This is a genomic window from Flavobacterium sp. AC105 (assembly GCF_979258495.1).
Genome location: NZ_OZ409860.1, coordinates 1,384,116 through 2,306,861 on the forward strand (window position 1 = coordinate 1,384,116; position 922,746 = coordinate 2,306,861).

704 protein-coding genes, 14 tRNA genes, 3 rRNA genes, 3 other RNA genes and 5 pseudogenes (2 of these 729 running past the window's edge) are annotated in these 922,746 nt (G+C 33.9%); 340 read left to right on the forward strand and 389 right to left on the reverse strand.

The features are described 5' to 3' along the window. Positions 1-1,590 carry the 5' portion of a PAS domain-containing sensor histidine kinase gene (locus ACZ0AH_RS06250; protein ID WP_463474957.1) on the reverse strand. Its footprint begins 120 nt before the window's first position, so 1,590 of the gene's 1,710 nt are visible here — the first part of the coding sequence; the start codon lies at positions 1,588-1,590; its stop codon lies beyond the left edge, outside the window. 168 nt (positions 1,591-1,758) lie between these two features. On the opposite strand from ACZ0AH_RS06250, the gene typA reads away from it, so the two are divergent. Then, positions 1,759-3,555, forward strand: a complete 1,797-nt coding sequence (gene typA / locus ACZ0AH_RS06255) for a translational GTPase TypA (protein ID WP_192187487.1) — start codon at positions 1,759-1,761, stop codon at positions 3,553-3,555. Between the two features lie 130 nt (positions 3,556-3,685). On the opposite strand, the gene ACZ0AH_RS06260 is transcribed toward typA, so the two are convergent. The 5 genes from ACZ0AH_RS06260 to ACZ0AH_RS06280 are packed head-to-tail and all read right to left on the reverse strand — an operon-like array spanning position 3,686 to position 10,625. Further along, the gene (locus ACZ0AH_RS06260; RefSeq protein ID WP_463474958.1) at positions 3,686-6,022 is read right to left on the reverse strand and encodes a T9SS type B sorting domain-containing protein; all 2,337 of its coding nucleotides are present in this window, start codon (positions 6,020-6,022) and stop codon (positions 3,686-3,688) included. After that, a complete protein-coding gene (locus ACZ0AH_RS06265; RefSeq protein ID WP_463474959.1) occupies positions 5,994-6,470 on the reverse strand; it encodes a hypothetical protein in 477 nt (158 codons plus the stop codon). The genes ACZ0AH_RS06260 and ACZ0AH_RS06265 overlap by 29 nt, the downstream gene beginning before the upstream one ends. 57 nt (positions 6,471-6,527) lie before the next feature. Further along, a complete protein-coding gene (locus ACZ0AH_RS06270) occupies positions 6,528-8,858 on the reverse strand; it encodes a choice-of-anchor L domain-containing protein (protein ID WP_463474960.1) in 2,331 nt (776 codons plus the stop codon). Between the two features lie 15 nt (positions 8,859-8,873). After that, on the reverse strand, positions 8,874-9,710 hold the full coding sequence (locus ACZ0AH_RS06275) for an ABC transporter permease (protein WP_463474961.1): 837 nt from the start codon (positions 9,708-9,710) through the stop codon (positions 8,874-8,876). 3 nt (positions 9,711-9,713) lie between these two features. Further along, complete coding sequence (locus ACZ0AH_RS06280) at positions 9,714-10,625, reverse strand: ABC transporter ATP-binding protein (protein WP_463474962.1); 912 nt, start codon at positions 10,623-10,625, stop codon at positions 9,714-9,716. A 107-nt stretch (positions 10,626-10,732) separates the two neighbouring features. Between ACZ0AH_RS06280 and ACZ0AH_RS06285 the strand changes: the two genes are divergently transcribed. Together ACZ0AH_RS06285 and ACZ0AH_RS06290 are read left to right on the forward strand one after the other, a co-directional pair. Beyond that, entirely contained in the window at positions 10,733-11,785 is a 1,053-nt protein-coding gene (locus ACZ0AH_RS06285) for a hypothetical protein (protein ID WP_463474963.1), read from the forward strand. 110 nt (positions 11,786-11,895) lie between these two features. After that, the gene (locus ACZ0AH_RS06290) at positions 11,896-12,756 is read left to right on the forward strand and encodes a hypothetical protein (protein WP_463474964.1); all 861 of its coding nucleotides are present in this window, start codon (positions 11,896-11,898) and stop codon (positions 12,754-12,756) included. Positions 12,757-12,912: 156 nt separating this feature from the next. On the opposite strand, the gene ACZ0AH_RS06295 is transcribed toward ACZ0AH_RS06290, so the two are convergent. After that, positions 12,913-16,650, reverse strand: a complete 3,738-nt coding sequence (locus tag ACZ0AH_RS06295) for a metallophosphoesterase (RefSeq protein ID WP_463474965.1) — start codon at positions 16,648-16,650, stop codon at positions 12,913-12,915. A 29-nt stretch (positions 16,651-16,679) separates the two neighbouring features. Here ACZ0AH_RS06295 and ACZ0AH_RS06300 point away from each other — a divergent pair, with 29 nt between their 5' ends. After that, positions 16,680-17,861, forward strand: a complete 1,182-nt coding sequence (locus tag ACZ0AH_RS06300; protein ID WP_463474966.1) for a Pycsar system effector family protein — start codon at positions 16,680-16,682, stop codon at positions 17,859-17,861. Positions 17,862-17,885: 24 nt separating this feature from the next. Here the strand turns inward: ACZ0AH_RS06300 and ACZ0AH_RS06305 are convergent, their stop codons facing one another. Beyond that, a complete protein-coding gene (locus tag ACZ0AH_RS06305) occupies positions 17,886-20,255 on the reverse strand; it encodes a GAF domain-containing protein (RefSeq protein WP_463474967.1) in 2,370 nt (789 codons plus the stop codon). A gap of 229 nt (positions 20,256-20,484) precedes the next feature. Between ACZ0AH_RS06305 and ACZ0AH_RS06310 the strand changes: the two genes are divergently transcribed. Both ACZ0AH_RS06310 and ACZ0AH_RS06315 read left to right on the forward strand, forming a co-directional pair. Next, positions 20,485-21,237 (forward strand): glucose 1-dehydrogenase, encoded by a 753-nt coding sequence (locus ACZ0AH_RS06310; protein WP_463474968.1) that lies wholly within the window; start codon positions 20,485-20,487, stop codon positions 21,235-21,237. Between the two features lie 71 nt (positions 21,238-21,308). Next, the gene (locus ACZ0AH_RS06315; protein WP_463474969.1) at positions 21,309-21,890 is read left to right on the forward strand and encodes a TetR/AcrR family transcriptional regulator; all 582 of its coding nucleotides are present in this window, start codon (positions 21,309-21,311) and stop codon (positions 21,888-21,890) included. Positions 21,891-21,977: 87 nt separating this feature from the next. Here ACZ0AH_RS06315 and ACZ0AH_RS06320 read toward each other — a convergent pair whose 3' ends face one another. The 8 genes from ACZ0AH_RS06320 to ACZ0AH_RS06355 form a co-directional block, all read right to left on the reverse strand. Further along, positions 21,978-23,036 carry a nucleoid-associated protein gene (locus tag ACZ0AH_RS06320; RefSeq protein ID WP_463474970.1) on the reverse strand — a complete coding sequence of 353 codons (1,059 nt, stop codon included), beginning with the start codon at positions 23,034-23,036 and terminating at the stop codon, positions 21,978-21,980. A gap of 44 nt (positions 23,037-23,080) precedes the next feature. Further along, a complete protein-coding gene (locus ACZ0AH_RS06325) occupies positions 23,081-23,440 on the reverse strand; it encodes a four helix bundle protein (protein WP_463474971.1) in 360 nt (119 codons plus the stop codon). A 91-nt stretch (positions 23,441-23,531) separates the two neighbouring features. Next, positions 23,532-24,071 (reverse strand): IS1096 element passenger TnpR family protein, encoded by a 540-nt coding sequence (locus ACZ0AH_RS06330; RefSeq protein ID WP_463474972.1) that lies wholly within the window; start codon positions 24,069-24,071, stop codon positions 23,532-23,534. Positions 24,072-24,270: 199 nt separating this feature from the next. After that, complete coding sequence (locus ACZ0AH_RS06335; protein ID WP_463474973.1) at positions 24,271-24,870, reverse strand: HPP family protein; 600 nt, start codon at positions 24,868-24,870, stop codon at positions 24,271-24,273. Between the two features lie 76 nt (positions 24,871-24,946). Next, positions 24,947-26,251, reverse strand: coding sequence for a chloride channel protein (locus ACZ0AH_RS06340; protein ID WP_463474974.1), 1,305 nt, complete (start codon positions 26,249-26,251; stop codon positions 24,947-24,949). Between the two features lie 320 nt (positions 26,252-26,571). Next, positions 26,572-26,961: an SMU1112c/YaeR family gloxylase I-like metalloprotein gene (gloA2, locus tag ACZ0AH_RS06345; RefSeq protein ID WP_463474975.1), complete on the reverse strand. Its 390-nt coding sequence runs from the start codon at positions 26,959-26,961 to the stop codon at positions 26,572-26,574. Between the two features lie 3 nt (positions 26,962-26,964). Continuing rightward, positions 26,965-27,537, reverse strand: coding sequence for a sugar O-acetyltransferase (locus ACZ0AH_RS06350; protein WP_463478090.1), 573 nt, complete (start codon positions 27,535-27,537; stop codon positions 26,965-26,967). A gap of 5 nt (positions 27,538-27,542) precedes the next feature. Then, positions 27,543-28,001, reverse strand: a complete 459-nt coding sequence (locus ACZ0AH_RS06355) for a DinB family protein (RefSeq protein ID WP_463474976.1) — start codon at positions 27,999-28,001, stop codon at positions 27,543-27,545. 226 nt (positions 28,002-28,227) lie between these two features. On the opposite strand from ACZ0AH_RS06355, the gene ACZ0AH_RS06360 reads away from it, so the two are divergent. The 10 genes from ACZ0AH_RS06360 (at position 28,228) to ACZ0AH_RS06405 (ending at position 35,662) form a co-directional block, all read left to right on the forward strand. Then, positions 28,228-30,393, forward strand: coding sequence for a TonB-dependent receptor (locus ACZ0AH_RS06360; protein ID WP_463478091.1), 2,166 nt, complete (start codon positions 28,228-28,230; stop codon positions 30,391-30,393). A 341-nt stretch (positions 30,394-30,734) separates the two neighbouring features. Further along, positions 30,735-31,142, forward strand: coding sequence for a DUF2141 domain-containing protein (locus tag ACZ0AH_RS06365; RefSeq protein ID WP_463474977.1), 408 nt, complete (start codon positions 30,735-30,737; stop codon positions 31,140-31,142). A gap of 50 nt (positions 31,143-31,192) precedes the next feature. Then, on the forward strand, positions 31,193-31,816 hold the full coding sequence (locus ACZ0AH_RS06370) for a hypothetical protein (RefSeq protein WP_463474978.1): 624 nt from the start codon (positions 31,193-31,195) through the stop codon (positions 31,814-31,816). 20 nt (positions 31,817-31,836) lie between these two features. Next, complete coding sequence (locus ACZ0AH_RS06375; protein ID WP_463474979.1) at positions 31,837-33,198, forward strand: histidine kinase; 1,362 nt, start codon at positions 31,837-31,839, stop codon at positions 33,196-33,198. A 2-nt stretch (positions 33,199-33,200) separates the two neighbouring features. Further along, positions 33,201-33,527 (forward strand): 2TM domain-containing protein, encoded by a 327-nt coding sequence (locus ACZ0AH_RS06380; RefSeq protein ID WP_463474980.1) that lies wholly within the window; start codon positions 33,201-33,203, stop codon positions 33,525-33,527. A gap of 2 nt (positions 33,528-33,529) precedes the next feature. Continuing rightward, the gene (locus tag ACZ0AH_RS06385) at positions 33,530-33,832 is read left to right on the forward strand and encodes a 2TM domain-containing protein (protein WP_463474981.1); all 303 of its coding nucleotides are present in this window, start codon (positions 33,530-33,532) and stop codon (positions 33,830-33,832) included. Positions 33,833-33,897: 65 nt separating this feature from the next. After that, positions 33,898-34,164: a 2TM domain-containing protein gene (locus ACZ0AH_RS06390; RefSeq protein ID WP_463474982.1), complete on the forward strand. Its 267-nt coding sequence runs from the start codon at positions 33,898-33,900 to the stop codon at positions 34,162-34,164. 2 nt (positions 34,165-34,166) lie between these two features. Then, a complete protein-coding gene (locus tag ACZ0AH_RS06395) occupies positions 34,167-34,472 on the forward strand; it encodes a 2TM domain-containing protein (protein WP_463474983.1) in 306 nt (101 codons plus the stop codon). A 15-nt stretch (positions 34,473-34,487) separates the two neighbouring features. Then, the gene (locus ACZ0AH_RS06400) at positions 34,488-34,856 is read left to right on the forward strand and encodes a 2TM domain-containing protein (protein WP_463474984.1); all 369 of its coding nucleotides are present in this window, start codon (positions 34,488-34,490) and stop codon (positions 34,854-34,856) included. Positions 34,857-34,894: 38 nt separating this feature from the next. Then, positions 34,895-35,662 (forward strand): LytR/AlgR family response regulator transcription factor, encoded by a 768-nt coding sequence (locus tag ACZ0AH_RS06405; RefSeq protein ID WP_463474985.1) that lies wholly within the window; start codon positions 34,895-34,897, stop codon positions 35,660-35,662. Here ACZ0AH_RS06405 and ACZ0AH_RS06410 read toward each other — a convergent pair whose 3' ends face one another. The 5 genes from ACZ0AH_RS06410 to ACZ0AH_RS06430 form a co-directional block, all read right to left on the reverse strand. Further along, complete coding sequence (locus tag ACZ0AH_RS06410) at positions 35,663-36,184, reverse strand: hypothetical protein (protein ID WP_463474986.1); 522 nt, start codon at positions 36,182-36,184, stop codon at positions 35,663-35,665. It abuts the gene before it with no gap. Then, a complete protein-coding gene (locus tag ACZ0AH_RS06415) occupies positions 36,181-37,206 on the reverse strand; it encodes a COX15/CtaA family protein (protein ID WP_463474987.1) in 1,026 nt (341 codons plus the stop codon). The genes ACZ0AH_RS06410 and ACZ0AH_RS06415 overlap by 4 nt, the downstream gene beginning before the upstream one ends. Before the next feature lie 334 nt (positions 37,207-37,540). After that, positions 37,541-37,849 carry a hypothetical protein gene (locus tag ACZ0AH_RS06420; RefSeq protein WP_463474988.1) on the reverse strand — a complete coding sequence of 103 codons (309 nt, stop codon included), beginning with the start codon at positions 37,847-37,849 and terminating at the stop codon, positions 37,541-37,543. Between the two features lie 53 nt (positions 37,850-37,902). Next, complete coding sequence (locus tag ACZ0AH_RS06425) at positions 37,903-39,330, reverse strand: CCA tRNA nucleotidyltransferase (protein WP_463474989.1); 1,428 nt, start codon at positions 39,328-39,330, stop codon at positions 37,903-37,905. A gap of 14 nt (positions 39,331-39,344) precedes the next feature. Beyond that, the gene (locus ACZ0AH_RS06430) at positions 39,345-39,719 is read right to left on the reverse strand and encodes a GxxExxY protein (RefSeq protein ID WP_463474990.1); all 375 of its coding nucleotides are present in this window, start codon (positions 39,717-39,719) and stop codon (positions 39,345-39,347) included. Positions 39,720-40,125: 406 nt separating this feature from the next. Here ACZ0AH_RS06430 and yaaA point away from each other — a divergent pair, with 406 nt between their 5' ends. Further along, positions 40,126-40,884, forward strand: a complete 759-nt coding sequence (gene yaaA / locus ACZ0AH_RS06435; RefSeq protein WP_463474991.1) for a peroxide stress protein YaaA — start codon at positions 40,126-40,128, stop codon at positions 40,882-40,884. A 392-nt stretch (positions 40,885-41,276) separates the two neighbouring features. On the opposite strand, the gene ACZ0AH_RS06440 is transcribed toward yaaA, so the two are convergent. From ACZ0AH_RS06440 to ACZ0AH_RS06570, 27 genes are all read right to left on the reverse strand, one after another. After that, positions 41,277-42,866, reverse strand: coding sequence for an MDR family MFS transporter (locus ACZ0AH_RS06440; protein WP_463474992.1), 1,590 nt, complete (start codon positions 42,864-42,866; stop codon positions 41,277-41,279). A gap of 4 nt (positions 42,867-42,870) precedes the next feature. After that, positions 42,871-43,950: an HlyD family secretion protein gene (locus ACZ0AH_RS06445; RefSeq protein ID WP_463474993.1), complete on the reverse strand. Its 1,080-nt coding sequence runs from the start codon at positions 43,948-43,950 to the stop codon at positions 42,871-42,873. A 12-nt stretch (positions 43,951-43,962) separates the two neighbouring features. Further along, complete coding sequence (locus tag ACZ0AH_RS06450; protein ID WP_463474994.1) at positions 43,963-45,282, reverse strand: TolC family protein; 1,320 nt, start codon at positions 45,280-45,282, stop codon at positions 43,963-43,965. Then, on the reverse strand, positions 45,272-45,901 hold the full coding sequence (locus tag ACZ0AH_RS06455) for a TetR/AcrR family transcriptional regulator (protein WP_463474995.1): 630 nt from the start codon (positions 45,899-45,901) through the stop codon (positions 45,272-45,274). The genes ACZ0AH_RS06450 and ACZ0AH_RS06455 overlap by 11 nt, the downstream gene beginning before the upstream one ends. A 138-nt stretch (positions 45,902-46,039) precedes the next feature. Then, positions 46,040-46,357, reverse strand: a complete 318-nt coding sequence (locus ACZ0AH_RS06460) for a type II toxin-antitoxin system RelE/ParE family toxin (RefSeq protein ID WP_463474996.1) — start codon at positions 46,355-46,357, stop codon at positions 46,040-46,042. Continuing rightward, on the reverse strand, positions 46,348-46,590 hold the full coding sequence (locus ACZ0AH_RS06465) for a hypothetical protein (protein ID WP_463474997.1): 243 nt from the start codon (positions 46,588-46,590) through the stop codon (positions 46,348-46,350). Before ACZ0AH_RS06465 ends, ACZ0AH_RS06460 begins: the two co-directional genes overlap by 10 nt. Before the next feature lie 48 nt (positions 46,591-46,638). After that, positions 46,639-47,400 (reverse strand): tryptophan synthase subunit alpha, encoded by a 762-nt coding sequence (gene trpA, locus ACZ0AH_RS06470; RefSeq protein ID WP_463474998.1) that lies wholly within the window; start codon positions 47,398-47,400, stop codon positions 46,639-46,641. A 158-nt stretch (positions 47,401-47,558) separates the two neighbouring features. After that, entirely contained in the window at positions 47,559-48,296 is a 738-nt protein-coding gene (locus ACZ0AH_RS06475; RefSeq protein ID WP_463474999.1) for a carbon-nitrogen hydrolase family protein, read from the reverse strand. A gap of 50 nt (positions 48,297-48,346) precedes the next feature. Continuing rightward, a complete protein-coding gene (locus ACZ0AH_RS06480; protein ID WP_463475000.1) occupies positions 48,347-48,664 on the reverse strand; it encodes a gamma-glutamylcyclotransferase family protein in 318 nt (105 codons plus the stop codon). A 157-nt stretch (positions 48,665-48,821) separates the two neighbouring features. Further along, positions 48,822-50,003 carry a tryptophan synthase subunit beta gene (gene trpB / locus ACZ0AH_RS06485; protein WP_073395348.1) on the reverse strand — a complete coding sequence of 394 codons (1,182 nt, stop codon included), beginning with the start codon at positions 50,001-50,003 and terminating at the stop codon, positions 48,822-48,824. A gap of 12 nt (positions 50,004-50,015) precedes the next feature. Beyond that, positions 50,016-50,648 carry a phosphoribosylanthranilate isomerase gene (locus ACZ0AH_RS06490; protein ID WP_463475001.1) on the reverse strand — a complete coding sequence of 211 codons (633 nt, stop codon included), beginning with the start codon at positions 50,646-50,648 and terminating at the stop codon, positions 50,016-50,018. 139 nt (positions 50,649-50,787) lie between these two features. Continuing rightward, positions 50,788-51,573, reverse strand: coding sequence for an indole-3-glycerol phosphate synthase TrpC (gene trpC / locus ACZ0AH_RS06495; RefSeq protein ID WP_463475002.1), 786 nt, complete (start codon positions 51,571-51,573; stop codon positions 50,788-50,790). 85 nt (positions 51,574-51,658) lie between these two features. Then, positions 51,659-52,651: an anthranilate phosphoribosyltransferase gene (gene trpD, locus ACZ0AH_RS06500; protein ID WP_463475003.1), complete on the reverse strand. Its 993-nt coding sequence runs from the start codon at positions 52,649-52,651 to the stop codon at positions 51,659-51,661. Positions 52,652-52,727: 76 nt separating this feature from the next. Next, complete coding sequence (locus ACZ0AH_RS06505; RefSeq protein ID WP_127339513.1) at positions 52,728-53,294, reverse strand: anthranilate synthase component II; 567 nt, start codon at positions 53,292-53,294, stop codon at positions 52,728-52,730. Positions 53,295-53,379: 85 nt separating this feature from the next. Beyond that, positions 53,380-53,829, reverse strand: coding sequence for a hypothetical protein (locus ACZ0AH_RS06510; protein ID WP_463475004.1), 450 nt, complete (start codon positions 53,827-53,829; stop codon positions 53,380-53,382). A gap of 206 nt (positions 53,830-54,035) precedes the next feature. Then, positions 54,036-55,436: an anthranilate synthase component I family protein gene (locus ACZ0AH_RS06515; protein WP_463475005.1), complete on the reverse strand. Its 1,401-nt coding sequence runs from the start codon at positions 55,434-55,436 to the stop codon at positions 54,036-54,038. Between the two features lie 321 nt (positions 55,437-55,757). Beyond that, positions 55,758-57,038, reverse strand: a complete 1,281-nt coding sequence (locus tag ACZ0AH_RS06520) for a hypothetical protein (protein ID WP_463475006.1) — start codon at positions 57,036-57,038, stop codon at positions 55,758-55,760. A gap of 206 nt (positions 57,039-57,244) precedes the next feature. After that, positions 57,245-57,811: a YceI family protein gene (locus ACZ0AH_RS06525; RefSeq protein ID WP_463475007.1), complete on the reverse strand. Its 567-nt coding sequence runs from the start codon at positions 57,809-57,811 to the stop codon at positions 57,245-57,247. Positions 57,812-57,843: 32 nt separating this feature from the next. Beyond that, positions 57,844-58,476: an NAD(P)H-dependent oxidoreductase gene (locus ACZ0AH_RS06530; protein ID WP_463475008.1), complete on the reverse strand. Its 633-nt coding sequence runs from the start codon at positions 58,474-58,476 to the stop codon at positions 57,844-57,846. Positions 58,477-58,481: 5 nt separating this feature from the next. Next, positions 58,482-58,943, reverse strand: a complete 462-nt coding sequence (locus ACZ0AH_RS06535; RefSeq protein ID WP_463475009.1) for a MarR family winged helix-turn-helix transcriptional regulator — start codon at positions 58,941-58,943, stop codon at positions 58,482-58,484. Positions 58,944-59,367: 424 nt separating this feature from the next. After that, on the reverse strand, positions 59,368-60,099 hold the full coding sequence (locus tag ACZ0AH_RS06540) for an MIP/aquaporin family protein (protein WP_463475010.1): 732 nt from the start codon (positions 60,097-60,099) through the stop codon (positions 59,368-59,370). 17 nt (positions 60,100-60,116) lie between these two features. After that, positions 60,117-61,613, reverse strand: coding sequence for a glycerol kinase GlpK (glpK, locus tag ACZ0AH_RS06545; protein WP_463475011.1), 1,497 nt, complete (start codon positions 61,611-61,613; stop codon positions 60,117-60,119). Positions 61,614-61,637: 24 nt separating this feature from the next. Continuing rightward, a complete protein-coding gene (locus ACZ0AH_RS06550; protein WP_463475012.1) occupies positions 61,638-63,215 on the reverse strand; it encodes a glycerol-3-phosphate dehydrogenase/oxidase in 1,578 nt (525 codons plus the stop codon). Between the two features lie 191 nt (positions 63,216-63,406). Further along, positions 63,407-63,925 carry a GNAT family N-acetyltransferase gene (locus ACZ0AH_RS06555; protein ID WP_463475013.1) on the reverse strand — a complete coding sequence of 173 codons (519 nt, stop codon included), beginning with the start codon at positions 63,923-63,925 and terminating at the stop codon, positions 63,407-63,409. A 3-nt stretch (positions 63,926-63,928) separates the two neighbouring features. Then, on the reverse strand, positions 63,929-64,408 hold the full coding sequence (locus tag ACZ0AH_RS06560; protein ID WP_463475014.1) for a DUF6691 family protein: 480 nt from the start codon (positions 64,406-64,408) through the stop codon (positions 63,929-63,931). Between the two features lie 28 nt (positions 64,409-64,436). Beyond that, positions 64,437-65,000: a YeeE/YedE family protein gene (locus ACZ0AH_RS06565; RefSeq protein ID WP_463478092.1), complete on the reverse strand. Its 564-nt coding sequence runs from the start codon at positions 64,998-65,000 to the stop codon at positions 64,437-64,439. Between the two features lie 203 nt (positions 65,001-65,203). Then, a complete protein-coding gene (locus ACZ0AH_RS06570) occupies positions 65,204-66,622 on the reverse strand; it encodes an MBL fold metallo-hydrolase (RefSeq protein WP_463475015.1) in 1,419 nt (472 codons plus the stop codon). 231 nt (positions 66,623-66,853) lie between these two features. On the opposite strand from ACZ0AH_RS06570, the gene ACZ0AH_RS06575 reads away from it, so the two are divergent. The 7 genes from ACZ0AH_RS06575 (at position 66,854) to ACZ0AH_RS06605 (ending at position 73,054) form a co-directional block, all read left to right on the forward strand. After that, positions 66,854-67,444 carry an HD domain-containing protein gene (locus ACZ0AH_RS06575; RefSeq protein ID WP_463475016.1) on the forward strand — a complete coding sequence of 197 codons (591 nt, stop codon included), beginning with the start codon at positions 66,854-66,856 and terminating at the stop codon, positions 67,442-67,444. 367 nt (positions 67,445-67,811) lie between these two features. After that, positions 67,812-69,158, forward strand: a complete 1,347-nt coding sequence (locus ACZ0AH_RS06580) for a cytochrome ubiquinol oxidase subunit I (RefSeq protein ID WP_463475017.1) — start codon at positions 67,812-67,814, stop codon at positions 69,156-69,158. A 2-nt stretch (positions 69,159-69,160) separates the two neighbouring features. After that, on the forward strand, positions 69,161-70,237 hold the full coding sequence (gene cydB / locus ACZ0AH_RS06585; protein WP_463475018.1) for a cytochrome d ubiquinol oxidase subunit II: 1,077 nt from the start codon (positions 69,161-69,163) through the stop codon (positions 70,235-70,237). Positions 70,238-70,643: 406 nt separating this feature from the next. After that, the gene (locus ACZ0AH_RS06590; protein WP_463475019.1) at positions 70,644-71,093 is read left to right on the forward strand and encodes a Panacea domain-containing protein; all 450 of its coding nucleotides are present in this window, start codon (positions 70,644-70,646) and stop codon (positions 71,091-71,093) included. Continuing rightward, positions 71,093-71,524, forward strand: a complete 432-nt coding sequence (locus ACZ0AH_RS06595) for a hypothetical protein (RefSeq protein ID WP_463475020.1) — start codon at positions 71,093-71,095, stop codon at positions 71,522-71,524. Before ACZ0AH_RS06590 ends, ACZ0AH_RS06595 begins: the two co-directional genes overlap by 1 nt. A gap of 81 nt (positions 71,525-71,605) precedes the next feature. Further along, positions 71,606-72,196, forward strand: coding sequence for a Crp/Fnr family transcriptional regulator (locus tag ACZ0AH_RS06600; RefSeq protein ID WP_463475021.1), 591 nt, complete (start codon positions 71,606-71,608; stop codon positions 72,194-72,196). A gap of 99 nt (positions 72,197-72,295) precedes the next feature. Next, positions 72,296-73,054: a glucose 1-dehydrogenase gene (locus ACZ0AH_RS06605; protein ID WP_463475022.1), complete on the forward strand. Its 759-nt coding sequence runs from the start codon at positions 72,296-72,298 to the stop codon at positions 73,052-73,054. A 192-nt stretch (positions 73,055-73,246) separates the two neighbouring features. Here the strand turns inward: ACZ0AH_RS06605 and ACZ0AH_RS06610 are convergent, their stop codons facing one another. Both ACZ0AH_RS06610 and ACZ0AH_RS06615 read right to left on the reverse strand, forming a co-directional pair. Then, the gene (locus ACZ0AH_RS06610) at positions 73,247-74,032 is read right to left on the reverse strand and encodes a sulfite exporter TauE/SafE family protein (protein WP_463475023.1); all 786 of its coding nucleotides are present in this window, start codon (positions 74,030-74,032) and stop codon (positions 73,247-73,249) included. A gap of 295 nt (positions 74,033-74,327) precedes the next feature. Continuing rightward, on the reverse strand, positions 74,328-74,954 hold the full coding sequence (locus tag ACZ0AH_RS06615; protein WP_463475024.1) for a Crp/Fnr family transcriptional regulator: 627 nt from the start codon (positions 74,952-74,954) through the stop codon (positions 74,328-74,330). Between the two features lie 550 nt (positions 74,955-75,504). Between ACZ0AH_RS06615 and ACZ0AH_RS06620 the strand changes: the two genes are divergently transcribed. From ACZ0AH_RS06620 to ACZ0AH_RS06635, 4 genes are all read left to right on the forward strand, one after another. Then, positions 75,505-75,816 carry a rhodanese-like domain-containing protein gene (locus ACZ0AH_RS06620; RefSeq protein WP_463475025.1) on the forward strand — a complete coding sequence of 104 codons (312 nt, stop codon included), beginning with the start codon at positions 75,505-75,507 and terminating at the stop codon, positions 75,814-75,816. A 75-nt stretch (positions 75,817-75,891) separates the two neighbouring features. After that, the gene (locus ACZ0AH_RS06625) at positions 75,892-77,472 is read left to right on the forward strand and encodes an NADP-dependent glyceraldehyde-3-phosphate dehydrogenase (protein WP_463475026.1); all 1,581 of its coding nucleotides are present in this window, start codon (positions 75,892-75,894) and stop codon (positions 77,470-77,472) included. Between the two features lie 258 nt (positions 77,473-77,730). Further along, a complete protein-coding gene (locus ACZ0AH_RS06630) occupies positions 77,731-79,602 on the forward strand; it encodes a M1 family metallopeptidase (protein ID WP_463475027.1) in 1,872 nt (623 codons plus the stop codon). 114 nt (positions 79,603-79,716) lie between these two features. After that, positions 79,717-80,109 carry an ACT domain-containing protein gene (locus ACZ0AH_RS06635; RefSeq protein ID WP_463475028.1) on the forward strand — a complete coding sequence of 131 codons (393 nt, stop codon included), beginning with the start codon at positions 79,717-79,719 and terminating at the stop codon, positions 80,107-80,109. Between the two features lie 87 nt (positions 80,110-80,196). Here ACZ0AH_RS06635 and ACZ0AH_RS06640 read toward each other — a convergent pair whose 3' ends face one another. Further along, on the reverse strand, positions 80,197-80,760 hold the full coding sequence (locus ACZ0AH_RS06640; protein ID WP_463475029.1) for a hypothetical protein: 564 nt from the start codon (positions 80,758-80,760) through the stop codon (positions 80,197-80,199). A gap of 179 nt (positions 80,761-80,939) precedes the next feature. On the opposite strand from ACZ0AH_RS06640, the gene ACZ0AH_RS06645 reads away from it, so the two are divergent. From ACZ0AH_RS06645 to ACZ0AH_RS06670, 6 genes are all read left to right on the forward strand, one after another. After that, positions 80,940-81,344: a GNAT family N-acetyltransferase gene (locus ACZ0AH_RS06645; RefSeq protein WP_463475030.1), complete on the forward strand. Its 405-nt coding sequence runs from the start codon at positions 80,940-80,942 to the stop codon at positions 81,342-81,344. Positions 81,345-81,603: 259 nt separating this feature from the next. Next, entirely contained in the window at positions 81,604-81,981 is a 378-nt protein-coding gene (locus ACZ0AH_RS06650; protein ID WP_463475031.1) for a hypothetical protein, read from the forward strand. A 175-nt stretch (positions 81,982-82,156) separates the two neighbouring features. Beyond that, positions 82,157-83,239: an efflux RND transporter periplasmic adaptor subunit gene (locus ACZ0AH_RS06655; protein WP_463475032.1), complete on the forward strand. Its 1,083-nt coding sequence runs from the start codon at positions 82,157-82,159 to the stop codon at positions 83,237-83,239. Between the two features lie 107 nt (positions 83,240-83,346). Beyond that, the gene (locus tag ACZ0AH_RS06660) at positions 83,347-86,514 is read left to right on the forward strand and encodes an efflux RND transporter permease subunit (RefSeq protein ID WP_463475033.1); all 3,168 of its coding nucleotides are present in this window, start codon (positions 83,347-83,349) and stop codon (positions 86,512-86,514) included. Beyond that, a complete protein-coding gene (locus tag ACZ0AH_RS06665) occupies positions 86,507-87,955 on the forward strand; it encodes a TolC family protein (RefSeq protein WP_463478093.1) in 1,449 nt (482 codons plus the stop codon). The genes ACZ0AH_RS06660 and ACZ0AH_RS06665 overlap by 8 nt, the downstream gene beginning before the upstream one ends. A 112-nt stretch (positions 87,956-88,067) precedes the next feature. Further along, positions 88,068-88,220: a hypothetical protein gene (locus ACZ0AH_RS06670; RefSeq protein ID WP_463475034.1), complete on the forward strand. Its 153-nt coding sequence runs from the start codon at positions 88,068-88,070 to the stop codon at positions 88,218-88,220. Positions 88,221-88,280: 60 nt separating this feature from the next. Here the strand turns inward: ACZ0AH_RS06670 and ACZ0AH_RS06675 are convergent, their stop codons facing one another. Beyond that, the gene (locus tag ACZ0AH_RS06675; protein ID WP_463475035.1) at positions 88,281-89,762 is read right to left on the reverse strand and encodes a tetratricopeptide repeat-containing sensor histidine kinase; all 1,482 of its coding nucleotides are present in this window, start codon (positions 89,760-89,762) and stop codon (positions 88,281-88,283) included. 302 nt (positions 89,763-90,064) lie between these two features. Continuing rightward, positions 90,065-90,238: a hypothetical protein gene (locus tag ACZ0AH_RS06680; protein ID WP_463475036.1), complete on the reverse strand. Its 174-nt coding sequence runs from the start codon at positions 90,236-90,238 to the stop codon at positions 90,065-90,067. Between the two features lie 730 nt (positions 90,239-90,968). Here ACZ0AH_RS06680 and ACZ0AH_RS06685 point away from each other — a divergent pair. The 3 genes from ACZ0AH_RS06685 to ACZ0AH_RS06695 all read left to right on the forward strand — a co-directional run bounded on the left by ACZ0AH_RS06685 (position 90,969) and on the right by ACZ0AH_RS06695 (position 93,926). Then, positions 90,969-91,604, forward strand: coding sequence for a hypothetical protein (locus tag ACZ0AH_RS06685; RefSeq protein WP_463475037.1), 636 nt, complete (start codon positions 90,969-90,971; stop codon positions 91,602-91,604). A 366-nt stretch (positions 91,605-91,970) separates the two neighbouring features. Then, positions 91,971-92,732, forward strand: coding sequence for a DUF6597 domain-containing transcriptional factor (locus ACZ0AH_RS06690; RefSeq protein WP_463475038.1), 762 nt, complete (start codon positions 91,971-91,973; stop codon positions 92,730-92,732). Between the two features lie 30 nt (positions 92,733-92,762). Beyond that, entirely contained in the window at positions 92,763-93,926 is a 1,164-nt protein-coding gene (locus ACZ0AH_RS06695) for an FAD-dependent oxidoreductase (RefSeq protein ID WP_463475039.1), read from the forward strand. A 201-nt stretch (positions 93,927-94,127) separates the two neighbouring features. On the opposite strand, the gene ACZ0AH_RS06700 is transcribed toward ACZ0AH_RS06695, so the two are convergent. The 22 genes from ACZ0AH_RS06700 to ACZ0AH_RS06805 form a co-directional block, all read right to left on the reverse strand. Continuing rightward, entirely contained in the window at positions 94,128-94,292 is a 165-nt protein-coding gene (locus ACZ0AH_RS06700) for a hypothetical protein (RefSeq protein WP_463475040.1), read from the reverse strand. A gap of 62 nt (positions 94,293-94,354) precedes the next feature. Next, on the reverse strand, positions 94,355-95,707 hold the full coding sequence (locus tag ACZ0AH_RS06705; RefSeq protein WP_463475041.1) for a GH1 family beta-glucosidase: 1,353 nt from the start codon (positions 95,705-95,707) through the stop codon (positions 94,355-94,357). Between the two features lie 294 nt (positions 95,708-96,001). Continuing rightward, positions 96,002-96,922 (reverse strand): urea transporter, encoded by a 921-nt coding sequence (locus tag ACZ0AH_RS06710; protein WP_463475042.1) that lies wholly within the window; start codon positions 96,920-96,922, stop codon positions 96,002-96,004. A 26-nt stretch (positions 96,923-96,948) separates the two neighbouring features. Continuing rightward, on the reverse strand, positions 96,949-97,647 hold the full coding sequence (locus tag ACZ0AH_RS06715) for an urease accessory protein UreH domain-containing protein (protein WP_463475043.1): 699 nt from the start codon (positions 97,645-97,647) through the stop codon (positions 96,949-96,951). Further along, a complete protein-coding gene (locus ACZ0AH_RS06720; RefSeq protein WP_463475044.1) occupies positions 97,644-98,444 on the reverse strand; it encodes an urease accessory protein UreD in 801 nt (266 codons plus the stop codon). Before ACZ0AH_RS06720 ends, ACZ0AH_RS06715 begins: the two co-directional genes overlap by 4 nt. After that, a complete protein-coding gene (gene ureG, locus ACZ0AH_RS06725; protein WP_463475045.1) occupies positions 98,444-99,082 on the reverse strand; it encodes an urease accessory protein UreG in 639 nt (212 codons plus the stop codon). The genes ACZ0AH_RS06720 and ureG overlap by 1 nt, the downstream gene beginning before the upstream one ends. 24 nt (positions 99,083-99,106) lie before the next feature. Continuing rightward, positions 99,107-99,796 (reverse strand): urease accessory protein UreF, encoded by a 690-nt coding sequence (locus ACZ0AH_RS06730; RefSeq protein ID WP_463475046.1) that lies wholly within the window; start codon positions 99,794-99,796, stop codon positions 99,107-99,109. Continuing rightward, positions 99,789-100,295 carry an urease accessory protein UreE gene (gene ureE, locus ACZ0AH_RS06735; RefSeq protein ID WP_463475047.1) on the reverse strand — a complete coding sequence of 169 codons (507 nt, stop codon included), beginning with the start codon at positions 100,293-100,295 and terminating at the stop codon, positions 99,789-99,791. Before ureE ends, ACZ0AH_RS06730 begins: the two co-directional genes overlap by 8 nt. 43 nt (positions 100,296-100,338) lie before the next feature. Then, on the reverse strand, positions 100,339-102,054 hold the full coding sequence (gene ureC, locus ACZ0AH_RS06740; protein ID WP_463475048.1) for an urease subunit alpha: 1,716 nt from the start codon (positions 102,052-102,054) through the stop codon (positions 100,339-100,341). Continuing rightward, entirely contained in the window at positions 102,051-102,425 is a 375-nt protein-coding gene (ureB, locus tag ACZ0AH_RS06745; protein ID WP_463475049.1) for an urease subunit beta, read from the reverse strand. Before ureB ends, ureC begins: the two co-directional genes overlap by 4 nt. A gap of 16 nt (positions 102,426-102,441) precedes the next feature. Next, the gene (ureA, locus tag ACZ0AH_RS06750) at positions 102,442-102,744 is read right to left on the reverse strand and encodes an urease subunit gamma (protein WP_463475050.1); all 303 of its coding nucleotides are present in this window, start codon (positions 102,742-102,744) and stop codon (positions 102,442-102,444) included. Positions 102,745-103,449: 705 nt separating this feature from the next. Continuing rightward, positions 103,450-103,659: a hypothetical protein gene (locus ACZ0AH_RS06755; RefSeq protein WP_463475051.1), complete on the reverse strand. Its 210-nt coding sequence runs from the start codon at positions 103,657-103,659 to the stop codon at positions 103,450-103,452. Positions 103,660-103,683: 24 nt separating this feature from the next. After that, on the reverse strand, positions 103,684-104,100 hold the full coding sequence (locus tag ACZ0AH_RS06760) for a hypothetical protein (protein ID WP_463475052.1): 417 nt from the start codon (positions 104,098-104,100) through the stop codon (positions 103,684-103,686). Between the two features lie 195 nt (positions 104,101-104,295). Next, on the reverse strand, positions 104,296-104,505 hold the full coding sequence (locus ACZ0AH_RS06765) for a TM2 domain-containing protein (RefSeq protein ID WP_463475053.1): 210 nt from the start codon (positions 104,503-104,505) through the stop codon (positions 104,296-104,298). 3 nt (positions 104,506-104,508) lie between these two features. Further along, complete coding sequence (locus ACZ0AH_RS06770) at positions 104,509-105,111, reverse strand: PH domain-containing protein (RefSeq protein WP_463475054.1); 603 nt, start codon at positions 105,109-105,111, stop codon at positions 104,509-104,511. A 198-nt stretch (positions 105,112-105,309) separates the two neighbouring features. Beyond that, positions 105,310-105,567: an excalibur calcium-binding domain-containing protein gene (locus ACZ0AH_RS06775; protein WP_463475055.1), complete on the reverse strand. Its 258-nt coding sequence runs from the start codon at positions 105,565-105,567 to the stop codon at positions 105,310-105,312. A gap of 13 nt (positions 105,568-105,580) precedes the next feature. Next, positions 105,581-105,802: a DUF4236 domain-containing protein gene (locus tag ACZ0AH_RS06780; protein WP_463475056.1), complete on the reverse strand. Its 222-nt coding sequence runs from the start codon at positions 105,800-105,802 to the stop codon at positions 105,581-105,583. Positions 105,803-105,806: 4 nt separating this feature from the next. Beyond that, positions 105,807-106,013, reverse strand: a complete 207-nt coding sequence (locus tag ACZ0AH_RS06785; RefSeq protein WP_463475057.1) for a hypothetical protein — start codon at positions 106,011-106,013, stop codon at positions 105,807-105,809. An 81-nt stretch (positions 106,014-106,094) separates the two neighbouring features. Then, complete coding sequence (locus ACZ0AH_RS06790) at positions 106,095-106,253, reverse strand: hypothetical protein (protein WP_463475058.1); 159 nt, start codon at positions 106,251-106,253, stop codon at positions 106,095-106,097. 152 nt (positions 106,254-106,405) lie between these two features. After that, positions 106,406-107,074: a response regulator transcription factor gene (locus tag ACZ0AH_RS06795; RefSeq protein WP_463475059.1), complete on the reverse strand. Its 669-nt coding sequence runs from the start codon at positions 107,072-107,074 to the stop codon at positions 106,406-106,408. Between the two features lie 7 nt (positions 107,075-107,081). Beyond that, the gene (locus tag ACZ0AH_RS06800; protein ID WP_463475060.1) at positions 107,082-108,545 is read right to left on the reverse strand and encodes a tetratricopeptide repeat-containing sensor histidine kinase; all 1,464 of its coding nucleotides are present in this window, start codon (positions 108,543-108,545) and stop codon (positions 107,082-107,084) included. 290 nt (positions 108,546-108,835) lie between these two features. Next, positions 108,836-109,030: a hypothetical protein gene (locus ACZ0AH_RS06805; RefSeq protein WP_463475061.1), complete on the reverse strand. Its 195-nt coding sequence runs from the start codon at positions 109,028-109,030 to the stop codon at positions 108,836-108,838. Between the two features lie 334 nt (positions 109,031-109,364). Between ACZ0AH_RS06805 and ACZ0AH_RS06810 the strand changes: the two genes are divergently transcribed. Continuing rightward, positions 109,365-110,402 (forward strand): hypothetical protein, encoded by a 1,038-nt coding sequence (locus ACZ0AH_RS06810; protein WP_463475062.1) that lies wholly within the window; start codon positions 109,365-109,367, stop codon positions 110,400-110,402. A 219-nt stretch (positions 110,403-110,621) separates the two neighbouring features. Beyond that, complete coding sequence (locus ACZ0AH_RS06815; protein ID WP_463475063.1) at positions 110,622-110,981, forward strand: lipocalin family protein; 360 nt, start codon at positions 110,622-110,624, stop codon at positions 110,979-110,981. Positions 110,982-111,058: 77 nt separating this feature from the next. Here ACZ0AH_RS06815 and ACZ0AH_RS06820 read toward each other — a convergent pair whose 3' ends face one another. From ACZ0AH_RS06820 to ACZ0AH_RS06855, 8 genes are all read right to left on the reverse strand, one after another. Next, the gene (locus ACZ0AH_RS06820; protein ID WP_463475064.1) at positions 111,059-115,468 is read right to left on the reverse strand and encodes a PAS domain-containing sensor histidine kinase; all 4,410 of its coding nucleotides are present in this window, start codon (positions 115,466-115,468) and stop codon (positions 111,059-111,061) included. A 15-nt stretch (positions 115,469-115,483) separates the two neighbouring features. Next, positions 115,484-115,933 carry a response regulator gene (locus ACZ0AH_RS06825; RefSeq protein WP_463475065.1) on the reverse strand — a complete coding sequence of 150 codons (450 nt, stop codon included), beginning with the start codon at positions 115,931-115,933 and terminating at the stop codon, positions 115,484-115,486. A gap of 282 nt (positions 115,934-116,215) precedes the next feature. Further along, on the reverse strand, positions 116,216-116,974 hold the full coding sequence (locus ACZ0AH_RS06830) for a LytR/AlgR family response regulator transcription factor (RefSeq protein WP_463475066.1): 759 nt from the start codon (positions 116,972-116,974) through the stop codon (positions 116,216-116,218). A 58-nt stretch (positions 116,975-117,032) separates the two neighbouring features. After that, positions 117,033-118,352, reverse strand: coding sequence for a RagB/SusD family nutrient uptake outer membrane protein (locus tag ACZ0AH_RS06835; RefSeq protein ID WP_463475067.1), 1,320 nt, complete (start codon positions 118,350-118,352; stop codon positions 117,033-117,035). Between the two features lie 11 nt (positions 118,353-118,363). After that, positions 118,364-121,705 (reverse strand): SusC/RagA family TonB-linked outer membrane protein, encoded by a 3,342-nt coding sequence (locus ACZ0AH_RS06840; RefSeq protein ID WP_463475068.1) that lies wholly within the window; start codon positions 121,703-121,705, stop codon positions 118,364-118,366. A gap of 27 nt (positions 121,706-121,732) precedes the next feature. Next, the gene (locus ACZ0AH_RS06845; RefSeq protein ID WP_463475069.1) at positions 121,733-124,321 is read right to left on the reverse strand and encodes a zinc-dependent metalloprotease; all 2,589 of its coding nucleotides are present in this window, start codon (positions 124,319-124,321) and stop codon (positions 121,733-121,735) included. Between the two features lie 106 nt (positions 124,322-124,427). Beyond that, on the reverse strand, positions 124,428-125,990 hold the full coding sequence (locus ACZ0AH_RS06850; RefSeq protein WP_463475070.1) for a histidine kinase: 1,563 nt from the start codon (positions 125,988-125,990) through the stop codon (positions 124,428-124,430). Positions 125,991-126,476: 486 nt separating this feature from the next. Beyond that, entirely contained in the window at positions 126,477-127,031 is a 555-nt protein-coding gene (locus tag ACZ0AH_RS06855) for a GNAT family N-acetyltransferase (protein ID WP_463475071.1), read from the reverse strand. Between the two features lie 126 nt (positions 127,032-127,157). On the opposite strand from ACZ0AH_RS06855, the gene ACZ0AH_RS06860 reads away from it, so the two are divergent. Both ACZ0AH_RS06860 and ACZ0AH_RS06865 read left to right on the forward strand, forming a co-directional pair. Then, on the forward strand, positions 127,158-132,368 hold the full coding sequence (locus tag ACZ0AH_RS06860; protein WP_463475072.1) for an HYR domain-containing protein: 5,211 nt from the start codon (positions 127,158-127,160) through the stop codon (positions 132,366-132,368). 3 nt (positions 132,369-132,371) lie between these two features. Continuing rightward, positions 132,372-133,286 (forward strand): PorP/SprF family type IX secretion system membrane protein, encoded by a 915-nt coding sequence (locus ACZ0AH_RS06865; protein ID WP_463475073.1) that lies wholly within the window; start codon positions 132,372-132,374, stop codon positions 133,284-133,286. A gap of 3 nt (positions 133,287-133,289) precedes the next feature. On the opposite strand, the gene ACZ0AH_RS06870 is transcribed toward ACZ0AH_RS06865, so the two are convergent. Together ACZ0AH_RS06870 and ACZ0AH_RS06875 are read right to left on the reverse strand one after the other, a co-directional pair. Beyond that, the gene (locus ACZ0AH_RS06870; protein WP_463475074.1) at positions 133,290-133,931 is read right to left on the reverse strand and encodes a response regulator; all 642 of its coding nucleotides are present in this window, start codon (positions 133,929-133,931) and stop codon (positions 133,290-133,292) included. A gap of 25 nt (positions 133,932-133,956) precedes the next feature. Beyond that, positions 133,957-136,170: a tetratricopeptide repeat-containing sensor histidine kinase gene (locus ACZ0AH_RS06875; RefSeq protein ID WP_463475075.1), complete on the reverse strand. Its 2,214-nt coding sequence runs from the start codon at positions 136,168-136,170 to the stop codon at positions 133,957-133,959. A 607-nt stretch (positions 136,171-136,777) separates the two neighbouring features. Between ACZ0AH_RS06875 and ACZ0AH_RS06880 the strand changes: the two genes are divergently transcribed. Further along, positions 136,778-137,398, forward strand: coding sequence for an outer membrane beta-barrel protein (locus tag ACZ0AH_RS06880; protein WP_463475076.1), 621 nt, complete (start codon positions 136,778-136,780; stop codon positions 137,396-137,398). A 46-nt stretch (positions 137,399-137,444) separates the two neighbouring features. Beyond that, on the forward strand, positions 137,445-137,927 hold the full coding sequence (locus tag ACZ0AH_RS06885; RefSeq protein WP_463475077.1) for a hypothetical protein: 483 nt from the start codon (positions 137,445-137,447) through the stop codon (positions 137,925-137,927). A 43-nt stretch (positions 137,928-137,970) separates the two neighbouring features. On the opposite strand, the gene ACZ0AH_RS06890 is transcribed toward ACZ0AH_RS06885, so the two are convergent. The 7 genes from ACZ0AH_RS06890 to ACZ0AH_RS06920 form a co-directional block, all read right to left on the reverse strand. After that, positions 137,971-140,355 carry a mechanosensitive ion channel family protein gene (locus ACZ0AH_RS06890; RefSeq protein WP_463475078.1) on the reverse strand — a complete coding sequence of 795 codons (2,385 nt, stop codon included), beginning with the start codon at positions 140,353-140,355 and terminating at the stop codon, positions 137,971-137,973. A 247-nt stretch (positions 140,356-140,602) separates the two neighbouring features. Beyond that, complete coding sequence (locus ACZ0AH_RS06895; protein WP_463475079.1) at positions 140,603-141,175, reverse strand: phospholipid scramblase-related protein; 573 nt, start codon at positions 141,173-141,175, stop codon at positions 140,603-140,605. A gap of 365 nt (positions 141,176-141,540) precedes the next feature. Further along, positions 141,541-141,774: a hypothetical protein gene (locus ACZ0AH_RS06900; protein WP_463475080.1), complete on the reverse strand. Its 234-nt coding sequence runs from the start codon at positions 141,772-141,774 to the stop codon at positions 141,541-141,543. A 184-nt stretch (positions 141,775-141,958) separates the two neighbouring features. Continuing rightward, on the reverse strand, positions 141,959-142,159 hold the full coding sequence (locus ACZ0AH_RS06905) for a hypothetical protein (protein WP_463475081.1): 201 nt from the start codon (positions 142,157-142,159) through the stop codon (positions 141,959-141,961). Between the two features lie 122 nt (positions 142,160-142,281). Further along, positions 142,282-142,998, reverse strand: a complete 717-nt coding sequence (locus tag ACZ0AH_RS06910; protein WP_463475082.1) for a DUF3164 family protein — start codon at positions 142,996-142,998, stop codon at positions 142,282-142,284. Positions 142,999-143,023: 25 nt separating this feature from the next. Further along, complete coding sequence (locus ACZ0AH_RS06915) at positions 143,024-143,299, reverse strand: hypothetical protein (RefSeq protein WP_463475083.1); 276 nt, start codon at positions 143,297-143,299, stop codon at positions 143,024-143,026. Further along, positions 143,296-143,430 carry a hypothetical protein gene (locus ACZ0AH_RS06920; protein WP_463475084.1) on the reverse strand — a complete coding sequence of 45 codons (135 nt, stop codon included), beginning with the start codon at positions 143,428-143,430 and terminating at the stop codon, positions 143,296-143,298. The genes ACZ0AH_RS06915 and ACZ0AH_RS06920 overlap by 4 nt, the downstream gene beginning before the upstream one ends. A gap of 208 nt (positions 143,431-143,638) precedes the next feature. On the opposite strand from ACZ0AH_RS06920, the gene ACZ0AH_RS06925 reads away from it, so the two are divergent. The 9 genes from ACZ0AH_RS06925 to ACZ0AH_RS06965 all read left to right on the forward strand — a co-directional run bounded on the left by ACZ0AH_RS06925 (position 143,639) and on the right by ACZ0AH_RS06965 (position 163,954). Next, the gene (locus ACZ0AH_RS06925; RefSeq protein WP_463475085.1) at positions 143,639-144,322 is read left to right on the forward strand and encodes a S24 family peptidase; all 684 of its coding nucleotides are present in this window, start codon (positions 143,639-143,641) and stop codon (positions 144,320-144,322) included. 510 nt (positions 144,323-144,832) lie between these two features. Continuing rightward, positions 144,833-145,216 carry a response regulator gene (locus ACZ0AH_RS06930; protein WP_463475086.1) on the forward strand — a complete coding sequence of 128 codons (384 nt, stop codon included), beginning with the start codon at positions 144,833-144,835 and terminating at the stop codon, positions 145,214-145,216. A gap of 99 nt (positions 145,217-145,315) precedes the next feature. Further along, complete coding sequence (locus ACZ0AH_RS06935) at positions 145,316-146,758, forward strand: ATP-binding protein (protein WP_463475087.1); 1,443 nt, start codon at positions 145,316-145,318, stop codon at positions 146,756-146,758. 2 nt (positions 146,759-146,760) lie between these two features. Further along, positions 146,761-147,192, forward strand: coding sequence for a response regulator (locus ACZ0AH_RS06940; protein WP_463475088.1), 432 nt, complete (start codon positions 146,761-146,763; stop codon positions 147,190-147,192). 76 nt (positions 147,193-147,268) lie between these two features. Continuing rightward, a complete protein-coding gene (locus ACZ0AH_RS06945) occupies positions 147,269-153,628 on the forward strand; it encodes a HAMP domain-containing protein (RefSeq protein ID WP_463475089.1) in 6,360 nt (2,119 codons plus the stop codon). A gap of 15 nt (positions 153,629-153,643) precedes the next feature. After that, positions 153,644-154,879: a sensor histidine kinase gene (locus ACZ0AH_RS06950; protein WP_463475090.1), complete on the forward strand. Its 1,236-nt coding sequence runs from the start codon at positions 153,644-153,646 to the stop codon at positions 154,877-154,879. 220 nt (positions 154,880-155,099) lie between these two features. After that, positions 155,100-156,710, forward strand: a complete 1,611-nt coding sequence (locus ACZ0AH_RS06955) for a tetratricopeptide repeat protein (protein WP_463475091.1) — start codon at positions 155,100-155,102, stop codon at positions 156,708-156,710. Between the two features lie 405 nt (positions 156,711-157,115). Next, positions 157,116-163,250 (forward strand): M4 family metallopeptidase, encoded by a 6,135-nt coding sequence (locus ACZ0AH_RS06960; protein ID WP_463475092.1) that lies wholly within the window; start codon positions 157,116-157,118, stop codon positions 163,248-163,250. 65 nt (positions 163,251-163,315) lie between these two features. Next, positions 163,316-163,954: a porin family protein gene (locus ACZ0AH_RS06965; protein WP_463475093.1), complete on the forward strand. Its 639-nt coding sequence runs from the start codon at positions 163,316-163,318 to the stop codon at positions 163,952-163,954. Positions 163,955-164,020: 66 nt separating this feature from the next. Here ACZ0AH_RS06965 and ACZ0AH_RS06970 read toward each other — a convergent pair. The 7 genes and pseudogenes from ACZ0AH_RS06970 to ACZ0AH_RS07000 all read right to left on the reverse strand — a co-directional run bounded on the left by ACZ0AH_RS06970 (position 164,021) and on the right by ACZ0AH_RS07000 (position 175,888). Then, positions 164,021-165,628 (reverse strand): annotated as a pseudogene (locus tag ACZ0AH_RS06970) (class I SAM-dependent methyltransferase). A 286-nt stretch (positions 165,629-165,914) separates the two neighbouring features. Continuing rightward, complete coding sequence (locus tag ACZ0AH_RS06975; protein ID WP_463475094.1) at positions 165,915-166,475, reverse strand: hypothetical protein; 561 nt, start codon at positions 166,473-166,475, stop codon at positions 165,915-165,917. Between the two features lie 2 nt (positions 166,476-166,477). Then, positions 166,478-170,035, reverse strand: coding sequence for an RHS repeat-associated core domain-containing protein (locus ACZ0AH_RS06980; protein ID WP_463475095.1), 3,558 nt, complete (start codon positions 170,033-170,035; stop codon positions 166,478-166,480). Further along, positions 169,965-170,276 carry a DUF6443 domain-containing protein gene (locus ACZ0AH_RS06985; protein WP_463475096.1) on the reverse strand — a complete coding sequence of 104 codons (312 nt, stop codon included), beginning with the start codon at positions 170,274-170,276 and terminating at the stop codon, positions 169,965-169,967. The genes ACZ0AH_RS06980 and ACZ0AH_RS06985 overlap by 71 nt, the downstream gene beginning before the upstream one ends. 15 nt (positions 170,277-170,291) lie before the next feature. Continuing rightward, positions 170,292-173,873, reverse strand: a complete 3,582-nt coding sequence (locus ACZ0AH_RS06990) for a hypothetical protein (RefSeq protein ID WP_463475097.1) — start codon at positions 173,871-173,873, stop codon at positions 170,292-170,294. 348 nt (positions 173,874-174,221) lie between these two features. Then, positions 174,222-174,618: a transfer-messenger RNA gene (gene ssrA / locus ACZ0AH_RS06995) on the reverse strand. A gap of 67 nt (positions 174,619-174,685) precedes the next feature. Next, a complete protein-coding gene (locus ACZ0AH_RS07000; protein ID WP_463475098.1) occupies positions 174,686-175,888 on the reverse strand; it encodes a serine hydrolase domain-containing protein in 1,203 nt (400 codons plus the stop codon). A 239-nt stretch (positions 175,889-176,127) separates the two neighbouring features. Between ACZ0AH_RS07000 and ACZ0AH_RS07005 the strand changes: the two genes are divergently transcribed. Further along, positions 176,128-177,330: an NAD(P)-dependent oxidoreductase gene (locus ACZ0AH_RS07005; protein WP_463475099.1), complete on the forward strand. Its 1,203-nt coding sequence runs from the start codon at positions 176,128-176,130 to the stop codon at positions 177,328-177,330. 127 nt (positions 177,331-177,457) lie between these two features. On the opposite strand, the gene fumC is transcribed toward ACZ0AH_RS07005, so the two are convergent. Then, the gene (fumC, locus tag ACZ0AH_RS07010; protein WP_463475100.1) at positions 177,458-178,843 is read right to left on the reverse strand and encodes a class II fumarate hydratase; all 1,386 of its coding nucleotides are present in this window, start codon (positions 178,841-178,843) and stop codon (positions 177,458-177,460) included. A 395-nt stretch (positions 178,844-179,238) separates the two neighbouring features. Between fumC and ACZ0AH_RS07015 the strand changes: the two genes are divergently transcribed. Beyond that, positions 179,239-179,409: a hypothetical protein gene (locus ACZ0AH_RS07015; RefSeq protein ID WP_041515998.1), complete on the forward strand. Its 171-nt coding sequence runs from the start codon at positions 179,239-179,241 to the stop codon at positions 179,407-179,409. Between the two features lie 157 nt (positions 179,410-179,566). Here the strand turns inward: ACZ0AH_RS07015 and ACZ0AH_RS07020 are convergent, their stop codons facing one another. Together ACZ0AH_RS07020 and ACZ0AH_RS07025 are read right to left on the reverse strand one after the other, a co-directional pair. Continuing rightward, positions 179,567-182,017: a TonB-dependent receptor gene (locus ACZ0AH_RS07020; RefSeq protein WP_463475101.1), complete on the reverse strand. Its 2,451-nt coding sequence runs from the start codon at positions 182,015-182,017 to the stop codon at positions 179,567-179,569. Positions 182,018-182,109: 92 nt separating this feature from the next. After that, a complete protein-coding gene (locus ACZ0AH_RS07025; protein ID WP_463475102.1) occupies positions 182,110-182,454 on the reverse strand; it encodes an arsenate reductase family protein in 345 nt (114 codons plus the stop codon). A gap of 143 nt (positions 182,455-182,597) precedes the next feature. On the opposite strand from ACZ0AH_RS07025, the gene ACZ0AH_RS07030 reads away from it, so the two are divergent. Both ACZ0AH_RS07030 and ACZ0AH_RS07035 read left to right on the forward strand, forming a co-directional pair. Further along, entirely contained in the window at positions 182,598-183,530 is a 933-nt protein-coding gene (locus ACZ0AH_RS07030) for a lysostaphin resistance A-like protein (protein ID WP_463475103.1), read from the forward strand. Positions 183,531-183,537: 7 nt separating this feature from the next. After that, positions 183,538-184,578, forward strand: a complete 1,041-nt coding sequence (locus ACZ0AH_RS07035) for an AMP-binding protein (protein WP_463475104.1) — start codon at positions 183,538-183,540, stop codon at positions 184,576-184,578. Between the two features lie 457 nt (positions 184,579-185,035). Here ACZ0AH_RS07035 and ACZ0AH_RS07040 read toward each other — a convergent pair whose 3' ends face one another. The 3 genes from ACZ0AH_RS07040 to ACZ0AH_RS07050 form a co-directional block, all read right to left on the reverse strand. Then, positions 185,036-186,265: an RsmB/NOP family class I SAM-dependent RNA methyltransferase gene (locus ACZ0AH_RS07040; RefSeq protein ID WP_463475105.1), complete on the reverse strand. Its 1,230-nt coding sequence runs from the start codon at positions 186,263-186,265 to the stop codon at positions 185,036-185,038. A gap of 148 nt (positions 186,266-186,413) precedes the next feature. Beyond that, positions 186,414-188,387, reverse strand: coding sequence for a KUP/HAK/KT family potassium transporter (locus tag ACZ0AH_RS07045; protein ID WP_463475106.1), 1,974 nt, complete (start codon positions 188,385-188,387; stop codon positions 186,414-186,416). 134 nt (positions 188,388-188,521) lie between these two features. After that, entirely contained in the window at positions 188,522-189,847 is a 1,326-nt protein-coding gene (locus tag ACZ0AH_RS07050) for a hypothetical protein (protein WP_463475107.1), read from the reverse strand. A gap of 120 nt (positions 189,848-189,967) precedes the next feature. Between ACZ0AH_RS07050 and ACZ0AH_RS07055 the strand changes: the two genes are divergently transcribed. Continuing rightward, the gene (locus ACZ0AH_RS07055) at positions 189,968-191,029 is read left to right on the forward strand and encodes a WD40/YVTN/BNR-like repeat-containing protein (protein ID WP_463475108.1); all 1,062 of its coding nucleotides are present in this window, start codon (positions 189,968-189,970) and stop codon (positions 191,027-191,029) included. An 83-nt stretch (positions 191,030-191,112) separates the two neighbouring features. On the opposite strand, the gene ACZ0AH_RS07060 is transcribed toward ACZ0AH_RS07055, so the two are convergent. From ACZ0AH_RS07060 to ACZ0AH_RS07080, 5 genes are all read right to left on the reverse strand, one after another. Beyond that, the gene (locus ACZ0AH_RS07060; protein WP_463475109.1) at positions 191,113-191,571 is read right to left on the reverse strand and encodes a sensor of ECF-type sigma factor; all 459 of its coding nucleotides are present in this window, start codon (positions 191,569-191,571) and stop codon (positions 191,113-191,115) included. Positions 191,572-191,587: 16 nt separating this feature from the next. Further along, positions 191,588-192,016, reverse strand: coding sequence for a hypothetical protein (locus tag ACZ0AH_RS07065; RefSeq protein WP_463475110.1), 429 nt, complete (start codon positions 192,014-192,016; stop codon positions 191,588-191,590). A 33-nt stretch (positions 192,017-192,049) separates the two neighbouring features. Further along, positions 192,050-192,592, reverse strand: coding sequence for an RNA polymerase sigma factor (locus tag ACZ0AH_RS07070; RefSeq protein ID WP_463475111.1), 543 nt, complete (start codon positions 192,590-192,592; stop codon positions 192,050-192,052). A gap of 62 nt (positions 192,593-192,654) precedes the next feature. Further along, the gene (locus tag ACZ0AH_RS07075) at positions 192,655-193,869 is read right to left on the reverse strand and encodes an SRPBCC family protein (RefSeq protein WP_463475112.1); all 1,215 of its coding nucleotides are present in this window, start codon (positions 193,867-193,869) and stop codon (positions 192,655-192,657) included. Positions 193,870-194,057: 188 nt separating this feature from the next. Then, positions 194,058-194,246 carry a hypothetical protein gene (locus ACZ0AH_RS07080; protein WP_463475113.1) on the reverse strand — a complete coding sequence of 63 codons (189 nt, stop codon included), beginning with the start codon at positions 194,244-194,246 and terminating at the stop codon, positions 194,058-194,060. Between the two features lie 153 nt (positions 194,247-194,399). Here ACZ0AH_RS07080 and ACZ0AH_RS07085 point away from each other — a divergent pair, with 153 nt between their 5' ends. After that, positions 194,400-194,780, forward strand: a complete 381-nt coding sequence (locus tag ACZ0AH_RS07085; RefSeq protein WP_463475114.1) for a pyrophosphohydrolase domain-containing protein — start codon at positions 194,400-194,402, stop codon at positions 194,778-194,780. Positions 194,781-195,049: 269 nt separating this feature from the next. Here the strand turns inward: ACZ0AH_RS07085 and ACZ0AH_RS07090 are convergent, their stop codons facing one another. Beyond that, positions 195,050-196,120 (reverse strand): branched-chain amino acid aminotransferase, encoded by a 1,071-nt coding sequence (locus ACZ0AH_RS07090; RefSeq protein WP_463475115.1) that lies wholly within the window; start codon positions 196,118-196,120, stop codon positions 195,050-195,052. A 308-nt stretch (positions 196,121-196,428) separates the two neighbouring features. Here ACZ0AH_RS07090 and mnmC2 point away from each other — a divergent pair, with 308 nt between their 5' ends. Next, on the forward strand, positions 196,429-197,094 hold the full coding sequence (mnmC2, locus tag ACZ0AH_RS07095) for a tRNA (5-methylaminomethyl-2-thiouridine)(34)-methyltransferase MnmC2 (RefSeq protein ID WP_463475116.1): 666 nt from the start codon (positions 196,429-196,431) through the stop codon (positions 197,092-197,094). A gap of 166 nt (positions 197,095-197,260) precedes the next feature. Further along, complete coding sequence (locus ACZ0AH_RS07100; RefSeq protein ID WP_134149487.1) at positions 197,261-197,458, forward strand: hypothetical protein; 198 nt, start codon at positions 197,261-197,263, stop codon at positions 197,456-197,458. Positions 197,459-197,490: 32 nt separating this feature from the next. On the opposite strand, the gene ACZ0AH_RS07105 is transcribed toward ACZ0AH_RS07100, so the two are convergent. After that, a complete protein-coding gene (locus ACZ0AH_RS07105) occupies positions 197,491-198,432 on the reverse strand; it encodes a LysR substrate-binding domain-containing protein (RefSeq protein ID WP_463475117.1) in 942 nt (313 codons plus the stop codon). Positions 198,433-198,540: 108 nt separating this feature from the next. On the opposite strand from ACZ0AH_RS07105, the gene ACZ0AH_RS07110 reads away from it, so the two are divergent. The 4 genes from ACZ0AH_RS07110 to can all read left to right on the forward strand — a co-directional run bounded on the left by ACZ0AH_RS07110 (position 198,541) and on the right by can (position 201,942). After that, entirely contained in the window at positions 198,541-199,020 is a 480-nt protein-coding gene (locus ACZ0AH_RS07110; protein WP_463475118.1) for a Dps family protein, read from the forward strand. Between the two features lie 203 nt (positions 199,021-199,223). Continuing rightward, positions 199,224-199,439, forward strand: a complete 216-nt coding sequence (locus ACZ0AH_RS07115) for a hypothetical protein (protein ID WP_463475119.1) — start codon at positions 199,224-199,226, stop codon at positions 199,437-199,439. Positions 199,440-199,521: 82 nt separating this feature from the next. Continuing rightward, complete coding sequence (locus ACZ0AH_RS07120) at positions 199,522-201,171, forward strand: SulP family inorganic anion transporter (protein WP_463475120.1); 1,650 nt, start codon at positions 199,522-199,524, stop codon at positions 201,169-201,171. Positions 201,172-201,303: 132 nt separating this feature from the next. Further along, complete coding sequence (gene can, locus ACZ0AH_RS07125; RefSeq protein ID WP_463475121.1) at positions 201,304-201,942, forward strand: carbonate dehydratase; 639 nt, start codon at positions 201,304-201,306, stop codon at positions 201,940-201,942. Between the two features lie 33 nt (positions 201,943-201,975). Here the strand turns inward: can and ACZ0AH_RS07130 are convergent, their stop codons facing one another. Together ACZ0AH_RS07130 and ACZ0AH_RS07135 are read right to left on the reverse strand one after the other, a co-directional pair. Then, entirely contained in the window at positions 201,976-203,178 is a 1,203-nt protein-coding gene (locus ACZ0AH_RS07130; protein WP_463475122.1) for an LETM1-related biofilm-associated protein, read from the reverse strand. A gap of 105 nt (positions 203,179-203,283) precedes the next feature. Continuing rightward, positions 203,284-203,811, reverse strand: a complete 528-nt coding sequence (locus tag ACZ0AH_RS07135) for a superoxide dismutase family protein (protein ID WP_463475123.1) — start codon at positions 203,809-203,811, stop codon at positions 203,284-203,286. 212 nt (positions 203,812-204,023) lie between these two features. On the opposite strand from ACZ0AH_RS07135, the gene ACZ0AH_RS07140 reads away from it, so the two are divergent. The 4 genes from ACZ0AH_RS07140 to ACZ0AH_RS07155 are packed head-to-tail and all read left to right on the forward strand — an operon-like array spanning position 204,024 to position 205,948. Then, entirely contained in the window at positions 204,024-204,320 is a 297-nt protein-coding gene (locus ACZ0AH_RS07140) for an META domain-containing protein (protein ID WP_463475124.1), read from the forward strand. A gap of 5 nt (positions 204,321-204,325) precedes the next feature. Continuing rightward, positions 204,326-204,457: a hypothetical protein gene (locus ACZ0AH_RS07145; RefSeq protein ID WP_463475125.1), complete on the forward strand. Its 132-nt coding sequence runs from the start codon at positions 204,326-204,328 to the stop codon at positions 204,455-204,457. Between the two features lie 33 nt (positions 204,458-204,490). After that, entirely contained in the window at positions 204,491-205,012 is a 522-nt protein-coding gene (locus ACZ0AH_RS07150; RefSeq protein WP_463475126.1) for a DUF4251 domain-containing protein, read from the forward strand. A gap of 42 nt (positions 205,013-205,054) precedes the next feature. After that, entirely contained in the window at positions 205,055-205,948 is an 894-nt protein-coding gene (locus ACZ0AH_RS07155) for a transporter (protein WP_463475127.1), read from the forward strand. A 153-nt stretch (positions 205,949-206,101) separates the two neighbouring features. Here the strand turns inward: ACZ0AH_RS07155 and ACZ0AH_RS07160 are convergent, their stop codons facing one another. The 8 genes from ACZ0AH_RS07160 to ACZ0AH_RS07195 form a co-directional block, all read right to left on the reverse strand. After that, the gene (locus tag ACZ0AH_RS07160) at positions 206,102-207,157 is read right to left on the reverse strand and encodes a glycoside hydrolase family 18 protein (RefSeq protein WP_463475128.1); all 1,056 of its coding nucleotides are present in this window, start codon (positions 207,155-207,157) and stop codon (positions 206,102-206,104) included. Positions 207,158-207,471: 314 nt separating this feature from the next. After that, positions 207,472-209,277, reverse strand: a complete 1,806-nt coding sequence (locus tag ACZ0AH_RS07165) for an acyl-CoA dehydrogenase family protein (protein WP_463475129.1) — start codon at positions 209,275-209,277, stop codon at positions 207,472-207,474. Positions 209,278-209,308: 31 nt separating this feature from the next. Next, the gene (locus ACZ0AH_RS07170; RefSeq protein ID WP_463475130.1) at positions 209,309-209,674 is read right to left on the reverse strand and encodes a four helix bundle protein; all 366 of its coding nucleotides are present in this window, start codon (positions 209,672-209,674) and stop codon (positions 209,309-209,311) included. A 131-nt stretch (positions 209,675-209,805) separates the two neighbouring features. Continuing rightward, a complete protein-coding gene (locus tag ACZ0AH_RS07175; RefSeq protein WP_463475131.1) occupies positions 209,806-210,987 on the reverse strand; it encodes an acetyl-CoA C-acyltransferase in 1,182 nt (393 codons plus the stop codon). A 101-nt stretch (positions 210,988-211,088) separates the two neighbouring features. Beyond that, positions 211,089-213,479, reverse strand: a complete 2,391-nt coding sequence (locus ACZ0AH_RS07180; RefSeq protein ID WP_463475132.1) for a 3-hydroxyacyl-CoA dehydrogenase/enoyl-CoA hydratase family protein — start codon at positions 213,477-213,479, stop codon at positions 211,089-211,091. Between the two features lie 52 nt (positions 213,480-213,531). Continuing rightward, positions 213,532-213,990, reverse strand: coding sequence for a MarR family winged helix-turn-helix transcriptional regulator (locus ACZ0AH_RS07185; protein WP_463475133.1), 459 nt, complete (start codon positions 213,988-213,990; stop codon positions 213,532-213,534). Between the two features lie 221 nt (positions 213,991-214,211). Beyond that, a complete protein-coding gene (locus ACZ0AH_RS07190) occupies positions 214,212-215,249 on the reverse strand; it encodes a helix-turn-helix transcriptional regulator (RefSeq protein ID WP_463475134.1) in 1,038 nt (345 codons plus the stop codon). A 145-nt stretch (positions 215,250-215,394) separates the two neighbouring features. Next, positions 215,395-216,015 carry an HD domain-containing protein gene (locus tag ACZ0AH_RS07195; protein ID WP_463475135.1) on the reverse strand — a complete coding sequence of 207 codons (621 nt, stop codon included), beginning with the start codon at positions 216,013-216,015 and terminating at the stop codon, positions 215,395-215,397. 418 nt (positions 216,016-216,433) lie between these two features. On the opposite strand from ACZ0AH_RS07195, the gene ACZ0AH_RS07200 reads away from it, so the two are divergent. The 8 genes from ACZ0AH_RS07200 to ACZ0AH_RS07235 all read left to right on the forward strand — a co-directional run bounded on the left by ACZ0AH_RS07200 (position 216,434) and on the right by ACZ0AH_RS07235 (position 224,267). Beyond that, positions 216,434-217,075 carry an AbiV family abortive infection protein gene (locus tag ACZ0AH_RS07200; RefSeq protein ID WP_463475136.1) on the forward strand — a complete coding sequence of 214 codons (642 nt, stop codon included), beginning with the start codon at positions 216,434-216,436 and terminating at the stop codon, positions 217,073-217,075. Between the two features lie 88 nt (positions 217,076-217,163). After that, positions 217,164-217,493 carry a hypothetical protein gene (locus tag ACZ0AH_RS07205; RefSeq protein ID WP_463475137.1) on the forward strand — a complete coding sequence of 110 codons (330 nt, stop codon included), beginning with the start codon at positions 217,164-217,166 and terminating at the stop codon, positions 217,491-217,493. Then, positions 217,468-217,737: a hypothetical protein gene (locus tag ACZ0AH_RS07210; RefSeq protein ID WP_463475138.1), complete on the forward strand. Its 270-nt coding sequence runs from the start codon at positions 217,468-217,470 to the stop codon at positions 217,735-217,737. The genes ACZ0AH_RS07205 and ACZ0AH_RS07210 overlap by 26 nt, the downstream gene beginning before the upstream one ends. 43 nt (positions 217,738-217,780) lie before the next feature. After that, positions 217,781-219,202, forward strand: coding sequence for an RtcB family protein (locus tag ACZ0AH_RS07215; protein WP_463475139.1), 1,422 nt, complete (start codon positions 217,781-217,783; stop codon positions 219,200-219,202). A gap of 323 nt (positions 219,203-219,525) precedes the next feature. Then, positions 219,526-220,326: a TatD family hydrolase gene (locus ACZ0AH_RS07220; protein WP_463475140.1), complete on the forward strand. Its 801-nt coding sequence runs from the start codon at positions 219,526-219,528 to the stop codon at positions 220,324-220,326. Between the two features lie 143 nt (positions 220,327-220,469). Next, the gene (locus tag ACZ0AH_RS07225) at positions 220,470-221,216 is read left to right on the forward strand and encodes a nucleotidyltransferase domain-containing protein (RefSeq protein WP_463475141.1); all 747 of its coding nucleotides are present in this window, start codon (positions 220,470-220,472) and stop codon (positions 221,214-221,216) included. 7 nt (positions 221,217-221,223) lie between these two features. Next, entirely contained in the window at positions 221,224-223,212 is a 1,989-nt protein-coding gene (locus tag ACZ0AH_RS07230) for an AAA family ATPase (protein WP_463475142.1), read from the forward strand. Further along, positions 223,209-224,267 carry a nucleotidyltransferase domain-containing protein gene (locus ACZ0AH_RS07235; protein WP_463475143.1) on the forward strand — a complete coding sequence of 353 codons (1,059 nt, stop codon included), beginning with the start codon at positions 223,209-223,211 and terminating at the stop codon, positions 224,265-224,267. The genes ACZ0AH_RS07230 and ACZ0AH_RS07235 overlap by 4 nt, the downstream gene beginning before the upstream one ends. A 59-nt stretch (positions 224,268-224,326) precedes the next feature. On the opposite strand, the gene ACZ0AH_RS07240 is transcribed toward ACZ0AH_RS07235, so the two are convergent. Further along, entirely contained in the window at positions 224,327-224,725 is a 399-nt protein-coding gene (locus tag ACZ0AH_RS07240; RefSeq protein WP_463475144.1) for a helix-turn-helix domain-containing protein, read from the reverse strand. A 270-nt stretch (positions 224,726-224,995) separates the two neighbouring features. Between ACZ0AH_RS07240 and ACZ0AH_RS07245 the strand changes: the two genes are divergently transcribed. The 3 genes from ACZ0AH_RS07245 to ACZ0AH_RS07255 all read left to right on the forward strand — a co-directional run bounded on the left by ACZ0AH_RS07245 (position 224,996) and on the right by ACZ0AH_RS07255 (position 230,954). Further along, positions 224,996-225,430 carry a hypothetical protein gene (locus tag ACZ0AH_RS07245; RefSeq protein WP_463475145.1) on the forward strand — a complete coding sequence of 145 codons (435 nt, stop codon included), beginning with the start codon at positions 224,996-224,998 and terminating at the stop codon, positions 225,428-225,430. A gap of 178 nt (positions 225,431-225,608) precedes the next feature. Then, complete coding sequence (locus tag ACZ0AH_RS07250; RefSeq protein WP_463475146.1) at positions 225,609-230,678, forward strand: DUF5724 domain-containing protein; 5,070 nt, start codon at positions 225,609-225,611, stop codon at positions 230,676-230,678. Positions 230,679-230,807: 129 nt separating this feature from the next. Further along, complete coding sequence (locus ACZ0AH_RS07255; protein ID WP_463475147.1) at positions 230,808-230,954, forward strand: hypothetical protein; 147 nt, start codon at positions 230,808-230,810, stop codon at positions 230,952-230,954. Positions 230,955-230,958: 4 nt separating this feature from the next. Here the strand turns inward: ACZ0AH_RS07255 and ACZ0AH_RS07260 are convergent, their stop codons facing one another. Next, on the reverse strand, positions 230,959-231,834 hold the full coding sequence (locus tag ACZ0AH_RS07260) for a hypothetical protein (protein ID WP_463475148.1): 876 nt from the start codon (positions 231,832-231,834) through the stop codon (positions 230,959-230,961). An 835-nt stretch (positions 231,835-232,669) separates the two neighbouring features. Between ACZ0AH_RS07260 and ACZ0AH_RS07265 the strand changes: the two genes are divergently transcribed. The 6 genes from ACZ0AH_RS07265 (at position 232,670) to ACZ0AH_RS07290 (ending at position 237,108) form a co-directional block, all read left to right on the forward strand. Further along, positions 232,670-232,742 (forward strand) — tRNA-Asn (locus ACZ0AH_RS07265). Between the two features lie 149 nt (positions 232,743-232,891). Further along, a tRNA-Leu gene (locus tag ACZ0AH_RS07270) sits at positions 232,892-232,965 on the forward strand. A 54-nt stretch (positions 232,966-233,019) separates the two neighbouring features. Next, a complete protein-coding gene (locus tag ACZ0AH_RS07275; RefSeq protein WP_463475149.1) occupies positions 233,020-233,805 on the forward strand; it encodes a hypothetical protein in 786 nt (261 codons plus the stop codon). An 802-nt stretch (positions 233,806-234,607) separates the two neighbouring features. Next, on the forward strand, positions 234,608-235,705 hold the full coding sequence (locus ACZ0AH_RS07280) for a slipin family protein (RefSeq protein WP_463475150.1): 1,098 nt from the start codon (positions 234,608-234,610) through the stop codon (positions 235,703-235,705). A gap of 320 nt (positions 235,706-236,025) precedes the next feature. Continuing rightward, positions 236,026-236,529: a hypothetical protein gene (locus tag ACZ0AH_RS07285; RefSeq protein WP_463475151.1), complete on the forward strand. Its 504-nt coding sequence runs from the start codon at positions 236,026-236,028 to the stop codon at positions 236,527-236,529. Between the two features lie 33 nt (positions 236,530-236,562). Then, entirely contained in the window at positions 236,563-237,108 is a 546-nt protein-coding gene (locus tag ACZ0AH_RS07290; RefSeq protein ID WP_463475152.1) for a 3'-5' exonuclease, read from the forward strand. A gap of 59 nt (positions 237,109-237,167) precedes the next feature. On the opposite strand, the gene ACZ0AH_RS07295 is transcribed toward ACZ0AH_RS07290, so the two are convergent. The 6 genes from ACZ0AH_RS07295 to ACZ0AH_RS07320 form a co-directional block, all read right to left on the reverse strand. Next, positions 237,168-238,946: an AMP-dependent synthetase/ligase gene (locus tag ACZ0AH_RS07295; protein WP_463475153.1), complete on the reverse strand. Its 1,779-nt coding sequence runs from the start codon at positions 238,944-238,946 to the stop codon at positions 237,168-237,170. Positions 238,947-239,127: 181 nt separating this feature from the next. Further along, positions 239,128-239,544, reverse strand: coding sequence for a hypothetical protein (locus ACZ0AH_RS07300; RefSeq protein ID WP_463475154.1), 417 nt, complete (start codon positions 239,542-239,544; stop codon positions 239,128-239,130). 138 nt (positions 239,545-239,682) lie between these two features. Next, positions 239,683-242,088, reverse strand: a complete 2,406-nt coding sequence (locus tag ACZ0AH_RS07305; RefSeq protein WP_463475155.1) for a TonB-dependent receptor domain-containing protein — start codon at positions 242,086-242,088, stop codon at positions 239,683-239,685. Between the two features lie 612 nt (positions 242,089-242,700). Further along, positions 242,701-246,372 (reverse strand): phosphoribosylformylglycinamidine synthase, encoded by a 3,672-nt coding sequence (purL, locus tag ACZ0AH_RS07310; RefSeq protein ID WP_463475156.1) that lies wholly within the window; start codon positions 246,370-246,372, stop codon positions 242,701-242,703. 285 nt (positions 246,373-246,657) lie between these two features. Continuing rightward, a complete protein-coding gene (locus ACZ0AH_RS07315) occupies positions 246,658-248,517 on the reverse strand; it encodes an endonuclease (protein ID WP_463475157.1) in 1,860 nt (619 codons plus the stop codon). 413 nt (positions 248,518-248,930) lie between these two features. After that, on the reverse strand, positions 248,931-250,451 hold the full coding sequence (locus ACZ0AH_RS07320) for a hypothetical protein (RefSeq protein ID WP_463475158.1): 1,521 nt from the start codon (positions 250,449-250,451) through the stop codon (positions 248,931-248,933). 246 nt (positions 250,452-250,697) lie between these two features. On the opposite strand from ACZ0AH_RS07320, the gene ACZ0AH_RS07325 reads away from it, so the two are divergent. The 4 genes from ACZ0AH_RS07325 to ACZ0AH_RS07340 all read left to right on the forward strand — a co-directional run bounded on the left by ACZ0AH_RS07325 (position 250,698) and on the right by ACZ0AH_RS07340 (position 253,166). Beyond that, on the forward strand, positions 250,698-251,126 hold the full coding sequence (locus ACZ0AH_RS07325) for a PaaI family thioesterase (protein ID WP_463475159.1): 429 nt from the start codon (positions 250,698-250,700) through the stop codon (positions 251,124-251,126). 2 nt (positions 251,127-251,128) lie between these two features. Then, positions 251,129-252,208, forward strand: a complete 1,080-nt coding sequence (locus ACZ0AH_RS07330) for a chorismate-binding protein (protein WP_463475160.1) — start codon at positions 251,129-251,131, stop codon at positions 252,206-252,208. 102 nt (positions 252,209-252,310) lie between these two features. Next, complete coding sequence (bshB1, locus tag ACZ0AH_RS07335) at positions 252,311-253,027, forward strand: bacillithiol biosynthesis deacetylase BshB1 (protein WP_463475161.1); 717 nt, start codon at positions 252,311-252,313, stop codon at positions 253,025-253,027. A gap of 65 nt (positions 253,028-253,092) precedes the next feature. Beyond that, positions 253,093-253,166 (forward strand) — tRNA-His (locus ACZ0AH_RS07340). A gap of 133 nt (positions 253,167-253,299) precedes the next feature. On the opposite strand, the gene ACZ0AH_RS07345 is transcribed toward ACZ0AH_RS07340, so the two are convergent. From ACZ0AH_RS07345 to ACZ0AH_RS07395, 11 genes are all read right to left on the reverse strand, one after another. Next, positions 253,300-254,283 carry an ISAon1 family transposase gene (locus ACZ0AH_RS07345; RefSeq protein ID WP_463478089.1) on the reverse strand — a complete coding sequence of 328 codons (984 nt, stop codon included), beginning with the start codon at positions 254,281-254,283 and terminating at the stop codon, positions 253,300-253,302. Further along, the gene (locus ACZ0AH_RS07350; protein WP_463474809.1) at positions 254,276-254,626 is read right to left on the reverse strand and encodes an ISAon1 family transposase N-terminal region protein; all 351 of its coding nucleotides are present in this window, start codon (positions 254,624-254,626) and stop codon (positions 254,276-254,278) included. Before ACZ0AH_RS07350 ends, ACZ0AH_RS07345 begins: the two co-directional genes overlap by 8 nt. Positions 254,627-254,946: 320 nt before the next feature. Continuing rightward, positions 254,947-255,795: a KPN_02809 family neutral zinc metallopeptidase gene (ypfJ, locus tag ACZ0AH_RS07355; protein ID WP_463475162.1), complete on the reverse strand. Its 849-nt coding sequence runs from the start codon at positions 255,793-255,795 to the stop codon at positions 254,947-254,949. A gap of 92 nt (positions 255,796-255,887) precedes the next feature. Beyond that, complete coding sequence (locus ACZ0AH_RS07360) at positions 255,888-259,940, reverse strand: PAS domain S-box protein (protein WP_463475163.1); 4,053 nt, start codon at positions 259,938-259,940, stop codon at positions 255,888-255,890. An 89-nt stretch (positions 259,941-260,029) separates the two neighbouring features. Beyond that, positions 260,030-260,845 (reverse strand): hypothetical protein, encoded by an 816-nt coding sequence (locus ACZ0AH_RS07365; protein WP_463475164.1) that lies wholly within the window; start codon positions 260,843-260,845, stop codon positions 260,030-260,032. 122 nt (positions 260,846-260,967) lie between these two features. Continuing rightward, positions 260,968-262,296 (reverse strand): aldehyde dehydrogenase, encoded by a 1,329-nt coding sequence (locus ACZ0AH_RS07370; RefSeq protein ID WP_463475165.1) that lies wholly within the window; start codon positions 262,294-262,296, stop codon positions 260,968-260,970. Positions 262,297-262,371: 75 nt separating this feature from the next. After that, positions 262,372-263,061, reverse strand: a complete 690-nt coding sequence (locus tag ACZ0AH_RS07375; RefSeq protein ID WP_463475166.1) for an RluA family pseudouridine synthase — start codon at positions 263,059-263,061, stop codon at positions 262,372-262,374. Positions 263,062-263,105: 44 nt separating this feature from the next. Beyond that, on the reverse strand, positions 263,106-263,456 hold the full coding sequence (locus ACZ0AH_RS07380; RefSeq protein ID WP_463475167.1) for a four helix bundle protein: 351 nt from the start codon (positions 263,454-263,456) through the stop codon (positions 263,106-263,108). Positions 263,457-263,522: 66 nt separating this feature from the next. Further along, positions 263,523-264,341, reverse strand: a complete 819-nt coding sequence (gene panB / locus ACZ0AH_RS07385) for a 3-methyl-2-oxobutanoate hydroxymethyltransferase (RefSeq protein ID WP_463475168.1) — start codon at positions 264,339-264,341, stop codon at positions 263,523-263,525. A 49-nt stretch (positions 264,342-264,390) separates the two neighbouring features. Continuing rightward, positions 264,391-265,584, reverse strand: a complete 1,194-nt coding sequence (locus tag ACZ0AH_RS07390) for an SH3 domain-containing protein (protein ID WP_463475169.1) — start codon at positions 265,582-265,584, stop codon at positions 264,391-264,393. Positions 265,585-265,689: 105 nt separating this feature from the next. Next, a complete protein-coding gene (locus tag ACZ0AH_RS07395; protein ID WP_463475170.1) occupies positions 265,690-267,117 on the reverse strand; it encodes an L-serine ammonia-lyase in 1,428 nt (475 codons plus the stop codon). A 320-nt stretch (positions 267,118-267,437) separates the two neighbouring features. Between ACZ0AH_RS07395 and ACZ0AH_RS07400 the strand changes: the two genes are divergently transcribed. The 3 genes from ACZ0AH_RS07400 to ACZ0AH_RS07410 all read left to right on the forward strand — a co-directional run bounded on the left by ACZ0AH_RS07400 (position 267,438) and on the right by ACZ0AH_RS07410 (position 270,762). Then, complete coding sequence (locus ACZ0AH_RS07400) at positions 267,438-269,585, forward strand: cation:proton antiporter (protein WP_463475171.1); 2,148 nt, start codon at positions 267,438-267,440, stop codon at positions 269,583-269,585. A gap of 214 nt (positions 269,586-269,799) precedes the next feature. Beyond that, the gene (locus ACZ0AH_RS07405) at positions 269,800-270,366 is read left to right on the forward strand and encodes a hypothetical protein (RefSeq protein ID WP_463475172.1); all 567 of its coding nucleotides are present in this window, start codon (positions 269,800-269,802) and stop codon (positions 270,364-270,366) included. Positions 270,367-270,384: 18 nt separating this feature from the next. Continuing rightward, a complete protein-coding gene (locus ACZ0AH_RS07410) occupies positions 270,385-270,762 on the forward strand; it encodes a VOC family protein (RefSeq protein WP_463475173.1) in 378 nt (125 codons plus the stop codon). Positions 270,763-270,877: 115 nt separating this feature from the next. On the opposite strand, the gene ACZ0AH_RS07415 is transcribed toward ACZ0AH_RS07410, so the two are convergent. From ACZ0AH_RS07415 to ACZ0AH_RS07545, 27 genes are all read right to left on the reverse strand, one after another. Next, positions 270,878-271,558, reverse strand: coding sequence for a 2'-5' RNA ligase family protein (locus ACZ0AH_RS07415; RefSeq protein ID WP_463475174.1), 681 nt, complete (start codon positions 271,556-271,558; stop codon positions 270,878-270,880). An 8-nt stretch (positions 271,559-271,566) separates the two neighbouring features. After that, complete coding sequence (locus tag ACZ0AH_RS07420; RefSeq protein ID WP_463475175.1) at positions 271,567-272,466, reverse strand: TlpA family protein disulfide reductase; 900 nt, start codon at positions 272,464-272,466, stop codon at positions 271,567-271,569. 66 nt (positions 272,467-272,532) lie between these two features. Next, complete coding sequence (locus tag ACZ0AH_RS07425; RefSeq protein ID WP_463475176.1) at positions 272,533-272,901, reverse strand: iron chaperone; 369 nt, start codon at positions 272,899-272,901, stop codon at positions 272,533-272,535. 89 nt (positions 272,902-272,990) lie between these two features. Then, on the reverse strand, positions 272,991-273,458 hold the full coding sequence (locus ACZ0AH_RS07430; RefSeq protein ID WP_463475177.1) for an SRPBCC family protein: 468 nt from the start codon (positions 273,456-273,458) through the stop codon (positions 272,991-272,993). A gap of 168 nt (positions 273,459-273,626) precedes the next feature. Next, positions 273,627-274,313: a porin family protein gene (locus ACZ0AH_RS07435; RefSeq protein ID WP_463475178.1), complete on the reverse strand. Its 687-nt coding sequence runs from the start codon at positions 274,311-274,313 to the stop codon at positions 273,627-273,629. Between the two features lie 129 nt (positions 274,314-274,442). Next, a complete protein-coding gene (locus ACZ0AH_RS07440) occupies positions 274,443-275,636 on the reverse strand; it encodes a porin family protein (RefSeq protein WP_463475179.1) in 1,194 nt (397 codons plus the stop codon). 82 nt (positions 275,637-275,718) lie between these two features. Next, positions 275,719-276,300 (reverse strand): LOG family protein, encoded by a 582-nt coding sequence (locus tag ACZ0AH_RS07445; RefSeq protein WP_463475180.1) that lies wholly within the window; start codon positions 276,298-276,300, stop codon positions 275,719-275,721. Positions 276,301-276,397: 97 nt separating this feature from the next. Beyond that, positions 276,398-276,931 carry a GNAT family N-acetyltransferase gene (locus tag ACZ0AH_RS07450; protein WP_463475181.1) on the reverse strand — a complete coding sequence of 178 codons (534 nt, stop codon included), beginning with the start codon at positions 276,929-276,931 and terminating at the stop codon, positions 276,398-276,400. 231 nt (positions 276,932-277,162) lie between these two features. Then, on the reverse strand, positions 277,163-278,338 hold the full coding sequence (locus ACZ0AH_RS07455) for a lactonase family protein (RefSeq protein WP_463475182.1): 1,176 nt from the start codon (positions 278,336-278,338) through the stop codon (positions 277,163-277,165). A 380-nt stretch (positions 278,339-278,718) separates the two neighbouring features. Then, positions 278,719-279,822, reverse strand: coding sequence for an MBL fold metallo-hydrolase (locus ACZ0AH_RS07460; RefSeq protein WP_463475183.1), 1,104 nt, complete (start codon positions 279,820-279,822; stop codon positions 278,719-278,721). A gap of 4 nt (positions 279,823-279,826) precedes the next feature. Continuing rightward, positions 279,827-280,252, reverse strand: a complete 426-nt coding sequence (locus tag ACZ0AH_RS07465) for a DUF1801 domain-containing protein (RefSeq protein WP_463475184.1) — start codon at positions 280,250-280,252, stop codon at positions 279,827-279,829. A 6-nt stretch (positions 280,253-280,258) separates the two neighbouring features. Then, positions 280,259-281,305 (reverse strand): serine hydrolase domain-containing protein, encoded by a 1,047-nt coding sequence (locus ACZ0AH_RS07470; RefSeq protein WP_463475185.1) that lies wholly within the window; start codon positions 281,303-281,305, stop codon positions 280,259-280,261. Between the two features lie 97 nt (positions 281,306-281,402). Continuing rightward, on the reverse strand, positions 281,403-281,771 hold the full coding sequence (locus tag ACZ0AH_RS07475; RefSeq protein ID WP_463475186.1) for a nuclear transport factor 2 family protein: 369 nt from the start codon (positions 281,769-281,771) through the stop codon (positions 281,403-281,405). A 188-nt stretch (positions 281,772-281,959) separates the two neighbouring features. Beyond that, a complete protein-coding gene (locus ACZ0AH_RS07480; protein WP_463475187.1) occupies positions 281,960-282,388 on the reverse strand; it encodes a hypothetical protein in 429 nt (142 codons plus the stop codon). A gap of 141 nt (positions 282,389-282,529) precedes the next feature. Next, on the reverse strand, positions 282,530-283,318 hold the full coding sequence (locus tag ACZ0AH_RS07485) for a helix-turn-helix domain-containing protein (protein WP_463475188.1): 789 nt from the start codon (positions 283,316-283,318) through the stop codon (positions 282,530-282,532). Between the two features lie 27 nt (positions 283,319-283,345). After that, a complete protein-coding gene (locus ACZ0AH_RS07490) occupies positions 283,346-284,260 on the reverse strand; it encodes a helix-turn-helix domain-containing protein (RefSeq protein WP_463475189.1) in 915 nt (304 codons plus the stop codon). A 12-nt stretch (positions 284,261-284,272) separates the two neighbouring features. After that, complete coding sequence (locus tag ACZ0AH_RS07495; RefSeq protein ID WP_463475190.1) at positions 284,273-285,169, reverse strand: NmrA family NAD(P)-binding protein; 897 nt, start codon at positions 285,167-285,169, stop codon at positions 284,273-284,275. 96 nt (positions 285,170-285,265) lie between these two features. After that, complete coding sequence (locus tag ACZ0AH_RS07500; RefSeq protein WP_463475191.1) at positions 285,266-285,751, reverse strand: SRPBCC family protein; 486 nt, start codon at positions 285,749-285,751, stop codon at positions 285,266-285,268. A 314-nt stretch (positions 285,752-286,065) separates the two neighbouring features. Next, a complete protein-coding gene (locus tag ACZ0AH_RS07505) occupies positions 286,066-286,272 on the reverse strand; it encodes a helix-turn-helix domain-containing protein (RefSeq protein WP_463475192.1) in 207 nt (68 codons plus the stop codon). 3 nt (positions 286,273-286,275) lie between these two features. Beyond that, on the reverse strand, positions 286,276-286,815 hold the full coding sequence (locus tag ACZ0AH_RS07510) for a DUF2975 domain-containing protein (protein ID WP_463475193.1): 540 nt from the start codon (positions 286,813-286,815) through the stop codon (positions 286,276-286,278). A 324-nt stretch (positions 286,816-287,139) separates the two neighbouring features. Beyond that, positions 287,140-287,730 (reverse strand): hypothetical protein, encoded by a 591-nt coding sequence (locus ACZ0AH_RS07515; protein WP_463475194.1) that lies wholly within the window; start codon positions 287,728-287,730, stop codon positions 287,140-287,142. A gap of 43 nt (positions 287,731-287,773) precedes the next feature. Next, the gene (locus tag ACZ0AH_RS07520) at positions 287,774-288,445 is read right to left on the reverse strand and encodes a DUF2625 domain-containing protein (RefSeq protein ID WP_463475195.1); all 672 of its coding nucleotides are present in this window, start codon (positions 288,443-288,445) and stop codon (positions 287,774-287,776) included. A 116-nt stretch (positions 288,446-288,561) separates the two neighbouring features. Next, a complete protein-coding gene (locus ACZ0AH_RS07525) occupies positions 288,562-288,993 on the reverse strand; it encodes a GNAT family N-acetyltransferase (RefSeq protein ID WP_463475196.1) in 432 nt (143 codons plus the stop codon). Positions 288,994-289,011: 18 nt separating this feature from the next. After that, positions 289,012-289,692, reverse strand: a complete 681-nt coding sequence (locus ACZ0AH_RS07530; protein ID WP_463475197.1) for a DUF4919 domain-containing protein — start codon at positions 289,690-289,692, stop codon at positions 289,012-289,014. Positions 289,693-289,748: 56 nt separating this feature from the next. Beyond that, complete coding sequence (locus ACZ0AH_RS07535; RefSeq protein ID WP_463475198.1) at positions 289,749-290,450, reverse strand: lysostaphin resistance A-like protein; 702 nt, start codon at positions 290,448-290,450, stop codon at positions 289,749-289,751. Between the two features lie 523 nt (positions 290,451-290,973). After that, positions 290,974-291,873, reverse strand: a complete 900-nt coding sequence (locus ACZ0AH_RS07540; RefSeq protein ID WP_463475199.1) for an arginase family protein — start codon at positions 291,871-291,873, stop codon at positions 290,974-290,976. Positions 291,874-291,946: 73 nt separating this feature from the next. Further along, positions 291,947-292,129 carry a SymE family type I addiction module toxin gene (locus ACZ0AH_RS07545; RefSeq protein ID WP_463475200.1) on the reverse strand — a complete coding sequence of 61 codons (183 nt, stop codon included), beginning with the start codon at positions 292,127-292,129 and terminating at the stop codon, positions 291,947-291,949. 94 nt (positions 292,130-292,223) lie between these two features. On the opposite strand from ACZ0AH_RS07545, the gene ACZ0AH_RS07550 reads away from it, so the two are divergent. After that, complete coding sequence (locus tag ACZ0AH_RS07550; protein ID WP_463475201.1) at positions 292,224-292,439, forward strand: helix-turn-helix domain-containing protein; 216 nt, start codon at positions 292,224-292,226, stop codon at positions 292,437-292,439. Between the two features lie 31 nt (positions 292,440-292,470). On the opposite strand, the gene ACZ0AH_RS07555 is transcribed toward ACZ0AH_RS07550, so the two are convergent. From ACZ0AH_RS07555 to truA, 5 genes are all read right to left on the reverse strand, one after another. After that, positions 292,471-292,962, reverse strand: a complete 492-nt coding sequence (locus tag ACZ0AH_RS07555; RefSeq protein ID WP_463475202.1) for a TPM domain-containing protein — start codon at positions 292,960-292,962, stop codon at positions 292,471-292,473. Positions 292,963-293,207: 245 nt separating this feature from the next. After that, the gene (gene lpdA / locus ACZ0AH_RS07560; RefSeq protein WP_056250254.1) at positions 293,208-294,596 is read right to left on the reverse strand and encodes a dihydrolipoyl dehydrogenase; all 1,389 of its coding nucleotides are present in this window, start codon (positions 294,594-294,596) and stop codon (positions 293,208-293,210) included. A gap of 441 nt (positions 294,597-295,037) precedes the next feature. Next, positions 295,038-295,622: an HNH endonuclease gene (locus ACZ0AH_RS07565; protein ID WP_463475203.1), complete on the reverse strand. Its 585-nt coding sequence runs from the start codon at positions 295,620-295,622 to the stop codon at positions 295,038-295,040. 143 nt (positions 295,623-295,765) lie between these two features. Continuing rightward, entirely contained in the window at positions 295,766-297,520 is a 1,755-nt protein-coding gene (locus ACZ0AH_RS07570; RefSeq protein ID WP_463475204.1) for an ABC transporter ATP-binding protein, read from the reverse strand. A gap of 71 nt (positions 297,521-297,591) precedes the next feature. After that, entirely contained in the window at positions 297,592-298,326 is a 735-nt protein-coding gene (truA, locus tag ACZ0AH_RS07575) for a tRNA pseudouridine(38-40) synthase TruA (RefSeq protein ID WP_463475205.1), read from the reverse strand. A gap of 459 nt (positions 298,327-298,785) precedes the next feature. On the opposite strand from truA, the gene ACZ0AH_RS07580 reads away from it, so the two are divergent. Together ACZ0AH_RS07580 and ACZ0AH_RS07585 are read left to right on the forward strand one after the other, a co-directional pair. Beyond that, positions 298,786-300,702 carry an SPFH domain-containing protein gene (locus ACZ0AH_RS07580; protein WP_463475206.1) on the forward strand — a complete coding sequence of 639 codons (1,917 nt, stop codon included), beginning with the start codon at positions 298,786-298,788 and terminating at the stop codon, positions 300,700-300,702. Positions 300,703-300,933: 231 nt separating this feature from the next. Then, a complete protein-coding gene (locus ACZ0AH_RS07585; RefSeq protein ID WP_463475207.1) occupies positions 300,934-301,428 on the forward strand; it encodes a metallophosphoesterase family protein in 495 nt (164 codons plus the stop codon). A 1-nt stretch (position 301,429) separates the two neighbouring features. On the opposite strand, the gene ACZ0AH_RS07590 is transcribed toward ACZ0AH_RS07585, so the two are convergent. The 3 genes from ACZ0AH_RS07590 to ACZ0AH_RS07600 form a co-directional block, all read right to left on the reverse strand. Continuing rightward, complete coding sequence (locus ACZ0AH_RS07590) at positions 301,430-302,347, reverse strand: sensor histidine kinase (RefSeq protein ID WP_463475208.1); 918 nt, start codon at positions 302,345-302,347, stop codon at positions 301,430-301,432. Between the two features lie 48 nt (positions 302,348-302,395). Next, the gene (locus ACZ0AH_RS07595) at positions 302,396-303,058 is read right to left on the reverse strand and encodes a response regulator (protein WP_463475209.1); all 663 of its coding nucleotides are present in this window, start codon (positions 303,056-303,058) and stop codon (positions 302,396-302,398) included. Between the two features lie 170 nt (positions 303,059-303,228). Next, positions 303,229-303,636 carry a DUF4293 domain-containing protein gene (locus ACZ0AH_RS07600; RefSeq protein ID WP_463475210.1) on the reverse strand — a complete coding sequence of 136 codons (408 nt, stop codon included), beginning with the start codon at positions 303,634-303,636 and terminating at the stop codon, positions 303,229-303,231. A 183-nt stretch (positions 303,637-303,819) separates the two neighbouring features. Between ACZ0AH_RS07600 and rho the strand changes: the two genes are divergently transcribed. Continuing rightward, positions 303,820-305,754: a transcription termination factor Rho gene (rho, locus tag ACZ0AH_RS07605; RefSeq protein ID WP_463475211.1), complete on the forward strand. Its 1,935-nt coding sequence runs from the start codon at positions 303,820-303,822 to the stop codon at positions 305,752-305,754. A gap of 350 nt (positions 305,755-306,104) precedes the next feature. On the opposite strand, the gene ACZ0AH_RS07610 is transcribed toward rho, so the two are convergent. The 4 genes from ACZ0AH_RS07610 to ACZ0AH_RS07625 form a co-directional block, all read right to left on the reverse strand. Beyond that, positions 306,105-307,121 (reverse strand): M28 family peptidase, encoded by a 1,017-nt coding sequence (locus tag ACZ0AH_RS07610; RefSeq protein ID WP_463475212.1) that lies wholly within the window; start codon positions 307,119-307,121, stop codon positions 306,105-306,107. Between the two features lie 7 nt (positions 307,122-307,128). Further along, positions 307,129-308,100, reverse strand: a complete 972-nt coding sequence (locus ACZ0AH_RS07615; protein ID WP_463475213.1) for a DUF3667 domain-containing protein — start codon at positions 308,098-308,100, stop codon at positions 307,129-307,131. A 699-nt stretch (positions 308,101-308,799) separates the two neighbouring features. Then, a complete protein-coding gene (locus ACZ0AH_RS07620) occupies positions 308,800-309,573 on the reverse strand; it encodes a dienelactone hydrolase family protein (protein WP_463475214.1) in 774 nt (257 codons plus the stop codon). Between the two features lie 132 nt (positions 309,574-309,705). Beyond that, positions 309,706-310,158, reverse strand: coding sequence for an Lrp/AsnC family transcriptional regulator (locus ACZ0AH_RS07625; protein WP_463475215.1), 453 nt, complete (start codon positions 310,156-310,158; stop codon positions 309,706-309,708). A 193-nt stretch (positions 310,159-310,351) separates the two neighbouring features. Here ACZ0AH_RS07625 and rocD point away from each other — a divergent pair, with 193 nt between their 5' ends. Beyond that, entirely contained in the window at positions 310,352-311,605 is a 1,254-nt protein-coding gene (gene rocD / locus ACZ0AH_RS07630) for an ornithine--oxo-acid transaminase (RefSeq protein ID WP_463475216.1), read from the forward strand. Between the two features lie 208 nt (positions 311,606-311,813). On the opposite strand, the gene cysK is transcribed toward rocD, so the two are convergent. From cysK to nrfH, 14 genes and pseudogenes are all read right to left on the reverse strand, one after another. Next, on the reverse strand, positions 311,814-312,734 hold the full coding sequence (cysK, locus tag ACZ0AH_RS07635; protein ID WP_463475217.1) for a cysteine synthase A: 921 nt from the start codon (positions 312,732-312,734) through the stop codon (positions 311,814-311,816). 209 nt (positions 312,735-312,943) lie between these two features. After that, positions 312,944-314,206, reverse strand: a complete 1,263-nt coding sequence (locus ACZ0AH_RS07640) for a YeiH family protein (RefSeq protein ID WP_463475218.1) — start codon at positions 314,204-314,206, stop codon at positions 312,944-312,946. A 149-nt stretch (positions 314,207-314,355) separates the two neighbouring features. Next, on the reverse strand, positions 314,356-315,972 hold the full coding sequence (locus tag ACZ0AH_RS07645) for a sulfatase-like hydrolase/transferase (RefSeq protein WP_463475219.1): 1,617 nt from the start codon (positions 315,970-315,972) through the stop codon (positions 314,356-314,358). A 236-nt stretch (positions 315,973-316,208) separates the two neighbouring features. After that, entirely contained in the window at positions 316,209-316,928 is a 720-nt protein-coding gene (locus ACZ0AH_RS07650; protein ID WP_463475220.1) for a thioredoxin domain-containing protein, read from the reverse strand. A 5-nt stretch (positions 316,929-316,933) separates the two neighbouring features. Further along, positions 316,934-317,998, reverse strand: coding sequence for a sterol desaturase family protein (locus ACZ0AH_RS07655; protein WP_463475221.1), 1,065 nt, complete (start codon positions 317,996-317,998; stop codon positions 316,934-316,936). A gap of 408 nt (positions 317,999-318,406) precedes the next feature. Continuing rightward, positions 318,407-320,332, reverse strand: coding sequence for an arylsulfatase (locus ACZ0AH_RS07660; protein WP_463475222.1), 1,926 nt, complete (start codon positions 320,330-320,332; stop codon positions 318,407-318,409). Between the two features lie 61 nt (positions 320,333-320,393). Beyond that, positions 320,394-322,289, reverse strand: a complete 1,896-nt coding sequence (locus tag ACZ0AH_RS07665) for an arylsulfatase (protein ID WP_463475223.1) — start codon at positions 322,287-322,289, stop codon at positions 320,394-320,396. 228 nt (positions 322,290-322,517) lie between these two features. Continuing rightward, positions 322,518-324,086 (reverse strand): arylsulfatase, encoded by a 1,569-nt coding sequence (locus ACZ0AH_RS07670; protein ID WP_463475224.1) that lies wholly within the window; start codon positions 324,084-324,086, stop codon positions 322,518-322,520. A 27-nt stretch (positions 324,087-324,113) separates the two neighbouring features. Then, complete coding sequence (locus tag ACZ0AH_RS07675) at positions 324,114-325,592, reverse strand: RagB/SusD family nutrient uptake outer membrane protein (protein WP_463475225.1); 1,479 nt, start codon at positions 325,590-325,592, stop codon at positions 324,114-324,116. A gap of 16 nt (positions 325,593-325,608) precedes the next feature. Then, complete coding sequence (locus ACZ0AH_RS07680; protein WP_463475226.1) at positions 325,609-328,740, reverse strand: SusC/RagA family TonB-linked outer membrane protein; 3,132 nt, start codon at positions 328,738-328,740, stop codon at positions 325,609-325,611. Between the two features lie 925 nt (positions 328,741-329,665). Beyond that, the gene (locus ACZ0AH_RS07685; RefSeq protein WP_463475227.1) at positions 329,666-330,469 is read right to left on the reverse strand and encodes a cytochrome c biogenesis protein; all 804 of its coding nucleotides are present in this window, start codon (positions 330,467-330,469) and stop codon (positions 329,666-329,668) included. A 57-nt stretch (positions 330,470-330,526) separates the two neighbouring features. Then, positions 330,527-331,771 carry a cytochrome c biogenesis ResB family protein gene (locus tag ACZ0AH_RS07690; RefSeq protein ID WP_463475228.1) on the reverse strand — a complete coding sequence of 415 codons (1,245 nt, stop codon included), beginning with the start codon at positions 331,769-331,771 and terminating at the stop codon, positions 330,527-330,529. Positions 331,772-331,855: 84 nt separating this feature from the next. Next, positions 331,856-333,347, reverse strand: a pseudogene (gene nrfA, locus ACZ0AH_RS07695) (ammonia-forming cytochrome c nitrite reductase). A gap of 53 nt (positions 333,348-333,400) precedes the next feature. After that, positions 333,401-334,021: a cytochrome c nitrite reductase small subunit gene (gene nrfH / locus ACZ0AH_RS07700; RefSeq protein ID WP_463475229.1), complete on the reverse strand. Its 621-nt coding sequence runs from the start codon at positions 334,019-334,021 to the stop codon at positions 333,401-333,403. Between the two features lie 466 nt (positions 334,022-334,487). Here nrfH and ACZ0AH_RS07705 point away from each other — a divergent pair, with 466 nt between their 5' ends. From ACZ0AH_RS07705 to ACZ0AH_RS07790, 18 genes are all read left to right on the forward strand, one after another. Continuing rightward, complete coding sequence (locus tag ACZ0AH_RS07705; protein ID WP_463475230.1) at positions 334,488-335,963, forward strand: MFS transporter; 1,476 nt, start codon at positions 334,488-334,490, stop codon at positions 335,961-335,963. 17 nt (positions 335,964-335,980) lie between these two features. Next, positions 335,981-337,573 (forward strand): magnesium transporter MgtE N-terminal domain-containing protein, encoded by a 1,593-nt coding sequence (locus ACZ0AH_RS07710; protein WP_463475231.1) that lies wholly within the window; start codon positions 335,981-335,983, stop codon positions 337,571-337,573. A 25-nt stretch (positions 337,574-337,598) separates the two neighbouring features. Next, positions 337,599-338,651, forward strand: a complete 1,053-nt coding sequence (locus tag ACZ0AH_RS07715; RefSeq protein WP_463475232.1) for an MFS transporter — start codon at positions 337,599-337,601, stop codon at positions 338,649-338,651. A gap of 142 nt (positions 338,652-338,793) precedes the next feature. Further along, a complete protein-coding gene (locus ACZ0AH_RS07720) occupies positions 338,794-341,010 on the forward strand; it encodes a molybdopterin oxidoreductase family protein (protein WP_463475233.1) in 2,217 nt (738 codons plus the stop codon). Between the two features lie 19 nt (positions 341,011-341,029). Beyond that, on the forward strand, positions 341,030-341,599 hold the full coding sequence (locus ACZ0AH_RS07725) for a 4Fe-4S dicluster domain-containing protein (protein WP_115846498.1): 570 nt from the start codon (positions 341,030-341,032) through the stop codon (positions 341,597-341,599). Positions 341,600-341,610: 11 nt separating this feature from the next. Beyond that, positions 341,611-342,123: a QcrA and Rieske domain-containing protein gene (locus ACZ0AH_RS07730; RefSeq protein WP_463475234.1), complete on the forward strand. Its 513-nt coding sequence runs from the start codon at positions 341,611-341,613 to the stop codon at positions 342,121-342,123. A gap of 21 nt (positions 342,124-342,144) precedes the next feature. Then, positions 342,145-342,393, forward strand: coding sequence for a DUF6755 family protein (locus tag ACZ0AH_RS07735; RefSeq protein ID WP_463475235.1), 249 nt, complete (start codon positions 342,145-342,147; stop codon positions 342,391-342,393). Between the two features lie 179 nt (positions 342,394-342,572). After that, positions 342,573-343,745, forward strand: coding sequence for a molybdopterin molybdotransferase MoeA (locus ACZ0AH_RS07740; RefSeq protein ID WP_463475236.1), 1,173 nt, complete (start codon positions 342,573-342,575; stop codon positions 343,743-343,745). Between the two features lie 103 nt (positions 343,746-343,848). Beyond that, complete coding sequence (locus ACZ0AH_RS07745) at positions 343,849-344,256, forward strand: hypothetical protein (RefSeq protein ID WP_463475237.1); 408 nt, start codon at positions 343,849-343,851, stop codon at positions 344,254-344,256. Positions 344,257-344,266: 10 nt separating this feature from the next. After that, complete coding sequence (locus ACZ0AH_RS07750; RefSeq protein WP_463475238.1) at positions 344,267-345,013, forward strand: sulfite exporter TauE/SafE family protein; 747 nt, start codon at positions 344,267-344,269, stop codon at positions 345,011-345,013. A 189-nt stretch (positions 345,014-345,202) separates the two neighbouring features. After that, positions 345,203-345,775, forward strand: a complete 573-nt coding sequence (locus tag ACZ0AH_RS07755; RefSeq protein WP_463475239.1) for a molybdenum cofactor guanylyltransferase — start codon at positions 345,203-345,205, stop codon at positions 345,773-345,775. A gap of 4 nt (positions 345,776-345,779) precedes the next feature. After that, positions 345,780-346,571, forward strand: a complete 792-nt coding sequence (gene cobA, locus ACZ0AH_RS07760) for a uroporphyrinogen-III C-methyltransferase (protein WP_463475240.1) — start codon at positions 345,780-345,782, stop codon at positions 346,569-346,571. Beyond that, positions 346,571-346,807, forward strand: a complete 237-nt coding sequence (locus tag ACZ0AH_RS07765; protein WP_463475241.1) for a MoaD/ThiS family protein — start codon at positions 346,571-346,573, stop codon at positions 346,805-346,807. Before cobA ends, ACZ0AH_RS07765 begins: the two co-directional genes overlap by 1 nt. 11 nt (positions 346,808-346,818) lie before the next feature. Beyond that, positions 346,819-347,901 (forward strand): molybdopterin-synthase adenylyltransferase MoeB, encoded by a 1,083-nt coding sequence (moeB, locus tag ACZ0AH_RS07770; RefSeq protein ID WP_463475242.1) that lies wholly within the window; start codon positions 346,819-346,821, stop codon positions 347,899-347,901. Between the two features lie 177 nt (positions 347,902-348,078). After that, positions 348,079-348,510 carry a molybdenum cofactor biosynthesis protein MoaE gene (locus tag ACZ0AH_RS07775; RefSeq protein ID WP_463475243.1) on the forward strand — a complete coding sequence of 144 codons (432 nt, stop codon included), beginning with the start codon at positions 348,079-348,081 and terminating at the stop codon, positions 348,508-348,510. 9 nt (positions 348,511-348,519) lie between these two features. Then, complete coding sequence (moaCB, locus tag ACZ0AH_RS07780) at positions 348,520-349,434, forward strand: bifunctional molybdenum cofactor biosynthesis protein MoaC/MoaB (RefSeq protein WP_463475244.1); 915 nt, start codon at positions 348,520-348,522, stop codon at positions 349,432-349,434. After that, positions 349,421-350,428: a GTP 3',8-cyclase MoaA gene (moaA, locus tag ACZ0AH_RS07785; protein ID WP_463475245.1), complete on the forward strand. Its 1,008-nt coding sequence runs from the start codon at positions 349,421-349,423 to the stop codon at positions 350,426-350,428. The genes moaCB and moaA overlap by 14 nt, the downstream gene beginning before the upstream one ends. 616 nt (positions 350,429-351,044) lie before the next feature. Continuing rightward, positions 351,045-352,019, forward strand: coding sequence for an IS110 family RNA-guided transposase (locus tag ACZ0AH_RS07790; protein WP_463475246.1), 975 nt, complete (start codon positions 351,045-351,047; stop codon positions 352,017-352,019). A gap of 59 nt (positions 352,020-352,078) precedes the next feature. Here ACZ0AH_RS07790 and ACZ0AH_RS07795 read toward each other — a convergent pair whose 3' ends face one another. The 15 genes from ACZ0AH_RS07795 to nirB form a co-directional block, all read right to left on the reverse strand. Next, positions 352,079-352,684, reverse strand: a complete 606-nt coding sequence (locus tag ACZ0AH_RS07795) for a hypothetical protein (RefSeq protein ID WP_463475247.1) — start codon at positions 352,682-352,684, stop codon at positions 352,079-352,081. Between the two features lie 319 nt (positions 352,685-353,003). Then, positions 353,004-354,434 carry a rubredoxin gene (locus ACZ0AH_RS07800; RefSeq protein WP_463475248.1) on the reverse strand — a complete coding sequence of 477 codons (1,431 nt, stop codon included), beginning with the start codon at positions 354,432-354,434 and terminating at the stop codon, positions 353,004-353,006. A 328-nt stretch (positions 354,435-354,762) separates the two neighbouring features. After that, positions 354,763-358,281, reverse strand: a complete 3,519-nt coding sequence (locus ACZ0AH_RS07805) for a molybdopterin-dependent oxidoreductase (RefSeq protein ID WP_463475249.1) — start codon at positions 358,279-358,281, stop codon at positions 354,763-354,765. A 578-nt stretch (positions 358,282-358,859) separates the two neighbouring features. Then, the gene (locus ACZ0AH_RS07810) at positions 358,860-359,483 is read right to left on the reverse strand and encodes a class I SAM-dependent methyltransferase (RefSeq protein WP_463475250.1); all 624 of its coding nucleotides are present in this window, start codon (positions 359,481-359,483) and stop codon (positions 358,860-358,862) included. Between the two features lie 2 nt (positions 359,484-359,485). Further along, positions 359,486-360,199, reverse strand: a complete 714-nt coding sequence (locus tag ACZ0AH_RS07815) for an exonuclease/endonuclease/phosphatase family protein (RefSeq protein ID WP_463475251.1) — start codon at positions 360,197-360,199, stop codon at positions 359,486-359,488. Between the two features lie 45 nt (positions 360,200-360,244). Beyond that, positions 360,245-360,844 carry a hypothetical protein gene (locus ACZ0AH_RS07820; protein WP_463475252.1) on the reverse strand — a complete coding sequence of 200 codons (600 nt, stop codon included), beginning with the start codon at positions 360,842-360,844 and terminating at the stop codon, positions 360,245-360,247. 42 nt (positions 360,845-360,886) lie between these two features. Then, positions 360,887-361,252, reverse strand: a complete 366-nt coding sequence (locus tag ACZ0AH_RS07825) for a hypothetical protein (protein WP_463475253.1) — start codon at positions 361,250-361,252, stop codon at positions 360,887-360,889. Positions 361,253-361,389: 137 nt separating this feature from the next. Further along, positions 361,390-362,649 (reverse strand): alginate export family protein, encoded by a 1,260-nt coding sequence (locus ACZ0AH_RS07830; RefSeq protein WP_463475254.1) that lies wholly within the window; start codon positions 362,647-362,649, stop codon positions 361,390-361,392. Positions 362,650-362,751: 102 nt separating this feature from the next. Beyond that, positions 362,752-364,230: an MFS transporter gene (locus ACZ0AH_RS07835; RefSeq protein WP_463475255.1), complete on the reverse strand. Its 1,479-nt coding sequence runs from the start codon at positions 364,228-364,230 to the stop codon at positions 362,752-362,754. 201 nt (positions 364,231-364,431) lie between these two features. Further along, positions 364,432-364,842: a hypothetical protein gene (locus tag ACZ0AH_RS07840; protein ID WP_463475256.1), complete on the reverse strand. Its 411-nt coding sequence runs from the start codon at positions 364,840-364,842 to the stop codon at positions 364,432-364,434. A gap of 7 nt (positions 364,843-364,849) precedes the next feature. Further along, the gene (locus ACZ0AH_RS07845) at positions 364,850-365,509 is read right to left on the reverse strand and encodes a response regulator (protein WP_463478094.1); all 660 of its coding nucleotides are present in this window, start codon (positions 365,507-365,509) and stop codon (positions 364,850-364,852) included. Positions 365,510-365,932: 423 nt separating this feature from the next. Next, positions 365,933-367,741, reverse strand: a complete 1,809-nt coding sequence (locus ACZ0AH_RS07850; protein WP_463475257.1) for a sensor histidine kinase — start codon at positions 367,739-367,741, stop codon at positions 365,933-365,935. A gap of 11 nt (positions 367,742-367,752) precedes the next feature. Then, positions 367,753-368,337 carry a DUF4202 domain-containing protein gene (locus ACZ0AH_RS07855; protein ID WP_463475258.1) on the reverse strand — a complete coding sequence of 195 codons (585 nt, stop codon included), beginning with the start codon at positions 368,335-368,337 and terminating at the stop codon, positions 367,753-367,755. Positions 368,338-368,608: 271 nt separating this feature from the next. Then, complete coding sequence (nirD, locus tag ACZ0AH_RS07860) at positions 368,609-368,986, reverse strand: nitrite reductase small subunit NirD (RefSeq protein WP_463475259.1); 378 nt, start codon at positions 368,984-368,986, stop codon at positions 368,609-368,611. A gap of 238 nt (positions 368,987-369,224) precedes the next feature. Continuing rightward, a complete protein-coding gene (nirB, locus tag ACZ0AH_RS07865) occupies positions 369,225-371,738 on the reverse strand; it encodes a nitrite reductase large subunit NirB (RefSeq protein ID WP_463475260.1) in 2,514 nt (837 codons plus the stop codon). Between the two features lie 269 nt (positions 371,739-372,007). On the opposite strand from nirB, the gene ACZ0AH_RS07870 reads away from it, so the two are divergent. Beyond that, positions 372,008-372,787, forward strand: coding sequence for an META domain-containing protein (locus ACZ0AH_RS07870; protein WP_463475261.1), 780 nt, complete (start codon positions 372,008-372,010; stop codon positions 372,785-372,787). A 113-nt stretch (positions 372,788-372,900) separates the two neighbouring features. Next, on the forward strand, positions 372,901-373,332 hold the full coding sequence (locus ACZ0AH_RS07875) for an META domain-containing protein (protein WP_463475262.1): 432 nt from the start codon (positions 372,901-372,903) through the stop codon (positions 373,330-373,332). A 116-nt stretch (positions 373,333-373,448) separates the two neighbouring features. On the opposite strand, the gene ACZ0AH_RS07880 is transcribed toward ACZ0AH_RS07875, so the two are convergent. Together ACZ0AH_RS07880 and ACZ0AH_RS07885 are read right to left on the reverse strand one after the other, a co-directional pair. After that, positions 373,449-374,729 (reverse strand): DUF2130 domain-containing protein, encoded by a 1,281-nt coding sequence (locus ACZ0AH_RS07880; protein WP_463475263.1) that lies wholly within the window; start codon positions 374,727-374,729, stop codon positions 373,449-373,451. A 168-nt stretch (positions 374,730-374,897) separates the two neighbouring features. Then, on the reverse strand, positions 374,898-375,776 hold the full coding sequence (locus ACZ0AH_RS07885; RefSeq protein ID WP_463475264.1) for a LysR family transcriptional regulator: 879 nt from the start codon (positions 375,774-375,776) through the stop codon (positions 374,898-374,900). A gap of 251 nt (positions 375,777-376,027) precedes the next feature. Here ACZ0AH_RS07885 and ACZ0AH_RS07890 point away from each other — a divergent pair, with 251 nt between their 5' ends. After that, complete coding sequence (locus ACZ0AH_RS07890) at positions 376,028-376,735, forward strand: class I SAM-dependent methyltransferase (protein WP_463475265.1); 708 nt, start codon at positions 376,028-376,030, stop codon at positions 376,733-376,735. A 97-nt stretch (positions 376,736-376,832) separates the two neighbouring features. Here the strand turns inward: ACZ0AH_RS07890 and ACZ0AH_RS07895 are convergent, their stop codons facing one another. The 4 genes from ACZ0AH_RS07895 to ACZ0AH_RS07910 form a co-directional block, all read right to left on the reverse strand. Continuing rightward, a complete protein-coding gene (locus tag ACZ0AH_RS07895; RefSeq protein ID WP_463475266.1) occupies positions 376,833-377,813 on the reverse strand; it encodes a zinc-dependent alcohol dehydrogenase family protein in 981 nt (326 codons plus the stop codon). A gap of 16 nt (positions 377,814-377,829) precedes the next feature. Next, the gene (locus ACZ0AH_RS07900; protein ID WP_463475267.1) at positions 377,830-378,108 is read right to left on the reverse strand and encodes a putative quinol monooxygenase; all 279 of its coding nucleotides are present in this window, start codon (positions 378,106-378,108) and stop codon (positions 377,830-377,832) included. A 19-nt stretch (positions 378,109-378,127) separates the two neighbouring features. Next, positions 378,128-378,730 carry an NAD(P)H-dependent oxidoreductase gene (locus tag ACZ0AH_RS07905; RefSeq protein WP_463475268.1) on the reverse strand — a complete coding sequence of 201 codons (603 nt, stop codon included), beginning with the start codon at positions 378,728-378,730 and terminating at the stop codon, positions 378,128-378,130. 405 nt (positions 378,731-379,135) lie between these two features. Beyond that, complete coding sequence (locus ACZ0AH_RS07910) at positions 379,136-380,122, reverse strand: aldo/keto reductase (RefSeq protein WP_463475269.1); 987 nt, start codon at positions 380,120-380,122, stop codon at positions 379,136-379,138. A gap of 119 nt (positions 380,123-380,241) precedes the next feature. On the opposite strand from ACZ0AH_RS07910, the gene ACZ0AH_RS07915 reads away from it, so the two are divergent. Continuing rightward, positions 380,242-381,087, forward strand: a complete 846-nt coding sequence (locus ACZ0AH_RS07915; RefSeq protein ID WP_463475270.1) for an AraC family transcriptional regulator — start codon at positions 380,242-380,244, stop codon at positions 381,085-381,087. Between the two features lie 122 nt (positions 381,088-381,209). Here the strand turns inward: ACZ0AH_RS07915 and ACZ0AH_RS07920 are convergent, their stop codons facing one another. The 4 genes from ACZ0AH_RS07920 to ACZ0AH_RS07935 form a co-directional block, all read right to left on the reverse strand. Further along, entirely contained in the window at positions 381,210-381,677 is a 468-nt protein-coding gene (locus tag ACZ0AH_RS07920; protein WP_463475271.1) for an RES family NAD+ phosphorylase, read from the reverse strand. After that, complete coding sequence (gene parS, locus ACZ0AH_RS07925) at positions 381,677-382,177, reverse strand: type II RES/Xre toxin-antitoxin system antitoxin (protein ID WP_463475272.1); 501 nt, start codon at positions 382,175-382,177, stop codon at positions 381,677-381,679. The genes ACZ0AH_RS07920 and parS overlap by 1 nt, the downstream gene beginning before the upstream one ends. A gap of 85 nt (positions 382,178-382,262) precedes the next feature. Further along, the gene (locus tag ACZ0AH_RS07930) at positions 382,263-383,024 is read right to left on the reverse strand and encodes a C40 family peptidase (protein ID WP_463475273.1); all 762 of its coding nucleotides are present in this window, start codon (positions 383,022-383,024) and stop codon (positions 382,263-382,265) included. Positions 383,025-383,093: 69 nt separating this feature from the next. After that, positions 383,094-384,272, reverse strand: coding sequence for an acetyl-CoA C-acyltransferase (locus ACZ0AH_RS07935; RefSeq protein ID WP_463475274.1), 1,179 nt, complete (start codon positions 384,270-384,272; stop codon positions 383,094-383,096). A gap of 248 nt (positions 384,273-384,520) precedes the next feature. Here ACZ0AH_RS07935 and ACZ0AH_RS07940 point away from each other — a divergent pair. The 8 genes from ACZ0AH_RS07940 (at position 384,521) to ACZ0AH_RS07975 (ending at position 386,631) form a co-directional block, all read left to right on the forward strand. After that, positions 384,521-384,604, forward strand: a tRNA-Ser gene (locus ACZ0AH_RS07940). An 80-nt stretch (positions 384,605-384,684) separates the two neighbouring features. Next, a tRNA-Pro gene (locus ACZ0AH_RS07945) sits at positions 384,685-384,759 on the forward strand. A gap of 113 nt (positions 384,760-384,872) precedes the next feature. After that, positions 384,873-384,946 (forward strand) — tRNA-Arg (locus ACZ0AH_RS07950). A gap of 49 nt (positions 384,947-384,995) precedes the next feature. After that, a tRNA-Lys gene (locus tag ACZ0AH_RS07955) sits at positions 384,996-385,071 on the forward strand. A 50-nt stretch (positions 385,072-385,121) separates the two neighbouring features. Continuing rightward, positions 385,122-385,197: transfer RNA gene (locus ACZ0AH_RS07960), tRNA-Lys, on the forward strand. Positions 385,198-385,247: 50 nt separating this feature from the next. Further along, positions 385,248-385,323, forward strand: a tRNA-Lys gene (locus ACZ0AH_RS07965). Positions 385,324-385,366: 43 nt separating this feature from the next. Next, complete coding sequence (locus ACZ0AH_RS07970) at positions 385,367-385,624, forward strand: GIY-YIG nuclease family protein (RefSeq protein ID WP_463475275.1); 258 nt, start codon at positions 385,367-385,369, stop codon at positions 385,622-385,624. Between the two features lie 215 nt (positions 385,625-385,839). Then, positions 385,840-386,631, forward strand: coding sequence for a Fic family protein (locus ACZ0AH_RS07975; protein ID WP_463475276.1), 792 nt, complete (start codon positions 385,840-385,842; stop codon positions 386,629-386,631). A gap of 101 nt (positions 386,632-386,732) precedes the next feature. Here ACZ0AH_RS07975 and ACZ0AH_RS07980 read toward each other — a convergent pair whose 3' ends face one another. Further along, on the reverse strand, positions 386,733-388,034 hold the full coding sequence (locus ACZ0AH_RS07980) for a hypothetical protein (RefSeq protein ID WP_463475277.1): 1,302 nt from the start codon (positions 388,032-388,034) through the stop codon (positions 386,733-386,735). Between the two features lie 535 nt (positions 388,035-388,569). Here ACZ0AH_RS07980 and ACZ0AH_RS07985 point away from each other — a divergent pair. The 3 genes from ACZ0AH_RS07985 (at position 388,570) to ACZ0AH_RS07995 (ending at position 390,931) form a co-directional block, all read left to right on the forward strand. Further along, positions 388,570-389,160 carry a Crp/Fnr family transcriptional regulator gene (locus ACZ0AH_RS07985; RefSeq protein ID WP_463475278.1) on the forward strand — a complete coding sequence of 197 codons (591 nt, stop codon included), beginning with the start codon at positions 388,570-388,572 and terminating at the stop codon, positions 389,158-389,160. Between the two features lie 126 nt (positions 389,161-389,286). Further along, positions 389,287-389,835, forward strand: coding sequence for a carboxymuconolactone decarboxylase family protein (locus tag ACZ0AH_RS07990; RefSeq protein WP_463475279.1), 549 nt, complete (start codon positions 389,287-389,289; stop codon positions 389,833-389,835). 274 nt (positions 389,836-390,109) lie between these two features. Continuing rightward, the gene (locus ACZ0AH_RS07995) at positions 390,110-390,931 is read left to right on the forward strand and encodes a phospholipase A (protein ID WP_463475280.1); all 822 of its coding nucleotides are present in this window, start codon (positions 390,110-390,112) and stop codon (positions 390,929-390,931) included. A gap of 75 nt (positions 390,932-391,006) precedes the next feature. Here ACZ0AH_RS07995 and ACZ0AH_RS08000 read toward each other — a convergent pair whose 3' ends face one another. Next, the gene (locus ACZ0AH_RS08000; protein ID WP_463475281.1) at positions 391,007-395,269 is read right to left on the reverse strand and encodes an alpha-L-fucosidase; all 4,263 of its coding nucleotides are present in this window, start codon (positions 395,267-395,269) and stop codon (positions 391,007-391,009) included. A 626-nt stretch (positions 395,270-395,895) separates the two neighbouring features. On the opposite strand from ACZ0AH_RS08000, the gene ACZ0AH_RS08005 reads away from it, so the two are divergent. Next, positions 395,896-396,393 carry a GNAT family N-acetyltransferase gene (locus tag ACZ0AH_RS08005; RefSeq protein WP_463475282.1) on the forward strand — a complete coding sequence of 166 codons (498 nt, stop codon included), beginning with the start codon at positions 395,896-395,898 and terminating at the stop codon, positions 396,391-396,393. Positions 396,394-396,447: 54 nt separating this feature from the next. Here the strand turns inward: ACZ0AH_RS08005 and ACZ0AH_RS08010 are convergent, their stop codons facing one another. From ACZ0AH_RS08010 to ACZ0AH_RS08040, 7 genes are all read right to left on the reverse strand, one after another. Beyond that, on the reverse strand, positions 396,448-396,909 hold the full coding sequence (locus ACZ0AH_RS08010; protein ID WP_463475283.1) for a GNAT family N-acetyltransferase: 462 nt from the start codon (positions 396,907-396,909) through the stop codon (positions 396,448-396,450). Beyond that, entirely contained in the window at positions 396,899-398,329 is a 1,431-nt protein-coding gene (locus tag ACZ0AH_RS08015; protein ID WP_463475284.1) for a TolC family protein, read from the reverse strand. Before ACZ0AH_RS08015 ends, ACZ0AH_RS08010 begins: the two co-directional genes overlap by 11 nt. Positions 398,330-398,435: 106 nt before the next feature. Continuing rightward, positions 398,436-398,846 (reverse strand): hypothetical protein, encoded by a 411-nt coding sequence (locus tag ACZ0AH_RS08020; RefSeq protein ID WP_463475285.1) that lies wholly within the window; start codon positions 398,844-398,846, stop codon positions 398,436-398,438. A 70-nt stretch (positions 398,847-398,916) separates the two neighbouring features. Beyond that, positions 398,917-399,327 (reverse strand): hypothetical protein, encoded by a 411-nt coding sequence (locus ACZ0AH_RS08025; protein ID WP_463475286.1) that lies wholly within the window; start codon positions 399,325-399,327, stop codon positions 398,917-398,919. A 500-nt stretch (positions 399,328-399,827) separates the two neighbouring features. After that, positions 399,828-400,238 carry a hypothetical protein gene (locus ACZ0AH_RS08030; protein WP_463475287.1) on the reverse strand — a complete coding sequence of 137 codons (411 nt, stop codon included), beginning with the start codon at positions 400,236-400,238 and terminating at the stop codon, positions 399,828-399,830. Between the two features lie 70 nt (positions 400,239-400,308). Then, positions 400,309-400,719: a hypothetical protein gene (locus ACZ0AH_RS08035; protein WP_463475288.1), complete on the reverse strand. Its 411-nt coding sequence runs from the start codon at positions 400,717-400,719 to the stop codon at positions 400,309-400,311. Positions 400,720-400,729: 10 nt separating this feature from the next. Then, positions 400,730-401,494 (reverse strand): hypothetical protein, encoded by a 765-nt coding sequence (locus ACZ0AH_RS08040; protein ID WP_463475289.1) that lies wholly within the window; start codon positions 401,492-401,494, stop codon positions 400,730-400,732. Positions 401,495-401,756: 262 nt separating this feature from the next. Between ACZ0AH_RS08040 and ACZ0AH_RS08045 the strand changes: the two genes are divergently transcribed. The 3 genes from ACZ0AH_RS08045 to ACZ0AH_RS08055 are packed head-to-tail and all read left to right on the forward strand — an operon-like array spanning position 401,757 to position 406,795. Then, complete coding sequence (locus tag ACZ0AH_RS08045; protein WP_463475290.1) at positions 401,757-403,346, forward strand: hypothetical protein; 1,590 nt, start codon at positions 401,757-401,759, stop codon at positions 403,344-403,346. Beyond that, positions 403,339-405,519, forward strand: coding sequence for a peptidase domain-containing ABC transporter (locus tag ACZ0AH_RS08050; protein WP_463475291.1), 2,181 nt, complete (start codon positions 403,339-403,341; stop codon positions 405,517-405,519). The genes ACZ0AH_RS08045 and ACZ0AH_RS08050 overlap by 8 nt, the downstream gene beginning before the upstream one ends. Next, entirely contained in the window at positions 405,512-406,795 is a 1,284-nt protein-coding gene (locus ACZ0AH_RS08055; RefSeq protein ID WP_463475292.1) for an HlyD family efflux transporter periplasmic adaptor subunit, read from the forward strand. The genes ACZ0AH_RS08050 and ACZ0AH_RS08055 overlap by 8 nt, the downstream gene beginning before the upstream one ends. A gap of 90 nt (positions 406,796-406,885) precedes the next feature. On the opposite strand, the gene ACZ0AH_RS08060 is transcribed toward ACZ0AH_RS08055, so the two are convergent. Beyond that, a complete protein-coding gene (locus tag ACZ0AH_RS08060) occupies positions 406,886-407,662 on the reverse strand; it encodes a ThuA domain-containing protein (protein ID WP_463475293.1) in 777 nt (258 codons plus the stop codon). A gap of 6 nt (positions 407,663-407,668) precedes the next feature. Beyond that, positions 407,669-409,438 (reverse strand): glycoside hydrolase family 9 protein, encoded by a 1,770-nt coding sequence (locus ACZ0AH_RS08065; protein WP_463475294.1) that lies wholly within the window; start codon positions 409,436-409,438, stop codon positions 407,669-407,671. A gap of 671 nt (positions 409,439-410,109) precedes the next feature. On the opposite strand from ACZ0AH_RS08065, the gene ACZ0AH_RS08070 reads away from it, so the two are divergent. The 3 genes from ACZ0AH_RS08070 to ACZ0AH_RS08080 all read left to right on the forward strand — a co-directional run bounded on the left by ACZ0AH_RS08070 (position 410,110) and on the right by ACZ0AH_RS08080 (position 419,434). Beyond that, complete coding sequence (locus tag ACZ0AH_RS08070) at positions 410,110-417,273, forward strand: T9SS sorting signal type C domain-containing protein (RefSeq protein ID WP_463475295.1); 7,164 nt, start codon at positions 410,110-410,112, stop codon at positions 417,271-417,273. Between the two features lie 361 nt (positions 417,274-417,634). Beyond that, the gene (locus tag ACZ0AH_RS08075; RefSeq protein WP_463475296.1) at positions 417,635-418,507 is read left to right on the forward strand and encodes a fatty acid desaturase family protein; all 873 of its coding nucleotides are present in this window, start codon (positions 417,635-417,637) and stop codon (positions 418,505-418,507) included. A gap of 261 nt (positions 418,508-418,768) precedes the next feature. Beyond that, a complete protein-coding gene (locus ACZ0AH_RS08080; protein ID WP_463475297.1) occupies positions 418,769-419,434 on the forward strand; it encodes a M15 family metallopeptidase in 666 nt (221 codons plus the stop codon). Here the strand turns inward: ACZ0AH_RS08080 and ACZ0AH_RS08085 are convergent, their stop codons facing one another. The 8 genes from ACZ0AH_RS08085 to tsaD all read right to left on the reverse strand — a co-directional run bounded on the left by ACZ0AH_RS08085 (position 419,435) and on the right by tsaD (position 426,839). Next, positions 419,435-420,001, reverse strand: coding sequence for a hypothetical protein (locus ACZ0AH_RS08085; protein ID WP_463475298.1), 567 nt, complete (start codon positions 419,999-420,001; stop codon positions 419,435-419,437). It abuts the gene before it with no gap. A 2-nt stretch (positions 420,002-420,003) separates the two neighbouring features. Further along, on the reverse strand, positions 420,004-421,185 hold the full coding sequence (locus tag ACZ0AH_RS08090; protein WP_463475299.1) for a THUMP-like domain-containing protein: 1,182 nt from the start codon (positions 421,183-421,185) through the stop codon (positions 420,004-420,006). 3 nt (positions 421,186-421,188) lie between these two features. Continuing rightward, positions 421,189-422,280, reverse strand: coding sequence for an AI-2E family transporter (locus tag ACZ0AH_RS08095; RefSeq protein WP_463475300.1), 1,092 nt, complete (start codon positions 422,278-422,280; stop codon positions 421,189-421,191). Between the two features lie 109 nt (positions 422,281-422,389). Continuing rightward, complete coding sequence (locus ACZ0AH_RS08100) at positions 422,390-423,340, reverse strand: zinc metalloprotease (protein WP_463475301.1); 951 nt, start codon at positions 423,338-423,340, stop codon at positions 422,390-422,392. 158 nt (positions 423,341-423,498) lie between these two features. Continuing rightward, complete coding sequence (locus ACZ0AH_RS08105; protein WP_463475302.1) at positions 423,499-423,993, reverse strand: TrmH family RNA methyltransferase; 495 nt, start codon at positions 423,991-423,993, stop codon at positions 423,499-423,501. Between the two features lie 185 nt (positions 423,994-424,178). After that, complete coding sequence (locus ACZ0AH_RS08110; RefSeq protein ID WP_463475303.1) at positions 424,179-424,817, reverse strand: DUF4159 domain-containing protein; 639 nt, start codon at positions 424,815-424,817, stop codon at positions 424,179-424,181. A 283-nt stretch (positions 424,818-425,100) separates the two neighbouring features. Beyond that, positions 425,101-425,814 carry a 16S rRNA (uracil(1498)-N(3))-methyltransferase gene (locus tag ACZ0AH_RS08115; protein WP_463475304.1) on the reverse strand — a complete coding sequence of 238 codons (714 nt, stop codon included), beginning with the start codon at positions 425,812-425,814 and terminating at the stop codon, positions 425,101-425,103. 2 nt (positions 425,815-425,816) lie between these two features. Continuing rightward, positions 425,817-426,839, reverse strand: a complete 1,023-nt coding sequence (tsaD, locus tag ACZ0AH_RS08120) for a tRNA (adenosine(37)-N6)-threonylcarbamoyltransferase complex transferase subunit TsaD (protein WP_463475305.1) — start codon at positions 426,837-426,839, stop codon at positions 425,817-425,819. A gap of 229 nt (positions 426,840-427,068) precedes the next feature. Here tsaD and ACZ0AH_RS08125 point away from each other — a divergent pair, with 229 nt between their 5' ends. The 6 genes from ACZ0AH_RS08125 (at position 427,069) to ACZ0AH_RS08150 (ending at position 435,881) form a co-directional block, all read left to right on the forward strand. Beyond that, positions 427,069-431,535 (forward strand): translocation/assembly module TamB domain-containing protein, encoded by a 4,467-nt coding sequence (locus ACZ0AH_RS08125; protein WP_463475306.1) that lies wholly within the window; start codon positions 427,069-427,071, stop codon positions 431,533-431,535. 309 nt (positions 431,536-431,844) lie between these two features. Continuing rightward, a complete protein-coding gene (pfkA, locus tag ACZ0AH_RS08130) occupies positions 431,845-432,831 on the forward strand; it encodes a 6-phosphofructokinase (protein ID WP_463475307.1) in 987 nt (328 codons plus the stop codon). Positions 432,832-432,926: 95 nt separating this feature from the next. Beyond that, positions 432,927-433,931, forward strand: coding sequence for a type I glyceraldehyde-3-phosphate dehydrogenase (gene gap / locus ACZ0AH_RS08135; protein ID WP_029273106.1), 1,005 nt, complete (start codon positions 432,927-432,929; stop codon positions 433,929-433,931). Between the two features lie 130 nt (positions 433,932-434,061). Next, positions 434,062-434,913 carry an N-acetylglucosamine kinase gene (locus ACZ0AH_RS08140; RefSeq protein WP_463475308.1) on the forward strand — a complete coding sequence of 284 codons (852 nt, stop codon included), beginning with the start codon at positions 434,062-434,064 and terminating at the stop codon, positions 434,911-434,913. 8 nt (positions 434,914-434,921) lie between these two features. Beyond that, complete coding sequence (locus ACZ0AH_RS08145; RefSeq protein WP_056249823.1) at positions 434,922-435,296, forward strand: methylglyoxal synthase; 375 nt, start codon at positions 434,922-434,924, stop codon at positions 435,294-435,296. A gap of 210 nt (positions 435,297-435,506) precedes the next feature. Then, on the forward strand, positions 435,507-435,881 hold the full coding sequence (locus ACZ0AH_RS08150) for a methylglyoxal synthase (RefSeq protein WP_463478095.1): 375 nt from the start codon (positions 435,507-435,509) through the stop codon (positions 435,879-435,881). On the opposite strand, the gene ACZ0AH_RS08155 is transcribed toward ACZ0AH_RS08150, so the two are convergent. Continuing rightward, on the reverse strand, positions 435,862-436,242 hold the full coding sequence (locus ACZ0AH_RS08155; protein ID WP_463475309.1) for a RidA family protein: 381 nt from the start codon (positions 436,240-436,242) through the stop codon (positions 435,862-435,864). The genes ACZ0AH_RS08150 and ACZ0AH_RS08155 overlap by 20 nt on opposite strands. 27 nt (positions 436,243-436,269) lie before the next feature. Continuing rightward, positions 436,270-438,969, reverse strand: coding sequence for a putative LPS assembly protein LptD (locus tag ACZ0AH_RS08160; protein ID WP_463475310.1), 2,700 nt, complete (start codon positions 438,967-438,969; stop codon positions 436,270-436,272). A gap of 82 nt (positions 438,970-439,051) precedes the next feature. Here ACZ0AH_RS08160 and ACZ0AH_RS08165 point away from each other — a divergent pair, with 82 nt between their 5' ends. The 7 genes from ACZ0AH_RS08165 to ACZ0AH_RS08195 all read left to right on the forward strand — a co-directional run bounded on the left by ACZ0AH_RS08165 (position 439,052) and on the right by ACZ0AH_RS08195 (position 446,436). After that, positions 439,052-440,167: an N-acetylmuramoyl-L-alanine amidase family protein gene (locus ACZ0AH_RS08165; protein WP_463475311.1), complete on the forward strand. Its 1,116-nt coding sequence runs from the start codon at positions 439,052-439,054 to the stop codon at positions 440,165-440,167. Between the two features lie 50 nt (positions 440,168-440,217). Further along, complete coding sequence (locus tag ACZ0AH_RS08170) at positions 440,218-441,183, forward strand: MlaD family protein (RefSeq protein WP_463475312.1); 966 nt, start codon at positions 440,218-440,220, stop codon at positions 441,181-441,183. Positions 441,184-441,188: 5 nt separating this feature from the next. After that, a complete protein-coding gene (locus tag ACZ0AH_RS08175; protein WP_463475313.1) occupies positions 441,189-442,526 on the forward strand; it encodes a 4Fe-4S dicluster domain-containing protein in 1,338 nt (445 codons plus the stop codon). 135 nt (positions 442,527-442,661) lie between these two features. Next, positions 442,662-443,453 carry a (Fe-S)-binding protein gene (locus tag ACZ0AH_RS08180; RefSeq protein ID WP_463475314.1) on the forward strand — a complete coding sequence of 264 codons (792 nt, stop codon included), beginning with the start codon at positions 442,662-442,664 and terminating at the stop codon, positions 443,451-443,453. A 99-nt stretch (positions 443,454-443,552) separates the two neighbouring features. Next, complete coding sequence (locus tag ACZ0AH_RS08185; protein ID WP_463478096.1) at positions 443,553-444,035, forward strand: ABC transporter ATPase; 483 nt, start codon at positions 443,553-443,555, stop codon at positions 444,033-444,035. An 813-nt stretch (positions 444,036-444,848) separates the two neighbouring features. Next, complete coding sequence (bshA, locus tag ACZ0AH_RS08190) at positions 444,849-445,994, forward strand: N-acetyl-alpha-D-glucosaminyl L-malate synthase BshA (RefSeq protein ID WP_463475315.1); 1,146 nt, start codon at positions 444,849-444,851, stop codon at positions 445,992-445,994. A 19-nt stretch (positions 445,995-446,013) separates the two neighbouring features. Then, positions 446,014-446,436, forward strand: coding sequence for a protease complex subunit PrcB family protein (locus tag ACZ0AH_RS08195; protein WP_463475316.1), 423 nt, complete (start codon positions 446,014-446,016; stop codon positions 446,434-446,436). 214 nt (positions 446,437-446,650) lie between these two features. Here ACZ0AH_RS08195 and ACZ0AH_RS08200 read toward each other — a convergent pair whose 3' ends face one another. Together ACZ0AH_RS08200 and ACZ0AH_RS08205 are read right to left on the reverse strand one after the other, a co-directional pair. After that, positions 446,651-447,148: a hypothetical protein gene (locus tag ACZ0AH_RS08200; RefSeq protein ID WP_463475317.1), complete on the reverse strand. Its 498-nt coding sequence runs from the start codon at positions 447,146-447,148 to the stop codon at positions 446,651-446,653. 150 nt (positions 447,149-447,298) lie between these two features. Beyond that, positions 447,299-448,123 (reverse strand): UDP-2,3-diacylglucosamine diphosphatase, encoded by an 825-nt coding sequence (locus tag ACZ0AH_RS08205; protein WP_463475318.1) that lies wholly within the window; start codon positions 448,121-448,123, stop codon positions 447,299-447,301. 188 nt (positions 448,124-448,311) lie between these two features. On the opposite strand from ACZ0AH_RS08205, the gene aroC reads away from it, so the two are divergent. The 3 genes from aroC to ACZ0AH_RS08220 all read left to right on the forward strand — a co-directional run bounded on the left by aroC (position 448,312) and on the right by ACZ0AH_RS08220 (position 453,019). After that, positions 448,312-449,370, forward strand: a complete 1,059-nt coding sequence (gene aroC, locus ACZ0AH_RS08210; protein WP_056194335.1) for a chorismate synthase — start codon at positions 448,312-448,314, stop codon at positions 449,368-449,370. 54 nt (positions 449,371-449,424) lie between these two features. Beyond that, complete coding sequence (locus ACZ0AH_RS08215) at positions 449,425-450,702, forward strand: dicarboxylate/amino acid:cation symporter (RefSeq protein ID WP_463475319.1); 1,278 nt, start codon at positions 449,425-449,427, stop codon at positions 450,700-450,702. A gap of 202 nt (positions 450,703-450,904) precedes the next feature. Continuing rightward, positions 450,905-453,019 (forward strand): response regulator, encoded by a 2,115-nt coding sequence (locus ACZ0AH_RS08220; RefSeq protein ID WP_463475320.1) that lies wholly within the window; start codon positions 450,905-450,907, stop codon positions 453,017-453,019. A gap of 10 nt (positions 453,020-453,029) precedes the next feature. Here the strand turns inward: ACZ0AH_RS08220 and ACZ0AH_RS08225 are convergent, their stop codons facing one another. Together ACZ0AH_RS08225 and ACZ0AH_RS08230 are read right to left on the reverse strand one after the other, a co-directional pair. After that, positions 453,030-454,280 (reverse strand): DEAD/DEAH box helicase, encoded by a 1,251-nt coding sequence (locus tag ACZ0AH_RS08225; RefSeq protein WP_463475321.1) that lies wholly within the window; start codon positions 454,278-454,280, stop codon positions 453,030-453,032. Positions 454,281-454,413: 133 nt separating this feature from the next. Further along, on the reverse strand, positions 454,414-455,451 hold the full coding sequence (locus ACZ0AH_RS08230) for a formimidoylglutamase (RefSeq protein WP_463475322.1): 1,038 nt from the start codon (positions 455,449-455,451) through the stop codon (positions 454,414-454,416). Positions 455,452-455,548: 97 nt separating this feature from the next. Here ACZ0AH_RS08230 and ACZ0AH_RS08235 point away from each other — a divergent pair, with 97 nt between their 5' ends. Further along, positions 455,549-456,427, forward strand: coding sequence for a hypothetical protein (locus ACZ0AH_RS08235; RefSeq protein ID WP_463475323.1), 879 nt, complete (start codon positions 455,549-455,551; stop codon positions 456,425-456,427). Between the two features lie 606 nt (positions 456,428-457,033). Here the strand turns inward: ACZ0AH_RS08235 and hutI are convergent. Beyond that, positions 457,034-458,272: an imidazolonepropionase gene (gene hutI, locus ACZ0AH_RS08240; RefSeq protein WP_463475324.1), complete on the reverse strand. Its 1,239-nt coding sequence runs from the start codon at positions 458,270-458,272 to the stop codon at positions 457,034-457,036. A gap of 126 nt (positions 458,273-458,398) precedes the next feature. Beyond that, positions 458,399-459,448, reverse strand: a complete 1,050-nt coding sequence (locus ACZ0AH_RS08245) for a glutaminyl-peptide cyclotransferase (RefSeq protein WP_463475325.1) — start codon at positions 459,446-459,448, stop codon at positions 458,399-458,401. An 88-nt stretch (positions 459,449-459,536) separates the two neighbouring features. On the opposite strand from ACZ0AH_RS08245, the gene ffs reads away from it, so the two are divergent. The 3 genes from ffs (at position 459,537) to ACZ0AH_RS08260 (ending at position 461,308) form a co-directional block, all read left to right on the forward strand. Next, positions 459,537-459,634, forward strand: an RNA gene (gene ffs, locus ACZ0AH_RS08250) — signal recognition particle sRNA small type. A 376-nt stretch (positions 459,635-460,010) separates the two neighbouring features. After that, positions 460,011-460,388 carry a hypothetical protein gene (locus tag ACZ0AH_RS08255; RefSeq protein ID WP_463475326.1) on the forward strand — a complete coding sequence of 126 codons (378 nt, stop codon included), beginning with the start codon at positions 460,011-460,013 and terminating at the stop codon, positions 460,386-460,388. Positions 460,389-460,504: 116 nt separating this feature from the next. After that, on the forward strand, positions 460,505-461,308 hold the full coding sequence (locus ACZ0AH_RS08260; protein WP_463475327.1) for an SDR family oxidoreductase: 804 nt from the start codon (positions 460,505-460,507) through the stop codon (positions 461,306-461,308). A 90-nt stretch (positions 461,309-461,398) separates the two neighbouring features. On the opposite strand, the gene ACZ0AH_RS08265 is transcribed toward ACZ0AH_RS08260, so the two are convergent. Next, positions 461,399-462,715 (reverse strand): GAF domain-containing sensor histidine kinase, encoded by a 1,317-nt coding sequence (locus ACZ0AH_RS08265; protein WP_463475328.1) that lies wholly within the window; start codon positions 462,713-462,715, stop codon positions 461,399-461,401. 249 nt (positions 462,716-462,964) lie between these two features. On the opposite strand from ACZ0AH_RS08265, the gene fsa reads away from it, so the two are divergent. Further along, complete coding sequence (gene fsa / locus ACZ0AH_RS08270) at positions 462,965-463,621, forward strand: fructose-6-phosphate aldolase (protein WP_056249767.1); 657 nt, start codon at positions 462,965-462,967, stop codon at positions 463,619-463,621. 87 nt (positions 463,622-463,708) lie between these two features. Then, entirely contained in the window at positions 463,709-464,203 is a 495-nt protein-coding gene (locus ACZ0AH_RS08275; protein ID WP_463475329.1) for a hypothetical protein, read from the forward strand. 92 nt (positions 464,204-464,295) lie between these two features. Here the strand turns inward: ACZ0AH_RS08275 and ACZ0AH_RS08280 are convergent, their stop codons facing one another. From ACZ0AH_RS08280 to ACZ0AH_RS08290, 3 genes are all read right to left on the reverse strand, one after another. After that, positions 464,296-465,765, reverse strand: a complete 1,470-nt coding sequence (locus ACZ0AH_RS08280) for an MFS transporter (RefSeq protein WP_463475330.1) — start codon at positions 465,763-465,765, stop codon at positions 464,296-464,298. A 169-nt stretch (positions 465,766-465,934) separates the two neighbouring features. After that, positions 465,935-466,636, reverse strand: coding sequence for a LytR/AlgR family response regulator transcription factor (locus ACZ0AH_RS08285; RefSeq protein ID WP_463475331.1), 702 nt, complete (start codon positions 466,634-466,636; stop codon positions 465,935-465,937). Continuing rightward, positions 466,626-467,678: a sensor histidine kinase gene (locus ACZ0AH_RS08290; protein ID WP_463475332.1), complete on the reverse strand. Its 1,053-nt coding sequence runs from the start codon at positions 467,676-467,678 to the stop codon at positions 466,626-466,628. Before ACZ0AH_RS08290 ends, ACZ0AH_RS08285 begins: the two co-directional genes overlap by 11 nt. 269 nt (positions 467,679-467,947) lie before the next feature. On the opposite strand from ACZ0AH_RS08290, the gene ACZ0AH_RS08295 reads away from it, so the two are divergent. The 10 genes from ACZ0AH_RS08295 (at position 467,948) to ACZ0AH_RS08340 (ending at position 491,691) form a co-directional block, all read left to right on the forward strand. Beyond that, complete coding sequence (locus ACZ0AH_RS08295; RefSeq protein WP_463475333.1) at positions 467,948-471,136, forward strand: SusC/RagA family TonB-linked outer membrane protein; 3,189 nt, start codon at positions 467,948-467,950, stop codon at positions 471,134-471,136. 11 nt (positions 471,137-471,147) lie between these two features. Continuing rightward, positions 471,148-472,668, forward strand: a complete 1,521-nt coding sequence (locus ACZ0AH_RS08300; RefSeq protein WP_463475334.1) for a SusD/RagB family nutrient-binding outer membrane lipoprotein — start codon at positions 471,148-471,150, stop codon at positions 472,666-472,668. A gap of 88 nt (positions 472,669-472,756) precedes the next feature. After that, entirely contained in the window at positions 472,757-473,785 is a 1,029-nt protein-coding gene (locus ACZ0AH_RS08305) for a glycosyl hydrolase family 18 protein (protein WP_463475335.1), read from the forward strand. Positions 473,786-474,131: 346 nt separating this feature from the next. Further along, on the forward strand, positions 474,132-477,152 hold the full coding sequence (locus tag ACZ0AH_RS08310) for a SusC/RagA family TonB-linked outer membrane protein (protein WP_463475336.1): 3,021 nt from the start codon (positions 474,132-474,134) through the stop codon (positions 477,150-477,152). A 12-nt stretch (positions 477,153-477,164) separates the two neighbouring features. Beyond that, entirely contained in the window at positions 477,165-478,757 is a 1,593-nt protein-coding gene (locus tag ACZ0AH_RS08315) for a RagB/SusD family nutrient uptake outer membrane protein (RefSeq protein WP_463475337.1), read from the forward strand. Between the two features lie 113 nt (positions 478,758-478,870). Continuing rightward, a complete protein-coding gene (gene nagB / locus ACZ0AH_RS08320) occupies positions 478,871-480,808 on the forward strand; it encodes a glucosamine-6-phosphate deaminase (protein ID WP_463475338.1) in 1,938 nt (645 codons plus the stop codon). 156 nt (positions 480,809-480,964) lie between these two features. Next, complete coding sequence (locus ACZ0AH_RS08325) at positions 480,965-483,031, forward strand: beta-N-acetylhexosaminidase (protein WP_463475339.1); 2,067 nt, start codon at positions 480,965-480,967, stop codon at positions 483,029-483,031. A gap of 495 nt (positions 483,032-483,526) precedes the next feature. Beyond that, complete coding sequence (gene chiA / locus ACZ0AH_RS08330) at positions 483,527-488,263, forward strand: T9SS-translocated chitinase ChiA (RefSeq protein ID WP_463475340.1); 4,737 nt, start codon at positions 483,527-483,529, stop codon at positions 488,261-488,263. A 661-nt stretch (positions 488,264-488,924) separates the two neighbouring features. After that, the gene (locus ACZ0AH_RS08335) at positions 488,925-489,695 is read left to right on the forward strand and encodes a TlpA family protein disulfide reductase (protein WP_463475341.1); all 771 of its coding nucleotides are present in this window, start codon (positions 488,925-488,927) and stop codon (positions 489,693-489,695) included. A gap of 376 nt (positions 489,696-490,071) precedes the next feature. Then, positions 490,072-491,691 carry an ABC-F family ATP-binding cassette domain-containing protein gene (locus ACZ0AH_RS08340; RefSeq protein WP_463475342.1) on the forward strand — a complete coding sequence of 540 codons (1,620 nt, stop codon included), beginning with the start codon at positions 490,072-490,074 and terminating at the stop codon, positions 491,689-491,691. 61 nt (positions 491,692-491,752) lie between these two features. Here ACZ0AH_RS08340 and ACZ0AH_RS08345 read toward each other — a convergent pair whose 3' ends face one another. The 4 genes from ACZ0AH_RS08345 to ACZ0AH_RS08360 all read right to left on the reverse strand — a co-directional run bounded on the left by ACZ0AH_RS08345 (position 491,753) and on the right by ACZ0AH_RS08360 (position 494,091). Then, positions 491,753-491,926 (reverse strand): hypothetical protein, encoded by a 174-nt coding sequence (locus ACZ0AH_RS08345; protein ID WP_463475343.1) that lies wholly within the window; start codon positions 491,924-491,926, stop codon positions 491,753-491,755. Between the two features lie 418 nt (positions 491,927-492,344). Next, the gene (locus ACZ0AH_RS08350) at positions 492,345-492,743 is read right to left on the reverse strand and encodes a VOC family protein (RefSeq protein WP_463475344.1); all 399 of its coding nucleotides are present in this window, start codon (positions 492,741-492,743) and stop codon (positions 492,345-492,347) included. A gap of 21 nt (positions 492,744-492,764) precedes the next feature. After that, complete coding sequence (locus tag ACZ0AH_RS08355; protein ID WP_463475345.1) at positions 492,765-493,358, reverse strand: dihydrofolate reductase family protein; 594 nt, start codon at positions 493,356-493,358, stop codon at positions 492,765-492,767. A gap of 325 nt (positions 493,359-493,683) precedes the next feature. Next, the gene (locus ACZ0AH_RS08360) at positions 493,684-494,091 is read right to left on the reverse strand and encodes a hypothetical protein (RefSeq protein ID WP_463475346.1); all 408 of its coding nucleotides are present in this window, start codon (positions 494,089-494,091) and stop codon (positions 493,684-493,686) included. 236 nt (positions 494,092-494,327) lie between these two features. Between ACZ0AH_RS08360 and pyrR the strand changes: the two genes are divergently transcribed. The 13 genes from pyrR to ACZ0AH_RS08425 all read left to right on the forward strand — a co-directional run bounded on the left by pyrR (position 494,328) and on the right by ACZ0AH_RS08425 (position 505,625). Next, positions 494,328-494,867, forward strand: coding sequence for a bifunctional pyr operon transcriptional regulator/uracil phosphoribosyltransferase PyrR (gene pyrR / locus ACZ0AH_RS08365; protein ID WP_463475347.1), 540 nt, complete (start codon positions 494,328-494,330; stop codon positions 494,865-494,867). Between the two features lie 31 nt (positions 494,868-494,898). Further along, on the forward strand, positions 494,899-495,540 hold the full coding sequence (locus tag ACZ0AH_RS08370) for a DUF6891 domain-containing protein (protein WP_463475348.1): 642 nt from the start codon (positions 494,899-494,901) through the stop codon (positions 495,538-495,540). Positions 495,541-495,624: 84 nt separating this feature from the next. Next, positions 495,625-496,551 (forward strand): aspartate carbamoyltransferase catalytic subunit, encoded by a 927-nt coding sequence (locus ACZ0AH_RS08375; RefSeq protein WP_463475349.1) that lies wholly within the window; start codon positions 495,625-495,627, stop codon positions 496,549-496,551. A 192-nt stretch (positions 496,552-496,743) separates the two neighbouring features. Continuing rightward, positions 496,744-497,076: a ribonuclease Z gene (locus ACZ0AH_RS08380; RefSeq protein ID WP_463475350.1), complete on the forward strand. Its 333-nt coding sequence runs from the start codon at positions 496,744-496,746 to the stop codon at positions 497,074-497,076. A gap of 126 nt (positions 497,077-497,202) precedes the next feature. Continuing rightward, positions 497,203-498,111, forward strand: a complete 909-nt coding sequence (locus ACZ0AH_RS08385) for a ribonuclease Z (RefSeq protein WP_463475351.1) — start codon at positions 497,203-497,205, stop codon at positions 498,109-498,111. A 102-nt stretch (positions 498,112-498,213) separates the two neighbouring features. Beyond that, complete coding sequence (gene pdxH / locus ACZ0AH_RS08390) at positions 498,214-498,858, forward strand: pyridoxamine 5'-phosphate oxidase (protein ID WP_463475352.1); 645 nt, start codon at positions 498,214-498,216, stop codon at positions 498,856-498,858. A 167-nt stretch (positions 498,859-499,025) separates the two neighbouring features. Beyond that, on the forward strand, positions 499,026-499,535 hold the full coding sequence (locus tag ACZ0AH_RS08395; protein WP_463475353.1) for a CAP domain-containing protein: 510 nt from the start codon (positions 499,026-499,028) through the stop codon (positions 499,533-499,535). 334 nt (positions 499,536-499,869) lie between these two features. Beyond that, positions 499,870-500,355, forward strand: coding sequence for a SixA phosphatase family protein (locus ACZ0AH_RS08400; protein ID WP_463475354.1), 486 nt, complete (start codon positions 499,870-499,872; stop codon positions 500,353-500,355). 5 nt (positions 500,356-500,360) lie between these two features. Then, positions 500,361-502,442: a polyphosphate kinase 1 gene (ppk1, locus tag ACZ0AH_RS08405; protein ID WP_463475355.1), complete on the forward strand. Its 2,082-nt coding sequence runs from the start codon at positions 500,361-500,363 to the stop codon at positions 502,440-502,442. 29 nt (positions 502,443-502,471) lie between these two features. After that, complete coding sequence (locus tag ACZ0AH_RS08410; RefSeq protein ID WP_463475356.1) at positions 502,472-503,362, forward strand: Ppx/GppA phosphatase family protein; 891 nt, start codon at positions 502,472-502,474, stop codon at positions 503,360-503,362. 127 nt (positions 503,363-503,489) lie between these two features. Next, positions 503,490-504,071, forward strand: a complete 582-nt coding sequence (locus ACZ0AH_RS08415) for a TMEM175 family protein (RefSeq protein ID WP_463475357.1) — start codon at positions 503,490-503,492, stop codon at positions 504,069-504,071. Positions 504,072-504,429: 358 nt separating this feature from the next. After that, on the forward strand, positions 504,430-504,990 hold the full coding sequence (locus tag ACZ0AH_RS08420) for a Crp/Fnr family transcriptional regulator (RefSeq protein ID WP_463475358.1): 561 nt from the start codon (positions 504,430-504,432) through the stop codon (positions 504,988-504,990). 56 nt (positions 504,991-505,046) lie between these two features. Further along, positions 505,047-505,625: an NAD(P)H-dependent oxidoreductase gene (locus tag ACZ0AH_RS08425; protein ID WP_463475359.1), complete on the forward strand. Its 579-nt coding sequence runs from the start codon at positions 505,047-505,049 to the stop codon at positions 505,623-505,625. A 109-nt stretch (positions 505,626-505,734) separates the two neighbouring features. Here ACZ0AH_RS08425 and ACZ0AH_RS08430 read toward each other — a convergent pair whose 3' ends face one another. The 3 genes from ACZ0AH_RS08430 to ACZ0AH_RS08440 form a co-directional block, all read right to left on the reverse strand. After that, complete coding sequence (locus ACZ0AH_RS08430; protein ID WP_463475360.1) at positions 505,735-506,307, reverse strand: DNA polymerase III subunit gamma/tau; 573 nt, start codon at positions 506,305-506,307, stop codon at positions 505,735-505,737. A 95-nt stretch (positions 506,308-506,402) separates the two neighbouring features. Next, entirely contained in the window at positions 506,403-507,488 is a 1,086-nt protein-coding gene (gene dnaX, locus ACZ0AH_RS08435) for a DNA polymerase III subunit gamma/tau (RefSeq protein WP_463475361.1), read from the reverse strand. Between the two features lie 629 nt (positions 507,489-508,117). After that, positions 508,118-508,345, reverse strand: a complete 228-nt coding sequence (locus ACZ0AH_RS08440; protein WP_463475362.1) for a hypothetical protein — start codon at positions 508,343-508,345, stop codon at positions 508,118-508,120. 260 nt (positions 508,346-508,605) lie between these two features. Between ACZ0AH_RS08440 and ACZ0AH_RS08445 the strand changes: the two genes are divergently transcribed. From ACZ0AH_RS08445 to ACZ0AH_RS08455, 3 genes are all read left to right on the forward strand, one after another. Continuing rightward, a complete protein-coding gene (locus ACZ0AH_RS08445) occupies positions 508,606-509,091 on the forward strand; it encodes a cupin domain-containing protein (RefSeq protein ID WP_463475363.1) in 486 nt (161 codons plus the stop codon). A gap of 190 nt (positions 509,092-509,281) precedes the next feature. After that, a complete protein-coding gene (locus ACZ0AH_RS08450; protein ID WP_463475364.1) occupies positions 509,282-509,758 on the forward strand; it encodes a BON domain-containing protein in 477 nt (158 codons plus the stop codon). A gap of 6 nt (positions 509,759-509,764) precedes the next feature. Then, positions 509,765-510,136, forward strand: coding sequence for a LysM peptidoglycan-binding domain-containing protein (locus ACZ0AH_RS08455; protein ID WP_463475365.1), 372 nt, complete (start codon positions 509,765-509,767; stop codon positions 510,134-510,136). A 332-nt stretch (positions 510,137-510,468) separates the two neighbouring features. On the opposite strand, the gene ACZ0AH_RS08460 is transcribed toward ACZ0AH_RS08455, so the two are convergent. Beyond that, a complete protein-coding gene (locus tag ACZ0AH_RS08460) occupies positions 510,469-510,762 on the reverse strand; it encodes an SH3 domain-containing protein (RefSeq protein WP_463475366.1) in 294 nt (97 codons plus the stop codon). A 124-nt stretch (positions 510,763-510,886) separates the two neighbouring features. Between ACZ0AH_RS08460 and rnpB the strand changes: the two genes are divergently transcribed. The 3 genes from rnpB (at position 510,887) to ACZ0AH_RS08475 (ending at position 513,567) form a co-directional block, all read left to right on the forward strand. Continuing rightward, positions 510,887-511,213, forward strand: an RNA gene (gene rnpB / locus ACZ0AH_RS08465) — RNase P RNA component class A. Between the two features lie 30 nt (positions 511,214-511,243). Then, entirely contained in the window at positions 511,244-512,485 is a 1,242-nt protein-coding gene (locus ACZ0AH_RS08470) for a cation:dicarboxylate symporter family transporter (RefSeq protein ID WP_463475367.1), read from the forward strand. Between the two features lie 164 nt (positions 512,486-512,649). Further along, the gene (locus ACZ0AH_RS08475) at positions 512,650-513,567 is read left to right on the forward strand and encodes a ketopantoate reductase family protein (protein ID WP_463475368.1); all 918 of its coding nucleotides are present in this window, start codon (positions 512,650-512,652) and stop codon (positions 513,565-513,567) included. A gap of 1 nt (position 513,568) precedes the next feature. Here ACZ0AH_RS08475 and ACZ0AH_RS08480 read toward each other — a convergent pair whose 3' ends face one another. Next, positions 513,569-513,763: a hypothetical protein gene (locus ACZ0AH_RS08480; RefSeq protein ID WP_074663588.1), complete on the reverse strand. Its 195-nt coding sequence runs from the start codon at positions 513,761-513,763 to the stop codon at positions 513,569-513,571. Between the two features lie 277 nt (positions 513,764-514,040). Here ACZ0AH_RS08480 and ACZ0AH_RS08485 point away from each other — a divergent pair, with 277 nt between their 5' ends. Beyond that, positions 514,041-514,463, forward strand: coding sequence for a hypothetical protein (locus ACZ0AH_RS08485; RefSeq protein ID WP_463475369.1), 423 nt, complete (start codon positions 514,041-514,043; stop codon positions 514,461-514,463). 29 nt (positions 514,464-514,492) lie between these two features. Here ACZ0AH_RS08485 and ACZ0AH_RS08490 read toward each other — a convergent pair whose 3' ends face one another. Together ACZ0AH_RS08490 and ACZ0AH_RS08495 are read right to left on the reverse strand one after the other, a co-directional pair. Then, on the reverse strand, positions 514,493-515,182 hold the full coding sequence (locus ACZ0AH_RS08490; protein WP_463475370.1) for a response regulator transcription factor: 690 nt from the start codon (positions 515,180-515,182) through the stop codon (positions 514,493-514,495). 10 nt (positions 515,183-515,192) lie between these two features. Beyond that, positions 515,193-516,551: a sensor histidine kinase gene (locus tag ACZ0AH_RS08495; protein WP_463475371.1), complete on the reverse strand. Its 1,359-nt coding sequence runs from the start codon at positions 516,549-516,551 to the stop codon at positions 515,193-515,195. Positions 516,552-516,849: 298 nt separating this feature from the next. On the opposite strand from ACZ0AH_RS08495, the gene ACZ0AH_RS08500 reads away from it, so the two are divergent. Continuing rightward, positions 516,850-518,964 carry a TonB-dependent receptor domain-containing protein gene (locus ACZ0AH_RS08500; RefSeq protein ID WP_463475372.1) on the forward strand — a complete coding sequence of 705 codons (2,115 nt, stop codon included), beginning with the start codon at positions 516,850-516,852 and terminating at the stop codon, positions 518,962-518,964. Between the two features lie 121 nt (positions 518,965-519,085). Here ACZ0AH_RS08500 and ACZ0AH_RS08505 read toward each other — a convergent pair whose 3' ends face one another. Together ACZ0AH_RS08505 and ACZ0AH_RS08510 are read right to left on the reverse strand one after the other, a co-directional pair. Then, on the reverse strand, positions 519,086-519,688 hold the full coding sequence (locus ACZ0AH_RS08505; protein WP_463475373.1) for an RsmD family RNA methyltransferase: 603 nt from the start codon (positions 519,686-519,688) through the stop codon (positions 519,086-519,088). Next, complete coding sequence (locus tag ACZ0AH_RS08510) at positions 519,685-520,506, reverse strand: DUF3822 family protein (protein WP_463475374.1); 822 nt, start codon at positions 520,504-520,506, stop codon at positions 519,685-519,687. The genes ACZ0AH_RS08505 and ACZ0AH_RS08510 overlap by 4 nt, the downstream gene beginning before the upstream one ends. Positions 520,507-520,836: 330 nt before the next feature. Between ACZ0AH_RS08510 and ACZ0AH_RS08515 the strand changes: the two genes are divergently transcribed. From ACZ0AH_RS08515 to kdsB, 3 genes are all read left to right on the forward strand, one after another. After that, positions 520,837-522,261, forward strand: a complete 1,425-nt coding sequence (locus tag ACZ0AH_RS08515) for an ATP-dependent DNA helicase (RefSeq protein WP_463475375.1) — start codon at positions 520,837-520,839, stop codon at positions 522,259-522,261. Between the two features lie 74 nt (positions 522,262-522,335). After that, on the forward strand, positions 522,336-523,166 hold the full coding sequence (ygiD, locus tag ACZ0AH_RS08520; RefSeq protein ID WP_463475376.1) for a 4,5-DOPA-extradiol-dioxygenase: 831 nt from the start codon (positions 522,336-522,338) through the stop codon (positions 523,164-523,166). Positions 523,167-523,314: 148 nt separating this feature from the next. Next, a complete protein-coding gene (gene kdsB, locus ACZ0AH_RS08525; RefSeq protein WP_463475377.1) occupies positions 523,315-524,049 on the forward strand; it encodes a 3-deoxy-manno-octulosonate cytidylyltransferase in 735 nt (244 codons plus the stop codon). A gap of 231 nt (positions 524,050-524,280) precedes the next feature. On the opposite strand, the gene ACZ0AH_RS08530 is transcribed toward kdsB, so the two are convergent. The 9 genes from ACZ0AH_RS08530 to ACZ0AH_RS08570 form a co-directional block, all read right to left on the reverse strand. Beyond that, positions 524,281-526,692 (reverse strand): alpha-ketoacid dehydrogenase subunit alpha/beta, encoded by a 2,412-nt coding sequence (locus ACZ0AH_RS08530; protein ID WP_463475378.1) that lies wholly within the window; start codon positions 526,690-526,692, stop codon positions 524,281-524,283. Between the two features lie 188 nt (positions 526,693-526,880). Next, a complete protein-coding gene (locus tag ACZ0AH_RS08535) occupies positions 526,881-529,631 on the reverse strand; it encodes a gluzincin family metallopeptidase (protein ID WP_463478097.1) in 2,751 nt (916 codons plus the stop codon). 302 nt (positions 529,632-529,933) lie between these two features. After that, positions 529,934-530,662: an LOG family protein gene (locus tag ACZ0AH_RS08540; RefSeq protein WP_463475379.1), complete on the reverse strand. Its 729-nt coding sequence runs from the start codon at positions 530,660-530,662 to the stop codon at positions 529,934-529,936. Between the two features lie 233 nt (positions 530,663-530,895). After that, positions 530,896-531,255: a cupin domain-containing protein gene (locus ACZ0AH_RS08545; RefSeq protein ID WP_463475380.1), complete on the reverse strand. Its 360-nt coding sequence runs from the start codon at positions 531,253-531,255 to the stop codon at positions 530,896-530,898. 569 nt (positions 531,256-531,824) lie between these two features. Beyond that, positions 531,825-534,656, reverse strand: a complete 2,832-nt coding sequence (uvrA, locus tag ACZ0AH_RS08550) for an excinuclease ABC subunit UvrA (protein WP_463475381.1) — start codon at positions 534,654-534,656, stop codon at positions 531,825-531,827. A gap of 100 nt (positions 534,657-534,756) precedes the next feature. Further along, on the reverse strand, positions 534,757-535,710 hold the full coding sequence (locus ACZ0AH_RS08555) for a Fic family protein (protein ID WP_463475382.1): 954 nt from the start codon (positions 535,708-535,710) through the stop codon (positions 534,757-534,759). A 59-nt stretch (positions 535,711-535,769) separates the two neighbouring features. Further along, positions 535,770-537,554, reverse strand: a complete 1,785-nt coding sequence (locus ACZ0AH_RS08560) for a chloride channel protein (protein ID WP_463475383.1) — start codon at positions 537,552-537,554, stop codon at positions 535,770-535,772. Positions 537,555-537,638: 84 nt separating this feature from the next. Continuing rightward, positions 537,639-539,321 carry a gamma-glutamyltransferase gene (ggt, locus tag ACZ0AH_RS08565; RefSeq protein WP_463475384.1) on the reverse strand — a complete coding sequence of 561 codons (1,683 nt, stop codon included), beginning with the start codon at positions 539,319-539,321 and terminating at the stop codon, positions 537,639-537,641. A gap of 39 nt (positions 539,322-539,360) precedes the next feature. Beyond that, positions 539,361-539,945 (reverse strand): acyl carrier protein phosphodiesterase, encoded by a 585-nt coding sequence (locus tag ACZ0AH_RS08570; protein ID WP_463475385.1) that lies wholly within the window; start codon positions 539,943-539,945, stop codon positions 539,361-539,363. Between the two features lie 341 nt (positions 539,946-540,286). Here ACZ0AH_RS08570 and glmM point away from each other — a divergent pair, with 341 nt between their 5' ends. Beyond that, on the forward strand, positions 540,287-541,675 hold the full coding sequence (gene glmM / locus ACZ0AH_RS08575) for a phosphoglucosamine mutase (protein WP_463475386.1): 1,389 nt from the start codon (positions 540,287-540,289) through the stop codon (positions 541,673-541,675). Between the two features lie 74 nt (positions 541,676-541,749). Here glmM and ACZ0AH_RS08580 read toward each other — a convergent pair whose 3' ends face one another. Next, entirely contained in the window at positions 541,750-543,237 is a 1,488-nt protein-coding gene (locus ACZ0AH_RS08580) for a glycosyl hydrolase (RefSeq protein ID WP_463475387.1), read from the reverse strand. A gap of 227 nt (positions 543,238-543,464) precedes the next feature. Further along, complete coding sequence (locus ACZ0AH_RS08585; RefSeq protein ID WP_463475388.1) at positions 543,465-544,340, reverse strand: lysophospholipid acyltransferase family protein; 876 nt, start codon at positions 544,338-544,340, stop codon at positions 543,465-543,467. Between the two features lie 112 nt (positions 544,341-544,452). On the opposite strand from ACZ0AH_RS08585, the gene ACZ0AH_RS08590 reads away from it, so the two are divergent. The 10 genes from ACZ0AH_RS08590 (at position 544,453) to ACZ0AH_RS08635 (ending at position 555,013) form a co-directional block, all read left to right on the forward strand. Then, complete coding sequence (locus ACZ0AH_RS08590) at positions 544,453-545,091, forward strand: rhomboid family intramembrane serine protease (protein ID WP_463475389.1); 639 nt, start codon at positions 544,453-544,455, stop codon at positions 545,089-545,091. A gap of 52 nt (positions 545,092-545,143) precedes the next feature. Then, positions 545,144-545,836: an SIMPL domain-containing protein gene (locus ACZ0AH_RS08595; protein WP_463475390.1), complete on the forward strand. Its 693-nt coding sequence runs from the start codon at positions 545,144-545,146 to the stop codon at positions 545,834-545,836. A gap of 386 nt (positions 545,837-546,222) precedes the next feature. After that, the gene (locus tag ACZ0AH_RS08600) at positions 546,223-548,913 is read left to right on the forward strand and encodes a glycoside hydrolase family 2 TIM barrel-domain containing protein (protein WP_463475391.1); all 2,691 of its coding nucleotides are present in this window, start codon (positions 546,223-546,225) and stop codon (positions 548,911-548,913) included. A 547-nt stretch (positions 548,914-549,460) separates the two neighbouring features. Next, positions 549,461-550,974 (forward strand): 16S ribosomal RNA (locus tag ACZ0AH_RS08605). 124 nt (positions 550,975-551,098) lie between these two features. After that, positions 551,099-551,172, forward strand: a tRNA-Ile gene (locus tag ACZ0AH_RS08610). Between the two features lie 163 nt (positions 551,173-551,335). Further along, positions 551,336-551,409: transfer RNA gene (locus ACZ0AH_RS08615), tRNA-Ala, on the forward strand. 181 nt (positions 551,410-551,590) lie between these two features. Beyond that, positions 551,591-554,476, forward strand: a 23S ribosomal RNA gene (locus ACZ0AH_RS08620). A 187-nt stretch (positions 554,477-554,663) separates the two neighbouring features. Continuing rightward, positions 554,664-554,773, forward strand: a 5S ribosomal RNA gene (gene rrf / locus ACZ0AH_RS08625). Together the 16S, 23S and 5S rRNA genes with 4 tRNA genes alongside form the textbook arrangement of a ribosomal RNA operon. A 73-nt stretch (positions 554,774-554,846) precedes the next feature. Beyond that, positions 554,847-554,919: transfer RNA gene (locus ACZ0AH_RS08630), tRNA-Phe, on the forward strand. A gap of 8 nt (positions 554,920-554,927) precedes the next feature. Continuing rightward, a tRNA-Leu gene (locus ACZ0AH_RS08635) sits at positions 554,928-555,013 on the forward strand. A gap of 357 nt (positions 555,014-555,370) precedes the next feature. Here ACZ0AH_RS08635 and ACZ0AH_RS08640 read toward each other — a convergent pair. The 11 genes and pseudogenes from ACZ0AH_RS08640 to ACZ0AH_RS08690 form a co-directional block, all read right to left on the reverse strand. Next, positions 555,371-557,605, reverse strand: a pseudogene (locus ACZ0AH_RS08640) (glycosyltransferase). Between the two features lie 31 nt (positions 557,606-557,636). Further along, the gene (locus ACZ0AH_RS08645; protein WP_463475392.1) at positions 557,637-558,260 is read right to left on the reverse strand and encodes a phage tail protein; all 624 of its coding nucleotides are present in this window, start codon (positions 558,258-558,260) and stop codon (positions 557,637-557,639) included. Then, positions 558,253-561,165, reverse strand: coding sequence for a hypothetical protein (locus ACZ0AH_RS08650; RefSeq protein ID WP_463475393.1), 2,913 nt, complete (start codon positions 561,163-561,165; stop codon positions 558,253-558,255). The genes ACZ0AH_RS08645 and ACZ0AH_RS08650 overlap by 8 nt, the downstream gene beginning before the upstream one ends. Before the next feature lie 329 nt (positions 561,166-561,494). After that, positions 561,495-562,229, reverse strand: a complete 735-nt coding sequence (locus ACZ0AH_RS08655) for a hypothetical protein (RefSeq protein ID WP_463475394.1) — start codon at positions 562,227-562,229, stop codon at positions 561,495-561,497. Positions 562,230-562,309: 80 nt separating this feature from the next. Further along, entirely contained in the window at positions 562,310-562,981 is a 672-nt protein-coding gene (locus tag ACZ0AH_RS08660) for a hypothetical protein (protein ID WP_463475395.1), read from the reverse strand. A 75-nt stretch (positions 562,982-563,056) separates the two neighbouring features. Further along, a complete protein-coding gene (locus ACZ0AH_RS08665; protein ID WP_463475396.1) occupies positions 563,057-563,653 on the reverse strand; it encodes a hypothetical protein in 597 nt (198 codons plus the stop codon). Between the two features lie 16 nt (positions 563,654-563,669). After that, positions 563,670-564,146: a hypothetical protein gene (locus ACZ0AH_RS08670; protein WP_463475397.1), complete on the reverse strand. Its 477-nt coding sequence runs from the start codon at positions 564,144-564,146 to the stop codon at positions 563,670-563,672. Between the two features lie 108 nt (positions 564,147-564,254). After that, positions 564,255-564,875, reverse strand: a complete 621-nt coding sequence (locus tag ACZ0AH_RS08675) for a hypothetical protein (protein ID WP_463475398.1) — start codon at positions 564,873-564,875, stop codon at positions 564,255-564,257. Between the two features lie 315 nt (positions 564,876-565,190). Then, positions 565,191-565,415: a hypothetical protein gene (locus ACZ0AH_RS08680; protein WP_463475399.1), complete on the reverse strand. Its 225-nt coding sequence runs from the start codon at positions 565,413-565,415 to the stop codon at positions 565,191-565,193. A gap of 366 nt (positions 565,416-565,781) precedes the next feature. Next, entirely contained in the window at positions 565,782-566,147 is a 366-nt protein-coding gene (locus tag ACZ0AH_RS08685; RefSeq protein WP_463475400.1) for a helix-turn-helix domain-containing protein, read from the reverse strand. After that, positions 566,123-566,488: a helix-turn-helix domain-containing protein gene (locus ACZ0AH_RS08690; protein ID WP_463475401.1), complete on the reverse strand. Its 366-nt coding sequence runs from the start codon at positions 566,486-566,488 to the stop codon at positions 566,123-566,125. Before ACZ0AH_RS08690 ends, ACZ0AH_RS08685 begins: the two co-directional genes overlap by 25 nt. A gap of 1,110 nt (positions 566,489-567,598) precedes the next feature. Between ACZ0AH_RS08690 and ACZ0AH_RS08695 the strand changes: the two genes are divergently transcribed. The 22 genes from ACZ0AH_RS08695 (at position 567,599) to ACZ0AH_RS08800 (ending at position 613,581) form a co-directional block, all read left to right on the forward strand. Beyond that, positions 567,599-568,102: a UpxY family transcription antiterminator gene (locus tag ACZ0AH_RS08695; protein ID WP_463475402.1), complete on the forward strand. Its 504-nt coding sequence runs from the start codon at positions 567,599-567,601 to the stop codon at positions 568,100-568,102. Between the two features lie 431 nt (positions 568,103-568,533). Beyond that, on the forward strand, positions 568,534-570,624 hold the full coding sequence (locus tag ACZ0AH_RS08700; RefSeq protein ID WP_463475403.1) for an aminotransferase class I/II-fold pyridoxal phosphate-dependent enzyme: 2,091 nt from the start codon (positions 568,534-568,536) through the stop codon (positions 570,622-570,624). An 11-nt stretch (positions 570,625-570,635) separates the two neighbouring features. After that, positions 570,636-571,736: a 4-hydroxyphenylpyruvate dioxygenase family protein gene (locus ACZ0AH_RS08705; protein WP_463475404.1), complete on the forward strand. Its 1,101-nt coding sequence runs from the start codon at positions 570,636-570,638 to the stop codon at positions 571,734-571,736. 82 nt (positions 571,737-571,818) lie between these two features. Then, positions 571,819-575,178, forward strand: a complete 3,360-nt coding sequence (locus tag ACZ0AH_RS08710) for a non-ribosomal peptide synthetase (protein ID WP_463475405.1) — start codon at positions 571,819-571,821, stop codon at positions 575,176-575,178. 24 nt (positions 575,179-575,202) lie between these two features. Further along, a complete protein-coding gene (locus ACZ0AH_RS08715) occupies positions 575,203-576,771 on the forward strand; it encodes a condensation domain-containing protein (protein ID WP_463475406.1) in 1,569 nt (522 codons plus the stop codon). Between the two features lie 70 nt (positions 576,772-576,841). Continuing rightward, the gene (locus ACZ0AH_RS08720; protein WP_463475407.1) at positions 576,842-577,966 is read left to right on the forward strand and encodes a glycosyltransferase family 2 protein; all 1,125 of its coding nucleotides are present in this window, start codon (positions 576,842-576,844) and stop codon (positions 577,964-577,966) included. A gap of 276 nt (positions 577,967-578,242) precedes the next feature. Then, positions 578,243-580,267: an AMP-binding protein gene (locus ACZ0AH_RS08725; RefSeq protein ID WP_463475408.1), complete on the forward strand. Its 2,025-nt coding sequence runs from the start codon at positions 578,243-578,245 to the stop codon at positions 580,265-580,267. Beyond that, positions 580,264-586,848: an amino acid adenylation domain-containing protein gene (locus tag ACZ0AH_RS08730; protein ID WP_463475409.1), complete on the forward strand. Its 6,585-nt coding sequence runs from the start codon at positions 580,264-580,266 to the stop codon at positions 586,846-586,848. The genes ACZ0AH_RS08725 and ACZ0AH_RS08730 overlap by 4 nt, the downstream gene beginning before the upstream one ends. Continuing rightward, positions 586,848-590,213 carry a non-ribosomal peptide synthetase gene (locus tag ACZ0AH_RS08735; protein WP_463475410.1) on the forward strand — a complete coding sequence of 1,122 codons (3,366 nt, stop codon included), beginning with the start codon at positions 586,848-586,850 and terminating at the stop codon, positions 590,211-590,213. The genes ACZ0AH_RS08730 and ACZ0AH_RS08735 overlap by 1 nt, the downstream gene beginning before the upstream one ends. 10 nt (positions 590,214-590,223) lie before the next feature. Further along, complete coding sequence (locus ACZ0AH_RS08740; RefSeq protein ID WP_463475411.1) at positions 590,224-591,195, forward strand: TauD/TfdA family dioxygenase; 972 nt, start codon at positions 590,224-590,226, stop codon at positions 591,193-591,195. An 81-nt stretch (positions 591,196-591,276) separates the two neighbouring features. Beyond that, a complete protein-coding gene (locus ACZ0AH_RS08745) occupies positions 591,277-594,669 on the forward strand; it encodes a non-ribosomal peptide synthetase (RefSeq protein ID WP_463475412.1) in 3,393 nt (1,130 codons plus the stop codon). 1 nt (position 594,670) lies between these two features. Next, positions 594,671-597,760: a type I polyketide synthase gene (locus ACZ0AH_RS08750; RefSeq protein WP_463475413.1), complete on the forward strand. Its 3,090-nt coding sequence runs from the start codon at positions 594,671-594,673 to the stop codon at positions 597,758-597,760. A gap of 58 nt (positions 597,761-597,818) precedes the next feature. After that, the gene (locus ACZ0AH_RS08755) at positions 597,819-599,531 is read left to right on the forward strand and encodes an ABC transporter ATP-binding protein (protein WP_463475414.1); all 1,713 of its coding nucleotides are present in this window, start codon (positions 597,819-597,821) and stop codon (positions 599,529-599,531) included. After that, on the forward strand, positions 599,521-601,284 hold the full coding sequence (locus tag ACZ0AH_RS08760; protein WP_463475415.1) for an ABC transporter ATP-binding protein: 1,764 nt from the start codon (positions 599,521-599,523) through the stop codon (positions 601,282-601,284). Before ACZ0AH_RS08755 ends, ACZ0AH_RS08760 begins: the two co-directional genes overlap by 11 nt. A 22-nt stretch (positions 601,285-601,306) precedes the next feature. Further along, on the forward strand, positions 601,307-602,296 hold the full coding sequence (locus ACZ0AH_RS08765; RefSeq protein ID WP_463475416.1) for a hypothetical protein: 990 nt from the start codon (positions 601,307-601,309) through the stop codon (positions 602,294-602,296). A gap of 33 nt (positions 602,297-602,329) precedes the next feature. Continuing rightward, a complete protein-coding gene (locus ACZ0AH_RS08770; protein WP_463475417.1) occupies positions 602,330-604,372 on the forward strand; it encodes a prolyl oligopeptidase family serine peptidase in 2,043 nt (680 codons plus the stop codon). 111 nt (positions 604,373-604,483) lie between these two features. Continuing rightward, positions 604,484-606,904, forward strand: coding sequence for a TonB-dependent receptor (locus ACZ0AH_RS08775; protein ID WP_463475418.1), 2,421 nt, complete (start codon positions 604,484-604,486; stop codon positions 606,902-606,904). Between the two features lie 984 nt (positions 606,905-607,888). Then, positions 607,889-608,635 (forward strand): hypothetical protein, encoded by a 747-nt coding sequence (locus tag ACZ0AH_RS08780; RefSeq protein ID WP_463475419.1) that lies wholly within the window; start codon positions 607,889-607,891, stop codon positions 608,633-608,635. Between the two features lie 100 nt (positions 608,636-608,735). Continuing rightward, entirely contained in the window at positions 608,736-610,139 is a 1,404-nt protein-coding gene (locus ACZ0AH_RS08785; protein ID WP_463475420.1) for an FAD-binding oxidoreductase, read from the forward strand. A 244-nt stretch (positions 610,140-610,383) separates the two neighbouring features. Next, positions 610,384-612,009 (forward strand): signal peptidase I, encoded by a 1,626-nt coding sequence (gene lepB, locus ACZ0AH_RS08790; protein ID WP_463475421.1) that lies wholly within the window; start codon positions 610,384-610,386, stop codon positions 612,007-612,009. Between the two features lie 174 nt (positions 612,010-612,183). Beyond that, positions 612,184-612,906 (forward strand): thioesterase II family protein, encoded by a 723-nt coding sequence (locus tag ACZ0AH_RS08795; protein ID WP_463475422.1) that lies wholly within the window; start codon positions 612,184-612,186, stop codon positions 612,904-612,906. A gap of 30 nt (positions 612,907-612,936) precedes the next feature. Then, a complete protein-coding gene (locus ACZ0AH_RS08800; protein ID WP_463475423.1) occupies positions 612,937-613,581 on the forward strand; it encodes a 4'-phosphopantetheinyl transferase family protein in 645 nt (214 codons plus the stop codon). A 125-nt stretch (positions 613,582-613,706) separates the two neighbouring features. Here the strand turns inward: ACZ0AH_RS08800 and ACZ0AH_RS08805 are convergent, their stop codons facing one another. From ACZ0AH_RS08805 to ACZ0AH_RS08830, 6 genes are all read right to left on the reverse strand, one after another. Continuing rightward, on the reverse strand, positions 613,707-614,633 hold the full coding sequence (locus tag ACZ0AH_RS08805) for a glycoside hydrolase family 16 protein (protein WP_463475424.1): 927 nt from the start codon (positions 614,631-614,633) through the stop codon (positions 613,707-613,709). Positions 614,634-614,691: 58 nt separating this feature from the next. Next, positions 614,692-616,083, reverse strand: coding sequence for an endo-1,4-beta-xylanase (locus tag ACZ0AH_RS08810; RefSeq protein WP_463475425.1), 1,392 nt, complete (start codon positions 616,081-616,083; stop codon positions 614,692-614,694). Positions 616,084-616,222: 139 nt separating this feature from the next. Then, positions 616,223-617,326: a hypothetical protein gene (locus ACZ0AH_RS08815; protein ID WP_463475426.1), complete on the reverse strand. Its 1,104-nt coding sequence runs from the start codon at positions 617,324-617,326 to the stop codon at positions 616,223-616,225. An 8-nt stretch (positions 617,327-617,334) separates the two neighbouring features. Then, entirely contained in the window at positions 617,335-618,858 is a 1,524-nt protein-coding gene (locus ACZ0AH_RS08820; RefSeq protein WP_463475427.1) for a RagB/SusD family nutrient uptake outer membrane protein, read from the reverse strand. A 62-nt stretch (positions 618,859-618,920) separates the two neighbouring features. Further along, complete coding sequence (locus ACZ0AH_RS08825) at positions 618,921-622,025, reverse strand: SusC/RagA family TonB-linked outer membrane protein (RefSeq protein WP_463475428.1); 3,105 nt, start codon at positions 622,023-622,025, stop codon at positions 618,921-618,923. A 440-nt stretch (positions 622,026-622,465) separates the two neighbouring features. Further along, complete coding sequence (locus ACZ0AH_RS08830) at positions 622,466-626,617, reverse strand: hybrid sensor histidine kinase/response regulator (protein ID WP_463475429.1); 4,152 nt, start codon at positions 626,615-626,617, stop codon at positions 622,466-622,468. 507 nt (positions 626,618-627,124) lie between these two features. Here ACZ0AH_RS08830 and ACZ0AH_RS08835 point away from each other — a divergent pair. From ACZ0AH_RS08835 to ACZ0AH_RS08885, 11 genes are all read left to right on the forward strand, one after another. Next, on the forward strand, positions 627,125-627,901 hold the full coding sequence (locus ACZ0AH_RS08835; protein ID WP_463475430.1) for an SDR family oxidoreductase: 777 nt from the start codon (positions 627,125-627,127) through the stop codon (positions 627,899-627,901). Positions 627,902-628,157: 256 nt separating this feature from the next. Then, the gene (locus ACZ0AH_RS08840; RefSeq protein ID WP_463475431.1) at positions 628,158-630,407 is read left to right on the forward strand and encodes a tetratricopeptide repeat-containing sensor histidine kinase; all 2,250 of its coding nucleotides are present in this window, start codon (positions 628,158-628,160) and stop codon (positions 630,405-630,407) included. A gap of 14 nt (positions 630,408-630,421) precedes the next feature. After that, positions 630,422-632,371, forward strand: a complete 1,950-nt coding sequence (locus ACZ0AH_RS08845; RefSeq protein ID WP_463475432.1) for a sigma 54-interacting transcriptional regulator — start codon at positions 630,422-630,424, stop codon at positions 632,369-632,371. A gap of 382 nt (positions 632,372-632,753) precedes the next feature. Then, positions 632,754-633,551, forward strand: coding sequence for an alpha/beta hydrolase (locus ACZ0AH_RS08850; protein WP_463475433.1), 798 nt, complete (start codon positions 632,754-632,756; stop codon positions 633,549-633,551). 37 nt (positions 633,552-633,588) lie between these two features. Next, positions 633,589-634,608: an alpha/beta fold hydrolase gene (locus ACZ0AH_RS08855; protein ID WP_463475434.1), complete on the forward strand. Its 1,020-nt coding sequence runs from the start codon at positions 633,589-633,591 to the stop codon at positions 634,606-634,608. Positions 634,609-634,858: 250 nt separating this feature from the next. Next, positions 634,859-636,628, forward strand: coding sequence for an amidohydrolase (locus tag ACZ0AH_RS08860; RefSeq protein WP_463475435.1), 1,770 nt, complete (start codon positions 634,859-634,861; stop codon positions 636,626-636,628). Between the two features lie 32 nt (positions 636,629-636,660). Further along, complete coding sequence (locus ACZ0AH_RS08865) at positions 636,661-637,680, forward strand: MBL fold metallo-hydrolase (protein WP_463475436.1); 1,020 nt, start codon at positions 636,661-636,663, stop codon at positions 637,678-637,680. Positions 637,681-637,717: 37 nt separating this feature from the next. Beyond that, positions 637,718-639,091: an alginate export family protein gene (locus ACZ0AH_RS08870; RefSeq protein ID WP_463475437.1), complete on the forward strand. Its 1,374-nt coding sequence runs from the start codon at positions 637,718-637,720 to the stop codon at positions 639,089-639,091. A gap of 35 nt (positions 639,092-639,126) precedes the next feature. After that, positions 639,127-639,627: a nuclear transport factor 2 family protein gene (locus ACZ0AH_RS08875; RefSeq protein ID WP_463475438.1), complete on the forward strand. Its 501-nt coding sequence runs from the start codon at positions 639,127-639,129 to the stop codon at positions 639,625-639,627. Between the two features lie 10 nt (positions 639,628-639,637). Then, positions 639,638-640,594 carry a polysaccharide deacetylase family protein gene (locus tag ACZ0AH_RS08880; protein ID WP_463475439.1) on the forward strand — a complete coding sequence of 319 codons (957 nt, stop codon included), beginning with the start codon at positions 639,638-639,640 and terminating at the stop codon, positions 640,592-640,594. 76 nt (positions 640,595-640,670) lie between these two features. Beyond that, positions 640,671-641,777: an alkene reductase gene (locus tag ACZ0AH_RS08885; RefSeq protein ID WP_463475440.1), complete on the forward strand. Its 1,107-nt coding sequence runs from the start codon at positions 640,671-640,673 to the stop codon at positions 641,775-641,777. Positions 641,778-641,933: 156 nt separating this feature from the next. Here ACZ0AH_RS08885 and ACZ0AH_RS08890 read toward each other — a convergent pair whose 3' ends face one another. From ACZ0AH_RS08890 to ACZ0AH_RS08905, 4 genes are all read right to left on the reverse strand, one after another. Beyond that, a complete protein-coding gene (locus ACZ0AH_RS08890) occupies positions 641,934-643,451 on the reverse strand; it encodes a DEAD/DEAH box helicase (RefSeq protein ID WP_463475441.1) in 1,518 nt (505 codons plus the stop codon). Between the two features lie 75 nt (positions 643,452-643,526). Then, the gene (locus ACZ0AH_RS08895) at positions 643,527-643,715 is read right to left on the reverse strand and encodes a hypothetical protein (protein ID WP_463475442.1); all 189 of its coding nucleotides are present in this window, start codon (positions 643,713-643,715) and stop codon (positions 643,527-643,529) included. A gap of 118 nt (positions 643,716-643,833) precedes the next feature. Beyond that, a complete protein-coding gene (locus tag ACZ0AH_RS08900) occupies positions 643,834-644,736 on the reverse strand; it encodes a magnesium transporter CorA family protein (RefSeq protein ID WP_463475443.1) in 903 nt (300 codons plus the stop codon). A 79-nt stretch (positions 644,737-644,815) separates the two neighbouring features. Continuing rightward, the gene (locus ACZ0AH_RS08905) at positions 644,816-645,337 is read right to left on the reverse strand and encodes a DUF421 domain-containing protein (protein ID WP_463475444.1); all 522 of its coding nucleotides are present in this window, start codon (positions 645,335-645,337) and stop codon (positions 644,816-644,818) included. 277 nt (positions 645,338-645,614) lie between these two features. Here ACZ0AH_RS08905 and ACZ0AH_RS08910 point away from each other — a divergent pair, with 277 nt between their 5' ends. After that, complete coding sequence (locus tag ACZ0AH_RS08910; protein ID WP_463475445.1) at positions 645,615-646,637, forward strand: LLM class flavin-dependent oxidoreductase; 1,023 nt, start codon at positions 645,615-645,617, stop codon at positions 646,635-646,637. Between the two features lie 100 nt (positions 646,638-646,737). Here ACZ0AH_RS08910 and ACZ0AH_RS08915 read toward each other — a convergent pair whose 3' ends face one another. From ACZ0AH_RS08915 to ACZ0AH_RS08980, 14 genes are all read right to left on the reverse strand, one after another. Further along, positions 646,738-648,111 (reverse strand): nucleotide pyrophosphatase/phosphodiesterase family protein, encoded by a 1,374-nt coding sequence (locus tag ACZ0AH_RS08915; protein ID WP_463475446.1) that lies wholly within the window; start codon positions 648,109-648,111, stop codon positions 646,738-646,740. Positions 648,112-648,138: 27 nt separating this feature from the next. Further along, positions 648,139-649,395, reverse strand: a complete 1,257-nt coding sequence (eboE, locus tag ACZ0AH_RS08920) for a metabolite traffic protein EboE (protein ID WP_463475447.1) — start codon at positions 649,393-649,395, stop codon at positions 648,139-648,141. Beyond that, positions 649,389-650,561 (reverse strand): 3-dehydroquinate synthase, encoded by a 1,173-nt coding sequence (locus ACZ0AH_RS08925; RefSeq protein WP_463475448.1) that lies wholly within the window; start codon positions 650,559-650,561, stop codon positions 649,389-649,391. Before ACZ0AH_RS08925 ends, eboE begins: the two co-directional genes overlap by 7 nt. Before the next feature lie 15 nt (positions 650,562-650,576). Next, positions 650,577-651,473 carry a UbiA-like protein EboC gene (gene eboC, locus ACZ0AH_RS08930; protein WP_463475449.1) on the reverse strand — a complete coding sequence of 299 codons (897 nt, stop codon included), beginning with the start codon at positions 651,471-651,473 and terminating at the stop codon, positions 650,577-650,579. Continuing rightward, the gene (locus tag ACZ0AH_RS08935) at positions 651,473-652,381 is read right to left on the reverse strand and encodes a TatD family hydrolase (RefSeq protein WP_463475450.1); all 909 of its coding nucleotides are present in this window, start codon (positions 652,379-652,381) and stop codon (positions 651,473-651,475) included. The genes eboC and ACZ0AH_RS08935 overlap by 1 nt, the downstream gene beginning before the upstream one ends. A 3-nt stretch (positions 652,382-652,384) precedes the next feature. Next, positions 652,385-653,248: an EboA domain-containing protein gene (locus tag ACZ0AH_RS08940; RefSeq protein WP_463475451.1), complete on the reverse strand. Its 864-nt coding sequence runs from the start codon at positions 653,246-653,248 to the stop codon at positions 652,385-652,387. A 204-nt stretch (positions 653,249-653,452) separates the two neighbouring features. Continuing rightward, complete coding sequence (locus ACZ0AH_RS08945) at positions 653,453-654,502, reverse strand: ferritin-like domain-containing protein (RefSeq protein WP_463475452.1); 1,050 nt, start codon at positions 654,500-654,502, stop codon at positions 653,453-653,455. A 24-nt stretch (positions 654,503-654,526) separates the two neighbouring features. After that, a complete protein-coding gene (locus tag ACZ0AH_RS08950) occupies positions 654,527-656,281 on the reverse strand; it encodes a hypothetical protein (RefSeq protein ID WP_463475453.1) in 1,755 nt (584 codons plus the stop codon). A gap of 417 nt (positions 656,282-656,698) precedes the next feature. After that, positions 656,699-657,454 carry a phosphatase PAP2 family protein gene (locus ACZ0AH_RS08955; RefSeq protein WP_463475454.1) on the reverse strand — a complete coding sequence of 252 codons (756 nt, stop codon included), beginning with the start codon at positions 657,452-657,454 and terminating at the stop codon, positions 656,699-656,701. 536 nt (positions 657,455-657,990) lie between these two features. Beyond that, on the reverse strand, positions 657,991-659,514 hold the full coding sequence (locus ACZ0AH_RS08960; protein WP_463475455.1) for a hypothetical protein: 1,524 nt from the start codon (positions 659,512-659,514) through the stop codon (positions 657,991-657,993). A gap of 65 nt (positions 659,515-659,579) precedes the next feature. Further along, a complete protein-coding gene (locus ACZ0AH_RS08965) occupies positions 659,580-661,397 on the reverse strand; it encodes a T9SS type A sorting domain-containing protein (protein WP_463475456.1) in 1,818 nt (605 codons plus the stop codon). Positions 661,398-662,224: 827 nt separating this feature from the next. After that, positions 662,225-662,632 carry a response regulator gene (locus ACZ0AH_RS08970; RefSeq protein WP_463475457.1) on the reverse strand — a complete coding sequence of 136 codons (408 nt, stop codon included), beginning with the start codon at positions 662,630-662,632 and terminating at the stop codon, positions 662,225-662,227. Continuing rightward, complete coding sequence (locus tag ACZ0AH_RS08975) at positions 662,629-665,283, reverse strand: PAS domain-containing sensor histidine kinase (RefSeq protein ID WP_463475458.1); 2,655 nt, start codon at positions 665,281-665,283, stop codon at positions 662,629-662,631. The genes ACZ0AH_RS08970 and ACZ0AH_RS08975 overlap by 4 nt, the downstream gene beginning before the upstream one ends. A 52-nt stretch (positions 665,284-665,335) precedes the next feature. Continuing rightward, the gene (locus ACZ0AH_RS08980) at positions 665,336-666,097 is read right to left on the reverse strand and encodes a LytR/AlgR family response regulator transcription factor (protein WP_463475459.1); all 762 of its coding nucleotides are present in this window, start codon (positions 666,095-666,097) and stop codon (positions 665,336-665,338) included. A gap of 365 nt (positions 666,098-666,462) precedes the next feature. On the opposite strand from ACZ0AH_RS08980, the gene ACZ0AH_RS08985 reads away from it, so the two are divergent. Together ACZ0AH_RS08985 and ACZ0AH_RS08990 are read left to right on the forward strand one after the other, a co-directional pair. Continuing rightward, entirely contained in the window at positions 666,463-666,684 is a 222-nt protein-coding gene (locus ACZ0AH_RS08985) for a winged helix-turn-helix transcriptional regulator (protein ID WP_463478098.1), read from the forward strand. 150 nt (positions 666,685-666,834) lie between these two features. Next, positions 666,835-667,341: a response regulator gene (locus ACZ0AH_RS08990; protein WP_463475460.1), complete on the forward strand. Its 507-nt coding sequence runs from the start codon at positions 666,835-666,837 to the stop codon at positions 667,339-667,341. 98 nt (positions 667,342-667,439) lie between these two features. Here the strand turns inward: ACZ0AH_RS08990 and ACZ0AH_RS08995 are convergent, their stop codons facing one another. From ACZ0AH_RS08995 to ACZ0AH_RS09030, 8 genes and pseudogenes are all read right to left on the reverse strand, one after another. Next, on the reverse strand, positions 667,440-669,434 hold the full coding sequence (locus tag ACZ0AH_RS08995) for an ATP-binding protein (protein WP_463475461.1): 1,995 nt from the start codon (positions 669,432-669,434) through the stop codon (positions 667,440-667,442). Between the two features lie 562 nt (positions 669,435-669,996). Then, positions 669,997-670,782, reverse strand: coding sequence for a GLPGLI family protein (locus ACZ0AH_RS09000; protein ID WP_463475462.1), 786 nt, complete (start codon positions 670,780-670,782; stop codon positions 669,997-669,999). 4 nt (positions 670,783-670,786) lie between these two features. Beyond that, positions 670,787-673,585, reverse strand: a complete 2,799-nt coding sequence (locus ACZ0AH_RS09005; protein WP_463475463.1) for an outer membrane beta-barrel family protein — start codon at positions 673,583-673,585, stop codon at positions 670,787-670,789. 461 nt (positions 673,586-674,046) lie between these two features. Beyond that, positions 674,047-674,130: transfer RNA gene (locus tag ACZ0AH_RS09010), tRNA-Tyr, on the reverse strand. Between the two features lie 185 nt (positions 674,131-674,315). Beyond that, positions 674,316-674,702, reverse strand: a pseudogene (locus tag ACZ0AH_RS09015) (peroxiredoxin family protein); the annotation flags it as partial. Positions 674,703-674,720: 18 nt separating this feature from the next. After that, entirely contained in the window at positions 674,721-675,482 is a 762-nt protein-coding gene (locus ACZ0AH_RS09020) for a DUF4369 domain-containing protein (protein ID WP_463475464.1), read from the reverse strand. 259 nt (positions 675,483-675,741) lie between these two features. Next, on the reverse strand, positions 675,742-676,182 hold the full coding sequence (locus tag ACZ0AH_RS09025) for a KTSC domain-containing protein (RefSeq protein ID WP_463475465.1): 441 nt from the start codon (positions 676,180-676,182) through the stop codon (positions 675,742-675,744). A 752-nt stretch (positions 676,183-676,934) separates the two neighbouring features. Continuing rightward, positions 676,935-677,186, reverse strand: coding sequence for a hypothetical protein (locus ACZ0AH_RS09030; protein ID WP_463475466.1), 252 nt, complete (start codon positions 677,184-677,186; stop codon positions 676,935-676,937). Between the two features lie 87 nt (positions 677,187-677,273). On the opposite strand from ACZ0AH_RS09030, the gene ACZ0AH_RS09035 reads away from it, so the two are divergent. The 11 genes from ACZ0AH_RS09035 to ACZ0AH_RS09085 all read left to right on the forward strand — a co-directional run bounded on the left by ACZ0AH_RS09035 (position 677,274) and on the right by ACZ0AH_RS09085 (position 687,893). Next, positions 677,274-677,816 (forward strand): hypothetical protein, encoded by a 543-nt coding sequence (locus ACZ0AH_RS09035; protein WP_463475467.1) that lies wholly within the window; start codon positions 677,274-677,276, stop codon positions 677,814-677,816. Beyond that, a complete protein-coding gene (locus ACZ0AH_RS09040; protein WP_089075917.1) occupies positions 677,816-677,962 on the forward strand; it encodes a hypothetical protein in 147 nt (48 codons plus the stop codon). Before ACZ0AH_RS09035 ends, ACZ0AH_RS09040 begins: the two co-directional genes overlap by 1 nt. 90 nt (positions 677,963-678,052) lie before the next feature. After that, entirely contained in the window at positions 678,053-678,280 is a 228-nt protein-coding gene (locus ACZ0AH_RS09045; protein WP_463475468.1) for a hypothetical protein, read from the forward strand. Then, positions 678,270-678,650 (forward strand): YchJ family protein, encoded by a 381-nt coding sequence (locus tag ACZ0AH_RS09050; protein ID WP_463475469.1) that lies wholly within the window; start codon positions 678,270-678,272, stop codon positions 678,648-678,650. Before ACZ0AH_RS09045 ends, ACZ0AH_RS09050 begins: the two co-directional genes overlap by 11 nt. A 106-nt stretch (positions 678,651-678,756) precedes the next feature. After that, a complete protein-coding gene (locus ACZ0AH_RS09055) occupies positions 678,757-679,875 on the forward strand; it encodes a vWA domain-containing protein (protein WP_463475470.1) in 1,119 nt (372 codons plus the stop codon). A 156-nt stretch (positions 679,876-680,031) separates the two neighbouring features. Next, positions 680,032-681,495 (forward strand): AAA family ATPase, encoded by a 1,464-nt coding sequence (locus ACZ0AH_RS09060; RefSeq protein ID WP_463475471.1) that lies wholly within the window; start codon positions 680,032-680,034, stop codon positions 681,493-681,495. Positions 681,496-682,104: 609 nt separating this feature from the next. Beyond that, positions 682,105-682,698 (forward strand): 2OG-Fe(II) oxygenase, encoded by a 594-nt coding sequence (locus tag ACZ0AH_RS09065; protein WP_463475472.1) that lies wholly within the window; start codon positions 682,105-682,107, stop codon positions 682,696-682,698. A gap of 77 nt (positions 682,699-682,775) precedes the next feature. After that, entirely contained in the window at positions 682,776-683,768 is a 993-nt protein-coding gene (locus ACZ0AH_RS09070; RefSeq protein ID WP_463475473.1) for a hypothetical protein, read from the forward strand. A gap of 166 nt (positions 683,769-683,934) precedes the next feature. Continuing rightward, the gene (locus ACZ0AH_RS09075) at positions 683,935-684,789 is read left to right on the forward strand and encodes an EamA family transporter (protein WP_463475474.1); all 855 of its coding nucleotides are present in this window, start codon (positions 683,935-683,937) and stop codon (positions 684,787-684,789) included. Positions 684,790-685,254: 465 nt separating this feature from the next. Next, on the forward strand, positions 685,255-686,541 hold the full coding sequence (locus tag ACZ0AH_RS09080; protein ID WP_463475475.1) for a Glu/Leu/Phe/Val family dehydrogenase: 1,287 nt from the start codon (positions 685,255-685,257) through the stop codon (positions 686,539-686,541). 131 nt (positions 686,542-686,672) lie between these two features. Further along, positions 686,673-687,893 (forward strand): sterol desaturase family protein, encoded by a 1,221-nt coding sequence (locus ACZ0AH_RS09085; protein ID WP_463475476.1) that lies wholly within the window; start codon positions 686,673-686,675, stop codon positions 687,891-687,893. Between the two features lie 285 nt (positions 687,894-688,178). Here the strand turns inward: ACZ0AH_RS09085 and ACZ0AH_RS09090 are convergent, their stop codons facing one another. Continuing rightward, the gene (locus ACZ0AH_RS09090) at positions 688,179-689,777 is read right to left on the reverse strand and encodes a DUF6377 domain-containing protein (RefSeq protein WP_463475477.1); all 1,599 of its coding nucleotides are present in this window, start codon (positions 689,775-689,777) and stop codon (positions 688,179-688,181) included. A 480-nt stretch (positions 689,778-690,257) separates the two neighbouring features. Here ACZ0AH_RS09090 and ACZ0AH_RS09095 point away from each other — a divergent pair, with 480 nt between their 5' ends. From ACZ0AH_RS09095 to ACZ0AH_RS09120, 6 genes are all read left to right on the forward strand, one after another. Then, on the forward strand, positions 690,258-690,782 hold the full coding sequence (locus tag ACZ0AH_RS09095) for a DUF5004 domain-containing protein (RefSeq protein ID WP_463475478.1): 525 nt from the start codon (positions 690,258-690,260) through the stop codon (positions 690,780-690,782). An 8-nt stretch (positions 690,783-690,790) separates the two neighbouring features. Beyond that, positions 690,791-691,873, forward strand: coding sequence for an antibiotic biosynthesis monooxygenase family protein (locus ACZ0AH_RS09100; RefSeq protein ID WP_463475479.1), 1,083 nt, complete (start codon positions 690,791-690,793; stop codon positions 691,871-691,873). Between the two features lie 123 nt (positions 691,874-691,996). Next, entirely contained in the window at positions 691,997-694,999 is a 3,003-nt protein-coding gene (locus tag ACZ0AH_RS09105) for a SusC/RagA family TonB-linked outer membrane protein (protein ID WP_463475480.1), read from the forward strand. Positions 695,000-695,023: 24 nt separating this feature from the next. Next, positions 695,024-696,535, forward strand: coding sequence for a RagB/SusD family nutrient uptake outer membrane protein (locus ACZ0AH_RS09110; protein WP_463475481.1), 1,512 nt, complete (start codon positions 695,024-695,026; stop codon positions 696,533-696,535). Between the two features lie 404 nt (positions 696,536-696,939). After that, positions 696,940-698,184: a glycoside hydrolase family 71/99-like protein gene (locus ACZ0AH_RS09115; RefSeq protein ID WP_463475482.1), complete on the forward strand. Its 1,245-nt coding sequence runs from the start codon at positions 696,940-696,942 to the stop codon at positions 698,182-698,184. A 25-nt stretch (positions 698,185-698,209) separates the two neighbouring features. Then, positions 698,210-700,234: a glycoside hydrolase family 97 protein gene (locus ACZ0AH_RS09120; protein WP_463475483.1), complete on the forward strand. Its 2,025-nt coding sequence runs from the start codon at positions 698,210-698,212 to the stop codon at positions 700,232-700,234. Between the two features lie 424 nt (positions 700,235-700,658). On the opposite strand, the gene ACZ0AH_RS09125 is transcribed toward ACZ0AH_RS09120, so the two are convergent. Further along, complete coding sequence (locus tag ACZ0AH_RS09125; protein ID WP_463475484.1) at positions 700,659-701,576, reverse strand: hypothetical protein; 918 nt, start codon at positions 701,574-701,576, stop codon at positions 700,659-700,661. Between the two features lie 173 nt (positions 701,577-701,749). Here ACZ0AH_RS09125 and ACZ0AH_RS09130 point away from each other — a divergent pair, with 173 nt between their 5' ends. Together ACZ0AH_RS09130 and ACZ0AH_RS09135 are read left to right on the forward strand one after the other, a co-directional pair. Beyond that, positions 701,750-702,214 carry a MarR family winged helix-turn-helix transcriptional regulator gene (locus ACZ0AH_RS09130; RefSeq protein WP_463475485.1) on the forward strand — a complete coding sequence of 155 codons (465 nt, stop codon included), beginning with the start codon at positions 701,750-701,752 and terminating at the stop codon, positions 702,212-702,214. 233 nt (positions 702,215-702,447) lie between these two features. After that, positions 702,448-703,866: an MATE family efflux transporter gene (locus tag ACZ0AH_RS09135; protein ID WP_463475486.1), complete on the forward strand. Its 1,419-nt coding sequence runs from the start codon at positions 702,448-702,450 to the stop codon at positions 703,864-703,866. 405 nt (positions 703,867-704,271) lie between these two features. On the opposite strand, the gene ACZ0AH_RS09140 is transcribed toward ACZ0AH_RS09135, so the two are convergent. Together ACZ0AH_RS09140 and ACZ0AH_RS09145 are read right to left on the reverse strand one after the other, a co-directional pair. Continuing rightward, the gene (locus ACZ0AH_RS09140; RefSeq protein WP_463475487.1) at positions 704,272-704,706 is read right to left on the reverse strand and encodes a DUF6526 family protein; all 435 of its coding nucleotides are present in this window, start codon (positions 704,704-704,706) and stop codon (positions 704,272-704,274) included. 389 nt (positions 704,707-705,095) lie between these two features. Next, positions 705,096-705,578, reverse strand: coding sequence for a DNA-deoxyinosine glycosylase (locus ACZ0AH_RS09145; RefSeq protein WP_463475488.1), 483 nt, complete (start codon positions 705,576-705,578; stop codon positions 705,096-705,098). A 201-nt stretch (positions 705,579-705,779) separates the two neighbouring features. On the opposite strand from ACZ0AH_RS09145, the gene ACZ0AH_RS09150 reads away from it, so the two are divergent. Then, the gene (locus ACZ0AH_RS09150; RefSeq protein ID WP_463475489.1) at positions 705,780-706,802 is read left to right on the forward strand and encodes a helix-turn-helix domain-containing protein; all 1,023 of its coding nucleotides are present in this window, start codon (positions 705,780-705,782) and stop codon (positions 706,800-706,802) included. Positions 706,803-707,235: 433 nt separating this feature from the next. On the opposite strand, the gene ACZ0AH_RS09155 is transcribed toward ACZ0AH_RS09150, so the two are convergent. The 8 genes from ACZ0AH_RS09155 to ACZ0AH_RS09190 all read right to left on the reverse strand — a co-directional run bounded on the left by ACZ0AH_RS09155 (position 707,236) and on the right by ACZ0AH_RS09190 (position 717,817). Next, a complete protein-coding gene (locus ACZ0AH_RS09155) occupies positions 707,236-708,390 on the reverse strand; it encodes an NAD(P)/FAD-dependent oxidoreductase (RefSeq protein WP_463475490.1) in 1,155 nt (384 codons plus the stop codon). 41 nt (positions 708,391-708,431) lie between these two features. Next, complete coding sequence (locus tag ACZ0AH_RS09160) at positions 708,432-708,920, reverse strand: low affinity iron permease family protein (RefSeq protein ID WP_463475491.1); 489 nt, start codon at positions 708,918-708,920, stop codon at positions 708,432-708,434. Positions 708,921-708,927: 7 nt separating this feature from the next. After that, entirely contained in the window at positions 708,928-711,750 is a 2,823-nt protein-coding gene (locus ACZ0AH_RS09165) for an AsmA family protein (RefSeq protein WP_463475492.1), read from the reverse strand. Positions 711,751-711,768: 18 nt separating this feature from the next. Then, positions 711,769-712,590, reverse strand: coding sequence for an MlaD family protein (locus ACZ0AH_RS09170; protein WP_463475493.1), 822 nt, complete (start codon positions 712,588-712,590; stop codon positions 711,769-711,771). A gap of 27 nt (positions 712,591-712,617) precedes the next feature. Further along, on the reverse strand, positions 712,618-713,397 hold the full coding sequence (locus ACZ0AH_RS09175) for an ABC transporter ATP-binding protein (RefSeq protein WP_463475494.1): 780 nt from the start codon (positions 713,395-713,397) through the stop codon (positions 712,618-712,620). A 1-nt stretch (position 713,398) separates the two neighbouring features. Continuing rightward, complete coding sequence (locus tag ACZ0AH_RS09180; protein WP_463475495.1) at positions 713,399-714,157, reverse strand: MlaE family ABC transporter permease; 759 nt, start codon at positions 714,155-714,157, stop codon at positions 713,399-713,401. Between the two features lie 314 nt (positions 714,158-714,471). Further along, the gene (locus tag ACZ0AH_RS09185; protein WP_463475496.1) at positions 714,472-716,742 is read right to left on the reverse strand and encodes a glycosyltransferase; all 2,271 of its coding nucleotides are present in this window, start codon (positions 716,740-716,742) and stop codon (positions 714,472-714,474) included. After that, entirely contained in the window at positions 716,723-717,817 is a 1,095-nt protein-coding gene (locus ACZ0AH_RS09190) for a glycoside hydrolase family 130 protein (protein ID WP_463475497.1), read from the reverse strand. The genes ACZ0AH_RS09185 and ACZ0AH_RS09190 overlap by 20 nt, the downstream gene beginning before the upstream one ends. A 263-nt stretch (positions 717,818-718,080) precedes the next feature. On the opposite strand from ACZ0AH_RS09190, the gene ACZ0AH_RS09195 reads away from it, so the two are divergent. Next, positions 718,081-718,242 (forward strand): DUF1328 family protein, encoded by a 162-nt coding sequence (locus ACZ0AH_RS09195; RefSeq protein ID WP_463475498.1) that lies wholly within the window; start codon positions 718,081-718,083, stop codon positions 718,240-718,242. A gap of 77 nt (positions 718,243-718,319) precedes the next feature. On the opposite strand, the gene ACZ0AH_RS09200 is transcribed toward ACZ0AH_RS09195, so the two are convergent. The 12 genes from ACZ0AH_RS09200 to ACZ0AH_RS09255 all read right to left on the reverse strand — a co-directional run bounded on the left by ACZ0AH_RS09200 (position 718,320) and on the right by ACZ0AH_RS09255 (position 730,378). Continuing rightward, positions 718,320-718,841 (reverse strand): DinB family protein, encoded by a 522-nt coding sequence (locus ACZ0AH_RS09200; RefSeq protein ID WP_463475499.1) that lies wholly within the window; start codon positions 718,839-718,841, stop codon positions 718,320-718,322. 21 nt (positions 718,842-718,862) lie between these two features. Next, on the reverse strand, positions 718,863-719,240 hold the full coding sequence (locus ACZ0AH_RS09205) for a VOC family protein (RefSeq protein WP_463475500.1): 378 nt from the start codon (positions 719,238-719,240) through the stop codon (positions 718,863-718,865). A 45-nt stretch (positions 719,241-719,285) separates the two neighbouring features. Further along, a complete protein-coding gene (locus ACZ0AH_RS09210) occupies positions 719,286-719,495 on the reverse strand; it encodes a hypothetical protein (protein ID WP_463475501.1) in 210 nt (69 codons plus the stop codon). A gap of 12 nt (positions 719,496-719,507) precedes the next feature. Next, positions 719,508-719,888: a DoxX family protein gene (locus tag ACZ0AH_RS09215; protein ID WP_463475502.1), complete on the reverse strand. Its 381-nt coding sequence runs from the start codon at positions 719,886-719,888 to the stop codon at positions 719,508-719,510. Positions 719,889-720,373: 485 nt separating this feature from the next. After that, the gene (locus tag ACZ0AH_RS09220) at positions 720,374-721,792 is read right to left on the reverse strand and encodes a TolC family protein (RefSeq protein ID WP_463475503.1); all 1,419 of its coding nucleotides are present in this window, start codon (positions 721,790-721,792) and stop codon (positions 720,374-720,376) included. Between the two features lie 130 nt (positions 721,793-721,922). After that, positions 721,923-725,093 carry an efflux RND transporter permease subunit gene (locus tag ACZ0AH_RS09225; protein WP_463475504.1) on the reverse strand — a complete coding sequence of 1,057 codons (3,171 nt, stop codon included), beginning with the start codon at positions 725,091-725,093 and terminating at the stop codon, positions 721,923-721,925. 11 nt (positions 725,094-725,104) lie between these two features. After that, entirely contained in the window at positions 725,105-726,247 is a 1,143-nt protein-coding gene (locus ACZ0AH_RS09230; protein WP_463475505.1) for an efflux RND transporter periplasmic adaptor subunit, read from the reverse strand. A 318-nt stretch (positions 726,248-726,565) separates the two neighbouring features. Further along, a complete protein-coding gene (locus ACZ0AH_RS09235; RefSeq protein ID WP_115846104.1) occupies positions 726,566-727,159 on the reverse strand; it encodes a TetR/AcrR family transcriptional regulator in 594 nt (197 codons plus the stop codon). Positions 727,160-728,223: 1,064 nt separating this feature from the next. Further along, positions 728,224-728,652, reverse strand: a complete 429-nt coding sequence (locus ACZ0AH_RS09240) for a VOC family protein (protein WP_463475506.1) — start codon at positions 728,650-728,652, stop codon at positions 728,224-728,226. 35 nt (positions 728,653-728,687) lie between these two features. Further along, complete coding sequence (locus tag ACZ0AH_RS09245) at positions 728,688-729,188, reverse strand: SRPBCC family protein (RefSeq protein ID WP_463475507.1); 501 nt, start codon at positions 729,186-729,188, stop codon at positions 728,688-728,690. Continuing rightward, positions 729,185-729,505 carry an ArsR/SmtB family transcription factor gene (locus ACZ0AH_RS09250; RefSeq protein ID WP_463475508.1) on the reverse strand — a complete coding sequence of 107 codons (321 nt, stop codon included), beginning with the start codon at positions 729,503-729,505 and terminating at the stop codon, positions 729,185-729,187. Before ACZ0AH_RS09250 ends, ACZ0AH_RS09245 begins: the two co-directional genes overlap by 4 nt. A gap of 321 nt (positions 729,506-729,826) precedes the next feature. After that, positions 729,827-730,378 (reverse strand): hypothetical protein, encoded by a 552-nt coding sequence (locus tag ACZ0AH_RS09255; RefSeq protein ID WP_463475509.1) that lies wholly within the window; start codon positions 730,376-730,378, stop codon positions 729,827-729,829. A 505-nt stretch (positions 730,379-730,883) separates the two neighbouring features. On the opposite strand from ACZ0AH_RS09255, the gene ACZ0AH_RS09260 reads away from it, so the two are divergent. Continuing rightward, positions 730,884-731,117 (forward strand): hypothetical protein, encoded by a 234-nt coding sequence (locus ACZ0AH_RS09260; protein WP_463475510.1) that lies wholly within the window; start codon positions 730,884-730,886, stop codon positions 731,115-731,117. 134 nt (positions 731,118-731,251) lie between these two features. Here ACZ0AH_RS09260 and ACZ0AH_RS09265 read toward each other — a convergent pair whose 3' ends face one another. Further along, a complete protein-coding gene (locus tag ACZ0AH_RS09265; protein ID WP_463475511.1) occupies positions 731,252-732,025 on the reverse strand; it encodes a hypothetical protein in 774 nt (257 codons plus the stop codon). Between the two features lie 71 nt (positions 732,026-732,096). Beyond that, on the reverse strand, positions 732,097-732,630 hold the full coding sequence (locus ACZ0AH_RS09270) for a hypothetical protein (protein WP_463475512.1): 534 nt from the start codon (positions 732,628-732,630) through the stop codon (positions 732,097-732,099). Between the two features lie 605 nt (positions 732,631-733,235). Between ACZ0AH_RS09270 and ACZ0AH_RS09275 the strand changes: the two genes are divergently transcribed. Then, a complete protein-coding gene (locus ACZ0AH_RS09275) occupies positions 733,236-733,784 on the forward strand; it encodes a type 1 glutamine amidotransferase domain-containing protein (protein WP_463478099.1) in 549 nt (182 codons plus the stop codon). Positions 733,785-734,072: 288 nt separating this feature from the next. Here the strand turns inward: ACZ0AH_RS09275 and ACZ0AH_RS09280 are convergent, their stop codons facing one another. The 6 genes from ACZ0AH_RS09280 to ACZ0AH_RS09305 all read right to left on the reverse strand — a co-directional run bounded on the left by ACZ0AH_RS09280 (position 734,073) and on the right by ACZ0AH_RS09305 (position 742,538). Next, positions 734,073-734,993 carry a macro domain-containing protein gene (locus ACZ0AH_RS09280; protein WP_463475513.1) on the reverse strand — a complete coding sequence of 307 codons (921 nt, stop codon included), beginning with the start codon at positions 734,991-734,993 and terminating at the stop codon, positions 734,073-734,075. Between the two features lie 2 nt (positions 734,994-734,995). After that, the gene (locus ACZ0AH_RS09285; RefSeq protein WP_463475514.1) at positions 734,996-735,493 is read right to left on the reverse strand and encodes a TIR domain-containing protein; all 498 of its coding nucleotides are present in this window, start codon (positions 735,491-735,493) and stop codon (positions 734,996-734,998) included. Between the two features lie 15 nt (positions 735,494-735,508). Then, positions 735,509-736,480: a DUF4062 domain-containing protein gene (locus tag ACZ0AH_RS09290; RefSeq protein WP_463475515.1), complete on the reverse strand. Its 972-nt coding sequence runs from the start codon at positions 736,478-736,480 to the stop codon at positions 735,509-735,511. Between the two features lie 296 nt (positions 736,481-736,776). Then, positions 736,777-737,871 (reverse strand): efflux RND transporter periplasmic adaptor subunit, encoded by a 1,095-nt coding sequence (locus tag ACZ0AH_RS09295; protein WP_463475516.1) that lies wholly within the window; start codon positions 737,869-737,871, stop codon positions 736,777-736,779. Continuing rightward, a complete protein-coding gene (locus tag ACZ0AH_RS09300; protein WP_463475517.1) occupies positions 737,858-741,145 on the reverse strand; it encodes an efflux RND transporter permease subunit in 3,288 nt (1,095 codons plus the stop codon). Before ACZ0AH_RS09300 ends, ACZ0AH_RS09295 begins: the two co-directional genes overlap by 14 nt. Positions 741,146-741,155: 10 nt before the next feature. Beyond that, a complete protein-coding gene (locus ACZ0AH_RS09305) occupies positions 741,156-742,538 on the reverse strand; it encodes a TolC family protein (RefSeq protein ID WP_463475518.1) in 1,383 nt (460 codons plus the stop codon). A 165-nt stretch (positions 742,539-742,703) separates the two neighbouring features. Here ACZ0AH_RS09305 and ACZ0AH_RS09310 point away from each other — a divergent pair, with 165 nt between their 5' ends. The 3 genes from ACZ0AH_RS09310 to ACZ0AH_RS09320 all read left to right on the forward strand — a co-directional run bounded on the left by ACZ0AH_RS09310 (position 742,704) and on the right by ACZ0AH_RS09320 (position 745,002). Beyond that, the gene (locus ACZ0AH_RS09310) at positions 742,704-743,744 is read left to right on the forward strand and encodes a sensor histidine kinase (protein WP_463475519.1); all 1,041 of its coding nucleotides are present in this window, start codon (positions 742,704-742,706) and stop codon (positions 743,742-743,744) included. Continuing rightward, positions 743,741-744,439 (forward strand): LytR/AlgR family response regulator transcription factor, encoded by a 699-nt coding sequence (locus ACZ0AH_RS09315; protein WP_463475520.1) that lies wholly within the window; start codon positions 743,741-743,743, stop codon positions 744,437-744,439. Before ACZ0AH_RS09310 ends, ACZ0AH_RS09315 begins: the two co-directional genes overlap by 4 nt. 89 nt (positions 744,440-744,528) lie before the next feature. Further along, entirely contained in the window at positions 744,529-745,002 is a 474-nt protein-coding gene (locus ACZ0AH_RS09320; protein ID WP_463475521.1) for a hypothetical protein, read from the forward strand. A gap of 442 nt (positions 745,003-745,444) precedes the next feature. Here the strand turns inward: ACZ0AH_RS09320 and ACZ0AH_RS09325 are convergent, their stop codons facing one another. From ACZ0AH_RS09325 to ACZ0AH_RS09365, 9 genes are all read right to left on the reverse strand, one after another. Next, positions 745,445-746,161, reverse strand: coding sequence for a DUF4386 domain-containing protein (locus tag ACZ0AH_RS09325; protein ID WP_463475522.1), 717 nt, complete (start codon positions 746,159-746,161; stop codon positions 745,445-745,447). A 157-nt stretch (positions 746,162-746,318) separates the two neighbouring features. Then, on the reverse strand, positions 746,319-747,083 hold the full coding sequence (locus tag ACZ0AH_RS09330; protein ID WP_463475523.1) for an SDR family oxidoreductase: 765 nt from the start codon (positions 747,081-747,083) through the stop codon (positions 746,319-746,321). 142 nt (positions 747,084-747,225) lie between these two features. Continuing rightward, on the reverse strand, positions 747,226-747,951 hold the full coding sequence (locus ACZ0AH_RS09335; RefSeq protein ID WP_463475524.1) for an SDR family oxidoreductase: 726 nt from the start codon (positions 747,949-747,951) through the stop codon (positions 747,226-747,228). Between the two features lie 467 nt (positions 747,952-748,418). Further along, positions 748,419-749,342: a helix-turn-helix domain-containing protein gene (locus ACZ0AH_RS09340; protein ID WP_463475525.1), complete on the reverse strand. Its 924-nt coding sequence runs from the start codon at positions 749,340-749,342 to the stop codon at positions 748,419-748,421. A 319-nt stretch (positions 749,343-749,661) separates the two neighbouring features. Next, complete coding sequence (locus ACZ0AH_RS09345) at positions 749,662-750,222, reverse strand: 2'-5' RNA ligase family protein (RefSeq protein WP_463475526.1); 561 nt, start codon at positions 750,220-750,222, stop codon at positions 749,662-749,664. A 15-nt stretch (positions 750,223-750,237) separates the two neighbouring features. Continuing rightward, a complete protein-coding gene (locus ACZ0AH_RS09350; protein ID WP_463475527.1) occupies positions 750,238-752,499 on the reverse strand; it encodes a CocE/NonD family hydrolase in 2,262 nt (753 codons plus the stop codon). Between the two features lie 231 nt (positions 752,500-752,730). Next, complete coding sequence (locus tag ACZ0AH_RS09355) at positions 752,731-753,420, reverse strand: hydrolase (protein ID WP_463475528.1); 690 nt, start codon at positions 753,418-753,420, stop codon at positions 752,731-752,733. Between the two features lie 221 nt (positions 753,421-753,641). Then, complete coding sequence (locus tag ACZ0AH_RS09360) at positions 753,642-753,956, reverse strand: hypothetical protein (RefSeq protein WP_463475529.1); 315 nt, start codon at positions 753,954-753,956, stop codon at positions 753,642-753,644. Between the two features lie 606 nt (positions 753,957-754,562). Continuing rightward, complete coding sequence (locus ACZ0AH_RS09365) at positions 754,563-755,495, reverse strand: alpha/beta hydrolase (protein ID WP_463475530.1); 933 nt, start codon at positions 755,493-755,495, stop codon at positions 754,563-754,565. Between the two features lie 423 nt (positions 755,496-755,918). On the opposite strand from ACZ0AH_RS09365, the gene ACZ0AH_RS09370 reads away from it, so the two are divergent. From ACZ0AH_RS09370 to ACZ0AH_RS09405, 8 genes are all read left to right on the forward strand, one after another. Beyond that, positions 755,919-757,388, forward strand: coding sequence for an MFS transporter (locus tag ACZ0AH_RS09370; protein WP_463475531.1), 1,470 nt, complete (start codon positions 755,919-755,921; stop codon positions 757,386-757,388). Between the two features lie 87 nt (positions 757,389-757,475). Continuing rightward, positions 757,476-758,315 carry a 5-dehydro-4-deoxy-D-glucuronate isomerase gene (gene kduI, locus ACZ0AH_RS09375; RefSeq protein ID WP_463475532.1) on the forward strand — a complete coding sequence of 280 codons (840 nt, stop codon included), beginning with the start codon at positions 757,476-757,478 and terminating at the stop codon, positions 758,313-758,315. A gap of 4 nt (positions 758,316-758,319) precedes the next feature. Beyond that, entirely contained in the window at positions 758,320-759,111 is a 792-nt protein-coding gene (locus ACZ0AH_RS09380) for a gluconate 5-dehydrogenase (protein WP_463475533.1), read from the forward strand. A gap of 22 nt (positions 759,112-759,133) precedes the next feature. Next, entirely contained in the window at positions 759,134-760,540 is a 1,407-nt protein-coding gene (gene uxaC / locus ACZ0AH_RS09385; protein WP_463475534.1) for a glucuronate isomerase, read from the forward strand. Between the two features lie 90 nt (positions 760,541-760,630). Beyond that, positions 760,631-761,653 (forward strand): PfkB family carbohydrate kinase, encoded by a 1,023-nt coding sequence (locus ACZ0AH_RS09390; RefSeq protein ID WP_463475535.1) that lies wholly within the window; start codon positions 760,631-760,633, stop codon positions 761,651-761,653. A gap of 10 nt (positions 761,654-761,663) precedes the next feature. Further along, positions 761,664-762,335 (forward strand): bifunctional 4-hydroxy-2-oxoglutarate aldolase/2-dehydro-3-deoxy-phosphogluconate aldolase, encoded by a 672-nt coding sequence (locus tag ACZ0AH_RS09395; protein WP_463475536.1) that lies wholly within the window; start codon positions 761,664-761,666, stop codon positions 762,333-762,335. Positions 762,336-762,552: 217 nt separating this feature from the next. Next, positions 762,553-764,019: a tagaturonate reductase gene (locus ACZ0AH_RS09400; protein WP_463475537.1), complete on the forward strand. Its 1,467-nt coding sequence runs from the start codon at positions 762,553-762,555 to the stop codon at positions 764,017-764,019. A gap of 2 nt (positions 764,020-764,021) precedes the next feature. Continuing rightward, positions 764,022-765,641: a UxaA family hydrolase gene (locus tag ACZ0AH_RS09405; protein ID WP_463475538.1), complete on the forward strand. Its 1,620-nt coding sequence runs from the start codon at positions 764,022-764,024 to the stop codon at positions 765,639-765,641. A gap of 227 nt (positions 765,642-765,868) precedes the next feature. Here the strand turns inward: ACZ0AH_RS09405 and ACZ0AH_RS09410 are convergent. Next, positions 765,869-766,896 (reverse strand): annotated as a pseudogene (locus ACZ0AH_RS09410) (LacI family DNA-binding transcriptional regulator). A 288-nt stretch (positions 766,897-767,184) separates the two neighbouring features. Here ACZ0AH_RS09410 and ACZ0AH_RS09415 point away from each other — a divergent pair. From ACZ0AH_RS09415 to ACZ0AH_RS09500, 18 genes are all read left to right on the forward strand, one after another. Further along, positions 767,185-768,624, forward strand: a complete 1,440-nt coding sequence (locus ACZ0AH_RS09415) for a glycoside hydrolase family 28 protein (protein ID WP_463475539.1) — start codon at positions 767,185-767,187, stop codon at positions 768,622-768,624. 34 nt (positions 768,625-768,658) lie between these two features. Continuing rightward, the gene (locus ACZ0AH_RS09420; protein ID WP_463475540.1) at positions 768,659-771,832 is read left to right on the forward strand and encodes a SusC/RagA family TonB-linked outer membrane protein; all 3,174 of its coding nucleotides are present in this window, start codon (positions 768,659-768,661) and stop codon (positions 771,830-771,832) included. 10 nt (positions 771,833-771,842) lie between these two features. After that, complete coding sequence (locus ACZ0AH_RS09425) at positions 771,843-773,528, forward strand: RagB/SusD family nutrient uptake outer membrane protein (RefSeq protein WP_463475541.1); 1,686 nt, start codon at positions 771,843-771,845, stop codon at positions 773,526-773,528. 99 nt (positions 773,529-773,627) lie between these two features. Further along, positions 773,628-774,563, forward strand: a complete 936-nt coding sequence (locus ACZ0AH_RS09430; RefSeq protein WP_463475542.1) for an alpha/beta hydrolase fold domain-containing protein — start codon at positions 773,628-773,630, stop codon at positions 774,561-774,563. 10 nt (positions 774,564-774,573) lie between these two features. Continuing rightward, complete coding sequence (locus tag ACZ0AH_RS09435) at positions 774,574-775,542, forward strand: DUF4861 family protein (RefSeq protein WP_463475543.1); 969 nt, start codon at positions 774,574-774,576, stop codon at positions 775,540-775,542. Between the two features lie 412 nt (positions 775,543-775,954). Beyond that, the gene (locus ACZ0AH_RS09440; RefSeq protein ID WP_463475544.1) at positions 775,955-777,163 is read left to right on the forward strand and encodes a glycoside hydrolase family 88/105 protein; all 1,209 of its coding nucleotides are present in this window, start codon (positions 775,955-775,957) and stop codon (positions 777,161-777,163) included. Positions 777,164-777,180: 17 nt separating this feature from the next. Continuing rightward, entirely contained in the window at positions 777,181-778,401 is a 1,221-nt protein-coding gene (locus tag ACZ0AH_RS09445) for a glycoside hydrolase family 88/105 protein (RefSeq protein ID WP_463475545.1), read from the forward strand. Between the two features lie 382 nt (positions 778,402-778,783). Next, the gene (locus ACZ0AH_RS09450) at positions 778,784-780,382 is read left to right on the forward strand and encodes a glycoside hydrolase family 43 protein (protein ID WP_463475546.1); all 1,599 of its coding nucleotides are present in this window, start codon (positions 778,784-778,786) and stop codon (positions 780,380-780,382) included. 8 nt (positions 780,383-780,390) lie between these two features. Continuing rightward, the gene (gene pelA / locus ACZ0AH_RS09455) at positions 780,391-781,515 is read left to right on the forward strand and encodes a pectate lyase (protein ID WP_463475547.1); all 1,125 of its coding nucleotides are present in this window, start codon (positions 780,391-780,393) and stop codon (positions 781,513-781,515) included. Next, the gene (locus ACZ0AH_RS09460) at positions 781,515-782,399 is read left to right on the forward strand and encodes a pectinesterase family protein (RefSeq protein WP_463478100.1); all 885 of its coding nucleotides are present in this window, start codon (positions 781,515-781,517) and stop codon (positions 782,397-782,399) included. The genes pelA and ACZ0AH_RS09460 overlap by 1 nt, the downstream gene beginning before the upstream one ends. Positions 782,400-782,527: 128 nt before the next feature. After that, positions 782,528-783,877 (forward strand): glycoside hydrolase family 28 protein, encoded by a 1,350-nt coding sequence (locus ACZ0AH_RS09465; RefSeq protein ID WP_463475548.1) that lies wholly within the window; start codon positions 782,528-782,530, stop codon positions 783,875-783,877. Positions 783,878-784,032: 155 nt separating this feature from the next. Continuing rightward, entirely contained in the window at positions 784,033-784,773 is a 741-nt protein-coding gene (locus tag ACZ0AH_RS09470; protein WP_463475549.1) for a rhamnogalacturonan acetylesterase, read from the forward strand. A gap of 416 nt (positions 784,774-785,189) precedes the next feature. Then, entirely contained in the window at positions 785,190-787,688 is a 2,499-nt protein-coding gene (locus ACZ0AH_RS09475) for a hypothetical protein (RefSeq protein WP_463475550.1), read from the forward strand. A 465-nt stretch (positions 787,689-788,153) separates the two neighbouring features. Further along, positions 788,154-791,615, forward strand: coding sequence for a hypothetical protein (locus ACZ0AH_RS09480; protein WP_463475551.1), 3,462 nt, complete (start codon positions 788,154-788,156; stop codon positions 791,613-791,615). A 76-nt stretch (positions 791,616-791,691) separates the two neighbouring features. Next, complete coding sequence (locus tag ACZ0AH_RS09485; RefSeq protein ID WP_463475552.1) at positions 791,692-794,109, forward strand: hypothetical protein; 2,418 nt, start codon at positions 791,692-791,694, stop codon at positions 794,107-794,109. Between the two features lie 757 nt (positions 794,110-794,866). Beyond that, complete coding sequence (locus ACZ0AH_RS09490; RefSeq protein WP_463475553.1) at positions 794,867-796,144, forward strand: gliding motility-associated C-terminal domain-containing protein; 1,278 nt, start codon at positions 794,867-794,869, stop codon at positions 796,142-796,144. A 27-nt stretch (positions 796,145-796,171) separates the two neighbouring features. Then, positions 796,172-797,089 carry a PorP/SprF family type IX secretion system membrane protein gene (locus tag ACZ0AH_RS09495; RefSeq protein ID WP_463475554.1) on the forward strand — a complete coding sequence of 306 codons (918 nt, stop codon included), beginning with the start codon at positions 796,172-796,174 and terminating at the stop codon, positions 797,087-797,089. Positions 797,090-797,110: 21 nt separating this feature from the next. Further along, positions 797,111-799,072, forward strand: a complete 1,962-nt coding sequence (locus ACZ0AH_RS09500) for an OmpA family protein (RefSeq protein ID WP_463475555.1) — start codon at positions 797,111-797,113, stop codon at positions 799,070-799,072. Between the two features lie 281 nt (positions 799,073-799,353). Here ACZ0AH_RS09500 and ACZ0AH_RS09505 read toward each other — a convergent pair whose 3' ends face one another. The 4 genes from ACZ0AH_RS09505 to ACZ0AH_RS09520 form a co-directional block, all read right to left on the reverse strand. Beyond that, a complete protein-coding gene (locus ACZ0AH_RS09505; RefSeq protein WP_463475556.1) occupies positions 799,354-800,385 on the reverse strand; it encodes a helix-turn-helix domain-containing protein in 1,032 nt (343 codons plus the stop codon). A 17-nt stretch (positions 800,386-800,402) separates the two neighbouring features. Continuing rightward, positions 800,403-801,383, reverse strand: coding sequence for a helix-turn-helix transcriptional regulator (locus ACZ0AH_RS09510; RefSeq protein ID WP_463475557.1), 981 nt, complete (start codon positions 801,381-801,383; stop codon positions 800,403-800,405). Between the two features lie 376 nt (positions 801,384-801,759). Beyond that, positions 801,760-803,085: a sigma-54-dependent transcriptional regulator gene (locus ACZ0AH_RS09515; RefSeq protein ID WP_463475558.1), complete on the reverse strand. Its 1,326-nt coding sequence runs from the start codon at positions 803,083-803,085 to the stop codon at positions 801,760-801,762. A gap of 6 nt (positions 803,086-803,091) precedes the next feature. Further along, positions 803,092-804,183 (reverse strand): sensor histidine kinase, encoded by a 1,092-nt coding sequence (locus ACZ0AH_RS09520; protein ID WP_463475559.1) that lies wholly within the window; start codon positions 804,181-804,183, stop codon positions 803,092-803,094. A gap of 529 nt (positions 804,184-804,712) precedes the next feature. Here ACZ0AH_RS09520 and ACZ0AH_RS09525 point away from each other — a divergent pair. From ACZ0AH_RS09525 to ACZ0AH_RS09620, 20 genes are all read left to right on the forward strand, one after another. Further along, positions 804,713-805,255, forward strand: coding sequence for a YcxB family protein (locus ACZ0AH_RS09525; RefSeq protein WP_463475560.1), 543 nt, complete (start codon positions 804,713-804,715; stop codon positions 805,253-805,255). A gap of 363 nt (positions 805,256-805,618) precedes the next feature. Beyond that, positions 805,619-806,200, forward strand: a complete 582-nt coding sequence (locus ACZ0AH_RS09530) for a phospholipid scramblase-related protein (protein WP_463475561.1) — start codon at positions 805,619-805,621, stop codon at positions 806,198-806,200. Positions 806,201-806,366: 166 nt separating this feature from the next. Beyond that, positions 806,367-806,816, forward strand: a complete 450-nt coding sequence (locus ACZ0AH_RS09535) for a hypothetical protein (protein WP_463475562.1) — start codon at positions 806,367-806,369, stop codon at positions 806,814-806,816. A 461-nt stretch (positions 806,817-807,277) separates the two neighbouring features. Beyond that, the gene (locus ACZ0AH_RS09540) at positions 807,278-807,454 is read left to right on the forward strand and encodes a histone H1 (protein WP_463475563.1); all 177 of its coding nucleotides are present in this window, start codon (positions 807,278-807,280) and stop codon (positions 807,452-807,454) included. 452 nt (positions 807,455-807,906) lie between these two features. Continuing rightward, positions 807,907-810,462 carry an adenosylcobalamin-dependent ribonucleoside-diphosphate reductase gene (locus ACZ0AH_RS09545; RefSeq protein ID WP_463475564.1) on the forward strand — a complete coding sequence of 852 codons (2,556 nt, stop codon included), beginning with the start codon at positions 807,907-807,909 and terminating at the stop codon, positions 810,460-810,462. A gap of 250 nt (positions 810,463-810,712) precedes the next feature. After that, positions 810,713-814,762, forward strand: coding sequence for a two-component regulator propeller domain-containing protein (locus ACZ0AH_RS09550; RefSeq protein ID WP_463475565.1), 4,050 nt, complete (start codon positions 810,713-810,715; stop codon positions 814,760-814,762). A gap of 836 nt (positions 814,763-815,598) precedes the next feature. Then, a complete protein-coding gene (locus ACZ0AH_RS09555) occupies positions 815,599-816,996 on the forward strand; it encodes a hypothetical protein (RefSeq protein ID WP_463475566.1) in 1,398 nt (465 codons plus the stop codon). 45 nt (positions 816,997-817,041) lie between these two features. Then, a complete protein-coding gene (locus ACZ0AH_RS09560; protein WP_463475567.1) occupies positions 817,042-820,053 on the forward strand; it encodes a SusC/RagA family TonB-linked outer membrane protein in 3,012 nt (1,003 codons plus the stop codon). 11 nt (positions 820,054-820,064) lie between these two features. Continuing rightward, positions 820,065-821,666: a RagB/SusD family nutrient uptake outer membrane protein gene (locus ACZ0AH_RS09565; RefSeq protein WP_463475568.1), complete on the forward strand. Its 1,602-nt coding sequence runs from the start codon at positions 820,065-820,067 to the stop codon at positions 821,664-821,666. A gap of 1 nt (position 821,667) precedes the next feature. Continuing rightward, positions 821,668-823,305 carry a glycoside hydrolase gene (locus ACZ0AH_RS09570; RefSeq protein ID WP_463475569.1) on the forward strand — a complete coding sequence of 546 codons (1,638 nt, stop codon included), beginning with the start codon at positions 821,668-821,670 and terminating at the stop codon, positions 823,303-823,305. 280 nt (positions 823,306-823,585) lie between these two features. Continuing rightward, the gene (locus ACZ0AH_RS09575; RefSeq protein WP_463475570.1) at positions 823,586-825,172 is read left to right on the forward strand and encodes a glycoside hydrolase; all 1,587 of its coding nucleotides are present in this window, start codon (positions 823,586-823,588) and stop codon (positions 825,170-825,172) included. A gap of 163 nt (positions 825,173-825,335) precedes the next feature. Beyond that, the gene (locus tag ACZ0AH_RS09580; protein ID WP_463475571.1) at positions 825,336-827,759 is read left to right on the forward strand and encodes a sugar-binding domain-containing protein; all 2,424 of its coding nucleotides are present in this window, start codon (positions 825,336-825,338) and stop codon (positions 827,757-827,759) included. A gap of 363 nt (positions 827,760-828,122) precedes the next feature. Then, positions 828,123-829,493, forward strand: a complete 1,371-nt coding sequence (locus tag ACZ0AH_RS09585; RefSeq protein WP_463475572.1) for a glycoside hydrolase family 27 protein — start codon at positions 828,123-828,125, stop codon at positions 829,491-829,493. Beyond that, a complete protein-coding gene (locus ACZ0AH_RS09590; protein ID WP_463475573.1) occupies positions 829,493-831,424 on the forward strand; it encodes a family 43 glycosylhydrolase in 1,932 nt (643 codons plus the stop codon). The genes ACZ0AH_RS09585 and ACZ0AH_RS09590 overlap by 1 nt, the downstream gene beginning before the upstream one ends. Positions 831,425-832,015: 591 nt before the next feature. Then, a complete protein-coding gene (locus ACZ0AH_RS09595) occupies positions 832,016-833,932 on the forward strand; it encodes an autotransporter outer membrane beta-barrel domain-containing protein (RefSeq protein WP_463475574.1) in 1,917 nt (638 codons plus the stop codon). A gap of 5 nt (positions 833,933-833,937) precedes the next feature. After that, positions 833,938-837,135 carry a beta strand repeat-containing protein gene (locus tag ACZ0AH_RS09600; protein WP_463475575.1) on the forward strand — a complete coding sequence of 1,066 codons (3,198 nt, stop codon included), beginning with the start codon at positions 833,938-833,940 and terminating at the stop codon, positions 837,133-837,135. Between the two features lie 86 nt (positions 837,136-837,221). Next, the gene (locus ACZ0AH_RS09605; RefSeq protein ID WP_463475576.1) at positions 837,222-839,624 is read left to right on the forward strand and encodes a hypothetical protein; all 2,403 of its coding nucleotides are present in this window, start codon (positions 837,222-837,224) and stop codon (positions 839,622-839,624) included. A gap of 126 nt (positions 839,625-839,750) precedes the next feature. Beyond that, positions 839,751-841,001 carry a gliding motility-associated C-terminal domain-containing protein gene (locus ACZ0AH_RS09610; protein WP_463475577.1) on the forward strand — a complete coding sequence of 417 codons (1,251 nt, stop codon included), beginning with the start codon at positions 839,751-839,753 and terminating at the stop codon, positions 840,999-841,001. 9 nt (positions 841,002-841,010) lie between these two features. Continuing rightward, positions 841,011-841,925 carry a PorP/SprF family type IX secretion system membrane protein gene (locus ACZ0AH_RS09615; protein ID WP_463475578.1) on the forward strand — a complete coding sequence of 305 codons (915 nt, stop codon included), beginning with the start codon at positions 841,011-841,013 and terminating at the stop codon, positions 841,923-841,925. A gap of 21 nt (positions 841,926-841,946) precedes the next feature. Next, positions 841,947-843,917, forward strand: a complete 1,971-nt coding sequence (locus ACZ0AH_RS09620; RefSeq protein ID WP_463475579.1) for an OmpA family protein — start codon at positions 841,947-841,949, stop codon at positions 843,915-843,917. Between the two features lie 111 nt (positions 843,918-844,028). Here the strand turns inward: ACZ0AH_RS09620 and ACZ0AH_RS09625 are convergent, their stop codons facing one another. Beyond that, the gene (locus ACZ0AH_RS09625; protein ID WP_463475580.1) at positions 844,029-844,358 is read right to left on the reverse strand and encodes a YegP family protein; all 330 of its coding nucleotides are present in this window, start codon (positions 844,356-844,358) and stop codon (positions 844,029-844,031) included. A 257-nt stretch (positions 844,359-844,615) separates the two neighbouring features. On the opposite strand from ACZ0AH_RS09625, the gene ACZ0AH_RS09630 reads away from it, so the two are divergent. The 3 genes from ACZ0AH_RS09630 to ACZ0AH_RS09640 all read left to right on the forward strand — a co-directional run bounded on the left by ACZ0AH_RS09630 (position 844,616) and on the right by ACZ0AH_RS09640 (position 846,950). Further along, positions 844,616-845,101 carry a copper resistance protein NlpE gene (locus ACZ0AH_RS09630; RefSeq protein WP_463475581.1) on the forward strand — a complete coding sequence of 162 codons (486 nt, stop codon included), beginning with the start codon at positions 844,616-844,618 and terminating at the stop codon, positions 845,099-845,101. A 117-nt stretch (positions 845,102-845,218) separates the two neighbouring features. After that, positions 845,219-846,340 carry an XdhC family protein gene (locus ACZ0AH_RS09635; protein ID WP_463475582.1) on the forward strand — a complete coding sequence of 374 codons (1,122 nt, stop codon included), beginning with the start codon at positions 845,219-845,221 and terminating at the stop codon, positions 846,338-846,340. Between the two features lie 16 nt (positions 846,341-846,356). After that, positions 846,357-846,950 carry a nucleotidyltransferase family protein gene (locus tag ACZ0AH_RS09640; protein ID WP_463475583.1) on the forward strand — a complete coding sequence of 198 codons (594 nt, stop codon included), beginning with the start codon at positions 846,357-846,359 and terminating at the stop codon, positions 846,948-846,950. Positions 846,951-847,197: 247 nt separating this feature from the next. On the opposite strand, the gene ACZ0AH_RS09645 is transcribed toward ACZ0AH_RS09640, so the two are convergent. After that, on the reverse strand, positions 847,198-848,334 hold the full coding sequence (locus ACZ0AH_RS09645; protein ID WP_463475584.1) for a cysteine desulfurase family protein: 1,137 nt from the start codon (positions 848,332-848,334) through the stop codon (positions 847,198-847,200). A gap of 176 nt (positions 848,335-848,510) precedes the next feature. Between ACZ0AH_RS09645 and ACZ0AH_RS09650 the strand changes: the two genes are divergently transcribed. Genes ACZ0AH_RS09650 through ACZ0AH_RS09660 form a run of 3 tightly spaced genes read left to right on the forward strand, consistent with a single transcriptional unit; the run spans position 848,511 to position 852,345 of the window. After that, on the forward strand, positions 848,511-849,149 hold the full coding sequence (locus ACZ0AH_RS09650; protein WP_463475585.1) for a (2Fe-2S)-binding protein: 639 nt from the start codon (positions 848,511-848,513) through the stop codon (positions 849,147-849,149). Further along, a complete protein-coding gene (locus ACZ0AH_RS09655; RefSeq protein WP_463475586.1) occupies positions 849,146-850,126 on the forward strand; it encodes an FAD binding domain-containing protein in 981 nt (326 codons plus the stop codon). The genes ACZ0AH_RS09650 and ACZ0AH_RS09655 overlap by 4 nt, the downstream gene beginning before the upstream one ends. Positions 850,127-850,134: 8 nt before the next feature. Continuing rightward, a complete protein-coding gene (locus ACZ0AH_RS09660) occupies positions 850,135-852,345 on the forward strand; it encodes a xanthine dehydrogenase family protein molybdopterin-binding subunit (protein WP_463475587.1) in 2,211 nt (736 codons plus the stop codon). A 946-nt stretch (positions 852,346-853,291) separates the two neighbouring features. Here ACZ0AH_RS09660 and ACZ0AH_RS09665 read toward each other — a convergent pair. The 14 genes from ACZ0AH_RS09665 to ACZ0AH_RS09730 all read right to left on the reverse strand — a co-directional run bounded on the left by ACZ0AH_RS09665 (position 853,292) and on the right by ACZ0AH_RS09730 (position 875,643). Beyond that, a complete protein-coding gene (locus ACZ0AH_RS09665) occupies positions 853,292-854,686 on the reverse strand; it encodes a serine hydrolase domain-containing protein (protein WP_463475588.1) in 1,395 nt (464 codons plus the stop codon). 116 nt (positions 854,687-854,802) lie between these two features. Next, a complete protein-coding gene (locus ACZ0AH_RS09670) occupies positions 854,803-855,363 on the reverse strand; it encodes a DUF2911 domain-containing protein (RefSeq protein ID WP_463475589.1) in 561 nt (186 codons plus the stop codon). Positions 855,364-855,426: 63 nt separating this feature from the next. Further along, positions 855,427-857,247, reverse strand: a complete 1,821-nt coding sequence (locus ACZ0AH_RS09675; protein WP_463475590.1) for a glycoside hydrolase family 2 protein — start codon at positions 857,245-857,247, stop codon at positions 855,427-855,429. 659 nt (positions 857,248-857,906) lie between these two features. Then, the gene (locus ACZ0AH_RS09680) at positions 857,907-860,237 is read right to left on the reverse strand and encodes a glycoside hydrolase family 2 protein (protein ID WP_463475591.1); all 2,331 of its coding nucleotides are present in this window, start codon (positions 860,235-860,237) and stop codon (positions 857,907-857,909) included. Positions 860,238-860,427: 190 nt separating this feature from the next. After that, positions 860,428-861,600 (reverse strand): glycoside hydrolase family 88 protein, encoded by a 1,173-nt coding sequence (locus ACZ0AH_RS09685; protein WP_463475592.1) that lies wholly within the window; start codon positions 861,598-861,600, stop codon positions 860,428-860,430. Positions 861,601-861,976: 376 nt separating this feature from the next. Next, entirely contained in the window at positions 861,977-866,083 is a 4,107-nt protein-coding gene (locus ACZ0AH_RS09690; protein ID WP_463475593.1) for a two-component regulator propeller domain-containing protein, read from the reverse strand. A gap of 262 nt (positions 866,084-866,345) precedes the next feature. Continuing rightward, entirely contained in the window at positions 866,346-867,986 is a 1,641-nt protein-coding gene (locus ACZ0AH_RS09695) for a DUF4955 domain-containing protein (RefSeq protein ID WP_463475594.1), read from the reverse strand. Positions 867,987-868,150: 164 nt separating this feature from the next. After that, the gene (locus ACZ0AH_RS09700; protein WP_463475595.1) at positions 868,151-869,524 is read right to left on the reverse strand and encodes an MFS transporter; all 1,374 of its coding nucleotides are present in this window, start codon (positions 869,522-869,524) and stop codon (positions 868,151-868,153) included. 99 nt (positions 869,525-869,623) lie between these two features. Further along, complete coding sequence (uxaC, locus tag ACZ0AH_RS09705) at positions 869,624-871,036, reverse strand: glucuronate isomerase (protein ID WP_463475596.1); 1,413 nt, start codon at positions 871,034-871,036, stop codon at positions 869,624-869,626. 155 nt (positions 871,037-871,191) lie between these two features. Continuing rightward, complete coding sequence (gene uxuA / locus ACZ0AH_RS09710; protein ID WP_463475597.1) at positions 871,192-872,376, reverse strand: mannonate dehydratase; 1,185 nt, start codon at positions 872,374-872,376, stop codon at positions 871,192-871,194. A gap of 152 nt (positions 872,377-872,528) precedes the next feature. Then, positions 872,529-873,341, reverse strand: coding sequence for an SDR family oxidoreductase (locus ACZ0AH_RS09715; RefSeq protein WP_463475598.1), 813 nt, complete (start codon positions 873,339-873,341; stop codon positions 872,529-872,531). Between the two features lie 8 nt (positions 873,342-873,349). Beyond that, on the reverse strand, positions 873,350-874,018 hold the full coding sequence (locus tag ACZ0AH_RS09720) for a beta/alpha barrel domain-containing protein (protein ID WP_463475599.1): 669 nt from the start codon (positions 874,016-874,018) through the stop codon (positions 873,350-873,352). A gap of 5 nt (positions 874,019-874,023) precedes the next feature. Continuing rightward, positions 874,024-874,473, reverse strand: a complete 450-nt coding sequence (locus ACZ0AH_RS09725) for a NanQ anomerase/TabA/YiaL family protein (RefSeq protein ID WP_463475600.1) — start codon at positions 874,471-874,473, stop codon at positions 874,024-874,026. Positions 874,474-874,635: 162 nt separating this feature from the next. Next, positions 874,636-875,643, reverse strand: coding sequence for a PfkB family carbohydrate kinase (locus ACZ0AH_RS09730; RefSeq protein WP_463475601.1), 1,008 nt, complete (start codon positions 875,641-875,643; stop codon positions 874,636-874,638). A 151-nt stretch (positions 875,644-875,794) separates the two neighbouring features. On the opposite strand from ACZ0AH_RS09730, the gene ACZ0AH_RS09735 reads away from it, so the two are divergent. Further along, positions 875,795-876,805 carry a LacI family DNA-binding transcriptional regulator gene (locus ACZ0AH_RS09735; RefSeq protein ID WP_463478101.1) on the forward strand — a complete coding sequence of 337 codons (1,011 nt, stop codon included), beginning with the start codon at positions 875,795-875,797 and terminating at the stop codon, positions 876,803-876,805. A 208-nt stretch (positions 876,806-877,013) separates the two neighbouring features. Here ACZ0AH_RS09735 and ACZ0AH_RS09740 read toward each other — a convergent pair whose 3' ends face one another. From ACZ0AH_RS09740 to kduI (ACZ0AH_RS09750), 3 genes are read right to left on the reverse strand one after another with little or no spacing between them, the layout of a single operon-like run. Then, complete coding sequence (locus ACZ0AH_RS09740; protein ID WP_463475602.1) at positions 877,014-878,183, reverse strand: DUF4861 family protein; 1,170 nt, start codon at positions 878,181-878,183, stop codon at positions 877,014-877,016. 11 nt (positions 878,184-878,194) lie between these two features. Then, positions 878,195-878,986, reverse strand: coding sequence for a gluconate 5-dehydrogenase (locus ACZ0AH_RS09745; RefSeq protein WP_463475603.1), 792 nt, complete (start codon positions 878,984-878,986; stop codon positions 878,195-878,197). Between the two features lie 4 nt (positions 878,987-878,990). After that, positions 878,991-879,830: a 5-dehydro-4-deoxy-D-glucuronate isomerase gene (kduI, locus tag ACZ0AH_RS09750; RefSeq protein WP_463475604.1), complete on the reverse strand. Its 840-nt coding sequence runs from the start codon at positions 879,828-879,830 to the stop codon at positions 878,991-878,993. Between the two features lie 185 nt (positions 879,831-880,015). On the opposite strand from kduI (ACZ0AH_RS09750), the gene ACZ0AH_RS09755 reads away from it, so the two are divergent. The 8 genes from ACZ0AH_RS09755 (at position 880,016) to ACZ0AH_RS09790 (ending at position 899,312) form a co-directional block, all read left to right on the forward strand. Then, positions 880,016-880,480: an NUDIX hydrolase gene (locus ACZ0AH_RS09755; RefSeq protein ID WP_463475605.1), complete on the forward strand. Its 465-nt coding sequence runs from the start codon at positions 880,016-880,018 to the stop codon at positions 880,478-880,480. 80 nt (positions 880,481-880,560) lie between these two features. Beyond that, positions 880,561-881,187 carry an HAD family hydrolase gene (locus ACZ0AH_RS09760; protein WP_463475606.1) on the forward strand — a complete coding sequence of 209 codons (627 nt, stop codon included), beginning with the start codon at positions 880,561-880,563 and terminating at the stop codon, positions 881,185-881,187. A gap of 558 nt (positions 881,188-881,745) precedes the next feature. Further along, positions 881,746-884,673 carry a triple tyrosine motif-containing protein gene (locus ACZ0AH_RS09765; RefSeq protein WP_463475607.1) on the forward strand — a complete coding sequence of 976 codons (2,928 nt, stop codon included), beginning with the start codon at positions 881,746-881,748 and terminating at the stop codon, positions 884,671-884,673. A 619-nt stretch (positions 884,674-885,292) separates the two neighbouring features. Continuing rightward, positions 885,293-889,183 carry a family 16 glycosylhydrolase gene (locus tag ACZ0AH_RS09770; RefSeq protein ID WP_463475608.1) on the forward strand — a complete coding sequence of 1,297 codons (3,891 nt, stop codon included), beginning with the start codon at positions 885,293-885,295 and terminating at the stop codon, positions 889,181-889,183. Between the two features lie 123 nt (positions 889,184-889,306). Continuing rightward, on the forward strand, positions 889,307-891,976 hold the full coding sequence (locus ACZ0AH_RS09775) for a beta-1,3-glucanase family protein (RefSeq protein ID WP_463475609.1): 2,670 nt from the start codon (positions 889,307-889,309) through the stop codon (positions 891,974-891,976). Between the two features lie 197 nt (positions 891,977-892,173). Next, on the forward strand, positions 892,174-893,811 hold the full coding sequence (locus ACZ0AH_RS09780; RefSeq protein ID WP_463475610.1) for a glycosyl hydrolase family 18 protein: 1,638 nt from the start codon (positions 892,174-892,176) through the stop codon (positions 893,809-893,811). 378 nt (positions 893,812-894,189) lie between these two features. Next, entirely contained in the window at positions 894,190-897,051 is a 2,862-nt protein-coding gene (locus ACZ0AH_RS09785; protein ID WP_463475611.1) for an RICIN domain-containing protein, read from the forward strand. Between the two features lie 317 nt (positions 897,052-897,368). Next, complete coding sequence (locus ACZ0AH_RS09790; protein WP_463475612.1) at positions 897,369-899,312, forward strand: metallophosphoesterase; 1,944 nt, start codon at positions 897,369-897,371, stop codon at positions 899,310-899,312. 349 nt (positions 899,313-899,661) lie between these two features. Here the strand turns inward: ACZ0AH_RS09790 and ACZ0AH_RS09795 are convergent, their stop codons facing one another. After that, positions 899,662-900,723: a phosphatidylinositol-specific phospholipase C1-like protein gene (locus tag ACZ0AH_RS09795; protein ID WP_463475613.1), complete on the reverse strand. Its 1,062-nt coding sequence runs from the start codon at positions 900,721-900,723 to the stop codon at positions 899,662-899,664. 269 nt (positions 900,724-900,992) lie between these two features. Between ACZ0AH_RS09795 and ACZ0AH_RS09800 the strand changes: the two genes are divergently transcribed. The 6 genes from ACZ0AH_RS09800 to ACZ0AH_RS09825 all read left to right on the forward strand — a co-directional run bounded on the left by ACZ0AH_RS09800 (position 900,993) and on the right by ACZ0AH_RS09825 (position 908,905). Next, entirely contained in the window at positions 900,993-901,517 is a 525-nt protein-coding gene (locus ACZ0AH_RS09800) for an RNA polymerase sigma-70 factor (RefSeq protein ID WP_463475614.1), read from the forward strand. A gap of 83 nt (positions 901,518-901,600) precedes the next feature. Further along, positions 901,601-902,524, forward strand: a complete 924-nt coding sequence (locus tag ACZ0AH_RS09805; RefSeq protein WP_463475615.1) for a FecR family protein — start codon at positions 901,601-901,603, stop codon at positions 902,522-902,524. A 72-nt stretch (positions 902,525-902,596) separates the two neighbouring features. Then, positions 902,597-905,881 (forward strand): SusC/RagA family TonB-linked outer membrane protein, encoded by a 3,285-nt coding sequence (locus tag ACZ0AH_RS09810; protein WP_463475616.1) that lies wholly within the window; start codon positions 902,597-902,599, stop codon positions 905,879-905,881. A gap of 5 nt (positions 905,882-905,886) precedes the next feature. Beyond that, complete coding sequence (locus tag ACZ0AH_RS09815) at positions 905,887-907,656, forward strand: RagB/SusD family nutrient uptake outer membrane protein (protein ID WP_463475617.1); 1,770 nt, start codon at positions 905,887-905,889, stop codon at positions 907,654-907,656. A gap of 350 nt (positions 907,657-908,006) precedes the next feature. Continuing rightward, the gene (locus ACZ0AH_RS09820) at positions 908,007-908,381 is read left to right on the forward strand and encodes a SpoIIAA family protein (protein ID WP_463475618.1); all 375 of its coding nucleotides are present in this window, start codon (positions 908,007-908,009) and stop codon (positions 908,379-908,381) included. A 125-nt stretch (positions 908,382-908,506) separates the two neighbouring features. After that, positions 908,507-908,905 carry a hypothetical protein gene (locus ACZ0AH_RS09825; protein WP_463475619.1) on the forward strand — a complete coding sequence of 133 codons (399 nt, stop codon included), beginning with the start codon at positions 908,507-908,509 and terminating at the stop codon, positions 908,903-908,905. A gap of 80 nt (positions 908,906-908,985) precedes the next feature. Here the strand turns inward: ACZ0AH_RS09825 and ACZ0AH_RS09830 are convergent, their stop codons facing one another. The 4 genes from ACZ0AH_RS09830 to ACZ0AH_RS09845 all read right to left on the reverse strand — a co-directional run bounded on the left by ACZ0AH_RS09830 (position 908,986) and on the right by ACZ0AH_RS09845 (position 910,454). After that, positions 908,986-909,264, reverse strand: coding sequence for a PrgI family protein (locus ACZ0AH_RS09830; protein ID WP_463475620.1), 279 nt, complete (start codon positions 909,262-909,264; stop codon positions 908,986-908,988). A 31-nt stretch (positions 909,265-909,295) separates the two neighbouring features. Further along, positions 909,296-909,694 (reverse strand): hypothetical protein, encoded by a 399-nt coding sequence (locus ACZ0AH_RS09835; protein WP_463475621.1) that lies wholly within the window; start codon positions 909,692-909,694, stop codon positions 909,296-909,298. A gap of 208 nt (positions 909,695-909,902) precedes the next feature. Continuing rightward, complete coding sequence (locus ACZ0AH_RS09840; protein WP_463475622.1) at positions 909,903-910,283, reverse strand: hypothetical protein; 381 nt, start codon at positions 910,281-910,283, stop codon at positions 909,903-909,905. 21 nt (positions 910,284-910,304) lie between these two features. Beyond that, entirely contained in the window at positions 910,305-910,454 is a 150-nt protein-coding gene (locus ACZ0AH_RS09845) for a hypothetical protein (RefSeq protein WP_463475623.1), read from the reverse strand. 319 nt (positions 910,455-910,773) lie between these two features. Here ACZ0AH_RS09845 and ACZ0AH_RS09850 point away from each other — a divergent pair, with 319 nt between their 5' ends. The 3 genes from ACZ0AH_RS09850 (at position 910,774) to ACZ0AH_RS09860 (ending at position 913,181) form a co-directional block, all read left to right on the forward strand. After that, positions 910,774-911,430 (forward strand): DUF6766 family protein, encoded by a 657-nt coding sequence (locus tag ACZ0AH_RS09850; RefSeq protein ID WP_463475624.1) that lies wholly within the window; start codon positions 910,774-910,776, stop codon positions 911,428-911,430. 27 nt (positions 911,431-911,457) lie between these two features. Next, complete coding sequence (locus ACZ0AH_RS09855) at positions 911,458-911,937, forward strand: CinA family protein (protein WP_463475625.1); 480 nt, start codon at positions 911,458-911,460, stop codon at positions 911,935-911,937. An 857-nt stretch (positions 911,938-912,794) separates the two neighbouring features. Next, positions 912,795-913,181, forward strand: a complete 387-nt coding sequence (locus ACZ0AH_RS09860) for a helix-turn-helix transcriptional regulator (RefSeq protein ID WP_463475626.1) — start codon at positions 912,795-912,797, stop codon at positions 913,179-913,181. Between the two features lie 95 nt (positions 913,182-913,276). On the opposite strand, the gene ACZ0AH_RS09865 is transcribed toward ACZ0AH_RS09860, so the two are convergent. Together ACZ0AH_RS09865 and ACZ0AH_RS09870 are read right to left on the reverse strand one after the other, a co-directional pair. Then, a complete protein-coding gene (locus ACZ0AH_RS09865; protein WP_463475627.1) occupies positions 913,277-915,211 on the reverse strand; it encodes a DUF262 domain-containing protein in 1,935 nt (644 codons plus the stop codon). Continuing rightward, positions 915,211-916,593: a DUF262 domain-containing protein gene (locus tag ACZ0AH_RS09870; protein ID WP_463475628.1), complete on the reverse strand. Its 1,383-nt coding sequence runs from the start codon at positions 916,591-916,593 to the stop codon at positions 915,211-915,213. Before ACZ0AH_RS09870 ends, ACZ0AH_RS09865 begins: the two co-directional genes overlap by 1 nt. A 323-nt stretch (positions 916,594-916,916) precedes the next feature. On the opposite strand from ACZ0AH_RS09870, the gene ACZ0AH_RS09875 reads away from it, so the two are divergent. The 4 genes from ACZ0AH_RS09875 to ACZ0AH_RS09890 form a co-directional block, all read left to right on the forward strand. Then, positions 916,917-917,396, forward strand: a complete 480-nt coding sequence (locus ACZ0AH_RS09875; RefSeq protein ID WP_463475629.1) for a TlpA disulfide reductase family protein — start codon at positions 916,917-916,919, stop codon at positions 917,394-917,396. 3 nt (positions 917,397-917,399) lie between these two features. After that, entirely contained in the window at positions 917,400-918,014 is a 615-nt protein-coding gene (locus ACZ0AH_RS09880; protein WP_463475630.1) for a thioredoxin family protein, read from the forward strand. A 481-nt stretch (positions 918,015-918,495) separates the two neighbouring features. Continuing rightward, positions 918,496-921,666, forward strand: a complete 3,171-nt coding sequence (locus ACZ0AH_RS09885) for a SusC/RagA family TonB-linked outer membrane protein (protein WP_463475631.1) — start codon at positions 918,496-918,498, stop codon at positions 921,664-921,666. A gap of 37 nt (positions 921,667-921,703) precedes the next feature. Next, on the forward strand, positions 921,704-922,746 hold the 5' portion of the coding sequence (locus ACZ0AH_RS09890) for a RagB/SusD family nutrient uptake outer membrane protein (protein WP_463475632.1). It continues 754 nt past the right edge of the window; only the first 1,043 of its 1,797 coding nucleotides appear in the window; the start codon lies at positions 921,704-921,706; the stop codon falls past the right edge of the window.

Consider the following 922,746-nt stretch of genomic DNA (forward strand, 5'->3'; position numbering starts at 1 on the left):
CGGGTAATTATGAAATCTTTGATATAATCCGAAAACTTTATCCCGATTTCTTTCTAAATCAATTCCTATCCCGTTGTCTTTGAACGTTAAGATTGCTTTATGATCTATTTGTTCTGCTGTAATAGATATTTTTAGCTTTCTATTTTCCGATTTGTATTTTATGGAATTAGTGAGCAAATTAAGTAAAATACTTTCAATATAAGCTTTGTTTGTGTTTAATAATGGAACCTTATCAAATTTAAGTTTAATAATTGGTTTGTGTAATTCGATTTGAAAAGACAATTGACTGAAAACATTTTCAAATACTTCTTTTAAGGAAACCTCTTCTTTTTGCATTGAAGGATTGTCCTTGATGATGATAACTTTTACTAAATCATTGATTGTTTCATTTAATAAATGTGTGGATTTGTTGAAGCCTGCCAGAATTTCTTCCAGCTCGGAATTTTCAAAGGGAATGTCTTCAATAAGATTTAAAAGTCCGATTAAATTAGATAATGGGGCTCTTAAATTATGTGATGTAATGTATGAAAATTGCTTTAAATCTTTATTATTCTGTGTTAATTCACGTATAAGATGTTCTTTTTCTGTTTCTAATTTTTTCTCGTCAGTTATATCTCTCTGAATAGAAATCCAGTGCGAAATAATCCCTTCGTTATTAAAAATAGGAATCATAGAAAACCGAACCCAATATTCTTCTTTATTTTTGGTATATGTAATGGTTTCTATTAAACATTCTTCTTCGTTTTTTATAGCCCGCAACAATTTTTTTAATTCTTCGGAGTCAGATTTCGGACCTTTAAAAATATTAGGCGATTTTCCGATTATTTCATTGGATAAATATCCTGACATTTGTGAAAATGCCGGATTGACGTATACTATTTTCGGAATTCTGCGATTTGCTGAATTGGCTTCTGTAATTAATATGGAATCTTTAGATTGTGTAATTACGGTTTCTAATAGTTTTAATCGCTGTTCTTCTTCTTTTTGTTTGGTAATATCCTGAATCGCTCCGATCATTCTGATAGCTCTTCCGTTTTCATCTTTTAATAGAAAACCTCTGTCCAAAACATATTTGTAAGTTCCGTCAGCACATCTAAAACGATATTGATCCTGCCATTTTTCTGTTTTTTGCTCTATAAAAGAGTATAGTTTAATAGACATTCTGATGCTGTCTTCGGGGTGAATTTTGTCAAACCACCATTTTGAAGTTTTTCCAACTTCTGCTGGATTGTAACCAAAAATAACTTCAATTCCTTTGTTCCAATTAATGCTGTCTTCCTGAATTTTCCAATCCCAAATTGTATCACTTGTTGCTTTTGCTACAATGTCATATTTTTCGTTCGATTCTTTGATTTCTTCATTTGTCTCTTTTAATTTTTCGAAAACTGCCGCATTTTTGCTTTCGTTTTTAGAGAGTATATATCTGAAAACGAAGCCTGTAGTTAGGATAAAAAAGATGTCTTTTATGAAAAAAAGGTAAAAATATTCTGCTTTGGAAAAGTAAGTAGTAAGTAATTTATGACAAGCTGCTGCCATAAATAACGATATGATAACGTAAACTAGAGTAATTTGGAGAGTTTTACTTTTCATTACTCAAATATAGTTAAATTAACTATAATTAAACAATAACAAAAGTTCATTTTAGACTTAAATTTACACTGTTTTTGATGAACTAATTACTTGTCTATACGCAAACTATCGCAGAAACGTTTTTTATATCAAAATAAAGTGTACCTTTGCACCCATTAAAAATCACAGATGGAATCTATTAGAAACATTGCAATTATTGCCCACGTCGATCACGGTAAAACCACTTTGGTTGATAAAATTATGTATCACTGTCAATTATTTCGTGACAACGAAAATACAGGTGATTTAATTCTTGATAATAACGATTTAGAGCGTGAGAGAGGTATTACTATTACTTCAAAGAACGTATCAGTTCAATATAAAGGAACAAAAATCAATATTATTGACACTCCTGGCCACGCCGATTTTGGTGGTGAAGTAGAACGTGTATTAAACATGGCCGATGGTGTATGTTTGCTAGTTGATGCTTTTGAAGGTCCAATGCCACAAACGCGTTTTGTATTACAAAAAGCTATTGATTTAGGTCTTAAACCTTGTGTAGTTATCAATAAAGTTGATAAAGAAAACTGTACTCCTGAAGAAGTTCATGAAAAAGTTTTTGACTTAATGTTTGAATTAGGCGCTACTGAAGAACAATTGGATTTTCCAACTGTTTACGGTTCTGCTAAAAACAACTGGATGTCTGATGATTGGAGAAACCAAACAGATAACATCGAGCCTTTATTAGACATGGTAATCAAAAACGTACCAGCTCCTAAAGTATCTGAAGGAACTCCTCAAATGTTGATTACATCTTTAGATTTCTCTGCATTTACAGGTCGTATCGCTATTGGTCGTCTTGAAAGAGGTGTATTAAATGAAGGAATGCCAATTTCTTTGGTAAAAAGAGACGGTAAAATTATAAAATCACGTATTAAAGAATTACATACTTTTGAAGGTTTAGGCCGTAAAAAAGTACAACAAGTAATTGCTGGGGATATTTGTGCTATTATTGGAGTTGAAGGTTTTGAAATTGGAGATACTATCGCCGATTCTGAAAATCCTGAAGCTTTACAAACTATCGCAATTGATGAGCCAACAATGAGTATGTTGTTCACCATTAACGATTCACCTTTCTTTGGTAAAGAAGGTAAATTTGTAACTTCTCGTCATATTAGAGAAAGATTGACAAAAGAATTAGAGAAAAACTTAGCGATGAAGTTAGGTGAAACTGATTCTGCTGATAAATTCATGGTTTTTGGTCGTGGAGTACTTCACTTATCTGTTCTTATTGAAACAATGAGAAGAGAAGGGTATGAATTACAAATTGGTCAGCCACAAGTTATCATCAAAGAAATTGATGGTAAAAAATGTGAGCCAATTGAAGAATTGACAATCGATTTACCAGAAAACCTTTCAGGTAGAGCAGTTGAATTCGTTACAATGCGTAAAGGAGAAATGCTTTCTATGGAAACTAAAGGAGAGCGTATGATTGTGAAATTTAATATTCCATCTCGTGGAATTATTGGATTGCGTAACCAATTACTTACTGCAACAGCTGGTGAGGCTATTATGGCACACCGTTTTATTGGGTATGAGCCTTACAAAGGAGAAATTGCCGGACGTAACAAAGGTTCATTGATTTCTATGGAAAAAGGAAAAGCTATTCCTTATTCTATCGATAAATTGCAAGATCGTGGTAAGTTTTTTGTTGAACCAAATGCTGAAATTTACGAAGGTCAGGTAATTGGAGAAAACTCTCGTGCTGATGATATGTGTGTAAACGTAACTAAAGAGAAAAAACAATCTAACGTTCGTTCTTCTGGAAATGATGAAAAAGCAAGAATCATTCCACCAATTATTTTCTCTCTTGAAGAAGCTTTAGAGTACATTCAAAAAGATGAATATGTAGAGGTTACGCCAAAATCTATTCGTTTGAGAAAAATCTATTTGACAGAAACTGATAGAAAAAGATTTAAAATCTAATACGTTTTAAATTTAAATATAGAAATCCCAAATTCCAATTAAGGAGTTTGGGATTTTTTTTGATTAAAAAGTTTTTGGAATTTAATCAAATATTGGAATTTGGAATTTTTAGGGTTGGAATTTCTTTAGTTTATCTTTTCAAACTAAAATGACCTTTTGCTTCACGTCCGTCTTCCAGTTTAATGGTAAACCAATAATCTGAAGCTGGCATAGGTTGTCCGGTATAGTTTCCATCCCAGCCTTGGTCAAAAGGAGATAATTGTTTTAATAATTTTCCGTAACGGTCATAAATATAAATAAGTGCATTTTTATAAATAAGATCATTTATTCCGATGAAATTCCAATAATCGTTATAACCGTCATTATTAGGCGTGAAATATTTTGGAGCATTTAAAACGGCGAAACTTTTAGTTATTCTTCCGCAGCCCTTTATGTTTTCAATAATTAATTCATGAAAACCTCCGGGAACATTTTCAAAGATTCCGGAATTTTGAAATTCACTATAGGTTCCATTCTGAAAGTGAATCCTGTATTGGTAATCTTCAGGATTTTGTACGTCTACAATTACTTCATTTAAAGTATTTAAATCGTTTATTTCTATGTGGTTTATTACAGCGGTGCGAGATAATTTTACAGGATGATCTGAAGTCGCTTTACATCCGGATTTGTTTTCGATCGTAAGCGTATAATTTCCTTCTTGGCTAACTGTAATAGTTGGACTTGTAGCGCCATTTGACCATAAATAAGTATAATCATTAATTTGAGATAACGGAAGATTGGATTCTAAAACGACTGCTGTATTTGCTCCGGATTCGCAAATCACTTTTTGCTGTGCATTTATTAAAACTGGAACCGGATCAACTACAAGTTCAAATTTTCCGGTTCCATAACAGCCATCGCTATTTTCAGCTCTTATAAATACTGTTTTAGCATTTGTAGTTATGGTATTTTTGATTTCATTTAATGATAATGAAGCGTCATTTTCACTATTGTAAAAAAATAATTTAACGTCAGAAGGCAAGTTCAATTGAGTTTTGATAAGCTGTTTTTTTTCTTCCAAATCAAATTCGGCTTTTCCATCTCCTAAATCGCATTTATGAAGATCTTCCGGTAAGATTGAAACACTCGGATTGGCTTGCAGAATTATCGTTGCAATACTATAACAAGATGAATTTTGCTGACTTATTTTGGCATAAAGCACTTCTTTAGGAACTGTATTTTTGTAAATAGGATTTAAAGAAAGTGTATTATCAATATCGGATTCAGCTTCATTTTGGGTATGATAATAAAATACTTCATAATCATTATGTCCTAAAGTAATCGCTTCGTTTGCAGCAGAAAGATTAAAAGTAGCCAATCCGTCTAAAGAATTGCTGTCCTGCGTATCACATTGAATTAATTTATAAGGTGTTGTAATTACAGCTGGTTTATCGAAAATAGTTATTGTCCTTTCTAATGGTTCTCTATTTTCTCCGTTTACTGTTTTTATTAATGTTACCTTATAATCTCCGGCTGCTGCATAGGTGTGATGAGCGTCTTTATTTGTAGAAGTACTTCCGTCCCCAAAGTTCCACAATACACTATCTATTGTTTCTTTAGAATTAATGTAAAAATGTGTTGATTCGCCTAAACAATTAAATTCATAATCAAAAGTATATAGAAATAAAGAAGTGATAAAAGGCGGAAGTCCGAGTTTTGAAGTTCCAGCTTTCAGATCAATTTTGTTTTGAATAAAATTACAATTAGTCCCATCAGCTTCGGGATTATTAATTACAGATAACTTGCTGACATTGTTTTCTGTAAGTGAATAACCTGATCTGTAAATTTTTTCATCAATGGCAAGCTGAAGCGCTCCTGCAACATAATTAGAAGAATTTATGGTTTGCCTTGAGTTGACAACATCGGTTTTTTTTAAGTCAAATTGTATCAAGCTGCTTCCTTGAGCGGTTCCAATTGCATTGTAGGTGTTGTACGTCATGTAGAGTTTTGCTGATTTTGCAGAAAATTCTATTCCGTACGGATCAATATTATTATAAAGAAGAGTTTCATTGCTTAAAACACCAGTATTAGTGTCAAAATTATAAAGGTATACATTTCCGGTATTTCGTTTGATCTGGCCATTTGCATTCAGCTCATTTGAAGTTTTTGTAGACATATTGGCGATTGCAATTTTTTTTCCGTTAGGAGATGCTTTTAAATATCCAATTGCATTAGCATTGTACCCACCCAACGACATGTCCTGTGCAGTTATGGTTTTAATAGGATTTTGATCAACGCCAGTTGTACTTATTTTAAAACTATAGAAAGTATTTCTGAAATGCGTTACAACCCAAAACGAAAGCCCATCACTATGTTGTACAGCAGTAATTTTTTCTGAGCATTTGAATTTTACATCTTCTGCATTATTTACATCATAAGTAATAAGAGGAATGTTTTTTTCAGAAGAAACGATATCTCCCAGACCCATTGTTTAATCTTATATCAACTAAAGAATAATTTAAGCCGCTATTTGGAGGATCTTCATCATTTGTTGGGTTAGTATCTACGTTTGCAGGATTGGGTTCGTCTACCGTAAAAATGTAATATAAATTTGGATCTTTTGGTTTTGGAACTATAATAGCAGATTGTGTACTTGATCGATGTCCCAAAAGTCCGGTTCCGTTGGGCATTATCTGGTGGCTTTTATCATAAACAAGTGAACCATCCGTATAAAAAAGCAGGTTTCCGTTTTTATCAGAAATGGTAGCGCAGCCTTCGTTAGTAAATAATTTTCCGTTGGTTAAGGCAACGGGACTTCCGGAATTAAAATCTAATCCTGCTCCATAACCAAAATACCAAATTGCAGCTTCTTTTTGTGCAGAAACCGGAATTGCATATAGCATGGAAATGAATAATAATAACCGAATAGATTTCATATATCTCTCCTTAAATCAAATATATAAAACGCGAAATATATGAATCAAAACATTATTTTATCTCTTTATACTAAAGTGACCTTTAATGGTTTGTCCGTCTTCTAAAATAAAAGTAAACCAATAATCGTCTGAAGGTAATTGCTGACCGTTAAATAATCCGTTCCAGCCTGGACTATTTTGATCCATTTGTTTTAATAATTTTCCATAACGATCAAAGATGCTCACTTTGTAAGGAGGAAGCTGGTCGAAATCTTTTACAGCCCATAAATCATTATATCCATCTCCGTTTGGCGTAAAAAATCTTGGGTAATCTAAAACATATACAATCAATACGTTTGATATTCCGCATCCGTTTTTATCTCTTGCAACAGCATTATAAATACCCGGATTTACTCTGATAAATAATGGATCATCCTGAAAAACCATTCCGTCTAACGAAAATTCATAATCTCCGGAACCTGTATATTCTATTAAAACTGAATTATCGACTCCAGAAAAATCTTTTATCGCAACATTCGTTATCGTGGCCGGTTCAGATAAAATTGCTTTGAAATTTTTAGTTTTCCCGCAGCCATTTGCATCTTTTACAGTTACAGAATAATCTCCGGCATCCGTAATTTCAATATGATTTTCTGTACTTCCCGTACTCCATAAATAACTGCTGAAAGTTGTGGCAACGGCCAATGTAATTTGCGAACCTTTGCATATAATTTTAGATTCATCTTCAAAATTAGGCGGATCAAAAGTATTTACAACAAGCGGAACAGGTGTAATATCATAACAATCAGGTCCGTTAATCGCGCGGGCATAAATGGTTTGATTAGATGCAGTTGTATTTTTAAAAATATTTGATAGCTGATTGGTTTCAAGCAAAGCATCATTGGCAGTTGCATAATAATTAACAACCAATCCGTTTGGCAAACCTGCAAGAACTTGCGGACTAACCTGCGCATCAAGATCAAATTGATAAAAACCATCTTGCTTGTCATCGCCATCACAAGTTGCAACCGGAGTTTGATCCGGAATTGTTTCAGGTGAAATTTGCAATGTTACTTCGGCAATTTTATAACAGCCATATTTGTTTTCCAGTCGGGCAAAAACAATTTGGTTTGCTGTTTTGTTAGTATATTTTTCCGGATTTATAATTTGGTTTGTCTTTGCCTGAGCATTTGCTAATGATTCGTAATAACCACTGTTTGTAATATCAGTTGCATTATTTTTTACAATATCATCAACCTTAGTTAAATTAAAAATGCTAATTCCGTCGGTATTATCATCACATTGAAATAATGAAGTATTAGTAGATAAAATTTCTGCAGCAAATTCAATTTTAATTTCTCCTTTTAAAACACAAATTGCAGGCGAAAGTGTGCATTCTACGCTATAAGTTCCAGATTCTGTCGGGCTGTATGACGGACTGTGTTCAGCAGGGAGCAAAACGCCATCTTTATACCATTTGTACAAATAAGTTGGTGATAAATTGGTGTTTAAAGTTACGGGTTCTCCAAAACATGCGGGATCATTATTTAAAGCTGTCTGGTCGGGGCCAAAATCAATTTTAGAAGAGAAACTTCCTGCCTGTAGAAAAACTGCCGAATCATAATATCTGTTTTTATCATCAGCAATAACAAGCTTAATGTGGTATTTTTTTCCTGCAACTACATCTGTTTGGGCATTCATTACAATCGTCTGGCCGGCATAATTTACAGGACTGAATAAGTTGTTTAAGCCTTCAAAGTATTGTTCGTTTACAGCTGGACAACCTTCATAAGGATCTCCGTTAAGACCAATATTTGGCTCAATTTTAGGGTGAACATTTGTAGACGAAACAGGAGTAGTTGTATCTGGTAATATTGCTAAATTTTTATAAGGCTGATCTGTTCCGGCTTCTTTAATTAAAAAAGCAAATCCATCTGAATATTGACAAGGATAAAAATATTGATATTCATTAGATGCAAAAATATAATTGAAACTCAAAAAATCCGTCAACGGAACAAAATCGAATTCTAATGCCGTAGCGTTTATCGAATTAATTCCCAATCCCTGATTCAGGTCGATATCACCTTTCCAGTTTGGATCTCCGCCTCCGGGATCGCTCACATAAGGACCAACTGCATTTGTACTTGTTGAAGTTGTGAGTATAATTCCTTCGGAAAAAGGAAAATTACTTGTCCCGGAATTAAAATAAGCATAGCTATTTTTTCCGGGAGTAAAATCATCTCCTGTTCCGGTTATATTTGTTATAGAAACACAAGAACTGTTAACTAATACATCTTCAACAAGCTGCTTTGGTGTTTTTTGATCGTCGATACTTATAAACTGTGCATTTACCCTGATAGATAAACAACAGATAAATACGAAGAGTAAAAAACTTTTAGAATAATTCATAGTATAACAAATATACTACAAATCTCTATTTTTTAATAATTTATAAGAAAAGTAAATAAACAAAAATGTCCATACTAAAACAATCAGAATTGAGAGGTAATGTACGCCATAATCTTTAGTGTTTTCAACGCCTATTTGAGTTCCGATACTTCTTATTACAGATAATCTTGAAAAAGGTTCAATGATTAAATTTGACATTGATTCTAACGGAAAAAATTGCATAATAGAACTTGCCGTATTGCTGTCCGGAAAAATTTTAAAAGTCAAAAGCCCTTTGATAATTCCTTCTGCTATACTCCAGACCAAAAGAAATCCAAGAGCAAAAGCAGAGCGTTTTACTAAAATTCCCAAAAATAAACAGAAAGAGAAAAAGCCGGTTAACTTTACAAAAAAGGCCAAAAGATAATCTAAATCAGTAAAAATAATTCCAACTTCAGTATAAGATGAAAAGGATAATCCTAAAATCAAACTCATTACAAAAACGAAAATAGTAGAGCAAAATGCAAAAAGCACAACGGTTAAAAATTTGGATAAAATGAATTCTTTCTTGCTTAAACCATCAATTAAGTTTTGTTTTAAAGTACCATAACTATACTCATTTGCCATCATCGAAACAATAACAATTGCGAGGAAAAATTTTAACCAGGCCGCTACATAAGTATTAAAATGCCAGATAAACGGAAAGTTAAAGATTCCCATTTCAGCAAGATGAAATTTAAAAACGCCCAAATCAAATTTTATCGAAGCAATTAAAGCAATAAACGAAAGTAAAATGAAATACGTTAAAGTAAGGATACGACTGGCTTTATTTTTCCAGATTTTTTGTAATTCTATAGATATAAGTCTGTTCATGGTTTAGTTTGTTTGGGTAGTAGCGTTTTTGGTTAATTCTAAAAATTGTGCTTCCAGGCTATTTTTGCGTTTTACTAAATGGCTCAAAGCAATATTTTTAGAAAATAAATAAAGATTTAATTCTGAAGCTGATATATCTGATTTTAAATACACCAGAATTTTTCCGTCTTCCTCAGCAATTCGATCCACGTTTGGATGATCCTGCAAAGCTGCTTTTAAAGCTAAACTATCATTTGACTGAAGTTCGAAGAAACCTTCATTTGCTGACATACCATCAACTGAACCTGAATATAAAATTTCGCCTTTTCTTAAAACAATTACATGCGAACATACTTTTTCGACTTCATCCAATAAATGTGATGCCAATAAAATAGTAGTTCCCTGTGAAGCAATTTTTCTGATAATATCACGAATCTGGTGAATTCCCTGCGGATCCAAACCATTTGTTGGTTCATCTAAAATTAAAATTTCGGGATCATTCAAAAGTGCAGATGCAATCGCCAGACGTTGTTTCATTCCTAACGAAAAAGTACTAAACTTACTGTCTTTCCTTTCGGTTAAACCCACTAAATCCAGTTTTTCTTCAATTTTAGAATAATTGATGTTCTTTATTTTGCAAACCAATTTCAAATTTTCTTCCGCCGTCATGTACGGATAAAAGTTTGGTCTTTCTATAATAGCACCTACTTTTTTCAAAGCTTCGTGTGTTTCAATTTTTCCGTCAAACCAGCGATAATTGCCCGAAGTTCGGTTTACGACATTCAAAACAATTCCCAAAGTGGTTGATTTACCGCTTCCGTTTGGACCTAAAATTCCATAAACGCGGCCTTTTTGTATGTCAAAAGATACATTTTTTAAGGCTTGAATACGCCCGTATCGTTTGTGTAAATTCTCAATAGTAAGTATGGTTTCCAAATTTATTTCGGTTTTAGTTTTTTAGTAAGACGATTCAATCTGTTTATTGTTACGCTAAATTCAAACTTTAAATGAATTGACGTAAATTTGCATTAAAGATATTCAAAATGAGCGAACCTTTAATGGTGTTAAAAAAACCTTCTTATCCTTTAACACAATCTCTTTTAAGTTATTTAGAACGATACGAACGAATTTCGAAAGTATCGGTGTTCTATGACGACTTATTGCGTTTTTCCGGTTCTATAAATGTATATGATAAAAATGAAACCGATACCTTATGGATCAGGGTTTATTATAGCGAATTTGAAAGAAATGAAATCGATTTAAACCTGAAAAGAATTTATTCGCTTTTGCATTCTGATGGAAATAGCGAGATTATCCAGTTCTTAAATATCGACGCAATTGATTATTGTACTTTCGGAAATTCAAAACCTTTCCGAATAAAAGTCCGAAATATTCTCAATGACAATTACGTTCATTTTTATATTAAAAAAGCCGACGCTTCCCGCATTTACGGTTTAGAATTAGAAGATATTCTTTCGCCGGATAAAATCAACTTTTTGGTCTATAAAGACACGCTAATCGAAGAACATATAATCGGGATTCCGGGCGATGTTTTTATGGATACTTTATTGGATGGTTGTACCGAAATGGAAAAATCGCAGATTGCAAAAGAGTTTGTCAAATTCAACGAACGCTGTATGATCAGGCTTTTGGGCGATATGCGCGCGTATAATTATGTAATTGTTCCCATTCATGATTTTGATCAGGTAGTGTATAAAATTCGTCCAATAGATTTTGATCAGCAATGTTATGAAGGAAATTTTAAAGTTTATCGTCCGCAGTTTTTCAAGGAAAATTATCCAATGATAAAATTGATCAAAGACAAGTTAGAAGAAAGATCGATTATTCAGTACAAAGATGAAGAAAGAGCAATTTTGGCAAAACGTATTCATTCTGCAGAAAACAGGATCAAAAAATTATTGAATATAATGTGTCACGATACCATTTCGACAGATGAACATCTGAGTCAGCTAAAAATGGAATTATACCGTTATACAAATGATATGAAATTTAAAAATGCAAAATCAATGGGACATATCATGTTTGCAGCTTTTGAATTTATCACACGCAATTTTAAAAACACGAATTTAATTTGAGTATTTTTCACCATATAAGTTATATAAGATAATTTAAGACACGTGTTTAATGGACTTATATATGACTTATATAGTGAAAAGAATAAGCTTAAATATTTAATTATTATCTTATGAAAAAGTCTTTTTTAATAGCAGTTTCTATCGTTTTATTAGCTTGTCAGCAACAAAGTAATTCAGATTTTAAAACGCTTTATTCGCTTCCTAAAAAGTTAAAAGAAGTTTCGGGAATTACCTATTTTCCGGATTCTAAATTGGTTTATACTTTAGAAGACAGCGGCAATAAAAATGCAATATATGCTTTAAATTCAGATGGGAAATTAGATAAAACCATCACAATCACCAATGCAACAAACGTAGATTGGGAAGATATTACAAAAGATAAAAAAGGAAATATTTACATTGGAGATTTTGGAAATAACGCCAACGAACGTAAAGATTTGTGTATTTATAAAGTAAATAAAAATCAGCTGAATAAAGATTTGGCTGTAGCCGAATATAAAATTTCGTTTTCATATCCGGAACAAACCGAATTTCCTCCAAAGAAAAAAGAACTATTTTATGATGTTGAAGGTTTCTTCGAACATGGAAATTACTTTTACCTCTTTACCAAAAACAGAAGTAAAAATTTTGACGGAACCGTTTTTATCTACAAAATCCTAAATGCGCCGGGAACTCAAAAAGCAACCAAAATAGGAGAATTTAAAACCTGTAATAACTACAATCATTGTGTTTTAACAAGTGCAACAATTAGTCCTGACGGAAAAAAAGTAGTGTTGTTAAGTCACGATAAAATTGTTTTATTTAAAGATTTCAAAGGCGATTTATTCCATAAAGGCACTCAAACCGAAATCAAACTGGATAATTTCACGCAAAAAGAAGCCATCGTTTTCAAAGACAACAACACCTTGCTTATCGCCGACGAAAAAACAAACAAAGTAGGAGGCAAGATGTACGAGTTTAAACTTAAATAAGTTGCTAAGTTGATGAGATACTAAGAAAAAAATTAGCCACGAATTCACGAATTTCTATTACAAATGATTCGTGAATTCGTGGCTAAAAAACTTTATTACTTAAACCTTAAGAGCTAAAAAATTAGATACTTAGCAACTCAGAATCTTAGTAGCTTTCTAAAAACTATATGCCGCTCCAAATATTAATCTTCCTTCTTCATCAGGCGATTTAAAATAAGAGATTCTTGCTGTCAAAACATTTATTGCATTTAACCAAAGTCCGCCGCCATAATCCTGATGCCATTTTTTAGAGCTTTCGCCGTCAAGCCAGATTCTTCCATAATCAAAACCACCCAGAATTCCATAAGTTAACGGAGCAACTGTTTTTCTTATCTTTCCAATAGTAAATCGCAAATCAGTACTTTGAGAATAATATGAATTTCCTAAAAAGCGTTCGTTTCTGTAACCACGTAAATCAGTATCTCCGCCTAAAGTTGCACCATGATAAAAATCAAAATTATTATTTAAGACCGCTTTTCCTTTTAAAAGAGTAGCTAATACTAATTTTCCGTTATGATCAATTTTATGCGTAAATCCTAAAAGACTTTCAATAATAGGGAAATTCTGTTTTGTTTCATTTAAATTCGTCAGCCAGGTTGCCGAAACCATAAAAGCCATTCCTAGATTGGGTTTTGCAGCAAAATCCGCATTTTTAAAAAGATATTTCACTTTCAAACCCCCATAATTCTGACTATCAAAAACATTCGGGTTTACGATATTTGGTGTGTCAATATACCTATTTTCAGTTTCTTCAACAGTCAATCTTTGATAAACAGGCTGCATACTAAATTCGCTTCCGTATCGTCCAACGTGTCTGATTGCTCCTGAAACATTAAATTTTCTGATGCGAACACGATTATAATCCATTCCCAGATCTTTATCATTATTTTGAGTTTCATTTCCATATCCAAAATAATTCATAGCAAAATTTGGGGTTGTGTAAAGAGATTCGACATCAATAACCCATTTACCAAGCAAACCCGGAAAATGAGCTGCATAATTAAATTCTAAACCACCAGTAGCAAAATAGTAAAAAGCATTTACAACATGTCTTTGCGTATACGGATTCTGTTTGAAATTGTTAACGGTATAATTAAGATTTATTCCAACTTTGACACCATCATCAGGATTATAACCAATATTTGGCAATCCTGAAATTACATTATATTTTGGTTTTTCATAATTGTATAAGTTAACATCATAATCATCAGTTAACTGAGTTCCGGTTTTAGAATCAAGATTATACGTGTTCTTTTTTGATTTGAAATCGTATACAATAACCCTTTTTCCGTTTTCAATATTATAGGTATCATTGTTTTGACCGCCGATCAAACGGATTTTTATGCTGGATTTTTCTTCTCCAATTACCTGAAAAACGTCAGCATCATCCAAACCATAAATCCATAAATTTGCAGTTTTATCGTCTTTAACTGTTTTGGTATATACTAATTCGTCACCATCATTTTTAATTCGGAACACCTGAATCTCAATACTTTTTTTGGCATTGTGATTAATAACAAATTTGTCTTTTTTATCCGTTCCGGCAATCATAACCGTATGGCTTAAAACATCAAAATAGGTTGAAGCATACTTTTGAAGGTCTTTTTTTCTGTTTTTTAATTTTCGTTTAATATCTTCAATTGTTTCATCCTGAACTTCTTTTGGTAAACTTTTAAAAGCATTATCAATGTCAGCATCAGATAAATTTTCCTGAATATATTTTGCCTGAGCAATCCAGTCTTTTTCTTCGGCAGTTCTCAAAAAAGCCAAATCCATAGGATAAGGTTCTCTGTTGAGCCATTTTACGTTGTCAATTTTATTTTTGAAAGTTCGCATATGACGAAGCGCCGGAATATTCATTAACAGCGAAAGCAAAGTTCCGTCATATTTGGCAAAAGCCTGATCGCGATCACGGGGAATTGGCTTATAAATAACCTTATCACCTTTTTTATATTCTCCCCAACGCCATTGATCGCTGTGCCTGTCCCAATCGCCAATAAGCATATCAAACAAACGGGCTTTCATATATTCTTTTTCATCAACTGAATATTTCTCGTCTTTATGAAGGTTTTTCATCATGTCATCCGTACTGATAATATTGCCCGGATTTCCAAAGTCTTTACCATCTAAATGATTGTCTGCCGGTCTTTCTTCAACCATATATAATTCATCGCCATAACCAGCGTTGAATTCTTTTAAACCATTTTGTTTCGGAATATAATATAAAACTGGATTCGTATGCGCGATTCCCAATTTATCAGACATACTGCCAATTGCAAACGGTGTATAAGGGTGAGAAGTGGTGTAAAAATCAAGCAGGAAATTTTCGGCATAAGTGTCTTCAAATTCATTTACAACATATTGATCTTTAAAAGCAACAGATTGTAAAAATACAGTGGCACTTTTTTTCATGGCACGCATTACGTATTCTCTTCCTTTAGGATCAGACATACGCAACGAAACAGATTGATGTCCGCCGCCTTCACGAATTGGGGTCAAACCGCCCATTAAAGTGTCTAAAGTTGCCGTTCTGGCTTCTATTGGCAAACTATAATATTTTCTGTAATGATTTCCGAATAAGAATTTATGGAAAATACTTTTTTGGGTCATTTTTGGAGAATAAATAGAGGTTGTTACGGTTGCCGGAAATTTATTCGACTCGCCTGCTGCCCAGTTAATCTCTTTGGCTTTTATGATTTCATGTTCAAAAAGACGTTTTTCATGATTGTTTTCATTTCCAAAAAAGTTCACTTTTGCATCTCCGCTTTTAAATAAAGTCAAGGTTGCATAACCATTTCCTCCATAAGAGAATTCATTTGGATTTATTGCTCTCGCAGCTTCGGATTTTGAACCTGCTCCGCTAATAATTTGGTTGATATTTTCTTTGTTGACATATTGCAGATTATGGTCGTGTCCGGAAACTACGATAACATTTTTCTGCTTTTGCAGGAGTGTCTTTATTCTCTTGGCATAAATAGTATATTGCTTATTTTGAAGATCCTGGGGGCTGACTCCGGAAGTCTTTCGAAGTAAATTAATAAAAGAACCAATAAAAGGAAGCGGAATTTTATTCTCTAACGGAAATAATTGTTTCTCTAAAGAAAATTGTCCACCATGGGTTCCGTTGCTCATCAATGGATGATGAATGGCAATAACAACTGTTTTTTCCTGATTTTTATTTAAAAGATTTTCCAGTTGATCAAAGAAATCTTCTCTTGTTTTAATGTCACAATCATCATTTATTGTGGGATGATTGTCCCAGTCTTCCAGAAACCATTCACTGTCAATTGCAATTAAAGTGGCCGTACTATCAATTTTTACATCTTCAATAGCGCAACCCTTTCGGGGTAAAAAGGCTTTTTTGTCATTCAGATATTTAGTTACAAAACTCGCCTGACGTTCCAGACCGGGAATTCCGTTATACCAATCGTGATTTCCGGGAATTACAATTGTTTTTCCTTTAAATCCTTCCGTTAATTTTAGTTGATTTTTAAGTTTTGTTTCGGCCAAAGTTTTTTCGGCAGAATTATCATTAGCAGGAAAACCTTTCGGATAAATATTGTCTCCTAAAAATAATAAAGTAGATTTTTTGTTTGCCTTTTTTAGTTTTTGATGTAATAATTCGAGCGTTTGCTGTGCTTGTTCTTCATCAGCATTTCCGGCATCTCCAACTAAAAAAATAGTATGCGCAATTTTTATAGTATCCGTAGCGTTTTCTGTTTCGATTGCGCTCACATTTTTTCCGTACTGCGCTTTATGCGTCGCACAGGAATTAAATACAAGCAATATGGTAATTACTAAAGAATAGTTTTTAATCTTAGTAATAATAGAATGATTATCCAAAAACAATTTCATAATTTAGTGGTGTATAAAAAATATTCTTTATGAATCTAATAGAAAAATCCGAAGATTTCGTCAGTAATTTACTCAAAGATAAACTTTCTAATTTATATTCTTACCATAATTTTAACCATACTTTAACTGTAGTAAATGCAGTAAAAGAGCTTTGCAAAAAAGAAGAAGTTAAAGGAGAAGAAAAAGAAATGCTTTTAGTAGCCGCGTGGTTTCATGACACAGGATATATTGAAGGTTACGAAAATCATGAACATGAAAGTGTTAAAATCGCCAGTACCTTTTTGAAAGAAAATGAACAGTCAGATGAATTTATTTCAACAGTTTCGAGTTTGATTTTGGCCACTGTTAAAGAATATATTCCTAAAACTCATTTAGAGAAAATTATTAAAGATGCAGATTTTGCCCATTTAATGGGAGCTGAATATGCAACGACTTGCGAATTATTACGTATTGAATTAAAAAATACATGGAATCTGGATTTTTCTAATGCCGAATGGGCAAAAGAAAATTTGAATTTTTTAATGAATAAACACCGATTCTATACCGATTATGCGTTGAAAAAATGGCAGCCTCTTAAAGAAAAAAACTTACTAGCCGTGCAAAAGAAAATTCAAAAACAAGACAAAAAAGAAGCTGATAAAATCGAAAAAGAAAACCAAAAGAAAGATAAAATCGAAAAACCGGATCGTGGCGTTGACACCTTATTTCGTGTTACATTAGGAAATCATACACGCTTAAGCGGAATTGCAGATAGCAAAGCCAATATTTTATTGTCAGTAAATGCGATTATTATTTCGATTGCACTTTCGTCGATTATTCCAAAATTAGATAGTCCAAAAAATGCACATTTGGTTATTCCAACATTTATCATGTTGATTTCTAGTGTGACTACGATTATTTTTGCCATACTTTCGACACGACCAAAAGTAACAACGGGTACTTTTACACGAGAAGATATTGAAGCAAAAAAAATAAATTTATTGTTTTTTGGAAATTTCTACAAAATGCCTTTGAAAGAATATGATTGGGCAATGAACGAAATGATGAAAGATCGTGATTATTTGTATTCAACCATGATAAAGGATTTGTATTATCTGGGATTGGTTTTGCAGCGTAAATATAATTTGCTGCGTATTGCCTATAACCTTTTTATGGCAGGTCTTATTATTACAGTAATTGCATTTGTAATCGCTTTTAAAACGATTCAATAACTACTTATAAATGAGCTCAACAAATTAGTTGAGCTCATCTAATAAATCCTGATACGTAATTTTTGGCGCTACCGGATTGGCATTGTTATTTATCACTTTTACACGAATGGCTCTTAAGCCAGAAACGCCCTGAAGATCTTCAACCTCAAATTGTTCGATAGAAGGTTCCAGGATTTTCTTGTGCTGTAAATATTTGATATATTTCAGATATTCCGTTTCTTCACTATTTTGAGAATAAACAATCGTAATTTTTTCTTTCTCGGTAATTCGGTCTTTTGTACCTTTTATATTCGATTTGTCAATACGTTTTTTTACAACTTCATATCTTGCATTATAAGTTCCGTCAACATCAAAACGTTTTTCATCCATTCTAAAACGAATAGAAAGCGGTGCACTAAATACTAAAATCAGCGAAGTCACATCTAACTCATACGGAAGCGATTCCTTAAGCTGGTGATGTTCTAATTCCATTTCGCATAAAGTCTGCAATTGCCACAAGCGCAAGTTGTGCAAATACATAATATCAAATGGTTTAGTTGGCGCTATCGAAGCTCCTATATATAAATTATGCTCAACACCATCAGTTTTAAAGCGCTCGTAATAATGCGGATAAATTTGCTGTGCCTCCTGCTGTTTTTTATCTAAAACCGAAGCCAGTTTTTTATTGATAATAGACATTGCATTATCAAATTTCTTTCTTTCCTGATAAAATAATCCTGTTTTTTCGTCCAGGCTTTCAAAATACAATTCCTCTAATTGTTCATTTTTGGCATTGCCTTTCGTATTCTTTAAAATAGGATGAATTTCTTCTTCAATATAATGCTGAATATGCTGTTCAGTATCTGCTTTTAGCGGAAAATCCAATTCATTTCGAAGCGATTCCAATTCAAATTTTCGTTGTTCCAGAAGTACTAAATTAGAATTAGGTTTCTGGTTGTCAAAAATATTCAAAAGTGCTGTAAGCTGATTTTTCAAGTCAATCTTAACGGTTTCATTTCTATGTTCAGATGAACCTTTAATGTCGATTTGTCCATACAGCGGAAATACATTTTTAAAGACAATTTCCTTAAAAATATAATCTTTTGTATGATTCATGTTTTGAAAATAGTTTTGAGATTCTTTTCTGAATTTCCAATAAACACTTGGGTGAATTGTAGTGTATTCACGCTGGATAATAGCTTCAATCTGATGCTGCATATCTGTATTATAACGATCAATTGTATCGGTTAAATACGGTAAAACCAACTCCAGTTTTGTTGCGTTTATGGTATTTAAAGCTCTTGCATCTTCAGAAACTAATTCGACAACGCCCAGTAAATGCCCGTCTTTTATAACAGGAGCAAAAACGCAGCTCTTAATACCTTGTCTTAATAAATGTTCGCCAAGTTTTTTATTGGGAAATTCTTCGATAAATTTTTCAACATTCGAAATGACAAGAGGTTCTTTTTTATCTAGTAATTTTTCAAAAGTGCATCCAAAAAAAGCATTTTTACAATCTACTTCCTGATCTTTTGAAAGGAGAAAACTTTGAAGCTGATTGTCGAATTTTACAGGTCTGATGAATTTTTCTTCTTCCGAATTATAGATGATAAAGCCAACTTTTAAATTTGGAATTTTAAATATTGATTTAAAAATGCCTGATATAATTTCGTTAGTCGCAACCGTTTTTGTATCCGGTTTAAGCAAATTACTTTTTAGGTTTGAAATAGCACTTTCAGTCGTTGCATCAAATAAGGAAACAATTCCGAAACCTTTTAAAATCCAGCTTCCTTTTGGGAATTTTGATTTCCAGAGTTCAATATCACCATAATTATCCATCAACAAATCAATATCGTCCTGGGTCAATTCTATGGCATTTTCTGTTGGAATAATTTCCATGAAATCAGCATTATACAAAATTCGATAATGTTTTTCTACACCATCTTCATCCGGAATATCATAGAAAAAAGGTTTGTTAAAATCTATTTTCTGTTTGTAATAAACACCTAAAATCAGACAACAGTTATTAACATAGAATTGGTGATCGTCAAAATCACGAATTTCCATATCAAATTCAGATCCGGCGTTACTTAAAATTTTCTTGAAACGTTCTGTATAATTGAAAGATAAATTCTGAAAGGGAATTGTAACAGCTTTTATCTCGTTGTTTGTTAAGGCAGTAGGGAATAAATCAGCCAATAAATATTTTATTAAAGCTTCATTATTTTCAATAATAGCATAATCCTGAATTCCCGTTCTTAGCTCAGGAAGCTGCTCAATTTGTTTTAATATGGCTTTGGCGTAGTTCGCGCGATAATCAACATTGGATAAAGCAATTTCTTCAAAAGATTCAATTAGTTTATGAAATGAGATTATGGTTTTAAAAGGACTTTCGTTGTACAAATGAATATCCATCTGAATTTGTTTTTAGGCTACAAAATTAAGCAAATATTAAGAATGTTAGCTAATTTATTATTTCTTTCGTTTATGATTATATAAAGGTTATCCCATATAAATAGGCCGTTCTGAAATTTCTTTTTTATTTTAACTAAATATTAACATCAATAATAACGGAACGATCGTTCCGTTATTATATCTTTGTACCATAATAATTGAATAATCAATAATTTAAAAACAAATAAAAATGAAAAATTTAGAAAACAAAGTAGCTATAGTAACAGGTGGAAATAGCGGAATTGGGTATGCAGCTGCAGCTGAATTAGCAGCAAAAGGTGCAAAAGTAATTATAACAGGAAGAAACAAAGAAGCTTTGGCTCAGGCCGAAAAAGAGTTAAATGTTACCGGAATCGTATCAGACCAATCTGATTTAAAATCAATTGATAGTTTGGTTGAACAAGTAAAAGCACAATTCGGTAAAGTTGACATTTTATTCTTAAATGCCGGAATTGCTTCATTTGCTCCGGTAGAATCAGCTTCAGAAGAACATTACGACAGCATTATGAACGTGAATGTAAAAGGAGTTTATTTTACAGTTCAAAAAGTATTGCCAATCTTAAATGATGGTGGATCTATTATTTTCAATACTTCAATCAACGCTCACGTAGGTATGCCAAATTCAAGTGTTTATGCCTCAAGTAAAGCTGCGGTTTTATCTTTAAACAAAGTTTTTGCTACAGAATTAGCACCAAGAAAAATCAGAGTAAATGCCGTTTCTCCAGGACCAGTAGAAACTCCGCTTTACGGAAAATTAGGTTTGCAAAAAGAAGAAGTTGAAGGCTTTGGAGCAATTTTAGGAGAAAAAATCCTGTTGAAACGTTTTGGACAAGCTTCAGAAATTGCTAAAACTGTTGGTTTCTTAGCTTCAGATGATGCGTCATTTATTACAGGAGCAGAAATTGTTGTAGACGGTGGACTTACTGTTAATGCAGTAGTATAATTTTTTTCCTGAATTCAGGAACGATTATTCCGTATTTTTGTATCTTTGCAAAGTAATTTAATTTAAAAGTCATGGCTAGAACAAAAGAATTTAATGAAGATCAGGCTTTAGACAAAGCGATAGAGATATTTTGGCACAAAGGTTATAATGGCACTTCTGCACAGGATTTGGTAACGCATTTGGGTTTAAGCCGTTCTAGTTTGTATGATACTTTTGGAGATAAACAGAAACTTTTTACGCAGTCTTTGCATCGTTATCAAAAAAATGCGCAGGAACAAATAGTTGAACTTTTTGAAAAGTCCCAGAACATAAAAGAAACCTTGCAGGTTATTTTTAAACAAGCAGTTATTGAAAGTTTGGAGGATCGAATTACGAAAGGCTGTTTTATGGTAAATTCGTCTGTTGAACTTGCGATGCATGATGAAGAGATTGCGAAAATTGTAAAAAACAACAGCCAGATTATGGAAGAGATTTTTACAAGCGCCGTTGAAAAAGGTCAGGCCGCCGGACATATTTCTAAAACTACTGATGCGAGAGTTTTAGCCCGATTTATCTTTAATAATTATTCTGGAATTCGGGTTTTAGCCCGAACCGGAGAAAGAGATAAACAGGTTTACGATGATATTCTCAAAGCATTGTTTTCTATATTATAAATTGGAAAACGGCTAAATTAAAAAAAGGCAATTACATTTGTAATTGCCTTTTTTTGTTTTAAGTAAGTAATAGAAAATGAATAACTTTTAGCTTTTTTCTTCTTTATTGAAATAAACTAAATAGTAATACATTTGTTTTTCTTCATCCCAGCCTTTTTCAACAAATTTTTCTGCACTTTCAGGATTGATGAAATCCATTTTAATCTGAATATGTGTATCAAGATTAATAACGTTTTTAATCGATTTTCTGGCGTCAGAAACTGCTGCGTTTGCAATAGGGAATGAGGTTACATCTTCGATGCTGTATTTTTCTCCTTTATCAACTTTATAGTTTTTGAATTCAGGAATTAAGTCTGGATTGTCTAATACTTCGTTTAGGAAATTTTGCTCTTCGAACTGATCGTTTTTTGCGAAATAATTCACAGATCTGTTCATAAACATTACTTCTTCTTTTTTATCTTCTGCAGGTAAAACAACATCTTTCGCGAAGTTTTGACAGAATTTCAGGTATTTTTTAGTGATGAAGTTTTCATCTTCAAAAGCATCTACAGATAAAAAGTGCTCTAACCAATAACGCGCATCATAACGGTTACTGTCTACGGTTAGAATTTTATATCCTTCGTCTTTTTTATAATTAAAAATCAAACAGCCTTTATCTAATTTACTCAGGTTGATTCCTTGTTGCAGGATCATTTCAAGGTTGCTGTTTTTTTCTTCAAACTGTAAAAAGTCAGCTTGTAACTCACTTTTAAAAATTCCGATAGCGTCAACAACATTATTGTCGATACTTAAATTTGTTAAATACGTTACATAAACCTCTCCGTTTTTAATATGCGGATGATTCGATTGTTCGAATAAATGTGTGGTAATTTTTTTCGAAATCTCCTGTAATTTACTCGGATTGTCAAAAATCTCCGTAGCATATTTAAACATGTCGTTGTAATCCAAATCGACTTCGTGCGCAAACTGATAATAGTTTTCTTCTTTTTCTCTAAAAGGCTTAAAAAAGTACTCTTTTATCAAAGGCACAATTTCATCATTCAAATTAAAAGGCTGTTCCGATAAAAAAATCGCTTCGTTTCGGCTCTTGTTTCCTACGCGGTGTATCGCAAGCGTCTCGATGTGGGTGTTAAATAGGTTGATCATATTTTGAGTTACTGAGATTCTAAGTCTCTAAGATTCTAAGTTTTCTAAATAGTGTCCTTTAATTTTTTAATAAATGACACTAACATTCTTTCGATCTCTCGACTATCCTCGTATAAATTGTTAAATTCTTCTTCTTTTATGTAAGTAATATTTTTTGCAATTTCAAGCTGAGTCTGCATTTCAAATATTGACCCCATCGAAATATATAAAAATCGTAAAAAATCTTTAGTGCTTTCTCTTCCGGCTCCTTCTGCAATATTACTTGGAATAGAAACTGAACTTCGCCTTATTTGAGAAGTTAATCCAAACATTTCTTCTTTTGGAAAAGTGCTTGTTGCTTTGTAAATTTTGGTGACTAATGAAATTGATTTCTGCCAAACTAAGATTTTTCTATAATGACTCATTTTTTATTTTTAAATTATTTTTAAAAATAAGAAAATTCTTTCATTATAAAAAACTCAGCATCTTAGAGACTTAGTATCTCAGAAACTTAGATCAATTCCAATTCTCTTCAAACCCATAATCTTCAAAGCTGTCATCGCCTTCAAACATGTCAAGATCTTCTTCGTCTAAGTCGTCTTCAAATTCTCCGTAGATATCGTCGTGCATATCTGCTTCAAAGCTTTTTTCTCCGGCTTCATCAGGCATTTCTCCGTGAGAAAATAGCGTTTCAGGATATGGAGCGCCTGCAATTTGATCTTCAATCGCAGCCAATTCAACTAAGAAAGTCCACATATTGATGAAATCATATACGTAGATAATTTTAGTATTTTGCTCATCTAAGAGATCAGATAATTTATAATCGCTCATGGTTCTTTGTTCTCCGGGAACATCGCCAGTATCAAAAAGTGCAATTTCATCTTCCTGATTCCAAGTTTCATCGCAGGTATAAAACGAAGCTACTTCCATTCCGTCAAAACCAAAAGCGTTGAAGATAGCATTGTGTAAATCTTCAAGCGTATCGTCTTCAAGAATTGCAATGTCTCTAAAAATATCTTCTTCGGCGTCTAGAATTACTCTAAATTTATAAACCATAATCTTTGTATTATTTGAAAAGTCAAAGGTAAAATATAAAAAATGAAATACGAATCACGAATTGCGATTTGTTGAAAAGATTTTTTAGTTGTCAGGTTGAGCACATTCCGATTGTCAGGCTGAGCGGAGTCGAAGCCCACGTTCCAATTGTAGCGCCCTTCGACTCCGCTCAGGGTGACACCTGTATTTGATTTAAAATTTATCTACCAACCAAACGTTTTCGAATCTTATGATAACGTTTGTGATAAGAACTATGACTTGGATAACTTCGACTGGAGGTCATATTGTTAAAAATCAAAGCCGTAAGGAGCAAAATCAATGTGCCAATTAAAACAGGAGAAATCACATACATATAACCCAGTGCTTTTATTTTTTCAGTTCCAATAATCGCGATCAAAGCGGTTGCGCCTCCGGGAGGATGCAGTGTTTTTGTAATTTGCATGGAAATAATAGCCAGCGAAACGGCGAGGGGAGCAGCAATCCAGATAATGTCCGGTACGAGCTTATGAACCGTAACGCCAATAAAAGCCGAAATAACATGTCCGCCAACTAAATTTCGCGGTTGTGAAAACGGACTTTGAATGATTCCGTAAACCAAAACACTTGAAGCGCCAAAAGAACCAATTAAATAAACCGCATCGTTTCCTGAAAAGTGAATCGATTGAACGTAAGCCAAAACTCCAATTCCAACAAATGATCCTATAAAAGACCAAAAATGTTCCTTAAAATCGATTAAAGTTTCCTTATAAAGAATATAGCGTGTTTTGCGGTAGCTTCTTTTTAATTTTTGAGTGGGCATTTTGTGGTATTATTTTATTTTTTGCTACAGATTAATGATTAATAATCGGTGATAATCTGTGTCAAAATTATATTTTTTACTTTACTAAACCTTGTGAATAAGAATATACCGTGTAAGGATAAATCATTTTTGCCGTATATTTTGAGATTAGGCAAACGACAAGAATCGGTAAAAATAAAGTATAATCGTTTGTTAATCCGCAAACTAAAAATATAGCTGTAAAAGGCGCATGAATACTGGCGCTTAGAACCGCTGCCATTCCGATAATCATAAAATTAACCGGAATTACATTTACATGAAAAAAAGTATTTAAAATCGAAGCCACTAATAATCCTAAAAACGCTCCGATAAAAAGACTCGGAGCAAAAACACCGCCGTCGCCTCCGGAAGCTAATGTTATGGATGTTACGATAGGTTTTAAAAGCAGGATTCCAATAAAAGTCAATGCTAAAGTTAGCGTTAACGGAATCTCTGATGAATTACTAAAAATTCCTTTTATAGCATGATATCCTTCTCCATATAACTGTGGAAAAATAAATAAGGAAACACTTAAAACAGTTGATCCAATTAATATTTTATAATAATGAGTTCCGATTTTTCCAAATTGAGATTTGAAAAATAATACGCAGCGTGTTAAATAAACAGAATTTATTCCGGCAAGAATTCCTAAAAGAATAAAATACGGAATCGCTTTTAAATGCCAGGTTGTAACGGAAACCGTAAATAAAGGTTCTTCTTTTAAAATAGAAAGTAAACCAAAAGCAACAGAAACGGCAATTACATTCGAAATGATAAATGCACGCGTCACTTTTCGTGAAATAACTTCAAGGGCAAATAAAATTCCGGCAATTGGAGAACTGAATAAAGCCGTAACTCCGGCCGCAACTCCCGCACAAATTAATTCGGTTTTGTACTGACGAAATACATTTTCTTTTTGCTGTGCAACAGAACCAATTGTAGCAGTTGCAACAACGGTAGAAACTTCGATTCCGGTTGAACCTCCAAAAACTACAGTTATTAATCCGTTGATAAAGTGAGATGGAATTTTATAAGCAGGCAGATTTTTTGAAGTCGATTTTGTACTTTCAAAAACTTCCTTAATTCCTTTATTTTCTTTTTTCTTAAAAAGATATTGTCTGAGGAAATATATTACGGATAAACCAAAAACCGGAAAAAGAATATAAAAAAGAGGATTTACCGAAACCTCGTGAAAGAAGATTTCCTCGTAATATTCAGTGATTTTTTTTAATGAAATTCCGAGAAAGGCAGATAAAAAGCCAATTAAAATGGAAACAATAACTAATTTTCGGAAGGTAATAAATTGATGATTCTTTTTGATTTGCGCCGTTTTTTTCATCAGAAGTAAATTTGTAAATCGCATTTTTTTATGCGGATTACAAAATTAGAGAATCAAATTCGGTTTTTAATAAAAAAGAATCATTAAAATGTGTTAAAATCATAAAAACAAGAAAATTCTTTCGATTTGCTTTTTTGAATTTTTTTTTTAGAGAGATACGGATAAAACGATCGCAAAGATTCTGATTTTTGTCATTTCGAGTCACGAGAAATCGCACTAGAATTTCGTAAAGTAAATCGCCAATCTTTGTCGATTTGCGCGTGTGATTTCTCCTCTGTCGAAATGACAAACAGTGGGTTTTGTCATTAAAATAAAAAAAAACTTAGTGCCTTTGCGGCAAAAAATTATCTTTCATAAAACTCAATGGGCAACAAATCCGGATCTGCGATAAATGTAAACCGTTTCCCGGTAGTTTCATCAATTCGAATGGGTTCAGATTCTACATTTTTAGAATCTAAAAAAGCAATAGTTTCATCAAGATTAATGACTTCAAAAGCCAAATGACGCAATCCGGCAGCTTCAGGTCTTGAAGGACGTTTTGGTGGATCTGGAAATGAGAATAATTCGATAATATAATTTCCGTTTAAAGCCAAATCAAGTTTGTATGATTGGCGTTCTTCACGATAGATTTCCCTCACAATCGTCAAACCTAAAACTTCGGTATAAAAAGTTTTAGATTTTTGATAATCAGAACATAAAATGGCAATATGGTGAACTTTATTTAAGGTAAGCATTGTTTATTTTGATTCAGGTTCCTGATTTAATTTTCTAATAACTTTTGCCGGATTTCCAACAGCCAATGAATTATCCGGAATATCTTTTGTTACAACAGATCCGGCACCAATAACGCAGCCTTTTCCAATCGTTACACCCGGACAAATCACAGAATTTCCGCCAATCCAGCAACCGTCTCCAATTGTAACAGGATACGCATTTTCGAGTGTTTTTCGTAATTCAGCGTCAAGCGGATGTGATGCTGTATAAATTTGAACATTTGGCGCAATAAATACATTTGACCCAATATTTACGGGCGCACAATCCAGAACAACACAATTGACATTAAAATAAACATTTTCTCCGCAATTAATATTGTAGCCGTAATCACAATGAAACGGAGGTTCTATGTAAAAACCTGGTCCCGTATTTGGAATTAATTCTTTTAAAATTTCTTTTGCTTTTTTGGTTACTCTATATTCTTTTACATTCAGGCTATGCAAAAGATTTTTTGCAGTTCGGCGCCCTTTTACCAATTCCGGATCAAAAGCATTGTAATATTCGCCCGAAATCATTTTTTCTTTTTCTGTCATGATTCTATTTAAAGCAGCTTTTTCAAAATAACAATTTGCCCCAAATGATAAACATCATGCTGAATAATGCCATGAATATCTTCATAAAAATTATGATTGTTATTTGGATCTATTTTTTCGAAACCGGAATCATCAAAATCACTCAAAAATGTGCTCCATTGTTCCTGGGATTTTGCAAGACTTTGCAGCGATTGTTCCCATGATGGTTCAGATGAATCTAATATTGGTACAAAATAATTGTGATCCGGAGTTGTAATGATTTCTCCCTGAACACGTCTTAAAATATTTCTTCTCCATTGTATCAGGTGATTGACAATTTCCCAAATTGTATTTAAATTTGGATTAATTTTTTTATAAGCCTGAGCTGCAGTAACATCTTTTAAAGTATCTGCTAAGGTAACCTCAAGCCACGGATTTCCATTGTAAATGGATTGATATAAATTTGAAACTCTTTTACTTTCTGACATAATTAATAGTTTTTTGCAATTTATAGCTAAGATACAAATAAGTCAATTACAACTCATCCCCGAAATTCTACAATTGGGTTATTTAATATTTTTTAACTAAAACTGTTAAAATATATTTGTCTCATCAAAATCAAATATCATGAAATGGCCAACTGAAAATCTGCGAAAGCAAACCAACATAAAAGGCGATAACATACATGACCAAAACCAAATAAAATCAACAGGTATGACAACCAAATTACTTTTTACACTTAGCTTTTTGTTTTTAACAACTGCATTTTTTGCTCAAAATACCATTTCAGGAAAAGTTGTGGATCAAAAAGGCAAACCGGTTCCGGGCGCTAATATTTACATAGACGGAACTTACGACGGAGCGACAAGTTCTGAAACAGGAGAATTTTCTTTTGAAACAACAGCTGCAGGAAATCAAACTTTAATTGTTAGTTTTTTACTTTATGAAACTTTCAAAACAGAAATTGATGTTACCAATTATAAAGATCAAACTGTTAAATTAAGAGAAAACGTAAATGCTCTTGATGCCGTTGTAATTACTGCCGGAACATTAGAATCCGGAGATAAAGCAAGAGTTTCGGTTTTAAAACCATTAGATATTGTTACAACAGCCGGTTCAGCCGGAAATATTATTGCAGCATTGCAAACTTTGCCGGGAACACAAACTGTGGGCGAAGATGGGCGTTTATTTGTTCGTGGAGGTGAAGCAAGCGAAACGCAGACTTTTGTTGACGGACTTCGTGTGGCGCAGCCTTATGGCGCAACAACAAATAATTTGCCAACCCGAAGCAGATTTTCGCCTTTCTTATTTAGCGGAATCGCTTTTTCTACCGGAGGATATTCTGCTGAATATGGAGAAGCGTTGTCAAGTGTTTTATTGTTGAATACACAAGATGAACCGGATCAAAACAAAACAGATATTGCTTTAATGACAGTTGGTTTAGGAGTTGGAAATACTCAAAAATGGAAAAAAAGCTCTTTTAGTATCAATACCAATTATATTAATCTTGCGCCTTATCAGGCTGTAATTCCTCAAAATGTAGACTGGAATAATCCTTATCAATCTTTGGGCGGAGAGGCTGTTTACAGATATCATTTTGAAAGAGGGATTTTTAAATTATATGCTGCTTTCGATTCAGAAAAATTCGATTTAAATCAGAAAAATGTAAATTTTGTTGATCCGATAAGAACTGATTTAAACAATAATAATTTTTATTTCAACGGTTCATACAAAGGAGATTTTGGAACGGGCTGGCAAATTACGTCAGGAGTGAGTTACGGTTACAGTAAAAACAAAATCAAATACGATATTAATGATGTTGATTCGAATGAAAATGCAGCACAATTGAAATTGAAGTTGAGAAAAAACATCTCAAATTACTTTAAACTATCTTTTGGAGCCGATTATTTTATCACAAAATACAATGAGAATTTCGATGATAATATTTCTGTTAAAGTTGCAAATGGCTACAATTCTAATATTGCCGCTTTTTATACAGAAGCAGATATTTTATTCTCAAAAAACCTGGCGATGAAAGTTGGTGCCAGACTTTCAAACAATAGTTTATTAAACGAAACGAATCTTGCGCCAAGAGCGTCTATCGCTTATAAAGTTTCTAAAACAAGTCAGTTTTCATTTGCTTACGGAGACTTTTCTCAAACTCCGGTTGTTGATTACATCAAATATTCAAAATACCATCAGTTTGAAAGCGAAAAAGCGCAGCATTACATTTTAAACTATCAATTTACAAAACCAGGCCAGACTTTTAGAGCTGAGGCTTATTATAAAGATTACAGCGATTTAGTTCAATATAATACAAAAGATATTCAGTACAATTCGGTTTTCAATAATAACGGTTCAGGTTATGCAAAAGGATTAGATTTATTTTGGAGAGACAGCAATTTATATAAAAACTTAGAATATTGGATTTCCTATTCTTATATCGATTCTGAAAGACAATACAAGAATTTTCCAAACATGGCAACACCAAGTTTTGTAGCCAATCATAATTTGTCTATCGTAACTAAATATTTTATTACAGACTGGAAATCCCAAATAGGTTTTACAAATAGTTATAGTTCAGGCCGTCCGTACAATGATCCCAACCAAACGCAATTCATGAACGGAAAAACAAAATCATATAATAGTTTGAGTTTTAACTGGGCGTATTTATTAACCACACAAAAAATCTTGTATTTCTCAGTTTCAAATGTATTAGGAAGTCAGAATGTCTTTGGTTACGATTATGCAAAATTACCTGACGCAAACGGAGTTTATAATAGACAACCCGTTGTACCAACTGCAGACAGATTCTTTTTCGTAGGTTTCTTCTGGACGATTAGTCAAAACAAAAATGAGAATCAGTTGAAAAATTTATAGTCTCTAAGTTGCTGAGATTCTGAGTTACTAAGAGAAAAAAACTTAGAAACTTGCAACTCAGAATCATAGAAGCTTTAAAAGAAACAATTCAGTCATCAAAATCAACAACTCAGTATCATTTAGTTTTAAAACAATAAAAACAGACATACTTTTGAAGTATAAAATTAGAAGGCAGTAAGTCGCTATCCCGAAGCTTCGGGACTAAGTTACTAAGAAAAAAACTTAGAAACTTAGTTACTCAGAAACTTAGAAACTTCAAAAAAAACAACAGAGTTTTAATCATCAACAAAAAACTTAGAATCTTAGCAACTCAGAACCTTAGTAACTTAAAAAGAAAAACCATGACCAAAATTATTACCATAACCACATTATTTATTTGCAGTCTGCTGTCTGCTCAAAATGTAAATCTTACTGTTTCGGTTTCAGGCTTAAAAAACAATACGGGAATCGTAAAAGTAGGCTTGTACAATTCAGATGAAACATTTCTTAAAACCACTTTTAAAAGTGTTACTTCAGAAATTAAAAACAACGAAGCTACCGTAACATTTGTTGGTATTCCTGCCGGAGAATATGCAATTTCGACGTATCACGATGAAAACAATAACGGAAAACTGGATAGAAATGCAATGGGAATACCTGCTGAAGATTATGCCGCTTCAAACAATGCAAAAGGATTTATGGGGCCTCCTGCCTATAAAGATGCTAAATTTGTTATTAGCAAAGATTCAAAAATTGAAATTATATTATAAATAATAACTAACAACTTAAATTAAAAACAACCATTTAAATTACTTATAAAATGAAAAAAATTATCACATTGATCGCCTTATTTGTAGTAGTAATAAGCTCTGCACAAACACAATTTGAACAAGGAATGACAAAAGCTTTCGGACTTTGGAAAGAAGGAAAAAATACAGAAGCTTCGGCTTTGTTTGAAAGAATTGCAGCAGCAGAAAAAACAAGTTATTTGCCTAATTATTATATAGCCTTAATGAACACTACAGCTGCTTTTACTGAAAAAGATAAAACAAAAATCGATTTGTTATTGACAAAAGCGCAGGATGCATTGGATATCGAATTAATAAAAGATCAAAATAATGCCGAGTTATATGCCATGCAGGCTTTGATTTACACGGCTTGGGTAGTTGCAGATCCAATGACAAACGGAATGAAATACTCGGCTAAAGTGATGGAAGCTTACGCAAAAGGAAAAGCGATTGATCCAAATAACCCAAGAATTGTTTTTGGCGAAGCTGATTATCAAATTGGAGGTGCAAAATGGTCAGGTGTTGATACAAAACCACTTTGTGCGCAAGTTGATAAAGCTGTTGAACTTTTTGCTACTTTTAAACCAGCAACACCTTTTTCTCCAAAATGGGGATTAGAAAGAGCTTTGGAAACTCAAAAAAATTGTAAAAAATAATTAATTAAACCTACGCATAAATGAAAGATCATAGAAATGTATATTCAGATTTAAAAAGTGGAACGATTGTCTCATTCAAAATTTCTATGATTTTTACCGTAATATTTTCAGCCTGTTTAGGTGATGATTTAAATATTCGAAACGTTCTGATTACTTTTTTTATAAGCTGTCTTTATTCTTTTGGAGTAGGTTTTGGAAACGGGTATATCAATGTTCTTTTAGATAAAAAATGGGATTGGTTAGAGCAGACAAACCTAAGAGTTTATTACGGAATCATGGTTACTGTGATGTACACGGTTCCGGTGGTTTTAGGTATAAACTATTACATTTATGTTGTGCTGCAAAATATGTCTTTAGATAAATTTTTTAGCGAAAGAATGATTTGGGTACACCTGTTTTACATTATTTTGTCTTTAGGAGTTTCGACTTTTATGCAGGCCAGAAGTTTTATGGTGAAATGGAAGCAGGCATCAAAATTCGAAATAACACAGCAAAAGATTATTGCAGGAACGGCAAGTGCCAAATTCGAAAGTTTAAAAAATCAGATTGACCCGCATTTTCTCTTTAATAGTTTAAATGTTTTAAGTTCTTTAATCGAAGAAAATCCGGATAATGCACAACGTTTTACGACTTCTTTATCAAAAATTTACCGTTACGTTTTAGAACAAAAAGACAAAGAACTGGTTTCGGTTGAAGATGAATTATCGTTTGCAAAAACGTATATGAATTTACTGAAAATGCGTTTTGAGAATAGTTTGTTTTACGAATTGCCTACAACGAATATAAATCCGGATGCAAAAGTGGTTCCGTTATCATTGCAGCTTTTACTTGAAAATACGGTAAAACATAATGTGGTAAGTGAGCAAAAACCTTTGCATATCAGAATTTTTATTGATGGAGATTATTTAGCCATTCAGAATGATTTTCAAAAGAAAGAAGTTTTACAGGACAGGCAAGGGGTTGGTTTACAGAATATTGTAAATAGATACGGCATTATCACCAACAGAAAAGTTTTGATAGAACAGAATGAACAAAATTTTACGGTTAAGATTCCAATTTTAACAAAACAAATTACAGTTATGGAAACAAATGCAGATTACAGCGACGAAAATAAAGCCTATTTCAGAGCTAAAAAAAGAGTTGAAGAACTAAAAGGATTTTACGCAAACGTAATTTCATATTGTTGTATAATTCCGTGTTTAATTTTTGTAAATTTAACCTATTCTCCTGGATTTCAATGGTTTTGGTTTTCGGCTTTAGGTTGGGGATTTGGAGTTACGATGCACGCTTTTAAGGTGTTTGGATACAGCTCTGATTGGGAAGAGCGAAAAATAAGAGAGATTCTGGAGAAAGAGAATAATAACAAACAAACCTGGAAATAGTCATGGAAACAAATTGTCACACTAATCAGGAAAGATTCGAGTTTCAACAAATTTTCAACAGAAAAATAATTAAACTCAGATCATTTTGCATTCATGCATTTATATATCTTATAGCATTAAATGTCTTTATTCTGAAAGAATATTTTGGATTTAATTTTGATTTTCTTCCAATCGGAAACCTAAGTTATGCGATGATAATCTGGAGTTGTGTATTTTTCTTTTCTGCGATCGATTTAATTGTTTCTTATACCATTTTTGGAAGAGAATGGGAGGAACGTAAACTAAAAAGCATCTTAGAGAAAAGACAGCAAAAACAAAAATGGGTTTAACTATGGAAAAAGATTATTCTAATGCAGAACGCCTTTATCAAGCTCAAAAAAAAGTCGAAGAAATTAAAAAGTTTTATCATCATTTGACGGTTTATCTTCTTTGTAATCCTATTGTAATAGCGGTAAATCTGATGACTTCGCCGGGTTATTTGTATTTTTGGTATTCGTTGCTGGGTTGGGGAATTCCGGTTGTTTTACATGGACTAAAAGCTTTTGATTGTTTTCCGTTTTTAAATAAAGAATGGGAAAAAAGAAAACTGGATGAGATTTTAGAAAAGGAAAATAATAAACAAACCTGGATTTAATTATAGAAACAAATTTAAATAATGATCATGAAGAGTTTGAACTTCAGCAAATAGCAGGTAAAAAAGTGGTTAAGTTAAAATCGTTTTATACACATTTGTTCATCTATATTGTTGGATTAATTATTTTTATCTTAAAACAATATTTTGGAGTTCCTTTAAATTTCTTTCCGTTCAAATATTTAAATTATTTTGTAATGGGAGTCTGGACAATCGCTTTTTTAGTTTCTGCGATGGATATATTCGCTTCTTTTAAAATTTTTGGAGAGGAGTGGGAAGAACGTAAGCTGAAAAGCATCTTAGAGAGAAAAGAAAAAAAACAAAAATGGGAGTAATCATGGAAATAAATTATAACGAAGAGGATAGATATTACCTTGCAAAAAAGAAGGTGGAAAATATTAAAGGCTTTTACGGAAACCTTACTGCTTTTATTGGTGTAAACATCATTTTGATTATCATTAATTTGTGGACATCTCCACAATATTTATGGTTTTTCTGGCCACTATTGTGGTGGGGAGTTGGAGTCGTTTTTCATGGATTAAAAGTTTTTGAAGTATTTCCGGTTTTAGGAAAAGGCTGGGAAGAAAGAAAAATCAAAGAAATCATGGAAAAAGAGAAAGCAAGTAAAAACAAATGGCAATAATTAATTCAATATAAAATGGGACGATTTAGAAGACGCATGTACGAAGAATATGCACACGAATTTAGTACAGATGAAAGCTATAATATAGCATACAGAAAAGTAAAAAAAATAAAAGGGTTTTATTCGCATTTGAAGGTTTATATCATTGTGAATGCTATTATCATTATTTCAAGTGTAAATAGAATTTATATTGGAAATCACTTCGAAATAAGAGGTTTTAATAATTGGGAAATTTATTCTACAGCATTTTATTGGGGTATTGCGTTAGCCATTCATGCATTTACGGTTTTTGGGCCTGATATCTTTTTCAATAAAGATTGGGAAGAAAAGAAAATTCAAAAATATATGGAGAAAGAAAGCTCTAATAAAAATAAATGGGAGTAACTTTAAATTATTTTTTTTCAATTTTTTCATTGTACTAAATGACCACATTAATTATAGAAGACGAAAAACCTGCAGCAAGATTGTTGCAGCGCAAACTCGAAAAGTTAGCTATTCCCGTAGAAACCATGCTGCATTCTGTAGAAGAATCAGTGCATTGGTTTACAAATAATGAACATCCGGATTTGATATTTTTGGATATTCAGTTATCAGACGGTTTATCGTTTGAAATATTTGAAAAAATTGATATTAAAAGCGCTATTATTTTCACAACAGCTTATGATGAATATGCGTTAAAAGCTTTTAAACTCAATAGCATCGATTATCTTCTAAAACCTATTGATGAAGATGATTTAGAAATAGCGGTTACTAAATTTAAAACGCGTTTACCAAAGGTAAGTTCAGAAAATCAGAATCTGCAGCTGGATTTTGAGCAAATTCGCAAAATGCTTTCAAATCCTTTTGAGAAGAATTATAAAAAGCGATTTACAGTTAAAATCGGACAGCATTTAAAAGTGATTACTACTGACGAAATAGAATGTTTTTATAGTGAAAACAAAGGAACTTACATTCATACTTTCGAGAACAGAAACTATTTAATAGACTCGACTTTAGAAATTTTGGAGCAGGAATTAGACATGAAAGATTTTTTCCGCGTAAGCAGAAAATTTATTGTCCCGCTTCAGGCGATAAAAGAAATCCAGGTTTACACCAATTCACGTCTAAAAGTTATTTTACCTACTTATAAAGAAGATGAGGTAATTGTAAGCCGAGAAAAAGTGCAGGATTTTAAAGCGTGGCTGGGATAATTATTTTTCTTTAGTTGAAGTGATTTCTAAAGCCCCTAATTTCCATTTCTGGTTAATTTTTTGAGAATCTACAGGTTTTATAAAAGATATCGAAGCAATTTTTTTTACATCTTCATTAATTGTAGAAATGTTGATATACTTAACAAGTTCATCATAAGGCAGATTTTTACTTTCTGCCTTACTTCCAAAAATACCAATTTTAGATAAATATTCAGCTGATGGAATCTCTTTCTTTAAAGGAGAATTTTCAATATTATTTTGATAAAATGTTTCCAGAATGAATTTTTTGGTAGCTATAATAACCACTCCTGAATTTGAACCAAATTTTTGTAAAATCTCAGCACGACTCCCTTTATACACATATATAAACATATCATTTTTATTGATAAGTTTCAATGTGTTTTCTGCGTGATCCATGTATCCAATGTTTTTTGCATTCAAAATCACTAATGGATTCTCTTTGGTTTGAGCAGAAATCAAACATGCAAAAAGAACTGAAAACAAAAAAAAGATTTTTTTCATAGATTAGTTAACTTGGTTTTTTTAGCCTCTAAAATCATATAAAACTGAATTCCGAATAGAATAGAAGCTAATACCAAATGTATCGCCTGGCTTCCTATTGGAAAATCAAAATAAGCCATTGCTATTCCGGTTACAATTTCAATTGCAATAATGAAAAGTACCCAATTTATTTTTGAAAATCCTAATCCAAATTTTTTGTTTTTAACGTATAAATACAAATTCACAAGCAAAACTACAATAGAAAATGAGCGGTGTATATAAAAGACAATTGAAGGATTTTGCAGCCAAAGAATGCTTTCAGTCAAACCGTTTTTTACTTGTTCATCAACAAACTGACGTACTTGTGTACCAATCGCCACTTGAATTAAAGTCAATAAAAGCGAAAATAAAAGCACTTTTTTGAAGGTTGAATTATAAACCACTTCGGCTACTTTTGGTCTGGCCAATTGAATGATGTATAAAATTACAGCAACAATTACCAAAGCCATAACCATGTGAACGGTTATTTTAATAGGATTCAGTACAGAGTAAACCACTTTTGCACCTAACCAGGCCTGAAAGCCCATCATAAAGACAACCAACCAGGAAAGTAAGGTGATTTTTTTGTTTTGTTTCCAAAATTTGAATGAGGCAATTGCCATGGCAAAACAAGCCAGTCCGGCTAAAGCACCACACAATCGGTTAATATATTCAATCCAGGTATGCAACGGATTAAAAATTGCATAATCGTGTTTGGTATATTTTTCCCAATGCGAATCATCAAAAGTCGTTTGCGTGGTAAAATTATCTTTCGCAACCAAAAGCGTCTCATCTTTGATGATAACTTGTCCTTTTTCAAAAACACGATTTGGTTCCCATGTTAATTCTTTTAATTCTGTTGGCGGAATATAATATCCAAAGCATTTTGGCCAATCCGGGCAACCCATTCCAGAACCAGTCATACGGACCAAAGCTCCGGCAACAATTACTAAATAAACTAAAACTAATGCTGTTTTTGCGATTGTAGGGAAATATTTTTTCATTCTTTTTTTGAGTGACTAAGATCCTAAGTTGCTGAGGTTCTAAGTTTATTAATTTATTTGATTGGAAAATTTTCAGGGTTTTGTCTCGTATCCCAAATGTCCAGAACAACAATTTCAGTTTTCGTAATTTGGTAAATCAATTCAAAATGACTCGCAATTTTAAGTCTGACATTAGAATTATTTGATTCAATAGAACTTTCTGGAAATTTCACAATTTGTTTTAGTGATTCTTGAAATAAAACGTTTAATTTTCTACTATAGGATGTTGATTTATTTCTTTGGTTCCAATACAAAAAAATAGCGTATTTCGATTCTTTTGCAAATGAAGTCCAGACTATTTTTCTTGTTCTTTGAACCATTGTTCTAATTCAATTTGAGCGTCTTCATTAGAAATATATTCTCCATTTTTATATTGTTCTAGCGCTATGTTTATTTTCTTTTGTTCAGCTTCAGAAAAAATTCTAATATTCTTAGTCTTTGATTTTTTATATTCCACAACTGGGTCATTAACTAAAGATAAATTTTCTTCTGAATCAGCATAATTATTTTGATCTAATACTGCTTTGATTTTTAGTAACAAATCAATATTATTCGTTTCCATTATCTTTTTTATCAAATCTAATTTGAGTTCGGCGACATTCATAACTTCTAATTTTTATAAAATTAAATAAAATCCGTTGTGTTTCTGTCAAGGTTTTAAACTTTAACTAACCCCATTTTTGCCGCTCTTTTGATTACAAAGTCATAAGCAGCCTGATACTCATTCGGAATATCACCTTCTAAAATGGCTTCTTTTACGGCTTCTTTCAAAACGCCAATTTCTCTTGAAGGTTTTAAATCGAACATTTCCATTATTTCTTCTCCGGTAATTGGCGGTTGAAAATTACGAACATGATCACGCTCTTCAACTTCAACAATTTTCTTGCGAACGATTTCAAAGTTTTTGTGGTATTTTTTAAACTTCGACGGATTTTTGGTAGTAATATCAGCTTCACATAAAGTCATTAAATTCTCAACATCTTCTCCGGCATCAAAAACCAAACGACGAACAGCGCTATCGGTCACAATATCGTCAGACAAAACAATAGGACGTGAACTCATAACAACCATTTTTTGCACAAATTTCATTTTGTGATTTAATGGCATATGCAAACGTTCGAATATTTTTTTAGCCATTTTTCCACCTAAAAATTCATGTCCGTGAAACGTCCAGCCTTGTTTTTTATTGAAACGTTTTGTTGGCGCTTTTCCAATATCGTGCAACAAAGCCGACCAGCGCAACCAAACATCATCTGTATTCGGGCAAATATTATCCACAACCTCTAAAGTGTGATAAAAATTGTTTTTATGGGTGTGACCTTCGATTTCTTCAACCTGATTTAAAGCTGTTAATTCAGGAAGAATAATGTCTAAAAGCCCGGTTTGATACAAAAGTAAAAACCCTATAGAAGGTTTATCAGTTGAAAGGATTTTGTTTAATTCATCAACAATTCTTTCACCGGAAATGATTTTGATTCTTTCGGCATTTTTAGTAATTGCATCAAGCGAATTTTTCTCAATTTCAAATCCTAACTGATTGGCAAAACGAATCGCACGAAGCATTCGCAACGGATCATCGGAATACGTAATACTCGGATCTAAAGGTGTTTTTATTGTTTTGTTTTCCAAATCAGCCAATCCGTTAAAAGGATCAGAAAGATCTCCGAAAGTTTTTTCGTTTAATGAAAAAGCCAGAGCATTAATGGTAAAATCACGACGATTTTGATCATCTTCCAGCGTTCCGTTTTCTACAATGGGATTTCTGCTTTCAAAATTATAAGACTCTTTTCTGGCGCCAACAAATTCAATATCAGTATCTTCAAAACGCAGCATTGCAGTTCCGTACGTTTTAAAAACTTGTACTTTTGGTTTTTTTGGAAGTAATTCAGAAACCTTCAAAGCTAATTCGATTCCACTGCCAACGGCAACAACATCAATGTCTTTTTTAGAACCCCGGTTTAAAAGCAAATCACGAACAAAGCCGCCAATTACGTAACTGTCAACGTTAAGTTCCTGAGATGCTTTCGAAATTACTCCGAAGATTTTATGTTGTAAAGCTGTTTTATAGTTTGTTTGTATAGCCACGAATTGATGAATTTTTATAAAATAATACGTTTATGTTCAAGTGAGATAGAATTAAAGTTTGCTAAAATTGCCAGATGCGTTTTAGAAACTTTTAAATAATTTAGACATTGTGAAATGTGTTTAGGATGTAGAAAATCACTTGATTTTATTTCAAGTATAATTTTATCAAACAAAACAAAATCAGCGTAAAACTTGTGATTCAAAATTATGTCTTTGTAATTTACTAAATATTCTTTTTCTCGTTCAAATGGAATATTTGCTTTTCTAAATTCATATTCTAAAGCGTCTTTATAAACGATTTCAGAAAAACCTCCACCTAAATTTCTATGAACATCAAATAAAATTCCCATTATTTGATAACTTCCCAGTTGATATAATATTTTTGTCATGATCTAAATTTTTTCGCCACGAATTCACGATTTTTTTTAATTAATTTTAAAAAGTTAATTCGTGAATTCGTGGCTAATATTAGAATACAACTTCCAATTTTATATTGAAATGTTTTTGGAATTTTATAGCTGCAAATTTACAACATAGAAAATGCCTTTTATAATGTAAAGACCACTTTTTTATAGAAATTGAAAATTTAAGCATGGAATTTTGTCAAAGTAGAAAGTGCAACCCCAAATTGCACAAATTCCCACAAATTATATTTGAAAACTTAAAAATAGAAATTTGCGAGAATTTGTGCAATTTGTGGTTAAAAAACATTTATAGCATTATCAAACAAATCAATTGCAATCATATATTTTTAAAATTTCAATTTGTATTTTTGAATTATATAAAAACGCACAAATGAAAATTGTTATATCGCCTGCAAAGTCTTTAAACTTCGAAAAAGAATTACCTACTACTCAATATACTGAACCCTCTTTTTTAAAAGAAGCCCGCGTGGTTCACAAAGTTTTAAAACCGAAAAAGCCGGCTGAATTGTCAGAATTAATGTCGATTTCAGATAAGTTAGCTGATTTAAACTGGGAACGCAATCAGAAATGGAAAACACCTTTTAATCCTGAAAATGCACGTCCGGCAGTTTATACTTTTGATGGCGATGTTTATACAGGTTTGGATGCATATACAATTCCGCTTGAAAAATTAGACGCATTACAGGATAAATTAAGAATATTATCCGGACTTTACGGCATTTTGAAACCATTGGATTTAATGCAGGCTTATCGTCTGGAAATGGGAACGAAATTACCTGTTGGAGATTATAAAAATCTTCACGAATTTTGGAAACCAACGGTTACTAAAACTTTAAATAAAGAATTGACAAAAGGCGAATTATTCGTGAATTTGGCAAGTAATGAATATTTCTCGGCAGTTGATGTAAAAGCTTTAAAAGTTCCTGTGATAACCCCGGATTTTAAAGATTATAAAGATGGAAAATTAAAAATGATTAGTTTCTTCGCTAAAAGAGCGAGAGGAATGATGGTGCGTTATATAATCGATACAAATGCTGAAACCATTGATGATTTAAAAGGTTTCAATTATGATGGATATCATTTTGATGCGAATCTTTCTAAAGGAAATCATTTGGTTTTTACAAGATAGTTTTTTTGAGGGACAAAGGTTCAGAGGTTTTTAGGAAGCTGCTAAGAATCTAAGCTACTAAGTTGCTAAGTTTTATTTGAGAGCCGTAGACTCGGATCATATTGTAGGGAGGGATTTTAATCCCTTCTTTTGAGGGACAAAGGTTCAAAGTTGCAAAGGTTCAGAGGTTTTTAGGAAGCTGCTAAGAATCTAAGTTACTAAGTTGCTAAGTTTTACTTGAGAGTCGTAGACTCGGATCATATTGTAGGGAGGGATTTTAATCCCTTCTTTTGAGGGATAAAGATTGTAGGTTGAAATTTTAATTCCTTCAAATTATATCAAAATATTATAAAAAATAAAAAAGCCGGGTTAAATAAATAACTCGGCTTTTTCGTATTATAAATCAATTATTATTAATGCATTGCATCAGCAGGATTAATCTTGTTTTTTCCTTTTTTAATGAAAAGGATAATCGGTATACAACATAAAAACATTATTCCTAAATACATGAAAATATCCATGTATGACAGTACTGTACTTTGTTTTAAAACAGCATAATCTAAAGCCTGATATGCTTTTTTAAGGGCAACATCGGCGCTATATCCTTTTGCCATAAACGCTCTTTGCATTCCTGCAATACGCTGTTGAACATCAAATTTTGCAGGATCTAAATTGTTGATCAGATTTACTCTGTGTTCCTGACTAAAACGAGTGATAAAAGTGGTAATGATTGCAATACCAAATGATCCTCCTAATTGTCTCATCATTCCGGTAAAAGCAGCACCTTCACCAATATGTTTTCCTTTTAAGGTAGAAAGTGAAAGTGTTGTAATAGGTACAAAAAGTAATCCTAAACCAATTCCTCTTAAAATCAAAGGCCAATACATATGTTCAACTCCGGTGTCAGGCGTCATACGGGTCTGCATCATAAAAGTAAAGAAGAAGAAAACTAAAAATCCAACTCCTACCATATAACCTTGCGGAACTCCTTTTTGAATCATATTACCAACAAATGGCATCATGATCGCTGTTGTAATCGAACCCGGAATCAATAATAATCCGGCATCAGTTGCTGTCCATCCTAAAATAGATTGCGTGTAAATTGGGATAATTAATGTTGATCCGTATAATCCAAAACCAAGAATAAAACACATAATGGTTCCAATTCTTAAATTTCCATCTTTTAAAACACTTAAATTTACAATTGGGTATTTATAAGTAAGCTCTCTCCAAATAAATAATATTAATCCAAGAACTGTAACAACACTTAAGGTTACAATAAGCGAATCATTAAACCAATCGTCTTGTTGTCCGTGTTCCAGAACGAATTGAAGCGATCCAATAAAAGAAGCTAATAATATAATTCCCCACCAGTCGACCTGATTTGCTTTTAATTTTTCTCCGTATTTTGGACTTCTTACAAAAGTAAGCGCCAGAATAGTTGCAATAATTCCCAACGGAATATTGATGTAAAATATATAAGGCCACGAATAATTATCTACCAAATATCCTCCCAATGGCGGACCTAAAGTTGGACCAACAATTACACCCATTCCGTAAATAGCCTGCGCCATTCCACGTTTGGCAATAGGATAACTTTCGGTAATAATAGTCTGGGCGGTCACAAGCAAAGCTCCTCCACCCATACCTTGTACGAACCTAAAAGCAACTAGTTCCCAAATATTACTGGCATTTCCGCACAAAAAGGAACAGACAGTAAATATTATGATAGAGGCCACAAAATAATTACGTCTTCCAAATTGCTGTGATAGCCAACTCGTCATCGGTATTACAATAACATTCGCAATAGCGTATGCTGTAATTACCCAAGCCACATCAGTCAAAGTAGCACCAAGACTACCTCTCATGTCTGTTAGAGCTACGTTTACAATTGTCGTATCTACAATTTCCAGCAAGGCACAAAGTACCGCCGTAATCGTGATTATGACACGTCTGTATCCGTATTCTACTAAATCGTCGTCTGCTTGTACTGCTGTTGCCATTATTTTATTTTAAATGTACATCTACATCAACATTCATTCCTGGTCTAAGTAATTTTACTTTTTCCGGATCGTTTGATTCATCTAAACTAATTTTTACCGGTAATCTCTGAATTGTTTTTACGAAGTTTCCAGTCGCGTTATCAGGAGGTAATAATGAAAAACGAGATCCTGTTGCTGGTGAAAATGAAGTTAAAGTTCCTTTGAACTCATAGTTTGGATACGCATCAACTTTAAGGGTAACTTTTTGTCCAACAATCATTTTATTTAATTGCGTTTCTTTAAAGTTAGCAACAACCCAAGCTTCAGTATTATTGATGATATAAAACAAAGACTGACCTGGCTGAACCAATTGTCCCGGCTGAATATCAACTTTAGAAACCTGACCGTCAATTGCAGCTGTTACTACAGTATACGTAAGATTTAATTTAGCAACATCAAGCATCGTTTTTGCTCTTTTGATGTTAGCAGCAGCAACTTCAGTTTGTTTGTCAGAAACTTTAGATTTAGATTCAATTACTGATTTTTGGTAAGAACTTGCTCTTTGTTGTTGTTCTAAAACACGAACCTGGTTTTCAGCTTCATCTTTTGCAGTTTGAGCCTGTTCAAATTGTTGTTTTGTAATTGTATGGGTTTTGTACAAATTATTGTAACGGTTGAAATCGTTTGTAAGCTGTCTCAATCTAATTTTTGCACTTTCGATAGAACCACCTGCAGATCTCATGTTTGCATCAGAAACCGAGATGCTTGCATTTGCACTTCCAATATCAGCTTTTGCAGCTTCGTATTGACCTTCAGATCCTAATAAAGCAGCATTAGCTTCATCAATTTTTAGTTGATAATCTCTTTTATCGATAGTAAATAAAGTATCTCCTTTTTTTACAAAATCATTATCTTTTACATACACTTTGCTAATATATCCGGATACTCTCGGGATAATTGGATTCATTTTTTTCTCTATCTGAGCATCATCTGTTTCTTCGTGCGCTAAAGAGTGCATGTATTTTGTTATTCCGTAAGTTCCGCCCACTAAAATCAATACGGTTAGTATAATGATGAATTTAGTATTTGTTTTTTTCTTTTCCATGAGAGCTATCGATTATATTTTAGAAAGATTGAATGATTGAGATAATTGTCCTGATACTGAAAGTAATTCGTAATATTTTTGAATAATAGTTGCTTTAGACACAGCAGTATTAATTTTGGCACTTAGTTGTTCAACATCGGCTTCAACCAAATCATTGGTATCCGCTAAACCATTGTCGAACTTATCTTTTACAAGTCTGTAATTTTCAGCAGCTTGTTGAAGTGCTTCGTCATAAACAACGCTTTGATTGATTGCCAGGTCATAATCTTCAATAGATTTTTGAACCTCAACTTTAATACGATCTGTCATTACGGCTTCTGTATTTTTAACTTCCATAGCTCTGCTTTCAGCTTCTCTTACATGGGCGCTGTTTTTGTAAATTCCAGAGATATCATACGTTAAACCTAATCCAAAATTCATGGCGTATTTTACCGTTATAATGTCTTTAAGATCTAAAGCAGTATAACCGCCAAGTAATGCTAATGTAGGATAGTAGGCTGCTTTTGCAACTTTAATATTTGCTTCTGAAGCTTTTTGTTGAAGACGAATTGCCTCTAAATCTTTTCTGTTTTCAAGTGCTAACAAATCAGATGTTGGTGCATTACTGGTTTTTAAATTAAAGAAATCCTCTTCATTAACCTGAAGTTTTGTACCTGGATCCAGCTTAAGCAAAGTAGTTAGATAAAAGTTGATATTATTAAGGTTATTAGTAGCTTCATCAATATTCAATTGTGTTTTTGAAACTAATAATTGTGACTTTAATAAATCATTTCTCGGGATAATTCCGTTTTTCTCTAATTCTGTAAAATCAGTAACACGCTGTTTAGCGCTTTTTTGATTTTCATTTAAAACATCCAAAGTTTTTTGAGCTTTGTATAGTGCTGTATAATAAGTAATAACTCTTAATGCAACATCTTCTTTTGTTTTAGCAGCATTTGCATTTTCAGCCTCATATAAATTACTATATGCGTCAATGCTATTTTGAATTTTAAATCCTGCAAAAATTGGTAAGCTTAAATTTGCCATTCCAAGCATTGCCCTGTCCGGAGATGCAAGAGATGAACTTTCACCCTGATTTGGCATATCAATCGATGCTTTTGTAAGGCGCTGATATTGACCAGATACTTTAATGTCAGGATATTGATTGTTTTTTACCGTTTGTAATTCGTACTTTTTTGTGTTTACCCTAGTACTGGCAAGTGTAACTTCGTTACTTTTTTCCCAGGCCATTTTCACGGCTTCGTCTAAGGTTAAACTTGTTTTTTCTTGTGCTTCTATTGAAGATATTCCGATAAAGAAAACTCCAAAGAGCATTAATTGACTAATTTTCATAAACAAGTAGCGCTTTTATAGTTTGTTGAATGTGCTTTGTAAGACTGGTTTGAACGTAATCATTGTATAACTTTTCTGTGTTTAAGTTAAGAAGTTCCTCAAAAAAAGGTTTGTTCATATGAAAGTGAAAGAATGTACCCATTATCGTTGGTGTTATTAGCGGAATAATTACATCTTTTCTAAAAACGCCCTTGGCTTGACCTTCCTGAATTATAGTTTCTACAGATTTTAAATTTCCTTTTTTAAGTTCTGTGAAAGCAAGCAAGTTTTGTTCTCTGTTTTTTGAAGTAAGCTCAAAATGCAAAATTCTGTAAATCCCTCTGTTACAATTGATTCTGTTAATGTAAATTTCGATTAATTTATTGACTTTATCAAGAGGTTCAAGATTTTCCTTTAATAAATTATCTAATTGAAGTTTAATGTCAGAAGTTTTGTAAATAATTAAGGCTTCCAGCAAACGTTCCTTAGATCCAAAATAATACGAAACCATTGCAATATTTATTTTTGCATGTTTTGAGATATCCCGTATCGATGTACCTTCGAATCCTTTCTCTGAAAATAGCTTTTCAGCAACTTCAAGAATCTGGATTTTTTTATCGTTTAATTCGATGTTTGACATGGTATTGTTTCTAATCGGATACAAAATTAAACAAGTGTTTAAATTAAACAGTTGTTTAATTTTATTTTAACATAATATTAACAGAAAACCATGTAGTGGTTTTATGCATATTATATTCCTAAGTAATTACAAATGCTATTATTTTCCCAGAGTAAGTTTTTGTGGATTTTGTCTTGTATCAAAAATATTTGAAACATATACAATCTGTCTTTGTTCGTCTATCCAGTAGATTATTTTATATTTTTTGAAAATTAAATATCTAAAATCTTCAGCTTTTTTTGACAGAAGTTCTTCTTTTTGTCCACCGTAAGCATTGAATTCCAAAGAAAATGAAATATCGATTATTCCATTTACTAAAGTTTGAGCAACTTTAATTCCTGCCTTAAATTTGTAGTATTCAAAAATGTCATTAAGTTTATCTTCAGCCAATTGTGTCCAATAAACTGTTAATCCCATTTTTTAATTTTAGATTGTAAGTCTTTTGCAGATATAATGCGGCCATTTTTAGCGTCATCAAGAGATTGATCAATTTCCTTATTAAATTGATCAATACTCATTGATTTCATTTCCTGGTCCAATAATTCAACTTTTTGTTTGTGAAGTATTGTTTCAAGATGAGTAACTATTTCTTCACTTTCAAGTCTTAGAAATTCCTGAACGAAAGATATTTTGCGAGCTTCTAAATCCATGATAATTGATTTTATTCAAATGTACAAAATAATTGTAAAAGTTTTTGTCTATCGAATCTCTCCAACAAAATCACTAATTTTTCCAGAACCATTTTCGCTTAAATGCTTAATAAAAGCGCTTCCGATAATAGCGCCTTTTGCAAATTTAGTTGCCTGATTAAAAGTTTCTTTATTTGAAATTCCGAAACCAACAATTTGAGGATTTTTCAAATTCATGTTTCCAATTCTTTCGAAATAGCTTTCCTGCGTATTTCCAAAACCAGATTGAGAACCTGTAACACTTGCAGAACTTACCATATAAATAAATCCGTTTGAAACGCTGTCGATAAAGCGAATACGCTCATCCGAAGTTTGTGGTGTAATTAAGAAAACGTTGATTAATCCGTATTTTTCGAAAATTGCCTTGTATTCTTCAGCATAAACGTCAACTGGTAAATCCGGAATAATTAATCCGTCAATTCCAATTTCAGCACATTTTTTACAAAATTCTTCAACTCCATATTGTAACATCGGATTAAAATATCCCATAATAATCAACGGAATTTTTACGCTTTCGCGGATGTTCTTCAGCTGATCAAAAAGAATTTGAGTCGTCATTCCGTTATGAAGCGCTTGTGTAGAACTAGCCTGAATCGTTGGTCCATCGGCCAAAGGATCGCTAAAAGGCAAACCAATTTCTATTAAATCAACGCCATTTTTTTCTAAATCCTGTATGATTTGAACCGTATCGCTTAAGTTAGGATATCCAGCCGAAAAATAAATAGAAAGTATCTTTTTATCTTCTTGTAATTTTTGAGTTATTCTGTTCATTTCGTTTATTTTTTTCCCCTAACAGGTTTCAAAAACCTGTTAGGTATTTTACTTTAGTATTTATTTTTTCTCCTGCAAGGTTTTCAAAACCTTGTAGGTGTTTTTTGTTTCCTATTTAATATATCTACAAGGTTTTGAAAACCTTGCAGGAACCTTTGCTAATTGAGAAGAACCCGACTTATCCAATTATCATTTTGCTTTTCTACAATTAACAATCCGGAATCTGAATCATTCATTTGCGCAACCAATTCACCTTTAGTATTCCAAAAAGCGCTTTGTCCAGCCGAAGGCGATCCCCAGGATTCTCCACTAAAATTCGACATCAAAACATTCATTTTGTGTTTTTGGGAATAACTTTGCAGATTTCTATAAGCATTCGGAATTCCGTTTGGCGAAAAGAAAATACTGGCGATATAAACATCAGTTTCTTTTTTGCTGGCATTTTCCGGATGCAGCGGATTATCAATATCAGCACAAATGGCAAATGAAATCTTTTGGTCTTCAATCGTAATCATCGGATTATAATCGAAAGAAGAAGAGAAAAATTCATCTTCTCCTTCATGTAAAAATTGCTTCGTATATATTGAAACCGAATTATCAGGAAAAATTACAAATTCTCCAATAAATAATTCAGAACCAATTTCAATTGGCGCTCCGGCAACAATAATAATATTATTTTCTACAGCCAGCTTTTTTAAATGATCCAATCTTGAATCGTCTTTTTTGAAAGCTAATTTTTGAGCATATTCTCTTTCATAACCCGTAATTGACATTTCAGGAAATGCGATTAATTGCGCTCCATTTTGCGCAGCCAAATTGATATAATGATAATGATCTAATAAATTAGTTTCAATATCTCCTCGTTTTGGTTTTGTTTGTGCTGCTGCTAAAATCATTTTTTATATTTTGTTCTGCAAGGTTTTCAAAGTCTTGCGGGATTGTGATATTAACTTTCAATATAAACCCATGCAGCGGTTCCGGATTTCAACGTGACCTGAACTCTTTTGTAAGCATTAGATTCGAATATATCTACTTTTGCTAAATCTGAAGGAGAAATAGTAAAAGCAACACCATGTATAGGATCCGAAGAATCGGCGCTGGGTACAGCTACAACATAATCTGCCATTCCAAATTCTTCTTCAATTTGGAGGCTTTTTAGTTTATAACCCAAAAGCTGATCTGGAGTTCCGGTTAGAACTTTGTTGAAAAGCTGCATTTGAATTTGTTTTGATCTTAATGTTCCGTATGAGAATAACTTTTCCATAATTACTATTTTTCTCGTTGTTTGTTTTTTGCGTTAGGGATAGGAGCGGTATCTCCCGATTAACAAAAACTACGGCTAAAAAGCCTTGTTTTTCTAAATCGGAAATATAGCGGATAGCCCGTACGCCACGGCGGATAACGCCCAAATTAATCTTATATTATAATTTAAAATAATCAATATAATTGTCTAAATCTTTGTCGCCACGACCAGAAAGACTGATTACCACAATATCCGTAGGTTTAAATTTCTTTTGATCTAAAACCGCAAAAGCATGCGCGCTTTCGATCGCCGGAATAATTCCTTCTAATTTGGTAAGCTGCAAACCGGCATTCATCGCATCGTCATCTGTTACAGAGAAGAATTCGCCGCGACCTGTTTGCGCCAAATGTGCATGCATTGGACCAACTCCGGGATAATCTAAACCTGCAGAAATTGAATAGGGCTCTGTAATTTGTCCGTCTGGAGTTTGCATCAAAAGGGTTTTGCAACCGTGAATAACTCCAACTTTTCCTAACTTACTGGTTGCTGCACTGTGACCGCTATCGACGCCTTTTCCGGCCGCTTCAACGGCAATAATGCCAACTTCAGGTTCATGTAAAAAGTGGTAATACGTTCCTGCAGCGTTACTTCCGCCACCAATACAAGCGACAACATAATCAGGATTTTCACGCCCTTCTTTTTCTTTTAACTGCCATTTTATTTCCTCAGAAATGACACTTTGAAAACGCGTCACCATATCCGGATAAGGATGCGGACCAATCGCCGATCCAATAATATAATGTGTATCAACCGGATTGTTGATCCAATCGCGAATCGCTTCGTTTGTAGCATCTTTTAAAGTTCGTGAACCCGAAAGTGCCGGACGAACCTCAGCGCCTAACATTTTCATACGGGCCACGTTTGGTGCCTGACGTGCAATGTCAATTTCGCCCATATAAACGATACATTGCAATCCCATTAAGGCACAAACTGTAGCGGTTGCAACGCCATGTTGACCCGCTCCGGTTTCGGCAATAATGCGTTTTTTACCCAGACGCTTGGCAACTAATATCTGTCCAATTGTATTGTTTACTTTGTGTGCACCGGTATGGTTTAAGTCTTCTCTTTTTAGATAAACTTTTGTATTGTATTTTTCTGATAAACGCTTTGCAAAATAAAGCGGACTCGGACGCCCAACGTAATCTTTTAGCAATTGATCAAATTCTGCTTTAAAATCCGGTTCGCTGGTGATTTTTAAATAATTCTGGCGTAATTCTTCTACATTTGGATACAGCATTTCCGGAATATATGCTCCTCCAAATTCTCCGTAATATCCTTTTTCGTTGACGTTAAAATTCATTTTATTCCAATTTTAAAAGTTGGCAACATCAAATTTTCGTTTGAAATTGCTAAATAGATTTTTGTTTTTTAGCCCCGGTTCGATTTCAAATTTACTATTTATATCGACAGCATAAATAGGAAGATTTGTTTTTGAAATTTCTTCGATCGCTTTTAATTCATTTATTCCGATTCCACCGCTCAAAAAGAACGGCTTTTTCGAATTGTATTTTTTTAATATAGTCCAGTCAAAAGTAGTTCCGTTTCCGCCGGGTAATTTTCCTTTGGTATCAAACATAAAGTAATCACAAACTGGTTCGAAAGGTTTTATGATTTCGAAATCAAAATTCTCATCGGCAGAAAATACTTTGATGATTTCGATTTTCTTTGGCAATTGTTTTTTTAATGCTGATAAAAATTCAACAGATTCATTTCCGTGTAACTGAACAGCTTGTAAATTGTATTTTACAACTTTTTCAAGAATTTCGTCCTGACTTTGATTGACAAAAACGCCCACTTTTTTGATTGTTTCTATCAGTTCCGGAATTTCTCCGTTAAAATATCGAGCGGATTTCTCCCAGAAAATAAATCCCATATAATCGGGTAGGAGTGCACCTACCTCAAGGATATTATCTGGATATTTCATGCCGCATATTTTGAGTTTCATTTTTTTGTTGTTTTTGCCACGAAGGCGCTAAGACACTAAGTTTTTTTATTTTTTGCCACGAAGGCTCAAAGGCGCAAAGTTTTTTTTCGCCACGAATTCACGAATTTATTTATTATCATTCGTGAATTCGTGGCTATTTTTATACGCTCAAATTTTTAATAAATTCTGTCGCTGCTTTTCCGGCGTTATCAGTTTTCATGAAGTTTTCTCCAATTAAGAATCCATTGTAACCGTAAGGTCTAAGCTCAGAAATGGCTTCTATTGACGAAATGCCACTTTCAGAAACTTTTACAAAATCATCCGGAATTTTTGATGCCAGTTGTTTGCTGAAATCCAGGCTAACTTCAAAAGTTTTTAGGTTTCTGTTATTCACACCAATCATGTCTAAACTCGGCATAATCGATTTTTCTAATTCTTCTTGGTTGTGAACTTCCAATAGCACTTCTAAACCTAATTTCTTTGCAAATTCAGATAATGATTTGATTTCTTCGCGGGTCAAAACCGCTGCAATCAATAAAATCAAATCGGCTCCAAAAGCTTTGGCTTCCAGAATTTGGTATTCATCAACAATAAATTCTTTTCGCAAAAGCGGAATATTTACACTTGCTCTTGCTAAAAGTAAATCGTCAAGAGAACCTCCAAAATATTTCCCGTCTGTTAAAACTGAAATTCCGCAAGCGCCTGCATTTTCATATCCTTTTACCACTTCCTCAACTGTAAAACTGTGATTAATAACCGATTTTGAAGGCGAACGACGTTTGTGTTCTGCAATAATTCCGGTTGAGCTTGTTCTCAATTTTTGACTTAAAGAAATTGTTTCTCTTCCAAAAAACACTGAACTTTCCAATTGCGAAACCGGAATAATCGATTTTTTAAGAACGACTTCTCTTTGTTTATCAAATATTATTTTATCTAAAATATTCATCTTATTTTGTTTCAGGTTTCAAGTTTCAGGTTTCACGTTCCAACTAACTTGAAACTTGAAACCTGAAACAAAAGAAACTATTTTTTTACTTACTTAATTCTTGTAATGTCTGTAATGCTTTTAATCCTTTTCCAGACAATAAGCTTTCTTTTGCTAATTCAAAACCTTCTAAAGGCGAACATTTTGTAACCGTTGCAATTGCCATTGCGGCATTGGCTAAAACGACATTGTTTTGCGCTTCAGTTCCTTTTCCTGAAAGAATATTGATAAACATATCTGCCGATTCTTCGATGGTTTTTCCGCCTTCGATTTCCGTTTGCGATAAAAGACGAACGCCAAAATCTGAAGGGTTTAACATACCTTCCATGTGTGATGTTATTGTTTTGGTTGGTCCGGTTAAAGAGATTTCATCATATCCGTCAAGCGAATGTAAGATGGTAAAATTGATATCGGTATTTTGATATAAATAAGCATACATTCTGGCTAATTCTAAATTGAAAACACCAACCAATTGATTTTTTGGGAAAGATGGATTTACCATTGGCCCCAACATATTAAAGAATGTTTTTACGGCCAATTCTTTTCGTATTGGTCCAACGTTTTTCATTGCAGGGTGAAATAGGGGAGCGTGCAAAACACAGATTCCGGCTTTGTCGATACATTTCTCTAAAAACCCAGGATCATTACTGAATTTAATTCCCATTTTTTCCATCACGTTGCTTGATCCTGAAATGGATGAAACGCCGTAATTTCCGTGTTTTGCGACTTTTATTCCCGCTCCGGCTGATATAAACGATGCCAAAGTTGAGATATTGAAAGTGTCTTTTCCGTCACCACCCGTTCCGCATAAATCGATCGTATTGTAAGCCGATAAATCAACGCGAATGCATAATTCTAATAATGCTTCGCGAAAACCCGAAAGCTCTTCAATCGTAATACTGCGCATCATAAACACGGTCAAAAATGCCGAAATCTGACTTGGATTATAACTTCCGCTTGAGATATTAATCAATACGTTTTTGGCTTCTTCTTTTGAAAGCACTTCGTGATTGATTAATTTATTTAATATAGTTTTCATTTTTTTTAAGATTCTAAGTTGCTAAGATTCTGAGATGCTAAGTTTTTTTACTGAGACTGTAAACTGAGACTGAATACTAACTTTTAATCCAATTTTCCAAAATCAATTTTCCTTTTGGAGTCAAAACACTTTCCGGATGAAACTGAACGCCTCTTACATCAAAAGTTTTGTGTCTTAGTGACATAATTTGTCCGTTTTCGTCGATTGAAGTTGCTTCAAGAACTTCCGGTAAATTCGCATCTACAACCCACGAATGATATCTTCCAACTTCAAATTCATTTCCTAAACCTTCAAACAAAATTTCGTCTGAAACTACTGTTTTTACGTTTGTGGCAACGCCGTGATATACTTTATCAAGGTTAGAAAGTGTTCCGCCAAAAACTTCTCCAATTGCTTGTTGTCCTAAACAAACTCCAAGAATGCTTTTTGTTGGTGCGTATTTCTGAATTACAGCTTTTAATAAACCAGCTTCATCCGGAATTCCTGGCCCTGGAGAAAGTAATATTTTATCGAAAGAAGCGATTTCGTCAATATCAAATTCGTCGTTTCTGTAAACCGTAACTTCACAGTTTAAATCTTCTAAATAGTGCACTAAATTATAAGTAAAACTATCGTAATTGTCTATAACTAATATTTTTTTCATTTTTTTGAGGTGCTAAGTTGCTAAGGTTCTGAGTTACTAAGTTTTTGATCTGTGACTGAAAACTGCAACTGAAAACTGATTATTTCTATTTTTCTCGAACGTATTTTTCTGTAATGATTCGGTCGATTCCTAATTTTTCTACTTTTTCGATTCCTTTTTGAGTTAACGTGTCATTTTTGATTTTCACGGTAAACTCAAATTTTCCATTTTCCCATTGGCGGTTGTTGAAGTATTCCAGATTTTCGGTGTAAATACTATCCTTTAAAGTATATTTTCCGCCTCCGCCAAAAAATACGACGGATGTGCTGTCTTTCCCGTTATTTAAATCATGATTGAAAAAAGCAAAATGAGTGTCATTTATAATTTTAATCATTTTCGTTTTTGGATTAAAAGTCGAGAACGTCGAATCTTTTTGAGTCGTTTCTACAGATATTAGACGCCAGGTTCCTGTTAACGGAAGTACGTTTGATTCTTTCTTTGTTTCGCATGAAGCGAATAATAAAATTGCAATCAAAAAGGGAATTATATTTCTCATAATTTTTTGGTTTATGTTTTTATGGTTTGTTTCTGGTTATGCCAATCTTTGTCCCAACTGTTGAAACCGTTGGCTATGTTTATATGGCATTCCTTTTATATTTGCTTTTCAAACATTGCCCGAGGTTTCAACCCCGGGAGATATATTGCTAATCATGCTGTGTCCCAGTCACTGCGACTGAATACTAAAAAGCTGAATACTGATTACTAAATTTTCTCCGCCATTTCCAACGCTGTATTCAAGGCTCTTAATTTGTTATACACTTCCTGCATTTCGCTTTCTTCGTCTGAGCTGGCAACGATTCCGGCGCCGGCCTGGCAATGCAACTGGTGATTTTTGCTCAGGAAAGTTCGGATCATAATAGCGTGATTAAAGTTGCCTGCGAAATCCATGAAACCAATTGCGCCTCCGTAAAAATTACGATTTGTTTTTTCGTAATCTTCAATCAATTGCATGGCTCTGTGTTTTGGTGCGCCGCTCAAAGTTCCTGCCGGAAAAGTATCTGCAACAACCTGCATTGTAGTTGCTTTTTCATGCAAATGTCCCGTAACTTTAGAAACTAAGTGAATGACGTGCGAGAAAAACTGAACTTCTCTGTATTTCTCTACGTTTACATCATGTCCGTTTCGGCTTAAATCATTTCTGGCCAAATCAACTAGCATTACGTGTTCGCTGTTTTCTTTTTTATCTTCTGATAGTTCTTTGGCTAAAAGTGCATCGCGTTCGTCATTTCCTGTTCTTTTAAAAGTTCCAGCGATGGGGTGAATTTCGGCTTTTCTGTTTTTTACGATAATTTGTGCTTCGGGCGAAGACCCAAATATTTTGAAATCTCCATAATCAAAAAAGAATAAATACGGAGATGGATTTATGCTTCTTAAAGCGCGATAAACGTTGAATTCATCACCTTTAAAACCTTGTGTAAAACGACGTGATAAAACCAATTGAAAAACGTCTCCACGGAAACAATGTTTTTTAGCTAAAGCCACATTGTGCTTAAATTCATCATCAGTTAAGTTAGAAAAACCTTCGCCTTCTTTGGTGAATTTGTATGATGCAATATTTCTGGATTGTAATAATTGTTCGATTTCCGAAATATTATTTCTTCCATCAACACTATGACAAAAAATGTATGCTTCGTTTTTAAAGTGATTAATGGCGATTATGTTTTGGTAAACGGCATAAAAAACATCGGGAATAGAAGTTGCATTGTCTTTTTTGGCTATTGATACTTTCTCGAAATAACGAACAGCATCATAAGATATGTATCCGAATAAACCGTTGTTGATGAATTTAAAGTCATTTTTTTCTGATTTAAACTGACTTGAAAATTCCTGAATTACTTCCGGAATATTAGTCGAAGCATCAATATTGATTTGCTGGGTTGTTCCGTCAGGAAAAGTTTTAGAAATGATTTCGTTTTCGATTTTAATTGTTGCAATCGGATTACAGCAGATATACGAGAAACTGTTATCATTTCCGTGATAATCACTACTTTCCAACAATAAACTATTTGGGAATTTATCTCTGATCTTAAAGTAAATACTGACCGGCGTAATCGTGTCTGCCAGAATCTGTTTGTAATGTGTGTTGAGTATAAAAGGTTTCAAAGTATGTTGTTTTTAATTTTTAATATATTTTTTCAATTGAGTTTTGACCAAAAAAAAAGGCTTGTCGTGATGACAAGCCTTTTATATTTATAGTTTTGAAAATACCATAGGAAGCTTAGTTCACGACGTTTGACGTAAATTCTTCCACCACCAAGTATTGTTCATTAATGTTTTCATATTTGCAAAAGCTGTTTTTTTATTTTCTTTTGATGTGACAAATATATAAATGTAATTTGGATTACGATACATAAAATTTCAAAAAAATCTTTTCTTAATTTGGAATTTTGTTAAATTTCAACAGAATAGATTGATTTTAAAAACTTAATTTCCAATTGCCAAAGTATTGTTTTGGTTCATTCTAAAGTCAGGATTTCCTTTGATATTAGGCATTGTAAACAATTCACTGTTTTTAAGTTTTGTATAGCTTAAAAAGAATGAAGGATCTCCATAATATTTATCAATTGCCGGATTTCCACCGCCGGATTCGCTTATAATTCCTCCATTACAATTGTTTATTACCAGATTTTTGAGTGTAATTTTAGACAAATTAACTTCTCCGTCACCAATATTTGACTCTAATAAAACAAAAGGGGTAAAACCGGAAACAATACTATTTGTTAAACTAAAAAATGTATTTTCTCTCACATAAACAGATTCTCTTACAAGTCCCTGATTGTTTTCTTCAAGATTAACTAAGGTAATATTGCTGGCATTTATTTTGGTTAATTTTTTGGTCATATCTGTATTTGAAATTTTGTCATATGAGTCAACTTCAAAACATCTTGAACCCGAAATATCAGATGAAAATGGATGACGAATCGCAATACTATTGCTGATATTACATTGAACTCCTTGTGTAAAATCGAAATCATCATCAGTAGTTCTGTAAGATATTAAGTTATTCATAATTAAATCTCCGCCATAACTTTCGAAAGAATCATCATTCGAAAAACTAATCTGAATACTGTTTAATTCGGTTTTTCTCCCAACTCCGGCCAATGAAAGTCCGTTAAGTTCTTTAAGTGAACTTAGTTTTCGCCCGGCATATTCAATGCGAACATATTTTAAAATTCCTGAATTATCTTCTGCATCCTGACCTCCATAATGATTTAAAGCTGGATCAAGATCAAACGGAAGTGTATGTATGCCGCCCATCGTATTTATCGGAGCTTTTCCAAGAATAATAATTCCGCCCCAATCGCCAGGTTTTCTGTCTAAAATATCTTTATTCGAAGTAAAAACAATTGGATCTGTTTCCAGGCCTTCAGCTACAATTTTTGCACCATTTGTAATAACAAGAGTTCCGCAGGTTTTATCATCTCCGCGAATAACGGTTCCCGGCTCAATTGTTAAAACGGCATTATTAGTAACGTACACAATACCAACTAATTGATACGTATTGCGTTTGGTTAGTCTCATATCTTTGTCAATCGTTCCTGCAATGATGTTTGTAGCTTCGCTATATTCAGTATTGGCTGGTTTAAAATTGGTCCAGTTGTTCATCCAGTTTGTGTTGCCAATAATTCCCTTTGACGGTTGTTGTGCTTGTAGAAGAAAAGTGCTAAATAGCGTAACAATTGCAATACGTATTTGTGTTTTCATAGCTATAATTGTGATTTCTAATTTTGTTCTTTTTTTAATTACCCCAAAATTAGAAGCCGAATGTTAATCAAAAACCTATATGTTATTACGAAAGTGTTACGTAAATATTAAGAATGTTATTTTTTTGAAAATAATGCAAAAAGAAACCCCAATAGTCTTCAACCATTGGGGTTTTTCTTATTAAGAACTAGTAAGTCTAAGAAATATTAGAATTTTAAAGCTATTGCTAATTCGAAATCATCATTGATAGTTTTGTCTCCTAAGTTTTCGAAAAAGTTACCAGAGTTGTATTTGATATCGTATTTAGTTCTGTCTACTTTGAAAGCTGTTGTAGCAGTGTTTCCAGCTACAGTAATATCAAAAGTTACCGGATTAGTAATTCCTTTTATAGTTAAATCAGCAGTTACAGTGTAAACGTCAGCTGATTTTGCTCCGATAGTTTTGAAAACTAATTTTGCAGTTGGGAATTTTTCAGTACTGAAGAAATCTGGTGATTTCAAGTGACCGTTTAATTTTCCTTGGTATTCTCCAGTTAAATCTGTAGAAGTTAATGAAGTCATGTCAACTGTGAAACTACCACCAGTTAATTTTTTTCCTTTGAAAACTACCGCTCCGTCTTTAAAGTTTACAGTTCCAGAGTGTTCTCCAGTTACTTTTTTTCCTACCCATTTGATAGTACTTGCTTTTGCGTCGATTTTTTTAGTTTGAGCATTTACTGAAATACTAGCCGCTGCTACGAATAATGCTATTGCAATTGTTTTTAAATTTTTCATGTTGTTTAAAATTGATTTTGGATTAATAATAATTATATAGTGATAAATAATTCTTCGTGAGATTTTCTAACTTTTTTGTAATGTTGCGTTTCGTCTTCGCTATGTCTGTAACCAACAGTAGCAATAACAGTTGCGTTTAAACCTAATTTGTCAAAACCTAAGATTTCATTGAATGCAGCAGCATTAAATCCTTCCATTGGAGTTGCATCGATTTTTAATTCAGAAGCAGCGCTTAATAAAAATCCTAAAGCAATATAAGTTTGTTTTGCTGTCCAGATATTTTTATGATCGTCTGATAAGTTAGCGATTGTACCTTTCATCATATCGCTGAATCCGCCTAATGCCTCAGCAGGAACGCCTCTTGTTTCGCTGATATTTTTGATGTAAGCATCTACAGCTTCAGGACCAACATTTAAATCATTTGCAAAAATGAATAATTGTGATGCATCTGTAATTTGAGTTTGTCCGTAAGCAGCAGCTTTTAATTGCTCTCTGATTTCAGGATTCTCTACGATAACAACTTTATAAGGCTGTAATCCGTATGATGAAGCACTTAATCTAACCGCTTCTTTTAATGTATTTAAATCTTCTGAAGATACTTTTTTGGTTGCATCAAATTTTTTGGTTGCATATCTCCAGTTCAATTTTTCTAATAATGTACTCATAAAAATTAATTTTGTTGGGTTCGGTATTTTTCTAATAACTGATTTAATAATTCTAATTCTTCCGGGCTTATATTCTTAGCAAACAAACGCTCGTGTTCATCTACTTTCGGGTCTAATTCTTTTAATACGTCTAACCCTTTTTGGGTGATTGAGACTTCGATTTTACGTCTATTGCCAGGGCAAACATTTCTGGTAACAAAATCCTTCAATAATAATTTGTCTACTAATCGGGTTGTATTACTTGTTTTTGCAAGCATGCGTTCTTGTATGACACACATATTAGCAGGTTTTCCTTTTTGTCCTCTTAGTATACGTAACACATTATATTGTTCTCCGGATAAGTCATACGGTTTCATCAACTCGCTGAAATGATCCTGAATTACGTTCTGCGTGTACATGATATTCAGAATAACTTTTTTCGCATTATCCATCTTAACTGTACTTTTTATAACCTCTTCAATTGTCATAGTCGTAAGTGTATAATTTGTATATACAAATGTATAACTTTTAATAGTTGTATATACAAATGTTAGGTTAATTTTTTGTTAATTGAAATCATGCGTTATTATAACTATATAAATCCGATATAGTTGGTATAAAAATACTATAATTTCTTTGATTTAAAATATTGTTTTTATGATATTTAACTATAGTTTAAATCCAAATTATGTTTGCTTAAATTGAAAGACTTAAAAAAGTTGATAAAATAATCCTGAATTTTTAAGTTCTGTAATTCCACGAAAGTTTGTTTGCGTGAGTGATAGGAGTACTCCGCCACTGAGCGATAGCCCGACAGCATCCTGATAAGAGGGCGAATAACCGTAACGTAAATTTGACCTTTTATCAGGATGGTGGCACGCCCAGAAAATAAGGTTTTTTTTTAATATCAAATTAATTAATGGCTAAGTATAATGCAGCTGCTAAACCTGCTCCAATTATTGGCCCCAAAACAGGAATCCACGCATATTGCCAATTGCTGCTTCCTTTTATAGGTAAAATAGCATGCATGATTCTTGGCCCTAAATCTCTTGCGGGATTAATAGCATATCCGGTTGTGCCTCCTAATGATAAGCCAATTACCCAAACTACTATTGCAACCGGAAGTGCCCCTATGGTTCCTAAACCTATTATTGCATGTGTATCTGATGCTAGTGTAAGGCTTGGACCTGCAATATAAAAGACAGAAAAAATTAAGACGAAAGATGCAATTACTTCACTTATAAGGTTTGAAACATTATTTTTGATTGCCGGACTTGTAGAAAAACAGGCGAGTTTCGCTCCTTCATCTTCTGTTGCGGCAAAATGGTCTTTATAAGACAACCATACTAAAAAAGCGCCTAACATTGCCCCAATCATTTCACCTAATATATAAGTGGGAACTAAATCCCAACTAAATTTACCAATAAAAGCCAAGCCAAGCGTAACAATTGGATTTAAATGTGCGCCACTAATTGGCCCCGCAACAGTTACACCTGCAAAAACGGCAAACGCCCAAGCCGAACAAATGACCATCCAGCCTGAATTATTTCCTTTAGTGTCTTTAAGAACAACATTTGCAACAACGCCATTTCCTAATAACATCATGATCATTGTGCCTAGAATTTCTGCTGTAAAAGGAGTCATATTTTTAGGGTTTTATATTATTCTTCAATCCAGTCTGATGCGCGTCCAACAGCTTTATCCCAGTTTTTTACAAGTTTGGCCACTTCTTCTTTTTCCATTTCAGGCGAAAATATTCTATCGATTGACCATTGTTCATTCAATTCGTCTATATTTTCCCAATATCCAACAGCAAGTCCGGCTAAATAGGCAGCTCCCAAAGCTGTTGTTTCTAATGTTTTTGGCCGCGTAACTTTGGTACCAAAAATATCCGATTGAAATTGCAGCAATAAATTGTTATTTGCAGCGCCACCGTCTACTCTTAGTTCAATTCCTTTATGTCCAAAATCAGCTTCCATTGCTTTAATTAAGTCATTTACCTGATACGCAATTCCTTCTAAAGTTGCTCTGGCGATATGCCCATTTGTAGTTCCTCTGGTTATTCCAACTATTGCGCCTCTGGCATATTGATCCCAATGTGGCGCTCCTAAACCGGTTAGGGCAGGTACAAAATAAACGCCACCGTTGTCAGGAACTGTAGACGCTAAAGTCTCGATTTCTTCTGATGAATTAATCATTTTTGCCCCGTCCCTTAGCCATTGTACAGCGGCGCCTCCAACAAAAACGCTGCCTTCTAAAGCGTAAGTTGTTTTTCCGTTGATCTTCCAGGCAATCGTCGTTAATAAGTTATTTGTGGAAAGAATAGGTTTTTCGCCGGTATTCATTAACATAAAACAACCTGTTCCGTACGTGTTTTTTACCATTCCCGAAGTGGTGCATAATTGACCAAAAAGTGCCGCTTGCTGATCTCCGGCAACTCCGGCAATCGGAATTTTTGTTGAAAACAGAGTAGTAGAGGTTTCGCCATAAATTTCACTGCTTTGTTTTACTTCCGGCAACATTGCCCGCGGAATATCAAACAATTCTAATAATTCATTATCCCATTCTAAAGTATGAATGTTGAATAATAAAGTTCTGCTGGCGTTAGAAACATCGGTCATAAATAACTTACTGCGCGTCAGTTTCCAGATTAACCACGTATCAACAGTTCCAAAACAAAGTTTTCCCTGTTCTGCTTTTTCACGTGCTCCTGATACATTGTCGAGAATCCATTTGACTTTTGTTCCGGAGAAATAAGCATCCAGAATTAAGCCTGTTTTGTTCTGAATCATTTCGGCATGACCCTGAGCTTTTAATTCATCACAATATTTTGCAGTTCTGCGATCCTGCCAGACAATTGCATTATAAATAGGTTCGCTGGTTTCTCTGTCCCAGACAATAGTTGTTTCGCGCTGATTCGTTATCCCGATTGCGGCAACTTCTCTGCCTGAGATTCCCACTTTTGCGATTACTTCTGCAGCTACGCTTATTTGAGAAGACCAGATTTCGTTTGGGTCGTGTTCAACCCATCCCGGTTTTGGAAAAATTTGTTTAAACGGTTTTTGAGAAATGCTTACAATTTCGCCACTATGATTAAAGACAATAGCCCTGGAGGAAGTTGTTCCCTGATCTAATGCCAATATTAATTTATTTTGCATACCTATATTATGTATTAATAAAGTTTATCTGAATTCTGATAAAAGAAATCCTTTTGAAATATCTTTAAAATGTGCAATTTCTTTGTTTATCCAGGCTTCGTCATGTCCCAATTCCTGAGCCAGTAATCGGGCTACTTTTTCAGAAGATTCGATTGCAGCTCTCGCATCCAGGAATAATAAACGAACACGTCTGGCTAAAATATCATCAACTGTTCTGGCCATTTCATATCGAATCGCCCAAACAACTTCGGCCATTGTAAATTCGTGATTTGGATGCAGTTTTTCGTTTAATCCTATTTCGTTTCGCTGCAATTCGGTAATATGCGGAATATCCGAACCATAAATATATAAGTGGTTTTCTCGGTCTAAAGTAGTTGTAATTTTATTTCCATGAATGGAAAGATGCTCTGTATTGCACTCTTTATTAGATAGTTTGCCTATTTTGATTGCTTTGTCGATAATATCTTCAGAAATTTTTCTGTATGTTGTCCATTTTCCTCCGGTAATAGTGATTAAGCCCGTTTCAGAAACAATAATTTTATGGCTTCTGGAAACTTCTTTGGTACTTTTTCCTTCTTCTTTTGGAGCTGCCAAAGGGCGCAAACCTGCATAAACAGATAAAACATCGGCTCTGGTTGGTTTTTTTGCTAAAAAGCGTTGCGCAGTTTGCAATACAAATTCAATTTCACTTTCCAGTGCAATAGGTTCTAAACTGTGTTTTCTGATTAAGGTATCTGTCGTTCCCACAACAATGCGATTGTGCCACGGAACAGCAAATAAAACCCTTCCGTCACTGGTTTTCGGAACCATTAAAGCGTGATCTCCGGGTAAAAAAGATCGATCAAACACAAGGTGAATTCCCTGGCTCGGAACGATATATTTTTTGTAAACTTTATCGTTTAATTTCATTATCGCATTTGTAAAAACTCCGGTTGCATTAATAATTGCAGATCCTTTTATGTCATATCTGTCGCCGGTTTCATGATCGATTGCCTGAACACCAATAACCTGGTTTTTATCATTTTTTAATAAGTTTACGACTTTTGAATAATTTAAAATACAAGCTCCTTTTTCTACTGCTGTCTGAGCAATATTAATCGCCAGACGTGAATCATCAAATTGTCCGTCGTGATAAATAACGCCGCTTACTAAATCTTTTTGTTCAACGGCAGGAAGCATTTCGATCGTTTTTTTCTTCGAAATGTATTTTGAACTTCCTAAACTTAAACGTCCGGATAATAAATCATAAATCTTCAATCCGATGGTATAAAACGAACCACCCCACCAATTGTAATTGGGAATTACAAAAGATTGATTTTTTACTAAATGACCGGCATTTTTTGCCATTAAACCTCTTTCTTTCAAAGCTTCCCTAACCAAATGAATGTCTCCTTGTTCTAAATAGCGCACGCCGCCGTGAACAAGTTTGGTGCTTCTGCTTGAGGTTCCTTTTGCAAAATCTACGGCTTCAACTAAAATTGTTTTGTAGCCTCTGCTTACGGCATCGAGAGCAGTTCCAAGACCGCTTGCTCCGCCGCCTATTACAATTACGTCCCATTTTTCAGTATTTTTTAATTTCAATAATTGTTCGGAACGTTTCATATTGTAAGTTTTATTTTTGTAAGATTTATTATCTACTAGTAAACTTAATGAAACAAAATGAAACCAATATGCCAGAATAAGTTTTTTTGTATTAGAATTAAAACTAAAACAAAAACCCGACAGATTTTTTTTAAATCTGTCGGGTTTAATATTGTACTTAAAATATTTATGAATCAGTTTGTTTTATAATTTCAAACCAACTTTTTTTCAAATGCTTTTCGTGCGGATCCTCTAAAATATACTTCGCCACAATAAGTATAATTTAATCGGTCCAAAATTTTCAACATCGGAACATTGTCAAAATTGGTGTCTACTTTGATGCTGTATATAGTATTTTGGACTGCTAAATCCTCTATGTTTTCAAAAAGTTTTGTAGCAATGCCTTTTCCTTTTGCAGATTTAGAAACAGCCACACGATGTACAACAACATAATCGCCATTAGTGAGCCATTTGCCTTCTATATCTTCATAAGCAGGTTCTATATCAAAAATGATGGCGGCATAACATAAAATAGTTTCGTTTTCTGTAAGTACGTATCCACAACCATTATTTATATCATTTTCAATTGAAGTTTCGTTGGGATAACCGTCTTGCCATTGTTTGCTTCCTTCCAATCGTCTTTGTTCAATAGCGTCTTGTAAAATTTCCCAAATTTGAGGCACTTCTGAAAGATTTGCTTTTCGCAATATTAATTCTGCAGTTGTATTCATTTTTTAATGAGGCAATTTATCTTTAATTAAACCATAAAACCAGGTTCCTAAAATAGCACTTAATAAGGTAACTACAATTACCGTAACTCCAGTTCCAATTTGAGCAAAAAGTGGTCCGGGACAAGCGCCGGTAATGGCCCAGCCAAAACCAAACAGCAATCCGCCATAAATTTGTCCTTTACTGAAAACTTTAGGCTGAATTTCGATTTTTTCGCCCTGAATGGTTTTTATATTGAATCTTTTAATGATCTGAATCGAAATTATTCCAACCACGACAGCGCTTCCAATTACGCCATACATAAAGAAAGATTGTAACTGAAACATTTCCTGAATACGAAACCAACTGATGATTTCGGCCTTTACAAATACAATTCCAAAAAAGATTCCAACCAAAAGATATTTTAAGTTTGAGAATCCCGAATCTTTCAATTGGCTTCCGTTGATTCCTTCTGTATCTGTATTTTTATTTTCTAAATTATTCATTTTTGAAATTTTAAAGTGAAAGAATGCCTTAAAGAGCAAGAATATATGGAAGAATTAAATTGGCCATAATAAAACCGCCAATCATAAAACAGATTGTTGCGACTAATGAAGGCCATTGTAAATTTGAAATTCCCATAATCGCATGACCGCTCGTACATCCGCCGGCATAACGTGTCCCGAAACCAACTAAAAATCCTCCAACTACAATCATGATAAATCCACGAAGCGTTAATAAACTTTGCCACGAAAAAAGCTCTTTTGGCAATAATCCGGAATGATCGGTGATTCCGTAAGACGCTAATTGTTGGGAGAGCTGAGGCGTAATTTCAACCGGATTTGGATTTGCTAAAAAGTAAGCCGCAATAATTCCGCCAAGGAAAATCCCAAAAACGAAGAATAAATTCCAGCTTTCTTTTTTCCAGTCGTATTTAAAAAACGAAATGTTCGCAGGAATACACATCGCACAAATATGTCGCAATGACGAACTAATCCCAAAAGATTTATTTCCGATAATCAACAAAATTGGAACAGTCAATCCAATCAACGGACCCGCAATATACCAAGGCCAAGGTTCTTTTATAATTTCTATTATATTCATATTTTACTTTAAAAATTAGATTTTTATTTTTTTCCACCATTAAGATATTAAGTGAATTAAGATGCAGCAACTTAATGAAGCTTGATAAAGAAAGATTAAGAATAACTTACTTAATAAACCTAATGGTGAAAAATTTATGTTTAATATTTTAAGGTACACTTACTTAATAAACTTAATATCTTAATGGTAAAATAAAATTAAGCTTTCAGCACCTTGCTTTGGCAAACGAAATCAGATTTTGGAATATTCGTTTTTGCAATGGCTCCAAAACCGCCGTCAATTTCGGTAAAATTTCTGAAACCACGCGCTTGTAAAATCGAAGCTGCAATCATACTGCGATATCCGCCGGCGCAATGCAAATAAAAATGCTCATTTGCGTTAATATCTTTTACCCAGTCATTAATATAAGCAAGCGGTTTGCTGTAAGCATCATCAATATGTTCCGCTTCATATTCCGTTTCTTTGCGGACATCAATAATTTTATCTTCTTCAATTTTAAATTCTGAAGCAAATTGTTCAGCCGAAATTCGGTTTACCGTATCAACTTCAAAACCAGCTTTTTCCCAGGCTTCAAAACCACCTTCAAGATGGCCAATAATCGAATCAAAACCTACACGGCTTAAACGTGTTACGGTTTCTTCTTCAAGACCAACTTCTGTAACCAGTATAATAGGCTGTTTTACATCGGCAACTAAAGTTCCAACCCACGGCGCAAAATCACCATTGATACCTATATTAATAGATTGCGGAATAAATCCTTTATAAAAATCGCTACTTTTTCTGGTATCTAAAATTAAAGCACCGGTTTCTTCTGCAACAGCCTCAAATTCTTCCACTTTAATTGCTTTCATTCCGTTATTCAAAACCGATTCAAAACTTTCGTAACCGCCTTTATTCATTGCCACATTCATACTAAAATAAGCAGGCGGAGGCAATAATCCGTCTGTAACTTCTTCAATAAATTCAGCTTCGGTCATGTTTGAACGCAAAGCATAATTCGTCGCTTTTTGATTTCCAATTGTCGAAACCGTTTCCTTGCTCATATTTTTTCCGCAAGCGCTTCCTGCTCCGTGTGCAGGATAAACGATAACATCATCAGCAAGCGTCATGATTTTATTTCTTAAAGAATGAAATAAAATCCCGGCCAATTGATCTTGTGTCATTGCGGCGGCTTTTTGAGCTAAATCAGGACGGCCAACATCACCAATAAATAAAGTATCTCCGGAGAAAATAGCATGATCTTTTCCGTTTTCGTCAATCAATAAATACGTTGTACTTTCCATTGTGTGTCCCGGAGTATGCAACGCTTTTATAGTGATATTTCCAATTTTGAATTCTTGTCCGTCTTTCGCCGAAATACAATCGAATTCGCAAGCTGCATTTGGTCCGTAAACAATTGGCGCCTGAGTTTCTTTGCTCAAATCGATGTGACCGGAAACAAAATCAGCGTGAAAATGTGTTTCAAAAATATATTTCAATTTAACCTGATCGCGTTCTAAACGATCCAGATAAGGCTGAATTTCACGAAGCGGATCGATAATTGCCGCTTCACCGTCTGATGTTATATAATAAGCACCTTGCGCAAGGCATCCGGTGTAAATTTGTTCAATTTTCATGATATGAAATCTAAAATAATGTTGCACAAAGGTAACTTTGTTTTTTGGGAAATTAAGTGACTATTGTTACAGAAATTTGTTTTTGAATGAAAAAAACAAAGATTTCAATATAAGTTATATAAGTAAATATTAGTTTAAAAGTATTGCGCATAAACTTAAAATGAACTTGTATAAATTAATATGGTAGAAAAAAAATCTGTGTAATTTTACAACTTTACAAAAATCATTGATATGAACACAGAAGATTTATTAAATCAAATTGCTTTTATAAAAGAAATTGATAAAGTAAAATACATTCAGCGCAAAACGAAGCTGTTTAATAGCGACCGAAATGAAAACGATGCAGAACACAGTTGGCATTTGGCTTTAATGGCGATTGTTTTAGCTGAACATTCAAATGAGCCAATTGATGTTTTGAAAGTGGTAAAAATGGTTTTGATACATGATATTGTAGAAATCGACGCCGGAGATGTCTTTATATATGATACGCAAAAAAGTCACGATAATACCGATGAGGAACGATTGGCGGCGAATCGTATTTTTGGTTTATTGCCTAAAAAACAAGCCGAAGAATTAATTGCCATTTGGGAAGAATTTGAAGCCGGAGAAACCAACGAAGCAAAATTCGCAAAATCGATGGACAGATTAGAACCGTTGTTGCAAAATACATCGAACAACGGAGGAACCTGGAAAGAGTTTGGCGTAAACTATAAAAAAGTCTACGAAAAAAAGAGCGTGATAAAAGAAGGTTCTAAAACAATATGGAATTACGCCGAAGGATTAATAAACGAAAGCGTAGAAAAAGGAATTTTGAAAAAATGATTAAACATAGCCCACAGTTTCAACCGTGGGAAACGTATGGTGATTATGCATGAGTTCCCGCGGTTGAAACCGCGGGCTATGTTTTAAATAAGCATATGTACACAATCTTGTCATTTCGACGAAGGAGAAATCCTCGCAAGTAACTCCGCAATGAGAATTCAATCTTTGTCGAGCTTCTCGCGAGGATTTCTCCTTCGTCGAAATGACAAACTTTGGCAAAACTGTCACAACCAATAAATATGAATTTTTATTTTTCAAATTGTTGAAAAGTTTAACAAATACTGGCGGATAAACTTTTTTTATTGGTCGGAATTTCGGGTTTTAATGGGTAAATTTGTGGGACTTCATAAAACCAAATACCACTATAATGGAAGAAATGCTTTTTTATGACCGAATGCAATTCGCCTTCACAATTACCTTTCACTATCTTTTTCCGCAACTTACAATGGGTCTTTCTTTGATCATTGTTTATTTTAAATGGAAATACCTCAAAACTAAAGACGAACAATACAATCACGCGACGCATTTCTGGATGAAAATTTTTGCCCTGAATTTTGCAATGGGCGTTGTAACCGGAATTCCAATGGAGTTTCAGTTTGGGACCAACTGGGCGAAATTCTCTGAATTAACCGGCGGAATTATCGGTCAGACTTTAGCAATGGAAGGCATGTTTTCCTTCTTTTTAGAATCTTCTTTTTTGGGAATATTTTTATTTGGAGAAAAAATCCTCGGACATAAATGGCATTTTGTTACCGGATTACTAATCTGCATTGGTTCCTGGGCAAGCGGCTATTTAATAATTGCGACACATTCGTGGATGCAAAATCCGGTTGGATATGAAATTTTGGAGAACGGAAAATTTGTGCTCACGAATTTTAAAGCTTTGTTTCTGAATCCGTGGTTATGGCCTTCATATTTGCACAATCAGGCGGCATCTTTGGTGACAAGTTCTTTTGTTGTGGCGGGAATTGGTGCTTTTTATATTTTGAGTCAGAAGAATGTTTCTTTCGGGCGATTATTTCTTAAAACCGGAGTAATCTTCGGATTGATTTCGAGTATTATTGTGGCAGTTCCAACGGGAGATTTACTGGCGAAAAATGTCGTAAAATACCAACCGGTAACTTTTGCGGGAATGGAAGGAATTTTTCATACCGAGCAAAAAGGTTCTGAAATTGTTTTAATTGGTCAGCCCGATGTAAAAGACAAAAAACTGGACAATAAAATCGCAGTTCCTAATATTTTGAGTTTCCTGACTTACGGAAATTGGAATCAGGAAATCAAAGGTTTAGATCAATTTGAAGAAGATCTTCATCCAACGAATATTTCAGGTTTGTATTATGCCTATCATATTATGGTAGGACTCGGAACGCTTTTTATAGGATTGATGCTTTTTGCCCTTTTTCAATTAATCAGAGGGAAATTATACGAAACAAAATGGATTTTATGGTCGCTGATGTTTATGATGCCGTTTCCGTATATCGCCAATACAACAGGCTGGTACACGGCCGAATTAGGCAGACAACCGTGGCTCGTTTATAATTTATTACGAACCACAGCAGGAGCTTCGCCAACGGTTTCATCAGGAAATACCTTGTTTACTTTACTCGGATTTATAGGATTGTATCTTTTGCTTGGCATGTTGTTTTTGCTTTTAATTGGAAAAATTATCAATAAAGGACCTCATCATGTGGAACTTTCAACAGAAAAAATATAAGTATGGAATTTTTTTGGTACATAGTTTTAATGGGAATTCTGGCCGTTTATATTGTATTGGACGGTTATGATTTTGGAGCAGGAATTATTCATTTATTTTTAGCTAAAACAGAAAAAGATAAAAAAGCAATTACAAACGCAATTGGCCCGTTTTGGGATGCTAACGAAGTTTGGATTATTGCGGCGGGTGGTGTTTTGTTTTTTGCTTTCCCCACTTTATATGCCTCTTCTTTCAGCGGATTTTATTTGCCTTTAATTATGATTTTATGGCTTTTGATTTTTCGTGCGATTGGTTTAGAAATGCGCGGACAGGTACATCATCCCATGTGGGAAGCGATTTGGGATAAAGCTTTTGGAATTGCAAGTTTGCTTTTGGCTTTGTTCTTCGGAATTGCTTTGGGAAATATTGTTCGCGGTGTAAATCTCGGAATGGTGACAAATGGTGTTTCTACACAGGAAGCACATTTTTTCTTTTTGCCTTTATGGAACCCAACTTTTAGTCCGAAAGCAAATGAATTGGGTATTATCGATTGGTTTACGATTTTCCTCGGAATTGTAAGTGTTGTTGCTTTAACGATTCACGGCGCGAATTGGATTATTTATAAGACAAATTCATCTCTAAATCCGAAACTTAAAAATGTAGTTTTTAAACTGAATATTGTTTTATTGGTTTTGGTTTGTATTTCGTTGCAAATCTGGCATTTTATTGAACCTCAACCGTTTCATAATTTTGTCGAAAACCCAATTCTTTGGTTTTTTCCGTTAATGACTTTTGTGGGTATTTTGGGATTGTTCAAAGTGCGTTCGTATCAAAAAGACGGAATGGGATTTTTATTTTCAACTTTATTTCTTGTTGGAGGTTTTGCTTCAACAGCTGTTTCTATTTTTCCGAATGTTTTGCCTTCGACCAATAATGTCAATCCTTCCTTAACGATTTACAACACTGCCGCCGGAGAATATGGATTAAACGCCGGAATGAACTGGTTTTTTATCGCTTTGTTTTTGGTAATTGTTTACTTTATTATTCAATATCGCGTTTTTAGCGGTAAAATGGATGATATTGGGTATGGGGAACATTAATTTTTTTCGCCACGAATTACACAAATTTTCACGAATTTTTTAAACAGAATCTGAGTTGGAAATTTACTTTTATTAGTGAGGTTGTTTCGTTCCTCGCAACGACACACACTGAGTCTTGGCGAGGAACGAAGCAATCTCACTTAATATTTCTCTTATATAAAAAGTACCAAAGATTTCTAATTTAGCCAAGTTTGCGTTAGGGATAGAAGCGGTATCCTTTTTGGTGGCTTTTTCTGCCACAAAAAAGATATAGCGGATGCCCGTTCGCCGCGGCGAAAAAGTTTTGAATTATTATTTTTATATTAAGAAATTCTGATATATTTTTTGATAATATCCCTGCAAATATTGTAATTGATTTAGTTTTTATTAATTTTGTTAGAAGTAAGAACAATTTAAACTTAATTATATGTACAATTGTTTTGATATTGCAAAGTATTTTATAGACTTAGCTAAAGAAGAAGGTCAGGGACTTGATCCTATGAAATTGCTAAAGCTGACTTATATTTCGCATGGCTGGTATTTGGGAATTACAGGAAATCCTCTTTTCGATAATCAGGTTCAGGCATGGAAATACGGTTCGGTTATTCCGGATTTATATTACGCAATACGAATGTTTGGGAAAGATAATGTCGATCCTTTTCTGTTAAGTATCTCTGCTAAAAATCCGATTAAGGAAGAAGATAAAGAGTTCTTAAAGAAAATTTGGGACAATTATAAAAATTTATCCGGATTGCAACTCTCTGCCATAACTCACGAAGAAGGAAGCCCGTGGTCGCAAACCTGGGACGGAACCTATAATACTGTAATTGAAAACAGTATTATAAAAGATTACTACAAAGAAAAATTGAAAAAGTAATGGAAAAGAGTTTAGCAGAAAAATTAACCGATAGCGCTTTGGACGACGATATAAACAATGTTCCCGTTGATGTAACCCAAGAGGCAGAAAAGGAAGATCATTTGATGAAACCTTATGATCCTAAAAGCCATTCGGAATATATTGAGCTAAAACGCTTTGAAATTGAACAGGCAAATGAAAGCTCAGAACGAAAGTTAAGGCAGGAAAATGCCAAAAAGGCTTTTATTTTTTCGTCAAGATGGGCCATTTTTATTGCTATTGTAATTCTTTTGCATGGTTTTGGCGCTTCGTACAAATTCTATATTTTAACGCAAACAGAGTTTTTATTCGTAGTTGGAACTTTAACGACCTCTATTTTTGCTTTTTATACGTTGGTTTTAAGGTATTTATTTTATAGAAAACCAAGTCCTAAAAACGTTGAAAAGAAATAGATTTCTAACTTTTCTTTTGGGATATAACCTCGATTTTTTTCTGCTTTCATAAGTAAACCTCTATTCTAATTTTAAAACTTCATGGAAGACCTGACTTCATTTGTTGAAAATATTAATCAAAAAGTCATTTTATTACCGGACGAACTGGAGGTTTTATTGTCTGAATTTAAAGGGAGAAAAGTAAAGAAAAGACAATTTATTGTACAGCCTGAATTTGTAAACAAACATAGAACTTATGTGCTTGAAGGCGCTTTTCGTTCTTATGTGGTTGATGAAAAAGGCAGCGAACATACGATTCAGTTTGCGATTGAAGACTGGTGGATTGCAGATTATAATAGTTATGTTTACCAAACTCCGGCGACTATGTTTATTGTTGCATTGGAAGATAGCGTAATATTACAAATAAATTATGAAGCAGAGCAGAAACTCAAATCGTCTGGGTATAATTTTGAAAAGCTGTTTCGCTTAATGGCCGAAAAATCGGCTGCATTTTATTCTCGCCGCATCATCGCAATGCTGACACAAAATGCAGAAGAACGCTATAATGAGTTCCTCGAAAAATTTCCAAAAGTTGCGCAGCGCTTGCCACAATACGCCCTTGCGTCTTACCTGAATATGACTACAGAGTTTTTATCGAAAATACGTAATGAAAAAGTGAAGAAGAAAAGTTGAAGTAGTTCAACCTTTTTTCCTAATGTACTTCAACTTTTCATCCTGCCTTTATATCCAACTTTGCCTTATCAATTAACAGAATTTAATTAATAAAAAAAGATGGAAAATTTAGGAAAATTAAACGGTAAAGTAGCTTTAATAACTGGTGCATCAAAAGGTATTGGTGCAGGAATCGCAAAAGCATATGCAAATCAGGGTGCAACAGTAATCATTAATTACGCAAGCAGCAAGGAAGGTGCTGATAAAGTGGTTGCAGAAATTACAAGCAACGGCGGAAAAGCGATTGCCATACAAGGTAATGTTGAAAAAGCAGCTGATGTAAAACGTATTTTTGAAGAGATTGCTAAAACATTTGGCAAACTTGATATATTGGTGAACAACGCCGGTGTTTATAGCTTTGCAGGTATTGAAGATATCACGGAAGAGTCTTTTCATCATATGTTTAGTATTAACGTATTAGGAAGCATTTTGACAATTCAGCAAGCGGTGAAATTATTTGGCGATAAAGGCGGTGCAATTATTAATACCGGCTCGATCGTATCAACGCTTGATATGCCAACTGCATTGGTTTACACACAAACCAAATATGCAATTGATGCCATGACTCGTATTCTTGCCAAAGAACTTGGGCCTAAAAATATACGTATCAACTCTATTAATCCTGGATTAATTGAAACTGAAGGTTCTCACAGTTCGGGTGTTATGAATGGGGATGCCGAAAAATGGCATGTTTCTGAAACTCCGCTTGGGCGTGCAGGTCAACCTAATGATATTGCAAAAGTGGCTGTATTTCTTGCTTCTGATGATTCTTATTGGATTACTGGCGAAACTGTAGCTGTTTCTGGTGGACAACGTTAATTAAACTTTAGTTTATAAAAACTACAAAATTCAATGGCGGGATTATTCCTGTCATTGAATTTTTTGTTATTTTTTAGCTGTAGTTTTCATCTTTGTCAAAGTTCAAAACTTTGACAAAGATTACTTAACAAGTAAAACTAAAATTAAATTTTTAAATTTCAACGGCAACAAATCTGCGATAAACAAATTATTTTAAAACAAAACTTCTTTAGCAATTATATAAATCCCCATTACGAGAACAAACCAGCCAAAAATGGGTTTTAGTTTCGTTCCGTCGATTTTTTTAGAAAGCTGGCTTCCTAGTAACATTCCCAGAAGTGCCATTCCGGAAACGCCTAATAAAAAGGGGTAATCTATAGGAGTTCCGATGTATAAATCGCCTCCAAAACCTATCGAAGAATTTATACTAATGATTAATAAAGATGTCCCTACAGCTTGTTTCATAGGTAATTTGGCAAAAAAGAGCAGGGCAGGAATAATTAGAAAACCTCCGCCAGCACCCAAAAATCCTGTTATGATTCCCACAATAAAACCGATTATACTTAATTGTATATAATTAGTTTCGGCACCTTTTATTTCGGGTTGGTTTTTTCGAATCATTGAGATTGCTGCTGTAATCATCAAAACTGAAAAGATAATCATAATCAGAAAATCTTTTGAAACGGAATAAGATGCAATTGAAAATAAAGTCGCCGCAATTTGAGGGAAAATAACTTCGCGGATAATCAAAATCGAAATCACAGAAGGAATCGCAAAATACAATGCTGATTTTAGTTTGAGATTTCCCATTTTATAATGATTGTAACTTCCAAGCATGGCGGTTAATCCCACTATAAATAAAGAATAAGAAGTTGCCTGTTCCGGATTTACTTTAAATAAATACACCAAAATAGGAATCGTCAATATCGATCCGCCACCGCCAATTAAGCCAAGCGAGATTCCGATAATGATTGAAGCAAAATAACCTAAATATTCCATTGTATTTCTTTTTAGGCAAAGGTGGTTTGTTAAAAAGAAATGTACAGTAACATTTATCACATAAGGGATTTTTTGACTGCGGATTTTTTTTGCCCACGGATTTGGCGGATGAAACGGGTTTTCACAGATTTTTTCTTCTTTCCTTGATTTGGAAGTCCTGGCTTGTCACATCGAGCGGAGTTGAGATGCGTTGCGGGTTCTCTCCCGAAGCCTCGGGACGCTCGAACTGACAATAGTTTATAAAAAATAAACCAGCGAAAACCCGTTTCATCCGTAAAATCCGTGGGCTAATATTTTACTTTAATAATTCAATTTGGTTGCGGTTTAGTTTAACCAAACCTCTTTGTTCCATTTTTTTGAGTAATCTCGAAACGACTTCTCTTGAAGTATTTAATTCGGTTGCGATTTCCTGATGCGACAAATTAACTTCGGTACAGCCACAGGCATCAGAATGTCTTTTTAGATAAAATTCCAAGCGTTCATCCATAGAACGGAAAGCGATATTATCAACCACTTCCAGGACTTCTTCAAAACGGCTTCGGTAGGTTTCTATTACAAATTCATACCACGTTCTGTGTTCCATCATCCATTTATCCATCATTTGAAGTGGAATCATCATAACAGAAACATCTTCGACAACTTTTGCCATGATTTGGCTTTTCTCACTTTTTGCTGTACAAATCATCGAAATAGCGCAGGCTTGTCCGGGTTGCAGATAATACATTAAAAATTCGCCGCCATCTTCGCCTTCGCGATAGATTTTGATTTTTCCCTTGGTAATCAAAACGGTGTTTTTAATGTATTGTCCAGTTCGCATTAAAATGGTTCCGGCTTCAAAATCCTGCAGGCTTCCGTTTTCTTCGATTGTGGCAATAAGTTCGCTGGAGAAATTAGGAAAGATGTTTTGTAATGAATTTTGCATTGGATTTATTTTTAAACATAAAAAGTTTTTCTACCATTAAGAGATTAAGAAAAATTAAGTTTTACTGCTTAATGAAACTTAATCTCTTAATGGTAAAATTTTTAAATTCCATGTTGATTTTTTTTTTTGCCACAAATTGCACAAATTTTCGCTATTAAAGGATGTTCATTTTGTTGTGATTTTTTCAAATATAAAAATCCTTAAAATCATTTAATGTGTGGCAGTAAAAAAATAATTTGTGAAAATTTGTGTAATTCGTGGCTACCTTTATTTTATCAAAAAGACTTTAAAAACTATAATTTATTGCAAAGATAGCAGATTGAAATGGTTTAAATTGTCAGAAAACTATTTTAAGATGCATTTTATGCAAATGAAAAAATCCTATTTTCGATCGAGTTTATAGACTATATTTTTGAAAATAGTGAGTAAATTTGTATTTCACTGATTATAATACTTTCTCTAAAACGTTTTCTGAGAATAATAATCGAAATCGCATTTGGCACGTTTTTAATTAATAGAAACGTCGTAATTTTACAAAAACACATTTATTATGAATTTATCACAAGAAGATTGGGTTAATCAGCTTGCTGCTGACGAGAATGCAGTTATACTGGACGTAAGAACTGAAGACGAATTTAATGACGGTTATATCGAGAATGCCGTAAATATTGATATTCATAAAGGACAAGGTTTTATTTATGAAATTGAAGAATTAGACAAAAATAAAAACTATTATGTGTATTGCCGTTCTGGAGCCAGAAGTGCCAAAGCATGTCAGATTATGAATGAGTTAGGGATTGAAAATGCCTATAATCTGCTGGGTGGAATTCTGGATTGGGAAGGCGAAACCGTAAATCCATAAAAGAACAAGAAGAGGCAGAAATAGCCTCTTTTTTCTTTAAAAAGCTATTAATAACCAAACTATAAATACCAGATTATGAGTTTAATACCCGAAGAATATCAGATTAAAACCCTTATAAACCAAGACACTTATCTTGTTAACGGAGAATTAAAACAATGGACAGGGCAAACCACACCTGTGTTTTCGACAATTTCATCTACAGAAAAATACACACCAACTTTATTAGGATCGATTCCGTTTATGGCTGAGAAAGAAGCTGCAGAAGTGGTTGAAGCTGCCAATGCGGCTTATAATAAAGGACAGGGATTATGGCCAACTATGAAAGTGGTTGATCGTATTAAATGCATGGAAAATTTTGTAAAACAAATGAAAGAAACCCGCGAGGAAGTGGTTAAACTTTTGATGTGGGAAATTGGAAAAAACCTTGGTGATTCGCAAAAAGAATTTGACAGAACTGTAGAATATATTCATGATACAATTGATAGTTACAAAGAATTAAACGGTCGCAGTTCGCATTTTGAAAAAGTTCAGGGTGTAAATGCTATGATTCGCCGTGGACCTCTTGGAGTTGTTTTGTGTCTTGGACCTTACAATTATCCTCTAAACGAAACTTTCTCCTTATTGATTCCCGCTTTAATTATGGGTAATACCGTAATTTTTAAACCTGCTAAACATGGTGTTTTATGTATTTCACCATTATTAGAAGCTTTTAGAAGCAGTTTTCCTAAAGGAGTTATCAATATTGTTTACGGAAGAGGCCGCGAAGTTGCTTCTCCGATCATGAAATCAGGAAAAATTGATGTTCTGGCATTAATCGGAAACAGTAAATCTGCGATTGCATTGCAGGATCAGCATCCAAATAAAAACAGATTGCGTTTGATTTTAGGTTTAGAAGCTAAAAACCCGGCGATTATTTTACCGGATGCCGATTTAGATTTGACTATTCAGGAATGTATTGCGGGAAGTTTGTCTTTTAACGGACAACGTTGTACGGCTTTAAAAGTATTATATGTTCATGAATCTATCGTTGAAGAATTCAACAAACGTTTTGCTGAAAAAGTAGACGGATTAGTTTTTGGAAATCCTTGGGAAAAAGGAGTTTCTTTAACACCGCTTCCTGAAAGTGAAAAACCAGCTTATATTCAGGGATTAATTGATGATGCTAAAGGTAAAGGAGCAAAAGTATTAAACGAAAAAGGAGGAAAACATACTGAGAATTATATTTTTCCGGCTGTTTTATATCCTGTAAATAAAGAGATGCGTGTGTATCATGAAGAACAATTTGGACCAGTTGTGCCAATTATTTCTTTTAAGGATATCAATGAACCTCTTGAAGATATGGCCGAATCAAACTACGGACAACAAGTAAGTTTGTTCGGGAAAGATATTAAAACTTTGGCGCCGCTTATTGATGCTTTAGTAAATTTAGTTTGCAGGGTAAACCTGAACAGTTCATGCCAGAGAGGTCCGGATGCGTTCCCGTTTACAGGCCGTAAAGATTCTGCAGTAGGAACTTTAAGTATTCCGGATGCTTTGCGTTCATTCTCAATTCGTACGTTCGTGGCTTCAAAAGATATCGATTATAATAATGAAATTCTGCAAGAGCTATTAAATAGCAAAGAATCGAATTTTATAAATACCGATTATATTTTGTAATTCCGAGGTTATATATTAATTGTAGATACCGTCTTTGTTCTTTTAGAATTAGGCGGTTTTTATTTTTCTTTAAGGTTCTGAGTTGCTGAGAATCTAAATCTCTAAGTTTTTATTTTTGAAGTTTATTTTAAAACTTCCATAAAACATTCTTCGTTTATAGTCAAAAAAATATAATTTTATAAAGAATTGTAACATTAAAGAGAAAAACACTTCTAATATGATAAATCATATTAAATCATCAAAATCATAAAACGACTTATGGAAAAAAAACTATTCCAAATTGTATTAATCAGTTTCGTGTTTTTAGCACAAAATAGCTTTGCACAGGAACTTTATATGCCCAGAAATATAAAGGAAGCTTACGCGAAAGGAACGCGCTCGATGGACGGAAAACCAGGAAAAAACTACTGGCAGAATCACGGGACATATTCGATGGAAATTTCGGTAGATCCTAAAACAAGGGTTGTAAGCGGAACTGAAACTATTGTCTATGAAAATAATAGTAAGGATTCATTGCGAAACATGGCTATTCGTTTTGTAAACAATGTACACAAACCATCTTCGTCAAGAGCCGGATCTGTAAGTAATGATTTTTTGAGTGATGGTTTAACAATAACGTCCTTAAAAATCGATGGTGAAGTTTATAAAGAAGATGCCAGAAAATGGGGAACGGTTGGTAATGTAAAAATGAAAAAGCCAATGCCGCCAAATTCAAAAATTACTTTAAATATCGATTGGAGTTATCCTTTATCTAAAGAAAGTGAAAGAGAAGGCCAGATAGACGAAACCACTTTTTATGTGGCGTACAGTTACCCAAGAGTTTCGGTTTTTGATGACTATAATAAATGGGACAGATTGCCTCACACAAATCGTTTAGAATTTTATAATGACTTTAATGATTATACTTTTTCAGTAAAAGTGCCGAAAAATTATGTGGTTTTTGCAACCGGAGATTTATTAAACCCCGATGATGTTTTAAATCCTGAATTTTCAGACCGATTAAAAAAATCATATACTACAAACGAAATTTTGCATATCGCAAACTTAGACGAATTGAAAAAAGGTGCGGTTACGAAACAAAATGACTGGAATACCTGGAAGTTTGAAGCCAAACATATTTCTGATGTTTGTTTTGGATTAAGCGACCATTATATATGGGATGCGAGCAGTGTTGTAGTCGATAAAAAAACAAACCGACGCGCGAGTGTTCAGGCGGCTTATGATATTTCCGGAACTGATTTTGTAAATTCGGTAAAAAACAATCAATATGCATTAGATTACTTTTCGAACAATTGGCCGGGAGTTCCGTACCCGTTTTCTAAAATGACCGCTTTTCAGGGTTTTGCAGATATGGAATATCCAATGATGTGTAACGATTCGCAAATGGGTGATCCTGTTTTTGCACAATTGGTTCAGGATCACGAAGTCGCGCATACGTATTTTCCTTTTTATATGGGAATAAATGAAACGCGTTACGCTTTTATGGATGAAGGATGGGCAACTACTTTCGAATATTTTATCGGAATTGCGGAACATGGTAAAGAAGCTGCTGATAAATTTTATAAAGATTTCAGAGTAAAAGATTATATCAACGATCCATCAACAGAAGAAGATCAGCCTATAATCTCTATGTCATCTCAGGTTGCTGATGCAGGTTACGGAAATAATTCATACGGAAAAGCGTCACTTTCGTACATTGCATTAAAAGATTTGCTTGGAGATGATTTATTCAAAAAAGCATTACACGCTTATATGGACAATTGGAATGGAAAACACCCAATTCCGTGGGATTATTTTAATTCGTTTAATACAGCAACAGGAAAAAATCTGAATTGGTATTTTAATAACTGGTTTTTTACGAATAACTACATAGATCTTTCGGTTAAAAATGTGGCCAAAAACACTGTTTCTGTAGAAAATGTTGGCGGATTTGCAATTCCGTTTGATGTGAATATTGTTTACGCAGATAATTCAACCGAAACCATACATGAGACTCCGGCAATTTGGCAAGCGAATCAAAAATCAGCTACAATTGCTTTAAAAAGTAAAAAACAAATCAAGCAAATCACTTTGGATGGAGGTATTTTTATGGATGCCACACCAAAAAATAATACTTGGTCAGTTCAGTAAAAAAAACAAATATTTAAACCGTCTTTTTCTATTGAGAAAGACGGTTTTTTTTTATATAATTTTCAAAATATATTAGAACATCTTTTAAAATAATTCACATAAAATAATTTTAAAATGTCAGGAGAAAAAGATTTGGAGATTTTGCTCAAAAGCATGAAACCGGAACACAATCCGGGAGATTATGTTTTTTGCAAAATAGAAAAGCTGGGTGATGTAAATTTAGATGAAATCGAAATGGTTTTTAAAGAAAAGGAAGCGATTACGTTAATTCTAAAAAAGGAAGTGGCAGATCAGTTAAAACTGCAATATTCTGTAATAATGTCCTGGATTACACTTTCTGTTCATTCTTCATTAGAAGCCATTGGTTTAACAGCGGCATTTTCAAAAGCACTTTCGCAGAACGGAATTAGTTGTAATGTTGTGGCAGCTTATTATCACGACCATATTTTTGTGCATACAAAAGACACAGAAAAAGCAATGTTGATTTTGAATGCGTTTTCGGATTAGCCTGAAAATATTATATTTTTGCCACAGATTTCAAAGATTCAAACAGATTTTATAATCATTGAATCTTTAAAATCTGTGGCATATTTTTTATAAGAATTTAAATCCAACCGAGAAATTAGAAACGGCTGTTTTTACACTTCTTCCGGAAGGATCAAGATCCGTAATTCCTGCCAGGTATCTGTAATCTATAGTAAGTTTCCACAAATCGACGCCAACTCCGCCCAGAATACTGCTGTTGTTTAGTTCGATATCAATATAATTCAGACCGTTATTTGCCTTAATATCCGAATAATTTTTCCAGTTGTATCCGGCAAAAATGCGTACGTTGCCAAGTTTTCCCAGCGGAATAACCTTGAAACCGGCAATCAGAGTAGCGTCTGTTCCGGACAGCTTATATTCAGTGTCTCCAATTCCGGTTTGAGAAACATTAAATTTTGACTGTGCATATCCAAATTCTCCCTGAGCATAGAATAGTAATAAATTTAGTCTTGCAAAACCGGCAAAACCCACGCCTGTTCCTGAGCTTTTTGAACTAAAATCATCAGTCAAAGGTGAGGTTATGTTATAAGAAAACTGAGGTCCAAACTGTATCAATTGTGCAAAACCATTTACACTAATACACAAAAAAGCGGCTAAGATGAGTTTTTTCATAAGTGGATTTATTTATTTTTAGATACTATAAAAATAATTATTATTAATTAGATTCGAACGATTTATCTTATTTTATTTAACGCATGTTTTTGATAATGAGTAAAATGCGTTTTTAGGTATTCTATATAATATCATTATAAAATGCAGTAAATTTGAAATTCCAAAAAAATAGTAATACAATGGAAATTAGAGCAATCAAACCTTCGCAAACCTGGCAAATCAGACATGAAGTAATGTGGCCGGATCAGCCTTTTGAATTCGTGCAGCTAGAAGAGGATAATTCAGGATTGCATTTTGGGGTTTTTGATCATGAAAAATTAGTTTCAATAGTTTCGTGTTTTATTACAAATGATGAAATGCAATTTAGAAAATTAGCCACCTTAGAAGAATTTCAGGGAAAAGGAATTGCATCAGAACTATTAAAATACATTTTGAAGCTGGCAAAAGAGAAAGATTTAAAAAAAGTCTGGTGTAATGCCAGAAGCAATAAAAAATCATTCTATGAAAAATTTGGAATGGCCGATACGCATAAAAAATTTACAAAAGCAGGAAAGGAATTTACCATTATGGAAATTTTGCTATAAAAATAACAATGAAATTTATTGAATAAAATATACAGCCTCAATTATTTGCGATTTTAATGGTTTTTGTTCTGTTTTGAGATTAGTCTTAAACTGATTCTGATTTGAAGGAGTTTTTTTATGATTTTTTCGCATTAAAAAATAATATTTTAGTAAAATTGGTGCCTAAAAAAAGAATTAAAACGTTTTCGTATTTTTTTAATGTTAAACCTTATTAAAAATTCTTTTTTTGTTTCGATACTTTGATTACTTTCGCACCCAAATGAGAAAGTTAACAGTATTTTTAGTATTCATGAATTTCCTTCTGTTTGGCGGAGGGCAATATCTTAATGCGGGTACACCTCAAAACTTTCATCAACATACACTTGAGAAAAAGCACCGTGTAAAATTCACGAATCAGGATCAGGGATCTTCCATTATCGAAGATGCTGATTTAGATCTTGAAGAAGAATACCTTGGAAGCGATAATCTTGGACTTTCGAATAAATTTTTTGCAGCAAATTACAGTTTACTTGATAACTGGTACCTGAAATTCTCAGATCAGGTTGTTGTAAATGATTACAATCGTTTTAAAATCTACGTGCCATTCTGTGGCCAGTCAAATCCTATCTATATTACTCAACGAGTTTTAAGAATTTGATTTTATACTATACATCCGGTTACCTCAGTTGTGATCTGCATATCTTGTTGATGTATATTTTTTCTACCTCTTCTTATATGGAATTTTAGTTCTGACTAAGGCTGCCTGATGCATTTTTTCATCTAAAGGAATCACTGTATTCCAAGCATTCAATCGCTTAATTTCCAATAAAATCATGAAAAGAATTATCTTGTTCACAGGCTTATTTGCCCTTGTGTGCCTTACTAGTTGTACAACTAAAAAAGAAGAAAAAGAAGAAGTGGAAAAATTTACGGTTACTAATCCGGTAAAAATTGACACATCATTTACAAAACAATATGTTTCGCAGATTAAATCTGTTCGAAATATCGAAATCCGTGCCCAGGAAAAAGGGTTTTTACAAAACATTTATGTCGATGAAGGACAGTTTGTAAAAAAAGGTCAGCTGTTGTTCAGAATTATGCCAAATATGTATCAGGCAGAATTGCTTAAAGCTCAAGCTGAACAAAAATCAGTAGAAATCGAATTGCAAAATTCTAAATTACTTGCTGATAAAAATATCGTTTCTAAAAACGAATTAAGTGTGGCTCAGGCAAAATTGCAATCTGCAAAAGCTGAGGTTGCATTAGCAAAACTTCATTTATCATTTACAGAGATCAGAGCTCCGTTTGACGGAACAATCGATAGAATTCCATTAAAATTAGGAAGTCTTATTGACGAAGGCGAATTATTGACAAGTCTTTCAGACAACAGTCAAATGTTTGCTTATTTCAATGTATCTGAACCTGAATATCTTCAATACCAAACAGATATAAAAGATCGTGCTGAGAACAAAGTAAGTTTAATGTTAGCGAATGGCGAACTTTTTAAAGAAAAAGGAAATGTTGAAGTTATAGAAAGTGAGTTTAACAACGAAACAGGAAATATCGCTTTTAGAGCAAGATTCCCTAATTCAGGCAAATTACTTAGAAACGGTGAAACAGGACAAGTTCAAATGTTGGTGCCGCTTAGAAATGCTATTGTGATCCCACAAAAAGCGACTTACGAAATTCAGGATAAAAAATACGTTTTTGTGGTTGATAAAAACAGTAAAGTAACTTCAAAAGAAATTACTATTACTGGCGAAATCCCTGATTTATACGTAGTAAGCAGCGGACTTACTGAAACGGATAAAATTTTACTTGAAGGAGTTCAGAAAGTAAAAGAAAATGACAAGATTAAATATGACTTCCAGGCTCCTCAAACGGTAATTAATCATTTGCGCGTAAAAGCTGAATAGTTTTGTTTTCAATGGTTTCAAGTTTCAGGTTTCAAGTTTTGCACTGAACCTGAAACTTGAAACACTTTTAAACTGTTAATTAGTTTAATCATTAAAAAAATATAAAAATGTTTAATAAATTTATTCAAAGACCTGTATTGTCGATAGTAATATCGCTGATCATTGTCTTTTTAGGGGTATTGTCGGTATTAAATTTACCTATTACCCAGTTCCCTTCCATTTCACCTCCAATGGTAAACGTTACGGCGGATTATCCTGGATCGAATGGAGAATTAATGATCAAATCTGTTGTTATTCCTTTAGAAAGAGCTCTTAACGGGGTTCCCGGGATGAAATATATGACTTCTGATGCCGGAAATGATGGTGAAGCAAGTATTCAGGTAGTATTTAATTTAGGTACAGATCCTAACCAGGCTGCGATTAACGTTCAAAACCGTGTGGCTTCGGTTACTAATAAACTACCTCCATTGGTAGTTAGAGAAGGTGTTAAGATTACGCGTGAGGTTCCGAGTATGCTGATGTACGTGAATCTTTATAGTACGGATAAAAATACCGACATGAAGTTCTTGTACAACTATGCTGATATCAACGTATTATCTGAGTTAAAAAGGGTAAATGGTATTGGATCAGGAGACATCTTAGGAACTCGTGAATATGCGATGCGTATCTGGTTGAAACCGGATCGTATGTTAGCGTATAAAATTTCTGCTGATGAGGTAATGGAAGCATTATCAAGTCAGAGTTTGGAAGCTTCGCCTGGTAAAACAGGAGAAAGTTCCGGTAAACGTTCTCAGGCATTTGAATATGTATTGAAATATTCAGGACGTTTTACAACCAAAGAACAATATGAGAACATTGTAGTAAAATCAAACAGTAACGGAGAACTTTTACGTTTGAAAGATATTGCCAAAGTTGAATTTGGAAGCTCGATGTATGATATCTATTCTAATTTGAATGGAAAACCTTCTGCAGCGATTGTATTAAAACAATCTTTTGGATCTAATGCAAATCAGGTTATTGAAGACGTAAAAGCCAAATTAGAAAAAATAAAGCAAAAATTCCCAAAAGGAATGGATTACGAAATCTCATATGACGTTTCTAAATTCTTAGATGCTTCTATCGAAAAAGTAATTCACACCTTGATCGAAGCCTTTATTTTGGTTGGTTTAGTAGTATTCCTTTTCTTAGGAGACTGGCGTTCAACGATTATCCCGGCAATTGCGGTACCGGTTTCCTTAATTGGAACATTTATATTCATGACATTCTTCGATATTTCGTTGAACTTAATTACGTTGTTTGCTTTGGTTTTGGCAATTGGGGTCGTCGTCGATGATGCGATTGTAGTTATCGAAGCCGTTCACGCCAAGATGGAGGAAGAACATCTCTCGCCACTTAAAGCGACTAAAAAAGCGATGCATGAAATTGCAGGAGCTATTGTTGCAATTACATTCTTAATGGCTGCGGTATTTATTCCGGTTGCTTTTATGTCTGGTCCGGTTGGGGTGTTTTACAGACAGTTCTCGATCACGATGGCAACAGCAATTATCCTTTCAGGTATTGTGGCATTGACTTTAACGCCGGCACTTTGTGCAATGATGTTAAAAAACAATCACAGTAAACCTAAAAAGAGAACGCCTGTAAATGTATTCATAGATGGTTTTAACAACAAGTTTAACCTTGCACAAGGTAAATACCAAAATGTATTAGGTAAAATTGTAAACAGAAGAGCTGTTACTATTATTGCACTTCTTGCATTTTGTGCCGGAACATGGCTGATTAGTAGTACCGTTCCTTCCGGGTTTATCCCGAATGAGGATCAGGGTATGTTTTATGCTATTATCCAGACACCTCCGGGTTCATCATTAGAGCGTACAAATAATATTGCAGAGAAATTGCAAAAAATAGCTGAAACGATTGACGGAGTAAAATCGGTTTCTTCATTAGCTGGTTATGAAATTTTGACAGAAGGTACAGGATCAAACTCAGGAACTTGTTTGATCAATTTAAAAGACTGGAATGATCGTAAAGAATCTGTACAGGAAGTTATGACAGAACTGGAAGAAAAATCGAAAGATATTCCAGGTGCAAATATTGAGTTTTTCCAACCGCCGGCAGTTCCTGGATATGGAGCAGCAGGAGGATTTGAGCTTCGTTTACTGGACAAAACAGGTTCAGGAGATTTCAAAAAAATGGAAGCTGTTAACAAAGAATTTGTTGAGGAATTGAACAAACGTCCGGAATTATCTAACGTATTTAGTTTCTTTAGTGCGAGTTTCCCTCAATACATGATGAAAGTAGATAATGACTTGGCGCAGCAAAAAGGAGTTTCTATCGAAAATGCGATGAATACTTTATCAACTCTTGTGGGTAGTAACTACGAAATCAGTTTCATTAAATACGGAATTAACTATAAAGTAATCGTTCAGGCTTCGCCGGAATATCGTGCACAACCGGATGATATCTTAAAACTTTACGTGAAAAATGACCGTGATGAAATGGTCCCTTTTTCTGCCTTTATGAAATTAGAAAAAGTATACGGTCTTTCAGAAATTACAAGACACAATATGTATACTTCTACTGAGATTAGTGGAGGACCTGCTGTAGGATATAGTTCTGGTACGGCGATTAAGGTGATTCAGGAAGTAGCAGAGAAAAAATTACCTAGAGGATATGATATTGACTGGGCAGGTATTTCTGCCGATGAGGTTGCTCAGGGTAATCAGGCAATTTGGGTATTCTTAATCTGTTTAGGATTCGTTTACTTGGTATTAGCTGCTCAATACGAAAGTTTTATTTTGCCATTATCAGTAATTCTTTCTCTACCGGCGGGTATTTTTGGAGCTTTCCTTTTATTAAAAATAACTGGATTAGAAAACAACATTTACGCTCAGGTTGCCATGGTAATGCTTATTGGTTTACTGGGTAAAAATGCCGTACTGATTGTAGAGTTTGCGATACAGCGACATGCAGCGGGCAAAACAGTTCTTGAAGCAGCGATGGAAGGAGCTAAAGCGAGGTTCCGTCCTATTTTGATGACTTCATTTGCGTTTATTGCGGGATTATTACCGTTAGCGTTTGCATCTGGTCCTGGTAAAATTGGTAACAGAACCATTGGTACTGCGGCCGCTGGAGGTATGCTTATCGGAACTATTTGTGGTGTATTTGTGATTCCTGGATTGTATTATATATTCGGTAAAATTGCAGAGAGACACAAATTGGTGAAAAATGAAGAAGAAAATCCATTAACAGAAGAAATTGATGACAACCATGTATAAATTCAAAGCCTATCAATATGGCATTGCATTAGGTATATGTCTTACGGTTGCAGGGTGTAAAGCCCCTGCGCCTGAGGCAGCACCTACTACAAGTACGCCAGTTCCTGAGTCGTTTGGTACAACAGCCCAAACTCAGGATTCAAACAATACATCGACTTTACAATGGAAAGATTATTTTAAAGATCAAAACCTTGTAGACCTGATTGATGTTGCGTTAAAAAACAATCAGGAATTAAACATCACTTTGCAGGAAATTGAAATTGCAAAGAATGATATCCGTGTTAAAAAAGGACTTTTATTGCCAACTGTTGGTGTTCGCGCCGGAGCCGGAGTAGAAAAAGTAGGTAGATATACAAGCCAGGGTGCCGGTGACGCTACTACAGAAATTAAACCTGGAATAGAAACACCTGATCCGCTTGGAGATTTTACCATTTCTGCCTATGCAAATTGGGAAGTAGATATCTGGAAAAAATTACGCAATTCTAAAAAAGCGGCATTAAACAGATATTTAGCTAGTGTTGAAGGTAAAAACTTTGTAATTACAAATCTTATTGCTGAAGTTGCTGATTCTTATTATGAATTATTGGCTTTGGATACGCAGCTAGATATTATCAATCAAACGATAAAATTACAGTCAAACGCATTAGAAATTGTAAAAATCCAAAAGCAGGCTGCAAGAGCTACAGAACTTGGAGTTAAGAAGTTTGAAGCTGAAGTTTTAACTTCAAAAAGCATGGAGTTTGATATTCGTCAGCAAATAAAAGAAACAGAGAATAAAATCAACTTTTTGTTAGGACGTTATCCACAGGAAATCAAAAGAACAGAAAGCAGCAATTTCTTAAGCTTATTGCCGGCTGCTGTAAATTCAGGAATTCCTTCTCAATTATTGACAAATCGTCCTGATGTTAAACAAGCTGAACTAGAATTGGTAGCAGCAAAATTAGATGTAAAAGTGGCTCGTGCCGAGTTTTATCCGTCACTTGATATTTCTGCTGCGGTAGGAGTACAAGCATTTAAACCAAGTTACTTATTTACGTTTCCTGAATCAATTTTGTATTCGTTAGCAGGAGATCTTGCTGCGCCATTGATAAACAGAAATGCAATTAAAGCAGAATTTGCGAGTGCAAATGCAAGACAGCTTCAGGCATTGTATAATTATGATCGTACGGTTTTGAATGCTTATTTAGAAGTATCAAATCAACTATCTAAGATCGAAAATTTACAAAAAGGATATGATCTTAAATCGCAGCAAGTTGATGCTTTAAATACTTCAATTGATGTTTCTAATGATTTGTTTAAATCAGCAAGAGTAGATTATTTTGAAGTTTTAATGACACAACGTGATGCATTAGAAGCTAAATTAGAATTGGTAGACACTAAAAAAGAACAATTAAATGCTGCGGTCCATGTTTATAGAGACTTAGGCGGCGGTTGGAAATAATATTGCCTGTTAATTTGTAGATAAAAGCCTTTCGGAAGTAAAATTCTGAAAGGCTTTTTTATTTGTTAGACCAGACATATTTTAAAAACTACAAGTCAAATTGAACAATGTTATGAAAGAAAGATTTTTAAAAGATAAAATTTCTTTTGAAAATGAGTTTCCTAGCCCTGATGGGAGGGAAAATCCTTTTGTGCCGGTGTTCGGCATAAAAGATTGGAAGGAACAGCAGGAAACAGCTCCTGAAAAATTGAACGCAAATAGCTAAAAAAAATTATAGATTAAAGAATTCAAAGTTCACAAAGCCTTGTTACGTTTTAATTTCTGTTTATTTAGGTATAGATATTTTTACTCTAAAACCTTTATCCGGTTCTGTATCAAAATCAATAGTTCCTTTGACAACCTCAATACGGCTTTCCATGTTTTTGAGGCCGTTTTTTACAATCTTGGTTTTTTCGCAGCCTTTACCGTTATCCGTATAGTTTATGAAGATTGATTTTTGGTCATTTTCAAATTTTACAAGCACTAGATTTGCCTGACTGTGTTTCTTCATATTCACCATTAATTCCTGTAAAATGCGACTAATCGTGATCTTTTTTATATCCTCCACAATTTCCCAGTTTATATTTTCCAGATTAGTAGCAATGATATTTCTTTCGCGGGCATTATACGCCGAAAGCATTTCTTTTATGCTATTGGTAAAATCTATTCCTGTCTCAATTCTATTATTTTCTCTTGAAATCCCCCTCACACGTCCGTAAATATCATCTAATTTTTGAAGCAGATTCTCTTTGGTACTTTCATTAGATAATGCCTCAGATTCGGCAAAAGCAATCACATGAAATACGTCGTTTGCCAACTCATCGTGGATTTTTTTAGCAATTCGGGTTTCAGTATTATACGAAGTCTTAAATTCTATAGCTTTATTTTTATTTTTATAATACCGCATTAGAATAGCTATTAAAACAACTAAAAAAACAAAAATAATCAGGAATACAACTCGCAGGTATTTGGCTTTTTGAAGTGCTAATAGGTTTTCGGTTTTTTCTAAACGAAGTTTTCCATTTTCATCTTTTTCTTTTTTAGAATCGTATTTAATTTTGGCAAACTTGTTTTTAAAGTTATTTCTAATCTTTATAATGCTGTCATTTAGTGTAAAATACTTTTGCACATATTTGCTGTCCTGCGGGCTGTGATTATTAGAAATTAGAATTTGCAGTGCTTCTAATCTTTCGTCAACACTATTTAATTTTGTGGCTGTATTGTAAGCAGCAAGAGCATGTTCATCTGATTTTTGAAGGTCTTTTTTAGCATAATAATCAGCAAGATGCAGATAACTTTCAATGCTTCCGTAAGTATCTTTAATTTTGTGTCTTAATTGGAGCGCTTCATTCATTAAATCCAATCCTTTTTCATCCAATCCATTTTTAAAATAAGCATAACCTAAGTTATCTTGAAATCGGGATTTATTAGTTTCTTTAGCTTTCTCCTTCAATATTTTTTTACTTGCAGGAGATTCTAAAAGAAATTCTAAAAGAGTGATTGCTTTATGATATTTCTTTTGTTGTATATAAACAGCCGCAATATTGTTTAAAGGACTTTGTTTCTCATCAAGATCTTTAGATTCATTAACTGATTTTGTATAGTAAAAAATGGCATCATTGTAAAGAGAAAGTTCTTTGTCAGCAATGCCTAATATATTATTTATACAGCTAGAATAATTTTTGTTTTTTTTAGTATACGGCAATGCTTCGGTAACTGTTTCCTTACTGCCATAGTAGTCTCCGTTGATTTGCTGAATTGACGCCATTTGAATGAGTATATATCCAATATTGGCACTGTCTTTTAAAGTCTCAAAAAGCAGTTTTGATTTATTAAACTTATAAAAGGCAGTATTTAAGTTTTGCTTTTGAAAATTTTCATCTGCTTTATCTCGTAAACTAAGTGCCTCTTTTCGTATAGATTCGGTTTTAGGATTTATAGCTTTTTTTTCTTTGCAGGAAAAAAGGAAAATAAAGATAATAAAATAAAAAAACGGGGACCGTAACATATAAGTTTACTTTCCCCGAAAATAGTAATAAATTAGATAATAAAACATATAATTTATTAAGGTTATGGTTTTATTGGGTGATTTTTGTCATCACCTGGTCCATCAGGATTTTCTCCCGTTGCGAAACCGTCAGTTTTTTCTGTTTTCTTTTTTGGTTTGGTTTCGTACTCGTCTGGAGTACAAGAAAATAGCGTGAACAATAACGTGAAAGTTATAAAAAGTAATATTTTTTTCATTTTGATTTGATTTAAAAATTAGACATGAGTATTGCTGTCCGGAGTTTTCCAGAGCTTGTTAATGGCAATACCAAATTGATTTTTTGGGGAAGTAAGTGTGTAGAACCGTAAGACGTTATTTACACTTCCCGATTAAACTCGGTCTTACGGTTTTTTCACACTGTTAATTAAAACTAGTTTTATACTCTTTTCTCAATCTTAAGATAAGGTGTGAACTAATTCTTTGGCAAAGTAAAGGCGCTTTCAAGCCTTTGTTGATAGGGGATTCCCAGAATTCCCGCGTTTTCCTGAGATTCCCGGGAATTCCTTAAAACAAAATACAATGCGCAATAAATTTTAGTTTTTTTAGACATGTTACTTGAATGTAAACCAATCTGACCTTATTCTAATAGAGGAAAAAAATCCTAAAAAGGTTGTCTTGGACTAGTAAAAAAAAGATGAAATTGCTGTCCGGAATTTGTTATTTGCACTTACTAAAATTGATTTTTTGGGAAGTAAATCGTGTAGAACCGTAAGACGTTATTTACACTTCCCGAATAATCTCGGTCTTACGGTTTTTCACAATGTTAATTAGAACTAGTTTTATACTTTTGTCCTGATCTGAAGTTAAAGCGCTAACTAATTTCTATGTTTCATTAAAGGCATTTTGAAACCTTTTTTTAAATAAGATTCCATTAATTCCTCACGTTTTACAGAGATTCTCAGGAATTCCGTTTAAAAATAAAATACCATGCATAGCAATTCATTAGAAGAATATAAAAAGGCGATTAAAATTAAATATGAGATTGAAAAAGAAGGAGAATATTTTGATTATTTGTATAGTCCTTCTCGCGGAAAACTCCGCGATTTGTGCTGGCTTATTTTCGAAAATAACCAAACTAAAGATGATTTAAATGTTTTTAGAAATTTGTTTTGTTTAGATTTTGATTATACCAAAAAGAATAAGTTCAAGGAGCAAAAAGATAAGTTTAGGCCTATTGAGACCTTTTTTAAGGGCGAAACAGATCCTTTGAATATTGATGCAATAAATCTTGCAGCAGTAATGGTTGATTTTCAACCGCGCCCTTTTAAAAAGTTTAATGAAAAGTGTAGAATTGAAGAAGCCAAACAGCTTGAAAGTGCTGATAAAATTATGGCAGTTGTTGAAAGTGAAAAAGAAGTCATAGAAGCAGAGGGTTTTGTGAAAAATGAAAATGAAGAGTCAGAAGAGCATCCTAAAAAAGGAAATCTTTTTTTTAATTTTGGAAGTATATTTTCTAAGAAAATGGCTCAGGCAATATATCCGCGAAAAATAATTACGATAGGAATTGGAGCTGTCGCTTTGGTATCTTCAGCCTGTTTATATCTGCTGAAGAAAAAAGATTAGAAAAAAGATTTTCTAAATGAAGTGTAGAAGCATTTTGAAGAATAAAATGCAGGAAGAAATAATAATTTTTTAAGAAGTAATTCAAGGCTCTAAATAGTTTGTTTTTCGGCATATATTGGCTGTTATTTATACTATAAAGATAAGCAAAATTATTCGTTAAACCTAGTAAACACAAGGGGAATTACTGTTTTTTTTAGTTTTTTATCACATTTTTTTTTTGGAATTTATTCCCTTGTTCATTATTAATTTTTAAAGCAATAAAACTCATTTTTTATTGGTAATGTTACGTCTCATAAAATTGGTTATTTTTATAAAGCAAAAGAATAAATCCTAATGCAAACCCCAGTTTCCTTAATCGACTAAAATTTGACAGCAAATAATGATATAATACGTAAAATAATAAAACCCGAACCAGGACTTTCTGATTTTGTAGAAAATTTTTGGATGCTTGAGAATACGTTAGATTCAGCACATGAAATTGTTGTTTTGCCTAATGGAAGGTTTGATATTGTATTTTTTTATTCGCCGGAACAGTCCTTTCATATCATGCGAATGGGTTTGGAAACCGAACCTGCACAAACTGCTCTTCCTCCAAAAGCATTAGTGTTTGCAATTAGTTTCAAACTTCTTGCGATTGAATATTTGTTAGATCTAAAAGCCGCTTCTATACTAAATACCGCTGATCCCTTACCAAAGGATTTTTGGGGCATTACAAAAGACGACTTAAATGATTTTGAAAGGTTTTGCGAGAAAGTTTCAGCCAAAATGATTTCGCTAATCAAGCCGGATATCGATCCTAGAAAGCAAAAATTATTTGAATTGATTTATGCCTCAAATGGTGCGATGTCTGTAACTGAATTATCCGAAAAAGTATTTTGGAGCAGCCGACAAATCAATCGCTATTTTAATGATCATTTTGGAATTTCTCTAAAGGGATATTGCAGTATTGTGCGATTCAAAGAATCATTGGAACATATTAAAGAAGGAAAACTTTTCCCGGAACTTAATTTTACAGATCAAAATCATTTTATTAAAGAAGTAAAAAGACTTTCAGGAGTGGTGCCAAAAGAATTATTTAAAGATAAAAACGACCGATTTCTACTATTCCATCCCGAGCCAAAGAAATAGTTTTGCAGTGATAAAACTAATTCTAAAGATATGTTACTACAAAATAAAAAAATAGCCATCGTAGGAGGTGGTCCCGGCGGATTAACACTGGCGCGTCTTTTGCAACTTAAAGGTACAGACGTAAAAGTTTATGAAAGAGATGAGAACAGAAATGTAAGATTACAAGGTGCAACGCTTGACCTGCATTACGAATCCGGATTAAAAGCAATTGAAGCAGCGGGATTGATGGAGGCTTTTAAAGCAAATTACAGACCGGATAATGATCGATACCGCGTTGTGGATGAAAACGGGACTGTTTTTCATGATGACCATGATAAGGATTCAACGGGAGATTTTGGAGATAAACACTTCAGACCTGAAATTGATCGCGGACCTCTGAGGGATATTTTGCTGGATGCTTTGCAACCGGATACTGTTGTTTGGGACAGTCATATTATTTCGCTTGAAAACAAGGAAAATGTTTGGGAAATTATTTTTAAAAACGGGAGCACTGCAACTGCTGATATTGTAATTGGGGCTGATGGCGCAAATTCAAAAATTCGTCCTTTTGTTACTCCAATCAAGTCTGTTTACTCTGGTGTTACTTATTTAGTATGTAATATTCCTGATTCTGAAAAGAATGCTCCAAAATTGCATGAGTTGGTAAAAGGTGGGAAAATATCGGCTATGGCCCATTCTCAAACGTTATTTTTAAGTGCAAAAGGTGATGGCAGTCTGGATTTTTATATTGGCTGGAAAGCTGCTGAAAATTGGGCGGCAGAAAGCGGGATTGATTTTAAAAATAACAAACAGGTTTTAGAATGGTTTAAAAAAGAATTTACAGATTGGGATTCTATGTGGCTGGAATTGTTTGATTACGAACAGACTGATTTTGTTGTAAGACCTTTAAATGGTATGCCGCCACATCAATATTGGGAAACACAGTCTAGTATAACATTGCTTGGTGACGCAGCCCATTTATTGCCTCCAAATGGGGAAGGGGTAAATTCAGCAATGCTCGATGCTTTAGATTTAAGTGAAAATTTAACCAACGGAAAGTTTACGGATATAAAATCAGCAATAGGTGATTATGAAAAGGTGATGTTCGAAAAATTTGCTGATGAATGTAAAGAAACGGCTGAAATGATGAATTGGATGTATTCTCCGGACGGACTAAAAATAATGGTAGAATTGTTTCATCAAATGCCAAATTAAATAGAATATTCCAACAAAAAAGCCTTTCAGAATCTTGGTTCTGAAAGGCTTTTTTGTTTTAATTTTTAAGATATAAGGTTTGTCGGAACTTAGACTTCTTATGAAAACGGGTGTCCTAGCCCAGACAGAAGCGGCATCCTTTGCTTGCCTTCTTTAGGCAAGGAAAGATATAGTGTATGGCTGGAATAGCTCCTGAAAAAACTATAAATTGTGATCGTTATTGATTTCTACCTCATCCGGTTCGGGAGAGAAATTTAATTCTTCTTCTATTTTTTTACGGTCTTTTTTGTTTTGCCTGATCAGGAAAATAACTAAAAAAGTAACGGCAATAACCACTACAGCCAATATAATTGAGTTGATATCCATAAAATTAGTTTTTAAAATTATTAGATGCTCTTAATTTTTATTCCGGCATTTTCTTTACTGATTTACGATAAAAAATCGCGGAACCACAATCCGGAATGTTTTATTGTTCTTTTCTGAGTTTCAAAGTCAACATGAATTAACCCGAATCTGGCATTATAACCTTCGGCCCATTCAAAGTTATCCGTTAAACTCCAGACAAAATAGCCATCAACATTTAAACCATCGTGTTTGGCTTTTAGAATTTGCTCTAAATGATCCTGAATGTAATGTGTACGTTTAATATCATAAACTTTTCCGTTTGAAACAGTATCCGGAAAAGCAGCGCCATTTTCGGTTATAATGAGTTTTTTTATCGTTTTATATGCATTGAATTTTTTAAGAACATGATAAAGAGCGGGCGGATAAACTTCCCAGCCCATTTCGGTAGCAATCACGTTTCTTTTTTCGGCACTTATTAATTCGGCACCGATATACGGAATTAATAACGATGATTTTACTACTTCTCTCGTATAACATTGAAGACCAATAAAATCAAAGTCAAAATCAAGATTGTTGAGGTCATCTTCCAGAATATAATTATTGAGTTTTTTCAGGACCGGAAGATCATTTTGAGGATAACCAAGACCTAAAATGGGTTCTATAAAAGTTCTGTTTAATAAAGTATCGACACGTTTTGCAGCATCAATATCTTTTTGATTTTCAGAAAAAGGCTCAATGTGTGTACAGGAAAAAGTAGTACCAATATTGGCTTCAGGAACTTTACTTCTAAGAATTTTTGCACCTGCAGCAGTAGCTAAAGTTACATGATGCATGGCTTTAAGATAATTGGTAATCCCTTTTTTTCCGGGAGCATGAACACCAAGAAAATATCCGGCTCCTGTAAAAACGGAAGGTTCGTTTATAACCATCCAGTTTTTTACACGATCTCCAAAATGTTGTGCACATATGTCAACATATTCAGAAAACCACGCAACAGATTCACGATTGGTCCAGCCGCCTTTTACTTCCAGATCATGAGGTAAATCCCAATGATAGAGTGTAATCCAGGGCTGTATTTCGGAAGCCAATAAAGAATCGATGATTTTGTTGTAATAATCTATTCCGGCCTGATTTACAGGATGAATTCCTGTAGGCATAATTCGCGTCCAACTGATCGAAAACCTAAAATTTGGAATGTTTAATTCGCTAATTAAGTTGATATCATTTTGGTATGAATTATAAAAATCACAAGCCGTTAGCGCATGATGGCCATTTTTTATTTTTCCCTTTTGGGAAGTAAAAACGTCCCAGATAGAAGAACCTTTTCCGTCGGCATCATGAGCTCCTTCAATTTGAAAAGCGGCGGTTGAAACACCCCACAAGAAATCGTCTCCAAATTGGTCTTTATGCAAAAATGAGTTCTCAACTTTATTCATTCAATTATACTTTCCTTTTTTAAAAAATTCGATTTATTAATGAAGGAAAGAAGATTGCATGGCTCTTAGAAAAAGCCATTCTTTGAATGAAACCAGAAAATTTAGATTAAAGAATTTCATAACATTTAGTTTTAATCAAATTAATAAAACTAATATGAATTAACCGTAATGTAAACATTATGAAAATGTTAAGTGTTTTTTTATTTCGGATTATACAACTGAAAGCCTGAAATAGGAGTGGTTTATTTAAACAAAAAAACCGCTCAGAATGATCTAAACGGTTTGATGGGGAGATTATAATTTAATAAGGTTTTGTACTTTTAATGAGATTTCTTTTTTTCTGATTTTTAACGGCAAAACCAGGCAAGTTGCCAAAACAAACGGAAAAGTGAAAACGCCGCCTGCATTTTGAAGAATTGTGATATTAGAGTTTACAAGATAAATATTGATTATTACACAGATTATTACTGATATAAGAACCAAAATTCCGTCTATTTTTTTACTTCCTGCAAAAGCGATTGCACACAATACAGCATTAAAACTAAATAATCCCATAGTAATCTGGTTTATAGGTTCGTGTACGTGAAAAGAAACTGCTGCGCTAATAGCCGAGCCTACAAGCCCGTATAAAGCCGCTATAGGAGAACTGATATAAACACCAATAAAAAAGAGAATTCCTGCCCACATATTTGCCTGAAAAATAACTTCGCCAAAACCATTGGTTTCTGAGGTAAAACTATCAATATTCGATAAATCAGGAACAGAGATAAAAGCGTCAGAAGGAGGAATATTCGAAAAATGATGTAATATGGTTACCAATATCCAGCTTACAAGAATAAAAGGAAAAGTAAAAACAGGAATGCTTCTTTTGATGAAAAAATGCTGAAGTATTGCTGCTGCAATTGATCCCAAAACGACAAATAACCAAACTATAAGTTCATCTCTGAATAAGAAAATTAAAGCAACGCCTACTAATGCCGGACTGAATCCGTATAAGCCTATGCTGGTTTCGTTTTTATCATATTTTAAAACTTTGGCAGTAAGTGTTCCTGTTAAAGATGCGAGAAGCACAGCAATTCCCATAGGTATTGATCCGAGGAAAATACCGATGGTAAAAAATATGCCTGTTAAAATGTTTTCCTGCAGCATTATTTGTCCAATACCTTTGAAAACCTCAGCTATAACAGGAAATTTGGATTCTATTATTTTATTCATTTTTTTCTTTTTAATATTAATTTAAATTACCAGCCTAAAAAGACCATTCCGAAAGCACAGGTTGTAATTACAAAACCACCAATTGCATTAGAATAGCGTTCCAGTTTTTCGGTTTTGATAAGGCTATAACCATAACGCCCCAGAATTACCATAAGCAACATTGTTAATACCGTAGATAAGGCAAAAACAGTAATTAGTACCGTAATTTCTGTCACAGATCGATGTGTTCCTGAGAAGAATAATAACGGAATCAAAGGTTCGCTTGGACCCATTACAAAAATGGCAAAAAGAACCAGAGGTGTTACTTTTACTCTTTTGTCCGGCATTACAATTTCGCCATGTCTGTGTTCAAAAACGTAAACATCTTCACCTAAAACATCAAAGTGTTTATGAGGTTTATTTTTATAAGCCTGCCAAATACCATATCCCAAATAAATAAGACCAAAAATAAGCAATGCCCAACCGGAAATATTGCCGCGTAAATCCTGAAACCAACTTATTTTATTCATTTGCCAGCCTAAAAAAACGGCCAGAAGTCCCAATACTACTGAACTTAAAATATGACCAAAACCGCAAACTATTGTCAGTATATAGGTTTTAAAAGCCGACCATTTTCTGGAACGTGATAACACAATAAAAGGCAAATAATGATCTGGTCCTGACATGGTATGTATAGAACTGATAGAAATGGCGGTGAGCGATAAAGCCCATAATGTTTCTGTCATGCTAAAATATTTTCAGGTTTATAACTCCATATTTTTTCTTGTATTTCCTGAAAGCAGTTGAATATTTTTTCGCCTTCATTGCCTAATACACGTACAACAAATCCATCATTTTGTAAAGAAGAAATTCCAAATTCCAGTTCGCCTTGTTCTTTCATCATTTCAAAAATTTCTTCTACAAATTGATCTGTTTTTATGTTTTTTGTATTCAGATATACCAAAGTGCCCTGATGCGTAAATTCTTCCAGACAGCCTATAGAATCCAACGTAATAGTTTGTGGACGCAATACTATATTGTCTTTAAAAATTAGTTTGTTTTTATAGAAGACTTCAGTTTTATTTTGAAAATGAGAATATTTAAAAACTTCGCCGTGATGTTTTCTTCCACAGGTAATTATTTCTCCCAGCATCAAACTGCAACCGTCTTCAATATTAATGGTGTTTGTACTTATAAATGTTGAGTTTTCATGTGGTACAATTGGATGTGGTACATAAAAAAAAGAACTGTTTTTTTCCAATTTTACGTCAAGTTCCTGCGTTGCAGAATCATCCATATTAAACAAGCGCTGGTAGGATTGTGACAACAATTGTAAACGCGCATTTTCTTCTACCATAACATCTATAAAGTAACGATCACCATTTAAAATGCCTGGAGACGAACTGGTTATCATAAGATACGCACCGCCATCTTTTTTTAATTGCCCAACAGGAACAACCCGAAAAGGAGGTGATACAAAAACATCTTTCATATATGAATTTCCTTCCCGGCAGCCCGCGGTAATATGTAGTTTAGAATCCATTATCTGTATAACTTTGGCTCTCTGATATCTTGTAAAAGCGCGTATTTTTTAATCCAGCCAATGATACTTTCCAATCCTTCATCTGTTTTAAGATTGCTGAATATAAATGGTTTTCCCTGACGCATTCTGCGGGCATCTTCTTCCATTACTTTTAAACTTGCACCAACCATAGGAGCGAGGTCAATTTTATTAATCAGTAAAAGGTCAGAACGTGTAATTCCGGGACCGCCTTTTCTGGGGATTTTTTCGCCTCCTGAAACATCAATAACAAAAATGGTTACATCGGCTAAATCCGGACTAAAAGTTGCCGAAAGGTTATCGCCGCCACTTTCGATCAGAATAAGTTCGATATCCGGGAAACGTTTTGCCAATTCATCTACTGCTTCAAGATTCATACTTGCATCTTCGCGAATTGCGGTATGCGGACATCCGCCAGTTTCTACACCAATAATTTTTTCTCTTGGCAAAAGACTGTTTTTGGTCATGAATTCGGCATCTTCTTTAGTGTAAATATCATTTGTAATTACACCCAGATCATAATCATTCATCATTGCTCTGGAAAGTCTTTCCAGAAGTGCTGTTTTGCCAGATCCTACGGGACCTGCAACGCCTATTTTTATATATTTTCTTTCTTCCATTTTACGTGTGATATTGTTACTGGTTTAAGACATATAAAGTCTTGAATATAATCTTTCGTGCTGCATGGCTCTTATATCAAAAGCAATACTGCACATTCCGATGAGGTTTTTGTCTAAACAAAGAGTTTCTTCTACTAATTCGGCTATTTTCGGCTGAAAACGGAACATCATATCCTGACCGTCTAATTGACTTAACGGAACCAGTTTTACGCTGTTGGTTATCATTCCGATGCAGCTGTTGTAGAAAAAAGCAAATAAGGCTTCTTCAAGCGGAATCTCCATCAGGCAGGCATACATACCAAACGCAATTGCATAATGACCGGTTGCATCGCCTTTTTGAATGCTTTGTTCATATTGTAAAGCCAAATCAAATTCCTTGTGTCGTCGGAAAATTTTAATGAAACGCAACCCTAATTTTTGGCTCGCATCACGCATTTCTCTCGGAGATTTTAGCGCAGTACATTCATGATCCAAAAGAGTTAGGGCCTGCAAATCATTATTTAATGTTTTTTCGTAAGCCAATCGCATAAATGAAGCATCATTGAATTTGATGTTGTATCTAAGCATATTTTCAATGAAAACTTCTGCCGAAGCTGTATCTTTTACTTTATTGTTTTGTACGTACGTTTCCAATCCGTTAGAATGTGAAAATCCGCCAATTGGTAATGTAGGATCGGCAATATGCAATAAACTGCCTAAGAATTTGTTAGTCATTTTTAGAAGCGATATTTATAATTTTATTGAATAAAGAAACACTTCCAGCATGACCGTGAGGTTCTACATTTGATTTTAATAAATTGAGCAACTGATGTTCTTCTTTTGAAGGTTCATAACCTGCAGCTTCCAACCATCGAAACATTGGCATTTCAAAAGGCATCAAAACTTTATCTTTCTGAATAAAAAGCGGCATGTGTTTGTTTCCAATTTCATAACAAACAGTTCCCATTTGCAACATTGTTTTTGGTGCTATAACTATTGCTTCACAAGGTTTGATTTGTACAAAAATTGCTTTTTCGTTATCCAGATAGAGAATGTCGCCATCATGCAGTCTTTGTCCTTCTTTTAAGAATTTTATAGACAAATCAGTACCATTATTAGTGGTTTTTCGCTGAATGCGTTTTGTAGCTTCATACCATTCGATTTCTAATATATCTAGCTTTAATTTATCTAATGATTGCTGGGTGGTATTACCTAATATTTCTTTAATAAGCATTTGATCACTTTTTTAACGTTAAAAATGTTTCGGGTTAAAATCTTTAGAACATGAAGTACAATTGAGCCAAAGGCAGTTTGTCAGCAGGTTCGCAGGTAATATGCTCTCCATCAACAAATACTTTATAATTCTCCGGATTTACATCAATATTTGGTGTTGCACTATTGTGAATCATATCTTCTTTAGAAATGTTTCGACAATTTTTAACCGGAAGGACCATTTTTTGTAAACCATATTCTTTTACGATTCCTTTGTCTAAAGAAGCCTGAGATACAAAAGTGGCACAAGTAGCATATTTAGCTTTTCCGTGAGAACCAAACATTGGTCTGTAAATAATAGGCTGAGGTGTTGGAATAGAAGCATTTGGATCTCCCATTTTTGCTGCAGCAATAAAACCTCCTTTATAAATTATTTCTGGTTTTACACCAAATAATGCTGGTTTCCAAAGTACAAAATCGGCAATTTTACCAACTTCAATAGAACCCACATAATCAGAAATTCCGTGTGCAATTGCAGGATTAATAGTGTATTTAGCAACATATCTTTTTACACGGAAATTATCATTTTCGGTATCAGTTTCTAAATATCCTCTTTGAGCGCGCATTTTGCTGGCTGTCTGCCAGGTTCTTGTCACCACTTCACCAACACGTCCCATCGCTTGAGAATCTGAACTCATGATACTAAAAACACCCATATCCTGCAAAATATCTTCTGCAGCAATAGTTTCCGGACGAATTCTGGAATCGGCGAAAGCAACATCCTCAGGAATATTTTTACTTAAGTGATGGCAAACCATCAGCATATCCATGTGTTCGTCTATGGTATTTTTGGTAAAAGGTCTTGTAGGGTTTGTAGATGCCGGTAAAACATTTTTATACATTGCTGCTTTAATAATGTCCGGTGCATGTCCGCCTCCGGCACCTTCCGTATGAAAAGTATGGATAACCCTTCCGTTTATCGCCGCCATAGTATCTTCTAAGAAACCAGCTTCGTTTAAAGTATCTGTGTGAATCGCAACCTGTACATCATATTTATCTGCTACAGTAAGCGAAGCATCAATAACTGCAGGAGTTGCGCCCCAGTCTTCGTGAATTTTTAAACCTAAAGCCCCAGCTTCAATTTGTTCTATTAATGGTGCTTCAGTCGAGCAGTTTCCTTTACCAAAAAATCCTAAATTCATTGGATATTCTTCTGCAGCCTGCAGCATTTTTTCAAGGTTCCATTTTCCCGGAGTAATGGTTGTGGCATTGGTTCCGTCATTTGGTCCCGTTCCTCCGCCAATCATCGTAGTAATACCGCTATACAATGCAGTATCGATTTGTTGTGGCGAAATAAAGTGAATATGCGTATCAATTCCACCAGCGGTCAAAATGTAACCGTTACCGCCATGAAGTTCTGTAGAAGCTCCAATAATTAAATTAGGGTCTACGCCATCCATAATATCAGGATTTCCGGCTTTACCAATTCCTACGATTTTACCATCGCGAACACCAATATCCGCTTTTACAATTCCCCAGTGATCAATAATGACAACTCCTGTAATACAAAGGTCTAAACAATTTTCGTCACGTGTAATTGTGGTCGATTGTCCCATACCGTCACGAACTGTTTTTCCTCCTCCAAAAATTACCTCATCGCCATATGTGGCATAATCTTTTTCAATTTCGATAATTAAATCGGTGTCTGCTAATCTAATTTTATCTCCCGTTGTTGGTCCGGTTAAATTCGCATATTTATCTCTGCTTATGTTTAGGCTCATTTTGTTGTAGTTTTAAAATTTAGTTTATCAGCTAATTTCAAGGCTGCCTCTTTCACTTTTGCTGAATTGGCATCACCGTTTACAAGATTATTAATTCCGATAATTTTGCGCGTACCTCCAATTTTTACAAGAGTAACTTCCTTTGCTTCACCTGGTTCAAAACGCACGGCTGTTCCGGCAGGAATATTCAAGCGCATGCAAAATGCTTTTTCGCGGTTAAATTCTACAGCTTTGTTTACTTCAAAAAAATGAAAATGAGATCCTACCTGTATAGGTCTGTCTCCGGTATTAATCACTTTTACGGTTGTAGTTTCACGACCTTCATTTAAGATGATATCGCCTTCTTTTATAAATCTTTCTCCTGGTATCATTTTTTGTTTTTTAAGATTAACGAATCGGATTATGAACAGTTACCAGTTTTGTACCATCTGGAAAAGTAGCTTCTACCTGAATGTCATGAATCATCTCAGGAACACCAGACATTACATCATCTCGCGTTAGTACTTTGGCGCCGCTTTGCATAAGGTCGGCTACGCTATTGCCATCTCTGGCACCTTCCATAACATATGCGGTAATAATTGCAATTGTTTCTGGGTAATTCAGTTTTAGTCCGCGTGCTTTTCTTTTTAAAGCGACCTCGGATGCTAAAAACACGAGTAATTTCTCGGTTTCTCTAGGAGTTAAGTGCATATTCTTGTTTTTTAAATTGATAAACGAGTACAATGATTCTCATCAGATGTTACATACATCTAATGCAGAAAAAAAATAGGATGAGTATTATTTTAGCGCCTGATATCCTGATATTTCAGGAATAACGGCACACTAAATTGCATTCGGCTTTGACAATCTTTAAGAAATAGAGATTGATTGTCAACTGAATTAATTGGGCAGATAAATATTTTGAAAGTACTGATACAAATATTTTCCATTTCGATATCGTCAATGGAGAATGTTGAATCAGTATTATATTGTATTGTAGAAAAAGTTTTTTGAGTAATAATTTCCTTTTTGGAATTCTGAAGTAGTGGAATCGAAGTAGGAGAACTTGCGAATAAAGGAGCGCTTAGAAAGAGTAGATATATACAAGAGAAGAATAAGACAAATTTTGCCTTACCCTCTAATTTATAGAAATCTCTTATGCTGTACTTCATATTGTTGTAAATAATAGATTACAAAAATAATATATTTGAAGTATTCAATAATAAATTACGCAATAAAATTTTGTTAAAAAATATTTTTCTGTATGAAATATCTAGTTTATAATATCTTACATTGTAAGAAAAACCTATTGATACTAGAATTGTTTAATTTTAAAACGTTTGAATTAGGTGTAGATTTTTTAACTATCTAATATTTTGCCTGCTTTCTTTTATTTAAAGTTTATGGCAATTATAGTTAATCTTCCCATCCACAAAGTGTTAAGCCGTAGTTTTGAGCTTTTAAAACAGACATTTTAACAATTTCATGACTGCAGCCTTTTAATCCGCGGCAGTTTTCATTGTAATGGTATTTTTTTGCGCCCGTTGCACCACAGACAAAAACTTTTTTTTCCTGAAAATGAAAAGAAGTAAAGAATATAAAAGTGAAGATTAGTATGTGTTTCATTTGAATAAATTTGTGTTGATTTGGTTACTTAACAATTAAGAAATATTCATTTCCTTTTAAGTCAAGTGCCTTAAGTTTTCCGTAAGCGATCCATTCTGTTTTGATTTCGAGCTCAGGAATTGAATCTGTGATTAAGATTCCTGCACCGTATTTACCTTCGACATTAATGTTTCCAAAAACAGAATCGCCTTTGATATTCACGCCTTTCACATCATAATTATATTCGTAATGACCGGAATTTCCCGTCCGGTATTCATAATGATATGTTTTATTGACATGGTATGTTTTTGCTTCTTCAGGAGTAATAATTTTTCGGTCATCTGCGGTAATTGCTGCTTTGTAAAAAGTATTTATTTGTGGTGGAGCCGGAGTTGCAGCTTTTTCACAGGAAAATAAGAAGATTACAAAAAAGGAAAATAAAATAGAGTAGTTTTTTAACATAGGCTTTGTGGTTTTTGGATAAACTAAAAAATGCGGTTTGAAAATTATATGATTTTAAAGTTGTGATAAATCTAATTAGAATAACCCTCTCTAAAATGCGTAGATACACCTGATTTATTTATAAAATACCATCAGTCTGTAAGAGAGAGACTGATGGTATTTTTCTGTTTAATATGCCTTTTCATTTGAAATTATTTAAAAGCCATTATTATATTTTACATTAAAAGCATGATCAGACATAAATAAAAGGCCAAAAAACTGAAAAAAGGCTAATATGGAAGGAATAAATGTCCAACAAAATAGTAAGTAAAGTATACCTTGTCCTGATTGTCCTAAATAGAATTTGTGGATTCCGATTCCTCCTAAAAAAAGTGTCAAAATTGCTGCAGTTAGTTTGCTTTTCATAATTTACATTTTAGATAAAATTTCTGTTTTTTTTGTGTCAAACTCTACTTGCGAAATAATTTCGCTTTCTAATAATTTTTTTAGTTTTTGAAGTGTTTCTAATGGATCTTCTTTTTGTTCTATGGTTTGAGGAGATGAAAGTCCGGCATTTACTATAATTCCTCCTCCGGCAATTGCTCTTTTGTTTTCAAGATCATGTTCACGTCTGTAAGCAACCATTTCTTCTTCTTTTTGCTGAGCAAATTGGTATAGTTTTCGGGCTTGAGCCTTTGGTAAATAATCAAGCATATTCATAGTTCCTTTAATGGTTTTCATAGAAAAAGTTGCTCCCATAATACCTTCTTTCATATGACAATCTAAGATGTCTTTCCAGGCGTAATCCTGAAAATCCATTGATAATCCTAAATTTCTTGGTCTGCAGAAAATGATTCTTTTGTTTGTTAAAGCGATACAGTCCGGAGATAAATTTAGAGCCGGTTTTTTTTGTACGGCTATATATTCTACTTGTTCGCCTGAAGTAAGCAATCCGTTTACTTTTACTAATAGCTTTTCAACTGCTTTTGGATCTTGTTCTTCGTTCAGGAATTTTTTTAAATCGTTTATCATAATGGTTTGTTTTTATTCGGTTTCGTAAGTGCAACAGTTTCTAGTAATTCTTTTTCAAATTGGTAAATATCATCAATAGAGGAGATTGCTATTATTTGTTATTGCTGAACTATTCGATAACTTTCTAATCTTTGCTAGTTTGTAATGATTTTGTTGTAATCTTGAAGGGATAATTATAGTTACCACCTTTTATATTATTTATTTTAAAGATTCACATGCTTTTCCGTTACCATCGCCATCTAGTTTTTTGTAGCATGTTTTGTTACTGTCATAAGCAGCTTGTGCTTGTGCCTGAGTTGTAAAATCAGCACAAGTTTTTGTTGGACAATTTGAAGTTGATGTATTACTTGTTACATCTAATATATCAGATGATTCTGAAGATTCTGAACAAGAAATTATTACTCCTAATATTATTAAGACCAAAAAAAGTCCTGTATATTTTATTCTATTTTCCATGATTAGTAATTTTTTATATTATATAAATTATAAATGTTGTTATTCCTGTAATGACGAACAAGAGCAAACATCCACTATTTTGATATCCTACTCCGGATATGCCTGTTTTTACCGAATAGCCATTTTTGCCAAATGTTCCCATCTTTGTTCTTAAACTCGGAGAAATCCCGGATTTACTAATGTTTAATCCGAGTCCTCCTCCAAGTTTTATTCTTTTTTGAAATCGAAAGCCCATGATTTTAGGACGTATGACAGGCGTTGCAACAAGTTTTACAACCATTAGATTGTGAATAGGTTTTTTTGGCTTCTGTAACTGCAGGTGCACAGCTTGAAAACTCTCCTAAATATTTTCTATTTGCTAAAGTTGGCAAATATTGACAATCTTCGGTGTGAACTTCATGATCTCCGTTTGATTGTTTGTTTTGATTTACATAATACTTTTTCATGATTTTTGGTTTTAATTGTTTAATTGTAGTTACTTGAAACTTCTTTTGGCATTTTTATGCCAAAAGAAGCATGAAATTTATTTACCTTCTTTTTTTATAGTGGTTACCGGTACTTGAATTTTTATACTTTCCTCCTTTATGAGAACTACCTTTTCCACTTTTGTAATGACCACTTTGGGCTTCAATACTCCCTCCTAAAACCAGGAAGAATAAACTAAACAAAACGACTAATTTTTTCATAATTTTAATTTTAAATTGATTTATAAGTCAAACTTAAACCTATTTAAAACCAGTATTTTACGGAAATCCATAATCTGTAAATTTTTTAAATTTCAGCAATAAAAAAAGCTCCAAAAGGAGCTTTAAAAATTAATAATAACGTATGATGAGGTTTAAATAATGCCCATATCTTTGGTAATAGAAACCAGATGAATGGTGTTATTTGCTTTGAAAAAGTCTTTTAGTTTAGAGAGTCTTTTTTCCATTGCGCTTTTGCTATTCGGTTTTATACCCAAGTCTTTAAACATTTGTATAATTTCATCTTGCGGAGTTCCCGATGATAAATGCTTTAAAATTTTAATGTCCAGATCGTCTAGTTCGAAATTGTTTTTTTCCTGAAGTGCAGAAGCAATTTCGTGCGAAATAAATTTTTGATCTGAAGTTGAAATAATATGAATTGCTTTCTTTAGATCTTCAATGCTGTTTCGGCCTTTTAATACAAAACCGTCAATATCTGAATGGTCAAATAAAGATTTAATACGAAAGCTTTTATCTTCGACAGAATACGCTATGATTTTAATATTGGGCTGAAGTTGACGAACTTTTTCGATAAGTTCATCACCATTCGTAATTTTTATTTCACGATGGTCTTTTTTAAAAGACAGATCACTAATTAGTAAGTCATACGGTTCATTGTCCTGAATGGCTTTTCGTATTTTTAGAAAGGCATCATCACAATATTTTGCGTGTTGAAAATTTACAATATCTAAATCTTTTAAGGTTTGCTCGATTCCTAGATTTATATCATCAAGATCTTCAGCAATTATTACTTTTTTAAACATACGGCTCTTATTTAGGCAGAGTTATTTTTACTTTAAAACCTTTATCTGGTTCTGTATCAAAAGTAATAGTTCCTTTTATGGCTAGAATACGGTTTTCCATATTTTGCAGACCATTTTTAATAATTTTATTTTTATCACATCCTTTTCCAGTATCTGCGTAGTCTATAAACAACTTTTTTTGATTACTTTCGAACTTGAAAGAAACAACCGGTGCCTGACTATGTTTTGCCATATTGACCATTAATTCCTGTAAAACTCTATAGATAGTAACTTTTTTTATATCGTCGATTCCGTCCCAATTTATTTTCTCCATATTTCTCGTAATAACATTGGTTTCATTGTTATTATAAGTAGCAAGCATTTGTTTGATATTATTGGAGAAATTTTCTCCCGTATCAATATCATTATTTTCACGTGAAATTCCGCGGACGCGAGAATAAATAGCATCCAGTTTTTGAATCAGATTTTCCTTAACCTCATCTTTTGTTAAAGATTGCGTTTGTGTAAAAGTCATCGCATGAAAAACGTCATTGGCTAATTCATCATGAATATTTTTGGCAATTCGTGTTTCGGTATCATAAGCCGTTTTTATTTTTTCGACCCTGTTTTTATTTCGATAATATTTTCTACCATAAATTAGAATACTAAAAAGAATAATAACTCCAAGAACAGAAAAAGTTCTTTGGTATTTTGCCTCCTGTAATGATAATAGATTTTCGACTTTTTCTAAACGAAGTTTCTGATTCTCGTCTTTTTCTTTTTTAGAATCGTATTTAATCTTGGCAAATTTATTTTTGAAGTTGTTTCGGATGCTGATAATACTGTCATTAATCAAAATATATTTTTGAGCGTATTTTGTTCCTGAACCATTAGATATTAAAAAAGACAATGCTTTTAAACGTTCGTCAACACTATTAAAATTAGTTGCTGTTTCGTAAGCCTTTTTAGCATATTGATTTGATTTTTGAATATCAGTTTCGGAGTAAAATTCAGCTAAATGAAGATAACTGCCTACACAGCCGTAATCGTCATTGATTTGTTTCCTTAATTGTAAACCCTCATTTAAAAATTGAAGGCCTTTTTCTTTTATTCCTTTTTTAAAATAAGCAAAACCAAGATTGTCAATAACTCTCGATTTGCTTTTTATAGAAGATATTTTATCATCAAAAACCTTTTTATTTAAAATAGTTTCCAAAGTTTTAATTGCGTCGTCGTATTTCTTTTGTTTGATGTAAACAACGGCAATATTATTTAATGGAGATTGTGCTGAAATTGAATCTGTAACACCTTTGAGTGCCTGATTGTAATAATAAATAGCATCATTATAAAGAGAAAGTTCTTTATCAGCAATTCCGAATAAATTATTAACTGCGGCAGAATAATTATAGTCTTTTTTTGTGTAAGGAAGTGCCTCTGTTAAAGTCTCCTTACTTCCGTAATAATCGCCGTTTATTTGCTGAATGTTAGCCATTTGAATTGTATTGAAGACAATATCAGAGCTGTCTTTAATAGTTTCAAATATTATTTTAGATTTATTGAAGTAATAAAAAGCGCTGTTATAGTTGCTTTTTTTGAAATGATCTATTGCTTTTTGCTGTAATATATTAGCATATTCTTTAGGCTTATCTGACTTGACAGGGCCAGGCTTTTTTTCTTGGCAAGAGAAAAAGGCAAGAAAAACAAATAAGCAAAAAAACGGGGATCGTAACATATATTTACTTTCCCCGAATTTAGTAATTAATTGAATACTCCAAATTTTATTTACGGTTTTTTTGGCGGAGGATTAACCGGGATCGGATCATCGTCCGGACCATCTGCATACGTAGTGGTTGTGGAATCCTTTTTGACCTCGTTTGTTGTTTTACCTTTATTAGATGTTTCAAAATCGTCAGCTGTACAAGAAAAAATTGTCAGACTCAATAGCGCGCACGCTCCCAATGTAAATAGTGTTTTCATTTTTTTGTGATTTAAAGATTTTTACTAAAGGGCATTGCCGTTCAAAAAGGTTCTGAACTTTGTTATGCAATACCCAAATTGCTTTGGGAAGTGAAGTGCGTAGATCAGTAAGAGTTTATTTATACTTCCCAGATAAACTTGTCTTACGGATTTCCGTACTTTTAAATGAACCAGTTTTGTACATTTGTTCTAATCGCGAAGTAGAACAAGAACTGATTTGTTGAAGCAAAGTAACGACGCTAATACACCAGTGTTGATAAGGAATTCCGGGAATTCCTGCAATGTTTAAGCCTTCCTGAAGATTCTTAATAATTCCTAAAAATTCCCACAGCCTATGTCAAACTTTACTATTGAAGATTATAAAGAAGCTATCAGAGCTAAATATGAAAAGGATATAAATAATCCACTTTCTGATAGTTTGACATCACTTGGGCAAGCTTATTTGAGAGATTTTTGCTGGCAAAAATTTGAAGGAGGTTTGAGTGAAGATGATTTGAAGATTTTTGCGTCTTTTTTTGGATTTGAGTTTAATCCTGTCAAAAGAAATTTATTTAGAGATAGTACCGATAAGTTTAAACCTATTGGAACTTTTTTAAGAAAGCAAACAGATTTAGCAAGTATAGAGGCAGTTAATTTAACAGCCATCCTGGTTGATTTTCAGCATAGACCTTTCAGAAAATTCAGAGAAAAAGGAGTTATTGCTTATTTACAACATCCTGAAGGTTCTAAAATTCCTGAGCCATTTGCAGTAAAATATGAAAATGAGGTAAAAGTTAAAGAAGACGAGAAAGATAATGTTAGTCCTGCCCCAAAAGCTTTTGTGGGTAATCTAAAGGCAGAAATACAAATTGGCGGTTCATTAGATATAAAAGAAGAGGAAGAAAATAAAAATTTGAAACATGTAGAAGTTATGACTATAGTTTCACAACCTCCATCAATAAATTCAACCAAAAAAAATATTTGGGAAACGATCTTAGATTATCTGTCTAAATTAAAGAACGCTGCAATTGCGATGCTACTGATTTTTAGTTTAATCAGTACCGTAATTTATTTCGCTTTTTTTAAGAACGATTGTATGCAGTGGTCAGAAGATCATTATGAGATTGTAGATTGTTCAACAAAAGATGATGGAAACTTAAATGAGATAATTCCATTAGATGAAGAACTTTTAGATTTTAGAAAATTAAAGGCTTGCGATACCACTATTTGTTTTAGAAAGGATGGTGAAGCTTTTATTTGGTATACCAAAACGCCAAACGGAGGAATAGACTTTTTTAATAGTCATGGCAGACATCCTGAATATAACAGACCGCTAAGACCAGTTTCACGCTATATATTTGATAAGTATCTAAAAGGTAAACCATGTAAGTAAGATTCTTAAATCTTATTCTTTTAAATGTATTTGTAAATAATAATTTACATAAATCAAAAATTATGTAAATGATGCCGAATATTATATAACAACATTCAACGACGTTCGATATAATTTTGGGATATAAATATTTACAAACATTTTTAAAAGAAATCAAACATGAAAACGAAACGTATATTATTCGGACTATTATTATGCATTGGATTAGGATTATTTGCTATGTCATGTAGCAGTGATGATAACGATGGAGAAACATTAATTCCGCTAGAAGGCAAATGGGATGTAAGCAAAGTGGGTACAGTTATAGGTGGAGTAGAAACTCTTGGTGATGCACCACAAAATCAAAGCGGATGCCGTAAAGATTATCTTGATCTTAAACTAGACAATACAGCAGAAGTAGGGGATTATACTGTTGATTGTGCTTTAGCAACACACTCAGGAATTTATTCAAGATCTCATAATGACTTAACTATTGTAATTGATGGTATTACTCAAACTAGTGATATTATGAATCTTACTAATAAAGAATTGAAATTAAAAGATAAAGCTACTGGTATAATTACTGTTTATACAAGATAATTTGCCTTAGGATTTTAACCCATAAAAAAAGGGAAATCAGTTTAAACTGATTTCCCTTTTTTGTTTTGTTTTTATAATTATTTCACCGGAATATAAATATCAAATGTGGCTCCTTTATTTTGTTCGCCGCTTGCTGTGATAATTCCGTTATGGTTTTCTACGATCTTTTTAACAATGGCAAGACCAATTCCGGTTCCGTTATATTGATCCCGTCCGTGAAGGCGTTGAAAAACTTCGAATATTTTTTTGTTGTACTGAGATTCAAAACCAATTCCGTTGTCCGAAATACTAATATGACAATAATCTACATCATCAGATAATGTTTCATTTTTAAGGTCTTTTCCATTTTCTATTATGCTGTTAATTTTAATTACAGTAGGAACTTCCGGATTAGAGAACTTAAGTGAATTGCTCACCAAATTGTATAATAATTGTCTGAATTGAAACGGAATGATACTAACTTCACATGTCTTATTACTTTCGATAACAGCATGTTTTAGTTCGAGTTCTTCTTTTAAATCATCTTTTACTTCATTAATAATCTTATAAAGATCTGTTTTTTCAAACACTCTTTCCTGAACATTTGTTCTGGAATAGGAGAGTAGGTCATTAATCAAAGTTTGCATGCGTTGTGCCGCATTTTGCATGCGTTTGAATTTATCTTTTCCAATATCTGATAAATTATCCGATTCTCTTTCTATAATCTGTGTGGCAAAAGTTTGGATTTTTCTTAAAGGTTCCTGTAAATCGTGGCTTGAAATATAGGCAAAAGACTGAAGCTCCTTGTTCATTTGCTCGAGCTCTAAATTTTTCTGTTCGAGTTCTAAGGCATTTTGTTTCAATTTATCTTCGGCTTTCTTTTTTTCGCTCAGGTCATGCGTCATTTTTGAAAATCCGATTACCTGATTTTTTTTGTTATGAACGGCTGTAATTACAACACTGGCCCAAAAAGGAGTTCCATCTTTGCGAACGCGCCAGCCTTCCTGCAGTGCTTTTCCTTTTTGAATAGCAACATTGAGTAGTTTTTGCGGAAGACCGCCTTTTCGATCTGATTCTGTATAAAATATAGAAAAACTCTTTCCTACAATTTCGTCTGCTTTGTAACCTTTTATTTTTTCGGCACCAATATTCCAGTTTTCGACTATACCTTCATGATTCAGATATAAAATGGCATAATCCTGAACTTCTTCGACCATTAAATGATAGCGTTCTTCACTTTTTCTAAGCGACTCATTGATTAAGATTAACTCTTTTGTTCGAGCGGCAACCTGTTGTTCGAGTTCATGCGTAAAAGCTTTTTCGGTATGAATATCAGTAAAAGCGCCAACCCATTTAACGATTTTATTTTCTTTATTATAAACAGGTTCTCCAATTACGGCGTGCCATCTGTAATTGCCATCTTTTCTTCGAACACGCACATCACATCTGTACGGATCTCCGGTTGCAAGACTGTGGCTCCAGATTCTGATATTTTCTTCATAATCATCGGGATGAATCATGGCTTTCCATTCTTCTTCTCCGGCTGGGTTTATGCCTGTATATTCAGACCATTTACCGGATGCGAATAAGGCTTTGCCTTTTTCATCGGTTTCCCAGATTAACTGCGGAATACTTTCGGTTAAGGAACGGAATCTTTTTTCGCTTTCCTCTATTTTTTTTCTGGTTTCAACTTTTTCGGTTACATCAATAATTGTCATTTTTATTCCTGAAATGCTGTTATCTGCTTCACGCATTGGGGCATATTCAAAATCGATATAAAAATGATGTTGGCCATTGTTATCGTCTAAATATAAAATTGATTCGGATTCAGAATGTACATCTCCGGTTGTATAAACTTCATTTAAGAGTTTTGCATATTTTTGTTTTGTGAGTTCCGGAAATACTTCAAAAAGTTTTTTGCCCTGAACTTCGCTTTCTTTTTTTCGCCATATATTTTTCAGAAGTGCGACATTGGCAATTTCGATTACCATATCCTTGCCTTTTAAAATGGCTTTTGGTACAGGAGATTCCATAACTAGGGTACGGAATCTTTTTTCACTTTCTTCCAGTTCCTGCTGATGATTTTTCTCATCTGTAATATCTCTGACAGTGCCTAATAATTTTTCGGCGTTTCCTTCTGAGTCATAAAAAACTTTTCCTTTGGCTTCAACCCAGTGAATAGACTGATCTTCCCAAATTACTCTGGCTTCATAATACAAATATCCTCTGGTAATTGATTCTGCCAGAGCATTTTCTCTAACATGCATGTCGTCAGGATGAACATGACTAATTAATTGTTCGTGGTTTAAGTGTACCTCATCTTTGCGTCCGGTAACAATTTCTATATATCTTTTAGAATATTTAAGTTCTTTTATTTTTACATTTAGTTCCCAGGTCCCTAGTTCGCTGGCTTCTACAATAATATTCAGCCTTTCTTCGTTTTGTTCTGTTTTTTTTCTGGCTTCAACTTTTTCACTTACTTCTGTAGCGGTTACGATGATACCTGAAATTTCTCCATTTTCTTCTTTTAATGGATGATAAAGAAAATCAAAATAACTGATTTCCTGTTTGCCATATCGGTTTAACGGAACCGGGACTTCATTTCCATGAAAAGGGATTCCGGTAGTAAATACACCATGCAACAGCGGATTTACGGTTTCTTCAACTTCTGGTAAAGAATCAAATAATGGTCTGCCAATAAAAGTATTTTCTTCGCGATCAACTAGTTTTAAATAAGCTTCATTGGCCATTTCGACCATATAATTCGGACCGCGTAAAATGGTAATTCCAACAGGCGCCTGCTTAACCGTATTACGGAAACGTTTATCTGCTTCTTCGATTTTTTGTCTTGCTTTTACCTGAGGCGTATTATCAAGTACCCAAATGGCGATTTTTGTAACTTTTCCTTCAATATTTTTAAGAGGTGCGTAAACAAAAGTTACATATATTTTTTCTTCCTTACCATGTCTAATGAGGGTCATTTCGACTTCATTAGCATAATACGGAATACCAGTTTCTACTACTTTTAAAAGTGGCTCTTCATAATATGATTTTACCTCAGCAAAAGTGTCCCAATAATATTTTCCGGCAATTTCTTCATAAGGTTTTCCGGCGACTTCAATAAAGCTTTCATTTACAATTTCGCTTACTAAAGTTTTGGCATCCAAAACGCAAATGCCAATAGGAGACTGCAAAACCATACTGCGTAAGTTCAGTTCGCTTTCTTCAACTCTTTTCTTGGCGATATTAAGGTCAGTCAGGTCGACCCCTGTATTCATTACGCCATATATTGCGCCTTTTGTATCAAATAATGGTGTTAAACTGTAATTGAAATAAAACGTTTTTACTATTCCGTCGACAGTTAAATCAAGCGGAGTATTTTTAGTATGAAAAGATTGTCCGGTTTCGAGAACGGTATTAATTTGTTCAAAAACAAGCTGATTATCCAATTCCGGCAATACATCTTTGAATGACTTATTGATGACATCGCTGCCTTTTCCCCAAATTTTAATAATAGATTCGTTGGCAAGTTCCACAATCATTTCTTTACCAACATAAACAGCAATCGGAAAAGGGGCATTTTCAACCAATTCCCTAACTTTTTGCTCGCTTTCTTCAATTTTAGAACGCGATATTACTTGCGGGGTTACTTCTATGGCAATTGCAACAACGCCAGAAATAGTTCCGTCAGCATCTGTAAGGGCTTGGTAGACAAAGTTGATGTATGTAATTTCTGTTTTTCCATCCCGTGGTAACCCGACCGGGAGTTCATTGGCAGTAAATTTTTCACCGGTTTTATAAACGTTATCCAGTAAAATTTCAAGATTTTGATTTCGTGCTTCGGGTAAACCTTCAAAAATAGGTTTGTTGATTACTTTTTCGGCAGTTGTTCCCCATAACTGAATCATCTGATCGTTTGCAATTTCGACGATATGATTTTCACCTCTAAACACACACATGGCCACTGGCGCCTGCATGATATTGTTTATAAATCGGGCGTTACTTTCTTTTAAGGCTTCGGTTGCTTTTTTCTTTTGGGTCGTTTCAATTACGGTAACCAAAATTCCGCCAACATTTCCATTTTCATCTATAATTGGACTGTAAGAGAAATCAAAATAACATTCTTCATCAAATCCGTTTCTGTTTAAAACAACCATAAAGTCAGGAAAACTAACGGCTTTTCCTTTCATTACGCCGTCAAACATAGGGCCAATTGTATCCCAAATTTCAGCGAATGTTTCTGTAGAGCTAATCCCTAAAGCCTGAGGATGTTTGGTTGAACCCAGAATTGGCCGGAAGGCATCATTGTATAATTGGGTAAAATCATTGCCCCAGCAAATATACATTCCAAATGGATTATGCAGCATTACGGCAACCATAGTACGGAGGCTTTGTGGCCAGGTGTTCGGATTTCCCAAAGATGTTTTGCTCCAATCTTTAGATCGTATTAAGTCACCCATTTCTCCACCGCCCATCAGGAAATAATGTTCCTTATTTATACTGCCCATTCTAAAAAAAAAGATTTAAGGTTGAAGAATAAATTGCGCTCTTGCCGGTTGCTTAAAATTATTTTCGGATGCTATGTTAAGTGCATTTCCGATTACTTTTTTTAATTTAGAAAAATCGCCAGGTTTGCGAATGTAATAAGTTGCGCCTTTTTCATACATTAAATCTACAATCTCCAAATCGAGAGAAGTCGAAAAAATAATTATAGGGAGATTTTTGAGTTCGTCAATTTCCTTAATTTCTGTAAGGCATTCATAACCGTTTTTGCGCGGCATATTCAGGTCAAGAAAAAGAACATCAGGCAAATCGCCTGAAGTATCATCTAATAAAACATCCATTAATTCTACTCCGTCATTTACCGTTACAAGAGATACAGGAAGCGATAATTCGTCAAGCGCTTCTTTAAAAAAAGCACAATCATCTTCATCATCATCTGCCAGTAAGAGATTGTATTGTTGTTTGTTCATTTCGAGTATTATAAAAATTTAATTTGATTTTTAAGTCGGTATTTCTTTGTTTTTGGAATCGAATTTGTCTCAAAAAATAGATTAATTTCTGCTAAGATAGGACTAATTTCATAATCAAAAATATTTTCATAAAATTAACTATTTCTAATAATGATTTATATTGTTGTGAGAAGATATTTTTTTCCCAGCGATTCACATCAAAGAAATAAGTTTTAAAAAATGAATAAGGTATTAAATACACTTATTTTCAGTCTTTTTTAAAAAGGAAAAATAATTTAAGATTTAAGAATCGAGCCAGTTCTTAAAATTATTAATTTCTTTTTTACTTAAAATTATGGGTTCACTATCCGGAATAGAAACATTTAAAAGCAATTCTATTTTTTGACTGGAATGTTTAATGATTTGCTGAATATGATTTCTATTGATGATATATTTTCGGTTTACTTTAAAAAAAAGAACCGGATCCAGTTTATTGATTAAGTCTTTGAGATTGCTATTGTATAAAAAACTGTTTCCCGAATTGTTGTAAAGAAAAAGGTGTTTTCCCGTGGCAAAAAAATAGGTAATTGCCGTATCGTGTATCGAAATTAGTTTGTCTCTGTGACTTACTAAAAAATGGTGCTGAATGTTGTTTTGATTTTCAATTTCAACAAGCGATTCAATGATTGGGTTAGGATTAAAAGTTTCTTTTATGTTTTTATATTTAGCCAAAGCTTCTAATAATTCTTCTTCTTCATAAGGTTTAAGAAGGTAATCGATCGTAAAATGCCTGAAAACTTTTACGGCATACGAGTCGTAAGCGGTTATAAAAATAACGGGACATGAAATTGTCGTTTCTTCAAAAATGTCCAGACTTTTTCCGTCGCCCAAATGAATATCCATAAAAGCAAGATCTACCGTATTTATCTTAAAAAAAGCAACGGCATCTTTTACAGATTTTAAAACTGTTATTTCATTTATAGAAATTATGGCTTGTTGTTCCAGAATTGATTTCAAATAACTTGAAGCAAGATGTTCATCTTCAATAATGACAATTTTCATTTCCTAATTTTTCTGCAAAGTTAAAAAAAAAGCTCCGTTAAAAACGGAGCTTTTGAATTTACAAATCAGGATTATTTAATCGTGCTTCTTGAGGAAATGGCAGCGTATAACGCGGATCATTTTCTATCAGAGTATAATTTTCTCCATTAAAGGTATGGGTGATTTGTTTTTGAGTCGTTCTTTTTAAATCAAACCAACGGTGACCTTCAACCGCAAACTCTCTTTGTCTTTCCTGAGCAATAAAATCAAGAAGCTGAGTTTGGTTCATGGCATTAACTGTTATGCTTAATTGTATATAACCTGTTGAAGTGTATCTGTTTTTTACAAAATCCAAAACTGTTGTTCTAGCTGTTTGAAGATCGTTCAATTGTACTGATGCTTCTGCTTTTGTTAAATACAATTCAGCTGTTCTGAAGGTACATTTTTGAGCGATATCACCACCTTTTCTAAATCTGAACCTGCTTCCGCTTGCCTGATAATACAAAGCAAAACGTAAATCGTTTGTTTTATCATAAGCCCCTGTTAAAGTTGTTGAAGCATATGATGTTCCTTTTATAATATTGATAAAAGGATCTTCAAGCGCTAAAATAGATTCCGGCCCATTATAAAGGTTAGGCAAAGCAGCTGTAGTGTTTAAGTTGATTAAAGCATTTTTGTATGTCATTGCTTTATCTGCAGCTTCAACAGCTTTAGCCCATTCTTTTCTGTAAAGGAAAATACGGGATTCCATAGCATATAAAGAAGCCTTAGAAAAACGGTAATTAATACCTGTTGTCTGAATGTCTAAATTCAATAATTTTCTAGCCTCTTCGTTATCAGATAAAATCTGATCATAAATAACAGCAACACTTTGAGGCACATAAGCCTGCTCTAAATCTATTTTTAAAGCCAATGGAACACCTTTGTCTGTTGCAGCTGTTGCAGCATTATAAGATTTACTGAATATGTTCAATAAATCAAAGTAAGTCAAGGCTCTTAGCGCATAAGCTTCTCCAAGTAATTGGTCTTTCTCTGCAGAAGGCGCTAACTTTTGGCTTGCTTCATTGATCACTACATTCGTATAAAAAATCCTGTTGTATAAAGCAGCATAAGGAAAACTGTTTGTCGTTTTATCAGGATTGATATCGTTCCAGATATAATGATCTTTATAGAAAGTGGCATTATCATTAAATTCATCAAGAATCAATTCGTCTGCTCTTACAGCAGACAATGCTTTATGGATTGCAGTAATAGAATATGCTTTTGTCATTACGGCTCTGTAATCTTCCAAAGTTTCCGGAATTACTTTACCCACTGGCTTAACATCAAGATAATTATCGCAGCTTATAGTAGTAATCGCTACGCTGGCAAAGAATACGTATTTTAATATATTTTTCATTTTGAATCAGATTAAAAAGTTAGGTTACATCCTAAAGAAATTGATCTTGGGATTGGTTGTGCATAGATATTTCCGTAAGTTTCAGGGTCAAAGTAACCTTTATAATCAGAGCTGACTACGAATAGGTTTCTACCTTCAATACTAAATCTGATGTTATCCATAAACAAACTGTTTATAGCTTTTTTAGGCAAAGTATATCCAAAACGAATACTGCTCACACGCATAAAACTCATTTCATGAACCCATGTATCTAAGTAATTGTACATTGGAATTTGATTTCCTCCAGAATACCATTGGTAAGCCATCCATGAATCTCCTGTTCCTGAAGTTTCACTAGTAATTCCAGGTATGTGTGAACCTGTATTAGTAGGTGACCATACATTAAGTGCATCAGTAGTATAGTTTTGACCACGATCTAATTGTGTACCATTGAAAGTAGGTTTTTCAACGACAGTTTGTTTAATATTGAAAGTGGCTGCAATTGTAAGATCAAAATTATGAACTTTGAATGTATTGGTGAAACCACCAGTAAATTTAGGATCTAAGTCTCCTACATAAGTAAACAAATCTCTTGTTTCAGCATCTGTAAGTTTTGATTGAGACAGAACTCCCGGGAAAAAATCTGCGTAGGGGTCAAAAAGGGCAAAAAAGGTTTGTGAGTTTACAGTTTCTCCTTTTTTATTTACAAATAAAGGATAACCATTTTCATCAATTCCTGCAGTTTTTAATGCGAATACCGCATTTACCGGAAGTCCTTCTCTAGAAGGTAAATAACTGTTTGATCTTGTTTGAATACGATCAACATTACTCTTATTATGAGCAAAATTAATAGTGGTATTCCACTTAAAGTTTGGGTGGTCAATGTTTCTGCTTGAAATAGCAAATTCATATCCTTTATTCGTTACCTGCGCCCAGTTAGCATTTGTAAATTCAAATCCGTTTTCAACAGGAAGCGATTGTAAACCAATTAAATCAGTACTTTTTCTTCCGTAAACATCAGTTACAATGTTAATTCGATTGTTGAATAAACCAAGATCCAGTCCAAGGTTAGTATTGGTCGTTTTTTCCCATCTCAATTTATCATTAGGAGGAGACGTTACATTGATAACAGGCTCTGTTTGTCCTGGTAAAATAACAGTTGTTTGGTTTGTACCAACTACATACGGAGAAGTATTTTTGTCGATATTTCCTTGTAAACCGTAAGAAGCACGTAATCTTAAATTAGAAATTACGGTGTTGTCTTTTAAGAAATCTTCCTGAGAAATTAACCATGAACCAGAAGCAGCCCATAATGGCAAGTATTTGTATTTAGGGTCTGCACCAAATAAATCTGATCCGTCATAACGAACACTTCCAAAGAAAGTATATTTTCTGTTGTAAGTATAAGATGCTGTTGCAAAGAATGATGCAAATGCATTTTCGTTTTCATTCTTTAAATATGTTCTATAGTTTATGTCAGCTGCATAGCTTGGAGTTGGAAAAACAATTTGAGTTGTAGTCAATGTTTTCGGGTCAAAACCAAAACCTTTTGTATTAATAGCAGTGCTTTTGTTTTTTCTTAATTCATTACCAACCATAAATTCCAACTCATGTTTTCCGCCAAGAGTAGTGCTATAGTTTAGCAAAGTTTTTATATTATATTGAAAAAAGTCTGTGTTTGAATTTTGAATAATTCCGCCGGCAGGAAGGAAATAATTATAAGTTCCGTTTGCAAATACACTTGTTTTTTCTCTTTCTTTTCTTGTAAAGTAAGTGTCTTTACCAGCATATTTTTCAGAAGAATTGTTATCAAACTGTAAACCAATTTGAGTACTTGCTTTTAAGCCTTTCGTAATACTATAATCAACATCAAGTAATGCTTTTACTGATCTTGTTAGTAGTTCGTAATTTGTATTTTCTCTTTCTTCCAGGAAATTAAAAGGAACGTAGGTAGTTCCATTTCCGTATCCTTTGATATCTTTATCATAATTGTAGCTTCCATCAGCATTGAATGGAGTCAGGTATGGGTTTACGTTTCTTGAATAGTTAGCAGGATTTGTAAAACCATCTGTATCTGAGATATAAGTAGTTTTCTTGCTTTGCGTACCAAAAATTCCAACACCAACATGTAATTTATCCGTTACATCAAAGTTGTTTTTTAAGGTAAGGTTGTATCTGTCAAAACCAGTTCCTACAGTAGCACCTTCTTCATTATAAGCTCCAAGAGAGAAATAGTAATCAGATCTTTCTCCACCACCGGATAAGCTCAAACCATATTGTGTGTTAAAAGCAGTTCTATACAATAAATCACCCCAATTGGTATTATTGTTTCTTAAAGCATTGATTGAGTTTTGTGTTGTAGGACTTAGAGATGAAAAACCTCCTGCTCTAAAAGCATCTAATTCATTAGATTGGTTTAAAATACGGGAAATTTCTCCAGCAGTATCTCTGTAAGTCAAATCTTCTCTTGAAGCCAGCGAAAGTTCAAAATCTACTTTTTGAGAAGAATTCATAAGGTTTAATTTAGAAAAATCAGGTTTTTGAGTCACAAAAGTATTAACGTTAAAGTCTACTTTCATGTTTCCTTTTCTTCCTTTTTTAGTTGTTACCACAATAACACCATTTGCAGCTCTTGCTCCGTAAATTGCCGTAGCAGCAGCATCTTTTAATATGGTAATATCTTTGATATCATCAGGGTTTAATCCTGCGATAGAAAAATTACTTAATACATCTATATTGTCTTTGTCATAGTTTTGAGGAACATCATTTCCTTCAAGAGGCAAACCATCTAAAACCCATAACGGATCCTGTGCACCATTAAGAGATGCAGTACCACGAATTCTGATTTTTGAGATTGTTCCCGGAGCTCCCGTTTGTTGCGTTACCGCTACACCCGCAACCTGACCAATTAACATTTGATCCAAACTCGCAACACCGGCTTGTTGAATATCAGCCATGTTTACTTGTGCAACAGAAGAAGTTAATTTTCTGCTTTCGATCTTTTGGTAACCCGTTACAACGATCTCTTTTAATTCTGCTACGTTAGATTTTAAAGAAATAGTATACTCTTTTTGATTCGTAATTTCAATTGTATAAGGCTCATAACCCATATAGGTTACTCTTAAACTTTTCATGTTACTGTTGATTTTAAATTCAAACGTACCATCAAAATCAGTAACAGTTCCCAGACTGGAACTCTGGATAACTCCTTTTTGTTGGGTATTGTTTGATACAGCGCTATTTTCGAGATAAACAGTTACCCCTGGAATAGGTAAACCGTCTTTACTGTCAATTACTTTCCCTGTAATAGTCCTTTCCTGCGCATACCCGGATAAGGTAAGAAGGAAACTCAGCATGTAAAATAAATTTTTCATTAGGTGTGTTTGGGTTTGGTTAAAATTCTATAATGTGTTGTTTAATGCTCTTTCAATACGCTGAATCAAATCAAAATAATGATTTCTGGTTTCTTGATTTCCAATACTTCTCTTTGATTTCAAAAGTTGCAGAATTTGGTTTAATTCGCCTTTTTTATCAGAGGTAACTTCAGAAACTCTTTTTAAAGAAGATTGGTTAATGTTGCGTGCCATTTTTGATTCATCAAGATAATCGCATAAATGCGGCATGCTTAAATTTTCCTGAATGTCAATACTTTTTTTAGGTTCCGTTTTTTCAAAAAGTTTATTGGTTGAAACAATCAATACATCAACATAATTTTTCTGAGTCATACGCTCCATTATAGTAAGCGATTTATTTTGTATAGTTGAAGCAAAAATGTTCTGACGGATCGTTTGGAATAATTGTGTTACCGTAAAAATATTTTCCTTAGTTTCATTACGCTGGTATAATTCATTTTCGGTAATTCGCAGTAAACGATCATCGCTTAACATGCTGTATAAAATACCATATTGTAATTCTCTTGCCAATGTATAAGGCGTGTATTCATAAGGTCCAAGAGGAGAATCTTTCAACGGATTTGTTTTATCCAGGATTGGGTTAAAAAACAACCATTCCGGAAGTTTAATACTATTGTTTAATAAGTACGAAACCGCTCTTTTTTGAATCGCAGCCGGAACCGGAACATAACTTTGTTTGTTATCGCCGTGAACCGTAGTATTCAAATAAATACCGCCAAGATTGCTTAAAACATGATAATTGTAAAGATTCCATTGACCAATTGCAGCAATATAAAGTTTACCCGTTTCATAATACGATTCGTCTTTATCATACGTCCAGTCCAGAATATTGCTAACTACTTTCTTTAAGTTTTTAAGACCATATTCACTGGCTTTCATAGCATCATCACCCAAATCTTCAGATTGTGAACGCGGATCTATTGCAGCGTCTGCGGCTTGTTGTTCTCCGTAAAAATAAACAGGATCGTCCTGGTGTTTGGTAATCAGGCTGTTTAATGCCGTGTGTTCTTCAGTTTCATTAGGATACCATCTGTAACCCCATTCGATAGCATATTTGTCATATTCACCAATTTTTGGTGTAATGGCTTCTACGTGATCTTCCGGCTGAGCGATATAATTGTAGCGCGCATAATCCATAATAGAAGGAGCTGTTCCGCCCATTTTTGCCGTAAAGGCCGCAGATCGAAGCGATTCTACAGGATAGGCAAATGATGCTCCCATATTGTGTTTCAAACCAAAAGTATGTCCAACTTCGTGAGACGATACAAAACGAATCGCTTCGCCCATATGTTCGTCGCTAAATTTGTTTCCTCTGGCTTTTGGGTCAATTGCACCAGTCTGAATACGCATCCAGCTGTGCAAAGAGGTCATCACATTATGCCACCAGATAATATCTGATTCAATGATTTCACCACTTCTTGGATCTACAACTGCAGGTCCCATAGCATTTGATTTTTGTGATGCTACATAAGTAATAACAGAATAACGTACGTCGTCGATATCAAAATCGGTATCTTCAGCCGTAGGTTCTTTTGCAATAACAGCATTTTTAAATCCTGCTCTTTCAAAAGCGACCTGCCAGTCACGAACGCCTTCCATTATATAGGAGCGCCATTGTTTAGGTGTCGATGGATCGATGTAGTAAACAATGGGTTTCTTAGGCTCTACTAATTCGCCATTTTTATATTTTTCAAGGTCTTCTTTTTTAGGTTCTAATCTCCAGCGTGTGATTAGTTCTTTTTCACGCAATGCTTGCTGATCATCGCTAAAATACCAGTGGTCTTCAGAGAAATAACCAACACGTTTGTCTGCAAAACGAGGCTGCATAGGCACTTTATCCAATAAAATAATATTGCTCGTCACGCCAAGAGTAACCGATAAAGCAGGTCCGCCCTCGCTTACAGAAGTAGTAAGTTGTGATTTTATGACAATATTTTTTGGAAATGTTTTCACACTTTCTATATACGAAAGCTCTGATTTTACAGATCCGCCTAATCCAACATTGTTTAAAACATCATTGAAACTCTTTTGTTTTCCGTCAAAAACTTTATTTGCCTTGATTACGATCGAAGTCGAATCATTGTTTTTTGTTTCAATATCAAAAACTTCTATAATAGATTCCGAAAAATTAGCATTTACCGAAGCTGTTATAGCGTCTCCAACAGGGGATGAAACATTAGGCACAGATGATTTGACCCAAACCTTTTTTGCAACAAGATCTTTATGAAAAGTAATAATTTTGTTTTCGTAGTTCATTCCTCTGTTAAGCCCTTGCTCGTTAACAGGCATAGGAACGCTTGAAATTTTATTAACCACCAAAAATTCTCTTTGAAATAAAGAATCGTTGATTTCTAAATATAAATCAGTTTTAACTTGTATGGTATTGAATAATCCTTTTTTGAAAACTCCTTGTTTAATAAGATCTGCGTATTTTTTTCCTTTTGGGGCTTTCAGCGAATCTTTAACTTCTTCAGTTTTGTCTTTTTTGTTTTTTTGAGAAACCATTACATTGCTGCTACATAATAGTGTCAATATAAAGATGGTTTTTAGGGTTCTCAACAATGCCTTTTTCCCCATTTAAAGTTAAGTTTAAGTTAATTTTAGGCTAAAATTATAATGTCGACATTGTTAAAAAAAACAAAAAGGAGTGAGTGGCTTTTTTTTGGGAGTGAATGTTTTATTTTTATCCGATTAATGGTAAAATGCAAGTAAAATCTCCGTCTTTTTTGAAGGTTTGAAAGTCTTTTTTAGAATAGTAATTGTAGATACTTTCCAAGTATTTATGACCAAATTTAGATTCTTTCCCGAAGTTGGGCTTTTCGTTTAAGTTATTGGTAATGATTACCGCATTTTCCTTGATATCGATTGTGATTTTCAACGGATTTTCTTCAGAAGCAATATTGTGTTTGATGGCGTTTTCTACCGCAATCTGAAAAGAAAGATAAGGCACTTTTTTAGCCAGGATGTTTTCGTCTTCTATATGAATAGTAAAAACAAATTCTTCTGTAAATCTGGTTTGCTGCAAAAAGATATATTTCTCTATAAAAAGCAATTCTTCCTGAACCGTAACAATATTTTGAGATGGCGGATTAATCAGATAACGATAAATTTTAGAAAGGTTCAAAGTAAATTTGCGCGCAACACCTGTATTGCCTTCAATCAGCATATAAAGTGAATTCAGGGAATTAAATAAAAAGTGCGGATTTATCTGTTCCTTTAATTGCTGCAGCTGAATTAATGCTTTCTCTTTATTGATTTTTTCATTCTCTAAAAGAAGATTATTTTTTTCCTGTGACAAAATTGCTTTTTCACGGAAGTTTCTTCGGGTAAAAAGCGTAAAAAAATAAAAGAAAATCAGCAGGATTCCTGTTGTAATCAGATAAATTAAAGAAGCATATTTTTTTACGGCAACAACATCTTCATTCGCAATTTCTTTTGCAAAATTGACACAAATGTACCAGTTTGTTCCTTTTACATTCAGTCGTTTCGTATATCGAACAATGTCTAATTTTAAATATTCCGAAAGCGCAATTCTTCGGCTAAAACCATCTTTGATTGAAAAAGTCGTATCACGTGCAGGAAAATTAGAAATTTTGAAAATATTTTTTTTCAGCAGTTTTATTTCCGGGTGATAAATAATGGTTCCCTTTTTATCAAATACAAAAGCATAATTAGGCGCTTTTTGATCAATCGTCGAAAAATAAGATTGAAGTGATTGCAGGTCAATATCATATCCGTACCGAACTATTGTGCCATTTGCAGCAGTACATTTAAAATAGATACGCCAAAAGAAATTCTGATGATCCTCAACAATAGTATTAAATTGATTATGCTCGCCGTTTTTGGCAATAAAATCTTTTATCGAAGATTCTAAATTTGAACCTGTTTTAGAAGTAGTAAATTCTATTTTCTGATTATTGATCTGAAACCAATTATTTTTAACCAAACTATCATTGGCATGAATTGTACTTAAAACTTTTAAATTATCAGATAAATTTTTAGAAGTACTCATTTCGATAACGCGCGAGATTTCTTGCTGCGTGCCTAAGAATCGCGAAAATTCCTGTGCTATAACTTCCTGCTTTTTTAGAAATCCACGTTGTGTACTTTCGGCATTTGATTTTTCGGTAATCTGCGTAATCAATCCGCTTAAAATATAAATAGAAAGCAAAGTCAGAACAATAAAGACAATTCCTAAAATAAAGAAGTTCCGACCAGAAAAAGTATTTTTAAAAGTAAAGTTCAAAGATGTTTTTTAAATAATAAGGCAGACCTTATTGCAATGTGGCATTTATTTTTTCGTGTGCAAATATAGAACTTTTTGTCTGATAGGTTTTTAATTTTTACAACGGATTAAAATCCGTTGCTACAAAATAAACCGTTCCTCCGGAACTTTAGAGAGAGCCTTAGGCTCGAAACATATTGTAGCGACGGATTTTAATCCGTTGAAATGCAATACGACACAAATAAAGTTCCGTAGGAACGATATAATATTTAGATTAATAACCACAATATTGTCATTTCGACGGAGGAGAAATCGCACACGAAACTCCGTAAAGAATGTCGTCAATCTTTGTCGATCTGCTAGTGCGATTTCTCCTCCGTCGAAATGACAAAAATGTGCATTTTTAAAGGATTAATCCGTTAACGTAATACGACCAAAAAAAATCAAGCTCCAAATTTCACGTCCAGTATAAACCTGAAACCTGAAACCTGAAACTAAAAAAACAAATCAACCTATCTGAAGATGTTCCATATTCTTCCCTGCCAAAGTTTTTTCTCCAACAATTTTAAAAGCTGATTTCAGATATAATTTCTTTGCATTCGGATTATTTTCTTCAACCAATAAACCTAAAGTCTGATGATTTTTGCTCACAAATTCTTCAATTAGGAACTGGAGTATTTTAGAACCAATTCCTTTTCCCTGATGTTTCGGATTTACACCTAAAGAATCAATATAAAATTCTCCGGCTTGCGTTTCATCTTCGGGATTAAAATCCGGATTAAAACGAGTTCGGATATATTCAATAATCGGATTTCTTAATTCATGAAATTTGGCTCCGTCATAAACGGCAGCAACTCCCAGAATTTCATTTTCTTCTTCGACTACAAAACAATTCTGATACGAATACTGATTGTTTTCACTTTCGACAAAATGCAATAAAAATGCACTTATTATTTTATGATCTCTTTTATTAATGAATTTATAAAGAATCTCCTCCATCGCCAATAATAGGAGAGGGGCAATAAATGGAGAATCGGCCTGAATTGCTTTTCTAATAATCATAGTCACCTTTTTGAGGTACAAAATTACATCATTTTCAAAACTAAAATCACTATTTATAGTGATGTGTACAATTAAGGAGAGATATAGTTTTGCGGCTTATAATAGTGTAAAATATAGTATGTCTTGATGAGAAAAAATAAAACTGTATTCGAAAAAATAAATAAGTTCCAGATTATAATAGCCGTATTCCTATTTGGCGGAATATTGATTTCTTTTGGGCAAAATGGCTGTCCGCAGGTTCCGAAGTCCATTTTAGACGGGGCGAATGGCTTTTCTATTCAAGGAAAATTAAATAATGATGATCTGGGGTATACTACAAAAAGTGCCGGCGATATCAATCACGACGGAATTCCTGATATTATGATTGGAGCTCCGGGCGTTGATTTTGGCGGACTTGAAGATGTAGGTGAAATTTATATCATTTTTGGAGGATCGGAGTTTTCATTTGAAACTTTTGATATTTCAACCTTAAACGGAACGAATGGTTTTGTAATTCGCGGTTCTGTTGCCGGCGAAAAATTAGGTGCAAAGCTGGATACAGCCGGCGATTTTAATAAAGATGGTATCGATGACATTATAGCAGCAGAAAATTATGACGAGACCGGAATGGGGGGCGCTTTTGTCTTTTTTGGCGCTAATAGTTTTCAGGCACTTTATAACAGAACCGCTATTGATAACTCAAAAGGGTTCTTTATTACCTGTAATTCAGAGGTGAGGACCTATGTCAGAGATGTAAGTTTTGCCGGCGATGTTAATCACGACGGAACAGCTGATATTATTATCACAGAATATTATCAGGCTTTTGCTCACTATTATATTGTTTTTGGGAACAGCGGTATTGCGAGTTTAAACACCTCATCCTTAAATGGTACAAATGGTTTTCATATTTCAGGATATTCCTTGTCGTGGGCGATTGCAGGTTCTATTGGCCGTAATGCGGGAGATATAAACCATGACGGAATTGATGATTTGATATTAGGAAGCCCGTCTTTTCACGACGGAATAAGTTCTAACCAGGGAAGAGTGACTATCGTATTTGGAAAAAGTTCTGGTTTTCCGGCTTTATTTAAACTAGACAATCTGACCGCGGCAGAAGGATCTGTAATAACAAATACAATTCCGCAATCTCAATTAGGAAAGTCAATTGCTGCGGCAGGAGATTTTAACAGTGATGGCATCGATGATATTATAGTAGGAGCTCCTAATAAAGACCTTAACGGAATTTACGGCGCGGGTGAAGCTTATGTTATTTTTGGGAGTAATTCATTTCCGGCTGCTTTATCAGTAGAAAATTTAACAGCCAATACCGGTGTAATTTTTCAGGGAACTAAATACAACGAACAATTAGGGTTTTCTGTTGCAGGCTTAAAAGATATAAACCATGATAACAAAGATGATATCGCAATTTCGTCAAGAGAAGGAATTGCAAATAATGGCGCTTTGTTTATTGTATTTGGAGGAAAAACAGCTAAAGGAATTGTAAAAGAAAACACGATTTTAAATAAAATTGGATATCAGGTTTTTAATAATTACGTAGGTTACAGTTCTCAGATTTTTGCAAATGATGCAGCAGGAATTGGAGATTTCAATAACGATGGAACTAACGATTTTATATTTGGGTCTATCAGACAGGAATATTATTGGGATAAAGGAAATGCTTATATTTTTTATGGAGAAAAAACAGATCGTGTAGATGCTGTTGCACCAACAATAGAATGTCCGTCTAATCAGGAGTTGTATGCTAATTCTTTATTGCCCAATTATGTTTCTTATCTGCCTAATTTAATTGATAATTGTACGTATGTCAATACTTTTGATCTTGTATTTACTCAGACTCCGCCAGAAGGAACTGTATTTAAAGCAGACACCAACGTAACGATTTCTGTTACCGATGTATCCGGAAATAAAAGTTCGTGTACTTTTTTGGTAAAATTAAAAACACCTCCGCCAGCGATTACATGCAAAACATTCCATACTTCTTTAGAAGACTTAAATGGTGCAAATGGCTTTACAATTTATGGGGAAACAGGACAAATAGAAACAGGGTTCAATGTCAATAAAGCCGGAGATATAAATGGCGATGGAATAGCTGATTTTATTGTAAGTGCAGTTGGACGTTCCATAAGTTTTTCGGGCGCTTTTGAAAATGTGGTTGACCTCGTAAAAGGAAGCGTGTATGTAATTTATGGTAAAAGTTCAGGATTTCCTCCAATTGTTTATTTAGGAAACCTAAATGGCACTAATGGTTTTGTGGTTCGTGATGATATTGATTTAACAAGAGACGATAAAACAGGTTATAAAGTAGCTGCGGCAGGAGATTTAAATGGTGACGGAGTAGATGATTTTATGCTGAGTGCAACACAAAGTAAACATGTTAATTATAATGAAGGCGCCGTGTATGTTATCTTCGGAAAAAAGGGAGGTCTTGGGTCAAAATTTTTATTATCAGGTTTAAACGGAACTAATGGCTTTACATTTTACGGAACTGTTTATTATGAAAATGTAGGGACAAGCATTGATAATATTGGAGATTTTAATCACGATGGTTTCGATGATATTGCAATTTCCGGATCAGGTGAAGTAGAAAAAGCCTATATCATTTATGGAAAAAACGGATCTTTTCCAGCCTTACTATTGGCCACAGATTTAAACGGAACCAATGGTGCTGTAATTACAAGTAATCCGACCGTTGATAAAATTGGCAAGACTATAGCAGGTTTAGGAGATATTAATGGCGATGGAATTCCTGACATTGTTGTGGCTACTTATGAAGGAGATAAAAGATATGTTATTTACGGACGTTCAGGTTTTCCCGATGTCTTTAATGTAACAGCGCTAAACGGAAGCAATGGTTTCGTGGTAGAAAATTCAGCAGAAACATTAAGATATACCGATGTTAATAAAATAGGCGATATCAATCATGATGGCTTAAATGATATTGTGTTCAATAAAAGACATATCCTTTTTGGCGCTGCAAATATACCGGCAGCAGTAGATTTAAAAAATCTAAACGGCACAAATGGTTTTGTAATTTCAAATGCCAGTTCAGATACTAAATTTGGTGGTATTGGAGATTTTAATAAAGACGGAATTGATGATTACGTTTTCATAGCCAGCGGCTCAGAAGCTTATGTCTTGTATGGTAAAACTACCTGGACAAGTCCTGTAAACCTCTACCTTTTAAAACCTAATGAAGCACAGGTATTTAGTTTTAATTATGCTTACTATACCGCAATTAGTTTTGCCGGAGATATTAATAATGATGGTTTTGATGATGTCGTTGTAGGAAACAGTCAGTTTTTTAGTCCTTTTTTGCCTTACAAAGTAAATCAGGACCCGGGTAAATCATATCTTATATTCGGAAGGGCAATTGTATTGGATACTGAAGTTCCCGTCATATTAAACTGCCAGGGAAATAAAATTTTAGGTGTTGGAAGCGAAATTCCGGATTATAAATCAGAGACATTTGTACAGGATAATTGCGATGACAATCCTGTAATAACGCAAAGTCCGTTGCCGGGAACCATTTTCACAGGAGGAATTCAAACCATAACACTAACAGTTACAGATGCCAGCACTAATTTTAAAACGTGCACTTTTACTATCTCAGATGGTATCGACAAACAGCCGCCTGTTTTAACCTGTCCGGCAAATCAACAATTGGCCTGTGGGGAAACAGTTCCGGATTATATTCCGTTATTAACCGTAACGGATGATATGGATACGAATGTAGAACTCACCCAAAATCCAATTGCAGGAACAGCATTTTATGACGGAATGCAAATTACTTTCACCGCAAAAGATGATGCAGGACATGAAACTACATGCAGTATTGTTATCAATGCTTCAGGAGCAGATACAAAGCCGCCAACATTTACTTGTCCAACCAACGTAAAGTTATATTGCGGAGATTTGATTCCTAATTATGCGCTTGATCCAATGATGAATCTTTCGGATAATTGTAGTGATAATATCAGTGCCGAAATGACACCGCCGGAAGGCACGCCTTTCTATGACGGAATTCCAATACATATTAAATACACTGATGAATCAGGAAATTCAGCCGAATGTAATTTCGTAATACATTTAGCATCGCCAGATTTTGAGGATCCGGTAATGAATTGTATCGGAGATCAGACTTTAGCATGCGGGGAAAAAATTCCGGATTATACAACTTTATTTACAGCAACAGATAATTGTGGTGCTACGCCCGTAATTACACAAAATCCTGTTGCAGGAAGTGTTTTTACAGATGGCATGACTGTAACCGTAACAGCTACAGATGCAGCGACTAATTATACAAATTGCAGTTTTACAGTCCACACTTCCGTGGATGCAACTCCGCCAACGATAACTTGTATCGGAGATCAGAATTTGTTGGCAGGAACGTCACTTCCGGATTATACTTCGATGATTACTGGGCTGGATAATTGCGATAAAAATTTAACAATTTCACAAACTCCAAGCCCCGGCGCTTTTGTTTCTGACGGAATGATTGTTGTCATGAGCACATCAGACAATAGCGGAAATGAAGTTAATTGTTCCTTTGTAATTCATGTTGTTACAGACAATCAGGCGCCGGTTTTTAGCTGCCTTGATAACCAGTTGCTTTCTTGTAATACAACCGTAATTCCGGATTATACAACGATGATTTCGGCAACAGATAATACAGATCCAAATCCTCTAATTACGCAAAATCCGGTTGCAGGCACGGCTTATCAGGACGGAATGACTATTACAATAAAAGCATCAGATAAAAATAATAATACCAAAAGCTGTAGTTTTCAATTAAACACAAATCCTGTCATAGTTGATGCCGGAAGTGACGAACAAATCATCGAAGGTCAGTTTGTGCAGCTTGATGCAATTGCTTTAGAAACAGGAACGTATCAATGGAATCCTTCTGTTGGATTAAGCAATACACAAATATCCAATCCAAAAGCAAATCCGGCCGAAACAACAACCTATACCGTAATTTTTAAAAATGAAGAAGGCTGCGAAACCGAAGATTCTGTCACAATTACCGTAATTCCGCTAGATGAAGACGAAACAAAATATGGTTTTTCTCCCAATAATGATGGCATAAATGACTTTTGGGAAATAGATGATATCACCCAATATCCAAAAAACAAAGTTTCGATTTACAACCGTTGGGGCGATTTAGTTTATCAGACACAAGGCTATAATAATTCAACCAATGTTTTTGCCGGAATAGCCAACAAAAACAAAGGATTAGGCGCAGATGTACTTCCGGAAGGAACTTACTTTTTTGAGATAAATGTAGATCAGCCTCATCATTTTAAAAAACTCAGGGGATACCTTGTTTTAAAACGTTAATTCATGAAAAATAAAATAAAATTTCTCCTGACTTTCCTAATTATCATTTTTTTAGAAAGCGCTTATGGACAGCAGACTCCGGTTTTTTCCAATTATAATTACAATACAGTTCTCATAAATCCGGCATATGCAGGATATTATACAGATACTGATCTGGCGCTCACAACAAGCGGTTATTTTAATTCAATCGACGGAAGTCCAAAAAATATTGATATTTCAGTAAATACATTAACCGGATCAGAGAAGGTAGGATTAGCTGCAGGATTATCTCATGATGAAATTGGAGTAAGCAATACAACCCATTTTTTCACTTCGTATTCGTATAAAATTTATCTGAATTCTGATTATAAAAAGAAAAACAGCCTCAAGTACAATCCCAATATTATTTCGTTGGGAGTTACTGCAGGAGCCATGATTTATGATGAAAATTTAACCGAATTAGGCTTAGAAAACGATCCCGAATTTCAGGAAAACATCCATAGTTTTACACCTACTTTTGGAGTTGGTTTTTTATATAACCGGGACGCAATTACCGTTGGGCTTTCGGCGCCTAATTTGCTGAGCGGAACTTTTAATTCCAAAAACAATACTAATTTAGAAAATGTGTATTACGGTTATTTGGGATATCGATTTTTTTCCGGTGATTTAGAAGATGTGATTATCAACCCAAGTTTTTTACTAAAATATGTAGAGGGAGCGCCGTTTCAGGCCGATATAAATCTTTTGGTAAACTATAAAAACAAACTGGAATTTGGCGGAGGATATCGTTCCTCAAACACTTTGAATGTTTTAGCAGGATTTCATTTATCACAGAATTTCAGGGTTATTTGCACCTATAACAAATCATTTGATAATGTAGTAATTCCGGATACTTTCGGATTGGTTTTAAATTATCGATTTGGTAACGGATTCGAATAAAAATCAATCGACCAAACCATTTTCAACCGCATATTTTACAAGCCCCGCCGTATTTTTAGCATTCAGTTTAGACAATAAATTACGGCGATGCGTGTTGACAGTATTCAAGCTAATAAAAGTTTTTTCGGCAATTTCAGCCGTATTATATTCATGTGCAATCAGGACCAGAATCTCTTTTTCTCGAGAACTCAATTCCGTTAAATTCGAAACCTGTTTTTCAATTTTCAAACTGTTCGAAAGATGTTTTTCTTCCGTTTCTTCAGAGAAATAATTTTCGTCATCTGCAATTGTTGTAATGGCTTTTAATAACTCTGATTTCTCAGCATTTTTAAGCAAATAACCATTAACACCAATTCGGATTAATCTCGAAATAATACTCGCATTACTGTGCGTACTTACGATTAGTATTTTTACATCGGGATATTCTTTTTTCAGGATTTTGCTCAGTTCGATACCATCCATTTCTGGCATACTGATATCTAAAATAACCAAATCAACACTTTCCTTTTTGATTATTTCCAAAGCTTCAATTCCGTTAACAGCTTTGCCCACAATGTTTATTTCAGGTTCCTGTTCCAAAAGCGAAACAATTCCTTGCAGAAACATCGTGTGGTCATCGGCGATAAGCAGGTTTATTTTCTTCATTTTAAAATACTTTTTTCAGTTCCGTTTAACTGTTTAATGGATCGAGTTGATTTTTTATCTGAATCCCTTTTACAGGATTTCTTTTTGAATTTGAACCCAATTCTACCGGAATTTCAATATTGGCAATTGTGCCTCTTTTTGGTTTCGAATCAATCAGAAAAGTTCCGTTTAATTTGCTGATTCGCGCTTCTAAATTAATAAAACCAATTCCTTTAGCATAATTTTCCGGATTAAATCCGATGCCGTTATCCTCAAATAAAACATTCAGATCATCTTTGATAAGATTAAGTTGTATCTCAATTTCAGAAGCTTTTGCGTGTTTGATCGTATTGGTTAATAATTCCTGGATAATCTTAAAAACTTCAACCTGAATGTCTTCATTCATCGCATCAATATCTTTCTTCGGAAAAGTAAGAAATGAAATTTTCAGCTTGCTCGCAGCACTTATATTATTCAGATAAGATTCTAAAACTTCGCAGAATTTATTGTGACTAAATTTCTTCGGAATCAAAGTATGAGATAAGTTTCGGACTTGCTGATACGTTTCATCCAATTGCAGGTTAATCTTCTCCATATTAGAAAATTGACCGTCGGAAAGATGATTTAATTGAAGTTTTATAGCCGCCAGATTTCCGCCAATACTATCGTGTAATTCCTGCGAAATACGTTCACGTTCCTTATCTTGCCCGCTAATCGAGGCTTTAATCATTTTTAATTCCTGTTCTTTCAAAATGCCATCAATTTTTTGAGAACTAATTTCGGCTTGTTTGGTATTTAATAACCGCTGCGCTTTTAAACGTTTATAATATTGAAATAAAAGCCCGAAAATTGGAATCAGAAGAATCAAAAACGCAATAATGGTAAACAATTTGGTTTTCTTTTGCTGATTGATTTCCAATGCTTTTAGTTGCTGATCTTTTTTAAGCAAAGAAATCTCGTTTCGTTTTTTATCAGATGAATTCTGAAAAAATAAGATCGTGTTTTCGTTTATCTTCTTTGAAATTTCCTCCTGAAGGCGCATGTTTTTTATGGCTTCGGTTTGGTTTTCCAGCGTTAGTTTTTTAGCAGCATTTTCAAATTGCAAAACTTCAATTTCTTTTTCTTTTTGAGCTGTTTTATACTTTATTTCGAGTTCGTTGATTTCTTTTCGATTTTGTAAATGCGTAATAGAATCTTCTATTTGATAATATTTATTGGTATAATTATAAGCATTTTTATAATCATCCTGAGCGATAGAAATTTCTTTAAGTGCTTTAAAAATAACACTTTGTTCCTGCAATAATCCTAATTTTAAAGCATCTTCAAGACCAGATAAATAAATACTTTTTGCAGTATCGTATTTTTGGAGTTCAAAATATATTTTCCCCGTACTCAGTCTCGCAATCAATGCAATTTGATTGTATTCGTTTGCATCCGCTATTTTTATGGCATCGTTATAAAGTTTTAAAGCTTCTCCTTTTTTGTTTTGCGCTTCAAAATTTCCCGCCAGACTAATGGCAATTATCGCCCTGCAATTGCTGTTATTTTGCTGCTGACATAAAATATTTGCCTTATTAAGATATTGATTAGAAAGATCATATTCTTTTTCTGTCGAATAAATATCTCCAATATTGATGTAACTTCCGTAAATAATTTCAGGATCTTCCTTGTATTCCAGGCATTGTTTAAAAAGTTTCAAAGCATTTTTGTAATCGCCCAATTCACTATAAATTAAGGCTAAGCCATGAGTATGCGTATAAAAAAGGTTTTTTTCGTTGTATTTCTGAGAAACTTCAATGCCTTTAAGATGCCATTTTTTACTTTCTTGTAATAATCCTCTTTTTTTATAATTGGTAGCAAGTAAATTATAACCCAACGAAAAAAGTCGGTTTTTTAGGGAATCATTTACAACAGTATTAAACTTTAGCGCCTGATTGGTATAATAAATCGAAGAATCTATCACGGCCCTTTTATTAAAATAATAAGCCAATAATAAATCGGCGCAAGCCTTAGAGCGATTATTTTTGGTCGATTCAAGAATAGAATGTGCTTTTGAATATGCTTTTTTTTCGTCGCCTTTGTTGTATAAAGCATAAAGCGCGGCAATGGTTTTCTCGTCCCGAATTTCACTTGGATTTCGGGAAACAAAAGACTTCTTTTTATTTTCAATCTGCGCCTGCAGAATAAATGATAAAAAAAAGAACATTAAGACATGAAGCCTTTTAAAACAGATTGCCATAAAATTTAGTTTCGTACTCAAATATTAAAATTAAGAAATAGTTAAAGTCTTGTAAATTTGGGATTTATAAGATTAAAGCGAAAAAGAATGAAGGCTTAAAAGTACTATAAAACGATTAAAAAAAGGTGATTTAAATTAAATTTTTGAACTTAATTGTGATATTTTTTATTGCCAAAAAAAAGGGAAATATTAATTAAATATTTCCCTTTTTAGTTTTAATTATATTCGATAATGGAAGATTTGTTGAGTTTAATAATTCGTATTTTTTTATTGGTATTATCCGATAAAAGAATGCGATTGTCAAGTTGCGCGATGCATACAATTGTCTCAAAAGGATTTACTATCCATCAGCCTGAATAAAATTATAGTAAATGTTTGGGCCAAAGATTAAAGTCCTTAAACTGCTGCTGTTTGAGGACTTTTTTAGTTTTTGAACTATAGTTTTGGTTTCAAATTATAATTTGAAACCATTAAGCGTCAATAGTTTCGGCTTATAAATGCTATAATTTATAGTTTTGAGGGAATTAAAAAGAGAATTCAATATTATAGACATCAATACAAACAAATTATTGATGTCTTGATGCGGTAACTCTGAAACCCTATTGCAAATCAATTAAAACTTAAAATTATGAAAAAGTATCCTTTATTATTTGTTGTTTTTTTCTTTTCGCTGGCAGTTTCTGCCCAAAGCTCAAAATCATTTTTACTTAATTTATATGGAGGTTATACCTTTTCAGACAAAGTAGAATATGATAATGCATATGGTTATGTAGAAGATGGCTTTGAATACGGAGCAGGTTTGGAATATTTTTTTATGGAAAATAGTTCTGTAGAATTAAAATATAACAGACTGGATACAAAATTACCACTTTACGGACCATTAGGAGCCCAAATCAATGCTGGAGATGATAAAGGAGCGGTAAATTATATTTTGGGAAATTATAATTATTATTTCGGATCGAGTTCACAAAAAGCATTGCCATTTCTGGGAGCTGGTGTAGGAGTATCAATTCTTGAAACTCCACAAAGCGGGAACGGAACTTATTTTGCCTGGGAAATAAAAGCTGGTGTAAAAATAAAAACCAATTCGCCGGTATCAATTAATCTGCATGCGTATTTACAATCAATGTCGGCTGCGGTTGGTGATGATTATTATTGGACTTATTATGGGTTAGTTGGAGTAACAGATTATGTGTCAACGTATCAATTTGGTTTGGGTGCTTCTATAAGTTATGATTTTAGTAAATAAACAAGAGCTTTTAAAATTAATTTTCTATTCAACTAAAAATTAAAACATGAAAAAAATAATTCTATTACTGATTTTTACAGCAACAAATTTATTTGCTCAATCCAGTACAAAAGATGAAGTTGCACTTATTCAGGATCTTTACGGAAAATCTAAAACAGATTTGGTACGGGAATATATGAATTTATCAGAACCACAGGCTTCTGCTTTCCAAAAAGTATACGATCAATATGAAATTGACAGAAAAGCGCTTAGCCAGAAAAAAATACAATTAATAAATGATTACGGAAATAGCTATGCAACGCTCGATGACGCAAAAGCTGCCGAATTAGCAGAAGCAAATCTGAAAAATAATATAGATTCAGATAAGTTATTATCTAAAACTTATGGTAAGGCTAAAAAAGCAATTGGTGCCCGAAATGCGGCCAAATTTATTCAGTTAGAACAATATTTGCAAGTCGCAATAAGAAGCGAAATTCAGGATGCGATTCCTTTTATCGACGAAATTGATAAAACAAAAATCAGCAAATAATAAAAAAGCGATAATTTTATAGTTATCGCTTTTTTTAATTTTTCTATGAAGAGAAAGTTAAACCTTTTGCTTTAAAATTACTAAAAAGCTCCTGACGTGCCATACTCACCGTTTCTTCTGTACGATAAATGCTGCACCAGAATTTGATTAGCAGTTTGTATTTTCCGTCGGAAATTGCACTGTAATAAATCTGCGAAGCTTTATCGTTGTTTACTAACGAAAGATTTTCAAGCGTTTCATTTACAAGCGTATTAATCTCATTTGGCGAAACATCTCCTTCAACTTCAAAAGTTATTTCTACTAGTTTAAAGTTATCTGTATACGTCCAGTTTGTAATATTTTGAGATAATAAATTCCCATTCGGAATAATGATTTCGGCACCATTTGGCGCATTGATTTTAGTAGTACGAAGCCCCATTGATTTTACACGGCCGGATTGGGAACTAATTTCAATAACATCTCCAATTTGTATCGGTTTATCAAAAATTAAAATAATTCCGGAAACAAAATTGTTTACAACACTTTGCAGACCAAGTCCAACACCAACTCCCAAAGCACCTAAAAGAATACTCAATTTGTCCAGAGGCATTCCGGAAGCCGTAACAGCAAGAAGATATCCAACAATTAAAACAATTAATCGTGTTATAAGTAATTTAGAATGTTGTCTTTTATTGATATTTTCTTCGTTTTCATCCTCTATTTCTCCAAAAAAGTATGCCACATAATTTTGCAGTAAATGCGCTATCCAGATGATAATAAAAAACAGAGCAATATTACCAAGTGTAAAAGTAATGCTGCCAATAGTATTAGGATGAGTAAGTAATGAACTCAAAGAATTGCGAAGCGATTCCCAAATATTCAGGTTAGAAGCAATAACAACCAGCCACATATAACTAATCACGATTATGAAAGGTTTTTTGAGGGTCTCTGATAAACTTTCGTGATCAAAAATCTTTTCGATATCGCGTTTAATTCGGGTTGTGTAAATCTGTAAAAGAACAACTTCTAAGATAATTTTTAATAATACACTAAGCGCAACAATTTGCGTAAGGGATATAAAAGCAGTCAGACTCAGCATGTTTGAAAGTGAAACTCTTCCAAAAAGATTATAAAGTATGGCTAAACCATTAAATCCGATAAAAATAATATTCGCCCATTTAAAAAAAGCTTGTATATAAAGCTGATCTTTTATGCTTTTTATTTGGCGTAAACCATAATAAACACCCAAAATATTTATCGCAATAAAAGCACAACGCTGCAGGAATCCTACGCTAACAAACAAATCAATGAAACAAAGCGCAAAGAATAGTGCTAAAAGAATAATCCAGTTGCGCATTGCAATTTTTGACCATTTATCCTTGAAAAGAAAAGTCAAAACACCCAATAAAATAAGCTGCAGAAATTCTAAAAACAATGCCGGAGCATACAAATTGCTCACAACGGCAACATTAAGACCAATTACGATTACAGGTAATATTACGCCTCTGTTAAGATATTTGAAATTAAAAAGAGAAAGGTTTTCAAAATGACCATTATCTTTTAAGTACTTTATATTGCGCGAAATATACCACGCCAAAAGGCCCATAAAAAAGAGCAAAGTGATTAATCCGCCCGCTCTGTAACTCAAATAATAAGCAGCAACACTTTCTTCAATTTGTACTTTTGCTTTAATATTATGATCGGCTGTTTTTGGAGCGATAGAATCATTAATGCTCCATAAAGAAGGATATTCTTTTTTAAGCATGCTAATTCCGGATTTCTCCAGATTATCTTCTACGGCAAGCAACGCGTTTGAGACAGCAATTTTTCTTTCTACCGTTAATCGTTTTTTATTATTTAAAATGCCCTGATTTTTGGTCATCAGACTATCTGTGCTTAAATATCTCGATTTAAGATTCGCAAATTCTTTCTTGAATTGTTTACGGCGAATTGTATCTCTTAAAAGAGTTATTAAAGTTTTGTCTTTGCGTAAATCAATAACCCTTTTTTTAATTTTTTCAAGATTCAGGTTTCGGGAATTAATAGCAACGTTTTGATCATCAAGTTCTTGTTGAATCTCTTTTAAAACAATACGATACATTTGCTGATTACGCACATTAGGATTTGCCCCTTTTAAACTGGCCAGAATTAAGTCCAGTTTGCTTTGCGTTCTTTTAATTTCGCCAAAAAGATGATGTGAACTTCCGTCAAAATCAGTATCGTTATAGGCAGATTCCATAACCTCTCCGGCTTTTTCAATAGCCATTAAATAATCACTGTCGGTTGCGGTTGTATCGTTAAATAATCTTCCTGCACTTTCTTTTTTTATCGGTTTTGTTTGTTGGCAATAATTGAATTGCGCCAATAAAAGCGACAAAAATAAAGGGAGCAGATAACCAAATTTTCTTTGCAAAATCATAATGTAAATAGCGTATTTAGGGAATTCCAAATTTAATTTTTTTTATAATACTTTCGATTATGAAGAATTAAATTTAAAGTAAAGATATTTTTTAAAGTGATTCCTGATTTCACGTTTTAAAGAATCCAAATGCAAATTTACATCAATTATAATTTTGTAGTATTATTTTTATAATGAAATATGCTTTTTTAATTTGAAAATTTGTGAATAAAAAAACCTGTAAAATCAGCGATCTTACAGGTTTTATATAGATTATTAGAATAAATTATCTGATGTCCTAATTCAAAAACAGCATATTTATAATAATTGCGCTAGACAAAATCGCAATTTTTTCTTCATTATTCGAATAATTATTCATGAGGCTAACATTATAGCTATTGGCAGATCTAACAGCATTTTTCATAGATCCGGTCCATTTTTGGTCAATTGAGCCAATTTGGTTTTCTAAAGAATCGTTAATAATGAAATTAGATTTTTTCCAAACATCACATATTTCAGCAATAACTTCATTTGATGCGTTTAGAATTTTGAATTCAGGCTTAAAAAAAGTGGACTTCTGATTAATCGCACCTACTTTTTTTCCTGAAGCGTCTTGTACTATAATTTCAGGGCGCAAAATACCTTTTCTGGATATTAAAGCTTCTAAACCGCCATTGGCACTTCTAATTTCGACCGAAAAAGGAAGCAATGTTTTAGTAATGGTAAATCGCAGCACTTTTTGAACAATGCTCAGTTTTTGTTTAATTCTGCCAATGCGTTCCCGCTTGTCATTATATACATTATAGTGCTCCTGAAAACTATTTTTTTTGTCAACAAAATAGTTGTTTGTTTCAAAGAAATCTGAAATCATAATTTAGTTCTAATATGTTATTAAAAATAAGGATTAGGGGGCATTCAAAAGTAGATATTATGTCATAAAAAAGAACTAAGTATTAATACCTGATTATTTAAAGATAAAAATAAAATTTCAAGTAAAACAGCTCAGTTTTGTATTACATTCTTTTAATTTTAAGAAAATAATTACAATTTGTTTAATCAAATTAAAATAACAGCTACTCTTTAAGATTGAATATTCAATAGTATTTACCCTTGAATAAAAAAGCCTGTAAACTCAGGTTTATAGGCTTTTTTACAGGATTTATGGAATCAAAATGGAATACCATATTCCTAAATAATAATGTTGATGATTAATAAATTATGGAGTTAAATCTTCTTCTAAGATTTAATCATTTGCTCTTCGATTTTTTTAAGTTCCGAAGTTACAGATGTACAAAGAATTTCATACAAAGTTGTTCGTGATATTGGATAAACAGGATATACATATTTGCGCCAGACAACCGTTGTAGGAATGTCTTCTGTTTTATGTTTTTGATATAAATCTTTGATAAGTTTATAACGTAATAATTTATTTTTTTGAACTCCGAGGCTTCTGTTGGTTGATATAGACATGATGATATGGGATAAATATGATGGATAAATAAAGATGGAAAAGAGGAAAAAAGTATGTTTTTTAAATAGTATAATGTTATTTAGACGAGGCAAAAAATGCCCGTTTTCTGGTTCCTGTTATTAATCGAATAAAACAGGAACCATCGGGATCTGTATGTTTATGAGCTGATGTTCTGAAAGTGAATTAACCTTTGTAAGTAGCTTGGGTATGCTTTTTAAATCTTGGATTTTTAATAACAATATTTTCATATTGATTAAAAGCCTGGCGCTCCTTTGATGATAAATCATTCTGGCAATTCCAGTTTCCAAGCGTATCCTTAAATACCTTATGATCGTTTACTTCATAACTTTCATGATCCGTTATTGGTTTTATTCTTACGCTCATTTTTGTACTGTTTAAAGGTTGTGTTTATTTTAAAATTAAGCCATTCCTGAAATATAATAATTGGCTTTAAATTGGTAGCAATTAGCAAAATAGCCAAAAGCACCGATGCGTAAATGTCATTATTAGGCTGCATGTATCTGTTCATTTTGCTGGTTAAAGAAATTAAAAGCATATCCGTGTAAAAAATCAACTGATGACATCGATAACGGAATATTAGTTTTGGTTCCGTTTTCATTAATCAAACAAGCTTCAATAAACCAGCTCGAGCGTACAGGTTTAAAAGATGAAGCAATAATTTCGACACCATCAGTAAACTCTTCATTGTTGAATTCCTTGGTTAGTTTTTGCAATTCCAGAACTCTTGAGCCTTTTAGGTTTCCTTTTGCATCTTTTTTAAGAAGATTAAAAACAATTTTAACCAGCGAAGCCGTTTCTTTGCTTGTAGAAAGCGATGCAATATAATTCTGAACTTTTTCAATTCCAATAGTTACAGTATCATCCCAACCTTCATTAATGCGATATCCAATTGTAATTTCTTCCTTTTCATTAGAAAAAGTGTGCGACATTTGTTTCTCTTTAAAACCATAAACCTGATTTTTTAAATCCAGGATAGTTTCAAAAAGCTGAAATGTTTCGGTCTTTACATTACTAATCATTTCAGAAGTTTTGTGCAGTTTTAAAAGTGCTTTCGGAATTGTTTCTGCTACAAGTTTTTTGTACGCATCTCTTTCTTCATTTTTTTTATTTTCTATTCGCGTCAGCGCTTCTTTTAATTGTTGTGCCGAAAATTGAGATAAATCAATAGTTTTTGGGTGGATATTTGTAACTGTTGCGTTCATAATTTTTGTGGTTTTAAAGTTTTTATTAGGCTACTTCGGTTAATTCTTTTAATGGATCTTCGTAATAAGGTTTAAAATTCAGCAAAAGTGCAAGTCTTGAAACCTCTTTTATTTTGTTTTCGATTATTGATGAAACCGGTCTTGGTGAAGCCGTTTCGTCCTCCAGAATGTGCATCCATTGAAAACGTTCCTGATTAATGCAGATTCTTTCTCCTGCTGTGAATGTTCTTGTTTTTTCAGAACAAAATTGCAATGCAAAATATAATAAGGCAATGCGTTCTTCGATTTGTTTTTTACTCATGATTTCTTTTCTAAAATGGTTCTTAAATTTTTTATATCAGACTCTATTAAATTTCTTTCGGCACTGTTTGGATTTTCAATCAGCCAGTTTTCCAGTTCCCGGATTTTTTCTTCAATTTGATCAGTTTTCATTTTATATGATTAGGATTAATATGTGGTTTTTGTTTTAATGTGTCTTCTCAGTTTGTAGTTATTTTTACCTGTTTTTAGGTTAATATATTACTACATTGAATTTTGTGTCGAAATATTTGACTTTGTTGCTTTTATTTCTTTACTTTGCAAATATAATGTAAAATAATACATCAAAACAAATAATTAACGTAAAAAATTACATCTTCTTATGGGTTCAACAGAAAGAATGAAAGAATACCTTGATTATAAAGGGATTACGAAGTATAAGTTCTGTAATGATTTAGGGTTTTCTAATAAGTTTTTAGATAATAGCAGTAATATGGGTACGGACAAGGCGTGTAAAATATTAAACTATTATCCAGAGGTTAATTCCGAGTGGTTACTGACGGGAAACGGACCAATGTTAAAAGAAAACACAACTGATATTGTTATTATGAATAATGACCGAAAAACGATGGACTCCCTGCATTTAAGCCAGGAAATACCATTATACGATTTAGAAGCTGTTGCCGGCTTAAAAGAATTATTTAGCAGCGGAAAACCGCAAAGAATTCTGGATACCATTAAAATTCCAAACCTGCCAAAATGCGACGGGGCAATTTCTGTAACCGGAGATAGTATGTATCCGTTGCTTAAATCCGGAGATATAATTTTGTATAAGGAAACAGAATTTGAAAATATCTTTTTTGGAGAAATGTATCTGCTAAGTGTAAAATTGAATGACTGGGAAGAATATATTACAGTAAAATATGTGCAGAAATCAGATCAGGGCAAAGAATTTGTAAAACTCGTAAGTCAGAATTCACATCACCAGCCAAAAGATATTCATATCTCAAAAATTTCTGCTTTGGCACTTATCAAAGCAAGTATTCGTATCAATACTATGATGTAAATTTATTTGATTTAAAAAATCTAACATAACCCCTGAATTATCGGGGGTTTATGTTTTTATAAAGCTCCTTTATTCAAGTATTCCATAATTCAAATACTGTTTAATCTGAAAATATTTCAAAACCAAAATGCAAATCCACATGTGAATTTTATAAATTTTGCCGAATATTATATAAGAAACTAAAAATTATAAAACATAATATTTGCTGGCGCACGGAACGCTCAGGTTTTTTGTAATTTTTAATTGTTATTGCTTATTTGATTGGTATTTGACAATAATAATGATTTTTTGTTCTTTTGATATGTGAATTTCAATTTGAATTTCTAATATGTTACTAATTAAAATGGTATATTTGATAGTGACATTAAAGTCTATTTTTTAAAACTATTAGTCTTTAAATTATTTAATAAAATATCCTTGTAAAGTCAAGATTCCTTAAAGAATTGATTATGAGAAGTTTTAAACTGGGAAATTATCATTTAAGCACCGAAGAATTATAAAATAAGCAAAATGACTTTTAAGAATATACTACAAATTGATGATGATTCTGATGATTGCGAATTATTTATGGAAGCATTAGAAGCTGTTTCTACAGCTGCTTATACGGCCATTTATAATCCGGTCGAAGCCTTGCGTAAACTGATGAAAAGAGAAATTGAACCCGATGTTATTTTTCTTGATTTAAATATGCCCATTATGTCAGGACTTGAATTTTTAACAGAAATTAAAAAAGAGGATAAATTGAAAGAGATTCCTGTTATTATTTTTTCGACTTCACAGCTCGACGATATCATTCGCGAAGCAAAAGCTCATGGTGCGCAGGATTTTATTTCAAAACCAAATAACTTTAATGACTTAAAGAAAATTTTAAGTCAATATACTTTTGCATATTAAATGTATTGCGGGCTATAATTTTTCAGATTTATCTATTATCCGAAAAGATTTTTTATAAATATAATTACGCAATATGAAATGGATGTTTAATTTAAGTAAATGAAATTATCTACTCAAATACTTGTAGCATTTACTTTGGTAATATTGTTGTCTGTTGCAGACTCATATACAAATTATATGTTGTCGAATAAGGTATATCGCAATACACAGTTTCTTGCCAGATCCGAAGAAATTATCCGTAATTCTAATAAAACCCATAAAGCAATTATCGAAATGCAGAGCGCTTTTCGGGGTTATCTCCTTACAGACGACCATACTTTTCTGGCTTCTTATTTTAAAGGAATCAATTATGTTCCGATTTTAATCAAAGAGGAGCAAATCCGAATTGGCGATGATAATGTACAGCGATCCATTTTAGATTCTATTAATATACTTCACAGCAATTGGCTTAAATATTCAGAAGAATTAATAAAAACAAGAAAAGATAAACCTCGATTGTATCAGAATCTTTTTGAAAATTCTTTGAAAAAGCATGTTGGAAAAAAAATCAATGATGAAATAGCCAGCAAATTTTTAAGGTTTGACAGAATCGAGTATAAAATGCGAAAACACCATACTGATGCCTTGCTTACCTCTTTGAAATACGCACGTACTTTTTCGGCAATATTTCTCACAATGACTGTTATAGTAGGTGTTTTGAGTACGATATTTATTATGTTCATTACCAACAGAAGAATTACATCTATGGTGCGTCTGGCCGAAAATATTTCGAAAGGAAATTTCACAAAAGTAAAAGATACCCGTAATGATGAACTCACAGCATTAACAGTTTCGCTTAACACCATGTCGAGCAAATTAGATAAAAACATTCATGAACTCAAGAATAGAAATGACGAATTAAACAAGTTTGCTTATGTGGTTTCGCACGATCTTAAAGCGCCAATACGAGGCATTCATAATGTAGTAAGCTGGATTGAAGAAGATCATGAAGACGAACTTTCGCCACAGCTAAAAAAATATCTTGCGATTATTCCGCAAAAAACCAGGCGAATGGAAGCCCTTATAAATGGTTTATTGGATTATGCGAGATTGAATCTGAAGGCTTCTCCGGAAAATATTAATACAAACGCATTGGTTCGCGAAATTGCAGATTCAATTGTTCCCCGGAACTTCAGATTGGAAATTGGCAATCTTCCGGATTTATATACAGAACGTATAAAACTCGAACAGGTTTTTGCCAATTTAATCAGCAATGCCGTAAAATATACACCAGTCGGGAATGGCATAATTCAGATTAGCTGTAGAACATTCCCGTCATTTTATGAGTTTTCTGTAAAAGATACCGGAATCGGAATCGCAGTTGAATACCATCAAAAGATATTTGAAATATTTCAGACACTTCGCGAACAAAACGAACAGGAAAGTACGGGAGTTGGACTGGCAATTGTAAAAAAAATAATTGATGACCGGGATGAAAGTATAATTGTTAAATCTGAATTGGGCAAAGGCGCCGAATTCATTTTTACATGGAGAAATAGTTAAGAATGAAAAAACCAACCATTTTACTAGTAGAAGACGATGAGCTCGACATTATTAGTGTGGAGCGATCTTTAAAAAAAATAGAAAGCGAATACGAGCTTCATACCGCTTATAATGGTATTGAAGCTTTAAGGATTTTAAGGGATCCGCACGTTAATTTGGTGCCGGATGTTATTCTTTTAGATTTGAATATGCCAAAAATGAACGGAATAGAGTTTTTGAAAATCATGCGGGAAGACAAAGACCTAAAACATTTAAGAGTTTTTATCATGACCACTTCATCAGAAGGAAATGACAGATTAGAAGCCGAACAATTAGGAATATCAGGCTATATTATAAAACCGCTGAATTATACTGAAAATACAAAAAGACCAGATTCTATGGATGCTTTTGTTCAGTTTCATTTGCGGAAAATATTGCTTGATGAAAATACATAAAGCGTTTCTCTTTCGCTAAAAAAGATAAAAAATAAAATGTCAGATTTTTTTAATCATTCGATAAAGAATTGGGAATATGAAAAAAATAAAAGAAATAAAAACGGCTGAAACTGAAGCGATCCTTGCGCTTCCGATAGTTGCAGCAGAAAATCCGTCAAGATCCAAAAGAAAAAAAGCTGATGCAGAAGAATCTATTTTAAGTGATGCCGAATTTCTAAAGATTTTGCTAAAGGTTAAAAACGGAAATTTTACACAGCGTTTTCCAACGGATCAGAATGGTATAAAAAGATCAATCTGCGACACATTAAACGAAATTATTGATCTCAACGAACGTATGGTTTTTGAGTTTCAAAAAGTAGGGAAAAGCATTGGTAAACAAGGAAAACTGACCAATAGGGTAGCCCTGGATGGTGCAAGAGGATCGTGGAGTTCTTGTGTTGACTCTGTTAATACATTAATTTCGGATCTGGTGCATCCAACAATTGAAATTGCGCACGTAATTACATCGGTTGCAAAAGGAAATCTATCACAGGAAATGCCGCTTTCTATTGAAGGAAACCCACTTCAGGGAGAGTTTTTGAGAATTGCAAAAGAGGTAAACGGAATGGTAAAACAGCTGAATTTGTTTTCTATGGAGGTTACCCGTGTAGCGCGTGAGGTAGGTACAGAAGGTAAATTGGGAGGTCAGGCAAAAGTGCGAGGCGTTGGTGGTGTTTGGAAAGATTTGACCGACTCTGTAAATAAAATGGCATCGAATTTAACAGGCCAGGTTCGTAATATTGCCGATGTAACTACGGCGGTAGCAAAAGGAGATTTATCTAAAAAAATTACCGTTGACGTAAAAGGAGAAATCCTGGAGCTAAAAAATACCATTAATACGATGGTGGATCAGCTGAATTCATTTTCATCTGAGGTTACCCGTGTGGCGCGTGAGGTTGGAACAGAAGGAAAACTGGGAGGTCAGGCGCAGGTAAAAGGTGTTGGGGGAACCTGGAAAGATTTAACAGATTCGGTGAACCAGATGGCATCGAATTTAACGGGTCAGGTACGTAATATTGCCGATGTAACAACGGCGGTAGCAAAAGGAGATTTATCTAAAAAAATTACCGTTGACGTAAAAGGAGAAATCCTGGAGCTGAAAAATACCATTAATACGATGGTGGATCAGCTAAACTCTTTTTCTTCGGAAGTTACGCGTGTGGCCGTTGAGGTAGGATCTGAAGGAAAACTGGGAGGTCAGGCGAGAGTACGAGGTGTAGGTGGAGTTTGGAAAGATTTGACCGATTCCGTAAATCAAATGGCATCGAATTTAACAGGTCAGGTGCGTAATATTGCCGAGGTTACAACAGCCGTGGCAAAAGGCGATTTATCTAAAAAAATTACAGTAAACGTTGCAGGAGAAATCCTCGAACTTAAAAATACGATTAATACCATGGTGGATCAGCTGAACTCCTTTGGTGCCGAGGTAACTCGTGTGGCGCGTGAGGTAGGTTCAGAAGGAAAACTGGGAGGTCAGGCAAAAGTAAAAGGTGTTGGAGGAACCTGGAAAGATTTAACCGATTCCGTGAACCAGATGGCATCGAATTTAACGGGTCAGGTACGTAATATTGCCGAGGTAACAACCGCGGTAGCAAATGGAGATTTGTCTAAAAAGATTACGGCTGTAGCCGAAGGAGAAATTCTTGAGCTAAAGAAAACCATTAATACGATGGTGGATCAGCTGAACTCATTTTCATCTGAGGTAACGCGTGTAGCACTTGAAGTTGGAACAGAAGGAAAATTGGGAGGTCAGGCAAAAGTAAAAGGTGTTGGAGGAACCTGGAAAGATTTAACGGATTCGGTTAACCAAATGGCATCGAATTTAACCGGTCAGGTACGTAATATTGCCGAGGTAACAACGGCAGTAGCAAAAGGAGATTTATCGCGCCAGATTACAGTAGATACAAAAGGAGAAATCCTGGAACTTAAAAACACCATTAATACGATGGTGGGACAGCTGAACTCTTTTGCATCCGAGGTAACTCGTGTGGCGCGTGAGGTTGGTACCGAAGGAAAACTGGGAGGTCAGGCGCAGGTAGAAGGTGTTGGAGGAACCTGGAAAGATTTAACAGATTCGGTTAACCAGATGGCTTCTAACTTAACCGGACAAGTACGTAATATTGCCGAAGTTACAACGGCGGTAGCAAAAGGCGATTTATCGCTCCAGATTACCGTTGACGTAAAAGGAGAAATTTTAGAGTTAAAAAATACGATTAATACGATGGTGGATCAGCTTCGAGGTTTTGCCTCGGAGGTAACAAGGGTTTCCCGAGAAGTTGGAACAGAAGGAAAACTGGGAGGTCAGGCGAATGTACCGGGAGTTGCAGGAACTTGGAAAGATTTAACAGATTCCGTTAATCAGATGGCAGGTAACTTAACCGCTCAGGTACGTAATATTGCCGATGTGGCGATTGCGGTAGCAAATGGCGATATGTCCCGAAAAATTACTGTTGACGTTCGCGGAGAAATTCTTCAATTAAAAGAAACCCTGAATACGATGGTGGACCAGCTTCGTGAATTTGCATCTGAAGTAACTCGTGTGGCGCGTGAGGTTGGTACCGAAGGAAAATTGGGAGGTCAGGCAAATGTACCGGGAGTTGCCGGAACGTGGAAAGATTTAACAGATTCAGTTAATCAAATGGCGGGTAATTTAACGACGCAGGTACGTAATATTGCCGAGGTGACGATTGCCGTTGCAAACGGGGATATGTCCAAGAAAATTACTGCCGACGTTCGTGGAGAAATCCTTCAATTGAAAGAAACTGTAAATACAATGGTGGATCAGCTTCGTGCCTTCGCATCAGAGGTAACTCGTGTGGCGCGTGAGGTGGGTACAGACGGAAAACTGGGCGGACAAGCATTCGTTCCCGGAGTTGCGGGAACCTGGAAAGATTTAACGGATTCGGTGAATCAAATGGCATCAAACCTGACGGATCAGGTACGTAATATTGCCGAGGTAACAAAAGCCGTGGCAAATGGTGACCTTTCGAAACCAATTACGGTTGACGTAAAAGGGGAAATTCTGGATTTGAAAAACACCTTTAATACAATGGTGGAACAGCTGAATTCGTTCGCATCCGAGGTAACTCGTGTGGCGCGTGAGGTTGGTACCGAAGGAAAACTGGGAGGACAATCTGAAGTAAAAGGTGTTGCCGGAACCTGGAAAGATTTAACCGATTCGGTTAACCTGATGGCTTCGAATTTAACGTCGCAGGTTCGTGGAATCGCAAAAGTTGTAACATCCGTAGCAAAAGGAAATCTAAAACAAAAATTATCGATTGATGCCAAAGGGGAAGTTGCCCAATTAACAGATACAATCAACGAAATGATTGATACGCTGGCAACCTTCTCTGATCAGGTAACAACGGTGGCGCGTGAGGTTGGAGCAGAAGGAAAACTGGGAGGTCAGGCAAACGTTCCGGGAGCATCTGGAACGTGGAAAAACTTGACTGAAAACGTAAATCAGCTTGCGGCGAATTTAACGACGCAGGTACGTGCGATTTCTGAGGTGGCTTCGGCGGTAACGCAGGGAGATTTAACGCGAACTATTGGTGTTGAAGCAAAAGGTGAGGTTGAAGCCTTGAAAGATACCATCAACCAGATGATTTCGAACCTGAAAGCAACAACTTTAAGAAATCAGGAACAAGACTGGCTGAAATCAAATTTGGCTAAATTTACCCAAATGCTTCAGGGACAAAAAGAATTGAATTCGGTTACAAAAAAAATACTTTCTGAGCTTGCAACGGTTGTAACGGCGCAACACGGACTTTTTTATATATTACAGGAAGATGAGCAGTTTATGGATTCGAAATTGAATCTGATCGCTTCTTACGCTTATATCAAAAGAAAAAATTCGCCAACGCAATATGCAATGGGAGAAGGACTTATTGGACAAGTTGCTGTAGAAAAAGAAAGAATTTTGCTAAGTAATGTTCCTAAAGATTATATCAGGATTAATTCAGGTTTGGGAGATGCCAAACCAAAAGATGTGATCATTTTACCGGTACTTTTTGAAGGACAATTGAAAGCGGTTATTGAATTGGCTTCTTTAGATACTTTCAGTCAGACGCACTTGGATTTCCTTGAAGGATTAACAGAAAGTATCGGAATTGTATTGAATACGATCGAATCGAATTCAAGAACTGAGGAATTATTGGTACAATCACAATCGTTGGCAGGAGAGTTAAAAAGTCAGCAGGAAGTTTTGAAAAATACGAATGAGGAATTAGAAGAAAAAGCATTCTTATTAGCGAATCAAAAAGAAGAAGTGGAACTTAAAAACCAGGAAGTTGAGGTTGCGAGAAAAGCTTTGGAAGAAAAAGCAGATCAGTTGACTTTAACCTCAAAATATAAATCGGAATTCCTGGCGAATATGTCGCATGAGTTGAGAACTCCGCTGAACAGTTTGCAGATTTTGGCTAATGAATTAATTGCCAATCGCGATGGAAATCTATCCGAACAACAAATTCAATTTGCTAAAACGATCAATTCCTGCGGGGATGACTTAATTCAGCTGATTAATGATATTCTGGATCTTTCTAAAATTGAATCCGGTTATATTTCTGTTGAATACAATCCGATTAGTTTTGCAGAAATCAGCCGATTTGTTGAGTCTACTTTCAATCCAATTTCGGCAGCAAAACATCTTCGTTTCAAAATTGAGATGGATGAAAATCTTCCGGAACTTATGGAAACGGATTCCCAAAGGCTGAATCAAATTCTGAAAAACTTGTTGTCGAATTCTTTTAAATTTACAGAAAAAGGAGAAGTTTTATTTAAAATATATAAAGCAGATAACAATTGGAAAACCAAAAATAACAATCTTGAAATGGCTGAAGCCGTTGTTGCTTTTGAAATTTCGGATACAGGAATTGGTATCTCAAAAGAAAAACAAAATATTATATTCGAAGCTTTCCAACAGGCCGAAGGTTCAACGAGCCGTAAATATGGCGGAACAGGATTGGGATTATCAATTAGCCGCGGTCTCTCTGATTTATTAGGAGGAAGTATCGAATTGGAAAGTGAAACCAATATAGGAAGTAAATTTACACTCTTCCTTCCTTTACAATATGTTGATATTTCGAGTATTGAGAATATTGAGATAACGGAAGAAATAGATGTAAAAGGAAAAATAAGATCATTGCCTGCCGAGAAATTTAACAGATCTGATATCGATTTGTTCTTTGTTGACGAAGTTGGCGATGACAGAACAGATATTAAACCGGAAGATAAAGTCTTGCTGATTGCTGAGGATAATCTGATTTTTGCCAAAATTATGCTGGACCAGGCCCATCTTCATGATATTAAAGCCATCGTAACGACAAAAGGAAATGATGTAATTGATTTTATAAATCAGTTTCATCCGCACGCCATTACAATGGATCTTAATATGCCGGATACAAGCGGCTGGAAAATTCTGGACCGATTAAAAACTGATTTTAATTTACGTCATATTCCGGTTTATATTATTTCCGGTGAAGACGAGAGAAATAAGGGATTAAAACGTGGTGCAAGAAACTTTTTGCTTAAACCCGTAAAAAATGAATCTTTGACTTCTTTATTCAATGATATTCATGATTTTAAAAATAAAAAAGCCAAAAATCTTTTAATTGTCGATGATAATGAATCTGATTTAAATAGAATTTTAGAAGCAGTAAATGGTTCTGATATTCGTGTTTTTACCGCTTCAAACGCTCAGGAAGCTGTTACATTACTTCGTGAAAATTCATTCGATTGTATTATCTTAGACCTCGTACTTCCGGATGCAGACGGTCTTGATCTTTTGAGTGATCTCGAAAACAGTATTACAGGTCAGGAAACGGCGCTTATTATACATTCGGCAGGAGATGTGAACAAAAAACAACGAGCCAGATTAAATAGATTTGCACATAGTATTATTACCAAATCTTTAAACTCTCTTGATGAATTGGTCGATCAGACGGCTCTTTTTATGCACAGGGTTCATAAAGAACTTCCTGATGAAATGAAAGAAAGAATTGAATCGTTTTATTTGCAGGAAGATGTATTGCTGGGTAAAAAAGTATTGCTGGTAGATGATGATGTTCGAAATTTATTTGCACTTACAACTGCTTTAGAACGTTATGGTTTAAATGTTATTAGTGCAGAAAGTGGTCAGGAAGCAATTAATTTATTAAATTCAGATAAAGATATTGACATTGTTTTGATGGATATTATGATGCCGGAAATGGATGGGTATGAAACCATGAAAAATATTAGAAGCGATGCTAAACATAAAGACCTTACTATCATTGCAGTTACGGCAAAAGCAATGAAGGGGGACAGACAGCGTTGTATAGAATCAGGAGCATCTGATTATATGACAAAACCTGTAAATGTGGAACAATTATCGTCCTTAATGCGTGTTTGGCTAAAATAATAATTTGAATATTCGATGGAAAAGAAAATTGTAGAGCATCCTATTAAAATTTTACTTGTTGATGACAAAAAAGAAAATTTGTTATCATTACAAGTCATTTTAGCTGATCGCGGTTATCAATTTGTTGAAGCGTCTTCCGGAAAAGATGCACTTAGAATTTTGTTAAAAAACCAGGATTTTGCCATCATTTTAATGGATGTGCAAATGCCGATGATGGATGGTTTTGAAACAGCCGAATTGATTCGCCAAAGTGATAAACTAAAACATGTTCCAATTATTTTCCTGACAGCCAATATGAATACGACTGAATATATCTTTAAAGGATATCAGTCCGGAGCCGTAGATTATATGATTAAGCCTTTGTCTAGAGAAATTTTGCAGGCCAAAGTTTTGGTTTTTACAGAGCTTTACAAAAAAAATGTTGAATTGCGTATTAAGGAAGAAGAAACAAATGCATTAAACGAGATTATTTTGAAAACCAATGCGACATTGGCGTCTCAATATGCGGCAATCGAAAAACACGCAGAAGAACTCAAAAACAAAAATAAAGAACTTGATGCCTTCACGTATATTTCAAGCCATGATCTTCAGGAACCTTTGCGTAAAATACAAACTTATGCGAATTTATTATTGACAAATGAATATGCGAATTTATCTGAAGACGGAAAACAGAAATTTGACAGAATATTATATTCGACCAAAAGAATGCGGGAACTTATAAACAGTCTTCTGACATTTTCACGCACCAATATTATTGACAGAAAGTTTGAAAATACTGATTTGAACCTGATTGTTGCTGATGTAAAAGAGGCTCTAAAGGAAAATATTCTGGAAAAAAATGTGGTAATCGAGACAAATTTTCATGGAACGATAAATATTATTCCTTTTCAGTTTATACAGCTTATGGAGAATCTGGTGAGCAACTCTATTAAATTTGCCAAAAAAGAAGAACCGCTGCATATTGCTATCAGCAGCCGGATTGCAGATGAAAAAGAATTAGAGAAAGAAAAATTATCCGGCAAAGATAAATACTGTCATATTTGTTTTTACGACAATGGAATAGGTTTTGAATCACAATATAATGAAAAAATATTCGGTGTATTTCAAAAATTACACGGAAGGGATGTTTACGAAGGAACCGGAATTGGTCTTGCTATTGTCAAAAAAATCGTTGAAAATCATAATGGTTCTATTACCGCTTCAAGCGAACCCATGCAGGGAGCAAAATTCAATATTTATCTTCCATTGTAGATTAATTTCAAAAAAGAATAAATTATACAGAACCTGTAAATTAATGATTTACAGGTTTTTTTATGGAAGTTGATACTATGAATATACTTTAAACGCGAAATATCAGTTTTAAGAGTAATCATTTCAAATTTAACACTAATTGACACTTCTCTTTTGGTGGTTATGTATTATAAATCCTTGTTTTTTGCATAAATTTGACGTTTTTCTTAGATTATTCATTATGATGACGCGATTATTATCCTTATTCTTTCTTATTCTTTCTTTTAGCACGCATGCGCAGTCAACAAAAGAACTGATTGATAGTTTTAATAGTATAAACGATCATCAGAAAAAAGTTGACCTGTGCCGTGAAATTGCCCTGCGATTACAAAAAACCGATTGGGACAGAGCCATAAAATACATTGAATTAGCTGAAGCCGAAGCAAAAAAAACAAAAGATTCAGAACTTACTTTGGCTCAGGTTTACATTACAACAGGCAAAATGTACAATTCAAAAGATGTATTGGATATTGCTTTAAAATATTATTTAAAGGGGTATGATATATATAAAAATAACGGAAACATTGATGAAGTAGCCAAATTAGAAAACAATCTGGCGATTATTTATGCTGTAGGAAACAACAAAGAAAAAGCATTACAATATTTCTTGAATGTATATCAATACCAACAATCTAAAAATGATCCTGTAAAGCTTATAAAAATATTAAACAATATCGGCACGCTATATCTAAAGAAAAATTTAGATTCTTCCTTATACTATTATCAAAAGGCTTATGTGATAAATAAGACTATAAATAACAATGACTTAAAGGTCAATGTTTGTACTAATTTAGCACGCGCGTATGCGTTAAAAAAAGAGAATAAAAATGCCGACTATTATTTTGATCAAGCTTTTTCTTTAGTAAATAAAGGCGTTAATAATATAGTAGAAGCATTTGTCTATGAGTCTTTTTCTGAATATAATTTAAAAGAAAAAAAGTACGATGCCGTAATTGTAAATGCGAAAAAGGCATTAGAATTATGCAAAGAGAATGTCTATAGTTATTCAGGTTTAAATTTGAACAAAATACTGTATCAGGTATATGTTAGGAAACAGGATTATAAAAATGCAGTTTATTATTTTGAAAAATATAATACCATCAACGACAGTATAAATGTCGAAGAAAAAGCGGTAAACATAGAAAGAATAAAACTGGAACAGGATTATAAAGTTCGGACCCAAATAAAAACACTTCTTGAACAAAAGAAACGATTTAAGTACTATGTAGTTGGATTAATTCTGGTTGTAGGTATATTGATCCTAATTATTTTAGTTATAAAATACCGAAATAAAAATATTAAAAATCAGCTGGAACAAGAGAAATTAAAAACAAAAATGCAGGATTTGAAAGAGAACCTGAAAGCGAAAAACATGGTTCTGATAGGAAAAGCAATGTCAGAAATACATCGTACAGATAGTATTAGTGAAATCCTGACAGACCTTAAACAAATTAAACTCAAAACCATAAATAAAGAAATGCAGCAGGCTATTGATATAGTTTTAAAGCGTCTCGAAAAGAATTTGAATACCGATATCTGGCAAGAATTTGAAATAAGTTTTGAGCAGGTTCATCAATCCTTTTTTGATAAATTAAAAACTGATTATCCTTCGCTTACTCCAAAAGACCGCCGACTTTGTGCACTGTTATATTTGGACTTAACGACAAAAGAAATTTCTCAAATTACCGGTCAATCTTTTAAAGCAATCGAAAATGCACGAACCAGACTTCGCAAAAAATTCGATTTGACCAATGAAAAAGTAAATCTCTCCACTTATCTCAATACATTTTAACTGAAATAAATTTAAAAAATAAACCAAACTAATCACCTGATTTTGTTTGGTTTATTTTTTTTTGAGTGGTTTCTAAGTGGCATTTTTTTGCTTCAGAGTGTTTTTTGAATACTCCTTTTTTTTAAAAACAGATACCTCCATTCTACATTTACCAAGTCGATGTAAATAAATTAAAATGGACAGGAAGAAGAAAATTAAATCTCCTAAAAGTTTGGAAGAGCTTTTGGAAGAAACAAAAACAAAAAAGAAAATCCTCTTAAAGATTCTGCAAAAAATAACAAAAGATAATCCTGAAAATCAACCTCCGAATTGATTTTTAGAAAATGCTTTTATGGCTTTTGCTATAACCATGAAAGCACAATTATAAACCAGAAAACCATAATATTAATTTTAAATTTAAAAGAAATGAATCAAATTTACTTCAAAACCAAGTATTTGTTTGTTTTGTTAGGTTTCTTTGTCTGTTCCGTCGGAATGGCTCAGTCACCTTTTCAAAACATAAAACCGACTGGTGCGAAAATGGCAATAGAATCGCCAGTCGCCAGTCAGACAAAAGATCAAGTTTCTAAGAAAACGAACGATCCAAATTTCAATCAGAATAATGCTGTCAATAATCTTTTTACTCAGAAAGAAGAAAAGGTAAGCGGCAAAGCGCTTTCTGCGGCAGAAAGTGATGCAGTAACCAAACAATTACAGCAAAGCCAGCAATTGTCCGGACAAAAACAAATTACCGCTGAGAAAACAAACCCGCAAGATTCGGTTAGTACAAAAGTGAGATCTTTTGCCAAATCTTCAAACTTAACGGCGAAAAATATATTCGAAGTCAAAAAAGGAGATTTTGAGTTATCTCAATCAGATAAAATGCAATTGAAATCAATTTCTGACAATCATGGCAGAACGCTGGCTACTTATCAGCAAATGCATAATGGTGTTCCTGTTGAAGGCGCAATTTATAAGGTTAGAGAAAATAAAACAAAGATTGATGCTTTTGGTTATACAGCTAAAAAACTTTCTGTAAGCAGTACTTATAAAATAAATGCTGCAGCAGGTTTAGAATATGCACTTAAAAAAGTAAATGCGAAACAATATATTTGGGAAAGTAAAAAATTAGGTGCTTTACTGGATAAAAAAATAAGTGCAAAACCACAAGGTGAATTGGTATATGTTGGTCCTAATTTTTCTTCTGAATTAAAGGAATATTACCTAGCATGGAAATATGATATTTTTGCGACCAATCCGCAATCGAGCCAGACGATTTATGTAGATGCAAATACGGGAAAAATAATTCTTACGATCAACCTAAGCAGCGATGCTGATTTTACAGGACAAAGTTTGGGTAAAGGTAAATCAAGATATTCCGGCGAAGTAAGTTTTAATACCAAACAATATGCTGACGGATTTAGATTAGAAGGATTACAGGGGAAATACAATGTTCCTATGTATACGATGAACATGAATCATGCGGATCAGGCGTCTGATGAAGTAATTACTGATTTTATTGATGAAGATAATATTTGGAATGATTTACACAATCAAAGTCATGATGAGGTTGCTATGGATATCCATTGGGGTATGCAAAAAACTATAGAATATTATGGCGAAAAATTTAACCGAAATAGTATCGATGACAAAGGAATGACAATTATTGGCCTGGCGCATTTAGGCACTAATGTCGAGAATGCTTCATGGACAGGTGGCTGGGCACAATTTGGAGACGGTTACGATACACCTTATGTTGGTTTAGGAATTACGGCGCATGAATTAACGCACGGTGTAACACGTTTTACTGCAGGTTTAATTTACCAGGGAGAATCAGGTGCTATGAATGAATCTTTCAGTGATATCTTTGGTGTATCTGTTGAATTTTATGTTGGAAAAGACAAGAAAGATGATATTTGGATGCTGGGTAATGAATTGTACACACACGGCAGTATGAGAAATATGTCTAACCCAAAAGCACAGGGTCAGCCTGATACTTACGGCGGGGTGAATTGGGCAAATCCGGCAAACGTTAGTAACGATAATGGTGGTGTACACATGAACAGCGGAATCACAAATTATTGGTATTACCTTTTAAGTGAAGGCGGCCAGGGAGTAAATGATCTTAACAATAGTTATGATGTCAAAGCTATTGGTCTTGCTAAGGCAGAGAAAATTGCCTATATAACACTTACAGAATATTTATCTCCTTCTTCAAACTTTAGCGATATGCGTCAGGCCACTTTAATGGTTGCCGAAGATTTGTACGGATTAGGCTCTGAAGAATACAAACAAGTTACTAATGCCTGGTATGCAATTGGTGTTGGAGCTGCTTATGCAGATAAACAAATCTCTATTGTTTCAGTTGAAAAACCAGTCGCTAATTGTGGTTCCCTAAAAGGAGATGAGCCTTTTTATATTAACATTAAAAACACAGGAACTACTGTAATTAAAGCAAAAGAAATCTTAAATTACAAATTAAGATTAATGACATTAGGATTTGGCGGAAGATATAATGTACAGTACACCAACAATGGTAATATTAGTTTCGACAAGGATTTGGCAGTTGGTGAAGAAACCACTATAAAAATTCAGGATAAATTTCCTTATATCATAAGCGCAACTACAGTAAATTATGTAGAAGTTAAACTTGATTTTAAACCTGTAACTGAGTTTGGGCCAAAAGACGGAATCTCTTTTGTTTCAAATTTAATAGTTCCTCCGGCGCAAAAAGATTTTGATCTTAAGGTTGTTGAATTAAATCTTCCGGCATATACAGGAGAAGCATTATCTGCAAGTCATCCATTAGCGGTTACTATTTATAATTTGGGCTGTCAGGATATATCAGCAGGATCTCAGTTAAAAGTAGGATATCGAAATACGCTTTCAGGAAATGATACGATCTGGAAAGATATTACACTGGATGCAGCTTTTAAAGGAAACTCACAAATGACAATCCCTTTAGATAATATCGATTTATCTGTAGTTGGTTTGCATAATTATGAAGCTTTTGTGACCTACGCTCAAGACCCGATAACAACTAATAACAGTATTATAAATTCTGTTTATAATGGGGTTGTAACTCAATTTCCATACTATCAGGATTTCGAAGGAACACCGGGAGGCTGGTATTCAAGATCAATACTTACAAATAAAAAATTTGTATGGCAGCAGACCCCTTCTATCTCATTCAGAGATACAAAATCGAAATATTTATGGGGAACTGTAACTTTTGGAGATACTGAAAAAATACCTGCAAATGCTGATTTTACATTAGAATCGCCAATATTTGATTTTACTAATATTGCTTCTCCATATGTTGAGTTTGATATGATTCATTTGTTTTCTGGAGGATACGACGGTTTAATCGTTGAATATTCTGAAGATAAAGGTCAAAATTGGAAAAAAGTTACCGGTATCGATTATCCTTACACATTGCATTACAATGATTTATTATCCGGACCATGGTTTAGTGGTGTTAATAACATTACGGATAAAAAACCATATGCAATGCGCTTAAATGAACTTTCGGGTAAAAAAGTTGCTATTCGTTTTCGTGTAGTCACAAGCGAAACCATCAGTAACTTTTTAGGTGCTTTTGTAGACAATATTCGTGTAAGTAATGCACCTTACGATTTACAAGTTACAGATGTAAAAGTAGACGCTGGCACTTGTACTATTAACAATGACAACATAACTATAAATGCTAAGATCATTAATAATTTCGTTACAACTAATGAAAAAGTTAATGTTACAGTAAAAATTCTTGATAATGCAAAAAATGAAGTTTTTTCGAAAAATGAAAAAGCATCATTAGTATTTACTAAATATGGAGATACTTTAACGTATTCTGTTCCAAATATCAATCTAAAAAGTATTGGTAAAAATACAGTAACGATTTCTGTTTTTCCTGAAGATATGACTCAGGATACCAGACCGGAAAATAATTCGGTAACATTGGGCTACGATAATTGGAATAATGAAGATATGAAAGTATCAGTGCTTCCATACACAATGGATTTTGAAGATGCATCTCAATATAAAGGATGGAGAACAACTGAAAACCAAAATAGCGCAGGCTGGCTATACGGAACAAGTAAGGATTTAGGATCGCCGGGATGGTTTTTAGAAGGTCATGAACATTTTATGGCCAGTAATGACGACAAATGCAATTGCGACGCATCAAATGATATGTTAATTTCTCCAGTATTTGATTTGAGTAATTATAAAGAAGCACACTTAACATTTGATGGTTTTGGAGACGGACAAAGAGTTTCTGACGGTTATGTAAAAGTAAGTACTGATGGAGGTAAAACCTGGGAACAGGTATTTAAAATGTCTTATATCACAAATTGGGTAGAATATCATGTGAACTTAACACCTTACGCAGGAAAACCTTGTGTTCTTGTAGCGTTTGTGCATGATGATAATGGATTGTTTGCCAATGGTTTTGCGGTAGATAATATTAAAATTAAAGATACAGCAGATTATTTACAGCTGTCTAATTTAAGTGTAGCCGAAAATGTATATGAAGACGCACCGTCCCACCAATTTTTTATAAGTGCAAAGAATTTTTCTTATGCTACCGTTAGTAAAGCTACGATTGAGTATCAAATTTCACAAAATGGCAAAGCTATTGGTGAACCAGTTGTGTTAGAAAGAAAAGATCAGATTTTTCAATATCAAACTATCGTTTATACAATAGATGGTCTTCCAAAATTAGCAGCTGGAGATTATGAAATTAATGTAAAAGTATCTATAAACGGACAGCCAAAAACTCAGATAGAAAGCCTTAAAGGAACTTTTAAAGTTATTGCGAAACCGTTACAGTTAGATGCAGAAACTTTTTCGGCTGTCACTCCGGGTTCAATATTTGGATCAAAAGGATTTGTTTCAAACCAAAGTGATCAAAATTATCCTTGGAGGGCTGTTGCTAAACCTGATAATACCAATTTAGGTCTTCCTAAAAAAGATCATACAGGAGATGCTTCTGCAACGATGCTTTACAACCAGCTTGAATATTCTGCAGTTTACGGAGAATTAGTTTCTCCAGTCTATAAACTATCTGCAAATGCAACTGCTTTAGAGTTTTATTATGGACTTGAAAGCAATTACAACAATGCTTTTATTGTAGATATTAAAACTGTTGGAGGCGAATGGAATGAAATCTGGAGAGCTTCTAAACAAGGAGCTTATGTAGACAAAGAATGGCAAAAAGGCGTTGTAAACGTAAGTAAATATGAAGGAAAATCTGTTATGTTTAGATTTAGACATGCAAAAGCGAGCGGATATTCTTATATGGTTTTAGATGATTTAAAAGTAATTAATGAGCCTGTTTTAGATGTATCTGTGCAAATAGTATCGCCAAAAGATATATGCGGCGGTTCTGAAGTTAAAGTGAAATTGACAAATGAAGGACAAATTGCAATTGCAGCAAAAGCAGTTCAGTTAGATTTAGCATATCTCAACACACTTGAAAATATTTCAGAAGTTGTTGAAGCCGGAATTCCTGTGGGTGAAAGCATCGAATATACTTTCAAAAAACAACCTAAACTGGACGTAAGCGGTGACTCTCATGTATTTAGTGTAAATGCGAAACTGGAAAACGATTTTATTCCGATAAACAACGAAATTAAAAATTATATCTATCAGGACGTTTCAGCAGATTTTAAAATATTTGACAGTTCAGCAATTCATGGATATGCCGGTAAAAGTTTATACATAGATGCTGCTACTAATTTTACAGCTAAAAAATTAGACGTTGCTTCATACAAATGGAGTACAGGCGAAGTTTCTAATGCTATCGAAATAAACAAAGCAGGAGATTATACGGTAACAATAGTAACAGAAAACGGATGTACACTTACAGAAAAGATCACAGCAACATTTGATACTTTCGAATCGGATCTGGCAAGCGGAGATCTTTGTGGTCCTGAAGTTGTTTTAAATCCTGGAAGCTATACATCTTACGAATGGTTTGATGGTTCAACCGAGCCAACTTATACGACAACAGAAAGTGGTGATTATTTTGTAACGGTTTATAATGAAAACGGAATTGGTAAAACTTTTAGTACTACAATTTCAATTCTTGAAAACAATATTGTGCCGGAAATTAAAGTAGTAGGTGATAAGAAATTAACCGCTTCAGCAGATGCAGTTTCATACCAATGGTTTTTAAATGAAAGACCAATACCAAATGCAACTGAAAAATCGATCATTACAATTTGGGAAGGAAATTACAGTCTTCAGATAACTAATAATAATGGATGTAACAGTATTTCAGCGCCATTTAATTCAAAAGGTATGCTTGTTGGAAAAATTACAAATCCATTTAGAGTATTCCCTAATCCGGCTGTTGATAATGTAAACATCTTCCTGGCAGACAAAATTGAAGGAGCAGCACAAATTAATATTTACGCCATAGACGGTAAATCAGTGTGGAGTAAAACGTATGCAAGTATGCCGTCAAGTATTAATCTAAGCGGATTAACTCCAGGTGTTTATGTTTTAGACTGTACCATACAGAACAAAAAATATACTGCGAAGGTTATTAAGAAATAACAAATTACAGATAGAATATGGTAACTCTTTTTTGAGAGTTACCATTCTTAAAACAAATAAATATTATGAAAAAATATACGCTAATACTATGCACATTCTTTTTAGGTGCAGCTTGTATGGCCCAGACTCAAAAAGTTAAAGTGGGTGTAAAAGCAGGTTTAAATATTGCCAGTTTAACTTTTGATGAAAGTGAACTAAACTCATCAAACAAAACAGGATTTACGGCAGGGGTAATGGTAGAAATTCCAATGGCTAAAAACTTTTCGCTTCAACCTGAATTATTGTACAACCAGCAAGGATCAAAAAGTTCTTTTTCTGATGCGGATGTAACAAATTCAAATTACAAAAGCACTATAGACCTGAATTACTTAAACATTCCTGTAATGCTAAAATATTATGTATTAAAAGGATTAAGTGTTCAAGCCGGGCCTCAAATAGGAATACTCCTAAAGGCTAATAATAAATATCAGGATAATTTTTTAGGATACGAAAACCGCGAAACCTTTAATTTAAAAGAGTATTCAACGGGTATCGATACTTCTGTAAATTTTGGATTGGGGTACCAATTTGATAACAAATTCTATGCAGATGCAAGATATAATATTTCTTATTCTAATGTTTTCAAAGAAAGCGATGTAAGTCATTTCATTAATAATGATATGAAGAACAGAGTTTTTCAAATCACGATTGGTTATTTTTTTTAAATAGATTAGTACTTTTTCATGTTTTTAAAACCACTCTCGCAAGGAGTGGTTTTTTTGTGGGTTAATTTACTTTCCTTTTAATAAATTGATACTTACCGTAGCAATATCAGCATCTGGAAATCGTCTCAAAATGGCCGGATCCGGAAACAATCCTGCTTCTGCGGCAATAGTATTAAAGACATCTATTTCAACAATATATTGATCCGAAAAACCATGAGTAGCAACATAAGCTGTTGCGGCAGTTTTCCCCAGATTTTGAGCTGTAAGTTTTGGATTTACGGTATGTAATTCAATCAAAAGCAAGCCAAATTTAGAAACATAAGGTGACCATTTCTGTAAATGCTCTAACAGATTATCTTCTACCAGATTGTTGCTGATTCTTTTTCCTCTATGAGCAAACGCACCGGTTGAGGTACTGATTCTGTCTTTGTTGATGTGTTTCGGTTCTTCCCAAATTCGATTATGATCTAAAAAAGTCCTCACGTTAAGCAAATCTTTCAGGTTGATATTGTAATTTTCTTTCAAGTCATCCGAAAGTACATCTGGGCGTCCAATATCTCCCCAAATAACCTTTGCCCAAATGTCTGCCTTTATGAGATTGGCTCTGGTTACTTTTAAAGCAGCCTGATTATAATCGGCTCCAACCAAAAACAAAGGATATTCATTGAGCAATTTTCCTCTTAAGGTTTGCCTGTCGATTACTTCAAAAATATGCTGTAGGAAAGCGCCGTTACCACACCCCATATCCAGAATTCCCTTCGGCTGTTCTTCAATGGGCAGGTTAAAAAGCCTGATGATAATTTCATCTACCACTTTAAAATAAGTGTCGTGCGCACCGCCGCTTCCCCATACATTCATTTCGCGATCAACATGAATTTCGTTTTCGCCATCGGCAACCATTCTTAAAACGGCCGGATCACCAAAAATAAGTTCTTCAATTTTGGCAAAAGTTGGCAAATAAGAAACGGTAACTCCATACGCACTGGCTCTTTTGGCATAAAACAAACCCTACTTCGGTAAATTGATAATTGTCGTTTTTCTTCAGGAACCATCCAAGGTGCACAAAGAAACCTAATATTTTTTTGAAGTTTTCAGGAGATTTATGAAACTCTTCAGGTTTGAAAGAAGTCTCCATAAAATATTTATGAAACATGCCATTCATGGCCAAACGAACAATAGTTGGCCCAATCAAATAGCCTTCTATATGCTTTAAAATCTGATTTTGAATAGTATTGGTCAGATTATCTTCTGACGGTTCAATTCCGTAATTTTTTTTATATTTTTCAAAAATAACGTTGAGTTTTTCAAATGGAGCCTTATCAAAAAGACGCGGATGAAATTGAGTAGAAAACTGAAGCAACTCAACCACATCTTCATATAGATAAAACAATGAAAATGCAATTTCTGTGTTTTCGTTTACTGAAATCGTAATTTCCTGCTTACCGTTATTGACCTCGTAATCTAAAAAGCCCTGAGAAGCCAAAATCCTCAAACCAACATTCAGATAACTTTCGTTTGCTTTAAATGTGGATGTAAGCTCTGCTAATTGTACTTGCTTTTTACTTAATATAAACTCTGAAACTCCTTTTTTCTTCAATGCTATCGCTACTGGCGCAACAGCTAAGCCGTCAAGATGTCTAAAATGGAACTTGGGAGTTGTGATTTATCTGTCATAGGAAATTAATAGGGGTTTATTCAAAAATAGTGATTTTTTGAATTAAGTTTATATTGAGAGTATGGTTTGTATATCGTAAATTTTCCCGCTGGTTAAAAGGTGATTTATAAAAAAATCCTGTAAAGCAAATCGTTTACAGGATATTTTGTAGAGTTGAGAGTTGTAGAATAGAATACTTAAGTACTATTGTGAATGTTAAATTATTTGTGTATCCTTTATAATTTCTTTTTAAATAGATTCTAAATATAAAATCCTGTGTGACTAACTCTGAAATAATAAATAGATTTATTTACAGACCTCTTCATTGAGAAAAAACTCGTAGCATATGTTACGGTCTATGTCTAAAATTTGATAAAATTCATATTTATTAATTTGACCAGACCAATTACTAGGTTGAGATTTGATTAATAATATATTTTTTTTACGATAAAAACGTGCATTTTTATAATCACACATAAAATCATCAAACTCAAATGATGTGCTGTCTTTAATAAAAATTCTTTTTATTTTACTCTGTTTATCATTAAAAATAAGTTTTCGTTGTTGTTTGTATTTATCTAGATTTTCAAATTGATAGGAAAAAAGTATTTTATTTGAATCTATTTTGAATCCATATGTTAAACTGTCTATATTTGATATGTTAATTTGTTTTGGATTAATTTTAGAAAAATATTTTGCATTTACTAAATCACAATAATTTATTCCCAAAATAACATTATTAAAATCAGAAACAATTGTATCTATTTTGTTTGAGTATATTGGAGTTGAACGATTTTTTTTAGTTTTGTTTCCACATGATGATAGTAATGTAGTACAAAATACCACGCATAAAATAAATTTTTTCATAATTATAATGGTTTATTTCCGTTCCAGTTAGATATTCTTGGATTTCCTTTTACATCAATGAACTGTGCCATCCGATATTGTTTAGTTAATGTTGAAAAGGTTGTGTTTCCAGCAGTCCCTGTTGATTTGTATTTATATTCCCATGTACCTCTTCCTACAGTCCCATTAACCATATTATCTCCTTGTTTCCATATATCATGAGAAGAGTCTGTAAATTTATAACCAGGTAAATATCTTGCACGATAGCCTCCATTACCTGTTACTTTAATACTGCTTCCTGTTTTAGGATTATTATCAAAGTCGAAACCATCCCAGAAATATGCCCCATTAGAATAATCTTTTGTTGTTGTAAATCCTAAGATAACTCCTTTATTTGCATTTTGTTTTCTAGTAGAGCTGGCAGTTGGATCTGAGTAATCTTTTAAACCTTCTTCTGAGGCACCATATATACCTTTTTTATAACTTGCCTGGTCGGCAATTGAAGTGTTTTCAGCTAGTGCTCTATTTTTTAAAACTGAAAATATTCCTGCGGATTCTTCCCACTTACTTGACCCTTCAGCATATAATGTTGCAGCCAAATGTGTAAATGTATCTATATCAATAGAATTACCTGCAGAATCCTTAAGTTCTGTTGCATTTTTAACCTCGGTTTTTCCATTACCAATTGCTTTGTAGTTTCCTTCTTTTACGGTATATACTTTTTTATCATCAATTCGGTCGCTACCTAACCAACTCCCTTCTTCTGAAAAATAATCTCCTTCTAGTAATCCAGTTGGATCATTAAAATTCACAGGATTATTGAACGAATAGCGATATGGTGACAAATCTTTAACTGACTCCGCCAGTGGATCTATATTCATCCATCTACCCAGAGTGGCATCGTAATTTCGTGCCCCATAATCATACATATTAAGCCCTAATTCATTTTGAAACTCTTTACCGTTGTATTTATATTTTAATGCATCATTACTAGATGGGGAAACATTATTATATCCCATTTGCTTAAGACCAAATGGATAATAATTATTTTCTTCTTCAATTTGTAATGTTGGAGTTGTCGCTGAACCAACATTTTTATAACTTAAACGCACATTTCCTAAATGATCTTTGTACTGATAAACATATTTATAATAACTTCCAGAGGGTTCAACATATCCTTCTGAAGTTGGGAAAAATTTAAGTATTGAATTATTATATTGGTAACCATCTAAATAATCTGTTGTGACAGAAGGTAAACCAGTTTCATTCACAATTTTCTGTACTTTTTGTCCAGAAGCATTGTAAATATATACAATATTTCCAGTAGTTGCAAAAGTTATTTGTGTTGGTAAATTGAGATGATTGTAGGTAATAGCAGTAATGTTTTTGTTATTGTCTTTGGTCATATTACCATTAGCATCATAGCTATAATCATCTGCTGTATTTGTGGCACTATCTGTAAAGCCTAATGCCTTATAGGTAATAGATGCATTGTCTACAACTTTTGCTAATTGGTTACTATTATTGTTATTTAGATAACTGAATGCCAAATTATCAATTTGGTTGGCAGAAGTATCATTATTTCCGTTACGAATAATGGAGATTATATTTCCATTCTTATCATATGTCAAGTTTTCATCATAAGCATTATTTACAGTACCATTGCGTTGAAAAAGACTACTTTTTAATCTATTAAGTCTGTCGTATATATAACCATATCCACGTACTATTGGTGTTGTTTCGGAAGTACTTGTCCAAAAAGATTCAGCAATATTACCATTATATAATGCGTTAACGCCAGAAATACTTGGAGTTGTGTAATTTATTTTAAATGCAAATAAATCTTTTGGATCAGAACCTTGAGAAAGGGCAGAAATATTGTTAATTCCAGTTATCCATCCTCTAATATTATACGTATAATCAATTTTTTGAGTAGGTGCCGTTATAGTATTTCCTATTTTTTTAGAAATTAATTTTCCTAATTCATCATAGGTATTATTAGCTATAAGTTCAATAGTTCCACTATTAATTTGATGTGTTTGTGATATTACCCTATCTTGTTCGGAGTAAGTAAACATATCTTTTGTTATTAATTCAATATCTGTAGATAATCTTTTATGTTTTGTTATACTATATTGTAATTGACCAGAAAAGGTATCTATTTTACTGTCAGTATAAGTATAGCCCCCAAGAAAATTCTGCGAGTAAGTACGAATAGGTCGTGCATTAAGATCATATAAAGTATAAGATAGCTCGTTTCTATATACTGTACTGGATTCTAAAATTCTTGTCCAAATCCCTGTAGGCAGGTCTCTAGGTTTTATGGTGGCATTATAATAAACATATTGAGTGCCATCTGCAATAGCAGTTGGAATTGTAGGTGATCCCGGAAAATTATAGTCATCAAAATAATTTACTGAAAGTACATGATAATTTGATATAGGCCATGATAAATTTGTATAACGAAATGCTACTCCAGTTGTAGGAGGTACAATATTATTGGTTGCATTGTCTATCTTAGTTTCACTAAAATTGGACGAAAATCCATTTTGAGTGTCTTGCAAAGTTTTTCTAGCTATACTATTGACCGTTGTCGATGGTAGCCAAGCTGAAATTATAATACGATTAAAACCATCGTATTTATTTATTGACCATCCTGTAGAAGCTATATCTGTAAATGGTGATAGAGAAGGCCCTGTTGCAACTGGTCGATCAAGCTTGTCGTAAACAATAAACTCCCATTGTTTACCGGGAATTTTTTTTTCGACTAATCTATTCCGATAATCATATTTATATTGGTAGCATAAATTATCTAAGACACTTTGATTATTATTATCAATCGCGGCAGTAAAAGTGCTACCAGATTGTGCATTGAAGCCAGTTGTTAGTGTTATTGAATTGCTTGCGGTAAGATTTAAATTGCTTCCTGAAGATACAACTGCAGCTGATGTAATATTACTTTGCAGGTTGTTTGCAGTTATAAGGTCATTGGCTTTAGGAGGAATAACATAAGTTAAATTGCCGTAAGAATCGTATACGTAATAAGTGTCGTGTTTTACTGCACCATCATAGGTTCTTTTGAGGATAATTTGGCCTTTTTTATTTTTAAATTCAACTGTACTTCCATAGATTTCAATTGTCTCATTAATATTTTCGTCAAATGTTATTGTTTTATATAAAACATTAGGAGAGTAGTACATAGATGTAGGTGAATTTACTAGAGTAATGTCATATAGACCTAAAGCAGGATTCCATGTAGTAACCACTTTATACAACAATACTTCGTTGCTAATATTGGTGTGGTATTGATTTTCTATACTGTGATCAGAATAACCCTGTGAAATCTGCCAATTCTCTCCTGGGGCGCCTTGCTTAAATATTCTGTTAAGAGCAGATTTCTCAATCATTTTTTCGCTGTATGGATAAGCTGTATTTTCGAAATTTGGATTTCCTGTCGTAGAGATATTTGTGGTTGAATAGAAAGAAAGTGTATTTGCTTGCCCAGCTGGATCAAAACCGAGAACCATTATCAATGCTTCTATAAGGTAAATATTCTTTGTTAATTCTCCCGTATGAATCATATTCAATATGTTTGATAATATTCTTTCCTGTTGAAGAGGCTTGATTTTCAATTTGTTGAATAGGACGGCCCAATCCGTCAAAATAAATTATACTTTGATCAGCCTGAAGTTTTGTTGGTGAGACAATACTAACATTCGTTGCCGTTTTATATTTTTTAGTTGTTGTATAATTCTCCGTTTGTGTTTGTCCAATAACAATAAATCCCGAAAGCAAAACGAATAGTATTAATATTTTTTTCATATTTTCTGTCTTTACTTATTGCTTGTAGTTGTATTGATACTCATTTAAAATATTTCCATTCTGATCTTTTATCCATTTTAGTCTATTGGCACTGTCGTAGACAAAAGTTGTTTTCTTTCTTTTAGGATCAATCATTGTACTTACACCTATTAGCGGAATATAAGTATAGGTTGATATCATTGCTCCCACAAGGGCCGGATCATTTCTAAGATTGTCAAAAGCAGTTAGTAAAGTAGCTTCTGTACCTGAATCAGAAGCAGTCTGAATAGCACTAATTAAAGAAGGTGGTATAGAGCTATAATTAATATTTTCTAATTTTACAACAGGCTGTGTTTTATTGTACCCCCAGATGTAACAGATTTTTGCATCATCCTTTTTAGATACTTCTGTTGGATTTGCATAATTATCATAATTATGAAAAATAACTCTTTCTTCTAAGTCCGAAACAATTCCTGATTTTGCAAACATTATTTTATCAGGGACATATGTAGTTTGACTATAACTATTGATGTTTTCTGTTGTTATTGTTTTAAAGATTTTCTTTTCTAATGATAATAGGGTACTATTCAACTTCGTTTTAGTTTGAATAACAGGAGTAATGAGGTTTTTATTTAACATTCCAATATACATATTGTCGCCGGGCTGATTAAAGTCATAAGAATATTTAAATTCTTTTTCTTCGATATCTCCTTCTGAATTCGTTTCCAAACTTTTCGAAAGTTGCCCGTATGAGTCATAAAGGAAAGTTTTTATAGTAGCAACTTCGTTTCCTAAATTTGATGTTCCAAAAAAAGAGGAATCTGTAGATGAATTTAATTGTGATTTTTCATGAGCAATTATTGGATAAGCTCCAATATTAAAAATAACATCTGTGGCATTCCAGCAATGTGATGGATCAATGTGTAAAATTTTGCTCAAAGCAGATCTGCTTGCATAAAAACAAATATTATTAATTACAGGAGAATAATTATTAGAAACTTGTCGTACAGTTTGACCTCCGTCATTAAGGAAAACTTCTTTAGTATTAAGTCCATTATCTAAAGAGGCAATAACAGGAGGCAATGTAACATTGCTTGAATAATAAATTGCAGTGCCTGATCCTAATGATGAAATATCAGGATTATTTGAAAAGTATGAAATAATTTTTCCATTAGTTGGAATTACGGGACCTGAAATATAATCTTTAGATATTGATGTTTCGGTAACTTTATCGTAGCCAACAAAATTACCACTTGCATTTGTTGATAAGGTGGCTATATTGCTGCTGTAAAATGTATATTTGTCACCAGTAAAGCCATCTAAAAAGCATTCATTTGGATTGGGCATAGGAGTCATATGATCATTAACATATCTGGATTTATTGGCAAAAATAAATGGAGTCATTAATTTTCCTCCTTCATAATCGAATACTTTTCGTTGTGCCAAAATACCTGTACTAGAATAATTTAGTAGAGATTTTATCCTTAAACCGGCTCCATAAGAAATAGTATTGGTTAAACTTTTATATTCTCTAAAAGCAAAGGTAAAAGTAGCCTGGCTTGAATTAGTAGTTCCATTATATGAGCCGCAACTTCCACGAACTTCAAAGAAAGCAATACCTTCAGAAAGGTTAAAAGTTAAATTAGTGACTAATTTTTCTTCTGGATCCGTGGATAATTTTCGTACAAATGTACTTTCTATGGGGTCGTAGTACTGATTGTAAAGAGTTGGATTACTAGGTGTTCCATCAATAAAATCCAAATCAACCGCAAGAACATAGTATAATCCATAACTGTTAAGATGTGAGTTTAAAGTTGTATTATTTTTTATGTAAGGCAGTAAGTTTTTGTTAAAGTGCTTTACTTCCAAATAGCAATCTAAATAAGCATTAGGGTTTACTGGTAAACAACCTCTTGTACTTAATATTCCACTGCCCTTAAAAATGGTATTTCCTCCTTCAATAATTTGGACTGAAGTGGAAGTTGGAAATTGATTTTGTACGGAGGATATTTGAATAGATTTACTTTGTCCTTGATTTATGTCAGGAGTAATATAATTGTCAAAAGAATTTAATTCATAAGTAAATTCAGAACTTCCACCAGTTGGGTATTTTATTTTTTTTAAAACAGCAGATTTGGTAGTTTCTAAATTTGACACTTTTGAGTTCCCTGCAAAGGTTATTAAATTTGGATTATCTCTTTGAATGTTAAATGAATAAAAATCAGGAAAAATAGAAACATTTGACATATATCCATTATAATATCCCCAATAGTCAGTAGCTAATGATGTTTTTTTAGGTAGTGAAATCACTTCATTGTATTCGAATAAATAAGGAGGTTGCCCAGTCTCTGTTACAGAGTTTAATTTCAATCTTGTTGTAAGTTCATTTGCTGTTTTATTAAAATTCACGTTGGTATCGTATTGGAGATAACTATCTAAATTAGTTCCATTTGTGTTTCCAATAAAATAGCTGTAATCAAATAAAACTGAATTTATAGTTGTTCCGTTTGGAGCTGCGACCTCTATTTTGTCTAGTTTCTTAGCTCCAACCTGATCAGTTCTATCTGATGCAAAAAAACGTATTAAACCACCATTATATACTATGGAACTCAAATAGGATTGTTTAGAACTGGTAGCCATAACAGATTGGGTAATATCGAAAGTTTTTAGGCCTTGAAATACTGTTGAATACGAATCAGCATTAAGCTGTGTGACTTGTTTTGAAACACTTGGATATCCTTTTATATCTCCGGTTAAGATATAATTATAAGTAATTATGTCTCCTAAATTTGTTATTATTTGGCTAATTTGGTAAGTCCTAAAAGCTTTTTCTTCTGTATATCTTAACTCTAATCCTGAGGCTCCGCCATACAGTTCACTTCCAGATTGATTTACAATATAGTTTCCTTCTTCTTTAAGACTAAATATAAATTTATGACCATCAGGAACTGTAATTATAAAATCTGTAGGAAAAGAATTTGTTATTGCATAATTATAGTTTGCACTTTGAATTTTAATGTTTTTATCAGAAAGACAGATAAATTTTTCATTAACCCAGTCTAATATGAAAGTACCTGAATAACCCGCTATACTGAATTTAAAAATATCAGGCTCATTGTCCCTTGTAGAATAGTTGGGATCTACTTTTGGATAAGATGCAAAAACTCCTATTGTTGATTGATTAGGTGTTGCTTCTAAGTAAAATTGAGAACAAGTACCAATTGCACTTTGTGGAATATTGGGCTGCATTTGTAAAAAATTTAAAATATTCCGATTTCTGTATCGCCCAAAATCATCGGTACCATTTACAATTTGAGTAACGCTTCCGCCGCCTTGAAGTGTCCATCCTAATCCCGTCCAACCTGCTTCTTCATTTATTTTAAAACCATTAGAGTGATATGTTAAATTTATTGGAATTTCTAATCCTTGTGCTTTTATAGTATGTATTGGGATCGCTATTTCGGGAATTCCAGTATACTTTCCAACAGGAATATCACCATATTTTAAAAATTCATACGCTTTTGGATTAGTAGGTATTACATTTGGAAGTAATGTACTAGGATTAAATTGACCATAAAAAAAAGCAGGGAAAAACAAAAGAAATAAAAATTGTTTCATTTTTAAAGATTTAATTAAGACAATATTAGTAAAATATTTTATGTTAATAATATATCGTCTAAAAAATTAGGATATCAGTTTTAATAAGAGAAATTTGGTTTATAAAAGTATCAAAGATTTAATATTTCTTGCGAAATGTCTAATAAATCAATTTAGCAACATACGTACTTCATTAATTTAAAACTTAATTCATTACTTTGGTTTTATATTGAACTAAAATTTTATTTGTAACTATAAATAATAGTATAATTGGAAAAATGAAATTTAGAAAGAGAACTCTCTAAAATTTTGATTTACAGGGTTTTTGGCATAAAAAAAAGCCTGTAAACAATAAGTTTACAGGCTTTTTTGTGGAGTCGCCGGGAATCGAACCCGGGTCCAAACAAGCAACTAAAGAGCTTTCTACGCGTTTATTTCCTGATTGGATTTTCGATGTTAAGCTAGGTCAGGAACAACCACTCAACACTTATCTTCTTAATTTCGAAATCCAGCCGAAGTTCATGGAAATCTAGGTCTATTTTTACGGTTCCCCTGTACTGACCGCCACAAACCAAGGCTTTCAAGGAGAATCCAGCTTCCCTATCTGATAGGGACGTGGCTTAATCTTACTATAATTCGGATTATGCAGCTAAAGCGTAGTTATTTTCGCCGTGTAAAATTGTAAGATCTTATATTTACGAGCAAGGTCTCAATGCTCGACGTGCTTACTTTTCAATTCGACTTGCTGTCAAAACCAGTCGACCCCAAAAATGAGTTTGCAAATTTATACTATTTGAAGTTAGTTTAGCAATAAATTTCACAGAAAAATAACATTATTCTTCATCTTTAAAATTAAACGGATAATCACCAAAAATTGGCGCCAGTTTACGCACCGCATAAGTGTTTCGGGTCATTTTATTAGATAAGGCAATAATAGTAACATGCTCTTTCATCAACGGAATATAAGATGAGGTATTACCGTGCCACCAACCGTTATGGAAGTAAAAATTCTGACCAGAATCCCAATTGATCATTCTGATTCCAAGACCATAATTTTTCTCGCCTTTTCGTTCATTGCTATATCCGGTATAAACTTGTTTTAAAAGAGCAGGTTTTAAAAAATCAGAAGAGTTTCTCGCTCTGTCAAATTTTAAAAGATCGCGTACAGTCGAAAAGACATTTTTGTCTCCATAAACATTGTCCAGATAATCAAAACCAATTTCGGCACCATTTCCTTTATAGGAAGGAACAATAGTTTTTCGGTCTTTATCATCGTCAAAAATATACGTATGTGTCATTCCCAAAGGCTTGAAAATCATTTGAGACATGGCGTCTTTATATTTCAAACCGGTAATTTTTTCGATGATAAGTGCCAGCATAGCATAATTGGTATTGCAATAACTGAAACGTGTTCCGGGTGTTGATTCCAATCCAATGTTTTTTGTTGCCAGGATTTCTAAAATATCCTTATTTGTAAGTTGATTGTGTCTGTCCCAAACCGATTTATCTCTGTCTGTAAAATAAGCATAATTACGCATTCCCGTACGATGGCTTAAAAGCATTCTAACCGTACAAGCATCATACGGAAATGTTTTCAGGATAGTGTTTACCTTTTGATCTAAATCAATTTTGCCTGCATTTACAAGTTTTAGAACAGCCGTTGCCGTTAGAACTTTACTAACCGAGGCAATTTGTACAGGAGTTTCTGCAGTTATTTTAGTTCCTTCGTTTTTATTGGCATAACCATTATATCTTTCAAAAATAATCTGACCGTTTCTGGCGACCAAAAAACTTCCGTTCATGCTATTATTGGGCCAGTTTTTATTGTAAAAGTGATTTATTCTTCCGGTTACAGAGTTTATGTAAGCTTGTGTAAGTCTCTTTTCAGGACCTAACGGTTTCATTTTTGGTAAAGTATCTTCGACTGTTGAAGTATTGTCAGTGCTTATCTTTTTATCTTTTCCGCACGAACCTAAAACCAGGATTAGGAAAAGTATTTGTGGTATATTTGCTTTTTTAAGGAAATTCATTTGCATCGTTCTTTAAAACAAATATATCGATTTCAATATTTATGTTTTGCCATTTTTGATGGATTAAAAAGGTTGCTTTAACAAAGTTTTAACTCTTTTTTTATTTATTTCATTGTTAACCAGTATTTAACGGTTTGTAAACATTCTAAATTGTAATTCAACAACAAAATTTTAACGAAATTTGTTATATTTGAAACAAATAAGATGTAAAAAGTTATATTAATAATTGCTTTAAACCTATTTAGATGAAATTTGGAATTATAAAAGAAAGAAAAAACCCACCAGATCGCAGAGTTGTTTTTGCTCCTGATGCATTGGCAAAACTGAAACAACTTTATCATGAAGCAATAGTTGAAGTTGAAAGTTCAGACATCAGAATATTTTCAGATATACAATACCAAAGTATGGGTTTAACTGTAACGGATGATCTTTCTGATTGTGATGTTTTATTTGGTGTAAAAGAAGTTCCTGTTGAAAATCTAATTCCGAATAAAGGGTATTTCTTTTTTTCTCATACGATCAAAAAACAACCGTATAACAGAAAATTACTTCAGGCAATTTTAGAAAAGAATATCGATTTATACGATCACGAAACTATTGTTGACGCCCAGGATCGTCGTTTGATTGGTTTTGGAAAATATGCCGGAATGGTTGGCGTTTATAACGGAATTCGTGCTTTCGGAATAAAATTCGAATTGTTTAAATTGCCAAAAGCAGAAACTCTTTCCGGAAAAGACGCTTTAATCATGCATTTGAAACGCATTACAATTCCAGCTTTAAAATTTGTAATTACCGGAACCGGAAAGGTTGGGAGCGGAGCCAAAGAAATTCTGGACGCTATAAAAGTAAAAGAAATTACAGTTGATAATTACCTGACTAAAAATTACACTCAGGCCGTTTATGTGCAGTTGGATGTTTTAGAATATAATAAGCGAATTGACGGGCAAGTTCTTGATTTTAAAGATTTTGTAGCGCATCCGGATGCGTATGTTTCAGATTTTGAAAAGTTTACTAAAGTTACAGATATTTATTTTGCAGGTCATTTTTATGCAAATGGAGCTCCAATGATTTTAACGCGCGAAATGCTGAATGCAAGTAATTGTAAGCTAAAAGTAATTGCTGATATTTCGTGTGATGTAAACGGACCAATTGCATGCACGTTGCGTTCGTCGACAATTGAAGAACCTATTTATGGTTATTTTCCTTTAGAAGATAAAGAAGTAGATGTTTTTCATCCCGCAGCTGTGGTGGTAATGGCGGTTGATAATTTGCCATGCGAAATCCCGAAAGATGCAAGCGAAGGTTTTGGAGAACAATTTATGGAACACGTAATCCCGGCTTTCTTTAACGGAGATAAAGACGGAATTCTAAAACGTGCAAAAATCACCGAAAACGGAAAATTAACCCCCAGATTTGCATACCTGCAAGATTATGTAGACGGGAAATAATTGTTAATTATAAATTATTAGTTATAAATTGTTAATCGAAAAAGAGCTTTCTAAAATTTAGAAAGCTCTTTTTATAATAATGCAGCTAAATAATTAACCATTAACCATTAATAATTAACAATTAAAACTATACCATTTCCTCCGGTTTTACCCAGGCATCAAAATCTTCCGGAGTTACATAACCCAGACGAACAGCTTCATCTTTTAATGTTGTTCCGTTTTTATGTGCGGTTTGCGCAATTTCGGCGGCTTTGTAGTAGCCAATTTTTGTGTTTAAAGCTGTAACAAGCATTAATGAATTATCTACTAATTCTTTGATTCTTTTGTAGTTTGGTTCGATTCCCTGAGCGCAATGTTCGTCGAATGAAACACAAGCATCACCTAACAATCTAGCCGATTGTAGAAAGTTTGCAGCCATAACCGGTTTAAAAACATTTAATTCATAATGTCCTTGCATGCCGCCAACAGCAATTGCCATATCATTTCCAATAACTTGTGCGCAAACCATTGTTAGCGCTTCACATTGTGTTGGATTTACTTTTCCGGGCATGATAGAAGATCCTGGTTCGTTTTCCGGAATATGGATTTCGCCAATTCCAGAGCGTGGTCCGGAAGCCAACATTCGGATATCGTTTGCGATTTTGTTTAAAGAAACAGCCAATTGTTTTAGAGCTCCGTGTGTTTCTACAATCGCATCGTGTGCGGCTAAAGCTTCAAATTTATTCTCAGCAGTTACAAACGGAAGATTGGTGAATTTTGCAATATATTCGGCTACTTTTACGTCGTAACCTTTTGGTGTATTTAGTCCGGTTCCTACGGCAGTTCCGCCTAAAGCAATTTCCGAAAGATGTGCTAAAGTATTTTTAAGCGCTTTTAGTCCAAAAGATAATTGAGCGGCATAACCTGAAATTTCCTGTCCTAAAGTTAGCGGAGTTGCATCCATAAGATGTGTTCGGCCAATTTTTACAACATCTTTGAATTCATTTGCTTTTGCAACTAAAGTAGCGTGTAATTTTTCAACTCCCGGAATTGTCGTTTCTATAACAACTTTATAAGCTGCAATATGCATCGCAGTTGGAAAAGTATCATTTGATGATTGCGATTTGTTTACATCATCATTTGCTTTTATAAACGGTTCGCCTTCGCCAATATTAAAGCCTTTTAGAACTTGTGCACGATTGGCCACAACTTCGTTCACGTTCATATTACTTTGAGTACCTGAACCTGTTTGCCAGATTACCAAAGGAAATTCATCTTTTAATTGTCCAGCCAAAATCTCATCGCAAACTGCTGCAATTGCATCTCTTTTTTCAGCAGGTAAAACACCCAAATCAGCGTTTGCATAGGCAGCTGCTTTTTTTAGATAAGCAAAACCTTCTATGATTTCTTCCGGCATAGATGCCGATGGTCCGATTTTGAAATTGTTTCTTGAACGTTCTGTTTGAGCACCCCAATATTTATCAGCCGGGACTTGTACTTCGCCCATGGTGTCTTTTTCTATTCTGTATTTCATTTGTTGTATGTAAAAAGTTATATGTAATTTGTGAAATGTTGTGGTAAATGGAACGCGGATGACGCTGATTTACTTCGTAAAAACGCTGATTAAAACGGATTTTTTATTTTGATGATTGATATTTCTTATGAAATTATTGTCATAGCCCTGATAGGAGCGGTATCCTTTTGTGGTGGGGTTCAACACAAAAGATATAGCGGACAGCAGGATTCAGCTCCTGAAAACACTCATATTCTTCTGATTTAGATAGTTAAATAATAATCGTAAAAAATCCTTATTTAAAATGAGTTTAAATATACGGATTATTGTGATTTTACGAAAATTGATTTGGTTTTTATTGCTAAGGAAAAATATAAAACTTACATTTGTCCTTACATTCAAAAATTCCGGAAAACATGTTTGAATTTTCACAGTACTTAGGTTTTTTACTTTTCTTGACCATACTAACTATAGGGTTTTGGTTGATGTTTTTCTTAGTTGGTTTCGTTTCTTATTGGGTTACGGGAGCAAGCTGGGAAATGATCAAAGAGAAAAGAGCAAAAAAGAAACAAGAACAATCAATTTAATTATAAATTGACTTCATAAAAAAAGGACCCGTTTTACGAGTCCTTTTTTTTATGCTAAAAATGTAAATTCAAATTTCAATAAAAAAATTCCAAATTCCAATTTTGTAAAAGTTACTAATTAGAATTTGGAATTTTAAATATTGAGTTTTAGCTTATATTATCCAGGAAAATCTCCTCCGCCATCACCGCCACCATCATTTTTAGGTGCTGCGTTTTTCTCTCTTTCATTTTTGGCTTTGTTGAAACGGTACGTAAACGATAAATTGAATTGACGTTTACGGAATTGCATTTCACCGTATGAGGTTTGATCTTCAAGATAGGTATAGGATCTCATGATTCTTGAATTGAAAACATCACTAATATTGAATGCAATCGTTCCTTTGTCTTTTAATACGTCTTTGCTAAAAGCAGTATTCATACCAAACTGGCCTAAGTTTTTACCTTGTGCCGTTTTTTGTTCACCATTATACATTCCGCTTAATTGCCAGTCTATCTTGTATGGTAAAGTTACTTTTGAACTAATTCTTGCAAACCAAGTATTGGCTTGATTGTCAAGATTTTGTGTTACAGATTGACCGTTGTTATCTATATATGTATTTTCTCCGGTTGTTTTTACGTTATAAAGATTGAAGTTACTGTTTAATCTCCACCATTTAAACGGTGTGTAATTTAATGTAAATTCGAAACCAAATTTTTGCTCTTTTCCTAAGTTAATAGGTCGGCTTAAGATAACAGGAATTCCGTTTACTTCGTCACCTGTAGGAGATCGAACAAAGCTGAAAACATCTTTAGTATCTTCAAAATAAGCTGATGTGTTAAATGTTACTTTGTCCCAACGTTTGATATATCCAATGTCATATTTGTCTGTTAAAGAAGGATCTAAATCCGGATTTCCCTGAAAAATATTAACGTTACTGGAGTAATTTGTTGCAGGGTTCATGAAACGGCCTCTTGGTCTTGATAAACGCTTGCTGTAACTTGCTGTAAAGTTACTTTGATCTGAAATTTCATAACTAATAAAAGCACTTGGAAACAAGTTGTTGTATTTTTTAGTATTGAAATCGTTGGTGTCTAATAAGTTAACGTGGATATTTGTGTCTTCCCAACGCAATCCGAATAAATAAGAAAATTTATTTACCTTGAAACCATATTGGGTGTAAAGTGCATTAATATTTTCTTTGTATTCTAAGGTATTTGATAAATTTGGATCTGGCTGACCTGCATTATCAGTTATTACATAGTCATTGTTCAGATCGCCAAAACTTCCTTTGTATCCTGCTTCAAACTGACTTCCTTCACCTAATGGTAAAACATAATCAGCCTGAACTTGAATTTGTTTCTGAACCTGATTGTTTAATGTGCTATTAAAGTTTGGTGATGCGTCAATGATACTATTACTGTCGTCTGTATTTCTCGAAATCGATAAATCGGCAGTAAGTTTGTGCCCTTTATCGTTGAAGTTTTTGATTAAATTCGAAGTATATTCAACGTTTTCACTTCCGGTATCTCCTGTGTTTAATCGATAAGAAGATCCTGTGAAAGCATGAAGCGCATCAAAATTATTATAATTGATTAAGTCTCTTGTATCACCGGTACTTTTTTGGTAATTGATGGCATTTGTCCAAAAAGTATTTGGTGCAACCGTCCATTCGATTCCGGCTCTTCCGTTAAATCCGTCTGAAGTTCTTTTGGTATCACGATCTTCATCCAGATAATTTTTAACAGATCCGTCCGGATTAAAATATTCTGAGTTTGTTAAACCGCCACCTTCACTTGTTCTGTAGTTGTATCCCGCAGTGGTGAAATAGTTCAGTTTTTCAGTTTTATAATTCAAGTTTGCACTTAAACCGTATGTTTCAGGAATTCCTGTCGAAGCGATAAAAGTTCCGTTTAAACCTTGATTTTTTCCTTTTTTAAGAATAATATTGATTAATCCTGAACCTCCTTCTGCATCATAACGTGCTGATGGATTTGTAATAACTTCAACTTTATCAATTGCATCTGCCGGAAGCTGGCGTAAAGCCTCGGCAACATTTATAGCGTTTGAAGGACGTCCGTCAATTAAAATTCGGATATTATCACTTCCTCTTAAACTAACATTTCCTTCTGTATCAACAGAAACCGATGGTACATTATCAAGAACGTCACTTACAGTTCCGCCTTTTACCATCATATCCTGACCAACATTATATACTTTTTTATCTAGTTTTATTTCTACAGTCGATTTTTCTGCGCGAACTACAACTTCATTTAATTGTGCCGCATCTTCAGATAAATTAACTGAACCTAAATTGGTATCGCCTTCAATACTTTTTCCTTTGATTTCAGTTGCCTTAAAAGAGATAAATTCAACCTTAATGTCATAAGTTCCCGGAGCAACAGCAACTTCGAACTCTCCTTTTGGGTTCGTTATTCCGCCCGCAATAACTTTTGTGTCATTAGGAGCCATGATTGAAATTGTTGCATATTCAAGCGGTTGTTTGCTTACTTTTTCGAAAACTTTTCCGGTAACTTTTACTTTGTTCTTACCAGCTGGCGGTTGTTGCGCATAATTGTAAAAACTCGTAAAAAGGAATACAAGTAATACAGCAAATTTGATTTTTTTCATTGTCTTTTGGTATCTTTTTCTTTTAGACCACAAATGTACCTTTTGGTTTAAAGAGAGAAATCACAAAAAAATGTTAATTCGTCACTTTATAATCAATCTAAAAAAGAAGCAACCAAGTCCATATCTCTTCCTATTATTGCTTTTCCGTCTTTTACAACGATTGGGCGTTCTATTAAAATTGGATTATCAACCATTGCCTGAATAATTTCTGCATCGCTGGGTGTTTTTCCTTTATAATTTTCAATCCATATTTTTTCTTTGATTCTTATCAATTGAATGGGCTGTATATTTAGTTTTTTAAGTAAAACTTTTAATTCATCAAACGTTGGTGTTTCTGTTAAATACGGTATTATCTCATATTTCTGATTGGTCTGATCTATAAATGCAAGACAGGTTCTTGATTTTCCGCAACGTGGATTATGGTAGATTTGTATCATTTTGCTATATTTAATGTGTTTAAAAGAAGTTAAGTTAAAAATTAGGTATTTTTGCCATACCAAAAATAAGATTTACTTATTAAATTTATGTCTTTAAAAGGATCTTTAAAAAGATTATTATTTCTCATTTAAAATTTTAATATATGTTTTTAGAACAAGGATTTAAGCCCGAAAATAAATTTTGGAAATATCTTTTAGGATCAGTTTTTATTATAATTGCGTCATTTGTGGGCCAAATTCCTTTATCTGCGGCGGTCCTTTATAAAAGCTTTGTGGATAAAAAACCTTTTCCAACTACTGACAGGGCTGTAATGAATATGTTTGAACCAAATATGACTTTGTTTTTAGTAATGATTTCTTTTGCTTTTGCCTTTGCAGGAGTTTATTTTGTTGTAAAATATCTCCACAATCAAACCCTTTTATCCGTTACAACATCCCGAAATAAAATAGATTGGAGCCGGATACTATTTTCATTTATTCTGTGGTCTGTGTTTTCATTATTGAGTTTTTTGGCTGTTTATCTAAAATCAGCAGAAAATTTTGTGTGGAATTTTAAATTAGTTCCCTTCTTAATTTTATTTGTTTTAGGTGCAATTTTAATTCCGATACAAACCAGCACAGAAGAGTATGTTTTTAGGGGTTATCTCATGCAGGGATTTGCCAATCTAGCCCGTAACAAATGGTTTCCGCTCATGATGACTTCTGTTATATTTGGATCCATGCATATTTTTAATCCCGAAGTTGCCAAAATGGGTTATGTAATTATGATTTATTATATAGGAACAGGTTTGTTTTTAGGTGTAATTACACTTATGGATGAAGGAATGGAATTGGCTTTGGGTTTTCATGCCGCGAATAATTTAGTAGGCGCTTTATTGGTTACTTCAGATTGGTCTGTTTTTCAAACACATTCTATTTTTAAAGATATGTCTGAACCTTCCGCAGGCTTAGATGTCATTTTACCGATTGTCGTTATTTATCCTATTTTGCTTTTTATTTTTGCAAAAAAGTACAATTGGACCAATTGGAAAGAGAGATTAACGGGTAATATTACTCTTTTAGAATCATCAAATTAATACTGTCATGTTAGAATTAACACATAAAAATGTTCATAATTATTTTAAATTAAACGGTTATCATTTAAGCGGTGATGACTTGCGTAGAATAGGATATAGCTACATCAAAGAAGGGGACGTTTACGAACGTGCAATTGGCGAATTTTTGCTGGATTGGTTTGATGATAAAGAATTCATCGAAATGACTACTTCCGGAACAACAGGACTTCCTAAATTGGTCAGATTAGAAAAACGCGCCATGATTCAGTCAGCATTGGCAACGGGAGATTTCTTCGGATTAGAACCTGGAAATAAAACTTTACTGTGTTTGCCAACTCAATTTATAGCGGGAAAAATGATGCTTGTTCGCAGTCTGATTTTAGGTTTGGATATTGATGTAGTTTCTCCAAGTTTAGAACCTTTGGCGTTTAATACCACTCAATATGATTTTGTTGCGATGGTTCCGTTGCAGGTTCAAAAATCTATTGAAGGTTTAAAAAATGTAAAAAAGTTAATTATTGGCGGCGCAAAATTAGATGCAGCACTTGAAGAGCAGTTGTTGCCCTTGAAAACCGAAATCTATGAAACTTACGGCATGACCGAAACGATTACGCATATTGCTGCTAAAAAGCTTGGAGAGAAGGTTTTCTCGGTTTTGCCGAATGTAACAATAAGCAAAGATAATCGTGATTGTTTAGTGATTTCTGTTCCGACAATTTCTCAAGAACCCATTGTTACCAATGATTTGGTTGAAATTATAAGAGAAGACCAATTTATTTTTTTAGGAAGAATCGATAATGTAATTAATAGTGGAGGAGTGAAGTTGATTCCTGAACAAATAGAAGCAAAGCTAATTGGAAAAATTGAAGCAAGGTTTTTTGTAACGGGAATCCCGGATTCTGTTTTAGGCGAAAAATTAATTTTAGTTATTGAAGGCGAAAAACAAGAATTTGCCCCTGATTTTTTTGATGTTTTAGGAAAATACGAAAAACCAAAAGAAATTGTTTTTGTTCCGAAGTTTAAAGAGAACGAGAACGGGAAGCTTTTGCGTAAGCCGAGTTTGGTTTAAGAAATCCCAATATAAAAAATTCCAAATTCCAATTTTATAGTTGGGATTTGGAATTTTTAATTTGATGCTTTTTACAGTGTGTAGTCCCTACGGGACATTTTTTCTGCGTGCTAATTCTTTTCTACCGACATTTAACTCCTAGCGGAGTATTTTAATCATAGCATGACCAGTCTCTTTTTGCCAATATTAATCTCTACAAAATATTTCTTTAGAATTTAAATACTCTACGAGATACTTTTTTAGAATCTTAACGATGTGCTTTAACATTAATGTCATTAACCATACATTTATAAGTTACTCCGTTAGGAGTTAAATGTCGGTAGAAAAACAAAAAATAAACAGCAAAAATGTCCCGTAGGGACTATACATCTATGGTTAAAGATAATCCCAAAAATAAAAATTCCAAACCCCAACTGTAAATTGGAATTTGGAATTTTAAAAAATTTTGAATTTATTTTTACTCAGCTAAGGCTGCATTTTTTCTTTCTAACAACGCCATATAAAATCCGTCGAAACCAGACTCAGAAGCTAAAATTTTACGATCTTTTATAAAATTAAATTGTTTTCCTATTTCTGTTTTCAGGAATTTTTCTACTTGTTCCTGATTTTCTGATGGCAAAACAGAACACGTTGCGTAAACTAATTTTCCGCCTGGTTTTACAATTTTAGAATAGCTTTCTAAAACTTCAGCCTGAACTTTACGAATATTATCAATAAACTCAGGTTTTAATTTCCATTTGGCGTCAGGATTTCTCTTAAGAACTCCTAAACCGCTACAAGGTGCATCAATTAAAACACGATCTGCTTTTTCGTGTAATTTTTTGATCACTTTTGTTGTGTCAATAATTCTGTATTCAATATTAAAAGCGCCATTTCTTTTCGCTCTTAATTTTAATTGTTTCAGTTTGCTTTCGTATAAATCCATTGCAATCAATTGTCCTTTGTTTTCCATCAAAGAAGCAATATGCAATGTTTTTCCTCCGGCTCCGGCACAAGTATCAACAACACGCATTCCTGGTTTTACATCAAGAAAACCGGCAACCAATTGTGAATTTGCGTCCTGAACCTCAAAAAGTCCTTGTTTAAAAGCGTCTGTCAAAAATACATTTGCTCTTTCTTTTAAAACTAAAGCTTCAGGTTGATCTTTTAAATATTCTGTTTCGATATTTAAATCCATCAAAGTGTTTCTCAGACTTTCTTTAGTTCCTTTAAGAGTATTGGTTCTTAAAATAACTTTTGCGGGTTGGTTTTGAGCTGCAATTTCTGTAGACCAAACTTTTTCTCCAAGTTCTTTTACCCCCAATTCATCCATCCAGTCTGGAATAGATTCCTTTAAAGCTCTAATTTTTGAAAGCTCATCAAAACGGCCTTTTATTTTTCTTTCAGGAGTTCCTTCCAATTGTCTCCAATCCGGAATAGGATATCCTCTTAAAACTGCCCAAACTGCGAACATTCTCCATAAATTGTCTCTGTCAAAAGGTTCTTTTACTTCGGCAATTTCAGCATATAATCTTTTCCAACGAACAATTTCGTATATCGTTTCAGCAACAAACTTCCTGTCAGAACTTCCCCAACGTTTGTCTTTTTTTAAGGCTCTAGCTACCACTTTGTCTGCATATTCTCCTTCATTGAAAATTGCATTTAAAGAATCGATGGTAGTATAAACTAAATTTCTGTGTAATCTCATTTTAAATATTTGAGTTGCAAAGGTACTATTAATTGATTGAAAGTTAAATTTTTAATTCTGGATTGTTGTTTTAACTTTTATTTTAAAAAGAAAAAAACACTCTGATAAAGTTTAAAAGAGTGTTTTTCTGAAATATTTTCTAAATGATTTATTTTATAATTCGGGTTAATCCGATGTTTTCCGGAGCGTGAAGCACCATTGGGAATTTCTCTATTTTAACCGAACTGCTGTCTAAACCAAAAGCTCTTTCTTCGGATAAACTCAGTTTCTTGATGAAGAAATAAGAGTTCATGATGATGTTTTCGTGCCATCTTAAATCATTATCATTCGATAAAAACTTCTCAGACAATACAAATTTGAAATCGCCAATAATATTGTTTTTGTTCAAAGATTCGTAACGGCTTGTAATATCTACTTCGCCACGTTTTACCATATCACGAATTACTTCTCTAAACATTAAATTGATTTTTGTAGGTTCTCTAAATCCTAAATTAAAATCGATTCTGTAAATATCATCTTTCGCAATCTCGGTAACTTTATATTGGGTTTTATAAGGTTCCGTAAGAATGTTTACGTGTACAAACCAATAAATATCAGCCCTTTTTGGACGTTTTTGTAAAATTGAATAAATTACTTTTTCCTCTAATTCATCAACACGGTTTGCATTCGTCATATAAACCAAATGCGTTGCGTATTTCGGGATTGATAAATCTTCGCTCAACTCCATTAATACCTTTTTGTAATCGTCGATTTTGATGATTTTAGTATAACTTTTATTAATTTTCTTAGCCAAATACCAGATTGTCATGATCGAAATCAAGATCATGGCGATGATTAAGGTTACATAACCACCTTCGGCAAATTTGGTAATATTAGCAAAAAGGAAACTGAATTCAATTACTAAATAAATAGTGATCAGCGGCACCATAAAATATAGTTTTACCCTTTTCATTATCAAATAATAATTCAATAAAATCGTTGTCATGATCATACATAAAATAATAGCAAGACCATATGCATGCTCCATATTTCCTGATTTCTGGAAGTGTAAAACGATTCCAACACAACCAAAGAATAATAACCAGTTTATGGACGGAATGTATAATTGTCCTTTTACTTCTGTAGGATATTTGATTTTTACTTTTGGCCAGAAATTCAGTCGCATTGCTTCATTTATCAAAGTAAACGAACCGCTAATAAGCGCCTGAGATGCAATTACAGCGGCTAAAGTTGCCACTACAATTCCGAAAGGTAAAAACCAATGCGGCATGATTAAGTAAAACGGATTTCCGTTTTCTCCGCCTAATTGCTGTAATGTACTTCCTTCATGGTGAATTAAATACGCTGCCTGACCAAAGTAATTTAATACTAAAGTCGTTTTTACAAAAATCCAGCTAATTCTAATGTTTTTTCTCCCACAGTGACCCATGTCAGAATACAAAGCTTCAGCTCCGGTTGTACAAAGAAATACAAATCCCAGAACAAAGAAACCATCAGGATGTATAGAAAGTAAATGGTAAGCGTAGTAAGGATTAATAGCTTTTATAACCTCAGGATGATTCAAAATCTGAATGCCTCCTAAAGTTCCTAACATAGCAAACCAAATTAGCATCATTGGAGCGAAAAACTTACCAACGAGCTTAGTTCCAAATTGTTGAATAGTGAATAAAACAAATAGAATCCCGATAACAATATAAACAATTGTCTCTGTTTCCATTGTAGGATAGAAAGCCCTGATTCCTTCAACTGCAGATGATATCGAAATTGGCGGTGTTATGATTCCATCGGCAAGCAAAGCACTTCCCCCAATAATGGCGGGCACAATGAGCCACTGAATTTTAGTTTTTTTGACCAGTGCGTACAAAGCAAAAATTCCACCTTCGCCATGATTATCGGCACTTAAAGTAATAAGTACGTATTTTATTGTAGTTTGTAATGTCAATGTCCAGAAGACACAAGATATTCCTCCTAAAACAATGTCTGCATTGATTGCATAATCGCCAAGTATGGCTTTCATTACATATAATGGAGAAGTACCAATATCTCCGTAAATAATTCCCAATGTTATCAATAAACCTCCTATAGACAACTTACTATGTAAGTTTTTATGCGATGCGCTCATGTATGTTTTTATAAAAGACGGTTGCAAATTTACTGTTTTAAAACAAATTAGAAGCAATTATAATTAAAAAGATAAAAAAAAGCACAATCGTCAAATTGTGCTTTTGATTTATATTCAGAAATGCGAATTTAATATTACCCTCTTCTTCCGCCTCCGCTTCTTGAACCGCCACCACTTTCTCTTTGAGGCTGACTGGCTCTTTGTTCCTGGCTTACTCTTGGAGCCTCAGAGCGTTGCGTGTTTTGAGGTCTTGCCTGAGGAGCAGATCTGTTTTCAGAATAGCTTCTTGGAGATTCAGTTCGTTGAGGTGCTGAAGCTCTGTTTGTATTCATATTATTTTGAGAACTTACTCTTGGAGCGCTATTAGCGTTATTATCATTATAGCTTCTTCTAGGTTCTGTTCTTTGTGTATTATTACTACTATTATCAACTCTTACAGGCGTATTTACTCTTGAAGGATTTGTGCTGTTGTCAGAATAGTTTCTTCTTGGTTCAGTTCTTGGAGTATTATCTGTTCTTGAAGGAATATTTACCGGAGCAGCATTATTATCTCTTGATGTTACACGATTTGTATTGCTGTTTCTGTCAATATTAGTTCTGTTATCAGTATAGTTTCTGTTTGAATTTCTGTTATCCGGAGTAGCAACTCTTCCTGGATTTGATCTGTTTGTGTTGTTTCCGTTATACGTATTTTGTCCTCTGTTTGCTTCTCTGCTCGCAATACGTCTTTGATCTAAATCATATCTGTTGCTTACATTAGCATGTCTTTGAGAAAAACCATAATTAGGATTTAATCTTTCGTATCCGTAAGTACGTCTTGAAGCATAAATCGCAGGAGCTCTGTAACTTCTTCTAGTATTAACATAATTATAATGATTGTTTACGTTGATACAAACATTTATGTTATTTCTGTATCTGTAAACCGGATAAGGTCTCCAGGCTGCGTAATAAGTTGGGTACACATTCCAGCCCCATGTAGAATAATAAGGTCTGTAATTAGTAACCCAAAACGAAGTGTAAATTACCGGAGCTACACTATAAACTGGCTCGTAAATATAGTTGTCACCATATAAATAAGAATTACCTACAACCTGAACACTAACCTGATTAGAATTGTCTCTCTCAACATCAATTGTGGCAACGTCCTGATACACATCACGATCAAGAACTGCCTGAATAATTACAACGTGCGTTCTGTCTTCAACAGATTCTATTACACGTAAATAATCAACTTCGTCGTCATTATTTAAATCAAGATTAGATATTTGATATTTTGGATCGTTCAAACGTCTTTCAAAATCCTGAAGGTTTGCTGATTCTCCAAACATGGATGCAACAGCTCTTAAATCCAGGTTATCGCTTATATCTGAATTTTTTGCGTATACTGTAGTTTGGCTTTGCGCTTTACAAGAAGTAAAAGCTACTGCTATGATGGCTATTAAAAATAATTTAGTTTTCATTTTAAATCATATTAAGATTATTATTTTGATGATATCCAATTACTGTGCCAGAAAAAAAAAGAAAACTTAAATATTGTGTTATAATAATTGTATTTTAGCAACGAATAAATTTTAAACTATATGAAAAAAGTAATTTTATTTTGTTGTGCATTTATTTTATTTATGTCCTTTAAAACATTGAATAATAATGATAAAAAGGCGTTTTATGGTGGTTTTACATCCCTGAAAATAGATACTTTATTTCAAGATGAAATTAGCATTCGAGCTATCTCGATTGACAAAAATAAGGTTTGGTACGGAGCAGATAATTCCCGTTTTGGATACTATGATTTTGAGAAAAACGAAAAATTTGAAGAACATATTTATCGTGATACTTTAAAAATAGAATTCAGAAGTATCGCACAAAATTCAAAAAATATCTTTTTATTAAGTGCCGGAAATCCTGCACTGCTTTATGAGGTTTCGAAAAAAGATCATAAAGTGAAATTGGTTTATAAAGAAATTAATCCAAAAATATTTTACGATAGCATGCAATTCTGGAACGATGATGAAGGAATCGCAATTGGAGATCCAACTGAAGATACTTTTTCTATTATTGTAACTCGTGATGGAGGAGAAAGCTGGACGAAATTATTATCGGATAAATTGCCTACAAATTCTAAAGGCGAAGCAGCTTTTGCGGCCAGTAATACCAATATTATCATAAAAGGAAATGATACCTGGTTAGTTTCTGGCGGAAAAAAAGCGCGTGTTTTTTATTCTCCTGATAAAGGAAAAACATGGAAAGTCGTTGAAACTCCAATTGTTCAGGGAAAAACAATGACCGGTATTTTTACTGCGGATTTTTACGATTCTAAACACGGATTTATTGCCGGTGGAGATTATGAATTTCCAAACAAAAAAACAGATAATAAAGCTTTTACTGTAGACGGAGGAAAAACCTGGTCGTTAATAGGACAAAGTATGGGTTTTGGCTACGCATCTTGTGTACAATATGTTCCGGGTGGAAATGGTAAAGAAATTGTTTGTGTTGGTTCAGAAGGGATTCAATATTCTCAAAATGGCGGAGAAAACTGGACGCAATTATCTACAGATTCAAAACTTTTTACACTTCGTTTTGTTAATAGAAATACTGCAATTGCTGCAGGTCATAATAAAGTTGTAAGGCTTCGATTTAAATAGCCTAAAATAACAAGAACCCTAAAATAATAAAGTAAGTATTATTATATTAGGGTTCTTGTCGCTGTTGTTTCTTCTTGTGCAAATTAGTTTTTGCCCGCTTTATCTCTATATTGTTTTAATAATTTTCGATTAAAATCATCTTCTGATTTTTTAAGCTTTAATATTTTCTTTGCAGAAAGTATCTTCTTTAAACTTGCCGAATATTTTTCGCGTAAGAGATATAATTCCTTATCTGTGTTTTCTATCTGTGACAATAGCGCAGCAGCATCTTTTTCAGAAAGAGAGTTGATATTATCATCATCCAGTCTTCCTAAATATGCTTTCATTTTATCATGACGCAATTCAAATTGTTTATCGTCGTAAGCATTATAAATTGGCCAGAATTTCTCAGCTTCTGTCGAAGTAAGTTCAAGTTCTGTAGTTAAAAAAGAAACTTTGTAAGCTTTAATTTTTTCACGTTTTTCATCGTTTTTATCATTTTGTGCATAAAATGAAAAACTAACTAAAAACAGAAGTATCGGAAGTATATTTTTGATTTTCATCTTTTATATTTTTTATTTATTCTGAAATTAAATTTTCAATATTAGGGTTTGAAGATAAAATGTCTTCAAGCGTTTCCTGCTCTAATGCAACATTTTTATTAAGCTTGTCAATATCTTTAGCATCTAATTCTTTAATCAAATCATATTGATTCAAATTGGACTGATACGCTAAATAAGTTTCCAGAGTAGCTTCATCAAGTTCTTTTGATGTTGCGTTATAATTGTTTACTACAGGAATCATCAATCCAATAAAAATTACCGCTGCAGCAATCATTGCAAGCACTTTTTTACGTTTGAAAAGCGGAATCACTTTTACGTCTTTTTTGCTTACTTCTTCCTCGTTAATTTGCTGTAAAACTTTTGCCGAAAGGGTATCAAAATAATTTTCCGGAGTTTTGAATCCAGTTGAAATTTTCGGTTCGTTTTCTAATTTAAATGCTTTCATAATGTCTATAAGATATGTTTTTTTACAAAAGGTTTAATTTGAGGTAACATATAATTCAATTTTTTTTACGGCATGATGATAAGATGCCTTTAAAGCTCCTACAGAAGTACCCAGAATTTCTGCAATTTCTTCGTATTTCAATTCTTCAAAATACTTCATTTTAAAAACCAATTGTTGCTTTTCCGGCAATGTTACAATGGCTTTTTGAAGTTTTATCTGAATTTCATCTCCGTCAAAATAAACATCGGCTTTTAAATTGTCGATGGTTTTATTTTGTAAAGCTTCTGATGTTAATCCTTTTAGTTTTGCTTTTTGATTTAAAAACGTCAAAGCTTCATTTGTCGCAATACGATACATCCATGAGAAAAGTTTACTTTCTCCTTTAAAGTTTTTAAGGTACTGAAACACTTTCACAAAAGTGTTCTGCAAAACATCATCTGCATCATCATGGTTCAAAACAATGTTTCGAATATGAGAATACAATGGCCTTTGATAATCGGACAAGAGTTTTTGAAACGCTGTGTTTTGCGTTTTAGGATCTAATAATTGCTTTATAAATTCCTTCTCGTCTGTCAAATTTTTTGATTTATCTTATTAGAATGAATTTTAACCAAAAGGTTTAATCGGCCTTGAAGTTTTTAGAATTCAGACTGCTCTTCATCCGTTTTTGCCGGAGGAGGAGTTGCGGCAGGTTTTGGTGTTGCCGGCTTACGCGTTACAGGTTTTGTTGGCGTTGTTGCTGCCGGTGTTGTAGGTGTTGTGGTTGTTGTTTCTGTATCAGTTCCGGTTTCAGTTTCAGGACTGTAAGCAGGTGTTTTTACAACAGGAACAATTTTAGGTTTTACCGGAAAATAAATTTCGGTCATTAGTTTCGACGGGCTTTTTACGTCTAATTTGCTAATAGTTAAAATCTCAAGGTGAGACCAGCTTAATTCCGGAATAATTTTTTCATTGTTTATATAAGCAGTTGTTTTTGCAATTGCTTGATTAAGATGTGTATAATCGCCCGTTAAGGTAGTTTTTACCGCATCAAAACTGTTTAGTTTTCCGCCTAAAATATCACTTCCTGGACTGGTTGTGATCTCTTTTGTTGTTGGTAAACAAATAGAAATTTTTGCCAATCCGGTTGCAGTATCATAAGTATGATAGATAATAAAAGGTTTTCCGTTGGTTCCTAAACCGTTCGTTTCGCTAAAATGAATTAATTTCGGAATTACAACTCTTGCGTTTTTGTTTACTTTTTCAATTTCGCTTGTAAAAGTTTGTTTGATATACGGCGTCTCTATTTTCTTTACAACTCCATTTACTTTTACGGCAAACGTTCTTGTTTCGTAATCTAAATTTTTGTCGATGTTAGCAAGGCTTTTTTCATAAATAGTTCCTATAACTTTGTCAGATCCGCCATTTAATGCCGTATAAATTTTAAATAGAAAACTCATTGTACCTTTTGCTTTCCAGGTAACTTTTGTTTTTCCTGCCAAAGTATCTTTAAAAGTCCAGTTTACATCAGCATCTGTGCCATTAAATTTCATTTTTTGTACAATGCTTTCTCCTTCTTTTGTTTTTAGTGTAATTGCATTTCCAGTTACGTCAGTTCCAGCCCAATAGTAGGATGCACCGTTGCCAATTGTTTTGCTTGGAAATGTCATTTTTATCGAAGGATCTTCAATAGACCAGGATTCAAAATCTTCATAATTTCTAAAATCATTTACATAAGCATATACGGTAGCTTTTGGCGAATTGATTACTTTACTTCTTTCTAATGAAAAAATCCCTTTTTGGGTAGCAACAAAAACTGTAAGAGCAACTAAGCTTAATAACGCTAATAGAAATAAATATTTTAGAATCTTCATTGGTGTAGGTTGTTTGGTGTCGTAAAGTTATAAATTTTATTACTAGTCGCACTAATAGTGAAAAATAAACTAGGATTTTAAATTATATTCTGATCAAAATCACATTCAGACAGAACGATTTTGAAGACATTTAATTGTAAAATTTCAAAATTTATTTTATATTTTAAATATAGAAATAAATTATCGAATTACCTTTTAAAAAAGAATTTGATCATAAATAAAATGGCAATAAAAAGCAAGAACACAATTAATACCTTATAATTTCCTTTGTAGAAAACTTTATGAAGTGCCAGATCTTTTCGATAAGCAAATATCATAACGATTACAAATGCAATAAAAAAACAGAGTGCGAATATTAATTGTCCTTGACTAAACATAGTTTGAAATTATTTTTGACAAATTTAGAGAATTGTATACGAATAGTTGCTAATTTGGCATTTCATTTCATCAAATAAAATCCTGAAATTGCAATCATGCAAAATTTAAGATGCATTACGATTTTATATTTTAAGTAAAAAACAAATCTATATATGAAAAAACAACTTGACGCGGTGACCGAATTTCATACTGCCTTTAAAATTGGGCATAGTCAAACTCCAATTTCTGATTTAGGAGGAACCAAAAACTTACTTCGTTATAATTTAATGAAAGAAGAAAATGAGGAATATCTTGAAGCGGTTCAGAACAATGATTTAGTTGAAATTGCTGACGCTCTTGGAGATATGATGTATATTTTGTGCGGAACAATTATCGAGCATGGTTTGCAGGATAAAATTGAGGCTGTTTTTGATGAAATTCAGCGTAGTAATATGAGTAAACTTGGCGAAGACGGACAGCCAATTTACAGAGAAGATGGCAAAGTAATGAAAGGTCCGAATTATTTTAAACCCGATTTTTCTAAGCTTTTGTAAAATAAATTGTTGCCACAGATTAAAGGATTAAAAAGATTTTTTCACGCAGATTTGGCAGATTTATTCTTATTTTATGTCATTTCGACGAAGGAGACATCTCCGCAAGTAACTCCGTAATCTAAATCGTCAATCTTTGTCGGGCTTCTCGCGGAGATTCCTCGTTCCTCGGAATGACAATATTGTGTTTAAATGTTTTATAAACGATAAAAATAACAACCCCGACAAATTTTTAAAATCTGTCGGGGTTTTATATTCAAAACGTCTTTTGATTATTGAACTTTAACCGTCCATCCAAAAGTATCTTCAGAAAGTTTATTTTGAAGATTTGTTAGTTTTTCTTTTAAAAGAGCAGCGTATGAATTCTCGATTGGAGCCATTTCATAATAAACATCCTGATAAGAGAATCCTTTGATAACGCTGATTACAGCTGCAGTCCCAGCTCCGAAGATTTCTTTTAACGATCCGTTTTTAGCAGCTTCAACCAATTCTGAAACAATAACCGGACGAACTTCTACATTAAGACCTTCTTTTTCTGCCATTGCAATCAAACTTTTTCTGGTAATACCATCTAAAATTCTTTCGCTTGTTGGAGCAGTTAGTAAAGTATCATTAATTCTAAAGAAAACGTTCATTGTTCCCGCTTCTTCCAGTTTAGTGTGCGTTGCATCATCTGTCCAGATAACTTGCTGGAAACCATCTTTATTAGCTAAATTAGTTGGGTAAAACTGTGCAGCATAGTTTCCGGCCGCTTTTGCAGCTCCAATTCCACCATTTGCAGCTCTGCTATAATGTTCAGCAATGATTACTTTTACTTCACCGGCATAATAAGATTGTGCAGGAGAAAGTAAAATCATGAATTTATATTCGTCAGAAGGATTTGCAACAACACCAGCGCCGGTTGCAATCATAAACGGACGGATGTACATACTGCTTCCGTTTCCTTTTTGAATCCATTCCTGATCAATTTTCAATAATTCATTTAAACCATCCATAAAAATAGCTTCAGGAACTTCCGGCATTGCCATACGAACAGCTGAGTTATTAAAACGTTTAAAGTTTTCGTCAGGTCTAAACAACCAAACATCATCATTGGCATCTTTATAAGCTTTCATTCCTTCAAAAATAGCTTGTCCGTAGTGAAAGACTTTTGAAGAAGGATCCATTAAAATTGGAGCATAAGGCTTAACGACAGGATTTTGCCACTCTCCATTTTTAAAATCACATTCGAATAAATGGTCTGTAAAAACAGCACCAAAGCTTAAGTTTTGAAAGTCAACTCCGCTTATTTTTGACGAAGTAGCTTTTCTGATTTCAATTTTGCTTGTTTGAGTTGTACTCATAATAATGTAAGGTTTTTATGTAATTCTCATTTCGATAGAAAAAATCTAAAGTAATGATATGGTGTAAAATAGAATTTATTGAATGCAAAATTAAGTAAAAATATATAATTTCCTTACTAAAACTGCATTATTTACTGCCTTTAACTGAGATTTATTTATCTTATAATAAACTTAAAAAATTGGGTAAGTTTTATAAAGAATTTATGAAAAAAGTGTCGATTTTTAAGGCTTTACGCATTTGTTTTGATTAATTTTGACTCATAAAACGGACTGAAAACCAATAAAATCGCATTATAAATTCCTAAAAAGTGAAAAGAGAAATAATTACAACGCTAGATGGCTCAACAACAATTCATTTGCAGGAATGGGATGAATGTTATCATTCTAAACATGGCGCAATACAGGAAGCGAAACATGTGTTTATCAAAAACGGACTTTCATTGTTTGAAAATAAACCGGTTAGTATTCTCGAAATTGGGTTTGGAACAGGTTTAAATGCTTTTATTACTTTTTTGGAAGCAAAGCAAAAACAGCAAGTTATTGATTATGTTGGTGTAGAAGCATATCCGGTAAATGCCGAAGAAGTTTTAGCCATGAATTACGTGACTGAGCTGGATGCATTGGAATTTGATAACATTTTTGAAAAAATGCATAAATGTGAATGGAATCAAAAGGTTGAAATTTGCGAAGCTTTTTCGTTAACCAAAAGGAAACAATTTTTTGATGAAATAAACGATTTTGAAATTTTTGATTTGATTTACTTTGACGCCTTCGGATATCGGGTGCAGCCGGAATTGTGGAGCACCGAGATTTTCAGGAAAATGTATAATAGTTTAAAACCAAATGGTGTTTTAGTAACATATGCAGCGCGCGGAGTGGTTAAAAGAAGTATGATCGAAGTTGGATTTACCGTTGAAAAATTAGCTGGCCCGCCGGGAAAACGAGAAATGTTTAGAGCCTTTAAAAATGTTTAATTGGGTTATCTAGAATAATTCTAGATTGGTTTATATGTATTAAGAAAACGGTTTCGTTGATAAATTTTTAAAAAAAATAAGTTAAAATGAATGTGTATGAATGATATTTGTTTACATTTGTTGCGAGTTTAAAAATATAGATAACCCCCCAAAATCTTATTTTATTATGTCAAAAATGATGTTTGATTACACGAAATCAATACTTGAGAGAGTAAGTTTCGATCCGATACTTTTCTGTAAAGAACTAGAAAAAGCTATCAGAACACTGTTACCGTACGAAATGGAACAATTGCAAGAATGGTTATTAAATTTCATTATTGAAAAACCAGAATTAAAACAAAGTTTACTACTGATTAAAGTATAAAAAAAGGAGCCAAATTGGCTCCTTTTTTATTTCTATTTCTTCGAGAGTGGACTAACGATTTGAACATTCTGAAAAACAATTGCTCCTTTTACAACTCCGGCAATAGTAGATCGCAATGCGTCAATGATTTGCATTTTTAATTCGCTTTTAGGGTAAATTAAACTTACCTCACGAGCAGGTTTTGGTTCCTTAAAGTTACGTAGTTTCAGTTTATCGGAATCTTTTAAGTCTAAGGTGTGCAAGTACGGAAGTAACGTTGTACCCAAACCTTCGTCTGCCAATTTTATAAGAGTTTCAAAACTTCCGCTTTGAATCTGGAAATTATTTTGGTCGATGTCAGTACCATTTTTGCATAAATTCAAAATCCCGTCTCTAAAACAATGTCCGTCTTGCAAAAGCAGGATTTCATTTATATTTAAATCCGAAACTTCAATTTCTTCTTTCTGGAAACTGGCGTGATGTTCCGGGATATAAGCCACAAAAGGTTCAAAGTACAAAACGATTTCTTTTATTTTTTCATCTTCAAGAGGCGTTGCAGCAATTGCAGCATCAAGATGTCCATTTTTTAATTTTATAATAATCTCATCCGTATTCAGCTCTTCAATTAAGAGTTTTACTTTTGGGTATTTTTTGATGAAATTGTTTAAAAACATTGGTAAAAGCGTTGGCATAATGGTTGGGATAATTCCCAATCGAAATTCTCCACCAATAAAACCTTTTTGCTGTTCTACAATATCTTTAATTCTGTCGGCTTCATTTACGATGTTTTTGGCCTGATTTACAATTTTTTGACCAATATCTGTAAGCTGGATGGGTTTTTTACTTCTGTCGAAAATCAAAATATTAAGTTCTTCTTCAATTTTTTGAATTTGCATACTTAAAGTTGGCTGAGTCACAAAACATTTTTCGGCAGCGAGAGTAAAATTTTTATGTTCGGCAACGGCTAATACATATTGTAGTTGAGTAATCGTCATTTTGATAGTATTTTTTGATACAAAAATAAGAAAATATAACTTTTTTTTATATAAATTTTCAAGAAGTTACTTTAAATTTGTAGTAAACTTACTGTAAAATACAAAAGCATGAAAACAAATATTTTAGGATTACCTGTAAAAGAGTCAGAATTATTAGTAAAAGAATTAAACATTTTATTATCCAATTTTCAGGTTTATTATCAAAATTTAAGAGGAATACATTGGAATATTCGTGGGAAACGTTTCTTTGATTTACACGTAAAATTTGAAGAATTATACACCGATTCTCAATTAAAAATTGATATGATTGCCGAAAGGGTTTTAACAATAGGAGGAACTCCGTTACACACTTTTGAAGATTATATTAAAAACAACAAATTAGCGGTTGGAAAAAATATTTCAAACGACGAAAAAGCAGTTCAGTTAATTGTACATTCTTTATCAGATTTATTAAAAATTGAAAGAGAAATCCTTAATAAGTCTGGAGAAATTAATGACGAAGGGACAAATTCTATGATGAGTGATTTTATCGCTGAACAGGAAAAAACCATCTGGATGATGAATGCATGGCTTGAAGAGACGTTGTAATATCTTGTATATAAATAAATTATGAAAACCGAATGATGCTTTGTATCATTCGGTTTTTTTATGAATGTTAAATTTCTATAAAATTTTTAGCCTCCACGCTTTGATTTTATTTCTTTAACACTATTTTTGCCCCAATGAAATTAATCGCTCGCATATTATTATTCATATTCATTGCCTTCTTATCAACGCCAACTATTGTGACGATGATAAAGAAAAGCAGTGATACGTCTATGTTTTTCAGTTTTTCTGAAGAAGAGCATTCTCATAAAGAACTTAAAGCTGCAGTATATCCATCAATATTCGAACATGAAGTATTGATTCCTGTTTATATTGAGAAAAAAACGATAGTATCTGAAAATATTGTAAAATTAGACAATATTTCTCCGAGCATTTTTGCTCCACCTCCCAACTTGGCATAATACTTCCGATTATTTTGAATTACACTGCATTTTTAAATAAATGTGGTAAATCTTTAATGAATAATTTTTTTAGTATTGTGTTATGACAAAAAAAATCAATCTTTTTGCCAACCTTAAATCTGATTTTGCGTCAGGTTTAGTGGTTTTCTTGGTGGCTCTTCCATTGTGTTTAGGTATTGCAATGGCTTCTGGAGCGCCGTTATTTTCTGGGATTATCGCGGGCGTTATTGGTGGTATTGTGGTAGGTTATTTAAGCCAGTCACACATTAGCGTTTCGGGACCAGCAGCTGGGTTAACAGCTATTATTTTGACTGCTATTACTGATTTAGGCGCTTTTGATGTGTTTTTAATGTCTGTTTTTATTGCTGGATTAATTCAATTAGCATTAGGATTTTTAAAAGCCGGAAGTATCTCAAATTATTTTCCAACTAATGTTATTGAAGGAATGTTAGCCGGTATCGGAATCATTATTATCTTAAAACAATTGCCTCACGCTTTTGGTTATGATGCTGATTTTGAAGGCGATCAGGCTTTTATTCAAAACGACGGAAGCAATTCATTTTCGTTTTTGTTTGATGTTTTAAATCACATTCAATTAGGATCAGTAGTAGTTTCGCTTGTATCATTCGTAATCTTGATTTCCTGGGATAAAGTTTCTTTTTTAAAGAAATTAAAGTTAGTTCCTGGTGCGCTTGTTGCGGTTATTGCCGGAATTGTTTTGAATGAAATTTTTATTTCATCAGGAAGTTCACTGGCAATTGCAAAAGAACATTTGGTTTCTTTGCCGGTTCCAAAATCTTTCGAAGAATTTAAAGCGATTATTATCACACCAAATTTTTCTGCTGTGAGTAATCCAAAGGTTTGGGTTATTGGGATTACTATTGCCATCGTTGCTTCTATTGAAACACTTTTATGTATTGAAGCTTCGGATAGAATGGATGTTCAAAAACGTTACACGGATACGAATGTTGAGCTTAGAGCACAAGGAATTGGTAATATTGTGAGTTCACTTTTAGGTGGTTTACCAATGACATCTGTAGTTGTAAGATCTTCTGCGAATAATAATGCAGGTGCAAAATCTAAAATGTCTGCTATTATTCATGGTGTACTTTTAATGGTAAGTGTATTAAGTGTTCCGTTTATTTTAAATAAAATTCCGTTAGCGACTTTAGCAACTGTTTTGATTTTGGTTGGATATAAATTAGCAAAACCAGCAACATTCAAACATTTCTGGCATCAGGGAAAATATCAGTTTATTCCGTTTATTGCGACTTTAGTTTTTGTAGTAGCTACAGATTTACTGAAAGGTGTTGCACTTGGAATTATAATAAGTGTTATTTTTGTATTGCGAGGAAACTTAAAAAGAGCGTATAGCTTTAAAAAAGAACAATACGAAGACGGAGATGTTATTCATATCGATTTGGCGCAAGAAGTTTCATTTTTGAACAAAGCTGCAATTAAATTGACATTGAATGAAATTCCTGAAAACTCTAAAGTAATCATCAATGCGCACGATACGGAATATATTGCTCATGATGTTTTAGATTTAATTCGTGAATTTAAAGAAACTCGTGCAATTGATGAAAATATCAAAGTAAAACTAAAAGGATTCAAAAAAGCATATGAACTTGAAAATTCTCCGGAAATAAACAATCATGTTTCAATTGAGCATTATTATGATGTAGCTAAAAGAGCATTGGTTAAAAAGGAAGTCATAAAAGAAAAATTTTAAAGTAAATAAAAAATTGTGAAATATTAAGGTATTTCTTACCCTTAAAAAGATCTGATTTTAGATAACTTTACAAGAGTTTTTAAAATAGATAAAAAGGACATTAGAAATATCTTCAAAAAAATAAATAAAAAAATGAGAGAGTTTTATAATCAGTTATTAGAAAACAATAAGGAGTGGGTTGAAAAATCATTAGCATTAGACCCAAATTATTTTGCAGATTTGGCTAAAGGGCAAACGCCGCCATTATTATGGATTGGATGTTCTGACAGTCGTGTTCCTGCAAACGAAATTATCGGAGCTAAACCAGGTGAGGTTTTTGTACATCGTAATATTGCAAATATGGTTGTACACTCAGACATGAATATGTTGAGTGTTCTGGATTATGCAGTAAATGTTCTAAAAGTAAAACATGTTATTGTTTGCGGACATTACGGTTGCGGTGGTGTAAAAGCTGCAATGGGAAATCAATCTGTAGGAATTATCGATAACTGGATTCGTCACATTAAAGATGAATATCGTTTACACGATAAATACCTAAACTCTATTGAAGATGAAACAGAACGTTTTAATGCTTTTGTTGAGGTTAATGCTAAAGAACAAGTTTACAACTTAGCTAAAACTTCAATCGTACAAGGAGCATGGAAAAACGGTCAGGATTTAATGCTTCACGGATGGGTTTACGGATTAAATTCAGGATTTGTCACAGATCTTAATGTAAATATCGCATCAAATGAAGAATTAGATGAAGTTTATCAGCTAAGTAATCTATAAAAATTAAAAATCGCCTCAAAAAGGCGATTTTTTTTATTCGTTTTCGTCGAGGTTTTCATTAAAAGCAGACGGTAACATAGTTGGTATAAACTTAATTAAGATAGGCAATAACAAACTTCCGCCGGGAAGTAAAAAAATAGTCAGTGACGGAATCGTTTTACAGATATCTAAAAGCTGTTTTTTTACTTTTTTCTTTTCTTTCGCATCCAGATCTCTTGTTGTAGAATATGCCAACAAGACCATTAATTCTTTGCTCTGAACAATTTCCTTAACTAATCTGTTTTTGTTCCTTACAATCAGTTTTACAACGCTGTGCGTCATTTGATCGTAAAAATGTTTTACAGGATTAGAATAATTAAAGTACGGAATCTTCTTTTTATGAGTGGTAATAAAAGTATTTGTGGTATCTATGCTTGTAGTCACAAAATCATCAGAAACGCCCATCATAGAGCCCAATGAATACAAAAAGTAAGCTTCTTCATTTTCTACAACACCATCGCTCCATAAAGCCATTCCGGCCATATCGATTAAATAATATTGCTCAAGTTTATTGCTAAAATAATCTAAATGTAAAGTCTCTAAAGTATCCACTGTAACTTTAGAAAATTTAGAATATCGTATAGAAGCTTCAAAAAGCTTGATTAATAAATCATCATGCTGCGATTTTGCCGTTTTAGTTTTTAAAGCTAAACCCACAATTCCTAAAACGGTTTCTTCAATGCGTTTTAAATATTTTTCGGGAATTGCACCATGCACTAAATATTGTCTGAAAGCTAAAACATCAATAAACAATAAAGCATTCGTTACCAAATGCGAAAAGTTTTTGCTAATAATACTATCATTAGTCTGAACGCGCTGATCGATTATATTTTCTAAGGATAGGGAAGGAGTATCTTTTGGAAGTAAAATTTTAAATAAATTAAATCCCTCAGGATTCATTGCATTATAAAATTTCAAGGCTTCAGTTATGAAATGATTCGGTTCAAAATCTCTTCTTTCTAAGCAAAAAACATTATATAAAGTGTTTAATAAGGCAGCTTTAGAAATTTCGGTTTTAAACCAGCCTTTTATCGGAATAGGAATTTGAGAATCAATTTTTATGATGTGCCCGTAAATAAAACCAGTTTCTCTAACTTTATTATAAAACGAGTCCGTAGTTTCAAAAGGAATCGCTTCTGAAAACTTTTGTTCGCTAAAAAACTTATCTATCCAACCTGGTGCCGAAGGGTTAATCATTAACTTTAGTTTGAGGCTACAAAGCTATATCTTTTTCTTGTTTTAGGGTTAGTTTTAAAATGAAATAACCACTAGATTTGTGAAAAAATAGTGGTTATTGTGTTTTTACTTGATAATCCCTGCACAAGCGACCCTGCCACCAGCATTTCCGGTAGGTTGTGTAGTAAAATCATCTGTTCCCTGATGTACAATTAGGCCTTTTCCTAAAATATCTTTGGTTGCATCTCCACAGCCAATACACCATTCGTCAGTTGTTAATGTTATAGTTCCGTTACCTTTTGCATCAGCGGTAAAGTTTCCGATATCGCCTTTGTGATATTCTGCAGAACCCCATTTTCCGTGTTTTTTAAAGGTTGGATTCCAGTGTCCGCCAGCAGAACTTCCGTCAGCAGCGCTACAATCTGATTTTTCGTGAATGTGAATAGCATGAACTCCAGGTTGTAAACCAGCCACTTTTGCAACAAAAGTTACTTTGCCATTTTTTTCTGTAAAAGTTGCAGTTCCGCTTACCGTACTATTACTTTTTGGCTCTAAAGTTACAGTCAGGGTTTTAGCATCATTTGATTTGTTATTAGTCTTACAACCAATAATTAAGGCTGTAATTATAGCGAGGGAAACAATTATTTTTTTCATATTTTAAGGCATTTAAATTAAAGATTAAGTAAATTTAACATAAAATTCCGACATTGATTAAAGCTAAAAGTTAAAAAAATCTAAAACTATTGGTCACTATTTAATGAAATATTCAATTGTGAACTAAAAATTATTCCTTAATTTCGTATACGCCCGACTTAAAAGTTTAAAAATAAGTGTTCATTATTTTTTTTAATTTAATATTTAAAATTATGATAAAGAATGTTTTAACTTTAGTTTTTTTGAGTGTTTTCCTGATTTCATGCAAATGTTCTAAAATTCCAAAAGGCGATGCGGTTTCTAAACTTGAAGGAATCTGGGAACTTAATTATATTACCGGTCCACGAATTGCTTTTGATGGTTTATATCCAAATAAAAAGCCAACAATAATTTTTGATTTAAAAGAAAACCGTCTTTCAGGAAATAATAGCTGTAATTCTTATACAGGGAAATTGAGTATAACAGACAATAAAATTGATTTTACCCAACCATTGGCAGTCACCAAATGATGTGTATGGATGCGCAAGGCGAACAAATTTATATGAGCACTTTGCAAAAAATAACTTCATATGATATTACGGATGATGGTAAAACCCTGAATTTTATTTCCGGAGATGTTGCCATGATGCGGTTTACGAAAAAATAGCAGCTATATTTTAACCCTATAAATATATGTTTTATGAAAACGAAACAATTCATTTTAGTAGTGTTATTGTGCTTTTTAAGTTTTCCGGTTTTTGCACAGGAAAAGACCAGGAAAGAATTAAAAGCAGAAAAAGAATTACAGGAACAGAAAGAAACTGAAGCTCTGGTGGAGTCTAAAATTTTTGTTTTTGAAGCACAAAAAGCCACACCACAAGCCGGCAGACTTATTCATTTAGATTATAACACTTATTTTTTAAAATTCAATCCAGAAAAAACGACTTGTGATTTACCTTTTTTTGGACGTGGATATAATGTAGCGTATGGAGGCGATGGCGGAATTAAATTTGAAGGTATTCCTGAAAATATTGTAATTCAAAAAAATAAAAAAAATTATAAAATAAAAGCTACCGTAAAAGGCAAGGATGATGTTTATGATCTTTTTCTTTCTGTTTTTTTTGATGGAGGAGCAACACTTTCTATCAATAGTAATAACAGAGCGCCCATTTCATATGATGGGGTAATTAGTGCTCCAAAAGCCGAAGAAAGTAATAAATAAAAAATTTAAGTTTTGATTATTTACGCCTGAACCCTTCTGTCTATGATTAAAAAATATCAATTATTCGCTGTATTTTTTCTAACGAGTTTATCAATTTTTAGTCAGGATTTAGAACCTCGGGTTTACGCTAATGTTCCTAAAAACTTAAATGTTCTAGGATTTGGATATGCTTATATGGACGGAAACGTACTCACAGATCCTTCTTTACCTATTTCTGATTTTACAATTCAAAGCCACAATTTAGCAGCTACTTATGTTAGAACATTTGGTCTTTCGAACAAATTGGCCCGTGTTCAGGTTGCATTACCTTACACTTTTATGGATGGATCTGCAAATATAAATGGTGAAAATTTAACAGGTTCCCGAACTGGTTTTGGAGATACAAAAGTACGTTTTGGGATAAATCTACTGGGTTCTCCGGCTCTTGATAAATCAGAATTTAGAAATTTTGAACAAAAAACAATTTTAGGGATCAGTTTCGTAACCTCAATTCCGACCGGTAAATATTATGATGATAAAAAAATCAATATCGGAACCAATCGCTGGGCTTTTAAACCTGAAATAGGAGTTTCAAAACGCTTTGCCCGTATGTATGCTGAGGTTTATGGAGGCATTTGGTTTTATACCAACAATACGGATTATTTAGATAAAAAATTAGAACAAAAGCCAACTTATAGTTTACAGGCTCATGCGAGTTATTATTTTAAAAACAGCATGTGGATTGGTTTTAATACAAATTGGTTTTTTGGCGGGAAAACAATTATAGACGGGATTTCTGATAATAGTGAAATTGATAACTGGAGAGTAGGAGGAACATTTTCGACACCAATTGCTAAAGGGCAGTCTCTTAGATTTCAGTATCATATAGGAGCTTATACCAATAACGGATTGAATTATTATGCGCTGACAGGTTCTTATCAATATTCATTTTTTTAGAGTGTATTTGCAAACTACCATGCGCAACGAGATTCAAAATTCAATTACGTTTATTGGAGAATTAGATAAAACAAAAGTTCAAATGAATTAATTTATTTTCTAATAGAAAAACGGCAGTTTTAAATAGCTGCCGTTTTTTTGATCTAAGCGATTTTATTTAGAAGTTTTTACTTCATATATTGCATTTACCATTCCGTTACGAGGCGTATCCTGCACAAGTTCCCAGAACATAATTCCCCCTAATTTTTTAGATTTTGCATATTCTGCTTTTGCTTTTATTGAAGTCAAATCATCTCCGGTTGCAAATAGTTTTTCCTTTTCATTATACCAATAAGGCGCTTTTGCTTTATCATCCCAAAAATATTTCCAGCCATTTGCTTCTGTATAAGTATTCTCAAAATTTTTAAAATGAACCCCCTGAATGTGCTCTCCGGCCTGATATAAACCGTTATTTACATTTTCTACATTTTTCCATGTTCGGGTATAAAACGCACCGCCAATAATTAATTTTTCAGACGGAACACCTTGGTTTAATAAATAAGTAACCGCTCTGTCCGTTGATTCTTCATTAGGATTTGTACTATATAAAGGCGCGTGATGTCCGGTAATTTTAGAATATCCGTTTACTAAATCATAACTCATAATATTGATGCGATTTACTAATGGCGCTACAGTTTTCCAGTCGATAGATTCGTCTAAATATTTTTGAAAACCTCCTGCAGCAAAACTCAATTCGTATTTTTTCCCTAAAGTAGAACGCAATATTTTGATCAATTCGGTAAAATTAGGTTTATCAGAAGCTTGAAATAAATGTCCGGGCAATCCCTCAATTGCAGGATATTCCCAATCTAAATCTAAACCATCAACTTTAAAATATTTGCTCACTTCTTTTACTGATTTAGCAAAAGCTAATCTTCCTTCGGCAGTCGAAAATGCAGCAGAACAAGTTTCACAACCTCCCCATCCGCCAAGCGAAAGAACAATTTTAAGCTGAGGATTTGTAGCTTTTAAAGAGACTAAATGTTTAATAGTTATCGAATCTTTAGGCGAATCTACGCTTAGTTTTCCATCTTTTAAATGACAAAAACTAAAGATAATTTGATCTAATTTGTTTACTTCAAAATCATTTATCACTTTATCATCCCCCGTATAATACGCTATGATATTAATTTTTTTTTTTGAGCGAATGTATTTGTGATAAACAAGCATAGAGAAAATAAGATAATAAGGTTAAATTGTTTCATCGTATATTTTTTTAATTTTAGAATGTTAAATATAAAACATTAAGATTAAAGATTTGCTATCAATTTTGTAACATAAACTTAATTTTAATAAAGATTTGTGAAATGATCTCGCAAATCGTTGTAGAGGCGCACACTAGTGCGTCTACACAACAAGAAGCACTGCTGTGCGCCTCTACATCATATGATGAAAAAAATATTCAGATGGTAAAAAAAATAAACCCGCACTGTTTCGGATTAGTGCGGGTTTAAACAAATTAAAAGCTAAAAACTATTTTTATATTAGAAGCAGTATTCGTTTTCTGCAACTAATTTATTGGTAATTGTTTCTCTCAATGCCACTACGTTTGGCAAGTTGGTGTATTTTGTAAAACGTTTTAATCCCATTAACATCATACGTTGTTCGTCACCTTCAGCAAAAGAAGCGATTCCTTCTTTTCCTCTTAAGTTTACGATATCTACCGCTTTGTATAAGTATAATTTTGCCATTGCAATTTGCTCTTGTACTTTAGCTTCACCTTGATTTTTGGCTAATTTCTCTGTTCTAAGGATTGTACTTTCAGCCATATAGATTTCGATTAAGATATCAGAAGCCGCCATTAATAACTGTTGGTGAGAATCTAAATCCGGTCCGTATTTTTGAACAGCACTTCCGGCAACCATTAAGAAAACTTTCTTAAGGTTCGCGATAATTCCTTTTTCTTCAGCAAATAATTCAGAAAAATCAGGAGTATCAAAAGATGGAATTCCCATTAATTCTTCCTGAACTTTCATTGCAGGTCCTAATAAATCAACATGTCCTTTCATAGCTTTTTTGATCAACATACCTACAGAAAGCATTCTGTTGATTTCATTTGTTCCTTCGTAAATACGAGCGATACGGGCATCTCTCCAGGCACTTTCCATCGGAGTATCTTCAGAGAATCCCATTCCACCAAAAATCTGAATTCCTTCGTCAGCACAAGATTGTACATCTTCAGAAACTGCTACTTTCAAAATAGAACATTCGATAGCATATTCTTCAACACCTTTTAATTCAGCTTCCTGGTGCGAAGTTCCTTCTTCCTCACGAGCAGCAATTCTGTCTTCGATATCTTTTGCAGCACGGTAAGAAGCACTTTCTCCAGCGTATGCATTAGTTGCCATTTCAGCTAATTTAGAACGGATCGCTCCAAAAGATGAAATAGGAGTATTAAACTGAATTCTTTCGTTAGCATATTTAACCGCATTTGTAGTAACTCTACGTTGAGCATCTAAACACGCCGCAGCCAGTTTAATACGACCAACGTTCAAGGCATTCATTGCAATTTTGAAACCGTTTCCTCTTTCAGACAACATGTTTTCAACAGGAACTTTTGTATCGTTGAAGAAAACCTGACGCGTAGAAGAAGCACGGATTCCTAATTTATGCTCTTCTTCATTCATAGAAATTCCGTTTGACGGATCGTTTTCTACGATGAAACCTGTAATGTTTTTATCATCTCCAATACGGGCAAAAACGATGAAAACGCTGCAGAAACCTGCATTTGAAATCCACATTTTTTGCCCTGTAATTTTGTAATGTGTTCCATCTTCAGATAAAACAGCTTTCGTTTTTCCTGAGTTCGCATCAGATCCTGCACCTGGTTCTGTTAAGCAATAAGCTCCAAACCATTCTCCGGAAGCCAATTTCGGAACGTATTTTTTCTTTTGTTCTTCAGATCCATAAAGTGTAATTGGCATAGTTCCAATTCCGGTATGTGCACCAAAAGCAGTTGAGAAAGATCCTGTAGCGCCAGAAATGTAATCGCAAACTAACATTGTAGATACGAATCCCATTCCTAATCCGCCGTATTCTTCAGGAACCGCAACTCCAAGAAGTCCCAGTTCACCAGCTTTACGCATAGATGATTCTGTATACGCATAATCTTTTTTCTCAAAACGATCTTTATGCGCCCATAATTCTTTGTCAACGAACTCTTTTACAGAGTCACGCATCATTAATTGCTCTTCCGAAAAATCTTCTGGTGTAAAGACATCTTCGCATTTTGTTTCTTTAACTAAAAACTGACCACCACGGGTTACGTTTTTTTCGATTGTATCTGCCATTTTGTTTTTGTTTAGATAAAAGATGAAAGAATCAAGAAGAAAGATTTTTGTCTAACTTACTTATGAAACCAGTGGTCATCTTTTGAAATTCAATTATTTTGTTTTCTATTTCTTCAGTTTTTTCTTTTGATAAATAGTCGTTCTGAAATGCTATCAATAACTGTGTTTGCAGTTCAAATGAAGAACCTAAACTAATATTCAAATAATGTTGAAAATGTTTATTTCCTCTATTTGAACCTTCTGCAATATTTGATGGCATTGAAACTGAGCATCGATTCATTTGACTAGATAAGCTGTAAGTTTCTAATTTTGGAAAAGTGGAAGTCAGTTTATAAATATCATTTGTAATATTCATTGCTAAAATCCAAATTTTCAAATTCTTAAAATTGTGTCTCATGTTTTTGAGCCAAGATAAGAAAATGAGTACAGTAAAAGTAAGTTTTATACTACTATTTAAAAATCTTTACTCTTCTCTCATTCTTTCAAAAAAAAACATCTTTCCTCTTGCTTCTTTGCTCTTTCCTCTCTTTACAAGACCTCGTAAATCCCCGCACTTCCTTGTCCAGTTCCCACACACATAGAAACAATTCCGTATTTATTGCCTCTGCGTTTCATCTCGTCAAATAACTGAACAGAAAGTTTAGCACCAGTACATCCCAGAGGGTGCCCTAAAGCGATTGCTCCACCGTTTACGTTTACGATATCAGGATTTAAACCTAGTTCGCGAATTACAGCCAAAGACTGAGAAGCAAAAGCCTCGTTTAATTCCACCAAGTCAATATCTTTCAATTCTAAACCAGCTTGTTTCAATGCTTTCGGAATTGCTTTTACAGGACCAATACCCATAATTCTTGGCTCAACTCCCGAAGAAGCAAAGTTTACCAAACGTGCAATTGGCTCAAGATTTAATTCTTTCACCATGTCTTCACTCATAATCAAAACAAAAGCAGCTCCGTCACTCATTTGCGAAGAGTTTCCGGCAGTTACACTTCCGTCAGCAGCAAAAACCGGTCTTAAACCTGCTAGGGCAGCAACAGAAGTTCCGGCACGTGGACCTTCGTCTTGTTTTACAACGTATGATTTAGTTTCTTTTTTTCCATTTTCATTGATGAAAGTCTGATCAACAGTAATCGGAACGATTTGTTTGTCGAATTTACCTTCAGCCTGAGCTTTCAAAGCTTTCATGTGAGAGTTGTAAGCAAACTCATCCTGATCTTCTCTCGAGATTTTATATTGGTTCGCCACCGCTTCAGCAGTCAAACCCATTCCCCAGTAGTAATCTTCGTGACCAGCAGCAGCAACTTTATAATCCGGAGTTGGTTTGTAACCTCCCATCGGAATAAAACTCATACTTTCGGCTCCACCAGCGATAATACAATCTGCCATTCCAGATTGGATTTTTGCAGTTGCCATTCCGATAGTTTCTAATCCGGATGCGCAATAACGGTTAACCGTAACTCCAGGAACATCTTCAACTTTTAATCCCATAAGAGAGATCAAACGTCCAACGTTTAGTCCCTGTTCTGCTTCCGGCATGGCATTTCCTACCATAACGTCATCAATAAGTTTTTTGTCGAAATCAGGCAGTTCATCCATCATAAACTGAATCGTTTCTGCTGCTAATTCGTCAGGTCTTTTAAATCTAAAAACCCCTTTTGGTGCTTTTCCTACCGCAGTACGGTAAGCTTTTACTATATATGCTGTTTTCATTTGTTTTGTTTTTTAAGATTTATTAGAAGAAAGAGGCAAGAGGCAAGACAAAAGACAAAACTAGTTTTGAAGTCTTGCTTCTTGCATCTTTGCTCTATTTTCTAATTACGAAGTGGTTTTCCTTTAGTTAACATATATTGAATTCTCTCCAAAGTCTTTCTTTCTGTACATAAACTCAAGAAAGCTTCACGTTCGATATCTAATAAATATTGTTCAGATACTAAAGTCGCTTCAGATAAATCACCACCAGCCATTACGTAAGCCAGTTTATTAGCGATTTTTTTATCGTGCTCAGAAATATACTTTCCAGCTTCCATTTGATCCGTTCCCACTAAGAACATTCCAAGTGCTTGTTTACCTAAAACCTTAACATCAGTTCTTCTGATAGGCTGCGTATAACCCGCTTCTGCCATTAACAAAGCATGTTTCTTAGCTTCAGCAATCTGACGATCTTTGTTTACTACGATAACATCTTTTCCATGTTGAAGAAGTCCGGTGTCGAAAGCTTCGTAACCAGAAGTCGAAACTTTTGCCATAGCTATTGTTAGGAAATATTCTTGAAGAACGTTCAATTCCACATCGTTTTTGCGGAATAAATCTGAAGCTCTCAAAGCCATTTCTTTAGATCCACCACCACCAGGAAGTACACCAACACCAAATTCAACCAATCCCATATAAGTTTCTGCGGCAGCAACCACTTTATCAGCGTGTAAGCTCATTTCGCATCCACCGCCAAAAGTCATTCCGTGAGGCGCAACCACAACCGGAATAGAAGAATAACGAACGCGCATCATCGTGTCCTGAAACATTTTGATCGCCATATTCAACTCATCATATTCCTGCTCAACTGCCATCATGAAAATCATTCCGATATTAGCTCCAACAGAGAAATTCGCTGCCTGGTTACCAATAACTAAACCTTGATATTCTTTTTCAGATAAGTCGATTGCTTTATTGATAGCAGCAAGTACATCGCCACCAATAGTATTCATTTTAGATTGGAATTCTAAGTTCAAAATTCCGTCTCCTAAATCTTGTATAATTGCTCCACTATTACTCCAAACTTTTTTGCTTTCGCGAATGTTGTTCAGGATAATGAATGAATCTTGTCCAGGAACTTTTACTTGAGATTTTGTTGGAATGTTATAGAAATAAGTTGCTCCTTCTTTTACAGAGTAGAAACTTTCGCTTCCGGAAGCTAACATTTCTGTAACCCATGCAGCTGGTTCAAGACCTTCTGCTTTCATGATTTCGATTCCGTTGGCAACACCAATCGCGTCCCAAATTTCGAATGGACCATTTTCCCATCCAAAACCGGCTTTCATCGCATCATCAATTTTGTATAATTCGTCTGAGATTTCAGGAATTCTGTTTGACACATAAGCAAACATTCCGGCGAAACTCTTACGGTAAAATTCACCCGCTTTGTCTTTTCCTTTCACCAAAACTTTAAAACGATTGATTGGTTTATCGATAGTTTTGGTAAGTTCAAGCGTAGCAAAATTTGCTTTTTTAGCAGCGCGGTATTCTAATGTATCTAAGTCTAAAGACAAAATGTCTTTATCTACTTTTTTATAAAAACCCTGACCAGTTTTGCTTCCTAGCCAATTGTTTTCCATCATTTTTGTAACAAATTCCGGAAGTTTAAACAATTCGTGTTGTTCGTCAGTTGGGCAGTTTTCATAAATACCGTTGGCAACGTGTACCAAAGTATCCAAACCAACAACGTCAACCGTACGGAAAGTAGCCGATTTTGGACGACCAATTACCGGACCAGTCAATTTATCTACTTCTTCAATCGTTAATCCCATTTCTTTTACCAAGTGGAATAAACTCTGAATACCGTAAATACCAATTCTGTTTCCAATAAACGCCGGAGTATCTTTAGCAACAACCGAAGTTTTTCCTAAAAATTTAGAACCATATTCGTTTAAGAAATCCAATACTTCAGTTGAGGTTTTCGGACCAGGAATAATTTCAAATAATTTTAAGTAACGCGCAGGGTTAAAAAAGTGAGTTCCGCAGAAGTGTTGTTGAAAATCTTCGCTTCTACCTTCGCTCATAAAATGAATTGGAATACCAGAAGTGTTTGAAGTAACCAAAGTTCCCGGTTTACGGAATTTCTCGATTTGCTCGAATACCAGTTTTTTGATATCCAAACGTTCAACCACAACTTCAATAATCCAGTCAACATTGGCAATTTTAGCCATATCATCAGTCGTATTTCCAGTCGTAATTCGGCTAGCAAATTTCTGACTGTAAATAGGAGACGGTTTCGATTTTAATGAATTCGCTAAGTGCTCGTTTACCACTCGGTTGCGAACAGCTTTACTTTCAAGCGTTAATCCTTTTTTAGCTTCAGCTTCTGTCAACTCGCGAGGAACGATGTCAAGTAATAAAACTTCAACACCAATATTGGCAAAATGACAAGCTATTCCTGAACCCATAATTCCGGATCCAATTACAGCAACTTTTTTAATTGTGCGTTTCATATTTGTTAATATTTGTTTTTTTGTTTTTAGAAATTGATTATCTTAATTAAGATTATTCGTTTCCTGTTTTTTCTGTTTGATTAAATATGTTTTTGTCCTGAATCAATTCATTTATAATTTCAGAAACTTCGATAAAATGTTTCATCTTTTCGTCAGAAACATGTTTTCGAACCGTTTCATTAAATTTCAGAACCGTATTTTTTGATAAATCTCTTTTTTCTTTTCCAAATTCGGTCAGGTAAATTAAAACGCCGCGACCATCAGTTGGGTTTTTTTTGCGAACAATCAAACCCTTGTCTTCCATAGATTTTAGTGTTCTGGTAAGGCTTGTAGCTTCCATTCCCATTCTTGGTCCAAGAGCTGTCGATGGAGTTCCTTCCTCCTTATCAATACTCAAAAGTGCAAATCCCGTCGCCATAGTGGCATCGTACTTCGCAGCTTCCTCGTTATACATTCTTGATACGGCTTGCCATGTAGCTCTCAAAATATAATCTATTGTTTTGTCTTTCATATGTAACTATATCGATTTCAAATATAATCAAAAAATACTATGCATGCATATAATTCTTGAATATTTTTTTGGTTAATAAAAAAATATCTCTGATTTAGAGTGGTTTATGGTTAAATTTTAATTGAAATATACTATTCTTTTTTGTGATTTTAACAAATTTAATGCTGTAAAAATTCATTTATAGTTTTAAAGCGGCTTTTTATTCTACATTTTATAAAAAATTATGATTTTAATTCAGTAATATCCTCAGGTTCATATCTGGAAATTGCTTTTTGAAGTATTTTTTTCATTCTGTTACGCAAATTTTCCGGTCTGATAATTTCAATTCCGTCACCAAAACCCAATAAAATACGTTCCATTTCATAATTGGGCGAAATAAATAAATGCACAATAATACTCTTATCGTCATTTTCCTTAATGAGCCGCTGCGACGGATGCAAAGGTTTTGTAAGTACATAAGGAGCATTTACGGCATCAATCCACAACTCAATTCTTCTGGGATTTAAACCCAGATTTACCGTCACGCCAATTACATTTTTATAAAAAGAATCGGCATCAAAATCCTCGTCTATATAAGGAAGGTTAAAGTCATAATCGATCGCCATAATTCGGTCAAGGGCCAAATTTGTAATTGGCTGCGAATCTTTTTTCTTTCCAACCAAAAACCATCGGTTATTAAACTCCTTCAAAATAAAAGGATGAAAATGAAATTTAGTTTCTTCTCTCGATTTAAACGATTTATAAGTAATTACAAGTACTACCTTTTTGATAATCGCCTGATAAATTTCATCTAAATAATGCAAACCTTTTAGATTTTCGTTTTTATCCAGATAAATAACCGGTTTTGTATGCGATTTCTCCGAATAGATTTTATCCTCCAAACGCTGCAAAATATCCGATACATCGCTAAATAAAGAAAAATCCTTAAACTGTTTCAACATCGAAACCGTTTCTGTCAAAACATTCATATCCGTTTCCGTCAGCGGAATATCCGTTATCGAAAATTCGTCATCTTCATATTTATAATACTTTTTATCATACACAACTATTGGCGCATTATAACCCAGTTTTTCACTTCGCATCAACTGAATATCCATCTGAATCGTTCGTTTGCTAATTGGGTTTTCGCGGCCTTCATATTCAAACAAAGCTTCAGAACAACATTCGATCAAATCTTCCAAAGTCCATTGCCGGTATTTATTCTGTAGACATTTGTCTATTGTTTTGTACCTAATTAAGGCGTTCTTGTTTTGAGACATGTTTCTTAGTTTTTCTCACAAAACTTTAGAGTTTTTCACGCAGATTTTTTAAGATTTAAGCAGATAAAGCAGATTATATTTTAATTCAAATTTGCTTAAATCTGTGTGAAACAAAACTTTGCGTCTTAGCGACTTTGCGAGATTATTATTTGGTTTCTAAAATTCTTATTTCTTTCTCAATATTAATCCTCGCTTTCTCTTCATATAATTTTCTAAATTCATTCGTTTGAAAAATAAATTCATGCTCCAGAAAATGTTTCAGGGCTTTTGCGCGTCCGGGTTTATAGAGAAAATCAGGATAAATGCGGTATTCTTTCCTAATTTGTTCAAAATAAATTTGATACTCGTTCCAATCACGTGCGAGAATTTTTAAATCAAAATCAATAAGCCAGTTAATGTCTTCAATTTCATTGTGTTGATGCAATTGCGTAGCACAAATCATATCAAAAACCAACTTCGAATTCAGATTTGTTTCTTTCGGAAGAATTTTAACTGCATATTCAGCACTTTTGAGTTCATTATCTTTTTTGCTGCTTACATATATGTAGTCGTGATAAAATATCGAATACAAAACCTCATTTGGGAATTGAAGTTTGTCAAAAAACATTTCAAAACATTCAATCATATCCTTTATATGGGTAAGATTATGATAATGTCTTGATTTTTTGGAATATGCCTTTTCTAAATCAAACCAATTTTTTTCAATTGCTTTTTCGTCAAAGCCAATATTGGCAAGTAATTCGGTGAATTTTTCTTTTAAATGCATGTTTTTTTTTAATTTGAAAAAGCTCCTGAGGAGTTTAATATTTATGGACATTTATACGTTATAGTAGTTTAGCTCCATCAGAGCGATATTTCGGTTTTTATCTTTATCAATAAAATATGTCACCCGATGGGGCTTTTTTGCAATGCGTTTAAAAAACTATAAATATGCCGTCCCTAAAGGGACTTAAATGATAATTGATAATCATAATTTACTCAAATATAGAATTCTTTTTTTACTGCGCAAAATAACTGCGTAGTGGTTTTGGAATCTTTGCTCAGGAAATAAAAACAAATTGTACTTCTAAAAAATAAACTATTGAAAAAGTATATTAGTATTAACCACGAAGTTGTGATGCAATTATTAATAATTAAATTTAAACGACGAATCTTATAATCGCATTTGTAGTTTTTTTAAACTCATGATTAAATCAAAACCTATGACACTTAATAAGGATAAATATTTTCAAGCTATTGAAAAAGCTTTTAATAATGCTGAAGAATTAATTGAAGAAGCTGAGATTCTCGCAAAACATAATAAGAATGCTCGAGCTTATACACTTTTTCAACTTTCTATTGAAGAAATAGGAAAAGCATTTTTAACATTTCAATTTGTCTTAAATGGTAATATAGAAGATATTGAAGAGACAAAAAACTTTTTTAAAGATTTTAGAAGTCATACCGTCAAAACTAAAACTTCTCAAGATATCGATTTTATGTTTGCTTTACAAATTGAGAAAAGTTCCTATTCGAAAAAATTGATTGAAGAATTTATATTTGATAGAGTTGATGTTGCTGTTTCTAATGATTATAAAAATTATAGTCTCTATACTTCTTATAAATATGGAGAATTTTATAAACCATCTAAAATTATTACTATAGAAATGTTAGATAAGATTTCTAAACATGCCAAATTTCGACTACAAGTTGGAAAACCATTTATAAAACTTGGTATTGATAATTATGATATTCTTTTCGAAACTCGTGGCAGTTTAGATGAACAAGAAGCATCTATTCAAACTCAAAAAAAGATAGAAGAACTTCTAAATTCAAAATTTGATTAAAAAATTTTCATTGAGCTTTGAATAAATATATCTACGCAAAATAACTGCGCAGTAGTATTTGAATCTTTGAAAAAATAAATTGATAAATATGAGAAATTCAGAATTTGAAATCCATCCTTTTGATGAAGCTTTCTACATTGAATCTTTATTAAAAAAAACGCATTCAATTTTAAATGATGCTAAATCATTGAATAATTTTTGGATGAAGAGAAACTATCATTGTAAAAATGACAATATGATTCTAGATTTATTTGAGAATATTATTCTTGATGCAGGAGGAATTTCTCGATTTTTTTGGCCTTCAAAGAATCACGGACATTATAAAATTAGAGCAGAAAAGCTTCGTGAAGTTTATCATATTAATGATTCAAGTGTTTTAAAAAACCGAGAACATGCGAAATCATATCGAACATTTTGATGAGAAATTAGATGATTTTTTAAAAGAATTTTCTACATGGAAAGTAATGCGAAAATATGTGGGACCATTCATTCTTGTAGACGATAATAGAATATTTTTTAGAGCATATTTTTATGATAAGGATATTTTTAAGATGTTTAATATAGAATATGAAATGGAACCAATTATAGATGAAATTAGAAGAATTCATAAGATTTTATTACAACAGCAACAAAATAATGGTCGGTTTTTAATAACTAAATAGCCGTAAAAAACCTATGAACCTCTGCCTCTTAAAAACAAAAACCATGAATACACAAATAAACGGTACAGATATAATTGCATTAGGATTCCCGGAAGGAAAAACAATCGGGATTGCATTAAAAATAAACAGCAAAAGACACGGGTTGAAACGTGATGAAATGATTGCCAATTTCAAAAAAGTTTTGGGAACACCTGAAAATTATATAGACGACGCTATTTTTAGCAAACTCGCAATCGCTTTGATCGAAAAAGCAAACGAAAAACCGGAAGATTTCATTGCTTTAAACCAAAATCCAAATGCGTATTCAGCGTACGGATTAGAATATATTGAAGACGGAGCCAGAAAACAAATGGAAGTTGCCATGAAACTTCCTGTTACCGTTGCCGGATCTTTAATGCCAGATGCGCATCAAGGTTACGGATTGCCAATTGGCGGTGTTTTAGCCACCAAAAACGCCATTATTCCGTATGGTGTTGGAGTTGATATTGGGTGTCGAATGGCGTTGTCGGTTTATGATATTGCGGAGGATTTTTACTTTGAAAACGAAGCCAAATTCAAAAGAGAATTAATTGCCCATTCAATTTTTGGAGCCGGACATGGTTTTCACGGACAATACAAATCAGATCACGCGGTTTTAGAAAACGATGCTTTTAACATGACGCCGTTTGTGAAGAATTTAAAAGATAAAGCCTGGTCACAATTGGGATCTTCGGGTGGAGGAAATCACTTTGTAGAATTCGGAATCATGGAATTTGCCAAAGATGATGCGGTTTTGAATATCCCGAAAGGGAAATATGTCGCTTTGTTAACACATTCCGGTTCACGCGGAATGGGTGCCACAATTGCCGGACATTATACCAAAATGGCAAAAGATGTTTGTAAACTTCCGGAAGTTGCTAAAAATTTAGCTTATTTGGATATGAACTCACAATTGGGTCAGGAATATTGGATGGCGATGAATTTGGCGGGAGATTACGCTTCGGCTTGTCATGAAATTATCCATAACAAAATGGAAAAAGCTTTGGGTGCTACAATTTTAGCCAAAGTCGAAAACCACCATAATTTTGCCTGGAAAGAAATCTGGAACGGCGAAGAAGTGATCGTGCATAGAAAAGGCGCAACTCCAGCCGGAAAAGGCGTGATGGGAATCATTCCGGGAAGTATGACCGCGCCGGGATTTTTGGTGAGAGGAAAAGGCGAGGAGAACGCCATTAATTCGGCTTCGCACGGGGCAGGAAGACAAATGAGCCGAACTAAAGCCATAAAAAGCATTACTAAAACCGAAATGCAATCCATCCTTAAAGATCACGGCGTTACGCTTATTGGTGCAGGACTTGACGAAGCACCAATGGCCTACAAAGACATTAATCAGGTTATGGAAGCCCAACAAGATTTGGTTGATGTCGTAGCGAAGTTCACCCCAAAATTAGTGAGAATGGCGGATGACGGGAGTAGAGAAGATTAGGTTTTTTGAAGGTTCAGAGAGGCAGAGGAACAAAGGTTCAAAGAAAAAAACTTTGCGACTCTGCTCTTGATAGTCATCCGGAGTCTCAGAGCATCCTCATTTTATGTCATTTCGACGGAGGAGAAATCACACTCGAGACTCGACAAAGTGGACGGAATTACTAGTGCGATTTCTCCTCCGTCGAAATGACAAACTTTGTGTAAAAAACTTTGCGCCTTAGCGCCTTCGTGGCAAAAACAAAAAACAAATAATAATAAAAGGTTCCAAAGAGGAAAAAACTTAGCATCTCAGAATCTTAGAACCTTAGCAACTTTAAAAAAAATATGAATACATACATAGACATAGGAATTAATTTAACCAATAAACAATTCCAAAACGACATAGACGATGTCGTACAAAACGCTTTAGATGCCGACGTATCGCAAATGATACTAACCGGAACAAGCGTAAGAAACAGTGAAGAATCTGCCCGAATAGCAAAAGAATATCCCGGAATATTATATGCTACAGCCGGAATTCATCCGCATGATGCGAAGGGTTTTGATGCGCAGAGTATTTCGAAACTACGCAATTTACTAAAACAGAAACACGTAGTTTCGGTAGGTGAGTGCGGACTCGATTTTGATCGTGATTTTTCGCCCAGAAATATTCAGGAAACGTGTTACAAAGCCCAATTAGAATTGGCGATCGAAGTACAGAAACCTCTGTTTTTGCACGAAAGAGCTGCTTTTACAAAGTTTATGGACATTACAAAAGACTATTTGCCACAATTGCCAAAAGCCGTTGTGCATTGTTTTACCGGAACTTTGCAGGAAGCCAAAACCTATCTCGATAACGGATTTTATCTCGGTTTTACCGGAGCAATATCCGACAGCAAACGTTTTGATCATTTAAAAGAAGTGATTCAGTACGTGCCGCTTGACCGAATGATGATCGAAACCGATGCGCCATTCATGCTCCCAAAAAACACCCCAAACAATCTCCTGAAAAAATACCACGAACGCCGTTGCGAACCTGCTTTTCTGCCTTTTGTGGCTGCAACTGTTGCTCAGTTTAAAGGAGTTTCGGGGATTGTGGTTGCGGAGGAAACTACTAGGAATGCCAAGAGCTTTTTTGGGATTTAGCGTTTTTGCCACGAAAACACAAAGGCACAAACTAAAAAAACTTTGTGTCTTAGCGCCTTAGCGGCAAAAAAAAGTAGGCTTTTAAATCAGGTGTTTTTACTGGGTTTAAAAGGCTTTTTGTTTATTTACATTTGAAAACAATCATGAAAGAAAAAATACTAGAAAAATTAAAAGAAATAGAGAACGGTAAAAATGTAGAAATACTTTTTGCTGTAGAATCAGGAAGCCGTGCCTGGGGATTTGCTTCTCCGGACAGCGATTACGATATTCGTTTTATATACAAACACAAACCAGAATATTATTTATCCCTTTGGGAAAAACCAGACGTAATAGAATTCATGACCGAAGACGATCTTGACGGTTCCGGTTGGGACTTACGGAAATCCGTAAAGTTATTAGCAAAATCTAACGCACCTTTGATCGAGTGGTTGTTTTCGCCAATAGTATATTTCAAAAATGATGATTTTGCAAAACAAATGCAGGACTTAGCCGTAGAATGTTTCTCGCCAATAGCTGTTTTACATCACTATTTAGGAACGACAAAGAATTTTATGGATGTCTGCGAAATGGAAGAAGTAAAACTAAAAAGTTATTTCTACGCCTTACGCACCGCATTAGCCGGAAAATGGATTATAGAAAATAATACTTTTCCGCCTGTTGCTTTTGCCGATTTATTGCCAATTGCACCACAAAACCTACAAAAAAAATTAGTAGAATTACAAGCAATAAAAGCCAACCAAGACGAAAAGTATTTACACCCAAAAGAAACTTTAATAACTGATTTTTTATTGGAAACAATACAATTTAATCAGGAAAATGCGAGTAAATTGGGGAATGGGAAGAAATTGAATGAGAAGTTGGATTTGTTTTTTAGGAATATGATAAAATAATTATGCTATGAGAAAAGGTTACGATTTAATTTTTCCACTAAGTGATAAATTCAATGATTATTTTTTAAATGAAGAAATGGAGCCATTGACTTTTCTTCCAAATTTCAGTGACATAAATATTATTGTGGGAGCTAATAATAGTGGTAAAAGTAGATTCATTAGAAGTTTAATGAGTTATGGAAAATTTAATGCAGTAAATGATTTAAATGCTCTTAGAATTCATGAAAATAAATACAATAACACCATTATTGAAGTAAACAAAACAATTGATACTTTAATTAATTCATTAGAACACAGAGCTCGTACTACAATTTATGCTAGTGGAGGAACTCCGGATCGAGATAAAGCAGAAATACTGAAGAAAAATGTATTAGATATGCTCGAAGAAGATGCGCTTAAGGATTTTTTATTAATTATAAATCAAAATAAAAAAAAACTTGAGAATATTCATTTCTTAGGAATAACAAATTTATATTTAAGTTCTTTTAGAGAGATTGATGAATCATTTTTAAAAGTTTATAATGTAAAACGATGTTTTATTCCAACTTTAAGAACTGCTCATTCGTTATTTAATTTTAAAATTGATAAACACGCTAAAATTGAGGAAGATATTTATTTAGATACTCTTGATTACTACTACGATTTAAAAGGAAAAAATCTTGAGGTTTTTACAGGGATTCATCTATATAAAGAAATTTTAAATACAAGAAATTCTAGAAGAGAAATAAGGAATAAGTTTGATCAATTTGAAGACTTCATTCGTTTAAACTTTTTTAATGGAAAAAAGATTGATATTGTTGCTGAGTTTGACAAAGATGAAAGTCTTAAAGGGAATAATAATTTAGAAATAATTAGTGTTCATATAGAAGGAGAAAAAGAAACACGATCATTATATGAATTGGGAGATGGAATTCAGGCATTAATAATTTTAATGTATAAGATTTTTATGGCGGAAGATAATTCATTTATGTTTATCGATGAGCCAGAATTGAATCTTCATCCAGGAATGCAACGATTATTTCTAGAACAGATAACTAATAATGAAGATTTAAAAAAGAAAAATTTATCATACATAATTACCACTCATTCAAATCATTTTTTGGATTTGACAATTGAAAAAGATAATGTTTCTATTTATTCATTTTCTCTTAGAAACAATGAATTAAACGATCAACAATTTACTATAAAAAATGTAAATGGAGGAGATAATTCATTGCTAAAAGAATTAGGTGTAAATAATTCTTCAGTTTTCATGGCAAATTGTAGCATTTGGGTAGAAGGAATATCTGATCGTAATTATATAAAAGCATTTTTAAAATCATATTGTGATTCAATTGAAAAATCTTATCCGAAAGAAGATATAGATTTTGCATTTTTTGAATATGCAGGATCAAATATTGACCATTATATTTTTGATGAGAAAGTAGAAAAAGAAGACATAGAAATAGTTTTAAAAGATATCAAAGCCTTAGCAATTAGTAATAGAATATTTCTTTTAGCAGATTCTGATGCGTCTAAACAAAGTAGTAAAAAAGGTATAAGATTAAAGGAACTCGAAGATGTAAAAACAGAGAATTTTATTCCCAGAATTATATGGAACATAAGAGAGATTGAGAACCTTTTAACTAATGATATTTGGAAAGAAATTCTAATAGATTTTTGTAATAAAACATTAGTAAAATCACATGAAATTGAAATTTTATCTAAAATAGAAGAAGCATTATCCGAAATTGATTATTCAAAATTTTCGAAAAAGTATATCGGTGAATTTCTTGAAGAAATAAGAAATAAAATGAATAAGATTTCATCAAGTTTTATACTTAATCAATCTGCTTATGAAGTTAAGTCAGATGGCTCTTTTGGAACCATAATTAATAAAAGAGAATTAAGTGAGTTAGTTTTTAATAAAAAATTTTCATGGGAAGTTTTATCTAAAAATAAAGAAATTGAAACTCTAACCATTGAAATTTATAATTTCATCATACAAAAACAATGACCATCCAAAACCTTAAATCCCAAAACCTAATTCTTTTCGAAGTTATTTCGGGAAGTAAATCTTTTGGGTTAAATACGCCAACTTCGGATACTGATATAAAAGGCGTTTATTATCTGCCAAAAGAAAAGTTCTTTGGATTGGATTATATTCCGCAAATAAGTAATGAATCCAATGATGAGGTTTATTACGAAATTGGTCGTTTTATAGAATTGTTGCTTAAAAATAATCCTAATATTCTGGAGGTTTTGGCTTCGCCGGAAGATTGTATTTTGTACAAACATCCGTTAATGGAGTATTTGAAACTGGAAGATTTTCTATCTAAACTCTGCAAAGATTCTTTTGCCGGTTATGCCGTAACGCAAATCAAAAAGGCAAGAGGTTTAAACAAAAAAATTGTAAACCCAATGCCAAAGGAAAAGAAAAGCCTTTTGGATTTTTGTTATGTTTTAAAAGGTTATGAAACCATTGCTACAAACAGTTTCTTAGCAGAAAATAATTTGAATCAGGAACAATGCGGTTTGGTGAATTTGCCAAATTCAAAAGGAATGTTTGCGTTGTTTTATGATGAGGATAGAACTTTAGGTTATAAAGGAATTATTCAAAAAGAAAGCTCCAATGAAGTTTCACTTTCATCAATTCCTAAAAACGAAAAGTTAATTGGTTATTTGTCTTGCAACCAAGACGGCTATTCTAAATATTGCAAAGAATACACAGAATATTGGAGTTGGATTGATAAACGAAACGAAGATCGGTACAATACGAATCAGCAGCATGGAAAAAATTACGACAGCAAAAACATGATGCACACGATCAGACTTTTGCAAACAGCAGAACAAATTTTGTCAACCGGAAAATTAAATATTCGAGTTACAAACCGCGAAGAATTATTATATATAAAAGCAGGAAATAAAGAATACGATGATTTGCTCGAAATGGCAGATAATTTAATTGCTTCAATCGAAAATCATTACGAAACTTCAACTTTACCTGAAAAACCAGATGAAGAAAAAGTAATTCAAACTTTAATCAAAATTAGAGAAGAGTTGTATCAATAAAAAAATGCGCAAATAACTTTGCGCATTTTATATATAAAAAATTCTCTTCTCAAGAATTATTATTTCCCTTTCAACAACTTCTCTAAATACTCAACCTTTTCTCTTTCAGCCAAAACCAAACGTTCATAAAGCTCAACAACTTTATCAAGAGGATTGAAAGTACATTGATTATTAGTGTTATTTAAATAACCATTATTAGCACTATTATCATAGAAATTATTAAAGAAATTAAAAACAGATTCTTCCGAAAAGTTTTCAATAGCTTCTACAGTAACTCCCAGAACTTTTGCAATTTCTACAAGTCTTTTAGTGTCAACTTCCTCGCTTCCTTCAATTCCTGAAACTGTTTGTTGACTTATTCCAATAGCTTCTGCAAGCGCTTCCTGTTTCATACCACGAAGCTCTCTCATTCGGCTAATATTTCTGCCAATGTGTTTTGGTTTTATTGCTGTGCTCATAATTCAAAGGTATTTAAAATTTTTCAAAAAAATAGTGATCCGTAAAAAACACGATTTGTTTGATAAAATACTATTCCGTTGTTTTTTAGGCGGAGTAAATATATGCTTTTTCTTACTTAAAATAGAATGTTACTTTTTTTCAAAACAAATCAAGAACTATCTTTATCATAAAGTTCTTAAAATAATTTTTTAACAATTAAATAAGCGATCTCAGTATAATCTTATTTTTTAATTTATTATTTTACAGAATCAAATAAATACCACTAAAAAATGAATATAAGTATATCCGTCAAGCAGTTAGGAAAAAAGCATCCCATACTTCAGGAAAAAATAATCAGTTTAGATACTTCTGCTTCCCGAATTTCGGTTCGTACTTTTTTAGAATTAATAGTAAAACATCAGATAGCCCTTTTTGATTCTTCTTCATTTGAGTGGGAAGATCAGGACACGATTCATCTTCCAAAAGAAAATTACCTTCCCATTTTAACCGATACCGGAAAAGTAGGTTTTGGAGCCGTATACAATCACAATAAAGTAAATGTTGCCGTCGCACAGGAAAACGCCATCGTCGCTTTTCAAGACGGTTTGTATGCCCTTTTCTACGGCGATGACCAACTCGAATCTCTAACCGAAGAAATCGATTTGTCTCAAAATAAATCTATCACTTTTATAAGACTGACGTTTTTGGCCGGGAGTTACTGGTAAGTCAATTAAAATTTGGAATTAAAAATTAATGTCAATTTCAATTTCAAAATTCAATTTCAATTGCAATGTCAATATCAATTTCAATTTTAATATCAAAAATCAATTTTATAAAGTAGAGAATAATCTAAAATCTACATTCTAAAATCTACAATATAAAACGCTCTAAAATCTAAGATATATGATAGAAGAACATCTGAAAAGTAAAATAATAGAAAATCCAATTAAGAGATTTAAAAAGGAACTGGAGGAAATTGTGAACAGCAATCTGGTTTCGAAATTATTATTAAAAACAAAGATTAAAAAAGAAGTGGCTGAGTTTGGTGTGGAACTTTTAAAACTCAAAGACAATTATTATAGTACCTATATTTCTCTGGGGTCAAAAGAATGTACTGTATTCGAAAAATGGGTAAACGGAGAAATGTGGGAAGATAAAAATTACTACGATCTTTTGGTTTACTTTTTTGGCGAAGAAAATGCGGTTTACGTAAAAGAAGCCTGGAACAGACTGCCTCAAAAAATGTATCAAAGCGGTTATACGAGACGTTCTTTCAGGGCTCCAAATAATAAAAAATATTTACTTGTCAATCAGGTCAATTTTCTGCGTTCGCTCTTAAACGGTCCGCAGCTTTACAGTTATCAGGACAGTAATACGTTTCATTATGATTTGAGTATCGAAGATCAAATTCGTTTTGATACCGAGATTCAAAATTCGAATAATCAGTTTATGATCTGGTCGGCGGCGATAGATTTGAACAAAGAAAATCTGTTTCCCCTTTTTGAAGATATTATTTTCAACAAAGACCCAAGAGGAAAAGTATCGCGAAACATTATCAAAGCACTTTTAAACAGTGAGAAAAAAGTAAGCTGGGAACTGGTAGAAAAACTATTGCTGGCCGCACAGCGTCAGGAAGGTTTACGCCAGACCGTTCTGGAAGCTTTGGACGAAACGAGTATTGGCGCTTTGCACTATATGATAAACGTGATTATTGAGCATAAATTAACCCGTTTTTCATCAGTTGTGCGCGGTATCGATACCTGGACCGGTCTGGGGTGGGAATCAGAAAAAGAAACTACAGTTCGCAATATCATCAATCTGGCGTCGGGTTATTTTGCAAATCCGGAAACGATAGCGAGTGGTATTCAAAGCAAAAATAATAACGAAGTCTATATGGCGCTTTGGGTTCAGGGCGTTTTTGATATCGAAAAAACTGTTCCGTACCTACATGAATTATTAGAAAAAGGTTCGATCGAAAAGAAATCCCTGGCCTTGAAATTCGCCGGAGAAACAAACGATCCGTATATCGAAATGCCGTTGTATTTTAAAGCGCTCGATGATGAAAATCTACAGGTTTTGGCATTTGCACTTCCGAGATTAAATGCTTTGCTTGAGGCCAATGCCAAATCGAGATATTATACTGAAAATGAAGATTATCCTAATTTCTTCCATAAAGTCTACAATCTATCACAGACGATAACCGAAAAAGAAAAAACCTTTGAAGGAAAGGTGTTTTCGTGGCTAAATGCCAAGTTCGAAAGAGATGCATTGTATTCGGCAACGATAAATTTAATTGGGGATAACAGCGAAAGATTAGAAATTATCCTGAATCATTTTGAAGGTTTTGCGCTAAATTTAAGAGAAAAACTTACGAGAGAAATTTTGGGCGAATACTATTGTTATTCTTTTTACAGCCTAAAAAACGATGGTAAAAAAGAGAAAAAAGAACCAACAGATTTTCAGCGAAATTTTGCGCTTCGCATCTTAAAAGACAGGGGAGAATCTTTGGTGTCTTCTGCAATCAATACTTTAAATGATTTGATTTTAACTGAGGAGGAACTGGCTATTTTTCAGGATTTGTACAAGCGTAAAAATGCTACTTTAAAGAAAAACCTAACTGCCATTTTACTCAAACAGGAAGATCAAAAAATAACTTCGTTTGTAGAAAATACGTTAGAAAAAGGCGATTTAGAACAGCGTATGTCGGTTTTGGATTTAATGCTTCAATTGCAGAAAAATGCCAAACTAACCGATAAGGTAAATGACTGGGTTGCGGTTTATTCGGCCCGACCGAAAATTACCGAAAAAGAAACCAAATTTATTGAGCAGCTGGAGCCTTCACAAAAGAAAAATATTCTAAGCGCAGAAAACGGATTTGGTTTTTATACCCCAAATGAAGTTTCGCCTTATGCGCTGCCACAAGTTCAGGAAAATTCGCTGTATGCTAAATCGGTTAAAGAGCACCAATACGGTTTTTCAAAATCGATGTCTCATATACAAGCTGAGATTTCTAAATTGTATAAATTATATGAGGAAAATAGAAATTACGAATACGAAATTGAAAACTACGACAACAGCAAATCGACTGTTTTACTGGCCAATAGTTTTAGGCCTGTAAAAAACCTTAAAGACGACAAAAATCCTGAAATCGCTGCCACAAATTATCCTTTGTATGAAGTTTGGTCGGGCTGGTTTGAAAATTCAGGTTTAGCCGAAAGAGATTTGTTTTTAATAACGCTGATAAGCAATTGCGACCGAAAAATTTGGCGTGACTTTCTGGAAAAGTATGTATTTTATTTTAAAGAATTACTGCCGCACCAAAACAAAAGAGGTTACGATTGGGATAATGCTATTTTGCAGATTTTAAATGCTTTACAGCTTAAATATGCGTTTCAGGAAAAAGCTGATTTCCTGATTGACGCCTGCAGTACTTTGTATGCAGCTCTTCCGGAATCTGTTTTAGAGTTTGAATACAAGCCTTCAAAAGATGAATATTACTATAACTCAGATAATGGAAACGGCTGGCAGAATCAGGGCTTTTTTGATATTTATCTGAACAAAATCAATTTACTGGATTTAACCAAAGAACAAAATGCCAAAGTCTGGAATTTACACCGATGGAGACAGCAAAACGGATTAGAAAGAAATATTGCTTTGACCAAACCACCAATTCACTTGTATTGCGTTGCTTTTGAGCAAAATTTAATTACCGAAGGAGAATTGTATGAAGGTATTTTAGAAAGTGACAGGATTTCTGTTATAACGGGCGAAACCAAAAATTACAGACATTTTGGAAGCGAAGAATTAACCAAAAGATTTCCGTTTTTGGTTCCTATGATTGATAAAATCCGCGAAACATTTTTGGATATAGAAGTAAAAAGAGGCGACTCAAATACTTCGGTTACACATTTAGTGCAAAGTTTCCAGAAGATATTCGGCATCAATCGTTTGGTCGAAATGCTTACAGCACTTGGCAAAGCAAGTTTGTACAAAGGCTATATTTATTCGTGGAGTTATACTGAATTAACGAAGCAAAAATTGTTTAGTTATTTATTAAAAAGATGTTATTCGCTGGATACTGACACGCAGGAAATTTTTAACGATGCGATTAAAAAAGCCAAAATCTCTGAAGAAAGATTGATTCAGGCTGCTATTTATGCACCGCAATGGCAAAAGTTTATCAGTAATTATTTGAACTGGAAAGGTCTTGACGAAGGAATATGGTGGTTTCATGCGCACACAAAAACAGCAACTTACAGCGCCGTAAATTCGGAACTGGAAAGTGAAATGGCGAAATTTTCATCTATAGATTTGCAGGATTTTAAAGACGGAGCGGTGGATAAAAACTGGTTCGTATCGGCTTACAAACAATTAGGAAAAGCCAAATGGGAAATGCTGTATGAAGCTGCAAAATATGTAACCGACGGAAACGGACACCGCCGTGCCAGATTATATGCCGACACGATTACCGGTGATTTGAAAATCAGGGAAGTAACTGCCAAAGTAAAAGACAAACGCGATCAGGATTATCTGCGCGTATACGGATTAGTGCCTTTGAGTAAAACAGGTCCTGAAAAAGATATTTTGGCGCGCTATGAATATTTACAGCAGTTTAAAAAAGAAAGCAAAGAATTTGGTTCGATGAAACAGGCGAGCGAAGCTTTAGCCATTCGTGTGGCGTTAGAAAACTTAGCCAGAAATGCAGGTTATCCGGATCCCGTTCGTTTGACGTGGGCGATGGAAACAAAACAGATTCAGAACATTTTATCAAAAGAAACCGAAGTTAAACTGGATGATGTAACCATTAGTCTGGTGATCAATAAAGAAGGAAAAGCTGATTTGGTGACTTTTAAAGAAGATAAAGAATTAAAAGCGATTCCGGCAAAATATAAAAAAGACAAAGCGATTCTGGAATTAACGAATTACAGAAAAACCATGCGCGAACAATGGACGCGTTCGAGAAAAGGTCTGGAAGAAAGTATGATTCGCGGCGATGAATTTTTGTATGCCGAAATGCAAAATCTTTTTGAACATCCAATTATTTCAAAACATCTTGAAAAATTGGTTTTCATCTCCAACGATGATAAAATTGGTTTTTTTATTGAAGGAAATCTGGTAACTGCTTTAGGTGAAGTAATTTCACTAAACGAAAAACAGACTTTTAGAATTGCACATTGTTACGATTTGCATAAAAACAGTGTTTGGACAGATTACCAAAGCTATTGTTTTGATAACAAATTACAGCAGCCTTTTAAACAGGTTTTCAGAGAATTATATGTTCCAACTCCGGATGAATTAAAAGAAAAATCAATTTCAAGAAGATACGCCGGACATCAGGTACAGCCCAACCAAACTTTGGCTTTATTAAAAACCAGAGGCTGGAAAGTAGATTATGAAGAAGGATTACAGAAAGTTTTTCATAAAGAAGGCTATCAGGTAAAAATGTATGCGATGGCAGACTGGTTTTCGCCCGCAGATGTCGAAAGCCCAACATTAGAAACTATTGAATTTCATTCGTTAAAAGATTATAAAAACATTGCCTTTGAAGATTTAAATCCGAGGATTTTTTCTGAAGTAATGCGAGACATTGATTTGGTGGTAAGCGTTGCTCACGTTGGCGGTGTTGATCCTGAAGCGAGTCATTCTTCTATCGAAATGAGAGCCGTTCTGTTAAGAGAAACATTGCGATTGTTCAAAATCAATAATGTAGAGATCAAACAAAATTATGCCATTGTAAAAGGAAAAATGGGCGAGTACAGCATTCATTTAGGAAGTGCGGTCGTACATCAGCTTCCGGGGAAATATTTATCTGTTTTGCCAATTCACTCACAGCACAGAGGCCGTTTGTTCCTTCCATTTGCAGATGATGATCCAAAATCGGCAGAGGTAATGTCCAAAGTTTTATTGTTTGCAAAAGATGATGAAATCCAGGATCCAACGATTTTAAGTCAGATTGATAAGGTTTTTGTATAAAAACATGATTTAAATTCTATAAAAAAAAACGGCTGTCGATTAAGATAGCCGTTTTTTCTTACTTTAATTATATAGTGAATAAATAGTAACTGTAAATCTTTATGTTTGCATTTATAAAGTTCATGAAAAATGAACTACAAAATATCATTTCAGGAAAGAGCCAAGTTAGGCATGGAAATTCTATCCAAACAATCTCCGGTTACCTTAGAAAAAGCTAGAGCAGAGGCAGAACGTTTAAGTGAAGCAAGCAAATCAAAAGTGAAGAAACAGCGTTAAATGATTAATATTTAATCACATTTTCAACAGGTTTTGGCCCGCTTACATCAGTTTCTTTAGTTTTTACAAACTTCAAATAAATAAAATACTCCACAAACGGAATAATCAGAAACAATAAGAAAAACAACAATTCATGTTTCAGGATTTCTTTAAAAAAATATCCTAATACAGATTCTAATTTACGTCCCATTTCAGATTGAATGGAAAGTTCAATTCGTTGAGGTTCGATTTGATCTAACTTTTGCAACAGCGATTTGAAAGTAGCGTAATCAATATTTTTTACGTTTTTCATGTCGGCTTTATTGTCAACCACTTTCATAAAACCATATACGCAGGCACTATACACTTCCGATTCATATTTTTGAAGCAAATACGAAGTCGACGAATTCTTAAAGTTATCGACAGCAGCAAATCCGCTATTTTTCTGTTTGATATAAATCGCCAATGCTTCGGTCAAAGATTTACTTACATCTTCAGAAGAATGAGATAAAGTTTGAAGTGTATGCAAAAAATCTTTTTTCTCTTTTTCGGATGAAAATGTCGTGCCAATCGTTTTCGCATAAATATTGGCAGTTATGTTTTTGTTTTCTGACTTCAAAACAGAATGTGCGCCATAAAAAAGCCCAATTACAGCTGAGAAATACAGAAAAACGATCATAAAATACGGAATCCAGAGTTTGGCAAACCAATTGTAATATTTCTGGTCACGGAAGAAAATATTTTTTCGGTACAGAAATACATTAAAAACAATTCCGAGAATAAATCCCAGGACAATAAATAAAACGATCCAGAATATAAACCAACCCATATTAGGTAAGATAAATTGTTTTGAAAATTCCCAAATTTCTGACCAATTAATACTGTCGATATATTCTTTCATGTGTAGATTTAAGTGCCATAAAAATAATCAAAACTTTGATTTAAACTAAATCCAATGCAAGTTTTCTTTAACTAAATTTTAACAAATGGGTTTTGAATTAAAAAAATAAGCTACATTTGCCCTCAAAATAAAAATAAAAACATGTACATGCACCTGTCAGCAATAAAAAATAGCGAACGTTTAGTGGGATTTTTTCCAACTAACGGTTCAGGATGTAATATGTATTTTATGGAATAGAAGTGTAAATTGTAGTTTCAACTCAACATAAAAATATAAAAGCGTCCTAATTGGGGCGCTTTTTTGTTTTAATGCGCACTTCGACTTCGCTCAGTGTGACAAAAGAGAAGCTTAAAATGATAATAATTAACCTTTAAATAAAAATAATTAAAAAAATAATTGACAAAATGTTTAATGATTAAACCAAATATTGAAATATAATCTTGAAAAGTAATCTGATGAGAGACAGTCATTTGATCCAAAAGGAAATCGGCACAAGTAGGCGGACAGGACTTTTATGCTTTTTATTTGAATATAACTATTTGATTATCAGTAAAATAATTTTAAAAATAATTTGGATAATTGATTTTTTCGACATTATCTTTGCCCCAGAAAATTTCGATAGAGAATTTCAAACAACAACGATTTCAAAATATAATACAATATATAAAATGGCTTTTAATAAAAACATAAACAACGAACAACTGCTAAACCCGAGTTCAGATCTTGGACGTTTAACAATACAGGTGCATGAACGCAGGCAATAGGATAGTTATATCGTATTAAATCTCATGAAGCACCTTTAACCGGGTGCTTTTTTTTATGCCCAAAAATAAATGATTTCGTATCTCAATTGGCAGAGCGATTGACTGTTAATCAATAGGTTGAAGGTTCGATTCCTTCCTAAATCGCTCGTTCTCTAGAAGGAACTGGCTCGTATGAGCCGCTTGTTTTTATGCCACGAAGGCGCGAAGGCACAAATATTTTTTTATAGGAAAGTCGCAAAGAAAAAAATAAAACTTAGTGTCTTTGTGCCTTCGTGGCAAGACAAGTAAAACAGGCAGGAATGGCGCAATTGGTAGACGCGGCTGACTTAGAATCAGTATTTTGAGAGTTCGAGTCTCTCTTCCTGTACAAATTAGAATTCGATTTAAACAAAAATGAAGTTTAATTATAAAAATGAAGATTATGAAACAAGATTACAACCGAATTGCTCTTGTAGGAATAGAACAAGAAGAATATGACATTATAAAAGCAAATTATTCAGGACATATTATCTGGCATCAATCTATTCCGAAAATCGTTGTGAAAGATGAGGTTCTTTATATGGAAAAATCAAACGGAATAGGAATGTTGCCCGTAGACAAAGTCGTTTATTACGGAATTTATGACAATGATTTTGATTTTATTTCCGGCTTAGCGATCTGGCGAGGAGCTTGTTATCCTAATGCTGCTGCGATGCTTGACTGCCGATTTAAAATTCCGTGTCTGGTAAAAGCTTTATCGCTTTCAAGATTTAGTGCTCCCCGCGGATTTATAAGTGCAGGTGCTTCTGTAAATGTTACCGAAGATAGTGTTGCAAAATGGGGAAACTGGCATTGTGGAGAAAACAAACATCGTTTTACAGGTGAATGGGAAAGTGAATTTACAGCAACTACAGAACCTTATTATGAAGGCGAAGCAGTTCGTATTATGATGATTGGCGATGTTTATTGGCAAATCAAGCTTGAAGGTGATTCATGGTTAAAGTCGATTCACCCTGATGATGCCGGTTTTATGGAAGTTGATCCTGAGTTACTTGCAGATACTTTACATATTAAAAACACTCTGCAAATGGATATGATCGGGAATGATTATATCGTTGCAAAAGATGGAACTAAATATCTGTTAGAAGTCAATCATATTCCTAACATTACGCGATTTGAAGAAGTTCGACAAGTCTATTTATCGACAGTAATAGAATGGATAAATTAAAATATTATGCTGCGCAAAATCACTGCGCAGTATGATTTGAATATTTGCTCAGGAAATAAAACAAGTTCTTTTATAAACTGAATTTCATCAAAGGAAACTTTGATTTACAATATCAAACAAGTCCTGTTGCGTGTTTCTGTATAGCACCATTGTAGGGAACTTTCCGCAAAAGCGTATTATGTTTTTCTATGCAACTTGATTTGGAGGTTTTGGAAAGTTAGCCAAAAAACTATCCACCAATCTATGTGTCATGGGTTCGACTCCCATTCGCAGCAATGCGATAGCTCAGTTCGGTTAGAGCAATAGAAATTCTGCAGGTTCGAATCCTGCATCGATTTTTTGGATCGATTGGATGAATGGTAAGTCAACAGACTGAAAATCTGTACTTGAGAGACCATCACTCTTAAAAAGATGACCAGGAAAAAACTGATATGTCTTTGTCAGTGAAAGAAGGGTTTGAAAATCCAAAATTTCACACTCATGATAAAACCAGTGCGAACAGAAATGTATTTTGAAATACTCTTTTTCTTTTCGGTTTGATTGTTTGAGTGCTTTTTTTAGAATTTAGAAGCACTTTTTCAAAATAGAACTATAAACAATTAGAGTAAACAAACCACAAACTATTCGTCCGTTTTTCTCAGAGGAGAAAGGCAAGGAGGTTTTTTTATTTAGAAAGAGAGAATATAGAATATAGAATAGAGAGGATAGAGTAAAGAGAATAATAGACTTTAGAATATAGGTTTTTCAACGGTTTCATTACTTGAAACCTGAAACAAAGAAAAACCTGAAACAAAAATAAATTATGATAAAAAGAATTAATATCGAAGCGTACCAAGTGGGCTTGGTCTTCGAAAACGGAAAATTAGTTAAAGTATTACAAGAAGGTTTACACTGGATTTTGGGTAACAAAAATGTGATCTTATATAACATGACTGCAGCATTTAATGCGCCATTTGAGTTGAATATTTTATTGGAAAATGAAGTATTGGCCTCAATGTTAGAAATTGTTGAAGTAGCCGATAACGAGATTGTTTTGCAATTTGTAAACGGGAATTTCAAAGGAACTTTAACTTCGGGAAGATATGCTTTCTGGAAAGGAATTGTAAAAAATGAATTCACAAAAGTGGATCTTTCTAAAATTGAAATCACAGAGAATATTCCAACAAACTTATTGGAACACAACAATTTGAAATACTATGTAAGAAAGTACATTGTGTCAAGCAACGATAAAGCCTTGTTGTTTGTGAACGGAACTTTCGTAAAAGAATTAAAATCCGGAACACATTATTTTTGGAACAACTCCATTACGATCGAAGTTAAAACGGCTGATGCAAGACAACAACAAGTAGAGATTTCTGGTCAGGAATTGTTGACCAAAGATAAAGCAGGATTAAGAATCAATTTCTTTGTGAGATACCAAATTGTTGATATTATGAAAGCTGTGGTTGATAACAAAGATTTTGAAAAACAATTGTATGTAGCGATGCAATTAGCTTTAAGAGCTTTTGTTGGCGGATTGACTCTAGATGAATTATTGGTAAAAAAAGATTCCATTGCCGAAGCTATTTTAGCCGAAGTAACAGCCAAAATCAGTGATTTGGGTTTGGCTATTTCTGATGCCGGAATTCGTGACGTAATCTTACCAGGTGATATGAAAGAAATCATGAATCAGGTTTTGGTTGCCGAGAAAAAAGCGCAAGCCAACAGCATTATGCGAAGAGAAGAAACCGCTGCAACAAGAAGTTTATTGAACACAGCAAAGCTGATGGAAGAAAACGAAATGTTGTGGAAATTGAAAGAGATGGAATACGTGGAGAAAATCGCCGATAAAATTGGAGAAATCACAATTTCAGGAAGCGGAAACGTCATCAGTCAATTAAAGGAAATCTTTGTAAAATAAAAACCATTAGCAGTAAATGTTGAAGGGTTTAATTAAAAAATAAAATTTAAATATGAATCAAGAAATATTATTTATGTCTGATCAGGATTTTGGTCAGACCAATATAATGCAGTTTAATGAGCATCTGTTTGTCACAATTAAAAAAATGGATTTGGAACTCGTTAAACAACGGAATCAAAAGGTAAATTCTGGAAATAAGGTTATCATTTAGTTGATATTTCTCTTAAAAGTGAAAGTGCTTAAAAGCTTTGCAGATAAGGGATTCCCAGAATTCCCGAGTTTTCCTAAGATTCCAATGGATTCCCAAAAGAAAATATATCATGCGTAGTAACACATTAAAAGAATATAAAAAAGCGATCAGAAATAAATATGAGATAGAGAGAGAACGAGAATATTTTGACTATTTGTACAGTCCTTCTCGTGGAAAACTAAGAGATTTTTGTTGGCTTATCTTCGAGGATAACCCAACTCAGGATGACTTAAAAGTTTTTAGAAATTTGTTTTCTATAGATTTTGATCATACAAAAAAGAAAAAGTTCAAGGAACAAAAAGACAAGTTCAGACCTATTGAAACTTTTTTTAAAGGTGAAACAGATCCATCGAATATTGATGCGATCAATATGGCAGCAATTCTGGTTGATTTTGAGCCGCGTCCTTTTAAAAAGTTTAACGAAATGTGCAGGCTTGAAGAGGCTAAACAAATTGGAACTATCGATAAACCTAAGAAAGCTAAGAAAGAAAAAGAAGTCATAGATATTTTAAAATGGCGGAAACGTTACAAATCTATCGGAAGAAATCTTCGTGAGATAATGGCTCTTTTTTAGAAAGAGAATTATAAAATATTTAAAAAGTAAAAAATGAAAACAACAGATAAAATTATTATTATCGATTTAGAAGCCACATGTTGGCAAAATGCTGTCCCGCAAGGTCAGGAAAATGAAATTATAGAAATCGGATTAGCGGTTTTGGATTCGGAAACTGGTGAGATTACTCAAAATCAGGGAATATTGATAAAACCACAGCGATCGAGCGTAAGTTCGTTTTGTACAGAACTCACAACGATTACCCAGGATTTACTGGCTAAAAACGGAATACCTTTTGAAGAAGCAATCGAGAAATTAGCTGCCGAATACAATCCTGATTTATATACCTGGGCAAGTTACGGTCAGTATGATCTTAATATGCTTAAAAAGCAATGTAAATCATTCGGAATTCGGTATCCAATGGGCGACGAACATATTAATATTAAAACCTGGTTTGGAGAAAAGTTTGGTCTGGTAAAACCAACCGGAATGAACGGAGCTTTGCATTTGCTGGATATTCCGCTGGAAGGAACACATCACCGCGGAATTGATGATGCAAAAAATATTGCCAAAATTTTAAATTGGTGTTTGCGCAATTAAAAAAGGCTGTCCTTAGAGAACAGCCTTTTTCGTTTTTTGGTTATATTATTTTGATTTATTTAATTCTGACCATATATTTTAACATAAAGATCTTTATAGATTTCTTTAATAATCTTACGTTTCAATTTTAAAGTTGGAGTCAATTGTCCGCCATCGATAGACCAAACATCCGGAGTTAATTCAAAACGTTTGATTTGTTCCCAGTGTCCAAATTTTTTATTGATTTCCTCAATTTCACTGTCGATACGTTTTTTAACTTCTTCGTTTTCAACGATTTCTTTGTTTGAGCTTCCTAAAGTGATTTTATGAATTTTTGCCCATTCTTTTACAAATTCAAAATTGGGCTGAATAAAAGCCGCTGGCATTTTTTCTCCTTCACCAATAACCATGATTTGCTCAATAAAACGAGATTGTTTCATGGCGTTTTCAATAAGCTGAGGTGCAATATATTTTCCGCCTGAAGTTTTGAACATTTCTTTTTTACGATCGGTAATTTTCAGGAAACCTTCGCTGTCAATTTCGCCAATATCTCCCGTGTGGAAATATCCGTCCTGCAAAGCTTCGGCAGTTTTTTCAGGATCTTTAAAATAACCCAACATTACGTTTGGTCCTTTGCAAAGAATTTCTCCGTCCTGCGCAATTTTTATTTCAACGTTGCGAATTATTTTTCCAACAGTTCCAATCTTGAAGCCTTTGTTTCTCTGATCGTTAACGGCAATTACCGGAGATGTTTCAGATAAACCGTAACCTTCCATAACCGGAATTTCGGCAGCAGCAAAAACTCTCGTTAAACGTGGTTGAAGTGCCGCACTTCCTGAAACCATTAATTCTAAATTTCCTCCCAAACCTTCTTTCCATTTGCTGAAAATAAGTTTTCTGGCAATTTTTAACTGAAACTCATACCAAAAGCCATTGGCTCCGTATGGTTCGTATTTTAAACCTAAATCAATAGCCCAGAAAAATAGTTTTTTCTTGATGCCGGTTAATTCAGTTCCTTTAGCATAAATTTTATCGTAAACTTTTTCTAAAAGTCTCGGAACAGCCGTAATAACAGTTGGTTGAACTTCTTTTAAGTTATCACTAATCTTATCAATCGATTCGCCAAAATAAACCGAAACACCATAATATTGATAGATATACAAAATCATTCTTTCAAAAATATGGCAAATAGGCAAGAAGCTTAAAGCCGTACTTTTTCCCGGATGAAACGGAATTCTTGGTGCGCTGTCCAAAACATTCGACACAATATTTTTGTGCGATAACATAACGCCTTTAGGTTTTCCAGTAGTTCCAGAAGTATAAATTATAGTAGCGAGATCATCCGTGTGAATGCTGTCTTTTCTGGCTTCAACTTCATTCTGATTGCTTTCGTCTTCACCAAGCGTCAATAAATCAGTCCAGTGTTTACAGCCGGCAATTTCGTTAAACGAATAAACCTCTTTTAAAGTTGGTACATTCGCTTTTATAGCGTTTACTTTTTGAAGTACTTCATCATCAGATACAAAGCAATAAATACTTCCGCTATGGTTTAATATATATTCGTAATCTTCTTCGGCAATTGTTGGATAAATAGGCACATTTTGTGCACCGGTTTGCAAAATACCAATATCCATGATATTCCACTCCGTACGATTATTTGATGTGATTAATGCAATCTTATCATCTTTCTGAACGCCCAGACGTAATAATGCTCTCGAAACAGCATTTGCTTTTGCAATATATTCCTGGCTAGATGTTTTTTCCCAGATTCCATTTTTTTTAGTTGCTAAGGCAACCGGAAGGTTATAAGTTTCTTGTTGATAATAGGGAAAATCAAAAAGACGTGTGATTGAAACCATGTTTAATATATTGAATTTTACCGCAAATTAAATAAAAAATAGGTATGATTTTTAATTTTATCGAATTTTATGGGAAAAATTATAGGTACTGGCGAAAATCAACGAAAACGTTTTCTTTTTTGTAGTAATTTTTCGAAAAACTAAGAAATTATTTAAAAGATGCTTGTTTTTTCAAGATCATTTAATCTTCATATTCTTTTATTCTTTCGCCCATAATAAACATTTTTTTCTTGTTGAAATGGATCGAAAGCTGCACAAAAATCCAGTCATCTTCAGTATCTGGTTTGTACCAAAGTGTATAAGTTGCGCTGTTGAAACCTTCCTTAAAAACAGGAATTCCTTCTTCCGTACATTCAAGTCCCCAGGTTATATTTTTTTTGGTTAAATCTTCAGATTGAAAAATTCCGGTTCCGTTTGCGTTTAATTGTACAATTGGTTCGCCTTTTCCTTCAAAAAGGTAAACTCCCAAAATAGGATAACCAATAGTTGTAGTGATAAAATGATCGTGAATTTTATAGGTAATTCGGTCAACTTTAACTTGTGAATGTGCCAGGGCAACAAAAAATAAGGCAAAAAGAACTGCTTTTAAAGGTTTCATTCTATGTAGGTTTAATTGTTTTTGGGACTGCTGTAAAAAAAAAATCAGTGGCAGAATTTTTTTTGCGAATATACTTCAAATTTCAATAGAAAATTGAATCCAAATTACAAGAATGAGTTTTTTTATTTACATCGAAAATTACTCAGTAGAAAACTGGTTTTCTAATAATTTTTCTTTAAAATCAGATTTAAAAGTATAAGCAAACGTAAGCATCAAAGCCCGGGTATCTGATTTGTTCGTTCTATTATTGTTAAATAATAAAGTATTGTTTTTGTAACCGCTTTCGAGTGTGTTAAACATATCGGTGACAACCAAACCTAAACGCGCATTTCCTTTTCCGAGTTTTTGCTGAAAACCCATGTCAACATTATAAATCTGAATTCTTTTTCCTTGCGGAGTTGCCAGCGCCGAATTATAATTTCCGATAATCTGAAGTTTTCCGCCTTTCCAGGGAACAAAATTATTGATGATTTTTCCGTACCAGCTAAAAGCATTGCTCACAATATCTTCTCCCAGATTTGATGCGTTTATATTTTGCTGAAAAACCGTAACGCTGATATTTGCATCATAAAAACCAATTGGTTTCAGGCTAAAAACTGTTTCCAAACCATAAGTAATCGTACTCCCAATATTTTTTGGCATCAATAAAACAACTCCATTGTCTTGAAGTTCTGAGTATTGCCTTATCGTATTTGTTGCATTTCTGTAGAAAGCATTAGTCGAAAAAGAGTATTGATCCCAATCTTTGTTGTAACTCATTTCGGCAATATGGATAATTTCGGGTTTCAAATACGGATTTCCACTATGCGGATTCAAAGCATCGGTAATATCCATAAACGGATTCAAATCATCTAAATCCGGACGGTTAATACGTTTGCTATATCCAATTTTTACAGATTCATCCGGTTTTAAATTCAATTGTAAAGATGCCGATGGAAAAAGTTTTAAATAATCATTATTAAAGCGATCACTATTATTTTGTGTTGCTCCATTGTTAGAAACATTTTCTGCGCGCAATCCTAAATTGTATTTCCATTTCGGATTTTCAGCATCACCTATAAAAGAATTCAGCAAACCGTAAAAAGCATTTATTTGTTCATTATATCTAAAAGAATTACTAGATAATGGATTTACAATATATTCGCCATTTGTCATATCGGCGCTTTCAAAATCAGAATTAAAAAATCGAAACGTTCCTTTATAACCCGTTTCTACAATAGATTTTTCCGACACCGGAAAAGCATAATTTACAATTGCATTCGATATATTCTCGTGCTCATAATTATGTGTTCTTTGTAAAAAAACAGTACCAATTTGTTCCTGATATTGATCGTAATTATACGTATCAATATCGGTGTTTTCTTTATGTTTATTGAAAGAAGAAGTAATGCTTGCGTTTAGGCTTTTTCGATCATCAGAAAATTTCCGATCGTAATTAAAAGCCAATTCGCCCACTTTTGAACGTTCTAATTCTAAAGAATGCCTCGTATTATCAGAGTAAAACTGATTTGTATTTGTATTTACCTGCGTATATAAAGTTTCGTCATTATCCTGAGTTTCCAGATTTCCTAAAGCTTCAAGCGAAAAACTATTTTTATCATTTGGAGAAAAATCAATATTCAGTTTCAAATTCTGCAAACCTTCGGTACGTTCATCATTTCTCTTTTGATTAATAAAATGTTCATCATCAATAAAATAGTTCGTTCGTTCAGCATTTATTTTCTTGGTTCTGCCGGCAAAACGATTGTCATATCCCAAGCCAAAATTCCATTTTTCAGTTTTATGATTTAAAAGGACAGAACTATTTAGCCTTCCTTTTGCACCAAAACCAGTTCCTAAAACCACAGCGCCATTCGTATCGCTTTGATTATTTTTTTTAAGTTTGATATTTATAATACCACTTTCGGCATTCGCATCATATTTCGCCGTTGGATTACTGATAACCTCAATACTTTCGATGCTGCTCGCCGCAATTTGATCCATATTGTTAATCGCGGAATTTTTTCCGTTAATTAAAATCATAGGCGATTTACCTCTCAAAGTAATTCCGCCTTCAGCATCAACAGCAACAGTCGGGATACTTTTTAGCATATCTGTAGCCGTTCCTCCGGATTGCGAAATATTAGAAACGGCATTAAAAATAAAACCTTCGTCTGTTTTCTGAATTTGTTTTTTTGCCGAGTTTACAACAACGGTATTCAATAAATTGGTATCATTTTGCAAAATAATAGTTCCGATAGAAATTAAAGAACCATCAAATTTTACTTTTTGAATATTAGTTTTAAATCCAATTAATCTGAATTGCAAAAGATAATCGCCAGAAGATACATTCTCTAAAGAAAAATTTCCCAAAGCATCTGTCACTGTATAATTAGCCACTTTTGTAGAATCGGCTGCATTTTTTAAAATAACATCCACAAATTCTACAGGAAGTTTTCCGTCAGAAATGTTTCCTTTTATAGAAGAAATTTTTTGGCCAAAAGAAAATTGACTTATTATAAATAAGATAAAAATAAGTAACAGGTTTTGCTTGCAATTTTTCATAAGGCAAAGATATTTATCCCAATAAATACGCTTGCTTAAACTGTCTTAAGATACTATTAAATTAATCTTAGATAGTATTAAAGATGTTTTTTGATGAATCTACTGCAGCAAAAAAAGGGTGTTTTTCCCCTATTGAAAACAGGAAATACCCCTATAAAATTCAATTCTGGATAGAATACTTTTGTTTGGTTAGGATGCGTAAGCAGTATTTAAATAAAATAAAAACGTTTCTTTTTTAGTAATATGGACTGGTGTGGAACCGGATTCCAAAGTTGTTGGACATGTTTTTGGAAAAAACCGCCTTCATTATGTGATAGCTTTTGCCACAGCTTGTAGAAATAAAAATGCCTCGACTTAGGGATAGCGTCGGGGCATTTTTTTATTGTAAAAACTCAGAATTTTAATTGTTGGGTTTTCCTGCAAGGTTTTTCAAAACCTTGTAGGTATTTGATATAAAGAATATACTTGACGCACCTACAAGGTTTCGAAAACCTTGCAGGAGTTTACTAAAATAAAAAATCTGTGCAAATCGGTTTAACCCGTAAAATCCGTGAGCTATTTAAACAAAAAAACGCCCGATAAATTCGAGCGCTTTTGGTAAAAATATATTTTTTAGTTTTTCTCAATCCATTTTCTGGCGTTGATAAAAGCTTCGTGCCAAGGTGTAAACTCGTCATTTCTGTCTTTTGGATAATGCGCCCAGTTCCATTGAAAAGTCGAACGCTCAATATGAGGCATCGTAACCAAATGTCTTCCGGTTTTGTCGCACATCATCGCTACATCGTAATGCGAACCATTTGGGTTTGCAGGATATCCTTCATAAGCGTATTTCGAAACAATGTTGTAGTTTTCTTCACCCATTGGTAAATTGAATTTTCCTTCACCGTGCGAAACCCAAACTCCCAAAGTAGTTCCGGCCAATGTCGATAACATAACCGAATTATTTTCCTGAATTTTTACAGAAGTAAAAATACTTTCGTGTTTTTGACTGTCATTATGAAGCATTTTTCCGTGAACTTCATGCTCCGGATTAATAACTTCCAATTCCATAAACAATTGGCAACCGTTACAGATTCCAACCGATAAAGTATCTTCTCTTTTAAAGAAATTATCCAAAGCCGTTTTTGCTTTTTCGTTGTATAAGAAAGCTCCGGCCCAGCCTTTTGCAGAACCTAAAACATCTGAGTTAGAGAATCCTCCAACAGCACCAATAAACTGAATGTCTTCAAGCGTTTCACGACCCGAAATTAAATCGGTCATATGAACGTCTTTTACATCAAAACCTGCCAAATACATTGCATTTGCCATTTCGCGCTCAGAATTACTTCCTTTTTCACGAATAATAGCCGCTTTTGGACGAGGTTTTGAAGCATCGATTTCTGGTTTTTTTCCTGTAAAGTGTGCCGGAAAAGTATATTCTAAAACCTGATTTTTATAGTTTTCAAAACGTGCTTTTGCTGTTCCGTTTTTAGATTGTTTTTGATCTAATAAATAAGAAGTTTCAAACCAAACATCTCTGTATGTAGGAATGTCTAAAGTCCAAAGTCCAAGGTCTAAAGTCTCCGTAGTCGTCGCTTTTCCTAATTTGAAGAACTCTATATTATTAGCTTTTAATTTAGCTTCAACAGCTGCATCTTCTTTTGCCTGAAATACAATTCCGATGTTTTCAGCAAAAAGGATTTTCAATAAATCTTTTTCTTCAAAAGCAGAGAAATCAATTTTTGCTCCAAGATTTACATCAGCAAAACACAATTCTAATAAAGTAGTAATCAATCCACCGCTTCCGATATCGTGACCTGCTAAAATTTGGTTTTCACCGATTAATTCCTGAATCGTATTAAAAGCATTTTTAAAGAATGAAGCGTCTTTTATAGTAGAAGTTTCGTTTCCGATTGTGTTTCTGATTTGTGCAAAAGAAGAACCTCCTAATTTGAAATCATCCTGAGACAAATTGATATAATAAATAGAATCTCCATTTTTCTGTAAAACAGGTTCAACTACTTTTCTAATATCTGTACAGTTTCCTCCGGCAGAAATAATAACCGTTCCCGGGGCAATTACTTCGTCGTTTGGATATTTTTGTTTCATCGAAAGTGAATCTTTTCCTGTCGGAATATTGATTCCCAATTCTATTGCAAAATCTGAACAGCCTTCAACCGCAGCATATAAACGAGCGTCTTCACCTTCGTTTTTACAAGCCCACATCCAGTTGGCAGAAAGTGAAATTCCTTTCAAACCATCTTTAATTGGTGCCCAAATAATGTTTGATAATGATTCTGCGATGGCATTTCTGCTACCTGCAACCGGATCAATCAAAGCTGCAATAGGAGCGTGTCCAATAGAAGTTGCGATTCCTTCTTTACCTAAATAATCCAGCGCCATAACGCCAACATTATTCAAAGGCAATTGCAAAGGTCCTGCATTTTGTTGTTTGGCTACTTTTCCACCAACACAACGGTCTACTTTATTGGTTAACCAGTCTTTTGAGGCAACCGCTTCAAGACGTAAAACATCTTGTAAATATTTCTCGAAATCTGCCTTGTCATAAGAAACATCAGCATATTTTCTATCGATCGTTTTATCGGTCATAACCGTTTTTGGAGAACTTCCGAAGAAATCTTCCAAAGCATAATCCATCGGTTTTGAACCATTTGATTTGGATTCGAAAGTAAAACGGTGATCTCCCGTTACATCTCCAACCTGATACATTGGCGAACGCTCTCTGTCGGCGATTCTTTGCAAAATATCAATATCTTTTTGACCAATAACCAATCCCATTCTTTCCTGAGATTCGTTACCAATAATTTCTTTTGCAGAAAGCGTAGGATCCCCAACAGGCAATTTATCCAAATCGATTAATCCCCCAGTTTCTTCCACTAGTTCCGAAAGACAGTTTAAGTGTCCTCCAGCTCCGTGATCGTGAATAGAAACAATTGGATTGTGATCGCTTTCTACCAAACCACGAATCGCGTTTGCAGCACGTTTTTGCATTTCCGGATTCGAACGCTGAATCGCATTTAATTCAATTCCTGAACCAAAAGCTCCGGTATCTGCAGATGAAACCGCAGCTCCACCCATTCCGATTCTATAATTTTCTCCACCAAGAATTACGATTTTATCGCCTTCTTGTGGTTTCTTTTTGATTGCCTGATCTAATTTTCCGTAACCAATTCCGCCCGCTTGCATGATTACTTTATCGTAACCAATTTTGCGGTCGTTTTCTGAATGTTCGAAAGTTAAAACTGAACCTGTAATTAACGGCTGACCGAATTTATTTCCGAAATCAGAAGCTCCGTTTGAAGCTTTGATCAAAATGTCCATTGGAGTTTGGTACAGCCATTTTCTTTCTTCCATTGCGTTTTCCCATGTCCTGTCATCCTGAGCGGAGTCGAAGGATTTCAAACGAGAGTATGAAGTCATATAAACTGCAGTTCCTGCTAATGGCAATGAACCTTGTCCGCCTGCTAAACGGTCACGAATTTCTCCTCCAGAACCTGTTGCAGCTCCGTTGAAAGGCTCAACCGTTGTTGGAAAATTGTGTGTTTCTGCTTTTAAAGATAAAACCGAATCAAATTCTTTTATCTCGTAATAATCTGGTTTGTCAGCAGTTTTTGGTGCAAACTGCTGCACTTTTGGTCCTTTTACAAAAGCAACGTTGTCTTTGTAAGCCGACACGATATCGTTAGGATTTTCCTGTGATGTTTTTTTGATTAATTTGAAAAGAGAAGTTTCTTTTTCTTCGCCGTCAATAACAAAAGTTCCGTTGAAAATTTTGTGACGACAATGTTCTGAATTCGCTTGCGAGAAAGCAAAAATCTCAGAATCAGTTAATTTTCTTCCTAATTTTACAGCAAGATTATCTAAGTAATCTACTTCTTCCTGGCTTAAAGCCAAACCTTCTACTTTATTGTATGTTGCAATATCATCGATTTCCAAAATTGGTTCTGGCTGAACGTTGATCGTGAAAATCTCCTGATCTAATTGATTGAATTTTTGTGAAAGCATCGGATCAAAATCAATGAAATCTTCCGTTGCCGGGTGAAATTCTTCAATTCTGATAATGCCCGGAATACCCATATTCTGAGTAATTTCTACAGCATTTGTACTCCATGGTGTGATCATTGTGGCACGTGGACCAACAAAAAAATCCGACAGTGCGGATTTCTCGATCTTATTGGAGTTGGCAAAAAGCCAGTTTAGTTTTGAAATGTCTTGAGCCGAAATTTCGTTTTGCGTTTGTACGGCAAAAACAGTTTTGCTTTGGTTTTCAAAGAAATGGATCATTGTGATGTGTAGTTTGTTGTATTGAAGTGCAAATTTAGTGTAAATAAATAGTAAGCGCAAATTTGAAAACAAACTCTTTTAAACTTTTTGCCACCAAGGCGTGAAGGCGCAAAGTTTTTTTGTTTCACGCAGATTTGGCAGATTAATTTACTTGAATTGTCTTTAAATCTGCGTGATTTTTTTATTCAGTCTTTTATCTGCTCAATTTGCCAAATCTGTGAGAGGATTAATTAAAACAAAAAAAGCGGCAAATTTGCCGCTTTTAAATTAACTAAGAATTCGTTCTTAATTGATTATGATCTTTTTACTAAAAGTTTCAGAATCTTTATTAATACGAACAATGTAGATGCCTTTCGGCAAGTTATTTATCGTAGATAATGAATCTATAGTATTTGGTTTCTCAAATACTTTTTGACCTAATATTGAAATTATCTCGATAGAATATGATGTGTTATTGTTGTTAAAATAAATTGTAAAAGTTCCGTTAGAAGGATTTGGATATAAAACCATTCCTTGTAATTCGGCAGAAACTTCTTCTGTTTCAACAGTTGTAACTTGTGCACGTTTAGCACCTAAGTTAGAGCAGGTATCAGTTGCATAAGAATCCCATTGCGAACTTAAATTGAATGTTGTAGTTGGAGAAGTTACTGTTGATTTTCGTCTTAAAGTAACATCAATAGCAAAGTTGCCAGTTCCGCCGCTAAAAGTTCCTATAATATCAATCAAAACGCCATTTTTGAATAAACCTACAGCGTCATTTCCGTTAAAAGTCAATTCAGTTGCAGTTGTCGAAATGTTTGCAGAACCTGTAGCATAACAGCTTAAAGATATTGAACTGTTTACGATCGTAAATTTGCTTCCGCTTGATAATGTTCCGCTTAAAGCCAAACCAGTGCTCCAGGATCCTGCGCCGTTAGTTTGTTTTTTGATGGTATAAGCAGATAAACTCACAGAATTTCCTGTATTATTGGCAATTTCCAATGCCTTGTTATTTCCGGAACCTTCAATATATTCAGAGAAAAGTAAGTCGGTTGCAGTTCCGCCAGTTCCGCTGCTGTTTGTCGTTACGGCAATTGTACTGCTTGACGCAGAAACATTTCCGGCAGCGTCTTTTGCTTTTACATAAATAGAATAACTTGTCGAAGCTGTTAAACCTGTAATCGTTGCAGTTGTTCCTGAAACTGTAGTTTTTAAAACGCTATTCGCATAAACATCATAACCTGTAACACCAACATTATCTGTAGAAGCGGTCCATGCAACTGTAACAGATGTCGAAGTTTTAGATGTCGAAGCTAAACTTGTAGGTGTAGTTGGTGCCTGAGTATCTCCGGAAGGAGCAGTACCTCCCCAAATTTGATTTATATATTCCGGATGATCGATATACGGATTTCTGTTATTTTGACGCGCATAAATGGCATTGTTTCTTGCAATTTCTCTTGCACTTACAGGATCCTGAGCATTCCAGGCTAAGAGCATATTTAAGAAAGCAGTTGTAAAAACTTTATTGCTTGAGCCATCAAACATAGCATATGAATAGCCGGAAACGGTGTTTTCGTAACGGGTTGCAAAATAAAAATACATACGGGCAATATCTCCTTTAAAAGCATTAACAGGTTCAAAAACAGTTCCTGAATATCCGGATACGCCACTTGATCCTAATTTGCTTCCGTTTTGAGACGTATAAGTTGCTGAAGCTACAGTTCCGTGTGGATAATTAGAACGCATTCCGTTTACTTTTCCATCAGTTGGCGTAATAAAATGTGCATCGGCAACCATTGGAGATTGTTCATTAAAAACCGATTGCGGGATAATATGTTCTCTGTTATAGCAATCACCTTCTACAGAATAATTCCCGCATCTTTGTGTGCTTCCTGTACTATAATTGTAAGGATCTGTTCCGGATGGATTTTCAGAATACATGTCTAAAACTGTTCCGTCATTTTCATAAAAATTATCAACATCAGAGGTTTGATAAGTCGTGTACAAACCTGCATATCCATTATCGGTATGACCTTTAATAATGTTGTACAATTGTGTTTTTAAGTTGTAACCTGTTCCGGTTGCAGTATTGTAATAACCAGAAGGAATTTGACCAAAACTGACCGTGAAAACGAGCAATAATAAAAATGAGTAGTTTTTCTTCATAAAAGTTTTTTTAAATTTGGTTTGGTAATAAATTGATTCTAAGAATCTTAATTTGTTGATTGTACCAAATCTACTACTTTTATGAATACGCTGCGTTAAGCGATGTTTAAATTTAGATATATTTTCTTACGGGTGTTTTTTTGGTTGCTACGAAGGGGCTAAGGCACTATTTTTTTGAACCATATAAGTAATATAAGTTCATTTTAGAAAATTAATATCGCAAAGTCGTCAAGTTTTTCTACAATCTTGTCATTTCGAGGAACGAGAAATCTTCGAGAGAAGCTCGACAAAGACTAGCGATTTTGCATGCGGAGTTACTTACGAAGATTTCTCGTTCCTCCAAATGACAAACAGTACGATTAATAATTACTTAAAAAAACTTCGCGTCTTAGCGCCTTGGTGGCAAAAAAAAATTACTTAGACTTAGGAAATGCAGCACTCTGATAAGCGCCTAAATCTGGCGGTGAAGTTCTTGTTGCCCCAATAATATCTATCGGAATTATATACGCCTGATTCCCTTTCGCGAAAGCGGCAGAAGTATTATCAATATTGAATTGATTTAGATTCACATTATAAAACTTCGGGTTTTCATTTAGAATTATGTTATTATAATGTACCGGATCTGATTTGAACTGATAATCAGGATTTGTGCTTGAACTGCTAAATCTTAATAGACAATTGTTTAGTTGATATACAAAAGCAGCATTTGTGTTTTTATCCAAATTAAATGCGTTGGTATTCGATCCGTAAATAATACAATTGTTAAAAGTTGCCTGAGTCAAAGGATTGGTTTCCGGAGTTTTGCCTGCCAAACTATTACTTAAATTAACGGCAAATGGCGAACTGCCTTGCCAGTTGTTATAGAAAGTAGCGTGTGTAAAACTGTAATTTCCGCCATATACGCACGATAAACTTGCTAATCCTGCATAATTAATGACCAGGTTTTCACCGTTAATTCGGGCATTTTGAGCCAGGATTCCGTATTGTGCGCAGTTGTAAATTTGTGTATTTTTTATTTCAAAAGTAGTGTTGTCCTGATTTTGTATGTCTAAACCAATTATGGCATTTTTTAATGTTAAATGATTTATAGAATTATTCGTACTTCCTTCAGCCAGAATAATAGAATTCCATTGTCCGGGAATATCATCGTAAAGAGATTCTAAACGGTCGCCTTCAAAAACAACTTCGTTTTCGAGTTCTTTTGTTGTCGAAATAGTTCCGTTAATGTGAAGTGAAGCGTTTTTATCAACAAAAAGTCCTGAATTTGCGTGGAAATACACGCGTGAACCTGCTTCAAAAGTGACGGTTTTATTTTCAGGAACTCCGGCGTATCCGTAAATTACATATGGTTTATCCTTGTTGAAAATCAATTCATTTCCGTTTACAGCGTCATTTTCATCCAAATAAAAACCATCAACCGGTTTGCCGTCGATCTGGATTTTTTCTTTGCTTCCGTCAGGATTTTGTTTTGGATATAAAAAAACGGCATCCTGAATTAAAGTTACCAATGCAACTTGCTGCAGATTGGCACCGCTGTCAAACTGAATTTCATCGGTATATAAAAAATCTGTTGGGTTTGCATCTGTAATATCTGCCGTAGTTTCTATAAAAATATACAAACTGTCTTTCGCCAAAAGCATTACATTGTTGAAAATCTTACCATTATTACCATTCATTCCGTCAACGGTCATTCGGTATTTTGAATTTAAACCTTTTTTAAATTGAACTGTCGGAATCGAAATATCATTTTTACTTCTGTTATATACCTTAAGCTGATACGTACTTGAACCAATATTTTTAAAAACAGTATCTAAATAAACAGTGTCTTTTGAAAACTTTAAATCTCCGGAACTGGCAACGGTATCAAAATCTGTTCGACATGAACTGAATGCTAAAAGTAAACCTATAATGAAGAGAGTAAAGTAATGACGCATTTGATATGTTTTTATTTTTTTGCCACACATTAAAGGGTTAAAATGATTTTCTGCGCAATGCGAAAAAAATAATAATCTGTGATAATCTGTGAATCCCGATAGCTATCGGGAGTGGCAAATATTTTTATCGTTTTGTAAAAATAGCAAAAAACTTACATGTTTTACAGATGATTTTAATATTAGAAATCTATTTTCTAATTTGTATCTCATCTTTTCTTTAATTTTACGATTTTAAATTCCATTTTAATGAATTACACAAAAGAGCAAATTTTAGAGCGTTGCAACCAGTTTTCTAAAAACACACTAATGGAAACGCTAAAAATAGAATATATAGATGCTGGCGAAGATTTTTTAACTGCAAAAATGCCAGTAAATCCGTCAGTTCACCAACCCTTGGGATTATTGCACGGCGGAGCTTCTGTAGCTTTGGCAGAAAGTGTAGGAAGTGCCGCTTCGTTTTTTTTCATCAATCCGAAAGAACAAGAAGTACGCGGAATAGAAATTTCGGCCAATCATTTAAAAAGCATTCGCGAAGGTTTCGTTTTTGGAACTGCGCGTATCATTCATAAAGGAAGAAGTATTCATCTATGGGAAATTAAAATTACAGATGAAGCCGGAAACCTGATTTCACTTTGCAAACTGACCAACATGGTTTTAGATAAAAAAGTAATTTAATTATGAATGACTTTTTTTCTACCATAAGAAAACATCAGGAGCTAAATTTGCCTTTTGTAATCTATTCTAAACCTAATTCGTCGAGTATTTTTGCAATTTTACAGCAAAATGATACTTTGTATACGGTTACTGATTACAGCGAAAAAGGCTTTGTTTTTGCTTCTTTTGATGAAAAACAATTGATTTTAATTCCTGAAAAAGAATCAAAAATTATAAGTGCAGAACAGACTAAAGTCAATTTTGATTTTAATGAAATTGAAGATGCGAGTTTTGATCCTGAAGCTAAAAGGCAATATGAGGATTTAGTCGAAAAAGGAATTGAAGCCATTAAAAACGAAGAATTCAAAAAAGTAGTTTTATCCAGAAACGAAGAAATTGAGTTGGCCGAATTTGATTTTATTACCACTTTTCAGCGTTTGATTCATTTGTATCCAACGACTTTTTCATACTGTTTTTTTCATCCTGAAATTGGACTTTGGATGGGCGCAACGCCTGAACAATTGCTCAAAGCAAACGGAAATGCTTTTGAAACTACGGCTTTGGCAGGAACTCAAAAAGCAAATTTAGAAGCTGAAATTATTTGGCAGCAAAAAGAAAAAGACGAACAGCAATACGTAACTGATTTTATTGTAAAAAGATTGCGTGAAGTTGCATCATCTGTTATAATTACGGATCCTTACAGCATAAAAGCAGGATCAATCTGGCATATTAAAACGGATATTTCCGGAGTTTTAAATGATAATTCGACGCTTGAAGAAGTAATCGATACGCTGCATCCAACGCCGGCAGTTTGCGGTTTGCCTAAAAAGAAAGCCAAAGCTTTTATTATAGAAAACGAAAACTACGACAGAACTTTTTATACCGGTTTTCTGGGCGAATTAAACAGCAGTTTTGCATCAAAATGGGAGAGCTCTGATTTATTTGTAAATTTACGAAGCATGCAAATTCAGAATAAAAAAGCCATTTTGTACATGGGCTGCGGAATCACCAAAGAAAGCATTCCGGAAAAAGAGTGGGAGGAAAGCGTGAATAAATCCATGACAATGAAAAGAGTTTTGAATATAAAAAAGAGTGGCTGTTAGAAGTATTCAGTCGCAGTCACAGTTTTCAGATAAACTGAGACTGAAAACTGAGACTGAAAACTGCGACTAAACCTGAAACCTGAAACAAAACAAACAAAAAAAATGAAATTAGATATATTAGCATTTGGCGCACATCCGGACGATGTTGAATTGGGTTGTGCGGGAACTATTTTAAAAGAAGTTTCCCTTGGGAAAAAAGTCGGAATTGTTGATTTAACCCGAGGTGAATTAGGAACGCGCGGTTCTGCAGAAATCAGAGATGAAGAAGCAAAAGATGCCGCAAAGATTTTAGGCGTTTTAGTTCGGGAGAATTTAGCGATGCGCGATGGTTTTTTTGCCAATGACGAAAAACATCAATTAGAAGTCATCAAAATGATCCGAAAATACAAACCCGAAATTGTATTGTGCAATGCAATCGACGACCGTCATATCGATCACGGAAAAGGGAGCAAATTAGTATCTGATGCTTGCTTTTTATCAGGATTAATGAAAATTGAAACGGCTGTTGATGGAGAGAAACAAGAAGCCTGGAGACCAAAAGTGGTGTATCATTATATTCAATGGAAAAATATTGAACCGGATTTCGTTGTAGACATTACTGGTTTTGTAGATAAAAAAGTAGAAGCTATTACGGCGTATAAAACACAATTTTATGACCCGGATTCAAAAGAACCAGCAACACCAATTACGAGTAAAAACTTCCTAGAAAGCTTAAATTACAGAGCGCAGGACTTAGGAAGACTGGTTGGAGTAGATTTTGCAGAAGGTTTTACTGTCGAAAGGTGTTTGGCAGTCAATAGCTTAGAAAATTTGATGTAATTTTTTCATTTTTTTCTTTGTAGAAGTAAACCTTTGTTATATATTTGCAACCGCTAAGCAAAATGGTGGTTGTAGCTCAGCTGGTTAGAGTAGCGGTTTGTGGTGCCGCGGGTCGCCGGTTCGAACCCGGTCAGCCACCCAGAAATTTAAAGCCTTGAAGAAATTCAAGGCTTTTTTTGTGGATATATTTTAAATTCCAATTTTTTTAAAAATCCAAATCTCAAATGATTTCGAATTCGTTATTTAAACGGATCAGGTTCAAAAGTTGGGGATTAGGCAAAAAGATTAGATAATCTGAATAAGAAGAAATCTATATTTCTGACTCCTCTAAATTGGGATCTAAAAGCTTTAATTTTTGCATTAAAAGATTCTGCTGAAGCATTTGTACTTCTGTTGTCAAAATAGTTTAAGATTGACTGGTAATTAAAAGTTATGGTATTGAGTAAAATATTAAAGTTTTTAAAACCTGATTCCTCTACGTTTTTGTACCAATGCGCCAGTTTGGTCATGGCAATATGCTTGTCATTATTGTTGTTATAAATCCCTCGAAGTTGTTGACTTAGATTATATGCCTGCTTTATATCAGGATATAATTCAAATACCATTTTTGCTCTTTCTTTTTGACTATCAGTCCATTTTTCCCGAGATTTATAAAGTAGATACCTGCTTCTTGCTAATAACTGTTTTACAGAATCTCCGTTGGGTAATAGCTCTTGAATGTATGTTTTGTTTTCTGATTTTGCCTGCAGGATCAATTGATTCTCAAAATCCATGGCTTCCCATCGATGTTTGATCCTGATTTCTTGTAATGCTTCCAAAGCTAATTTTTGAACATGAAACCTATCGGTCACCTGTATCGCTTTTGGGAAACATCTTTTTGAGATCAGTTTCATAGAATTAGCCATATCGAGTGTTATTTCTTTTACCGAAGCTCTCTTTTTATAGTCAATTTTGCTGATATGCTCTATTACCTGATCTGCTTTAGTTCCAGAGATAATAGCCACTAAAGAACCTTTCCTGCCTTTGAATTTCTTGTTGGTGACAATAGTATAAAGTTCTCCTTGAGACAAAGCTACTTCGTCAATCGATAAATGCGACCCCATATTTTCAGGATAAATAATCCATTGGTGGGCATGTTTGCGTGAAATCCAGGTACTAAAAGAACTCAGATGTTTTTTATATTGTCTTTGAAGTTTTTTACCGTTGACTCCAAAAAAGCCTCCAATGGTATTACAATCTGTAGCACTCTTATCGATTAATTTCTTTTAAAAAAGTCGCAAACTCCTGAGTCATGCGTGTTCCTTTGGCTACTAAAGCCCAATCTCTTTTAATAATCTCTGCAGTGCTTTTGTTAGTCCAGCGACGTCTTTTGATGTGCAAATAGACCAACTTACCTCTTAAAGGAAAATCCTGAATGGTAACTTCGTCCAAAAAACCTTTGGATACCAATTCAACAGATGCAAATTCTTTTGGAATAGTAGATTTCTCTTCAAAATACAAATGCAGATTTTCTTCCGAATTTTTAAATGAGGTTAGGTTAAAGTTTTCAATTAAAAACTCAGGCAATATTAATTTCAGCAGTTCTATATACGATTCCAATTCTAAACTATTTTTTTACAAATATCCGAATTCTTAATTAGTTCTCCCCAGGTTTTGTTCTTGATCCATTTAAACTATAGCCCACGGTTTCAACCGTGGGTACACAATATTATTCACAATATATATCACGATGCGTATCCCAAGGTTGAAACCTTGGGCAATGTTTAGTTTGTGAGATAAATGATGAAATAGATTATAGATATTAAAGCTTAATATTTTAAGTTTCAATTGGGCTAATTTGGAATTTATTTTTGTAAAACAAAAAAAGCATGACGATTAAGTCATGCCAATTCATTTGGTTGTTATATTTGGTTTAAGTATTATCTAATTTCCGCAAAAGTATCTCCTTGTTTAATATCTCCGGTTTTAAAACCTTTTTTAAACCAGTACATTCTTTGTTCTGATGTGCCGTGCGTAAAAGAATCCGGAACAACATGACCTTGCATTTTACTCTGAATAGCGTCATCGCCAACAGCATTTGCAGCGCTTAAAGCTTCGTCGATATCACCAACATCCAGATTTTTTTCATTATAATGTGCCCATACTCCGGCATAAAAATCGGCTTGTAATTCTAATGCTACCGAAAGCTTATTCGCTTCGGCTTCGCTTTTTCCTTCTTGCGCTTCGTGCATTTTGTTTGAAGTTCCTAACAAAGTCTGCACGTGATGGCCAATTTCATGCGCGATAACATATGCAATGGCAAAGTCTCCACCTTTGGCACCAAATTTCGTTTTTAATTCCTCAAAGAAACCTAAATCCATATAAACTTTTTGATCGCCCGGGCAATAAAACGGTCCCGAAGCAGACGATGCGCCGCCACAATTAGTTTCAACAGAACCTTTGAAAAGGACCAATTTTGGATTTTTATACGTCATTCCGTTATCAGAGAATATTTTGCTCCAAATGTCTTCATTATCCGCTAAGATAACTTTGACAAATTGCCCCATTTCTTCATCTTCCTTGCTTAAAGGAACTGTGGTTTCCTGAGTTTGTTGTCCGCCCTGAACTTGTTGTAAAGCAGATCCAACCATTTGTCCGGTTTCACCTCCAAAAACATTTAATAACAAAATAATTACACCAATAACCCCGCCTCCAAGAGCTACTTTTCCACCAGAAACACCTCTTCTGTCTTCTACATTATCACTTTGTCTTCTGCCTAGCCACTTCATATTTATACTGTATTTTAGTTTATTTAGATTTTTCTTGTACGAATTTATATATTTTTTAGGAAATACACCTTACAGATTAGATTTAGTTTTTACTATTTTAACCATTTGGCCAAAGTTTCTTCTACAGTTCCTTTCATAATAGGTTTCGAAATATAATCATCCATTCCCGCAGAAATGCATTTGTTTCTTTCCTCTTTTTCGGCTCCGGCGGTTACCGCAATTATAGGAATCTCTCGGCCTGAAATCGTATTTCTGATTGCTTTAGTAGTCTCATAACCATTCATAATAGGCATTTGGATATCCATAAAAACAAGGTCGGGATTAATATTTTCGAACTGTTTTACGGCCTCATATCCATTTTCACATTCGTAGATGTAGGCGCTGTTGTATAAATTTTTGATAATGGTTTTCAAAAGCAGCATGTTAACTTTATTGTCTTCTACGATTAAAAAAGTGATGTTTTTACTGTTTGGTTTCAAATCATGAAGGCATGAATCTGAAATTATACTGTTTAATTCAGCATTGTATTTTTCATTAATACTCTGATTGCTGGTTTTTAAATTCAAATCAAAATAAAACTTACTTCCAATATCTATTTTGCTTTCCAGCTGTAATCGGCTTTCCATCAAAGCAAGTAATTGATTAGAAATAGTTAAACCCAAACCGGTTCCTCCAAATTTTCTCGTTGTAGAACTATCTTCTTGTGAAAAAGCTTTAAAAATTTTCTTCTGATTTTTGTCAAGAATCCCAATTCCGGTATCAATAACCGAAAAACGGATGATGCAATCGTTATTTTTGAATTTTTCCAAAACAGAAACATTCAGTTTTATAGAACCTTCATTTGTGAATTTTACAGCATTTGAAAGTAAATTGATCAAAATTTGTTTGATTCTCACAATATCTGTCCAAATGTATTTGGGAACATCAGGATCTACATTAAGTTCCAGTTCAAGATTTTTTTGGTTGGATTCATAAACAATCAAATCAAAAACCTGACCGAGTACTTTTTTGATATCATATAAATCGATGAAGAGTTCCAGTTTTCCGGCTTCAATTTTAGAAAAATCAAGAATATCATTTATAATTTCAAGCAGCGAATGTGCCGATTGATTAATTGTAGTCATGTATTTTTCCTGAATTTCTTCAAGTTCCGTTTTCATCAATAAATGGGTAAAACCAATAATTCCGTTCAAAGGCGTTCTGATTTCATGCGACATATTAGCCAAAAAGTCAGATTTTGATTTATTGGCGGCTTCGGCTAATTGTTTGGCTTTTATGGCGTCTTCGGTTTCTTTTTTATTGGTAATGTCAAAATAAATTCCACCAACAAATTCAATTTCATTGTCTCTTTTTATAACATCGCCAAACTCTTCTACCCAAATATATTCGCCGGTTTTTCGTTTAATTTGGTAAACATTATGCAGCGGAATTCCGTTTTGCAAATTATCAACCTGATTGTTGATTACATCGTCTCTGTCGTCCGGATGAATAAGGGATAAAAAGGATAAATTGTTTTCAATAAATTCAGATTTTGAATATCCTGTTAAGTTTAAAATCTCGTCGCTCAGGAATATTTTGGTCGAAAAAGCATCAAATTTTGATAAATAAACCGTTCCGGGAATATTATTGGCTATTAATTTGAATTTTTCCTCACTTTCAAGAATTTTATTTTCATTTCGGTTTCTTTCCAATGCCGAAGAAATGTTATTAGCAAGAACCTGAAAGATATAGATTTCTTCTTCAGACCATCTTTTTTCGTTTGTACAATCATCAAAACCAATAAATCCGGTAAAAATATCATTGATATATATAGGCAGAATCAAAATCGATTTAATTTCGTTATCCACCAATAATTGCTTAAAAAAAGTATCTTCGAGTTTACGTGTCAGCGTGTTTACTATTTTTTTATTTTGTGCCGCTTCGTAAATTTCTTTCAAGTCATCTTCTGTAAGCTGTCTTAAATTGGTTATCTGATGTGGAATCCCGTTTCTGGACCATTTGTATTTTTGACTGGAAGTATTGGTCGTAAAATCTCTTTCGTAATAAAAAATATGATCTACTTTTGACGCTTTTCCAATCAAATCATACGTTTCCTGAAACATTTCGTGAGTCGTTTTACTCAGCAAAAACTTCTCTGTACAAAGAGAAAGTGCATATAATAACTGACTTTTAAATTCTAATTTTCGTTCTGTTTCCAGTCGCATTTGCGATGAAATAGCCAGCGAAATAACATCCGAAATAGTTCTGGCATAATTGATATCCTCGTTATCCCAATCTCTTTTTGCCTCGGTACTTTCAAAACAAACCACACCAGCCAATTGTCCGTTTAAAAATATCGGAACATCGAGCATTGATTTAATATGGTTTTTAGTAAAATAAAGCTTTTGAAATTCAGAAGTTTCTAATTTATTAAAAACATCCGGAGCGTTTATAATTGCTTTGTTTTTTAAAGTTTCAAAATAAATGGGATAAGATTCTTTATCAAGAATATTTTTATCGCTTAAATTTTGATTATCAATACTGTAAAGGTTTTTGCAAGTAATTAAATCTTTATAATATTTCCAGAAACTTACGCGATTTGTTTTACTGACTGTTGCAGCTTCTTCGAGAATTAAGTCAATTACCGTATCTAAATTATCGTATTTGCTAAAATCGGTAGTTGATAATTTTTTTGTGGAATTATTATAAGATTCAATTTTTTCGAGACGCCTTTTCTTCTCGTTTTCAATGTTTTTAATTTCGGTAATATCCCGCGCAATACCTGCAAAACCTATGGTTTCTCCCAAATCATTTTTGCGGACAATTACTTTTTGTGAAATCCAGACTTCTTCGCCATTTTTCTTTAGGACCGGGATTTCAATTGTTGGAAAATTATTTTCGTTGAGGTTTAGGTTTTCATAAAAATCAACGGCACTTTTTATATAATGTTCATGTATAAAATTAGAATAATGCTGTAAAATTATTTCGTTTTCAGAATATCCTAAAATAGAATATGCAAACTCATTTATGAAAGTAAAATAACCTTCAGAATTAATTTCGAATATAATATCAGTTGCGGTCTGAATCAGGTTTTTATATTGGTCCTGAACAATAACCTGCTCGGTAACGTCCTGGCCAATACTGATTATCAGGTCTTCAGAGAATTTTTTGTCTTTCCACTGAATGTATTTGTATTCGCCGTTTTTGCTTTTTAATTTTCGGGTATAAATTTTATTTTCCTCGTGATTTATCGGATAAATATTTTCATTTATCTCATTGCCTCTTGTCAGTTTCCAAAAATTCAATCCCATAACTTCTTCGGGCTGATAACCTAAAATAGCCGTTATGGTTTCACTGCAAAATAATATTTCACCTTTTTGATCTGTTGCAATAGTCAGCGAATTTCCTTTATGGACAATTTCACTGGCAAACCTGAAATTATCCCGATTGTTTAATAAAACGGCATATTTTACCTGATTAATGATGAAAATCAGAATGCAAAAATTGATTAATAAAATAGAAGATTTTATCGGAATTAAATGAAAAAAAATGGTTAAGATTAGAAAAGTAAATACTAACCCAACAAAAAGCCAGTAAATTTTTATTGGTTTTAAAATGTTGTAAGAGAAGAAAAAAGCAATTAAAAAAGCAATTACAGGAACAACATCATTGTGAAGATAAACTATATTGTAGCTAATATGACCAATATAAAGAAAGAATGAAAAAATAAAAAATTGCTGAATTTTATTTCTTAAACATTTTATTTTATCAGTTATTAAATAAGCAATCAGGATTAAAAAGCCAATGGAAACGTTTATAACTAATAAACTTTTGGGTCTTATTCTAAAAATTTCATTGATGATTTCGATTACAATAATTGCAATACCAAAGAATAAAATATAGAGTTGATATTCTCTGTTTGCAGTTTCTGCTTCTCGTTTTTTCTCTATGAAATTGCCAATTTTGGCCTTTATCCGAAAGAATTGATAAATCAATAAAGCTAAAAAACCAAAGAGGGATAATCCTAAAATAATGAGTTTAGGATTGTTATAAAAAATAATTTCAGAGTTGAAAACGTACCAGTTTGTTATAATTGATTTCAGGGTATTGCCAAAATTGGCAATTCCTGAAATCAATGTATTGAAAAAACTATAGTTTTCTACCATAGAATTTGTGGTATTTGGGTTTAGTGTATAGCCTTTTTGAAAATTCTAAAAGAGTAGGTTAAGCTCTTTTTTGTTTAGAATTTTCTGTTTTATTCTAAATCCGATTGTCCGATTGAATCAATCGAATCTTCTTGTTCTTCTTCTTCGGTAAAAATTGAAAAATAAGTTGAATATGTCATTGATGTATTAAAAACAAATGTGAAAAGCACTCCGATACAACAGCCTACTAAACCTACCATAGAGCCAATAAAACCAACAATCAATAAACCGAAAATTATTAAGGGGTTTTTACTAATAACGATTAAGCTTGATTTTAACGCATCTAATGCTTTTAGATTTCCAAAAATCACTAGTGGAATAGCTAAATAAGTTAAGTAAGATATGATAAGATTGGTAGCTAAAGAACTAAAAACTATAATTCTTGGATCCCCGGCAATATAACTTTGTGTTACATGCGAAATTGCGCCACCTACAATTGCAATGGTAAAACCAACTATAAATAGTTGAGAGAAATGATGCGTTTTATAATAAGTAAAAATCGTAGAAACATTAAACTCTTCGTCTCTGTCAGCGCAATGTGCCATTTTAAGAAATCCGGCACCAAATGGCGTAAATAAAGCGGTTATACCAGCAACGCCAACTGTAGAAATCAAAAGTTCTAAATAACTTTGTTTTTGATTATCTAAACTTTCAAAAAAATCCGGGGTTAAATTTGCAACTCCATAATAAGCAGCAAGTATTCCAAATAATCCAACTGCAAAGACAATTGAAAAGACTAATATAATAAGCCCGGAGTAAAGCGCAATTTTTTTGTAGTTTTCGAAAGCGTAATTAAAAGTGGAACCAAAATCAATAGTATAGCCATTTTTTTTGATGTCCTCAATTTGGTCAAGTGTAGATTTCATTTTAAAGGTAAAAAATTATTTATATTCTTGTAAGTTATGATAACGAATGTGACGTAAATATAATATTTTTAATCAATTCCGCATGAAAATCTACAAAACATTACGAAATTGTTTTTACATTCTTACATCCAGTCTAATAGGCGTTTAATTGAAGCGAGTTTGTCTTTGTAAGGCGCGTATCGCATAGGCAGGTCAAGCCAGTTTGCTTTTTTTACGACAGCTTTATGGTGCGAAAATACATCAAAGCTCAATTGGCCGTGATAAGCGCCAATTCCGCTATGACCAACACCGCCAAAAGGCAATCTTTTATTTGAAAAATGTACCACTGTATCATTAATGCAACCGCCTCCAAAAGAGTAAGTTGCAATTAGTTTTTTTGCAAACGAATTATTTTCGCTAAAAACATAAAATGCAAGAGGTTTCTCATAACGGCTGATTACATTTTGAATATCAGCTTCTGTTTCATACGTTAGAATTGGCAATATCGGACCAAAAATCTCTTCTTTCATTACAGGGCTATCCAATGCGGGTTCTTCTATTAAAGTTGGCGAGATATAAAGCGTGTCTGCATCTGTTTCTGCTCCAAAAATTACTTTTTCGCGTTCAATCATACTGTCTAACCGAACCCAATTTTTGGTATTTATGATTCGGGCAAAATCAGGGGATTTCTCCATTTTTTTGCCGTAAGCCTTGATAATTTCTTCCATAAGGAAAGAAACAAAATTGACTTTCATGTTTTTCTGAATCAAAATATAATCCGGCGCAATACACGTTTGTCCCGCATTTATAAATTTTCCCCAGACAATTCGTTTGGCGGCCAGTTTTAAATTGGCAGTTTCATCAATCACACACGGATTTTTCCCGCCTAATTCAAGCGTAACCGGCGTTAGGTTTTCGGCTGCAGCCTTAGCGACAATTTTTCCAACAGCAACACTTCCTGTAAAGAAAATATAATCCCAGCGTTGTGCCAATAATTTATTTGAGACTTCTACACCGCCTTCAAAAACTTCGACATGACTGACATGAAATGTTTTTGCAATGATTTTTGCGATTATGGCTGATGTATTTGGCGTAAGTTCTGATGGTTTTAAAACAACACGGTTTCCGGCGGCAACAGCAGAAATCAAAGGACATAATGCCAATTGAAAAGGATAATTCCAAGGCGCAATTACCAAAACATTTCCGTAAGGTTCTTTGTAAATATAATCAGTAGAAGGAAAGTTAAGCAAGGATGGAAAAACGCGTTTTGGTTTTGCCCATTTATTGAGATTTTTAATAGTGTCTTTCAGGTCTGAAATCACATAATTTGTTTCTGTTAATACAGCTTCAAATTCTGGCTTTTTAAAATCATCGTATAGGGCTTTTACAATTAAATCTTCGCTTTTTTGTATGTTATACAGCAATTTCTTGAGCGTTTCTTTTCTGTATCCGATGTCGTTTTTATAGTCCATTTTATGATTGCATTGTTTTTTTCTCTATGCAAGTTAAATGATAAAATTTAAAAAAATAACAATTTAATCATAAAATCATAGCGCATTCCAGATGGTTTCGTCAGGAGTAGGCGCAACGATCGTCATGTTTTCTTTTGAAACTGGATGTATAAAAACTAATTTTCTGGCATGAAGATGAATTCCGCCATCAGGATTACTTCGGTCAAAACCATATTTTAAATCCCCTTTTATAGGCGATCCAATCGCAGCTAATTGTGCACGAATTTGATGATGGCGGCCGGTATGTAAATTGATTTCAAGCGCTACATAATTCTGAAGTTCTTTAAAAACAGTATAATCTAAACTTGCCAGTTTACTGTCCGGAACTTCTTTTAAATGTGCTTTCGAGGTATTATTTTTTTCGTTTCTTTTTAAGTAATGAACCAATTTGGCAGTTATTTCCTGAGGTTTATTCTTCACAACTGCCCAATAAGTTTTCTGTGTTTCACGATTGCTGAACATTTCGTTCATACGTGTTAATGCTTTACTTGTCCGGGCAAAAACAACAATTCCGGTTGTAGGTCGGTCTAAACGATGAATCACACCCAAAAATACGTCGCCAGGTTTATTGTATTTGTCTTTTATGTACTCTTTTACAACATCAGATAAAGGTTTATCACCCGTTTTATCGCCCTGCACAATATCGCCTACGCGTTTGTTAACCACAATGATATGATTGTCTTCGTGCAACACCTGTAGATTGTTTTTATTAGAAAGTACTTTCAAAATCGATTTTTAGATTATTGGATTTTTAGATTATCGACTTTGCCTTAAATCAAAGTCGACCTAAATTTTGATGTCATTTTTACAATTCTATCAAGATTAAAACATAATTCGTCTAATTTTATTTGAGTTATATAACCTAAATCAAATGAAATTAATAACTGAGTCTCAATTTCGAAGATAGAACCTATTGCTATTTCAAGAAATCTCGAAAAATCTTTGTTACTGCTTCGGGAACATCCTTCAGCAATATTTGAAGGTACAGATACAGAAGCACGACGAAGTTGATTAGTTAGACCGAATTTTTCTGAATCAGGAAAATTTGATGTAATATTATAAATTTCAGAGCAGAATTTTCTACTTGATTTCCAAATTTCCAAATCCTTAAATCTGTGCATTATAAATTTCGTTTAATTTAATTAATAGTCCTTTCGAACAATCTAACAATCGAAAAATCCAGCAATCTAGTACTGTTCGCTGGAATTCGGAAAATCACTCGACTTAACATCAGCAACATATTGACCAATTGCCGAAGTCATTTCCTGATAAAGATTTAGGTAACGACGTAAAAAACGCGGACTAAATTCGTTGTTCATTCCTAACATGTCATGAATAACCAAAACTTGTCCGTCGACACCGCCTCCGGCACCAATTCCGATAACAGGAATCGAAATGCTTTTGGCAACTTGCTCTGCTAAATGAGCAGGGATTTTTTCGAGAACAACCGCAAAACAGCCTATCTTTTCTAGTAATTTAGCATCTTCAATTAGTTTTTCGGCTTCCTGATCTTCTTTTGCGCGAACGCTGTAAGTCCCGAATTTATAGATAGATTGAGGCGTTAAGCCCAAATGTCCCATAACCGGAATTCCTGCGTTTAATATTTTTTTGATTGATTCTTTTATTTCTTTTCCTCCTTCAAGTTTTACGGCGTGACCACCGCTTTCTTTCATGATTCTGATTGCTGAACGCAAAGCTTCTTTTGGGTCAGATTGGTAACTTCCAAAAGGTAAATCAACAACAACCAAAGCTCTTTCGATAGCACGAACTACAGACGAAGCATGGTAAATCATTTGATCTAAAGTAATTGGCAACGTCGTTTCGTGACCCGCCATAACATTTGATGCTGAATCGCCCACTAAAATCACATCGATTCCGGCGGTATCAACAATTTTTGCCATTGTATAATCGTAAGCCGTAAGCATAGAGATTTTTTCTCCGTTGCTTTTCATTTCGATTAATGACTTTGTTGTGATTCTTTTATAATCTTTTTTTGCTACTGACATTTTGTTTTTTTTTGAAGGTGTAAAAGTATTGAATAATTATAGATTGAAATCAGCAATAGAAGAATATTTCAATAGTAAATAACTTTCCGTCTTTGAATTCGATCTTAAATTCGCTGTCTTCTAATTGAATAGAGTAAGAGTGCGGCGCTTTTATAGAAGCACTAATATAAGCGCCGTATTTTTCGATAAAGGCTTTTTCTGATACTGAATTATCCAGTACTGAATTTGCATTAAAAATAAGTTTGTTGTTTTCGTTTATAAAAACCTTGGTTATTTCGGCCTGATTTTGTTTTTCATTTACAGAAGCTTCCAAATCCGGATAATAATAGAAATTATCACTTAAATAAACACCGCATTCATCGCTTATGGTTCCTTTTTTTGCAGGTTTTCCGAATGTTTTTACCAAATCTTTTTGAGTAAGATATAAGGATTTGGTTTTAATACCTTTTAACAAAAATTCAGCTTTTTTGGTAAAAGCTATAATCTCTTCTGTTTTTTTGTGTTTGGATAACCCTTTGGCTATAGCCATATTTAACTCAGTATCAGCAAGAAGTTTAGGATCGTTTAATTGTTTTACAACTTCGTAATATTTTTGGTATGCCGGAGCTAAAGTTGTGTTTTCGCTATTCCACGCCAATTCTACAAGTCGTTCACCAGCCGTTTTGCGTTCTGTAATATTAGTAACATCGAGTTTATCAAAATCTTTTAAAAGTGTATTAAAATTAGGTCTTTTGCCAACAAATTTTCTTAATGTAAATATTGATTCATCGCTAAAATGCCCGCCAATATTTACCCATTCGTCCTGATTTTTAGGAATATAATTAATTGAGACAGGATCACCTGTATTTAATATTCCTTTTATTTTCGAATTTTTATCCGGTTGCGCCCTGGCTTTTAAACCGGCAACTAGAACAAAAAGATGATTTCCGCCGTAATAATTATCGCCGCCTTCCAGAATTGGATTTTCGCTGTCTATGGTTTTTACATCTTTAAAATTTAATCTTTCGGCGATAAATTTCTCCGGAACATAACCTTCTGATAAATTATCTGCTTTTACTTTATACCAGCCGTTTTTGTTTTCGGACAACAATTGAACTTCGGCACCATATTTAAAATAACCCAAAAAATCTGAAGTATTTGCTGCTGTATACAAACGTGTATCCGAATTAATGAAATAACGTTCCTGCGAATGCAATAAAACCGTGCAAAACAAAATTGCAATTATGAAGTGGTATTTTTTCATGGAGTAGATTTTTGTTTGCCACGAATTTCACGAATTTTTGCTTGTGCAAAGTGAAGCTAAAATATTAATTAGTGAAAATTAGTGAAATTCGTGGCAAAAATATTTTTAGCAATCCGCCATATTTACAGCAATTGCCAAACCGCCTTCTGAGGTTTCTTTGTATTTTGAGTTCATGTCTTTTGCGGTTTGCCACATCGTGTTGATCACTTTATCTAACGGAACTTTTGCGTTTTTAGAATCCGTTTCAAGCGCTAATTCTGCAGCATTTATGGCTTTTATGGCGCCCATCGTATTACGTTCAATACACGGAATCTGAACCAAACCGCCAATTGGGTCGCAGGTTAATCCAAGATGATGTTCCATTGCAATTTCCGCAGCCATTAAAACCTGAGCAGGAGTTCCGCCCATTAATTCGCAAAGCGCCGCCGCAGCCATTGATGATGATACACCAATTTCGGCCTGACAACCGCCCATTGCGGCAGAAATAGTAGATCCTTTTTTGAAAATACTACCAATTTCTCCGGCAACCATCAAAAATTGTTTGATTTCTTTTTCGCCTGCATTATGGTTTTCAATCACCAGATAATACATTAAAACTGCTGGAATTACACCAGCACTTCCGTTTGTTGGCGCAGTAACCACGCGGCCTAACGATGCGTTTACTTCATTCACGGCAAGTGCAAAACAGCTTACCCATTTTAAGATTTGGCGAAATTTAACTTCGGTTTTTCTAATTTCTTCCAGCCAGCCTTGTGGTTCTGAATAATTAGCCAAACCAATTAAATTCTGATGCATATCAAAAGCCCTTCTGCGAACGTTTAATCCGCCCGGAAGAATTCCTCCCGTGTGACAGCCAATGTACATACATTCTAACATCGTGTTCCAGATGCGCATTAATTCCGAATGAATTTCAGCTTCCGGACGCATTGATTTTTCGTTTTCATAAACAATTTCCGAGATGGATTTGTTTTCTGAAATTGTATAATTTAAAAGCTCAACCGCATTTTGAATCGGAAAGGGAAAAGCACATTTTATAACCTCTTTTATTTTTGCATTTGTACGTTCTTCCTTAACCACAAAACCACCTCCAATAGAATAAAAAGTAGATTCGTATTCAGAATCATCTTCTTTGTATGCCGTAAATTTTAATCCATTTGCATGGAAAGGAAGAAACTCTTTATTGAAAACAATATCCTGCAGGAAATAAAACGGAATGGTATATTGATTCGCCAAAACAATTTCGTTATTGGTTTCGATTGTTTTGATGATTCCCGCAATATTTTCAACCGGAATATATTCAGGATCCTGGCCGCTTAAACCCAACATTACAGACAAATCTGTTGCGTGGCCTTTTCCGGTCAAGGAAAGAGATCCGTATAAATCAACTTTTACACGTTTGATCTGGTCTAAAATAGATTCGTCTTTTAACTCTTCTAAAAAACGTTCTGCGGCTCTCCAGGGACCCAAAGTGTGCGAGCTTGAAGGGCCAACACCAATTTTAAGCATATCAAAAACAGAGATACATTCTTCCATTGTGTAAATTTTATTAAGACAAAGATAATTGAATAATGCAAAGAAGTTTTATTTTGATTTAGAAATCTTGCGGTTTTGTTAAAAAAAATATTAAATTTTAATAATTTGACAATGAAGTAAATTTAATTGCTTAATATAGACCTTTCGTAAAAAGTTCGTGCTTTTTTAGGTATTTTTGTAATGAAACAAGTCCTAAAATAAACCCGATTTTTAAGGTATAAAAATCGAAGTAAACCACAACTTCTAGTAATTCATTTTAATGCAGAAACGTCTTTTTTACGATGAAATTAAAATACCACAATGAAGATTAAAATTACAATATGATAGAATTTTTCAAGCATTTCATACAAGAATTCGAATTACCGCTTAGCAACCCAGTATTGATTTTTTCTTTGATACTTTTCATTATTCTGTTGTCGCCTATTTTACTAAAAAAAATAAATATTCCCGGAATTATTGGTTTGATTATTTCGGGCGTAATCATTGGTCCACACGGACTTAATATTCTTGCCAAAAACTCGGCTGTTGATTTATTCTCCACAATCGGACTTTTATATATTATGTTTATTGCCGGTTTAGAACTCGATATGAATGAGTTTAAAGCCAATAGAAACAAAAGTTTATTGTTTGGATTTTTTACTTTTATTTTCCCGCTTTCAATAGGATTCCCGGTTTGTTTCTATTTACTAAAATATGATTTCAACGCCAGTTTTCTAACCGCAAGCATGTTTGCAACGCACACTTTGGTAGCTTATCCAATTGTGAGCAAACTTGGAATTGCAAAAAATCAGGCTGTTGCCATAACTGTTGGAGGAACTATTTTAACAGATACTGCCGTTTTAATAATTTTGGCCATAATTATGGGAAGCAGTCAGGGAAACCTGAATCAGGCTTTTTGGATAAAACTTGGCGTTTCATTGGTTATTTTTTCAGCCATTATGTTTTTAGTAATACCAAGAATTGCCAAATGGTTTTTTAAGAAACTGGAAAGTGAAAAACACGCCCATTATATCTTTGTACTTTCAGTCGTTTTCTTTGCAGCGTTTTTGGCAGAAGTAGCCGGAGTAGAACCCATTATTGGCGCATTCGTTGCCGGTTTGGCATTAAATCCCTTAATTCCGCAATCATCTGCTTTGATGAACAGGATTGAGTTTATTGGGAATTCATTGTTTATTCCGTTTTTCCTGATTTCTGTTGGAATGCTGGTTGATATCAGTGTCATTTTAAGCGGACCAACAGCATTAATTGTGGCCGGAACTTTGAGTGTCGTGGCTATTTTTGGAAAATGGATTGCCGCCTTTTTTACTCAAATCGTTTTTAAATATACAAAGACCGAAAGACAGCTTATTTTTGGATTAAGCAGTGCGCACGCAGCCGCAACTCTGGCCGTTATATTGGTTGGATTTAAAGCGAAGATCCTGGACGAAAATATATTAAACGGAACTATTATCTTAATCTTAATTACGTGTATTGTAGCTTCGTTTGCGACAGAAAAAGCAGCGAAGAAAATTGCAATCTGCGAAGAAGAAATCTCGCATGAAGATGCCAGTCACGATCAGATTTTAGAAGAACATATCTTAATTCCGCTGGCAAAAACTTCTGCAACAGCAAGTTTATTAGATTTTGCCCTTTTGATAAAAGACAAAAAATCAGCCAATCCAGTAACTTTATTAACGATTGTTCCCAATAATGATCAGGCGGAAATTAATATTTTGAAGTATCGAAAAGCCGTTGATAAATTCGTAATCCAAGGTTCAGCATCCGAAGTAAAAATAAATACAATTGCCAGAATAGATCATAATCCGGCAAGCGGAATTGCAAGAACTTCTAAAGAAATCATGTCTGATATTGTGATTGTAGGATGGCCAAGAAAAACCGGTTTCCTGGATAAAATATTTGGAGAAAATGTAGATTCTATTATCAATAATGTAGACAAAAGTTTATTTATCTGCAGGTTTCAAAAAACATTTATAGAAGAAAAAAGACTAGTATTTATTTGTCCGCCTTTTTCTGAAAGAGGTTTTGGATTTCAGCTTTTACTACAGAAAATCTGCCGTTTATCACAAGAATTAAGCATTCCGATTGTAATTTATGCGGAATATAAAACGCATCAGGCGATTCAGGAAGTGGCCAATAAATTAAAACTGAATGCGAAATTAGGTTTTAAAAGTATCCTGGATTGGGATGATTTTGAATCAATCTCAGATGAAATTAAACCAACTGATTTAATTGTTTTCAATTTATCCAGAAAAGGTTCAGTTTCGTATCAATCAATCTTTGATAAACTGCCTCAAAAATTTGATAAGTCATTTGATGAGAACAACTTGATTTTGGTTTATCCGCAAGATGACCGTAAAGTAACTTCTATGGATGCTTACGAAGATTTTACCGCAACGCCATTAACAAAAGGTCTTGAAGCCATTGAACAGATTGGTCGTGGTTTGGGAAGTATTTTGAAGAAGGGATAAAGAGATAAAATATCAGATATTTAGATTGCGACAAACCGGACAGGTTTTTAAAACCTGTCGGGTTTAATACACACAAAAGAAGAAGCTAGTGTTTAAAAATCTTGTTAGTGTGGCTGCTTCCTGCCTCGCAATGACTTTGCGTGGGTCTTTGCGAGGCAGGAAGCAATCTCATATCGTTTTCTAAAAGAGATTTTAAAGTTTTATATTGAAAATTATGAAAGAAAAAATACTTTTATGTTTCTTATTTTTTTCATTTACCTGTTTTTCTCAAACAGTTAAATTGACTGGTAAACTAATTTTGAAAGATACTGAGAATTATAAAAAGGTTGTTGAAAATACATATATAATTCTAAAAACCAGCACTAAGACAGATACCGTAAAAGTTGATTCTGATTTAAGATTTGCATTCGAAGATGTAAAAATAGAAAGAATACAAATATTTATTTCGCCAAGGAGTTATCCTGTTAATACTTCTTATCTAATCAACTTAAAAGAGAAGGAAATTAATAACATAGAAATTCCATATTCATCAGTTTGTCCATATGGAAAAGATAAAGATAATTATTGCCCAGTTTGTCATAAAAATGACCAAGTAATTCCAATCGTTTATGGATTTTTAGCAAAAATAAATTACAGGGATAAAAATGGAAATCCTACAGATAAAAATGGAAAGATAATTTCTAAAGAAGAGAGCGAAAAGGTAAAATATAAATCTGGTGGCTGCGTGGTTTCTGATTGTCAGCCTAATTGGTTTTGTCAGACAGATCAAACTGAATTTTAGTCATTTAACTCAAGAAATATGAATCACAAAGCCGTATCAATCAGACCCTTTATTGGAGCTAAAGATTTTGAAATTTCCAGAAGTTTCTACAGAGACTTAGGTTTTGAAGAAGGCGTTTTAGATCCGAAATTTTCTGTTTTTAAAACGGGAGAATTAGCCTTTTATCTTCAGGATTATTATGATAAAAGCTGGAATGAAAATACCATGATTTTTCTTGAAGTCGATGATGTTGATTATTATTACGATCAGTTATTGGCTTTAAACTTAACAGAAAAATATGGTGTAAAACTAACGCCAACGCGCCATTTAGACTGGGGAAGCGAATGTTTTCTGCACGATCCGTCCGGTGTTTTATGGCATTTTGGGAACTTCTCAGGCAAAGAATATAAAAAATAGTTTGCCACGAATTTGCACGAATTTTTTTCTTCAAATTAGTTTGAAAATCCAGCCGATTAATTAGTGAAAATTAGTGAAATTTGTGGCAAAAAAACAATAAATTCTTTGCGGAAATCTACAATATAAAATCTGCAAGATGTATCGTGTTTTCTTTCCTCTGATACCAATCATTATGTACCAATTCGATATTTTCTACCGCAAATTCTCCAAAATTATAATCACGGAATTGCTCTGTAATGGCTATTAATTTTTTCGGATTTTGAAGTTTATGCTGAAATCTTACAACGGTTGAATGCGCGGTCGAAATCGCATAACGACTATCTATACTTTGCTGTAAAGTCGATTTTTTGAAATTTTCACGAAGTTTATCGCGTAAAACATTAAGCGTTTCATCTGACGGAAATCCCTGAATCATTATTGCTGAAGTTGAAGCTGTAACGCCTCGAAATTCGATTTTGATTTTACTCAAATTTTCCAGACTTTTTTGAATGATTTCGATATAATCTTCAACCGAAATCTGATCTAAACTAAAACCCTCGTAACACGAAATAATAGACAATACAGTAATGTGAATATCAGAATCAGCATAATAATATTGTTCAGGATCAATTGCTTTTAATTCGGCTAAAAACTGCTGAATATTAGCTTTAATTGTTTCGCTTGGGCGGATGAGAATTGTAATTCCGAATCGTGAATCGGATTCATTTTTTAAATCAGGATCTAATTTGTAGTTTCCTGCTAAAATAACTGCTGCAGATTTTTTATAAAGCTGATTGTAATGTTCTTGTAAATTCATTTTAAAAATTATTCAGCTTCAAATATTAATCTTATAAGCTGTTGTAAGTCACGTTTATTATTTTCTCCGCTGCCTTTCCATTTGCCAATAATAAACCCGTTTTTGTCTATTAAAACCTTATGGGGAATGCCGTTTACGAAATAGTCAGTGTCAATTGTACTCTTGTTTTCCAGGAGAGAAAGATGTTTCCAGGATTCGATTTTTTCTTTTACAATAGCATTTTTCCAAATATCTGATTTTTCATCTTTTGTAATACTTATGATTTCAAATCCTTGTTTGTGGTATTTTTTGTATAGTTCTTTTATATAAGGCAGTTCTTCTCTGCAAGGTGCGCACCAGCTTGCCCAAAAATCTATTAATACATATTTTTTTCCTTTAAAATCATCAAGGGAAACAGTTTTACCGTTGATATCTTTTAACTTAAAACCCGGTGCAATACTTCCTACTTTGCTTTGATTGAAATACTTTAGTTTTTCAGCCATTTCCTTTCCTTTTTCAGAATTTTGGATTTCAGGAGAGAAATTTAAGTATACTTCCACGAAAGTGTCATAAAAATTCATACCAACAAAACGATTTACATTTCCTCGGATTAATTGTAAAGCGAGCAATGAATTTGGATGTTTTCTGGCAAAATCAAAATCAAGTTTTAACTCATTAATTCCATTTTGATCTTTCGTATTTTCTAAAGTATCTAAACGAAGTATTAATTGATTTTTAATAATCGTATCTTTTTCAATCTCAATTTTTGAATACGTTTCTTTACTTAATTTTACAATAGAATCCTGAATTGCTTTGGTTGGTTTATGCAGTTCAATGATTTCTTTTTCTATTGCAGCTTCATCTTGTGCAAGAACAAACTGACTCGTAAAAAGTGTAATTATAAATAAGAAGAAGTAGAGGTTTTTCATAAAAGGATTTATATTCAGATTAGATAATAGTTTCCCGAATATAAGAACGAAAATCTAAAGTATTTGTTATTTCTTTTTGGGTTTTTCCAGATTTTCTTTTACCCTGAATTTTACAATTTTGGTAATTAAATCATAAGGTATTGGTTTATCCAAAGGAAATTGTACGGAACCTTTTCCGGATTTATATTGAGAAAGTTCTTCCTGAAAAGCTTCATGTCCGCTTGGTAAAGCATACAAACCAATATGATTTTTGAAAGCAGCAAAATAAACCACGATCCCGTTTTGTTCAAACGCCGGCATCGAATAACTGATTTTTTCCTTCGCATCCGGAGCTGCTTTTTGGATGGTCATTCTAATTTTTTCCAGGATTTCCTGTACTTCATTTGGAAATGTGCCAATATATTCGTCGATGTTTGCGGGTTTCTTTGTTTCCATATGATTTTTTGTTTTTTTAGTTTCAGGTTTCAAGTTTCAGGTTTCCGCGACGAACTTGAAACTAAAAAAACTTGAAACCTGAAACTTTTTTATGCAATTCCTTTGGGAAAACGATCTAAAACTAAATTCAGCAAAATACGATGTTCGAGATATGCTTTTGCGCCGGCTAAAACCAGCGTAAAACCTTCGGTTGAATTGCGAACCTGATCGATTATTTTGTCTGGATCGCCTTTTAAACCAGAATTGGTAATGCTTACAAAAGTTTCATTTTCGTCAAGCGGAGTAAAAACCCATTCGACTAAAGTAGTTTCATCAGGATTTCCCCATTCGATTACAATCTTTTTATTTTCCTGCAAAACATGCGTTGTAACCGTCAATGAAAAACCATACATTTCCCATGTCCATTCGGTTGTTTTGTCTTGTTCTAATTTTCCGGAGCCTTTTGTAAACCAAAATTTACTCGTGATTTCCGGATCAATAAAAGCCTGAAAAACTTCTGAAACAGGTTTCCTAATCAGCATTTCGGCTTTTGCGAATTTGTTATTTTCTGTTTTCATTTTTTGATTTGTGAAAGGGTTGTGTTTAATTATAAGTTATGAGTTATGAATTATGAGTTGTAAGATATAAAAAGTGCTTAATTTCTCGGAATGATAAAACTGGCATATAAACCTGAAGCAAGTTTTTCCGACCTCTAATTTAAGAAAATAGTACTTTAAATTAAAATTTTAATTAAATGTATATCCAGCTATCAAATTAATAGCGTTTGTTTTTATAGTATAATCAAATAAGCTGCTAGATTTAGCAATGTTTGCCAAACCTAAGTTTTCTCTTAATTCAACATAAATTTGATGATTTCCATTTAGTTTAAACTCTTTTCCAATTCCTGCTGAAATACCATAATCTAATGATTTTCTATATTTTGTATTGTCTTCATCATCAGTATTTAAACCTGGAATGTCATCTTTTGCGTCTAATTTTGTTCCGGATTTAAGCAGATAACCTAAATAAGGCCCGCCATTTATGTAAAAACTTTTATCCTTGCCGAAATTATATTTTAGCATAATTGGAAGCATAATATAATTTAGATATGTTGTAGTTTTAAATGTATAATTGCCGTTAATTAATATTGGTGATTCTGAGGTTTCCCATAACTCTATAGTAGTATTTCCAATCTGAGTTTTTCTTTCGTAATTAAGATCAGCCTTTATCGATAGATTTTCTTTTATTTGATATTGAAAAGAGACACCAAATAAATAAGCAAAACCAGGATTATCATCTGTATAAGACTCATAACCTCTGAAGTTGGAATAGTTTAATCCGGCTTGTACTCCAAATTTAATCTTTGAATCCTGTGCTGACGTTTTAAATGTAACAAGGGCAAGTGCAATCAATAAAAAAGTAATTTTGTTCATGTTTTGGATTTAAATGTTTTGTGTCAAATATATAATTACTCTTTTCATAAAAAGACATTGATAATCAAAAAAAAATCCAGACAATTGGTATTTGTCTGGATTTGTGAATGTTAAAAATTATTATTATTATTAGAATATCGAATATCCAAAAATCAACGAAATAGTATTGTATTTTGAATACCAGGTATTATAAGAGTTGTATAAATCCTTGCCAATTCCCATTCTTAATTCAATAGAATATTTGTTTTTAAAATTATATCCTGCACCAAAATCTAGACTTCCTCCTGATTTTAATTTTACATTATTAGTTAAAGTAGTTTTATAATAAGAATCTGAGTTAATCACCTTATCAATTACATATTGGCCATTTATGAATATTTTTGAAGTATTGTTTAGGAAAAAATAATGTCTGATACCAATAGGAAATTCAATAGAGCTATAATCTACCTTTGAAGTCATCGCACCCTGAACTTTTTCTGATTTATAGGATTGGTACGTTGGCTCGACTATAATTGCCCATTTATTTTTGTTAAAAGGTAAAATAAATTCAGCTTCAACACCAATTCTAAAGCCTGTTTTACTTCCAAAATCAGTATTATAAGATGGCATAAATTCATTTGTAACAGAAAAACTAGATGTTTTAATACCAGGTCTTATAGATAAATTAAACAGATCTTTCTTTTGTTTAATGTCGTAATTTACTGATTCTGAGTTACTGCATTGATTGTATTTTGTAAAAATATTGATCAGGTCAGATTTTTTATATTCAAGGTATTTAAGGTTTTGATTTGTAATAGCATCACATTGAAGTGCCATATAAATTTGTTGTCTGAACTGATTATTGTCTGCTATTTCAGTTTCAGAAACCTTATAGGTTTTAAATATCAATTGTGTAATTGGATCTGTTTCAGTTTTATAAAAGAATTTATATAAATCTCCGTTTTGATATTCATATAAAGATGCTTTTCCCTGAACTAATACTTTTAAAAATAACTTTTCTTCAGTAAATTTTGCATTTTTATTATAATCCATTTCACTTAAAACGTTTCTGAAATCGTCGATGTTTACAGTTTGTTTTTCGTATCTTGAAACATTGTAGATTTCAAATTCTTTTACATTTAAAATTGTTGCTTTTTGCGTCTGGTCTTGTTCGTCTAATTTGTATTCAAATTCAGTTGGGTTAATTCGCCAGTCCAGATTTTTAATCAGGCATTCGGTTTTTTTATTGTTATTGTCAATGAAATATCCTTTTTCAAAAACAATTTGGGAATAAGAATTAAGGGTTAAAAAAATAAAAAGAATTAGTAATAGTGATTTTTTCATTAGGGTTAGATAGATTGAATTTTTAAGTTTTTTTTGTAAATATATATAAATATTTATGTTAAAAAATTAAATTTCAATAAACCTATACTTTCTTCTTATCAACCCATTTGCCAATAGTTGGCGCTACGTAATTCCTCATTTGATGCAATAAATCATCGATATTATCACTTACCAAAAGCATTTTCTGATTCACATCTTTTAGTAAACCTTTCTCTACCATAACTTTAGTCAATTCTATAAGAGAGTCATAAAACCCATTGATATTTAAAATCGCGATTGGTTTTTTATGCAAGCCTAATTGTGCCCAGGTGAGCATTTCAAAAAGTTCTTCAAGAGTGCCAAAACCACCCGGAAGTGCAATAACGCCATCACATAAATCGTTCATTTTGGTTTTTCTTTCGTGCATGCTTTCTACCAAAATTAATTCGGTTAAACCGAGATGTGCAATTTCTTTCGATCTTAAAAAATTAGGCAGAACGCCAATTGCTTTTCCGCCAGCATTTAAAACGCCATCCGCAACAGCGCCCATTAAACCAACGTTTGCGCCGCCGTAAACCAATTCTATATTTTGTTTTGCCAGGGTTTGCCCCAATAAAATAGCTTGGTCATTATAAATTTCTTCGGTACCAAAACTTGATCCGCAAAAAACGGTTATTCTTTTCATTGTTTTTTTAGTTAAATGTTATTCGTTAAATGTAAAATTGTGATAAAGTTTAAATCAAATAAATATATTTAAACTTAAAACCTACAACTTCTAGTATTTAATTTTTTACTTTCTTTAATTCATATTCAAAATGCGGAATATCGACTCCATTACTGGTAACATTCATTTCGCCTATTTTTACAGCTCCGAGCTTTTCTACAGCTTTTTGTGAACGGATATTTTCTGCACCAATATGAAAAATAACCGAATCGACATGTTCAAAAGCATAATCCATCAGCAATTTTTTAGTCGATTTATTATACGGACCGCCCCAGAATTTTCGGGAAATAAAAGTATAGCCAATTGCAATACTGGATTGTTCCGGTTTGTAATCGTAAAATCGGGTATTGCCCATAATTTCATTCGTCTTTTTATCTAAAATCAAAAAAGAACTTTTCGAGTTTATGGCAGCATCAAAAAAAGTTTTGAAAACGTCTTTTTTATAGCGGTCCTTCATAGGATGCTGTTCCCAAATCAAAGGATCTGAAGCTATTTGATACAATTCTTCAAAATCACTTTCCTGTAACGGAATTAATTTTGTCACGTCGTCTTCTAATACTTCAGGCTGTAAATTGAATGCTGAGTTTGTCATTTTTTTAGCGTTTTTATGTTTTGTTTGCTATGTCTTTTTGCCACGAATTTCACAAATAAACGCGAATTAAAATAAAACATGGGGATTTTCATCTATGAATCAAAGTTTGTCATTTCATCAATCAGGATGACAAAGATTGCGAATGAAAATTAAAGAAAAAAATCCGTTTTAATCCGTGTTTTTGCGAAGTAAATCTGTGTCATCCGTGTTCCGTATTTACTATAACAATTATCAAATACGCTTAATCTGAACACAGGAAACATTCTCCATTTTAACTTCTTTTCCGGTTTTTTTAAGCAATCCTGTTTTTGAATTTCTTTTAAAAACAACCACATTTCCTGTATTTACATTTGTTGCAATCAGGAATTTTCCACTTTCATCGATGGCAAAAATTCTCGGATGTTTTCCTAAAGTCGATTGATAACCAACGTTTTTTAAAAGCCCATTTTCATCAATAGAAAAAATAGCGATATTATTTTCTTTTCCTCTGTTTGTCGCATATAGAAATTTTCCGTCAGGCGAAATATGAATATCTGAACTCTCAAAACCTTCCGTAATTTTATCCGGATGTGTATTGATGCGCTGAATTTTGGTTAAAACACCATTTTCATATTGATACACACTTATCGCTCCGGCCATTTCTTCGATACAATACCCGAATTTTTGGTTTGGATGAAAAGTAAAATGTCTGGGTCCCGCTTCTAAATCTGTTTTGGTAAAAGGATGATCCGTTTCTATTAAAGGCTGCTTTTGAGTTGCAGCAAAACGATAACAGCGTATTTTATCGGCACCTAAATCCGGCATAAACAAATAATCATTTTGCGGAGAAAATACGGTCGAATGAACATGAGATCTTGTTTGCCTTTCTTTATTGATGCTTCCATCCAGATATTGAAAATTCTGAGCAATCGAATCTATTTTTCCATTTTCTAAAAGCGGATGAACCGAAACACTTCCTTCTGTATAATTCCCATTTACAAGCCATTTTCCGCGTTTATGAACCGAGACATAAACCGGATTTTCACCGCCGCTTTTTTGTTTATTTAAAAAAGTCAGTGTTTTATTTTCAGGATTAAATTCAAAACTGCTCACATTTCCGTCATTTGGTGTTTTGGTTTCTGTACAAGCGTATAAAAATTTCCCGTTTGGCGATAAAGTCAAATACGACGGATTAACAACATTTGTTGCCGAAGCTACTTTGCTCAGTTTTCCGTTTATCGTGTCTAATTGATAAATCCGGATAGATTCTGCCGTTTTATCCCTGTTGTAAGATCCCAGAAAGACATAGGTGTTTTGAGCAAACAAATTTAAAGTTAACAGAAGCGTAATCGCTAAGAAGTGGTTTTTTAGTTTCAATTTAATTTGGTTTTTTGTTTCAGGTTTTTCTTTGGTTCTTCTTTGTTTCAAGTTTCATGTTTCAGGTTGTCCCCAATTTTGTCATTTCGACGTAAGGAGAAATCGCACTGGAAATTCCGCAAAAAAAGCGTCAATCTTATTTATTTACAAAGATTTGTCGTTCCTCAAAATGACAAAAAATGGCTATACTTTGCGTTGCAAGGGATTAAAATCCCTTGCTACAAAATAAATCATTCCTCCGGAATTTTATAAGAGTTCCGGCGGAACGTATCATATTTTAGGGATGGATTTTAATCCATCCTTCGCAACGAGATTTTTTGATATAATTTCTCCTTGAGTCGAAACGACAAACTAAACGTATTTTTCAAATTTCAGTCATAATTTAAAGTCTATAATCTAAAATCTGCAATCTAAAATCTGCAATCTAAAATTTATTTAACCCCTTTCCACCATTGTTTAAACTCTTGTTTTTCATTTTTCAATTCAACTAATTCACCAATCATTGGCGTAATCAGCGGAATTGGATTTTCTGAAGCAGCATTTAATTCGGTTACTTTTATCAAAGGTTCATCCCAGGAATGGAGCGCTAATGAAAATTTAGACGAATGAACCGGAAATACTCTTTTTGTATTTAAATCTTTCATGGCTTTTATAACATCTTCCGGCAAATTATGAATGTATTTCCACGCCGGATTATATTGGCCATTATCGATAAGCGCAATATCAAAAGGACCGTATTTTTTGCCAATTTCTGCAAAATGAGAATCGTAACCACTATCGCCGCCCAAATACATTTTGAAGTCTTTGGTTGCTAAAACAAAAGACGTCCAAAGCGTGTTGCAGCGCTTAAAACTTCTGCCCGAAAAATGTCTTGACGGAGTGGTATAAAGCGTCAAATTCTGGTCAAGTTCTATTTTTTCATGCCAGTCTTTTTCGATAATATGCTGAACTGGAAATCCCCAGAATTCAAAATGGGAACCAACGCCAAGAGGGCAAATTATTGTATTGACTTTTGGTTTTAATTTTAAAATAGTTTTATAATCCAAATGGTCGTAATGATCGTGGGTAATCAACAAATAATCAATTTCAGGAAGATCGTCAACGGTATAAATATCAGTTCCTTTGAAGGCTTTTGTTGTGCCGGCAATAGGTGAGGCGTTTCCGCTAAAAACGGGATCTATTAAAAAACGTTTTCCTTTAAGCTGAATAAAATACGAAGAGTGTCCAAACCAAACCAGAATATCCTGGTCTTTGGAAAGGTCAGGCAAATTGGTTTTTATGGACGGAATGCTATCAGTCGGAATTTTTCTGTCTACTTTTTTAAATAGAAATTCAGAAATTACATTAAAGTAACCGTAACCTTCTGCGAGTTCCGGGGTAAAATTTTCGTTTTCGAATCTTCCGTTTTTATATTGAGGCGATTTTTGAATTAAGGCTAATCTTTCTCCGGAAGGTTTTTTTCCGAATCTTGGATCTTGTAAAAAGACATAAAATGCAATGGCGAAAAGAACAATTATTAGTAAGGTTGTGATCATTATTTTAGTTTGGGGGATATAATTTATTTAAGTGTTCTACAGAAATTAAAATCATTTTCTTTAGGATTTCGACATCAATATCTGCTAATTTTTTAATGTAAATACAGCCTTTTGAAGCTTTATGTTTTCCGAATTTCGAAAGCAATTCTTCTTTTCTTTCGGCTGCTGCATAGGCATAAAGTGAGATGGCAGCTTTTCTTGGCGAAAAACCAACAAGCGGTGCATCGCCTTCGTGTCCGCTGGGATATTTGTAATGATAACTTCCGAAACCAATAATACTTGGCCCCCACATTTTGGGTTCAAAACCGGTAACTTCCTGCATTATTTTGATGAGTTCAAAAGCATCATTTCGTTTTGTTTCATCCTCAACCGTATTATTGATAAAATCAATAACGCTGCTTTCTGTTTCGGTGGTTTTATTTTTTGGCATTGTATGTTATTTTTGATCCAATACTTTACTTTTAAAGAGAATTTCCTTGATTTTAATCTCAGATAAATAGAATAAATCAGGATTGTCATTCATTTGATTTTCCAGAACAATTAAACTGATATCTTTTTCAGGGAAATACAAATTTACTGAAGAAAATCCATCGCCAAGACCCGTATGACCAATATATTTTATGGGTTCTTTATCGATAATTCTGATTCCATATCCATAACCTACTTTTTCTTTCCCAAAAACATTGTGCTGCGCCAGAATATTATATTGGGTCATTAATTTATACGATTCAGGTTTAAGGATTTTTCCTTTATGGAGATTGTTATTCCAGATTGCTAAATCATTTACGGTCGAAATAATTCCGTCAGCGCCCAAACTTTCATCATTAATCTGACTATTTTTCATTGGATCTAAAACGTCATTTTTATTGATATATCCTGTTGCCAGATTTTGCCTTTTACTTTTAGAATAACAAAAAGTGTTTTTCATCTCCAGTTTTTTGAAAAGCGCATTTGCCATTTGGCTATAACTTTTTTTAGAAGAGAATTCGACAATTTTTGCAAGAAGATTATAACTTATATTTCCATATTTAAAATCGGTTCCGGGTTTAAAAGCAAGTGGTTTTTGCAAATCAACAATTCCATGTGTATGATTCAATAACTGATGAATTGTTACAGAATCTGTCCAGCTTTGAGTAAGTTCAGGTAAATATTTTTTAATAGGATCCTGCAAATTAATTTTACCTTTTTCTACTTCTAACAAAATCAAAACGGCCGCAATTTGTTTACTATTCGACATGATTTCGAATTGTGTATTAATTGTTAAAGGTTTTTTGTTTTTGAAATTTGCAAAACCCTGAGCTTTCGAATAAAGCTTTTTTTCATTTTGAGTAATTAAAATAGTTCCGTTAAATTTTGGTTCAATACTATTTATTAAGCTATCAATTTGACCAGAATAATTGTCTTTGTTTTGAGCGAAAGAATTGAAATTAGAAAATATAAAAATAAAGAAAAGTAAAAAGGTTATTCTGGAAGTAAGGTTCATTGGTTTTTTTAATTTTTTTGTTTCAAGTTTCAGTCTCAATGATAAGCTTGTGCTGTATACTGAGACTTAAAACGGTATGCTGCGACTGAAAACTAACCTAAAACATTCCATTTTCATTAAGAGGTTCTTTCGGAATTGCTTGTCCTAAATCCCAAAGCTCTACAATTTTATCTTCTTTAAATTTAAGGATATGAACTACAGCAAAACCAATATCGGTTGGAGTTTGTTTTAAATGCGAATGTACGGCGACCAGATTTCCATCTTCGAGAATATGGTGAATTTTAAAAACTTTATTGGGATTCGTTCTTGTAGATTCTTCCATGGCGAGCATCAAAGTATCTGAATCGCCTTTAAAATAGGCGTTATGATGTTTGAATTTTTCACTAACATGAAGTCGGAATGCTTCATGGGAATGCCCGTTTGCGGCGAGTTTCAAAAAGTCCTGAGCGATTTCTTTCTTAGTCATGATTTTAAAATTTAAAAGCTAACTAAGTTATGAAATTTAACAGTATCATTACACGTAAAAAACTCCCGAATTTTGAAATATATTTATAAATCTTCTGATTTTATTTTGGTAAGATCAATACCTGATTTTTCAAATTCTTTTTCGTCTAAATCGGTATGATTTCTCGCCCATCTTTCAAATTATTGAAACTAGATGAGTACTTTTTTCTTCTTTTTAGAGCATAATTTTATAGCCAGATACGCCATCGGAATATAAGCAAAAACCAGATCAATAATTGTAAACCAAAGGGGAGAAGGCAATGTATAAGTATTCACGATTCCGCCCAATAAAAAGAAAGCACCAATGATTAAACCCAGTTTTGTTTTATGATTCGAAGCTATTAAAACCGTTGTTACAGCTCCTGCAAAAGTTCCAATTGCATGTGCCAGAAACGGAAAAATAAAATGTTTTGGCTCAAATAAATGCATGGTCGTTTTTAATCCTTCCATAGTTGTAACATCAGCACCGTTTGGCGGCGGAATAACGGAACTGCTCATTAAAATAATAGCCATATTGACAACACTTCCAACAAAAAGGCCAATTATTACAGCCAGTGTATTCTTTAAAATCGGATTCATAAATCTAAGTTTTATTCCTACGAATTTAGGAAAAATTATAGCTCTTTGATGAAAGGATTTTTAATTTGAGTAAAATCTTTTTTTAATTTAAAAGATCAATACAATTTAAGATTCTATAAAAACTAAATTGTTACTGATGCACTATTTCTTTGTTTTTCGTGCAAATGCTGCCGGAGTTGTGCCGCTGTAACGCTTAAATTCCCGACTGAGGTGCGATTGATCTGTATAGCCCAATTCATCAGCCAAACCTGCAATATTGGTATTAGGGTCAAGCAATAATTGATTCCGAACCTGTTCAAAACGCATTAAACCCGAAACATCTTTGACACTATAGCCAGAGGATTGTTTGAAATTTCTCTCCAGCGTACGTACCGTTGCATGTGCCGCTGCGGCGATCTCACTGACTGGGATAATTCCGTTTGCTTCTCTCATGGCAGTTCCTGCTTTAGATAATATATTATGAGCAGCAACATTTGATTTTGTATTTAGAAAAAATTGTTTTATTAGATCAATTGCTTCTTCTATTTTTTTGGCATCAATTGATTCATTCAATTTAGATTGAAGATGCACAATAGGATGATCAAATTCTTGTACGCCATTTTTGCCGGAAGGAAGTTCGAGTAAATCAAATACGGTCCAGGGAAAACATCTTATGCCAATTATTTCTAAGGTATTGTTTGAGTCAAAAATTGCCGGCTGATTGAGTAATCCTATGACAAAAGGTGATGGTAATGGCTGTAAAACGTCGTTATAAGAAATGCTGAGATGACTTTTAAAATAAAAAATAATTTCGGCGTAACCATCCGGAATTACCTCGAAACTGGATTCTTGTTCCTGCGCGTTTTTTTTGTTGTACCAAAAACATTTTATAGCATCCTGCAGTTCTTGCGGAGGATCAAATTCCTGATGGTACATTTTGAAAGAAGACATAATTACAGCGTTTGAATATCAAATATATTAATTAAAAGACTGCCTGAATTCCAGAGGCGAAACATTTGTTTTCGTTTTAAATAATTTACTAAAGGATTGATGATGCTCAAAACCCAGTTCAAACGCGATTTCGCTTATGGATAAATCTGTGGTCGAAAGCTTTTCTTTTGCCTTTTCAATCAGTTTATCGTGAATGTGCTGTTGCGTACTTTGACCAGTAAGCATTTTCAATAATCCGCTTAAATAACTGGGAGAAACATTTAAACTTTCGGCAATATGCTGAACCGTTGGCAAACCTTTTTTCGAAAGGAAATCACTGCTGAAATACTCATCAAGTAAATTTTCTAAACGTGCCAGAATTTGATGATTGCTGATTTTTCTGGTGATAAACTGGCGGTTGTAAAAACGTTCAGAATAGGTAAGCAGCAATTCAATTTGGGCAATAATCACATCCTGACTGAATTTATCAATATTCGATTGATATTCGTTTTGGATATTTTTTATGATATTAATAATCATTTTTTCTTCTTTATCCGAAAGATGCAGCGCTTCATGAACCGAATAGCCAAAATACTCGTATTGTTTTATTTTTTTGGCAAGCGGTGTATTCCACAAAAAATCAGGATGGACCAATAAGGACCATCCTGTATGCTGTAATTCTGCATTTCCTTCTATAGAAAAAACCTGACCTGGCGCAATAAATAGCAAAACACCTTCTTTAAAATCATATTCCTGCTGACCATAACGCATGGTTGCATTAGCATGTCGTTTTAATGCAATTGAGTAAAAATCAAGCATCAAACTTTTAGGTTCATTTTCGTTGAGGTGTTTAAGATCTTCAAAATTATAAACACTCACTAAAGGATGTTCCGGTTTAGGCAAATCTCTAAATTCATGAAATTCGCTGATACTTTTTATTCTATGTGGTTGCTGATTTGCCATAGTCTAAGGTACTTATTTTTGGTTGTAAACAGCCGCAAATTCTTTTGCATAATCTGCCAGTTTTGTTTTTCCCATTTCAGCAGGTTTATTTTGCAAATAATCTTCGCCTAATGAACCGTTGTAAAGTCCGGCGTACATTTCGACCAAACCTTCAGCAATTTTTGGCTGCATTCCAACATTTATTAAACCATCCAGCGTTTCCTGATCGGTTGTTAAAATCCATTTTAAATCCGGATTTCCAATTGCTTCGCCTAAAATCTTGGCAGTTTCGTGGCCCGTTAATTCTTCGCTTGCTACATAACGAATTTTTCTTCCGTCAAGCGGAGTTACTATTTCTTCTGCAATAGCTTCTGCGATATCATTTGGAGAAACCCACGGAATCATTTTATCCGCACCATAATTAGCAGCAATAAAACCGCGATTTTTTATAACCGGAATGTAAGCCAGCAAATTATAGAAAAAAGAAGTTGGACGCATATACGTAATTCCAACATTTGGCAATGTGTTCAAGACATCTTCGATCTCACGATAACGCAAAATAATTCCCGAATTTTGTTTTAAATGCGCTCCAATACTGCTTAAAAACACCACACGTTTTACGCCTGATTTAGTAATTGCTTCGGCATAATTATTTCCAATTTTACGCGTAAAAGCGTCCAAATCAAGATTAGGATCAAAGTAGTTTGCTCTCGGAATCATGCAATAAACAGCATCTGCGCCTGTAAAAGCCGTTGCAAGAAATGCTACATCTTCAACAGATCCAATCGCTGCTTTAGCGCCTAATTTTTCAATTGTACCTTGTTTTTCGGCATCGCTGGTAATTACGGTAACCTGATGTCCTTTTTGCACTAACTCAGTAGTTAATGGTTTGCTGATGTTCCCTAAAGAACCTGTAATTATAATTTTCATCGTTCTATTTATTTGTTGATACAAAGTTGCGCAACAACAAACGAATAGCTTTAGCCAAATCTACTTTCGTCTTAGTCTAAAAATAGTTTTTGAATGTTATTTTTGGCTTAGTTTCTTTTCATTTTCTGTTTGGGGTTTGTCTTTGCCATTTGACGTTCCTTTGCCTGTGGTAATGAGGTTTTTTAGGCTTTTCTGAATATAAGTTGTCCACGCATCTTTGCAAATATCAAAACATTCATAATCCGGAACCAAACCATAATGTGTAAAACGAAGTTCGGTTTTTCCGTCTTTTTCAGAAATTTCAAAAGTTGGTTTTGTTCCCGTCCATTCGGTTTCATCTTCCGTAAATTTAAAGTAGTTTTTTTCAACCAGCCAAACCACTTTCTGATTCGGAATTACTTCAATCAGCTTTATTTTGCAGCGGTGAACATCTTCATAATGATAATCAAATTCATCGTTCAGTTTTGCTGTATTTCCTTCAATTTCTTCTGACCACCAGCCACGAACATTCGTAACGGCATTAAAAACTTCTTCAGGAGATTGATCGACTAGTATGGTTGTGGTAAAATCTGATGCACTCATTTTATTTGAATTTAGAAATTAATATAACAAATATACTTTCTAATAATCAATAACTTAGGATGTTTAAAAGACAATTTTAAGGGCTGAATGAGACAGGTTTTTTTGATTTTAGACTTTAGATTCTTGGAATCATGATTTGGATTTCACCCAATCTTGTCATTTCGAACGAAAGGAGAAATCGCACTGGAAATTCCGTAAAGAAAAGCCAATCTTTGTCGACTTCCGGATGTGATTTCTCTCTTCGTTCGAAATGATAAAAAAATACGTCATTGCTTGGAACGAAGCAGCTATATTCTAAATCCTAAACCTTTATATTATTCTTTTACAAATTCCAGAATATCTCCGGGCTGGCAATCCAGAACTTTACAAATAGCCTCAAGCGTACTAAACCGAACTGCCTTTGCTTTGCCTGTTTTTAAAATCGAAAGATTCGACAACGTCAGGTCAACCTTCTCCGAAAGTTCGTTTAATGACATTTTTCTTTTCGCCATCATCACATCTAAGTTTACTATTATTGGCATGTTTTATATGGTTAATTCGTTTTCATTTTGTAATTGAATGCCTCTCGCAAAAAGCTGAGAAATAAAATACAAGATCAAGGCAAAGAATAAAAAAGCATCTCCAAGTCCAATATGCTCCATAATATTTGGAAGAGGTATTTTCAGCGCAATAAATTTTTCAGAATAAGATACTACTACTTTACTGAAAATTCCAATAATCAAAGCAAATGCACTCATCTTTTTAATTAATTTGCCAATAGTTTCGTGAAAAGGACTAACCATATTTATTTTCATGAAAATTTGAATTAAGGTATAAAACAGCAATGCTTCAAAAATCGTAATTACGATAATACAGAAAACCATTATGGTATAATCTACATAATCATAGGCTTTTAGTTGCGATAAGTCTAAACCTATTGCTAAATTTTTTGCTGCAATTTCCGGATAATACATCGTTATAAAATAAGACACTAAAAGTGATCCCGCTTTTAAACAAGCTCCAATAAAAGTAATCCATGAAACAACGTTCAGGGTTTTCAAAATGAGGGTTGAATTTGTTGACATAATATTTTGGTTTTAAATATATACAAGACAAATGTAAATAAATTTATTGATAAACGATAAATTTTTATTTAAAAGTAAAAAATATTTGTCTTTTAAAAGTTTTTAGCTTTTTAAAAATGTATTTAAATCCAATGAAAATAAGGAAAGTTTGAGTTTTTATTTGAGCAGAAAAAAAGATATCACTTCCATTTTTACTGTGTGGGCATAAGTATAAAAAACAAACACGAATTTTACGAATTTCCACAAATCAATGGTCAACGTAGATGGTGAAATTAACTTCACGGACAATTGTGGTAATTAATGAAATTCGTGTTTAAAATTGATTTATTTAGTTTCGGTTTTCAACAGCTTTCTTCCTTCAATAATCATTCTGGTACCGTAAGAAATGGTAGCAATTGCACATCCTAAACTTACCACGACATTTGCCAGATTTACAGTTGTCGTTTTCTGAGTTATTAAATAAAGACCAAGAATCGCAAATAAACAAGTCCAGGTGCCCATATAATAATCAAAAGTACGGTTGAATATTTTGGCTAACGGAAAAAAGTGCAAACCAACAACCAAAGCAAAAAACGGAATAAACAATTCGTCGTGATTCATGTTCATCAAAATATTTTTGGCAAGCAAGATTCCTAAACCTTCTAAACCAAAGATGATCATAAACCATTTTTCTTTGCTTTTTTCTTCGGCAGTTTTTTCGATTGTAGTTTCCGGTAATGTTTTTTGAACTTTTGTAAACGTAAAATAGAAATATAAAAAGCTCGCAATGATTAATCCTAAAAGGATTCCAATAATTTTTAAATCTCTGTTTTCCAGATAATACTCGGCGATAAAAGTCCAGATTGCGGTGTTGATAATCATAAAAAATAAACCTCCAATAGGTTTGTCAATGTCTTTTTTTGTTAATGAATTCATGTGGGGAATGTTTGATTTTAAGGGATTATTTGATTTTATTGTTTCATTTATCAAGTTGTTTTCTAAAATCAATATTTAAAGTATATTGTTCTTCAACTAGAATTGCTTTTCTAGATGATTTCTCAATGTTTTTACCTTCTTTTGTCCACAAAAAAGGGACAAAGTTAAAAACCTGATCGCCGCTTAATGTAGAGATATCTTCTTTCCAGTTTTTCCATCTGAAATCTGCGTAGAACTTATTAATATCGCCATTAAAACAAAAGGTTAGAAATTCAGTATAAGTTAAGTCAAGATGTTCATATTCTAAACTATCCGGCGCAAAATAATAAATCTTTCCTAAATCATTTCCCAGTGCACCACCATTTAAGATGAAAAAGCCACCAATTGCATCATCCGCTATTAGTAAAAAGGAAGCAGGTTGTCCAAATTCTTTATATGATTTGTTTAGATTCCAATCGGGTAATGTTCTTTTTAGCTTATCATTTCCAGATCCTAGAATTCTAATCCAACCATTATCGATTAAAATTCCGCCAGTCATATAAACAATTGCGCCCATTGGAGAACGTGTTGTTACCTGAGTATTATATAAAGCTTCTTTAGCTTTTTGATTATCGACAGAAAGAATTTCAACTTTATTTGTCGCAGAATCAATCCATTCTTTTACGTAAGGCCAACCGGAATCATTCTCGTTTATTAATTCATTAATTGGACGCATTTTATTTTGTGAAAATGTTGATAGAGTTAAAAAAGATAAAAGCAGTGTTAAGGTTTTTTTCATATTGTATTTCGTAATTAAACGAATGGGAGGATACTTATTTTGCGAAATTAATACTAATTTATCATTTCTAACAACTCAAACAAGATATAATCCCCATGCTCTGATAAACCTCTTTCTTTCTCAACAAAGCCTTTTCGTTTATAAAAATCAACGGCTTTTGTGTTTTTCTCCAGACATTTTAAAGAAATAGGAAGATTAGTTTGCTGAATCGCTGCTTTTAATAATTGCGTTCCAATGCCTTTATGCTGAAATTGTTGATCAATATACAAATGATGAATGAATTTGTTGGGCATCCAGATTGAAATAAATCCAATAGGAATCTCATTCTCAAGCGCAACCAAAATCGATTCTCCTTGTGTATCTTTTTCAAAATCTTTCAGGCGGAATTCGGATGGTTTGAGCCACGAAAAAGTTGCCCGTCTTTCTTTTAGGTATAATTTTCTTAAAGAATCATAGTCACTATTTCTAACTGGAATGATTTTCATCTGAAGTAAATCAATTTTCTATTTCAGGGATTTTGATTCGTTTTCGAGCATTTTTTCGATATTAAAATAAATGCCGTCAACATTATATTTGCCTTTTTCGAAGCTCAGATAATCACAATTTCCCACTAAAGACTGCGATTTAGATTCGACTTCGAAAACATTCAAAAGCATATATTCATGCTCAACCATTATGACATGAAATCCGGTTTCGCACTTTTTTCCGTCACCCGAAGATAAAATGGCATTCAGGATACTATGAAATTTCAAAGAAGCCGCATCAGCAGATTTGTCATCTCCTTTTAGGTGATAAACATAACCCAGAAAATTCAATTGTTTCAAATCAAACGGAAAATCGCTCAAAGAATGATTGGCAAGTTTTATGATTTCGTCATAATCTGTCTCTTCAAGTTCTTCTTTACCATAAAATTCGCGAAGTTTTTCTTCGTCAGGAGATTTCCAAAAAGCATTGTATTTGGGCTGAAAAACATAACCAAGATACAAATGCTGATACTCTTCGTTGGTTAAAAGCGTATCATTACTTACATATCTTTCCATTAATTTTGGATAATAATACGAAGATTTTTTGTCCTGAATTTCTTTTTCAATTGCTTTATAATCAGGAATTTTAAAAGTATTTTCTTGTGCAAAAGCTGTTGACGTTATTACGAATACAACTAAGATTAAAATTTTTCTAATCATGACTCAGGATTTAGTTTGAATGAAACTAAAGTACAATTAAAAATTAATAATTTCTCTTATTCATTTGCTTGTTCTGGAATATCACCCGTATTATATTTTCTCAAATAGAAATAAGTCAAAATGGGCAATCCAATTATTTGAAGAATAAAGAATACCAAAGATAAAATTCCTTCTAACTTTTTATCACTGTCAATAATTAAATATTGATGTCCTAATGGTCCTTTTGAAAACACAATAGTATTGATAAGATTCCAACCCAAATGCAACCCGATTGGGAGATAGAGCGATTTTGTTTTGGCATAAGCAAAAGCAAACATAAGTCCCCAAATTCCGGTCATAAAAAATACGATTGCCATTTGTACCGGATTTCCCAACGCTCCAAATGTAAACCAGTGATAAATCCCGAAAGCTGCTGCAGAAGCAATACAAGCCCATTTGATTCCGAATTTTTTAATGGCAATATAAAGTAAAGCACCTCTAAAAAGAAGCTCTTCAAACAGAACAGAACTTAAAACCCACCAGGAACTTTTTAAAAATTGTTCGGTTTTAAAATCGTTATTTACAAGATAATGCGTGTTTGATAAACTTGAAGTTGAAACATAATATAAAACACAAAAAAGCGAAGCCATAATAAAACCATACAGAAAATTGAAAGCTCGGTTTTGCGTTAATTTAAAACCTAAAACGGATAAATTGGATCTGTCAAACCACAAAAGTAATAGCCAGGAAATGATAAGTTCAACAAGAATTCCGATCATAATTTTGTTTTAAAGCGTCTAAAATAATTATTCTTTTTCAATTGTGATAATCCATTTCTTATTCTTTTGCGATGTCTATATAAGTTATTTAGAGCCAGAATGTTTTTTTTAAAATAAGAAAAATTAAATAAAAAACAGTTATTCTTATAAAAATGGGTTTGCGTTAGGAATAGCAGTCAATGTCATTAAGTTAAGCTTTTTAGAATAAAATTAATCTCGCAAAGGCGATAAGACGCAAAGTTTAAACACAATATTGTCATTTCGACGCAGGAGAAATCTCCGCAAGAAGCTCTACAAAGATTGGATTTGCTTTGCGGAGTTAGTTGCGGAGATTTCTCCTGAGTCGAAATGACAAATCTTTGCGATTTTGCGCGAGATTTATTCACCATAACATTATTGATTTTCTCTTAACATAATGGCGTTGAGATAGCAGTGGAAAGCCCACAACCTGACGAAGGAAGTGCAAGGATTTGCAGCGAATAGCCAGATTAGAGGCAGCGAAACATGCCCAAATAAAAACTATTTATCTTCGAAATGAGTTAAAAGTCGTGGTGATATTAGTGACAAAATCTTTTGTGTATTGTCCTGTAGGATCTAAATCAGGATCGAGAATTGTGATTTCTAATCCGCTAAGTTTTTCACTTTGAAACAAATAGGAGGTAAGTTCATTAAATTCTTCATACGTAAGACCGTCCGGCGTTCGGCTGTCTACGCACGGCATTATGAAATCGTTTAAAACATCGACGTCGATATGAAGCCAGAATCCGTCAAGATTTTTGGTTTCAACGCTTGAAAGAAATGATTTTATGCGATTTGAAATGCCTTGTTTTCGTAATGCAGCGAGACTGATATAAGTAGCGGTAGAATTCCTGATTTCGTTTTCGTATTCATCGTCATATTCGCGATTGCCTACACACCAAAGATTTTCTTCTTTGATATAAGGAGATAAATTGAGAATATTAGTAAGTTTTTCGTGTCCGTTTCCGGTAACTATGGATGCTGCCATTCCGCCAACGCCGCCGGTTGAGGATAAAGAAACGTCCATGAAATCAGTGTGACCGTCGAGGTAAAATAATCCGTAATTGCCTTTTTGTTTTAGCGCCATTGCCGGACCTAAAAGTATGCTGCAATCGCCTCCAAGTATAAACGGAAATTTGTTTTGTGTCAATAAATTATTGATTAAATAAGCTTGTTCCCTCGCATATTCGACTAACGAATTTGCGTTTAAAATATTGGTTTCTGGATCTTTACGATTAGAATATTTGGGTGCATCAAGTCGTATTGTATCTTTAGGATTGATTGCTTTATGCAAATTGTGTTTCCATAACCAGTCAGGCAATCGTTTTACGCCTGGTTCTTTTCCGGGTTGAGGTTCTTTTAAACCTAAGTTTGATGGAAATTCAACAACGTATATTTCTTTCATGACTTTTTATTTAGCCATAAAGTTATTAAAATATATGTTTTAGTTTTTGTTGAATGAAAAAATAAGATTATTTCTATTCTTTTTCAATTGTGATTGTCAGCCTGTTTATCTCTTGTTCTATGTTTATCATTTGCCCTTCTTTGAATCCCAGTTTATTAAGCCATTTGCCTTGAAGTTTAATTACCGGAATCGTTGTGTTTTTATAAGCTCTGGCTTCGTGTTTTGTATGAATTTTTAGTTTTCTTGAGTTTTTCATTTGTCGTATAATTGTATGACAAATATACAAACAAAAAACATTTGTCATATTTTTGTATGACAAAGTTATCAACAAATAGTCCGACATTTGTTTTATGACACGGGATATTCTAAAAAAGAAAATTGGTCAACGAATTGTTGAACTTCGAGAGAAAAAAGGTTGGAGCCAGTCTGACTTAGCAAGAGCATGTAAAAAAGACCGCCAATCTATTGAAAAAATCGAAAACGGAAAAGTTAACTCGACAATTTATACTTTACATGAAATTGCAATTGCTTTAGAAACTTCTTTGTCAAAGTTGGTTGATGTTTAATATTATTTTTCTTAATCTGCATTTTCTTTTTTTATTCCAGTTTTTTTATAAGCTGGCGCGTACCTTGCTGTAAACCTTTGTAATAGTCACCTTTTTTTAATTCGGGAACGACATAAGTCGCTATAATATCCTTCATTTCCTGATCGCTCATTTTAGAGCGGATTCGATCAATTCCCTGAACCTGAATTTGTCTTAATTTCTTGCTGACTACAATTAAAATTGTGGTATCGATATTTAATTTAGAAACTAAATATTTATCCAAATCCAATGAATAATCGGTTAAATCTGTATATGGCGTTATAGAAGATGTGGTTACAACCAAAATTTTATTTTTGGTTTTTGTTTCGTTTGCTTTCAAAAATTCGTTTAAATCCTTAATTTGACTTGGCGTAAGGATTTTTTCGAAATCATTTACATAATCGTATGATTTTGCAAAAATAGTCGAAGCCTCAGTTTTTGTTTGTGCAAATAGGTTATGAGATAAAAAAAGAGAAATGGCGAAAAAGAATACTATTTTTTTCATGGAAGATTTGTTTGGGAACTGCAAAATTAGTGCTTTATTATTAAAAATCAGTTTCGGGATTGTTACAATAAATCAATATTTATTTTTATAGAAATTTATGTGAATTGATCGAAGACGCACAGCTGTGCGCCTCTACGTATATTACCAGAAAAGGCAAAATAGGCTAAAACAAAAAAAATCCGACTTGCTTTCACAAATCGGATTTTTCAAATTGAAAATTATATGTAACCGTAAAACGGTTTGTATTACAAGTGAATTACTTCGCCATAAGCATCCGCAACAGCTTCCATAACAGCCTCGCTCATTGTTGGGTGAGGGTGAATAGATTTAAGGATTTCGTGACCTGTAGTTTCAAGTTTACGAGCTACAACTGCTTCAGCAATCATATCTGTAACTCCTGCACCAATCATGTGGCATCCTAACCATTCTCCGTATTTTGCGTCGAAGATTACTTTTACGAATCCGTCAGCAGCACCGGCAGCTTTTGCTTTTCCTGATGCTGAGAATGGGAATTTACCAATTTTTAATTCGTATCCTTTTTCTTTAGCTTGTTTTTCTGTTAAACCTACAGAAGCGATTTCTGGAGTTGCGTAAGTACAACCCGGAACGTTTCCGTAATCGATTGGATCTACGTGTAAACCAGCAATTTTTTCCACACAGTTAATTCCTTCGGCAGATGCTACGTGAGCCAAAGCTTGTCCAGGAGTAACATCTCCAATTGCGTAGTAACCAGGAATATTAGTTGCGTTGTAAGCGTTTACCAAGATTTTATCTCTGTCAACAGCGATTCCAACTTCTTCTAAACCTATGTTTTCAATATTAGTTTTGATTCCAACTGCCGAAAGTACGATGTCAGCTTCAAGAATTTCTTCTCCTTTTGCTGTTTTTACAGTTGCTTTTACGCCAGTTCCGGTAGTATCAATTTTCTCAACAGAAGAGTTGGTCATTATTTTTACACCCGCTTTTTTCATAGAACGCTCCATTTGTTTAGAGATATCTTCGTCTTCAACAGGAACAATGTTTGGCATAAATTCTACAATAGTAACATCAGTTCCCATTGAGTTGTAGAAATGTGCAAATTCAACTCCAATCGCTCCAGAACCTACAATAATCATAGATTTTGGCTGAGTTGGCAATGTCATTGCCTGACGGTAACCAATAACTTTTACACCATCTTGTGGCAAGTTTGGCAACTCACGAGAGCGAGCTCCTGTTGCAATGATAATGTGATCAGCGCTATATTCAGTTACTTTATTATCTTTATCAGTAACGTCAAGTTTTTTACCTGGTTTTAGTTTTCCAAAACCTTCAATAACGTCAATTTTGTTTTTTTTCATTAAGAACTGAACTCCTTTGCTCATTCCGTCAGCAACATTCCGGCTGCGTTGAACTACTGCAGGGAAATCCTTATCAAATTCAGAAACCTTTAATCCGTAATCAGAAGCGTGTTTTAAATAATCAAAAACCTGAGCTGATTTTAGTAATGCTTTTGTTGGGATACATCCCCAGTTTAAACATACACCACCAAGGTTTTCTTTTTCAACTACAGCTACTTTAAAGCCTAATTGTGAAGCTCTAATAGCTGTTACATATCCGCCAGGACCACTTCCTAAAACAATAACGTCGTATTTCATTTTTTTGGTTTTTAGTATTTATTTCCGAAAATGAAGTTTATAATTCCGAAACTCATTTGTCGATTTTATTCTTTGTTCTTTGTGCTTGCGAATTTAAGGATTTATTTTAAAAAACACTTTAAAATTTATTTTTACCCACACTGATTTTGACCTTTTCACAGAAATCGGGCGAATTGTGAATTGTAAATTGTGAATTATTGATCGGAATTTGGGTTTGAGAAATTAAAAATTAAAATTGCGTGCTGTCATAAAAAACGAAGTCGAAGAACTTTCGTATAGAAAAATTCTTCGACTTCGGTTCAGGGTAATACTGAATAAGTTTTGTCAGGCTGAGCGGAGTCGAAGCTAATTTAAGTTAAAAAGCTCTTCGACTCCGCTCAGAGTGACAATCAATAACAATTAACAATTAACACTTAACAATTAATAATTAACCATTAACAATTAAACTTTAACGTGTCCCCAGTTTTCACCGCTGGCAATACGTCTGATTTGCATTTCGCTTACGCCGAATTGTTTGGCAATCATTTTAAGGCGTGTTTTTTGTTCTGGTCTTGCAAGGATTTTCTTGATTAACATTACCTTGGTAGTAGTTAATTTTCGACCGTCAGCTTTTAAGTTGTGTTCAATCAGGTTCTTTTTCGCCTGAATCACGCGTGGACTTTTGCGGCTGTGTGCCATCATTTCGGCTTTTGTAGCCCAGCGTAAATTGCTGATGTCATCATTGCTTCTGTTATAATCCATATGAAGCACATAAGTTTGTTCTTCAGATTGTTTTGGAATAAAATATTCAGCAACTAATTTGTATAGAAACAAGTATTTGTTAACGATTTTGTCGTCTTTTTTAACCTTAAATCTAAAAGTTGGATAACCATCGCTTAAACCTCCTTTTAAAAGTCGGCCATTTTCTATTTCGTCAGTAAAACTAATTAATCGACCTCTGTTTGAGATCGCATATCTAAGTTGTAATGAGGCATTTATTTCTATTTCTTTGAATTTTTCGTCTGGATAAAATCTGTTTTGTGGCATTTTCTTTTGCATTTGAATTATACATTCTCAAATATAAATAATTCAAAAATCAAAGCAGTTATATAATTTCCCTCAGATATTACATTTATGATTCCTATAACGCTAATTTAACTTTTTTAAGAGCTTTTTTAGCATTTGAAATTTCAATTAGCGACAGAAAATTGCGAATCGTATAAATTCTTGTAATATCCGTTGGTTTTATTGAGCAATTCCTGATGCGATCCCTGTTCTACAATCAAACCTTTATCCATAACCACAATTTTATCGGCGTTTACAATTGTTGCCAATCTATGTGCAATAATGATCGAAGTTCTTCCTTTTGTAATCGTTTCGGTAGCACGCTGGATTAATTCTTCAGAATACGTATCTATCGAAGAAGTCGCTTCATCCAAAATCAAAATACTAGGATTGCTCACGTATGAACGCAAAAAGGCGATTAATTGTCTTTGTCCTGATGAAAGCATTACACCGCGTTCTTTTACATCAAAATCATAATTATCCGGCAAACTCATAATAAAATCGTGAACGCCAATTTTTTTGGCAGCATTCAAAACTTGTTCGCGCGTAATTTCAGGATTGTTCAAAGTGATGTTATTATATATAGTATCAGCAAACAAAAATACATCCTGCAAAACCACCGCAATTTGTTTTCGTAACGAAGCCAACGTATAATTCTCAATATTATGACCGTCGATAAAAATGGTTCCGCTATTTATTTCGTAAAAACGATTCAGTAAATTAATAATAGTCGATTTTCCGGCTCCGGTAGAACCCACAATTGCAATCGTTTGCCCTGAAGCCACAGATAAATCAATTCCCTTAATGACTTCTTCTTCCGGAATATAACTAAAACGAACAGCAGAAAATTCAATGCTTCCGTCAAAAATAGGCGCTTCCAGCGTTCCCGTGTCCTGAATATGATCTTCTGTATCGATAATATCAAAAACACGATTTGCGGCAATCATTCCCAATTGCATCTCGTTGAATTTATCTGCAATCTGACGCAACGGATTAAATAACATCCCGATAAACATCGTATAAGAAAATAAATCTCCAAAAGTCGTAAAATGATCTCCGTTCAGGATTTTAAATCCGCCGTAAACCACTACTAAACCTAAAGTAATAGACGAAATAATATCCGCAATCGGAAAAAAGATCGAGTTATAAAGAATGGTCTTAATCCACGCTACTCTATGTTTGTCATTAATTACCCTGAAATTTTCGGCTTCGATTTTCTCACGATTAAAAAGCTGAACGATTTTCATTCCCGTAACACGTTCCTGAACAAACGAGTTCATATTTGCAATCTGCGTACGAACTTCTTCAAAAGCAACCTGCATTTTACGCTGAAAGATTCGGGTAATAAAAACCAAAATTGGCATTGCAACCACCACAATCCAGGTCAGTTTCCAGTTCATGTAAAACATAAAAATCAGCACCACCAGCATTTTCATCAAATCGCTTATAATCATAAACAATCCCTGACTGAAAATACGGGCAATCGACTCAATGTCCGAAACCGATCTGGTAACCAATTGCCCAACCGGAACCAAATCAAAATATTTCATTCTGAAACTCAAAATATGCTTAAAAAGTTTCGTTCTGATATCCTTTACAATATCCTGTCCGAGCCAGTTTGCCCAAAACACAAAGTAAAACTGAGAGAAAACTTCACATAAAAGAACCACGCCCATTAATATAATGTACATCAGCAAACCATGCTTGTCGTGCGTCTTGATATAGCCGTCGACCGTTTCCTTTAATAAATAAGGGCGAAGTGCTGCAAAAACCGACAAGGAAATTGCAAAAATAATAACGCCATAATAGCGCCATTTATAAGGTTTGGTATATTTTAAAATTCGTTTGAATAATCCGGTATCAAATGCTTTTGCTTTCATTATATTTTTTCTATGCTTTAAGCTTTAGGCTTCAGGCAATAGGCTTACTGCTTATAGCCTACAGCTTATAGCTATATGTAATCGTAATCAATTTCGGTTAAATATAATCCATGTGCCGGAACCGAAAATCCGGCTTTTTCTCTGCTTTTACTGGCAATGATATTTTCAACATCAGTCAGAGAAATTTTATGCAATCCTACATTTACCAAAGTTCCCACAATGGCACGAACCATATTTCGCAAAAAACGATTGGCCGAAATGGTAAAAATCAGTTTGTTATTTTCTTGTTTCCAATACGCCTCAAAAATCGTGCAATCAAATGTGTTTACATCTGTATTTACTTTAGAAAAACATTGAAAATCGGTATGATTCAGTAATATTTTCGCCGCTTCATTCATCAAAGCTACGTCTAATTTTTGGTTAAAATACCAGCTCAATTCTTCCGTAAACGGATTTTTAACAGTATTGATGTGATATTCGTACGTTCTTTTCGTAGCATCAAATCGGCAATGCGCATTATCAGAAACCAATATAATATCAAAAATCGCGATGTCTTTTGGTAAATACGAATTCAGTTTGTGTATTAAATTCGGAACGTCAAGCGGTGATTCAACATCAAAATGACCATACATTTCACTTGCATGAACACCAGTATCCGTTCGTCCGGCGCCCATTACATTTATAGGAGCATTCAATAAAACCGAAAGTGCTTTGTTTAAAGTTTCCTGAACAGAAGAGGCGTTGGGCTGAAATTGCCAGCCATGATAATGTGTTCCGTTATATGCAAATTGAATAAAATATCTCAAGGTAAAGGTTCATAGGTTCTGAGGTGCAAAGGTACAAAGGTTTTTTTTAAAAGTTGCTAAGGTTCTTAGTTGCTAAGAAGCTAAGTTTTTTTTAAGATGCTAAGGTTCTGAGGCGCTAAGGTTCTAAGTTTTTTACTGTTTTTTATTGTAGAGATGCACAACAGTGCTTCTAACATTAGATGAATAAATATTAAAAGAGATTTTTTTAAATCTCTAAAAAGAAAACTTAGAAGCTTTGCATCTTAGCAACTCAGAACCTTAGCTAAAAACTGTTAACGTCCAAAATACCAATCATAGTTTACCCGGCAAAAAATCGTGTCAGAAATTGACAATTCCAACGATTTAACCGAAGGCTTTTTTTAACATAATTTAAGAAAAATTGGCAAAAGTTAATTTTTAAAATATTTCATTTTAACAGAATGTATTTCTCTTATGTTTGTAGCCTAAATATCAAAAACTATGAATGAAATTACTTCTTATTGGTGGATCATTTTAATCTTATTTTCTATCATTTTTTACAAGTTTATTTTACGTGTTTTCTTCGGAATGGTAATGGTTCCGGAAGATAAAATTGGTTTGGTAACCAAAAAATTCGTTTTGTTTGGAACCGACAGGTCGCTGCCTGATGGTCGTATTATTGCGACAAAAGGGGAGGCAGGTTATCAGGCAAAAACGCTTGCTCCGGGTTTATACTGGGGAATGTGGATCTGGCAATATTCTATTGATATGTCTGGATTTACAGTTATTCCGGAAGGAAAAATTGGATTGGTTTTAAGTAAGGACGGACAGGAAATCCCAACCGGACGAATCTTAGCCCGAAAAGTAGACAGTGATAACTTTCAGGATGCTACTTTTTTCTTAGACAATGGTGGACAAAAAGGACGTCAAACTGCTTTTATTACCACAGGTTCGTATCGTATTAATACATTCTTGTTCGAAATTGTAATTGCAGATCAAATCAAGATTTACGAAAATATGATTGGTATCGTAACCGCTCTTGACGGAGAACCAATTCCGCAAGGACAAATTGCCGGTAAATTCGTAGAAGGTCACAATAACTTTCAGGATTTCGATAAGTTTCTAGACACTGGTGGAAACCGTGGTTTACAGCCTCAGGTGATGTTGGCAGGTTCGTACTATATTAATACATGGGGAATTTTGATCGAACAAAACCCAATGACAGATGTGCCTATTGGATATGTTGGTGTTGTGATTTCGTATATTGGAGATGACGGACAAGACGTTACCGGAGATACTTTCAAACACGGAAATATTGTTTCAAAAGGACAACGTGGTGTTTGGATGGAACCGCTGGGACCTGGAAAATATGCTTTGAATAAATATACAACGAAACTTGAAGCAGTTCCAACAACGAACTTAGTGCTAAACTGGGCAAATGCCAGAAGCGAATCGCATAATTTAGATAAAAACTTATCTACGATTACCGTTCGTTCAAAAGATGGTTTCCCTTTTAATCTGGATGTGGCGCAAATTATCCACGTTCCGGCAAACGAAGCGCCAAAAGTAATTGCCCGTTTTGGAAGCATGAACAACTTAGTTTCTCAGGTTTTAGAACCTACAATTGGTAACTATTTCAGAAACTCGGCTCAGGATAGCGATGTTATTTCGTTTTTAAGTACGAGAAAAGAACGTCAGGAATCGGCTAAAAATCATATTAAGTTAGTCTTGGATGAGTATAATGTAAATGCTGTCGATACTTTGATTGGAGATATCGTTCCGCCAGATTCATTGATGAAAACCTTAACGGATAGAAAGTTAGCAGAAGAAGAGCAAAAAACGTATCAAACCCAAAGAATGGCGCAAGAACAACGTCAGGGAATGGAGAAAGAAACTGCAATTGCCGATATGCAAAAAGAAATCGTTCGTGCTTCGCAAAGTGTAGAGATTGCGCAACGTACCGCAGATGCAACCGTTAAGAAAGCAGAAGGTGATGCAACCAGTTTAAAACTGAATGTAAACGCTGAAGCGGAAGCAACAAAAATGCGCGCCAATGCAGAAGCCGAAGCTACAAAAGCAAGAGCAGGAGCACAGGCAGAAGCAACAAAACTAAATGCAAGTGCCGAAGCAGAAAGAATCTCGAAAACAGGTTTGGCCGAAGCAGAGAAAATTATGGCAATTGGTAAATCGACTGCTGAATCGTACCAACTTCAAGTTAGCGCAATGGGCGGTGATAATTTTACCCGATATAAAGTAACCGAGGAAATTGGTAAAGGAAACATCAAAGTAATTCCTGATGTTTTAATTTCAGGAAACGGCGGATCTGATGGTTCTATCAGCGGTTTATTAGGTTTAAAACTAATGGAAATGATGGATACCAAAGATTCTAAAGATGGTAAAAATCCTAAAAAACAGTAATTATTGTAAAACGTTTGGTGTAAAATGTTTGATGTAAAATTTTATACGTGAAATGTAAACATCGTATAATCTAGAGACGCACAGCAGTGCGTCTAACATCAAGTTTAAAATCCGATTTGTGAAAGCAAATCGGATTTTTTTATAAAAAAAACTTAGCATCTTAGCAACTCAGAACCTTAGCACCTTAAAAAAACTCAGTACCTTAGCAACTTAGAATCTTAGTTACTTAGAATGAAAAAAATCCTCCTCCTTTCCGATACACACAGTCATATTGACGATACTATTTTAAAATATGTAAATCAGGCTGATGAAGTTTGGCATGCAGGAGATATTGGCGATTTGCATGTTACAGATACCATCAAAAAGTTAAAACCTTTGCGTTGCGTGTACGGAAATATAGATGACGCACAGGCAAGATTAGAATTCCCTTTGCACAATAGGTTTTTATGCGAAAATGTTTCTGTTTGGATTACGCATATTGGCGGTTATCCGGGAAAATACAATCCGGCAATTAGAGAAGAAATGGCTTTGAACCCGCCTAAGTTATTCATTTGCGGACATTCGCATATTCTGAAAGTTATTTTCGATAAAAAGAATAATTTATTGCACATGAATCCCGGAGCTGCAGGAAAAAGCGGATTCCATCAGGTACGAACCATGTTGCGATTTGTAATTGATGATGATAAAATAAAAGATTTGGAAATTATCGAAATAGGGAAGAAGTAAATTAATGGGGCAACGGCACTTTTATTTTAATCGAAGTTCCTTCATTTTCTTTTGAAACAATCGAGATATTTCCTTTGTATTTTTTAATTCTGGCTCTAATTCGGTTTAAACCAAAACCTTCATTTTCATTTTTTTTCTCCGCTTTAAAACCTTTTCCGTTATCCTGAATTGCGATGATAAATTGATTGTTGTTTTCGGATAATGAAATTTGGGCTTTTGATGCACCGCTATGTTTTATAATGTTATTGAATAGTTCTGAGACAATGAAATAAAGCTTCATTTCGAATTTTTCAACATATCTTTTTTCAGTCGAAACGGTACTTGAAAATTCAAAATGAATACTGGAATTGGAGTTTCTTTCGCATAAATCTTCCAAAGCATAAATTAAACCAAAACGAACCAAAAGAGTAGGAACGAGATCATGCGACATATCACGCAGGAGATCATGCGCTTCTGCAAGAATGGCTTTGGCTTTCTGAATTTCTTCAGATTTTATATTGTTTTGTGTCGTATAGGTATTCAAATGCAAGCCCACAGAAGAAAGCAAGGAATTGATATTGTCGTGTAGAAACGATGCAATTTTTTTGCGTTCAATTTCCTGAGTATCGATTCCGGCATTAATAACGTCAAGTAATATTTTTTGCTTAGTATCTTTTCGTTTTATTTTTTGCTTCAATTTATTATTCTGATAAAAGAAATAGAACAGAAAAAACAATATCACAACAAGAACAACAGACAGGCTAACGACTTTTTTATTTCTTAATTTTTCCAGTTTTCGTCCTTCAGAAGGAGTGCCTTTTTTTGAACTTTCGACAGCATTAATTTGAGATTCATTTAATGGTATATTTTCCTGGCTAAAAACAGGGTTCCCGTTTAGAGAAGTATAAAAAAGAAGTATTAAAATTCGAATAATATACATAAATCCACAAGAGATATTAAAAACAGATTTTACTTTTTAAACGCAAACTTAAGGATTAATCAAATTGTTTTTTAGCGCATATTTTACAAGGCCAATGGTGTTTTTGGTCTGAAGTTTTTTCATGATGTTTTTCCGGTGTGTTTCAACAGTATTTGTGCTGATAAAAAGCTGTTCGCTTATTTCTTTTCCGCTATATTCTAAACAAATTAAGGTGATAATTTCTAATTCCCGCGCACTTAAAATTTGATTTTCTACGTAAAGGTTTTTATTTAGTTTTGGATTGTTTTGGGTAAAACTATTAAAAATTTTCTCTCTTACCGAATCACAAAAATATTCCTGATCCTGATAAACCGCATCAATTGCTTCGATGATATTTTCGCCGGCACATTTTTTTGTGAGATAGCCTTTAGCGCCTAATTTCATTACTTCTTTTATAATTTTTAAATCATCATAACTGGATAAAATAATAACTTTGCAGGGAAATTGTTTTTCGCTAAATTCTTTTAATACTTCAATACCGTCTTTTTTGGGCATGCTGATATCCAAAACTAAAATATCGGCATTATTTTGAATAACATCATCATAAATAGTAGTGCCATCAAGAGAATTTCCTACCACTTCAAAGTTCGCAACTGTTTGTAGTAAATTGGTCAAACCATCAATTAGAACCTGATGATCGTCTGCAAGATGTATTCTTATTTTAGGTGTCATAATTGATTCAAAATGGGAAGAGAGTCAAATTTATGAAAAAAATATCTTACAAAAGTTGCTTTTTAAATTTATTTGGAGGAAGGTTTTGAAATTAAATTTAGATTACCCACAAAAAAACCCGAATCGTAAAATTCGGGTTCTCTTCGCACAAAAAACTTAAGTTTATAGGTTTATCTCAAACGATCTACAGATTTTACGAGATCTTCATCCTTCTTGATGGCCTTATTAGCTAAAACTAATAATACGATAGCAACAATTGGCAGAAACATCCCAATACCTTTCTCAGAAACAGCTGTTTCTCCAGATAAATTTAGAGAACGATATACAAACAATCCTAATAAAATTAAATTTAATATTATGTTCAGCCTGTTCATCACAAACTGATTTTGTCTTTTTTTGTATGAAATAATGCTCACAATAGTCAGCATTGTGCTTAGACCTAATAAAATGGTGTATAATTGGTCCTGCATAAAATAAAATGCCTTACCGTTTAATGTCCAAAGTGGAATAAAAAACATTAAAACTCCTGTCACTATAAAGGCAAGAAGTAAATATATGGTCTGAATTCGTTGTATCATGATCTAAAATTGTTTTACAAAAATATATTTTCTTTTTTTAAAATACTATTGTATGATTAAATTTTATTCGTATTATTGCATCATAATACCGTAAGCACTTCATACTGCGGTCAATCGAAAAAAAATATCTACCTATTCTTTTTACAGTATTTCCGTTAAAATAATTAAATTCATAGAACATTCATGTTTGATATTTCTGCATTAAAAGAAATGAAGCTTTCTGAGCTTCAAGAAATAGCTAAGTTAGCTAAAACTATAAAGTTTAATGGCGTTAAAAAAGAGACTCTGATCAGTCAGATTTTAGCACATCAAGAAGCGACTGTTGCGCCGCCGGCTAATGCTGTGGCAGAAGCGGTTGACGATGATAAACCGAAAAGAGCCAGAATAGTTCCTGCTAAAAAAGCAGCCATTTCAAAAAATGCCCCTGTTTTAGAATTTGATAAAGTAGAGGAAGCTCCTGAAAAAGTGGAAACTCCTGTGGCTGCAAAACCAACTTCAAAAGCTCCCGCAGCTCCAAAAGTTCAGGCAAAAATTCAGGCAGCCCGAAAAGAACAGGATGCTGTGAAAAATGAAGAAACTGAAAAAATCGAGGAAACTCCTGAAAATACTGAAGCAGAGAAAAAAGGACCGAAAATCGTAAAATTTAATAAATCAGCTTACGAGAAAAAAGTCGCTCTGCAAAAAGAAAAAGAAGTCGTAAAAGAAGCAGCTTCAGAAGAATCCGGAGAAAATACTCCGACACCAATTGCTGAAAAAACAGAACAGACTGCTCCGGTAAAAAAGATAAACCCGAATCAGAATAAGGTTCAGAATCCTAACCAGAATCAGATTCAGAATCCTAACCAGAATCCAAATCAAAACCAGAATCCAAATCAAAACCAGAATCCGAATCAAAACCCAAATCAAAACGGGAACGGGAACGGAAATGGAAATGGGAATAACGGAAATCAAAACCCAAACCATAAAAATAAAAAGAGTAATTTCAGAGATTCAGATTTTGAATTTGACGGAATTATAGAAAGTGAAGGTGTTCTTGAAATGATGCCTGACGGATACGGATTCTTACGTTCATCAGATTATAATTATTTAGCCTCTCCGGATGATATTTATTTATCAACGTCACAAATCAGATTATTTGGTCTTAAAACTGGAGATACTGTAAAAGGAGTGGTTCGCCCTCCAAAAGAAGGCGAGAAATTTTTCCCTTTAGTTCGTGTGCTTAAAATTAATGGCCACGATCCTCAAGTTGTTCGCGACAGAGTTTCTTTTGAGCACTTGACACCGGTTTTTCCTTCTGAAAAATTCAAATTAGCCGAAAAAGGCAGTTCTATATCAACTCGTATTATCGATTTATTTTCTCCAATAGGAAAAGGACAACGTGGAATGATCGTTGCTCAGCCTAAAACGGGTAAAACAATGTTATTAAAAGACATTGCAAATGCAATTGCGGCCAATCATCCTGAAGTTTATCTTATTGTTCTTTTGATCGATGAGCGTCCTGAAGAGGTTACTGATATGCAACGCAGCGTGCGTGGAGAAGTTATCGCTTCTACTTTTGACCGTGAACCGCAAGAACACGTGAAAATTGCGAATATTGTTCTTGAAAAAGCAAAACGTTTGGTAGAATGCGGACACGATGTAGTGATTCTTTTAGATTCGATTACACGTTTGGCAAGAGCTTATAATACCGTTCAGCCAGCATCAGGAAAAGTATTGAGTGGTGGTGTTGATGCAAATGCATTACAAAAACCAAAACGTTTCTTTGGAGCGGCAAGAAATGTAGAAAACGGAGGTTCGTTAAGTATCATCGCAACTGCATTGACTGAAACTGGTTCTAAAATGGATGAGGTGATCTTTGAAGAATTTAAAGGAACCGGTAACATGGAACTTCAATTGGATCGTAAAATCGCAAACAAACGTATTTTCCCTGCAATCGATCTTACGTCTTCAAGTACACGTCGTGACGATTTATTATTAGACGAAAAAACATTACAAAGAATGTGGATCATGCGTAAATATCTATCAGATATGAACCCTGTAGAATCTATGGATTTTGTAAACGACCGTTTCAAGAAAACAAGAAACAACGAAGAGTTTTTGATTTCTATGAATGATTAAGAAAAGGTACAAAGGTTCAGAGGTGCAAAGGTTCTGAGGTTTTCTTTTGGAATCTAGAAATATAAAAAAAGGGATGAGTTTTAAAACTCATCCCTTTTTTTGTTTTTATCATTGTTTCACAATAATGCTATTGTTGACGGCATTTACGCAATCTTGTCATTCCGAGGAACGAGGAATCTTCGTTAGTAATTCCACACAGATTGAAGCTTCTTGCGTAGATTCCTCGTTCCTCGGAATGACAAGATTGAGAGATGTAGACTTTAGTCTATAAAAAAACTTAGAACCTTAGCAACTCAGAACCTCAGTCCCTTTAAAAACCTTTGCCCCTTTGTCCCTCTGAACCTTTGAACCTATTTTTTATCCACTACCGGACGATTTTCTCTATTCGCTAAATCCCAGGCAACAACAAAGGCAAGCTGCGTTCTTTTTGTTAAAGCGTCGTATTCGATTTTTTGAGGTTCGTCGCCTTTTCCGTGGTAATCTTCGTGAACTCCGTTAAAGAAGAAAACAGCTGGAATTCCGTGTTTTGCGAAGTTATAGTGATCAGAACGTTCGTAAAAATGATTTGGATCTTTTGGATCATTAAATTTAAAATCTAAATCTAATTTGGTGTATTTATCATTTTGCGCTACAACAGCATTGTGCAAATCTGTAGATAATCTGTCAGCTCCAATAACGTAAACGTAGTTGTTTGTTTTAGCATGTTCTACATCGCGGCGGCCAATCATATCAATATTAATATCGGTTATAGTATTGGCAATTGGAAACAACGGATTTTCAGAATAATAACGAGAACCGTGCAAACCGTGCTCTTCGCCCGTTACGTGAAGGAATAAAATGGAACGTTTTGGGCCATGACCTTGTTTTTTGGCTTTCGCAAAAGCTTTCGCAATTTCCATAACCGCAACTGTTCCTGAACCATCATCATCCGCTCCGTTGTAAATGTCTCCATTTTTGATGCCTACGTGATCGTAATGCGCTGAAATGACCAAGACTTCATCCGGTTTTTCAGAACCTTCTATGTACGCCCATATATTCTCTGAATCAGGTAAATTTTCATTACGTTTTGCGTTTAAAAAAGCAGCAGGAATATGTTGGTAATAATCTGTTGCTCCTTTTGGGAATGAAACGCCATTCTTTTTGTATTGTTCGATCATATAAAGACCCGCTTTTTTCTGTCCTTTTGACCCCGTTTCGCGGCCTTCCATTTCGTCAGAAGCTACAACATAAAGCATTTTTTTTAGATCTTTTTCAGTAATAGATTTTACGTATTTGGTTGGATCTGCGTTGTTTTTTGCAGCACCGTCCTTTGTAGTAGAACATGAAAACGCTGATGCAATTAATAATACAAGTAAGGTTTTTTTCATTTTATAATTAGTGTAAATTGATGAATATGTAAAATACATAGAAAATAAGTAAAAGTAGGATAAAAAAGGAGTTTATAAAAAACAGGATTACACTTTTAACAAATGAAACGATTCTGCTTTCTCCATAAAAACGGTGATGCGCCGGATAAAAATAATAACACATCCATATTATTCCAACAAAATTGATAAGTCCGGATATGTAACTAAGCGGACTATCTTCCCCAAATAAACCAAAGATTCTGTTGACAATAAATAAAATGAGGAATATCAAAAGTAAAAACGAAAAATAATGAAGCGTAAAAATCCCGTGATCAAAATAATACCATTTCTTTTTGTTGTGGAAAATCCATAAAAAGAAGGCAAAAAACGGCATTATGATAAACAGGATTTTAGGAATATTATGCAAAAAAGATTCGATGAATTTTTCGACAATTTCCCTTTTGGTATTTTTTTCTGTAACGTGTACCACTTTTTCGTAAGCCCAATATCCAAAATCAGAATATTTGTCTTTTTCGTTTCCATACTTCTGAATCGAGTCAATTTCTTTCATCGACTTCAATTCAAAGTGGGTATTCTGATCGAATTTCTTAATTTTTCCTTTGCTGTTTGCAACAATTTGTGAATTAAGTTCTTTTTCGCTCTTATCGAGTTTGTCATCTATGGTACTGGGAAATAGGGCAATTAAAAGAAAAGTAATAAAACTGATAAAAATATAAAGACGAACAGGCGCCAAATACGATAATCTTCGGCCTGAAAGGTATTCTTTGGTTAAAGTAGACGGTTTAAAAAGTAAATTTTTAATTGTTTTCCAAAAAGCATTTTCATAATGCGTCAGATCTTCAAAAAAATGAATAAACAAGTGATGAAATGTTTTTCGGCTGTCTGTATTTTCCTGTCCGCAATTGGGACAAAATTTTTGTTCAACAACATGTCTGCAGTTTAAGCAGGTTTTGTCTTTTCTAATCGGACTATGTGACATCGGTTATTTAAGTTGATTTGGTTATGTTTTTTTTGCCCACGAATGACGCGGATTTAAACGGGTTTGCACTGGTTTTTTTGCTGCTGATTTTTATTAGTATCAGCGTAAATCTGTTTAAATCCGCGTCATTTGCTTGCTATTTTTTTTGCCACAAATTCCACAAATTGGCACAAATTTTTTAAAATTATTATCTGCTTAAATCTGTTTAAATCTGCGTCATTTGCTTGCTATTTTTTTGCCACAAATTCCACAAATTTGCACAAATTTTTTAAAATTATTATCTGTGTAAATCTGTTTAAATCTGCGTCATCCGTGGGCTGTTTTTTGCCACAAATTCCGCAAATTGGCACAAATTTTTTAAAATTGTTATCTGCTTAAATCTGTTTAAATCTGCGTCATTTGCTTGCTATTTTTTTGCCACAAATTCCACAAATTGGCACAAATTTTTTAAAATTATTATCTGCGTAAATCTGTTTAAATCTGCGTCATCCGCGTGCTGTTTTTTGCCACAAATACCACAAATTCGCACAAATTTTTTAAAATTGTTATCTGCTTAAATCTGTTTAAATCCGCGTCATTTGCTTGCTATTTTTTTGCCACAAATTCCACAAATTCCACAAATTAGCACAAATTTTTTAAAATTATTATCAGCGTAAATCTGTTTAAATCCGCGTCATCCGCGTGCCATTTCTCAAAGCATTATTTTTTCAACACTTCATTTAAAAAAAGCTGTAAATGCTCAAATGATCTTTTTGCAGCAACCGGATTATAAGCCGCTCCTTTAGAATTATCGCTTCCGGCTTCCGGATTTGTAAACGAGTGAACTGCATTTGCATAATAAATCATTTGCCAATCGGCTTTTGAATCGCGCATTTCTTGCTGAAAAGCGGTAATTTCTTCCTTAGATTCAAATGGATCATCGGCACCATGGCAAACTAAAACTTTGGCAGTAATTGGTTCAACAGGACGGGTTGCATCTTTGCCTAAACCTCCGTGAAATGACGCAACACCTTTTACATTCAAATGTCCGCGGGCAGCTTCAAGAACTCCGGTTCCTCCAAAACAATATCCTATTGCAACGATATTGTCTGCATTTGCACCGGATTTTATTAATTCCTGCAATGCGGCATTAATTCTTTTTTGATAAACAGCAAAATTAGTTTTGTAATATCCCGCTAATTTTCCTGATTCGGTTGTGTTTTTAGGATAATTTCCTTCTCCATAAATGTCAGCGATGAAAACCGTATAACCTAATTTAGATAAATCTGCAGCAATATCTTTAGAAGCCTTATCAATTCCGAGCCAGGCTGGCAAAAGTAAAATTCCCGGATTATTACTGCTTTTTTTCGCAGCTTTTATCGATAAACCATTTAATACCTGATCGCCGTCAGCGTATTTTACAGGTTTTAATTGTGCATTTATAGTGTTAGATAACAATATAGCAGCAAAAAGAAGTAGAGCAGAATTTTTCATGATTTCACAATTTTTAACAAATATCAGAAATATTATGTTACAAAAAAACCTCAAAAGCCATTTCTTCTGAGGTTTGTAACATTTAGTTTAGTGAATAATTAATCTGCTGAAATTTAATTATCCTGGATGTTTTTATAAAGAAATATTTCGTTTAAAAGCACAGCCCAATTCTATCATCGAATCTGTTTTTGCAATTCCGGGAATATTATCGATTTTTTCATATAAAATCTTACGCATATGTTCGTGGTTTTTTGCCGTAATTTTCAGGTAAAGCGTAAAAGATCCGGTTACAAAATAGCATTCTGTAATTTCAGGAATTTCTTTTAAAGCTTCTATAATTCTTTCTGAATCTGAATCTTTATTAAGCGTAATTCCGGTAAAAGAAGCCCAATCGTACCCAATTTGCTTTTCGTTTAAAATAGGTTTGATTCCGGTAATAATGCCTTGTTCAAATAAACGATTGATGCGTTGATGAACCATTGTATTCGAAATTTTCAAATTAGAGGCAATTGTCGAAAATGCGATTCTTCCGTCTTTCTCTAATTCTTTGATAATTTTTACGTCAAACTCATCTAAAATATCCATGCGTTTATTTTTTAATTTCTGTAAAGATAAAAATAAGTCTGGTTTTATTTTATAAAGTTAAATTTAAAATGACTTTTAATTCAGTTAAAATAAGTGATATTTTATTTTTAAATCTTGTTTACGAGTTAAATTTTATATTTTTTCTTTTTAAATAAAAAATTTTCATATTTTTGTCTCAATAAAATAAATTATCATGGCACATAATCAAGAAGTACTTTCATCAAAATCTGAGGTTTTGATCGAAAAAGAAAACAAATACGGAGCTCATAATTATCATCCGCTTCCGGTTGTTTTAGAAAGAGGAGAAGGCGTATATGTCTGGGATGTTGACGGAAAAAAGTATTATGATTTTTTATCTGCTTATTCTGCTGTTAATCAAGGGCATTGTCATCCAAAAATTGTTAAAGCAATGACCGATCAGGCACAAAAACTGACTTTGACTTCTCGTGCTTTTTACAATGATAAATTAGGAAACTACGAAGAATTTGTAACCAATTATTTTGGTTTTGATAAAGTATTACCCATGAATACAGGTGCAGAAGCGGTTGAAACAGCTTTGAAACTTTGTAGAAAATGGGCGTATGAAGTAAAAGGAATTCACGAAAACCTGGCACAGATTATTGTTTGTGAAAATAATTTTCATGGAAGAACAACGACAATTATCTCTTTCTCAAATGATGAAACTGCGCGTAAAAGCTTCGGTCCTTTTACAGAAGGATTTATAAAAATAGAATACGATAATCTTGAAGCTCTTGAAAAAGTTTTAGAATCATCAAAAAATATAGCAGGATTTTTGGTTGAACCAATTCAGGGTGAAGCCGGAGTTTATGTTCCATCAGAAGGATATTTGGCGAAAGCAAAAGCATTGTGCGAAAAACATAATGTATTGTTTATTGCAGATGAGGTTCAGACCGGAATTGCGCGCACCGGAAAATTATTAGCCGTTCATCACGAAAATGTACAGCCGGATATTTTGATTTTAGGAAAAGCAATTTCTGGCGGCGTTTACCCGGTTTCGGCAGTTTTGGCAAATAATGAAATCATGAATGTAATTAAACCAGGTCAACACGGATCTACATTTGGTGGAAATCCTGTTGCGGCGGCTGTTGCAATTGCGGCTCTTGAAGTGGTAAAAGACGAAAATCTAGCCGAAAACGCAGAACGTTTAGGAATCATTTTGAGAAAAGGTTTAAACGAAATAAAAGAACGTAACAACTTAATTACTTTAGTAAGAGGAAAAGGTTTATTGAACGCGATTGTAATTAATTGTGGAGAAGATTCTGATTTAGCCTGGGAAATCTGCCTAAGATTCAGAGACAACGGATTATTGGCAAAACCAACTCACGGAAACAAAATTCGTTTAGCACCGCCATTGGTAATGACAGAAGAACAAATTCAGGAATGTCTTGAAATTATCGAGAAATCTTTGAACGATTTTAGAGATTAATTATTTAGTGCATTTACAATAGCTATGTTTCTATGTGTTGAAAAATATAAAGCAAACTTACTTATCTTTATTATATAAAAAGGCGACTGTATAAAAACAATCGCCTTCGGGTTATTATTACTTAAAATATCAAAAAAAGTAACTATCTCTTAGCGCCAATGTGTAAAGCATTGGCTCTTTTTTTATTTTTAAACTTCACTTAATTGTATTAAGAAAAGAAATCAAATAATTCTTCGACTGAAAGATATCGTTCTCCCGTATCATAATTAAAAGTCAGGATTACGGCATCATTTGGTATATTTTTCAGCTTTTTTGAAACCCCTGCAAGAGCTGCTCCAGTTGAAATTCCACCAAAAATTCCTTCTTCTTTTGTTAGTCTTTTTGCAAAATTAAAAGCGTCATTTTTTTCGACCGTAATGATTTCATCCACATATTCCCGATTAAAAACTTCCGGAATAAATCCTGCGCCAATTCCCTGTAAAGGATGCGGGGCCGGAATTCCGCCACTTAAAACCGGTGATAAAGCAGGTTCTACGGCAATGGTTTTTAGATTTGGGAAATGTTGTTTTAATATTTTAGAAACTCCGGTAATATGTCCGCCAGTTCCAACGCCTGTAATCAGATAATCGATTCCGTCAGGAAAATCAGCCAGAATTTCCTGCGCCGTTGTTCTTTCGTGAACTTCGACATTGGCCGGATTTGTAAACTGCGATGGTAAAAACGAGTTTTTTATTGTTGCCGCTAATTCTTTTGCTTTTTCAACCGCGCCCGAAGTTCCTTTTTCTCTTGGCGTCAAAACATATTCGGCACCATACGCTTCGATGATTTTTCGACGTTCTACACTCATCGACTCCGGCATTACAATAATCACTTTATAACCTTTTACGGCAGCGACCAACGAAAGTCCGATTCCGGTATTGCCCGAAGTGGGTTCTATAATAATAGAATCCGGATTTAAAAGCCCTTTTTTCTCGGCATCTTCAATCATTGCCAGCGCAATTCGGTCTTTGATGCTCGAACCCGGATTTGATTTTTCGAGTTTAATCCAAACTTCGTGCTCTTTAAAGAGTTTGTTCAGTTTAATGTGAGGCGTGTTGCCAATCGTTTCCAGAATGTTTTGGTATTTCATATTTGATATTTTTATTTTGGTTTTATATCGAATAAAAATAGATGAGTGTGATTTCTCCTTTTATCGAAATTACAATATTGTGTTTAAACTTTGCGTCTTTGCGCGATTAATTAAAATTATTAGAATCTTTTTAATCTGTAACTAAAAAGAACTTATATCACTTATATGGTAAAAAAACTTTGTGCCTCTGCGCAGTTGCGCGATTAATTTTATTTCCCAAATAATAAAAAAGCAATAATCAAAGTAATAATAACATTGAATAATTGAGCGATTAAAAAAGCATACAAAGGCTTTTTGCTGTTGTTACGCAACAAATCTTTAAAGTTAGTTTCCAGACCAATACTTGTAAAAGCCAATGCAAACCAAATGCCCTGAAGATTCTTGAGACTATCTTTAACTTCATCCCGAACTTCAGGAGTTATCAGAAAAGAAAATACCAATGAAGCCACAATAAAACCAATAACAAACTTAGGAAAACGTTCCCAAATTATGCCCAAAGTTGGTTTTGATGCTTTGGCTTCCGCCGAATTATTATGCGTATATGTCCAATAAACGGAAATTGCAAAAGCTGCCATTCCTAACAATACATTTTGAGAGAATTTTACAATTGTGCTAATTTTTAAAGCCGTTTCGCCAACCAAAGAACCAGACGCGACAACCGCTCCGGATGTATCGATACTTCCGCCTACCCATGCTCCGGTTACTTCTTCCGGAAAATTGAAATATTTGGCAATAATAGGCATGAAAATCATCATTGGAATCGCCGTTACCAAAACCATCGAAATCACATAAGATAATTTTTTAGAATCGCCTTTGATCGCTCCCGAAGTAGCAATTGCTGCAGAAACTCCACAAATCGAAACCGCGCTCGAAATCATCATGGTCAATTCGTCATCGACTTTTAGTTTTTTACACAGCCAGAAAGCAAAATACCAAACCGATAAAACCACAACCAAAGCCTGAATTAATCCCAAAGAACCTGCTTTTAGAATATCCGAAAAAATGACGCTGGTTCCCAATAAAACCAATCCAATTTTTACAAATACTTCTGTAGAAAGTGCCGTACGAAACCAGTCCGGAAGTTTAAAAAAATTACCAATTGCCAAACCAATAATCAAACTGAAAATAACGGCTTCGAGATTAAGTCCTTTTATCGTTGTATTGCCCGCAATTGTCAAGGCAAGAATGGTCAAAATATAGACTATCGGGAAACCGAGAAGAAAATTTTTAACCGATTTTCCGATTAAAAAAGCGCCAATAGCTCCGATAGAAATGAGATAAACAAATTGTAATAAAATTATTTTTAGGTTTCCGAAATCAAACACATCTTTTAGTAAATCTGTTCCGTTTGACCATTTGAATATTGGAACTTCAGGAAGAAAGATAAAGAGCGAAATCCCGATTATTAAAAATCCCAGAATTACGACCGTCCAATCTTCGTGAATGGTAATTTGTTTTGTTTTGGCTGACATTGTGAAGGTTGTTTATAAAATTGGTTTTGTTTTTCTGCAAGGTTTCCAAAACCTTGTAGGTATGAATTTGTAATCTATAGAAAGACTTAAAAAAATAAAACCTACAAGGTTTTGAAAACCTTGCAGGTTGGGAAATATTCAATTCGAATTTATAGATCAACAAAATATTTTTGTTTGCCAAAATCGAATTCATAATGCGTTAAATTTGGCCATAAAGGTTTTACCAAACCTTTTTCCCAGTTTTGCAAAGCAAGATGTAATTCTTTTACTTTAGCCGGATTTTTTTGAGCCAGATCTGTTGTTTCAGACTTATCGTTTGCCAGATTATAAAGCCATTCTTCGTGTGTTTTTCCGCTGATGATTAATTTCCAATCACCGCTTCTGATTGCTTTTGCATCGCCGGAACGCCAGTACAACGTTTTGTGTGCTTCCTTATTTTTATTAACTGTACTTACAAGATCTACACCATCGTAAATTCGGTCTTTTGGCAAATCTGAATGAATTGCAGCCACAACGGTACTAAAAATATCCAATGTACTTACCGGAGTTTTATAAATGGTATGTGGTTTGATTTTTCCTTTCCATGACAATGCAAACGGAACATTAATCCCGCCTTCAAAATGAGAAAATTTTCCGCCTTTAAGAGGCGCATTTGTTGTTGCAAAAGTATAATCGGCACCACCATTATCGCTGGCAAAAAAGATAAGCGTATTATTTTCCAGACCTTCTTTTTTAACTTTGGCCCTGATTCTTCCAATGGCATCGTCAAGAGCGCTGATCATAGCAAAATACACACGTTTGTTTTCGTCTTTAACATTCGGAAAACGATCGTAATATTTTTTTCGAACCTGAAAAGGCGTATGTGGCGCATTAAACGGAACATACAATAAGAAAGGTTTGTTTTTATTTTTATCGATAAAAGCTTCAGCTTCATCAGCAAATGTTTCGGTTAAATAGGCTTTGTTGTGAATGATCGTTGTATCACGCCGAATTTGTCCAATGCCGACACGGCCATTTCCCCAAATCATTTTATCGGTAAAATCTTTGTGATGGTGGTTGATAATATCCGGATTATCATCTTCCGGAGTATATAGCGAAAATGCCTGATAGAACCCGTAATGATAATCGAAACCACGATCTAAAGGAAAAAATCCTTTGTTGTGCCCAAGATGCCATTTTCCGATAATTGCCGTTGCATAACCTTCTCTTTTGGCCAGATCTGCAAATGTAATTTCAGATTGTGGCAAACCTTGTGTGGCTATAGACGCTTCATTTGGATAATTTATTTTTGGATTTAATCTCCAATTATTGGTATTCATCAAATATTTAAAACCATAATATTCCAAGTTATTTTTTGGATATCGGTCTCCGGGTTGAAATTCATGTCCAAAACGTTCCTGATAACGGCCTGTAATCAGTCCGGCTCTTGAAGGCGAACATATAGAAGCCGATACATAAGCATCTTCAAATGTTACTCCTGAAGCTGCCAAAGAATCAATTTGTGGTGTTGGTGTAGATTTTCCTCCGTATAAGGAAATATCATATTTTCCTAAATCATCCGCAAGAAGAATGATAATATTTGGTTTTTTGAATGAGGAGTCTGTTCGGACTTTTTCAGCCAGAAATTCTTTTTTTCCTTCGAGTAATTTTGCGTTCGGTTTTAGTAAAGTTCCGTCTGTATTGATGGGAAAGAATAAAAATAAAGCTATTATAAAAAGTACAACAACTATAGAAAGGATAATCTTTTTTGTTTTTGATAATGCCATAGTTTTGATTTTGATGTTTGAGAATAATGTTTTTAACCACAATCTTTGACAAAGATTTAAGCTCAGTTCTTACCCGCATTTTTGTCATTCGTAATATTGTGGTTAAAAAATAAACCTACAAGGTTTTGAAAACCTTGCAGGAACCTAAAACTTTGACAAAGCTTATTTAAGGTTAAAAATAGCCATAGATTTTAGAAAAAATCTGCCAAATCTGCGTGAAAAAAACTTAAAATTAATTATTTTGAAGCTAAAGCCACATCAACATCATTTTTCAAATTGCCTAAACCGTCTTTTTTGAAAACAATTTTTCCGTCTTTGTATAAAATCAAGGTTGGGAAAACTTTTACTGTTTTTAAATCGGCGATTACTTGCGGACTGTCTTCCAGATCAATTTCTACGATTTTAAGATTGCTTCCGTATTGGGCTTTGATGGTTTCTAAAACTGGTTTAACTTTCTTGCACGCACCGCAATAAATAGAACCAATATCAACCAAAACATCTTTGTTTTCAGCAATGATTTTTTTGTATTCGGCTAAAGTTAATTTGCTTTTTGTATTGGCATAAAACGGTTTTCCGTTTCCAATCCAGTTCGCAATTCCGCCTTCTAAACTGTATGCTTTCTTAAAGCCTTTTTTTAGTAAATCATCTGCCAGCCAAACGCTTCTTCCTGCACCGATAGAGTAGGTGAAAACCGGTTTTGTTTTGTCTAATTTTGCTATTTGAGCAGCATAATCTTTAGATTCCAGATTAAAATTTACCGCATCATTAATATGGTTCAGTGCAAATTCTTCAGGACCTCTGGCATCTATTATCTGTGGTTTCTTTTCGTTTTGAATTTTAGCATAATACACCTCTAATGAAATTGTATTTGAACTTTTTTCCTGTGAAAAACCAATTATAGATAAAAACAGTATTACGATGGTAATACTGTTTTTGATTGTTCTTTTTTTCTTCATCACTTTTAAGATTGTGCCTGTTCGTAATAAACCGGGCTTGGGGTAACATTCTCTACCGGCTTTACTTTTAGAGGAAACGATACAACACCTTCGGCAAGCGGGCTTCCTTCTTTTTTAGATTTGAATATCGGCCATAAAAATTGTGCGTACCATTCTTCTTGTTTGTATGATTTTGTTCCGTATGATTCTGGGAATTTACGCGTGATTAAACCAGTTCCGAAGATAACATCCCAGATAAAAAACATGTTTCCAAAGTTTCCTTTAAAGTGTCCAACACCGTCACCGCTTGTATCAGCATGATGTGCGTGATGTGTTGCAGGAGTAGAAATTAAACGTTCTAAAACCCACGCAATTGGATGTAAAACTTTGTATTTGTAAAACGGTTTGTCCCACGCAAGGCTTGAATGCGCTCCCAAAGTGATAAAACTTTTAACAACCAAAACGAATAAAGCAGGTAATCCTAAACCTAAATAGGTTAGAGTTGCTGTTAAGTAAATTTGAGAAAAGAAAACCGTATAAATAAAGTTTTGTCTGGATGCCATCGCCATTCCCATATATGGAGCCGAGTGGTGTGTTCTGTGAAATCTCCATAAAAATGGTACCTGATGGTGCAAACGGTGGTACCAGTATTGCGTTAAATCATCGGCAATTGCGATCAGGAAAAATCCTCCCCAAAACGGAACCCATGAAAGTGAATTAGCAAGATTCGGGATTAAATAGGGTAAAGCTGTTAAGCTGAAAAAAGCAATTACAGGTGGTAAAAGCAATTTTGGCGCAAGAAAACAAATGATATCAATTTTGCGTTCCTGACCTGTCCATTGATCGTCGTATAAACCAGCACCAAATTCGATAACGCCAAGAATAAGCATAAAAGCGGTTAATCCCCAGGTTCTGATGTGCTCGAATGCGGGTTTCGAAAATTCTAAAAATGATGGTAACGAAATGTGCGATTCTGCAACAACACCATTTGTTAGTTTAAAATAAAGGAAAATTGCCAATACAGGCAAACTATATATTAATAAACTGATAGTTAAATCTCTTGTTAGTTTTTCTTTTTGAACTATTGCCATGATTTCTTATTTTAATAAATTATTAATTATTGCTAAACCTCCCGCCAATATTGCTAGCGGAACTAAAAAACAATCGCTCCCACGATGATTTTTTTGCCTATTATTTCATAGTCTACTCGTTTCATGATTTCTTTTTATGTGTTGTTGTATATTTTTAATTCTTTAACGTGTTCTGATAGCTATATTTAAGCTAATAAAATGTAAAAATAAAAATAAAACTTCTAATTCTATAGATTTAGTCGAGTTTTATTTAATTGTTTTAAAAAAAATGTTATAATCCTCATCTTATTTTGATTCTGCAAGGTTTTCAAAACCTTTACTATGATTTTAATTTATAAGGCTAAAATAACTTTGCTGTAGATTTTAAACCTACAAGGTTTTGGAAACCTTGCAGGTTGAGAATCAATATTAGTTAGAACTTCCTGCGCTTCCTGGTTTAGAAGCTTGCTTAACCAAATCCTGAAGCGTTTTTCCTTTGTCTGCTCCTAAATTGTGTATTCTTCTGTTGTACACATCTTGCCAGTCGATAAGCGGATAAACGTTGTTTTCTTTGGCTTGTTCATCAAACAATTTTTTAAGCTCGGCTAATTTTTCAGGATATTTTTTAGCCAGATTGTTACGCTCGTTGAAATCTTCGTTTAGGTTGTATAATTCCCAAACATCAGTATCAAAATTGCTTGCGACAGGTTTTTCATCTTTACCCAATGATTTTTTTACAGCAAATGAATCTGGTAAATGTGCTGCTCCGGCTTTCCATCCATCTTTGTAGATTGCTCTGTTTCCAAAAATATAATAGTATTGAACTTTGTGCGAAGATTCCGCTTTAGCGTCATTTAGCGAAGCATATAAAGATGAACCCTGAATAATATCCTGTTTTATATTTTTGATATATTCCGGAGCTTTGATTCCGGCAATGTCTAAAGTTGTTGGCAATAAATCGGTTACATGGCTGTATTGATTTCTGATTCCGCCTTTTTCTTTAATTCCTTTTGGATAAAAAACAATCAACGGATTGTGTGTTCCTCCTTCAGATTGTGCGTCTTGTTTCCAGTTTTTGAAAGGTACATTTGTAGCCTGTGCCCATCCTAACGGATAATTGGTATTCAGCCCTTTTGCGGTTCCAATTTCGTCAATATTTGCTAAGTTTTTCTTTAGGTTTTCATCATCAGAAGTTCCTTGAGAGAATAAACTTTGGTTAATTGTTCCTTCGGTAGTTCCTTCTTTACTGGCTCCGTTGTCTCCAATTGCTACAAAAATTACAGTATTATCTAACTGATTGCTTTCTTTTAGATAATTTACCACTCTTCCAACTTCATAATCGGTATACGTCAGGAATCCTGCGTAAACTTCCATAAAACGAGCATACACTTTCTTTTGATCCGGAGTCAGTTTTTTCCAGTCTGTAATTAACGGATTGCGTTCCGGTAAAACGGCATTTGCGGGAATTACACCCAATTTCTTTTGGTTTGCAATTACTTTTTCGCGGTACGCATCCCAGCCTTCATCAAATTTTCCTTTGTATGGATCGCTCCATTTTTTAGCTACCTGATGCGGTGCGTGCGCTGCTCCCGGTGCATAATACAAGAAAAATGGTTTTCCAGGTGCGGCTTTTTGTTGTTTTTGAATATAACTAATGGCTTTATCGGTAATTAATTCGTTTAAGTGACGCCCGTCTGGCGTAATATGAACCTGATCTTCCACTAAATCAGGATTGTACTGATCGGTTTGCGAACCTAAGAAACCATAGAAATGATCGAAACCTTTTCCGGTTGGCCATCTGTCAAATGGTCCTGCATCTGTAGCATCTTCATCCGGCGTTACACCATATTTACCAACGGCAAAAGTGTTGTAACCGTTTTCACGTAAAATCTCGGCAATTGTTCCTTTATCAGCTGGAATTTTTCCGTCCCAACCTGGGAAACCTGCAGATAAAATAGTGTGGGAGAAACCGCTAACATGCACTCTTCCTGAATTTCTTCCGGTTAATAAAGCCGCACGTGTTGGCGCGCAAATAGCCGTTGTATGAAAGTTGGTATAGCGTAAACCGTTATTAGCCAAAGCATCAAAAGTAGGTGTTTCGATCAAACCTCCAAAAGCGCTTGAAGCTCCAAATCCTACATCATCTAATAAAATCCAAACCACGTTTGGTGCGCCAGCCGGAGCTTTTACAGGTTCTGGCCAATATTCTTTAGAATCGGCTAATGTTTTTCCGATTACGCCTTTGAATTCCTCTGGTTTATCTTGTGCAAAGCCCAATTGTACAATAAGCAATGCAGTAATCAAAAGTCCCTTTTGTGGGCTTTTGATTTTTTGGTTAAGTTTAAATTTTTTCATTATTTCTTTTTTAAAATATTTTGGTTGTTCTATGGATTTAGTATGATTTTTAGCTAAAATTTTATTTGTTTGCTTTGGTCAATAATTCCTGAGCAGATTTGCCTTCGGTGGCTGGTGTTTTGTGTATTTTTCTGAGGTAAACATCTTGCCAGTCTATCAAAGGATAGAGGTTATTTTTCCTGGCCTGAACATCAAATAGTTTTTTTAGTTCGGCTAGTTTTTCAGGGTATTTTTTAGCCAGATCTTTTCTTTCGTTGAAGTCTTCGTTGATGTTGTACAATTCCCAAACATCTTTGTCAAAATCACTTGGCGGAAGATTGGTTTTGTTATTCAAAGCTTCTTTTACTTCAATTGAATTGGGATGATGTGCCGCAGCGGCTTTCCAACCGTCATTATAAATGGCTCTTGATCCAAAAATGTAATAATGCTGAATTTTATGTGCTGATATTGCTTTTGCATCATTCAAAGAATTATAAAACGAATATCCCTGAATAGTATCTTGCTTAATTTCTCTAATAGATTCAGGTGCTTTAACTCCCAAAATATCAAGCGTTGTAGGCAAAATATCAATTACATGGCTGTATTGCGTTCTGATTCCGGGTGTTTTGATCCCTTTTGGATAATAAACAATTAACGGATTGTGTGTTCCTCCTTCAGAATTGGCGTCTTGTTTCCAATATTTAAAAGGTGTATTTGTTGCCTGCGCCCAACCTAACGGATAATTTCCATAAGTTTGAGGAGTTCCAATTTCACCAATTCGGTTTAAGTTATTTTGGAAAACTTTTTCTTCTGTATCACCATTTACATACGTTAGTCTGTCAACAGTACCTTGAAGCGTTCCTTCTTTACTGGCTCCGTTATCACCAATTAAAACAAAAACAACAGTATTTTCTAATTGATTGCTTTCTTTTAAATAATTAACCAATCTTCCTATTTCATAATCTGTATAAGTCAAATATCCGGCGTATACTTCCATGAATTTTGAATAGACTTTCTTTTGATCCGGTGTTAATTTTTTCCAATCGGCGATAAGCGAATTGCGTTCCGGCAAAACAGCATCAGCAGGAACAACTCCTAACTTCTTTTGATTGGCCAGTGTTTTTTCGCGGTAAGCATCCCAGCCATCATCAAATTTTCCTTTATACGGATCACTCCATTTTTGAGCTACCTGATGAGGTGCGTGAACGGCTGCCGGAGAATAGTATAAAAAGAATGGTTTTCCCGGTGCTGCTTTTTGCTGTTTTTGAATATAGTTAATCGCTTTATCGGTAATTTGTTCGCTAAGATGTCTTCCGTCAGGCGTAATATGCGCTTGATCTTCAATTAAATCCGGTTTGTACTGATCTGTTGCTGAGCCTAAGAATCCGAAGAAATGTTCAAATCCTTTTCCGGTTGGCCAATGGTCAAAAGGTCCGGCATCTGTAGCTTCTTCATCAGGCGTTACGCCATATTTACCTACGCCAAAAGTATTGTATCCTTTGTCGCGTAAAATTTCGGCAACGGTTCCGTTTTTAGAAGGCAATCTTCCGTCCCAACCCGGAAATCCTGCAGACATTATCGTGTGCGAAAATCCTCCAACATGCACTTTATGAGAATTGCTTCCGGTCAATAAAGCCGAACGGGTAGGGGCGCAAATGGCTGTTGTATGAAAATTGGTATACCGTAATCCGTTATTCGCCAAACTTTCTAAAACAGGCGTTTCAATCAAACCTCCAAAAGCGCTCGAAGCTCCATATCCTACATCATCCAAAATAATCCAAACCACATTTGGAGCGCCTTTAGGAGCTGTAACCGGTTCCGGCCAATATTCTTTAGAATCGGCTAATGTTTTACCTATAACTCCTTTAAATTCTTCCGGTTTTGTTTGTGCAAAACCCAATTGCGCAAGAAGTAACGCAGAAATTAAAAGTCCTTTTTGCGGACTTTTGATTGCAATGTTATTTTTAAACTTTTTCATTAGATTAAATTTTTAGTTATTTAATGCGTAATACTGTTTAATTCTGCTATTTTAACTCGTTAAGTGTAATGTTTAAACAAATAGAAACATAGACTCTGGCTTCTGCAAAAAGGCGTTTCACTTAGTTTAAATGCACATAGTTGACTATGTGAAAGAAATGTATTTCTTTTTGCATTCTTTTTAGATATAAAATCTATGTTTCTATGTTTAAATATTATACCCAGCGAGTTATTTTATTTTATTCCAATCTTCGACACCTACTTTTGCTGACCATTGCTGATGTAATTCAATCAGGGATTGGAGTAATTTGGGTTCTTGTTTTGCTACGTTTTTTGTTTCCGTTCTGTCAGTTGCAAGATTGTACAATTCCCAAGGCTGATTGTTTTCGGCTACAGCCTTCCATTCTCCTTTTCGTATTGCTTTACTGCCTTCATGTTCCCAAAACAAAGCTTCATGTGCCTCAGATTGTTGTCCTTCAAATTCCTTTTTTAAACTAATACCTTCTAAGGGCGTTAGTTTTTTTCCCTGAAAAGAATCCGGATATTGAAAACCGGCATACTCTAAAAGAGTCGGAAAAATATCAATCACATGACTTATCCTATTGCTTACTGTTCCTGCCTTAATATGCTTTGGATAATAAGCAATAAAAGCGGAAGCAATACCGCCTTCGTGCGTGTTCTTTTTGAATAATTGAAAAGGCGTATTGCTCACATTTCCCCACGGACTTTCGTAACTATCGATTGACGCAGCTGAACCTGGTGTTCCATTTTTTTGTGTCACATAATTCCAGTTTTTCACATCATCGGCACTTCCTCCATTATCCGAAAGAAAAAGAACGATTGTATTATCTTCTTCTCCCAAAGCCTTTACTTTCTGCAGGATTTCTCCAATTCCGGCATCCATTCGGTCAATCATAGCAGCGTAAATTGCCATTCGGGTATCCCATTTATCTTTTTCTTCGGTACTTAGTTTTTCCCAATCCGGCACTTTTTCAAAACGATTGGATAAATCCCAGTTTTTATCAATGATGCCTAGTTCTTTCAATTTTTTAAAACGGCTTGCTCTCAATTTATCCCAGCCTTCGAGGTATTTGCCTTTGTATTTTGCAATATCTTCCGGCAATGCCTGAATGGGCCAATGCGGCGCATTATAAGCCACATAAAGGAAAAAAGGCTTTTGCTGATTTCTTTGTTTTTCTAAAGAATGAAGCGCAAAATTGGTTATTTCCTGAGTCAGATAAGTAGAGCTATCCTTGCGAATAATTTCTTTATCTCCTTTCAAAAAAGTAACTTTTCTACCGTCGTTGTACAAAGGTTCTGAGTTGAAATAACTGCTTCCGTTATTTTGTAACGTAAAAGAATCATCAAACCCTCTATTCACCGCCCAGGCTGATGGTACAAGACCAACGTGCCATTTTCCGGAAACAATCGTGTTGTATCCTGCCTGTTTGAGTGCTTGCCCAATCGTGATACAATGCTCGTTTAAAAATCCCTGATAGGCCGGAAATCCTTTGTCCTGAACCATATCACCAACTCCTGCCTGATGCGGATACAAACCCGTGAGCAATGAAGCGCGGGAAGGACAGCAACGCCCGGCATTGTAAAACTGCTTTATAATAAGCCCGTTTTTAGCGAGCTTATCTAAGTTTGGCGTTTTAATTTCTGAGCCAAAAGCACCAATATCTGAGAAACCTAAATCATCGGCCAAAATGACGATGATATTAGGTTGCTTTTTCTGTGCCAATAGCTGAAATTGTGCAACAAGCAAAAGGGCAAGAATGAACCGTTTTTTAATCATTTTATTTATTTGGGTGTAAGCCTTTTATTAATTGCCGTATCCTGGATTTTGTGGTAAACCAACCGGGTCAATATTTCTTTCGCTTTGCGGAATCGGATATAAGTTATTACGTTCTGAAACCGAGTTTTTAGCCGTTACTTTTTTCACTTCGGTTACCAAAGTTCCCCAACGTACCAAGTCAAACCAGCGTTGCCCTTCCTGAACAAACTCTTTTTTGCGCTCTTCCTGAATGGCCGCTCTAAAAGTAACCTGAGTTAATCCTGATAAATCTACTGATGCATCCGGCGTTGCGATTGGTTTTGCAAAAGCTCTTCTTCTTACCTGATTGATCAATTCGTAAGCTTCCGGCGTTGGCGCTCCCTGCTCATTTATCGCTTCTGCTAAAGACAATAAAATATCTGCATAACGAATGATCGGGAAATTGATCGACACGTTTCCTGGTGTTGCTAAATTGTTCAGGTCAAGATATTTGCTGAAAATTGGTTTGGGAAAAGTATAAAGCGTTCCGGTTGTTGGAGTCAATAATTGTTTTTTATAACTAACATCTCTTCGAACATCTCCCGGAGCATAAATATCATAAAATAAAGCTACGTCAGAGATAATATCTGCTGGTTCTGTAGCCGTAAATCCTGTGAATGAAGTGCCTTGAAAATTATTTCCGCTTGATCCGTTTCCGGCTTGATTTGGCTCAAATTGTACAGAGAAAATATGTTCTTTTCCGTTCTTTTTTGTTTTAGTAAAAATATCCTGAAAGTTTTCAAACAATGCATAACCGTAACCACCATTAATAACTTCTCTTGCTTTTAAGATTGCATTTGGCCAATCTTTTCGGGTCAGATAAACTTTTGCCAAAATTGCTTTTGCGGCTCCGGATGTAGCACGTCCGGCATCAGCGGCACCATAAGTTGCAGGCAGGTTTTCGGCAGCATTTAAGTCTGAAATAATTTGTGTATATACTTCATCAACAGTTGCTCTGTTGGCTTTCAAACTTTCTAATTCAATAGAAGTAGGTTCGTGTAAAACAATTGGAACTCCGCCCCAGAGACGAACTGCCTGGAAATACAATAATGCTCTGATGAATTTTGCTTCGTTGATTAATCTGGTTTTCACCGTTTCGTTACCGGTTACTTTCGGAATATTATCAATAGAAACATTGGCTCTGTTTATTCCAGTGTAAATTTGGCGCCAAGCTACCTGAACACGGTCATTAGTGGCATCGTGAGTCAAACTGCTCAAGGCTCTTACCTGAGGATTAGTTGCCGAAACTCCTGCCGATGCATAATCAGATCCCATATCGGTAAGGAAATATAAATTTCTTCCGAATAAACTTTGTTCTCCCGGATCTAAACTCAAAGAAGCATATACGGCATTTACACTCGCAGTTGCATCGTCTTGCGTGTTAAAAAAATTGTCTTCGGTTACAAAAGAGGTTGGTGTTACCTCTAAGTCTGCGCACGATGAAAATAAACCGGCGCTTAGTATGATTGTTATTATAATCTTTTTCATTGTATGTATTTTTTACTTAGAAAGTTACGTTCAGGCCAGAAATGAATGTTCTTGCATTTGGATAAGAACCAAAATCAATTCCCGGGTATAAGTTATTTTGTTCATAAGAGCTTACCTCTGGATCAAATCCGGTGTATTTGGTCCATGTAATCAGATTTTCGGCTGATACATAGAATTTGATACTTTTTGTTCCCAGTTTTTTAGAAACACTTTTAGGTAAAGTATATCCAAGCGTGATCAGTTTTAATCTTAAGAAAGAAGCATCTTCTACATAACGCTCAGAAACAATTCCCAGAGGAGAACTTGATGCTCTTGGGATTTCGTTGCTTGGATTTGTTGGTGTCCAGCGGTCGTTAAGAGTTGACGCAGCGTTTGTACCAAGTGTAGAAATTTCTAATTGTTGGTTCAAAGCATTGAATATTTTTCCGCCATAAGATCCCTGGAAAGAAAAGTTCAAATCAAAATCATGATACGAAATCGTGTTGCTGAAACTTCCAACAAATTTTGGCTGAGAACTTCCAAGATTTCCTTTGTCAAGTGCTGTAATTACACCGTCTCCGTTCGTATCAACATATTTTCTGTCCCCAACTTTAGTATTGGCCAAACTGTTTATTTTTGGCTGTGTATTCACTTCTTCCTGCGTCTGGAAAATACCTGCGGTTCTGTATCCCCAGAAAGTTCCTAATGGCAATCCTACTTTTACAGTTACGGGCTGTTGCTGCAATAAAGATCCGTTTGGAACTACCGGAAAAAACTGATCAACTCCATTTCCTATCGAAACTACTTTGTTTTTATTGGCAGAGAAAACAAAATTAGAATTCCAGGAGAAGTTTTCTGTTTTTACATTTTCTGTATTCAAGCCAATCTCAATACCTTTATTTTCAACACCTCCAATATTCTGAAGAACAGAAGCATATCCTGAAGTAAGCGGAACCGGAACGCTTATAAGCAAATCGTTTGTTTTTTTGTAATACACATCAAATACAAAATTTATTTTTCTGTCTAATAATGATAAGTCTAAACCAACATTATATTGATTGGTTTTTTCCCATTTCAAATCCGGATTTGACAATCGGGTAGGAGCTAATCCTGTGTATAATGTTCCTCCAAAAGAATAGTTTACAGAACCCATTTGCGCTAAAGAAAGGTAATTGCCAATTTCCTGGTTTCCTGTTGTTCCAGCCGTAATTCTAAGTTTAGCTTCGGTTACACCTTTTATGTTATTCGCAAATTCTTCATCTGTAATATTCCATGAAAAACCTGCTGATGGAAAATAACCCCAAAGTGATTTTGAACCAAATCGTGAAGAACCATCCGCACGTCCGGAAAGTGTAAAGTTGTATTTTCCTTTATATGAATAGTTTACTCTTGTTAACCATGATTTTAAAACGCTTTCGAATGCATCGCTATACGGTTTTACTGCAACACCATCCTGCAAAGCGTTATATTCATTGGCATCATTCACAAAAGTTTGTGCACCGGCATTTACGACTTCACCTTTAGTATATTGAAGTGTGTATCCTCCTAAAACAGAGAACTTATGATCGTCTCCAAAATTAGTGTTGTAGTTCAACGTGTTTTCATCTAAAACTGAACTTACAATTCTGTCCCCAACGGATGCCAAACCTTTAGTTCCGGCGCCGTTTGTTGTATTTGCCGGAGCATAATAGTTTTGTTTTGTATTGATAACATCGCCGCTGACAGCAACTTTAGCCACTAATTTTTTAGTGATTTTATATTCACCAAATAAGCTGGTTAAAATTCTGTTCAGTTTGGTTTCGTTGATTGTATTTACCAAATCATTAATAGGGTTTGGAACAAAACCATTAACCGAAGTTGCGTAAGGGTTATTGGTTACATTATAACTTCCGTCAGGATTTTTAATAGGAACTACCGGAGCTATTAATAAAGCACTAACAATTGGGTTTGGCTGTCTTCCGGAACTTGCGCCGCCATTTGTACCAATACCATTTGTTGTGGAGTTGCTGTAGTTGACATTTACACCAAATTTAAAAGCTTCTGAATAGTTTCTTTCATAATTGGCACGAAGCGAAATACGTTTGAAATCAGACCCGATTAAAACTCCTTGCTGATCAAAATATCCTGCAGAAACGGCATATCTGGAACGATCATCTCCGCCAGAAAAGGTCAATTGATGATTTTGTACCGGAGCAGCAGTTCTAAAAAGCGCATCCTGCCAGTCATAACTTCCGGAAGTTTTAAAAGCTTCTATCTGAGCTGCAGTAAAAGAAGGCGCCTGTCCAATACTTGCCTGCACATCGTTGCGCAAACTTGCCCATTGCGAAGCATTCATTATATTCAGCTTTTTTGAAACGGATTGTACGCCAAAATAACCCTGGTACGAAATATTATCTTGCCCTTTAACACCTTTTTTAGTCGTAATAATGACAACACCATTTGCACCACGAGATCCGTAGATTGCAGTTGCCGAAGCATCTTTTAATACTTCGATAGATTCAATATCACCCGGATTAATGGTAGAAAGTACGTTGGTAGTTGCACCTCCAAAAGATACACCTGCAGTACTATTATTATTGTCATTGTAAATCAAAACACCGTCTACTACATAAAGCGGTTCGTTTCCGGCTGTGATTGAGTTTCCTCCTCTAATACGAACGCTTGAAGATGCTCCCGGACGTCCGGAACTTTGTGTAACTACCACTCCGGCAACAGCACCTCTTAATAAATTATCTGCAGATGAGGTTACCTGAGATAAATTAGCTTTAGGAACAGAGGCTACAGAACCTGTAATGTCTTTTCTCTTTTGAGAACCGTAACCTACAACTACAAGTTCGTCTAATTCCTGACGTTCTTCTTTTAAGTTAATCGTAATTGGATTTTTATCAACTACGATTTCTGCTTTTTTATATCCAATGTAACTTATTATTAAAGTATATGGAAATTTTTGTCCGGTTTGAAAATAAAATTTTCCTTCTGCGTCAGTCTGAACTCCGTGAGTAGTACCTTTAATTACTACAGAAGCTCCAATAATGGGTTGATTGGTAACATCATCTACAACTGTTCCGTCCAGTTTCGATTGTATAAGCGGTGTGGTATTTTGGGCATTAATTCCTGCCGATAATAACAGGAGAAAAAGCAATGAGTATATGTTTAATATTTTTTTCATTTCTTTGTATTGGTTTTAAGTAATTAACAAGGCGCCCTGAAAGTTGAATTTTCAACTCTCTAATGGTGTTCTTGATTTAGTGATAAATGTTCTTTAAGCCTCGCCATTTCTGTTGCCGCAGAAATGGCTTTTTTTATTTACAGCAATAGGTTTGCATCTTTTTCATTTTAGTTTTATTTTAGTTATTAGTCATTTTTTAATTTACAGGTATAGTTTTAAGTATCTTGTTTAATACAAATAATGCATTAAACAGACTTTTGTTAATTTCAATATTAAGTAATTGGTGTATTTATAAGAGATTCGATTTTTAAATCTGATGTGTTAAATAAGAAAATCAGATGACGAATAAATTGTGGTGGGAATTAGCAACAGAAACACATATAACATAAAGTGTTATAAGTATAGTTTTCAGAAAGAATGTTATACGATATGCTTGCGGTTGTTTTCAAAATTTAGTTTTTTTGGTTTCAAATACTATTTTAAACTCTACTAATCCTATAGACAAAGTTAATTTTAATATAATAAAATCCAAAAATTTGTTTAAGTTTTTTTTTAAATGATGCATTTTGAGTTTTTCAGATCATTAATTTATGTATTTAAAATATTGATATACAGATAATTGTTTTGTTTTTGAGTAATAAATCAAATGTTAAAAATATTTTTAAATGAAGGGATAAAATGTAGTATTTTATACTTGTTTTCATTGGTTTCAACTACTTGTTAATTATAAAATAAGGATAAAAACGTCTAGTAAACACCAATTTAGCATTTAAATGAAGTTTTTATGGATAGAAAAAAATCGATTTTAAATTTGATTTGAAGAAATTAACACGCGAAAAGAAGACGATTTTTTTTTTAATCAGAAACAAAAAAAAGGAACTGCATCCTTATCATGAAGTTCCTTTTAAATTTAATTTAAATTAATTTACGTATTCGAATAAGTATGAACACTTTGTGCTGCAGAAGGCATATAATTGACACCAAACCAACAAAGTAATAATATTATAAATGCCAATGCTAGAGTTATTAAAACCGGCTTAATGCTATCCGGATAACGGTAACGCATGTGTATGTAAATTAAATATCCTAACCAGGTAAGCATCGCCCAGGTTTCTTTAGGATCCCAGGTCCAGTAATGTCCCCAGGCTTCTTTTGCCCATAAAGCACCAAATAATAAACCTAGCGAAAGAAAACCAAAACCAACATATACTAAATTATTTGCCAGTTCTAAAACTGTATCTCTATAAGTTCCTGTGTAATATTTATATAATCCGTAACATGCTACAATCGATGAGACGGCAAGCAAAGCATACGAAAATATGTAAACCAGAACATGAGGTACAAACCAGATACTTTGCAAAGCAGGCATTAATGCTTTGTTATAAGTATCAGGATTAAAATAATTGATGATTAAAAATACGCCTGCCATGACTAAACTATAGTTCAATAGCCATTTGTATTTCCATCTTGCATAGGTTATTATACCAATAACGGGTAAAAATACCGCATACCAAAGTCTGGTTTCACCAAGAGTCCGCATAGGAGGCCGACCTAAATGCTGCCATAAATTATAAGTAAATACAATCATGGATAAAGCTCCAAATGTGGCAAATAGGAGTGCAGGATATGTTTTTTCACGAGTACCTTTCAGCAATTGAAAAAACATACAGATTGCCCAGGACATAATGGCTGCAATAGCGTAATTAGGAAAATAGATCCAATAATTCATTTCAAAAAACTTTTATTTTTTATGATTTCAATATTCTTTTTATTCCGAAAAATGGTTTTAAACGACAGTTCCTTTTCCTTTAAAAATCAGGTAAAAAGAACCCATTATCATCATGAAAATTCCGCAGTAAACAACAGGAAGCCAAGGATCACGAACCAATTCTATGACGCTTAATTTAGACCATTTTCCAAACTTTTCATCATAACTTAATTGATATACTTTCCATCCGTTTACCTGATAGGGTTTATTGACCTCTATGACTGTTTTGTCGTTTTTACCATCTTTAACAAAAACATTTACATGCGAACTGTATTTCTTTGCTTCTGGCTGTAACATTACAATTGCTTCCTTTTTATTTAATTGTAAATACGAATATTCAGTTGCAAAACTTCCACAGCTAATCCATGCAGTTGTATCTATTGTTGCCGATTTTACTTCGACCAAGGCAGCAGGTGCAGCGCCTTCTTCATTTACCTGAAAATACCCATTACCTGTAAATTTGCTGTTTTCGAGATAATGAATGATTTTAATTTTATACCCTTTATAATCATAACTATCGCCTTTACTAATCATTCTTAATGCATTTACGCCTTTGGTTTCAATGCTGTTATTTGTGATATCGGCAAAGGCAAGTTTCGGGGCAAAAGTTTCCATATCAAAGCTTGTCAACTCAAAAGCAATTGGCATTTGTATACTAGTTCCTTTTTCATTTTCAGCACCCCAAACCAATTGATTTTCGTATAAATTCATTGTATAACGCTGCAAATCACCGCTGCCTAAAATTCCCGCAGTCATCGCAATAAAAAGTCCAAGATGATTGAGAATAAATCCCCAGTTTTTCCATTGCCATGGAAACATTCTATTGAGTGTTGCAAGACCAAGCGTAATCAGAAAATACAATTGTGCGATAATAAACGGCCAACTCGACAATACAAACGAAAACCCGAATAAATCCGGTTTTATGCCTTCAACAAAATTTTGCTGGGGCAGTGTTCCCATAATAACAGCCTGTATCAAAACCAAAACAATGGCACTAACTGACGCCGGTACAGATCTCAGCCATTTTACCCACGGATCCGTTCTGCTGGTAAAATGCAATAAAAGCAACATGACAATAAATACTGCCCCAATAGTATAATTTGCAGGAGCGCTAATCGCTTTAATACTTGTTCGTGTAACTATTTGCAATAAATAACCAGTTAGTAATAATCCTAAAGCAATTATAAAGGATTCTTTATAATCCCACGGATATTGCCAAAGTTTCCTTTTCGTTTTATCTTTCTCTAAATTTACGACTCTCATTCTGACTAGTTTAAAACGTATAACTTAAAAGAGGGTTTCATAAAGTTATTCAAAACCTGTAAGAACCCTCTCGAAAGTCATTTGTTATTGTTGAGCTGAATACAGCAATCCTTTTTTCTTGGCTTCTTCTAACCATTTTGGTAAAACCGTTTTTTTGAATTCGGCTTTATTGGCTTTTTCTTTGTCCATATCCAGACCAATGAATTTTTGCGCTTTTTCTTTGGTCGAAATATCAGGATACTGCATAGGAGCAGTTTGTCCTAATGAAGCCAATACTTTGCTCAGACCAATTCTGGCTTCGGCAGCTTTGTTTAAACCATTGGTGATAACTCTTGCAGTTTCCAGCGGAGCATGAAAAGATCCTCCATGAGATGCCGCAGTAAAATCCCAGCGCCATTGCGACTGGCGAATTAATTGCAGGATATTTTTCATTTGAGCTTCTGTTGCTCCTTTTTCCCAGGCTAATTTTGCTTCTAAATGCGCTTTCACCAATTGATCTTCCAGCTCAATGCGAATCTGATGAATCTTCTGCTGACGTTCATTTACATTCGCAACCAGCGTTTTTTCTTCTTCACGATGGCAAACCTGACATGAATTTGCTACGTTATTAAGCGGAGATTGTATTTTATGGTCGGTAAATTTTTGTCCGCCTTCACTTTTATACGGCATATGGCAATCGGCACACGAAACACCTCTTTGTCCGTGAATTCCCATTTGGTGAATTTCATAATCCGGATGTTGTGCCTTTAAAATTGGTGCTTTACTCAATGCATGCGTAAAATCAGAAAAGGCAATAGCATCATAATATTTCTCCATATCTTCAACGGTCATTCCATTTTTCCATGGAAATTTTACTTTCGCTGCGCCTTCAACAGATTTCTTATCAAAATAATATTCCACGTGACATTGCGCGCAAACTAATGATCTCATTTCGTTGTGAGTAGCTTTGGTAATATCTTTCCCTTGTTCTTTAAAAGCTTCAATTAAAGCCGGACGTGTAATTTTGAGGTTCATAGTTTTAGAATCGTGGCAATCTGCACATCCAATTGGGTTTACAATATCTGATCCTAAAGCCGCCCAGGTTTGTTTGTAAAATTCATCTATACCCAATTTGTCCATCATACGGGGCACATCCGGAGATTTACAAACCCAGCAGCTCGAAGGCTGAGGTCCGTCTTGTGGGCCTTTTGGAGATCCGGTTCTTAACGTATTCTGAATATCTTCGATAGCATAAAAATGTCCGTCGACCCTGATTATAATCTTTAGAAAAAGCATAACCGGCCCAAAGTATCACCATTCTGGGATCTTCATGAAGCATATCCCTCATTTTTCCACCGCCATACATACTCGAAAAAGTAGTATCGGCAGTTTGATAATACGTTTGAAATTCTCGGGGATAATTTGCGCCCCAAACTTCATTTTTTGATTCAAATTCGCCAACAGGAGCCAGGACTCTATTTACAAATAAAGCTTCTGTACGACGCTCCATTACACTATTGACCAATAAGCCCAGCATAAATACAACTAGCATTGTAATACCAAACATGAACCATCCTAACCAGGGTTTGCGTTTTATAATTTCTTTTAGTGGTGCCATAATATCTGTATTTAAAAAATTTGGTTTGAGTTTTATTTTGTTTTAATCGATTTCTTTGCTTTTGCAATCTCAATACTATCCGTTTGTTTTTTTAGCCATTCCGGAACAGGGGATTCTAATAGCGGAACTCTCGCATTTGGTACTGATGATAAACTGTTTACCCTGCCATGCGGAACTTCGCGATGACAATCCCAGCATAATTTGCCTTCACCATGTTTTTTGCTTTCAAGCGTAATTCCGGTTGTATTCACATTTGCATTTAGATCTCCGTGACAGCGCTGACAGTTTTTCTGAACTACATCTGTTCCGGCTTCTTTAATATGAATGACTTGTGGTTCAGCCCGCCATGTAAAAACAGTTGCATGATAAATACCATCTTTCGCCTTAAAAAAGTATTTGTTAAAAGGATTATTATGAGGCACATGACAATCATTGCAATTTGTAACCCTTGCGTGCGAGCTATTTTGCCAGGTTGCATAAAACGGAGTCATGACGTGACAGTTTACGCAGGTTTTAGGTTCATCAGAGAGATAGGAAACCGCATTTGATACATATAATAAATAAGCAAATAATCCCATCCCAATTCCTATTGCTACAATAACAAAGGGTACCCATTTTCGCGGCGGCAATAAGTAATTTAGAATCTTTATCATAACGATATCCTTTAATTGTTACTTCAAATTTATAGAGCAAATTCTTAGTTTTTTATGATAATTATCATTGACGATTTTTAATTCCAAAAGTTATAAATACATTTTTTCTTATATAATTTTATATATATGTAAGATTATTAAGTAATTATACTTTATTTGAAATAGTTTTTATTACTTTTATGTAAAATATTTATTGTTAAATTTATTTAATAACAAATATTTTACTTTATACTTCTTTATCTGCCTCTCACATTCAAAAGAACTCAGTCAGCCATAAGTTTTTAATATTTTTCTCATCATTGAAATTAGATTTGAGTGAAATCAAAAATCAAAAAGGCAATATTTCCTATTATGACAATTATCAGTTTTTGTAAGAATATAATTATTCAATTTTGTAATTAATCGAGGAAGTCACTTTCTATTAGAAAAAACTAATGTCTAAAAAGTGACGTAAAAAAGGATAAGTATGAGTAGTCTGTCACAATCTCACAAAATTTTATTTTTAAACACATTGGCCTTTACCATTTGTTTTGCGTGCTGGACATTAAATGGTGTTTTGGTTACCTATTTAGTAGATAAGGGAATATTCAACTGGACAGTTGTCGAGACAGGCTGGTTATTAGGAATTCCTATTTTATCAGGTTCCATATTCAGACTTCCTATAGGAATATTAACAGATAAATATGGCGGTAAAATCGTTTTTTCAATATTATTATTACTGTGTTCCGTTCCTCTTTTTCTTCTTCCGTTTGCGGACTCATTTTGGAGTTTTGCCGTCTTAAGTTTTCTTTTTGGATTAGTAGGAACCAGTTTCGCTGTCGGAATTGGTTATACTTCTGTCTGGTACCCACAAAATTGGCAGGGAAGGGCTTTAGGAATTTTCGGAATGGGAAATGCCGGTGCTGCGATAACTACTTTTATTGCACCTACATTATTAAATCATTTATCAGAAAAAGATCCCGTTAACGGCTGGAAAATGTTGCCTGTTATTTATGCTGTTGTTTTAGTTGTTATCGGGATACTTTTTATTGTTTTTGCTAAAAATAAAACCAATCCCGGAGTTTCAAAAACAATGAAAGAATTGATGTCTCCGCTTAAAAACATTCGAGTTTGGCGTTTTGGCGCGTACTATTTTTTAGTATTTGGTTTTTTTGTGGCGTATTCACAATGGCTTCTTCCCAATTTCATGAATGTATATCATACTTCACTCGTAATGGGCGGAATGTTTGCAACGATGTTCAGTTTGCCTTCCGGAATAATCAGGGCTTTTGGAGGTTACTTATCAGATAAATTCGGAGCCAGAAAAGTAATGTATTGGGTTTTAGGTTCATCAATCGTTATTAGTTTTTTATTGATGTTTCCAAAAATGGAAATTTTTACCGCTGGTCCTGGAGTTTTGGCCACTAATAATGGGGTTGTCACCGAAGTTTCTGCAGCTGCCATAACCATAAACGGAAAAGAACATAAAATTACTCAAAAAGAAGTTTCAGAAAATCATGAAACAGCCATTTTTCCTGTAAAAAACTCCTGGCAGGAAATTGTTGTAAAACAAAATCAGGAAGTTAAAAAGAAGGAATTATTAGCGCAGGGAATTACGCAAATCAAGTTTAGCGCCAACCTTTGGGTGTATGTAATTCTGGTAATCCTTATAGGAATTTCATGGGGAATTGGAAAAGCCGCGGTTTATAAACACATTCCGGAATATTTTCCCAATGAAGTTGGAGTTGTGGGCGGAATGGTTGGTTTAATAGGCGGTTTAGGCGGATTTGTCGGGCCCATTATCTTTGGTTATCTCCTTAATTATACCGGACTCTGGACGAGTTCCTGGATCTTCATTTTTGCAGTATCTGTACTTTGTTTGTTATGGATGCACCGAACAATCATAAATGTAATGCGAACCAAATCACCAAATTTTACCAGACACATAGAAGACAATCATTAAAAATTAAATAAATACATATGAAAACTTGGTTAGACAAATGGGAACCCGAAGATGAAGAATTTTGGAATTCTGCCGGAAGTAAAATTGCATGGAGAACTTTAACAATAACAACAATTACATTATTGCTGTCATTTGCCTCTTGGTTTATGATGAGCGTTATAGCGGTTAAATTGCCCGGATTGGGATTTAATTTTTCTAAAGATCAGCTTTTTTGGTTAACCGCAATTCCGGGATTGGCAGCAGGATTTTTAAGAATAATTCACACTTTTATATTACCCATTTTTGGTACAAGACACGTTGTATCTTTTGCCACGCTTATAAAATTAATTCCCGTAATCGGAATTGGTTTTGCAGTAATGGATGTAAATACACCATTTTGGGTCTTTGCAGTTTTAGCCTTTACAACCGGTTTTGGCGGCGGGGATTTCTCCTCTTACATGCCAAGTACAAGTTTGTTTTTCCCGAAAAGGTTAAAAGGAACTGCTCTTGGAATTCAGGCCGGAATAGGAAATTTTGGTGTTTCGGTAGCACAATTTGTTACACCGCTTATTATTAGTGTCGGAATTTATGGTGCAGCATCCGTATTTACAAGCATAAATCCCAAAGAAACAATAACAGTTTTTCAGAATTCAACTATCGAAAAACAAAAAGAAGTTTTTGCTGCTTTAGATGCCGAAGTACAAACCAAAATATTATCAAACGTAAAGAAAAATGTAATTGATTCCGTAAGTGCGTCGATTCATTCAAATGATAAAGTGCTTCTTTTTACTTCGTTACCCCTAAAAGCGAAAGCAAAAGCCATTGCAAATGCAAATCCAAAACTCGCAGAAAAAATATTAAACAATATAAAACCGGATAATACAGCAGTTAAAAATACCGAAATCTACTTGCAGTCAGCAGCATTTTGGTTTGTTCCTTTCCTGTTATTATTATCAGTTATAAGCTGGTTCTATTTAAGAAGTATTCCTATGAAAGCTTCTATAAAAGAACAAATGGACATCTTCTCTAATAAACATACCTGGTATTGCACCATAACCTATATCATGACTTTTGGAACATTTGCAGGTTTATCAGCCGCTTTTCCTTTAATGATTAAATTTTTATACGGAGATTTTCATAATGCGCCCGATCCTTTAGTTTATGCTTTTTACGGACCGTTAATTGGCTCAGCCAGTAGAATTATTTTTGGATTTGTAGCCGACAAAGTTGGTGGGGCAATCCTTACTACAATTACAGGTTTAGGAATTTTGGCCGGATCAATTATTCTGGTAACCGAAGGATTAGTAGCACCAACAAGCATGGATCAGTTTCCGCTGTTTGTAGCCGTTATTCTGGGAATGTTCTTCTTTACAGGAATCGGAAACGCAGGAACCTTTAGACAATACCCAATTATTTTTGCCGAAAATCAACGACAGGCAGCCGGAGTTATTGGCTGGACAGCAGCAATTGCAGCTTTTGGACCTTTTATCTTTTCTAAATTAATTGGAAATAATTTATCTGCGAATGGCACCGTAGATCAGTTTTTTATAGGCGTTGCTGTTTTTGCAGTCTTGGCTACAGCCATCAATTGGTGGTTTTATAATCGTAAAGGTTGTGAGAAACCAAGTTAAGAGCAGTCATTAAATTTAATTAAAGATGAAAAATAAAACCTTTAATACCAAAGCTTTACTTGTAGCAACCCTGGTTTCTGCATTAACGATAGTATTAGTTTTTTACGGATCTAGGCAGCTGCAAAATTTTGATGCAGCGCTTGTTACTTATTTATTCGGAACCATATTTGCGTTCTTCGGAATCGTGTATCGATACTCAGTTTGGCTGCAAAGACCGCCCACATGGATGTATTTCAAACGTAGTATTACCTTTCTGTTTACCGGAAAAATCGTTTCGCATATATGGTTTATGGGAAAAGAATCAGTAGAAAACATTGTAGTTCAAAAGTTCATTTATCCAAGAAGCAAATACCGTTGGGCTGCCCATTTTTGTATTGCCTTAGGATGTTTATCCGCATTTGCCATAACAATTCCGCTTACGTTTGGATGGATACATTTTACACTCGCTCCGGATTCTATTTCAATTTACGAAGCCCATTTTTTTGGTTTCAAAATGATGGATTTTAAAATAAACTCATTTTTGGCTTTTTTAATATTTCATGCCCTAAACTGGTCTTCGTGGTTGGTAATTTTCGGATCCGTTTATTATTTAAGAAGACGATTAACAAATCCGGGATTAATAGCAACGCAATCTTTTGAAGGAGATTTGTTGCCGCTTATTTTATTGATAGCAATCTCAGTAACAGGATTATGTCTGACCTATTCCTATCAGTTTATGAAAGGATTTGCCTATGATTTCCTTGCTGTAATTCATGCCGTAACCGTAATCATGTTTTTGATTTGGATTCCGTTTGGAAAATTCTTCCATATCATTCAGCGTCCGGCACAAATTGGAGCACATATTTACAAAAAAGAAGGAATGAAAAAAGGAATGGCAGTTTGTCCGCATACAGGAGAAGAATTTGCAACAAAACTTCATATCAACGATTTAAAAATTGTAACCAAACAATTAGGTTTTAATTTCACACATAAAGACGGAACCTCACATCTGGATTTAAGCCCCGAAGGCAAAAGATCACGTTTGGCTCTGGCACATTTAAAAGCAAGATTAGCAAATGGCGGAAAGCTGTTTGGATAAGGAATAAGAGTTTAAAGTTTCATGTTTCATGTTTCAAGTTATTATAGTTTGTCTATAAACTAAAGTTTACACGCGAAGTAAAAACCTGAAACTTGAAACAAAAAAAACTTGAAACAAAAGAAAAGAAAAACAAAAAGAAAAAATGGCAAAATTACCCGTATCAACCGAAAAGATTATAGAAGATTTTGGTCCGCATTTAAATTATGCGCCAAAAGATGGTTACGAAGGTAGAGATGAACCAGATGAAGTCGTAAAAACACATTGTTGTTTTTGCGGCATGCAATGTGGAATTCAGTTATTAGTAAAAGAAAATAAAGTAGTAGGTTTTGAACCCTGGATGGAATTTCCTTTTAATGAAGGACGCCTTTGTCCAAAAGGAGTTCAGCGCTATTTACAAAATAATCATCCGGATAGAATTTTAAATCCTTTAAAAAGAGTAGAAGGTAAAGGTTTCGAAAAAACAACCTGGGACGAAGCAATGGATAAAACTGTTTCTGAAATAAAAAGAATTCAGGAAAAATACGGCAAACATGCTTTTTCTATGTTATCAGGAGTTTCACTTACGAACGAAAAAAGTTATTTAGTGGGAAAATTTGCCCGTGTGGCATTAAAAACCAGAAATCTTGATTACAACGGAAGACTTTGCATGGTAAGCGCCGGAGCAGGAAATAAAAAAGCTTTTGGTTTAGATCGTGCCTCAAACAATTATTCGGATTTAGAATATGCTGAGGTAATTATTGTTGCCGGAGCTAATATTAGTGAAACTTTTCCAACACTAACACATTGGATTTGGAAAGCCAGAGATCGCGGTGCAAAATTAATTGTGATAGATCCAAGAATGATTCCGTTGGCCAGAACCGCAGATGTTCATTTAGATGTAAAACCCGGAACAGATTCTGCATTATATGGCGCAATGCTAAAATATTTAGTCGATCATGATATGCTCGATCACGATTTTATAGACAATTATACATCTGGTTTTCAGGAGACAATTGATGCCGTAAAAGACTATACTTTAGAATGGGCAGAAGAAGTGACCGGAATTGAAAAAAATAAAATCAAAGAAGCTGCAGAATTATGGGGCAAAGCCAAAACAAGCTTTTTGCTTCACGCACGCGGAATCGAACATCACTCAAAAGGTGTTGATAATGTAGTAGGCTGTATCAATCTTGTTCTGGCAACCGGAAGAATTGGACGACCATATTGCGGATACGGAACCATAACCGGACAAGGAAACGGTCAGGGTGGAAGAGAACACGGACATAAATGTGACCAGTTACCGGGAAATAGAGATATTGAAAATCCGGAACACCGCAAATATATTTCGGGAGTTTGGGGAATTGATGAAAAGGATTTACCCGGAAAAGGACTGACGGCTTATGAAATTATTGAAGCCATTCATAGAGGAGAAATAAAAGGATTACTTTCGATTTGTTTTAATCCCTTGGTTTCGTTACCGAATAGTAATTACGTAAGATCAGCACTTGAAAAATTAGAGTTTTATGTCTGTATCGATTTCTTTATGAATGAAACTGCCCGTCATGCGGATATTATTCTGGCGGGTTCTTTACAGGAAGAAGAAGAAGGAACAACAACATCTGCAGAAGGACGCGTTATCCGGATTCGTCAGGCTGTAACGCCTCCCGGAGATGCCAGAACAGATACTTCAATAATACTAGAAATTGCAAAAAGATTAGGCGAAGAAGATAAATTCACCTATGAAAACAGTGAAGCGATTTTTAATGAACTTCGCATCGCTTCTAAAGGCGGAACTGCCGATTATTTTGGAATATCCTATAAAAAAGTAGAAGATAATATGGGCGTTTTTTGGCCTTGTCCAACAGACGATCATCCGGGAACTCCAAGATTATGGGAAGACAAAGTATTTGCAACTCCAGACAAGAAAGCGCATTTTAATCCGGCTCCGTATAAACTTCCTGGTGAAGTTACAGATGATAAATATCCAATAACATTAACAACAGGACGTGTGGTTTCTCAATATTTAAGCGGAACCCAAACCAGACGAATTGGTAAACTGGTCGATCAGTTTCCTGAACCATTATTAGAAATTCATCCTGAACTTGCCGCTAAATATAATATCAAACAACGCGAATTAGTTAGGGTTGTAACCCGAAGAGGAGAAGGCGTTTTTCCGGCGAATATTGTTGAGACGATCCGGAAAGACACCGTATTTATTCCGTACCATTGGCCCGGAGCCAAATCCGTAAATCTGTTAACGCCCGGAACATTAGATCCAATTTCAAAAATACCTGAATTTAAAGTTTGCGCCTGTTTATTAGATCCGTTAGGAGAAATTGCACCGCCATCTAAGGAATCAGATGCATATGCAAGTGTTTAATCTATAAAAAAATGACAATATGAACTTGACTAATTTTAATAGAAATGAAGAGTTTTTTGTAGATCTGCAACGCTGTATTGGCTGTAAAGCCTGTGAAATGGCTTGTGCAGAATGCGAAACCAACGGGCAGGAATCGCTGATTAGCGTAAATTATGTGGAACGTTCATCGACAATTCAAACCACTGTGCAGGTTTGTATGCATTGCGAAGATCCGGTTTGTGCTAATGTTTGCCCTGCCGATGCAATTTCGCAAGACGAATTTGGCGTGGTTCATACCGCAAATACCGAAAGATGTATTGGCTGCTCAAACTGTGTAATGGCGTGCCCGTTTGGGGTTCCTAAAAAAATGGAAGAATATGATTTGATGATGAAATGCACCATGTGTTATGACAGAACCAGCGTTGGTAAAAAGCCAATGTGCGCAACAGTTTGTCCCAGCGGAGCTTTATTTTATGGCACAAGAGAACAAATTGAAGAAATGAGACCAAACAGTTCACCAATTAATACTTTTATTTTCGGACAGGAAACCGTAAAAACGAAAGTAAATATTATGATGCCAAAAGGCAGTAATGAATTAAGAATATATTAAATCCGGAATCGATGTCAAAAGAAGATAATTTAAATCAAAACTGGAAAAAAGATTTCCCGATAAAAAAACAAGAATCAACACAAGTCAGCCGACGTGATTTTGCTAAATTCCTGACTTTTGTTTCGGGAGGATTAATGGTCGGGAGTGGCTTTGTTGCTGCAAAAGCTTATTTATTGCCAAAAGAAGGTGTTCAGGGCGAGCATTTTATTTGTAATAAAGAAGAAATTCCGGTAGGAGGAACAAGAGGTTTTGTAATTGAAGGAAGCAAAATCCCGTATATTTTAATACATCTCGAAAGTGGGGATTTCAGGGCATACGAACAAAAATGCACCCATTTATCCTGTTCTGTTTTTTATAAACCCGGAACCGGAATTATCCATTGTCCGTGTCACGAAGGATCATTTGATGCCATGACCGGAGACGTAATTGCCGGGCCGCCGCCAAGAGCATTGCCCCAGTTAGAAGTGTTTTTTAAAGATGATGCCGTTTTTGTAAAAGCGATAATTCCGGAAAAAGAAAGTTAGAATAATTTTAAATCAATTGCTATGAGTACTTTTAGAAGAAGCCAGAACCGGGCAAATCCCAATAAGCTGAATAACATACTTTCGACACTTATTTTTATCTTAATATTAAACGTCAGTATTCAAATTTGGCTGTTATATGCTTCCTTAAATAATGCACTGGATAATAACAAAGAAATATTATTGCCCGCTTTTATTGCATCTGCTATTTTGTTTTTTATTGGTTTTTCGTGGCTATATTATTTGCCTCAGGGAAATTTCAGAAAGAAATAATTTGAGATTTCTCAATTTAAATATCCTGTAAAAGCTATTTGATTATTTTTTCTGAAAGAATTAAAAGAATTAAGCTTAAATTTATAATCTTTTAAAATTTTAGATTACCAATGATTTAAACTACGTAAAAATACTTATATTTGTAATAAGTATTTTTTGCGGCATATAAAATAGCAAACATGATCCAGGTTGAACAAGCATTATCAATTATTGCAGAGAATAGCACAAAAATGCCAATTCAAAAAATAGCCATTAGTAAGGCACTAGGCTGCGTTTTGGCAGAAACGGTTTATTCCCCAATCAACATGCCGCCTTTTCGCCAATCGGCCATGGATGGTTATGCTTTTATTCACAGCGAAAAACATCAATATGATGTAATAAGCATTTCACAAGCCGGAGATCATTCTGATATAAAACTGAAAGAGAATGAAGCAGTTCGCATTTTTACAGGTGCTTTTGTACCAAATGATGCTGATACTGTGGTGATGCAGGAACATGTAATGGCAAATGAAAAATCGATTCTTATTACCAGAATGCCGGAACAGTTTACAAATGTTAGGGCAAAAGGCCAGCAAATTCAAAAAGAAGAAATAGTTTTTGAAGCAAATACTCTAATTACACCAGCGGCAATTGGATTTTTGGCCTGTTTGGGAATTACAGAAATTGAAGTATATAAAAAGCCAAAAGTTGCCATTTTAGTTACGGGAAATGAATTAGTAAAACCAGGCAGGAAATTACCAAAAGGAAAAATTTACGAAAGTAATTCGGTAATGTTGCAGGCAGCGCTTCAAACCCTCGGAATTAAAAAAACGAAGGTTTTCAAAGTAAAAGACAATCTTAAAGCAACCAAAAAAGCGTTAAAAGAAATTCTAAAGAAACATGATATCGTTTTAATTTCGGGTGGAATTTCTGTTGGAGATTATGATTTTGTAAAAGAAGCGCTGCTGGCTAATGGAGTTGAAGAATTATTTTATAAAATCAATCAAAAACCAGGTAAACCAATGTTCTTTGGATCAAAAAATGAAACTCTGGTTTTTGCTTTGCCGGGAAATCCAGCATCATCATTAGCTAATTTTTATATTTACGTTTATCCTGCGATCAAGAACAAAATGGGATTTGCAGATACACATTTGCCAAAAATAGTCCGAAAATTAAATTCAGTATTTACCAATACAACCGGAAAAACACTATTTTTAAAAGCATTATATGACGAAACAAATGTTACGATTTTAGAAGGACAAAGCTCAGCAATGCTAAATACTTTTGCCATAGCAAATAGTTTATTAATTGTTCCGAATGATAAAGAGACTTTAAAAAAAGGAGAACAAGTAACGTTGTTGCCAATAAATTAGAATTAGATAATTTGAAAATTAGATAATTAGATAATTGAAAAATAAATACTGAAATGCAGTATGTAAATTTAAACACACAGCATAACATGAAACCAAATAAAAAATGAATTATAAAACAGGAAAAGCAAAATCACTGGAGGATATTACTTTAGATGATGTGTTAAGAAATCCAATTTGGGAATGGGCAATAGATGAAGAAGATAATGAAGAACAAGATGAAACATGGCAAAGACCAATTATTGATACTGATAACGTGACAAGAGAAATGTTTAATCCAACAATTACTCTTAAAATAAAAGGTTCTGAAATCTATGGAAGTGCAGAATATGATGTAGAGTCGGATAGCCTTAACGCAATTTCAATTTGGAAAGATAATCAATGGATAGTTTTAAGTGAATTGGAAAATAAAGAGCCTATAGTTTTTATTTCAATTCCCAAAATAGATGGAAATGAAAATGTGGAGTTTTTATGTACTGACTTTTTAAATGAAATAGGAATAAGAATCGAATAATAAACTAGAAATGAATTTACTTACCTCCGAAAACATCTTATTATTCAGCTTTGCTTTAATCGTAATTGCTTTTTTATATTCAAGTGTTGGGCACGGTGGGGCATCGGGATATTTAGCTTTGATGACGATTTTTGCTTTTCCGGTTGCGATTATGAAACCGTCGGCTTTGTTGTTGAATTTATTTGTTTCGAGTATTTCGTTTTTGTTTTATTACAGACAGAATTATTTTAAACCAAAGTTGTTTTATCCGTTTGCAATTGCATCGGTTCCTGCGGCTTTTATTGGTGGATTTATAACTTTAGATAATGCGATTTATAAAATTATTTTAGGCGCTGTATTGGTTTTTGCAGCGTTAAGATTGTTTGGAATATTTAATTTTAAAGAAAAAGAAGCAGTTCAGATAAAGTTGCCTTTTGCATTAGCGATCGGTTTTATCATCGGATTATTGTCTGGAATGTTAGGTATTGGCGGCGGAATTATTCTAAGTCCTATTTTATTATTTTTAGGATGGGCATCAATAAAAGAATCGGCTGCAATATCAAGTTTATTTATTTTTGTGAATTCATTTGCAGGAATGCTGGGTTTCTTTTTGGGAGGAAAAACAATCCCGGCAGAAAGTTTTTATTTGGTTCCGATTGCCGTTGTAGGCGGCGTTTTAGGCGGATTTTACGGAAGCGGTTATTTTTCGAATAAAACATTAAAAATGGTTTTGGGAGCTGTAATTTTAATGGCAAGTATAAAATTGATTTTTCCGTAAATTAAAAAAATGCTTAACAATGCGTCCCAAGGTTGAAACCTTGGCCATGATTGAAAATGAGTATAAAAACGATGCTATATAAAACATAGCCAACGGTTTCAACCGTTGGAGTGTGGAGTAAAACCTGAAACAAAGAAAACCTGAAACAAAGAAAACCTGAAACAAAGAAAACCTGAAACAAAAAAAATCATGAAAGCACTAACAGTTTTTATTCTTTGCGGAGGAAAAAGTTCCCGAATGCAGTCAGAGAAAGGACTAGTTCTGTTTCAGAATAAACCATTTATTGAACATATTATAAAGGCAATTTTGCCTGTAACAGGTAAAATAAAATTAATAACGGCCAATAAAGAATATGATTATCTGCCTTATGATAAAATTCCGGATACGATTACAGATAAAGGACCTTTGGGCGGAATTTATACGGCTTTGACAAATTCTGAAACCGAATTTAATTTGATTTTGAGTTGTGATATTCCATTAATTTCAACCGAATTATTATCGGAATTAATTTCGAAACACAATCAGGAAGCTGAAATTACGATTTTTGCCACAGAAAGCAGAATGCATCCGTTAATCGGAATTTATTCTAAAAAAATAGTTTCTGTTATCAAAGAAGCAATTGATAAAGATGAGTTAAAAGTAATGGATTTAATAGCGAAAATTCCGCATCAAATCATTACGATAGAAGAAAGTGAAAACTTTTATTTAAGCAATATTAATTCGGTTGACGAATTAAACGACCTGAATATCAATTTAAGTTAATACTATGAAAGACTTAAAAACCCCAAGATTGACAATTGTAGGCGCTGGTCCCGGAGATGTTGAATTGATTACATTAAAGGCAATCAAGGCTTTAGAAAATGCCGATGTTGTTTTGTACGACGCATTAGTCAATGAAGAATTGTTACAATATGCGACAAAAGCAGAAATTGTTTTTGTAGGCAAACGTTTAGGATGCCATGCGTATACGCAGGATCAGATAAACGAATTGATTGTTTCAATGGCAAATCGCTACGGACATGTTGTGCGTTTAAAAGGCGGTGATCCTTTTATTTTTGGAAGAGGAAGTGAAGAGATTGAATACGTTGAAAAATTTGGTTTAGAAACCGAAATTGTTCCGGGAATTTCATCCGCTTTAGGCGTTCCGGCTTCGGTTGGAATTAGTTTAACGCAGCGCCAGATTGCCGAAAGTTTTTGGGTAATTACAGGAACAACTTCTAATCACGAATTGTCTAAAGATGTTCGTTTGGCTTCAAAATCAGCCGCGACGGTAGTTGTCTTAATGGGAATGCATAAATTAGATGAAATTATTTCGATTTATAAAGAAAACAGAACAGACGATTTACCAATTGCAATCATCCAAAACGGAACAAAAAATACAGAACAAAAAGTGGTTGGTACTATAAGTACAATTGCTAAATTAGTAGCTGAAAATAAGATTTCGTCTCCGGCAATTATTGTGATTGGAGAAGTAGTAAAAAATACGTCAAGATTAACGTCTTATTTTCAGGAACATTTTGAAGATGAGTTTATTTTTCAGAATTTAAATTTAAAATAATGATTGAAATAAAATATTTTGGAGCTGTCGCCGAGAAAACAAAATGTGCTTTCGAAAAAGTGTCCTATTCTGATATTTCCCTGCAGGAATTATTGCGGAATTTAGAAGAAAAATACCAATTCGAATCGCTTTCATTTAGTGTGGCAATCAACCAGAAAATAGTACCAAAAGCAACAGATTACAAGTTAGAAACAAGTGATATTGTCGCTTTATTGCCTCCTTTTGCCGGAGGATAAAAATAAAATTCATGAATACAACAGAACGTTATAACCGACAAATGATTCTTTCGGAAATTGGAGAATCCGGACAGCAAAAACTAACAAAAGCCAAGGTTTTAATTATCGGCGCTGGCGGTTTAGGTTCTGCTGTATTGCCTTATCTGGCTGCGGCTGGCGTTGGTGAAATCGGAATTGTAGATGATGATGTGATTGAGATTTCAAATTTGCATCGGCAGGTAATTTATAAAAGTTCAGCTGTAGGTAAATACAAAGCAGAGGAAGCTAAACTGATAATTTCTGAATTAAATCCTCTTGTAAAAGTAAATACAATTACGGAAAAATTATCAGCAAAAAATGCAATTTCGTTATTTGAAAACTACGATATAATTGTTGATGCAACAGATAATATTGCCATAAAATATCTCATAAACGACGCTTGTATAATTACAAATAAACCAATGGTTTATGGATCTATTTTTAGATTTCAGGGTCAGGTTTCAGTTTTTAATTATCAAAACGGACCAACTTACAGCTGTTTGTTTCCCGATGAAAATACTCAATCTTTAAGTTGCGAAGATGCAGGAGTTATCGGAATTTCAGTTGGAATAATCGGAATGCTTCAGGCAAACGAAGTCATCAAAATGATTCTGGAAATAGGAGAGGTGTTAAGTGGTAAAATACTGGTTTATAATGTTTTAAATAATGAACAGCAAAAGTATGATTTTGAGAAGAATACAACTGTTTCAATAAATAAAGAGATATTTGAGAAAAAGTATAATAATACTGAAAATCAAATTGAAGAAATTAAGGCAGAAGAAATTTTAAATAAAATAGATTCTGATGAGGTTCTTTTTTTGGATGTCAGGAATGAAGATGAACTTCCGAAAATTAATTTCAAAAATGGAATTCAGATTCCGTTAACGGATTTAGAAAACGAAATAGAAATAGAAAAATTAGATAAAAACCAAATGATTTATGTTTTTTGTCAATCCGGAATCAGAAGCAAAATTGGAGTTGAATTACTTCAGAAAAAAGAATTCAAAAAGGTAAAAAGTATAACCGGCGGAGCTTTGGCAATGAAACAGTTATTAAAAGAAAAAATAAAAATATAGCCACAGATTTCACAGATTACAATGATTTTTTTCTGCCAATAATTACACAAATTTTCACGAATTAATTATCATTTTTAAATTAGTGTAAATTTGTGTAATTCGTGGCAAACAAATCGATATCAAACTTTTAAAAATCATTTTAATCTTTTAATCTGTGGCAAAAAAAATAAAAAATCAATGAGTAAAAATGTATTTGTAGAAGGACCAATTTCTCCTGAATTTATAGCCGAATCTATTGCCAAACACCAGTCAAAACACACGATTGGTGCACACAATATTTTTCTGGGACAGGTTCGTGCCGATGTTATTCATGATAATACAGTTGTCGCGATCGATTATTCGGCTTATACCGATATGGCGAACGAAGCTTTGCATGCGATTCGGGAAAAAGCATTCGCTAAATTTGATTTGACTTGTATGCATATTTATCACAGTTTAGGAATTGTAAAAGCAGGTGAAATTTGCCTGTTTGTATTTGTTTCGGCGACGCGGCGTAAACAAGTTTATGAAGCAACAGAAGCCATTGTCAACTGGATAAAAACAGATGTGCCCATTTTTGGTAAAGAAATGTTTGAAAACGATACATTCACCTGGAAACAAAATACCTAACAAAATATAATGGTAGATATTACGCATAAAATAAGCACTTTAAGAGCTGCAACAGCAACAGCCATTGTCAAAGTTAGTAAACAAGAGACGATTGATGCCGTGGTGAATAATTTAGTTCCGAAAGGAAATGTATTTGAAATGGCAAAAACAGCCGGATTATTTGCGGTTAAAAACACGCATTTATCAATTCCGGATTGTCATCCAATTCCAATTGAATTTACTTCTGTAGAATACAAAATTGAAGGTTTGACAATTGAGATTATTTTTAATGTAAAAACCGTTTACAAAACCGGAGTTGAGGTCGAGGCCATGCACGGAGCTTCAATTGTAGCGTTGACGATGTACGATATGTTGAAACCGATTGACAAGGAAATCGAAATTTCGACCATTAAATTAGTGAATAAAGAAGGCGGAAAATCTTCTTTCAAAAATAAATTTCCAAACACAATTAAAGCTGCTGTTTTTGTGTGTTCAGATTCGATTTTTGCAGGCGAAAAAGAAGATCGTTCCGGAAAAATCATTGTTGAAAAATTAACTTCTTACGGAGTTGAAACTTCACATTATGAAATTATTCCTGATGAAATTGACATTATTCAGGAAAAAACGAGGGCTTTCGCCGAAGAAAATCAGTTGGTTATTTTTACCGGAGGAACCGGATTATCACCAAGAGATGTTACGCCCGAAGCTTTGTCGCCATTGCTGGAAAGCAGAATTCCGGGAATCGAAGAAGCTATTCGGAATTACGGACAACAAAGAATGCCGTACGCCATGTTATCAAGAACCGTTGCAGGAACATTAGGAAAAAGTCTGGTTTTGGCTTTGCCGGGATCAACAAACGGAGCCAGAGAATCTATGGATGCTGTTTTTCCGCATGTAATGCACGTTTTTCATATTTTAAAAGGAAAAAATCATGATACCCTCTAAAACCATTTTAACGGATGATTTTGGGCGAAAACACAATTATTTGCGTATTTCGTTACTGGAGAAATGCAATTTGCGTTGTACATATTGCATGCCTGCAGACGGAATTGCGCTGTCTCCAAAAGCCAGCTTAATGACGGCCGAAGAGATTTTTGCATTAGCTGAGACTTTCGTAGAAAATGGTGTGGATAAAATTAGATTAACAGGCGGAGAACCTTTATTAAGAAAAGATTTTCCGGAGATTATTTCGAAATTATCAACTTTAAATATTTCACTTTCAATTACTACAAACGGAATTTTAATTGATCGTCATATCGATGTTTTAAAGCAGTCAAATATTAAAAAAATCAATTTGAGTTTAGATACTCTGGTGGCATCTAAATTTCATTCGATAACACTTAGAAATCAGTTTGAAAAAGTAGTTGATAATCTGCATTTGCTTTTAGAGCATGATTTTACGGTAAAAGTAAATGTTGTTTTGATGAAAGGTTTTAATGATAATGAAATTATAGATTTTATTAAATTAACCCGATTGTTACCCATTTCAGTTAGGTTTATTGAGTTTATGCCTTTTGCCGGAAACGAGTGGGACAGAAGCAAAATGGTTTCGCAAAAAGAGATTTTATCGCAATTAAAAACTTCTTTTTCATCTGAAGAAATTCAGAAATTAGAAGACGAAAAAAACTTCACGGCCAGAACGTATAAAATAAAAGGTTTTAAGGGAGATTTCGGAATCATCAGTTCGATTACAAATCCGTTTTGTGATGGCTGCAACAGAATCCGCCTGACGGCAAACGGTAAAATTAAAAATTGCCTTTTCTCGAATGCTGAAACTGATTTGCTCACGCCTTTAAGAAATGGTGAATCAATCACGAATTTGATTTCAGAATCTATCAAAAATAAAAAGAAAGTTCGGGCCGGAATGGTTACCATCGAAGAAATGGATGATCCGGCACTTCACTTTGATAATCGCAGTATGATTGCCATTGGGGGATAGCACTTCGGCTTCGCTCAGGATGACATACTTGTTGTCTGGCTGAGCGAAGTCGAAGCCTTTGCACAATCAAAGATAATTGCCCACAATCTTATCATTGCGAGGAACGAAGCAATCTCATTTGCTATGATTAAATGTTTTTGGAAGGTGTAGTCGCTATGCGACAAATTTGCGGTATACATTGTTTTTTTCTACCGACATTTAACCTCTACGAGGTATACCTCCTGGGGTTTATAATTAGTAAAAGTAAATGTATTTTTTTTTTTAACATTTAAATATCTGCAAATACTCCGTTAGGAGTTAAATGTCGGTAGAAAATAATATCAAACCAGCGTAAATATCCCGTAGGGATTACACAGAAGTTATAGAATAATTTAGTGAGATTGCTTCGTTCCTCCTTTAGATTTGTTTTTTTGAAAATTGACTAAATTTATGATTGAGAAAGGAAGCCAAAGTACACTATTCGTTCCTCCGAGCTTGTGACTCATTTTGCGATTAAGACTTTCGCTTCCTCTTCATCAAAGACTCAGATAGAAATTTGGGCTAGAGACCCGTTATTAAGGAGTTGAGCTTATGATGAATTTCTCAAATCATTTTGTTAAATCGTAAAAACAAAGTTATGAAAAACATTATTATTGGCATCGACATTAGCAGTAAGACTTTAGATATCTGCATTAAAGAAGAGGTTGTAAGTTATTTTTCTATTGAAAATAAAGCTTCGGTTATTAAGCGCTTTTTAAAAAAGTACACGGCAGATAATGTAATTCTGGCAATGGAAAATACGGGTAGATATAATTGGAATCTATATGAAGTACTTGAAAACCTTAACTTTAAAGTTTATGTAATATCTCCTTTGCATCTTAAAAAGAGCATTGGTCTTACAAGAGGCAAAAATGATAAAATTGATTCACTTCGTATCTGCAATTTTATCGAAAAAAATTATCAGGAAATGACACAATGGAAGCCTTGTCCTGAATCAATTAAAAAGATAAAAATACTACTGACAGAAAGAGCTTTAAGAATAAAAATGAAAAAGCAATTAACTGTTCAGCAATATGATTATAAATTAATGAAAACCATTAGCCTGGATAAGCAATTATTAAGCTTAAATATGAAACTTATTAAAAGTATAGAAGTCCAAATTAAGATTATAGAAGCCGATATTGAGAAAATTATAACTAGTGATGAAAAACTTAACAAACAGCAAAAACTGATAAAATCAGTTCCTGGAGTAGGTAAGATTTTATCATGGACATTACTATCAAAAACAGAAGGATTTACAACTATAAAAGATCCAAGAAAAATGGCTTGCTATAGTGGTGTTGTACCTTTTGATTTTCAATCCGGAACATCTTTAAAAAGAAGACCCGGAGTATCCATGCTGGCAGATAAAGCATTAAAAGCTATTCTTCATATGGCAGCAATGAGTGCAATACGATTAGATAATGACTTACGGGTGTACTATAAAAGAAAAGTTGCAGAAGGAAAAAATAAAATGAGTGTTTTAAATGCTGTTAGAAACAAAATAATACATCGAGTTTTTGCGGTAATAAAAAACCAAACCTTTTATCAAAAAGATTTGGTTTTATCATAGAAATCGCAAAGACCAGCGCATAAAAAAAGGTTCAACTATAAGTCAAACCTTCCTTAATATTATTTTTTCTTTTTAGCTTTTGCCTTTTTTTGAGACTTTGCTTTCTTTTTTGCTATTTTTTTAGCTTTTGCCTTGTCCTTAGCTTTTTTCGCTTTTTCTTTTTTCTTAGCAGCAGCTTTTTGTTTTGCTTTTTTAGCTTTTTCTTTCTTTTTGTCGTTTTTAGCTTTTTCTTTTTTCTTAGCTAATTTCTTTTTCTCTTTGTCCTTGTCTTTGTCTTTCACTTTTTTGGCTTTTTTATTGGATTTATCTTTAGGAGCTTTCTCAGCTTTAACTACTTTAGTTGTATCTTCTTCTTTAGGTTCAGTAACAATAGCATTATTAACTGGAGTTTTTTGTTCTTCTGGTTTAGCAGCCGGAGTCAATACTTTTTTTGCAACAGGTTTTCTAACCGGTGGTTTTGGGCTGGTTGTTGGTGCTGTAGGTGCTTTTGCAGCAGGTTTTGCAGTAGTTGCAGCAGTTGGTGTTGCTTTTACCGGTGCTTTACGAACAGGTACTTTTGTCGCAGGTGTATTTGCAGCTTTTGTATTTTCTGTAGCTGGCTGAACATTTTCAGTTTTTGGTGAATCAATTTTCTCCGGATTGGTTTCTTCGGTCTTGTTTTCCATATTAAATGTGCTTTTAGATGAGATATCTTTTACAGTGTAACTAAATTGTTAACTTATAGTTAAGTAAAGATAATCATAAAACAAGTCTCCCAATGTTAAGTTTTTATACACAATTTAAGGTTAAACTGTTTATTTTTAACATATTAAGTTTTTACCGGATTTTAAAAATTGAAATCTCTTAACAATTCCACCGACGAAAAAATGGGATTGATAGTAATAATTATTGCCTGTTTTTTAATGCATTAAAAAATAAATACAAAAAAAGCTTCATAATTCTAGTCCGCATATTGTAACATCAGGCTAAGTGAAGTAGAAGTTATTAATTTGCTGCAATTTCCAGAACCTTAAAGTTGCTTTTTGGTGCTTCACACAAAGAGCAACAATAACTTTCAGGTAAATCAGTGAATGAAATGCCTTTTGGAATTCCCTGATTTTCATCTCCATATTCAGACTTATAAAGTGTTAAACATTCCTGACATTGGTAAATATCCAATTGCGTTTTTTCTTTTTTCTGTGGATTTTCTATCGCTTCCGGAATAGAATTTCCGAGTTCTTCGAAATATTTTCGACTTAATTCAATCAATATTGTTGGCAATTCCAGTTTGTCAATATCCTGAGAATTAACTAAATATTCTCTTGTATTTGGATCAAAATTCTTTGCAAACAAAACATTATAAGTATCCCTGATTTTGATAGATTCCAGATCTTTCGGCAAATCATTTTTTTCAACAACAATCGACGTAAAATAATGTCCGTCGCGATTGTACTCAGATATTCCAAAAGTTAGTCCGTAAGTGCTAATATCAAATTGATCCAGCGTTCGGACCAAAAAAGTTTTAAGATTCAAAGCCCATTCCATTGCAACCGGTAAATGCCAGTTTAATTCCAATAAAGAATGTCGTACATTAATTCCTTTTTTGCCAAGGAATTTTTCCCATTCCAGTTTTCGATCCTTCGGAATTCCTTTTATAATAAATGATTTCCAGGGCGTTATACATATTTTTCCAATTTTGCAGTCAAAACACAAATCGCACATTTCCTTCAGGAAATCTAAATTGTACAGATTATTTCTCCAGTATAAACCCAGCCAATATTGATCAATTCCCATTCGGTTCATCCCTTCATAATACGGAAATGGATAAAACGGAATATTCAAAGGCTTGTCAATCGTTCTGTTATTGGTGTCTAAAGCATCACTAACCAGACTAAAAATCATGTCAATTCCATAGGATTCTTCGGCTGCGATTTTCTCGATTTCATAATAAAAAGCAGCAATATCCCAGCTATAAATCAAAACCGGATACACTTCCATGCGTTCCCATTTTGGCAAACGAATGTACAAATACCAATAATCTTCATGTTCTGAAGCAATAAAATTTAAATGCCCCGTAAACAACGGAACCAATTGTTGCTTAGGATCGTTAATGTTGACTTTCAGTTTTGGCTGTTCTTTAAACTGCTCTAAAATATATAAAAATTTGTTTCCCGTAAGCCAATTGGTATTTCTGAAAATATCAGTTGAAACATAAGAAGAAACGATATTATTACCGCTTTTTTCATTAGGAAAAACAAAATGATGTTTACCAATTTTTTCTTTATCTAAAGATTTTAACCCTTTCGGGAAAATAATATCCTGTCTGGAACCAAATGAAATCGAATCTAAACCCTGATCCATTGCCATATTGACCACTTCTCGAAGTTCTCCCGGCGAAATAACGCCTCCTTTTACTATTAATCTTGTTAGTTCCATTCTCTATTTTTGTTTCAAGTTTCAGGTTTGTTTTGTTTGCTTCGCCTTTTCGGCTTTCAGCCTCGGGTCAGGTTATTGGATTGTGTTCGTTTAACCGCAAAGTTCACAAAGTTTTTTCGCAAAGTTTCGCAAAGATTTTTTTAAGTTTTGTTTAATAGGTAGTCAAAGTTCACAAAGCTTGAGCAATTTTTTTAAGTATAGCTTTGCGAACTTTTTTCGATAGAAAACAACTTTACAAATCCAGACCTTTGCGAAACTTTGCGAAAAAACTTTGCGAACTTTGCGGTAAAAAATTTATGCTCAAAGTAAAGTAACCTAAAACAAAATTTTAAACCTTACACTTCGCTAAAATCTCTTTTACCTCTGTTTTACAACTTCCGCAACCTAATCCTGCGCCCGTATTTTTACATAAATCAGTAAAATCATTCACACCGCTTTTAATCGCTTCTTCTATATTTCCAGCTCCAACCTGACTGCAGGAACAAACTAATTTCCCTAGAACAGGTTTTGCATTCGAGCTTCCTCGTAATAATGTATTTCGTTTATCTGATAATTCGATTTTGCTTTCGATCATGGTTTTAAACTCGGCAAACTCATTTTTATCTCCCATTAAAATCGCTCCAACAAGCAAATCATCTTTCACAATACATTTTTTGTAATACCGTTTTTTCAAGTCGGCAAAAACAATTTCCTCGTATGAATCATCGTTTTCAGGAATAGTAAGATCGCCAATACTGCACAAATTAATATCTTCCAGTTTTAGGATATTCATCAAAATAGAACCTTTGTAATAACTGCTAATATCTCCAGCCAAAAAGTTAGCCAGAATATTTGCCTGTTCTTCCGCGGCAGAAGTGATTCCGAATAATTTGTTTTCGAATTCGGCTATTTCTCCAATAGCATAAATATCAGGATTCGAGGATTGCAAATATTGATTTACTTTTACGCCACGACCGCAGGAAAGTCCCGTTTCGCGTGCAATTTCAATATTCGGAATTGTTCCAATCGTATACACAATAGCATTTGCCGTGATAATTCGGCCGCTTTTAAGAGCGATTTCCAGTTCATTAGGATTATCGGTTTCAAAAACAGTACTTACTTCATTATCAAAATAAATCTGAATATCACGAAGCTGAACTTCTTCTGCCAATAATTTACTCGAAATTCGGTCTAATTGACGTTCCATCAAACGAGAAGCCCTTTGAATAATGGTCGTTTTTACTTTTTTATGTTTTAAGGCAGCAGCCAATTCCAAACCTAATAAACCGCCGCCAATAATGACAACGTGTTGTTCTTCATGAGGTAGATTCGTGCTGTCAAGATGTTTTTTTAAACGATCGGCATCTTCTTTTCGTCTTACCGTAAAACGGCCCGGAAGATGAAGCTGTGCGTTTTCCGGCACAAACGGACGGCTTCCGGTTGCCATTATTAAGGAATCGTAAGTATGAATTTCGCCCAGACTATCTGTAATTGTTTTTTCTTTTGCATTTATTTTATCAATTGCAACGCCGGCTTTCATGGTAATTTTCAGCTTATTTAAAGTTTCGCCATCTTTCACTTTTAATAATTGTTCCCATGTAAATTCACCCGTCATATATTCCGGAAGCAAAACGCGATTGTAAAACGGATTTACTTCATTCGAAAAAACAATAATTTCATCTGTCGAATTAAACTCCCGATAATTTTGAATAAACCTAAAAGAGGCTGCTCCTGCACCAATAATGGCAATTTTCTGAAAAGGTTTTACATATTTGGTAATCGCAACTGTTGTGTATTTAAAATCAGGCTCTTTAGAAACCGGATCGACAACCGTGTTGGTTAAATTATTGGTTCTGTTTAAATCATTTTCGAGTTGTTTTCCCCAATGCATCGGCAGAAAAACTACTTTTTCTTTGATAGAATCTGTGACTTTTGCTTTTACCCGAACTTCTCCGTTTTTACTCGAAACAACAATAATATCACCATTTTTAATATCATTTTTATAAGCATCAATTGGGTTTATTTCTAAAACCGGACTTGGCGTATGTGTCATTAATCTCGATACTTTTCCGGTTTTGGTCATTGTGTGCCATTGATCGCGAACCCTTCCTGTTGTTAAGATAAAAGGAAATTGCGGACTAGGCTGTTCTGATGTATTTTCAATAGCTGTTGGTAAATTGAAGATTGCTTTTTGCGAAGGCGTATAAAATTTTTTATCCGTAAAAAGGCGAGGAGTTCCCGGATGTCCGTAATCAGGAACAGGCCACTGAAAAGTGCCTTCGGTTTTTAAGCGATGATAATTTAAGAACGAAATATCAATATTGGTATTTTTGGTCAGTGCACAATGCTCTTTGTAAATCTCTTCGGCATTATTGAAATTGAAACCGTTGAAATTCATTTTTTTTGCAAAGCGAATTAAAATTTCAATATCCGGAAGTGCTTCTCCAGGCGCATTGATTCCTTTTGGTAAATACGAAATCCGACGTTCAGAATTGGTCATCGTTCCTTCTTTTTCTAACCAACCGGCGGCTGGTAATAATAAATCGGCGTATTTTGAAGTATCCGCATTATGCGAAATATCCTGAACAACAACAAATTTGGCATTTTGCAATGCTTTTTCGATCCTGCGGGAATCCGGTAAACTTACCATTGGATTGGTACAGATAATCCAGACCGCTTTCATTTTTCCAGATTCCAGAGCTTCAAACATTTCGGTTGCCGTTAAACCCGGTTTATCTGAGATTTCATTAACGCCCCAAAAGTCTGCAACCTCTTTACGATGTTCCGGATTTGCAATGTCTTTGTGAGCCGCCAAAAGTGTCGCCATTCCGCCAACTTCGCGTCCGCCCATTGCGTTGGGTTGTCCGGTTAATGAAAATGGTCCCGAACCCGGTTTTCCGATTTGTCCTGTTAATAAAGATAAATTCAGTAAAGCCGTATTTTTATCAACGCCAACAGCACTTTGATTTAATCCCATTGCCCAAAGCGAAATAAATCCTTTGGCTTTGCCAATAATATCAGCGGCAAGCTTAATATCGTTTACCGAAATACCACAAAGTTTAGAAGCTTTTTCGAAAGATGTGCTTAAAACTAAATCTTTATATTGTTTGAAATTTTCGGCATTATTTTTTACAAAATCATGATCTACGTAGCCTTTTTCAATAATGCGTTTGGCAATCGCATGATATAAAATAATATCAGATCCTGGAAGAATCTGCAAATGCAAATCGGCGAAAGCAGCCGTATCGGTTCGTCTTGGATCGACGACAATGATTTTTATTTTGGGATTTTTCTCTTTATGCTTCTCAATTCTTCTGAATAAAATAGGATGGCACCAAGCCGGATTTGCACCTGTAATCAGGAAAGTATCCGCCAATTCGATATCGTCATAAGCTATTGGAACAGAGTCTTCTCCAAAAGTCTTTTTATATCCCACAACGGCAGAACTCATACAAAGTCTGGAATTGGTATCAATATTATTGGTTTTCAAAAAACCTTTTACGAGTTTATTGACCAGATAATATTCCTCGGTCAAACATTGACCTGAAATATAAAAACCTACGCTATCCGGACCATGTTTTTTGATGATAGAAGTAAAAACGGCTGCCGCGCGATCAAGTGCAGTATCCCAACTTACACGCTCGAGCGGATAAGATTTACTGCCGCGCATTTCAGGATATAAAATTCGGTCAGAAGTATCATTGACTACGTAATGCAAATTCATTCCTTTAGAACACAACATTCCTTTGTTGACCGGATGATCTTTGTCGCCCGTTACCATCACACCGTTTTTAGCATCATTAGTTACGATAATTCCGCAGCCAACGCCACAATACGAACAGGTAGTTTTGATTTTGGTATTTTGCATTACAACTCGTTTTTGAATACTATTTATGAATTTACTTAGCAATTAAATAATTCACGTATATTGGTGTAAACAAAAATAAGTATTTTTACGTATAAATACGTAATTTTTGAAATTTTATTTTGGATATAATAGCAATAGAGATATTTAGATGCAGATCGTAGAAATGCTCCGTATGTTGAAAAGTAATACTTAAGCATACTTATTTGTTATTTCAATTTCTATGATAAAACATTTTTTCAGGAGCTAATCCCGCTATCCGTTTCAATCTTTTATTTTTTTAAAGAAAAAAATAAAAGGATTTCCACTTCTATCGGGGCTAGGGCACTCGTTTTCATAAGAATGTTTTCGTCTGGTTTGTCATTTCGACGAAGGAGAAATCTCCGAGAGAAGCTCGCCAAAGATTGAACTTCGTTGCAGAGCTACTTGCGGAGATTTCTCCTTCGTCGAAATGACATAAAATGAGAAAAAACTTGGCTTTAGAAGTTTCGCGATTACGATTTTGCCAAGAAAAAAATTGTACAAAAAAGCTTAACTTAATGACATTTGCGCCGTGCGTCTCCACTTAATTGTGAGGTAATTTATTTTTTCTTTCCAACAAATCGAATCACAGAACCTTTTCCGTTATGGAATAAACCTTCGTTCAATTCGATTTCTTTTTCTTCTAACTGAATGATTTCATAATTAGGAAAATCTGCCTGAATTTCTTCAATAGAAAATAAGGATTCAATATCTTTTGGCCCGCCAACTTTATCGTTTATGGCCAGATATTCTAAGTGTTTTTTGCTAAAAGCTTCGAAAATAATGATTCCGTCTGGGCGCAAATAAGTTTCTAATGTTTTGTGAATTGCCGATTTGATTTCCGCAGGAAAATGAGCGTAAATCAATGCAATAACATCAAATTGTTCGGCATGATAATTTAGGGTTTCTAATTCTCCAACCTGATAATCAATTGAAACATTATGTGCTTCGGCAAGTTTTAAGGCTTTGTTTTTTCCTTCTTCACTAATGTCAAAAGCAGCAACTTTCCAGCCTAATTTTGCGGCAAAAACAGCGTTTCGACCTTCGCCTTCGGCAGGAAAAAGAATCGTTCCGGGGTTTAGTTTTTCTATTTGTTCTTTAAAATAATTGTTGGGTTCTTCGCCATAAGCAAATTCTTCATTGCTGTAGCGGTCGTTCCACCTTTCGGTCCAGTTGTTGTTCATTGTTATATATTAAAATTAATTATTAAAGGTTTGTGGTCGCTGTGCAAAGTCCAATCCTGATAACTTCCCACTTCGACACTTTCTAATGTTTCTATAAAATCATTCGAAGCAAAACAATAATCAAGATGATAAGGCTTGTTTTCGTGACGATACAAGTACAAAGTTGGATGCTGTTCTTTGCCCTGAATTTGGTTGTAGTATTTATGATAGGTACTGTAGATCTTTTTAGATTCGAGTCGGGTTACAACCGTTGAGTGATTTCCTTCGCGACGTGGTTTGTCCCAAATCGTATTGCTGTTGAAATCTCCAATTAAAATCGTTTTGTCTTCTTTAATTAGATTTTCATAATAATTAATCGCTTTCCAGACTTGGGTAACATATTGTCCGTCTTTATCCTGGGGATTATTTGCCCAGATTGCAAATAAGGTAAAATCGATTTTTCCGCCAGTTACTTCAATTGGCAAAATATTTTTGAAGTTTGGATTATGACATTCGAGCAATCGAAATCTGTAGTCGCTGTATGAAAAAACACCAAGACCTTTGTGCGGGTTTGTGCCGTGCCAAAGAATATCTGCCGGCACTTTTGTTTGACTTAAAAATTTTAGTTTTTCGGGATTTTCACACTCAGAAATTACAGCAATATCAGGATTGTAAGCCAGAATAAATTCGGCTTTTTTTCTGAATGCCATGTTGCAATTCCAAGCGATGATTTTCATTGAAAGAAGTTTTAAACAAAATTTTTATACCTGATTTAGGCGTAATTAAATTTTGTTTAAAGTTACTTTCATTTTTTTAATTTCTGCATTCCAGAGATTAGTATATTTTTCTTTATTATTTTCTAATTGAGTTTTTAATTTTAGGCATAAATTCAATTGAATATCATATTTTTCCGGATTTTCAGATTTCCGAAAAAAGGCAAAATCATTTTCGTTATAATAATCTGTTGCCGTTTTTACTACAGAAATAAAATTGTCAATGTCAGTTTTCAAATACATATTCACTGGTTCGCCCAGAACTTTTTTAAGCGAAGCAAATACTGCAATGTCATTGCCTTCCTGATAATCCGGATTTGCCGAATTGTAATATTTGTATCGCATTAAACCCAAAAAATATAAAAAAGAAGCTTCATTAAATTTAGATTTTTCTAAATAAGCTGTTGCCCTTTCAAAGTATTTTGAAGGATGTTGTTCATCAAGTTTTTTTACTTCTTCAAAAACCTCTTTATCAATATCCAAAATATGTCCGCTTTTTTTCAGGGAATCAGAAGTTTTGTAAATTTCTCTGTACAAATTTAATTGATCTTGCGAATAAGAATTTGTGCAAAGAAAAAACAGAAATAATAAAGCTATAATTTTGGACATGATATTTAGGCTTGCGAAGCATTAAATTTGCAGCTTTTTATCTTAACCTACAAATTTTGTTTTACCGCTAGTGATGTCAACTTCTGCAAAGTTGTGTTTGCCAATAACGATAAGAAGTTTATCGGTATTATAACCTACATATCTTATTTGCGCTTCTCCAACTTTTGGTTTTCCGCAAACGGAAATGACATTGGTTTGCCATTTTAATTTATTGTTTTTGTAGGCTGATACTGTTTGTAAGTCATTTTCTACATAGTAAATAATGTTACTTTTTTTGATTCCTCTTTTTTGTGTTTTCGCAAAATTTATTTCTGAATTTTTTGAAATTAGGTCATCATTGTATTTTTGGGCAATACCAGATTGAGTAACAATGAAAGTTAACATTGATAGTTTTAAAAATTGTTTCATATGGATAGAATTGGGGTTCGTATTCGATTCAAATATAACTAATTAAAGTATAAAACAAGTTTTTAGTAAGTAAAAAAAAATTACCCTTTTCCGAAATAGGAAAAGGGTAAAATATAAGGGTGAAATTTGAAGATAAACTATTTTTTCCAGCTAAAAATTCTAGGATTTACAGAAATCATTAACCAGGCCCAATTGTTCGTGTGGCCGGCATCTCCGGTTTTTATAAATTCCAAGGTTTTAGAGCCAAACATTTGAGAATATCCTCCGGTAAGTGTAATGTCTTTTTTGAAGTTATATCCGGCGCTAAAATCAACCTCAGTTCCTAAATACGAATCAAGTTTTTCGTTAAGAGGCGTAACAACATCAGCAGCAGCTAGAAATACATGCGGAATCAAAGCAAATTGCCATTTGTTTACATTGTAATTCAGTTTTAAGAAAGCGTCTTGCAAACCAACGCTGTTTAAATGATTTCCAACATAAAAATAATCCATATAACCATTAAAGCCATGATTGGTCCCAAAAATTGGATTGAATGATTTAATAACCGTGCTTCCGTCATTTGTAGCTTTTCCTGATAGAAATTCATAACCTAAACCAGCTTTAAAAGAGTCATTTATAGCATATCCAAAGTTTAATGCCGCATTCCAGGCGCTAACTTGTCTGTCTGTACTTTTTCCGGTTTGACCGTATAAACTTAAATTACTGTCGATTTTTCCAGTTTTATAAGTTAAGTAAGTCCCAAAAGTTTGTTTGTAATCTACTAATAATTTTGCATCGGCATTTGCATATTCATAACCCGTATTGAGTACTAATAAACTTGCGCCTAATTTATCAAAAGTGGTATGATACCAGGCGTATTGCATCGCTTTGTAATTGGCTACAGTATAAGGTGTCTGAAAAGTATTTTCGGCAGTTGAATTGTAAGCAGCACCCAAATCTAACTGATGATTTTCTGGATGAAAAGAGACCATCAAAGCGTCGTGACTTTGCCCTTGCTGCGCCCAGTCCATTTCGCCCATAATACGCTGATTATCGTACGAAAGCACCTGACGCCCCATTCTCGCACTCCATTCTTTGGTTAAATTATATTGTGCCCACGCTTCAAAAACAGCAACACCGTTTTTGTCTGCAACTGTCGCTGTAGGAACATCGCCCCAGGTTCTGGTATTTTGAAAAGTTAATTTTACGGTTAACTCATCTTGTTTATAATTAAAATTCAAACGGGAACGCTGCGATATTTGAGAAGTTCCTTCCTGACCTTCCGGCAAAAGGGTTTTGTAACCATTTCTATATTCAAAACGTGGCCTGATTTGTAAATTTACGTCTAGCTCCTGCGCTTCAACGTGAACACTGATTATTCCTAAAAGTAATAAAGCAATTAGTTTAATTTTTTTCATAACTGGTTTGTTTAATATGGCGCAAATTTAAATCAATAAAAGGTTTTAATTTGTGATAAAAATCATACAATTTTAAGATTTTTTTAATCATTTTGTGTTATATTACTGTCTATCAATTACTTTAGATAAAATGGGCTGCTTTTCATTCATGATTTTTGTTATGGTATAATGCATCCAAATCAAACAAATAGCCGAAAACACTAAGATAAAGATCCAGGAACTGGACCAGATTCCGGTTGCGGTAAGCAGATAACTAAAAATAATTGGTCCAAAAAAACCGCCCAATCCGCCAATCATTCCAACCATTCCGCCAACAACGCCAACATCTTTAGGGAAATATTCCGGAATATGTTTGTAAACCGCTGCTTTTCCAATTCCCCATGAGATTCCAATTAGAATTACTAAAACCAGAAAAACCCACATATTGGCATCAAATTTAATGACAGTAATTCCTTTAGCTAAAAGTTCTTTTTTCTTAACCGATTGATTTTCATTAACTACAACTTGCTGCCAGGAAGTTTTGGTTGGGAAAATAGCGCTTTGAGATTCGTTATCTTTTTTTTGTGCAATAGGAAAATTAGTTTCTCCAATTTTAATACTTTTATCAGAAACAGCAGTTATAGTTCCTTTTTTTGAAGCCAAAACTCCGGGTCCGGTTGTCGTGATTTCCATTTTCGGAATCATTAATAATGCGCTTAAAATAACAGAAGAACTCAAAACCCAATACATTACTTTTCGTGCGCCAAATTTATCAGATAAATAACCGCCAAAAGCACGAATAACGCCAGAAGGTAAACTAAATAAAGTGGCAAACAATCCGCCCATAACCAGACTGGTTTGATAAACGTTCATGAAATTCGGCAAAAGCCATTGTGAATACGCCACAAAACATCCGAAAACGAGGAAATAATAAGCTCCAAATCGCCAGACGCGGGCACATTTTAAAGATTGAAGCATTTCTGAAACTGTTCTGGTATCGTTTTCTAATTTTTTATTTTTGGCAAAAATTAAAAACGCAAGACCAATAATAACCAAAGCAACAGCATAAATTACAGGAAGTATTTTCCAGCCATTTTGTGGATCATCTACAGAAAAATGATTTAGTAAAGAAGGAGCTAAAAAAGTAGTTATTGCAGCTCCGGCATTTCCCATTCCGAAAATTCCCAAAGCACGTCCCTGCCATTCTTTTGGATACCAAATTGAAGTATATCCAATTCCGACAGCAAAACTTGTTCCGACCATTCCAAACAAAAAACTTAAGATTGCAAACGTTACAAAGCTATCAGCGTAAGGCAATAAGAATAACGGAATAGAAGAGAGGAGGAGTAAAAGTGAAAAAACGTATTTCCCGCCAAATTTATCGGTTAAAATTCCAATTGGCAAACGCATAATTGAACCTGTTAAAATAGGAATTCCTAATAACCAGCCCACTTGCACAACGCTCCAATTGAAAATACCATTGTCAACCAAAAAGGTTACCAATACACCGTTCAATGTCCAACAAGCAAAACATACGGTGAAGGCCAAAGTATTCAAAAATAAAATCTTGTGTGATTGCGATAAAGAGTTTGTATTTTCCATAAGTACTTAGATTTGTTTTACCAAATGTAAATACTTATAAGTATTAATACGTAATTTAATTCTAAGTATTTTTATTTACCTAAGTAGATTTACCAACATCACAAAATTGATTCTCTATTTTATGAAAATACTATTTTTAAAAGGTTCTTTTTATCTTTTAAACAGAATAAAGATATTCTAAAACGTTTACTAAATATTAATTTACTCATTTATAATTGCCCAAGTAGTCTTTAAAACTGTTTTGTCATAGTCTAATGGCGGAATAACTTCTTTAGCTTCATTAGTTTTATCATATTTAGAAGGCAACATTACATCAAATGAAGGGGTTGAATTTGGAATTATTTTTATAATTTGATTAATGGTATAAGTTTTAGAATTACATAAGTTAAGAACACGGAAAATACCTCCATCTTCAGTCTTTACTATTGTAATTGATGCAAAAGCGAATGTACCGCAAAGAGTAGCTGTAGGTATGTGATCAATTACCGAGACGGTTGTTTCTTGTTTTAAAGTGAAGTATTTCCAGTTTTTTCTATCGGAAGAATAATTTTGAGAATATATTTTAAAGGTAAAAATAAAAATTATTAGAGTAAACTTTATTAACTTTTTCATGAAGCATTTACAAAAGTGAATATTCAGTCGCTTTGTTCGAAAGTTCCATTAAGTTCTTCACTTTTAGCTTTTTCATCAGGTTAAAACGGTGCACTTCGGCAGTACGTTTGCTGATTTCAAGCGCTTCGGCGATTTCTTTGTTGCCTTTTCCGGATAACAAAAGCGTCAGGATTTCCTTTTCTCTTTTGGTAATCATCATTTCTTCGCCTAAATTTTGTTTAGGTTCTAATGAAGTTGAGTTATTGGTTAACTGACTAATTAATATCGAAGAAATATCACCGCTAAAATACTTTCCGCCAGCAGCGACAGTATGCAAAGCTTTCAGGAATTCTTCTTTGCTGGAACCTTTTAGTAAATAACCATCGGCTCCGGCTTTTATAGATTTCAATACATATTCTTCCGATTCATGCATCGAAAGCATGATAATCTTTACGTTATTATTTTCGTTTCTAAGGTTTTCTACTACTTCGATACCCGTTAAGTTAGGCATACGAATATCTACTATAAGTAAATCAGGTTTGCTCGCAGCGACCACTTCAAGAGCATCTGCGCCATCAATAGCTTCGCCCACAACCTCAATGTTTGCTTCGTTTTCCAGTAAAGATTTTATTCCATCTCTTACAAATACATGATCATCAGCCAGAACAACTCGAATACTATTACTCATCATTTACTTAATTTTAATTCTCAACTTTTACGTATATTCATCTATAAAGATGTCGCTAAGATACGTAATTTTTGAATTAGAGAATATGTCAATTTGATAATTAGATAATGTAATGATGAGAAAATGTAACAATTCGTTAATGTGTTAATTAGAAAATGAGTTTAATTAGATAATGTGGCAATTAGATAATTAGAAAATTGCCTGTAGACTTTTGTCTATTTTCTAAATAATTTCATCGTGTTTTTGTCATCTCTACGCAGGAGAGATCTCACTAGCAGCTCGACAAAGATTGGCAACATTTTGTGCGGGACTTCGACTTCGCTCAGTCTGACAAGATTGTGTAAACCTTTGTCAAAGTTTCAAACTTTGACAAAGGTCTGCGTGTAAATTATCTAATTGGCACATTATCTAATTATCTAATTTTCAGATCGGAATATTAAAAGTAATCCTCGTTCCTTCACCCGGAATCGATTTAATAAAAACGCGTCCGTTAATGTATTGAATTCTTTCCTTCATGAATAAAAGTCCCATTCCGGATTCGCTGTTGCGTTTTTTATCTACCGCATTTACATCAAAACCTTTCCCGTTATCATCAATAATAATACTTAGTAAAGTTTCGCTATGAGAAAGCTGCACAATGATATGCGATGATTCAGCGTATTTTATGGCGTTGTTAATCGCTTCCTGCGTAAGTCGATAAATATTGATTTCGATTAAAGAGTCTAAACGCTGATTGAAATCGGTTTTATTATAAAACAGAATTTCTTTTCCGGTAAGTTTAGAAAGTTCCTGCGTAAGTTTCGAAAGAGAAGAAACAATGCCGTGATCGCTCAATTCCGGAGGCATCAGGTTAAAAGTTGCCGTGCGAACACCTTTGATAATATCAAGCGATAATTTCTTTAAATATTCTATTTTTTGAGCCGATTTTTCTTTGTCTTCTAAGTTGATGCTTTCTAGGCTAAATTTTAATCCGGTAAGCATTTGACCGATTCCGTCATGAATTTCCTTGGCGATTCTGTTTTGTTCGTTTTCCTGATTTTCAACAATTTTGCTTGAAATAATCTTCTGTTGATTGATTTTTTCCGTGCTGTTTTCAATATTCAAACGTTCGACTTCGCGCTGTGCTTTTTTGCGTTCCGTAATATTAAAACAAACAACTAAAAGTTCCAGTTCGTCTTTTTTAATCGTTACCGGAACCATTGATAAATCGAGCCAAATCGTTTGTGATTCTTTATTGATAATTTTAATTTCGCCTTGCCAGCCGCTTCGCTGTTTCTCAAAAATAATACGATCAATATTAAGCTGTTCTTTTTCATCAGTCGTTAAAACTTCCGAGAATTTTTTATGGGATGAAAACTTGGTGTAATTAATGAGTTTTGCAAATTTTTCTCCAATATGAATAATCGAACCATCGGGCGCAATACGGCAATAAAGCAGCGTATTTTCCATGGCATAATTCAGAGATTTTAATTCTTTTACAGAGTTTTCCTTGATTTCGCTGATAATTTCAGTATCGTAAGCCAGTTTTAAAGCCTTCTTTTCAGAAGATAAAAGCTTGGTAATCAATGTTTCGATTTTTTTGCTCGTAGGTTTAAAAATGAAGAAAAATTCCAAAAGCAAAACAAATAAAGTAAAAGCAAAAATCCAATATTCTATCTTGCGCTGTTCCGTAACCTTTTCATGCGCTTCAAGATCATATTGCGTTACAATTTGATTCATTTTCGAAAGAAAAACACCTTCATTTTTTAGAATTGTTTGTATCAGTTTTTGATTTTCGGATACATTATTTTTCTGTTCTAGATTCAACAGAAATAAATCGGTTGCTTTTACAATTGAAGTAAAACTTGGTTTTATATCCGAATATAATCGAGATAAAGTTTCGCTTTTTTCTTTTGGAAAAGCCAAACTATCGCTGCCATTTTCTAAAGCATTCTGATTGGTTTTCCAAAGTGCCAAAACATTTTTTAAATGAGAAATTTCATGTTTTTGAGCCGTATCAGCAACATAATTCAAAATCAAAACTTCTTTGACGATTTTCTGGCTCAGCATTCTTTGCTTCCCGGAAATATTGATAATTTTAGAATCGCTTAATTGCTGATTTAGATTGTATTGAACTAAAATCTGACTTACAATTATAGTTAGGGCAATAGTAAGAAGTGCAAAAAAATACAGACGGCGTAAATTTTTGAACGTGATTTTATCTGCAGCTTCCTGATTGCTTTTTTTTATCATAAAAAATCAAATTACAATCCCAAAGATGCTTTTATTAAGTTTAAATTTTCTTCAGAATAGTTGATTTTTAAAGCTTCCTGATGTCCTTTTTCAGACATTTTGTCCCAGGTTTTTTTGATGATATTTTTTAGTTTTTCGTCATCGTGTTTGTGCACAAAAGGATCTAAATAATATTCTAAAAATACCAGACAAATTACATCTTCCAGTAATTGAGTTTCGGCATCTTTTTTCAGTAATTTCTTTTCGATTAAAAAAGAAACACGATCTATAAATTCGGGAGAATATCCGGCTTTTTCTAAGATTTCGGCAGTAGTTGCAGCGTGAAATTTTTTAAGTTCTTCTCTCCATCTCAAATAACCCACACGATCCATTGGGTAGGATTCGCGAGCGACTTTCCATCGGCAAATATGTTGTGCTTTCGAAGCAATCTGTATTTCTTCTGAAGCTTCAGGTTCAAATTGCATCAACCTTTCGTACATCCTGTTAGAATACAATAATTCCTTCGGATATTCGATATTTTGATCAATTTCGATATTCGGATCCTGAGCATTTTCGGCATCAATCCACTCGCTTGCTTTTTGAAAAGGTGTTGTCATTGTTGGTAAGATAATAGATTTTCAAATATACAGAATTAACTCGTTACTGTAATATCTTCAAACGATAAGAATACATTATTGATATACGTTGTTATTTTTTTTTCACGCCGATTTTGCAGATTGAGCAGATTTTTTTTTGAAGAAATTTATAAATAATCAATGTAGATTATTTTATTTTTTAAATCTGCTCAATCTGCAAAATCTGCGTGAAACATTTTTTTAATTCTATAATCTTTGGCAAAAAAATATTTGTATCAAAGCGTCAGTTAGATTAATCGACAAACCCAACAAAAACTTCATTTTCAATAACTTTAATCGGGTACGTCGCAATTTTAAAATCGTCGCCATTTAAGTTAGAGCCATCAACAAGCGAAAAAGTTTTCTTATGCATCGGGCACGCAATTTTCGGAATATCATCTGTAGATCCTGTCATTCCTCTTGCCAAAACCATTTCCATTTTATGCGGACAAGCATTCTGACAAGCATACCATTCGTTGCGGCGTGCAAAATTAAAAATCGCAATTTGTTTGTTTTTGTATTTGATGCAGCCGCCGCGATTCGTTGGAAAATCTTCTGTTTTTCCGGCTTTAAACCAAATTGTTGCATCGTTTGGATGCACAGTTTCGTATTGATTTAATATTTCTTCCATTTGACTTAAATTTTAGTTTCCTGTTTCTTATCCCTCTTTTTACAATCAAGAGAGTTTGATGGCGCAGTAAAAAAGAGGGTAAGAGAACAGCAAACGTTTGTGATATTTTTTTCTTTTTTTTGGAGCTGATTATTTAATTAAAAATTAAAAATCTTTGAAAGCTATGTGTGTTATACTAAGTGAATATCAACTTCTATAAGCTATGTTTCTATGTGTTTAAAAAAATATTTATAAAGTTTTATGACCAGGCTTTTGGCGCTTTTTGATCTCGTAACGGAACAAAAACAACATTATCATCTTTCTCGTCAGAATTTACAAAATGATTGAAGCGTTTTAACAATCTTGGTTTTTCCAGAACCTGTTTCCATTCACATTCAAAAGTATTGACCAAAGTCTGCATTTCAGCTTCTAAGGTTTCGCAAATTCCTAAACTATCTTCAATAATTACTTCTTTCAGATAATCTAAACCTCCATCGAGTTTTTCTAACCAGGTTGCAGTTCGAACCAGTGGACCAGCAGTACGGATATAATACATTAAAAAGCGATCCAAATATTTAATAACCGTTTCTTTATCAATTTTTTCAGCCAGTAAAACAGCGTGTTTTGGGTTTGCACCACCGTTTCCGGCGATGTATAAATTCCATCCGCCTTCAACTGCGATTAATCCGAAATCTTTTCCGCGGGCTTCAGCGCATTCGCGAATGCAGGCCGAAACACCACCTTTTAATTTATGCGGAGAACGAATTCCTTTGTATCTGTTTTCAAGTTGAATGGCAAATCCGGCGCTGTCATCCATTCCGTAACGACACCACGCATTTCCGACACAGCTTTTTACGGCACGAAGCGATTTTCCGTAAGCGTGACCACTTTCAAAACCATTGTCAATTAATATTTTCCATATTTTTGGTAAATCACTCAAATGCGCTCCGAATAAATCGACACGTTGAGCGCCTGTAATTTTAGTATATAAATCAAATTGTTTGGCAACTTCTCCAATTACGATTAATTTTTCGGCAGTAATTTCTCCGCCGGCAACTCTTGGCACAACAGAATACGTTCCGTTTCGTTGAATGTTAGCCAAAAATCTGTCGTTTGTATCTTGCGTTGTAACATGCTTATTTGCAGTATCATTATAAATACTGGAGAAAATCGAAGCCACAACAGGTTTGCAAACTTCGCAGCCGTCGCCTTTGCCGTGATGATCAATAACTTCGTAAAAATTCTCATATTTATTGATTTTCACCAAATCAAATAATTCCTGACGCGTATAACTAAAATGCTCGCAAATAACATCTTTTACTTCTTTTCCTAATGATTTTTGTGTGGCTTTTACCAAATCAGAAACCATTGGTTTACAGCCTCCACAACCCGAAGTTGCTTTGGTATGTTTGACAACATCCGAAAAATTAGAACAGGTTTCATCTAAAAGCGAACAGCAAATTGCGCCTTTAGTCACATTTTCGCAAGAACAAATTACGGCAGTGTCTGGTAAATCCATCACACTTCCTAAGCTTGAACCTTCAGAACCGTCGCGTGAACCTAAAATTAAATCTTCGGGATTTTTTGGCAAAGCCATAGCGTTGCTGTAAATCTGAAATAGAGAATTATAATCACTTGAATCTCCCACTAAAATTCCGCCTAATAAAGTTTTGGAATCTTTAGTAACGTTGATTCTTTTATAAATTCCGCTTAATTTATTCTCGTAAATAATTGCCGTTACATCATTATTTTCCACAAAAGGATCACCAAAACTCGCTACTTCAACACCAATTAATTTCAACTGCGTCGACATATCGATGGTCTCTCTCATGGTTTTTGTCCCCTTTAAGATTTGCTCTGCGGCAACATCGGCCATTTCGTAACCCGGCGCAACAAGTCCGTAAATATTTTGGTTATAAAGCGCTACTTCCCCAATCGCAAAAATATAAGGATCAGACGTTTGCATTTGATTGTTTACCACAACACCGCCTCGCAAGCCAACTTCAAGTCCGGAAACACGAGCAAGTTCGTCACGAGGTTTAATTCCGGCAGAAATAACCAACATGTCCACTTTTAACAATTCGTCATCTGCAAACATCATTCCCGTAATGCATTCATTTCCGTCGATATATTGTGTGGCTTTGTTTAAGTGAATACGAATGTTTAATTCCTCTATTTTAGATTGCAGCATATCGCTCGCGCCTTTGTCTAATTGTCTCGGCATCAAACGCGGAGCAAATTCTACCACATGCGGATTTAATCCTAAATCACGAACAGCTTTTGCCGCTTCAAGACCTAATAATCCTCCGCCTAAAACCGCCGCTTCAGTCGCGCCTTTTTGTTTTATTTTTTTGGCGTAGGCCATAATTGCATCCAAATCTTCAATAGTTCTGTAAACAAAAACACCTTCTTTTTCTACACCGTCAATTGGCGGTACAAAAGCCGAAGATCCAGTTGCCAAAACTAAGTAATCGTAAGTATGTGTTTTTTCTAAATGTGTATGTATTGTCTTTTCTTCGCGATTAATATCTGTAATTAATTCAGAAGTATTGAGCGTAATATTGTTTTCTGCGTACCATTCACTGGTCGATAGCGATAAATCGTCTGCTGTTTTTCCTCCAAAATATTCACTTAAATGAACCCTGTCGTAAGCGCGCCTTGGTTCTTCACCAAAAACGGTAATCTGATACTTTTCCTGTCCTGATTTTGCAATGAATTTTTCGCAAAATTTATAACCAACCATGCCGTTTCCAACTACTATTACTCTAATCATGATTTCTTTAATTAAGTATTACTACGCAAATATAAGTATTTATACTTATAAAAATACGTATTCATATTGTTTTTTTAAGTATGATATCTTTGAAATAATTACGTATTTTGTCGTAATCTTTTACGTAGTGTGCGTTTCAAGCGAATTATTGTAATAGAAATTATTTAAAATTTGAAAACATTCTAAATAAGAATTTCAAAAAATTGTCGTAAATTCATAAGAATTTTATATATGTTTTACGATAAATAATTATTCTTAATACAATCGTTATGAAAAATACACTTTCGGTTTTCCTAATACTTTTATTGTTGGTTGGTTGTAAATCTATGACCGGTAAAACTTCGGATGCAAAAACTACTTCTGAATATGGAACTCAGGAAGATGAGATGAAATATTATTTTAAAGCGACTGGGAATGAGCCTTTTTGGGCAATAAAAATGGGAATTGATGAAATTATTTTCACTTCTTTAATTCCGGGAAAAGAAAAACTTATATTTCCTTCTGTTGAAGCTGTAAAAGCAATGGATGCCAATGTAAAAATGTACAAAGTAAGCAATGAAAATTCGACGGCAACCATTACAATCCAGCAGTTGGATTGTCAGGATTCGATGTCTGGCGTGATTTCTCCTTATAAAGTTACGGTCGAAATTAAAAACAACTCCGAATTAGAAACCAAAAAGCTAAGCGGCTGCGGAAAATATAATACAGATTACCGTTTACATGATATATGGGTTTTGGAAGAATTAAATGGCTTTAAAGTTTTTGTAACCGATTTTCAAAGAGAATTACCAAGAATCGAAATTAATTCTGCAGAAAATAAATTTATGGGATTTGGCGGCTGTAATGCTATCAGCGGCTCTATTTTTTATGAGAAAGATTTGCTTCGTTTCTCAAAAGTTATTTCTACACTGATGGCCTGCGCACCGGGAAATAAGGAAGGTGAATTTACAAAAGCACTTCAAAGCGTCACAACATATTCTATAGGAGACAATAGATTAATATTATCAAATCCGTCAGGGAAATTGTTGGTTTTTAGGAAAGTAGATTAACTTTTATGCCTTAAAAAATGTCTTAAAATGGTTTAAAAATAATTTTTGATTGTAATCGAAGATATAATGTAAAAATAAATTTGCAACATAAAACTTACAAATTTAATTATTACATGAAAAGGATTTTAATGTTATTTATCGCTGTGTCTTTAACTTACGGATGTAAATCTGCGAAAGATGCAAATTCTGTAGTTGATTCAAAATCAATTGAAAAGAAATTACAGCAAACCTGGATTTTAAGTGAGTTGAACGGAAAGAGAGTTGTTGAAATTGATTTTCAGAAATACGTTCCAAATGTTGCAATAACAGCGTCAACTTTTACAGGTTTTGCAGGATGCAACGCTATTAAAGGCAATTTACTTTCGAAAGGATCAGGACAAATTCAGTTTTTGAATGTTACTTCTGAAGGAAAAAAATGTGAACCTTCAAAAAAAGAAGATGAGTTTATGAAGTTGTTAAAAACGACTACAGAATATTCGATTTCTGGTAATACGCTTTTACTTTCAAATCAGTTTGGACCAACAATGGTTTTAAAAAAGAACTAAAAATCAAAGGCTTCGTTTAATTGCGAAGCCTTTTTTTGTGAATGACAAAAATCCGCTCAATCTGCGTTTTCGCATAGCGGAATCCGCGTCATCCGCGTCCCATTTTCATGTACTAATTATAACAGTTCTTTCGGTTCATCTTCTTGTTTATCCTCAATAAAATCAAGTTCGAGAGCCCGAACAGTCTGAACCGCATTTCCGGCAATACCACGAATCGAACCGTACATTCCTAACGTATTATGAACTACTTTTTCAATTTGTTTTTCACGCTGTTTCCAGATTCTTTGCATCGCTCTTTTTTCGGCATCAAGATCGCCTTGCATTTGTGTGAAGCCTTCAACAATGCCTTCAATTTGTAAACGAAATTCATTACTGGTCAAAAAATCATACAACATCGACATTTTATCGCCTTTGTTTTCCTGTGCCTGAACCGCCTGACTCACCTGAATTAAGGATTGACGTAAAACGGCACTCAAACCTTTAAATTCTTCATAAGTACAAATCCAGATGCCGTCGCGCATTCCCATTCGGTCCATTCCGGCGGGCATTACTTCGGTTACCAAAACACCAATATTGGCTCTTTTGGTTCTGATATCGTTTTTGAATTTCTCAATCCACGCAGGTTGAAACGCTTTTGTACGTTTGCTTTCGTAATAAATCGAACCGCAATTTTGAAGTTCACGTGTATTTACAATCTGAAGGCAATCGGCACCATTTGCGCCTTTTTTGACTTCATCAATACTATCAAGTGGGAAATTATTGGCCAGCCATTCTTCAATCGCTAATTCCATTACTTCGCCTTGCAATTGCATAGAACCTTGTTCCTGCTTGCGTTTCATTTCTTCGATCAGCTTTTTTTGATCGTCAGATTGTTTTTGGTATTCTTTTATTTTAAGCTCGTTTTTTTCTTCTTCCTGTTTACGGATTTTATCACGTTCCAGAATCAAAGTCTCATTAAGCTGTTTTTGGGCCTGAGCTTCAATTGCTTCTTTCATTTCCAGTTTTTCACGTTGGAGTTTCGCAATTTCGCCTGTCATTTTATTAAGCTCACGAAGTTTTTCTGATTTTTCGGAAAGTTCTTTTTCCATTAATGTTAAACGATCTTTATTTTCTTCGTCGAGTTTGGTTTTTACTTTTTCGGTAATTTCTTTTTCGGCTACTTTTTTCTCACGTTCTAAACGTTCGGCAAAAAGTTCATTTTCCTGTTTCTTTTTGGCTTCAAAATCAGCTTTTGCTTTTTCGAATTGCTCGTTTTTAAGTTCCAATTCTTTGGCTTGTGCAGTTGCCTTTTGCTGAAATTCTTTACGGATACTATCTTCCAATTGATGTTTTAAAATATCATTTACATCGATTGTAGTTCCACAATTTGGACACTGAATTGAAGATTGCTCCGCCATTTTATTGATTTTTTTATATAATATAACAATCCGCTAAGGTATTTAAAAGTTGGTTCTGGTAAGGAATTTAGGTGTGATAAATTGTAACTTTTTTTCAGCCACGAATTCACGAATTTTTATTTTTTAAAATCTATGCGTAAACTAAAAAAGAAATTCGTGAATTCGTGTCTATCCTTTTTTTAACAAAAATTCAACGGCTGATTTTGTTATTTCAGAATCATCTTCTTTTGAAGTAATTAAAGAAACATCTGTATATAAATTAACTTTTTTTAATTCGATAAAACCTATTTCCGGATCCTGATTATTCTTGGTAATATTAGATGGAACAATCGAAATCCCCAATCCGTTTTTAACTAATTGTACAATAGAATTAATATTGTTCGATTCATGAACCACTTTCGGCGTAAAGCCATAAAAAGCACAAAGTTCCAGTAAAACCTCATGATAATGTGGCGCGTAATCTTTATTGAAAAATACAAAGGTTTCGTCTTTTAAATTCGGAATTTCCTTTTCAGAATTAATTTGGATTAAACGCTTATTATAAACAACTGAAAATCCATCCTGAAACCACAATTGCGATTTTATTTTTGGAGATTTTATAGGTGAACGAATAATGCCCAACTCAATTTTCCCTTGTTCCAGAGCAGCGATTTGTTTGGTTGTGGAAACTTCAAAGAGTTTGAAATTAACGTACGGGAATTGTTCTTTCAGGTGTTTTATTAATTCTGAAATTGTACTGGAATATATAGAACTGATATACGCAATCCGGAATTCGCCGGAAGTATTCTCTGCAATTTTTTTCGTTTTGATGGAAATGCGTTCCAGATTCTGAAAAAGATCTTTTACTTCTTTTTCAAAATATTTTCCGGCTTCGGTAAGTTCGACTTTTTTATTGTTTCTAATAAATAGACGCGCCTGGATTTCCTCTTCAAGTTCGATAATTTGTCGGCTTAAAGGCGGTTGCGAAATAAATAGTTTTTCAGCAGCTTTGGTAAAGTTTAATTCTTCGGCTACAGCCAAAAAATATTTCAAGTGGCGTAATTCCATAAATACCTATAAAGTATTAATAATTGACAAAATAAGTATTTTTGAAGTATATATGAAAGAGATACTTTTGAAAAAAAAATGTTTCACGCAGATTTGGCAGATTGAGCAGATTTTTTTTTATTAATTATTTTTAGCAACAGATTAAAAGATTAAAATGATTTTTAAATTTATATATTTTTATTTTATATCCTAAACTGAAAAATATCTGCTCAATCTGCCAAATCTGCGTGAAAACCTAAAACAAAAAAGTTATGAAAAAATCAACTATTGCAGAAATCAGAGAACGTTTTGATAATGATGTCGAACGATTCTCCAATTTAGAAACCGGACAAGTGGCAACGATCGATGCCACTATTTCTTTAGAATTAATTACTGAAGCTTCTAAAAGAATTGTCCCGAATGCCAAAAATGTCCTGGATATTGGCTGTGGTGCAGGGAATTATACTTTAAAAATGCTTTCGAAAGTTCCGGATTTGAATTGTACTTTGGTCGATTTGAGTTTGCCAATGTTAGATCGTGCTTTTGAAAGGGTTTCTAACGAAACGAACGGAAAAGCAGAAGTAAAGCAAGGCGATATTCGAGAAGTCGATTTGCCGGAAAATCATTTTGATATTATTTTGGCTGGAGCCGTTTTACACCATTTGAGAGATGACCAGGATTGGGAAACAACGTTTACTAAAATATTTAAATTATTAAAACCAGGAGGCTGTTTTATGATTTCGGATTTGATTACACAAGACACGGAATTATTAAATGAATATACGTGGCAGCGTTATGGCGATTATTTGGAAGGAATTGGCGGAGCCGAATATCGCCAGAAAGTTTTGGATTATGTAGAAAAAGAAGACACGCCCAGATCGATGAATTACCAATTGGATTTGATGAAGAAAGTTGGTTTTACAAGTGTCGAAATTTTACATAAGAATATGTGTTTCGGCGCATTTGGCGGAATTAAGTAGAAGAAATTTTGCCACGAATTTCACGAATTTACACTAATTTTAAAGCATCAAGAGTAAATAAATTCGTGTTGATTCGTGAATTCGTGGCAAAAAAAACTTAAACAATATCAACAACAATTTTTCCAATTGCAGAACCGTCGCTTACGGCTTTATGTGCTTCCATAGCGTTGTCTAAATTGAATTTTCTAGGATCGATAATTGGTTTTAATTTTCCTTCTTCGATTAATTTTGTGGTTTCTTTTAGGATATCTCCGTGATGTTTTCGGTTTTCATTACCAATCATTGGATGCAGAACAAAAACACCATGCAAACTTGCAGAACGCAATGAGCTTGTTGCCAAAGCATGCGTCCCGAACGCATAACAACTTGCAATTTGACCGTAATGACGAATCGCTTTAAACGAATCGTCAAGAGATTGACCGCCAACGGTATCGTAAATAATATCAAAACCGTTTCCGTTTGTATATTTGTTTACATAATCTTCTACGGTTTCGGTTTTATAATCAATTGGCGTTGCTCCAAATCCTTTTACAATTTCTGCTTTTTGAGAAGAAACGGTTGCATAAACATCGGCACCAAAAATTTTAGCAAGCTGAACGACCATGTGACCAACGCCACCGGCTCCGGCATGTACCAAAACTTTGTCGCCTTTTTGTACTTTCGCTCTGTCAATCAAACCTTCCCAAGCGGTCAATAATACTAGCGGAACTGCTGCAGCTTCTTTCATGGTTAGGTTTTTTGGCTTTATGGCCAATAAATCAGCGTCAACGGCGGTGTATTCGGCTAAAGTTCCCTGAACGCCAAGTACGCCTCCGGCAAGTCCGTAGACTTCATCGCCAACTTTAAATTCTGTTACGCCTTCGCCAATTTCTTCGATAACGCCGGCAAGATCAGTTCCTAAAATGGCTGGCAAAACTGGTGATGCATAAGGCGAAAGTCCTAATCTGATTTTGTTATCGATTGGGTTAACGCCGCTTGCGTGTATTTTTACTAAAACTTCTCCTTTTTTTGGAGTTGGTTTTGCTGTTTCTGTGGTTACAAAATCAGATTCGTATGTATTTGTGAAAAGTGCTTTCATATCTTTTAATTATTTATTATGCTATTTGAACGGTTTTGTAAACCTGAATTGGTGCTGCAACTAAACTTTCGCTTTTAGCGATAAAGTCTAATAAATAAGGCTGATTGTTATGAATATCAAGTCCTGGCTGATCTTGCCATTCTTCCCAAATAATAAACACATTTTCAGAATGATGAAGGTCGTAACGTACGCAAGCTGCTTCTTTTCTGGTTTCGGTAACCAAATGATTTAACATGCTTTGCAGTTGTTCTGTATTTTCGGTTTTGCTTTTAAATAATGCTGTAATTGAGATCATAATTGTGAAAAGTTAAAGGTTAGAAGTTAAAAGTTTTTTCTAAGTGTTTGGTGTAATTTTCTTTAAAGATGTCAATGTTTTCGGCGGTTGCACCTTTTTCAACGTCGTGAAAGTGGAAACTGTCTAATTTTTCCATACCTGTAAATTTATTCATTTTATGAAAGCCAAACATCGCTCCGTCATCTACAGATGTTTCTTCGAAGAATTCTCCAGGAAGTGTAAAAGCTGTTGCAGGCGCATTCCAACTTGTGGTAAGCATGTATTTACGTCCGTGTAATTGTCCGCCGGTTCCGTAATTAATGTCGGGATTTGTTCTTGTTCTTCCGTCGCTTTTGTAAATTCCTTTGTTGTGTCCGGCTGTAAAAACGTCGTCGATGTATTTTTTGAAAAGATTAGGCAATTGAAACCACCAAACTGGCGTGTGATAAACGACAACATCTGCCCAAACGAATTTTTCGACTTCTTCGTCAAGATCAAAATCTTGTTTGATGTCGGTTGTTTTAATCTCGAATTGCTTGGTGTTGGTTAAGTACTCGATGGTCCAGTCGGTAACGGTTTGGTTGAATTTTCCGCCTGAATGTGCGAAATTTTGACTTCCGTTGATGATAAATATTTTCTTCATTTTTCTTGTTTTCTTATGAATTCGTGAGTGTGAGGGATAGAAGTGGAAATCCTTTTGTGCCGGTCCCGAGGCTTCGGGAGGCATAAAAGATATAGCCGAAAGCTCGATTCGCCGCGGCGAACACACTCTAATTATTTTTATTGTTGAGTAATCCTTAAACACATAGAAAATAGGTTTGGAAGCTAGTTTCTGATATCAGTTCTCAAAGATTGTCATTCCGAGGAACGAGGAATCTTCACAAGTAACTCCGCATAGTGAATTGCCAATCTTTGTAGAGTTTCTCGCGAAGATTCCTCGTTCCTCGGAATGACAATATTCTACAAACTATGTTTGTTAATGCTAGTGAAACGCCTTTTTTAAGTACTATTGGCTATGTTTCTATGTGTTTAAATTTTTAAAATGCGATTATTTTACTTTCGCAATTGCCTGATTAACAAAATCTAATTCAGAAAGTGATAAATCAAAATCCATTGCTTTTGCGTTTGAAATGGCTTGCTCTGCGTTTCTGGCTCCGGCTAAAACGATGGTGATTCCTTTTTGTAAAGTCGTCCAGCGTAATACCAATTGTGAAATCGAAATGTTTTTTGCGTTTGCCAAAGAACTCAATTCTTCGACTAAAGTTTTTACTTTTTGAAGGTCGAACTGACCAAAATAACCATTTCTGTGATCGTTGTCTTTTAGTTTACTGTCTGTAAAATATTTCCCGGTTAATAAACCTCTTTCCATCGGACTGTAAGCGATAATTCCGATGTTTTCTGCGATTGTCAATGGAATTAAATCGGTTTCAATATTACGGTTCAGCATACTATACGGAACCTGATTTGATGCTAATTTGATTGTTTTTTGTGCTTCCAGAATTTGTGAAACACTATAATTGCTAACTCCTGCTGCTCTGATTTTTCCTTGTTTTATTAAGGTTTCCAATGCCTCCATAGTTTCGTGAATTGGAGTAGTGGAGTCTGGCCAGTGAATTTGCAATAAATCGATATAATCGGTTTGCAGACGTTGTAAACTGTCTTCTACTTCTTTGATAATGTTGCTTTTTGAAGCGTATTTGTAAACTGGTATTTCTTTTCCGTTTTCTTCTGCATTAAAGAAGAATTCTCCTTTTCCGTTATTGCTTCCGTCCCAAACTAAACCAAATTTTGTCAATAATTGTACTTTTGAACGATCTTGAGTTTTTAAAGCTTCGCCAATCATTTCTTCGCTTAAACCAAATCCGTAAAAAGGAGCGGTGTCGATTGTGGTAACGCCGTTGTCGATTGAAGCATGAATGGATGCGATTGAATCTGCTTTTTCGTTTCCGCCCCACATGTTTCCGCCAATGGCAAATGCGCCGTATGTAATAGTTGATAATTGAAGTTCGCTATTGCCTAATTTTCTATATTCCATAATGTTGTATTTTAAATCTTAAATTTCACTTGGCAAAATTATACCATTTTTATGATTGATAAATGGTATATATTTGTCTTTTTTATGTAAATTTGCATCTTTAAATAAATATTTGTGTTATGAAAAAAGAAAATTTATACGAGCCGTTTACCGTTTCTTTTGAAACTCTGGATGAATATCCGGATGTTGGAGATCGTCATAATTTTTTTGAATTGGTTTATATTTTGGGCGGAACCGGAAGACAATGTATCAATAAAAATATTTTTGAATATGATGCGGGACATATGTTTTTATTAACGCCTGAGGATTGTCATAATTTTACAATTGAAACTAAAACAGAATTCTTCTTTTTGAGATTTAATGATATTTATTTGAAGAATTCGAGTTTGCAAAATGAAAATATTCAGCGTTTAGAATATATTCTTCAAAATGCCAATCATCAGCCGGGCTGTATTTTGAAGAATCAAGCTGATAAATGTTTGGTAAAAGTAATGGTGGAAGCAATTATTCGCGAACATCAGGATAAGGATGTTTATAATAAAGAGTTGATTCAGCAATTGGTAAATACACTAATTATTGTCGTTGCGAGAAATATTGCGAAGTATTTACCGGAGCAGGTCAATATTAGTACCGAAGCGAAAGCGATGGATATTTTGCAATATATCCAGAATAATATTTATTATCCGGAAAGAATTAAAGCGGAATCACTTAGTGAGTATTTTGGAATTTCGAATACGTATTTAGGTCGTTATTTTAAGAAACATGCTAACGAAACGATGCAGCAATATATTAGCAATTATAAAACGAAACTGATTGAACATCGTTTGCAGTTTAGTGATAAACGTATTAATGAAATTGCGTATGAATTTGGCTTTACGGATGAAAGCCACTTTAATAAATTTTTTAAGAAACAGAGAGGGAATAGTCCTTCGGAATTTAGAAAAGTGATACGTGTTAGTGCGTGATGAATTGGCACGCGGATGACGCAGATTCGCAAGCGAAAACACGGATTATCGCGGATTTTTTGTCATTGATTGCGCAGATTAATTTTTTTTTAATCTGTATTAATTTGTGAATTCGTGTTTATCTATTGTTTTAATCTGGAATCAAATATCATTCTTTTAGTGCTTAAAATCTTAATTTTTAAAGCATCTTCATGATTTGGGTTGATTAAATAATTGAATTCTTGCGGTACAATACTACTTGGGACTTTTAATATGGCAGCTTCGTTATAATATACAAAATCATCACCAATAGTCTGTGTGATTAAAGAAGGTGGTTTTGAGTTCCAGACCTCGGGTAAGTCTTCTAAATTTACTTCCTGAATTATAATGTCATCGGGGATTTCGATTTCTACATAAAAACGGTCCAAAGGTAAATCTTCGCTTAAATCTAGGTGTACCGAAACTTCAAGCGTTGCCAAAGCTCTGCTGTCAGCGGTATAAACTATTCGGGTGTTGAGGCTATTCCAGCGATAACCTTCGGTCATTGATGCGCCAATTCCAGTTAGGGTAGTGGGTAGGTATTTTTCTCGTTCTATCCTGAATACTATCATTACGCCAGATTTCCGAATTCTAAACGGTTCAGGCTAAATTTTACTTCATTTATACCTGTCATAGTATCAAGCATGTTTTCAGGAGTATTTCCGCCAATAGAAAGGTTGGGTTTTTTTAACCATCTCTGAAATTTTTCTTCTTCGTTGTTAAAAACTTCCAAGCCGTAATCTATTAATTCATTGATCAGAATTACTAATTCGCTATCTCGGCTATCCAGTAATAAATGCTCGCTTTTTTTCTTATTGTAAGTAGTTTGAGGAATACCTACAATTGCCAAAACTGATTTTACAGGATTGTTTAATCGGCGGCTAATTTCTTCAATTGAATCATAAGGAATACCGGATCTGATAACTCCCACGCGTTCTAGTTTATTGCTCCAGCTGTATTCTTTTCCACCAGAATATAGCGTAGATTTTCTAATTGATATGACTTTTCCAGATGCATTTTGAATGCTTCTTTTAGTATCAAAAGGTGCTGTTTTTTGTGCTACTTTTTTCATAAGGCAACTGATTTGCTGTAAATGTACAACAATTTCGCTGTTTATCAAAAAGTTAAAAGAAAATACTATTGCTTAACGATTGAAATTAAATTATCTTCTTGATAACACGTAGTTTATGAGTGTGTTTATTGAGTTCGGGATTGTAAATTCCTAAGTGGTCTAAACGGTCAATACGTACTTTTCCACTTGCGTGGATGATGTAATTATTGTCCATAATAATTCCCACGTGGATGATGTTTCCTTCGTCGTTATCAAAAAAGGCCAAATCTCCGGCTTCGCTTTCTTCAATAAAGCTTAAAGGTTCTCCGTCAAGTGCTTGCTGAGATGCGTCACGATGTATTTTGTAGCCATTTAGTTTATAAACCATTTGGGTAAAGCCCGAACAATCGATTCCAAAAGGAGTTTTTCCGCCCCAAAGATAGGGCGCATTTAAATACATAAAAGCAGTATTTATTAAAGCGCTTTTGGGTTTTATACCGCTGGTTTTTGTTCCTTCAAAATCAAAATTTGAAGTGTTGATTTCGCTGTTGTTCAAAAAAGATAATGATGCGCCAAGCGGAATTGGTAATAATAAATTATTTGATGATGTGATATAATCAATCAAATCAGCATTAAGAATAATGGCTTCTTTGCTTAATTGGTTATAATTTGCTTCTGAAATTACCTGATATTGTTTGGAATCTACCCAGCCTTCATAATCATCAAACTGAATTTTTATTCGAGCCCATTGATTTTGGCGTTCTAATATTTCGATGTGTTCGCCAAACAAAAGTTGTGTAACGATTTCACTTCTGTCACTTGGCTCAGATCGAACGGGTACTATGGCTAGATTGCAAATTCCGAACATTTAAGGTAATTTATAAGTTGAAAATTAGGAGTTATTTTTTTCAGAAACAACTCCTAATTTAATATTTATTTAAGCTCTTTCGATAACAATTGCAGATGCTCCGCCACCGCCATTGCAAATTGCAGCAGCTCCGGTTTTTGCATTATTTTGTTCTAAAACATTCAGTAAAGTTACAATGATTCTGGCTCCGGAACATCCAAGAGGATGACCTAATGAAACAGCGCCACCGTTTACGTTTACTTTATCGTTATCTAATTTAAGGATTTTTGAATTGGCTAATCCAACAACAGCAAATGCTTCGTTGAATTCGAAATAATCAACATCGCCAATTGCAATTCCTGCTTTGTCTAAAGCTTTTGGTAAAGCTTTTGCCGGGCTTGTTGTAAACCATTTCGGTTCCTGTGCTGCATCTGCGTAACCTTTTATGTAGGCAAGAGGTTTTAATCCTAAAGCGATTGCTTTTTCTTCAGACATTAAAACTAAAGCTGCAGCTCCGTCATTAATAGTAGATGCGTTTGCAGCAGTCACTGTTCCGTCTTTTGTGAAAACAGCACTTAATGAAGGAATTTTATCTAATTTTACATTAGTATATTCTTCATCTTTTGAAACAATAATTGGTTCGCCACGTCTTTGCGGTACTTCGACAGGAACAATTTCGTTGTCGAATTTTCCGGAATCCCAAGCTTTTGCGCTTCTTTCATAAGACTGAATAGCAAAATTATCCTGTTCTTCACGACTGATGTTGTATTCAGATGCACATAAATCAGCGCAAACTCCCATTGCGTTGTTATCGTAAGCATCTGTCAAACCGTCTTTTTGCATTCCGTCGAGCATAGTTGCGGGACCAAATTTAGTTCCGTTACGCATTTGTACGTAATGCGGAATCAAACTCATGTTTTCCATTCCTCCGGCAACGACAATTTCTGCGTCACCACAAGCGATTGCTTGTGCGGCAAACATTACAGCTTTCATTCCTGAGGCACAAACTTTGTTTACGGTAGTAGCAGCAACTTCTTCAGATAAGCCGGCAAAAAGTGCCGCCTGACGTGCCGGTGCTTGTCCAACTCCAGCCTGAACGACGTTGCCCATGAAAACTTCATCAACTAATTTTGGATCCAGGTTAATTTTTTGAAGTGCGCCTTTAATCGCGGCAGCACCTAATTTTGGTGCGGGTACGGTAGATAACCCTCCCATGAAACTTCCGATAGGTGTTCTAACGGCAGAAACGATAACAACTCTTTTGTTCATTTTCTGTATTATTAGTTAATGTAGCAAATTTACTCTTTATTTAAATAAATTCAAATTTTGAGCCAATTTGTATCAGTTTCACTGGAATTTAAATTTAATATGATTTTTTTGTTAATTCTATTCGTTTGATTGTGAAGCGGTTTAAAAAAAAGATTGAAAAAAGATTAAAAAAAGCGCAGAAATAGTTGTGAGATATGGAATGTTGTCTTACATTTGCAACCGCAAAACAGAACACGTTTCTTGAGCTTGGAGAGGTGCCAGAGCGGTAATGGAGCAGATTGCTAATCTGTCGACGGGTAACCGTCGCCAGGGTTCGAGTCCCTGTCTCTCCGCTTAATAATTTGCTTTTTGGGTTTTGAATAGCATAATATGTGTCCCGACTGAAGATAGGGAATAGCACAAATGAAATCTTCGGGGTGTAGCGTAGCCCGGTTATCGCGCCTGCTTTGGGAGCAGGAGGCCGCAGGTTCGAATCCTGCCACCCCGACTAAAACTTTTCCATAAGTTTAAAAAGAAATGGACGCATAGCTCAGCTGGATAGAGCATCCCGATTGTAAATCGGGACGGTCAGAAGGTTAAGTTGTAAAGTTAAAGAAAAATGGACGCATAGCTCAGCTGGATAGAGCACCTGCCTTCTAAGCAGGCGGTCGAAGGTTCGAATCCTTCTGCGTTCACACTAAAAGCCACTCAATCGAGTGGCTTTTTGTTTTAGATTGGTTTTTAGTGCGTATAGCTCAGCTGGATTGAGCATCCCGATTTTTAATCGGGACGGTCGAAGGTTCGAATCCTTCTGCGTTCACACTAAAAGCCACTCAATCGAGTGACTTTTTTGTTTTAGATTGGTTTTTAGTGCGTATAGCTCAACTGGATTGAGCATCCCGATTTTTAATCGGGACGGTCGAAGGTTCGAATCCTTCTGCGTTCACACTAAAAGCCACTCAATCGAGTGGCTTTTTTGTTTTAGATTGGTTTTTAGTGCGTATAGTTCAGCTGGATTGAGCATCCCGATTTTTAATCGGGACGGTCGAAGGTTCGAATCCTTCTGCGTTCACACTAAAAGCCACTCAATTGTTTTTTATTCAATTTAAAATTTAATGAATTACTTCTATATTTTATATTCAAATACATTAAATCAATATTATATTGGTCATACAGGTGAAGGTTTAGAGGAACGATTACGCAAACATTTATCAAATCATTCTGGATTTACGGGAAAAGCAAAAGATTGGTTTGTAATTTATTTTGAAGAATTTGAATCTAAATCACTAGCCTATAAACGTGAACTGGAAGTAAAGAAATGGAAAAGCAGATTAAAAGTTGAAAAATTGATAAATAATAAAGCATACTCATAGCTCAGCTGGATTGAGCATTCCGATTTTTAATCGGGACGGTCGAAGGTTCGAATCCTTCTGCGTTCACACTAAAAGCCACTAATCGAATGGCTTTTTTGTTTTGTAGAATCTAATAAATTCCCATATTTATTAGCTTGACTCCATTTTTTAGACAACTTATTTTATTTAATTGATTTTAGAATTGTATTTTTATACCGCACTTTAAAATCATTTTAATGGAATCTCTAATAGTAAAATATAAAAGTCTAGGAATTAGCGATGTATTGCATTATGAGAAATTCAATTTAATTTCAATAAGTCATCATTCTACAAAAATAGAAGGATCAACTTTAACAGAATTAGAAACTCAAATTCTGCTTGATGATGGTTTGACTCCAAAAGGAAAACCTGTAAATGATACTTTAATGGTTACTGATCATTTTAAGGCTTTACATTTTATTATTGATAAAGCCAGAAATAAAACACCTATTACTGTTGATTTAATTAAAGAAATTAATTCATATGTAATGAAAAGCACGGGTGGTGTTTATAGTACTATTCTTGGCGAAATTGATGCAAGCAAAGGAATGTTTAGAAAAGGAAATGTTACTGCTGGCAGTTCCTATTTTCCAAACTATGATAAGGTGGAAAGGCTAACCAATGAACTAGCATTGTTTATTAACACACAAATGAAAAATGATTTGTCAATTGATGAAAAATTAAATTTATCTTTTGATTCGCATTTTAATCTTGTTAGTATTCATCCGTTTTATGATGGAAATGGAAGAACTTCCCGTTTACTTATGAATTACATTCAGGCTTTTTATGATCTTCCTTTAGCGATTGTTAATAGTGAGGATAAGCAGGAATACATTCAGGCCTTAATTAATACAAGAAAAAAAGAAGATATTTCGATTTTCAGAAACTTTATGAAAAATCAATACGAAAACTATCTTTTGAATGAAATAAAGAAATTTGAAGATGGATTTTCTTCAAAATCAAATAAAGGGTTTAGTTTTCTATTTTAACGGAGGATATTTAAAGAATTTCAATCTTTTACACTTAATATTAAATAAGCCACTCAAATCGAGTGGCTTTATTTTTGTTTATATTCAATTAAAAAAGAAGTTTACAGAATACTAATTTTTATAGAACTGGCTTTGTCATTAAAATTTCCTAAACAGCTATTATTTCCTGTTACTACAACAGATTCTCCTCCAAAATTGTCATTCTGATACATGGTGATTTTGTATCCTTTTTCTAAGCGAACAGAAGACAAATCATCATTTACAATCCCATACGATTTTAGTTGAGCCAATGTGTAATTGCCAACAGTCAAAGCAATTGCATAACCGGTATAATTGCAATTTTGATAAACTGTTACAATACCTCCGGCTGTGGCATTATATTTATTGTCAACATAAGTACGAGATAAATTGCCTACTCCATCAAAATAATTATCTGCTAATTTTGCAGGATCTGTTGCAAATTCTCCTCCTTGTACGATTGCATCATTTCCATCATTCCAGGCCCATGGAGCATTAGCACCACCAGTTTTGAAATCATTTCCTGTGAAGCCTCCACCTGGACTAGAAAACAATTGCGTATTGAATCTTTGATCCCATAATCCTCCAGCTTCAAAAATGTCAACAAGTTTATACTCCACATAAGTGTCATAATTATCAGATGGTATTTGTGCTGTTCCGGTTGCAGAAGGGTAGTAGATAATTCCGTCTCCATCTATATCATGTTGTGGCCAGGCTTTAAGGCTGTGTCCCTTAGCATCTTGTGCTGTTATTGGATGTAATTCACCATTATAATCTCTCATTTGTAATGTTCCGTCAATACTTTCCAATCCGCTTACAAAAGAACTTCCGGATGGTACATAAGAAAAGAAATCTGAATGGCTTACCGTCACAGCTCCTTTTAAGGCACCATAAGTAGATCCATCTTTTTCTACAATCATTAATACACCTTCTAAATCATTTTCATGTTGGTCTAATTGGTATAAAAGTGCGTTATCTGTCCAATCTCTCGGAGAAAAGAAAGCGTAAGTAATGAACCAATGTGTATTTGATTCTACTATCGAATAGTAACAATGTGCCGCTAAGGAATTGGCATAAGCAGGAAGATTGTTCCAGTTATTTTCGCCATTCCAGTCATTGTCATAATTAATCGCGGTAAGATAATCTGATTTTCCGCCTTCAGCATACGTTCCTGTTGCATCTACATCTTTATAATGAATAGGTGCCCATCTTCTTGCCAAATCAGAACTTACTGAAGCACTCATTTTACTGGTGTTTTGTTGTTTTTTTGCCACAGCGGTTTCTTGTACTTCATCTAATGTCGTGTCCTGACATGAGAATGTAATAATGGATAACATAACAATGAACACCTTACTTAGTAACTTTTTTCGATTCTGTTTTTTCATAATTCTAGTTTTTAATTGTTAATAACCTGTTTGAAATTCCTTGATTTTAATGCAATTAATAAATCGCTATAAACAACTGAGAAATAAAAAATACTCATTAGTTGTAGAAACTTTGTTTTCTGAAATCTTGTCGACAGATTTTTGAATTATAATTCTTACTTGCTTATAAGTACTTAAAAAGATAAATCGTACTATCTGAAAATATTATGATACCGTTAACAAAACGTTATTGTAGGAAAAATTAATTAAGCTATTGGTTATAAGTATTCTGTCTTTTGTTGAAATGAAATTATTTTGTAAGCTTAAGAATCAATACCTTACTTTTTAAATCATCAATTCGTTTAGGAGCTTTAAGTTTGGAGTTAGAATTCTTCTGTGTTTACGGCTAAAAGAATAGTTTTTTGTTGTGTAAAATCATTATACAGCATAGAACCGAATTAGTAATTAAGTGATATTTTTTACTAATTTTACTGCGCTGGATTTTCTCTTACTTAAAGAAAAATTTTGGGTAAAGATTATCTTTTGATAAATAAATATGGACCAGTATCAAACATTAATTCAACACATCAATAAAAGAATTTCACTTAATGAAGATGAAATGCAGGAATTTGTTTCTTGTTTTAAACTTACCAAAATAAAAAAGAGACAATTTATTATTCAGCCTGATTTTGTTCCGAAATATCGAAACTACGTTGTACAAGGCGCCTTTAGAGCGTATGTTGTTGCAGACGAAGGAGCAGAGCATACGATTCAGTTTGCTGTTGAAGATTGGTGGATTTCAGATTATAGCTGTTATATATCTCAACAGCCGGCATCTATGTTTGTTATGGCAATGGAAGACAGTATCATATTGCAGATTGATTTTGAAAATGAGCAAAAACTAAAAGCAAGAAATCATAAATATGAAACTTTTTTCAGAATAATGGCTGAAGGTTCTTTTGCAGGAATGCAGCGAAGACTTATTAGCAATCTTACCAAAACTGCGGAAGAACGTTATAACGAATTCGAAAAAAAATACCCTTTGATAGCAAATCGTGTTCCGCAATATGCACTTGCTTCTTTTCTGGGAATGACGACTCAATATATGTCAAAGCTTAGAAACGCCAGGGTTAACAAAAAAAGTTAATCTAGTTTCATCTTTTTTATTAATCCAGTTTCGGTTTATTTCCTAATCTACTTGAATGTAACGACGGTAGTTTTTGCTGCAACTTTGTAATGTCAATAACGACAAATAATTTAATTATAAAGTGCTATGAATACTACATCTAATAAAATTTTTACAGTTCCTTCTCGTGAAGAAGTTTCTTCAGACAACCAAAATATATTTGATAATCTTCAAAAAAATCTTGGCTTTGTTCCGAACTTATATGCTTATTTTGGAAAAAACGATACTGCATTAAATGATTATCTTGGATTTCAAAATCGCAAAAGCACGCTTAAAGCGAAAGAAAGAGAAGTAATCAATCTTGTAACCAGTCAGATAAATGAATGTGAATATTGCCTTTCTGCACATACAATATTGGGCAAAATGAATGGTTTTACTGATGAACAGGTTTTAGAAATCCGCAGAGCTAATATTTCATTTGATACTAAATTAGATGCTTTGGCAAAATTTACTGCAGCTGTAGTTGAAAATCGTGGAAAAGCTTCGGCGAAAGCTGTCGAAACCTTTTTTGCAGCTGGTTACACTGAATCAAATATGATTGATGCAGTTATTGTTGTTGGTGATAAAATCATCAGCAATTATATTCATAATCTAACACACCTTGAAATAGATTTTCCATTGGCAGATAAATTATAAGCAAAATTTATCATTTAAAATAATAGGAAATGCCACAAAGGTATTTTTAAGAATTGCATTTATCTTTTGATAAGTGAAGTACTAAAATTAAAACCCACTCAACTGAGTGGGTTTTGTTTTTTAACTGGAAAATTTTAATTTCATTGTGGGTTAATAAGTTAAAAAATGCGCTCTTATTTATTGAGTTAACTCTCATTTTTATTGCGTCAATATGATTTATTAGAATAATGGACATTTATAGAAGTTAAGGATTATCTCAATTAATTTTATATAAATGCGTTTTAAATACCTATTGCTTTGTTTGATTTTATTTTCATTCAAATCAAATTCACAAATTTTAGAAGAGAAGAAAAATTTCCGCGCGGCAGATTCCTTGTTGAAAGAGCCCAGTTTTTCTGTTCATAAAGACAATTATTTTTTAACAGGAGTTCCAATAAACGAACCCATCACCCGAAATACTGCTGATGTAAAATATCAGGTAAGTTTTAAATTAAGATTGAAATCAAAACCATTATGGGGAGGTTTTTTTCCTTATTTGATGTACACTCAAAAAGCATTTTGGGATATTTATGCAAGTTCAAAACCATTTTCAGAAATTAATTTTAATCCTGGAGTTGCCATTGTTCGTCCGTTTTATTTAAAAGGCGGAAGGTTAACGTATGGAACAATTTCGTTAGAACACGAATCAAACGGAAGAGATTCTATTTATTCCAGAACCTGGAACATGCTTGCTTTTTCGTTAAAATCGCAAATTTCTCCACGATGGACAGTTGGATTGCGAGGATGGATTCCGCTTGTTGATAAAGAGGATAATCCAGGTCTTACACAATATGTTGGGTATGGCGAAGCGAGCGCAACGTATCAAATTCAACCCGGAAGATGGAGTGCCGATATTCTTTTCAGAAAAGGGAGCGGCCTTATCAATTATGGATCGTTGCAGACACAGGTAAACTGGAGACCTTATAAAAAAGAAAATTATTATCTTACGCTTCAATGGTTTGTGGGTTACACCGAAAGTTTGATCGATTATCAGGAACACAAAAGCATGATTCGTTTGGGCTTTACGATAAAACCTGAAAATATGGGAATTTTTTAAAAATAATATAGGAGAAAAATGGCAACAAGCGTCGCTATTTTTCTCCTAAGATTATCTTTTAATCGATTTTTATTTCTATAATAAATTTTGATAAAAGGTTATATTACGGACGTTTACAGGATCCCAGCCTCCGTTTGAGATTCGGTGCAATTCAATATAATAAATTCCTTCTTCGAGATAAACATCACCTAATTGCTTGATTTGATAGTTTGTAAAATTACTGTTGATTGTAATAAACGGATAAATAATACTTGAAATATCTTTTATAATCAATTGAAATTTACCGGAATAACCCGCCAGTTCACATTGCCAGCGATAAATTCCACTCTCATTTACTTTTACTCTCCACGAAACATAATTAGCTGCATTTGTCCATGCGCCAATATTATAGTTAGGCGGGTTTTCTATTTTGATTCCGCTTCCGTGCAGTATAGCATTTTGAGCAGGAAGAACAAGGGTTTTATCTGGATTTTGATTGATAATTGGAGTTTTATCAATATAAGGGTGAATCGAAATCTGACGCACATTTACAGGATCCCATCCTCCGTTAGAAATACGATGCAGTTCTATATTATAAATACCAATAGGTAAATCAACCATTCCGATAGATAATATTTGATAATTGTTAAAACCACTTGTTGTAATTGTAAAAGGGTACGGACCCTGATCTGTTCCGTTTATTTTAAGCACGAACTGTCCTGAATAACCAGAAACAATTGCGTCCAGAAAGAAGTTTCCTGGATGTGTAACTTCGACGTGCCAGGTAGCAAATTTAGTATCATCCGTCCATCCGGAGAGATTTGGTATTGGTCCATTATCAATGCCCATTCCGGTTGCAGTAGCATCGACCGCATTCAAATTAAGTGTATTATCCTTGTATTGTTTAACAAATGAGAGCAGAATTTCTACAATTTCAGACATTTCTAAAACAATAGTTGTACTTATAGTATCCAGAGGATTGGCAGGAACCGGAATAATATAACCCGATCCTTTGTCATTAGGCATTATATTAAGAGCGGTTTTGGTAATATCGGCAAGAAAATAGGCTTTTACGACAGTTCCTTCGCGCAGATCAGGAACTACTAAATTTCCATCATTAGGCCAATTATCGCTAAATACATGTAGGTATAAATGTTGTTTTCCGTCTACAATTCTACGTGTAACTCGACCCCAGGACAATTGTTTCGTATATGGGCTGTGCTGGGCTTTTTCTATAGCCATTTTATTTATAGCCATCCAGGCTGCAAATCCACTGAGCCTTTGTATGGCTTCAGGCGGAAATGTTCCGTCTCCTTCAGGACCTACATTCAAAAGAAAATTACCTCCTTTGCTAATAATATCAATCAATTTTTGAATTAAATCTTTTTCGGTTTTCCAACGCGGGTCATAAGCATCATATCCCCAATTATCATTCATGGTCATACACGTTTCCCAATCAGTTCCATCGCCGTTTGGTGGCATATTTGGAATGTTTTGTTCCGGAGTTTTAAAATCTCCGGTCAAACCATCTTCCATACGGTTGTTGAATATCAAACGGTCTGATCCGGGAATATTTTTGATGGCTTTCATCATTCGATAACGGAATTCAGGTGTACTCCCGCTTCCCATATCCCACCAAATCAGATCGATATTATAATCATTAATCATAGTTTGAAGATGAGGAACTACAATAGTATCCGTATATTGTGATCTGTCTTGATAAGAAGCTTCATGACTTGATGTTGTATTTTGAGGAATCCATCCCATTCCTCCCGGATTCATCCAATCTAGGCATTGCGAATAATAAAATCCAATTTTTAATCCTGCGGTGTGTGCTGCAATTACCAGATTTTTCAAAACATCAGCAGAAATATTCGTATGATCCTGAATATTATATCCCACGTGATGGGTATGCATCAAAGCAAAACCTTCGTGATGTTTTGCCGTAACGACAATATATTTCATGCCCGCATCTTTTGCCATTCTGACCCATTCTAATGCATTAAAGTTTTGTGCCGTAAAATTTTGTTCCCAACGTGCTTTGTATTCTATTCTCGGAATCTGCGCAGCAAACATAATCCACTCCGCATATTGACCACGTTGGTAAGGTTCTCCCGTAGTCGGATCTGTTTTTATGGTTTTATCCGGATTAATCCATTCTGGGCGATAACACGAATAATAATCCTGCATCCAATATTCAGGATGTACATATGTGCCTGATTTCAATAATGTTGGACCTGTATAATGCCCCGCTAATCCTGAGTACGCGCCCCAATGTACAAAAAGCCCTAAACGCGCTTCACGCCACCACGCCATTCGTTGGTCTTTGTGCACTTTTGTTTCTTCGGTTGCTATATAAAGATTATTACTCATCTTAGTAAAAAGATTCTTATTGTCATCACGGCCTCTTACTGCGAAATAATAAATATCAAATGAATTAAGATTGTTTATAGTTATCGAATTACTGCTAACATTTTCGTGAAAAATACCTGCTTTAAAAACATCGTATGAAGTTACTCCGGGAAGTAAATCCCACGATAGAGAAACAGAATTTGTCTGAACATTGGTCGCTTTCAGTTCTTTAGGATTGTTGCTGTAGAAAGGATCAATATCAATTTCGGTATCGCTAAAAGTCAATTGATCAATATAAATAATATCCCCAATTGCCCGATTATCAGTAAAATCAGGCTGAATACTAAGACCTTGGATATCTTTTATCTTATTGGTCAATAAATCAAATACGGCTACTCCCCATTCATTTTGTTTGTCTAATGGACTTTGGGATAAAAACTCTGTTCCAATACCAATTCTGATTTGAGAATTTGGATTATTGCGATAATATTTCATGTACAAATACTTATATTCAGAAAGCGGCTCTTTTAACGTACAGAAAAATCCTGCCCACTTAATAGCATTATCAAGTCTTTTAAATTTCAGGACTTTATTACTTTGGTTCAATCCTGTTTTATCCGGATTATCTGTTACTTTAATCTCCATCGAACCTGCGGGATTGATATTGATTTTATCTGTAAAGTTTATTTGGCCATTTTCAAAATTATCAAGAACAAGAGGTTCCCTAATTAGGAGACGCGGATAATAATCCGGTTTAAACTGTATTTTGCCCAACGCAGTCTGGATTTCCGGAGCCGACATGAAATATTCCCAAAGCAAACCCGAACGATAATTTTCGATCATACAAATAATCGGACCCTGATCGATAGCCAGATAACTGCTATCGACCCAATTGGCAGTTTCGTTAAAAGAGTCTATAAATCCCGCTTTTTCGTTCCAGATTTTCGATCCTAGTTTTTCATATAAATATCTCAGGGCGGCCAATGATTCTTTTGGTGTATAAGGCATTGCCGAAATAGCTGCTGTTGGCGCAATTACACCTCTGTCATTTCCGGGAGAATGCGCGCTGTAACCCGTATCTCCGTCACATGCAGTTAATCCCCAGGCTTTGTTACTGCCATATCCTGTATATCCAAACGGGTTTTCTTCGCAATATGCCCTGTTTATTAAGGTATGAGCCCGATTTTGCTGAAAATAATTTACATCATTATAACTGTCCCTTAAATTTTTCGGGTTAAACCCGAGAAAAGAATAATGAGAGAAAAATAAAGGTCCGCCTTTTGCATTTCCGTTACCTATTGGAAGTGTAATATCATAAAACTTTTGATTTTTTGTTTTATAAGTATCGCCGGATGACCAGCCTGTTTGCCATAAACTGGGATCGATAGCATGAGTTGGCGAAGCAATAGCCAGCAAATACGTAATCATACATTCGTTCCAGCCAACAATACCCAACTTCTTCACGTTTTGCAAATCATTAGTACAATGCCAAAATAATTTATTTGACCCGAATGTAAAGTAATTCCAGTCGACGTTATTCCAAAGTATATTAATCTTAACAACCAGACTTTGTTCGGCCAATATGGGCTGGTTAAAATACTGGCGTGCCGTAATTAAGCCCTGAAACATGAAAGATGTTTCGACTAAATCGCCTCCGTTATCATCCTCACCAAACGGAATAGTTTCACCAGTATTTGCATCCATCCAATGGGCAAAAACTCCTTTGTAATTTGTTGCCGAGTTCGTTAAAAAATCAACAATGTTCTCCATACGCTGCCGTCCTTGTTCTCTTGTTATAAATCCTCTTTCAATGCCTACCAAAATGGCCATCACTCCAAATCCTGAACCGCCTGAAGTAACTGCATTTCCAGCCGTTCCTGAAACCGGAATACGTTCGTATGCCATTCCTGAACTTGCTGCATAATCCCAAAAGTATTTAAATGTGTATTGTTGCGTTTTTGTGAGCAACTCTTCGTCTGTAAGTGGTAATACAGTAGCTTTTTCCATAAAAATTAATTAATTAAGGTTATAAATAATAGTAAAACAAGGCAGTATATTATTGCGTTTTAAGCAACATAAAATGTTTTAAACAAAGCAAAAAAGTAAGATTAGGCTGAATTGAGTATGCGATAAAATGTGTACTTGTTTAATGACTTATTCGAGATGTGGATAAAAATTTCGAATCTCAAATTTGTTTCCTGAGTCTGTTAAACGGTCTAAAGGCTTTTCTATGAATTTTCCTTACAAATGGATATTTGATGATGAGAACTTACAAATAATGGTAAAGCCTGATTGTCTTTCAAAATAAAATAATCAGTTTTTTGTTATCTGTAAATCAGATTGTTACTAAATATCTAATACGAATATATTAATTATTATTAAAGTGCACAATACAAAATGTACTATTTTACTTAATTTTATTTTCAATATATTATTAAATATCCTGCTTTTGATTTTATTTTTTAAAAAGGAAATGAAACTGGAATAGCGTTTTTTATATAGAAAATTGTCTATTACTTTCTGTAAAGAGCATGTTGAAATTTTGGCTATTGCCGAATAAAAAGATAATAAGGAAGTTTGGAAAATATGATAAGAGTTCGAGCGTTTTTATTAATTTTAAAATAAAAAAGAAAATGATTCGACTCGAAAAATTCGAAAAGGAAATGTACAAGGATTTGATTTCCTGGGTTAAAAGTAAAGAAGAATTAATGCTTTTTGCAGGACCTAAATTTAAATTTCCGTTAACCGATGAACAACTGAATACTTCATTATCTGAAGAAGGAAGATTTGCATTTCAGGTAATTAACGAAAATAATAACTTGCCTATTGGACATTGTGAAATTTATTTAACGAATGATACGGCAGCTTTAGGCAGAATTTTAATTGGTGATAAATCTTTTCGTGGCAAAGGTTTAGGTCAAATGATTGTAACGGAATTGCTCAGTTTTATTAAAGAAAATATTGATCGTAAAAAAGTAGAACTCAATGTTTTTGATTTTAATGCTGCCGCAATAAAATGTTATGAAAACGTTGGTTTCAAAATCAATAAAAACAAAAAATCTGAAATTGCAATTAATGATGATACTAATTGGACTTTACTGAATATGAGATTGGATTTAGGAAATAATTAAAGCATTAGATTTTTAAAAATAAAAAACATCATCAAGTGTCTTGATATTATAAAATCAGTATTTTTCATATACAGTGTATTTTGCCTTATAATTAATTTTTTCAGGCAATGGTTCATCATTAAAACTAAATATACGGAGTTCTAGTTTATTTGCACCGCCATTTATAAGCCTCTCTTCAATATCATTCATCATAACTCGCCCAATACCTTTTCTTTTTGAATTTTCATCTATGGCAAGATAGAGAATCTCACCAATTACCTGATCTTTTAAAATTAAATGATTATGTATTTTTAATAATTTTCCAATAGCAAAGCCTACAATTTTTTTGTCAATTTCGACAACGGTTAGTATAAGATTACTATCTTCTTTAAAAATGTCTTGAAACATTCTATTATAACGATCCTTAGGAATAACGCTTCTTAAATCCTGATTATTGTGGCTGTGTCTGGTATCAAGTTCTATAAAAAGAGGCAAAATGTGTTTAATATCTTTTATTTCTGCTAATCTAATTTTCATTTTTTATAATTTCAATTAAAGTCATTTCTTCCAGCTCAATAATTTTATTGTAAATATTCTGGGTTATATTTATTTTTTCGGTTAGAGATTTAAAGAATAAATCCTCGGCTTCGGAATAATCCATGAATAAAATTTTTTGTGCATAAAGCAACATTTCCATCCTGTTTAGTTTAACTTTCAAAAGATCGGTTTTTGATTTTTCAATTGTTAAGCTATATAGTAAATCATTTATTTCTTCATACAAAAGTGAAATACGCTCGATGTTGAGCGTTTTTTCTTGTTCTAAATTCAGTACTTCAATATCATATTGAGTTCTGGCCACTTCTAGTTCAGTACGTTTTTTTCCAAAATCTAATACGGGAACATTTAATGAAATAGAAAAATTTTGGCTTTCATTTGGGTTTTGAAAGATATATTTATATTTATCTGCCGAGTTATTGAATCCTGCTCCAAGAGATAAATTTGCTGCATAAAACCTGCTTTTTTCAAGTTGTTTAATATTTTTTTCATAGCTTAATAAATTGTTTTTTTCAACTATATAGTAGAGATCTGTATATTTATTGATATAAAATTCTAATTCTTTAAGATTTTCATTTAATACAGGAACTGCTAAAGAATCTAATTTGTTAAAAAGTTCTCCTTTGAAAAAAGCATTAATACTTTGTATTTTTAGATTTTCTGTTTTATCAACAAACCTTAAGTTTTTTTGCTCATTAAGCAGTTTTAATTCAACATCTATTGAATCATATGCCATTGCTCTTCCGGCCTTAACAAGACTTACTACATATTTTTTATACTTATTGGCTACATCTATTCTTTTTGCTATTAAATCTTTTTCATTTTTGATTTTCAATAATTCAAAATAATGCCTGATTGCTTTTTTCTTTATTCCAATACCATTTTTGATAGTGACGATATTATTATAGTCGAATTTTGCGTCCTGAATTTTCTTATCCCATTTCATTGCGTTAAAGAAATTTAATGGCTGAGACAGATTAACACCAAACCAGGAGGCTGAATAAGATGTAGAATTATGGGTATCTCCAAATAAATCTAATCGATTTAAGGAATTAGAAATAGTTACTTTTCCTCCGGTAAAAGGAATTTTTTGTGAAACAGACAAATTAACCCTGGAATTAGCTGAATTTGATTCCTTAAAAGCAAAAGTTCCATCAGGCTGACCTACTTCTGAAATAGACCGATTATAACTTGGAAATGTAAAACTTAATGCAACATCCGGTAAAAAACCTTTATTGAATAAATCACTTTCATTTTTATTCATAATAATATATTTTGCTTTTTTAGAACTCTCTATGGAGTTTGCAGAACTCTCTATAAAATCATCGACTTTAAGTGTTCTTTGAGAGAAAGCAACTAAGCTTAAGAAGCATAGTAAACCCGTAAAAAATATTTTGAACATAATTGTATTATAAAAAAAACATGGGATTTATATTCTGTTTTTACTTTTTAAATTAAAGGGCAGTAAAGCCGAAGTGATCAATGCATAATTGAAATATTGCAGTCATTTATCCACACAAATAAATAGTTAACAATCTCCCTAGAGCATACATTCCTCCACCAAATAAAGAAAATAGAACAACTGAAATCTCATAATAATAATTTGTAGGCTTTTCTTTTTTGAGTTCTACATTATCAAATAGCGGTTTTAAAAACTTTTTACTGAGCAAAAGATAATAGTATATACCAACAATTATAAAAAAGAAAAGTAAAGGTCTGTTTAAGAATTTTAGGTTTAATTTGAAAACACAGGCAATCACTACAAAAAGCACAATAGAAATCAGAAAAATCATGACTCCCATACCATTTCTTACAACTCCAAAAGCGAGCCTCTTGGATTTTTCTTCATCTTCTTTGTAGTATTTATAATAAAGTGAATTAAAAACCACTTCATAATACAAAACCAACTTTGACTTCATAACTTTTTTTTATAAAAATCAATCCGTTGATATTAATGTTTCAACGGATTGAAGTTCTTTTTTTTTTAGACTACCCACATAAATAAATAGTTAGTAATCTACCTAAAGCATACATTCCTCCACCAAATAACCCCGCTAAAATAATTGTAATTAGATAGTGATAATTTTTTGGAGGTTTTTCTTTTTTGAGTTCTATATTATCAAATAATGGCTTTAAAAACTTCTTAGTTAGTAAAAGGTAAAAGTATAAACAAATACCAGTAATTACGAAAAATACCGGTCCGGTCAAGAAGCGCATTTTTAATTCGAAAATACACGCAATAACTACAAGAATCACTATAGAAAACAAAAAAAATGCCGCTCCTATAAGATTGCGTATAGCTGCATAGGCATCTCTCCTAGATGTTTCTTCATCTTTATTTTGACTATAATAATAAGTATTTAGAAACATACTATAAAACAGAAGTAATTTTGACTTCATAACTTGATTTTTCCTTTTTACATTATCTACACAAATAGAAAGTTAGTAACCTACATAGCGCATACATTCCTCATCCAAATAGACAAAATGGAACAACAGAGATTTCATAATAATGATTCGAAGGTTTTTCTTTTTTTAGTTTGACATCATTAAATATTGGTTGTAAATACTTTTTGGTAAGTGATAGGTAAGAAAAACCAACTACAATCATAAAAAAGTATCCAATAGGTCTATTTCCTTTTAAATCTATATTTATGTTATAAATGCAGGTAGTAGCTACAAAAAATGCTAAGCAAAACATAAAAATAACTACTCCAATGGCATTTCGTACTATTGAAAAAGCGAGTCTTTTAGACCTTTCCTCATCTTTATAGTACTTATAATAAAGTGAATTAAAAACGATTTCATAATATAAAAGCAACTTTGATTTCATAACTTTTTATAAAAATCAATCCGTTGATATTAATTTTTCAACGGATTGAAATTCTTCCTTTTTTAGACTATCTACATAAATAAAAATTAAGTAATCTACAAATAACAAACATTCCTCCGCCAAATAACCCAACTATTATAAGTAAGCCAATAAAAAATTTTAGAGACGCTTTTTCCTTTTTCAGTTCTATACCTTCAAATATTGGTTTTAAATACTTTTTGGTGAGCGATAGATAATAGAAGCCAATTACCATCATAAAAAAATATGCTGCGGGTCTATTTCCTTTTAAATCTATATTTATATTATATCTGCATGTAACAACTACGTAAATGACTAAAAGAAGCATGAAAATTGCAACTCCAATCATATTTCTGATAGCGTAATAGGCATATCTTCTTGATTTTTCTTCATCGTACTTAATGCTGTAATAATAGGTGCTAAGCAATTTTTCGTAAAATTTGAGCATTTTTGATTTCATAATTTTTTTATAAAAATCAATCCGTTGATACTATTTAATAATATCTCAACGGATTGAATTTCCTTTTAGATTATCCACACAAATAAATAGTCAACAATCTACCTAAAACATACATTCCTCCGCTAAATAAGCCTACTAAAGCAATTGTAAATATGTAGTAATAATTCTTCGGAGGTTTTTCTTTTTTAAGTTCTACGTTATCAAATAATGGTTTTAAAAACTTCTTAGTTAGCAAAAGATAATAATATAAGCAAATACCTATAATAATGAAAAAACCAGGTCCATCTAAGAATTTCATTTGTAACTTGAAAACACAGATGATAACTGCAAGAATTACCACTGAAGATAAAAAAATTGCTAATCCAATAAGATTTCGTATAGCTGCATAAGCATCTCTCCTAGATGTTTCTTCATCTTTATTTTGGCTATAATAGTAAGTATTAAGAAACATACTGTAAAATAAAAGCATTTTTGATCTCATTTTTTATTTGTTAATCCCAATCATAACTTAATTCCTGTGCATATTTTCCAGCGCTTGTATTAGGAGCATAATTATTGTTTTCAGCATAAGCGGTACCTACAAGACCTATCATTATTGATAATCCTCCACAGATTATTGAATGTGGTCCTGGAACCATAGCAACGCCTCCCAAAACAGTAGAAATTGCATTTAATGTATCACTATCCTTCCAAGGATCTTCTCCTGTTATTGCTTCTTTGGCCGCAATAATGACCTCACGTCCGCCAATTATAACCCCAACGGCACCAATTTTATTTCCAACAGCACCTAGTGTCTTCGCAGAGAAACCTATTTCTTTGGTTATAGCTGATATTCCCTCTAATGCTGTTCCAGTAAATCCAGCCGCAAGTCCTGTGGCATTAACAGCGCTTCTTACTTGGTCATCAACGTTTTTAGACTCCTCAGCACTAGCATTGCCCTGGGCATAATGTAACATATAATTAGGGTCAATAAAATGCTCACCATAATCATGGCCTGCTCCAGAACCACCGCCGCCGTAACCACCACCTTGGTCACCCCAAGAACTACCATCTTCATATCCGCTATCACCCCAGCCTCCGGAACTGCCTCCGGAACCTGAACCACCACCACCAAGACCAATAATAGTTATTCCATCACCATTATCATACCAGCCTCCATTAGGTGGTTCTTGATTATTAGAACCTCCAGAGCCCCAAGCTCCATAAACACTTTGTTGGATTTTTTTTTCAATCTCCGGGAATTTTAAATTACTCATACTAAACTGATTTTAAATTAATAATTTTTAACATCTAACATTAATCTATAGCAAACCATAGAAGTTTTTTTAATTCGGGGGAATAAAAATTTTAATATCAATTCTGTTTTTTAACCTGAAAAAAAACATATTTAAAAATTATCTAATGATTTAACAGTTGATAATAGTTATTTAATATTAAATTTTTACATTTGCTAATGTAGGAAAAATAATAATATAAAATATAAATTTGTAATAAAAATAATACAAAAATAAAATGAAATTGAATAGAAAAATAAAGGATGAAGTATCCTTATTTATAAATGAATATTATTCTAATCAATATGCATGCCTGATATCCGGAAGTTTTGTTGAAGGATTAAATAACGAATTCTCAGATATAGATGTTATTGTTTTTGCAAGTGATAGAATTACAGTATTTAACGAAACACTTTTATACAAAGAATTGAAAATTCAGGTTATAGTTATTTCTGTACAAAATGTTCAAGAGATTTTATGGATTGATTATATAACGCGTAAAGGTGCTTTTATCAATATGATCTCAAAAGGAATTATTGTTTTTGATCAGGATAGTTTTTTAAATCACTTGATTTCTCATACAAAAGAGCTGGAATTATTAGGAGGGAAAAATTTAACTGATCGGGAAGTTTATATGTCAAAAGTAAAAATAACATCTTTGCTTTTTGATATAATGGGAGGAAATGATGTCGATGAACTATTGTTTTCAATAACTGAACTTTTAGATTTAATAACTGGATTTAAACTCAAAATGCACAAACAATGGTGCGGAGACGGAAAGTACAGGATGAAACAAATTAAGAAACTGGATAAAGAATTTGAATCACAATTAATAACGTCAGTAAATGAAGTTTATGGTAATAAAAATAAGATCCCATTAATTAACTTAACTAAAAAGCTTTTAGACAAGCATGGTGGTTTGCTACCTTATTATTCTACAGCAAATTTACTTTCAAAAGTATCCGATGACTATTTAATTATTGAAATTGAGAACGATTTAAATTTAGAGAAAGCAAAAAAAACGATGAAGGTTTTAAGTGAATTTGTAAAACAAATTCGCTTGCAAAAAATTAACTGTTATTTCTTTTTGTCTAAACCTGTAACTGTAAACAAAGAAGATCAGAATATTTATATGGCTATTGAAGCCGATAAAAATTTCATTAATGATTATCTCATTGAGCGTTTAAATTTTTTAGTTAAAAATCGACAGGATTTATCGAAATTATCATTTCCTTTTCAGCTTGATCTTGTATATAGATTTTCAACAAAGAGTATATATTCCGCTGTAGCGCCTTTATTCCACAATGTTTCCAATTTAATAATTGGGAAACCAAATAGGATATTTAATACTTCTTTTCAAATTGAATTTTCATTTCAATTCATGCAAAAAATAAAAAAAATATGGTTTCACAACAACTCTAAAACTTTTATTGCTTTTAATGAATATTTGTTAGAGTGTTGGTTGCCAATTGTATATGATAATGGAATGAGCTTTAAAACTATAGATTTAATAAAGAACAAAAAGAATGTATTGCTAAAGTTTGAAACTATGTATGAGGACCAAAAGGAAGGATTGTTCGAGAATTATACTAGTGAAAAAAATACTGAAAAATCAATTTTACAACTTCTTAAAAGTATTACTGAAGTCACAGATATTCATAATATTCCTTTTTACAAAACATACCCAACAACAAATAATTTAAGCGATATAAATATCAAACAATGGAGTTTATATAGGGAAACCTTATATGTTTTATTTTCAATACTATTGATAGACAATAGATTACTGTCATATATCCCATTTGTTATACAAAAATTAGAATTAAATGATTAGATCTTTTCCTTATTATCCACAGCAAAATTCATTAACCTGTGGTTTAACTTGTATAAAAATTATTGCTAAATATTATAAAAAAATTATAGACGTTTCGACCTATTATAAAACTCTGGGGCCAAAAGGACTTTCTATTTATGATTTATGCAAAATAGCTGAAAACATTGGTTTTAGAGCGCAAGCTTTTAATGTTAGTATAAATGATTTAAAATCAATTGCAAAACCAATAATAATTCACTGGGATGAAAATCATTATGTTGTATTATACAAAATAAAAAAAAACTTCTTTTATATTTCTGATCCTGCAAAGGGGCTTTTAAAGTACGACCTCAATGATTTTACTAAAAATTGGGTAAGCAGCGAAAATAGTGGAAAAATTATTGTCCTTGAAGTTTCAGAAAAATTTGCAGAACAAAAAAACAGTAAAGGGAATTATTTATCAGCACTTGAGTTTTTATTAAGGCATCTGTCACCGTATAAAAAAAAAATAGTTCAGCTATTACTAGTAATGATCATCATTTCATTGGTCTACGCTTGTCTGCCTTTTATAACCAGATCTATAATTGATGTTGGTATTGAGGGAAATGATTTTGATTTTATTACAATAGTATTAATAGCTAATGTTTGTCTTTTATTGTTTAAAAGTATTGGAGAATGGATTAGGGCATCCATTTCTTTACAGATTGCAAATAGGATTAAAATATCTATAGTAACGGATTACCTTATTAAAGTTTTTTCTTTGCCGGTAAGCTTTATAGATGGTATGCTAATGGGGGATATAATGCAGAGGTCTAAAGATCAGGAAAGAATTCAGCAATTTGTTTCCAATTCAGCTATATCAGTAATAATGGCTTTTTTCATCATTACGATATATAGTATCATACTTTTTGTTTTTAATAAATTTTTATTTTTAATATTTTTCATCGCAACGATCCTGTATGTTTTGTGGGTATTGTTTTTTTATGAAATTAGAAAAAAGATGGATTTGAAATATTTTCAACTCATGGGAGAAAATCAAAGTTCCTGGATTGAAATCCTTAAAAATTTTGAAGACATAAAACTCAACAATTACTCTTTAAACAGAAGATGGAAATGGGAAAAAATTCAAGGGTTATTGTATAAAATAGAAATTAATTTATTAAACGTAGACAGGACACAACAATTAGGAGCTGATTTCATTAACGGAGTCAAAGATATTTGCCTAACTTTTTATGGAGCTTATTTAGTAGTTCAAGGAGACTTAACACTAGGGACATTTATTTCAGTTCAATTTATTATTGGTCAACTAGGAACCCCCGTTGCAGAATTAATTGCATTCATAAGGATGGCGCAATCCGCCTTTATTAGTTTCTTAAGAGTTAATGACATCAATAATATCCCAGAGGAGCAAGACAAAACTAAATCTTTAATAACTGAATTTGATCATGCAAACAATGATATTCTCTTTAAAAATGTATCTTTTAGATATAAGGGAGCAAGTAAGAATTCATTAAATAATGTAACATTTGGTATTCCTGAAAAAAAAATAACAGCTATTGTTGGTGTAAGTGGTTGTGGTAAAAGTACATTACTCAAATTGCTAACAAAAGTATATGATGAATATCAGGGAGAAATTTTTATTGGACAGAATAACTTAAGAAATTTCGATAATGATTTTTTAAGAAAACAAACAGGAGTGGTTTTTCAAGAAAGCACACTATACAAAGACACTATTCTAAATAATATTGTTTTATCAGATGAGCAGAATTATAATCCTAGATTAATTGAAAAAATATTACCGTGGGTAAATTTAAAAGAAGAATTATATGCTCTGCCAGAAGCGTTAAATACAAAACTTGCGGAAGGAGGTAAAGGACTTAGTCAAGGACAGAAACAAAGATTACTATTAGCTCGGGCTCTTTATAAAAAACCTAAACTTTTAATTTTAGACGAGGCCACAAATGCCATAGATTCTATAAGTGAAAATAAAATTTTAGATGTTTTTGCAAAAGGCCTGAAAGACCAGACCACTATTTTGGTTTCTCATAAACTAGCAACTGTAAAATGTGCAGATTTCATAATTATGATCGATAAAGGATTTATTGTAGATGGAGGAACATACGAACAATTAATTGAAAAAAAATCATTCTTTTATAATCTATTTAAAGACCAAATGCCAAATGAAAATGGATAATTATACCGAAAAATACGAATCTGAAGAGCTTAAAGAAATATCATTAGCCGGCAATATTAGCAGTTATAAAACCATCATTTTTTTTATTTTATCTTTTCTATTTCTTTCAGTTTTAATAAGTGCTTTTATAAAATATCCTGAAAAAATTATAGGCCGGGCTTATGTTGTTTCAGAAAATCAAATAAATAATATTTATTCTCCAAATAGTGGTGAGATCCTATTAAGAATAGAAGAAAATGCAGATGTTAAAAAAGGAGATCTTCTCGCCTTAATTAATAGTCCAACAAATTATGATGACTTGGTTAAACTGAAAACTCAATTGAGCATTATTGATATTAATAATATTGAAAACTCAATAAATAGATTAAAATTTGACAAAACATTAAAATTAGGTGAAATAGAAAAATATTACTATAACCTTTTGCTAGCCATAATAGAATCTGATAACATACTCAGAATCGATTTAACAAAACAAAAAATCACGAATTTAAAAGGGAAAACCTCTCGTAATAAAGAAAATTTAAAAATAGTAACATCTGGAAAAACTTTATTTGACGAAAAGGCAGAAATTTTAAAAAAAGCTTTTGAAGTAGATTCTTCATTGTTTGCTTTTAATGTGATCATTAAAGATAAAATGGACGATTCCAGACTAAACATTTTAAATTCTAAAGAAAAAGAATTGTCTATTGATAAAAGCAGACAAGACATTATTCATTATAATGAAGACTTGAAAGATGAAACGCAAATATTAGAAAAAGAAAGGGAAAAAAATATTGCATCAACTATATTTAATGTAAAAAAAGCATTTTTTGAACTTAAAACTGCCATAGATTTTTGGGAACATAATTATACGATTAAAGCTCCTGTATCTGGTAAAGTGGAATTTTATCAGCCTTTTTTTAATTCTACCCAATATGTAAAAAAGGACAGTCCTTTGTTTATTTTACTGCCAAAAATTACCAATATATATGTAAGAGGAATTATGTCTGCAGATGGCTATGGTAAAATAAAAACAGCAGATACTGTGTTTATAAAACTTAGAGATTATCCTTTTAAGGAATATGGAGAACTAAAAGGGGTTATACGAAACAAATCAAGAGTTTATCATGACACTATTTATTATGTTGATATTAATCTTCCTAAAGGTTTGAAAACTAACCATGATAAATTTATTGATTATTCATATAATATGTCAGGTCAAGTAGAATACTATACTAATAAGAGGAGTATTCTACAACGAATTTTCAGTGAAGTGCAGAATTCATTTGAGAGATAAAACCATGTAAAAACTAAAATCTGTAGTTGTATTTTGTATGATATAAGAAACACTCAAATCTGAGTGTTTCTTGTTTTATCCAGTAAAAAATCATTTTTTATTTGCAGCCCAAAAAATAGAATTTCTCAATAGAGTAGTATAAGCTTCATTCTCAAATAATTCTGGTGCGTGACCCATAAAAATATATACATTTCGTGACGCAAAATGTTCGTTTGTCCAAATTACCGGATGATCGCCCATTTTTATTTTTGAATCCGGCTCATAAGTAGCTTCATCCACCGAAGCGATTACATGAACATTTGGCCGCGGACTTTTGTCGTAAGTATACCATTCTTCTTTTTCGACAATAAAACTTGCAGGAACTCCTTTCATTACAGGATGCGATTTATCTTCGATATTTACCTGCGCTTTTGCAAAAGTTGGAATGTAATCTTTAAATCGTATGCCTCCCATAAAATCAGAAAACCATTGCCACATCGGGTAACCGTCAAATTCACCTAATAGAGTAGCGTGATGCAAACCTACCCAGCCACCTTTGCCAGCATTCATATATTGCTGAAAAGCTTTCATAGATTCTTCGCTCCAGGTATAAGGGGGATAATCGAGCTGAATAAAAACCTGATATTGTTTTAAAAGCGTTTCAGTAATGGTTTTGGTATTTTCGATATAATCAATTGTAAAACTGCTGTCAACGGCTAATTTGTTTAGCCACGGTTTGGCAGCTTTGGTAAAAGGCAAATGATGCCCGCCATTTTCGTATAAAACCAAAGCTTTGAATCTTGATTTTTTGGGTTTCTGGGCCATGCATTCTCCCTGAAAAAAGTGTAAAGCGATTAGAAAACAGATTATTATTTTTAAATTTTTCATTTGATTTTATTTATTTTCAACGGTTGCAGTAATAGCCTGAAGAAACCATGCTGAATGCGGAACCCATTGTTCTGTCCAGCGCCATTCGTCATTTCCGTCAACATCCATATTAAAATCGATTCCAGATCCGTCGCCATTTCCTTCCTTTCCGGTTATGCCGTTTGAGATGCCGCCTTTCTCTGATCCATGACCATAATTCGAATGCATATATGGAACATTCTTTTGCCCGAACTGGTACATAAAACACACAGAATAAGGATTACAGCCCAATATCCACGAAAGTTGTTGTTCTGCATACAAATCAAGCGGTTTTTTTGCCTTATTATTTTGATATACAATTTTTCCGCCTTCAATTGCTGCAGTTGCAAGCGATGCTAATCTGGCATTTTCGCCTTGCCACCACCAGCCGGTTTCATTATCATGCGGAATAAAAAAGCCGTCTTTTACTTTTTCATTAAACAAAAAACTTTGTCTGGCATAACCAAATGGATTTTCGACATTATTGGTAACAGCTAAATTATAATCTAATGCTTTTTTGATAACATTCACTGCTGCTGATTTTTCATTGTTATCTGTTTCTTTTTTCAAATATCTGGTTAAGGCCACTATTGGTAAACCTGCATCTGCGGCATGCCAAAACGGACGATTTCCGTCATTGCTTCTAAACCATCCTTTATCTGTCATTCGGTTTTCAAGATTATGCGCCCATTTTCGGGCTTCGTTTTTATAGAAATTGTCATTCGTAGCAATCCATAATTCGGTAGAAGCCATAAGCGCACAATAATCATCTATGATATTTTCTTTTCCGTCATCATCATATTTGGTATTGTTGAGCAATAAATGTGCGTAGGCTCGTTTGGCACCATCGAGATATTGTTTAGATGTAAATTCCCCATTTTTCTTCCATTGCGAAATTCGCGCAAGTGCAGCAATCGCCATTCCGCCGCCTTCGCGAAAAGCACATTGATATTCGTTTGTAGTTACACTATTTGCTTTAAGCCCTACAATTCTTCTCGCAGCAGGATCTTTATCAAAATAGCTGAAAACAATCATATAAAAATAATCTTCATCAGATAAACAGCGCATCATATAATCAGCTCCCCAAAGTGCCTCATTGTCTAATGAATCTTTTATTTTCCATTGATTTAACTGTTTCGGAATTGTTTCTGATGTATTAATAAGTGACCAGGTAACCAAAGGTGTTTGCTGAGGCGATACAAAATTAGCATAAGCCAAATGCGAAAAATATTTGCTTACATCGCCCGAAGCATCGCACCAGCCGCCGTGTACATCGACTCTTTTTGTACTGCCATATAAAAGCATATTTGTATCGGCATTAATTTCTTCGGGCGTATTGGCTCTTTGTTTATTGTAATAATGTACGATTGAAGAAATAGTTCTTTTTGCCAGTATATTTTCTTCAATAGCAAAATTGGGAGAACTGAATGAAGTACCATCGGCGGTCAAAGTAATTTTATAATTTCCGTTTTTTTGGAAAGACGAAAAATCAGCTCTGTAAAATAATTGTCCCAGCTTCCATTCGGCAACCTTTTGAACTTTCCCAACTACTGCTGTAAAAACTGTTTTTCCGGATGCAACATCAATAATATTAAAAGTTGTTTTTGCATCAAGATCATGATCAACGCCAATGACTGCAATTTTTGAGCCCTTAGTATCAAAACCAATTTGGTTTACATAAATAACAGGTTTACTGTAAACAGCAAATGAAAGAAATAGTATTATAATACACCACGATTGTCTACAGGATTTTAGCATAGCTTAATTTTTTTCTATATGAATGGCAAATTACGAAAAAGTAAAAAAAATATGTTTCTTTTCTCTTCTTCTTTCTTTTGATATAAAATTGAATTTGACATTATTATGTGAAATTTATATCATTGATATCAAATGAAATTTACTTTTTTATCTCAGAAATAGCAAAAAATACTGATGTGTATTTGATGTGCTTTTTATTAAAATAATAATCAAATAATAAAAATTTCAGTTTTATCTTGAAACCAAACTTTATTTTAAGAATAGTTTTTTGTAGTCTTATGTTTATTTTTTAAAAACATATAAATAAAAAATGTAACTTTTTTCTTTAAAAAATATAAGAATTTTAATTTTATGACTTCATTTTTATGTAACAAAATGACATTTATAAAGTATTGATGGTTAGCTTGTTAAATAAATGAAATAAATGGAATTAATTCTGTTTAAGTAAGTAATAATTTACAGAATTACATTGTAGTATTTAAGATTATTTTGGTTAATTTCATAACTGTATTTTGTAACAGCCTGCCTGTCAGTGCATTGTATTCTCGTTGTACTGCTTCCAGAAAAAGACGCTATTGATTAACTTTTATCATATATAGCTCTTTTTCATTACACACCTCATAATTATTACCAAAAACTTAATTCATTTTTTAATCCTAAAAATTATTATTATGAGACTAAAATTATGTTTTTTACTCGTATTTATTGTTACTTTTTCGTGGGGTCAATCGGGATCAACGAAAACGTTTACCACCAGTGGGACATTTCCCGTCCCGGCAGGTGTATCTACTATTAATGTTCAGGCTTGGGGTGGCGGAGGATCTGGTGGTGGCGCCAGTGGTGCTCCGCTGCTTTTAGGCCGGGGAGCCGCTGGTGGAGGCGGAGGTGCTTATGCAACCGCTCCACTTTCGGTTACTCCAGGAACAAACCTAAATGTGGTTGTTGCGAGTCAGACTTCGGGCAGTACTGGAAACGGTACAGCGGGAGGAAACTCTACAATTACCGGTTTTGAGTCGGCTATTTTAGCAGCTGGAGGATCTGGCGGAGGAGCCAATAATGCAGGCGGTGCTCCAGTAGGAGGAAACGGAGGTTCAACTGCGGCTTCTGCAGGGACTACCAAATTTGCAGGTGCAAACGGAGGAAATGGTAATTCATGGAATCTTTTAGGTTTATTGCTTTCATCCGGTGCGGGTGGTAACGGAGCAAATTCAGGAGGAGCAGGAGGTGCTGCTGTATCAGGTTTAATTTTTAGTAATGCACCCGGAAATGGCGGTTCAATTACCGGAGGCGGCGGCAGCGGGGCGATAAATTCGGCTTTAGGTGCTTCACAAGTTGGTGGATCGGGTGCAGCGGGTCAGGTTATTATTTCTTATACTTGTCCTTCCTATAGTATTTCAAGTACATCAGCTACTGGTGTTTGTGGTTCTTCCGGTTCCACATCTACTGTAACATTAACTGCAAGTACATCAAATTTACCAATAGGTAATTATACTGTTACTTATAATAGAAGCAGTCCGAGTGCTACGGCATTAACTGCAAATTTAGTTGTTACTACAGCAGGAACAGGAACTTTTACAGCGACAGGATTAACTACTGTGGGTTCCAGTACCATAACAATTACTAAAATTGAATCTGGATCTTGTTCTTCTACACTAAGTACCAATAATACAGCTACTGTAATTGTATCTCCGGCATCTGTTGGCGGAGCAGTTACTGGCGGAACAACAATTATTTCCGGAAATGCAAGCGGTCTATTGACGTTATCTGGTCATACAGGTTCTGTTATTAAATGGCAATCTTCTGTAAGTCCGTTTACGACTTGGGTTGATATTGCAAATACAACAACTACATATACATCTGGTATATTAACGGAAACTACGCAATTTAGAGCTGTTGTTCAGAGTGGAAGTTGTGCAGCTGCAAATTCTGCTGCAACAACGGTAACAGTATTGAAGCGACCAACTATTGCGTTAGCAGCAGCTGCCGAAAATATTTGCGAGGATGAATTTGAAACAAAGATAAGTTATAGCGGAACGACAGAAAATCCCACCACGTATAGTATAGTTTGGAATTCTTCTCCGCCAAATAGCTTTTTTAGCGTTACAGACGAGGCATTGCCGGCCAGTCCAATAACAATTTTGATTCCAACAGGAGCTTTGGCAGGAACTTATACAGGTACATTGACAGTAAAAAATGCAAATGGTGCTGTAAGCAATCCAGGTTCAGTTTTTACCGTAACTATAAATGAGCCTCCTGGACTGGGAACATCGGGAGTAGTTGATCCAGTTTGTACAAGTAACAGTTTGCAAAATGCAACATTATCCTATGGATCAGTTACAGGAAATCCTACGAGTTATTCCATTAATTGGGATATTCTGGGAAGTAGTGCATTGCCCAATCAAGGCGAAACACCATTTGCCTTTTCTACAGGTGGAGGAATTATAAATACAATTGCAATACCGGCAAATGTTCCGTCAGGAACTTATCAGGGGACAATTTATTTTTCTAACGAAAATTGTGCCGGAGATCACTTAATAAATATAACAATTCAACCAGCAACCGTTGGCGGAACCGTAACGGGCGGAACCACAATTATTTCTGGAAATACGAGTGGTTTGTTAACATTATCCGGTCATACAGGATCAGTTGTTAAATGGCAATCTTCTGTTAGCCCGTTTACGACTTGGGTTGATATAGCCAATACAACAACTACATATACATCTGGTATATTAACTGAAACTACGCAATTTAGAGCTGTTGTTCAGAATGGTGATTGTGCTGTCGTAAATTCAGAACCAACAACAGTAACGGTTGAGGATTTACCAACTATAACATTATCAGGTTCTCCAAATTCTATTTGTGTTAATGAAGAAATATACGATACAAATTTATTCTTTAGTGGAACAACAGGAAGTCCTGTGAGTTATAGTATTGTCTGGAATCCATCTCCCGCAAATAGTTTTGTTCCAATTACCGATGAAATATTTGTAGAAGCAGATGGTTTTATCACAATTTTGGTACCAAGCGGAACAGCTCCGGGAACTTATACCGGAACGATCACTGTAAAAAATGCAAGCGGAGCTACTAGTCTTGGCAGTACTTTTGATATAGTTGTTCGTCAATTTCCTACGCTTGATTTTGACCCTCTGCTTTCTACTGTTTGTGCAAGTAACGATGTGCAATATTCAAGTTTAGTTTATAATTCTTCTACTGGAAGCCCGACAGGTTATGCTATTGATTGGGATGATACAGCAAATGCAGCTCTTTTAGAAGATGTACCTGGTGCGCCATTTAGTTTTGGTACAAGTAATGGGTCTATTAATGTTCGAATAGAAGCAAATGTTTTACCTGGAACCTATTCAGGAATATTTACACTCTATGGTCCTGCACCATATTGCAGCAATTCTTATTCAATATCTCTAAAAATATTACCGGAAGCAGTTGGTGGAGCAGTAACAGGCGGTACAACAATTACACCCGGAAATACAAGTGGATTATTGACATTGTCAGGTCATATAGGATCTATTGTTAAATGGCAATCAGCTGTAAGCCCGTTTACAACCTGGGTAGATATTGCTAATACAGCCACAACTTATACTTCTGGGCCATTGACTGAAACTACACAATTTAGAGCCGTTGTTCAGAGTGGTAATTGTGCTGTTGTAAATTCTGAGCCTACAACTGTTACGGTTGAGGAATTGCCAACAATAACAGCAGCACCAACTGCTTCAGAAGTTTGTATAGGCGAAGCTGGAATTTTTTCGAAATTACTTTATAGTGCAACAACAGGATCTCCAGTCACATATAGTATTGTTTGGAACCCATCTCCAACAAATAGTCTGCAAGCTGTTACTGATCAAGTATTAAACCCTGAATCTATAGTGTTTTTTGTTGCAGCTGGAACGGTATCAGGAACTTATACAGGAACATTAACCGTTAAAAATGCAAATGGTGCTGTTAGTACAGGTGTGACTTTTACTTTAGTCGTACATGAAAAACCTGCAGTTGTTTCAAATCTAATATTACAGCCAGTCTGCTCAAGTAATAATTCTCAGTTTTCAACTTTAAATTATACAGCTTCTACTGCAAATCCTACAAGCTATTCAATTGATTGGAATGGTACAGCAAATGCGGCTTTATTAGCTGACGTTCCTATTACTCCAAATGCTTTTAATGCAAATGGAGGAACTATTCAAATTCCAATATCAGCAAATGCATTACCGGGAACTTATATAGGAACATTAACATTCTACAATGAATTTTGTAGTACAAATTTTGGTATTATAGCAATACAAATAATTCGCCCAACAGTTGGCGGAGCAGTAACAGGCGGTACAATAATTGCATCCGGAAATACAAGCGATTTGTTGACATTATCAGGTCATACAGGATCAGTTGTAAAATGGCAGTCTTCTGTTAGTCCGTTTACAACCTGGGTAGATATAGCTAATACGGTAACAACGTATACGTCTGGGCCATTGACGGAAACTACACAATTCAGAGCCGTTGTTCAAAGTGGTAATTGTGCTGTTGTAAATTCGGAGCCAACCACAGTTACAGTTGAAGAAGTACCAACCATAACTACAGAAGCCTTGGCACAATTTAAGTGTACAAATCCTAATGAGCAAACTTCATGGATAAATTATAGCGAAACAACCGGATCTCCAGTTACTTATAGTATTGTTTGGAATTCTTCTCCAACAAATAGTTTTGCAAATATTACTGATGCACCATTGCCAGCCAGTCCAATTTTCTTTACTGTTCCTGCTGAAGCTGATGCGGGAACTTATACTGCAACTTTGACTGTTAAGAATGCAAACGGCGTTGTTAGTACAGGTACATCATTTGATATAAATATAAGTCAAGTTGCTCAATTTTATACAAATGGATTATTATCTACAATTTGTGCAAGTAACAATCCGCAATCTACTTCTTTAGAATACAATAATCTTACCGGAGACCCTACAAGTTATGGTATAGATTGGGATGATACAGCAAATGCTGCTTTATTGACAGATATTACTGAAAATTTCATCACTTTTAATCCGGATAGTGGCTCTGTATCAATCGAAATACCAGCAAATGTACCACCTGGAACGTATTCAGGAATATTTAAATTATATACTGCATTATGTTTCAGTAACCATGCAATAACCTTAAAAGTAAATCCGGGAGCAGTTGGAGGTACTGTTACAGGCGATACTACAGTTGAATCAGGAAATACAAGCGGTTTATTAGAACTCGTTGGTCAAACAGGATCAGTTGCAAGATGGGAATCAGCTGTATTTCCGTTTACAGAATGGACGGAGATTGAAAATACAGAAACGACTTATACTTCCGGTCCATTAACAGAAACAACACATTTTAGAGCCGTTCTTCAAAAAGGACTATGTGCTTTAGTAAATTCTGAAGCAGCAATTGTAGAAGTTATAGCAGCTACACCAACAATTGATTTAGCAGCTGCTACAGAAAATGGCTGTTATGGAAGTAATAATAGTAATTTAAAATTAGCCTACTCAGGAACTACCGGGCAACCCGTAACTTACAGTATAATATGGGATTCTTCTCCTGCTAATACTTTTACACCGGTTACAGATGCACCATTGCCAGCTAGTCCAATTTCAATTTCTATTCCTTCAGGTACAGCAACAAATGAAGGAACTTATACAGGAACATTAACTGTAAAAGATGCTAATGGGGGTATTAGTACAGGTAGAAGTTTTAGTTTAACAGTAGGTGCACTTTCTTTTGTAGCAACAGATGGAGAGCTTACACCTGTTACGACAAGTACAAATGCCCAAAATGCATCATTATTATATAATGGAACTTTTGGAGGTACCGAAACAAGTAATCCTACTAGGTATTTTATTGATTGGAATCAGGCAGCAAATAATGCATTATTGGCAGATCAGCCCTTTACATCGCATACTTTTTCATCAAGTGGAGGTATTATAAATACAATTGCAATTCCTGCAAATGTTCCGTCTGGAACTTATACAGGTATTATCTATATATCTAATGAAACGTCTTGTAATCAGTCTCAGAATATAACTTTGGTAATTAATCCTGAAGCGGCTCCAAGTATTACATTAGAGTCATCTGAACTTAATGTTTGTTCGTTTGTTAATGGAGATCCTAATATACCCTATTTATTTTATACCGCAACAACAGGAAATCCAATAACCTATAGTATCGTTTGGAATTCATCTCCCGGCAGTACTTTAGTAAACGTTACAGATGCAGTACTAGAAGAGGAAGCAATCAGATTTACTATTCCTGTTACTACAGCACCTGGAACTTATACCGGTACATTAACAGTAAAAAATGCAAATGGTAGTGTTAGTAATCCGGGTGTAAGTTTTACAGTGACGAAAACACAAACTCCTGAAATTACGACATCAGGCGTAATTAATGCCGTTTGTGAAAGTGCTAATTCACAAAATGCAACATTAGTATATGCTGCCGCTACAGGAAATCCTGCAAGGTATACTGTTTTTTGGTCGTCTGAGTTAATACCAAGCCAGTTTGAAAATGAATATGTTTTTAATTCTAATGGTGGTGTTATAGATAATATTGTGATACCAGCTAATCTTCCGGCAGGAATTTACACAGGTAACCTGAATATTTCTAATGGTGCAAACTGCAGTCAGGATTTTGCTATATCTATTACAGTTAATTCACCAGCAGCAACTCCTGTTGTTTCGCATATAATACCGGCAGGCGAATTTCCGGGCGGAGTTAATTTCGAAGGATTACCAGAGCTTTCATGGACTTTATTAATGAATCCAGGCGGAGTAGAATATTATGCTTCTGGCCCAAATGGAAGTATTACAGACTTGCAAGCCGGTACTTACACATTTAGTGTTGCTTCAGAGACAGGATGTTATTCAGAACCTGTAACAGTTGTAATTCCGCAAGAAGATCCGGCTCCAAGTATACATTTAGTATCTACCTTGGTAAAACGCTGTACAGATACTTCTAATTATGGGCATTTTGTAGCTTTACCGTATGATCAGCCAACAGGTAATCCTGTAACATATAGTATTGTTTGGGATTCATCTCCAACTAATAATTTTACAGCAGTTACTGATGCAGCATTACCAGCCAGCCCTATTTCAGTTTTGGTTCCCTATAATGCTCCCACTGGAATTTATACGGGAACATTAACGGTAAAAAATGCAAGTGGCATTGTAAGTAGCCCATTGACTTTTAGTGTACAAACAGCTTTCAACGGTGCAACAATAACTACCTCCGGAACTATAGCTGGGGTTGTTACAGATGCTAACTCGCAAACTACAACATTATATTATTCTAGTAGTACGAGTAATCCGGATAGGTATTTTATTGATTGGAATGCCACTGCCAATGCAGCTTCATTGGTAGACCAACCTTATACTTTTTTTGCATTTAACTCAAGTGGTGGCACTATAGATTCAATTAATATTCCGGCAAATGTTCCGACAGGAACTTACGATGGGATATTACATGTAGCTTTTGCTGATTGTACCACAACTTATCCAGTAACCGTAACAATTTTTCCACCAGATCCTGGTAGAGTAGCAAATAATAGTAACCCTATTATAGTAGAGAAAGATAAATCAGCAAAAAATCACATTTTGATAACGGCTGAAAACAAAGTGATTAATATTGAAACCCAGGAACATAAAATCGATAAAGTATATGTTTTTGATGTATCAGGTAATTTAATCTACAAAAAAGAAGGCGTTCAGGATCCTAAATTGATTATCAATGATGTAAGATCCAGTAATCAGCTTCTTGTCATCAAAGCCGTTTTGGATAATGGTCAAACCGAAACGAAGAAAATAATTTATTAATTCAATACTCAGGTTAAACCTAAAACCATTCGCCACGGCGAATGGTTTTTTTATGGAAAATATTTTGTTATCGTGCGTTTTAAGTTTTTTTTATTAAATTTGATGTGACAATTTCTAGCCAATAACCATGATGGAAAAATTAAAACGACCGGTTTATCTTAAACCTGGAACCGATGATTTTTTTAAAAAGATGCGCACAGAAGTGAATGAAACGGTCTTGAAAAACTCATCGTTGTACCTCTTAAATATAGTCAAGTCTTTCGTACTTGTGATTCTCTTTTTTTTGTCTTACTCCTGCATTTTGTTGTTCGGAAACAGCACTTCTTTGCTATTTCTCTTTTATATTTTGTGCGGTATTATCATGATCGTGCTTTTTATAAATGCTTTTCATGACGCAGCTCACGGTGCATTGTTTAAAAAGCCAAAGCATAACGAATGGTTTATGTACGTCCTGGAACTTTTTGGTGGAAACCATTGGCTCTGGACACGCCGCCATATCAGCCTTCATCACGCATATCCTAACGTTCCCGATTGGGATATCGATATCAAACAAAGTGACATCATTAGGATTTTTCCCAATAGTCCGTTGTTTAATTATCATAAGTTTCAGCATATTTACATGTGGCTTATTTATCCTTTTTATAGTCTCAATTGGATTTACATCCGGGATTTCAAAGATTTTTTTGGGAAGAAAGATAACTACGTAAAAAAAGTCGTAGACAAAATTCCAACAGAAGAAATCTATAAACTATTTGTTGCAAAAGCAATCAATCTCATTTATTTACTTTTTGTCCCCATGCTTTTGCTGAGTAAGCCCTGGTATATTGTTTTAGGAGGTTGGTTTGCCATGCATTTATGCGGAAGCATGTTAGGCGTTATAGCATTAGTATCGACACATGTTGACGAAGATGCACATTTTCCCGTAACAGATCAAGACGGAAATTTATCTGCAACCTGGGCCATGCATCAAATGATTGTAACCAAAGATTTTAGTACAAACAGCAAACTGGCAAACTTTTTATACGGCGGATTTACGCATCACGTCGCACATCATCTTTTTCCCGGAGTTGGTCATACCTATTATCCTTATATCACACCAATAATAAGGCGATATGCCCAGGAATACGACCTTCCGTATACGTCATATCCGTTTTATCATGCAGTTCGCTCACATTTTAGAATGTTGAAAAACAAAGGCGTAAAAGAAAATATATTGATGACCGGAGAGATATAGACAATTGTTTATTGCAGCTTAAATCGCTTTTGATTATATTTACTTCTACAACCCTTAGTGTGTTATGTACAAAAAAATAGTTAAACACATAGAAACATAGATTTTATATTTTTGAAAAAGTAAATCAAAAAGAAACTTGCATTAACACACATAGCTATATGTGTTAATGCAAGTAAAATGCATTTTTTTGAGTTCAATAATTCTATGTTTCTATGTGTTAAAAATAATTACACCCAACGCATTTCTACAATAAACATTATAATGAAAGTAAAAGCCAACACCATTTCTTATTTTAAAACTTTAGTTTTTCTAATTTCTTTTTTCGGAATCAGTTCAGCAAACGCGCAAAATGAAGTTTATACTTCTCCCGCTGTTATTGCAGATACCACTTTTGTGAATTTAAAAGATTACAGCAAAGACTTTGTCTACGACATGAAATATGCAACCGAAGACAATTTCTTAAAAGCAAAAGTCTACGATTGTGCCGAATGTTTATTGCGCTTAAAAACTGTTAAAGCTTTAATAGCAGCCAACAAAGAGTTTATTAAAGATGGTGTAAGAATAAAACTTTTTGATTGTTACAGACCTTTGTCAATTCAGAAAAAAATGTGGGAGATTGTCTCAAATCCGGAATATGTGGCAGATCCAAAAAAAGGCTCCATCCACAATAGAGGAGGAGCCGTTGATATTACTTTAGTGAATGCCAATGGAGAAGAACTCGAAATGGGAACTCCTTTTGATTTTTTTGGTATTCAGGCCAGTCACAATTATAAAAAATTACCAATGCCTGTAAAAGCCAATAGAAAATATCTTAAAAGTGTAATGATAAAAAATGGTTTCAATTCATTTGATTCAGAATGGTGGCATTACAATCTAAAAACAGGTTTAAATGATAAAGTTTCCAATCAAAAATGGAATTGTGACTAATTATTCAACACATCTTATGTTGTCCATGAAATATGTATTTGGATGAAAAACTTTTCCGTTCATTTCAGAAGTTAACTCACTCTTTACGATATAATCTTCAGTATCAGTCAGATATTTTATTCTCATAATCGATACAGGAGATTTTTTCAATTCTTCGAAGTTATCCTTCACGAACATAAAAATTCCGGTTTGTACGCGGTTATCAAAACCTTTGTCATCACGAATAAGCGTTCCGCAATCTTCCTGATTAATGTGAATCAAAGTAACAATTTTACCGTTTTCTAACTGTAAATATACCTTTGAGTTTTTATCAAAACAATTGGCTTTTATAAAATCCTTGCTTTTTTGAATAAGCTGTAAATTCAAAGTTGGTAAACCGTCTGTTTGCGCCAATGAAAAGAAGACGTAACTAAATTTTCCTCCAAAGTTTTTTTCGCTCACTAAATATTCATTCGTTATTTTGTAAGTCCCAATCGAGTCTGTCACATTAGTACTATATTCGCAAGGTTTTTGGGCAAATGCGGTAAAGGTTAATAGAAAAAGAGTTAAAGTAATTAGTTGTTTCATTGTTAATTTATTTTTCTGCAAATTAAAACTATTTTGCTGTCATTTTTATCAGTTGTAAAAAAACAATAAACATTTCCTCCATTTTTTATTTTCCACTTTTTCCGAATGGTTTCTACCGTGTCCGGAAAGTTTCGCGTAGTTACATTTGCCTGCTGATTTAAAAGTTCTGTTTTCATATCATTTTTACTGTACGAAATGACTTTTTCTATTTTAAAAGCCCTTCCCGGAAAATCAATTAATTCTTCAGAAGTATATAAATGCGAGTGTTTATGCAATTTATGGATATTGAAAGCAGAACTCACTTCGTCAAAACCACCCGATTTCATAATCGCCGAATTGGGTTCATACACGTATTGCTGCGGTAAATGATACGATGGAAATTCAGTTTCATCACCCAAAACAAATTCGAAAGTTTCTGTTTTATCTTTTAAAATATTTGCGGTTTTAATAGAAATATTGCCCGAATAATGGATGTGAATTTCAAAAAGCAATTCTTTTACTTCATTTTCCAAAGCAATAATGTGAATATTTTTCACGAATTTCAATTCAGATAATCCAGCAGAAATATCCAGTAAAGGAGCGGTTTTTATTAAAATGGAATCTGTTTTTTCAAAATAAAAATCTAAAGATTCCGGGACATTCGGCAAACAGTCTTTCAACATAAAAACTTTGCCTTTTGCATCATTTCTGCGAGAAGGATCAATATAAATCCAATCCCATTTCTGGTTCAGTTCATTTAGAACATTTGCAGAATCATTCGCATAAAAAGCACAATTTTTAACCTGTAATTGTTCGAAATTATGTTGTACAATAGCCGATAAATCTTCGTTTATTTCGCAATGTGCAATGTTTTTAAATTTTTTGGAAAAGTAATAATCATCAACACCAAAACCTCCGGTAAGATCTATTAAAGTTTCACCCGAAATTAAAGAAGCTTTATAAGCCGCGGTTTTTTCAGATGAGGTTTGTTCAACAGAAATTTTACTGGGATAAATAATATTTTCAGTAGAAAACCAGGTTGGTAATTTGTCTTTAGCTTTTGATTTTGCTTCAATTTGATTCAGGATCAAAATCCAGTCAATTTCAGGAAAAGGATTCTTCTGAAGCGCTAATTTTGTAATCGGGGCACTACTATTTTGAGTTATAAAGTCTTGAATATTTTGGCTTAAAATAGAAGTGTTCAATGTTTAAATTCTTTCGGTTAATACGGAGACAATTTTATTGGTTGGAAAAAATTCTTTCAAAATTACTTTTATCATCGTAAAAACAGGAATCGCGATAATCATCCCGACAATTCCAAAAGTGATTCCACTAATTAAAGTAACTAAGAATATCTCCAGCGGGTGCGAATTTACACTTTTTGATGAAATTATGGGCTGACTTATATTATTATCAATAGCCTGAACAAGCAAAAATCCGATAATTACATAAATAGTCCTTGGCAAAATTTCCGATTGAAAATCCATCCCAATCATACTAATCATCGTTAAAATTCCAGCCAAAATAGTTCCTATAATTGGTCCTATATATGGAATAACATTTAAAATGGCACATAAAAAAGCAATTACAAAAGCATTTTGATTGCCAAAAATCATTAAAACAATCAGGTATAAAATAAATACAACCGTTAATTGAAGCAATAAACCAATAAAATAGCGGGTTAAAAAGTGATTTATTTTAGTAATTGAATTTAAAATTTTGTCTTCATTCGTATCCGGAAGAATTTTTCTGGCACTTACCTTAAAAGCGTCCTGATCTTTAATAAAGAAAAAAGTAATGAAAAACACAGAAACCAATCCCATTCCCATATCGGCCATAAAGCCAAAAATAGAATTTAAAAAAGCTGTAAAATAACTAAAATCCAATAAAGAAGTTACTTTTGGATTCTTTAAAACTTTATCAAAATCAACATGCTGAATATTAAAATAAGCTTCGATGCTTTTTTCACTTTCAAGAAATTGAAGCTGTAAATGATTCGTGTCTAATAAAGATAAATTATTAGCCTGCGAAATGATTAACGGAACAAATAATAAAATAAAACCAACGATTGCCAGAATAAAAAGAATCAGCGCAGTTGCTGCAGCCAGCGAATTGCTGAATTTTAATTTATTCTTTAAAAACTGAACTAACGGATTGGCGATCAAACACAATATCAAAGAAATACATAAGTAAACAATTACGGTTTGTATTTCGTATAAAAAGTATAGAATTATGGCAATAACTAAGATTGTCGTTAAAGCCCTTAAAATTCCGTTTGATATAATTTTTGATGTGATCATGTTTAGTTTTTAGATTATAAATATAGGAAAAAGCTTTTAAAATTTGCGTTGAAACAAAAAAAAGCGAGATGAAAACATCTCGCTCTAAAATTTAAAATTTTATATTTTTTTAGATTCCAAAAGCTGCTCTTGGACCTCCGGATACAAAAATAGCGGCCATTCTACTTTTTTGTCCGTTAGAGAACATATACATTGCATTATCATCAGTATAATCCATGTAGTTCATCGTCATTTCTACAGGAGTACCAGAACAAGTACTGTAGTGAGGATAAGCTGGAACACCATAATTTGCAGTGTTATGTGTTGGAGTATCAGATACTAAATCGCTTCCGCAAGTTGCATCTCCCCAAATGTGACGTAAATTCATCCAGTGACCTACTTCGTGAGTAGCAGTTCTTCCTAAGTTGTAAGGAGCTGCAGACGAACCAGATAAACCAAAATATTTAGCATCAATTACAACTCCGTCAGTAGCAGATGCTCCTCCGGGAAATTGTGCATAACCAAGGATTCCACCGCCAATTGTGCAAGCCCATAAGTTAAGTTTTGTTGTTGGAGACGTTGGCGCTAAACCACCCTGAGCTACTTTTTTAACAGCGTCATTTGTTCCCCATGAAGTTTTTGTAGTAGACTTTCTGATAACCTGATCTAAAACAAAAGAAATTCCAACATTAGCTTTTACACCAGAAAAAAGAGCCGGAACACTTCCGTAATCAGAATTTAAGGCATTAAAATCTTTGTTTAAAACATCAATTTGAGTCTGAATTTGAGCATTCGAGATGTTTTCTGCTGTAGTTCTGTACAATACATTTACTACAACCGGAATTTGAATTTTGCCATTTACAAGCTTACGGGTAAGCATTACTTTGTTTGTAAAAGCTTCGATTTCATTCATTCTGATCGCTAACATAGGATCAGCTTTTAATTGGGCCTCAAGAACTTCCTGAGTTGCGCATCCACGACGGGCAACAGCACTAACATCTGAATCTGCAGATTCTGTTTGGTCATTTTGACAGGCAAACAACACTAATGCTGTGAATGCGGTAATAAGAACTTTTTTCATAATAATTTGGGTTTTTGTTATAAAAAATTTATAATGGTTAATTATGTCGCAATTTTATAACAAAATCATGTTGTAGCAAAATTTTTACAATAAAATATTTGTGAGAATTTTACAATCCCTTATATAATCTAGTTCCTACAAAAAATTAACAAAAAATATTAAGAAGTAAATTCGTACAATGCTATACTTGCAGCTTGTACAACATTCATACTTGAGTTTTTTCCGAACATATTTATGTGGACAATTTGGTTCGAAATTTTTAAAAGTTCATCAGAAATTCCATCAATTTCACTTCCTATTAAAAGTGCAATTTTTTGATTTTCAGGAATAACGACTTCTTTTAGCGGTTTACTATTGCTTGCGATTTCCAAAGCAATAATTTCAAAGTTATTTTCGACCAGGTAAGAAACCAGGTCTTTTGTGTCCTCAATAATAATGTGAGGAACGTGAAGATGTGTACTTCTTGAAGTTTTATTGATCTTGCGCGGCGTTAACGGAATATCTTTTCCAAGAAAAATAATATTCTCTACCCCAAAAGCTTCACTAATTCTAAAAAGTGAACCAATATTCTGCTGAAAATAGATGTGGTCACAAACCAGCGTTATCGGAAACGTTTTTCTCTCAAATTGATTTTCTTCGTGGGTAAGCTGCACTTTATAAGAATTAAAAATTAAAAATTGAGAATTAAAAATTTAAAAATGTGAAACTGCAATTTTTATCTTAGTTTGTTTTGTAAAAAAAACTTGATTTTCTAAACATTACAAATTCAATCGAAAATCTATCTTTCTCCGTAGCTAGCACGAGCGTCCGCTCGTGAACAGTTTAAAATAAAATCAATTTAATTGGTAAAAATATAATTGATAATATTAGCGCCCATTTTTAAAGCTTTATCCCTTACATCTGCAGGATCATTGTGAACTTCAGGATCTTCCCAGCCGTCACCCAAATCACATTCATACGTATATAAAAGCACTAATTTGTTTTCGACAAAAATGCCAAAAGCCTGCGCGCGCGTTCCGTCATGCTCGTGAATTTTTGGTAATCCGTTAGGAAAAGGAAAAGGTTTTTGAAAAATAGGATGATTCGCCGGAATTTCGACTAAACTATTATTAGGGAATATTTTTTTGATTTCTTTCCTGATATATTGATCCATTCCGTAATTATCATCAATATGAAGAAAACCGCCGCCGTTTAAATAATTTCTAAGATTGCTGACATCAGCATCGCTAAAAACTACGTTTCCGTGTCCCGTCATATGTACAAAAGGATACGAAAGCAAATCAGGATTACCTGGTTCAACCGTTGATGGTTTTGCTTTTATTCGGGTATTGATATTCGAATTACAAAAACGGATTAAGTTGGGTAACGATGTAGGATTTGCATACCAATCGCCGCCGCCGCTATATTTTAATAAAGCAATTTCTTGTGAAAAGGAGGAAGCTGAAAGAAGTAAAAACAGAAAGAATATTTTTTTCATAGAATTTATATTATCTGGTATTTTGTTTTAGACGCTTTTTTGACATTTGGAGGAACGAGAAATCTTCGCAAGTAGCTCCGTTCCTACTGTTTCCAATCTTTGTCGAGTTTCTTGCGAAGATTTCTCCTCCGTCGAAATGACAAGATTGTGTTTAATCTTTGTCGAATTAGTTTTGTCATTTCGAGGAACGAGAAATCACACTTATAAACTCTGCAATAAAAATCGTCAATCTATGTCGAATCCCGCGTGCGATTTCTCCTGCGTCGAAATGACAACAGAAACTTTAATTAGAAACCTCATTAAAAAACACAACACTATGACACGCTACAATTGCGGCAGTTTCAGTTCGTAAACGTGTATTTCCTAACATAACAGGCTTATAGTTGTTTTCGAGCGCCAATGCAATTTCTTTTTCTGAGAAATCACCTTCAGGACCAATAAGCATAGTTACGCTTTCGTTTGGTTTCAAAACTTCTTTCAGTGATTTTTTATCGGTTTCTTCGCAATGTGCAATCAATTGTAAACCTTCATTTTTTTGTTTGATGAATTCCTTAAACGAAATCGCTTCATTCAATTTAGGAAGATACGTTTCATTTGATTGTTTCATTGCCGAAAGGATGATCTTTTCAAAACGTTCCAGATTAATTACTTTTCTTTCAGAACGATCACAGATAATTGGTGTAATTTCCTGAATGCCAATTTCGGTAGCTTTTTCCAGAAACCATTCAAAACGATCATTCATTTTGGTTGGCGCAACGGCTAAATGCAAACGGAATTTTGGTTCATCTGATTTTTTTATCGAAAGGACTTCCACAATGCATTTATTGTCTGAAGCTAAAGTGATTTCGGTTTCAAACAATAAACCCAAACCATTTGTAACGTGTAAAATATCCGAATCTTTTTTGCGTAAAACCTTTATTATATGTCGGCTTTCTTCTTTATCAAAAGAAAAACTTTCAGTCGTTTCGTCAATATCGGGATTGTAAAATAATTGCATAATTAAAATTGGATTCGCGCTTTCGAAACCACTGCTGAAGTTTCAAAACGACTTGATAAATATTTTTGATAACCTACAATTCCTATCATTGCGGCATTATCTGTTGTGTATTCGAATTTAGGAACAAAAGTTTTCCAGCCATATTTTCCTTCGCTTTCTTTCAATCGCGTTCTAATTCCGGAATTTGCCGAAACTCCTCCGCCAATCGCAATTTGCTTAATTCCGGTTTCTTTTACGGCTAATTTTAATTTATCCATCAAAATTTCGATAATCGTATATTGAATAGAAGCACAAATGTCATTTAGGTTTTCTTCGATGAAATTTGGGTTTTCAAGCTTTTTCTTCTGAATAAAATATAAAATCGCTGTTTTTAATCCGGAGAAACTAAAATCTAATCCGGGAACTTTTGGTTTTGTAAACGCGAAAGCTTTAGGATTTCCTTCCTTGGCATATTTATCAATCAAAGGTCCGCCGGGATAGGGAAGTCCAAGGATTTTGGCACTTTTATCAAAAGCTTCACCAACGGCGTCATCAGTGGTTTCGCCAATAATTTCCATATCAAAAAAGCCATTCACTTTTACGATTTGTGTATGACCACCGCTAATGGTAAGTGCTAAAAACGGAAATTCAGGTTTATCGAAACCTTCTTCGTCTATAAAATGCGCTAAAATATGGGCATGCATATGGTTAACCGCAATCAGCGGAATTTTTAAAGCTAAGGATAACGATTTGCTAAAAGAGCTTCCTACGAGCAAAGATCCCATTAAACCAGGGCCTTGCGTGAAGGCAATAGCGGTTAACTGATCTTTTTGTACATTTGCTTTTTTAAGCGCTGCATCAATTACGGGAACAATATTTTGCTGATGCGCTCTTGAAGCTAATTCAGGAACGACACCGCCATATTGATTGTGAATTAACTGATTGGCAACAACATTTGACAGTACTTTATCGTTATGTAAAACCGCGGCGGCAGTATCATCGCATGAACTTTCGATGGCAAGAATAAAAACCTCTGAATTTTGCATATAAAGGCACGAATTTTGAATTATATTTGACAAATCAAATATTTTGATTTTCTTTTATGATAAGGAGAAGCCAAAATTAAAGAATTTTTATCAAAAACAGTCGTTCTTTGTCTGTTCAAAATAAATTTAAAAGAAAACTAAAATAAAAGCAGCTATCAAAACAGTAAAGAAAATAATATCACGAACCCTGATTGGGTTAATTTTACTTTTGCTGGCACTCGCTATCATCTTGTCACTTCCTGTCGTTCAGACAAAAATTGCCAATTACATTACAACTTCATTAAATAAGGATTTTAACATTAATATTAGTGTCGAAAGAACTGCTATAAATATTTTTGGTGGCGTTAAACTAAAAAAAGTACTCGTTTTAGACCATCACAAAAAAACGATGATTTATTCAGATATCGTTTCGACTGATATTTTGAGCCTGAAAAGATTAATGGATGGTGATTTAATTTTTGGCGATATTCGGTTAACGGGTTTGATTTTTAATCTGAAAACCTATAAAAACGAAAACGAAAATAACATTAATAAATTCATTAAATCATTCGAAAAAGGGCCAAAATCAAGGTCAAGCAAACATTTTTTATTAACGGCAAAAAATGCCTATATCGAAAAAGGTGCATTTTCTGTGGTTGATGAAAACAAAACGACGCCGAGATTTCTTGATTTTAAAAAGCTAAACGCCTATATCAGCGAATTTAGATTATATGGTCCTGAGGTAACGACAAATATTCATCGCTTTTCATTTTTGGATCATCGTGGCTTGTATGTTTCAAATTTTGCAGGAAAATTTGCTTATTCAAAAAAACAGATTAAGGTCGAAAATTTAGCCATAACAACCAAAAGATCCTGGATTTACGGAAAAGCTATTTTAAATTATAAAATTGAGGATTTCCTGGATTTTACAGATAAAGTAAAGTTTGATGTTGCGATGGATTCTGCTTCGATTGCGTCAAACGATATTCGTTATTTTTATGACGGATTGGGTAAAAACCAACATTTTAAAGTTAAAACTAAAATCAAAGGAACGCTTAATAATCTTAATTTAAGACATCTTTATCTTAGTGATACAAACGGTTCAAAGATTGTAGGAACTATTAATTTCAGAAATCTTTTGGGAAGCAAAACCCAAAGATTTTCTATGGACGGAAAGTTTGATAAACTAGTTTCGAGTTATGATAATCTGGTTGTTTTATTGCCCAATGTTTTAGGCAAAAAACTCCCGAAAGAACTGCAGAGAATTGGTAAATTTAATATAGTTGGAAAAGCAAAAGTATCGACAACAGATTTACAGGCCGATTTTAAAATGGTAACAGATTTAGGTAACGGTCAGGCCGATTTGCACATGAATAATATCGATGTTATTGATCGGGCGTCCTATACCGGTAATATTATTCTGGAGAATTTTGATGTTGGCGCGGTATTAAACAGGAAGGATATTGGCAGAACAACTTTAAATCTTGATGTAGAAGGCGTTGGTTTTACAGAGAAATATCTAAATACCATTATAAAAGGCGATATTTCGAAATTAGACTATAATAAATATACCTATAATAATATCGTAGTAAACGGTAATTTTAAATTGCCGTATTATAAAGGACAGGTTTCTATAAATGATCCCAATTTAAGTTTGGTTTTTGATGGTTTGGTTGATTTAAGCAAACGCGAAAGCAGATATGATTTTCATATTAATGTAGAAAATGCCGATTTACGAAAACTAAAATTTGTAAACGATTCTATTGCTCATTTTCAAGGAGATGCTGTTGTGCAGCTTACCGGAAATTCTATCGAAAATCTTCAGGGAGATGTTTTTATAAAAGATGCTGTTTATCAAAATCCAAAATCGACTTATGCTTTTGATGATGTAACGGTTAGCTCTAATTTTGATGCTGACAGATTGCGTACGATAACCATTAATTCGTCAGATGTTGTTAACGGAAAAATTGTGGGTAAATTTCAATTTGCACAATTAGATAAACTGGTTATGAATTCGGTTGGAAGTCTTTACACGAACTACAAACCTTATAAAGTCAAGAAAGGGCAGTTTTTGCGTTTCAATTTTCATGTTTATGACAAAGTGGTTGAAATGTTATATCCGGAAGTAAATATAGATTCAAGCACGGTTGTTCGCGGAAAAATAGATTCGGATTTACAGGAATTTAAATTTAAGTTTAATTCCCAAAAAATTACTGCGGCAAAAAATACATTTGACAATGTCAGAATCAATATCGATAATAAAAATACACTTTATAATGCGTATGTTGAACTCGATAGTATAAAAACGCCTTATTATAAAGTGCGTGATTTCAGCTTGATAAATGTTACGGCAAAAGATACTTTGTTTGTTCGTTCTGAGTTTAAAGGAGGCGATAAAGGCAATGATTACTATAATCTGAATTTATATCACACAATCGATAAAAACAAGAATAATATTGTAGGGATTAAAAAGTCTGAAATGAAATTTAAAGACTATTTATGGTATTTAAATGAAAATGAAGAAAAAGATAATCAGATTGTTTTTGACCAATATTTTAAAAACTTTACCATAGATAATATTATTCTTTCGCACGAAAATCAGAAAATTGATTTAAACGGCGTTATAAAAGGAAACAATTATAAGGATGTCGTCCTCAATTTTGAAGATGTTGATATTAATAAGATTACGCCGTTTAATTCGAAATTTGTGTTTAACGGAAATTTGAATGGAAAGGTAAATTATAAGCAGAATAAAAATGTGTATCAACCCACGGCTTCTATTGTAATTGATCATCTGAATTTGAATAAAACAGATCTTGGAACTTTAAATTTTGATATTGCCGGAGATGAAAACTTTAGAAAGTTTACGGTGAATTCGTCTATACAAAATGGTTTTACAGAATCGTTTAGGGCGAACGGAACTTTTGCAATAGAAAATAAAGAAACAATTCTGGATTTAAATTTAAAACTCGAAGGATTTAATCTGGCGACTTTAGGAACCGTTGGCGGAGATGTTTTATCGAATGTAAGAGGAAGCGTTTCCGGAAATGCTGCAGTAGTAGGGAAACTTGAAAAACCGGAAATTAACGGACGACTTTATGTGGAGAAAGCCGGAATGACGATTCCATATCTTAATGTTGATTATGAATTAAGCGATCGTACCGTAATTGATTTAACGGATGAGAAATTTTTATTCAGGAATAATCAATTGACCGATACTGAATTCGGAACCAAAGGATTGCTGAACGGAACTATCGAACATCATAATTTCTCAGACTGGAAACTGGATTTAACCATTACATCTAAACGATTATTGGCGCTTAATACTAAAGACAGTGATGATGCAGCTTATTTTGGAACAGCATTCATTAATGGAACAGCCAGTATTAAAGGTCCAACAGACGGTTTGTTTATTAAAGTAGACGCAAAATCGGAGAAAGGCACCGAAGTTAAAATACCTATTAACAATGCGCAAAGTGTTGGAGAAAGCAGTTGGATACATTTTGTTACGCCAAAAGAGAAATACAATTTAGCAAATGGTATTATCGAGAAGACCAAAAATTATAATGGTCTTGAATTAGAATTTGATTTTGATATTACGCCGGATGCCGAAGTTGAAGTAATCCTGGACAGGAATTCCGGTCACGGGATGAAAGGAAAAGGATACGGATCTTTATTATTTAAAATTAATACGCTGGGTAAATTTAATATGTGGGGAGATTTCCAGGCATATGAAGGAACCTATAATTTTAAATACGGTGGTTTAATCGATAAAAAATTCGCGGTTAAAAAAGGTGGTTCTATCATTTGGGAAGGAAACCCGATGAAAGCGCAGCTTAATCTGGAAGCGGTTTACAAAACCTCTGCAAATCCTGCAGTTTTATTAGACAATACTTCGTCATTCAATAAAAAAGTTCCTGTAGAAGTTGTGATTGGTTTAAGAGGAGATTTAACCAGTCCGGAACCTAATTTTGATATTCAGTTTCCATCTGTTAGTAATGTTCTTAAATCTGAGATACAATATAAGTTAGACGATAAAGACATACGTCAGACACAAGCACTGTACTTATTGTCAACCGGATCCTTTATGAGTACAGACGGATTTAGTCAGGGCGATTTATCAGGAACATTAACAGAAACAGCGTCCAGTTTATTAGGAGGCATTATAAAATCTGATAATGATAAGGTTAATATCGACTTAAATTATATTACTGCAGATAAAAGATTAGGGCAGGAAACCGATGGTCAGTTTGTGGCTAATATATCGTCTCAGATAAATGAAAGAATTACAATCAATGGCAAACTTGGAGTTCCGGTTGGAGGTGTAAATGAATCTGCAATTGTGGGTGATATCGAGATATTATATCGTGTAAACGATGACGGATCTATGAACCTTCGTTTGTTTAATAAAGAAAATGATATCAATTATATAGGGCAGGGAGTTGGTTATACACAAGGAGTTGGTATTTCGTATGAAGTAGATTTTGATACTTTTAGTGAGCTGGTAAACAAGCTATTCAAAGATCATAAATTAGAAAGAGCAATAAAAAAATCGAACGATGATTTACAAGATTCTAATCTAAATCCTGATTTTGTCAACTTTACAACTAAAAAAGAGGCTGATAAAAATAAAAAGAAAGAGGATAAAAAAGAAGAAGAAAAAAAGCCGCCACCACAAAATAATAATGAAGGTTTAATTCCGGATAACGACTTTTAAACAATTTGTTAAAAATATGTTTTAATAAAACCATTATTCTCATAATGGTTTTTTTTATGCTAAATTTAGCGGTTAATTATTTTTTAGTGAAAATGAGAAAGCTTTAAAATTTTATAACACTTCATTTATGTATTGTTAATTTTAAGGATTTAATTAAAATAAGTGGCTTTTATTATTTTAAATGAATTTTTTACTATCGAAAAACTTATTAACGAAAACGTTTGAATTTAACATATTTTATTAATTTATTATAAACATAACCTGAAAAGTGGTGAATGTTTGCTAATTTTACACTTTAATACTTAAATAATGCCAAAAACAATAAAAAAAGTAGGTGTTCTAACTTCAGGAGGAGACTCACCGGGAATGAATGCCGCAATACGATCAGTTGTTCGAACATGCGCTTATCATAATATAGAATGCATAGGAATTTATAGAGGGTATCAGGGAATGATCGAAGGAGATTTCAAAGAAATGGGTCCTCGAAGTGTAAATAATATTGTAAACAAAGGTGGAACGATCTTAAAATCGGCTCGTTCTGTTGAGTTTAGAACCCCGGAAGGCAGAAAAAAAGCCCACGAGAATCTTTTAAAAGCAGGAGTTGATGCTCTTGTTGTTATTGGAGGAGACGGAAGTTTTACCGGAGGATTAATTTTTAATTCAGAATATGATTTCCCTGTAATGGGAATTCCCGGTACAATTGATAATGATATTTTTGGTACAAGCCATACTTTAGGGTATGATACTGCCTTAAATACTGTTGTAGATTGTATTGATAAAATCAGAGATACTGCAAGTTCACATAACCGATTATTTTTTGTAGAGGTTATGGGTAGAGATGCAGGGCATATCGCTCTAAACGCCGGAATTGGAGCTGGTGCCGAAGAAATCCTTATTCCTGAAGAAGATTTAGGTTTAGAAAGATTACTAGACTCTCTTCAAAAAAGTAAAGCTTCAGGAAAATCATCAAGTATAGTGGTAATTGCTGAAGGCGATAAAATTGGTAAAAACGTATTTGAATTAAAAGATTACGTTGAAGCTAATTTACCTGAGTATGACGTAAGAGTTTCTGTTTTAGGACACATGCAGCGTGGTGGTTCCCCATCTTGTTTTGACCGTGTTTTAGCAAGCCGTTTAGGTGTAAAAGCAGTTGAATCTTTAATCGAAGGCAAATCAAATTATATGGTTGGTTTACGTGAAGATAAAGTAGCTTTAACTCCGTTAGAGCAGGCAATTAAAGGTAAATCTGAAATTGATAGAGAATTATTAAGAGTGTCTGACATCATGTCTACATAACAAATAAATAAAAGTTTAAAAAGGAAAGAAGTTTATTGTGAGGAAATTAGACTTTATAGTAGTGTAATAAAAACAAAAGCAAAAAATTAAGTAAAATGTCAAAAGTAAAATTAGGAATAAACGGATTTGGACGTATCGGAAGAATCGTTTTTAGAGAGTCTTTCAATAGAGATAATGTAGAAGTAGTAGCAATCAACGATTTATTAGATGTAGATCACTTGGCTTACTTATTAAAATATGATTCAGTTCACGGTCGTTTCAACGGAACTGTTGAAGTTAAAGAAGGAAAACTTTATGTAAACGGAAGAAATATCCGTATCACTGCAGAAAGAAATCCGGCTGACTTAAAATGGAACGAAGTTGATGTTGACGTAGTTGCAGAATGTACTGGTATCTTCACAACCATCGAAACTGCAAATGAGCACATTAAAGGTGGTGCTAAAAAAGTAATTATTTCTGCTCCGTCTGCAGATGCTCCAATGTTTGTAATGGGAGTAAACCACGAAACTGCAAAAGCTTCTGACTTAGTTGTTTCTAACGCTTCTTGTACTACAAACTGTTTAGCTCCTTTAGCTAAAGTTATTCACGATAACTTCGGAATTGAAGAAGCCTTAATGACAACTGTTCACGCAACAACTTCAACTCAAATGACTGCTGACGGACCTTCTAGAAAAGACTGGAGAGGTGGACGTGCAGCTTCAATCAACATCATTCCTTCTTCTACAGGAGCTGCAAAAGCTGTTGGAAAAGTAATTCCTTCTTTGAATGGAAAATTAACTGGAATGTCTTTCCGTGTTCCTACTGCTGACGTTTCTGTAGTAGATTTAACGGTAAAAGTATCTAAAGAAACTTCATACGAAGAAATCCTGGCAGTTTTAAAAACAGCTTCAGAAACTACAATGAAAGGTATCTTAGGATATACTGAAGATGCTGTTGTTTCTCAGGATTTTATTTCTGATAAAAGAACTTCAATCGTTGATGCAACTGCAGGAATTGGTTTAAATTCAACTTTCTTCAAATTTGTATCCTGGTACGATAATGAGTACGGATACTCTAGTAAATTAATTGATTTGTCTGTTCATATCGCAGGTTTAAAATAATATTATATATTTTTGCAAAATCCCGTTATCTCAAAGTAACGGGATTTTCTTATTTTGTTACTTCTTTAATTAATGTAAAAAACACACTTTTTATTTAGCTAAAGAAAAACTAATCCAAAAACTAAATAAAATGAAATTAATAGTTGATAGTGGATCTACTAAAGCCGATTGGATTGCAATTGATGATAATGGAAAAGTATTATTCACCACACAAACTTTAGGATTAAATCCTGAAATTCTTGACGGACCTGAAATCGTTACCCGATTAAATGACCGTTTTGATATACTACAAAACAAAAAAAATGCTTCACATTTGTTCTTTTACGGAGCAGGTTGTGGAACTGACAGAATGAAAGAATCGTTAAAACAAATCTTTCAGGACTATTTTCCCAATGCAATTGTTGATGTTCAGGAAGATACTTATGCAGCAGTTTATGCAACGACTCCAAAAGGAGAAGAAGCAATTGTGAGCATCTTAGGAACAGGTTCTAACTGCAGCTATTTTGATGGAAAAGTATTGCATCAAAAAGTTCAGTCATTAGGTTATATTGCCATGGATGATTGCAGTGGAAATGTTTTTGGAAAGGAATTAATCAGAAAATACTATTTCAATAAAATGCCTAAGGAATTGGCAGTTGAATTTGAAAAAGAATATGATTTAGATCCTGATTTCATCAAAAATAAATTATACAAAGAGCCAAATCCAAATGCGTATCTGGCAACTTTTGCTAAGTTTTTAATCAAACATAAAGACACGGAATTCTGCAGAAAAATTATTTTCAAAGGAATGAAATCTTTCGTTAAAAACTATATCAAACAATTTGATAACTGTAAAGAAGTTCCGGTTCATTTTGTAGGTTCAATTGCTTTCTATTTAAAAGATGAATTACAGGAAACATTTGATAAATATGAACTTCAATTAGGAAATGTTTTAAGAAGGCCTATTGATGGACTTATTGCTTACCACGTTGCTAATCAGTAATTAAATTTATGGAAATAGCTATAATAGCCCACGATGGAAAGAAGGCAGATATGGTTCAGTTTTTAAACAAAAACAAAACACTTCTACTTCAGGAAAATATTAAACTGATCGCAACCGGAACTACCGGAAGCAAAGCTGTAAATGCTGGTTTTAAGGTAAAAAGAAAGCTTTCAGGACCAATGGGCGGTGATGCGCAAATTGCAGCACGTGTAGCAGAAGGTAAAACGCAAATGGTTTTCTTTTTTAAGGATCCTCTTGCAAGTCATGCTCATGAAGTCGATATTAATATGTTAATTCGTGTTTGCGATGTACATAATGTGCCTTTGGCAACAAATGAAGCTTCGGCACAATTGTTACTTAATGCCATCGCATTGCAATTATAGAATATAGCTGCTAAGTTTTTTAGAAAATATATATAAGAAGCCGTTTCATCCGAAGCGGTTTTTTTATGGATATAATTCAAAATAAAAATCCTGTTCTGTTTTTTGAAGTTTTTCTGTTAAATATTTGATGTTCAATGGTTTTAAAAGTAAGAAATATCTTTTATTTACGTAGCTTTGATATTAATCTATTGTTAATTTATGAAAAGACGTATAACAATTGCAATTATCGCCCATGATAATAAAAAAGCAGATATGGTTCAGTTTTTAATTAAAAATAGAACTGTTTTAGAAAATGAAAGAGTTAAACTTATTGCGACAGGATTATTGGGAAAAAATGCTGAAAAATCAGGCTTTAAGGTGGTTAAATTCCTGCCCTGTTCTATGGGAGGAGATGCTCAGATAGCTGCGAAAGTGGCAGAAGGTAAAATTAAAGTACTTTTCTTTTTTAAAGACCCACTAGCAAACCATGCTCATGAAGTAGATATTAATATGCTGCTTCGTATAAGTGATGTACATAATGTGCCGCTGGCCACGAATGAAGCAACGGCACAATTATTATTAAATGCTATTGCACAGCAATTATAGAAATCTCAACATTTACATTTTTTGGCAAACAAGCAACCTGAACCGTTTCGCGTGCCGGAGCTGTTTTTTCGTCAAAATAAGATCCGTAAATCGCATTAATTGCAGCAAAATTATTCATATCCATAATAAAAATAGTTGCTTTAACTACGTTTTCAAAAGTCATATCTGCAGCTTCAAGAATAGCAGCAATGTTTTGCATAACTTGTGTCGTTTCATCATTGATGTTTTCTGTAACAAGTTCTCCGTTAGCAGGATTTATAGCAATTTGCCCGGAACCATAAAGTGTGTTTCCAGATAATACAGCTTGATTATATGGGCCAATTGGAGCAGGTGCTTTTTCAGTAAAGATGATTTTTTTCATACTAAATTATTTTTATTTGAAATTATTCTATCGATTAGAAGTACTTCTTTTGTTCCATTTAATATCGCTAAGCATTCCGGATTTAATTCCGATAAAGAAATTCCAGTTTGAGTTTGTACCAAGCGGAGACCAGTTAAAAGCCATTCTCCAGCTTAATAAATCTCTTTCAAAACGAAATTGGGTAAAAGTAACGCCCTTTTGTACAAAATCGTAACCGGTAGAAACCCCGCCTTTCCATTTTGGAGTAATATCCATATTAGCAGATACCATGATTGAGTTTCCGCTTATTCGATTTTCACGATTTAGATTGCTATAGGTTAAAGAGTAAGCCAATGTCATGTCCCATGGAATTTTTGCTTTAAAAAATTCGGTAATAACATCATCTTCATCATCTTTTTTATTCGCAAACTGACTGTTTCGGCTGTCATTTAAGTCCGTATTTGTTCCAAACAAATCATCCTTACGACCACCATTCTGCTCGCTTTGCTTGTTTTCTTCTTTTCCGCTTCCTTTATTAGAAAATGAATAATTTAGAGTAACATTAGCACTCGTCATTCTAAACAAACTTCCGCCATTATCAATATTAAACATATCGATTCTTTTGCCTGAATTGTCAATAGCATAAGGATCTAATGTTGCGCCAAAATTCATGTTCATTTTGTTGTCAAAGAACTGTGTTCCTCCACTTACAAGAACGGGCTGCCAGGCTAAAGTTTCTTTGCCATTTGCATTAAAATTATAGCTTGTGCTAAAGTTTAAGTTGTTTAACAGCATTATCTTCTTCGGCTCCGTTTTTGTGCTGTCTTTGTCTCTTACTTTGGCTTCAAAAGTATTGCTCAGGGCAAAAGCTACAATGTTAGAATTGTCTTTTCCCGGTGCTCCAAAAATTCCGTTTGCAAAACGCGTATATTCAGTAGTAATTCTTCCCGAAGCATCTACTGCGTAAGTATCGTAATATTTCTCAAAACTTGGTGTATAAGCGTAGGTAACAGTCGGACGCATAACGTGACGAATAGACTGTATCTTTTTATCATCTCCAAAATTAAAAGTACCATATATAGTTGTTCCCAAACTGGTGCTAAAATTGTAGGTTCTAAAAGCATCAAAACCATTTACAGTTTTATCAATAACCTTATTTTGATCTACATCATAATTTTTTTCAATGGTTTTATTAACCCAGGTTTCCTGATAATTGGTAGATGCCTGCGCACTAAAATATTTAAATACTTTAAAATTGGTACTAATTGGTATCGTATGCTGCATACCTATTTGGGCGTCTCTAAACATTTGTGGTTTAAAGAACAAAGAATCAGTAGTATTAAAGTAGTTTTTACCGCTTAAATTATATTGCAGGTTGATGTTTTTTATAAGACCTTTTTTAACGCCATCTTTTCCAACAAAAGGATATACACGGTCAATACTAGCCTGTAAAGCCGGTAATGTCATCGTAATTGCTTCTGTTTGTGTATTTTGTTGATGTAAAAATGATAGCGATATACGAGCTTGCGGAACCGTATTAAACGTTTTATTATAAGAGATAGAAGAACTTAATGTATTATTTAAGTTAGATCCTACGTTGGCCTGATTAATAGATTGCTTAAAGTATTTACTGCTACCCATATTCACGGAAGCAGAAAAACTTGAATTAGGACTTGATTTAGTGTCTTTTGAATGTGTCCACTGAATGTTATAAATACCTTGTTTGGTATAATCAGGATAACCTCGTTCACTGTTTATCAGATTTTCAAAACGAATGTTGACATTTCCCCGATACTTATATTTTGTGGCATACGCAGATTCAAATCTCATGGCGTAACTACCATTGGTATAATAATCTCCTAAAACAGTTAAGTCATAATTATCGCTTAAAGCAAAATAATATCCCATATTCTGCAAAGAAAAGCCTCTTGTATTCGAATCATTATAACTAGGAATAATAATACCGGAAACGCTTTTTTCCTGACTCATCGGGAAATAGGCAAAAGGCAATGCCAGCGGAGTAGGAACGTCTGCAATAACCATATTGGTTAAACCGGTAACTACCTTTTTTCCCGGAATAAATTTTACTTTATTCGTCTGAAAATAGTATTCAGGATTATCTACATCAGCTGCTGTTGTAAAACGCGCACCTTTTAAAAAATAAACCGAATCATTTTCTTTTTTAGTAATAGCAGCTTTTATCTTAAACTCACCTTGTTCTGTCCTGGAATTGTAAATTAAAGCTTTTTTAGTTTTGAAATTAAAACGAATAGAATCCGGCTGAACTTCGCTGGCTCCTTGTTTAAAGTTTGGATATTGTGATAAAACCCCGGCAGAATCTTTAATTCTACCCGCATAAACCTCGTCTTTTTCATAGTTCAGGACGATAATACCAGATTTTAATTCGACATCTTTATAGTAAAGTTCGGCTTCATTATATAAAGTAATGAGCTTTTTCTTCTGATCAATCTTGGCATAATCCTTCGCTCTGTACTTTACTTTTCCGTCAAGAAAAGTCTTTTTAGGTCTGACAGTATCTAATTTTATAGTGTCAGTAACTACAGTTGCAGGTTTATCTGTTTGTTTTACAGTTGATAAAGGCTTTTTTTTGTTTTTTATCTCTTGCGAATATACTGTGCCACTTCCTATGGTTAGGAAAATTGATAATAAAACGATATTAAATAAGTTTGTATGCAAAGGTTTAAATGCTATTTTTGTAAAAGTATGGCTTGTTTTTTGACATGCCAAACTTACATATAATTTTTTGTCAAAAATAATCAATTGGAAAAATTATAGCAGTTGCGTTTTATTAAAATTAACTTTTAGATTTATGAATAGATTTAACAAAATTAAGGTAATATTTACTTTTTTTCTAACGATAATGTCTTTTTGTGCTTACAGTCAGTCGAATGTTTTTAAGGTTACACTTGACGCCGGGCATGGAGATCATGACTTTGGAGCTGTTTATAGCGGAAGAATTGAAAAAAATATTGCTTTGGCTATTGTTTTAAAAGTTGGAAAAATTTTAGAGAGCACTCCAAATATCGATGTTATCTATACTCGTAAAACAGATGTTTTTATCGATTTGGTCGAAAGAGCCAACATTGCAAACCGCGCCAATTCTAATATTTTTGTTTCTATACACTGTAATGCGAATAAAAATACCGCCGCTGACGGAACTGAAACTTATGTAATGGGTTTGAGTAAAACCGCATCGAATCTTGAAGCTGCGAAAAAAGAGAACTCGGTAATTACATTAGAAAAAGATTATAAACGTAAATACGAAGGTTTTGATCCAAATTCGCCAGAACAATTAATTGGAATGACATTAATGCAGGAAGAATATCTGGAAAATAGTATTTCACTGGCAAGTAATATTGAGGATAATTTTGAAAAACTGGGTAAAAAAATCAGACAAGGCGGGGTAAAGCAAGCGCCATTCATGGTACTTCATAAAGCGTATATGCCAAGAGTTTTAGTAGAAACAGGTTTTGTATCGAATACAACAGAAGGTAATATTTTAAATTCGGAAGAAGGACAGGATGAAATTGCAAAAGCAATCGCCGATGCTATTGTAAGTTATAAAAGAGAATATTTTGGTTCCGGAGCTCCGGAAGTAGCAGAAGCCAGACCGGCAAAAGATACAGCAAAACCAAAAGCTGTTGAAACAACTGCAGTAAAAAATGGACAAAAAGGAACCTTTTTTAAAGTACAACTTATTGCGAGCATCAAAAAAACGCCGCTAGAGCCTAAAAACTTTAACGGACTAAAAAATGTTACGATGTTGTACGAAAATAATATTTATAAATATTTCTATCAGGAGACTTCAGATTACGAAGTTGCAAAAAAATATTTGCAAGAAGCTAAAAGTAAAGGGTATGGAGCCGCTTTTTTAATTGCAACCAAAGATGGGGAAAAAATCAATATTCAGGACGCTATTAAATAATAGTCGCAAGTTCGAATATTTATATTAATTTTGTAGAAACACTTAGAATTTTGAAACTAACAAGAGAAATTAAAACGGCTATTTTAGTCATCGCGTCAATTTTATTATTTATTTGGGGCTATAGTTTTTTAAAAGGCAAAGACCTTTTTACTAATTATAAAACATTATACGTAGAATATAATAATGTTGAGGATTTGGCATCGTCAGCTCCCGTGACTTTAAACGGACTTATAATCGGTAAAGTAACTAAAATTACCATCAACGATGTAACTGGTAAATTATTAGTTGAACTTCAATTAAAAACTGATTTTCCTATTTCTAAAACAAGCCAGGCAGCTTTGTATTCACCAAGTTTAATTGGTGGAAAACAAATTAAGATTATACCAAATCTTGCTGACAAAGACCCGGCTGTTGAAGGACAAACACTTCAATCAGCAGTCGAGCTGGGATTGACAGAATCTTTAGGAGGTAAAATCGAGCCAATTCAGGCAAAATTAAATTTAATGCTTGAGAACATTAATACGCTGGTTGCGGGATTAAATGATGTTTTAGATAAAAAAGGACAAGAAGATCTTAAAAAATCATTGTCAGAATTGAGTCAGACTATGGAGCAATTTCACAGAGCTTCAGGAAGTCTGAATTCTATTTTGGATACAAACAAAGGTCAGATTAATGGCGTTGTGACTAATTTTAATAAAATGTCAAGCAACTTCAATAAAATATCTGATTCCTTAAACAAAGCTGATTTAGGTAAAACAGTTAGAAATCTAAACCAAACATTAGCTAAAGTAGATGGTATAATGAGTAATTTAAACTCAGGAAAAGGTACCGCCGGTAAATTATTAAATGATGATGCCTTGTATAATAACTTAGCTAAAACTTCAAAAGAATTAGAGTTGTTATTGCAGGATGTTCGTTTATATCCAACACGTTATGTAAATGTTTCTCTTTTTGGAAAGAAAAACAAACCCTATGTGGCACCAGCAGAAGACGCAAATACAACTACTAAAAAATAATTAGAATGGGTTATTTAGATAATATTTTATTCGCTATACTTCTTATAGTTGGTTTCGGTTTTTTTGCAACGAGCGTAAAAAAAATCATCCGAAATATTAATTTGGGAGTAGATGTAAACCGAAAAGATAATTCTAAAGCACGTTGGAAAAACATGGCATTGATTGCTTTAGGGCAGTCAAAAATGGTGAGACGCCCTGTTGCCGGAATACTTCATATTTTTGTATACGTAGGTTTTATAATTATTAATATCGAGTTACTCGAAATTATTGTTGATGGATTATTAGGAACTCATAGAGTTTTTGCGCCTTATTTGGGTGTAGTTTATGATGTTCTGATTGCTTCTTTCGAAATATTGGCAATACTTGTCATTTTTGCCGTAACAGTTTTCTGGATCAGAAGAAACGTAATCAGATTGAAACGTTTTGTAAATCCTGATTTAAATGGGTTTCCTAAAAGTGATGCCAATTACATCTTATACTTTGAAACCGTTTTGATGCTTTTATTTTTACTGATGGATGCATCTGATTTGCATTTGCAAAACGTTCCTGGAGGATTTTCGCATTTTCACAGAGCGGGAAGTTTTCCAATAAGTCAGTTTATTGCGCCAATCTTTAACGGTCTGTCTAATGAATTAGTTGGATTATTGTTTGAAGTTTTCTGGTGGCTGCATATTGCGGGTATTTTAGTTTTTATGAACTACTTATACTTTTCAAAACATTTGCATATTCTTTTAGCGTTTCCAAATACTTATTTTGCTGATTTAAATCCGAAAGGGAAATTTGATAATTTAGAATCAGTTACAAAAGAAGTAAAATTAATGATGGATCCAAATGCAGATCCGTTTGCTGCAGCTCCGATTGATGAAAATGCAGCTCCTGCTAAATTTGGAGCAAGTGATGTTCAGGATTTAAACTGGGTTCAATTATTAAACGCATATACTTGTACGGAATGTGGTCGTTGTACATCGGCTTGTCCGGCGAATCAAACCGGTAAAAAATTGTCTCCACGTAAAATTATGATGGATACAAGAGATCGTTTGCAGGAAGTTGGAAAAAACATTGATGCCAATAAAGGTGTTTTTGTTCCGGATAACAAAACATTACTAAACGATTATATCACACCCGAAGAATTGTGGGCTTGTACTTCATGCAATGCTTGTGTAGAAGAATGTCCGGTAAATATCAGTCCGTTGTCTATTATTATGGACATGCGTCGTTATTTAGTAATGGAACAAAGTGCTGCTCCAATGTCATTGAATGCTATGATGACAAATATTGAAAACAATGGAGCGCCTTGGCAATACAACCAACAAGACAGGTTGAACTGGAAAAACGAAAACTAAAATCGTTTAACGGGTTATTTGTTTAACCGTTTAATGAATTAATAAAATAAATTTCGGTGTTAATGTTAGCGAAAGGGTTATTTCAAGAGAGCGATTAACCAAATTAACAATTAACCGATTTAACAACAAAAAAAGATGTCAGAAAGTTTAGTAGTGCCAACAATGGCTGAAATGCTAGCCCAGGGAACACAGCCGGAAGTTTTATTTTGGGTAGGTTGCGCGGGAAGTTTTGATGATAGAGCAAAAAAAATTACAAAAGCATTTGTGCGTATTTTAAATCGTACCAATGTTTCATTTGCAGTTCTTGGTACAGAAGAGAGTTGTACCGGAGATCCTGCAAAACGTGCCGGAAACGAGTTTTTGTTTCAAATGCAGGCCATGATGAATATCGAGGTTTTAAATGCATATGAAGCTAAGAAAATTGTAACCGCTTGTCCGCATTGTTTTAATACTTTAAAAAATGAATATCCTGAATTAGGAGGCCAATATGAGGTAATTCACCATACTGAATTTTTAAAGTCATTAATCGATGATGGAAGATTGACTGTTGAAGGCGGACAATTTAAAGGAAAAAAAATCACTTTTCACGATCCTTGTTATTTAGGAAGAGCGAATAAAGTATACGAAGCGCCAAGAGATTTAATTCAGAAGTTAGACGTTGAATTAGTTGAAATGAAGCGTTCAAAATCAAACGGATTATGTTGTGGAGCAGGTGGCGCACAAATGTTTAAAGATGCTGAACCGGGAAACAAAGAAGTAAACGTGTTGCGTACTGAAGATGCTCTGGAAGTTCAGCCAGATATTATTGCGGCAGGTTGTCCGTTTTGTAATACAATGTTGACTGATGGTATCAAACATAAGGAAAAAGAAGGGCAAGTAAAAGTGATGGATATTGCGGAGTTAATTGCTAATGCGCAGGATTTGTAAACAAAAGTTCTGAGATGCTAAGTTACTAAGGTTCTAAGTTTAACCTGAAACATGAAACCTCTTGAATCTAAAATCAACAATCTAAAATCTAAAATTAAAATGTATATACCTTTTGAAGATTTACCTGGTGAATCCAGAATCTGGATTTATCAATCAAACAGAAAATTTTCTGAGGAAGAATTTTCTGAAATAGAAACTGACCTGAAAGCTTTCATTGAAGGTTGGGCAGCACACGGAACAAGTTTAGAAGCTTCATATCAGCTAAAATACAACCGATTTATTATTTTGGCTGTAAATCAGGATGTGCAAGCGGCTACAGGCTGTTCTATTGATAGTTCGGTTGAGTTTATTCAGAGTTTAGAGAAGAAATATAATGTTGATTTGTTAGATAAAATGAACGTTACTTTCAAACTTGGTGAACATATCGCTCACAAACCATTAATTGATTTCAAGAAAATGGTTAAAGATAAATCAGTATCTGAAAATACGATTGTTTTTAATAATCTTGTAAACAATATTGAAGAATACAACGAATCCTGGGAAGTTCCTGCTGCCGATAGCTGGCATAGCAGATTTTTCTAAGAGAAATTTATATAGTATTTAAAAAGGCATGAAATTTAGATTTCGTGCCTTTTTTGTTGCATTGAATCGTTTGAGATTTATATTCGCTCAGTTTGTCATTTCGAGGCACGAGAAATCTCCACAAGTAACTCCGCAATGAGCGCCAATCTTTGCCGAGCTTCTCGCGGAGATTTCTCATACTTCGAAATGACAAAAAATGGGGTTACTGTAACGTAATCTTTGTCAAAATTTTAAACTTTGGCAATATGGATTGCGACAAACCCGACAGGTTTTAAGAACCTGTCGGATTTCATTGTAAAAAACCTGATAAAATTTATATGTAGTCCCTAAGTGACAATTATCAGCGGAGCGTTATTTTTTTTCTACCGACATTTAACCTCTACGAGGTATACGCTGTTAGAAGTTGAATTTGATACAAATGATTTAATGCAATTTTCAAAACCTGTCGGGTTTAGGAAACGCAAGATAAAAAGGTTCTTATAAAAACAAAAACCTCTAATCTAGCCCCGATGGGAGCGATATCCTTTTATGGTGGGGTTCACCATAAAAGATATAGCGGACAGCGGGACAGGTCGTTGTTTTGGAAACAAATATTTCTGCTCCTAAAAACAATCATGAAATATGAATTATGAATTGAAAGTCTTTCGATTTCGCTCAGGATGACAGAGATAATATTGAAGTGATTGTCTAATCCCGAAGCTTCGGGACTAACAGTCTAATACTCTGGCAGATCTAATCTTCACAAAAATCTAACAATCTAAATCTTCGATTAAACGCTATTTTTGAGTACTTTCGTAGAATTAAATTCAATACATGAAAATAGCTATAGTTTGTTATCCGACATTTGGCGGTAGTGGTGTAGTTGCGACAGAACTAGGCCTTGAATTAGCCAGACGCGGACACGAAATCCACTTTATTACTTATAGTCAGCCGGTTAGGCTGGCGCTTTTAAATCCTAATGTTCATTATCACGAAGTAAACGTTCCTGAATATCCTCTTTTTCATTATCAGCCGTACGAATTGGCTTTGTCAAGCAAATTAGTTGATATGGTTAAATTGTATAAAATTGAAGTGCTGCACGTGCATTATGCTATTCCTCACGCATATGCGGGTTATATGGCGAAGCAAATGCTGAAGAACGAAGGAATTAATCTTCCGATGATTACAACGCTTCACGGAACGGATATTACGCTGGTTGGGAATCATCCTTTTTATAAACCTGCCGTAACTTTTAGTATCAATAAATCAGATTATGTGACTTCGGTTTCGCAGAGTTTGAAAGATGATACGTTGAAATTATTCAAAATCAAGAATAAAATACGCGTAATTCCGAATTTTATCGAATTGGATAAAATGAGAAAAGATCCGCAACAGCCTTGTCACCGTTATGTGATGGCGAAGGAAAATGAACGCATTATTACACACATTAGTAACTTTAGAAAGGTAAAACGTATTCCGGATATTATTAAGATTTTCTATAATATTCAGAAAGAAATGCCTGCTAAATTAATGATGGTTGGTGATGGTCCCGAGAAAGAAAAAGCAGAAGTTTTATGTATGGAATTGGGAATTTACGACAAAGTAATTTTCTTTGGGAACAGTAATGAAATTGATAAAATTTTGTGTCTGACTGATTTATTTTTGCTTCCGTCAGAAACAGAAAGTTTTGGTTTGGCAGCTTTAGAGGCGATGGCTTGTGGAGTTCCTGTAATTTCAAGTAATTCAGGAGGTTTGCCAGAAGTTAATTTTGATGGTTATTCAGGTTATTTAAGTAACGTTGGTAATGTGGAAGAAATGGCTGCAAATGCTATTAAAATTCTGAAAGATGATGAAGTTTTAAAACAGTTTAAAGAAAACGCTTTAGAGGTTGCAAAGAAATTTGACATCAAAAATATTCTGCCTAAATATGAAGCTTTGTACCAAAGAGCGATAGATGATTATAAATATGAGAAGCAATAATTTTAAAAAATAAACGTAAATGAAAAAAGTAATTTCGGTTTTAATAGTTTTTGTTTTGATTTCCTGTGGAGCAAAAAAAACATCTGATTCAAAATTGTTATATGAAGTTTTAACAACACAATCTGATGGTGGCGGAAATATTAAGTTTTTTGAGATTTTGACTGAACCAAATGAAATTAAAATGTTAGAAAATGATCCGCTTTTGACTGGTAAAATGAAACAAACTGATATTAGCAACTCAAATTATATTATTCTGAATATGGGAGAGAAAAACTCCGGAGGATATTCTATTGGAGTCGAAAAAGTCGAAGAAACCGATAAAAATATTATTATTACGGTAAAAGAAAATAGTCCGGCTCCGGATGCAATGGTCACACAAGTCATTACATATCCTTATACGGTGGTGAAAATTCACTCTAAAAAAGAGATTATTATTAAATAATTTAAGCTGGCTAAGGGCGCTTTGTCAGGCTGAGCGAAGTCGAAGCCGATCAACACAACGATGGCTTCGACTTCGCTCAGCCTGACAGAATGTGTTTGTAAAACTTCTTTGATTTTCAACCTAAAAAAAATAAACTTAAACCCTCAAATAAAAAAAACCTATCGCTTTAAACGACAGGTTTCTTCTTACAATTATTTTTTATTTTCATTCTCTTTTAGAATCTAAATTTAACTCCTAAACCTACGTCAAATCCAAAGTTGTCGTCGTCATAATATCCAGAACCAACTTCCGGTCTTGCATCTAATGACAATGTAATAGGTGCTTCGCTAAATCTGTATTCTATACCGATATCTCCAGCTGCAAATACATATGTTCCGCTGTCGTTATATTTTAAATTGTTGTTGTAGTAATCGTGATCCCAGGCTGCTAATCCACCACCAACACCAGCGTACCAGTTAAAACCGCCGTCAATGTTCCAAACCCATTGGTAAAGAGCAACTCCTTTAATCGCGTCAACATCACTACTATTTCTCCATCCTAAATCAAACTCAAGTCTATTTTTTTGTGACAATCCTAATTGATACGATACTTCACCTCCAAATCCGTTATTATCTCCTAAACGGATTCCTAAAGCGTTTTTTGAAATTTCCTGAGATTGAGCTGTAAATGCTAATCCTAATAGCATAATGGCAGATAAAATGATCTTTTTCATAAATAATGGTTATTAATTTTTTTCAAATGTATTATTACAGTCAAAACTACAACGTATAATATTTTTGAAAATTGTTATATAATTCACATTTTAGAAATGGTTAAAGTATAAGAACTTCTTCGACGACGTTAGCTATTTGGAGGGGAATCTCTATTTTTGATGTATAATAGAAGAGATTAATTGGGAACTTAAAATGTCTTCCATTTCAAATAAATTTTCTTCTTCGGTAAAATTACTTTCGGCGTAAGAATATAATTTCCAGCGCTTTTTGTGGTATTCTAAAGCCGTTAAATTTTCTACCCAATCTCCTGAATTTAGATACAAAGTAGATCCGTGTTTGTTTTCTTTAGTGATGATTTTTGGTTCATGAATATGACCGCAAATTACATAATCATATTTTTTTTCGATAGCCAGATCTGTAGCAGTAGTTTCAAAATCAGAAATAAACTTAACCGCTTTTTTTACGCTGGCTTTTATTTTTTTAGAAAACGAATAAGGTTCACGTCCTAATTTTGCCAGACACCAGTTTGCGAAACGATTGGTCAGAATAAGATAATCATAACCCAATCCGCCAAGTTTTGCAATCCATTTTGAGTGTTGAACAGAAGCATCAAAAACATCTCCGTGAAAAATCCATGCCTTTTTATCGTCTAATTCTAAAACTAATTTGTCGACCAAAGCAAAATTTCCCATATTCATATCGCTGAATTTTCGAAGAATTTCATCGTGGTTTCCAGTAATATAATACACTTTTGTTCCTTTTGAAGCCATTCCGATTACACGTTGAATGACCCTTAAGTGCGATTTTGGAAAGTATGATTTTCTAAATTGCCAGGCATCAATAATGTCACCATTCAAAACTAATGTTTTGGGTTTAATGCTTGATAAGTAGTTGTTTAGTTCTTTAGCGTGACTTCCGTAAGTTCCCAAATGGACATCTGAAAGAATGACCAATTCGACATTTCGTTTTTTCAATTTTTCTTTTTTTGAAGTTTAACAAATAAAAGAAACTCTGGCAGGATATATTTTATCAAAAGGTTATCAATTTGGCTACAATTTTAACAAATTGTGATTTTTAACAGGCACAACCTTTATTTAATAATACTAAGTTTAAATTTTTTAATTTAATTCATAAAACTTACATTTGCTCAAAACTAAATACAATGGCAGGAAATAGCTACGGCACCCTATATAAAGTTACTACATTTGGTGAATCTCATGGTGAAGCTTTAGGCGGAATTATAGATGGATGTCCATCAGGAATACAACTTGATTTAGAAGCGATTGAAGTTGAAATGTCTCGAAGAAAACCAGGACAATCAGCAATCGTAACCCAAAGAAAAGAGCCGGATGCGGTTCAGTTTTTATCCGGAATATTTGAAGGTAAAACTACCGGAACCCCAATTGGTTTTATTATCCCGAATACCAATCAAAAATCAGACGATTACTCGCATATAAAAGACAATTACAGACCAAGTCACGCAGATTACGTATACGATCAAAAATATGGTTTTCGTGATTATCGCGGTGGCGGTAGAAGTTCTGCACGCGAAACTGCGAGTAGAGTAGTAGCAGGTGCAATTGCTAAGCAAATGCTGCCTGAAATTAAAATTAATGCTTACGTTTCTTCTGTTGGGCCAATTCATTTAGATACGCCTTATCAGGATTTGGATTTTTCTAAAATAGAAAGCAATCCTGTTCGTTGTCCTGATGAAAAATCAGCAGCAATTATGGAAGAATATATTCGTGATATCCGCAAACAGGGAGATACTGTTGGCGGCGTTGTTTCATGTGTCATTCAAAATGTTCCGGTTGGTTTAGGCGAACCTGTTTTTGATAAATTACACGCTGAATTAGGAAAAGCAATGCTTTCTATAAATGCCGTAAAAGGTTTTGAATACGGCAGCGGTTTTTCAGGTTCTGAAATGAAAGGAAGCGAACACAACGATTTATACAATCCTGACGGAACTACAAAAACAAATCTTTCTGGCGGTATTCAGGGCGGAATCAGCAACGGAATGGATATCTATTTCAGAGTTGCTTTTAAACCTGTTGCGACTATCATGCAGACTCAGGATTCATTAGATAATAAAGGAAACATTACACCAATGACCGGGAAAGGCCGTCATGACCCTTGTGTTGTTCCTCGCGCAGTGCCAATTGTTGAAGCAATGGCGGCGATTGTTTTGGCTGATTTTTATTTAATCAACAAAACATATTAATAAAAGTTAAGGCAGTGAGGGTCTTAATATTTTAATTTTAAACCAAACAAATTAATGCAAGTTACAGAAACCAAAAAAAAATCATTTCTTTCAGGATTAACCGGGCAAATTATAATCGCCATGGTTCTTGGAGCAACTTTAGGAATTATATTGCACAATTCGATTTCGCCTGAGGCAGCGGCATCTTTTAGCACTAAAATAAAAATGCTGGCAACCGTCTTTATCAGATTGGTGCAAATGATTATTTCTCCGTTAGTATTTACCACTTTAGTCGTTGGAATTGCAAAATTAGGAGATATAAAAACAGTTGGCAGAGTTGGAGGAAAAGCGCTTGGATGGTTTTTTACAGCTTCATTTATATCTTTATTAATCGGGTTGTTTTATGTGAATATTTTAGAGCCCGGAGTAGGTTTAAAATTGGATCATGTTGATATGGCGGCAGCTTCTGAAGTTACGGCTAAAACAACAACCTTGTCTTTTGAAAATTTTATCGAACATATTGTTCCTAAAAGTATTTTTGAGGCGATGGCAACCAATGAAATTTTACAGATCGTAATATTTTCTATCTTTTTTGGATTGGCAGCTGCTTCGTTAGGAAGTACCGTAAAACCGGTAATAAATGCATTAGATAAAGTTTCGCATATCGTTTTGAAAATGGTGAATTATGTAATGAACTTTGCTCCAATTGGAGTTTTTGGAGCCATTGCAGGAGTATTTGCTATTAGAGACGCAGAAGAATTAATAATTACCTATTTTAAATTCTTCGGATCATTTTTAATCGGAATCAGCACCTTGTGGTTTGTGTTGATAGTAGTAGGTTATATTTTTCTGAAAAATAGAATGACTGAATTATTAAGACGTATTATTGGTCCATTAGCAATCGCTTTCGGGACAACAAGCAGTGAAGCTGTGTTTCCTAAATTAACTGAAGAATTAGAAGATTTTGGTGTAAAAAACAAAATTGTATCATTCATGTTGCCTTTAGGTTATTCGTTTAATCTGGACGGAAGTATGATGTACATGACTTTTGCCAGTATTTTTATTGCCCAGTTTTATGGCGTTCATTTAGATTTAGGAACCCAAATGGTGATGCTTTTGGTTTTAATGTTGACCAGTAAAGGAATTGCCGGCGTACCAAGAGCAAGTCTGGTTGTAGTTGCAGCGACATGCGGAATGTTTAAAATACCGGTAGAAGGAATAGCGCTAATTTTACCAATTGATCATTTTTGTGATATGTTTAGGAGTGCAACGAATGTATTAGGAAACGCTTTGGCAACTTCGGTTGTTGGAAAATGGGAGGATAATAATGAGATTGAAACAGATCTTGAATAAGAAAAGAAGAAAATTTTTACATATTTTTTTACTTTTATAAGGTTAAAAAGATAAACAAAATTTAAGAAAAGCTGTATTTTTTAAGGAAATACGGCTTTTTTTTATTTTTAAGTGTATATTTGGTCAAATTAGCCGATTTATGCCCCAAATGCGGATTTTTTTATTACTACTCCTATTTCTGAATTGTTATAGCAATTCAGCAATGGCGCAATCTGAGCCCATTTCTGATGCTAAGATTGCTAAACTTGTTAAACAAGCCTGGCAGGATTTTAAAGACTCTAATTTCGAAAAGTCATTAATTACTTCCCGTGTTGCCCTAAATTATGCTACAGTCTCGAAAAATGACTATTTAATAGCAAAATCGTATAAAATTATTGCCGGAAATTATAATGAGCTTTCAGAATTTGATAAGGCCATTTTCTTTTACAACAAGGGATTATTGTATGCTAATAAAACAGATAACGATTCTATAAAATACAGTCTCCATAATAATCTTGGAAATATCTATTGTTTCGAGAAAAAACAGTTTGATAAAGGAATAGGTTATTACAAAAAATCAATTGCCTATAGTTTGAAAATTAACGACATGGGTCAGGTTTATTTTACTAATGTAAATATAGCCTGGGCTTATTTTGATGTTGGCAAATTCAAAGAAGGATATCGGTATTTAAGATTTGTTGGTAATAATATAGAAAAATACGGAGACGAATCTACAGAGATTGTCGTTAACATGCTTAACGGAATGTATGCCAGTTATTGCAACGAAAATGATCTTGCTAATACATTTTTTTTAAAAGCAATTAATGCTGGCAAAAACAGCGGCGAACAATCTGATTTATCCTATGCGCATCAGGAATATTCCAGGTTTTTGCTCAAAATAAAAAAATATAAAGAAGCTTATGAGCATCTTGCTTTATACAATCAGATTACCGAAGAATTATACAATCAGGAAAAGCTTAAAAAAGCGTCTATCGCTGGTTTTAATTTAGAGCTCGATGAATATAAAAGGCAAATTGATAAAATCGAAAACGAAAAGATTTCACAATATCAAAGTCTTAAAAAATCCCGAATCATCGTAATTCTGTTTGTTTTGATTTCATTTATTTTACTTTTTTTGATTATCACTTTAGTCAAAAATATCAGATTTAAGAAAAAACACAATTTAGAGCTTTTACAGGCAAAAGAAATTGCAGAAGAAGCCTCTTTACTCAAAACTCAATTTATTTCGACTATAAGCCACGAATTGCGCACTCCCTTGTATGGTGTTGTGGGAATAACGAATATGCTGCTCGAAGAACATAAGGAATTATCCAGAAGCCAGCATCTAAGTTCCTTAAAATTTTCGGCCAGATATTTATTATCATTAGTAAACGATATTCTTCAAATTAATAAAATCGAAGAAAATAAAGTGGTTCTTGAAAATTTGACCTTTAATATTTCGGATGAAATTGCTATGATCAAAAATTCACTTTCCTTTTTATCTGAAAAAAATAACAACAAAATTTCAGTGTATATTGATCCGGATATTCCTGAATATTTAATTGGTGATAAATTAAGACTGGCGCAGATTCTGATGAATTTAGTGAGCAATGCTTTAAAATTCACTAAAAACGGAAAAGTCGAAATCAATGTTAAACTTGCTAAAATAGAAGGAAAAATTCATTTTCTGGATTTCCTTATAAAAGATAATGGTGTTGGAATTGCCATTGTAGATCAGGCCAAAATCTTTGAAAAATTTGTTCAGGTTGGAAGAAAAGACGAAGATTACCAGGGAACCGGATTAGGATTGAGTATTGTAAAACGGCTTTTGGGACTTTTTGGAAGTACAATTACGCTCGAAAGTGATATTGGGAAAGGAACTGCTTTTACATTTATAATTCCTTTTGAGCACGATCCTCAAAAAACGAAAAACATTATAGACGAAATTGAAGTCGATTTAACCTCAAATGAAGTGTATAGAATATTAATTGTAGAAGATAATCTGATCAATCAGTTGGTGACTAAAAAAATCATCGAAAAACACAATTATATCTGTATAGTTGTAGACGACGGTTTCTCTGCCTTGAAAATTTTAGAAGATGAAAAGTTCGATCTTATTTTAATGGATATCAATATGCCGCTGATGAATGGATTTGAAACCACTAAAAGAATTCGTTTAAACGGAATAAAAACGCCAATTGTGGCTTTAACAGCTTTTGATAAAGATGAAATAACAGATGAAGCTATTTCTTCAGGAATTAACGATATTATTATAAAACCGTTTGAACCTGTAAAACTGTTTAAAATTATGAATTACCTGATAAATGAGATTAAATAAAAAACGCTGGTTAATACCAGCGTTTTTTATTTTGCTTAGAAACATTTGATTTTCTCGATTTATGTGCACCGCCGCTTCGGTTTGAATTTTTAGGTTTCTCGTCCGTTGCTTCCGGACTTCCAGCGTGCCATTGATACGGATGATCCGTGATGGTTTTTACATCAACTTTTATTAGTTTCTGAATGTCTTTCCAATATGGATGTTCATCTTTACTGCAAAATGAAATTGCAATTCCGCCATTTCCTGCACGTCCTGTTCTTCCAATTCTATGAACATAAGTTTCAGGAATATTAGGCAAATCAAAATTAATTACAAATGGCAATTGGTCAATATCAATTCCTCTCGCAGCGATATCTGTAGCAACAAGAACACCAACTTCCTTATTTTTAAAAGCATCTAAAACGCGTTGTCTTGCATTTTGGGATTTGTCACCGTGAATGGCTTCAGCAGGAATATCTTTTTTACGCAATGCTTTTACAACATTATCAGCGCCGTGTTTGGTTCTCGAAAAAACCAATACGTTTGATAAATCTTCGTTTTTTATTAAATGATATAATAAATTTCTTTTTTCTGTTTTTTCAACAAAATAAACACGTTGTTCTACGTTTTCAGCCGTTGACGAAACTGGCGAAACTTCTACTTTTGCAGGATCCTGCAAAAACATTTCGGCCAATTCGCGAATTGCAATCGGCATTGTAGCCGAGAATAATAAGGTTTGACGGTTTTTAGGAGTCAGTTTTACGATCTTTTTTACATCGTTTATAAAACCCATATCCAGCATTTGATCTGCTTCATCCAGAACCAAGGTATGCAAATGATCTAAATCAAGAAAACCTTGTTTCTGTAAATCCAGTAATCGTCCCGGTGTTGCCACCAAAATGTCAACTCCTTTTTTCAATGTATCAACTTGTGGATTCTGAGAAACGCCGCCAAAAATTGTCAATTGAGTCAGGTTGGTATATTTGGCATACGTATCAAAACTTTGCCCAATCTGAACCGCTAATTCACGTGTTGGTGTAACTATAAGAGCACGAATTACTTTGGCTTTTTTTGATGAACCAACAATTCGGTGTAACTGATGTATGATTGGGATTGCAAATGCAGCCGTTTTTCCGGTACCAGTTTGCGCACAGCCAATTAAATCTCTTCCGGCTAAAACGATCGGAATAGATTGTTCCTGAATTGGGGTGGGATTTAGGTAGCCTTCTTCAAATACGGCTTTTTGTATACTTTTTGAAAGTGATAAATCTTCGAATAACATATCTTAGGTATTAAGAATTTAGTTTAAAGCACTAAAATTCTGTGCAAAGATAGGTTTATTCAGTCAATCCTTTATTTGAATCTTGGTTTATTTGGCAAATGCGCTAATTATCAGCTGATAATATCTCCAGAAATTATTCTTTTTCGTTATTGGCTTTGATAAAATCAGTAATCAAATAACCAATTAGTTTACCAATTAAGTTATTGTTTGGAGAATCGGCAAGATCTGGCGCGCCTTCGCAAATATGCAAATAAGTTGCGTTTCTGTGTTGTCCGAAAAAAGAAATAAACTGACGTAATTCTTCTACCGAAAATCCGCTGATTGTCATGGCGCTGCTGGCAATATTAGGAATTGCATCCAAATCAATTTCAATACCAAAAGAATCTGTTTTGATGAATTCTAAAGCCAAAGCCATTTCTCTGTCAAAGTCTTTTTCTTTACGGATATTGACACTATCGTAAGTATTATACCGAACGCGGTCTTCCAGTTTTTTGATAATATCCAGAACACTTTTTGACGTATAATTTTCGTGTAAACCAAAGATGAAATATTTTTTCAGAAAACCTTCTTCATAAGCATAGGAAAAACCATTTCCGCTATGACGGCCTTCCAGAATCCTAAAATCAGAATGGGCGTCAAAATTAATGGCATTTATGGGTTTTCCTTTGGCTAAAGCCGAACCTTTAATATTTCCGTACGCATTATTATGGCCTCCGCCGATGATAATTGGTGTTTTCCCGGCTTTTACAATCGTAAAAATAATATGAGAAACTTCCTTGTCAATTTTTTCGACTAACTGACTTAGTTTTGAACGATCATCAATATCATTAAAATCAAGATTTTCAACATCACGCATTTCTTCCGTAACATTCACTTGTCCCAAAATAATAATCTGACTTCCTTTCGAAAAACGATTGTGCTGAATGTTTGCAATGCTTTTAATGGCGCTATTCCATGCAGATGCAGCTCCGGGCCTTCCGTAATTAGCGCGCACGCCAATATCTTCGGGAATTCCCAAAAGCACGTATTTAGCTTCACTTTCTTTTAGAAAATCGATTATATCAACTCCTTTAGGAATTACGATCATCTTTTCTCCAAACTTTATTTCGCCACTTCTGTGATTTGTGACTTTAGCTAAATCATTTACAGTAAAAGGAATTAATTTCTCCATTAAAAAAAAATATTTTCCAAAAATAATATAATTGTGGTAACTTACGTTATTAAGATATATTAATTCTTAAATTTGTTATTAAAGAAAATTATTAAATATGGAAAACCCAAAGAACAACAACTCAAGTCTAAAGGCAGTAATCGCCGTTTTAGCAGTCCTACTAATTGGTAGCTTAGTGTACATTTTTAAATTAACGTCTGATACAGATGTAGTTAAAACAGAACTTACAACCACCATGACAGAAAAAGAATCTGTTATGAAAGATTTGCAAGAATTGAAAGCAACTTATGATGCTGCAATTGCTGAAAATACTTCTATGTCTGATGAATTAATTCAGGAAAGAGATAAAGTAGTCGCTTTAATGGATGATTTGAATAAATCAAAAGGAGATGTATCTAAATTCAGATCTCAGGTTCAGGCAATGCAGGGTAAAATGAAAACTTTAGTTGCTGAAAACGACGAATTGAAAAAACAAAATGGTGTTTTAACAGTTCAAAGAGACAGTACAATTACAGTTTTAGGAGAATCTAAAAAATATAATGAAGTATTAGTAGGTCAAAACGAAGAATTGGCTAAAACTGTTGAAAAAGGGGCTAAATTATCTGTTTTAAATACAAAAACTGCTGCTTACAAATTGAGAAGCTCAGGAAAACAAATCGAAACTGATAAAGCAAGCCGTGCTGATGTTCTTAAAATTAGTTTTACAGTTGCAGAAAATCAAATTGCCAAATCAGGAGATAAAACGTACTATGTACAAGTTATCGATTCTAAAAACAATGTTTTAGGAGATAAAAAAACAGAAAGTTTTGGTGATAACACCTTAACTTATAGTTTTAAAACTACTGTTAAATACGAAAACAAAACAGTAAATGTTAGTGAAGATTTACCAGGTAAAGATTTTGCTAAAGGAGCTTATTTTATTAATGTATTTGATAATGACGAATTAGTTTCTAAAACTAGTTTTAACTTAAGATAATACGGTTTAATAAAGAATACCGCTAAAATAGTAAAGGTCTGTGAAATAATTTTCACAGACCTTTTTCATTAAATTAAAAATCACATTAATTTAGTTTCTATTTTCTTTTTCTGGTTTGTTGTTCTTCTAATTTTTTTAGGATTTTCTCCTGTTTTTTTGCTTTTGCATCTGTAGATTTAGTTTTCAAATTATTAACCTTAGCCATGATCTTCTTGTTTTAATTATTAAAAAATAGTGTAAACCTGATCCTAAATTTATTCGTAATAAATAAAAACTTTTATATAGCGAGTTGCAGCATCCAATGAAAATTGGAAGAGCATAGTAAAAAAGTTTTATAGGATTTTAAGAAGCACACTCGCGGGTGCTTAACAAGTCGGGAAGATTTTTAATTTTATTAAAGAAGTCAATATTGAAATGTTCTTGTTCGGATACAAATTCAGTTTGGCGTTGAAAACATTTTGTTTCAAACCAAATTTACCTAAATCTTTATCACAAACTAAAATTTCCATATCTAAAAATCTGAAGTGTAAACATAAGATCAAAATACAATAAAAACTAATTTTTGTAAGAATTTTATATTTATTTTAACTTTCGAAAAATTAAACTTTAGTTTATAATTTCACCATTTACAAAAACACTTTCGATTAAATTACTGCCAAAAGCATACGGAATTTGATAATAAGAAGAAATTGGTTTTGTGAGGATCAAATTTGCTTTTTTTCCTTTTGTAATACTTCCGTGGGTTTCTGAAATTCCCATTGCATATGCACCGTTAATAGTTGCGGCATTTATGGCTTCTTCCGGTGTCATTTTCATTTTGATACAAGCCGTTGCAACTACAAAATTCATATTTCCGGATGGAGTAGAACCAGGGTTAAAATCTGTAGCCAGAGCCAATGGTAAACCGGCTTTTATCATTTCGCGCGCAGGTGTATACGGAATACTTAAAAAATAAGAACAAGATGGCAGAGCTACAGGCATCGTTTCGGTGTTTTTTAAGGCTTCAATATCTTCCGGGTTCATAACTTCAAGATGATCGACAGAAAGGGCTTTAAATTTGATTCCGGCTTGTATTCCGCCAATAGAATTAAACTGATTCACATGTATTTTTGGCTTTAAGCCGAATTTTATTCCGGCTTCCATTATTTTCTCCGTTTCTTCTACAGAAAAATAACCTGTTTCGCAAAACACATCAATATATTCCGCCAATTTGTTTTGTGCAATTTCAGGAATCATTTTGGTGATTATTTCATCTATATAACCGACTTTATTTTCTTTGTAATGCAACGGAAAAGCATGCGCACCAAGAAAAGTAGCTTTTATGGTAATGGGATAATTTTCGGTCAGTTTTTTAATCACGCGAAGCATTTTCAGTTCACCTTCGATTGTTAATCCGTAACCTGATTTTATTTCTACAGCTCCGGTTCCTAAATGCATAACTTCTTCTAATCGAAGTTTTGATTGCTCATAGATTTCTTCCTCAGAGGTTTCATTGAGCTTTTTAGCCGAATTTAAGATTCCGCCGCCGCGATTTGCGATTTCTTCATATGAAAATCCGTTAATTCTGTCTACAAATTCCTGTTCGCGATTTCCTGCATAAACAATGTGAGTATGGCTGTCACACCAGGATGGTAAAATTATTTTTCCGGTAGCGTCTATAGTTTTATCAGCTTGAATTTCAGGAAGATTTTCCATCGAACCAAAATCATGAATCAGATTATCTTTTAAAATTAAAAAAGCATTTTTTATGGTTGGAAGAACCGCCATTTCAGCTCCGGAAACTTTAGAAATTGAAGTTTCACGAACCTGAAGTAATTCTTTTATGTTTTTGATTAATGTTGTCATTATAAATTGATATTATTATAAAATACAAATTTACTTCGTCAGTTCGCCCTACGGTCTCGTGTCACAAATTATCACGAACTAATTCGTGAAATCTGTGAAATTCGTGTTTAAATTAATAGTTATGGATTATTCTGAAACCGTAATTTCGAACATTTTGTTCCAGTATTTACCTGTTACAAAAATGGTTTTTGTTTGAGGGTTGTAAGCAATTCCGTTTAGAACTTCAGCTTTTGAATTTTTGACGAATTTACGTAAATCTGACATGTTTAAGATTCCTTCAACAGCTCCGGAAGTTGGATTTACAACTGCAATTGCATCTTTTTGCCAAACATTTACATAGAATTTACCATCGATTAATTCTAATTCGTTTATGGCTTTAATTTTTGAAGTTCCTGAATAAACATTGATATAATCAATTAGTTTTTGATTAGCAGGATCCATTTTCCAGATTTTTTCAGTTCCATCAGAATGATAAATGTATTTGTCATCATGTGTCATTCCCCAACCTTCAATATCTTTATCGTAATCAAACGTTTTTTCTAACTTAAAAGTTTTGGCATCATAAATGAAACCTTTCTTTTGCTGCCAGGTTAATTGAAATATTTTTCCGTTAATGAAAGTAATTCCTTCTCCAAAATATTGTTTAGGAAGATCAACTTGTTTGATTGCTTTTCCCGTTTTATAATCAACTTCCCTAAAATACGAAGCGCCTTCTTGTCCCGTACTTTCGAACAAAACACCATCATGAAATTCTAAACCTTCGGTAAAAGCTGTTGTATCGTGCGGATACGTATTAACAATTTTAAATTTTAATGCTTTAGGCTCAACATTCGAAACTACTTCAATTCGTTTGGTCGCATCAGATGAATCAGATCCAAAATAAACGGTCGCTTTTAAGTATTGATATCCTAATTTTTGATCTTTTAACGGGAAATTGAATTTTTCAGCGCCTTTTGTACTTCCAACTCTTTTGTCGTTTACAAAGTAGGCAATGCTGTCAATTTCTTTCGAATTTGGGTTTAAAATTCCAACAGAAACAGCTTCCTGAGGCAGAAAATGTGCCGGAAAAGCAGAATCATCAATGTTAAATAAAGAATTTTCACCTTTTTTTGTATCTCCACATCCAATTAATGTGATTCCTAATAAAATGAAAGTTAGGAAGTTATATTTTTTCATAGTCTAAATTTTGAATAAGCCAATATACGATGATATTTTTATAGCAACAAAGCTCTTGCAAAAATATAAAAAGATTGTATATTTGCACCGGCAAGTCCTACACGACCAGCTCCTGCAGACTCCCCCAGGATGGGAACATAGCAAGGGTACGTGGTTGAGCGGTGCGATGTAGGTCGCTTGCCATTTTTTATTTCCCGATGTTTCGGGATTTTTTTTTAGAATTAATTCAAAAGTAGTCTTCCTTCGGGAGGATTTTTTTATTTTTGGACCTGTCGGGAGTTAGAAGTTATAGGTGAAAAGATATTTTTTAAAAGCTTAATTTCTACATTTCTGATTGTTCTGAAATTCTATACTATTTCAACTATAGCCCAAGGTTTCAACCTTAGGACACGTTCAGGTTAATGTATCGCTTATAACGTATTGTGATATTATATTGAATAATGTATCGTGATAGTTATATTGTGCTCCAATGGTTGAAACTGTTGGCTATGGTTTTGATTAACGCTATTCTTTATTTTTTGGACTACAACGTATTATATATAGATTTGAAAAATGCTTTAATATGAAAGAAAAAATTTCAAAACTCGGTCTTCTCTTTATATTTATCGGGCTAGTTTATTTGATTTTTAAAGGGATAAATTATAAAAAAGAAATTAGGGAACATTCAGGACAAACCATTTGTAAATATACTTTTTGCAAACAATTCACAAAATCTACTCAAGCATATGTGAAATATTATATAGATAATAAATTATATAGAAATACAGCCGGGCGTTGCCCTGATAGCGCTGAATTCAAGATAGGTAAATATTATGTGCTAAATTATTCTACTATTGATCCTGATAAAATTGCTGTTGATTTTTCTAAAGAAGTAAAAGATTCAGTGTTGATAAAAGAATTGGAATCAAAACTTAAATTTAAATATTGGCTTGACCATTAATGAGTCGAAAAAGCATTAGTTTATAAAAAATAAGCTTTGTTTTGTATATTTGGCTCCGATGAAATAATAATGCCAAAAACTCATAACTCATAACCAAAAACTCATAACTTTTCAAAATGAATAAAGTCGTTTTAATTACCGGAGGATCCTCAGGGATTGGAAAATCTATTGGAGAATTTTTACAAAAAAAAGGTTTCGTTGTTTACGGAACAAGCCGAAATCCTGAAAAAGTACTGAATTCTATTTTCCCACTTGTGGCTCTGGATGTTCGAAATGCCGAATCAATTAAATCGGCTGTAGCTAAAATTATTGCGAATTCCGGACGATTAGATGTTGTAATTAATAACGCCGGTGTTGGAATTACAGGACCCTTGGAAGAAATTCCGATGGAGGAAATCAAAAACAATTTTGAAACCAACTTTTTTGGTCCAATCGAGGTTATGAAAGCGGTTTTGCCGCAAATGCGTGAACAAAAATCAGGTTTAATTATCAATATAACATCGATTGCTGCTTATATGGGATTGCCTTATAGAAGTGTTTATTCGGCATCAAAAGGAGCTTTAGAATTGATTACAGAGGCTTTACGAATGGAAGTAAAACAATTTGGAATTGAAATTACAAACGTTGCACCAGGTGATTTTGCTACTAATATTGCTTCGGGACGTTTTCATGCTCCGGTTATAAAAGGTTCTGCTTATGAAAAAGTTTATGGAGATACGCTTGCAACGATGAACGAACATGTTGATGCAGGAAGTAATCCGAACGAAATGGCTGAAGCAGTTTATAAAATCATGCAGCAAAAAAGTCCAAAAGTGCATTATAAAGTAGGGGTTTTTATGCAGAAGTTTTCGATCGTTCTAAAACGTGCGCTTCCGGATAAAATGTATGAAAAAATGTTAATGAATCATTATAAACTATAGAAAATTTTACCGCAAAGCGCGCAAAGTTTTTCGGTATTATAAAAAGAAAAAGTTCGCAAAGCTAATCGAATCAAAGCTTTGCGAACTTTTTTATTCTAACGGAATAAAAATGTCAAATTTTGCTCCGTGATTTAAAATCCCTTCTGCTTTTATAAATCCGTTGTGATTTTCTACAATTCTTTTTACGATTGTAAGTCCAATTCCTGTACTTTTTGTTGGTTTTGTATGTAGTGCCTGAAAAAGCCCAAATATCTTTTCGTTGTATAACTGATCAAATCCAATACCATTATCTGCAACTGTTAGTTGAAAATATTGAGTTTCCGGAGAAAGTTTTTCATGTATTAATTCAGAACCATTTATGACTTTTGCTGATACAGATATGATTAGTTTTTTGTCTGGTACTGAAAACTTTAGTGAATTGCTTATCAGATTGTATAATAATTGTCTGAACTGAAATTCAATTATCGAAAGAGAACCTAATGCATCTATTTTAAAGTCTACATTTTTATTTTCTATTTCTTCTGTAAGATCATTTATTACGTCATTTACAATTATATTAAGATCCTTTAATTCAAATTTTCGATCATCAAATTTTGTTTTAGAATAAGTGAGAAGATCATTAATCAGGTTTTGCATTCTATGGGCCGAAGATCGAATTTTATGAAATGCCGCAATTCCTTTCTCTGATAAATTCTGAACTTCATCACGCTCAATAATGTCTGTAAAAAGCTGAATTTTTCTTAAAGGTTCCTGAAGATCATGACTCGAGATATAATTGAAAGCTTCAAGCTCGTCATTCATTTTTTCGAGTGAAATATTTTTCTCGATCAATTTTTTTTCAACGCCTGATTTTAATCTTTCGACTTCTTTTTTCTCAATTTTTGTTTTTTCAAGAAGACTGCTTTTTTCTTTTAAAATAGATTTGCTCTCATTCGCTTCCTCAATATTGGCAATATGAAAAGAGATTAAATTGGCAAATAAATTAAACATTTCGCGGACTTTGAATGTTTTTAATTCATTTGGTTTAGGATCTATTGCACATAAAGTTCCAAAGAAACTTCCGTCTTTGCGGATAATTGGTACCGAAATATAACTTTGCAGACCGTACATTGCGGGAGTATGATGATCGCGAAATTCATCATCTTCGCTTACATTGTCAATAATTACCGATTTATTATTTTGTCTGATTTCGTTGCAAATTGTTGTTTTAACTTGTAATTCGTCTCCGGGTTTTAAACCAAATGAAACGTTGTCGAGTACACTGCAAGTAATCCAGCGATCTTCTGTAACTCTTGCTACTGCTGCGAAACCCATTCCTGTAGTCTGGCAAATTACATCGAGTAAAGTTGGAACAATTAAAATATTCTGAATATTATTGATGTCTTGTTGAAAATTTTCTTCTAACACTTTGGGAGCTTATTTATTTTTTTAAAATTACGCTTTTTTTATTAAACGTTTTTGAATGGTTAAATATTTGAATTTAGAATTATTCTTTTAGATTTTATTTTTTGAGATTATAAGTTGTAATTTTGCACCGAATTTGCGTTAGGGATGGAGGCGTTATCCTTTTGTGAAGTGAAACGGAACAAAGATAAAGCTGAGAGCCCGACCGTTAGGGAACGCCCAAAAACTGAACACAATTAAATAGATATACTTATGAAATTTTTTATTGACACAGCTAATTTAGCTCAGATTAAAGAAGCACAGGCTTTAGGTGTTTTGGATGGTGTAACAACTAACCCGTCTTTGATGGCGAAAGAAGGTATTACCGGAAAAAATAACATTTTGAAGCATTATGTTGACATTTGCAACCTTGTTGAAGGTGATGTAAGTGCTGAAGTAAATGCGCTGGATTATGATGGAATGATTAAAGAAGGTGAGGAATTGGCTGAATTACACGATCAGATCGTGGTTAAATTGCCAATGACTAAAGAAGGTGTAATGGCTGCAAAATATTTCTCTGATAAAGGAATTAAAACAAACGTTACGCTTGTATTTTCTGCAGGTCAGGCTTTATTGGCTGCAAAAGCAGGAGCTACTTATGTTTCGCCTTTTATTGGTCGTTTGGATGATGTTTCTACAGATGGTTTGAACCTGATCGAAGAAATTAGATCAATCTATGATAATTATGGATATGAAACTCAAATTTTGGCAGCTTCTGTGCGTCACACGATGCATATTGTGAACTGTGCTAAAATTGGTGCTGATGTTATGACTGGGCCGCTTTCTGCAATTTACGGTTTGCTGAAACACCCATTAACGGATATTGGATTGGCTCAATTTGTTGCTGATTTTGAAAAAGGAAATAAATAATATATCCTTCAAATTTAATTTAAATCGCCATGTTTGTACTAACATGGCGATTTTTTTTATTTTTATATGTCTCAAAAAGAACTACATATGAAAAAAGTAATGCTAATTTTGATATTATTAGTTGCTCACTTAAATGCAAATGCACAAGCTAAGATTTTGACAAGTGTAAATGATGCTGGTGATGTGGCAACTTTTGAATTGGATTGTTCTGTAAAGTTTCAGACTCTGGCAAAAGGCTTGCGTTATAATATTACGCGCCATGAGTTTAAAGGTCCGGAAATGAAAAATTCGTACCGATTAATGCTGGTTATGGATGGTTTTTATTCTAAGACATTAAACAATTCCATGACAATTTCGGCAGTTTTGAGTGACGGAACTGTGATTGAAGGGAAAAAAATTATTGAAGATGACGGCTTTTTTGACGGCGCTTGTACGCTTAAAATTAAAGATCCTAAAGCACTTTTAGAAGCTAATATCGATAAAGTTATTGTTCATGCTGATAAAGATGTTGTTTATACCTTATCAGATCAAAATAAAGCGATATTTAAGAAAAACCTAAATGCAATTATTACTGCGAAATAAAAATTTTAAAAAAAATAACAATAAAAAATTCCAAATCCCAATTGGTTAAATTGGAATTTAGAATTTAAAAATTTGGAATTTTTTATAAAAGTTTAGTGACCTCCGCCACCGCCTTGAACGTGATCAATTCCTTGTCTTTTTAAGATTTTTGGACAATAGAATCCGTAGAATCCTAAATATGCAAAACCTAATAAAGGTACGATATAAGAGAAATGTGTCCATGTAATTCCGAAAATTCCATTAGGACTAGTAAGGTCAATATCACAGATACTTCCCTGAACCAAAGGAATAACTCCTCCTCCAAGAATCATCATGATTAAGAAAGATGATGCTTTTCCGGTATTTTTTCCTAAACCTGCAATCGCTAAATCGAAGATAGATGGCCACATGATAGACAAGAATAAACCTCCTGAGATAAAGAAGAATTTAGCAATTTGTGGATCTGGGCAAACCAACCCTGCTAACATCATTAATAAACCTGAGATTCCGAAAAGCATTAAAGTTTTTCCGGCATTTTTACCTCCAACAAAACTTACAGCAATAAATAGCAAGATCCAGATTGGGTAAATATAGAATGAAGAAACGTCGTGTGCAGCAAAAATGTTAGCGCCAATAATTACTCCAAATGCCAAAGCAGGAACAATAAATTTAAGTGCTGTATTTACCAGGTTTGAAGTGTTGAAAACGTTTGCACCACCATTCCAGCGGCCAATCATTAAACTTCCCCAATAAAGAGAAATAAATGGAGCAATAGCATCTTCTAATACATTACCAAACTCAGAAGTATGTAATAAGGCAGGTAAATTACTAATGATAGTTACCTCAGTTCCAACATAAATAAAGATTCCCAACATACCTAAGTATAATTGTGGGTAATCTAATATGTTGAATTTTTCATGTGCAACTTTAACTACTTCTTCCTCTTCTTTTGCAGGATCTTCAATTTTAGAGAAGTTCATGAAAATGGCAACAGCGATAAAAGCTAGCCCAAGAATAATGAATGGTAATTTAATATCTTCTAATGAAAGTGATGTTTTTTTGTCATCTCCCATTCCAAATAAAGCAATTCCTAATAGAATAGCTCCAATTGTTGTTCCGAAAGAGTTGATACCTCCTGCTAGTGTTAAACGGTGAGCTCCGGTTGCAGGACTTCCCATTTTAATAGCCAAAGGATTTGCTACGATTTGTTGAATTGAAAATCCTAAACCTACAGTAAATAAAGCGGTTAAGAAAAATGGAAAACTTTCCATAGTTGCAGCAGGAATGAATAAAAACGAACCAAAAGCTGAAAGAACTAAACCAGCGGAAAGGGTTTTCTTGTATCCGAATTTTTGTAAAATATCTACTTTTAAAGATATTATGAAGAAAATTATGGATCCTACAAAGTAAGAAACGTAGAATGCCCAAGCCACCAATTGTGATTGTACTTGAGATAAAGTAAATACTTTTTTGAATACTGGAATCAGGATATCATTGGCTGAACCAACAAAACCCCAAAAGAAGAAGACGATTATCAAAGAGATAAACTGTCCCCATTTGGTTTGAACATTTTCTGAACTCATAATTTAAAGAGGTTAATTTTTTATTTAATTTGTTTTTTGAAGACCGTAAATATATTTGTTAAGTGTATCAAAAAAAAATAATTAATAAAAAATAATGTTAAATTTAAACGAACAACATTATTTATTCAACAAAGTGTTAGTTTTTATGGAGTTATAAAATGTTAAATATTTATTCGAGAATCTTGTTTTTTACCTCTTTGCTGTAGTTTCTGCCAATAGGAATGGTGTAGGACTGAATCTGAATTCGGTTTCCTTCTATAGATTTCACCTTATTTAACGCAATTACGTATGATTTATGAATGCGTAAAAAGCGATCAGCAGGTAATTCTTCAGATAATGAAGTTAAAGATTTGTGGGTAATATAAGTTTTATCCGGAGTTACAACTTTTATGTATTCCTTCATTCCTTCGACAAATAAAATTTCTTCAATATTAATTTTCATCATTTTTTTATCCACTTTAATAAAAATATGAGAATCTCCTTTGGTAGTTTCTACCTTAATATTGTTTTTTAAATTGTATTCGGTTGTGATTTTATTAATGCATTTTATAAATCGGGGTAACGGAATAGGTTTTACTAAATAATCCAGAACATCGAGATCATAACTTTCAGCAGCAAATTCCCTAAAAGCAGTGGTGATAATGACTTTGGTTTTGTTTTCGATTAAACTAATCAATTCAAATCCCGTCATCATAGGCATATTAATATCCAGAAAAACAGCATCGACAGATGTGCCGTTGATAAAATCAAGTGCTTCTAAAGAATTATTAAATGTGGCAATAACTTCAAAATCTGTAAAATTGGTAAAATAATTTTGCAGGACTTTGATAGCTAATGGTTCGTCATCAATCAACACGCATTTAATCTTCATTATGAATAGGTATTTGCAAACGGATTATATAGTAATTTAATTTAGTGGTATATTTTAAACTAAAATCGTTTTTGTAAATTAGCTTTAATCTCTTTTTGGTATTGGCTAATCCAATTCCGCCCTTTTGATTAAGATTTTGTGAAATTACAAAATTATTTAGGATTTCAAAATCTAACATTTTATTGTCTATAACTTTACAGTTGATTTTAATTTTTAAGTTATGATTGTTCAAACTCCCGTGTTTAAAGGCATTTTCGACCAATGAGATAAATATTAAAGGAGGAACCATAACATCTTCTATATCAGATTCGAGGTTAATCGTAACTTCTACATTCTCAAAGCGTAACTTCTCGATTTCGATATAATTCTGAATGTAATCTATTTCTTTTATCAGAGGAACAAATTTGGTTCCCTTTACATCATATAAAACATATTCCATCAAATTTGACAGTTTTATAATAACATCCGGAACTTTATTGGAAGATTCTAATGATAACGCATACAGATTATTTAAGGTATTGAAGAAAAAATGAGGCTGAATCTGGTTTTCAAGATATTTCAATTTAATCTTAAACTGATTTTCTCTTAAAGACCTGTTTCTTTCGCGCTCCCGCAGCCAGGTTAAAGTAAGATAAACGGAAGATGCCATTGCGAGAACATATAATTCGCCAATACAAACTGCAACAATATGGTTAATTTCAAAAGGATGATATTCACGATTGGCTTCCGGCCAGATATTTTCGGATATAATATAATAGGTAAGAGCCGTTTTTAATAAATAAATACAAAAAAGGCTCGCCAATAAAGCAAAAGTGTATTGAATATATTTTTGTTTTAAAACATATTTAGGGACCAGAATAAAGAGATTAAAATAGACTAACGGAATGTGTAATGAAAATTCAATCAGGTTAGATTTGAAAGAATAAGGATAATCATTAAAGTACGCGCCCCATCTTAAAAAGTTAAGGGTGAAATAACTGCCCCAAAACCAAACATGATTTTTAAGTTTTATGTCAAAGTTCAACTTTCGAATTTCGTCCAATTTGATGGGTGATATTACAGGTTATTTATTTTTTGTCTTTAAATATTCTGCAACTTTAAACAATTAGTTGCTAAAACGCAATTCTTTTGAATAAAATTTTGAAAAAAAAGATAAATGATATATTATTTTTAGGGAACATCGTTTTCGTAAAACGCATTATTGAATGTTTTGTGTCGTTTGTTTAAGATTTGGCGTTGTTTGTTTAAAATGTTTTATTTATGTTAATTTTAACAATATATTTAGCGCTTAACCAACAAAACCATGACAAAATGAAACAAATTATGTTAATCTTTATGTTTGTTTTTACCGCGCATGTCTCGCTTGCACAGGTAAAGACGATCAAAGGTTTAGTAAGCGATCAAAACGGATTGCCGTTGCCAGGAGTAACTGTTAGTATTCAGGGCACAAAAACTGCAACCCAAAGTGATTATGACGGAATTTATACGATTCAGGCCGCCACAGGAGATGTGCTTGTTTTTTCGTATATCGGAATCAAAACTAAAGCCGTAACTGTGGCCGGTTCTGCTGCAATTAATGTTGTGCTCACAGAAGATGCACAAAATTTAAGTGAAGTTGTTGTTACTGCATTAGGTATCAAAAGACAAAAGAAAGAACTGGGTTATGCTGTTCAGGATATTAAAGGAGACCAACTGAATAAGGTAATTACGACCAATGTTGCTTCGGCTCTTTCCGGTAAAATTGCCGGTGTTGATGTTTCTATGCCTGCTACAGGTGCAGGAGGAAGTGCAAGGGTTATTATTAGAGGTATTTCAAGCATAGGCGAGAATAATCAACCGCTTTATGTTGTAGATGGAGTTCCTATTGATAATACAGGTTTGTCTAATGATAGTGCCGCAGCCAGTAAATGGTTCGACGGAAGAGATAACGGTGACGGATTATCGAGCATTAATCCAAATGATATCGAAAGCCTGAGCGTATTAAAAGGAGCAGCTGCATCTGCTTTATACGGTTCAAGAGCGTTAAACGGTGTAATTTTGATTACTACTAAAAAAGGAAGCAAAGGAAAATTACAGGTAGAATTAACCAGTGGTGTAAGTTTTGACAGAGTAAATGCTAAATATGAAGATTTTCAGGATGAATATGGAACGGGATCACACGGAATTTTGCCGGATCCTGCAAAAGCACCTAGTGAAATTTACGGCTATACTACAAGTGCATGGGGACCTAAATTCTCTGAAACTGTAGGGCAGCAGGTTAAAATATTTGACGGTTCTATGCGACCTTATGCTAAGGTTGAAAATAATATTCAGGACTTTTTTAAAACCGGCGTTACAACAACGAACGGAATTGCGCTTTCAGGAGGTAGTGAAAATGCTTATGTTCGTTTTGGATTTAACAATCTGAAAAATGATGATGTTGTTCCGGGTTCCGGTTTAGAACGAAATAATGCAACTTTAAATGCGACTTTAAAATCAGATAAATTTACTTTGGATGCCAATGTAAATTACATGATTGAAAATACACAAAACAGACCAGGCTTGGGAGATTCGCCAAATAATGTGGGTTATTCTTTAAGCGGTCTTGCGCCGAATATTGATCAGGCATGGCTAAAAAATTACGGAAATCCTGATACAGGAGAAGTTTATAAATGGAATAATAATATTTATCAGTTGAATCCATATTTTACGGTAGATGCAAATCACAACTCTTCTAAGAAAAACCGTTTTACAGGAAATGTTGCCGGAACGTATCAGCTTAAAAAATGGGTTGGATTAACTTTTAGAACCGGTTTAGATACTTATGTTTTTGGTTCTAAAGATTTTATGGCGCCTGGAAGTACGTGGCCAGGAAGAGACAATGGATATCTTGGATTGAATGATATTACGGTTTCTGAAATGAATACGGATGTTATTGCCACTTTTAGTGAAATTAAACTAGCTACGGATCTTACTTTTTCCGGAATTTTAGGAACAAGCAGAAGAGATTTTACAAGATCTGAAAATTCTAGTCAGGGAACTAATATTATTCAGCCGGGAACAGAATATATTAGTAATTTTTCTACTCAGACCATCAATGCACCATCGGAAACTAAAACAAGAACAAATTCTGTTTATGGTTCAGCCAAGTTTGATTACAAAGGATATTTATATGCTGAGTTTACAGGAAGAAATGACTGGTTTAGTGTTATTAGCAAAGATGCTTTTTATCCTGCAGCTTCATTAGGATTTGTTTTTTCTGACGCCTTTAATATCAAGAACGATACTTTTTCTTATGGTAAATTGAGAGCGTCGATTGCAAAAGTTTCCAATGCACCGGGAGCTTATAAAAATGCATTAAATTATACTACTTATTCTGCTTATGACGGACAAAGTGTTGTAAATATTAAAAACACATCGGCACCAAATGCCAATCTTACTTATCAATCTAAAACCGGAATCGAATTTGGATTGGAAACAGCTTTCTTCAAAAACAGATTGAAAGCTGATATTACGGTTTATCGTGAAGATACTTCAGACCAAACACTTGATTTAGCATCTTCTGCAACATCAGGATATGAATTTCTTTCTGTAAATGCAGGAGAATTACGTAACGAAGGTATTGAGGTTTTTTTATCAGGCACACCAATAAAAACTAAAGATTTTGAATGGGGAATCGATTTGAACTTTTCTAAGAATAAAAACTCAATTCTTTCTTTGCACCCGGATATTAATACCTATACTATTTCTGAGGCTCGTTGGGCCGGAGCAGCAATCGTAGCGCAAGTTGGCGGTCAATACGGAACTATTATTGGAAAAGATTTTCAAAGAACACCTTCAGGAGAAATGATTGTAGGCGCAAACGGGCTTCCTACTTATACAGATACGAAAGTTACTTTAGGAAAAGGTCTACCGGATTGGGCAGCAGGTTTAACAAACCGATTTTCTTATAAAGGGATAACGCTTCAATTTTTATTAGATATGAAATTTGGTATGGATGTATATTCTATGACAAATTCAGTTGCTGCAACAAAAGGACTTTTAGATGTTACTACAGAAGGAAGAGATGAATATAATGCCGCAAGGGCGCAAGCGGCAGCAAGTGATCCTAATTTTAATGTGGGAACATGGGTTCCTACAGCTGGATATGTAGCACATGGAGTTGTAAATACGGGAACGGCTGATAATCCGGTTTATGTAAAAAATACAACGCCTGTAGATCCTCAGACTTATTGGACTAATGTTTTTGATAATACTCCTGCACCTTTTATATATGATGCTTCTTACGTAAAATTAAGAGAGGTAAGTTTAGGATATACAATACCTAAAAGTGTTTTTGGCGGAGCAAAAATAAATTCAATTTACGTTTCTGCATTTGCAAGAAATCTATTGACTTTTAATAAAGATCTGCCAAATATTGATCCGGAATCTATGTATACTTCAGGAAACGGACAAGGTTTTGAATATGGATCATTGCCATCAAGAAAATCATATGGTTTTAATATTAAAATTACATTCTAAAAAAGTAAATTATGAAAATCAAATATATAATAGCCATACTTGCAGTGTTTACGGTGGTTGGCTGTACAGAAAATTTTGACGAACTGATAAAAGATCCGGTGGCGTTATCTCCAAATCCTGCGGGCCAGCTAACCTTTACGCAATTGTGTATGTCCGGTGACGGATATTACCAACACAGAACGAATTTGATATATGCCGGAGGTTTTGTACAGCATTATGCGGGTTCGTGGGCTGTAACACAATACGGTAACAAATTTATAAACAGTGAAGAATATGCCGTTGCCTTGTGGCGAAATGCATATGCGCATGAAATGAAAAGTATTGTAGATATACTTGACAAAACAAGCGCAGATCCTGCAGCTGTAAATATGAATGCTGTAGCTAAAATTATGAAAGTAATGATCGCGCAGCGTTTAACGGATATTTACGGAGATGTTCCTTATTCAGAAGCTGGTTTGGCTTTTTCTAAAGGAATTGTAACGCCTAAATATGATAAACAAGAAGATATTTATACCGCTTTTTTCAAAGAGTTAGACGAAGCTTTTAATCAGCTTAATGCAGCAGGAGGTTTGGTAAAAGGAGATTTGTTTTATAATGGAGATATTTCAAAATGGAAAAAATTAGCCAATACGATGCGCTTGCGTCTGGCTATGAGAATTTCTGAAGTAAAACCTGCCGAAGCGGAAAAACAAGCAAAAGCAGCGCTACAAAATGGCGTTTTCGAAAGCAATGCAGACAACTGTATTATGCATCATTTAGATTTTCCATTTAATGATGATCCTTCTAAACTGGATTTTAGAGGAAACGGATTGTCTTACGGATTTATCTCTGATGAAGATGGGGATCATTTTAGTTCTTTATTAATTGATTATCTAAGAAATAACGGAGATCCGAGATTAACGATGATCGCAACTCCAAAAACAAGCAGTAGTGTAGTTTACTGGTCACCAATACAACCGGGCGAAACATTATATGAAGGAGTTAGGCCAGGCGTATTTAGATGGGAACTTCCCGGAGGATCAAATTCGGCTTCAGGAATACAGCCTTATTTAAAATTAAGAACAACTCCGTTTTTGCATGTAAGTTATTCAGAAACCCAATTATTATTAGCAGAAGCTGCTTACAGAGGATGGGTTTCAGGCTCTGCAGCAGATTATTACAAAAAAGGAGTTGAAGCAGGTATTAAACAATTAGAAATTTACGGTGCTGCTCCTGCAAGTCAGGCAAGTATTGATGCGTATGTAAATGCTAAACCTTTAGTTGCCGGAACAGAAAAAGAACAAATTGGAACACAAATCTGGATTACTTATTTATTCAATAGTATTGAAGCCTATTCAAACTGGAGAAGAACTGGATATCCGCATTTACTTCCAATAACAAATACAGATTCTGAAACAGGAGGTGTTACGCCAACCCGTTTATATTATCCAAACGATGAAATGCAGAAAAACCAAAAAAATTATTTAGATGCAATTTCCAGAATGGGAGGTAAAAACGATTGGTTAGGTAAAGTTTGGTGGGATGCAAACTAAAAAATAAATCCCAAACATAAAGTTATGCCTAATGAGGTGTTATTTTCATTCTAATTAAAATTAAAAACAACAGTTTAAATTAAAAATTATGATAAAAAATAAAGCCTTATTAGGCATCCTTTTTTTTATAAGTTCTCTTTTTTCGGCCTATAGCTGTTCTGCAGAAAAAGAGCCTGTTATTGAAAATTCAAAAACAAAAACAGCCAGAGTTGTTGGCTATTTATCTACGGATAATTTCAATAAAATGACTTCAATTCAGTTTTGCAAATTGACACATCTTAATGTTGCATTTGCAAACCCAAATAAAGATGGAAGTTTAAAATTTAGCGGAGATATTGATGCCCTTATTAAATATGCAAAATCTGTTAATCCTAATATTATAATAAGTATTTCGCTCGCTGGCGGAGTTATATCAGAAGAACAAGCGGCAAATTGGTCTTTTCTTATTGATAAACCCGAAAACAGGCCAGCTTTAATTCAAAACATAATAAATTTTGTTGAATTGCATCATTTAGACGGCGTTGATGTAGATCTTGAATGGGACGCAGTAACAACAGGTTATAGCGGTTTTGTTTTAGAATTAAGAAAAACACTTACTGAACATAAAAAAATATTAACAGCTGCATTACCCAATAATTCCCGTTTTGAAAATATTAGCAGTCAGGCATTAAATGCTTTCGATTTTCTGAATATCATGTCTTATGATAGTACAGGACCATGGACACCCAATAACCCCGGTCAACACAGTTCAATGAGTAATTCGAAAGATGGAATTGATTTTTGGCATAAACTTCAAAACGTTTCCAGTGATAAATTAACGCTCGGAGTTCCTTTTTATGGTTATAATTTTACTTATACAAATAATGTTACGAGTGCAACTTACGGACAAATAGTCGAAGCAGGAACCCAATTTGCCGATCAGGACGAATTAGGAAAAATATATTATAACGGAAGGTCTACGATTTCTCAAAAGGTAGAATTTGCATCTCAAAATGCAGGCGGAATTATGATTTGGGAATTAGCGCAAGATTCCTTTACAGAATATTCTTTATTAGATGTTATCCATAAAAAATATTCCAGTCTAAAATTTAAAACAACAGGATTGTGTGGCAATTAATAATAAATGGATTTTAATTATTCTCAAATAATTAATAAGCATTTATTAACCCTTATTGTTTAAAAACTAAATATATTGTTAAATAAATCTTGATTAATATTTAAATATCAGCCTTTTAGAGATTTCTTTAATAATTAATATTTTTCAGATAAAAGGTTAATTTGATGGATAAAATGCTAAGAAATACTAAAAACCATATAGTTTATTGATTGGAAAACGTTTTCGTGAAACGCATTATTGAATGTTTTATGTCGTTCGTTTAAATTTTAAAGCTGTTTGTATAATTTATTTTTTTTAACAATCCCTTAAGAATAAATTTACACCATAACTAACAAAATAAATAAACATGAAAAAAATTTTCTTAATCTTTATGATTGTTTTTACGGCGCAAGTTTCGCTTGCTCAGGTAAAAAATGTCAAGGGTGTGATTACGGATTCTGATGGGATGCCATTACCAGGGGCATCTGTTGCTGTACAAGGAGGTCAAAAAGGTTCTTCTACCGATTTTGACGGTTTGTACTCAATTGAAGTACAAAAAGGACAGACTTTAGTTTTTAGCTATGTTGGTCTTGAAACACAATCTATAGTTGTAGGAGATGCTGCTACAATTAATGTAAAATTAATACAAGCAGCTTCAAATGCTCTTAACGAAGTTGTTGTAACTTCATTAGGTGTTAAGAAAAGCAAAAAATCTTTAACTTATGCTACGCAGGAATTAAAAGGAGAAGAATTAGTTCGTGTAAAAGATGCCAACGTTATCAATACCATTGCAGGTAAAATTGCCGGTGTTGCTGTGACAAAAAGTGCTGGTGGTACTGGTGGATCTACAAAAGTAGTTATTCGTGGTAATTCATCTATTACAAATAGCCAACCACTTTATGTTATTGATGGTATTCCTTTATACAATGGTTCTTCAAGTCAGCCAAACGGCACTTTTGGAGATACGAACGGAGGTAACCGTGATGGGGGAGATGTTGTATCCCTTATTAATCCTGACGATTACGAGAGTATGACTGTTCTTAAAGGAGCTGCGGCTTCTGTATTATATGGTTCTCAAGGGGCTAACGGGGTAATTTTGCTTTCTTCTAAAAAAGTAAAAGAAGGCAAAGGAAATTTTACAGCATCATCTGTTACTACATTAGAGAATGCAGCTTATTTGCCAAAATTTCAAACAGAATATAATGCTTCCGGAGCTAAAGAAAATACAAAGGATCATGTTAAGGACTTCTTTGATACTGGTGTTACTCAAATTACATCTTTTGGATTTACAACCGGTTCAAATGTAGCTACAACTAATATTTCGTATGCTAATACATCATCGTCAGGAATTATGCCTGGAAATGGTTTAAAGAAAAATAACTTTGGAATTCGCCAAACAGGAAAATTCTTTGATGATAAACTAACTGTTTCTGCAGATGGAAAATATACTTCGCAAACAATTGAGAACAGACCTTTAAGCGGACTTAACTTTAACCCTTTAACAGGTGTTTATTTAATGCCAAGAGGAAATGGAAACGATTTTAATTTTTATAAGGATAATTATGAAGTTTTTGATCCGGTTAGAAATATTAATAAACAAAATTTCCCAGTTATTAATGAATATATTCAAAATCCATATTGGTTAATTAACAGAGCTAAATCTGAAGATAAAAATAATTTTTTCAACGGATCTTTAGCGTTAGATTATAAAGCAAATAAATGGTTAAGCATAGCTGGAAGATATAGTTATAACCGCATTGAAAGTACTTTTGATAAAAAGATTTATGCTACGACTTCTGAAATTATTACTGCTCCAACAGGAACATATATTAATATAGGAACACTTAGTACACAACGTTACGGAGATTTAATAGCCAGAATCAATACTGATTTTAGTGAGAATTTTACTTTCAACGCCGTTGTAGGTACAAGTATAAATAATACTATGGCTAACCAACAAACAATTTTAAACTCTGGTACTAATAATGGTGGTTTAGTAAATACAAACTGGTTTACATTAGGTAACTTTGTTAACAATAAAGCCAATCAACAAGTCTCAGGTTCAAACAGAGAAATTCAATCGGTATTTGCATCTACATCTTTTGGATATAAAAACATGTTGTATTTAGATTTAACAGGAAGAAACGACTGGTCATCTACATTAGTAAATACTGGAAACATGTCTTATTTCTATCCATCTGTTGGTTTAACTGGAATTATTAGTGAAATGACAGCGATGCCAGACTGGATTAATTTTGGTAAAGTAAGAGCTTCTTATGCTCAGGTAGGTAATGATATTGCTGCTTTTGTAACTTCACCTAAATACACTATCCTTGGCGGACAATTTGTACAGCCGGCAGTAGGTCCTAGACCAGGAGAAACATTAAAACCAGAATTGAAATCAGAGTATGAAATTGGTACAGAGTGGAGAATGTTCAATAATAGATTAGGTTTTGAAATTTCGTATTATAGCTCAGAAACTAAAAATCAATATGTTCAGGCTCCTGCACCTTCAACAAATCCTTTTGGATATACTAATTACGGTTTTAATGCTGCCAGTATTGAAAACAAAGGTCTGGAGGTAGTATTAAACGGAAAAATCATTGCAGGAGATAAGTTTTCCTGGGATACGACGATAAACTATTCTCACAATAAAAATAAAGTAAAAGAGCTTCCGTCAGAATTAGGAGGGCGTATTATATTAACTGATCCGGGATCTAATGCTTATCAGTATTCAATAATTGAAGGAAGACCTTTTGGAGTAATAGAAGCATATTCTTATGTTAAGGATGCTCAGGGAAGAATGGTACTAAGTGATACAGGTAAACCTCAGGTTGACCAAACTTTTAGAGAAGTTGGTAATGCTAATCCGGATTTTATGCTAGGCTGGTCAAATACCTTCAAAGTAGGTGCTTTCTTTGCTAATGTTTTAGTTGACGGAAGATTTGGTGGAAGTGTATTGAGTATGACACAAGCTTTAAATGATTCTTATCTTGTTTCAAAAGCATATGGTGATGCCAAAAATGCTGGTGGTGTTAGTGTAAATGCAGTTGCGGCAGATGGGGTAACTCCGGTAAACAAAATTTCTGCCGAAGATTACTACAGTACTATAGGCGGTAGAAGCGGAGCTTTATCTGAATATGTTTATAAAGCAACAAACGTTAGTTTAAGAGAACTTTCTATCGGATATACTTTTAATCCTAAATCAGTTCCTTTTGTACAAAACGCAAGTATATCATTAATTGCAAGAAACCTGTTTTTTATCTACAAAGATGCTCCATTTGATCCAAACGTGGCACTAAGTACCGGTCAGGGCTTGCAAGGTGTCGATATTTTTGGATTGCCAACAACAAGAAGTATCGGTGTTAATTTAAACGTTACATTTTAATAAAAAAAGATCATGACAAGAAAATATATACAAAAATCGATCCTTTGTTTAGGTCTATTAGCTGCATTTAGTTGTACTGATAATTTTGAGGATATTAACTCAGATCCTCAAGGATCTAGTGCTGAACAATTGGCACAGGATTTTAATAATATCACCGGATATTCAAAAGTAATGTTCAACTATATTTTTGAACAAGATCCTTTATGGGGATATCAAATACAACAAAACTTGCAAGGAGATGTCTGGTCAGGTTATATGGCGACTCCAAACCCTTTTGGAAGCAACAACAATAACATGACTTATAATTTAGTAAATGGATGGAACGGAAGAGCCTGGGATGATGCATATACTTTTGTAATGGCAAATGCTTTGAAAATTGAGCATGAAACTAAAACAAAAGGGCTATATCCGGAAATTTATGCTATGTCTCAAATATTGAAAGTTGAAGCTATGCACAGAATTACAGATATTTATGGACCAATAGTATATTCTAAATACAGTTCTGAAGCTTCTGTTAAAGAATATGATTCGCAAGAAGAAGTTTACACTCAAATGTTTGCAGATCTTGATGAAGCAGTTACAGTCCTGTCTAATGCTAAAGATGCAGGAAGTACTTCAATTATAACTAAAGCTGACTTCTCTAAATACGCAGGAGATTATGCTAAATGGGCAAAATTTGGAAATTCGCTTCGTTTAAGATTAGCAATGCGTTTAGCAGTTAAAGCTCCTGCAGTAGCTAAAGCTCAAGCCGAAAAATCTATAGCTCAGAAATATGGTATCATGACTACTAAAGATGATAGTTTTGTTTTTGCGAGTGGATTTATTAATCCGGTTTATGGAAACAGTAATAGTTACGAAGATATTAATATGTCGGCAGATATGGAATCAATCTTAGGAGGTTATAATGATCCAAGACTAGCAAAATTCTTTGCAGTTTCTAAAAAATATCCTGGAGAATATAAAGGTATTAGAACTGGAATTATTTTACCAGTTGCTCCAGATGGAGATACTAAAGCTAAACGTAAAGATTTTTCTAAAGTGGGAGAAGGTGTAAATACTTCTGATATAGTTTTCTTATCTACAGCTGAGGTTTTCTTTTTAAGAGCTGAGGGCGCTTTAAGAGGATGGAATATGGGTGGAGATGTTCAGGCTTTATATGAAGCTGGAATTGCAGCTTCTTTTGAGCAATTTGGTGCTTCTTCGCCTACTTATAAATCGAGTACACTATTGCCGAAAGCATATGTTGATCCGGTAGATGCTGCTAATAGTACAGCTGCTGTTAACAATGTTACAGTTGCCTGGGAAGCCGGAGCTTCTAACGAAGTGAAATTGCAAAAAATTATTACTCAAAAATGGATTGCTGGTTTCCCTGACGGACAAGAAGCCTGGACAGAATGGAGAAGAACTGGATACCCAAAATTATTTCCAATTACAAATAATACAAGTAACGGAGTTATCAGTACTCAGTTAGGCGTTAGAAGAGTAAATTTTGTAGATTCTGAAAAAGAAGGTAATAAAGATGGTCTTGCTACAGGAATCGCTAAGTTAAATGGTCCTGATACCGGAGCTACAAGACTTTGGTGGGATACTGGAGTTAACTTCTAATAAAACATAAAGATTTAAAGACTTTAAGTTTGGTTGGTAAATGGTATAAGCAATCTTCATTGCTTATACCATTTCATAAACCAAAATTGTAAATACCAAAAAAGAAAAAAGAAATGAAAAGTGCTTTAGAAATAAAACCTGATATCAGCTATAAAAGCGCCGGGAAATTTGAAGAAACGAGATTTGAGAAAATCCACAACGAAATCTTCAAAAATTCTGCTGAAGCTTCAGTAATTGTAGCACAAGAAATTGCACAATTAATTAGATCTAAACAAGAAAAAGGTAAATCTTGTGTGTTAGGTTTGGCAACAGGTTCTTCTCCTATAAAAGTATATGAGGAATTAGTTAGAATGCACAGAGAAGAAGGATTAAGTTTTAGCAATGTAATCACGTTCAATCTGGATGAATATTATCCAATGACAAGAGAGAACAATCAGAGCTATCATTATTTCATGCACCAGCATCTTTTTAATCACATTGATATCAAACCAGAGAATGTTAATATTCCGGATGGTACCGTTGCAATTGATGAATTAAATCAATACTGCATCGATTACGAAATGAATATTAAAAGTGCGGGAGGTCTTGATTTTCAATTATTAGGAATTGGCCGTACAGGTCACGTAGGTTTCAACGAACCAGGATCACACATCAATTCAGGAACAAGAATTATTACACTGGATCATATTACAAGAGTAGATGCCTCATCAGATTTTAATGGTATAGACAACGTTCCTAAAAGAGCGATTACCATGGGAGTTTCTACCATTATGAGATCAAAAAGAATCGTATTAATGGCTTGGGGACAAAACAAAGCCGATATCATCAAAAGAACCATTCAGGGTGATATTAGTTCAGAAGTTCCTGCGACATTTTTGCAAAACCACCCAAATGCGACTTTCGTATTGGATCAGTCTGCAGCTGTAGAATTAACGCGTTTTAAAACGCCTTGGTTGGTTGGAGAATGTATTTGGACACAAGAATTAAAAAGCAAAGCGATTGTTTGGTTATGCCAAAAAACAAAACAATCTATATTAAAATTAACAGACCGTGATTACAACAACAACGGAATGTCTGATCTTTTGGCACAAGAAGGTTCTGCTTATGATTTGAACATCAATATGTTCAACGTATTGCAGCATACCATCACAGGATGGCCGGGTGGAAAACCAAATACTGACGATTCACATCGTCCGGAAAGAGCCAATCCTGCAAAAAAACGAGTGATTCTTTTTAGTCCACATCCGGATGATGATGTGATTTCTATGGGAGGAACTTTTTCAAAATTGATAAAACAAGGCCACGATGTACATGTTGTATATCAAACCTCCGGAAATATTGCTGTTACAGATGATGAAGCACTAAAATTTGCCGAAGTTGCCAAAGATTTTGTTGGTGACGCTGGCAGCGGAATAAATTTTAAATCGATAATTGAGTTTTTGAATAACAAATCAGAAAATCAAATTGATTCATTAGAAGTTCGAAAATTAAAAGGACTAATCAGAAGAAGAGAATCTTATGCAGCAACAAGATATATTGGCTTAAAAGATGAAAACACACATTTCCTGGATCTTCCGTTTTATGAAACAGGACAAGTAAAGAAAAATCCGTTAGGGTCAGAAGATGTTGCAATTGTAAAAGATATTATTGCCAAAATAAAACCACATCAGGTATTTGCTGCAGGAGATTTAGCAGATCCACACGGCACACATGAAGTTTGTCTGAATGCGATTTTTGCCGCAATGAAAGAGTTAAAACCAGAAAAGTACATGGATGATTGCTGGTTATGGCTGTACAGAGGAGCATGGCACGAATGGGATATTCATGAAATAGACATGGCCGTTCCGCTTTCACCATCAGAAGTATTGTTGAAACGTCATGCGATTTTGTACCATCAATCTCAAAAAGACAGAGTAATGTTTCAGGGGAATGACTCAAGAGAATTCTGGGTTAGGGCAGAAGACCGAAACAAAAATACCGCCATTTTATATGATGAATTAGGATTGGCAGAATATGAAGCGATTGAAGCTTTTAAACGCTTTGATTATTAGAATTGTTTTTTGAGATTCGGATTGGAGCGAATCAAATTACAAAATTCAGATTGATTTCATAGCGATTAGTGAGGTTCAATTAGAGATCATTCTGAGTTTTGTTTCTTATTATTTAATACCGTTATCGAAAGATAACATCTTTTCAAATACATAAAAATGAAATATTTATTAGCCCTACTATTAGCAGGTTTAACCTCTGGTGCTCAAATTAAAAAAGAGCAGCTAAATCTTATGCCTTGGCCTCAAAGTGTTGTTTTAAACGATGGAAATTTTGCTTTAAATAAAAACTTTAAAGTAAACATTACCGGAAATCCAAATCCAAGAATTTTTGGAGGGGTAACTCGCTTTTTGCGTCGCTTAGATGGTAGAACTGGTATATTTTTCGAACAGGGTTTTATTACAAAACTAAATGAAGCTCCAACAGCAGCGCTTCAGATCAATTGTACCAAAAGCGGAAAAATTGGTTTATATGAAGACGAAAGCTATCATTTAGACATCAAACAAAATCAAATTACAATAAATGCAAGCAGCGATTTGGGTGCTTTACATGGCCTTGAAACGTTATTGCAATTGTTGCAGAATAATAGTACTTCATTTTATTTTCCGACATCTCAAATTTCAGATTTTCCAAGATTTACATGGAGAGGTTTGATGATCGATGCGGCAAGACATTTTCAGCCAGTTGATGTAATCAAAAGAAATATTGATGCATTGGCCGCTATGAAAATGAACGTTTTTCACTGGCATTTAGTAGATGACCAGGGTTGGAGAATCGAAATGAAAAAGCATTCAAAACTAATAGAATTAGCTTCAGATGGTTTGTTTTATACACAAGAGGAAATTAAAAATATCGTAAAATATGCTGATGAGCGCGGTATTTTGATAGTTCCGGAAATAGATGTTCCTGGTCATGGATCTTCCATATTAACCGCGTATCCTGAAATAGGAAGCAAAATGATTACATTGACAGGAGGAACTTCAGAAAAAAATATTCAGGGTACAGCAATTGCGACCTATGGAATTGAAAGAAATGCGGGTATTTTTTCGCCAACATTAGATCCTTCAAATCCTAAAACATATCAATTATTAAGTGAAATTTTTGATGAGGTTTGTCCGTTATTCCCAGGCGCTTATTTTCATATCGGGGGAGACGAAAATGAGGGTAAAGACTGGGATGCAAACCCAAAAATTCAGGCATTTAAAAAGAAAAATAATTTAGCAAACAATCATGAATTGCAAACTTATTTTACCATGCAATTGGTTCCTATGTTGAAAAAACACGGCAAACAATTAATGGGATGGGAAGAAATTTTGACAAAAAACATGTCAAAAGAAGCCATTATACATTCATGGAGAGGACCAAACGAAGGAGTTGCTCCGGGACAATCATTGGTAGATGCAGTAAAAAAAGGTTATAAAACAGTTTTATCAAACGGATATTATATTGACTTAATGTATCCAATTGCAAGTCATTATTTAAACGATCCAATGCCAAAAGGTGCAGATTTAACTGCCGAAGAAAAAGCAAGAATTTTAGGTGGCGAAGCCACAATGTGGACAGAGCTTGCAACGCCAACCACAATAGATTCAAGAGTTTGGCCAAGAACAGCTGCAATTGCAGAAAGACTTTGGTCAGCAGAAAATATTACGGATGTGGTCAATATGCGCAAACGTCTGGATGTAGTTTCTTTTAGATTAGAAGAACTGGGATTAACGCACATTCGCAACAAAGCCGTGATTTTAAGAAATATTGCAAACGATCAGGACATCAAATCATTAAGCGAATTTTCGAATGTTTGTGAACCATTAAAAGGATATACACGTAATAAAGAAGGAACAGAATATCAAATGTATTCGCCTTTAACTCTTTTTGCAGATGCCTGTACACCTGACGCCACAGATTCTTTAGCTTTTGATGATGCGGTAAGTCAATATTTAGCCAATAAAACACCAGAGAATAAAGAAAAAGTTGCAGCATTTTTTAATAAATGGATTGCATTAAACAAAGAATTAATCACCTTAAGCGCTAATGCACCTTTAGTACAGCCAATTTTGCCTTTGTCTAAAAAATTGAACGATGCATCGCAGGAATTGTTGCTGGTTTTAGACAATAAATCGACTTTAAAAGCAGCTGATCTGCAGCATTTAATTGAAGAATGCAATACAAAAGACCACGCTGATGTTGAGCTTTCAGTATATACAAGTCTAAAGAAATTGATATAAAAATTTGGTTTGAATTAGTTTAGTAAGTTTAAGTTACCCATGATTATTTAGTAATTTTTTATCTCTACCAGGAATTTCTGGTAGAGATAATTATGGCAAAACGAATAAAAAACGCTTTAAAAACCTGTTAAAATGACTATAATTATAAGAATATAGAAACCAAATAATAACCTTTAAAACCAAATAACAAGAATAGAAACAAAAACATGACAGATTAAGATTGATGAGTTATTCCCAAATTTATCATCCAGTATTTATTAAAAATTTAAGAAAGTTAAATAAATATCAATCACTACTATTTGCTAATGATTACGGATAAATCAGTAATAGTAATATTTATTTTTAGAAGTAATATGAATTAATTTCCAGTGGGTTGCAATGTTTTCCATTTGCAATTTATTGAATCCCCGTTGTTGTATTTATGTGCCATCTTGGTACAGAATGTATGGCAGTTGGAATATTTATTTTTTTCTATTAACCAATATTAATTTAATTATGAAACATTATTACAGATTGCTTTTTTTGTTACTGTTTCCTTTACTTGCGTTAGCCCAACCAGCTCACGGTAAAAAAGTAGTAGGATATTATGCGCAATGGTCTATCTATGCCCGGGATTTCAATATCCCCAAGATTGATGGAAGTAAATTGACGCATTTGAATTATTCTTTTTATGGGACAACTTTTGATCCTGCCCATCCGGAGAATACAAAGTTATTATGTTTAGATTCGTATGCTGATTTTGAGCATATGGAAGGCGGAATTCCGTGGGATGCTCCTGTAAAAGGAAACTTTTATGACTTAATGAAACTTAAGGAAAAGTACCCACATCTTAAAATTTTAATTTCTGTTGGAGGATGGACAAAAGGTCAGGATCTTTCTCCAATTGCAGCAAGCCCTGTTGCAAGAGCCGCTCTGGCTGCAGATATGGCAAACTTTATTACCAAATATCCATTTATTGATGGATTTGATATTGACTGGGAATATCCTCTTTCCGGAGGAACAGACGGCACTGAAGTGATTAACGGAGCACCAATTCCTGCACAAAAGTACAGCCCGGACGACAACAAAAATTTAGTGTATTTATTAAAAGCAATGCGTCAGGCAATGCCAAATAAATTAATCTCTATTGCTGCCGGAAATAATGTTCGTAAAGTGGCATCTCAATATTTAGGGCCATCAAACAGAGCACAATATGGAATGACAGAAGACATTTCGACTTATTGTGATTATATCACCTATTTTGGATATGATTTTGGTGGAAACTGGTATGACAAAACATGCTACAACGCACCATTATACGCAAGTGGAAACACAAACGATCCGCTTTACGGAGCAACTCAATCAGAATCTTTAGATGAATTAACGAATCAATATTTAAACGTTGTTGGTTTTCCTGCGAATAAATTAATCATGGGATTACCTTTTTACGGGAAAAAATTTGATCATGTAGCGACAAATTCAACAAATGGATTATTCGTTTCAGCACCAAGAGATGTTGTTGCAGGATGTACAAATCCGCAAAATCCAACAGGCACCTGGGACGGTCCGGCCGCTTGCGAAAAATCAGGAAGTATCGAAATTTGCGATCTTGTCGGAAATCCGGTTACCAATTCACACGCTTATTTAGATCCAACTACCATGCAGGTTACTTCATCTGCTGCGGCTGCAGGATGGGTACGCTATTTTGATAACACAACAAAAGTTCCTTACTTATACAACGCTACTTTAAAACAGTTTATCTCATATGAAGATAAACAATCAATGGATTTAAAAGTACAATATATTAAATCAAGAAATCTTGCCGGAGGTATGGTTTGGGAATTATCTCAGGATACCAGAGGTTCGATTCCAAACGCATTATTAACTCAGGTTGATACATCTTTTGGAAGCGTAGTTCCGGGAACAGTAAGCATTTCAGGTTCTGTAAAAAACGGATCAGCTTTAGTACCAAATGTTACCGTTGAATTGCGCAATGCAAGCAATGTAGTATTACAAACCGTAGTTTCTACAGCAGGTAGTTTTACATTCAGTAATTTAACCTCAGGACAAAATTATATTCTTACAGCTGCAAAAGCTACGTATACTTTTACTCCAGTAACGTTAACAAATGTAACAACGAACCAAACAGCAGTAGTAATTAACGGATCACAACCAACTTACACCGTAAGCGGAACAGTTTTGAACGGATCAACAGGAGTTTCTGGCGTAACCGTTACAGCAACTTCGGGATCTACAGTTTTAACTGCAGTTTCTAATGCAAGCGGAGTGTACAGCGTTGCAGGTTTAACAGCAGGGCTTAATTTTACCGTTACAGCTGCAAAAACAGGATTTTCATACACGCCAACTTCAACAGTTTATAATGCAATAAGTGCTAATCAAACATTGAATTTCGCTCAGGGTGCACCAATTGTATATTATACAGTAAGCGGAACAGTTCTTAATGGATCAACTCCGGTTTCAGGAGTAACAGTTACAGCAACTTCAACAGGAGGAACTTTTACTGCAACTACAAACTCAAGCGGAGTTTATACAATCGCTAATTTACCGTCAGGCGGAAATTATACTGTAACGGCAGCTTTGGCAGGACAAACCTACACACCGGCTTCAACAGTTTATACGAATTTAACAGCGAACAAAACATTAAACTTTGCACAAGATGTTATTGTAACTCCTTCAAGTAAAATTAGCGGAACCGTTAAAAACGGAACTGTTGTAGTAGCTGGAGCAAAAGTAGAAATCGTTTTACCTTGGACAGATAGCACTCACAACTGGAAAAGCGTTATTGCAATAACAGATGCACAAGGAAAATACAGCTTTGATAATTCAGTTGTAGCAGGTTATACAACCGTTACAAGTCTTAAATTAAACTCTTGGGAAAACGGAGAAACAGCTTATTTTCCAAATAATCTGGCAAACTTTGCAGTTCCTGCAAACCCAACGATTTACAACTTCAATACAAGTTCTACAGCAAAAACAGCACTAGCTGCCGCAAATTTAATTAGCGGAACCGTTAAAAACGGAACCGTAGCAGTAGCTGGAGCAAAAGTAGAAATCGTTTTACCTTGGACAGATAATACTCATAACTGGAAAAGTGTTTTAGCAACAACAGATGCATTAGGAAATTATACTTTTGATAATTCAGTTGTAGCAGGTTATGCACAAATTTTAAGTTTAAAATTAAATGCATGGGAAAATGGTGATGTGACTTACTACCCAAATAACTTAGCCAACTTTGCAGTTCCAACAACTTCAACAGTTTATAATTTTAATAGACAAGCGGTCGTTGCTACTAAACCAGTGGTTACAATTACAGCACCAACAGCTTCGGCGATTGCTATAAATCTAGGGTCATCAATTAATTTTGTTGCAAGTGTTGGATTAAGCGCTGCAGATGCCACTACAATCTCATCTGTTGTATTTAGTTTAGATGGACAAACCTTGAGTGCAACCAATTCTTCGGGAACTTACACATCAGTTTGGACACCAGCAGCAAATCAGTTTTCGCTTAGTCATACGTTAACCGTTACGGCTACTGCATCAAACGGAACAACAGATGCCAAAACATATAGTTTTACATTAAGCTGTTCAGGTGCCAACTGCCCAAATGCAGCACCAGTAATTACTTGGAATTCACCATCGAATACTACTGTAAACCAAAGTTCTTTCCAGGTTGTGCCAATTTCAGTTACAGCCGTTGATAGTAACGGATCAATTTCAGGTGTTACTATTACAATAAATGGAGGCACATTTAACATGACAGCAGGTACAAATAATACGTATACGTATAATTTTACACCATCTGCTTATCAGGATTATCCAGTTGTAATCAAAGCAACCGATAATCAATCTGCTGTAACTACATTAAACAATACCATTAAAATCGCTCCGGTGAGTACGAATAGATTTATTGCACTTCCATCTAAAATTATTTTAGGATATGCACATTCTTGGGAAAATGCCGGTGCTCCATTTTTATATTTCTCTCAAATGGTGGGAAGTAAATTTAACGTAGTTGATTATTCGTTCGTAGAAACCGTTAATCGTGATGGTTATACACCAGTATTAACTACAAATGACACGAGATATTTGACCAATGGTGTTTTCAATAAACAATTGTTGAAAAACGACATAAAATCCTTAAGAGATAGCGGTGTTCCAGTTATTGTTTCTATTGGAGGTCAAAATGGTCATGTTGTTTTAGACAATGTAACTCAAAAAAATATATTTGTTAATGGTCTGAAAGCCATTATTGATGAGTACCAATTTGATGGAGTAGATTTGGATTTTGAAGGCGGATCAATGAATTTTAATGCCGGAGGTTTAAGAGATATTTCTTATGCAGGAATTTCAGCTTATCCAAGATTAAAAAACATAGTAGATGCCTGCAAAGAATTAAAAGCGTACTATGGCACAGGATTTTTATTAACTGCAGCTCCGGAAACACAATACGTACAAGGAGGATATTCTACCTATACAGATACTTTTGGTTCGTTCCTTCCAATCATTCAAAACTTACGTAATGAATTAGATTTGTTAGCGGTACAATTGTATAATACAGGAGGAGAAAACGGATTAGATGGTCAATATTATGGTTCAGCTAAAAAAGCAAACATGGTAACAGCCCTAACCGATATGGTGATAAAAGGATATAATATTGCTACAACAGGAATGCATTTTGATGGTTTACCGGCCTCAAAAGTTCTTATTGCATTACCAGCTTGTCCAAGTGCAGCAGGCAGCGGTTATTTAACGCCGGCAGAAGGAATTAGTGCTATGAACTATTTAAGAACCGGAACTACTTTTTCAGGAAGAACATACACAATGCAGCCAGGCGGACCATATCCTTCTTTAAGAGGTTTAATGACATGGTCTGTAAACTGGGATGCGTCTTCTTGTGGTAATTCATCTGAATTATCTAAAGCATATGCCGCTTATTTTGCTTCACAGTCAGCAAAAATGTTATCTCTTGATGATATTTCTTCAAAAAACAGTACAACGATAGCGTATTTTAAAAACAATGCATTATCAGTTTCAAATGATAACGAAGACATTGCCCAAGTTGAAGTATTCAATATCCTTGGACAAACTTTAGTAAGTCATAAAAACATTCAAAATAATAAAGAAGTACTGCTTCAAAGTCAAAGTTTCTCAACTAAACAATTGTTCTTAGTTGTAGTAACAGACAAAGCAGGAAACAAAAAAACATTCAAAGTAATGAACTTTTTAAATTAAGATTTAAATGAATAAAATAGAAATAAAATATTGGGAACGGTTAAAATTGAGTTTGGTTATTTATTTTTTAATCTAATTTTTATTTCGAATAAATGCATCAAATTCAGGTGATTTGTTATTTGGTTTTCACCTGAAGGAGAGCATTATAGGCCTGGCAATTTTATTGCCAGGTTTTTTTTGTTTTGAAAAATAGTAAAATGTAAAATGTGGTTTGATAAAGATGAAAGTTTATAATAATGTTTATTAGGAGCTATTTCCTGCTATCGTTACAATCTTTTATTTTTTTAAAGGAAAAAAATAAAAGGATTTCCACTTCTATCAGGGCTAGGGCATTCGGTTTCAAAATAAAATTTGTTTATAAATTATCCACAATCAGGATCATTGCGAGGAGCGAAGCAACCTCACTAAGTATTTTTCCAAAGTATGTCATCGTGAGCGAAGTCGAAGGAACACAAGAAACTCCGCATAGAAAATCGCCAATCTTTCGAGCTGCTTACGTTTCCTTCGACTCCGCTCAGGATGACAAAAATGAGAATAAAAAATCCGCGTAAATCCGTGTCTTTGCAAAGCAAATCCGCGTCATCAGCGTTCTAACCCACAAGCCTAAGCCACATTGCGGTTTAAAAAAAACAGCTACTTTTGAATTTCAATAAAATCAAAAATGCAAAAAGCAATCCACATAATAATATTCCTGGTATTCACTTCAACTTTCGCCCAAACAAAATTCGGAAATCCAGAAGTTGATCCCATTCAAATTCAAAAAACTTTTAGCGATTGGTCGAATTATCAAAGTAAAAAAATCATGCTTTCCAGAGATTACATTGCATTAGACACACTTTCAAAACAAATCTCAAAAGAGACTTTTCTAAACGAATTAACAAACGGTAATTACATCCCAATCCGACTCAAATCAGAAGATTCAATCTATTATTATAAACTATTCAAAATTCAGCCTAATTCAGATACCAGTATAAAAGCCACCATAAATCAGGAAGCCTTTGATGCGTATAAAAATTTTAAAATGGAAGGCACACCTTTCCCAAAATTATCCTTCAAAGATTTGAACGGAAATCTGGTTTCAAACGAATCCATGAAAGGAAAAATCATAGTCATAAAATGTTGGTACATTCATTGTGCCGCCTGCATCAAAGAATTCCCCGAAGTCAATCAACTAACAGAAAAATACAAAGACCGAAAAGACATCCTATTCATAAGTCTCGCCGAAGATACACCAGAACAACTAAAAGCATTTCTAGCAAGAAAACCACTTTCGTATTCGGTAATTCCAAACATGAAAATTTATATGAATGAAACCTTGCAACTAAATGCATTTCCCACGCATTTTATACTAAATAAAGAAGGTTTTATCTCCAAAGTTTTACCCAATTTCAGAAGTCTGGAAGTTGCTTTAGAGAAAGAAAGTAAACTGTAGTTTTTTTTAAACCATATAAGTGATAGAATATATTATAAGTTAAAGTGCGGAAAGCTCCATAGAAGCATAATATTTATAGACAATTTCAACATTCCCAGGTTCAAAGCTCCAGCGGAGCGATATACATCTTATTTATATGAAAATTGTATTTGACCTAATGAGATATTTATCTTTCAGTATCCGAACAGTCTGTCATTTCGAGGAACGAGAAATCTTCGCAAGTAACTCCGCAACGAGAATTTAACTTTGTAGAGTTACTTGCGAAGATTTCTCCTCCGTCGAAATGACATAAAATGAGAAAAAATCCTTTCTATGCACCTTTGCAACTCTGAACCTTTTTCCGTACTTTTGCACCAAATTAATTAAAAAGACATTCATGTTAACAGTCAATAATTTATCAGTTCAATTTGGCAAACGTATTTTGTTTGACGAAGTAAATACCACATTCACACACGGAAATATTTATGGAGTTATTGGAGCCAATGGTGCTGGAAAATCAACTTTTCTAAAAATCATTTCAGGCGATATCGATCCAACTTCAGGCCACATTCATTTAGAGCCCGGAAAACGTATGTCGGTTTTAAACCAAAATCACAACATGTTCGACGAGCATACGGTTTTGGAAACTGTTTTGATGGGAAATAAAGTTTTGTACGCTGTTAAAAAAGAAATGGATGAACTTTATTTAGACTACAACGACAAAAATGCAGACCGAATCGGAGAACTTCAGGTTCAGTTTGAAGAAATGAACGGTTGGAACGCAGATTCTGATGCCGCGTCAATGTTATCTAATTTAGGAATCAACGAAGAACACCATTATACTTTAATGGGCGATCTTGAGGGGAAAATTAAAGTTCGTGTGCTTTTGGCGCAGGCACTTTTCGGAAACCCGGATTTGCTTATTATGGATGAGCCTACCAATGATTTGGATTTTGAAACCATTTCCTGGTTAGAAAACTTCTTGGCAAATTATGAAAATACAGTAATTGTAGTATCTCACGACCGTCACTTTTTAGATTCGGTTTGTACACATATTTCTGATATCGATTTTGGAAAAATAAATCACTACTCAGGAAACTATACATTCTGGTACGAGTCTAGCCAGTTAGCGGCAAAACAACGTGCACAGCAAAACAAAAAAGCAGAAGAAAAGAAACAGGAATTAGAAGAATTTATTCGTCGTTTTAGTGCCAACGTTGCCAAATCAAAGCAAGCAACATCTCGTAAAAAAATGATTTCTAAATTGAATATTTCAGATATCAAACCTTCAAGCCGTCGTTATCCTGCGATTATTTTTGATCAGGATCGTGAAGCAGGAGATCAGATTTTGAATGTTGAAAATTTAGAAGCTTCTGTAGATGGAGATCTTTTGTTTAAAGGAGTAGATTTGAATATGGCAAAAGGCGATAAAATCGTGCTTTTCTCTAAAGATTCACGTGCTACAACCGCTTTCAACGAAATTTTAAATAACAATCAGAAAGCAGATGCTGGAACTTTCGATTGGGGAATTACAACAAATCAGGCGTATTTGCCTGCAGAAAATCATTCCTTTTTTGAAAACGATTTAACATTGGTAGACTGGTTGCGTCAATACGCAAAAACAGAAGAAGAGCGTGATGAAGTGTTTATAAGAGGATTTTTGGGGAAAATGATTTTCTCGGGAGAAGAAGCTTTAAAAACAAGCCGTGTATTATCAGGAGGAGAAAAAGTACGTTGTATGCTTTCAAGAATGATGATGGAACGCGCGAATATCTTAATGCTTGACGAACCAACAAATCACTTGGATTTGGAGTCGATTACAGCTTTTAACAACTCATTAAAAAACTTCAAAGGATCTGTAATTTTCACCACACATGACCACGAGTTTGCACAAACTGTTGGTAATAGAGTAGTAGAGCTTACGCCAAACGGAGCAATCGATCGTTACATGACGTTTGATGAATATCTTGATGATGAAAAAGTTCAGGAATTAAGAACAAAAATGTACGCTAAATAAACATAGTTTAGATAAAAAAGAAAATCCCGTTCACTTTTGATGAACGGGATTTTTTTATGTTTTATTTTTTACCGAAAAGCTTAGCGAAAATAAAGATAATGATCGCAATAATAAAGATTACGATAAATATCCCGAATCCCATTCCGGCTTTGAAAATATCTCCAATAGCCTCGCAACTTGTAAATGAAAATAGTATTACGAATACCATTAACAAACGTGTAATGTTCTTTTGCATGATTTTGCTGTTTTAATTGTTTTAAAAAGAATTTTGTATTCTAATTATCGTAAAATAAAATTACTTCAAACAGCAAAAAAACGTCTTACATAATTTGGTTGAAAAGTTCTATGATTTTGATTAATCTTAAATTGAATATCGCAGATATTAAAAAAAAGAGCCATCGGCTCGGCAAATATTGTAGGGCTGGATTTTAATCCAGTTTATAAGCATGAAACAAAAAAGCTCCAGCGGAGCATAATATTTATAGCCAATTAATGCGTCCGATTTGGCAAAAACTCCAGCGGAGCGATATCTATTTTGATTACGAGCATATGCCACCCGCCGCGGCGGGTTCTTATCAAACGGCTATATGAATTGCTATAAATATAACGTCCCGCCGGGACTGATATTTTAATAGAAATATATGAGCTGCATATTACGATAACATCTCAATCAACTGAATTTTATTCCCGCAAGTATCATTTAAAATTGCAATTTTTACATTTCCCATTTCTGTAGGCTGCATGCTAAATTCAACACCCAGATTAATCAACACTTCATATTCTTCCTCCAGATTATCAACGTTAAATTGTGTGTACGGAATTCCAGCATCAAATAACGCTTTTTGATAGGTTTTTGCCGGTTCAAAATGATTTGGAGATGGTTCTAATAAAATTTCGACACCGTCAGGTTCATCTTTAGAAACTACCGTTAACCATCTGTTATTTTCGCCTAAAGGCACATCGTGTTTTTTTATAAAACCTAATTTTGCAGTGTAAAATTGTAATGCCTTTTCCTGGTCTAGAACAGGGATTGATATGATTTTAGCTTTCATTATTTTATATTTTTAAAAGAGTTATTCCCCAATAGTTCCGGTTTTTACTTCTCCAGCTCGTTTATAACTAACGGCAACTACACCGCTTGGAGTAACCGTACTTTCTATTAATGTAAATGCTGATGGAATTGCGCCATCATCAAACAATTTTTTCCCTTTTCCCAAAATTATCGGATAAATTAAAAGTGCAAGTTCATCAACTAAATCATGTTGAAGCAAAAGTTGAACAAGAGTTGCGCTTCCCCAAACTTTAATAGTTCCGCCATCAGAATTTTTGAGCTTTTTGATGTCTTCTACAGTCGAAAGAAACTCTGAATTTTGCCAATCTGATTTTTTTCTGGTCGAGGACAAAACATATTTTTTAACTTCATTAATTCCCGGCCATCCGTCTGCGTGTTTTGGCCAATAATCTTCAAAAATATCAAATGTTTTTCTGCCCAAAAGAATATCCGAAGGCTTCATTTGTTCCTGCATAACATTGCCATATTCTTCATCACCAAAAGGAGCAACCCATCCTCCGTATTCAAAACCATTTGATTTATCTTCATCAGGACCACCTGGTGCCTGCATTACGCCATCGATTGTAATCATGGTTATAACGATTATTTTTCTCATAATGTTAGGTTTTTGCGTTTATCAAATATAAGAAAATTGAAGAAATTTTTAAAAGCAAAAAAGAGCCATCGGCTCGACCAATATTGTAGGGCTGGATTTCAATCCAGTTAAAAATAGCCGTAGATCCGGTAAATATTTGCGTTATTAATATGGATCGTCCCGATGGGACTTCTGTTGAGACGTTTAATTTTAGAACGGATTAAAATCCGTTGCTACAATATTGTTCATTCCTACGGAATTTTTAGATTGATATAGTTTGAGGATGAGAATTTCTGCAGTATTGTTAATTTATATTCAATGATTGAGTGGATTATTTTATAAAGTCTTATTCAGGATCAAAAATCACAGGATCAGATCCTGAAATTATGCTGATACAATCATTAATGCCTAAAATTAAAAATTCATTATGACTAGTTGCATGAAACTGAGCCAAAAAACCAGATCTTAATTTTTCAAGTTCAAACCAGCCTCCGCTTTCAACTTTCCAAATCCAGCCAGGCACTCTTATATCAGGATTCCAAAATTCCAAAAGATTACCTTCATCTAATACTCTAAAACCAACTACATTTTTAAAAATAATATATATGGGTTGAGATATATCTTTAAAATCCAAAGTTATTTTTAAAGTCCATAAATCATAATTTATATTAATTATTTCAGGAAGTGAATTATTCAAGAAATTAAGATTGAACTCTTTGACTTTAGGTTGTAGTAGATTTTGTATGTCGTCCATAGCTTTAATTAGAATAAATTCAACTTTATGATATAATGAGACTAGATGAAATTTATCTGGTAAATATCAAATTTTATACTTTGCTAATATAAGTTTTTTTTATGATCTCTTTTAAAAGAACCCACTTCTAATCCCAAATTCCCACCCAACACCAAAAAAAAATATTTCCCTTCCCAACACCCCAACAAATAAATTCTGATTTCGTATATTTGCCCAACCAAACATTACACTTAATTATGAGCCAAAAAGTATTACTTAATTCAAAAGAAGTTACTATCATACTCCATCGTTTGGCTTGTCAGTTAATCGAAAAACACCTTGATTTCTCAGATACAATTTTAATCGGAATTCAGCCAAGAGGCGTTTTTTTAGCTGAACGTTTAAAACAAATATTAGAAAACGAATACCAGACACCTGAAATTTCTTTGGGATATCTGGACATCACTTTTTTTAGAGATGACTTTCGTCGAACTGATAAACCGCTGGAAGCGAATAAAACACAAATCAATTTTATAGTCGAAAACAAAAAAGTCATTTTTATTGATGACGTTTTGTTTACCGGACGAAGCATTCGTTCTGCTTTGACGGCAATTCAGTCTTTTGGGCGACCTTCAGAAATTGAATTATTGGTGTTAATCGACCGACGTTTTAGCCGTAATTTGCCAATTCAGCCTGATTATCGTGGTCGTCAGGTAGATGCTATTAACGGTGAAAAAGTAAAAGTAAGCTGGAAAGAAAATGATGGTGAAGATGTCGTTCATTTGGTAACCAATTAATATAAAATCGTTAAAAATTGAAAATAACATCATGACAGAGAACAAAACGTTTATTTATGAATCAATTTTTAATCAGGTGAGAATGGGATTTCTTTCTATTGATGAGATACAGGAAAATATCATAGAAGAAATCGAGGACAATGAATTTGCAGATGAAATATCAGAAGAATGGGCCTTTGATACCATAAGAGAAGAATACCAAAAGTTACTGGCAGAAAGTAAACAATGGAAAAGTCCAACAGATACGGAAAGACTGATAAAAGCGTTTGATGAATTAGGTGATGAAAATATCGTAGCGCTTCACAACGCAGGTTATACAACAACCGACGGTGAATATGAAGTGGTTGAGGTAGAAAGAGAACTGCAGGAAAACGAAGTAGAATCTGATGGTTATTGCTTTTATCACGAACAAGATTTGGCAAGAGCCATTGCTACAGAGAATCCGAGTTTGTTTATTGCTTTTCAGAAAGTAGATAATTCTGATGATGCAACAACAATAGAAGTAGGTAAAATAGTCGCGGAAGTTTTAATAAATAACGATTTTAAAATAAAATGGGATGGCTCTGCCAGAACTAAAATTGAAATTCCGGGTTTCAGATGGCAGAAGATTTTTGATGAAGATGCAAGAGATCTGCAAGATTACAGTGAGGTTGTAGACAGAATGGTTCAATAGAGAAGCTTCTCTTTGAAAAGCATTGAAGAGCTGAATATTTTCAGAACTTCAGGAATTTGACAAATAAATATTAAAGAAATAAAAATGAAAGAATTAAGCGTAAATCATTTATTAGGAATAAAATACATCAACGAGAATGATATTAACCTGATTTTTGAAACTGCCGATCATTTTAAAGAAGTCATTAACCGACCTATTAAAAAAGTTCCTTCATTACGAGATATTACGATTGCCAATATTTTCTTCGAAAATAGTACCAGAACAAAACTTTCGTTCGAGTTGGCACAAAAACGATTATCAGCCGATGTCATTAGTTTTTCGGCAGCACAATCGTCTGTTAAAAAAGGTGAAACCCTAATTGATACGGTAAACAATATTCTTTCCATGAAAGTTGACATGGTAGTAATGCGCCACTCCAATCCCGGAGCGGCTTATTTTTTATCCAAAAATGTCAAAGCAAGTATCGTAAATGCCGGAGACGGAGCGCACGAACATCCAACACAGGCTTTGTTAGACAGTTATTCCATTAGAGAAAAACTAGGAGATGTAGCCGGAAAAAAAGTAGTTATTGTAGGCGATATTCTGCATTCAAGAGTTGCCTTATCTAATATATATGCTTTGCAAATGCAAGGCGCAGAAGTAAAAGTTTGCGGACCAAAAACCTTGATTCCACGATATATCGAATCGCTTGGAGTTACGGTTGAACCGAATTTACAAAAAGCCTTAGAATGGTGCGATGTTGCAAACATGCTTCGTGTACAAAACGAACGTATGGATGTAAACTTTTTTCCTTCAACACGTGAATACGCTCAGCAATACGGAGTAGACAAACCATTATTAGATTCCCTTGGAAAAGAAATCGTAATCATGCACCCGGGACCAATCAATAGAGGAGTCGAGATTACGTCTGAAGTGGCTGACTCAGATCATTCGGTGATTTTAAATCAGGTAGAAAACGGAGTTGCGATTAGAATGGCGGTGATTTATTTATTGGCCTCTAAGATTCAGTAGGTTTCAGTCACAGTTTTCATTTTGTCACCCTGAGCGAAGTCGAAGGGCGCACCAATTGGAACGGGCTTCGACTTCGCTCAGCCTGACATTTGCGTAAAGACATAGTTAAAAAACTGAAAACTGCGACCGTGACTGAAAACTGGAAAAAAAACTTCGTACCTTAGCTCTTCAAACAGAGCTATAAATTATAAAATGAAAGTAGATCAAAAAGGACATACCGTTACGATTAAAGATACGCAAAGAGATTTTAAAGCTTTCTTGGAAAAAGTAACGCAACAGTTTAAAACCTTTGAAAAACAAAATATTATAATCGATTTATCGTTAGATTCTCAATTGACAGAAAGTGATTTGAAACTTTTTTTACCGCTTTCCAAACTCCAAAAAAAAGCAAAAAAATCATTTGTAATTGTTGTTTCTGACCTTGATTTTAATGCTATTTCTGATAAATTGGCTGTTGTTCCTTCTCTTTTAGAAGCGCACGATATTATCGAAATGGAAGAAATCGAGAGAGACTTAGGATTTTAGATTTTAGAGTTCAGATTTTAGATTTTAGATTTTTTCCCAAAATAGCGGGATTATTTATTAGATTTTTAATGCTGAACCTGAAATTTTTAAGTTCAACAATCTAAAATCTAAAATCAACAATCTAAAATGAAACTTACCATACTCGGCTGTTACGCCGCAACTCCCAGAACGCTTACCAACCCGACTTCGCAGGTTTTAGAAATTAAAAACAGATTGTTTTTAATCGATTGTGGCGAAGGAACTCAGGTGCAATTGCGTAAAAACAAGATTAAATTCTCAAAAATAAATCACATTTTTATTTCGCATTTGCATGGAGATCACTTTTTTGGATTAATCGGAACCATTTCTACTTTTGCACTTTTAGGACGAACTACGGATTTACATATTTATGGTCCAAAAGGAGTGAAGGAAATCATTACTTTACAGCTGAAATTATCGAATTCCTGGACCACTTATGAGTTGTTTTTTCATGAATTAGAATCGAAGGAAAGCGAAGTTATTTTTGAAGATCATAAAGTAATTGTTAAAACGATTCCGCTCAAACATCGCGTTTATACAAACGGTTTTTTGTTTCAGGAAAAACCCGGAGACAGAAAACTAAATGTTGAAGCTGTTCAGCAATACAATATTCACACCGCTTATTATCAAAAAATAAAAGGAGGCGGAAATGTTACGCTAGACGATGGAACTGTAATCGAAAATGAGAAATTATCTTTCGATCCAATTCCATCAATGAGTTATGCTTTTTGTTCAGACACCGTTTATAACGAAGATATAATTCCGATTATAAAAGATGTTGATGTTTTGTATCACGAATGTACGTTTCTGGAATCAGAAGCTGCTTTGGCACAAAAAACATTGCACTCAACAGCAAAAGAAGCTGCGAATATTGCCTTAAAAGCAAATGCAAAACAATTGGTTTTAGGACATTATTCAACAAGATATGAAGGAATTGAACGTTTTAAGGAAGAAGCAGAAACCATTTTCCCCAATGTGCATTTAGGCGATGACGGAAGAAGTTTTGAGTGGGAATAAGTTATGAATTATGAGTTATAGATTATGAGTTAAAAATCTACAATCGAAGTAATCTAAAAGTCCAACAGTCTAAGTAGTCTAACAATCTAAAGATCTAAAAAAATGAACGATTTAAGTAATTATAGAAAGTCTTACGAGAAAAGCGAATTATTAGAAACCAATATTCCCGAAGATCCCATTAATCTTTTTAAAAGATGGTTTCATGAAGTAGAAGATTTTGGAAGTAACGGAGAAGTAAATGCGATGACAGTTTCTACAATTGGATTGGATGGTTTTCCAAAATCCCGAGTTGTTTTATTAAAGAAATTTTCTGAAGAAGGTTTTATTTTCTACACCAATTATGATTCAGAAAAAGGAAAAGCAATTGCGGCAAATCCGCATGTTTGTCTGTCTTTTTTTTGGCAGGAAATGGAACGTCAGGTAATTATTAAAGGAATCGCACAGAAAACGTCTGAAAACATCTCAGATGGTTATTTTGACTCTCGTCCTGACGGTAGCAAATTAGGCGCCATTGTTTCGCATCAAAGTGAAGTGATTCCGTCAAGATCTTATTTAGAAGAAAACCTTAAAAAGTTAGAAAAACAATTTGAAGGAAAAACAATTCCGAGACCCGAAAACTGGGGAGGTTTTTTAGTAACTCCTTTAGAAGTAGAATTTTGGCAAGGAAGGCCTAATAGATTACATGACCGAATCAGATATACAAGCCAGTCTGATTTTTCATGGAAGATTGAAAGATTGTCTTCTTAGAATGTAAGATTTTTATCTAGTATAAATGAAATAATATGTATTTCATCGATTAATTTTGTAGTTTGGCGATAAATTAAATATGTTTGAATCAGAAAACAAACGTTTATTTATATAAATTAAAGCATTTGCCCCAACATCTACTTTAAAACGTTAAACTGCTATTGATTATGAAAAAGATGATGCGAGCCATGATGTTCATTGTGATGTTTATTACGATGAACTCATGCACAGCAGATGCTGCAGTATTGAAGAAAAATAGTCCTCCTCCTTCTGTGGATGCTCTGATAACGACCTATAATTACAACGATTCAGAGTTAGAAACCATGCAGTTAATAAACAAATACCGTGTAAGTATTGGTTTAAAAGCATTAGAAAAAATAAATCACATTTCTTATAAATGCGAAGAGCATAACAAATACATGATTGCGAAACATGTGGTTAATCATTATGATTTTGCTGCACGTTCTAAAAGTATCATGAAAATTCTAGGTGCTAAAAGCATTGGAGAAAACGTTGCTTTTGACTACAAAACGGCTGATGCTGTGGTAAAAGGATGGTTGAATAGTCCAGCCCATAAAGCAAATATCGAAGGAAATTATACTCATTTTGGAATAGCAGTTACTATTGATCCCAAAACGGGAAAAAAATATTATACTAACATATTTGTTAGAATTTAAGAGTAGAATATTGGACAGGTTGGTTTTTATTGGTCGTTGCAATTCAATGAATTGCAACGACTTTTTTTTGAAAAAAGTTGTGAATTTCAATTAAGGAAAACTTTAAAATTTCAATAAAGCAGCTATTTTATTTTTTTTAAAATTAGGTTTAAAATATTTTAATTATGTAGTTCGTTTTTAATAATTGTTAAATCTTTGAGGATTTTTATTCTTGTTAAAGTTTTTATATAATGTTAACAGAAGTAAAAAAGTAGGAAGTATTAAAATTTCTTTTGTAAATTAGAACTTCAATTAATTAGGAATTCTAATACGATATTTCTAAATACTTCTGCTTATGAAAAATTTAATTTTAATACGTCATGCTAAATCAAGTTGGGAAGCACCTTTAAAGGATTTTGACAGACCTTTAATGAAAAAAGGAATTTTAGATGCACATGATGTATCAGCTACTATTTCGAAGTTTCTTCCTAAAACATATATTATCTGGAGCAGCACAGCAGCGCGCGCCTCAGAAACGGCATTGATTTTTGCTCAAAACATTTCATACCCTATAGAAAGTATCGTTTATAAAGACGACCTTTATACTTTTGATGACAAACAGCTCGAAAAGGTTATCAAATCATGTGATAATAGTTTCGAAAGCGTTATTCTTTTTGGACATAACGAGGCTATTACAAATTTTGTTAATAAATTTGGGGATGTTTTTATCGAAAACGTTCCAACCTCAGGATTTGTATCATTGCAGTTTGATGCAGAAAGTTGGAATACTATCAATAAAGGCAAAACCCATAAAACAATTTTCCCCAAAGATTTAAAATAAATAAAGTGTACGAACAGAAATATATCGATAGAGAAAAAAGTTGGTTAGCGTTTAATGCAAGAGTGCTTCAGGAAGCAGCAGATAATACCGTTCCGCTTTTAGACAGGTTGCGTTTTGTTGGAATTTTTTCGAACAATTTAGACGAATTTTTTAGAGTTCGCTATGCCGCAATTAGAAGGTTAAGTCTTTCTGGAATCTCTGGCGAAAAATATTTAGGCGGCGTTTCTGCTCATCAATTAATTAAGGATATTACTGAAATTGTTATTCAGCAGCAATCAGAAAGTTTACGTATTCTGGGCAATATCGAAGTGGAGCTTGAAGCCGAAAATATCTTTATGATAAATGAAGATGAAATTACGCCGGATCAGCAAACTTTTCTAAAAGATTTTTTTACACAAAGACTAAGCCCTGAATTAGTTACAATCATTTTGAATGATTTGGCCGAATTCCCGATTCTTAAAGATACTTTAGGATATCTGGCCGTTCGTCTGGAAATGAATACAAACGATGAGGTTCGCTACGCCGTTATCGAAATCCCTAAAACCATAAACAGATTTGTCGTTTTGCCATCGCACGACGATAAACATTATGTTATCCTGATCGATGACGTAATTCGTTATAACCTGAAAAACATCTTTAATATTTTCGATTATAAAAGTGTTTCGGCACATATGATCAAAATTACGCGTGATGCGCAATTGGATATCGATAGTGATTTGAGTAAAAGTATGCTCGAAAAAATCGCCACTTCAGTAAAAGACAGAAGAATAGGAGAACCTGTTCGTTTTATATATGATAATTTAATCGAAGATGATACGTTACGTTTCTTTCTCGATAAAATGAAAATCGTAGAAACAGATAGTATAATTCCCGGCGGAAGATACCACAATCGTCGTGATTATATGAATTTTCCAAATTTAGGAAGATACGATTTACTCTATAAACCAAACGAACCTTTGCCAATTCCGGGTTTGAGTCTGGGCGGAAGTATTTTAGAAAAAATCAGTAAAAAAGATTATCTGTTACACGCGCCATATCAGTCATTTTCGTATTTGACGAAGTTTTTGCGTGAAGCAGCTTTAGATCCAAAAGTAACCAGTATAAAAATTACTTTATATCGTTTAGCCAAGAATTCGCAAATCATTAGCTCTTTGATTAATGCTGCCAAAAACGGGAAAAAAGTAGTGGTTCAGATCGAACTTCAGGCACGTTTTGACGAAGCAACAAATATCTCGTATGCAGAACAAATGCAAACAGAAGGAATCGAACTTATTTTTGGAATTAAAGGTTTAAAAGTGCACAGTAAAATTTGTGTAATCGAAAGAGCCGAAGAAGGAAAAACACGTCGATACGGATTTATTTCTACCGGAAATTTCAACGAATCTACCGCAAAGATTTATACAGATGTTACACTTTTTACCTGCCATCAGGGAATTTTGAAAGACATCTCAAAAATATTCGAATTCTTCGATATCAATTACAGAGTGCACCGTTACAAACATTTAATTGTATCGCCGCATTATACCAGAACAAAATTTATAAAACTGATCGATCGTGAAATTCTGCACGCTTTGGCTGGTAGAAAAACCCACATAAAATTGAAGATGAATAGTTTATCTGATTTTAAAATGATCGATAAATTATACGAAGCCAGCAATGCCGGAGTAAAAATTCAGCTTCAGGTAAGAGGAATTTGCTCTTTGATTCCCGGAATTCCAGGAATGAGCGAAAATATCGAAGCCATAAGTATCGTCGATAATTACCTGGAACATTCAAGAGTTTATATTTTTGGAAATGCCGGTTTAACCGAAGTTTACATATCTTCTGCTGATTTCATGACCCGAAATCTTGACGGAAGAGTAGAAGTTACGTGTCCAATTTATGATCTTGAAATCAAGAAAGAACTAATAGATAATTTTAATATTGCATGGAAAGGGAATGTTAAAGTGAGATACCATTCCTATAAATTAGATAATAAATATAAGCCTAGAAACCATCATGCCCCATTTAGAGCTCAATTGGAAACCTATAAATATTATCAGGATAAAATCTCGATTTTAGAAGCAGTTCCACAGAAAATAAATTAACAAAAACAATTTCAAATCATAAAGTGAGCATGATTAATATAAAGAAATATGCAGCAATAGATATTGGTTCAAATGCCATGAGGCTTCTAATATCAAATGTTGTAGAACAAGATGGCAAAGAACCCCAATTTAATAAAAGTTCGCTTGTTCGTGTGCCAATTCGTTTGGGACAAGATGCCTTTACAGTTGGAGAAATTTCAGAAGAAAATATAGATCGAATGGTTGATGCCATGAAAGCATTCAATCTTTTGATGAAAGTACATAAAGTAGAACGTTATATGGCATTTGCAACTTCGGCCATGCGTGAAGCGTATAACGCCAAAGAAGTAGTGGCTATAATTAAGAAAAAAGCCGACATAAAAATCGAAATTATTGATGGTAAAAAAGAAGCTGCAATTATTGCTTCAACTGATTTACATCATTTATTAAAAAATGACGAAACTTATCTTTTTGTAGATGTTGGCGGTGGAAGTACTGAATTTACACTTTTCTCTGATGGAAAAATGATTACTTCAAGATCGTTCAAAGCAGGAACAGTTCGTTTATTAAATAATATGGTTCATGAAGTGGTTTGGGATGAAATCGAAAAATGGATCAAAACCAATACTGCAGATTATGATGAGGTTACCTTAATAGGTTCTGGCGGAAACATCAATAAATTGTTTAAAATGTCCGGAAAACAGCAGGAAAAACCACTTTCGTACATTTACATCAATTCGCAATATGCCTTTTTAAATTCATTGACGTACGAACAAAGAATTGCCGAATTAGGATTGAACTCTGACCGTGCCGATGTTATTATCCACGCCACCAGAATTTATCTGAACGCGATGAAATGGAGCGGAGCACGCCAGATTTATGTTCCGAAAATAGGACTTTCTGACGGAATTGTAAAAGCAATGTATTACGGTAAAATATAATTTTGAAAACTTTTTTTGCCACGAATTTCACAAATTTACACGAATTAAATTTTACATTTACGAATGAAAAATTAGTTTAAATTTGTGAAATTTGCGGCAAACTTTTTTTAAATTTCAACCTGTATAAATGAACAAAACAAGACTCGAAGCTTTTAGTGATGGCGTTTTAGCCATTATCATTACCATTATGATTTTAGAAATCAAAGTGCCTCACGGAGTTGAGTTTGCCGATTTAAAGCCACTTATTCCTAAGTTTTTAAGTTATGTTTTAAGTTTTATTTACGTTGGAATTTACTGGAACAATCACCATTATTTAATTCACAGTCTGAGCAAAATCAACGGAAAAATTCTTTGGGCAAATTTGCATTTACTTTTCTGGTTGTCCTTAATTCCCGTTGCAACCGGCTGGATGGGAGAACACAATTTTGCAAAAGCATCCATGACTTTATACGGTGTTGTATTGCTTTTATGCTCAATATCATACTTTATCTTGCAGCGAATTATCATCATTAACGAAGGAAGAAATTCATTATTAGCCAAAGTGATAGGAAGAGATTTAAAAGGACACGCATCTTCTGTTTTATACATTTTAGGAATTGCAGCTTCGTTTTACAACGAATGGATTTCCGGAGCAGCTTATTTTATCGTCGCGTTGCTGTGGCTTATTCCGGATAAAAGAATCGAAAGAATTTTTGCACCAAAAGATTAATTTCTTTTAATAGCATAAATAGATTCCATCCCGATGGAGTTTGATCTGGCGAATTGTAAATTCTATAAATATAAAGTCCCTACGGACAATGTCATTAAGTTAAGCTTTTTGAAAAATAAAATTAATCTCGCAAAGGCGCAAAGACGCAAAGTTTAAACACAGTATTGTTATTTCGACGCAGTAGATATCTCCGCAAGAAGCTCGACAAAGATTGGATTTGTGTTACGGAGTTACTTATGGAGATATCTCCTGCGTCGAAATGACTAATCTTGCGATTTTGGGAGAGATTTATTAGGCATAAATATACGATTGGGATCAAAGCTCCAGTAGAGCGACATCCTATTAACACTAGAATAAAATGAAATCCGTTTTTCAATCCATACAAATAATACCTCAAGAAGAATTAGATCGATTAGATGATTTAATTACTTTTCGAACACTCAAAAAAGGAGAACTTCTATTAAAAGAAAATCAGGTTTGTAATGAAATCGTTTTTATCAAAAGCGGCATTTTGCGTTCGTATTTCTTTAATCATCAGGGCGATGAAATCACGAATTGTTTTGCTTTCGAAAACGAATTTATGGCCTCATTCTCCAGTTTTATTACCCAAAATGCAGCTGAAGAAAATATTCAGGCTATAGCCGATACAGAATTACAAGTTATAACACGTGAAAGCTTAGAAAAACTATATCAATTAGGAATTCATTGGCAGGAAATAGGGAGGAAATTGACTGAAATGGAATATGTAACGCTTCAAAAACGGATGATTTCTTTTCAGAAATTATCAGGAAAACAACGTTATGAAGAACTATATTTAAATCATCAAAAATATATCCGGTTAATTCCGCTTCAATATTTAGCTTCTTATTTAGGCATTACACCAAGGCATTTAAGCCGGATCAGAAAAGAAATTTTATAGGACATTTGTCCGGTAACCATTTTTATCAGAATAGTATTTTTGTTAAAAAGAATCACATGAAAAAAATACTGATTATAAACGGACATCCAAATCCCGAAAGTTTCAATTTTGCAATAGCAGATATTTATAAAAAAGGCGCAATTCAATCCGGAGCAGCAGTTGAAACCATTACAATTGCTGAATTAAATTTTAATCCAAATTTGAAGTTCGGTTATCAAAAACGAACCGAATTAGAACCGGATTTATTAGAATCATGGGGAAAAATTAAAAAAGCAGATCACTTAGTTTGGATTCATCCGGTTTGGTGGGGCAGCTTGCCAGCAATAACCAAAGGATTTATCGACAGATTATTTTTGCCCGGAATGGCTTTTCAATACCGTAAAAATTCTGTTTGGTGGGATAAATTGCTAAAAGGCAAAACGGCGCATATTATTACAACTCTCGATCAGCCAGGCTGGTATTACAGATTCTATTACGGAAGACCAAGTGTGAATCAATTAAAGAAATCGACTTTAGAATTTTGTGGAATAAAACCAGTAAAAGTTACCTATATCGGAATCATAAAAGGTTCAGATGAAACACAGAGAATAAAATGGCTGGAAAAAGTTTTTGATTTCGGCTTAAGAAATAAGTAAAAATAGGTTGCTACGAATTTCACGATCTGCACGAATTATTTTTCACACATTACATATAAAAATTAGTGTAGATTTGTGAAATTCGTGGCAAAAAAAAGTTAATTAGATACTATGCGTTTAAGTCCAATCCAAATGTAGTTCGTAACAGTTCAATATTTGGATTGATTTCCATCAAACGATTGTATCTGTCCTGATCGTTAAAACTTCTTTTAGTTTCGATAGTTTCATTTACAACAACTTCAATAGTAATGTCATGATTGTGCAAATGTCCCTTTAAATGCCCTAAAAGACCATGGATCTGACCTTCGAAATCCAGTTTAGAACCTTCATTAGGCAATTCAAGGGTAATTACCGTTCCGTTCAAAGTAGGATCGTTAATCAATAATAACGATTCCATGATTTTAAAACCTTTATCGCCCAATCGTTGTGCATATTTATTCCATTCAACCAGCATTTCGGTCTCTGTAAATTCTTCCGTTGGCAATATAGAAGAAGGTTTTACAAAAGATCTGCTATTTGCTTCCAACTCTTTCTTTTTGCGAATACTCGATAAGGAAAAAGCCGAAATTTTTGGTTCATTGCTAACTTCAGGTTGTGGAGTTACAGAAGTTTCTGCTTTTGGAGTTTCAGGTTTTGCTTCAACATTAGCATTGCTTTCCACGTTTGGAATTTGGGATTTCAAACTTGGATTTTCAACTTCAGTTGCTGGAATTTGGGATTTTAACTTTGGAACTTCGGTAATTGAATATCCGCCATTTTTAAAATAAGTAGGCGGAATTATGAATTGCTCAACTTTTTTTTTTCTCCATCAAAGTTGATAGAGGCCAGTTGCATCAAACATAATTCGACTAAAAGGCGTTGATTCTGACTTAATTTATATTTTAAATCACAGTCATTTGCAATATCAATTCCTTTTAATAAAAAGTCCTGCGAACATTTTTGAGCCTGTACGCCATATAATTGCTGTGCTTGTTCGCCCACTTCAAGCAAACTCAAAGTAGCAGGCGTTTTGCTTACCAGTAAATCTCTAAAATGCGAAGCCAGACCAGCAATAAAATGATGTCCGTCAAAACCTTTTGAAAGAATATCGTTGTACGCCATTAATAAATCCGGAATTTTACCTTCTAAAAGTAAATCGGTAATATTGATATAGGTTTCGTAATCTAAAACATTTAAATTTTCGGTAACAGCCTGACGTGTTAAGTTAGTGCCGCAATAAGAAACCACACGGTCAAAAATCGATAAAGCATCACGCATTGCACCATCAGCCTTTTGAGCAATAATGTGCAAAGCATCATCTTCAAAATTAATTCCTTGACTTGTAGCAACTTCAGCCAAATGTTCTTTAGCATCTTTTACCGTAATTCTTTTGAAATCAAATATCTGACAACGCGATAAAATCGTTGGAATAATCTTGTGTTTCTCCGTAGTTGCTAAGATAAAAATAGCATGTTTTGGCGGTTCTTCCAATGTTTTCAAAAAAGCATTAAAAGCTGCCGAAGACAACATATGAACCTCGTCAATAATATAAACTTTGTATTGTCCGGTTTGTGGCGGAATTCGAACCTGATCAATCAGGCTGCGAATATCATCAACCGAGTTATTTGAAGCCGCATCTAACTCAAAAACGTTAAAAGCAAAATCTTCATTGGGATCATCATATCCGGGCTGATTTATTTTACGCGCCAAAATACGTGCGCAAGTCGTTTTTCCAACACCTCGCGGTCCGGTGAATAAAAGTGCAGAAGCAAGGTGATTGCTATCAATAGCATTCAGCAAAGTGTTGGTAATGGCTTTCTGACCTACAACATCCTTAAAGGTTTGCGGGCGATACTTACGGGCCGATACAACAAATTGTTCCATATTCTTTTTATTCGATAGCAAATATAGGCTGAAAATTACCAAATCACAAATCTGAAAATCATAAATCTTAGAGAAGATTTTGAGTGTTTTGAATATGAGAAAGTAAGCGATTTAAATTAACAATTTTTATTATATGCTTCATGAAATTGAACACGGATAGAACGGATTCGTTAAAGCGAAAACACGGATTTTTACCGATTTTTTTTCTTAACGTTTGTCATCCTGAGCGAAGTCGAAGGATCGCAAACATTGTCGACAATAAAAGTCCTTGCAATCCGCGAGTAGCTCGACAATCAAGTTTTTTGCGAGGAACTACCTGTTCGCCATGGCGAAAGCAATCTCATCCATATGGATAAAATTAGAGATTCGATTTTTGTATTCTGAATCGTGTTTTCAACCAAAATAGTGATGAACTAAGATATAGTTCTCACAACGGAAATTATGAGTTATTTTATCCATACAAAAAGAATGGAAAGAATGTAGTACTGTATTTTTCTGAACAACAACGTTATGGAAAAATCGGGAGTTAAGAAAAGATGAGAAATATAATTATAATAACTGTGCACGCTTTTGCACAACAATCAATATGGTGTAACAATTAATAACAAAAAAGCCTAATTCAGCCAGAATTAAGGATTTTTTTCATCTTTAAAATTATTTTTTCTCATATTCATTCCATACGTGTAATTTGTAGAAAGAATGACATCGTTACAGTCAAAATGCTTTATAACGCCATTGTCCTGCAAGGCAACAACCCAACACGTATTTTGATGCATTCCGTAATCAATAAGAAAAATAGCCTGACCAGTTCCTAATGGTGTTTCGACTAATATCGAAGGTTTTAATTGATGTATCATTATTTATAATTTTTTTTATAAAAGTACATGTACTTAGATATAAGAGGGTTATATCTTTATTGGAATGCTTTACAGAATTAAAAGGAAATAAAATAACATCAGAAATATTTATATTTTTAATAAATTATTGATTATCAAATTGCTCTTGAAGTTTTCTTCTTTTTTTCGGATTGATTATATTTTATTTTTTAAATATATTTAGTTTTAATTTTGAGTAGACTAAATTTAAAATAGAAAAGCAAATTAAAAATGCCTTAAAAATGAAAACACCAATTCCAATAACAACCGTCAATGAAACCGAAGGTCAAAAATTAAATATCGCCGGAGGAAATTACCGAATCATAATCTCAGGAAAACAAACTGATGGAGAATATGCCGTAATCGAAATGTCGGTTCCTCCGGGAGCGGGACCAAATCCGCATTCGCATGCTGATTTTGCAGAGACATTTTTTGTTCTGGAAGGCGAAGTTTCTTTTAAATCGGAATTAAGAAGTTATGTTGCGAAGAAAAACTCTTTCGTCAATATTCCAAAAGGAGGAATTGTTCATGGTTTTAAAAACCTAAGCGATAAACCGGCTAAACTTTTGTGTACAGTAACGCCCGCCGGATTAGATGAATTATTTGAAGAAATGGCTGGTTATTTAGAAAATGCTATTTCAAAAACCGAAATTGAAAATAAAGAAAATATAAATACCATTTTTGAAAAATACGGACAGAAATTATATCCTGAAAACTATTTCGATTAAATGTAATGGTTTGATAAATAACATCTTATGATTTTTTAAATTGTCAAAGTCCTGAACCGTAAAATTCAGGACTTTTTTGTAGGCTAATTTTAATAAATGGTTAAAATGTAAAATTTGTAAGATTATTTTGTAATATTTAATTGTTTTATTCGTTAACTTTAAGGTTAGTTAATTTTAAAAAATAAATATTATGAAAATTAAATCGATTTTATTGGGAATGAGTCTTGCTGTTTCATTAGTGGCTTGTGGTCCTAAAGACGCAGATATTCAAAAACAAATTAGTGAAAAATTAAGCAGTACGCCCGAGGTTCAGGTTACAGTACAAGATGGTGTTGCAACAATTTCAGGAGTTTGTAAGGATGATGCCTTCAAACAAAGCGTTGAAAGTTCTATAAAAACCGTTAAAGGTGTAAAATCTGTGGTGAACAATTGCCAGATTATAGCTCCGGAAGAAACTGCTGCTGCAGCTGTTATAATTAGTCCGGATACAGAATTAGACAAATCATTAAGTAAAGTTATAAAATCTTATGATGGTGTTAGTGCGACTGTTGTAGGCGGTGTTGTTACGCTTACAGGAGAAATTAAAAGAAGTCAGTTGCCTAATTTAATTAAAAGCGTGCAGGAATTGAAACCTAAAAAAGTAGATAATAAGTTAATTATTAAATAAGAAACCATGAGTTTACAAGATAAATATAAAGAGTTAACAGATTTGGCGGCTAATTTAGGAGTATCAAATTTGCAAGTAAGAGATCAGGATAATGTATTGTATATTGACGGTACAGCAAAATCTGCAGATGACAAAGAGAAACTTTGGCAAGCTTACGGAAAAATAGATCCTGATTTTAGATCGGCAGATGTAGTAATGAATATTGAGGTTGCCGAAGGAGCTACTACAGAATATACCGTTGTAAGCGGTGATTCATTATCAAAAATAGGAAAAGCACATGGCGTTTCATGGAATGCCATTTATGAAGCCAATAAAGATATTATCAAAAATCCTGATTTGATTCAGGCGGGTTGGAAATTAAAAATTCCAACGGCATAACTTAGTTTATTGAGTTTTTTTCTAAAAGCCTGTCATTTTATGATGGGCTTTTTTTATGGTTTGTATGGAGAGATGGCACGCGGATGACGCTGATTTAAATGGTTTTATTCTTTTATTTTCACGCTCATTTTATGTCTTTGCGAGGAACGAAGCAATCTCATTTGCTGAATCACTTATTAGTGTGGTTGTTTCGTTCCTCGCAATGACTTAAACTATTAAAATAATTGTTTCTTATGAAACCTAAAGCCCTAGCCCTGATGGAGCGGCATCCTTTTTCTGGCTTCTTTAGCCAGGAAAAGATATAGCGGACAGCAGGAAACAGCTCCTGAAAATCACCTGCCTTTTATATTCAAATCGAATAAAAACTTAGACGTTTCCAAATCTGAGTCAGCAGAAAAGCCAGCTACATAAACTCCTTTTTTACCTGTAATAGATTTAATTCCGTATACAACTGCCTCATCGCCCGGGTCTGATTCCCCTTCGTATCGATACACATGAACAATTTCAAATTTTTCAGGATTTTTTTTAATCATATCAGCATTCAGATTAAAATCATAAGTAAATCCTTTTTCATGCAATTGATCTAAAGCTTTTGAAACAGTTGCGTAATGATACATTCTAGTCATGATAATTGAATTTAAAAATTATGGATTTTAAAGATAACTAATTTAAAATTAAATTGTTATGAAAATAAGGCGAAAAACTCAAATTTAAAATCATTATTCTTAGCTGATAAATCGCTACTTTTGCCACGCAGACCGCCTTATCGTCGTTCCAATTTATTGGGAGGGAGGAAAGTCCGGACACCACAGAGAAGCATAGCGGGTAACACCCGTCGGCGTTAGCAATAGCGCAAGGACAAGTGCAACAGAAAGTATGTACAGGTAATGCTGTAGTGAAACCAGGTAAACTCTATGCGGTGAAATACCAAGTATATCAGCATTTAAGGGCTTCTCGTTCGTTGCTGAAGGGTAGGTAGCTTGAGCTTATGAGTAATTATGAGTCTAGATAAATGATAAGGGAATATTAAATTTTATTTAGTATTTACAGAATCCGGCTTATAGGTCTGCATTTTTTATATATTTGTAAGAAAAATAGTAATTAATTATGAATATAACTAACCAGCCACAACCTAAAAAAAAATTCTCTTCGATTTTATTTACCAATCTTACTTTTTGGGTTTTGATTGCCATTATTGCCGGAGTTTTACTCGGACATTTCTCGCCTGAAAATGGTGTAAAAATGGAAATAATCGGAAATTCATTTATCAAACTGATCAAAGTTTTTATTGGTCCAATTATATTTCTGACGATTGTTTTGGGAATTTCCGGAATGGGAAATCTTAAAAAAGTGGGCCGAATCGGAATCAAAGCTTTAACTTATTTTGAAGTGGTTTCGACAATTGCATTGGCGATTGGAATTGCAATTGCATACATTTTTCAACCCGGAAAAATAGACAGAAGCGGATTGGCATTGCAGGATGCAAGTAAATATACCACTCATAGCGCCGAAAACTTTTCGTGGCTGCAATTTTTTCTTTCTAATTTTACCTTACAGGTTCTTTTGGCTGCTATTATTTGCGGTATTTTATTAAATTTTTATAAAAAACGCGAACAAACGATTCTGGTTTTGGAACGATTTTCAAAAGTTGTTTTCCTCGGATTGAAATATGTTATGTATTTGGCTCCTTTAGGTGCTTTTGGGGGAATGGCTTACACAATTGGTAAATTTGGTTTACAGACTTTAATTCCGCTTGGTAAATTGATGTTGTGTGTTTATATGACGATGGCGCTTTTTGTATTTTTGATTTTAGGAAGTATTCTGAAATATTATAAAATCAGTATTCTTTCGATTCTAAAATACATCAAAGAAGAACTTTTATTGGTTCTGGGAACTTCGTCATCTGAAGCCGCTTTGCCAAGTATTATGGTAAAACTGGAACAAATGGGCTGCAGTAAATCAGTTGTTGGTTTGGTGATTCCTACGGGTTATTCTTTTAATCTCGACGGAACTTCGATTTATTTGTCGATGTCCGTAATATTTTTGGCGCAATTATATGATGTGCATTTAAGTTTTTTCGAAATTCTGAGCGTTATCGGGATTTTGATGATTACCTCAAAAGGCGCTGCAGGCGTTACCGGAAGCGGATTTATTGTTTTGGCTTCCACTTTGACAGCCCTCCATAAAATTCCCGTAGAAGGTTTGGCTTTTTTGTTAGGAGTTGATAAATTTATGAGCGAAGCAAGAGCCATTACAAATTTGATTGGAAATACGGTAGCTACAATTATAATTTCGAAAAGCGAACGTGATTTTACAGAGTTGAATTTAGATCCTGTTTTAGAGGAATAATTTACGTTACGTAGAATGGCAAGCGGATGACACGGATTCGCTTTCGCGAAAGCGCAGATTTATGCGGATTTTTTATTCTCATTTTTGTTATCCTGAGGGAAGCCGAAGGAGCGCAAGCAGTTCAGCAATTTATTAGAATTTGGAACTTTTAAAATTGAAATTTTATGAAAAGAATTGGAATTTTAGGACTTGGTGGAGTAGGTGGTTATTTTGGCGGACTTTTAGCGAAAGCCTATTTCGAATCAGATGAAGTTGAAATAATCTTTATTGCACGTGGTGAAAACCAAAAAGTCATCGCTCAGGACGGATTAAAAATTGTAACAGATGATGCTGAAATTATCGTTCATCCCAAATTGGTTTCTAATAATCCGGATGAAATTGGTGTTTTGGATTATTTGATCTGCGCTACCAAAACGTATGACATAGAAGAAAGTTTGCTTTCTTTAAAAAAATGTATCAATCCGGAAACTACCATTCTGCCTTTATACAATGGTGTTGATGCACCGGAACGCATTCAAAAAATATTTCCTGAAAATGAAGTTTTGCAAGGTTGTGTTTATATCGTTTCGATGATTTTTTCTCCCGGAACAATTCGGAAAATAGGCTTTTATGAAAAGTTATTTTTCGGATCAAAAACAGCTGCAATTGCTAAATTAGAAGAATTGCAAAACATACTTCAAAAGGCCAAAATAGAAAGTTATTTGGTTGAAAATATTGAAGAAACAGTTTGGGAGAAATTTATTTTTATTTCGGCTTTAGCATCAGCAACTTCTTATCTCAATCAGAATATTGGTGAGATTTTAAACGATAAAGAATCTAAGAAAGTCTATAAAGAGTTGTTGAACGAAATTTATGCTGTAGCCAAAGCAAAAGGTCTACAATTGCCTGAGGATATTGTCGCTCAAACAATTGCAAAACTCGAGAAAACGCCCAAAGATGCAACTTCGTCCATGCACAGAGATTTACTGGCCGGAAGAAATATCGAGGCGATTTCGTTAACGCAATTTGTTGTAAATGAAGGTTTAAAGTATGGTATAAAAACGCCGCTTTACGAAAAAATTGCAAGTGAATTATTATCGTAATCTATGATTCGTCTTTTGTAGTACGTACCAAACTGATTCCGGATGTAAAAAATACGATTCCAAGTATACCGTAAATAATCAATGATTTTACATCTCTTGTTTCTCCTGAAGTACCAGCAAATATAACAGCTGTATAAATAAGACCTACAATTCCCAGAATGGTAAGTAATCCTCCAAATAATCTTTTTAGGTTCATGATTTTAGTTTTTAATGTTCTTTACAAATGTATTTATGTTACCTTTTTTCAGCGTTATAGAATTGCTTTGATAACTTATATGATTCACAGTAAAAACATCAGAAAACTAATTTTTTGAATGTAAGAAATATAGTTTAACATTTAACACATTTGTATGGTTTAAATTCTATTTTTGTGGTAACCAATTAACAAACCAAAATGAAAATAAAATACTTGTTCTTGCTATTATCTGCTCTTTTTATATCAGTTTAAAATCAATATATTATTTCCGGGATTTGTGTATGAACACGGATTTTCAGAAAAAAATACGCTCTATTCAGAAATAGCTTTAGGTATTGGATATGAATATAATAGTTATTATAACGATGGAAATGTGTATATTTTTCCACTCATTAGTGAGCAATTTCGTCATTACTATAATTTAGAAAAAAGAGCTGCTAAAGGAAAAAGAACAGCTTTTAATTCAGGAAATTATATTGCCGGAAATGCAATTTATAATTTTAGATCACTCTCAACTAATAGTGAATATGGCAATTATGAACCATCATTTACTATCGCCGCACTTTGGGGGATACAACGCACTTACAAAGGAAGATTTAATCTGGAATTTAATGTAGGACCCGGAGTGAATTTTGATAAATATGATACAGAATTTGTACCCGTAGGGAACTTTACTTTAGGCTGGGTAATCGGAAAATAATTCTTAACAAAATAAAAAAACTTGATTCGTCAAGATTTTTTTATTTTAAATTCTAAGCCAATATTACGCACACTTTCAATGCTGATTTTTGGATCTGAATTAAAGTATTTTCTAAGCCTGCTGATAAAAACATCCATGCTTCGGCCTGAGAAATAATCATCTTTTTTCCAGACCGACATCAAAATTTGGTCTCTTTTTAATAACTGGTTATGGTTCAGGTATAAATACTCAATAAGAGAAGCTTCCATTTCTGTAAGCTGCTGGACATGATTTTTATTATTCAGGGTCAATCTTTCATTATCAAAAATATAAGAACCAATTTCAATTATATTATTTCCCTGAAGCGTTCTCTTTTGCTCAATCCTCTTTAAAATATTCTGTAAACGCAGAATCAGTTCGTCGACTTCAAAAGGTTTTATGATATAGTCGTCCGCACCTAATTTTAAACCAATGATTTTATCTTCTTTTAACTTTCTTGCAGTCAGGAAAATAAATGGAATTTCAGGATTGATTGTAATTATTTTTTCAGCCAATGAAAACCCGTCCATTTTTGGCATCATGACATCAAATATACAAATATCAAAAGTCTGGTTTTTAAAATAGTCCAAAGCTATTTCTCCATTTTCTGCCCAAATTACTTCAAATTGATGCAGTTCTAAATATTGTTTTAAAATGGCTGCAAAATCAAAATCGTCTTCGGCTAAAAGTAATTTTTTCAAAATAAGATTATTAAACTTTTAATAAAATAGTAAACTGAGTTCCTTTTCCTAAATCACTCACAACATTAACAGAGCCCTGATGTGCTTTTATAATTTGATCGACATAATACAATCCTAAACCTAAACCTTTTGTATTGTGAAGATTTCCTTGTTCTACGCGATAGAATTTTTCAAAAAGAAGTGATTGTTTGTTCTTTTCAATTCCAATTCCGTCATCTTCAATACTAACGGAAAATTGATTTTGGACTATTCTTGTTTTTATTGTAATCGTATTTGAACCATATTTTACGGCATTTTCCAAAACATTTAAAAAAGCAGTTGTCAGATGGAATTTATCTAAAACTAAAATTGTTTTCTGAGTTTGAAAATCAGTTTGAAGATTGATTTTTGGAAATGTAATTTTAAAATCATTTATAATCGAAAGCAGAAAATCTTCGGTTTCTATTTTTTCTTTTTGCAATTCGATTTCATTTTCGGCCAATGAATTTGCCATAACCTGATCGATCAAATTTTGTAAACGATTGTTTTGGCGCGAAATCGTATTAACGATCGAAGTAAAGTTTTCGTCATTATCACGAATGTTTTTTTGTTCTAAAATTTTAGTTGAAATACCTAAAGTTGCCAATGGTGTTTTAAGTTCGTGTGTAATATTATTGATAAAATCAGTTTTTACATCGCTTACTTTTTTTTGTTTTATCAAAGCTTTTAAGGCAATTACAAAAAGCGTGATAAGTGTTAAAATCGAAAATAATGACAGAATCAGAATGAAAGTCATTCGTTTTAAGATAATCATTTCCCAGTCGATTACAGAAACGTACATCGAATCTTCTGTCAATAATTTATAATCCAGGTTTGCGAAAGTTCCGTTTGTAGTGCCAACATAATTCCGAACTAAAAAAGCATGATTTAAAGAGGCCAGATTTCCGTATAATTTGTTTCGGATAAAAGGTTTTTCAGAGAAAATAGTATCTCTTTTTTTCCTGCTTTGGTACAGAATAAATTTGTTCAGTACAATTGCAAAATCTATTTTAAGATTGGGTAATTCGCGTTCAAACTTACGCTGGATCTTTTGTGTTAAAATATCTCTGTATTCATTTTCAAGAATACTGTTTTTGATTTCAAATTTGGTCTTTTTGCCCTGAATATAATTCTCAGATAATTGCTTGTAAAGCGCTTCTTTTTTAGAAACAATTGCCGAATCAATGTCACTATAATTATTGGAAATCTGACCAATTTCATTTTTAATTTCGGTATGAAACTGGGCCACTTTATAATCGTAAGTCGTTTTTACCAAATAGCATTGAACCGTTGATAAAACGATCAGAGCTATTACTGAAAATGCGATTAATAAATTGATTCTTTGTTTCATTACTTGTTTTAAATTATGGCACGCGGATGACGCGGATTGAACGGGTTTACACGGTTTTTTATTTTTTCACGCAGATTTAAAAATGATTTGAGCAGATTAAAATTAATCTTATTAAATCTGCCTAAATCTGCTGAATCTGCGTGAAATTAATGCATGCTGATTAGTAAAATTTCTTAGTTCAAAAATAATGTTTTTATAGTTTCAAAAGCACGTTAACCCCGCATTAACCTTCAATTAACCTTCGGAACTCTTTTTTAGAAGCACTTTTGCAATGTTTCAATCTAAAATCAATCAAAAAATGAACATTTATTTGCCTTTAAAACTTTTCCTAATTTTATTATTATTTTGTTTTTCTCTAGCTGCGAATGCACAGAATGAAACGCAAAAAGACAGTATTTCGAATAAACTGGATGAAGTTGTTATTACTCAAAACAAGAAAACTTTTACTAATACAAACGGAAATATAAAAGTAGATGTTGCCAATTCTATTTACAGTTCGATTCCCAATTCGGTCGATTTATTGGCAAAATTTCCAACGGTTCAAATTAGTTCAGATAAGGAAAGTATTTCAATTGTTGGCAGGGGAAATCCACTCATTTACATTGACAATCAAAAAGTTGGAATGAATGATTTGAATACTTTGGCTGTAGCCGATATTAAAACCATCGAAATTATCCAGAATCCATCTTCAAAATATGAAGCCGAAGGACGTTCTGTGATTTTGATTACCAGGAAATTCAGTAAAAAAGATAGTTTTAAAACTGATATTTCTGAAGTAACTTCTTTCAGGAAAAACTATAATAATTATTTGGGATTTAATTCAAGTTTCAAGAAAAATAAACTCGAATGGAAGGCAAACTTTAATTACAATCGACTGAATCCGTGGGAAAATCATAGTATCGATTATCAAATTGCAAATGCTGATATTGCGTCTAAATATGATGTAACCGCTGATACTAAAAGAAAACAATTTGTTTTTGGCGGTGGTTTATTTTATAAAATAAACGAAGACGATTCCTTCTCTTTTAATGTTAACAGTAAGCTGCAAACAGACGCTTTTCCGATTAATACAATTACGGATAATAAAAATAAGAATGTAGAAAATCATGTTTTAACGGATAGTGATAATAGTGGCAGAAAGAATTTTGTGAATTCATTTTTAAATTATACTAAAAAAATAAAATCAATTGACACGCAGGTTTTTACCGGTCTTCAGTATTCAGATTTTGATCAGACATCGTTAAGTCAGGTCGAAAATAATTTTAACGATACACAATTTGAATTGGCACAAAATAGAGATCAAAAATTTAAAGTTGCTGTTTTTTCAGGAAGAATTGATGTAGAGAAAAAGTTTAAAAACGAAATGAAATTTGAAGTGGGTGGATTGTATTCCTCTGCGAATTCAAAATCTGATTTTGATATATTTTATTATGAAACCAATAAAAATGATCTGAGTCATTATGATTTTAAAGAAGAGAATCTGGCGGGATATAGTCAGCTTTCGGGAAAAATCAAAAAAGTCGATTTTTCAGTTGGTTTTAGAGTGGAGAATACGAAGGTTAACGGAAAATTTAAGACGGATTTATTCCCTTTGATTGATAAAAATTACACCAATTTTTTTCCGAAAGCACAATTTACTTTTCCAATCGACAGTACAAAAAGTATTAGTATAAATTATGCTAAAAGTATTGCAAGACCCAATTATTCATCTTTAAGTCAGGGTTCAACTTATATTAATCCATATTTTTTGTATGCTCGAAATATCAATTTAGATCCAACTATTATTAATGAAATCTCATCTACTTTTCAGTATCATGATAAATCAGTAAAACTAAGTTATTATCAAAATAGAAATCCGGTTTATAACAGCTTTTCATTTGATAACGAACAGAATATAATGACGTTTCAGGATGTAAATTTTGATAAGGAATGGGGAATTAATTTAGATTTTGAAGTGCCGTTTACCTATAAATTCTGGACAAATACGAATTCGCTGGTTTTTATTTTAGAGAAAATAGAAGATGCTTCGGCTGTATTTTTATCTTCAAAACCCTATTTATATTATTATTCGAATAACGAATTTAAACTTCCAAAAGAATATTCATTTGTTTTAAGTTTTTGGGGATTAACCAAACAAAAGAAGGGTGTCTTTGAACGAAATGAGCGATTTCTGGTAGATATGGCAATTTCAAAAGTGTTTTCTAGAAACTGGAATTGTACTTTAAGTTGGAATAATGTTTTTAAAAATGTAGTTGAAACGGAAAATTTTACGATTAACGATATTAGTTCAAAAGCAAGATATGTAGTTGATGCACAGGAAGTTTCAATTGCAATAAAATATTCTTTCGGAAAAATAAAGGAAACAGAATTTAAAGAGAAAACTATTGATGAGAATTCAGACAGAGTTCGATAAAGAAAATTATTAGCTTTTTGTCAGGTTGAGCGAAGTCGAAACTTTTACGGGATCTCGACTCCGCTCGATCTGACATTTCTAGATTTCGCTCGATCTGACATTTATGATTTAAAAAACGAAATTATCCTTCGTCTTCTTCTGTTGCTTTTACAGATGCGCCCGGAAGCTCTTCATCATCATCTGTTGAGTTTAATTCGAAGAAACTAAAAAATGAACCTCCATAATTTTTCTGAAAAGAGAAATTACTTAAATGTTCCATTTTAGTGTATTTAGAATGTTCTATAATCATCATTCCGTCTTCGTGAAGCAATTCTCTTTCAAAAACGGTTAAAACAATTTTCTCAAAAGCAGCCTGATCTAATCCGTAAGGAGGATCGGCAAAAATAATATCGTATGAAGTTTTGCAGTTTTCCAGAAATTTGTAAACGTCACTTTTGGTTGCTGCGATATTAAAATCATATTCTGATGCAACTTGTTTGACAAATTTCACGCATCCAAAATCCCCATCCACAGATGTAATTGGTTCACTTCCGCGTGAAGCGAATTCAAAACTGATATTGCCGGTTCCCGAAAATAAGTCTAAAACCTTTAAGCCGTCAAAACTAAAATGATTATTCAAAACATTAAACAATGCTTCTTTACTCATATCAGTCGTAGGTCTTACAGGAAGGTTCTTTGGTGGAAAAATGCGGCGCCCTTTGTATTTTCCTGAAATGATTCTCATGATTGAAATAAGATATAATGTTTTTGATTCTGAGCAGTTGAAAAAATATTTTTTTCTTTTAAAGTACTAACATCCACGAAAGAAATATTACGCACGTATTTGTAAGCAATAGCATAAAACGGATCGGTTTTTTCTATTGTGCCTAATAATTCAAGCTGAAAACTTTCAGGGTTTAAATTCAATTGTTCAGCCGTAAAAAGTACATAATAAATAAAATCTTCCGGTGTTTGGTACTCAAAAGAATTGAATAATAAAAGCTTTTGATTTTGTACTACGATAATTTCAAAATGATTGGGATTGAAATTCACCACCATTTTTTTCTGGTCGTTATTTTTTGAACTTTCAAGGATTTTTTCGACCAAAATGCTATTAACGTGTTTGTAATCGAACGAACCAACATTATCAATCAAAAAGTTGTTAATATTGATATACGGAATATAAACAGAATTCATTTCGTAATTTGAAATTTGATCGAAAGTAAAAAAATCGGTTTCAAAAACTTTTGTCGTGTATTGCAAATAACTGCCCAGGTAATTTTCATCGAACAAAGCAGTTGGCACAAAAGTCGAAAGATTATTATTGTGAATTACCAGAATTTCGTCGTAAGTATCTTTTAATTCCGGATAATTTTTGAAAGCAGCACTATATAATTCTTCAATTTTTGATGTTTTTTGTGCAGTATCAAAATTGACTTCATTAAATGCTGTAATGACACTATTTAGGGTATCAAAACAACAAAACGAAAATCCATTCAATGAAACCTGAATAGAAAGCTTTTTATAATTTTTTGAAGTGATGTTAGTATTTTGCAATGACATATTGATTTACAATTCGTTACCTGTTTTATAAGATAGAATTTAAGGCGACCACAAACTTACAAATAAAATAAATAACAATATCAATGTCAATTTCAAAAATCGATTTCAATGACAATAGCAAAAAGCAATAACAATGGCAATTACAATTTCAAAAATCAAATTCAAAATTCTAGATAGAAAATAAATAATATATACGTCCAATAAATTAAACAGCGTGTTTTTTTATTGGTTTTTGATATTGCCATTGATTTTTGAAATTGTAATTGTTATTGATTTTTGATATTGAAATTGATGTTTAAAAGCACGTACTTTGTATTTCAATTTTACCTTATGGATTCATCACTGTTTTACGGCGTTTTACAAAAAAGATTTCCCTTTGCACCAACCTATAAACAGGATATTTTTTTTCAGAAAATTGCTATTTTTTTAACGGATACACATAACGACACGATTTTTGTGCTAAAAGGTTATGCGGGAACCGGAAAAACGACTGTTATTTCGACAATCGTAAACAATTTAGGCGATATAAATAAAAAGTTTGTTTTGCTGGCGCCAACAGGTCGTGCTGCAAAAGTAATTGCCAATTACTCGAATACGCCTGCTTTTACGATTCATAAAAAAATATACTTTCCTAAAAAATCTGCTGGTGGAGGCGTGGCTTTTACCAGGCAATTAAACAAACATAAAAACACCATTTTTATCGTAGATGAGGCTTCGATGATTTCGGATAGTAATTCGGATTCTAAATTGTATGATAACGGATCACTTCTCGATGATTTGATTTCGTATGTATATTCCGGAACCAATTGCAAAATGATTCTTTTGGGAGATACTGCGCAGTTGCCGCCCGTAAACTTAGACATAAGTCCGGCGCTTGATATACAGACTTTAGGCGTGCATTATGACAAAGAAATCGAACATATTGAACTTGACGAAGTAATGCGTCAGGAAGAAAGTTCGGGAATTTTATTCAACGCAACAGAATTACGTGAATTGCTGAAAGATACTTTTATTACCGAATTTAAATTCAATGTAAAAAAGTTTAAAGATATCGTTCGTTTGACTGACGGTTACGATATTCAGGATGCTATAAATTCGGCATATAGTAATTATAGTATTGAAGATACAGCTTTTATCGTTCGTTCGAATAAACGTGCAAATCAATATAACGAACAAATTAGAACCCGAATTTTATTTAAGGAAAGCGAACTGTCGGTTGGGGATTTTTTGATGGTTGTAAAAAATAATTATTTCTGGTTGAAAGAAACTGATGAAGCCGGATTTATCGCCAACGGAGATATTATCGAAGTTTTGGAATTATTTGGAATCAAGGAATTATACGGATTTAATTTTGCGCAAGTAAAGATCAGAATGGTCGATTATCCGGACCAGAAACCTTTTGAGACAGTTTTATTATTGGATACTATTAAAAGTGAATCTCCGTCTTTAACATACGAAGAATCAAATCGTTTGTATGAAGAAGTGATGAAAGATTATGAAAGTGAATCGACAAAATACAAGAAATTCCAAAAAGTAAAAGAGAACGAATATTTTAACGGATTACAAGTAAAATTCTCGTACGCAATAACGTGTCATAAATCGCAAGGAGGACAATGGAATACGGTTTTTATAGAACAGCCGTATTTACCAAACGGAATCGATCGCGATTACATACGATGGCTTTACACGGCTATGACGCGTGCCAAAAATAAATTATATTTGATAGGATTTAAAGATGAGAGTTTCGAAGAATAAAATTTTTCTGCCACGAATTCACGAATTTTATTTGAATAATTCGTGAATTCGTGGCGGAAAAGAAACTTTAGCAAATGACAACACTAAACGATTTACATTCGATTTCGTCTACGTTTTCGAATACAGATAAAATGCCGGTTTTGTTTTTAGGACACGGCAGTCCGATGAATGCAATTGAAGAAAATCAGTTTGTGGCGGGTTTTCGTAATTTGGCTAAAACATTGCCGCAGCCGAATGCTATTTTGTGTATTTCGGCGCATTGGTTTACTAACGGTACTAAAGTAACTTCCATGCAAATGCCAAGAACCATTCATGATTTTGGAGGTTTTCCGCAAGCCTTATTCGATGTGGAATATCCTGCAAAAGGAAGTCCGGAACTGGCATTGGAAACTAAAGAATTATTAGAACCCGTAAATGTTGATTTAGATGAAGATTGGGGTTTAGATCATGGTGCATGGAGTGTGATTAAACATTTATACCCTGAGGCCAATGTTCCGGTAATTCAGTTGAGTATTGATTACACAAAATCGGGACAATATCATTTTGAGTTGGCTCAGAAACTTCAATCATTGCGCCACAAAGGAGTTTTAATTATAGGAAGTGGGAATATTGTGCACAATCTTCGTTTGGTCGATTTCAGAAATTTCGATAAAGACAATTACGGTTTCGATTGGGCAATTGAAGCGCGCGAAACCGTAAATAATTATTTATTAGATGGGAATTTTCAGCCTTTGATTGATTTCGAAAAAATGAATAAAGCAATTCAATTGGCAATTCCAACTCCGGATCATTATTTGCCTTTGTTGTACACTTTAGGTTTAAAAGAAAAATCAGAAGAATTAAGTTTGTTTAATGATAAATTACTGGCTGGTTCTTTGAGTATGACTTCAGTAAAAATCATGTAAAAAACTCCGCGAAACTCTGTAAAAATCCTTGTGTCTCTCTGTAGTAAAATTATAACAAAGTGGCACAAAGATTTTCCCAGAAATTCACAGAATAAAATATATTTAATTGAGGACAAAATTGCTTTCGTTCCTCGCAATGACATAAAAAATGAAAATAATAGCTGTAATTCCGGCGCGATATGCATCAACACGTTTTCCTGCGAAACTCATGCAGGATCTTGGAGGAAAAACCGTGATTTTAAGAACGTATGAAGCTTCTGTTGCCACAAAACTATTCGACGATGTATTTGTAGTAACCGATTCTGATTTGATTTTTAACGAAATTATTTCTAATGGAGGAAAAGCCATTATGAGCGTAAAAGAACATGAATCCGGAAGTGACCGAATTGCAGAAGCCGTTGCAAATTTGGATGTTGATATTGTAGTAAATGTGCAAGGCGACGAACCTTTTACAGAAGCCGGACCTCTTGAACAGGTTTTATCTGTTTTTAAAAATGATGAAGATCGCAAAGTAGATTTGGCTTCGTTAATGCGTGAAATTACAGATGAAGACGAAATCAACAACCCAAATAATGTGAAAGTGGTTGTAGATCAATCGCAATTTGCATTGTATTTTTCCCGTTCGGTAATTCCGTATCCGAGAGATAAAGATGTTGGCGTTCGTTATTATCAGCATATCGGAATTTATGCGTTTAGAAAACAAGCTTTGTTAGACTTTTACAGCTTGCCAATGAAGTCTTTAGAAGCTTCTGAAAAATTAGAACAATTACGTTATTTAGAATTTGGAAAACGTATTAAAATGGTCGAAACAACGCATGTTGGGATTGGGATTGATACGGCTGAGGATTTAGAAAAGGCTCGCGCTATTTTAGCGGCTAAATAATTGCGGAATGGCACGCGGATGATACGGATTCGCTAAAGCGAAGACGCTGATTTTGGCCGATTTTTTATACTCATTTTATGTCAGGCTGAGCGGAGTCGAAGCCCACGTTCCAATTGGTGCGCCTTCGACTTCGCTCAGGATGACAAACGAGATGTTGGATTAACAAAACCAAAAAAGCTTATAAACAATTGTCTATAAGCTTTTTTTATATCGAAAACCTAAACTAAATTCTTAATATAAATCAGGAAATTTAGCAGGATTAACTTCATGCATCATACTGTAAACTTTCTCGAAAATATCTTCGGCAGAAGGTTTAGAGAAATAGTCACCATCAGTTCCGTAAGCAGGCCTGTGGGCTTTTGCAGCAAGAGTTTGCGGTTTGCTGTCTAAATAATTGTAAGCATCCTGCTCTTCCAGAATTTGTTGTAAAATGAAAGCTGAAGCTCCACCTGGAACATCTTCGTCAATTACCAAAAGACGATTTGTTTTAGCGATACTTTTTACGATATCCTTATTTACGTCAAATGGAAGTAAAGACTGAATATCAATAACTTCGCAATCAATTCCTAATTCAAGTAATTCAGTTGCAGCTTGTTCTACTAATCTTAAAGTAGATCCGTATGAAACTAAAGTAATATCTGATCCTTCTTTTAGGGTTTCAACTACACCAATTGGCGTCTTGAATTCACCAAAATTTAGCGGCGTTTTTTCTTTTAAACGGTAACCATTCAAACATTCAATTACCAAAGCCGGTTCGTCAGTCTCTAAAAGAGCGTTATAGAAACCTGCCGCCTGAGTCATATTTCTAGGAACCAAAACGTGGATTCCGCGAATAGCATTAATAATCATTCCCATTGGAGAACCAGAATGCCAGATACCTTCAAGACGATGTCCGCGGGTTCTGATGATTAACGGTGCTTTTTGTTTTCCAACAGTTCTGTATTGTAAAGTAGCCAAATCATCGCTCATGATTTGAATCGCATATAGCAAATAATCTAAATACTGAATCTCAGCAATTGGACGTAAACCTCTCAAAGCCATTCCAATTCCCTGACCAATAATCGTAGCTTCACGAATTCCGACATCGGCAACACGAAGTTCTCCGTATTTTTCCTGCATGCCTTCTAAACCTTGGTTTACATCGCCAATGTTTCCTACATCTTCACCAAAAATTAAAGTTTCAGGATATTTAGTAAACAAAGCATCAAAATTATCACGCAAAATCATTCTTCCGTCTAAATCAGGTTTTGCATTTTCAGCATATTCAGGAAGTACTTTTTGTACTGATAACACATTCAAATCTGAATCTGAATGCAAATTACTGCTAAATCTTGGCTGTGTAATTTCGATATAGTTTTTAATCCAGTTTGAAACCAGGACTTTACTATTTGGAACTTCAATAAAACGCAATATTTTTCTGGCGATAACCAGCATTTCCTTTTTTAACGGAGATTTTATAGCGCTTAATTCATTTATATATTTTCTAATTTTGTCTTTATGGTTGATACTTGCGTCGGCAATTTGCTCCAATAAAACCAAAAGATTTTTTTGATCTTCAATAATTGGGTTGATGAAAGAATTCCAGGCTTCTTTTTTAGCTTCCAGAATTTCTTTTTTTATTACAAAATCAATTTCAGCCAATTCTTCGGGAGATGCAATATTAATAGCAATCATCCATAAACGCATCTGACGAATACAATCAAAATCTCTTTCCCAAGCCAGTCTTTCTCCGTTTTTGTAACGTTCATGAGAACCAGAAGTTGAGTGTCCCTGAGGTTGTGTTAATTCGTTTACATGAATTAAAACAGGAACATGTTCTTCGCGGGCAATTGCAGCTGCTCTTTCGTAAGTCGAAACCAACTCAGCATAATCCCAGCCTTTAACCCTGAAAATTTCATATCCTTTTGAGTCTTCGTCGCGTTGGTATCCTTTTAGAATTTCAGATATATTTTCTTTAGTGGTCTGATGTCTGGCGTGAACCGAAATTCCGTATTCATCATCCCAAACACTCATAACCATCGGAACCTGTAAAACTCCGGCAGCATTTATAGTTTCAAAAAACAAACCTTCAGATGTACTTGCATTTCCTATAGTTCCCCACGCAACTTCATTTCCGTTTACAGAAAATTTATCTTTAATGGTAATTCCATCAACATTTCTGTAAATTTTAGAAGCTTGCGCCAATCCCAATAATCTTGGCATTTGTCCGGCTGTAGGCGATATATCTGCGCTTGAATTTTTTTGTTTTGTTAAGTCTTTCCACGACCCGTCTTCGTTTAAACTGTGCGTTACAAAGTGTCCGCCCATTTGTCTTCCTGCAGACATTGGATCGTAATCTAAATCAGTGTGACCGTATAAACCAGCAAAAAACTGTTTTGGAGTCAGTTCACCAATCGCCATCATAAAAGTTTGATCGCGGTAGTATCCGGAACGGAAATCTCCGTTTTTAAAGGCTTTTGCCATAGCAAGCTGCGGCACTTCTTTTCCGTCACCAAATATTCCGAATTTGGCTTTTCCTGTTAATACTTCTTTACGACCTAAAAGACTACATTCGCGGCTGGTAACTGCGATTCTGTAATCGTTCAATACCTCAGTTTTGAAATCTTCAAATGTTAATGTAGTATTGCTTTTTTCTTTTATCATAATCTTGAGGGAACATGTTTAGACTGCGAAATTACTTAAAAACAATCAAAAATCATAATTCTTTAAAATAAATATAATTTAATTATATGTATTTAAAACGGAATAACTACGTATTTTTTTTGTGTTATTTTTATAATAAAATTAATTTTAATGATAATTTCGTATGTTTTTATTAAAAAATCATTCAATTAAAACCATTTTCGAGTAAAAAGATTGACTAATGTTTTTGGAGACAATGTTATCACAAATCTTATTTTTTCGTTGTATTTATTTTGCGAAACTTCCCAGCCATTATTTGAATAAACCGGGAAATAAAGTTCAAAATAATCCGGGACCAAATTTAATCGAATTCCGCTATCATAAACAAAATTTTCACTTTGCTGTTTGCTTTTCATAAAACCAACGTCTCCATAAACTTCAATCCAGTTCCAGATCGAATAACTGGCATTTAAAGTGCTCATCCATTGATTGGCGTACGCTGGTTCTAATTTTGATTTAAAACCACCTTCAGCCATCACATATTGCTGACTGAAAAAACCGGTACTTTCTGAACGTCCATAAAAATTATAATCAAACATATAATCTTTCGGGCGGTCTAAACAAAAACTAAAATAATCCGAATCTGTGTTGTTATATAAAAAACTTCCGGCGTATAAGCGCAGATTTAGTTTATGATTGTTTTCAAACAACCTTCTGTATTCAACTTCTCCGGATAATTTTCCGAAGCCTCCAGAAAACTGAACATCCGTCATAAAACTAAAATGATTAATCAGTTCAGTTTTTGTATTAGAGTAACGTGCGTTGAAAACAGAATAATTTGGAGTAGAATTATCCGTTATATAATTGCTGGCCTCACGATTTACAATAACCTGACGAAACATAAACAATTGTTTTCTGTTATCCCTGAAATTAGGTTCGCGGATTCTGAACTGAACCATCGGATTCAATCTCAAATATGTAGCATCCGGCGCATAATGAAAATAATTTTGACTAATAGAATACCGCACATTATATAAAGTACTGTTTCTATAATTTTCGCTCCACACAAAAGCAGATGAACCTGATAAAGTACCTGCTTTAAGAGAATAAGCTGGATTAAGATCAAACGTAAAAGGTTTATCCAGAATGGTTTTGTTATGAAAACGAACTCCGGGCGTAAAACCATCATACAAATTGTAAGTAAGCGTTGGTATATATAAAATCTGATTGTAATACGGATCTTCGAGATCTTTTGCAAAATTAAATTTTATCGGGCGATTCACAATGACAACACTTTTCAGTGATTTCCAATTGTTTCGTTGATTGTATTCCGGAACTTCATTATTGTAATTCAGAACAATTTTGTCCGCATTTTTTCGATCAAATAGATAGATCGAATCATTATTTTTGGGTTCAATCCATTTTTTAAAAACAACTTCATTTTTCTTAACTCCGTAAACCGAAATAGGAACAAAATTATCCGTTTTATTTTTTATCTGAAACTGAACGCTATCCTTAGTTCTGGAAACATTCGTGAATTTATAATCAATAATATCACGAGAATCGATAATAGTATTAAAAAACCAATCAATGTTTTTAGAACTATTTTGGGTTAATATTTTTTCGAAATTATATCGATTCGTCTGTTCTGTTTTATTCAAGTTATAAAATTCCTGTATACTTTCAGGAACAATATTTTTGTCGAGATAATCATCTAAATACCTTAAACTTAAACCTGCACGATATTTACTCGCAATTTGTTCGTTAAATTTTATCAGCGTATTTTTTGGATCACCAAGCGGCTGATCGAGATTTTTTCTCGCCATTAACATATAATAATAGCTGTATTGCTCGTTAAAAGTCAGGTTCGTTATATTGTAACTTTTAAAAAGTTTCATGTTCGATAATCTTCCAAGCATTTTTTGGTCCAGATGATTTTCTTCCATATATTTCATCATGGTATAAATCTGGATTCCGTCATAAACCCAATTGTCTTTTCGAGGATCTAAGCGCAAACTATTCTTAAGATAATTGTTCAGATATGTTTTTAAGAAGGTAATTTCGAAAATAAATTCATCAGAAAACGGACTAATAAACGATGGTAGCTGGTTTAGTCCATAAAACGGATTTCGATCATAATCTGCCTGAGAAACCGTAATTTTTTCATGCGGATATTTTCCAATAAACTCATTCGCAAAAGTCGCCACTCTATTAATAACAATCGCTCTCTGGATCTCATTTAATTTTTTAGTTTTTAAATCCGAAAGAACTTCCAAAGATCCGGTAGTATAACTTTTGAAACTATTTTGTTTTTCGATAAACAAATTAAAATCAGTTCTGTTATTTCCCGAAAATAAATAAGTACTAAAATCAGTATTTGAAACGTCTTTCGAAACCGAATTCAAATCGGTTGTAACCGAATAATTATTCGGAATTTTAATTTCAACTTCATAGTTAACACTCGCATTTGCAATATCATCTAAGTTGAAATTATTGTTTTTTGTAAAAAAATGATTTTCAAATCGGGCAGGAGCAAGGAACCAGTTTTTCAAATTCATGCCGCCATTTTGATCAAAACCATAATGCGTAAATTTATCACTCGGAATCTTCGAAATATAAGTAAGATGCAAATCGATTTTTTCGCCCGGATAAAGTTTACGATTCAGTTTTACGATAATAAAATCAGGATTTTTATCAGTTCTTTCCCATTCCAAAGCTATATTATCCGAATCCGTCAGATTCAAAATCGTAGTATTTCCTCTTTCTGCAGCCTTAGCCACATGAAAACCTCTGTAAAATTCATCCGAAAATCGTTTTGCCAAAGGCGTATTTTTATTCGAGAAAGCATTATTCCAATCATTCAGAACAATCTCACTCAAAGAATCATTAGAGGTGTTGTAAAACGTAATATCTTGTTTTACATTCAGGGTTTTAAGTTCAAGATTAACCGCCACTTCCATCTTAGATTGATGTTGTGCGTATTGTTTTATAGAGCTTAATAAAACTAAAACGAAGAATATAATTTTATAAATTGGCTTCAATGAATGTTTAAAGATTTAGGGATATAACTTAAGTTACGAGCATAAACTGTTTTTGGTTTTATGTAAAAATAGCATAAAAAAAGCTGTTTAAAAAAAACAGCTTTCAATTTTTGTGATATTTTACCATATAAGTGATATAAGAAAATGTAAGTTTTTATATCGCGTGTTGATGCGCTTCAAATTTAAATAAACTTATATCACTTATATGATGAAAAAAATATTTAGAAATTCGGACTCAAATCGTATTTTTTGTAGAATTTATCCAAAACGTCAACTACTTCATCTTCAGTATCTACGATCTTAAATAAGTTTAAATCATCAGGACTTACAGTTTGCATTTTTTCAACCAAAACCGTTTTTACCCAATCAATTAATCCAGACCAGAATTCAACACCAACTAATATAATTGGGAATTTTCCAATTTTTTTGGTCTGAATCAAAGTAATCGCTTCAAACATTTCGTCAAGAGTTCCAAAACCTCCAGGCATAACCACAAAACCCTGAGAATATTTTACGAACATTACTTTACGAACAAAGAAATAATCGAAATTCAGGTTTTTGTCGTGATCGATATAAGGGTTAAAGTGCTGTTCAAAAGGCAATTCGATGTTCAAGCCAACCGAAGTTCCTCCGCCTAAATGCGCGCCTTTATTTCCGGCTTCCATAATTCCGGGACCACCTCCGGTAATAACGCCATATCCGGCTTTACTAATTTTGTAAGCAATTTTTTCAGCCAATAAATAATATTTATCTTCTGGTTTTGTTCTCGCAGATCCAAAAATAGATACACACGGACCAATACGTCCCATACTCTCGTATCCATTTACAAATTCAGCCATAATTTTAAAAATCGCCCAACTATCATTGGTTCTAATTTCATTCCACGTTTTTTGTTTCAAACGATCCTGAATTACTCTATCCTCATCATTATCAAAATCTTCTAATCTCATTTTAGGTATTTTAATTATTTATATTTTTATTTCTAGCTGTGTCGTTTTAATTATTGTTATCCTGAGCATAATCATATTGTCATACTGAGCGGAGTCGAAGTAGGAGCTATTTCTTGCTGTCCGCTATTTCTTTTCCTTGCTAAAGAAGCAAGAAAAAGGATGCCGCTCCCATCAGGGCTAGGGCACTCATTTTCAATTGAAAATTTCGGTTTTATTAAAAGAAGAATTTTCTATTAATACGACTGTTCTTCAATTGATTTCGTAATGTTGCTTTTAACTTTTCCGGTATGTTCCGTAGTTTTTGATTCAATCAGCATAATGGAACATTCCTCAACAGATGAAACTCTGTGATTTACGCCTTTTTTTACAACAAATAAATCACCTTTTTTCATTGTGAAGGGCGGTTCATTTTCAATTTCCATCAAAAGTTCACCATCCACAATATAGAATAATTCATCTTCATTTTCATGATTATGCCAAGGTACTTCCTGACCTTTTATTTTAGCCACTTTGATATATTGATCGTTTACTTCATCAATTATTTTAGGCGAAAAATATTGGTTAACGCTGCTTAATTTCTCTTTTAGGTTCATAGATTTTATCTTAGTATTTGTCAAAAATCAAAAAAGTTTTGACAAAAAGGGCGTACTAAATTAAGCCTTTTTTTAAGAATTGTTACAAAAATGTGTATTTATTAATTTAAATGTAACATTTCAAAACGTGAAAATGTTGGTTTTTGATTCATTATCAAAGGATTATAATGAATGAGTTTTTCAAAACGAATTTCAATTTTTTGATCATATGGGTCGTTCCCCCGGAACTAAATTGAGAGACGTATCAAAACCATCAACGGATTAAAATCCATTGCTACCAACATTTCGTTTCTCCGGAACTTTTATAAATGTTATGATAAAGAGCGTTTGGTTCGATTCATTTTGTAGCGACGGATTTTAATCCATTTTTCGCAATCCATAACCACAATCTTGTCATCCCGAGGAACGAGGGATCTTCACAAGAAACTAACACAAAATATTTTACCTAAATTGCCGAGCTGCTTATGGAGATCCCTCGTTCCTCGGGATGACAAAAATGCGCAGACTATGTTTGAATAACCTTTGTCAAAGTTTAAAACTTTGACAAAGGTGTTAGGATGAAATATTCTCTATTCTAACTCTTTTTTCAAAAACTTAGCCGTATAACTTTTTTTATTTTTTGCGACTTCTTCAGGAGTTCCTTTGGCGATTAATTGTCCGCCGCCTTTTCCTCCTTCAGGACCAATATCTATAATATAATCAGCAAGTTTGATTACATCCATATTATGTTCGATAACTAAGATTGTATTTCCTTTGTCGACCAATTTATTAATTACATCCATTAAAACACGAATGTCTTCAAAATGCAAACCTGTAGTAGGTTCATCGAGAATATAAAACGTATTTCCGGTATCTTTTTTAGACAATTCTCCAGCAAGTTTAATACGTTGTGCTTCACCACCAGAAAGCGTTGTGCTTTGCTGGCCAAGTGTAATATATCCTAAACCAACATCCTGAATGGTTTTTACTTTTCTGTAAATCTTCGGAATGTTTTCAAAAAACGGAACCGCTTCATCAACTGTCATATTTAAAACATCCGAAATTGATTTTCCTTTGTATCGAATTTCCAGTGTTTCTCTGTTAAAACGCTTTCCCTGACAAGTTTCGCATTCTACATAAACATCTGGTAGAAAGTTCATTTCGATTGTTCTAACACCGGAACCTTCGCACGTTTCGCAACGTCCGCCTTTTACGTTAAAACTAAAACGTCCCGCTTTGTAACCACGAATCATACTTTCAGAAGTCATCGTAAACAAGTTTCTGATTTCGGTGAAAACCTCCGTATAAGTGGCTGGATTTGAACGTGGCGTTCTCCCAATCGGACTTTGGTCTATATCAATCACTTTGTCAATATGTTCTAAACCTTCAATCTTTTTATAAGGTTGTGGTTTTTTTACGCCATTAAAATAATAGGCATTCAATATAGGGTAGAGCGTTTCGTTAATCAAAGTCGATTTTCCGCTTCCTGAAACTCCCGTAACGCAGATTAATTGTCCTAAAGGCAATTCGATAGAAACATTTTTCAGGTTATTTCCTGTCGCTCCAGTTAGTTTTAAAAACTTTCCGTTTCCTTTTCTGCGCTCTTTCGGAATTTCTAATTTCATTGTACCGTTCAAATATTGAGCGGTAATCGTATTTGATTTCAGCGTTTCGGCCGGAGTTCCAATACTGATAATTTCTCCACCGTATTTCCCAGCTTTTGGCCCAATATCAATAACATAATCAGCACGTTCGATCATGTCTTTATCGTGTTCTACCACAATAACAGAGTTCCCGATATCACGTAATTGTTCCAACGAATGAATCAGCTTTTCATTGTCTCTTTGGTGTAAACCAATACTTGGCTCATCCAGAATATACAAAACTCCAACCAATTGCGAACCAATTTGTGTTGCCAGACGAATACGCTGAGCTTCTCCTCCCGAAAGTGATTTTGAACTTCGGCTTAAAGCCAAATAATTCAAACCAACATTCATTAAAAAGTTCAAACGGTCTTTGATTTCTTTCACAACTTCTGATGCGATCAAAAGTTGTTTATCTGATAAATGTTTATTTAAATCCTGAAACCATGTTGTCAAATCAGAGATATCCATATCACATAATTCGACAATATTTTTACCGTTTATTTTAAAGAATAAGGCTTCTTTTTTTAAACGTGAACCGTCGCAAACCGGACAATTTACTTCGTCCATAAAATCTTTTGCCCAACGTTTTATAGTTGTCGAAGCACTTTCGTCATATTGATTTTTGATGAAATGCGATATTCCTTCAAAATCTATTTTATAATCGCGCGTAACACCTAAATCTTTTGAGTTTATGGTAAATTTATCTTTTCCGCCGTGAAGAATCATATTCATGGCTTCTTCCGGAATTTTCTCGATTGGATCTGTTATTTTAAATCCAAATTTTTCTCCGATAACTTCTAATTGCTTAAAAATCCAGGATGATTTGTATTCGCCTAGAGGCGCAAAACCACCGCTTTTTATCGACAATTTCGGATTTGGAATAATCTTTTTTACATTGATTTCATGAACTGTTCCCAATCCATTACAATGCGGACAAGCGCCTTTTGGAGAGTTGAACGAAAATAAATTTGGTTCCGGATTTTGATAAGAGATTCCAGTTGTCGGACACATTAAATTTCTACTGAAATAACGTACTTCATTCGTATCCTGATCTAAAATCATCAATACATTTTCTCCATGATGCATTGCTGTATTAATACTTTCAGATAATCTTTTTTGATTGTCTTCAGTATTCTCGATCAACATTCTGTCGACTACAATTTCGATATCATGGGTTTTATAACGATCCAGTTTCATTCCTGAAACTAAATCCTGCACTTCTCCATTTACACGAACTTTCAGGAAACCTTGTTTGGTAATTTGCTGGAATAACTCGGCATAATGACCTTTTCTGGCTCTAATAATCGGAGCCAAAATATTAATACGTTTTCCGGTGAAATCCTGCATAATCAAATCCTTAATCTGATCATCAGAATAAGAAACCATTTTTTCGCCGGTGTTGTAACTGTAAGCGTCAGCACCACGAGCGTAAAGAAGTCTCAGAAAATCGTATATTTCGGTAATAGTTCCAACAGTAGAACGCGGACTTTTACTGGTTGTTTTTTGTTCAATCGCAATTACAGGCGAAAGTCCGTCGATTTTATCCACATCCGGGCGTTCTAATCCGCCAAGAAACTGTCTGGCATACGCCGAAAACGTTTCTACATAACGACGTTGTCCTTCAGCATAAATCGTATCAAATGCCAAAGATGATTTTCCCGAACCTGATAAACCGGTAATTACAACCAGTTTTTCACGCGGAATAGAAATGTCTATATTTTTTAGATTATGAACTCTTGCACCAAGAACTTCAATAGTATTGTCTTTTTCTAACATAAATTTGAGCAAAACGCAAAGTTACCACTTTGATTTATTCTTTTAGTACTCGAACACAAAACTTTATGTTACAATTAGTAACAAAAAACGCCAACCTAAGTTAGCGTTTTCTTTTTCGGGTTGCCATATATTCTTCGATGGCTTCTTTGGTTGTATACCAGTTTCGGCCTTCTTTATAAGCATCTATTTTTCCTGTCCTGGCCAGTAAACTAACATATTCGTGGCCGTAAGGGGTTTCGGGCTCGCTCACGATATTTATGATGGGTTGGTAATCATAACTGCTTCCGGGCATTGCACTTAAATAAATATTTAAAGTTCGTTCAAGTGCCTGACACATCAAAAGTGTTAGTTTTTGATAATTGCCATTGTTAGCCTGATTAAGTGCCTCGTAATATTTTTTCCTGTCATTTTTTAGAATAATCGCAGGGGGAAAACCACAACGCATCAATAATAAGTTCATGCTTAAACGAACGGTACGGCCGTTTCCATCAAAAAACGGATGAATCCAAACTAATTTATGATGATAAATCGTGGCGAGTTCAATATCGTTTAAACCTAAAGGATTTGTATTGATAAAATCAATTAGTTCATCGAGATAATCCGAAACTTTGTTCGCGTTTGGAGGCATAAAATTAGCGCCTGAAATTCGAACACCGCCATTGCGTAATCTTCCTGCAAAATCATCCTCGATAGAACGTAAAACCAATCCGTGAATCGATAGAATATCTATGCTTCTTAGGTTGTAAGTATCATCGACAATCGAATACAAATAATCAATAGCTTTATCATGGTTGTGGGTTTCAAAATGTTCCCGAAGTGATTTTCCTTTAATGGTAATACCTTCCTGAATGACCATTTGGGTTTCACGTAAACTCATGGTATTTCCTTCGATACTATTCGAGTTATACGTCCATTCTAATGATAAACTTTCACGAATTTTATGCAAAGCAATATTGGGCAATGGTCTGCTGTTTTGCAGATCAAGCCTTTTTTGATACAATCGATCGAATGTTGATTGAAATTCTGTTCTGTATGTTAAATCGATATTCCACATTCCACAAAGGTACTTCTTAATATCGGATACTCCAAATTTTCGCCTATCCGATATTAAGCTTATTCAATTGTCATAGAACGCAGTTTTGTTCTGTAAGCTTCAAGTGCTATTGATTTGGAAATGAATCCATAATACTTGTCATTTCGGATAACGGGAAGAAATGCTGATTTTGATCTTTCGAACTTACTCATGACGATTTCCATACTATCATAAGCAGAAATAGTTGCCGGAGGCGTTTTCATAACATCTTTGATCAGAGTATATTTTACACGATATGAATTAAAGATAATTTCTCTAATATCATTAAAATGAACTACACCAACGAGTTGTTTTTCGTTATCTACAACTGCAAAAACAACTTGATTTGAATGGGAAATAAGATCGACTAATTTGGTTAAATGTTCTTCCGGATGAACGGTTAAATAATCGCATTGGATAATAGTATCAATATCTAAAGTCGACAAAATATTAGAATCTTTATTACTGGTAAAAGCGTGACCTTTTTTAGCAAGACTTTTTACATCGAGCGAATATTTTTCAAAGCGTTTTGAAATAGCAAAACTTATGGAGGAAACAATCATAAGCGGAATCATTAATCCGTAACCTCCGGTTATTTCGGCAATTAAGAATATTGCCGTAAGCGGAGCATGAAATAATCCGCTCAAAATACCAGCCATTCCTACCATTGTAAAATTGCTGATCGGAAGCTTGGATAAACCGATTAACGTAATAAATTTAGAGAAAAAATAACCAAGATACGATCCTAAAAATAACGAAGGAGCAAAATTACCCCCGTTTCCACCGCTTCCAAGTGTTAGTCCTGAAGCAAAAACTTTCATCATCATGGTGCATCCAACAAAAAGAAGCAAAACCCATTCATTATTTCTGAAATCAGCAAATAAAGTATTGTCTAATAATTGTCCCGGATCACTTTCAGATAAAGTTTTGATGCTTTCGTAACCTTCACCAAATAGTGTTGGGAAAATAAAAATAAGCAAAGCCAATAATGATGAACCTATTAATGCTTTTCGGTACGGGCCAATTTCCATGTTAGAGAAGTAATGTTCGACTCTTTGAAAATTTCGGGCGTAATAAACAGCAATAAAACCGGTTAATATTCCTAAAAGTACATAAAAAGGGATATTGTGATAATTGAAGGTTTGCTGTTGTTTGAAACTTAACAGAATCGTTTCATCTAATAAAATAGCAGAAACCAAAGCACCAGTTGCCGCAGAAATCATAATAGGAGTGAAGGCAGAAATACTTACATCAACTAATAAAACTTCAATTGCAAAAAGGACTCCGGCAATAGGCGCATTAAAAGCAGCAGATATTCCGGCTGCAACACCGCAGCCAATCAGTAAAGTTCTGTCTTTATAAGCCAATTTATAATTTTGGGCATAATTTGATCCAAAAGCAGCTCCTGTAATTACAATTGGGCTTTCTAAACCTGCAGATCCTCCTAAACCAACTGTTAACGAGCTCGTAATAATCTGAGCATACATTTGTTTTTTCGGAATGATACTTGCTTTTTTGGCAACAGCATATAAAATTTGTGAAGTCCCTTTTTGAATGTTTCCGTTTAGAACTTTTTTGACCACAAAAACGGTTAATGTTATACCAATTATTGGCAGAATACTATTGATGAAACTTAATTTTAAGACTCCATTTATATACGTTGCAAATGAAAAAACACTGTGTGCAAAAGTCTTTAAAATAATTACAGCCAAGGAGCATGAAATACCAATTAAAACACTTGATAAAAAAATAAACTGCTTTGGAGTCATTAACGATTGCGCCAAAGCAATAATGCTTTCTAGTTTTCTAAAATATTTTCGTAGCATTTCTCTTTAAAAAGTTAGGGATATTGCAAATTTAGCTTTTAACATCCGAATTTGTAAATTTTTCGGCACAAAAATTATTTAAAATTAAAAACCAACTGCTGTATCATCTCCACGAAAATCAGCACCTCCTTCAAGATTATTGTTGGGTAAAACCAAAATACAATCTAATTTACCAATAACCGGAGTTGTTTTTTCGTTGATCAAATATCCTTTTGCTTTTAGCAGATCTATCGTTTTATTATCAAAAGCATTTGGCTCAAAAGTAATCAGATCCGGAAGCCATTGATGATGAAAACGTGGAGCATTTACGGCTTCCTGCATGCTTAAATTATATTCGTAAACATTTAATATTGCTTGTAATACGGTTGTAATAATCGTTGATCCGCCCGGCGAACCTAGAACCATAAACAGTTTTCCGTTTTTCTCGACAATTGTTGGCGTCATTGAACTCAGCATTCGTTTTTGCGGTGCAATACTATTGGCTTCATTTCCTACTAAACCAAACATATTTGGAGATCCTGGTTTTGCACTAAAATCGTCCATTTCATTGTTCAAAAAGAAACCTAATTCAGCACAATAATATTTAGAACCATAACCGTCATTAAGGGTTGTTGTTGCTGCAACGGCATTTCCCTGAGCGTCTACAATAGAATAATGGGTAGTTTCAGTACTTTCGTTATACGTTACTTTTCCTTCTTTTATTTCTGATGATAAACTGGCTTTGTTTACATCAAAACTTGACATTCTATCCTTTAAATACGTATCGGATAATAATTCTTTAATTGGAATTTTAACAAAATCCGGATCGCCTAAAAACTGACTTCTGTCCGCGTAAGCCCTTCTCTCAGCTTCAACAATTACCTGAATAGACTGGTCTGTATTATGACCCATTTTTGCAAGATCATAAGGCGCAATCATTTTCATGATTTGTGCCAGACAAATTCCACCGCTGCTTGGTGGTGACATTGATGTTATCTTTAAATCTTTATATTCAAATTGTAACGGAGTTCTCCATTTCGCTTCATAACCTGCTAAATCTTTAAGCGTGATAATTCCGCCTTTTTTCTGAAGATAATCAACTAATATTTTTGCTGTTTTGCCTTTGTAAAACTCGTCTTTTCCGTTTTTTAAAATTCGTTTCAGCGTATTGGCAAGTTCAGGATATTTAATGGTATCATTTTCTTTATAAAGCGTTGCCAAAGGTGTTTTGTCACCGTTTATTTTTACAATAGAAGCACGATAATCGTTTATATTTTTTTCTTGTTTTCCGGTTACAACAACGCCTCTTTCTGCAAGGGCAATAACAGGTTTTAAAATCTCAGACATGGGCAGGGAACCTAATTTTTTATGCACGGCAAATACTCCGGCAATCGTTCCGGGAACTCCAATCGCTAATGCAGTCTGAGTGCTTTTTCCGGGAATAACATTTCCGTCTTTATCAAGAAACATATCTTTTGTAGCTGCTAATGGCGCTTTTTCGCGATAATCTATAGATCCAACTTCACCATTTGCTTTTCTGTAAACCATAAATCCGCCGCCGCCAAGGTTTCCTGCAAAAGGAAAAGCGACAGCCAAAGCCAGTTCGGTACCAACCATTGCATCAAAAGCATTTCCGCCTTTTTGCATGATTTCAACTCCAATTTTTGAAGCTTCCTGACGTGCCGAAACAACCATCGCTTTTGTAGTAACTAATCCGGTTGGTTTTATAGTTTGTTGGGCAGTACAATAAATGGAAATAAAGCCAAGTAAAAGTGTAATTTTTTTCATATCGAAATACTATTATTGTTTTATAAAATCAGTTCAATTTTATAAGGAAAGTAATTTTTGTCTGGAATGTTCTTTAATATCTTCAAAAAAGAGTGTAAATTCTTTTTCAAATTCAGCGTAGAACTCTACTAATTCTTCGCTTGCAAATTGCATTTTAGAGATATTTTTGGATCTTCGATCCATTTGTGTCAAAATTTGATGAATGCCTTCGACTGTCTGATAACTTAAAAGCCAGTTTCTTTCGATCATATAAGGCATTAATCCTTGCGTTTTCTCCGTCAGGATATCATAATTTTCATGTAATGATTTGTAAAATCGATTAATGAAATCTTCCAGTTTTTCATCCGAATATTTAGTCCAGTTTTTGGCTAAAAAATGATCGTAAACAATATCTACAATCACGCCGGCATAATGATGGTATTTTTCGTGTAAACGCTTGGTACTTTGTCTAAAAATATCATGCGAATCTGTATAAGTATCAATAGAACGGTGCAAAATAATGCCCTTTTGTACATCTTCAGGAAAATGTTCAAATTGTTTCCCACGAATGCCATCAGCCATAAAATTGCCGATTTTTATTAAATCGTTCTCACCGGATAAATAGATGTGGGCTAGGAAGTTCATTTTGTTTAAGTTGCTAAGGTTCTAAGTTACTGAGATTCTAAGTTTTCTTTTTTTTGAAGTTACTAAGATTCTGAGATGTGAAAATCCTAAGTTATTTAGTAAAAGTATGAAATCTTTTTTAGATCAATTTTATAATAATACTTAGCAATATAATCTTAACATTTTGATTTATTTTTAAATCTTAGCCACTCAGCTTCTTAGTACTAAGTAACGCTGGGAAAAATCTTAGAATCTCAGTAACTTAGAACCTTAGTAACTTTTTTTAAAAATCTTAGCATCTCAGTAACTTAGAACCTTAGTAACTTTTCTATATTTGTAACTGGTAACCATAACTCACAAAAATGACTTTAATAAAATCGATTTCAGGAATACGAGGAACAATCGGTGGAAAAGTAGGCGATAACCTGACTCCTGTTGATGCTGTAAAATTTGCATCGGCATACGGAACCTTTCTAAAAAACAATACTTCAAAAGAAAAATTAACGGTTGTAATTGGTCGTGATGCCAGAATTTCTGGACCGATGATTCACAATCTTGTTGTAAATACTTTAATAGGTTTAGGAATTAATGTAATCGATCTTGGACTTTCGACAACGCCAACTGTAGAAGTTGCTGTTCCGTTAGAAAAGGCAGATGGCGGAATTATTTTGACAGCGTCTCATAATCCAAAACAATGGAATGCCTTAAAATTATTGAATGAAAAAGGAGAATTTTTAAGCGGGGCAGAAGGAGCAAAAATCCTTGAAATTGCTGATGCTGAAGCTTTCGATTTCTCGGATGTAGACAGTTTGGGCGAAATTACAATTAATGATGCTTATATGGATATTCATATCGACGAGGTTTTAAATTTGCCTTTGGTTGATGTTGAAGCTGTAAAAGCAGCAAAATTTAAAGTTGTTGTTGATGGTGTAAATTCTTCAGGTGGAATTATTATTCCGAAATTGTTAGAATTAATGGGCGTTGAAGTCGTAAAATTATATTGCGAACCAAACGGACATTTTCCTCACAATCCAGAACCTTTAAAAGAACATTTAACGGATATTTCGGAATTAGTAGTTAAAGAAAAAGCCGATTTAGGAGTTGTTGTAGATCCGGATGTAGATCGTTTGGCTTTTATTTGCGAAGACGGAGAAATGTTTGGTGAAGAATATACATTAGTGGCTTGCGCCGATTATGTACTAAGCAAAACGCCTGGAAATACAGTTTCGAACATGTCTTCCTCTCGTGCTTTGCGTGATGTAACAGTTGCTCACGGCGGAAAATACGAAGCCAGCGCAGTTGGAGAAGTAAATGTAGTGGAGTTAATGAAAAAAAATAACGCTATTATTGGCGGTGAAGGTAACGGAGGTATTATTTATCCGGAATCTCATTACGGTCGCGATAGTTTGGTTGGTGTTGCTTTATTCTTAACACATTTGGCAAACAAAAAAATATCAGTTTCGGCATTGCGTGCTTCATATCCTGAATATTATATGAGCAAAAATAAAATTGAATTAACACCACAAATTGATGTTGATGCTATTCTTGTTGCGATGACCGAAAAATATAAAAACGAAGATATCACAACGATTGATGGTGTAAAAATTGATTTTGCTACAGAATGGGTTCATTTAAGAAAATCAAACACAGAACCAATTATTCGTATTTATACAGAAGCTCCGTCTCAGGAAAAAGCAGATGTTCTGGCACTTCGAATTATAGATGAAATAAAAGCAATTGCCGGGATTTAATTTCAGCAATTCATCATAAAAAATACCTCTTTCGTTAATGAAAAAGGTATTTTTTTTTATTCTAAAAATGAATCTTATTCTTTAATAATTTTCAATGATTTTTTAACCGTACCATAAGAAGCTGTTACGATATAAACTCCGGTAGAAAGTTTATCACCAATTTTTATGTCTTCATTTGTATAATAAGAATCAGAAGAATAACATGTTGTTCCTTTCATATCTACAATTTTTAAAGTCAAAGGTTCTGTCGAAGCTGATTTTATATGAAGTGTAGCCTGACTTTTAACTGGATTTGGATAAATGGTAAAAAAGTCTTTTTCAATCGTTGGATCATTTACGCCCAAATTTGCCGTTGCAACATCAATATAATTGAAATTCACATCGTTTGATTTGAATTTAATTTTCAAATAAACTTCACCTTTTGGTAATGTAATTCCGTTTACAACTTTGTCTCCGTAAGTTTGCAGTCCGCCAGTTGCAGGAAAAGTTTCGTCAGTTTTAACGACAACATTGTTTACTAAAATATCAAATTTTGCCGGAGTTGTCACAGATGCAAGTCTAAAAGTCAGCTTATAAGTTCCGGCATCGGCAACATTCAACATAAATTCATTCCAATCACCTTCACTAACAAAACATACATTTTGGCCCGTTCCTGCGTCTGTTGTATTTTGTAACCCCGTACCTTTTCGGCGATAATGTTTATTCGCAGTAATTCGTCCCGGAACATCCATTTTTTTAGTTGTATAGGCAGCATTTACATATTGAGTGCCAATTGGTCTCAAAACACCGCTTACAGGACTTAATAATTGTCCTTCTTGCATATCTGTCCAATCTGCTGGAACCCTTCCGGTAAACCAGGAATATCTGTAAATGTCCGGATCGTTTTCAAAACTGGTTACAATATCTTTCATAAAAGCCGTTTTCTGATCTGCAGTTTGAATTACTCTATTAGCAAATTCAGTTACCCAAACCGGACGATTGTATTTTTTCAAAAGCCCTGTAACGCCAATTACAGCACCAGCAGTATCATCATATGTATGAAAAGCTATATAATCGACTTTGCAATTTGGACATAAAAGAAAAAACTGATCATGCCATGTAGTTGGACTGCTAATATTGCCATAACTATTATTGGGATCATTATACGCCGGTGATGCACTTACGATCTCTAAATTTTTTGCAGCAGCGATTTTCTCTACATTTACCCACGCATTTACTGCGTCTTGTGGTGTTAATCGTGCACCATCATTAAAATTAGGTTCATTAAAAGCAAGTAAATATTTGGCTCCGGGTTTTATTTTATCAATAAAAGCCTGAAGATCGGCATCACTGACTTTTCCCCACATCATTGGTATGTACTCAACTCCAAGAGAGGCGTAATTGGCGTTAACATCATTTTCTGGTAATGATCCCCAATTGTACCACCATGAAATACCAGGTTTTAAAGCCTGTAAATCAGCAGTAGAATTATTTCCGTATGCAATTCCTCGCTTCGGACTTTGGGCAAAAGTGGTATTTGAAAAGCATATTATTAAAAATGTAAAAAGTATTTTTTTAATCATGACTAATTAATTTTGATTTGGTTTTTGAATGGTATTTAGTTAACTCCAAATGTATGTCGTTTATGCAATTTATCATTTTGATCCCATCAAAAAAAAATATTACAAAAACCCATCAAGATCTATTTTTTTATCAGTAAAATAGCGTGTTTTAATTTAAGAAGGCTTTACACGAAAGCAAAAAGTCCAAAAAAGTAATTACTTCTTTGGACTTTTTGCTTTTTTATGAATTATTTCTCAACTCGATGTTTCCATCTTTTGTGAGTCCATAAATAATATTCAGGAGCTTCGTAAATTTGTTTTTCGACTTCTCTCAGATATTTTTCGGTAATTTCAAAATTTTCAAATTCTTTAGGATTATCGGCAATCGGTACAATTGTCGCTTCGTAATAACCTCTTCCTACTTTTTTCACCTTTATAAAAATAACGCTTAAATCATATTTTTTAGCCAGCATTTCGGCTCCCGTATGTACCGGAACTTCGATTCCCATAAATTTCATCGAATGAAAAATTCGGTCCAGTTTAGGCGATTGATCGCTTGCTAAACCGTAAAGACTTAAAATTCCGTCACGCTGATTTTGTGCCATCAACGGAATTGCTTTTCTGGTTTCAACCAAATCAGCATCGTATTTCGAGCGTATTCTTCGAACTAATTTATCAAAATACGGATTTGCTATTTTTTTGTAAACGCCAATTCCGTTAAATAACATTCTTTTATTAAGGGTTAAAAGCCATTCCCAGCTCGCATAATGTGAAGCTACCAAAACAACACTTTTGCCTTTGTTTTCATATTCATGAAAAAGATCCATATTAGTAATAGTAAATCTTTTTTCCATTTCTTCCGGAGTAATGCTCATCGTTTTAATCATTTCCAGAAACATATCGCACATATGGTGATAAAATTTCTTCTCTATTTCTTTTCTTTCTGCATCACTTAAATGTGGTAAAGTCAGCGCAAGATTTTCTCTTACGACTTTTTTACGATAACCAACAATTCTGTAAATAATAAAATAAACGAAATCAGAAAACCAATAAAATACCCGAAAAGGAAGAATAGAAATAAGCCAAAGAAAAGGATAGGCTATTATATAAGCGAGAAATTGCATGTAAAATTTTTTTACAAATATAAAGCAAAAATGAATAATGAGCGATATTTTGGTTTAACGCTAACATATCTTTAAGAATGACTATATTTACAATTCACAATAATTATTTTTTATGAATACCATTTTAGTTGGGATTATAGTAGCTAATGCTTTGATTAGCTACAAAGGTTTTAATGATCTTTCTTTTTTTAGAAAATACGAATTTCATGTAGGAAGCATTCGTTCAGGAGAACAAATAAGAATGGTTTCGTCTGGTTTTTTACACGTTGACATGATGCATTTGGTGTTTAATATGTTAACGCTTTGGTTTTTTGCGCCAGTCGTAATTGAATGGCTGGGAACAATTTCTTTCGTTTTAATTTATTTTGGAAGTTTGATTTTTGGAAGTTTACTGACTATGTTATTTCATAAAAACGATTATAGTTATCGTGCCGTTGGAGCTTCCGGAGCGGTAACGGGCGTTTTATATTCGGCAATTTTACTGCAGCCGGATATGATGTTGGGAATATTTTTTGTGATTCCGATACCGGCTTATTTATTTGGGATATTGTATTTATTGTATTCTATTTACGGAATGCGTGCTAAAAATGATAATATTGGTCACACGGCGCATTTTGGAGGTGCAATTGGCGGTTATTTGATAACACTAATAAAAGAACCTTCATTATTTGTTGATCATACTTTAATGGTTGTATTATTGGCAATTCCTATTTTTATACTTTTTGTAATGGCTAAATTGGGAAAATTATAATACTGGCACAACTTTTGAAAAGTCACTATCAAATAACTTAAATATAACAGAAATGAAAAAATTAGTATTATTTTTAACAATCATGTTTATGACTATGTCTTACGGCCAGGAAATCAAACAAATACCTCAAATCAACGTAAACGGAGAAGGAAAAGTAAAAGTAGCACCAGATCAGGTTTGTATTTCAGCTACTGTTGAAACGAAAGGGAATAATGCTAAAGATGTCAAAAAACAAAACGACGAAAAAATGGACGCTGTTTTAAAATTCATCAAAAAAATGAATGTTCCTACAGCAGATTTCAAAACAAAACAAGTCGCTCTTAATCCGCAATATGATTATGAGAAAAAGAAAACCAGCTATAATGCTACTCAAACAGTAGAAATTGTATTAAAAGATTTATCTAAATATGATGAATTAATGGAAGGTTTGGTTCAGCAAGGAATTAACCGTATTGACAGAGTTTCTTTTGAAACCTCTAAATTAACACAACTTGAAACAGAAGCACGTAAATTAGCCATAAAAGATGCTAAATCTAAAGCAGAAGATTATGTTTCTGTTTTAGGTCAAAAAGTTGGTAAAGCTTATACGATTTCAGATAATACTCAGGTTTATCACCCACAGCCTATGTATGCTGCAATGAAATCAATGGCGATGGATAGCAATGCCGGAGCTGCAAACGAAACTTTAGCAATTGGCGAAATCGAAGTTACAGCAAATGTAAGTGTGAGTTTTATTCTGGATTAATCAGATAAATAAATTCTAATATAGAAAAATCCAAATCCCAATTTAACGATTGGGATTTGGATTTTTTTTGTCTCATTTTTTCCTTTGAAGACACTTAAAAGCTTTAAACAATAACGCTTTTGGGATGTGGCGTAAAAAAAAATCTGATTTTGGTATAAAAATTGTCTTTTACTGCTTGTTTTGGGGCTGATTTACAGCAAGTCGATTTTAAATAATGAAATATTTTGTATCATTGTTTTCTAAATTATTTGATCGTTTACCCTAAAATGATGCTGTATTTGTGTTTTGGTAATTGATTTTCTGTTTTCTGAAATTTTATATAATCCATCTTTTTTTATTATTAATAGTGTGACTGTTGATTGATAAAAACAACTAATTAAAACCAAATGATTCATAAAAAGATTATCCTTATCGTCACATTACTTTTCTTCAAATCAGTTTTAGGACAGGAAAAAGTAAAACAATCGATAAATTCAAATTGGCAATTCCATAAAGGGAAATCCACGATAGCAGATTCAGAGAAAGAGAAAAATCTGGATTGGCAAGAAGTTAATTTGCCTCACAGCTGGAACACGCAGGATGTTATGGATGATCAATGGGGATATTACAGGGGAGAAGGCTGGTATAAAAAGACTGTTTTTGTAAATCCTGGCTGGAAAAACAAATCAGTTTATCTTTATTTTGAAGGTGCAAGCCAAATAGCAGAAGTATATATTAACGGAAAAAAAGTGGGATCTCATATTGGCGGTTATAACGCATTCAGTTTTGCTATAAATAAATTTCTTCAGTTTGAAAATCCTGAAAAAGGAAACGAAATTGTAGTAAAAGTGGACAATAGCCACAATGAAGATATTCCGCCATTAGAGGCTGATTTTACTTTTTACGGAGGTATTTACCGCGACGTTTATCTGGTTGCTTCAAATGAAATTCATTTTGACAATGATAATCTGGCTTCAGACGGTGTTTTTGTTACCACGCCGGATGTTTCGGCTTCATCTGCAAAATTTCAGATAAAAGGAATAGTTGAAAATAAATCAAATCTCTCCAAACAATTAAAGATTTCTACGACTTTATATGATGCTGAAAATAAAGAAATCTCAAATATAATTTCGGATATAAAAATAAAAGCAAATTCAAAAATTGATTTTAAACAGTTTTCGAATAACATTCAGAATCCCAAATTATGGTCGCCGGAAAATCCTTATTTGTATAAAGTCGTTTCAATAATTTTAGATAAAAAAACGAAAGAACAATTAGATCAGTTTTCTGCTCCTGTCGGATTCAGATGGTTTGAATTTACTGCCGATAAAGGTTTTATTTTAAATGGAAAACCAACAAAATTAATTGGAGCAAACCGTCATCAGGATTATAAAGATTTAGCCAATGCTTTGCCGGACGCTTTAGCCGAAAATGATATGCAATTGATTAAAGACATGGGCGGAAATTTTGTTCGCGTGTCACATTATCCGCAGGATCAATCTGTTTTAGAAACTTGCGACAGACTAGGATTATTGGCAATGGTCGAAACACCGGAAGTCAACAGAATTACAGAAACACCGGCTTTTGAGGCAAATAGTCTGCAAATGCAAAAAGAAATGATTCGTCAAAATTTCAATCATCCAAGTGTTATAGTTTGGGCTTATATGAATGAAATATTATTACGCCCGAGATACGATCAAAAATCCGAAGAAAGAAAATTGTATTACCAGCATGTTGCAGAATTGGCTCAAAAACTGGAAGATGTAACAAGGCAGGAAGATCCTACGCGATATACAATGCTTCCCAACCATGGTGATTTTGATTTATATAATAGAGTCGGTTTAACTAAAATTCCGATGGTTGTAGGCTGGAATTTATATCCTGGATGGTACAGCGGCACGTTTGCAGGTCTGGAAACGTTTTTAGAAAAACATCATAAACTATTGCCGGGAAAACCTATGGTAATAACAGAATTTGGCGCTGATGCAGACAGAAGAATGCGTACTAAAAATCCGGAAAGATTTGATAAAACGATGGATTATGCGATGCTCTACCATAAACATTATCTAAATGCAATCGAGAATCTGGATTATGTTGCCGGAGGAGCAATTTGGAATCTGGTTGAATTTAATTCCGAAGGACGTTCAGAAAGCTGGCCTCACATGAATAATAAAGGTGTAATTTCATGGGACAGAATTCCGAAAGATGCTTATTATTTTTATCAGGCAAGATTATCCAAAAAACCTATTGTGACCATTGGATCTAAAAATTGGGTGAATCGTTCCGGGATTTTAACTTCTGAAAATGATACTGTTTATTATGAAAATCTGGAGGTTTTTTCAAATGAAACTGAAGTTACACTAAAAATAAACGGACAAAATTTAGGAAGTCTGCCGGTTAAAGAAGGTTCTGCTATTTTTAATGTTCCATTTAAAAATGGACAGAATTTGATTGAAGCTTATTCGACAGCAAATGAAAATGTAAAAGATTTTGCGTCGATCCATTTTACACTTTATGCTCCAAATTTAAACAGCAGCAAATTTCCTTTTGAAAGCATTCGTGTAAGTTTAGGAGACAAAAGAGAATATACAGATGAATTAACACATCAAAATTGGCTTCCGGAACAATCTTATCAAAAAGGAGGTTGGGGGTATGTTGGAGGGAACGTTTATAAGTTGCCTGGAAACCCTTCAATTCCATATGGAACCAATAAATTGATTATAGGAACAGAAAATGATCCTATTTACCAAACCCAAAGAGAAGATATAGAAGCGTTTAATTTTGATGTTCCGAATGGAAAATACGAACTGACACTTTATTTTGCCGAATTTATAACAGGAAACACCAGAGAAGCATTGGCATATAATTTAGTTGAGAAAACCCAGAAAGAAGAAAAAGCATTCCGAATTTTTGATGTTCTCGTTAATGGTAAATTATTTCTGGAGGATTTTGGAAACAATAATTATTTAGAACCAGAAAAAGCGGTCAGCATGAAAACGACTGTTTATGTAAAAGACGGAAAGGGAATTCAGGTTGATTTCAAAAAGAAAACGGGTAAAACCATTTTGAATGGAATTGAACTCAAAAAGATCTTCTAATAATAATGAATTAAAAAGAACAACAGTGCTCTTATATAAAGAGGTGTTTTTTCTAAATTGAGTTTCTGTGAAGAATATTACCTCAAAATAAGAATTTGAAGATAGTAAAGAAAATCATTTGCAAGTCCTAAGTATCAAAAGGTGATATTAAACAATAGATAAAGGTATATAATTCGCATAAACTCCTTTTTTATAAATAGTGAATTTATCAAAAAAGCAACGATAGTAGGAAATTTCTTTTAAACTTTAAAAAAAAGATAAGAGTTAAATGTTGTGTTATCAGAAAGTTAGAAAAAAGTCTTAAAAAAGATTGAAAAAACTCGTTGAAAATTGTTGCAAATGTAAATTTAGTGTGTACTTTTGCACCCGCTTTGAAACACAAGCGAAACAAGATTGAAAGACACGTTCGTAGACATATTGAATTGACAGCCGCTTTAACAGAGATGTTAGAGCAAAAGAATAAGAGTAAAGGAATCGCGAGATTCGAGAAGAACCGATAGAGAAGCATCGATAATAATTAGCTTTAATTAATTAGAGCACACAATATACGATGAAGAGTTTGATCCTGGCTCAGGATGAACGCTAGCGGCAGGCTTAACACATGCAAGTCGAGGGGTATGTTTCTTCGGAAGCAGAGACCGGCGCACGGGTGCGTAACGCGTATGCAATCTACCTTTTACAGAGGGATAGCCCAGAGAAATTTGGATTAATACCTCATAGTATATAGACTCGGCATCGGGATTATATTAAAGTCACAACGGTAAAAGATGAGCATGCGTCCCATTAGCTAGTTGGTAAGGTAACGGCTTACCAAGGCTACGATGGGTAGGGGTCCTGAGAGGGAGATCCCCCACACTGGTACTGAGACACGGACCAGACTCCTACGGGAGGCAGCAGTGAGGAATATTGGACAATGGGCGCAAGCCTGATCCAGCCATGCCGCGTGCAGGATGACGGTCCTATGGATTGTAAACTGCTTTTATACGAGAAGAAACACTGCTTCGTGAAGCAGCTTGACGGTATCGTAAGAATAAGGATCGGCTAACTCCGTGCCAGCAGCCGCGGTAATACGGAGGATCCAAGCGTTATCCGGAATCATTGGGTTTAAAGGGTCCGTAGGCGGTTTAATAAGTCAGTGGTGAAAGCCCATCGCTCAACGGTGGAACGGCCATTGATACTGTTAAACTTGAATTATTAGGAAGTAACTAGAATATGTAGTGTAGCGGTGAAATGCTTAGAGATTACATGGAATACCAATTGCGAAGGCAGGTTACTACTAATGGATTGACGCTGATGGACGAAAGCGTGGGTAGCGAACAGGATTAGATACCCTGGTAGTCCACGCCGTAAACGATGGATACTAGCTGTTGGGTGCAAACTCAGTGGCTAAGCGAAAGTGATAAGTATCCCACCTGGGGAGTACGTTCGCAAGAATGAAACTCAAAGGAATTGACGGGGGCCCGCACAAGCGGTGGAGCATGTGGTTTAATTCGATGATACGCGAGGAACCTTACCAAGGCTTAAATGTAGATTGACCGTTTTGGAAACAGAACTTTCGCAAGACAATTTACAAGGTGCTGCATGGTTGTCGTCAGCTCGTGCCGTGAGGTGTCAGGTTAAGTCCTATAACGAGCGCAACCCCTGTTGTTAGTTGCCAGCGAGTCATGTCGGGAACTCTAACAAGACTGCCAGTGCAAACTGTGAGGAAGGTGGGGATGACGTCAAATCATCACGGCCCTTACGCCTTGGGCTACACACGTGCTACAATGGCCGGTACAGAGAGCAGCCACTGGGCGACCAGGAGCGAATCTATAAAACCGGTCACAGTTCGGATCGGAGTCTGCAACTCGACTCCGTGAAGCTGGAATCGCTAGTAATCGGATATCAGCCATGATCCGGTGAATACGTTCCCGGGCCTTGTACACACCGCCCGTCAAGCCATGGAAGCTGGGGGTGCCTGAAGTCGGTGACCGCAAGGAGCTGCCTAGGGTAAAACTGGTAACTAGGGCTAAGTCGTAACAAGGTAGCCGTACCGGAAGGTGCGGCTGGAACACCTCCTTTCTAGAGCCCCAATTGTTAGCAGTAATGCACGATGGGGAAAAAAGATGTTAATCTTGAAGGTTCTGAATCACAAAATTTCATTACTCTTGCTGTTAGTTCAAATACTAAATTTTAAGTAAAACAGAGTCTCGTAGCTCAGCTGGTTAGAGTACTACACTGATAATGTAGGGGTCGGCAGTTCGAGTCTGCCCGGGACTACTTTTTAAATTGTTGATTATAAATTATGAATTGTAAGTTATAAGAAAAAACAACAAACTAAAAAGACTGCAAACTTAAAAAAAAGGAAATTTTAGAAGTTGAAAGATTAAGAATCAAAAAGTTCATAATTTTTAATTCACGATTTTTAATTTTTAATTAAAAAGGGGGATTAGCTCAGCTGGCTAGAGCGCCTGCCTTGCACGCAGGAGGTCAACGGTTCGACTCCGTTATTCTCCACAAAAAGCTATAAGCCATAGGCTGTAAGCTTAAAGCCTAGTGCGTAAAGCGCGAAGCCCGTAAAGTTCATTGACATATTGAGATAAGAAAATAATAAAAAGTAGAAAGCGTTTTTTGTTATGAGTAGCGATACGAGTAATAAAAGACAAAAAAAAACGGTCATATTAATTTATGATTGGTACAATAAGCAAAATAAGGGCGTATGGGGGATGCCTTGGCTCTCAGAGGCGATGAAAGGCGTGATAAGCTGCGAAAAGCTACGGGGACGGGCACACACCGATTGATCCGTAGATACCTGAATGGGGCAACCCACTATGTTGAAGACATAGTACACCGATAGGTGGGCAAACCCGCTGAACTGAAACATCTAAGTAGGCGGAGGAGAAGAAAACAAAAGTGATTCCGTAAGTAGTGGCGAGCGAACGCGGATTAGCCCAAACCAGTGTTGTTACGGCAATTCTGGGGTTGTAGGACCACGATATTTTATGTACAAGGAACCGGAAGTTGCTGGAAAGCGACACCAAAGAGGGTGATAGTCCCGTATGGGTAACGAGTATAATAGATAGTGGTATCCTGAGTAGGGCGGGGCACGTGAAACCCTGTCTGAATTTGGCGGGACCATCCGCTAAGGCTAAATACTCCTGAGAGACCGATAGTGAACCAGTACCGTGAGGGAAAGGTGAAAAGAACCGTGAATAACGGAGTGAAATAGATCCTGAAACCATACGCTTACAAGCGGTCGGAGCCCTTTCGTGGGGTGACGGCGTGCCTTTTGCATAATGAGCCTACGAGTTAACGTTGCTGGCAAGGTTAAGTGGTTAAGCCACGGATCCGTAGCGAAAGCGAGTCTGAATAGGGCGCTTTAGTCAGTAGTGTTAGACGCGAAACCGTGTGATCTACCCATGGGCAGGATGAAGCGCTGGTAACACAGTGTGGAGGTCCGAACCGGTTGACGTTGAAAAGTCTTCGGATGACCTGTGGGTAGGGGTGAAAGGCCAATCAAACTCGGAAATAGCTCGTACTCCCCGAAATGCATTTAGGTGCAGCGTTATGCGTAAAGTTATATAGAGGTAGAGCTACTGATTGGATGCGGGGGCTTCACCGCCTACCAATTCCTGACAAACTCCGAATGCTATATAATGTTTCATAACAGTGAGGGCTTGGGTGCTAAGGTCCAAGTCCGAGAGGGAAAGAACCCAGACCATCAGCTAAGGTCCCCAAATATACGCTAAGTTGAAAGAACGAGGTTTGTCTGCCCAGACAGCTAGGATGTTGGCTTGGAAGCAGCCATTCATTTAAAGAGTGCGTAACAGCTCACTAGTCGAGCGGACGAGCATGGATAATAATCGGGCATAAGCGTATTACCGAAGCTATGGATTTAGAGTTTACTCTAAGTGGTAGGGGAGCATTCCAGCAGGGTTGAAGGTGTATCGTCAGGTATGCTGGACCGGCTGGAAAAGAAAATGTAGGCATAAGTAACGATAATGCGGGCGAGAAACCCGCACACCGAAAAACTAAGGTTTCCACAGCTATGCTAATCAGCTGTGGGTTAGTCTGGTCCTAAGGCGAACCCGAAAGGGACAGTCGATGGCCAACGGGTTAATATTCCCGTACTACTAATTACTGTGATGGGGTGACGGAGTGATGAAAGCGCCGCGAACTGACGGAATAGTTCGTTGAAGTACCTACCTATAAGATGCGCAGGCAAATCCACGCGTCTTGGGGAAATACGATAGTACTCGGCGTCTTCGGACAAAGAGATAGTGCGCCTAAGGGCTTCCAAGAAAAACCTCTAAACTTCAGGTAATTAGTACCAGTACCGTAAACCGACACAGGTAGTTGAGGAGAGAATCCTAAGGTGCTCGAGAGATTCATGGCTAAGGAATTAGGCAAAATAGACCCGTAACTTCGGGAGAAGGGTCGCCCTGTAGCAATACAGGGCCGCAGTGAAGAGGTCCAGGCGACTGTTTATCAAAAACACAGGGCTCTGCAAAATCGTAAGATGAAGTATAGGGCCTGACACCTGCCCGGTGCTGGAAGGTTAAGAGGAGATGTTATCTTCGGAGAAGCATTGAATTGAAGCCCCAGTAAACGGCGGCCGTAACTATAACGGTCCTAAGGTAGCGAAATTCCTTGTCGGGTAAGTTCCGACCTGCACGAATGGTGTAACGATCTGGACACTGTCTCAGCCATGAGCTCGGTGAAATTGTAGTAACGGTGAAGATGCCGTTTACCCGCAGTGGGACGAAAAGACCCTGTGCACCTTTACTATAGCTTAGTATTGACCTTGGATAAATGATGTGTAGGATAGGTTGGAGACTTTGAAGCGGCGTCGCCAGGCGTTGTGGAGTCATTGTTGAAATACAACCCTTTGTTTATCTGAGGCCTAACCCCGTTTTGCGGGGGACATTGCTTGGTGGGTAGTTTGACTGGGGTGGTCGCCTCCAAAAGAGTAACGGAGGCTTCTAAAGGTTCCCTCAGTACGCTTGGTAACCGTGCGTAGAGTGCAATGGCATAAGGGAGCTTGACTGAGAGACATACAGGTCGATCAGGTACGAAAGTAGAGCATAGTGATCCGGTGGTTCCGCATGGAAGGGCCATCGCTCAAAGGATAAAAGGTACGCCGGGGATAACAGGCTGATCTCCCCCAAGAGCTCATATCGACGGGGGGGTTTGGCACCTCGATGTCGGCTCGTCACATCCTGGGGCTGGAGAAGGTCCCAAGGGTTGGGCTGTTCGCCCATTAAAGTGGCACGCGAGCTGGGTTCAGAACGTCGTGAGACAGTTCGGTCTCTATCTACTGTGGGCGTTAGAAATTTGAGTGGATCTGATTCTAGTACGAGAGGACCGAATTGGACAAACCTCTAGTGTATCTGTTGTCCCGCCAGGGGCACCGCAGAGTAGCTACGTTTGGAAGGGATAAGCGCTGAAAGCATATAAGCGCGAAACCCACCACAAGATGAGATTTCTTTTAAGGATCGTGGAAGATGACCACGTTGATAGGCTATAGATGTAAAGGCAGTAATGTCATAGTCGAGTAGTACTAATAATCCGTAAGCTTATGTACACCCTTTTCCTCCCGTCCAAAAGACGGGAGGAAGAAACTTTCTAAAAATAATAAATAAAAATACTTTTCTTTATCTCAGTATGTTAAGATATTTGCTCGACGCGAGCAGTCTTTAAGTCGAAAGATTAAAGTCATAAAGTCAAAAGACTTTTGTACTTTAAGACTTGTGACTTTAGACTAACAACCTTAAGGTGGTTATTGCGGCGGGGCTCACCTCTTCCCATCCCGAACAGAGTAGTTAAGCCCGCCTGCGCAGATGGTACTGCAGTTATGTGGGAGAGTATGTCGTCGCCTTTCTTTGAAAAACCCTATTCTAACGAATGGGGTTTTTTATTCTAACTTTTACTTTTCGTATGATTGGTAAATGTAAGGTACCTTAGCTCAGATGGTAGAGCAATGGACTGAAAATCCATGTGTCCCTGGTTCGATCCCTGGAGGTACCACATATAATGCTCGGATGGTGAAATTGGTAGACACGCTGGACTTAAAATCCAGTGAACAGCAATGTTCGTGCGGGTTCAAGTCCCGCTCTGAGTACTAAAAACTTCAATTGGCTTTGCTAATTGAAGTTTTTTTTTGCTAATAAATATTTTATGATAGTATTTCAAAGTTAATTACATACAATTTTTTACTTCTAATCTATTAGGAAAAAATCGTTTCTGTCAAATGCTTGAGAAGAATCATATGAAAATACATGCTCTTTTGTATTTCTTAAAATTGAAACACTAATTTTCCGAATTACAAAAAAGCCTGAAAATCTATTTTCAGGCTTTGATATTTAATAAGTAGTGGCAAGTATCAGATAATCTAATAGTTATTGATTATTAAAAACCCTATTAAAAATTAGCATGATCAACATGAGCTCACTTTTTAATATTTCAACATTTTGATAGATCAGACAGAACTCTTGATTTGATGAGAAGCTAAAATTGTATTAACGAGTTCATCATTTTCTAATTTTTGCCAACGCTTGTGCACTATTTGTTTAGGACTGGTATTTTTGGCATGTATTTGTCCTAAATAAGATGTAACAGCATCGTGTGGAAGTATTTTTTTTACGTTTTTATTCCAGACAAAAGCATTATCTTCTCCACAATGGGTTGGCGGAAAAGGATTGATTTTCCAAAATTCTTTAGTATAACATAAAGTAGCTCCATATACCCATGGTTTATCTTTTTCCGGATATAGATATTGCCAAAAATTATCTTCGCTTTTATTGTAGAAGAGAGGAGAAGCAAGTCCCGTAATTTCTAATTTCTTTTCTATCAAAAATGATACTTGTTTCTGTATCCAATCTGAAGTATAAAAATCATCATCATCCAGATGAATAATAATTTCACCTTTTGCCTTTTCGCAAGCCAGGTTGCGTTTGCTTCCCAAATCTAGTTTTTCATTTAAATAAATTTATTTAATTATTGCTGATTCTGGTACTAAAGGAGCAATTGAAACCGGACTGTCATCTATAATAATAAGCTCTTTGTTTTGATAATCCTGATTCAGAAACTGGTTAATAGCATTCAATATAAACTCAGATCGGTCAAAGGTTGGCATAATGCACGAAACTAATGGTTCTTTTTTATCAGGGATAGTTTCCTTATTGGCAATTTTGATGCTTGATTTTAGTGTTTGTAAAGTAGGTTTTTGGACCATTTTTAATGCGATCAAACTATTTCTTTTGCCTAAAAATTGATAATTTCCCGTATAAATTAATTCGTTTACAAAATGAGTTACTCCCTGAAATACTGTTTCATAATCATGAAATAATAAAATGCTACCGGGAATTAAATGTCTTTCATAATTATAAAAATCTCTAGCGACGTTGGCATAATCATGTAAACCATCTATCAACAAGACATCTACATCATGAGCAGGTGAGTTATCTATTATTAGCCTGGCGATTTCTTCCCGGGAATTAACCAAAGAAGGTGTGTTCTTTATAATAATAACGTCATTACTTATTTCTGTTTGCTGTAATGTTTGCTGAAATTTTTGAAAACTAGGCGGATAAGAAATTACTTTGAGATCTTCAGCACCCAATCGACCAGTAAAATCATCTATGGCAAATAGTTTTGATTTTTTATTAATTTCTTTTGCTGCCAGTGCCATTACAGCAGTAGCTTTGCCGCAATAACTTCCTATTTCAACCAATATAGGAATCTTTTTTGTTTGCGCTTTTGTATAACAAACTGTAGCTAATAATTCTATTTCATCTTCTTCTAACCAACCTTCAATAGGATTTACTTTTTCTTTAATATTATTTATTAAGGATTTCAAACGAATAGAAGAATGAAAATAGGAATCACTGATATAATTTTCAAAAGCATTACGAATATAGATTCGATTTACGTTATTAATTTTCCGCTCGACGGGATGAATCCAAAAAGTATTTTCTTTTTCAATAGCTTGTTGAATGTCAATAGTTGTATAAGAAGCACGATATTTTACAAAATCATATACACAAGCATTTTCGACTATGGTATAGCCCAATGCAATGGTCAAAGTGGGCAATAGAATTTCTTCGCTGGCCCATATTTTGGTTCTTTCCAAAATAGCGTGTAATTCTAAATTGGTTCTAAAGAGACGAACCAAATCAACTGCTGCCACGTTAGTAAAAGCAGTTGAAGGCCAAAATGTCCAATGCAAAAAAGCTTCTCTGCCATTTGGAAGATTTTCCAGTAATGGCCGCCATAACTCTTTTTCGGCATAAGCCGTGATAGCAGGATCGATCTTAGTATCTGCATCAATTCGGGTTGCGATCTGTCCGAGCATACCAAGCCCCGGGTTATTATGAAAAGTATCTGCCACATAAGCCGAATAATTTTTGCCACACAACAATTGATCTGAATCGACAACGGTTATCAAATCAAAATCCAGATGCATTATGGCATATTCCATACAATCAATGGCAAAATCGTGAAGCCAGCCCCATTTTAGAGGTTTAGGCTCCGGATAAATAATTACATTATATCGCTCAAAAGGAAAATTATCAAATAGCGCTGTATTGGTTCCTCCATTATAAAGTATTATTCTTGAATCCGGATCTAAATAACTTAGGTTACGCACCAGATCGATGATGCAATCCTGGTTTTCGTGAACCAAACACATATATATGTTTCTTATAGACTTCATCTTAAAGTTCGTTATTTTGGTTTATGGTGGGCTAGTACTTCGGTTGTGTAAAGTTTACATTACCTACAGTTCTGGGTAACTGATATGTATATTTTATCAAATAATTTACAAATACATTCGTCGGGCGGGTTTCAAACTCACTGACATTTACAGGGGGTTGTTGAGCAGGTTCATCGGTTGGGGTTCCTGTTAAAGCTTTTGGATTTACAGCAGCAAAAGCGGGTCCTGAATTACCCGGAGCTGCACCCGTAGGCTCGCTATAAGTATGCACATGTGTTTGCAAGGCATCTTTTTGGGTTGAACCTATGCCATTTGTCTGACCATTTTCCGCTGCTGTTCTATTTTCATTACTGGCCTTATCTGTGCCAATGCCTCTTAGAAACTGCCCTCTTAAATCGGGTAAATTAAAGGTCAGGTCATTTCCGCTGCCTTTTGTGCCATATAAATTACCCAAAGCGGCATATAATTCCGGATATTGACTGGCGTTAAGTGATGATCCGTCACACAACATCCATCCAAAAGCTTCAATGGGCTGAGTAATAAACGGTTGAGGATTGTCTGTTGATTGTGCATATGATGCTACCTGACCCGCAAAAGCAATGATTGATCCTACCGGGGCACTAATAGGATACAGATTAAAATTAGAATTAATCATAGTTATGAATTTTTAATGAATTACTTTTTTGTAACATTTGCATGGAAGTCGGAATTACCACTTCCCAGGAATCTATTGTTTTTTCTGGCTGATTTGGCCGTTTAAACACATTTTTAAGTTCCAGAACTATAGTAGCCTGATCTGTGCTTGTATTGTTCTCTAACAGAGAATCATCAAAACAAGGCGCAAAATTATCGGCTGGCGACCAAACTATTCCGGTACTTAAAAAATAGAGAAATCCTTGATTATAATGGGGAGTTACCGGAATAGTTACTCTCGCATAAGCTGCTTTTAGAAAACCTGAAAAATAATCAGGTGAAAGTGATGAGACTGCAAACAATGCGTTTTGGCTGTCATATTTATCCAAAAAAGTATATGTCATCTCGTTCCACTCCAGAGCCGAATTAATATATTGGGCATTTTCAGGATAGTTGTAATCTATTTCGGGAGAAGCCTTTTCTTCATCAAAATTCGAAGGCAATCCTATAGTACTGATAATATGATTTCGTAATTGTTGACGCACTCCTTTTTCGAGTTCTTGTTTTACAATTAGATAATCTTTCAAGGGGTTCACTCTTTCTTCTTTACCATTTGCTGCATTACTTTTTTGGTTGTAAACTGCATATTGCTCAGCGTAAGCCGAACTAATAAGCTGGTAAATTGAAATTTGCCAACTCAACAGATTTTCGGCATTTAGCAAACAAATTATTTCAACGGATAATTGAAAATCGATTGCTGCAGAAGGAGGCGACATCGTAATAACGTTGCTGGAAACAATCCCGACAGCAATGTTAATTTGTTCCTTATTCAGGTCAAAACCTTGTGTGCCTGTGTTTCCTTTGGACTGATCAAAAGTAAAACTGCTTTTGCCAATAAATCCATTGACTACAGCCATTGCATTACCTTCACCAAAAGCATAACTAATAGTAGCTTTTGATGCTTCATATCCTTTAGGAATAGGTATTAATTTGCTTTCGCCCAGCTGCATGATATCCGAAATAACAAGCTGTGTATTAGGAGCAATCGGGAATGTTTTGAGTTGGTAATATTGGCATAAAGCCAAATAATTATCCGGTGTTATATCCTGATAGGTATTTATGTTTTGTTGTGCGAGCGAAAGTGGTTCGGTTAGATTATTGCCTTCAATAATCTTAGTTTGCGCAATATAATTTGCAGCAGGATCTGGAATCAAAAAGGTAAAAAGCATTCTGTTGCCATAGTTTACAACCTTAGCTTTATAGACTTTGTTTAACCAGCAATACATGCCATAAGCAGGATCTTTGCCATTTGAGTTGTCCAAAATACTTGTGGCAGTATCTTCTAATTCTTTCAATTGGGTGTGGGATCGTACTTTGTTTATCTTTTCAGCGATGCGTTGTGTAGTTAGGTTAAGTACTTTTTTTGCATATAGGGTAATTTGTTTTTTTTCGGGTGTTTGCGTGGTTTGAGCTTTGGTATAAGAACCCATTACAGTAATGTTCGTAGGCGGCCCATAAGTCGATACCAAACCAGGATCAGGATAATTGCTGGTATGGGTAGTTTCGGCAATAGCTTTCCATAATTCTTTGCTAAAATCATTACTCTTTTCGTTCGTTTTATGATCAGAAATGCTTTCGTTATAAGTTGTAATTTGTTCTTTATCGGTTATACGATCCAGTTTTCGGTTTACTACTTTTCTTTTTTCGCCAGGCATTACACTTGTAATATGGGCTAATTCGCCCATTTCATAACGCAGCAATTTGTATTTTACCAATTGCAAATTGCCAATTGCATACGGTAATATAGCAGGAGTTGGAGCTTGTGGAGGTGACTGAGAATATCCCGGTAACGGAAAAATATCCTGATCTAAAAGTATTGTTGCATGAAACAAATTAAACAAGGTTTCTTTCTCTAAAACTGTAACCGTTGCCTTTGCATTTAGATGACTAAAAACGATTTCTAAGAAATTACAAATAGTCAGCGTTTTTATAATGTTTGCAAAATTGCTGGTGCTATAACCCATTTCGATCAATAACGCAAAATACGAAAACCAAAATCGTTGTTTTAATTCAATATATGCTGTTGATTTGAAATAACCAACCAATGAAGTTACATCTGTTTTTAAGAAACTGCAAACCAAAATAACGTCATTATCCTTCGATTTTGTTGTTTCAAGATGATTGTATAATGCTGCAAAAGAACCAATAAAGCTTTTTTGTTTGTTTATTTGTGAAATATACTGGTTTTGATATGGTGAATTTCCTTCTAAAAAAGCAATTGCTTCATTTTGCATTCCGAGTCTGTTCCCGGAGGTTTTTAAAGCTTTCAACTGATCGTAAAAAGTAGGAACTGGCGGGCTGCTATTGGTACCGATATAACCAAAAAAGTTTCCTTTTTTTTCTGCATTTGATATTTTTGGCCAACCGGAAACATAGATGTACGGAAACAAATCACTATACAAATTAGATCCATTTGCAGGTTTTAAAATGATGCCCGAATCAATTTGTTCGTCATCTATAATAATTTCATCCGGAATAGGTTTTACATCTGGCTTTTTTCTTGAATTAAAACTTATCAAAAAACCTTCGGTATGCCAGATATAGGTTTGAAGATCTTTTTTATAATATTTAAAATTACTCCATATTCCGTCTGTATCAATAATATGGGGATTATTAATCTTTTCCCATTCCAAAGTACCTATGATCGTAATACCATTATTGAAAGTGTGATAAATATTGCTTTTAGAAGAAAAAATCAAAGGTGGTATCGAATAATTGTCATCTGGTGCATTTTTCCAAAACATTTCAGCATTTATTTGTCCAGAGTCATTCTTATCTGTAGAAACAGGTAATTTAAACACAATAACCAGTCCGTCTTTAATATCCGGAAAAATTTTATCTTCCCATTTTTTTTCTATTATTTGCATTTTATAGATTGTTATTGAAATTAGAAATTACAAAATTTTATAGTTTGTTTTTTTTATTAAAAAGTAGCAAAACCTGTAAGCGTGCTCTTTCTTTAATAATCATCACAAACGACTGTTACGAACCTTTTTTTAATCTAATCTCATCAATCCATAACCTAAATGGTATGTTTTTTTGATTACTAATATAAAACATTAAATTACAATGTTTTACTATCCAGAACTAATAAAAAACTTCGTATTAACAAGCGTAAGTAGTCGAGATTAGAAACATACCGACTACATATTGCTTGATAAATCAACTTATGAAACTATTACTTTATTGGCTTTGATTAGGGAGCTACAATAATATTAACTTGTGCCTGTACTAATTCGGTGATGGCAATAGAGGTTAATGGCATGCCCTCATCCCACAATGCAATACCGTTTCTAAAAACATGACCATCTTTGTACAAAGGTTTTTCGGGGTTACTGCCGTTTACTTTTTGTATAACACTGCGAGTACCATTAGGGAGTAATACACTAATGCCCCAATGATCCCAGCCATACCAGCTGGTACCGCGCATGTGCAATGCATAATCGCCCAAAACAGGATCTGATACATCATGATGATTTACAACAAGATTAGTGACACTAAGATTGCCCAGTGTAAAACCGTTGGCAATGGCACTAATTCTTAAAAGTGCGATACGAATTTTCTCCTGACTGCTCACATTACCAGTAGTTGCATTAGCCAAATTGTCAACCAATACTGTTAAAAGTATCGGGATTATAATTGGACTACTAACGGATAATTGATTTGCTAAACTATTAATATCTCTGTTTACACTTGTGGGCGGTTTATCCATCCCTTTATCCCATTTAAAAAGATTTTCGTAGATATAAGGAGCTGAATTGTGATTAGCAACTGACAGATAACCACCTGTGAGTGCCCAACTCCAGCATGCTGCATTATACAAGCCATCATCGTCGCCACTTACATAGCCGGGACCTGTTGCATATCCGTTACGGGTAAGAGGGCCTAAATTTTGTAACGTAACTTTTTGAGTAATTGATAAAATTGCCATATTATTACTTTTATATTTTGCCTACTCTGTCCCGTTTTTGGCTTCCCGGCTATTTTATGTCATAATAACTATATTTACAATTAAATATGGATATTAAGTTGAAGCATTTCATTGGCTAAAAACACAATCATGTCATAATACCAATCTGTTGCTTTGTTTCTTTTTAGAGCTCTAATTTCATTTATTTCCCTTATTAAGTTCCAAAGTTGTACTTGCCCCAATTCATCATCTAATGGACAAAAAGGATAAGCTTGAAAAATAGCATCATAGCTTCGTATTTCGTTGTATTGTATATCTCTGCGAACCTGATTAGCAGCTTCAAAATTGGCTGTCGTAATGATATTCTGAATTTGTCTCAGATCATCATCAGAAAACTCAAGATACAAAGCGGTGTAGTTACTGCCTACAGTATTGAGTTGGTTGTATAAAATAGAATATTTAGAGGTATCGATTTTTAAATTTCTTAAAGTCAATAAACTCTGAGGCTGATTGGCCGGCACATAGTCAAAACTAATGGCTTTACCGCATTCTTCTGTAAATTCTCTCAAGCAACTCCTGAATGCTTCCTCATTAGAGTTCTGTGCACCTCCTGGAAAAGCAAACAAACCCGGACCATTCGTAATTGGCGTTCCGTCTGGTGGAAAAATAGCGGATGGTTTTCCGTTAGAACCATGAAAAAAGTAAGCTTCGGTTCTTTTCTCAAAAATCAAAAAGTTACCTTCTTTTGAATATAAAATGATATAACATTGCATAATTTTTTTTTTAAATTTTAATAATTATTTCTGCTTATTACAGAAATTAGACACTGTATGTGTTACTTAAAAGTGCTACCATTGTTCTGTTTTACGAATGGTCAATTCTCTTTTTTCTTTAGTATCTGTCAAAAAAAGATGTACTGTTTTGAGTCCAAAAAAATCAAAACTTAGTGTCGAATTTGTATTGTATTCCTTCCTGTTTTTTTGTGAATCAGCGTACCTGTTTTCACACAAAAAAATAGTAGTATCCAGATCAATTTGGGCATGATTTTGTATAAAAGTTTGTGTAGCTACAAGCAATGATCCGCGATAGATTTGAACTCCGGAATATGCATTGCCTTTGGTTTGTTCAAAATGAATGACTTGTTTGCCGTTTTGATATTCCTGAATTACAGTTACAATACCTTCTTTGCTAATCAATGTTTTTTTCCTGCTTTGAGCAGATATAGGCCATAAAGAATACGGCTCTGAACTGTTTCCTGATGATTTTATAAAACAAAAATGGAGATCCCATGATATTCTGAATCTATGACCCCAACCGTATTGACAGTCATTTATGATCTTAAGCGGAGTTTCTGATGAAATTACTTTTGAGATGTTTTGAAAAAAGTAAATACCAGTATCCGTTAAAGCAGGGCCTAAATTTGTAAAATAAATATCAGTAAACATGACTATCCTTTTTAAATTAACACTCTACTTCAACAATAACGGTATCATCACCTGGTGTATAAGTTTCTGAAAATTTCATAATAAATCCCAATTCTTCTCTCTTACCAGATGTCGGACCATAACAAAACTGAATATTTAAGTAAACACCGCTAGAAGTTGTCGTTAGTTGTATTTGCCCTAATTCTGAATTTCCAATACCGGAAACTGTAAAATTTGAATTAGGTTGTGGAGGAGATACAGTTGTGTTCTCAGGAACCGGAATGTCATTCCATCCTCCTCTTGTAAGTGTCAGTTGGCTGGAAACACCATTTGTATCATACGTATAATCGATTACTTCGATTAAAACAGCTGCCAGTTTTTGAGTAGTTGGCGGGCTTGTGGCCAGACCATAATTGGGCGTAGCAGAAACTATTAATCCATTATAAGGAATCTGAGGGCTATTTATTGGTTTCCAGTCTCCGGAATACCAGGATTTTTTGTTTAATTCATTCATAATATTTATTTTTTTATATAGCGCTAATAGTAGATTTCTAAGTTCATAATTCTGAATAAAAAGAAACACAGTAATAGATTATTACTGCGTTTCTTTTTTCAAAAAATATTATTTATTGATGTTTTCTAAGGTGAAATTGAATGCAGTAGAACCTTTACCTGGTCCACCGCCTGTCATTACAATATCGGCACTAGAAATTCCAAACAAATTAATTTCTGAATTGAATTGAGAGATAATAGCTGAATTCATTACGGCACCTTCTTCAACTTGAGAAATAACACCTATATAAATACGGGGATGGAACTCAAAAACTGCTTTTTGGCTAGGAGCCAAACCTGTTTTTGTAGCCAGTAAACTACCATCTTTATAACAATTAGCATTGATGGCACCTACACCAAGGTTATTTCTGATTTCAACCTCTGTAGAACTGGTTGAAGGAGTTGTAGATAATTGAAGAATGTCACCAGAAGTACTTTTAATCATATCAAAAGCCTGACCATCAAAAGCATCGATTTGAGGGGTGTAATTTCCGTAAGAATCACTTGCTGATACCTTAAAATTTAATGGGTAAACAAAAGGATGATAATCCAATCGGCCACAATTTTGAATTACTTTCCATGCAACTGCAATTTCTCCAAAACTCTCAGCCACATTTTGCTGAAAAATTACTACGCTGCTGTTGTTTGTATCTCCAGATCTGTTAATGAAATTTAATTTAATTTTATCCATGATTTAATGTTTTTAGTTTAGAACATTACCTAATCTGTGCATTTGTATGTTTTTTGATCTTTTTTATAAATATGAAATTCACTTCGGTTTTTATATGTCGAACGCATATTTGATTTATAATTACTGAAGCTTCATTTTCAAAAAAAGAACAAATTTTGCACGATTTGGTTTGTTGTTCGGGTAGTTTATATGAGGATTGCTCCTTCGTTTTTTAAAGTGGGTTCTGCTCCACTATTTGGTAATTGCCCATTGCTGCGTCCCAAATTATGAATCCTTAATGTGGTTTACTTTCAGGATTTCATATTGCTTTATCAATTACGATGCAGATAAATATTCGGTACCAGTGCGCGTTTTAGGCAAGTCTGCATTAATTGCTCGTAAAATATTAGCTTTTGATGAGCCGTCTATTCTAACTTTAAGCGGACTAACTTGTTCAACATTTTCTTCGTCATACCCTAGATCTTCAATACAGAAATTATAGGTTTTAGATGCTGTTGGAGCGTTACCGTCATATTCAAATTCAATTTCATAGAATGCCATGACAATTCAATTTAATTTTCCCTACTCTTTAGGCCTTTCAGGTTTTACCTCACATTATTTCCTGAATGCGAACAGTTCGTTTTTTTAAGTGGAAACTGCTCCACTGATATGCATATCTTTATTTTACCTGAGAAATCTGTTATACATTCTTAAACAATAAAACTGTTCTTTTTCTATTCGAGATAAAAATCTCATGCACACTGTTGAGTAAGATTTTACTTTTAGATGACTCTTGGTTTTCTCATTTCCTAATCTGCAGAATCAGTTCATGATTTTGTTTTTTTAGAATCTCACTGTGCACCTGATCAATTCTAATAAGTCAAAATTACAGTGATATTTCCTATTCAATTTGTACGAAACACGCAACTATTTATCAATTTGATTCATCGATTCTTGTTTTAATTTATCTATGAAAGAAAAACCAACACTTATATCTCTGTAATCATTAGGCGAACATCCAAAGGTTTCTTTGAAATAGCGCGAAAGATGGGCTGAATCATAAAAACCAGAATGTACAGCAGCTTCATTTACTGATTTGTCTTGTATATTCAATAATTCAGATGCCTGTTGCAACCGTAAATCACGCACTAGTCTCAAAGTAGAAAAACCAAACAAATGCTGTACTTTGCGATTCAGGTTTGATGAACTCATAAATAACTTTTGAGACAACTCTTCTATAGAAAACATATCGTTATCGATATTGTCAATTACAATAACAAACAGTTTTGCCAACCATCTGTTTTTTTTTTAATTTGGATGAGTTGATCAAAATAATCTTCATTCATTGGTATTTTCCAACTCCAAAATTCAGCGCTTTCGCTTAATGCCTTTTTCCGATATTCTGACGGACTAGTGTTAAACTCCTGCTTAAATTTGCGGCTAAATCCAGTTACTCCGACAAATCCGGATTGATATGCTATTTCTTCTACAGGATGCAAACTCGAATTCAGCATTTGTTTTGCTAATTCCATTCTATGATGCAGAATGAGCTTCGCCGGAGAATAACCAATTTGATGTAATTTACGGTTGAGCTGCGATTTATGTATTTGCAATTCCTCCGCCAATTGTGGCACACCAAATGATGAATCTGTTTTTTTTTCTGAATGATAATATCAACTTGATTTATAAAATCGCCATTGGCAATATCTGTTTCTTGTGTTTTTTTTTCAATAGTACTTTGTAGCATTTTTCATGAATTCTATGTGAAAAAAATATTTTTTTTTCACATCTATATCTTGTTAATTTTATTTTCTAAGTAAATCTAATGCCTGATTTTAAGGGAAATAAAAAAGATGCTTCAAATGGAGTATTTAATGTTGCGAATGAGAGATTTTCTGTTATGAGTGAGAAAATATTGTCATAGTTATTAAATGAAATAAATTTAATCGTATGTAAGTGTATGTAATTATCCAACAGGAATAAAAACTATCTTCTATAAAAATAATTGAAGTTTACATCTGTATTTATAATCTTATTATTCAGATTTAGACAGTTTAACACTTTTGTAAAGTGTTAAAATTCTTATTTTATTAATTTGTAAACCATTGATAATGTGAGTTTTTTAATAAAGTTCAGTCTGTTTTATTAAAAAAAAATGTTTAAATGTGGGAAACCGTATAAAACCAATAAGGATACTATTTAGATTTGCTTCTAGAATTTTTAAATTGTTTTAAACAACACGTGATTTGAAGCTAAAAAATCAATTTTTTGAATCATTAGAAGTGCTTTACTTTTTTGATGAAAATAAGTTTTAGCCAGATTAATTTCATTATGGTATTTAATAAATCATTTATCAATTTATTATACTATTTCAAAAGCAGTTTGTTTAAGATTTAATGTTGTTCGTAGAAATTATAACACCGTTGGTTGATTTTTTTTTTATGGATAGCTATTTAAGAATACATTTACAAAAAACAAAATTAAAACAAGTTTATACTTAATAAAATAGTTAAATTTATTAAATATTATTTGTTTTATTTGGTTTGTTTAAATTTATTAATAAAGATATTGTTAATATTTTGTGAGTTTTATATTACGTAATGTAAGTTTAAAATTAACGATTATTTCATTCTTTATTTGTGGATTATTGAAATGTTTTAATTACCCTAATTAAAATTTATTTTACAAAGTGCTCCCTGTGATAGGGAATAGCGCAGCTATATTAACTTCAAAAATTATTTACATTGAAATTTAAAAGCGGTTGGCATGTACTATATGTCAAATCATGTCATGAAAAAAAAGTTTACGATTTATTGCTAGAATCCCAGGTAATTGCTTTGTTACCAATGACAAAAACAGTTCGAAATTGGAGTGATAGAAAGAAAGTAATTTTAAAACCATTATTTACCTCTTATGTGTTTGTAAACATACAATCGCTTCAGGATTTTCATAAAGTACTTTCAATCAACGGGGCATGTGCATATATTCGTTTTGGAACGGAATATGCCTTAATTATGGATACCGAAATCAATAAGATTCAGCTTTTGGTTGAATCACAAGAGGTTTCAGATATTGAATTGATTGGGCAATTGCCAAAAAAAGGGGATATTAAAAGAATATCTTCCGGATCTTTACTCGGGTTGGAATGTGAAATTATTAAAGTAAATAATGTTAATAAAATAATTGTTAGAATTGATTCTTTGCATCAAAATATTACAGCAACACTACCAATGTGTTATTTTAATTAAAGACTAATTTTTTTAATCTTTTAAGTATTAATTATATAGGTTAAAAAATATATTCGAGAAAAAAAATAAATTTCAGTTACTGGAATAAAACAAAAATTATTTTGCACTACAGTTGTTTTATTGGTCATGATTTCAATTATTTTTTATAATAATTTCCAAAATATCTACAAGTAAGGAAATTAGAAATCATAGATATAATAGAAAGACCAAGAAATATAAGCCTTAATCCATAAAGATTAAGCAAAAGCAAATCCTTATCGACTTATCAGATTTGCATAATAGTTCTCCTTTACAAAATATTAAATTGAGCGTTAAGCGCATAGATAACTATTGTCGTATTATATACGATCATACGATGTTATAATATTTGTATTAAGATGAACTTACGATATAAAAATTATTAAATGAATGTTTAACTTAAAGTTATTTGTATGAAAAGTTATTTTGTTAATCAAAACTATGAAGATTATACAGAAGAAGATCAGGAAGTTTGGAAATTACTATGTAAAAAACAAAGCCTGTTAGATGAATCAATTATTTCAAATGTATATCTTAAAGGATATGATAACTTAAAAATTGATAAAAATAAAATTCCAAGAATAGAAGATTTGAGTAAACTTCTCGAAGAAACTTCGGGATGGAGTCTCGTTTCTGTTAGTGGTTTATTGCCTCCAAGAGATTTCTTTTTAATGCTTATTAATAAAAAGTATCCTGTAACTGTAAGCATTAGAAAAAAACACGAGATAGATTTTAGTGAACAACCAGATATTTTTCATGATGTATGTGGACATTTGCCTTTATTAACAAATGAAAGATTTGTAAAATATCTTACGGCTTACAGCATTATTGCAGTAAAGTATGTTAATAACGAAAGAGCTATTGATCTCTTGGGAAGATTATATTGGTATACTTATGAAATGGGCTTAATCAATGAAGAAGGGGTAAGTAAGCCGTATGGTGGCGCGATATTAACATCTTCTATGGAAATTGAGAACGTATATAAAGATCATGTCTCGATTCATTCTTTTGATATTGATCATATCTTTCAAACTTTATACAATCCGTTTGATCTGCAAAAAGAATATTTCTATATATATTCTTTTGATGAATTGTTTTTAAGCCTTGAAAAAGTAGAAGATATTCTATTAAAACATTTGCTAATTCCAGAGCCAAATAATTTTCTTTTAAATTATTCAATAAATGAAAATTTAGGAAGAGGATTTAACAATGTAATTGGTTTTTTGAATGATACCCAATTCAAATTTCCTAAGGCTATATCCTTTGTTGCAGGGCAGCCGGATGAAAATTTCTTTGATATAAATTCTCATTTTTCTCAATTTGAAGAATATGTAGATTATCGTGTAGAACAAAGTAAGAAACCAAGACAGGAAGTTGTAAATAAGATAGGGCAATATGCTAAAACTGCAGGGATAATCAATGATATTTTGACTGAATATTTGAAAAATGATGAAAATATTAAGGTTGAGGAAAAAGATGTATTGGTAACTGTTGGTGCTCAGGAAGCTTTTGCAATAATTGTTTCAACAATATGTAATCGTAATAATGATGTTATATTAATTGAAGATCCTAGTTATATAGGAATAAGTTCTTTTGCAAAAATATTTGATTACAATGTTCAGGGAGTTAAAATTGATGAAGAGGGAATTAACCTAAAACACTTAAAAGAAAAAATTCTCGAAATAAATAAATCTCAAAAAAAATTAAAATTAGTTTACGTAATTCCGGATCATCAAAATCCTACGGGATCATGTATGCCTATTGGTAGTCGCTTAAAATTATTAGAGTTAGCTGAAAAATATAATTTTTTAATTATCGAAGACAGTGTTTATAACAGCTTTACGTATCGCCAGCAAAAAATCCCAACAATTAAATCTCTAGACAAATACAGTAGGGTAATTTATGTTGGGTCATTTTCAAAATCAATTTTTCCGGGACTGAGAATAGGACTTATTGCGGCCAATCAAAAAATAGAAGATGAATACGGAGAGGTTATTCCATTAATAGATGAAATGACAAATGTAAAGGCACAGATCACAAACAATACATCTGCAATTAGTCAGGCGATTTTGGGAGGAATTCTAATAAAAAACAACTTCAGTCTTAGTAAATATAATGAGCCAAAATTTAAAAGTTATGAAACAAAATTAAATACATTATTAGAACGACTTGAAGAAAAAATAGGAATTCATAAAAATGACTGGGCATCAGAGATTAGCTGGAGTAATCCAAAAGGGGGATTTTTTATTAAAATGAGTGTTCCTTTTGTAATTGATAAAGAAGCTGTTACTGAAAGTGCAGAGAAGTTTGGAATTATTTTTTGTCCGATGAGTTTTTTCTATTTGTCTGAAGGAGGCAAATATGAGCTCAGATTAACATTTTCAAATCTAACTTTAGATCAGATTGAGGAGGGAGTAAAAAGATTAAGCGAATTTATGAAATATAAGATTTTGCAAGATTTTACAAAATTAGAACCAAAATTAATACACGAACCCGTTTTTTAAAAAATGCAGTAATGAAAGATACAAATATTGTGAACCACGAAGTTGCTTATATAGAAATTTATAGTCCAATGGCTAAAGCTTTAGCTTTTTGGCACCAGAGAGCGTTGGGTTTTTCTCTGATCGCAAGTTATAATAACCCTGATAGTAGTATTAATTCTTATGTACTGAAAAGTAATTCAGTAAAAATTGTTTTGACAAGTATATATCCAACAGAGGATAAGACTATAAAAAATGATATTAATTCTTTTATAGAAAAAAATTATTGCGGAGTAAAAAGAATAGCCTTAAGAACAAAAGATGTTAAAAAGTCTTTTTCTGATGCGGTAAAAAATGGCGCTATTCCAGTTAAAAGCTGTCATACGTTAGAAGATAAATTTGGAACTTACGAGCAAGCCAGCATCAAACTTTATAGCGACAACGAAATATTGTTTGTTGATGATCAAAACTATAAAGGAGCTTTCAAACCAAATTTTGAAAAAATAGAAAATGATCAAAAGAATAAAGAGTATTTTATTGAAGTAGACCATGTTGCAGCTGAATTGAGAGTTAATGAAATTAATTTTTGGACAGATTATATTTCTAAAACAATTGGGACTGAATTGATCCAAACCATAAAAGAGAGCCAAGATAATACCACAGGAATGTTATTGAATATAAGTCAGTCTCCCGATAAAAAATTAACATTGGTAATGGCTGAACCTGATTTTAAGAAAGAAAACACAAAGATTCAGAAAAACATTGATCTGTTTGGTCCTGGAATTCACCATTTAGCTTTTTCTACCCCGGATATTGTAAATGTAATAAGTAGTTTAAAGAATGAGAATGTGGAGCTGGTTAATATCCCTCCGGCATATTATGAAATTCTAAGAAACAATGACGAAATGAAAGATATCGATATCAACTTGTTAGAAAAATATGGGATTTTAATTGACAAGGAAAATGATACTTACATCTTGCAAAAATTTATCAAACCTATTACTGAGCGACCTTATTTCTTTTATGAAATTGTTCAAAGAGTTAATGGCTATAATGCATTTGCTCTTAATAATATTAATGTATTAAAGAAAGCAGAAGAATTGCAGATAATCAAAACAGAAAGCGTTAAAATGTAAATCCATTTCTGGATTTAATTGACAAAATTTCCAGAAATCTTTCTTAAAATAATAATTCAAAATAGTTCATGATTTAAAAATCATGAACTATAAATCAATATTTGTTATGGTAACTAATTTATTTATTCAACTCTGTAAACTTAATATAAAATTCAAAGTAATTAATGGTAAATTAGAGATACAAGCTCCTAAAGGAGTTTTAAACAATGAGATATTAGATAAAATCAGAAGTTGCAAAGAGGAGCTTATTGCTTTAATAAACTCTTATGAAACTGTAGAAAATTTCTCGAATTCAATTCCACAGGTTCCATTAAAACCTGACTATCCTTTGTCGTCTTCTCAAAAAAGATTTTGGCTATTCAGTCAGTTCGGAGCTAATTCTGCATATAACATAAAGGGAATTCATTTATTCCAGGGAAGTTTAAGTATGGATGCTTTAAACTATGCATTTAAAAAATTGATAGAAAGGCATGAAATTTTAAGAACAGTTTTTAAAGAAAATGAGTTAAAAGAAGTAAAGCAAAATATTATAACACCAGAATTGTTTCAGTTTTCAATTATCCATGAAGATCTTCAAAATGATAAAGACACGGATAAAATATTGAAAGAGAAATTAAAAGAATTGATTCTTGAAGAATTCAATTTATCAATTGGTCCATTATTTCGTGTTGGCGTTTATCAGATAAGTAATGATAAATGGGTATTTGCCTATGTAATGCATCATATTATTAGTGATGGTTGGTCAATGATGATTGTTTTTAAGGAAATTTTTCAATTCTATAACTCGTATATAGATAATCTGGAAATTACTTTATCTCCGTTACAAATACAGTATAAAGATTATGCCAGCTGGCAGCAATTACAATTAGAAAATGGAAACTTTGATCATTCTAAGAAATATTGGCTCGATCAATTAAAAGGAGATCTTCCGATACTAAAAATCCTTGAAGATAAAAAAAGACCAGCTATAAAAACTTATAATGGAAATACTATCTCAAGAAAAATTGATAAAGAACAAACAGAAAAATTTAAATCGTTATGTAATGATCAGGATGCAACATTATTTATGGGGCTTCTTGCATTAGTCAACACACTTTTGTACCAACATAGTAATCAGGAAGATATTATTATTGGGAGTTCAATAGCAGGAAGAGAAGACAGTAACTTAGAAAACCAGATAGGCTTTTATGTAAATACTTTGGCATTAAGGACTCAATTTAAAGGAAAAGACAGTTTTAAGGAAATGTTGAATAATGCTAAAACGGTAATAATTGGGGCATATGATAATCAGGCATATCCCTTTGACGAATTAGTTGACGAATTGAAACTGCATCGAGATATGAGTAGAAATCCAATTTTTGATGTAATGTTAGCATTGAAAATTAATGTGGAAAATACTGTATCAGAACAGAAAATGGAAAATCTCGTAGTGAGCCCATATATAGATGATATAAATGGCAGCAGTAAGTTAGACTTTAGTTTTAATTTTGATTATTCAGGAGCATCTTTAGCATTTGGATTAGAATATAATACATCTATTTACGAGCAAAACCACGCAGAGCAAATGGCAGAACATTTGATTAGTTTGGTAAATGCTATTTTAAAAACACCAACTCAAGAAATTCAAAAATTAGAATATCTGTCTGAGACTGAGAAAAAAAATCTTCTTGTGAGATTTAACGACACTACCGTTAAATATCCAACAGATAAAAACATCATTGATTTGTTTGAAGAACAAGTTGCCGCAACCCCTAATAAAATCGCACTTGTTTTTGAAGAAAAAAAACTCAGTTATAAAGCGCTTAATGAAAAATCTAACCAGTTAGCAGACTATTTAAAGAAAAACTATACCATTAAATCAGATGAATTAATTGGTATAGCATTAGAAAGAAACGAATGGATAATTATTGCTATCCTGGCTGTATTAAAAACGGGTGGAGCTTATGTACCGATTGATCCGGTTTATCCAAAGGATAGAAAAGATTTTATGTTGGAGGATAGCGGTTGTAAATTAGTTATAGATGACAAGGAATTAAAAAAAGTCAAATCTGAAATACAAAATTACTCAACTGAAAATTTAAGATTTACGCGCACTCTACAAGATTTAGCATACATTATTTACACATCTGGTACTACAGGCAAACCAAAAGGAGTAATGATTGAACATAACGCTCTTTTGGATTATGTCAGCACATTTATAGAAGTATTTAAAATAGAAGACAGCGACAAATGCATACAGCAATCCTCACTATCATTTGATACCCATATTGAAGAGATATTTCCAGTACTGATAAAAGGAGGTACGCTATTAATAGGTAGAAATGAAGGAAGAGATGTATCTGAGTTACAAAGATTAATAGAAGATAAAGGAGCAACTATATTAAGTACTACACCGCTGGTATTGAATGAATTGAATAATTCTGAATTAAATCTTCCTAATCTTCGTTTAATTATTAGTGGTGGTGATGTATTTAATACATCCTATGTAAACTATTTTTTGAATAAAGTTGAGGTATATAACACTTACGGCCCAAGTGAATCCACAGTATGTGCTACTTACTACAAAATCGATAAAGAAGATACAATATCAATTATTGGTACTCCAATCAATAATAGGAAAATTTACATATTACAAGATGAAAACCAATTATCTCCTATTGGAGTTACCGGTGAAATATGCATAGGAGGTTCAGGTTTGGCTCGCGGATATCTAAACAGACCGGAATTAACAGAGAAAAAATTTATCCCTAATCCTTTTATACATGGAGAACGAATATACAAGACAGGTGATCTTGGACGTTGGTTACCAGATGGGCGTATAGAATTTTTAGGAAGAAAAGACGATCAACTAAAACTTCGAGGCTATCGTATTGAACTGGGAGAAATCGAGAATGTGCTTTTGCGTATTCCAGAAATTAAAGAAACTGTAGTATTGCCTCATATAGTTGGTGGTTCTGTAACAGACCTTGTATGTTATTTTGTAAGTGATCAAACGTATGACGTCAAAGCGTTGCGGACACATTTAGGAAAATATCTTCCCCTGTACATGATTCCAGGATATTATGTTCAATTAGATCGACTTCCAATGACTGGAAACGGAAAGGTTGATAAACGTTCCTTACCCTCTCCGGGAGATTCCGCTCTGTCAAGCGGCGTAGCATATGTCGCGCCGGAGAGCGAAGCAGAATATCGTTTAGTGAAAATTTGGGAAGATATTTTAGATAAGGATAATATTGGTATACATGATGACTTTTTTGCTTTGGGCGGGCATAGTTTAAAAATGATGAGATTGTTATTCAGTATAAACAAAGAATTTGAAATAAACTTATCATTAGAGATTTTACACGGACTTAATACTATTTCTGAATTAAATGAATTAATGGAAACGATGCATGAAAATGAAAAAATTGAAGCAGACAAATTTGACACTTTGAAACTGTAATAACAGATTAAAATTAAAAAAGACATGCAAATTAAAACATTGAATTTAATTAAAAAGATAAACAAAGAGGGATATAAAATTTATTATGAAGAAAAAGAAATATATCTTAAATATCCAAAAGGAATTGAGATCTCTTCAGATTTGCTTCACGAAATAAAATCACATAAACAAGATTTGATATCTTATTTTGAAAGCTTTTCAAATTCGGGAAAAACTAAAGATGAAAATAAGTTTTTGGCAAAACCGAAGCATTATCAAGGAGAAGATTATTATGCGATAACTGCGACACAAAACTACTGGGTAGATGATAGCATGGACCAAGAGTATAAGCAAAAAAAAAAGAACCACGATGCAATTATAATTAGTCATGAAATTTTAGGCACATTTGATAAGAACATCTTTAGTCAGTCTATTTCTTTTTTAATTGAACGTCATGAAAGTTTAAGAACCACCTTTCATAAAGTTAACGACGACTATTGCATGAAAATTCACGACAATAGCAGTTTAAAAACTGATGAATATATTGATCTAAGAAGTGAATTAATAAATGACTTGGAAATAAAAGAAATTTTAAATTTCTCTGATCATGAATTTGATCTGCAAAAAGGGCCTCTGTTTTTGGCTCGATTAATACAACTTGAAAACAAGAAATTTATAATTTCTTTAAAGTTACATCATGTTATTTCTGATGCTTATTCCGTTCAGATTTTATTGAGAGATTTACTTTCAGCCTATAGTAGTTTGGTACAAAATAGAGAGCCGGAATTACCTGAAATAAAATATCATTTAAAAGAAAATCTAGCGGCTATAAATAACTATGTTGAAAATAATTATAGCTCCAATAAAGAGTATTGGAATAGTTTATATTCTGATTTACCGGATGAACTTATTATTCCTTGTATTAAAAAGACTGAAATTGAAAATTTTGACAAAATTTGTAAAATTGAAAATTTTAGCTATCCTTTTGAGCTAATTCAAAAAATGAAATCTCTTTCTAAAAAAGAGGCTACAAGTCTATTTGTGATTTTGCAGGCTACATTTAAATCATACCTGAATTATAAAACAAATCAACAAGATATAGTCATTGGAACATCTGTTTTTGGTAGAAATTTTGAAATTTCTGAAAATCAAATAGGGTGTTATGCAAAAACCGTTTTGGTGCGAACTCTTTTTGATGAGAAAGAAGATTTTAGCAGTATGATCAAAAAGGTTAAAAAGGCAAATGAAGATATGAACAATTATCATGCATTTTCTTTAATCGATTCTATCGAAGCAAAATTAGCTCCCGGTCAATCAGTTACTGGCTCATTCTGGAAGATTAATCTGCATTATAATGAAACAAATAATGCTTACCTGAACAAGTCTGATTTTAAAAACGCCGACGAGAATTTAAATTTTGAATTTAAGCCAATACTACAAGAAGAGAACTCTATTATGGCAATTGATTTTGAACTAAAGTTTTTTAGTTCAAGTGATAACTTAGAGCTAAAAGTTGAATATGACAGCAGTTTATATGATTCTTTGATGGTTCAGAACTTCATATCTGATTATATAGATTTTACAGCTAAAAGATTAAGCGGTATATCTTTTTAGCTAAAAAATAGAATAAAAAAATGCTCCAAAGCTAAACAAAGCAAGTAATAATAATTTAAAAGTTAAAGAGTTGAAACAAAATTTATTAAAACTAGAGTGGGTTGGGGCTATACCTGAAACACAAAATAATATAGCATTATTAGTACCTCAGTATAATGAAGATTCTAATTGCAATCTTGAAAAACGTTTAAAATATTTCAAGAATATTGCAGAGATTTATAAAGATTCGATGGATGTTATCATTATCGATGATGGCTCAACAGATAATAGTCTTAAAAAGATTGAATTATTTGTAAATCAAAATCCCGATACTTTTTTTGTCGCTTCGGTATATCCAAATGGACAAAAAGTGGGAGCCTTATCTTCTGTAAGTAAGTTTATTAATAACGAATTCGTGATCTTAACAGATTTCGATACAGATATTGAAGGATATCCGGAAGTGTTTAAAGTCGTTGATAAATTAAACCATGGGTCTGATTTAATGGGATGCTACTTTAAAATGATTCCGTTTGAAGGCGAAGGATTTATATTTAATTGGCAAAGACTTGAATATTCTTTGGCAAGAAGCTTATACTCTTTTCATCGTGATGAATTAAGTGTTCCGGTTATGCCGGGCGCCGGATCATGTTTTGATAGAAAAATATTAAACTCTATTTATAGCAATCACAGTGGTTTTAGAAATGGAGAAGATAGAGAAGCAACTGTTATTGGAATCAATTTGGGATACAAAGTAAAATATCTTGATTCTGTATTGACTTTGACAAGACCGCCTTTGACACTTAAGAATTTAATCAAGCAAAGAGTTAGGTGGAATTTAGGTTATATCGAAACTATAGCTAAAGAACGTAAATTTTATATTTCACAAATAAAAAAACTAAATAGATTAGGAATAAGGGCATTAGTAGATATTATAACCGTATTTTTTGTGGTTACTTTACCTGTAACAATGTTAATTATTGCATTTTTGAATGTTAAGTATTTCTTGTTTATCAGTCTTTTTATATACCTGTTTGGTTTTATTTCATGTGCAGGTTTTGTCCTTTTTTCACCAAAAGAATTGTCTGACCATAAGAAAGATGTTCTCTCTATTGTGAGTTTTCCATTAGTGAAATTACTAGTGGATACGATTTGTTGGAGTAAAGCCATTTTATCTTTTTTTACCAATTTAAGGGCTGCTAAAACCTCTTTATCTTAATTATTCCTCTTCGTGAATAATTTTTTTAAGGCTTATCTAATGTCAAAGAATGTTTTAATTGTTTGATTGAGTTATTGCCTTCGTTTTTCAATCGTAAAATAAATACAGGATTAAAGCTTATTTGAAATTATCAAATGAAGCATGAAATAATAGTGCCTTTTGCCACTTGTTTTTGCTGCCCAAAAGGACACAATACATTTTAATTATTAGATTAAATCTAAAAATTAAGTACAAGGAATTTAATGAATTTTTTAAAAAGAAATTTCAAAAATACAGATGAATATAGGAGATTATTTAAAAGTAAATGCGGGAAAATATCCGGATAAATCAGCATTTATCTTTTTGGAAGATGGTGAAGCTAAAGAACATATAGTTTCTTTTTCTGAACTAAATGAAAAAGTAGAACAATTGAGCTCTTTTTTGAACGGCAGAAATGTCCCGGGAAAAAGAGCAATATTATTGTTTGAAGATTCTTTGAGTTTTATAGTCTCATTTCTAGCATGCCAGTCATTGGGCATAATTGCTATTCCAGTAAATTATTCAAAGAATAAAAAGCAGCTTTTAAGGATTGAATCTTTAATTGAGGATGCAAATGCCAGTGTGATTTTAACAACAGAAAGTATTGAAAAATATTTATTGAAAGAAGACTTAGGGGTTATCGCAAACCATTCTCTTTCAATAATAAACATTGAAACAAAACACGATTTTAAAGAAACAGGAGATATAACCTCTTATTTGCAAAGCGAAATTGCCTTTATTCAATATACCTCAGGATCGACCAGTAATCCTAAAGGAGTTATGATTAGCCACGAAAATCTAATCTCGAATCAAAAAGCGATTCAGGACGCATTTGGGTGCGATCCGGATTCAATTATCTTTTCCTGGTTACCCTTTCATCACGATATGGGCTTGATAGGTAATATTTTACATTCCGTTTTTGTGGGCTGTACCTGTATTTTAATGTCTCCTTATCATTTTATTCAAAAACCAATCAGATGGTTACAGGCAATTACCAATTATAATGTCACGCATAGCGGAGGACCTAATTTTGCTTTTGAACTTTGCGTAAGTGCGATTTCAAATAAAGACCTATTGAATTTAAATCTGACAAAATGGAAAGTAGCTTATTGTGGTGCTGAACCAATTAATAATGATACGGTAAATCAATTTGTTGAAAAATTTGAAGCTGTTGGTTTCAACAGACTTCATTTTTATCCCTGTTACGGTCTGGCAGAAGCAACTTTGCTTGTGTCTGCAAAAAGAAAAGAATCACTATCGAATGTTGTTTATATTGACTCAGATAAGACTACAGATAAAAAAATCGTATTAACCGAAAAAACAGATTATAATAAAAACGCTATAATCAGTTGTGGACCCGTTGCAAATTCCATACAGGTAAAAATCATATCAAATACAGCCGGGGAATGTACAGAACTTCAAGAAGGAGAAGTATGTATTTTAGGGTCCAGCGTAAGTAAAGGATATTGGAATAAGGATAATAAAGATGTCTTTTATGAAATTGAAGGTAATAAATACTTAAGAACTGGCGACTTAGGTTTCTTCTATAATAGGGAACTCTATATTCATGGACGAATTAAGGAATTAATAATCTTTAGGGGCAAAAATTATTATCCCAATGATATTGAAAAAATGGTACACAATTGTGACGAATCCATTGTTAAAAATGGAGTTGCAGTATTTAGTATCACGGGAATGAATGAAAAAATAGTAATTCTTGTAGAAATCAAAAGAGAATCTGTTTTTACAATAAAAGCTTCAAACATTATTTCGAAAATATATAAAACCATTACAGGCGAGTACGGATTAGATATTTACGATGTGGTTTTAGTAACCCCTTTTACAATACCCAGAACAACGAGTGGAAAATTAATGCGATTGCAATCGGGTGAAAAGTATATTTCTAATGCATTTGTAAGTATCGAATCAAAAATTCAATTAGATAAACATACAAGTGTTTCAATCTATGAAGCAAAAGATTTTATTGATAAAGTTATCGATAGAGGTGATTTTACTTCGATCAAAAATTACCTGATGTACATCATCGCAAAAAAAATAGAAACTCAATATGAATTAGAAAGTAAAGATGTCGAACTGGCAAATTTAGGACTTGACTCACTTCGCTTAATGGAAATTATTAATATGATTAATAAAGATTTAAAACTCAATTTAAGTGTTGCAAAATTGATGGAGAACCCCACATTAAATGGTCTTGTAAGCACAATTGAAAATATGATCTGGTTAAAAAACCATAAACCATCAGATAAAAATATTATATTATGAATACCTTAGAAATAATAAATGAATTAAGGAAAAACAATATTTTTCCATCAATTGAAGGAAATCAACTTAAACTTTCCGGAGAAACGAAACGTTTGCCAAATGTATTAATTGAGAAAATTAGAGAATCAAAGAATGAACTTATTGATTTTTTAAGAGAACCATCTGATGATTTCTTTTCAAGACCAATTCCAAGAGTTCCACAAAAAGAAATTTATAAAACTTCAAATGCACAAAAAAGAATTTGGACTTTAAGTCAATTTGAAGGCGGTACTGAAGCATATAATATAGTAACAAGCCTTTATTTAAAAGGTGAGGTCAACGTTGAATGTCTTGATGAAGCTTTTAATAAAATTATTCAAAGACATGAAAGCTTACGTACTGTATTTAAAATAATAGATGGAGAACTTTACCAGGAAGTTTTGGAGGATGTTAATTTTAAGATCAGTTACAGGGATATTTCTCAGGAAAAGAATATTAATACACTTTTATTAAATGAAATTGATGCATCATCAAGATGGAAATTTGATTTAACAAAAGGTTTACTGATTAGGGTTGACTTAATCAGGATAGATACTCATGAGTACGCCATGATCTTTGGAGTTCATCATATTATAAGTGATGGATGGTCTATTAATATATTGATTTCTGAAGTTTTAAATAAGTATAAAAAGATACTTCAGGGGCAGGAACATACAATAGATCCATTAAGAATTCATTACAAGGATTATACATATTGGTTAGAAGATCTTCATAATGGAGAAAAAAATAAAGTATCGCAAGCATTTTGGAAAGATGAAATTGACAGCCATTTATTACCATTAGAATTGCCTTATGATTTTAGAAGGCCTGACATTAAAAGTTACGACGGAATGGTATCAAAGTTTTATTTTGAAAAAAAACTTTATAATGATATTGTTCTATTTTGTAAAGAAAATAAAGTTACCTTATTTAATTTCTTTAGAAGTACAATAAACATCTTATTGTATAAATATTCAGGTAATCGCAAAATAGTTATAGGAACACCTGTTTCCGGAAGAATGCATTATGATCTTGAAGATCAAATTGGGGTTTATATCAATACATTACCCTTAATCTTTAATCTGGATCCTGAAAGTTCCTTTATTAATTCATTAAAATTAATCTCCGAAAATTCGTTTAAAGCTCTTCAGTATCAGGATTATCCATTTGAAAACATTCTGGATGATCTTGATTATAGAAGAGATCCCAGCCGTAATCCATTATTTGATGTAATGATGGTTTTGCAGGATACTTCTATAGGAACACAAAACCTTAATGGGGACAAACAATTAGGTTTTGAATTGAATTATTTAGACTCTTATTTATATTCATCCGGTAAAATTAAAGAAGAAGCAAGGCCTGCAAAATGTGACCTTACATTTAATTTTGATGCTGAGCCTGATGATGTTCATTTTTTGGAAATTGAATACGCAACGCAACTATTCAAAAAAGACACCATTATTAAAATATTCAATGTCTACGAAAATATTATTAAGCAGATATTGGAAAATCCTCAATCAGAGATACGATCTATTCAAACGGTAAATAAAAAAGATAGGGAAGAAATACTAACTAAATGGAATCAGCCCTTAGAAGAGATTAAAGAAAACAACATTTTTGAACTTCTGGAAAAATCTTTTGAAATAAATAAAGAAAAAACCGCAATCTTATATAAAAATCAAAACATCTCTTATAAAGAATTGTATGATAATATTTTAGCCGTAGGGTTTCTTTTAGATCAAAGAAAGAAAAATGATGCTAATTTATTTGTGGGCCTTTTATTAGGACGTACAGATTGGACAATTGCTACTGCAATTGGTGTTTTAAGGTCAGGAAGAGCATACGTTCCTGTAGATGTAAAATACCCTCAAGAAAGAATAAATTATATTTTAAATGATGTTAATCCATCTTTTATTATCATAGATAATGAAGGCAAAGATTTAATACCGCACAATTATCAGGGAGAAATTATTCATATTGATGAAATAAAAGATATTTTATTAAATACAAAAAGTGAAGAAAAGCAAGATACCAATTTAGCTGTTGAATTAGCTTATCTAATTTATACTTCCGGATCTACAGGTAAGCCTAAAGGAGTAGAAATTACACATAAAAATGTTGTTGCGTTTTTAAAATGGTCATCAAAAGAATTTAACGAAACCCCTTTTGAAGTCATGTATGCTGCAACGTCTTATTGTTTTGATTTATCTGTATTTGAGTTTTTGTATCCTATTTTGAAGGGAAAATCCATTCGTATATTAGAGTCTGCTCTGGAGATTTCTGAATATATTTCTCAAGATGAAAAAGTATTTATAAATACCGTACCCTCTGTCGTAAAAAATTTATTAGAAATTGAAATTAATTGGTCGCAAGTCGTTGCCTTAAACATGGCCGGGGAATCGATACCAAAAACTATAATAGAAAAGTTAGTTTCCTTTCCATTTGAAATAAGAAATTTATACGGACCATCAGAAGATACTACTTATAGTACTGTTTATAAGTTTGATAAAAAAGAGAAATACAATATTCCGATAGGAAAACCAATCGAGAATACGCATTTATATATATTGGATAAAGATCAAAATTTAGTTCCGAAAGGAGTTTTAGGAGAGATTTATTTGAGTGGTGCAGGAGTAGCAAAAGGATATTTTGGACGTTTGGAATTAACGGAGGAAAAGTTTGTAAAAAATCCATTTTTACCAAACATGAAAATGTACAAAACTGGTGATATTGGAAAACTACAATCTGATGGGAACATTGACTTTTTTGGAAGAATAGATGATCAGGTAAAGATTAGGGGAAACCGTATCGAACTAGGCGAAATTAAATTTGTATTAGAATCTCATCCTTCATTTAAAGAAGTTATAGTCGATGTTTATTCTAAAAATGGCGAAGAAAAAATAATTGTTTATTGGGTTGCTGAAAATACAGTTATTGAAGATGACTTGAGTATAAAAGAATATTTGAGGGAAAAGCTGCCTTCGTATATGGTACCTGATTTTTATATTCAAATAGAAGAGATACCCTTAAATTCAAATGGAAAAGCAGATAAAAGTAAACTTCCGGATCCTTTTTTAGGAATCGAATCGAAAGAGATTGCACTTCCGAAGAACGAAACACAACAAAAAATATGGTCTGCATGGCAGGAAACTTTAGAAACGGAAGTGTCAAGCATATATGAAAATTTCTTTGATCTTGGTGGGCACAGTTTGAAAGCTGTAAAACTTAAGTATTTAATTTTTAAATATTTGAATAAGGATATTAGCTTAAATGAAATATTTTTAAATCCAACCATCGAAGCACAATCGATATTAATAAACGATAAAAAGAAAAAAAATAAAATAGTATTCCCAAAAGTTTCAGTCAGTAATACATATCCAATTTCATTTAGTCAGGAAAGATTATGGGTTCTTACAAACTTTGAAGAAGCATCAAAAGCGTATAATATGCCTGCCGCTTTTGATATTACAGGTGATTTAAACCTGGAATTATTTGAAAATGCTTTTAGAGCAGTTATTGAGCGATATGAAATCTTAAGAACAATATTTAAGGATTCTCAAGATGTACCTTCACAATCCGTTATCCCTTTTTTAAAGAATTCCTTTTCCATAGAAAAAATTTCTATAGAAAAGAAAATGACTGATCAGGAAATTAAATCTTTTTTGCAGGATAAGTGGGAATTTGCTTTTGATTTGAAAAACGGTCCGTTGTTAAACAGCTTTATTTTAATAACACCAAACAGGTATATTTTATCATTTAACATGCATCATATGATTAGTGATGGATGGTCTATGAATGTTTTGCAAGACCTAATTTTTAAAGGTTATAGCAATTTGTGTAATGATAAATTTTATGAACTGCCAGAAGTTGATATTCAATACAAAGATTTTTCTTTTTGGCAAAGGTCTCTATTTGAAAATGGTGGAATGGAAATGGAGTTTGAATATTGGAACAATATTTTTAAAGAACCAACTCCGGTGTTGGACTTTCCAACAGATTTTTATCGTCCGGATATTAAAACTTATAACGGCGACACTTTAAATTATCAATTTAGTGACAGTTTCTTTCAAAATTTTAAAAAACTAACAAGCAATTTCCAAGTAAGTTCATTTATGGCCTTAATGGCTGGTTCTAACATACTTTTAAAGAAATATGCAAATCAAAATGAAATTATAATTGGTACGCCGGTTTCAGGAAGAGAGTTAGAAGAGTTAGAAAATCAAATAGGTTTATATGTAAATACGCTGGCAATTAAAACAGTCTTAAATGGTGAATTGAGTTTTTCTGATTTGCTGGAAATGCAAAAAACAACCATTTTAGATGCCTTAGAAAATCAAAATATTCCTTTTGAATTGTTAGTAGAAAAATTGAATCTGGAAAGAGATTTATCCAGATCACCTCTATTTGACGTCATGGTGGTATTTCAAAATGAATTCATCTCAAGAGATAACATAACTATATCTGATTCTTTAGAATTTAACAGAATTGCAATCCCTACCAAAACAGCAAAGTATGATTTGACTTTTTCTTTCAAGGAAAAAAGGGAAGGACTGTTTTTAGAATTAGAATATAATACAGATCTTTTTAAATCCTCTACGATAACTCAAATCATCAAACATTTTGAAAAACTATTTGAGCAGGTATTTAAAACTCCTGAAATGAAAATTAAGGATATTGCTTTTTTAAGCGAGAATGAACTTGAAGAATTATCGTCCAGATTAGATAAAACAAATGTAAAATATGATTCTGAGGCTACTATTGTTAGCCAGTTTAAAAAGGCAGTACAGCTTTATCCTGATAAAACAGCTATTAAAAACACAAATAATTCTCTTACTTATAGAGAATTAGATATAAAAAGTGATCAACTGGCAAAAATTCTTATTCAGGATTATAATGTAGTTCCGGAAGATTTGGTGTGCCTGCATTTTGAGCGTACAGAATGGATGCTTATCGCAATTTTGGCCGTTCTTAAATCGGGTGCTGCATATGTACCTATCGATATAACGTACCCTGATAAAAGAATTGACTTTATAATAGGAGACAGTAATAGCAAACATGTACTGTACGATGTATTACCTGGCACTGCAGTTTTAGAAAACTGGAAATTAATCAATTTTATAGATGTTTTGGCATGTGACCTGAAAGGAAACGGAATTGATGTTTCTATCAACGAAAACAATCTTGCATATGTTATATATACGTCAGGAACCACGGGCAATCCTAAGGGTGTTATGATAGAACATAAAAATGTCAATAGGCTATTGTTTAATGATGAACAACAATACGATTTTAATTCTTCTGATGTGTGGCCTTTATTTCACTCTTATTGTTTTGATGTCTCGGTTTGGGAAATGTATGGGGCTCTGCTTAACGGCGGAACTTTAGTAATAGTGCCAAAAGATACAGCTCAGGACAGTTTAAAATTTTATGATCTTTTGCGTGATCATAAAATTACGATTCTTAATCAAACGCCAACGGCTTTTAGAAGTCTGGCGCAAAACAATAGAAATAGGTTTTTAAAAGAACCTCTTTCTCAAATTAGATATTTGATTTTTGCGGGAGAAGCTTTGAAACCTGAAATACTAAAAGACTGGCACGAAGCGATGCCTGACTGTAAAATAATTAACATGTACGGTATTACCGAAACAACGGTACACGTCACTTACAAAGAAATTACTTCTAAAGAAATACTTGAGAATAAAAGTGTTATTGGGGTACCATTGCCAACTTTAAGTTATCAAATACTTGATATCGATTTACAGCAGGTTCATACCGGTGTTATTGGTGAATTGTATGTGGGTGGTTCCGGACTTGCCAGAGGATATCTAAATAAACCGGAACTAACATTGGAAAGGTTTATAAAAGATCCTAAAAATCCGAATGAAAAACTATATCGTTCCGGAGATTTTGCCAGAATATTATCTTCTGGAGAAGTAGAATATATTGGTAGAAAAGATGAACAGGTTAAGATAAGAGGACACCGAATAGAAATTGATGAAATTGAATCTGTGATATCAAGACAAGATTTTATAGAAGATGTAATTGTGATTCCGATAAAAGGCATAAATGGAGAATTTGATTTGGTGGCGTATTACATTGCTGGCGATCAATTTGAAAAACAACAGTTAAAAACCGAATTAAGTAAGGCATTACCAGCCTACATGATTCCAACCTACTTAATTTCATTAAAAGAATTTCCACTTAATCAAAATGGAAAATTAGATAAAAAAGCATTGCCTAAGCCTGAAGATGCCCTCGATAAAAAAGAAGAGCATATCTCGGCAAGAAATAAAATGGACGAAGAATTAATTCTTATTTGGCAAGAAATTTTGAATATTACTTCAATCGGAATCACAGATAATTTCTTTGATTTAGGTGGTCATAGCTTAAAAGCAACCAGGGTAATTGCAAAAATTCAGGAATCTTACGGGGTTAAAGTAGATCTGAAAGATTTGTTTAAAGATCCAACTATCAAACATTTGTCAGATTATATAGAAACAATTCAATGGATGAAATATCATGAAAATGATGTGACTAAAAACGAAGACGAAATCATATTCTAATGGAAGATATTATAAAATTATTACAGCACTGCAAAGAAAGAGGAATTACTCTTGCACTAGACGAAACGGGAACTGCAATTAAGGCAAGAGGAAATGTTGACAGACTATTGCCCGATGAAAAAGAATATATCAGTAAAAATAAATTAGGGATAATTGAATTTTTAAAAGAAATCAAAAACAATGCTGCAGTAAGAATACCAATAGCAGAAAAAAGAGAACAGTATCCATTGTCATCTGCACAAAAGAGATTATGGATTTTGAGTCAGCAAAAAAAAGGCAGTATAGCTTATAATGTTCCATTGGCTTTTGAATTGGCAGGTTCTTTGAATCTAAATGCGCTAATTGCAGCGTTTGATCTTTTGATTGAGCGTCACGAAAGTCTTCGTACGGTTTTTCAGGAACATAACGGAGAAGCTTTTCAGGTTATTAGACAAAAAGATAATTCAAATTTTAAACTTATTTATAATGATCTTAGAAAAGATGAAAATAATAATTCATCAATAAAAAAACGTATTCAGAAAGATTTTGTAACGCCTTTTGACTTAAAAGGCGATTCCTTACTTCGCGCTCATTTATATCAGACTAAAGAAGATCATTATGTTTTTGCTTTAGTAATTCATCATATTATAAGCGACGGATGGTCAATGAAGATTTTAATAAAAGAATTATTATCCAATTATGAAGCAATAAACAAGAAGAATACGATCTCATTTCCTCCACTTAATATTCAGTATAAAGATTATGCAGTTTGGGAGCAGGAATATTTAAAATTGCCTTCGATAGATAACCATAAAGCCTACTGGCTTGAAAAATTCAAAGGCGAACTTCCAGTTTTAGCTTTTTTAGGCGATCGTACAAGACCGAAAATAAAATCATATAAAGGAGCAACGGTCAAAAAAGTAATTCCTAATAATTTATATAATAATTTTCATGCATTAGTAAAAGAAAATGGCAGCACTTTGTTTATGGGATTGGTTGCCGGGATTAATGCGTTGCTATATCGATATACAGCTCAGGAAGATATTGTTGTAGGTAGTCCCGTGGCCGGAAGAGAATACAGTGATCTTAAAGACCAAATAGGTTTTTATGTAAATACTCTTGCGCTCAGAAATGAATTTAAAGGAAACAAAAGTTATCTGGAACTTTTAAATATAGTTCGAATAACTACTTTAGAAGCTTATGAGCATCAGATTTTTCCATTTAACCAGCTTTTAGAATCCTTAGATTATCAAATTGATTCCAGCCGTAACCCATTATTTGATGTTTGGGTCGTTTTGCACCATGATGACGAAGTTAATTTTACAAATGAGCAATTAAATGTAACCAACCTTGCCATTAGTAAATATTCAGAAGTTGAGGATAGCCAGAGTAGACGAGATTTGACTTTTAATTTTATTGAATCAAAAAACGGAATTGAATTAGATTTAGGTTACAATATTGATATCTATGACAAAAATACAATAGAACAATTTGCAAATCATTTTTTACAGATTATTGAGGCCATTGTTGAGAATCCATCGCTGGCAATTCAGGATCTGGATTATTTAAATGAAGTTGAAAAGAAAGAAATAATAATAGATTTTAATGATTCTGTCTCTAATGAAAATGCACAAGGAAAAACATTTATAGAAAGATTTGAAGAACAAGTTGAAAAGTCTCCCGAAAATGTGGCATTGATTTTTGAAGATGTTTCATTAACCTATAAAGAATTAAATGAGCAAGCGAATCAATTGGGTAATTATCTGGCTAATAAGCATGAAATTACAAAAAATACCCGCGTAGCAATTTTACTTGATCGCAGCGAATGGATGATCGTATCTATTTTAGCAATATTAAAACAAGGAGGTGCTTATCTACCAATCGAAGCTGATTATCCTCTGGAGAGAATCGAATACATACTCGAAGACAGCAGCTGCAAAGTTTTGATTGATGAAAAAGAAATACAAAATTTTTGTCTGGAAAAGGAACAGTATGTCAAAACGAATTTAGACAAATCACCAGTTCCCGAAGACCTTGCGTATGTAATATATACATCAGGATCAACAGGAACCCCAAAAGGAGTTATGATCAGCCATTTTGCATTAATAGATTATGTAGATGGTATTTTATGTAAGACAAACATGAAAGAGTGCAAAACTTTTGGTTTAGTGTCAACAGTCGCTGCAGATTTAGGAAATACAGTGATCTATCCGTCACTACTTTTAGGAGGAACATTACATATTTTCACTAAAAGTCAGGTAACTAATCCAAAGGAAATGAGTAAACAAAATTTGGATTGTTTAAAAATCGTTCCATCACATTGGAAAGCTTTACAAGAGAATGATGTATATTTTGCACCAAAAAAATGTTTAATTTTTGGGGGAGAAGCACTTACAGCAGATGTTATGGAGCAGCTGGCGAGAAGAACATTTCCAGAACAGGTTTACAATCATTATGGACCCTCAGAAAGTACTATTGGTAAATTAATATCTCAAATTGACAAAGACAATTTAAAAGAAAAAATTTCTTTAGGAAAACCAATTGGAAACAATCAGGTTTATATTTTAGATGAGAAGCAAAAAATTGTTCCAAAGGGAGTTGTGGGAGAAATTTTTATTTCAGGTGATGGTCTTTCGAATGGATATTTAGGAAATCCAATATTAACAGATGAAAAGTTTATATCTAATCCTTTTAATAAAGGAAAAAAAATGTACAGAACCGGAGATAGGGGACGTATGTTATTTAACCTAAAAATAGAATTTCTGGGAAGATTAGACGATCAGGTAAAAATTAGGGGACACCGAATAGAATTAGGTGAGATTGAAAAAACAATCCTTCAATATAGTGACATACTTTCTGCTGTTGTATTGGCAAAAAAAGAAGGAGAAGAAACTAAACTTATAGCTTTCGTAGCAGGCAATTCTACTTTTAATGTACATGCTTTGCGAACATTTTTAGAGAAAAAACTACCAGAACAAATGATACCTGCTTTCTATGTCGAATTAGACGATATGCCATTGACTTTAAATGGTAAAATAGATAAAAAAAAGCTTGTAATTCCTAATTCCCTTTTTGAAATAAAAAAAGAAACAGTTGTACAAGCTGTTACTGACATTCAAAAGAAACTAGTAGCCGTTTGGAGTGAAGTTTTAGGAATTAATCCGGACGAAATAAGTATTACGGATAGTTTCTTTGATCTGGGAGGACATAGTTTAAATGCCATAAAAATTGTTTTTAGAGTAAACGAAGAATATGACGTAGATCTGGATCTGTCGCTTTTATTCGAAGAACCTACAATAGAAAGGTTCAGCGCAGAATTAGAAAATATTTTATGGTTAAAAACAGACAGAATAGCAAACACTTCATTAAATAGTACCATCATCTAATAATTAAACTATGGAAATAATAAATGAGATTTTACAAAAAGAAAACCAAGTTTTAAATATTATAAAACCGGGTGGTGACAAACGATTAGGTTTGGATATATTAAAAAACTACATATCAGAGCATTCAGACGAGATAAACAAATTACTGTTAAAAACCGGGGCAATTCTTTTTAGGAATTTTGAAGTTAATGAAAGAGAAGAATTTTTGGACGTAAAAAAAGTTTTAGCCGGAAACACGGATAAATTTAATTATGTTGATGGTAATTCTCCAAGAACAAAGGTTATTCATGATGTTTATACTTCTACAGAATATCCTAAAGAATACAGTATATCATTACATAACGAACTTTCTTATTCTAACAATTGGCCCAATCATATACTATTTTATTGCAAAATTCCTGCAGCAAAAGGTGGCGAAACCCCAATTGCAGACTGTAGAGTAATCTTAGAAAAACTCGATAAAGAAACCGTAAATAAGTTCGAAAAATATGGTGTAAAATACACTCGCTGTTTAAGGGGAGAAAAAGGCGTTGGCAAAAGCTGGATGGAAACTTTTGAAACCACTGAAAAAGAAGTTGTAGAAAAATATTGTAACGAAAATAAAATAACTTTTTTCTGGGAAGGCGATTATTTATTCCTAAGTCAATTAGGAAACGGGGTAGCTACACACCCAATTACCAACGAAAAAGTTTGGTTTAATCAGGCAAACCAGTTTCACCCGTCAAATTTGCCCGAAGATATTTATAAACCTTTGAAAATGATTTATGAAAAGAAAAAGCATAAGTTTCCTCAATATGCTTTTTATGGGAATGATGAAGAAATTGCCGAAGAACAATTACAAAAAATAACAGATATACACTTTGATACCGCTATAAAATTTACCTGGGAGCAAGGTGATATCCTGCTTTTAGATAATATGTTGATGGCACATGGAAGAATGCCTTTTGAAGGAGACAGAAAAATTTATGTAAGTATGTACTAATGAATTTTTATTAGTACAGTAACCTGTTTACAGATTACATAAATATCCTTTTAAATAAACAAGCCTTAAAATAAATTTTGAATGAGAACGGTACAAGCTATTATAGAAGATTTAAGAAAATCTAAAATACAATTATTTCTAAAAGAGGAGAATATAGAGATAATATCTAATTTACAGGAAATAGATAAATCGATTCTCTCTGAACTGCAAAACCGTAAAAAAGAGATTGTCGAATATCTAAAAAAGAATTTAAAGAACGATGCATCAGCCAATGTTATAACACCGGTTCCTTTTGCGGGTAAATATCAGCTTTCATCTTCGCAAAAAAGACTATGGCTTGTTTGCCAGTTCAAAGAAATGAACAAGGCTTATAACATTCCTAAAGTGCATGTTTTTAATCGAGTGCTGGATCTTATGGTTTTTGAAAAAGCAGTAAAAAAATTAATGATAAGGCATGAAAGTCTGCGTACCGTATTTGTTCATGAAGATGGGGATGTTTTTCAAAGTATTAAAACAATAGATGAAATAAGCTTTAATTTAAAAGTATGCGATTTAAGGTTAAAAGATAATCAGGATGAGTTAGTTAGAGATAACACAGAAAAAGATATCATAGAACCTTTTGATTTAAGTTCAGGCCCTTTATTTAGAGTAAGTGCTTATCAAATTGCCGATGAAAAGTGGATTCTTGTTTATGTAATTCATCATTTGGTCAGTGATGGCTGGTCTATGGAAATATTAAAAAGAGAATTGTTTTATTATTATGAAGCAATATTAAAAGGAGATGAAAAAGAAAATCTGCGTTCACTTAAAATTCAATATAAAGACTACGCTTTTTGGCAGCAAAACCAGTTAATGACAGCAGAAATTAACGTATCTGAAAAATATTGGCTACAGCAATTTCAGGGAGAAATACCAATATTAGAGGTTCCTTGTGATTTTTCAAGACCAGTGATGAAAACATACAATGGAAGTGCGGTTACACAAATATTATCTTTAGAATCATCTGAAAAACTAAAGAAAATCAATCAGCAGGCACAAAGCACTATGTACAAGACCCTTTTTGCAGGAGTTAATGTATTGATGTATCGATATACCGGACAGGAGGATATTGTTTTAGGAAGTCCAATAGCGGGGAGAGAGCATGGTGAATTAGAAGGTATTATAGGTTTTTTTGTAAATACATTAGCACTTAGAAATCGTTTTAAAGGAAGCGACAATTTTCTGGATTTACTGGACAAAGTAAAAACAACCACCAATGATGCCTATAAACATCAGTCTTACCCATTTGATGAACTGATATCAAATCTCAAACTTCACAGGGACCGAAGCAGAAACCCTTTGTTTGATGTGATGGTAACGCTAAAAAATAGTAAAGAAAACCATAAAATAAATAACCCTGGACTTGAAGAAATTTCATTAAGTAATGAAAGTCAAATATGCATTTTTGACCTGACCTTTACTTTCATTGAAACTTCTGAAGGAATCGAATTAAACCTGGGTTTTAATAAAGATATTTATTCGAAAGAAACCATAGAAAAGATGAGTAAACATTACTGTCAAATTATGGAATCTATTGCAAATAATCCTGAAATACCTTTAATGGATATTGATTATTTAACTGAATTAGAAAAGAAAAATTTGATGTTTGACTTTAATCCTTCCTTGCCAGAAGCGAACACGTTAGACAAAACAGTTATTGAATATTTTAAAGAACAGGTAGAGAAAACCCCGGAACAAATAGCATTAGTATTTGAAGATATTACTTTAAGTTATAAAGCCTTAGATACAGTAACGGATGAATTTGCAAGGTATTTAAAAACTAAATATACCATTTTACCAGATGATCTTATCGGTATAAAGCTAGACAGGACAGAATGGATGATCATTTCGATCATGGCTGTGCTAAAAAGCGGAGGAGCATATGTGCCCATTGATCCTGAATATCCTCAGGAAAGAATTGATTATATGATAGAAGACTCAAAATGTAAAGTTTTGATTGATAATGACGAATTACAATTGTTTAAAAATCGAGTACAGCATAATACGTATATCGATTTATCCAGTCCGAAGCCTAATAGTTTAGCGTATGTTATTTATACATCCGGAACCACAGGAAACCCTAAAGGAGTCATGATTGAACATAATAGCCTTTCATCATATATGAACAGCTGTAAAAATAAATATAAATTTAAAAATCAGCCTGTATTTCCTTTTTTGGCATCACATTCATTTGATATTTCTCTTTTTCATTTTTTATTTCCTCTTCTTACAGGTGGTAAAGTTTTGATTTTTTCTAAAAATGTGATAACCAACATTCAGGTTCTGACAACAAAACTTAAAGAAGCTACAATTCTGGATACTGTTCCTGCATTGATGTCTCAGATTTTAAATGAGATAGAATATACAGATGCAGCTTTAGACTTTCAAGGAATTACAGATTTGTTTATTGGTGGAGATCTTATTCCGGACGAACTTTTGGGCAAGATGAGGAAAGTCTTTCCAAAAGCAAATATAAATGTTACATATGGCCCAACCGAAAGTACCGTTTTTGTAACAGGTAAAGAATACCGTGAAAAGGATGTAAACCCTTGTGAAGGAACATTAATAGGAACACCAAATAATAATGCCAATATATACATATTAGATGCAAATTCTCAACTTGTACCTGTAGGCATTGATGGCGAAATTCATATTAGTGGACCAGCTGTTGCAAGGGGATACCTGAATCAGGAAAAATTAACTAATGAAAAATTTATCAGCAATAAATCACTTACCAATTATCGCTTATATAAAACGGGAGATATTGCAAAGTGGCTGCCGGATGGAAATATTAAATATGTAGGACGAAAAGACCGACAAATTAAAATTAGAGGATTCAGGATAGAGCTGGGAGAAATAGAAAAGGCAGCTTTAAGTTATCCGGACATAGAAACTGTTGTTGCCCAGGTTGTAAACATGAAAGACCAGCAAAAAGAGCTGGTTATATATATTGTAAGTGCACAAATAGTAAATATTTCAAATTTTAAAGCTCATTTAAATAAAATATTACCGGTGTATATGGTACCTGGTAAAATTATACAATTAGAAAAAATTCCTTTGACTGCCAATGGAAAATTAGACCGAAGAATTCTTGATCAAATTGATGAATTTGAAATGGATTCAAATGTAGAATATTTGGCTCCACGTAATGAATTAGAAGAAAAAACAGTAAAGATCTGGCAAAAATTACTGGAGAGAGAAAAAATAGGAATAGATGATAACTTTTTTGAAGCAGGAGGAAATTCGATAAAAATCATTCGTTTGTCCAGAGAAATGACAGAACTATTTAATAAAGAAGTTACCATAGCCGAGTTGTTTGAGTTTCCAACTATTAGTGAAATAGTAAATTATATTAAAGGTGATGTTTTGATAGAAACCGAGGAAGAAGTTCTGGATAGAGAGGAATTAATTAATGTTTTTAGCAAATTTGATTAAGATGACATTGAACAAAAATAAATATGATGGATTAGAAATTGCTGTTATTGGACTAGCTTGCAGGTTTCCTAAAAGTGATAGCCCTAAAACGTTTTGGAATAATCTAAAGGAAGGTAAAGAACTGTTAACTACTTTTTCAGCCAATGAATTGATAAATTTGGGAATAAAAGAAGATGTTCTTAACGACGGCTCTTATGCCAGATCAGAAGGTGTATTAGATCTTAAGGATCAATTTGATCAGGGCTTTTTTGGATATAGCATTGATGAAGCTAATTTAATGGACCCTCAAATTCGTATATTCCATGAATTATGTTGGGAAGGATTAGAAAATTCAGGATATGCCTCAAAAATAGAAAAAAATAAAATAGGCCTGTACGCAGCAGCTACTTCCAATGAAAATTGGAAAATACACGCTTATAAACAAGCCAATAAAACATCTGTTAATCCTTTCTTTTCGACTATTATAACAAAGCAAAATTTTGTTAGTTCTTTAGTTTCATATAAATTAAACTTAACAGGTCCGGTACAATATATAGATACCGCCTGTTCTTCATCACTAGTTGCAATTCATCAGGCGTGTAGAAGTTTATTAACAAGAGAATGTACTATTGCTTTGGCGGGTGGTGTATCTATAAAAACCCTAAAGCAAAAAGGATATCAATATCAGGAAGGAATGGTTCGCTCTAAAGATGGCCATTGTAGAACTTTCGATTCAAATGCAACAGGTACAGCAACCGGAGAAGGCGCCGGTGTAGTTGTACTTAAAAGGTTAAGCGAAGCAATTGCAGATAAAGACCATATTTATGCCATTGTAAAAGGAAGTGCTATTAATAATGATGGAAACAGAAAAGTAGGCTTTACGGCACCAAGCGTTAAAGGACAATCTGATTGCATAAAAAGCGCCATGAAGTTTGGAAATGTAGCGCCTGAAAGTATTAGTTACATTGAAGCACATGGTACCGCAACCAAACTTGGCGACCCTATTGAAGTAAGGGCGCTAACGGAAGCTTTTGGAGCAGACGGAAGCGAAAAATATTGTGCTTTAGGCTGTGTAAAAACAAACATGGGGCATTTGGATGCCGCCGCCGGTGTTGCAGGATTTATAAAGACAGTTTTGTCATTATACAATAAACAAATTCCTGCTCATCTTCATTATACAAATCCTAATCCTGAAATCGACTTTGCAAAAGGCCCTTTTTATGTAAATACATTACTTCGAAACTGGATACCTAAAAATGATGATCCTCTTAGGGCTGGAGTAAGTTCATTTGGTATTGGAGGGACAAATGCACATATAATTTTAGAAGAAGCCCCTGTAAAATCTGAAATAAATTCCCAATCACATTACAAATTAGTAACACTATCAGCTAAAACTGAAAATGCGGTACGCAGATATGCATCTAATCTTTACTCTTTCGTAAATGAACAGCCCGAAATTGAAGATGCAAACATGTCGTATACTTTACAAACCGGTCGCAAACATTTTTCATATAGAAAATCCATACTATATTCAAACAAAGAAGAATTACTTACGCTGTTAAAAAGTACAGTTGAGCAAAAAAAGTTTGTAAAAGCCAAAAAAAAGGAGGCCAATATAGTATTTATGTTTCCAGGGCAAGGAACTCAATACGTTAATATGGGAAAAGATCTATATTTTGAATTGCCTGAATTTAAAAAATACATGGATCAGGGATTTGAAGTTTTGAAAGATTTAACAGGAGTTAATTTTAAAGACATTTTATTTTCAGAATCCGGGCCTGAAAAATCAGTAATCTATGAAACATTTTATGCACAGCCTTTAGTTTTTCTTTTTCAATATTCATTATCTAAACAATTAAATTTTTATGGTATAAAACCAAAGTATATGATTGGGCATAGTCTGGGAGAATATGTTGCAGCATGTATTGATGGAGTATTTACTTTTGAAGATGCACTTTTATTAATTGTTAAAAGAGCAGAACTAATGAATAGTTTAAAAAAAGGAGATATGCTCAGTGTTAGCATGAAAGAATCTGATGCTATGATGTATGTGAATGAAAATATTTCGTTAGCTGCTGTTAATGGTCCGCAACAAGTTGTGTTTTCAGGAAATAAGGAATCTATAGATAACTTAATCCAGGATCTTGAAAAAGCAAGTATAGTGTATATAAAATTGAAAACATCTCATGCTTTTCACTCCTCAATGCAAGATTCTATTTTAGAAGCATTCAAAGAAGTATTGGATACTGTAAAACTTAATAAAGTAAAAACTTCTTTTGCATCAAATATAACCGGAAAGATGATTTTAGAAGATGAAGCTTCTTCGTCAGAATACTGGATGAACCATATAAGAAAAACGGTAAAGTTTAGCGAAGGGATAAAAACCTTGCTTTCAATAGAACCTGATCTTGTATTTATTGAGGTTGGAAGCGGTCATACACTTTCAAATTTATTAAATCAAATACGTACAGAACAAGATAATGTGGTGGTGCTAAATCTTGTTCGATCATTTAATGAAAATATAAGCGATCAGAAAAAACTGCATCATGGTATTGGAGAATTATGGGCAAATGGGGTTTCTGTAAATTGGAATAATTATCATAATGGCCATGATAGATATATTATCCCTTTACCAACCTATTCTTTCGAACCTAATAAATACACCACTGAAGTAGATCCATTTGGAGAGTTTTCATTATTTCAGGAAAATTTGAATATAGAAGAAAACGTGACAGAACCTGCCTTTGAAGAAAAAAAGAGTGAAAGGCCAGAGTTAGAAAATAATTATAGCGCACCTGTTAGTCAAACAGAAAAAGAATTAGTGGAACTGTTTGAGGATCTTCTTGGAATAAAAAAAATAGGTATCGAAGACAATTTTTTTGAACTGGGAGGAGATTCCCTAAAAGCAATGATGTTAATAAATAAAATAACATCAAAATATAAATTTAATATGGGATTAAAAGAATTTTTAAAATGTGACAGCATTAAGGGACTTGCCGAAGAAGTAGATAACAAGCTCTGGATTAGCGAACATTTTTCCTTAAATAATAATGATGAATCTTCAGATAATGTTAGCTCCATAAACAATGACATAGACCAATTCTCCATATAAAAAAAGAATCAGCATTTTAAAATGCAACTAAAATAGATAAATATTGAATTTTTTAATAATGAAAGAGAAGAAGGAATTGTTTGATTTTTTTAAAGGATATTGGAAATGGATAGGTTTTCTGTTTTTAATTACTTTCCTGTTAAATATAATGACCCTTATTGTACCAATTATTATTTCCAGAGGAATTGATGTCTTTATAGATCACAAATTAGATAAACTTTTGATCATTAAGCAGTTTTCTATAGTCATAATATGCATATTCGTTTTTAGTGCGGTACAAAATTTCCTGCAGGTTTATTTGTCTGAGAATGTTGCAAAAGATCTAAGAAAAACACTATTGGATAAAATTTCACAACAAAATTATAATTCTATACAATCAATGGATCCTTCTAAGGTTTTAACAAATTTTAGTGTTGATATTGATTCGGTAAAAAGATTTTCTGGTGCCGGAATAGCACAGTTTATTTCTTCAATTATTACCAGTGTTGGGGCAACAATAGTCCTAATGCTGATTAATTGGAAACTTGCATTGTGTGTACTTTTTCTTATTCCCATTATGATGGTTGTTTTTATTGATACCTTTAAAAAGATGAAAATCTTATATTCGTTCAATAGATCCGGTATAGATAAATTAAATTTAATAATTAACGAAACCATACATGGAGCGACTTTGGTGAGGATAACAAACTCTCAAAAAAATGAAAGCGAAAAATTTCTAATTGCCAACTCAAAAGTTAGGCAATTGTATTTACAAACCTTTAAGGTTTATCTTAGGATTATACCGCTGATTCCTTTTACAAGAAATTTATCAACATTGATGATTTTAGGAATAGGCGGCTACTTTGTAATCAATAATAAAATGAGTCTGGGAGAATTGATAGCTTTTGTAAGTTATGTAGACCTGATTCTTTTTCCTATTATAATGCTTAGTAATATGAGTAGTGACCTTGCTGAGGTTTTTTCATCTTTTAAAAGATTACAAGAACTTCCAATAGTGATTATGGAGGAAAATGAAATTGTAAAGAATGATTTTCAGAATAAAATTGAAATAAAACAAGTTTATAAATCATATGGAGAAAAAACGATCTTAAAAAACATATCTTTTAATGTAGCATCTGGCTCAAAAACAGCAATAGTTGGACCAACTGCAGCTGGTAAAACTCAATTGTTGTATATGTTTTCAGGTCTTGTTGAACCCGATTCAGGTTCAATTAAATTTGATAATAATGCAATTAAAAACCATAATAGTGATTTACTTCAAAATCTAATTGGATTTGTTTTTCAGGATAACATTATATTTAATACCAGTATAAAAGAAAATATTGCCTTTAGCAATACTGTAACCGAGGATTCACTAAAAAAAGCAATTGAAACGTCAGAGTTAAAAGAATTTATTGATTCACTTCCGGATAAATTAGATACTCCGGTTTACGAAAGAGGAGGAAGGCTTTCAGAAGGGCAAAAGCAGCGAATTATGTTAGCAAGGGCTTTAGCAATAAATCCAAAAATATTATTATTGGATGATTTTACAGCTAGAGTAGATAATAATACAGGAAAAAAAATATACGAAAATATAAAAAGGAATTATCCGGAATTAACCATTATATCCGTATCTCAAAATATGAATTCGATAGAAGATTATGATCAGGTCATTTTCCTGATGCAGGGAGAAATAATAGGTATTGGCACTCATGAGAACCTAATATCGTCTAATGCAGAATATTTGCAATTGTTTAACTCTCAGGAAAGTATTTTAAGCTATGAATTATAATCTTAACCAGGATGAAAACGGGAAGACCAAGAAAATTAGTACACATGTTTTTTTATGGAATGTGCTGTCTCTAATTCCGGAAGAACACAAAAATATAGGTGTAGGATTTATTTTTATTCTATTGAATTCCGGTTTTAAACTCTTGAGTATTTTCCTGATCGGATATGCAATAGATCATTATATTGAGTATAAATTATATGATGGAATCCTGCTAATTGTAAGCTTGCTTTTCGTAATATACATTATCTCTTTAGTCGCAAGTTATTTTCAAAATAAATTAATGATGGAAATGGGGCTAAAGTTATTGTTTACCATTCGAAACCGCCTTTTTAACAAGATGCAGGAGTTGCCCGTTTCTTTTTTTAAGATAAATAAAACAGGCGATTTGATTTCAAGAATTAATAACGATACAGATAAATTAAATAAGTTTTTTTCTACTTCATTGCTTGAATTTATAGGAGGAACAGCAATGCTAATTGGCGGGGGGGCTTTTTTACTATTAAGTAATTTTAGATTGGGTTTAGCTGCCATTTTACCTGCCATATTTGTTTTATTGACCACTCGGTTAATGTCGGCAAAAATTAGGAAATGGAATACTTTAAGTTTAAACATTTCAGGAGATTTGAATGCTCATGTTCATGATAATTTAAAGAATTTCAGAGTTTTTAGTTCCTTTAACAGGATGGATTATTTTAAAAAATCTTTTCAAAAGATAAATAATGAAAACTATAATGCCTCATTAAAGGCTGGCCTGGGTAATAATATGTTTTTATCAGTTCATAATTTTTTTTCAAATTTAGCCCAGCTCATTATCTTGCTGTACGGAATTCATTTAATCTCTAAAGGAGAATTATCTATTGGGTTATTTGTTAGTTATTTTATTTTTTCTGCTCATTTTTATATGGCGGTAAATATATTAGTCTCGCTTTGGCCAAGTTTTCAACTGGCAATTTCAGGATGGGAAAGAATAGAAAGTATATTATCCTTAAAATCAAATTTGCTTTTGGTAGAAGATCAGTCAAAAGAAAATTCTTCTGCTTTAATAGAACTCAAAAATGTATTTTTTAGTTATAATCCGGAAAAAGATGTTTTAAATGATGTGTCTATATCGTTAATGAAAGGCAAGACTTATGCATTTATTGGGCCTACAGGAGGTGGTAAAACCACAATAGCATCTCTAATCGCCAGACTATATGACCCTGTAAAAGGAAAGATATTGCTTGACGGCAAAGATATTCGATCATACACATCAAAAGAACGCTCAAAAAAAATTGGTTTTATACAGCAAGAACCTTTTCTTTTTTCAGGAACTGTAAAAGAAAATATTTTATATGGAAATGATACCTATCAATCCTACACTAACAATCAATTTAATGAACTTATAAGAGAAAAGAATTTAGAATCTTTAATTTCTTTTTTTGATAAGGGTTTAGAAACTGAGATTAATTCTTTTTCTGATAAAATAAGTTTAGGACAAAAACAACTTATTGTTTTTATGAGAGCCATTCTTCTTGAGCCTGTACTTTTAATTTTAGATGAAGCAACAGCGAACGTAGATATCAAAAATGAGCAATTGCTAAATGATATTTTAGATAAACTGCCAGCAAGTACCACTAAAATTATTATAGCTCATCGTTTAAATACCATTAAAAATGCAGACGGAATTTATTTTATAAATCACGGACGTGTAACCCTGGCTGAATCTTTTGATGAAGCGGTACATAAAATATACAGAGAAAAGAGCGTAAGTTGATATAATTATAGAGAGCTAATAAATGAGAAAAGTTAACATCATATTCAAACATAAAGAATATACCACCCATATTTTAAATGAAATAAGAAATGATAGCCGTCAAATACAGGAATTAAAAAACAATGACGGCCTATGTCTCTTTGCAGCAGGTGCATTCGCAAGAAATGAAGCCACTTTAAAGTCATCCGGAATTGATATTTTTTATATGAGATCAGGAAGTATGAAAAATAATTTAATTCATTCAGATTCAAAAAAAATAATAGATACCCATCTTTCCCATATTGTAAAAAAGGCAAAACTGCTCCCATTAATTGATGATGAAGAAACATTAAAAGCAGTTTATGTTGACGATCTTCTCGCAAATGCTGCCACAAGGGCAGAGGATAATCAAGGGGATTTTAATATTAGAATGTTATTTTTATTAGAAAGCCAGTTTATTTATAATGAAGCACTTTATGACAACATAGGGAAGCAAATGATTCGGTATTATTTTAATGAATTTGATGTGCTTCCAGAAAAATTTAATTCAATCTATTTCATAAACGACATCGTTAAATACTGGAAAATACATTCTTGTAATTATGAATATAAAAAAAGCGGAGATGTTAATCACGGTTTAAATAAGGAAGAACTTCTTTTTAAAAATCTTAAGTTAGAATTTAGCAGAAAGCTTACCTGTTATTCCTTTATTTTGCAAATAGTATTAGATCCCAAAACAGAAATAGAAGACAGATTGTTTTCTATTTTTAAAATGACACCTTTAGAAAGATTAGATTCGATTGCTCAAAAAAGACCTGAATTAAATTTTAAGATCAATGAAATCATTGATTTATATTGTTGGTATTTAGAACTGTATAATCTTCCGTTTGATGAGATATATGAATATTTGAAGGATGAAAAGAATGTAAAAAATGCTTTTGATAAAGGCGCAGTTTTTAGCCAGAAAATCCTTGAATTACTATTGTCTCTTACAAAAGATACTCCGTATATCTTAAAATATTTATTTATATAAAAAACACCTTTCAACAATCATAACTTTAAAAAAATGAATATTGATATTAATATTTTTCCCTATCCCCAAACAAAAAAAACAGACGTTGTTAACACATATTATGATAATGATATTATAGATTCATATCAATGGCTGGAAGAAAATACTGTAGAAACAGAAGAATGGGTTAAAAGTCAGAATGAATGGACTGAAAATTATTTTTCTAAAATTCCTTTTTATTCAAAAATAAGAAAGGAGCTGGAACTTTTATGGACTTATGAAAAGTATAGTGAAGCTTTTAAAATTGGGTCTTTTCTCTATTTTTACATGAATAACGGGCTGGAGAATCAATATGTTTTGTACAGGCAAGAGGAAGGAAAAGAAGCAGAAGTATTTTTAGACGCTAAAGAATTATTTGAAAATGAAAATGTTTCAATTACAGAAGTGAAATTCTCAAAGGATGGTACTCTTGCAGCTTTTCAATTAAATGAGAAAGGGTCAGACCTGCAAAAAGTATTCATTATTAGAACTTCTGATAAAGAAATTATTGAAGCCCCTTTAGTCAATGTAATGTTTTCCCGTCTGGCATGGAAAGAAAATGAAGGCTTGTTTTATAGCAGTTATCATTTAAATAATGATAATGGTACAGGATTAGTATATAATCATAAACTGTATTATCATAAAACAGGATCGCAGCAAGTAGAGGATATTTTAATTTTTGGAGGTGAAAAAACGCCAAGAAGATTTATTCAGGCTGATGTAAGCAGCGATCATAAATATTTGATAATTATGGCAGCAAATTCACTATCTGGAAATGAGCTTTATATTAAAAATCTCGAAAATGGTAATTTGACCACTATAGTAAACAATACTAATAATCACAATTTTGTAATTAATAATATAACATCCAGGTTTTATATATTAACCAATTTAGAGGCGCCCAATTTTAAAGTTGTTACAGTAGACATTTCGAATTCAATAAATTTGGAATTTTCAGATTTCATACCAGAGACCAAAGATGTATTAAGTGCAAGTGTAGGGGGAGGAAAAATATATGCAAAGTATATAAAAAATACACGCTCCCATATTGAACAATATAGTTTTGATGGCGTATTCGAAAAGCAAATAAAATTGCCTTCAGAGGGCTTTGCTTTTGGTTTTAATGGCAATAATGATGAAGTTTATTATACGTTCGAATCTTATTTACATCCTCCAACTATTTATAAATACGATGTTAAAAACGATCAGAATATTATTCTAAAAAAATCCAACCCTAATTTTGATTCAAAAAAGTTTGAGTCTCAACTTATTTTTTATACCAGTAATGATGGTACAAAAATTCCGATGACATTATTGTTCAAAAAAGGATTGCAGCAAGATGGAAAATCTCCAACATTAGTTTATGGTTATGGTGGATTTGGATTTAATATTTTGCCCGAATTTGATCCTTCTAATATCCTTTTGTTAGAACAAGGAGGGATTCTTGCAGTCGCTAATTTACGAGGTGGTGGTGAATATGGTATAAATTGGCATAAAGAAGGAGCAAGACTTAATAAAAAGAATGTAATAGATGATTTTACATCTGCTATTAAATATTTGGTTGATCATAATTATACTTCTAACAAATATGTAGCAATATCCGGAAGATCAAATGGCGGGATGATTGTAGGATCTATAATAGCGCAATTCCCTGATTTGTGCAAAGTAGCATTTCCATCTGTAGGCGTAATGGATATGCTTCGATTTCATAAATTTGGATCGAGTATAACATGGGCTGATGAATATGGAACTTCTGATGAATCTCACGAATTGTTTAAATATCTTTTGAGTTATTCACCTTATCACTTATTAACTTCTCAAAGTTATCCGGCAGTTTTAGTTACAACCGGCGATTATGACGATAGGGTATTTCCGGCACATTCCTATAAATTTTTAGCTCGTCTTCAGGAGCTGCAGACTGGAGATTCTCCCGTAATTTTAAATGTTGAAAAAAATATGGGACACGGAGCAGGAAAGTCTACTTCTCAAAGAATTAAACAAGAAACTGATAAATGGGCTTTTATGTATTATAATATGGGACTATCTTTTGAGCTTTAAATTATCAAAAAACTTCCAGAAACAAAAAACCTTTTAAGCCTAATTAATTAATCCAATACGGGATAAAAAAGTATGAAATTTATGTTGAAAATTCAAAAAATATTTTTTTTAATGTCTGTGATATTTATGTCACATTTTAGTCTGGTAGCCCAAAACTTAAGCTCTAAATACGAAATCAAAGGAAAAATTTTAGACTCTGTTTCAAAGGTACCATTGCCTTATGCAACCCTGGCTTTGTATGATGTAGAAAAAAAGAATGTCATAAATGGCACTATAACAAACGAAGAAGGTGTTTTTAGTTTAACTCAGATACCTTCCGGATCGTATCAGTTAAAAATAGAGTCTATTGGTTACAAAAACAAAACTATTGATAAACTAATTTTAATAACAAAACCTTACCAAATAGATTTAGGTACATTATATTTTTCTGAGTCGAGTGTGAGTTTGAAAGAAGTTGTGGTAACAACAAATAAACCAATTTTTGAAAGTAAAATAGATCGATTTGTCTATAATGCAGAAAAAGACGGAGTAGTTTCCGGAGATGCTTCAGATTTGATGCGAAAGGTTCCAATGACATCTGTTGATATGGATGGAAATGTGTCTTTAAAAGGAAACTCTAATGTTAGGATACTTATTGATGGCAAACCCTCAGGAATAACATCAGGGGCAAATGGCGATTTGCTACAATCTATTCCGGCATCACAAATTAAGAATATAGAAGTAATTACATCTACTTCTGCCCGTTACGATGCAGAAGGAACAGGTGGAATTATAAATATTGTTACAAAAAAAAGAAGCCTGAATGGTATTAATGGTACAGTTACAGGCGGTTTAGGCACCAGACAATGGAATAGTGCTATAAACATCAACGGAAGAAGCAACAAGTTAATATATGGTTTTAACGCAGGAACTAATAATAAATGGCCAAGGCTGGTAGATACTGATTTTTATAGTTTTGATAATAAAGGAAACAGCTCTGCTTCTACAGGTGTTAGTAAAAACGAACGCCTCACAAATAGCTTGTCAGCTATGATACAGTTTAATTTTGATGATAAAAATAGTATTTCAAGTACCTTTAGAAGAACAAGTTTAGTTTATAATGATGATATGAATAATGAAAATGTAAATAACTCTTCAGATAGTATTATTAATTATAAATTACATTCAAATTCTAAAATGAAAACTACAGGATTTGACTGGAATAGTGATTATTTGCATCAATTTGAAAGAAAAGGGGAGGAATTGAGTATTGCGCTTCAATGGAGCCAAAATGCAAATGCAAATGATTATAAGCTTTTTTATTCAGATTATTTTAAAAATGAAAAAATCAATAATGATGCAAAAAATAATGAATACACGGTACAAGGAGACTACACGGTTCCTTTAAGCAATACCGTAAAATTTGAAGGCGGTTTAAAAAGCATCTTTAGGCGTATTGAAAGTAAGTATGATTATTCTTATATTGAATCAGGTGAAAATAACATCCCTGACATCTTAAATACATATAATTACCAACAAGATGTTTATGCCGGTTATGCACTCTTGCAAATACCACTCGAAAAAGGATGGGAAATACAAGGAGGCAACAGATTCGAAATTACTCAAATCAGAGGGGAGTTTTTAAATGCAACGACAGAAATTCTTCCTTTTACAAATACTTATAATAACTATATTCCTAATTTGATTGTTGCAAAAAAGTTTGAAAATGGCCAGCGAATTAAGATCAGCTATAATAAAAGAATTCAGAGGCCCGGATATACTTTTGTAAACCCTTTTAGGGATACCAGTAATATTTTAAATCAAACTCAGGGAAATCCTTATTTATCTCCTGAATTAACACAAACAATTGAACTGAATTATGATACATCTATCAAAAAAATAAATTTTAACGTATCCGTATATTACAGGAAAACTGATGATATAATTGATAGTTTTACAGAAACAGTTCCGTATGTAACAACGGACGCTTCTGGTGAAATAACAACCCGAATGGTAAATTTGACGACTTATCAAAATATAGGGTATAATAAATCATTAGGCTTAAATTTTTATACCCTTATTCCTTTGAGCAATATCTTTACAGTAACAGGAAGTTTTGATATGTATGGATATAATCCAAAAGTATATACTGAATTTAGTTCTTTTTTAAACTCTGGAAAATTTTTACAATTTAATGGTTTTGTCAATGCCTCATTAAAGCTTCCTAAAAAAGTACGATTCGAAACATCTTATAGTTTTAGTTCAAAAACACGCACCTTTCAGGGAACAACTGCAAATCTAAATATCTGGAATATTACTCTTAAAAAAGATATATTAAAAGATCAGGGAACAATAGGATTAGAAATCATAAATCCATTAAATGATAAGTGGGATTTTACAGATCGAATTCAAACTGCACAACTAACACAATACAACAATCTCTCTGTTCCTTTTAGATCTTTTAACTTAAAATTCTCTTACAAATTTGGGAATTTAAAGAAAGAAGACTCCAGAGACAGAGGTGTAAAAAACGATGATCTTAAAAGTGATTAATTCGTTTTAAACTATCATTTTATTATTACTGATAATATGTCAAAAACCTTTTAAAGGATTTTTGACCATACGCATGCGCAATAATGAGCATCATTGTGGCTTGAAAGAACATATAAATTCAAAATTCAGCAAATTCCATCCTTAAAAACAAATCCATAACAAACTAAACTAAATACGTATGAAAAATAACCAAATGAAAATGTACCATAATGTCGGATACATCTTTTTTATTTTACTAACCTTCGTTCTGATAGGTTTTTTTAAAACTTACTTTAATCTTTATCCTAATTTTAATGCCAACATAACAAATGTAATTCATTTCCATTTTTTTGTTGTAATGACCTGGGTTCTGTTGCTTATTGTGCAGCCCTTACTAATTCGTTACAAAAAATTCAAAATTCATTCAATAATTGGCAAGACGACTTTTGTCCTGGCTCCCCTAATAATTATATCATTGATTTTATTAATGTATAAGCAATACCATGATTTGAAAATGCAGACTTGGAGCACTTATGATTTACTTTGTTATTTCTATTACCAAGGAATTCATACTATTTGTTTTACTGTATTTTATTCGTTGGCAATTTTTTACAGACGAAATATTTACCTGCATTCAACATTTATGATCGCTACTGGTATAGTATTTATAAAACCTAGTTTAACGCGTTTGTTGATATTTGGAGTTGGCATATTTTGGACTCTTGCCGAAGTATTGACGATACTATTTATTGATTTATTATTAATCACTACAATTCTGTATGTAATGAAGAAAAAGCAAAACTATAAACCTTATCTCCTTATTTTTTCTATGTTACTGTTTTATCATATACCGGCACTGATCAAATTTTATAAAATGTATCTAATCTCAGGCTGGCATTGATTCTTGATTTCTTCTCATTGAATCAATATTCTAACTAAATCACTAAATATTTAAACGAAGCAACTTAATTAACCCAAAAAATAATTTTAAATTTTTTTATTATCATGTCTCAAAAAGTAAAAGTAGATTATTTCAAATACACAGGTTTCCTTTTCATTATATTATTAGCATGTGTTCCATTTGCATTTTTTAAAAGCTATTTCAGTATATTCCCAAATTTTATTGCGTTTGTTAATGATGCAACCATTATACATTTTCATGCTGCTGTTACATTTCTTTGGGTAGTTCTACTTGTGGTTCAGCCCATGTTGATTCGACATAAAAAATATAAAACGCATCGACTTTTAGGAAAAATGACTTATGTTTTATCGCCATTGATTATATTTTCTTTTCTTGCTTTGATTTACAATCAATACAACATTTCAGATTTAAGAGAAAAAGGGTTCTTTTATCTAATTCCTCTAGGCGAAGTTAAAGATCTGTATATTTGGTATGGCGTGCGTTTTTTCTATTTTCAAATCATGCATACTATATTTTTTACCACTTTTTATGTACTGGCAATTATTAATAAAAAAGATATTATGTTGCACGCCAGTTACATGATTGCAACCGGTTTGATATTTATTAATCCAATTTTTAGACGTTTTGGAGTTAATTTTTTAGAAGTCTCATTTGTATTTATAGAAACAATTATTCTAATAGTTACAGAATTAATCATTTTTGCATTACTTTTTTATGCAATAAAAAATAAGTTAAAATATAAACAATATATTTTTATTTATTTCATGTTTTTAGCATACCATATTCCTATGTTTTTAGTGATGTATCTTTTCTTTCCAGGAGAAAAATAGTATTATTTCAAAATATTTAGATAATTAAATTTCGCGTTCTTTTAAAAAAAAAAAACTATGAAACGACCAATTATCTTTAATCATAAAATTAATTTATAGCATGTATAATTATTCATTGAATAATAAAATTCCTGATTTCATAATAAGTGAGTTTATCGAAATTTGTGGTCAGCCTTTTGTAAAACAAAGTCATTTTGATAAAGAAAAATATTCTAAAGATGAAACAATGGATTTGGTTTTTGAATTTAGTATTCTATTGCTCCCTAAAAATCCAATAGAAATATCAGAAATTTTAAAACTATGTAATTTGTATAATATACCCGTAACTCCCAGAGGTGGTGGAAGCGGAGTAACGGGAGGAGCATTACCTGTTTTAGGAGGTGTCGTAATTTCTTTAGAAAGGCTTACTAATATTGTCGAAATTAATGTAGCTGATAAATATGCGATTGTAGAAACAGGTGTCGTTAGTAAAGATTTTTTTGACAGAGTAGAGTTAGAAGGTTTATATTTTCCTATCCAGCCTTCAAGTTCCAAAATGTCTTTTATAGGTGGCAACGTTGCAGAAAATGCAGGAAGTATTAATACTTGCAAATATGGTGTTACGAGTGATTATGTACTCAATTTAGAAGTGGTGTTGCCAACAGGTGAAATTATTTGGACAGGCAGTAATTTAAAAAAAGATGTTTCGGGTTATAATATAACACGAATGTTTGTAGGAAGTGAAGGAACTTTAGGAATTATTACCAAAGTAGTTTATCGACTCATAAAAAAGAGCAAGGAGGAAGTCAATTTGCTTTTTGGATTTGAAACCTTAAAAGACCTCTGTAACTTATTACTTGAAATCAATAACTCAGAAATTATACCATCCGGTGTCGAACTTATTAGTAAAGAAGCATTAAAATTATGCGAAGATTTTTATGATGAGCGTTTTTTTAAAGATAAAAATGTCAATGAGCATCTATTAATACAATTAGAAGGCAATAATAAAGACGATATAATAGTAAAGACAGAAGCCTTGTATAAATTAGCGATCCCTTTTATAATAGATGAGGTATTAATTGCTCAAAGTGAGAGTGAAAAAAAACGACTGTGGAAATTTAGAACTGGTCTGGGAACTATTTTAACATCCAATAATAGAAAGTATAGAGATATTGATATTACAGTTCCCTTATCTGCGTTATATGATTATTTGAATAAGCTGGAAGAAATAGCAATTAAAAATAAGCAAGCCATAATTAGGTTTGGACATGTCCTGGACGGAAACATACATGCAATGGTACTATATGATGAAAAAGACAATATCCCAGACAATTGTGAAATTGTCAAAGAAATTTATACTTACGCTATTTCTAAAGGAGGAACAATAAGTGGAGAGCATGGAATAGGGTATCTTCAAAAAAAATGGATGCCATTACAATTTAATGATATTCAATTAGATATTTTTAAACGAATAAAAAATACTTTTGATCCTAAAAATATTCTTAATCCTAAAAAACTATTTTAACAAAATAGATTTATTTATCTTTTCTTTTTTGAATTCAAAATGAAATTTTTGTCGTTATTTTGGGAAACAATAACAGAAAGATTAAAATTAGTGCGATATTAATAGTACTTTTATTTGAAGATTTATGTAACATTATCAATAAAAAGCTACATATATAAAATAGAGGCGTTTGTTATGCAAACTTAGATTTAAAAAACCTTAATAGCACTTAATTTCAAAAAAAATAACTAATAAACACAAAAATATGAATTTATCAGAATGGCTCGTTTTTATCTTAATCATGCAAATTATTCATGGATTATCAACTTGGAAGCTTTATGTAAAAGCAGGAAGAAAGTCTGTAGAGTCATTTATCCCTATTTATAACTTAGTAATTTTAATGAAAATTATTAATAGACCAAGATGGTGGGTCATTTTACTTTTTGTTCCTATTATCAATCTTATAATGATTCCTGTAATTTGGGTAGAAACGATTAGAAGTTTTGGAAAAAACACAACACTTGATACTATACTAGTTTTAATAACATTAGGATTTTATATAACTTTTTTAAATTATACCTCTGAGAAATTAATATATATAGAGAACAGGGATTTAAAGTCTAAAACAAAAGCAGGAGACACTATAAGTTCTTTTTTATTTGCTATTATTGTAGCAACATTGGTTCATACTTATATCATACAGCCATTTATGATTCCGTCTTCATCATTAGAGAAGACATTGTTAGTTGGAGATTATTTATTTGTAAGTAAAGTTAATTTTGGGGCCAGAACTCCTATGACGACAATTGCATTGCCAATGGTTCATGATTCTATTCCTGGGTTAGGAACAAAATCTTACTTATTTAGTGATGATGTTACAAAAAAAGAAACATCAATATTAAACAAGTTTCAATTACCCTATTTTAGATTTCCTTCAATAGAAAAGATTGAACGTAATGAAATTGTAGTATTCAATCAGCCGGCAGATACGTTGCGTGATATGGATAATTTTAATCCGGATAGAAATTATTACAAACCTATTGACAAAAAAACGAATTTAGTAAAAAGATGTGTGGGCATACCTGGTGATTCTCTTGAAATTAAAGATGGAGACATTTACATTAATGGAAAATTAAGTAAAATGCCAGAAAGTGCAAAACCTCAATACAATTTTATTATAGATACAAAAGGGCAAGCTATTAGTCAGGATGCTCTTGTGCACAGATATGGTGCCAGAGAAGGTATGAGATATGATAATGGAGATTTTGCACTTACAAATAAAGGAGAATATTTTTTGACATTAACAGACAAAGAAGCCGCCTTATTAGCAAATAATCCAGTGGTAAAAAGTGTTAAAAAATATTTATCACCAAAGGGAGATCAAGATGGAGAAGTATTTCCACATGTTCGTTCTCTAGGCTGGAACATAGATAATTTTGGTCCCATTTATATCCCTAAAAAAGGCGCAACTATTAATTTAGATATAAAGACACTTCCTCTCTATAAAAGAATTATTCAGGAATATGAAAAAAATACCTTAAAAATTAATGGTAAAGAAATCATAATCAATGGAAAAGTCAGTACAACTTATACTTTTAAACAGGATTATTATTGGATGATGGGAGATAATCGCCAAAATTCTCTAGATGCACGATTTTGGGGTTACGTACCGTTTGATCACGTAGTAGGAAAACCTGTATTTATTTGGTTTAGCTGGGATAAGGATGGCAAAGGGCTGAATAAAGTAAGATGGAATCGCGTTTTCTCTGTAGTAAATGGAAATAATGAACCTAAATCATACTTAATTCCTTTTTTAATATTAGTAGGTCTTTACATTGTTGGTGAAAAAATAATAAAAAAAATAAAAAATAAGAAAGAACAAACATTATAAGTTTAGAAATAATGTTTTACTATCTCAAATAATTTGAATGTAATCCAGCAGTCATTTTTATTATAATTAGATAAAAAAAATTAAACCCGTTTAATTCTTGATTTCAAGAATTAACGGGTTTAATTTTAAACTACAATACCTTAAAATTAAACCAAATTACAATAGTAAAAAAATATGAAATTGATAGCATTTCCTTTCGCGGGAGGTAACAAATATTCATTTGATTTTTTAAAGCCTTATTTAAAATCAAATAGTATGACCTTAACAGTTTTAGAATACCCAGGCAGGGGACAGCGAATGATAGAGCCATTATTAAATACTATTGATGAAATAGTGAATGATGCGTACAAAAGAATTTTAAATGAAATAACAGAAGAACCATATATTATATACGGACATAGTATGGGCGGCCTTGTAGGGTATTTAATTGCTGAAAAGTTGGCCAGTCAAAATATTAAAATGCCCTATAAATTAGTTGTCTCAGGTTCACCGGCTCCGTCAAAATATAAAAGGGAAAACATACATGATCTGGAAAGTGATAAATTTTGGAAAAAAGTTAATGAATTTGGAGGCGTACCAAATGAAATTTTAAAAGAAGAATCATTTATTACTTTTTTCGAACCAATTTTGAGATCAGATTTTCAGAACGTTGAAGAGTATAGACATATCAGGAAAACAAAATTGCAAATACCAATTGATGTTTTCTATGGAGATGAAGAAGTAAAATCATCAAGTGAGAAATTTTCTGGATGGAGAGATGAAACAACTGGATATGTTGAGATATTTGAACTAAAAGGGAATCATTTTTTTATTCATAAAAATGTAGAACGTATGGCTAGTTATTTCATTCGGGAATTTCAAAAAAATATTGACTTAGTACCTAAAAATACGCTTTGAGATTTAACGTTATAATATTAAACAGCATAAATGATTTATATTAATTATACTTTTATAAATGAAGCAAATCATGATAAATTACTGGAAAATTATTTAAAAAAATTTCCAATTGAATTTCAGCAAAAAATTTTACGATATAAAAGATGGGAAGATGCTCAGTTATCTTTATTAGGCAGACTATTATTAAATCATAGCTTAAAAAAGAATTTCAACAGAAATGATGATAACATTGAAATTTCCTATAATCTTTTTAACAAGCCATATTTTAAGAATGAAAATATTAAATTTAATATTTCTCATTCCGGTAATATTGCTATTTGTGCTATCTCTCAACATACAGAGATTGGTATAGATATCGAAGAAATAAAATTTATAAATATTATAGATTTTAAAGACCATATGACAAATAGTGAATGGGATGTAATTTCAAAATCAAAAAATGAAAAAGAAGCTTTTTATAATTATTGGACACAAAAAGAAGCTGTCACGAAAGTTCACGGAGTAGGACTTTCAATTCCATTGAAAGATTTTGAAATTTTAAACAATAAATCTAAAATAGGAGATTTCGATTTTTATATAAAAGAGATACCCGTAAATAAAGGTTATAAGTGTCATTTGGCCTATGTAGAGAGTAATACAAATATATTAGCTCCTGAAGAAATGTTTTTTCACTAATTCCTTTTAAAACAGAATATGCTCCAGTATAAAATAAAATTATAAAATTTAACCATAAAAAAAGCCCTAATTTTCATTAGGGCTTTTAGCAGGAAAATAGGTTTCGAACCTAATCCTAATGTAAATTAGATTGGTCTTTTATAGACTGTTACATCATCTACCCACATCATAACAGTCGAAAACAAGTTGATTTTATTAGGGTCAATAAAATTAGAATCTTTTGATCCCACATTCAGATTAAATATAATTGAGTGTGGCCCGAAATTATTTAAGTTAAGATTGCCAACACTACTATTTGTATATGTTGAAACTGTTACATTATCTACCATTATAGTAACTGTTACGACATTGTTCTTCATTTTCCAAAAAGACTCGTATAAATGCCATCCTCCATTTCCGTTAATATCAAAATTAGCCGGATAGTTTCTTTCTCCGGAATTTCCTAATTGGTTTGCTCCGGTAGAAGTTCCATAAAAAAGATTTGAAGTATAACGGCTTGCATTTGGTGCAAAAGAATATCCTTCCATGATATCAATTTCACCCTTGGTTGGCCACGCATTTTGTTGCACAGACCAGAAAGCAGGCCAGGCACCGTAAGTTTGTGTAAAAGACTTGTAGGTTCCGCCATCCATCGCTACTAGTTTAATATTTGCAGAAAGCATATACTCTGTATTATTTTCGGGCTTATATTGATAATTAGAAGAAATGAACCCCGATTGATACTTGTACGTGCTCAATTTTGTAGTCTTGATTTCCAGACATTGTTTTCCGTCTCTCCATTGCGTAGTTGGTACTGAGCTGGCATAATCACAATACCACGAATTATAATCCGCTCGTTGTTCTTTCGTCCATTGTGACAGATTGGAGCCTACATCAAATGTATCTTCAAATTGTTTGACCCAGGGCGCGCCGGCTACTTTGCTGGTACTGGCTTTTGTACTGGCACTTGCTGATTGGTCTTTTGCTATTGGACTTGCATCATCTGCGCAGGATGCAAATCCTAAACCTAATACACATGTCACTGTTAATGCTAACAAATTTAATTTTTTCATAATTTAATTTTTTTTGGTTAATTAATAGTTGAAGTAAAGTATTATAGTTTTAAAAAATTTAATCTAAGCCTTCCAGAAATCCGGTATGAGCACTTTTAATTGCAAAATTTGAATCATACAATAAAGGCCAGTCATTTCCAGGGTGGTTAAGTTCTGTACTAAACGGAATCCAGGATTCATTATCCTTCATTCCCCAAATAGTTAAGGCATATTTATTTGCTGCCGGAAGCGCATTATAGAGTTTTACAATCTCTTTGTATTTTTCTTTTTGAGCCAGTCTTCTTTCATTTGTAAAAGTAGAGATGTCATTAGCTTGATTTACTTGTATATCCAATTCCGAAACATGAATTTTCAGCCCTTTTGCTACCGCTTTGTTAAGATCAGTTTCTATTTGAGCTTTGGTTGGAGTTAGATACGTGTTGTGCATCTGAAAACCAATACCATTAATAAGATTACTTGCTTTTAAATCATCTACAATGCTAAAAACTTTATCTTGTTTTGGAGTATTAGTTGAGGTTGCATAATCATTATAAAACAACAATAGAGAGTTGTCACCAGCTGCGACTGCGGCATCTTTTGCCCATTGAAAACAATCTTTTACATAATTGGCTCCCATGCGTTGCAGAAAAATAGTATTTCTCATAGCGCCGCCATTGTCATCTACTGCTTCATTCACCACATCCCAGGATTTTACTTTTCCTGCATAATGGGTAACAACATCTGTAATGTATTTTTTTACTTCTGCTTTAAATTCGGCATCAGTACCAGAAAAATCCTTTAACCATTGTGGTACCGAATTATGCCAAACCAAAGCATGACCGTGAACATTAATTCCATTTGAATTTCCGTAAGCAACAATTTTATCGGCCACAGCCCAGTTGTAAACACCGCTTGCCGTAGAAATTTGATCCATTTTCATTTCGTATTCGGCAGAAATACTGCTGAATTCATTTTTCAAAATAACATCATAAGGACTTCCCGTGGTTAATTGCGAAGCTTTTATAGCCATACCTATAAAAAATGGATTAGCGAGTTTATTAGCTTTTACTTTTAAGAATGTAGGATCTTCCGGAATATTGCTCGAACCTGTGGTTACAACACTAATCACATTGGAGTAACCTGAAGTTTCTGTTTCATTTTTTGCTCTAACTCTGTAATAATATTGTGTACCTCCGGTTAAACCTACGACAACTTCGTTTAAATCAGTAACTTCTTTTGCATTGTAATTGGGAACAAAAGTGGTAAAATTTTCAGTTGTTGAAACATCCAAAAGATAACTTTTTGAATGGGAAGCATAATTCCATTTTGCTCTAAAACCTGCATCGTTCACATCTTTTGGCGCATTTGCAATTGGTGTTTCTAAAGTGACAGTATCTGCGTTATCATCTTTTGAACAAGAATTCAAAAAGAAGAAAAGGCCAGTCAGCATTAATAAAAATTTAATTTTCATACTGTGTTTTTATTATAGAATATCCTTTTTGTGATTCTGAATACCCTTATTTATAGTTTCTGTTTTTTAGATATAAAAGAGGCTGTTTTTGACCACAACCTCTTTTTTTAAGTTTAAAAATTAAAATGCAAACCATTAATTATTGGTAGCGAATTTTAATATTATCGAATTTTATTACACTAGGATTTGGTGTATCTCCCTGAGCAATTCCGACTTTGATTTCATTGATTTTAGAAGGATCTAATGTTGCAGCTGTATTCGAACCAAAACCGTAATTATCTTTAAAATCACTTAATAAAATCGTTTTTGTAGTCCAGTTTACATCAGTTACTTTAAAATTATAACCATAGTTTACACCATCAATAGTGTTTAATTGAATCGCAAATTGAGCACCCACAACATTCGCGCTTACATCCATATCAATGTATGTTTTTGAAGCATCATTATTAGAAGCACTTAGGAAACTGGCTCCACCTCCGGCGCTGCTTCCGTTATAACCGTTGGCTGTAGAACCCGCCCATGCTAATGATGCATAATTGCCTGTTGCACCACCTGCGGTATTAGCGTTAAAACTATCGATATCACCATATGCAGACCACTCTGTTCTGGAACCGTTTCCGTCAAAATCAGATACAAGAATTACGGTCGCAAAATTGATTGTTTTTTTAGCAGAACCTCCCGGTGTAGTAACTACCAGCTCTGATCCTGAAACTGCATTTGAAGGTAAACCGATGATAATCGAAGAAGATGATTTTAGCGTATAACTCAGTGCTTTTCCTCCTAAAGTGATCGAAGAAATATTATAAAACCAGGTACCTTCAATTTCTAACGGAAATCCCGGAGTTGCTACAGCCGGAATTGTTTTTGTGATCGTAGGAACAGGCTGTAAAATCTCAATGTTTTTAGTCACTGATCCCGTTCCGGTTACAAATGTAATAGGCTGTACACCAAATCTGCTTCCTAGTTTTTCATCAAAAGGGATAGTAAAAATAAACGCTTTATCTGAATTATAGTTTGGATTGAAAGTGATATTAATTTTATTATCCAGCGTAATTTTTTTTAATCCTTTTAAATTTTCACCTTCAACTCTGACTTTATTTAATGGAAAAGCCTGATTCAATAAATCTCCGGGTTCAGCAACCATGGCATCTATATTTGCACTAGTTGCATCATCATTTTGGCAAGCCGTAAAAGAAACCAATGCCAAAAGAATTATAATGCTATATGTTATTTTCTTAATCATAGTAAAAATTAATTAAAGTTAAAAGGAACCGGAGGCTCTAATAATGAGGGATTTGTATCAATAGCTGATTGCGGTAATGGCAATTCAAAATAATTGCTTCCCGGAGTTATTTTTACAGATATCAACTCGGTTCTGGCATCATCAGAATAAAAACCTACTTCCTGTTGTGAAATAATAGCTGTTGCTTCAGAGAGACCACGGCGTTTTAAATCGAAGAAATATTGTCCTTCAAGTGCAAATTCAACTCTTCTTTCGTTAAATAAATCATTTCTTGTCAGCACTGTTTTGGCAGGTAATCCGGCTCTGGCTCTAACTTCATTAAAAGAACTCAAAGCTGCTCCGGAAGTTGTAGAATTGGCTCCTGCCAAAATCGCCTCAGAATTCATTAGTAAAACATCAGAATATCTTAATATAATCGTGTTTTGTGACGTTCTCATAAAAAATACATCATTTCTTTCGGCCGCAGATCCTACAATATATTTTCTGAAATTAGCTGACGTAGAAGAGTATATTTTTTTATACCTGAAACCGCCCTGATTTTTTAATAACTCAGGATAAAAATCGCCATCTGTCATGATGGTGCTCTTTTTTCTGGTATCATTTGGCTCAAAGCCGCTTTGCAATGAAATAGAAGGAAGGTAAACTCCCCAACCGTCTCCACCGCCAGTTATTCCGGTACCTCCTGGAACGATATACGCCTGATTTGTATTTTGCGTTCCCCATTCGGTAGCAACTGCTTTCCATTGCAGGGCAAACATACTTTCGGCACTATTGTTATTTTCGGGACTGCTAAATAAGTTTCCGTAATCGGAAATTAAAGTATATTGATTTCCGATAATTTTCTGGGTCAACGCGGCACTTTGTGGATATTCATTCAACGTTAAATGTACTTTTGCCAGAATACCCATGGCGGCAAATTTGGTAACATATCCTTTTTTTACTGAAGTTTCAGGCAAATTTTCGATAGCATATTCTAAATCTTGTTTGATGAATTTGTAAACATCTGCAACAAGATTTCTTTTAGGCTGCGCTGCGGTTCCTGCTTTGTTAATAATAGGCACAGCTCCAAAGGTTCTTACCAAATAAAAATAGGCATTGGCCCTCATGAATCTTGAAATTGCGATGGCATTTTTATAAGATGCTTCAGGCAATTCGGACTTTCTTTCTTCGACTAAACTCATTAAATTATTAGATTGATCGATAACCGAAAACAACGAAACATATCCTTCTGTCAGGATTGGGTTTTGTGAGGTTACCTGGGCATCTTTAAATTGGGCATAAGCACCATCAAATGTAAAAGCGTTTCCGGCATACATATCTCCCACAGCAATCAGGAATTTATCATTAAAAGTAAACCAGGGTTTAAAATATAAACTCTCAGCAATTCCGTCAAAAGCGGTAACTCCTTCCGGTAAATCGCCCGGCGTTAATTGATTTTCAGATGGTGCATCCAAAAAATCATCAGAACAGGAAAACAAAGACAGCAATGGTATTAGCATTCCCATCATAAAAAGTTTAAAAAGTTTTTTCATGACTATTATTTTTAGTTTAACGACTATGAATCATTAAGTTAATTTGTGTTTTATCGTAAATTTTAGAATTCTAAATTTAAACCCATAGAAATAATTCTTGGCACTGGATATCTACCCAAATCAATACCGCTCAGCGTTATGTTTTGATCTAAATTTCCTAAAGCAGGATCAAAACCAGAGTATTTTGTCCAGGTATATAAGTTTTGGACATTGGCATACAATCTAATTTTAGATATAATAGATTTTTCGAATATTTCCTTTGGTAAATCATAGCTCAAAGAAACATTCTGAATCCTTAAATAAGAACCGTCTTCCACAAATCTGTTCGAGATTCTTCCATTTCCATTAGGATCATTAAGGCTAATTCTTGGCTCATTTGTGTTTTCGTTTACTCCAGGTTCAAACGCATTGATTGCTCTTGTACTCACGTTTGCAAAACGGTCTCCAAATCCTGGATAAATTCCATCAGTATAATGACGGGTAAAATTGTAGATTTCATTACCCTGACTTCCGGTTAAAACAACAGATAAACTAATGTTCTTGTACTTAAAACTATTGGTAAAGGAATAAGTAAAATCAGGAATGGCGCTTCCTATGGCTTTTTGATCTTTAGCATCAATTTTCCCATCTCCATTAAGATCTTTAAAACGAATATCTCCAATTCCTGTTCCTGTTTCCTGAATTGGTCCTGCGGCTAATTCTGCTGCATTTTTAAATAATCCATCGGTAACATATCCGTAGAATTGTCCCACTGGCTGACCTTCTGTAGTTCTGGTCACGTTATATAAATCAAATTGTACTTTTCCTAATAAAGATTTCCCTGCGCCTTGAAAACTAGTTAGTTCATTATCATATTTTGAAAAAATAATGGTACTGTCCCATGTAAAATTTTCGGTAACGATGTTTCTGGTATTCAGGGTAAGTTCTACTCCTTTAGTTTCAATTTCACCCGTATTCAAATAATAATTAAGTGCACTTTGATTCGACTCATCATTGATTTGTTTGGTCAGGAAATTAGAAGAATTTTTAATATAGTAATCAAAGTCTAATTTTACTCTGTTATTAAGCATTCCTAATTCAAAACCAGCATTAAAAGATTTAAGTGATTCCCATTTAATATTTGGATTTCCTAAATTATCAATTGTTGGAGATACGCCACCAAACGGAGATGCAGTCAATGACAGAATAGTTTGGTATCGGTTTGCCGGAATATTTTGATTTCCTACGGAACCGTAACCAGCTCTAAATTTCAAATAATTCACAGTCTCTGATAAAGGCGCAAAAAACTTTTCGTTACTAACCGTCCAACCTGCAGCAAATGAAGGGAAATAACCCCATTTATTATTAGGTCCGAAGTTTGAAGAAGCATCTGCTCTTAAAGAAGCCGAAAAAGAATAGCGATCAGAAAAACTATAATTTAATCTCGAAATATAAGATGTCATAGACCATCTGCCAGAACCATTTCCGTTAACTGCGGTATCTATATCACCTATATTTAAGTTGGTAAAATCTCTACTTAAAAAATCACCAGATCTGTAACCGCTTATATATTCGTATTGGCTTTCCTGCGCTTCCTGACCTAACAAAAAGGTAAAATTGTGTTTTTCGTTAATGGTTTTATTATAAGTCAAATAATTTTTTAAACTCCAATAAAAGCTTTGATCCTGTTGTTTGAATGATTTATTCAAAAGCTCAGACACATTTCCTAAAGTATAGGCAGGAGCAAAAGAGCTGCTTTTTGCAAAATTTAAATCATATCCTAATTCCGATCTAAAAACCAAACCTTTAGTAAGAGTGAAATCAGCAAATACATTTCCATTAAGTTTATATCGATCTGTTTTTGCATTATTATATTCTGATAAAGCAATTGGATTGGTCGCCTCATTTGCCGAAGAACCTAAACCACTTGTAGGACCTGCAAAAGAACCATCAGCATATCTAACCGGTAATTCCGGAGATTGTCTTAAGGTATTCATTACTAAACCACCTCTGTCGTCGTTTCGGACTACTTGTTGAGAGGATTTACTGATAGACATATTGTTACCAATTTTCAACCATGATTTTACATTTGAATCCACATTTAATCGCATCGACATTCTGTTGAAATCTGAATTAAGAACAATTCCTTCCTGATCAAAATAATTCAAAGAAGTATAATATCTTGTTCCGTCTTTTTCGCCAGAAAATGATATTTGATGGTTGTACATAGTAGCAGTTCTAAAAAGTTCATCCTGCCAGTTGGTACCGTTTCCTAATAAATCAGGTTTTTGATATTGATACGGAACAGGCTCACCATTTAATTTGAAAATTTTAGCCTGATAAGCTGCATATTGAGGCAAGTTTAAAACATCAACTGAATTTGTTACCTGTTGAGTCGCTATATACGTTTCATAGGCAAAAGTTGATTTTCCTTTTTTTCCTTTTTTAGTAGTAATCAAAACAACGCCATTTGCGCCATTTGCTCCATAGATTGCTGTTGATGAAGCATCTTTTAGAATATCAATGGTTTCGATATCTGAAATATTCAATCCCGATAAAGCCGAGTTTTTAGTTTGTCCGTTTCCTCCGCCTAAAGCGCTAAATGAAAAAGAGTCGTTGTTTTTATCCGCAAAAACCGGAGTTCCATCAATAACATACAAAGGTTCATTTCCGTTAATAGAAGTAATTCCTCGAATTTGAACCGAAATTCCTCCTCCGGGCGTACCTGAATTTTGAGTCACATTTACACCTGCAGCTTTACCTACAAGAGCCTGATCGATAGAAGTAAAAGGTTTATCCTGAATTTCAGAAGCTTTAATAGATGAAACTGCACCATTTATATCTTTCCTTTTTGAAGTTCCGTAACCAATCACGACTACTTCATTTAATTTTTCGAGGTCATTTACCATAACCACCTGCATTACTGATTTTGTGTCTGCAGGCAAAGACACATTTTTATAACCGATATAACTAAAAATCAATGTGCTCTTTGAGTCTACATTGTTTAAAATAAAACCGCCGTCAAAATCAGTGGTTGTTGCATTTTTTGTTCCTTGTACGATTACACCAACACCGGGTAATCCGGCTCCGCCTGATGTTACTTTTCCTTTAACAGTTTGAGCGAAGAAAAAATTTCCCCACATACATACTATCAAACACAATAGTTTTTTTAATGTTTTTTTCTGCATAAAATTTGGTCGTTTAAATTAGTTAGTTTTTTTTCGAAAACATTTAATATTAGGTTCTTTTGACACGCTCATTATTGGCGCGATAACAAGAAAACTTTTTCTTAAATATTTCTTAACGAAAGTAAAATCTAGAGGCGCGCCATTGTAGAATAGATGAAGCATATTGTGCAACAAATGATGCAAAAAAGACAGTTGACACCTAATTATCATTAAAAAAGACAATTAAGCGAATAAAACGATCTGTGAAGTATTAATAAAAAAAACACTGAAAAAATAGTATTTGTGTAGAAAAATCGTGTTTATATTTTTTATATCTGATTTTTTTTGGAAACCGATAAGAACCTTTTTTGAAAAAATTGACTGACAAAAAAGAGCTTCGGTTTTTTAAAACTGAAGCTCTTTTAATTAAAATTTGCCTTTAATGGAATTTTTTTAACGCATTATTCCTTTGTTCTTTTTTCTTGCGTAGGCAAATGACCGTATTTTATTTTATAACATTTGGCAAAATAGGAAGGAGAAGTAAAACCTACTTTATAGCTAATTTCATTAATATTATTATTTCCTTTTTCGATCAGCTGTCTTGCTTTTTCTAATCGAACATTTCTAATAAATTCATTAACAGAAACGCCTGTTAATGTTTTTATTTTTCGGTACAGCTGACTTCTGCTCAGGAAAATTTTAGAAGACAAAAGTTCAACAGTCAATTCTGGTTCACTAATGTTTTCATTAATAAAATACAGGATTTTTTGAATGAAATCATTATCCAGAGAAGTTGTTTTTTCCTTCCCGTCTTTTGTGATTCCGCTATAAAATTTCTTAAACATAATCTGTCTGCTTGTAATAAGCTGTGCCAGGCTCGATTTTAAAATATCCAATTCAAATGGTTTGCTCAAATACATATCAGCGCCAGAATCTATACCTTCTAACCGGTCTTTTACCATTGCTTTTGCCGAAAGCATTAATAACGGAATGTGACTTGTTTTTAAATCTCTTTTGATGTTTTTACACAATTGCAACCCATCCATAACTGGCATAATAACATCAGTAATGATTAAATCCGGCAATTTCTGAACCGCAATTTCATAGCCTTTCTGACCATTTTCAGCAACAATAACCTTATATAATTTGCTTAGTTCATGTTTGAGATAATTTCTTAGTTCAGGATTATCCTCAACAATCAAAATTGTATATGGTTTTGCAGTTTCGACAGCATTTTCGATAATTTCATTCGTAAACTCATCGTCGTCAGACGGATCATTAACGGATTCCGACAGAAATTTATTTTTATTTTTTTCTATTTTAAAAACCTCGTCAACCACTTCACTTTTTTTATAAAAAGATTTACCCAAAGGAAAGTTTACCGTAAATTTTGTGCCTTGTCCTACCTGACTTTCAACATCAATTCTTCCTTTATGAAGTTCAACAAATTCTTTTACAACCTCTAAGCCAATTCCTGTACTTCCGTAGTAATCTTTATTGACGTTATTAACTTGGTAGAATCTGTCAAAAATTCTTTTCAGGTCTTTTTTGTGAATTCCGGAACCTGTATCTGTGATTGTTATGGAGAAAGAAGAAACTTTATCGCCATTGATTACCAGCGAATTATCAGCATCAGATTTAGCTATAGAGATGGTAATAGAACCATTATCCGGCGTAAATTTAAAGGCATTTGAAATAATATTAAAGAGTATTTTTTCCAGCATTTTCGGATCCAGCCAGTCTTCAAGCTCATCAAATTCCGACTCAAAATTAATGGTAATATTTCTGGCAGAAGCTTCTTCATCAAAATAACCAATAATTCCTTGTGTAAAGGCAACGACTTCGATTTTTTTAGCCTGAAGAAAAATTTTGTTGAATTCTAATTTATTAAAATCCATAAGCTCATTGATTAATCTCGAAAGCCTGTCTGAACTTTTGTGTACTATTTTTAATTTATTATGTATTTCAGGAGATACATTTTTACTTCTTAAAATATCTTCCAAAGGATTAATAATCAGTGTTAATGGCGTTCTGAATTCATGCGAAATATTCGTAAAAAACTGTAATTTCTTATTGTTTAATTTTTCAGACTGAATGTTTTTTTCCTTTTCCAAAATTATGGCTTGTGCAGCCTTAAACCGATTTTGATAAATTTTGTTGAGGTATATAATCAGGAAAATTAGAACAGATGCGTACAATAAATAAGCCCAAAAAGTTTTCCACCACGGAGGAAGGATTTTTATTTTTAATTCTAATAGCGTATTGCTCCAGGAACCGTCTGCATTTGCCGATTTTACTTTAAAAACATAATTACCCGGTGGCAGATTGGTATAAGTTGCCGTTCTGTTATTGCCTACATAATTCCAGTCTTTTTCAAAACCTTCCAGATAATAGGCATATTGATTTTTTTTAGAATAATTATAGTTAATCCCAACATATTCAATCGTAAAAACAGATTGTGTATAATTGAGAATTAATTCTTTAGTTTGGGAAATTACTTTGGTTAACGGCGAGGCATCTTCATTTGGTTTTACGGATTTATTGAATAATTTGAAATCGCTGAAATATAATTTTGGGGCTTTTTCTGTCTTTTTAATTTCGTTAGGATTAAAATAATTTACTCCTTCATAACTGCCAAAATACAACTCTCCGTTTCCGTCCTTAAAAACAGCATTATTGTTGAAATCGTTATCAACAAGACCGTCATCTTTAGTAAAATTGGTACTTTTTTTATTTTTAAAATCGAGTTTTGTTAATCCTGATCCGCCGCTGATCCATAAAGATCCGTTGTTGTCAGAAATGATTGCGCGAACCGATTTTTCTTTAAAACCCGGAAAGTTATTATAGTTTGAAAATGTCCTGTCTTTTTTATTATAATTAAACAATCCTTCGCCATCTGTTCCTATCCATATCGTTTTATCGTTAGACTCATAAATCGATAAAATAGTCTGAATGCTGTTGTACTTCGTTTTGTCCTTGAACATGGCATCACGCATATTGGTCACTTTAAAATCAGAGTCGTTTTTTAAACTTACCTGATACAAGCCTAAGATGGTTCCTACCCATAAAACATTATCAGAGTCTACAAAAACTTTACGAATAAAAGCGTTGTCTAAAGCATTTTCTGTAAATGATTTCGAGTCACAATGAACAAATGTGTTATTCTTATTATCAAAATAATGCAATCCTTTTATAAAAGTCCCAATCCAGATTCGGCCTTTTGAATCTTCCGAAAAACTAAAAACCCGATTCGATTTTAAACCCGAAGCATTTGCTGTATTGTAATTTAGGAATCGGGTAGTGCCATTTTTCAAAAAGTAAATCCCACGGTCCCAGCTTCCAATCCATATATTTTGTTTACTGTCTATAAAAATGGTCTGAATATCAACAGCATCCAAACCCGAATAGTAATTTTGATTGTTTTTGTTTACGTGAATGTAACTTTTATTAGTAAGATTATAAATATCGAGACCTCCGCCTTCACTACTAATTAACAGATTGCCCTTTTTATCTTTTATAACCGAAGTTACATAACTGGTTTGTAAAGAATTATCATTATTTACCTGTGATTCAAGTGAATTGAATTTGTTATTGGGTTTATCAAATACACCGAGTCCTTTATTAAAATAGCCTAACCAAAGCCTACTTTCTTTATCTTCGAATAAGGACCAAACCGAATTAGATTTTAAACTGAAATCATTGTATTTACTATGCAAATACTTTTGGAGTACTTGTCCTTTATAATTGACAACCAATAATCCGTCATTTTCAGTACCGCAAATGATATAATCGTGACTGCTTTCCAGAATCGACAGGATTTTGTTTTTGGTAATAGCATAATTTTCAAATTGGTAATTATCTGTTTCAGGTTTAATTTTTATCAGTCCATTTTCAGTCGTTCCCAGCCATATATATCCAAATTTATCGATAACAAGATTTTCGATATCATCTAATAAAGGTTCTCTTTTGAATTTGTCCTTATAAACCTGCTTGAGTTTTCCGTTTAAATCGAGTTCTAAAAGACCATAACTCGTTCCTAAATAAATAATTCCGTGCTTATTTTTTACCGAAGATTTTACCAGAAAGTTAAATTTTTCCAGCACTTTTGACGGAATCAAAGTAGTTTTTAAAGTCCTTATATTGAGTTTGAATAATCCAAAACCGTAAGTGCCTAAAATTAAATTGCCATTATTATCCTGAATAATTGTTTTTACGGTAATAGGTTCATCATAACCTATTCTAATAACATCCTCAATATTAATTTTAGTAAAATTATCTAAATCCCTGTTGTACAAACACAAACCGTCATCTGTACCAACCCATAAATTATTATCAGAATCAATAAAAGTGACATAAATAAAGTTGCTGTTTAGTGAGCCGGGCTTTTTATTGTATTCATATCCAAAATAATTAACGCCATCATAACGATATAAACCCGTGCCGTTTGTGCCGATCCAGATAAATCCATTTTTATCCTGAATAATAGAAGTTATAGCTCTTTTTGAGGTAGTTTCCTGTATGCTTCTAAATTGGTAATTGTCAAATTTGTCCTGAGAAAACAGGCAGTTTATAAACAGAAAATAGCATACAAGAAAATATTTAATGTTTTTCATTTAATAGTATTATTTATCAATTTGCGCTGAAAATTTCCTTTTATTTTAAGTGTAATAAAAACAATATTAATAAAACTAAAGGTGAAATATACTTTTTAAGTATAAATTTTATCATATTGGCAAAAAATTGAGCCTGATTATTAACTAATCGCACTCAGAATATTAGATTGGTTTAATAACATTCTCTTTTGTCGAATTTATTTTATAAACAGAATTAGAAAATTTCGTGCATCAAATGTGTAGAATTTTAGGATTGTAAATGTAGTTTTGCAGTGCTAACAATAGTAATACATTTGAAGCATTGTGTACTACAAATGATGCATAAAAGCCCTTTGTTATCAATCAAACGAATAGATTTCGGCTAAATATTTTGGTTTCAATTTACTTGTATTAGAGATCTTTAAAATATTTATTATGATTGAATTTGATAAATAATGGATTGAATCCAGTAAACCGTAAAATAAACATGAGTTTACCTTTGTTGGTATAAATTATAAACCAACAAAAATGAATCTTAAAAATAACACCATATTGATAACCGGCGGAACAAGCGGTTTTGGATTGGCATTTGCAACAAAATTTCTTGCTTTGGGTAATACTGTAATTATTACAGGAAGAGACCAGGCAAAGCTTGATGCGATGAAAAATAAACATCCTGAAATTCATATCATTCAAAGTGATGTTAGCGATGCAAATGCCATCAGGGAATTATACAACGAAGTAGCAAGCCGCTTTTCTAAATTGAATATGCTCGTTAACAATGCAGGCGAGATGCGTGTCATTAGTTTGCATGATACTTCGATTGATCTTAATGATATCACACGCGAAATAGAAATTAATCTGATGGGACCCATTCGTATGGTACAGCAATTTCTACCACTTCTTAAAAAGCAGCCATCAGCAGCGATACTTAATGTAAGCTCCGGGCTTGCAGTAGTTCCTTTTCCAATTTCACCTATTTACGGAGCGTCTAAATCAGGATTACATGCCTACACCAGAGCATTGCGTGTACAATTAAAACACAGTAAAATTAAAATTTTTGAACTTTTGGCACCACCATCAAAAACACCTCTTGGCGATAAATTTACTGATTTGGATGGTTTTAGTGAAAGTGGTTACATGGAACCGGAAAAGGTTGTAGATGCTGCAATAGACCGTCTTGAAAATGATAAACTCGAAATGTTTTTTGGAACGGCACGTTTGCTTTATATATTTAGCAGACTTGCACCCGGATTTATATTTAAGCAGCTTAGTAAAGTAGGTGCGAAGCGAATGGCGGGCTAAATCCATTTTAAACTTCTCAGCCATTTTTAGAGTTTGAATAAACAAAGACAAATAACGCTATTGGAAAACAATGGCGTTATTTTTTTGGATGTATTGATCAAAATCAAACATTGTAAAATAAATTTTTTTTATCTTTTTGAAAAGCAATTACGATCAAAAAACGACGATATATCGTCGGCAATCAATTTTGTAATATTTTAAATTTGAGTACATAATTATCAATACCTTCGTATTGTCAGGTTTAATTTTTCAAAAGATGTTCGCTAACTCATACAGAATAATGCTGTGTCTCTTTATCTGTTTTACATTTGGAGCGGCAGCTGCATTGCCTCCTTTTAAGAATAGTAAAGAAATAGGGGCTGTAGAAAAAAACATAAATTTTCAGAAAAATGATTCTGAAAAAGTGAGTACGATACTTAATTTAAGTGATTGGTATTTAGCGCACTACGACGATTCGCAAATTACGGCAAGAAAATCGCTATCATTTGCTTTTAAAGCTCTTTCAGTCAGCAAAACTATTAATTATAAACAAGGAATTGCCCAAAGCTGTCTTCAGCTCGCAATTGTACTACAGCGCTCAAAAGAGTATTTAAAAGCAAAAATCTACGCCAGAAAAGCGGTCGAAGGATTTGAAGAACTCAATTTGCAGGATCAGTTAGGAGAATCCTGGGTCATGTTTTGGTCGGCCAGCTTTCTAACGGGCACACCTTATAAAGAGCGAATTCCGCTATTGCAAAATGCGGCGATGGCATTTCATAAAGCTGGCAATAAAAAAAGAGAAGGGGACTGCTTTAGACAATTGGGAGATATTTATCAATTATTAGGAAATGGTCCCCAGGCCATATATTTCTTAAAAAAAGCACTGGTTTTATGTCCCAAAAATGATTACGGACGCCTTTTCGAATTATATGATTTAATGGGTTCGGCTTACTTATACGCTGGTGATCATAAAACCGCAATATCATACGGATTAAAAGCGGCTAAATTAGGAGAAAAACTAAGCATTAGAAATATTCTTTTGTGCACAGTATACAATAGAATTGGTTTAACCTATTTCGAATTTCAGGATTATAAAAATGCACAGAAATACTTTTTACAATCTTTAAACCTTGCTATAAAATATAATGAAACTCCTGCCATTATAAAACTTACCCACAATTATAGTGATGTTCTTTTAAAGCAAAATAAAACGAAAGAAGCTTTATCGTTTTTAAATAACATGCAATTAAAATTCCCTAAGGTTTTTGATAATCAATCCGTTTATTTAGAAGCGCAGTATATCGAAATTTATATCCGCTTAAAACAATATGCTAAAGCCGAATCATTTGCAAAAATAATTACGTATAAAATTAAAAACATTGAAGATTATGATGAGAAATTAACGGCGTGTTTAATGCTGTTGAAACTATCTTTCAAACAAAAAAGATACGACGAGGCTTCTAAATATTGCACTTCATATGACAGTATGGCTAAAAATCTGCAGAATTACAGGTTTTATGCAAATGCAAGCTTTTGGAAATATGCCATAGATTCAGCACGGGGAAATTGTACCTCTGCGATGAATCATTACCGCCAATATGTAGAATATACCAAAAACCTTTATGACGAACATAAAGCAAAAGAAATTAACAAAATGACCATTCTGTATGAAACAGAAAAAAAGAATAAAAATATATTACAGCTTCAGAATAAATCAATTTTGCAGAACAATAAACTCCATCAGGCTAATTTTTTAAAAAACCTCATGATTATCAGTATATTGTTGTTGCTCATAATCTTAGGTTTACTTTTAAGCGCTTATAAAGCAAAACAGCGCAACAATAAAATATTAAACGATAAGCAAAACGAGATTTATCATAAAAACAAAATACTTCAGAATTTAGTTGTTGAAAAAGAATGGCTGCTGAAAGAAATCCATCATAGAGTAAAAAATAATCTTCATATGGTGGTAGGACTTCTTGCAAGCCAGTCTGAATTCTTAAAAAATGAAGAAGCCGTTCAGGCAATTAATAACAGTCAGAACAGGATTCAGGCTATGTCATTAATTCATCAGAAACTCTATCAATCAGAGAATTTATCCCTAATTGATATGCCGTCTTATATATTCGAATTAACAGAATATTTAAAAGATTCATTCGAAATCAGAAACAGAATACGGTTTATAGTTGAAATTGATAGTTTTAATCTGCCTTTATCGCATTCAATCCCAATTGGACTTATTTTTAATGAAGCTATTACAAATGCTATTAAATATGCGTTTCCAAACCATGAAAATGGCATAATTAGTATTTCGCTTAAAACAAGTGATAATCAAAATTATATTTTAATCATTCAGGATAACGGTATAGGGCTTCCTGCTGATTTTGATCCTTATGATAATCCTTCGCTAGGCGTAAAATTAATGTATGGATTATCTGCTGACATAGATGGAAAATTTCTTATTACTAATGAAAATGGGACTAAAATAACGCTGGAATTTACTTTCAACGAAAATAATTCTCATTAATTTAATGCTGCAAAATGGCAAAACCACTAAAAATTCTCATTGTTGAAGATCAGTTTGTCGAGGCAAATCATTTACGATTAATGCTGAAAAAAGCAGGTCATTCTATTATCGGAATGGCACGCTCGGTACCTGATGCTAAATATTATATTGCCCAGGAAAAACCGGAATTGGTTCTTCTGGATATTTTCCTTTCGGGGAAAGAAACCGGCATTGATCTTGCCGAAAAACTGAAAGAAGATAATATTCCGTTTATTTATCTTTCTGCCAATTCTAATGAAGAAGTGCTCAGCAAAGCTAAATTGACGCATCCTCACGGCTTTTTGGTAAAACCTTTTAGAGAAAAAGATTTATTAATAACAATTGAAATTGCAGAATATCATCAGCAGCACGGAATTGAATCTTCTATTAGAAAAGAACTTTTGTTTCAGAAACAATTAAAAACAATAGTAACAAAAAGCGGCAGTTGGGACGATAGGGTTCTTAATATTATTACTGCCCTGCAGTCTCTTATTTCTTTTGATCTTGTAATGGCTATTTTTTTTATAGACAATCAATTATCCAGCAAAGTTCTGGGATATGCGAGAACAGGTTTACACGAATATCAGCGAATAGGAATTGAAGAATTACAGAATATAACTGCCTTAAAACAGTCTGAAATAAATGATTTACGAAACAAAAGTAAGCTTGAAAACGAAGCCACATTCTATAATGATCAGGATTTTATAAAAATATGCGATAAAACCCCCATCAAAAAGATGATCGCAAATTCAATGAATATGAAGTCCAATTTAATGCTGCCCGTACCTTTATCACTCAGCGAAAATGGCGGATTATATTTGTCTTTTTTCAGCAGACAGTCAGACAATTATAACAAAAACCATTTAACGCTTTGCGAAAGACTTCAGGAACCTTTGATTTATGCGATTGAAAATCTCATTAGTCATGACAAAAAATTAGACAAAAAAAATACTTCTTCTGCAAATCCTGTTGCAGCAAAAAATGTAAAAATATCAGGTTTTGAATCGATCGTAGGAAAAAGCCCGGCGCTGCTAAAAATATTCGATCATATTTTGCAAGTTGCGCCAGCTGATACAACTGTTTTAATTACCGGAGAAAGCGGTACCGGAAAAGAAAGTATAGCCCATAGTATTAAGGAACTTTCGAATAGAAAAAATGAACCATTTGTTAAAATCAACTGTTCTGCGCTGCCGCCAAGCCTGATTGAATCTGAATTATTCGGACATGAAAAAGGATCTTTTACCGGCGCAGCAGAAAGACGAATTGGTAAATTTGAACAAGCAGACAATGGTACTTTATTTCTGGATGAAATTGGTGATATGCCATTAGAAATGCAGGCAAAACTGCTGCGGGCGATTCAGGAAAAAGAAATTGAACGCGTTGGAGGAAATCTTTCCATAAAAGTAAATGTCCGAATTATTGCCGCCACCAACTGTAATCTGGAAAAAGAAGTTGCCGATGGCCGTTTTAGGCTAGATTTATATTACAGGTTAAATGTATTTCCTATTCAGCTGCCTCCATTACGCGAACGCAAAGAAGATATCGGACTTCTTGCCCGTCATTTTATTGCTGTCTATAGCGCTAAAACGGGAAAAAATGTAACCGAAATATCAGAAAACGCTTTAAAAAGTCTTTTATCCTATCAATGGCCGGGAAATATCCGTGAACTTGAAAATCTGATCGAAAGAAGCATTCTTTTGGCAAAAACAGATACCATTGAGCATATTCCGCTTCCGGCTTTTGAAGAAACTAAAATAAATAACACGTCAAATGAATGGTATTTTAAAACCATTCAGGAAAATGAAAGAGAACATATTATCAATGTACTTGAAAAATGCAACGGAAGAATCAGAGGTGCCGGAGGTGCATCTGAAATATTAGGACTTCCACCAACAACACTGGCTTCCAGAATGCAAAAATTGGGTATAAAGAGAAGTCATTTTTAATTGTTAATTTTTAATTTTTAATTGTGGAAATGTAAATTGTTAATTGTGAAGATGTTGTTACGCATACTTACTTTGTCAACGCGCCTTACATTTTCCATTTCACTATTATAAAGTACATTTCAGAAATCACTACAGGATTTCAGATTTACATTTAACAATTTACAATTTACAATTACATTTCACCATTTACAATTAACAATTAACAATCAACAATTAACAATCAACAATTAACTAAAAACGATATTACGTTGTTTTATTTTCGTTTTATAACGAAATATAGTTTTTATAAAATCTTTATTATTTTTAAATATTTGAAAATCAAGTAATTAAAAATAAGGTTCGGTTTTAGTTTATTCTTTGGCATAACACTAAACAGGTAATTATGCTAACTGAAAACCCTACAACGATTCTTTTTATTACAGGAGCATTTGTCAGTAATAAATGCTGGAATGAATGGAAAGTCTTTTTTGAGAGCAAAGGCTTTAAAACTCTGGCGCCGGCATGGCCTTACAAAGATGCTCCCGTAGATGTTTTACGCTCCCGTCATCCGGACCCGCAGCTTGCCGGGCTGCGATTAACCCAGTTAATAGATCATTTTGAGAATATTGCAAAAAATTTACCTCAAAAGCCTATTATAATTGGCCATTCTATTGGCGGACTTATAGCGCAGATACTTTTGCAGCGCAATTTGGCGTCGGCTGCAATTGCCATACATTCAGTTCCTCCTCAGGGAATTATGACCTTCAAATTTTCATTTTTAAAAGCCGGCTGGGGGCCGCTTGGTTTTTTTACTTCCACAAAAAAAACCTTCTTAATGAATTTTAGCCAGTGGCAGTATTCATTTACTAACGGATTACCTGTAGAATGGCAGGAAAAAGCATACTGCGACTATGTTATTCCTGAATCTAAATTAATCGTTCGTGACACCATTACTTCGGCTGCAAAAGTAGATTTTCACGCTCCTCATAAGCCATTGCTGTTAATCGCTGGATCAACGGATCATACTATTCCGGAGTCGCTTAATTATTCCAACTACAAAAAATATACGCATAAAAATTCTATCACAGATTTCAAGGTTTTTCCAGAAAGAAACCACTTTGTTTTAAATCAGCCCGGCTGGCAGGAAATTGCAGTCTTTGTACAAGATTGGATAGTAAAACTGCCTGCGCAAAATTTATAATAACCAATTATTTAATAACCAATTAAAATTTCAAATTATGAAAACAAATTTATTGAACACCGCTTTTTTAAACTTTAAAAGTAAAACAGCCCAATTTTTAACCTTCGCACTTTTAATACTGGTTTTAATATCCTGCAATAAAAAAACAGAAGAAACTACTGCAACAGCAACAACACCAGCTGCATCTTCAGAAACGTCTCAAACCGCACCGGCGAATCCGCCTGCTAATTTTAAACATGCTTATGCAGAAGTAAATGGAGTAAAAATTCATTACGTAATTGGCGGACAAGGAGATCCTTTGGTTTTGGTTCATGGTTTTGGACAAAACTGGTATATGTGGAACCGTCTGCTTCCTGAACTTTCAAAACATTTTACGGTAATCGCTCCGGATTTAAGAGGTGTTGGGGAATCGGGTAAACCAGAATCCGGTTATGACAAAAAAACAATGGCAACGGATATTCATGAATTGGTAAAAAAATTAGGCTACAACAATATCAATCTTGCCGGACATGACATTGGCCTTATGGTAGCTTACGCATACGCTGCACAATACGGAAGCGAAGTAAAAAAACTTGCGTTGATGGATGCTTTGTTGCCTGGAGTTGAACCAGTTTGGTCACAAGTTTCGGCTTCGGCATGGTGGTTTGGATTTTTTGCATGGCCAGCTTCCGGAGATATTGTTAAAGGAAAAGAAAAAGAGTTTTTGACTAATTTCTGGCCAATGGTAGGACACGTAAAAGATCCTTTTACAGCTGAAGAAACGGCTGAATTTGTTAGGGCTTATGCCGTTAAAGATGGTGCAAAATCAAGTTTTAAATGGTTTGGAAATTTCCCTCAGGACGGAAAAGACAACTTGATTTTCATGAAAACAAAACTAAAAATGCCTTTGCTTGCAATGGGCGGAGAATATTTTGCTGCTGCTTTCCTGAAAGATCATTCCAAATTAGTGGCTGAAAATGTAACCGAATCAAAAATTGCAGGTTCAGGACACTGGCTGGTTCAGGAAAATACAGCGCAGGTTCAAAAAGATTTACTGGCTTTTTTCCTTGCCAAATAAAACAAATAAATTAATCCATTGCGTATAATTTTTAACAGATAGAAACATAGAAATTATTGAACTCAAAAAAAGACGTTTCACTTGTATTAACAAACATAGCCATAGCTATGGGTTAAGAAACTAGTTCTTTTTGATTTACTTTTTTTAAGATTATAAATTCTATGTTTCTATGTGTTTAATAGTACGCCCACGGGTTAAAATCAGTAGTGAAATTAAGATTGCAAATTAGCATACAACTAAATCAAATACGATGAAACGAATATTCTTAATACTATTATTTTTCTTTGGTCTGTTCATGCATTCCCAGGAAAAAGCAGATTTGATTCTTTATAACGGAAAAATTGCCACGATGCAAAAAGCCGGAGAATTTGTTCAGGCGCTGGCGATTAAAGACGGAATTATTCTTGCAAAGGGAACATCCAAAAGTATTTTGGAAACCTATAAAACCACGTCAACGAAAGTTATCGACGCAAAAGGAAAAACGATAATTCCGGGATTAAATGACAGTCACATGCATGTTATTCGCGAAGGACTAAATTACAATTCAGAATTGCGTTGGGATGGTGTAAAAACCTTAAAAAGAGCCATGGAAATGCTTAAAGAACAAGCAGCCAGAACGCCACCGGGCGTTTGGATAAAAGTTATTGGCGGTTGGAATGAATTTGGTTTTGAAGAAAAAAGGCAGCCTACAATCGATGAGATAAACGCTGCAGTTCCTGATAAACCTGTTTTTATAACCTATTTGTACGGCAAGGCTTTTTTGAATAAAAAAGGAATCGAAGTTTTGGGCTATACCAAAGATACGCATTACGAAGGCAGTGTTTTGGAGCAGGATAAAAACGGAAACCTAACCGGATTGATGTTTGCAAAAGAAACGCCAAAAGCGATTTATACCACATTGGGATTAACCACAAAACTGACTCCGGAGGAAAGAATCAACAGTTCGCTACAGTTTAATCGGGAACTAAACCGATTTGGATTAACAAGTGTTATTGACGCTGCGGGAGGATCACAGAATTTCCCGTCTGACTATTCAACTTCGATGGAATTGGCGAAACAGGGAAAACTGAATCTTAGAATTTCCTATTATCTTTTTGCACAGCAGAAAGGAAGAGAACTTCAGGATTATGAAAAATGGGTTGCTGAAACTATGATCAATAAAAACGATAATCTTTTGGTTGCAAATGGTTATACCGAAGAAGGTGCCGGAGAAAATATTGTGGCTTCGGCTGCAGATTTCGAGAATTTTCTAGAGCCGAGAATTGTCCTTTCAGATGATATGGAAAAAGATCTGGAACCTGTTATTCGTTTGCTGGTTAAAAACAAATGGCCATTTCGACTGCATGCTACTTATGGAGAATCTATCGACCGAATGCTGAATGTTTTTGAGAAAGTAAATAAAGAAATTCCGTTTAACGGATTACGCTGGTTTTTTGATCATGCCGAAACGATTACGCCTCAGGAATTAGAAAGGGTAAAAGCACTTAATGGCGGAATTGCGGTACAATTCAGAATGTATTTTCAGGGAGAATTATACGAAAAAATGTATGGATTGCCGAAAACGCAATTGCCTCCAATTAAAAAGATGCTAGAAATGGGAATCCCTGTGGGAATGGGAACTGACGCTACCAGAATATCAACCTATAATCCGTGGATGGCCATGCATTGGCTTCTTACAGGAAAAACATTGGGCGGTATGCAATTCTGGCCAAAAGATCAGGTTCTGGACAAATTTACTGCCCTGAAATTGTATACTTCAGGAAGTGCATGGTTCTCAGGCGAAGAAAAAGAGAAAGGAAAATTGATAAAAGGAATGTATGCCGATATGTCGATTTTATCAGATGATTATTTCGCTGCCGCTGCAGATAAAGTTCGAAATATCGAGTCGGATCTGACCATTGTAAACGGAAAAGTAGTTTACGGAAACGGTGATTTCAAAACTCTTGATCCCGGGATTGCTCCTATAATTCCAGAATGGTCGCCAATAAAATATTTTGGTGGCTATCAAATAAAACAATAAAAAATATTTTTTAAACCTATAAAATTCAAATCATGAAAATTCAAAAATTAATGTCAGGATTTGCAATATTTGCGTTGTGTTTATTAATGAATACAACGGCTTATGCACAATTTCCAATGCCCGATCACGTACCAATCTGGGATGCCAATAAAGTCACTTTAAAATTGCATAAAATCTCTGAGAACGTGTACGCAGTTTCTCCTTCTACGGCAGAAACCGAAACGACAAAAGGGATTGCACAGGCAACTTCGGCAGGATTTATTGTAGGCGACAAAGGCGTTTTGCTTATCGAAACCATGTTGAGCAAAAGACTTTATGACCAGCTTTATAAACTAATCAGATCGGTAACACAAAAGCCAATAATATATGCGATAAACACCAGCGATCACGGCGATCACTGTTTTGGAAATTATTTACTTCCAAAAGAAACCATTATCATTCAGAATGAATTCTGCAAAGAAAACCTTTCTAAAAACTACGATAATATCAAAAAGTTTATGATTATGCTTTTTGGTGCAGGAAGAGGAATCGAAGAAAGTGTTTACCGTCCGGCTGACATCACAATTGCGATTAATCAGAACATGAAAGTTGATATGGGAAAAGGAAATATCGTTGAGATAATTGATGTTGGAACAGCACAATCTCCGGCAGATCTTTTCGTGTATTTAAAATCGCCTTCAGGAAATGTTTTATGGGCCGGAAATCCTTTTATTGCCGAAAGTCCAACAATTCCGTGGCTGTTTGACGGGTATTTTCTGGAGCCAGTTAACAACCTCAACAAAATTTATAATATGATTGGCGATAAGGATATTGTTGTTCCGGGTCATGGCCGAATTACAAATAAAGCAGGAATAAAATACACGATTGATTATGTTGATGCTTTGAAAACAAATGTAGAAAATGCCGTAAAAAAAGGGCTAACTTTAGAAGAAACCAAAGCAAGTGTAACCATGAAAGAGTTTGATAAGGGATATGAGCTTTTTAACTGGCTTCATTTCAATTTTAACCTTCCTAATGCCTATAAGGATATCAAACAAAATGGTACTAAATAATAGGATTAAAACTGGTAAAGACTCCAAAAATTGTTTTATGAAAAATACGATGATGTTACTGGTTTTATTGATTTCATTATCCGGATTAGCGCAAAACTATCCGGATTTTAAATCACTTCGATTTGATGAAAATTATAGCGCATTAAAAAACGATACGGTTACGAATAACTGGTATAAAACCATGAAATTCTTACCGCTTTCGTCTTCTAAAAATACTTATATCAGTTTTGGGGGAAGTGCGAGATTTCAATATTTCTATGCCAGAAATGAAAACTGGGGCGATGGTCCTCAGGATAATGACGGCTACGTTTTATCAAGGTATTTATTTCATGCTGATTTTCATGCCGGCAAATATTTTAGGGTATTTGTACAAACACAAAGCAGTCTCGCTGACGGAAGGATCGATCCGAGTCCCGTAGATCAGAATCCGTTTGAAGTGCATCAGGCTTTCGCCGATTTTAATTTTATAAATGAAAGCAATAAAAAACTTGTTTTAAGAGCCGGAAGACAGGAACTTTCTTATGGATCCCAGCGTTTGGTTGCCGTGAGGGACGGACCAAACAATCGCCAGTCGTTTGACGGAATTAAACTAATGGCTTCAAAAAGTAATGTTTCGGCTGATTTTTTCTATAGCAAATATGTGGTTGCCCATAACGGAATTTTTGATGACGATTCGAATAAAGACAAGCAATTTTGGGGCAGTTATTTTGTATTTAATAAAGTCCCGGTTATTAAAAATATTGATGTTTATTATTTAGGTTACCAAAGATCCAAAGCAACATTTAATGACGGATCAGGAAAAGAAAACCGTCATTCTGTTGGAACCCGGATTTGGGGGAAATCCGGGAACTGGCGCTATGATGGCGAAACACTTTATCAGTTTGGCGATTTTGCTTCAAAAAACATAAAAGCCTGGACTGCATCCTTAAATATGGGATATCGCCTAACCGAAATAAAATTCCATCCTGAAATTGGCTTTAAGGCTGAAGTTATTAGCGGAGACAAAAAAGTGGGCGATACTGAACTGCAGACTTTTAATCCGCTTTTTCCAAGAGGTGCTTATTTTGGTTTGGCATCCGTAATTGGACCATCGAATCTTGTTGATTTTCATCCTTCGCTGAGTCTTGAATTATCTAAAAATATTGATTGGGTTATCGATTATGATATGTTTTGGAGATACAGCAGCTATGATGGAATTTACGCGCCAAACACCACATTGATTTATCCGGGAGATACCACAACCGAAAAGAAAATTGGGAATCAGCTGGAAAGCGAAATTGTCTGGCAGCCTAATCAATATTTATACTTTCGACTTGAAGCCACCTGGTTTAAAGCCGAAGATTATATAAAAGCTTCCGGAACGGGTAAAAATATATTCTTTACAGGAATAACCATGCAGCTTAATTTTTAGCTCTAAAGCAAATCAGATAATTAAACACTATTATTATGAAAACAGAAATGATGTTATCAAAAATGAAAACTATAAAATTAATAACAGTAATGCTGTTGATTAGTTTTTCAACACAAGCACAAGTATATTCTGATGAAGAAATCAAAACGAAAGAAACGGTAGAGAAGTTCTTTGGATATATTGGAGCGAAAGACCCGGAAAAGATTTCTTCAATGGTTTCAGAAAAAGTAGATTGGTACATATTTGAATCCAAATATATGCCATGGACGGGACATCGTTCTAATAGAGAAGAAATTTCAGCATTATTCAAAACACTCTTTAGTTATTTTGTTGATGGAAGTGAAAAACTCGAGGCACAATCTTTTTTATTGCGAGGAAATGAAGTAGCCGTTTTTGGTTTTGTCGAAAGAACGGTGAAAAAAAACGGAAAGCATTTTAAAATGCCTCTTGCAATTCATATAACTGTAGAAAATAACCTGATAAGCAAATTTTCACTGTATGAAGAAACACTCATTATTGAAAAAGCACTTAAATAAATCAACAGACATGAAAGATAGAAGAACATTTATTAAACAAGCAGGTCTGGCTGGTCTTGCAGGCTTTATGCCAATAAGCACATTATCAGCAAGCAATCTAAAAACAGATCAATTAACCCATAATGAAAATCCTGATACCAAATGGGCTGACGGATCTCGTTTGGTGGTATCAGTATCGATGCAGTTTGAAGCGGGCGGACAGCCTGTAAATTCAGAGAGTCCTTTTCCGCAAAACATGCAAAAAGGATTTGTAGATCTTCCGGGTGAAACCTGGTATCAATATGGGTATAAGGAAGGAATTCCCAGAATGCTCGACAATTGGGATAAATTCGGAATCAAAGTTACCTCACATATGGTGGGATCCGCAGTATTGAAAAATCCGGAACTGGCAAAGGAAATTGTACAAAGAGGACACGAAGCTGCTGCTCACGGTATGGACTGGGCAACAGAATATTCTATGCCGTATGAAACAGAAAAAAAGTTCATCAAAGACGGAGCAGATGCTATTAAAAAAATAACCGGTTTTGAACCTGTGGGTTATAATGCAAATTGGTTAAGACGCGGTCCAAATACACTGGAAATTCTGCAGGAACTTGGTTTTAAGTATCATATTGACGACTTAAGCCGTGACGAACCTTTTTTATTAAAAGTAAAAGGAAATGATTTTGCAGTAGTTCCCTATACAATTCGCTGTAATGATATTGTATTGATAGAAGGAAAAAATTTCAGTGCAGATCAGTTTGTGCGTCAGGTTATTATGGAATTCGACCAGCTTTACAAAGAGTCGGAAAAAAAGCGCAGGCAAATGTCCATAAGCTTTCACGATCGGATAGGAGGCACACCACAAATGGTTGCCGCCGCTACAGAAATCATTAGTTATATTCAAAAACATAAGGGAGTAAGTTTTAAACGAAAAGACGAAATTGCCCAAATGGCTTATCAGGATAAGAGCATCATACGCGAATGATGAGGTAAAAATCAGTTAACTATTTGATTTTTAAATAAAAAATAAAAACTATTTACGTATTAAAATTACAATTAAGATGAAGTATCAAAAACTATTTCAGCAATACAATTTAAGTGGCCATGTTTTAGAAAACCGCTTTTTAATGGCTCCTATGACACGTTCGAGAGCTTCACAGCCGGGCGATATTCCAAATGCCTTAATGGCCGAATATTATGCGCAGCGAAGTACGGCGGGTATTATAATTACAGAAGCAGCCCAGATTTCGCAGCAAGGGAAAGGATATGCTAAAACACCCGGAATTTACAGTCAGCAGCAAATAGAAGGCTGGAAATTAATAACAGATGCTGTACATCAAAATGGGAGCAAAATATTTTTGCAGTTATGGCATGTAGGCAGAGTAAGCAGTTCAAAAGTAAACGGATTACAGCCCATTGCACCTTCTGCATTAATAGCTCAAAATACAAGTGTTTACATTTTTGACGGCGCTCCAAACGGTGATGCCACTTTTGTTCCGGTTGAAGAACCAAAAGAAATGGATAAAACCGATATCGACCTTGTAATTAAAGAGTTTGTACAAGGTGCAAAAAATGCGATCGAAGCCGGTTTTGATGGTGTTGAAATTCACGGCGCAAATGGGTATTTGATTGATCAGTTTTTAAGAAGCAATAGCAATATAAGAACGGATGAATATGGCGGAACTAAAGAAAATAGAATTCGTTTACTACTTGAAATTTCAGAAGCAGTAGCCAATGCAGTCGGAAAAGAAAAAACCGGAGTACGGCTTTCTCCTTTTATAAGCTTTAAAGACATGAATGATCCTGAAATATTGCAGACTATAATGCTGGCAGCTAAAGAGCTGTCGAAACTTGATATATCGTATATTCATCTTTGTGAAGCAGATTGGGATGATGCGCCACAAATTCCAATAGATTTTAGAATAGCACTTAGAGCTAATTTTAAAAATACCATTATTGCCACAGGTAATAAAACTCCTGAAGAAGCTGAAAAATTACTGGAAGAAAATTTAGTTGATTTGGTTGGTTTTGGTCGACATTTTTTAACTAATCCGGATTATCCTGCCAGAGTAAAACAAAATCTGAACTTAAATAAAATTTCAGATAATCATACTTTATTTGGCGGCGGCGAAGCAAGAGGATACACCGATTATCCTTTTATTCAGTAAATAAATAGTATTCTTGTTTTCAATCCTAAAAGTTTTTTTTGGATTGAAAACGTTTTTATTAAACATTTATCAGAGGAAGAAGCCGAAAGCAAAAACGCGTTTGATCGAATAGAAAAAATATCGGTTATGCGGACTCCCTCCGAAAGTGAATTTGGGTTAGATCGTTACTTGATGTTGCTTGGGATAGAGTTTTATAATGAGTCCTTTAAGACGGTTTTGATAATCTTCCATCAGCCATTCTTTGTAATTTTTACTGGCATTTTCAAGACATTTTACATACTGTTTGACACGCCATTCTATTTCTGGCTGAAGTGCTTCGGCGAGAGCAACAGCCTGTGTAAGGGTTTCGGCATTGTCCAGGCACATTTTTGCCTGCTGGCGAATGGATTCACGGATTACAGTTTTTGGTTTTTCATCCGTAGCAATGGCTTCTTCAAAATATCCTTCGATATCAAAGGTCATTTCAAGAGTGTTGGGGAATTTTGCACGCAATTCTGCTGAAATAGCATGGGATTGCACCGAAGAAGAATGTCCGTTTGCCTGATAATTGAGCTGTTGGGCAAAATCCTCCGGATTTTCGAAAGCAAATTTCCAGTCTACGGGCTGCTGCCATTCTCCAAAGCGCTGGATATTATTGCCCAGATCTATAATTTTGAATGATTTTTTTGAAGGAAGTTTTCTTGAACCGCGCCCAACCATCTGATGATAAAGTGTTACCGATGTTGTAGCCCTGTTCAGGATGATGTTCCTTACAGATGGTTCGTCAAATCCTGTAGTAAGTATAGAAACAGAAGTTAATACGGCATCTTTTGTCTTTTTAAACCACTGGAGAATTTCCCTGCGATCCGTATTAGTGGTTTTATTATCAAGGTGTTTTACCGGGATTCCTGCTGCAGAAAAAGTTTCCAAAACCTTAAGCGAGGCATCAATCCCATTATTAAATATTAAGGTCTTCTGATTTGCGGAATTTTCTCTGTAGGCTGTCAACAAAAGTTCTAACATGGGTGCCGAACTATAAAGTTCATTAGAAGAACTTACTGTATAATCACCATGGATGCCGGTTTTCAGAGAATTCAGTTCTACTTCATAAACAAAAGACTCAGGACGGGCAAGAAAACCCTCTGCAATAAGCGAGGCAATATCTTTGCCTATAATTAGTGATTTATAATGTTTATTTATGGGCTTGGAAATATCAGAACTGAACGGAGTAGCGGTCACACCAATCACGATAGCATTTTTAAAATTGCCCAAAAGTTTATTGAACGAGTTATGATGTGCCTCGTCGATTATGACCAATCCTACATCACTTGTCCTGATTTTTTTTGCTTTTATTCTGTTGCGTAATGTTTCCACCATGGCAACGTAACATTTGCATCCCGATTTAAAATTGCCGCTTGTACTGTTAATCATGCAGCTTTGTACACCTATTTTTTTTAATGAAGAAGCAGTTTGTCGGGCCAATTCCTTTCGATGGGTGAGAATCATTACAGTTTTGTCAGATTCTTCGATAAACCTTCTGGTTATTTCTGAAAATACAATCGTTTTGCCTCCGCCAGTCGGCAGCTGGTATAAAAGTTTGAGTTTGGGCGTATTTTCAATCTGCTCAAAAATCGCATTAATATCCTTTTCCTGATAGGAATAAAATGTTGGTAAAGGCGTCGTTGTGGTATTCATATTAAATGTTCAATATATTGTAATGCGATTTTATTGTTTCAAATTCATTAAAAAGAAGTATGTGAATAATCATAACTATGATTCATCGGCAGGAACCAGAACAGAATCCATAAATTTTCCGGTTATAACTGTTCCTTGTTCATCTTCCCATTGGGTAATAATATTTTCTATCAGATCTGGCTCAAAACCTATTACCTTCATAATCGGCCCGCCAAATTCCTGATGTACGTGCTGTCCTTTATTAAATTTCATATTCGTACTCATGTCTTTATCTTTTTGGTTAATTACATCCTCAGGCTTGTCGCTGAACTAAACAAATTTCATAAAACAGCTGTTCTATTTTGTTATATATTTTGGCAGAGAAATTATAAAATTCAGGTCATTACAGCCACTTTTTTCTTTTGAACCAGAAAAAAATAATAAAGCAGATAACCAACATTACGATAAGCGTTATGGGATAACCTAGTGGAGACTCAAGTTCAGGCATATATTTAAAATTCATACCATAAACGCCCACAATAAAGGTAAGAGGCATGAAAAACACAGAAAAAACGGTAAGCAATTTCATCACATCATTTGTTTTCTGTGCAGAAAGGGAAAGATAAATATTGAGCAGATTGTTCGCATCATCCTGCACCTGATCGTAAAGTAACACTAGTTTCGTGTGCAAATCCCGTACATCACGAAGTGCTGGACGCTGTTCTCCTTCTGCGTGAACCGAGTTTACAACTTCATTGGTCAGCAGCAGCAGTTTTTTATAAAGGCCGGCCTTATTTTTAAGATAATAAATTCCTTCAATCATATTGGCTGGTATATTTTTTCTCAAAAACAGTTTTGATTCATAAAAATCAATTTCATTAGAAAGATCAATTGCAGGCGCTTCATAAGTATGCAGGGCAGCGCGTACAATATGGATGGCTATTCCGGTTGTGGATTTTATTTTTCCGCTGTTCACAAAATTTTCACGAACTTCCTCTATTAAAGATTGAGTAGAGCGATGAACCGTTATAATGAAAGTATCATTGAAAAACACAGCAATTTTGCTGCTCAGGCTTTGTATGGTTGGCAGTTTCTGTTTTTCATCATGCAACAAACGTATGATAAGAAAATGCGTGTCGTTATGCTCCTCATATTTGGGCAGATGATCGGGATCGAGTGAATCGAGCAGAGTATAGGAGTTTAAATGATACTCGCTGCTGACTTTTTGTACTTCTTCCTCCGTTGGATCCAGCAGATCAATCCATGTAATATTTGTATTTTTAATCTGACAGGTTGTTAAGGCCATAAATTATAATTTTAGATAAGCACATAATTTATTGAATAATGAAGTTGCTATTTGATGTATTTTATTTTAATGCAAATATTTAAATTTTGAAAATTTCAATGTCATCTAATGAACTTGTGCCGCTGCCTTTAGATTTTCGTACTATAGAAATTTCCCCGTTCAGTTCCATAACAACTGCTTTTACGTCCTCTATTTGGTCAATGCCGGATTTTCTAATAGTCGAAAAAATTTCACCTTTCGTTATAGCTTGTTTTGCCATAGCATGCTCAATAAATTCTCCATCATAAAAGATCAAACTAGGCACTGCGTTTATAAGTTTTTCTATTTTCTTTGAGGAACGGGCCGTCCATGCAAAAATGTATTGTAACAGAATAATAAGCAACAATACAATAGCACCTTCCAGTATAGGAACTATCGCCAGCATCATATACGATAGGGTCGATCCCAGAGCTACAGTAACAACAAAATCAAAGGCATTCAGTTTTGCCAGAGTACGTTTTCCGGAAATCCTGACGAAGAAAAATAATGTAACAAATGCTATAATCGTAGCAATGGCAACATGGCCTATACTTTTCCAGTCTTTAAAAAAGATGTCTTCCATTTTTAATGTTTTAAAGGACTAACTTTATCTTTTTAAAGAAAGTCCACGTTCTCTGTATCTTACATTAAATTTAAACAATCTAATGGGCATGTCTTTTACAGAATTATTTGATTTTATTGTATATAAACTCCTTAAAATGTATTTTGATTTTGATGGATTTTTTGAATTATTATAAAAGTTAAATCTTTAATAAATGATACATACTTGTATACATGACCAGAGATTCAATCGATAATGATGCGTATATTTGATACTATAAATTATAATAATGCTATCTATGAAGAAAATAGGATTTTTATCGTTTGGGCATTGGGCCAATCATCCTTCCTATAAAGCGCGTACGGCAAGTGATACACTGCTTCAGTCTATCGATTTGGCGGTTGCTGCAGAAGAAATAGGCTTAGACGGCGCTTATTTCCGGGTTCATCATTTTGCAGCACAGCTCGCATCTCCTTTTCCTTTGCTTTCAGCGATTGGTGCTAAAACCAGCAAAATAGAAATTGGAACGGGAGTTATCGATATGCGGTATGAAAACCCATTGTATATGGTGGAAGATGCCGGTGCTGCAGACTTAATTTCTGGAGGACGTTTACAATTAGGAATCAGCAGGGGATCGCCGGAACAGGTAATTGATGGCTGGCGGTCTTTTGGGTATAAACCTGAGGAGGGCGAAACGGATGCTGATATGGGACGCAAAAAAGCTTTGGAATTTTTAGAAAGATTAAACGGTGTGGGATTTGCGGAGCCAAATCCGTATCCTATGTTTCCAAATCCGCCAGGTTTATTGCGCCTTGAACCACATTCTGAAGGATTGCGGGAACGAATTTGGTGGGGAGCTGCATCGAATGCGACTGCTATTTGGGCGGCTGAAAACGGAATGCATCTGCAAAGTTCTACCTTAAAGTATGACGAAAACGGTAAACCTTTTCATATTCAACAGGCTGAACAAATAAGGCTGTATAAGGAAGCCTGGAAAAAAGCGGGGCATAAACACGAAGCACGAGTTTCAGTAAGCCGTTCTATTTTTGCACTAGTCAACGATCAGGACAAATACTACTTTGGAAATCAAGGCAAAGGCTCAGATAGTTTTGGTAATATAGAAACTGATAAGCGGGCAATCTTCGGAAAAAGTTATGCCGCTGAGCCGGATAAGCTCATCGCAGAACTGGCCGAGGATGAAGCTATTCAGGAAGCAGATACGCTGTTGCTTACAATACCGAATACGTTGGGTGTTGAATACAATGTACATATACTCTCTTCTATATTAAAATATATTGCCCCGGAGTTGGGTTGGCGTTAAAATTTTTAAATATAAAGCCCTCTTTTTTATAAAAGGGGGCTTTTTGAATTTAACCCTACTATCTTTTTATTGGTACATAGTAATCAATAAGTGTAGGCTTTTATAAATTTTTAAAGACACTATCCAATATATATTTACATATCGAGTTGCTTTCTATTTTCTCAGGAAGATTTTTTTTACTGATAAATACGGGTTTATCTTCCTCTTTTTCCGGAATGCAGCCATGTGAACCGTTAACCAATTTAGCATCAAGCGGAATCACGTTCATGAGCGTACGAAATCCGAGTTTTTTTCTAATTAATTTAAAAATAATGCGTGGTAAAATAAATTTCTTTTTGGGGTCTAAAAATAATTCTGCAGGATCATAACCTGTTTTTTTATGAATTTCTACCGTTCGCGCAAAGTCGGGTGCTTTGTTATCATCCAGCCAGTAATAATAGGTAAACCAGCTATTTTCTTCTGCCACGAGTACAAGATCTCCTGAACGCTCGTGATTAAGGTGATGCTCAATTTTTCCGGTATCATCCAATACTTCTGCTACTCCTGGTATTTTTTCAAGTAATTTTTTGAGTTCAGGAATATCATTTTTGTCTTTTACATAGATGTGTGCTATCTGGTGATCTGCGAGCGCAAAAGCACGACACTCGCCAGTATCCAATAATTCCAGTGCTTTTTCTTCCCTAATTTGCAAATAACCATTCGTGCGTAAAAATCTGTTGATATGTATTGGATTAGTCACCTTGGTAATTCCATATTCAGATAAAACAATAACTTCTACACTCTTATCTTCAAAATATTCGATTAAATCTTTGCATACTTTATCGATGTCTTTTACATCTTTATCAATTTCGGGCGAATTCGGTTCGAATTTTTGACAGCAATAATCTAAATGTGGAAGATAAATTAACGTTAGTGTAGGATTGTGCCATTCATAAACCAGTTTTGATGCTTTGGCAATCCATTCACTGGAACGGATTGTTGTTTTTGGTCCCCAAAAATCAAAGAGCGGAAAAATCCCTAATTGCTCTTGTAAACGATCTCTTAAATTAGCCGGTTTTGAATAAGAATCCGGTTTTTTCACTCCATCAGCCCAATATTGCGGACGTGGTGTTACCGTAAAATCGGCATCAGAATACATATTATACCACCAAAACATATTGGCACAAGTAAATTTTGAATCAATCTTTTTGGCTAAATCCCATATTCTTGGAGTTTGTATTAACCTGTTCGATTGTTTCCACATTTTTACTTCGGCATCAGTTCTGTCGTACCATCCATTCCCAACAATACCATGTTCCGAAGGCCATTTTCCGGTTAGATAAGTAGTTTGGGCAGAACAGGTGAGGGCAGGAAGTACAGGTTCAATGATACTCAATTTTCCATTCTTTTTTAGCCATTGGTTCAAAAAGAGATCCGGATTTTGAAGCAAAGTAGTTGTAAGTCCTACAACATTAATAACGACGGTTTGTTGCATTGTTTTGGTATTAGTAGATCTGTGTTCTTATTTTGCAATAGCTGCAGTTTTCTTCTTTGAATTAACATTCAAATTGCCTGTTAATCTTTCAATAACCCATTTTAATTCCCTTTCAATAGATTCAGTTAAATCTGTTTGTAAATGAAGCGGCAGTACTTGCCAGGTATAGGTTTCTATTTCCAGATGCTGTGTAAATTCATTTTTAAGCCAACTTTCCAAAATAGTAATAATGTCATTTTGGGTAGATTGTAATAATTGGTAATCTTCAATAAATATGGGTACATGAAAATGTGTACGAAGCTCTTTAAAACTCTCGTTTTTCATTGCTTCAATACCTTTATTTAAATCATTAAATTTCAGTAATTCCCCATCAACGATTTTAATTACTGCCTGATGCAAATAAGTAGGTTCATCAAATGTGCGCAGGCATTTTTGCAGTTCATCAATAGATACATTAGCAGAAGAAACACATTTAAGGGCTGCACTAATTTGTAATTTTCCAATTTTTAAGCCATGCTTTTCCATTTTCTCAATTACTTCTTCGCTATTTTCATACCCTATTGCAAAATGACAAACATCATAACAAAGTTGTATATGATTACGGATATGTTCTTTTGCTTCCTCAAGATTACAAGAAAGAAATGAAGCTACTAAAGAAGCACCTTCCTGAAATAAATAATCTTCAAAAAAAGCAATATATTCATCACTATTTTCAATTATACCATCTGGTTCGGGTTCAAGATCAAGATGCATCATTTTCCCTTCATATTCGTACGTTTTTACTAACTGAACAACTACAACTGCCAATTGTCTTGTCGCTATTTGTTTAGCCTCAATAAGACTTTCCTCAGTTTTGTACCAATGTTTATAGGAAAGTGGAGAGGTCGAAATTCCGCCCTCTATGCCAGCTGGTAAGAGTTGAGCCAGAATAGTAAAAAGTAACTGCGTATAATTTAATCGGTCGTGACTTGTCCAGTCCGGTAAATGCACTTTATCTTTTACAGGCTCATTATGAAAATTTCCATATGGGAATCCATTTATAGTAAAAACATACAGTTCATTTTGTGAAAGCCAATCTTTGAATTGCAACAAATTATCATCTGATTCCAGTTCAACAGCAGCCTGGTATGAAAGACGCAAACCAATACCAAAAGGCGCGTTTGGTGATACTTTCTTTTTAAGAGGAATACAATAGGTTTGGATACTTTTAAAAACAGCTTCCCAGGATTCGCCTGCGTGAATATTGGTACAATAACTTAAATGACTATTTTGACCTACTAGCATAATTCAGTATTTAATTGGCAAAAGGAATGTAGATATTCAATAGATTCAGCAATGACTTTATTATCAAGAGCGTGTACTTCTTCGCCTGTACCAATAGCGCTTAACAGCATAATTGTAAGCTGACCTCCAAGATGTTCCCTAAATTCATCCAGACCTTTTATAATTTCCTCAAAATGAGTATCTAAAATAGGATGCGTTATAGCAAAACCAAGGCTCAGGAAACATTTTAGAATTCGTTCCAGACTGTTTTTATCAATTTTATGGATTAAAAAGGAATATGTAACATCGAGCGATATTCCTATTGCGACAGCTTCTCCGTGTGTAATTTCATAGTTCGTAAGCTGCTCCATTTTGTGTGCTGCCCAATGTCCAAAATCTAAAGGACGGGAAGAACCTTTCTCAAACGGATCTCCTTTTTTAGAAATATGATCCGTGTGTAAAGCCGCACAACGAATAATTAGGGTTTCCATAACCGAAACATCCCTATTATTTAATCCTTGTACATTGTTTTCTATCCAATCAAAAAATGCAGCATCTTTAATAAGTGCGACTTTTATAGCTTCGGATATACCGGAACGCCAGTTGCGCTCGCTTAAAGTAGTTAAAAAATCAGAATCATTAAGTACGGCATAAGGCGGAGCAAATGTGCCCAGAAAGTTTTTTTTACCAAAATAATTCATGCTGTTTTTCACCCCCACACCAGAATCGTTTTGAGATAAAACCGTCGTAGGTATGCGAATCAAACGGACACCACGATGTGCAATTGCTGCAGCATATCCCACCGCATCGAGTACAGCACCTCCACCAATTGCTATAAGAAAAGAATGCCTGTCGATCTTGTTATTGTTTATTAATTGTAATACTTCTTCGACATCATCCGGATTATTCTTAACCGCTTCACCGCCCTGAACGACAAGTATATTGGTTTCGGTAATTCCAAATTGATGATGATTAAAATAATGGATAACCTTTGAAATAAAGTGCTTCGTAGAATCGACAACGCCTTTATCAATCACAATTGTTACTTTGGGCTGCTGAAAACTGGGCTCTTTTTTAATCACCTCTATAAGTGATGAATTGTCGACATCAAATAAGGAACGGCTAAAAATAATATCATAATTAAATGCGACCTGAAAATTTTGCTGAAGTATATATTGGTGTTTCATTTTTATGAGATATAATTATGTAACGGCGAATTTTTTGGATAATAAAATGGATAATGGCAATAAAGCCAGCACAAATAGCGCATAAAACAATCCTGCTGAACCTGCAACGTAACTCGCATTAAGCGGAATTAAAGACAAAACCCCTGTTTTTACTGCTTTTTGAATAAAGTCGGGCTGATTATAAATGAAGGCTTTGTATTTTGCGAAAAAATTTATTACGTACCAAAAAAGAAGAAAAGGCAATAAAAACCAAAATTTAAAATTCAATAAATAACCCACATATAAAAATAGCAATACGACTATGGCATCTAAAACCAAGGCAATAAGTATAGCCGATTTATTATTTCCCGATGCTTCTTTTTTGGCAGTAAGTGTAATGGCGGCAATAAATAAAATAGGGATAATGCCAATGTACCAGTAATTAAAAACGGCATCGTTACTGATACTCATTCCTAAAAGCAGATTTCCTCCGCGGCAAAGGCCCATATTTAAAGGCCCTGCAACAGGATAATGTTTGCTTATTTTATCATAACTAAGCGCTAAAATACTAATTGCAAAAGCTAAAATACCACTCAGAAAAGAGACAATAAAAGCCAGTCCAACGCCTGCTGCCAATAATACAACTCCCAGTAAAATGGCTTCTTTTTTGCTAACTAAACCTCTGGGAAGTACTCTTTCAGGACGGTTTATTGTATCTGACTTCAAATCAAAAATATCATTAAACACAATTCCCCCTCCATATAATCCAATTGTCGAGAACAGCAATAACAGCAAATCAAGTATAAAATGACCGCTGTTATTATTAAAAACCAAAACTCCCGAAATCGCAATACCAGCCAGAATATCCGTCATAGCAGTAATGATATTTGCAGGACGCATTAAGGTTACTAAATAAAAAGGTTTGCCGGACATTAGTTTTCTATAATAATATTAGGATATACAATCTCTTTAGATTCCTGACCTCTTAGCACGCTGCTTCCTTCAAACAAAGAATCTTGTTTAATGACCATTTCATTTTTCCAATCGTCTTCGTTCATTTGCCCACTTTGAGAATAAGCTGTTAAAGCATTTTTATAGCATGTTAAATGAACGTCTTCTTTAGAAATTCCTTTTTCAAGCATTAAAGCAGCGGTTTTCGGAACAGATAAAGGATCACTTACGCCCCAATCTGCAGAACTGTCTACAATAATATGCTCAGAACCATATTGTTTTACCACTTCAACCATACGCTCATTGCCCATTTTGGTATTGGGATAAATCGTAAAAGCGGCCCAATATCCTCTATCAAGAACCTGTTTGGCAGTTTCTTCGTTATTGTGATCGATAACTACCATGTGAGGAGCAATTCCGTGTTCTTCTAACACATCCATGCTTCTGATGGTTCCGTTTTTTTTATCCCTGTGTGGCGTATGAACCATTACAGGCAAATTAAATTTTAGCGCAAGTTCAATTTGCAATCTAAAGTATTTATCCTCAGCCGGAGTCTGATCATCATAACCAATCTCACCAATAGCCACAACTCCTTCTTTTGCAGCAAATAGAGGCAATAAGTCCATTACTTTTTCTGCCAAAGCTTCGTTGTTTGCTTCTTTTGAATTTAAACCAATAGTGCAATAATGTTTAATTCCGAATTGTGAAGCCCTGAATCTTTCCCAACCCACCAAAGTGCTGAAATAATCTTTGAAAGAAGAAGCTTCTGTTCGTGCCTGACCAAGCCAAAAAGCCGGTTCGATAACTGCCACAATACCTGCGGCGCGCATAGCCTGATAATCATCAGTGGTTCTGGAAACCATATGAATGTGTGGATCTATATAATACATATACTAAGATTTTAATTGTGAATAATGTTGTTCTCCTATTTCGTTCCATGTAGCAATACTTTCAGGCAGTGCCTCATTTGGAATTTCATTCTCATTATAAAATGAGCTTTCTTTTAATGTTTTTAGAGCTGCTTGTTTTGTTAGTGTATCGCCCGTATGTATAGCATTTAATAAATCGGCTGCTATTTCGGGATTTACATAACCGGCAACTAATCTCCATATTTCCGGTGTTACTAATCTGCCGGCTGACCAGCGTTCGTGGATAAAATCATGAACTATTAAAGCTAGTTTTTCATTTTTGCGTAAGTCTAAATCAATGATTTGATACAACGGGCGCCCCATAAAAACGGCTTTTAAAACCAATTGGTTCCAAGCATCAATGGGCAAATATTTTGCTGCAAAAGGGTTTTCTAATGCTATTGCATCAAAAACGGCAACCATATTGGTTCTGATTCCTTCCTGAACCAGCAAAACAAAATCCGGAGCATTCTTTAGGAAATACAACCCTTTATACAAACAAACCAATTCTTTGACAGCAGCCATTTCGGCCAGGTTTTTTAGTATTTCAACATTTTGATCGAGTGGAAGATGGGTCATTAATAAACTGCGGTAAAGTTGTTGTAAATCCCAATTATTATCTATAAAACCAGGATATAATTCTTCAAATAATGCCTTTTCTTCTGTAGTCAATTGTAGAATAGTTGATGGAATATTTCTGGAAATTAATCCAAAGGTTTGGAAAAACTGTGCGCTGCTTTCAAACACCATATTGTTTTTAAACCACTTTAATTCAGATTCCGAAAGGTTACGCTGAATTATGGTTTGTATTGCTTCTCCGGAATTAATATTGATTGCTGTTTCTGTCATTTCTCTAATAATTTTACAGATTTCATTGTTCCATTTTTTGCTTCAAAATATTCTCTCGAATAATCAAAGCGTTATTATCAGAATCTCTTAAATCCCAGAATTTCTTCGTAGAATTTTTGAGATTTAAGGATATCACTGACTTATACTTTAATGACTATTGCTTTTGAGCTGAATTTCATTTTAGAATGTATTTAATTCTGCAAATTATTCTCCCACAACATATTCAAAACTAGGTCCGGCTACAAACCCAGGATGGTTGGGATCTGGTATAGCCAATAGTTTAATGGCATATAATCTTAAAGAATACATGACTCCCATTGCGCTATTAATTTTATCCGGTTCTCCATTAAAAGTTTCATGTAAACAGTTAAGTAATGAAGTATAATTGTAGTTGAAAAACTTGCTATTTATATATGCCTGAGAATCTTGTGGATAATCGTTCATTTTAGGATTTGGCCACATATTAGGTACTAATTCCGGATTAAAAGGAATTGGCGGATTACCGTACATATAACCTCCGGCAGGATCAACTTGTATAGTTTGGCCTTTATAAATTTCTTCAAAACGGTAATAATGTGCCAGTTCCGGGCCATTGCCGTCATCTGTAGGAGTTACAAAAGGTGTAGTAGTAGTTCCTTCCCCCTGATCGATAATAATGTTTATACCTTTTATAGCTGTTTCTTCATCAACAATTGGAAACAATACGGTAGAATCAAAAAACTTTTCATACGTCATTTGATGTTCTGGATTCCCTACAAATATTGTTTTTCCTTCCAGTTTTGCGATGGCTTCCAGTTCGCCGATTATTTCTTTTATTTTGGTGTAAAACATTCCAATCGTCATTACATCAGGGCTCGCAATAAGACTATGTATGTCAATGGGCTCTTCCGGTTCTTCAATTGTCATAAAAACATCTTTGACAAGATCCAGTGAAAACTTTTTGATCGGTACTTGTAATCCCTCCGCAACAGCGCCCGGTAATGGACCCGGATAAAGTGGTATAAAACCGGGTTTGTTAATAACCGGGCTTCCTCCAATGGCATTTAATATATTGCTGGCAATAGATAAATGGAGCATTTCTTCGTTAACTACAGAACCTATAAGTTTGGCTATTTGATCATTTCCGGTATTAAAAAGTGTCCAATTTGCTGTTAAATAAGGCGGAATCGTAGAATGTTCTAATTCAATGGCAGTTTGCAGCGCTTTTTTAAGATCGGCGATGGTTTCTAGTTTTATCGTTTTTAAGAATATCATAATTAGGTTTTTATTTTATGAATACTATGCTTTAGTTTCAGTTGCTGTTTTATCAATAATACTTTGTAAATAATTCAGAATAACGGTTCTTTTATATTTAGAAAGATCTCTCGTAGCAGGCATATAATTAGGATCATGAAGATCTTTACTAAAAACTAAATGCAGGATTTGAGCATTGTTTTCAAAAACTGCGCGATCAGCCAGATTAAAAATTCCTTTCGACATCAACGGATACAAGTTGGCGTATTGTTGCATGATAGGTTGTATAAAATTATCCCAATCCGGAACTATTTCTGATTTTGGGGCGCCTGAGTAAATCAAAAGACTAACAAAATTGGACTGATTGCAATCCGTAGCAAAGTTTTGGGTACTTAAATTATATGATATTCCATATATCTGTCCATCAATATATACTCTTGGATTTCCAGGATCGGGAGCTGTAAACTCAAGCGTAGCTTTTCCGTTTGCATCTGTTGTAGCTGAAGCCGGATCTGTCCCTGAAAAAAATGGTATTGTTGGAACACCTACTACCGGCAATACTGGCGGTGGCGGTGCGAAAAGCAATTTTTGCGTAGCATCCTGAGCCTGAACAATTACATTTGGAAGCGCTTTCCCCAGATTAGTTGCATAAAAATCAATCTTGCACGTATCATCCGGATTTAATCTGAATACATATTTATCGGCACAAACATAATCTACAGATTCATTATAAATAGCTGATTCAGTACTGGATGATGCTAAACTAAAAACATTATTTGGCGTACTTACAACCTGCGTAACAGCCAATGGATATTGGTTAATAAGAGTTAATTGATCCTCTGAAAGCGGAAAAGTAAAAATTCCCGATGTACCCATATACCAATCCGGATTTGAATAATCCAATTGTCCAATGTCTACATAACTTGGTGCTTCGGCTGTACCGGTATTAATAACAAGGTGTAAATCCTGAATTGAATTAACTGCTCCTCCTGTAGTAAATTGTAATGCATTACCAAAATCAAGTACCACCTGTTTCAGTTCGTCATTGACTAATGCAGTTGCATAATTATAAGTTTGTGGAGGAAGTGCAGCTGGAAATAATTGTCTTCCTAAAACAAAATGTTTTGGTTCGCTATTATTTGACGGACCAATTGAACCTGCAATTCTGCCCAAAGTAAATTGGTCAGATGTATTATCAGCATTGTATCTGTCTACAGTAAATTGTATCGATAATTGATCTGCACTCGCAGATTTTAGCTCGTTGAGGTATCTGGAGTTGGAGATTTCAAAATTCCAGTCGATATTTTTTATAATGGATTGATAAGATGCTGCTGCTGCTGAATCAAAAGATTGATCAACTGATCTTGTAAACCAAATATTGGTAAAAGCCGCTACTTCATAATCTCCTTTTACAAGTGTGTTGCCATCGTTGCTTACGATTCTTACCACAAATCCCCAAAGTTCAGAAACCATTTGCTGCTGCGTATCTAAATCTACAATTTTACCTGCAGTACGCGCATCCGTGTCCATGATCGACATACCAATGATAGGATCTAAAAGCGGATTATCAGTACTTGTCCCGTCCTGATAGGTAACACTGGTTATTTTACAGCCTATAAATCTCCAGTTTCCGGTACCATCCGGATTCCACCAGCCGTTTAATGCATCTGCGGTACTGTAATTTTGAAAATCCGGTTGGAATGTTTCATTATTAAAATGTGTGGGATCATTATTTACAGTCGACGGATCGGCCTGAAATTGTCCTGAAAATGTAAGACGAGGGACGTTTAAATATGACATAAGTTTATGTTTTGATTAAATGTTTTAACTATTAAATATCAGCTGATTACCTAATAGTAAATTTAATTTACCATAAGACTTTGTTGTAATAAAATGTCATAAGGAAGCTTTTTTCTGACACAGGACGGATAAAACAGGGTATAAGCTTTCGTTTTAAGAATAGAATGTGATAATCAAAAAATATTTATCTATATATTTTATTGCGCCATGTTTCCGGCTTATCAAAAAGAGATATGGATGAAAAAGTAAGACAAGTAGAAAATGTATTTTTTAAACTTATATATTTTCGAATGTTTTATAAAGATTAAAAACTGGAGGAAAATAAAAAATTTTTGTGTTGCGAATTAATTTTTTAATTTAAAAATAATAATTAGCCGTTATTTGAATTTTTAAATTTTAAAATTTGATAAAGTTGGACTAAAATGTCCTGATGTAATTAATTGCAAAATTTTTTCCATTGTAAGAAGGAGCAAGAAAAGAAGTAGATTTATTTTCTTTATTACCAAAGAGTTTTCGGGTAATATAAGGATTTGTCCAATAGGCAATTTTGGTGCTTAAGATACCTATTCCCGCTCCAGCCGCGACATCGGTCAGCCAGTGCCTGTTGTTGTACATTCTGAAGATTCCGGTTCCTATTGCTATTGCATAGCCACCCACACCATACCAGATTGATTTATCTTTATATTCCTGATATAAAAATTCAGCACCTGCAAAAGCTATGGCAGTATGTCCGGATGGAAAAGAATCGTTCGATGTTCCATCTGGTCTTTCTACATTTGTTATTGATTTAAGCCCAAATACTGTCGTAACTGTTATAAGGGTTGAAGTGACTAAAATAACGGAACGGTCTCTCATATTATTTTTGCCTTTAACACCAAAGGCATTCAGAGCATAAACGGAAACGGCGGGAACATATCTTGTAAAATCGTCAATGGTTATTTTCGTATCTATATTTTCTGTAAGTTCATCCCGAATCTGAAAATTGAAACTTTTTATCTGTCCGCTTTCAATGCCCCAAAAACCATATCCAATTAAAACACCGGGTATAATGAGCTGTTTGTAATTATAGCGTATATTTTTAACCGTATCCAACTGTATACTGTCCTTTATGCTTTGGCCAAAAGAATGGTAAGACATGAATAGTAGAAATATAAGCAGACTAACGTTTTTCATTTATAAATTATTACAAAGAGATAGAATGTGTTTTAAGACTTATTATTAAGCTGTAAAAACTTAAGTACTAAAGATATTAATTATCTCTCAATATTACCAATTGTTTTTATTTTCGAACTTTTTTAGTTTTTCTTTAAATTCCAAATTTTCAGGGATTAGAAATTCAATTTCTCCATGAAGGTTAGGATAACTGAATATTTTTTTTTAAAACTAGCAGATATAATGCCTTTTCCAGGGAAAATATAAGGTGAACAATTACAGGTTTTTTTGTATTGCTGCAACAAAGTGATTTACCTATTTATTTATAAACCCGCCAGGTACTTAAGCACAAGGCGGGTATGTCCATAAACATAATCTTCCATTTTATGTTTACTTTAAAAATTCTAAATATAAAATTTAAAAAGTAATATTTCGTACTATATTTTTTGCGGGCAGTATCTTTCAAGAATCACTATCTGGTTTTATCGAAATAAAAACTAGTTAATGATTCTTGAATTAACAGAATGTAATTTAATTGTAATTTTATCGCATAATAGTTATTTAATAGTTATTGCAATATTGGGAACGACAAGAGTACCAGTACTTCCAGAGTTGCGCTGTAATGCTACTTCTATATAATCGTTGGCGTTTAATTCTGCTGTTGCGTGCAAAGGAAGCACTATAATATCATTAACAGCAGCTCCTCTTCCATAAATTTTGTATTGTGTTAAGGGAATACCATTTTTAGTGATATAGGCTATAAAGACTCCTGTGCCTGGAACCTGAAATGAAATTGAACCCGTTATTTGAAAGATTCTTTTCTTTTTTCCAACGTATTTTAGCCTATTGTAGCCCGCTGCGCCAGTTTCTGTTGCAAATCTGAACAAATTTGAATATACTGTTGTAGGAGCCGTACCAGTTGCTACTCCAACTTTTACGATATCACTTGGAGTTGAATTGTTTAACGTTACTCCAAGACCGGTATTAACAGGATAATCCATTGAAAAATCCCCAACTGCATTTGCATCTGTTTCATTTGGTATTCCTGCAGCTCTAACGGTCCAGCTGGTATTAAAATTATAACCTGTAAATGTAGTTGTTGATGGAGTTGGATAAGGTTTAACATAATTAGCGGGAGTAGGGCCGGTAAAAACAACAGACTCTAAAACGGCATCACCCGTAATAGTAAGACCTGGTGTAGAAACATCCAAACCATATGCTCCGGTATTTACATTGGAGAATCCCCCTTGTTTTTCGATCAGAGTAAATGTTCCGGTGAATTTTTCGTAAGTGCCGCCATTATTGCTAAACCAAGCCTGGTTACTTAATAATAACTGACCAATATTAGTATAAATAATACCATTTGCATTTCCTGAAAAATTGACTATACTCATAAAAACTAATCCATAACCTGCTATCGTACCTACATTGGCGGAGTTGGCAATGATACAATCCCTAAGCAAAAAAGTGGACGTTGAAGCTGCAGAATTTAAATTAAAAACGGTAGCTCCGGGTGCCGTAATAGTAAGATTTCTAACACTACCGCCGGTAGTTCCATCAAAAAGAAAGCCAGATGATTTAACAATAATATCTTCATTAGCGTCCTGACCATCAAGATAGGCGTTATTCAGGTCTATTGGAAGATTAAATACCACCTGTCCGTTAATTTCATATAATGTACTAGAATTCAAAACATATTTACTGCCGCCGCCAGCGGCTAATTCAGCGGCCAATACAGTCGCTAAATTGTCAGTAGATCTGATACGTTTAAAATTTAATCGCGGAAGTGCCCCACTTATCGGCGTCCAAGATGATGTTGTAGATACGTAGCTGTAAAACAATTTCAAGTCTGTATCATATACAATCAATCCATCAGCGGGTGTAGCAATAGCATTTCTTTGTAAAGTAGTCATACGAGGCGTAAGCAAACCCTGGGTAGTAGACGTTATGTCTAAAACGGAACTTGCATTAGGAGTTACTGTTCCAATTCCTATTTGTGCATTTCCAAAAAAAGATGAAAAGATAAAAAACAGGATTATTATTGTTTTATAATTATGGGAGGTGGTGTATAGGGATATCATAATTTTTAGTATTAATTATATTGGATTTTTTAGTGCGGTTATTTATTCTAATTATGTGCAAGCGGTTATTTTCCTGTATTCGAAATCATCACTTTTTGAGCAACTTTTTCATTATCTGGTGTTAGAAATGTTGCAATATAAACTCCGGAACTTAATCCCGAGGTTGAAAAAGTAAAATGCTGTTCAGGTCCTAAATTATTTTTTGAAAGAATGGCTCTTCCAAGAATATCATAAAGCACAAAGGATTTTATTACTTTATTATCTGGATTCGCCGCCATTAAAACTTGGTTTGTATTGTCCTGAGCAATCAAAAAATTAGTTTTAATCTCATTATTTATACCTAGTGTCTTATCATCGGTAAAACTTATTTTAAATCTGTCAATAGATGTTCCGGAAGCAACTGCAACTTCGTATGCACCATTTTTAATATTATGATAAGACATATCAAGTGAATCATAGATATAAATTGGTTCATCAAAATCAACAATTTCAGGGATATAAAATTTAAAAGTTGTATTTGCATTTGCTTTTATTGACAGCGGAATTTTTTTAGATAAGTCGAAATTAACGCCTTCAATTACATAATTTCCATTTTCAATCCAGAAAGAAATGTCGCTCGGGAGGTCTCCATCCATATTTTTGGCATCAATACCTCTGTCGACGCCGTCTGTTGCTTCAGAAACGAAAGCTAATGCCAGCTGTCTTGTATATTCATTATTTATTATGACGTTAAGTTTAAAAAAGGGGACAAGCGGAGGCGGAGGCGGAGGAAAATCCGGATTGTTAATAGCACCATTTGTTTTGGAGAGTAAATTTTTTGATGGTTTTTCAAATTGTGATAAGCTATTGTCTTCTTTATAAAAAACGCGGTGTGAATTTCTAAATGTCACTGTTCCGTTTGAAGCACCATTAATTATAAATCCTTGGCCTATTGGAAGATATTTTCGTGCTATAACAGGACTTGTCCCTGTTGGAGGATTGCTGTTTACAGTTCCGTCGCTGTTGTATGATTTGAATGTTGCAGCTGTATAGATACCCATTGATGCTAAGCTAATGGGCGAGTATGCAGCGTACCCGCCCTTATATGCAGAAAGATAATGAGAGTTTACAGTTTTGTCCTGTTGCCAAAAATACGCAATACCTGTTGCTGCAGTATTTGTTGGATCTAATAAAAAAGCATTCAGATGTAATGCCGATGGATATGGATTACCAGTTAACGTTGCAGCATTATTTGCCCCAACATTTACACTTATATTTCCATCATTTGGTTTTCCCCTAAAATCATATCGTTGTGCACCAGTTCCGGGATTGTTTACAATTCCGGTACCTTCCGGATCTGTCATATCTGTACCACTTGTTCCTTTCATTGTAAAACCTTCTCCTGGCGCAATTGTGGCAGCATCCCCAACCTGAACCCATTGCGAGTAGTTATTGGCATTTGTTAATTTATAAATCCAGTAGGATGCTATAGCCAAAGGATTTGCTGTGCCGTTGTAATTTGAGAGAGGAAGTGCAGTAGCCGGAATTATAGCAGTAGAAGAGGTGGGACGATTTAGCAATGAGATTCCAAAATTTGTGTTACCTGTTGCAACCGTCGGATTTCCTACCGGTGAGCACCAATAGTTGTATTCAAAGTTATCTGCTGTCCCTTCCTGGTACACAGACACAATTCCTGTTCCCGTATTAGTAGAGGTACCTGCTGTACCTTGTACTAATTGAGAATTATTTCTTAGGTAAAGATTTGAATTCGCCGCCAGATTTATATTCTGAGTGACATACAAAACCTGATTCTTGACATAAACAGGAGTATTGGCACCAATGTGAATTTGTGCAAAAACCTGGACAGAAATCATGATAGAAAATAAAAGTATTTTTTTTTTCATAGATCAGCATTTATTAAAATTAAATTTCAGGTTAACTCCCTGTTTGCGTACAATATGTTTTATCTTTTCTTATTGATTATATACAGTCCAAGTATAACACCGGCTATAAGCAACAAACCAATTTCCTGATTTATTGAAACTGTAACAGGCTCATCGGGGAGACCTGGTGGAGGTGGGCCCTGAGAAAATGAAAAATAAGAAATGAAGAAAAGAAGGATAATAATTTTCTGTTTCAATTTTAGGATGTATTTAAATTAAAAAATATATAACATGCGGATTAGCACTCTATAAAATCCATCATTTTTATAAGATTTTTTCCTGGTAAACTGTATGAATTGGAATAAGAAAAAGTAAAAACGGTGCGAGTTTTTTCATTGCTATTAGCGTTACGTGATTAGATTGGGAAATGTCAGATTTTCGCTTAACTGCAACAAATAAAGAGAAATGGCTTTTAAACTTAAAGTGAGAAGTAATAAGTGCGCCTTATACAGTATAACCGTTTTTCAAAATCAGCGAATTCTTATAAAAAATCGCATCTATTGATACTAGAATTATTGAAAAAACAAATTGATATTTTAAAGTAAGATGACCCCTAAGTTTGGTAATAAGTTATAACAAGCTTCAATAAATTATAGTGAAAATTTCTAAATTTATTGTAAGCAGAATGTTCAACCTGACTTGGCGTTATTTGGGTAAAAATGTTAAACACAAGAAAAGTGTTGAACAATTAATGAAGTTGAATTAGAAAATCACCTTTACCTGGAATGTTTGTAAATGTAATTTCAACTAAATTGTAAAATACGAAGATTTAAATTTTAAAATAATAATTATTTCTCAATAATCCGGTCAAGAAATTCTTTGGTGATTGGCTTGACATGAAACGCTGCTACATTGTTGTTACTGTTTGATCGCGTGATGTCTTCATTGTCAATTGTTGATGATATGATATATGCCTTACAGTAGTTTTTTAAAGTAACCATCTTATCAAATGCTTCCATAAATTCAAATCCTGACATTAAAGGCATGTAAATGTCTACAAATAAGATCTGAGGCAGTGCAGAAATATTGTCCTGGTTGTCCTGCAGATATTTCATAGCTTCTTCTGCAGTAGTATAAAGTAATACTTTTTTTCCAAAATTATTCTGGATTATCATACGTGATGCTATATAAAGATCTATGATGTTATCATCAATAATCATTACGATCTCAAATTTTGATGCTGATGCTGTAGTCATGGTTTTAAATTTTTTAGTGTGATAGTAAATGTAGTTCCTATCCCTTTATCTGATTGTATTTCTATAGAACCCTGCAACATTTCTATGGCATCTTTTACGATATACAAACCAATACCAGAGCCATTTTCTTTGCCTGAAAGCCGAAAAAACATTTCATATATTTTTTGATGATATTCCGGATCAATACCAATCCCATTATCGGCTATAGTGATATAAAGATTTTCAGGGTCTGAATATCCGGTTATTTTGATATATCTCCCGGATTCTTCTGTTTTCTGATATTTTATGGCATTTGAAATAAGATTTTCTAAGATGGTATTAAAGCGCAGTCTGTCTGTGTAAAATGGCTGTTGTTCTTTGATATCAATTTCATAATCAATTCCTTTGGCATCCTTGGTGCTTTGAAGTGAATTTACTACGTCAGTTATCATTTTATGAAGCGGAATCTTTTCTATTTCAAGTCCTGTACGGTTATTTCGTGAGTAGTTTAAAATATTTTTAATAAAGTCATCAAGACGATTGACACTAGTTCGTATCATTTGCGCATGATTTATGGTATCTGCTTCCTGGCTTTCTGTCTCAATAAAAGAAAGCACGCCAAGAATCGAGGTTAGGGGAGAACGTAAATCATGTGATACACTATATACAAATTTATCCAGTTCTGAATTGGTTTTGATGAGTTCTCTGTTTCTTTTTTCCAGGTTTATTTCTGCTCTTGTGCGATCCGTTATATCATTTGAAAGAATTAACCTTGCCGGCGATCCTTCATACATAATATTATGTGCAATGATTTCAACAGGAAAAACAGAGCCGTCCTTTCTAATGTGGTTCCATTTTCCCCTGTTATAATTTGATTTGTTAATTTCTGAAGTATCGCTCCATTTTATAAAATGTTTTTTATCATGATTTGGCCGTATGTCTAAAGCAGTCATAGAAAGAAATTCCTCCCGGCTGTATCCGTAATGTGCAACGGCCATCTTATTTACATCTAAAAATTTAAAAGTTACTAAATCTATAATCCACATCGGCATTGGATTGTTATCAAACAGGTACCTGTATTTTTTTTCGCTTTTCTTGAGTTGTTTTTGTGCAATTTTCATTTCTGTAATATCAGCAAGTACAATAACAGCCCCGGTTATTTGACCTTTAGCATTACGAAACGGAACAGGATATGGCAGGACATTGCGCTTTTCTCCATTGGGGCGTTCGATAATAATTTCCCTTCTAAGGTTTGATTCATCTTCTGTTAATGCTTTGGCCAGCGAACATAAATTCCGAGGTTCATGGTTGTCTTTATTATGATGCATATTCCACGAATCAGACCACAAATCTTTTCCTATTTCCGGCTCTCGTCCCCATAAAGCCACTGCAGCTTTGTTATAGATTGTTATTCGTCCTTCCCGATCGCAGGAATAAGTGGCAACCGGTAATGTGCAGATTAAATCCCTGTACATTTTCTCACGTTCTTCGATTTTTTTTCGCGAGATAACCTGCTCCGTTACATCATTGACAAAGACAAGAATACCGTCAATATTGTTATTAGTATCCCTATTCGCCTGATAGATAAAATTTAAATAAGCATCAACTAGCTTTCCGTTTCCGTTGCGGTCTAATTTGATTAACATTTCATTAGCTGAAAACGTTTCTCCCGTTCTGTACACAGTATCTAAAATTTCAAAAATTCCCTGGGCTTCAAGTTCCGGTAATACTTCTTTTGCCTTTTTGCCTATAATATCTTTTCTGTCGATTAACTGCAAATAGAGTTCATTTGCCAATTCAAAAATATAATCCGGACCCTTTAAAATTCCCATACAGGAAGGTGCCTGAGAAAATAAATTATAGAATCGCTGTCTTTCTATTTCAAAAGCTTTTTGTATGTTTTTTTTCTCAGTAGTATCTCTGCCTATCCAGTAACTTACGTTGTGAACATTATCGCATACAGAAGACAAAAGCAAACAGACCTTACGACCGTCCTTATGCTTAAAATTTTTATGGGAATTAGTTAATTGCACACTGCAATTAAAATCCGCATTTATGGAAATATCAATATCATCATGAAATATAAAATCCATCCATTTTTTGCCAATTAATTCTTCTTTCTTGTAGCCTAAAATCCGCTCAGTTGCTTTATTTACAGTTATAAATCTGCCTTCTTTATCACAGGAATAAATCAAATCTACTGAAAAATCATGGATTTTGCTAAAGTTATTTAATTGATCCTCACAAGAAATAACAGTAGCATTATCAATAATTGCCTCTTGCGGTTTTTGGAAAGTTCTGCTGGCTTGCTTATATTTTTGCAGTGCAATGTTAACTTTCTTTGTTAGCGTATTTAGCTTCGATTTCAGTACCAGATCGCTTACTCCAATTTTTATAAGCTTTACGGCTTTTTCAATATCAATGGTTTGTGCGACAAAAATGAAAGGTGTTTTTGGCGCCAGTTTTTGCTTCAATCTAAAAAGTGACATGCCGAAGGCTGGAAAAGAATAATCAGAAACAATAATATCAGGCCTGAAATTATGAAGCGCTGTTTCATATTCTTTTTCCGAATAAACAATTTCTGTTGTGTAATTGAATTTGCTAGCCTTCAACTCGTGTTGAATGACACTATTTACAGGATCGTGCTCAGCAATTAATATTTTTGTTTTCATTTCGATTATTCATTCTATTAGTAATGAATTGGCTTAAAACAGGAAGCCGCATTCATTCTTTAAGTTTAATAAATTTGTTAAAGTCCTCTTGTCGTCTTTTAGCAACCGGCAAAATTGCCCCATTTGAAAACTCACAGAAATAACCATCTTTTTTTGAAATTTTAACGATATGGCGAAGGTTGATAATATAGGAATGATGTATTCTGAAAAAATAGTTATGGTCGAGAACAGTACTGTATTCACCCAGATTTCTGCTTGACATTATTTTATTACCATTTAAAAGGACAAAAACAGTATATTTTCCATCTGCTTTGCAAAAAATAATTTCTGAAGTAGGTATAAGTTCAATTTTTTCTAAAGAAGCTACAGCTACATAATCATTTGGCTGATTTGCAGAGTTTAGGAGATTAATGCTGTTGACTTTATGATCCTGATAAGAGCGTTCCATTTCTCTTCTTTTTATTACTTTGTAAATGGCTAAAATAATCGCATTAAAATCAATCGGTTTCAATAAAAAATCGATCGCATTATGTTTAAATGCCTTGATCGCGTAATCCTTTTCAGAGGATATAAATACCAGTTTGGGGATGCTGAATTCTAATTGCTCAAGCATTTCAAAAAAAAGATCATCTTTAAGCACAATATCCAGAAATATAAGGTCTGGCTTTTTTGCCTTTATGATGAGCATTCCATCAGCTACAGAGCCTGCATCGCCAATTATTTCTAAAATCATAGCATTCTCTTCTTCAAATTTTTTTAAAATAAGCAGCGTCTCTTTTTCCCCGGATATGACTATAGCATTAATAGGATTCATAATCTTGTTTTACTGGGATGGAAATTTAAAGGATAAATTAATTAACTTAAAAAAAAAATCTCAATCTATTGATTTTTAATAGTTTGTTTTAATGAGAAAATAGTAAGTTCTAGAACATAAATAAAAGCAATCCTTTTATTTTGAGATGTACAATTTGATAACAAGTAATAAATGGGCTATTATAAGAATAAGTGTAGGTTTATATGACGTTAGTGGTAATTTTTGAATTATTTTAACTACAGATTAACCTCTTTGAGAATATATGAGTTTAAATGTATTACTTTGTGTGATTCAAAATTTATATAATTTTTATTTTTTTTTATAAATTTAAGATGTACAATGCTGTAGTGTAAATCAGAAGAGATATTCCGGCTATTACAGAACTGACTTTGAGCCTCCAATTAAAGCAGCTTGAGATTGACGGTCTTTTATTACGTACCGTTGAAGGGAAAAAACCTCCGATAAAAGTTGTTTACAGTTTAACAGATTTTGGAAAATCCTGTATACCATTACTAAATGCAATAACAGAATGGGGAAATAAAGTTTCTATGCATAAAGGTGAATTTGTAAATAATAAAAGCCTTTAGAGCAGCAAATTGTGACTTTTTACAATCTTATGAAGGACTGTAAATGATATCGCTGGCCGCTAATTTGTTAATGCTTTTAAGATTATTGATTGGTAGTAATTTTAGAAAGCATTTATATAGTACTTTTGGGAATTGTAAAACCGTATTAATATGATAAATTCTGAAAACCCAATTGGAAATATTAAAGACTTGAAGGAAATCGAGCCAGTAAAAATTATATTGGCAGAGGATGATAAAGATGATCAGGAATTATTTAAGGAAGCTCTTAATGCAACAAAAATCCCTTCTGAAGTTATTACAGTAGAAAACGGGGAGGAATTGATTAACACCTTAAAAGATGGGTCTGAGCCAAAACCTGATATTGTTTTTATCGATATAAATATGCCTGTTAAAGGAGGTAAGGAAGCACTTGCAGAAATAAAAAGTGATGAGGAACTTAAGGAGATTCCCGCAGTTATGCTTTCTACTTCTAATCACCCTGGCGATATTGAAGAGACTTTTAACAAGGGAGCAAATCTCTATATACAAAAACCAAATTCTTTCACTGGCTTTATTCTCATTCTTAAAAAAGTATTTCTTCTGCACTGGACAAAAGCTTTAATGAATCCGATTAAAAATATATTTTTTGTTTCTGAAAAGAATATCTCTCAGGATTAATAAGTTTGAATCGAACCATTCCGTGAAGGAATAATTATAAAATACATTACAGCAATTTTTCTCTGTCGCCTAATAGAATGATTAGTCCCGCTCAGCTATTATGAATTGTTCGTTGGCAGGTATACGTTAAATACCGCTCCGTTTTCATTGCTTTGGTTGGCATCGATTTCGCCATTATGGTTCTGGACAATTTTTTTGCACATTGCAAGCCCGATTCCCGTACCTGCAAATTCACTTTTACTGTGCAGCTTTTGAAATATATTGAAAATTTTCTCTGTATCTTCAGTCTTCATGCCAATGCCATTATCTGTAAACTGAATTTTATAATAGGATATCCCTTCTTTTAGATGTACTGATCGCATCTCTTCTGTAGAGGCAATACTGCAATGAATATGAATTTTGGGCTGCACATCAGGGCGTATAAATTTTAAGGCATTCCCTATAAGATTAAAAAACAGCTGAGACATCTGCAAAGGAATACCTTGGATAACCGGCAGTTCGTTCCATGTAACTTTAGCTCCTGTGCGCTCCATTACTACATCATAATCTTCCAGCGCATTTTTGGCAGTATCTTCAAGATTTACCGCAACGAAAGTGGCATCGTCTTTCGGCAGGGCAGAATACGCGAGCACATCTCGAATAAGTTTGCCCATACGGCTTGTGGCGTCTTTTATTTTATCTATGTATCCTAGTGTTTTTTCGTCAAGATGTTCTGTAATCTTGCCTTCGAGCAGCTGCACAAAGGTACTGATTTTGCGAAGCGGTTCCTGTAGGTCATGCGATGCTATGTAGGCAAACTGTTCAAGTTCCTGATTAGAATGTATCAATTGTAAATTAGTATTTTCTAATTCTTCATTTGTTGCCCTTAATTCCTCAATAACAGCGCCAATTTCTTCGGTACGCTGCTGTATCTGGTTTTCAAGTTCCATCTGCAATTCCATCTGGATGGTTATATCCTGAGCAGTTCCGTTCATACGTACAGGGTTGCCTTCGGGATCAAAAACAGTTTTACCCTGCGCATGCAATATTCTTTTCTTTCCGGTAGTGGGATGCATCACCGTGTAGGTTTCATCATAAACTCCTCCTGACTCAGGATTCAGCCCCCATGCCACGGCATTTGCTACACGTTCGCGGTCTTCTTCCAACAGGATCGGAATAACCTCATTGTAGTCCTGGTCAGCGGGATCATACCCAAACCATTCAATAAGACGGTCTGAATAGGTCAGCCCGTTAGACGCCACATCAATGCTCCATGTGCCGAGCTGCGCTAAGTCAACCGCGCCTCTCATGTTTTGCTCAGCTTCTTGCAGCTTATTGCGCGCAACTACCTGCTCGGTTACGTCAATAGCCGTGCAAATGACACCATAAATTCTGCCTTTTGCATCGTACAATGGTTTGTAAGTATAATCATAATAACCGTAATAGGGCGAACCATTTTTCATAAACATAATGCGGGCGGCCGTTTCGGTATGAATTTCTCCCGTATTTAAAACATTATGATAGGACTGGAATAAATGCGTCTCTTTGAGCTCGGGTACTGCTTCCATTATGGGTCTGCCAATGATAGAATCTCCCTTGCCAAATATTTCAAGCATTTTCTCATTGGCTTCACGTAAAACCATTTCTGGTCCTGTGTATACTAATTTTGCCACAGGAGAATTATAAAAAATGGTTCGCGCAAATTTTTCGCTTTCTTCAACTTTTTGTCTTTGATTGACCTGCAGCGTATTATCCATAACCCAGACAGCAACTTTTTTAACTTCCCCGGAAGCATCTTTTAAAGGGGCATAAACAAAAGTCAAGTAAAGAGTCTCTTCCTTTCCGTGTCTGATCAGCATAACTTCTGCTTCATTGACCGAGTAAGGATTCCCATTTGAAATAACACCTTCCAATATGTTTTCATAATATTGGCGCACTTCGGCGAAAGTATCCCAGTAAAAATTACCCAGAATTGCTTCGCGTGGTTTCCCGGCTACGGCTATAAAGCTGTCATTTACAATTTCCGCCTTCAGCGTTTCTGCATTCAACACACAGATACCAACCGGTGCGTTCATTACCAATAAATAAAGTTCTTGTTGGTTTTCGATATTCATATACTTTAGATTAAGACTGTAGCCTTTTATTTTTTTTAACCTGTGTTCCTCTGTTCAGGATCGTCTTGCCTGCCGCTGTTTTTTTGGGATGTAACCCAAACATTTTATCATAGGCAGTCTATTCATTTAAAATTAAAACTATAGTTTCAAATTATTTTTATATGAAAATACAGAATTCTTATCTAATTTACATTATATAACGATTTGATTGTGATCATAAGATGCCTGGTGGAATGGCCTGATTTTGCCAAAAAAAACCTGGACTGGTGAAATTTGCCACGATTTTGCCACAAAAATTTTGAGTGTTTTATAAAGTAGAAAAGTGCTGTAAATAAAAATCCTCCGATTGTATTTCAATTTCAATTTAAGCCATAAAAAAAGTCCTAATGAAAATCAGGACTTTTTGGTTGAGAGAGCAGGATTTGAACTTAATTGTCTAAACCTGCATATTTATTCTGATAAATGCAATTTTGAGATTTCTATGGCTCCATTGATATATTCTGGAAATCTCAGGAAGCATTTAGATTAGTTTTTGTATAAGAAATAAGTTTTCAATAATTTGTTACAAGGAGTAGGCTTGTAATGTCTTTCTTGCCCATTTTCCCCAATTTTTTAAAGCTTCCAAAAGTGTTTTGTTTAGTTCTTTATTGTCAGTAGGTTTCCCTTTAATTGGTGGGGCTAAATCTTTGTCAGAAACTGGAATTTCTGTAACTTTTGTAGCAAACCATGTCATATTTTCGTGTGGCATAGCCAATCCTAAAATTGTTCCGGGTAAGCCTGTAAAAGATTCAGGGCCGCCTGAGAAAGGGATTTGAATTGTATAATAGGCAACAACATAAACAGAATCGATAATTATAGCATTTGCCCTTCGGCATTCATAACCCGCAATTTCTCTGGTTTCATCGGTAATTTTCCAGTCAATTTTACGTAAACTATCTTTAACTAAATATAAATCATCGTAAACGTTTTTTTGGGTAATGCTGGTTTGGGTATCTAGATCTGTGGCGATAACATTTTTTAAATTAGCCATTGCATCATCTGCAATCCAACTGTTGTTGCTTGTTGATTCATTGGTTTCATCCCATTTATATAAACTTTTGTTTTTTGAAAAGCTGAGTGTACTTTTTGCAGTTTTAAATTGTGGATTGTTTTTTTTATAACCTTCAAAAGCTAATTTATAATAACTCTCATTTTCTCCTTTTATTTTTTTTGAAATCAAAGCGTACATATTTGATTTTTTTTCAAATTCGATTACGCCATGTTGTACAAAGTGGTCATTTTGTGCAAAAGTATTGCAGCTTGTCAATACAATTATTAAAATTAAGATGCGATTTATTATTGTTTTCATGGTTTTAGTTTTGTTTAATTTCTCCTCCGCCCATTTTGCTGAAATCCCAGCTTACAGAGAACATAAAGTATCTTTGGATAGTGGTATAAGTACTTTGGTTAATATTTCCATTGAATGCAGAACGATTAAATCCTACATTTTGGTTCAAAAGATCTCTTCCCGTTATAGAAACTTTTAAATTATCTGATTTTAAGAATTTTTTGGTGATAGATGCATTCCAGATAAAACGTTCAAAAGTTTCCTGAATCACTTGCGTTTTTCCATTATATTGATAATTACCATCGGTGCTGATTTCTAATTTGAAAGGTAATTGTATGCTAGTCCAGAAATTTCCATTAAAACCCCAGCCATCACTATTACTATTTTCGTTGATGCTTGCATTAGCAACATTGTAAGTAGGTCCGAAGCTGGTATTAAAATTGTATTTTTTTTCTTTATACTTTGATAAGTTTAAATTAAAGGAATAAGTTGAATTTTTAGTTTGATTCAGTTTTGTATTGATGTAATTATAGTTTACATTTTTATTGGCGCTTAAGCCAATACCTGCCGACAGATCTATTGCTTTAATTGTTCTGCCAAAATTACTGCTCAAATAATAACTTGTTGCAGCTTTGTCTTTTAGGTTTACAAATTGTGATATACTTTCTCCTCTATCATTTGTAACCACATTACTTATTATTGGATTTAGCGTAAAATTATACGATCCATTAACCGAAAAATATTGATTGCTAAGTACTTTATACGAATAATAACTTCCTCTAAAATTATTTTTAAAAGAAGGATCTAAATTTGGATTACCCAAAATCGTATTTAACTGGTTTTGATTATTTCGTATCGGCTGTATTTGTTCTAATGTTGGCTGATCGGTGTTTCCGTTATACGACAAACGCAGTGATTCTCTTTGTTTAAAATTATATTGATAGTTTATCTGAGGCATGTAGTTAACAAATTTTTGCTTAAAAGAACTATCTGTATAAACATTATATTGTTTAAAGTTTACACCACTAAATTTAGAACCAAAAGAAAAAACAGTTTTATTTTTTTTGTAATTAAAAATCGCTCCAAGTTGGTTTATCGTTTGGTCTAATTCATAATTATTACTAAAGATGGAATCCAAAACATTATAATCGCCATTTGAAGATTGATTAAAAGATTTACGATCAGCTTTTCCGTTACTAATGTTGAATCCATAATTAAGAATTACAGATAGACTTTTGGATAACGGTTCGGTATAGATTAAATTTGATTTAAAAGCCGTATTGCTAATAGTATTGACTTTGTTTTGATCGACTACTTTGGTGCTATCCGGACTAATTACGGATGGTGTAAAAAATTCAGCTCTGGAATTTAAATAACCATCACTTTTGCTGTCTGTACTTGATTGGCTTAAATTAAGAGATAATGTTCGGCCCGTTTTTTTAAGTCTTTTGGTTAATAAAGTATTTATATTAAATATTTTATCATCAACATCGTTTGTAGTTGTCTGTTTCAAATTATTCAATTGGTTACCTTGTTCGTCAGTACCTTTTCGCATTTCTGCTTCACTTGAATTACTTTTTTTAAATAATCCATCTACATTTAATTTTAAAGTTAAAGTAGAATCAATTTTAATTTCATAAGCCAGATCAAGTTTATTTTTAGTCATGTTTTTCTCAAAACTCTTGTCTGAAGTATTATAAATGCTGCTGGAACTTAAATTTTGCTGGTTAATATCATTGCGATTTCCTGAAAGTTTGATATCGCCAATCTTATAATTTACATTGATAGATTCTTTATCGTTGTTCCATTTATTGTCAAAATGTATTCCGCCAGTTTGAACTACTGGAATTCCTTCACCATTAAATTGTCCATCCCAACTTTCAAATTCATCATTTCCATTGCTTGAAAAATTAATACCACCGTCATCAGTTACTTGATAGCCGCTTTGTCCATATTTATCTTTATCTCCCCATCCTAATCCTACTTGTCCAGTGTTGCCTAAAATACCATAAGCTGCTAATTTTTTCTTATCCCAAAACTTATTAAACATGGCTTGGCCTTTGTAAAAATTATCAGTTCCTCCTCCGAGTTCTACTTTCCCGAAATGACCTTTTTTTTTGTCTTCTTTAAGTTTAACATTTAGAGTTTTGGTTTTCTGACCATCATCAATTCCTGTAAAAGCGGCCTGATCACTTTTTTTGTCGTACAATTGTACCTTATCAACCATATCCGCACGTAGATTTTTTGTAACTAAAGTGGGATCATCACCAAAAAATTCTTCACCATCAACTAAAACCTTGGTTACAGTTTCGCCCTGAGCGGTAATTTTTCCATCCTTATCAATTTGTATTCCTGGGAATTGTTTTATCAGATCTTCCACTTTTGCATTAGGTTCTATTTTAAATGCTTTTGGATCAAATTCTAACGTATCTCCTTTGATTTTCATGGCGGCTCTATTGCCTTTTATAATTATTTCGGATAGTATTCTTCCTTTATCAGCCAAATTAATTTTACCATAATCTTTGATTAACTTTGTGGAATCAATAGAAAATTGATCTACAAAATCAGCATATTTGAGATAAGAAACCAGTAAAATAAATTTACCGGCCTTAATATTATTCAACTCAAAATAACCATTTTCTTTGGCTCGGGTAAATTTTAGTAAAATAGAATCTTGTGCTCTTAACAAAGAGACTGATGCATTCGTTAAAGTAGAATTGTTTATGGTATCTGTTACATATCCTTTAACTGTGCCTGATATTTGTGCCTGTAAAGTATTTGATAAAAAAAGAAAGCAACATAATACTAGAATTGTTTGTCTCATTAATTGGTTGTGGTTTTTGAAAAAAAGGCATTATAGTTCTATTCTATTTTTGAGAAATAGAAATAAAATGCACTTGTTGTGTGATTTGTTTTTGAGTAAGCAGGATTGTAGATTCTAAAATAGAAATTGAAATAGCACCTTTTGATACAGGTTTGCTGAAGTATAGTGACTTGATTTTATGAAATTCATAATTTTTTTGTGAGGTTTTGGTTGTTAGCGCTGTAAGTTTTAATGATTTTAATTAGTAATTGTTACTATAATAGTTAAATGTAAATATAGTTCAAAAGTAAAAACTTTTGTCGTAGAAATGATGTCCATTCAATAAATAATTTACGCCGATTTTGCCACAGAAATTTTGAGTGTTTTATAAAGGCAGAAAAGTGCTGTAAATAAAAATCTGTGATTGTATTTCAATTTGAATTTAAGCCATAAAAAAAGTCCTAATTTTCATTAGGACTTTTTGGTGGGGAGAGCAGGATTCGAACCTGCGAAGTTTTCACAGCAGATTTACAGTCTGCCCTCGTTGGCCGCTTGAGTATCTCCCCGATCTCAGCGTTAGTGCGCTTTGTTGTTCTAAGCGGTTGCAAATATAGGAACGTTTTTCATGTTTACAAACAAAAAACGAACTTAATTTTAAGTTATTTTAAAGTTATTTTTTAATTCATTGGAATTGAATAAAATAAAAAAATCTCCACTAGGGAGATTTTTTTATTTTATTCAAAAAGTAGGATTATTTTGCTAATAGTTCTACGATTTTTGCTTTCAATTCAGGACCTCTTAAGTCTTGAGCAACTACTTTTCCTGTTGCATCAAGAATAAAAGTTGCCGGAATAGACTGAACACCGTATTGCGCTGCAATTGGTTCTTCCCAAAATTTTAAGTTAGAAACGTGTGTCCAGGTTAAACCATCTTTTGCGATAGCTTCTGTCCACTTGCTTTTTTCTTTATCTAATGAAACTCCAACAATATTTAACCCTTTTGAGTGTAATTCTTTATAAATAGCAACAACATTCGGATTTTCTTTTCTGCATGGTCCACACCATGAAGCCCAAAAGTCTACAATAGTTACTTTGCCTAAACTTTCTTTAAGCGAAACTACTTTTCCTTCCGGATTTGGAGCAGAAAAATCTGATCTTCATTTAGCGCTGCCAACAGGAGGGGCTGACGCACCAACTGCAGGCATTTTTGCTTGACCTATTTTTGTTTTAATTTCTTTACCAGGAGTAGTATTTTTTACAGACTCATCTAGTGCATTGTATAAGCTTTCTGTTTTTTTAATGTCAGCGCTTGGATCAGCAATCATGCTTTGGATAATCAAAGCAGAGATGTAAGATTTTGGGTGACCTTCAGCGTAAGCTAAATATTTCTTTTTAGAATTTGCCTGAACTTCAGTTTGAATTTCCATGTATTGTTTCATCAAACCATTGATAACAGCAGTATCCTGAGCTTGTTGAGCAGCTTGCATTTTTTGAGTATTTTTTTTCTGGAAATCAATTAAACTTTTTTGAGTTTTGTTAAGATCTTCAGTAAATTTCACATACTCATCATTATTATAAGTACCAGAAACTTTAGATTTATGAATGCTATCTTTATCAATAGCAACAGTAATTTCTCCTGTTTCTAAGATAAAAGGAAATGGTTGGTTAGTACCTTGAAGGATTAAAGCGTGAAAAGCTGGTTCAGTTACTTTTCCTTTTATTTCAAATTTTCCGTTTTCAACTTTTACTGTATCAAGAGCTACTGTCATTTTTGTAGTTGGGTCCTGACCTTGAAGAATGATTGTTTTTCCGTTTTCAACTCCTGTTGCAGTTCCTGTAATTAGGTATTCTCCGTCCTTAACTTTGCTGCATGAAATGATCGCTACAGTAGCGGTTAGTAAAAAAAGTATTTTTTTCATTATAAAAAATTAATTAGTTAATTGATTTGTGCAACAAAAGTATCTAAAATTATAAAACTTAAAGAATTTTGTAACCTAAAATTTTGTTATAGTTTTTTTTAGTCTAATTGCCGTGTAATCAGCGTGTTCATTGCCTTAATTTGATTTATTACTCGTAAATGTATTCTTATTTTTAATCTAAATAATCGATTTTCTAATTTTTAGACATAAAAAAAGCACGCTGTTGCCAGAATGCTTTTGAGGATATTTTCGTATAAATCTATTCTTGATTTGTCTTTTTTCTCCAGGTAAAAGAGTTTAAAATGTGTCTTTTTGCGAATCTTCCAGGAGAATCAGCATTTACCATTTTCACGTAAGTAGCTTTAGGAACACTAATGTATTCGTAAACACTTCCGTTTGAAAAATCGATAATTAAACGACCATCAACAAATTTATAATCAGTAATTGATGAAGTTGCGATAGTTTCAGTATATTCAGGTAAATTTGCCTTAATCGTTTCAGGATTAATACTTACCAAAAAGTGATAAGCTTCAATGATAGCCTTGCTTTTTTCTTCTGCTTCTTTTAAACCAGCCTCATCACCTTGAAATTTATCAGGATGTGATTCTTTCATCGCATTACGATAAATGGTTTTTAAATCTTTTAACTCAGCAGTTTTGTCTACGTTTAGTAACTTGCGGTATTCAACTATTTTTTTCATAAATAAGGTAACTACTTGTCTATTAGTTTGAAATTGAAATTAATTGTTCAAAAAGACAAATTTTTTGCAAAGGTACACTTTTTTTTAACTTTTTAGTTTTGATAGAAAAAATATTCGAAAAAAATGTAAAATGTTGATTGTAAGAACGTAAAATGTTTTGTTGATTTAAATTAAAAAGAATAAGGAGCTATTCCCGCTATCCGTTCCAATCTTTTGTGCTGAACCCCAGCACAAAAGGATTTCCACTTTTATCGGGGCTAGGGCATTAATTTCCATAAAAAAATTAGTTTTCTAAAAGGTTTTTTAACTAGGAAATTTAAAAAGTTCGCAAAGCCAGATATTCAACCAGCTTTGCGCCTCTGCGCCTCTGCGCGAAATTCTCGGTATTAATGTAAAAAGCTTAAGAAATAAAAGTCGCAGAGTCGCAAAGTTTTTTCGCCCAAGTAACTTTTAGAAACAAAAAGTTCGCAAAGCCAGATATTCAACCAGCTTTGCGGCTCTGCGACTTTGCGTGAAATTCTCGGTATTAATGTAAAAAGCTTAAGAAATAAAAAATCGCAGAGTCGCAAAGTTTTTCCCCCAAGTAATTTTTAGAAACAAAAAGTTCGCAAAGCCAGATATAAACCAGCTTTGCGAACTTTGTATTTTTCAGCATAACATTATATAAAGATGTTAGCTCCCCGGATTGCGGTAAAATTCTCATTTCAAAACCTGAAACCTGAAACCTGAAACAAAGAAAACCTGAAACAAATCTATTTATCCTCCGGTTTCTGATTCGCTTTATGAAAGTTTTTTGATTTCTTCGGATATTTATCATAACTAATATCGCTCGGATTTTCAATCACTGATTTAATTGTAATCAAATCACCTACAGCATGATTAGTGTGTGCGATTTTATAATCTAAAAGATATTCACCACAAAAATAATTGTTGTTTTCATCTTTCTCCATGATGCCTGTATAAACCCCTTTTTGCAACATTTTTTCTTGTGAATCTTTAGACATGACTTTTTTAATTTAAAATTTAAGGTACAAAGTTAATCAATTTATGTTTGTTTTAGGGAGTTTTGGTCAATCTGAGTATATTTGCACATGCAAAAAAACTTTAAGCCACATCCTAATTCTTTCAAAAATACCTTTTGTGTTTTTCATGAAGTGCTTGGGGATGAAATTGAAGGTTTGAAAATTCAGTTTGAGAGCAAAGCCGGAAGCACCTATTATTATACCGAAGCCGGAATGTACCGTGTTTCGAATCATTGGGGAAGATTAGCCAACAGCAAATGGCGTTTGCTAGCGCGTGAACCGGAAACCGAATCGAAAACAAAAATTGGTTTTGCCGCCTGGAACGAATTTTATCCCGATAATGCCGAAGAAAAGCTCTATTATATTGATGCCGATTTTGATAAGAATACTGTAACCTATCAGCATAAAAAAAATCCGAAATACGATCAGAAAGCGGTGTTGCGAACAAGTTTTGAAACGACAAAACGAATCAAACAGATTCGGAATTTACAGCAATTAACATCCTGGGCAAAACATTTTGATTATGAAGATATAGATGATTTACGAAAACAAATTATCACCGAATTGATTTTTACCGAGAAAACTTTAGAAGAAATTAAAAGAGAAATATAATGGGACGCAACAACGAAAGAAATATCAAAAAGCACAACGACAAACTGCACAAAGCCCAAAATAAAGTAAAGCAGGCCGAAATTGCACGTAAAGAAAAGCTGAAAGAAATTATCAAAAAATTCAACGAAGACAAGAAAGAAGAATAAATGTTTCAAGTTTTTTTAGTTTCAAGTTTTAAGTTGCGTCACGGAACTTGAAACTTGAAACCTGAAACAAAAATAACAAAACAAGAAAATATGAAATTCAAAGATTTAAAAGTAAGTGTGCAGGAAATTATAGATTTAATTGCTGCAAAAAACGACAGAGAAGCTAATAATAAATTGCTTGAAGTAAACGAAACATTAGACGAAATGCTGGATCATGCAGAAGAAGATGAAGATTTAAGAGAAATCAGCAGGTATCAGGTTTTATTAAATCAATTACATGTAAAAATTAACGGCGAAGAGCAAGTTGATGGAGAATAAAAAGTGCTTTTGCGATACCGGTTTGCTGTTTGAAAATTGCTGCGGATTGTATCTTGAAAACAATCAGAAAGCACCAACTGCATTGGCTTTAGTGCGTTCGAGATATTCTGCTTATGCAACTCATAATGCCGATTATCTTTTGGAAACTACTCATGTTCCGGAAAGGCAATATTATTCTAAAGCAGAAATTCTAAAATGGGCAACAAGCAATAAATGGCAAAAACTGGAAATTCTAAGTTTTACCGAAAATACGGTTGAGTTTAAAGCTTCTTTTTTAGATTCAAATCAAAAATTGCAGACGCATTACGAATTTTCTACTTTTAAATTCGAAAATAATACATGGTATTATGTTGACGGAAAGTTTGAATAATTACTAAATTTATAAGGAAATTCAGCCTCTTTTGTTTCAATATTTTAACTAAAAATTAATAAACGTTTCTTTTTTCGTAATTCTAAAATAGCGTAATTTTAGAATTATGAAAAACGAATTTAAAAAAGGTTTTTATTTTAAGTCGTACGAAGCCCCATTTCAGTCTCCGTTTGAAAAACTTTTTGGTATTTTCAAAGAGTTAATCACCCATACTTCGGGCGATTTTGATGAAGCTATAGACTGGCTTCGGGAGTTGGACAATGAATATAAACTGACGGACGAGAACTACACAATCGATGATTTTATCGAAGATTTAAAAAAGAAAGGTTACATAAAAGACGAGGTCAAAGAAGATGGTTCAGGAGGTTTTGGTATCACTGCTAAAACAGAACGTGCAATCCGACAACAAGCGTTAGATCAGATTTTCGGGAATTTGAAACGTTCCGGAAACGGAAATCACAAAACCAAACATGCCGGAAATGGCGATGAACATACCGGAGAATTTCGTGAATTTAATTTTGGAGATGGTTTAGAACGTATTTCATTGACAGAAAGCCTTCGAAATGCCCAAATCAATAATGGTGTTGAAAGTTTCATGCTGACCGAAAATGATTTGGTTGTCGAAGAAACCCAATACAAAGCTCAAATGAGTACGGTTTTGATGATCGACATTAGCCACAGTATGATTTTGTATGGCGAAGACCGAATCACGCCGGCCAAAAAAGTAGCCATGGCTTTAGCCGAATTAATCACAACGCGATATCCAAAAGATACGCTGGATATATTAGTTTTCGGAAACGATGCCTGGACAATTCCAATTAAGGATTTGCCGTATTTGCAAGTTGGGCCTTATCATACAAACACAGTTGCAGGTTTGCAATTGGCAATGGATATTTTGCGTAGAAAACGAAATACCAACAAGCAAATTTTTATGATTACCGATGGAAAACCAAGCTGCGTTCGCGAACGTGATGGTTCCTATTATATGAACAGCAACGGACTCGACGAATATATTGTCGATAAATGTTACACTCAGGCGCAACAAGCCAGAAAATTACACATTCCGATTACGACATTTATGATTGCAAACGATCCGTATTTGCAGCGTTTCGTTAATCATTTTACAGAAGCCAATCAGGGAAAAGCATTTTATACCGGACTAAAAGGTTTGGGCGAAATGATTTTTGAAGATTATGAAACAAATAGGAAGAAGAGAGTTAGGTAGTTTTCAGTCTCAGTTTACAGCTGTCACGCTGAGCGAAGTCGAAGCGCTTTGCACATAAAGCATATCGTAGAGCCCCACAGCAGTGCGTCTCCCGCAAAGAAATGACACAATCTTTGTCATTCAAAAAAATAATAATAAAAACATATTTCAATAAAAATGGAAATAAATAATATAACAACATTAGGTCAATTAAAAGCCTCAGGATATAAAAGTACAAGCATCAAAGACGAATTGCGAAATAATCTTCGTGAGAAAATCAAATCAGGAAAACCGGTTTTTGAAGGTGTTCACGGTTTTGAGAATACCGTAATTCCGGAATTAGAACGCGCAATTTTATCACGTCATAATATCAATTTATTAGGACTTCGTGGTCAGGCCAAAACGCGTTTGGCTCGTAAAATGATCGAATTATTAGACGAATATATTCCGTTTGTTACGGATTCTGAAATCAATGACGATCCGTTAAATCCAATTTCACGTTTTGCCAAAGATATTATTGCCGAAAAAGGCGATGAAACGCCAATTTCATGGTTGCACAGAAGCGAACGTTTCTTCGAAAAATTAGCAACTCCGGATGTTACCGTTGCTGATTTAATTGGAGATGTTGACCCGATTAAAGCCGCAAATCTAAAATTATCATATGCTGATGATCGCGTAATTCACTTTGGGATGATTCCGAGAGCAAACCGTTCTATTTTCGTAATCAACGAATTACCGGATTTACAAGCCAGAATTCAGGTTGCTTTGTTTAATATTTTGCAGGAAGGTGATATCCAAATTAGAGGATTTAAGTTAAGAATGCCGCTGGATATGCAGTTTATCTTTACGGCAAATCCGGAAGATTATACCAATAGAGGAAGTATTGTAACACCTTTAAAAGATAGAATTGGTTCTCAAATCCTGACGCATTATCCTGAAAGTGTTGCCATTGCAAGAACAATTACAGAACAAGAAGCAAAACTGGACGAAACACAACACAAGTTGGTTTATGTGCCAAGTTTAGCCAAAGATATCTTAGAGCAAATAAGTTTTGAAGCGCGTGAAAGCGAATATATAGATAATAAAAGTGGTGTGAGTGCCAGAATGAGTATCACGGCTTTTGAGAATTTAATGAGTACTGCCGAACGTCGTGCCTTAAAAGCTGGAACAGATAAAACGGTTTTAAGATTATCAGATTTCATCGGAATAATTCCTGCGATTACCGGAAAAGTAGAGTTGGTTTATGAAGGCGAACAGGAGGGAGCAGCGTTTGTGGCTCAAAATTTAATTGGTTCAGCTATTAAAACTTTATTTCCAACGCTGTTGCCTAAAATAGAAAAGCTTGAAAAACCAGATGCAAAAACACCATATTCTGATTTAATAGAATGGTTTTTTGCCGAAAGTGGTTTCGAATTATTAGATGATGCTTCAGATGCAGATTATCAGGCTATTCTCGATGAAGTAACACCGCTGGATGTTTTAGTAAAAAAATGTCAGCCTCAATTAGATAAAAAAGACCAGTATTTCTTCAAAGAATTTATTTTATGGGGATTGGTTGAATATAAAAAATTAAGCAAAGATCGTTTTGCACAAGGACATCAGTTTAAAGATATGTACGGAAGTTATATTAGTAAATTGTAATTAATTATTGATTGTGAATTATAAATTATAATTACGTTTTAGACATAAACCCGACAGGTTTTTAAAATCTGTCGGGTTTTTTGTTTTTCAGTTTTCTGACAATTTTATTAAGCTAATTTTTAAGTTTGTCACCCTGAGCGAAGTCGAAGGGCGCTCCAATTGGAATGGGCTTCGACTCCGCTCAGCCTGACAAAACGATCGGTAAAAAAAAATGCCAAAGTTTTTATTGAGAAGTTGACTCATACGTATAACGCTACAAAGATTGGCGACTTTTATTGCTGAGTTTCTAGCGATCCTTCCTTCGTCAGGATGACAAGATTGTCTGAAAACTGAAAACTGAAAACTAAAAACTGAAAATTGAGCAATTATTAGACTTCACTTCGCTCGCGAGAGGGATAGAAGAACGCTACCATGTAGCGCGGATAGCCCGACAGTATCCCGTAAGAGGGCGAATACTCGCACAGAAATTTTGCCCTCGTATCGGAATGGTGGCTCGCCCAAAGTATGATTGTAGTTCTCTTGTTTTATTTATTGAAAATAAACCTATTACCATTTTAATTTCGTCTACCTTGCTACGTGGGCTGTATTTGCAGTTTTTCCCAAACAAAAATGGAAGATGGTTTTGAAGATCTGATTGCGAGTTATATCGAAAATAAAGTAGGTATTTCTGAACACTTTTTAAATGCCGAACTGGCGAATAATCTCAAACAAAATTTACTGAATTTAAACGAAAATAGTCTACTGTTAGCAGCCGGAATTGGCAATTCTGAGAAGCTTTCTTATGATGGGGCGGTTAGAAGTGATTCTATATATTGGCTCGATAAAGAGAATAATAATCTTTTTGAAAATGAGTTTTTTGATAAAATTGATGCCTTTATAGTGTATTTAAATGAAAGTTGTTATGCCGGAATCACCGGTTATGAATTTCATTATTCTTTGTACGAAACAGGCGATTTCTATTTGAAACATTTAGATCAGTTTAAAAATAATCCAAGCCGGAAATATTCTATGATCAGTTACTTAAATAGTAATTGGCAGGAAAGCGATGGCGGAGAATTGATGATTCATCAGGAAAACAACAATCAGAAAATTGCTCCAACTCAAGGCAAAACAGTATTCTTTAAAAGCAACGAATTAGTTCATGAAGTTCTGGTTACTCAAAACACCAGAATGAGTATTACGGGTTGGCTGAAGAGTGATTAATATTTCTAAATTTTATTTTGTCATATTATAAAATATATATTTGTAGATATAAATTTAGATAATTAATTGAAACACTTATGAGATCTGGTTTTAGCGAAATAGAATTCCAGTTTGCTGTAATGATGGGATATTACGCAACATTTTTAAAACAAGGTGATTTAAATTTTTATATGCCAACAGCAGCGGAAGAGAATAGTGACTTTGCTTCTGATTGGTTTTATGAAAGTACTCCAGGTGTTCATCTGTACATGCAATTTAAGAATTCTAAAGAAGCTGCAAATATTAGAAAAACGCAAAGAATTGATTACTTTAAGAATTCAACTGAAATTTATTTATCGGATAACAAATGTTTGTTTGCAGGCGATAATAAGGGCGTTTACGAGTTTGAAATTTATAAAAAAGATAATGAATATCAACAGCATAATTTACTTTTTAGTAATGGAAAGACTAGTAGTAGTTTAGCTTTTTATGTGGCTCCTATATTTATATTAAGAGTTGAATTATTAGAAAATTTAAAAAAATGGTTAAGGGAAGAAAAAAGTTCAAGTGAATTATTCTATTATTTAACTGATATGAAAGCTAATAGTGATTTTGAATTTCCCAGAGATGATTTTTCTTTTTTTGATGAAGTTGTTTATATTGAACCACATAAAAAAATTATTGATAATTCTAGTCATCATTATTGTTTTAATAAATCCCGAGATATTTCATTTCATTCAGAAATTACTCCATTAAAAAATAACGGTTTTACTTTTTTTGAAGTAATGAGAAAGATAATTGTAAAATTGGAAAAAGGAAATGGAGAGGTAACGACATTGTTGAAAGAAGCTGATAAAAATTTAGAAGAAATAAAAGAATATTTTGGAAAACATAATAATGCAACACTTAGAGAGTATATTCTTGAAACTATATTGCCTTCGGAAGATATATCTGTAAATATTTTTACGGAACTTGATATGATGAAGGAAAATAAAGATTATGGTAAATATATTTTTGTAATTAATTCACTTTATAAGAAAATTTTTAATATTGAAATTGTTTTTGTTTATAATACTTTTGAGTCTATGTAACTCAGGGTAAAACGGTATTCTTTAAAAGCAATGAATTAGTTCATGAAGTCCTGGTTACTCAAAACACCAGAATGAGTATTACAGGCTGGCTTAAGAGTAATTAATTGTGTGTTTTTTGAAAGTATAAAATAGATAAACACTATTTTTGCATTCAAAATTTAATCCTATGCTGTTTCTTGTTTTAAGTATTCTTTGTAGCGTAATTGTTGGTGTGATTTTCAAAATCACCCGAAAATACAACGGTAATCCCACTCAAATTGTCGCTTTTAATTACGTGTTTGCATTAGCACTTTGTTACCTCACTTTTACTCCGGATTTATCGGAAATCAACACAAATGCACCGTGGGATATTTACATTGCAATTGGAATTTTATTACCTGTCGTTTTTCTGTTTTTAGTAGCTTCTATAAAGCATATGGGAATCGTAAAAACAGATGCAGCGCAACGATTATCTTTGTTTATCCCAATATTGGCTGCCTGGTTTATCTTTAAAGAAGAATTTAACTCTTATAAAGTTATCGGACTTATAATTGGCTTTTTAGCACTTTTATTCATCTTAAAAAAACAAGCTGCAAACACAGCAAACAAATGGATTTTTCCTGCTGTGGTTTTATTAGGTTTTGGCGTTATTGATATTCTTTTTAAGCAAATTGCCCTTTATACGACTTTGCCGTACACGACTTCTTTATTTCTGGTTTTTTGTATTGCTTTGGGAGTTTCCATAGTGATTTCTGTTTATGAAATAGGAGTGAAAGGCGTGAAATTAGCATCAAAAAATATTCTTTTTGGAGGTTTGGTCGGAATCTTTAATTTCGGAAATATTCTATTTTATTTAAAAGCGCATAAGGCTTTCGCCGAAAATCCGTCAACGGTTTTTGCAGGAATGAATATGGGCGTTATCATTTTGGGCAGCCTTGTTGGATTGCTTTTTTTCAAAGAAAAATTATCCAAAATAAATTTTATAGGCATCTTTTTAGCCCTAATTTCTATTGTTTTAATTGTTATTTCACAATTTAATTAAATTTTTTAATACGTCTAAAACCTTAATTTACAGCTGTTTTTGTATTATGTTTTGATATTTTAAAAATAAACTCGACCAATTCTATAGAATTTATAAATTATATTTATAAATTTGCAATAACAATGGAAAACTATAGTCTAAATATCATCCAGTTTATATGCAACTCAAAGATGTGTTGCATGATGAACCATGCGATGAAATGGCGTTAATAGAGAAAGTACACTTGTTAGTTATTTTTTTTTAGCCTTTCATACACCAATGAAAGGCTTTTTTTAGACTATTAAAAAATGAAGGATATGAGATCAAATAGAAATAGAAATATAATGATGCAATGCTGTCTTATTAAAATCCCGTGTTGGCGAATGCAGTAATTATTAATAAATAAAGACTCTTTTGAACACAATTAAAAAGTGTTTTTAATGAAAAAAATTTAATCGAATAACCCCAATTTTAAAGATATATAGTATGAGTGCAGAAATAATTAAACAGAACCCCTTTCAATCTATGATTGATCGATTTAATATCGCAGCTGATATTTTAAATTTAGATGAATCGATCAGGCAGAAATTACAGCGTCCGGAAAAACAGATTGTGGTAAATTTCTCGATTACTTTGGATAACGGAACAGTTCAAAATTTTGAAGGATATCGCGTAATTCACAATACAGCTTTAGGTCCGTCAAAAGGCGGAATTCGTTATGATACGGGTGTAAACCTTGACGAAGTAAAAGCACTTGCAGCCTGGATGACCTGGAAATCTGCTGTAACCGGAATTCCGTTTGGAGGAGCAAAAGGCGGCATTATTTGTGACCCAAGAAAACTTTCTAAAACCGAATTAGAAAAAATTACACGGGCATATACAAAAGCCTTATCAGATATTTTTGGACCTGAAAAAGATGTTCCGGCACCGGATATGGGAACAGGACCTGACGAAATGGGCTGGTTAATGGATGAATTTTCATTGGTTCACGGTAAAACAATTCATGCCGTTGTAACCGGAAAGCACTTGCATTCAGGTGGTTCATTGGGCAGGGTAGAAGCAACAGGAAGAGGCGTTAGTATTATTACCTTATTGGCACTTCAAAAATTAAAACTAAGACCGGCAAAATCTACAGTTGCCATTCAGGGATTTGGAAATGTTGGTTTGCATTCGGCTTTGTTTTTATTCGAAAAAGGATTAAAAATTGTGGCAGTTAGCGATGTTTCAGAGGCTTTTTTCAATCCTGACGGGCTTAATATCCCGGAACTGATTTTGTATTATAACCTGAATAACAAAAGTATAAAAGGATATCCAAATTCAGTTGCGATCAAACACGAAGATTTATTGCTTTTGGATGTTGACGTTTTGATTCCGGCGGCAAAAGAAGATGTAATTACACAAAAAAATGCCAAGGATATTAGAGCAAAAATCATTGTAGAAGGCGCAAACGGACCTATTTCTTCTGATGCTGATAAAATATTACACGAGAACAATGTGTTGGTCGTTCCTGATATTTTGGCAAATGCCGGAGGTGTTACCGTTTCGTATTTTGAGTGGTTACAAAACTCACTTTTAGAGTCCTGGAGAATTCATCAGATTAATACACGTTTGGAAGATATATTAGAAAAAGGTTTTGAAACCGTTTTCAGAATTGCGCTTAAGCATAATGTTACGCCAAGAATTGCGGCTTATATCATTGCTTTGAAAAAAGTAGCAGATACACAAGCCGTAAAAGAAGTAGCATTGGATGCTCCGAAATTCAAGCAAAATTAGAGATTAACTTCTAATTAAAAGTAAAAGACCATTTTCATCAATTAATGTTATTTAATTGGTGAAAATATCTTTGTTTTGATTATACCGAATTATTTATGAATTTTTATGAATCAAAAAAAGTAATTTTTAAAATGGAACATATTAATTTTCTTGCCTTCGCAATGCCCGCTTTTTTCTTGTTTTTATTTTTGGAATATAAGGTGGCGCAACTAAGAGAAAGACCGGAAATTTTCAATTATGAAAGTTCTGTTTCGAATATTAGTATTGGTATTGCTGAAAGATTAATCAACTTATTCATCGCCGCAAGTTTTTATCAATTGTATTATTTGATCTATGATAATTATCGAATTTTTGATATTCCGAGTAATGCATTTGTATGGCTTGCACTCATTCTTGCCACAGATTTTGTCTGGTATTGGTACCATCGATTAGGACATGAAGTCAATTTTTTCTGGGCAGCGCATATTGTGCACCATCAGAGTGAAGAATTCAATTTTACGGCTGCGGCCAGAATTACCACTTTTCAGGCAATTGTAAGAACCGGATTTTGGTGTGTTTTGCCTTTTATTGGTTTTCATCCATCAATGGTAATCACGATGCTCATTGTTCACGGAGCGTATTCTTTCTTCACACATACGCAGCTTATTGGTAAGATAAAATGGCTGGAATATGTTTTTGTAACGCCATCTATTCACGGAATTCATCACGCTTCTGACGAGAAATATTTAGATAAAAATTACGGCGATATCTTTACGTTTTGGGATCGTATTTTTGGCACTTTTCAGGAAGAAGAAGAAAGGCCAAAATACGGATTAACGCATCCGCTGAAAAGCTATAGTTTCTTATGGCAGCATTTTCATTATTATTTTGAAATATTCGAATTATGGAAACGTTCTTCTGGTTTTAAAGAAAAATGGAAAGCCGTTTTTGGAAGCCCCGCGCACATGGATCAGGATATTCGTCCTATCTTAGAAAAACGCTTTCTGCAGGATAAGGAAAATCCGCATCAAAGGCTTCGGTTCAGAAATTATCTCTACATTCAATTAGGTTTTTGTACGTTGGTTTTAACCATTTTTACCTATTATTTTGATTTGCTGAATATGCTGGATAAACTTTTTGTGCTTTCTATTATCCTGATCACTTTAGTCAACTGTGGCGCTTTATTAGAACAGCGAAAATGGATGTATTATCTGGAATATGCACGTATTTTTATTATCACGACTTATTTATTGTATGAAGAAAATATGCTGACTTTTTTCTTTGTACCAGTTGCGATTATGATTTTTGCAGAACAATTATTTTCTCTTGGAAAGCGTTATCAAAATGTGATCCTTCAATTGGAATCAGAATGAAAATGGCCCACGGATTGAACGGGTTAAACGGATTATCACAGATTTTTTATTGTATGAATTTGTATGATCTGGAGGATGTAGCTTAAAAAGGGTCGCCACGAATTCACGAATTATTATTCTCATCTGCATGAATAAAAATTCGTGAATTTGTGGCGTTTTTTTTTCGACAAAGTTTTGTTTTCCTGCAAGGTTTCCAAAACCTTGTAGGTATTACAATTATCACTATTGCAGATAAAACATACCTACAAGGTTTGGAAACCTTGCAGGATATCAATAAATAGAAAATTATATCGTTTTAATCGCCATAATTTTCTCTTCAAAAGTATCTTTAAAATCGGATTTGCTTTTAATTCTGGTTTTATACGTATAGATTGTAGCCACAGAAAGTTCAAGAAATTCTGCCATTTGGTTACTATCCTGAATTCCCAATCGGTACAAGGCAAAAATTCGAAGTTCTGTGTTTAGAAGCTCTCCTTTTTTGACAATACATTTATGATCATTCGGGAACAAATTATTAAAATCCGTCACAAAAGTTGGGAATAACTTCAGGAAGATTTCATCAAATTGGTGAAAGAGATTTTCGCGTTCTTCCTTTACATTATAACGTTTTAAACTCGCAATAACTTCATCGGTTTTCTTGGTGATTATCTTATGTAATGTACTTTTTTGAATATGATCTATTTTATTAATGAAAGCAGAAGTTGCTTTGATAAAATAGGTAATATATTCTTCTTTAATAGCATTTGCTTCGCTCAGGCTTACGTTCATTTCCTGAAGCTGCTGGTAAGATGAAGCCATTATTTTTCTGGCTTTATTCTTTTCTTTTAATTGTTTAAAAATAATAATCAAAAACAAAATAATAATTACCGTTAAAATCGTCAACAGAATAATAATACGTTCGAGTTTATCATTTTTGTCCTTTACATTATTCAGTTGCGCTTTTTCGATAATAGGTAAAATCGATGAAATTTCAATTTTTCGATGTCTCGCATTGTAGAACGTCGCATCATCCATGGCAATGTTGATATACTCATTGGCCTTGTCCAGATAACCCATTTTAAAGAGTTCATTGGCTAAATTCCGGAGTGCGACGGTTTCTTTTGTAGCATTTTTAACATCGGCAATAGCGGCGAGTGCGAGATAATAAATGGCTTTTTTAGTATAGCCTCGTTCCGAATAAATATAACCAAGACTCGAAGTCGCAATTCCGTAATAATCCGGTGGTAATTTATAGTTGTTAATCCAGTAACTAAAAGCAAATTCGGCACCACGCCAATCCTGCTGTTTTAGTCGTTTTAAGCTTTCTGCAGCCCAATATTCGTTTGTATTTGTTCCAATTAATTCTAATGCTTTTTTCAGGAAATGATTCCCTTGCTGTACATAATGAATATTAAAACGCTGGTCCTTGTTATAATCGGCGAGATCATAATAGGCGCGGGCTTTTATAGAATAGTATTCAAACTTGTTTTTTTGGTCGAGTTTGGTGTCGTTTATTACATTTAAAGTGTCAATGGCTTCTTTAAAAAGTCCCGACGAAAGCAAAACAAAACCTTCTTTGATTCGGCTTTGAGCCAAATATTTGGGATCTTTTAAAACAATTGCCTTGATTTTTGCTTCTTCAAGATAATAATAAGCAGAGTCATATTTAAAAGATTTGTACTCTTCAAATAAAGACATATAACTGTTATACAGCTGTTCGTTGTTTTGACTTACTGTAAATTTTGAAACGTTCCTTTTCAGGGCTTCTATTTTATGATACTTCTGTTTGAGGTAAACCTCTTTTTTGAGCAGTACTTTATCTAATTCTTCTAGAACAGGATTTGTCTCTTTCGCAGTTAGAGAAAAACCTGTTATCAAAAAATATAGAATGAATATTCTTTGCATGATTTGGTTTTGGTTTAGGGGTAGATAATTTTTAAGTCGGTTTGAGTTAATTCGTTTTTAATTCAAAATTAGTGTAAGAGTTGGTGATTAGCAACTTTTTAGAAAACAGCATTTCCTTTTTATGATACTTATAAAAAGAGGGTTTTTGACGTGAAAATGTTTCAGGAATGTTAAAAGTAGTCTAATAACTTGCAATTATACAATAAAAAGCTAATAAATATATATATAGTGAAAAAATATTCAACTTTAATTTTGATATTGTCATTATTACCATTAATTATATGCTGTTTTTTATCTAAACAACACCTTGATTTTTACAAATATAAAAATATTTTATTTGCTTGATAGTCAATTAGTTGATTTAAAACTGATTGAGATTATATCTTGATTTTTCACAGATATTTTTTTTTAGATTTATTTAACATCTAGTTTCGTGCTGTCCTTTGAAAGGGATAAAAAACTAACAAAAACCACAAATTTATGAGATGTAAAAGTATTTATTGGTTAGCTGTTATGATGTGTTTCGTGGCCATTGGCTGTGACAATATTGATGACGGAAGCTACGTTGATCCGATTACCAATTACGAGAAAGTAAATGGAAACTGGGGATTAACAAATTTAAAGATGGTAGATGAATTTGCTAAGGCAAATAAGATCGAACCACACGAAGAAAACTTGAGTACCTGGTTTAACTACGAAGATTTTAAAATTAAATTCAGCGTAGACGAAAAAAACAATCCTACCAGTTATGAAGTTACGGGCAATGTTCCGCCATTATTTGCCCCAAAAGGATATTGGAAATTAAGCACAGATTTTCAGCAGACAAATGCAAGCGGTCCTTCAAAAATCTATTTGTATAGTGATGCTAACAAAACTCAAAAAACAGATGAACTTTTATTGACTTCTGTTCCTGGAAAAACAGGCGAAATGGAGTTGCAATTAATGCATTCTTCAGGAGGCATTCCGTTTGTGTCTTATGTGTTCAAATTAACTGCTATTAATTAAAAAGTAATATGAAAAAGTTTATATATACAATTTTATTTGCCCTTTTAATGGCTCCTAATTTTACGCAGGCACAAGAAGCCGCAGGAGCTGTTGGCCCAATATCATCATTTCCGGTGGTATACAAATATGATGAAAAAGTGACGTGGTATTTTGATATGTCAGGATCCACTTTTGCAGAAAACGAAGATCTTTATATCTGGATCTGGTCACCATCTGAACCGGATGCAGGAAACTGGGAAAACTCATCTGACTTTGCAAAACTAACGCACGTAAAAGATAAAATCTGGAGTTTTACATTAACTCCAACCGAATATTTTTCTAAAACCCCGGATGAAATTGCAGCAAGTGCCGGATTTTGGTTTCGTTTAAAAAACAAAAACGGATCTAAACAAAGCGATGTTGCGAGTATAGCGTATACTGATTTTTCATCATTTTACACGGCGAATGAGCTGATCAGAGCTTATCCGACAAAACCAACAATTGATAAAGGAGTAAGTATTTTGTTTAATGCCAATTTAGCTCCAGGATTTGCAGGCGCTACAAGCGTTCATATGCATAGTGGTCTGAACGATTGGGACATCAAACAAGAATACCAATCATGGTTACCGGACATCGTTGAGAAAACAAAACTAAAAGATTTAGGAAACGGTTTTTATAAAATGGATTTAGTTCCAAAGGATTATTACAATGCTCCGGAAGGTTACGAGATGAAAAATTTAGTTTTTTTGATGGTAAAAGATGATTGGGCAGGAACAACTCCGGATCAGGTTTTATACGCAGGAACTTATGTACCGCCACCGCCACCTGTATTTGCATTTTTCCCATTGCAAATTAGTCAAAAAGATTTTCTTGGAATGTCAAGAAAAAACAATGAGTCGGGCGTAAACAAACTGATTTACACGATTACTGCGGGAAGTAAAATAATTACGGGTGAATTTGCAGGAGGAACGGCTGAAATAAAAGGATTTGTCAATTTAGTTTCAGAACTAAACGGGATTCAAAATTTGACTGAAATTCATGTTTTGGTAAAAGACAATAAAGACAAAACTATTTCAGATACAACGATGCCTCTTAAAACTTTAGACAAATAAAATTCACTATCAAATTAAAACATCAATTCTAATGAAATGAGCATAACCCAAAAATTGGTCATAAAAACGAATAATGGCTATGCGAATTACATATGACCGATAAAAAAAAATAAATAACTAGATATGAATAGTAAAAATAAAAAAATAGTCCTGCATCAAATGTGGACTACTAAATCGCTGGTATTCATGATTTTCATGCTTTTTCTTTCGGCAGGAATGTTTGCTCAGGGAAAAAAGCATGTTACGGGTACCGTTTATGACAACACAGGAAATGTGTTGCCGGGAGCTTCCATTCTGGAAACAGGAACCAGAAACTCTACTACAACAGATTTTGACGGAAAATTTGCATTGGATGTAGCCGTAGGAGGTTCTATTGAAGTTTCTTTCATTGGTTCAACCACACAAAAAGTTCAGATTACTGAAGCAACTAAAGCCAATATTGACGTTCGTTTGCAAAATGACGGATATCAGCTTGCAGAAGTTCAGGTAGTAGCTGTTGGATACGGAACTCAAAAGAAATCAGATTTAACCGGAGCAATTTCTACGCTTAAAGCGGATGATTTAGTAAAAGGATCTCTATCTTCTACAGAACAGGTTTTGCAGGGTAAAGTTGCGGGTTTAAATGTAATTCGCCCTTCAGGAGATCCTGCTGCAGGTTCTAGTTTACGTTTACGTGGAGGAACTTCGCTAACAGCAAGCAACAGTCCGCTTATTGTCGTTGATGGTATTGCAGGTGTAGATATTAATGTGGTTCAGCCATCTGATATTAAATCTGTTGACGTTTTAAAAGATGCTTCGGCTACAGCCATTTACGGATCCAGAGGAGCAAACGGAGTTATCATTATTACAACAAAATCAGGTACAAAAGGAGTTTCTGTTACGTATAGCGGCTTATCAAGTATTGGTTATGTTGCTGATAATTTAGATCTTTTGTCAGCCAATCAATGGAGAGGTTATGTGCGCAGCACAGGAAATAAAGACGCTGTTGATTACGGCGGAAATACAAACTGGCAAAAAGAATTAGAACAAACGGCTATTTCGCAATCACATACTTTAAGCATCAATTCTGGTAAAACCGACAGTGGTTTCAGAGCTTCGATTTCATACTTAAATAATGAAGGCGTTATCAAAACGACAGGTTTGGAAAGAATCAGCGGAAACGTAAGTGCCTATCAATATCTTGGAGACAATAAAGATGTAAAATTTGATATGGGCGTATTTGCCAATATCGACAAATGGCATCCGCTTGATTACAGAATTTTTGAACGTTCTTATAATTTAAACCCAACAATTCCGGTTTACGATGCTAACGGACAATTTAGTGCAGTAGGAGGAAATATCTACGAAAATCCTGTTGAAATTTTAACCAACAGAACGGCAGATAACGAAAGACACAGATTGTTAGGATATTTTAAAACTGAAGTTAAATTCCTGAATGATTTTACGGCTGTAGCCAATATTTCATTAGAACATAACGCGGTGCAGGCAAGTACTTACAAACCAACTTATGCGGTTTTGGAAGGTAGAACAGAAGACGGTTATGCTCAAAAAACATACGCAGAATATACAAATGCACAAGGCGAATTGTATGTAAATTATAATAAAGTTATTGGCAAACACACTATTGGCGGTCTTGCAGGATATTCATATTTAGAGAATATCTACGATGGTTTTGGCGCACAACGAAGCGGATTTGTAACAGATGCTTTTAGTTATAACAATCTTGGAGCGGGTTACAATTACCGTTTAGGCGATGTGTATTCGTATAAAGGAAAATCGAATCTGGTTTCATTTTATGCTCGTGCAAATTACAATTACGACGGAAAATATTTGTTGACCGGAACAGTTAGACGTGATGGTTCAAGCCGTTTTGGAGAAAACAATAAATGGGGAACTTTCCCGTCTGCATCTGCAGCTTGGAGAATTTCTAACGAAGATTTTATGAGCGGTACAAAAGGCTGGTTAGACAATCTTAAATTTAGAGTTGGCTACGGAGTTACAGGTAATCAGGACGGAATTGGTGAGTACAAATCACTTTCGATCTTAGGAGTTGGTAATGACAGTTATTACGATCCGGTTACAGGAACATGGAGTTTGGCATATTCGCCAAAACAAAACCCAAATCCTGATTTGAAATGGGAATCAACTAGACAATTAAACATTGGTGTAGACTTTAGTTTATTTAATAGAATTAGTGGTTCATTCGAATATTATTCAAAAAACACAGACGATTTATTATATACGTATGAAGTGCCGCAACCTCCTTATTTAGTGGGAACTATGTTGGCAAACGTAGGAGAAATGTCTAATAAAGGAGTTGAGCTTACATTAAATGCAGACATCGTAAAAGGTGATAAATTTACGTGGAATGCAAATTTAACATTAGGTCACAACGTTCAAAAAATTGAAAAACTGTCAAACCCAACGTATAAAACAGATGTTATCTACAGCGGATCTTTACACGGATTAGCCGGTATGTCAGGACAATATTCTCAAATTATTGCCGAAGGATATCCAGTTGGAACTTTCTGGGGATTCAAAAATGCGGGACTTGATGAAAATGGTAAAATTCAGTACTATAATGCAGCGGGAAGTGTAGTTGCTGAAAGTGCTTTAGTAGATGCTGATAAAAGAGATTTAGGAAATATTCAGCCGGATTTAACAATGGGTATCGGAATGAATTTTACATACGGAAACTTTGATCTTGGTATTTCAGGATACGGAATGTTTGGTCAAAAAGCATTAAACGCTACAAACATGATGTTGAATGATCCTAACAGATTACCAACTTTCAATGTTCCGGATGACTTCCAGAATACCGGAATCACATCCGCACCAAAATATTCAGATTACTGGATCGAAGATGCTTCATTCTTCAGACTTCAGACACTTTCAGTAGGATATACTTTGCCATTAAAACTTAAAGGTTCAAAATTCAGAGTTTATCTTATGGGAGAAAATCTATTTGTAATTACAGGTTACAAAGGTGTAGATCCGGAAATTGGTTTAAATGCTCAGGATGGTGTTGACCAAACGGGTCTTGCGGCTCCTGGAATAGATAAATACAACAATTATCCTCGCCCAACAACAATTTCTGTTGGATTAAATTTTACGTTTAATAATTAAGCGACTAACTCAAAAATATAGAAAATGAAAATCAAAATAACAGCAGCAGTATTGATAAGCATGCTTTTTACGATATCATGTACCAATTTAAATGAAGATTTATATGATAGAGTAGAAGATGGAAATTTTGGAAATACACCAAAAGAAATCGATGCATTAGTTGGTGGGGCTTATTCTTCATTAAGAGGATTTGCCGATGGGATCTCCAATAATTATCCAACTTGCGAATATGTATTCTTTCTGAACGAAACTGTTTCAGATGAAGCAACAATTCCTACAAGAGGAACAAACTGGTACGATGGCGGACAATATCAGGATGCGCAAAAACATACCTGGAAATCAGATAACCGTATGATTCTTTCGGCCTGGCGTTACAACTACACCGGAATTGCCAAAATCAATTCGATCATTTATCAAATCGATAAATCATCATTGACGGATGCAGCAAAAGCACCAATTTATGCCGAATTAAAAGCATTAAGAGCGTATTACTATTACAATCTTTTAGACTTATTCGGAAATGTGCCAATCGTAGTTAATTTTGAAGATACAGCGTTACCATCAAACTCTACCAGAAAACAAGTGTATGATTTTGTAGAGAAAGAATTACTGGATGCAATTCCGCATTTAACTTCAAACGTAGTATATTCTAAGTTAACAAAAAACGTAGCCTATTCTATCTTAGCAAGATTGTATTTAAATTCTGAAGCATTTATCGGAACACCACGCTGGCAGGATTGTTTAGACATGTGTCAGAAAGTTTCAGGTTATACTTTAACGCCTGATTTCTTTGCCAATTTTGCAACAGAAAATCAAAAGTCACCGGAAATTATTTTCGCTATTCCTTATGATTCAAAAGCAGGAACAGTAGGAAATTATATGTCATCAATGTCTTGTCATTATTTACATAAACTGACACTTTCTGCAATTGGAGATTATCCTTGGAGCGCAAACGGAATGTGTGCACAACCGGGAGTTTACTCAGCATTTGCAGATACAGACAAAAGAAAAAAATGTATGGTTGCCGGCGATCAGATAAATTTAGCAACAGGTCAGGTTATTGTAATGGATAACGGAGAACCACTTACGTATACAGAAGAAGTTACAAGTGTTGCTGATGCAAAAGAAAACCAGGGAGTTCGTTTAGGAAAATACGAAATGAAAGCCGGAGAAACCTGGGAACGCGATCACGATTTTGTATTAATTCGTTATGCCGAAATTTTAATGATGCAAGCTGAATGTTACGTTCGTTTAGGATCTCCTGATTTGGCAAAACCATATTTACAACAAGTAACAGCTCGTGCAGGAGAAGAAATGCCGGCAACGATCGACCTTCATTTTATAGATCAGGAATTGCTTAAGGAATTTACTTTTGAAGGAAGAAGAAGAACAGACAATATTCGTTTTGGAACATTCTTTTTGCCTTGGTGGGAAAAAGGAACAACTGAAAAATACAGAGCCATATTCCCAATTCCGAGTACGGTTATGACAACAAATAAAAATTTGGTACAGAATCCTGGATATCCTGTAAACTAGATTCTGAAATGTCAGTCTTCCATGTTGGTTAGTCGTGGAAGGCTGACATATTTTATATTTTTTTTGTCACTCCCGATAGCTATCGGAATAAAGATTAAAGGATTTTATCTCACGCAGATTTGGCAGATTAAGCAGATTTAGTTTGATAGAGCAATAATAAATTTGCAAAATCTGCTCAAATCAATTTAAATCTGCGTGAAATATTTTAGCCACAGATTTTCAGGTTAAAATGATTAAAAAAATCTCTGAGAATCTTTTAATCAGTGGCAAAAAAATAAATCTGCTTAATCTGCCAAATCTGCGAGAGAAAATTTCAGCCACAGATTAACAGATTAAAATGATTAAAAAATAAATAAAAATCTTTTAATCAGTTGCAAAAAAACAAAAACAAACATCAAATCAATATGAAAAGATACATCACATTATTGTTTTTTGGGATCATGAACATTCTGGTCATAGGTTGCAGCAGCAGCGATGATAAAGGTTCAGATAAACCTGCAGAACCAGAAACACTTGCACCTGTTGCCATAGAAAAAACAAACAGCACCAAAATTTATGTGCACTATATGCCCTGGTTTGAAACCAATGAAAGCAGTGCCGACAAAAAATGGGGCTATCACTGGACAATGGCAAATAAAAACCCGAACAATGTAGGAGCAAACGGCCGCAGAGAAATTGCATCATACTATTATCCTCTAATTGGCCCTTATCATTCCGGCGATAAAAATGTGATTGAAAATCATTTATTATTGATGAAATATTCAGGAATTGATGGAGTTTTAATCGATTGGTATGGCACTTTTGATGTCAATGATTATAGAATGGTAAAAGAAAATACAGAGCAATTAATAGCTATGTTAAACAAAGTGGGTCTTGAATACGCAATTGTGTATGAAGACAGGGTTACCAAAAGTGCAGTCGATGCCGGAAAAGCAATTTCGGTAACAAGCGCTGCAAAAACCGATTTGGCTTACATGCAAAACAATTATTTTGATGATGCCAATTATATCAAAATAAACGGAAAACCATTGTTGCTTAATTTCGGACCAATTGTATTACAAACACCAGCTGAGTGGACAAACGTTTTTAATACATTAACCACAAAACCTGCATTTTTAACCCTTTGGGATCAATCTGTAGAAGCTGGAGACAACGCTTCGGGAGAATATGCCTGGGTATTTAAAAACAGTACGTATCTAACGAATTTTTATACCAATACAAAACCAAAACTTGCTGTTGCAATGGGAAGTGCTTATCCCGGTTTTAAAGATTTTTATGCCGAAGGCGGAGGCGGAGCAGCAATTGGCTGGACAATAGAACACAACAACGGAGCGACCCTTGATGAAACGCTTGCAATGGCCAAAAATGCGAATCTAAACTACCTGCAATTAATTACATGGAATGACTTTGGAGAAGGAACAATGTTTGAACCAACGGTTGAATTCGGTTACACCTATATCGAAAAAGTAAAAGCATTTGCCGGCGTCAAAAATACAGAACCTGTTTTTCCGGATATAAGTAAAATGTACAATCTGCGAGTAGAAAAGAAAGGCAATACAGATGCCCAGAAAAAATTAGATCAGGCTTTTAATTATTTTGTTTCCATGCAGCCCGCAAAAGCAAAACAGTTGATAAACGAAATTAAATAAGAGTTGTAATTAATACAATTAAATAATGAAAAACATAAAATATAGATACTGTTTAATTGCTTTCGCGTCGATATTAATTTACGCCTGCAGTGCTAGTACTAAAAAAACATATACAATCAGTTCTCCGGGAAAAAATACCGAATTAGTTTTTGAATTAACCGCTTCAGGTCAGCCTGAATACAGTTTTACATCAAACGGAAAATCGGTAATTGAACCTTCTTTAATGGGATTTGAGTTTCAGGGAATCCAGAAAATGACCGAAGGTTTTGAAGTGGTTTCCACCGAAGAAAAAACATCAGATGAAACCTGGGAACAACCTTGGGGAGAATTCAAAAAAGTGAGAGATCACCACAATGAATTGATCGTTCATTTGAAAGAAGCAAAAGGAGAAGAACGTTTGGTTGATATTATTTTCAGGGTTTTTGATGATGGCGTAGGATTTAGATATTCTTTCCCAAAACAGCCTCATTTAGGAAAAGTAAAAATCTCAAACGAAATCACACAATTCACTTTTAAATCAAATGATGATGTTTGGTGGATTCCGGTACACCGCGAAAACAGTTATTACGAAAGTAGCTATCGTAAAACGGCCATTAGCAAAACAGATACCATAAATACTCCGGCAACTTTCGAAACTAAAGAAAAATTATTTGTGGCGATTCACGAAGCCAATTTAACCGATTTTACTTCGATGACGTTATTAAAAACCAGTGATAAACAATACAAAAGCGAATTGGTGCCTTGGGCAGATGGTGTAAAAGTATATGCCGAAACTCCTTTTCAAACTCCGTGGAGAACCATTGTAGTGGGCAAAACTCCGGGAGATGTTGCAACTTCAACTATTATGCTGAATTTGAACGAACCTTCAAAAATTGAAGATCTTTCCTGGATTACACCATCAAAATACATTGGAATCTGGTGGGGAATGCATTTAGAAAAATACACTTGGGGACAAGGACCAAAACATGGGGCGACAACTAAGAATACAAAAGAATACATTGATTTTGCTGCGAAAAACAATTTTGACGGCGTTCTGGTAGAAGGCTGGAACGAGGGCTGGGACGGAGACTGGACTGCCGATGGATCTGCATTTAGTTATACCAAAGCATATCCTGATTTTAATCTGGAAGAAATTACCAAATATGCCGCAATTAAAAATGTTCGTTTAATAGGACATCATGAAACTGCCGGCGCGACAAAAAATTACGAAAACCAGTTAGAAGATGCCTTTAAACTGTATCATAAAATGGGCGTAAATACCGTAAAAACCGGTTACGTAAATAAATATTTAGACAAAAAAGAATGGCATGATAGTCAATATGGAGCGCGTCATTACAGAAAAGTAATGGAAACCGCTGCAAAATATCACATCATGATCGACAATCACGAACCAATAAAAGGAACAGGATTACAGCGTACCTATCCAAATTTTATGTCGCAGGAAGGCGGCAGAGGTCAGGAATACAACGCGTGGTCTGTAGATGGCGGAAACACTCCGGAACATTTAACAACCTTGCCGTTTACCAGAATGCTTTCAGGACCATTTGATTATACTCCGGGGAATTTCAATTTTGATTATAAAACACCATCCGGAGCGAGAGTTCAAACGACTTTGGCAAATCAATTGGCATTGTATGTAATTATTTATAGTCCTTTGCAAATGGCTTCAGATTTACCGGAAAACTACGAAGGAAAACCGGAATTTCAGTTCGTAAAAGAGGTGCCTTGCAATTGGTCAGATACCAAAGTGCTGGATTCAAAAATAGGAGAATATACCACAATTGTACGTAAAGACTGGGACGAGAAAAACTGGTATTTAGGATCCATCACAAACAGAAATGCCAGAGATCTTAAAGTAACCTTATCCTTTTTGGATGCCGGAAAAGAGTACGAAGCCGAAATTTATGCAGATGGAGCCGGAGCAAATTATAAAACCAATCCGTATCCGGTAACGATCTCAAAACAAAAAGTAAATAACAAAACAGTTTTAGATCTCAAATTAGCAGCTGGAGGAGGAACAGCTATAAAATTTTCTCCAATAGAGAAATAAAATAATTAGTAAAGTTTATTTTGAGTTAAGTTGAGTTTGAGTGAATGAACCCGACATCTTTAAAAAAGGTGTCGGGTTTGTTATTTTTTAAACCATATAAGTCATATAAGGTCAATTACTAATTCAAAAAACTTTTAACCTCATAGTACTTATATGGTTGAAATATTTTTTTATTTTTTGCTGCGAAGGCGCTAAGACGCAAAGTTTTCTCATTTTATGTCATTTCGAAGTTTTTTGCTCAAGCTTGTGATTTCACCGAAGGGAGAAATCACACAAGAAACTCCGTAAAGAATGTCGCCAATCTTTGCCGAATCCCGCGTGTGATTTCTCCTTACGTTCTAAATGACAACATTCCGGATAACACTAGCTATTGGAATTTGGAATTTCAAATTTGGGAACTTCAAAAAAATTAGAGTTTCAACTTTTAATGTTTATAAAGCTTAACATGATGACCAAAACTATAAGAAGCCGTAATAGTTGGACCATTATAACCCCATTTTAGATAACCATTTAATCTGTCTTTTATCGCATCAACTTTAAAGTTTAAGCCCGTATATCCTGCTGTAAGGCTAAAGTTTTGATACACATTATACGAAAGAGCCAGATTATAGCTAATAATTCGGCCATCGATATCACCAATTTTCAAAGCCAGATAATTTGCATTTACATAAAGGCCAAAACGAGGTGATAACACAAATTCGCCCCAAATCCCTACATCAGGCAATGGTGCCGTAAAATTAAAATTATCTCTGTATTCTAAACTAGCCTGATTCGCATCAACACGCAAACCCAAATCTGCAAAAAGCACGTGAGTACCAATTAACAAACCCGCCTCATATTTTGGTTTAGATAAAAAAGCATAACCATAAGCAATTCTCGCAATCTGAACATCAAAAAAAGCAGTAACCCTTGTATTTATATTGTATGTATGTTCACCAAAATTAATTTCTCTTTCTAAGGATTTTGTAGAACTTCTGTCCAAAGCAAAGAATTCAAAACCCAATCTCGATCTCCTTGAAATGCGCCAGTCAAAAGTTCCCATAAAAGAAGCACTTGATTTTGAAAAGCCCAAATCATCTTCAAGATCGATTTCTGTACCGTGATTTCCATTATTGGTTCCAACTTGAATCTGAGTATTATTTACAGGAAAAAAAGCTCCTGCAGTTACTTTAAATCGTCTTGCATGCCAGGGCAATTCATTTGCGTCGTAATCCTGAAGTTCGTCGGAATTGTTATTTTGTAAAGTTGTTAAAGTGTTTTCCGGAGAAACTTCGGCTACATTTTGAGCTTTAGCGGAAAACCAAAAAAAAGAAACTATCAAAAAATAAAATAATTGTTTCATATGATTTATTTTTAAATTTTATTGATAAAATTTTAACACTTAAAGTTAACAAAAAAAATCGTCCATTTTTGCATTTAGTTTCATTATTTTGAATAATTAATCTGACTATCAGTTATATATGAGTTTTTTGTTAAAATTAGTTGACATGTCACTCTTTTTTGTAATTTTGTTTCATGGAAAAAAATGAAACCGATTTTAATGTTTTAAAAGGCGAAATTTCAGATAGTTTATTCTTTCAGATCCATCGAATAAAGAAAACTATTTTTCGTCATACCAATGCACTTATTAACGAAGCCGGCATTACGTTGCAGCTGGAACAGCTCCCTTTAATTATGAATCTTCAGCGCAGTAATCTTTCGCAAAGAGAACTTTCAGATATTACGATGCGTGATAAATCGTCTATTTTACGGAGCATACATGCCTTGGAAAAAAAGGCCTTGGTTGTAGTTAAAAAAGATAAAGACGACAAACGAAAGAACATTGTTAGTCTTACCGATGAAGGAATTGGCTTAGCCAAAAATATTCGGCTGCTAATGAAAAAATCAGAAGATGAAGTTCTTTCTGTTTTTTCTGCGGAAGAAAGAATAGAAGTGGTGAAAACGATTAAAGATTATGCAGATAGATTAGATAAACTTTAAGATATAAGCCCGCTGATTTTACGAATTAAACGGGTTTTCGCAGGTTGATTATTTTAAAAAAAAAGTTGCCACGAATTGCACGAATTTTCACAAATTTTAAACACACAGAGAATAATTGAAATATAGATTTGCGAAAATTTTTGCAATTTGTGGCAAAAAAACACACAGTTGAAAAATCATTTAATCTGTGAATTTGTGGCTAAAAATAAAAACAATAAAACAAAAAGTACAAAATGAACAAAAACGAATTATTAGAAGGTCCTATACTTTCTTCATTATTAAAATTGGCAGTTCCTATTATGATTGCCAATTTATTACAAGCCGCATATCAGTTAGTAGATGCTTTTTGGGTTGGTCGTTTAGGCGGAGATGCCGTTGCAGCAGTATCTGTAAGTACGCCCGTAATTTTTTTAACGATTGCTTTAGGAACAGGCTTGGCAATTGCAGGATCGATTTTGATTGCACAATATTATGGCGCAGGATTACAGGAAATGGTCAATCATGTTGCCGCTCAAACCTTATTGATGGTGATAACAGCGTCAATTTTTCTGTCGATTATTGGGTATTTTCTAAGTCCGTACTTTTTGTATCTGCTTAAAGTTACGCCACAAGTTTATACCAATGCTTTGGGTTTTATGCAAATTGCCTTTATAGGACTGGTTTTTAGTTTTAGTTTCATGATATTCCAGTCGGTTATGCGAGGCGTTGGGCGTGTTACTTTGCCGGTTTATATTGTATTGGGAACTGTAATTCTAAATTTTGCGCTTGATCCGTTGTTTATTTTCGGATGGAATTTTATTCCGGCAATGGGAGTAAAAGGCGCTGCTTTGGCAACATTATCAACGCAGAGTCTGGCAATTATTATTGGTTTTGGTATTTTATTCAGAGGAAAACACGGTATTCATTTGCAGCTAAAAGATTTTAAACCGGATTTTAAACATATTAAAAAAGCCTTTAAAATTGGTTTTCCGTCCTCTATAGAACAATCCATGCGTGCGATTGGCTTAACGGCGATCACGTTTTTGATAGTGCATTTTGGTACGACAACTGTTGCGTCTTACGGAGCGGGTTCAAATTTAATTCAGCTGATTATGATTCCGGCTTTGGGACTTTCTATGGCAATTGCAACTTTGGTTGGACAAAATATTGGTGCGGGAAATATGCTTCGTGCCGGAAAAATCGCCAAACTGGGTGCTTATTTAGGTTTTGGATTATTAACCGGAATTGGATTAATTGCGTATGCTTTTGCGCCACATTTAATTGCTTTTTTCGTACCAAATGAACCTGCAGTTATTGCCGGAGGAACAACTTTTTTAAGAATTACGTGTCTTTCCTGGGGATTTCTTGGATTGCAAATGTGTTTATTAGGCGTTTTTAGAGCGGTTGGAAATACAACACTTCCCATGATTTTGACGCTGGTTTCGCAATGGGTTTTACAGTTTCCGTTAGCCTATATTTTATCACATAATACATCACTTGGACCTGTTGGAATTTGGTGGGCTTTCCCGATTTCTACCGTAATTACGGCAATTGTAACCATGCTTATTTATGCAAAAGGCGATTGGAAAAAGAAACGATTAACCGGTAAAACCAATAAATTAATCGACAAAGTCGAGAAAGAAATTGTAAAGGAAGGGTTTGAGGTAAAATAGAGTTTCTAAGGTTCTGAGTTGCTGAGGTTATGAGTTTTTTTCTGCACAAATATTTTCCGTAGAATTGCATATATTATGTACTTCTTTTTTATTTATAGACAGTTGTTTATTTCCAGCAGGATAAAATTCCGTAGGAATGATTTATATTGTAGCAACGGATTTTAATCCGTTGAATATTGAAAAACGTTACGGAGATTTGTTCTTTTGCAACTAAAATTATCTTTTAAATACGAGAATTGCGTGAGGGATAGAAGCTGGCTACCAAAGTAGCGCGTATAGCCCGACGCCATTAAAAAAAGGCCTAATGAGCGCAACGCTTCTTAGGCCTTTTTTTAATGGTGGCACGCCCAGATAAAAAATCTTAGAACCTTAGCACCTCAGAATCTCAGAATCTTTTAAAAAAAACTAAACTCTATGATAATCTGCTTTCCAATGGATAATTGATTTTTTTATGGCGTCTCCGGTTAGATTGTTTTTTAGGGTATCTTCGACTAGTGGCAATAATTCGTTGTCAGGAGCAAATCTGAGGGCAAATATTTGATCGTCGGTTAGTTTGTATTCAAATTCTTCAAGTCTTTTTCCGGTTAGTGTAAAGTAGCGGTATCTGAGTTCTAATCTTACGATTCGGTTTTGTAAAACCAGCGCATAATGCTGGCGAAGCATAAGTGCAAGAAAAAATAAAAACACGAAAACAACGCTTATAAACGACCAGATTAGTTTGTCGTTTGTGTTAATTGCAAAATAAATACTGCTTATTAAAAATAGTATTAAGACTGGATAATAGACAAAATGATGCGGTTTATAAAACCTGATATGATTGTAATAGGTTTGAATTTTCATGGGTGATTAGTTTTGGGTTATGGGTAAAAAAAACAAAGCTACCCTAAAAAATAGAATAGCTTTTTTCTCAAAAATAAACTAACATAACCAATGTTCTCTTTATAATATAAACTTGTTACAGTTTTCTTAGTAATATCTATGTTTTAAAAAGCCTCAATTGCGTTTGAAATATTCTTCTTTTTTTTATGGCTTTGATTTCTTGAAGTAAAATTAAAACAACAGGTTGCGTTTTGTCTTACATTTTAAAATGATAATGTTATATTATTTCAACATTTTGTTAGTTTTCTGTTTTTTTACCACAGATTATATAGATTAAGGTGATGTTGTGGCGAACAAACGGCTATGAAGAATAATCTTTAAAATCATTTTAATCTGTAGCAAAAAAGCATTTATAATGTTTCGATAACTTTCCATTCTTCTAATTTCAATTGAAAAGATTTACTCGCATTCGCCGGACTTGTAGAGGGTAAGGTAATAAGATTGTATTCTTTTTTTAAGAGAACGTATTTTTTGAAAAATGCCGCAGCTTTTTGTCCGTTAAAGAGAATGGTTTTTATGTTGGGATGTTTTTCTAAAAAGGCTTCAAAATCATTGGCAATTTCATTTTTTATAGCGCTGTCCAAACTTCCAATTCGGTCGCAATATTGCAGAACGTCCCATAATGCGATATTGTTTTTTTGCAAAAGTGCTTTTCTTTTTTCGTAATCATTCGAGAAATCTTCTTTGAATATAGTAAACATAAATTTCCAGAAATTATTCTGGTTATGTCCGTAATACTGATTGAGTTCTAATGATTTTGTTCCAGGCATTGTGCCTAGAATCAGAATGTTAGCGTCGTTTGAAGCGATTGGTGAAAACGAAAAACTCTTCATGATTTATTCCATATTTATTAATGTTAAATTAATCATTTATAGATAATTATAAAACAAAAGCTGAAAATTATATAACATATTTCGTCTATGATTGGACGAACTTTGAAGTCTAGATTTTTAGAATTCAACAACTTGTATGGAATTCAATCTTTTATAAAATCTACAAAAAAAGAATTTACAGAATTTTTAAACTACAGCAAAATGAAAATAGTTACTATAAATACAGAGAAAATTGAAGGGATTTTTGAAGAGTTAAATGTAAACTTTGGAGGAAAGGTAACTTTAGATTTGGATGAATATAAAATTGAGGTGAATAATAGCTTTGCAAAAGGATCTATTACTGGCTCTTCTTTTAATGATAATATATCGTACGTGCAATTTGATATGACTTTTTCTGTTAATGTGAGAATGGATGTTATGAATGTAAAATCATCTCCTATTTATTTTGCATATTGTTCTCAGGGAAATTTATCTCATAGTTTTGGACCGTTAGGAGAAGAAAGAAAGTTTAAAACTTTTCAGACAGCTATCGTGACTTCAAAAGAAAATCAGGATAATGTTTTGTTTTTTGAAAAAGATATCAAAACTAAATTTACGCTGATTATTGTTGGAACCCAAGCTTCCGGTGCAAATATGCATTCTTTAAACCAACAGGTGAAAGAAACTTTTTTTGAAGATAATGTAACGGAGAATTTCTTTTATGTAGGTTCTTATAATTTAAAAATTGCTGAAAAAATCGAACAATTAAATGCTGTTACGCAAACCGGAATTGTTAGAAATCTTTTGAAAGAAGGTATTCTGAGAATTATTCTGGCTATGGAAATTCAACAGCATTCTGATGATGTTAATGCCATTTCAAGAGATACAAATTGTCTGACTTTAAGAGAAATGGAAGAAATTAAAGAACTTTCAGAAGCTATTAAAGCCAATCCTGAAGAACCTTTTACAATAAAATCATTAAGTAAAAAATCAGGTTTGTCTCCAAATAAATTACAAGAAGGTTTTAAATTAATCCATAACAGAACCGTAAACGATTATATAACACATATGAGGGTTTTAAAAGCCGAAATCCTAATTAGAACGTCAGATTTAAATATTTCTGAAATTGTGTATTGCATTGGTTTTACAAGCAGAAGTTATTTTTCTAAAATCTTCAAACAAAAATTCAACTGCAGTCCAAAAGAATATAAATTTAATTTGAATCCGTTGGCTATTACTGCGTAATGAAAGATTCTGAGATGCTGAGTTGCTAAGGTTCTAAGATTTTTAGATATTATTTATATAAACGTACATTAATGTACGTTTTTTTTTGGCAAAGATTTTCTCCGTAGATGCGCACAGCAGTGCGTCTCCGCAATGTATGTTTGCACAAGGATGTTGTATGTGTAATATATATAAATTTTGGATATTGCATTTTCAACGGATTAAAATCCGTTGCTACAATATAAATCATTCCTACGGAATTTTATTTGTTCTTGGGAATAAACAATTGCCTATAAACAATTGTCTATAAAAAATAGACGCACTGCTGTGCGCCTCTACGGAAATCTTTGTCAAAAAAAAAAGATGCACATAATGCGCATCTTTCCATATAATATTTATGTCTAAAAATCTTAGAACCTTAGCAACTCAGAACCTCAAAAACTTTAAAAAAAAATCACCGTCCAAACTTATAATACTCTAAATCCTGATTCTTTTTATTATTCATAGAATCGAGAATAGAATTCATTCCCAGGACGCTGAAAGTGATTCCGTTTCCTCCAAAACCTAATACATAATGTTCATTTACTTCAGGATTTGGTTTGCCAAAATACGGTAATCCATCTTTTGTTTCTCCAAATGTTCCGGTCCAGGAATAATCGAGTTTAAAATTTATATTTGGAAACTTTTTTTGAAAGCGTCTTAATAAATACTGTTCTTTTTTGGGCAATAGTTTATCTCGTTTTTTAGCATCAAAAAATTCTTCATCTCCGCCGCCAGCAATAATGCGATTATCAGCTGTAGCCCTAAAATATAAGTACGGTGATGATGTATCCCAGAAAATTGCATTTTTGAAAGCCGGGGGTAAGGCAGGCAAACTCTCTGAAGCTATAACATAGGTACTTTTTAGGTCAACTATTTTTTCTTTGATTGTTTCAGTGCTTTCATAACCAGTACAATGTATAATGTGATCTGCAGTTATGAGATGTTTGTTTTCGGTATGGGCTATAAATTTTCCTCTATGGTTTTGAATGGAAGAAATATTGGTACGATCAAAAATCTGCATGCCATTTTGCTCGCAATAATGAAGTAAATCATTTGCAAGACGATACGGATCTACGACTGCAGCGGTTTTAGATTCGATTGCAGCGAGGGCATTTAAGCCTAATTTTCTCAATTCATATTTTTCAAGCCAATTGACATCAAAACCAAGTTCTTTACGGCATTTGAATTCATTTTTTAAAAAAGGTAGATCTTTTTGTAAAGAAGTAAAATAGATGCTTTTTTTGAATTCGAATTTGCACTCACTTTTTATGGTATCAATAATAGCGCGCAAATCAAAAATGGCTTTTTTCCCGTTTCTGTAACTGTCGACAGCGCAATCTAACCCCCTCAATTTAATAAGTTCATGCAAGGCTACATCAATTTCGTATTGAAGTAAAGCAGTGCTGGCAGCGGTGCTTCCGTTACAAATGTCGCGACGATCGACCAGAACAACTTTTTTTCCTTCAGAAATTAATTTATATGCGATCAAAGCTCCTGTTATTCCTCCTCCAATAATTAAAATTGCTGTATTGATATCCTCATCTATAGAGGGATAGCTGTATCTCATAGCACTTTTTAAGGGCCAGAAAGTTTCAGAGGAGCGTAGTTTCATTTTTTCGTTATGTTTCGAGTACGTGATTTAGTTCTGTTTTGGTCTTTGCGTTGGTGTTGTTCGTCAGCTTCGGCATAAGAGTGTGAATTTCTAATACTTTCATCTTTCTTGGCAAGCTCACTAAGTCTGTGATAATATTTTTGTACAATAATCATTTCTTCTTCGGTCATACTTTCTATGTCGACCAGACTATTGCTTGAATATTCGTTTGAAGCTACTAATTCGTTTAATTTTAACTGAATAGCAAGTGAATCTTTGTTTTGTGCTTTCTGAATTAAAAAAACCATCAGGAAAGTAATAATTGTAGTTCCGGTATTTATAACCAGCTGCCAGGTTTCAGAATAGTTGAAAATAGGACCAGAAGCAGCCCAGACTATTACAAGCAAAAAGGCACCTAAAAAAGCCGGAGTGCTTCCCGCAGCTTTTGAAACCTTGGTGGCAAATTTCTCGAAAGCACTGTTTTTATTTTGTTTTTTTGTTTTCATTTGATTTCTAACTTTTTGGTTTACTTTTACTTACTTTTTCCTCCCGAATTACTTTATTATTTTTTTCGTCATAAACGGCATCGTCTATTTTTTGACCTGTTTTACTAAAGATTTTTATTTTAGGATCTTCATGTGTTCCTGTGATTACAATAGGAAATCCGATAATACCAAATGGCGGAAGCCCTAATCGCATTCGTAAATCCAGCAATCCGTCAAAACTGGTTGTTCCTTTTATCGTTGGTCTGAAACTAGCGACACTAAAAGTGAAATTTTCAATATGAATTAAATTATTATCAATTGTCGATTTGATTTCGATTCCTTTCATATCCGGATTATCTAAGCCTTTTTGTCCGGTTTTTGAACTAATTCCGTCAAATAATTTCAAGCCTTTTACTTGTACATCGCGCAAATTTATTGTTCCTCCGCCTTCAAGCGATTCATAAATTGGTCCCATATTTCCGTTTAAATCTCCTTTAACTTTATAATCGACAGAAATAATTCCTTGTGCTTTTTCAGCCACCGTAACCATATCATGAAACATCGGAATTTCTTTGTAAGCTCTTTGTACACTAAAATCTTTTGCCGTAAAATGCGCATCAAAATGTGCAGATGTTGGCGATTCATCCTTATAAGTAGCATTAATTCCCATAATACAATCTATGATATTAAAAGTGGCATTGTCTAAATAAAAACCTTGTTTTGTAACGCCCACTTTACCGGAAAGTTTGTTTAAAACAAGTCCTTTATATTCTACTTTATCAGCATTTGCGGTAAGCGCGACATTTAAATTTTTGGGTACAATAACAACGCCGCTCATTTTTGGATGATCTTCTTTTGCATATTCTACTTCAACATTTCGATCTGTATTTTCACCTTTTTTAAGCGCCATAAATTCATCAACATTAATCAGTTTTGATTTCATGTTGAAATTTCCGCTCAAAGTTCCGTGCGATTCCAGAAAATAATTAATCGTATTAAGAAGATATCCGTTTATGTCAAAATCTGATTTTCCGTAAGTGGCATTGAATTTTTCGAACCACATTTTTTCATTCTGAAAACGGAAATTTCCTTGCTTGATAAAAAATGCTTTCGGAAAAAGTTCTGATGTGGCTTTGATGTTTTTCAGCAAAATTGTCCCTCTGTTATCCAGTTTATCATATTGTCCGTTTGTGGCATAACTTTGTTTTCCTTTAAGCGAAAGATCTGCTTTTGCATAACCGGTAACATCAACACCTTTTCTGGAAAATACCTGATAAATACGGCCAACATTCAATTCTCCTTTTATTTTTGCATTATAAGCCAGATCGCTAAAATCAGATAAAGTAGCGTTTACATACATTGGGTTTCCTTCAAAAACAAACGAAGCGGGAGCAACAGCAACAATCAAATCCTGATAAGTTCCGGCTTTATTAAGCACATTGGCAACAAATGTAATGTTGGTAATTGGATGCGGATAAGAATCTGTTTTTAGCCAGCCGTTTCGCAACGAAATACCTCCAATTGTTTTAGGAAATAATTTTTTTGAGGTGCTAAAAATTCCTCTTGCCTGAATATCGGTTTTCAAAAGTCCTTTTAATTCAACGGTATTTAATCCTATTGCAGCATCAACAACGGCAAGATCAAGAGCGCCTTTTACGCTTGCATTTATCTTCATTTCGCTCAAACCTTTGCTGTGCAAATAAGCATTGAAATAATCTTTTTCGCCTACTTTAAATCGTAATGTTCTTAAGTTTATCAACAATTGTTCAGCGTCAAGCGAAGGCATAATGGCATTTAGATCCATCTGAAAATCCGTTAACGGAACTGGTGCATTTTGATAATTTATCGCTCCGTCACTTATTTTTAGATTAAAAGCCAAATTTGGTTTTTCTTTTTTCGGAACATTATAATTTCCTTTAATAGAAAAAACTAAATCACTTCGTCCGGACAATTCGGTTTCATCCATCCAGGTTAAATATTCCGGCGGCATTACTGAAAATAAGTCTTTTACAGTCGTATTTTCTGATGCTGCTTTTATATTTATTTTGTAACCATCTTTTAAGATTGTAAATAATCCGGTAAATTGTAAAGGCAGTTTATTGATATGCAATTCATTTTTCTGAAGAATAAATGTTAATGCATGTGTATTGATTCGGGTAATTAAATCAGCGCTAACAGCTTTTTTTCTTAAATAAGCAGTTCTGTTATAATAGAAATCAAGATTATCAATTTTAGCATCGGTATTTAAATCAAAAATATCCTCGCTCAGATTTCCTTTTCCAACATAATTAAAACCTTTTGCATCAACCAGAATTTTAGCAGAACGATCGTTGTATTTTACGTGGCAGTCTTCAAGGTCAATTCGTTCTAATTTTATGGCTGTTCCTTCATCAGGTTTATCATTTGGGTTTTTAACTTTTGCTTCATCCGGCGCAATATAAATGTTGTAATTGGCCTGACCTTTTTCGTTGACCATTACATTTATCAAGGCTTTAGAAACATAAAGTTTATTGATTTTGACTTCATTATCAAAAAGCAGTCTTTTGAGGTTAATTCCAAAGGCAACTTGTTCAGCTTTAAGCAAAGTATCATTGCGGAATGGGGCAGAACCTGTCATAGAAATATCGTCGAGCGAAACGGTTAATGACGGAAAATGGGTGAAAAATGAAAGTCTCGATTTAGAAAACTCGAGTTTGGTATCTAAACGTTCGTTTGCTATTTTTTTTACTTCGGATGCGACGGTTCCAGGAAAAAGTAACGGAATCAAAAATAGTAACAGCAAGATACTCGCTATTACTATTCCGGTTACTTTTAGGATTTTCAGGCTTATATTTTTATAGGAAACTTTCATAACATTGTATTCAATGGATTAAGATTTTGCTTTTTCAGAAGCTTTTTTAGCGTCATCTTCTTTCTGCTTTTCTTCTTTCTGCTTTTCCTCTTTTGCTTTTTCTTCCTTCTCTTTATTTTCTTTTTCCTGATCTTCTTTTTTCTCTTTTAGTTCTTCAGCTTTTTTCTGTTTTTCTTTTTCTTTTTTCTTGAAATAACCTTTAAATAAGAAATTACTTTTTGCAGCTTCCATATTTTCACTGAAACCTTTAGTCCCGGATTCTAAATTAGAAAGTGTGTTCGAAACGCTGTTTGCCATTTTATCATCACGTACTAATCTTGCCAAAGCGCCGTTTCCGTGATTCATGCTATGACTAAAAACAGCCAGTTCTTCAGATATTACGCCCACATTATCCATGCTTTTTTTAACGCTTTTCATAATATCGTTCATCTCAATTCCTTTAAGAGAGACAAGGTTTCCGCCATTTTCAATTTCTTTTTGAGATTTTGGGCCCGGAGAAATGGTCAAAACTTTATCGCCCATTAAACCATCAGAACCAATGCTTGTGCGGGCATCTGTTTTAATAAATTTTCGAACTTCATCTTTTATAACCATCGATACTACAACAGACGAATCGTTGATTAATCTGATTTCCTCAACCGTTCCGATATTAATTCCAGAAAAACGAACATTGTTTCCGACTTCTAAACCACTAACGGTTTTAAAGTTTGAGGTAATGTTGAATGTTGAACCAAAAAGATTTTTTTGTTTCCCGATAAAATAAACGGCCATAATAAAAAGCAGCAAGCCAATTGTTACAAACATTCCTAATTTCCAAGTGTATCCAGATTGCTTATCCATGATTTCTAATTATTTATTTTTTTATTTTTATTCAAAAAAAGAACGAACCCATTCGTCGTCGCTTTTTTCCAGTTCTTCGTACGTTCCTTCAGCTTGTATTGCTCCGTCTTTTAACACCATAATTCTATCAGCGGTAAGCTTTGCACAAGCCATATCGTGCGTAATAATTATAGATGTTGTTTTTTGTTTGTGTTTGATATCGAGTATTAATTCGCTTATTTCTCGTGATGTTATCGTGTCTAATCCGGTTGTTGGTTCATCATATAATATGATTTCCGGTTTCAGGATTAATGTTCTGGCCAGGCCAATTCTTTTTTGCATTCCTCCGGATAATTCTGCTGGCATTTTATCAATTGCATCTCCTAAACCTACGCTTTCAAGTGCTTCTATAACAGCAGTTTCAACTTCTTCGGGTGTTAAATCTCTTTTATGTTTTTTTAAGGTAAAAGCCAGGTTTTCACGAACCGACATGGAATCGTACAATGCGCCGCTTTGAAATAAAAATCCAATTCGGACCCTGATTTCATTAAGTTCCGCTTTTGTCAGATTGAGCACATTTTCGTCAAATACTTTTATTTCGCCTTTATCAGGTTCAATTAAACCTACAATGCATTTTATCGTTACCGATTTTCCTGAACCGGAACGTCCTAAAATCACAAGATCTTCACCTTGGTTTACAGTAAGATTTACGCCTTGTAAAACCTTGTTATCTTTGCCAAAAGTCTTATGCAGATCTTTGATCTCGATAATTGGTTTTCCCTTTTTATCTTTAGTTTTAATTTCTGTATTTCCTTTTTCCTTAATCATCTTAAAAAAATAAATCGGTTATCTGAACAGCTACCATATCAATTATAAAAATGGTCAGAGAAGCGGTTACAACGGCTGAATTGGCTGCTTTACCAACACTTTCTGTTCCATTTGAGGCATTAAATCCTTTATAACATCCAATCATTCCAATAAAAAATCCAAAGAAAAAAGTCTTGATTGTTGCCGGAAAAAGATCTAAAAATTCAAGCGATTGAAATATCTGTGTAATATATCTGTACATATTGACGTCGCCATGAATGTTAACACCAATATATCCGCCAAGAATCCCGATTGCATCTGCAAAAAATACTAAAATCGGAACCATTAATGTTGTGGCTAAAATTCGTGTTACCACTAAATAATTGTACGGATTAATGGCTGCAACTTCCATTGCATCAATTTGTTCTGTTACTTTCATCGAACCTAATTCGGCACCAATTCCTGACGAAATTTTTCCTGCACAAATTAGCGCTGTAATTACGGGAGCAATTTCACGAATAAGCGAAAGTGCCACCATTCCCGGCAACCACGATTCTGCTCCAAATTTCACCAAAGTTGGTCTGGATTGAAGCGTAAGTACCAAACCCATAATAAAACCGGTTATGGCAACTAATGGTAATGATTTATAACCTATTACATAACATTGTTTCATAAACTCTTTTGCTTCGTAAGGCGGCACAAAAACCTCCTTAAAAAACTGTTTTGCAAACAAGGTTGCATTTCCTATCTCTGCGAATGTATTTTTTAAAGTGAGAATCAAAATACTTTGTTTTTAGGTTATTAAATCTGAAATAAAAAGCTGAAAAACAACTATTTACTAAGTTGCCTGCCCTGCTTTTTACAAGTATTAAAGTTAATTTAGAAGCCTGCGAATTTTATTACACAACTTTTTTTGAAGTTTATATAATTAACATAACCAACACAATAATTCAAATAAAGCGACGTTTGGAGAAAAAATGTTAAAAAACAAAAAATCCCTTTTGGATAAAGGGATTTTAAGCTTTAATAGAATATTTAGTCAGGTATTATATTGTGTATTAATAGCAAATAGCAATTTAATATTAATTATTTCAATTAAGAATTAATAGCGATTTCTGATTTGGGCTTCATCAACGGAATTACTTTTGTATCTGATAATTTAAGGTTTTCCATTATTAATCTGGCAGTTAAATAACAAACTGTAGATTCTGCTCCCTGGTTTAAGTTTACGTTTTCTTTTTCAAGACCATCATAACCACCGCCACTAATAGGATTGTACATAATTTGATTTAAATGATTTTTTCCTAAAAACCAGTTAAAAGCTGTTTTCATTTTATGCTTGTATTCCGGTGTTCCAAATGCACTATAAAATGAATTCAGAGTCTGGATCGTGTACGAAACATCAATTGGCTGTTCTCCGTATTCTTTTGGTTGAGCACCTTTTTGAAGCCATCCGTTATTTGATATTACTCTGAAATTTTTGTCGATAAACATTTTCGACATTAAAAAGTCAAGAGAATCCAAAGCTACTTTTTTATAAATTGGTTTGTTTGTTACCAAATAAGCGCACAACATAGATTCCGGTAAAACACCATTACCATAAGTCATATAATTTTCGAACCATTTCCAGTCGCTTGAAGCGTGAATTTCATAATTAGAAAGCAATTTTGCATTTAGTTTATTAATAATTGCTGCTACATACAAATTAGGAACAGTTGTATGGTACAGGTATAAACCTTTTGTTGCAAAACCAATTGATCTTGGCGATTGAATATTTTCGGCCCATTTTAGGGAATTCAATAAACATTTTGTTGCTTTTTTTGTAATAGATTCCGGCAAAATTGCTTTGTTTGAAACCACTGTTCCTAAAGCCCAAATTGCTCTTGCATTCGAATCTTCAAGATTTACTTCGGCATTTTGCTCAAGATGTTCGCGGTTTTCCTGATCAACATAATTGATAAAGTTTCCTTTTGGTTTTTGGCAACGTTCTATAAAATCTAAATAAATCAGGATATATGGTAAATCTTCTTTGTCTTTTGTTAATTTGTAATGCATACAAATCGCTATCAATGCGCGTGCATTATCATCTAATGTATAACCTGATGAAAGATCGGGAACAGAAATTTTACTAAATTGTATCATACCCAAATCTGTAGTCAGTCTTTTGATATGTCCTAACTGAATTGAAGGATATGTAAATTTGATTTCAGCCGGATTTTCAATAAGATTTTTATAAGTATTGATATGTGTAATCGCAACATTTTCCCAAGAAGAAGCTCTTGTTTTTCTAAATGAATTGATTCCCATTTCAGTTCTTAGCGTATCATCTGAAAGTAATTTTATGGTAGATTCTGCAAATTGATCTACATTTCCGATATCAACTAAAACGCCGCAATCCGGTGTTAAAACTTCTAAAGTATGCGGAATTTTTGAAGCTACCAGCGGACAAGCACAACTCATTGCATAAGCAAAAGTGCCGCTTACAGCCTGATTTGGATCTTTTGATGTAAATAAATAAACATCAGTTGCTTTTAAATAATCCAAAAGCTCGTTTGTATCTAAATATTCATTTATAAAACGAACATTATCTTGTAAATTTAAATCCGCAACAATGGCTTCCAGCTTATTGCGATATGAATCAACGCCATCAATTATTAAATTAGGATGTGTTTTGCCAATAATTAAATACAATACGTTTGGTGTATTTTCTCTAATTTTTGCAAGCGCATACAAACCTGTTTCGATATTTTTTCCTTCGCCTAAAAGACCAAAAGTAGAAAGCACTTTTCTGTCCTGAATATTGAATTTTTCTTTTGCCTGATCCGGAGCTTCATAAATTACGATGTGAGTTCCGTGAGGTACACAAGTAATTATATCTTCCTGGATATCGTAATCTCTCATCAAAATTTCTTTTGACTGATTGGTCATTACAAAAACAGAATTACTGTAGGAAAGCAACAGTTTTACAAACGTTTTTAATTCTTTGTTCGGATTTGGAATTACACTATGAAAAGTATAAGTCAGCGGTTTTTTAACAGCATTTAAAAAGTCTAATAAGTAGTCTCCATAATTTCCTCCAAATAAACCAAACTCATGTTGAATATGAACCAATTTTACCGATTTGTCTTTGTTGATTTCTTCGGCAACTTTAGTATATTCCTCTTTTATTTTTGTGTTTAAGGTATAAGCTTGTGTTGGTTTTGCTATTGGTTCCTTAACCAGTTCACAAATTTCACAAGTAATAGATTTACCAAAAACATCAGTAATTCCTTTTATAGTATCTTGCGTATAAGTAGCTATTCCACATTGCGTTGGAGGAAATGTAGATAGAAAAATAATTTTCGATTTATTTGATATCGTTTTCATTGGGATTCTGTTTTAGTTCAGTTAATAAGTCGTTCAGGTTCAGTGAGGCCACTGCAATCTTGTCATCGGCGGCACCGTAATAAATATATAATTGGTCATCAAAAATGGCTGTCCCTGTCGGGAAAACAACATAATTTACGTACCCGTGTCGTTCGTAATATTCTGATGGCGTAATAATTGGTTTTGTTAATCTTGCAATCACTTTTTGAGGATTTTCAAGATCCAGTAACACTGCCGAAGCGTGATAAACCAATCCTTTTTCGCGTTTTTCTGCCGAATGGTAAATTAATAACCAGCCGTCAGGAGTTTCGATAGGAGGAGCTCCCGGGCCAATATGACTTGTTTCATGGTCATATTTAGGTTCCATTACAATATGATCCGGCAAATTCTTCAAATAATTTTCCCAGAATTCAGGTGTCAGCTCTGATTTTTTTTCGAAAGTTAACAACTGAATGGATGGAAATAGTCTGTGTAAAGCCACAAATTTTCCGTTGATCTTTTTCGGAAAAAGAACTACATTTTTGTCCCATACGTATAAATTATCTTTTAAAGTTTCACTTAACGGATAATGTCTTTCGACATTAAAAGCCAAAATTTTGGCAATACCCGTGTTTTGTAAATGCTTTCTAATTAGATTAGTAAATTCATTTAATATAAATCTCGGCGTAATAATTCCTTTCTTTTTAAAAGTCTTTAAATCCTTAGATGTTGCCAGGGCACCGCAGGCATTCATACCATCATATGTTACGTAAGTCATATAATACGTATCATTAATTTTTGTAATACGCGGATCTTCGACCCCATGAATTTCATAAATATATTCAGGAACAAAGATGGGCTGCGTATTTCTTTCTACCAAAGTAGTCGGGCCTTCAAAACGACAATAACCAATTGTAGAAAAGTTGCCTTTTTTAGCAGCTCTGTAAAACATATGTACCGTATTTCCGTCTTGATAAACAGCTGGATTTAAAACCCCTAATTCTTCAAAAGGTCTGTCTGTTTTTTCTAAAATTACACCATGTTTTGTGGCCAATTCCAGTTTTGTAACTATTTCAGGTTTTGTATCCAATTCCATGTCTTACAATTTTTATATAAAATTACTTTACCAATGGAGGCAGGATTAATCCAATTGATTAAAAAATTAACTCAAAAGCATTTATGTGGGAATTCTGTAACGAAATGAGGGAATTATAAAAATACTACAAAAAACTGATTTATAGTTGATTGCGATAAAAAATTAACCTTTAGAGTTAAGTTTTTTTGTAGGAAGTTTAGAACTTTGGGTAACAAACAAATCAGACGTTAAAATGTCACATTATTAATTAAAAAATCAAGATTATGTTACGTTGGACAATCACATTTATAATTCTGGCTATAATAGCAGGAATTTTTGGTTTTGGAGGAATTGCCGCCGGAGCCGCTAGTATTGCAAAAGTTTTATTCTTTATATTTTTAGTGTTATTCATTATTTCATTAATTACAGGAAGAACAAAAGTTTAGCAATAAATTTAAATCCTATAAAAAAAAGCGAAACTCAGAATTCTGGTTTCGCTTTTTTTTGTTTCAAATTTTTTATTTCAGGTTGAAAGCTTCTGCTGTAAGCTATTATCAAGAATAACCCTTAATTGATGTATATGTCTTTTAGTATGAAAAACAGCAAAGTTAATTAACTCGTAGATTGTTAAATTGCCTACGCCGGGTATTTCAAAATCCATACAAGTTAATGATAAATCATAATTTACGGCAATATCCAATATTTCAAGTTCTATTTTTTGAAGTTTTAAAACAAGTTCATTTTTGTCATATTCCCTATCTTCAGGATAAATAAATTCAGGAGAATTGTATTTTGTATTAAAATTGAGAAAAATCTCTTTTAGTACAGGAATTTTTTCATCGATAGGAGCATCTAATTTTTTAGTATTTCCATCACAAACCTTATGAAAACCAGATGTTGCTTTTATAATATGTTGTGTTACTTGTCCGGGAGTCCAGCTTCCTTCAAACGGAATTACATTTATCTCGCTTTGTTCAAAAAGAGAGAGAGTTTGATACAATGCTGCAAATGTATTTTCTACTTCTTGTTTTAGTTCAGCTTTCATAATGAATTAATTTTAAATTGCTTATTTCGTAATAGACGTAATCCACCAAACATTTCCAAAAGGATCTGTAACACCACAAGTTCTGCCATAATCCTGATCGCTTAATTCCATTACCGAAGTTGCGCCATTCTCGAGTGCTTTTTTGTAGCCTTCGTCAGCATTTGGGACATATACAAATAAGTTTGCGGTTTGTATTTTCCAGTCTTTAATTTCATCTGTAACCATAATTGTGCTGCCGCTAATATTAATTTCGGCATGCATAACAGTTCCGTCTTCGCGTAATACCGGTTCATGCGATACATTGGCGTTAAAAACATTTTTGGTGAAATCTATAAATTTTAATGCACCATTTACAATTAAATATGGCATTATAGCCTGATGTCCTGATGGTATATTCATTTTGATATTCTTTAATGATTAATACTAAAATCTATTAATTTTTGATTACAAAAGTGCTTCACAAAAATAACCGTATGAATTAAGAAGGGCAATGATCTTTTTGTTTGAAATTGCAGCTCCATGAATTCGTAAAATCTTGTCACAATCTTCAAGATCGAAATTGATGGCGCTATTTGGAAAATGCTCAAGAAGTTCCACAACAATCATTTTTGATTGCTCGACTTCCTGAACATTTGTTTTAAAAACTTCGATCATCGGTTTCTTAATTTACAAAGCGATGTTTTTATGTCGCTCTAATTTATGATGGTAAACATATGAGACAGCCAGAATCACCAAAAATATTAAAGGAAAAAAGGACTGAAAATTAACTCCGTCAACCGCAAAATGGCTGATCGATGCAAAGATAAAATCGAAAGCAAACCCTGCATAAGCCCATTCCTTTACACGATTTGATACTTGCGGAATGACCAATACCAAAACGCCAAGAATTTTGAAAACAACCAGAGCATTCCCAAAATATTCAGGATAACCCAAATGTTTGATTCCTTCTTTTGCCATTTCGGTTTGTGAAGTTAAGGCTGGCATAACACCTTCAAATAGAAAAATAATAATTGTAGTAACCCAAAAAATAATTTTTGCTTTTTTCATTAGTTTGTTTTTAAATGGTTATTGGTTAATATATTACAAACTTACTAATCTTATTTTTTCTAAAGAATAGTTATTTACGACTATTTTAGGGTCATTTGGGACAGATGTTGATTTTAATGGCGCGCGGATGACACGGATTCGCTTCGCGAAAACACGGATTGTCGCGGATTTTTTTGCTTTCGAAGAACGAAGCAATCTGAATTGCCATATCACTTTTGTTTATTATCCGCATTTTTGCCATCCTGAGCGATCCCGAAGCTTCGGGAGAAGGAACGTGGGTTACTTACGTTGCGGGTCTTCTCCCGAAGCTTCGGGATCGCTCAGACTGACAAATAGGAATCACTAAAAATAAAAATCTGTGCAAATCCGTGTTTTCGCAAAAGCGAATCCGTGTCATCCGCGTGCCATCTCAACAACAAAAAAAAACGCTGCAAAACCTAAGTCTCACAGCGTTTTCGTCTCAAAAAATAAATAATTAACGGGTATTATTTCCAACCACCGCCCAATGCGCGATATAACTCGGTATTGGCAGAAAGCTGTTCTCTTTTAAGGTCAGCCAGTTCTAACTCGCTTTGCAATAAATTCGATTGTGCGGATAAAACTTCAAGATATTCAGCCATACCGTTTTTGAATAACAAATTCGAATTTTTGATCGCTTGTTGCAATGTTTTTACTCTTTCCTTTAAAAAAGATTCTTGTAATTGTAATTTTTCTACTTTCACTAAAGCATCAGATACTTCGCTAACTGCTACCAGAACAGATTGTCTGAAACTGAAAACCGCTTTTTCTCTTTCGGCTACAGCAATATTATACTGCGTTTTTACTCTTTTATTATTGAATAAGGGTTGAGTCAAACCTCCTGCAACTGTACCAAATAATGAAGCCGGAATGTTAAACCAATTGCTAGTTTCGAATGAATTTACACCGCCTTGTGCCGTAATTCTAAGTGTTGGATAAAAATCAGCTTTTGTGATTCCAACATTTGCGTTTGCTATTTTCAGGGCTAATTCGGCAGCTTTTACATCAGGTCTTCTGCTTACTAATGAAGATGGAATTCCGACAGCGGCATTATTTTTTACTTCAATTGAACTCAATTTAATGCTTCTTTGTTTTGAATTCGGAAAAGAACCAGTCAAAACGCTTAAAGCATTTTCCTGAATGGCAATATTTTGTTCTAATAACGGAATCAATTGTGCCGAATTTAATTTCTGTGCTTCTGATTGTTGAATCGCTAATGAAGTTACCTGACCAGCATCATATTTTAATTTGATAATGCTTGTTGTGCTATCATTTAATTTCAGGTTTTGTCTTGCGATATCTAATTGTGCATCTAACATTAAAAGATTGTAATATCCTTTAGAAACATTGGCAACGATATTAGTCTGCAACGCTTTTTTAACTTCTGCTGACTGAAGATAACCTGCATAAGCTCCTTGTTTTTGACTGCGGATTTTACCCCAAATATCTGCTTCCCACGAAAGTGTTGCTCCGGCAGAATAATCGTCAATATGTTTTTGGCCTAAAGCCTGACTTAAATTTTTTCCTGTAAAACTATTATCAGACGGATTGCTTGTACTTGCTGTTACAGCTAAATTTACCTGAGGAACATTTCCCCATTTTGATTGTGTGAATCTGTATTGTGCAATTTCGATATTTTTTGTTGCGATTTGCAAATCGTTGTTTCTCGTTACAGCGCTATCAATCAATTGAATAATATCTTTTTCTGTAAAGAAATTTTTCCACTCCAAATCTCCAATACTAGTAGTATCTTTTGAAACCGATGCATTCCTGAAATTCTCAGGAAATGCATCTTTTGGAGTTTCAATATCCTTCGAAACTTTACAGGATATTAATGTGGTGATCAAAATAGCGACCATCACGATTTTGGTTATATACTTTTTCATTTTATATGTTGTCATTAGATTTCTGTACAAGTATCTTTTCTGGATTCCAGATCTTTAGAGATTTTGTACGATATATATGCGATGCCAAAAATGATGGTCACCAGGATTGTCGTTATATAATTTTCCATTTTTATTTTTCTTCTTCGTTATGAATTACGGCTGCCGGTCTTCCGGAAACCTTTTCTTGTAAATGTTGAAATACGATGAATAAAACCGGGATGATTAACAACCCAAGAATTACTCCTGAAATCATACCTCCTGCGGCACCAATACTAATAGAGTGGTTACCCTGAGCTGATGGACCTGTTGCGCTCATCATAGGGATTAATCCAACTACGAAAGCTAATGAGGTCATGATAATTGGTCGTAAACGTAATTTTGCCGCATCTATTGAAGCTCTTGCTAACGCCTGACCTGATTTTCTTTTCTGGACGGCAAACTCGACAATCAAAATGGCATTTTTGGCCAGCAACCCAATCAGCATGACAAGGGCAACTTGTACATAAATGTTGTTTTCGATTCCTGTTAAACCAATCGCCACGAATACTCCAAATATACCTGCAGGTATTGATAAGATTACTGCTAAAGGCAAAATGTAACTTTCATACTGTGCGGCAAGTAAGAAATAGACGAATATCAAACACAGTAAGAAAATTGTTGCCGACTGACCTCCTGAAGAAATTTCTTCACGGGTTTGTCCTGAGAATTCATATCCATAACCGGCAGGTAATTGTTGTGCTGCAACTTCCTGAATTGCTTTAATGGCATCTCCGGAACTAAATCCAGGTTTCGGAATGGCATTAATCGAAATTGAGTTAAACAAGTTGTATCTCGAAGCGGTTTCTGAACCATAAATACGAGTTAGTTTAACCAATGTATTTAACGGAACCATTTCGCCATTTTTGTTTTTTACAGAAACACGATCGATCGATGAAGGATCAGCTCTGTCAGCGATATCTGCCTGAACAACAACTCGGTAATATTTACCAAATCTATTAAAGTCAGATGCTTGTGCACTACCAAAATACGCCTGCATAGTTTGCAGAATATCTTTTACTTTAACACCTAACTGATCTGCTTTTGCATCGTTAATATCCAATTGCAATTGAGGATAATCGGCTTTAAAACTCGTAAATGCTACAGCAATTTCCGGACGTTTCATTAATTCACCAATAAAATTTTGAGAGATTCCACTAAATTTATCCAGTTTACCACCCGTTTTATCCTGAAGAACCAAATCTAAAGCTTCTACGTTACTGAAACCCGGAACGGTTGGAAAACTAAATACGAAGAAACTACCTCCTGAAATCGTGCCTAATTTGCCACGAACTTCATTCATTATTTCATCAATATTTTTAACATTTCCGCGTTCTTCATTTGGTTTAAGCAATACGAAAACAACTGCAGAAGATGGACTTGTAGAGTTTGTCAATAAGTTGAAACCAGAAATTGCAGTTACAAATCGTGAAGCGTCTAAACCTCTTAAAGTATTTTCGGCCTGAGTCATTACTTTTTGAGTTCCGTCTAATGATGTTCCGGAAGGCGTGTTTACAGCAATTGCTATAAATCCTTGATCTTCTGTTGGAATAAATCCTGCAGGAGTTGTTTTAACCATTACAACAGTAGCAAAAGTGATTATAGCTAATCCTCCTAAACTAACCCATTTATTGCGAATTAAGAATTTTAATCCGCCAACATAACGGTTGGTTAAAGCATTAAAACTGTTGTTGAATCCGGTAAAGAATTTTTCTTTAAATCCTCTTTTTTGGTACGGAGCATCTCCGTGTTCACCTGCTGCGTGATTATCTTTTAAGAATAAAGCGGCAAGGGCAGGGCTTAAAGTCAAAGCGTTTACTGCTGAAATTACAATTGCAATTGCCATCGTAAAAGCAAACTGACGATAGAAAACTCCTGTTGAGCCTTCCATAAAACCAACCGGCAGGAATACAGCAGCCATTACCAGCGTAATCGAGATAATAGCACCCGTTATTTCGTGCATTGCTTCATGTGTCGCTACTTTTGGAGACAAATGTTTGTGCTCCATTTTTGCGTGCACGGCTTCGACGACCACAATGGCATCATCGACCACAATACCAATCGCCAGAATTAAAGCGAAAAGCGTTAAAAGGTTGATCGAAAATCCGAATAATTGCATGAAGAAGAACGTTCCTAAAATTGCTACAGGTACAGCAATGGCCGGAATTAATGTTGATCTAAAATCTTGCAGGAAGATAAATACTACAATAAATACCAATATAAAAGCTTCTAATAAAGTATGTTTTACCTGATCGATCGATTGATCTAATGATACTTTTGTGCTATAGAAAATATTGTGTTTTATACCAGTTGGAAAATCTTTTGAGGCTTTAACCATCAATTTGTTAATCGCAACCTGAATATCATTTGAATTTGAACCCGCTAACTGAATAACGCCAATTACAATTCCTTTTTTACCATTTAAACGTGTTAAACTGTTATAAGAATAAGCGCCAAGTTCAACTCTTGCGACATCTTTTAAACGAAGAACAGAACCATCAGCATTCGAACGAATGGCGATATTTTGATAATCTTCTGGTTTGGTTAGTTTTCCTTTGTATTTAATTACATATTCGAAAACTTCTTTACTTCTTTCTCCAAATTTACCCGGAGCAGCTTCTAAACTTTTGTCCTGAATAGCTGCCATAACTTCATTTGGCGTAACATTATAAGTAGACATTTGAGTTGGGTTCAACCAAACTCTCATCGAATAATCTTTTACACCACCAAAAATACTGGCTGCACCAACTCCGGGAATACGTTTAATCTCCGGTATAATATTAATTTGTGCATAATTGGCAACAAAAGTCTGGTCGTATTTCGCTTCATCATCGGTATACATACCAATCGCCATGATAAAACTGTTTTGTTGTTTTGCAGTGGTTACACCTTGCTGAACAACCTCTGCAGGCAATTGACTTGTTGCCTGAGCAACTCTGTTTTGAACGTTAACAGCAGCCTGGTCAGCATCAGTTCCTAATTTAAAGAAAACTGTAATGGCTAATGTACCGTCGTTACTTGCAGTTGAGCTCATGTACGTCATGTTCTCAACACCATTTATAGATTCTTCAAGCGAAGGGGCAACAGAACGCAAAACCGTTTCTGCGTTCGCTCCCGGATAAACCGCCGTTACCAAAACCGATGGCGGTGCAATATCAGGAAACTGTTGTAAAGGCAATTTTGTAAGACCTAGTATACCTAATATTACCAATAAAATGGAAATAACGGTTGCCAGTACGGGTCTCTGTATAAATATTTTGAACATTTTCGTAAAAATTATTTTTTATTAATTATTTGGGCAACTTTAGCAGTTGATTTTTCAGGCTGAATAACCTGACCTTCCTGAAGTTTGTCGATACCGCTTAAAACAATTTGGTCGCCAGATTTTACACCATCTTTAATCAGATAGTTTGTACCGCTTTTACCCACAACTGTGATAGGCATTTTAGTTACTTTGTTGTCTTTGCTAACAGTGAAAACGAAAACTTTATCCTGCATTTCTACCGTAGCCGATTGTGGAACCAAAATAGCATCATCATGTTGAAGACCTAAACGAATTTTTCCTGTGTTTCCAGAACGTAAGGTTCCGTTTGCATTTGGGAAAGTTGCTCTTAAAGTAATAGCACCCGTATTTTTATCAAACTGACCATCGACCATATCGATTTTTCCGGTTTGAGGATAAGCATTATCGTCAGCTAATATTAAAGAAACCGGAGGTAATTTTTTGATTTTATCTCCAAGTGTATTTCCTGCGTATTGCGCTTTAAAGTTGATGAAATCTGTTTCTCCCAATGAGAAATAAACAAAAACTTCATGCACATCTGAAAGTGTTGTTAAAGCTTCAACATCAGATGCAGAAACTAAACTTCCTTGTTTTTTAGGCAATCTTCCGATATAACCGCTAACTGGAGCCGTTACATTTGTATATCCTAAATTAATTCTGGCAGATTCTACCATTGCTTTTGCCTGCTCGATATTAGCAGCAGCAATTTTTTGAGAAGCCTTAGCCGATTTTAACTGATAATCAGAAACTACTTTATTTTGTACTAAAGGAGTTAATTTATCAACTTCTAACTGCGCGTTGATCAAAGCAGCTTCATAAGCATGAAGGCTTGCCAAAGCATTGTTTAATTGCTCACGAAAAGGACGTTCGTTTATTTTAAATAAAGATTGCCCTTTTGATACATAAGCACCTTCATCTACCAAAACTCTGTCAAGGTTTCCACTTACTTGCGGACGAATTTCTACATCTACAGTTCCTTGTATCGAAGCCGGATATTCTGCATCCGTAATCGTATTTTCACTTGTTATAGATAATACAGGCAAAACAGGTGCCGCAGCTATTGGAGCTGGCGCTTTATCTGCACAACTGCTAAGTACAAGCGCAAGAATAAAACTGGTTATAATTACATTTTTCATTTTAATATTGGTTTTAATTTGTTGGACATTTTCTCGATTTAAAATTTTATTTATAGTGGTAGTGGTATTCATATTTAAGTCTATTAAATTTTCTAACGTTGTTAAGTAAATTGATGCAAAATTCCATATAATGATACATTCGAATTATGTATTATAAATCGGTATTAAATTATTTATCAGTGTTAAGTAATGAATCAAAAAAAGCCCTTATATTACTTAATTAAATTTTCTAACACCGTTAAGTAAAGTTGTAAAAAAAAGGATTTTCAAATTTACCCATTAAATCATTTATCACTGTTAAGTTAAAATGAAATTTTTTTATTGTATTGATTTTATGATTCCGCCAATCGCATCTTTCAGGATTTGATTGTTGATAGTTTCCATTACTTCGCTTCTGTTGATGATGTTAATCGCGATCAAACCGTGAATAACAGAAAAGAAAGTAAAATATTTTTGTTTAATTACTTCCGGGCTCGGATTACTGTTTTTCATAATTTCAGCAATCACAGCAGTAAATAATTTATATGGAGCTTCGGCAGCAGAACATTGTTGAGAGCAACAGTTCATTTGCACACCAAACATTACCTGATACATTTCGGTATCAGTAAAAGCAAAATCCCAATATGCCATCCACATCGCTTCGATTTGATCTTCGGGTTTTTCAAATTTAGCTTTGGCACTTTGAAGTTCCTTAGATAATTTTATAAAACCTTTACCAGTCAATTCATTTAGAATAGCGTCTTTGTTAGAGAAATATTCATAAATGATAGGAGCAGTATATTCAATTTTGTCAGCAATCTTTCTCATACTCAAACCTTGCCATCCTTCTTCTTTGACGATAGCATAAGCAGCCTCAAGAATGTTACTTCTTGTCTCTTCTTTTTGTCTTAATATACGATCTTTACTTGCCATTTTATATGAGTATTAAATAATCTAACACCGTTAGGCAAATGTATGACTGTTTTTTCAATTACGGTATATTTTAATTATAATATTTTCTTATTGTTGTATAGACAAATATAAAAAACCTCCGAAAGCCTTTGATTATAAAGGATTATTGAAGCTTTTTTTTTCAGGAGCAAATAATTTTCGTGTTTTTAAGACCATTTGTCCCGCTGTTCACTATATCTTTTATGGTGTCCCGAAGCTTCGGGACCACATAAAAGGATGCCGTTTCCATCGGGGCTAGGTGAGAGGTTTCGTTTTTTCATTAAAAAATGATAAAAATGATAATTCGTATTTATGTTAAACCAGATAAAATCCGGCTCTAAAAAATTGATCGAGCCGATAGCTCTTTTTTGATTTTCAGAATCATTTTAATAATTTATCCGAATAGATTATAAAAATTCCGAAGGAATGATTCATATTGTAGAGCTGGATTAAAATCCGGACCTACAAAATTGATCGAGCCGATGGCTCTTTTTTGATTTCAGAATCATTTTAATAATTTATCCGAATAGATTATAAAATTCCGAAGGAATGATTCATATTGTAGAGCTGGATTAAAATCCAGCCCTACAAAATAGATCGAGCCCACGGCTCTTTTTTCGATTTAAGATCATTTTGATGATTTATCCGAATAGATTATAAAATTCCGAAGGAATGATTCATATTGTAGGGCTGGATTAAAATCCAGCCCTACAAAATAGATCGAGCCCACGGCTCTTTTTTCGATTTAAGATCATTTTGATGATTTATCCGAATAGATTATAAAATTCCGAAGGAATGATTCATATTGTAGGACTGGATTAAAATCCAGCCCTACAAAATACATCGAGCCCACGGCTCTTTTTTCGATTTAAGATCATTTTGATGATTTATCCGAATAGATTATAAAATTCCGAAGGAATGATTCATATTGTAGAGCTGGACTTTAGTCCAGTTTAAACATCGCAACGGATTAAAATCCAGCTCTACAAAATTTATCCAGCCCAATGGCCCTTTTTTATTTCTTTCGAGCAAAAATGCTTATTCATTTAAGAATTCGGATCAAAATCCACCATCCAATGAACGCCAAATTGGTCAGCAAACATTCCAAAATACACACCCGACGGACCGTAAGATATTGGTATTTCAATTTTACCGTTTTCCGAAAGTCCGTTAAATAATTTATCAGCTTCATCCTGGGTTTCTGCGCTAATGGAAATAGTATATCTGTTATCATTTTCTGTTACTTTTCCCATAGCTTCCATAGCGTCGCCACCTTTTAAGATGTTGCGATCACCAACAGATAAAGCGATATACATGATTTTGTTAGCATCATTTTCAGGTATAGGATATTCAGCACTCGATATTTCTTTATACCGGCTAATCTTTGTAAATGCTCCGCCAAAAACCGATTTATAAAATGTAAATGCTTCTTCGGCATTTCCGTTAAAATGGATAAAAGGATTAATAAGTGCCATAGTTTCCAGTTTTTAGATTGTTAATAGTCCCAAGATTATTTTTGAGACAACGTTTCCAATATTTTTTCTAAGTTATCAATAGTCATTTTAAAGCCTTGTACAAAGCCCATTTCAATCAGTTTCTCCATACGTTCCAGCGATTCATTTACAATAGTAATATTTACTTCTGTAATGCCGTTTTGTTCGCTAAAAGTATAATCCCAGTCAGAACCTGGCAATTCTTTATTTTCATTTTCATCAGCAAACGCATTATACATCTTGAAATTCGTTTTTGGCGTAATCGAAGTATATTCCTGAACCGCCCAGCGTTCTTGTCCTTCCGGACCAACCATAGCATAAAATCGTCGTCCGCCAACTTCAAAATTCATATGTTTTGTTTTAGCGGTATAAGGTTTTGGCGCAACCCATTGATCAAGAATTTCAGCTTTGGTAAACGCATCCCAAACCAGCGGAAGTTCTGCATCAAATTCTCTTTTTATAAATACCGTTTTTGATGGTTTGTCAACGGTAAAATCAAATAGCAAATCTTTTTTCATTTTTTCTGTTCTTTAAGTGTTAATAATATATCGTCAAGTTGGTTAAAAGTAGTTTCCCAAATTTCCCTGAATTGTTTTATCCATTTATCAATCTCTTTCATTTTTTCAATTTTAAGTGAATAGTAAATTTCTCTTCCTTTTTGTTCTTGTTTTACCAATTCACATTCTGTTAGTATTCTGAGATGTTTAGAAACAGATTGCCGCGTCGTATTAAAATTCTCCGCAATAGCGTTTGGCGTCATGGCCTGCATGGCAATTAAAGTAATAATGGACCGTCTTGTTGGGTCAGCAATTGCCTGAAAAATATCTCGTCTCATATTCTTTAATTTTTAATTGAGAAGCCAATCGGTTGCAAATATATGCGCAACTATTCGGTTTCGCAAATATTTTGATGATTATTTTTGAAATAATGCCACAAACTCACTAAGTCGCAAAATTTTAAGTTTTTTTTGATTATTTTATTGTTGCGCTCAGTAGTCGAAGAGCTTTGTAATAAAAGATAATCTCGCAAAGTAGCAAAAGCGCAAAGTTTTGTATAAACTCAATTGTCACCCTGAGCGAAGTCGAAGGCTTATGAAAACTAAAACTTTAATGAAACACACGTAAAACTTAGAATTTGGAATTTATTTTATTGAAATTTAAAATTTAACAACCCTAATGCTCTGAAACATTTCTTCATATTTTTCCTTAAACATTCCTTCAGCCTGATCAGGAAATCCAAGTCCGTCAGGGCCAACGTAAATTTTAACTGTAGATTGATCATTATTAACTTTTCTTATCGTGTGATATTTAATAAGCCAGGCGTCATAATGCTCAATTAATTTCGAAGCTTCACTTAACAATTCCGGTGGTATGTGATGTCCGTTTTCTAAAAGAATGTCACGTACCTTTTTGTTCGATGTATACATAATTTCATCTTCAAAGTTAGCGTCATACTTTTTTAGTTTCGAATACGTATTTTCAAACGCAAGCCGGGTTCGGTTCAAATGGGTATAAACCTGTCCAAGAAGTTCCGTAGTTTGTTTTTGCCATTCAAAGTCAGTACTTTGTATTCGTGCCATTCGATCAAATTCATGTTTGATTTCAGCATTATTTCTTTCTGTTTTCTTATGAAAATAATAGACAATAGCACTGGTCAAAATGGTTGTAATTATAGAACTTCCTAAAATTGTTTTTAATAAGTCTTCCATATTGTTTAAATTTTAAGTCAATATTGTCTATTATTTTGTTTGTAAATTTCTGATTATTAGGTTTTTAATTAATAAACTAAAGTACGATTAAAAAAGATAATTTGGAATTTAATTTTAATTTGAAGCTATTTCCTGCTGTCCTTCCAATCTTTTGTGCCTCCCGAAGCCTCGGGACCAGCACAAAAGGATTTTCCCTCCCATCAGGGCTAGGACATTCGTTTTCATAAGAAGATTTATTCTATTACCTTTAGCTTAATTTTCATGTCTATCATTTTATTGATTACATTTTGAATCTTAAAAAAGAAATTATAAAACAATAAAATTTGTAAGAAAAAGATTATTATATAGGTATTTCCTTTATATTTGTGTTTCTTAAATCTTCACATTTAGAACAAAATAAAATTGCCCTTGTGCTATGTAGTAAAGTTCCGAAAGGGCTTTGACGCCGTGAAGAAGCGTAAGACTGCTAATGCATGAGGGTTTTTATTCTTAAATCTTCACAATTATGAGTACAAACACCCTTTCAAAAGAAGCCGAAATCAGGCTTATTAATTTTTTCAGAAATACCATAGAGCCAGAAGGAATGGCAAAAGCAATAAGGCAAGCCAATTATATCCTTGCTTTAGGAGTTCTGAGAGAACATGAAACCCTTCAAAACCAAATCGTCAACTTAGAAAACAGCTTTTATTGGCTCAATGAATTAGCCGAAGTTTTGAATCCTTATTTGGATGTGGAATAGGATTTTCTTTTAGAATTATAAATAACTAAAAAACCTCGATTTTAGTAAAATCGAGGTTTTTTTTATGATATCGCAACTGTTTTTGTGTTTATGAACAAGACGCTTCCGTAGCAGAAGAATATCTTTATGAAACTTTAAGAAGTAAAATCAAATCCGTAATAAACGCATTCAAATATTGCAAGTGCAATTACCCATTTTAATTCCTCATTATCTTTCGTATCAATTGAATTTACTAATGAATAAGATGGCCCAACTTCTCTTAAACCCAGACCAGTTTTAAAGTCACTGCCATGCGAAGAAGGCTTATAATACCGTCTTTTTACAATGCTTTTCCGGTCTGCATTTTTGTTTATTTCCGCTATTTTTTTGGAATGAAGTTCTATCGTATAGCTAGCCTGATTATTGGATTTATCACGATTACAACTCCCAATTTGTTTGTGTAGAGGATCTACCAAAACGGAATCATTTATTACTTTACCTAAATACACATCATCAAAAAAGAATAATTTTTCATTGTTATAATATTCAATATAAAGTTTAAAATCAGTAGTACAGGCCACTATTCTGGCATTCGCATAAAGTCCTCTGTCAATTCTCTGGAACGCTATAATTGGTGAATTATCTCTGGAATAAATATGTCCGGTTAATCGATTTGACATTGATTTTCTAAAGGAGTATGTCATATAATTCGTTATATCCTCCGGCGTATAATTTTTCCAGTTTTCAATGTCTTTTTTTAATTCATTTACTTTGGTCTCCATTTCTACTTTTTCATTTTGTAAAAATTGAGGTGTTTTCTTTGCAGTTGATCTTTTAATAACGTAAAAAATTAAAAATGCAATTGCGATAAAAGGAACTAGAAAAAGAATAACCATCATTATTCCGAAAAGGGTTAGAATTGTATCCATGCTTTTATTGGCTCGGTTTTAGGTTTAGAAATAGATCTAAAGTAATATGATTTCTTCAGGTAATGTTTGTTTCAATTTATATGGAAATAAAAAAAAAGTATAATTATTATAACACAAATTATAACTCTTGGATCTACATGATCAAAAAAAACAGGTTTTTCAGAGAAAGAACATACTATTCCTGCCATAATAAATATTGCAAATAAAATTGTAAATCCCATTTCTCCATCTTTATTATCTTTTTTATTTCTGCATTTAATGTCTAGATATTCTTTATTATTTTTTATAAGCGAGTGAATTTCACAGGAAGTTTCTCTATCAAAATCAGCTATATCTTTGTTCAAAATTGAAATTGAAATTGTATCTCCGACTTTTATTTCATTTAATATTTCATCGTCCGTAACGCATCTATAATCATAACTTGCAATTTCGAAAGTGGTTTTGTTATTTATACATTGAAATTCTATCCATTTTCTGCTATGTTTCCCTTTTGTTTCTTTGAATTTAGGTCCAGCAGAAGTTATTAGATTTTCATAAACTTGAAGTTCTGATGGTTTTATGATGTAGCTTCCATCATTTACTTTTGATAAAGTAATATAATCCAATAAGAAGAGAAATTGCGGCTACGGCTAAATAAATTTTTCGTTTTTCTTCCCAATCTTCAATACTATCAGCCATAAAATTCAATGAATAGGAATTATTAATCTTGATTTTTTAAATTTCCATTTTTTTGTTTTCATATTATATTCAAGTGTGTTTTCAGATAACTGATAATTATTTCCTTTTTGATAAACACAAATAAAGTAAAAGAATTTCAATAATTGAAATTGATTATTGCAATGTGTGCAAAGTCGGTAGAGTTTGTACAGCATACAACTTTTTAGATGTTTTTTATTATTCTTGCAAAAGAGAAAAAAAAAATCAAAGCTATTCTCTTTTTACTTCATAATTGGTATTTCTCGTTTTCCTGAAATGTCTTTTTATTTTCGTATTCACTAATCTATACAATTAATTCTTAGCATTCATCCTATAAAATACTAAAGCAAATTGAAATGCTTTTTATATAATTTCAATTTAATTTTTCATAAAAATTTGGAAGTCAATTAATTAACTTTTATTAAAGAAAGGTTTAACATGTTCTGTTTTAACTCGTTGTTTGTAATTACTAATTTTAAGTAAATCAAAATTAATAATGTTTTAAATACTTAAAATTATGAAAAAGATAGCCATATTAGCCACAAACGGTTTTGAAGAATCAGAATTATCATCTCCTAAAGCCTATCTCGAAGAGCAAGGCTGGAATGCAGATATCGTCAGTTTGAAATCAGGAACTATCAAATCCTGGAAAGACGGGAATTGGAGCAAGGAATATAATGTTGATGTAGTATTAGATCAGGCAAATGAAGCAGATTACGATGCTTTGGTTCTTCCTGGAGGAGTTATAAACCCTGATTTATTGAGAAGAGAAGAAGCTGCAGTAAATTTTGTACGTTCTTTTTTTGAAAGTAAAAAACCAGTAGCAGCTATTTGTCACGGACCTCAAATTCTGGTAGATGCTGATGTTTTGCAAGGTCGAAAAGTAACTTCGTTCTTCTCTGTTAAAAACGATTTGATAAATGCCGGAGCACAATGGGAAGACTCAGAAGTAGTCGTAGACAACGGATTAGTAACCAGCCGAAACCCGAATGATTTGCCCGCTTTTAATAAAAAAATGGTGGAAGAAATTAAAGAAGGAAAACACGAGCGTCAGACTGTTTAAGAAGATGGTTTCATGTTATAAAAAATGCAAGACCAATTTGGTCTTGCATTTTTTTGTAATCGCTAGTTTAATTATTTATGCTTTGCGAGGTCTCCGGACTTCGTACACGTTACAATGAGACATTGCAAATCTGATAGGAATGAAATATAGGGATGTATACAAAGTTGGGAGAACTTCGAACAGCTCTGGAGTGAATTTGTAATAGTTGAAATGTTTCCTCGCAATGCGTCCAAAGTTGGCTTTTGTTTATGAGAGCACTTCGAAGAGCGGGTTTATTTCTAACCAAAATCATCTATTTAGATAATTATCAATATGGCAAAATAAGATATTTAAATTTTCAAAATTATAAAGTTTGTAGTTTTTATGATGAAGGCAAATTCTTAAAGTTTTACAAAATGTCTGGACTTTAGATGTAACAAAAAAAGAATTTACAATTTCATTAACTATAAATTGATTAGTATGATTTGCAGGAAGTCTATGTAATCCCGTACCAATGACAGGAATATTTACAACGTCGTGATACTCACCGTGATTCGGAATAAAATCCCAAGTTTTCGATAAAAAATCATAAAGATATTCTGATCTCATTTCCACATTCCCAGTTTCTTTCATAAAACTAAGAGCACTTAAATAAAAATATTTATCATTATTTAATTTTATAGAGCATGCCGTACCTATTTCATATCGATTTTTATTTCCTTTAAGATTATTATTAGTTTCAATTGGATTTGCTCCAACTAATTGAAGATTTCGGGCTATTTCACCATTCAAAGATCCAATATTTGAAGAGTAAAATTTCTCAATGAATTGACCATGTACAGTTCTTTTATTAACTAAACCATTAGGAATATCATTATCAAAAGTATCACTCACAGGAATAATTATAGCTCCTTCTTGCTTAAAAATATCACAAAATTCTACAACTACCTTCAAATCGGTATTAGTAAATTTTTTTTCAATTTTTAGCTTTCTGCGATGACGAATAACACTTAAAATTAAAATTATTACTAAAAACGTTTTTAAATTTTTTTGAATAAAAATTCTTAATTCCTGTGGATAATCAGATTCTGAAAACAACCACGTCGAGCATTCAATAATTGTCCAAATGAATCCAATAAATCCAAAAAAAGTAATCAGTATATTTATTACTCGTTCTTTATTGTAATTAAATAAAAATGAATAGACGAATATATTAAGTAATTTACTCATTATTAAAGACTTAATTCTTTATAGATATTATCTGGATAATATCTTGCTCCTGTTTCTCCAAGTTTTGATAGCCTACTATATGAATCTGGCCAGTAATCAAGAGCATATTTTATAATCTTATGGTTAAAAGAAACATGTACTGCCAACTCGTCTCTAATTATTGCTGGACATCTATCCAAATCTCTACTTCGCTGATTATTTAAATTTACAGCAATAATTGGTAATTTATTTCTTAAAGCATATTCTAATTCCCATTTTACAAATTTGTGCAGATATTTTGTTTTTTCGCCAACTAGTAAAATAATAGCTTTAGAATTTTCTAAACGTATTCTAAGTTGAGCTTTTATACTTTCTTCCATGCTTGTGTCTTTTGCATAATTTAGATCGTGTGCATCTTTAATTTCAAAATTGAAATTCTCATTATTTGTCCAAGCTTTCATCAAATAGAAATAGTGGATATCTGTATCACCATCAAAAACAGTATAAATTTTATTTCTCATAATTTTTAATTTTTATTAGAAAGGCAAATCATCCTCTTCTACTATCTCTTCAACTTCGCTTAATTTAAAAAAATCATTATTCCATTCTGTTCGTTTAATAAATTTCAGTTTCTTATCATCATCAAACAAAGCATCTGATATATGTAGAATTTGTTTTTTTCTATTAACAGTTCTGGTAAATTCTGACATGTGAAGATTTAGATCCCACGGTAATAATTCAACTTGTTTAAATCCTCGTGCTTCTAATAACTCCTTCATATCTAAAAATCCTTCGATATAAAAATTATACGGAACAGACAATTCAGTTCTTATAGTTTCTATTAAAGGATGATTTATCATTAAAATTTTATTAATTTCTTCTGCTTGTCCTTTATTTTCATCGCTTAAAAAATTCACAAGTTTATTTAAAGTTTGAGCAGTTTTCTCCAAATTTCTGATCAAACTGACTTCTTTAACTCTTGTTTGTTCCTCCAAAAATCTTTGAAACAAACCTGCAAACTGTTCTTTTAGATATCTGGAAATATCAGAAGCTATTTCGAAACCTTTTATGTTATTATTTGCATTAAGATTTTTAACTTCTTCTATAAATTGATAAATTCTTGTATCATCAACGTATTTATATTTCATCGTGACATTATCTTTATTCAAAAGATAGGTTTCATATTCAGATAGTACATTTTTTTCAATAAATATATAGACCTGTTTATTTTCTTTCAGAGCTGTTTTTAATTCTAGTTGTGAAACTGAAGAATTATTCTTTCTAGATTCAGATCCAAATCTTCCACCAATAATAGATACCAGAATATCGACAGCTTTAATTTCTTTATAACAGTATTCCTCTAATGCATCATCTTTACCATATGGTATATCGCCTTCTTCATTTCTGACAGGTATATAACCCAAATTTTCAATGAAAATATCAAGATCTGAACGAACTTGTCTAAGATCATAAAATGTTGAACTAATGAAAATTCTAGGTTTTGCCATACATTAATTTTATCATTATAATTATAATTTTGCAACACTTAAAAAACATTACAGATGTAAGAGAATATTAAAATGCTATGTTTTTTGAGTAAAATTATTATTTCAAAAATATTAATAAGTAGATGTAAATAAGCACGTATTTATACCTGTTTTTGATAAAAAAAAGGACGATACTTTTAAAGCACCGTCCTTAAGGCAAATTTTGATCTACATTCTCTGATCATTTCTGATTTTTGAATGCCGCATTTAATGGCGTACAGTTTTTGGTAATCACTAAAATGAAAGCTAAACGCAGGTTATTCGTTTATGATATCGCCTTCCTTAGTTTCTTCACTGGCAATTTTTACCAGTTTATCTTTTAGGTTTAAATCTCCGAAAATTTCGATTTTATCGTCGATTTCTCTTCCTTTTTTCACGTTTACTCTTGTTGCTTTGTGGTTTACTACTTTAATCACAAAAGTTCCTTCGGCAGAACTTACTAAAGCTGATTTTGGAATTACAAATGTGCTGTCTTTCGCGTTAAGCGGTAACATAACTTCGGCAACCATTCCGGGTAATAAATCTTTTTTAGTGTTCTGAACGTCCATTTCGACTCTTTCAGATCTTAGTTTCAAATCTAAAGCTCCGGACATTCTGGTAATTTTAGCTTTAAAATTTTCAGGTAATGATTTTACGTTAAAATTCATTTCGTCACCCTCATGTAAATATCCGGTGTAAAGCTCAGGAACAGAAACGGCCAAACGCAATTTATCTTGTTGCTGAATCGTCAGTAAAGGCAAATCTGAACCTTTTCCTGCAGGACCAACAAAGGTTCCTAAATTAACGTTTCTTGCAGCCACAACGCCGTCAAAAGGAGCACGAATTTCAAGATAACCTCTCATAATCGACACTTCTTTATGACCTGCAACTGCCGCCTGATATTGCGCGTAATCAGAGTTTTTCTTTCCGCTTGCCATTTCCAGGTCATTTTTAGAAATTGTTCCTTCAACTTTGCTTGTTTCATACAAACGGTTGTAAGTACTTTTGCTGGTGGCATAAATAGCTTCCATCGATTTTAATCTTGATTCGGCAGCAGCCAATTGGGAGCTGATTTCCGGCGCTTCCAAAACGATTAAAAGCTGCCCTTTTTTAACTTTTGTACCAATATCAACTTTTAAAACTTTTACAAAACTGCTTACTTTAGCATATAAATCTACTTGTTGAAAACCGGTTAATTCGGCTGGTAAACGCAGTTCTGTTGTTAGTTTTTCTTTCTCTAAAAGAAACGTTTCTGTTTTAGGTTCTAATTCTGCAACAGGCGTTTCTTCTTTTTTATTCGAATTACAGCTGCTTAATAAAAATACTGCTGTAAAAAATAATGCGGTCGATTGTATTATTTTATTTTTTTTCATTTTCTGATTTTAATGATGAGATATAATGGATGCTTTCTTCGTCTTCAGGATCCAGAGAAACAGATTGTGTTGTTGTATGTTCTTGTGCCCATGCAAAGATAAGCGGCAGAATTAGCAATACGGCAAAAGTCGAAAATAATAACCCGCCAATTACGGCTCTACCCAAAGGAGAAACCTGATCGCCACCTTCGCCATGACCAATTGCCATTGGCAGCATTCCTGCAATCATCGCAACAGATGTCATGATAATTGGACGAAGACGCAAGGCTGCAGCTTCACGAGCCGACTCTAGTGCATTGCCATTTCGTTTTCGTAATTGTTCAGCATTTGTGACCAATAAAACGGCATTTGCGATCGAAACCCCAACAGACATGATAATTCCCATATACGATTGTAAGTTAAGCGTTGATCCTGTAATAGTCAGCATTAATAATGCTCCTAAAACCACCGCAGGAACCGTGGTTAAAATAACCAGCGAAACCTTGAACGACTGGAAATTAGCGGCTAACATTAAGAAGATTACAAAAATGGCAACCAATAATCCAAATTGTAAACTACTTAATGTTTCTTCCAATACTTTACTTAATCCAATTGGAGTTATGAATAACCCCCTAGGTAATTCGCCCAATGAATTGATTGTTGCACCCACATCTTTTGCTGCCGTACCCAAATCGGTTTGGCTAATGTTGGCTGTAACGGTAATGTATGGCATAGCCCCTAAATTGTCATTTTCACCGCTTACAAATCCCGGTGTAATTTTGGCAACGTCACTTAAAACCGGACGAAGCGAATTTTTTAATACCGGAATTTCTCCAATATCTGTTTTGCTTTTCATCTGGTTCAAAGGAACCTGAACCTGAACGGCGTATGATAATCCGGCTCTTTCGTCGATCCAGGTATTTTTCTCTGTATATCTTGATGATGAAGTCGATGCTACTAATGATCGTGATATATCGTTCATGTCAACGCCCAACTCGGCTGCACGGGTTCTGTCAATATCAATATTCATCGCTGGATAATGAATAGGCTGACCAATTTGTACGTCTCTGAAATAAGAGATTTTCTTTAATTTCTCAACAATTTGATTGGCATAAAGCTCATTTCGTTTTTTATCTTTTCCTGCAATTCGAACTTCGATTGGAGTAGGAGAACCCTGGCTCAAAACTTTATCAGTCAATTCGATTGGTTCAAAAGAGAGTTTTACATCCGGAAGTGCTTTTTTAATTCGGGCTCTAAACTCGTCTTTAAAGTCATCCATATCCGTGTGATATTCTTTTAAACTTACCTGAAATACGGCTTCATGCGAACCTGCCATGAACAAATAAATCGGGTTAATCGAGAATAACGACGGGTGTTGTCCCACATATACAGATGAAATTCCGATATGTTCTTTTCCAACCATTTTTTGCAATTCTTTCAAAACTACAATTGCTTTTTCTTCTGTTCTTTCTAAACGTGTTCCGTCCGGAGCACGCATTCTTAACTGGAATTGACTTGAATTTACTTTTGGAAAAACATCTTTTCCAATAAAAGAAATAAACACAACGGCAAGAGCTGTAATTACAATTAAATACGTTAAAGCAGCTGCTTTTTTAAATGGAAATAATCGATCCAATGTTCTCATAAAACGGATTCTGAATCGCTCGAAAGCACCAATTTTTCCGTTATTATTAGTATCTGTTTTTTCTACGTATCCTTTTTTCTGAGTAATCAAATCTTTCTCAGATTCAGGTGTTAATCCGCACTTATTAAATTCGGCTTCGTCATCAGTAATTTCCGGTCCGTGTTCGTGTTTTTCATGACCTTTCATCAGCCAGTTTGCCATTACAGGAACAAAAGTCTGAGATAATAAAAACGAAATTACCATCGAAAATCCAATTGCTAAAGCCAATGGCAAGAACAATGCTCCCGGAATCCCGACCATGGTAAATGCCGGAGCAAATACCGCCAAAATACAAAGCAAGATCAATAATTTAGGCAAGGCAATTTCCTGACAGGCATCCCAAATGGCGAGCGCCTTTGGTTTTCCCATATCGAGATGCTGGTGAATATTTTCGATTGTTACCGTACTTTCATCCACCAAAATTCCAATTGCAAGAGCCAATCCGCTTAAAGACATTAAGTTGATCGTTTGTCCGAATAATTTCAGGAATAAAACTCCTGAGATAATCGAAATAGGAATCGTTAAGATTACAATTAAAGCCGCACGTCTGTCACCAAGGAAAAGTAAAACCATTAATCCGGTTAAAACCGCTCCGATAATACCTTCCGTAATCAAACTTTTTACGGAGTTAATTACATAAACCGACTGGTCAAATTCATAAGATAATTTTACATCTTCAGGAAGTGTGCTTTGAATTTTTGGCAACTCTGCTTTTAATTTCTGAACCACATCCCAGGTCGAAGCATCTCCGGCTTTTGCAATACTAATATAAACCGAACGTTTTCCGTTTACCAAAGCATAACCAGCAGTAATATCTGCACCATCTTTTACAGTGGCAACATCACCTAATTTTAAGTTTTGAACGCTTCCTTTAAACAACGGAATATTCTCAAAATCCTTAACTTCTCTAATCGTATTATTCGTTGGCGTAATATAGTTTTTATCGCCCATTCTCACGTTTCCTGACGGAGCCGTTTGGTTGTTTACACGAATCGCTTCAACAATTTGGTCCGGTGTCATATTGTGCGAACGCAATAAATCAGGATCTACGTTAACCTCAATAGTTCTTGGGCTTCCGCCGAAAGGTGAAGGAGAAAGTAAACCAGGAATCGAAGTAAACGAGGCACGAACATAAACGTTGGCTAAATCCTGCAATTCGTTATTTGATCTAATTTTACTGCTCAAAACCAATTGACCAATTGGCAAAGACGAAGCGTCAAAACGAATGATAAACGGAGGCTGTGTTCCCGGAGGAAATGCCGCCTGAATCCTGTTCGAAAGCGAACTTAATTCGGCTGCAGCCTGCGCCATATTTGTGTTTTCATAATAGGTTAATTTCATAATCATTAACCCCTGGATATTCTTGGTTTCAACTGATTTTACACCATTTGCAAAAGGTAAAATGTTGACATAGTTTTTAGCAAAATAAGCTTCCATCTGGTCTGGCGTATAACCTCCAAAAGGATGCGCAATATAGATAACCGGCAAATTCATTTTAGGCAAAATATCTACCTTAATGTCCTTGATGGCACCAATTCCGAAGAAAAATAGACCCGCAACCAATACTAATATGGAGATGGGTTTGCGGAGTGCAAAACGTATTAAATTCATTAGGATCTAATTAAAATTCATTTATAAATAAGTCAAAATTGCCCGTTGCGGCTACTTTTAGCAAATACGATTGCCATACATTATTGTTGACAATATCACGATCAATTTCGGCGCGATTTAAAGTAAATAAGGTTTGCGTTAAATCAGTCAGATCGGTCAACCCGTTTTTGTATAAAGTCGATTTTTGCAAGTATGCTTTTTGTGCAGCATCAACCTGAATTGGCGCTTCGGCAAAATTGTCAAGTGTGATTTTTATCTTATCATCAGCCAATGCCAATTGAGATTTTAATTCGCGGTCAATCTGATTGTATTCTTCCTGTAAACCTTGCGAAACATATTTTTGAGCGCTTACTTGTTTGCTCATTCTGAACGGAGTAGTCAAATTCCAGGTAATTCCAACTCCAACCAAATAATTGGTACGATCCGGATTTACACCATCCCAATAATTTCTGTTGAAAGAATTTTGATCAGATCCATAATCCGAATTAAATCCCGAAGCCCTAGTTTGTAAAATACCAAAAGCACTCATCGTTGGATAATAAAAACGCTTGTATAATTTAACCTGCTGATTGCTGTAATCAATCCTTGTTTTATAATATTGGAGTAAAGGATGTAAACTATCTGAAGCAATTCCGGTTAAAAGTTGTTTCGGAATATCGTTTACAAACAAAGTATCCGTAACAAAATCCTGAGGAGCAACTCCCATCAAATCAACTAATTTGCTGTTTTGTTCCTTTACGGAATTCTTAGCCAGATTTAAGGCAATTTTGGCTTTAGAAACTTCGGCTGTAGCCAATGTAGAATCGACTCCGGCCAATAATCCGTTTTTAACCCGGGCAACAGCTGTCTTTTTGAAAACTTCTGCGCGGCTTAAATTCTTTTGCTGCGAAATCAATAATCTTTGGCTTGCCAACAAGTTTAAATAAGCAGCAGAAATTTTAATTTCCTGCTGAAATTGCTCTTGTTTCAAGTCATTTTCTTTTGCCTGAACGTCTACTTTAGCCAAATTGATTCTTTCTTTCGTTTTTCCGAAAGTAAAAAAGTCCCAATTCATGTTGACTAAATATAAAGCTCCAAAAGCTGAATTCCAGTTTTGTTCCGGAAGAGTTGGTCCGGAAGAAGCAGTTCCTAAACCGTTAAAACCATACAAAGCACCATTTTGGCCATTGATGGTTCCGTAATCCTGTTGTGCCGATAAATTAAGATTTGGCAGATAATCACGCTTTGATTGTTTGAGACTCTCGCGTGACGCATTGGTGTAATTGCTTTTTGCTTTGATAGAACCGTAGTTTTCTAAACCTGTTTTTATAGCTTCTTTTAAAGACAAGGTTTGCGCATAACTACCACTGGCAAAAATCAAGAAAACTAACAAAGTAATTTTTCTGAAGTACATAAAATTTAGTGGTATGAAATTATAGCGCAAAATTATTTCTCTTAAGCGGAAATCAGCCTTCTTAAATGATGTAATACGATAATAAATGACCAATTGAATTTGTCATTTATTGCCAGCAGAAATTAAAAATTAGTGCTTAATTTGTAAACTATTTAAGTTTTAAAAATGAACATAAAATTCGATAACATATTGGATAACAAATGGTGGCAGGAAGTTGCCGTTGTTGGTTTTTCATTTACTATATATACGCTAAAAAACGACTGGATGTTATTTAGTTCTTTTACTTCCATTTTAATGGGTGTATTTTTCTATTTCATCCTGTACATGCATGCGCAGTTCAACCGTTTTTTCCTGTTGCCGATACTTTTCAAAACAAGACGCCCGATAACTTATATTTTTTTAACACTATTTGGAGTAGTTGTCTTTTCGATAATTTTATATGAAGTTACCAAGTTAGACATGTTTATCAATTTGCGTTTGTATCAAAATTCGCATCAGCGAAGTTTTGTCTATCAATTTGCAAGTGTTTTAGGAACATTAGTTTGTATTTTGAGTCCGATAATTGTGTTTAAATTCTATAGAATTCACAGAAAACAAACCAATGAAACGTTGTTGTTTAACGAAATGCAACTAAATTCACTGAAAGGGCAATTGAATCCTCATTTTTTATTCAATACCTTTAACACGCTTTACGGAATTAGTCTGGAATTTCCCGACAGAACACCGGATCTGATCATGAAAGTATCGCAGTTAATGCGTTATCAGCTTGAAAGCAATAACAAAAAATGTGTTTCTCTTGAAGATGAATTAGAGTTTATAAACAGTTATGTACAGCTCGAAAAAGAACGCGTAGGATACCGTTGCGAGATTACATATGATTGTAAAATCGACAACGAAAATGCCTATAAAGTTTCGCCAATGCTGTTGATTGCTTTTATAGAAAATTCCTTTAAACACGGAACTTGCGCGATCGAAAAATGTTTTGTCCGCATAATTATTACCGTCGAAAATGGTTTATTGCATTTGCACGTAGTCAATTCAATTCCGAATAAAAAAGCAGATGTTGTTTCGACAAAAATTGGCTTAAAAAATACCATCGAGCGTTTGAATCTGATTTACGGAAAAGATTATAAATTAAACATTCAGGACGATAAAAATACCTATATAGTTGATTTGAAATTGCAACTGAAAAAGCTTGTAGAATGAAAGAACCAAAAAAATGTATAATTGTAGATGATGAACCGGCGGCGCATTATGTGCTGGCGAACTACATCAAGCAAAATCCGCAATTAGAGTTGGTTTTTCAGGGTTATAATGGCATTGAAGCAATGGATTATCTGCGCGAAAATCATGTCGATCTGATGTTTCTGGATATCAATATGCCGGAGATTTCAGGAATGGAATTGCTAAAAATTCTTCCAACGCATCCAAAAACGATTTTAACCACAGCTTATTCTGAATTTGCACTTGAAAGTTACGATTACGGTGTAATTGATTATCTTTTGAAACCCATCTATTTTCCGAGGTTTTTAAAATCCGTTGATCGTTTTTTTGCTGCAGAAAATGTCAAATCAAAAACAGAAGAAACAATTGTAAATTCTGTTAGTGTAAAAGTTGATGGCTATTTTATGGATATCGAACTCGATCAGCTTTTGTTTGCTCAGAGTTTTGGTAATTATGTGAAACTCCATACGATAAAACGAACTTATCTGGCATCCATTACAACAAGTGAATTTGAGAAATGTCTTCCTGAAAAGAATTTCATGCGTATTCATAAATCTTATATAGTCGCTCTGGATAAAATTGATGTTACCGAAAAAGACTTTGTAATTATCAAAAATGAAAAGCTTCCGATTGGTATTACTTATAAAAGAGAATTATCTGATAGATTAAAAAAATAGACTTTAGAACAAAACTTCTTTTTTCCTGTTAAAAAAAGTGTAATTTTAACTATTGTTTAAAGATGATGTTAAATGTAAAATTTGGATTTATGAGAAGAGCATTTTTAACTTTTGTTTTTTTATATAGCAGCTTTTTAATGGCACAAACTGTAATTACACCAAATAATGTGGTTACACCGACAGCGATAGTATTGGAAAAATTTCAGAAGGAATATCCAGGAAAAACAGCAGTTTGGACACTAACGTATGTAGGAGATGATGATGACGAAATCAGGTACGAAGGAAAGTTCAACGCCACCAAAACGTCTAAAGCATTAGCAGTTTATGACAATCTGGGGAATTTAAAAGCATACGAATTAGAAATTCCGTTAAGCCAGCTTCCGCAAAAAGCACAGGCTTATTTGAAAAAAAATTACCCCGCAAAAGCAATTCGCGAGATTGCAGTAGTGGTAGACAATAAAAGCAAAACAACTTATGAAGTTGGAATAATAAAAGATTCCAAATTTTATGATGTTGTCTTCGATAAAAATGGTGGTTTTGATGTTATCATTCAAAAAGACTAATAACGCTTACTAATTCAATATATTTGAAAATGAGAAACCCGGCAAGTTTTTAAAACTTGTCGGGTTTTGATTTTAGTATCGTTTTTGTTTTTCCAACGAAAATGATAAGTTTTTTTAGGAGCTAATCCCGCTCCTGAAGCCCCGGGACGTTTCAATCTTTTGTTCCATTTTATTACACAAAAGGATTTCCACTTCTCTCGGGGCTAGAAATGACATACTGTGTGTCTACCTTTGTCAAAGTTTTAAACTTTGACAAAGGTTTGCGCAATCTTTTCAAGCTTAAAAACCCGACAGAAAAACCTGTCGAGTTTATTATAGCGTCAAACTTTGTATTAATTTAGCTTTGAGAACTTTATGTTTTTTCAGATACTAATAGAGAGAAATCTTAGCGTGCTCTGGGGTTAAAATACATTACGTTAGCCTTGCTCCGGACATTTAAAAATTAAGTAAATGCTAATTTTTCTTTCCAAATAGAGAAGTTTACTCCTCTGAAAATAAGCCATAATGTAAAGCCTAATTCTGCAACAATACAAGGCAACAACAGTACAATACTCGAAAGCTTTGGTGCCAGAATGGATAAAAAACTATTTATTAAATAGCAAAATCCGGCAATTGCCATTAAAACGCCTAATATTTTTGGAAAATAATCTGATTTGAAAATTAAGTATCCTTCAATCAGACATACAAATCCAAAAAAGATCAGACCTACTCCAAGTCCGTAACCATGCAAATTTATAGAAAGATAAGATAATGTATGCAATTGATCGGAACTGAAGGGTTTTAAATAGTCTGAATTTCCTAAGAAGAATAAAGCTGCAAAAAGATTTAATTTGTTGGCAGCCAAAACTGCGGTTTGTATCAAATTAAAAGATAAATTGAGGAGTGCAAGTTTTTTGTTTACAGGTTTGAGCAGATAATAAAGTATGATCATTACTGGTAAATCGCAAATCTGCATAATTAAATCGGCGCTAATACCTAATCTCCACAAAAATTCAGAATGCATAATATTGTTTGCTGTAGCAGTTGCATCTCCATAAATAACTAATTTATTTCGAACAAAAACTTCGGCAAATAAACCTGTTATGATAATGACTAAATATAGTAATCCGGCTATTCTAGCATAAAATTGGGGAGAGGTTTCAAAATTTTTCGGTTTCATACTTTGGTTGGTTTAAGATAAGACGCTTGTGGAATTAAATTGTTACCAGTCAATAGTATTTTGATTACTATATAAAAAAGAACCCAACAATTTCATCCAAATATTTTAGGATAAAGCTGTCGGGTTTAATTTAATTTCAGTGGGGACTAAAATCGAATTACAAATTCATTCCACCAGAAACTTCAATACGTTGTGCGTTTACCCAACGTGCATCTTCGGTACATAAAAAAGCTACAACACCGCCAATATCATCCGGTAAACCCACTCTTCCTAAAGCGGTTAGTGCGGCTAAATTTTTGTTTAATTGTTCATTATCACGAACAACTCCGCCACCAAAATCAGTTTCTATGGCACCAGGAGCCACAACATTTGCTCTTATTTTTCTTTCGCCTAATTCTTTTGCCTGATATTTAGTCAAAGTTTCAATTGCACCTTTCATAGAAGCATAAGCCGCATAACCCGGAAAAGAAAATCTTGCCAAACCGGTAGAGATATTCACGATTCCGCCGCCATCATTCATTATAGCCAAAGCTTTTTGCGTTAAGAAAAACGGTCCTTTAAACTGAATATTTGTCAATTGATCAAACTCAGCTTCCGTTGTTCCAAGGAATGAATTATGAATTCCAATTCCGGCATTGTTTATTAAGAAATCAAATTTATCCGTATTGAAAGTACTTTTTAAAACTTCAGAAACATTTCCGAAAAAAGCATCAAAAGTATTTGATTCAGCAACATTTAATTGAAGTGAAGCTGCTTTTTGACCCAAAGCTTCGATTTCTTTTACAACAGCATCTGCTTCGTCTTTTTTACTGTTATAAGTAATGATAACGTCGATTCCTTTTTTTGCAATTGCGATTGCCATATTTTGTCCTAAACCTCTGCTACCGCCTGTAACCAGAGCTATTTTTGTATTTACTGCCATTTTATGTGTTTTTAAATTTTGATTATTTATGGATTAATTAAAAATTGAGAATTAAAAATTAAAAATTATTTTTTCACGCAGATTTAGCTGATAACACAGATTTTTAATTTTTAATTCTCAATTTTTAATTTAACATTATGAATTAGTTCCCGTGTAAAGCATTAAACGATGCCTTTAATTCCGGTACACTAGCGTTTAATCTGGTTTCGCTGGTTCCGAAAGTAAGTTCATTTCTACCTTCTTTTAATTGTTCGAAAATAGATACAATAAAATCACTTACGCTAGGATGTGCATCGTGTAAACCTACACCGCCAAGATCTGTATTTAACGCTGGGGGAATAATCTCGATTACTTCGATATTTTTTTCTTTTAATAAATGACGAAGTGATAAGGTAAACGAACGGAAAAATGCTTTTGTAGCAGAGTAAACCGGAACTTTAGCGAAAGGCGAAAATGCCAATCCCGAAGTTACATTCATTACTGTTTTAAGCGATTTTAACTGAATAAATAATGACGTTAAATGAAGTGGAGCTTCAATATTAGTCTCGATTTCTGTTTTTGCACTTTCGAAAAAATCAGCATCTGTAACCGAAATCCATTTTTGAATTCCTGCATTATTGATTAAAACATTTAAATCAGGGTGATTTTCTGCAATCCATTCGTAAAGTGCTTTGCGTTCCTCTTCATTTGATAAATCAGCTACTTTTGTAATTACGGTTGGAAATTTTGCTTTAACTTCATTCAAAACAGATGCTCTGCGTCCGCAAATAATCACAGTATTGTTTTCTTCAATAAATCTTTGCGTAAGTCCAAGACCAATGCCGCTTGCGCCACCGGTTATTAAAATTTTGTTATTTGATAATTCCATCTTTTTTGATCTTTAAATTAATAAGACAAAGGTAGGAGGGAAGTAGAGTTGGGAAATTGTAAATATCAAACCGAAGTTTGCGAAAATCAAATCAGAGGGAATTTAAATTCCAATCCCGAAGCCTCGCGATAAATTCCAAATTCCAATTTCAAAAATCAGGTGAGTCTTTGCGGGGAACGAAGCAATCTCACTAATCTATAGACTAAAGTTTACACGCGTATTAATGGAACGCGGATGATGCGGGTTCGCCTTGCGAAGACACTGATTATCGCGGATTTCTTATTCACCGCAAAGTTTTTTTCGCATTTTATGTCTTCCTGAGCGAAGTCGAAGGATCTCATGCTGAATCCATACAGTACGTGTCCTTCGACTTCGCTCAGGAGGACAAGCTTTGCGGTAACTATTTCGCAATCAGTAATTAACAATTAATAATCAACAATCAACAATCAACAATTAATAATTAACAATTAACTTCTAAATGCTAATGGTGTGAATGTTGTTCGTTTTTTAAAGAAATTAGAGAAATGCGCCAATTCTTCAAAACCTAAAGAAAAAGCAATTTCAGAGATGTTCCAATCCGTTTGTTTTAAAAGGATTTTTGCTTCATTGGTTAATCTGTTGCTGATTAATTCGGTTGTGGTTTTTCCTGTGTTTTCTTTCAATACTTTGTTTAAATGATTGACGTGAACGGACAATCTTTCGGCAAAATCTTTGGCAGTTCTCAGTTCCAAACGCTGATGCGGAGATTCTATCGGGAATTGTCTTTCTAATAATTCGGCAAATAAGGACGAAACTCTTGCTGCAGAATTATGTTTGGAATAAAGTGCTGTAATAGGTTGTAATTTTTGTCCAAAGTGAATTAATTCTGCAACATAATTCCGAATTAAATCATATTTATAAACGTAATCAGAATTGATTTCTTTTTGTATTTTGTTGAAAATCAATTCAACTTCTACAACTTCTTCATCCGTAAGCTGAAAAACAGGATAACCGTCAGCAGCAAAAATAGGAAGTTCGTCTATGTCAATTCCACTTTTGTTTTTGGATAAAAATTCATTCGTAAATACACAAAATTGCCCCGATTGATTGGTGTCTTGCGGAAGATAATTATAAGGAATTTTTGGTGTAGCAAATAAAAGTCCCTGTTTGTCGATTTCGATTATTTTATCAGCATATTCAGCCCTGTTTTTGCCTCTAATTAAACTTATTTTATAATAAGCTCTTCGGTCATAAGGCATTGCAGGTTTTTCTTTTAGCCTTTCGTAAAGCTCTTTAATATCAAAAACATTAAAATGTCCAATTTCTTTTTTGATGTCATTTGGTAATAATGAACTGGGTTCAATTGTAGAACCTTCTGTAATATCTTCGTAAAATGAATCTAGTGATTTCATAAGGGTGAATTGTAAAATTCAAATATACAAAAAAAAATATCACGCAGGTTTATTTGCCACGAAGGCACTAAGGCACAAAGTTTTTTTTGATGTAAATGCTTCGTTTTTTGTCATTTCGACTTTAGGAGAAATCACACTAGAAATTCTGTAGAGAAAATTGCCAATCATTGAGGAACGAAGCAGCCTCACTTGAAGAATCAAACTTTGTGTCTAATTGTTAGTGAGGCTGCTTCGTTCCTCGCAATGACATACTTAGGTGACTTCGCGAGAAAAAAACAAAACTTTGTGCCTTAGTGCCTTCGTGGCAAAAATGCTAAACTCAAAACAAACTTCCCTGAACAAATTCTGCTTGAGGATTACTGCCAAAAGCAAAAGTATCAATTAAAAAAAACTGCTTTTTTACCGGATCTAATTCTCGCAAAACGATAGTATCACATAAAAAATCAATATCAATTGTTGTAAAAATATGGGAAGCTATTTTGATGCTTTCAGGCGTTAATCTCCTTCCGATTGAAATATGAGGATCGCTGCTTTTTTTCAAATTTGAAAGCTGCATCGCGTCCTGCGTTTTTTTCATAACAGGTTTGAGATTATTTTTTGAATCTTCATTTGGAGCAATAAAAAAAGCACCGCTTTCATAAGATCCAAAATGATCTAAATAAACATGAAAAGGCGTAAACGTATCACTGATTTTTAATAGTTTCTGTTTGAATTTATCTAACTGAGATTCATCAATTGAAAATTCACAAATCGTAATATGTGCAACCGAATTTTTACTATTATACCAGCCAATTTTGGCTTCCAGATGGTCTTTCATCGTTTTGATGGAATCAATAACATCTTGCGAGGGATGAATAACAACTGAATATTTCTTTTCCATTTTATGAAAATGATTTTATAATTTCAAAACAGGAAGCGTAATGGTGCTGTTTGTGTACCATTTTATTTTTAATGGTTCTTTTGCATCGGCGATGGTTTCAGAACTTACCTCTTTGCCAGTACCATAATTCACTTCCCAATTTGGGTTTTTATTAGCACCCATTACAATTACAATTGAACTTCCTTTTTGTAATTCTTTCGAAATTATAAAATTTTGGTTTATGTCGATTGTTTCAATTTTGTTTGGAGTTAATAATTGTCTTTTGGTTCTGTCTTTAGCAAGACTTGCTCTTTGTATATTATTGGTTAAAGCAAAATATTTGCCAGCTGCAGTTTTTTCATAAAGCTGGATTTCCATATCAATGTCTTTTTTATTGGTGCTTATTTTTAAAGAAGCTTTTAGTGAACCGCTGATAATTAAGGGTTCTGAAATAGGATCGCTTTCAAAAACTAATAATTGTTTTTCTGGTTTTAAAACAGAATCAATCAAGGTCGGAAAACCATTCACATATTCATCTCCATAAATATTAATTTCAGAACGATCTGCAAAATCAACTGTCTGCTCAAAAGAAATCGCTTTTTTTGGCGCCAATTTCTGCAATGAATATTTACTATTGTTATTAGACAAATAAAAAGTAAGATCCTGATTGTGCATTTTATCTAAAGACGGAACACTTTTCCATTCGTTTTTGCCCATGATTTCAAAGTTTACTTTATCCTTTAAAATTTCCGGACGTTTGGCGCCTTTTAAAATATAGTCAAACCACTGAAAAACAATTGCATTTATCGGAATATTTGCTTTTTCATCTATTGTATATCCGCCTAATTCTTTCTTTGGATGTCCTTGTGAACCTCCATGATCATAAGGACCAATAATCAAGTAATAGTTGTCTGTTTTATTGTATTTCTGATATTGATTATAGTAATACATAGCCCCAAGCTGATCATCATCATAATAACCTGTTGTAGTCAAAATTGGAATATTGATATTGGTAAAAGCTTCTTTTTGAGGTGTCATATCCTGCCAATATTTATCGTAAACAGGATGATCTAACCATCTTTGAAACAGAGGAGAAGAATTACCTTCTATTTTATCTAAACTTCTAAAACTGCTACCTGTTTTATAATAGTGCGTAAAAACTTCATCCCATTTGGTACTGTTCTGAAAATCACTTAAATCCATAAATTTATTATTTGCTACAAAACGAACCCATCTTAAAGCGTAACTCATAAAAATCCCGTTTTGCATAGGAAAATCGATTCCTGCACCAACAGAAACCTGCGGAACAATTGTTTTTAACGCAGGATGTACTTTTTTCATGGCGCTCCATTGCGCAAATCCCAGATAACTTCCGCCATATAAACCAATTTTACCGTTACACCAAGGCTGTTTGCTCACCCAATCCAAAATATGATAAGCGTCGTCGCCATCATGTTCATAAGGTTCTAAAGCATCATTACTTAAATTTTTTCCTCTTGTATTGGCAATAAAACCAACATAACCCATATTCGCAATTTCTTTGCACATGCTAACTTCACTTCCAACGTAAATATTATATTTCATTACCACAGGCTGAGGCTCAGCTACATCTCTGCGTTTAACCATAGTGCCAGAAATTGTACTTCCGTTTGGTAATGTAATGGTGATATTTTTATCAACAATGTAAGTGTCGGCTTCTATTTTTGCAATTATTTTTTTGGCAATAGAAAGTGTTTTGCTATAAATAAAATAGCGGGAATAATGTCGGCATAAAACCGCAGCATCTTCTACACTAATACTATCATTGGCCTGAGCTGCTTTTAGTTTCGTTTCGTAACCGGATTTTATTTCATCAAATTTTATTTCATAATAACTTTCAGCCCATGTTTTTCCATCGTTATCAAAGCTGTTGTATAATTTGTAAAATTCATCAGTATAGATTTTTTCAAATTCTGATTTTGATTTAGGTGCTTTTACAATTGTTCTTGCATACGTTTTATAAATAAGTCCCATAGGTCTGTTTACAACGCTGTCACCCAATATTTCCTGTGAATAGAGAATAAAATTTTGCTGCATTGTTTTGTAATCTCCGGCAACAAATTGTATTCTGGCATAACTGTCTATAAAAGTAGCTTTATCAGAATTTTTATAAATTGGTGCTATTTTTTGTGCTAATAAAGGCATGCTTTTACTAACTGCTGTGCTATCCTTAAAATTGTTTTTATCGAAATATATTTTTTGCGAAGTTCCTATTTGAAAGCAGAAACAGATTAGTAATACAAGAATGTTTTTTTTCATGCCTGGAATTTATTTTTGAGGTATTGGTTAAATTTATTTTTTCAAAAATAGCATAAATTTCTTATAATCGACAGGGCAAATTAGATTGTATTTATAATTTAAATTAACTATAGGCATTATAAAAGCCAATCTTAATATTGATTTTTAGCTTTGGTTTTTAGTTTTGGATAAAAAAAAAGACTGCGGTTTAATGCAGTCTTTCAGGATAACTAATTACTAACAATCTATGAATTAATGTTTAACCATATCGTGGGCATATTGTATACCAATACCGTAAGCGCCACCATATTTTTTAGCTAAATCAGTCACGGCAACATATGTTTCCTGACGTGCCCAATCGCGTTGTAATTCTAATAAATACTGTAATGAAGTCATAGGATGCGCACCTGCCTGAACCATTCTGGAAATAGCCATTTCGTGGGCTTCTTTAGAAACATCTGCACTTGCATCTGTAATAACATACACATCATAACCCTCGCTTAAGGCTGATAATGTTGGTCCTACGATACAAACGCTTGTCCATAAACCGCCAAAAACGATTTTCTTTTTGCCTTTTCCGGTAATGGCTTTGTATGCAGGAACATCTTCCCAGGTATTCATCGAAGTACGATCGATATAATTTGAAGTTTTTTGTGGATAAAATTCTTCAATTTCAGGAAAAACCGGGCCACTAAATGATTTTTCGGCAACGGTTGTGACAACTGTCGCAACATTGAATATTTTTGAAGCGCCGGCAACCAATGCCGTATTGTTTCGAAGCTGATCGATAGGCGTACTGCCAACTGCAAAAGCCATTTGGCTTTCATAATCTATAAGTACCAAAACATGATTTGTTGGATTTAATAATCCGGGACTGGGTTTCTGAGCAAAACCGGTAAGTGTAATAATTAATAAAGCTGCTGTAAGGATTAATTTTTTCATGATAATAAATTTTGTTGTTGATAAAAGGTTTTTTTCAAAGCATTTTGAATTTGATTTCAATATTGCATTCAAAACGAGTGCCTTATTTGCGAGGCATTGATTTTGGAACGTTTTTGAAAAAGACACTAGAGATTTTAACGATATATCGTCAATGAAACATTGGATATTCGTTAGTTAAAATTTTAAAGTAATTAATGGATATTAAAAGAAAAACGGAGTCGCTAAATTTTTCCTTTAAGGTGTAATCTATGGTAAATTTCAGATTGTAATAATCCGCTTCCGCCGCCAAAGTGTTCAATTACTTCAACTTCGGGCTGATGTTTTAAACAGAAAGAGCTAAATTCTTTTTCAACATGGTCCTCGATTCCGGAACTTAATAAAACCATATCAATTTTATTTTTCAGAAAATAATCCTGAGCTAATCTTTCGTCATTAAAACCTATAGCGTTCCAATTTTCATTTGCATTTACAAGTCGAAGCAAAATAGGTAGAATAGCTTCGTTTTTTCCGAGTATTAAGAATTCAAGCGTTTTCATAATCAGTAATTTATAGGACAAATGTATTTATAAAAGAACAATTTCAACTTAATCTAGAATAAGAAAAGGTTCTGTACTTCTAAGTTTTAACTCTTAATAAAACTTCTATTCAGCACACAAATTTATAAGTTTAAACACAGCTTTAACTTAATCTAAGACAAGATTTTAAAATTAATAAGTAATAAAAAATAAATTTTAATTAAAAATGAGGGAAACCCGTAATTAAATAAAAAACGTACCATGTAAATTCGCTTTATAGAAGTAAAAATTATGATTTTTTTGCCTTTTTAAAAATTATATAGCTTCTATGGTAAACTGTTTTTGGAGAAACAACTTATTTTATTACAATGAAAATTTGACGTATTCATTTGATGGTGAATAGCTTTGTATAAGTTTGCAAGACGTACAAGAAAGTCTAAATTTTTATCGGGTTTTTAGATTTGGTTTTTTAACTAAATTCTAAAAACCCTTTTTTAGTACCAAATAATAATATTCTTATTAACAAAAAAAATGATTTTGATTAATAGGAAGATATGTTAGTAGTTAGTTTTTTTTAGTTAAAAAAAGGCAAAACCTATATGTTTTGCCTTTTTGTTTTTTAATCTGCTAGTTTTTATAACCGTTATTTTTAAGCCATTCTTCGCAATCTCTCGTCCATAATTTACTTGTGTCCTGAAGGCCTAAGCCAAAACCATGTCCGCCTTTTTCATAAATATGCAATTCAGCAGAAACGCCATTTTTTTTAAGGGCTAAATAATAATTGATACTATTTTCTGGTAAAACAACCGTATCATCTGTAGCGTGAATCAGGAAAGTTGGCGGTGTCTGAGCAGTAACTTTCTTTTCGTTAGAGAAAGAATCAAGTAATTCCTGTGAAGGTTTATCGCCTAATAAACTTATTTGAGATCCTTTGTGCGTAATGTCATTTTGCATAGAAATAACAGGATAAATCAGAAGCGAAAAATCAGGTCGGGCACTTACTTTAAATTTTGATTCATACACTTTATCATCATAATGCGTCGCTATAGTCGAAGCCAAATGTCCGCCGGCAGAAAAGCCCAAAACACCAATTTTATTTGGGTCAATATTCCATTTTTCAGCATTTTCTCTCACGTAACGCACCGCTTCCTGTGCATCTTGTAGTGGCCCAATTTTTTTGTCTTTCATAATTAAATCACTCGGCAAACGGTATTTTAATACAAATGCCGTAATCCCTAAACTGTTAAACCATTCAGCTACTTTAAATCCTTCTTTCTCAATAGCCAAATGCTGATACCCGCCGCCCGGAAGAATGATAACGGCGGTTTGATTGGGTTTTATATCCTTAGGAACAAAAACAGTTAATGTTGGAGTTGTAACCTTACTGACGCTTTGTAATTTTCCACCTTCAATGCCTGCAGTTTCCTTATAATCTATAGTATTAATTTCTCCGGGAATTTTATCCCAAAGCGGTATAATTTTTTGTGCTTGTAAATGATTCATAATTCCTAAAAAAAATATAGAAATTAATAGTGCTTTTGTAGTGAGTTGCTTTTTCAATTTTAAAAGATTAAATATAGTTATAGAATAAGAAATTTAAAATTAAACTTTTTTCAGTCATGTTTTGATGTATAAAATCATAAAGCATCATTTTTTATTTTTTGAGAAATTTAAAAACTTCTTTTTTGTGCTGATTTTAGTGCCATTTCAATCGTTAAATTATTACTTTTTCAAATATCGCCGTTTTAACTAATATATTGATTAATGTATAATATTGTGTTCTTTTTTTTAAATGATATGTTTATTTAAAGTGTTAAATTAATTTTTTATATAATTTATTTGGAATATAAATATTTAAATCTATATTTGTGCAATCGATTACATTATTTGATTTTTAGTTGAATTTCAATTTTTAGATTTTAGGATTTAACAGAAGATATTAATCGATTGAGTGGCTAGTTTTTAAATTTTAATAACGTTATCATGAATCAAACCAATTCAGTTTCTATGGATCAGACCAAAACAAACACAGGAAAGTATCGCTGGAGTATTTGCGCATTATTATTTTTTGCAACTACCATCAATTATTTAGACAGACAAGTACTTTCGTTGACGTGGAGTGATTTTATTGCACCTGAATTTCATTGGACCAATAATGATTACGGAAACATTACGGCTTTATTTTCTATATTTTATGCGGTTTCTTTGCTATTTGCAGGAAGATTTGTGGATTGGTTAGATACAAAAAAAGGTTTTCTGTGGGCTATCGGAATTTGGTCTTTCGGCGCTTGTTTGCATGCGTTTTGTGGTATTGCAACAGCTGGATATATAACAGGAAATTGGTTTGTAGGTTTTGAAGGTGCTAAAGACGCTATTCATCTCGTAAAAGATACCGGATTGGTTATTAATGTAAGTGTTACATTGTTCATATTTGCCCGTTTCGTTTTGGCAATAGGCGAGGCCGGAAATTTTCCTGCAGCTATTAAAACAACGGCTGAATATTTCCCTAAAAAAGACAGAGCTTTTTCGACCAGTATTTTCAATGCCGGCGCAACTGTGGGTGCTTTGGCAGCTCCCATAACAATTCCTTTTATAGCAAAATCTTTTGGTTGGGAAATGTCATTTATTATTATCGGAGCACTTGGTTTTATCTGGATGGGATTTTGGGTTTTTATGTATGATAAACCGGAAAAACATCCAAAAGTTTGTGCTGCTGAATTAGAATATATTCAGCAGGATATTATTGCCGATAGTAAATTAGTAGGTTATGTTCCTGAAACAACCACGAAAGTATCTTTTGCAGATTGTTTTAAATACAAACAAACGTGGGCTTTTGCTTTTGGTAAATTTATGACAGATGGAGTTTGGTGGTTCTTTTTGTTTTGGACGCCAGCTTATTTAAGTTCGGTTTACGGAATGGATTCAACTCAATCTGCTTTGCCATTATTTGTGCTGTATTTGATTACACTACTTTCTATTATTGGCGGTTGGTTGCCTACTTATTTTGTTGAGAAAAAAGGAATGAACCCGTACGAAGGTCGAATGAGAGCCATGTTAATTTTTGCATTTTTCCCAATATTAGCATTATTTGCACAGCCACTGGGGCATATAAGTTATTGGTTGCCAATTGTTATTATTGGTATTTCACTTGCAGCACATCAATCCTGGTCAGCTAACATTTTTACAACAGTTGGGGATATGTTTCCTAAAAAAGCAATTGCAACCATTACCGGAATTGGCGGTTTAGCAGGCGGAATTGGTTCTACTTTAATCAACAAAGGTTCAGGATTATTATTCGATCACGCAAAGGAAACCAATATGGCTTTCATGGGTTTTAAAGGAATTGAAGCCGGATATTTTATCATTTTCTCTATTTGTGCAATTTGTTACCTAACCGGATGGATTGTAATGAAATCATTGGTTCCAAAATACAGCCCTATTACAGATTTATAAGATTTTACAAATTTTATAACGATTCTAAAAGGTATTTTAGAAATAATAATTTACTTTTGTGCAATCGATTACATTAAATAAAAAATTATGACAAAATATAGTTCAAGATACGCGTCAAGCCCAGAAGCAGTAAAAAAATATGATACTCAGGAATTAAGAAACGAATTCTTAATTGATGATTTAATGCAGGAAGATGAAATTGTTTTAACCTACTCGCATTATGACCGATATATTGCCGGTTCAGCAGTTCCTGCAAATGGTGATTTAACTTTAGAAAGCATCGATCCGCTTAAAGCGAGTTATTTTCTGGAAAGAAGAGAAATCGGAATCATTAACGTGGGTGGCAGCGGTTCTATAGTTGTAGAAGGTAAATCGTATGATCTTGGATTTAAAGATGCTTTGTATATCGGAAGCGGAAATAAGGAAGTAATTTTTAAAAGTGAGGACAGCAAAAATCCGGCTAAATTCTATATCAATTCGGCACCCGCTCACACCAGTTATCCTACTGTAAAAGTGAGTTTGGCAGAGGCCAATAAATTAGAATTAGGCACAATGGAAACGGCTAATCACAGAACGGTTAACCAAATGATTATTGGCAGCGTTGTAACTACTTGCCAATTGCAAATGGGAATGACAGAGTTGCTTCCGGGAAGTGTTTGGAATACCATGCCCGCGCACGTTCACGATCGCAGAATGGAAGTTTATTTCTACCTCGATATTCCGGAAAATCAGGCTGTTTGTCACTTTATGGGACAACCGCAAGAAACGAGACATATCTGGATGAACAATCATCAGGCAGTAATTTCTCCGCCCTGGTCAATTCACTCCGGTTCAGGAACTTCAAATTATACTTTTATCTGGGGAATGGCAGGTGAGAACTTAGATTATGGAGATATGGACGTTTGTAAAATCACAGATTTAAGATAAAATCATGATAGATTTATTTGATATAAAAGGAAAAATTGCCCTGATTACAGGAAGTACACACGGACTGGGAATGGCAATGGCAAAAGGTTTAGGTCAGGCCGGAGCAACCATTATTGTAAACGGAAATTCTTCTCAACAAAAAATTGATGATGCCGTAAAGGAACTGCAAAGTGAAGGAATAAATGCTGTTGGTTATAAATTTAATGTCACCGATGAAAAAGAAGTGATATCGGCAATTCAGAAAATTGAATCTGAAGTCGGTCCAATTGCAATCCTGATTAATAATGCCGGAATCATCAAAAGAATTCCGCTTATCGAAATGGAAGTTGCTGATTTTAAAGAAGTGATTGATATCGATTTGGTTTCTCCTTTTATCGTTTCCAAACATGTTGCAAAAGGCATGATCGAAAGAAGACAGGGAAAAATCATCAATATTTGTTCGATGATGAGCGAATTAGGTCGAAATACAGTTGGTGCTTATGCAGCTGCAAAAGGCGGTTTGAAAATGCTGACCAAAAATATGGCAACAGAATGGGCAAAATACAATGTACAAATCAACGGAATTGGTCCCGGATATTTTGCGACGGAACAAACAAAACCTATCAGAGTTGACGGACATCCGTTTAACGATTTTATCATAAGCAGAACTCCTGCTGCAAAATGGGGCGATCCCGGTGATTTAGCCGGAGCAGCAATATTTTTATCTTCAAAAGCAAGTGACTTTGTAAACGGTCATATTTTATATGTAGACGGCGGAATTCTGGCTACAATTGGTAAACCGTCAAACGAAGCATAATTCTTCAATTATATTAAAAAACATGAGCGCAAATCAAAACTTCATAAACGATAATTTTTTACTGGAAAATAAATTCGCTGAAGAATTGTATCATAACTATTCTAAAAATCAGCCTATAATAGATTATCACAATCACTTAAATCCTCAGTTTATTGCCGAAGATAAAATTTTTGACAACATCACTCAGGTTTGGATAAACGGGGATCATTATAAATGGCGTGCGATGCGTACGTTAGGCGTAAATGAGCAATTTGTAACCGGAAATGGTTCTGATAAGGATAAGTTCTTAAACTGGGGAAAAACAGTTCCGTACACGATGCGTAATCCTTTGTACCATTGGACACACTTAGAATTAGCCCGTTATTTTGATATTTATGATTTACTGAATGAAAAATCAGCAGAGAAAATATATATCGAAACTTCAGAAAAAATAAATTCTCAGGCGTACAGCACGCAAAATTTGCTTAAAAAAGTAAATGCCGAAGTAGTTTGTACAACAGAAGATCCAATTGATACTTTAGAACATCATCAAAAACTGGCTAAAAATCCTTTTGGAACTAAAGTCAGCACGGCATTCAGACCAGATAAAGCCATTTTGATTTCAAATGAAGGTTATAATTCTTATTTAGATACGTTAGGGGATGTGTCCGGAATTGCAATTAATTCTTATTCAGATTTATGCAGCGCATTGAAAAACAGAATTGAATTTTTTAATCAAAATGGCTGTAAATTAAGTGATCACGGTTTAGATCAAATTTATTTTGAAAATTTTACAGAAAACGAAATCAATTCTATTTTCAAAAAGAAAAGAGAAAATCAAGTCATAACTCTGGAAGAAGCCTTAAAATTTCAAAGTGCGATTTTATTGTTTTTATCCGAAACGTATCATGAATTTGGTTGGGTACAACAATTTCACTTAGGTGCTTTAAGAAACAATAATGCACGTATGCATAGAATTTTAGGTCCGGATACAGGTTGGGATTCTATTAGTGATTTTCCGCAGGCGCAAAAATTATCTTCATTTTTAAATGCATTAGACAGTAAAGATAAATTGACAAAAACAATTATCTACAACCTGAATCCTGCTGATAATGAAGTAATGGCCACCATGATTGGGAATTTCAATGACGGAAGCGTTAAAGGAAAAGTACAATTTGGATCAGGTTGGTGGTTTTTAGATCAAAAAGATGGAATGACCAAACAATTAAACGCCCTTTCAAACATGGGATTAATTAGTTGTTTCGTAGGGATGTTAACCGATTCAAGAAGTTTTTTATCGTTCCCAAGACACGAATATTTCAGACGTATTTTATGTAATCTTTTAGGAGACGAAATCAAACGCGGAGAACTTCCAAACGACATGGAATGGATAGGGAAAATGGTTCAGGATATCTCTTATAACAACGCAAAAGAATATTTCAAATTTTAGTTAAGAAAAAAGAACATAGAAGAAAGAAGAAAGAATTTTAGCATGGCTTAATTTTCTTAATCATTAGAATCTGTGGCAAAAAATATTTATATGAATAAAGTAGTTGCATTTGGTGAAATAATGTTGCGTCTTTCGACAGAGAGGCATTTACGTTTTTCACAAGCTAAGGATTTTGGCGCTTCTTACGGAGGCGGAGAATTTAATGTTTGCGTGTCTTTGGCAAATTATGGTGTAAATGCTGAGTTTGTGACAAGATTACCCGAAAATGAAATTGGAGGTTCTGCACTAAAAGAAATGCGAAAAATGAACGTAGAATCTAAAAATATAGTTTTTGGAGGCGAACGTTTAGGAATCTATTTTCTGGAAACCGGAGCAGGAACTCGTGGAAGTAATGTGGTTTATGACCGTGCCCACAGTTCGATGGCAACTATTGAAAAAGGAATTATTGACTGGGAAAAAGTTCTGGAAGGCGCAAACTGGTTTCACTGGAGTGGTATTACACCAGCGATTTCTGAAACAGCTGCCGAAGCTTGTTTAGAAGCAATTAAAGTGGCCCACAAAATGGGAATCACGATTTCGTGTGACTTAAATTACAGATCAAAATTATGGCAATACGGCAAAGCACCAAGCGATGTGATGCCGGAAATGTTGCAATACAGTAATGTTATCTTAGGAGATATTGATACCGCCTATTTCATGTTAGGAATTTCAAAAGTAAACCCGAATTATCAGGACGAGAAATCACTTCCGGTTTTATATACAAAGTTGTTTGATTTAATTCCGAATTTAAAAACTGTTGCGACGACTTTACGTTATTCAGTAAGTGCTTCGCATCAAAGAATAGGAGGAATTCTATTTGACGGAAAAATGATTTACAATGCCGGAATTAAAGAAGTTACACCAGTTGTGGATCGAGTAGGAAGTGGTGATGCTTTTATGGGCGGATTAATTTACGGATTGTTGGAATATCAAAATAACAATCAGAAAGCATTAGACTTTGCGGTGGCAGCTTGTTGTCTTAAACACACTATTGCAGGCGATTATAATCTGGTAACCTTAAAAGAAGTTGAAAATATGATTGATGGTAATTCGGCAGGATTAGTATCAAGATAATAATAAATATATGGCAAAATATTCAAGAATTGAAGTGGCTTTAACGATGAAGGAAAACGGAATGGTTCCGCTCTTTTTTCATTCGGATATTGAAATTAGTAAAAAAGTGCTGAAAGCCTGTTATGACGGCGGCGCACGCTTAATGGAATTTACCAGCAGAGGCGATTTTGCGCATGAAGTTTTTGGAGCTTTAAACAAATATGCTTTGGCTGAATTGCCGGGAATGATCCTGGGAGTTGGTTCTATTACTGATGCTGCAGCAGCTTCGTTATACATGAGTTTGGGCGCTAATTTTATTGTAACTCCGGTTTTTAGGGAAGATATTGCCATTGCCTGTAACCGTCGTAAAGTATTATGGTCACCAGGTTGCGGAACACTAACAGAAATTGCCAGAGCAGAAGAGCTGGGTTGCGAAGTGGTGAAATTATTCCCTGGAGATATTTACGGACCAGAGTTTATAAAAGCCATAAAAGGCCCGTGTCCGTGGACGAATATTATGCCAACAGGAGGTGTTTTGCCAACGGTTGAAAGCTTGACATCGTGGTTTAATGCAGGTGCCTATTGTGTTGGAATCGGGTCACAATTAATCTCAAAAGATATTTTGGATACTAATGATTTTGAAGGATTAAAAACAAAAGTAAATCAGGTGCTTGACATCATTAAAAATATAAAAAATAAATAAGGAAGTAATCATGCCAATTCCTTATTGACAATGGTTTTTTTAGATTTTTAGAGATTGTAACAGAGCATTACGCTTGCAGGAAAATAAAGCTTGTCATTCCTCACAGCAAGTTTTATTTTATAGATAACAGGTGTAATGTTTCTTTTACAATGTGAAAATTATAAAAATTGAATAAGGTATTTATTGGGGTTATTTATAACACTTTACAGCAATTATAATGGAAAAAATAAACAGATCAAATACAGAGTTTTCAAACAAACTTCCGATTAAAATAGTACAATTTGGCGAAGGTAATTTTTTAAGGGCTTTTGTAGAATATGCTTTTCAGAAATTAAATCAAAAAGCTGATTTTAATGCCGGAATCGCCGTTGTACAGCCTATTGATAAAGGTTTGGTTAATATGATTAATGCTCAGGATGGTTTATATACGCTATTCATGAAAGGCGTAAAGAAAGGTCAGGAAATTCAGGAAAAAGAATTGATTACCAATATTGTAAAAGCGATTGATCCTTATGCTTCTTTTCAGGAATTTTTGGCTTTAGCCAAAGAAGAAGAACTGGCTTTTATCATTTCAAACACAACAGAAGCCGGAATTGAATACATAGCATCAGATCGTCCAACAATGCAGCCGCCGGTTTCTTTTCCTGCAAAATTAACTGTACTTTTACATGAAAGATTTAAACATTTTAATGGAGATAAATCGAAAGCTTTAACCATTATTCCTTGCGAGTTAATTAATTATAATTCAGACACTTTAAAGGAAATTATTTTAAAATATTGTATCGATTGGAATTTAGAAGCTGATTTTAAATTATGGCTGATCAATGATTGTACGTTCCATAATACTTTGGTAGATAGAATTGTTCCGGGATATCCAAAAGATCAAATTGAAGAATACAACAGTCAACTCGATTATAAAGATGATTTGATTGTAAGTGCCGAAAGTTTCTTTTTGTGGGTAATTGAAGGAGATGATAAACTGAAAGCAAAACTTCCGTTTGAAAAAACAGATTTAGATGTCAAAATCGTGGCAGATATGCAGCCGTATCGCACACGAAAAGTTAGAATTTTAAATGGAGCACATACTGCAATGGTTCCGTTCTCTTTGCTTTACGGAAATGAAACCGTTAAAGAAACCGTTGATAATGCGTTTACAGGAGAATTTGTAAACAAAGCTGTTTTTGATGAAATCAATGAAACGCTGAACATGGATAAAGCGGAATTAACCAGTTTTGCCGAAGAAATATTAGACCGTTTTAGAAATCCGTTTATCAAGCATTTATTGTCCTCAATTGCTTTAAATTCAATTTCTAAATTCAAAGTTCGTGTATTACCAAGTTTAACAGGATATGTTGATATTCACCACAAACTTCCGGTTCATTTAACGTTTGCATTTGCAGCTTTAATTCGTTTTTATAAAGGAACTTGGAAAGGTGAAAATTTACCGGTAAATGATAGCGAAGATATTGTTACTTTCTTCGATGGACTTTGGAAATCTGATGATTATAACAAAATAGCAAGACTTACTTTGCAGAATAAAAGTTTCTGGGATGAAGATTTAACGCTAATTCCGGGCTTGACAAAAGCAATTACAACAGCTTTGGAGGAAATTAATGCAAACGGAATTGAACAAGGTTTTGTCAATTTTCAAAAACAATTACATATTACAACTCAGAACGCTTAATCATGGCAACTCAAAAAAAAATAATAAAAGTCAACCCAGTAGATAACGTAATTGTCGCTTTAACCGATTTGGTACAAAACGAACAAATTATGTTTGAAGGAACTACCGTCTCACCAACAACTGATGTTAAAGCAAAACATAAAATCGCAGAGAAAGATTTTACAATTGGTAATGATATTATAATGTATGGTGTTTTGGTTGGAAAAGCTGCTAAACCTATAAAAAAAGGAGAAGTAATTACCACCGAAAATGTAAAACATCAAAGTGAAAAAGTTTTTGGTAAAAACGGAAATTTAGGCTGGACTCCACCAAATGTAGATCGTTGGAAAGACAAAACTTTCAACGGATACCACCGTACTGACGGACAAGTTGGAACCAAAAACGTTTGGTTGTTTTTTCCATTGGTTTTTTGTGAAAACAAAAATATCGAAAAACTGAAAGATATTTTCGAAAACGAATTAATGCCCAAAAAAGAAGTTTCTTATAAAAATTTGTTACGCTCTTTAATTGAAGAAAAAAGCGTAGAAGAAGTTTCGGATAAAAATTTAAATGAAAATCTTTTAGATAATGTCGAAGTAAAATTTATCAATCATCAAGGTGGTTGTGGAGGGATTCGACAAGATTCGGAATTGTTGGCAAAACTGCTTGCAGGATATGTGAATAACCCCAATGTTGCAGGTGCAACTGTTTTAAGTTTAGGTTGCCAAAATTTGCAAGTTGATATTTTTAAAAAGGCATTGAAAGAAATGAGTCCGAATAGTGATAAAGAAATTTTGATCTATGAGCAACAACAAATTGGAACTACTGATCAAATGTTTCAAATGGTGATTAAAGATTCTTACGAAGCCATTAAAAGAGCCAACAAAATTGAACGCAAACCTGCTCCTCTTTCAAAGCTAAGTATTGGTTTAGAATGTGGAGGGTCTGACGGGTTTTCAGGAATTTCCGCTAATCCGGCATTAGGAATTGTTTCAGATATTTTTGCAGCTTTGGGAGGGAAAACAATTTTGGCAGAGTTTCCGGAATTATGTGGCGTTGAGCAAGAATTGATGAACCGATGTGTGGACGAAGAAAAAGCAGATAAGTTTTTAACTTTAATGAAAGCTTTTGAAAAATCAGTTGTAGATGCAGGTTCAGGGTTTGATATGAATCCATCTCCGGGAAACATCAAAGACGGATTAATTACAGATGCAATGAAATCTGCCGGCGCAGCTAAAAAAGGTGGAACTTCGCCTGTTGTAGATGTTTTAGACTACGGAGAATATATTTCAAAGCCAGGATTAAATCTTTTAAATACGCCGGGAAATGACGCAGAATGTACCACAGGATTGGTTGGATCGGGCGCAACAGTTGTTTTATTTACCACAGGTTTAGGAAATCCGATGGGAAATCCGATTGCACCCGTTGTAAAAATTTCTTCGAATACGGCATTAATTAATAGAATGTCTGATATTATCGATGTAAATGCCGGAACGGTGATTACTGGTGAAAAAACCATTACCGAGGTTGGAGCAGAAATAGTAGATTACATTATAGAATTGGCGAGCGGAAACGTGGAAACAAAAGCAGACCAGTTGAAACAAGATGTATTTATTCCTTGGAAAAGAGGAGTTTCGTTATAAGGAATTTAAAGATTAAGATATAAGCTCATTTAACAGTGGGCTTTTTTTCTAACCATTAAGATATTAAGTTTCATTAAGCTATGTCTCAAATTTTTTGCCACAGATTAAAAAGATTAATACAATGTCTTAAAAAATAGCCACGAATTCACGAATGATTGCGTAAAATTAATTAGAATAATTCGTGAATTCGTGGCTAAAAAATCCTTTAAATCTGTGACAAAAAAAAACTAAAAGGTAGTTCTTGACGATGATTTACGAATATGTAATTCCGGTGCGAGAACTACCTTTTTTCGATTTTGATTGTATTGGTTTTGTCAACTTGTTCTAAAAAAACGCGTGCTGACATTTTACCCATTTCAAGCGGAGACTGATCAACAGAAGTTATCGATAATTCCATGAATTTAGTAAAAGGTTCATTGCTGAAACCTGCTACACAAAACTCGTTTGGAATGCTGATATTTCTTTCTTTTAATTCCTGAATTGCACCCAAAGCCGCAAAATCACTCGAAGAAAAGAGAGCATCAGGCGGAGTTTCTAATTGTAATAAAATGTCAATCGCTTCTTTTCCGGCTTCCACACTACTTTTGGTACGAATTACATATTCTTCTTTAAAAGTTATTCCGTTATCCAATAAAGCTTGTTTGTATCCTAAAAAACGATTTTTGAAAATATCAAGAGACTGATCTCCAGAAAAATGAGCAATACATCTGCAACCTTCATCAATAAGATGTTTGGTGGTTATATATCCGCCCTTAAAGTCATTGATGGTTACAGAACTTACACCATCTATATGTTTGTTTCTATCGAAAAAGATTAAAGGAACATTTTTTTCCAGAACATTATGAAAAGCGCCATCATTTTCATTAGTTACATCAGTAACTGACATGATAATTCCGTCAACCTGCGCATCTATTAAGGTATATAAATTTTCATTTTCTCTTTTTGGATCTTCATGAGTCTGACAGATAATAACCTGATAACCATGTGGATGAAGTTCTTCTTCGATTCCCCTGATGACAGAAGCGAAAAAGTTACTGTCAATACGAGGAACAATAACACCTATATTATTACTACGACCACTTTTTAAAGCCAGCGCCAATTTATTCTGCTTATAGTTCATCGCTGCAGCGGTTTTAAGAACCAGCTCACGCGTGCTTTCTTTTATCTTCGGATTATTGTTTAAAGCCCTTGAAACAGTAGCAGCAGTGATATTTAATTTTTCAGCAATATCATAAATGGTTATTTTTTCGCTCATTCAAAAAGTTTTTCGGATTAATTTTCAAGACAAAAATACATATTTTTTTATTATCAAATATAAATTGTTATCGATTACCATACTTAATAACTACAACGTTTTCAGTTCTACAATCATAATAAATTACAATATTTTTTACATTAAGTGTAAATATAATTCAAAATAAAAATTAAATATATAAATTTTTTCCAAATAAATTTGTTGCATTGAAACAAATTTTATATTTTCGTGTAATCGATTACATAATTATTGATTTCTGTATATTGAAAATCAAAAAATACACCATAAATGTTTGTAAATAAGTTTATAACGTCTAAAACTGGAATACTTTTTAGTGCCTTTGTCATGTTGTTTTTATCATGTGGAAAACAAGTTTCAAATAGCTCAGAAGCCGATCCGTGGAAAAAAATGGAATTAATAGTAAAAAGCATTCCTGAAACTCACTTTTTAGATAAAATATATAATATCAATAATTATGGTGCTGTAGCAGATGGAAAAACGATGAATACGCTGGCTTTTGAAAAAGCAATTAAAGCTTGTTCTGAAAATGGAGGAGGAAAAGTTGTGGTTCCGAATGGGAAATACTTAACCGGACCGATACATTTAGAAAGCAATGTGAATTTGCATATGGAAGATAAAGCGGAAATTTTGTTTAGTATCAATTCAAAAGATTATCCTTTGGTGCACACTTCATTTGAAGGAACGGAATTGATGAATCATTCTCCTCTTATATATGCAAAGAATAAAACTAATGTTGCCATAACCGGAAAAGGAACATTAAACGGACAAGCTAATAATACAAATTGGTGGATTTGGGCCGGAAGTAAATATTATGGCTGGGAAAAAGGAATTCCATCTCAAAATGATGCTCTTAATCGTCCTTCCTTGATTGAAATGGCTGAAAAAAGTGTTCCGGTTAATGAAAGGATTTTTGGAGAAGGACATTATTTGCGCCCCAATTTTATAGAATTTTTTGAATGTAATACAGTTTTAATAAAAGATATTACGGTTATAAATGCTCCTTTTTGGATTTTACATCCTTTAAAATCAAATAATATAATTGTTGATGGCGTAACGGTTAACAGCCACGGACCTAATAATGATGGCTGTGATCCGGAATATTCTCAAAATATTCTCATCAAAAACTGCACTTTTAATACCGGTGACGATTGTATTGCCATAAAATCAGGCCGAGATGCTGACGGAAGAAGAGTTGGAATTCTGAGTAAAAACATAATTGTTCAGAATTGCAAAATGATCGATGGTCACGGCGGCGTTGTAATGGGAAGTGAAATAACCGCCGGAGTAAATAATGTTTTTGTGGAAAATTGCGTGATGGACAGTCCAAATCTTGAAAGGGCTATCAGAATAAAAACCAATTCGAAACGCGGAGGAACAACAGAAGATATTTATGTTAGAAATATCGAAGTAGGAACTGTAAAAGAATGCGTTTTGCGAGTTACCATGTTTTATGATGTTTACGGAAGTCAGGTTGGAAATTTTATTCCAACAATAAAAAATATCAGTCTCGAAAATATTAAGGTTAAAAACGGAGGGAAATTCGGGATTTTAGCTGATGGATATGCAGAATCTCCGATAGAAAATATAACATTTAAGAACGTTGTAATTCAGAAAGTGGATTCAGTTTATTCCTTAAAAAATGTAAAAAATATAAATTTTATAAGCACTTATATCAATGGAAAAAAAGTAGAATCTATTACAAACTAACAACTATAATTTAACCAAACCAATTAACTAAACTATGAACATTAAACAACCATTCAAGAAAAAAATAAAATACAATCTTGTGTTTTTATTTTTCCTCAACTTCCTGTTGAGCAACACTATCAGCGCTCAGTCGAGTGCGATAGAGGGAAAGATTACTGATGCTGCCGGATTAGCACTCCCAGGTGTAAACATTCAGGAGAAAGGAACTAAAAACGGAACTTCAACAGATTTTGAAGGTAGTTTTAAAATAAATGTAACAAATAACAGAGCTGTTTTAGTGATTAGCTATCTGGGTTTTCAGACTCAGGAAGTTAGTATTGCAGGAAAATCAAGGGTAAATGTGAGTCTTTCAGAACAATCAAACTCACTTAGCGAAGTTGTTGTTGTGGGTTATGGATCTGTTAAAAAGACAGATCTAACCGGAGCTGTAAACACTTTATCAGCTGCTAAAATAACCGAGAGAAATGTAACCAACCCAATGGAGGCGATTCAGGGAGGTATTGCCGGGGTTCAGGTAACGTCTAATTCTGGTCGAATAGGTGATGGTTTTAATGTTATTATTAGAGGAACAAACTCTATTAATAAAGACGGATCTAAACCCCTTTTTGTTGTTGACGGAGTTCCCACAGACAATATTGATTTCTTAAATCCACAGGATATTGCCAGAATGGATGTTTTAAAAGATGCATCTTCTGCAGCAATTTACGGTTCAAGAGGAGGAAGCGGGGTTATTATTGTAACAACCAAAAGCGGCGCAAATGCTAAGGCTGGAGTAACGGTTTCTTTTGAAAGTTCTTATGGTGGTAAACAAGCCGTAAGATTACCTAAATTAATGAGTCCGGAAAAATGGTGGTATTACCATCAATCGGCATTTTTAGCCACTACAATTTCAGCTACGAATCCAACTTTTATGGATATCGACGCAACGGAATTAAATACGGCAGTTGGACAAGCAGGAACAAATCCGGTTTTATTTAACAGAGTTGCCAATAACCAAAGTTATAATTGGCAGGATGCAGTTCTAAAAGGCGGTATGACTCAAAATAATTACCTAAATGTTTCCGGTCGTGCCGATAACGGATTATCGTATAACATAGGTTTAGGAGCTCAAAAAGAAACTGGAGTTATTGATAACGAAGGAATTGACAAATACAACTTCAAAGCAGGTTTGAATCATAAAGTAAACGATAAAATTTCATTTGGTGTAAACCTTACTTTGTCTAAAACAGACGAACAATTAGGAAGCGCAACTGCAATGCAGGAAGCTTTTAGACAAAATCCTTATACTTCGCCTTGGGCAATTGATGCAGATGGTAACGAAATAGTTGGGACTTATGCACAGCAGCCAGGTACTTTAAGATATCCAAATGGTACACTTGCAATCAATAAAACAGGTTCTTATAATCCGCTTTTAGAAATTGCGAATTCAAGTGATCAGATAAAAAGAATGACAACAATTGGTAATATATTCGGAGAATATAAATTTACAAATTGGTTGTCTTTTAGGTCTACTTTTTCTGCCGGATCTGTAAATGCAAGAGAAGGAAGATCTCTTGGAGCACAAACCGATTTTGGTCTTAAAAACAAAAGTTTACCATCTGGTGATATAACAAATGTTCAGAACTTTAATTATACTTGGGATAATCAGTTTAATATCAATTATACGTTTAAAGAAAATCACGTTTTCAACGTTTTATTGCTTCAGAGTTTTTACTCCAATACAACCGAAACTTATTTTTCTTCATCAAGAGAAAACCCTTTCGAAACAGGTTACTACAATCTTGGTTCAGGACCGCAATCGACTTATTCTTTAACTCCTTCAGGAAGTATAGCATTAATCCCGTCCGGAATTTATATTCCATATTCTAAAAATACGTTAGAATCTTATGCAGCGCGTTTAAATTATACTTATAAAGGGCGTTATTTATTAACCGCTTCGGTAAGATATGATGGATCTTCAGTTTTGGCTGAAGGCAATAAATGGACGGCTTTCCCATCTGTAGCTTTAGGATGGAATATTCATCAGGAATCATTTTTGAAAAACGTAAGTTTTATTTCAAATTTAAAATTAAGAGGAAGTATTGGTTACACCGGAAACGATAATGTGGCGCCATATTCAAGTTTAAGTGTTTTAAAAACCCCAACTTATTATGATTTTAATGGCACAATTGCAAATGGTTACGCCGCTTCAAGCTTAGGAAATACTGATTTAGGCTGGGAAAAAACAAGAGAGGTAAACTTAGGTTTAGATTTTGGATTTGCAAAAAACAGAATCTCAGGTAGTGTAGATGTTTACGATCGTTTGTCTAAAGATTTATTGTTTCAACAAGCACTTCCGTTAGAAATTGGAGTTCCTACAATTACTTCAAATGTTGGTTCTATTAGAAATAAAGGTATAGAAGCCGCATTGGTTACCAAAAATATTCAGACGAAAAATGTGTCTTGGGAAACCAGCTTTACATTCACTAAAAATGTAAATAAATTAGAATCTATTTACGGACAAGATGAGGTAGATGATGTTGGAAACAACTTATTTATTGGCGAAAATGTTCACTCATATTATAATTATGTTTTTGATGGGGTTTGGCAGGAAAGCGAAGCTGCAAAAGCACTTTCTTACGGTCAGAAACCGGGAGAAGCACGAGTAAAAGATTTAAATAATGATGGTAAAATTGATGCCAATAACGACAGGGCAATTTTAGGAAATTACGATCCAAAATGGTCCGGAAGTTTTTCTACAACCTTGAGAGTAAAACAATTTGATTTATCAATGTCATTAATTACCAATCAGGGAATGACTGTATTTAGCGGTTTCCACGACAATTTTGCTGACGTTACAGACAGAGGCCGTCAAAAATTAGATCTTGACGATTGGTATATTCCGGCTAATGGTGCAGGAATTCCGCAACAATATTCAAACACAAATCCTTTGCCACGTGGCGCCGGGGTTTATTATGATACCAATAACGTTGCTTTCTATAAAAATGCATCATTCGTAAAAGTTCAAAATATAGCTTTAGGATATAGTTTGAATAATGATCTATTAGATAAATTAAAACTTAAAAGCATGCGTTTTTATGTTAATGTCTTGAATCCGTTTGTAATTACACCTTACGAAGGATATGACCCAGAATGGGCAACTGCAGCTTTAGCAGTTAATCGTGTGGCAACAATGACGGTTCAAATGGGATTAAGTTTAAAATTTTAAATTAGAAAAAATGAAAAAAATAATAGTAAGTATAGCAATACTGGCAATGACCTTAAATTCTTGCTCTAATTTTATTGAAGAAGACAATCGTTCTTACGGTTCAGCCGAACAATATTTTCTTACCGCAGCAGGTTTTGAATCGTTGGTAAATACAAATTATGCAACATTAAAAGATATTTACGGAGGAGATCCGTGGTTGTTTGAAGCAGGAACAGATATGTATTCTGAAGGAAGAAATCAGGAACCGGAAGGATTAGCCAAATATTTGACTTTATCGTCTTCATCTGCAGGAGTTGATCAATTGTACAGAACCTGTTATACAGCGATTCAACAAGCAAATAAAGGGTTGTATTATTCAACCCTTACAGAAAAATCAAGCACATTAGACAATAGAATTGGCGAACTTAAATTTTTAAGAGCAAACGCTTATTTTTTATTAGTTCAAACTTACGGAGGAGTTCCGGTCGTATTGGATAATATCAACACTGCAGTTACATCTTTCGATAGAAATACTGCCGAAGAAGTTTATACACAAATTTTGAAAGACCTAAATGAAGCCCTTCCTGCAGTAAGTACAGCAGCTTATAACGGAAGAGTTAATAAAAGAGCCGTTCAGGATTTATTGGCAAAAGTTTATTTGACAAGAGGTTACGAAACTTTTGGAACTCCGGCAGATTTTACAACTGCTGCCACTTTAGCAGATCAGGTAATTAATGGTCAGGCGCTAAATGTATCTTTTGATAATGTAGTAAAACCAGGAAACGAAATGAATGCTGAGACGATCTTTTCGGTTCAGTTTTCGGTAGCTTCAAATGCAACGGGAACAACAGCTTTAGGAAGTTCACAAAACTATTGGTTTAGTTCGTATTTAGGTGCAGCTGCGGCCGGAAATCCATATCCAAACAGAAGTTATACACTTTGTCCAACCGTTTATGCCTTATCATTATATGAAAAAGGAGATAAACGTTGGGAAGGTACTTTTATGAATGAAATCTACGCCAAATATTATGATTATTATAATGTAGCCGATAAAACAGCTTTGAAAATTTCAGATTTCTATGAGCCAAAATGGTTTACAATTGCAGACAGAGATGCCTGGAAATTAGCAAATGCTTCTAGATTAGTAGCTAATTTCAGATATCACAATTGGGGAACTTATTCTTCATCTGCACCTTCAGGAGGAGATTATAACCTGATTCCGGTTCGCAAATTTGATGATCCAAATGCACCATATAGCGGCGCAACAAGTGCTAATTATAACACGACACCAATTACGCCGGCAACAAACAGAAGCAGCACACGTGATTTTATTATTTCAAGATTGGGAGAAACATATTTAATTGCTGCCGAAGCTTATTTTAAAGCAGGTCAAACCGGAACAGCCTTAGCACGTTTAAACGAAGTTAGAAGAAGAGCCGGAGGCGGAGTAGCAGGAGCAATTCCTGTTCTGACATCAATTGACATCAACACCATATTAGACGAAAGAGGAAGAGAATTATTGGGTGAATACCACCGTTGGTTCGATTTAAAACGTACCGGAACATTAGTAGAAAGAACTGTTTTATACAATCCGAAAGTTACGAGTGCGAGCGCATTTAACGGACAAAATGGGAATCTTAAAATTTTAAGACCAATTCCTCAATCAGCATTAGATTTGAACAGAAGTAAAAATTATCCTCAGAACCCGGCATATTAGTAATTTGACAATTTTTGAGATTATTTTGTTTTTTTGAAGAAGTTAAAAAGGAGTTTGAAATGCTCAAACTCCTTTCTTAACTAAATTATCAGTATTGAAATGAAAAAAATAGTGTTGCTTTTATTGTTGGTTTCCAGTTTTATTTCGGCTCAAAGCCAATATAATATTGATACATCTTACACAATAAAAAGTACTTATGCTAAATTAATTAAGCAATATCCTTTTATAAAAATTGCAGAATCTCAAAAGAATAAAAATATTCAAGAGATTTATGATGTTGTATATAATCAACAGAAAAATAGAGCATTACATTTAGATGCTTTTTTAAATCAGAATAAAAAAAGAAATCCGGCCGTAATCATGATTCATGGCGGAGGCTGGAAATCAGGAAATAAAAGTCAGATGAATGTTCTGGCACAGGAAATAGCTTCAAAAGGCTATTCTTGTTTTGCAATAGAATACAGGTTATCGCTTGAAGCAAAATATCCTGCGGCGATTTATGATGTCAAAAATGCGATTAAATTTATAAAAGATAATGCTAAAAGATTCAGAGTAGATCCGGACAAAATTGCTATTTTAGGATGCTCTTCAGGCGGACAAATGGCAGCTTTGATTGGTACGACAAATGGAGATTTAGCTTTTGAAGATTCAGACAATAAAAGTAAATCTTCTTCAAAAGTAAATGCAATTATCGATATAGACGGAATCTTAGCTTTTAAACATCCCGAATCAAAAGAAGGTGAAATGGCATCTTTTTGGCTAAATAGTTCTTATGAAGAAAATCCGGAGAATTGGAAAAATGCTTCGGCTTTAAGCCATACCAATAAGGATACACCGCCCATACTATTTATAAACAGTAGTTTTGATAGGTTTCATGCGGGAAGAGATGATATGATTGCGATTTTAAACAAAAATAAAATTTACAGCGAAGTAAAAACAATCGAAAATTCACCACATTCTTTTTGGTTTTTTGAGCCCTGGTTTGGTGAAACATTGACTTATACAACACAATTTTTAAACAAAATATTTAAATAAATTACAACAAATGAAAACATTAATAACCTTATCAACTGTATTGGTTTTTGGACTTTCAGCATGTAAAGCACAAAATAAATACGACATTAAAACGGCTAAAACCTACGCTGAATTATCCGTAAAAACAGATGGGAAATGGGAAAACAGAAAATATATTGGCGGAACTGTTTTTAAGAATGTTGATAAATTAAAACTGGCTCCGGAACATACCGATCATTCTTTTGATATTCGTTATGAAGGACCAGGCTGGGAAAATAACAGAATTGGATATCGTTTGTATCTTGACTGGAGAAATGCCATTGATATTTTCGGAAAAAAAACATCAGCTAATATTTTACCAATAGTGGGGCAGGATAATTTTGATTCGTATCACGAAATGAGCGATTGGGGAGCAGATATTCTAAAAGCCGGTAAAGGTATCGGAATTGGTTCTATAGATCGTTATTTAAACAATGAAAAACTGCATTTTCATACCGTAGATTCAACTTTGGCGAATGTTGAAAATAAGCTAAATGAATCTAAAGTAACAGTAAAATATTATGGTTGGAAGACGGCTTCTGATAAAATTGATTTTACATCAGAATTAACAATAAAACCGGATGAACTTTATACGGAACATAAAATTCATGCTTCAAAAGAAATTAAAGGAATTTGTACCGGAATCGTAAAACAAAAAAATGCCGAATTACTTAAGAAAGAAAGTAAAAATAAAAAGTGGGCTTATTTGGCCACTTACGGTGAACAATCGTTAGTTCCGGATAAATTAGGAATGGCTATTTTTTATGAAACAAACTCAGTAGAAAACATTGCAGATACTGATTTGGATTACCTTATTGTTTTTAAACCAACAACAAAAACACATTCGTTTTATCTTTTAGGAGCTTGGGAACAAGAGCAAAACGGTATTAAATCTAAAGAGGAATTTGTAAAGTATTTAGATGAAAAATTAGCAGTTCTGAACAAAAAAGGAAAAATGTAATTTTTGTATGGAATAAAAGCCTCAGATTAAAAAAATTATTATTTCCCGCAGATTTTAAAAAGATTTAAGCAGATGACCGCAGATACTTATCCACAATTGATTTCTCAAAATTGAATCTGCTTAAATCTTTTTAAAATCTGCGTGAAAGAAAAAATACCACAGATTAAAGGATTAAAATGATTTTGTTTCACGCAGATTCAGCAGATTTTAGCAGATTTAAAATTGAAGAATAATTACAGAGATTATCTGTGAGCATCTGCTCAAATCTTTTTAAAATCTGCGTGAAAGAAAAAATGCCACAGATTAAAAGGATAAAAAAAAATCTGCTCAATCTGCCAAATCTGCGAGAAAAAATAATAAAGGAGCTAAGATTAATCGATTAATCTCCGGTAAAAAACAACAAAGGAATTTCATGTTTAAAAATGTTTTCATAAAAATAAACCATCCTAATTGGTTAATTATTTTTCTTCTGTTTAGCAGTAGTTTAATAATTGGACAAAATAAATATGTCATTTCTAAAGACTTAAAATGGTCTGAAAGAACCGCACTTTCGGTTTTAAACAATTATCCAAAAGCCTGGCAAATCGACGGAAACGAAAAGCCAAAATGGGATTATAAAATGGGTTTTTTATTGTTTTCTTTTGAAAAATTATATCAAAAAACAAATGATCCAAAATACCTGAATTACATAAAAGAATATGCCGATGAAATGATCGATAGTTCGGGTAATATTGAAAAATATGATGAGAAAGAATATAATATCGATTATATAAATCCGGGAAAAATTCTTTTTAATTTATATGATATAACGAAAGAAGATCGCTATCAAAAAGTAATTCTTCAGTTAAGAAAACAACTCGAAAACCAACCCAGAACAGCAAGCGGAGGTTTTTGGCACAAACAAATTTATCCCAATCAAATGTGGATTGATGGTTTGTATATGGCTGAGCCTTTTTATGCGCAATACACCGTTAAATATGAAGATAGTAAAGCTTTGGACGATATCGCAAAACAGTTTGAATTGGTTCAGAATCATTTTAGAGATAGAAAAATAGGTTTAGTCTATCAATGTTGGGATGAAAGCAAACAAATTGCGTGGGCGAATCCGGAAACAGGAACATCTCCAACAATTTGGGGACGAGGAATTGGCTGGTATATGATGGCTTTGGTTGAAGTTTTAGATTATTATCCAAAAAACCATCCAAAACAAAAAGAATTGGTGAGTTATTTGAATGAAATATCAAAAAATGTAATCCAATATAAAAGCAAATCAGGTTTGTGGTATCAGGTTGCAGACAAACCGGATTTGAAAGGAAATTATCTAGAACCATCAGCTTCAGCCATGATTATTTATGCTTTGGCAAAAGGAAGTGACAAAGGATATTTACCTTCAAATTATAAAAAAACAGCAAAGAAATCTTTTGACACATTTATAAAAGAATTTGTCAAAATAGGAGAAAACGGAGCAGTAAATATTCTAAATGTTTCGCCAAATGTAGGTTTGGGCGGAAAACCTTTTCGTGATGGTTCAAATGAATATTACATTAACGGGAAAACAAAAGATAATGGTTCGCCAGCTTTAGCCGCTTTTATGTTAAGTGCGCTTGAATTAGATAAATAGAAATAAATATATTTAAAATGAAAAAGAATAGAAAGCAAGGTTATTTAGCATCCGTTTTATTAGTTTGTGCCATGACTTTTACAAGTTGTAAAGTGACTTCGCAAGAACCTGCGAATAAGGACATTGTTATTTCTAAAGATTTAAAATGGTCTGATAAAATGGCTTTGACCTTGATGAAACGCCATCCGGAAGCGTATATGATCGACGATTCTAAAACACCAAAATGGGATTATGTGCATGGTTTGGTTTTGCATTCAATCGAAGAATTGTATAAAAAAAATCCGGACCCAAGATATCCAGTTTATATAAAAGGTTATGTAGATAATTTTGTTCAAAATGATGGAACAATTAAAACCTATGAACTTGATAATTATAATATTGATATGGTGGTTTCCGGCCGTTTATTGTTTAATATTTATAACACAACAAAAGAAGAGAAGTATTTAAAAGCAATGCAATTATTGCGAAAACAATTAGCGGAACAGCCAAGAACTGAAAGTGGCGGATTTTGGCATAAAAAAATATATCCAAACCAAATGTGGTTAGATGGATTGTATATGGGAGAACCGTTTTATGCAGAATACACAACGACATTTGAAAACGGAAAAGAATTAGACGATGTTGCAAAACAATTCGAATTGATTCAGAAACACGCAACAGATCCTAAAACGGGTTTATTATATCACGGTTGGGATGAAAGCAAACAAATGGATTGGGCAAATAAAGAAACCGGAACTTCTCCTAATTTCTGGTCACGCGCTTTAGGATGGTATGTTATGGCGCTTGTTGATGTTCTGGATTATTTTCCAAAAGATCATCCAAAGCAAAAAGAATTGGTTGGTTATTTGAATAATGCTTCCACTAGTTTAGCCAAATATCAAGATAAATCCGGTTTGTGGTATCAGGTAACGGATAAAGGCAATAAGGAAGGGAATTATCTGGAAGCATCAGGATCATCGATGTTTGCTTACGCTTTTGCAAAAGGTGCCAATAAAGGATATTTACCTGCAAAATATAAAAAGTTAGCCAATAAAGCGTTTGATGGTTTAACCAAACAATTGATAAAAGTTGATGCTGACGGAGGAATCACATTGACACAAGCTTGTGCCGTAGCAGGTCTGGGCGGAAAACCATATCGTGATGGTTCGTATGAATATTACGTAAAAGAAAGAAAAAAAGACAACGATCCTAAAGCAACAGGGCCATTTATTTTAGCCGCTTTAGAGTTGAATAGATAGAAATAGCTTGTCATAAACCCGACAGATTTTCAAAACCTGTTGGGTTTAAATAACGAAGAAAAGCCACATAGTTTGTCATTTCGACAGAGGAGAAATCGCACTAGAAACTCCATAAAGTAAATCGCCAATCTTTGTCGATTTACGCGTGCGATTTCTCCTCCGTCGAAATTGACAAAATGAACGAAAAATATTCTTATGAAAATGAGTATCCTAGCCCCGATAGAAGTGGAAATCCTTTTGTGTAATGAAATGGAGCAAAAGATTACTTCACTTAATTTTTATTTTATTCGGAGTTCAGTGAACTTCGTTTCCAACGGATAGCGGGATTAGCTCCTAAAAAAAACATATTAGCCAAATTAAAAGTTTAACAAGTTACCTAAAAATGAAAAATATAAAAGTCATCTTTCTTTTATTGTCGATGTTATTCATGCAGAAGAATTTTTCTCAAGCTTGGGTTTCAGACAATGGTGACGGAACTTATACCAATCCGATTATTCATGCAGATTATTCAGATCCGGATGTGGTGCGTGTGGGAGATGATTTTTATATGACGGCATCGTCTTTTAATTGCATTCCGGGATTACCTATTTTACATTCTAAAGATCTGGTAAACTGGACTATTATAGGATATGCGTTGACTAAGCAGCTTCCTGTAGAAACGTATAATAAAGTGCAGCATGGTAATGGAGTTTGGGCGCCAAGTATTAATTTTCATAACAATGAATTTTATATTTATTACCCGGATCCTGATTTCGGGATTTATATGATAAAAGCCAAGAAAGCTGAAGGACCTTGGTCAGAACCTGTTTTGGTAAAAGAAGGAAAGGGACTTATAGATCCAAGTCCGTTATGGGATGATGACGGAAAAGTTTATCTGGTTCATGCCTTTGCGGGAAGCCGCGCACAGATTAAAAGTTTGCTGGTAGTTTGCACGATGAACGAAGAAGGTACAGTTGCTAATAATGACGAGGTAATGATTATTGACGGACATGAAAGTGAGGGAACTATTGAAGGCCCAAAATTCTATAAACGAAAAAATTACTATTATATTTTTGCTCCTGCCGGAGGAGTTGCAACAGGCTGGCAAACGGTTTTAAGATCAAAAAACGTTTTTGGTCCTTATGAGAAAAAGAAAGTTTTAGAGCAGGGAAAAACAGCTATAAATGGTCCACATCAAGGAGCCTGGGTTCAAACACAAACGGGTGAAGATTGGTTTATTCATTTTCAGGATAAAGGTGCTTATGGCAGGATTGTACATTTGCAGCCTATGAAATGGGAAAATAACTGGCCAGTTATGGGACAGGATTTTGATAAAAACGGAATTGGAGAACCGGTAACCACATTTAAAAAACCGAATGTAGGGAAGAAATATCCAATAGAAACTCCGGCAGAATCAGATGAATTTAATGGACCAAAATTAGGATTACAATGGCAATGGCAGGCAAACGCTCAAATTAATTGGGGATTTCCGACAAGTTTGGGATATCTGAATTTATTTTGTCAAACAACAATTAAAAACGATCAGAAAATCTTTGAAGCACCAAATTTGTTGTTACAAAAATTTCCTGCTGAAGTGTTTTCGGCGACAGCCAAACTGACTTTTAATACAAGATTAAATGGCGAATCGTCAGGACTTATAATAATGGGTTTAAATTATAGTTATTTGTGTTTTAAGAACGAAAACGGAAAACTATACCTAAGTCAAAAAACAGGAACTTTTGATAAAAAAATATTAGAGACAGAGACAAATCCTGTTTTAATAAATAACAATACAATTTACCTGAGGGTTACGATTAAAAAAGGCAGTATTTGCAGCTTTTATTATAGTTTAGATGATAAAAAGTATCAGCCAATTGGTACTGATTTCGTTTCAAAAGAAGGCAAATGGATTGGCGCTAAATTAGGACTTTTTGCTTTAAGCGAAAAAGTCACAAATGACTCGGGAAATGTTGCAGTAGATTGGTTTAGAATTACTAAATAAATTAAAAAATGATTCAATTAAAAAAAACAGTATTACTTCTTTTATTAGTAGTAAGTTATGGTATAAATGCTCAAAACACCTATAAAAACTGGCCGGATGTTATTCGTAAAAATGATGCAGCCTGGTTTGCTTCGGCGGAAGCCAAAAATATAGCAGAAAATGTTTTGTTATACCAAAGAAATATTGGGGGCTGGCCAAAGAATATCCAAATGCAGGATGAGTTAACTCCAGAGCAAAAAAAGAAGCTGCTTGAAGTAAAAAAAGCAACTGAAGAAACTACGACAGATAATGGCGCTACTTGTCAGGAAATGCTTTTTATGTCCAGAATGTATGCTCAGGTTAAGGATGAGCGATATGAGGAATCTTTCTTAAAAGGTCTGAATTACTTGTTTAAAGCACAATATGCTAATGGTGGATGGCCTCAGTTTTATCCGTTGAAAAAAGGATATTATACACATATAACATACAATGATGATTCTATGTTTAACATTTTGAATATCATGAAACAAATTGGCGAAGAAACTGATTTTTATAGCATAAAACCATCAAAAGACATTGTTGAAAAAGCAAAAAAATCTTTTGATAAAGGAATAGATTGTATCCTAAAAACGCAATACAAACAAAATGGAGTTCTGACAGTTTGGTGCGCACAACATGATGAAGTGACCTTGTTGCCAGCCAAAGCAAGAGCTTATGAATTGCCTTCGTTAAGCGGAAAAGAATCGGCAAAAATCACATTGTTATTAATGTCAATCGAAAAACCATCTCCGGAAATAATTACAGCTGTTAAAGCTGCAAATACTTGGTTTGATAAAACAAAAATCACCAATCTGGAAGAAAAACGTGTCTTGAATGATGCCGGAAAAATTATTGATAAAAAAATGATTGTTACACAAAATGCTTCACCAATTTGGGCAAGATTTATGGATTTGGATACGAATGAACCGTTTTTTTGTGATCGTGACGGAATTAAAAAGAAATCATTGGACGAAATTGGTTCTGAAAGAAGAAATGGTTATGCCTGGTATACCGATGAACCAAAGGAAGTTTTAAAAAAATATGTTGCATGGGCAACTAAAAATGGCGTGAAAGTTTCTGCAACAGAAACGTCATCAAAAAAAAAAGTGATGTAATAACGGTAGCTCAGGACGGTTCAGGTGATTTTACTAAAATTCAGGACGCCATAAATGCATGTCCCTCTTTTCCATACGAAAAAGTTACTGTAATGATAAAAAACGGAATTTATACGGAGAAAATCAGAATCCCGGAATGGAATACGCATATTGCCTTGATTGGAGAAAGTAAAGAAAATACGATTATTGCTTTTGATGATAATTTTGCAAAGATAAATACAGGAAGAAACAGCACTTTTTTTACCTATACTATTTTGGTAGAAGGAGATGATTTTTCGGCATCAAATTTAACGATTAAAAACACTTCTGGCGATAACGGTCAGGCAATTGCGTTGTCGCTTGTGGCAAATCGTGCTCAGGTTTCTAATTGTAATATTCTGGGAAATCAGGATACTTTGTACTTGTCAGGTAAATCGGCAAAACAGTATTTTAAAGATTGTTATATTGAAGGAACAACTGATTTTATTTTTGGGAGTGCCACAGCTTTATTCGAAAATTGTGTAATTCATAGTCTTAAAAATTCTTATATCACGGCAGCTTCAACACCACAGGATACAACATTTGGTTTTGTGTTTAAAAATTGTAAACTCACGGCTGATTCTTCTGCAACAGCAGTTTATCTTGGCAGACCGTGGAGAATTTATGCTAAAACTGTTTTTATAAATTGTGAAATGGGAAAACATATCAGGTCTGAAGGTTGGGAAAACTGGTCGAAACCCGAAGCTGAAAAAACTTCTTTTTATGCTGAATATAATTGTAAAGGAGAGGGATTTCAGCCAACAAAAAGGGTTGTCTGGTCACATCAGCTTCAAAAGAAAGAAGCTGAAAAATATACAACTGAAAACATTCTGAAAGATTCGATTCAGAATTGGTATTCGAAATAAAAATAAGGCCACGGATTGTACGGATTAAACGGAATTACACTGATTTTTTATATCTAAAATTTAGAAAATAAGCCTGCGGAAACCCGTTTAATCCGTTAAAACCCGTGGGCAATATATTAAACAATAATATGAATTTCAAGTATTTTATTTTTCTATTAATTTCATGTATTTCTTTTGCTCAGAATGTTGAATTTCCAACAGCAAAAGTAGATTCGATTGTCAATAGAATTCAGCTTCCTGTTATTCCTTCTTATCAAATTAATATCTTGAAATTAGGAGCAAAAGGAGATTCTTTAACCAATAATAAATCTGCATTTGATAAAGCAATGGCATTGTGCAAAAAGAATAATGGCGGAACTATAATTGTCCCTAAAGGGATTTATAAAATTAATGGGCCTATCCATTTCGTGAGTAATGTAAATCTTAAAATAGAAAAAGGCGCCAAAATTAAATTCAGTGATAAACCAACCGATTATTTACCAATGGTTTTAACAAGTTGGGAAGGAACGATGCTTTATAATTATAGTCCATTGATTTATGCTTACGATTGTACGAATATTTCAATAACTGGTGAAGGTATAATAGATGGAGAAGGAGGTAAAACCTGGAAAACCTTTAAAGCAAAAGAAGAATCCGGAAAAAACAGAAGCCGTGAGATGAATCATAATAATGTTACTTTGAAAGATAGAAAGTTTGGAAAAGGTTATTTTTTGCGTCCTCAAATGATTCAGTTTTTTAATTGCAAGAATATTTTGGTTGAAAATATTCGGATTGAGAATTCCCCGTTTTGGTGTTTACATCTTTTAAAATCGCAAAGCATTACAGTTCGTGGAATAAGTTATAAATCATTAAATTATAATAACGACGGAATTGATCCTGAATATGCTAAAGACGTTTTAATTGAAAATGTGACTTTTGATAATGGTGATGATAATGTGGCAATTAAAGCAGGAAGAGATCATGAAGGAAGAGCAAATTCAGCTACACCAAGTGAGAATATTGTGATTAGGAATTGTAACTTTAAAGGACTTCACGGAGTTGTTATAGGAAGCGAAATGTCTGCAGGAATTCAGAATGTATATATTGAAAACTGCAAAACTGTTGGCTATTTAAAAAGAGGGATTTATCTAAAAACCAATGCAGATCGTGGTGGTTTTATAAAAAATATTTTTGTTCGGAATATACAATTAGATGAAGTCGAAGATTGTTTATATATAACGGCTAATTATCACGGAGAAGGGAATGGTTTTCAATCTGATATATCGAATATTTTGTTTTCAAACATTTCATGTAACAAAGCCACAGAATCCGGAATTGTTATTCAGGGATTCCCGGAGAAAAAAATCCGTAATATAGCGTTCAATAATATTGAAATCAAGTCGGCTAAAAATGCTATTTCAAATGAGAACGCAGAGAATGTTGTAATGACAGATGTTTTTATTGGTAAAAAAGCAACGGTTCCTTCATCGGCAAAATAATTTTTGAAGGAGGTTCAGAGCTACAGAGGTTCAAAGTTGCAAAGTTTTAATATCTCATTTTAAACATATTTGTCATACTGAGCGGAGTCGAAGGATGACAAGTAACTAACACAAATATTTAAAATCTAATACCTAAGAAATCTAACAATCTAAAAATGAAATACATTATTATTTTCTGTTTAATTTCAATCACTTGTTTTGCGCAAAAATCAACGGTTTATACTATAGGTGATTCTACCATGGCAAACAAAAAAGATCCTGATCGTAATCCGGAGCATGGCTGGGCGCAAGTACTTCAGTCCTTTTTTAAAGACAATATTATAATCGAAAATAAAGCGGTAAATGGCAGAAGCACAAAAAGTTTCATAAATGAAAAACGATGGGATTCTATATATAAAAAGCTTAAAAAAGGGGATTTTGTATTTATAGAATTTGGGCATAATGATGAAAAGATAGAAGACTCAACACGTTATACCAATCCGCATACTACTTATAGGTATAATTTAATTCGTTTTGTAAAAGAAACCAGAGAAAAAGGAGCAACTCCTATATTGCTTACCCCAATAGCAAGACGCAATTTTAACCAACAAGGTGTATTAGTTGGTACACATGGCGAATATCCTTTGGAAACCAGACTAGTGGCACAAGAATACAAAGTTCCATTTATTGATTTAGAATATTACACAGAATTACTGGAACAATCTTATGGACCGGAGAAATCAAAACTATTGCATTTGCATTTTAAAGCAGGTGAAAATGCTTATTATCCAAAAGATAAAGATGATGACACACATCTTTCCTTAAAAGGAGCAACTGAGATTGCTAAAATTGTTGTGAATCAAATTAAAATTTTGGAAGATTCTTCGATAGAAAAATTGAAGAAAGCAATTAAGTAAAATTGTTTTTATTTATAATATTAAAAAGAGAGGGCTTAGGTTCTCTTTTTTTTTGATTAAATGTACAATATATTCATAGAAATGCATTAGTCTCGTGTTGCAAATGTTTTTATCTGCCTAAATTATAGTGTTATAATATTCTTCATTATTAGAGATTTTAAATATGTCCTAATCTGTAAGTTTAAAAACTTTTAGAAGTAAAATGAGTTGGGGTTTACTTAGAAATTAGCGCCTTGCAATAGTAATACTTTGATTACTTAGTCATTTAGAGAAAAAGAGCAGTAAAATAGGGCTCTACAAAGGAATGAGGACAGTTACAGAAGCATGTTATTTTGCAGCTTTTTGGTTATAAGAAACGATTTCTTTAGTCATAAAAGTGTATAATTTTTTAATAACCCATTTAATGATTAAATCATATGAAGAATAAATTACTTCCTTTACTTTTTGTCTTAGGTAGTTATTCTGCATACTCTCAGGTAGTTGTAGGAAAGCTGGAACCAAACCCCTCTGCTCAGTTAGAGGTTTTTGCGAATGACAAAGGTATGTTAATTCCTAGAGTTGAATTAAAGGGCTCAACGGATATTACTACTATTACAAATGGTAATAAAAACAGTTTGTTAGTTTTTAATACAAAGCCTGTTGCAGATGTTGTGCAAGGTTACTACTATTGGTTAGATTCTGATAAAAAATGGTTTAAACTTGCCATTTTTGGTGAAGCTAGTGGCATTGCAGGAATTAACGGTGTTCCCGGAAAAGATGGTGTTGATGCGCCAGCCGGATCTACTATAGTCGTTGATAATTCAACGGGGACCGTTTATATTTTGAAGCCAGGAGAAGATCCTAAATTACCAGATAGCTGGATTCCGATTAATGGTAAAAATGGAATCGACGGTAAAAACGGAATTGCTGGTGGAAATGGAGTGCCAGGCGCTGAAGGAACAGCCGGTATCGATGGAACAGTAGAAATGTATATTAATTACAATACAGGAATTGTATATGTAAGAGATCCAAAAGATAATACAAAATGGATTCCGTTAAGCGGAAATACCGGAGCAGCAGGAATTAATGGTGTTCCTGGGCAGGATGGAGTAAGTATTCCCGGAGGTGCTACATTAGTTATTGATAATACTACAGGAATTGTTTATATCTTAAAACCTGGAGCAGATCCTGCGTTACCAGATAGCTGGATTCCAATTAACGGAAATAACGGAAAAGACGGTATTGCTGGAGGAACAGGAGTTCCTGGCGCAGATGGAACAGCGGCTATTGATCCGACAATTCAAATGTACATTGATTACAATACAGGAATTGTATATGTAAGAGATCCAAAAGATCCTACAAAATGGATTCCGTTAAGCGGAAATACCGGAGCAGCAGGAATTAATGGTGTTCCTGGGCAGGATGGAGTAAGTGTTCCTGGAGGTGCTACATTAGTTATTGATAATACTACAGGAATTGTTTACATTTTAAAACCTGGAGCTGATCCTGCATTACCAGATAGCTGGATTCCTATTAACGGTAAAAACGGAAATAACGGAAAAGACGGTATTGCTGGAGGAACAGGAGTTCCTGGCGCAGATGGGACTGCGGCTATTGATCCGACAATTCAAATGTACATTGATTACAATACAGGAAATGTATATGTAAGAGATCCAAAAGACCCTACAAAATGGATTCCGTTAAGCGGAAATACCGGAGCAGCAGGAATTAATGGTATTCCTGGGCAGGATGGAGTAAGTATTCCCGGAGGTGCTACATTAGTTATTGATAATACTACAGGAATTGTTTATATTTTAAAACCAGGTGCAGACCCTGCATTACCGGATAGTTGGATTCCAATTAATGGTAAAAATGGAAATAATGGAAAAGATGGAATAGCTGGTGGAACAGGAGTACCAGGTGCTGACGGAACTGCGGCTATTGATCCAGTAATCCAAATGTATGTCGATTATAATACAGGAATTGTCTACGTAAGAGATCCGCAAGATCCTACAAAATGGATTAAAGTTGGAGGGAAAGATGTCTTAACCACATTAAAAGATGTTGTAACACAAGTAACAGATGATCGAGGACAAATAACTGATGTTCATACTTTGACATATACTGACGAAGATGGTGTGGCTAATCAGATTGATATGTCTGTCTTAGTAAAAGGAGTTGAAACTTTAACTTCTCTTGCATATGACGGTTCTAATAATGAATTGACCTATAAAGATGAAGCAGGTGTTAGTACAGCTTTTAACTTGATTGATTTGGTTGGAGCAAATGAAACATTGACAAAGTTAGTTGTGGATAGTGATACAGGTAAATTGGTATATACTGATGAGAAGAAAGTGGCTAACTCTTTAGATGTGTCTGATTTGGTAAAAGAACCTTGGTACAATGTTGAAACAAATAAAGGAGCAACATTAAATACTGACAATGTGTATACACAAGGTTGGGTTGGTATTGGTTTTACAGCTCCGTCAGCAGCTCCAAATGAAAAATTGAGAGTAAATGGTGCAATAACAACTGTGAATTCATACTATGCCGATTATGTATTTGAAGACTACTTTAAAGGATTCTCAGATATTAAAGCAGATTATAAATTTAAACAATTGGCTGAAGTAGATGCTTATATCCAAAAGAATAAACACCTTCCCGGGATAACTCCAATTAATGAGTTGATAAAAACCAAAGAAGGATATTCATTTAATGTTTCTGAATTATCAATTCAATTACTTGAAAAAACGGAAGAGATTTATCTTCACATTATTGAGCAAAACAAAGTAAATGAAGCGCAAAGTGAGGAGATTAAAACTCAGACTAAAGAAATTGAAGCCAAGGATAAAGAAATTAAGGCTTTAAAAGAAGCTTCAGAATTAATGAATCTTCGTTTAGAAAAATTAGAAAAGTTAATTCAGGAAAGAAAGTAGGGATATAATAATAAGGCATTTGTTTACTAGTAAAGAGTCTTAAAATTAAGTTTGATTTAAAAAGAGAGAATTTCGATTCTCTCTTTTTTTTGTTTTACGATTTTTCGGGAATTATTTACTCACAATTCTTTTACGACTGTAATCAATTCAATAAGAATGATGTAAGATTTCTGAATTTCTTAAATAAATAATTTATGGAAGTTCTAGCCCGTACTTATACCTTAATCTACAAGTTTAAAAACTTTTACAGGCATAAATAGATTCCATTTACGGAGAACTTTGCACTTTGAAACTAAGTATTTGATTGCGAAAACATTCATGTTAAAATGAAGTAATGATTTGCTCTAAAGAAGCAATAAAAAAAGTATAAATCAGCTATTCGAAGCTTTTTTACAGATACGATCAATTTCTTTAGTTCTATAAAACAGTATAATAAAATTAATAACCCATTAATGATTAAATCATATGAAGAATAAATTACTTCCTTTACTTTTTGTCTTAGGTAGTTATTCTGCCTACTCGCAGGTCGTGATAGGAAAACAAGATGTAACTCCCTCTGCACAGTTAGAGGTTTATGCTAATGACAAAGGTATTTTAATTCCGAGAGTAAAATTGACCGGCTCAACGGATAAGACTACTATAAAAAGTGGTAATGTAAATAGTTTGTTGGTTTTTAATACGGAGACAATTTCTGATATTAAGCCAGGTTATTACTATTGGTCTGATCTTGACTTGAAATGGTTTAGATTAGCGATTTCTGGTGAAACTACAGCAACAAATGTAGTCATAGGTGTTGGAGTTCCTGGAGATAAAGGTCAGCCAGGATACCCGGGAGAAGGTGTAAATCTTTATACTGATAAAAATACTGGAACAGTATATGTTCAAAATGCTAATGGAACCTGGTCGTCATTGAATGGTAAGAACGGACTTGATGGTAAGAATGGAATTTCTGGAGGTAGCGGTTTACCGGGTACAAAGGGTCTTGATGGAACTGTTCAAATGTATATTGATTACGATTCAGGAATTGTTTATGTAAAAGATCCGGCGGATGCTACAAAATGGGTTCCTTTAAACGGACCAGCAGGCAACAATGGAAAAGATGGTATGACAGGTGGAACTGGCGCGCCAGGAACAGCTGGAGCAGCCGGAATTACAAAAGACAGTACCATTTATGTAGACAATACTACAGGCACAGTGTATATTCTTACTCCGGGAACAGACCCACTAGATCCAAAAAACTGGATTCCAATTAATGGAGCAGCCGGTAATAACGGAAAAGATGGTATGACAGGTGGAACAGGAGCACCTGGAACACCTGGAGCAGCAGGTATTAACAAAGACAGTACCATTTATGTAGACAATACTACAGGTACAGTTTATATCCTTACTCCGGGAACAGATCCATTGGATCCAAAAAACTGGGTTGCAATAAATGGAAAAGATGGATTAGATGGTAAAAACGGAATTGCAGGTGGTACTGGCTTACCAGGAGCGGCAGGTTTGGATGGAACTATTGAAATGTACATAGACAGATCTACAGGAATTGTTTATGTAAAAGATCCGGCAGATACTACAAAATGGGTTCCTTTAAACGGACCAGCTGGTAACAACGGAAAAGACGGTATGACAGGAGGTACTGGTGCGCCAGGAACAGCTGGAGCAGCCGGAATTACTAAAGACAGTACTATTTATGTAGATAATACTACAGGCACAGTTTATATTCTTACTCCGGGAACAGATCCACTAGATCCAAAAAACTGGATTCCAATTAATGGAGCAGCCGGTAATAACGGAAAAGATGGTATGACTGGTGGAACAGGAGCACCGGGAACACCTGGAGCAGCTGGAATTACAAAAGACAGTACTATTTATGTGGACAATACTACAGGTACAGTTTACATCCTTACACCAGGAACAGATCCATTGGATCCAAAAAACTGGGTTGCAATAAATGGAAAAGATGGATTAGATGGTAAAAACGGAATTTCAGGCGGTACTGGCTTACCAGGAGCGGCAGGTTTGGATGGAACCATTGAAATGTATATCGATAGATCTACAGGAATTGTTTATGTAAGAGATCCTAAAAATGCTGATAATTGGGTTCCTTTAAACGGGCCTGCAGGTAACAATGGTAAAGATGGTATGACCGGAGGAACAGGGGCACCGGGAACACCTGGAGCAGCTGGTATTTCAAAAGACAGTACTATTTATGTAGACAATACTACAGGCACAGTTTATATTCTTAAACCAGGAGCAGATCCATTAGATCCAACAAGTTGGATTTCAATTAATGGGAAAGATGGTCTTGATGGTAAAAATGGAATTTCCGGAGGTAACGGTTTACCTGGAACAAAAGGACTTGATGGAACAATCCAAATGTATATTGATTACGATACAGGAATTGTGTATGTTAAAGATCCAAATGACGATACAAAATGGGTTAAAGTAAGTGGAAGAGACGGAGTTGACGGAGCAACTGGTTTAGCTGGTGGCGCTGGTATTCCTGGTAAAGATGGCGTTTCTGCACCAGCTAGTACTACAACATGGATTGACACAACAACTGGGATTGTTTATATCTTGGATCCTGTCACTAAAGAATGGGTTAAGGTTAGTGGTAATGATGGAAAAGACGGAAAATCATTTACTTACGCTGATTTTACTTTAGAAGAATTGGCTGGATTAAAAGGAGCAAAAGGAGATACTGGAGCAGCTTTGACGTTCAATGATTTAACTCAGGAAGAGAAAGATGGATTAAAAGGAGCAAAAGGAGATACTGGAGCATCATTTACTTACGCTGATTTTACTTTAGAAGAACTTGCTGGTTTAAAAGGAGCAAAAGGAGATAGTGGGGCAGCTTTCACATATGAAGATTTCACACAGGAACAACTTGCCGGATTAAAAGGGGCTCAAGGAGATTCTGGAGCACAAGGTATAGCTGGACCAAAAGGAGATACTGGAGCAGATGGAGCGGCTTCATTTGTACCAGCAGTAACTACTGGACATGATATTGCAACTTATACAGACGCAGCAGGAAATCCGGCAGCAATTAAAGAAACCATTACTGCTTTAAAAGATGTTGTAACACAAACAACTGATGATCGTGGGCAAGTATTCGATAAACATACTTTAACTTATACAGATGAGGCAGGAGTGGATTCGCCTATTGATATGTCAACATTAGTAAAAGGAGTAGAAACGTTAACTTCTCTTGTTTATGATAGTTCTACGAATGATTTAAATTATACAGATGAGGCAGGTGTTGTTTCATCGCTTAATTTAATTGATTTAGTTGGTGAGAATGAAACTTTAACTAAACTTGAAGTAAATAGTGATACTGGCAAATTGGTTTATACAGATGAAAACAAAGCAGCAAATTCTCTAGATATATCAGACTTAGTAAAAGAACCATGGTATGACGTAGCAACGAATAAAGGAGCAACATTAAATACAAATAGTATATATACTCAAGGCTGGGTTGGAATTGGATTTACAACTCCATCTGACGCTCCAAATGAGAAATTAAGAGTAAATGGTGCAATCACTACTGTGAACTCATATTATGCGGATTACGTATTTGAGGATTACTTTAAAGGATTCTCTAATATTAAAGCAGATTACAAATTTAAAACGTTGGCAGAAATTGATGCTTATATCAAAAAGAACAATCACTTGCCAGGTATTACACCAATCAATGAATTGATGAAAACAAAAGAAGGATATTCATTTAATGTTTCTGAATTATCAATACAATTGCTTGAAAAAACTGAAGAGCTGTATTTGCATGTTATTGAGCAAGACAAAGAATTGGAAGCTAAAAACAATGAAATCCAACAATTGAAAGCTGAATCAGAAGCAATGAAAGCAGCATCAGAAGTAATGAATGCACGTTTGGAAAAACTAGAAAAATTAATGTCAGTTAAAAAATAGTAAATCAATTAAAATTAATAATTAATCAGGTCAAAGCACTAAAACGGTGCTTTGACACTGACTAAAATTTAAGAATATGAAAAATTATATAAATCAAATACAAAAGATAACATTAGCAGTTGTCTTCAGTTTATTAAGTTTTGGCTCTGCTTTTGCGCAGGTTGAAACTGCTAAAATAAAAGACGGAACCATTAGTAATGGGGCAACAAAAGCTAAAGATGGTGCAATTTTCGAATTAGAAAGCAACAACAAAGGAATGTTAATTTCCCGTATGTCCACCGCGCAGCGTAACGCTATTGCTCCTGCTAATTTATCCAATGGATTATTAGTATTTAATACCAATACAAATTGTTTTGATTATTGGGATTCTTTAAGAACACAATGGTTAAGTATGTGTGGTACACCACCACCTGCAACATTTGATGTTTCAGATACACAATGTTCTGCGGTTATTGCCAATGGTACTTACAAACAAGGTGTTACTTTATCAGGAGACAATACACTTACTGTTCCGGTTACAGTTACGCAGGCTGGTACATATACAATGACAGCTACTACTGCTAATGGATATTATTTTGAAGCAAGCGGAACCTTTCCTACTGCGGGGATCTATGATATTACATTAAAAGGTACAGGAAGACCTAGTACAGGATATGACACTGGTGTAGCAGGTGATACTATTAGCTTAATTTTAAATGGCGTAGTTTGCAGTTGCGAGCCACATATCTATGTTGAAAAAGCAAATGTAGATTTTGTTATTTCTTGCGGAAGTATTCAGTCGGTGGGAACATACAATATTGGAATTCCTTTAACATCAGCTAATAAATTAACGCTTGATCTTACTGTATCAAATACTGGATTTTGGAGTATTAAAACACTTACAGTAAATGGATATTCATTCAGTGGGCAAGGTACTTTTACTAAAACAGGTTTTCAATCTGTTGAGTTATTAGGAACTGGAACTCCAGTAGCGTCTGGAACAGATCTTTTTAGTGTTACATCAAATGCTAGTACTGTTGCAGGAGGTTCTTGTACAGGTATTCCTGTAATAATAGCACCAGTTGCTTATACTATGGATTGTAGTAAAGCTACACAAAGTGGAGCATACATGCAAAATGTAGCGCTTAACTCAACTACAAATACAATTACATTGCCTGTAAACGTTACAGCTACAGGGTCAACAACAATTACAACAAATACAGTTAACGGAGTATCTTTCTCATCAGGACCAATTGTATTAACAAAACTTGGTGCAGATACTGTGGTTCTTAAAGGATCTGGAACGCCATTGACAGGATCAACAACTGCTTTAACAGTAACAGGAACTCCAGGAGCTGTAGGAACTTGTTCTTATAACTTGACAATTGCGCAACAGCCTATTGCATTTACAATGACATGTGGTAGCATTGCAACTTCTGGAAGTTATGTTCCTAACGTTGCTATGACGGCTGAAAATACAATGACGGTTCCGGTAAACGTTACTTATGCTGGTGATTATAATATTAGTACTGATACAGTAAATGGAATTTCTTTTTCAGCAACAGGAACTTTCAACGGTACTGGAGCACAAACAGTAACATTAAAAGCAACGGGAACTCCAACAGGTGGAGGTACTTATTCTTATTCGGTAACTACAAATAGTACTTCAAGTAGTGTAACTTGTATGAAGTCAATTTTGTTTACTTATCGTTCAATGAATGTAATTGGTATTGGAGATGGTCTTTATAATCCAGCAAGTGCCAACTCTGGTGAGGCATCATCTGCTGTATTGGCTTCTTTAGCAAATTTTGGACCTACAGGTACGGTTAAAATGATGGGAGGATTTAAATTCTTTAATTTAGGTTATCCAGGTGCTTCTACCCTTAAAAACAGTATTAATACTAATAATATTGATATCATTCATATTGCATATAATTATCAACCAGATGCAAGTACAATTTTAGTTTTAGCTGATTTTGTTAAGAATAAAAAAGGTGTTTTAATTTTTGCATCAGAAAGAAATACTAATATACCAAATGTAATAAGTGGTGTTGTTGGTGGTAGTGTTACTGCTGTTACTGCTAATAATGCTGTTGGAAGAAACTTAGCTGATATTGCAACAAGTACAGACCCTATTTTAAATGGTCCTTTTGGGAATACTTCTGGATTAAGTTTAGGGGGAGATGTAGATAACTCAATTTTCCTTTCTGCTGCGCCAGCAAATAGTACGGTGCTAGCGACAGAAAAAGGTTCATCTAAAGTTTTTGCCTTCAAAGATAATACCTTAGGATTTGTTTTTATTGGAGATGCAGGTTACAATGCTGGAGTAATAAACAACAATCAGAATGGAAACTACCCAGCAAAAATAGGAACTGGAGGAGTACCTTTGGCAAAACCTAACTATGGATATGATAGTAATGTAACTATATATAATACTATTTTCTATGCGAATCTTTTTGCTTGGGCAGTTGAATACGCACAAACTAATACAATCCAAGCTTATAAACTTAATTAGTTGTGAAAAATAACTAAGATATTTTAAAAAATTCTATAATTGTTTTGAAGTATTAATTTATGTCAACCTATAGAATAGTTTATGTTTTTTTGAAAGAGAGAGCCAAAAGCTCTCTCTTTTTTTTGTACTGAATTCAACTTTTAATTTGGTTAATAAAGAGTTTTAATCTATAATTTTTTTTTATAGTAAAAAGCATTTTACTGTTAAAAAATCGGAGGACAAATAGTTTCCCTTTTTTAATATTCACTTCATTCTGGATTTCAGATTTCACATGTGTTAAAATTTATGGAAATGTTATTTCGTCTTTCTTTAATAGTATTTAGACTCATAGAGGAAAAAAGATAAAGGAGTTCTGGGAATTTTCACACTATTAAATTGGGCATACTTATTTGTATTTATTGATAAGTTATTAATTCAATTAAATTAAATAGTCTGTAACCAAGCAGGTAATAAGCAAAAGTTATATTGAATATGACCTGTAAGGTAATGGTCTTTTAGAAGTAAAAAACTAATTAAGACTAAGGTTTTTAGGTGAGTTCTCATAATTTTTCCTGGAAAATAAAAGGCTTTTTTGATCCTCGAAAGTTTATAGTTTTTGGTTGAAAAATCAAATAATAATTGACCTTATGTTGATACATCAATAACTTTTACGGGTTAAGTAAAATTCGTTATTGAATTAATTTCGCTTAATAATTTAAGGTGCAATTTGTATAAAATAATTAAAATAATATGTATGAAAAATAATTACTTATATAAAATGGAAAAGCGACCAATTTCTGTTTTGTTAAACAGCAAACGCCCGGTTTGCTTGATAGGTTTAATGTTGGGTTTATTTACTTGTCAGGAAACACAAGCTCAGTTTGTTAATCAAAGTGATGTTAACGTTGGAGAAGGTGCGATTATGGCAATTTATATGGATTATAAAAATGGTCCAACTGGAAAGTTTACTAATGATGGTCAAGTCTATGTTTTTGAAAATTGGACTAATGACGGTACAGTATCATATGATAAATTATTAGGAACAACTATTTTTACTGGAGTTAAGGAACAGCATATTGATGGTAGAGAAATATCTAATTTTCAAAATATTGTTTTTAATAATCTGTCTTCAGTCGTTCCTTTTCATTTAGAATCAGTTATTTCTGTAGGTAGAAACTCTGATTTCCAGAATGGAATTATTAATGCCGTTGATTATAATGGTAAAATGATTTTTAAAGAAAATGCTGCTTCTTCAAATGCAGGAAAGCAGTCCTTTGTTGACGGTATGGTAGAGAAGCAAGGTATAGCTGCTTTTGAATTTCCTGTGGGAAATGATCTTAAGTTTAGACCTTCATTTCATGCAAATGGTTCTAAAGCTGAAAACGATTACATAACTCAATATTTTTATGAAAATTCTGGAAATTTACATCCACATACAAGTAAGGATGGAAGTATTATAGCTATAAATGATACTGAATATTGGAAAGTTACACAAGAAGGTAGTGCTGAAAATATTGTATTGAGTCTTACACTTGCTAAAGATGTAACTCCTGCTAAGTTTTTTGTTGAAGATAAGGATACACAACTTGCTATAGTTCGTTGGGATGAAAATACATCTCAATGGGTAAATGATGGAGGAGTTGTTAGTGATCCGATAGCTAATGAAAATTATTCAAAATTATTGACGGCACCAGTTAAAGGTTATGGAATTTTTACAATGGCAATTGTAAAGAAAACTCCTCCAGAGCCTACAGATTTAGTTGTGTTTAATGCAGTTTCTCCTAATGGTGATGGAGTGAATGATACTTTCCATATCCAAGGAATTGCTAAATATCCTGATAATACAGTTGAAATTTATAACCGTTGGGGTGTAAAAGTATATGATGCAAAATCGTATAACGAGAGTGATAATGTATTTGCCGGATATTCTGATGGGCGTGTAACAGTCAAACGCGGTGATAAACTTCCAACCGGAACTTACTTCTATATATTGAAATATAATAATGGAGAAAAAGGAATTCAAAAATCAGGTTATTTATACATCAACAATAATTAATAGAATTATATAACAATAATACGACTAATGAAAAATATATTTTACATAGCAACAATATTGTTGTTGGGTGTTTTTGAAGCTTCGGCTCAGCAAGAATCTCAATATACACAATATATGTACAACACAATGACTTTTAATCCCGGTTATACAGGATCAAGAGAAGTGGTAAGTGCAATGGGTTTATACAGAACTCAATGGATAGGTTTGGAAGGTGCTCCAAAAACAATGAATTTTTCGATACAAAGCCCTCTTGGATATCATGGTAATGGTATAGGATTAAATGTTGTAAGCGATCAGATTGGACCAACAAAAAATACTGGGGCAATGCTTAATTATGCTTATACAATTCAAACAGCGAGTGACTTAAAAGTCTCTTTTGGTATCTCTGCTGGTTTTGACAATTTTGAAGTAGATTATTCAAAATTAAATACTGAAAATAAGGAAGATGCGTATTTAACGGGAAAAGTATCAAATTTTTCACCAAATGTAGGAGCTGGAATTTACTTACATACCTATAACTGGTATGTTGGAGTATCTGTTCCAAAATTATTAAAAACAGATTTTTTTGATGATGTTGCTGCATCTGTGTATTCAACAAAATCACATTTTTACGGTATGGCCGGATATGTTTTTGACATTAATCCTTATTTAAGATTTAAGCCTGCCGTTTTAGTAAAAATGGTTGCAGGTGCACCTTTAGCAGTAGATGTATCCGGGAATTTGTTAATCAATAATAAATTTACTTTAGGAGCTGCATATCGTTGGGATGCTGCAGTAAGTGGTATGGCAGGTTTTCAGGTTACAGATGATATCCAAATTGGATATGCTTATGATTATGAAACAAGTAATTTAGGGAACTATAATTCAGGATCTCATGAGTTATTTTTAAGATTTGACCTTTTCAACAAGTCTATTAAACGAATGGTAAATCCAAGATTCTTTTAATTAATGATTACAAAAATACCTATGAAAAAATATTTTTTAATTTTAGTTTTATCATTTGGTTTACAAAATTCATATTCGCAAGACAAACTAGTTAAAAAAGCTGAAAAACAATACGATGATATGGCGTACGCATCCGTCAATTCAGGTGATTTGTTTGACAAACTTATTGCAAAAGAATTTAGTTCTTCAGTAATTTATACAAAAGTAGCAGATTCATATTATTTTAACGGAGATTACAAAAACGCTTTAAAAGCTTATACTCAGGTTACAAAGCTTAAAGATAATTATAGTTTTTCTAAAGAAGAATTATTTCGTTATGCACAATGTCTTAAAACGAACGGGCAGTTTACTGAAGCATCAAAAATTTTAAAAGAACTTAATACTAAAGAGGGGCGCGAAGCTATAAATACCGGTACAGAATATTTGGAAGGTATTGAAAAACAATCGAATCGCTTTTCTATTAAGCCTGTTAGTGTAAATTCAAAGATGCCGGATTTTGGTGTAGCTTTTTATAAAGAAAAGCAAGTTATTTTTGCGTCTGCAAGAGATACAAATACAGTTGAAAGATTAAAGGATGGATGGAGTAAAAAACCTTTTTATAAACTTTATGAGGCGACAATAACTGATGATGGTGATTTGACTAATGCTAAAAAGTTAACCGGAAAAATTAATTCTGTTTTTCATCAGACAACTCCGGTTGTTACAAAAGACGGGAAGCAAATGTATTTTACCAGAAGTAATTTTTTAGATAATAAGTTTGGAGTTGATGAAACCAAAGCTAATCGTCTTAGAATATACAGAGCAACATTAGTAGAAGATAAATGGTCTGATATTGAAGATTTATCTATTAATAGCGATGCTTTCTCAAACGCGCATCCAGCTTTAAGTGCTGATAATAATACTTTAATTTTTGCTTCTGACAGACCAGGATCTATTGGTCAGACGGATCTATATGAAGTACCAATTAATGCTGATGGTACTTTTGGCGAAGTTAAAAATATGGGGCCTTCTATAAACACAGTTGGAAGAGAAACATTCCCATTTGTATCTAACACAGGAAAATTTTATTTCTCCTCTGATGGACATTCCGGGCTTGGTGGATTAGATGTTTTTGAAGGAATAAAAGGTGCTGATAAAACTTATGATGTTGTAAACGTAGGAAAACCAGTTAATTCACCTCAGGATGACTTTGGATTTGTAATTGATTCAGAAACCCATAAAGGTTTTTTTGCTTCTAATAGAACAAATGATGATGATATTTATAGCTTTACTGAATTAGAGCCGTTAAAAGTTAAAGAGGAACTTACTGTTTATGGAAAAATATATGATAAAACATATAATGAGCCTCTTCCAAATGTAAAAATTACCTTATACGATGCTAATAATAACAAAGTAGAAGAGTTTTACACGGATAATGCGGGTGAATATTTATTAAAAGTTCCCGTAGGGGATTATTCTGTAGTATATGAAAAGGTAGGTTATATTACGCAAACAGATAAATTGACTGTTACTAAAAAAGACATTAATCAGATGTTGGAAGCTAATAAAGCCATGGAAGTTGATCCTAATGCATATAAATTAATTACAGATGGCAAAGAAATTATTGATGGTTCTGATTTAACTAAAAAATTAAAGTTAAGACCTATATACTTTGACTATGATGGCTCTGGAATAAAATTAATTTCAGAAAAAGAGTTAAACAGAGTAGTACAAGTTTTAAAAGATTATCCTGCAGTTTCAATTGAAGTGAGATCACATACTGATAGCCGAGGAAATAGTGGTTATAATCTAACTTTATCTAATAAAAGAGCACAATCAACAATAAACTATTTGTTGAGTAAAGGGGTTCGACAAAACAGAGTTTCAGGTCAGGGTTATGGCGAAAGTCAATTGATAAATAAATGTTCAGATGGAGTTAAATGCTCTGATAAACAACATCAGTTAAACAGACGTTCTGAGTTTATAATACATTTTAATAAGTAATACATTTTATCATCTAACAATTTGAAAAGGTATCTGAAAAGATACCTTTTTCTATTTCATGTATTCCAATTATTATTATCAATTAAAAAAATTGTTGATATTAATATAGAAATCAATCATAATTTATAGAGTAACTAATTACAAAAAAAGACAAAAATAAATAATTATTTCAGTAAAAAAGCAAAATTATATATCATAATAACTTAAATAAAAAAAGAGGATTTAACTTTCTAAAAAGTTAAATCCTCTTCTTGCTCTTTGATAATTTCTACCCGTTTTAACTATAAATTTTGTTTTCGAGTTCCACTTGGATCAATTTTCTGATGTGCCCTTTTTACAAAGTCTTCAGATGGTTTTCTATGAAAAAGATCGTAATATCTGGCACAGAAATAACTTAATTTAGTGTAATTCAACTCATAAATGATTTCGGTTAAAGTATCATAATCACCGCTTTGTAGTAGTTTGTTAGCCAGAATCATCTTTTCTTTTATAAAAAGATTATTTGGTGTATCATGAAAACGTTTCTTAAAGAGCATTTTATATTTTGATGACGACATTCCTGCCATTTTAGATAAAAAAGGTACAGATGGAAAAGGATTATTTAGATTATCTAATAGATATGTTTTCGTTTTTGTAACCGCTTGAATTTCAACTTCTGTTATTTCATCTTTTACAGCTGATGAGTTTTCATATCTATTTAAAAAATTACCTAATAATTTTAAGGAAATTCCTTTTAAATACGAATCAAATGATGCATCAAATACAGATTTACCTATTATAGATCTAATCAATAAAATGCTATTGCTATCTATATTGTCATAATAATAGAAAGCTTTTTTTGAAGCATTAATTTTTCGATTACCCTGTTCTTCACTAGGATGGTTTTTTACGAATTCGTTTAATAGTTTCTTGTCAACAAGAATCCTTAATGCTAAAGTTCTATTGCCTACTGCCGGTTTAAAAGAACTTTCTACCTGATTGTCTATAATTGCTAATCCTACATCATCATAAGTTCCAATCTTATAATCGACATTATCAATTTTTAAAAGATTGATTTTTTCGCTTAAATCAAAATGGAAAATATATAATTCATTTTCAGATTTTAGCCTGTTTATTTTTATTGGCGTATTTAAAGTAAAATCGATATATAACGCAGAAATACCTGGGGTAATTTGCGTAAAATAAGAATGCCCATGTCCTATTGTTTCCGGAATAACAATTATTTTATTGTCTATAAGTTTCCCATCCATCTCCTTAACTAACTGATGTTGCCATTCTGGAGTTAAACTATAGAAATGCGTGAATTTTTTCATATAAAATGTGGTATTAACTATAATTGTTTTATATATGTTTTTGGAGAAAGACCAAAATTCTCTTTAAATTTTGAAGCGAAATAAGAATTGTTTGTAAAATGGAGCTGATCAGAAACTTGTGAGATTGATAATTGTTTGTCCTCAAGAAGTTCTTTTGCCCTTAGGAGCTTATTATTCATAAAAAAAGTATTAGGTGTTGCACCGGTAATTTTTTTGAACAAGCTTTTAAATTTTGATTCTGACATATTTGCCTTATCAGCCATTAACTTAATGGATGGAAAATGATCATCTACATTATCGATTAAAAACTTTTGAATCTCGATAATATTTGCCAAGTCAGATTCATTAACAGTTTGTATAATAATTCTATTGCTGGAAATCTTTTTTAAATAATTAGAGATTAGCATATGAACCGTACCAACCAGATTTAAATTAAATACTGGCCCGCCTACTTTTAATTTGTGTAAATCGTTTAAAATATGATAGCTTTCATTACTCATTCTATCAAATCTTATGATTGTATTTTTTGTAGGATCAGTAATTTTATTGATATTATTAATAATAATATTGTTTTCTATTGCAAATGATTCTATAAGTGATTTTTTAATAAATATACATAAGGCATAAGTTCTGCTGCCGGACTTCACGTGATAGTCTGTTACTAATGATCCATCAATTACCGATAAATTAAAATGCCATCTGTTAACATTAAACGTATTCTCTTTTTTTGTAACAGAAGCTTCTCCGTCAGTTAAATTATAATAAAGCCCTATAAAATCGTTTGTTTTGTTTTTTTGAATTAAATGGAAGCTTTTTTTGTAAACGACATCAATATAATAAGCAACGATTCCTTCACTGCATTCAAGAAAATACCTTATCCCGGTTTGAAGATGTTCAGGAACAATTATAAAATTGCCTTCTATTTTTCCTTCAAGTTCATTTGCAAAATGCTCAACCCAATTTAAGTCTGCACCGTATGAGTGTTCAATTATTTTCATTTAGCCAATATTTTATAATATAAAGTTAAGTTTTTTTTTGTTAAATTATTGGTTATGAATGTTTTTGTAATAATTTGGTTAGTTTTTTGTAATTATAAGTGCTCTTTTTATTCTATTAAAATTTTATTTTAATGAATTGTATGTTCTAATATTTTTAATTTGATTTCATTTTTTTTATTTATTTAAAATAGATATTTTATGATACTATGGATTATTATATTATTAATTTAACTTATTGTAGACAAAAGATATGCCTAAATGTTTGTATAAAATATAACGCATTGTTAGTTAAGTCATTCTATAATTTAGTTAAAATGACTTCTGTTTTTATGGATAGGAATTTAGTATCGTTCGGGGAAAAACTACACGTTCTGGATTATGTTATTTTTTGATTAAGTGTTTTACGATCTATTTGAAGAATATTAGCTGCTTTAGTTTTATTATTTCCTACTGCGGCCAATACTTTTAGAATTTGTTCTTTTTCGTATTCTTTTAAGGATTTAAAAAGAGATGTTTTTTCCGGTATAGCATATTTTAGGTATTCCGGGACTTGCTGCATGTCGATTATTTCATCGCTCATAATTATCATGCGTTGAATTATATTTTCAAGTTCTCTAATGTTACCAGGCCAGTAATATCGCAGTAAAATATCATTTACTTTATCATTAATCAAAATATCCGGTTTATTATATTCTACAGAATATTTTGCGAGAAAGTTGTTTATCAACGGAATTATATCCTCTTTTCTTTCCCGCAATGGTATAGTTTTTATATTTACAACATTTATCCTATAATATAAGTCCTCTCTAAAAGTCCCATCCTGAACCATTTTATACAAATCATTATTGGTTGCAGTTATTATTCTGACATCTAGTTTTTCGGGATTTCTGGAACCTATTTTTGTAATTTCTCTTTCTTGTAATACCCTTAAAAGTCTTGTTTGTACTGCCAATGGTGCGTTACCAATTTCATCTAAGAATAGGGTTCCGCCTGAAGCTGCCTGAAACAGACCTATTTTTGATTCTAATGCACCTGTAAACGCTCCTTTTGTGTAACCAAAAAGTTCTGATTCCATTAAACTTTCAGGTATTCCTCCGCAGTTTACAGAAATAAAAGGCATATTGGCCAATGAACCTTTAAAATGAATAGCTTTGGCAATAAGTTCTTTCCCAGTTCCACTTTCTCCTTCAATTAAAACATTTACTTTATTGTCTTTTACACGTTTTATTACTTCAATTAGGTTTTTAAATTGATCAGAACGTCCCACAATACCAGCGTAATCATTTTCTATTACTGGTTGTATTGTATGATCAGATGTTGTTCTTAAACTGGTTTTTACAATTGAGTTCTCTATAGCGCTGGAAAGTTCTTCACTTGTAAATGGTTTTGTTAAATAATCTAATGCACCGGATTTTATCGCAGAAACAGCATTGTCAATAGTTGGCGACCCGCTTATTACCAATTTTGGCATTAACGGAAAATGTTCTTCAGCAAACTTTAATAATTCGATACCATTTATTTCAGGCATATTAAGGTCTGTGAGCAATAAATCGATTGTTGTATATTTTAAAACATCGATTGCTTCATTTACCGAAGAAGCTTTATAGGTATGATAATTAAACGTTTTTATCTGGCGTTGAAGCAAATCCAGCATGTCATAATTATCATCTACAATAAGTATATTTTCTTTTTTTAAACTCATTTCCAATTAACGTGTAGGTAATTTTATTGTAAAAATTGTTCCCGAAGGAAGGTTATTTTTAACCATTATTTCTCCATTGTGGTTTTTAACGATTCCGTGAACCACACTAAGTCCTAGTCCGCAGCCATCATTAATTGGTTTGGTTGTAAAAAAAGGTTCAAATATTTTTTGTTTAAGATTCTCAGGTATTCCTGTGCCTTGATCTTCAATTGTAATTAATACGTTTTCTGAATCATCTTCTACTGTTATTTTGATAGTAGTTTTAGGCGGAGAAGCATATATGGCGTTTATTAGTAAATTAAAAAAGACCTGAGTTATCTGGACCGAATCAATTTTGGCAGCAATTTTATCATTTTTAAAAACGACTTCACTTTTAATTTCTTTTTTTTGAAAATTCTGATTTAAGAAAGACAATGCAAATAATACAATTGGTTTAATTTCTTCTGTTTTTAATTGTTGGGGTATTTCACACGAAAAAAACATTAGTTTTTTTACAATCTCCCGAGAATGTATCACAGAGTTTATGACAATAGAAATATCAGAATCAATGTCAGGATCCGTATTTTGAGCCTTGATAAGTTCTGCAAAACCCAATATATTACCAAGAGGCGTATTGAGTTCATGAGTAATACCAGCCGTCATTTCGCCCAGAATCGATAATCTGTCCATTCTTTCTGCACTTCGTCTTAATTGTGCTTCTTTTTCTCTATTTTGAAATTTTTCTATATAATTACCAATCTCAAGTGCAATTGTATCCAGAAGTTTTTGCTCATCTTCCAGAAAATTATCTTGAGTATATGTATTTTTTGGATAATGGACTTTAATAAAACCTGCATTAAAATTGCCCATAGTAATAGTACTCATTTGAAAAACACTTTCATGAATATTATCAGATGTAGACAAGATATAATCCTGAATATAAATTTCGACCGCTGCATCTTCATTAAATCTCCAGGCTTTTTTTATAGTAGAAATTAATTTTTTCAGGACCTTTTTTTCTACTTTGTCAGATTGTGATATTGTTTTTGAAACTTCATAAAGACAGGTTAGTTCTTTAACTCTTTCTTTGAGCTTTTCTTCAGTTGCTGCAAACTTCATTTTCGTAGGAAATTATTTATAATGCTTTTAAATTGTGGCCAAATGTAATTAATTATTTTTGTTCACGTTATAATTAGTTTACTTTATTTAACTATTTGAAAACAAACTAAATAGGTGGTTATTATAAGTCTTAATGTGGTGCTTTTTTACCTTTTAATGGCGTTTTTTGTAATTATTTTTCAATATTGAAATCAAGTTGTTTAATAAAAGAAAAATTTCAATATTGAAGTGTTAATCTTATTTTTCTAAAAAAAAATATTTTAAAAAGAATGTTTTTTCAAACTTCTGTTTGTGAATTTTAAAGGCAATTTTTCTAATGAAAATCAAATAAAAGATTTTAAATATTTATTGATGCCTTATTTCTAGATAAAAGTCTTATTCTGATACTTTAATAGCTTGATCGGGTGGTTAGCGATAAGTGTTTAAAATATTTTTGCATTGTAGTCTTCTTGTTTCGATGTGATTTGTTAAGAAGGCCGGCAAAAATAAATAATGAAGGAAATAATTATCGCAAAAAACAATACATAATATGAATACGTCTAATTTTTCATTGGTGTTTGAATTGAATGCTTCTGAGATACGAAAGTTAAATAAGATGTATTTTAAACATTTGTACAAAGAAAGAGTTACAATCATTTCTTGTGCTGTTTTGTTTTTTCTGATGTTTTTTGATTCTTTTAATCTAAATGATGATAGCGATTTCATTCAGTGGATAATAAAAAATTTAGTCCTTGTTGTACTTTTTTTTATGTTTCAATATTCATTTGTAAATACAATTTGTAAAATCATATTTCAATTAGCTAAAAAACTGCTAAAATTTGACCGGTTTATTAGTAGATATAAATTCAACTTCACGAATTCTTTTATATATGTACATTCTCCATTAGGCGAGTTTGCTCACAAATGGAATAAGATTGAGAAGGCAATTTTAACGAAAGATTTTTTCTTTCTCTATATTAAAGATAGAAACGGATATATCATTTCAATTTCTAACAAATGCAACAATGGAAGAAATATGAATGAGTTAATTGCTTTTGTAGAAGCTAATGTAACTCAGATTACAAAAGTTTAATTAAAAAATTATGAAATTAAATTTTCGAGGAAGTAAAATGTATTTTTTATTATTTTTTAAAATTTCAAGTTTTATTTGATGAATATGTTTTTTGTTTAATTGATTCTTCTGCAGAAATTATTTAGGAATGAGTTTCTTTTTTTGATTTTGAGAAAAAACAATTAGCAAATTACAGCTTCCTTATTTTACAGGTATATTTTAAATTTTAATTTTTTAAAGATAAAATGAATGAAATAATGCGTTTGTACTTGAAAAGTCATGCTTTCAAGTAAGGTTTTTAATTTGGAATTTTAAAAGGCAAAATGATAGCTTTTTTGCCTCGATTTTTTGTGTAACAAGTACAAATATGATTAAAATATAAATATGATTTCAAATTCTGATTTCTTTGAAACAAAGAATTATTTTATAGATCAAAGAGTGATTCCTTTTGAAATGTATAACTATTATCAAATATTTAATGAAAGGCGTGAGAATATTGGCTTCATCAGACAAAAGCTTACCATTGGAAAAGAAATATTGAAATTGATTTTTGGTAAAGCAATTATTCCTTTTTTGTTTGAAATTAAAAGTGCAAACGGAGCGGTAGAAGCTTCAATAACAAAAGGATGGACGCTTTTTACATCCAATATTGTAATACGTGATAAATACGGAAAAAAATTAGGGAGCATCAAAAAAAAATATAATTTTCGTAAAACAACGTATAAAATTTTTAATGCATTAGAAGAAAATATTGCTGAAATATCGGGTAATATGAATGAATGGAATTTTGTAATCGTTGATTCTTCAAACGAACAAATAGCATCAATTGATAAAAAATGGTATGAAGTCATTAATAGAATCTACAAATCGCCGGATAAGTATAATTTGCAAATTGGAACAACCATTTTAAAGAAAGATAATAAACGTACCATTTTATCAAGCGCAATCATTATTGGAATGCTTTAAAATAGATAAATGCCTTATTTTGATTGTTTTTTGACTTCTGGAGGTGTGTAAGATGCTGGTTATCAGTGTAACTTTGCGCTGTTTTAAAAATGTTTGTTTTTTTGAAGATTTTAGATTTCAATTAATTTTAAACATTTTTACGATTAATATTCTAAGGAAATAGAAAATGGAAAAGGAAAGAGTTTTAGTGCGTGATAATAAAGGCGTTTTTTTAAAAATGTTCAAAAGAAAGTTTAAAGATGAATTTGATTTTTCTGAGAATTCTTTTTTGCTTAAAAATGAAAATGAATCTAAAGACTTTGATCGTTCTATATTTGTTGTTTATGATAAATTTGAATTAGTTGAATTCTTAAAATTAGAAAAAAAAGGCAGTAATGTTTTAGTTTGTCTATTCAATAAACAATTGCGTGGGAGTTTGTCTTTTTTAGAAGAAATTAAAAATCTAATTCTACTGGACAGTTCTAAAACAAGAAAAGAAATTATCAGTGATTTAAAATTACATTTTAAACAAACTCCTGATTTGGTAATGCAAAGTTCAGAAATGAGCTTTCATAATTCGAATTTTCTTCAAACCAAATTTCATGATTTTTATAAAGCCTTATTTTTTCTTATGTAGTTGTTGTGTTTTTAATAATACCTATTCTTAACGAATAGAACCTTTGATGCAGTGTATATGTTGTTCTATACGCTGCATTATTTTTTTTATTTACAGTTTTAATCTGATAATTTCTTGTTTCAAAATATTTAATATCACATTTCACAAATCTTAAAGAATATAATTATCTTATTTGATCTCTGTAAAGCGTCTAAAAGCTCTTTTGTAGCTTGGAGAACTTGTAAATACTACCTTATAAAGACAGAAAGGCGAAGAAAAAAATGTATTAATCTACTTTTTAAACAAAGCAATGAAAAATAATACTTCTGTAACTACATGAATAGTAATTTGTTATGTTTTATGAGAGTTCAAATTAAAATTAATCTTAAATAAGAGGCGAAAACACTGCTAATTTTAACAACAAATTTGTTGTAACTATCAATGAAACATTTATTTTTGCGACCTAATTTAATACAATTATCATGAAAGATTTATTAGTAAAAATCAACGCCGAAATCGAAACATTCAAAGCAGAAGCAGAAGCATTAACTGAGAAAGGTGTTAAAGCAGCAGGACCAAGAGCACGTAAATCAACTTTAGAAATTGAAAAACTTTTAAAAGAGTTTAGAAAAGTTTCTATTGAAGAATCAAAAAAATAATATTTTTTTATTTGAAACAAGCCTCGTTTAAGTTATTCTAAACGAGGTTTTTTTTTGCCTTTATTTTTTGTTGTCATTTACTTCGGCAGCAAATATCCAATCTTAATTCTCTGTTTACTTCATGTTACAAAATAAGATCAAAATAAGTGTTTTGATTGTATTCTTAAATATCAAATTATTATTCAAATTAAGTCATAATAAATTTGTTTTTTGAATAGCATTTAACGAATTAATTATGTTTTAATGACAGTGCTTATTTTGATATAAAAAACAGTTCAAATATTACATCAATTTATTTTAGTTGTTAACTTTAGGATGTTTGTAAATTTTTAATTATCTGTATTTTAGTTGTTTATGTGTTATTTTTTGTAAACTTTTTTCTGTGTGTTTTTTTAAGAGTTTATTTATTTTTAATTTTACTTTTATTATTTAAACATAAAAAATGCAATATCATGGATGAATTATTAGCTACAAAAAACAAAGTAATTATGTATTCTCAAGACGACGTTATGCAAGCATCTTTAGAATATTTTAAAGGGGATAATCTTGCGGCGACGGTTTGGGTAAGTAAGTATGCTCTTAAGGATTCTCAAGGTAATATTTTTGAAAAATCACCTGACGATATGCACCATCGTATTGCAGGAGAAATTGCCCGAATTGAAAAAAAATACATGAATCCACTTTCTCAGGAAGAAATTTTTAATCTGATAAAAGATTTTAAATATTTGGTTCCTCAGGGAAGTCCAATGACTGGTATTGGAAATCCGTTTCAGGTAGCGTCATTATCAAATTGTTTTGTGATTGGCAATGACAATTCAGATTCGTATGGCGGAATTATGAAAACAGATCAGGAACAAGTTCAGCTTATGAAACGCAGAGGAGGAGTTGGTCATGATTTGTCGCATATTCGTCCTAAAGGTTCACCAGTTAAAAATTCGGCATTGACCTCTACCGGATTAGTTCCTTTTATGGAGCGTTATTCTAATTCGACCCGCGAAGTGGCTCAGGATGGACGTCGTGGTGCGTTAATGCTTTCGGTATCGATTAATCATCCGGACGCTTCAGATTTTATTGATGCTAAAATGGAACAGGGAAAAGTTACAGGTGCAAATGTATCCGTTCGTATTGACGATGCATTTATGAAAGCTGTTAAAGCTAATTCTCTTTATGAGCAGAAATATCCAATTTTTAGCGATAATCCATTATATTCCAGAGAAATTAAGGCTAAGGAACTTTGGAACAAAATCATTCATAATGCTTGGAAATCTGCAGAGCCTGGAATCTTGTTTTGGGATACGATCATCAACGAATCTCTGCCGGATTGTTATGCTTATTTAGGCTATAAAACATTATCTACAAATCCGTGTGGAGAAATTCCGCTTTGTGCTTATGATTCTTGTCGTTTGTTGGCGATCAACTTATTTTCTTATGTCAATAATCCGTTTACAAAAGAGGCTTCTTTTGATTTTGATTTATTCAAAAAACATGTCGCTGCTGCACAAAGGATTATGGATGATATTATTGATCTCGAGTTAGAGAAAATTGACGCGATATTGGCAAAAATCAATGAAGATCCTGAAAGTGACGAAGTAAAATTGGTCGAAAAAAACTTGTGGCTTAATATTAAAAACAAGGCAAATGAAGGTCGTCGTACCGGAATTGGAATTACTGCCGAAGGTGATATGCTGGCAGCACTTGGCTTGCGTTACGGAAGTGATGAAGGTGTTTTATTTGCTGAAAAAATACAAAAAATACTCGCAATAGAAGCGTATCGCGGATCAGTTAATCTGGCCAAAGAACGCGGAATGTTTGCCATTTATGATGCCGAAAGAGAGAAAAACAATCCGTTTTTACTTCGATTAAAAGAAGCTGATAGCGAGTTGTATTATCAAATGCAGGAACACGGACGCCGTAATATTGCTTTGCTTACGATTGCACCAACCGGAACAACGAGTTTAATGACACAGACAACTTCCGGGATAGAACCTGTTTTTCTGCCTGTTTATAAACGCAGAAGAAAAGTAAACCCGAATGACAAAGATGCGCGTGTAGATTTTGTTGATGAAGTAGGTGATAGCTGGGAAGAATATGTGGTGTTTCATCACAGATTTAAAGAATGGATGCTGGTAAATGGTTATGATACTTCTAAAAACTACAGTCAGGAAGAAATCGATGTTTTAGTAAAAAAATCGCCTTATTATAAAGCAACAAGCAATGATATCGACTGGCTGAGCAAAGTTCGTATGCAGGGCAAAATTCAAAAATGGGTAGATCATTCCATTTCAGTGACCATTAACGTTCCAAACGAAACACCCGAAGAAATGGTCGATAAGTTGTATATGGAAGCCTGGGAAGCAGGATGCAAAGGTGTTACGGTTTATAGAGACGGTTCCCGTTCAGGAGTTTTGATTTCGAATACTGAAAAGAAAGAAGAAGTAACGGAAACACAATCACGTATTTTCCCAACCAAACGCCCTCAGATCTTACAAGCTGATGTAGTTCGTTTTCAGAATAGTAAAGACAAATGGATTGCTTTTATAGGCGTTTTAGAAGGAAAACCATATGAAATTTTCACTGGTTTGGTCGATGATGAAGACGGAATTTTGATTCCGCGTTGGGTTTCTGAAGGACTTATTATTAAGAATAAAAATGAGGATGGAAGCAGTCGATATGACTTTCAATACAAAAACACACGTGGCTATAAAACAACAATTGAAGGACTTTCGCATAAATTTAATCCAGAATACTGGAACTACGCCAAACTAATTTCAAGTACTTTAAGACACGGTATGCCAATTGACAAAGCGGTTGAATTGGTAACCAGTCTTCAGTTAGACGGAGAATCGATCAATACCTGGAAAAATGGTGTTGCCCGTGCCCTAAAACGCTATATTGTTGACGGTACTGCGGCTCATGGCCAGAAATGCAGCAACTGTAATTCGACCAATCTGATTTATCAGGAAGGTTGTCTGACTTGTAACGATTGTGGTTCGTCTAAATGCGGTTAATTTTTTAATCAATCATAGCTTCTAAAGCATCAAGAAAGCCTGTAATAAATTCTATTGCAGGCTTTTTTTCATTCGTAAAATATTAAAATTGTTCATTTATAGGGAATTGTTTATTAAAAATAAATATTAAGGATAAAATCTTATAAGGATTCATGAAAATATGAATTTTGCACCTTTATTTATGTGAATTATATATAAAATAGTTTATAATTGTACTTTTTACACAAAAAATAAAAATACATATTCTATTTTGAAGTCTTTTATCCTACACCTTCTTATTTTATTAGGGTTTTCCTCGATAAGTTATTCGCAGGATTATCCCGTAAAATTTCTTGATATATCAGATGGTTTGTCTAATAATTCGGTGACAACCATATTTCAGGACAGCGATGGTTATTTGTGGTTTGGAACTTATGATGGACTCAATCGGTATGACGGTTATAATTTTAAAGTATATCGCAATAGAATTAATGATAAAAAATCATTGCCGTTTAATACGATTTATAATATCGAAGGCGATTCTAAGAAAAATATTTGGGTTGGAGGTTCTAACGGAATTTGTATTTACAATAAAATTAATTCAACATTTCTTCCGGTTGAATATATCATCTCAAAAAACAAACCTCAAATTTTAAAAGATATTATTCATCAGACAAATTCGGTTTCTGATAATTTGGTTTTGGTTGCTTCTCAAAATTTAGGTTTAATCGCTTTCGAAAATGGGTCATTTGTTGGAAAACATATTCCGCTAAAAGTACTCGGAAATAAAATCAGCATTGATAATTATGATGCGATCGCGATTCAGGATGAAAAGAAAAACAATCATTGTTGGGTTTACGTCAGAAACATTGGTATTTGCAGTTACAGCTATAAATCAAAAGATTTAAAAGTCATTTTTCCGCTTTCTATAGAAGTCAAATCAATGAAACTTGGCCCGGATGGAAATCTTTGGTTGGGAACCGATGAAGGACTTTTTCTGTTTAATACCAAATCAGGTTCTCTTTCTGAGAATTATTTTTCAAATAAATGCAGCGTTACCGATATTCTTCTCGATAAGAAAAAAGAGATCTGGATTACAACTGATGGCTGTGGAATCTATAAAGTCATCGGAACAAATAAAAAAGCGATTCCTTTTAATACCATAAAAGACAATCAACTCGTTAAAAGTAATTCGGTTTGGAGTTTATACGAAGATAAATCCGGGAATAAATGGTTTGGTACTTTGCGAGGCGGAATAAGTATGCTGAGTAATACGCCAAAATATTTTAAAAGTATCAGATATAATGCGACTGATCCTGCAGAAAATTTTATTTTATCTTTTTGCGAAGACGAAAAAAAGAATCTTTGGGTAGGTACCGATGGCTCAGGATTAAAATATTGGAACAGAAAAAACAACACGTACATTAATTACAGTAATAAACTTTCGAGCCCTTTTATTACGGGGATTATCAAAGATAATAATAACGAAATATGGTTATCGACCTGGGCTGGAGGGGTAAACAAAATCAATCCTAAAAATAATACCGTTACCCATTATTCCTGCTACAATCCGTTTACGAAACAAACAGAGAAAAATATCTGGTTTGTTTATAAAGATTCCAAAGCCAATATCTGGGCAAGCGCCACGAATGAAGGTTCTTTGTATTTTTTTGACCGACTTAAAAACAATTTTGTATTGTTTGATAAATCCATCAATAATTTGCAATGTTTGACTGAAACCAGCGATGGAAAACTTTGGGGAGGAAATTATACGACATTATTTTCTATTGAAAAATCGACCAAAAAAATCAATAAAGTCGTTATCGGAAATCCGATAAGATGTATTCACGAAGACAAGGACAAAAATCTCTGGTTAGGAACTCAGGAAGGCGGATTGTTATTATTTGACCGAAAAACCAATACTTTCAAAAGGCTAACAACAGATGACGGTTTGCCATCAAATACCATTTTAAGATTATTAGAAGACAAAGAAGGCAATCTCTGGATGAGCACGTATAATGGCGTTTGCAGATTTGATAAAAAACAAAAAACCTTCCGAAATTTCTCTGTAAATGACGGACTTCAGAGCAATCAATTCAGTTTTAATGCGGGAATAAAATTATCTACAGGAGAATTTTTATTTGGAGGAATTAATGGTTTTAATATCTTTTTTCCCGAAGCCATAAAAGGTTTTAATCAAAAGAATAATGTTTTACTGACAGATTTTTACGTAAACAATCAGCCAATTGAAGAAAGTAAAAGTGATTTAATTTCAGAATTCGATTCGGGGAAAATCAAACAAGTGAATTTGCCTTATGATCAGACCACTTTATCATTAGAATTTGTGGCATTGGATTATAATAACGCAGACAAAATAAATTATGCTTATTTCTTAGAAGGGTGGGACGAGCAATGGAATTTTGTGGGTCAGGCCCGAAAAGCAAATTACTCCAGATTACCGGAAGGAAAATATACATTTAAAGTAAAAACAACCAACTTTAAAGGCGGCTGGAATAAAGAAGTGAATCTTATTACAATCGAAGTTTTACCGCCCTGGTATAGAACATGGTGGGCATATAGTTTGTATGTATTGGCAAGTTTGGGACTTATTTTTGCTTATTTGGAATATCATAAGAATAAGGAAAAACTAAAATATAAAGTAAAAATTGCCGAATTAGAAAGTAAAAAAGAGAAAGAAATTGCCGAAAAACAATCGTCAATGTTTACTTATATCTCACACGAGTTTCGCACACCGCTTTCGCTGATTATAAATCCGTTGAAAAAAGCGGTTCAGAAAGAAAGTGTTCAAAACGGATCTTCTGGAAGTGATTTGGCTATTGCGCACAGAAACGCCCGCAGACTTTTGAGTTTAGTAGATCAGCTATTGCTTTTCCGTAAGGCCGAAAATGACGCAGATTCCCTCAGATTATCAACTATTAATGTCAATAGTTTGTGTAATGAAGTCTATCAGTGCTTTGTAAATCAGGCAAAAGATAAAAACATCAATTACAATTTTAATATTCCCGATCATGAAATTGAAATTATAGGTGATTATGAAAAGATAGAAATTTCGTTATTTAATTTAATGTCAAATGCCTTTAAATACACACCAATTGGCGGTGTAATTAATTTGAATCTGGACGAAAATGATCGCGAAGTTATTTTAGAAATTGCTGATAACGGCGACGGAATCGAGAAAAAAGACATTGAAGTGATTTTCGAAAAATTCAAACAAATCAATTCAAAAGTTTCAGTTGGAACCGGCTTCGGGATTGGGCTTTATATCGTGAAGTATTTTGTAGACAAACACAAAGGTACTGTAAGCTGCACCAGCGAAATAGGAAAAGGAAGCATTTTTACCTTGACTTTCCTTAAAGGAAACAGTCATTTTAAAGATGTTGAAATTACGAATGAAATTCCGCAAAGAAGTCAGTTATTCGATGAACTTATAATGGATGAAGTCGGGGAGAATAATCAATTTTCGAGTACTTCTGTTTCAGAAAGTGATTTCCAAAAAATCATGCTTACAGATAAACGCACCGTTTTAATAATTGATGATAATGTCGAAATAAGAGCCTATCTGATCAAATTATTTTCGGATAATTATGTCGTTTATAGCGCCGAAAATGGGGAAGAAGGTTTAAAGCTGACCAAAAAGCACATGCCAGATCTTGTAATTAGCGATATTACGATGGAGGAAATGGACGGTCTTGAATTGTGCCGAAAAATAAAAGAAAACCCTGCTTTATCTCATATTCCGGTAATTTTATTAACCGCATCAAAAAATCCAGAAACGCATCTTCAGGGAATTAGTGACGGAGCTGACGATTATATCACTAAACCTTTTGACGATGATATACTCGTGGCGCGTGTTGAATCTTTATTGAGAAACCGTAGCAATCTGCGTACCTATTTCTTAGATAGTATAACCCTTAAAGAAAATACCCAAAAAGTTCCCGTAGAATATCAGGAAATCCTAAAGAAATGTATTGACATTGTAGAAGCTAATATTCATAAAAGAGATTTTACGATTAAAAACTTTGCGCTCGAAATGGGAATGAGTCACAGAACACTTTATACCAAAATCAAAATCATATCAGGACAAACCCTGAATGCTTTTATCAGATCCGTCCGGATTCGAAGAGCCGCCATGTTAATGCTCACAGAAGATATGAATATAGCGCAGGCAAGTGCCGAAGTTGGTTTTGAAGACCCAAAATATTTTAGACAGCAATTTGTAAAACTGTTTGGGATGACGCCTTCAGAATATATCAAAAAGTATAAGAGTTCTTTTAACTCAGATTTGAATGTTATTAAGTAATATTTTTTCTCTTTAAGTTCAATCTTGTCATTTCGACGGAGGAGAAATCTTCGTAAGCAGCTCTACAAAGATTGGCAATTCTCATTGCGGAGTTTCTTGCGAAGATTTCTCCTCCGTCGAAATGACAATAGTGGGTTTACTTTGTCGAGTTACGAGTGTGATTTCTCCCTTCGGTCGAAATGACAAACAAGCGTTCCAGTAAACTCGCAAACGTTTTAGCTTTAAAAAAGCATAAAATTCAACAATTGCGTATTGTGTAAAAATAAGCTGATATTTTTTCACACTTCTTAAAATTTATTCTAAAATAATAGTTAATTACAATTTTGACCTCCTTTTTTTTCCATTTTACCCCTCCTTAAAAGTTTGAATTAAACATTTCTTTGCACTTATAGTAATAGATAAGTTGTATTACTGGTGCATGTTATAAGTGTTTATTTTACGATAAGTTTTTTATCTGTTTAAAGGAATTGAGCCTTCTTTAAAATAAGATAGTAAGAGTTGGTTTTACGTAGTACTTATCAATCCCGCAGTCGGAAAAAAGCTGCGGGTATAAATAAACTTTAAAAAAGAATGTGTCAATGAGAAAATGCGATAATTAGAAAATTGTTACAGCTGTCGATTATTTAAATTATCAAATTCACTCATTTTCTAATCAATAAATCAAACTAACAATTAACCAAACTCAACCAATATGAAAATTACCGAATAATCAATTTTTGTCGTTCCGTTTGTGCCTCAGATAAAATAAGGATCCACATAAAATTAAAAACTAACCTACAGATTAAACTTTCACTTTACATTAAAAACTAACTAAACCTAACCTTAAAATTAAAGAAATGAAAAAAAATGTATTTTTATTTTTTCTCGCCCTTTTTGCCGTCCTTTTTACCGGATGTCAAAATAACGAATCAGATTTCCCGAGTTCTGATAACCCTACGGTTGTGGTGTCTACCAAAGAAATTTATGGCGCACCAAGTAGAAAATTTGAAATTAAAGCCGCTTTGGCAGATGATTTAGGATTAAAGAGTGTAGAAATTCAAATTCCAGAATTATCCCTAGATAAAGTGATTACGTTTAAAACGGATCCGTTACTTAAATCGTATGATTTGAGTTATTTTTTCGAAATTCCGGCTAACAGAGGAACCTCTGAAGCTTTCAAAATAAAACTAACCATTACAGATGTTTCCGGTAATGCCATTAATGAAGAAATTAATTTGCGTTTAGACGGAGAATTTGCTGCTCCGGCAATAACCATGATAACGCCAAAAGAAGGTGCTGTTATACTATTGTCTACAAGCAAAGAAATGCCTGTGAACTTTGTAGTAAATGATGATTCAGGTATTGATTACATCGAGGTTAAATGTGCTGAATTAGGCATCGATGAAATGGTTCAGTTACAAGGAGCTCCGCAATCATACACTTTCAATAAAACATTTACATTGCCAGTGACCGCGGCTAATTATGTATTGACCATTACTGCAAGAGATAAATTTGCAATTCCGAACACAGGAACATTAAATATCAACATTGTAGCGACAAATGAGTATCCGGCAATCTATTTATGCGATCAGCCAAAAGGTACTAACCTTACTACAGATGCTGTTGGTGTTCCGATGTATTTCCATGAGAAAAACGGACAAGACTTCGAATTCAAATACTATGCTGATAAAGACAATAAAGAAATTTATTTCTTAGGTCAGGAGTCAGACTTTGCCCCACATTGTTTTGGTTTGAATGAAGCAGGAACTTTAGTTGATGATGTTGCATCAACACCAATTATATTACCAACAAAAGGATATTATGTTATAAAAGTAAATCCAAATACACTACAATATGCAGCAACAAAATACACGCCTTCAAGCAAAGTCTGGGCTGATGTTGCCAACGGATTATGGCATGATGACGAAGCCTTAAGAAGACCTTTTGTGAGTGTCTGCGGTGGCGGAATTCAAGGTGCAACATGGGATACATGGGACGCCTGGACTCAAACAGGATTACACTTGGCGAACAACCCCAATAACCCTTACCAATTAGTTGGAGAATATACTTTGACAGGACAATTAGAAGCCACTTTTACAGGTCAATGGTGGAGCCCATCCTGGAGATTAATCAAAAACGGAATTTGTACAATGTCACCGGGAGAAAACGGAAATGCTAAATATCCGGCTGCACCGGGAGTGTATAAAGTAGTTCTGGATACCGAATTAGAAAGAGTTTTTATAACCAAAAAATAGTGTGCTGGAACTTTGTTATAGCATTAATTAATAAAATATCTTAATATGAAATATAAATATATAGGGTTTTTTATTGCCCTAATGTGTACTGCGGTATCATTTGGACAAATAAAAATAAAAGGTACTGTTAAAGATAAAGGCAATGTGCCAATTCCCGGAGTTAACTTACTGGTTAAAGGTACAAGTACAACGACCGCAACTGATTTTGACGGAAACTATGTAATCAGTGTTCCAAATAAAAATGCTCAGATTGAATTTTCATTTGTTGGTTTTAATAATAAAACCGTACAAGTTGGCGACAAAACCACTTTTGATATTATCATGGAAGAATCTAGTCAGGTATTAGATGAAATCGTGGTTGTGGGTTATGCTGCCGTTAAAAAGAGCGATGTAACGAGTTCAATTTCTTCTATAAAAGGAAAAGAACTTCAAACCATGACGGTTGGTAATGTTACAGAATCATTGCAAGGAAAAGTTTCTGGAGTTCAGGTTGTAGGAGCGGGCGGTCCGGGAGCACAGCCAAGAGTTTTAATTCGTGGTATTTCTACGGTGAATTTAAGTACAGATCCGCTTTATGTGGTTGATGGAATTCCAATGGGAACAAGCATTAATTTTTTGAGCAATAACGAAATCGAATCGATGGAAGTTCTTAAAGATGCTTCTGCAAGTGCTATTTATGGTTCTCGTGCTTCAAACGGAGTTATTTTGATTACGACCAAAAAAGGTAAAGTTGGCAAAACAAGGTTTAACTTTGATATGAGTTCCGGAATGCAATTGATGAATAATCCGTATCATATGGCTGATGCCGAAGGATATGCTACGATTATGAACACGGCATACAATAATTCAGGTTATGCAGATTATTTACCAAATCCGTCTCAATACAAAGGTAAAACAACCAATTGGTGGGATGCAGGAATCAGACAGGCTTCTCCGGTAACCAATGCTTCTTTGGGAGTAAGCGGAGGTTCTGAAAAACATACCTATGCCATTAGTTTAAACTACTACAACTCTGAATCGATGTATGAAGTAGGAGGATGGGAAAGAATTACCATGAGAATTGCTAATGATTTTAAATTCTCAGATAAATTCTCAGCAGGAATAACTTTAAACCCACGTTATGAAACCTATGGTTCTCCGGGAAACTGGGCTGATTTTGATAAAATTGATCCTATTACGCCAATTTACAAACCAGCAGATCAATTGACAGGATTAGAAAACGAATACAGCATTTACGCACGTTCTCCTTCTTATATATGGAATCCGGTTGCAGCTGTAAAAAGATACGATGATTATACAGATCAGTATAACTTAAACACAAACGGATATTTGCAATATGAGCCAATCAAAGGTTTGGTTATTCGTACACAAGGATCTATTGAAGTTGGAAATACAGTGTGGAGTAAATTCACGCCTGATTTTGTAATTGATGCCGCACATGAAAAAGCAGAGATTAATACAATCGAAAGAAAAGCAACCACAAACGTGAACTGGACATGGCAAAATACAGCAACCTATTCCAAAACATTTGCTGAAAAACACAATGCCTCTTTGATGATTGGTAACACAATGGAAGAGTACAATGGTACAGATGTGTGGGGTTATGGCGAAGGCGTACCCAACAACTCTGAATCTATGAGAGAGTTAAATGCAGCAACCAAAAACCGTAACAGTAGCGGTAACAGCTGGTCAAGTTCATTGATGTCATATATTTCTCGTCTTTCTTATAATTACGACAGTAAATATTATTTCACAGGAACATTTAGACGTGACGGTTCTTCTAAATTTATGGAAAACAACAAATGGGCAAACTTCCCGTCAGCATCTGTTTCATGGAGAATTTTAAACGAAGGTTTTATGGAATCTACAAAAGATCTCTTGAGCGATTTAAGATTCAGGGCAGGTTGGGGTAAAGTAGGAAACCAAAATTTACCGGATGCCGTTTATCAGTCGAATATTGGGCAGGGATTTTATCCAATAGGAAATGATGTTGTAGATACCGCTTATCCTTCAACAATGGCAAATAAAGACATCAAATGGGAAACGGTTGAAGATGTGAGTTTTGGACTTGATTTCGGATTATGGAAAAACAAACTTTCAGGATCTTTAGAATATTATCAAAAGAAAACCAGAGATATGTTATTCCTGAAACAATTTCCAACTTATAGTGGTTTTCCGGGCTATTCAACCATGTGGACAAACGTAGGTTCAATGGGATCAAATGGTATCGATTTATTGATTTCTTATAAAGATAAAAAAGGAGATTTCACGTATGGAGCTGATTTGACTTTTACAACCGTAAACGTTAAGATGCTTAATCTATCTACAGAAGGAGAAAAACTTTACGGATCAAGCAACAGAACTTTAACGGTTGAAGGTGACGAACCAGGATATTTTTACGGATATGTTGCCGATGGTTTATTCCAAAATCAAACAGAATTAAACGCTCATACAGATGAACACGGAACCAAATTACAGCCTTACGCACAATTGGGTGACGTTCGTTTTAAAGATGTGAACGGAGACGGAAAATTAGACGACAAAGACAGAACAAAAATTGGTTCTCCGTGGGCAGATTACAATGTTGGCTTGAATTTGAATTTTGCTTACAAACAATTTGACTTATTGCTAAACTTCTATTCAAGTATCGGGAATGATTTGGTAAACCAAAATATCTCTGATTTATACAACGGAGTTAGTTTAACAAACAAAGTAAACGGATTAGAGCAAATGGCGTGGCATGGTGAAGGAACTTCTAATTCTATTCCGCGTTTAGCTAAAGATGATAATAATGAAAACTACACCAAATTCTCGTCATTATATGTCGAAGACGGATCTTATGTACGCATGAAAAACGCTCAGATTGGATTCTCATTCTACAACAAATTTGGGTTTGATAAATTGAGATTGTCATTATCAGGTCAAAATTTATGGACATGGACAAAATACACAGGAGTTGATCCTGAAGTAGGCGGAGGAGTTTTAGGATCAGGATTTGGAGGATGGAACTATCCGGTTCAGCCAACAATTTTGATGGGACTTAATGTAGCATTTTAATAAAAAAAGATATGAAAAAAATAATATTATCCATAATAGCTTTTGCTGCAATTACAGTTTCATGCAGTGATTTTATTGAAAAAGAACAAAGAGGAACTCAAACCTTAGAGAACTACTTTCAAACAGCTCAGGAATGCGAGAATTATGTAAATGAATTAACGCACAGATTGTTGTTGCCTAATGATTGGTACACATTAGTGGCGCCAAGAGTGACCAACGAAATGGCTACAGATGATGCCTGGATGGGGAATACAGGTCAGGATAATTCAGCACACAGACCGTGTTCGCAATATATCATTACGCCTGATAATATGGGAGATATGAACAGTATTTATACCGCTCATTATTATACCATTCAATCGGCTAATATTGGGTTAGAGAGAATGGCAGCATCGCCAATTTCTGAATCTCAAAAAAATCAATATATGGGCGAATCCTTATTCGTTCGTGCGTATTGCTACTATGAATTAGTAAACAGTTTTGGAGATGTGCCATTATACACTAAATCTCTGGGAACAGGCGATTTAAAATTACAGCGCAGCCCGGTTGCAGAGGTGTATGCACAAATTGAAGCCGACCTTAAAGAATCGGCTGAGAAATTAGAAACTATTCCGGTAAACAGAAACGGAAGAATCAACAAATGGGCAGCGTATGCTTTATTGGCACGTGTTTCTTTATTTCAGGAAAAATGGGCTAATGCAAAATTATATTCAAATAAAGTGATTACAGAAGGGCCATATGCTTTAGAAACTGATTTCCTGAACATCTGGAATGTAAACAACCACAACGGAGTAGAATCAATTCTTGAAGCGCAATCTTCATCAGTACAAGATAAAAGTTTAGGATCTGCATTGCCAACATTATCCGGAGCAAGAGGAGAAGACAAAAAATATTTTCCAAGTAATGATGCTCAGGATGTACTTGACGGATGGGGATGGTGTATGCCAACCAGCGATTTAGAAAATGCCTATTTATCTGAAAATGATGTGATCCGTCGCAGAAGCACCATCACAAAATGGGGAGAAGCAGCTTACGGAGATGAGGTTTTAAACCCAACACACAAATTCAGTTTAAACGATAATAAATCAGGACGTATCTGTCGTAAATATTATATTCCGGTAGCCACACGTCGTGCATTAGACAAAAAAGACGGGCATTTACCATTGAATATTCCGTTGATTCGTTTGGCCGAAATGTACTTAACAAGAGCAGAAGCAAATTATCATACAGGAGGAGATGCTCTGGCAGATATCAACGTTATTAGAGCACGTGTAAAATTAGACCCAAAAACAGGTTTGGCAGGTCCAACATTGTTGAAACAAATCTATAAAGAACGTCGTCTGGAATTGGCTTTTGAAGGATTACGTTTATTCGATATTCGTCGTGAAAAAGATCCGTCAACAGGAAGACCGGTTATTGAAGGTTTAATGGGACCAAACGGAACTTTTGTGCAATATAATCTGAGCTCTACAGATCCTTATGAAACCACAAATTTAAGAGAACCGCAGGATAAAGGAATCAATTTTAGTCCTGCAAGAAACTTATTATGGCCAATACCACAGCTGGAAATAGATTTAAGTGGTGGTTTAATCAAACAAAATCCGGGTTACTAATATGAAGTTTCTAAACCAAAATAAAGTAAGTCTGCTAGGTGCAGGCTTGCTTTTCGTAAGTTCGTTTTTCGTAAGTTGCGATTCTGAAAACAATCAAAAATCAACTTCAGAAGCTACTACCACCGAGTTGAGTATCAATCTCGATGCAAACCTTCAGACTATGGAAAGCTTTGGTGCTTCTGATGCCTGGCAATGTAATTTTATAGGGAAGAATTGGCCTTCGGATAAAAAAAATAAAATTGCTGATTTGCTTTTCAGCAGAGAATTAGATGCTGACGGAAATCCAAAAGGAATTGGATTATCATTATGGCGTTTCAATCTTGGAGCAGGAAGTACAGAACAAGGCGACGCAAGTGATATTGGTGACGAATGGAGACGTACAGAATGTTTTACGACTGATGGAGTTACCTATAATATGAACAAACAAGCCGGTCAGGTTTGGTTTATGAAAGCCGCCAGAGAACGTGGTGTAGATAAACTATTAGCGTTTACAAATAGTGCTCCGGTTTACTTAACTCAAAACGGAAAAGCGCACGCAACCATCAAAGAATTTTATAATTTGAAAGATGGAAAAATGCCGGATTTGGCTGATTTCTGGGCAACATCTTTAGACAAATTAAAAACAGAACAAGGATTAACAATCGATTATGTGAGTCCGTTCAACGAACCGCAATACGAGTGGGACGGAACCGCACAAGAAGGTTCTCCGGTTACAAATGCTGCGATTTACAGTTTTGTAAATATCCTTTCTCCAAAACTGCAATCAAAAGGATTAGACGCTAAAATTGTTGTGGGAGAAGGCGGTTCTTATGAGCCTTTGTACAAAACAATTTCAGGAAAAGAAAGCAGATCCAACCAGATTGATTATTTCTTTGGCGTGAATTCAGCCAAAAATATTGCAGGATTAAGCAACATCAAAAAAACAATTTCAGCACATAGTTACTGGCAAGCGTGGCCTTTGACAGATTTAATTTACTCCAGACAATCTGCTGCAACAAGAACTCAATCAGTGGCGGGATTAAGCCTTTGGTCTACTGAATATTGTGTTTTAGAAAGTCCGGGAACAACTGAACTTCCGGGTGGCGGAGGTCCGGGAAGAGATTTAGGAATGCAGACCGCATTATGGACAGCTCGTATTATTAGTACAGATATTGCTGTAGGAGGCGTTACTTCCTGGCAATGGTGGACAGCAATTAGCCGTGGTGATTATAAAGACGGATTAATTCACGTTGACGATGGTTCAAGCAACGGTGCCGGAAATGCAGATTATTGCAAAAACGACGGATTTGTAAGAGATGCCAAAACACTTTGGGCTTTAGGAAACTTCTCGTTTTTCGTAAAACCGGGAATGGTAAGAGTTCAAATTCCGAGTGTTGATAATGCCACTTCCGTGAATGATGTAATGGTAACCGCATACAAAGATGCAACTACTAAAAAACTGGTAGTTGTAGCCGTTAACATCAGCAAATCGGCGAAAGCCTACAAATTGAATCTTACCGGAGGAGCTTTAACAGATAATAAATTAACGCCTTATACCACTTCAGAAACATTGAGTTTGAAAAAAGGAGCCGCTATTGATGCAACGAATTTTGTAATTCCTGCAAAGTCAGTTGTGACTTATGTGGGGACATATAAATAACATAATATTGGTCATTATGATTGCGTAGGATGGATTAAAATCCATCCCTATAATATATTTTGTTCCTCCGGAACTCCTCAAAAAATTCACGAGGAATGATTCATATTGTAGCAACGGATTTCAATCCGTTGAAACGGCAAGGTTGCGCAAAACCTTTGTCAAAGTTTAAAACTTTGACAAAGGTAATACACACGAAGTTTGTCATCAAGATCGTGGAAAATAATTACGATTGAAAATATTAGAATAAAAATATTAGAATAAAAACATTAGCATAAAATAAATGAGAAAAGTATATATCTCGCTTTTATTGGTCATCAGTTCGCTGTCATTTGCACAGCGAACCGTTACCATAAGCACAGATAATGTAGTACAAACCATGAACGGTTTTGGAGGTTCTGATGCCTGGAGATGTCAGTTTGTGGGGAAAAATTGGCCGGAGCAAAAAAAGAATGCTATTGCCGATTTACTTTTTAGTAAAGAAATTGATGCACAGGGAAATCCAAAAGGAATCGGACTTTCGATCTGGAGATTTAATCTGGGTGCAGGAAGTGCAGAACAAGGCGAAAACAGCAAAGTTTCGGACGAGTGGAGAAGAAGCGAATCTTTTTTGCAAGCCGACGGAACCTATGATTTTTCTAAACAAGAAGGACAGAGATGGTTCCTGCAGGCAGCCAAAAAACGTGGAGTTGAGAAATTCCTGATTTTCACCAATAGTCCGCCAGTTTATATGACAAACAACGGGTTATCTTTTGCAACTCAAAAGAATAAACTGAATCTAAAAGATGGAGCAATTCCAAAATTTGCTGATTTTTTAGTTCAAAGTATTCAGGGATTGGAAAAGAAAGAAGGAATTAAATTCGATTATGTAAGTCCAATAAACGAACCACAATGGGAATGGATGCCAGGTCATAACGGAACGAACAGTCAGGAAGGAACGCCGGCAACCAATCCCGAAATCTACGATTTGACCAAATCACTTTCGGATAAACTGAAAGCGAATAAAATGAATACCGAAATTGTAATTGCAGAAGCGGGACAAATCAACTATTTATATGAAAATGTAAACGGAGAAAATCGCGACAATCAGATTGATTATTTTTTCGGAAAAACAAAAACAAATATTTCCAAGCTTCCAAATGTAAAAAGTGTCATTTTAGGCCACAGTTATTTTACCACCTGGCCGATTGACCGACAAGTTTTAAGCCGAAAATTAATCGCAGCAAATGTGAAACAAAATCCGGGATTGAAATATTGGCAATCGGAATATTGCATTTTGGAAAATCCTGGAGAAGCAGAAATTCCGGGTGGTTCAGGCGGAGGAAGAGATTTAGGAATGCAAACGGCTTTATACGTGGCACGTTTGATTCATAATGATATTGCAGTTGCAAACGCCGCTTCATGGCAATGGTGGACTTCTATAACCCGTGTAGATTATAAAGACGGTTTAATTTATCTCGATGACGGAAAAAGCAACGGAGGAACTGCGCCGGATTATGTGAGAAACGATGGAGAATTTCACGATTCAAAACTGCTTTGGGCTTTAGGAAATTATTCCTTATTCGTGCGTCCGGGAATGTTGAGAGTTGATGTTCCAAACCAAAATGAAGTTGATGCTGCAAACGACGTAATGTTGACAGCTTATAAAGATGTTGAAAACAAAAAACTAATTGTAGTAGCCGTAAACTGCGGAAAAAATCCACAGAAATACAAATTCAATTTATCAAAAGGAACCGTAAAAAGCAACGAAGTTACGCCTTACATAACTTCTGAAAATTCAAATTTAAAAAGAACCGAAATTCAAAAAATAGACAATCTGGAAATCCCCGCAAAATCAATCGTAACGTTTGTGGGGGAACTTCAGTTTTAGAGTTTCAAGTTTCAGGTTTCAAGTTTTTTAAACTGCGCATATAAACTATAGTTTACATACCGAACAACAACTTGAAACATGAAACCTGAAACAAAACAAAATAAAATAAAAACAAAGAAAGCTTAGAAACTTAGATTCTTAGCACCTTAGAACCTTTAAAAAAATGTTTAGAAAAAAGATCCTACTACCCGTATTACTCTTCTCGTGTTTATCTGCATTCAGTCAGATCTCGTTTGGAGATTCCAAAAAAATCAATGATAACTGGAAGTTTAATTTACAAGACACTCCAGATGCTCAAACAACAACTTATGATGACAGCAAATGGCAATCCGTAAATGTGCCACACGATTGGAGCGTAAAAGGACAATTAAGTCCAACATTAGCAAGCTGCACCGGTTTTTTGCCGGGCGGAATTGGCTGGTATCGAAAATCAATCAATATTCCGCAAGCCAAAACAGGCGAAAAAGTTTATCTCTATTTTGAAGGCGTTTACAACAGAAGCGAAGTTTTCCTTAACGGACATTCCTTAGGAAAACGTCCAAACGGGTATATTTCATTTGCTTATGATGCAACACCTTACGTAAAATACGGAGCCGAAAATATTATTTCAGTTCGTGTAGACCACAGTCAAAGCGCCGATTCAAGATGGTACACCGGTTCAGGAATTTATAGAAATGTCTGGTTGGTTTATGCCAATCCGGTTCATATTGCACAATGGGGCGTTTACGCTTATCCAGAAGTGAAAAACGGAACAGGAATTCTAAATGTTGAGATTGATGTAGAAAATGGTGCTGCAGCAAAATCAAGCGTTACTGTAATTAATGAGTTAATTGGAAAAGACGGAAAATCGGTTGGAAAATCTTCTTCTAAAGTTGAAGTTGCCGGAAACAAAAACGGAAAAATTTCGACTAAGATAAACGTAAAAAATCCTCAATTGTGGGATTTAGAAAATCCAAATTTGTATCAGCTTAAAACCACTGTTTTAAAAGAAGGAAAACAAATAGACGAAACCGTTACCAAAACAGGTTTCAGAACTTTTACTTTCAACCCTAATAATGGTTTTGCCCTTAACGGAAAATGGATGAAAATGAAAGGCGTTTGTTTGCATCACGATGCAGGAGTTTTAGGTTCGGCCGTTCCAAGAGAAGTTTGGGAAACGAGACTAAAAACATTAAAAGAAATTGGTGTAAATGCCATTCGTACCAGTCACAATCCGCAAGCTCCGGTATTTTATGAGCTTTGCGACGAGTTAGGAATATTGGTTTTAAACGAAGCTTATGACGAATGGGAATTTCCAAAACGCAAATGGTTAGAAGGCTGGAATTATGGCACTCCGGGATTCGAAGGTTCGTTTGATATTTTTGCCGATTATGGAGAAAAAGATCTGGAAGACTTTGTTCGTCGCGACAGAAATCACCTTTCGGTATTTGCGTGGAGTATTGGTAATGAAGTAGATTATCCAAACGATCCGTATTCTCACCCGGTTTTAGACAAAGGAAAAGACGGTTTTGGACAAGCTGCTTACGGCGGTTACAAGAAAGATGCGCCAGATGCCATGCGTCTTGGCGTAATTGCAAAACGTTTGGTTGCTGCGGTTAAAAAATACGATAAATCACGTCCGACAACGGCTGGATTGGCTGGAGTTGCCATGTCTAACGAAACCGAATATCCAGGCGCTTTAGACATTACAGGATACAATTATACCGAAAGCAAATACCAATCAGATCACGAAAAATACCCAAACAGAGTTATTTTTGGAAGTGAAAATGTGCACGATATGGATCCTTGGTTAGCGGTAAAAAACAACAAACATATCTTTGGACAATTCTTATGGACAGGAATTGATTATTTGGGAGAATCAGGAAGATGGCCTTCAAGAGGATTTTATTCCGGATTGGTTGATTTTGCAGGAGTGATCAAGCCAAGAGGGTATTTCCGTCAGTCATTATGGTCAGATAAACCAATGGCTTATGTGGGAACTTATCCGTTGAAAAATGACAAAGATATTTCTAAAGATGCATGGGCAATCTGGAATTACACTCCAGGTGAAATGATTCGCGTGGTGTGTTATACAAATGCTGCAAAAGCACGTTTAGAATTGAACGGAAAAGTAGTAGGCGAAGCAAAACCGTATGACGAAAAAACAGGAATTATTTATTGGGATATTCCATTTGCATCGGGAAAATTAGAAGCAATTGGTTTAGATAAAAATGATAAGGAAGTCAGCAGATATGTCATCAATTCGACACAACAACCAGTTGAATTAGCGATTGTCGATAAAAATATCACAATCTCAAAAGACAAAGGTGTTGCAAAAATAATGGTTCAGGTAAAAGATCAAAACGGTTTGCCGGTAATGCTTTCAGACAATGAAGTTACATGTACGATTTCAGGACCAGGAGTTTTATTAGGACTTGAAGCCGGAAACAACAGCGATATGACAGATTATACCGATAATGTTCAGCGCGTATTTCATGGTCATATTGCGGCTTATGTTCAGGCAAACGGAGAATCATCAGAACCAATAAAAGTAACTTTTACAAGTCAATGGTTAAAACCAGTTGAGGTTACGGTTAATGTGAAATAGATATTAGAAAAAATATTTCACATAAAGGAAATCGTAAACGAAGACCTAATAGGTTTTTAATCCCAAGGTTTCAGGAGCAAAGTTTAAACACAATATTGTCATTTCGACGGAGGAGAAATCTTCGCAAGTAACTCCGCAACGAAAGTCCAATCTTTGGCGAGCTTCTCGCGAAGATTTCTCCTCCGTCGAAATGACAAAAACTGTGCGATTTTGCGCCTTTGCGAGAGATTCATTCGCCATAGGATTATAAACTTTTCTTAACTTATTATATTAGGCTTTGGAACTTTAAGGTCTAATTAAAAAGTAGATATAAAAAAAGTTTATTATATTTAAAGTGTAATATTTACATTTATTTAAATTAAGATGAAAATAAAAAATAGAATTGTTCTGATAATCGGAGTTGCTTTGGTTTCAGTTACGTCGAATTCTCAGACAAAAAAAATCAAAAAAGATGATTTCAAACAATGGGCACAAACGCCGCCAATGGGTTGGAACAGCTGGGATTGTTACGGCTCAACGGTAGAAGAACACGAAGTAAAAGCCAACGCCGATTATATGGTTAAAAACCTGAAAAAATTCGGTTGGGAATATATTGTTGTAGACATCAGATGGTTTGTAGAAAATGACAAAGCAGGAGGGTACAATCAAACAGATCCTCGTTATGTAATCGATCAATACGGAAGATATCAGCCGGCTTTAAACCGTTTTCCATCGGCGAAAGACGGACAAGGATTTAAACCTTTGGCAGATTATATTCATAAAAAAGGACTGAAATTTGGGATTCATATTATGCGCGGAATTCCTAAAAAAGCGGTTGAAGACAAAATGCCGATTAAAGGCGCAAACGGAATTACAGCCGATCAAATTTATACGACAGCTTTGCAATGTGAATGGTTAAAAGACAATTACACCATTCTGGCAGATAAACCCGGAGCACAGGAATATTACAATTCAATATTTGAATTGTATGCACAATGGGGCGTAGATTTTATCAAAATTGATGATTTGTCAAGACCGTATCACGAAGGCGAAATCAACCTGATTAGAAATGCAATCGACAAATGCGGACGTAAAATCGTATTAAGTACTTCTCCGGGAGAAACACCTATTACTGCGGCTTCGCATGTAAAAGAACATGCCAATATGTGGAGAATGGTTGATGACGTTTGGGACACTTGGCCGCACATTACACATTTGATGGAAGTAAGCCAAAAATGGTATTCGTACATTGCACCGGGAACCTGGCCGGACTGCGATATGATTCCGCTTGGGCGTATTTCTTTAAGAGGAGAACGTGGCGAAGACAGAATGACGCGTTTAACAAAAGACGAACAATATACATTGATTACCTTTTTTAATATTTTTAAATCGCCTTTGTTTTTTGGTGGGGATTTACCAAGTAATGATGCTTTTACACTTTCATTATTAACCAATAAAGATGTAGTAAAAATGCACAATGAAAGTACAGATGTAAAACAGCTTTTTCAGCAAGATGGGAAAATTGCGGTGACGTCAAAAAATCCAAAAGACGAAAGTGTATATCTGGCCTTGTTTAATATTTCGGACACAGCTTCAGAAAATATTGCTGTGAAACTTTCAGATCTTGGAATTTCGGATAATGTTGAAGTTTTAAATATGTGGACTGGCGAAAAATCAAAAGTTTCTGCTGCAACAATTTCTGCTGAATTAAAACCACATAGTGCTGTTTTGTATCAATTAAAAAGTAAAAAATAATGAAGAAAACACATTTTAGTTTTGCATTGTTTTTAATGCTATTTAATTTTTTACAAGCCCAGAATACAAAAGGAATTCCGCCCGTTATTGCCGATAAAGATTTAACAGCTTATTTATTTGTGTACTTCACAGGAAATAATGTCGAAGAAGAAGCCGTAAGATATGCCATCAGCGCAGACGGTTATCATTATTATAACCTCAACAATAACCAACCTGTTATTGAGAGTAAAACGATAAGTTCGACTGGCGGCGTTCGGGATCCGCATATTTTGCGTGGCGATGATGGTAAAACATTTTATATGGTTTTGACGGATATGACTTCCTCAAAAGGCTGGGACAGCAATCGCGCAATGATTTTGCTTAAAAGCACCGATCTTGTAAAATGGGAAAGTAGCGTTGTAAACATTCAAACCACTTTTTCAGGAAATGAAAATCTAAAACGAGTTTGGGCACCGCAGACTATTTATGATGCAAAAGCGGGTAAATACATGATTTACTTTAGTATGCAACATGCCGGAGGTCCTGATAAAATTTATTACGCTTATGCGAATAAAGATTTCACGGCTCTGGAAAGTGCACCAAAATTGTTATTTGTACCAAAATCTGAAAGAGCTTGTATCGACGGAGATATAATTGAGAAAGACGGAGTTTATCATCTTTTCTATAAAACAGAAACCGAAAAGGCAGGAATAAAGGTAGCGACAACAACAGATTTAACATCCGGAAAATGGATTGAAAATGATAATTATCTGCAACAAACCCAAGACGGAGTTGAAGGTTCGAGTGTGTTCAAACTCAATAATTCTGATGAATATATTTTGATGTATGATGTTTACACCAAAGGAAAATATCAGTTTACTAAAACGAAAGATCTAGAAAATTTCACCGTTATTGACAATGATATTTCAATGGATTTTAATCCGCGTCACGGAACGATTTTGCCAATAACCCGTTCTGAATTGAAAAGATTAATTGCAAAATGGGGAATGCCAAAGCAATTTCCGAAAATAAATAACAATCCGGTTTTAGAAGGATATTATGCTGATCCTGAAATTTTATATTCAAACAAAACCAAAAAATACTACATCTATCCAACAAGCGATGGATTTGATAGCTGGTCTGGAAATTATTTCAAAACGTTTTCATCCGATAATTTAACGGATTGGAAAGACGAAGGAATTATTGTTGATCTTAGAAAAGAGGTGAAGTGGGCAAACAGAAACGCCTGGGCGCCATGTATTGTAGAGAAAAAAATCAAAGGAAAATACAGGTATTTCTATTATTTCACGGCAGCACAAAAAGTTGGCGTAGCCTCATCAGATAATCCCACGGGACCTTTTAAAGACAGCGGAAAACCTCTTATTAATACAAGACCTGAAGGCGTAAAAGATGGTCAGGAAATTGATCCTGATGTTTTTACAGATCCTAAAACAGGAAAAAGTTATTTGTATTGGGGAAATGGTTATATGGCTGTAGCCGAATTAAATGCTGATATGATTTCGATAAAATCAGCAACTACAAAAGTAATTCAGGTAGATAATACTTTTCGTGAAGGAACTTATGTTATTTACAGAAAAGGAATTTATTATTTCTTGTGGAGTGAAGATGATACCAGAAGTCCAAATTATAAAGTGAGATACGGGATTTCGAAATCACCGTTTGGACCAATCGAAATTCCGAAGGATAATATCGTAATACAAGGAATTCCAAGTCAGGGAATTTATGCTACAGGACACAATTCGGTTTTACAAATTCCTAAAAAAGACGAATGGTATATTACGTATCATCGTTTTTCATATCCTACAGGGATAAAAATGGGAGATGCAGCTGGTTTTCATCGTGAAGTTTGCATCGATAAACTCGAATTTAACAAAAACGGAACTATCAAACAAGTAATTCCGACTCATTTTGGAATAAATTCAATAAAATAATTCTATATAAATTCTGGTCACTAAAGGCTGTTTCTGTAATAGAAACAGCCTTTATTTTTTTAATAAAATTCGTATAAAACCTTTATTTTTAAGGGCTTTTAGAGTAATTTATTCTTACAAAATTAAATATAAAGAAAATACGTAATCAAGACTTCTATAAAATAAGTAAAATATTATTAATAAAAAAATTAAATGTTTGATTATTAGTGTTTTATTATTTTTTACATTTACACTTCAATTATAATTTGAAAGATTATTTTTATATTTAGTACAAAAATATGTTAATTTTTCTTTCTTTTGTGTAAGTCGTTCTTACGGTAAATTTTATATAGAGATACAATTTCTTACAATTGTATAATAAGAGTTAAATGCGTGTTTTTTGTTATTCGATATGCATTTGTGAATAGTAGTTTTTACAGCTACAATCGTTTTAGCCAAATTTTAAATTCAAAAGCCTGTTATTTATCTTTTTGAGATAAATAGTATTAGATGTTTATACTTATAAATCATCTGCCTATACTCCTTTTTTATTCCCTGCATATTTTTTATTTCAGTTATAATCAAATTTAATAACCCTAATAATCAAATCTTATGAAGAATAAATTACTCTCCTTAATTTTATTTTTAGGCAGTTATGCAGCTTACTCTCAGGTGGGTATTGGAACTCCAATGCCAAATGCTTCAGCACAATTAGAAGTAGTAGCCAGCGATAAAGGTGTATTAATTCCTAGAATTACATTGACAGGTTCGACGGATGCTACGACAATAAAAAGTGGCAATGTAAACAGTTTATTAGTATTTAATACTGCTTCTGTTTCAGATGTATTACCAGGATATTATTATTGGTTTGCTAACAAATGGAACAGACTTGTTATTTCGAATGAAATCACGGCAAGTCCCAATACGGTTATTTTCAATCCGGCTACACAGCAGTTTACTTATGTTGATTCTTCGGGCACAACACAAGTAATTGATATTAGTTCGATTGTAAAGGCAAGCGAAACATTAACGACACTTGTTAATAACGGCGCGGGTTCATATACGTACACAAACGAGGCCGGAACGCCGGTAAATATTGATGTTGTAGGCGATGTGATTACGAATTCTTCAACAATTTTGAATGATCCGACTTTCAAAACCGAACTTACAAATGTGATCAAAACCGAGGAAACACTAACAACACTTGTCAATAACGGCGCGGGTTCTTATACCTATACAAACGAAGCGGGAACTGCTGTAAATATTGATGTTGTTGGTGATGTTACCTCGAATTTTAGTACAATTGTAAATGATCCGGCTGTAACCACAATTATTGAAGATATTGTAAATAAAACGGAAGGCGCCGTAACTTTTGATTCGACGACCAACCAATTTAGTTATGTAGATTCAACCGGAACCACTCAAGTCATTGATATCAGTACAATTGTAAAAGCAAACGAAACATTAACCACTTTAGATAAAGATGCCGCCAATAATGGTAAGTATGTTTATAAAAGTGAAAATAATACCCTAACTACAATTGATGTTGTAGGTGATGTTATTACCAATGCTTCAACAATTTTGAATAATCCTGCGTTTGTAACTGAAATAACAGATGTTATTCAGGCAAACGAAACTTTAACAACACTGGTTAATAACGGTGCGGGTTCTTATACTTATACAAATGAAGCAGGAACTGCCGTAAATATTGATGTTGTTGGCGATGTGACTTCAAATTTCAGTACGATTGTAAACGATCCAGCAGTAACAAACTTAATCGAAAATATTGTAAACAAAACAGATGGTAATGTAACTTTTGATGCTGCCACAAACCAGTTTAGTTATGTCGATGCAACCGGAACTACTCAGGTTGTAGACATTAGTACTATTGTAAAAGCAAACGAAACATTAACCACTTTAGATAAAGATGCCGCCAATAATGGGAAGTATGTTTATACAAGTGAAAATGCTACACCAACTACAATCGATGTTGTAGGCGATGTGATTACCAATGCTTCAACAATTTTGAATGATCCTGCGTTTGTAACTGAAATAACAGATGTTATTCAGGCAAACGAAACTTTAACAACACTTGTCAATAACGGTGCAGGTTCTTATACCTATACAAACGAAGCAGGAACTGCCGTAAATATTGATGTTGTAGGCGATGTGACCTCAAATTTCAGTACGATTGTAAACGATCCTGCAGTAACAAACTTAATTGAAGATATTGTAAACAAAACAGATGGTAATGTAACTTTTGATGCTGCAACAAACCAGTTTAGTTATGTTGATGCAACCGGAACTACTCAGGTTGTAGACATTAATACCATTGTAAAAACAAATGAGACTATAACAACATTGGTAAAAAATGCGGCTAATGATGGTACGTATCTTTACACAAGTGAAAATGCTACACCAACTACAATCGATGTTGTAGGCGATGTGATTACAAATGCTTCAACAATTGTAAACGATCCTGCTTTTAAAACAGAAATTACAGATGTTATTAAACAGAAGAAACCGTAACAACATTGGTAAAAAATGCGGCTAATGATGGTACATATCTTTATACAAGTGAAGATTTAACACCAACTACAATAGATGTTGTTGGCGATGTGATTACAAATGCTTCAACGATTTTGAATGATCCGACTTTCAAAACAGAACTTACAAATGTGATCAAAACTGAAGAAACACTCACAACACTTGTCAATAATGGCGCAGGTTCGTACACCTATACAAATGAAGCAGGAACTGCCGTAAATATAGATGTTGTTGGCGATGTGACCTCTAATTTCAGTACGATTGTAAATGATCCTGCAGTAACAAACTTAATTGAAGATATTGTAAACAAAACAGAAGGAAATGTAACTTTTGATGCTGCAACAAATCAGTTTAGTTATGTTGATGCAACCGGAACTACTCAGGTTGTAGACATCAGCACAATTGTAAAAGCAAATGAGACCATAACAACATTGGTAAAAAATGCTGCTAATGATGGTACATATCTTTATACAAGTGAAAACGCTACACCAACTACAATCGATGTTGTAGGAGATGTGATTACAAATGCATCAACAATTGTAAACAATCCTGCTTTTAAAACAGAAATTACAGATGTTATTAAAACAGAAGAAACCGTAACAACATTAGTAAAAAATGCGGCTAATGATGGTACATATCTTTATACAAGTGAAGATTTAACACCAACTACAATAGATGTTGTAGGCGATGTGATTACAAATGCGTCAACAATTGTAAACGATCCTGCTTTTAAAACAGAAATTACAGATGTTATTAAAACAGAAGAAACCGTAACAACATTAGTAAAAAATGCTGCTAATGATGGAACTTATCTTTATACAAGTGAAGATTTAACGCCAACTACAATTGATGTTGTAGGCGATGTGATTTCAAATGCTTCAACAATTGTAAACGATCCTGCTTTTAAAACAGAAATTACAAATGTTGTCAAATCAGAAGAAACACTTACTTCACTAGCTCAAAATTTAACAACGGGCGCAATCACTTACACAGATGAAGCCGGAACACCAACCACTTCGCAAATAGTAAGTGCAAATGCCGGTAACCTTGTAACAGTTGGTACTGATGGTGGATCTCTTTTAACTTCGGCAGCACTTGCAACCGCTACAACAGTTGCGAATGCAAGCTCTGTTAATACTTCGACAGTAACCGTAAACGGTGTAACAAGTACAGGAGCTCCAATAATCAATACCAATGCAAATTCACTAACAGGAACAAACCTGACAACAACTATAAACGGCGTTGCAAGTACTCCATTAGATTTAACCCCGGCCATTGCAGCAGGGCAAATAATAACAACATTAGTAAAAAATGCTGCTAATGACGGTACTTATCTTTACACAAGTGAAAATGCAACAGCAACTACAATTGATGTTGTAGGCGATGTGATATCAAATGCTTCGACAATCGTAAACGATCCTGCTTTTAAAACAGAAATTACAGATGTTATCAAAGCAGAAGAAACACTTACTACACAAGCTCAGAATTTAACTACCGGAGCAATCACTTATACAAATGAAGCAGGAACAGCAGTAACTTCTCAAGTTGTGAGTGCTAATGCGGGAAATCTTGTAACAGTTGGTACAGATGGAGGAGCTTTATTAACTGCAGCAGCAATTACAACTCCAACAACAGTTTCGAACACAAGTTTGGTTAATACTTTAACCACTACAGTAAATGGTGTAGCAGCGACAGGGGTACCAATAGTGAATACAAATGCGGCTTCGTTAACAGGGTCAAGTTTAACTACAACTGTAAATGGAGTTGCAAGTACAGCACTAGATTTAGCACCAGCAATTGCAGCGGCTACAACAGTTTCTAATGCAAGTGCAGTAAATACCGGAACAGTAACCGTTAATGGCGTAACAAGTACAGGAGCTCCAATTATTAATACTAATGCGACTTCATTAACAGGTTCAAGTTTAACAACAACTATAAACGGTGTTGCAAGTACTCCGTTAGATTTAGCACCAGCAATTGCAGCGGCACAAACAGTAACAACTCAGGCTCAAAACGTAACAACAGGAGCTATTACTTATACAAACGAAGCAGGAACAGCAGTAACTTCGCAAGTAGTAAGTGCAGATGCAGGAAATCTTGTAAAAGTGGGTACAGACGGTGGATCTCTTTTGACTCCGGCAGCTCTTGCAACTGCTACAACAGTTTCTAATGCAAGTGCAGTAAATACCGGAACAGTAACCGTAAATGGCGTAACAAGTACAGGTGCTCCAATTATTAATACTAATGCAAATTCATTAACAGGAGCAAATTTAATAACAACTATAAACGGTGTTGCAAGTACTCCGTTAGATTTAACACCAGCCATTACAGCGGGACAAACACTTACTTCTTTGGTAGATGTGGTAACAACAGTTACAGATAGTCTTGGAGCGGTAAGAGATGTACATACTTTGACATATACAGATGAGGCAAATGTGGCTAACCCAATTGATTTATCAGTTTTAGTTAAAGGTACAGAAACATTAACTGCATTGACTTATGATGGCGTATCACTGATTTATAAAGATGAATTAGGGAATTCTGCTAATTTTAAACTGGTAGATTTAATAGGGGATGCTCAAACACTTACAACCCTGCAGGTGAATTTGGCAACAGGTAATTTAGATTATAAAGACGAAGACGGAACAGTTAATCCAGTTGATCTGAGCGCAGCGGTAAAAGAACCGTGGTTTAGCACAACGACAAATATTGGTGCAACATTAAATACCGAAAACATTTATACAAACGGATGGGTCGGAATTGGATACACAACACCATCTGCCGCGACTAACGAAAAATTGAGAGTAAACGGTTCTATTACTACAGTAAATAGTTACTACGCTGATTACGTATTCGAAGATTATTTTAAAGGTTTTTCTGATATCAAAGCCGATTATAAATTCAAACCATTATCTGAGGTAGAGGATTATATCAAAAAGAACAAACACCTTCCGGGAATAACTCCAATAAACGAGTTAGAAAAAACAAAAGAAGGGTATTCTTTTAATATGTCGGAATTATCAATTCAGTTATTAGAAAAAACAGAAGAGATATACCTTCATATAATAGAACAAAACAAAGAGATTGAAGCTAAAGACAAAGAAATTAAAGAATTGAAAGAAGCTTCAGTATCGATGAATCAACGTTTGGAAAAATTAGAAAAACTAATATTGGAGAAAAAATAATAAAAGTCCTTATTCGCCTCTTTACTATTTATTTAGCAAAAGCATAAGTACCAATAAAGATTATTCTACACTAAAAAAATAATATTATGAACGTAAATATATATAAAACGCAAAAAATTATCCTGGCAGCACTTTTTAGTTTGCTCAGTTTCTGCTCAGTTTTTGCACAAACGGATAATACAAAAATAAAGGACGGAACGGTAAGTACGGGACCAACTAAAGCCTTTCCGGGAGCTTTATTTGAATTGGAGAGTAACACAAAAGGAATGTTGACTCCTAGATTAACTACAGCACAGCGTGATGGAATTACAGCTGCTAACCGAACTGATGGTTTGTTGATATATAATACAACAACAGGATGTTTTGATTATTGGAGTGCCATACAAAGTATCTGGTTAAGTGTTTGTGGTACGCCTCCACCGGCAGTATTTGGAATCTCAGCAGATGAATGTGCCCAAATAGCATCTTATGGAACTTATAAGCAAGGGGTCGCTTTAACTTTGTCAAATTATTTGACAGTACCGGTTACAGCAATTCAGCCAGGGACTTATACGATTTCTGCAACCACAACAAATGGTTATTATTTTACGACAAGCGGAACTTTTCCTGCTGCAGGCTCTTATGTTTTGAATCTTCCCGGAACAGGGACACCAAACAGCGGTTTCACAGTAGGAGATCCTGGAGATCCAATTACGATTTCATTAAATGGAGTAGCCGTTACATGTCAGCCTCACGTATTTGTTGAAAAAGCCAATGTTGATTTTGCCATAACATGCGCCAGTATAGCGCCACTAGGTTCTTATAATATTGGAATTCCATTAGTAGTTGGAAATAAATTAACAGTAGACGTGAATGTAACCAATCTGGGTTATTGGAGCATGAGTACTAATACAGTAAACGGATATTCATTTAGCGGTACAGGTACTTATACATCATTAGGTGCACAAACAATTGAATTGAGAGGTACGGGTACACCAATTGCATCAGGTATAAATAGTTTTAACCTGTCTTCTAATGCCACAACCACAGGAAGTGGTTCTTGTTCAGGTATTGCAGTTACAGTTGCACCAGTAGCATATACAATAGATTGTGCAACTGCTACACAAAACGGAACTTACATGCTAAATGTTCCTTTAACGTCGACTAATACAGTTACTTTACCAATTACCGTAACAGCAACAGGTCAAACTACGATAACCACATCAACAGCAAGCGGCATTACATTTACTTCAGGATTGATCAATTTATCTACTTTGGGCGCACAAACAGTTACCCTAAATGGTTCAGGAACTCCTACAACTGCCGGCAACGTAGCCTTGACGGTTACAGGATCACCGGGAAGTGTAGGCACATGTACATTAAATATAATTACTGCAGCACAACCTGTAACTTATACAACCAGCTGTTCATCAATAACCGTAGCGGGCAATTATGCTCCGGGAGTACCAATGGATGCAACAAATACCATGACAGTTCCTGTAAACGTAACTTATGTGGGAGCATATACTATTACTACAAATACAGTAAATGGTATAAGCTTTTCAGGAACAGGCACATTTGCTTCAACAGGAGCACAAAATGTGGTATTAACAGCAACAGGCACACCAGTAGCGGGAGGTCCTTTTACATACGCCATTACAGCAAATAGTACCAATGGAGGAACAGCCTGTAACAAAAGTGTTTCATTCGTTATTCGTTTAATCAATGTGCTGGGTCTGGGAGATGGTATCTACCAACCAGGTACTGCTGGAGTTTATAGTGCAAGAGCTGTAATAGCTTCAACTGCAAACTTTGGGCCTACAGGTACGGTACAAGTTAACGGAATCAATATCGTTAATGGAGGATATAATATAGGTACTACCTTAAAAAACTTAATCAATACAAATAAAATTGATATCATAGTAATGGGGTATAACTATAATACAAGCGATGCTGCAACTATACAAATTCTGGCAGATTTCGTTAAAAATAAAAAAGGATTTTTCCTTCATGCTCAGGAAAATTGCGAAACATGCGTACAAAGTTTAGTAAATGCTATTTGTGGTTCTGCAGTAACAGATGTGAATAGAAATAATCCAACATACATTAATCCGCTGGCAAATATTGCAGATCCAGTCTTAAATGGTCCTTTCGGAAACATACAAGGACTTGCTATAGGTGGTGATAATAATAATTCATTCTCTCTTTCATTGCCAACAAACACAACAAGTTTAGCAACAATCCAGAATCTTCCGGCTAGAGTAACAACATTTAAACACAATACATTAGGATATTTATATTGTGGAGATGGAGGTTTACTTACAGGTACTTCAAACGGAAATACCTCTACAACAGATTACCCTGCAAGAATATCAACAGTAGGGCTTCCGCTTGTAAAACCTTACAATGGTGGTATAAATGTCTATAATAGTATTTTTTATGCTAATACAATGAAGTGGGCAATAGATTACATTCAGGCAAACATTAATGTAAATTATGTAATTCCTTAATTAAAAAAATAAGAAGAGTATTCTAAAGCACCTGGTTTGTCAAATGGCAGACGGGGTGTTTTAATACTCTCCTATTAAATTGAGGACAAACTGTTTCATTAATATATCATTTTTAAATATAAAAATATGATGAAAAAATATATAAAAGCGGGTCTTCTGATACTATTTTATATAAACGAGATTTCTGCACAAACCGTGAATATTGGCGATTTATCAATTGCACCAAATACACTTTTTGCTACAGTATCAGACTTTAATAATACTATAGAAGGAGATTTTTTAAATGATGGAAACTTCATCGTTTATAAAAATTTTAATAATGACGGATTGGTTACCTATAGCAATGTAAGTAACGGAAAAACGTTTTTTACCGGATCTCAGGTACAATTTATTGATGGCAGGTCGATTTCAAATTTTCAGAATGTAATTTTTGAAAACGCTTCCACAGCAGTTCCTTTTCACCTTGCAACAGATATTGCTGTTGGTAATCAGGCAGAATTTAAAAAAGGAATTATTGATGCTGCCAGTTATGACGGAAAAGTCATTTTTAATCAAAATGCTTTTCATTCAGACGTAAGCGACCTGAGTTTTGTAGATGGAAAAGTAGAGAAAAAAGGTACTGTATTATTTGAATTTCCAGTGGGAGCTTCAACTTATTTCAGACCTTCTTATCATGCACAGGGCACAGATCCAAACAACGTTTATGTAACCCAGTATTTCTTTGCAAATGCCGGAGCAACTCATCCTTACACCAGTAAAGAAGATATCATTACTGCTATAGATCAGGCTGAATATTGGAATATAACCCAAGACCTTGGAAGCGAAAAAATTGTATTAAGTCTTTCATTAGATCCTGATACAACGCCGCCTTCTTTTTTCTTTGACGAAAATCCAGATACAAAATTATCTATAGTCCGCTGGGATCAGGCCTTGTCAAAATGGGTAGATGAAGGAGGCGTAACAAGCGATCCCGCAACTACCGAAAATTATACAAAACTGGTAACATCGCAGGTGAAAGGATATGGAATTTTTGCAATAGGAATTGTGAAAAAACCAGATGTTGGCCCAACTGATTTAGTTATCAATAACGGTATGTCGCCTAACGGAGATGGCATAAATGATAAATTCGTCATAGATGGAATCGATAAATATCCGGATAACAGAGTAGAAATTTACAATCGTTGGGGCGTAAAAGTATACGACGCAAGATCGTATAACGAAACCGATGTAATGTTTACAGGATATTCTGATGGACGTGTAACCGTGAATAAAAAAGAAAAACTTCCAACAGGAACCTATTTCTATATAATTAATTACACTATTAACGGTAGAGAAGTAATTCAAAAATCAGGCTATTTATATATCAATAACCAATAAAATTAACTTATGGAAAAATTTTTTTACATAGTAGCTATATTGTTATTGGGAGTTTTTGATGCTTCGGCACAGCAAGAATCGCAGTACACGCAATATATGTACAACACGATGGCTTTTAATCCTGGATATACAGGCTCAAGAGAAGTAGTAAGTGCAATGGGTTTATATAGAACACAATGGGTTGGTTTAGAAGGCTCTCCTGAAACAATGAACTTTTCGGTTCAGGGTCCGTTAGGGTATCATGGCAACGGTATTGGATTAAATGTGTCCAGTGACAAAATAGGACCAACAGATAATTTAGAATTGATGGTGAGTTACGCTTATACGATTGTAGGTAATAATGATTTGAAATTCTCTTTTGGGATATCCGGAGGTTTTGACAATTTCGTAGTCGATTATAACAAATTGATTATAGAAAAACCCGATCCTTTTTTGACCGGAAAAGAATCTAAATTTCTGCCTAACGTTGGTGTCGGATTTTATATGCATACCTACAATTGGTATTTGGGGATTTCAGTTCCCAAACTGCTAAAAACAGATTATTACGATGATGTAGCTTCAACAGTTTACACCTCGAATGCTCACTTTTATGGTATTGCAGGATATGTTTTTGATCTTAGCCCAGATATAAGATTTAAACCGGCAGTTTTGGTCAAAGTCGTAAAAGGAGCTCCCATAGCAGTCGATTTATCTGCAAATTTCCTGATGTTCGACAAACTGACTCTTGGTGTAGCGTATCGCTGGAATGCCAGTATAAGCGGCTTGGCAGGTTTTCAGGTTACAGACAATATTCAAATTGGGTATGCATACGATTATGAAACAACAGATTTGCGAAGCTATAACTCAGGTACACACGAGTTCTTCTTAAGATTTGATCTTTTCAATAAATCGAACAAACAAATGATTAATCCAAGATTCTTTTAATTAATGATTAAAAAAATACTTATGAAAAAATATTTTCTACTTTGGATAGCCTTATTTGGTTTGTTTAGTGCGTACTCGCAGACTAAATTAATCAATAAAGCCGAAAAAGAATACGATAAACAAGCCTACGCATACGTCAATTCGAGTGACTTATACGATAAGCTCGTTCAAAAAGAATTTGGTTCATCAGGGATCTATGCAAAACTGGGAGACTCTTATTTCTTTAACGGAGATTATAAAAATGCATTAAAATCCTATAACCAGATTGGTAAATTAAAAGACAATTATGTTTTTACCAACGACCAGCTTTTTCGTTATGCGCAATGCCTTAAATCTAACGGACAATTTGATGAAGCTTCTAAAATAATAAAAGAGCTTAATAGCAAATCCGGTAAAGAAGCCATAAATCCAGGCACCGATTACCTAAAAGATGTAGAAAAACAATCCGACAGATTTACCATAAAACCGGTAAGCATCAATTCGAGTATGCCAGATTACGGAGTTGCTTTTTACAAAGACAATCAGGTAATATTTACTTCTGCCAGAGACACAAATGTAGTAGAAAGAATGAAAGACAGATGGAATAAAAAACCGTTTTTCAAACTTTATGAAGCTACAATTACAGACGATGGCGATTTGGTAAATGCCAAAAAAGTAAGCGGAAAAGTAAATTCGGTTTTTCATCAATCAACGCCGGCATTTACAAAAGACGGCACCCAAATGTATTTTACAAGAAGTAATTTTTTGGGAAATAAATATACCGTTGATGACACAAAAACCAATCGCCTTAGGATTTACAGAGCAACACTCGTAAATGATAAATGGACCAATATTGAAGATTTATCCTTTAATGACAATTCATTTTCAAATGCACATCCGGCTTTAACGCCAGATGGTAAAACGTTGATTTTTGCATCAGACAGACCCGGAACTATAGGTCAGACAGATTTATATCAGGTTGCATTAAATGGCGACGGAACTTTTGGCGAAATCAAAAATATGGGACCATCGATTAATACCATCGGGCGCGAAACATTTCCTTCTATGTCAACAGACGGGCAGCTTTATTTTGCTTCAGACGGACATTCAGGACTTGGAGGCTTAGATGTTTTTGCAGCAATAAAAAATTCGGATAATGCGACATACAAAGTCATAAATATTGGAAAACCAATTAATTCGCCCGGAGATGATTTCGGATTCATAATTAATCCCGCAACACACAAAGGTTTTTTTGCTTCAAACAGAACAAATGATGACCAGATTTACGGTTTAGTAGAACTTGAACCTTTAAAACTAAAGTATGATCTTACCGTTTTTGGAAAAGTATATGATAAAAAATACAACGAATTACTTCCAAAAACTAAAATCACATTGTTTGATGCCAATCAAAAAAAGCTTGACGATTATTATACCGATAATGCAGGCGAATATCTGATAAAAGTTCCGGCAGGAGATTATCATCTAAGCTATGATAAAGTGGGATATCTTAAAGGTAATGAAGATTTGAAACTGGTCAAAAAAGACGAAGATCAAATGATTGAAATCAATAAATATCTTGACACGGATCCCAATGCGAGTGAGTTACCAACTGAAGACAATCAATCAATTACAGATGGATCTGATTTGACTAAAAAGTTAGGTTTAAAACCCATTTATTTTGATTTTGATGATACTAAAATCAAAGCCGCTTCAGAGAAAGAACTGAACAAAATCGTTCAGGTTTTAAAAGATTATCCCACAATAACAGTCGACATCAGGTCGCATACAGACAGTCGCGGGGATAACGAATATAATCTTAATTTATCTGACAGAAGGGCAAAAACGACAATGGATTATCTTATCAATAAAGGAGCCAGACCAGGCAGGATTACTGGCAAAGGGTATGGAGAAACTCAATTGATAAACAAATGCTCTGACGGCGTAAAATGTTCCGACAAAGAACATCAGTTAAACAGACGTTCAGAGTTTATAATAAACTTTAATAATAAATAAAAAGTTGGTTTTTTTTTTTTGAGAATTGTTAAATTGATTTGGAAGCTTAAAGAGGTTTTACGTTTGTAAAACCTCTTTTTGTTTTTGTATCAGATCTTAAAATAAAAATAGTTATGCCTGATCATCTGTAGTTGCTGATGGTGCATTTGTTTTTACTGACTCTATTCCGTTTTCTCTCGCAGAAGTACTTTCATACATTTCGCTATTTCCAATTATTTGGCCATTAGTTGCTTTCAGATTAAAATAGGGTTTCCCATTGCTGGATTCTTTTCTTTCAAATCGATTATCATCCTGCGAATTTGTTTTCACAGATTCAATTCCATTTGTACAAGCAGCCTTTGTCGAATAACCTTCACTCGATAAAATGGTCTGACCATTACCAGCTTTTAAGTTAAATTGAAACTCGCCGTTAGCCCTTTTAGTAATTACAAATTTTCCCATTGGTTTTTTACTTTAGTTAAGTTACATTATTTATTTTGCTGTAATAAAAATACAAAACTTCAACATACAAATCATATTTCATCAAAATAAAATTGCTCTCATTTATAATAACGCAACAGTTTTATTTTTGATTTTCTTTTGAATAAGAATCCACTTTTGATTTGATTTTTTAATTAATTTCAGAAAGTAAAGATTAAATAAAAACCAATAAATATAAGAATATTCTTTATATTTGAAATATTAAAAAATATAAAGCCATGAAAAAAATATTAATTATCATCGTGATTGCGTGTCAATTAATGTCGTGCAATTCCAAAAAGAAAGAAGAAACAACAATCATTTCTACAGAAAATACAGAAGATATAATACCGGAAAGTGACAGTTTAGGAGCAGTAAAAATATATGAAGGTTTATTGCCATGTGCTGATTGTGAAGGAATTGAAACCCAATTAAAAATCTATTCAGGCGACGGAACAATAGAAAGTCATAAATATGAATTATCAAGTACTTATAAAGGAAAATCAGCAAAAAAGTTTGTAGAACAAGGCAACTTCAATCTCGAAAGAGGTTTAGGAGCTGATCAGGACGGAACAATTTATGTACTTAATTATGACAAACCAGAGTCTGACCAGACCTTTTATGGTTACACCTCAAAAACTCCCGATGTAATTTATTTGTTAGACAGCAAAAGAGAAATAATCAAATCAGAAAAATTAAATTATACTTTAAAACTAAAGAAATAAGTATCCTGTTCATGTAGAGAATATAGCTAAAAATTGGCAGTAGATTTAATATTTTTAGATGATTTCAATTCTTATCCAAAGAATAATTATCTATTTTTGTTAAGAAGTATTATTCTCATGAAAGAAATAAGTGAAATTCTAAAAGCATATTCAGAAGCAAAAACAGCGGGAAAAAAGACCGCGCTTGCAACGGTCGTAAAAGTCGAAGGTTCATCATACAGACAGCCCGGAGCACGTATGCTCGTTACAGAAGATGGCTTATTGACCGGAGCAATTAGCGGAGGATGTTTAGAAGGCGACGCATTGCGAAGAGCGTTATTATCTATAAATCAACAGCAAAACAAACTCATTACGTATAATACCAGCAATGAAGATGATACCGAAATAGGCTTACAATTAGGCTGCAACGGTATCGTTCATATTCTTTTTGAATACATTGATGATAATGCAGGAAATAACCCAATCCAGCTTTTACAGCAATTAGAATTAAAAAGAAAAGAAGCCGTAATTGGAACCCTGTTTTCATTAAAAAAACAAACTCAACAAATTGGAACCATACTTTTTTACCGGGAAAATGCACCATTTTTATACAGTAATAATAATGCATTAGAAATTCTTGCAGATGCAAAACAGGTTATAAAAAGTAAAATTTCCATTGTAAAAAAAATAGACGAAAACAGCCAAAACGAAATATTAATAGAATACATAAATCCACCCGTTTCACTTATAATTGCAGGAGCAGGAAACGATATTCAGCCCTTGGTAAAAATGGCAGCAATATTAGGCTGGGAAGTTACGATTGCTGATGGCCGCGCAACACATGCAACAGCAAAACGATTTCCAGAAGCAAAAAAAGTACTGGTTGCAAAACCCGATGAATTAGTAGAAAATACAACTATAGATCCGCAGACTTATTTTGTCTTAATGACACATAATTACAAATATGATCTTGAAGTTTTAAAACTGCTTTTAAATACCAATTGTAATTATATAGGCATTTTGGGACCAAAAACAAAACTCAATCGTATGCTTGATGAAATGCATAATGAAGAAATAAAAGTTACCGAAGAAAATCTTAATCAAATCTACGGACCTGTAGGACTTGATATTGGCGCCGAAACATCAGAAGAAATTGCACTTTCGATAATAGCCGAAATTAAAGCCGTAATGAATGGTAATTCGGGAACTTCTCTAAAATATAAAACAGGAAAAATTCATAAGATTACTCAAATCGTATAATGCAAAATGTGATAACATGGAAAAAACAGGTATCATTATTCTCGCAGCAGGAAATTCTTTCAGACTTGGTCAGCCCAAACAATTATTGCCGTTTAAAAATAGTACGCTTTTAAAAAATACAATTGCCGAAGCTTCTTTAATACCAAATTCCATGATTATTGTAGTTACGGGATCAAATTATGAAGCAATAGAAAAAGAACTGAAATCTTCTAAAACACATATTAGTTTCAATCCGGATTGGGAATCGGGAATATCATCTTCAATAATTGCAGGAATAAATGAATTACTGCTTTTATCTCCCGAAACAAAAAAATGCATCCTGGCAGTTTGCGACCAGCCTTTTGTAACCAGTTCTGTTTTTGAAAATTTAGTAAACGAATACAACACAACCGGCAAAGGAATAATCGCTTCTTCATACGCAGGAACCTTAGGAACGCCAGCACTTTTTGATGAAAAATATTATAACCATTTATTAGAATTAAAAGGACGACAAGGCGCAAAAAAAATAATAAACAGATTCTTAGAAGATACCGTTTCAATCGCATTCGAAAAAGGAAATATTGATATAGATACAGAAGAAGATTATAATAAACTAATGTCTGGAATTTAGTTTTTTGCCACGAAGGCGCTAATGCGCAAAGATTTTTTAAGCTATTGTCATTATTGTTTGTCATTTCGAACGTAGAGAGAAATCGCACTAGAAACTCCGTAAAGAATTTCGCCAATCCTTGTCGATTTACGAGTGCGATTTCTCCTCTGTCGAAATGACAAATCCAGGTATTATTTTATAGTAAAACTTTGCGCCTCTGCGCCTTTGCGAGATTAAAAAAATCTTAGCGCTTCATGGCAAAAAAAAACTAAGATCTAAGCTGTAAAACCAAGGCAAAAACCCTTTCGATGGATTCCTCAATTTCCGTTGAGGTAGTAAATCTTCCTAAACTAAAACGAATCGAACCCAAAGCATTTTCATCCGATAATCCCAAAGCTTTTAATACATGCGAAGGTTCAGAAGTTACAGCAGAACAAGACGAACCACTAGAAACAGCAATATGCTGCAAAGCAAGAATTAACTTTTCGGAGTTTACGCCCGGAAAACAAATATTCGTAGTATTATAAATCCTGTTTTGTATAGAACCATTTACAAAAGAACCTTCAATTTTTAATAATCCATTTTCTAATTGATCTCTTAATTTGGTAATTCTTTGTTGGTCCGTTTCCATTTCAGTTTTTGCGATTTCAGCAGCTTTTCCCAAGCCCACAATTCCGGGAACATTTAACGTTCCGCTGCGTAATTTACGCTGTTGGTCACCGCCATGAAATTGCGGAATTAATTTAATTTTGGCTTTCGCCGAAACATACAAAGCACCAATGCCTTTAGGTCCATAAAACTTATGCGCCGAAATAGGCAAAAGATCTATCCCAAGTGTTTTTACATCTATCAGAATCTTTCCAACCGCCTGAGTAGCATCACATAAAAATAAAGCATTTTTCGCGTGAATAATCTCCGAAATTTCCTGAATATTCTGAATGACACCAATTTCATTATTGACCATCATTACAATGACAATCAGTGTTTTATCTGTAATTGATTCGTTTAAAAGATTAAGATTTAAAATACCATCAGAACCTACAGGCAAATAAGAAATTTCAAAACCAATCGTTTCCATAAATTTACAAGTATTCAGGACAGCTTTATGTTCAGTAGCAATTGTTACAATATGCTTTTTATCCTGATTAATTAAACCTTTAATAGCTAAATTAATAGATTCTGTTGCGCCCGAAGTAAAGGTAATTTCGTCTTCATTCGCACCAATTAAATCGGCTATATGCCAAGTGGCATTTTCTACAGCTTCATTAACGGTCAATCCTGCTAAATGGTTGCTGCCTGCATTGGCATAAGATTCCGTAAAATAAGGAAGCATTGCATCCAGTACGCGCCCGTCAAGTCGGGTAGTGGCATTATTATCGAGATAAATGTTTTGCTTTTGAGGCATATTTAAGTGCTTAATCCTGTAAAAATACAATTTTGGAAATTAAATGTATTTTATAAAGAATCTAAATTCCGAAAAAAGAAGACGTTGTGTGAATTTTATAAGCTTTTATCCAACAGGATTGTTAAATTTGTTAAGGTAATATAAGTGAGATTTACTAATATTAAAAAATTGTACGCATGGCTAAAAATAAAATCGACAATAAAACGATAGAAGATGATTCTAATTCTTCACGTCGTAACTTCTTAAAGAAATCAAGTATTTTAACCGCTTTTGCACTGGCGCCGCCTTCATTGGTATTGGCTTCAGAAAATAAGTGGGATGAAAAAATAGCAGAATATTTAGAGACTGTTCCGTTGTCGATTGAAGTTAACGGCACCAAACACAATCTAAATATAGAACCACGAACAACATTGCTTGATTTATTACGAGAGCAATTATTGCTTACAGGTACAAAAAAAGGATGTGATCACGGACAATGCGGAGCTTGTACAGTTCATGTAAACGGAACCAGAATATTGTCTTGTTTGTCATTGGCATCGATGCAGCAAAATGCACAAATAACGACAATCGAAGGATTATCCAAAGGAAAAAAACTGCATCCAATGCAGGAAGCCTTCATCAAAAATGATGGTTTTCAATGCGGATATTGCACGCCCGGACAAATCATGTCGGGGATTGCCTGTATCAAAGAAGGACACGCAAACAGCAGAGAAGAAATCAGGGAATATATGAGCGGAAATATCTGTAGATGTGGCGCATACCATAATATTGTAGACGCCATTACAGAAGTTAAGGAAGGAGGGATGCTGTCATGAAAAACTTTCAATTAATAAGGGCATTATCATCAGGTTCTGCAGTAAAAAGTATTGCTAAAGAAACTTCGGCCATGTATATTGCCGGTGGGACAAATCTTGTTGATTTGATGAAAAAGAATGTCGTAGCGCCGGATAAACTGGTCGATATTACAGCTTTGGATTTAAAACAAATTGAATTCCTTACGGGAAAAGTTTCTATTGGAGCTTTGGCAAAAAACAGTCAGGTTGCAGAAGATAAATCCATCAAAGAAAAATACCCATTGCTGGCCTTGGCCTTGGCAGCAGGAGCATCACAACAAATCAGGCACATGGCAACCGTTGGCGGAAATATGCTGCAGCGTACCCGTTGTTCCTATTTTTATAATACCGATATGCCTTGCAACAAACGCGAGCCTAAAAGCGGATGCGGTGCAATTGGAGGTTCAAATAGAATGCATGCCATTTTTGGCGCTTCAGATAGTTGTATCGCCGTTCATCCAAGCGATATGTGTGTGGCACTGGCTGCATTAGACGCAACAGTTTTGGTTGAAGGCCCAAAAGGAAAGAGAGAAATTAAATTCACTGATTTTCATCGCCTTCCGGGAAATACGCCTGAAAAAGACAATACACTCGAAAATAAGGAACTCATTACTTCAGTTGAGATTCCGGATAATAATTTCACTAAAAATGTTCATTATCTAAAAGTTCGGGACAGAACGAGTTATGCATTTGCATTAATTTCTGTTGCCGTTGGTTTAGATATTCAAAATAATACGATTAACGATGCAAGGCTTGCTATGGGCGGCGTGGCACATAAACCGTGGCGATTGACAGAAGCCGAAGAATTTTTAAAAGGAAAAACAGTTTCTGAAACGATATTCAAACAAGCAGCAGATTTAGCCATGCATGGCGCAAGAGGTTACGGCGACAATGATTTTAAATTGACACTGGGACCCAATGCCATCACCGAAGCATTAATTATAGCAGCATCTAAATAACCTGAATTATGAGCAAGACAAGTAATATAAACAGAGTTGACGGATTTGCCAAAGTCACAGGTTCAGCAACGTATTCAGCCGAGTATAAAACGCCGGGCGTGGTTTATGCAGCTTTGGTAGGAAGTACAATTGCAAAGGGCAGAATCAAAAGTATTGATACTAAAAAAGCTGAATGGGCACCGGGAGTTTTGGCCGTAATTACGCATCTTAATGTAGATAAACCGGCTGGATATCAAAAAGCAAAAGATAAACATAATTTTGGTCAGCCGCTTCAGATTTTCAAAGACGATACTATTCTTTATTACGATCAGCCAATTGCGCTTGTAATCGCTGATACTTTTGAGCGTTTGCAATACGCAAAGAGCCTTATTAAAGCCGAATATTTAAAAGAAGAACATGTAACAGATCTTAATAAGGCAAAAGATAAAGAAAAGAAAAAAGAAGGCGATAAAGGAAACGATTATCATCGTGGCGTTGAAGACGGTTATAAAAATGCAGAAGTTGTTCTGGAAGAAGAATATATCATTCCTACAGAAGTTCATAGCCCAATGGAATTAGCGAATATTATCGCCAAATGGGACGGAAATAAACCAACACTTTTTACTAAAAGCCAAGGTGTAGAAGGAACTCGTAAAAGTGTGGCAGAAGTATTTGGAATTCCTGCAACGGATGTATCTGTAAATTCAGAATATGTTGGAGGCGCTTTCGGGATGGGATTGCATACCTGGCCGTATGAAATTGCAGCACTTATTGGCGCTAAAAAATTAAATCGTCCGGTAAAATTGGTCCTTCATAGAGAACAAATGTTTACTAATGTTGGTTTTCGTCCGTATACGATCCAGAAAATGGGTCTTGGCGCAACCAAAGAAGGTAAACTTACAGGATTAACGCACGAAGCAGTTGCTATGACGTCAAGTTATGAAGATTTTATGGAAGGAACCGTAAACATGTCCCGATTCATTTATGATTGTGCCAATGTTTCAACCCGATATCGAATTGTTCCGTTAGATACCTGTACGCCAATCTGGATGCGTGGTCCGGGAGAAGCAACGGGTTCATTTGCATTAGAAAGTGCGATGGACGAATTGGCGCATAAATTAAATATGGATCCAATTGAGTTTCGAAAACTTAATTATGCCGAAAAAGATTTAGAACAAAATAAACCCTGGAGCAGCAAATATCTATTAGAATGTTACGAAGGCGGAATGGAACGCATTGGCTGGAAAAATCGTAAAAATAAACCAGGATCTGTTCGTGAAGGCGAATGGTTAGTGGGTTACGGAATGGGAACTGGAACTTTTGGCTGTTATAGAAGTCCTACTTCTGTAAAAGCAAAATTTTTGCCTGACGGAACTTTAGTTTTGCAATGCAGTGTAAACGATATGGGACCCGGAACAGCAACGATGATGACTGCGATTGGAGCCGATGTAACGGGATTACCAACAGAAAATGTTGTGATTCAGATGGGAAAAAGCGGTCTTGCAAAAGGACCGACTCAGGGTGGTTCTGCAACAACTTCGTCAGTAGGATCTGCGGTTAATGATTCTTGCCAGTTATTGATAAAAAAAGCGATTGAATTGGCCGGTAAAACAGATACTTTCAAGAATATACCAATCGAAGATCTGGATTTTGCCAAAGGAATAATTACCTCTAAAAAAGACAGTTCGAAAAGTGTTTCTGTAGTCACATTATTAAACACCAATAAATTAGAAGAACTCGCGGTAGAAAACGAATCAAAAGCATCAGAAGAAGCTAAAAAATATTCTATTTATTCGTTCTCTGTACATTTTGTAAAAGTATTGATTAATCCAAATCTCGGAAAAATCAGATTGGCGCATGTCGTTTCCTGTGCTGATATTGGAGCCGTAATCAACCAAAAAACTTCGGCCGGACAAATGTTTGGTGGCGCAGTTGGCGGAATCGGAATGGGATTAATGGAATCTTTAGAAATTGATCACCGTTTTGGTCGTCCGATAAATAATAATTTTGCAGATTATCATGTTCCGGTGAATGCCGATATAGAAAAACAAGAAGTATTTTTTGTCAATAAAAAAGATCCTGTCAGCAACCCAATGGGAACAAAAGGACTTGGAGAAACTGCGCTGGTAGGAATGGCGCCCGCAATTGCAAATGCCGTTTTTAATGCAACAGGAATACGTGTGAGAGATTTACCAATTACACTTGATAAAATCATAGAACCTTCTGTAGCAACAGCATAATTATACAATTAAGTATAAAAAATCCCTTTAAAAAGTCTGGTTCAGATTTTTTAAAGGGATTTTTATTTCTTCTAATTTTCTTAATAGTGTTTTTTAATTAAAACAAAAAATGATGCAGGATGTCATTAACTAAACTTACAATTAATGAGACACAAACTAAAGGAATGCTACGTTATTACTTGGCTATATAAAGAGTAGTTCTTTCAATTACTGTCCAGTTTATAAAATTATATATTTAGTTATTACATTGCATCATTTCTAGTTTTAATTGGTTGTCCGTATGAGAGACATTTGTCAAAAAAAGATAAATTAAAACCTTGATTACAAGAATATTCCCTTTTTCTTAAAATCTATTTAACAAGTCAAAAATAATTATAGGAAGAAAAGTCAATTTATATATTTATAATCATGTTTTACATAATTCCCATATCGTAAATACAGGTAAAAAAAAGTGATTATTTAAGAAGAGGTGAGTGCAATAAAAAAATGATGCAAATATCAAAAAGCAAAACTATAATTATTAGCGTGCAATTGAAGGAAAGCTTCTTTTGTTATTTGGGGGACACAAAAAAAGTTTCTTTTACTTGATTGTAATAATTATATCCATGTTTTGTAATGATACCGCACCATTTTTCAACATGGTTTTGGTTATAAATTTTCGCAATAATAAAAAAATAATTAATCTGTAATGTGGAACATTGCTTTAGAAAGAATTATTATATAAGCCTAAATATATAAGTATGGATTATATGATATTTATATAATTTTATTTAAATGTTATATAATTACCACTTTTATGTGTAAAAGCTTACTTTTGTTGTTATTTGTATATGATAATAGAATCTTGTTATAAATTATTTCGCATAAAAAAGCTGTCAATTTTTGACAGCCTTTCTTAGGGTATTTTAAAATTATCTAATTATCAAATTGGCACATTATCAAATTATCATTTCTTAAAAGCAGGTAAAATATATTTCTGAATCAACTCATCACTTGGTGATTGCGAATTATAATTTCCGCCAGTGATAACTGTGACCATATTTTGATCTTCCCAAATATAAATTTTCTGACCGCCGTTTCCCTGAGCAGCTTTTCCGTTAAAGCGAACTTCATCTACATTCAGGTATTTAATCCACCATAAATAACCGTAATTTACGCCTTGTACCACAGAATGTTTGGTAAGCGATTCGGTAACCCAATCTTTAGAAACGACTTGTTTACCGTTCCAGACACCTTTATTCAGATAAAGCAAACCAAATTTCGCCATATCTCTCGAATTTAAGTATATCTGGCAAAAAGTTTCGGCACTTGATTTATCAGGTTTAAAATTCCATTTAAAATTTGTAATGCCAATATCTTTAAAAAGAGTTTGTTTCGCAAATTCCGGCAAAGTCATTTTTGTTGCTCTTTCGATAATTTTACCCATTGTTATTGGGTTTCCGGAACAATACATTCCTCTTCCGCCGGGAACATCGATCATTGGTAAATCCAATGTAAATTGAATCCAGTCGTCAGAATTATTCATTGTGGTCTCGTTTCCTTCTGATTTTGGATTACTAACATCACAATCAAGTCCGCTTTGATTCGTCAAAAGGTTTTCAATTGTAATCTGCTTTTTATCATCCGTAAGGTTTTTAAAAGTATAATCCGGGAAAAATGAAAGTACCGTTTCAGATTTGCTTTTAATAAGCCCTTTATCAATCGCTATTCCGGTAAGTGCCGAAACAAAGCTTTTTGTAGCCGATCGAAGTTCGTGTAATTTGGCTTTGTTATTGTCATAAAAATACTCTTCAAACACGAGTTTTCCATCTTTAATAATCAAAACACTATGTACGTTTTGATATGTTCCATCAACAATTTTTCGCATCATTTCATCCAATAATACTTTATTTAATCCGGTATTTTCGATGGGTCCGGTTACTAAACCATCAAGATCTTTTTTAGGTTGTATGTAAGTATATTTAAAATCTTTTGCATTAAGTCTCGCATACCACATTTCTTTTGGAAAAACGACTTTTTTGCTAATCAGCTTAAACGTTTTTTCATCAGAAGTATATCCGTTTATAAGTGAAGTTTTATCTCTTAAAAAGGTTACTTTTTCTTTAGACATATTAAGAAAAACGTCTTTTTCAGAAGGTTTTAAAGGATATTTGCTTTCGTTGATAATGGCATATAAAATAGTGTCTTTTGGTGAAGCCGCTATTTGTAAAGTCGTATTGTTCTGATATTCATAAAGGCCTTCATACTCTTTTAATTGTTCGTAAGTAATCTTAAATTTTTCCTGGGAATATCCGAAACAAATAGTCAATAAAAACAGTAGAAGTAAAGTGGTTTTTTTCATTCTTTTGGTTTTTGGTTAGGTATTGGTTATGGTATTAATGACTACTAAAGGTCATAAAAAAAGAGACACTAATTTTTCAATTAAGTGTCTCTTTAGATATGTTTTAATGGTAACAATTATTTGATTGTAATAGGAACTTCAACGGTTGTTTTATCCCAGCCAATTACCAAATTTGTTACAGAACCCTGAGTTGTAAAAGCAATTGATAAAGCCTCAACTACATTTGATATTGGTTTAACAGGAACACTTACTTTTGCAATATCTTTACTTTCGTCGTATGCATAAGCGCCCCACATATCAAGTTCTTTATTGATGATAATCGTCCATTTGTCTTTTTCAGGAATAGCAAATAAACTATAAGTTCCTGCAGGAATATTTACGCCGCCAATAGAAACCGGTTTGTAAAATTTAATTTCAGTATTTTCGTTAGCACCAACGCGCCAAACCTCACCAAATTTAATTAAATCACCAAAAATGGTACGTCCTTTTACAGAAGGTCTTGAATACGTAACCTTAATCGCCGGTGCAGGATTATCCGTTTTTTTGAATTTAACTGATTTATTTGGGAAATAGGCAATGTCAGCCGGACTCGCATCCAAAGGCGCAAACTTAACCTCTTGTGCATTAACTGAGAATCCAATCAATAAGATAAGAATCAGTAAATTAAAATTTTTCATAGTTATAATAGTTTATAATAGTTTTACACAAAGTAAGAGAATCCTAAACAGAAATCATACAAATTAGTATTCTTTTTTCTTTTTAGCATACCAATCCTGCATGATATAGAATGCTTTCTTTTTCTGACCGTCGTTTGAGATCAGTCCTTTTCGGTTATATTCGTCCTGAATTCCCGGAAGAAGTCTTCTTGGAGATCTGAAATCAACTAATATCCAAGGACTTGTACCGCTTAAATGAGGAATTTTCTCAATCATCTTTAAGTTCTGAATGTATAAGTATTCCTGAAATTCTTCTGTCCAGCGTTCATTTTTTTCTCCGTGTAATCCTGCTTTTGCACCTCCGCCAAATTCCGAAACTATAACAGGTTTGTTGTATTTGGTTTTCCATGATATTTTTTCAGCATCTTCAAGATTTCCGCCGTACCAGCCTAAATATTGGTTGAATGCAATAATATCTAAATAATCACCAATTGCATCGTTGATCGTTCCAAAACCGGCGCTGTCGCTTTGCGTTAATAAAGCCGCACTGATTAATCTTGTATTATCTAAAGATCTCGTATGATCTGCTAACTTTTTGATAAAAGCGATTCTGGCATCAGATATTGGCGTTTCATTTGCCATTGACCAGATAATAATACAAGCCCTGTTTTTATCTCTTGTAATGGCTGCTGTTAATTGATCCTGAGCATTTTGATAAGTAGCTTCTCTTGTAAATTCTATCGTCCAGTAAACCGGTATTTCTTCCCAAACCATCAATCCCATTTTATCAGCCGCTCTAACGATGTTTTCGTTATGCGGATAATGTGCCAGACGAACATAATTGCAACCCAGTTCTTTAGCCCAGTTTAACAAGCGCAAAGCATCTTCTTCCGAATTAGCACGTCCGCCTTTTGCATTTTCTTCATGAATCGAAATTCCGCGTAAAAAGATAGGTTTTCCGTTTAATAAAATTTTGTCTTCCTGAGTTTCAATCGTTCTGAAACCAATATTGTCTTTTAATTTTTCTCCGTTAAAATCAATTGTTACATCATATAATTTAGGATTTTCAGGCGACCAATAAGAGATTTTTTTAGCCGGAATTTCGAAGTTTACCATTCCGTCAGCGTCAACTTTTCCTTTATAATTGATTTTTAATTCAGGAATAGAAATCGTCACGGCATTTTGTGAATCAACTACATTATTAACCTTAACAAAACCCGAAATTAAAGCTGAATTTCCTTTTTTAAGCTGAATGTTATAATCCTCAACAAAAGACTCATTCTCTTCAATTAAAGTAACATCACGTGTAATTCCGCCATAATTCCACCAATCCGTGTTAATTGTCGGAACATCTTCTTTGTGTCTGATGTTATCCACTTTAATAACCAGATAATTGTCTTTTGGTTTTACAATCGATGTAACTTCATAATTAAAAGGCGTAAAACCGCCAATATGAGTTCCAAGTTTTTTTCCGTTTAAATAAACATCAGCTTTATAATTGATAGCGCCCAAATAAACAAAAAGACGTTTTCCGGCTTTTAAATCATAATCAAACGATTTTTTGAACCAAACATTTCCTTCATAATATTTAAGTTCCGGAACCTGAGAAGTCCAATCTCCGGGAATATTTATTTTTGGAGATTTATCAAAATCATATTCAACTAATTCCTGCTTGTTTACCGCATGATAATTATTGAAATAAGCCGCGCTTGATGGTTTTGCCTGTTTATCATATTCATCGTGATGAAAACTGTAATATCCTGTTTCGTAAGGATCAACAATATAATTCCAAACACCGTTTAAAGAAGTAGTATGTCGGTTTGGAACATTTGAAATTAAGCTTTGATTTTGTGCAAATCCAAAAAAGGATACGGTTAAAAGTAGTGTGGTTATTAGTTTTTTCATTAGTAAAATTGTATTTGTTTTATGTTTTTATGCAGATTTATTCTCATTTTGTCATTTCGACGCAGGAGAAATCGCACTAGAATTTCCATATACAAAATCGCCAATCTTTGTCGGTTTTCTATATTTCCAAGGATTAAAATCCCTGGCTACAATATAAATCGTTCCTACGGAACTTTTGTAAAGAGCCTTCGGCTTATATTGTAGGGATGGATTTTAATCCATCCATCGCAAGAAATTCCTCATGCAAAATCGCCAATCTTTATCGGTTTTCTATATTTCCAGGGATTAAAATCCCTGGCTACAAAATAAATCGTTCCTTCGGAACTTTTGTAAAGAGCCTTCGGCTCGATTATATTGTAGGGATGGATTTTAATCTGTCCATCGCAAGAATTTCCGTATACAAAATCGCCAATTTTTGTCGATTTCTACATTTCCAGGGATTAAAATCCCTGGCTACAATATAAATCGTTCCTACGGAACTTTTGTAAAGAGCCTTCGGCTTATATTGTAGGGATGGATTTTAATCCGTCCTTTTTTTTACGCAGATTATGCAGATTTAAGCAGATTTTTTTTTAATCAAAATTAGTTGTAAATAAATCTGCTTAAATCTTTTTAAATCTGCGTGAAATAATAATCTATGATCAAAAAAACTTTGTGCCTTAGCGACTTTGTGGCATTATTTTTAAATATTCACCTTTAAAATTCTGGTTCAAAGCTGTCATTTCAATCGGAATACCGGAACCATCCGGAACAACTTCAATAGATGCCTTTCCGTTTGCCATTTTAATCGATTCACTTCCGGTTGGAGTTCCTTGATTTTTCATGGTTTTTCCACCTTTCAAACACTGAAAATAAACACTGTCTTCATAATCCAGACAACGCAAATTGTTATTGTCAATTGCAATAGCCGTTACTAGATAATTGCCGTTTTTTAATTTTTGTGATGATAATTGTAATGAAGTTGCCGTATCATTTTTGTTGAAACGATAGTTTACTTTTAAAGTATCCGAAACCGTTTTTCCCTCTTTCGATTTACCAATTGCAACCAGGATATTATCACCTTTTATAAAATTCACGTCCCAAGTTAAACCATTTGCGGGATATAGAGAAAGATTTCTTCGTTTTTCTCCAAGAGATTTTCCTTCATGATAAAGTGTAACCTTCTCACAATTACTGAAAACGCTAATTGTTCTTGGCGTATTTTCGGGTCCCTGACGCTCCGTCCAGGTGTGCGATTCTATGTAAGTAAACGGTTCTTTGCCCCAATAACTTTTAAAAACATAATACGCATCCTTAGGGTTTCCGTTTCGATCCACCAAACCTTTTTGATTCATGTACGGAATATCATCTTCCGGACGTAATGGCGTTGCAAAATCCTTAAACGCCCACTGAACATTTCCCACAAAATCAGGGTCATTCTCGGATATATGCAAATGCCAATCGAATAAATCGACGATGTAGTTTTCACTCCAATCGCCAATTTGTGCAATATTTGCCACTTTAGTTTGTACAATTGCTTCTTCCCAACCTTCGGCTTTTATAACATTTTCGCCTGTAATTGGGTTTTCGCTGTGACGCCCGACATGACTGTCACCGCCATATTCAGCATGAATAAAATGTTTATATTCTTTTTTATAAACATCAATCGCTTTCTGGTAGCTTTTATAACTTCCTGAATACCAGCCAGACCAAATAGAAGGGGAGAAGACATCGACAATTTTCGAACCTTCATAATATTTTCTAATTGCCGTTTTCCGACTTGGGTCCATTTTGTGGGCGATGTTGTTTAATTCTGTCAAAAAAACATTGGTTTTTTCTGTATTATCTCCATCAGGAAAATCAGGAAGCCAGTTCATTTCATTTCCAAGCGACCAAATAATAATACTGGGATGATTGTAGTTTTGATTGATGATTTCAGCCAGCATATTTTTAGTATTCGTCTGCCAAAGTTCATCACCAATTCCGCCGCGGCACCACGGCAATTCATCCCAAACCAAAATTCCAAGTTCATCACAGGCTTTGTAGATTTCTGGATCTTGCGGATAATGCGCCAAACGGACAAAATTAGCGCCCATATTTTTGATAGATTCCATATCGGCACGATGTTGTGCATTGCTCATTGCAGCGCCAACACCGGCTTGTTCTTCGTGTCTGTGCGTACCGCGAAGCAGCAATCTTTTTCCGTTTAGAAAGAAAGGTCCGTGATCTTTAAATTCAAACCATCTAAAACCTGTTTTTTCAGTAATACTGTCTTTTATTTGGTTTTTCTCCGATAAAATAGCCGTAACCGAATATAAATTAGGTTTTTCGGTATTCCAAAGTTCAGGATTTTTAATATTTTCGAAAGTAATATTTGGGGTTTTATCCGAAACTAAAATCGTTTTGCTGGCTACTTTTTTTCCTTTCGGGTTTTTAAGAATCACTGTTAAGGATAAATCCTTTGCATTTTCCGGATTTACAATTGAAGATATAATTTTAACCGAAGCTTTTTTAGCAGAAACTTCCGGAGTTGAAATTTTCAAATTATCAATGTGGTTTTTATATTGCGATACCAGCCAGACATCTCTTGTGATTCCGCCATAAATAAAGAAATCACTCTTTTGCGACGGAATAATTTCAATATCATAACTATTGTCTACACGAACAAAAATGTCATTGTTTCCTTCGTTGATCAAGTTTGTAATGTCGATTGTAAAACCAATATAGCCGCCAATATGTCCGCCGACATCTTGACCGTTTACATACACTTTTGTCGTTATATTTGATCCTTCAAAATATAAAGAATAGCGTTGGTTTTTATCTATTTTCGGAATATTTAATTGCTTTTGATACCAGCTTGCATCACGTCTGTAACCCGGATTTAAATCGGTTGCATCTTCTGCATTCCAGGTGTGAGGTAAATTTAAAGAAGTCCAGTTAGTGGCTTTTTTTGCATCGTTAAGGCTTGAAGTATTATTTTCTAAATAAAGCCAATCGTGATTAATATTCATTTTTGTCTGAGCAAAAATGCTGCTCAGACAAATTTGAAAAAAAAACAAAAGCGCAAAAGTATAAAATGTGTTGTTATAGTGGTATGGTCGTTTTTTCATTGCTTTTTTTATAGGTTCAAAGGCGCAAAGCTCTCAGGTTCAAAGGCTCTAAACCTTTGTCACTTTGCAACTCGGAACCTTTGTTACTTTGTTACTTTTTTCTTAATAATGCTTCCAGAAAATAATAATCGGCATAAACAATAGGTTCGTCAATTTCATCGTGTTTTGGCCAGTTTCCGGTACTGTGATTTAGTATAAAAGGCGCTTTTATGTCGCTGCTTAAAATATATTTTTCAGAACTTAAAGAAGTCATTATTTTATCGGCGAAAGCCAAATAACTTTTATTATTGGTATACCCATAAAGTTCATATAAACCCGAAGCCATAATCGCTGCTGCAGAAGCATCACGAGAGGCATTTGGAATCGCAGGATCTTTAAAATCCCAATACGGAATTCCGTCTTCCGGTAAGTTTTTATTCGTCATAAAGAATTTTGCAGTCGCTTCGGCTTGTTTTAAATAAGCTGGATCTTTCGTATACCTGTACGACATCGTAAAACCATAAACCGCCCAGCTTTGTCCGCGCGCCCAAACCGAATCGTCATTATAACCCTGAAGTGTCGTTTTCTTTCTTACAGCTCCTGAAGTTGGGTCATAATCAATAACATGATAACAGCTATTATCTGCTCTAAACTGATTTTTTAAAGTAGCATTGGCATGCTGGATCGCAATTTCCTGATACTTTTTATTTCCTGATAATTTAGACGCTTCAAAAAGCAGCTCCAAATTCATCATATTGTCAATGATTACGGGATAATCCCAAGCTTGCTTATTAAAATCCCAGGATCTTATCGCGCCCACTTTGTCATTAAAGCGAGTGCACAAAGTTTCGGCTCCTTTAAGGATAACATCTTTATATTCTTGTTTGTTTTCGACTTTTAGTGCTTGTCCAAAACTGCAAAACACTTTGAATCCAACATCGTGAGAAGTACGGTTCATACTTTCTTTTTCACTAAAAGGCGTCCATTTTTCGGCTTGTTTTTTATAAGCTTCATCACCTGTCAATTGGTACAATTGCCATAAGTTTCCGGCAAAGAATCCGCTGGTCCAGTCAGTTGACGGGACTTTTTTAATTACATCGGTTTTGATCGTTATACTGCGTGGTACCAGTTTTGAGTCAACCGGATAATCGAGCAGCATTTTGTATCTCTCCTTTAAGAGATTTTCTGTGTTTACTGTAACTTTTGTTTGAGAATTAATTCCGGATTTGCACGCTGCCAGCAGTGCAAACCCCAGAATTAAAGAAATGAAACTAACTTTATTCATACTTACTAATTAATCTACTGTTTAATAACCAGGTTGTTTTATGCTAAATTAGGATTTATTGCTAACTCAGTTCCTGGGAAGGGGAAATAAAAAATCTTTCTTTGGATCAAAATTCTAATCTTCTTTTGTCAATAATCATTTTTTCTAAAATCAGATTGCGATAATACGGGCTTTAGATTTGATTAATATCAGAGAAAATAAAAAAGCAATAAACTCATTCCTATTATTAGTGCTACAAACAGAATTTGCAGCAATACGAATTTTGCTTTTTTAAATTTCATAAGGCAAATGTATACCTCGAGAACGATATAGAAATACAAAAAAGGGTATCTAAAAATACAGATACCCTTTTTAAACCTTGAAAACACTGGATTTTTTAAATTACTGACATTGGTTTTGAAAATTTATCAGCAAATTGTGACGGAGTTTCGCCGTATCTTTTTTGGAAACATTTGCTAAAATATTTCGGATTATTGAACCCAACTTTATAACTCACTTCTGAAACATTTAATTTATTTTGTTCCAAAAGTTGTGCCGCGCGTTTTAATCGTATTTCATGAATAAATTCGTTTGGCGTATAATTTGTCCACGCTTTTACTTTTAAAAATAACATCGTACGGCTTACACCTAATTCTGAACAGAAAAACGGAATATCAAATTGTTCGTTCGAAATATTATCTTCAACAATCTTGAATGCTTTTTTTAATAATTCCTCATCCAGCGAAGAAACCGTTATTTCTGACGGAATAAAACTGTCTTCGCTTGAAAATTTAAGTTTCAGTCTTTCTGTAGATTTCAACAGGTTTTTAACGCGAAGTTTAAATTCTATTAAATTAAAAGGTTTACTGATATAATCATCAGCGCCACTTTCCAGGCCTTCAAATTTATAAACTAATGATGATCTCGAAGTCAGTAAAATAACTGGAATATGACTCGTTTTCAGGTTTTCTTTTATTTTCGAGCAAAGTTCTGTTCCTACCATTTCCGGCATAATAACATCGCTGATAATTAAATTCGGAACGAACTGCAATGCTTTTTCAAAAGCCACTTTTCCGTTTTCAGCCTCAACAATATTGTATTCTTTTTTGAGTAAATTTTTCATAAAAGTTCGTAAAACTTTATGATCTTCGACAATTAGAATCGTTTGTTTTTCGGCATTAACTACCAAATCATCAATATCTTCCGGTTCTGTAATTTCTGAAGTTTCAAGTTGTGTTGCGTATTGTTCAATGTCATCACTGATTTTAAAATCTTCAATAATTTCACTGTCCAAAAGATGCGCACGGCCCAACGGAAGCGTTACTTTAAAAACGACGCCGCCACCGGTTTCCTTATTGGTTACATCAATTTGGCCTTTATGAAGTTTTACAATGTTTTTTACGATTGATAAACCAATTCCGGTTCCTTTATTGTAATTTTTCTGAACATTATTGTGCATCGGAACTTCAAAAAACAAATCGAAAATTTTATCAATATGTTCTTCCGCAATTCCAACTCCTGAATCTTCAACGGCAATAAATAAATTTTCGCGATCGTGGTTTATTTTAATGTTGATATTTCCGCCTTTTGGAGTATATCTAAAAGCGTTTGAAATCAAATTATAAAAAACACGTTCTAATTTATAACGGTCAAAATAAACCAGAATTTCATCTTCTGATGATTCAAAAGTATAGGTGTAACCGCCGTCTTTGGCATATTCTATAAAAGACAGAAAGATTTCTTTAGTGAATTTTACAATATTTCCGTTAGCCGATTCCAGCATAACCTGATCGTTTTCGAGTTTTCTGAAATCCATTAAACGATTAATCAGGCTTAAAAGATGATTCGCACTTCCTTCAATAACCAGCAGTTTTTTATACATTTCATTGGTTCCGTTATAATCTGCCAAGATTTGCTGCAGCGGACCTAAAATCAAAGTCAAAGGCGTTCTGAATTCATGCGAAATATTGGTGAAAAAATCCAATTTTGCCCTGTTATTTTCTTCAATACGTTTGGTTTCCAGATATTCTAATTCGAGTTTTTGTTTCAGTCTGGCTTTCGATTTCATGATCCAGATCAAACCGTATAATCCTAAACCTATTATAATTCCGTACAATAAAAAGGCCCAGATGCTGCGCCACGGAGCCGGTTTTACGATAACGGTCAAAGTAGTAGGAACTTTGTTCCAAACACCGTCATTATTGGCACCGCGCACTTCAAAAACATAAGTTCCCGGATTCTGAATGGCATACATGGCTTCCGTATTTTTTGTAAGTGTCCAGTTATTTTCCAGTCCGATTAAACGGTAGCTGTATTGATTTTTTTTGGATCGGACGTAATTAGGAATCGCAAAATTGATGGAGAAATTTGCCTTGTCATAATCCAGCGTGATGGTTTTGGTATACCCAATGCTTTTTTCTAAAATGCCTAAGGAATCATTTGGGTTTGTAGTTTCATTTTTGATTTTCAAATCCGTAATCAAAACCTGAGGTGCGTGTTGATTTATGGAAATTTTTTGGGCGTCAAAATAAGTTGCGCCGGATGGGCTTCCAAAATAAAATTTATTCGCATCAAGTTTTAAAGCCGCATTATCATTAAATTCATTATTGGTTATACCGTCTTTTTGATCATAATTTATAACTGTTTTTCGGGTAGTACTGTATTTTATAATGCCCTGATTGGTACTAATCCATAAATTTTTATCACCATCTTCTAAAATAGAATGTATGGATGTAATAACCGTATTTGCAATTTTCAGGTTAATTCTGTTAAATTTCTTTCCATCAAAATAATGCAGTCCTTTTGCTTTTGTTCCTACCCAGATTTTATTTTGAGAATCCTGAAACAAGGTCAGAATATCATCTCCGGATAAAGCAGCATCATCAAAAAGAAAATGTTTTACAACGTATTTATTCGATTTAAAATTTTGGAGCCCAATAAGATTCAGTCCGCTCAGTGTTCCTACCCAAAGTCTTTTTTGTTTGTCGACCAATACCGTTCGCACATAATTATTGGTTAGAGAATTTAACTTGTTATTCTCATTTCTAATAAATTGAAAATCTTTAGAAACAGTATTATATCGAATCAATCCTTTGCTGAAAGTTCCCATCCACAATACGCCGTTTCCTTCTGTTTTGATAGAATAAACACCCACATCTTTTAATGAATCCTTTAATTGAGGCGAAATACGGTCGTTTTCAAATTTTTTAGTTAATGTATTATAAGCAGAAATTCCTTTGGAAAAAGTTCCCATCCACAAAATATTATTCTCTGCAAACCACATTGATTTAATATCATTTATGGGCGTTTGTCCAGCTTTGTTGTTGATGTAACTCGTGGCTTCTGTATTTTTATTGTAAACCGTGATGCCGCCGCCTTCAGTTCCAAAATAAATATTCTGATTTTTGTCGGCAACAATCGAACTCACCACATCATAACTCATCGGAATCTTTTTCGAATTCTGATCGTAATTGAAGAAATTCGCGTTTGAAATATCCCACATATTTACGCCTTTATAATAACAGCCAACCCAAACAGACCCTTTTTTATCAATGAAAATCGATTTTACTTTTTCAATTCCACTGCTATGATTCGTATTACTGTTATTATTATTTATCTTTTGAATACTCTTATCTTCTCCTAAAATATAAACTCCGTCATACGCACCAATCCAGATCGAGCCTTTGCGGTCAATAGCCAAAGCACGGATTTCACTATTGATTTCCTTGTATTTTTCGTCAGATAAAAAGGAAACAAAGCTGTTTGTTGAAGGATCAAATTTTAAAAGTCCTTTGTTTTTTGTTCCAACCCAGATATTGTTAAAGCGGTCTTCGGCGATTGCTGATACATTGAGCAAATCGATATTGTTTAACGGATAATTTTTAAAAGTAAATTTCCCGTTTTTTCTACTCGTTAATACGCACAATCCTTTTGTAGACCCAATCCAGATCTGACCTTTTTTGGTTTTTAAAATGCTCAGAATATTATTGCTTGGAATCGTTGTATTATCTGTATTAGAATGAAAAGCGGCAGTGAACTGTTTTGTTTTTTTGTTATAAACCGATAATCCTTTTGAAGTGCCAAACCACATTTCATCTCCAATTTTCTTTATGCACCAAATCGTATTGCTATTCATGGCATGATTGGTTTTGTCATGTAAATACCGATCGAAAGTATTGCTGACAGGATCATAACAATTCAGTCCATTATAAGTTCCAATCCATAATTTTCCGGAATCATCTTCTTCAATAGATAAAATATCATTGCTGATCGACGTTTTGTTTGTAACATCATTCCTGAAAACGCTGAATCGGCTTCCGTCATATTTATTGAGACCGTCGCGCGTACCAAACCACATCTGTCCAAATTTATCCTGATGAATAGCAATGACAGAATTCTGGGAAAGTCCCTCAGTAGTCGAGATATTTTTAAGACGGTATTTATTTTGGGAAAATGCATTCCCTGAAATAAATAAGATTACGAGAAGAGTTACTTGATACTTCATAGCATTTAAGTTTTATTGTGAAGAGTCATTTCGCGCAAAGTTTTCTTTGTTATTGCGGATATGATTTCTCGCAAAGTCGCGAAGTCACAAAGTTTTTACCTCATTTTATGTCATTTCGACGAAGGAGAAATCTTCGCTAGAAGCTCGACAAAGATTGATCCTCATTACGGAGTTACTTGCGGAGATTTCTCCTTCGTCGAAATGACAAACACTACGCTTAGTAGTTACTTAAAAAACTTTGCGACTTCGTGACTTTGCGAGATTATTTTTTCAACCGCTTTTTCAATTGATATTCATACAGCGAAGGCACTTTTTCCATCGATGTATTTAGAAACTCAATATAAGCGTCAGGATCATATTTTACTTCGAATTTAGCATTGCCATTCACGCCAATGATTCGCGCAAATGGTCCGTCTTTCATTCCGTAAAGTAAAATGGGTTTCGTATTATCAGCTGCTTTTTCGACCTGAACATTCAGGTTCCAAAAAGTACTGAAAGGCCCGTGAGACGGTTTCCAGTAATCAGCACCGCCTCCGCCAAATAAGGCGTAACTATTATTTTTGTCCGGCGATATGTGCACCGTAATATTATCGAATAAATTTTGATGATTCGCTCCCGAATGCTGATCTAAAACCGGATCAGCAAAGATTTCGCAATTCTGATACACATTTTTAGTCGCAAAAGTGTTGAAACTTAGCGGATGAACAGCTTTATTGTAAATCTTCAGATTCTTGACCAAAACATTATGAACACCGCCCAAAGTCACCGTATAATGTGCGATATGAGCGCCATCCGTCACAATATCCTGAATTGTTACGTTCGAAATTTCTTCGCCTAAAATTCCGCTATCGGCATTTGTAATCGTAACATCGTTCACCCAGCTATTAAAAACGCGGGTTAAAAATATCGCATTATTTCCCGGTTCAACATGATGCGCGACTCTAGGAATATCAGGAAAAGTAAAACGAATATGTTCAATTCCAACTTCGTTTAAATGTTTCCATTCGACCAATTGTGCCTGATAACTTGGTTTTATGGCAATTGTCAAAGGTGTTTTTATTGTGATTTTAGAACCCGAAATTTTAGTGATTTCAACTTGTTGTCTTACGATGGGAAGTTTTGGAAAATTCCAATGATGAGAACCCGGTTTTACTTTAGCACCTTTATATAAATCTTTAATGATTTCGCCGTTTTCTCCGTCTTTATTAAACAATTGAAGTTCTACAATATCACCAACTTTTAAACCTTTAACTTCTGAAACATTAATGATATGTTCGCCCATATTTCCGGAACTTACTTTAGCCAGAAAACTTGGTGTTGGTTCGTATTTATCCAAATATGATTTTACACGTTCACCCGGAATCTGAGTCCATATAAAACCGCCCGACCAGGCATATTGTGAGAAAGGCAAATCGATATTATTTTCAGGTTCGCGTTGTCTTTTATCAAGCGTGGTGAGATATTCCCGAAGTTCAGCCAATGATTCCGGATTTTTGAGATACATCATAGGTCTTGGGCAATAAATCTCAGTTCCGTTTTCGCCAGTTCTTGCACCGCGAAGTACAAAATTGCTTCTTTCGATATATACAATATCACTCAGAATTAGTTGCCCTGCCGGCAATTGCAAAATCACATTTCCTTCAACTGCATTTGCGGCTTTTACAGCTTTTAATAAAGCTTTAGAATCATCTAAACCGTCATTCGCTTTTACGCCAAAATCTACAGCATTTATTATTTTTCCTGCAGTTTCAGGAATTTGGCTTTCGCCGAAATGATAGCCCGCATAACTAAAATCCGGCAGATAATTCGTGACCGGTTTTTGCGTCAGGATTTTAGGCAATTCCTGACCAATCGCATTTATGCCGATGAAAAGACTATAGATAATAAGGGCTTGACGTTTCATATTTTTTTTTTGAGAGATGGGACACGGATTTTACGGATTGAACGGGTTTACATAGATTGTTTTCAAACACCTTTGTCAAAGTTTAAAACTTTGACAAAGGTTACGTGAAGTGACAAAAAACCAGCATAAACCCGTTTAATCCGCCAAATCCGTGGGCTAACACATTATAAATCTGTAATCAATTTATATTTAGGAACCAACGTTTTCATGATCGCCCAGGCAATCAAATACGCAACGGCACAAAGCACAAACATGATGGTATATCCAGTCTCAATATGTCCTAATCCTTCGTAATAATCAAACAAAGCACCGCCTAATTTAGATACCAGAACACCGCCAAGTCCGCCGGCCATTCCGCCAATTCCTATGATAGAACCAATTGCTTTTTTAGGAAACATATCAGAAACAGTTGTAAAAATATTAGCCGACCAAGCCTGATGTGCCGAAGCTCCAACGCCAATTAAAACAACAGGCATCCAGAAACTGATATGACCCAAAGGCTGCGCCAGAAGTACAAATAAGGGAAAAAGCGCAATGATAAGCATCGCTTTCATTCGGGCTTCATAAGGATTGTGACCTTTCTTGATAAAATACATCGGGAAATATCCGCCGTAAATACTTCCAACCATAGTCATACTATATAAAACCGCTAACGGAACCGTGATTTCGGTTTTTTCCATACCGAATTGTGCTTCTAAATATTTTGGTAACCAGAATAAAAAGAACCACCAAATTCCGTCAGTTAAGAATTTTCCAATCGCAAAAGCCCAGGTTTGTTTGTAGCTTAAAAGTTTTAGCCAGGAAATTTTTTCAGGTTTTGCATTTTCTTGTAGAACGTCTTGAGGAACATCTTCTTCACAGATATAATCCAGTTCAGCCTGCGACATTCTCTTTTGGTTTCTTGGTTTTTCATATAAAAAATACCAGAAAAACATCCAGATAAAACCAATGGCTCCAATAATAATAAAAGCCATTTGCCAGCCCCAATGTACGGCAATCCAAGGCACGGTGATAGGCGCCAGAATTGCTCCAACATTCGATCCCGAATTGAAAATTCCGGTAGCTAATGATCGTTCTTTTTTAGGAAAATATTCTGCCGTAGCTTTTATCGCCGACGGGAAATTTCCGGCTTCACCAAAACCCAGAAAAGCTCTCGAAATCATAAAACCGGCAATAGAAACTGGAACAGCGCCAATACCAACCCAAACTAATATGTTGTTAAAAGTACTTCCAATCGGGATTGCGTAAGCGTGCATAATTGCACCAATCGACCAGATAAAAATAGCCAGAATATAGCCTAATTTTGTACCCAATTTGTCGATTAATCTTCCTGCAAATAACATTGAAAGCGCATAAACAAACTGAAAAACAGCGGTTATATTTGCATAATCCGTATTACTCCAGTTAAATTCTTCAGATAGGCTTGGAGCCAGTAAACTCAGTACTTGTCTGTCCAGATAATTCACTGTAGTGGCAAAGAAAAGCAGTCCGCAGATAGTCCAGCGATACTTTCCGATTGGTTCGTTTTTGATAGTCATGATAGTTAGTTAAGAGCATTTTTGTTTTTATATTGTAAAAGTTTGGGGTGGTTATAAAAAGGTTTTTAGACTTTTTTCCTCAAACTGAAATCTTGTTTTTTATTCTTTAAATTTAAAGTAGCGTTCAGCATTCTTGCTGCAGATATTTTTAACCAATTCTCCAATTAAATTGATATCATTTGGCAACTGCCCATTTTCAACTTCGTTTCCTAAAATATTACATAAAATACGACGGAAATATTCATGACGCGGAAACGATAAAAAGCTTCTCGAATCTGTTACCATTCCCACAAATCGGCTTAATAAACCAAAATTTGATAACACATTTAATTGTTTTTCCATTCCGTCTTTTTGATCCAAAAACCACCACGCGGCTCCGTATTGCATTTTTCCGGGAATCAAATCATCATTAAAATTTGCCGCCATAGATGCAAAAACTTCATTGTCACGCGGATTCAAATTATAGACAATTGTTTTGGTCAAGCCGTTGGCAGAATTCAGTTTATCAAAGAAACCGCTCATATTATCGGCCATATTCAGATCTCCAATAGAATCAAATCCCTGATCCGGACCAATGGATTGCATCATTTTGCTATTATTGTTTCTGATCGCACCTACGTGAAATTGCTGCGCCCAGGATTTTTTATGATTCATCAGAGCAATCTCAAAAAGTACCGCCGATTTGAATTTTTCGATTTCAATCGTACTCAATTCTGAAACCTTTAATCCTTTCTGAAAAATAGATTCTATCTCAGATTCCGTATAGGTTGACGCATAAAATTTAATATGTCCGTGATCCGAAATTCGGCAGCCCATTTCATGAAAAAAGTCATGTCTAATTGATATCGCTTTTATAAACGAAGGATATTCTTTTATAGAAAAACCAACAGCAGCTTCCAGTTTTTGAACCCAGTTTACAAACAATTGTCCTTTCTCAATCTCCGTTGCTTTATCCGGTCTGAAAGAAGGCAAAACCGAAATTTCAAACTCATCGTCACGAAGCTTTTGATGAAATTGCAAATCATCCGTAGGATCATCCGTAGTTCCTACAACCTTCACATTCATTCTTCTAAGTAAATTTTTGACACTGAATTCAGGCTTTTTTAGCAATTCATTGCAAGTATCATAAATTTCCTTAGCGGTTTCTTTATTCAATAATATATCAATTCCAAAATAACGTTTCAATTCCAGATGCGACCAGTGATACAACGGATTTCGTAAAGTATGCGGCAGGGTTTCAGCCCATTTTTCAAACTTTTCAAAATCAGAAGCATCTCCCGTAATATATTTTTCAGAAATACCATTCGCGCGCATCGCTCTCCATTTGTAATGATCGCCTTCAATCCAGATTTGAGTAATGTTTTCAAACTGACGGTCTTCGGCAATATCTTTTGGAGACAAATGACAATGGTAATCGATAATGGGTTGTGCTTTCGCAAAATCATGGTACAAGGAAACAGCCGTTTTCGTATACAGCAAAAAATCCTCGGTTATAAATTTATTTTCAGACATAAAATATTTATTTTTTGAATACATCTTGATGAATTTTCAACACGAATTTCACAGATTTGCACAAATTTTTATGATGGGCCTAGTTTGTGAAATTAATTTCACGAACGAATTAGTGCAAATTCGTGAAATTCGTGTTTATATTCAGATAGTATTTTTTATAAGCTTTTTTTGATTCCCATTTCCAGACCTCTCAACTCTGCCAAACCTCTCAAACGCCCAATTGCCGAATAACCCGGATTTGTTTTTTTGTTCAAATCATCCAACATTTGATGACCGTGATCAGGGCGCATAGGTAACGAACTATTATTTCTTTTTTCAACCTCGATAATCGCTTTTACGACTTCGTACATATCTACATCGCCTTCAAGATGATTGGCTTCAAAAAAACTGCCTTCTTCGTCTCTTTCCGTACTTCTCAAGTGAATAAAATTCATTTTATCGCCGTGACGTCTCACAATTCCCGGTAAATCATTATCCGCTCTTACCCCGTAAGAACCCGTACACATCGTGAACCCATTTGATTTTGAATCGGCTGCAGCCATCAATTCCATTAAATCTTCCTCTGTGCTCACCACTCTTGGCAATCCCAAAATAGGGTAGGGCGGATCGTCAGGATGAATCGCCATCACAACACCTTTGCTTTCGGCAACGGGAATAATTTCTTTCAAAAAGAAGAAAAGATTTTGCTTTAAAGCCGCTCTGTCAATATGATTATATCCGCTTAAAGTCACCAGAAAATCTTCAACAGAATACGCTTCTTCAGCTCCCGGAAGTCCAGCCAGAATATTTTGCTGTAATTTTATTTTATCAGCATCAGTCATGGCTTCAAAATATTTTGTCGCTTTTTCAATCTGCTTAGCCGAATATTCTTTTTCAGCATTTGGTCTTTTCAAAATAAACAATTCAAAAGCCGCAAAAGCATTAATATCAAAACGCAAAGCTTTTGATCCGTCCGCAGTTTCATACGCCAGATCTGTTCTTGACCAGTCTAAAACCGGCATAAAATTATAGCAAATGCATTTGATTCCGCACAGCGCTAAATTCCGAATGCTTTCTTTATAGTTTTCAATGTATTGAAGGTAATTTCCGGTTTGTTTTTTAATGTCTTCATGAATCGGAATACTTTCTACAACCGACCATATTAAACCCGAAGCACCTTTTTTAGGATCTCCGTTTTGATGCTCGATTTCAACTTTTCGTTTTATAATTTCTTCAATGCTCCAAACTTCTCCGTTCGGAATATGGTGTAATGCAGTTACGATTCCCGTTGCGCCGGTCTGTAAAATATCTTGTAAAGAAACAGGATCATTTGGTCCGAACCATCTTAATGTTTGTTCCATTTTTGATTTAGTTTTTTAATTTTGGTTTGGTTTTTTGTCTTGCAATCCCGAAGCTTCGGGACAAAACCTTGTAGGTCTAAAACTTATTATTTAATTCCAGAATCATACCTACAAGGCTTTGAAAACCTTGCAGGAAACGTCGAAATCAGATTCTAAATACTCGATGCCGAAAACCCTCCATCAACTTTGATAATCGTTCCCGTAACGAATTTTGACATATCGCTGCATAAAAACAAAAGCGCACCGTCAATATCTTCCGGTTTCCCGAATCTTCCCATTGGCGTATGATCGATGATTTTTTCACCGCGAGGTGTTAATTTTCCGTCCGGAGTCAATAATAAAGCTCTGTTTTGTTCCCCGATAAAAAATCCCGGAGAGATCGCATTTACACGAATTCCTTCGCCATATTTTGAAGCCAGTTCAACCGACATCCATTGCGTGAAATTATCAATAGCCGCTTTTGAAGCCGAATATCCAACCACTCTCGTCAAAGGTCTTTGCGCTGATGCTGATGAAATATTGATGATAATTCCTTGTTTTTGTTTGGCGAAAATCTCTGAAAATACCTGCGTTGGCAACATCGTTCCAATAATATTAAGATCGACAACTTTTTGTAAATCATCTACTTGCATATCATAAATCGCCTGATCCGGACTTATCGTTGCTCCGGGCATATTTCCGCCCGCAGCATTGATCAAAATATCAAGCCGACCGTATTTTTCTACGATAAAATCCCTTGCTTTTTCAAGTTCTTCCTTATTTAAAACATTCGCCTGAACCGCAAAAGCTTGTCCGCCATTGCTTTTTATTGTTTCTACGGCTTTATTGGCTTTTTCAATCGATTGAGAAACGATTCCAGTGATAACGCCTTGTTTTGCCAATACATTTGCAAAATTGCTTCCCAATACTCCGGCACCGCCTGTAATAAGAGCAATTTTACCTTTTAGATTAAATATTGAATCCATATTTTATTTTATGATTGTTTTTGTATAATCTGAACGATCTCTATGGCTTTTTTGACCTCATTTTCTATCAGATCGTAATCTCCGTCTTCCATGCGTTTTTTACTGATTAGTTTACTTCCCAATCCCACAGCAGAAACTCCTGCAGAAAACCAGCTATTAATACTGGTATGAGTCGTTTCAACACCGCCTGTTGTCATAAACTGAAGAGATGGAAAAATGTCTTTTATACTGCTCAAAAATTCAGGACCCAGAATATTTCCAGGGAAAAGTTTAATGAATTTTATTCCCGCATTTTCAGCTGCAATGATTTCTGTTGGCGTCATACAACCCGGAGTATATAATAATTCCTTGCTTTTTACGAAATCAGCCACTTCAGGAACAAAACCAGGACTTATAAAAAAATCAGCGCCAATATTGTAAAATGCTGTAGCCTGATCCAGATTTTTTATAGTTCCGATGCCTAGTAACATTTCAGGCATTTCAATATTTCTTACGGCAACCATTTTCTCAAAATTCGGCAATGCTTCAGAACCTCTGTTGGTATATTCTACAGCCCTGATTCCGCTTCTGTAAAGTGAGCGTAGAACTTCGATACTAATATTTTCATCGCTATTAAAATACAAAGGCAAAATCCCTTGTTTTGAGATAACTTCAATCGTGTTTTGAATCGTGTTCATGACTTTTATATTTTAACTTTAATTACGATTTTTTTCAATAATCCTTCGCCAATCATGGCTGCGTGAACATCTTCTGGAAATAATATGGCAAATTGTTTTTCCTGTAATTCAAAGAACATATCCGGCTTATCATGAAAAAAACGTACGTCTCTTTCAGCACTATAATCCCCGTTTGGGCTGATGCATTTTTCTCTTGGTTTCCACGCAAAAGTTTCCGGTCCTTTTATCGAAATCTGAATGTCGATATTTTGGTCATGGCATTCAAAACCTTTAATACTTTCTTCTTTGGTAGTTCCTTCGCCCACAATTACGATCACTTTTAAACCCTCGGCAATTTCAAAAGATCCTTCTTCAAGAATGGTAATATCATTTTGACGGACATAATCAAAAGCTTTTTTGAAATTGGGATGTAAACCGTAATATTTGGCTGCATTGTGTAATGAATCTACTATCATTTTTTTAAGTTTTATATTTGATTCTCTCGCAAAGTCGCGAAGACGCTAAGGTAATAAGTAATAAAAACTTTGCGACTCTGCGACTTTGCGAGATTAAATAATTTGTATGAAAAATAAATCTGTGTTAATCCGTTAAATCCGCACAATCAGTGGGCAATAAAGTTATCGAATGACCCTTCCGCCACTAGCACCATTCATCAAAGCCGTAATATCATTTACGCTCGATAAATTAATATCTCCCGGTATCGAATGTTTCAGGCATGAAGCGGCAACCGCATATTCAAGCGTATCCTGATATGATTCCGGCCAGGTAATTAATCCGTAGATTAATCCCGCCATAAAGGCATCTCCGGCACCAATTCTATCAATAATATGAGAAATTTTATATTCTTTAGATTTTAAAAGTTTTCCATTATTCCATAAAACAGCACCAATTGTATTTGATGAAGCATTGGCGTCATAGCGCATAGTAGAAACAATCGTTTTTAGTTTTGGAAATTGTTTTTTCCATTTATTAAAGACAGCATCAATACTTTCTGATTCTTCAATTTTGATACCCAGACATTTTTCAGAATCATCTGAACCCCCTAATAAAACATCACAATATTGAACCAAATCCGGCATTATTTCAGAAGCTTTTTTGCCATACTTCCATAATGTTGGACGGTAGTTTAAATCAGCTGAAATCGTTAATCCTAATTTCGAAGCGGCTTCAAGAGCTTCTTTGCATACAATAGCAAGATCTTCGGTTAACGATGGCGTAATTCCCGACCAATGAAACCAATCTGCATCTGCAAAAATAGTTTCCCAATCGATCATTCCTTTTTTAAGATGTGCGAAAGAAGAAGCGTCTCTGTCATATAAAACTTTCCCCGGTCTTTCAGACGCGCCATGTTCAAAATAATAAACACCCAAACGGCTTCCTTGTTTTACCGAAACAGGTTCAACGCCATACGATTTCAATTCGCTTAAAGCGGAATCTCCTAATTCATTATCAGGAACAGAAGTCACGAATTTTACATCACATCCAAAAAGAGCCAACGATGCCCCAACATTTGCTTCGGCACCGCCATAATGTGCTTCAAATGTTCTCGATTTGTATAATTTGTTATAGTTTGGAGGTGAAAGTCTCAATAAAATTTCACCAAAAGTTATGATTCTTTTTGACATCTGTGTAATTTTACGTGTACGCACACGGGTTGTTGCAAATGTATATAAAAAGTTAAGTAAAACAACTTATCTTTCATAAAAAAAATTAATTTTACAATCTTATAGGAAAATTTTTAACTTAAAAAGAATCAATATCATAACGATTAAAAAAATTGCAGCACTAGCCAATGTTTCGCCCGGAACAGTTGACAGAATTATCCATAATCGTGGACAGGTTACTCAGGATAATGTCGACAAAGTCAATGCTATAATCGAGCAATATGGTTATAAACGAAATATTCTGGCGAGTAATCTGGCCTTGAATAAGAAATTTCATTTTGCGGTTTTCCTGCCAAAATATGAAGATCTGGAATATTGGAAAAGTCAGATTTCAGGAATCGAAAAAGCCGCGGTAGAATTCAGTAAATTCGGAATTGTGCTAGATTATTTCTTTTATGATTTCAGTGCTGCTTCCTTTAAGGAATCGGTCAAAAAAGTATTGGAATTTGATTGCGACGGATTACTTTTTGCACCTATTTTTTATGAAGAATCGGTTCGTTTTTTGAACGAATATGAAAAAAAAAATATTCCGGTTGTCATGATCGATTCTAATATTTCAAGCAATGAAGAGCACGCCTATGTGGGACAAGATGCTTTTCAGAGTGGCTATTTGGCGGGAAGATTAATTAGTTTTGCCGTAAAAAACGAAAGGCAAATCCTGATTTTTAAGATTACCAGAGAAATAGAAAGTACATCGGTTTATTTACAGCGTATCGACGGATTTTATTCGTTTTTTAAAGATCATAACGAACTTACGAATTTTAAATTCTCAGAAGTTACCATCAAAGATTCCGGAATTGATCAGTTAAATCTGGAGATGTTCTCCGGAATAAATAGCGTTTTTGTACCCAATTCCCGTGCGTATATTGTTGCTCGATTTTTAGAACAAAACCACATAAAAGGCGTCCGAATTATTGGTTATGATTTACTAAAAGATAATATCGAATACCTGAACAAAGGGGTAATTGATTTCCTGATCAACCAAAGACCCGAAGAACAGGGCTATATGGGAATTAATCATTTATACAAAAAATTAGTGTTGCAGGAACCTGTTGAAAACACGCATTATATTCCGCTGGAGATTATTTTGAAGGAGAATTATTTTCCGGCTAAGAAATCGTGAAATTTTGCCCACGGATTTGGCGGGTTTGAACGGGTTTACGCGGATTTTGTCATTGCGAGGAACGAAGCAATCTCACTTGCTAAATCAAACTTTGTGTCTTATTGTTAGTGCGGTTGCTTCGTTCCTCACAATGACAAAAAAAGCGAATAAAATAAAAACAAACCAGCGAAAACCCGTTTAAATCCGTCAAATCCGTGGGCAAAAAAAACTACTTCTTAACCTTCACAACAAGCGGATTATTAATCTTGCTAGCAAACGAAGTCAAATACGTTTCCCATTCTTGTTTCGTTTGAAACGGACTTCCTTTTTTCCATCCGAAACCAACATAATAGATTACTTTGTTATTTTTTACGTTTAAGTTTGCGTATAAATTACTTAAGTCTTTATCGTTGGTAATATAGTTGTCAAAACTCGTTAAAGTACCTTTTGGGGCAACTAATGCCGTTCCTAATTCTGAATCGTCAAGAGGTTCCCAATGGCTGATCCAGCCTTCTTTGACATTGGTTCCAATCGTTCCTTTTTTGTCATGAAGCGTTAATCCGGCAGCGATTTCTTTTGTGCCTTTAATATTGATTTCAAAACGGGAAAAGTAACTTCCGTAGTCCAAGCTAATTAGTTTAGATTCGGTTATTTTATTGCCTTTTGCATCCCAATCCGCATACGTTAGGATAAAACTCGTTCTGATTGGTCCTGTGGTGATGGTTTTCCAAGTGGTAAAATTCTTTGAGAAATAGTATTTATTATCCACTTTTACGGCAATTCCGCCAAGACCACGGCTATCTCCAACATGAAAATTATCCAAACCTTCGCCCGTATCTTTATGATACGTTCCGGTTCCTAAAGTTGCTTTTTCGTACCATTTATTGATAATCGGGTAATCGACTCTTTTTAGCCATGCGTCGATTCCGCTGGTCAAAGTTCCGCCTTCAATATGATCTTCGACCATTTTTTGAGCAACCGGACCATAAGTTCTAAAAGCTACTTTGTTGTTTTCCCATGCATAATCATCGGTCCTTTCCGGAACAAATCTGGAATAACAGCTAACTGTTTTGTCTGGATTTGGATTTGTTGCAGTCGAAACCACAAAATCCTTATGTGAAGAAGCACTTATTTTGGGTTGAAATAATAATACATCAACAACACCATCTCCATTATTATCTACAGATTGAATGGTTAAAAATGCATTACTACTGATTTCTTTAACGGTATAATCTTCAAGTTTAGCCGAAGAAGGCAATCCGAGCGATTTTTTAGTCAGTTCAATCGTTTCAAATTCCCTGTCAACAGCAAGAGAATTGGTTACGGTTACGATTTTGCTTTGCGAATGAATGGCAAAACTGCTTGCCAGAATTGCGGTTAATAAAAGATGTTTTTTCAAAATTTGAGGGTTTAGTTTTCGTTAGAAGGTTTGCCAATTGTAGCCAGAATTCCGCCGTCTACATATAAAATGTGACCGTTTACAAAGTCACTTGCTTTAGAAGATAAAAATATTGCTGCTCCGGCTAAATCACCGGGATCACCCCATTTTGCAGCAGGAGTTCTGCTTATGATAAAATCGTTAAACGGATGTCCGTCAACTCGAATAGGTTTTGTTTGTTCAGTTGCAAAATAGCCTGGGCCAATTCCGTTGATTTGTACGTTGTATTTTGCCCATTCTGTTGCCATGTTTTTGGTCAGCATTTTCAAACCGCCTTTTGCAGCAGCATACGCACCAACGGTATTTCGGCCCAGTTCGCTCATCATCGAACAGATATTAATGATTTTACCTTGCCTTCTTTCGATCATTCCTTTTGCAACGTGTTTGGAAACAATAAAAGGAGAAACCAAATCGATATCAATTACCTCTTTAAAATCAGCAACTTCCATTTCGATTAACGGAATTCTTTTGATGATTCCGGCATTGTTAATCAGAATTGCAATTGGTCCAACTTCACTTTCAATTTTCTTTACAGCTTCAATCACTTCTTTTTCATCGGTTACATTAAATTTATAACCAACAGCTTTTATTCCTTCACTTTGCAGTTCCTTTACGGCATCGTCAATTTTTTGCTGAGAAGAGTTTCCGTTCACGATAATGGTCGCTTCGGCCTGACCTAAACCTTTTGCCATTGCCATTCCCAATCCGTGTGTGCTTCCTGTAATCAGGGCAATTTTTCCTTTTATATCAAATAAATTCGTCATTTTTTTATCTTAAATCGGTTATTTTAGCAATATCCATATCGCCATAATCAAGGTTTTCTCCAGCCATTCCCCAAATAAAAGTATAATTTGAAGTTCCTGAACCTGAATGAATGGACCAGGGTGGAGAAATCACAGCCTGATGATTGTTCATCCAGATATGTCTCGTTTCCTGAGGTTCTCCCATAAAATGGCAAACGGCTTGATTTTCCGGAATATCGAGGTAGAAATAAACTTCCATTCTACGATCGTGAACGTGCGCAGGCATCGTATTCCAAACGCTTCCAGTTTTAAGTTCCGTCATTCCCATTTGTAATTGGCACGTCGTTACGATTCCGCCAATAATCATTTGGTTTACCGTTCTATGATTGGCTGTTTCCATGGTTCCCAGTTGTAATTTATTGGCTTCAGCCAAACTTACTTTTTTGGTTGGATGCTGCGTGTGAGCAGGAGCAGAGTTCAGATAAAACAAAGCAGGATTTTCTGGGTCATCGCTTTTAAAGATTACTTCCTTGTTTCCGCTTCCAATATAAAGCGCATCTTTATGACCCAATTCATACGAAGTTCCGTCAACTTCAACAGCGCCTTTTGCGCCCACATTGATGATGCCTAATTCTCTTCTTTCCAGAAAATATTGTGCTTTTAAAGGATCAATAGCTTCCAATTTCAATGGAGAAACCGGGACTGCAGAACCGGCAATATAACGATCATAATGTGAATAGGTAAGAGCAATTTCGCCCTTTTTCATCAAATTATCGATTAAAAATTCTGCTCTTAATTGCGCCGTATCGTATTGCTTAACTGCTTGCGGACCCGATGCATATCTTGATTCGTAGGATATTGACATTTTATTATTTTTTTGAGTTCAAATAGGAATTTTATAATTCCATAAAAATACAAATGAAATATTACATTTAAATACAAAATGGGAGTAAATATGTACAGAAGATTGGTAATGAGGTAATTATTAGATGATTTTTTTAACCAATAAAAGTTATTATATTTATAATATAATTTAGAACACTTAATTCAATGAAACAAAGCGCCGGCATATTACTCTACAAATTCATAGATTCGACAATTTATTTTTTATTGGTACATCCTGGTGGTCCATTTTGGAAGAATAAGGATTTAGAAAGCTGGTCGATTCCGAAAGGAGAATTTACAAATGAAGAAGATCCGCTTGAGGCTGCAAAACGTGAATTTCAGGAAGAAACGGGTTTTGAATTAGAAGGTGATTTTATTGAACTTCATGCCGTAAAACTCAAATCCGGAAAAAAAGTTTTTGCGTGGGCTTTAGAATATGACATTGATGTAACGCTCATAAAAAGCAATGTTTTCGAAATGGAGTGGCCGCCAAAATCCGGAAAATTGCAAGCCTTCCCTGAAATTGATAAAGCAGAATGGTTTCAAACACAGCAAGCCATAGAAAAAATAAATCCTGCGCAGGCTGATTTTATTGTACAAATTGTGTCAAAGATTTCAACTTCACTTTAAATTTCGCCTGACTTTATAAAATAAATTTGTAATTTACATTTTCGGTCAAGCCGAATAATTAAAATTGTAAATTAAAGAATATGGAAGTTAAGTGTATTATTTTCGATTGTGATGGCGTTCTTGTGGATACTGAAAAAATTGGTAACGGAATTTTACTTTCAATGGCTGCTGAACATGGTTTTGAAATGAAATTAGAAGATGCGTATCGCGATTTTAACGGACGTAATTTGAAAGAATGTTTCCTGCATATCGAAAATGCAATCGCTAAAAAACTTCCGGATACTTTTGAAGCAGAATACCGCCAAAGAAGTTTCGAAGCTTTCAAAACCCAGGTCAAACCGATGGAAGGAATCGTCGAATTCCTTAATAAATTGAAAATTCCGTATTGTGTTGCTTCCAGCGGTCCCGTTGATAAAATCAGATTGAACCTTGAAGTTGCCGGATTATTAGATAAATTCGAAAATAAAATCTTTAGTTCCTATCAAATAAACAGCTGGAAACCAGATCCGGGAATTTTTCTGCACGCCGCAAAAGAAATGGGTTTCGCTGTAAAAGACTGCATCGTCATAGAAGACAGCAAAGCAGGAGTAATCGCCGGAATAAAAGGCGGATTTAAAGTCTACGGTTTTGCAAACGGATTTAACAACGAAGATTTAGAAAAAGAAGGAGCAATACTTTTTCATTCTTATGAAGAGTTGGGGTTTTAGACTTCTCAGATTTTAGACTTTCTTAGACTTCTTAGATTTTTGTTTCAGGTTTTATTCATTGCAAAAACAACCACAATCTTGTCCTTCCGAGGAACGAGGAATCTCCGTTAGTAGCGCTACAAAGAGTGGCGATTTTACTTATGGAGCTTCTTGTATGATATCAACAATTGTCGATAAACTATTGTCTACTAGCTTTGTCAAAGTTTAAAACTTTGACAAAGCTCGCACTCGCGCATTCTCATTTTTCATTTTCCAATTATCTAATTATCTCAATTCTCACATTATCTCAATTCTCACATTATCTCAATTCGTTATAATTCTCACATTTTTCTATTAATTACATCTTTAATAATTTGTGCAATTTGTTACATTAAAATAAATTTTTATATATTTGGATATAGATATTCGTTTTTTTTAATGCTTCTTGTTGTCAAATTATAATTTTAGTAGTACTAATATGAATGTCTATTTTCCTATAAAAACAGCCACTCCCCAAGTAGTTGTTTTTATGATTGTGGTTCTCAAACGCCACGAAATAACCTACAGACAGAAACAAAAATGACGAAATTTATTAGACTTTTAGTTCTATCAATATTCCTTTTGCCCACTATTTTTAATGCTCAAATTAAAAAAATTGGCGTCCCGTTTATAACCAATTACGATCCGAAAACGTATAAAGCGGCTTCAGAGAATTGGGATGTTTTGCAGGATTCTAAGGGAATGATGTTTTTTGCCAATCATTTTGGGATTATGCAATTTGATGGCGTGAGATGGGGAATCGTAACCCAACCCGCAAATCGAAGCATGGTTCGTTCTCTTGCAATCGATAAAAACGACAGAATGTATGTGGGCGCTCAGGGCGATTTTGGTTATACCGTTCAGTTGCCAAACGGTCAATATAAATATACTTCTTTAGTGAAATTACTTCCCGAATCAGCTAAGAATTTTGGTGATGTTTTGCATACCGTTATCCGAAATAATGAAGTGATTTTTTTCTCAAATGAAGAAATATTTATTTATAAGAATAACAAAATCAAAGTAATACGTCCTGATGCTAAGTTTGATGAGTTTTTTGAAGTTAATAAGGAAATGTATGTTTCAGATAATGTAAAAGGTTTATTGAAACTAAAAGATGATGCTTTAGTCGAAATTCCGAATAGCAAAGATTTTATCGGAATGAAAATCAGGAAAATCTTCGAAACCAAAGAAGGCCTAATCTTGCTGACACAAAAAAAGGGACTTTTCATTTATAAAAACAATCAATTGAAACCTTTTGTAACTGAAGCCGATAATCTGTTAAAACAATATCAAATCTCAACAGGTATTTTACTTTCTGATGGCTATTTCGGAATTGGAACGCGCCAAACCGGATTGATAGTTATTGATAGTGCAGGAAATCTGATTCAGCATATTAATAAACAAATAGGTTTGCAGAACGAATATGTAACAAATCTTAAAACTGATAAAGAAGGTAATTTATGGGTGACTTTAAAAGAAGGTATTTCGGTGATTCAGATTGCTTCTCCTTTATCAAAAATACTGGATTCCTCGAATTCGGAAACCAAAATATATTGCAGTCAAATTTATCAGAACAAACTTTATATCGCCACGGATAATGGCGTTTTCTGGCTGGATTGGAATGCTTATAAAAGCGGGCAGCACGAAAATGTTCACTTTCAGCATATTTCAGGAATGTCTGAAAATGTGTGGAATGTTGGTGTTTTTGGAAATTCACTTTTGGCTTTTGAAAAGAACGGAATCTTCGAAATAAAAGGCAATTCGGCACAATTATTAGCCAAAACAGACGGAGCGTGGCAAGGAATCATAATTCCGGATCATCCTGATTTATTGCTTGTTGGCGGTTATAACGGATTGTATTTATTGAAAAATATCAACGGTTCCTGGGTTTTTCAGCATAAAATAAAAGGTTTTGACGAAAGCAGCCGAATTATTATAACGGATGCAGCAAATAATATCTGGATTGCTCATGGCTATAAAGGCATTTACAAAATCAGGTTTAATAAAACATTTGATGCTGTTTCAAATCTTCAGTTTTACAATCAGGCGGCTGGATTTCCGTCGAGTTTGTTTTTAAATACTTTCAAAATTGATGATCAGATTTTGTTTGGTACAACAAAAGGCGTTTACAAACAAGATCCACATTCAAAGAAAATGATTCCCGATGCTACATTTAGAAAATATCTCGGTTTAGACAGTCATATTCGTTTGCTTAAAGAAGATAGCCACAAAGATATCTGGTATATTTCTGGAGAAAATACGGGCAAAATGAGTCAAAAAGCAGGAAAGAATTTTGCTGTTGAAGAACTGCCTTTTAGAAAACTAAGATATTTATATGTTCCCGGTTTCGAAAATATTCAGACAACGTCAAGCGGAGATGTGTTTTTTGGTACACAAGATGGTTTGATTCATTACAATGCTACCAAAAACAAGAGTTATCAATCGAAGTACAAAGCTGTAATTTCAGAAGTAAAATGTATTTTTCCGAAAGATAGTTTGTTGTTTTCAAGCAGATATGATGTGCTTCCAACCAATACAGAATCGGCAAACAGTAAACTTCCGCCCGTTTTATCGTATTCGAATAACGCCCTGCATTTTTCGTTTGCATCTCTTTGTTATGATGAAGCCGACGCGACAAAATATGAATATTGGCTGGAAGGTTTTGAACCAAAATGGTCTGAATACAGCCTTCAAACGGAAAAAGAATATACCAATTTGCCTGAAAATGAATATGTTTTTCACGTTAGGGCAAAAAATATTTATGATGTTGTAAGTGAAGAAGCCATTTTTAAGTTTGAAGTTTTGCCGCCTTGGTACAGAACAAGTTGGGCTTATATTTTGTATTTAATTATGTTTGGAGTTTTGATTTATACGATTATTAAATATCAAAAGAATCTCGCAGAACGCGATCGTGAACAATTAATATTAAGCCAGGAAAAAGAGCTTTTGCAAAACCGTGCCGAATTAAATGAGCAAAAATTGGCTTTGGAACAGGAAAATATGGCAATTATGCGGGAGAATCTCGAAGCGACAATTAATCTCAAAAATGCCAAAGTGGCTTCAAATACGGTGAATCTTATTCATTTAAATGAAATTTTGCTTTCTATAAAAGATCTTATTGGGCAGATTGATAAAAAGAATGATTCGAATACGAATTTCAGTTTACTAACAAAAATTAACCGAATTATTGATCACGAATTGCAGGGAGATCAGCATTGGAACGAGTTTGAAGAGATTTTCAACCAGCTTCATGATAATTTTATGCAAAGGCTAAAAACCAGTTTCCCGGAATTGACGCCGCGAGATATGCGATTGTGTGCGTATTTGCGAATGAATTTCAACACAAAAGAAATTGCGCCGCTTTTAGGGATTTCTGTAAGAGGAGTTGAAGATACACGATATCGCATTCGCAAAAAAATGCAGCTTTCGTCTGATGCTAATATCACGGAGTTTATTCTCAATTTTTAAAATATTTCTATGTGTTTGATTTTTTTTCACGCAGATTTAAAAAAGATTTAAGCAAATTACGCAGACCATTATCCAAATTAATCTGCTCAATGCCAAATCTGCGAGAGATAAAAATTTTTATAATAGTATAATGACAACCAAACGTGATATCTTTTGATTTTGATCAAATGATATTCTTAATTTTTCAACGGATTAAAATCCGTTGCTACAAAATCAACCGTTCCTCCGGAACTTTTGCAAAGAGCCTTCGGCTCGATTTATTTTGTATGGATGCATTTTAATCTATCATATTTTTAATTTTATGTGTTTAAAACAGCCTAACAAACCATGTTTTTTATTATAAGTAAAATCCCAGGTAGTTTTACGCGTTTTGACCAGTAATTACTACATTTTTTTGAAAACACCGTAGTCAAACCGTATTCAAAAATTGGCATTCTGCCTAGTTTATTTGTTAATATTGTGCGTCCTTAATAAAATAACAGTCTATTTTTTACAAATAGGATTTTTTATTAACGATAATAACTTTACTAACAAAAAACTAAAAAAAATGAATCAAAAAGACTCTTTTTTCGGCCGACCACCGAAAAGCAATTACCATTTTCTGAAAAGATGTTTTATTATGGCAGCAATAATGTTGTCTCCTTTTTTGAAACTTCAGGCACAATGCAACACTTTAATTTGGTCTGACGAATTTAATGGTACAACAGTAGACGCAACCAAATGGCAAAGTATTTCCGGAAACGGATGTCCTTCACTTTGCGGATTTGGAAATGGCGAAGCGCAGCGTTACGATCCCAATCAGGCAACGATTGTGAAGGAAGGAACAAACAGCTATTTGAACATTCAGGCAAAATACGAACCGAATGCTTCTTTTCCGGCACAACCGTATTCTTCTGCAAAATTAACTACAGAAGGCAAATATTCCATTAAATATGGAAGAATTGAAGCCCGTATGAAGTTATCATCAGGAATGGGCGCATGGCCGGCATTCTGGATGCTGCCTGCAGGAACGTCAAATTGGCCTTTTACAGGTGAAATTGATATCATGGAAGCCAAACACAGAAACCCAAAATCTATAGACGGAACGATTCATTATGATGGTGGCGGATACCATTATACGGGTAGAAGTTACGCATCGCCAACTGATTTATCTACAGAATTTCACGTTTATGCAGTAGAATGGGGACCAAATATTATTAAATGGTTTATTGATGGAAATTTATTCCATACTGCTACGCCACAAACCACTGTAAATGGCGGATGGCCTTTTAATGACCAGCAGTTTTATATCATTTTAAATCTTGCTGTTGGTAGCGCAGGAACGCCTTACACAAGTGTAAATGGTGCTGGCGTTGAACCAATTCCGGCTGATTTTCCGGCAAAACTGCAAGTAGATTACGTTCGCGTTTACAGCGGTAGTTTTACTTACGGCGTTTTAGGAGATGCAAAAGTCTACAACAACGAAACGGGGAAAACTTATTCTATAAATCCTATTGCAGGAGCAACTTATAACTGGACAGTTCCTGCGGGAGCAACGATTACTTCAGGACAAGGAACAAACACGATTACTGTAAACTGGGGAACATCCGGAGGAGATGTTTCGGTAGCTGCTACAGTTTCCGGATGTGCTGCTAATACGTATAAACTGGCTGTTACTACAGAAGCACCTTTGCCAGTAGAAAGAATTTACGAAGATTTTCAATCAAACAGAAATATAGTATACGGTCTTAAAACCGGAGTTCTGACAGAAGCGGTTGCGAATCCATCAGCTACGGGAATTAATACCTCAGCTTTGGTTGGGAAATATGTTCGTAATACTGCTGAATTATATGATGTTTTAAATATCAAAAATGTAGTGATAAGCAATGCCAATGATTATGTTTATGGAAGAAAAAAGCTTTCTTTTGATATTTATACTTCGGCACCGGTTGGAACTAAAATTTCGATGCAACTCGAAAATAGTCTGGTAACAACAGCAACTAATTTTCCGTCAGGAAGACACAGCGGTTACAAAGCCACGACAACGGTACAAAACAAATGGGAAACGATAGAATTTGAATTCGAAAAAGTTATCGATCCTAATACAAGCGCTTTAACGATCAATAATGTAGTGTTCCTTTTTGAATCAAACACAAATGCAGGAACTACATATTATTTTGATAATCTGTTAACCAAAGCGGCTCCGGAAAAACCAATTATTGCGACGGATGTTTTGCAGAATTATGACGGAATCAATAAAATCATCAAAGGAACGACAACCGGAACGTATTCTGTGGTTGCAAATCCGGGAACCAATTCAGTAAACTCATCTGCAAATGTGGCGAAGTATGTTCGTAATGTAACAGAACAATATGACGTGCTTTTCTTTAATACAGCGGGCAATATTGAAGATGCAGGTTTATTAAAGAATCAGACTAAAAAGATCATGATTGATGTGTATACGACGGCACCAATTGGTACAGTTGTAAGTCTGAATTTAGAAAACAGCGCTACATCGCTTCCGGCTAATTTTCCAACAGGAAGAAACAGTAATTATGTAGCAATCACGACGAAACAGAATCAATGGGAAACGTTGACTTTCTATTATAATTCAAGTCCGGATGAAGGAACTTCGAATTTAGCGGTTAACCAAATGGTGATATTAGCCAATTCAGGTTCGTATACAAACGATACGTATTATTTTGATAATATCAGAATTGGATCTACTAAACTACCGGATACTTTTACGCCCGGAGTGGTTTATGAAGATTATCAAACGGTTCACAATATTACATTTAGAGATGCAATTGGAACGTATACGCCAAACACCGCAAATCCAAGTGCAACCGGAATTAATACTTCATCAAACGTTGGAAAATATGTTAGAAAATCGACTGAGTTGTATGATAACTTTTCGTTCAATACAACTTTAACTAATATTGGAGATTTCAAATCAGGAACTAAAAAGTTTGCAATGGATGTATATACTTCGGCTCCGGTTGGATCTGTAATTTCATGGCAGGCAGAAAGCAGTGCTTCTATTCCGTCGAATTACCCAGTGGGAAGACACAGTATTTATCAAGGTGTTGTAAAACAAACTAATACATGGCATACTGTAACTTTTACGTATGTGAGTTCGCCGGATGCATCGACTTTAGACAGCGAAGTAAATCGTTTTGTTTTCTTGTTAGAACCGGGAACGAGTTCAGGAAACACGTATTATTTTGACAACTTAAGAGCTTTAAATTTAGTTTCTACAGAAAATCCTCCTGCAACTTTGCCGGCACCGTGGGTTAGCACAGATTTGGGTGCTGTAACTCCGGTTGGAGAAGCAACTCACGCTAGCGGAACTTTCACGATCAAAGGATCAGGAAATGATATTTGGGATACAGGCGATCAATTTCAGTTTGTAAACCAATCGATTACGGGTGATGCTGAAATTATTGCCAAAGTAAATTCATTGACCAATACCAATACATACGCAAAAGCGGGAGTAATGTTCCGTGAAACGCTTACGCCAACTTCTAAACATGCGATGACAGATGTTAGCGCAGCAGCAGGTGTAGAATTTTTAACCAGAGATGCAGTTTCAGGAATTACGACTGCTACGGTTGCTGCAGGAACGGCTCCAAAATGGATTCGTGTTACAAGAGCAGGAAATGTATTTACATCGTATACTTCAGATAACGGATCGACATGGACACAACTTGGTGCGCCAAAAACGATTGCTATGGCAAGTACGATTTATGTAGGTATGGCTGTAACATCCCATGCAAATGGAACTTTGGCAACGGGAGTTTTCAGCGATGTTATTGTTCGAAATATTACCGCACCTACCAATGTTAATTTGGCTTTAGCCAAAACAGCGACAGCTTCTACAGAAGAAAACGCAACATTATCAGCCAGTAAAGCAACTGACGGAGACGGCACAGTAAGCAGATGGGCAAGTTCTTTTGTTAACGCATCAGAATGGATTTATGTTGACTTAGGCGCTAATTACAACATTAATCGCGTGGTCTTGAAATGGGAAGCTGCTTTTGCAACGCAATACAAAGTACAAGTTTCTACTGATAATGTTTTCACCGAAAGCGAAACTGTAAATACTCAAACAGCCAGCGATGGAGGAACTGATGATTTAACAGTTAGCGGAACCGGAAGATACATTAGAATTTTATGTACGGCAAAAGCACTCGCTCCATACGGATATTCTTTATACGAAATTGAAGCTTACGGATCTGCATCTGCGGCCAAAAAAGCATTGACTATAGCCGAAGAAAGTGAAATAGCAAATACAGCATTTGCCATGTATCCTAATCCGGCGAGTAATTATATTCAGCTTTCAATACCTGAAAAATTAGACAATAAAGTCGTAACGATTTATGATAATTCAGGAACATTGGTTGTAGAAAATAAACTTGCTGCTGATGCTAAAGAAAGCTTTATCGATATAAGCAGACTTGGGCGCGGAATTTATATTCTGAATTTTAAATCAGACCAAAAAAGCTGGTCTCGAAAACTGATTAAGCAATAATCAAAAAAAACAGGTTGGGTGTAATGATCCTAAATAATTACACCCAACTTTTTATTAACCCTATTTTCTCATTCTTACTAATTAATAAAACACAAATTTATTAACCCAAACAATTTAAAAACAATGAGAAATTTAAGATTACAAAAAAACTTTTTTGCAGTATTGCTTCTGGCATTACTCACCAATTTTATGTATGGGCAAGGGCCTATTCCGTTTACGATAAGTAATGCATCGACATTTAATGACAGCGAATTATATGTTGCCATTGTAGGTATTGATTATAACACCGGAAACCACGTTTGGGTAAATGCCAAAACGAGTCAGGTTTTACCAATGAGTTCATCTTATAATACGGTTACGGGGCCAACAATTGGTGGAAATACCGGACCGGGACAAAACTCAAAATATGCTGCATGTTTTACCAAATTGAGTGAAATTCCGAATAAGACTTTTACACTTCCGCAAATTGCAGGCTGCAGGGTTTTTATAGCCAAAGGACAGCAGTTGTATTTCTACTTTTTTGGTGCAAGTGGCGCTCCGTCAGGATATACGTCGCCAAATCCGTTGAATGCAACAGACCCGAATCAGGGAATTTTGTATGAAATAATAGAATTGACCAATAACCAATACGGTTTCTTTGGAAATCCATCGAGAGTTGATTCGTATAAATATCCAATGGGATTGGAATTATTTGGTGCAAACGGATATCAAAAACGTGTGGGGGAATTAAAAAAACACGCGGATATTGTTGCAGCTTTTAAAGCTAATGTGCCATCAGAATTTCAAGGTTGTGTAAATGATGCAACGGGCGAAATTACAGCACCGTCAAAAACACCAGCTTTCGCAGATGGAACCGGAGGAACTTCTGTAGGACCTCAGGCTAATTATCTGAAATCATATATCGATGCGATCTGGAATAAATATAAAAATGAAGATTTAATATTTTATGCCGGAGATGCCGGAGTTTTCAAAGGAAGAGTTAATGGAGAACAACTGGAAATGGTTGGACAATCAGGCGGTTTTGTTGGTAGAACCGGAAGAGTTCAAAACAGACCTTCGACTCAGGAAGCCCTTGAAGGAAAAGGTGTTCTGGATAGAAGATTAGTCGACGGAGATTTAGATCTTGTTATTCAGGCACAATTAACGGCTGCGATAAACAGACATGTTGTAAATGTTACAACGCCAAATCCGGGTCAGCAAAACTGGTACGATGCATCGAAATTTTATCAGGTGAATCCAACAAATCATTATTCTAAATTCTGGCATTTACCAGGAATTAGTGTTGATAATCTGGCTTACGGTTTTGCTTATGATGATGTGGCTGATCAATCGCCATCGCTTCATACGCCACAGCCTACCAAAGTAATTGCCACTTTTGGAGGATATGCAGGAACAGTACCTTCTGTGCCGGCAACAACAGATGTAATTACAGTTTATAAAGATTGTAACTACACCGGATTTTCTGGCGGATTAACGATTGGAGATTATAATCTGGCACGTTTGAAAACATTAGGTATTGATGATGATGCAATATCTTCTCTTAAAATTACTCAGGGTTTTCAGGCTATTTTGTATCAGGATGATAATTTTACAGGAGGTTCAACGGTAATCAATTCTGATAATACTTGTTTAAACACAACCTGGAATGATAAAGTAACGTCTATCAGAATTCTGGCAAACGGAGTAACTACTTTAGGAAATCAAACTTTCTTTTTGCAAAACAGAAACAGCAATTTGTATATGGATGTCTGGGGTGCAAGTTTAACAAATGGTGCAGCGATTAATCAGGGAGGTTTAAACTCAGGAAACAATCAGAAATTTACGTTCACACATTTAGGCGACGGATTGTACAAAATTATTGCAAATCATAGCGGACAGTCTTTAGATGTAAACAATTTCAATAAAGCTAACGGAACTCACGTAGAGCAATATCCATACAATGCTACTACCAATCAGCAATTTGTATTGGTATCTACTGGTGACGGATTTTATAAAATTGTGGCAAGACACAGCGGTAGAATTGTAGAAGTTGCAGGAGCAAGCACGGCTAGTGGTGCTGTTGTGCAACAATGGGATAACAACAACCAAACGTGTGGACAATGGAAATTGGTTCCGGCTACAACATCACAAACTTCTGTTTTAATTCAGGCCGAAGATTATTCAGCAATGAGCGGTATTCAGGTTGAAGCAACAACAGATACCGGAGGAGGTTCTAATGTTGGATATACTGAAACTGGAGATTGGTTGGCGTATAACAGTATTAATTTCCCAACTACAGGTTCTTATTTAATCGAATACAGAGTGGCGAGCGCTGTTGCAGGCGGTAGATTATCTTCTGATTTAAACGGCGGAACTATTGTTTTAGGTAATGTTGATATTCCGAATACCGGAGGATGGCAAAACTGGCAGACGGTTTCTCAAACGGTAAACGTGAATGCAGGAACATACAATTTCGGAATCTTCATTCAGAATACGGGAATGAACATTAACTGGATAAAAATTACAAAAGTTGGTGCTGGTTTAGCGGCTAAAACAATCGCTCCGGCAGTTGAAGAACAACCTGCGGATGTGGCTTTAAACATATATCCAAGTCCGGTAGAAAATACACTTTTCATTACTACAGATGTATCTGGAGGAAATGTAAGTATTGTAGATTCTCAGACAGGAAATATAGTTTCGGGACAAAAAGTAAGCAACAATAGTTTAGATGTTTCGCATTTAAAAAGAGGTGTTTATCTAATAGTTTTTGAAAAAGACGGTACAAAAACGGTGAAACGTTTTATAAAAAAATAGTTTAAAAAATAGATTTAGACTTTAGATTTAAGATTGCAGACTTTAGATTGCAGATTGAAATTGGTACCAATAATTATGGATTCCAACTTCTGCTGCACAGAAAATCTAAAGTCTGCAATCAAAAATCCAGAGTCAAAAATCAACAGTAACATTTCCCCATTATTTACAAATTTTTATTAATCTATTAAAAAATTATTATGAAAAACAATTACAAAACAATGTCACTAAAATGGATGGTCATTTTGGTATTGGGAGTTTTCAATTTGTCAATGGCCCAGAAAAAAGTAATCGCTTACATCCCAAATTGGGTCGATCTGAATGCCTTTTCGAGCAGCGTTCAGTACAGTAAATTAACCCATATTAATCTTGCTTTCGAAAATCCGGATGCAAACGGATACTTATCCTGGAACTCAGGAAGTACGACTATTATCAACGCGGCGCATGCACAAAATGTAAAAGTTTTTGTTTCCCTTGGCGGAGGTTCAGTTTCTGAAGGAGGCGCTATTCGTGATAACTATTTCAATCTTATTACGAGTGGCAACAGAACGGCTTTTATTCAAAAAATTTATGATTATGTCGTTGCCCATAACCTTGATGGTGTCGACGTCGATCTTGAAGGTCCGGCCATCAATGGTGATTACGGCGGATTTGTAATTGCACTTGCGGCGAAATTGCATGCAAATGGCAAATTAATTTCGGCAGCACTTTCAGAAGGATATGGCGGAGCAAATGTACCAGCATCTACTTTTGCAGCTTACGACTGGATTAACATCATGGCGTATGACGCAACAGGACCTTGGCAACCGGGAAGTCCTGGACAACACTCTCCGTACAGTATGGCTGTAAATCAGTTTAATTACTGGACAGGAAGAGGATTACCAGCAAGCAAAGCCATTATTGGACTTCCGTTTTACGGATATGGTTTTGGAGCTTCTGCAAATCAGGGAATTTCTTATGCTAATATCGTAGCACAATATCCCGGAGCTGAAAATTTAGATCAGGTTGGAAACACGATTTACTACAACGGAATTCCAACTATCAAAGCAAAAACAACTTTCGCCATTCAAAATGCAGGTGGTGTTATGATTTGGGAATTATCTCAGGATGCTACAGGTTCAAAATCATTATTGACAGCCGTAAATCAGGTTATTACCGGAAGCAATCCTCCGGGAACAGGAACTTTAATTCAGGCAGAAAATTTCTCAACCATGAGTGGTATTCAAACTGAAGCTACAACAGATACTGGCGGAGGTTTAAATGTAGGTTATGCAGATACAGGCGACTGGTTGGCGTACTACAACATCAATTTTCCAACTTCTGGTAATTATGTAATTGAATACAGAGTGGCAAGTGCCGTAAATGGTGCAAGAATTTCTTCTGATTTAAATGCAGGAACTATTCAGCTTGGTGCCGTAAATGTACCAAATACAGGAGGATGGCAAAACTGGCAAACGGTAACTCAAACTGTAAATGTAAATGCCGGAACGTATAACTTCGGAATATTTATACAAGCTTCAGGCGTGAATTTAAACTGGTTCAGAATCACAAAATCAGGATCAGCTTTGGCAGCAAAATCAGTTGCTCCGGAAGCCACAACTGCTGAAGGAATTGCTAGTTTAAATGTTTATCCAAACCCAACAACTGATACACTTTTCTTTAGTACAGAGATTTCAGGATCAAATGTAAGTATTATTAATACTGAAGGAGGCGCAACAGTTTCAAATCAAAAAGTAAACAACAACACTGTTGATGTTTCTGGTCTAAAAAACGGAATCTATTTAGTTTTAGTTGAAAAAGACGGAGTAAAAACGGTAAGACGTTTTATCAAAAAATAATATTTTCTTAAAGCACTATTTCTTCTTTTTATCGAAAGAAGGAATAGTGTTTTTTTAATTAAAAATTGAGAATTAAAAATTATTCCAATCTGTGTCAGAGTTTTTGCTACAGATTAAAGGATTAAAAAGATTTTTATTTCTCGCAGTCCCGATAGCTATCGGGAGCAGATTTAGGCAGATTTAAATTTGATAATTATCTGTGTTAATCTGCTTAAATCCTTTTAAAATCTGCGTGAAAATAAAACACACGGCTATGTGAATTTAAACAAGTGAAACGCCTTTTAATATAAACAAAAGTCTATGTTTCTATGTGTTAAAAATAATTATGCATTATTAATAATTCACAATTAATAAGACAACCCAAATCTCGAATAAAATATGAAAAACAATTACAAATTACGATTAAGCCTACTTATGTTTTTAGCTTTTAGCAGTTTCGCCATAGCGCAGACTTCTTTAGGTTCAAGTAAAACATTCCTGAATAATTTAAAAAAAGAATTAGTTGCGACGACCTCAAAAAGCACAGAAAAAACAATCTTGCTTCAGGTCGACAATTCGAAAAACTTTAATGGAAAAATCAATTACAAAGAATCAAACGCTTCAAGTGAGTTTTTGATAGGAGAAATCAAAAATGTCCCGGAATCTTCTTTTTACATAAAAGTGATGGACAAATCTCTGGAAGGTCATATCATTTTAAAGAAGACAAAAGAAGCTTATAAATATTATTCAGATGCGGCAGGAAACGCCTATGTTTCTAAAGTAGATATCAATACTTTGGTTTGTGTCGATTATAGAAACGTTCCTTCTGTTAATAAAACAACAAGCAAAGTTGAAGCTGCAGCAATTGCACCGGCTTTATTGAATTTACAAAGTTTGCCCGGCGCAGCAGGTTGTGTTTTATTAGATTTTGATGGCTATTATATGCCGGCAGGAAATCTTTGGAACAACGGTAACGTCATAAATGCAGCCGCATCAGGAATGAGCGATGCCGATGTACAGCAACATTGGGAAGTAGTCTCTGAAGATTACAGACCTTTTAATTTGAATGTTACAACAAGTGAAGCCGTTTTTAATTCCTATCCAAAAAACAGAAGAATGCGTGTGGTGGTAACTCCAACCAATACTGCGGCCCCGGGGGCGGGAGGTGTAGCATATATTGGTTCCTTCAATTGGGACAATGATGTACCTTGCTGGGTATTTATTACTTCGGGTAAATCTGGTGGAGATGCCTCTGCGCATGAAGTTGGACATACTTTTGATCTGGGTCATGACGGTCGTACCAATCCTGCCGAAGATTATTTTGTAGGTATCGACGGAACTTCGTGGGCACCAATTATGGGCGCAGGATATTACAGGCCAGTTGTGCAATGGAGCAGAGGCGAATACAATTATGCCAACAACACACAAGATGATGTTGCGTCTATTGCCGGTGCCAAATTTGGCGTAGGATATAGAGGCGATGATTACGGAAATACAACAGGTTCAGCAGCGAATTTAGATTACAACGGAAGCGGTGCAATCAACCAAAAAAACGGAATTATTTCTAGCGAAGCCGATTATGATTTCTTTACGTTTACAACCGGTGGAGGAAATGTTTCGATCAATGCCAATACCGTTTCAAGAGACGGAAATCTGCATCTTTTGATAAGATTATATAATTCGGCTGGAGCCGAAATGGGAACCTACTGGAACTCTGATCCGTTTGCTTTAAATGCTTCTATGAATGTGAATTTGCCAGCCGGTAAATACTTTATTGGCGTTGATGGTACAGGAGCAGGAAATACAGGTTACGGCGGATATTCGGCTTATGGTTCTATCGGAAGTTATTCGGTTACAGGAACAATTCCGCCAGGAGGAAATATCGCTCCTTCAACAGATGTAATTACCGTTTATAAAGATTGTAATTATACCGGATTTTCAGGCGGATTAACAATTGGTGATTATAATATGGCACGTTTAAATTCTTTGGGCGTTTTAAACGACGATATTTCTTCGCTTAGAATTACTCAGGGATTTCAGGCGATTTTGTATCAGGATGATAACTTTACAGGAGCTTCAACCGTAATCAATTCGGATAATTCTTGTTTGAATGGAACCTGGAATGACAAAGTGACTTCAATAAGAATTTTGGCAAATGGAGTGACAACTTTAGGAAATCAAACGTTCTTTTTAGAAAACAGAAACAGCGGTTTAAATATGGATGTCTGGAGCGCGAGTTTATCCAACGGAGCAAATGTAGCTCAGGGAGTGCCAAATACAGGAAACAATCAAAAATATACGTTTACACATTTAGGTGACGGATTATATAAAATCATCGCTAATCACAGCGGACAATCGCTTGATGTAAATGGTTTTAATACCGCAAATGGTGCCAATGTGGAGCAATATCCGTATAACGGAACAACAAACCAGCAATTTATTCTGGTTTCAACCGGAGACGGATTTTACAAAATAGTTGCCAGACACAGCGGAAGAATTGTTGAGGTTGCCGGAGCAAGTACGGCAAATGGCGCAAATGTTCAGCAATGGGACAACAACAATCAAACTTGCGGACAATGGAAATTAATTGCGACAACAACTGCACAAACTTCAACGTTAATTCAGGCTGAAGATTACTCAGCCATGAGCGGCATTCAGGTTGAAGCAACAACAGATACAGGCGGTGGTTCGAATGTTGGTTATACGGAAACCGGAGACTGGTTGGCGTATAACAACATCAATTTCCCGACAACAGGTTCTTATTTAATCGAATACAGAGTTGCGAGTGGCGTAACAGGCGGAAAATTATCCTCTGATTTAAACGGCGGAACTATTATTTTAGGAAATGTTGATATTCCAAATACAGGAGGATGGCAAAACTGGCAAACCGTTACACAAACGGTAAACGTAAATGCCGGAACGTATAATTTCGGAATTTATATTCAAAATACGGGAATGAATATCAACTGGATCAGAATTACCAAAGTGGGAGCTGCAGCAGCAATTTCGTCTCCAATTATAGATGAAAGAGAAGATGCAGTTGTATTAAATGTATATCCAAATCCGGTTGCGAATACACTTTTCTTTACCAAAGATGTAGTAGGAGGAAATGTTAGTGTCGTTTCTCAAACAGGAACTTTGGTGGTAAACCAAAAAATCAACGACAACAGCATAGATGTTTCAGGCTTAAGCAGAGGCGTTTATTTAATTGTTTTTGAAAAAGACGGTACGAAGACGGTAAGACGTTTTTTAAAGAAATAAAATTCTAAACGGGAAGTTTTTTTTACCGCAAAGTCACAAAGATTTACGCAAAGTTCGCAAAGCTAATTATAAGCTTTGCGAACTTTTTTTATGATCAAAATATAGAATAAAAACTTTGCGCCTTCGCGACTTTGCCCGATTAAAAAACAAAGCTTAGCGAACTTTGCGTAAATCTTTGTGACTTTGCGGTAAAATCAACACAGCAAGCAGTAATAATTATCATTAGGTAACAATACGGTAAAACTATTTCAGCTTTTAATTCCTAAAATTGCAAATCTTTTTTCGTTAAGAAATCCCATTTGTAAAAGCCTAAACCTATGATTTTAAAATTTACTTCTCCCTATAAATATGCTTTAGCCATCCTGTTTTTTATTGTTTTCAATACTGCAATTTCGGCACAAAAGCCAAAAAATCTCGAAGGTATTCAAATTGCTTTTTTATCCGATGTGCATTTACAGGATTTATTCGGAACCTTTTCTGATAATGATTATAAAGGAATTCTAAACCCAAAAACGGGCAAATATGTATTAATGCGAACGATGGCTTCGCAATTGCATTCGACCCGAATCTTCAATGAAAATTACTTTGCTTTCATCGCTGCTTTAGAAGATATCGCCAAGCGAAAGATAAAATACGTCGCACTTCCCGGAGATTATACCGATGATGGTCAGCCGATTCACGTAAAAGGTTTGGAAAAGATCTTAGATCAATACCGAAAAAAATACAATATAGAATTTTTCATTACTACAGGAAATCACGATCCTGTTGGGCCTTTTGCACAAGAATCCGGCAAAGAAGATTTTCTTGGAAAAGACGGAAAAAGTCAGCCCATTTATAGCAAACCTGATTTATACAAGCCAAATTTAAATACAGAAAATCCAGTTGTTGTAACTGCCGATATGGCCAAAATGGGTTATTTGGGAATCACGGATAATCTGAAAAATTTTGGTTTTTATCCCAATAAAAAATACAAGTTTTGGGCTACACCTTTTTCAACTTATACTGCTCAGGATTATAGTTTCGAAAAAGCTTCACAAGCCGCTTTATTGTCAAACAGGGTTTATAATGTTACGCCAGGATATGAAGTTCCGGATGTGAGTTATGTCGTTGAACCAATTGACGGACTTTGGTTAATGGCAATTGACGGAAATGTTTATATTCCGAAGAAGAATGATGGCGATCCAAAAGATCCAAAAAATTATTCGGAAGCAAGTACGGGTTATAACAACGTACTTTCGAACAAAAAACACCTGATAAAATGGGTCGAAGAAATTTCGGCGCAAGCCAAACAACAAGGCAAAACATTAATCGCTTTTAGTCATTTCCCGATGATTGATTTTAATGACGACGCTTCCGCGGAAATAAAAGAATTATTGGGTCCAAATAAATGGCAATTGAACCGCGTTCCGGTCGAAGAAGTAGCGCAGGTTTTTGCTGATGCCGGATTAAAGATCCACTTTGGCGGACACATGCATATCAACGATACAGGAACGAGAACCACTGCAAAAGGAAATACTTTGGTGAACATTCAAACGCCATCTTTGGCGGCGTATATTCCGGCGTATAAATTATTGACGATTAAAAAAGACAATCTGGTCGATATTCAAACCATTACAATTGATGAGGTTAAAAGGTACAACGAACTTTTTGATTTGTATAAAATGGAATATAAATTCCTGGAAAGTCAACACACAAAAGACATCTGGAATATCGATATTCTGAAAACCAAAAACTACCATGATTTTACCGATTTTCATCTAAAGGAATTAGTTCGATTAAGATTTTTAGCAGATGATTGGCCGACAGGTTTTAAGAATTTTATCCTGAATGTTTCCGGAGAAGATTTATTGGTTTTAGCCAATATTAAATCCGATAAAGATTTTGATGTTATTCTGAAAAATAAAGAAAACTTCCAAAAAGAATGGACAGAAGCGGAATCTAAAGCAGATAAAATCTTAGCAGAAAATAATCTCAAAAAACAAGATTTCAACTGGACGGGTTATGATTTATTAGTTGATTTTTATCGTTTCAGAAGCGCTGATGAATTAGCTTTAACAGATGTTGGAACCGAAAGAGCAAAACAATATAAACTATTGTCTAATTTGTTTTTTGAGAATCATCAAGACGATATTTCAAAAGAAAAACCGTTGCAAAACCAAATGAAATTATTCCTGATTATCTTCAATAAATTCATGCACGAAGTTCCGGCAGATCATTTTACTGTTGATTTGAAAACGGGGGAAATTAAGAGTTTGAAATGAGAAAAAATGGCACACGGATGACACGGATTCGCTAACACGAAAACGCGGATTTAAACGGATTTTTTATTCTCATTTTATGTCATCCTGAGCGAAGTCGAAGGACACGCAGGAAGCTCGACAAAGATTGACGACTTTAGGAATGGAGTTCCTTGTGTGTCCTTCGACTTCGCTCAGGAGGACAATCGATGCGTACAAAAAACAAAACAAACCAAAAAAACAAAACAAAAAAAACCTGCGCTAAACCCGTTTAAATCCGTGTCATCCGCGTGCCATTCATCCACAAAATAAAAAAAGTTCCAGGTTTCACACAAAGCAAAACCTGAAACTTGGAAACCTGAAACAAAAAAACTTACTGAGCTCCCGTAACCGGATTCACTCTCACATAACTTCCATCATCATATTTGATCTGATAAGGAGAATTGAAGAAGGTACTCGGTAAATAATAATCAGTTGTAATAACTTGAGCACCTGATTTTTTAGCGGCTTCAAAATGGGTGTAATCATTTTTGCGGGCTTCTTTAGTGTCCGAATCTGCTCTTGTACGGATTATATATCCTTTTTTAACCAAATCGGTAATTTTTGGATCTTCAGAATTGCCTATCATTAACGTTGCCGCTTCTGGTTTTCCCGGTTCTGCGCAAATGAAAGCGGCGCGACCTTTTAACGATGGATGATTTAGGGCATACATATCTCTTTTGGCTCCGTTATTATCCAAAATAAATAAAAATTTGCCTTTAGCTTTTTTCAGCGTTGGCCAATTGTTGTTTAAAACAGCTTCTTCGAGCGTTTTATACTTTCCGCGAACCATATCCGGCGTGATTAATCTATTTCCTAATCCTTTACGAAGTTCTTTGTCCAGAGCATCAAATAATTCTGGTGTAAATTTCTCTGCTTTTGTACCCATAAAACTGTCGTCATCTTTTGGTTCCAAAGTAATAAAAACCGGAACGTGATCAGGGTTTGCATCAGACCATTTTTTTAATTCGGCAAGACAATTTTGAAGCGTATAACAGGATGTTCTAAAATCAATATCGATCATGTGAAAAACTTTGAAACCTGGTTTTTTCATTTCTCCATTTGGGTCATAAGCTTCTTCGGATTTTGCAATGTCCAATCCTTTTGGATGTGCAAATTTTCCGCCTTTAGGATCGCCCTGAACATCAATTTCAAGATTTCGTAATCCTTTATTCAATTGATCTGTAAGTGGGATGTGTGTGTATTGCAGCCCTTTTAGCGAGCGCGAAGTATCTTTTGCCTGAATGGTGTTGTATAAATCAGTTTCAATAGCGTGTCTGTAACTGTTGTGAGAGCCAATCACTTGCAGTTGATTAATTTTTAAATTGTCACTTTGGGCATTAGAATTACAAATTACTGTACCAGTAATTAATAATGTAAACAGAAGTTGTTTCATAATTGTTTGATAGGAATTAATAAAATAGAAGAGGGGATTTGACAAATGAGAAGTTTGTCTTTTTTTGAGGAGACTAAATTAGAATCAACATCTGATTTTTGTGTTAGTTTAAGAAAAAGAAAAAGTCAATTGATTGTGATTTTTATCTGAAAAAAGTAGTATTACTACAGCAAAAGAATTCATTCCTTAATTTAAAGATAACGTTCAGGAAAAAAAGATTCGTATATGATTTTATTATTTTACATCACCAAACAGTTCCCAAAACCAATATGAAAAACCCTGAAATTTTTGAAAAAACGTATACCGATTACTGGAAAAAGCTCAATGCGTTTTCGTATACGATGACTCAGGATAAAGACTTGGCGCAGAACATTGTTCAGGATGTTTTTATTGATTTGTGGGAAAGAAAAGACGACCTTAATATAAATGCAATTGAACCTTATTTGTTCAGGGCGGTAAAAAATCAGGTCTTTAAACATTACCAAAATAACAGGTTTGATAAGACGGTTCTGGAAGATAAATTCGAGGATTATGTTATCGACAACTTTACGTCGATCGATCCGGAACTGATGGATTTACTTTATTCCTTATTAGATAAACTTCCTGAAAAAAGAAAAGAAGTTTTATTAATGTACAAGTTTCAGGATATGTCTATTGATCAGATTGCGGAGGAACTTGGAATCTCTAAACAAACTGTTAAAAATCAGATTTCTACAGGATTAAAACAATTGCGCGAAGGCTTGAAAGACCTTGCCTGGCTTGCTCCTTTCATTATTTTGAACCAAAAGTTTTAAAATAACTTTGTGTTAATGGTTTCATAATATTTCCGGATAGTACGATTTCATGATTCTGGTACTTACTAGTAATAATAAGTATTATGATAAAAAGAATCAAACATAGTTTAGAACATCTTATAGACAAAAGTTCTCGCAATAAAACTTCTGAAGCAGAAGAAAATTTATTAAATGATTTTGCTTTAAACGAATATCAAAATTCAAAATGGGACGAAATTTCTATGGGAAATTCTGATGCCGTTTCTCAAAATATATATGAAAGTATTCAATATAGAATAGGAAAGAAAAAAACATTCAATCCTTATTTAAAATATATGGCCGCTGCCAGTATTCTTTTTCTAGTTGGTTTAGGATTTTTCTTTAAACCGAGCATTTCAGCTGAAAAGCAAATGACATTTAAAACATCAGATCTTCCCAAATCTATCAAATTAAGTGATGGTTCGAAAATTTATCTGGCAGCAAATTCTTTATTCCGATATCCTGAAAAATTCGACGGAGATCAAAGGAATGTTTCTTTACTAAAAGGGAATGCATTTTTTGAAGTGGCCAAAGACAAAAAGCATCCTTTTATCATTAGTTCCGGCGAAATTAAAACGAGAGTTGTGGGAACTTCATTTCACATTCAGTTATCAAAAACAAAATGCGAAGTAATTGTCGTAACCGGAAAAGTAAATGTTTCTTCAAAAGGGCAAAGCGTTGATTTGGTGCCAAACGAAGAAGCTTTATTTAAAGGAAAAAAACTGAGCAAACAAATGGCTGACAAATCATATTTGGTCAATTGGTATGCTACAGATGTAACGCTGAATCAAACTACTTTGAAACAAGTAATTACGATTTTACAATATAAATACGGAGTTTCATTTCAATACAATGACGAGTTTGTATTGGCGACTCCTTTAACGGTATTCATTAAAAAGGATGCGACGTTAGAAAGTGTTTTAGAACAAATAAATTATATCACAAACCTAAAATTTAAAGTTTATGGCGAAATAGTAAGAGTGGATTAAAAACAAAAAAGCAGTTGCTGAGAACAACTGCGATTAATAATTAAGTATCGATAAAAACCAATAACTTAAATCATGTATTTTAAACTTATCTATTTAAATCTAAAGAGAATTGTCTTTTTAGTGCTAGCGTTACTGGCCATTCAAAATGGTTATAGTAAAACTAATCCCCTGGAAAAATCAAATGTAAAAAATAAAATAGAAAAAGCGACCCTTGTTTCTATTTTTTCAAAATTAAGTGCACAAACGGACTATAAATTTAGTTACGGACAAGCTGTTATAGCTGATAATACGGTTTATACCGTAAATTATACGAATGAACCTATTGCATTAATTTTAAGTGATCTTTCTAAAAAAGCAAACTTTAATTACAATATTAATGGCAAATTAGTTTTAATTCAAAAAGCAGAAGCTCCTAAAACGATCAGCCGTAAAGTGGTTGAAAGAATAAAAGTAAAAGGAAAAGTTGTTGACGAAAACAAAGTGCCAATTCCGGGTGCAACGGTTATGGAAACAAGTTCTTCAAACTCAACCGTTACTAATTTTGATGGTGAATTTGAAATCACGATTGGTGAAGGAAAAACACTTGAAGTTTCCTATTTAGGATATAAAAGCAAAACGGTTACGGCACAAAGCGGTTTCATGACCATTCAGTTAGAACCAAATACTGCTGAGTTAAGCGAGGTTTTGGTTGTAGGTTATGGTAAACAATCTAAAAAAGATGTTACCGGAGCTGTAACGCAGCTTGAAGCAGCAAATTTTAAACAGGGAATCACGATTTCGCCTGATAATTTATTGCAGGGAAAAGTGGCCGGAGTTCGTGTTGTAAGTACAAGCGGAGAGCCTGGAGCTGGTGTAAATGTTACGATTCGTGGAGTTGGATCGATCAGAAGCGGAAGTACGCCTTTGTTCGTAGTTGATGGTTTGCCGTTGTCTAACGATGATGTAAGTCCTGACGGAAGCAATGTAGGTTTTGGATCTTCATCTGCTAAAAACCCTTTGAACTTTTTGAACAGCAGCGATATCGAATCGATTACCGTTTTGAAAGATGCATCGGCAGCTGCAATTTACGGAGCGAGAGGATCTAACGGAGTTGTTTTGGTTACAACCAAAAAAGGGGCTAAAGGCGAAGGAACTTTAACTTTTGACTCTTATACGGGAATTTCGACTGTAGCGAATAAACTGGATGTTTTAAGCGCAGATCAATATAGAAAAGCGATTAAAGAACCTGCTTTTGATCACGGTGGAAACACAGATTGGCAAGATGTAATTTACAGAACGGCTATTACTAAAAATAATTCATTGGCATTTTCTAAGCAAACAGAAACCGGAAATTACTACGCTTCTGTTGCACAAATGGATCAGGAAGGAATTATTAGAAACAGTAATTTCAAACGTATGTCAGGTAGAATTAATGCTGCCGAATCGTTTTTGGATAACAAACGTTTAAAAGTAAAAATGAACCTTACAGGCAGCGAAACCAAAGATGACGGTGTTCCTACAAGTGATGACGGAGGTTCTAACGGACAATTGATTGTTCATACTTTAATGGCGAATCCAACAAGATCCGTTTTTGATGCAAACGGAAATTATACCAACTTCAACATGAACGCGCATTATAATCCTGCTTATTTATTGAGCATTTATAAGGACCAAACGCGTACGTTGAGAGTTTTAGGAAATCTTGAAGCTTCGTTAAGAATCGTTGACGGATTAGAATATAAATTGAATATTGGTATTGATCGTTCTACATCTGAAAGAAATACGACAATTTATCCTAACGTAACGGATTTGAATCCAAAAGGGAAATATGTTCAAAACAATTTAGATTCTAAAAACTCTTTGATCGAACACTATTTGACTTATAATTTGTTATTAGATAAACATAAATTAGAAGCTTTAGGCGGATTTTCTTATCAGAAATTTGAAAGATCAGGAACAGCTTTCAGTATTGACGGAATCACAAACCAGGGAGTTGGTGTACCGCCATCTATCAATCCTGGTTTTGCAGGAACACAATCAGGAGTTTCAGGATATGCGCAGGAAAATGAATTACAGTCTTATTTTGGAAGAGTAAATTATACGTTCAACGAAAAGTATCTTTTAACAGCTTCTATGAGAGCGGACGGTTCAACTCGTTTTGGAAAAAATAATAAATACGGTTATTTCCCATCATTTGCTTTGGGATGGAATGTATTTAAAGAAAAATTCTTAGAAAATGTTACGGCTCTTAATAACTTAAAATTAAGATTAAGCTGGGGACAAACCGGAAATCAGGAAGTTGAAAACAAAATTACGCAGGCAAGTTATTCTTTGGCTGGTGCCGATGGATATTATTTATATAATGATTTGAATCTGGTAAACGGAGTTTCGGTAAACAGAACACCAAATCCTGATTTAAAATGGGAAGTTGTAACACAATATAACGCCGGTTTAGATTTCAGTTTCTGGAATGATAAATTGTATGGAACTTTAGATTATTTCAACAAAACTACGACTGATGCTATTTTGAATGTTCCATCACAGGCATTAAGCCCAACAACTACAATCTGGACCAATATCGACGGAAAAATCATCAATAAAGGTTTTGAATTTATGGTAGGTACAAAATTAGTTAATACTAAAAATTTCTCCTGGAATATTGATGCGAACGGAGCAACTTTAAAAAATAAAATCGAAGATCTTCCGGTTTCAGAAATCCTGACAGGAACCATTTCTGGACCTGGACAATCAGGAGTAAATGCTAATATCTACAAAAGCGGTTACGCTGCAGGATCTTTCTATTTGTTACAGCATATTGGTTTTGATTCAAACGGTGCTAATATCTTTAAAGATCAAAACGGAGACGGAAAAATCGATAACAGCGACAGAATCATTATCGAAGGTGCATTACCAACTTTCTATTACGGATTTAATAGTGATATGAGATACAAAAACTTTACATTTTCATTCTCTATCATTGGTCAAACCGGAGGTTATTTATTGAATAACACAGGATTAAATGCTTTAAACATAAACAACTTAGCATCTGACAGAAACGTTGCAACAGGATATTATGAGTCTGGTGCAAATGCCACAAACTCTCCAATTTTATCAACGTTGTTCTTAGAAAAATCAGATTTCATCAGATTAAATACAGCTCGTATTGGGTATAATTTTGACTTAAAAGGAGTGAATTGGTTAAACGGATTGACACTTTATATTACAGGTCAAAACTTAATTACGATTACCAATTATTCAGGTTATGATCCTTTAATCAACAGTCCAAAATCAAACGGAGGAAATCAATCTATAGGTATTGATTATGCTAGTTATCCAACTTCAAGAACGTTCAGTTTTGGAGCAACTTTAAAATTATAATTATTATGAAGACAAATAAAATTTTTAGTATAAAATTAATCACATTATTATCTTTTATTCTGGTATTTGCCAGCTGTACAGATCTTGACGAAGTTGTGCTGGATGAAGTATTGGGAGATAATGCTTCTAACCCTGCAGGCGCACTTGCTGCAGCTTATGACAGGTTAGGAGACGGAACTTTTACAGATCACGGCTGTGTTTTTTCTTTACAGGAATATTCTACAGATGAGGCTATTTTGCCAACCCGCGGAAGTGACTGGGGAGATGGCGGAAAATGGAGAGACATGCACGAATTTACATGGAAACCTGACAATGCTGTTGTAGGCGATAACTGGAACAAATTAACAAACGGAATTACGCGCTCTTTAACAGCAATTCAGTCTATTGAAACAAGTTCGATTCCGGAGAAAAAGTTATTTTTGGCAGAAGCTAAAGCACTTTTAGCTTATTATATGTATACGACTTTAGATTTGTACGGACAAGTGCCATACAGAGATCCTATGAACCCGAATGCGCCTTTGCAGATTTTAAAAGCCGATACTCAAATCGATAAATTAATTACAGATGTTGAAGCTTTAATTCCGGATTTGGCCGAAAGCGGAGAACAGCAAACACACCACGGGCGTTTTACAAAACAAGCAGCTTATGGCTTTTTGGCAAATATGTATTTGAACCGTGCTGTATTTAAAGATCGTTTTAATGCCGCTTCAAATTTCAATTTTAATGAGCCTGCAGCAAGCGGAACAGGAACAGATATGGACCGTGTTATTTATTACACTTCATTGTTGATCAATTCAGGAAAATACAGTTTAGAAAGTGATTATTTTAAAAACTTTGCAAGAACAAACGAAAACGGAACCGAACTTATTTTTGCAATTTCTCAAAAGATAGATTACATCCGTAATGGTTCTAACAGTTTTGCTTATATGTCAATGGAGCGTAACCAAAGAACATCTGCAGCAAACAGAGGAACAAACGCATCTTGTACAACGCCTGAATTTTACGCAACCTGGGACGGAAATCACGATGATCCAAGATTTCACCAATATTATCAATATTCAGATGGTACATGGTTCATGAACGACGGTACAACGCCAAGTGTTCCAGCAACAGATATCGTTCCTAAAAGTGCTAATTTACCTTGGTTCCATTTTAACAGAGGTATGGAAGCCGGACTTCAGTATGGTCCAATATTATTGCCATCAGGATCTTTAGAAATGGTTGGTAACCGTATTAAAGTTTCTCCATTATATATGGAAAAAAGCACAACGACAAGAATGGATTTCACACCAACATTAACGTTCAAAAACCCTACGCAGGCTGTTTTCGCTCAAAACGAAATCAATCAGGGAGTACGTGTTTTTAAATACGAATTCGACCCTGAAGGAGGAAACGGTAACAGTAATGTTGATATTCCGTTGTTCCGTTTAGGCGGAATGTACACAATGAGAGCTGAGGCTTATTTCAGAAAAGGAAGTACAGGATTAGCAATGGATGATCTTAATAAATTGCGTACAAGCAGAAAAAGAGAATCATTATTTGGAAATGCTCCGGGAAAAGTCTTAACAGCAATCGATCAAACCGTTTTATACAACGAAATAGGATTCGAATTATACTGGGAATTGTACAGAAGACCAGAAATGATCCGTTTTGGAAAATTTGATTTGCCGGGAACTGCAAAACCACTTTCAGAACCATACAGAAGAGTATTCCCAATCCCACAATCAACAATCGATGTGACGAAGGAATTCAAACAAAATCAAGGATATAATTAAAAGTTTTGTGTTAGTTTATTTTTTTTACAAAATGCCTGTTTCGAAAGAAACGGGCTTTTGTTGTTTTAAGGCCATTCATATTATACATTCACATTTCGTTTATCCGCCTGTACAGAAAAAAACTCAGAACCTCAGCATCTCAGAACCTCAGCATCTCAGAATCTCAGAAACTCCAAAAAAGCACATTGTTATTTTATAAAATACGGATGAAAAAATATAAGATAAAAATTATAATCTAAACTAATTTTGATAAAATCCTGATACTATTTTTCTGATAATTTCAATAAATAAAAGAAGATAATACAAGAATTCAAATTAAAATAAATAACAATTCAAATCGATTAAACATCATGATACATCAAATTGACACAACCGATAATTTAGTTGCTTTTAGAGCTTTAGCAGAAGTTACAAAAGATGATTTTTTGACTGTGGTTATTCCTGCAGTAGAACATTTAGTAAAACAAACAAACGAAATAAATTTCTTATTAGTTCTTGATACCGATCTGCAAAATTTTACAGCCGGAGCCTGGTTGCAAGATGCATTATTGGGATTGAAACATCTTGGAAAATGGAATCGTGCCGCTATAATTTCAGATTCTGAAGAAATAATTTCGTTCACAAACGGATTCAGTTATATCGTTCCGGGAGAATTTAAAGGATTTAAAAAAATAGATTTCAATAAAGCTTTAAATTGGGTCGAAGGAAATATAGAAGTAAAATAATCTCTTATGATAAATAATACTCTTGGATTTATAGATTGATTTTGATTGAAGTAATTTATTCATTGTGACTTTAAATTGAGATTGGTTTATAGTAAAACCCCGTTATTAATTTAAAAATCAACATTATGAAAAAAGTATTTTTAATATGCGCCTTCCTTATTTTTGCAGGAAGTGCATGTGCGCAAACGCATCAAAAACCCAATACTACAAAAGTAGTTTCAGATCCTACGGCAAATCCTTCTCGTATAGATACGATTAAGAATGCAAAAGTTTCTAAAACCAGAACTTCTGCTGCTAAGAAAGTAGAAACAAGTAAAAATCAAAAAGAGAACACTACAAAAGTTGTTTCAGATCCCACGGCAAATCCTGCTGATGTAGCTATAATTAAAAATCCTGCATCTTCAAAAAATACAAAATCAAAAGCAGGAACCGGAAAAACACAAAAACCGAATACAACAAAAGTAGTTTCAGATCCTACGGCAAATCCACTTCATGTCGATACGATCAAAAATCCGGTAAAATAATTCTTTCTTTAAGATAATATTCCATAAAAAAAGCATCCATTACGGATGCTTTTTTTTGTTGAGACAGATATGATTTCTTCTTAATAAAAGTTTCCGGTAATATCTGAACTTTTATTGTTGTTTTCTGATTTAGAATTTCCAAATTTTTTATAAAGTGCTGATGCTAATAGCGGAAGTGCAAGACTGGCAACTGCGGCTCCCGTTTTGTTATGTCCCGCTTTTTTTAAGACCGCACCAATAAGTAAAGAACTTACTCCGGCGCAAGCCAAATGTTTAACAGAAAGTTTTGATGTTTTATTTTCTAATGTTTCAGGAACAATTCCATGAAGTAAAGGGTTTATGAAATTTAAATTTTCCATGATTTTAATTTATTAGTTTAACTTATTTAATTTACGTTGATAGTTTTTCGCTATCCGTTTCATTCTCAATTTTTTCAATCTCAACTTTTTCCTTTTTAATCGCTTGTCTTAATAACGCAAAAAGGCTCATGTAAATATTTGCCGTAAAAACCAGGGCAAATCCAGCAATAATATAACCCCGCCAATCATTGAGTAATAGTTTATAATCGCAAATAATTAAAAAAGCAATGGTAATATAATGGCTAAAACAATATTCGCAGGTAAAGAGATAAAAGAACTTTCTGGTTAGAATCGTACGGCCATTTTGCGAATGTTTTACGCACCATTCATGAGGTTCCCTGAATATTTCTTCATGAGTTACAGTCCAACTAATGCAGGCAATAGGAATTGCTAATATAAACAGCCAGATAATTTGAATTGTAATGCTCATACTTCTAGTTTTGATAGATAAAAATGGCTTTTAATTCACTTGAAAAATGACTTAGAAAGCTTTCGACTAAATTAGCAAACATTACAATGCGAAAGTTTATATAGTTTCATATATTTATTATAAAATTTAGGGTATAAGTACTATAAAAACACAAAAAACCGTTAAGATTTTACCCTTAACGGTCATTTTATATAATGTGTCATAATAATTAGAATTGTCCCGGATTAGTTCCCGGAAAAGGATCATGCGAAACTTCGCCTAAATCGATCTCATCATTTAAATCATCATCTTCTGAATCATCATCGTCAAGATCACCGTCTTTTTCTAAAGAATCTTCCAAATCATCCTGATCTTCGTCATTTGTAATTTGATCTTCTCCGTTAATAATTGGTTCTTCATCTGGATTAGATTCATTTCTGTTATAATCATTTACTTCATGATTTACATCGTTTAAATTATCTTCCTTATATTGATCTTCAAAACTATTTTCAGTTGAATAATTTCTTTCATTATCAATAAGCGTATCTAAATCATGATCTTGCAAATTACGATTGTTCTGATCGTAATTTTGGTTGTTTTGATTTTCCATAATAGTAAAATTTACGATTTATTATCTTTTAGTGGTCGAAGCCTGTTTTTTCTCTTTTCCGGTAGGTTCACTTTCTCTTTTTGGAGAAGTTTCCTTTTTATCTATTTTTTTATCCATAGATTTTGCACCAGAAGTTTTAGTGCTGCTGTTTGTTTGCTCTTTAGTATTCATGATATTTTTTTTTAATGATTATATACAAATCTACTTTTGAATACGTTAAAAAGCTTTATATGAATATATTATCTAATTGCATAATTAACAGTAGTTTATAATATAATCATTCTTGTAAATTATATAACTGATAATTTTTTAACTGTTGTCTATTTTCTCTGATAATTCCTTTACTTCTTATATAATTTACCAATTGAAAATCACAGATTTAAATGATATAATCTTTAGCAAAAATCATGTAAGCGACTGGAATTTATTATGCTATAAATTTGTTTCTGAAAAATCTACTTTCAATACTAAAACAAATCAAACACATTGTATGAAAAAATTTCTTTATCAAAACAGTTTATCAATAGTTTTTTTGTTACTTTTTATTGGAGCCTCTGTTGGTCAGATTATTTTTGGTATAGAAGAATATAATAAAGAGCTTATAGAAGCCGGAAGTCATGCTGTCACAATAAGTGAATATCTGACATCGGGACATTTTTTTGAAGCTACATTTGAAAACTGGGAAAGTGAGTTTTTACAAATGGCTTTGTTTGTATGGCTGACCATTTTTCTAAGACAAAAAGGATCTTCTGAATCCAAAGGTTTTGACGGACCGGAAGAAGTAGATCGTGAACCTTCATCAAAAAGAAAAGATGTGCCATGGCCAGTTAAAAAAGGTGGATTTTGGTTATCGTTATATCAAAACTCATTAACAATTAGTTTATTCATATTGTTTATTGCCTCTTTTTTTCTTCATTTTTATGGAAGTCTGAAAGATGAAAATACCATGAATATCTTAAAAGGAAACCCTGAAATGTCTTTTTCAGAATACTTGGGAGATTCGAAAATTTGGTTTGAATCTTTCCAGAATTGGCAAAGCGAATTCCTCTCTGTATTTGCCATAATTGTATTATCGATTTTCCTGCGTCAAAAAGGTTCTTCACAATCAAAACCTGTAGATGCGCCACATAGCGAAACAGGCGAATAACATTCATTAATCTTAATTTAAAATAATATGGCTTCTAAGAAAGTAACAAACTGCTGCAAGGCTTTAATAGATAAAAACTGGACGATCACTTTCGTAGAAAGTGCTTCGGCAGGAAAATTGAATTATGAATTTTCTACGGTTTTCGATTCAGGAAAAATCTTAATAGGAGGAATGGTTTGTTATAATATTTCGATGAAAGAAGATTTGCTTTTGATTCCGGGCGGCACTATTCAGGAACACACAGCAGAATCAGCCGAAGTAACAAAATTAATGGCTCAGAATTTTCATCGCTACGTTAAATCAGATGTTTGCGTTGCTTTAACGGGATTAACAACGCCCGGAGGAAGCGAAAGTGCCAGTAAACCTGTAGGAACTATTTTTATCCATATTATTTTTCCCGATAAAGAAATCGCCAAACGTTTTGAATTTAAAGGAAGCCCTGAGGATATTGTCAATCAGGCAATTGATCAGATAGCGGTATTAATTTTGGATGAAACTAAGCAATAGTTTCTTTCATTATTATTTGTTTTTTTTAATGCAAAAAAACGTATTATAAGGAATAAGAGACATTTTGGATTTAATTATAACTCTCAGTTATATTCTATTATAGTAATTGTAAGAAAAAAAAAGAAGTTATTGCGTAATATTGCGTAAAAGAGTTGTTTTGCCTTCTAGTATTGCGATTTCTTTCAAACAAAGCCCAAAATTGTTTTTTTACCTACTTATTATGTCCATTACTCTTCACTCTAATCAAGTCCATTTTGACTATGGCAAAAATCGATGGCATTATGCTTTTGATGAAATAATTGAACTTGGTATATTACGAAAAAAGAAAACCTATTTTCTTATCAATACTTCGTTTATCCTTGTAACGGTTTTTGCCTATTATTGCATGATTTTTTCAGATATGGTCGACTTATACTATATCATTCCAACATTGCTCTGTTACACATTTCTTGTTATTCTTAGGTTTCATGATAATGCCGAATTTGAGTATTATGTCATAGTCCGGGATATTTATCAAAAAGAAATTACAACCAAAATAAAAACCGCAGACAAGAACAGTATTGGCAAACAGATTGACCAGTATTTAAACCTCCAGTTTGATCGGATGATAAAAAAAACGGCCTAACTTTTTAAAACCTGCTCATGTTAGTATCCGGAATTTCCCATTGCGATTTGCTTTGTATTATCGTTGCAGTTGTATATGGTTTTTATATTACTACTAAAAAAAAATAACGATAAACCCGACTTCTTTAACCTACTAATGAAGTAGTTTTAAATGCATTTTAATACGGTGTAGCTACAATACTAATATTAGTATTGGGCTGTGTTAGTTATACCATTTCCCCAAAAGAAAAAATATGGCCACTTCTATAAAAAACAAAATCAAAAGCATTAGAGAGTTAAAAAATTACACTCAGGAATATATGGCAGAACAACTCGGGGTAACCCAGGCAGGATATAGTAAAATTGAAAAAGGAAAAACCATTTTGTCCTACGTAAAATTAGTCGAAATTGCCCGTATTTTAGAAGTCAGCGTTGAAGACATTATAAGTTTTGACAGTCAGCGCTATTTCAGCAGCTTTAATAAAGTAATAGGAAACAATAACGGAAGTATCCTGATTAATACCGAAAACACCACCACATTAAAAGCACTTTACGAAGATAAAATAATGCTTCTGGAAAAATTACTTAGTAAAACAGAAGCGGAATTAGAAAGATATAAAGAGAGATTTGGGGTGATTTAAAACCAATATATTAATACCGAGTTTGATTCCTTATCAACTTCACGCTATAAGGAATCAATTTTCATAACTATTTCATTGAGACTTTTTTTGAAACTCTAAGATATTTTATTCAAAATTTCAATCATTTCTTCTTGATGTTTTATAATGGCTTCATCATACCACTTTTCACTTTTACTCATCATTAATCGTTGTTTTAAACTTTCAATTGATGATGATGCAGCATAATGTTCAGCTTTTGCTTTTGGAGAATAATTACTTAATTCTGAGTTTTTACTTCTACTGATTAAACACAAATTACCAAAGCTATGAAGCAATTCGTTGTTTACTTTTCCTCTATCTTCAATTTGCTTTGGATTTTGAGGAAAAAAGTGTTCAACTGAACTTCTGAACGAAAATTCAAAATTCTCGATATTATCAATTTTATACGTCTCTTGTTTATCAACCACAATTGATTTCCAAAGCAAATAATCCAATCTGTTGAAAATGAAATTTTGAACATCTGTTCCCTGATGTAAATTGGCCTCAATTATCTCTGAACTTACGGGTCTTGAAAAATTGGTATAAATAATATCATGATAATCCAGCGCTTTTTCAGACAAACGATCAAAGTAAAAGGCATCGCTCATAGACTCCAAATATTTCAGGTACTTATTAATGTCTATTCCATTTTTATATTCTGTAAATAAATAGATAAGTGCGCCGTTTAGCCAATGTTTGTATATAGTTTGAGGAAACGATACATGAAACATCGAAAGCAACATTATTAATTGTTTGTTATTTTCCCCAAAGGTGTTACCGTAAGTATAATTTTTACTTTCGGTAAAATTAAGCTTCTTTAAACTCCATTCATCTTTAGTGATTTTGTATTCTCTTTTGATAATATATTTATCAAAAAGGAATTTACATTTAAATAAATTATACCCAAAATATTTTACAAATTCGGCTTTTTCGGTTTCAGTTGTTATTTTCTCTAATTCATCTGTAAACCTTTTATTAAGATCCTTATCATCAAGACGGATATTTTTATTTGTAGAAATTTTTAAGACATGCAAAAGGAAATTAGGGAAAGTTATAATGGAGTTGAATTTATGTTCTGTTTCATTTTCAGATAATGATTCTTCACCAATTTTTATTTCGTCATCTTCAACAATATCTAAAAAGCTGTTTTTGCCACTTTCGGCTTTAGTTTGATTTTCATCGCCTTCAGTTTTAGTTAGATTTTCATCATATATTGTTTTAAAAAAAAGATCAGCATTTTCAGGAATAATATCGTTGTTCTCTCCTGTAAAAATCAAGTCTCTTATCTTTTTTTCAAATCCATACTGAATATAACGTTCCATGTTTGAACAAGCGTCCCATATTGCTGAGAATGTTTTTGAATCTTGTGGAAAATCTTTTAAGTATACAAGCAGTTGAGCCTTTAATATTTCATGTTTTTCTAATTGTTCGCCTCGGTTATTCATTATCTCAAAATAATGATTCAGGTTTGTATCATGCGGCACTACAACTCTAAGGATTTTGATATTTTCGAAAAGATATTTTATAAATTTTTCCTTTTCAATTTTCTTTGTTTTGAATAATTCTTTTAATGTTTTATTTATATCTAAATAGGCCTGATACATCTTGCCATTAAGATTATCATTATTCTTACTTCCATTTTCCGAAAGTGATTTTAATGTTTCTGATGATAAGGATCGGCTCTGAAACTTTAGTCGCGTTTCGTAACCTGAATGTACTTCTACACCAAATTCATTTTTTAAAACGCTTAGCAATATATTTATGGTCGTTAACCTTTGTTGGCCATCAATAGTTTCATAATAATGAGTTACAGTATCAATTTCCTTTTTATGAACCACGAGCGTACCAATATAATAATTAGAATCAGGCTCAAAACAGGCATAATCCCAAACATCCTGAATAAGCTGAACTACTTCTTTTTCTTCCCATGCATAATTACGTTGGTAAAGCGGAATGATGTAATTCTCTTTTTTGAAAATTGTCTCGATATTAAATTCTATAGGATCTTCCATTATTTTTTTAATGCATTTAATTCAGCAAATATCCCAACTAAGGGTGCAATATTTTGAATTTTATTTTTAATAGGATCGTATGTAACCGGTGTTAAACGACGATGTAAAATTTCATTTGGGTGTACAGATTCTCTAATTACCCTAAAAAAACCTAAAAAATCGGTTGCATGACTATCCACCATTCGCATTTGAACAGCTGGTTGTATTAATCGTACGCTATAAACCCATAGAAAAGATTTAACCAATGCTTCATCAATTTTTTTTGCTCCAAATTTATCAACGTAATATAGTAACGAACAATCCATTAGATTTTTTAAAAAGCTATCGCCTCTTCTGCCTCTTCCTTTATAGGTTTTCAAAGTATGAATTATTTTTGGTGCCATTTCAGAATCTTCATTAAAATGGATTAATATAGATTCTTCTTGTTTTTTTAAATCGTTACTGTATACATTTTCTATACGATCAATTTGCTTGGCATAATGATGGATATATTCAAAAAAACGTCTTCCGTTTAAGATTACCTGATCAATTTGAAACGGATAGTTAATGCTATTTTCATCAGTTTGATTTTCGGAATTATTATTGTGGTTTTCCACAAAAGAATGATTCATTTCATAAGAATGTGCAAAGTTGAGCGGATAAGGATTTTCAATAGTAATTCCTTTAAAAACGCCAATTTTACTTTTCGAAAAATTTACACCGGAACGACCTTTGCTCCATTGCCTTATTTTGAACAAATAGTTTTCAAAAACATGAGATAAATCATCTGATACTTCTTCCCATTTTGCAACACAGTCTAAAGATTCCTGTTCTTTATTAGTTGGTATTTCTCTTAAATGAAAAGCTTTTAAAAGATCATGTGGAGCTAAATCTTTTCCTCTGCTGTTTTGTGAATCAAAAAACTGAAACGCTTCAGAAATTTTGGTTAGCTCAAGATAAACTAATTCGCATTTATTAAAAAAGAATAATACATCATCTCTTCGAAACTCTTTGATCCTGCTTCTGATATGAATTTGGTTTCTTTTTAAATTTTGCTTAGAAAGTTCAATTTGAAATTCTAGCTTAGCAATAGAAAGTGACTTATAATTAAGGTTTGTCAATTTTGCATATTCTTCATTTCGCAGTAATTCAAAAGCGATTAACGAAAGTGTAAGTAAACGTTGCTGTCCGTCAACGATATTTAAATGTTTACTATCATTGTGCAGAACAATCGTACCCAATCGATAAGCCGTTTTATCATTATACAATAAGATGTCATCAATTAACTGATTTACATTTTGAACGGTCCATTTATAAGGTCTTTGATAATCCGGAATGTGTAGGTTTTGCGAAAAAATAAGGTCCTCTATTTTTACAATCTTTTTTATAATTTTTTCTGCCATTGAATTGTTATATGCTTTTCAAATTTCTAGATTCAAATAGTTATTCTTTTTTAAATAAATAGTCTACTTCTTTACAAACATAAAGAAAGCTTTTATAACTAAATTATGGTAAACCATAATTAATTAAAATAAAAAGAATTACAACATAGTTTATAAAATCTCTGCTGTTTCCATAAACCATCACTCTTGTAATACTTTCCATCAAGGCAAAAAAATCAAATTATAGAAGTTTTTAAAAATCTAAAACCATTAAACTTTTATTAACAAAAAATACTTTTTCATTCCTTTATATTTGTAAGGAACAAATTAATAAAGCATTACGAATGAAAATCCACGCTTTTAAAACAGGTCTTTTTCTTTTTCTGGCTTTTTCGGCAACATCTTATGGCCAAAAAGTAAAATTGATTAACGTCGATCAATTAACAGAAAGAATCAAAAACGGAAAAGACAGTACATACGTTGTCAACTTTTGGGCAACCTGGTGCGCACCTTGTATTAAGGAATTGCCCAATTTCGAAAAGCTTGGTCTGGAACATAAATCGGAGAAACTGGCTGTTTTGCTAGTAAGCGTTGATTTTAAATCAAAATTAGAATCTGCTGTTGTTCCATTTGTGAAAAGAAAAAACCTTAAAAATGAAGTCTTTCTTTTAAATGAAAGCAATCCACAAGAATATATCGACAGAATAGATCCTGCATGGTCGGGAAGTATTCCGGCGACAATCTTCATCAAAAACGATAAACGAAAATTTATCGAAAGCGAACTTACCTACGAACAATTACTAACTGAATATAAAAAACTATAAATTATGAAAAACGTCATTATTACTTTTACCCTTTTTTTATTTAATATACTGCTTTCTCAGGCACAAACAGCAACATTAAAAGCCGGACAAGCTGCGCCGGATTTTAAACTTAAAAACGTAGACAATAAAGAAGTTTCTTTTGAGAGTTTCCCAAAAGCAAAAGGTTTTATTGTCGTATTTACTTGTAACACATGTCCATATGCAAAAGCGTATGAGCAGAGAATTATTGATCTTGACAAAAAGTTTAAACCACAAGGATATCCGGTAATCGCCATTAATCCAAATGATCCTGAAGCATCAAAAGCAGATACGTTTGATAAAATGCAGGATTTGGCAAAAGAAAAAAAATATTCTTTCCCATACTTATTTGATCAGGGACAAGTGATTACAGATTTATACGGTGCAAAACATACACCACATCTTTTTATAGTTTCAAAATCAGGAAAAGGAACAACTATAGAATATACCGGAGCAATTGATAACGATCCTGAAGGAACAAAAACAGAAAAAACAAAGTATGTTGAAGATGTTATTTCATCCTTGCAAAACAATCAAAAACCTGCAATAACCGAAACAAAAGAAATTGGCTGTACTGTAAAAAGAAAAGCAAAAGCATAACGACTATATTATCCTAAATAGTTAAACAAAACGTCTCATTTATTGAGGCGTTTTTTTATGCTCAAATTCTTCTGTTTTAGGATTTAGGGTTTTGTAAAATTTTCTGCACGATTTATTGGTATTTCATATTCCACATTTCTATACGTATTTTTCAATAGTATAAACAAAATTTTGTTTTCATATTGCGAATAATGAAAACATAAAACGTTTTAGTAATCTTTTTGTTATAATTTTTTATTTTCTAATAATTTTAAGACTTGTTTTTTGATGTTAAAAATCCGCTTTTTGGCTTTTAATAAAACGATTTAGTAGATAATTATCATCAAAATAATGATTTATGTAAAAAAAACGAAAAAAAACAGGCTTATGTGAAATTATATTTTTTTTACTAAAACGTTTTAGTATGTTTGTCATGTTAACGAAACATTAACTTGATACTAACCAAATACTAACCAAAAAAAATTAATAACACAGACATTATATGAAAACGAAAGATTTCTTAGAAACTGTTTTTAAATTAAAATGCACAGGTCTTTTTACGGTCCACAGTAAATTGAAAGTGCATAAAATTGCTTTGATGTATTTACTTATTTCATCTTGCATGATTAACACAGTTTCTGCAGCCAAAATAGCATTTCAACAAGATCCAATTACCATCAAAGGAACCGTTCTTGACGCTGATAAATTATCATTACCGGGAGTTTATATTGTAGAAAAAGGAACAACAAACGCAACTCAAACAGATTTTGACGGAAGTTATACCATCAAAGTAAGTTCTAAGAATGCCATTTTAGTTTTTAATTATACGGGACTAAAAACGGTTGAAACAGAAGTTGGAAATAGACAAGTTATCGATGTTCAGTTACTTTCAGACTTAAACTCACTAAATGAAGTTGTAGTAGTGGGTTACGGTAAACAGAAAAAAGTAAGCGTTGTTGGCGCTCAGTCCACTATAGATGTTAACGAGCTTAAACAGCCTGTTGCAAACGTAAGCACAATGCTGGCCGGTAGAATTTCCGGTTTAACAGGCGTACAGCGTTCAGGACTTCCGGGCAGTAATAGTGCCGATTTATGGATTCGTGGTATTTCTACATTTGGCAGTTCCAGTCCGCTTATTTTAGTAGATGGAGTTGAGCGCGCCATAGACGATTTGAACCCGATAGATATTGCTTCGTTTTCTATCTTAAAAGATGCATCAGCTACAGCTGTATACGGTATTCGTGGAGCAAATGGCGTAATCCTGATCGAAACTAAAAAAGGTAAAGTGGGAAAACCTCAAATTATGGTTGACTACAACGAAGGAATTACATCTTTTACCAAAGTTCCGGATTTGGTTAATGGCGTTACATATATGCGTTTGGCAAATGAAGCTTTGGTAACGAGAGGACAACAGCCCAGATATTCGGAAGAAACCATAAACCGTACCGCAACAAAATACGACCCGCTATTATATCCGGATGTAGATTGGTTAGACGCTGTTTACAACAAATACGGAAGAAACCGTCAGGCAACCGTAAACGTAAGTGGTGGGGCTGAAGCCGCTAAATACTACGTTTCGTTAGGATATTATGACGAAAAAGGATTGTTTAAAACAAGTGATACAGAAAGTTACGATTCGGATACACGTTTTAAACGATACAATTTTACAACAAACTTAAACATTGATATTACCAAAACAACAAGTATGACACTTGGCGTTCGTGGCTATCTTTCTGAAGGAAATTATCCAGAAGTAGGAGCAGATGCTATTTATAGTGCAGCACTTGAGGCTTCTCCGGTTGATTTTCCGGTACTATATCCCGGAGGTTTTATTCCGGGTAAAGGACCAACATCCGTATTTAATCCTTATGCGCAAGCAGCTTTAAGAGGATATAAAGTAAATACCAAAAACCAGATCAACTCAAATTTAAGATTAACTCAAAACTTAGGTTTTATAACAAAAGGATTCACCTGGACAGGAATGTTTGCTTTTGATGCGTACAACGAGCAAAACGTAAACAGAGGAAAAAGACCAAGCACTTATTTTGTAGATCAAAACACGCCATATTCACAAGACGGCCAGTTAATTTTGAACCAAACTTACGCAGGTACAGATTATTTAGGATACAGCAGAGCAAACGGCGGAAACAGAAGAATTTATTTAGAAACTTCTTTCAACTACGATCGTACTTTTGGCAAACATACTTTTGGAGGATTGTTATTATTCAACAGATCCGATTATGTTGATGCTTTTGCCAATGATTTTACAGCATCTATTCCGTATAGAAATCAAGGACTTGCGGGTCGTATTACATACGGTTACAACGATCGTTATTTCTTAGAAATAAACGGAGGTTACAACGGTTCAGAGAATTTTGCGCCAGACAACAGATACGGGTTTTTCCCTTCATTTGCTGCAGGTTGGGTAGTTTCAAACGAAGAATTTTTTGCTCCTCTTAAAGAAACGATCAATTATTTGAAATTCAGATATTCAGATGGTAAAGTTGGAGCCGCTTCAGGAGCAGGTCGTTTTGCGTACTTAAGCCGTGTAGAAGACGGTCAGCCAGGATATGATTTTGGAGAAGATCCACAATATACATCAGGAATTCGTGAAACGTATTACGGTTCAGATGTTACCTGGGCAACTTCGCGCAAAAGAGATTTAGGTATTGAGGTAAATGCTTTCAATAATAATTTCAAAGTAATTTTTGACTTATTCAAAGATCGTTCTTCAGGAGCATTTTTACCAAGAGGCGATGTGCCTATTTATATTGGTCTTGCCGCTTCTCCTTACGGAAACATTGGAGTTGTTGACAACAAAGGTTTTGACGGAAGCATTAATTACACGCAAAATATTAATGATTTAAAATTGACTTTTAGAGGAACTTATACATATAATAAAAATAAAATTATCGAAAACGGCGAACCTCAACAGCTTTACCCTTGGCAGGATAAAAGAGGAACTCCTCTAAACGCTCGTTTTGGTTACGTTGCAGAACGTTTGTACACACTTGCAGATGACGTCAACAAAGACGGATTTATTTCGCCGGCTGACGGAAGTCAATATCCAACCCAGTTTGGACAAATCATGCCGGGAGATATTAAATACACGGATTTAAACGGTGACGGAAAAATCGATTCTTACGATCAAAAACAAATTGGAAAAGGAGATATTCCAGCTTTTACATACGGTTTTGGTTTAACAGCAGAATACAAAGGTTTCGATTTAAGTTTGTTTTTCCAGGGACAATCAGATGCTGATATTATGCTTAACGGAGAATCAGTTCAGCCTTTCGTAGGCGGTGGCGGAATCGGAAATTTATACACAGCAGCAATCGATCGCTGGACTCCTGATAGTGATAATGCTTATGCAACTTATCCAAGATTATCTTACGGAGATTCCGGAATTGGACAAAACAACAACACACAAATAAGTTCATGGTGGTTAAGAGATGTTAGTTTCTTAAGGCTAAAAACTTCAGAAATAGGATATAATCTTCCTTCCCGCATTTCAAATAAAGCAAGTATATCAAGTACAAGATTTTATATCAGAGGGGTAAATTTACTAACGTTCTCAAATTTCAAAATGTGGGATCCGGAGTTAAATTCAAGCAATGGTAGAGCATATCCAAACATTACAACAGTTTCAGTTGGTGTTAACGTACAATTCTAATAAAAAACAAATACTATAATATTTAAATAATCAAGTGATGAAAAAATTAATATTAATATTTGCGGGACTTTTATTCTTTTCCTGTAATGATGATTTTTTAGATCAGGTTCCGGACGATCGTCTAACGTTCGATGAAACTTTTTCTCAAAGAAGCACTGTAGAAAAATATTTGGCAAACATCTATTCACGCGTTCCAAGTGAATTAGATCAAAGAGATACAAATTCGCATTCAGGTCCGTGGTTAGGAGCCTCTGATGAAGCCGAATACTGGGTATCCTTTCACTTCGGAAACTTTATGGACATCGGAGACTGGAATGCTACAAGTGGCGAAACCTACGATCAATGGTCTAACTTTTACGGAGGAATCAGAGATTGTTCTACCTTAATCCAAAACATCAATAAATGTTCGGATTGTACAGATGACAGAACCAATCAATATACAGCCGAAGCCAGAGTTTTAAGAGCGTATTGGTACTATAATTTAATTAGAATTTACGGTCCGGTTATCCTTATGGGAGAAAAACCGGTTCCGGTTGATGCAGATCTAAATGCGCTTAATTTGCACAGAAATAGCATGCAGGAATGTGTGGATTATATCGTAAGCGAATTGAATATTGGAGCAGAGGCTTTAAAAACAGTTTCTTTTACAGATGATAATGCAGGAAGAATGAGCAGACCTTTTGCTTTAGCAATAAAAGAAAAAGTGTTATTACTAAATGCAAGTCCGTTGTTTAACGGAAACACTGATTATTCAGGTTTTGTAGACGAAAAAGGACAGCAATTTATTCCTCAGACTGTAGACGTAAACAAATGGAAATTAGCAGCAAATGCAGCAAAAGCTTTCATTGACGAATATGTTCCTACCACTTATGATTTATTCAAAGAATACAATTCAGACGGATCTTACAATCCTTATTTATCAACTCGTGATGTAATGTTGAAAGACTGGAACAAGGAAATGATTTATGCACGTCCTCGTGGCGGAATCTCGTATCATTATGATGTAACGCCTTATCACGCAGGATATCCTGATGAAGTACACGGAGCAGGCGGACTAGCGGTAACGCAGGAAATGGTTGA

Bases quoted from the DNA above. Each gene is read 5' to 3' on its own strand.
- ACZ0AH_RS08755 (WP_463475414.1), top strand. From the start codon at position 597,819: ATGAAAGAGAAGAAGGAATTGTTTGATTTTTTTAAAGGATATTGGAAA.
- ACZ0AH_RS09545 (WP_463475564.1), top strand. From the start codon at position 807,907: ATGGATGAATTATTAGCTACAAAAAACAAAGTAATTATGTATTCTCAA.
- ACZ0AH_RS08980 (WP_463475459.1), bottom strand. From the start codon at position 666,097: ATGAATCCTATTAATGCTATAGTCATATCCGGGGAAAAAGAGACGCTG.
- ACZ0AH_RS06525 (WP_463475007.1), bottom strand. From the start codon at position 57,811: ATGAAAAATTTAAAAACAATTGCAATAGCATTATTCGTAGCAGCGGCT.
- ACZ0AH_RS08545 (WP_463475380.1), bottom strand. From the start codon at position 531,255: ATGAACCTAAAAGAGAAATTAAGCAGCGTTAACCAATATTTTTCGCCT.
- ACZ0AH_RS06475 (WP_463474999.1), bottom strand. From the start codon at position 48,296: ATGATTTTAGCAGCAGCACAAACAAAACCAAAACGAGGAGATATTGAA.
- ACZ0AH_RS09870 (WP_463475628.1), bottom strand. From the start codon at position 916,593: ATGGCAGAAAAAATTATAAAAAAGATTGTAAAAATAGAGGACCTTATT.
- ACZ0AH_RS07200 (WP_463475136.1), top strand. From the start codon at position 216,434: ATGATTAAATCAAAACCTATGACACTTAATAAGGATAAATATTTTCAA.
- ACZ0AH_RS08780 (WP_463475419.1), top strand. From the start codon at position 607,889: ATGTCTCAAAAAGTAAAAGTAGATTATTTCAAATACACAGGTTTCCTT.
- ACZ0AH_RS07305 (WP_463475155.1), bottom strand. From the start codon at position 242,088: ATGAAAAATTGCAAGCAAAACCTGTTACTTATTTTTATCTTATTTATA.
- ACZ0AH_RS08850 (WP_463475433.1), top strand. From the start codon at position 632,754: ATGCTAACTGAAAACCCTACAACGATTCTTTTTATTACAGGAGCATTT.
- ACZ0AH_RS08970 (WP_463475457.1), bottom strand. From the start codon at position 662,632: ATGACTACAGCATCAGCATCAAAATTTGAGATCGTAATGATTATTGAT.
- ACZ0AH_RS09645 (WP_463475584.1), bottom strand. From the start codon at position 848,334: ATGCCTCAAAAGCAAAACATTTATCTCGATAATAATGCCACTACCCGA.
- ACZ0AH_RS07380 (WP_463475167.1), bottom strand. From the start codon at position 263,456: ATGCACAGATTTAAGGATTTGGAAATTTGGAAATCAAGTAGAAAATTC.
- ACZ0AH_RS09125 (WP_463475484.1), bottom strand. From the start codon at position 701,576: ATGAAACAATTATTTTATTTTTTGATAGTTTCTTTTTTTTGGTTTTCC.
- ACZ0AH_RS08745 (WP_463475412.1), top strand. From the start codon at position 591,277: ATGAGAACGGTACAAGCTATTATAGAAGATTTAAGAAAATCTAAAATA.
- fsa (WP_056249767.1), top strand. From the start codon at position 462,965: ATGAAATTTTTTATTGACACAGCTAATTTAGCTCAGATTAAAGAAGCA.
- ACZ0AH_RS08950 (WP_463475453.1), bottom strand. From the start codon at position 656,281: ATGTCATATTTAAACGTCCCTCGTCTTACATTTTCAGGACAATTTCAG.
- ACZ0AH_RS08415 (WP_463475357.1), top strand. From the start codon at position 503,490: ATGAACAAAACAAGACTCGAAGCTTTTAGTGATGGCGTTTTAGCCATT.
- ACZ0AH_RS09875 (WP_463475629.1), top strand. From the start codon at position 916,917: ATGAAAATCCACGCTTTTAAAACAGGTCTTTTTCTTTTTCTGGCTTTT.
- ACZ0AH_RS09400 (WP_463475537.1), top strand. From the start codon at position 762,553: ATGGAAAAAATAAACAGATCAAATACAGAGTTTTCAAACAAACTTCCG.
- ACZ0AH_RS06675 (WP_463475035.1), bottom strand. From the start codon at position 89,762: ATGGCGTCAATTCAGCAAATCAACGGAGACTACTATGGCAGTAAGGAA.
- ACZ0AH_RS09690 (WP_463475593.1), bottom strand. From the start codon at position 866,083: ATGAAGTATCAAGTAACTCTTCTCGTAATCTTATTTATTTCAGGGAAT.
- ACZ0AH_RS06555 (WP_463475013.1), bottom strand. From the start codon at position 63,925: ATGAATACAACTGCAGAATTAATATTGCGAAAAGCAAATCTTTCAGAA.
- ACZ0AH_RS07370 (WP_463475165.1), bottom strand. From the start codon at position 262,296: ATGGACTATAAAAACGACATCGGATACAGAAAAGAAACGCTCAAGAAA.
- ACZ0AH_RS07290 (WP_463475152.1), top strand. From the start codon at position 236,563: ATGAAAACAACAGATAAAATTATTATTATCGATTTAGAAGCCACATGT.
- ACZ0AH_RS07615 (WP_463475213.1), bottom strand. From the start codon at position 308,100: ATGTCACATAGTCCGATTAGAAAAGACAAAACCTGCTTAAACTGCAGA.
- ACZ0AH_RS09715 (WP_463475598.1), bottom strand. From the start codon at position 873,341: ATGGATTCAATATTTAATCTAAAAGGTAAAATTGCTCTTATTACAGGC.
- ACZ0AH_RS07980 (WP_463475277.1), bottom strand. From the start codon at position 388,034: ATGAAAAAACAGAATCGAAAAAAGTTACTAAGTAAGGTGTTCATTGTT.
- ACZ0AH_RS06315 (WP_463474969.1), top strand. From the start codon at position 21,309: ATGGCTAGAACAAAAGAATTTAATGAAGATCAGGCTTTAGACAAAGCG.
- ACZ0AH_RS06665 (WP_463478093.1), top strand. From the start codon at position 86,507: ATGTATAAATTCAAAGCCTATCAATATGGCATTGCATTAGGTATATGT.
- ACZ0AH_RS09885 (WP_463475631.1), top strand. From the start codon at position 918,496: ATGAAAACGAAAGATTTCTTAGAAACTGTTTTTAAATTAAAATGCACA.
- ACZ0AH_RS06260 (WP_463474958.1), bottom strand. From the start codon at position 6,022: ATGGGTCTGGGAGATATCGTTTCTTCTGAAAAAAACATTCCTCTTATT.
- ACZ0AH_RS09005 (WP_463475463.1), bottom strand. From the start codon at position 673,585: ATGAGACAAACAATTCTAGTATTATGTTGCTTTCTTTTTTTATCAAAT.
- ACZ0AH_RS07050 (WP_463475107.1), bottom strand. From the start codon at position 189,847: ATGAAAACTAAATTATTTTTAATAGCCATCATAGCAGTAGCTTTTACT.
- bshB1 (WP_463475161.1), top strand. From the start codon at position 252,311: ATGAAATTAGATATATTAGCATTTGGCGCACATCCGGACGATGTTGAA.
- aroC (WP_056194335.1), top strand. From the start codon at position 448,312: ATGGCAGGAAATAGCTACGGCACCCTATATAAAGTTACTACATTTGGT.
- ACZ0AH_RS06910 (WP_463475082.1), bottom strand. From the start codon at position 142,998: ATGAACGCAACAGTTACAAATATCCACCCAAAAACTATTGATTTATCT.
- ACZ0AH_RS07280 (WP_463475150.1), top strand. From the start codon at position 234,608: ATGATAAAAAGAATTAATATCGAAGCGTACCAAGTGGGCTTGGTCTTC.
- ACZ0AH_RS08340 (WP_463475342.1), top strand. From the start codon at position 490,072: ATGTTAACAGTCAATAATTTATCAGTTCAATTTGGCAAACGTATTTTG.
- ACZ0AH_RS08705 (WP_463475404.1), top strand. From the start codon at position 570,636: ATGAAAGATACAAATATTGTGAACCACGAAGTTGCTTATATAGAAATT.
- ACZ0AH_RS08300 (WP_463475334.1), top strand. From the start codon at position 471,148: ATGAAAATCAAATATATAATAGCCATACTTGCAGTGTTTACGGTGGTT.
- ACZ0AH_RS07035 (WP_463475104.1), top strand. From the start codon at position 183,538: ATGTTAGAATTAACACATAAAAATGTTCATAATTATTTTAAATTAAAC.
- ureE (WP_463475047.1), bottom strand. From the start codon at position 100,295: ATGCTTATTAAAGAAATATTAGGTAATACCACCCAGCAATCATTAGAT.
- eboC (WP_463475449.1), bottom strand. From the start codon at position 651,473: ATGTCCGGCAAACCTTTTTATTTAGTAACCTTAATGCGTCCTGCAAAT.
- ACZ0AH_RS07415 (WP_463475174.1), bottom strand. From the start codon at position 271,558: ATGAATTTACAAGAACATTACAATCAGCTTTATAAAAAATCTGCAGCA.
- ACZ0AH_RS09280 (WP_463475513.1), bottom strand. From the start codon at position 734,993: ATGAGTAAATTACTTAATATATTCGTCTATTCATTTTTATTTAATTAC.
- ACZ0AH_RS09830 (WP_463475620.1), bottom strand. From the start codon at position 909,264: ATGGAAAATTTAAATTTCATAAACCCTTTACTTCATGGAATTGTTCCT.
- ACZ0AH_RS07485 (WP_463475188.1), bottom strand. From the start codon at position 283,318: ATGTCTTCTTTCAAAATGTACCATCAGGAATTTGATCCTCCGCAAGAA.
- ACZ0AH_RS06295 (WP_463474965.1), bottom strand. From the start codon at position 16,650: ATGAAATTGTTTTTGGATAATCATTCTATTATTACTAAGATTAAAAAC.
- ACZ0AH_RS09210 (WP_463475501.1), bottom strand. From the start codon at position 719,495: ATGATCGAAGTTTTTAAAACAAATGTTCAGGAAGTCGAGCAATCAAAA.
- ACZ0AH_RS08145 (WP_056249823.1), top strand. From the start codon at position 434,922: ATGGAAATAGCTATAATAGCCCACGATGGAAAGAAGGCAGATATGGTT.
- ACZ0AH_RS08735 (WP_463475410.1), top strand. From the start codon at position 586,848: ATGGAAGATATTATAAAATTATTACAGCACTGCAAAGAAAGAGGAATT.
- ACZ0AH_RS07520 (WP_463475195.1), bottom strand. From the start codon at position 288,445: ATGCGTCCAATTAATGAATTAATAAACGAGAATGATTCCGGTTGGCCT.
- ACZ0AH_RS09405 (WP_463475538.1), top strand. From the start codon at position 764,022: ATGGCAACTCAAAAAAAAATAATAAAAGTCAACCCAGTAGATAACGTA.
- ACZ0AH_RS08775 (WP_463475418.1), top strand. From the start codon at position 604,484: ATGTCTGTGATATTTATGTCACATTTTAGTCTGGTAGCCCAAAACTTA.
- ACZ0AH_RS06450 (WP_463474994.1), bottom strand. From the start codon at position 45,282: ATGAAAATTAGTCAATTAATGCTCTTTGGAGTTTTCTTTATCGGAATA.
- ACZ0AH_RS08675 (WP_463475398.1), bottom strand. From the start codon at position 564,875: ATGGATAAAATTAAATTAAATTTCATTAACAGATCTGGAGATACAAAC.
- ACZ0AH_RS09310 (WP_463475519.1), top strand. From the start codon at position 742,704: ATGAACATAAAATTCGATAACATATTGGATAACAAATGGTGGCAGGAA.
- ACZ0AH_RS09325 (WP_463475522.1), bottom strand. From the start codon at position 746,161: ATGAAACCGAAAAATTTTGAAACCTCTCCCCAATTTTATGCTAGAATA.
- ACZ0AH_RS09110 (WP_463475481.1), top strand. From the start codon at position 695,024: ATGAAAATCAAAATAACAGCAGCAGTATTGATAAGCATGCTTTTTACG.
- ACZ0AH_RS09070 (WP_463475473.1), top strand. From the start codon at position 682,776: ATGAGATCTGGTTTTAGCGAAATAGAATTCCAGTTTGCTGTAATGATG.
- ACZ0AH_RS06820 (WP_463475064.1), bottom strand. From the start codon at position 115,468: ATGGGCAGTATAAATAAGGAACATTATTTCCTGATGGGCGGTGGAGAA.
- ACZ0AH_RS09850 (WP_463475624.1), top strand. From the start codon at position 910,774: ATGAAAAAATTTCTTTATCAAAACAGTTTATCAATAGTTTTTTTGTTA.
- ACZ0AH_RS06780 (WP_463475056.1), bottom strand. From the start codon at position 105,802: ATGGGCTTTCGATTTCAAAAAAGAATAAAACTTGGAGGAGGACTCGGA.
- ACZ0AH_RS09720 (WP_463475599.1), bottom strand. From the start codon at position 874,018: ATGAACACGATTCAAAACACGATTGAAGTTATCTCAAAACAAGGGATT.
- ACZ0AH_RS07165 (WP_463475129.1), bottom strand. From the start codon at position 209,277: ATGGCAGATACAATCGAAAAAAACGTAACCCGTGGTGGTCAGTTTTTA.
- ACZ0AH_RS07145 (WP_463475125.1), top strand. From the start codon at position 204,326: ATGGATGCGCAAGGCGAACAAATTTATATGAGCACTTTGCAAAAAATA.
- cysK (WP_463475217.1), bottom strand. From the start codon at position 312,734: ATGAAATACCAAAACATTCTGGAAACGATTGGCAACACGCCTCACATT.
- ACZ0AH_RS08505 (WP_463475373.1), bottom strand. From the start codon at position 519,688: ATGAGAATCATTTCAGGAAAATACAAAGGGCGCCGCATTTTTCCACCA.
- ACZ0AH_RS09195 (WP_463475498.1), top strand. From the start codon at position 718,081: ATGTTACGTTGGACAATCACATTTATAATTCTGGCTATAATAGCAGGA.
- ACZ0AH_RS08965 (WP_463475456.1), bottom strand. From the start codon at position 661,397: ATGAAAAAAAAAATACTTTTATTTTCTATCATGATTTCTGTCCAGGTT.
- ACZ0AH_RS09265 (WP_463475511.1), bottom strand. From the start codon at position 732,025: ATGGATACAATTCTAACCCTTTTCGGAATAATGATGGTTATTCTTTTT.
- ACZ0AH_RS07435 (WP_463475178.1), bottom strand. From the start codon at position 274,313: ATGAACAAAATTACTTTTTTATTGATTGCACTTGCCCTTGTTACATTT.
- rocD (WP_463475216.1), top strand. From the start codon at position 310,352: ATGGCACATAATCAAGAAGTACTTTCATCAAAATCTGAGGTTTTGATC.
- ACZ0AH_RS07080 (WP_463475113.1), bottom strand. From the start codon at position 194,246: ATGTTTAGTCAAGGACAATTAATATTCGCACTCTGTTTTTTTATTGCA.
- ACZ0AH_RS09625 (WP_463475580.1), bottom strand. From the start codon at position 844,358: ATGGGAAAATTTGTAATTACTAAAAGGGCTAACGGCGAGTTTCAATTT.
- ACZ0AH_RS06645 (WP_463475030.1), top strand. From the start codon at position 80,940: ATGGAAATTAGAGCAATCAAACCTTCGCAAACCTGGCAAATCAGACAT.
- ACZ0AH_RS08020 (WP_463475285.1), bottom strand. From the start codon at position 398,846: ATGAAGTCAAAGTTGGTTTTGTATTATGAAGTGGTTTTTAATTCACTT.
- ACZ0AH_RS08315 (WP_463475337.1), top strand. From the start codon at position 477,165: ATGACAAGAAAATATATACAAAAATCGATCCTTTGTTTAGGTCTATTA.
- ACZ0AH_RS09115 (WP_463475482.1), top strand. From the start codon at position 696,940: ATGAAAAGATACATCACATTATTGTTTTTTGGGATCATGAACATTCTG.
- ACZ0AH_RS07625 (WP_463475215.1), bottom strand. From the start codon at position 310,158: ATGGATATTTTAGATGAGTTTGACGTAAAAATTATCAAAGAATTAGAG.
- ACZ0AH_RS07360 (WP_463475163.1), bottom strand. From the start codon at position 259,940: ATGGTAGAAAACTATAGTTTTTTCAATACATTGATTTCAGGAATTGCC.
- chiA (WP_463475340.1), top strand. From the start codon at position 483,527: ATGAAACATTATTACAGATTGCTTTTTTTGTTACTGTTTCCTTTACTT.
- ACZ0AH_RS06915 (WP_463475083.1), bottom strand. From the start codon at position 143,299: ATGAGTAAAAAACAAATCGAAGAACGCATTGCCTTATTATATTTTGCA.
- ACZ0AH_RS09540 (WP_463475563.1), top strand. From the start codon at position 807,278: ATGAAAGATTTATTAGTAAAAATCAACGCCGAAATCGAAACATTCAAA.
- ACZ0AH_RS08540 (WP_463475379.1), bottom strand. From the start codon at position 530,662: ATGAGATTAGAAGATTTTGATAATGATGAGGATAGAGTAATTCAGGAT.
- ACZ0AH_RS07895 (WP_463475266.1), bottom strand. From the start codon at position 377,813: ATGAAAGCACTTTTCACAAATACATACGAATCTGATTTTGTAACCACA.
- ACZ0AH_RS09430 (WP_463475542.1), top strand. From the start codon at position 773,628: ATGAAAAAAATAGTGTTGCTTTTATTGTTGGTTTCCAGTTTTATTTCG.
- ACZ0AH_RS09055 (WP_463475470.1), top strand. From the start codon at position 678,757: ATGAAAAACGAATTTAAAAAAGGTTTTTATTTTAAGTCGTACGAAGCC.
- ACZ0AH_RS08000 (WP_463475281.1), bottom strand. From the start codon at position 395,269: ATGGAAAAAGCTACTGTATTACCACTTACAGACGAAGAGTTGCTCACA.
- ACZ0AH_RS08065 (WP_463475294.1), bottom strand. From the start codon at position 409,438: ATGCTAAAATCCTGTAGACAATCGTGGTGTATTATAATACTATTTCTT.
- ureB (WP_463475049.1), bottom strand. From the start codon at position 102,425: ATGATACCAGGAGAAAGATTTATAAAAGAAGGCGATATCATCTTAAAT.
- ACZ0AH_RS06460 (WP_463474996.1), bottom strand. From the start codon at position 46,357: ATGGGATTAACAGTTTATTGGACACAATTGGCTGAAGATAAACTTAAT.
- ACZ0AH_RS09595 (WP_463475574.1), top strand. From the start codon at position 832,016: ATGAAGAATAAATTACTCTCCTTAATTTTATTTTTAGGCAGTTATGCA.
- ACZ0AH_RS06370 (WP_463474978.1), top strand. From the start codon at position 31,193: ATGAAAAAAATTATCACATTGATCGCCTTATTTGTAGTAGTAATAAGC.
- ACZ0AH_RS08255 (WP_463475326.1), top strand. From the start codon at position 460,011: ATGAAAGAAAAAATTTCAAAACTCGGTCTTCTCTTTATATTTATCGGG.
- ACZ0AH_RS09860 (WP_463475626.1), top strand. From the start codon at position 912,795: ATGGCCACTTCTATAAAAAACAAAATCAAAAGCATTAGAGAGTTAAAA.
- ACZ0AH_RS08040 (WP_463475289.1), bottom strand. From the start codon at position 401,494: ATGAGTAATTTAAAATTCCCGGAGATTGAAAAAAAAATCCAACAAAGT.
- ACZ0AH_RS07920 (WP_463475271.1), bottom strand. From the start codon at position 381,677: ATGATAGTATTCAGGATAGAACGAGAAAAATACCTACCCACTACCCTA.
- ACZ0AH_RS07500 (WP_463475191.1), bottom strand. From the start codon at position 285,751: ATGAGTGCATCAGATTTTACCACAACCATACTAGTCGATCAATCTCCT.
- pfkA (WP_463475307.1), top strand. From the start codon at position 431,845: ATGCCAAAAACAATAAAAAAAGTAGGTGTTCTAACTTCAGGAGGAGAC.
- ACZ0AH_RS09035 (WP_463475467.1), top strand. From the start codon at position 677,274: ATGCAAAAAAACTTTAAGCCACATCCTAATTCTTTCAAAAATACCTTT.
- ACZ0AH_RS06335 (WP_463474973.1), bottom strand. From the start codon at position 24,870: ATGCCCACTCAAAAATTAAAAAGAAGCTACCGCAAAACACGCTATATT.
- ACZ0AH_RS08295 (WP_463475333.1), top strand. From the start codon at position 467,948: ATGAAACAAATTATGTTAATCTTTATGTTTGTTTTTACCGCGCATGTC.
- parS (WP_463475272.1), bottom strand. From the start codon at position 382,177: ATGAAAAAAGTAGCACAAAAAACAGCACCTTTTGATACTAAAAGAAGC.
- ACZ0AH_RS06855 (WP_463475071.1), bottom strand. From the start codon at position 127,031: ATGATTATTAGAAAAGCAATTCAGGCCGATTCTCCATTTATTGCCCCT.
- ACZ0AH_RS07285 (WP_463475151.1), top strand. From the start codon at position 236,026: ATGCGTAGTAACACATTAAAAGAATATAAAAAAGCGATCAGAAATAAA.
- ACZ0AH_RS08905 (WP_463475444.1), bottom strand. From the start codon at position 645,337: ATGGAAGACATCTTTTTTAAAGACTGGAAAAGTATAGGCCATGTTGCC.
- ACZ0AH_RS09575 (WP_463475570.1), top strand. From the start codon at position 823,586: ATGAGAAAAGTATATATCTCGCTTTTATTGGTCATCAGTTCGCTGTCA.
- ACZ0AH_RS07580 (WP_463475206.1), top strand. From the start codon at position 298,786: ATGAATGAAATTACTTCTTATTGGTGGATCATTTTAATCTTATTTTCT.
- ACZ0AH_RS07490 (WP_463475189.1), bottom strand. From the start codon at position 284,260: ATGGCAAATCAGCAACCACATAGAATAAAAAGTATCAGCGAATTTCAT.
- ACZ0AH_RS09845 (WP_463475623.1), bottom strand. From the start codon at position 910,454: ATGAATACTAAAGAGCAAACAAACAGCAGCACTAAAACTTCTGGTGCA.
- ACZ0AH_RS08870 (WP_463475437.1), top strand. From the start codon at position 637,718: ATGAAAAATACGATGATGTTACTGGTTTTATTGATTTCATTATCCGGA.
- fumC (WP_463475100.1), bottom strand. From the start codon at position 178,843: ATGAAATACAGAATAGAAAAAGACACCATGGGCGAAGTACAAGTCCCG.
- ACZ0AH_RS09505 (WP_463475556.1), bottom strand. From the start codon at position 800,385: ATGAAAAAATTCACGCATTTCTATAGTTTAACTCCAGAATGGCAACAT.
- ACZ0AH_RS07390 (WP_463475169.1), bottom strand. From the start codon at position 265,584: ATGAAAAAATACCACTTCATAATTGCAATTTTGTTTTGCACGGTTTTA.
- ACZ0AH_RS09300 (WP_463475517.1), bottom strand. From the start codon at position 741,145: ATGAATTTAATACGTTTTGCACTCCGCAAACCCATCTCCATATTAGTA.
- ACZ0AH_RS06510 (WP_463475004.1), bottom strand. From the start codon at position 53,829: ATGAGAAATATAATTCCCTTTTTGATTGCAATTTTATTATTCGCTTCA.
- ACZ0AH_RS08095 (WP_463475300.1), bottom strand. From the start codon at position 422,280: ATGATCACATCAAAAATTATATCAAACGGAATTTTAAGGGCTTTAACG.
- ACZ0AH_RS09450 (WP_463475546.1), top strand. From the start codon at position 778,784: ATGAAAAATATAAAAGTCATCTTTCTTTTATTGTCGATGTTATTCATG.
- ACZ0AH_RS08460 (WP_463475366.1), bottom strand. From the start codon at position 510,762: ATGACTAGAATGTATCATTACGCAACTGTTTCAAAAGCTTTAGATCAA.
- ACZ0AH_RS09395 (WP_463475536.1), top strand. From the start codon at position 761,664: ATGGCAAAATATTCAAGAATTGAAGTGGCTTTAACGATGAAGGAAAAC.
- ACZ0AH_RS08050 (WP_463475291.1), top strand. From the start codon at position 403,339: ATGATTAGATCTTTTCCTTATTATCCACAGCAAAATTCATTAACCTGT.
- ACZ0AH_RS07205 (WP_463475137.1), top strand. From the start codon at position 217,164: ATGAGAAATTCAGAATTTGAAATCCATCCTTTTGATGAAGCTTTCTAC.
- ACZ0AH_RS09185 (WP_463475496.1), bottom strand. From the start codon at position 716,742: ATGAAAACGATATCAAATAAATCGAAAATTATTTTTCTATCTACATTT.
- ACZ0AH_RS07275 (WP_463475149.1), top strand. From the start codon at position 233,020: ATGAAACAAGATTACAACCGAATTGCTCTTGTAGGAATAGAACAAGAA.
- ACZ0AH_RS09200 (WP_463475499.1), bottom strand. From the start codon at position 718,841: ATGAAAGCTGAACTAAAACAAGAAGTAGAAAATACATTTGCAGCATTG.
- ACZ0AH_RS07015 (WP_041515998.1), top strand. From the start codon at position 179,239: ATGTTTGAATTTTCACAGTACTTAGGTTTTTTACTTTTCTTGACCATA.
- ACZ0AH_RS06505 (WP_127339513.1), bottom strand. From the start codon at position 53,294: ATGAAAAAAATATTAGTTATAGACAATTACGATAGTTTTACTTATAAT.
- ACZ0AH_RS07690 (WP_463475228.1), bottom strand. From the start codon at position 331,771: ATGAGAGTCGTAAATTTAGAGAAAGATAAAACGAAAAGGAAACTTTGG.
- ACZ0AH_RS07885 (WP_463475264.1), bottom strand. From the start codon at position 375,776: ATGGAATTACGCCACTTGAAATATTTTTTGGCTGTAGCCGAAGAATTA.
- ACZ0AH_RS07830 (WP_463475254.1), bottom strand. From the start codon at position 362,649: ATGAAAAAAATTAAACTAATTGCTTTATTACTTTTAGGAATAATCAGT.
- ACZ0AH_RS08325 (WP_463475339.1), top strand. From the start codon at position 480,965: ATGAAATATTTATTAGCCCTACTATTAGCAGGTTTAACCTCTGGTGCT.
- ACZ0AH_RS09785 (WP_463475611.1), top strand. From the start codon at position 894,190: ATGAAAAACAATTACAAATTACGATTAAGCCTACTTATGTTTTTAGCT.
- ACZ0AH_RS09225 (WP_463475504.1), bottom strand. From the start codon at position 725,093: ATGTTCAAAATATTTATACAGAGACCCGTACTGGCAACCGTTATTTCC.
- gloA2 (WP_463474975.1), bottom strand. From the start codon at position 26,961: ATGCTTACCTTAAATAAAGTTCACCATATTGCCATTTTATGTTCTGAT.
- ACZ0AH_RS06965 (WP_463475093.1), top strand. From the start codon at position 163,316: ATGAAAAAATATACGCTAATACTATGCACATTCTTTTTAGGTGCAGCT.
- ACZ0AH_RS07550 (WP_463475201.1), top strand. From the start codon at position 292,224: ATGACACGGGATATTCTAAAAAAGAAAATTGGTCAACGAATTGTTGAA.
- ureG (WP_463475045.1), bottom strand. From the start codon at position 99,082: ATGGAAGAAAGAAAATATATAAAAATAGGCGTTGCAGGTCCCGTAGGA.
- ACZ0AH_RS06535 (WP_463475009.1), bottom strand. From the start codon at position 58,943: ATGACAATTGAAGAGGTTATAAAAAGTACAGTTAAGATGGATAATGCG.
- ACZ0AH_RS09665 (WP_463475588.1), bottom strand. From the start codon at position 854,686: ATGAAAAAAACCACTTTACTTCTACTGTTTTTATTGACTATTTGTTTC.
- ACZ0AH_RS09380 (WP_463475533.1), top strand. From the start codon at position 758,320: ATGATAGATTTATTTGATATAAAAGGAAAAATTGCCCTGATTACAGGA.
- ACZ0AH_RS09135 (WP_463475486.1), top strand. From the start codon at position 702,448: ATGAACAAAAACGAATTATTAGAAGGTCCTATACTTTCTTCATTATTA.
- ACZ0AH_RS07465 (WP_463475184.1), bottom strand. From the start codon at position 280,252: ATGCCAAAAAATAAAACCACCGAAACAGAAAGCAGCGTTATTGATTTT.
- ACZ0AH_RS09880 (WP_463475630.1), top strand. From the start codon at position 917,400: ATGAAAAACGTCATTATTACTTTTACCCTTTTTTTATTTAATATACTG.
- ACZ0AH_RS08960 (WP_463475455.1), bottom strand. From the start codon at position 659,514: ATGATATCCCTATACACCACCTCCCATAATTATAAAACAATAATAATC.
- ACZ0AH_RS07665 (WP_463475223.1), bottom strand. From the start codon at position 322,289: ATGAAAAAGTTTAAAAATAACATTGCAATCAAAAGTCCGCAAAAAGGA.
- ACZ0AH_RS08560 (WP_463475383.1), bottom strand. From the start codon at position 537,554: ATGCTACGAAAATATTTTAGAAAACTAGAAAGCATTATTGCTTTGGCG.
- ACZ0AH_RS06570 (WP_463475015.1), bottom strand. From the start codon at position 66,622: ATGAAAATTGAACAAATTTACACCGGATGCCTTGCGCAAGGTGCTTAT.
- ACZ0AH_RS06275 (WP_463474961.1), bottom strand. From the start codon at position 9,710: ATGAACAGACTTATATCTATAGAATTACAAAAAATCTGGAAAAATAAA.
- ACZ0AH_RS09585 (WP_463475572.1), top strand. From the start codon at position 828,123: ATGAAAATAAAAAATAGAATTGTTCTGATAATCGGAGTTGCTTTGGTT.
- ACZ0AH_RS08350 (WP_463475344.1), bottom strand. From the start codon at position 492,743: ATGAAAGCTAAAATCATATCAATCCCTGTTCTAGACCAGGAAAAGGCA.
- ACZ0AH_RS06955 (WP_463475091.1), top strand. From the start codon at position 155,100: ATGATGACGCGATTATTATCCTTATTCTTTCTTATTCTTTCTTTTAGC.
- ACZ0AH_RS09100 (WP_463475479.1), top strand. From the start codon at position 690,791: ATGAAAAAGTTTATATATACAATTTTATTTGCCCTTTTAATGGCTCCT.
- ACZ0AH_RS09670 (WP_463475589.1), bottom strand. From the start codon at position 855,363: ATGAAAAATTTTAATTTACTGATTCTTATCTTATTGATTGGATTCTCA.
- ACZ0AH_RS09440 (WP_463475544.1), top strand. From the start codon at position 775,955: ATGTTTAAAAATGTTTTCATAAAAATAAACCATCCTAATTGGTTAATT.
- ACZ0AH_RS08655 (WP_463475394.1), bottom strand. From the start codon at position 562,229: ATGGCAATTTTATCAATTACTCAAAAAGTTACGTTACAAAATTTAGGC.
- trpD (WP_463475003.1), bottom strand. From the start codon at position 52,651: ATGAAAACTATATTAAATAAATTAATCAATCACGAAGTGCTTTCAAAA.
- ACZ0AH_RS09495 (WP_463475554.1), top strand. From the start codon at position 796,172: ATGAAAAATATATTTTACATAGCAACAATATTGTTGTTGGGTGTTTTT.
- ACZ0AH_RS09520 (WP_463475559.1), bottom strand. From the start codon at position 804,183: ATGAAGTTTGCAGCAACTGAAGAAAAGCTCAAAGAAAGAGTTAAAGAA.
- ACZ0AH_RS09525 (WP_463475560.1), top strand. From the start codon at position 804,713: ATGAATACGTCTAATTTTTCATTGGTGTTTGAATTGAATGCTTCTGAG.
- ACZ0AH_RS08915 (WP_463475446.1), bottom strand. From the start codon at position 648,111: ATGCAACAAACCGTCGTTATTAATGTTGTAGGACTTACAACTACTTTG.
- ACZ0AH_RS08680 (WP_463475399.1), bottom strand. From the start codon at position 565,415: ATGGCATTCTATGAAATTGAATTTGAATATGACGGTAACGCTCCAACA.
- dnaX (WP_463475361.1), bottom strand. From the start codon at position 507,488: ATGGAACAATTTGTTGTATCGGCCCGTAAGTATCGCCCGCAAACCTTT.
- ACZ0AH_RS09175 (WP_463475494.1), bottom strand. From the start codon at position 713,397: ATGATTAAGGAAAAAGGAAATACAGAAATTAAAACTAAAGATAAAAAG.
- ACZ0AH_RS07935 (WP_463475274.1), bottom strand. From the start codon at position 384,272: ATGAACAAAAGAGTTGTTATCGTTTCTGCCGTTAGAACACCTATCGGA.
- ACZ0AH_RS06795 (WP_463475059.1), bottom strand. From the start codon at position 107,074: ATGTTTAAAAAAGTAATAATTGCTGAAGATCTTGATGATATAAATCTA.
- ACZ0AH_RS06550 (WP_463475012.1), bottom strand. From the start codon at position 63,215: ATGAAACGTTCCGAACAATTATTGAAATTAAAAAATACTGAAAAATGG.
- hutI (WP_463475324.1), bottom strand. From the start codon at position 458,272: ATGACAACATTAATCAAAAACATAAAAGAATTACTTCAGGTTCGTGAA.
- ACZ0AH_RS09780 (WP_463475610.1), top strand. From the start codon at position 892,174: ATGAAAAACAATTACAAAACAATGTCACTAAAATGGATGGTCATTTTG.
- ACZ0AH_RS07555 (WP_463475202.1), bottom strand. From the start codon at position 292,962: ATGAAAAAAATAGTATTCTTTTTCGCCATTTCTCTTTTTTTATCTCAT.
- ACZ0AH_RS07405 (WP_463475172.1), top strand. From the start codon at position 269,800: ATGAAAGAAAAAATACTTTTATGTTTCTTATTTTTTTCATTTACCTGT.
- ACZ0AH_RS08280 (WP_463475330.1), bottom strand. From the start codon at position 465,765: ATGAGTTCAGAAAATGTTCAAACCAAATGGGGACAGTTTATCTCTTTG.
- ACZ0AH_RS06815 (WP_463475063.1), top strand. From the start codon at position 110,622: ATGTCATGTAGCAGTGATGATAACGATGGAGAAACATTAATTCCGCTA.
- nagB (WP_463475338.1), top strand. From the start codon at position 478,871: ATGAAAAGTGCTTTAGAAATAAAACCTGATATCAGCTATAAAAGCGCC.
- ACZ0AH_RS08200 (WP_463475317.1), bottom strand. From the start codon at position 447,148: ATGAAAAAGATCATTTTATCTGCCATTATGCTATTAGGATTAGCATTT.
- ACZ0AH_RS07425 (WP_463475176.1), bottom strand. From the start codon at position 272,901: ATGGAAACAAAGAAACCCGCAAACATCGACGAATATATTGGCACATTT.
- ACZ0AH_RS06530 (WP_463475008.1), bottom strand. From the start codon at position 58,476: ATGAGTACATTATTAGAAAAATTGAACTGGAGATATGCAACCAAAAAA.
- ACZ0AH_RS08555 (WP_463475382.1), bottom strand. From the start codon at position 535,710: ATGTGGAATATCGATTTAACATACAGAACAGAATTTCAATCAACATTC.
- ACZ0AH_RS06655 (WP_463475032.1), top strand. From the start codon at position 82,157: ATGAAAAGAATTATCTTGTTCACAGGCTTATTTGCCCTTGTGTGCCTT.
- ACZ0AH_RS08800 (WP_463475423.1), top strand. From the start codon at position 612,937: ATGATTTATATTAATTATACTTTTATAAATGAAGCAAATCATGATAAA.
- ACZ0AH_RS09725 (WP_463475600.1), bottom strand. From the start codon at position 874,473: ATGATAGTAGATTCATTACACAATGCAGCCAAATATTACGGTTTACAT.
- ACZ0AH_RS06885 (WP_463475077.1), top strand. From the start codon at position 137,445: ATGAAAAAAATAATTCTATTACTGATTTTTACAGCAACAAATTTATTT.
- ACZ0AH_RS07685 (WP_463475227.1), bottom strand. From the start codon at position 330,469: ATGAATTATTGGATCTATTTTCCTAATTACGCTATTGCAGCCATTATG.
- ACZ0AH_RS08010 (WP_463475283.1), bottom strand. From the start codon at position 396,909: ATGAAAATTAGATTAGCAGAAATAAAAGATATTAAACACATTTTGCCT.
- ACZ0AH_RS07875 (WP_463475262.1), top strand. From the start codon at position 372,901: ATGAAAAGGATTTTAATGTTATTTATCGCTGTGTCTTTAACTTACGGA.
- ACZ0AH_RS07970 (WP_463475275.1), top strand. From the start codon at position 385,367: ATGAATTACTTCTATATTTTATATTCAAATACATTAAATCAATATTAT.
- ACZ0AH_RS07645 (WP_463475219.1), bottom strand. From the start codon at position 315,972: ATGGCATTATCAAAAACAAAAAAGATTATCCTTTCTATAGTTGTTGTA.
- ACZ0AH_RS08650 (WP_463475393.1), bottom strand. From the start codon at position 561,165: ATGCAAATAATAGAAAAAAAATGGGAAGATAAAATTTTTCCGGATATT.
- ACZ0AH_RS07130 (WP_463475122.1), bottom strand. From the start codon at position 203,178: ATGATTAACCCTTCGGCACCAGGTTGGATAGATAAGTTTTTTAGCGAA.
- ACZ0AH_RS08025 (WP_463475286.1), bottom strand. From the start codon at position 399,327: ATGAAGTCAAAATTACTTCTGTTTTATAGTATGTTTCTAAATACTTAT.
- ACZ0AH_RS07180 (WP_463475132.1), bottom strand. From the start codon at position 213,479: ATGAAACGCACAATTAAAAAAGTTGCTGTAATTGGATCCGGAATTATG.
- ACZ0AH_RS08795 (WP_463475422.1), top strand. From the start codon at position 612,184: ATGAAATTGATAGCATTTCCTTTCGCGGGAGGTAACAAATATTCATTT.
- ACZ0AH_RS09630 (WP_463475581.1), top strand. From the start codon at position 844,616: ATGAAAAAAATATTAATTATCATCGTGATTGCGTGTCAATTAATGTCG.
- ACZ0AH_RS07330 (WP_463475160.1), top strand. From the start codon at position 251,129: ATGAATGACTTTTTTTCTACCATAAGAAAACATCAGGAGCTAAATTTG.
- ACZ0AH_RS09765 (WP_463475607.1), top strand. From the start codon at position 881,746: ATGACGAAATTTATTAGACTTTTAGTTCTATCAATATTCCTTTTGCCC.
- ACZ0AH_RS09825 (WP_463475619.1), top strand. From the start codon at position 908,507: ATGAAAAAAGTATTTTTAATATGCGCCTTCCTTATTTTTGCAGGAAGT.
- ACZ0AH_RS07320 (WP_463475158.1), bottom strand. From the start codon at position 250,451: ATGCGTCATTACTTTACTCTCTTCATTATAGGTTTACTTTTAGCATTC.
- ACZ0AH_RS09340 (WP_463475525.1), bottom strand. From the start codon at position 749,342: ATGAAATCACTAGATTCATTTTACGAAGATATTACAGAAGGTTCTACA.
- ACZ0AH_RS06355 (WP_463474976.1), bottom strand. From the start codon at position 28,001: ATGTCAGAAAGTAAAAGAGTTTCAAATTTATATCAATCCATTTACAAT.
- ACZ0AH_RS06430 (WP_463474990.1), bottom strand. From the start codon at position 39,719: ATGACAAAAATATTATATCAACTGGGAAGTTATCAAATAATGGGAATT.
- ACZ0AH_RS07595 (WP_463475209.1), bottom strand. From the start codon at position 303,058: ATGACACCTAAAATAAGAATACATCTTGCAGACGATCATCAGGTTCTA.
- ACZ0AH_RS07210 (WP_463475138.1), top strand. From the start codon at position 217,468: ATGCGAAATCATATCGAACATTTTGATGAGAAATTAGATGATTTTTTA.
- ACZ0AH_RS07590 (WP_463475208.1), bottom strand. From the start codon at position 302,347: ATGTATATTATTCGAATTTTAATACTTCTTTTTTATACTTCTCTAAAC.
- moeB (WP_463475242.1), top strand. From the start codon at position 346,819: ATGAATACAACAGAACGTTATAACCGACAAATGATTCTTTCGGAAATT.
- ACZ0AH_RS08215 (WP_463475319.1), top strand. From the start codon at position 449,425: ATGCAAGTTACAGAAACCAAAAAAAAATCATTTCTTTCAGGATTAACC.
- ACZ0AH_RS07170 (WP_463475130.1), bottom strand. From the start codon at position 209,674: ATGAGACACAATTTTAAGAATTTGAAAATTTGGATTTTAGCAATGAAT.
- ACZ0AH_RS07975 (WP_463475276.1), top strand. From the start codon at position 385,840: ATGGAATCTCTAATAGTAAAATATAAAAGTCTAGGAATTAGCGATGTA.
- nirD (WP_463475259.1), bottom strand. From the start codon at position 368,986: ATGGAAGAAATATTAAATCAATACGAAACTGTGCATCCAAACGATGCA.
- ACZ0AH_RS09245 (WP_463475507.1), bottom strand. From the start codon at position 729,188: ATGAAAAAAGATTTGCTATTTGATTTTACCGTTGACAAACCATCAAAA.
- ACZ0AH_RS07545 (WP_463475200.1), bottom strand. From the start codon at position 292,129: ATGAAAAACTCAAGAAAACTAAAAATTCATACAAAACACGAAGCCAGA.
- ACZ0AH_RS07840 (WP_463475256.1), bottom strand. From the start codon at position 364,842: ATGAAAAAGTTAATAAAGTTTACTCTAATAATTTTTATTTTTACCTTT.
- ACZ0AH_RS06840 (WP_463475068.1), bottom strand. From the start codon at position 121,705: ATGAAAAATTTATTTTACATGCTGAGTTTCCTTCTTACCTTATCCGGG.
- ACZ0AH_RS06825 (WP_463475065.1), bottom strand. From the start codon at position 115,933: ATGAACAAACAACAATACAATCTCTTACTGGCAGATGATGATGAAGAT.
- ACZ0AH_RS09615 (WP_463475578.1), top strand. From the start codon at position 841,011: ATGGAAAAATTTTTTTACATAGTAGCTATATTGTTATTGGGAGTTTTT.
- ACZ0AH_RS09290 (WP_463475515.1), bottom strand. From the start codon at position 736,480: ATGGCAAAACCTAGAATTTTCATTAGTTCAACATTTTATGATCTTAGA.
- ACZ0AH_RS08275 (WP_463475329.1), top strand. From the start codon at position 463,709: ATGAAAAAAGTAATGCTAATTTTGATATTATTAGTTGCTCACTTAAAT.
- ACZ0AH_RS06985 (WP_463475096.1), bottom strand. From the start codon at position 170,276: ATGAAAAAAATATTAATACTATTCGTTTTGCTTTCGGGATTTATTGTT.
- ACZ0AH_RS09590 (WP_463475573.1), top strand. From the start codon at position 829,493: ATGAAGAAAACACATTTTAGTTTTGCATTGTTTTTAATGCTATTTAAT.
- ACZ0AH_RS09755 (WP_463475605.1), top strand. From the start codon at position 880,016: ATGAAACAAAGCGCCGGCATATTACTCTACAAATTCATAGATTCGACA.
- ACZ0AH_RS09700 (WP_463475595.1), bottom strand. From the start codon at position 869,524: ATGACTATCAAAAACGAACCAATCGGAAAGTATCGCTGGACTATCTGC.
- kduI (WP_463475604.1), bottom strand. From the start codon at position 879,830: ATGTCAATATCCTACGAATCAAGATATGCATCGGGTCCGCAAGCAGTT.
- ACZ0AH_RS09650 (WP_463475585.1), top strand. From the start codon at position 848,511: ATGGCTAAAAATAAAATCGACAATAAAACGATAGAAGATGATTCTAAT.
- ACZ0AH_RS07260 (WP_463475148.1), bottom strand. From the start codon at position 231,834: ATGAAAGAATATATCGACAGTATTAATTGGTCAGAAATTTGGGAATTT.
- ACZ0AH_RS08370 (WP_463475348.1), top strand. From the start codon at position 494,899: ATGACAGAGAACAAAACGTTTATTTATGAATCAATTTTTAATCAGGTG.
- ACZ0AH_RS06420 (WP_463474988.1), bottom strand. From the start codon at position 37,849: ATGAATGTCGCCGAACTCAAATTAGATTTGATAAAAAAGATAATGGAA.
- ACZ0AH_RS07735 (WP_463475235.1), top strand. From the start codon at position 342,145: ATGAGTACTTTTAGAAGAAGCCAGAACCGGGCAAATCCCAATAAGCTG.
- ACZ0AH_RS07805 (WP_463475249.1), bottom strand. From the start codon at position 358,281: ATGCAAAATACCAAAATCAAAACTACCTGTTCGTATTGTGGCGTTGGC.
- ACZ0AH_RS08810 (WP_463475425.1), bottom strand. From the start codon at position 616,083: ATGAAAATTAAATTTTTATTAATGCTGACTGGCCTTTTCTTCTTTTTG.
- ACZ0AH_RS07410 (WP_463475173.1), top strand. From the start codon at position 270,385: ATGAATCACAAAGCCGTATCAATCAGACCCTTTATTGGAGCTAAAGAT.
- ACZ0AH_RS06930 (WP_463475086.1), top strand. From the start codon at position 144,833: ATGACTTTTAAGAATATACTACAAATTGATGATGATTCTGATGATTGC.
- ACZ0AH_RS08380 (WP_463475350.1), top strand. From the start codon at position 496,744: ATGAAAGTAGATCAAAAAGGACATACCGTTACGATTAAAGATACGCAA.
- ACZ0AH_RS09170 (WP_463475493.1), bottom strand. From the start codon at position 712,590: ATGGATAAGCAATCTGGATACACTTGGAAATTAGGAATGTTTGTAACA.
- ACZ0AH_RS07530 (WP_463475197.1), bottom strand. From the start codon at position 289,692: ATGATTAGAAAAATTTTAATCTTAGTTGTATTCGTAATAACGTCAACA.
- ACZ0AH_RS06360 (WP_463478091.1), top strand. From the start codon at position 28,228: ATGACAACCAAATTACTTTTTACACTTAGCTTTTTGTTTTTAACAACT.
- ACZ0AH_RS09805 (WP_463475615.1), top strand. From the start codon at position 901,601: ATGATAAAAAGAATCAAACATAGTTTAGAACATCTTATAGACAAAAGT.
- ACZ0AH_RS09000 (WP_463475462.1), bottom strand. From the start codon at position 670,782: ATGAAAACAATAATAAATCGCATCTTAATTTTAATAATTGTATTGACA.
- ACZ0AH_RS06395 (WP_463474983.1), top strand. From the start codon at position 34,167: ATGGAAATAAATTATAACGAAGAGGATAGATATTACCTTGCAAAAAAG.
- ACZ0AH_RS08730 (WP_463475409.1), top strand. From the start codon at position 580,264: ATGAATACCTTAGAAATAATAAATGAATTAAGGAAAAACAATATTTTT.
- cydB (WP_463475018.1), top strand. From the start codon at position 69,161: ATGGAATTTTTTTGGTACATAGTTTTAATGGGAATTCTGGCCGTTTAT.
- ACZ0AH_RS06705 (WP_463475041.1), bottom strand. From the start codon at position 95,707: ATGAATAAAGTTGAGAACTCATTTTTGCATAAAGACCAATTTGGAGAC.
- ACZ0AH_RS07220 (WP_463475140.1), top strand. From the start codon at position 219,526: ATGAATACATACATAGACATAGGAATTAATTTAACCAATAAACAATTC.
- ACZ0AH_RS06330 (WP_463474972.1), bottom strand. From the start codon at position 24,071: ATGGTTTATAAATTTAGAGTAATTCTAGACGCCGAAGAAGATATTTTT.
- ACZ0AH_RS06800 (WP_463475060.1), bottom strand. From the start codon at position 108,545: ATGGCTAACATTCAGCAAATAAACGGCGATTATTACGGAAGTAAGGAG.
- ACZ0AH_RS08715 (WP_463475406.1), top strand. From the start codon at position 575,203: ATGCAAATTAAAACATTGAATTTAATTAAAAAGATAAACAAAGAGGGA.
- ACZ0AH_RS07640 (WP_463475218.1), bottom strand. From the start codon at position 314,206: ATGTCAGCCAAAACAAAACAAATTACCATTCACGAAGATTGGACGGTC.
- ACZ0AH_RS09820 (WP_463475618.1), top strand. From the start codon at position 908,007: ATGATACATCAAATTGACACAACCGATAATTTAGTTGCTTTTAGAGCT.
- ACZ0AH_RS09840 (WP_463475622.1), bottom strand. From the start codon at position 910,283: ATGGAAAATCAAAACAACCAAAATTACGATCAGAACAATCGTAATTTG.
- ACZ0AH_RS09215 (WP_463475502.1), bottom strand. From the start codon at position 719,888: ATGAAAAAAGCAAAAATTATTTTTTGGGTTACTACAATTATTATTTTT.
- ACZ0AH_RS07110 (WP_463475118.1), top strand. From the start codon at position 198,541: ATGAAAACAAATATTTTAGGATTACCTGTAAAAGAGTCAGAATTATTA.
- ACZ0AH_RS06980 (WP_463475095.1), bottom strand. From the start codon at position 170,035: ATGATTCATACGGGAGAATTAACAAAGAATATTTACCTTATAGAAGCA.
- ACZ0AH_RS08585 (WP_463475388.1), bottom strand. From the start codon at position 544,340: ATGCAATTTCTCGCTTATATAATAGCCTATCCTTTTCTTTGGCTTATT.
- ACZ0AH_RS07655 (WP_463475221.1), bottom strand. From the start codon at position 317,998: ATGGCAATAGTTCAAAAAGAAAAACTAACAAGAGATTTAACTATCAGT.
- ACZ0AH_RS07890 (WP_463475265.1), top strand. From the start codon at position 376,028: ATGAAAAAATCAACTATTGCAGAAATCAGAGAACGTTTTGATAATGAT.
- ACZ0AH_RS06445 (WP_463474993.1), bottom strand. From the start codon at position 43,950: ATGGAAAAGAAAAAAACAAATACTAAATTCATCATTATACTAACCGTA.
- ACZ0AH_RS07090 (WP_463475115.1), bottom strand. From the start codon at position 196,120: ATGAGTACAACTCAAACAAGCAAAATTGAAATCAGAAAAGCTACTTCG.
- ACZ0AH_RS06615 (WP_463475024.1), bottom strand. From the start codon at position 74,954: ATGCAAAATTCATTACAAAACATCTTTCCTAATTTCTCCAGCGAACTT.
- ACZ0AH_RS07710 (WP_463475231.1), top strand. From the start codon at position 335,981: ATGAAAACTTGGTTAGACAAATGGGAACCCGAAGATGAAGAATTTTGG.
- ACZ0AH_RS06620 (WP_463475025.1), top strand. From the start codon at position 75,505: ATGAATTTATCACAAGAAGATTGGGTTAATCAGCTTGCTGCTGACGAG.
- ACZ0AH_RS08725 (WP_463475408.1), top strand. From the start codon at position 578,243: ATGAATATAGGAGATTATTTAAAAGTAAATGCGGGAAAATATCCGGAT.
- ACZ0AH_RS08900 (WP_463475443.1), bottom strand. From the start codon at position 644,736: ATGGCCTTAACAACCTGTCAGATTAAAAATACAAATATTACATGGATT.
- ACZ0AH_RS09835 (WP_463475621.1), bottom strand. From the start codon at position 909,694: ATGAGCATTACAATTCAAATTATCTGGCTGTTTATATTAGCAATTCCT.
- ACZ0AH_RS07395 (WP_463475170.1), bottom strand. From the start codon at position 267,117: ATGGAAGAATGTATCTCTGTTTTTGATATGCTTAAAATTGGTGTTGGC.
- ACZ0AH_RS09130 (WP_463475485.1), top strand. From the start codon at position 701,750: ATGGAAAAAAATGAAACCGATTTTAATGTTTTAAAAGGCGAAATTTCA.
- ACZ0AH_RS09235 (WP_115846104.1), bottom strand. From the start codon at position 727,159: ATGGCAAGTAAAGATCGTATATTAAGACAAAAAGAAGAGACAAGAAGT.
- ACZ0AH_RS07185 (WP_463475133.1), bottom strand. From the start codon at position 213,990: ATGAAAGACAAAACAATAGATTATATTTTGAGAGCTACATGGCAAGCC.
- ACZ0AH_RS07250 (WP_463475146.1), top strand. From the start codon at position 225,609: ATGATAGAAGAACATCTGAAAAGTAAAATAATAGAAAATCCAATTAAG.
- ACZ0AH_RS09320 (WP_463475521.1), top strand. From the start codon at position 744,529: ATGAGAAGAGCATTTTTAACTTTTGTTTTTTTATATAGCAGCTTTTTA.
- ACZ0AH_RS06610 (WP_463475023.1), bottom strand. From the start codon at position 74,032: ATGGAATATTTAGGTTATTTTGCTTCAATCATTATCGGAATCTCGCTT.
- ACZ0AH_RS07790 (WP_463475246.1), top strand. From the start codon at position 351,045: ATGAAAAACATTATTATTGGCATCGACATTAGCAGTAAGACTTTAGAT.
- ACZ0AH_RS09685 (WP_463475592.1), bottom strand. From the start codon at position 861,600: ATGAATAAAGTTAGTTTCATTTCTTTAATTCTGGGGTTTGCACTGCTG.
- ACZ0AH_RS09080 (WP_463475475.1), top strand. From the start codon at position 685,255: ATGAGTGCAGAAATAATTAAACAGAACCCCTTTCAATCTATGATTGAT.
- ACZ0AH_RS09205 (WP_463475500.1), bottom strand. From the start codon at position 719,240: ATGAATATACCATCAGGACATCAGGCTATAATGCCATATTTAATTGTA.
- ACZ0AH_RS08005 (WP_463475282.1), top strand. From the start codon at position 395,896: ATGATTCGACTCGAAAAATTCGAAAAGGAAATGTACAAGGATTTGATT.
- moaA (WP_463475245.1), top strand. From the start codon at position 349,421: ATGATACCCTCTAAAACCATTTTAACGGATGATTTTGGGCGAAAACAC.
- ACZ0AH_RS07670 (WP_463475224.1), bottom strand. From the start codon at position 324,086: ATGATTAAAAAACGGTTCATTCTTGCCCTTTTGCTTGTTGCACAATTT.
- ACZ0AH_RS08285 (WP_463475331.1), bottom strand. From the start codon at position 466,636: ATGAAGATTAAATGCGTGTTGATTGATGACGAACCATTAGCTATCAAA.
- ACZ0AH_RS07910 (WP_463475269.1), bottom strand. From the start codon at position 380,122: ATGGAATATAGAAAATTAGGCAATAGCGAACTTCAATTATCAACTATT.
- ACZ0AH_RS06835 (WP_463475067.1), bottom strand. From the start codon at position 118,352: ATGAAAAATATATTAAAATACGTATTCTTTGCCAGCGTAGCGATTACT.
- ACZ0AH_RS09105 (WP_463475480.1), top strand. From the start codon at position 691,997: ATGAATAGTAAAAATAAAAAAATAGTCCTGCATCAAATGTGGACTACT.
- ACZ0AH_RS06760 (WP_463475052.1), bottom strand. From the start codon at position 104,100: ATGTTAAAAAACTACTCTATTTTATTTTCCTTTTTTGTAATCTTCTTA.
- ACZ0AH_RS07525 (WP_463475196.1), bottom strand. From the start codon at position 288,993: ATGAAAATCATTCCAGTTAGAAATAGTGACTATGATTCTTTAAGAAAA.
- ACZ0AH_RS06710 (WP_463475042.1), bottom strand. From the start codon at position 96,922: ATGAATAAAATAATAGAATCCAAATTTCCTGTTATAGCTGAGGTTTTC.
- ACZ0AH_RS08820 (WP_463475427.1), bottom strand. From the start codon at position 618,858: ATGAAAAAACTTTTTAAACTTTTTATGATGGGAATGCTAATACCATTG.
- ACZ0AH_RS07475 (WP_463475186.1), bottom strand. From the start codon at position 281,771: ATGACTAAGAAAGAAATCGCTCAGGACTTTTTGAAACTCGCCGCAAAC.
- ACZ0AH_RS07835 (WP_463475255.1), bottom strand. From the start codon at position 364,230: ATGGAAAATACAAACTCTTTATCGCAATCACACAAGATTTTATTTTTG.
- ACZ0AH_RS09510 (WP_463475557.1), bottom strand. From the start codon at position 801,383: ATGAAAATAATTGAACACTCATACGGTGCAGACTTAAATTGGGTTGAG.
- ACZ0AH_RS06975 (WP_463475094.1), bottom strand. From the start codon at position 166,475: ATGAAAAAATTTATTTTATGCGTGGTATTTTGTACTACATTACTATCA.
- ACZ0AH_RS08660 (WP_463475395.1), bottom strand. From the start codon at position 562,981: ATGCAATGTTATATCATTTTATATTCAAAAGAAGGTAACTTTTTGATT.
- ACZ0AH_RS06935 (WP_463475087.1), top strand. From the start codon at position 145,316: ATGAAATTATCTACTCAAATACTTGTAGCATTTACTTTGGTAATATTG.
- ACZ0AH_RS07985 (WP_463475278.1), top strand. From the start codon at position 388,570: ATGGACCAGTATCAAACATTAATTCAACACATCAATAAAAGAATTTCA.
- ACZ0AH_RS08030 (WP_463475287.1), bottom strand. From the start codon at position 400,238: ATGAAATCAAAAATGCTCAAATTTTACGAAAAATTGCTTAGCACCTAT.
- rho (WP_463475211.1), top strand. From the start codon at position 303,820: ATGTTTGATATTTCTGCATTAAAAGAAATGAAGCTTTCTGAGCTTCAA.
- ACZ0AH_RS08220 (WP_463475320.1), top strand. From the start codon at position 450,905: ATGGCGCAATCTGAGCCCATTTCTGATGCTAAGATTGCTAAACTTGTT.
- ACZ0AH_RS08450 (WP_463475364.1), top strand. From the start codon at position 509,282: ATGAAAATTAAATCGATTTTATTGGGAATGAGTCTTGCTGTTTCATTA.
- ACZ0AH_RS06755 (WP_463475051.1), bottom strand. From the start codon at position 103,659: ATGAAACACATACTAATCTTCACTTTTATATTCTTTACTTCTTTTCAT.
- ACZ0AH_RS09420 (WP_463475540.1), top strand. From the start codon at position 768,659: ATGAACATTAAACAACCATTCAAGAAAAAAATAAAATACAATCTTGTG.
- ACZ0AH_RS08195 (WP_463475316.1), top strand. From the start codon at position 446,014: ATGAAAAAAGTAATTTCGGTTTTAATAGTTTTTGTTTTGATTTCCTGT.
- ACZ0AH_RS09345 (WP_463475526.1), bottom strand. From the start codon at position 750,222: ATGGAAAAGAAATATTCAGTTGTTATTCATCCCTCGCAAGATGTTATT.
- ACZ0AH_RS07880 (WP_463475263.1), bottom strand. From the start codon at position 374,729: ATGGCGGAGCAATCTTCAATTCAGTGTCCAAATTGTGGAACTACAATC.
- ACZ0AH_RS09760 (WP_463475606.1), top strand. From the start codon at position 880,561: ATGGAAGTTAAGTGTATTATTTTCGATTGTGATGGCGTTCTTGTGGAT.
- ACZ0AH_RS07255 (WP_463475147.1), top strand. From the start codon at position 230,808: ATGAACTACAAAATATCATTTCAGGAAAGAGCCAAGTTAGGCATGGAA.
- ACZ0AH_RS08230 (WP_463475322.1), bottom strand. From the start codon at position 455,451: ATGGAGAAATTAATTCCTTTTACTGTAAATGATTTAGCTAAAGTCACA.
- ACZ0AH_RS08410 (WP_463475356.1), top strand. From the start codon at position 502,472: ATGATTAATATAAAGAAATATGCAGCAATAGATATTGGTTCAAATGCC.
- ACZ0AH_RS06605 (WP_463475022.1), top strand. From the start codon at position 72,296: ATGGAAAATTTAGGAAAATTAAACGGTAAAGTAGCTTTAATAACTGGT.
- ACZ0AH_RS09250 (WP_463475508.1), bottom strand. From the start codon at position 729,505: ATGAGACGAGATATTTTTCAGGCAATTGCTGACCCAACAAGACGGTCC.
- ACZ0AH_RS07675 (WP_463475225.1), bottom strand. From the start codon at position 325,592: ATGAAAAAGATTATAATAACAATCATACTAAGCGCCGGTTTATTTTCA.
- ACZ0AH_RS06845 (WP_463475069.1), bottom strand. From the start codon at position 124,321: ATGGGGAAAAAGGCATTGTTGAGAACCCTAAAAACCATCTTTATATTG.
- ACZ0AH_RS07570 (WP_463475204.1), bottom strand. From the start codon at position 297,520: ATGAAAGCAAAAGCATTTGATACCGGATTATTCAAACGAATTTTAAAA.
- ACZ0AH_RS09560 (WP_463475567.1), top strand. From the start codon at position 817,042: ATGAAATATAAATATATAGGGTTTTTTATTGCCCTAATGTGTACTGCG.
- ACZ0AH_RS07745 (WP_463475237.1), top strand. From the start codon at position 343,849: ATGAATTATAAAACAGGAAAAGCAAAATCACTGGAGGATATTACTTTA.
- moaCB (WP_463475244.1), top strand. From the start codon at position 348,520: ATGGTAGATATTACGCATAAAATAAGCACTTTAAGAGCTGCAACAGCA.
- glmM (WP_463475386.1), top strand. From the start codon at position 540,287: ATGACTTTAATAAAATCGATTTCAGGAATACGAGGAACAATCGGTGGA.
- ACZ0AH_RS07600 (WP_463475210.1), bottom strand. From the start codon at position 303,636: ATGATACAACGAATTCAGACCATATATTTACTTCTTGCCTTTATAGTG.
- ACZ0AH_RS06865 (WP_463475073.1), top strand. From the start codon at position 132,372: ATGAAAAATAAAATAAAATTTCTCCTGACTTTCCTAATTATCATTTTT.
- ACZ0AH_RS06860 (WP_463475072.1), top strand. From the start codon at position 127,158: ATGAGAAAAAATAAAACTGTATTCGAAAAAATAAATAAGTTCCAGATT.
- ACZ0AH_RS06365 (WP_463474977.1), top strand. From the start codon at position 30,735: ATGACCAAAATTATTACCATAACCACATTATTTATTTGCAGTCTGCTG.
- ACZ0AH_RS08075 (WP_463475296.1), top strand. From the start codon at position 417,635: ATGATCGTGCTTTTTATAAATGCTTTTCATGACGCAGCTCACGGTGCA.
- ACZ0AH_RS08710 (WP_463475405.1), top strand. From the start codon at position 571,819: ATGAACTATAAATCAATATTTGTTATGGTAACTAATTTATTTATTCAA.
- ACZ0AH_RS09580 (WP_463475571.1), top strand. From the start codon at position 825,336: ATGTTTAGAAAAAAGATCCTACTACCCGTATTACTCTTCTCGTGTTTA.
- ACZ0AH_RS08885 (WP_463475440.1), top strand. From the start codon at position 640,671: ATGAAGTATCAAAAACTATTTCAGCAATACAATTTAAGTGGCCATGTT.
- ACZ0AH_RS07820 (WP_463475252.1), bottom strand. From the start codon at position 360,844: ATGTCCAAAATTATAGCTTTATTATTTCTGTTTTTTCTTTGCACAAAT.
- ACZ0AH_RS08880 (WP_463475439.1), top strand. From the start codon at position 639,638: ATGAAAGATAGAAGAACATTTATTAAACAAGCAGGTCTGGCTGGTCTT.
- ACZ0AH_RS08855 (WP_463475434.1), top strand. From the start codon at position 633,589: ATGAAAACAAATTTATTGAACACCGCTTTTTTAAACTTTAAAAGTAAA.
- ACZ0AH_RS07510 (WP_463475193.1), bottom strand. From the start codon at position 286,815: ATGTCAACAAATTCAACCCTCATTTTGAAAACCCTGAACGTTGTTTCA.
- ACZ0AH_RS09605 (WP_463475576.1), top strand. From the start codon at position 837,222: ATGAACGTAAATATATATAAAACGCAAAAAATTATCCTGGCAGCACTT.
- ACZ0AH_RS08995 (WP_463475461.1), bottom strand. From the start codon at position 669,434: ATGAATATCGAAAACCAACAAGAACTTTATTTATTGGTAATGAACGCA.
- uxaC (WP_463475534.1), top strand. From the start codon at position 759,134: ATGAGCGCAAATCAAAACTTCATAAACGATAATTTTTTACTGGAAAAT.
- ACZ0AH_RS07460 (WP_463475183.1), bottom strand. From the start codon at position 279,822: ATGATCACAACCTTACTAATAATTGTTCTTTTCGCCATTGCATTTTAT.
- ACZ0AH_RS06375 (WP_463474979.1), top strand. From the start codon at position 31,837: ATGAAAGATCATAGAAATGTATATTCAGATTTAAAAAGTGGAACGATT.
- ACZ0AH_RS07515 (WP_463475194.1), bottom strand. From the start codon at position 287,730: ATGAATTCATTAACAAAAAAAGACATTGACAAACCTATTGGAGGTTTA.
- ACZ0AH_RS09335 (WP_463475524.1), bottom strand. From the start codon at position 747,951: ATGGAATTATCAAATAACAAAATTTTAATAACCGGTGGCGCAAGCGGC.
- ACZ0AH_RS06830 (WP_463475066.1), bottom strand. From the start codon at position 116,974: ATGAAAATTGTCATTATTGAAGATGAACATCTTGCTTCAAGTTATTTG.
- ACZ0AH_RS06630 (WP_463475027.1), top strand. From the start codon at position 77,731: ATGGAAAAAAAACTATTCCAAATTGTATTAATCAGTTTCGTGTTTTTA.
- ACZ0AH_RS08260 (WP_463475327.1), top strand. From the start codon at position 460,505: ATGAATAAAGTCGTTTTAATTACCGGAGGATCCTCAGGGATTGGAAAA.
- ACZ0AH_RS09770 (WP_463475608.1), top strand. From the start codon at position 885,293: ATGGCAGCAATAATGTTGTCTCCTTTTTTGAAACTTCAGGCACAATGC.
- ACZ0AH_RS07470 (WP_463475185.1), bottom strand. From the start codon at position 281,305: ATGAACCTTACTTCCAGAATAACCTTTTTACTTTTCTTTATTTTTATA.
- ACZ0AH_RS06990 (WP_463475097.1), bottom strand. From the start codon at position 173,873: ATGAAACAATTTTTATTTCTTTTGTTTTTCCCTGCTTTTTTTTATGGT.
- ACZ0AH_RS07300 (WP_463475154.1), bottom strand. From the start codon at position 239,544: ATGAAACCTTTAAAAGCAGTTCTTTTTGCCTTATTTTTTGTTGCCCTG.
- ACZ0AH_RS06400 (WP_463474984.1), top strand. From the start codon at position 34,488: ATGGGACGATTTAGAAGACGCATGTACGAAGAATATGCACACGAATTT.
- ACZ0AH_RS07115 (WP_463475119.1), top strand. From the start codon at position 199,224: ATGATAAAGAAAAGCAGTGATACGTCTATGTTTTTCAGTTTTTCTGAA.
- ACZ0AH_RS08940 (WP_463475451.1), bottom strand. From the start codon at position 653,248: ATGACAGAAACAGCAATCAATATTAATTCCGGAGAAGCAATACAAACC.
- ACZ0AH_RS09445 (WP_463475545.1), top strand. From the start codon at position 777,181: ATGAAAAAGAATAGAAAGCAAGGTTATTTAGCATCCGTTTTATTAGTT.
- ACZ0AH_RS09570 (WP_463475569.1), top strand. From the start codon at position 821,668: ATGAAGTTTCTAAACCAAAATAAAGTAAGTCTGCTAGGTGCAGGCTTG.
- ACZ0AH_RS07825 (WP_463475253.1), bottom strand. From the start codon at position 361,252: ATGAAACAATTTTTAAAACTATCAATGTTAACTTTCATTGTTACTCAA.
- ACZ0AH_RS06520 (WP_463475006.1), bottom strand. From the start codon at position 57,038: ATGAAAACACAAATACGTATTGCAATTGTTACGCTATTTAGCACTTTT.
- ACZ0AH_RS06455 (WP_463474995.1), bottom strand. From the start codon at position 45,901: ATGTCAAACATCGAATTAAACGATAAAAAAATCCAGATTCTTGAAGTT.
- ACZ0AH_RS07020 (WP_463475101.1), bottom strand. From the start codon at position 182,017: ATGAAAAAAATCAAATTTGCTGTATTACTTGTATTCCTTTTTACGAGT.
- ACZ0AH_RS08110 (WP_463475303.1), bottom strand. From the start codon at position 424,817: ATGAAAAAAATATTCTTTCTGTTTTTACTTCTTTCAGCTTCCTCCTTT.
- panB (WP_463475168.1), bottom strand. From the start codon at position 264,341: ATGTCAGTAGCAAAAAAAGATTATAAAAGAATCACAACAAAGTCATTA.
- ACZ0AH_RS07680 (WP_463475226.1), bottom strand. From the start codon at position 328,740: ATGAAAAAAATATTAAACATATACTCATTGCTTTTTCTCCTGTTATTA.
- ACZ0AH_RS09485 (WP_463475552.1), top strand. From the start codon at position 791,692: ATGAAAAATTATATAAATCAAATACAAAAGATAACATTAGCAGTTGTC.
- ACZ0AH_RS09480 (WP_463475551.1), top strand. From the start codon at position 788,154: ATGAAGAATAAATTACTTCCTTTACTTTTTGTCTTAGGTAGTTATTCT.
- ACZ0AH_RS07085 (WP_463475114.1), top strand. From the start codon at position 194,400: ATGAAAAAACAACTTGACGCGGTGACCGAATTTCATACTGCCTTTAAA.
- ACZ0AH_RS09260 (WP_463475510.1), top strand. From the start codon at position 730,884: ATGAGTACAAACACCCTTTCAAAAGAAGCCGAAATCAGGCTTATTAAT.
- ACZ0AH_RS06805 (WP_463475061.1), bottom strand. From the start codon at position 109,030: ATGAAAACACTATTTACATTGGGAGCGTGCGCGCTATTGAGTCTGACA.
- uvrA (WP_463475381.1), bottom strand. From the start codon at position 534,656: ATGTTAGAAAAAGACAATACTATTGAAGTTCTTGGTGCAAGAGTTCAT.
- ACZ0AH_RS07720 (WP_463475233.1), top strand. From the start codon at position 338,794: ATGGCAAAATTACCCGTATCAACCGAAAAGATTATAGAAGATTTTGGT.
- ACZ0AH_RS06310 (WP_463474968.1), top strand. From the start codon at position 20,485: ATGAAAAATTTAGAAAACAAAGTAGCTATAGTAACAGGTGGAAATAGC.
- ACZ0AH_RS07870 (WP_463475261.1), top strand. From the start codon at position 372,008: ATGAAAAATACACTTTCGGTTTTCCTAATACTTTTATTGTTGGTTGGT.
- ACZ0AH_RS09790 (WP_463475612.1), top strand. From the start codon at position 897,369: ATGATTTTAAAATTTACTTCTCCCTATAAATATGCTTTAGCCATCCTG.
- ACZ0AH_RS08785 (WP_463475420.1), top strand. From the start codon at position 608,736: ATGTATAATTATTCATTGAATAATAAAATTCCTGATTTCATAATAAGT.
- ACZ0AH_RS06670 (WP_463475034.1), top strand. From the start codon at position 88,068: ATGAAAGAAAGATTTTTAAAAGATAAAATTTCTTTTGAAAATGAGTTT.
- ACZ0AH_RS09075 (WP_463475474.1), top strand. From the start codon at position 683,935: ATGCTGTTTCTTGTTTTAAGTATTCTTTGTAGCGTAATTGTTGGTGTG.
- ygiD (WP_463475376.1), top strand. From the start codon at position 522,336: ATGACAACACTAAACGATTTACATTCGATTTCGTCTACGTTTTCGAAT.
- ACZ0AH_RS09675 (WP_463475590.1), bottom strand. From the start codon at position 857,247: ATGAAAAAACTAATAACCACACTACTTTTAACCGTATCCTTTTTTGGA.
- ACZ0AH_RS09305 (WP_463475518.1), bottom strand. From the start codon at position 742,538: ATGTACTTCAGAAAAATTACTTTGTTAGTTTTCTTGATTTTTGCCAGT.
- ACZ0AH_RS08185 (WP_463478096.1), top strand. From the start codon at position 443,553: ATGTATATACCTTTTGAAGATTTACCTGGTGAATCCAGAATCTGGATT.
- ACZ0AH_RS09555 (WP_463475566.1), top strand. From the start codon at position 815,599: ATGAAAAAAAATGTATTTTTATTTTTTCTCGCCCTTTTTGCCGTCCTT.
- ACZ0AH_RS07105 (WP_463475117.1), bottom strand. From the start codon at position 198,432: ATGACGATTACTCAACTACAATATGTATTAGCCGTTGCCGAACATAAA.
- tsaD (WP_463475305.1), bottom strand. From the start codon at position 426,839: ATGCAAAATTCAGAGGTTTTTATTCTTGCCATCGAAAGTTCATGCGAT.
- ACZ0AH_RS06785 (WP_463475057.1), bottom strand. From the start codon at position 106,013: ATGAAAAAGTATTATGTAAATCAAAACAAACAATCAAACGGAGATCAT.
- bshA (WP_463475315.1), top strand. From the start codon at position 444,849: ATGAAAATAGCTATAGTTTGTTATCCGACATTTGGCGGTAGTGGTGTA.
- ACZ0AH_RS09610 (WP_463475577.1), top strand. From the start codon at position 839,751: ATGATGAAAAAATATATAAAAGCGGGTCTTCTGATACTATTTTATATA.
- ACZ0AH_RS07650 (WP_463475220.1), bottom strand. From the start codon at position 316,928: ATGAAGAAAAAAAGAACAATCAAAAACAGTATTACCATCGTAATACTG.
- ACZ0AH_RS09655 (WP_463475586.1), top strand. From the start codon at position 849,146: ATGAAAAACTTTCAATTAATAAGGGCATTATCATCAGGTTCTGCAGTA.
- ACZ0AH_RS08910 (WP_463475445.1), top strand. From the start codon at position 645,615: ATGAAGAAAATAGGATTTTTATCGTTTGGGCATTGGGCCAATCATCCT.
- ACZ0AH_RS07045 (WP_463475106.1), bottom strand. From the start codon at position 188,387: ATGAGCGCATCGCATAAAAACTTACATAGTAAGTTGTCTATAGGAGGT.
- ACZ0AH_RS06770 (WP_463475054.1), bottom strand. From the start codon at position 105,111: ATGATAAACGATTTAAAAAAATTCCTGAACGAAGAACAAGATCCAAAA.
- ACZ0AH_RS09295 (WP_463475516.1), bottom strand. From the start codon at position 737,871: ATGAAAAAAAATAAAATAATACAATCGACCGCATTATTTTTTACAGCA.
- ACZ0AH_RS09535 (WP_463475562.1), top strand. From the start codon at position 806,367: ATGGAAAAGGAAAGAGTTTTAGTGCGTGATAATAAAGGCGTTTTTTTA.
- ACZ0AH_RS07740 (WP_463475236.1), top strand. From the start codon at position 342,573: ATGATCCAGGTTGAACAAGCATTATCAATTATTGCAGAGAATAGCACA.
- ACZ0AH_RS07565 (WP_463475203.1), bottom strand. From the start codon at position 295,622: ATGCCACAAAACAGATTTTATCCAGACGAAAAATTCAAAGAAATAGAA.
- ACZ0AH_RS09370 (WP_463475531.1), top strand. From the start codon at position 755,919: ATGAATCAAACCAATTCAGTTTCTATGGATCAGACCAAAACAAACACA.
- ACZ0AH_RS09095 (WP_463475478.1), top strand. From the start codon at position 690,258: ATGAGATGTAAAAGTATTTATTGGTTAGCTGTTATGATGTGTTTCGTG.
- ACZ0AH_RS09025 (WP_463475465.1), bottom strand. From the start codon at position 676,182: ATGAAAAAAATAGTTGAATACCGCAAGTTACTAAACGTAGACAAAACT.
- ACZ0AH_RS09390 (WP_463475535.1), top strand. From the start codon at position 760,631: ATGAATAAAGTAGTTGCATTTGGTGAAATAATGTTGCGTCTTTCGACA.
- ACZ0AH_RS06480 (WP_463475000.1), bottom strand. From the start codon at position 48,664: ATGGAAAAGTTATTCTCATACGGAACATTAAGATCAAAACAAATTCAA.
- ACZ0AH_RS09865 (WP_463475627.1), bottom strand. From the start codon at position 915,211: ATGGAAGATCCTATAGAATTTAATATCGAGACAATTTTCAAAAAAGAG.
- ACZ0AH_RS08355 (WP_463475345.1), bottom strand. From the start codon at position 493,358: ATGAGAAAAATAATCGTTATAACCATGATTACAATCGATGGCGTAATG.
- ACZ0AH_RS09435 (WP_463475543.1), top strand. From the start codon at position 774,574: ATGAAAACATTAATAACCTTATCAACTGTATTGGTTTTTGGACTTTCA.
- ACZ0AH_RS09730 (WP_463475601.1), bottom strand. From the start codon at position 875,643: ATGTCAAAAAGAATCATAACTTTTGGTGAAATTTTATTGAGACTTTCA.
- ACZ0AH_RS09355 (WP_463475528.1), bottom strand. From the start codon at position 753,420: ATGAAAAAATTAATCCTTACAGCAGCTTTATTAATTATTACACTTACC.
- ACZ0AH_RS09220 (WP_463475503.1), bottom strand. From the start codon at position 721,792: ATGAAAAAGTATATAACCAAAATCGTGATGGTCGCTATTTTGATCACC.
- ACZ0AH_RS09800 (WP_463475614.1), top strand. From the start codon at position 900,993: ATGAAAAACCCTGAAATTTTTGAAAAAACGTATACCGATTACTGGAAA.
- ACZ0AH_RS06775 (WP_463475055.1), bottom strand. From the start codon at position 105,567: ATGGAAAATAGAATAAAATATACAGGACTTTTTTTGGTCTTAATAATA.
- ACZ0AH_RS09810 (WP_463475616.1), top strand. From the start codon at position 902,597: ATGTATTTTAAACTTATCTATTTAAATCTAAAGAGAATTGTCTTTTTA.
- ACZ0AH_RS08955 (WP_463475454.1), bottom strand. From the start codon at position 657,454: ATGAAAAACGTTAGTCTGCTTATATTTCTACTATTCATGTCTTACCAT.
- ACZ0AH_RS07430 (WP_463475177.1), bottom strand. From the start codon at position 273,458: ATGAAAACAGAAAATAACAAATTCGCAAAAGCCGAAATGCTGATTAGG.
- ACZ0AH_RS08835 (WP_463475430.1), top strand. From the start codon at position 627,125: ATGAATCTTAAAAATAACACCATATTGATAACCGGCGGAACAAGCGGT.
- ACZ0AH_RS06405 (WP_463474985.1), top strand. From the start codon at position 34,895: ATGACCACATTAATTATAGAAGACGAAAAACCTGCAGCAAGATTGTTG.
- ACZ0AH_RS07005 (WP_463475099.1), top strand. From the start codon at position 176,128: ATGAAATTTGGAATTATAAAAGAAAGAAAAAACCCACCAGATCGCAGA.
- ACZ0AH_RS09815 (WP_463475617.1), top strand. From the start codon at position 905,887: ATGAAGACAAATAAAATTTTTAGTATAAAATTAATCACATTATTATCT.
- ACZ0AH_RS08860 (WP_463475435.1), top strand. From the start codon at position 634,859: ATGAAACGAATATTCTTAATACTATTATTTTTCTTTGGTCTGTTCATG.
- ACZ0AH_RS09145 (WP_463475488.1), bottom strand. From the start codon at position 705,578: ATGAAGAGTTTTTCGTTTTCACCAATCGCTTCAAACGACGCTAACATT.
- ACZ0AH_RS08740 (WP_463475411.1), top strand. From the start codon at position 590,224: ATGGAAATAATAAATGAGATTTTACAAAAAGAAAACCAAGTTTTAAAT.
- ACZ0AH_RS08670 (WP_463475397.1), bottom strand. From the start codon at position 564,146: ATGAATGAATTAAACAAAAAATCCTGGTATTCCGGAGACTGGAAACCA.
- ACZ0AH_RS08080 (WP_463475297.1), top strand. From the start codon at position 418,769: ATGAAAGTAAAAGCCAACACCATTTCTTATTTTAAAACTTTAGTTTTT.
- ACZ0AH_RS08335 (WP_463475341.1), top strand. From the start codon at position 488,925: ATGCAAAAAGCAATCCACATAATAATATTCCTGGTATTCACTTCAACT.
- ACZ0AH_RS07120 (WP_463475120.1), top strand. From the start codon at position 199,522: ATGACAAAAAAAATCAATCTTTTTGCCAACCTTAAATCTGATTTTGCG.
- ACZ0AH_RS09620 (WP_463475579.1), top strand. From the start codon at position 841,947: ATGAAAAAATATTTTCTACTTTGGATAGCCTTATTTGGTTTGTTTAGT.
- ACZ0AH_RS06880 (WP_463475076.1), top strand. From the start codon at position 136,778: ATGAAAAAGTATCCTTTATTATTTGTTGTTTTTTTCTTTTCGCTGGCA.
- uxuA (WP_463475597.1), bottom strand. From the start codon at position 872,376: ATGGAACAAACATTAAGATGGTTCGGACCAAATGATCCTGTTTCTTTA.
- ACZ0AH_RS09160 (WP_463475491.1), bottom strand. From the start codon at position 708,920: ATGAAAACAAAAAAACAAAATAAAAACAGTGCTTTCGAGAAATTTGCC.
- ACZ0AH_RS09470 (WP_463475549.1), top strand. From the start codon at position 784,033: ATGAAATACATTATTATTTTCTGTTTAATTTCAATCACTTGTTTTGCG.
- ACZ0AH_RS07705 (WP_463475230.1), top strand. From the start codon at position 334,488: ATGAGTAGTCTGTCACAATCTCACAAAATTTTATTTTTAAACACATTG.
- ACZ0AH_RS08750 (WP_463475413.1), top strand. From the start codon at position 594,671: ATGACATTGAACAAAAATAAATATGATGGATTAGAAATTGCTGTTATT.
- lpdA (WP_056250254.1), bottom strand. From the start codon at position 294,596: ATGAAATACGACGTTATTGTTTTAGGAAGTGGTCCTGGCGGATATGTA.
- ACZ0AH_RS07585 (WP_463475207.1), top strand. From the start codon at position 300,934: ATGAAAAAAATCCTCCTCCTTTCCGATACACACAGTCATATTGACGAT.
- ACZ0AH_RS07420 (WP_463475175.1), bottom strand. From the start codon at position 272,466: ATGAAAAACCTCTACTTCTTCTTATTTATAATTACACTTTTTACGAGT.
- ACZ0AH_RS07540 (WP_463475199.1), bottom strand. From the start codon at position 291,873: ATGAAAGAAATATACGTTGTTGAATTTCCATCAAACTTAGGTTTAAAA.
- ACZ0AH_RS08595 (WP_463475390.1), top strand. From the start codon at position 545,144: ATGAAAAAATTAGTATTATTTTTAACAATCATGTTTATGACTATGTCT.
- ACZ0AH_RS07195 (WP_463475135.1), bottom strand. From the start codon at position 216,015: ATGCATTTAAAAGAAAAATTCACCGAATTACTTGCCAATATTGGCTTT.
- ACZ0AH_RS08470 (WP_463475367.1), top strand. From the start codon at position 511,244: ATGAATATAACTAACCAGCCACAACCTAAAAAAAAATTCTCTTCGATT.
- ACZ0AH_RS09660 (WP_463475587.1), top strand. From the start codon at position 850,135: ATGAGCAAGACAAGTAATATAAACAGAGTTGACGGATTTGCCAAAGTC.
- ACZ0AH_RS06870 (WP_463475074.1), bottom strand. From the start codon at position 133,931: ATGAAGAAAATAAACCTGCTTATCGCCGATGACCACACGATGTTTCTG.
- ACZ0AH_RS09165 (WP_463475492.1), bottom strand. From the start codon at position 711,750: ATGAAAGTTTCCTATAAAAATATAAGCCTGAAAATCCTAAAAGTAACC.
- ACZ0AH_RS08180 (WP_463475314.1), top strand. From the start codon at position 442,662: ATGTCAGAAAGTTTAGTAGTGCCAACAATGGCTGAAATGCTAGCCCAG.
- eboE (WP_463475447.1), bottom strand. From the start codon at position 649,395: ATGCTAGTAGGTCAAAATAGTCATTTAAGTTATTGTACCAATATTCAC.
- ACZ0AH_RS07800 (WP_463475248.1), bottom strand. From the start codon at position 354,434: ATGGAACTAACAAGATTAATAGTAAAAGGAGGCGTTATTTCGCCGGGA.
- ACZ0AH_RS08420 (WP_463475358.1), top strand. From the start codon at position 504,430: ATGAAATCCGTTTTTCAATCCATACAAATAATACCTCAAGAAGAATTA.
- ACZ0AH_RS08060 (WP_463475293.1), bottom strand. From the start codon at position 407,662: ATGAAAAATTTAAAAATAATAATCTGTTTTCTAATCGCTTTACACTTT.
- ACZ0AH_RS08310 (WP_463475336.1), top strand. From the start codon at position 474,132: ATGAAAAAAATTTTCTTAATCTTTATGATTGTTTTTACGGCGCAAGTT.
- typA (WP_192187487.1), top strand. From the start codon at position 1,759: ATGGAATCTATTAGAAACATTGCAATTATTGCCCACGTCGATCACGGT.
- ACZ0AH_RS08990 (WP_463475460.1), top strand. From the start codon at position 666,835: ATGATAAATTCTGAAAACCCAATTGGAAATATTAAAGACTTGAAGGAA.
- ACZ0AH_RS06440 (WP_463474992.1), bottom strand. From the start codon at position 42,866: ATGGCAACAGCAGTACAAGCAGACGACGATTTAGTAGAATACGGATAC.
- ACZ0AH_RS06680 (WP_463475036.1), bottom strand. From the start codon at position 90,238: ATGAAAAAAATATTACTTTTTATAACTTTCACGTTATTGTTCACGCTA.
- ACZ0AH_RS07730 (WP_463475234.1), top strand. From the start codon at position 341,611: ATGTCAAAAGAAGATAATTTAAATCAAAACTGGAAAAAAGATTTCCCG.
- ACZ0AH_RS08510 (WP_463475374.1), bottom strand. From the start codon at position 520,506: ATGTCATTGCAAAATACTAACATCACTTCAAAAAATTATAAAAAGCTT.
- ACZ0AH_RS09155 (WP_463475490.1), bottom strand. From the start codon at position 708,390: ATGAGATACAGCTATCCCTCTATAGATGAGGATATCAATACAGCAATT.
- ACZ0AH_RS08115 (WP_463475304.1), bottom strand. From the start codon at position 425,814: ATGCAATTATTTTACAATCCCGATATTGACGAAACGACTGAAAGTTTT.
- ACZ0AH_RS06625 (WP_463475026.1), top strand. From the start codon at position 75,892: ATGAGTTTAATACCCGAAGAATATCAGATTAAAACCCTTATAAACCAA.
- ACZ0AH_RS09415 (WP_463475539.1), top strand. From the start codon at position 767,185: ATGTTTGTAAATAAGTTTATAACGTCTAAAACTGGAATACTTTTTAGT.
- ACZ0AH_RS07055 (WP_463475108.1), top strand. From the start codon at position 189,968: ATGAAAAAAGTAATTTTATTTTGTTGTGCATTTATTTTATTTATGTCC.
- ACZ0AH_RS07450 (WP_463475181.1), bottom strand. From the start codon at position 276,931: ATGACAAACTCAGCATTCAATTTACAGCCTGAAGTATTAGAAGACGAC.
- ACZ0AH_RS07175 (WP_463475131.1), bottom strand. From the start codon at position 210,987: ATGAAAACAGCATATATAGTAAAAGCTTACCGTACTGCGGTAGGAAAA.
- ACZ0AH_RS08395 (WP_463475353.1), top strand. From the start codon at position 499,026: ATGAAAAAGATGATGCGAGCCATGATGTTCATTGTGATGTTTATTACG.
- ACZ0AH_RS07660 (WP_463475222.1), bottom strand. From the start codon at position 320,332: ATGAAAAAATTTAAACTTAACCAAAAAATCAAAAGCCCACAAAAGGGA.
- ACZ0AH_RS09360 (WP_463475529.1), bottom strand. From the start codon at position 753,956: ATGAAAACGCTTGAATTCTTAATACTCGGAAAAAACGAAGCTATTCTA.
- ACZ0AH_RS07990 (WP_463475279.1), top strand. From the start codon at position 389,287: ATGAATACTACATCTAATAAAATTTTTACAGTTCCTTCTCGTGAAGAA.
- ACZ0AH_RS09795 (WP_463475613.1), bottom strand. From the start codon at position 900,723: ATGAAACAACTTCTGTTTACATTATTAATTACTGGTACAGTAATTTGT.
- ACZ0AH_RS06325 (WP_463474971.1), bottom strand. From the start codon at position 23,440: ATGAGTCATTATAGAAAAATCTTAGTTTGGCAGAAATCAATTTCATTA.
- ureA (WP_463475050.1), bottom strand. From the start codon at position 102,744: ATGCACTTAACTCCTAGAGAAACCGAGAAATTACTCGTGTTTTTAGCA.
- ACZ0AH_RS09330 (WP_463475523.1), bottom strand. From the start codon at position 747,083: ATGGCAGTAAATACAAAAATAGCTCTGGTTACAGGCGGTAGCAGAGGT.
- ACZ0AH_RS09680 (WP_463475591.1), bottom strand. From the start codon at position 860,237: ATGAATATTAATCACGATTGGCTTTATTTAGAAAATAATACTTCAAGC.
- ACZ0AH_RS06765 (WP_463475053.1), bottom strand. From the start codon at position 104,505: ATGAAAAGCAAACTAACTGCAGCAATTTTGACACTTTTTTTAGGAGGA.
- ACZ0AH_RS09315 (WP_463475520.1), top strand. From the start codon at position 743,741: ATGAAAGAACCAAAAAAATGTATAATTGTAGATGATGAACCGGCGGCG.
- ACZ0AH_RS09085 (WP_463475476.1), top strand. From the start codon at position 686,673: ATGGAACATATTAATTTTCTTGCCTTCGCAATGCCCGCTTTTTTCTTG.
- ACZ0AH_RS07795 (WP_463475247.1), bottom strand. From the start codon at position 352,684: ATGGAAAACAAGACCGAAGAAACCAATCCGGAGAAAATTGATTCACCA.
- ACZ0AH_RS07930 (WP_463475273.1), bottom strand. From the start codon at position 383,024: ATGTTCGGAATTTGCAATCTAGCCATAGTACCCGTTCGATCTGAGCCA.
- ACZ0AH_RS08700 (WP_463475403.1), top strand. From the start codon at position 568,534: ATGAAAAGTTATTTTGTTAATCAAAACTATGAAGATTATACAGAAGAA.
- ACZ0AH_RS09020 (WP_463475464.1), bottom strand. From the start codon at position 675,482: ATGAAAAAAATACTTTTTTTACTAACCGCTACTGTAGCGATCATTTCA.
- ACZ0AH_RS08765 (WP_463475416.1), top strand. From the start codon at position 601,307: ATGAGAAAAGTTAACATCATATTCAAACATAAAGAATATACCACCCAT.
- ACZ0AH_RS06270 (WP_463474960.1), bottom strand. From the start codon at position 8,858: ATGAATTATTCTAAAAGTTTTTTACTCTTCGTATTTATCTGTTGTTTA.
- ACZ0AH_RS06580 (WP_463475017.1), top strand. From the start codon at position 67,812: ATGGAAGAAATGCTTTTTTATGACCGAATGCAATTCGCCTTCACAATT.
- ACZ0AH_RS07240 (WP_463475144.1), bottom strand. From the start codon at position 224,725: ATGAGCACAGCAATAAAACCAAAACACATTGGCAGAAATATTAGCCGA.
- ACZ0AH_RS08035 (WP_463475288.1), bottom strand. From the start codon at position 400,719: ATGAGATCAAAAATGCTTTTATTTTACAGTATGTTTCTTAATACTTAC.
- ACZ0AH_RS06730 (WP_463475046.1), bottom strand. From the start codon at position 99,796: ATGACTAACAAATTCTTAGGCAGTTTATTGCATATTGCCGATCCTACA.
- ACZ0AH_RS09635 (WP_463475582.1), top strand. From the start codon at position 845,219: ATGAAAGAAATAAGTGAAATTCTAAAAGCATATTCAGAAGCAAAAACA.
- ACZ0AH_RS07495 (WP_463475190.1), bottom strand. From the start codon at position 285,169: ATGAAAATTATAATTACAGGTTCTTTAGGGAACATCAGCAAACCATTA.
- pyrR (WP_463475347.1), top strand. From the start codon at position 494,328: ATGAGCCAAAAAGTATTACTTAATTCAAAAGAAGTTACTATCATACTC.
- ypfJ (WP_463475162.1), bottom strand. From the start codon at position 255,795: ATGAAGTGGCTAGGCAGAAGACAAAGTGATAATGTAGAAGACAGAAGA.
- cobA (WP_463475240.1), top strand. From the start codon at position 345,780: ATGAAAGACTTAAAAACCCCAAGATTGACAATTGTAGGCGCTGGTCCC.
- ACZ0AH_RS07365 (WP_463475164.1), bottom strand. From the start codon at position 260,845: ATGAAATCTACACTTGACCAAATTGAGGACATCAAAAAAAATGGCTAT.
- ACZ0AH_RS08890 (WP_463475441.1), bottom strand. From the start codon at position 643,451: ATGAATACCACAACGACGCCTTTACCAACATTTTATTCCTATCAGGAA.
- ACZ0AH_RS07810 (WP_463475250.1), bottom strand. From the start codon at position 359,483: ATGAACAACAACTGGACCGAAAGGTGGAACGACCGCTACAGCAATGAA.
- ACZ0AH_RS07715 (WP_463475232.1), top strand. From the start codon at position 337,599: ATGAAAAATAAAACCTTTAATACCAAAGCTTTACTTGTAGCAACCCTG.
- ACZ0AH_RS08385 (WP_463475351.1), top strand. From the start codon at position 497,203: ATGAAACTTACCATACTCGGCTGTTACGCCGCAACTCCCAGAACGCTT.
- ACZ0AH_RS06960 (WP_463475092.1), top strand. From the start codon at position 157,116: ATGAATCAAATTTACTTCAAAACCAAGTATTTGTTTGTTTTGTTAGGT.
- ACZ0AH_RS09050 (WP_463475469.1), top strand. From the start codon at position 678,270: ATGGAGAATAAAAAGTGCTTTTGCGATACCGGTTTGCTGTTTGAAAAT.
- ggt (WP_463475384.1), bottom strand. From the start codon at position 539,321: ATGAAAAAAATTACACTTTTACTTGGCTTTATTTCCATTTATTGTACT.
- ACZ0AH_RS08165 (WP_463475311.1), top strand. From the start codon at position 439,052: ATGAATAGATTTAACAAAATTAAGGTAATATTTACTTTTTTTCTAACG.
- ACZ0AH_RS06540 (WP_463475010.1), bottom strand. From the start codon at position 60,099: ATGACTCCTTTTACAGCAGAAATTCTAGGCACAATGATCATGATGTTA.
- ACZ0AH_RS08085 (WP_463475298.1), bottom strand. From the start codon at position 420,001: ATGAAACAACTAATTACTTTAACTCTTTTTCTATTAACCTTTACCGCA.
- ACZ0AH_RS07765 (WP_463475241.1), top strand. From the start codon at position 346,571: ATGATTGAAATAAAATATTTTGGAGCTGTCGCCGAGAAAACAAAATGT.
- ACZ0AH_RS07000 (WP_463475098.1), bottom strand. From the start codon at position 175,888: ATGCAAATGAATTTCCTTAAAAAAGCAAATATACCACAAATACTTTTC.
- ACZ0AH_RS07040 (WP_463475105.1), bottom strand. From the start codon at position 186,265: ATGAGATTACACAGAAATTTAGTTTATACTACCATCGATTCTTTAAAT.
- ACZ0AH_RS06900 (WP_463475080.1), bottom strand. From the start codon at position 141,774: ATGTCTATATCAACCAACAGAAGCCTCGGAGTTCAAAAAAATAAATTA.
- ACZ0AH_RS07610 (WP_463475212.1), bottom strand. From the start codon at position 307,121: ATGAAAAAAACCTTACTTGTATTATTAATTGCATCAGCGTTTTCATGT.
- ACZ0AH_RS07855 (WP_463475258.1), bottom strand. From the start codon at position 368,337: ATGACAACACCTTTTCAAAAAGCAAGCGAGTGGATTGATGCCGAAAAT.
- ACZ0AH_RS07060 (WP_463475109.1), bottom strand. From the start codon at position 191,571: ATGAAAATCAAAAATATACTTCCGATACTTCTGTTTTTAGTTAGTTTT.
- ACZ0AH_RS08015 (WP_463475284.1), bottom strand. From the start codon at position 398,329: ATGTTCAAAATATTTTTTACGGGTTTACTATGCTTCTTAAGCTTAGTT.
- ACZ0AH_RS08600 (WP_463475391.1), top strand. From the start codon at position 546,223: ATGATTCATAAAAAGATTATCCTTATCGTCACATTACTTTTCTTCAAA.
- ACZ0AH_RS07140 (WP_463475124.1), top strand. From the start codon at position 204,024: ATGATAAAGAATGTTTTAACTTTAGTTTTTTTGAGTGTTTTCCTGATT.
- can (WP_463475121.1), top strand. From the start codon at position 201,304: ATGAGAGAGTTTTATAATCAGTTATTAGAAAACAATAAGGAGTGGGTT.
- ACZ0AH_RS07190 (WP_463475134.1), bottom strand. From the start codon at position 215,249: ATGTCTCAAAACAAGAACGCCTTAATTAGGTACAAAACAATAGACAAA.
- ACZ0AH_RS09090 (WP_463475477.1), bottom strand. From the start codon at position 689,777: ATGCAAAGAATATTCATTCTATATTTTTTGATAACAGGTTTTTCTCTA.
- ACZ0AH_RS08935 (WP_463475450.1), bottom strand. From the start codon at position 652,381: ATGTATTATATAGATCCACACATTCATATGGTTTCCAGAACCACTGAT.
- ACZ0AH_RS07215 (WP_463475139.1), top strand. From the start codon at position 217,781: ATGAATACACAAATAAACGGTACAGATATAATTGCATTAGGATTCCCG.
- ACZ0AH_RS06560 (WP_463475014.1), bottom strand. From the start codon at position 64,408: ATGAATAATTTAGAAAATAAAAATACAGATACAGAAGGAATCAACGGA.
- ACZ0AH_RS09230 (WP_463475505.1), bottom strand. From the start codon at position 726,247: ATGAAAAATGTAATTATAACCAGTTTTATTCTTGCGCTTGTACTTAGC.
- ACZ0AH_RS06720 (WP_463475044.1), bottom strand. From the start codon at position 98,444: ATGGATTCTAAACTACATATTACCGCGGGCTGCCGGGAAGGAAATTCA.
- ACZ0AH_RS07315 (WP_463475157.1), bottom strand. From the start codon at position 248,517: ATGAAGAAAAACTACTCATTTTTATTATTGCTCGTTTTCACGGTCAGT.
- ACZ0AH_RS08865 (WP_463475436.1), top strand. From the start codon at position 636,661: ATGAAAATTCAAAAATTAATGTCAGGATTTGCAATATTTGCGTTGTGT.
- trpA (WP_463474998.1), bottom strand. From the start codon at position 47,400: ATGAACAGAATAACTCAAAAATTACAAGAAGATAAAAAGATACTTTCT.
- ACZ0AH_RS09745 (WP_463475603.1), bottom strand. From the start codon at position 878,986: ATGACGAATTTATTTGATATAAAAGGAAAAATTGCCCTGATTACAGGA.
- ACZ0AH_RS08925 (WP_463475448.1), bottom strand. From the start codon at position 650,561: ATGAAACACCAATATATACTTCAGCAAAATTTTCAGGTCGCATTTAAT.
- ACZ0AH_RS08440 (WP_463475362.1), bottom strand. From the start codon at position 508,345: ATGATACATCAATTAAAACCTTCGATATTAGTCGAAACACCATTAGGA.
- ACZ0AH_RS08455 (WP_463475365.1), top strand. From the start codon at position 509,765: ATGAGTTTACAAGATAAATATAAAGAGTTAACAGATTTGGCGGCTAAT.
- ACZ0AH_RS09775 (WP_463475609.1), top strand. From the start codon at position 889,307: ATGAGAAATTTAAGATTACAAAAAAACTTTTTTGCAGTATTGCTTCTG.
- ACZ0AH_RS07815 (WP_463475251.1), bottom strand. From the start codon at position 360,199: ATGAAAATCATCGCTTGGAATTGCAACATGGCATTCAGAAAAAAAGCC.
- ACZ0AH_RS08345 (WP_463475343.1), bottom strand. From the start codon at position 491,926: ATGCAAAAGAACATTACACGTTTGTTAATGGTATTCGTAATACTATTT.
- ACZ0AH_RS08760 (WP_463475415.1), top strand. From the start codon at position 599,521: ATGAATTATAATCTTAACCAGGATGAAAACGGGAAGACCAAGAAAATT.
- ACZ0AH_RS06415 (WP_463474987.1), bottom strand. From the start codon at position 37,206: ATGAAAAAATATTTCCCTACAATCGCAAAAACAGCATTAGTTTTAGTT.
- ACZ0AH_RS08100 (WP_463475301.1), bottom strand. From the start codon at position 423,340: ATGAAAAAAGTTCTTATTACCGCATTCACAGCATTAGTGTTGTTTGCC.
- ACZ0AH_RS06810 (WP_463475062.1), top strand. From the start codon at position 109,365: ATGTCAAACTTTACTATTGAAGATTATAAAGAAGCTATCAGAGCTAAA.
- kduI (WP_463475532.1), top strand. From the start codon at position 757,476: ATGACAAAATATAGTTCAAGATACGCGTCAAGCCCAGAAGCAGTAAAA.
- ACZ0AH_RS07850 (WP_463475257.1), bottom strand. From the start codon at position 367,741: ATGATAAAAAAAAGCAATCAGGAAGCTGCAGATAAAATCACGTTCAAA.
- ACZ0AH_RS09240 (WP_463475506.1), bottom strand. From the start codon at position 728,652: ATGGCACTTATTAATCCTTTTATCCATTTTAACGGAAATGCCGAAGAA.
- lepB (WP_463475421.1), top strand. From the start codon at position 610,384: ATGAATTTATCAGAATGGCTCGTTTTTATCTTAATCATGCAAATTATT.
- ACZ0AH_RS07505 (WP_463475192.1), bottom strand. From the start codon at position 286,272: ATGCCAATAATAGTAAACTTAGATGTGATGATGGCGAAAAGAAAAATG.
- ACZ0AH_RS07900 (WP_463475267.1), bottom strand. From the start codon at position 378,108: ATGATCTCAATTACAGCATTATTTAAAAGCAAAACCGAAAATACAGAA.
- ACZ0AH_RS09060 (WP_463475471.1), top strand. From the start codon at position 680,032: ATGGAAATAAATAATATAACAACATTAGGTCAATTAAAAGCCTCAGGA.
- ACZ0AH_RS06595 (WP_463475020.1), top strand. From the start codon at position 71,093: ATGGAAAAGAGTTTAGCAGAAAAATTAACCGATAGCGCTTTGGACGAC.
- ACZ0AH_RS06790 (WP_463475058.1), bottom strand. From the start codon at position 106,253: ATGAAAAAATTAGTCGTTTTGTTTAGTTTATTCTTCCTGGTTTTAGGA.
- nirB (WP_463475260.1), bottom strand. From the start codon at position 371,738: ATGATTAGAGTAATAGTAGTTGGAAACGGCATGGTTGGTTATAAATTT.
- ACZ0AH_RS07755 (WP_463475239.1), top strand. From the start codon at position 345,203: ATGAAAGCACTAACAGTTTTTATTCTTTGCGGAGGAAAAAGTTCCCGA.
- ACZ0AH_RS08895 (WP_463475442.1), bottom strand. From the start codon at position 643,715: ATGAGTACGAATATGAAATTTAATAAAGGACAGCACGTACATCAGGAA.
- ACZ0AH_RS08805 (WP_463475424.1), bottom strand. From the start codon at position 614,633: ATGAAAAAATTAAATTTGTTAGCATTAACAGTGACATGTGTATTAGGT.
- ACZ0AH_RS06905 (WP_463475081.1), bottom strand. From the start codon at position 142,159: ATGAGCGTAAGAATAAAACCAATAACGGATCATGAAAGTTATGAAGTA.
- ACZ0AH_RS07135 (WP_463475123.1), bottom strand. From the start codon at position 203,811: ATGAAAAAAATAATTGTTTCCCTCGCTATAATTACAGCCTTAATTATT.
- ACZ0AH_RS08070 (WP_463475295.1), top strand. From the start codon at position 410,110: ATGAGACTAAAATTATGTTTTTTACTCGTATTTATTGTTACTTTTTCG.
- ACZ0AH_RS08225 (WP_463475321.1), bottom strand. From the start codon at position 454,280: ATGTTATTCGAAGATTTATCACTTTCAAAAAGTATACAAAAAGCCGTA.
- ACZ0AH_RS08945 (WP_463475452.1), bottom strand. From the start codon at position 654,502: ATGATATTCTTAAAAACGATAAAACTAGAAACCATCGCCGATCTTAAA.
- yaaA (WP_463474991.1), top strand. From the start codon at position 40,126: ATGAAAATTGTTATATCGCCTGCAAAGTCTTTAAACTTCGAAAAAGAA.
- ACZ0AH_RS09150 (WP_463475489.1), top strand. From the start codon at position 705,780: ATGAAAATAGTTACTATAAATACAGAGAAAATTGAAGGGATTTTTGAA.
- ACZ0AH_RS09040 (WP_089075917.1), top strand. From the start codon at position 677,816: ATGGGACGCAACAACGAAAGAAATATCAAAAAGCACAACGACAAACTG.
- pelA (WP_463475547.1), top strand. From the start codon at position 780,391: ATGATTCAATTAAAAAAAACAGTATTACTTCTTTTATTAGTAGTAAGT.
- ACZ0AH_RS06320 (WP_463474970.1), bottom strand. From the start codon at position 23,036: ATGATCAACCTATTTAACACCCACATCGAGACGCTTGCGATACACCGC.
- ACZ0AH_RS09030 (WP_463475466.1), bottom strand. From the start codon at position 677,186: ATGTCTAAAGATTCACAAGAAAAAATGTTGCAAAAAGGGGTTTATACA.
- gap (WP_029273106.1), top strand. From the start codon at position 432,927: ATGTCAAAAGTAAAATTAGGAATAAACGGATTTGGACGTATCGGAAGA.
- ACZ0AH_RS09565 (WP_463475568.1), top strand. From the start codon at position 820,065: ATGAAAAAAATAATATTATCCATAATAGCTTTTGCTGCAATTACAGTT.
- ACZ0AH_RS09065 (WP_463475472.1), top strand. From the start codon at position 682,105: ATGGAAGATGGTTTTGAAGATCTGATTGCGAGTTATATCGAAAATAAA.
- ACZ0AH_RS09500 (WP_463475555.1), top strand. From the start codon at position 797,111: ATGAAAAAATATTTTTTAATTTTAGTTTTATCATTTGGTTTACAAAAT.
- ACZ0AH_RS09140 (WP_463475487.1), bottom strand. From the start codon at position 704,706: ATGAAAATTCAAACCTATTACAATCATATCAGGTTTTATAAACCGCAT.
- ACZ0AH_RS08645 (WP_463475392.1), bottom strand. From the start codon at position 558,260: ATGATTAATTCTAATTTTAATCTGTATCCTATTAGTGCCCCGGTAGGA.
- ACZ0AH_RS08480 (WP_074663588.1), bottom strand. From the start codon at position 513,763: ATGAACCTAAAAAGATTATTTGGAGGATTACTTACCATTCTGGGAATT.
- ACZ0AH_RS08175 (WP_463475313.1), top strand. From the start codon at position 441,189: ATGGGTTATTTAGATAATATTTTATTCGCTATACTTCTTATAGTTGGT.
- ACZ0AH_RS09490 (WP_463475553.1), top strand. From the start codon at position 794,867: ATGGAAAAGCGACCAATTTCTGTTTTGTTAAACAGCAAACGCCCGGTT.
- ACZ0AH_RS07295 (WP_463475153.1), bottom strand. From the start codon at position 238,946: ATGGTTTCAATCACACGTCTTTTTGATTTTCCCTATTATCAACAAGAA.
- ACZ0AH_RS06695 (WP_463475039.1), top strand. From the start codon at position 92,763: ATGTTACTACAAAATAAAAAAATAGCCATCGTAGGAGGTGGTCCCGGC.
- ACZ0AH_RS06265 (WP_463474959.1), bottom strand. From the start codon at position 6,470: ATGAAATCTATTCGGTTATTATTATTCATTTCCATGCTATATGCAATT.
- ACZ0AH_RS06290 (WP_463474964.1), top strand. From the start codon at position 11,896: ATGAAAAAGTCTTTTTTAATAGCAGTTTCTATCGTTTTATTAGCTTGT.
- ACZ0AH_RS07440 (WP_463475179.1), bottom strand. From the start codon at position 275,636: ATGAAAAAATCACTATTACTAATTCTTTTTATTTTTTTAACCCTTAAT.
- ACZ0AH_RS08535 (WP_463478097.1), bottom strand. From the start codon at position 529,631: ATGGAAGTGGCGGTTAATCTTGAACTTAAAACCCTGAATGTAAAACAA.
- ACZ0AH_RS09190 (WP_463475497.1), bottom strand. From the start codon at position 717,817: ATGGAATTGGATACAAAACCTGAAATAGTTACAAAACTGGAATTGGCC.
- ACZ0AH_RS06945 (WP_463475089.1), top strand. From the start codon at position 147,269: ATGAAAAAAATAAAAGAAATAAAAACGGCTGAAACTGAAGCGATCCTT.
- ACZ0AH_RS08500 (WP_463475372.1), top strand. From the start codon at position 516,850: ATGAACATTTATTTGCCTTTAAAACTTTTCCTAATTTTATTATTATTT.
- ACZ0AH_RS08375 (WP_463475349.1), top strand. From the start codon at position 495,625: ATGAAAGAATTAAGCGTAAATCATTTATTAGGAATAAAATACATCAAC.
- ACZ0AH_RS06660 (WP_463475033.1), top strand. From the start codon at position 83,347: ATGTTTAATAAATTTATTCAAAGACCTGTATTGTCGATAGTAATATCG.
- ACZ0AH_RS08140 (WP_463475308.1), top strand. From the start codon at position 434,062: ATGAAATTAATAGTTGATAGTGGATCTACTAAAGCCGATTGGATTGCA.
- ACZ0AH_RS08445 (WP_463475363.1), top strand. From the start codon at position 508,606: ATGAAAACACCAATTCCAATAACAACCGTCAATGAAACCGAAGGTCAA.
- ACZ0AH_RS06340 (WP_463474974.1), bottom strand. From the start codon at position 26,251: ATGCGATTTACAAATTTACTTCTGATGAAAAAAACGGCGCAAATCAAA.
- ACZ0AH_RS09695 (WP_463475594.1), bottom strand. From the start codon at position 867,986: ATGAAACGTCAAGCCCTTATTATCTATAGTCTTTTCATCGGCATAAAT.
- ACZ0AH_RS07905 (WP_463475268.1), bottom strand. From the start codon at position 378,730: ATGAAGAAAATATTTATCATCAACGGAAGTCAAAATTTCGCACATTCA.
- ACZ0AH_RS06380 (WP_463474980.1), top strand. From the start codon at position 33,201: ATGGAAACAAATTGTCACACTAATCAGGAAAGATTCGAGTTTCAACAA.
- ACZ0AH_RS08840 (WP_463475431.1), top strand. From the start codon at position 628,158: ATGTTCGCTAACTCATACAGAATAATGCTGTGTCTCTTTATCTGTTTT.
- ACZ0AH_RS06635 (WP_463475028.1), top strand. From the start codon at position 79,717: ATGTCAGGAGAAAAAGATTTGGAGATTTTGCTCAAAAGCATGAAACCG.
- ACZ0AH_RS07775 (WP_463475243.1), top strand. From the start codon at position 348,079: ATGAGTAAAAATGTATTTGTAGAAGGACCAATTTCTCCTGAATTTATA.
- ACZ0AH_RS06590 (WP_463475019.1), top strand. From the start codon at position 70,644: ATGTACAATTGTTTTGATATTGCAAAGTATTTTATAGACTTAGCTAAA.
- ACZ0AH_RS06410 (WP_463474986.1), bottom strand. From the start codon at position 36,184: ATGAAAAAAATCTTTTTTTTGTTTTCAGTTCTTTTTGCATGTTTGATT.
- ACZ0AH_RS08360 (WP_463475346.1), bottom strand. From the start codon at position 494,091: ATGGACGACATACAAAATCTACTACAACCTAAAGTCAAAGAGTTCAAT.
- ACZ0AH_RS07100 (WP_134149487.1), top strand. From the start codon at position 197,261: ATGTCAAAAATGATGTTTGATTACACGAAATCAATACTTGAGAGAGTA.
- ACZ0AH_RS09475 (WP_463475550.1), top strand. From the start codon at position 785,190: ATGAAGAATAAATTACTTCCTTTACTTTTTGTCTTAGGTAGTTATTCT.
- ACZ0AH_RS08590 (WP_463475389.1), top strand. From the start codon at position 544,453: ATGAATACCATTTTAGTTGGGATTATAGTAGCTAATGCTTTGATTAGC.
- pdxH (WP_463475352.1), top strand. From the start codon at position 498,214: ATGAACGATTTAAGTAATTATAGAAAGTCTTACGAGAAAAGCGAATTA.
- ACZ0AH_RS06715 (WP_463475043.1), bottom strand. From the start codon at position 97,647: ATGACAGAAACATTATGGGCTTTATCGCTCACCGCCATTTCTATCAGT.
- ACZ0AH_RS06940 (WP_463475088.1), top strand. From the start codon at position 146,761: ATGAAAAAACCAACCATTTTACTAGTAGAAGACGATGAGCTCGACATT.
- ACZ0AH_RS08975 (WP_463475458.1), bottom strand. From the start codon at position 665,283: ATGAAAACAAAAATATTAATTGCTGAGCACGATCCTGTAAATAGTGTC.
- ACZ0AH_RS07245 (WP_463475145.1), top strand. From the start codon at position 224,996: ATGAATATAAGTATATCCGTCAAGCAGTTAGGAAAAAAGCATCCCATA.
- ACZ0AH_RS06920 (WP_463475084.1), bottom strand. From the start codon at position 143,430: ATGAAAACTGATCAAATTGAAGAAAAAATCCGGGAACTGGAAAACTGG.
- ACZ0AH_RS08425 (WP_463475359.1), top strand. From the start codon at position 505,047: ATGAAAAAAATACTGATTATAAACGGACATCCAAATCCCGAAAGTTTC.
- ACZ0AH_RS08770 (WP_463475417.1), top strand. From the start codon at position 602,330: ATGAATATTGATATTAATATTTTTCCCTATCCCCAAACAAAAAAAACA.
- ACZ0AH_RS07030 (WP_463475103.1), top strand. From the start codon at position 182,598: ATGTTTTTAGAACAAGGATTTAAGCCCGAAAATAAATTTTGGAAATAT.
- ACZ0AH_RS09285 (WP_463475514.1), bottom strand. From the start codon at position 735,493: ATGAGAAATAAAATTTATACTGTTTTTGATGGTGATACAGATATCCAC.
- ACZ0AH_RS06925 (WP_463475085.1), top strand. From the start codon at position 143,639: ATGGGTTCAACAGAAAGAATGAAAGAATACCTTGATTATAAAGGGATT.
- uxaC (WP_463475596.1), bottom strand. From the start codon at position 871,036: ATGTCTGAAAATAAATTTATAACCGAGGATTTTTTGCTGTATACGAAA.
- ACZ0AH_RS06600 (WP_463475021.1), top strand. From the start codon at position 71,606: ATGGAAGACCTGACTTCATTTGTTGAAAATATTAATCAAAAAGTCATT.
- ACZ0AH_RS07915 (WP_463475270.1), top strand. From the start codon at position 380,242: ATGAAAAAAGAAAATTTATACGAGCCGTTTACCGTTTCTTTTGAAACT.
- ACZ0AH_RS06700 (WP_463475040.1), bottom strand. From the start codon at position 94,292: ATGGATATCAACTCAATTATATTGGCTGTAGTGGTTATTGCCGTTACT.
- ACZ0AH_RS07445 (WP_463475180.1), bottom strand. From the start codon at position 276,300: ATGAAAAGAATAACCGTTTTTTGCGGATCAAGTTTTGGTACCGAAGAA.
- ACZ0AH_RS09530 (WP_463475561.1), top strand. From the start codon at position 805,619: ATGATTTCAAATTCTGATTTCTTTGAAACAAAGAATTATTTTATAGAT.
- ACZ0AH_RS06895 (WP_463475079.1), bottom strand. From the start codon at position 141,175: ATGATTTCAGATTTCTTTGAAACAAACAACTATTTTGTTGACAAAAAA.
- ACZ0AH_RS07230 (WP_463475142.1), top strand. From the start codon at position 221,224: ATGAGAAAAGGTTACGATTTAATTTTTCCACTAAGTGATAAATTCAAT.
- ACZ0AH_RS07750 (WP_463475238.1), top strand. From the start codon at position 344,267: ATGAATTTACTTACCTCCGAAAACATCTTATTATTCAGCTTTGCTTTA.
- ACZ0AH_RS06640 (WP_463475029.1), bottom strand. From the start codon at position 80,760: ATGAAAAAACTCATCTTAGCCGCTTTTTTGTGTATTAGTGTAAATGGT.
- ACZ0AH_RS08515 (WP_463475375.1), top strand. From the start codon at position 520,837: ATGGATTCATCACTGTTTTACGGCGTTTTACAAAAAAGATTTCCCTTT.
- ACZ0AH_RS08580 (WP_463475387.1), bottom strand. From the start codon at position 543,237: ATGATTAAAAAAATACTTTTTACATTTTTAATAATATGCTTTTCAAAT.
- trpB (WP_073395348.1), bottom strand. From the start codon at position 50,003: ATGAATTTTAACGTCAACGAAAAAGGATATTACGGAGAATTTGGAGGA.
- ACZ0AH_RS07845 (WP_463478094.1), bottom strand. From the start codon at position 365,509: ATGAGTAATAGTATTCGAGTTGTTCTGGCTGATGATCATGTATTTGTA.
- ACZ0AH_RS07325 (WP_463475159.1), top strand. From the start codon at position 250,698: ATGAATTACACAAAAGAGCAAATTTTAGAGCGTTGCAACCAGTTTTCT.
- ACZ0AH_RS09855 (WP_463475625.1), top strand. From the start codon at position 911,458: ATGGCTTCTAAGAAAGTAACAAACTGCTGCAAGGCTTTAATAGATAAA.
- ACZ0AH_RS08235 (WP_463475323.1), top strand. From the start codon at position 455,549: ATGGAAAACCCAAAGAACAACAACTCAAGTCTAAAGGCAGTAATCGCC.
- ACZ0AH_RS07620 (WP_463475214.1), bottom strand. From the start codon at position 309,573: ATGAAAAATTCTGCTCTACTTCTTTTTGCTGCTATATTGTTATCTAAC.
- ACZ0AH_RS08055 (WP_463475292.1), top strand. From the start codon at position 405,512: ATGGATAATTATACCGAAAAATACGAATCTGAAGAGCTTAAAGAAATA.
- ACZ0AH_RS07075 (WP_463475112.1), bottom strand. From the start codon at position 193,869: ATGAAGATTCTAAAATATTTATTTCTATTAGCGTTATTAAGCTTAGTT.
- ACZ0AH_RS07065 (WP_463475110.1), bottom strand. From the start codon at position 192,016: ATGAAAGCATTTAAATTAGAAAACGAACCGAAAATTTCAACTGGATTC.
- ACZ0AH_RS09045 (WP_463475468.1), top strand. From the start codon at position 678,053: ATGAAATTCAAAGATTTAAAAGTAAGTGTGCAGGAAATTATAGATTTA.
- ACZ0AH_RS07995 (WP_463475280.1), top strand. From the start codon at position 390,110: ATGCGTTTTAAATACCTATTGCTTTGTTTGATTTTATTTTCATTCAAA.
- glpK (WP_463475011.1), bottom strand. From the start codon at position 61,613: ATGCAAAATAAATTAATATTGGCATTAGATCAGGGAACAACTTCCTCC.
- ACZ0AH_RS09515 (WP_463475558.1), bottom strand. From the start codon at position 803,085: ATGAGTTTAAAAAAAGAAAATATACTTATTGTAGATGATAATTATGAC.
- purL (WP_463475156.1), bottom strand. From the start codon at position 246,372: ATGATCCATTTCTTTGAAAACCAAAGCAAAACTGTTTTTGCCGTACAA.
- ACZ0AH_RS06465 (WP_463474997.1), bottom strand. From the start codon at position 46,590: ATGGATTTAGAAGCTCGCAAAATATCTTTCGTTCAGGAATTTCTAAGA.
- ACZ0AH_RS09255 (WP_463475509.1), bottom strand. From the start codon at position 730,378: ATGGAAGACTTATTAAAAACAATTTTAGGAAGTTCTATAATTACAACC.
- ACZ0AH_RS08305 (WP_463475335.1), top strand. From the start codon at position 472,757: ATGATAAAAAATAAAGCCTTATTAGGCATCCTTTTTTTTATAAGTTCT.
- ACZ0AH_RS09350 (WP_463475527.1), bottom strand. From the start codon at position 752,499: ATGAAAAAAAACATTCTTGTATTACTAATCTGTTTCTGCTTTCAAATA.
- nrfH (WP_463475229.1), bottom strand. From the start codon at position 334,021: ATGATAAAGATTCTAAATTACTTATTGCCGCCGCGAAAATGGGTACCC.
- ACZ0AH_RS07155 (WP_463475127.1), top strand. From the start codon at position 205,055: ATGATTAAAAAATATCAATTATTCGCTGTATTTTTTCTAACGAGTTTA.
- ACZ0AH_RS06305 (WP_463474967.1), bottom strand. From the start codon at position 20,255: ATGGATATTCATTTGTACAACGAAAGTCCTTTTAAAACCATAATCTCA.
- ACZ0AH_RS06285 (WP_463474963.1), top strand. From the start codon at position 10,733: ATGAGCGAACCTTTAATGGTGTTAAAAAAACCTTCTTATCCTTTAACA.
- ACZ0AH_RS08530 (WP_463475378.1), bottom strand. From the start codon at position 526,692: ATGATAAAAGAAAAAAGCAATACTACATTAACATTTGAAGATTTCAAA.
- trpC (WP_463475002.1), bottom strand. From the start codon at position 51,573: ATGAATATTTTAGATAAAATAATATTTGATAAACAAAGAGAAGTCGTT.
- ACZ0AH_RS06685 (WP_463475037.1), top strand. From the start codon at position 90,969: ATGCATAGCAATTCATTAGAAGAATATAAAAAGGCGATTAAAATTAAA.
- ACZ0AH_RS07400 (WP_463475171.1), top strand. From the start codon at position 267,438: ATGATAGAATTTTTCAAGCATTTCATACAAGAATTCGAATTACCGCTT.
- ACZ0AH_RS07225 (WP_463475141.1), top strand. From the start codon at position 220,470: ATGAAAGAAAAAATACTAGAAAAATTAAAAGAAATAGAGAACGGTAAA.
- ACZ0AH_RS08845 (WP_463475432.1), top strand. From the start codon at position 630,422: ATGGCAAAACCACTAAAAATTCTCATTGTTGAAGATCAGTTTGTCGAG.
- ACZ0AH_RS08570 (WP_463475385.1), bottom strand. From the start codon at position 539,945: ATGAACTTCCTAGCCCACATCTATTTATCCGGTGAGAACGATTTAATA.
- ACZ0AH_RS08825 (WP_463475428.1), bottom strand. From the start codon at position 622,025: ATGCAGAAAAAAACATTAAAAAAACTATTGTGTTTGATAGTATGTATG.
- ACZ0AH_RS07025 (WP_463475102.1), bottom strand. From the start codon at position 182,454: ATGATACAAATCTACCATAATCCACGTTGCGGAAAATCAAGAACCTGT.
- ACZ0AH_RS07535 (WP_463475198.1), bottom strand. From the start codon at position 290,450: ATGATCGGAATTCTTGTTGAACTTATCATTTCCTGGCTATTACTTTTG.
- ACZ0AH_RS08155 (WP_463475309.1), bottom strand. From the start codon at position 436,242: ATGAAAAAAATCATCTTTACTGAAAAAGCACCTGCTCCAATTGGCCCA.
- ACZ0AH_RS09120 (WP_463475483.1), top strand. From the start codon at position 698,210: ATGAAAAACATAAAATATAGATACTGTTTAATTGCTTTCGCGTCGATA.
- ACZ0AH_RS06490 (WP_463475001.1), bottom strand. From the start codon at position 50,648: ATGAAACTCAAAATATGCGGCATGAAATATCCAGATAATATCCTTGAG.
- ACZ0AH_RS06650 (WP_463475031.1), top strand. From the start codon at position 81,604: ATGAGAAAGTTAACAGTATTTTTAGTATTCATGAATTTCCTTCTGTTT.
- ACZ0AH_RS07480 (WP_463475187.1), bottom strand. From the start codon at position 282,388: ATGAATCCGATTTTAAAGAATACACTGGCTGTAATAATTGGCCTTTTT.
- ACZ0AH_RS07725 (WP_115846498.1), top strand. From the start codon at position 341,030: ATGAACTTGACTAATTTTAATAGAAATGAAGAGTTTTTTGTAGATCTG.
- ACZ0AH_RS06385 (WP_463474981.1), top strand. From the start codon at position 33,530: ATGGAAAAAGATTATTCTAATGCAGAACGCCTTTATCAAGCTCAAAAA.
- ACZ0AH_RS08245 (WP_463475325.1), bottom strand. From the start codon at position 459,448: ATGAAAAAATATAACTTCCTAACTTTCATTTTATTAGGAATCACATTA.
- ACZ0AH_RS08475 (WP_463475368.1), top strand. From the start codon at position 512,650: ATGAAAAGAATTGGAATTTTAGGACTTGGTGGAGTAGGTGGTTATTTT.
- ACZ0AH_RS06300 (WP_463474966.1), top strand. From the start codon at position 16,680: ATGAATCTAATAGAAAAATCCGAAGATTTCGTCAGTAATTTACTCAAA.
- ACZ0AH_RS07235 (WP_463475143.1), top strand. From the start codon at position 223,209: ATGACCATCCAAAACCTTAAATCCCAAAACCTAATTCTTTTCGAAGTT.
- kdsB (WP_463475377.1), top strand. From the start codon at position 523,315: ATGAAAATAATAGCTGTAATTCCGGCGCGATATGCATCAACACGTTTT.
- ACZ0AH_RS08815 (WP_463475426.1), bottom strand. From the start codon at position 617,326: ATGATTAAGAAAATAACATATAGCATTATAATTCTTTTGGCATTGGTT.
- ACZ0AH_RS08495 (WP_463475371.1), bottom strand. From the start codon at position 516,551: ATGAAACAAAGAATCAATTTATTAATCGCATTTTCAGTAATAGCTCTG.
- ACZ0AH_RS07160 (WP_463475128.1), bottom strand. From the start codon at position 207,157: ATGCTTGTTTATCACAAATACATTCGCTCAAAAAAAAAAATTAATATC.
- ACZ0AH_RS08830 (WP_463475429.1), bottom strand. From the start codon at position 626,617: ATGAAAAACATTAAATATTTTCTTGTATGCTATTTTCTGTTTATAAAC.
- ACZ0AH_RS08400 (WP_463475354.1), top strand. From the start codon at position 499,870: ATGAAAAATTTAATTTTAATACGTCATGCTAAATCAAGTTGGGAAGCA.
- ACZ0AH_RS09425 (WP_463475541.1), top strand. From the start codon at position 771,843: ATGAAAAAAATAATAGTAAGTATAGCAATACTGGCAATGACCTTAAAT.
- ACZ0AH_RS09640 (WP_463475583.1), top strand. From the start codon at position 846,357: ATGGAAAAAACAGGTATCATTATTCTCGCAGCAGGAAATTCTTTCAGA.
- ACZ0AH_RS09465 (WP_463475548.1), top strand. From the start codon at position 782,528: ATGAATTTCAAGTATTTTATTTTTCTATTAATTTCATGTATTTCTTTT.
- ACZ0AH_RS08665 (WP_463475396.1), bottom strand. From the start codon at position 563,653: ATGTTTACTGATATTTATTTTACAAATTTAGGCCCTGCTTTAACGGAT.
- ureC (WP_463475048.1), bottom strand. From the start codon at position 102,054: ATGAGCCTAAACATAAGCAGAGATAAATATGCGAATTTAACCGGACCA.
- ACZ0AH_RS07150 (WP_463475126.1), top strand. From the start codon at position 204,491: ATGAAAACGAAACAATTCATTTTAGTAGTGTTATTGTGCTTTTTAAGT.
- ACZ0AH_RS08875 (WP_463475438.1), top strand. From the start codon at position 639,127: ATGAAAACAGAAATGATGTTATCAAAAATGAAAACTATAAAATTAATA.
- ACZ0AH_RS06950 (WP_463475090.1), top strand. From the start codon at position 153,644: ATGGAAAAGAAAATTGTAGAGCATCCTATTAAAATTTTACTTGTTGAT.
- ACZ0AH_RS06575 (WP_463475016.1), top strand. From the start codon at position 66,854: ATGAACACAGAAGATTTATTAAATCAAATTGCTTTTATAAAAGAAATT.